We start from the raw sequence: 922746 nt of genomic DNA, 5'->3' as shown, positions 1-922746 counted from the left end.
CGACCACGAGGGCGGCCGCGTGCAGCGCTTCCGCACCGACGGTTTCACGGTGCTGCCCGCGATGCGCCGTCTCGGCGAACTGTGGGACCGCGACGTGCTGCTCGCGAGCAAGGTCGCGACGGCGGTCGGCTACGTCCTCGCGGCCGAGCTGCGCGCGTGCGGGATCGACATGAGCTTCACGCCGGTGCTCGATCTCGACTACGGCCACTCGAAGGTGATCGGCGATCGCGCGTTCCATCGCGACCCGCGCGTCGTCACGATGCTCGCGAAGAGCGTCAACCACGGGCTCGCGCTCGCCGGCATGGCGAACTGCGGCAAGCATTTCCCGGGGCACGGCTTCGCGGAAGCCGACTCGCACGTCGCGCTGCCGACCGACGACCGGCCGCTCGACACGATCCTCGCGAACGACGTCGCGCCGTACGACTGGCTCGGCCTGTCGCTGTCGGCGGTGATTCCCGCGCACGTGATCTACACGCAGGTCGACGCGCGGCCGGCCGGCTTCTCGCGGGTCTGGCTGCAGGACATCCTGCGCGGCCGGCTCGGCTTCACGGGCGCGATCTTCAGCGACGACCTGTCGATGGAGGCCGCGCGCGAAGGCGGCACGCTCACGCAGGCGGCCGATGCGGCACTCGCGGCCGGCTGCGACATGGTGCTCGTGTGCAACCAGCCGGAAGCGGCCGAAGTCGTGCTGAACGGGCTGAAGGCGCAGCCGTCGCCTGAGTCGGTGCGCCGCATCAAGCGGATGCGCGCGCGCGGCAAGCCGGCAAAGTGGGACAAGCTGATTGCTCAGCCCGAGTACCTGCAAGCGCAGGCGCTGTTGCGCAGCGCGCTGGCGTAAGCGGGGCAGCGTGCGGGCATCGCGCGCGAACTGAAAACGAAAAGGCCGCGCAATCGTGCGCGGCCTTTTCGTTCGGGCGATGTTTTTTCAGCCGACGCTCAATTCACCTTCATCCGCTGCAGCTTGTTGTACAGCGTCTTCGGGCTGATACCGAGCAGCGTCGCCGCGCGATGGCGCGTGCCGCCGACCGCATCGAGGGTCGCGCGGATCAGCAGATCCTCCACATCCGACAGCGGCGTGCCGACCTTGATCTGCACGCTGCTGCCGTTCAGCGCGGCGCCGGCGGAGAAGCTGGCTTCGCCCGCGCGCAGCGTGTCGATGAAATCGCCGGACGCATCGTACGCGAAGCGCACGCGCTCCTGCAATTCACGCACGTTGCCCGGCCAATCGTAGGACAGGCATTCGCGCACGAAGCCCGGCGCGGCGCGCTTGTCGGTCGTGCCGCGGCCGGTTGCGAGCGCATCGCGGTTCAGTTCGTCGATCAGCGCGTCGGCGATCGCGAGCGCGTCGCCGTCGCGCTCGCGCAGCGGCGGCATCGTGATCGACGACGCATCGAGGCGCAGCCACAAGTCTTCGCGCAGCGTGCCGTTCGCCACCGCTTCGCGCGCCGGGCGGCGCGTGGTGGCGATCAGCCGGAAGTCGCTCGCCACCGGGCTCGTGCCGCCGATGCGCATGAAGTTCTGCGAATCGATGGCCTGCAGCAGCGCTTCCTGCAACACGATCGGCAGCGCGGTGATCTCGTCGAGGAACAGCGTGCCGCCGCTCGCCTGCTCGAACAGGCCGGACTCGCGCCGCTCGGCGCCGTCGAACGCGCCGCGCTCGTGGCCGAACAGCACGCTGTCGAGCGACGCGCCCTCGCGGCCGGCCTGCGCAAGCGTGCGGCAGTCGAACGCGACGAACGGCCCCTTGCGGCGGCGGCTCAGCTCGTGCAGCGTGCGTGCGGCCAGCTTCTTGCCGGTGCCGGCTTCGCCCGAGAACAGCACCGCCGTTTCGGTGCGCGCGTTGTGCTCGATCATGTCGTAGACGTGCTGCATCGCGTCGCTGTGGCCGACCAGCGCGCCGAAGCGGCCGAGATGCCGCAGCGACGCGCGCAGCGACTGGACTTCGTCGATCAGTTCGTACGGCCGAGGAATGCGCGCGAGCAGGCTGCGCAGGCGCGGGATGTTGATCGGCTTGAGCAGGTAGTCCCAGATCCCGTGGCGCAGGCCTTCGATCGCGCTTTCGACCGTCGCGTTGCCGGTCAGCACGATGACAGGCAGCGAACCGTTCGGCTGCTGCTGCGGCAGGTGCTGAAGCAGGTCGAACCCGCTGCCGTCCGGCAGGTTCAGGTCGACGAGGACCACGTCCGGAATCGAGCGGCCGAGCGCGGTGCGCGCTTCGGCGAGCGACGTGGCCGTGTCGACCGAGAAGCCGTCCGCGGCGAGCAGCGCGGTGAGGCCGGACAGGCTGTTGGGATCGTCTTCGACAATCAGGGCGTGTGGCATGGTGGACGCGTGTCGTGTCAAATGAGGCGGGCCATCGGCCGAGAACCCGCAGCCGCATTTTTGAGATTAAAAACTGATTTTATGCCCCGGCGAACGCGTGACGCAGATTATTTCTCCGTCGCTATAAAACAGTTACCGATGATACAAATTGAATATCTTTATCGGTGGCTTTTGTGCTTCATCTCGCTGCGCAGTGGGGGGTGCTGTTGCGGCCGGCAAAACAAAAAGCGCCCCGAAGGGCGCTTTGTTCGGCGCGGAAACCGCTTCGCGGTTACGCGCGGCTGCGGTACTCGTGCGTACGCGTATCGATTTCGATCTTGTCGCCGGTGTTGCAGAACAGCGGAACCTGCAGTTCGAAACCGGTTGCAAGCTTCGCGTTCTTCAGCACCTTGCCCGACGACGTGTCGCCCTTGACGGCCGGCTCGGTGTAGGTGATCTCGCGAACCAGGACCGTCGGCAGTTCGACCGAAATCGCCTTCTCGTTGTAGAACACGACTTCGCATGCCATGCCGTCTTCGAGATAGTTGAGCGCGTCGCCCATCATTTCGGCTTCGACTTCGAACTGGTTGTAGTCGGCGTCCATGAACACGTACATCGGGTCGGCGAAGTACGAGTACGTCACTTCCTTGCGGTCGAGCACGACGACGTCGAACTTGTCGTCGGCCTTGTAGACCGACTCCTGACCCGCGTTGGTCAGCAGGTTCTTCATCTTCATCTTGACGACGGCGGCGTTACGGCCGGACTTGTTGTATTCCGTCTTCGAGATGACCCAAGCGTCGCTGCCGATTTGCACGACGTTGCCTACGCGGAGTTCCTGTGCGGTTTTCATGAAAAACTGTCCTGATCAAATCAAATTAAAGGTGCCTGAGCGTTGCGCAACGGCGGACGGCGCAAGCAGATGCGTTCCGGTGGGCACCCAAAGCAAGCGCTTGCGTGGTCAGCCGTCGGATAACCGCTTATTTTAACTGAGATTTTGCATATTCCGCCAGCTTTCCGGCAAGGTCGCCGACCGCGGCCAGCGCATCGGCCCAGCGGATCGCATTCGCCTGCAGCGCCGCGCGGTGCTGCCAGAAATCGGCCCAGTCCGGTGCGCCGGCGCCGTTCCACGCATGCCAGAACCGCGCGAGCGCCCGGCCGGGCGCGTCGTCGAGGCCTTCGGACAGGTGCGCGAGCGCCGCGTCGAGCTTCGGCAGGTGCGCGTCGTCGGCCTGCGGGTAGATGTGCCAGACGAACGGCCGGCGCGCCCACTGCGCGCGCACGAACGAATCCTCGCCGCGCACGAAGTTCAGGTCGCTGACCCATAGCAGCGGGTCGTAGTCGGCCTGCGGGACGAACGCGAGCCCGCAGGCGGTGACGCTGCCGCAGCTCGCCCGCGCGCCGGCGCCGAACGACTCGACCCCGAAAAAGCGTGCGACGCGCGGCGACACGCGCCCTTCGGGCACGAGTGCGACGACGGGCGACGCGCCGTCGCGCCACTGTTGGAGCAGCGCATCGACGGCGGGGTTGTCGTACGCGAACAGGCTGACGACCGTCGTGCCGGGCGCGGGCGGCGCGTCGCCGGTCGCGCGCTGCCACCAGGCCGCGCGCGCCTGCGCGTCGGCGTCGAAGGCGGCGCGGCGCGCGTCGAGGTCGCGCTCCTTCAGCACGCCGCCGGTGCCGGCCGACAGGCCGGGGAAGAAGAACGTCTTGACGAGCGGGTAGCGCGGGTGCGGCGACGGCCGCAGGTGGAAATCGGCCACCCAGTCCTCGGCGCTCAGGTATTCGAGATTGATCCACACGGGCCGGCGCGCGCGGCGCGCCATCGCGGCGAGATACGCGCCGGGCAGCTCGCACGCGAATGCCTCGATCACGATGTCGGCGATCTCGATCGCATCGCCGACCTGCGCATGCCAGTGTTCGATCACGACCCCGTCGGCGGCCTGCCGCACCGCGTCGGGATCCACGCCGGGCAGCAGGCGCGCGAACGTGCGCAGGTCGTCGACGAACAGGCGCACCTGCCAGCCGTGTTCGTGCACGAGCTGGCGCGCGAGGCGCCAGCACACGCCAATGTCGCCGAAGTTGTCGACGACCGTGCAGAAGAGGTCGCAGGCGAGCGGTTCGTCCGGCGCGCGCGGCGTCGGGTCGTGGGGGCGGGAAGCGGTACGTGGCATCGAAGCGGGCGGTTGGAATGCTCTAAACTGGCGATTCTAATGGACCCGTTCGTGCGCCTCGCGGCGCACGGATCACGCATGACATCCCCAGACGCCCCCGAAGCCCCGTTCGAACCGAAGAAGATCCTCGCGCAGCTGCCGCACCTGCCCGGCGTCTACCGCTATTACGACGCGACGGGCGCCGTGCTCTACGTCGGCAAGGCGCGCGACCTGAAGAAGCGCGTGTCGAGCTATTTCACGAAGACGCAGCTGTCGCCGCGCATCGCGATGATGGTCACGCGCATCGCGCGCGTCGAGACGACCGTCACGCGCTCGGAGGCCGAGGCGCTGCTGCTCGAGAACAACCTGATCAAGGCGCTCGCGCCGCGCTACAACATCCTGTTTCGCGACGACAAGTCGTATCCGTACCTGAAGCTCACCGCGCATCGCTTTCCGCGGATGGCGTATTACCGCGGCGCGGTCGACAAGCGGAACCAGTATTTCGGGCCGTTCCCGAGCGCCTGGGCCGTGCGCGAGAGCATCCAGATCCTGCAGCGGGTGTTCCAGCTGCGCACCTGCGAGGATTCGGTGTTCAACAACCGCACGCGGCCGTGCCTGCTGCACCAGATCGGGCGCTGCACCGCGCCGTGCGTCGGCGCGATCGCCGAGGAGGACTATGCGCGCGACGTGTCGAACGCCGCGCGCTTCCTGCTCGGCCGGCAGTCCGAGGTGCTGAAGGAGCTCGAACAGAAGATGCACGGCTTCGCGGCCGAGCTGAAATTCGAGCAGGCGGCGGCCGTGCGCAACCAGATGAGCTCGCTCGCGACCGTGCTGCATCAGCAGGCGATCGAGGTCGGCAGCGACAGCGACGTCGACATCCTCGCGGTGGTCGCGCAGGGCGGGCGGGTCTGCGTGAATCTCGCGATGGTGCGCGGCGGCCGGCATCTCGGCGACAAGGCGTACTTCCCGACGCACGTCGAGAGCGCGCTGACGCTCGCGGAAGGCGGGCTCGACGACGAAGCCGGGCCGGCCGGCGACGCGCTGCCCGACCAGCCCGCGGACGAGGCGGACGGCGCGCGCGGCGCATCGGCCTCGATCGAGGCCGAGGTGCTCGACGCGTTCATCGCGCAGCACTATCTCGGCAATCGCGTGCCGCCGGTGCTCGTCGTGAGTCATGCGCCCGCGAGCCGCGACCTGCTCGAGCTGTTGTCCGAGCAGGCCGGCCACAAGGTGTCGCTGGTGCGGCAGCCGCAGGGCCAGCGGCGCGCGTGGCTGTCGATGGCGGAACAGAATGCGCAGCTTGCACTCGCGCGGCTGCTGTCCGAGCAGGGTTCGCAGCAATCGCGCACACGCGCGCTCGCCGACACGCTCAGCTTCGACAGCGACGATCTCGCGCAGCTGCGGATCGAATGCTTCGACATCAGCCATACGATGGGCGAGGCGACGCAGGCGTCGTGCGTCGTCTATCACCATCACAAGATGCAGTCGGGCGAATACCGCCGCTACAACATCACGGGCATCACGCCGGGCGACGACTACGCGGCGATGCGGCAGGTGCTGACGCGCCGCTACGAGAAGATGGTCGAGCAGGCGGCGCAGGCCGCGGCGGCCGACGACGCGGCGGGCATCGACGGCGAATCGACGCGCCAGGCCGAGGCCGCCGGCCTGCTGCCGAACATCGTGCTGATCGACGGCGGCAAGGGGCAGGTCGAGATCGCGCGACAGGTGTTCACCGAGCTCGGGCTCGATACGTCGATGCTGGTCGGCGTCGCGAAGGGCGAGGGGCGCAAGGTCGGGCTCGAGACGCTCGTGTTCGCCGACGGCCGTGCGCCGCTCGAGCTCGGCAAGGAAAGCGCCGCACTGATGCTGGTCGCGCAGATTCGCGACGAAGCGCACCGCTTCGCGATCACCGGGATGCGAGCGAAGCGCGCGAAGGCGCGCCAGACGTCGCGGCTCGAGGAGCTCGAAGGCGTCGGCGCGAAACGCCGGCAGCGGTTGCTCGCGCGCTTCGGCGGGTTGCGTGGCGTCGTCGCGGCGAGCGTCGAGGAACTCGCGAGCGTCGAGGGCATCTCGCACGCGCTTGCCGAGCAGATCTACAGGCAACTGCACTGACGCGCGCCGCGCGGCCGCCCGCTTGGCTTGTGGCAGGGCGGTCGACGCGGCACAATTGCGAATCCTTTACTGTCCCGGATGCCATGCCGTTCAATTTCCCGATTTTCCTGACGTGGGTGCGGATCGTGCTGATTCCGCTCGTCGTCGGCGTGTTCTATCTGCCGGACACGATGATGGGCGGCGCGCACCGCAACCTAGCGGCGGCGCTGATCTTCATCCTCGCCGCGCTCACCGACTGGTTCGACGGTTACCTGGCCCGCAAATGGAATCAGACGTCGTCGTTCGGCGCGTTCCTCGACCCGGTCGCGGACAAGCTGATGGTGACGGCTGCGCTGCTGATCCTCGTGCAGATTTCGCGGGTCGACGCGGCGATCGCGCTCGTGATCGTCGGCCGCGAGATCGCGATCTCGGCGCTGCGCGAATGGATGGCACAGATCGGCGCGTCGAAGAGCGTCGCGGTGAACCAGCTCGGCAAGTTCAAGACGGCCTGCCAGATGGTGGCGATTCCGATGCTGCTGTACTACGGGCCGCTGCCGCTCGGCATCGCGACGATCGACACGCGCGTGTGGGGCGAGTGGCTGATGTATCTCGCGGCGGTGCTGACCATCTGGTCGATGCTCTACTACATGAAGCTCGCATGGCCGCAGATTCGCGAGCGCAGCCGCGTGTGACGCGGCCTGCGATGCCGGCGCGGAAAAGTTTTTGGAAAGAGGGCACGAAAAGCACTTGACACTCGATTGTGCCTTCGACATAATCTCGCTTCTCCGCTGCACGACAAAGCGAGTGCAGCGAGGCAGAAGCAGCAGTATGCGGGAGTAGCTCAGTTGGTAGAGCGCAACCTTGCCAAGGTTGAGGTCGCGAGTTCGAGACTCGTCTCCCGCTCCAGGTTTCTGGCGGCGCGTCGTACGGCAGGCGCTGCACATGCAGGACAACGCGGGAGTAGCTCAGTTGGTAGAGCGCAACCTTGCCAAGGTTGAGGTCGCGAGTTCGAGACTCGTCTCCCGCTCCAGGTTTCTAGCGGCGCGTTGTACGGCAAGGCGTTGCACATGCAGGACAATGCGGGAGTAGCTCAGTTGGTAGAGCGCAACCTTGCCAAGGTTGAGGTCGCGAGTTCGAGACTCGTCTCCCGCTCCAAGCACTGGGGAAGCAAAGCTTCCCTTTTTGTTTGATGGACCGATGGTCGTCAATCAAATCTGTCGTTTGCCGTCACGGTGAATGGACAGTCCGCTTACGGCGCGATAGCAAAGCGGTTATGCAGCGGCCTGCAAAGCCGTTTAGGCCGGTTCGACTCCGGCTCGCGCCTCCAGAAAAAGCCCCGCGTTTGCGGGGCTTTTCTTTTTCCGCTGACCGGTTCGGCATCTTCAAAAAAGCCCCGATCGATCGGGGCTTCTGCTTTTCGATGCCGCCGGCGCCGCGATCGCAGCACCGGTTCGCCGTGCGCTCAGCCTCGCGCCTTCTCCCACGCGTGCTCGACGAACACGCGGCACAGCGCTTCCATCCCTTTCCGGTCCTCGTCGTCGAAGCGTGCGGCGACCGGGCTGTCGACGTCCCATACACCGATCAGCGTGCCGTCGTTCGCGACGAGCGGCACGACGATCTCGGATTCCGACGCCGCGTCGCATGCGATGTGGCCGGGGAATGCGTGCACGTCGCGCACCACTTGCGTCTCGCGCGTCTGCGCGGCCGTGCCGCACACGCCCTTGCCGAGCGCGATCCGCACGCATGCGGGCTTGCCCTGGAACGGGCCGACCACGAGTTCGGCGCCGTCGAAGAAATAGAAGCCGGCCCAGTTGAGCCGGTCGAGCGAGTGATAGACGAGCGCGGAGAAGTTCGCCGCATTGGCGATCAGGCCGCGTTCCGATTCGACGAGCGCGCGGGCCTGCTCGACGAGCGTCGCGTATTGATCGGTCTTGGAGGCGTGTGCGTCGTTGGACAGCGTGAACATGGGATCCCGGAAAACGAAGGTTTCGACAAGCGTGCTACAGGTGCGTGCACTCTAACGCAAGCGGCGCGTGCGTGTTTCGCGATCGAGGCGTGCGCCACGACGCGGGGGAATCCCTTGCGGGCAATGTGTTTTCCCGACGTGCGTTCAGGTGGAGATTATTTCAAGAAACTTTATCTCATAAATGCGGGTAACGCTGTGTAAATATTTCACATTAATGCGTATTGAGACTAGTAATATTTTTTGGCACATGTGGTGCCGAATCTTCTTCCAGGAGTCTCAATCAATGAAAGTTCGTCTTGCTCTTGTCATCGGTGTTGCGCTCGCCGCCGCGAATGCCGCAAACGCCACCGCACCGCAAGCTGTCCAGCCGACGTCCGAATGCGAACGCGCGGTGGTTGCCAAGATCAATCGTCATGTACCGGAGGCGGAGCGTCGGGAAAATGTGGAGCAAACACTCGTGTATCTGCACAAGACGCTGAAGATTTCGCAAGAGCAGCAACCCCAGTGGGACGTATTCGCGAAGACACTGCGAGAAACCAATAGCCGGATGGCAGCGCTGCGCCGACAGGAAGGGCGCACGGCCGCCAGCACGATGCCGCCGGCGCTGGAGTATTGGTCCCGCGGCGTCGAAGAGAAGCAGGGGCGCCTCGATACTGCGGTTCAATTGCGCGACGCCTTTCTGTCGCTCTATGCGAGCGCCTCGCCCGACCAGAAGGCGGCGATGGACCGTTGGTTCGGCAACCAGCCGCCGCAATAAACGCTGGCGTCCGGGTCGTGGCGACGCGCGCGTTTCCGGGTGCAGCCGGCGCGCGACGCCGCGAGGGAGGTTCCCATTTCGGCGCGGAGCTCCGGCCGGGTGGCGGTTCTCCCAAAATCCGGCGCGTTCCCCGACGGCGCGGCGACGTTGCGGCCGAATCTGGCCACCCCGTCGCGGAAATCACGTGGCTGCCGCGGTTCATCGTTGTCCAGATGGAACGCAGTGTACGATTTTGATCGTCTACCGAAGCGGTCGTCCGGTCACTATATTCATCCGGAACAAGGCGAGACAGGTGTTTCGCCGCCATGATTCGGAGCACGAAAATGAAGAAGGTTCAGGGTGTGTACAGTGCGCCGCGCGGCCATTGGGTCGGCGACGGGTTTCCGGTGCGTTCGATGTTCAGCTACCAGTCGCACGGCGCGCATCTGAGCCCGTTCCTGCTGCTCGATTACGCAGGGCCGGCGACGTTCGAGCCGGGTTCGGCCGCGGCGCCGCGCGGCGTCGGCCAGCATCCGCATCGCGGGTTCGAAACGGTGACGATCGTCTATGACGGCGAGGTCGCGCACCGCGACTCGACGGGCGCGGGCGGCGTGATCGGCCCCGGCGACGTCCAGTGGATGACGGCCGCGAGCGGGATCCTGCACGAGGAGTTTCACTCGGAGGCGTTCACGAAGCGCGGCGGGCCGCTCGAAATGGTGCAGCTGTGGGTGAACCTGCCCGCCGCGGACAAGATGGGCGCGCCCGGCTACCAGGAACTGCTGAACGCCGACATCCCGGTGGTCGAGCTGTCGGACGGCGCGGGCCGGGCGCGGATCATCGCGGGCGAACTCGACGGGCGGCGTGGCCCGGCCCGCACGCACACGCCGATCGACGTGTGGGACGTGCGGCTCGCGGCAGGCGGCCGGGCGCGCTTTCCGGTCGCGGAAGGGCGCACGCTCGCGGTGGTCGTGCTGAGCGGCACGGTGCTCGTGAACGGCGAGACGGTCGCGCGCGAAGCGCAGTTCGTGCAGTTGAGCCGCGACGGTCGCGACGTCGAGCTCGAGGCGAACGGCGACGCGAAGCTGCTGATCCTGAGCGGCGAACCGATCGACGAGCCGGTCGTCGGCTACGGGCCGTTCGTGATGAACTCGCAAGAGGAGATCCGCACCGCCATCGACGACTTCAACGGCGGTCGCTTCGGCAGGATGCCGGCATGATGGACGGGCCCCGCGCGATGCGGGGCCCGTTGTCGTGCGGGCAGGGCGGTCGCGCGGCGCATGCGCTTCGAGGCATAATCGACGATTGCCCCGCGCCGGCCGGCGCGACCGAATCAGGACCGCACATGAACGCTCCCGTCTCCGCTGCAAACCCGCCCGCCACCAATGCGCTCGAGTGGCGCTGGAAAGCCTTCGACGCGCTGTCGGCGCGCGAGGTCTATGCGATTCTCGAGGCGCGCAGCGCGGTGTTCGTCGTCGAGCAGAACTGCGTGTACCGCGACATCGACGACGCGGACCAGGCCGCCTGGCATCTGGCCGCATACGACGACGCGGGCCGGCTGGCCGGCTACCTGCGCGTACTGCTGCCCGATGCGCAGGATCCCGACATCCGGATCGGCCGCGTGCTGACGACCGCCGCGTTCCGCGGCGCGGGCCTCGGCAACGCGCTGCTTTCTCGCGCGCTCGAGCAGATCCGCGCGCAATGGCCCGACACGCCGGTCAGCCTGCATGCGCAGGCCCATCTGCAGAACTTCTACGGTGCCTTCGGCTTCACGCCGAGTTCCGACGTGCACGACGAGGACGGCATCCCGCACGTGTGGATGCGCAGCGCGCGCGCCTGACGCGGCGGCGCGCGCCGCGTCAATGCGCGGCGCGTGCGACCGTCGTGCGGCCGGCCGCGCGCGCCGCCTTGCGCTCGTCGAGCAGGCGCCCGCGCGCGGACAGCCGCAGCCAGTGACGCAGTGCGATCAGCGCGCCGATCACGCTCATCATCGAGCCCGGAATCCACAGCAGCAGGCCGCCGATCTGCTGGTCGCGCAGCGGGCTCAGCCACGTGAACGCGCGGCCGCAGATCGAGTAGATCGGATACAGCTCCTGCGGCGTGAAGAAAATCATCGCGCCGAGCACGATCTGCGGCGGAATCGCCGCGACGACGATCAGGATCCGGCGGCCCGGCGACAGCCGTGCGGGCGGCGCGGGACGCGGATCGACGACGAGCCACCAGAACAGCAGGCCGTCGATCACCATGCTCCAGTTCATCACGCGATACAGGCGCCAGTCGAGCATCGCGATGAAGTGGATCGGCGACAGCAGCCAGAAATAGATCAGCCCGACGAACAGCACGACCGCGACGACCGGGTGGAACACCACGTCGAGTGTCGCGCGCACCGGCCCCCATGCGAGCGCGGGCCGCACGAAGCGCTGCCGCCAGCGGAACGGAATGCCGGCGCGGATCGCCGCGCCCGGATAGGCGAGCGCGATGAAGAACGGCCCGAGGTGATGCAGCACGAGGTGCTGCGCGCGATGCAGGAAGAACTCGTGCTCGAAGAAATAGTCGAGCCGCGTATGCAGCGCGACGTACAGCGCGGTCAGCCCGAGCCAGAACGAGAACTGCCGCAGCGGCGTGACCTTCGCCTTCTTCGCGCCGCGCGCGAACAGCACGGCCGCAGCCAGCACCGCGACGACCACGGTCGGCGACGGTTCCCACGGATCGAGCCAGTACAGGAGATCCATCGCGCGGCGTTACTTCGCCTGGGCCGGGGACTTGACGGCGAACGGCGTGTCGAGCGATTCGCCGTCGGAGAACTTCAGGCGCAGGCGCACGGTGTCGCCCGGCTTGATCGTGTGCTTCGGCTCCTCGAGCATGAAGTGGTAGCCGCCCGGTGCGATGTCGACCTTGCCGCGCGCGGGGATCGTCAGCTTGTCGACCATCTCCATCTTCTGCGTCGAGCCGTTCGACACGGTCTGGTGCAGCATCGTCATCCCGTAGTCGGGGCTGTCGACGTCGACGAGATCGACCGGCTTGTCGCTCGTGTTGACGAGCGTCACGTAGCCGCCCGCGGGCAGCTTGTTCGGCAGCCAGCGCACCCAGCCGTTCTGCGCGGTGATCGCACCGGCGGCATACGCGTGGGCGCCGATGGACAGTGCGGCGATAAAGGCGAGCGTCTTGAGTTTTTTCGTCATGGTCGGGGCTCAGGTGGAGGAGGCGGGAGCGAGGATCCGGCGCACATCGGCGGCGATGGCGTCGGGTTTGTCGCGGTCGGTCGCGAGCAGTCGCGCGCGGCCGTCCGCGTCGAAGATGTAGACCGCCGAGCTGTGCGTCACCTCGTAGCCGCCGGACGGATCGCGTTTTTCCATCTGGTACGCGACGCGGTAGCGCTTCGCGAGCGATTCGATCTGGCGGTCGGTGCCGGTCAGGCCGCGCGCGTGTTCGGCGTCGAACGCGGCGACGTACGACTGCATCGCCTGCGGCGTGTCGCGCGCGGGGTCGACCGACACGAACAGGATGCGCACGTCGCGTGCCTGCGGGCCGAGCTGCGCGAGAACTTCCATCAGGCGCGCCAGCGTTTCCGGGCAGACGTCCGGGCAGTGCGTGTAGCCGAAATAGACGAGCGCGACGTGGCCGCGGAACGCGGATGCATCGACGGGCCGGCCGTCGCCGCCCGTCAGCGTGAACGACAGGTCGGGCAGGTGGCCGGTGACGTCGGTCAGGCGCCAGGGCGGCTCGGCGCGCGTGCAGGCGGCGAGCGCGATCGCAGCGGCGAGCGCCGCGCCGGTGCGGACCAAGCGGCTGAGGCGGGAGTGGCGCCGGTACGGCGCTGAACGGGCAGGCGACATCCAGGGGCTCGATCGGACGGAACGGTCGTACGGCCGCGCGGCGCCCAGCGTCGCGCGGCCGGCGGTTGCGACTGTAGCGCAATTCGCGCGCCGGCGTCCTTCCGAAACGCGCGCGATGCACCGGAGCGGGGCAATATGTCGCAGATGCGGGAGCGGAGGCGCGCGACCCGCGCCGGGCGCCCGTTTCGCCCATCTCGGCGCGAAGGCGCGGTAAGATGCGCACAATTCCTTTCGCGCAGCGGCGGCCTTACGGGCCGCCGTTCAGACTATCGAATCGTGCAACCTGTCCCGGCTTCCCTGTCACTGACCGATACCGCGTTCTTCTTCGACTTCGACGGCACGCTCGTCGAGTTGGCGCCGACGCCTGACAGCATTCACGTGCCGCCGTCGCTGCTCGCGCTGCTCGACGCGTTGCGCCGCCGCTCGCACGGCGCGGTCGCGATCGTGTCCGGGCGCGGCATCGACAACCTCGACCAGTTCCTGAAGATGCCCGACCTGCCCGTCGCCGGCCTGCACGGCGCGGAGCGTCGCGACGCGAACGGCGACACGCAGCGCATCGGCTTCAACGACGCGCGCCTGCTGCGCATCGAGCGCGAGCTCGCGGCCGTCGTCGACCGCTACCCCGGCATGCTGCTCGAAATCAAGGGCGCCGCGGTCGCGCTGCACTACCGCAATGCGCCCGAGCGCGAGAAGATCGCGCGCGAGGCCACCGAGCGGCTCGTGGCCGACCATGCGGACGCCTACGTACTGCAGCCGGGCAAGATGGTGTTCGAGATCAAGCCGAAGGGCGTCGACAAGGGGCGCGCGCTCGCCGCGTTTCTCGACGAGCCGCCGTTCGCCGGCCGCACGCCGGTGTTCGCCGGCGACGACCTGACCGACGAGAAGGGCTTCGCGGTGGTCAACGCGCGCGGCGGCCTGTCGATCAAGGTGGGCGCGGGCGAGACCTCGGCGCGCGCCCGGCTCGACTCGGTCGACGCGCTGCACGCGCAGATCGCGCGCTGGCTCGACGTGGAGCTGCCGCACGCATGAGCCGCCTGATCATTGTTTCGAACCGCGTCGCGCCGATTTCCGAAGGCGAGCCGGCGGCGGGCGGCCTTGCAATCGGCGTGTACGACGCGCTGAAGGAAACCGGCGGCATGTGGTTCGGCTGGAGCGGCGAAGTCGTCGCGCACGGCGCGCCGCAGATGCGCGTCGAGGAGCACGGGCCGGTCACGTTCGCGACCATCGGCCTGTCGCGGCGCGACTACGACCAGTATTACCGCGGCTTCTCGAACGCGACGCTGTGGCCCGCGTTCCACTACCGCGCGGACCTGATCCAGTACGATCGCCACGAGTTCGAAGGCTACAGCCGCGTGAACGTGTGGCTCGCGCAGCAACTCGTGCCGCTCCTGCAGGACGACGACGTGATCTGGGTGCACGACTATCACCTGATCCCGTTTGCTCGCGCGCTGCGCGCGGCCGGCGTGAAGAACCGCATCGGCTTCTTCCTGCACATCCCGTTTCCGGCCGCGCAGGTGCTCGTCAACGTGCCGCCGCATCGCGAACTCGTCGAGTCGCTGTGCGCGTTCGACCTGCTCGGCTTCCAGACCGAACCCGACCTGCGCGCGTTCTGCGACTACGTCGAATCCGAAGCCGACGGCGCGGTCGAGCGCGACGGCCGCATGGCGACGGTGCGCGCGTTCGGCCGGACGCTGCGCGCGGCCGCGTATCCGATCGGCGTGCATCCGGACGAGATCGCATCGCTCGCGCAGGCCGGCGAGCACGGCAAGGCGGTGCGCACGCTCGCGACCTCGCTGCGCGGCCGCAAGCTGATCATGAGCGTCGACCGGCTCGATTACTCGAAGGGGCTCGTCGAGCGCTTCCGCGCGTTCGAGAAGCTGCTCGAGCACGAGCCGTCGCATCGCAATCGCGTGTCGTTCCTGCAGATCGCGCCGTCGACTCGCGCGGAGCTGCGCGCATACCAGGACATCCGCCTGCAGCTCGAAGGGGAGTCGGGGCGCATCAACGGGCGCTTCGCGGAGCTCGACTGGGCGCCGATCCTCTATATCCACCGCCAGTACGACCGCCAGCTGCTCGCCGCATTGTACCGGCTCGCGCGGGTCGGCTACGTGACGCCGCTGCGCGACGGGATGAACCTCGTCGCGAAGGAATATGTGTCCGCGCAGAATCCGGAAGACCCGGGCGTGCTGGTGCTGTCGCGTTTCGCGGGCGCCGCGCGCGAGCTGACGGGCGCGCTGATCGTCAACCCGATCGACATCGCGGGGATGGCCGAGGCGCTGTCGCAGGCGCTGGCGATGCCGCTCGCCGAGCGCCGCGCACGCTATACGGACATGATCGCGCAACTGCGCGAGAACAACGTGTCGGTGTGGCGCGACAACTTCCTGCGCGACTTGCAGCGCGCCTGAGCCCCGGCCCGGCGGTCGCGGGATGAAAAAAGCCGCAGTGCGTCATGCACTGCGGCTTTGTTTTTGCGCGTGTTTTCGTGAGATTGCGCCGCGCGTCAGGCGACGCGTTCGCCCGTCGGCGCGCCGCCTTCGGGCGTCGCGTGATGGCGGCCGTGCTGCTTCGCGAGCAGGTCGCGGTACAGGCCCGGGCGGTTGCGCAGCACGTCGGGGCTGCCGTCGTCGATCACCTTGCCGTTGCTCATCACGATGATCCGGTCGAAGTTGCGCAGCGTCGACAGGCGGTGCGCGATCGCGATTACCGTGCGGCCGACCATCAGGCGGTCGAGCGCGCTCTGGATCGCCTCCTCGGACGCGCTGTCGAGTGCCGACGTCGCTTCGTCGAGCAGCAGGATCGGCGCGTTCTTCAGGATCGCGCGCGCGATCGCGATGCGCTGGCGCTGGCCGCCCGACAGCTTGACGCCGCGGTCGCCGACGATCGTGTCATAGCCTTCCGGCATCGCCTCGATGAACTCCGCGCAACGTGCGTCGCGCGCGGCGGCGAGCACTTCGTCGCGGCTCGCTTCGGGGCGGCCGTACGCGATGTTGTCGTAGATGGTCCGGTGCAGCAGCGAGATGTCCTGCGGCACGAGCGCGATCGCGTGACGCAGGCTGTCCTGCGTGATCGACTTCACGTTCTGGCCGTCGACCGTCACGACGCCGTCCTGCGTGTCGTAGAAGCGCTGCAGCAGCGCGAGCACGGTCGACTTGCCGGCGCCGGACTTGCCGATCAGGCCGACGCGCTGGCCCGGCTCGATATGGAGGTCGAAATGATCGAGGATCGGGCGGCGATGCGGATACGCGAACGTCACGCGCTCGAAATCGACCCGGCCGCCTTGCGCGGACAGCGCCACGGCGTCGGAGTGGTCCGGCATCCCGTGCGGTTCGAGCAGCGTCTTCACGGCTTCGGCCAGGCGTGCGACGTGCTGCGTGACGTCGACGAGCGCCACCGCGAGATCGCGCGTGCCGTGCAGGATCGTGAAGCCGAGCGAGCTGACGAGCACGATGTCGCCCGACGTCGCGCGGCCCTGGTCCCACAGCCACAGCGCCCAGCCGAGCAGGCCGGCGGACAGCATCGCGGTAATCACCGCGTGCAGCAGGCGCAGCTTCTCGAGGTAGAGCAGGCTCTGCTGGCGCGCGTCCATCTCGGCCTTGACGGTCGCGCCGAAGCGCTTCTGCTCGCGCAGCGTCATCCCGAACGCGCGCACGAGGCCCATGTTGCCGATCACGTCGACGAGCTCGCCGTCGACCGCCGCGGCCTTCGCCGCGAACGCGTGATGACGCGCGGAGCCGCGCCCGGCGAGCTTGAACAGCACGACCGAGAGCACTGCCGAGCAGCCGAGCAGGCCCGCGGCCATCAGCGGGTTGACGACGATGATCATCAGGATCGCGCCCATCACCGCGATGCACGGCGGCAGCACGTTCCACGCCATCGTGTTCTCCGACGTGTAGACGGCGTTCGACGTCGCAGTGATGCGGCTCGCGAGCGTGCCGGGCTGTTTTTCCGCGTAATACGTCGGCGAGTGACCGATCAGGTACTGGAACAGGTCGCGCCGCAGGTCGCCGGTGACCGCCACGAACGTATGCGCGGCGAACCAGCCGCCGACGCGCCACAGCAGGTTGTCGGCGGCGATCAGGCCGACGAGCAGCGCGAACGCGCTCCACAGCGGGCCCGGATGGTGGCGGCCGGCCGCGAGCACGTCGATCAGGTGCTTGATCGCGTACTGCGAGCCGAGCGCGCAGCCGACGGCGGCCAGCACGCTGACGAGCACCACGAGGTGGGCGACCGGATGCAGGCGGATGTAGCGGAACAGGAACGCGAGTGGCCGGTGCGCGTAGCTCGACAGCTTCGCGTTGTAGGCGTTGCGCTGGGCAGGGGTGAGAGCTTCCAAAATGTGCGTGCGGTGAATCGGTGGTTGAGCGTCGCGGCCTGATCGCGTGCGGACTTTGCCCGGACGTAATCCGGCATTGTAAACAAGGCCCGGCATCGCGCTGCGCGAATATGGGGGGCGCGCGACCGATTTTGAGATAAAATCCGGCATCCCGCGCCGCAGCGCGGCGGCCGCTTGTGCGGCCCGAAGATTGCGGAGCGTGGTCTGGAATGCCAAAAGGGCCTTCCACTCTAGAACGGACGAAAACGTCCGCGGGTTGCAAAGTGTTGCCGCTTTGTAACAAAGTAAAGAGTTTGAAATGTTGTGCGCCGTATCGGGATTAACCCTAGATAATCGGCTCCGGGTTCGCGCAATTGGATTTTTACGAACCCCTGTCAACGGGTCTTCGTTTCAAACGTTCTATGCCTGTCGCGTCGCCGACGCTCCTTGAGCAGCGCGGGTCCGACGCCGCCAGCAGGCCGATTCGTCCGACTGAAGGACGAGATGCGACCCGCCGGGATCGCCGGCAGGCTGCTGACCCAACGCTTGTTTTTTGCCGATTTTTTAGGAGTTACGCATGCGAATCGCCCAAATCGCTCCGTTGCACGAAGCGGTTCCCCCGAAGCTGTACGGTGGTACCGAGCGGGTGGTGTCCTATCTGACCGAAGCACTCGTCGAGATGGGGCACGACGTCACGCTGTTCGCGAGCGGCGATTCGCAGACCTCCGCGAAGCTCGAAGCCTGCTGGCCGCAGGCGCTGCGCCTCGACCCGACGATCCGCGACGTGATGGCCCCGCACATGCTGCTCCTCGAGCAGGTGCGCCGCCGCGCGGAAGAGTTCGACGTCCTGCACTGCCACATCGACTACTACCCGTTTTCGCTGTTCTCGCGCCAGCCGGTGCCGCATCTGACGACGATGCACGGCCGCCTCGACCTGCCGGAACTGCAGCCGATCTTCAACGCATTCAGCGACGTGCCGGTCGTGTCGATCTCCGACAACCAGCGCATCCCGCTGCCGCAGGCGAACTGGCTGTCGACCGTCTACCACGGCCTGCCTGAAAACCTGCTGACGCCGATCCCGAACGTGAAGCCGAGCTACCTCGCGTTCCTCGGCCGCATCTCGCCGGAGAAGCGCGTCGACACGGCGATCCGCATCGCCGAGCAGGCCGGCCTGCCGATCAAGATCGCCGCGAAGCTCGACAAGGCCGATCGCGCGTACTACGAAGAGAAGATCAAGCCGCTGTTCGCGCTGCCGCACGTCGAGTACATCGGTGAAATCAGCGAATCCGAGAAGACGGAATTCCTGGGCAACGCACACGCGCTGCTGTTCCCGATCGACTGGCCGGAGCCGTTCGGCCTGGTGATGATCGAAGCAATGGCCTGCGGCACGCCGGTGATCGCGTTCAAGCGCGGCTCGGTGCCGGAAGTGATCGAGAACGGCGTGTCGGGCTTCGTCGTCGAAGACGAGCTGTCGGCCGTCGCGGCGCTCAAGCGCCTGGACACGCTGCCGCGCGAGAAGGTTCGCGCCGCGTTCGAAGCGCGCTTCTCGTCGAAGGTGATGGCGCAGAACTACGTGAAGGGCTACGAAGAGTTGCTGCGCCAGAAGCGCCGCACCGTGCTGCGCGAAGTCAACGCAGGCTGACGCCGACGCCGGCCGCGTCTCGCCGGCCGGCTTCACCGACGCCCCGCCCGGGTTTCCCGGCGGGGCGTTGTCACATCCGCGGCGCCAATCTGTTGTATTCTCGCCGCGCTCGGCGGCCGCGACGGCCCCGAACAGGGGGCAGCACCGCTGCCGTTCGTCTGTCCAGCCGGTAATGTCCCTATAATGGCCGTGCCGAAAAATCCGGCCGTGCCGATCATCGAGAGGAGAGCAGTCTTGGCGAGAACGAAAACCACGCGCGCAGCCCCCGCACCGGGCGCCGGCGTGATCTTCGCGTTGCGCGCGATCGGTCTCGTGCTGCTCGCCCGGTGGCTGTTCTCGATGTCGCAGATGGGTTATCGCGAGTCGCTGTCGGCGATGGCGTCGTCGCCGTGGGCGTTCGTGTACCTGGTGCTGATGTTCCTGCTGCTCGCGTTGCCGGGCGCGGTGGCGCGCGCCGAGCGCCCGTTCCATCCGCTGCCGCAATGGCTGCGCCAGGCGCTGCGGTTCTTCGCGCTGATCGGTTTCCTGTTCGCCGCCTGGTCGATCGGCGCCTATGTGTGGGCGGCCGGCTGGCGCCACGCGCTGCACGCGGTGACCGCGACCAACGGCTGGCTCGTCGCCGCGCCGGCGCTGTATGCGGCCGTCATCTGGATCTGCCGGCCGCGGCCGCTGTGGCGCACCAACGTCGCCGCGCGGCGCTTCGCGGTCGGCCGCTATGCCATCTCCGTCGATACGCTCACCCGGACCACGATCGTCTGGATGGAAAGCCGCAAGGTCGGCCAGTACGACGCGCGCGAGCTGTCGGTGCGCTGGCCTGGCCGCACCCCGGTGGCAGCCCAGCCGGACGCGGGGCAGGCGAGCGTCGTTGCGCCGCCGCGCCGTGCGGGCGGGTTCAAGCGGCCGAAAGTCGAGCTGCTGTGGGATTCGCCGGCGGCCGTCGGCCATAACCGGCAGATCGTGATGCGCGCGCCGCTCGCCACCGAAGGCGACCGCGTCGCGGTGCTCGCGCTCGACGCGGCGCTCAGGCAAATCGTCTGACGACTCACCCGGCACCGCGCGCCGCGCGCGGTCCGCGGCTCAGCGCACCAGGCAGGGGCGCTTGTTGTCGAACGTCCACCCCGGAATCAGGTACTGCATCGCCGCCGCGTCGTCGCGCGCGCCGAGACCGTGCTGCTTGTACAGTTCGTGCGCGGCCGCGACGGCATTCATGTCGAGCTCGACGCCGAGCCCCGGCCGCTTCGGCACATCCACCAGCCCGTTCTCGATCTTCAGCGGCTCGCGCGTGAGGCATTCGCCATCCTGCCAGATCCAGTGCGTGTCGATCGCCGTGACCTTGCCCGGCGCGGCGGCCGCGACGTGCGTGAACATCGCGAGCGACACGTCGAAGTGGTTGTTCGAATGCGAGCCCCACGTGAGATCCCAGTCGCGACACATCTGAGCGACGCGCACCGAGCCCTGCATCGTCCAGAAATGCGGATCGGCGAGCGGGATGTCGACCGCGTGCAGCTGCACCGCATGGCCCATCTGTCGCCAGTCGGTCGCGATCATGTTGGTCGCCGTCGGCAGGCCGGTCGCGCGACGGAACTCCGCCATCACCTCGCGGCCCGAGTAGCCGTTCTCCGCGCCGCACGGGTCTTCCGCGTACGCGAGCACATGATGCTGGTCGCGGCACAGCCGCACGGCTTCGTCGAGCGACCACGCGCCGTTCGGGTCGAGCGTCACGCGCGCGCCCGGGAAGCGCTCGGCCAGCGCGGTCACCGCGTCGATCTCGCGCACGCCCTCGAACACGCCGCCCTTCAGCTTGAAGTCGTTGAAACCGTAGCGCGCATGCGCGGCCTCGGCGAGCCGCACGACCCCCTCCGGCGTCAGTGCGGGCTCGTTGCGCACGCGCGTCCATTCGTCGGTCGCGCCGCTGCTGTCGCGGTAGGGCAGCGCGGTTTTCGCGCGATCGCCCACGTAGAACAGGTAGCCGAGCATCTCGACGCGCTCGCGCTGCTGGCCTTCGCCGAGCAGGGCGGCGACGGGCACGCCGAGGTGCTGGCCGAGCAGGTCGAGCAGCGCGGCCTCGAGCGCGGTCACCGCGTGGATCGTCGTGCGCAGGTCGAAGGTCTGCAGGCCGCGGCCGCCCGCATCACGGTCCGCGAAGCGGCGGCGCACGTCGTTGAGCACCGCGTGGTAGTTGCCGACCGGCTGGCCGACCACCAGCGCGCGCGCATCGTCGAGCGTGCGGCGGATGCTCTCGCCGCCCGGCACCTCGCCGACGCCCGTGCGCCCCGCGCTGTCCGTCAGGATCACGAGGTTGCGGGTGAAGAACGGGCCATGCGCGCCGCTCAGGTTGAGCAGCATGCTGTCATGGCCGGCGACCGGGATCGCTTGCAGGTCGACGATGCGCGGCGTGTCGTGAGGAGGCGTGGAAGTGGCGGCTTTCATGGGCGGCGAGGGCAAAAGGGTGGGCGGTGCCGTGCGCGGCAAAAGCTTTGCCGTGCCCGGCAGGAGGTGCGATCATTCGACAACCGACGTGCGCGGGGCGTCTGCGGCCGCCGCATCGAGGCAATTCATTCAGGATAGCGGTGCGAAACGCCCGACTGGTCTGCATGAGACAGAGTAAGCGCCGAAGCGCCAACCCTGATCGACAGGAGACAAATACGGCGATCATCAGTCGTCGGATGACTTGTGACGCAGTATAATGAACCACAGGCATTCGCTCAAACCCCGCGTAAACCCTCGGCTCACCAAACGATCATTCAATAAGGAACCGGCCACATGTCCGTGCCCACGCTCCCCGCAGCGCCGCGTCGCCGCGCACGCAGCCTCGCGCAAGATGTCGTCGACGCGCTGACCGCGCAGATCGAAAACGGCACGCTGCGCCCCGGCGACAAGCTGCCGACCGAAACCGAAGTGATGGCGACGCAGGGCGTGAGCCGCACGGTCGTGCGCGAGGCGATCTCGCGGATGCAGGCGAGCGGCCTCGTCGAGACCCGCCACGGCATCGGCAGCTTCGTGCTGGAGCCGTCGCGCCGCCACGCGCTCGGCATCGATCCCGCGACGATCACGACGCTGCGCGACGTGCTCGCGGTGCTCGAACTGCGCATCAGCCTCGAAAGCGAATGCGCGAGCCTCGCCGCGCAGCGCGCGAACGACGCCGATCTCGCGGCGCTGCGGCGCGCGCTCGACGCGATCGCGTCGGGCTCGGGCGGCGGCCGCGACACCGCGCAGCTCGACTACCAGTTCCATCTGCAGATCGCGCAATCGACCGGCAACCGGTATTTCGTCGACATCATGACGCAGCTCGGCGCGTCGATCATCCCGCGCACGCGGGTGAATTCCGCGCGCTTCGCCGGCGACGACCTGGAGCGCTACGTGGCCCGGCTGAACCACGAGCACGAGGACATCTACGAAGCGATCGCGCGCCACGATCCGGAGGCGGCGCGCGCCGCGATGCGCACGCACCTGACCAACAGCCGCGAGCGGCTGCGCCGCGCGCACGAGGCGGCCGAAGCGGAGCGCGACGCGCACGCCGAGTAAGGGCAGGCGGGGCGGCCGGCCCGGCAGGGCGGGGCCGCCCTCGATCGAAGGGCGTGCTAGCCGATCATAATGTCAGTCATCGTATGATTTGCTCGGCCTGTTCGGCGCAATGAACCGGCCCGGCGGCGCCGCGCCCATTTATCGCGGGCCGCCGCCGGGCTTGCGCCGCGCGATCAGCCGCCCTTCGTCACGATCGTCTTCCAGTTGCCGCCCTTCACCTGGTAGAGCGTCGACATGCCGCTCCTGAGCGAGCCGTCGTTCGCGAACGAGATGCGGCCGGTGATCCCTTCGAAGTCGATCTTCTTCAGCGCCGGGCGATAGACCGCCGGATCGGTCGAGCCGGCCGCCTGCATCGCCTTGATCGCGGCCCAGGTCGCGTCGTAGCCGAACTGCGCGTACGACAGCACGTCGACGCCGAAGCGCTTCCTGAAGCGCTGCTCGAAATCCTTCCCCTGCGGCAGCTCGTCGAGCGGCCGCCCGTATTCCCATGCCATCGCGCCTTCGGCGGCAGGGCCGGCGATCTTGATGAACTCGTTGTCCTTCACGCCGCCGCCGCCGACGAACTGCGCATTCAGCCCGAGCTGGCGCATCTGCTTGACGAAGTTCGCGGCGAGCGCGTCGAGGCCGCCGAAGAAGATCAGGTCGGGGTTCTTGCCCTTCAGGCTGGTGATCTGCGCGCGGAAATCGACCGCCTGGTTGCTGGTGAATTCGCGCGCGACGATCGCGCCGCCGGCTGCTTTCACCGCCTTCTCGAATTCGTCGGCCTCGCCCTGGCCGAACGCGGTGCGGTCGTCGACGATCGCGATGCGCTTCGCCTTGGTCACGTCGACCGCGTACTTGCCCGCGTTGCCGGCGTTCTGGCCGTCGGTCGCGATCACCATGAACATGTTCGCGAGCCCGCGCGACGTGAGCGTGGGGTTGGTCGCGGCCGGATCGATGACCGGAATGCCGGCCTTGTCGTAGACGACCGACGCGGGAATCGTCGTGCCCGAATTGAAGTGGCCGACGACCACCGACACGTTCTTGTCGACGAGGCTCTGCGCGGCCTGCACGCCGACGCGCGGGTCGGCCTGGTCGTCCTGCACGACGAGCTCGAAGCGCGTCGGCTTGCCGGCGATCTGCACCTTCTGCGCGGCGGCGTCGTCGAGCGCGAGCTGGACGCCGTTCTGCAGATCCTTGCCGTAGCCGGCGTTGACGCCGGTGAGCGGCGCGGCGAAGCCGACCTTGACGGCATCGTCGGCCGCGGCGGCCTGATGCGCGATGGCGGCGAGGGCGGAGGCGAGCGAGACGAACAGCAGCGAATGGCGGAATCTCATCCGATTTGCTCCGAGAAATGCCGTCCTTCTGGGCGGCGAGTGAAAGGAGCGCGGCCGTGTGGCCGCGCCTCCAAAGCTTGAGGCACACGCGAGCCTATGACATGGTGTAGCGCATGGATATCAAGCGCGCCTACCGATTTCGCTTCTACCCGACGCCGGAACAAGCAGCGATGCTTGCCCGGACGTTCGGGTGCGCGCGCTTTGTGTACAACCATATGCTTCGGATGCGCACCGATGCTTGGGATCAGCGTCAAGCGCGTATCGGCTATCACGAAACCTCCGCCGCGCTTACTGCGCTGAAGAAAACGCCCGAGCATGGCTGGCTGAACGAAGTCAGCTCCGTGCCGCTCCAGCAGGCGTTGCGCCATCTGCAGGCGGCGTTCGCGAACTTCTTCGTCAAGCGCGCGAAGTACCCGAACTTCCGGCGCAAGGACGGCGCGCAATCGGTCGAGTACACCGCGAGCGCCTTCAGATGGGACGGCACTTCGCTGAAGCTGGCGAAGATGGAGGCGCCGCTCGCGATCCGCTGGTCGCGCAGGATTCCAAAGGACGCGAAGGTGACCACCGTCACGGTGTCAAAAGACACGGCTGGCCGATACCACGTATCCATGCTTTGCGACGACGTGGTTTCCGCGAAATCCGCATCGACCGGCAGGGTCGGTATCGACCTCGGGTTGACAGATTTTGTCGTTCTTTCGACCGGCGAGAAGATCGCTGCGCCGAATGCGTTTCGCAAGAACGAAGCCAGACTCGCCAAGCTGCAACGGCGGCTGGCAAGGAAGCAAAAGGATTCGGCCAATCGCAGAAAGGCGAGGCTCAAAGTCGCCCGCATGCATGTTCGCACAGCAGATTCCCGCAGGGATTTCCTGCACAAGCTTTCGACGCGCTTGATCAACGAAAACCAAGTGATCGCGATCGAAAGCCTTGCCGTCCGCCACATGCAGAAGAATCGAAGGCTCGCGAAAGCGATCGGCGACGCAGGCTGGTCGGAATTCGTTCGGCAGCTGACATACAAGGCCAAGTGGTACGGTCGCATGTTGATCGGCATCGATCGCTGGCATCCCTCCAGCAAGCGATGCTCAGACTGCGGGCATACCGTAGCCAAGCTGCCGTTGAAGATACGCACATGGGCCTGTCCGGGATGCGGCATAGCCCACGACCGCGACATCAACGCCGCGCGTAATGTTCTGGCCGCCGGACTGGCGGTGTCAGCCCATGGAGAAAGCGTAAGTCCCATGTCTCTTTGAGGCGATGTCGGGTTGCATTCGGTGAAGTGGGAATCTCCTTCGTTTCGGGAGGAGGGCAGTCAAATGCGTTCCTTCGAAGGCGAGACACGGATACGCGCGCCGGGGCGCGCGCGGGCGACGCGGATGCGGGGGCCGGCCGGCGGCAGGCCCGAGCGTCTGATGACGATTTATAGGGGGCCAAATTGGACGAGTCTTGTCGATTCGGCGCACGAAACATGCGGATTTCCGCACAACGTCGGCGCGGCAAGGGAGAGCGGCGATGAGGGAATTCCCGGGCCTGCGAAGGCGCGGGAGCGGGACAGGCGGCACAGGCGGGACCGGGCGGGGCAGTGCGCGCCGCGCCCGGCGGGGTGGCGTGCCGGCCCCGACGGACGGGGCCGGCACCTGTCGGCGGCGTTACTCGGCCTCAGCCTCGGACGCGACGTCGGCTTCGGACGAAGTCGCATGCTCGGTCCGGATCAGCGGGTCGCTCGTGCTCGGGCGGCCCGTCTCGACGTGGCCGGCAAAGCGGCGCAGGAAGCCGAGCGGCTTGCCGTCGCTGACCGTCAGGTCGTACCAGCCGTTGCTGCCGCGCAGGTCCCAGTAGTCGTCGACGCGCGCGCCCGGCGCAAGGTCGAACACGCGCGGCTGGCCGTGGCCGTATGCGCTCGTCACCTTGAGCCGCACCGCGCGATGGCCGCGGTTCATCAGGCGCAGCGTGATGTTGCCGTTGGCGACGTCATAGCCGTAGATCACTTCCGGGTTGACGCTCGCGGGCCCGACCGCCTTCGCGGCGGGGCTGCGGAAGTGGCAGTAGAAGCCGTTCGGGCCGTACACGTCGAGGTCGTACAGGCCGAGCGACGGCGCGGGGTTCCAGACGTCGGAGATCCGCTTGCCGGCCTCGACCGTATAGGTCCACGGGCCGTCGACGCGGTTGCGCGCCTGGACCTGGAACGCGGCGCCCGCGCGGCCGGTGTTCGCGAAGGTCAGCCGGAACTGGCCGCTGGCGTTGTCGATCCGCCCGTACGCGAACAGCTCGTACGGCAGCGCGCGCGCCGGACGCAGCCCGTGCTCCTGCTTCGGCAGCTTCTGCACGATCGGCGGGATCGGGATGTAGTCGGGGTGGCGGTTGCGGTCGGGCGGCGCGTAGCCGCTCGTGTCGGGCAACTGCGGCCAGCTCGCGTCGGCCGTCGCGAAGTCGAACGCGGAGGTCAGGTCGCCGCACACCGCGCGGCGCCACGGCGACACGTTGCCGGCCGTCACCGCGTACTGCGAGCCGAAGCGCGCCTCGATGAATTGCAGCAGCGACGTGTGATCGAACGTCTGCGAGCAGACCCAGCCGCCCTTGGTCCACGGCGACACGACGAGCATCGGCACGCGCGGCCCGAGGCCGTACGGGCCGGCCATGTGCGACGCATCGCCGGGGAATGCCTCGTTGGTGGTCGCGACCGTCGACAGCCCGTTGTCGCGCGACTGCGGCGCGAACGGCGGCGGCACGTGGTCGAAGAAGCCGTCGTTCTCGTCGTAGGTGATGAAGAGCGCGGTCTTGCTCCATACGTCCGGGTTCGACACGAGCGTCTTCAGCACCTGCTCGATGTACCACGCGCCGTAGTTCGCCGGCCAGTTCGGGTGCTCGGAATACGCCTCCGGCGCGCAGATCCACGACACCTGCGGCAGCGTGCCGTTCTTCACGTCCTGCTGCAGCACGTCGAACAGCGTGCCGCCCGCGCTGATGTTGGTGCCGGTGCGCGCCTTCTCGTACAGCGGCGAGCCGGGCAGCGCGGTGCGGTACTGGTTGAAGTAGAGCAGCGCGTTGTCGCCGTAGTTGCCGATGTACGGATTCTGCGTCCAGCCCCACGAGCCGTTCGCGTCGAGGCCCGTGCCGATGTCCTGGTAGATCTTCCACGACACGCCTGCCTGCTCGAGCACCTCCGGATAGGTGGTCCAGCCGTAGCCCTTCTCCTCGTTGCCGAGCACCGGGCCGCCGCCGGTGCCGTCGTTGCCGACGTAGCCCGTCCACATGTAGTAGCGGTTCGGGTCGGTCGAGCTCGGGATCGCGCAGTGGTACGCGTCGCAGATCGTGAACGCGTCGGCGAGCTGGTAGTGGAACGGGATGTCGTCGCGCTTCAGGTACGCCATCGTCGTGGTGCCCTTGTTCGGCACCCACTGGTCGTAGCGGCCCTTGTTCCAGGCCGCGTGCATGTCCTGCCAGCCGTGCGGCAAGTCCTGCAGGAACTGCTGGCCGAGATGGTTCGCGCGCGGATGGAACGGCAGCAGCTCCGCGAGGCCGACCGGCTGATGGAACACCGACTTGCCGTTCGCGAGGCGCAGCGCGCGCGGATCGCCGAAGCCGCGCACGCCGCGCAGCGTGCCGAAGTAATGGTCGAACGAGCGGTTCTCCTGCATCAGGATCACGACGTGCTCGATGTCGCGGATCGTGCCGGTGCGGCGATTCGCGGGAATCGCCAGCGCATCGCGGATCACGGGCGGGAAGAGGTTCAGCGTGGCTGCGCCGGCGGTGCCGGCGGCAAGACGCAGGAAGTCACGACGGTTCGATCGGGTCATGGTCGGTATCGTGCGGAAAAGGTAGGTGCCGGATGGCGGGGAGTGATGCAAGCGTGCCGGCGCGGCGCGCGTGGGCGAGCCGCACCGGATCGTGCCGCCGCGAGCATAGCGGCGAAACGGTGTCATTCATGTGAAGCGGTGGAAACGTTTGCGCGGGCAGGTCGGGCAAGGCCGCCATGAGCGCATCGGGCGTCGTCACGCGGCGCGCGCCGTCAGACGTCCGTGACCCACGCGCCGAACCATTCGCTCGGGCTCGCGATCTCGTCCTGCGCGGCAATGAGTTCCAGCTCGTAGCGGCGCGCGTCGTAGGTCGCCTTGACGACCGCGTGCACCGCCGCGAGCGTGTGTTCGAACGCGGCGCGCACCGAGTCGCCGCGCAGCCGCCGCGCGACGAACACCGCGCTCGTCAGGTCGCCGACCCCGACCGGATGGCGCGGGAACGCGTACAGCGGGCGCTGGCCGATCCATGCTTCGGTCTCGGTGACGGCCAGCATGTTGAAACGGTCGGCGGGGCTGTTGCGGTCGTGCAGGTGCTTGACGAGGACGATCTGCGGGCCGCGGCGGATCAGCGCGCGGCACGCCTCGACCGCTTCGGAGACGGTCTCGATGCGCCGCCCGGCGAGCTTCTGCAATTCGGTGTGGTTCGGCGACATGCCGTCGGCGAGCGCGGGCATCTCGTGGACGATGAACTCCTCGACGCCCGGCTCGGGGCGGATGCCGCCCGTCTGGCCCATCGCGGGATCGCAGAAGTACCACGCGTTCGCGTTCATCGCCTTGACCGAGCGCACGATCTCGACCGTCGCGCGCGCCTGCGCGGGGGAGCCGAGGAACCCGGAGAGCACCGCGTCGCAGCGCTTGAGCCCGCCGATCGCGGCGATGCCGTCGACGAGCTGTTCCATCTTCGCGGCGTCGATCGCGCTGCCTGCCCAGTGGCCGTACTGCATGTGATTCGACAACTGCACGGTGTTGAGCGGCCAGACGTTGACGCCGAGGCGCTGCATCGGAAACACGGCCGCGCTGTTGCCGGCATGGCCGTAGATCACGTGAGACTGAATGCTGAGGACGTTTTTCATGGGGATTCGCCTGCACGCGGATCAGGGTCACGTCACACGATACCCGAGTTTCTCGCATGCGAGAAAGCCGCCCGGCAACGGAGTGTTGCGCGCCGTCGTCATCGCGACCCGCGTAGAATCGCGTGGCGCGGCGCCGACAGGCTGCCGGCGTGCGTTTCCACTCATCCTCTCCGCCATGCCTTCGATTTGCAAGATGTTGTCCGTATTCCGCGTCGCGCTGTTCGGCGCGTGCCTTGCCGCCGCGGGCGCGGCGCCCGTCGCCATGGCGGCGAGCCCGGCGCCCGGCGGCAACGACGGGCCTGCCTATGGCCCGCGGCTGGAAGGCTTCACGTACCCGGAGCCCGTGCATCGCTACACGTTCGTGTCGCAGCGCGAGACCGTCGAGATGATGTACATGGACGTGCAGCCCGCGCATCCGAACGGTCGCACGGTCGTGCTGCTGCACGGGAAGAATTTCTGCGCGGCGACCTGGGAAGAGACGATCGCGGTGCTCGGCCGCGCCGGGTATCGCGTGATCGCGCCGGACCAGATCGGCTTCTGCAAGTCGTCGAAGCCCGAGCGCTACCAGTACAGCTTCCAGCAGCTCGCGCGCAACACGCATGCGCTGCTCGAATCGCTCGGCGTGAAGAACGCGACGCTCGTCGGCCACTCGACGGGCGGCATGCTCGCGATGCGCTATGCGCTGATGTATCCGAAGGCGACCGAGCAGCTCGTGCTCGTCAACCCGATCGGCCTCGAGGACTGGAAGGCGCTCGGCGTGCCGCCGCTGTCGGTCGACTACTGGTACGCGCGCGAGCTGAAGACGACGGCCGAAGGCATCCGCCGCTACGAGCAGGCGGCCTACTACGCGGGCAAGTGGGCGCCGTCGTACGAGCGCTGGGTGCAGATGCTCGCGGGGATGTACCGCGGGCCCGGCCGCGAGACGGTCGCGTGGCAATCCGCGCTGCTGTACGACATGATCTTCACGCAGCCGGTGGTCTACGAGATGGGCGCGATCCGCGTGCCGACTTTGCTGTTGATCGGCGACAAGGACACCACGGCGATCGGCAAGGACGTTTCGCCGCCCGAGGTCCACGCGAAGCTCGGCCGGTATCCGGAGCTCGCGAAGCGCACGCAGGCGGCGATCCCCGGCGCGCAGCTCGTCGAATTCCCGGCGCTCGGCCACGCGCCGCAGATCCAGGATCCGGACACGTTCCACAAGGCGCTGCTCGACGGGCTCGCGCAGGCGCGTCCGCAGTAACGGCGCGCGCGACGCGCCGGCCCGCGGCCGGCGTCGCGCAGCCGCGCGCCGGACGGGCCCTGCGTGGCGCGAACGCCGCTCAGCGCGCGTCGCTCGCCAGCTCGTCGCGAATTTGCGCGGTGATCTCGAACGAACGCAGCCGCGCCGCGTGATCGTAGATCTGCGCGGTGACGATCAGCTCGTCCGCGCCGGTGCGCGCGATCCGCTCGCGCAACTGCGCACGCACGGTGTCGCGCGAGCCGACCGCGGCGAACGACAGCGAATGCGCGACGCCCGCGAGCTCGAGCTCGTTGGCGTCGAGCACGTCGACGGGCGGCGGCAGCTTGCCCGGCGTGCCGCGCCGCAGGCTCAGGAACTGCTGCTGCAGCGACGTGAAGAGGCGTCGCGCCTCGTCGTCGGTTTCCGCGGCGAACACATTCACCCCGACCATCGCATACGGTTTCGGCCACGCGGCCGACGGCCGGTATTGCGCGCGATAGACGTCGAGCGCGCGCAACAGGTAGTCCGGCGCGAAATGCGACGCGAACGCGAACGGCAGGCCGAGCATCGCGGCGAGCTGCGCGCTGAACAGGCTCGAGCCGAGCAGCCAGACCGGCACGTCGAGCCCGGCACCGGGCACCGCGCGCACGCGCTGGCCGGCCGCCGGCTCGGCGAAGTAGCGCAGCAGCTCGGCGACGTCGTCGGGGAACGAATCGGCGCTGCCGATCAGGTCGCGGCGCAGCGCGCGCGATGTGGTCTGGTCGGTGCCCGGCGCGCGGCCGAGGCCGAGATCGATCCGGCCCGGGTACAGCGACGCGAGCGTGCCGAACTGCTCGGCGATCACGAGCGGCGCGTGGTTCGGCAGCATGATGCCGCCCGAGCCGACCCGGATCGTCTTCGTGCCGCCCGCGACGTGGCCGATCACGACGGCGGTCGCGGCGCTCGCGATGCCCGGCATGTTGTGGTGTTCGGCGAGCCAGTAGCGCTGGTAGCCCCAGCGCTCGGCGTGCTGCGCGAGATCGAGGGTGTTGCGGAACGCCTGCGCGGCGTCGGCGCCGGCGGGAATGGGGGCAAGATCGAGTACGGAGAACGGAATCATCGGATGGGCCTTCGAACGGCGCCGCGCGGTGATGCGCGGACGCAACAGATTCGGACGATTTTGCCAAAGGGTTCCGGAACGCGCTGGCGGCGCGCGGATACCCCTGCGACCGGCAGGGGCGCCCCGCATCGAGGCGAACGATTGTTCCAAAAATCGTGCCAATACGATGAGGATGACGGATTCTTGCGGCGATTGGTTGCGATTGCGCATGCAGACACAAAAAAGCACGAAATGCCGAAAAATCAAGACTGCAATACGCCTGCAAAGTGCTTACGCTAAGCTGAACGGGCTTCGAATCAAATCGGATCTCCGCAATGCGGGTTTGCCGGATTTGCATCAGTCCGTTTCATCAGGCGCCAAGCGATTGGTATCGCGCACTGCTAAAATCCGGCGGCTGTCCATGTCGCGCTCGCGGTTTCCGTTCGATCTTCCTGCGTCCCGCCCGGGCGTCGCGCAGGGAGTGTCTCGCAAGAGGGGGCATGGCCGGATTCGGGTTTGGCGTTCATCCCCCAATTCAGACGCTGCCGGAACAAGGAGTCGGGTCGTGCCCGTGTTCGTCGCCATCGCATCATCCAAACCACGCTCAGTCGATTGCCGCCGCGGCCTGGCCGCCGCAGGGCGGTGCGCATGACGTCCACCGTATCGATCCTCGAGTGGCTGCTGGTCGCGTTCACGCTGGCCGCGGCCGGCTATGCGCTCGCCGCGGCGTTCGCGCCGCGCCCGCGCACGCCGCGCACGGCCGCGCGCGGCGGTTTCGCGCCCGTCAGCGTGCTGAAGCCGCTGTGCGGCGCGGAGCCGCACCTGTACGAGAACCTCGCGACCTTCTGCGAGCAGCGCCATCCGCGCTACGAAGTGCTGTTCGGCGTCGCGTCGGCGGCCGATCCGGCGGTGGCGGTGGTCGAGCGGCTGCGCGCGGACTATCCGGAATGCGACATCGCGCTCGTGATCGATGCGCGCGTATACGGCAAGAACCTGAAGGTCAGCAACCTGATCAATCTCGCCGAGCGCGCGAAATACGGGCGGATCGTGATCGCGGACAGCGACATCGCGGTGAAGCCCGACTATCTCGAGCGCGTGACGGCGCCGCTCGCCGATGCGTCGGTCGGGGTCGTCACGTGCCTGTATCATGCGCGCAGCGTCGGCGGGTTCTGGACGCGGATCGGCGCGCAGTTCGTCGACGCGTGGTTCGCGCCGTCGGTGCGGATCACGCATCTCGGCCGCTCGAGCCGCTTCGGCTTCGGCGCGACGCTCGCGCTCACGCGCGACACGCTCGACCGGATCGGCGGCTTCAAGGCGCTGAAGGACGAGCTGGCCGACGATTTCTGGCTCGCCGAGCTGCCGCGCCGCATCGGCCGGCGCACGGTGCTGTCGGAGGTCGAGGTCGCGACCGACGTGATCGAAGCGTCGTTCGGGCCGTTGTGGCATCGCGAAACCCGCTGGCTGCGGACGATCCGTTCGCTGAACCCGGGCGGCTTCGCGTTCCTGTTCATCACGTTCACCGCGCCGTGGCTTGCGATCGGCGCGGCGCTCGCGCTGCGCCTGGACGGCACGTTCGCCGGCACGCTGGCGGGCGGGGCGGCCGTCGTGGGCGCGTTCGGGCGGCTCGTGCTGCATGCGCGCGGCGAAGACGGCTGGCGCGCGTTCTGGCGCGATTTGCCGCTCGTCGCGGTGCGCGACACGCTGCTCGCGCTCGAGTGGCTCGTCGCGGCGTTCGGCACGCAGGTCGTGTGGCGCGGCGCCAGGATGACGGTCGTCGGCGGCGAGCGCGCGACGGCCGTGGAAGGCGGCGACGGCCGCTAGCGGCGAACGCAGGCCAATACCCATTTCGATAGCGGGCGCCTTCATGGCGGCCCGCGGTTTTTTTACTAGATTCTTGATACGAACTCGAACTATGCAGGCTACTGGAGCATTCATGAAAACGCTGTTCTTGCAGGCCCCTTCGTACGACGGCTTCGACGGCGGAGCCGGCTCCCGCTACCAGGCGAAGCGCGAAATCCGCTCGTTCTGGTATCCGACGTGGCTCGCGCAGCCGGCCGCGCTCGTGCCGGGCAGCCGCGTCGTCGACGCGCCGGCCGACGGGCTGTCGGTCGACGAGACGCTGAAGATCGCGAACGACTACGACCTCGTGATCATCCACACGAGCACGCCGTCGTTCCCGACCGACGCGATGTTCGCGCAGGATCTCAAGAAGATGAAGCCGTCGATGCTGGTCGGCATGGTGGGCGCGAAGGTGATGGTCGATCCGCACAACTCGCTCACGGCGAGCGAGGCCATCGACTTCGTGTGCCGCGAGGAATTCGACTACACCTGCAAGGAAATCGCCGAAGGCAAGCCGTTCCCCGAGATCAAGGGCTTGAGCTGGCGCGCGAAGGACGGCTCGATCGAGCACAACGAAGCGCGTCCGATCCTCGAGAACATGGACGAACTGCCGTTCGTCGCGCCGGTCTACAAGCGCGACCTGAAGATCGACAACTACTTCATCGGCTACCTGAACTACCCGTACGTGTCGATCTACACGGGCCGCGGCTGCAAGTCGCGCTGCACGTTCTGCCTGTGGCCGCAGACGGTCAGCGGCCACCGCTATCGCACGCGCTCGGTCGAGAACGTGCTTGCGGAAGCGAAGTGGATCCGCGACAACATGCCGGAAGTGAAGGAACTGATGTTCGACGACGACACCTTCACCGACGACCTGCCGCGCGCCGAAGCCATCGCCATCGGTCTGGGCAAGCTCGGCATGACGTGGTCGTGCAACGCGAAGGCGAACGTGCCGTACAAGACGCTGAAGGTCATGAAGGAAAACGGCCTGCGCCTGCTGCTGGTCGGCTTCGAATCCGGCGACGACCAGATCCTCGTGAACATCAAGAAGGGCGTGCGCACCGATTTCGCGCGCCGCTTCAGCGCGGACTGCAAGAAGCTCGGCATCAAGATCCACGGCACCTTCATTCTCGGCCTGCCGGGCGAGACGCAGGAAACCATCAAGAAGACGATCGAGTACGCGAAGGAAATCAATCCGCACACGATCCAGGTTTCGCTCGCCGCGCCGTATCCGGGCACGACGCTCTACAAGCAGGCCGTCGAAAACGGCTGGATGGAAGAGAACAAGACCATCAACCTGGTGAGCAAGGAAGGCGTGCAGCTCGCGGCGATCGGCTACGCGCATCTGTCGCGCGACGAGATCTATCACCACCTCGAGCAGTTCTACCGCGAGTTCTACTTCCGCCCGTCGAAGATCTGGGAGATCGTGCGCGAGATGCTGACGAGCTGGGACATGATGAAGCGCCGTCTGCGCGAGGGCGTCGAATTCTTCCGCTTCCTGCGCGCGCACGAGGCCTGATTCGTGAGCACACAGCGGGCGGCGCGGGCGCTCATCTTCACCGCGGACGACTTCGGGCTGCATCCGCGGGTGAACGCGGCGGTCGAGCGCGCGCATCGCGACGGCGTGCTGAACGCCGCGAGCCTGATGGTCGGCGCGCCGGCCGCGCAGGATGCGGTCGAGCGCGCGCGGCGGCTGCCGTCGCTCGCGGTCGGCCTGCATCTCGTGCTCGCGGACGGGCCGGCCACGCTGCCCGCGCGTGAGATCCCCGCGCTCGTCGGCGCCGACGGGCGCTTCGGCGACGCGATGGCGAAGGACGGCTGCCGCTTCTTCTTCCTGCCGCACGTGCGTGCGCAGCTGCGCCGCGAGATCCGCGCGCAGTTCGACGCGTTCGCGGCGAGCGGCCTGCCGCTCGACCACGTGAACGCGCACAAGCATTTCCATCTGCATCCGACGATCCTGTCGATGATCATCGAGATCGGCCGCGACTACGGGCTGCGCGCGGTCCGGCTGCCGTACGAGACGACCGCGCCCGCGTGGCTGAAGCCGTGGATCGGGCTCGTGCGCGCGCGGCTCGACCGCGCGGGGCTCGCGCACAACGACTACGTGGTCGGCATCGAGCACACGGGCGGGATGGACGAGGCGGTGCTGCTCGACGCGCTCGCGGCGCTGCCGCCGGGCGTCGGCGAGATCTACTGCCATCCGGCCGAGGCGGGCGCGGGCCCGATCACGCCGACGATGGCCGGCTACCGTCCGGTCGACGAACTGGATGCGCTGCTGTCGCCGCGCGTCGCCGCCGCGCTGAAGGCGTCGGGCGCCGCGACGGGCGGCTTCGCCGCGGTGTTCGGCCAGGCCGCGTCGCCGCGCACCGCGCGCGCGGCGCGTCAACCGGGAGCGCAGCCATCATGAAATGGATCAAATGGCTCGGCTGGCCGATCGGCATCGGGATCCTGCTCGCGCTGGTGCTGCACGAAGGCGTCGGCGACGTGTCGCGGATGATCGAGCAGGCCGGCTTCGCGCTGCTGTGGCTCGTGCCGTTCCATGCGCTGCCGCTGCTGCTCGACGCGTATGCGTGGCAGCTGCTGCTCGGCAAGCGCAGCTCGCTGCCGTTCCTGTGGTGGGTTGCGACCGTACGTGAAGCCGTGAACCGGCTGCTGCCGGTGGTCGGGATCGGCGGCGAGATCGTCGGCATCCGGCTTGCGCGCTGGCAGGTGCCGGACGCGAGCCGCGTGACCGCGTCGGTGATCGTCGAGGTGCTCGTCACGATCGTCGTGCAGTATGCGTTCGCCGCGCTCGGCCTCGTGCTGCTGCTCGCGACCACCCACAACATGGGCGGCGGCACGATCGGCCTCGCGCTGCTGCTGTCGCTGCCGCTGCCGGTGCTCGGCGTCGTGCTGATGCGGCGCGGCGGGATCTTCCATGCGATCGAGCGCTTCGCGGGCCGCCTGCTCGGCGATTCGCACCGGCTGCTGCAGGGCGTCGACGGCCGGCGGCTCGATACGGACATCGACGCGCTGATGTCGCGCACGGGCCTGCTGTTCAGCGCGTTCTTCTGGCAATTGCTCGGCTACGCGGTGGGCGCGCTTGAGATCTACTGGGCGCTCGCGCTGCTCGGCCATCCGGTGTCGATCGGCGGCGCGCTTGCGATCGAGGCGATGACCCAGGCCGCGCGCCATGCCGCGTTCATGGTGCCGGGCGGCCTCGGCGTGCAGGAAGCGACCGTCGTGCTGCTTGCGCAGATGTTCGGCGTCGACCGCGACACGGCGCTGTCGCTCGCGCTCGTGAAGCGTGCGCGCGAAGTCGTGTTCGGCTGCATCGCGCTCGGCTCGTGGCAGCTCGCCGAGCTGGTCCGCACGCGACGCCGGATCACCGCGCCCGCGTCGCGCGCGCCGCAGCCGGCGAAGGCCGCGCGCGAAACCGAAACGATGCACTGAACGAGACGGGCCGCGCGCCCGTCTCGTCTTTCCGCCTTGTCCCCCGCCTTGTCTCATCTCGCGCTTTCGGCGGCGCGCGGGTATGCTTGCCGCGTGTTTGTCTCGACGCCGTTTCCTCCGATGATTTTCCGTTTCCGGCTGTTTCCCGTCGCGATGCTGGCCGCCGCCGTGGCGCTGAGCGCGTGCGACGACAAGCAAGGCGAGCTCAACGTGCAACGTATCCGCGATTTCTTCAATGCGATCAAGCCGGCGCCGCTGCTGCTGAAGGGGCTGAAGCCGGGCGAGTCGACCGAGGCGGACATCCGCGGCACGATGGGCAAGCCCGAGACCGAGCGCGTGTTCACCGACGGCTCGAAGCGCCTCGAATATCCGCGCGGGCCGATGGGCAACCAGACGTGGTTCGTCGACCTCGACGCGAACGGGCGCTATGCGGGCGCGACGCAGGTGCTCACCGCGGCCAACTTCGCGAAGGTGCAGCCCGGCATGCATGCGGACGAGGTGCGGCGCCTGCTCGGCAAGCCATGCGACGTCGCGCAGTATCCGCTGAAGCCCGAGACGGTCTGGAGCTGGCGCTGGCTCGAGGACGGCGTCAACCAGGACGCCTTCTTCAACGTGCATTTCGGGCCGGACGGGCTCGTCTACACGACCTCGCGCTCCGACATCCTGACGGGCCACTGATCGCTTCGCTATATCGAAAAAGCGACCGGAAAATTGCAAAAAGTCCGCTTCCCGACCGTTCGCCCGAAGGTCGGCAAGCGGCTTTTTTCTTTTCGAAACAGACGTGTAGCGCACAGTTTGCAATGGTGCGGGGAATTGTTGCGATGCAGCAACCATGCGGACCGTGATTTGAGACAAACATTTTCGCTTGCGACTATCCGCGTCAGCCCGGCGTGGGGAGGATTCCGCGCCGGCATCCATTCCAACTCTGGAGACGCGCGTGTTCCTTTACGGCTTTGGTCCTGTCCTGTGGGCGGGCACCGTGCAGACGATCGAGCTGTCGGTGCTGTCGCTTGCCACTGCGGTGGCGCTGGGGCTGATCGGCGCAGTGGCGAAGCTGTCGCATAACCGGTTCCTGCGTTCGATCGCGACCGGCTACACGACGCTGATCCGCTCGGTGCCCGATCTGGTCCTGATGCTGCTGCTGTTCTACAGCATCCAGATCTGGCTGAACCAGTTCACCGACCTCGTCGGCTGGGAGCAGATCGACATCGACCCGTTCGTCGCCGGCGTGCTGACGCTCGGCTTCATCTACGGCGCGTACTTCACCGAGACGTTCCGCGGCGCGTTCCTGTCGGTGCCGCGCGGCCAGCTCGAGGCGGGCGCCGCCTACGGGATGAGCGGGCTGCGGGTGTTCGTGCGGATCATGTTTCCGCAGATGATGCGCTTCGCGCTGCCGGGCATCGGCAACAACTGGCAGGTGCTCGTGAAGGCCACCGCGCTGGTGTCGATCATCGGCCTCGCCGACGTCGTGAAGGCGGCGCAGGACGCGGGCAAGAGCACGTTCAACATGTTCTTCTTCATTCTCGTCGCGGCGCTGATCTATCTCGCGATCACGACCGTTTCCAACCTCGTGCTGATGCAGCTCGAGAAGCGTTATTCCATGGGCGTGCGGCACGCAGAACTATGATCGAGATTCTCCAGGAATTCGGCCAGGCGTTCCTTTACTGGGACGGCCAGCGCCTGTCGGGCCTCGCGGTCACGCTGTGGCTGCTCGTCGCGTCGATTTCGCTCGGCTTCGTGTGCGCGGTGCCGCTCGCGGTCGCACGCGTGTCGAAGAAGAAATGGGTGTCGATGCCGGTGCGCTTCTACACCTACGTGTTCCGCGGCACGCCGCTGTACGTGCAGCTGCTGCTGCTCTACACGGGCATGTACAGCCTCGAATTCGTGCGTTCGCATTCGCTGCTCGACGCGTTTTTCAGGAGCGGCTTCAACTGCGCGATTCTCGCGTTCGCGCTGAACACCTGCGCGTACACGACCGAGATCTTCGCCGGCGCGATCCGTGCGATTCCGCACGGCGAGGTCGAGGCCGCGCGGGCATACGGGATGACGCCGTTCACGATGTACCGCCGCGTGATCCTGCCGTCGGCGCTGCGTCGCGCGCTGCCGCTGTACAGCAACGAGGTGATCCTGATGCTGCACGCGACGACGGTCGCGTTCACCGCGACCGTGCCGGACATCCTGAAGGTCGCGCGCGACGCGAATTCGGCGACGTACATGGCCTTCCAGTCATTCGGGATCGCCGCGCTGATCTATCTTGCGGTATCGTTCGCACTCGTCGCGGCGTTTCGCCGGGCAGAGCGCCACTGGCTCGCGTACCTCGCGGCCGGCCGTCATTGAATTCACTTCGAGGAGAGCCAGATGGCCGAGATCAATCAAACGAGCCCTGCCTGCAAGCTTGCGGCGCTCGACATTCACAAGCGCTACGGTGACAACGAGGTGCTCAAGGGCGTCTCGCTGAACGCGAAGGCCGGCGACGTCATCAGCATCATCGGCGCGAGCGGCTCGGGCAAGAGCACGTTCCTGCGCTGCATCAATTTTCTCGAGCGGCCGAATGCCGGGCAGATCGTCGTCGACGGCGAGGCCGTGCGCACCAGGGCCGACAAGGCCGGCGCGCTCGAGGTGGCCGACCACAAGCAGCTGCAGCGGATCCGCACGAAGCTCGCGATGGTGTTCCAGCACTTCAACTTGTGGGCGCACATGAACGTGCTCGAGAACGTGATGGAGGCGCCGCTTCACGTGCTCGGCATTTCGAAGAAGGAAGCCGAGGATCGCGCGCGCGAGTACCTGGAGAAGGTCGGCTTGCCGCCGCGGGTCGAGAAGCAGTATCCGTCGCACCTGTCGGGCGGCCAGCAGCAGCGCGTCGCGATTGCGCGGGCGCTGGCGATGCACCCGGACGTGATGCTGTTCGACGAACCGACTTCCGCGCTCGATCCGGAACTCGTCGGCGAAGTGCTGAAGGTGATGCAGAAGCTGGCCGAGGAAGGGCGCACGATGATCGTCGTCACGCACGAGATGGGTTTCGCGCGCAACGTGTCGAATCATGTGATGTTCCTGCACCAGGGGCGGACCGAGGAGCAGGGCGATCCGGCGGAGGTGCTGGTGCGTCCGCAGAGCGAGCGCCTGAAGCAGTTCCTGTCGGGCAGCCTGAAGTAACGCGACAGGGCAGGCTGCATACGTGGTACCGGTGTCCCGTCCCGCAGGCGCCACCCGCACGACGCAGGTGGTGATCGTCGCATTGCCGCCCGTGTCGATGTCGGGCGTGGGTCCGATCGTCGATGCGTTGAATCTCGCGAACGAGATCGACGGGCGGCTGCTGTATCGGTGGCAGGTGTGTTCGTGGGACGGGCGGCCCGTGCCGCTCGCCGGCGGCGCGCAATGGCATGCGGATGCGGCGTTCAACGATACGATCGCGTGTGACTGGCTGATCGTCGTCAGCGAGCGGTTCCAGCAGTTCGCGGACTACCGGTTGTTTCTTGCGAGCCTTGCGCGGGTGGGGCAGCGCACGCCGCTCGTGACGGGCATTCACCATGGCGTGTGGTGGCTCGCGATGGCGGGGCAGTTGTCCGGCTATCGCGTGAGCGTGAACTGGGAGACGTATCAGCAGTTTGCGGAGCAGTTCGAGCGGTCGATCGTCACGCAGCAGATCTTCGAGATCGATCGGGATCGGGCCACCTGTGCCGGTGGGCAGGCGACGGTCGATTTCATGCTCGCCATGATCGGCCGCGAGCACGGGCCGGAGCTTGCCGAACGGATTGCCGATGCGCTTGGCGCGGGCACGTTGCGCAGTGGCGAGGAGCGGCAGCGGATTCCTTTCGTGACGGCTCCCGGGGAGCGGCATCCTCGGTTGAACGATGCATTGCTGTTGATGGAAGCGAATGTCGAGGATCCGCTGACGACCGATGAAATCGCCGGGTTGGTCGGCGTGTCGCGGCGGCAGCTCGAAAGGCTGTTTCGGCAGTATCTCGGGGCGATGCCCTCCAAGTATTACCTCAATTTGCGGTTGCTGAAGGCGCGCACGCAGTTGCAGCGGACCAGCAAGTCGGTCGTGCAGGTTAGTCTCGCCTGTGGGTTTTCTTCTGCTGCGCACTTTTCTAACGCGTACCGCGAACGGTTTGGCGTGACGCCGCGGGAAGATCGGCGAGCCTGGCTCGAGAAGCAGACTGGCGGCGGCGGTGAGCCCCGCGCCGGGGCGCTTGTCGAGCGCGGGGATAAAGGGTAAGCGGGGCGGTTTGTCGTGAATTGCCCGTAATGCTCTCGGTCTGTTTGCGTCGCCCCTCCCCGGGGCGGGGGTCACTTTTCTTTGTCTTGCCAAAGAAAAGTAACCAAAAGAAAGGCGCCTGAAATGCCCAGGCCTACAGTGCGATCGACAACCGAGTGGACCGCACAAAAGTGTCCGCGCCACGGCTCACATCAGAGTGGTTCGAGCAATGGTTCTGACTCGTCGCACCTCCCGACAAAGCGGTATACCGCCCGCTCGCTCCGTCCTCGCTGCGCTCGGCCGACAGGTCCACACTTGCTGAACAGGGTGATTGGTGGTGGTGATTCCGTGAGGCGCGCGTAGCGCGATTCATGAAGTACCTTGCAGCCGAGCGTAGCGAGGATGGAACTGATGAGCGGTATACCGCTCTGTCGGGTGGTGCGGCGTGTCAGAACCATTGCTCGAACCACTCCGGTGTCGTGACTGGCTCGGACACTTTTGTGCGGTCCACTTTGACGACCATGGCAGGGGAAGTCTTGCGTTATCTGGCGCCTTTCTTTTGGTTACTTTTCTTTGGCAAGACAAAGAAAAGTGACCCCCGCCCCGGGGAGGGGCGACGCCAAAATACCGCTAACAAACCGGGACAGGCGAAACCCCAAGCACACCGTAGGTAACAATCCCGAACCCCGCCCCGGGGAGGGGCGACCAAAGCGCCGCCAACAAACCGGGACAGGCGAAACCCCAAACACACCGTAGGTAACAACCCCAAAACCGCCGAACGGCACAAATGGCATCCCGATAGAACCCGTCGCAATTCCGCAAGACGCTTGCGCCACCCTTACCTAAACTTGAACCTATCGCTTCAAGCCCTCTTACGAAATCGAAAGGAACCGCCATGACGAACCTGACCGTGACCCGCCAGACATTCGACGAAGTGATGGTGCCGGTATTTTCCCCCGCCCCGTTCGTGCCGGATCGCGCAGAGGGCTCGCGCGTATGGGACACGGCAGGCCGCGAATACGTGGATTTCGCATGCGGCATCGCCGTGACGTCGCTGGGCCACGGCCACCCGGAACTGCTGAAGGTGCTGGACGAGCAAAGCCGCAAGCTCTGGCACATCGGCAACGGCTACACGAACGAGCCGGTGCTGCGCCTCGCGAAACGCCTCGAAGCACTGACCTTCGCCGACCGCGCCTTCTTCGCGAACTCGGGCGCTGAAGCGAACGAAGCCGCCCTGAAGCTCGCCCGCCGCGTCGCCTTCGAACGCCACGGCGCAGACAAATACGAAATCGTATCGTTCGTGCAGTCGTTCCACGGCCGCACGTTCTTCACGGTCAGCGTCGGCGGCCAGCCGAAATACTCGGAAGGCTTCGGCCCGGTGCCCGAAGGCATCAAGCACCTGCCGTTCAACGACATCGAAGCGGCCAAGGCCGCGATCGGCCCGAAAACCTGCGCGGTGATCGTCGAGCCGGTGCAGGGCGAAGGCGGCGTGATCCCCGCCGATCCGGCCTTCCTGAAAGCCCTGCGCGAAGCATGCGACGCCAACAACGCACTGCTGATCTTCGACGAAGTGCAGACGGGCGTCGGCCGCACGGGCCACTTCTACGCATACATGGACACGGGCGTCACGCCGGACATCCTGACCACCGCGAAGGCGCTCGGCAACGGCTTCCCGATCGGCGCGATGCTGACGACCAACGAACTCGCCGCCCACTTCAAGGTCGGCGTGCACGGCACGACCTACGGCGGCAACCCGCTCGCGTCGGCGATCGCCGACAAGGTCGTCGAACTGATCGGCGACCCGGCGCTGCTCGAAGGCGTGCGCGAACGCAGCGTGCGCCTGAAGGGCGCGCTCGAACGCATCAACGCACGCTTCGGCATCTTCAAGGAAGTGCGCGGCAAGGGCCTGCTCGTCGGCGCGGAACTCACCGCCGCCTTCGACGGCCGTGCAAAGGACTTCGTCAACGCCGCCGCCGAGCAGGGCGTGATCATGCTGATCGCGGGCCCGAACGTGCTGCGCTTCGTGCCGTCGCTGGTGATCCCGTTCGACGTGCTCGACGAAGGCCTCGCACGCTTCGAGAAGGCGGTCGAACAGGTGCTCGCCGCACAGGAAGCCACCGCGCGCTGAACGGCGCGTCCATCGCAGACAGGAACGACGATGCTATTTGTTCGCCCCGGCAAACTCACGGATCTCGATGCGCTCGCGCAGATGGCGCGCACGGCGCAGCCGGTCCTGCACTCGCTGCCGCACGATCGCGCGGCACTCGAGGCGCGCGTCGCGCTCTCGGAGGATTCGTTTCGCACGGACGTCGACTTCCCCGGCGAGGAGTTCTATCTCTTCGTGCTGGAAGACAGCACCACCGGCAAGCTGCTCGGCACCGCCAGCATCGTGGCGGCGGCCGGCTACTCCGAACCGTTCTACGCATTTCGCAACGACGCGCTGATCCATGCGTCGCGCGAACTGCACGTGAACCGCAAGATCCACGCGCTGACGATGTCGCACGAGCTCACCGGCAAGAGCCGGCTCGCGGGCTTCTACGTCGATCCGTCGCTGCGCGGCGACGCGGCCGCGCACCTGATCTCGCGTGCGCGGATGATGTACATCGCCGCGAACCGCCGCCGCTTCACGCCCGAAGTGTTCACGCTGCTGCTCGGCGTGAGCGACGAGAACGGCGCGTCGCCGTTCTGGGAAGCGGTGGGCCGCAAGTTCTTCGGCCGCGATTTCGCCGACGTCGACATCGCGTCGGGCGGCCGCAGCCGCACCTTCATCGCCGAGGTGATGCCCGCGTATCCGCTGTACGTGCCGCTGCTGCCGGAAGCCGCGCAGCGCGTGCTCGGCGAACCGAACGCCACCACGCTGCTCGCGTACGACATCCACCTCGAGGAAGGCTTCGAGACGGACCGCTTCGTCGACATCTTCGACGCGGGCCCGGTGCTGACCCAGCAGGTCGACCGCACCGCGTGCGTGAAGCACGCGGCCGAGCGCACGGTGCGCGAGGCCGCGCACCAGCAGGGCGACGTCGCCTACCTCGTGTCGAGCGGCAGCGGCGAATCGTTCCGCTGCGTGCTCGCCGATCTGCCGGGCGATGCGGGGAATGACGCGCCGCTCGCAAGCGACGTGCGCGCGGCGCTGAACGTGAAGGATGGCGATGTCGTGCGCTGCGTGCCGCTGCACCAGCGCGATGACGAAGATTTGAAGGGAGACGCAGCATGATCGTCGTTCGGGTCGTACAAACGGGCGACGTGGACGCGCTCGTGTCGCTCGCCAAGGAAACCGGGCCGGGCCTGACCACGTTCAAGCCCGACCGCGACGCGCTCGCCGCGCGCATCGAACGCACCCGCCGCACGCTCGCGGGCCAGGCCGCGGCAGGCGAAGCCGGCTACTTCTTCGTGATGGAAGATTCGGCGACGGGCGACATCGCGGGGGTGTGCGGGATCGAATCGCAGGTCGGCCTCGAGCAGCCGTTCTACAACTACCGCGTGAGCACGGTCGTGCATGCGAGCCAGGAGCTCGGCGTGTGGACGCGCATGCACGCGCTGAACATCTCGCACGACCTGACCGGCTACGCGGAAGTGTGCTCGCTGTTCCTGAGCCCGCGCTATCGCACGGGCGGCGTCGGCGGCCTGCTGTCGCGCTCGCGCTTCATGTTCATCGCGCAGTTCCGCGAACGCTTCCCGGAACGCATCTGCGCGGAGCTGCGCGGCCACTTCGACGATGACGGCACGTCGCCGTTCTGGCGCGCGGTCGGTTCGCACTTCTACCAGATCGACTTCAACGCCGCGGACTACCTGAGCTCGCACGGCCGCAAGTCGTTCCTCGCGGAACTGATGCCGCGCTACCCCGTGTACGTCGACCTGCTGCCGCAGGACGCGCAGGACGCGGTCGGGCTCACGCACCGCGACACGCTGCCGGCCCGCAAGATGCTCGAGGCCGAAGGGCTGCGCTACCAGAACCACGTCGACATCTTCGACGCGGGCCCGGTGCTCGAATGCCACGTCAACGACCTGCGCACGGTGCGCGAGAGCGTCGTCGTGCCGGTGTCGATCGGCTCGCCCGACGCGCGGGATGACACCCCGAAGTCGCTCGTGTCGAACACGTCGCTCGGCGATTTCCGCGTCGGCGTCGCGCCGGGCGTCGTCGCGAACGGCGAATTCGTGATGTCGGCGGCCGACGCCGCCGCGCTCGACGTGAAGGCCGGCGATCCGGTCCGCGTGCTGCCGCTCAAAGTCAAACAGGGATAAACGAATCATGACGGAACTCTTCATCGACGGCGCCTGGGTTGCAGGCTCGGGCCCCGCCTTCGCGTCGCGCAACCCCGGTACCGACGAAATCGCGTGGCAGGGCGCGAGCGCATCGGCCGCCGACGTCGACCGCGCGGTCACGAGCGCGCGCCGCGCATTCGCCGAGTGGTCGGCGCTCGCTTTCGAAGCGCGCTGCGAGATCGCGAAGCGCTTCGCGGCGCTGCTCAACGAGCGCAAGGAAGCGCTCGCCGCGGCGATCGGCCGCGAGACCGGCAAGCCGCTGTGGGAAGCGCGTACCGAAGTCGCGTCGATGGCCGCCAAGGTCGGCATCTCGATCCAGGCGTACCAGGAACGCACCGGCGAGAAGCGCCAGGACATGGCCGACGGCGTCGCGGTGCTGCGCCATCGCCCGCACGGCGTCGTCGCGGTGTTCGGCCCGTACAACTTCCCGGGCCATCTGCCGAACGGCCATATCGTGCCGGCGCTGATCGCGGGCAACACGGTCGTGTTCAAGCCGTCGGAACTCGCGCCGGGCGTCGCGCGCGCGACCGTCGAGGTGTGGAAGGACGCAGGCCTGCCGGCCGGCGTGCTGAACCTCGTACAGGGCGAGAAGGACACCGGCATCGCGCTCGCGAACCATCGCCAGATCGACGGCCTGTTCTTCACCGGCAGCTCGGACACGGGCACGCTGCTGCACAAGCAGTTCGGCGGCCGTCCGGAGATCGTGCTCGCGCTCGAGATGGGCGGCAACAACCCGCTCGTGATCGGCGAGGTCGAGGACATCGACGCGGCGGTGCATCACACGATCCAGTCGGCATTCCTGTCGGCCGGCCAGCGCTGCACCTGCGCGCGGCGCATCTTCGTGCCGCAGGGCGCGGCCGGCGACCGCTTCCTCGCGCGCTTCGCCGACGTCACCGCGAAGATCACGGCGGACGTGTTCGACGCCGATCCGCAGCCGTTCATGGGCGCGGTGATCTCGGCACGCGCGGCCGCGAAGCTCGTCGATGCGCAGGCGCGCCTCGTCGCGCAGGGCGCGAAGCCGATCATCGCGATGGCGCAGCGCGACCCGCGCCTCGGCTTCGTGAACGCGTCGATTCTCGACGTCACGGACGTCGCCGCTCTGCCCGACGAAGAGCATTTCGGCCCGCTCGCGCAGATCATCCGCTACGCGACGTTCGACGAAGCGATCGAGCGCGCGAACGACACCGCATTCGGCCTGTCGGCGGGACTGCTCGCCGACGACGCGCGCGCGTGGGAGCACTTCCGCCGCACGATTCGCGCGGGGATCGTCAACTGGAACCGGCCGACCAACGGCGCGTCGTCCGCCGCGCCGTTCGGCGGCGCGGGCCGCTCCGGCAACCACCGCCCGAGCGCGTACTACGCGGCCGACTATTGCGCGTTCCCGATGGCATCGGTGGAAAGCGCCCAACTGACCCTGCCCGCGAGCCTGTTGCCGGGCCTGCATTTCTGATCGAGGGAACGACGATGAACGCACAAGAAGCCAATTTCGACGGACTCGTCGGCCCGACCCACAACTACGCCGGGCTGTCGTTCGGCAACGTGGCGTCGCTGAACAACGAGAAATCGGCCGCGAACCCGAAGGCCGCCGCGAAGCAGGGCCTGCGCAAGATGAAGCAGCTGGCCGACCTCGGCTTCGCGCAGGGCGTGCTGCCGCCGCAGGAGCGCCCGTCGCTGCGCCTGCTGCGCGAGCTGGGCTTCTCGGGCAAGGACGCGGACGTGATCGCGAAGGCCGCGAAGCAGGCGCCCGAGCTGCTCGCCGCCGCGAGCTCGGCATCGGCGATGTGGACGGCCAACGCGGCCACCGTCAGCCCGTCGGCCGACACGAGCGACGGCCGCGTGCACTTCACGCCCGCGAACCTGTGCAGCAAGCTGCACCGCGCGATCGAGCACGAGGCGACGCGCCGCACGCTGTCGACGCTGTTCGCCGATCCGAGCCGCTTCGTGGTGCACGAGGCGCTGACCGGCACGCCGGCGCTCGGCGACGAAGGCGCGGCGAACCATACGCGCTTTTGCGCCGAGTACGGCAAGCCGGGCGTCGAGTTCTTCGTGTACGGCCGCTCGGAATACCGCCGCGGGCCGGAGCCGAAGCGCTTCCCGGCGCGCCAGACCTTCGAGGCGAGCCGCGCGGTCGCGCATCGCCACGGGCTGAACGAGGAGGCGACGGTCTACGCGCAGCAGGATCCGGACGTGATCGACGCGGGCGTGTTCCACAACGACGTGATCTCGGTCGGCAACCGCGACACGCTGTTCACGCACGAGCGCGCATTCGTCAACAAGCAGGCGATCTACGACACGCTGACCGCGGCGCTCGACGTGCGCGGCGCGCGCCTGAACGTGATCGAGGTGCCGGACGCGGCGGTGAGCGTCTCCGACGCGGTCACGTCGTATCTGTTCAACAGCCAGCTGCTGTCGCGCGCCGATGGCTCGCAGGTGCTGGTCGTGCCGCAGGAATGCCGCGAGAACGCGAACGTCGCCGCCTACCTCGACAGCCTCGCGGCCGGCAACGGCCCGATCCGCGACGTGCTGGTGTTCGACCTGCGCGAAAGCATGAAGAACGGCGGCGGCCCGGCCTGCCTGCGCCTGCGTGTCGTGCTGAACGACGCGGAGCGCGCGGCCGTCACGTCGAACGTGTGGATCAACGACACGCTGTTCGCATCGCTCGACGCGTGGATCGAGAAGCACTACCGCGACCGCCTCGCGCCGGAAGACCTCGCCGACCCGGTGCTGCTCGACGAGTCGCGCACCGCGCTCGACGAGCTGACGCAGATCCTGCGCGTCGGGTCGCTGTATGACTTCCAGCGCTGAGGCCCGCATGCGCGACGCGGCGTGGCTCGACGACTTCCTCGCGTTCACGCTGGCCGGTGAAGCGCCGGCGGCGCGCGACGGCGTGTGCGCCGGCGGCGCGGTGCGCTGGCAGTGGCAGGGCGAAGGGCTGCTCGTGCTCGAACCGCGCGACGCCGATGCGGCGTCGCGCCGCAGCGTGCTCGTGTCGGCCGGCGTGCACGGCGACGAAACCGCGCCGATCGAGCTGCTGTCGCTGCTGGTGCGCGACGTCGCCGCCGGCACGCTGCCGCTGGCGTGCCGGCTGTTCGTCGTGCTCGGCAACTCGCCGGCGATGCGCGCGGGCGAGCGCTATCTCGACGACGACCTGAACCGGCTGTTCAGCGGCCGTCACGCGCAGGTGCCGGACAGCCGCGAGGCGCCGCGCGCCGCGCAGCTCGAAGCGGCCGCCGCGGCGTTTTTCGCCGATGCGCCGGATGCGCCGGGCGCGCGCTGGCACATCGACATGCATACGGCCATTCGCGCATCGGTGTTCGAGCAGTTCGCGCTGCTGCCGCATACGGGCACGCCGCCGGCGCGCACGATGCTCGAGTGGCTCGGCGATGCGCGCATCGCGGCGGTGCTGCTGCACACCGCGAAGGGCGCCACGTTCTCGCACTTCACGGCCGAACACTGCGGCGCGCTCGCGTGCACGCTGGAGCTCGGCAAGGTGCGGCCGTTCGGCCAGAACGACCTGACGCGCTTCGCGCCCGCGGACCAGGCGGTGCGCCGGCTCGTGTCGGGGGCGCAGCGCGACGCCGATGCGCCGCTGCCGCGCGTGTTCACGGTGATCGACCAGATCACGAAGCAGAGCGACGCGCTGGAGCTGTTCGTCGCGGCCGACGTCGCGAACTTCACGCCGTTCCCGCGCGGCACGGTGCTCGCGCAGGACGGCGCGTACCGCTACACGGTGCGGCACGACGAGGAGCGGATCGTGTTTCCGAACCCGTCGGTGAAGCCCGGCCTGCGCGCCGGCCTGCTCGTCGTCGATACCACGCGCGAGACGCTCGACGCACTCGCCTGACGCGCCGCCCTCGGGCGCCTTGCGTATTTGCGACATCGTCTTGCAAGTTCGGCATCGCGCCCGTGCGGCGCCGTGCGCGCAGTGCAGCAACCGCCGCGGCGGGCTGCATTGCCGGACGGCGTGCGCGGATTGGTACAATCGCGGCCTTGCGGCTGTTGCGCCGCATCACGGCGGCGCGCCGCGATTGTCCGGCCGTTCCGGCCCTGCAATGATGCAGCGCCCGTTGTTTGAGAACTATCGTTCGTATCGAGGAGATTCCCCTGATGAAGTTGGATTGGCGAAAGATGGCCGCGCACGCGGCGGTGACGGCGGTGGCCGTGGCGGCTGGCAGCGCGTTCGCGGCGGATCTGAAGGAGATCCGTTTCGGCGTCGAGGCATCGTATGCGCCGTTCGAGTACAAGACGCCCGACGGCAAGCTGACCGGCTTCGACATCGACATCGGCAACGCGGTGTGCGCGAAGCTGAAGACGAAGTGCGTGTGGGTGGAGAACGACTTCGACGGCCTGATCCCCGCGCTGCAGGCGCGCAAGTTCGATGCGATCAACTCGGACATGACGATCACCGACCAGCGCAAGCATGCAATCGCGTTCACCGATCCGATCTACACGATCCCGAACCAGCTGATCGCGAAGCAGGGCAGCGGCCTGCTGCCGACCCCGCAATCGCTGAAGGGCAAGCGCGTCGGCGTGCTGCAGGGCACGATCCAGGAAGCGTACGCGAAGAAGAAGTGGGCGCCGGCCGGCGTCGAAGTCGTGCCGTACCAGACGCAGGATCTCGCCTATGCGGACCTGAAGTCGGGCCGTCTCGATGCCGCGTTCCAGGATTCGGAAGCGGGTTCGAAGGGCTTCCTGTCGAAGCCGCAGGGCGCGGGCTTCGCGTTCGCGGGCGGCACGGTGAGCGACGCCGAGATCCTCGGCTCGGGCGTCGGTTTCGGCCTGCGCAAGAACGACGCGGCGCTGAAGACCGCGCTCGATCAGGCGCTCAAGGAACTGAAGGCGGACGGCACGATCGACAACCTCGCGAAGAAGTACTTCAGCGTGCCCGTGACGCTCAAGTAAGCGCGCACGAATCCGTCGCACGAAGCAAACCGGCCGCTGATGCGGCCGGTTTGCGTTTGGGAACGGGATTCGACGGGAAGCGCGCGGGGCCGCTCAGGCCTTGAAGAAGCGCCCCAGCTCCCGCGCCATCTCGTTGAGCACGGCCATCTCCTGCTGCGTGATCTTGCGTGCGGGCTGCGCGCCGGCCCAGTCGCCGTACAGCAGCGCGACCGTCGACCCGCCGACGCGCACCGGCAGCAGCACGAACGCGTGCGCGTCGTCGAACGCGTCGAGATACCACGCGGGCAGGCGTTTCACCATCTTCGGCTCGCGCGCCTGCTCGATGAAGATGCCGACGGAGTTGGTGATCGCAAGGTGGAACACGTCCGGCTCGAAACGCTCGTCGAAGCGCAGCTGGCCGAGCGCCGCGTCGACGTCCGCGCCGAAGCCGAGGCGCGCGGCGAACGTGCCGTCGTCGTGTCGCACGAACATCACGGTGCGGGTGAACGCGAGGCCCGCGAGCAGGCTTTCCGACGCGAGCGCGAGCACCGGCGTGAGCACGTGCTCGGAGGGCAGCGCACGCAGGTCCGACAGACCGGCTTCGAGGCAGGCCTCGGGCTCGCCCTGCGCGCGCGCGATCGCGTCCGCGTTGGCGCGCAGCTCGACGATCTCGCGCATCACGGTGTCGCTCGCCTCTTCGCGTGCGAGCAGCTCGGCCATCGCGACGAGCGCGTCGGGCTCCGTGTCGAGCGCCGTGCCGTAATGCTGCGCGAGCGACGCGATACGCGCGTCGCGCTGCGGGCTCGCGGGCATCGCCAGCGCGTTCGCGACGTCGGTCGAGCAGCGGCTCACCGCACGCAGCCAGTCGACTTCGCTGGCCGGGCTGTCGTCGTCGGTCGTGTCGCGCGACGCATCGTCGCCGTCGCCCGCGAGGCTGGCGAGCTGGTCGTCGTCGGCCATGCCCGCGCGGATCACGTCGGGCAGCCGCCAGCGGGTCGCGGCCTCGAGGCCGATCTCGTCGAAGCCGACGCCGAGCACGTCGACGCAGGCCGTCGCCTCGTCGCCGTGCAGCTCGGCGGCGCGCCGGCGGATCCGGTCCCATTCGCTGTCGAGATAGCAGACGACCAGCAGCTTGCCGACCTGGCGCATCAGCGTGCAGACGACCGCTTCCTCGCCGGCGCGCAAGTCCGCGTGCTCGGTCAGCTTGCGCGCGACGCAGCCCGACAGCAGCGCGCGGTTCAGCTCGAGCTTCGCGTCGATCCGGCGCGGCGTGCTCTGGTGAAAGTGATCGACGAGCTTCAGGCCGACGACGAGGTGGCCGACCGCGTCCATGCCCAGCACCATCAGCGCGCGGGTGACGGTCGTGATGTTGCCGCCGAACGCCATGTACATCGCGGAGTTGGCGAGCCGCAGCACTTTCTGCGTCAGCGCGAAGTCGGACAGCACGACGCGCACCAGCGCGGTGAAGTCCAGGTCGTCGTTCTTCATCGCGGCCATGGTGGCGCGCAGCGATTCCGACAGCAGCGGGAAGTCGCCCCGTTCGTTCATCCGGGCCCACAGCTTGTCGAGCAGCGCCGTCCGGGGCAGGTGTTCGGTGATTGACATACGGATCTGTTCGGTTCGCGGCGGCGGCGCGTCAGGCCGCCGCGTGCAGGCGGAGCTGCTGCGCCTCGAAGCGCTGCGCCAGTTCCTCGGACGGCAGCGCCTGGCAGACGAGCCAGCCCTGGATATGGTTGCAGCCCATTTCGGTCAGCAGCTCGCGCTGCGCCTCGGTCTCGACGCCCTCGGCAACGAGTTCGAGGTCCAGCGTCTGCGCGAGACCGACCACCGCCGACACGATCGCGCGGTCGTTGCGCGAGGTCAGCAGGTTCTCGACGAAGCTGCGGTCGATCTTCAGTTTCGCGAGCGGGAAGCGCTGCAGGTAGGCGAGGCTCGAATAGCCGGTGCCGAAATCGTCGATCGCGAAGCGGATGCCGAGATCGGTCAGCTCCTCGAGCAGCGCCTTCGCATGCGCGGGATCGTGCATCAGCAGGCTTTCGGTGATCTCGAGCACGATGCGGCGCGGGTCGATGCCGGTCAGCGTGATCGCATCGCGCACGCTCTGCGTGAAGCGCGGGTCGCGGAACTGCTGCGGCGACACGTTGACCGCGACGTACTGCAGCGCGAGCCCCTGGCGGTCCCATGCGACGAGCTGCATGCACGCGGCCTTCAGCACCCAGTTGCCGAGGTAGTTGATGAGGCCGATCGATTCCGCGAGCGGGATGAAGGTGGCCGGCGGCACGAGCCCGTGCGCCGGATGCCGCCAGCGGATCAGCGCCTCGACGCCGACCACCGCGCCCGACTGGCTGCGCGTGATCGGCTGGAAGTGCAGCGAGAATTCGCCGTTGCGCACGCCGTCGTACAGGTCGGCTTCGAGCTTCAGGCGCTCGGCGTCGGCCGGATCGTCGATCGGCGTGTGGAACGCGAGCGCATTGCCGCCCGATGCCTTCGCCTGCTCGAGCGCGTGATCCGCGCGGCGCAGCAGCGGGCTGTGGTGCTGCGCGCGATGCGGCGCCGCGCGCTCGTCCGGATACAGCGCGATGCCGATGCTCGCGGACAGGTGCACCGGTTGCCCGTGGTAAACGTACGGCTGGCGCACCGCGGCCTGCAGCCGGCGGCCGAGCGCGCCGGCGATGTCGCTCGCGAGCCCGCGGTCGGGCGCGGTGAACACCACCGCGAACTTGTCGCTCGCGACCCGCGCGAGCTGTTCCTGCGGCGCCATCAGCGCCTGCAGCCGCTGCGCGGTCTCGCGCAGCAGCGTGTCGCCCGCGTCGTAGCCGAGCGCGCGGTTGATCCGCTGGTAGTCGTCGAGGTCGAGCAGCACCAGCGCCGCGCAGGTGCCCGTCTCGTCGGCGGTCTGCTGCGCGCGCATCAGCGCCGGCACCAGCGCCGACAGGTTGTCGAGCCCGGTCATCGGGTCGTGGTGCATCTCGTAGGTGAGGCGCGCCTCGAGCGCGCGCCACGACGACACGTCGAACGCGGCGATCGCGAAGCCGTCGACGCCGTGGTGGCGGCTCTTCACCGCGCGCACCTCGACGTCGAGCGGGTAGGTCAGCGACTTGACGATGCACATCGTGGCCTTTTCGACCTGGCCGGAGCGCGACGCGCGCGCGAGCAGGTCTTCGAGCGCCGCGGTATCCTGTTCGGCGATCAGGTCGCGCAGCGTCAGCGTGTGCAGATAGTCGCGGTGATAGCCGATGAAGCGCAGGCTTGCATCGGACACGTAGAGAAAGCGGAGCTCGCGATCGACGTGGGCGAGGAAATCCACCGGGCCGACCGTCTGCTCCAGCCAGCTGCGCACGGTGTCGTCGCGACGCGGCGCGCCGGCGCGCGCGGGCATCAGCGCGCCGCCCGACCAGGCGAAGCGGCGCAGCGTATGCAGGGCGCTGCGCCAGGAGCCCTTGCGTGGCGTCTGTTTCCTGTTGGCTTCCATGTTTCTCGCTGACGTGAAGGGCTGGAACCGGTTGTCCGGAAGCAATAACGGCAAACTGCGCGAAATCTTTAATGCGCAGCCAGCATGGGAGCGGTTCCGCGCGACCGGAGTGCCACCAGTGTTCGGCAGGCGAACGCCGGTGTGACCCGTATCGAGGCTGACTTTATAAGAAATGAGGAAGTTGATGAAGCGAAAACTGATGATGTGCGCCGCCGCGGCGCTGGTGGCAGGCCACGCGCTGACCGCGCAGGCGGAACTGAAGGCCGGCGACGCCGCGCCGGATTTCACGACACAGGCGTCGCTGGCCGGCAAGACTTACACGTACGCGCTCGCCGACGCGCTGAAGAAGGGGCCGGTCGTGCTGTATTTCTACCCGGCCGCGTTCACGAAGGGCTGCACGATCGAGGCGCACGCGTTCGCGGATGCGGTCGATCACTACAAGACGTACGGCGCGACGGTGATCGGCGTGTCCGCCGACGATATCGGCACGCTGACGAAGTTCTCGGTCAGCGAATGCCGCAGCAAGTTCCCGGTCGCCGCCGACCCCGACGCGAAGATCATCCGCGCATACGATGCGAAGCTGCCCGCGCTCGACCGCGCGAACCGCGTGTCCTATGTGATTTCGCCGGACGGGAAGATCCTGTACGCGTACACGAGCATGTCGCCGGACAAGCACGTCGAGAATACGCTCGGGGCCGTCAAGGCATGGGCGCAGGCGCACCCGAAACCGTGACGTGACCGGCGCGGCCGCCCCGCGGGGCGGCGCGCGGGCGTCAGGCGCGCAGCGCCTGCTCGATCGGCACGCCGCCGCCGACGAAGCCGATGGTCTTGCGCGAGATGCCGAGCTTGATCGCTTCGATCGCGGCCCATGCGACGTCCTGGCGCGACACCGGCGGCGCATGGTCGAGCCGTTCCTCGGTCAGCGCGATCTTGCCGACGCCGGGGCCGTCCGCGAGCGGGCCGGGGCGCAGGATCACGTAGTCGACGCCCGATGCGATCACGTGCTCGTCGCCTTCGAGCTTCATCTGCGAATAGTGGCGCAGCGCGCCGGGGCTGCGTTCCGGCCAGTAGGCCGACAGCGAGCTGATCACGACCAGCTTCTGCACGTTGCAGGCGAGTGCGTAATCGGCCGCGCGGGCAACCGCGTCGCGGTCGACCTGTTCTTCCTCGGCGGCGCCCTCCGATTCAGCCGAGCCGGCCGCGTAGATCGCGTGCGTGATGCCCTGGAACGCGTGCGAGAAGTCGCCCTTCAGGTCGGCCTCGATCACCTTCGCGCCCGGCAGCGTGTAGCCGGGCCGGCGCACGAGCGCCGTGAGCTCGAATTCCGGCTGCTTCAGCAGCAGATCCGCGCAGGCCTGGCCGGTGCGGCCGGTTGCGCCAATCAGCAGTACCTTCGTCGTCATGAAACTGCTCCTTGATCGATGCGTCGTCGGTCCAGATGGGGACGGACGACCGATACTCAAGTGTATGTCGAATTGGCGCGGCGGCGGGCGGGTAATTGGGGGCGTACCGGCGAGGGCGTACCGATGAAGGAAACGCAACGGTACTCACGCGCAATGGGGGAATGGCCCGCCGACCGGCTATCATGTGCGCGACGCATTTTCCGCCGCCGCGTTGCGACGCGCCGGCCAACCGGTTGGAGTACACATGGCATTACCCCTGGATAACGTCAGCATGGCGGTGTTCTGCGATTTCGAGAACGTCGCGCTCGGCGTGCGCGACGCGAAGTACGAGAAGTTCGACATCAAGCCGGTGCTCGAGCGGCTGCTGCTGAAGGGCAGCATCGTCGTCAAGAAGGCCTATTGCGACTGGGATCGCTACAAGGGCTTCAAGGCGTCGATGCACGAGGCGAGCTTCGAGCTGATCGAGATTCCGCACGTGCGCCAGTCGGGCAAGAATTCGGCCGACATCCGGCTCGTGGTCGACGCGCTCGACCTGTGCTACACGAAGTCGCACGTCGACACCTTCGTGATCATCAGCGGCGACTCGGATTTCTCGCCGCTCGTGTCGAAGCTGCGCGAGAACGCGAAGAAGGTGATCGGGGTCGGCGTGAAGAAGTCGACGTCGGACCTGCTGGTCGCGAACTGCGACGAATTCATCTTCTACGACGACCTCGTGCGCGAGCAGCAGCGCACGCTTGCGAAGCGCGAGCAGCAGCAGCGGGCGGCCGGCAACGGCGGCGCCAAGCGGCCGTCCGACGAGCCGTCGCGCAAGCCCGAGCTGGAGGCGCGCAAGGCCGAGGCGATCGCGCTGGCGGTCGAGACCTTCGATGCGCTCGCGTCCGAGCGCGACGACGTCGGCAAGATCTGGGCGTCGGTGCTCAAGAGCGCGATCAAGCGCCGCAAGCCGGATTTCAACGAGTCGTATTACGGCTTCCGCGCGTTCGGCAACCTGCTCGACGAGGCGCAGGCGCGCGGCCTGCTCGAGGTCGGCCGCGACGACAAGTCGGGCGCGTTCGTGTCGCGGGCGCGCCAGGCGGCCGTGGCGGAGCCGGCGCACGTCGACGTGCCGTCGTTGGCCGATGAGTCGCGGGCGGCCGAGCCTGCGCAGGCCGGGCGCGGGCGTCGCCACGGGCGGCACGGCGCGCCGCGCGCGCACGACGCGGCGCCGGCGATGGTCGAGGCGGTGACGGCCACGGCGGTGGAGGCCGACGCGGAAATCGCCGATCACGCCGGGGCGGCAGAGGCGGGCGATGCGAGCGGTGCGCACGAAGTGCACGGTGAGCACGGTGCGCACGACGAGAAGAAGGACGGCCGCAAGCGCGCGCGCAAGACCACGGCAAAGAAAGCCGCGACGAAGAAGGGCGACGCGAAGAAGACTGACGCGAAGGCAGCCGGCGCACGGCACGCCGACGAGCAACACGGCGACGCGAAGCAAGGCGAGCGCAAGCACGGCGAGGGGAAGCATGCGGAGCGGGCCCGCACGGAGGCGCCGCAGGTCGAGATGAACTTTGTCGACAGCGCGCATGGCGACGCACCGTCAGCAGGCACGAAGGCGGCTGCCGTCGCCGCCGTGGAGCCGCAACCCGAAGCGGCCGCCGACGCCAAGCCGAAGAAGCCGGCCCGCAAGGCCGCGCCCCGTGCGCGACGGCCGCGCAAGACCGCGACGGCGGCGGAATGAACGCCGGATGACGCGTGCCCGATCGGCGCGTCAGCGCGCCGCCGGGCCGGCCGGTGTGCGCTGACGCGTCACGCCTGGCCGTCCAGCACGTACGGCCGCGTCATCACTTCCAGGAAATGGCCGTCCGGGTCGTCGAAATAGAGCCCCCGGCCGCCGTTGTGCCGGTAGATTTCGCCGGCGCGCTGTTTCGACGGATCGGCCCAGTACGTCAGCCCGCGCGCTTGAATGCGCGCAAACACGCGATCGAATGCCGCCTCGTCGATCAGGAACGCATAGTGCTGCGCCGCGATCGCGCCGCTGCGCTCGTAGAAATCGAGCGATACGCCGTTCTCGAGCTGCACGACCAGCATCGGTCCGAACGGGACCGGCGGCGGCAACTCCAGCAGGTCCGTGAGAAACCGGGTGGACGCGAGCTTGTCGCGGCACCAGACGATCGTATGGTTCAGCTGCACGTTCATGTTGGGTCCCCGGAGGAAGGGCGCGGCAGCGCGCATGCACACACGATAGACGATGCCCGCCCGCGTTCAAGGCGGATCGGCGGCGGGAGGGGCGGCCGGCGGGCGCGCTCGCGCGTCCCGCCGGCGATCACGGCCGGGTGCCGTCAACTGCCCGCGACCGTCGCGCCGCCCGACGCGCCACCGCCGCGCCGCTTCTCGACCCACACCCGCAGCCGGTCCATGTACAGGTAGACGACCGGCGTCGTATAGAGCGTCAGCACCTGCGACACGATCAGGCCGCCGGCGATCGCGATGCCGAGCGGCGCGCGCAGCTCGGCGCCGTCGCCGCTGCCGAACGCGAGCGGCAGCGCGCCGAGCAGCGCCGCCATCGTCGTCATCATGATCGGCCGGAAGCGCAGCCGGCACGCCTCGCGGATCGCGTCGAACGACGACATCCCGCCGTTGCGCGTCGCGTCGATCGCGAAGTCGACCATCATGATCGCGTTCTTCTTCACGATGCCGATCAGCAGGATCACGCCGATCAGCGCGATGATGCTGAACTCGGTCTTGAACAGCAGCAGCCCGAGCAGCGCGCCGACGCCGGCCGACGGCAGCGTCGACAGGATCGTGATGGGGTGGATGTAGCTCTCGTACAGGATGCCGAGCACGATATAGACGGCCATCAGCGCGGCGAGGATCAGGATCGGCTGGTCGTCGAGCGATTTCTGGAACGCCTGCGCGGTGCCCTGGAAGCTGCCGTGGATGGTCGGCGGCATGCCGATCTCGGCCATCGTCTGGTAGATCGCCTGGGTCGCGGTCGACAGCGACATGCCGGGCGGCAGGTTGAACGAGATCGTCGTCGCGACGAACAGCCCCTGGTGGTTGACCGACAGCGGCGTGGTGCTCGGCCCGAACGACGCGATCGACGACAGCGGCACCATCGTCGACTTCGACGTCGACACCGCCGCGCCCGACGACGCGCTCGACTTGCCGCTCGCCGCGATCGAGTTGAGCGCCTGGTTGCGCGCGGAATCGGACGCGATCGCGGCAGCGCTCTGCACGCCCGTGCCGGCGCTCGACGTGCCGGCCTTCGTCGCGACGTAGGTGCCCGCTGCCGCGTTGGTCGTCTGCGCGCCGCTCGCGCTGCCGCCCGACGTGCTGATCCACACCTGGTTCAGCATCTCCGGGCTCTGCCAGTACTTCGGCGCGACTTCCATCACCACGTGATACTGGTTCAGCGGGTTGTAGATCGTCGAGACCTGGCGCTGGCCGAACGCGTCGTACAGCGTGTTGTCGATCTGCGCGGGCTTGATGCCGAGCCGCGCGGCGGTCGCGCGGTCGATCGTCACCATCGCCTCGAGGCCGCCCTGCTGCTGGTCGGAGTTCACGTCGGTCAGCTCGGGGCGCTTCTGCAGCGCCTCGGTCAGGAGCGGCCCCCACTTGTACAGCTCGGCGCTCGAATCGCCGAGCAGCGTGAACTGGTATTGCGCGCTGCTCTGGCGGCCGCCGACGCGGATGTCCTGCGCCGCCTGCAGGAAGGTGCGCGCGCCCGCGACGTCGGCGAGCCTCGGGCGCAGCTGCTGGATCACCTGGTCGGCCGACAGCCTGCGTTCGGTGCGATCCTTCAGCGTGACGAACATGAAGCCCGAGTTGGTCTGCGTGCCGCCCGTGAAGCCCGCGACGCTCTTCACGTTCGGGTTCGCCTGCACGATGCGCATCATCTCCGAGAACTTCAGCTTCATCGACTGGAACGACGTGCTCTGGTCGGCCTGGATGCCGCCGATCATCAGGCCCGTATCCTGCTGCGGGAAAAAGCCCTTCGGCACGACGACGTACAGGTAGACGTTCAGGCCGACCGTCGCGAACAGGATCAGCAGGATCATCAGCGGATGGCGCAGCGACCACGACAGCGAGCGCTCGTAGCCGTGCGCCATGCGCGCGAAGCCGTGCTCGAGCCAGCGCGCGACGCGGCCCTCGGCGCGCTTGTCGTGCGGCTCGGGCAACAGGCGCGCGCACATCATCGGCGTGACGGTGAGCGACACCGCGAGCGACACCGCGATCGCGAGCGACAGCGTGAGCGCGAATTCGCGGAACAGGCGCCCGACGATGCCGCCCATCAGCAGGATCGGCAGGAACACCGCGACCAGCGAGATGCTCATCGACAGCACCGTGAAGCCGACCTCGCGCGCGCCGTCGAACGCGGCCTGCAGCCGCGGCGTGCCGTTCTCGATGTGGCGCGAGATGTTCTCGAGCACGACGATCGCATCGTCGACGACGAAGCCGGTCGCGACGATCAGCGCCATCAGCGACAGGTTGTCGATCGAGAAGCCGAGCAGGTACATCGCGCCGAACGTGCCGACGATCGAGATCGGCACCGCGACGCTCGGGATCAGCGTCGCGCGCCAGTTGCGCAGGAACAGGAACACGACCATCACGACGAGGCCGACCGCGATCAGCAGCGTGTGCTCGGTGTCGCGCAGCGACGCGCGGATCGTCGTGGAGCGGTCGAGCACCGGCGTCACCTCGATGTCGGCCGGCAGCGCGGCGGTGAGCTTCGGCAGCGCGGCGCGCACGCGGTCGATCGTCTCGATGATGTTCGCGCCGGGCGAGCGGTAGAGGATCACCAGCACCGCGCGCTTGCCGTTCGCGAGGCCGAGGTTGCGCAGGTCCTCCACCGAATCGACGACGTCCGACAGGTCGGACAGCCGCACGGCGGCGCCGTTGCGGTACGCGACGACGAGGTCGCGGTATTGCGACGCGTGCGACGCCTGGTCGTTCGTATAGAGCTGGAAGCGCTGCGGGCCGAACTCGATCGCGCCTTTCGGGCTGTTCGCGTTGGCGGACGCGAGCGCGGCGCGCACGTCTTCCAGCCCGATCCCGTAATGGAACAGCGCGTGCGGTTCGAGCTCGACGCGCACCGCGGGGTTCGCGGAGCCGCTCACCGACACCTGGCCGATCCCCTCGACCTGCGACAGCGACTGCTGCAGCACGGTCGACGCGGCGTCGTACAGCTTCGCGGGCGACGAGGTTTCCGACGTCAGCGACACGATCATGATCGGCGAGTCGGCCGGGTTCACCTTGCGGTACGTCGGGTTGCTCTTGAGCGCGGCGGGCAGGTCGGCGCGCGCGGCGTTGATCGCCGCCTGCACGTCGCGCGCGGCGCCGTCGATGTCGCGGTTCAGGCCGAACTGCAGGATGATCCGCGCGTTGCCGACGGTGCTGGTCGACGTCATTTCCGACACGTCGGCGATCGAGCCGAGGTGGCGTTCGAGCGGGCTCGTCACGCTGGTCGCGACCGTCTCCGGGCTCGCGCCGGGCAGCGACGCCTGCACCGAGATCGTCGGGAAATCGACCTGCGGCAGCGGCGACACGGGCAGCTTGATGAACGCGAACAGGCCCGCGAGCGCGACGCCGAGCGCGAGCAGCGTGGTCGCGACGGGGCGGGTGATGAAGGGGCGCGACAGGTTCATCGCTTACGCATCCGTGCGCGTGCCGGCGGCCGGGCCGCGGCGTTCGAACCAGCCGCGCACGCGGCGCGCGAGCGAATCGAAGCCGAGGTAGATCACGGGCGTCGTGAACAGCGTCAGCACCTGCGACACGATCAGGCCGCCGGCGATCGCGATGCCGAGCGGCTGCCGCAGCTCGGAACCCGCGCCGGCGCCGACGATCAGCGGCACCGCGCCGAGCAGCGCGGCGAGCGTCGTCATCAGGATCGGCCGGAAGCGCAGCAGGCACGCCTGGTAGATCGCCTCGCGCGGCGGCTTGCCTTCCGCGCGTTCGGCCTCGAGCGCGAAGTCGATCATCATGATCGCGTTCTTCTTCACGATGCCGATCAGCAGCACGATGCCGATGATGCCGATGATGTCGAGGTCGTGCCCGGTGATCATCAGCGCGAGCAGCGCGCCGACGCCCGCCGACGGCAGCGTCGACAGGATCGTGATCGGGTGGATGTAGCTCTCGTACAGCACGCCGAGCACGATGTACATCGTGATGACCGCCGCGAGGATCAGGAACAGCTGGTTCGACAGCGACGCCTGGAACGCGAGCGCCGCGCCCTGGAAGCGGGTCTGGAACGACGCGGGCAGGCCGATGTCCTGCTCGGCCGCGGCGATCGCCTTGACCGCCTCGCCGAGCGACGCGCCGGGCGCGAGGTTGAACGAGATCGTCGTCGACGGAAACTGCGACACGTGCGCGACGAGCAGCGGCGACGGCCGCTCGTGGAACGTCGCGATCGACGCGAGCGGCACCTGGCCGCCGCCGGCGGACGGCAGGTAGATGTTGTTCAGCGAGTCGGTGTAGTGCTGCATCTGCGGCTCGGACTCGAGGATCACGCGGTACTGGTTCGACTGCGTGAAGATCGTCGACACGATGCGCTGGCCGTATGCGTCGTACAGCGCGTTGTCGACGGTCGCGGGCGTGATGCCGAAGCGTGCGGCGCTCGCGCGGTCGATCTCGACGTACACCGACTGGCCGCCGTTCTGCAGGTCGGTCGCGACGTCGGCGAGCGACGGCTCCTGCTTCAGGCGCGACACGAGCTTCGGCACCCAGGTCGCGAACTCGTCGTTGTTCGGGCTCGTCAGCATGAACTGGTATTGCGTCGGGCTGACCGTCGAGTCGATCGTCAGGTCCTGCACCGACTGCAGGTAGAGCGAGATGCCGGGCACGTGCGACACGCGCTGCTGCAGGCCGCGGATGATCTCGGCCGCGGTTTCCTTGCGCTGGTCGCGCGCCTTCAGGTTGATCAGCATCCGGCCGCTGTTCAGCGTGATGTTGGTGCCGTCGACGCCGATGAACGACGTCAGGCTCTCGACGTTCGGATCCTTCAGGATCTCGGCGGCGAGCTGCTGCTGGCGCTCGGCCATCGCGCCGTACGAGATCGACTGCGGCGCCTGCGTGATCGCCTGGATCACGCCGGTGTCCTGCGACGGGAAGAAGCCCTTCGGGATCAGCACGTATAGCAGGCCCGTCAGCACGAGCGTCAGCACCGCGACGACGAGCGTCGAGCGCTCGCGGTTCAGCACCCATTCGAGCGCGACCGCGTAGCGCGCGATCACCCGGTCGATCGCCTGGTGCACGCGCGCCTCGAAGCGGTGGCTCTCGGGCGGCGGTGAGTGGCGCAGCAGCTTCGCGCACATCATCGGCACGAGCGTGAGCGACACGATCGCCGAGATCACGATCGTCACCGCGAGCGTGATCGCGAATTCATGGAACAGCCGCCCGACCACGTCGCCCATGAACAGCAGCGGGATCAGCACCGCGATCAGCGACACCGTCAGCGAGATGATCGTGAAGCCGATCTGCTTCGAGCCCTTCAGCGCGGCCTCGAGCGCCGAGTCGCCTTCCTCGACGTAGCGTGCGATGTTCTCGATCATCACGATCGCGTCGTCGACCACGAAGCCGGTCGCGATCGTCAGCGCCATCAGCGACAGGTTGTTCAGCGAGAAGCCGGACAGGTACATCACCGCGAGCGTGCCGATCAGCGACAGCGGCACGGACAGGCTCGGGATGATCGTCGCGTAGACGTTCGCGAGGAACAGGTACATCACCAGCACGACCAGCGCGACCGCGACGCCGAGCTCGAACTGCACGTCGCGCACGGCCGCGCGGATCATCGTCGTGCGGTCGGTCACGATGCGCACGTCGAGCGCGCCGGGCAGCGATTCCTGCAGCTTCGGCAGCTGCGCCTTGATCGCGTCGACCGTCTGGATCACGTTCGCGCCCGGCTGGCGCTGCACGTTCAGGATGATCGCGGGCTCCGAATCGACCCACGCGCCGAGCTTGGTGTTCTCCGAGCCGGCGACGATCTTCGCGACGTCGGTCAGCATCACCGGCCGGCCGCCCTTGTATGCGACGACGGCGTCCTGGTACTGGTCGGCGCTCGTCAGCTGGTCGTTCGCGTTGATCGTGTACGCGCGCGTCGGGCCGTCGAAGTTGCCCTTCGGCGTGTTGACGTTCAGGTTCGAGATCGTCGTGCGCAGGTCGTCGAGGTTCAGCCCGTACTGTGCGAGCGCGGTCGGGTTCGCCTGGATCCGCACGGCCGGCCGGTTGCCGCCCGACAGGCTGACGAGGCCCACGCCCGCGACCTGCGAGATCTTCATCGCGAGCCGCGTATCGGCGAGATCCTGCACCTGCGTGAGCGGCAGCGTCTTCGACGTGACGGCGAGCGTCAGCACCGGCGCGTCGGCCGGGTTGACCTTCGCGTAGATCGGCGGCGCGGGCAGGTCGGACGGCAGCAGGTTGCCGGCCGCGTTGATCGCGGCCTGCACTTCCTGCTCGGCGATGTCGAGCGGCAGGTCGAGGCTGAACTGCAGCGTGATCACCGACGCGCCGGCCGAGCTCTGCGACGACATCTGGTTCAGCGACGGCATCTGCCCGAACTGCCGCTCGAGCGGCGCGGTGACCGACGACGTCATCACCTCGGGGCTCGCGCCCGGATAGAAGGTCTGGACCTGGATGGTCGGGTAGTCGACCTGCGGCAGCGCCGCGAGCGGCAGGAAGCGCAGCGCGACGAGGCCGGCCAGCAGGATGGCCGCCATCAGCAGCGCGGTGCCGACCGGCCGGAGAATGAAGATGCGGGACGGATTCATCGAGCGGCCTGCGCGTTATTGAGCCTGCGATGCGCCGCCGTGATGCCGGCCGCGGTGCTCGCCCTTCGCGCCGGAGGCTCCCGAGGCGCCGCTCGCGCCGTTCGCGCCCGATGCGCTTTTCGGCTTGTCGGCCGGGATCGTGATCTTCGCGCCTTCGCGCAGGCGGTCCGAACCGTCGGTGACGACCCGCTCGCCCACCGCGAGGCCGTCGGTGATGCTGGTACGTTCGCCGTCGACCGGGCCGACCTTCACCTTGCGCACCGTCACCGTGCTGTCCGGTTTCACGACGTACACGAACTGGCCGATCGAGCCGGTCAGCACCGCCGCGGTCGGCACGATCGTCGCGTCGCGCACGACGTCGACGAGCAGCCGCGTGTTGACGAACTGATTCGGGAACAGCAGCCCGCCCTGGTTCGCGAAGGTCGCGCGCAGCTTGACCGTGCCGGTGGCCGTGTCGATCTGGTTGTCGAGCGTCTCGAGCGCGCCCGTCTCGAGCGGCACCGTGTTGTTGCGGTTGTACGCGGTGACCGACAGCTTCTTGCCGGCGTTCACCTGCTTGAGGATCTGCGGCAGGTTGTCCTCGGAGGTCGTGAACAGCACGCTGATCGGCTGGATCTGCGTGATCACGACGAGGCCGTTCGTGTCGCCCGGCGTGACGTAGTTGCCGGGGTCGACCTGGCGCAGGCCGACGCGGCCCGACACCGGCGCCGTGATGCGCGCGTACACGAGGTTCAGCTTCGCCGAGTCGATCGCGGCCTGGTCGGTCTTCACCGTGCCTTCGTATTGCTTGACGAGCGACGCCTGCGTGTCGACCTGCTGCGACGCGATCGAATCCTGCGCGAGCAGCGTCTGGTAGCGCTTCAGGTCGAGGCGGGCGGTCGCGAGGAGCGCCTGGTCGCGCGCATGCGTGCCTTCGGCGTTCGCGAGCGCGTTCTGGTACGGGCGCGGGTCGATCTGCGCGAGCACGTCGCCTTTGCGGACGAGCTGGCCTTCCTGGAACGCGACCGACTGCAGGTAGCCGGACAGCTGCGTCTTGACGGTCACGTTCGCGAGCGGCGTCACGGTGCCGAGCGCGGACAGCACGACCGGCATTTCGCCGCGCGTCGCGGTCGCCACCTGGACCGGCTGCGGGATGCTCGCCATCGCGGCCGGGCCGCCGCGGCCGTGCCGGCCGCCGCCCGCGCCGGCATCCGCGCCGGGCTTGCCGGCGGGCGCGCCGCTCCACGGATGCCACCACAGCAGGCCGCCGGCCACGGCGAGCGCGATCGCGCCGAGCATCAGCTTGCGGCGCGGGCGGCGTGCGGCGGGGGAGGCGGGCGCGGGTTCGTGTGCGGGGGGCGTGGGCTTTTGTTGGTTGTCCATCGGTTCGGTCTGGAAGACGGCGCGGCGTGCCGCGAAGTGGGCGGCGAAGCGGGCTGCGCGTGGGCATGCGGCGTCAGGCGGGCCGGCCCGGCCGCGGCCTGCGCGGGAAAAGAGCTGTGCGCACCGCGAGGGCGGCGCGACGATGGGCATGATGCTACGTGCCGTCCCCGTTACAGTCCAGCGGTCTATCTTTCAACGGGTTACGGTCGTTACAGAACGCGCCGGACCGCGCGCGGGTGCACGCGGGTGCAATTACGCGCGGCTGCGCCGGGCCGGTGCGCCGCCGATCTCGCGCGTGATCTTCGCGATGCATTCGTGCAGCGCGGGCACCGCGTGCTCCGCGAGCCATTCGGGCGGGCACTGATGCGCCGCGCCGCCGCAATTCACCGAATAGCATTGCCCGGACGGCCCGACGAAACCCGCGGCGACCGCGTTCAGGCCCTCGCGCCATTCGCCGATCGCGATCGTGTGGCCGTCGCGCGCCGCTTCGTCGAGCGCCGGGTTGAGCCGCGCGAACACATGCGGCCAGTCGTCGCCGGCGGCGGCCCGCAATGCGTCGATCAGCGCGCGGCGTTCGTCGGAGTCGAGCGCGGCGAGATACGCGCGGCCGACCGCGGTGCGCGCGATGTCCATCCGCGAGCCGATCTCGAGCCGCGTGACGAGCACCGCCGAGCGTGGCCGGATCACGTCGATCGCGACCATGTCGAGGCGGTCTCGCACCGCGAGGTGCACGGACAGCGACGTGCGTTCGGCCAGCTCGATCATGAACGGCCGCGAACGCGCGCGGATGTCGAAATTGCGCAGGAAGCCATGGCTCAGCTCGAGCACCGACGCGGTCAGCACGAAGCGCTCGCTGTCCGGCAGCTGGAACAGGAAGCCGGCGCTGACGAGCGTCGCGGTGATGCGCGACACGGTCGGCTTCGGAATACCGGTCAGTTCGGTCAGCTCGCGGTTGCTGACCGGCGCGTCGGCGGCGGCGATGCGCCGCAGCACGGCCAGGCCGCGCGCAAGCGCGGTAATCTCGTCGGGGGACGAATCGCGTTCGCGGGGAGCAGGCGGGTTCACGGGTGTCGACACGGGGCGTTCTCTCTATTTCCGAAACTTGATTTCAATTTTGTTTGATTTGTAGGATGATTGTCAAAGAATGCATGTTATCCGGATGAACCGTTCATCGTATGGGATTTTACGGGTTCACCCTTGGTTTATTAGGAAAACGCTGAAGCTTGCAACACTGTAAACCGTATCGGCAGCTGCAAATACCGCTTGACTTGTCGGTCGGAAACGGAAAGAATGTCTCACGTTTTCGAAACATCGTTTCGGAGTTTAACCGGCAACGTTGTTTCGCGCAGTCTCTCAGGTTCTAGCACGGCCCTCGGAATGGCTAGAACTTTTTTAGCGCCACGGTCTCCGTGGCGCTTTTTTTTGTCCGTTCGCCGCGCAGCGCCGCGCCATCTGCGCGCCCGGCTCGCATTATCCCCCCGTCCCCGAATCGTCCCGCGCGAATGCGCGCTGCCGGCGCGCGCGCAAAAAAAAGCGCGATGCCGCAGGGGCATCGCGCGAAAGACGGCGTAGAGCCGACGAATGAAACGTGATGAAGAAGCGGGGGCTGCGCCGGGCGTCAGGCCTTCGCGAGCTTGATGCTCGTCGGCTCGGCCGTCAGGTAGCCGACGCTCGCGCCGAAGCGGTCCTTGTAGTTCGCGCGCACGAGCGGGTCGAGCGTCGGCTTGACCTTGTCGTGCAGCGGCGACTCCCAGTCGCCTGCGTGCTGGAAGTTGCTCATGATGTAGGTCCAGCCGTTGATCTCGTCGACCGCGTGCAGGCCCGTCGATTCGGCGCCGGCCGGGCAGGACAGCACGCGCGCGAGCGCCTTCGTGTCGACGTTGTACGCCCACAGGAAGTTGGTCACGTGCATGCCCGAGTCCTCGCCGATGAACAGCGTGCGCAGCTTTTCCGAGAACTTCAGGTTGTCGGGGTTCGCGATCTTGTCCGGGTTCGCGAGGTTGCCGAGCGCGTCCGCGGCGGCGAGATCCTCGCCGACCAGCGCGGCCGGCGCGGCCATGTCGACCGGCACCCACTCGCTGTCGATCGCGGTGCCCGTCGTGTCGCGCTGGCCGCCCTTCAGGTTCAGCGCGTAGACGGCGCCCGCGGCGATCTTCTTGTCGACCGCGACGTCGCGCGACGCCGCGTTGCCCTTGACCATCGACGTCTCGATCCGCGACATCGCCGTGTAGACGATCTTGTCCTTCGCGTTCACCGTCGTGCCTTCGAGCTTCGTGAAGCCCATGCTGCCGCCGAGCAGCGCCGCGTAGCGGTGCGTCTCGAGGAACGCGGCGGCTTTTTCCATGCCGGGCTTCACGCGGATCCAGTTGAACTTGCCGCCGAAGTGGACCTTGGTGAAGCTCGCGTCGGCCGGATCGGTCGTCGCGACGTCCATGATGTCCGATGCCTTCAGCGTGTTCGCGAGCGCCTCGATCTCGGCGCTCGTCGCGTGGCCGATCCTGATCCACGTGAGCGTCGCGGCGCCCGCGCCGGCCGACGACGTCTGCGTCCACTTCGCGACGTACAGCGTGCCGGCCGACAGGTCGGCCGCCTTGTCGGCGACGAACATGAACAGGCCGCCGTTGGTCGCGTCGTCGCCCATCATCACGGTGCGCTGGTCGGGCAGCACCTGGATCAGCTCGTGCGAGATGCGGCCGAGGCAGTAGTGCTTCTTCACCGTGCCGGTGCCGTCCGGGTTCACGGTGATTTCGGGCAGGTGGCCGTAGTGGTACGGGTTCGCCTTCGTCTCGTCGCCGAAGGTGTTCTTGCTGAATGCCTTGAACTGCGCGTCGGTCGCGGCCTTCGTCGCGTCCGGTTCGTATTCCTCGCTCGACAGGTGCGTGCCCCACGGCGACAGGCTCGCGCCGCAGGTGATCCACAGGCCGTGCGCCTTCGACGTGTCGACGTTGTGGTACTTGACGAGCTTCAGCGCGCCGGTGGCCGGATCCTGGTCGAGCGTGAGCACCGCGATCGGCGACGGCAGCTGGCCGTACTGCGACACGCTCGCCTGGTCGCGCGTCGTGTATTCGAACTGCACGACCGCGAACACCGTGTTGCCCTTCACGCCGGCCACGCTGGCGTTCTTCAGCGTCAGCAGCGAGCTGCCGTCCGGGCAGTCCGAATAGAACTGGCGCTCCTTGCCCGCGACCGAGCGGTCGATGATCGGCTGGTTGTTGATGTCGTAGTAGCCGCCCGCGAGGATCGTGCCGCCCTTGCCGTCCGGCACCAGGTCGCCCGTCACGAAGAACGGCTTGTACGCGAGCGTGTAGTTGGTCGACGTGCCGTCGGCGAAGGATACCGACAGCGTCGAGCCGACCGTCGTCGTGGCCATGGCCGCCGCGTTGGCGAGCGTGGGCGCCGCCATCGGCGAGAACGTCGCCGCGGCGAACGCGGCGGCGGCCGGCGTCGACGCGGGATTGTCGTCGCCGCCGCAGCCCGTCAGCATGGCGGGCAGCGCGAGCCCGGAGAGCGGCAGCATGGGTGCGCCGGCGAGGATCTTCAGGGCGTGACGACGGGAAGCATTGGGCAACGCGGGCATGTGGTGTCCAGTTTCGGTTGTTGGAAGAATGTCGCCTTCACGTTGCTTGCGATCGCAAGCCGTACGAAGGCGAATTGAAAACTGGACAGCAGTTTAGGGACGCTCGATGAAAGTTTTTTGAATTGAAGTTGTAGGGGTGTCGAGCGCCTGCTCGAATTTCAATCGCGCTCGGGCGTTGCCGAGATGCGATGGATCGACAGGTCGGCGCCGTCGAATTCCGCCTCGCGGTCGAGGCGCAGGCCGACCGTCGCCTTCAGCGCGCCGTACACGAGCGTGCCGCCGGCCAGCGCGATCGCGATGCCGCCGAGCGTGCCGACGAGCTGCGACATGAACGACACGCCGCCGAGGCCGCCGAGCGCGGGCAGCCCGAACACACCGGCCGCGATGCCGCCGAGCGCGCCGCACATCCCGTGCAGCGGCCACACGCCGAGCACGTCGTCGATGCGCCACTTGTTCTGCACGCAGGTGAACATCGCGACGAACAGCGCGCCGGCCGCCGCGCCGGTCGCGAGCGCGCCGATCGGGTGCATCACGTCGGAGCCCGCGCACACCGCGACGAGCCCCGCGAGCGGGCCGTTGTACGTGAAGCCCGGGTCGTTGCGGCCCGCGAACCACGCGGCGAGCGTGCCGCCGACCATCGCCATCAGCGAGTTCAGCGCGACGAGGCCGCTCACCTTGTCGAGCGTCTGCGCGCTCATCACGTTGAAGCCGAACCAGCCGACCGCGAGCACCCACGCGCCGAGCGCGAGGAACGGGATGTTCGACGGCGGGTGCGCGGCGATCCGGCCGTCGTTGCCGTAGCGGCCGTGGCGCGCGCCGAGCAGCAGCATCGCGGGCAGCGCGATCCAGCCGCCGAATGCATGCACGACGACCGAGCCCGCGAAATCGTGGAACGGCGCGCCGAACGCGTGCGCGAGCCAGGCCTGCACGCCGTAGCGCTCGTTCCACGCGATCCCTTCGAAGAACGGGTAGAGGAAGCCAACGATGATCAGCGTCGCGACGAGCTGCGGATTGAACTTCGCGCGCTCGGCGATGCCGCCGGAGATGATCGCCGGAATCGCCGCGGCGAACGTCAGCAGGAAGAAGAAGCGCACCAGCGCATAGCCGTTGTGCTGCGACAGCGTGCCGATGTCGTCGAAGAACTCGACGCCGTACGCGATCGTGTAGCCGATGAAGAAGTACGCGATCGTCGACACCGAGAAATCGACCAGGATCTTCACGAGCGCATTGACCTGGTTCTTCCGGCGCACCGTGCCCAGCTCGAGAAATGCGAAGCCCGCGTGCATCGCGAGCACCATGACGGCGCCGATCAACAGGAACAGCGTATCGACGCCGGATTTCAGACCATCCATTCCAAGGCTTCCTTGCGCAAAAAACGGGCAAGGAACGCAAAAATCGAGCCAAGCTGGTGAATGCCTGCGTGGAATTGGTGCGGCGCGCCGCGCGGCGCGGCATGCCGACGGTGCGCGGGTGCACCGTGGCGTCACGGCGGCGACCGGGAGAGGGTACGGGCCGCACGCACATGGTGCGGCGTGGGTCGGACTGGTGCGCGCGGGATGCCGGATGGTGCGGCGCATGCATCGCCGTGCACCGCCGTGGCGCGTCAGGCGTGCGTAAACAACGCGCGGGGGCGGCGCAGCCGCAGCGCGCACACCGCCCAGTACGTGGCGACCGACGCCAGCCCGAGCGCGGCGAACGCGATCGCCGCGCATCCCGCCGGCGACGCGTTGTCGCCATCGCTGATCAGGATGCCGCGCACGACGACCAGCGCGGCCGTCCAGAAGCCGAGGATCGCCTGCGACATCAGGCGGGCGGATTCGATGCGGCGCTGGCGGCCGATATCGGCCGGATGGCGCGTGTGCGGCGCGCGCAGGCACAGGAACAGGCTGACGGCCAGCAGGGCCGCCAGGGCGATAAGCCAGTTGATGAGGAAATTCATGGACGTCGGGATGCGGGCGAGGCGGGTTGAAGCTGCATCACTGTAGAGGGATCGCGCGCGCGATTGAATCAGACGAGTCCGAAATTGAAAGCTATCTTTAACCTGCGGTTGGCGAACGCGGCGGGCATCGGCGGTATCATCGTCGTCGGTTCAACTAGGAAGGCCGTGCGACGCGCGGCCAGGACATGCTGATGAAGATGAAGACATGGCGATTGGGAGGCGGGCCCGCGCTGGCGGCCGCCGCCGCGTGCGCGGCGCTGCTGCTCGCGGGATGCGACAAGCAGGACGCGCCGCCCCCGCAATCCGACACCGCCGCGAGCGCGGCCGCCGACGTCGCGAAGCACGCGACGCAGGCGATCGACCAGATGGCCAGCACGGTCAACCAGCAGCTCGGCGTCGCGAAGGCGGGCATCGCGTCCGCGGCGTCGGCCGTGCCGCCGCTCTCCGCGAGCGGCCTTGCGTCCGCCGCGCAGGCGCAGTTCGACGCGGCGGCGTCCGCGGTCGTCGCCCATGCCGCGTCCGAGGCTGGCGCACGGATCGCCGAGGCGGGCCGCAAGCTCCAGCAATGGAGCCAGCAGGGCGCATCCGCGGCTGCGCCGGCAAGCGGCCATTGATTGATCGGCCACTTGCGCGATCCGTTAAATGTACTTATCATGGTTACATATGTTGCCGGCCGCAGTCGGGGCCGGCGACGCCGAGTGAGTCAGGAATGAATACCAGCAGCCGCTTCGCGTTTGCCGTGCACGTGCTTGCCTTGCTGTCGATGCAGGAAGGCGAGCCGCTGTCGTCCGACATGATCGCCGGCAGCGTGAACACGAACCCGGCGCTGATCCGCCGGCTGCTGTCGATGCTGGCGGCCGCCGGGCTGACGACGTCGCAGCTCGGCGCCGGCGGCGGCGCGCTGCTGGCGCGCGAGCCGGGCGGCATCACGCTGCTCGACGTCTACCGGGCAGTCGACGACGCGCAGCTGTTCGCGCTGCACCGCGAGGCGCCGAATCCCGCGTGTCTCGTCGGGCGGCACATCCAGGGTGCGTTGACCGACTACATCGGCGATGCGCAGCGCGCGATGGAAGCGTCGCTGGCGACCCGCACGCTGGCCGATGTGACGGCCGACGTGCTGAATTCCGAGCAGCTTCGGCTGCATCCGGCCGGCGCGGGCTGACGGGCGGGCAGCAGGGCAGTGAGCCGGGCGGCGCGACAGCGGCGGCCGGCGCAACGGGGTCGATCAATGGATCGTCCCATTTTTTTCGCACTTATATGTAATTGGATAAGTTACATATTTTTTGGAGAATCGACATGACGCAACGTACCTTGAACATCGCACTCTTCGGCGCCACCGGCACGATCGGCTCGCGCATCGCCGCCGAGGCCGCGCGACGCGGCCACCGCGTGACGGCGCTGTCGCGCACGCCGGGCGCGAGCGCCAACGGCATCACCGCGAAGGCCGCCGACCTGCTCGATCCGGCCAGCATCGCGGCCGCGCTGCCGGGCCACGACGTCGTCGCGAGCGCGTACGGCCCGAAGCAGGACGATACGGCGAAGGTGGTCGCGGCCGCGCGCGCGCTCGTCGACGGCGTGCGCCAGGCGGGCCTGAAGCGGCTCGTCGTGGTGGGCGGCGCGGGTTCGCTCGAAGTCGCGCCGGGCAAGCAGCTCGTCGACGTCGACGGCTTTCCGGACGCGTACAAGCCGGTCGCGCTCGCGCATCGCGATGCGCTCGCGTTCCTGCGCACCGTCAACGATCTCGACTGGACGTTCTTCGCGCCGGCCGCGCTGATCGCGCCGGGCGAGCGCACGGGCGTGTTCCGCACCGGCGTCGGGGCGCTGATCGTCGATGCGAACGGCGACAGCAAGATCTCGACGGAAGACTACGCGGTGGCGTTCGTCGATGCGCTCGAGCAGGGCAGCTTCGTGCGCGAGATCGCGACCGTCGCGTACTGAGCCGCACGGCAGGCCGCATGACGCGGCTGCCGGCCCGTTTCGGCGGGGCCGCCGCCGCTTGCGGCTACACTAGGCGATCCGTGTTACCCCAGACAGGATCGCAATTTGCTTTCGTTCTCCTTGCAATTTCTGGGCTGGGCCTTGATGGCCTGCTGTCTTGTGTTGCTGTTCCGCCGCGTCGCGACGGGCCGGCCGCTCCGGCCCCGTATCTCGTCCGGCATGGCCGTATTCGGCGTTGCGCTTGCGTGCGCACAGCCGGCATCGGCTGCGGCCGTGCCCAGACTCGCCGCTTTCCAGACGCTGATGACCCCGGCGGTGGCCGATGCGCCCGCGTCGGCGGCGTCGGGCGCGGCTGCGTCGGGTGCCGCGGCGGCATCGGCGCCGTCGCCGGCGAGCGCCGCCGAGATCGCGCAGTCGTTCAATGCGGTAATCCGCATGCTCGACAACGACCGGCAGCGCAGCGCGCTCGTGTCGCAGCTCAAAGCACTGCGCGACGTCGCGCAGACCGCGCAGGCAGCGTCCGGCGCATCGGCCGCGTCGGCCGCGAACGCGGGCCTGTGGGGCGCGATCGCGTCCGGCATGGCGTCCGTCGAATCGAGCATGAAGCAGGGCGACTCGCCCGTGCGCTACTGGGCGGGCCGTTTCAACGCGGCCGGCAACGAGCTGTACACGATCATGAGCGGGCACGGGCCCGACTCGTTCGGCCGCGTGCTGCTCGACTTCGCGCTGCTGCTCGTCGGCTGGGGCGCGTGCGCGGTCGTGCTGATCGCGATCCAGCAGCGGCTTGCCGCGCGCCTCGGCGTGGCGATGAGGCTCAATCCGAACCCGGGCGCGCACGAGATGTTGATGTTCGCGCTGCGCCGCGTCGGCCCGTGGATCATCGCGTTCGTGCTCGTGCTGACGATCGCGCGCAACCTGCCGGAATCGCTCGGCCGCACCGTCGCGCTGGTGATCGCGTACGCGATCGTCGCCGGTTCGGTGTTCGCGGCGCTGTGCCTGATCATGTTCGCGCTGTTCAGCGCCGGCCACCGCCGCGCGGCGGGGCGCGTGCTGATCGAGCGCTCGTGGCGCCTGCTGCGCGTGATCGGCGCGTTCGGCGCGCTCGGCGATGCGCTGCTCAACTACGATGTCGGGCACCTGCTCGGCACCAATCTCGCGGGCCTGATCGCGACGGTCGCGAACATGGCGGCGGCCACGTTGTGCGCGTATTTCGCGCTCGCCTACCGGCGCCCGGTCGCGCACCTGATCCGCAACCGCAGCTACGCGCAGCGCACGGGCCATCGCGCGACCACCGAGATGGCCGAATTCGCCGCATGGCTGTGGCCGGTGCCGGTGCTGCTGCTCGCGTTCGCCGCGGTGTTCGGCACGCTCGCGGGCAGCCGCACGTCGTCGAACCTGCTGCAGACGTCGATCGTCACCGCGCTGCTGCTGGTGCTCGCGTTCTTCCTGTCGGCGGTCGTGCTGCGCATCACGCGGCCGAACCCGGCGCACCGCCGCGTGCGGCGCAACCAGTCCGCGTACGTCGCGCGCCTCGTGCGCTTCGCCGGTTCGCTCGCGACGCTGTTCGTCTGGCTCGGCTACATCGAGCTGACGTCGCGGCTGTGGGGCATCTCGATCGCGCGCATCGTCGAGCACAGCGTGGCCGCGCGCGGCATCGCGCAGGCGATGTCCGCGATCGTCGTCACGTGGTTCGTGTCGTGGCTCGTGTGGATCATCGTCGACACCGCGATTCTCGAGGCGCTCAACTCGGCCGCCGCGCGGCGCGGCCGCAATCCGAGCGTGCGTGCGCGCACGATGCTGCCTCTCGTGCGCAACGTGGTGTTCGTGTCGATCATCACGATCGCCGCGATCGTCACCGCGGCGAACCTCGGCATCAACGTCACGCCGCTGCTCGCCGGCGCCGGCGTGATCGGCCTCGCGGTCGGCTTCGGCGCGCAGTCGCTCGTGTCCGACCTGATCACGGGGCTGTTCATCATCGTCGAGGACACGATCTCGGTCGGCGACTGGATCGACGTCGACGGCGGCCACGCGGGCACCGTCGAGCACCTGTCGATCCGCACCGTGCGGCTGCGCGACGGGCAGGGCGCGCTGCACGCGATCCCGTTCTCGCAGATCAAGATCGTCAAGAACCTGTCGCGCGACTTCGGCTGCGCGGTGTTCGAGGTGCGTGCGCCGCTGTCCGCCGACGTCGACGCGATCACGCGCCTGATCCACGACGCGGGGTCGGACCTGTGGAGCGACTTCACGGTGCGGCGCCAGATGCTCGGCGGCGTCGAGGTGTGGGGGCTCGACCGGTTCGAGCCGAACTGGCTGATCGTCAAGGGGCAGATCCGCACGCAGCCGCTGCAACAGGCGACGGTGATGCGCGCGTTCAATGCGCGCGTGAAGGCAAGGATGGAAGCGGCGGGCATCGAGATTCCGGTGCCGCAGATGCAGGTGGTGTCGCCGCCCAGGCACGGCGCCGCGCAAGGGCCGGTGACCGCGGCCGGCGAGAGCGGGGCGGCCAACGAGGCGACGGTGGCGCCGGTCGCGACGGCTGATGGGGCGCAAGCGGCGCCGGTCTCGGCCTCGGCCGTGCGTGACGGCGGCGCGACCTGAGCCGACGCCGGCCGGCCTGACGCGCATGTCGGTATTTATACCGGTCGACGCGGACAAGCAGTTTTCATATTGTTCCCCGGGATGCTATGTGCATAGAATAAATTTCTATCGACAAAGGGCTGGGGAAATGGATGCCATCGATCGCAAGCTGCTGGAGCTGTTGCAAGCGGATGCCACGCTGCCGATTGCGGAGCTCGCGCAACGCGTGAACCTGTCGCAGACGCCGTGCTGGAAGCGCGTGCAGCGGCTCAAGGAAACGGGCGCGATTCGCGCGCAGGTCGCGCTGTGCGATCCGCGCAAGCTGGGCGTCGGCACGACGGTGTTCGTCGCCGTGCGCACCAACCAGCACACCGAGGAGTGGGCGCTGCGCTTCACGGAGGCCGTGCGCGACATGCCCGAAGTCGTCGAGGTCTACCGGATGAGCGGCGAGACCGATTACCTGCTGCGCGTCGTGGTCGCGGGCATCGACGACTACGATCGCGTCTACAAGCAGCTGATCCGCGCGGTGCCGCTGTTCGACGTCAGCTCGTCGTTCGCGATGGAGCAGATCAAGTATTCGACCGCGCTGCCCGTGCGCGACGTCGCCGAGCCGGCGTAGGCGCCGGTTCGACGCGCGCCGCCGTCGCGGTCAGCGGCCGCGCGCGAGTGCGCGGGCGCGTTCGTCGGCGAGCGCGTCGCGGCGCACGAAGTCGGCGACGAATGCGCTGGCCGGCGCGTGGTGCAGCGCGTACGGCGTATCCCATTGCGCGAGCCGCCCGTGCTGCATCACGCCGATGCGGTCGGCGATCGCGAACGCTTCCGCCTGGTTGTGCGTGACGAGGATCGCCGTGTGGCCGGTGCGCTTCAGGATGTCGCGCAGCTCGAACGCGAGCCGCTCGCGCGTATCGACGTCGAGGTTCGAGAACGGCTCGTCGAGCAGCAGCAGTTCCGGCGACGGCGCGAGCGCGCGGGCGAGCGCGACGCGCTGCTGCTGGCCGCCGGACAGCTCGTGCGGATACGCGCCGGCGGCGTCCGCGAGGCCGACCAGCGCGAGCATCTCGGCGACGCGCGCGCGCCGTTCGGCCGCCGGCCGCCGCCGCAGGCCGAATGCGACGTTGTCTGCGGCGCTCAGGTGCGGGAACAGCGCGTAATCCTGGAACATCATGCCGATGCGCCGCCGCTCGGGCGGCACGTCGACCGACGGCGACGCGACGCTCGCGCCGTCCAGCACGATGCGGCCCGCGCGCACCGGCTCGAAGCCGGCGATCGCGCGCAGCACGGTCGTCTTGCCGCAGCCGGACGCGCCGAGCAGGCAGCCGATGTCGCCGCGGGGCAGCGCGAGGCTGAGCCCGTCGACCACCGTGCGGCGGCCCTGAGGGGTGTCGTAGGCGAGGGTGAGGGCGTCGAGTTCGAGCAGGTTCACGGTGTCAGGTTCCGATCTTGTGGCGGGTGCGGGCGAGCAGGATCACGGGCACGAGCCCGGCGAGCACGATCGCGAGCGCGGCGACCGCGCCTTCCTCGTAGGTGCCGCGCGCGGCCTCCGCGTACAGCCAGGTCGCGAGCGTGTCGAAGTTCAGCGGGCGCAGCAGCAGCGTCGCCGGCAATTCCTTCATCGCGTCGACGAACACCAGCAGCGCGCTCGTCGTCAGCGCGGGCCGCAGCAGCGGCAGGTGCACGCGCCGCAGCGTGCCGCCGGCGGTTTCGCCGAGCGAGCGGGCCGCCTGCTCGAGCGACGGCGGGATGCGCGCGAGGCCGGCCTCGATGCTGCCGGCCGAGATCGCGAGGAAGCGCACCGTGTACGCGACCACGAGCGCGGCCGCGGAGCCCATCAGGATCAGCCCGTCGCGGCCGAGCGCCGCGCCGATCACGCGGTCGGCGGCCGCGAGCGGGATCAGCAGGCCGATCGCGAGCACGGTGCCCGGCACCGCGTAGCCGAGGCTCGCGATCCGCGCGCAAACGCGCGCGGGGCCCGCGCCGGCGCTGTCGCGCTGCGCGCGCGCGGCCCAGGCGATGACCAGCCCGCATGCGAGCGTCGCCGCGGTGGCGGCGCCCGCGACCGTCAGCGTGTTGACGAGCCCCGTCAGCAACTGCGCGGACACGCCGCCGACGAGATGCAGCCGCTTGCCGGTTTCGACCGCGAGATACGCGGCCGGCGCGCCGAAGCCGAGCAGCACCGGCAGCCAGCCGAGCGCCGCAGCGCTCCACGCGGCCGGCCCGCGCAGCCGGCGCGGCGCGATCGGGCGCATGCGCCGGCCGTGCGCATAGCGCTGGCGGCGGCGCCCGTAGCGCTCGAGCACGATCATGCCGACGACGATCGCGAGCATCGCCAGCGCGATCTGCGCGGCGCCGGCGAGGTCGGAGCGGGTGATCCAGGTGGTGTAGACCGACACGGTCAGCGTCTGCACGCCGAGAAATTCCGATGCGCCGATGTCGTTCAGCGTCTCGAGCAGCGCGAGGCTGACGCCGACCGCGATCGCCGGCCGCGCGAGCGGCACGACGACCCGCCAGAACGTTGCGATGCGCCCCGCGCCGAGCGTGCGCGCGGCTTCGAGCAGGCTCGCGGACTGCGTGACGAACATCGCGCGGGTGCTCAGGTAAACATACGGGTACAGCACGAAGCCGAGCACGAAGATCGCGCCGGGCAGCGAGCGCAGGTCGGGCAGGCGGAACTGCCGCGGGCTGTCGAAGCCGAGCAGCCAGCGGATCGCGCCCTGCACGGGGCCGATCGGATGCAGCAGGTCGAGATACGCGAACGCGACGATGTAGGTCGGCACCGCGAGCGGCAGCAGCAGCGCCCAGGTCAGCGCGCGGCGCCCCGGGAAGTCGTACGCGGTGACGAGCCACGCGCTGCCGGTGCCGACGATCGTGACGATCGCGCCGACGCCTGCGAGCAGCAGCAGCGTGTTCGCGAGCGCCTGCGGCAGCACGAATTCGGCGAGATGCCGCCAGTGCGCGAGGTCGGCACCGAAGGCAGCGCCGACGAGCACGGCAAGCGGCGCCGCGACCACCGCGGCGATCGCGAGCGCCGCGGCGAGCCACACGCCGCCCTTCAGGCGCGGCGCCCGCCGCGGGCGGCGGGCGGGCGCGAACGATGCATCAGTTGTCAAAGCCGACCTTGTCGACGAGCTGGCTCGCCTGCTTGCGGTATTTCGCGATCTCCACGAGCGGCAGCGGGTCGACCTTCAGCGGGCCGAAGCTCGCGACGACCGGGTCCAGCTTCACGTTCGCGCGCACCGGATACTCGTAGTTCGCCTGCGCGTACAGCGTCTGCGCGTCCGGCGACACGAGGTATTCGAGCAGCTTGACCGCGTTGGCCTTGTGCGGCGCGTGCTTCGCGACCGCCGCGCCGCTGATGTTCACGTGCGTGCCGCCGCTTTTCGCGTTCGCGAAGGTCGGCCGCACGACCTTGATCGCGTCGCCCCACTTGCGCGCGTCGGTGCCCGGTTCCGCGTTCTTCATATGGCCGACGTAGTACGCGTTCGCGAGCCCGACGTCGCAGATCCCGCCGAGGATGTCGCGCGCGACGTCGCGGTCGCCGCCCGTCGCCTTGCGCGCGAGGTTCGCCTTCACGCCGCGCAGCCATTTCTCGGTCGCGGCTTCGCCGTCGTGCGCGATCATCGACGCGACCAGCGCGGTGTTGTACGGATGCTGGCCGGAGCGGATGCACACCTTGCCCTTCCACTTCGGATCGGCGAGGTCTTCGTAGCGGAACGCGTCGACCTTCAGGTCTTTCTCGACGTACAGCACGCGGTCGCGCAGCGACAGCGCGTACCAGTCGCCCTGCGCGCCGCGCAGGTTGGCGGGAATCGCGTCGTCGAGCGCCTTCGAGCGGACCGGCTGGGTGACGCCGCCGTCGACCAGGTCGAGCAGGTTGCCGATGTCGACCGTCATCAGCACGTCGGCCGGCGACTGGCCGCCTTCCGCCTTCACGCGCTCGAGCAGGCCGTCCTTCACGAACACGGTGTTGACCTTGATGCCGTTCTGCTTCGTGAACGCGTCGATCAGCGGCTGGATCAGCTTCGGCTCGCGGGTGGTGTACAGGCTGACTTCCTCGGCCGCGTGGGCGAGCGGCGCGAAGGCGGCCGCGGCGACGGCGAGGGCGCCGACGAGCGGCAGCAGGCGGGTGCGCGGATGCGACATGGGAGCTCCGGTGAGGCAGGTGGACGAAGAAGGTGTGCCGGGCCGCGCCTGCCGCTCGAATGACCCGGAACTTTACAGAATGAAAGACTCCGGATTCTAGATCGGAATGGGAATGATTATCAAATGAAAGCTTGCGTCAGGCCCGGGAAAGGCCGCGCGGCGGGGGCGGGGAAATGTGGCGGGGCGCGGCGGCAACCTGCGCGCAAGCGCGTAGAATGCCCGCTTCGATGAATTTGACGGAGCGGGCCCGAGCATGAACGATCAGCGCAAGAAGAATCCTGTACGCAACGTGAGCATCCTGATCGTCGTGGCCGTCGCGCTCGTGATCGGCACGATCCTCTACAACGCGGTCTCGCAGAAGCGCGCGTACGACGAGGCGCATCCGGCGGTGGCTTCGAGCGCGTCGGCGGCGCACTGATGGGGCGCGGCGGCGGGCGAGCTGCCCGTCGCACGGCCGGGAAAGGGATCGGGAACCGGCAGGAAGGGCGAGGCCGGCAAACACGCGGGCGCCGGAGCCGGCGCGCCGCGTGCATGCGTCAACGTGACGCAGGCGCGAATTTCGGGCGGATCCGGAGGAAGAACACCGCCGCGAGCAGCACCATCCAGGCGGCGCCGACGTACAGCGCGATGCGGGTGTCCTCGAACCAGCCGAGCATCGCGATCACGAAGCCCATGAACGCGATCGTCAGCGCCGGCGCGACCGGCCACAGCGGCACCCTGAACTTCAGCGCGGCGACTTCCGCGGCCGACAGGCGGCGCCGCATCGCGACCTGCGACAGCAGGATCATCAGCCACACCCACACCGTCGCGAACGTCGCGATCGCCGCGACCATCAGGAACACGTCCTTCGGCATCAGGTAGTTGAGCAGCACGCCGAACAGCAGCGCGCCGGCCATCACGAGCACGGTGACCCACGGCACCCCGTGCCGCGACGTCGCGGTCAGCACGCGCGGCGCCTGGCCCTGCTGCGCCATCCCGAACATCATGCGGCCCGCGCCGAAGATGTCGCTGTTGATCGCCGAGATCGCCGCGCTGATCACGACGACGTTCAGGATCGTCGCGGCCGATTTCACGCCGAGCGCCGAGAAGATCTGCACGAACGGGCTGCCGTTGCTGCCCACGCCCGTCCACGGGCTGATCGACATCAGCACGACCATCGTCAGCACGTAGAACAGCAGGATGCGCGCCGGCACCGCGTTGATCGCGCGCGGGATCACGCGCTCCGGGTCCTTCGCCTCGCCGGCGCTCATCCCGATCACCTCGATGCCGCCATACGCGAAGATCACGACCGACAGCGACGCGACCAGCCCGCCGATGCCGTTCGGCAGGAAGCCGCCGTGGTTCCACAGGTTCGCGAACGACGGCGCATCGGCCGCGTGGCCGAGATGCATGCCGGTCAGCAGCAGCGCGACGCCGCCGCCGATCATCGCGACGATCGCGCCGACCTTGATGATCGACAGCCAGAACTCGAGCTCGCCGAACACCTTCACGTGACACAGGTTGAGCCCGCAGATGATCGTCACGACCGCGAGCACCCAGATCCACTGCGGCACGCCCGGAAACCAGAAGCCCATGTAGATGCCGAACGCGGTGATGTCCGCGATCGCGACGATCACCATCTCGAGCGTGTAGGTCCAGCCGGTGACGAAGCCTGCGAACGGGCCGAGGTTCTCGGTCGCGTAATGGCCGAACGAGCCGGCGACCGGCTCGCGCACGGCCATTTCGCCGAGCGCGCGCATCACCATGTAGACGGCCGCGCCGCCGAGGATGTACGCCAGGATCACCGCCGGGCCCGCGAGCTGGATCGCGGACGCCGAGCCGTAGAACAGGCCGGTGCCGATCGCCGAGCCCAGTGCGAGAAAGCGGATGTGCCGCGCGCTCAGGTGGCGCTGCAAGTTCTTCATCGAGTCTCCGAGATGTTTTGTGCGACGTACCGGGCGAGCGGGGCGGCCCGGTACGGAAAGTTGTATATACAACTTAAATGTGAACGAATGATAACAAGCCGGGCCCGGTGGCTGGAATCGGGTATTCCCTGACTGGCGCGCCGGACGGAATGGCGCGAGGCGTGCGCGCGGGTCGCGCGAGGCGGGCAGGTCATGCGTGGGGCTTCGATTGATCCGGAGACGCCGCGGGCCGGCCCGCGGCTGGAAACGTCAGGCAGGCAGGCGAATGACGCTGGCATCCTTGCGGATCAGCAGCGACGACGCGAGCATCTGCTTGCACTGGTGCGCGAGCACCTTCAGGTCGTGCGTGAGTTCGGCGCCGACCGCGTCGGAGCGTTCGGCGGCGACGACCATCGCGTCGAGGTCGCGCGTGATCTGCTTGCTCGCTTCGAGCTGGTGCGCGGGCGGCGGCTCGCCGGCTTCGGCCCGCTCGAGGTTCTCGAGCACGGCGGCGAGACCGCGCTGCAGCGCGCCGCCGTGGACGGCAGCGGCCTCGGTGGGGCCGCCGTCGGGCGCGCACGCGTTGCGGATCAGCGGCGCGGCCGCCGTGATCTGCGCACCGAGCACGTGGGTCTGCACGAGCAGGTCGTTCAGCTCGGGCACGAAGCGCTGGTGCGCCTTCGGCTCGATCATCATCCGCTGGAACGCCTGGCCGAGGTTCGCGAACGCGATGTGCACGTTCTTGCGCGCGAGACGGTACTGGTAATCGTCGTCGAGGCTGCCGGACGGCGCCTCGACCGCCGCGGCGATCACCGGCACGACGGCCGCGCCGTCGGCTTCCGGCACGACCGGCGCGCGCGTGCCGCGCCCGGCGCGCCACGCGGCCTGGAAGTACTTGCGGGTGGCCGTCAGCATGTCGGCGACCTGCTTGCCCATCAGCCGGTATTCCCAGTACGGGAACAGCCGGCTCGCGGCGATCGCGATCATGCAGCCGACCACGGTGTCGATCGCGCGCTCGCCGATGATTGCCATGTTGCCGGGCGCGAGCAGGTGGAACATCAGCAGCACGTACGCGGACGTGAACACGACGCTCGCCGCGTAGTTGAACAGCAGCAGGCTGTAGCTCATCACCATCGAGCCGAACATGATCGCGATCAGCAGGTGCGTATCCTTGACCGTATAGATCAGCGCGACGCTCGCCGCGCAGCCGATCAGCGTGCCGACGATACGTGCCGCGTTGCGCTGCTTGGTCAGCGAATAGCCGGGCTTCAGGATGATGATGGTGGTCATCACGATCCAGTACGCGTTGGTGAGCGGCAGCAGCCGCCCGACCCAGAAGCCGACCGCGACCGCGATCGTCACGCGCAGCGCATGGCGGAAGCTCGGCGAGCGCATGTTCAGGTTCGAGAAGACCAGCATCGGCGACACGCTGCGGCGCTGCAGGAAGCGCGTGAGCGCCTTGTCGATCTTCAGTTCGGTCTGCTGCGGATCGGCGCTGCCCGACAGGTTGCGGCGCATCCGCTCGATGAGGCGCGTCGCGCTCCAGATGCGCCGGAACGTCGAGAGCACGGCCGCATACGCTTCCGCGTTGGTGGCCGGGAAGTTCTTCTTGCGCATCAGCTCGATCTCGTACTCGATCGCGCGCAGCTCGGCCTTCACGCTGATGCGCGAATGCGGCGTGCGGTTCTCGAGCACCGCGAGGCCGATCTCCTCGAGATCGGCGGCGGCCTTGCGGATCAGGTCGCGGTAGAAGATGATCAGGTCCGACCCGCCGAACGTGTTGCGCACGAGCGGGTAGTCGGTGTGCGCGCCGACGAACAGCTCGTGCAGGTCGACGCTGTTGATGAACAGGTTGTACATCGCCACGCGGCCCGGATCGAGCTTGCCGCGCCGCAGCTTCGGCAGGTTGCGCAGCACGATGTCGCGCGCGGTTTCCTGCGTCTCGACCGCGGTGATCTGTTTGGCGACCAGGTTGCGGTAGCACTCGTCGAGATCGGCGTCGAGGTCGTAGAACGCCGCGCGCGCGAGCAGGTAGTCGGCGCACGCGAACAGGCTCTCGGCGAGCGCCTGCTGCTCGATCCGGCGCGCCTGCCACTGCGACACGACGGTGGCCCAGTACGTGTACCAGAGGCCGCCCGCGAGAATCCAGCCCGCGTTCACGAACGCCTGCAGCGGCGTGAGCTTCTCCTCGAGCGTCATCACCATCATGAACAGCGTCGCGAAGCTGATTTGCGGCCAGCGGTTGCCGTAGACGACGATCAGCGACAGCACGAACGTGAGCGGCACGATCGTCAGCCACAGCGCGAAGATGTTCGGCGTCGCGAGCCCGGTGGCGAGCGCGGCGAGAAAGCCGATCACGCTGCACGCGAGCATTTCGTTGTGCTTGTACTTGAGCGGGCCCGGCATGTCGACCACGCACGCGCCGAGCGCGCCCGTCGCGATCGTGAAGCCGAGCTCGCGGTTGTTGAACACGATCAGGCACAGCACGGCCGGCAGCGACACGCCGACCGCGATCCGCAGGCCGCCGAAAAAATACTGGCTGTAAAGAAACTTTCTGATTTCGACGGAATAGCGCATCGATAAGCGGTATGGCTGACGGCGACGCCAGGGGGGGGGCGTCCGGACTGGCGACGAGTCTATCGTATTTCGCGCTGCTCAAGACCCTGGCCGTTCGACGGATGCCCGCGGCGGCGGCCCTTTGCTATGCTTGGTGCTTTCGATCGCCCGGCCCGTCCGGCGCGACGCTCCGACGCCTGCTTCATGCTCCATCTCTTCTATTCGAACCGCCACGAAACACTCGCCGACGCGCTGCTCGACGATCTCGCCGCATTCCCGGCCCGCAACGGGCCGTGGGCGCAGCAGCAGATCATCGTGCCGAGCGCGGCGCTGCGCCGCCGGCTCGAGCTCGACATCGCCGAGCGCCACGGCGTGTGCGCGAACGTCGAGTTCACCTATCTCGCGCAGTGGCTGTGGGCGCAGATCGGCCGCGTGCTGACGGTGCCGGCGCGTTCGCCGTTCGCGCCCGACCGCCTCGTCTGGCGCTGCTACCGGCTGCTCGCCGAAGCGGCGGGCGACGCGCCGTGGCGCGCGTCGCCGCGGCTCGCCGCGTATCTCGCCGCGTCCGACGATGCGATGCGCTACGAGCTCGCGCACCGGATCGCGACGGTCCTCGATCATTACCTGACCTATCGCCCGGAGTGGCTCGCCGCATGGCAGGCCGGCGAATCGGTGCTCGCGGGCGACGGCGCGCCGCGCGCGGCCGACGACGCCGCGCGCGACGACGAGCGCTGGCAGGCGGCGCTGTGGCGCGCGCTGCTCGCGGAGCTGAGCGACAGCGGCACGCCGCCCGCGCACCGCTTCCTCGGCGAGGCGCGCCATCTCGACCTCGACACGGTCGCGCGCGCGGACTGGCCGGAGTCGGTCAGCGTGTTCGCGCTGCCGACCATGCCGCCGCTGCACGTCGCGCTGCTGCGCGAGCTGTCGCGCTGGATCGACGTGCGCATCTACGCGCTCAACCCGTGCCGCGAATTCTGGTTCGACATCGTCACCGCCGCGCGCGCCGAGGCGCTCGACGCGGCGGGGCAGCGCGACTATCAGGAAGTCGGGCACCCGCTGCTCGCCGAATGGGGCCGCCAGACGCAGGCGCAACTGCACATGCTGCACGAGCTGACCGAAAGCGCGGCGTCGAGCGACGCGACGCGCTATGCGGAGAATCCCGCGCCCACCTGGCTCGCGCGCATCCAGAACGCGATCCTCGACCTGCAGCCCGAAGCGGCGCTCGGCGAGCCGCCGGCGGAACACGGCATCGAGGTGCATGTCTGCCACAGTCTCGCGCGCCAGCTCGAGGTGCTGCACGACCGCCTGCTCGCGTGGTTCGACGCCGACGCGAGCCTGCGGCCGTCCGACGTGCTCGTCGCGGTGGCCGACCTCGCCGCGGCGGGGCCGCTGATCGACGCGGTGTTCGGCACGGCCGGCACCGGCAGTGCGCGCATTCCTTACCGGGTCTCCGGCCTGCCGCCGTCGCAGGCGAATCCGGTCGCGCGCGTGCTGCTCGACTGGCTCGCGCTGCCCGAACGGCAGGTTGGCGCGCCCGAGCTGATCGAGTGGCTACGCGTCGACGCGGTGGCCGCGCGCTACGGCATCGACGCGGCCGCGCTCGAGACGGTGCAGACCTGGCTCGCGGCCGCCGGCGCGCGGCGCGGGCTCGCGCCGCAGCCGAGCGACGACGCGCGGGTGCCGTCGCCGCGCCACACGTTCTCGGATGCGCTGGCCCGCCTGTTTCTCGGCTATGCGATGCCGGACGGCGCCGCGCCGGTCGGCGCGTGGCTGCCGGTCGAGGCGGCCACGGGCAGCGAAGCCGAACTGCTCGGCCGGCTCGCGCGCTTCACCGACGATCTCGACGGGTTTGCGCGGCGGGTGTCGGAGCCGCACACGCCACGCGCGTGGAGCGAACTGTTCGCCGATACGCTCGCACGCTTTTTCGATTCCGGCGCCGCGTATGCGGACGCGCTGTCGGGCGTGCGCGACGCGCTCGACGCGATGCTGGCCGCGATGACGGAGGGCGCGCCCGAGCAGGTGCTGCCGGCTGCCGTCGTGCGCGCGGGGCTGACCGCCGCGCTCGACGATCCGGCCCGCGGCGGCGTGCCGTGGGGCGGCGTGACGTTCTCGTCGCTCACGAGCCTGCGCGGGCTGCCGTACCGGGTCGTGTGCCTGCTCGGCATGGACGACGGCGTGCTGCCGAGCCTCGCGCGCGCGGACGAATTCGACCTGATGGCGGTGCTGCCGAAACTCGGCGACCGGCAGCGGCGCGACGACGAGCGCAACCTGTTCCTCGACCTCGTGCTCGCCGCGCGCGACCGGCTGATGATCGCGTATACGGGGCGCAGCATCCGCGACAACGCGCCGCTGCCGCCCGCCGCGCTCGTCGACGAATTGCTCGACCATCTCGCGCTGGTTGCCGCCGGCCCTGACGCCGCGCCGGATGCGGTCGACGCCGCGCGCCGCGGGTTCATCGTCGAGCATCCGCTGCAGCCGTTCGCGGCCGCGTATTTCCAGCCGGCGGGGCCGCTCTTTTCGTACGACGCGGAACGGGCGTCGCTCGCGACGCTGCTGAGCGCCGATGCGTCCCGCGACGGCGCGCGCGGCGCGGCGTTCTTCGCGCAGCCGTTGCCGGCCGAGCCCGTCGAGCCCGTCGCGTTCACCGACTTCGAGCGGTTCTGGCGCCACCCGGCGCGCGCGCTGCTGCGCGAGCGCCTCGGCATCGTGCTGGCGGACGCGCAGGCCGAGCTGCTCGACACCGAGCCGTTCGCGCTCGACTTCGCGGGCAGCGACGCGCTGGCCGGGCGCGTGCTGCCGCTGCTGATCGAATCGGGCGATGCGCGCGTGCAGGATCACGCGCTGCGCATCGCGGACGCGAGCCCGGAACTGCCGGGCGGCGCGACCGGCGCCGTGTGGCGCGACCAGGCGCTCGGTTCGCTGGCGCAACTGGCCGCGAACGTGCGGGGCGCGCTTGCCGACGGCGCCGAGCGCCGGCCGTTTTCGATCGAGGTCGCGCCGGCGTGGCCCGCAGCGGAGCACGCGTGGTTCGGGCCTGACGACGCCGCGCTGTCGCGCGACGCGGTGGCCGAGCCGCTCGTGCTGCACGGCACGCTGAACCGGCTGACGGGCGCGGGGCAGGTGATCTATCGCTATGCGCGGCCGAGCGCGCGCGATTACCTGTCCGCGTGGCTCGCGCATCTCGCCTACTGCGCGGCGGTGCCGGACGGGCCGCGCCGCACGCTGTGGTTCGGCAGCGGCGGCGCGTTCGAGCTGACGCCGGTCGCGGCGCCGCTCGCGCGTCTTGCGCCGCTCGCCGCGCTGTTCCGCGCGGGCCGGCGCATGCCGCTGCGATTCTTCCCGCGCAGCGCGTGGGCGTGGGTCAACGAAAGCGAAGCGAAGGCGGCGAGCGTCTGGATCAATGACCGGGTCGTGAGCGAAGCCGACGACCCCGCGCTCGCGATTGCGTGGCGCGGCGCGAACCCGTCGCTGGACGAGCCGTTCGGCGCGCTCGCGCGGCTCGTGTTCGAGCCGCTCGTCGAACATCTGAAGGAGCTCGCATGAGCGGCGCATCGCATCCGCAGGCGTCGCTCGAGCTCGACGTGTTCGCGTGCCCGCTCGACGGCGTCAACCAGATCGAGGCGTCGGCGGGCACCGGCAAGACCTGGAACATCTGCGCGCTTTACGTGCGGCTGCTGCTCGAAAAGGATCTCGGCGCGGACCAGATTCTCGTCGTGACCTTCACGAAGGCCGCGACCGCGGAACTGCACGAACGCATCCGCGGCCGGCTCGCGCAGCTCGCCCATGCGCTCGACACCGGCGACGACGGCGGCGATCCGTTCATCACGCGCCTCGTCGACACGACGCTCGGCGACGGCGGCGTGCTCGATCCGCAGACGGCCGCGAAGCGGATCCGGCGCGCGCTGCGCGCGTTCGACCAGGCGGCGATCCACACGATCCACGCGTTCTGCCAGCGCGCGCTGCAGGAGGCGCCGTTCGCCGCCGCGATGCCGTTCGCGTTCGAGATGCAGGCCGACGACGCGGCATTGCGCTTCGAACTGGCGGCGGATTTCTGGCGCACCCGCGTCGAGCCGACCGCGGCGCGCTGGCCGGGCTTCGCCGCGTGGCTCGTCGAATCGGGTGCGGGCCCGGCCGCGCTCGACGCGCAGCTCGCGCGCCGGCTGAAGAAGCCGCTCGCCGCGTTGCGCTGGGATGGCGTGGACGAGCCCGACGAAGCGGTGGAGGCGGCCGCGGCCGAATGCTTCGCGGAGGCGGCGCGGATCTGGGCGGCCGAGCGCGACGCGATCGACGCATTGCTGCGCGCCGCGCAGCCGGCGCTCAACCAGCGCTCGCACAAACCGGAGGCGGTCGCCGATGCGCTCGACGCGTGGGCCGCGCATTTCGCGCATGCCGACGCGACGGCCGGGTTGCCCAAGGCCGCGCTGCGGCTCACGCGCGCAGCGCTCGTCAAGGCGACCAAGAAGGGCGGCGCGACGCCCGACCATCCGTTCTTCGACGTCGCGGATGCGCTCGACGCCGCGGTGGCCGCCGCCGAGGCCGCGCAGCGCGCGCGCTGGCTCGCGCTCGTCGCCGTGTGGCTCGACGAAGCGCCGCGCGCGCTGGCCGAGCGCAAGCGCACGCGGCGCGTCGTGTCGTTCGACGATCTGCTCGCGAACCTGTACGACGCGCTGCACACGCATCCATGGCTCGCGCAGACGCTGCGCGCACGCTATCCGGCCGCGCTGATCGACGAATTCCAGGATACCGACCCGCTGCAGTTCGCGATCTTCGACCGGATCTTCGCGCCGGGCGGGCCGCTGTTCCTCGTCGGCGATCCGAAGCAGGCGATCTACAGCTTCCGCGCGGCGGATCTGCATACGTACCTGGCGGCGCGCGCGCGGGCGAGCGCGTGCTACACGCTCGCGGTCAACCAGCGCTCGACGCCGGCGGTGGTCGATGCGTGCAACCGCTTCTTCATGTCGAACCCGCGCGCGTTCGTGCTCGACGGCCTCGACTACTACCCGGTGCGGGCCGGCACCCGCACGCGCGCGCCGCTCGCCGACGAGACGGATACCGGCCCGGCGGGCGACTTCCGGATCTGGACGCTGCCGGGCGGCGACGACGTGTGGCTCAAGCGCGATGCGCAGGCGCACGCCGCGCAGGCCTGCGCGGCGGAGATCGCGCGGCTGATGCAGGGCGCGCGCGACGGTCGCGTGCGGCTCGGCGACACGCCGCTGTCGCCGGGCGACATCGCGGTGCTCGTGCAGACGCACAAGCAGGGCAGCCTCGTGAAGCGCGTGCTGGCGACCTGGGGCATCGGCAGCGTCGAGCTCGCGCAGGCGTCGGTGTTCTCGACCGGCGATGCCGAGCAGCTCGAACGCGTGCTGGCGGCGATCGACGCGCCGGGCGACCTGCGGCGCCTGCGCGCGGCGCTCGCGTCGGACTGGTTCGGTCTCGACGCCGGCGCGCTGTGGCGCATGGAGCAGGGTGACGGCGATGCGCGCGGCGCGGCGGTGCAGGACGCCGACGGCGCCGACGCGATGAGCTGGGTCGAGCGCTTCTCGCGCTATCGCCTGCTATGGCGCGAACGCGGCTTCGCGGTGATGTGGCGCACGTTCACGCGCGAGCTGCGGATCGCCGAGCGGCTGATGGCGGGCGCCGACGGCGAGCGCCGCGTGACGGACGTGAACCATCTCGCCGAGCTCACGCAGGCGCGCGCGTCCGCGCAGCCGGGCATCGCGCCCACGCTGCGCTGGCTCGCCGCGCAGCGGCTCGACGGCGGCGGCGAGGAGGCGCAGCTGCGCCTCGAATCCGATCGCAACCTCGTGCAGATCGTGACCGTGCACAAATCGAAGGGCCTCGAATACGCGATCGTGTTCTGCCCGTTCCTGAACGACGGCGCGCTGCGCGAGCCGTTCGCGTCCGCGCTGCCCGACGCGCGCGAGTATCACGACGAGGCGGGCGACGCGGTGCTGCACTACGGCTGCGACGACGAGGCCGCCGAGCATGCGGCGCGGCAGGCGCTGCGCGAGCAGGCGGCGGAACGCGCGCGGCTCGTCTACGTGGCGCTGACGCGCGCGGTCTATCGCTGCTACCTCGTCGCGGGGCCGTACCTGTCGTCGCGCTCGACGCGCGAATCGCGGCGCAGCGTGCTGAACTGGCTCGTGGCCGGCGGCGGCCAGTCGTTCGACGCGTGGCTCGACGAGCCGCCCGACGAGGCCGCGCTCGACCACGCATGGCGCGCGCTCGCGGGCGGCCCGGTGAGCGTCGCGCCGTTGCCGGCGCCCGCGCGCCGCGAGCGGCTGGCCACCGGGCACGACGCATCGCAGGCGCTGGCGGCGCGCCACGCGTCGCGCCTGCTGCGGGATGCGTGGCGGATCGCGAGCTTCAGTTCGCTGACCGCATCGGCGGCGCGCGAGGAGGCGGGCGTCGCGGCCGTGCCGGACGACGAGCTGCGGCCCGACCATGACGCGCTGGCCGAACTCGCGCCGGACGGCGACCAGGACGACACGCCGCCGGCGCTCGCGCCGCCCGACGACGACATCCTCGTGTTTCCGCGCGGCGCGGCGGCCGGCGAATGCCTGCACCGCCTGTTCGAACTGAGCGATTTCACCGACCCGGCGTCGTGGCACGGGGCCGCGCTCGGCGCGCTGCACGACCGGCCGGTCGAGGCGGAGCCCGAGCTGGGCCAGCGGCTTCCGGCGATGATGGCGCGGCTCGTCGACGACGTCGTGCGCACGGAGCTGGTGCCGGGCATGCGGCTCGCCGATCTCGATCCCGCGAAGCGGCTGAACGAAATGGGCTTCCTGTTTCCGGCGCCGTCGCTGGAGCTTGCCGCGCTGCGCCGGCTGCTGATCGCGCACGGCTATCCGGACGTCGCACTGGAGGCGGGCGTGCTCGCCGGTTTCATCAAGGGTTTCATCGACATGATCGTCGAACATGACGGCCGGTTCTGGATCGTCGACTGGAAGTCGAACCATCTCGGCAATACGCCGGACGCCTACGGCCCGCGCGCACTCGACGCGGCGATGGCCGATCACGCGTATCACCTGCAGGCGCTGCTCTACACGGTTGCGCTGCATCGTTACCTGCGCGGCCGGCTGCGCGACTACGACTACGACACGCACATCGCGGGCTACCTGTACCTGTTCGTGCGCGGCGTGCGGCCAGGCTGGTGCAGCGGCGGCGAGCCGGCCGGCGTGCATGCGCGGCGGCCGGCCCGCGAGCTCGTCGACGCGCTCGACCTGCTGATGGACGGAGGCCGCGCATGAGCGCGCCCGACGATCTGCTCGAATTCACCGGCGGCCTCGTCGCGCGGCTGCCCGAGCCCGCGGATTTTGGCATCGCGCTCGCGGAAGGTTTCGCACGCCGGATCGGCGAACTCGCACGCCGCGCCGGCGCGCCGGCCGCGGCGTCGCGCTGGGCGGCGCGGGCCGCGTTCGCGGCGAGCCGGGCGACCGCCGGCGGCCATGTGTGCGTGGCGCTCGGCGCGCTCGCGCAGCGTTACGACGAACCGCTCGCCGACGTGCGCGCGGCGCTCGCGGCGAGCGGCATCGCCGCGTTCGGCGCGCTCGCGCGTGGCGACGAGCGGCCGCTGATCGTCGACCGTCACGACCGTCTCTACCTCTCGCGCTATTTCGACTACGAGCGGCGGCTCGCCGAAGCGCTGGTCGCGCAAGCGGGCGAAGGCGCCGCCGCCGACGCGCTGGCGCCCGACGTGCTGCGCGAGCGCCTCGCACGCTACTTCGGCCCGGCGGCCGGTGACGTCGACTGGCAGCGCGTCGCGGCGATCGTCGCGTTGACGGGCCGCGTGACGATCGTCAGCGGCGGCCCCGGCACCGGCAAGACGACCACGGTCGTCGGCGTGCTCGCTTGCCTGCTCGACGCGCATCCGGATCTGCGCGTCGCGCTGGCCGCGCCGACCGGCAAGGCGGCGCAGCGGATGCAGGAAGCGCTGCACGCACGCGCCGGTGAGCTGCCGCCCGAGCTCGCCGCGCGGCTGCCGAACACGTCGTACACGCTGCACCGCCTGCTCGGCGGCGGTGGGGCGGCAGGCTTCCGCCATCATCGCGACAACCCGTTGCCGTACGACCTGATCGTCGTCGACGAGGCATCGATGATCGACGTCGCGCTGGCCGCGCATCTGCTCGACGCGCTCGCGCCGGGCGCGCGGCTCGTGCTGCTCGGCGACAAGGACCAGCTCGCGGCGGTCGAGGCGGGCGCGGTGTTCGCCGAATTGAGCGCGCGGCCGTCGTTCAGCGCGGCGGCCCGCGCGCGCATCGCCGAGGCGCTCGGCATCGACGAAGCGGCCTTCGTCGCGGCGCTGCCGGTGCCGGACGACGTCGCGCCGGCAGCGGCTGCCGTACCTGCCGCGGTCGAGCCCGTGCGCCAGCCCGTCGCCCCGGCGAAGATCGACACCCGGCAGGCGTCGCTGTTCGACGACGAACCGCCGGTGGAAGCGGCCGTCACGATCGATGAGCCGGCCGGCGACGCGGACGAAGCGCCCGCGTGGATCGAGGCCGACGAGCTGCAGTGGCTCGACGCGGTGGCGCTGCCGCCACTCGATGCCGTGCCGCTTGTCGCCGCGACAGCCGAGACGGTTGCCGTAGCCGAGAACCGCCCGTCGCCCGCGCCGCTCGCGGACTGCGTCGTATGGCTCGAGCGCAATTACCGCTTCGGGCTCGACTCGCCGATCGGCCGCCTGTCGCTGGCGATTCGCCGCGGCGCGGTGCAGGACGCGCTCGACGCGCTGCCGGCGAGCGACGCGGCCGCCGCGTCGTTCCACGAAGATGCCGGCGACATGCTTGCCACGTCGACCATCGAGCGCCTCGCGCAGCGTTTCTCGGCCTACCTGGATGCATTGCGCGGCGCGCTCGCGGCCCCCGCGCCGGACCCGTTGCCGCTGTTCGATGCGCTCAACCGGTTCCGGATCCTGTGCGCGACGCGCGGCGGGTCGCGCGGCGCCGAGCACGTCAATGCGCTCGTCGCGGCGCACGTGCGTCGTGCCGCGCACGTGCCGCTCGCGGTCGGCGCGCACTGGTTCACCGGGCGGCCCGTGATGGTGACGCGCAACGATTACGCGCTCGGGCTGTTCAACGGCGACATCGGCATCGCGCTGCCCGACGCGCAGGGGGCGCTGCGCGTGTGGTTCAGGCGCGCGGACGGCACGGCGCGCGCGGTGTCGCCGGCGGCGCTGCCGCCGCACGAGACGGCGTTCGCGCTGACCGTCCACAAGTCGCAGGGCTCGGAGTTCGACGAGGCCGCGCTCGTGCTGCCGGCGACGTTCGGCCGTGTGCTGACGCGCGAGCTGGTCTACACCGCGGTGACGCGGGCGCGCACGCGCGTGCAGGTGATCGGGGGCCGCCGCGTGCTCGCGCAGGCGATCGCGACGCGCACGCAGCGCGATTCGGGCCTGTCGGCGCGCATCGACGAAGCGCTCGCGCGGCGCCGTGCGGAGGTGTCGCGATGACGATCCGCTACACGCTCGATCCGGCCGAGATCGAATGGACCGCGGTGCGCGCGCAGGGGGCAGGCGGGCAGAACGTCAACAAGGTGTCGAGCGCGATTCACCTGCGCTTCGACATCCGCGCGTCGTCGCTGCCGCCGCTGCTCAAGGAGCGCCTGCTCGCGCTGTCGGACCAGCGCATCACGCGCGACGGCGTGGTCGTGATCAAGTCGCAGGAGCATCGCACGCAGGAGCGCAACCGCGAAGCCGCGCTCGCGCGGCTCGACGCGCTGATCCGCGGCGTGGCGGTCACGCCGCGCGCGCGCATCGCGACGCGCCCGACGCGGGCCTCGAAGGAGCGGCGGCTCGAGCACAAGGCTCGCCGCAGCGACGTGAAATCCGGGCGCGGGAAGATCGTGGATTGAGTCTTGTGGATTGAGGCGGGCGGCGCGACGCCGTCGCCAGCCGCGCTCAGCGCATCACCGTGCCCGCGCTGTCGAGCACGAAGTCGACGCAGAACACGACGAGCCGGTCGTGCGCACGCGTCGCGACGGCGGCCGTATAGCAATCGCGGCCTTCGGTCAGCGAGAAGTGCGGGCCCATCAGCGCGACGCGGCCCGGTGCGGCGATCGCACGCTGGAAGTACGGGCGGCGCGACCAGTTGCTGTGCGTCTCCGGAAAGAGCGGCGACAGGCGCGTGGTCGCCGGATTGCGGTCGTCCGGCTGGGCGCCGATCGACGGCAGGAACTGTTCGCCGATCTCGTTCGTGACGAACACGCGGCGCGCCGACGGCACCACGAACACGCGCTGCGCGGCTTCGGGCAGGCTGTCGGTCGAGGCGAAGGTGGCCGCGCCGGCGAGCACGAGGCGCTCGATCGCGTCGAAGCCCGGCTGCTCGGCGCTCGTCTGCGCGCGGCGGCGTGCGATGAAGCGCTTCCACGCGGCATCGAGCATCGCGGGCGCCGCGGCGCTCGCGCGCGCGATCGACGGGTCCGGCTGGCCGAACTGGAAGCCCTGCACGAAATCGATGTCCGCCTCCATCAGCGCCTGCAGCGCGTCGTCGCTCTCGACACCTTCGGCCAGCACCATCGCGCCGGCCTGATGCAGCATCGACACGAGGTGGTGCATGATGCGGCGGTCGTCGGCGGCCCACGTCGCGCGCTCGACGAGCGAGCGGTCGAGCTTGACGATGTCGGGCTTCGCGCGCCATACGCGGTCGAAATTCGAAAAGCCGGTGCCGAAATCGTCGATCGCGATCAGGAAGTTGCGGTGCTGGATCATGTCGATCGTGCGGGCGAGCGCGGCTTCGTCGCGCGACGGCTGCTCGACGACTTCGAGCACGATGCGGTTCGGCGGCAACGCGAAATGCTTGCACAGCGATTCGACGAACTCGCGCTGCACGAGCCCGGAGTCGAGCACGCGCGGCGTCACGTTCAGGAACAGCCAGCCGTCGCCGATGCCTTGCGAGACGAAATTGGCGGTATGCAGGCAGCGGGCGAGGCGGTCGAGCAGCAGGGCATCGGCGACGCCGCGCGTCTTGTCGAACAGCGCGCCGGGCGAGACCGTCGCGCCGGATGCGTCGACGATGCGCAGCAGCGCTTCGTAGCCGACGACGCGCTTGTGCGTGATCGACAGCACCGGCTGGAACACGCTGCGCAGCGTCACGCCGCGGTAGTCGGTCACCCAGCCGCTGGGCGTCGGCGTCAGGCGTTCGAGCAGGGATTCGAGCGAGAGACCGCGGATCTGCGTCATGTCAGCGGCGCGCAGGGACGGACGGCCGCCCGGCGGCGCGGTGCGTCGCCGAAGCGGCCGCACGCGCAGGCAGGCGCGGTAGAACGAGGTCCATCTTGACCGCCTCCTGCGGATAATTGTTCGGAGTGTAGCGAGAACCGGCCGGTTCGCGTATCAGGGTAACTCCACACGCAAGCCGCAGACAAGCCGGCCAGGCCGGGAAACACGCACGAACGTCGACGCAGATCAAGGTTGTGCGACGTGGCGACGTGCGCCGCGCACGCGCCGCCCGTCAGGCCGCTTCGCCGCCGCCGCGCGGCCGGATGCCCGGGATCCGCCGGATCACGCCGGTCGCGAGCGCGGTGCCGACGAGCACGATCGCGCAGCCTTCCAGCATCACGGCCGATACGCGTTCGCCCAGGAACAGCGCGCCCCACAGCAGGCCGAACACCGGGATCACGAAGGTCACGGTGATCGCGCGGGCCGGCCCGACGTGCGCGATCAGGTGGAAGTAGATGAAATACGCGATGCCCGTGCACGCGATGCCGAGGCTGAGCACCGAGCCCCACGCGTGCGCGCTGACCGGCGCGGCTGGCCACGTCGCGATCGCGAACGGCAGCAGCAGCACCGTCGAGCCGATCATGCTGCCGGTCGCGCTGACGATGGGGTCGACGCCGCCGAGCTTGCGCTTCGTGTAGTTGGCCGCGATGCCGTACAGCAGCGTCGCGCCGAGCGCCGCGGCGGCGGCGAGCATCGTCGCGCCGGCGCCCGCGCCGCCGTGCGCGTTCGCCACCTGGTCCCAGACGAGCGTCAGCACACCGGCGAAGCCGATCATGAGGCCGAGCACGCGCGGCAGCGACAGCTTGTCCTTCAGCCACAGGTAAGCGACGAGCGCGACCCACAGCGGCGCGGTTGCATTGATCACCGACGTCACGCCGGCCGACAGCGTCAGCTCGGCGAACGCGAACAGGCAGAACGGCACACTCGAGTTGAGTGCGCCGACGACGAACAGCGGCCACGCGCGCTGGCGCAGTTGCGTGCCAAGCTCGGCGGGTTTCATGCGGGTCAGCGCGAGGCCGACCAGGAACAGCGCGCCGATGCCGACGCGCAGCGCCATCAGCGGGGCGACGCCGAGCTCGGCGACGCCGATCCGGATGAACAGGAACGATGCGCCCCACAGGGCAGCGAGGATGGTCAGCAGGACAGCGTTTTTGGGTGACATCGCGTGGGGCTGGGGGCGGCGGAGGGGATGCGATGAATCTTACACCGCGCGGCCCGGCCCACGTTTCACGATCGAATGAAATGGCAAGAAGCGGCAGTAAGCCCCCGGCCGGTGGCTGTCAGCGATGGCGCCAGCCGCCGCCGTGGCGGCCGCCGAAGCCGAAATTGAGCGACACCGCCGGGCCCCACCAGCCGCCGTAGGCCGGTGCGTAGGCCGGCGCCGGGTAGTAGTAGGCGGGCGCGGGTTCGACGTAGGCCGGCGCGGTCGGCACCGGCGCGGCCGCGTAATAGCCTGACGGATAGTAGCCGTACGGGTAATAGCAGCCGGCGAGGGACGCGCACGCGAGTGCTGCTGCGACGAAAGTCCTGGTCATGATGGTTCCCCCGGCAAGGCTGGCTTGGTGCCGATGCTTCAGCTTAGGCCGTGCGCGTGTGACACGGTGTGCAAAACGGTAACGGATCATTTCGTGATCCGCTCCGGGGGGGCCACATGGCAAGCCCTGGCTTGCACGCAAAAACGGCGCTTCCGCACCGCGAAAACGCCGTTCTTCAGATCACGCGGCGCCCTGCGAGCGGGCGGCCGGTTTACTTGCCGATCTGGTTGCCGATGAGGCCGCCGGCAGCCGCGCCGCCGAGGGTCGACAGGGCATTGCCGCCGATCGCCGCACCCGCGACGCCGCCGACGCCCGCGCCGATGGCCGTGTCGCGCTGGCGTCTCGTCATCGAGTCGCAGGCCGTCAGGCTGCTGGCCATCGTCGCGACGAGCAGCGCACATACCCCAATACGCCGAATCGAATTCATGATCGCTGTCCTTGATGTTGTGAACGGAGGCCGCACGGCCGATCGGTGGCCGTACATGAACCCAATCTACGCGCCGGCCCTGGCCGCTGCTGTAAGGACTTGTTAGGGCATTCGCGCTTTCGTAATCAATTGTTTCCCGACCCGCGGCAGGCACGCGGGATGAAAAAAGCCCGCTCGAAAGCGGGCTTTGTGCATTGCGGCGCGATCCGGCGCCGGCTGCTGCGCTTACTGCCGGTGATAGATCTCGGCGCCGGTCTTGACGAACTCGACGGCCTTGACCTCCATGCCTTTCTTCAGCGCTTCCGTTTCGGACACGCCTTGCTGCGCCGCAAACTCGCGCACGTCCTGCGTGATCTTCATCGAGCAGAAGTGCGGGCCGCACATCGAGCAGAAGTGCGCGACCTTCGCCGAATCCTTCGGCAGCGTTTCGTCATGGAATTCGCGTGCCTTGTCCGGATCGAGGCCCAGGTTGAACTGGTCTTCCCAGCGGAACTCGAAGCGCGCCTTCGACAGCGCGTTGTCGCGCACCTGCGCGCCCGGGTGGCCCTTGGCGAGGTCGGCCGCGTGCGCGGCGAGCTTGTACGTGATGATGCCTTCCTTCACGTCGTCCTTGTTCGGCAGGCCGAGGTGCTCCTTCGGCGTCACGTAGCACAGCATCGCGGTGCCGAACCAGCCGATCATCGCGGCGCCGATGCCGGACGTGATGTGGTCGTAGCCCGGCGCGATGTCGGTGGTGAGCGGCCCGAGCGTGTAGAACGGCGCTTCCTTGCACCAGTCGAGCTGCAGGTCCATGTTTTCCTTGATCAGCTGCATCGGCACGTGGCCGGGGCCTTCGATCATCACCTGCACGTCGTGCTTCCACGCGATCTGCGTGAGCTCGCCGAGCGTCTTCAGCTCGCCGAGCTGCGCCTCGTCGTTCGCGTCGTAAATCGAGCCGGGGCGCAGGCCGTCGCCGAGCGAGAAGCTCACGTCGTACGCCTTCATGATTTCGCAGATTTCCTCGAAATGCTCGTACAGGAAGCTTTCCTTGTGATGCGCGAGGCACCACTTCGCCATGATCGAGCCGCCGCGCGACACGATGCCCGTCATCCGGTTCGCGGTGAGCGGCACGTACTGCAGGCGCACGCCCGCATGGATCGTGAAGTAGTCGACGCCTTGCTCGGCCTGTTCGATCAGCGTGTCGCGGAAGATTTCCCAGGTCAGGTCCTCGGCCTTGCCGTTGACCTTTTCCAGCGCCTGGTAGATCGGCACCGTGCCGATCGGCACCGGGCTGTTGCGGATGATCCACTCGCGCGTTTCGTGGATGTGCTTGCCGGTCGACAGGTCCATCACCGTGTCGCCGCCCCAGCGGATCGCCCACGTCATCTTGTCGACTTCCTCGCCGATCGACGACGTGACGGCCGAGTTGCCGATGTTCGCGTTGATCTTCACGAGGAAGTTGCGGCCGATGATCATCGGCTCCGATTCCGGGTGGTTGATGTTCGCGGGGATGATCGCGCGGCCGCACGCCACTTCCGAGCGCACGAATTCCGGCGTGATCTCGGTCAGCGCATTGGGGCCGAACGCGGCGGCGCCGAACGCCTGGCCCGGGTGCTGGCGGCCCATCATCGCGGCGAGCTTCGCGCCGTTCGGGCCGCTCGCCTTCAGGCTTTCCAGGTACTCGGCGCGGCGCTGGTTCTCGCGGATCGCGATGTACTCCATTTCCGGCGTGACGATGCCTTGCCGGGCGTAGTGCATCTGCGTGACGTTCTTGCCGGCTTGCGCGCGGCGCGGGTTGCGGTGCAGGCCCGGGAAGCGCAGGTCGGCCGTGGCCGGGTCGGCGGCGCGTTCGAGGCCGTACTGGCTGGTGAGGCCCGGCAGCGTCTCGGTGTCGCCGCGCGCTTCGATCCAGCGCTGGCGCAGCGCGGGCAGGCCTGCGCGAATGTCGATCTTCGCGTCTGGATCTGTATAGGGGCCCGACGTATCGTAAACGTAGATCGGCGGATTCTTTTCGCCACCGAAGCCGGTCGGCGTGTCGGCCTGCGTGATTTCGCGCATCGGCACGCGGATGTCGGGCTGCGAACCGGTGACGTAGACCTTGCGCGAATTCGGCAGCGGGGCGACGGCTGCGGCGTCGACGTGGGCGTCGGCGGAAAGAAACTTCGGATTGGCGTTCATGCGATCTCCTGTGGGCGACCCGAACCGGCGCTTGAGCGCTCGATCGGGCCCCGTGCAAAGCTGTTGTGGGGCGCGAGCTAAGCAGGAGACGAGATTCGTGAGGCGGCGGGATTCGTCAGAAGGAATGGCGGCGAAGCCCGTACGCTTCCCTGCGCTGGCATTACCCAGATCAGGTTCAAAGGGTATTTCTCACCCGCAAGTGCCGGTTTGTTGACCGAGCGCATTGCAGGACCCCCGCGTTAGCAAGCGCACACGATACACCGGCTTCGCGGCGGTTTCAACCGGGGACAGTTCCGTGCCGGGCGCGCGGCCGCAGCATCGCGCGGCATGCGTGGGTGGCACGGCGCGCGCCGCACGTGGAGCGGCGGCCGCGTGGACGCCGCGGCGCAATGCAGCATCGGGCTGCTGAGCATGCCGCGAAAAAATTTTTCGCGATGGCCTGTCATATCGCGTGGCGTCGTCCGTCTATTCGGCTCCTCAAACCCATGTACTGGAGTGAAGTCATGAAAAAAGCACTGATGGCAGCCTGTGTCGCCGGCCTCGCATTCGCGGTGACGGGCGCCTACGCGCAGAGCGACGCGATGTCGAAGGATCAGGCGCCGATGTCGAAGGACGCGATGGGCCACGACGCGATGGCGAAAGGCGACGCGATGAAGAAGGATGGCATGAAGAAGCATGCGATGAAGAAGGACGCGATGAAGAAGGGCGCCATGTCGAACGACGAGATGGGCAAGCCGATGCAGGGCGACAAGATGAGCCCGTCCAACTGACGGGAGGTCCGCACGCGTGGCCGGCCACCGCGCTGCACGCGGCCGGCGCGTGCGCGGACGCATCGTCGGCGCGGTTCGTCGTGCGTTGTGCACGCTCGCCGTGCCGCAGGTGGCCGAACAGGCCTGCGCGGACGCACACGTCGTGCAGGCCGTTGGCGCGGCCGCGCCGCGCACCGAAGGAGTTTTCACCATGCAAACCGTTCCCGCCACGGGCCGTGCGGCTGCGTCGCCGCCCGCCCGGCCCATCCACCCGCTGTGGGTGCGCGTGAGCCACTGGCTCAATGCGCTCGCGGCGCTCGTGATGGTGCTGTCCGGCTGGCGCATCTACGATGCGTCGCCGATCTATCCGCCGTTCGCGTTCCCGCACGGCATCACGCTGGGCGGCTGGCTCGGCGGCGCATTGCAATGGCATTTCGCGGCGATGTGGCTGCTCGCCGGCAACGGGCTGTTCTACCTGACGATGGCGCTCGCGACCGGGCGCATCGCGCGCAAGTTCTTTCCGGTCTCGCCGGCGGCCGTGCTGCGCGACCTGGTCGCGGCGCTGCGCGGCAAGCTCGCGCACGACGACCTGAGCGTCTACAACGCGGTGCAGCGCGTCGCGTACCTGACGGCGATCCTGGATCTCGTCGTGCTGGTGCTGTCCGGCCTCGTGATCTGGAAATCGGTGCAGTTCCCGCTGCTGCGCACGCTGCTCGGCGGCTACGACAACGCGCGCGTCGTGCATTTCTGGGCGATGTCGGTGCTGGTCGCGTTCTTCGTCGTGCATATCGCGATGGCGCTGCTGGTGCCGCGCTCGCTGCTCGCGATGCTGCGCGGGCGCTAGGGAGATCATCATGTCCGAACCCGAAGACAAGCGCGCCCCGACGCGCTGGACGCTCGACCGCCAGGCGCTCGCGCTCGACGTGCGCCGCGAGCTCGCGATGCCGTCGCGGCGGCTGTTCAACCGGCGCATCCTGACGCTCGGCGGCCTCGCGATGCTGTCCGGCTGCTCGCTGCAGGACGATGCATCCGTGAACACGTTCCTCGAGAAGGTGTCGCGCATGAACGACCGCGTGCAGGCCTGGCTGTTCAGCCCGGACCGGCTCGCGCCGACCTACACCGAAGCCGACCTGACGCGGCCGTTCCCGTTCAACGCGTACTACGGGATCGACGAGGTGCCGCATGTCGATGCGTCGACGTACAAGCTCGCGCTGTCCGGGCGCGTGACCGGCAAGCGCGTGTGGACGCTCGACGAGCTGTACGCGCTGCCGCATGCGGAGCAGATCACGCGGCACATCTGCGTCGAAGGGTGGAGCGCGATCGGGCGCTGGGGCGGCACGCCGTTCGGCGCGTTCCTGCGGCGCGCGGGCGCGGACATCCACGCGAAATACGTCGGTTTCAAATGCGCGGACGATTACTACGAAAGCATCGACATGCCGACCGCGCTGCATCCGCAGACGCTGCTGACCTTCGAGTACGACGGGCAGCGGCTGCCGGCGGAATTCGGATTCCCGATGAAGCTGCGGATGCCGACCAAGCTCGGCTACAAGAACCCGAAGCACATCATGGAGATCTTCGTGACCGATACGTACCCGGGCGGGTATTGGGTCGACCAGGGGTACAACTGGTTCGGCGGATCGTAGGCGCAGCCGCGGCCTTGCCGCCGTGTTGCGCGGCGGGGCCATGCGAAGGCCGGTCTCGCCGGCGAGCCTGGACACGGCGATCGCGCGCTTCTGCGGTGCGGCCATTGGTTGCGCGCAGCGCTGCCGGCAGGCGGCGGAATTCGCGTCCGGGCCGATTTCGCGCCTGCTTTCAAGAAGCGCGGTGTCGAGCGGCCGCGCGATCGCGCGCATCCGGCCGAACACACGCGGCCATGTGATGCCGAACAGCTTCGCGGCCTGAGGCTGGCCCATCCGGAAAGAAGCCGTCCCGCCGAACCGTCTGCCGATCGCATTCAGTCAGGCGCGCAAGCGGCTTTCGACGCTGTGCCGTGGGCGTCGCGTCGGGAAGCTGACGAAATTCGTACATGTCTCATTGTTCGCGCATCGTGGGGAATCTAGCATTGGCTCTGCGATTGCGACACGTTCGCACTAGCTGCCAGTGCCGCGCTCATTGCCGTGGCATGCGTCGGTCAATCCGCATCGGCGTGCAGCGGAGCCCATCTCATTTTTCTGCATGGCGAATTGAAGGCCAGGCCTGCATGCCCGGCCGGCTGGTTCGTGCGCGGGTTCCCTCTCGAACTGTTACGTGGAGAATCATCGAACATGAGTCTTGTCATATTTCGCCGTCGTTGGTCGTTCACTTTGCTCTGCGTGGTCACGGGTATGACGTTGTCGGCCTGCGGAGGGGACGACTCCGGCGCACCCGCTGTCGTCGCGCAGGAAAGGGAGGCGCAGCAGGGGCACGAGGTCATTGCGGATACCGTCGCGGTGTCCGACGAGCCAGGGGCGCCTTCGGATCCGGCGTTTTCGCAGCAGCCCGAGCCGCCGGAGGTGGACGGACCGCCACTGGCGCCGGCGCCGGATCTGCCCGAAGCGCCCGCACCGATCGTGCCGCCTGCACCGATCGAACCACCTGCACCGATCGAACCACCTGCACCGATCGTGCCGCCCGCACCGATCGAACCTGCACCGATCGAACCTGCACCGATCGAACCGCCGCCTGATCCACCCGCACCACTCGACACGAGCCTCGAGATCAGGAACCTGGCAACCGGTAAAAATCTCTGCCTGGCGGTTTCAACGAGCAACGGCACATATGTCGGATTCCAGTCGTGCTCGGGCGCGGACGCGCAGCGCTGGCGCATGGAGCGGGCCGCGAGCGGCTATTTCAAGGTGAAGAACGTGTTCACCGAATCGCAGGGCAGGGACGTCTGTCTGCGCGCGGCCCCGTGGAAACCGGGCACGGTCAATATGTGGCCGTGCGACGGCACCGATTTCCCGACGACGCGGCTGTGGCGCGCGGACGTTGACGCGAATGGCTCGTTCACGATGCAGAACAAGCACTGGTCGGATGTCGGCGGAGGCGCTTCGCTGCAATCGACGGACCGCACGCTCGCAATGCTGCCGGCCGTCGACCAGCCTGCCGCGCGCTGGACCTACGACGGCGAATTGCCGTCGCCGATGCGAATCGTGACGGGCAATCGCCGGGTGCTGCTGATGTCGGCGCATTTCACCGGCCAGACGGCGAATCCTGCCGAGCCGGTCCGCAAGGCTGTCTTCGGCGACGGTGCGGATTTCGCTTCGCTCGCGCACTATGTCGGATTGGCGTCGCGGGGCAAACTGACGCTCGGTGGCACGATGCTCGCGAACGTCGATCTCGGCGCGTTCCCGGCCGGATGCAATTCGGGCGCCATCCTCGGTCAGGCGAGGGCTGCCGCGCAAGCGCGCGGCGTCGATCCCGGCGCGTACGACTATCTGTTCGTCGACTTCCCGCGTTCCAGCGAATGCAAATTCGCCGGACTGGCGGCGCGGCCGGGGCAATGGATTCTGTCGAACGGTTCCGGCCACGCGTACTGGATGTGGGCGCACGAATTCGGTCACGGGCTCGGCGCGGGGCATCCCGATTCGCTGCGGAATTGCCCGGTCGAGGGCGGCACGGTCATGCTCGGCGCAGGCTGCGCGACGGGCGGCATCGACGATCCGGCCGACCCGGTGGGCGGCGGCGGCCGGCGCATGTATCCCGTCGATTACCAGCTGTTCGCCGGGTGGCTCGACGAGACGGACGTGCCGCTGCTCCTGAAGCCGGGCACGTACCGCCTTGCTCCGCTCTGGAGTGCGCTGCCGGGCAAGCAGGGCTATCGCCTGCCGCGCGGCGATGGCTCCTACCTGGTGCTCGAGTTCCGTCGGCCGCGGGGGGCGAAGGGCACGTACGAAGACTGGCCCGACACGTCGCCGTTCGCCAACGGCGTAGCCGTGCGGATCGTCCGCTATCCGGGCGGCAGCATTCAGAACACGCTCGTCGACGCGACGCCGGACAGCAAGGACGGCATGAAGGACGCGCCGTTGATGCCCGGCAAGTCGCTCGTCGACACGGTGTCCGGGCGGCGCATCACCGTGCTGTCGGCCGATGACAGCGGCGCTGTGATGCAGGTCGAGGCGGTCCGCTGACTGCGCGCCGTACCAGCCCCGGGAGGCGGGACGAGCGCAGGCGCCCGGCCGGGTGTCGCGCCGAAACGTCAGTCGGCAACCTTTCAGGCAGGACGCCCGCTTCCTTTCGAATCCTTGATGCCATAATGCCAGGCGTGCGCAGCCGCAGCGGTTGCGCACCTTTTTTTGTCCCTCTGCCGCCGGCCCCGCCGGTTTACTTCGTCGCCGTTCGCACTGTCATGTCGTTCCGCACGTTTGCCTCCGCCGCCCTGGCCCCGTCCGGGCCGTTTGCCGGTTGTTCCGGCGTCTTTCAGCGAGGCACGCGGCGCGCCGCGCGGGCAGGCTGACGATGGGCCCGCTCGACCGACTCCTCGATTTCTTCACGCGTCATCCGCTGCGCCTGCCGCAAAGCCGCGGCGGGCGCGTCGCGCTGGCGCTCGTGTTCATCTACTTCGTGTGGGGCTCGACCTATCTCGGGCTGCACGTCGCGCTGCAGTCGTTCCCGCCGCTGCTGCTGTCCGGGCTGCGCAACCTGCTCGGCGGGATCGGGCTGTTCGTCTTCGCGCTGCGCCGCAAGCCGCAGTGGCCGACGCTCGTCGAGATCCGCAATTCGGCGATCGTCGGCACGATGCTGGTCGCGCTGTCGTCCGGGACGATCGCGCTCGGGATGCGCACCGTCAGCAGCGGCTCGGCCGCGGTGATGGTCGCCACCGTGCCGCTGTTCGCGACCGTGATCGCGGCGGTGGCCGGCCGGCCGGTGACGAAGGGCGAGTGGGCGGCGGTCGCGCTCGGGATGGTCGGCATCGTCGTGCTGAACTCGGGCGGCGCGGCCGCCGCGAACTCGGCGCTCGGCACGATCTCCGTGCTGGCCGGTGCGCTGTTCTGGGCGGGCGGCGCGCATCTCGCGACGCGCCTCAAGCTGCCGTCGGACCTGTTCCTGTCGACGTCGCTGCAGATCGGCCTGGGCGGCCTGATGTCGACGTTCGCCGCGTTCATGCTCGGCGAGCGCGTCGAGCAATTCGCGGTGCTGCCGGTGCTCGCGTTCGTGTACCTGATGGTGTTCTGCACGATGGCTGCGTATGTCGCGTACGGCTACCTGATTCGCCACACGAGCCCGATCATTTCCAGCAGCTGCATGTACGTGAACCCGATCGTCGCGGTCGCGCTCGGCGCGCTGTTCCTCGGCGAGCCGGTGACGATGGCGACCGTGATCGCGACGCTCGCGATCCTCGGCAGCGTCGGGCTGTCGTTCGTGTTCGATCCGGCCCGCAAGCGCGCGTCGCAAGCGGCTGCCGCGAGCGCACCGGCGCCTGCACCGGCATCCGCGTCCGCATCCGCATCCGCACCCGCATCCGCATCCGCATCCGCATCCGCATCGACGCCGGGGCCAGGGCCGGGGTCGGTGCCCGCGTCAGCCCCCGCATCCCCGGCCTCCGACGATCTGTAGCGCCGGCGCGCGGCGCGTTAGCCGCCGTGCCGGCCGCCGCGGTGGTGGAACCCGCCCGCGAGCGCGGCGAACAGCAGCCCCGCCGCGCACATGCCGGTCCAGCCGAACGCGCGCCACGCGAGCACGCCGGCCGACGAGCCGAGCGCGCCGCCGATGAAATAGCACACCATGTACACCGTGTTGACGCGGCTGCGCGCGTCGGGCTTCAGCGCGTAGATGCGCGACTGGTTCGAGATCTGCGCGGCCTGTACGCCGACGTCGAGCACGACCACGCCGATCACGAGCCCCGCGATGCTCGCGCCCGACAGCGCGAAGATCACGAACGACGCCGCGACCAGCGCGATCGCGAGCGTGATGATCGCGCGCGGCCCGCGCGCGTCGGCGAAGCGCCCCGCATACGGCGCGGCGAGCGCGCCGGCCGCGCCGACGATGCCGAACAGGCCGGCCGCCTGCGGCCCGAGATGAAACGGGGCGCCCGCGAGCAGCAGCGTCAGCACCGGCCAGAACGCGCTGAACGCCGCGAAGATCGCCGCACCCGTCAGCGATGCGTCGCGCAGCCCGCGCAATTCCACCGCGAGATGCCACATCGAGCCGAGCAGCTTGCCGTACGGCAGCGTCGACGTCGGCGAGCTGCGCGGCAGGCGCAGCACGATCACCGCGGCGAGTGCGACGAGCGCCGCGACCGACGCGCCGAACACCGCGCGCCAGCCGAAGTATTCGGCGACGAAGCCGGCCGCCGTGCGCGCGAGCAGGATGCCGATCAGCAGGCCGCTCATCACGGTGCCGACCGCCTGCCCGCGCGCGGCGGGCGGCGCGATCTCGGCGGCGAACGGCACCGCCTGCTGCGCGATGGTCGCGAGCACGCCGATCGCCAGGCTCGCGGCGGCGAGCACCGCGATCGACGGCGCGGTGGCCGCCGCGATCAGCGCGGCCGACAGGCCGGCGATCTGCAGCAGGATCAGCGTGCGGCGGTCGAAGCGGTCGCCGAGCGGCGCGAGCAGGAACATCCCGGCCGCGTAGCCGAGCTGCGTCGCGGTCGGCACGGCGCCGATCCACGACGCGTGGCCCGGAAACGACGCGCGGAAGCTGTCGAGGAGCGGCTGGTTGTAGTAGATGTTCGCGACGGACACGCCCGCGATCGTCGCGAGCAGCAACAGCAGGCTGCGCGAGTAGTGGGGCGACGCGGTGCCGTGGGTCGGACGATCGGGGGCGATGGAGGACATGGCGATACGGAGCGCTCGGGTGTGACGTGACCCGCGCGGCGCGGCGGCTGGCGGCGGCGCGCGCCGGGCATCGGGCGGGGGAGCCGATGATACCGGAGCCGTGCGAAACGTGCCGGCGATGGCCGGGCCTGGCGGGAGGCGGGCGCCGGCCCGGCGGAGCCGTCGACGCACACGCCGCGGCAACGGCTGCCGCGACGCCGGAAAGGCCGCCACGGCGGCGCTCAGTCGACGAGTTCGCCCGTCGGTTCGTAGAACGGATACGGGCCGTCGCCCTCGTCGACATACACGTGATGCGTGACCATGCCCGTTTCGGGCGCGTAGCGATGCACGGCGAACGCGGGCGGCTCGAGCCGGAACGCCGACGGCGCGCCGTCGCGCAGGTCGAACGCGACCTGGTGCGCGGGCGCCGGCACCGCCGACGCGATCGTGCCACCGAAGCGCGCGAACATCGTCCGATGCACGTGGCCACACAGCACGCGCTCGACGTTCGGATGGCCGCGCAGCAGCGCGTCGAGCTTCGCGGCGGCGGCGGGCGTGAGCCGCAGCGCATCCATGTGGCCGATCCCCGACGCGAACGGCGGGTGATGCAGCGCGACGATCACGGGCCGTGCGCGCGCGGCGTCGAGCTGGGCCGCGAGCCATGCGAGGCGCGCGTCGCACAGGTCGCCGACGCTCGTGCCGGGCACCTGCGAATCGAGCGCGAGCACGCGCACCGCGCCGACGTCGAACGCATACTGCACGAACTCGCCGTCCCGCCATTCGTCCCGCTCGGCGAACGCGCGGCGCAGCGCCGCGCGATCGTCGTGATTGCCGACCATCAGGAAGTACGGAATCTCGAGCGGCGCGAGCAGCGCGCGCAGATGGCGGTATTCGTCGTCATGGCCGAAATCGGTCAGGTCGCCGGTGACGAGCACCGCGTCGGGGCGCGGCTCGAGCGCGTTCAGGCGCGCGATGCAGCGCGCGAGCGCGGCGGCGGTGTCGACGCGCCGGTACGCCAGCATGCCCGGCCGTTTGATATGCAGATCGCTGATGTGTGCAAGCAGCATCGTCATTCCTCGGATCGTCTGGTTATCGTGGGGGAGAGGGTGTCACGCGGCGAGCGCGATCAGCCCCTCGGGCGCGACCGTGATGCCGACCGCCGTGCCGCGCGCAAGCTCGACGCGGCCCGGCACGTCGATCACGAGCGCATCGGGCGCCGCATGCTCGATCGTGAGCCGGGTGCGCTCGCCGAGGAACGCGCATGCGCCGATCGCGCCGCGCAACGGCGCATGCGCCGGATCGGCGAGCTGCGCATCCTCGGGCCGGAAGAACCATTCGTCGGCGGCGTGCGGCGTGGCGATCGCGCCGCCCGTCGTCACGAGCGCACCGTTCTTCCATTCTCCCGCAAGGCGGTTCAGCGTGCCGATGAACTGCGCGACCGCGCGGTTCGCGGGCCGGTAGTAGATGTCGCGCGGCGTGCCGATCTGCTCGATGCGGCCCGCGCTCATCACGACGATGCGGTCGCCGAGCTCCATCGCCTCGGCCTGGTCGTGCGTCACGTAGACGGTCGTCACGCCCAGCTCGCGCAGCAGCGCGTTCATCTCGCGGCGCAGCGCGTCGCGCAGCTTCGCGTCGAGCGCGGTGAGCGGCTCGTCGAGCAGCAGCACGCGCGGCCGCACCGCGAGCGCGCGCGCCAGCGCGACCCGCTGGCGCTGGCCGCCGGACAATTGGTCGATCGGCTTGTCCGCGTGCGCGTCGAGCCGCATCATCGCGAGCAGGTCGTCCACGCGCTCGCGCAGCACGCGCGGCTCGGTCTTGCGGATCTTCAGCCCGTAGCCGACGTTGCCGCGCACCGTCAGGTTCGGAAACAGCGCGTAGTTCTGGAACACCATGCCGACCTGGCGGCGCTCGATCGGCAGCGCGGTGACGTCGTCGCCGCCGAACGCGATCGTGCCGCCGGCGTCCGGCGTGTCGAGGCCCGCGATCAGGCGCAGCGTCGTGGTCTTGCCGCAGCCCGACGGGCCGAGCAGCACGAGCGTCTCGCCCGCGCCGATCGACAGGTCGAGCGGCTCGAGCACGCGGGTGCCGCGGAACGTCTTCGCGCAGCGGGTCAGGGTGATCGGAATGGAATCGAGTTTCATGTGAGCTTTGGTCAACGCTTGCCGCGCTGCTTCGGCGCGCGCGTGCCGGACGGGTCGACGCCGAGCCACTGCATCGCGACGAGCAGCGGCAGCGTCATCAGCAGGAACAGGATCGTGTACGCGCTGCCGACTTCGAGACGCAGCGACGCGTAGGTGTCGGCGAGGCCGACCGGCAGCGTCTTCGTGTCGGGCGTGTGCAGCATCCACGTGAGGTTGAATTCGCCGATCGACAGCGTGAGCACCGCGAGCGCGCCCGCGACGATGCCGGGGCGCAGGTTCGGCAGCACGATCGTCACGAAGCGCGTGACGAACGATGCGCCGAGGCTTGCCGCGCCTTCCTCGAGCGTGCGCAGGTCGGCGCCCGCCGCGACGGCCGCGACCGCGCGCACCATGAACGGCAGCGTGAACACGGCGTGGCCCGCGACGATGAACCACGGGCTCATCCGGAACGCGGTGAAGCCGCCGTAGACGGCCAGCAGCGCGAGCGCGGAGGCCAGGCCCGGCAGCGCGATCGGCAGCACGAGCGCTTCCTCGATGATGCGCGCGGCGCGGCTCTCGCTGCGCGCGAGCGCGTAGCCGGCCGGCACGCCGGCGACGAGCACGATCGCGAGCGTCGCGAACGCGACGTACAGCGACAGCGCGACCGAGCCGTGATACTGCTGCCACACCTGTTCGAGCCAGCGCAGCGTGAGGCCGCTCGACAGGCCGCGGAAATAGTTGACCGTCAGCCCCGCGAGCACCGACATCACGACCGGCACGATCAGGAACGCGCACAGCAGCAGCGTGACGCCCCATTGCAGCGCGGCGAGCGCGCGGGCGCCGGTGACGCGCGGCGCGCGCCGGGCAGCGGCGCTCGTGTGAGCGGGCGCGGGGGAGGGCGTGGAAGAATCGGAAAGCGAATGCATCGGATGACCCTCAGGCGGCGGCTGCCGCGGTGTGGCCGGTGAAGCGGCGCGCGAGCGCGAGCACGGCCCACGTGACGACGCCGAGCACGATCGACAGGCCGGCGGCCGTCGCGATGTTCGCGTTCAGCGTGAACTCGGTGTAGATCGTCATCGGCAGCACGTTCAGGTCGGTCGCGAGCGTGAACGCGGTGCCGAACGCGCCCATCGCGGTCGCGAAGCAGATCGCGCCGGCCGCGATCAGGCCCGGCGCGAGCGCGGGCAGCACGATGTCGCGCAGGATGCGCCACGGCGACGCGCCGAGCGAGCGCGCCGCTTCCTCGAGCGACGGGTCGAGCTTCGACGCTGCCGCGATCACGGTGACGATCACGCGCGGAATCGAGAAGTACAGGTAGCCGACGAACAGGCCCGCCACCGAATACGCGAACACCCACTTGTCGCCGGTGAGCTTCGCGGACAGCATCCCGACCAGCCCCTGCCGCCCGGCGAGCATGATCACCATGAAGCCGACGACGACGCCCGGAAACGCGAGCGGGAACGTGAGCAGCGCGAGCAGCACGCGCTTGCCCGCGAACGCGCGGCGCGCGAGCAGCAGGCCCGAGATCGTCGACAGCACGAGCGTCGCGAGCGTGACGGCCGCCGACAGCGCGACCGTCTCGCCGAGGCTCTTCATGTAGCGTGCGTTGCCGAGCAGCGCCGCATACTGCGCGACGAACGCGCCGTCGGCCGACACGCGCGCGAGCGCGACCATCGGCAGCAGCCAGAATGCGGCGAACACCGCGAGCGCGGGCGCGACGAGCGCGATGCGCCAGCGCAGCGGGAAAGTCAGGTCGGGCATCGTTGCGTCCTGCCGTTACTGCATGATCTGCAGATACTGTTGGCCGAACGCCTGCTGGCCGGCGGCCATCTTGCCGAAGTCGACGGGCTTCGCGCGCGCGTAGTCGCTCGCCGGCAGGAACTTCGACGCGACGTCGGCGCTCAGCGCCTGCGCGCGCACCGGGCGCAGGTACGCGCTCGCCCACAGCTTCTGGCCTTCGTCGGACAGCACGAAGTCGAGCACCTTCCGGCCGTTCGCGTCGTGCGGCGCGCCCTTCACGAGGCTCATCACGTACGGCACCGCGATCGTGCCTTCCTTCGGAATCACGAACTCGACGTTTGCGTTGTCCTTGTACTTCGCGCGGTACGCGTCGAAGTCGTAGTCGAGCAGGATCGGAATCTCGCCCGACAGCACGCGCGCATACGCGGTCTGCTTCGGCACGATCGGCGCGTTGGCCTTCAGCTTGCGTAACCAGTCGAGCGCGGGTGTGAAGTTGTCGAGGGTGCCGCCGAGCGCCTGGTTGACGGCGACCGCGCCCGCGTAGCCGACGAACGCGCTCGACGGATCGAGGTAGCCGACCATGCCCTTGTATTCAGGCTTCAGCAGGTCGGCCCACGAGCGCGGCACCGGCTTGCCGTCGAGCGCGTCCTTGTTCACGAAGAAGCCGAGCGTGCCCGAGTGGATCGCGAACCAGTAGCCCTGCGGGTCCTTCAGGTTCGCCGGGATGTCGTTCCAGTGCGCGGGCTTGTATGGCGCGATCACGCCCTTGTCCTTCGCCTGGAACGCCGACGACACGCCGAGATAGACGACGTCCGCGACCGGGCTCTTCTGCTCGGCGATCAGCTGCGCGATCGCCTGGCCCGAATTCTTGTTGTCGAACGGCACGCGCACGCCGGTCTTCTGCTTGATCGCGGCGATCTGCGCGGCCCAGTCGGCCCATTCGGGCGGGCAGTTGTAGCAGATCGCGGTGTCTTCCGCGTGGGCGGACGGTGCGCCGGCGAGCAGGGCGGCGCAGGTGAGCGGCGCGGCGAGCGCGCGCAGCAGGGACGACAGTCGAAGTGTCACGTTATGGTCTCCGGGTGGGCGTGTGAGGGAGGGGCGGCGCGCTCAGGCTTCGCGAAGCTGGCGGGCGGCCGGCGCGACCGTCGCGCCGTCGCGCACCGTGTGCGGCAGGATCCGCGAGGCGCGCTCGACGGGTTTGCCGCCGATGGATTCGACGAGGCGCTGCCACGCGTGCCGGCCGATGTCGCGATTCGGCGACGCGATGCTGGCGAGCGGCGGCGCGAGCAGCTCGCCGATCGCGATGCCGTCGAAGCCGAGCACCGAGATGTCGTCGGGAATCGAGAAGCCCGCGCGCCGCAAGCCGCGCATCACGACCATCGCCAGCAGGTCGTTGCTGCAGAACAGCGCGGTCGGGCGCGTCGTGCGTGCGGTCAGGTGCGCGAGCACCGCGTCGGGCAGCTCGGGCGCGTTGAAGTCGACCTCGACCGGCGGCAGCGGCGCGATGCCGCTTTCCTCGAGCGCCTGCGTGTAGCCGAGATGGCGCTGCCGCGCGCGATCGGATGCCGCGAGCGAGCCGGCGAGCATCAGCACGCGGCGATGGCCGCTTGCGGTCAGCATGCGCACGCCGTCGTACGCGGCGCGGCGGTTGTCGACCGACACCGACGGGCGGCGCTGCGTGTCGTTGTGCATCAGCACGTAATGCGGGCCGTCGTGGTCGAGCATGTCGAGCAGCGGATGCGTGTCCGCATCGGCGACCGTCAGGATCAGCCCTTCGACGCGCTGCTCGCGCAGCGTCTCGATCGCGTGGCGCTCGCGCGCCGCGTCGTACTCGGTCGTCATCAGGATCAGCTTGAAGCCGGCCGCGGTCGCGAGCTCGTCGATCCCTTGCAGGCAGTCGGCGAACACGGGGTTCGCGAGGGTCGGCAGCACGACGCCGACGAGCCGCGTGCGCTCGCCGCGCAACTGGCGGCCAAGCGGGCTCGGGCGGAATTTCAGCGTGTCGATCGCGGTGCGGATCGCCGCGAGCGTCGACGGGCTGACGGTATGCGGCGCGTTGATCGCACGCGACACGGTGGCGATCGAGAAGCCGGCAAGCGCGGCGACATCCTTGATGGTCGGGGGCATGAGGGGCGCGATGTAAACGTTTTCGGCGAAGGCATTATCGAAAACGTTTATGACCTTCCGATGACGCGTGAAGGGGGCGCATCGGAGCGGTGCGCGCGCGTGAATCGTGTGAAGGACGAGGCGGCGGTGCGGGGGCTATTGTATCGGCGGCGGTGCGAGCATGGTCGAATCCGGCCGGGTTCGACAGGGCCAAATGCGTAACGACGGAGCGAGCAGTGGTAGAATCCCGTCCGCCCTTGCCGGGGTGATGAAATTGGTAAACATAGCGGACTTAAAAGTTTGAGTGCCCAGCCGGAAACGGCCGGTGCAGAACCCTTCAAATTCGGCGAAACCCCTGATGCGATGCATCGAGGCAACGCCGAGCCAAGCCTCGCGGCGCACGCGCACGCGAGGAAGGTGTAGAGACTAGACGGGGGGCGCCTAAGGCGCACGGGCGACAGCGTCGTCCCGCACGCGATGGCGAAGGCATAGTCCAGCGCACGAACGGCATCGCTCCAGACGACGCCGGCTTCGAAAGAAGCAGTGTGACGAAAATCCGCCGCCTTAACTGGCTTGCCGGTTCGAGTCCGGTCCCCGGCACCACCTCATTCCGTAGTATCCCATATCCATCCTGTAGCAAACCCAATCTGGATAAGGATTTCCGTGCTATCTTTCATCCATGAAAGGTAGCCGCGCCGTAGCAGAATTGAGCCTTTTTTGCACCCGCGTGCACCAGAAATGCACCACGATTTGCACCAGGGAGCGGGATGGCGACATACACGAAGCGCGGCAGCATGTGGCGCGCGCAGGTGCGCCGCAAAGGGGTGACCCTGTCGGACACATTCAAGAACAAGGCCGATGCGGTCGCATGGGCGACGGCGAGAGAGCACGAGATCAACATCGGCAAGCTCACGCCCGGCACGAAGCACACGCTCGCGGACGCGCTGCGCGAGTACGAGAAGCGCGTCAGCCCGACGAAGCGCACCGCGCGATGGGAGGCGATCCGCTTCGGCGCGTTCGTCCGCGAGTTCCCTGACCTGGTCGCGATGCCGCTCGCTGCGGTGACGGCCGAACACATGGGCCGATGGCGCGACGCGCGCCTGGCCGGCGACGTGGAAACTGGTCGCGCGCCGGTCGGCACTGCAACCGTGCTGCGCGAGATCAACCTGCTGTCGCATGTGTTCACGACCGCACGCGATGAATGGAAGTGGATCACCGAGAGCCCGCTCACGGGCATGCGGCGTCCGACGGAGCCGCAGCCGCGGAAGCGCCGTATCACCGATGCCGAGGTCGGTGCGCTGCTCGAGCAGCTCGGCTATCGCGACGACGAGACGCCCGCGACGAAGTCCGCCCGGATTGGCGCGATGCTCGTGTTTGCAATCGAGACGGCGATGCGGGCCGGCGAGATCGAGGCGATGACGTGGGACGCGGTCGACCTGCAGAAGCGCTACGTGCACCTGCCGCGCACGAAAACCGGCGTCGCGCGCGATGTGCCGCTATCGCCGCGCGCGCTCGCGCTGCTGAAGCAGTTCGACCCACTGAAGAATGAGTTCGAGGGGAACGTGTTCGGGGTCGACGCGCCGCTGCGCGACGCGCTGTTCCGGAAGGCCAAGAAGGCCGCGATGCTGGACGACCTGCATTTCCACGACGCGCGCCGCGAGGCGCTGACGCGGCTATCGAAGATATTCAACGTGATGGAGCTGGCGAAGATCAGCGGGCATCGTGACCTGCGTATCCTGCAGGCGGTCTACTACGCGCCGCATGCCGCTGACCTCGCCGACAAGCTGCATCAGGCTTCGACGTGAGACTCGGCCCACGCGATCACGTCCTTCGCGCGCCAGAGCGGCCGGGCGCGCTCGGTCGCACCCTTGCCTGACGGGATGCGGATCGGGCGCGGGAAACCGTCCTGCGGCGTGATCCACTGCCGCGTGTGCTGCTCGCTGCGGTGCAGGTATGCCGCCACTTCGGCCAGATCCCACAGCGCATGCGGCGTCAGGCGAGCGGCTATTTCCTGTGCGAGTTGAGATAGTTCGGTCATCGTGCCCTCGTAGTCATGGCGAGCTCGACCCGGCGGCTGATCTCGCGATCGTAGCCGGTGAGCGTGGATTTCAGATTCGGGGCGTGCTGCGGACCCGCGATCGTCGTGCCGGCGGCCTGCACATTGAGATCGGCGTCGCTCGGCAGCGCGTAGCCGGTGCAGATCCTCGACCCGTGCTTACGCATGCCTCGTTTCAGCCGGCCGCTCACGACGAGCGATTCGAGGATCGGCTTCATCTGCGCGGCGCGCTGTTCGAACTTCGACGCGATCGACGACACCGCGTAGACCTTGCCGGGGGACATGCGCGCGACGATCTCGTCGGCGGATGGGCGGGGCGCGGTCATGATGCCTCCCGTTCTCGGCGCGCGGCGACAGCGCGCATTTCCTGCAGGTCGCGCTCGGCGTGCTCGCGCCAGCCGTTGCCGTGCTTCAGGACAAGCCTGGTGAGCCAGTGCAGCACGGCAGCCTGTTCATCCTCGGAGCGCTCCCGGATCGTCGCGCCGGCGGCGCGCATGCTGTGCGCGAAGGGTGCGCAGGTGAAATTCGGCATGCCGAGCACTTCCTGCAGCGCGGCGTGCATGCGATCGGGGTAGATCAGCGGCTCGACGTCGAGCTGCTGCGCTGCGGCAGGCTCAGCAGCGATGCTTGTCCGTTCGCCGTGGTCTGCTGTCTCGAGCGCGTCGGTCGTTACCAGTTTCGAACGTGTCTCATTGCCCTCGGCCGCGTACGAATCGACAATGGTTTCGGCGGGTCGGATTGCCTCGAGATCCGTCGTTGCTGTTGCCTCGCTCGCCTGTTCGGGAGCGGGGCTTTTTTGTGCTTCGATCACGGCGGTGATGGTTCGCATGGCTGTCTCTTGATCCAACGGGGATAAAAAAATGGGCGCTGTGCGAGCCGCCCGAAAGGCGCCGCTCCGAGGTGGATCACCGGCGGCGCGTCGGTGTTTGGTTGTCAGGCGGCGTCGACGTCGGCCGGCTCGTCGCGGTAGTCGAAGCGCTTCGCGGCGCAGAGCGAGAACAGGGCGTCGACGTCGAAGTGCGGGCCGTACACGGCCGCGCCGCGGTAGCGGAAATGCTCGCGCGCGCGGTGTTCCATCGACGTGAGGCAGCACTTAAACGCGGTCTGCACGAACTCGCTTTTCGTCATGTGCAGGGACAACTGCCATTTCCGCGTGCTCTGCGCTTCGGGCTTGCCCGTTACGACGTCCGGCTCGACGTAGTTCGCCTGCAGGTAGGGCGAGCCGCCGCGCACCGGTTGCACGACGAGGAACGTGTAGTCGAGGAATCGGATATCGCGCAGCAGCTCGCGCATTTCTTCAATCTTCATGGGGGGATCCTGAAAAAGCGGGCGCTCGTACTGGCCGCCCCAAGCCGCCGCGCGACGGGGGGACACGCGGCGGGGACGCTTACTGTTTCTTCGCGTTCTTCGCACCGCGCGCCAGGTCGGAACCGGCGAACGGATCGTCGCCGGCCTTCTCGGCGGCCGTCTTGCCCTTGCCGCCGGCTGGCTTCTGCGCCTTGTCGACCAGGTCGGGAGACTTCGGCGCCGGCGGCGTGAGCGTGATTTCGATTTCGGTCTGCGCCATGTGGTCGATGTAGCCGCGATCGTGCACGGTCGGCTTCACATATGCGTTGCACGCGATCAGCGCAGATCCGCCGTCCTGCGGGTCGACGCTGAAATCGGTCAGCTTCACCTGCCCGAGCTTGATTTCCGATTTCTCCGACGCGCCGCGGTGAAAGACGATCGTGTATCCCTCGTACTCGTTCTTCAGCTTGAGCGGCGTGTGCACGTTGACGCACTTCCGGCTCGTCAGCTCGACGTCGGCGCGCGGGAGCGACATTTCCTGCTGCGGTGTGGCCGTGGCCTTCGGCCCGCCGCGCTCGCGCTCGTAGAACGCGGGCCGCAGGTGCTTGTCGAGCTCGTCGAGCACGGTGTTATCGGTCAACCATTCGATACGGACGCTGCAGCCGTAGTCACGCTTGTCGCCCTTGAATTCCTCAACGGGCGTTACCTTCTTGATCTTGATGAGCTTGCGGTCGATGGAAAGCATGGGAGCTCCTGTTACTGGTTGGCTGCGGTCGGTGTGACGCGGCCGGCGTAATGCCGGATCCGGCGCTCGACGCATTCGGGCACGGCGCAGACCTGGCCGCCGTCGTGCGCGGCGAATACCGGGCGGAACAGCTCGCGGTCGATCGCGCTGATCGTCGGGTCGTGGCGGATCGCGGCGACCAGGCGGAACAGTTCGGTGCTGACGCTCGGCATCACGCGGCCCTCGCTGCGATGCTCGATTCCTGAAACACGCGCACGCCGTCGAGCGGACAGTTCAGCTTCAGTGCGAGCGCGAGCTTGTTGATCGCCGGCATGTTCGCGTCGAGCAGGTCGACATATTCGGGATGCGCGGCGACGTAGCGGATCAACGCGAGCTTGTCGCTCACTTCGGCCTTCCAGACCTTGCGCGTCGACACGCCAGCCGTCACGCGCGGCGCGGCCGCGATCGGCGCCGTGACGAGCGTCGCCGTCGTCTGCAGCGTGGCGACTTCGGCCGCACCTTGCTCGGCGCGGCTTTGCGCTTCGGCTTCGAGGCGCGCGGCCTGCTCGACGTCGCCGCTCTGCGCGGCCTGCACCGCCTGCTGCTGCAGCTGCACGGCCTCGGCACGTGCGGCGGCGTCGCGCGCGGCCGCTTCCTGTTCGAGCCGCGCGCGCTCTTGCCGCGCAGCTTCCTCGAGGCGTGCCTGTTCCGCGACGCGCTTTCGTTCCTGCTCGCGGTCGTACGTGGTGATCGCGGTCTTCAGCATCGACTCGGCCTGTTCGAGGTAGGTCGTCGGCGCGCGGAACAACTCCATCACGGCGTTCTTTGCCGCGTCGATCGGCCGCGTGATGCCTTTGCGGGTCGTGTCGACGTCGCGCTGCAGCCCCTTGATCTTGATGAGCTCGCGCGCGGCGAGGTCGCGCATGTCGGCGCTGTCGATCGTGTATGCCTTCGCCATTTCGAGCGCGTTCGTCGCCGACTTGAATAGCGTCTGTTCAGGCTGCGGCACCTGCAAATTCACCAGTGGTTCCATGTTTTTCCTTGAAGTTTCGAAGGGTCAGCAGTGCGAGGAAAACGGGCCAGTCGCCGCGATCGGTGAACGGCACCAGACGGTAGGTGCCGTCGGCGCGGAGGCCGAGCCCGTAGCGGTCGTCGACGGGCGTGCCGTTCTTCGCGAGCAGTTCCTGATAGGCGGCGAGCTGCACGCCGATCACGGGCCCGAGCGTCAGCATCTTTTTGATATCGACGACGGCGCGGCGGCCGCGGATCAGGCCGGTGCGGTCGAGCGTGCCGGCATAGCGCAGGGCGGGGTGATACAGCCGCAGTTCGATCGCGTCGGGCACGAAGCCAGTGTCGGCGCGGAATTTCATCCACGCGGACAGGTACGGCATCAGCTCGGACGCCAGGTCGTCGGTGTCGAGGTCGTCGACGTCGTACAGCTCGGTCATGCGGTGCACGGCCTGCCCGAGCTGGCGCGCGCGTTCGAGCGTCGCGCGCGGCACGCTGGAATAGTCGACGAGCGGCGCGAGCGTCTGCGTCACGCTCGGCACTCGCTGCGCGCCGACGCGGTAGACGTGATCGACGGGATCGAACGTCAGCATCACGCCCCCATCGGATCTTCGATCCACGCGACGATGGCGTGATAGTTCGCCTTCGTCACGCCGTCGTACCCGTGGCCGAACTTGCGGCGCATGTCGGCCTCGCCGAGCGCGGCCTGCTCCATCTTCGTGCGCAGGATGCGCATCACGCTGTCGCTGACCGGATCGCCGGCTGGCTCGCCGCGCTGGCCGGCGGCCTGCTCGAAGTCGTCGTCGGAACCGGGCTCGCGCGCGGCGGCCGGCGACGATTCGACAGCGGCGCGCGCGGCGCCAGTGCGGCGACGCGAAGTCCGCGGGGCGTCGTCGGCCCTATGCCCGTCATTCGCCGGGGTGCCGCTTTCGGCCGCGCTAGCGTTTCCGGCCGCGTTCGCCTCGACCGTGCCTGCTGCCTGCTCAGCCGGCGCGCCGTCGCTGCGCGCGCCCCCGTCAGCGTTCTGGCGCTCGCTGCGCGCGCGCGGCTGCGGCACGGGCGGCGCGTCGCCTTCGCCGGCTGCGGTCGCGAACGCCTGTTCGACGGTTGTCTCGCCTTCCTTCAGTGCGGTCGTGATGCCGAACAGCAGCGTGAGGTGTTCGAGTGTGACGTCCTCTTCGCCGCCCACGCGCAGGAAACGGAACACCGTGTCGGGCGTCGCGCCGTACTTCTGCAGGACCGCCAGCGCGCGGGCGCGCCGGTTCGCGAGCGTCTGGTGATCGCCTATCGCGGTGCGGCGGGCCGCCTCGTACATATCGGCCCAAAATGCCTTCGGCACGCCCTTCAGGATCGAATTTCGCAGCGCGATCGAACACGCGGCGTTTGCGGTGACGCCGATCATGTCGGGTTTGAACCGGCGCCCGTGTTTGTCGATGATCCGGCGCTGCACCTCGTATGTGATCGCGACGTTGCGCTCGAGGTCGTGGAACACGCCCTGAGACGTCACGAAGTCGCCCTGATCGCTGACGACGCGCGCGCCTGCGCGGCTGTTGCCCCATGCGCTCGCGATCACCTCGGCGAAGCGCGCGCTCGGCCCCTCGATCGTCTTGCCGTCGCGAGGCAGCGCGTAGATGCATTCCTGAGCGATGTTCTCGTTCAGCGTGACCATCTGCAGCGCCTCGTCGCGGAAGCGCTTGATCGACCGCGGATACTTGTGAGCGGTCGCGATTTGCTGATCGATTTCGCTCTTGTTCAGCAGCGCGACGGTGCTGCTGTCGACGTCCATTTCGACGATTTCAGACATGGGTTCCTCGTTCTATGGCGGTCAATCGGTTACTCGGCGCGCGCGGCGGCCGGCATCTTCTCGATGCAGACGTAGGGGAAGCGCTCGGGGAACGGCTTGATGTGCCGGTAGAAGTGCGAACCGATCGACTCGGCCTTGCGGAACGCGTCGAAGTTCGCCGGCGTGCACTTGTCGTAGTGGTAGAGCGACGTCGGCTCGCCGGCCTTGTTCTTGAACCGGATCGCGAGCGTGCCCGTCTGCGGGTCGTAGCCGATGCTGTGAATCTGCGACGACTCGACGGACGTCATGTCGATGTTCAGGGCGGTGGGTGCGTTCATGGCGATTTGCTCCTGTGGGATGGTCACGTGTCGTAGCCGACGGGGAAACGGTCGGCGTTGAGGTAGGCGAGGCCGAGGACCGCGATTGCGAGCAGCGCGAGCATCACGATCCACGCAGCGAACTTGCTGCGGCGCTCGAGCCGGTCGAGCGCTTCGAAGATGGAATTGACGAGCCAGATCACAGCAGGCTCCGCAGGTAGGGACCGGCGAGGTCGATGCCGTTCCAGAACATGCCGATGACGATCCCGAAGGTAGCGGCCCAGGCTGAGCCTTCGATGACGTAGCGGGTGTGCGACGGGCGCGCGGCGGCGCGCAGCAGCGCGTTGTCGTGGGCGGCGCGCATGTCAGCCCCCCTTCCGAGTGTTCGCGCCGGTGTGATCGGCGCAGCTGCTCACGCCTGAATCACCCGGGCCGAGTTCGCAACCGCACTGCGAGCAGTACGTCATCGGGAAACGGGGCGCGCGGGGCGCCGCCGTGGCGCGGCGGATCTGCTGTTCGCGTTCCGCGCGGCGCGTGCCGCGCGTAAGCAGGAAATGGACGGCGCCGAGGAACACGGCGAGGCCGCACCAGGCTGCGAGGATGTTCAGGGCCATCATGCCGGCATCCCCTCGCGCTGCTCGCGCGCCACTTGCTCGGCGGAACGCTGGTGCGCGGCCGCTGCGATCGCCTCGACGAACAGGTCCTCGAGCTTCCAGCGGAAGTACGCGCGGTCGGCGTCGACGGCCTGCATAAGGCCGGCCTTTATGCTGGGCGGTAGCGCGTCGAGCTGCTCGAGCACGTCGTCGAACGTGACGTTGCGCGCGCATTCGTCATTCAGGGCGTCGAAGGCGAGCGACGCCATGTCGAGCTGTGCCTGCAGCCGGTCGGTGTAGCGGTCGTATTGCCAGCCGACAGCGTGGTTCGGGAACATCATGTGCCTCGCGGTTCTGGTGAACTTGAGGCGATGATAGATTTTCTATCGATCTATCGCAAGAAAAGCTGCCGCTTGATGATAGAAATTCTATCTATTGGTTGTTTGACGGCGATAGTGTTTGCCTGATGTCAAAAAAAAATCCCGCCGAGGCGGGATTGTGGTGAGAGAGGAATGGGGGCTATTTTGCGAAGCCAGCAATGACCCAACTTGCGCCGCGCGCGAGTCCGTAGGAAATTACGGCAAACGTTACGAACCCGATGACCATGAATGAATCATTCGTGGCGGCAGCGCCGATCAGGAGGACGACGGCCAGTCCGATGCCTACGAAATTTAATGCAATGCATAGGCGGCGAACACCCTCATTACGCAGTGGGCCGACGTCCCAAGTGGATTTCAACCACTTGGCTTTTGAGGGCGAGGATTCGAACTTATCAAGTTGCGTAATCGCGATTCCGTATGTATTTTTCACGCGAACTGATTTTGAGAAATAGAGCGTCCAAACGATTGCGCTGAGCGCTGAACCGATGATTTTTCCGGCTGCTTCGCCGGCTGATTGGGCGTCCATTGAAACATGCAATGTTAGTGGCACTACGACAAAGCTCTGAACCGCAAGCATTATCGGCCCGGAAAGCCAGAGTGCCATCTTGGCGAAGCCCACGGACGGTGGCGCGTGCCGCTTCCAAAGCAAGAACCCGGCATAGGCGCCAACACCAGAGGCAGCAGCCCACGTGAGCCAATAGGCTGTTTTGAACGTGCCCCAGTTCGGGTTGGACAGTACGCCTGGATAATCATGTTCAGTCGTAATTATGTCCTTCCAGATTGCAGAACCCGCAGCAAGAGGACCGAGCACCATAAAGCAAAATATTATCCATCCGAGCCAACCCCCTACGCCCTTTAGATTTTCGTTTTTCATAATTTCCCCGATTCGAAAATTAAAGATGTGTGGTTATTGCAATTTATCGCTTTCGATAGCGTCGATGCTCGACCATCACCCCGATGATTTTTACAGGCTCCCGCTCGTTGCTTATGGTCGGGTAGTCTGGGTTCAGCGGCACCAGTTCGAAAAGATCCAGACCATCGACAGTGACCCCACGGGCGCGGTATTTCTTGAAAGTTGCTTCCTCGCGGCCATTCTTTGCGACCACGAAGTCGCCGGGCCGCGGTGCTATCGCTGGCTCGACAATTACTCGGTCGCCTGGCTGGAACTCCGGAATCATAGAGTGCCCTTCGATCTCGAGAGCAAAGGCGTGATCCGATAGATCGAGATCGGTCAAAAGATATTCGTAACCCCACCCGGGCGGAAAGGGGGTGACGATCTCCGTCATTTGACCTGCCTGAACGCTGCTGATCAAAGGGATTCTGCGCGTACCGATCTCTGCAGGCGTGACGTTCTGAACTGGTGCGGACGGCATACCGGGTATCGGCAGCACGTATTTGGTCGCTCGAGCGATCTCAAGAATCTGTCCGAAGCTGGGCTCGTGCCGATTGTTTTCCCAAGCAGAGACATTGCCTCTCGACTTTCCGAGGGCATCCCCAAGCTGTTCCTGGCTCAAGCCGGCGTCTTCGCGGCTGGCCTTAATCCATTCACCGATGTTCATGCCCTCGATGGTAAGAAAATCTACCATCACATGAGCTATATTTTCTTGCGTTAGATGGATAGAATTTCTATCATTCCTGTTACGACGAACTCTATCGGACGAGATCATGGAGCATCCATTGGATCGAGCAGCCAAGGCTGCGGGTTTGACAATGCAAGGGCTGGCTGAACAGCTCGGCGTGACGCGCGCGGCCGTACAGCAATGGAAGCAAGAGGGGCGTCGGACGCCCGCCGAGCACTGCCCACCAATCGAGCGGCTGTGTAACGGTGCCGTTCGATGCGAGGAATTGAACGATCGGGTCGACTGGGCGTACGTTCGGTCAACGCCGGCCGACCTGCCAGCAGTTCTCCCGATTTCGCAGGTGGCCGCGTGATCTGCGTCCAGCGCTGCGCCTGTGCCTTCATCCCGGTGTACGGCGCTGCTGCTCGAGCGCCCGCAGGATGGGTTGCAGGATGGCAATCAAGTTTTCGTCCGCCTGCAATCGCCGGTCAGGATCAGGAATCGCCCCCAAGAGCTCCGCCATTCGCTTGGCGACCGCAAATTCGACTTTCTGCGGGGCGGGATGTGTGGCGCCGAGCGCTTCGAGCGTAATTCGGCACGCTTCGATTCGCCACATGTACTCCGCGATTTCCTCCTCGAGCTCCTGCTGTCTGTCGCCGAGCGCGACGACCAGCCGGCGCAGTTCCGCAATCTGTTTGTCCGTGTCCTTCAACGGAACCTCCTTTCGTGAAACGGGTTGTTTTCGATGGCCTGGCAGCCGGAATCGATTCTTTCATGGTTGGAGGTTCCTTCTTCTCAATAAAGCGCGGCCGCGCCGCGCACGTCTCATGCAGCAGGTACAGCAATGTCCACACGCGCTGAATATCGCCCCGAGGTGAAAACTCGTCTGCGACCCCGCACGCACGACGCCATGCACAAGTTCAAACGGCTGCACGGCATCGAAAGCGATTCCGCTGCACTGTCGCGCATTGCTGATCTGTTTCTGCTCGGCGCGATTGGCAATTTGCCCGAGGACCTGCTCGGCGTCAGTGCCGACGCGGCCCAATCTGGGACGGCGGTGCGCGCATGACGACGAAGAAAGCAAAGTTGCCGGCGGCGCTGACGATCGCCGAAGCGGCAGACCTGACGGCGCGTGCCGCGCGCGCTGGCGCATCGGTGCCCGAGTTCGTCGGCTATCACGTGCGGCGCAGCGCCTACGGCGCGCTTCACCCGGCAGTGCTCGCGTTCGAGGGTAGGGACGACGCGTCCCAAAGTGGCCCGAAAAAATGTGCCGACGACGCAACAGACGGCGAGGGAGAGTGACGCATGTCCCCCGTCCGTATTGGTCGCGCGACGCTGTATTGCGGCGACGCGCTGCAATTTCTTCCTGACCTGGCCGGCGTGCACGCGCTGATCACCGATCCCCCCTACAGCTCAGGCGGGCAGTTCCGCTCCGATCGCGCGCTGGGCGTTCATGCGAAGTACGTGCAGAGCGATTCCGGAAATCTCGCTCTTCCCGAATTCAGTGGCGACAACCGCGATCAGCGCGGCTTCCATTTCTGGTCTGCACTCTGGTCCGGCGCCGCGCTGCGCGCGTGCGTGCCCGGCGCGGTCGCGTGCGTGTTCACCGACTGGCGGCAGCTGCCGGTGACGACCGACTACCTGCAGGCCGGTGGATGGGTGTGGCGCGGCGTCGTGCCGTGGGTCAAGACGAGCGCACGGCCGCAGCCGGGGCGCTTCCGCGCGCAGTGCGAATACGTCGTATGGGGCAGCGCGGGAACGATGCCGCTCGACCGCGGTGTCGACGTGCTGCCCGGGTTCTACGAATACGCGTCGCCGGCGCGCCGCGAACACGTGACACAGAAGCCGCTGGGCCTGATGGCCGACCTGCTGCGCATTGTGCCGCCAGGCTCGACAGTGCTGGATCCGTTCATGGGCTCGGGCACGACAGGCGTTGCCGCGGTGCAGTGCGGGCACGACTTCGTCGGCATCGAGCTCAGTCCGCACATTTTCGATTCGGCGTGCCGGCGCATCGAAGAAGCGCAGCGCGGCTTGAAGGACTTCGCCGCGCCGGTGCTGGTCGAGCAGCGCATGCTATGGGAGGCGGGAACATGAAACGAGATGCCCTCGCAATTCCGCTCGAGCTGGGCGACGAACTTATCGTCGCCAACTTCGCCGGCGGCGCTCGACTTCGAGGGATGCGGTCCGAGACGGCCTTAGTTTTGCTTGGCAGCCTCGGCGTCCGCGATCCGTACCTTGATGCGTTCGGGGAGCGTGTACAGATACATGAGCACCATCCGCGTGAACTCCATCATTTCGCCTGCGGTTTCCGAGGTGAACTCTTCGGCGTCGTGAAGCGCGTCATTGCCTTCGAGTCGAATGCGGTGTGCCCACTCCTTCAGGTCCTTCGTGATTCGGCCTTCGGCAAACAGTTTGTCGATGCGCTTCTCCAGCTTCCACGCCTCGATATCCGGGCTGTGCTCTTTGAGCGCGATTTCGAGGCAGCGGCGAAACATGGCTGCGGCGGCTGTCGCTTTCCCGCGTGCGAGGCAGTCGCTCCCTTCGTCGAAAGCGCGAGCGGCGCGCTCCGGAACGTGCTCTGGAGATTCAACCTTCTCTGCCGTCGGAAAGACCATGACCTCTTTGATTGCATTGTGCGAGACGAGATTGCCGTGCACAAGTTGGGTGAGGTTTGCAATTGGTGTATTCGCCCGGTTGGTGTACGCCCTGATCGCGACGCCGTGCCCGCACGCGGGGCACGTGCCCAATGCGTTCCATTGGTGTGGGTCGGTTTGGTGCACGTTTGCATAGGGGATGTTGAATGCCGCTTTTGTCGCGCCGCAGTGAGGGCAATCGTGAACGAGGGTAGCCATGTGTAAGGTCTCCTTTCTCGCTAGCTATGGATGTATTGGCAACAGCGTTGTGCCGTCAAACGATCTTAGCGCATCGGCGCAGGCCCATCGAATTCAGCAGGTAGTTGTATGACCGACCTCCCGAATCCTCTCACCCCTGCGGACTGCAATCTGCGAAACCTGCCGTGGATGCCGCTCGACGTCGGGCGCGTGATCGACAGCGACCTTTTCGGAATGTCGACCGGTGACGAGTTCAAGGTTGCGTTCCGGCTGTGGGCGAAATCGTGGCACCAGGTGCCAGCCGCCAGCCTGCCGAACGATGATCGCATGCTCGCGCACCTCGCCGGCCTGGCCGAAGCGCCGGCGAAATGGAAGAAGGTGCGTGCGATGGCGCTGCGCGGCTGGATCCTATGCTCAGACGGCCGGCTCTACCATCCCGTGATCGCGCAGAAGGCGCTCGAAGCGATGGGGCACCGCGAGGATAAGCAAGAACAGCAGGGCGGCGCGCAGACGCGGCAGCAGCGCCTGCGCGAGCGCCGGGCCGCGATGTTCGAGCAGCTGCGCGCGCGCGGCATCGTGCCGGACTTCAACGCGTCGACGGCCGAGCTCAAGCGTCTGATCGAGTCGATCGGCGAATCTGACGGGGACGATCAGGCGTCACATGGGGCGTCACCGGGGACGGGCGAAGCGTCACCAGATACGCCGCATGTCACGTCACAAGAGACGTCCCCGCAACGGCTGTATACAACACAGGACAGTACCGTATACACCAACCGTCCTAACGACGACGTACGGGACTTGAAGCACACAGCGGCTGTGGACAACCCGTCGCCGTCGTCGTCGCTTTCCGCCGATGAGATCGTCGAACAGCTGACGCAGTGGGAGCGCGGTCGCGGCAAGATCCCGCGTTTCGCCGTGACGGATCAACCCATCGCCGCGTGGCGCGTGACGGTCGAGCAGCTGCGCGCTGCGTACGACCTTGCGCTCGCCGAGCGCCATCGCCAGCGCGACCAGACCGCCGTGAATTCCGGGTTCCTCGACGCCTTCGTCGCGAAGGCGCTCGCACCGCCGCGCGTCGCCGTCAAGGCGTTGCGCAGCATGACGGATCCTGAGCTCGAAGCCGAAGCGCGCCGGCTCAGCGTCAGCACGCACGGCCTGCAGCGCGACCAGTGCATCGCGAAGCTCGACAGCGCGCGCCGCGCCGCTGGCCCAACAGCATGACTTTCCAACTTCGAGGTAACGAAAAATGATCGTGATCGGTATCGATCCCGGCCTGACGGGCGCTGTCGCGTTCGTCGATCACAACGGCCTGCGCGCCGTGCGCGACCTTCCGACGATGCCGATCGAAGGCGTCGGGCCCGCGGCGACCGTGCAGCGCGAGATAGACCCGGTAGCGCTGCGCGACCTGCTGCGCGCGTGCGTGCCGGCTGACGAGGATGTGATCGCTGTCGTCGAGCATGCGCCGGCGATGGGCATCAGCCGCGACGGCGGCCCGCAACGCGGCATGCAGGCGCAGGTGTCGCTCGCCGCGACGAAGGCGACGATCGGGACCGTGCTGCGCCTGGTCGGAATTCCCGTGCGCCGCGTCGCGCCGCAGACCTGGAAACGCTTCTACGGGCTCGGCGCCGAGAAGAAGCGCGGCCTCGAGCTCGCGCGCCAGTTCTACCCGTGCGACGACATTCGCCTCGTCAAGCATCACAACCGGGCCGAGTCTGCGCTGATTGCGCGCTACGGCCTGAAGCTTTTCGCGTAGTCCAACCCGCAACCCACAGGAGAAGCCAACATGCGGACCATCACCGATCACGTCGTCAACCCGGCGAACGACAAACTGACGATCAGCGCCGTCGACGCGCCCGGCTCGGGCGGCGCGAATCACCTGTACATGATTGAAGGCTTCGACACCGAGTCGAATCCGTCGGATCCGTTCGTCGAGCGTCACGGCCAGCCGGCGCGGCACACAACGATCCTGTTCCAGAACGGTCCCATCGCGGAAGCAGGCGTGAACGGCATCACGCAGGAGGTCCTGCTCGCGATTGTCGCCGACCGCCTGCGATCGTTTCAGATGGGGCCGTTCGCGTGCCGGGAGAACGCACTCGCGTTGACGAAGATCGAAGAAGCGCAACACTGGCTGCAGCAGCGCACGCTCGCGCGCATGCGTCGCGGCGTTGAAGGTACGCACACCGCCTGACCGGCCCCCATCGTGAATGAATCGAGCCCCCGCACCAGACGTCCGTGTCGACTGGTTCCGCGTTCTGGATGACCTGAACCGCGGGGGCTTCTCCATTTCCCGCCTGGCCGAAATCACCTCCATCCCCCGCACGTCCCTCAACGACTACCGCTACGGCGCCGAGCCGGCGCACGCAGTCGGCATGTGCATCCTGCGGCACTGGTCGATCCAGACAGGCCGCGACGTCGCCGACGCGCCGCTCGTTCGCCGCTTCCCGCCGCACTCTGTCCGCAAATAGACGGAATCCCGTCACCCCACCTGATCGAAACTCGCCGGTGTAGGCGAATCAGGGATGGATATTTTTAGAAATGGCAGCAGCGGGCAGGCCGAAGGGCTATCCAAAGACGGGCGGGCGGCAGAAGGGCACACCGAACAAGGTGACGGCCGACGTCAAGGCGCTCGCTCGCGAATACGGGCCGCAGATGATTCACGTTCTCGCGAAGATCGCAACGAGCCAGGCGAAGTCGGTGCCGGCGGCCGCGAAGGTTGCGGCGGCTCGCGAGCTGCTCGACCGCGGCTACGGCAAGCCGACGCAACACATCGGCGGCCCCGACGGCGGCCCGATCCCGCTCAGCGTGACGGGCTCGCTCGCCATGACGCCGACGGCCGCCTACCTGAAGCTGTTGCGCGGGGGTGACGATGCTTGACGCACTGCCGATCACCGCTGCCGACATGTACCCCGGGTTCGACTGGCTCAACCCGGATTACGACGCCGTGCTGGCGCAGCGCACTGCGTTCGTCGAGCGCATGCGCGAGCATCCCGAAACGATCGAGCCGCTGAAGGCGTTCTTCGCCGACAACCCGGTTGCGTTCGTGAACATGTTCGGGATGACGTTCGACCCGCGCAACGTCGAAATCAAGCTGCCGGCGATCGTGCCGTTCGTGATGTTCCCGAAGCAGGAAGCGTTCGTTGATTGGGTCGTCGAGCGCTGGCGCGCGCGCGACGATGGCCTCGCGGAGAAGTCGCGCGACATGGGCGCGTCGTGGCTCTGCGTCGCCGTCGCGGTGTGGATGTGGCTGTTCCACGCTGGGACGGTCGTCGGGTTCGGCAGCCGGAAAGAGGAATACGTCGACAAGGCCGGCGACCCGAAGTCGTTGCTGTGGAAGGTGCGCCAGTTCATCGCCATGCTGCCCGCCGAGTTGCAGCCCGAAGGCTACGACGAGCGCGAGCACGCGCCGCAGATGCGGATACTGAACCCGGCGAACGGCGCGACCATCATCGGCGAGAGCGGCGACAACATCGGGCGCGGCAACCGCACCTCGATCTACTTCAAGGACGAATCCGCGTTCTACGAGCGACCGGAAGCGATCGACGCCGCGCTTTCCATGACGTCGAACTGCAAGATCGATATCTCGACGCCGAACGGCAACGGCAATCCGTTCTACCGGAAGCGCCACGGCGGCAAGATTCCCGTGTTCACGCTGCACTGGACAGACGATCCGCGCAAGGACCGCGCCTGGTACGACAAGCAGTGCGCGAAAGAGGATTCGGTCACGGTCGCGCAGGAAATCGACATCGACTACAACGCGTCCGTGGCGAACTCGTGGATATCGGGCGACCTGGTGGCGGCCGCGCAGCGCGTCGGCCCGGCCGACGTTGTGGCCGTCGGCGAATGGATCGTCGGCGTCGATGCGGCGCACTTCGGCAACGATGAGAGCGTGATTCACCGGCGCCGCGGCCGCTTGAACCTGCCGCAGATCACGAAACGGAAGCTCGACGGCGTGCAGCTCGCCGGCGTCGTCGAGGAAGAATGCGACGCGCTCGAGCGGTCGGGCGTGGCCGTGTTCGCGATCGTGATCGAGCTCGACGGGCCGGGCGTGTCCTGTTACGACCAGCTGCGCCTCGGGCCGTACAGCGAGCGCGTGGTCGGCGTGCATACGGGCGCGCGGCAGTCGACCGGCCGCAACTTCAACCTGCGCGCGAAGGCGTGGCGCGGCGCACGCGACTACCTGGCCGACGCACCCGTGAGCATGCCCGCTGATCCCGAGCTGAAATCGCAGCTCGCGTCGGTGAAATACCAGTTCCGTGACGGCGCGCTGCTGATCCAGTCGAAGAAAGAATACAAGGCAGAGTTCGGGAAGTCGCCCGACCGCGCCGACGCCTTCATCTTGACGTTCCTCGCGCCCACCGAAGAAGCCCGCAAGCCGCAGGCCGCGCCCGTCGTGCGCGTGTCCGTGAGCTCCAACCTCGCATGGATGGCCTGATGGCGATGAACGAAACCCTCGTCCGTGACGCCGACATGTCGGACGCAGATCCGATCGTGCAGCGCGCGCATCAGCGCTGGAAGCGGTGGGATGAGCGCGAGAGCGAGAACCGCGCGCGTGGCACCGCCGACCTGAAGTTTGCGAACGGCGACGCCGACAACGGCTACCAGTGGGACGACACCCTGCGCAACGCCCGCCGCGAGGACGGCAAACCGACGCTCACGATCAACAAGGTGCGGCAACACAACCTGCAGATCACGAACGACGCGCGGCAGAACAAACCGGGCATCAAGGTAAGCCCGGTGAGCAGCGACGCGACGTTCGAAGCCGCGCAGGTGTACGCCGGCGTGATCCGGCACATCGAGTACCAGAGCAACGCGCAGGCCGCGTACGACACCGCGACCGACTACCAGGTCGAGGCGGGAATCGGCTACTGGCGCGTCGTGACGGATTACGCCGACGACGAATCGTTCGATCAGGAGATTTTCATCCGGCGCGTGAAGGACCCGAACACGGTGTTCCTCGACCCGGACATTCAGGAGCTCGACGGGTCGGACGCGAAGTGGGGCGGCGTGTTCGAGGACATTTCGCACGACGAGTTTCGCGCGAAGCATCCCGGGCACGAGCATGTGATCGAACAGGCGCCGATCGGCGAGGGCGGTGACGACTGGATCAACCGCGATACCGTGCGCGTGCTCGAGTATTTCGAAGTCACGTACGACAACGACGAGCTCGTCGCGCTCGACCTGGCTGGCGACGGCAATCTGGTGACGCGTCGCATGTCGGAGCTGCCTGCGGACGTGCGCGACCTGGTGCGCGACGACAAGACGATCCGCCGGCGGCCGATCCACACGCCGCGGATCACCTGGTACAAGATCGCCGGCCACACGCGCCTGCAGGAAACGCCGTGGCTCGGCATCTACATTCCGATCGTGCGCCTGCCCGGCGAAGAACGCGTGATCGACGGCAAGGTCGAGCGCAAGGGCCACACGCGGCCGCTGAAGGACGCGCAGCGCATGTACAACTACTGGACCAGCTCGGCGACCGAACACATCGCGCTGCAGAGCAAGGTGCCGTGGGTCGGGCCGGCGCGTGCCTTCAAGGGCTACGAGGACTATTGGAAGGTCGCGAACCGCGCCAACCTGGCCTATCTGCCGTTCAACGACGTCAGCGACGACGGCATGACCCCGGTTGCGCCGCCGCAGCGCCCGCAGCCCCCGCAGGCTGCGCAGGCGTACATCGCCGGCATGCAGACGGCCGCCGAAGAAATGAAGATGGTTTCGGGCCAATACGACGCGACGATGGGCGCGAAGGGCAACGAGACGAGCGGCTACGCGATCAACCAGCGCCAGCGGCAGGGCGACCGCGCGACGTACCACTACATCGACCAGCTGGCGAACGCGATCCGTTACACGGGGAAGATTCTCATCGACCTGATCCCGAAGGTGTACGACCGCGCGCGCGTGATCCGCATCCTCGGCGAGGACGGGAAAGAGGAAAGCGTGCAGCTCGACCCGAGCGCCGCGACCCCGTTCGAGATGCTCGGCGACCCTGCGCAGCAGCAACCCGTCGGCACGATGGCGACCGCGCAGGCCGTAACGCGCATCTTCAACCCGACGATCGGCAAGTACGACGTCGTGGTTGACGTCGGCCCGCAATACCAGACGCGCCGGCAGGAGGCGTTCAACGCGCTGACGCAGATCGCGGCGCAGCGCCCCGAGCTGATGCAGGTCGTTGGCGACTTGATCATGCGCGCGGCTGACTTCCCGATGGCCGACGAGCTCGCCGAGCGCCTGTATCGCATGGTGCCGGCGTGGATCAAGGGCGAAGGCCCGACGCCGAACGAACAGCAGCAGCAACAGCAGATTGCGCAGCTGCAGGCGCTGATCCAGTCCTTGACGCAGCAGCTCGACAAGGTGCAGTCCGATCGCGCGTTCGACGCTTCGAAGCTGTCGATCGACGCGCACCGCGCCGACACCGAGCGCCTGAAGGTCGTACCGCCGATCGATCCGGCGCAGCTGCTCGCGCTCGCGACCGACGCCGCGCAGCAGGCGATTGCGCAGCAGATCCAACCGTACACACCGCCGCCGCAGATGGCGCCCCCGACCGTCGACCGCGTGCTGCCGCTGACGCAGCAGATGCAGCAGCCGGCGCTCGCGCAGGGTATGCCGCAGGGCGGCGCACCGACGCAGTAACGGACCGGGACGTATCCCGGGCTATCCCACATGAGGTCAATCATGGAAATCGCAGGAAACGCAGCAACGGACCAACCGACCGGAAGCGACTCGCAGTCGCTCGAACAGGTGCAGCAGCCCGACAGCACGACCGTCGATTCGGGCACGACGGACCCGCAGCAGGCCGGCGCGCAGCAAGGCGCGCAGGGCGAGCAGCAGCCAGGCGGTCGCCAACCCGAACCGTGGGTTACGCGCCGCTTCGCCGAGCTGACCCGTCAACGGCACGACGCGGAACGGAGAGCGCAGGAGCTCGAGGCGCAGCTCGGCGGCGGCGCAGCACCGGCCGGCGGTGAGCAGCCAGGCGCGCCGGCATCGCCGACGCAGGCGCAGTTCGACCAGGCCGTCGCGGCCGGCATCGAGCGGCGCGCGTTCGACGACGCCTGCAATCGCGTGTTTCAGCAGGGCATCGCCGAATCGCCGGACTTCCAGCAGACGGTGGGCACGCTGCAGATGATGGGCGTGATGCGCGATGACGTGCTGCAGGTCGTGACGCAGCTCGACAACGCACCGAAGCTGCTGCGGCACCTGGCCGCGACGCCGGCGGACGCCGAGCGCCTGCTTTCTCTTTCCCCGCTACAGATGGCGGCGGAACTCGGTCGCATGTCCGATCGCATCGGAAAGCCGCCGACTCAGACCGTATCCAAGGCACCGCCGCCGATCAGCACTATCGCGGCGTCGGCGGCCGCGGTCGAGCCCGAGGAATTCGGGTCGACCGATGAATACGTCGAGTTCCGTCGTCGACAGATGGCGAAACGATGACGAACCTTTGATGTAGGAGGCCGAAGTGGCTAACAAACTTTTGACGCCGGTGAAGATCCTCGACGAATCGCTGATGATTCTCGAAAACTCGCTGGCTTTCACGTCGCGCGCGAACCGGGAGTATTCCGACGAGTTCGCGCAGAAGGGCGCCAAGGTGGGCGCGACCGTGAACGCGCGGAAGCCGAACCGCTTCACGGTGTCGGAGGGCGAAAAGCTCGACGTGCAGGCCGTGAACGAGGAAATGATCCCGGTCACGCTCAACAAGCGGAAGCATGTCGCGTTCACGTTTTCGACGCAGGAGCTGACGCTGACGATCGATCGGTTCTCGGAGCGCTACCTGCAGCCGGCGATGGCGACGCTCGCCAACGATATCGACCTGACCGGGCTGCAGCTCGCCGCAGCGACGTCGCCGAACGTGATCGGGTCGCCGGGCGCGGTGCCGAACGATATCGGCATCTTGCTCGACGCCGGCGTGCGGCTCGACGAGGAAGCGGCGCCGCGCGGCCGCGATCGCAACGTCGTGTGGTCGCCGCGCGCGAACGCGAGCATGGTCAAGGGCGCGTCCGGCCTCTACAACAACGCGCAGAAGATCAGCGACAACTACGATTCCGGCATCTTCGTGAGCTCGCTTGGCTGGAACATCGGCATGGACCAGAACTGCGCCGTGACGCGGGCCGGCACGCGCGGCGACGGCACCGTTGCTTCGGCCGGCGTCACGGGCGCTCGAATCCCGTTGAGCCGGCTCGGTGCCAATGTGACGATCCGGCGCGGTGATGTGTTCTCGATCGCTGGCGTCTATGCCGTGAACCCGCAGAACCGCATGCCGACGGGATCGCTTCGCCAGTTCGTCGTGCTCGAGGACGTGGTTGCGGACGCGGGTGGTAACGCGACGGTGCCGGTGTATCCGTCGCTGATTCCGCCGGTCGCGCCGGACAAGCCCGCGCAGTACCAGACGGTCGACGCGGCGCCGGCGCTGAATGCGATCGTGACGTGGGCAGTCGACGCGGAAACGCAGACGACGAACAGCATCGCGTATCACAAAAACGCGTTCACGCTCGCGACGGCCGACCTCGACATGCCCGATGGCGTGCACTTCAAGGCGCGCCGGAACTACCGCGGAATCTCGCTGCGCATCATCCGTCAGTACGACATCAACGCGGACATCATCCCCTGCCGTATCGACGTTCTGTACGGCTGGAAGGACGTCTATCCCGAACTGTCGACGCGAATCATCTACTGACCCGCGTGCGCCGTCTGGCCGCGCGCCGGGCGGTGCTCTGCACTGGAGCACACCATGACTTTCTATCCGAAATGGTTGTATCACGACGAGCACGGCGCCGCACTCGTTCGCGATGAGGCGCAGGAGGACGCGCTCGGCGATGGGTGGACCGGAACGCCGCCGGCGGGCCTGCGCGCCGAGCAGGTGCGCGATCGCCGCCGCTCGGTGCCCGCGCCGATGCCGAAAGACGACGAGGCGGCGACCGGCGTCGCGGATCCGCTGCTCGGTAACGCGCTGAAGGGCGACCCCGATCCGGGCGCCGGCGCGTCCGGTAGCGACGTCGGCGGCGGCGATCCGCCAGCGACTGGCGACGAAAAGGCTATGCTGCTCGCCGAGGCGGCAGGGAAGGGCGTCACCGTCGACAAGCGCTGGAGCGCCGCGCGCATCCGCGCGGCGATCGACGCGGCGAATGGCGAGGCGTAACAGTGCAGATCACCGCGAAGGATCTCATCATGCAGGCGCTGAAGGAAATCGGCGTCGTCGCGCAGGGCCAGCCAGCGACCGATGAGGATATCGCCGATTGCCTGTTTCGCCTGAACGGCATGCTCGGGCAGTGGGAGAAGAAGCGCGCGCTTGTCTACCGGCTGCGCTCGATCGACTGGCAGGCCGACGGCAGCACGTCGTACAAGCTCGGACCAGGCGCGGAGATTGACACACCGCGCCCGAGCAAGATCGCGTCGGGCTACGTGCGCCTGTTGGGCGGATCGATGCCGGTCGACTACCAGCTGACCGTGATCGTCGCGCGTGAGGACTACGACCGAATCGCGGTGAAGGAACTGCGCTCGATGCCGAGCTTCGTCTACCTCGACACGACCAACCCGGCCGCAACGCTCTACCTGTGGCCGGTGCCGACGAGCCAGTATCGCGTGCACGTCACCGCGTACGAGGTGCTGCCGCGGTTCGACGATGCGGCCGAGCCGATCGACCTGCCGGACGTCTATCAGGAGGCGCTTTTCTACAACGCCGTCGTGCGCTTCTCGCCGATGTATCGCCTACCAGTGACGGCCGAGGCGGCCGCGCTCGCGCGCGCAGCGCTCGACACGATCACGGGCGACCTGCTGCAGATCCCGCTGCTGCAGATGCCGGACGGCCTCGCGCGGCGCGGCCGCTACAGCATCTATTCGGATCGCGTGCAATGAAAAAAACCGTGCCCCTCGTCATCGGCGCGTACCAGGCGCAATCGATCATCGCCAGCGCGCAGCGCTGCGTGAACCTGTACGTCGAGAAGAACCCGCCGGATTCCCCGTTCCCGACGACGCACTACCCGACGCCTGGGCTGCGCAAGCTCGCGGACGGCCCGGGCAGTGGCGCGCAGGGTGCGTATGTCGCGTCGACGGACGACCTGTATTTCGCGGCTGGCGGCCAGCTCTACCGCCTGAAGGACGACTTCAGCTACGAACGGCTCGGCAATCTCGCGTCGGCCGCGCGGCGGATCGAGATGACGGACAACGGGCAGCACCTGGTCGTTGTCGACGGTTCGCCGAACGGCTACACGGTCAACCTCAAAACGTACGAGTTCGGGACGATGACTGGTGCCGGCTGGTACGGCAGCGATCGCGCGGACGTCATGTCCGGCTACCTGATCTTCAACCGGCCTGATACGAACCAGTTCTACGTGTCGTCGCCGTTCGGCTTGCAGCTCGAGCCGCTCGACTTCGCCGGAAAGGTCAGTTCGATGGATCGGCTCGTCGCGTGCGCGGTCGCGAACCCGAACCTGTGGTTGTTCGGCGAACGGACGTCGGAAATCTGGCGCCTGTCCGGCGCGCAAGATTTTGCGTTCGCGAAGTTCCCGGGGGCGAACGTGCAGCACGGCTGCGCCGCGCCGCACTCGATCGCCGTGATCGACTCGACGGTGTATTGGCTCGCGCAGAACGATCAGGGCGGCGGAATCGTCATGCGGACGGAAAACGTGCAGGCGTCGCGCGCATCGACGCATGCGATCGAGCAGGAGATCCAGACGTATCCGCGTGTCGACGACGCGTTCGCTGTCGCCGAGCAGTTCAACGGGCACACGTTCTACGTGCTGCACTTCCCGAGTGCGGACAAGACATGGGCGTATGACTTGGCGACAAAGGAATGGCACGAACGCGGATGGCTCGATCGGCGCGGCGCGCTGCGCCGGCACCGCGCCGGCGCTGTCGCGTATTGGAGGGGGCGGCACATCGCGTTCGATCGCGACAGCGGCGATATCTACGAAGCTCGGCCGGACGTGTACGACGACGCGGGCTCGCCGATCCTGCGCGTGCGCGGTTTCCCGCACATGGTCGAAGGCGGGAATCGCGTCGTGTATCGGCAGTTCATCGCGGACATGGCCGTCGGCCGCACGCCGGCGCAGCTCGTCGACGAACCGCGCGTGCGGCTGCGATGGTCCGACACACGCGGCGAGACGTGGGGCAATTCGATCATGTACGGGCTCGGCCGCATCGGTGAATTCCGTCGGTCGATCCAGTTCAACCGGCTCGGCATCGCGCGCGATCGCGTGTTCGAGCTGTCGTGGTCGGCCCCCGTGCGGACGGCGCTGAACGGCGCGTTTGTTGACTCGGAGGCGGCGGCGTCGTGAGTGGCTTTCTCCCGTTTCCGGCCGACGTCGATTTCCTCGATGCATCGGGCAAGGTGTCGCAGCCGTGGGTGTACTGGCTGCTCGGTCTGTCTGATCGCACCGGCGGCGAGGAAGGAGGCGGCGACTTCGGCGATATCTACCGGCGCATTCAGGCGCTGGCCGACCAGATCGACAGCGTCGGCGGCCGTGTCACGTCGCTTTCGATGGTGGTCGCGGCGCTGATCTATCGGGTCGCGACGCTCGAGGCGCAGCTCGCGGCAACCGTGCCAGCTCCAGCGCGACGCGTCGACGTCGACGAGCCGCCGGTACCAATTCAGCAAACGTCGGCGGCGCGCGTCGCCGACCTCGAAACAATGGTGAACGCATGATTCGCTGGAAACAACTCGCGCAGGGCGTGCTCGCTGCAGCAGCGGCCCCGATCTACGCGCCGACGCCGGGCACATACGCCGCCGTGCATGCGGCGACCGCATCGAACCCGACTGACGAACCGGTGACGGTCGAGATATGGATCGCGCGCGCGAACGCGAAGGACAGCGGCCGCCGTGTCGCCGCAGCTGTCGTGCCGCCTGGCGAAACGCGGCCAGTCGCTGACCTAGTCAATCACAAGCTCGAACCGGGCATGACGTTGAGCGCCGCCGGCGCCGGCGTCGAGCTCACGGTGTCGGGTGCCGAAAACGTACCGGAGTAACCATGCAACATTTCCTGAAGATCGCCGAAGGTGTCGACGTGATGCCGCTGCTGCTCGCGATCCAGCGTCGCCCCGACCTCTGGAAAGAGGACACCTATCTGCGTGACTACCCACAGGGCCCGTTCGGCGAAATCGAAACGATCATGCTGCGGTTTCCCGTGAAAGGGGTCTACGAGACGCAGGAGGAGGTGCGCAATCACCTGCTCACGCACGACCCGCACGAAAGCATCGACTACCCGCCCTACAGGGTCCTGCACGAAGCACGCCCGCTCGTCATGTCGTTGATGGCGCGCGTTGCCGGCGAGCGGCTCGGCCGCGTCATGGTGAACAAGATCGCGCCGGGCGGCCACATCTTCCCGCACGCCGACACGAAGGAGCATGCCGAGTACTACTCGCGTTTCCACATCGTCATCAAGAGCCGCCCCGGCAACGTGTTCCGTTGCGAGAGCGAGCAGGTGCACATGCAGCCGGGCGAGGTTTGGTGGTTCAACAACGCGCTCGAGCACGAAGTCACGAACAACAGCGACGACGATCGGATCCACGTTGTCGTCGATATCCGGACGTCACGATGATCACTTTTCAGGTTGAGCCGTTCTCCCAGGTGTATGGCGAGCTGCTTCCGCTGCTGCGCGAGCACTACGGCGAGATCTCGACGCACAAGGATCACGGCGTTGCGCTCGAACCGATGGTCGAGCTGTACCGCGCGCGCGAGGCCGACGGAACGCTGCTGATGGTGATCGGGCGCGAGGCTGGCGAAATCGTCGCCTACTTCGTGGGATTCGTCGCGCCGGCGCTGCATTACCGGTCATGCCTGACGTGTTCCCCGGACATTTTCTATGTGCGGCCGGATCAGCGCGGCGCGCGCGCGGGCGTGCAGCTGTTTCGCTTCGTCGAAGCGGAGCTGCGTCGGCGCGGCGTGCAGCGGTGGGCTGTCGGCTGCAAGGTCGCGCACGACGCATCGGCGCTGTTCCGGCTGCTCGACTTCGAACCGGTCGAAACGACTCACGAGAAATGGCTCGATGGCACGGGGACCGTTGTTGTCGAACGGCGCCGAATCAAGAACATGCCGCCCGAGTTGGACGGCTACGAATCCGGGAGCTGATGATGGTTGCGGCAGCGGTAGGTGTGGGAGCAGCGGTCGCGGGCGTGGCAGGTTCTGCCATGTCGGCGAGTGCATCGAAGGACGCAGCGGGCCAGCAGGCGGCAGCGGCCGATCGCGCTGCCGAAATGCAGTGGAAGCAGTACGAGCAGACGCGCGAGGACCTGTCGCCGTTTACCAACCTTGGCACGGCGTCGATCAATCCGCTGCTGACGGCGATGGGGTACGCGCCGCAATACGACAAGGACGGCAAGCTGACCGGAATGACGGCGGACCCTAGCAATCCGCTGCAGCAACGCTTCTCGTTCGACGCGAAGGATCTCGAAAGCACGCCGGGCTACCAGTTCACGCTGAAGCAGGGATTGCGGGGCGTCGACAACAGCAACGCAGCGCGCGGGCTTGGTTTGTCCGGCGCGCAGCTCAAGGGCATTTCCGACTACACGACGGGGCTCGCGCAGAACACGTATCAGCAGCAGTTCGGAAACGCGCTGACGGGCTACCAGACGAACTACAACAGCGCAGCGAACAACGTGAACCGGTTGCTCGGCCTGATGCAGACCGGGCAGAACTCTGCCGCGATGACCGGGAACATGGGAGCGAGCGCGGCGGCCGGTGCGGGCAACTTGCTCACGCAGGGCGCGAACGCCAGCGCCGCGGGGACGATAGGTGCCGCGAACGCATGGAGCAATGGCATCAACGGACTTAGCAATTCCGCGATGATGTATTCGATGATGAAGCAGTTCCCCGGCATGTACGGCGGGTAGGAGAACAGCAATGGCGATCGACGCAAGCATCCCGCTTGGCGGGATGGGCCAGCAGCGGCCGATGAACCCGCTGCAATCCATGTCGGAAATGATGGCGCTGCGCGGGAACATGCTGCAGCAGGGCGCACTGCAGGCGCAGATGGGCGCGAACGTCGCGCAGTCGGAGGCGATCCGCAATGCGACCGATCCGACGTCGGGGAAAACCGATTGGGGGCGCGCACAGTCGCTGCTCGCGCAGGATCCGCGTGGCGCGTACAACGCCCCGCAGTTCGCGAAGAACGTGCAGGAGATGCAGCACGGGCAGGTGAAGTTCGACGCGGACAAACTCGACCTCGCGCTCAAACAGCAATCGTCGCTGCGGCAGCAGCTTGGCGGCCTGATGGGTGATCCACGTTTCGGAAAGGCCGACATGTCGACCTCGATCGCTGACCTGGTGCTGAAGGGGATCGAGACCGGGACGATTCCGCAGGAGCTCGCAATGCGCGAACTGCAGAATCTGCCGTCCGATCCGGGGCAGCAGGCGCAGTTCGTCCGCAATCACTGGCTCGCGAGCTTGAAGGGCGAAGTGCAGCTGCAGGCGCTTAAGCCGGACGTGCAGACGATCGACACGGGCGGCGCGATCAACATCGTGCCGATCGACCCGATGACGGGCGCACCGAAGGGCGCGACGTCGTTCCAGAAGTCGCTGACGCCTGGCGAGGCCGCGCAGCGCGTGCAGACGTTTCAGGACGGCCAGCCGGGCACGGTGTCGATGGGTTCGCTTGCCGGTGGCGGCCAAGGCGGCGCGGGCGGCCTTGGCGACGGCAGCTACGCGGGTGGCGGCGGCGGCAGTGCGCCTGGTGGGTTCCTGCCAACCGGGCCGGCGCTCGGGCAGGAGGCGGCCGCTTCGACGCTCGGGACCGAGATGGGGAAGGCCGTCGCGAACCTGAGCGCGCAGGCCGAGGCCGCGCCGCAGCGCGTGTACATGCTGCAGGAGCTGCAGCGCACGGCGAAGGATTTCACGCCGGGCGCGACGGCCGATTGGGCGCTGCAGGCGAAGAACCTCGCGATGTCGATCGCGCCCGACGTCGCGGCGAAGATCGGCATCGATCCGACGAAAATCGCGAGTCAGCAGGAATTCAACAAGTACGCGACGCAGCTCGCGATCGCGCAGGCGGGCACGCTCGGCGCGGGCACCGATTCGAAGCTCGCCACGGCGCTGTCGGGCAACCCGAACCAGAAAATGAACGGTCTATCGGTCGATCACCTGACGCGCGCAATGATCGGCATGGAGCGCGCGACGCAGGCCAAGAACGCAGCGTGGCAGCAGGCCGGGCTCGGGCCGGACAAGTTCGGCCAGTGGTCCGCGCAGTGGAACCGCGCTGTCGATCCGCGCGTGTTCGTCGTCGACCAGATGGACCGCGCGGCTGCGCAGAAGATGATCGGGAGCCTGTCGCCGAAGGATCGCGACGCGTTCGCTGCGAGCTACCGCGCGGCGGTCGGCGCCGGCATCCTGCCGCATCCCGGGGGGCAGTGATGCCGGCCGACTACAGCAGGATCATCGACAGCGCGGGCCGGAAATGGAACGTCGACCCGCGCCTGATCAGGTCGATCGTCCACGTCGAGAGCCGCGGCAACCCGCGCGCGGTGTCGGAGGTGGGCGCGCAGGGGCTCACGCAGCTCATGCCGGCCACGCAGAAGGCGCTCGGCGTGAAGGACCCATTCGACCCAGCACAATCGATCAACGGTGCCGCGCAGCTGCTGCGTGAGAACTTGAACCGCTATGGCAACGTCCAGGACGCCGTGCTCGCGTATCACGGCGGCACTGATCGGGCGAACTGGGGGCCGAAGACGCGCGGGTATCTGGAGAAGGTGACGGCGGCGTATGGCGGCGGCGCGCCGGCTGCCGCTGATGCGCCGCTGCCGGGCATTCCGGGCGCCGCATCCGCGCCGGCGGCCGGCGCTGCGACGGACGACCCTTTCGCTGCGCTGATGGGCGGGGGCATGCAGCCGGCAGCGGCCGGCGCTGATCCGTTCGATGCGCTGATGGCGCCAGCGAATGGCACGGGCAGCGCGAGCGCGGCGCCGACGGCCGCTGCTGCGCCTGCCGCCGCGTCGCGGTCGCGGGGCGGCGAGCTCGGCCGCCAGCTCGGCCTGACCGCGCGTGCGGCTGGGCACGGCATCGCAGACGCGGTGAACCTGGTCGGCGAGCCGATCAACGCGACGATCAACGCGATCACGGGCGCGAAGCTGCAGGCACCGGGCGCGGTGCTCCGGCGCGCAGTCGACGCGGTGACGCCGAGCCCGAGAAACGGCGCGGAAAACCTTGCTGGTGACCTGGCGGCGGCCGCCGCGAATCCCGCAAATATGCTCGCGGGCGGTCCGATTCTCGCAGGCGCGAAGGGCGTCGGCGGGGCGATGGCGCGCGGCGCGATCGCGGGCGGCGCCGCTGCCGGCATGGAACCGCTGCGCGGCGATGACACTGCTGGCGACTGGCTCGCGCGCATCGGAACGGGCGCAGCGGCGGGCGGCGCGCTCGGGGGCGTTGGATCGGCGGCGCTGCGTGCTGCCGCGCCGGTCTGGAACAGGCTAACGGGCGGCGGTGCGCGTCCGTCCGCGACGGCCGCCGGCAACATGGCCGACGAACAGATCGAGCGCGCGGCGCGCGCGGCCGGGATCGACTTGCACACGGTCCAACCCGACGCGCTCGTGCCGCTGCGCCGCGACGTCGCGAATGCGCTGCAGCGCGGGCAGCAGCTCGACGCGGCCGCGCGCTTGCGGCAGATGGACTTCAACGCGGCGGGAGTGGATCCGACGCTCGGCCAGCTCACACGTGAGCCGATGCAGTTCGCGCGCGAGAAGAACCTGCGCGGCGTGCAGGGCGTCGGCGAGCCGCTGGCCGAACGCTTCGTGTCGCAGAACAACGCGTTGCAGCGCAGCCTGCAGGGCATCGGCGGCCCGGCGCAGGACGCGCACCCGGCCGGGAACATGCTGATGGGCCGGCTGCGCGCGGCGGACGACCCAGCGCGCGCGCGCGTGAACGAGCTGTATTCGTCGGCCCGCGATTCGGCCGGGCGCCCGGCCGCGATGGATCACGTCGCATTCAGTGAGAACGCGAACAACGTGCTCGACCAGCGCCAGCTGCAAAACTACGTGCCCGAGCCGCTGCGCCGCAGCCTGAACGACTTCGCGTCCGGACGCCTGCCGTTCAACGTCGACACCGCGGTCCAGTTCGACCAGTTGTTGAGCCGGGCGCAGCGCACGGCGCAGCGCGCCGGCGATGGCAACGCCGAGACGGCGATCGGCGTCATTCGCAACGCACTGAACGACGCGCCGATCGGCAGCGACGCCGGCCGCGAGGCGAAAGCCGCGTTCGACGCCGCCCGCACGGCCGCGCGCGAACGGTTCGCAACGATCGACCGCACGCCGGCGTTGCGCGCCGCGCTCGACCCTGACACGGAGGCAGACAAGTTCGTGTCGCAGTACATCGTGAACGGCCGCACGCGCGACCTGCGCGCGCTGCGCGACGTGCTCGCGAACGATCCAGAGGCAGTCGGCGCAGTGCGTACGCAGATCGTCGAGCACCTGTCGCACAAAGCGTTCGGCGCGAACGCAGCTGGCGACGCGCCGTTCGCGCAGGCGCGGTTCAACGAAGCGCTGCGTACGATGGGCCGCGACAAACTGGCGACATTCTTCACGCCCGCCGAGGTGGCACAGCTCCACTCGATCGGGCGCGTCGGCGCGTACATCAACGGCCAGCCGGCCGGCTCGGCAGTGAACAACTCGAACACCGCGTCGGCCGCGATGAACCTGCTCACGGCGTTGCGCGTCGGCGGCGGCCGCCTGCCGTTCGTCAGCAGCGCGCGCGCGGCGGTCAATACGTTCCGCGACAACCGTGCTGTCGAGAACGCGCTGCGTGCCGAAATCATGCCGACGGCACCGGCCGCCGCGGGCGCCGTGCCGAATCGCCTGCTGATGCTCACAACGCCGGCGGCAACCGGGCTCACGCGCCCGAACACTTTGAGGTAACACGATGGCCTACCTACTTCCGAACGGCCGCCAGCAGTTCATCGACTTCAACGGGTATCCGCTGGTCGGCGGTGCGGCGTATTTCTTCGAACCGGGAACCGAGGTCTACAAGACGACGTGGCAGGATCCCGAGCTCACCGAGCCGAACGAGAACCCGGTGAAGCTCGACGCGCGCGGGCAGGCGACGATTTGGGGCAAGGGTACGTATCGGCAGGTCCTGTACGACCGCAAGGGGACGCTCATTTGGGACCGCCTGGTCGAGGACCCGACCGAAGGAATCGATGACTTCTTCGACCGGATCGGCGGCGAGGACGGTGCATCGCTGATCGGCTTCATTCAGGCGGGCGTGGGCGCCGTGAGGCGCGACGTGCAGGCAAAGCTGCGCGAACACGTCAGCGTCGACGATTACTTTCGGATCGGCGAGGCCGACTATACCGGCGCATTCGAACGCGGCTGCAGCTACCTGCGCTCGATTGGCGGGGGCGTGCTGGAATGCCCGCAGCCGGTGTATGTCGCCCGACGCATCTCGATTCCGCGCGGCGTGCTGATCGAGGGGCGCGGCGTGCATGGAACGGTGCTGCGCTGCGCGGCAGGTGCCAACGCTGATTTCATCGTGTCGGAGAACTTCGACGCGTTGACGGGCTCGGGCCTCGACGTCGCGGCCGATGGCCGCGTGCCGAGTTGGTTCGGCCTGGCCGCGCTTCGCGTCGATGGCAACCGTGGGCACAACACGTCGGGGCGCGGTGTCGCGCTATATGGTGCGAACGTCATCGTCGACGACGTGCTGATCGAGAACGCCGCCGGCGACGGCTTCTATAGCGAGTACGCGACGAACGTCACCGGAACCGGTGACTGGCGGACGCAGGAGGAAGGCTACGTCCGAAACCTCGTGTCGCGCCAGAACGGCGGCGTCGGCTGGCGCAATCGCGGCCCGCACAACCTGCTGATCGATAACCCGATTTGCTGCTTCAACGACGATTGGGGCTACGTGTCGGAGATCGCGACCGGGAAGTACAACGGCGCGCCGACGTACGCGAGCGTGATTCACTGCTACTCGAACGACATGAAATGGACGCAGGACAGCGGCCGAGCGCGCCGCAACATGTACATCGGCACGAACATGTCCTGCAGCCTGCTCGTCGTCGACGGGAGCCAGTGCGAGATCCGCGGCAGCAACACGCTGATCGGCATCGTGAAGCAGTACTTCGGCGGGCAGGGCGGCGACTCGCTCGTCTTGACAGGCAACGATATCAAGATCGGGACCCACTACGGGATCATGCGAAACGATGGCGTTTCGCAGGGTAGCGCCGCACTGCGCATCACGGGCAACTACAACCAGATCGGTACATCGCAGGTGATCGGCACGCTGAACCGCTTCGACGGCGTGGTGATCACCGGCGTCGGCAATACGATCAACGACCTCATCGCGCGCGATTGCCGCGTGGGACTGACGATCACCGGATCGCAGAACCGCGTGCGTGGGCTGCTGCTGCGCAATCTGACCGGCTTCAGCTACAAGCGGCCGGCCGACGTCTATCAGGGCTTCAATCGCGTCGAGCTGCGCATCTACCAGACGCGGGCCGGGACGGCTTACGTCGCTGGTGATGTGCCGATCGCCGATCGTGACGTGTTCGACGTGCAGGCGAACGGCCTGCCGTCGGGGCCGAAGGGGACGCACTTCGTCGCGGAAATCGGTGCGTTGCCGATCGATACCGACGTTGCGCAGCAGGTGTCGGTCGCGCATGGCCTGCTCTGGCCGTGCCGTCGGCGCGATGTGCGGCTGACGATGACTGGGCTCACCGTCATGGCTGCGCAGCTCGCGTACTGGCGCGTGCGCCAGGTCGACGACACGAACGTGCAATTTGAGTACCGGTGTATCAGCGCATCGAACCCGGGTGGGCAGGCAAGTTTCGCGCTCGAGGCGCGTGTGAATTAGGGAGGTGGGCGTCATGCCATTCCAGAAGATAACGAAGCCGTCGCACTACGTCGTGCAGCTCGACGCCGCGGGCGCGGTCGACGCGGTGTCGCTGCGCACGATCGAGCATGTCGTTGACAGCGACAGGGGCACGGCGATCAGCGACGTAACGGCGGTCGTGCCGATCGTCGATTTTTCGAACGGCGGCGATACGTCGTCCGCGCGCGCGGGGCTTATGGCGTTGCGTGCGCTGGTCGATGCCGCAATCGCGCGATGCGACACGTAACGAACAGGAGGAACCATGCGAATCAACGACCCGTACCCGCACATGCGCGATGTGCCGACCGGCACTGCGGGGCAGTTCTACAAGATCACGCCTAGCAACGACAGGCCGCTGCCGATCCGACCGCGCGCGATTCGCGTCGGCGCCGCCGGCGACGTGACGGCCGCCGGCGAGGATGGCGTCGACGTGGTGTTCGCGGGCTGCTATGCCGGCGAAGTGCTCGACATTCGACCAGTGTTCGTGCGCGCGGCGGGCACGACGGCCGGCGGCCTGGTGGCGCTCGTATGATCGCGCTCGGTCTGTCGATCGGCCGCCGGCGGGGACCAGGCGTGAGCAGCGGCTCGACGCCGGATCCGCATTACACAGCGCGATTCTGGCGGTTGTTCTTCCCGTACCCGAATCCGGGCACGCCTGCCGACTACCTGGCCGTCGGTCGGGTCTGGATGTATCGCGCCGGCGTGCTGCTGACCTACGACGACGCCACCGCGTATTCGGAGAGCTCCGCGTACAGCGGGCGCGGTGCGGAGAACGCCTTTCGGAACACAGTGAACGTACCGACCAATCCGGCGGATTCGTGGACGTGCCGCGTTGCGGGTATGTCGAATCAGTGGATCGAGGTCGAGTTCAGCACCGCGCGCGCTGTCGATTCGCTGCTGATCAGGCCCGTCACCTTCAACAACCGCACACCCGAAACCATCATTGCGCAGGCGTCCGATGACGGCGCCGCATGGGTGCAGGTCGGCCAGCTCGTCACGAAGTGGGGCGCAGATCCTCAGGCGATCGCCGTCGACGCACCGAAATAACAACCAGGCCAACAGGGAGGGCCGCATGCAACTCACACCACATTTCACGCTCGAGGAATTCACGCGTAGCGATACCGCGCGCGCACGACAGATCGACAACTCGCCGACGCCGGCGGCCGCCGCGAACTTGCGACGGCTCGCGCAGACGCTGGAACAGGCGCGCGTGCTGCTCGGCGACATGCCGATGCAGATCACGTCGGGCTACCGTAGCCCGGCGTTGAACCGCGCGGTCGGAGGCGTGCCGACGAGTGCGCATGCTCAGGGACTGGCGGCCGACTTCGTATGCTCTGGTTATGGGCCGCCGCTCGACGTGTGTCACGTGCTGGCGGCGTCGGACCTGCCTTTCGATCAGGTCATCAACGAGTTCGGCCGGTGGGTGCACATCGGCCTCGCTGCCGACGGCGCAACGTCGCGGCGCCAGGTGCTCACCGCGCGCAAGGTTGGTGGCCGCACGACGTACGTCGCGGGGTTGCAAGCATGAGCGACCTCTGGAAGGAAGTGGGCGGCTTGGCGGCGATCGGCGGCGCGATCGCGTTCGGCAAGCTGATGGCCGAGCCGGAGCGGCCGAAGCTCCGCATCATCATCGGCAGGACAATCGTCGGATCCGGTCTGAGCGTTGCCGCTGGCGCGGCGCTGACGTTGTTCCCTGACCTGACGCCGCTGGCGGTGACAGGCATCGGGGCGTGCTTCGGGATTCTCGGGCAGCAGTTCCTCGAGGTGCTCGCAATGCGGGCGGTGAATCGACGGCAGCCGACACCCGAGCTGATGGAGTAGCCGGACGCAGACGAAAAAAATCCCGCCGGCAAGGCGGGATCAGTATGTTCGGGTCAGCACGCGCAAGGCGACAACCGCTATGCCTCACGTGGTGACTGGAACAACTACTTCTTATCGCTCCATTCGTCCTCGACAGCTTGGCCTGCTGCCTCGTCTCGTAAACCGTGAGAATTTAGCCATTCATTGGCTGCGAACATGTCGTATTCGGTGACATGCACCTGCAGCCCACCTATTTTTTCTCCAAGATTCACGGCTTTGGATCGCGCGCGTTCGTTGTGAGTTTCCTCAAAATGCCAGGCTGCACGCATGAGTCGGTGACCCATTTTCATTCGTGCGTCATGCGAAACTTCATTTGCCATTGCACTTTCCTCCCACCTTCAAACGGCGCGAACCTCGAGACGCTTCCCGAGCTGAGAGAACGCTGCTTCGACCTGTTCGATCTTAGAAGCGTGGCCGAACTTTAATAGGCGGTCGACCTGCACGGCGTTGACGTGTAGTCGACGCGCCAGATCTGCCTTTCTGACCTTCTGCTCGATCATTTCATTTGCAAGTAAAACCTTTGCCGCTACAAGTACGGGCAAGGTAACAAGGTGCTGCCCACGTTTTGCCTTTGACGGCATCGGAATAGGGCGCTTTTCCGCAAAGTAGATTTCAAAGGAAGCTTCGAGAGAGTCGAGCGCCTGCACCAACGCGTCGTCGACGTTCTCACCCACGGCTGCCATTTCCGGAATGTCCGGGCTTGTGACGAGCAATGTACCGTTGTCGTCGTGTTCTAGAGCTACTGGATAGTTCAGCATTTACCAACCCCTTTCTTTGGGCTTAATCCATCATCTCCAATGTGGCTTTCCACCTTAAAACACCACATTGCAGAACTGCAGGGAGTCACGAGTTGCGCGAAAGGGAGCCCTCGCGGGCTCCTTCCTTCACTTCACGCCGAGGTCCTTCTTGATCTTCTGGACAAGCTTCGTACCGATTTCTTTACTGCCGTGCTCGGGGAAGATTGTCCTTTGACCGTTTAGCCGGACCGTCGAGTGGCTGGAACCTGATCGGTGCGTCTCGAACGTCGCCCCCAGTTTCTTCAGCCAGCGTTTGAACTCGTTGTAACTCATGTGTCTCCCTTGTCGTTTCGATGCCGAATTATACAACACATATGTTTTGTTTTTCAACGGGAAAAACAACAAAAGTGTTGTTATTTCTTCGGTGGCTGCTCGCGCTGAAGTCGAACAACTTCCAGGATCAGGCGATGGATTTCGTCGAATGTGCAGCTGCGGGGATCGAGCCACCACAGGCGAAGCTCCTGCAGGTCGGGCGACCGAAAGGCGGGTAGCGGTCGCTCGGACGTGCTTCGGTTCGTCTGCGCTTCTCGCGGTGAGAACAGGCCGACTGGCGGTTTCGGTTGCACGTTCCTGTCCCGTCGCGTTTCGTCCAATCGACGCGCGCCCGGCTTGGTGTATCCGTGCCAGCGCTCGGCCTCGTAGTCGGTCATCCAGAAATGCGTGCGCGTGGGCGGGCCGCTGTAGGGCATGTCGATGTATTCCCACTGGTACTCCCAAAGCGGTTCCATGATGCGAAAAGATACTGTATGGCTATACAGTGTACGTCGAGGTAATATGCGTCGGTCAAGTCCGAAAAATGGGGGCGGGCGATGTGCACGAACTACCGTGCACCGGACGAGGATCCGGGGCTATCTGAACTGAAGATTCCAGTGTTGCGCGACCTGTGGGGTCGGCAGCCGTGGAAGCCCGATATCTATCAGGACTACCTCGCGCCGATCGTCGCGGGCGTCGACGGCCAGCTCGAGGCGATGCTCGCTGGCTTCGGCTTCTGGCCTCGGGTCCTGCAGAAGGCGAACATCGAGAAAGCGAAGGCAGCAGGGAAGAAGCCGCCGGTCATGCGCAGCACGATGAACGCGCGCGACGACAACCTCGGGCAATCGCCGCTGTACGGCCCGGCGTGGCGCGCCGGCCGCCGTTGCCTGATTCCGGCGCAGTGGATTTACGAACCCTGCTATGAGACGGGGAAGAACGTCTGGCACCGGATCGGCCTGGCCGGCTGGCGCCCGATGTGCGTCGCCGGCATCTGGCGGACGTTGAAGAACCCGGACGGAAGCGACCAGCACACTATGTCGATGATCACGGTCAACGCGGAAGGGCACCCGGTTATGTCGCGCATGCACAAGCCGGGCGACGAGAAACGATCGGTCGTGATACTACGGCCGGACGATTGGGAGGAATGGCTCACGACGTCGAACGTCGAGGCGGCGCGCGCGATGCTGCAGCTCTACTCGGCCGATGAGATGGCGGCCGAGCCGGTGCCGAAGGGCGGCACGTAGCGCGCTGGTTCGAATCCGAAATCGGGATAGACGATCAGCAGCGCGCTCCTGCTACAAAATTGCACCGGACACGTATAACGCATTGATATTGCGTTGATGTCGGTTCTGGTCCCCGGCACCACATACCCGTCCAAGACTATCCTTGGAAATCCAGAAACCCGTGATAGCACTAGGCTTCATGGGTTTTTTTATTCCGACTTGTTCAGTCTAACCCGTGTAAATGCGGGGGGCATTTTCGGGGGACTCTTGATTAATGGTTGATGCCCCTGACAAAAAGTGCCCCTCCGGGCTGCAAGGTGCATCATGCCGCTGACTGACGTCACTATCCGAAAGGCCTCTCCCCGACGTGACTGGATAGACGAGTAATGCGTCATGCTGAGCCGTGACTCGATTCGTCATGACCTGCTGGCGTCGAAGATCGTCCGCTTCAGCATTCAGCACATCCAGCCGTGGGGCAAGCGTCACACGACGGGATCTGAGCATCGTACAGTTCCCGATGCAGTTACGCGCCTGCGCGACCGCGAGCTGTGCCGTCACCGTCGCGCGTTCTGCCATGACCGCCGTGAGACTACGAGCGGACTCCGGTACCGAGGTCATCTGTACCGTTGCCGCTCGCAGCTCACCGGCATGCTGCTGGGCCAAAGTGAGGAACACTGCATGGCCGAAACATGCCGCCAGCAGGCAAGCGCACCCTAACACACTACCTACGCCCCGAACGACCATCGGCATCTCACGGATCAGCGCCGGCAACAGTTGCGCGCTCGAGACGAGCACCATGCCGATGGCGATCCAGATGAGCCGTTCCGGTAACGTGCCGCCGCGCTGCCAGCGGGCGAGCACCGACAGACAGAGCGCGGTGGTGGTTGCGCCGACCGCCAGGACGCACGCCAAGCGACGCGCGCTCATGCTGCCTTGCCGCCCAACAGCACGGCCTTGCGTTCGAGTTTCTGGCGCAGCGGCGCAGCGGCGCAGAGCCGTCGGAGGCGTTACTGTCTCCGGATTCCGATTGGCCGTTCGTGTCGGGATAAAACTCTTCCGCGACAGCAGCCGTTTCATCCGGGCTGTCCTCGAACGCACCGTTGGCGAACCCTGCACGCGCAGCGACATCGAGCGCGGCCTGACCGAAGCCGGCGGCACGGCGACGCGTATCCAGTTCATTCGCCTCGATGAGTGCCTGTTCGAGCGTACTGCCGGAGCGAATACCCAGGTCGACGTAATAGATGGCCGACCTTTAGCCGAGCAGCTTCAACTTGGATCCTCTGCGTGAACTGTGCTTCGAGCGCTTGCCGCGTTTCGATCTCGGCGCGCACGCCTCCTATTCGTCGAATTCATCGACGTCGATGGAATGCGGGTCGGCAGCGCTGTGAGTCGACAGGGGAGCGACAGGTGCGTGTCGGCGTGCCGGCCGGTCCATGGTGGCGAGCCAACAGAAACCCACCGCGAACATGGTAACGAGCGCGAGGCCCAGCCCGATCAGCATAACGGTAGGGGGATCAGAGATCGCGGAAACTCCTGAGCGAAGTGCACCGATGCGGAAATGCATCGACGGAGCGGCCGTAGCTGGCCGGGCTCAGGAAGGTGATATGTGATCAAAAAAACTGGGATGCAGTGTCGAACTCGGCTTTACCCTTGCAGAGACCGTTGTAGATACACGACACGTTGCCGTATGCGTTTATCGTGAATGAAACGCCATTTCAACGCATAACAAAAACTGCTGAAAATGTTAATTTTGTCAAGGTTCTGTGTTTTGCGAGATCGTCTAAGCGATCGACGTTGCTGGAAAGAAGCAGTCGGTGACTACCCGGAAATTTATTTGAGAAATGGGCGCTCGGTAACGGCGAGTCTTGATTTTTCAGAAAAACAAAGGGAGGGGCCGTGTGTTTCGATGCTCTGAGGTGTCGAAAGAAGCGGGGAGGAATAGTGTCTCTAGTGCCTGTGAATGCATGGGTGGTTAACTTATTTAAATGTTTATAATTGTCAAGTGGAATGGTTGATTGCAGCTGCTGTAATAGAAGCCATCGGCCCAAGAGAGGGTGCTACAGCATCGGATCTGCGCGGTCAATAGATCAGGTGCCTTTGCAATACCTGACAATGCGCGGGCGAATACTTCGATAAATTGCGGCGCGAGAGACCAACCATCACGCCGCTAACAAGTGAAGAAACGAGAAACTTCGGCAGCGTTGATTTCGGCGTTGGCGAGCGTTTCTGCGCTGGCCCAAGGCGTTCCGCCATCCGAAACTACGTCCGGCCCACAAATCCAGCGTTTGCAGCAGCAGCAACTTGAGGCCACCAAGGAGCTGAATCCACGCCCCAATGTGTTGACGCCGACTGGAGAGAAGACTTCGGTCCCCAGCGTCACGAACCTGCCGCTCGATAATCCGTGTTTTCCGATCAAGGAAATCGCGCTGGAAGACAACACGTTCGGCTGGCTCGCGCGTTTCCTTCAACCGGTCGTCGGCCAGTGCATCGGCAAGACTGCACTCAAGCAGATTCAGGATGCAGCCAATAATGTGCTGATCGAGCGCGGTTACGTGACGTCTCGCGTTCTCGTGCCGACACAATCGTTGCAGTCGGGCACGTTGACGCTGCGCGTTGTGCCGGGGCGCATCAGCGAGATCCGAGCCGACAAGCCCACGATTGGCTGGTTGCGCGCGGCGCTGCCCACTTCGGGCGGCGTGCTGTTGAACCAGCGCGACATCGATCACGGCCTGGAGAATCTGCGTCGTCTTCAATCCCAGTCCGATGCCACGTTCGACATCGCGCCGGGCCTGAATCCGGGCGACTCCGAAGTCGTCTTTCATCCCGGAACCGGCAAGCGCTGGCGTGCCGTTGTCGGCACAGACAACGCGGGCCTCGACTCGACGGGCAAGTACGAACTGTCGAGCTCGTTCACGTTCGACTCGCCGTTTCACCTCTACGACCAGCTGCAAATTGCCGGCACGACGAATGCGAATTTTGACGCATCCGACAAGGGTAACCAGTCGGTGTCTGCGAACTACAGCGTGCCGATTGGCTATGCGATGCTGACGGTGAACGCGAGCCGCTCCCGCTATAAGCAGACGGTGGCCGGTTTCGATGCGCCGATCGAATACAGCGGTGTGCAGTCACAGCTTCAGGCTGGCCTGTCGGACGTGATCTATCGGAATGCGCACGCGCGTACGGAGCTTCACGGTAACCTGTTCCACAAAATCAGTCGCAACTCGCTGGATGGTGTCGATCTTCCCGTGCAGCATCGCGACATCATCGGCTACGAGCTCGGCATCGCGCATCGCCAGTACATCGGCGATGTTGTTCTCGACGGCTCGTTCGCCTGGCGCGCATCGCTGCCGGGGCTGTCCAGTAATTCGGGCACGGTGGTCGGCACTCCCGACTTCGACGGCAAGACACAGGTGGAGTTGGCAAGCCTCAGCGCCCAGGTCCCTTTCAAGATCGGCAGTCAGACGTTCTCGTACCAGTTCGGCTGGAACATGCAGAACGCACGTACGCCACTGACTCCTTCCGACTATTTCACGATCGGCACGCGCTACGCCGTACGCGGCTTCGATCAGCAACTGACGCTGGCTGCCGAGAGCGGCTGGGTCGTTTCCAACGAACTCGACTGGTATGTGCCGACGCCTGTTGGCACGCAGGCGCTTTATGCCGGCGTCGATGCCGGGCGCGTGCGAGGGCCGGCCGCGCAGTACCTGCTCGGTGAAACGCTGGTCGGTGCCGTTGTCGGTTTGCGCGGCAATCTCGCACCGAAGAACGTGCTCGGTGCCGCACTGAACTACGACGTGTCGCTCGGGTTTCCTTTGTCGAAGCCTCAGGGCTTCAAGACGAGTTCGCCGACGTTGCTGTTCCAGGTCAGCACATTGTTCTAGGCAGTAGGGGGAGGTCGAGCAGAACGACATGTTGCGACTCGGTGTTTTTGTCGATCGAGAAAAAGAAGAAGGAAAGACTATGCGGAACGTGTACGAGAAGCGTCGTGTTTTTCAAGCAGTAACGGCAACGTTTGCGGTGGTGGCTGCGCTTGGCCTGAGCGCGTGTGGTGGCGGTGACGATGGTGGCAGTGGTAGCAACACCGCATCGAACGGTACGTCTACTGGCGGTTCGTCGTCAGGCAGTGCGTCGTCCTCGTCGGCAATTCACGTGGAGGGACAGTCGCAGGCACTGTCGAGCAGCTTAACGGCGGTGAGTGTGTTTACGCCGCCCGTGTCGTGGAATGCGAACGGCTCGTTTCCGAGCGGATCGCTTACGTTGTCGGCGAGCGGTGTCGACGCTGCGCAACTTAAGTCTCAAGTACCCGGTGCGTACACGACGCTGCCGCGAATCAACGACACGCTTAGCCTGTCGACTGGCACCGTGACCGACATCGCCGGCAATGGCGACTTCGCGATTGGCCGCTGGGCGGCCGGTAGCGATTCCGCAGGGCACTCGTATACCGTCAACCAAGGTCGGAGCTGGGCGGTTGGAGCTCCGGTGACGGTCAACGTGACCGCTCAAACGCAGTTCAACTGTTCGCTGGTCGCAGCAACGCGTCCCACCTCGATGGATGGCAATACGGCGCCGGGATTGCTTACGGCAGCGACTGCGGTCGTGACCGGTAAGACGGATACGTCGGGCAACGTCAATGCGAATGCGGCATTGACGCTGCAGTACTCGATCGGTAGCGACACCAATCAGATGTTCAGCGGTAGTACGCAGATCGGCTCGATGTCGACGTCGACCACGACGCGATCGTCGCTGTTCACCAAGTTCATGGGACCGAATGCATCAGCACCGTATCTCGTGATTTCGTACGGCGTCAATGCGCCGACGACGGGCGGGGTGAACGGCCTCGCGATGCTGAGCTGCAAGTAACGTGAAAGTGAGGTCGGCTGCACCGGGAAAGCGGATGCAGCCGGCCTGAAACATCTTCAAGAAGAAAAATCATCATGAATTCCGGAATCTTTCGCTTGGTATTCAGTGCCGTGCGCGGCATGCGGGTGGCAGTTGACGAAAACGCGTCGGCGCATGGGGGCGGTGAGCGCTCCCGTGTACGGCGCGCGGTTCGTCCTGCGGCCGAGGATTCCGGAATCTCGATCTGGTTTGCGGCACGGGCAACCGCGTTTGCCGCACTCTGCACGTTCGGCATGCAGCCGCTCGTCGCTGAAGCGCAGGCTACGCTGCCGATCACGCCCGATCGAAGCGGTCCGACCCATCCGGTCGTGGGTGTGTCGGCGTCGGGCGTGCCGCTCGTCAATATCACCGCACCGAAAAACGGCGTCTCGCTGAACAACTTCACGCAGTACAACGTCGGTACCAAGGGCGCGGTGCTCGTCAACAGCGGGCAAAACTCGCAATCCCAGCTTGCCGGCTGGGTGCAAGGTAACCCGTTCCTGGGTAACAGCTCGGCGCGCGTGATCGTCAACCAGGTCACGTCGGGTAATCCCAGTCAACTGCTCGGGCCGACCGAGATCGCCGGCAATCGCGCGAATCTCGTGATCGCGAACCCTGCAGGCATCACCTGTGCGGGTTGCGGTTTTCTGAATGTGCCGCGTGTCACGCTGACGACCGGCGTGCCGACGTTCAATCCGGACGGTACGCTGGCGGGTTTCAACGTGACGCAGGGACAGATCGGCATCGCCGGTGCGGGGCTCGATGCGCATGGCAGTGCGATCGATCTGATTTCGCGTGCGATGACGATCAACGGTCAGGTGTGGGCGGATTCGATCAACGCAGTGGCGGGCGCGAACCGGGTCGACTATGCGAGCAGCACTGCGCAGGCACAGACCGGTACCGGCGCAGCGCCGGGCGTCGCGATCGACGTGCAGGCACTGGGTAGCATGTTTGCCAATAGTGTCCGGATGATCGGGACCGAGGCAGGTGTGGGGGTGCGAGATGCCGGTTCCGTCACCTCACTGACCGGAGATATTCAAGTCTCGAACAACGGCGATGTAACGATTGCGCCGACCGCACGTCTTCAGTCGGCCGCGAACACCCGGATCGATGGCGCCAACGTTTCTCAGCAAGGCACGATTGTCAGTACGCAGACCACCGATCTGAACGCGTCGCAGGCATTGTCGAATGCCGGAACGATTTCGTCGGGTGGCAACACGAACCTCACCGCGGCAACCTCGCTCAACAACAGCGGCCAGGCATACGCGGGGGCAGATTCCGCAGGTAATCTCGTCGGCGGTGGCTCCGTCACGGCACGCGCTGCAAACGTGACGAGCAGCGGCACGCTGGCAGCAGGTGATAACGTCAATCTGTTCGCAAACGACGTCACGCTCGACCACGGGACCGTGAATGCGGCCAGCGCAGTCAACATCACGACGACGGGCACGCTGTCGAACGTCGCTGGTACGATGAGCGGTCAGAATCTGACGCTGAGCGCGGGGCAACTGGTCAACGACTCAGGCGTCATCAGTTCGCAGAACCTGGCGAACGTGACCGCGCAATCGGTATCGAACCGGTCCGGCACGTTGACGGCCGATGCGCTGTCGCTGAACTCGGCCGGCGCGCTTGACGATACCCAAGGGCGCATCACTGCGCGTACGGCGCAGATCGCGGCAACCGACCTGACGAACGTGGCCGGTGAGATCGGCACGTCGACGGGCGCGTTGGCACTGACGGCGACTGGGAGCGTCGTGAACGATAACGGGAAGATTGCAGGCGGCAATGGCCTTGCGCTGACCGCGAATACGGTTTCCAACGCACAGGGACAGATCGGCTCCGTGGCGGGCGATACCTCGATCGATGTCACGCAATCGCTGAACAACGCAAACGGCAAAGTTGCGTCCGGTAATGACCTGTCGATTCACACGGCCCATCTCGACAACTCGGCCGGATCGATTAGCGCACACGCGGCACAGATCACCGCGGTCGATGTCGTGAATACGGGCGGCAAGATCGGCACCACTGATGCGCTGACCGTAACGGCGACGGGCGCCGTCTCGAATCAGTCGGGCTCCATGGTCGGCGGTAATGGTCTGTCGGTCACAGCAAACAGCATTGGCAACGCAGCGGGTACGATCGGATCGGCCGCCGGCGATACGACACTGCGTGCAACGCAGTCGCTGACGAATACCGGCGGAACGGCGAGTTCGGCCAATGCGCTCACCGTCGTAAGCGACACGGTCGACAACTCGCGCGGCAGTATGACTGCCGTGCACGGGGCGCAAATCCAGACGGGGGATCTCGTCAATGCGGGCGGCCAGATCGGATCAACGTCGGAGGCGTTGTCGCTGACGGCCACGCGTTCGCTGTCGAACGATAGCGGCAAGATGGTGGGGGCGACGGGTTTGACCGCAACAGCCGGCACGCTGAGCAACCGTGCGGGCCAGATCGGCACGTCTACCGGCGACATGGCGCTGACCGTCTCTCAGGCACTCGACAATACCCAGGGCAAGATTACCGCAGCTGGCGCGCTGAATACGCAGGCCGGTACGTTCGACAATTCGCAAGGCACGGTGTCGGCGGATGCGGCGAAGCTCACTGTAGCAGGCGCATTGACGAATGCAGGCGGTACGATCGCGGCGACACATGACACGACCGTGACGGCGCAGACCGTGTCGAACCACGGTGGCACCATCGGTTCGGTGTCCGGCGCGGTGGCGGTAACGACATCCGGCACGACGGACAACGCTGGCGGCAAGCTGCTGGCGTCGGGCGACACGACCCTGACCAATGCTGGATTGCTGAACTCGGGCGGCACGATCACGGGGGCGAACGTCACGCTCGCGTCCGGACCGGGAGCGATCGACAACACGCTCGGTAAAGTGGCGGCAAGCCAATCACTGACGAGCCGGTCGGGAGCATTCGATAACCGGTCGGGCTTTGTACAGGCAACGGGAGCGGTTGACATCGATACGCACGGCCAGACGTTCGACAACGGCGTACTGGCAGGGCAGTCCACGGGGGGGCAGGTTCTCGGCAATGGTGTCACGCTGACAACCGGCGCACTGAGCAACGTGGGTGGTGCAATCTGGTCGAGCGGTGCTGCGACCGTCAATGCCGCATCCGTGACCAACGATACGGGGTCGCTCGTGGCGGACGGTGCATTGACAGTGCGAAGCACGGGCACCGTGTCGAACGTGGCCGGCCAGATCGGCGGCAACCGGGACGTGACGGTGTCCGGTACGACGGTCGACAACACGCGCGGGGCCATGCACGCGAGCGGTGCGCTGTCGGTGACGGGCGATACGATTCGCAATGCACGGACCACCAATTCGACGCTGCCAACGACGGCAGGTGTGCCGGGGCTGACGGCCGGAATGGAGGGCGCAAGCGTTACGCTGAACGCCAACCAGGCGATCGACAATACGTCCGGCTCAATTCGCGCGGACAAGGATGCGAAGCTTACAGCACCGACGATCGACAACACGTCGGGCAGCATTCAGTCGAAAGGCACGGCAACATTGGCCGCGTCGAATACGCTGATCAACAGCCAGGGCGACATCAATGGCGGTCAGCAACTGACGGTCTCGACTGGGACGCTCAACAACGACGGCAAGCTCCAATCGGCGGGCGACGTCGGCGTAACGACGCAAGGCAATCTCGCCAACAGTGGGCAGATCGTCGCCGGTCATGATCTGACGACCACGGTCGGCGGCGCGCTCGACAACAGCGGCACACTGTCGGCAGGCAATGTTGCTAACGTCAACGCCAATTCCATCCAGAACCGTGCGACCGGCGAGATTTTTGGTGGCAATGCCACTAACGTCCACGCGAACCAGTCGATTACGAACGAAGGTCTGATCGATGGCGGTAGCACGACGGTGACGGCCGGGGACACCATCACGAATGCTGGTGGCCGGATCTACGGCGATACGGTCGCGGTGGGCGCGAACACAGTCGTTAACGACCAGAACGCCCAAGGCGTGGGTGGCGTGATTGCGTCGCGCGGCGACCTCGACATTGGCGCGCAGACGCTCAAGAACCAGAACAATGCACTGATCTACGCGAGCAACGACATTCGCGTCGGCGGCGCGCTGGACGCGAATCGTCAGGCAACCGGTGCGGCGCAGACCATGACGAACAACGGTGCGCAGATCGATGCCGGTCGCGACACCACGATTAGCGCAAACCGGTTCGAGAACCTGAACTCGAACTTCCAGACCTCGACGGTCACGACCGACAGCGGCAATCAGCTGTGGTATCAGGTCCCGGGCTCGACAGAGAAGATTGACCCGTCGACCGTATACCTGTACCAGAAGAACAGCCAGGAAATTCATCCGGGCACGGACTACCAGTGGGCACTGGACGACGACCAGAAGTTTATTCTGCTGCCATCGACCAAATATCCGTTCGCCGAGTACGCGAAGTACACGATGAATGGTGTGGCGGGCAAGATCGATAACACTGCATATTCCGCGACGAACTTCGCGAATGGGGACACGGCTTCGCAGACCGGAGCTTATCGGACCGTGCCTGCCGACATTTGGACGACGTTCGGTGTGACGCCACCGCCTGATGCCAATTCGGCTTGGACTGCGTCGGGGCCGTTTTGGATGTCTCCGGGCGTAGCGCTGGTGACCGGTAGAAGCAACGTCGGTAGTGACTGGTTTTCGATCAAGGCTCCGACGGAAGCTGACGTAACGGGTGCAAAACCGGATCCCTTCGGTCCCCCGAGCCCGTCGTGCGTGACCTCGACCAACGCGGCATGCGCACCGTTCCAGCAGTGGTACAAGGCAACCGTTGCCGCTTATCAGAATCTGAACCAGGCGCTGGTCGGCTATAACGCGGACGTGGCGAGCCGGCTCGTGCAGACCTATACCGTCTACACGGTTGACGTGAAATCGACCAAGGACGTGGTAACGGCTTCGCAACCCGGCACGATCACCGCTGGCCGCCATATCACGATCAACACGCCGTCCGGTGTCAACGACAAGAGTCAGATCGTGGCCGGTGACGGCAACAATCCGACGAACGTGCAGAACATCGGTGCGACCGGTACTGAAACGTTCACCGGCTCGGGCAAGGCGATCTATACCTGGGTCCAGTCGGGCGGCGCCTTCAGTGGTGACGAACGCGCGACCTCGACCACCAACTACTCGCCGGCCATTCCGTCGCAAACGATCGATCTGCCGGTGGTGCTGACCGATCCGAGCAAACCGTCCAATCCGATCAAGAGTGTGGCCGCGGCAACGTCCGCTGCGCAGGGCGCGAGCGGTGCAGGCGTGACGCCGGTGGCAGGTAAGGATGTTGGCGGGCATGTGTTGATCGGCTCGGGCGTGTCGGGTGTCGGTGTGGGGGACGTATCGGCCGTGAAGGCGAACGTGGGCGATGTCGTGGTGCGCACGGTGACGCCGAACACGCGTTTGCCCAACAACGCGCTGTATCAGGTCACGAGCGACCCGGGCAGCCACTTCCTGATCGAGACGGACCCGCGCTTTACCGATTACCGGAAGTGGTTGTCGAGCGACACGATGCTGGATGCGCTCAAGGTCGACCCGAATACGGTCCTCAAGCGTATCGGCGACGGCTTCTACGAGCAGCAACTGATTCAGCAGCAGATCATCCAGACGACCGGCCAGCGTTTCATTGGCGACTACACGGACAACCAGAGCGAATATCAGGCGCTGATGGCGAATGGCGTGAAGGCATCGCAGCAGTTTGGGTTGAACGTCGGTACTGCACTGACTGATGCGCAAATGGCCGCGCTGACGAGCGACATCGTTTGGCTCGTGAATCAGACGGTGACGTTGCCGGACGGCAGCCGGCAAACGGTGCTGGTGCCCCAGGTCTATCTGCACGCGAACGCGGCGGACGTGACGGGAGAAGGCACGATCATCTCCGGCAAGAACGTCACGGTCGATGCCAACGGCGCGTACAAGAACTCGGGCACGATCGCGAGCCGCAACGTCACGATCATCCATGCGGATTCAATCGACAACAGCGGTACGGTGTCGGGTGGAACCGTGCTCGCGAGCGCGAACCAGGATCTCAATAATCTTGGCGGGTTGATTCAAGGCAATACGGTGGCGCTGTCGGCCGGCCGTGACCTTAACCTGACGACTACCACCAGTTCGGCGAAGGCGGCGAACGGCAGCGCGACCGGCATCGATCGCGTATCGACGGTCAATGCCGGCACGCTTCAGGCTGTTGCTGGTCGGAACCTGAATGCCAACGCGGCTGTGATCGCGACGACCGGCAATGCGGTGCTGGCCGCGAACAACGACGTCAATCTGAATGCGGTTCGCCAAAGCAGCCAGGACGCGGTCAAGTGGGACGCGCGCAACCACGCGGAACACTCAGCGTCGAGCGACACGGGCACTCAGATCGCGACGGGTGGCAACCTGGCGATTGTGGCAGGCCATGACGTGAATGCGACGGCTGCGTACGCCAACGCGCAGGGCGCAATTGGCGTCAGCGCAGGGCACGATGTCAACCTGAACGCCGGCGAGCAGAGCGCGAGCGCGAACGACGAGCACTATCACAAAGAAAACGGCTTCCTGTCGTCGAAATCGACACACACGATCGATTCGAGCAGCTACACCAATGCGGTCGGCACGACGTTGTCGGGCAGCACGGTTGCGGTGCAGGCCGGCAACGACCTGACGGCGAAGGCCGCAACGATCGCGGCGACCAACGACGTGAGCCTGTCTGCCGGCCACGACCTGACGGTGACGACGGCTGACACGGCCTCGAGCGAGTATCACTACAAGGACGTGAAGAAGTCCGGCCTCGGTAGCGCCGGCGCCGGGATCTCGTATGGCACGAACCAGACGATCGATACCAGCCGCGACTCGGTTAAGGGCTCACAGGGCAGCTTGATCGGCAGCACGGACGGTAGCGTGTCGATGGTGGCGGGCAACAAGCTCCATGTGACAGGTTCCGACATCGTTGCCGGCTAGGATGTGACAGGCATCGCGAAGGAAGTGACGATCGATGCGTCGCAGACGGATCGTCATCACGAAGAAACCCATGAGGTGAAGAGTTCTGGTTTCACGCTCGCGGTGAAGTCGCCGGTGATCGATGCGATCCAGAACGTGAATCAGCAGGCACAGGGCGCGGGCGGCAGTCAGGACGGCCGGGCGGCAGCGCTGCATGCGATCGCCGCAGCGGGCGGCATGGCCGATCTGGTCGGTGCTACGGGTAGCATGACGAATGCGCTGAACGATCCGAAGGGTAAGGTTGAGGCGAAGGTCGAATTGAGTTTCGGCTCGTCGTCCAGCAAGTCGACGTTCACCGAGAACAGCACGCAGAACAACGGCAGCAGTGTGAAGGCCGGCGGTACTGCCGAGTTCGTCGCAACGGGTGACAAGAACGCCGGACAGGGCAACGTGACGATCCAGGGATCCGACGTGACCGCGAAGGATGTGCTGTTGCAGGCGACGAACAAGGTCAATCTGGTCAACAGCACGGATACCGACAGCACACGCAGCACGAACGAGTCGAAGAGCGCGAGCGTGGGCGTGTCGTACGGCACGGGCGGGTTCGGCGTATCGGCGTCAATGTCGCGCGCACACGGCGATGCAAACTCGGATGCAGCGACGCAGAACAACACGCACGTCAACGCGAGTAACACGGCAACGATCATCAGCGGCGGCGACACCAATATCATCGGCGCGAACGTCAACGCGAACAAGGTGATTGCGGATGTTGGCGGCAACCTGAATCTCGCGTCGGTGCAGGATACGAGCCATAGCGAGGCTCACCAGAGCAGTTCGGGCGGCGGGTTCAGCGTCAGCCAGGGCGGCGGCAGCGCGAGTTTTAGCGCGCAGAGCGGCCATGCGAGCGGCAACTACGCGGGCGTGAACGAGCAGTCGGGTATTCAGGCCGGGGACGGGGGCTTTGACTTGACGGTCAAAGGCAATACGGACCTGAAGGGTGCGTATATCGCAAGTACGGCGACGCCTGACAAGAACCAGCTGACGACCGGGACGCTGTCCTTCTCGGATATTCAGAACAGCTCGAGCTACAACGCGAGCAGCGTCGGGATTAGTGCGGGTGGCGGCGTGGGTGATGGCGGCAACAACTACGCCACGCACGGCCAGGCGAGCGGCAAGAATACAGGCGGTGGTCAACCGCTGTACGTGAGCGAGAGCGATAGCAGCAATGCAACCACGAAAAGCGCAATCAGTGCCGGCAACATCGCGATCACGGACAAGGCGAACCAGCAGCAGGATGTGGCGACGCTGAATCGTGATACGTCGGGCCTGAATGGCACGGTCAGCAAGACGCCGGATCTGCAACAGGTGTTGAGCAACCAGTCGGACGTGATCAATGCGGCGCAAGCGGCGTCGGAGGCGATCTCGAAGCAGATTGGTAGCTACGCCGATAGGAAGCGAGACGAGGCACAGACGAGCGCGAATAACGCGAGCGATCCGACGCTCAAGGCACAGTATCAGCAGGACGCCGACAGTTGGGCCGAGGGCGGCGACAATCGTGTTGCACTGCATATCGCCGGCGGTGCGTTGACGGGCGGGTTGACCGGCGGTGGCCTAGGTGCTATTGGCGGAGCTGCAGGTGCGGGCGCGTCAGCCAAGCTCGCCCCGCAGCTTAATGAGATCGCGCAGTCAATCAAGGATGCAGGGCCGACCGGCAATGCAAACGTCGATGAGCTGCTCGGCAATGTGACCTCGAACCTGCTGGCCGGTGGGGCGGGGGCGCTTGTTGGCGGCGGAACTGGCGCTTTGACCGGTGCTAGTGTGGATCGCTTCAATCGGCAGCTGCACCAGAACGAACGGGAATGGGCGAAGTCGAAGGCAAAGGACTTTGCGAAGTTCTACGAAGACAAGACCGGTAAGGCGATAAGCGTGAGCCAAGCCGAAGATATGCTATTGGGCAACGGCTATCGCTTGGTGGACGCCGCGGCAAGCAAGGGGCCGGGCGGGGATGCGGTAGCAGTGGCATATATCAGCCAGTACGGCGGTGGGCTGTTCCGGAGAGATCAGTACTACAACAATCCACTCATGTATGGCAACAAAGACGGATCGCTTACGCCCGAACAACGAGCGTTGCCTGGGGCGATCGGGAATCCGGCGGTTGGTGTGGCTGTTGCTGCGGGAGCGGCCGCTGCGATTGGCGCGGAGCCAATCGCCGGTGCACTGACGGCTTGGTTGCGGGCTTGCGCAGTTAACCCGGTACTCTGTGCCAATCAAGCGGGTATTGCCGCCGGCGAGTTGGCCGCTGGCAGTGCAATGCCAGCGGGTACAGGTGCGGCTCCTGCGGGCAGCCTTGCAGCGGAAACTAATTCGGTTGCACGAAATGGTGAGCGACTGGTTCTCGATCAACGGTACATCTCCAACATTGGGGATGTTGCGTGTGGCCCGACATCATGCGCGATGATTCTGAACGATCGTGGACAATGGGTGAATGTCACGCAACTCGCGAAGGACAGTGGTCTCATGCTGGGTGAGGGTACCAACGTAGTTGGTCTTACCAAAGCGTTGCAGAAGAATGGGTTAAGTTCGGCTCACTGGACCTTGAATGCATCAGTTGACGATTTGGCGGCAGCGACGTCCAATGGAAATGCGGCAATCGCGCGAGTGACCATCGGGAACGGAGAGGGCCATTTTGTTGTGGTCGACGGTGTTACAACCCGTCTCGGGCAGTCAGTCGTTGCTGTTCGCGATCCGGGAACTGGAATGCAGTACTTCGTGCCAATGGGTGAATTCTCTAAGAAATTTTCCGGCCAGGTGGTTTTTACTCGTTAATTTAAATGGATTGGATAATGAATGTGTCAGAGATAAGGTCGAAAGATCGCGGTTTTTTGAGTGGTAATGAGGTTACGATAGAGGGATTTTTCGTAATGGTGCATGGCATAGGCTATTTCGTCGCGGGTAGAGACGAGCGAGATAGCCGAGCTGACGGGATTTTCGTGGACCATCCGAATCTCGAGCGTTGCTTGCTTTCGAGTGTCCCCGCAAACGGTGGGAGTAAATACAGCTATTGCCATCGAGCGAAAGTAACCGGTGTGCTCGACCTTAATTCCCGAGTCGATTTTTGGGGCAGCATTGGGAGAATCCACGACTTCATTGTCTATATATTCGATGAGCCGATGCCGGTTGCATTGTAAGGGTATTGGTGATATCGGGTGCAGTCTTAATCGGTGCTTGCGTTGACGTGGGAAACTGTTTGTCGAAAACTGTAAGCAGAGGGCGGTATTGTAAATTTGCTTATGCTAACGGTTCGGTAGTCAAAGTAATCGACCCCAGCGCTTACAAGGTGACTGGGGTGGTCTGAAAGTAACACAACGTTCTATGATCAGGCGGGAAAAAAATTAATTTCGACCCGATAAGTAGGAGGTGGAGTCATTAATGAAAGAAGGGATCGACTGGGAAGCGCCTATTGAGCCAGGGCGGACAATGCTTGGATTACCCCTTGGGTTGTCGCGTGACGCTATTCGGAAGCTTATCGGGTGCGATGGCGTGACTCTTCAGAGGACAGTGAAATTTCATAATTCGCCGAGATTATTGATCGACTGCCGTAAGCCGGGCGTTATATTTTTTCGTGCGGCTGATATGGAAGATGTTGTGTACGATTGGCAGAACGTACTTGCCCGGCTTGTTTTTAAGAAAGATGCACTCGAAAGCATTATGGTCGAGTCGGATGTCGGCGGGGCGGGATATGAATATAAGGGAAGAATTTTGAACAGAGTCGGTCTTGGTGCGAAAGTGGCGGACTTGCTTGAATTCGGGCCACTTGAATATGACGATGCTGACGAGGTCTTCTACTCGGATGGATTGGGGAGGTTGGAGGTTGCGGGCGACGATTCTTGTGATTTGTCGGTTAATCCAAATCAGGTTGTGGCATACATCAAAATATCTTGATCAAAATTGTATATTTGGTTCTAGGTTGATGGCTGGTAGATGATGACTCAACTTGTTCAAGGTTCGCGTGCCTGTAATCCAAGCATGGTTCAGTTCGATTGGTTGTGCTTGTGAGGTCTTATCATGCTGTTGCGTTTTGAAGACTTCGATGCTCCAATGAAGTGTGTCTTTCGGCTCGAAGATAGGTTGCGAGAAGACCCTACGCAGGTTCAGCTCGCACAAGCATTGACGCTAAATCCTGCGAAGCCTCGAATGGGGCTTCGTGGTACGTATGGTCTATTTGGATCAACGGAATGGTGGGCCAGTATTCAAGAAGGCAGAATGCCACTTCTTTATCAAATTGGTGTTATCTGCCGGGCGTTTGTTGCTGGACAAGACAAGTATGTGCCAAACAATACGATCGATATTCAGTTGGATGATGGGTCGCTATGTACGTCGGGGATCTACGTCAACAATAAGATTGATGCGAAACTGTTCCAACCTGGGCGTCCAGTTTGTATCGTCTATGCCCTTGACGAATTAAAGCAGCAGCCGGCCTCGGATGGTGGCCTCAATCAATCGAAGATTGCTTTGGAAATGGCAGTGTCGGTCGAGTAGATGAAAGATGCCGCACTCGCAAGTTCGGCGGTGTCAAACGGTGCTGCGCCGACGCATAAACTCTGAACCATGGGCAGCGGATTGATGAAGTGAGAGTAAGTGGGCGGCCTGCCCGCGTCATACGACGGGCTTGTGCAATCTAGGCATCAATATCGTACGGGCGTTCTATAGGTAGCAAAGCGTGCGCTGACTCGAAATCGCCGCGGAGGACAAGAGCGTGCACGCTATGTGCCAGCGGAGTTACGTCCGTGACGCTGTATCCACTCATGCACATTCAGGTTGACGGCTTGCTTGCTGAGGCCGATCTGGATCGCACGGTGTGTGAGCGGTTGTAGCGATAAATCACGCTCCGGGTCCCATTGAAGGGCGCGCGAAGCCGGGGTCGCGCCGCAGTCGGTCACGTTATAGGGAGTCGATATGGCATTGCAGATGATCGTGGTCGGCGACGCGACCTCGCATGGCGGGCGAGTGATTACCGGCTCGGATACCCACAGCATCGACGGTAAAAAGATTGCACGCCTGCATGACCTGGTGGACTGCCCGGAAAAATATCCGGACGGTCGGCCGCACGGCGTCAACAAGATCATCGAGGCGCATCCGACGGTAACGATCGATGGCCGGCGCGTTGCGTTGCACGGCCATCGTACCGAGTGCGGGTGCACGTTGATTGGCAGTATGACTGCTCGCGTGGGTGACTGAACGGCGGGCAGAGCCGCGTCGGTTGTGTCGAGGCGCGGCAACAAATGGCGAAATCATGGTGCGCGCGCCCGATCCGGGAAACATGAATTCGATGTGAGACCCGGTCTATGCGATCACGTCCTTCGCGCGGGAAGCCGCGTTGCTCGCGCCGCTCATTTCACCGCCAGCGCCTCAAGCGGCGGCAGCCGGCTGGTCGACTTCAGCTCGCGCATCGACACGGTGCTGAGCAGTTCCTTGACGCCCGGCAGCGCCCGCAGCCGGTTCAGCACGAAGCTCGAGAACGAATCGAAATCCCGCGCGAGTATCTGCAGCAGATAGTCGTGCTGGCCGGTGGTGTTGTGGCAGGCGACCACTTCCGGCATCGCGATCACCCCCGCTTCGAATGCGCGGCAGGTTTTCTCCGTATGGTTGTCGAGCGAGATGTTGACGAACGCGACCACGCCGAAGCCCAGCACGCGCCGGTCGACGATGGCCTGGTAGCCGGTGATGAAGCCGGCCGCTTCGAGCCGCTTGAGCCGCTTCCAGCACGGCGACGCCGACAGCGACACGCGCTCGGCCAGCTCCGCGTTGCTGAGGCGGCCTTCGTGCTGAAGGATGTTCATGATCTTCAGATCTGTTTCGTCCAGCGTCATACGAATGGTCTCCGCTTTTCCGGAAAACGCTCAGCATAGAAGATTCTTCTAACGCGTGGGGCGAAGCAGAATGAAATGGAAAGCCTATTTCCTCGCTGCTTCTCTACACTGGTTGGCTCGACAGCCGACCCGGCAACCCGCCGGCCCGGCCCCCGGTCGCCGTTTCCCGGCAAAGGAGCCACCGCATGACGTATTCCAGCTATCACAAGAAGGACATCAACGGCCATCCCCTGCATGCGGAAACGCAGATGATGTCGTACGGATTCGACCCGTTCCTGTCCGAGGGCGCGGTCAAGCCGCCCGTGTTCCTCACGTCGACGTTCGCGTTTCGCTCGGCGGAGGACGGCGCCGATTTCTTCGACGTCGTGTCGGGGCGCAAGGCGCTGCCGCAGGGCGAGGCGGCCGGGCTCGTCTACAGCCGCTTCAATCACCCGAATCTCGAGATCGTCGAGGATCGGCTCGCGCTGCTCGACGGCTCGGATGCCGCGGTCGTCACGTCGAGCGGGATGTCGGCGATCAGTGCGGTGTTTCTCGCGTTCCTGCGGCCGGGCGATCAACTCGTGCAGTCGGTGCCGCTCTACGGCGGCACGGAGACGCTGATCGCGAAGATCTTCAAGGAATGGGGCGTGACGGCCCATGCGATCCAGAACGGGCTGTCGCCGGCGTCGATCGGCGCGGCGCTCGAGGCCGCCGCGCAGCAGGGGCCGGTGCGGATCTGCTACATCGAGACGCCCGCCAATCCCACCAATTCGCTGATCGATCTCGACGGGATGCGCCGCGAGCTCGACGCATTCGAGGCGCGGCACGGCTATCGCCCGATTTCGGTGTGCGACAACACGATGCTCGGGCCGATCTTCCAGAAGCCGGCCGCGCATGGCGTCGACCTGTCGGTCTATTCGCTGACGAAATACGTCGGCGGCCACAGCGATCTCGTCGCGGGCGGCGTGACGGGCCGCAAGGACCTGATCGCGAAGATCCGGCTGATGCGCGGCGCGTTCGGCTCCCAGCTCGATCCGCATTCGTCGTGGATGCTGACCCGCTCGATGGAAACGGTCGTACTGCGAATGAAGCAGGCCGAGCGGACCGCCCGCAAGGTCGCGAACTGGCTCGCGACGAATCCGCACCAGAAGGTCGACGTCTACCATCCGGACCTGATCCAGGACGACGCCTATCAGGCGGTTTACGCACGCCAGTGCCAGGGCGCGGGCTCGACGTTCGCGTTCGTGCTGGAAGGCGGCCGCGCCGAGTCGTTCCGCTTCATCAACGCGCTGCACCTGTTCAGGTCGGCGGTCAGCCTGGGCGGCACCGAGTCGCTGATCTGCCATCCCGCGTCGACCACCCACTCGGGCGTGCCGGAAGCCGCGCGCAAGGCCGCGGGCGTCTCCGAAGGGCTGATCCGGATTTCGATCGGGCTCGAGCATGAGGACGACCTGATCGCGGATCTCGACAATGCGTTCCGGCAGGCGGGGCTTTCCGCGCGGGCGTAACCGCCGGCCACTGCCGGCCGGATGACGGGATCGCGAACGCGGCGGCTTCACGCCGCCGGCGTCGCGCTCTCCTCGTCCTGAAGCTTGCGCCACATGATCTTGCCGGTGCCCGATTTCGGCAGCGCATCGACGAATTCCACGATGCGCGGCGCCTTGTACGACGCCATGTGCTCGCGCGCCCACGCGATGAGGTCGTCCTCGGTCACGGCGTGCGCGTGCCGCGCATTGCGCACGACGAACGCCTTCACCGTCTCGCCGCGATGGGCGTCGCGCGCGGCGATCACGCAGACTTCCTGTACCGCGGGATGGTCGTACATCATTGCCTCGACCTCAGCCGGCCACACCTTGTAGCCCGACGCATTGATCATCCGCTTCAGGCGATCCACCATGAAGAAGTAGCCGTCTTCGTCCTTTCTCGCGAGATCGCCCGTGCGCAGGAAGCGCTTGCCGTCGATCTCGACGAATGCGTCGCGCGTCGCCTCCGGATTGCGCCAGTAGCCTTGCATCAGCTGGTGGCCGTGCATCACGATCTCGCCGGTCTCGCCTTGCGGCAGTTCGGCGAGCGTGTCCGGGTTGATGATCCTCGCGTCCACGCCGAACACGGGAATGCCGAGGCAGGTCGACTTCGGCCGTTGCGGCGGGTTGATGTGCGTCGCGGCGATCGTCTCCGACATGCCATATCCTTCGGTGTACTCGATGCCTGTCTTGTCCCGCAGTTTCTTCGCGACTGCATCAGGCATCGCCGCACCGCCGCCGGCCATGACGCGCAGGCTCGACAGGTCGTGATCGTCGAGCTTCGGGTTCGACAGGAAGTCGACGGCCATCGTCGAAATCGAGTGCCATTCCGTCACGCGGTGATGCGCGATGGCGCTCGCGGCCGCGTCGCGATCCCAGCGCGGCAGCACCACGACGGTCGCGCCGCTGAAGAGCGGCCCGTTCAGGCCGCTCTGCATGCCCGTCACATGGAACAGCGGCAGGACCGACAGCAGGATCGAGTCCTGGTTGCTGCCAAGCCAGGTGACCAGGCTGACCGCCGTGCACATCGCGCTGCGGTGCGTGTGCATGCAGCCCTTCGGCCTGCCGGTCGTGCCGGACGTGTAGGGCATCACGCACAGATCGTCGGGGCCGGCGGTCAATGGGCCGGGCTCGCAGCGCGCATCGAGCATGTCGCTCCAGTGCGTGACGCGAGCGCGGTCGACGTCGCCGATGTGACGCGGCGCGCTGATGAACGCCGGCGGCGCGATGCGCGATGGCTGCTTCAGGTAATCGCTGTACGTCGCGACGATCACATGCGCGAGCTGCGCATCCGCGTCGCCGACGAGCGGTGCGATGCGTTCATACAGATCCTGCGCGACGAAGGCGGTGCGTGCGCCGCTGTCTTCGACGTAATGACGCAGCTCGTCCGTCATGTTCATCGGATTGACCGGCACGACCACCGCGTTGGCGCGCAGGATGCCGTAGTAGGCGAGCATCCATTGCGGGCTGTTCTGCATCTGCAGCAGCACGCGGTCGCCGGCCTGCACGCCGCAGCATTGCTGCAGGTAGCCGGCAATCCGCTCGGTCTCGTCCTTGAATTCGGCGAACGTGACCGGCGTGTCGTAGAAGAGGATGAAAGGCTTGTCCGGGTAGCGGGCCGCCGATACCTCGGCGTTGTAGTACAGATGGGTCGCGGGCAGCGTCAGATGACGGGGAAGGTGCGCCGGCCAGCAAGGTGAGGTTTCCAGGGGCATGTCTCGACTCCAGATGCGACATGGGTGATGAGAAAGGCAACGAGCCGCGACGTCGTGATCGCGTCAGGCTCGAAGTCGGGTTGTCGTGCCGGCCGAGGTTCACCGCAACGCATGCGCCTGCGCCACGCGCGCTGTCGAGCGGCGCAGCAGCTGCCACCCGAACAGCAGCATCCAGAGCGGCAGGACCAGAACGACGACTGTCTCGCACGCAATCGAGAGCCTGTTGAGGTTCGGGAAAAAACCGAGCACGAAGAACAGGCCGAAGAACCCGCCCACGATCCTAAGCAGAATCGTTCCGCCCCAGCCTGCCTTCTTGAGCAGCCGGGCGGCAATCGGGGTCCAGAAGAACACGACGGGCCCTTCGACCCACCAAAGCCCGTTTTGCGTCGCATTGGCAATGGCGGACCAGATGGCCGCCGCCGCGACCTTGGCGGCATCGTCGCCGCCGGCATACACGTGCGCGAGCGGATGGAGGGCCGCCATCTGGATCACCGCACCGGTTATTCCGGACATCACGTAGAGGCCGACGGCGAGCGCCACCATGCCGACGAGCGCACCCAGTTCCTCGCGGAAGGCATGCACGAAGTAGCCGCCGATGGCGACGAACGGCAGATAGAAGCCGAGCACGTCGGCGAGCATCCACCAGCGGAACAGGTCGCGTGTTTCCGTGGGCAGCTTCAGCATCGACGCGCCTTGCAGCATCACCCCGATGTCGCCGCCGGTGACTGCCAGCGACAAGCCGACGGTAGCGTAAGCCACGAGGCCGCCGATGATGGCGTTCCAGGCCGTGAAACGAATGACGTTGTGCGAATTCATCGTTCTCCCTGCGCGAGTCAGGTGGTTGCTCGATCGGTTCTGTTGTGATCGGCCGCCGCATGTGCCGCGGCTGCTTCGGCCTGCGCGCGAACGCCGGTGGTCACCCGGCTGACGCCGCGTATCAGGTCGACCGCCTTCTCGCCGATCATGATGGTCGGGGCGTTGGTGTTGCCGCCGATCAGCGTCGGCATCACCGACGCGTCGACGATCCGCAAGCCCTCCAGGCCGCGCACGCGCAGTTGCGGGTCGACCACGGCCATCTCGTCGTGCCCCATGCGGCAGGTGCCGACCGGGTGATAGACGGTATCGGTGCGTTGCCGCAGCACCGCGCGGATATCGTCGTCGCTCTTCACGTTGGGCGTGAAGAGGTCGCGCGTGATCCACCTGGCGAGCGCGGGGGTCTGCATGAGCCTGCGCGTGATCTTGAAACCGGCCACCATGTCGTCGACGTCGCGCGGATCGTCGAAGAAGGCCGGGTCGATCAGCGGCGCGGCGGCCGGATCGTTGCTGCGCAGCGTGACCGAGCCGCGGCTGCGCGGACGCAGCAGACATACGTGGCACGACAGCCCGTGGCCCGCATGCAGGCGGCGCGCGTGATCGTCGACCAGCGCCACCACGAAATGCAGCTGGATGTCGGGCGCGTCGAGGCCCGGTTGCGTCTTCAGGAAGCCGCCGCCCTCGGCGAAGTTCGTCGTCAGCATGCCGCGCCGCTCGCTGCGGAAGCGCAGGATCTCGCGCAGCATGCGCATGCTGCCGCGCAGCGACACGCCCATCGTGTCGACGCTGCGCGTGCGGTAGCCGAAGATGAAATCCGGATGGTCCTGCAGGTTGCGGCCCACGCCGGGCAGATGCTGCACGGTCTGGATGCCGAAGCGTGCCAGTTCGTGCATCGGCCCGACGCCGGACAACATCAGCAATTGCGGCGTCTGGAACGCGCCCGCGGCCAGCACGACTTCGCGCCGCGCACGGAGGGTGCGCACGGTGCCGTTCTGGAGCACTTCCACGCCGACCGCACGCCTGCCTTCGAACAGGATGCGCCGGACCTGGGCGTGCGTTTCCACCGTGAGATTGCTGCGCCGGCCGATGTACGGGAGCAGATACGCGCGCGCCGCGCTCCATCGTTCGCCTTGTTTCTGCGTGACCTGGTAGATGCCGATGCCTTCTTGTTGCGCGCCGTTGAAATCGTCCGTGAGCGGCAGGCCGGCCTGGCGGGCGGCTTCCAGATATCGTTCGTGGAACGGGTTGCCGGTGCGCAGGTCGCTGACCCAGAGCGGGCCGTCCCGGCCGTGCCACGCGTCGTCGAAGCGCTCGTTGTGCTCGCTCAGGCGGAAGTAGGGCAACACGTCGTCGTAGGACCAGCCGTGATTGCCGAGCGCGGCCCAGTGGTCGTAATCGCTGCGGTGGCCGCGGATATAGACCATCGCGTTGATGGCCGACGAGCCGCCCAGCGCCTTGCCGCGCGGCTGATAGCCGGTGCGCCCGCCGAGCCCTGCCTGGGGCACGGTATCGAACGCCCAGTTGTTGATGCGAGTGGGCATCATGGCGACCGCGCCTGCCGGGACGTTGACGACCAGGCCGTTGCCATGGCCGCCCGCCTCGAGCACGCAGACCGTGAGATTCGGGTCTTCGGACAGGCGGCCCGCGACCACGCTCCCGCCCGAGCCGCCGCCGACGACGATGTAATCGAATGATTGATTCATGGTGTTTCTCTGGACAGGCAATTGCGAGGATCAGGCTATGCGCGACAGCACGCGCAGCAGCAAGTTGAAGGTGCGGCCGTACGGCGGATGAAACAGCCCGGCGCCGTTCCAGCGCGCCTGATGGAAAACCGGCTTGAGCTTGCTGAAGGTGTCGAAGCCCCATTTGCCGTGGTAGGCGCCCATGCCGCTCGGGCCGACGCCGCCGAACGGCTGGTTTTCCTGCGTCAGGTGCCACAGGCAGTCATTGATCGTGACGCCGCCCGTCACGGTTTCGCGCAGCGCGCGATCGCAGCGCGATGCATCGTTGCCGAACCAGTACAGCGCGAGCGGGCGAGCCTGGCGCTGGACGTACGCGAGCGCGTCGTCGGGGTTCGCGTATTCGACGATCGGCAGGACGGGGCCGAAGATCTCTTCGCGCATCAGCCGCGAATCGGCCGGTGCGCCGATCACGAGCGTGGGCGCGAACTTGCGTGACGCCGCATCGACCGCTTCGCCCGCCGGGTTCACTTCGATCACGCGCGCGCCCGCGGCGCGCGCTTCGCTCACCATCTCGGCCAGGCGTGCGCGATGGCGCTCGCTGATGATCGCGGTGTAGTCGGGATTGCCGACGAGCTTGGGATACAGCTGCGCGATGGCCTGCGCCAGATGCGATGCGGTGTGCTCGGCGGTTCCCGCCGGCACGAGCAGATAGTCCGGTGCGACGCAGGTCTGACCCGCGTTCAGCAGCTTGCCGAAGGCGATGCGCTTCGCCGCGACGGCAACGTTGCAGGACGTGTCGAGAATGGCCGGCGATTTGCCGCCCAGTTCGAGCGTGACCGGCGTCAGGTTGGCCGCGGCCGCTTGTGCCACCGCGCGGCCGACCTGCGTCGAACCGGTGAAGAAAAGATGATCGAAGGGCAGGCTCGCAAAGGCCTTGCCGAGTTCGACATCGCCGATGGCGACATCGAGTTCGTCGGGCGAAAACGTCTCGCGTGCCATCGACGCGAGCAGGTCGGACAGCGCGGGCGTGAGTTCGGACGGCTTGATCAATACGCGATTGCCGGCGGCCAGCGCCGCGAGCGCGGGGCCGAGCGATAGCTGCAGCGGATAGTTCCACGGCGCGATGATTCCCGCCACGCCCAGCGGCTGCGGCATCAGCCGGTTATGGCCGGGACGGAAGTGCAGCGCGGTCGAAACACGTTGCGTCCGCATCCATTGTTTCAGGTGGCGCTGCGCATGCCGGATGCCCGCGCGCACGATGAATACTTCGGCGAGCCGGGTCTCATGAGCGGAGCGGCCCTGAAAATCCGCGTCGATGGCGCGCACGATGTCCGTTTCGTGCGCATCGAGCCACGCGGCGAGCCGATCGAGGCGGGACAGCCGGGTTGACAGCGCGGGGTACGGTTCCTGCGCGAAAGCGCGACGCTGGCGTTCGAAGCTGGCCACGAGTGCGGATGGGTAGCCTTGCAGCATGATGTCTCCTGTGTATTGTCGATTGGGAGATTCGATTCGCGATGAACGTCTGCAAGACGTTTTCGATTCCGAAGCTGCCCGCAGGCCGAACGCAGATCAGGCGAAGCGCCTGTCGACGCTCGCCGGCTCCGCCGCCGTGCGCGTCACACTGCGTTTCGCATGTCCGTCGATCAGGTCGGTCAGCAGCGGCGCGACGCCGTTGGGGATGTCGTGGCCCATGCCGCGGATGGTGACCATCTCCGCGCCGTCGATGGCGGCAGCGGTCGCGACGCCACCGCTTGGCGCAACCAGCAGATCCCGATCGCCATGCACGACCAGCGTCGGTGTCCTGATCCGCCTGATTTCCGCCGTCCTGTCTCCGGATTTCATGATCGCGCCGATCTGGCGCGACATGCCTTCGTGATCGCGCGCCTGCTGGCCGCGTTCCCACGCATCGGCCGCGTACGCGCGCCGCACGTCGTCGCTCACGGGGTACGTTTGCGAACCGATGTGGGCCATGACCCGGCTGTACCGCTCGATGGCCTCCTCGCGATCGCGGGGCGGCGGCTTGATCAGCTTCAACATCGCGGAGGCAGCCGGCTGGCCGACATTGCGGGCGCCGGTCGTGGAGATGATCGACGTCAGCGACAGCGTTCGCTGCGGATGGGTCGCCGCGATGATCTGGCCGATCATGCCGCCCATCGACATGCCCACGATGTGCGCGCGCGCCACATGCAGATGATCGAGCAGGCCGATGGTGTCGGCGGCCATGTCGTGCAGGTCGTACGCGGATCGAATGGGCCGTCGCAGGAATTGCCGGAGCAGGCCCGGCGGCTGCTGCGCGATGCGCGACGAACGGCCGACGTCGCGGTTGTCGAAGGCGATGACGCGATAGCCGCATCGCACCAGGCCGTCGATCAGGCCGGCTGGCCAGGAAGTCAATTGCAGGCTCAGGCCCGCGATCAGCAGCAACGGTTCCGCGGTATCGGGGCCGTACGTGCGGTAGCACAGGCGCACGCCGGTCGGCACGTCGCAGAATGCATCGCGAGCTTCATCCATTGCGTGGATCGACATGGTCAGGCTCCGACGGCGCGAGGTGACTGGGGACGGTCGACGCTCGCCGTTTGCTGCGCATGCCGGAAGTGCAGGCAGGGATGTTCGATCGGACCGTTCCGCAGGTTTTCGACATCCACGTAGTAATCCTGCGACATGATCCACGGGTTGCCCGGGCCTTGGCACGGCATGCTTTCGATGGCGCGCTTCACGTAGCCGGCGCCGAAATCGAGCAACGGGCGCTTCGGCATGTCGGCGTCGGGAAGCTCGGGCGCGCAGATCGCGTAACCCGTGCGATCCATATGGTCGAGCAGCCGGCAGAAATGCGATGACAGCAATCCCAGCTTGAGCGTCCACGACGAATTCGTGTAGCCGACCGAGAACGCGAAGTTCGGCACGCCGCTGAGCATCATGCCCTTGAAGGCCACCGTGCTGTGCAGGTCGATCGGCTGGCCGTCGACGCTCAGGTTGATGCCGCCGAACAGCCTGATGTTGAGCCCGGTGGCCGTCACGATGATGTCGGCCGGCAGTTCCTGCCCGGATTCGAGCAGGATGCCCGTTTCCGTGAACGTCTTGATGCGGTCCGTGACGACCGATGCGCGGCCGTCGCGGATGGATTTGAAGAGATCGCCGTCGGGCACCGCGCACAGCCGCTGATCCCACGGGGAGTACGGCGGATTGAAGTGCACGTCGACCGGATAGTCCTTCGGAAGCTGGCGCTTGTTGAGGTAGCGGATCAGACGCCGCGCCGTGTTCGGCCGCGTGCGGCAGAGATGCCAGATGCCGCGCGAAATGGCGATGTTCTTGCGGCGCACGATCGCATAGGCCCACTTGTGCGGCATCACCTTGCGCAGCGAATTGGCAATGATGTCCTCCGCCGGCAGGCTCATCACATACGTCGGCGTGCGCTGGAGCATCGTCACATGCCCGGCCTTCTCGGCCATGGCCGGCAACAGCGTCACGGCGGTGGCGCCGCTGCCGATCACCACGACGCGCTTGCCGCTGTAGTCGAGATCTTCCGGCCAATGCTGGGGATGGATCGTCTGCCCCTGGAAGCGTTCGATCCCTTCCAGTTTCGGCGTGTAGCCCTGGTCGTGGTGATAGTAGCCGGCGGCGCTGAAGAACCACTTGGCCAGCATCGTCCTGCGTTCGCCGGTATCCACGCGCTCGACCTCGACCGTCCAGCGGGCTTGCGAACTGGACCAGGCGGCGTGAATCACCTTGTGGTTCAGGCGGATGTGGCGGTCGATGTCGTATTCGGCGGCGGTCTGCCGCAGGTAGGACAGGATCGCATCCGCGCCCGCGATCGACTTCTTGTGCGGCCACGGCTTGAACTCGTAGCCGTACGTGTGCATGTCCGAATCGGAACGGATGCCGGGATAGCGGAACAGGTCCCAGGTGCCTCCGGTTGCCGCGCGCGATTCGAGGATCACGTATGACGTATCCGGACGCTCCGTCTCGAGGTAACGGGCGACGCCGATGCCGGACAGGCCGGCACCTGCGATCAGGACATCCACATGCTCGGGGGGCGGAAGGTGGTGTACGGTCACGGCGTGTCTCCTGGTTGCGTCGAATTGCGCAAGTTGGATGTATTTTTATTGACGGAATTCGTCCAAACAAGGTATCAATCGCACCATGTTTCGAGCGGTTTGGTGCAACGTGCACCAGCGCTCCGTTTGGGCAAGGTGTCGCTATGTCTCAGAATTCCATCCCGTCCGGGTGGCGCACGTGGCCGCTGCCGTCGCCGCGCATCCAGGAACTGATGCGCCGGGGCGCGGAAATCGTGCTGAACGTGCATCCGGTGTGGCTGCAGGAGCTCGATCAGGTGAACGTGGCCGCCGGGCAGGTGATGAGCGACCCGGTGATTGCGGCGGCGGTGCGCCGAATCAACCGCAATGGGCTGATTCACTGGGCGACCGCCAACATCGAGAACCCCGGCGCGCCGGTGTCGCGCTATCTGTCGCCGGACATGCAGAGCAGCGCGCGCGAACTGGTGCGGCGCGATCTGACCGACCTGGTGTTCGCGTCGGCGCGTTCATCGCAGAGCATCCTGTGGCAGCACTGGATGGAGCTGGCCTTCACGTTGACCGCGGATCCCGATGAACTGCACGCGCTTCTGGCGGTGTCGTCGCGCTCCATCGCGGCGGCGATCGACGCCAACATGGAAGTCATGGCCGAATTCCTGCGCGTCGAGCGCGAGGCATACGTGCGCGGCACGCACGCCGACCGCCGCGAACTGGTCACGTTCATCGTGGAGGGGACGGCGATCGACGCCCAGGAGGCGAGCAGGCGCCTGGGCTATTCACTGGATCAACCTCACCATGCCGCGATCATCTGGATCGAGGAGGCGGAGGCCGAATCGGGCCTTCTGGAGCAGGCCGCCGAGGCGCTCGCGCGATGCGCGGACACGCGCAGCATGCTCGTCGTCGTCGCCAACACGGCGACGCAGTGGGTGTGGACGCATGGCGGCGAGCCGATCAACATGGAATCCTTGCGGCGCATGATCAAGGCGCTGCCCGGCGTGCACATGACCGTTGCGACGGCCGGGCGCGGCATCGAGGGATTCCGCCGCGGGCATCTGGACGCGCTCGCCACGCAGCGGCTGTTGGGGCGGCTGCACACGGGCGCCGGCGTGGTGCATGCGGACAGCATGAGTTTGATCGCGCTGATGACGCAGCACATCGAGTCGGTTCAGCAGTTCGTCGCGCATACGCTGGGCGAGCTGGCGACGGCGGACAAGTCGTTGCGGCAGGCGCTCAGGGTGTTTCTGGCGGAAGGATGCAACGCGACCGAAGCGGCGGAGAAGGCGCACGTTCATCGCAATACGCTGCTGCGCCGGCTGGAGCGCGCCGAATCGCTGCTGCCTCGCCCGCTTGCGCAGCAGCGATTGCATGTTGCGGCGGCGTTGGAGGTGCTTTATTGGACGGCGGGGGATTACGAGTGAATGCGCGAAGGCTGGCCGGCTTTCCTTGCATTTGAGATTCGGGTGAAAGAAAACGCTCAATCGCGGATTAACTCTAAGAAATATCTCAGGTCGCTGTGCGCTTATCTGACCTCGCAATTCTGTCAGTGATTGTTGAGATAAAGCGCAAGGTAATATTCGCCGCACTGCCGTAAATTCTATTGTCGACATTTTCGGCTGCCGGAATATGTCGCACCTTCCAATAAATCCGGATTGTCGTTCCGCGATTCGCTACGAGCGCTATGCAATCGAATTGCCCTGCCTGCCGCACCTCGGCAACGATTGACACGCCTTGACTCTGCCTTTCGACGGCTCAATTCGATGTTGTGCGATGTTCGGGGGCCGTGAGAGCGGATCGAACGAAAATGGCGTCTCGACGACCGGGCAGTTGTCGGTTCAGACGGTTGTCGTGGGGCATGATACGGCACAGCCGTTGGTCGCCGTGGGTTACGCGACGCAAGTGATCGGCGGCGTCGTGGTCTTGTCGTGCCATTGACACTCACTCCGGCAAATCCCGCCGGTTCGTATCCTGCTCGACGCCCCCCGTGTTCAGGTATTCGATCTTCTCCATCCGCTGTCTTGCCAGCTCGGGGTGACGGTTCGTCACGCAGATCACGAGCGCTTCGGCCAGCGCGAGTGCGGGAACGTTGGTCTGCAGCATCGCGAAAGGTCGCCCCTGGATGCGAAGCACGATTTCGGCAACCTCGCCGATCGGCGAGATCCATTCGTCGGTGATCAGCAGAATCCGCGTGCCGAGCCGGTGCGCGGATTGCGCGAACCGGACGCTGTCCTTCTGGTAGCGGCGAAAATCGAAAATGACGAGGACATCGCCGGGCCCCATGTCGGTGAGCGCAACCGACGCCAGGTTGACGTTCGGTTCGACATACTGAACATGCGGGCGCGCGTAGGCGAGGGTGAAGGAAAACAACGAAGCGAGCGGCGCGGTGTACCGCCCGCCGCCGCAGAACACGCGCACGCCCGGATCGGCCAGCAGCGTGACGGCTTCGTCGAAGGCTGCTGCATCGAGCCCTTCGATCGTGGTCGCGAGCGACTGCGAGAGCCGCTGAAAAATCGCCGCATGATTGTCCCGCATGCCGGATTCGGAGTGGAAGGCATCCATCCGGGCAAGCGGCGAATTCATCGCGGTGTCGATTTCGTCGTACAGCGCCTGCTGGAACGACGGGTAGTTCGGAAAGCCCATCCTGACGACGAAGCGAAAGACGGTCGGGTCGCTGACCTCGGCCTGCTTCGCGAAGTTGGCAATGGGCCCCAGGCCGAGGCTGGGGTAGCGATCCAGCAACGCGTGCGCGACCTTCTGTTCCGACGGCGTGAAGCTATCCATCTGCGATAGCAGCAACGCCCTGATGCTTGTCCCCATCGGGCACTCCAACACTCATATTTGAATGACGCCGGGCAGACGTTCGTCCGCGGGCGATCCCACGCATGTTAGCCGATCGCCGTGCTCATCCATGTAATAAAACAAACAAAGCGAACCCGAACCCCACGCCGCGTCCCCGTCGATATCTAGTGATAACCCTAGGTTTTTCGCGCAAAAATCCGCTGCTATGATCGCGGCCTCGCTGGGATGTATCAAACATTACCAAATAACGCCCGGCATGGCCCAGCTTTCGTTTGGAGGATTTCGTCATGAGGCGGCTCGTTGTACTCACCCTGTTGTCGGCACTGCACTTGAGCGCGTTCGCCGCTTCGGAACCCGCAGTTGAAGCGAAGAACGGCATGGTCGTGTCGTCGCAGCATCTCGCATCGGCAATCGGCGTCGAGATGCTGAAGCAGGGCGGCAACGCGGTGGACGCCGCCGTTGCGGTCGGCTACGCGCAAGCCGTGACGAATCCGTGCTGCGGCAACATCGGCGGCGGCGGCTTCATGACGCTCCACCTCGCGGACGGCCGCGACCGCTTCATCAACTTCCGCGAAACCGCGCCGGCCGCGGCCTCCGCGAACATGTATCTCGACGCCGCGGGGAACGTGCGCCCCGACGAAAGCCTGTACGGCTATCGCGCCGTCGGCGTGCCGGGCACGGTCGCCGGCCTCGATCTCGCGCTGCGCAAATACGGGAAGCTCACGCGCCAGCAGGTGATGGCGCCCGCGATCCGGCTCGCCCGCGACGGCTTCATCCTGACGCGCGGCGATACGGACATCCTCGACACGACGATCCAGCGCTTCAGGAAGGACCCGGAAGCGGCGCGCATCTTCCTGCGCCCCGACGGCACGCCGCTGCAGCCGGGCGATCGCCTGGTGCAGAAGGACCTCGCCCGCACGCTCGAGCGCATCGCGCAGCAGGGGCCCGACGCGTTCTATCACGGCGAGATTCCGAAGATCGTCGAGGCGGCGGCCAAGCGCTCCGGCGGCGTGATCGCGGCGAGCGATTTCGCGTCGTATCGCGCGGAAGACGTGGCGCCGCTGAAGTGCACGTATCGCGGCTACGAGTTCGTGTCGGCGCCGCCCCCGAGCTCCGGCGGCGTGACGATGTGCGAGACGCTGAACGTCCTGGAAGGGTATGACCTGCGCAAGCTCGGCTACCACTCGGCGGCATCGATTCACGCCATGACCGAAGCGATGCGGCATGCATACGAAGATCGCAACACGCTGCTTGGCGATCCGAACTATATCGACAATCCGGTCGCGAAGCTGACGAGCAAGGACTACGCAGCCGAACTCCGCAAGAGCATCCACGCCGATACGGCGACGCCGTCGGTCGACGTGCAGGCCGGTGTCGGCGCGCACGAGAAGCCGGAGACGACGCACTATTCGATCATCGACCGGGACGGCAACGCGGTTTCGACTACCTACACGGTCAACGGCCGCTTCGGCGCGGTGGTGATCGCGCCGGGCACGGGCTTCTTCCTGAACGACGAGATGGACGACTTCACCGTGAAGGTCGGCGCGCAGAACCTGTTCGGCCTCGTGCAGGGCACCCGCAATTCGATCGCGCCGGGCAAGCGCCCGCTGTCGTCGATGGCGCCGACCATCGTGAAGAAGGACGGCAAGGTGTTCATGGTGGTCGGCTCGCCGGGCGGCTCGCGCATCATCACGATCACGCTGCAGACGGTGCTGAACGTGATCGACTACGGGATGACGCCGCAGGATGCGGTCGACGCGCCGCGCATCCACCACCAATGGCTGCCCGACGAGGTCTATTACGAGACCTACGGCCTGTCGCCCGACACGCTCGCGATCCTGCGCAACATGGGCTACAAGATGGTCGAGCAGACGCCGTGGGGCGCCGCCGAGCTGATCCTGGTCGGCTTGCCGGGGACCGAAGCCGCGAGCCGGCAGAGTTCCGGGAACGATTCGTCGGTGTCCGGCAACGTGCGGGTGGGCTTCATCTACGGCTTCAACGACCCGCGCCGCCCGGCCGGTTCGGCGATCGGTTATTGATCGATCGTTGACCTGAGCACCCGGCGCAGAACCACCCGTTCGGCGCCGGCCACGCGCATTCCGTCGCACCGCGCGGGATGCGCCGATTTCACTTCTTCCGGACCGGCGCGTGCGCCGAATTTTCGCTATGAACAAACGCATGTCCGCGGCAGGCTGGATCCTGCTCGCGATGGCGGCCGGCATCCTGATCGGCTACATGATCAATACGCAGTTTCCGGACAAGCGCTCCGCCACGGAGATCGCCGGCTACATCTCGCTCGTCTCGGACGTGTTCCTGCGGCTGATCAAGATGGTGATCGGCCCGCTGGTGTTCTCGACGCTCGTCGTCGGCATCGCGCACATGGGCGACGCGTCGTCGGTGGGGCGCGTGTTCGTGAAGGCGTTCGGCTGGTTCGTCACCGCGTCGCTGATCTCGCTGCTGCTCGGGCTGCTGATGGCCAACCTGCTGCGGCCGGGCGAGAACCTCGGGCTGCCGCTGCCGGACATCGGCGCGACGGCGAGTCTCGCGACGTCCAAGTTCACGCTGAAGGATTTCGTGGGGCACATGGTGCCGAAGTCGTTCGCCGAGGCGATGACGAACAACGAGGTCCTGCAGATCGTCGTGTTCTCGATGTTCTTCGGCGTCGCGCTCGCATCGCTCGGCGAACGCGCGAAGATCCTCGTCGCCGCGATCGAGCAGCTGTCGCACGTGATGCTCAAGATCACCGGCTATGTGATGAAGCTCGCACCGCTCGCGGTGCTGGCGGCGATGGCATCGACCGTGGCGATCAACGGCCTGTCGATCCTGCTGAAATTCGCGGTGTTCATGGGCGATTTCTACGTGAGCCTGTTCCTGCTGTGGGCCACGCTCGTCGCGGCCGGGCTGTTGTTCCTCGGCCGCCGGGTGTTCAAGCTGCTCGCGCTGATCAAGGAAGCGTTCATGCTGTCGTTCGCGACGGCGAGCTCCGAAGCCGCGTATCCGAAGATCCTCGATGCGCTCGACCGCTTCGGCGTGCGCCGCAAGATCTCGAGTTTCGTGATGCCGATGGGCTATTCGTTCAACCTCGACGGCTCGATGATGTACTGCACGTTTGCGTCGCTGTTCATCGCGCAGGCCTACGGCATTCATCTGTCGCTGGGCACGCAGGTCACGATGCTGCTGGTCCTGATGCTGACGTCGAAGGGGATGGCCGGCGTGCCGCGTGCATCGCTCGTCGTCATCGCGGCGACGCTGCACCAGTTCAACATTCCGGAAGCGGGGCTGCTGCTGATTCTCGGCGTCGACACGTTCCTCGACATGGGCCGCTCGGCGACGAACGCGGTGGGCAACTCGATCGCCAGCGCGGTGGTCGCGAAGTGGGAGGGCGAGCTGATGCCGGAGGCCGAGGCCGAAGCGCATGCCGCGCGTCTCGACGCGGAGCTGGCGCTGCGGATCAAGGAGAAGGCTTGAGCCATCGCCCGGGCGTCCGCTATCGGACTTGACCCGCCAATACCTGCCGCCGGCACCATGCCGGCGGAATGATCAGACCCGCGAGAAGCCTTGTTCTCGCGGGTTTTTTGTTTTCATCGGGCCCGCTCCGCCGCGCGGAATCGGGCCGACGAGATGAACGTCGATCTGCTAACGTAGCGGATGTCTGCGGCATCGTGCGCAGGTTCGCAGCCCGTTGATCCGTCACCATGAAACGGCTGTCGACTCCCCGAGCCCGCACGCGCAGCGGCGCGTGAGCCGGCGCACGATGCAACCTGGATTGCGGGCCGTCGTGCCGGCCGCGCTGCATCTACCCTGTGTTGCGCAGATGGGGCGATGGCTCGTCTAACCGCGTCAGGCCCACCTGCGCGTCAACGAAGCAGCCGCCCGATCGGGCGGTGTGTACACCGGGCATTCCGCAAACGTCTACCGGGCGAATCCTTTCAAGCCGAACGCGTCTTGCGCGCATTCGGCGGCAGGTTCGGTGCCGGGAGCAATCGGGCCGACGCGCGAGGCGTCGGCTACATCTCTTGGAGTGGTGATGAAGCTGGACGGATTGAGCCGCCAGATCGCGCTGACGATGGCGGCGATGGCGTTGGGCATGACGATACTGGTCGTGACGTCCGCCTACACGTTCTACAACGTGCTGATCAAATACTGGCCGGGCGAGACCAATCTGACGGGCTGGACGCCGACCGGCCCGGAGTGGGTCTGGCTGATCGCGACCACGCTGGCCGGCCTCGCGCTCGCGATCGTCGTGGCGGTCAACCTGTCGCGGCGCATCCTGGCGCCGTTGAATTCGGTGGCGGACAGCATCCGCCGCGTCGCGCACGGCGATCTCGGCGCGCGCGCGGTGGCCGGCGACCGCTCGTTGCGCGAAGCCGCGCTGCTCGCCGACGATTTCAACGCGCTCGCCGACCAGTTGCAGCGCGTGACCAAAGAGCAGGCGTTCTGGAATGCCGCGATCGCGCACGAGCTGCGCACGCCGGTCACGGTGCTGCGCGGCAGGCTGCAAGGGCTGGCCGAAGGCGTGTTTACGCCCGATGAAACGCAATTCCGCAGCCTGCTGACGCAGGTGGAAGGCCTTGCGCGGCTGATCGAGGATCTGCGCGTGATCAGCCTCGCGGAAAGCGGCCATCTGGATCTCGAGGTGCAGGACACGAATCTCGCCGCCGACGTCAAGGCGGTGGTCGAGGTGTTCGGCGATGCGCTCAGGGCTGCAGGCCAGCATCCGGTGCTGGATCTCGACGACCGGCCGATGCGCTGCGATCCGATGCGGATCCGGCAGGCGCTGCTCGCGCTGCTGGAAAACGCCCGCCGGTATGCGGTGCCGGGGGCGATCCGCATCCAGACCCGGCTGGAGCACGGAACCTGTCATCTGCGAGTCGAGGACGACGGCCCGGGCATTCCGGCGGATTTCGCGCCGCACGTGTTCGAGGCGTTCCGGCGCGCGACCGATACGCGCCGCGGGCAAAACCGGGGGAGCGGGCTGGGGCTTGCGGTGGTGGCGGCGATCGCGCACGCGCATGGCGGGCAGGCGCTGTGCAACCGCGCCGGCAGCGGCACGCGTTTCGAGTTGCGTTGGCCCGACGATCTGGCGGCGGTATGAAAATCGCAACCGCGGCGTAACCGCCGGCGATTTCAGCCGCGGCGGCGGGCACGCCCTCGCAGGCACTTGAACCACAGCCGGGCGGCGCCGACGCCGCCCGCGACCGGAATGCGCGGCAGTGCGAACGGATCGTCGTGCCGGCTTGCACAGCCGCGCTGCGTGGTGGTCGCATTCCGGTATCCGGCCGCCTCGACCTGGTCGCGCACCCGTGCGCTCAGGTCGCCATACGGATAGCAGAACGATTCGATGCGCCGCCCGCTCAATGCCTCGAGCCGGCGGCGCGATTCGACCACCTGCCGCCATGATTCGTCTGCGGCCACGCGCGACAGCGGCACATGATCGAGCGTGTGCGAGCCGATCTCGTGGCCGTGATCGCGCCATTCGAGCATGTTCTCGATCGACATCAGCGGGGAACGCACGGTGTCGTCGCCGGCGTCCCACGCGTTCGTGCCGTCGAACCGGTCGGCGACGAAATAGCAGGTCGCGGTGAAGCCGGCTTCGTCGAGCACCGGCATCGCGTGCGTCAGCACGTTGAGAAAGCCGTCGTCGAACGAGATCCCGAACACCTTGCCGTGCCGCTCCCCGCGAATATAAGGCTGCAGTTCGGCCACGCTCAGGCCGCGGTAGCCGAGCCGCCTGAACCACTGCATCTGGCGGCGGAATGCGCTGGGGTCGACGCTCAGCCCGCGCAACCGGTCGGTGGGCGGCGGCAGCGGGCGAATCTGGTGGTACATCAGGATCGGGTAGCGCGTCGCGGGCGTCATCGCCATTGCATCGCTCCGGTCGCCGGCACCCGATGGCTGCGATGCCGGCCGATCGCGCTTTCATAAACGGACATCGTCGCGTCGACGAACTTCTCGAAGCAGAACTCGTGGCGGCCTTTCAGCCAGGCATTGCGGCTCATCGACTCGACGACTCCGGGCTCGGCCGCGATCGCGCTCAGGATCGGCGCGACGGCTTCCGGCGCGCGCGGCGGCACGATCCATCCGTCGACGCCATGCTCGATGTTCTCGGGCAGGCCGCCCACGCGGCTGACGATCGTCGGGCAGCCCATCGACATCGCTTCGCGGCACGCGTACGACAGGCTCTCCTGGTACGACAGCACGAACGACACGTCGGTGATCGAGAACAGGTCGTGCGCGCAGTCGAGCATGCCGGTGAAGACGGTGCGCGACGCCATGCCGTGCTGCGTGACGAGCGCGCGCTGTTCGTCCGACGGCGCCTCGCCCGCCAGCAGCACGCGGAACCGCTCGCGCTGTGCGTCCGGCAGGCGGCCCAGCGCGGCAATCAGGTCCGTCCAGCCCTTCGCCGGTGTGGTGCCGGCCGTGCTGCCCAGCACGATCGCATCCGCGCCGGCCGGCCCGAAGCACGCGGCCTTGCGGCGGCGAACCTCGTCGCGGCGCAGCCGGCTCGCCGCCGGAACGCGCACGCCGTGCTTGATCACGGTGATGTTTTCATAAGGCGATTCCCGCTCCAGCATCACCCGGACGTAGTCGCTCACCGCGATGGTGCGCGTCGTCGCGAAGCGTGCGCGGAACAGGTTGCCGAAGCTGTCGGCGCGGTAGGTATTGTGTTTCGTGAACACGACCGCGGGCCGGTTGCGGCAGCCGGGCAGCGCCAGCATCACCTGCCGGTGATCCGCCGAGCCGTTCACGTGGACGACGTCGATGCGGGCGGTGTCGATCAGCCGGCGCAGCCGGCGCACTTCGTGGAACAGCGTGGTCCAGCGCGGCTTGAACTGCATGTCGACGACCGAAATCGCGGGGTGCTCCGCGACCAGGCGCGACAGGCGGCTGCCTTGCGGCGACGCGACGGTCACCCGGTGACGCCCGCTCATCGCGGTGGCGAGATCGTGCACGTAGGTGTCGTGGCCGCCGCCGAAGTCGCCATGAAAGTTTGTATAGAGAATGTTCATCTCGATGCATCGCTCTTCTTCGAACGCGCGTCATCAGGGTTCCTGAATGTACGGACGCGTGTTCCGGGATCCACGGCAGCGCGCCGCACATGGGCGGACCATCGGCGTTGCCGGAATGAATGCCGGAATCTTACAGATGCGTTACATCCGGGGTTGTCGATGCCTGTGCCGTTTTGTGTAGATTCGTCCGGTCAGGCGATCCGGATGCGGCCGGGGCGGAGAGATGAACCGGCGGGTCGTGACGGCGGCGCGAGCGCCGAAGGCGCCGCGACGCATGCCGTATGGGGAAGAAGCGCTGCTTTGCGGCGAAGGCGGGGTCGTCAGGCCCGATCATCGGCGCCGTTGCCATCCGCGGGGATGGGGGCGCGTTCGACGGCAGGGCGTGTCCCGGGCCGCCGGTCGGAGCGGGGCGCTGGCGCAAGATCGGCGGGCCAGCGCAATTCGAAACAGGTGCCGCTGCCGGCGCGGTTGCACAGTGCCTGCCCGCCGTGCGCGTGCGCGATCGCCGCCACCACCGCAAGCCCCAGCCCGCTGCCTCGGTTTTGCCCGCGACGCGTATCGGTCGCGCGCCGGAACGCCTCGAACACGTGCGGCGCGAAATCCGCCGGAATGCCCGGGCCGTCGTCCTCGACCCGCAGATGACAGGTTCCGTGCTCCAGCCGGGTCTGGATGCGGATCGCTCCCGGCACCGCATGCCGGCGGGCGTTTTCCAGCAGCGCGAGCAGCGCCTGCCGGATCCGCATCGGATCGCAGCGCATCGGCCGGTCGTCGAGATCCAGCACCAGATGCTGGCCTGCGGCCCTGAGCGCATCGCCGAACACCTCGACCACCGCCTTGACGTCGGCGGCGAGATTCGTGTCCTGCACCTCGAGATCCAGATGGCCGCTTTCGGCGAGGCTGATCACGCGCAGATCCTCGATCAGCCGCGCAAGGCCTTCCACCTGCGTCAGCAGGCTGCGGAATTGCGTTTCATCGGGGGTAAACACGCCTTCGGCCAGCCCCTGCAGCCTGCCGCGCAGCACCGTGACCGGCGTGCGCAGCTCGTGCGCGATCGCGGCATTCCAGAACGCCTGCTCTTTGGTCACGCGCTGCAACTGGTCGGCGAGCGCGTTGAAATCGTCGGCGAGCAGCGCGGCTTCGCGCAACGAGCGGTCGCCGGCCACCGCACGCGCGCCGAGATCGCCGTGCGCGACGCGGCGGATGCTGTCCGCCACCGAGTTCAGCGGCGCCAGAATGCGCCGCGACAGATTGACCGCGACGGCAATCGCGAGCGCGAGGCCGGCCAGCGTGGTCGCGCTCAGCCAGACCCATTCCGGCGTGGTCGGCACCCACTCCCAGCGCGTGCCGTAGTTGTAATAGGCTGGCCAGTACGTGAAGACCAGGTAATAGAACACATAGGCCGTCACCACCACCAGCACCGTCACGCCGAACGCCATCGCCGCCATCCACAAGGCGATCTGGCGGCTCAGGCCTTCCAGCTTCAATCGACGCTCCACAGCTTGTAGCCGACGCCGCGCACACTGGCCGGCACACCGTCGATGCCGAGTTCCTCCAGTTTCTTGCGCAGCTTGCTGATGTGGCTGTCCACCGTGCGCTCCAGCGCATCGCCTTCCGGCAGGCAGGCCGCCATCAGCTCGGCGCGGCTGGCTACCCGCTTGGGCGCGCGCGCCAGCTGCGCGAGCAGCTTGAATTCGGTCAGCGTGAGCGTGAGCGTGTGGCGCTGCTGGCCGATCTGCACGGTGGCTTCGTGGTGGTCGAGGTCGATCTCGAACGGCGCCGCGCGCAGCACGCGCCGGTCCGCCGCGCCCGAATTGGCCATCGAGCGGCGCAGCACCGCCTGCACGCGCGCGACGACTTCCGCGGGATTGAACGGCTTGACCACGTAGTCGTCCGCACCGATGCGCAGCCCGGTCAGTTTGTCGACGTCCTGGTCCAGCGCGGTCAGCATGATCACGGGCGTATCGCCGCGATGGCGAATCTCGGCCAGCACCTGCCAGCCGTCGACGTGGGGCATCTGCACGTCCAGCAGCACGAGGTCGGGCTTGAGCGACAGATGCAGGTCGAGCGCGCGGCGGCCGTCGGCCGCATGCACGCTGCGCAGGCCGCTGCGCGCGAAATAGGCGGCCAGGATCTCGGCGATCTCGGGTTCGTCCTCGGCAATGAGGATCAGGGCTTGGGCGCCCTGGGCGGCACCGGAGGGGCGGGTGGTTTCAGGCATGTCGACTGCTTCGAATTCCGTTGGTATCTCCATCGAATCTCCATGCTACCTCAGACGAGACGCCATTGGTCGCGCGCAGACTCGCCAGTCTTCGCCGGCAGTCTGGTTGCCTGCGTCTCATGGAGTCCATATGAAGAACGATCGACGTTGCCGCTACGGCGGTGCATACGCCCTCGTGTTTGCTGCGCTACTGGCCGGGTGCGGACAATCCGAACAACAGGCCGCACTGCCGGCGCCGCAGGTGAGCGCCATGACCCTGGCGCCTGCGCCCCTCAAGCTGACCGAAGACTTGCCCGGCCGCATCGCGGCGGTCAGGATCGCGGAAATCCGCCCGCAGGTCAGCGGCATCGTGCAGCGTCGGCTGTTCGAGCAGGGCACCGAGGTGCGTGCCGGCCAGTCGCTGTTCCAGATCAACCCGGCGCCGTTCAAGGCCGACATGGATACGGCCGCGGCGGCGCTGCAGCGGGCCGAGGCCGCGCTCGCGCGCGCCAAGGTGCAGACGGCGCGCTTGCGCCCGCTCGTCGAGGCGGACGCGATCAGCCGCCAGGTGTATGACGATGCGGTGTCGCAGCGCGACCAGGCAGCCGCCGACGTCGCGCAGGCGCGCGCCACGCTCGCCCGCCGGCAGCTCGACCTGAAGTTCGCGACGGTCGAGGCGCCGATCACGGGCCGCATCGACCAGGCGCTGGTGACCGAAGGCGCGCTCGTCAGCAGCGCCGACAGCCAGCCGATGGCGCGCATCCAGCAGATCGACCAGGTTTACGTGGACGTGCGCCAGCCGGCCGCATCGCTGCAGCACCTGCGCGACGCGCTGGCGTCGCAGGACGGGTATACCGGCACCGGCCTGCCGGTCGAGGTGCTGCGCGACGACGGCACGCCTTACGACGTCAAGGGCCGCATGCTGTTCTCCGGCGTGAACGTCGATTCCGGCACCGGCGACGTGCTGGTGCGCGTGCTGGTGGACAACTCGAAGCGCCAGCTGCTGCCGGGCATGTACGTGCGCGCGCGCATTCCGCGCGCGAACTACGCGAACGCGCTGACGGTGCCGCAACAGGCGGTGCTGCGCGCGGACGGCAAGCCGCAGGTCTGGGTGCTCGACGCGAAGAACCAGGCGCACCTGAAGCCGGTCGAGCTGGGCGAGCAGGCGGGCCGCAGCTACCGCATCAAGTCGGGGCTGCAGGCGGGCCAGAAGGTCGTGGTGGAAGGCATGGAGCGGCTGGCCGACGGCGTCCCGGTCACCGCGAAGGCCTGGAAGTCGCCTGACGCCGCGGCCGCCACGGCCGCGCGCTGAGTCACGGGGAGCGTCCTGCCATGTCTCAATTCTTCATCCGCCGGCCGGTCTTCGCATGGGTCGTCGCGCTCTTCATCATCCTGACGGGCTTGATCGCGATCCCGGAGCTGCCGATCGCGCGCTACCCGACGGTCGCACCGCCGACCGTCACCATCACCGCGACCTACCCGGGCGCCACGCCGCAAACCATGAGCGACGGGGTGCTGAGCCTGATCGAACGGGAGCTGTCGGGCGTCAAGAACCTGCTGTACTACGAGTCGTCGGCCGATACGTCCGGTGTCTCGAAGATCACCGTCACGTTCAAGCCCGGCACGGATCCGGCGCTCGCGCAGGTCGACGTGCAGAACAAGCTGAAGGCCGTCGAGCCGCGCCTGCCCGCGGTCGTGCGGCAGAACGGCGTGATCGTCGAGTCGGCCTCGTCCGGCTTCCTGCTGTTCGTCGCCCTCAAGTCCGATAGCGGCCGTTTCGACGAAGGCGAGCTCGCCGACTACATGGCGCGCAACATCGTCGAGGAGCTGCGCCGCGTCGAGGGCGTGGGCCGCGTGCAGATGTTCGGGTCCGAACGGGCGATGCGCATCTGGGTCGATCCGTCCAAGCTGATCACCTACAACCTGTCGATGAGCGACCTGACGGCCGCCGTCAGCCAGCAGAACGTGCAGATCGCGCCGGGCAGCGTCGGCGCGTTGCCGGCCATGACGGGGCAGCGGGTGACCGTGCCGCTCACCGTGCAGGGTCAACTGACGACGCCGGAAGCGTTTGCCGCGATCGTGCTGCGCGCCAACGCGAACGGCTCCAAGGTGGTGCTGGGCGACGTCGCGCGGGTCGAACTCGGCTCGCAGTCCTACAACTTCGTCAACACCGAGAGCGGCAAGCCCGCCGTCATCGCCGGCGTGCAGCTTTCGCCGGGCGGCAACGCGGTCAAGACCGCGGCGGCCGTGCGGGCGCGGCTGGACGAGATGCGCAAATCGATGCCGTCGGGCATGAGCGATTCGATCCCGTTCGACACCGCGCCGTTCGTGAAGATCTCGATCGAGAAGGTGCTCCATACGCTGCTGGAAGCGATGGTGCTGGTGTTCCTCGTGATGTACCTGTTCCTGCAGAACGTGCGCTACACGCTGATCCCGGCGATCGTCGCGCCGGTCGCGATGCTCGGCACCTTCACGGTGATGCTGGCCACCGGCTTCTCGATCAACGTGCTGACCATGTTCGGCATGGTGCTCGCGATCGGCATCATCGTCGACGATGCGATCGTCGTGGTGGAGAACGTCGAGCGCCTGATGGCGGAGGAAGGCCTGTCGCCGAAGGACGCGACGGTCAAGGCGATGAAGGAGATCACCGGCGCGATCATCGGCGTCACGCTGGTGCTGACCGCCGTGTTCCTGCCGATGGCGATGTCCAGCGGTTCGGTGGGCGTGATCTACCAGCAGTTCACGATGTCGATGGCGGTGTCCATCCTGTTCTCGGCGCTGCTCGCGCTCACGCTGACGCCGGCGCTGTGCGCGACGATGCTCAAGCCGATCGCGCACGGGCACCACGAGAAGCGCGGCTTCTTCGGCTGGTTCAACCGCCGCTTCGACCGCATGACGCAGTGGTACGCGACGCGCGTCGGCCGGCTGATCGGCCGTGCGGGGCGCGTGATGCTGATTTTCGTCGCGATCTGCGGCGTGCTGGTGGTCGGCTTCCGGGAGCTGCCGTCGTCGTTCCTGCCCGAGGAGGACCAGGGCTACTTCATGACCGGCTTCCTGCTGCCGTCCGATTCGACGGCCGAGCGCACGCGGGACGTGGTCAAGACGCTCGAGCGGCATATCGCTTCGCGCCCGGGGATCGAATCCAGCATTTCGATCGTCGGCTACGGCTTCTCCGGCTCCGGCCCGAATGCCGCATTGAACTACGCGGTGCTGAAGGACTGGAACAAGCGCAACGGCGCGACGGCCATGGGCGAAGCCATGATGGCCCAGCAGGCGATGGCGGGCGTGACCGAAGGCACGGTGATGAGCCTGATGCCGCCGGCGATCGACGAACTGGGCACCAGCTCGGGCTTCTCGATGCGCCTGCAGGACCGCGCGAACCAGGGTAGCGCGGCGCTCAAGGCGGCCGAGGCCAAGCTGCTCGAACTCGCGGCGCAAAGCAAGGTCGTGGTCGGCGTCTATCCGGACAGCCTGCCGGCCGGCGCGAGCATCCGCCTGGATATCGACCGGCAGAAGGCCGAGGCGCTGGGCGTGTCGTTCACGAGCATCAGCGACACGCTGTCGGGTGCGATGGGCTCGACCTACGTCAACGATTTCCCGAACGCGGGGCGCATGCAGCAGGTGATCATCCAGGCCGATGCGCCGGCGCGCATGCAGATCGACAGCGTGATGAAGCTCTACGTGCGCAACGCGAGCGGCGGCATGGTGCCGCTGTCCGAGGTGGTCCAGCCCGTGTGGGCCGATACGCCGCTGCAGATGGTGCGCTACCAGGGCTACCCGTCCGCGCGCATCTCGGGCATGGCCGCACCCGGCTACTCGAGCGGCGCGGCGATGGACGAGATGGAACGTCTGGCCAGGCAGCTGCCGCCGGGCTTCTCGGTGGCGTGGACGGGCCAGTCGCTGCAGGAACGCCAGTCCGCTTCGGAGGCGCCGATGCTGATGGCGCTGTCGATGATCGTGGTGTTCCTGGTGCTGGCGGCGCTCTACGAGAGCTGGTCGATCCCGCTGTCGGTGATGCTGGTCGTGCCGCTGGGCCTGATCGGCGCGATCGGCGCGGTGATGCTGCGCGGCTTGCCGAACGACGTGTACTTCAAGGTCGGGATGATCACCGTGATCGGCCTGTCCGCGAAGAACGCGATCCTGATCGTCGAATTCGCGAAGCAGTTGCGCGAGGAAGGCAAGGGGCTCGTCGAAGCGGCGGTGGAAGCGTCGCGGCTGCGGCTGCGCCCGATCCTGATGACGTCGCTGGCGTTCGGCCTGGGCGTGGTGCCGCTGATGATCGCGACGGGCGCGAGCGCCGAAACGCAGCACGCGATCGGCACGGGCGTGTTCGGCGGCATGGTGACCGCCACGGTGCTGGCGATTTTCTTCGTGCCGGTGTTTTTCGTGTTCGTGATGGGCTTCCAGGAGCGCGTCGGGGCATGGTTCGGATCCCGTAAGAAAACCGTCGCCGTGAGTCCGGAACAGGAAGGTTAATGTGATGCGAATGCTTGTTCTTCCCCTTGCCGTAGCGGCGGCCGTCGCGCTGTCGGCCTGCTCGATGGCGCCCCGGCTGGTCAAGCCGGAGCCGCCGGTGCCGACGGCCTACACGACCGAAGGCGCCGCGGCCGAAACCGGCGCGCATGCGGCCGACCTCGGCTGGCGCACGATGTTCGGCGACCGGCGCCTGCAGCGGCTGATCGAGCTCGCGCTCGACAACAACCGCGACCTGCGCCTGGCCGTGCTGAACGTGGAGGCGGCGCAGGCCCAGTACGGGATCCAGCGCGCGGACCGGCTGCCGTCCATCAATGCCGGCGCCAGCTTCACGCGCCAGCGCACCCCCGCGGATTCGCAATCGAACCCGCCGATTCTCGAGTCCACGCAGAATCAGTACGGCGTGAACGTCGGCATCAGCGCGTTCGAAATCGATCTGTTCGGCCGGGTGAAGTCGTTGTCGGATGCCGCCTTTGCGCGCTATCTGGCAACCGACGAGGGGCGCCGCGCCGCGCAGGTCTCGCTCGTCGGCGCGGTGGCGGATGCCTATTTCGCCGAGCGCCTCGCGCAGGAGCAGCGCGCGCTGTCCGAACGCACGCTGGCCGACTGGCAGCAGTCGCTCGACCTGGCGCTGCGCCTGAAGGAGGCGCATCAGGCCAGCGGCGTCGACGTCGCGCAGGCCGAGGGCCAGGTCGCGAGCGCGGCCGCGGACCTGGAGGCGCGCACGCGGGCCGTCAAGCAGGCGCGAAACGCGTTGCGGCTGCTGGTCGGCGCCGAGCTGCCCAGGGATCTGCCCGAACCGGTGCCGCTGGAGCGCCAGCCGGTGATGACCCAGCTGCCGGCGGGCTTGCCGTCCGAGCTGCTGATCCGCCGGCCGGACATCCGGCAGGCCGAGCAGAACCTGGTGGCCGCCAACGCGGATATCGGCGCCGCGCGCGCCGCGTTCTTCCCGCGGCTGTCGCTGACGACGACGCTGGGCTTCATCAGCCCGGGCTTCGGCAGCCTGTTCGACGGCGGCCAGCGCACCTGGGCGTTCTCGCCGCAAGTGACGGTGCCGATCTTCCAGGGCGGCAGGCTGCGTTCGGAACTGCGCCTGGCGGAGGTGCGCAAGTCGAGCGCTGTCGTCGAATACGAGCGGGCGATCCAGATCGCGTTCCGCGAGGTCGCGGACGGCCTCGCCGGCCGCGAAACCTACGGCCGGCAGATCGACGCGCAGACCCGCGTGGTGGCCAGCGCCGAGCGCCGCACCGACCTGTCGAACCTGCGCTATCGCGCGGGCGTCGAAGGGCGCCTCGAGCTGCTCGATTCGCAGCGGCAGCTGTACGCGGCGCGACAGGCGCTGCTGGACCTGCGAAGCAGCGAGCTGAGCAACGCTGTCGCGCTCTACAAGGCGCTCGGTGGCGGCCTGACGGATACCGACGTGCCGCCGGTGGCGAAGGCGCAGTAACGCCGGGCCGGCGCGTCGTCCGGCATGCGCGTCCGGCACGCAAGGGCCGGACGGCATCGGGATGCCCGCCGGTGGGCTGACGAATCCGCCGCTCGAATCGGCACGCTGAAGACAGGGGAATACCCTGTCTTTTTTTTCATTTCTTTTGTTATGTATCATGACCTATGTTTTGCAACATGTACTAGTAAAGGGAAGGGCCTGAAAGACCTTCGGCGCTGAAGGGGTTTTACTTCGGAAGCCGAAAGGTCATCGAACGGCCGGTGCATTCCCTTCGATTCGATCCGGATCCGATTCCGGGCAACCGTCCGGCGTGCGCTGCCCCGATGGGCCGCTGACGCATGACTTTCCTGGCATGAGAAAAAAGACACCATGGCAAAGAAGTCTCCACCCAACCGTTCGGCCGATTTGCAGCGAAGGCAATGGCTCAAGTACGCCGGTACGTCGGTTGCCGCCGCCGGCATCGCGATGGGCGCGGCCCGGGCGAACGCCGGCGCCGCGCAAGCGGCCGGCAACCCGGGCGACGTGCTCGATGTCGTCATCGTCGGCGGGGGGCTGGCCGGCCTGACCGCCGCGCGGGACCTGCGTTACGCCGGCTGCGAATCGTTCCTGCTGCTGGAAGCGCGGGACCGGGTGGGCGGGCGGACGCTCAACTACGACATCGGCGGAGGCTACGTCAGCGAAGTCGGCGGGCAGTGGATCGGGCCCGGTCAGACGGCCGTGGCGGATCTCGCGCGCGAGCTGGACGTCGGCACTTTCCCGAGCTACTACACGGGCAAGACGGTCGTGCTCGGCGGCGACGGCCGCATGGAGATCGACCTGAACGGCACGTTCGGCACCGACGAAGCCGTCGGCGCCAAGCTCAGCAAGCTGTCGCGCGACGTGCCTTCGGGCGCGCCGTGGAAATCGCCGAAGCTGGCCGAGCTCGACAAGCTGTCGGTGGGCGAGTGGCTGGCCACGCAGGACATCCCGCTCGAGGATCGGCCGAGCTGGAACGGGTCGATCGCACTCTCCGGCGGCGTGATGCCGGCCAAGATGGGCCTCCTGCATTTCCTGTCGATGATCAACTCGGCCGACTGCGACTACGCGCAGCTCGACTCCATCCGCCACAGCGCGCAGGAAACCCGCTTCGTCGGCGGCTCGCAGATCCTCAGCGACAAGATGGCCCGGCAGCTCGGCGACAAGGTGCGCCTGTCGTCGCCGGTGCGGCGGATCTCCGATTGGGATCGCGACGTCGTCACGCTGCATACGGACCAGGGCGTGGTGCGCGCGCGGAAAGTCATCATGGCGATCCATCCGGCCCTGTGCAACCAGGTGCAATTCACTCCGCTGCTGCCGGAAAAGCGTGCCGCGCTGCAGCGCGCATGGCCCGCTCATTCGCCGGCGCGCAAGACGGCGATGGTCTACAAGCGCCCGTTCTGGCGCGACAAGGGCTTGAACGGCCATGTCTTCCAGTTCAACGGGCCGATCATCTGGGCCTACGACAACTCGCCGCCGGGCGGCGAGATCGGCGTCGTCAACGCGTTCGTGAAGAACGCGCTGCTGCCGTCGGACGTGCAGGCAGCGAAGCGCATGCTGGCGGAACTCTATGCGCAGGCATGGGGCAAGGACGCGTTGTCCCCGGTGGATTACCACGATCACGACTGGGGGCAGGCGGACCCGTGGACGATCACCTGCGTGTCGGCGATTCCGCCGGGTTTCTGGAGCGCGCACGGTGAAGCGCTGCGGCCGCCGTGCGGCAACCTGATCTGGTCGGGTACCGAAACCGCGAACATCTGGGCCGGTTACATGGACGGCGCCGTGCGCTCGGGCCACCAGGGCGCGCTGCAGGCGCTCAATGCGCTGCGTCGGGCATGAGGGGAGCAGACATGAAAAAACGCATCCTGCTCGCCGTTGCCGCCATCGTCGCGGTCCTCCTCGTGATCTACGGGCCCGGTCTCCTCGATCTCTATCGCCTGCAGCGCTTCGTCACGACGTCCGCGCAGGCCGACGAGGCCGACGGCGGCCAGTGGCCGCGCCTGGTCGACGCGTGCCTCGCCTGCCACGGCGTCAACGGCAATTCGCTGCATCAGGGCTATCCGAGCCTCGCGGCACAGCCGGCCTCATACGTCGCCGAGCAACTGCACAAGTTCGCCGCCGGACAGCGGACCAGCCCGTTCATGGCCCCGCTCGCGATGTCGCTGAGCGATGCCGAGATCAAGCGCGTGGCCGATTACTACGCGAAGCAGACCGCCGCCGAGAATCGCTTCTTCGAGCCGGATGCCCGGTTGAAGGCGCGCGGCGAGCAGCTGGCGAAGGACAACGCATGCGCGGCATGTCACGGCGCGCAACTGATGGGGCAGGGGCCGTTTCCGCGCCTCGCCGGCCAAGGCGCCGACTACGTGCTGAAACAGCTCGACGCGTTTGCCGCGGGCACGCGCGTCGAATCCACCGGCACGATGCAGCGCGTCACCGCGGCCATGTCGCCGGAAGACCGCAAGGCGGTTGCCCACTATCTGGCGAGCGTCAAGCCGGCGAAGCAATGATCAATCCAGTGCAATCGGGAGAGGGAGTTTAGTCATGGACCATAGAACTTTCGTGCTTTGCCTGGCCAGCGGGCTGCTGGCGACGACGACGTGCGTCTACGGTGTGAAGTTTCTGAAGAAGCGCAACTATCTGCTCGGCCTCGAGTGGCTGATCGTGACGGTTTCCTCGACCAATGCGCTGATCTATTTCGCGACCGGCTTCGAGATCTCGGGCCTCGTCTCGCATGTGCTGGATGCCTTCTCGCGCGGGTTCGGCATGCCGATCGTCGCGGTCGCGGGGCTGATGGCCGTGACGCACGGCTACAAGCCGACCGCGCGCCAGGATGTCGCACTGTTCGCGATGTCCTTCGTGGGCACCGCCGTGCTGGTGGGCGCCGGTTTCGTCGCCAAGGTGTTGCCGTACTTCTACGTCGTCATGTGGGCGCTCCTGTCGATCTACCTCGCTTACTTCGTGCGGCGCTTGCTGCGCGCGGGGCAGCTGTTCCATGCGATGACCACGACCGTCGCGCTGGTCGCATCGCAGGCGATCGCCTGCATCTACGACTTCTATCCGATACCGGGCGACGCGCACAACGTCGTGTTCAACTTCTTCGTGCTCGCGCTGGTCACGTGGTCGTACGTCACGGTCGTGCTCTATTACGCGTATGGCGCGCTGGAGCGCGCCAATCGGACGGCGAGCGCCGGGGAAATTCGCTCGGCCCGGGATCCGCATCGTCGCCTTGCGTGAGCACGCATATCGTCGGGACAGCGGGAACGTATCGGCCCGCCGAAAAATGATGAGTGAACCTCGTATCGAATTGCCTGCATCGTGGCCCGGTGCGCCGCAGGCTGCGGCCGAGATCGAACCCGCGAAATCCGCGCGCCTGACGGGCGCGCAGAAGCGGGATCGGACGCGCGAACGCCTGCTGTGCGCCGCGCACGAAATCTTCTCGACGAAGGGATACGCCACGGCGAGCATCGAGGAGATCGCTGCGGCAGCCGGCTACACGCGCGGCGCGTTCTATTCGAACTTCCGCGACAAGACGGAGCTGTTGCTCGAACTGCTCAGGCGCGACAGCGACGAGCTCGACGCGGAACTGCAAAGGATGCTCGACGCGGGCGGCACGCGCGAAGAGATGCAGCGGATGGCGCTCGCGCATTATCGGCAAAGCGTTCGCCGGCACGGCTCGTTCCTGATGTGGACGGAAGCCAAGCTGCACGCGGTCCGCGATCCGGTGTTCCGGGAGCACTTCAACGCATTGCTGCGCGAACGGCAGAACCGCGTGAAGGGCTACGTCACGGGTCTTGCGCAACGCGCGGGCGCGCCGCTGCACTTGCCGGCGGACGTGCTGGCGATCGGCCTGATGGGGCTGTGCGACGGCGTGCAGTTCGGTTGTGCCGTCGATCCGCAGCGCATCACCGACGAGCTGGCCGACGCGGTGCTGACCAGCTACTTCGAGCATGCGGTGTTCGATCGCATGCCTGAGTGACGGTGCGCCGCGTTCGGCGGCATGACGTCGAATGGCCGGTTGCATCCCCGTTCGGATTGTCGTCGTATCTTCCCGGCGCGGTCGGTTGCGCGGCGGGGCATTTCAATGCCGCAACGCGCGCGCGCGCGTTACGGCGTATTCGTCACCAACGCAAACGGGACGCATCATGAAAACCAGGATCACCGAGCTCTTCGGTATCGACTATCCGATCATTCAAGGCGGCATGCACTACGTCGGGTTCGCCGAGCTCGCGGCGGCCGTCTCGAACGCAGGCGGCCTCGGCATCATCACGGGCCTCACGCAGCGAACGCCGGACGATCTGGCCGCCGAAATCCGGCGCTGCCGCGAGATGACCGACAAGCCGTTCGGCGTGAACCTGACCTTCCTGCCGACCGTCAGTCATCCGGATTATCCCGGCTATATCCGGGCGATCATCGAAGGCGGCGTCAGGATCGTGGAAACCGCCGGCAACAATCCGCAGCCTTACCTCGCGCCGCTCAAGGAAGCGGGCGTCAAGGTGATCCACAAGTGCACGTCGGTTCGCCACGCGCTGAAAGCCGAATCCATCGGATGCGACGCCGTCTCCGTGGACGGGTTCGAATGCGCGGGCCACCCGGGCGAGGACGACGTTCCCAACTTCATCCTGCTGCCGCGCGCCGCCGACGAACTCAAGATTCCGTTCGTGGCCTCCGGCGGCATGGCCGACGGCCGCTCGCTGGCGGCGGCGCTGTCGCTGGGCGCGGACGGCATCAACATGGGCACGCGCTTCGTCGCCACGCAGGAGGCGCCCGTGCACGAGAACGTGAAGCAGGCGCTGGTCGCCGCGACGGAACGCGATACGCGCCTCGTGATGCGTCCGCTGCGCAATACCGAGCGCGTGCTGCGCAATGCCGCCGTCGACCGCATTCTCGAGAAGGAAGGCGCACTCGGCGCCGGCATCAAGTTCGAGGACATCGCCGACGAAGTGGCCGGGGTGTATCCGCGCGTCATGAAGGAGGGCGCTGTCGACGTCGGCGCATGGTCATGCGGCCTGGTCGCCGGCTTGATCCATGACGTTCCGACGGTCAAGGCACTGATCGAGCGCATCGTCGGCGAGGCGACCGAGATCATCGGCGGCCGCCTGGCGCGGATCGTCGGCTAGCGACGCGACACGCCGGTCGAGGCGGCATGCGCCGTCTCGATTCCTCCCGACATCGGCACGCACCGCGTGCCGGTTCACTCACGTTTTCCTGATCCGGTGACGGGCGCGGGTGCGCTGCCGTCTGCGTCGCATCGCCTGTCGCCGCCCCGAATCACATGCTGTGCAGGACAGGGAATACCCTCTCTTTTTCTTTTTTTGATTTTTGTCATTATGACCTAACATTGGCAATGCGTTCTAAAACGGATAAGCCAGAAACACCCGTGACAAGGCACTCATTTGACTCATCAGGAGAAAACCGATGGATGAATCCAAACGCAAGGCTTTCGCAGAGGATGGCGCTGTTCTGATCGAAGGCTTGCTCGACGACGAACAACTGGCGCTGTGCCGGCAGGCATTCGACTGGGGTATCGAAAACCCCGGGCCGATGGCGTCCACGCTGCTCGACGGCAGCGAATTCAAGTCGCACGTCGACAACGCCAATCCGTATGCGAAGGAACGGCTCGACGAACTGGTCGGCCAACTGCCGATCGGCAAGCTGTTCGCCGATCTGTGGGGCTCCACGAACGTCTGGTACTTCGCCGAGGAGCTCTTCCTGAAGAAGGGCGGCAAGGGCGCGCGTTCGCTGTGGCACCAGGACACGTCGTACCTGCCGTGGCAGGGGATGCACTTCGGCAATGCGTGGATCAGCTTCGAGGCCGTCCCCAAGCGCAATGCGCTGGAGATCATCCGCGGGTCGCATCGCGGCACGCGCCACGACGGCACGACGTTCCAGAACCCCGACGATCCCACCGAGCCGCTGCACGGCGGCGGCGTGTGGCCGCGGATGCCGGACATCGAGGCCGAGCGCCGCGCCGATCCGAATGCGTACGACGTCATCTCGTGGGCAACGAAACCGGGCGACGTGCTGCTGCTGCATCCCGGCGTGCTGCACGGCGGCGGCGTGGTCGATGCCGATTTCCCGGATCGAAGCACGCTCGTGCTGCGCTTCTTCGGTGACGACGCCGTGTTCAGTCCGCTGCCCGACAACAGCGCCTCGGGCTACCCGACGATGGGCTTTCTGTTCGCCGAGGAACTCGCGTCGCTCAAGGCAGGCGATCCGTTCCGCGCACCCTGTTTCCGTCAACTCGTCTGAACAAAGGAGTCAATCCGTGGCAGCGAACAACCAACGGCAGTCGATCATCCCTCCGGGGTTCAAGGCCTGGTACGACGCCTTCCATTTCGCGCCGGCGACGCGCGTGGGCGACACGATCTGGGTGTCGGGCCAGGTCGGCATCGGCGCGGACATGAAGCCGGCCGACGGCGTGCAGGGCCAGGCCCGGATCGCCTTCGAGTCGCTGAAGGCGATCCTCGCGGAAGCGGGGGCAAGCCTCGCCGACGTCGTCGAACTGACGACCTTTCATACGAATCTTCAGGGCGAAACCGAGGGCTTCGCGGCCGTCAAGGACGAGTACTTTCCGGACCGCTACCCGTCGTGGACCGCGGTCGGCGTGACGCAGCTCGCGCTGCCGGGGCTGTGCGTCGAGATTCGGGCGGTGGCGGTGGCCGGATCGGGCGCGGCCTGAGCCGGCGATGGCCGGAGCGGTCGAAGCCCGGCGCAATCCAGCGGAGTGCCTATGGCGTGAGATGCGGCGTGAGATGCACCCTCTACCAGAATCGAATGGTGCGATCGATAAAAGTCGTACTCCTCAGTTGTTGATATGAACGATATCGAGCGCTGCGGCCGACGGCTTCACGATCGATCGGAACGCGGCGCGGTGCCGCCGGAAAGTGGCTTGGCCGGTTGGCCGAACAATCGGCTCGAAACGAACGCCGACCGTCCGTCGATGACGTGACCGGCGAATGATTGCGGAATCGGAAGGAGACTCATGATGAAGAAGCACACACTCGGAGCCGTGACGGCCATTGCGGCAACCCTATTGCTCGTAGCCGGTGAAGCGGCGGGGGCGGAGGACCTCACCCCGGTCGGGGCAGAACGCGGCGCCAGCAAGGACGGTGGCGTACCGGCCTTTGCCGGCAAGCAATCGCCTGAGGCTGGCTGGGAATGGGGAAAAGTGCGCGCCGATTACTGGAAGCACAAAAACGAGAAACCCCTTTATTCAATCGACGCGGCGAACGTTGACAAGTATGCCGACAAGCTTTCGCCGGGTCAGGTCGCGCTGATCAAGCAGAAGAAGGGCTATCGGATGGACGTATATCCGTCCCACCGTGAATGCCAGCTACCGGACGTTGCTGAGCAGAACTCGAAGGCGAATCTGGCAGCGGCGAAGCTGAATTCGACTGGCGAGGCCCTCGCGTCCGCCGTGTTGCCGGGCGTGGCGTTTCCGCAGCCGAAAAGCGGCGTGGAAGCAATCCTGAATTACGAAATGCGGTACCGCGGCGAAGGGATCGAGTGGGCACAGACCGTGACCTCAGTTTCCCCGCGCCCTGGCGGTAGCGAGTGGATCGACGCGACCGGCCCGCAGACGTACTTTTTCCCGTCGGCCAAGCTCGGCAAGAGTTCGCCGCAGGACGTCAACCAGCTCAGCGCCGCCGTCTACTTTCAGATGAATTCGCCTGCAGCACTGGCCGGGCAGGCATTTGTTCAGCGCCAGTACTATGACAAGGATTCGGAAACGTACTACTACTTCCCGGGCCAACGGCGCGTGCGGCGCATGCCGGCCTACACGCACGATGCGCCGCTGATCGGCTTTGAGAATCAGTACCTGATCGACGAAGCGAACATGATCAATGGCTCGCTCGACCGGTTCAACTGGAAGCTCGTCGGCAAAAAGGACATGATCGTGCCGTACAACGCGTTCGGCATGTACAAGTACAAGAGCAACCTGCACGACGTCGCCACGCCTGACGGTATCAATGCCGCCAACCGGCGCTACGAGACGCATCGCGTCTGGGTCGTCGAGGCGACGGTCAAGCCAAGTGCGCGCCACGTCGCATCGAAGAAGACTTTCTACCTGGACGAGGACAGCTGGCTCGCGCTCGTCGGCGAGGACTACGACGCGCAGGGCAAGCTGTGGAAAGTGCGCGAAAGCTACCCGATTCCTGTATGGGAACTTGGCGGCACCTGCGACAACCAGCCGCTCGCGCAGTACGACCTGATCAACGGCCGTTACGTATTCGACGCATCTTCGATAGGTCAGGGCAAGGACATTCGCTATTACGAGAAGGCCAGCGATCCGCGCTTCAAGACCGATTTCTACTCGGCTGAATCGCTGCGCTCAGTCAGCGAGCGCTGAAGAAAGGGTTGTTCAATAAATAAATAGAACAGCCGATGTGCGCTGACGCGCCGTCGGCCTCCAGGTTTGGGTGAGGTGGACGATGAAAGCGAAGCATATCATTAGGCGTACTACCATTTCGATTGCCGTGATGGGTGCGGCGACGTCGAGTGCATACGGTTACGATTTCACGATGGGGGAAGGCGCTGTCCAGGGTTCGTGGGTAACCAATCTCACCGCAGGCGCGGGCATCCGCACCAAGAGCCCGAGCTGCTCACTGACCGGCGATCCAAGCGCCCACGGCTGCGGGTCGGCAGCCAACACCAACCAGTGGGGATTCGCCGATAACGGCGACCTGAACTACCGCAAGGGTCAGCCGTTTAGCACGTATATCAGCGCAACCAGCGAACTGCTGCTGAAGATGCCGAGCGAAGGGCTGAAGTTCATGGTGCGCGGCACCGGAATGTATGACTTCATGGCGAAGAATACCGATCGCACACCGCTATCGAGCACCGCAGCAGCGCAGGTGGTCTACAACGCGCAACTGCTCGACCTGTGGGCGCAGAAGGATTTCACGATCGGCGGGCGCAACGGGCACGTACGGCTCGGTAACCAGGTGATCAACTGGGGCGAGAGCATGTTCGCGCAGAGCGGTATCAATGCGACCAACTCGCTCGACACTCAGAAGCTGCTGATTCCTGGTTCGCAGCTCAAGCAGGCGCTGCTCCCGGCGCCGATGCTGAGCATCGCCGCCGATCTGTCTCACGGGTTCAGCACCGAGGCGTACTACCAGTTCCAGTGGAACGGAAACCGCTATCCGCCGGTCGGCTCGTTCTGGTCAATCACCAACAGCTTCGGCCGCGGCGCGGAACCGTTCACGATCAACACCAACAACCTCAACGTGGCCGGCCCGAGCGCGGGGACGATCGCGGGATCGTCGGGACTCGACAAGGGCAACTCCGGCGTGCTCGACGGCATCAAGAACGGGCTCGTGAACGGCACCTACGCCGGGCCGCCGTTCAACGACATCGGCATTCCGGTCACGACGCAGCTGCCCGCGAAATACCGGCCGCAGTTCGGCGTGAAGTTCAACTTCTCGCCGCGCTCGTTCGATGCGAACTTCGCGTTCTACTACCTCAACTACATCGACAAGTCCCCGGTGCTGTCGACGCTGGCGAACGGCACCGCGCAGTGGTCGTACCTCGGCAACCGCCAGCTGTTCGGCGCCAGCGCGAACTTCGGCATCGGCCCGTGGGCGATCGGCACGGAACTGTCGTACCGGCCGCGCGACGCGGTCGCGCTGTCGAGCTGCTTCGGCGCGGGCGGCCCGCTCGACCTGAATACGAACGGCGTGCCGGGGACGAACTGCCAGCAATGGGTCGACAAGAAGAAATTCCAGCTCGACGTGAACGGCCTGCTGGCGCTGACGCGCAGCGGGTATCCATTCCTCAAGCTGCTCGGCGCGGATTCCGCGAACCTGACCTGGGAACTGACGTGGATCTATTACCCGGGCCTCGGCTCGAGCGTGACGCGCAACATCAACGGCCAGCAGGTCACGCAGGTGCCGGCGACCGGCTATTTCCCGTGGCTGAACAACAACTCGGGGCTCGGCTACCCGATCACGGCGGGGCAGGGCACGTCGAGCTCGATGGGCGCGACGATCGACTTCAACTGGACGTATGACGGCACGCTGATCCACGGCTGGCAGGTGACGCCCGGCGTGACCTTCACCACCGGGCTCTACGGCTACACGCCGACGTTCACCGCGAACTACATGCAGGGCATGAAATCGGTGAACGTCTACGTGCTGTTCAACCAGAACCCGCCGAAGTGGCAGGCGGGCATCAATTTCGCGGCGTTCTTCGGCGGGCACCAGACGGTCGGGCAGCCCTATGCGGATCGTAATTTCGTCGGCGTGTTCGTCACTCGGAACTTCTGACTTGAAGGGGTCATGTCGTGCTTAATCGCTTAGTCAGCAGTCTGGAAAAATTCTTCTTCGGCCACCGCGCGATCGTGCTCGCGGCGATCGGGCTGTTCACCGCCGCGATGGCCGTGTTCGCGGTGCAGTTGCGCATGGATGCGGGCTTCGAGAAGCAGATGCCGATCGGCCACGAGTACATCCGCACGTTCCAGCAATACCGGAACGACCTGCTCGGCGCGAACCGGATCACCGTCGTCGTGAAGGCCCGCAAGGGGCCGATCTGGACCCAGGACGGGTTGACGCGCCTGTACAAGGTGACCCAGGCGGTGACGTACCTGCCGAACGTCGACCGGATCGGCGTGCGCTCGCTGTGGACGCCGAACGCGTTCGTCAACGAGATCACCGACGAAGGGTTTCGCGCGGAGCCGATCATCTCGGGCACGATCACGCCGGACCAACTGACGCCGGAGATCGTCGCGCAGATCCGCCGTGCGACGACGCTCGGCGGCTACGTCGGCACGCTCGTGTCGCACGGCGAGGACAGCGCGATGATCACGGCCGAGCTGAACGAGCGCGATCGCGCCGGCAAGGTGCTCGACTACGTCGCGTTCAACCGGTTGCTCGAGCAGCAGATCCGCCAGCCGTTCGAGGACGCGGGTTACGAGATCCAGATCATCGGCTTCGCGAAGCAGATCGGCGACATCGCCGACGGCGCGACCGGCGTGCTCGGCTTCTGCGGGATCGCTTTATTGCTCACCGCGCTCGCGGTCTACTGGTACTGCCATTCGCTGCGCTTCACGGTGCTGCTGATCGTCTGTTCGCTGACGTCTTTGGTCTGGCAGTTCGGCACGCTGAAGTTGCTCGGCTTCGGCCTCGATCCGCTCGCGGTGCTGGTGCCGTTCCTCGTGTTCGCGATCGGCGTATCGCACGGCGTGCAGCAGGTGAACTTCATCGTGCGCGAGATCTCGCACGGGCACAGCTCGTATGAAGCGGCGCGGCGCAGCTTCAGCGGCCTGCTGATCCCCGGCGTGCTCGCGCTGATCACCGCGTTCGTGTCGTTCATCACGCTGCTGCTGATTCCGATTCCGATGGTGCGCGAGCTCGCGATCACCGCGTCGCTGGGCGTCGCCTACAAGATCGTCACGAACCTGATCCTGCTGCCGGTCGCCGCATCCTGTTTCAACTTTTCGAAGGCCTATGCGGACAAGTCGCTGACGCGCGCGCAGCAGCGCGCGAAACCGCTGCGCGTGCTGGCGCGGGTGGCCGAGCCGAAGTACGCGGCGCTGACCGTGGCGCTGACGGTGGCGATCTTCGCGCTGGCCGCGTGGCAAAGCCGCGACCGCGTGATCGGCACGCTGCAGCCGGGGGCGCCGGAGCTGCGCGCGGACGCGCGCTTCAACCGCGACGCGACGTCGATCGCAGGCAATTACGACATGGGCCTCGACTGGCTTACGGTCGCGATCGAGTCGAGCGGCAAGGCGTGCGACAACCCGGCGGTCGGGCTGTATGAAGACGACTTCGTGGCGGCCATGCGCACCGAGCCGGGCGTCGTGTCGGTGCAGTCGTATTCGGGGATGCTGCGCACCTACAACCAGGGCTACAACGAGGATTACCCGAAGATGAACGTCGTGCCGATCGCGCCCGAGAACTACGGGGCCGTGTCGGTCGATGCCGGCCGCATCAAGGGCTTCATGAAAAGCGACTGCAGCATGACGGCCGTGCACCTGTTCCTGACCGATCACAAGGCGACGACGATCAACCGGATCCTCGACGACGTGAAGCAGTACCGTGCGTCGCATCCGTTCCCCGGCATCACGGTCCGCCTTGCCGCCGGCAACGCCGGCGTGCTCGCGGCGACCAACGACGAGGTGGAGAAGAGCGAGCTGCCGATGATGCTGTACGTGTACGCCGCGATCCTGATCCTCGTGTTCCTCGCGTATCGCGACTGGCGCGCGATGCTTGCGTGCTGCCTGCCGCTGTCGGTCGCGACCTTCATCGGCTACTGGTTCATGAAGGAGCTGCAGATCGGGCTGACCGTCGCGACGCTGCCGGTGATGGTGCTGGCGGTGGGCATCGGCGTCGATTACGCGTTCTACATCTACAACCGGCTGCAGGTGCACCTCGCGGGCGGGCAGACGATCGTGAAGGCGGTGCAGCACGCGATGCTCGAAGTGGGCGTGGCGACGATCTTCACGGCGATCACGCTGGCAATCGGCGTCGCGACGTGGAGCTTCTCGGCGCTGAAATTCCAGGCCGACATGGGCAAGCTGCTGGCGTTCATGTTCCTCGTCAACCTGCTGATGGCGATGACGGCATTGCCCGCGCTGGCCTCGGTGCTCGAGCGCTGGTTCCCGCGCCGCAAGCCGGCGCGCGCGCCGGGCTTGTTCAGCCATTGACGTCGCCGCCCACAGCTACTGAGGATTCCTCCATGAACAAGCCGCTTGTTACCTGTACCGCGCTTTGCGCCGCCGCGGCGGCATTCGCGCTCCTCCGTGGATCGGTCGGGGACCGGGCCGCGCCGGCCGGCATGACGCCGGCGCACGCCCCGCGTGCCGCCACGCACATCGTCGCCGTCGACGAACACGGTGTCGTGCTCGCGTCGGACGACGACGGCAAAACCTGGCGGCGGGCGCCGCGCGAGCAGGTGCCCGCGACGCTGCCGGCGGTTGCATTCGGCGATGCGAGGTCGGGCTTGGGCGGCTTGTTCACCCACTGACGCCCGCGAACACCACTACAGAGACCCAGCCATGATCAAGATTCTTGTTGCCTGTACCGCGCTTTGCGCTGCCGCGGCGGCGTTCGCGCAATCCCACGGAACGGTCGCGGACTGGACCGCGCGGCCCGCGCACGCGTGGGCCGCACCGGCCCGCATGATGCTGACGGACGCGACGCGCGCGGGCGCGCGCATCGTCGCCGTGGGCGAGCACGGCGTGATTCTGCTGTCGGACGACGACGGCAAGACCTGGCGGCAGTCGCGGCACGTGCCCGTGTCGGCGACGTTGTCGGCCGTCACCTTCGCCGACGCGCAGCACGGCTGGGCGGTCGGCCAGTGGGGCGTGATTCTCGCGACCGCCGACGGCGGCGAAACGTGGGAGAAGCAGCGCATCGACACGTCGGTCGACCAGCCGCTGTTCTCCGTGATCTTCACCAGCGCGCATGACGGGATCGCGGTCGGCCTGTGGTCGCTGGTACTGCAGACCCGCGACGGCGGCAAGACCTGGACGCGGACGACGCTGCCGAAGCCGCCGGGCGGCGGCAAGGCCGACCGCAACCTGTACCACATCTTCGCCGATCGACAGGGCGCGCTCTACGTGGTGTCGGAACTGGGGACCGTGCTCAAGTCGACCGACGGCGGCACGAACTGGAATTACCTGCAGACGGGCGGCAAAGGCTCGCTGTGGACGGGCGTGACGCTGCCCGACGGCCGGATCGTGGTGGGCGGGCTGCTCGGCAGCCTGTTCCAGAGCAGCGACGGCGGGGCGAGTTGGGCGCCGTTGAACCCGGAGACGAAGAGCTCGATCACCGATCTCGTCGCGACGGGGAACGGGCTGCTTGCGGTCGGGCTCGACGGGCTGGTGTTGAAGCAGCGCGCGAACGGCGCGTCGATCGAGGTCGTCCAGCGCGCGGATCGCGCGACGCTGACTGCCGCACTGGTCGATGCGGGCGGCAAGCCGCTGCTGTTTTCGCAGGATGGCGTGCTCGCATCGCCGTGAGCGGGGCGGCCGTTTCTGCATCGATGAATCAGTGATCCTGATAAAAAAGAGAGCAAGGAAAGACACGATGAAAATCGTTGGAACAAGGAAGCCGGATCGGAAGCGCACACCCGAGACGCAGGGCCGGCGTCAGGTCCTTCGTCTCGCGGCCATGGGCGCCGTGTCGCTGGCCGCGGGCGAGGTGTCGCTGGCGGCCGGCGACACGGCGGCGCTCGCGAGCCGCGGCGTGCTGGACGTCGTGATCATCGGCGCGGGACTGGCGGGGCTGACGGCCGCGCGCGACCTGAATCGCGCGGGGTGCGATTCGTTCGTCGTGCTGGAGGCGCGCAACCGGGTCGGCGGGCGAACCTTCAATCACGAACTGGGCCACGGCGTCGTGTCCGAGGCCGGCGGCCAGTGGATCGGCCCGGGCCAGACGGCGATCGCCGACCTGGCCCGCGAACTTGGGGTCGATACGTTTCCGACCTACTACGCGGGCAAGTCCGTGATCCTGGCAGGCGACGCGCGGGTCGCGCAGGATCTGCACGGCGGCACGGGCGGCGACGGCGCGATCGCCGCGAAGCTCGACGAACTGGCGCGCGGCGTGCCGTCCGGCGCGCCGTGGAATGCGCAGCGCGCGGCGGAGCTCGACAAGCTCACATACGGCGAATGGCTGGCGAAGCAAGGCGTGAAATACGAGGACGGGTACTTCATCGCGCTGGCCGCGAAGCTGTCGCTCGGCGGAGCACCGGCGCAGCTTGGCCTGCTGCACTACCTGTCGATGATCAACAGCGCCGACTGCAATTACGCCAAGCTCGAGTCGATAAAGGGCGGCGCACAGGAAACGCGTTTCGTTGGCGGCTCGCAGGTGCTCAGCACCAAAATGGCGCGCCAACTCGGCGGCAAGGTCAGGCTGTCGTGCCCCGTGCGCAGGATTTCCGGCTGGGATCGCGACGTCGTCGAGGTGCAGACCGACCAGGGTGTCGTGCGAGCGCGCCGCGTGATCGTCGCGCTGAATCCGGCCCTGTGCAACCAGATCGCGTTCGATCCGCCGCTGCCGGACGGGCGTTCGCAGTTGCAGAAACGCTGGCCCGCGAACGCGCCGATGCGCAAGACGGTGCACGTCTACGAGCGGCCGTTCTGGCGCGACGACGGCTACTGCGGACAGATCTTCCAGGTCGGCGGCCCGGTCTTCCTCGCCTACGACAACTCGCCGCCGGACGGTTCGGTCGGCGTGCTGAGCGCGTTCGTCGCGCCGGGGGCGCTGCCGAGCGAGCGCAACGCGGCGGAGCGGACGCTGTCGGCGATCTATGCAAAGGCGTTCGGCGACAAGGCGCTGCGCCCGACGCAATTCCACGACTTCGACTGGGGCCGTGTCGATCCGTGGACGCTGCAGTGCATCCATCCGATCCCGCCGGGCTTTTGGACGAAATGGGGCAAGTTCCTGCAGCCCGAGGTGGGCCGCCTGATCTGGTCGGGCACGGAGACCGCCGACATCTGGGCCGGCTCGATGGACGGCGCGGTGCGCTCCGGGCATCGCGCGGCGCTGCAGGCGCTCGGCAAGCTGGCACAACGCGGCGTGGGGGTGTAAATGAAGCGCGCAATGATCATTGGCGCTGTCGTTGCCATCGTGGGATTGGCCGGCGCGGGCGTGCTCTACGGGCGCGACATCCTGGACGGCATGCGTTTCGAAAAGGCGATGAGCCAGATCGGCGCAGCGGAGCAGGCCAACGGCGGCCCGTGGCCGCGGCCGCAGGAGACCTGCTTCTTTTGTCACGGCGCACGCGGCCAGTCGCTCAATGCATGGTATCCGGCGCTGTCCGGCCAGCCCGAGCCGTATCTGGCGGCCCAACTGCGAGCGTTCGCGTCGGAGCAGCGGCACAACCCGTATATGGGACCGCTTGCGAGGGATCTCGACGACGGGCAGGCCAGGACGCTGGCCGCCTATTTCGCGCGGCAGACTCCGACCCGCAACGAGGACGTTCCGGCCGATGCGGCGCTCGCGCAGCGCGGCAAGGCGCTGGTCGAGGCGAGGAGCTGCCAGGCGTGTCACGGCGCGACGCTGATGGGCAGGGATCAGGCGCCGCGCCTTGCGGGCCAGGGGGAGATTTACCTCGCGACCCAGCTCGCCACGTTCAAGACGGGCGAACGCAAGGACCCGGCCGGCGCGATGAATGGCGTGGCCGCGACGCTGTCGGGCGACGACATCCGGGCCGTGGCGCACTACCTGGCCAGCGTGTCGCCCGGGCAGGGTGACGTCGCGGCCCGCTAGGGGCAATTCCGAGGCCCCCGGCGCGCGTTCGCCAAGATACGGACGCCGGGGAGGACATGGCCGCGCGCGACGTGCGGCCGGGGCAATGGCGACCGGAGCGCCGACGGCCGCGGGCGCGGCCGCGTTCCGGGTTCGCCCGAAGGAGGGCATCAGAATGAGTGCAGTGCCGGAAACGTACCGCCCGCTCGGCGGATGGGTGGAAGCGCCGGACGATCCGCAGCCGCCGCTCGACGGCGAGGTCAACGCGGACGCGATCGTTGTCGGCGCCGGCTTCGCGGGCCTGTCCACCGCGCTGGAGCTTGCCGCGCGCGGCGCGCGCGTGGTCGTCCTCGAACGCGAGTTCGCGGGCTTCGGCGCGAGCGGGCGCAACGCGGGTTACCTTGCCGGCGGGCAGGGGCTCGAATACGAGCTGTTCGTCAAGCGCGTGGGACGCGAGCGGGCGAAGCAGATCGTCCGCTTCTACGACGAAGGGGTCACCTACGTCGAACGCAAGCTCGGCGAATACGGGATCGAGTGCGACTACCTGGCGACGGGCATTATCCGCGCCGGCGTGCATGCGTCGCAGGAGAAGCGGCTGCGCGCGAGCATGGCGACCGGCCTCGAACTCGGTTCGCCGGCGACGTTCCTCGATGATGCCGCGATGCGCGCGCGCGGCATCCCGCGGGCGTTCCTGTTCGGCTTCCACATGCCGCACGGCGGCACGCTCAACCCCGGCAAGTACGTGATGGGGCTGCGGCGCGCGGCGCTGCGCGCGGGCGTGAAGATTTACGAAAATTCCGCGCTGCTGTCGTATACCGAAGGCGCGGTCGTCAAGGCTCACACCGCGCGGGGCAGCGCGAGCGCGCCGTTCGTCGTGTTCGCCACCAACGCGTATACGCCGCAGCTCGGCCTGCTCGGCGACAAGGTGATGCCGATGCGGGTATCGGCGATCGAGACCGAGCCGCTGTCCGCGGCGCAGCTGGCGGCGCTCGGCTGGCCGGGGCGCGAAGGCATCGTAACCTCGCACCTGACGATGGAAAGCCATCGCCTGACGGTGCGCAACACGCTCGTGCTGACGACGAAGCGGATCCACTACGTCTACGGTTCGCAGACGCCGAACGTGCCCGACCACGACGCGTATCGCGCGCTCGAGGATACGCTCGGCGCCCGTTTTCCCGAACTGGGCAGCGTGGCGGTGCGCGCGTGCTGGAGCGGCTATATCAGCCTGGCCGGCGATGCGTTGCCGGTGGTGGGCGAAACCGGCGCACACGGGAACATCCTCTACACCGCCGGGTGTTCGGGGCATGGCGTCGCGACCCAGTCGCTGGTCGGGGAACTGCTGGCCGAGCGGATCCAGGGCGCCGAGCATCCGCTGCTCGCGGCATTGCGCCACAAGACGCCTGCGACGCTGCCCGAGCCGTTGCGATGGTGCGCGATCAACGGGGTGCTGGGCGTGGCGAACATGCTCGACGGCCGGGTGAACCGCAAGGTGCGCGACGCGGCTGCGCGCAGCCGATGACGCGATTGCGAGCGTGCTGCGGGCCGGCGCCCGGCGCGTCGACACGCAGGCCAATCACGCGCCAGGGCACGCCGACCGGGTGTAAGGGGTTTGTTGGAAAATGCGTGAGGCATCGGGTATAGTCATCGGCGCTTCGGCGAAGCGCCGGTGCGATGACTACCATGAGGCCGTAGCGCCTACACGATGACGGAAAGCGATGACAGTGCCAATTGAGCAGCGCAACAGCAGGAAACGGCGCACGTCGAGCGCAGCGCCCGCGGCAGAGGGCACCGACGGCTTGCGAGCCCAGGGCCTGCGCACGCGCAACAAGATCGTCCGCGTCGCGCGAAAACTCCTGCTCGAAGGCGGCGCCCTCGATTTCTCGCAGCGCGCGGTCGCCGCTGCGGCGGGGATCAGCGTCAGCAATCTCCAGTACTACTTCCCGACGCGGCTGGCCGTGTTGCGGGCGGTGATCGAGCCGGCCATCGGGATGTATCTGAACGACCTGACGCGCGCGCTGGAAAGCGACGCGTCGCCGCGCGAGATGCTCGACGCGCTCATGGAACGGGCGCTGCGCGACGCGAAGGATGCCCAGTACAGGGCGCTGTGGGCGCACTTCTTCTCGTTCGCGGCGATCGACGAAGAGTGCCGCCGGCTGGTCGACGATTGGTATGCGACGCTCACGCGCGAACTCGCGCAACTCGTGCGTACCGTCAATCCGGAACACAGTGAGGCCGACAGCGAGCACGTCGCCACGCTGCTGATCTCGATGGCCGACGGGTTGGCCTTTCAGGCCGGCGTCGGGCGGCATGCGCCGGCGCTCGACGCGAAATTCATGGAGACCGCCCGTTACATCGTGTATGGGAAGTCGTCGAACGGCGCCGGCAGCTAACCGCCGACGGCAGAAACACCGGGGCAGCATCCGCAAGAGACAGGGGAATCCCCTGTCTTTTTTTTCGTCCATGGGCAGGTCGATCGGAATTCACAAAATGAATACCATCCGATTCATCAAATAAATTTCAAAAATGGCTGCGCGCTCGCTATGCTGGATCAATCTGATTCCGCGAGCATGCGATGGCTGAACTCTATCTGGTACGGCACGGGCAGGCGTCGTTCGGCACCGACGACTACGACCGCCTTTCCGAGCGCGGCGAGCAGCAGGGCGTCTGGCTCGGCGAATACTTCGCGCGGCAGGGCATCGCGTTCGACCGCGTGACGTGCGGCACGCAGCACCGGCATGCGCAGACGGTCGACGCGATCCTGCGCGGCATGGGCCGCGACGACGTGCGCTACGACCGGCACCCGGGGCTGAACGAATACGACTTCCACGGGCTCTTTGCCGCGGCCGCCGACGAATTTCCGGAGATTGCGCGGCTCGCGGCCGGCACGATGAAGGAACACTTCCGCGCGCTGCGGCAGGTGCTGCAGCTGTGGTCGGAGGACCGGCTGAGCGGCGCGGTGCCCGAGACCTGGGCGCAGTTCCAGCAGCGCGTCGCCGACGCGCGCGCCGCGCTCCGGCAGGGCGACGCGCAGCGCGTGCTGGTGGTGAGCTCGGGCGGCCCGATCGCGGTCACCACGCAACAGGTGCTGGCGGCGCCGGCATCGAGCGCGATCGCGCTGAACCTGCAGATCCGCAACAGCAGCATTTCGCAGTATTTCTTCAACGCCGACGCGTTCCATCTGGCGTCGTTCAACGGCATCCCGCATCTCGAGGATCCGGAACGGCGCGCATACCGAACCTACGGCTGACCCACGACCGATCGCGACGATGACGAACACCCCCCAGCAACTCGATATCGCCAGGCTGACCCAGTATCTGGAACAGCACATCCCCGGTTTCGAAGGGCCGGTCGACGCGGAGAAATTCGCCGGCGGCCAGTCGAACCCGACCTTCCTGCTGAACGCGAAGAGCGGCCGCTACGTGCTGCGCCGGCAGCCGCCGGGCGAACTGCTGAAGTCCGCGCACGCGGTCGACCGCGAGTTCCGCGTGCTGACCGCGCTGTCGGGCAGCGCGGTGCCGGTCGCGCGCCCGTACCACCTGTGCGAGGACCGCGACGTGATCGGCAGCATGTTCTACGTGATGAGCTTCGAGGACGGGCGGATCTTCTGGAATCCGGCATTGACGGAGCTGCCGAAGCCGGACCGCGCGGTGTGCCACGACGCGGTGCTGCAGACGATGGCGGCGCTGCACGACGTCGACGTCGACGCGGTGGGCCTCGGCGATTTCGGCCGGCCCGGCAACTATTTCGAGCGGCAGATCGGCGTGTGGACGAAGCAATACCGCGCGGCCGAAACCGAGCGGCTCGACGCGATGGAAACGCTGATCGACTGGCTGCCGAAAGCGTGCCCGCCCGATACGGGCCGGCCGTCGCTCGTGCACGGCGACTTCCGGCTCGACAACCTGATGTTCGAGCGCGACAGCTTCCGCGTGAAGGCCGTGCTCGACTGGGAACTGTCGACGCTCGGCAACCCGCTCGCCGATCTTGCGTACTACTGCATGTGCCTGCGCCTGCCGTCCGACGGCCACGTGCCGGGGCTCGCCGGCCAGGATCGCGCGGCGCTCGGCGTGCCGGACGAAGCGCAGATCGTCGCGCGCTATTGCGAGCTGCGCGGGATCGAACCGATCCGCGACTGGCACTTCTATCTCGCGTTCAGCTTCTTCCGGCTCGCCGCGATCGCGCAGGGCGTGAAGGCGCGCGCGCTGCAGGGCAATGCATCGAACACGGCGGCGCTGCGCGTCGGCAACATGGCGGGCCCGCTCGCCGAGGAAGCCGTGCGCGTGATCGACGCGCACCGCTGAACACGCGCGGCAGCACATGCCGACAACATTCAATGGAGGAGCGAAGCATGGCAACGAATCTGTTTGACCTGACGGGCAAGATCGCGCTGGTGACCGGCGCGAGCCGCGGCATCGGCGAGGAAATCGCGAAGCTGCTCGCGGAGCAGGGCGCGCACGTGATCGTGTCGAGCCGCAAGATCGGCGACTGCCAGGCGGTGGCCGACGAGATCGTCGCGGCGGGCGGCAAGGCCGAGGCGCTCGCATGCCACGTCGGGCGCATGGAGGACATCGCGGCCGCGTTCGAGCACATCCGCGGCAAGCACGGGCGCCTCGACATCCTCGTCAACAACGCGGCCGCGAATCCGTATTTCGGCCATATCCTCGATACCGATCTGCAGGCGTACGACAAGACGGTCGAAGTGAACATCCGCGGCTATTTCTTCATGTCGGTCGAGGCCGGCAGGCTGATGCGGGAGCACGGCGGCGGCGCGATCGTCAACACGGCGTCGGTGAACGCGCTGCAGCCGGGCGACCGGCAGGGCATCTACTCGATCACGAAGGCCGCGGTCGTCAACATGACGCGCGCGTTCGCGAAGGAATGCGGGCCGCTCGGCATTCGCGTGAACGCGCTGCTGCCGGGCCTCACGAAGACCAAGTTCGCGGGCGCGCTGTTCGAGGACGAGCAAATCTACGCGAGCTGGAAGGCGAAGATCCCGCTGCGCCGTCACGCGGAGCCGCGCGAAATGGCCGGCACGGTGCTGTATCTCGTGTCGGACGCGTCGAGCTACACGAACGGCGAATGCATCGTCGTCGACGGCGGCCTGACGATCTGATCCCGCACGCCGGCGGCCGGCAGCCCGGTCAACCGCTGTTGCATCCCATTCAAGGAAGATCCACATGAACTTCGAATACTCGCCCAAAGTCAAGGAAATGCAGGCCCGCCTGCTGGCCTTCTTCGATCGCCACATCTACCCGAACGAGCACCGCCTCGAGGCGGAGGTGGAGGCGAATCGCCGCGCGGGCAATGCGTGGGTGCCGACCACAGTGATCGAGGAACTGAAGCCGCTGGCGCGCGAAGCGGGCCTGTGGAACCTGTTCCTGCCGCGTTCGTCGCGCGCGCCGGAAGGCCTGTCGAACCTCGAATACGCGCCACTTTGCGAGATCATGGGCCGCGTGTCCTGGGCCGCAGAAGTGTTCAATTGCTCCGCGCCGGACACCGGCAACATGGAGACGCTCGAACGCTATGCGTCCGAGGCGCTGAAGGATCGCTGGCTCGAGCCGCTGCTGCGCGGCGAGATCCGCTCTGCATTCCTGATGACCGAGCCGGCCGTGGCGTCGTCGGATGCGACCAATATCGAATGCCGCATCGAGCGCCAGGGCGACGAGTACGTGATCAACGGCCGCAAGTGGTGGTCGTCGGGCGCTGGCGACCCGCGCTGCGCGGTGTACATCGTGATGGGCAAGACCGACCCGGACGCGGGCCGCCACGAGCAGCAATCGATGATCGTGGTGCCGGCCGACACGCCGGGCATCACCGTGCTGCGCCACCTGCCGGTGTTCGGTTACGACGATGCGCCGCACGGCCACATGGAAATCGACCTGAAGGACGTGCGCGTGCCCGTGTCGAACATCCTGCTCGGCGAGGGCCGCGGCTTCGAGATCGCGCAGGGCCGTCTCGGGCCGGGCCGCATCCACCACTGCATGCGCAGCATCGGCATCGCCGAGCGCGCGCTGGAACTGATGTGCCGGCGCCTGAGCTCGCGCGTCGCATTCGGCAAGCCGCTCGCGCAGCACAGCGTGTGGCACGAGCGCATCGCCGAAGCGCGCTGCATGATCGAGCAGGCCCGCCTGCTGACGCTGAAAGCCGCGTACATGATGGACACCGTCGGCAACAAGGTCGCGAAGGCCGAGATCGCGATGATCAAGGTGGTCGCGCCTAACATCGCGTGCCAGATCATCGACTGGGCGATCCAGGCGCACGGCGGCGCCGGCGTGTCGAGCGACTTCCCGCTGGCGCAGGCGTATGCGCACCAGCGCACGCTGCGCTTTGCCGACGGCCCGGACGAAGTGCACCGCGCGGCGATCGCCAAGCTCGAGCTCGCGAAGCACCTGCACCGGCTGGCCGACGCGGCCGAGATGCCGGTCACGCGCGGCGCGTAACGCCGGGGCATGCCTGCACGCGCCGCCCCCGTCCGCCGTGGACATGCGGGCGGCGCGCGCCTTAAGATGCCGGCAAGGAGACCGGCGATGCGCTTAACGAAGATTGATCTGAATCTGTTCGTCGTATTCGAGGCGATCTACAACAAGCGCAACCTGACGCGCGCGGCAGAGCTGCTGAGCATCACGCAGCCGGCCGTCAGCAACGCGCTCGCGCGGCTGCGCAAGACGCTGAACGATCCGCTGTTCGTGAGCACGCCAGCGGGAATGGTGCCGACGCCGATGGCGGAGAACATCGTCGGCCGGGTGCGCGAGGCGCTGCAACTGCTCGATGCCAGCGCGCACGAAGGGGACGTGTTCGATCCCGCGTCGTCCGAGCGCGTGTTCCGGCTGAGCATGAGCGACCTGACCGAGGCGCTGCTGATGCCGGCGCTCGGCGAACTGCTGCAGCAGCATGCGCCCCGCATGCAGGTGCGCAGCTACTACATGGACCGCCGCGAGCTGCCGACCGCGCTCGCGAACGGCTCCGTCGACATCGCGATCGATTCGGCGCTGATCGGCGATCCGAACCTGCACCAGGCGCTGCTCGTGCGCGACCGCTATGCGTGCATGATCCGCCGCGATCATCCTTTCAAGGGCGACGTGCTGACGCTGGACGACTATCTCGCGATGGGGCATATCCACGTATCGAGCCGCCGCAAGGGCAGCGGCCACGTCGATGCGGAGCTCGCGCGTCTCGGCCAGCGCCGCAACATCCAGATGCGGGTGCAGCACTACATGGTCGCGCCGCTGATCGCGATGCGCGGCGATCTCGCGCTGACCGCGCCGCTCAGGCTGCTGCGCAGCTACCCGGCGCGCGTGCTCGAACTGCCGTTCGAATTGCCGGATCTCGAATACTGCTGCTACTGGCACCGCAGCGCGGATCGCGACCACGCGAACCAGTGGCTGCGCGAGCAGTTGATGCAGTTGATGCGCGACCTGATCGCCTGAATCGCCTGAATCGTCGGAACCGGTGCGCGGCCGTCACTACCGCATCTTCAACGTCACGTCGGCGTTCGGCGTCGCGCCGACTTTCTCGAGGGCAGCGACCGCCGCACCGTTGCCTTGCAGGATCGCGTTCTGCAGCGCGGTGCGGCCGAGCGCATCGACGTGATCGGGATTCGCGCCGTGCGCGACGAGCGCCGGCAGCATGTCGAGCCGGCCGAACAGCGCCGCGAACGCCAAGGCCGTCTGGCCCGCATTGTTGGTCTGGTCGATCGGGCAGTGCGCATCGATCAGCCGCTTCGCGATTGCGCTTTCTCCCTTGAACAACGCACCCATCAACGCGGTGTTGCCGTGCCGGTCGCCGAGGCACGGGTTCGCGCCGGCGCGCAGCAGGTAGTCGAGCGCTTGAGGCTGGTCACGGTATGCAGTGAGGATGATCGCGGTATAGCCTTCGGGCGTTTTCGCGTCGACCGGATAATGCGCGTCGACGAGCGCCTGCAGGATGTCGATGCGGCCCAGGCGCGCGGCGTCGAACCACGCGTCGTCGTAGCGGCGCGGGTCGGCTTGCGCGACGTCGTGCGGGATGGCCGCGGGCGGCGCGGTGTGCGCGCATGCAGCGAGGAATGCCACGCTCGCGAGCACGAGCAGGCGGAAGAGGGCGGTTCGGAATCGATGGTTCATCAGCGCTGTGCGCCGCGCGTTGCCGCGCGGCGCATCCATGCGGGGTGGTGTGCGAAAGCCGCGTCGCAGCCTTCGCACGGGCGTGGCGATCAGTTCTCGACGAGCTTGTCGGCGAGCGATTTCACGCGGGCGGGGTCGGCGTGCGTCGCGCGCGCGAGGCGCGTGCCGTAGTCCGCGTCGGCCTTGTAGAAGTACGACAGCATCGCGTACTTGTTCGCGTCGTTCTTCACCTGGTTCAGGTCGCCCGACAGCGCGGTCAGCAGGTCCTGCCGCTCCTGCGCGGACAGCGCGCGGTAATACTCGCCCGCCTGCCGGAAGTTCAGCGTCTTGCGGATCGCGGCCTGCTGCGTCGTGCCGGCAAGCGGCGTCTGCGCCGACTTGTAGCGCGGGTTCTGCGCGAGTTCGTTCAGCGTCGACGGCTCGTAGTTCACTTCGCCCTTGCGCTCGCCGAAATTCATCGCCCCATCCTGGTTGTTGTTCGTGACGGGCACGCGCGGGCGGTTGACCGGCAACTGGTTGAAGTTCGCACCGAGGCGATACATCTGCGTGTCGGCGTACGAGAACACCCGGCCTTGCAGCATGCGGTCTTCCGACGGCTCGATGCCGGGCACCATCCGCGACGGTGCGAATGCCGATTCCTCGGTCGACTCGAAGAAGTTGTCCGGCACGCGGTTCAGCGTCATCGTGCCGACCTTGCGCTCAGGCACGCCTGTCCACACCTTCGTGTCGTCGAGCGGATTGAAGTCGAACGCGTCGAGCTCGGACGGCTTCAGCACCTGGATGTAGAGATCCCATTTCGGCGCGTCGCCGGCCTTGAGCGCGCCGTACAAATCGTTCGTCATCCGGTTCCAGTCCGCTCCGATCGAGCCCGGAATGTCCTTCGGACGGAGCCCCTGCATGCCTTGCTGGCTCTTCCAGTGGAACTTCACGTACGTGAACTTGCCGTCGGCGTTGACGAACTTGAACGCGTGCACGCCGAAGCCGTCCATGTGGCGGTACGAATCGGGCATGCCTTCGGTCGTGTACAGCCGGGTCAGCATGCTGGTCGCTTCGGGCGCGTGCGCGAAGAAGTCGAACGCGAGGTTCGGGTCCTGCACGCCGGTCACCGCGCTCGGCTTGTTCGCGTGGACGAAATCCGGGAACTTGATCGCGTCGCGGATGAAGAAGATCGGCAGGTTGATGCCGACCAGATCCCAGTTGCCCTGCTCGGTATAGAACTTCACCGCGAAGCCGCGCGGGTCGCGCGCCTGCTCGGGCGAGCCGCGCGAGCCCATCACGGTGGAGAAGCGCACGAACACGGGCGTCTTCGTGCCGGGCGTGAAGAGCCTGGCGGTCGTCAGGTCGCTGAGGTCGGCGCTCGGCACGAATTCGCCGAATGCGCCGGTGCCGCGCGCGTGCACGACGCGCTCGGGGATGCGCTCGCGATCGAAGCGCTGGAGTTTTTCGATGAGATGCGAGTCCTGCAGCAGCACCGGGCCGTTCGGCCCGGCCGTCTGCGAATTCTGGTTGTCGCCGACGGGCGAACCGTTGTCGCGGGTGAGTTCGGCAGCGTAGGGCGTTGCGCTCAGCGCGACGCAGGCCGCGGCGATCACGGTATGCAGAAGTCGATTCGCGGAGTGTGACATGTCGTTGATGTTCCTTGACTGAGGTGGGTTGCGAAGCAACGCCGCCAATGTAAAGGGACCATCAGACGATTCGCCAATTGAATCTCGTTAAGGGCGCGATAGGCAATGCACCATCTTTGCGCATCCTGTAACGAACACAGCGGATTCGCATCGAAGTCGCAATTAATCAGAACGGCGTCGCATCCGCCATGCAGCCGCGCAAGCGCGCGGCCGATAGCTACGTCACCGGCGTGCCGCGGCGCGGCCGGTTGCGAGTTTGTTCCGATCCTTCTGCAAGGGGCGCGCACGAGTACGCGGCGTGCGGGCCCGATGGGCGACCATGATCAGAAACGTCACGATACGCGGCGGGCTCGCCGCCACCATCGCCGGTTGCACGCTGCTGCTGATGCTGGTCATCGCGGCGGCCGTGTTTGCGCTCGTGAAGAGCAACGGCGCGCTCGATGCGATGTACAGCGACGACACGGCCGCCGTCGTGCATCTGAAGACGAGCTCCGAACGCCTGCTGATGTTCCGGGCGGGCATGGGCGACGTCGAACAGCTGATCAGCGCGGGCAAGCCGGCCGTGGCGGAGGTCAAGCGGCTGCATGCGCTGCTCGACGCGAGCAATCGCGAGCTCGACGCATATCGTTCGCTACACGAGGCCGACGCGGCGGAGAAGGCGCTGCGCGACGCGCTGCTCGGCCAGCGCGACCGGCTGCTGTCGCAGGCGTTCGCGAAAGGCCTCAAGCAGCTCGACGACGAGAACTTCGTCGACTTCCTGAGCACGCAGCGCGAGATGCCGGCCGCGTGGTTCGACGACTACCAGCGCGCGCTGACCGCGCTCGAGGATTTCCAGGTGCAGCGTCAGCGCGCGCGCTTCGAGCAGGCCGCCGGGCGTTTTCACATGACGCTGTGGGCATTCGGCATCGCCGGGCTGGTGGCGCTGATCGCGGGCGTGTTCGCGCAGCGGGCGCTGACGCGCGCGATCGTCACGCCGATCGACGCGGCCGTCGATTCGTTCGCGCGGATCGCGGCCGGTGACCTGACCGGAACGGTCGAGTCGGGGCGCGGCAACGAGATGGATCGCCTGCTGAACGCGCTGAACGGGATGCGCGACGGGCTCGTCGCGGTCGTGCGCCAGGTGCGGCACGGCACCGACGCGATCATGCACGATGCGCGCGCGATCGCGGGCGGCAACCGCGACCTGTCGATGCGCGCCGGCCAGCAGGCCGCGTCGCTGCAACAGGCGGCCGCGAGCATGGAGCAGCTCACGGCGACGGTGCGCCAGAACGCGGACAACGCGCAGGACGCGAGCGCGCTCGCGACGCGCGCGTCCGACATCGCGTCGCGCGGCGGCGAGGTGGTGCGCGAGGTGGTGCGCACGATGGACGCGATCTCGGACAGCTCGACGCGCATCGTCGGCATCGTCGGCGTGATCGAGAGCATCGCATTCCAGACCAACATCCTCGCGTTGAATGCCGCGGTGGAAGCGGCCCGCGCGGGCGAGCAGGGGCGCGGCTTCGCGGTGGTCGCGAGCGAGGTGCGGCATCTCGCGCAGCGCTCGGCCGCCGCGGCGAAGGAAATCCAGGAGCTGATCGCCGCATCGAGCCGCAACGTGCGCGACGGCAGCGCGCTGGTCGCGCGCGCGGGCACGACGATGGACGAGATCCTGAAGGCGGTGGGCAGCGTGAACGCGATCATGGCCGACATCAGCCTCGCGTCGCGCGAGCAGACGGCCGGCATCGAGCTCGTGAACGCGTCCGTCACGCAGATGGAGGCAGCCACCCAACACAATGCCGAGCTCGTTGAAACGGCTTCCACGGCGGCTGCGTCGCTCGAAATGCAGAGCGAGAGCCTGTACGCGGCCGTGTCGCTGTTCCGCGTCGACGCGACCGCGCCCGCCGGCTGAGCGCATCGCGCGCCCGGCGCGGCATCACCGCGGCCCGAAGTACGCGCTCGGCGGCACGCCGAGCGCCTTGCGGAACATCGCGGCGAACGCGCTGGGGCGGTGGTGTTCGGCGTGGTGTTCCTCGTGCCGAACTATTTCGCGGCGCTGCACGGCTACAGCGCGCGCGACATCGGCCTCGCGATGATTCCGTACGGGCTCGTGCAGTTCGCGATGTCGTTCCTGACGCCGCCGCTGATGCGCCGCATCGGCCCGCGCGCCGCGATCGTCGCCGGGTTCGCGCTGGTCGCGGCCGGCTGCCTGATGAACATCCACCTGAGCGTGGACGCCGCATCGAACGTGATCGTGCCGTCGCTCGTCGTGCGCGGGATCGGCCAGTCGCTCGTCGTGATCGCGCTGTCGGTGATGGCGGTCGACGGCATCGAGAAGGCGCAGCTCGGCTCCGCATCGGGCGTGTTCAACATGGTCCGCAACGTCGGCGGCGCGATCGGCATCGCGCTCGCGAGCCAGCTCGTCGTCGAGCGCGACAGGCTGCACGCGATGCGGATCGGTGAAGCGGTCACGCAGTATTCGGCCGCGTTCCAGGAACGCATGGTGCTGCTGGCGCGGCTGCTGTCGGGCCGCCATCTCGACCGGCCGGATGCGCTGCCGCGCGGCGCGTTCGGCGGCGTGCACGAGCTCGCGCTCGCGGTGGTGAACCAGCGCGTGATGCGCGAGGCGCTGCTGATGGCGTACAGCGACACGTTCCTGATCGCCGGCATCGCGATGCTCGCGTGCACGGCGAGCGCGTTCCTGCTGCGCGGCAAGCGGGCGGCCGCGCAGCCGGTCGCTCGGCCGGTCGCTCGGCCGGTCGCTCGGCCGGTCGCGCAGCCGGTCGCTTAGCCGGTCGCTCAGCCGGCCACTCAGCCGGCGCGCGAGCGCTAGCTCGCGCAGGGTCAGTGCGCGGAATCGGGCGACACCACTTCCCATGTGCCGAACAGCGTCAGGCCGGCCGCCACGGCGAGCACCGCGGACGCGCGGTTGTCGAGCTGGCAGCGGTACTGCGGCTCGTAGTCGTGCGCATAAGCGTGGCGGCCGATCGCGCGCACCACGCCGCGCGCATGGCCCTTGCCGCGGAAAGCCGGCAGCGTGAGCACGCCGAGATCCATCAGGCGCGTGTCGTCCCACGCATACATGCTGGCGGCGGTGACGAGGCGGCCCTGCTCGAACGCGCCGAAGGCGGCCGCGTGATCGAGCGCGACGTAGGCGGCGTCGCGGTCCTGCCCCGACGCGGCGGATTCGAAGGCCGCGAACGCCGCCGCGTCGACCTCGGTCAGCCGGCGCACGGACGGATCGTCGCCGTCGCGCAGCAACGCATCCTTGCCGGCTGCCGAGAAGTAGAACAGATGGTCCGCGCCGTGCAGCGTGACGTCCGCCTCCCGCAGCCGACGGCGAAAGCCGGGCTCCGACAGGCGCGGCTCCTGGCGCAGGCCGAGGCGCTCGGCGAGGGCCGGCGTCAGGACCGCCTCGCAGCGCCGGTCGGCGTGCTGCAGCACCATGACGCGGGCGTCCTCGTCGAGGTCCGGATTGACGGTGACGGTGAAGCGGCTGTCGCGGTGGAGGATGTCGCCGCGTGAAAACGGCGCGTGCCAGTAATCGGCGATGGTTCGCGAGAAACGGGTCATGCGGATGGGCTCTGCGCTGTCCGTGGAGCCGTCATCATAGGATTTTCGGTGAAAGCCTGTCGACAGGTTCGGGCGCGTCGAACTGCTCGACCAGCGCGCGCCGGAACACGTCCAGCACCTCGTCGTCGTCCGCGTTCTTCGACGTCGCAAGCTGGAACTCGACCGCATGCCCGAGCCGGTTCGCGAGCAGCCGGCGCATCTTGCCGGCCGCCACCCACGGTGCTGCGACATGCTCCGGCAGAAAGCCGAGATGCGCGCCCGACAGGATGAAGATCACGTCGGCGTCGACGTTCTCGGAGAACGCGGTCGGCTGCCGGCCGCGCGGCCGCGCGCCCGACGCGCCGGTCTTGTACAGGCGCGCGACGGCGTTCGACTGAGCGACGTCGTCGACGGTGACGGCCTGCTTCGCGAACAGCGGATGCGCGGCGCCGCAGTAGAGCGCCTGCTGCTCGACGAACAGCGGCGTGTAGTTCAACCCGGCCTGGCGCCCCGAGAAGTAGCCGATCGCGAGCTGGAGCCCGCCGTTGAGCAGCCTGCGTTCGAGCTCGTCGGGCGGCACCGCGAGGATCTCGATCAGCACGTCGGGCGCGCGCGTGCGGAAGCGGCCGACGGCCCGCGCGATCGACTCGGCAACCGCCGGGGCCAGCAGCTCGGACATGCCCACGCGCAGCTCGCCGAGCAGCGTGCCGGACACGTCCTGCGTGTCGCGCGTAAACGCGTCGAGCGCGTGCAGCAGCCGGCGCGTGGACTGCAGCACGCGCTCGCCCTTGGGCGTCAGCCGGAACCCGCGCTTGCCGCGTTCGCACAGCCGGAACCCCAGGCGCGTCTCGAGCTTGGCCATCTGCGTGCTGATCGTGGACTGCGCCATCCCGAGCCGGCCCTGCGCCGCGCTGAACCCGCCGCTCTCGACGATCGTCACGAACAGGCGGAGCAATTGCAGATCCATGTCCCTCAATGTGGTGAGCATGGCGATACATCGCGTCTGGTTGAAGTCAGCTTATGTTAGTTCATGTTTATCGTTGCATGGCGGCGTTGCAGAATCCGGGCAGGCGTCGCGCTCGCGACCGTCCGTCCCCTCGTAAAGGAATCCGCTCGATGAGCCAGAACGACCTTGCCTTCACCCGTTCGAGCCTGTACGGCACCCAGGCCGAGCCGACGTTCGCCGGCGCGACCAGCTTCATGCGCCGGCGCTTCAGCCGCGATCTCGCGGGCGTCGACCTGGCCGTCACCGGCGTGCCGTTCGACGCGGCCGTCACGCACCGGCCCGGCACGCGCTTCGGGCCGCGCGGGCTGCGCATCGCGTCGACGGGCATCGCGTGGGAGCGGCCGTGGCCGTGGGAGTTCGATCCGTTCGACGTGCTCGCGACGGTCGATTACGGCGATTGCGCGTTCGACGCGGGGCAGCCCGACTCGGTGCCGGCGGCGATCGAGCGGCACGCGGACGAGATTCTGAAGCACGGCTGCGCGATGCTGACGCTCGGCGGCGACCACTTCATCACCTATCCGCTGCTGAAGGCGCATGCGAAGCGCCACGGGCCGCTGTCGCTCGTGCATTTCGACGCGCACACCGATACCTGGCCCGATCACGACGCGAAGCGGATCGATCACGGCACGATGTTCTTCCACGCGGCCAACGAGGGCTCGGTGGTGCCCGGGCGGTCCGTCCAGGTCGGCATCCGCACGACCAACGACGCGCCGATGGGGTTCGACATCGTCGACGCGCGGCAGGTGCATCGCGCGACGCCCGACGCGATCGCCGCGCGCATCCGTGAACGGGTCGGCGATCATCCCGTGTACCTGACGTTCGACATCGACTGTCTCGACCCGGCCTTCGCGCCGGGCACGGGCACGCCGGTGGCGGGCGGGCTGTCGAGCTACCAGGCGCTCGAGATCCTGCGCGGCCTCAGGGGCATCAACCTGGTCGGCATGGACGTGGTCGAGGTGTCGCCGCCGTACGACCACGCGGAAATCACGTCGCTCGCGGGCGCGACGATCGCGATGGAGCTGGTGTGCCTCTACGCGTGGCGGCATCGGTGCATGCGGTAACGGCGGCGCGCGCGGCCGCCCGACCATCAGGAACGAGGACATGAACGACAGAACCTATCGCAAGGCCGTGCCGGAGGATGCGTCGCGGTGCATCGAGATTCGCGGCCGCACGCGCGAGAACGCGTTTTCCGCAGCCGAGCTGCGGGCGCTGGGCATCACCGCCGACACCTGGCGCGACGGGATCGCGAACGGCGCGTTTCCCGGCTACGTGTGCTGCGTGGACGGCACGGTGATCGGCTATTGCTTCGGCGATCGCGACAGCGGCGAGATCGTCGTGCTCGCGCTGCTGCCGGCGTACGAGGGCGAGGGCATCGGCAAGGCATTGCTGCGGCGCGTCGTCGACGATTTCAGGGCGCGCGGGTTCGCGCAGCTCTTTCTCGGCTGCGCGGACGATCCGGCCGTGCGCTCCCACGGTTTCTACCGGCATCTCGGCTGGACGCCGACCGGCGAACGCGACGCCGCCGGCGACGAAATCCTCGCGCTTCGGCTCGGCTGAGCCCCCGGCTTCCCGTCGCGCGAAACATCGCGGCCTCCGCCGCGCGCGCCATGCCCTACGATGGAGAGATCCTTCCCTGCGAAAGGCCTCCGCCGTGTGCACCAACTACCGCGCGCCGGACGAAGATCCGGGCATCAGCGAGCTGAAGCTCGGGATCGGCGACCTGTTTCGCCGCGATCCGTGGGCGCCGGACGTGTATCCGGACTACGCGGCGCCGATCGCCCGCGCGGACGGCGACGGCCTGGCGGTCGTGAAGGCCGTGTTCGGCTTCTGGCCGAAGTTCATGCAGCCTGAGCGCGTCGACGACGCCGGCCGGAAAAAGAAAAAGCTCGACACGATGAACGCGCGCGCCGAGACGGTCGGCAGCTCGCGCCTGTACGCCAAGGCGTGGCGCGACGGCCAGCGCTGCCTGATTCCGGCGCGCTGGATCTGCGAGCCGTGCTACGAGACGGGGCGCAACGTGTGGCACCGGATCGGCCTGGCCGGGTGGGGCGCGTACTGCGTGGCCGGCATCTGGCGGCGCTATGAAGGCGACGACGGCCGGCAACTGATCGGCATGGCGATGCTCACGGTCAACGCGGACGCGCACCCCGTGTTCGCGCGGATGCACCGGCCCGGCGACGAGAAGCGGGGCGTCGTGATCGTGCGCCGCGGCGACTACGACGAATGGCTGCACACGCCCCGCGTCGAGGCCGCGCGCGCGATGCTCCAGCTGCTGCCGGCCGACGAGATGGCGGCCGAACCGAACCCGACATGACCGAAGCGGGCCCGCTGCGCCGCGCGCGGTATCGGACAAGTTAGAAACTGCACCGAAGCCGGGTAATTACCGATTTCGCCATAGTTGTATATACAAGATTATCCGCTGGCACTGTCGGCGCGAGCCGTGCCGACTGCGCGCCGGACTGCTGATCGTGCATGTCCGGCGCATGCCGGCGATCCACGGCGCTCCCCCCTCACGAGTCACACCATGCGGCTCGGTACGCTTCCCAGCATCGGTGGATGCGTCGCGCATCCTGAGTCATTTGGAGAACCATCCGTGTCAACGAATTCCAGTGGAAATGCCGGCAGCGGGCTGATCGAAGTCCGCTCGATCGATTTCATTCCCGAGGCCGAGCGTCATGGCGGCCTGTTCAGCCAGTTCACGCTGTGGCTGTCGGCCAACCTGCAGATCACGGCCATCGTGACGGGCGCGCTCGCGGTCGTGCTCGGCGGCGACGTGTTCTGGTCGCTGGTCGCGCTGCTGCTCGGCCAGCTGGTCGGCGGCGCGGTGATGGCGCTGCACGGCGCGCAGGGCCCGCAGCTCGGCCTGCCGCAGATGATCTCGAGCCGCGTGCAGTTCGGCGTGTACGGCGCGATGATCCCGATCGTGCTCGTGTGCCTGATGTACATCGGCTTCTCCGCGAGCGGCTCGGTGCTGGCGGGGCAGGCGGTCGCGCAGCTGCTGCACGTCGACGACGCCACGGGCATCCTGCTGTTCGCCGCCGTGATCGTCGTGCTGACCGTGTTCGGCTATCGCGCGATCCACGCGGTGGGGCGCGTGGCGAGCGTGATCGGCATCGCCGCGTTCGTCTACATGTTCGCGCAGCTGTTCGCGAACCACGACATCGGCGCGCTGCTCGCGAACCGGCACTTCTCGCTCGCGAGCTTCCTGCTGTCGATGTCGCTGTCGGCGTCGTGGCAGATCGCGTTCGGGCCGTACGTCGCCGACTATTCGCGCTACCTGCCGCGCTCGACGTCGTCGGTCGGCACCTTCCTCGCGGTGGGCGCAGGCTCGGTGATCGGCGCGCAGGCCGCGATGGTGTTCGGCGTGTTCGCGGCCGCGCTGGCGGGCAGCCGGTTCGCGCATCACGAGGTCGCGTATATCGTCGGGCTCGGCTCGACGGGCGCCGTCGCCGCGCTGCTGTACTTCAGCATCGCGTTCGGCAAGGTGACGGTCACGGCGCTCAACGCATACGGCAGCTTCATGTCGATGGCGACCATCATCAGCGGCTTCCGCGGCAAGGGCGCCGTGTCGTCGCGCAGCCGCCTCGCGTACATCTTCGGGATGATCTTCATCTCGACGATGGTCGCGCTCGCCGGCCGGCATTCGTTCCTGAAGGAATTCACCGCGTTCATCCTGTTCCTGCTCGCGTTCTTCACGCCGTGGAGCGCGATCAACCTCGTCGACTACTACTGCTTCACGAAGTCGCGCTACGACGTGCCCGCGCTGTCCGATCCCGACGGCCGCTACGGGCGCTGGAACGTGATGGCGATCTCGATCTACGTCGTCGGCATCCTCGTGCAGCTGCCGTTCATGTCGACGCACATCTACACGGGGCCGCTGGTCGACGCGCTGGGCGGCACCGACATCTCGTGGATCCTCGGCCTCGTCGTGCCCGCCGTGCTGTACTACGTCGGCGCGCGCGCGTCGCGCCGCGAGATTCCCGAACGGTTGATCCTCCCGTTCGAGCGCGGCGAGATCCGCAACTGACCACCGGCCCGCGCCGCTTGCCGGCGCGCGCCTTCCGCTCCGGCCGCACCGTGCCGCGGTGCGCATCGCATCGGCCGGAACCTTCCCGATGACTGACCGCAGGACGGCACGCCGAACGCGTGCCGCGTCCTTGCACGTTTCTCGAAATAAATCAGTATGACTAACGTGAACAAGCGGCGCGGCGCCTTGCGCCGCGCGACATCCGCACGCACCGGCCTGCACGCGGTGTGCATGGCCGCATCGCTCGCCGGCGCCACGGCGGCGCGGGCCCAGGACGGCGTCACGCTGTACGGCGTGATCGACGAATTCGCGCAGTACGTGAATACCGGCAACGGCTACACGGCCGCGATCGGCTCGAGCGGCCAGTGGGGGAGCCGGTTCGGCGTGAAGGGGAGCGAGGACATCGGCGGCGGGCAGAAGATCGAGTTCGCGCTCGAAAACGGCTTCAAACCGAACGACGGCGCGTCCGCGAACGCCGGCAGCATGTTCAGCCGGCAGGCATGGGTCGGCATCGCGGGGGCATGGGGCAAGGTGCGCGCAGGCCGGCAGAATTCGCCGCTGTTTCTCGACCAGGGCGGGCAGGACGCGTTCGGCGGCGTCACGCAGGCGTCCGGCATGGATAACCTGACGCCGTTCGCGATCCGGACCAGCAACACGCTGTCGTACATGAGCCCCGAGTTCGCCGGGTTCCGGGCGGGCGTCTACGTCGGCTTCGGCGATGCGGGCGGCGCGCGCTCGGCGGGCTCGAGCCAGCAGTTCGACGTGACCTACACGCACGGGCCGTTCGCCGCGTTCGTCGCGGGCCAATGGCTGAAGAACGCGGCCGCGACGACCACCGATCGCACCCTGATGGCCGGCGCGTCGTACGAGCTCGGCAAGGCGACGGTGTACGGCGGCTTCTCCGCGGTGAAATGGGACGATCTCGGCATCGATACGCGCGTCTACGGGCTGTCGGTCAAGTACGCGTTGAGCCCGTCGAACTTCCTCGCGCTCGGCTACGCGTACGCGCACGACCAGACTTCGCAGGGCGACCACGCGGACCAGGTCGGCCTGATGTACGAATATGACTTGTCGAAGCGCACCAGCTTCTACGGCGCGCTCTCGTACCTGCGCAACCGCAACCAGGCCGGCTACACGCTGATCGGCGCGGCGAACCCGGGCCTGCCGCTCGCGTATCCGGGCGCGAATGCACGCGGCGTGCAGCTCGGCGTCGTGCATCGCTTCTGACGGCGCCAAGGCGTCGGGCGCTGCGCCCGGCGCGCCCGAACGGGCTATTTGCCGAGCCGCTCCGCAAGCGAATAGCGCTGCATGCAGCGCTCCATCGCATCGAGAAACGCGTGCTCGGCCGCATTCATCTTGCGCTCGCGGTGCCACAGCAGGAACACGTCGACATCGACGAGCCCGTCGTCCGGCGGCAGGCGCCACAGCCGCTGCTGCGCGATGTCGTCGCGCACGATGTGCTCGGGCAGGCAGCCGATCCCGTAGCCGGCGAAGATCAGCCGCCGCACTTCGTCGAGGCTCGGCGACGACGCGACGATCCGTCCGGTGAAGCCTTTCTGGTCGCGAAACACGGTCAGCGGCGACAGGCTGTCGCCGATCTGGTCGCTCGTGAACGACACGAAGTTCTCCGCGAGCAGGTCGTCCATCCGCAGCTGGGTCTGCCCGAACAGCCGGTGATGGCGGCCGCAGTAGATCGCATAGCGCTGGCGCAGGAAGCAGCGCATCTCGAGCTTGTCGTGCGGCGTGCGGCACAGGCCGAGGCCGGCCGTCGCGGTCTTCTGCAGCAGCGACGACAGGATGTCGGACGAGCGCATCACCTCGATCTGCAGGTCGATGCGCGGATACGCACTATGAAAATCGGCGAGGAATTCGTCGTAGACCGGCGACTCGATGCGGCTCACCGTCAGCAGGCGGATCGAGCCGGTGAGGTCGGCGCTGCGGTCGTCGAGCTCGGTTTCGAGGCGCGAGATGCCGCCGTAGATGTCGCTCGCGATCCGGTAGACGGCCTCGCCCGCCGGGGTCGGCGCGAAGTGCGGGCCGCGGCGCTCGATCAGCCGGCGTTCGAGTGCTTCCTCGAGCCGGCGCAGCGCCTGGCTGACCGCCGGCTGCGTCACGTGCAGGCGCGCGGCCGCGCGGCTCACGCTGCGCTCCTGCATGATCACGAGGTAGGTGCGCAGCAGGTTCCAGTCGAGACGGTCGTTCAGGAACGGGGCGAGGTCGGCGCGCATCGGGTCTCCGGGCAGGGCTGCGATCGAAACATTAGCTGAATTTATACGGCGAATAATAACTTGAAATTTGACTAATGATTTGCGGTCGCCGATAAAGGAGGGGCGCCGCATCGTGCGGCGCAAGGCCGCGCGAGACGGCCGATCGTCACGACATTGCACGCAGGCGCCGGGCCGTCCGCGCCGCACCGTGCCTCAGGAGCCAGCATGACCCAGTCCCTTCCTACCGCCCGCCAGCCGGGCCGCGCCGCGACGGCCGCGTTCATCGGCACGATGATCGAGTGGTACGACTTCTACATCTACGCGACCGCCGCCGCGCTCGTGTTCGGCGAGCTGTACTTCCCGTCGAACGACCGTTTCGTCAGCACGATGGCGTCGTTCGCGACCTTCGCGGTCGGCTTCTTCGCGCGGCCGCTCGGCGGCGTGATCTTCGGCCACCTCGGCGACCGCATCGGCCGCAAGAAGGCGCTGATGACGACGCTGATGATGATGGGCGCGGCGACCGTCTGCGTCGGGCTGCTGCCCGACTACGCGCGGGTCGGCATGCTCGCGCCGGTGCTGCTCGTGCTGCTGCGCATCGTGCAGGGGATCGCGGTGGGCGGCGAGTGGGGCGGCGCGGTGCTGATGGCGGGCGAGCATGCGCCGCAGGGCCGCCGCACGTTCTTCGCGTCGTTCGCGCAGCTCGGCAGCCCGGCCGGGCTGATCCTGTCGCTGGTCGCATTCCGCGCGGTCACGTCGATGGACAAGGCCGACTTTCTCGCATGGGGCTGGCGCCTGCCGTTCCTCGCGAGTTCGGTGCTGCTGGTGGTCGGCATCCTGATCCGGCTCGGCGTGAACGAGTCGCCGGAATTCGCGCGCGTGAAGGAGGCGAACCGCACCGTGAAGCTGCCGGTGGCCGAGGTGCTGCGCTCCGCGTGGCCGCTCGTGCTGCTGTGCATCGGCGCGAACACGATCGGGATCGCGGGCGTGTATTTCACCAACACGTTCATGATCGCTTACACGACGCAGTACGTCGGCGTGTCGCGCACGCTGATCCTCGACAGCCTGTTCGCGGTCGCGATCATCCAGTTCGTCGCGCAGCCGATCGCCGCGTGGGTCGCGGAACGGATCGGCGGCGCGCGCTTCCTGAAGCGTGCGGCGCTGTTCGCGATGCTGTCGCCGTACCCGATGTTCGTGCTCGTGCAGGGCGGCACCGGCGTGTCGCTCGTGATCGGCATCGCGCTCGCGGTGGTGTGCATGGCGGGCTTCTATTCGGTGATCGCGGGCTTCGTCAGCGACGTGTTTCCCGCGCACGTCCGGTATTCGGCGATCTCGCTCGCGTACCAGGTGTGCGGCGCGATCGCGGGCGGCCTGACGCCGCTCGCGGGCACCTGGCTCGCGCATCGCTTCGCGGGCCAGTGGTGGCCGCTCGCGGTGTTCTACACCGGTCTCGCGGGCATCTCGCTGCTCTCCATCGTCGCGCTCGACGCACGGCGCGAAGCGCGCGGCGCGGCCGCCGAAGCGCTCGGCTCGCGTTGACGTCAATCGAACGAACTTATCCGGAGTCCAGATGAAACAGTTATTGGAAGTCGATGGCGCGCGCCTGTGGCAAAGCCTCGCCGACATGGCCCGCATCGGCGCGACGCCGCGCGGCGGCGTGCGCCGTCTCGCGCTCACCGACGACGACCGCCGCGGCCGCGACCGGTTCGCGCAATGGTGCCGCGACGCGGGCCTGACGGTGAGCGTCGACGAGATCGGCAACCTGTTCGCGCGGCGCGACGGCACGGACGCGCACGCGGCGCCCGTGCTGATCGGCAGCCATCTCGACACGCAGCCGGAGGGCGGCCGCTTCGACGGCGTGTACGGCGTGCTCGCCGCGCTCGAACTCGTGCGCACGCTGAACGACGCGGGCATCGTGACGGCGAAGCCGATCGAGATCGTGTCGTGGACCAACGAGGAAGGCGCGCGCTTTGCGCCGGCGATGCTCGGCTCGGCCGTGTTCACCGGCGCGCTGCCGCTCGCGGATGCGCTCGCGAAGCAGGATGCCGACGGCGTGACGCTCGGCGACGCGCTGGCCGCATGCGGCTATCGCGGCGCGCGCCGCACGGGCGGCGCGGTCGACGCCTATTTCGAGGCGCACATCGAACAGGGGCCCGTGCTGGAGGCGAACGGCACGACGATCGGCGTCGTCACCGGCGGGCAGGCGATCCGCTGGCTCGACGTGACGGTCGCGGGCGTGGCCGCGCATGCGGGCACGACGCCGATGCCGTACCGCAAGGATGCGTTGTTCGCGAGCGCGCAGATCGCGCTCGAGCTGGAACGCATCGCCGCGGGCTACGCGCCGCGCGGGCTCGCGACGATCGGGCAGGTCGGCATCCGCAACGCGTCGCGCAACACGATCGCGGGCGACGTGACCTTTACGGTCGACCTGCGCCATCACGACGACGGCGAGGTCGACGCGATGGCGCGCGACCTGCGCGACGCGTGCGCGCGCGTGGCCGCCGCGCGCGGCGTGCGGGTCGCGGTCGACGCCTGCTGGCGCAGCCCGGCGACGCCGTTCGATGCCGATTGCGTCGACCATGTCGCGCAGGCGGCCGCCGCGTTCGGCTACACGCACGAACGGATCGTCAGCGGCGCGGGCCACGACGCGATCGTGCTCGCGTGCCATTGCCCGACGGCGATGGTGTTCATTCCGTGCGTCGATGGCCTGTCGCACAACGAAGCCGAGGACGCGCTGCCCGACGACGTGACGCGCGGCGCCAACGTGCTGCTCCACGCGGTGCTCGCGCGCGCGGGCGTCGCGGCGACGGCCGATGCGGCGCCGACCGCGCACGATGCATGACGCAAAGAACGACCGAGGACGACAGATGAAAACCTACTTCCACCCCGAACAACTGCTGCATCATCCGCGCACCTACCTGTCGCGCGGCCGGATGCGCGCGCCGCAGGAAGTGCCCGAGCGCGCGGCGCGGCTCGTCGCGGCGGTGCGCGCGCTGGATTTCGACGTGCGCGAGCCGGCCGACTTCGGCACCGCACCGCTGGCGGCCGTGCACGACATGAACTACCTGCGCTTTCTCGAGGACGCGCACCGCGACTGGAAGCAGATGCCCGACGACTGGGGCGACGAGGTGATGTCGAACATCTACGTGCGCGAGCCGAACCCGCTGCGCGGCGTGCTCGCGAAGGCCGCGCGCTATCTCGCCGACGGCAGCTGCCCGGTCGGCGCGCAGACGTGGCGGGCCGCGTACTGGTCGGCGCAGAGCGCGCTGGCGGCGGCCGCCGCCGTCAACGACGGCGAGCGCGACGCCTACGCGCTGTGCCGCCCGCCCGGCCATCACGCGCGGCGCGACGCGGCGGGCGGCTTCTGCTACCTGAACAACGCGGCGATCGCCGCGCAGGCGCTGCGCGGCCGCCATCGCCGGGTGGCGATCCTCGACACCGACATGCATCACGGCCAGGGCGTGCAGGAGATCTTCTACGGCCGCGACGACGTGCTGTACGTGTCGATCCACGGCGATCCGACCAACTTCTATCCGGTCGTCGCGGGCTACGAGGAGGAAACCGGCACGGGCGCGGGCGACGGCTTCAACCTGAACCTGCCGATGCCGCACGGCGCGCCGGAATCGGCGTTCTTCGCGCGGCTCGACGACGCGCTGCGCGCGCTCGCGCGGTATCAGCCCGATGCGCTTGTGCTCGCGCTCGGCTTCGACATCTACCAGCACGATCCGCAATCGCAGGTCGCGGTGACGACCGACGGGTTCCGGCGGCTCGGCGACGCGCTCGGCGCGCTCGGGCTGCCGACGGTGATCGTGCAGGAGGGCGGCTATCACCTCGAGAGTCTCGACGCGAATGCGCGCGCCTTCTTCGGCGGCTTCGGCGGCGCGCGCGGAGCGGGGCGGTAAACGAACGACGGGCCGCCCCGTGAGGCGGCCCGCGATCGGCACGAGCGGGTTGGCGTCCGGCCGGGTCGACGCCGGGCGCCGCATTACACGATCACACGTTCACCGCAGCCGGCGCGCGGCGGCGCTGCACGAGCTGGAACACGACCAGCGCGAGCCCGGCCGCCGCGATCAGCGCGCCGGCTACCGGCACCGCCGCGTAGCTGAAGCCGGCCGAGATCGCCGCGCCGCCGGCCGCCGCGCCGAGCGCATTGCCGAGGTTGAACGCGCCGACGTTGACCGACGACGCGAGCCCCGGCGCATCGGACGCGGCGCGCATCACGCGCATCTGCAGCGGCGGCACCACCGCGAACGTCGCGACACCCCATACGAGCAGCGCGACGGCCGCGCCCGCATGCGTCGCGGCGAGCGCCGGGAACGCGAGCATCACGGCGATCAGCAACAGCAGGAAGCCGATCAGGCTGCCGTCGAGCGAGCGGTCGGCGAGACGGCCGCCCGCGACGTTGCCGATCGAGAAGCCGATGCCGATCAGCACCAGCATCGCGGTCACGAAGCCCGGCGTCGCGCCGGTCAGGTGCGCGAGGGTCGGCGCGACGTACGTATAGAGCGTGAACATCGCGCCGGCGCCGAGCACGGTCGTCGCGAGCGCGCCGAGCACGACCGGGCGCGTCAGCACCGCGAGCTCGGCCCGCAGGTTCGGCATGCGGCCCGCGTCGCCCTTCGGCAGCGCGGCGAACAGGCCCGCGATCGCGATCAGGCCGAGGCCCGCGGTCGCCGCGAACGACATCCGCCAGCCGATCGCCTGACCGAGCCAGGTCGCCGCCGGCACGCCGCCGACGTTGGCGATCGTGAGGCCCATGAACATCGTCGCGACCGCGCTCGCCTGGCGTTCGCGCGGCACGAGGCTCGCCGCGACCACCGAGCCGAGCCCGAAGAACGCGCCATGGTTGAGGCTCGTGACGAGCCGCGCGAGCAGCAGCGTCGTGTAGTTCGGCGCGATTGCCGACAGTAGGTTGCCCAGCGTGAAGATCGCCATCAGCGCGATCAGCGCCGCGCGGCGCGGCCAGCGCGCGAGCAGCAGCGTCATCAGCGGCGCGCCGGCCATCACGCCGATCGCGTACGCGCTGATCAGCATGCCGGCGGTGGGGATCGACACGCGGAGGCCGTCGGCGATCACGGGCAGCAGGCCCATCGGCGAGAACTCGGTGGTGCCGATGCCGAACGCGCCGGCGGCGAGCGCGAGCAGCGGCAGCGCGGCGCCGCCGTTCGGGCGTGAGGTGGGGGAGGTCGGAGGGTTCAAGAGTCGGGTCCTGGTGCGGCTGACGGTTGATGGCAGGACGGAGTGTGCCGGGCTTGTTGTTGCCGAAAAAGCGGCCCAGGGGCGAAATAATCTTGATTCGAAATCAACAATCGATGCCGCGCGCGACGGACGCCCGGCCCGGCGCCGCGCATAAAAAAGCCTCGATCACGGGTGGACCGTGAGCGAGGCGCGAAGGCATCCTCTCATAGGCACGAGGAATGGATGCGACCGCAGTATATTTGGAGTTGTAACAATTTTAAATAGTGTTAAACGTTTGTATTTCGAGGAAAATTTCAAATTCCTGACGATTTCGCGAGGAGTCGTCATAAAAACGCAAAATTTCGCGCGGGCGCAGCAGGGGTTTTCGTGAGCGGATTCACCGGCACGCGTTTCAATCTTGAAACATTCGGCGCCACAGGGCGAGCCGGGAACAGGCGGTCTTTCTGTCAGGAAAATGTCGGAACCGGCGATCGCGCGTGCCGTTCCGCCTGCATGCATGAATGCCGCCGCACATGTCCGATGGCGCGCCGTGCCGCCCCCGGTGCTTGTCGGGCCGCCTGTTTCATCCGGGAAACGGATCGCGTGCGCCGCCGGCGCCGCGCGCTGCGCGCCTCCCCGCCGTGGCGTGCGGGGCGCGGCCGCCGTGCCGATGGCATGGAACCTGCATGCCATTAAGCGAAATGAAAAAATGTAGCGCAACGCAAACACAGTGCGAGGAGGCATACGGGGATACCGGTCGACGAACCGGTAGATGCACACGAGGCGCCGTCGGGACGGCAGTCCGCCCGGAAGAAGGCGGATGCCGGTCGGCGGCAGGCGAGCAGGCATCGCGGATTTCCAGCATTCGGGGCAGATTCGGCGGCGGCGCGATCGCGGGCAATGCGCCGCCCGGCCGATGGGAGAACGGCAATGAGGGAGTTCGTGGTCGCAGCGCTGTGGATTGGCCCCCTGTCGGTGCTGCTTTACCTGTCGGATGTCGACGTCCGGCATGTCGTCTCGGAGATTCCGGACCTGCTGCGCAGTCTGGTGGCGATGTTCTTCAGCTGACGCCCGCCGCGCGCAGCGCCGCGAGGAATTGCCGCACGACCGGCGACGGCGCGTGGCCGTCGTACACGAACTCGACGTCGAAGCGGCCGGCGAGCGCGTCGAGCGCGACCAGCCGCACCGTGCGCGGGCACGACGCCGACGCGCTTTCCGGCACGAATGCGCAGCCCATGCCGGCCGCGACGAGCCCGATCAGCGTCGGGATGTCGCTGCCGACCTGCGCGATGCGCGGCGTGAAGCCGGCTTGCCGGCACTGGTCGATCACGAAGCGATGATGCGCGGCGGAGCGCTGCGGGTCGAACCAGACGAACGGCATGTCCGCAAGGTCGGCCAGCGCGCGCGGCGCGTCGATGGGGCTGCCCGGCTCGGCCGGCATCGCGAGCACGAACCGGTCGCTCAGCAGCCGCACCCCCGCGAGCTGCGGCGCCTCGTCCCGGCGCCACGCCATGATGCCGCCGTCGAGTTCGCCGCGCGCGATCGCGCCCGCCTGGTCGGCCGACAGCATCGGCGCGATCGACAGCTTCACCTGCGGGCAGGCGTCGCGGAACGCCTTCAGCACGTTCGACACCACCGGCAGCGGCAGATAGTTCGGCAGCACGCCGAGCCGCAGCTCGCCGAGCTCGCCGGCCGCGCTGCGCAGCGCGCGCTCGCGGCTGTCGCGCAGGTCGGCGAGCAGGCGCGTCGCATCGCGCAGGAAGCTCGCGCCGGCGGCCGTGAGCGCGACGCCGGTCGCGCGGCGGATCAGCAGCGGGGTGCCGATCGCCTCCTCGAGTTCGCGGATCTGGCGGGACAGCGCGGGCTGCACGATCCCGACCGCGCGGGCGCCCGCCATCACGCTGCCGGCTTCGGCGACCGCCACGAAGTAGCGGAGATGGCGCAATTCGACTTGTCGCATGCGATTTCCCGTCCGGTGGCTGGATATGCCTGATGAGCATAGCAAACTGCATTCGATGGTATTGGGAGGCATGGCTGGCGTGACGTACGATGGGCGGCGTCGTCTCCTCTGTGCGCGCGCCGCGCGGCCTTCTTCCGCTTCATCGAGTCTCGTTCCATGCCGCTCCATATCCCGACCCCGTATCTCCGTTCGCAGGCCGCGTCCCGCCGCCTCGGCAAGGATGTCCTGCTGAAGCTCGAAGCCTTGCAGCCGTCCGGTTCGTTCAAGCTGCGCGGCGTCGGCGCCGTCTGCGAGGCGCAGCGCGCGGCCGGCGCGCGCCGCTTCGTGTCGTCGTCGGGCGGCAACGCGGGCATCGCGGTCGCGTATGCGGGCCGCGAGCTCGGCGTGCCGGTGCGCGTCGTGGTGCCGGAAAGCGCGTCCGCGCGGGCCCGCGAGCTGATCCGTCTCGAAGGCGCGGATCTGGTCGTGCACGGCGCGTCCTGGGCAGAGGCCCATGCGTTCGCGCAGGCCGGGATCGGCCCGCACGACGCGTTCGTGCATCCGTTCGACGATCCGGTGCTGTGGCAGGGCCACGCGACGATGATCGACGAGATGGCGGCGGCCGGCCCGAAGCCCGATGCGGTGGTGGTTGCGGTGGGCGGCGGCGGGCTGCTGTGCGGGGTGCTCGAAGGGCTCGCGCGCAACGGCTGGCGCGACGTGCCGGTGGTCGCGGTGGAAACCGACGGCGCGGATTCCTATGCGCGCTCGGTCGCGCAGGGGCGGCCCGTCGAATTGGCGGAGATCACCAGTATCGCGACGTCGCTCGGCGCGAAGCGGCCGTGCGACGCGGCGGTCGAATGGGCGAAGCGGCACCGGATCGACACGGTCGTCGTGTCCGATGCGGCGGCGGTGGCCGCATCGCTGCGGTTCGTCGATGAGCAGCGGATCGTCGTGGAACCGGCGTGCGGGGCCGCACTGGCCGCGCTCGATGCGCCGGTGCTGGCGCCCGCGCTGGCCGCCGCGTCACGCATCGCGGTGATCGTCTGCGGCGGGGTGACGGCGACCGTCGACACGCTGCACGCGCTGGCCGGCCGGACGCGGTGACGCGGGCCGCCGGCCGAGCGGCGCTCAGCCGGCGCGGCGCGTGCCCGACGGTGCGGGGGCGGCAGCCTCGATGGTCGTGATGGCGGCGGGTGCCGGCGCCTTGTCGGCCGGCGTGGTCGACACCGGCGCGGCGGTCGGCGTGCGAGCGGGTGCCGAAGCGGGCGTCGGGGCGGCGGCGGGCGGCGTCGATGCGGTATGCGGTGCGGCGGCCGGTGCGGTCGCCGATGCCGAGGCCGGTGCGGAGGTCGGCGCAGTCGCCGATGTCGAGGCCGGTGCGGAGGCCGGCGCAGTTGCCGATGTCGAGGCCGGTGCGGATGCCGGCGCAGTCGCCGATGTCGAGGCCGGTGCGGAGGCCGGCGCAGTTGCCGATGTCGAGGCCGGTGCGGATGCCGGCGCAGTCGCCGATGTCGAGGCCGGTGCGGAGGTCGGTGCAGTCGCCGATGTCGAGGCCGGTACGGAGGTCGGCGCAGTCGCCGATGTCGAGGCCGGCGCGGATGCGGGCGTAGCAGCCGATGCGGACGCGGCAGCGGATGCAGTAACCGGAGCCGACGCGGAGACGGCCGGCGTAGACGCCGCAACAGGCGCGGACGCCGTCACGGCCACGGAAGCCGCCGGCGCAACCGCGGCCCGCGCGGCGGGCGCCGTCACCGCGGGCGCGGCCGAACCCGGCGGCACCGCCGTGCCCGAAGCCGGTGCCACGGCGGACGCCGGCACCGGCGGCGCGGCCGGCGTCGGCACGACCGGCGTCGTCATCTTGATCGGCTCGCCCTGCGGCGTCGGCGCGGGCTCCGGCAGCGGCGCGACGGGCTCCTTCTCGGCAGCCTTGACGGTCGCGCGGTCGCGGCGGGCCGGGTCGACCTTCAGGAAATGGTCGACGAGGTTGAAATAGCGCTCGTAGAACACCCCGGCCGGAATCGTCTCGCTCGCGGTCTTCACGAGCGCGTCGTCGCTCGAGCCGATCGGCAGCGACAGCGAGCCGAACACGCTGAGGCCGACGCTTGCCGACGTGTTCGACTTCTTCAGCGTGTAGCGGTCCTGTACCGCGTTCACGTACGCGATGCTCGACGTGCCGTCCGCGTTCGCGTCCGCGCACACGACGTGGAATTCGATCACCACGTGCATGTCGTTGCTCGGCTGGAAATTCTTGCTGCCGTCGACCGAATCGGCGCGGGGCGACACCGCGACGTAGCCCTGGCTCAGCAGCGCGCGGCGCGCCGCTTCGCAGGTCGCGTCGGATTTCGCGTGGAACGCGCGGGAGTACGGGCTGGTGGTCGCGTCGAACTGCTCCTGCTGGTAGATCGGCTTCGGCGGCGACGAGCACGCCGCCAGCACGGCCGCGGCCGCGAGCGCGCACGAAACGGGGAACAGGCGAATTCGGTTGTGCATGGCTCTTTCAAAAGGCGCGGCCCGGTGCCGCGCCGGGCTGCGCGCGCATCGCGCGAAGGTCGGATGGACGCCGCCGCGCACGGGCGCGGCCGGCGGAAGGCGCGAGGCAAACTCGCAGGGCCGGGGCGCTATTATAGTTTCGTTTGCCGGCGCGCTCGTGTTACGTGCGTGACGCATCGCGCGCCACCGCCAGCAATTGCGCGGTCAGCGGATGATGTTCGCCGCGCCGCGAACGGATCGCGTGGATCTCCTCGGTCACGTCGCCGGCGCGCCCGAGCCGCCGCAACCCCCTCAGCATCGACGCATCGTTCGCCCCCAGTTCGCTCAACGGAAACACGCCGAGGCCGCGCGCCGCGAACACCGCCATTAGCGCGCTGTCCTCGAATTCGCCGACGATGCGCGGCGTGACGCGCGCCGTCTCCAGCCAGCGGTCGAGGCGCTCGCGCAGCGCGGAATGGGCAGTCGGCAGCAGCAGCGGCAGCTCGGCGAGGCACTGCGGATAGCGCTGGCGCGCGGCCTGCGTGACGAGCGCGGCGGGCCCGTACCAGTCGACCGGCGACGCGACGAGCCGCTCGCTCGTCACGCGCAGGTTCGCGTTGGGCGGCGCGGCCTGGCCCGCGAGCACCAGGTCGAGATGATGCAGCGCGAGTTCCGCGAGCAGCGCGTCGTGCTCGCCCTCGTGGCACAGCAGGCGCAGCGCGGGCGTGTCGAGCACCGGCGCGAGGATCGCGTGCGCGGCCAGCTTCGAGATGCCGTCCGACAGGCCGACCGCGAGCCGCACCGTCGGCCGGCTCGCGGCGGCGCGCACCTCGTCGGGAATTCGCCGGCCGAGCTCGAAGATCGCCTCGGCGCGCGCGAACGCGGCCTGGCCGGCGTCGGTCAGCGCGACGCCGCGCCCCGCCGGCCCGAGCAGCTGGTGGCCGAGCGCCTTCTCCAGCTCGCGCACCTGCGCGCTGATCGTCTGCACCGCCATGTCGAGCCGCTCGGCCGCGCGCGCGAAGCCGCCTTCCTTCACGACGACCCAGAAGTAATACAGATGTCGAAAATTCAGCATCGGAGCCTGACTTCGAAAAAATCGAACCAAAGATAAGATTGTCGCTGATTTTTTCGAAGCCAGCGGGCGGCGATAATCGGGCTTTCCACTTTCGTTTCCCGAACCCCATGGACTACCTGCTGACGCTTGCCGCCGATCCCGCCGTCTGGGCGGCGCTCCTGACGCTCGTCGTGATGGAAGTCGTGCTCGGCATCGACAACCTGATCTTCATCTCGATCCTCAGCAACAAGCTGCCGGAAGCGCAGCGCGCCCGCACGCAGCGGCTCGGCATCGGCCTCGCGCTCGTGATGCGGCTCGCGCTGCTCGGCACCGTCGCGTGGATCGCGCGCCTGACCGAGCCGGTGTTCACGCTGTTCGAGCACGCGTTCTCGTGGCGCGACATGATCCTGCTCGCGGGCGGCCTGTTCCTGGTCTGGAAGGCGACCACCGAAATGCATCACCACGTGTCGCACGACGGCGGCGACGCCGGCGCGTCGGGCGGCGCGGGCGGCCTGACGATGTGGGCGGCGGTCGGCCAGATCCTGATGCTCGACATCGTGTTCTCGATCGACAGCATCGTCACCGCGATCGGCATGACCGAGCACATCCCGATCATGTTCGTCGCCGTGATCGTCGCCGTGACCGTGATGATGTTCGCCGCGCAGCCGCTCGCGCGCTTCATCGACCGCAACCCGACGATCGTGATGCTCGCGCTCGCGTTCCTCGTCGTGATCGGCATGACGCTGATCGCGGAAGGCTTCGGTTCGCACGTGCCGAAGGGCTATATCTACGCGGCGATGGCGTTCTCGGCGTTCGTCGAGGGCATGAACATGCTGGCGCGGCGCGCGAAGGCGAAGCGTGCGGCGCAGGCGCCCGGCCACTGAGCGTGCGGCCTCGCATCGCGATTTCCCCCTCGACCCCAAGGAGCTTCACGATGAAATGCCCAGTCTGCAAGACACCCGACCTGTTGCTTGCCGAGCGCCAGTCGATCGAGATCGACTACTGCCCCGAATGCCGCGGGGTGTGGCTCGATCGCGGCGAACTGGACAAGCTGATCGCGCGCGGCGCCGACGACGCATCCGCCCGCCGCCCCGACGCGCCTGCGTACCGTGATGCACCGGTACAGCGCCGCCACGACGACGCGTGGGGCCGCGAGCGCGCGCCGCGCGACGACGATCGCCGCCACGAGCCGTATCGCCGCAAGAAATCGGTGTTCGACATCTTCGATTTCGATTGAGCGCGCCGGCCCCGAAGCCGTGAAATCATGAAAACGCCCCGTCAGGCCGCGCGCCTGGCGGGGCGCGTCGCATTGGCGCGCCGCCGCGCGCGCCGCCGGTTCGATGCGACAATCGCCGCGATATCAACGGAGACCCAACCGGTATGGACACGGACATCAGACGCATCGCCATCGTCGGCGCCGGCGTGATTGGCGCGAGCTGGGCGGCTTTCTATCTGTCGAAGGGCTTCGACGTGGTCGCGACCGACCCGGCGCCGGACGCCGAAACGCGGCTGCGCGACGCGCTCGGCGCCTTCCTCGGCGGCGAGGCCGACGCGCTGACGCAGCGGCTCGCGTTCGACGCCGATCTCGCCCGCGCGCTCGATGGCGTCGATTTCGTGCAGGAGAACGGCCCCGAGCGGCTCGACCTGAAGCGCGCGCTGTATCGCCGGATGGACGACGTGCTGCCCGCGCGCGTGCCGATCGCGTCGAGCTCGTCGGGCCTCAAGATGTCCGATATCCAGACGGCCTGCGCGCATCACCCGGAGCGCTGCCTGATCGCGCACCCGTTCAACCCGCCGCACCTGATCCCGCTCGTCGAGCTGGTCGGCGGCGCGGCCACCGGCCAGGATGTGATCGCCCGCGTGAAGGCCTTCTACGACGCGCTCGGCAAGGAGACGATCGTCCTCAACAAGGAGATGGCCGGCCACGTCGCGAACCGGCTCGCGGCGGCGCTGTTCCGCGAGGTGTACCACCTCGTCGGCGAGGGCGTCGTCAGCGTCGCCGACGCGGACAAGGCGGTCGCGTGGGGCCCCGGGCTGCGCTGGGCGCTGATGGGGCAGTGCCTGACCTATCACCTCGGCGGCGGCGCGGGCGGGATCGCGCACTTCCTCGAACATCTGTCCGGCCCGATGACGAGCTGGTGGGACGACCTCGGCACGCCGTCGTTCGACGCAGACGTCGACCGCAAGCTGATCGACGAACTCCGCGCGATCCAGGGCGAGCGCTCGATGCAGGAACTCGCCGCCGAGCGCGACCGGCTGCTCGTCGAGTTGATCGACGCGCGGCGGCGCAGCTTCCTGCCCTGAGCGGCGGCAGCGCGCGCGGCGCCTATTGCTGCGACGCCGGCTGCTGCGCCTGCATCGCCCACGCGGGCCGCACCGCGTCGAGCAGCTCGCGGTTGCGCGCGCGGGTGGCGTCGCTCGGCGGGTAGTCGGCGTCGCTGGTCGGCAGGTCGCCTTCCAGGTAGGCCTGCTTCAGTTCGGCGAGGACTTCCGCGCGGGTCTTGCCCGGCGCGGGCGGCGTCGCATCGGTCTGCGCGAAGGCGGGGGACAGCAGCACGGCCGCGGCGGCCGCGACGGCGAATCGCATGACGTTCATGGTGGGCTCCGAAAGCGTGAACAGGGGAACGGCGGCGCGGCGTCGTGCCGTGCCAGCCGATGGGTCCCATTGTCGCGATCGGGTGCTGCGCGGACGCTGACGCGATCCGGGCAGGATTGTCAGACGCAGCCGACGGGGCCGGAGCGGGCGGCCCGAATGCGGGCTACAGCTCGGCCGCCGCGGTGATCAGCGTCGCCTCGAGCGCGAGCGTCGAACGCGACGCGGCGGCGGGGCGGTCGATCACGTATTCGAGCTCGCCGAGCTCCGGCAGCCCCGCGTCGAGCCGCGCGAGCCCGGCCGGAATCACATAGCCCGCGAACGCGCTGATGCCGAGCCCTGCGCTCGCGGCCGCGCGCAGCACGGCGACGCTGCTGCTCACCACCGCGATCCGGTACGGCCGCCCGGCGGCCTCGAGCGCTTCGAGCACGCGGCGGCGCGACACGCTCGGCTCCGGATGCAGCGCGAGCGGCAGCACGGACTCATGGCCGGTGATGCGGGAATCGGGGCCGGTGCACCAGTACAGCGGCTCGCTGCGGATCACGCGGCCGCGCCGGCTGCCGGCGATCCGCTTCGCGAACACGAGGTCGTGCCGGCCTTCGTCGAGCGCGTCGAACAGGTCGCCGGACAGCCCGGTCGCGATCGCGAGCTCGACGTCGGGGTTGCGCTGCACGAAGCTCGCGAGCGCGGCGGTCAGGTGCGCCGACGCGAAATCCTCCGACATCGCGAGCCGCACCTTGCCCGACAGCGGCGGCCCGCATACCGACGTGACGGCCTCGTCCATCAGCTCGAGGATGCGCACCGCGTAGCGGAACAGCGCGTCGCCGTGCGGCGACAGGCGCACGTTGCGGGTGTCTCGCTCGAACAGCGGCCGGTCGAGCAGCTCCTCGAGGCGGCGGATGTGCTGGCTGACGGTGGACTGCGACAGGTTCACGCGCTCCGACGCGGCGGTGAAGCTGCCAGACTGGGCGACGGCGACGAAGCTGCGCAGCAGCTCGGGCGGTAACGGACGCATTGCTAAACCCACTGAATCGGTTTCGACAACTTCATAAATGGCCGGATATTGCGGCGCTAGTATCGGATCACGCCCCGGTGCGGCGCGCGACTCGAAGCGCGCCGCATCGCGCCGGCGGCTGCTTCGGGCAGTCTACGGCATCCGGGCGCGCGCCCGAAACCGCATCATCCCATCGACCGCCCGAGAACGCGCCCGCACGACGAGCCGCCGGGGCCGCGGCACACCGCCGCGGGAGACACTGGAGACGACTCATGATCATCTACGGAACCGCGCTGCTCGCGTTCTGCCATCTGGCCGGGCTGTTTCTCGGCGACCTGCTGGGCGCCGCGATCGGCGTGAAGACCAATGTCGGCGGCGTCGGCATCGCGATGCTGCTGCTGATCTGCCTGCGCCTTTACCTGCACCGCCGCGGCTGGCTGCCGAAGGAGACCGAGGCGGGCGTCGGCTTCTGGGGCGCGATGTACATCCCGGTCGTGGTCGCGATGGCCGCGAACCAGAACGTCGTCGCCGCGCTGAAGGGCGGGCCGGTCGCGCTGCTCGCCGCCGTCGGCGCGGCCGTGCTGTGCGCCGGCTGCATCGCGGTGCTCGCGCGCACCGGCCGCGACGACACGGCGTTCGCCGTCGTTCCCCAGTTCGAACAACAGTGACGGGAGGCGGCCATGCTGCAGATGCTCGAAAAAACCGTCGCCCATAACGGGCTCGTCGCGTCGTTCGCGCTGGTCGGCCTGATCATGTGGCTGTCGTCGATCGCGTCGCGCAAGCTGACGTTCGGCCGCGTGCACGGCTCGGCGATCGCGATCCTGATCGGCCTCGCGCTCGCCTACGTCGGCGGCGCGTTCACCGGTGGCCAGAAGGGGATCGCCGACGTGCCGCTGTTCGCCGGCGTCGGCCTGATGGGCGGCGCGATGCTGCGCGATTTCGCGATCGTCGCGACCGCGTTCGAAGTGCAGCCGACCGAGGCGCGCAAGGCCGGGCTGGTCGGCGTGCTGTCGCTGCTGCTCGGCACCGTGCTGCCGTTCATCGTCGGCGCGAGCGTCGCGCGCGCGTTCGGCTATACCGACGCGGTCAGCATGACGACGATCGGCGCGGGCGCGGTCACGTACATCGTCGGGCCCGTCACGGGCGCCGCGATCGGCGCGAGCTCGGACGTGATCGCGCTCAGCATCGCGACGGGGCTCGTGAAGGCGATCATCGTAATGGTCGGCACGCCGCTCGCGGCCAATTTCATGGGGCTGAAGACGCCGCGCTCCGCGATGATCTTCGGCGGCCTCGCGGGCACCGTCAGCGGCGTGAGCGCGGGCCTTGCCGCGACCGATCGCCGGCTCGTGCCGTACGGCGCGCTGGTCGCCACGTTCCACACGGGCGTCGGCTGCCTGCTCGGGCCGTCGCTGCTGTTCTTCGCGACGCGCGCGCTGGTCGGCGCATAGGGCCTGTTCCCGCTGATAACGGCCAGCCCCTGCAATTGGCGGGAACAGGCCTTATGCCGCATCCATCGCGCGGGCCGCTGAGTCGCATTGGACATCGTCATCAATCGCCGGCGGCGGCCGGCTTAGAATGCCGCTGAACCGAATCACGAGCATGCTTGGCAGGAGATAACGCTATGACGGGATGGAATCACGCGCGACGCGCGCGCGATGCACGCCTCGCAGCCGGCGCGCCGTTCGCGCAAGGCAAGCGGGTCGACGCGCGCGACGCCGTGGCATTGCTGGAAGCCGTGCTGCGGCCCGGCGACCGGGTCTGCCTCGAGGGCGACAACCAGAAGCAGGCGGACCTGCTCGCGGTGGCGCTCGCCGACGTCGACCACACGAAGGTGCACGACCTGCACATGGTGCAATCGGGCGTCGTGCTGCCCGAGCACCTCGACGTGTTCGAGCGCGGCATCGCGAAGCGCCTCGACTTCGCGTATTCGGGCCCGCAGTCGCAGCGCATCGCGAAGCTGCTGTTCGGCGGCAAGATCGCGCTCGGCGCGGTGCATACCTATCTCGAGCTGTTCGCGCGCTACTTCATCGACCTCACGCCGCAGGTCGCGCTGATCGCCGCCGTCAGCGCCGACGCCGACGGCAACCTGTACACGGGCCCGAACACCGAGGACACGCCGACCGTCGTCGAGGCCACCGCGTTCAAGGACGGCATCGTGATCGCGCAGGTCGACCGCATCGTCGACAAGGTGCCGCGCGTCGACATCCCGGGCGACCGCGTGCATTTCGTCGTCGAGGCGGGGCGGCCGTTCTACGTCGAGCCGCTGTTCACGCGCGACCCGGCCGCGATCACCGAAACGCAGATCCTGACGGCGATGCTCGCGATCAAGGGCCTCTACCAGCCGTACGGGATCAAGCGCCTCAATCACGGGATCGGCTTCAACACCGCGGCGATCGAGCTGCTGCTGCCGACCTACGGCGAGAAGCTCGGCCTGAAGGGCCAGGTCTGCACGCACTGGGCGCTCAATCCGCACCCGACGCTGATTCCCGCGATCGAATCGGGCTGGGTCGAGCAGATCCACTGCTTCGGCTCGGAGGTCGGGATGGACGACTACATCCGCGCGCGCTCCGACGTGTGGTTCACGGGCCCCGACGGCTCGCTGCGCTCGAACCGCGCGTTCTGCCAGACGGCCGGCCTCTACGCGTGCGACATGTTCATCGGCTCGACGCTGCAGATCGACCTGTCCGGCCATTCGTCGACGGTGACGGCCGAGCGGATCGCCGGCTTCGGCGGCGCGCCGAACATGGGCAGCGACGCGCGCGGCCGGCGCCATCCGAGCGAGCCGTGGCTGAAGGCCGGCAAGGAGGCCGACCCCGACACGCCGGCGGCGCTGCGGCGCGGCCGCAAGCTGGTCGTGCAGATCGGCGAGACGTTCGGCGACAAGAACGTGCCGATGTTCGTCGAGAAGCTCGACGCGCTGAAGCTCGCCGACAAGCTGCAGCTCGATCTCGCGCCGATCATGGTGTACGGCGACGACGTCACGCACATCGTCACCGAGGAAGGCATCGCGAACCTGCTGCTGTGCCGCGACAAGGACGAGCGCGAGCACGCGATCCGCGGCGTCGCGGGCTATACGGAAGTCGGCCGCGGCCGCGACCGGAAGATGGTCGAGCGGCTGCGCGCGCGCAGCGTGATCCGGCGCCCGGAGGATCTCGGCATCGATCCGCTCGACGCCGACCGCCGCTGGCTCGCCGCGCGCTCGATCAAGGATCTCGTGCACTGGTCGGGCGGGCTGTACGCGCCGCCGGCGCGGTTCCGCAACTGGTAAGGAACACGGCAATGGAACAGTTGAACTATCGCTTCACCGCGCGTGCGCGCGCGAAGGGCGAGCTGGCCACGGCGCTCGTCGGCGTGGTCGCGTCCGGCAATCTCGAGGTGCTGGTCGAACGGGTGCTGCCGGGCAATGCGTGCGAGATCGACATCCGCACCGCGGCGGTCGGCTTCGGCGAGGTCTGGCAGGCGGTGGTGGCCGATTTCGTCGAGCGGCGCGCGCCGGGCGGCCTGAAGCTGTCGATCAACGACGGCGGCGCGCGGCCCGACATGGTGTCGCTGCGGCTCGCGCAGGCGGTGCGCGCGATCGAGGGGGAGGCATGATGAACGACCCCCGCGCTCACATTCGTTCGCTGCCCGCCGAGGGAGCGGCCCGGCGCGAGGCGGCGACGGAAGCGACCCACGACGCCCCCGCGTTCGTCGCGAACGCGTCGAGCTGGTACGAGGCGTCCGCGCGGCAGCGCATCGACGGCCTGCTCGACGCGGGCAGCTTCGCCGAATTCCTCGGCCCGGCCGAGCGCGTGACGAGCCCGCACCTGCCGCTGTTCGACCTGCCGCAGCAGTTCGACGACGGGATGGTCGTCGGGCGCGGCCGGCTCGGCGGCAAGCCGGTGCTGGTCGCCGCGCAGGAGGGCCGCTTCATGGGCGGCGCGTTCGGCGAGGTGCACGGCGCGAAGCTCACGGGCCTGCTGCGCGCCGCGCGCGAGCTCGGCACAGTGCCGGTGCTGATCCTGTTCGACACGGGCGGCGTGCGGCTGCAGGAAGCGAACGCGGGCGAGCTGGCGGTTGCCGAGATCATGCGCGCGCTCGTCGACGCGCGCGCGGCCGGCGTGCCGGTGATCGGCCTGATCGGCGGGCGCGCGGGCTGCTACGGCGGCGGCGGGCTGCTCGCCGCGTGCTGCTCGGCGCTCGCGGTGTCGGAGCAGGGCCGCATCAGCGTGTCGGGGCCCGAGGTGATCGAGACCAATCGCGGCGTCGAGGAATTCGACGCGAAGGACCGCGCGCTGATCTGGCGCACGATGGGCGGCAAGCACCGGCGGTTGATCGGCGGCGCGGACCGCTACGTCGCGGATACGCCGGACGCATTCCGTGCGGCGGCGCTCGATCTGATCGCCCGCGCGCCGGCGTTCGACGCGGCGATGCTGCGCGCTGAGCAGGCGCGGCTCGAAGCGCGCATCGACCGGTTCGGCGCGTGCGCGGACGCGCTCGACGTGTGGCGCGCGCTCGGCGCGGCCGAGCCCGCCGCGATTCCCGGCATGCCCGACGACGCATTCGCCGCGCTGGCCGACCAACTCCAGGAGCCGCCGCATGACGCTCGATGACGTTTTAGCCTCGCTGTTTCCCCAAGGTCACGCGATCGTCCGCGACGGTGGCCTGCTGTCCGGCCAGGCCGAACTGGCCGGCACGCGCATCGACGTGATCGGCGTCGCCGACCGGCTGCCCTTCGGCATCGACGAGGCGCTGCGGCTCGCGTCGCACGTGCTCGCCACGCTCGAACGCGGCGGCGCGACGCCGATCCTCGTGCTGGTCGACAGCGACAGCCAGCGGATGAGCAAGCGCGACGAACTGCTCGGCCTGAACGAGGGCCTGTCGCATCTCGCGAAGTGCCTGATGCAGGCCGACCTCGCCGGCCACCGGACGATCGGCCTGCTGTACGGGCACACGGCGGCCGGCGCATTCATCGCGACCGCGCTCGCGACGCGTGCGCTGCTGGCGGTGCCGGGCGCCGAGCCGGAAGTGATGGACCTGCCGTCGATGGCGCGCGTGACGAAGCTGCCGCTCGACGTGCTGAAGGAGAAGGCGCGCTCGACGCCGGTGTTCGCGCCGGGGCTCGACAACCTCGTGAAGATGGGCGCCGTCGACGCGGTGCTCGATCCGGCCCGCGGGCTCGACGCGCAGGTGGCCGAATGGCTCGACAAGCCGGCCGACCGCGTCGACCGGCGCGCGGCGCGCGGCCGTCCGGTCGCGGCCGACGTCGCGCAGCGCGTGTATGAACTCGCGCGTGCCGCGCACTGACGCGCCGCTGCGGCGCCACGCGCTCGTCACGCTGACGGCGGCGGGGTGGGCGGCGCTGCTCGCGCGCGACGCCGCGCTCGCCGGCGATGCGCGGGTGCGCGCGTGGGCGGCGCGCGGCTGGCCGCTCGTGGTGCGCCGCGCGCTGCCGGACGAAGCCGGCGTGCCGCTCGGCATGCCGCTGCCGCCGTCGGCGGGCAAGCGGCGCGTGGCGATTTGCGTCGACGCCGATGCGCTCGCGGCGGTGGCCTTGCCGCCCGCGTTCGCCGATGTGCTCGACGCCGCGCCTGCTGCGTGGCGCCCGACGCTGCGCGCGCTGGATGCGCTCGGCGCGCGCTGCGGCGTGCAGGGCCGCGTGTTCGGCAGCCTCGCATGGCAGGCGCTGACGGGCGAACGCTATCTGACCGGCACGTCCGACCTCGACGTGCTATTTCCGCTGCCGGATGCCGCGCAGGCCGCGACGCTGCTCGACGGCCTGGCGGCGCTCGACGCGGCCGCGCCGATGCGCATCGACGGCGAGCTGTTGCGCGACGACGGCGCGGGCGTCAACTGGCGCGAGCTGCACGCCGGGCTGACCGAGGTCGCGATCAAGACGGCAGGCGGCGTCGCGCTCGGCGCGGCGGCCGAATTCATCGCCGGAGTCGCGCAATGAGCGCGCTGGCGATCCTGCACGCGCCGCCGGCCGCGCCATCGCGCGCCGAGCACATCGCGGCGCTCGCCGAGCGCAGCCTGCTGCTCGAGATCGGCACCTATCCGAAGCCCGGGCTCGTCAGCCAGGTCGATACGGGCAGCCACGCGGACATGGATGCGTCGACGTTCACACGCAGCGCGGCGGCGCTGGCGCCGTATTTCGCGGAGCTGGCCGATGCGGGCGCGCGCGACGCGGAGATGGCCGCGCTGCGCAAGATCGGCCTGCGCGCCGAGCACGCGATGCTCGCCGCGACGGGCGGCGTGAACACCCATCGCGGCGCGATCTTCGGGCTCGGGCTGCTGTGCGCGGCCGCGGGCCGGCGCGGCATGCCGGGCGCGGCGCCGGGCCTGTCGCTCGGCGCGGTCGTCGCGCGCCGCTGGGGCGCCGACATCCTCGGCGGGCCACGGCTGCCCGACAGCCACGGCGAGCGTGCGAGCCGCCGCTACGGCGTCGGCGGCGCGCGCGGCGAGGCGGCCGGCGGTTTCGTCACGGTGTACGGCGTCGGGCTGCCGGCGCTGCGCCGCGCGGCGCGCGACGTGCCGGGCGATCCGGAGGCCGCGCGCGTCGAGGCGTGCTTCGCGCTGATCGCCGCGCTCGACGATACGAACCTGCTGCACCGGGGCGGGCAGGCCGGCCTCGACTTCGCGCGGGCGAGCGCCCGCGCGTTCGTCGCGCGCGGCGGCGTGCGCGTGCCCGGCTGGCGCAACCGCGCGGCGGCCGTGCATCGCGCGTTCGTCGCGCGGCGGCTGAGCCCGGGCGGCGCGGCCGACCTGCTCGCGATGAGCGTGTTCGTCGACGCGCTGGAACCCGCCGGGGCCGGGCGATGACGCTCGCGATCCTGTGTTCCGGGCAGGGCGGCCAGCGCGCCGACATGTTCGACCTGACCGGCGCCGCGCCGCAGGCCGATGCGCTGTTCGCGCACGCGGGGCGGCTGCTCGGCGAGGATCCGCGCAGCTGGGTGCGCCGGGCCGCGCCGGACGCGCTGCGCGAGAACCGCGCGGCGCAGATCCTGTGCACGCTGCAGGCGCTCGCCGCCACCGCGCTGCTCGACGCGGCCTGGCCGCGCCGGCGCTGCGTCGCGGGCTACAGCGTCGGCGAGATCGCGTCGTGGAGCGTCGCGGGCCTGATCGATCCGGGCGATGCGCTCGACCTGGCCGACGCGCGCGCCCGCGCGATGGACGCGGCGAGCGGCGGCGACGAGCGGATGGCGTTCGTGCGCGGCCTGTCGCGCGATCATCTTGCGCGGCTGTGCGCGGCGCATGGCGCGGCGATCGCGATCGCGAACCCCGGCGACGCGTACGTGATCGCCGGCCGGCGCGACGACGTCGAGGCCGCCGCCGAGGAGGCAGCGCGCGACGGCGCGCTGCGCGTCGCGCCGGTCTGCGTGCGGATCGCATCGCATACGCCGCGGCTCGCGGCGGCGGTGCCGGCGTTTCGCGCGTCGCTGGCCGCGGTGCGCGTGCGGCGGCCGCTGCCGGGCGTGCGGCTGTTCGCGGGGATCGACGGCGGGTCGGTGCTCGACGCGGCCGACGGGCTCGACAGGCTCGCGCGCCAGATCGCCGAGCCGGTCGAATGGGCGGCGTGCCTCGCCGGCTGTGTGGAGGCCGGCGCGACGGCCTTTCTCGAACTCGGCCCCGGCCGCGCGCTCGCCGAGATGGCGGCCGGCGCGTACCCGGCGCTGCCCGCGCGCAGCCTTGCCGACTTCCGCTCGATCGATGGCGTGACGGGCTGGCTCGCGCGCGTCGCGGCGAGCTGACCGGGCCCGTTTCGGCAGGCCGCCGGCGTGCCGTGTTGCGCCGGCGCAGCAGCCTTGAAACGTACGCTTGCCACGCGAATTGGCGTCGCTACAATGGCGCCCGCCATGAGACCTGCCGCCTTCCTGTTCGCCGCGCTGTGCTGCGCGGCAAGCGCCCACGCCACCCCGATTCCGTCCGACGCCGCGTCGGTCGGCACGTACTTTTCGTATGACAACGCAGCGGCCGACACGACCGTCGACCTGATCCGGCAGGCGGGCCGCCGCGTGCTGCTGGCCGGGTACACGCACGTGCCGCCGGCGGTGGCCGCCGCGCTGCGCGACGCGCGCTCGCGCGGCGTCGAGGTGCGGGTCGTGCTGGCGCGCCCGGCGCGCGCCGGCAAGTACAGCGGCGCGGGCTACCTGAAGGAAGCGGGCGTCGACGTCGCGATCGACACGCGGCAGGGCGCCGGCGCGCCGCGCTTCGTGATCGTCGATGACGACGTCGCGCTGACGACGCTCGCCGACGGCGCACCGGCGCACGCCGAGACGGTGAACGTGTTCCAGCGCGCGCCGGAACTCGCGCAATCCTATGCGCAGTCGTTCTGGCGGCTGTATCGGCAGGCAAGCGGGCTCTGACGCCTCCCCGAATCACGCGCGCCGGCCGTGCGCGCGCCCCGTTTACCGCGCTTGAATTGGCGCAACGCATGCACCATGCTCATTGACGTAACGCCGGCGTGATCGCGGCGCCTGCGCGACCGGGCGCCGGCGAACGGAAGGGGCGGATCGTGATGGATCGTTTCGTCGATCGCGCGGACGCGGGCCGCCAGCTCGCCGATGCGCTGCAGGCGTACGCGGGGCGCACCGACGTCGTGGTGCTGGCGCTGCCGCGCGGCGGCGTGCCGGTGGGCTATCCGGTCGCCCGCGCGCTCGGCGCGCCGCTCGACGTGCTGGTGGTGCGCAAGCTCGGCGTGCCGTACGACCCCGAACTCGCGATGGGCGCGATCGCGACCGGCGGCGCGATCTACCTGCAGCGCTCGGTGATCCAGTCGATGGGCGTGTCGGACGCGCAGCTCGCCGACGTGATCGCGCGCGAAACCGTCGAGTTGCAGCGCCGCGAGGCGCTGTATCGCGGCGCGTGGCCGGCGGCGCCGGTCGAAGGGCGCATCGCGATCGTCGTCGATGACGGCATCGCGACCGGCGCATCGATGCGCGTCGCGCTGCTCGCGCTGCGCGAGCGCCGCCCGGCCCGCGTGGTGGCGGCGGCGCCGGTCGCGCCGGCCGGCGTGCAGCGCAAGTTCGACGACCTGGCCGACGCATTCGTCGCGGTGTCGCATCCGCTGTCGTTCTTCGGGATCAGCCAGTTCTACGCGCATTTCGAGCAGACGAGCGACGACGAGGTGCGCGCGCTGCTCGACGCGGCGCGCGGCGCGCCGGCGTGACGCGGGGTCAGTGTCGCGTCGCGTGCCGGGCCTCGGCCTGCGCGAACACGGCCTGCAGCGCCGGATGCACGTCGTCGCGCCAGTGCGCGCCGATGAACAGCCCGTAGTGATCGCAATCGCCGACGTCGAGCCGGTGCCGGTCGGCGCGCGCGAGGCCGCCGCACAGCGCATGCGCGGCGTGGGTCTGCCCGGCGCCGGTGACGGTGTCGCGCGCGCCTTCGATGGTCAGCAGCGTGGTGCCGCGCAGCCCGGCCGGGTCGACCGGCACGCCGTGCACGCGCCAGTTGCCGTTCGCGAGGCACGCGCGCTGGAACACGATGTCGACGGTGTCGAGAAAGTACTCGGCCGGCATGTCGACGAGGGCGGTGTATTCGTGCAGCGCGCGCCGCGCGTCGGCCATCCCGCGCGTGTCCAGCCGGCAGGCCGCCTGCGTGTAGCGGTCGAGCAGCGACAGGAAGCGGTGCGGGTAGACGATCGAGATCTCGGCCTGCTGCAGATAGGTCGGGAACACCGCGCGGCCGTGCCCGGCGAAGCCGGCCGGCACGACGTCGATCAGGTGCCGGCGGCACCAGTCGAGCGAGTGCGACGCGGCCGCGATGCCGAGCGTGCTCGGATTGACCCGCGCGTCGAGCGGGCCGCCGATCAGCGTGACGCTGGCCGGCGGTGCGATCGCACGCCGTGCGCGCAGCGCGAGCGCGCCGAGCGCCGGAAACGTCGCCTGGCAGACGGCGACCACATGCAGCGGCCGGCCGTCGCGCGCGAGCGCATCCACGAAGCCGTCGAGCATCGTCACATATTCGTCGAGACCGAAGCGCCCCGCGGCGGGCGGCACGTCGCGCGCGTTGGTCCAGTCGGTGATGTAGACGTCGCCGTCCGCGAGCAGCGTCTCGACGGTTTCCCGCATCATCACGGCCGCGTGGCCGGCGAGCGGCGCGCACAGCAGCACCGCGCGGGTTGCGCGGCTGTCATGGGAAAACCGGCGCAGCGCGCAGAACGGCGTCTGCGCGACGACCTGCTCGGCGACGTCGTGCCGGCCGGCGTCGCCGGTGACCGGCCCGATCGGCCCGATCGGCCCGATCGCGAACGGCGGCGGGGCGGCAGCGGGCCCGAGCAGGGGTTCGAACAGGTCGGCGTACCACGCCGACGCGGCATGCGGCAGCGTCGCGGCCGGCCATGCGTCGAACGCGGACCGGGTCGCCGCGTGCCACGCGCGCAGCCATTGGCGCTGCTGTTCGACGAGGGCATACCACATGGCGGACCTTCCGGTGGCGATGGGCGAACCTGCATTATGGTCACTGTTGCCGCGCGGCGGGGGCCGCGTTTGTACCCGGTTGCCGGCGACGGCCGTGCGCCGCTAGGCGCGTGCCGCGGGCGCTGCTACAGTCGTCGATCCCGTCCCCTCGAGCGGAGTGACTTGCGATGAAACTGATCGGCATGCTGGATTCCCCGTTCGTGCGCCGCGCCGCGATCTCGGCGAAGCTGCTCGACCTGCCGTTCGAACACCAGTCGGTGTCGGTGTTCCGGCATTTCGACGCGTTCAAGGCGATCAGCCCGGTCGTCAAGGCGCCGACGCTCGTCACCGACAGCGGCGCGACGCTGCTCGATTCATCCCTGATCGTCGACTATCTCGACCACCTGGTCGAACCCGAGCGCCGCCTGCTGCCCGAGGCGCCCGACGCGCGGCTGCGCGCGCTGGTGCCGATCGGCCTTGCGCTGGCGGCAGCGGAGAAGTCGGTGCAGGTGATCTACGAGTTCAGCCAGCGCCCGGCCGACAAGCAGCACCAGCCGTGGCTCGAGCGCTTGCTGGGCCAGCTCGAGGCCGCGTACGGCGAACTGGAGACGTGCGTCGCGGGCGCGGACGGCTGGCTCGGCGGCGCGCGCGTGATGCAGGCCGACGTGACGGTCGCGGTGGCATGGCGTTTCACGCAGTTCGTCGCGGCCGACGTCCCGGCGCTCACCCGCATCGATCCGGCCCGCTATCCGGCGCTCGCCGCGCATTCGGCGCGCGCGGAGGCGCTGCCGGCGTTCGTCGAGACGCCGCTCGTGTAAGCGGATCCGGCGCGCAACGGGTGCTTGCCGGCGAGTGCCGCGCCGATTGTTTTCCGTAGCCGACAAGTGACTTCGCTTCCACGCGATTTATCCGCGCGTCGGCCATCCCTAGAATTCACTCCATCGCATACCGCCTTGCCTGATGGAGCCGATGATGAAAGCCCTGATCGAATCGAGCCTGTACCACCCGTCGGTCGTGCTGCCGCTGGCGGCGCTGACGCAGCTGATGGTCGAGCGCGATTTCAATCTCGGCCAGGTCGGCCTGATCGTCGCCGCGCGCGGCGCGCAGGCGGCGGTGTCGCGCTCGCGCGCGCTGATCTTCTGCCGTCATTGCGGCGAGCACGCATGAGCACGACGCAGCGGCAAGGATGAAAAAACGCCCGGCCGGCGCGAGCCGGTCGGGCGTGCGGGCCGGGCAACCGGCCGTGCGATCGGGCCCCGGCAATGCCGGGGCCTTTCGTTTGCGGGGCGCTTACGCGCGCGCGGTGGCGGCGACCGCGTACAGGTCGGCGCCGGTTTCGTCCTCCTCGCGCAGCTTGCGCGCGAGCTGGTGCGCCTCGCGGCGCGTCGCGACGGCCGGCGGCGAGCCCTTCAGCGGCTGGCGGGCCGTCTCGGCGAGCGCGACGACCGACACGATGCCGATCACGGCCGCGCCCATCATGTAGTACGCGGGCATCATCAGGTTGCCGGTCGTGTCGACGAGCCACGCGGTGACGAGCGGCGTCGTGCCGCCGAACAGCGACACCGACACGTTGAAGCCGATCGCGAGCGCGCCGTAGCGGATCTCGGTCGGGAACAGCGCCGGCAGCGCGGACGGCATCACGCCGGTGAAGCACGACAGCAGCACGCCGAGCACGAGCAGGCCGCCGAACACGGACGCGGTGGTGCCCGCGTGGATCAGCATCATCGACGGGATCGACAGCACCAGCAGGCCGACGCAGCCGGCGAGCATCACCGGCTTGCGGCCGACCTTGTCGGACAGGCGGCCGGCGGCGAGCGTCAGCGGCATCATCAGCACCATCACGAGCAGCACCAGCACGAGGCTGTGCGATTCGTCGAAGTGCAGCGTCGACGACATGAAGCTCGGCAGGTACGACAGCACCATGTAGTCGGTGACGTTGAAGATCAGCACGAGGCCGACGCACAGCAGCAGCGCGCGCCAGTTGCGCATCAGCGTGTCGCGGAAGCGCGCCTTCGGCACGGCCTTGTCCTGCGCTTCGCGTGCTTCGGCCTGACGCTTGAACGCGGGCGTTTCCTCCAGCTTCATCCGGATGTAGAGGCCGATCAGGCCGAGCGGGCCCGCGATCAGGAACGGCACGCGCCAGCCCCACGAGAGCAGCGCCTCCTGCGACAGCGATGCGGTCAGCAGCGCGACCACGCCGGCGCCCATCACATAGCCGATCAGCGTGCCGAACTCGAGGAAGCTGCCCATGAAGCCGCGGCGCTTGTCGGTCGAGAATTCGGCGATGAAGGTGGCCGCGCCGCCGTATTCGCCGCCGGTCGAGAAGCCCTGCACGAGGCGCGCGACGAGCAGCAGCACGGGCGCCATGATGCCGATCGATGCGTAGCTCGGGATCAGGCCGATCGCGAAGGTGCCGACGGCCATCATGATCATCGTCATCGCGAGCACGCGCTGGCGGCCGATGCGGTCGCCGAGCGGGCCGAACACCATGCCGCCGAGCGGGCGTACGAGGAACGCGGCCGCGAACGTGCCGAAGGTGGCGAGCAGCTGCGCGGACGGGCTGCTGGACGGGAAGAACACCTTGCCGAGCGTGACGGCGATGTAGCTGTAGACGCCGAAGTCGAACCATTCCATCGCATTGCCGATGGCCATCGCGCTGACGGCGCGCTTGAGCAGGCCCTGGTCGACGACGGTAATGTCGTCCGCGGCGAGCGGGGCCTCGCCGGACGACGAAGCGGAAGAAGAGACAGCGGTCGGGCTGACGTGTGTTGCGGTCAAGGTCATGCACTCCTTTGACTGCGCCGGAACGGGCGGGCCGTCCGACACGGTTTGCCGGCGAGCGCGATATCGCACGCGGCGCGTCGGGGCAGGCCATTAAGCGCTTACTGCGAAAAAGGGACTGCTTCGACGCGGGCCCGATGGGCCGTCGCGACAGGCGCTCATGAAGAAAGGGCCGCGTGATGCGTGTGCGGCAGACGCCCCGGAAGGGCGACGAAACGAGAAAAACGGGCCGCTCGGGCACGCTTTCCTGTGGATGCGATTCTGGTCGAAGCCACGCGCCGCAAGCGGCGGACGGACTTCTCTCAAAATCGAAATGACAGAGATTGAATGTTGAAACAGGCGACATGATAGCACGATGCGCGATGATCGTGCAAATTGCCGCGAAACACCCGTCCGGCGGGGTGCCCTCGGGTATGATCGGCGGCGCGCGGCGGGGCCGCGCGGGCCCCGCCAGGCGGGCCGAAACGACGAGGATTGGAGATGCCTGAACTGATGAAAGTCGCGGCGCTTTTTGCCGCCACCGCGCTGGCCGAAATCGTCGGCTGCTACCTGCCGTGGCTCGTGCTGAAGGCGGGCCGGCCGGTCTGGCTGCTGGCGCCCGCCGCGCTGTCGCTCGCGCTGTTCGCGTGGCTGCTGACGCTGCATCCGAGTGCGGCGGGGCGCACCTATGCGGCGTACGGCGGCATGTATATCGCGGTCGCGCTGGCGTGGCTGCGTGCGGTCGATGGGGTCGCGCTGACCCGCTGGGACACGGCCGGCGCGGCGCTCGCGCTGGCCGGGATGGCGGTCATCGCGCTGCAGCCGCGCGGGTGAGCGCGCGGCCGCGGCGCGGCGGAGGGTGGATTACGACGCTTCGCCGGCTGCTGCCGTCTGGCGCCACACGCAGGTGCCCTTGACCGACTTGTCGAGCGCATCGAGCTGCGCCTGGTGCTCGGCGAGCTCGTCGTCGCTCGCGGCCAGCACCTGCAGGTCGAGCGACGCGAGCGCGACCCGCTGGCCGTTCGCCGCGCCGCCGTGGGCCGCATCGTCGTCGAGCATGTCGATCACGAGGCTGTCCTGGCCGCGCGTCATCGCGAGATACACCTCGGCGAGCAGCTCCGAGTCGAGCAGTGCGCCGTGCAGCGTGCGGTGCGCGTTGCTGATGCCGAAGCGGTCGCACAGTGCGTCGAGCGAGTTGCGCTTGCCGGGGAACATCTGCTTGGCCTGCACGAGCGTGTCGATCACGCCCCCGCAATGCTCGGTGAACGGCGGCAGGCCGAGACGCGCGAATTCGGCGTCGAGGAAGCCGAGGTCGAACGGCGCGTTGTGGATGATCAGCTCGGCGTCCTTCACGAAGTCGCGGATCTGGTCGGCGACCTCCGCGAACTTCGGCTTGTCGCTGAGGAATTCGGTCGTGAGGCCGTGCACCGCCAGCGCGCCCGGATCGCTGTCGCGCTCGGGGTTCACGTAGAAGTGCAGGTTGTTGCCGGTGAGCCGCCGGTTCAGCAGCTCGACGCAGCCGATTTCGATGAGGCGGTCGCCCGTGCGGGCGTTCAGGCCGGTGGTTTCGGTATCGAGAATGATCTGGCGCATGTCGGGAAAAAACAGGGGAAACGGGGCGGCGCTCAGGCCGCGAGGGATTCGACGCCGCGGTTCGCGAGCGCATCCGCGCGCTCGTTCTCCGGGTGGCCGGCGTGGCCCTTGACCCAGCGCCATTCGACCTGGTGCTGCGCGACGAGCGCGTCGAGCCGCTTCCAGAGGTCGGCGTTCTTCACGGGCGTCTTGGATGCGGTGACCCAGCCTTTCTTCTTCCAGCCGTGGATCCACTCGCTGATGCCTTTCTGCACGTATTGCGAATCGGTGTGCACGATCACGTTGCACTCGCGCTTCAGCGCCTCGAGCGCGGCGATCACGGCCATCAGCTCCATGCGGTTGTTGGTCGTGTTCGGCTCGCCGCCGAACATTTCCTTCTCGCGGTCGCCGTAGCGCAGCAGCGCGCCCCAGCCGCCGGGGCCCGGGTTGCCCTTGCAGGCGCCGTCGGTATAGATGTCGATGGTATCGGTCGTCATGAATGTTCGTGATGGGTGGTCGGGGAGGCCGCCGGCGTGAGGCCCGGCGCGAGCACGGGCTTCTTCATCCGGATCGGGCCGACGAGGCGCATGCCGCGCACGCGCTTGACGGCCGTCACCATGTAGACGGCGCCGAAGATCGGCCACCAGCGGTCGCCCGCGGCTTCCATGAAGCCGTAGCGGGCGAGCCATTGATCGGAGGCGAGCGGCGGCCGGTAGCAGCCGAAGCGGCCGCGTTCGAGGTCGAAGCCGAGCAGCTTGATCCAGTCCTTCAGCCGGATGAACGCGATCTGGTCGCGTGCGGCCGGCACGAACGGCCGGTTCGCCATCTTGCCGAACGACTGCCGCATGCCCCACAGGCTGAGCGAGTTGAAGCCGGTGATCACGAGCTGGCCCTCCGGCATCAGCACGCGCTCGGCCTCGCGCAGCAGGCGGTGCGGGTCGGACGTGAATTCGAGCGTGTGCGGCATCACGATCAGGTCGACGCTCTGCGATTCGAACGGCAGGTCGAGCAGGTCGCACCAGGTGGTGCTGCGGCCGGCCGGCGCATGCTCGGGCGCGTGCGCTTCGCGTGCCCACGGATATTGATAGGGCGCGCTCGCGCCGCTCGCCGGGTCGAGCACGAGGCCGCGGTACGGCATGCGGTTCTCGCGCAGCGCGTCGAGTTGCGGCAGGCCGAGCTGCAGCGCATGGAAGCCGAACACGTCGGACACGACGCGGTCGAGCTGCGCCTGTTCCCAGCCCAGCACGTAGCGGCCGGGCGGCGAGTCGGTCCAGGCGGGCCAGTCTATAATTTGTCGGTCAGACATAGCGATGATTGCGCGCCCATGAACGAGCTGAAATACGTGCCGGTACCGGCATTCGAGGACAACTACATCTGGCTCGTGTCGGACGGCAGCGAAGCCATCGCCGTCGATCCGGGCGAAGCCGCCCCGGTGCGCCGCGCGCTCTCCGAAAGAGGCTGGCGGTTGACCGCTATTTTACTCACCCATCACCATGCCGACCATGTCGGCGGTGTCGCGGATCTCATCGCCAGCCAACCGGACGAGGCGCCGCTTGCCGTCTACGGCCCGGCCGGCGAGGCGATCGACGTGGTCACGCACCCGCTCGCGGGCGGCGACCGCGTGACGCTTGCGGCGCCCGCGCTCACGTTCGACGTGCTCGACGTGCCCGGCCATACGCGCGGCCACATTGCCTTTTTTCAATCGGCTGGAAACGGTGCCGCCGCACCGCACGTGTTCTGCGGCGACACGCTGTTCTCATGCGGCTGCGGCCGCCTGTTCGAAGGCACGCCCGCGCAGATGCTCGCGTCGCTCGACGCGCTCGCGGCGCTGCCCGGCGACACGCACGTGCATTGCGCACACGAATACACGCTGTCCAACATCCGCTTCGCGCTGGCGTGCGAACCCGGCAACGCGGCGCTCGCCGCGTGGCGCGACGAGGCCACCGCGCGCCGCGCTCGCGGGGTGCCGACGCTGCCGACGACGATCGCGCACGAGCGGGCGGTGAATCCGTTCATGCGCGCCGACAGCGCGGCGATTCACGCGACGCTCGAAGCCGAGCTGCATGAAACGGTGCCGGATCGGCTCACGGCATTCAAATTGCTACGGGAGTGGAAGAACCGCTTCCGATAAAAGTTTTCCGGAGGACTCCAAAGCTCATCCGGAATCTGTAAAAATTGCCCCAAATATCAGATTTCGCTGAGTTTTCGGTGTTTTTATTGACGTGAAGCGTGCACTTCCGTAGTATCGCCTGCAATTTCCAGCTGTCGGACGCCGAGATTTTCATGCGACTTCTATTGAGCGCGATGCTGGTCCTGCTGCTCGCCGCGTGTGCGAGCCAGGGGCCTGTCGCCAATTCCGCCGCCGATTCCCAGGCGGCATCCACCTACCTCCGCAAATCAGCCACCGCCAAAGAAACCGTCGACGTCGACAAGCAATCGGTCGGCGATCTGACCAGCGCCGACTCCGATCTGTGGGCGCGCATCCGCCGCGGTTTCCAGATGCCCGACCTGCAGACCGACCTCGTCGACATGCAGACCACCTGGTATACGCAGCGCCCGGATTACGTGCAGCGCATGACCGAGCGTTCGCAGAAGTACCTGTATCACATCGTCGAGGAGCTCGAGTCGCGCCACATGCCGACCGAGCTTGCGCTGCTGCCGTTCATCGAGTCCGCGTTCAACCCGCAGGCACTGTCGGTCGCGAAGGCGGCCGGCATGTGGCAGTTCATGCCGGGCACCGGCCGCACGTACAACCTGAAGCGCAACATGTGGCAGGACGAGCGGCGCGACGTGCTCGCATCGACGAGCGCGGCGCTCGACTACCTGTCGCGCCTGCATGACATGTTCGGCGACTGGTATCTCGCGCTGGCCGCGTACAACTGGGGCGAGGGCAACGTGCAGCGCGCGATCGCCCGCAACCAGGCGGCCGGCCTGCCGACCGACTACCTGAGCCTGCGGATGCCGAACGAGACCCGCAACTACGTGCCGAAGCTGCAGGCGGTGAAGAACATCATCGCGAATCCGAAGCAGTACGGCCTGTCGCTGCCGGACATCCCGAACCACCCGTATTTCGTGACGGTCACGACGTCGCGCGACATCGACGTGTCGGTCGCCGCGAAGCTCGCGAACCTGCCGCTCGACGAATTCAAGTCGCTCAACCCGTCGTTCGCGAAGCCGGTGATCCTCGGCGCGACCGAGCCGCAGATCCTGCTGCCGTTCGACAACGCGGCGGCGTTCGAGAAGGGCCTGAAGTCGTACAGCGGCGCGCTGTCGTCGTGGACCACCTACACGGTCAGCGAGCGCGCGCGCCCGGCGGCGATCGCCGAGAAGATCGGCGTCGACGCGGACACGCTGATGTCGGTGAACAAGATCCCGGCCGGCATGCGCCTGAAGCCGGGCTCGACGATCGTCGTGCCGCGCGCCGACGACGATGACGAGGACATCAGCGCGGACGTCGCGGAAAACGGCGCGCTGGCGATGGAGCCGGACGTGCCCGACACGCGCAAGATGCTGATCCGCGTGCGCCGCAAGCAGTCGATGGCGGCGCTCGCGGGCCGCTACGGCGTGTCGGTCGGCCAGCTGAAGGCGTGGAACCGCACCCATCGCGATCTCGTGATGCCGGGCCAGGCGCTGGTGCTGCACGTGCCGGTCGGGCGCTCGGTGCCGGCGGAGCCGGGGCCGGAGCGGATCGCGACGTCGGCCGGCGGCGCGCACATCGAGCGCGCGAGCCTGTCCACCGGCGGCAAGTCCGCGCGCGGCGCGAAGCGGGGCGCCGCGAAGCCGGCGGCGAAGGCGAAGGCCGCGCCGGCAAAGGCTGCCACGACGCACAAGGGCAAGAAGAAGTAAGCAGGCCGGGCCGCCGTCGAGCGGCTACCCGCGACGCCCGGATGCTTTATCATCCGACGAAACGCCGTCACCGAGGTGACGGCGTTTTCGTTTGTGCGCGGCGCGTGGGCCGCGCGATGCCGCAAGGAGAGGTCATGTCGCTGGCGCAGGTGAGGGTGCTCGGTCTGTTCGCGCTCGGGTATTTCGTGTCGTATGTGTTTCGCGGCGTCAATCTCGGCTTCGCGCCGTTCGTCACGCACGAACTCGGGCTGTCGGCCGCCGATCTCGGCCTGCTCACCAGTCTCTATTTCCTCGGCTTCGCGGGCGCGCAGATCCCGGCCGGCGTGCTGCTCGACCATTACGGCCCGCGCCGCGTGACGGCCGGGACGCTGCTGTTCGCCGCGGCGGGCGCCGCGCTGTTCGGCACCGCGCACGGGCTCGGCACGATGATGGCCGGCCGGCTGCTGATCGGCGTCGGCGTGTCGGTGTGTCTCGGCGCCGCGTTCAAGGCGCTCGCGCAGCACTTTCCGGTCGGCCGGCTGCCGCTCGTCAATGGCCTCGTGATGGCAGTCGGCGGGCTCGGCGGCGTCGCGGTCGGTTCGCCGCTCGCGTGGCTGCTCGACTGGACGAGCTGGCGCGCGATATGCGGCGGGCTGGCGGTGATGACGGTCGTCGTCGCGGCCGCGATCGGCTTCGGCGCGCCCGACGCGCCGCAGGCGCGGCACCAGGGCGGCCTCGTCAGCCAGTTCAAGGGCACATGGCATATCCTCGCCAGCGGCGCGTTCTGGAAGATCGCATCGTTCTCGGTCGTCACGCAGGGCGTGTTCTATGCGATGCAGTCGCTGTGGGTCGGGCCGTACCTGCGCGACGTCGGCGGGTTCGACGCGTCGCACGCCGCGCGCCTAGTGTCGGTGCTCGGCTTCGCGATGATGGGCGGCTGCGTCGGGTTCGGCGCCGCCGCGCGGGCGCTGGAGCGGCGCGGCGTGTCGGTGTACGCGTTCTGTGGCGTCGGGATGGCGCTGTTCGTCGCGACCCAGGCCGCGATCGTCGCGCGCGTGCCGCTGCCGGCGGGCGTGCTGTGGGCGGCATACGGGATGTTCGGCGGGGTCGGCATCCTGACCTACGCGGTAATGGCCGGGCATTTTCCGGCGCACCTGATCGGCCGCGCGAACACGACGCTCACGCTCGTGATCTTCGTGCTGATCTTCGCGTTCCAGATCGGCGTCGGCGCGGTGCTGTCGCATTGGCCGGCGGTTGACGGCCGCTATCCGGCCGACGCGCACCTGGCTGCCTGGGGCATGCTGCTGGCGCTGCAGCTCGCAAGCGCGGTGTGGTACGCGTGGCCGTCGCGGGTGCCCGCTACTGGTCAAGCGAGCCGATAGCGGGGTACGCTGGAGCGTGGGGCGGCCGCGGAAACGGGGCTGCAACATCGGCGGCGCATGCCGCCGGGCCGGCTCCTGTTGGCTGGAAGGGGCTGATTCGCCGTGCCTCGTCGATTGAATGAGCCGTCTTATCAATTGAAAATGAGGCCATTTTCAGGCTATAATTTGAAAGTTTGTGCTGATCAACCTCGCACCCTAGCGCCTACCTCATTCATCCCGTTCATCCGCCGCACGCCGCCAGCCGGGCGACGCCGCGAAGCCTCGTGCGCCACGCGCCGGGTTCGCGTCTCGACAGCGCAGGCCGCGTCCCGCGAGCGACCGCGCGCGCCTACGCAGCGCGGCGCTCGCGCGGCAGGGTAAACAGGTCGGCAGCAGGGTGTTCCCCAAGGAGCCTCCCGTGTTGCCGTCTTTTTCTCCCGCTTTGCTCGCACTCGCCGACGGCACGGTCTTTCGTGGTTATTCGATCGGGGCCGAAGGCCATACGATCGGCGAAGTCGTGTTCAATACCGCGATCACCGGCTATCAGGAAATCCTGACTGATCCGAGCTACGCGCGACAGATCGTCACGCTCACCTATCCGCATATCGGCAACGTCGGCGTGAACGCCGAAGACGTCGAAGCCACGAAAGTCCATGCCGCCGGCCTGATCATCCGCGATCTGCCGACGCTCGCGTCGAACTTCCGCATGGATCGCACGCTCGGCGATTACCTGCGCGACGAAGGCGTCGTTGCAATCGCCGGCATCGATACCCGCAAGCTCACCCGCATCCTGCGCGACAAGGGCGCGCAGAACGGCTGCATTCTCGCCGGCTCGGACGACGAGGCGAAGGCGATCGAGCTCGCGCGCTCGTTCCCGGGCCTCGCCGGCATGGATCTCGCGAAGGTCGTGTCGACCACCAAGCCGTTCGAGTGGAAGCAGACGGAATGGCGCCTCGGCAGCGGCTACGGGATGCAGGAAGCGCCGAAGTACCGCGTCGTCGCCTACGATTTCGGCGTCAAGTACAACATCCTGCGCATGCTCGCCGAGCGCGGCTGCCAGGTGACGGTGCTGCCGGCGCAGGCGAGTGCGGCCGAAGCGCTCGCGCTGAATCCGGACGGCGTCTTCCTGTCGAACGGCCCCGGCGATCCGGAGCCGTGCGACTACGCGATCGCGGCCGCGAAGGAATTCATCGAGCGCGGCGTGCCGACCTTCGGCATCTGCCTCGGCCACCAGATCATGGGCCTCGCGGTCGGCGCGAAGACGCTCAAGATGAAGACGGGCCACCACGGCGCGAACCACCCGGTCAAGGATCTCGGCGACGGCCGCGTGGTGATCACGTCGCAGAACCACGGCTTCGCGGTCGACGCCGATTCGCTGCCGGCCAACGCGCGCGTGACGCACGTGTCGCTGTTCGACGGCACGCTGCAGGGCTTCGAGCTGACCGACAAGCCGGCCTTCTGCTTCCAGGGTCACCCGGAAGCATCGCCGGGCCCGCACGACATCGGCTATCTGTTCGATCGCTTCACCGCGCTGATGGACGCGGCGAAGCAGCGCAGCGCGTAAGCTCACCCAGGCGCAGGAGGCTCGCATCATGTTCGGTCACGCACTCGGCATCACGGATCTCTGGACCTACGTGTTCGGAGTGATCTTCATCATCCTGCTGCCGGGGCCGAACTCGATGTACGTGCTGTCGCTCGCGGCGCAGCGCGGCGTGAAGGCCGGCTATCGCGCGGCCTGCGGCGTGTTCGTCGGCGACACCGTGCTGATGGTGCTGTCCGCGGCCGGCGTCGCGTCGCTGCTGAAGGCGAACCCGCTGCTGTTCTCGGTCGTCAAGTACGGCGGCGCCGCGTATCTGCTCTACATCGGCGCCGGCATGCTGCGCGGCGCGTGGCGCAAGCTGCGCGCGCCGGCCGGCGCGGCTGTCGAAGCGCCGCCCGCGGTCGACGGCGAGCGCCCGTTCCGCAAGGCGCTGCTCGTGAGCCTCCTGAATCCGAAAGCGATCCTGTTCTTCATCTCGTTCTTCATCCAGTTCGTCGACCCGGCGTTCCCGCATCCCGCGCTGCCGTTCTTCGTGCTCGGGGCGATCGCGCAGTGCGCGAGCTTCCTGTACCTGAGCACGCTGATCTTCGCGGGTGCGCGGCTCGCCGAGCATTTCCGCCGCCGCCGCAGGCTCGCGGCGGGTGCGGCGAGCAGCGTGGGCGGGCTGTTCATCGGCTTCTCGGTGAAGCTCGCGCTCGCCACCATGGGCTGAGCGCAGCCGGCCGCCCCACGACAACGATTACTTATTGAATTTTCAAGCCATGCCAAAACGCACAGACATCAACAGCATCCTCATCATCGGCGCCGGCCCGATCATCATCGGCCAGGCGTGCGAGTTCGACTATTCGGGCGCGCAGGCATGCAAGGCGCTGCGTGAGGAGGGCTACAAGGTCGTCCTCGTCAACAGCAACCCGGCGACGATCATGACCGACCCGAACACGGCCGACGTCACCTACATCGAGCCGATCACGTGGGAAGTCGTCGCGCGCATCATCGAGAAGGAGCGCCCGGACGCGATCCTGCCGACGATGGGCGGCCAGACCGCGCTGAACTGCGCGCTCGACCTGCACCACCACGGCGTGCTCGAGAAGTTCGGCGTCGAGCTGATCGGCGCGTCGCCGGAAGCGATCGACAAGGCGGAAGACCGCCAGAAGTTCAAGGAAGCGATGACCAAGATCGGTCTCGGCTCCGCGAAGTCGGGCATCGCGCACTCGATGGAAGAGGCGACCAAGGTGCACGCCGAGATCATGGCGGAGACGGGCGGCAGCGGCTACCCGGTCGTGATCCGTCCGTCGTTCACGCTCGGCGGCTCGGGCGGCGGCATCGCGTACAACCGCGAGGAATTCGAGGAAATCTGCAAGCGCGGTCTCGATCTTTCGCCCACGCGCGAGCTGCTGATCGAAGAGTCGCTGCTCGGCTGGAAGGAATACGAGATGGAAGTCGTGCGCGACCGCGCCGACAACTGCATCATCGTCTGCTCGATCGAGAACCTCGACCCGATGGGCGTGCACACGGGCGACTCGATCACGGTCGCGCCGGCGCAGACGCTCACCGACAAGGAATACCAGATCCTGCGCAACGCATCGCTCGCGGTGCTGCGCGAGATCGGCGTCGACACGGGCGGCTCGAACGTGCAGTTCTCGATCAACCCGAAGGACGGCCGCATGGTCGTCATCGAGATGAACCCGCGCGTGTCGCGTTCGTCGGCGCTCGCGTCGAAGGCGACCGGCTTCCCGATCGCGAAGGTCGCGGCGAAGCTGGCGGTCGGCTATACGCTCGACGAGCTGAAGAACGAGATCACCGGCGGCCAGACCCCGGCGTCGTTCGAGCCGACGATCGACTACGTCGTCACGAAGATCCCGCGCTTCGCGTTCGAGAAGTTCCGCGAAGCCGATTCGCGCCTGACCACGCAGATGAAGTCGGTCGGCGAGGTGATGGCGATCGGCCGCACGTTCCAGGAATCGTTCCAGAAGGCGCTGCGCGGCCTCGAAGTCGGCGTCGACGGTCTCGACGAGAAGTCGACCGACCGCGACGAGATCGCGATCGAGATCCACGAGCCGGGCCCGGACCGCATCTGGTACGTCGGCGACGCGTTCCGCATCGGCATGACGGCCGAGGAGATCTTCGCGGAAACCGCGATCGACCCGTGGTTCCTCGCGCAGATCGAGCAGATCATCAACAAGGAAAAGGCGCTCGCGGGCCGCACGCTCGCGTCGCTCACGTTCGACGAGCTGCGCTACCTGAAGCAGAGCGGCTTTTCCGACCGCCGCCTCGCGAAGCTGCTCGGCGCGACGCCGGCCGACGTGCGCGCGCGTCGTCTCGAGCTGAACGTGCGCCCGGTCTACAAGCGCGTCGACACCTGCGCGGCCGAGTTCGCGACCAAGACGGCCTACATGTACTCGACCTACGAGGAAGAGTGCGAGGCGCAGCCGACCACCAACAAGAAGATCATGGTGCTGGGCGGCGGCCCGAACCGGATCGGCCAGGGCATCGAGTTCGACTACTGCTGCGTGCACGCGGCGCTCGCGATGCGCGAGGACGGCTACGAAACGATCATGGTCAACTGCAACCCGGAAACGGTGTCGACCGACTATGACACGTCCGACCGCCTGTACTTCGAGCCGCTGACGCTCGAAGACGTGCTCGAGATCGTCGACAAGGAAAAGCCGGTCGGCGTGATCGTCCAGTACGGCGGCCAGACGCCGCTGAAGCTCGCGCTCGACCTCGAGGCGCACGGCGTGCCGATCGTCGGCACGTCGCCGGACATGATCGACGCCGCGGAAGACCGCGAGCGCTTCCAGAAGCTGCTGCAGGATCTCGGCCTGCGCCAGCCGCCGAACCGCACCGCGCGCGCGGAAGACGAAGCGCTCGCGCTGGCGGCCGAAATCGGCTACCCGCTCGTCGTGCGTCCGTCGTACGTGCTGGGCGGCCGCGCGATGGAAATCGTCCACGAGCCGCGCGACCTCGAGCGCTACATGCGCGAGGCCGTGAAGGTGTCGAACGATTCGCCGGTGCTGCTCGACCGCTTCCTGAACGACGCGATCGAGTGCGACGTCGACTGCATCTGCGACGGCGACGCCGTGTTCATCGGCGGCGTGATGGAGCACATCGAGCAGGCGGGCGTCCACTCGGGCGACTCGGCATGCTCGCTGCCGCCGTACTCGCTGTCGAAGGAAACCGTGGCCGAGCTGAAGCGCCAGACGGGCGCGATGGCGAAGGCGCTGAACGTGGTCGGCCTGATGAACGTGCAGTTCGCGATCCAGCAGGTGCCGCAGGCGGACGGCTCGAAGCAGGACATCATCTACGTGCTGGAAGTGAACCCGCGCGCATCGCGCACGGTGCCGTACGTGTCGAAGGCGACCAGCCTGCCGCTCGCGAAGATCGCGGCGCGCGCGATGGTCGGCCAGAAGCTCGCGCAGCAGGGCGTGACGAAGGAAGTCGAGCCGCCGTACTTCAGCGTGAAGGAAGCGGTGTTCCCGTTCGTGAAGTTCCCGACCGTCGACCCGGTGCTCGGGCCGGAAATGCGTTCGACCGGCGAAGTGATGGGTGTCGGCCAGACGTTCGGCGAGGCGCTGTTCAAGTCGCAGCTTGCGGCAGGTTCCCGCCTGCCGGAGTCGGGCACGGTGCTGCTGACCGTGATGGACGCGGACAAGCCGAAGGCCGTCGAAGTCGCGCGCATGCTGCACGACCTCGGCTACCCGATCGTCGCGACCAAGGGCACGGCTGCCGCGATCGAAGCGGCCGGCGTGCCGGTGAAGGTCGTCAACAAGGTGAAGGACGGCCGTCCGCACATCGTCGACATGATCAAGAACGGCGAAATCGCGCTCGTCTTCACGACGGTCGACGAGACCCGCCAGGCGATCGCCGATTCGCGTTCGATCCGCATGAGCGCGCAGGCGCACAAGGTCACGTACTACACGACGATGTCGGGCGCGCGCGCGGCCGTCGAAGGCTTGCGCTATCTGAAGAACCTGGAAGTCTATGATTTACAAGGTCTTCACGCTCGCCTAAACTAAGCAGTCAGTTACCTGTCGAAGCATCACGTGCCGCGATTAAGCGGCGTTCCCGGCCAGCCGGGAATGCGCTTAATCGCGGTGATTTTTTTTATAGCCGTTTTTAGCGATTGAGCCGTTTATGAGCACCATTCCGTTGACAAAGCGTGGCGCAGATCAACTGCGCGATGAATTGCAGCGCCTCAAGTCCGTCGAGCGGCCGGCCGTGATCAATGCGATCGCGGAGGCGCGCGCGCAGGGCGACCTGTCCGAAAACGCCGAATACGACGCAGCCAAGGAAAAGCAGGGCTTCATCGAGGGCCGCATTGCGGAGATCGAATCGAAGCTGTCGGCCGCGCAGATCATCGATCCGACCGTGCTGGATGCCGATGGCCGCGTGGTGTTCGCCGCCACCGTCGAACTCGAGGATCTCGAGTCCGGCGACACCGTCAAGTATCAGATCGTCGGCGACGATGAAGCCGACCTCGATCACGGCCTGATCTCGATCAGCTCGCCGATCGCCCGCGCGCTGATCGGCAAGTCCGAAGGCGACGTCGCGGCCGTGCAGGCGCCGAGCGGCGTGCGCGAATACGAAATCATCTCGGTCAGCTACATCTGAAGCGGGGCGACACGATGCCGCATCGCGTGTTCCGCCTGCTGTCGGCCGTCTGGGTTGGCAGCCTGCTGACGATCGGGTATGCGGTCGCGCCGGTGCTGTTCAATTCGCTGGAGCGGATGACGGCCGGTTCGGTCGCCGCCCAGTTGTTCCGCATCGAGGCGATCCTCGGCGCGGTGTGCGGCGTGCTGCTGCTCGTGCTGTCGAACCAGCAGGTGCGGCGCGGCTGCGACGAATATCGCCGCGTGCGCTGGATTCTCGCGGCGATGGTCGGGTGCGTGCTGGTCGGGTATTTCGCGCTGCAGCCGTTCATGAACGCGCTGCGCGTGGCCGCGATGGAAGCGGGCACCGACATTGCGCATTCGGCCTATGCGGGCCGCTTCGGGATGCTGCACGGCGTGTCGAGCCTGTTCTACCTGGTCGAGAGCGTGCTCGGGCTGATGCTGATCTGGAAAATGCCGGCGCGCGACGCCTGAGCATCGCGCGAGCCGGCAGGCGGGCGCTGCGCGCCCGGCAGGATTACTTGTCCTGGAACGGCCGCTTGGTGCTCGCCTGGCGCTTTTTCGCGCGCTTGACGGTGCCGCCCGCGGTCACGCGCTCGTTGCCGCGCACCGTGACCTTCGTCGGCTTCGGCCGGCGCACCGGGCTCGCGTTCGGCGACACCTTGACGACCTTCACGGTGCGCGGCGCACGGCCCTTCTTGTCGGCGGCGGCTTCGCCCGCGCTCGGCAGCGCGCTGCCGCGGCGGCCGCGAACGGGCGCCGGCGCGGCTTCCTCGGGCTTCCAGATCACGAGCAGCTTGCCGATATGCTGGATCGGCGCGGCGTTCAGGCGGTCGCAGATCTCGTCGTAGATCGCAACGCGCGCGTCGCGCTCGTCGCCGAACACGCGGATCTTGATCAGCTGGTGCGCGGCGAGGTGCACCTTGATTTCATTCAGGACGGCGTCGGTGAGCCCTTCGGCGCCGATCAGCACGACCGGCTTGAGCGCATGGGCCTGGGAGCGCAGCGCGGAGCGCTCGGCGGGGGTAAGCGAAAGGGCGGGCATGGAATGTCGAATTCAAAATAAGGGCGCGCAACACCGGCATAAGCCGCGTCAGCCACGCGCCGAAACCACGTAAAATCGCGGCTTGGGCCTGGGTGGGCCTCAGCCGCGCGAAGAAGACGCGTATTATCCGCCAAAAGCGCGGCTTCACGAAGCAAATGGCAGCAATCTCTCTCTCGAATGGCAAAGAATCGCTTTAACCAGCACTGGCTGCACGACCACATCAACGATCCGTACGTCAAAATGGCGCAGCGGGAAGGCTATCGCGCGCGCGCCGCGTACAAGCTGAAGGAAATCGACGAGCAGGACAAGCTGATCCGTCCGGGCCAGGTGATCGTCGACCTCGGCGCGGCGCCGGGCAGCTGGAGCCAGTACGCGCGCAACAAGCTCGCGCAGGGCAAGAAGCGCGACGCGACGCGCGAAGGCGGGATCGACGGCACGATCGTCGCGCTCGACATGCTGCCGATGGAGCCGATCGCCGACGTGAATTTCATCCAGGGCGACTTTCGCGAGGACGAGGTGCTGCATCAGCTGGAGGCCCTGCTCGAAGGCCGGCCGGTGGACCTTGTAATTTCCGACATGGCCCCCAACCTGTCGGGGGTCGCCTCTGCGGACGCGGCGCGCATCGAGCACGTGTGCGATCTCGCGCTCGATTTCGCGCAGAATCACCTGAAGCCGGATGGCGCGCTGCTGGTGAAATGCTTCCACGGCAGCGGCTACAGCCAGATTGTCGAGAAATTCAAACAGCAGTTTAAGATTGTCGCGCCGCGCAAGCCCAAGGCGTCCCGCGACAAATCGTCCGAAACGTTCATCTTGGGGCGGCACCTGAAGCATCCGCGCTGACGCGGAGCCGGGGCCGCAAACGGGCTCCGGCCCTTGCCAGGCAAGCCGTTGGCTATTGCAGCGGTTGTCAATGCTTATGGCGGGGGTGGTCGGACTGGATTAGAATGACCGAGGGGCGCCGCAAGGAAAATGTAGGCGCTCGTCTACGAGTGAAGGAGTGGTGCTTTGAACAACAATATGTTTTCGAAGGCAGCAGTGTGGCTGGTGATCGCACTGGTGCTGTTTACGGTGTTCAAGCAGTTCGACAAGCCCCGCGTCCAGGAAGGCGTGTCCTATTCGCAGTTCATGGACGACGCCAAGAACGGCAAGGTCAAGACTGTCGTCGTGCAGGGGCGCAACCTCACCGTCACTCCGGCTGATGGCCAGAAATACCAGATCGTGTCGCCCGGCGACATCTGGATGGTCGGCGATCTGATGAAGTATGGCGTGCAGGTCAGCGGCAAGGCCGACGACGAGCCGAACGCGCTGATGTCCGCGCTGTACTACCTCGGGCCGACGATCCTGATCATCGGCTTCTGGTTCTACATGATGCGGCAGATGCAGGGCGGCGGCAAAGGCGGCGCGTTCTCGTTCGGCAAATCGCGTGCGCGGCTGATCGACGAGAACAACAACGCGGTCAACTTCTCCGACGTCGCGGGCTGCGACGAAGCGAAGGAAGAAGTGTCCGAGCTGGTCGACTTCCTGCGCGATCCGCAGAAATTCCAGAAGCTGGGCGGTCGCATTCCGCGCGGCGTGCTGCTCGTCGGCCCCCCGGGTACCGGCAAGACGCTGCTGGCTCGCGCGATCGCGGGCGAAGCGAAGGTGCCGTTCTTCAGCATCTCGGGTTCCGACTTCGTCGAAATGTTCGTCGGCGTCGGCGCGGCCCGTGTGCGTGACATGTTCGAGCAGGCGAAGAAGCATGCGCCGTGCATCGTGTTCATCGACGAAATCGACGCGGTCGGCCGCCATCGTGGCGCCGGCATGGGCGGCGGCAACGATGAGCGCGAGCAGACGCTGAACCAGATGCTCGTCGAGATGGACGGCTTCGAAGCGAATTCGGGCGTGATCGTGATCGCCGCGACCAACCGCTCGGACGTGCTCGACAAGGCGCTGCTGCGTCCGGGCCGTTTCGACCGCCAGGTCTACGTCGGCCTGCCGGACATCCGCGGCCGCGAGCAGATCATGCGCGTGCACCTGCGCAAGGTGCCGATCGCGAACGACGTCGACGCGGCAGTCATCGCGCGCGGCACGCCGGGCTTCTCGGGCGCGGATCTCGCGAACCTCGTGAACGAGGCGGCGCTGTTCGCCGCGCGTCGCGGCAAGCGGATCGTCGAGATGCAGGATTTCGAGGACGCGAAGGACAAGATCTTCATGGGTCCGGAGCGCAAGTCGGCCGTGATCCGCGAGGAAGCGAAGCGCGCGACCGCGTACCACGAGTCGGGCCACGCGGTGATCGCGAAGCTGCTGCCGAAGGCCGACCCGGTGCACAAGGTCACGATCATCCCGCGCGGCCGTGCGCTGGGCGTGACGTGGCAGCTGCCGGAGCACGACAACGAGACGTACTCGAAGGATTACCTGATGGATCGCCTGGCGATCCTGTTCGGTGGCCGTGTCGCCGAAGAGCTGTTCATGAACCTGGTCAGCACCGGCGCGTCGGACGACTTCAACAAGGCGACGCAGACGGCGCGTGCCATGGTGGCTCGCTTCGGCATGACCGATGCGCTTGGCCCGATGGTGTACGTCGATGACGAGAGCGACAACGGCCCGTTCGGCCGCGGCTTCACGCGTACGATCTCGGAAGCGACGCAGCAGAAGGTCGACGGGGAAATCCGCCGCGTGCTCGACGAGCAGTACAGCCTCGCTCGCCGCTTGCTGGAAGAGAACCGCGACAAGGTCGAAGCGATGACCGCCGCGCTGATGGAGTGGGAGACGATCGACGCCGACCAGATCAACGACATCATGGAAGGCCGTCCGCCGCGCTCGCCGAAGAGCTCGCCGGCTGTCGGCGGCGATGCGTCGTCGGGTGGCAGCGGCACCGAAGTCAAGCCGGGCAACGCACCGGCGCCTGCTTCGCCGGCATAAGTTCCGCTGTTGTACCGTTCACGGGCTGGTGTGGCTTCACACCGGCCCGTTTTGCATTCATTCACCCCAGTCGCTCGTGTCCGATCCCGCTTCCTCCGCATTCATTCCCGCGCCGCTCCAGTGCGGCCGCTTCACGCTGACGTTCGAACGCCCGCTCGTGATGGGCATCCTCAACGCGACACCCGATTCGTTTTCCGACGGCGGCCGCTTCCTCGCCCGCGAAGATGCGCTGCGCCAGGCCGAGCAGATGCTCGCCGACGGCGCCGACATCCTCGACATCGGCGGCGAATCGACCCGCCCGGGTGCGCCGCCGGTGCCGCTCGACGAGGAGCTCGCGCGCGTGATCCCGCTGATCGACGCGCTGCGCCCGCTGAACGTGCCGCTGTCGGTCGATACCTACAAGCCGGCCGTGATGCGCGCGGCGCTGGCCGCCGGCGCGGACCTGATCAACGATATCTGGGGCTTCCGGCAGGACGGCGCGATCGACGCCGTGCGCGACGGCAACTGCGGGCTGTGCGCGATGCACATGCTCGGCGAGCCGCAGACGATGCAGGTGCACGAGCCGGACTACGGCGACGTCGTCACCGAGGTGCGCGATTTTCTCGCGGAACGCGCGCAAGCCCTGATGGACGCCGGCATCGCAGCGGAGCGAATCTGCGTGGATCCGGGCTTCGGATTCGGCAAGGCGGTGGTCGACCACAACTACGCGTTGCTCGCCGCGCTGCCCGACACCACGCCCGCGCGGCCCGACGGCCGGCCGTACCCGATACTCGCGGGGATGTCGCGCAAGTCGATGCTCGGCGCGGTGATCGGCGGCAAGCCGCCGATGGAGCGCGTCGCGGCAAGCGTCGCGGCCGCGCTGTGCGCGGTGGAGCGGGGCGCCGCAATCGTGCGGGTGCACGACGTCGCGCCGACGGTCGACGCGCTGAAGGTCTGGATTACCGTGCGCGGGGCCGCACGGCATCGATAAGTCAGAACAGGAGGAAGATTCTTTATGGGACGTCGATATTTCGGCACGGACGGCATTCGCGGCACCGTCGGCGAGGCGCCGATCACGCCCGATTTCGTGTTGCGGCTCGGCTATGCGGCGGGCAAGGTGCTGGCCGGCTCGGCCGACGTCGCGCCGGGCGCGCGCCCGACGGTGCTGATCGGCAAGGACACCCGCGTGTCGGGCTACATGCTCGAGGCGGCGCTGGAGGCCGGCTTTTCCGCGGCCGGCGTCGATGTGATGCTGGCCGGCCCGATGCCGACGCCGGGCGTCGCGTACCTGACGCGGGCGCTGCGCCTGTCGGCGGGCGTCGTGATCAGCGCGTCGCACAATCCGTATCACGACAACGGCATCAAGTTCTTCTCGGCGGACGGCAACAAGCTGCCCGACGAAACCGAGGCCGCGATCGAGGCGTGGCTCGGCAAGCCGCTCGAATGCGCGCCGTCGGACGGCCTCGGCAAGGCGCGCCGCCTCGACGACGCGGCCGGCCGCTACATCGAGTTCTGCAAGAGCACGTTCCCGGCGGCGTTCGACCTGCGCGGCATGAAGCTCGTCGTCGACTGCGCGCACGGCGCTGCCTATCAGATTGCACCGCACGTGTTCCACGAGCTCGGCGCGGACGTGATCCCGATCGGCGTCGCGCCGAACGGCTTCAACATCAACGACGGTGTCGGCGCGACCGCGCCCGACGCGCTGGTGCGCGCGGTGCGCGCGAATCATGCCGATCTCGGCATCGCGCTCGACGGCGACGCGGACCGCCTGCAGGTGGTCGACGCGAACGGGCGGCTGTTCAACGGCGACGAGCTGCTGTACGTGCTGGTCAAGGACCGCATCGCAACTAACGGTCAAGTCGAAGGGGCGGTGGGAACGCTGATGACGAATCTCGCCGTCGAAGTCGCTTTGCAGCGCGAGGGGGTGAAGTTCGTCCGCGCGGCGGTCGGCGACCGCTACGTGCTCGAGCAGCTGCGCGAGCATGGCTGGCAGCTTGGCGCGGAGGGGTCGGGGCACATCCTGTCGCTCGATCGGCATACGACCGGCGACGGCATCGTGTCGGCGCTGCTGGTGCTGGCGGCGCTCAAGCGCAGCGGCCGCACGCTCGCGCAGATGCTCGAAGGCGTTACGCTGTTCCCGCAGAAGCTGATCAACGTCAGGATGAAGCCGGGCGCGGACTGGAAGGGCCATGCATCGATCCGCTCCGCGATCGACGCCGCCGAGCAGGCGCTGGCCGGCAGCGGCCGCGTGCTGATCCGCGCGTCGGGCACCGAGCCGGTGCTGCGCGTGATGGTCGAGGCGCAGCAGGCGGCAGATGCGAGCCGCCATGCGGAGGCTATCGCCGACGCGGTGCGCGCCGCAACCGCCTGACACCGACCGGCGGCGGCACGCGTTGGCGTGCCCGCCGCCGGCGCGCTGTCGGTCGTCGGCATCGGATCCTCGTCCGGTGCCCGTGACTGTCTCAACGATGCCTGCGGCTGCCATCCGCACGGCAACCCCTTCCGACCCTGGAATCGCGCCGTCCTGCCGCGTCAAACAGGTTCTGATCAGCCGCCGCCTTGCCGGCGCAACGGCCTTTCCCTGCATCGGCCGCTTCTCCCCGCCGGGCTTCATCGCCCGCGCGCCCGCCGCGGGCCGCGTCCCGGCACGCGAATTTCACGGTGCCTGATCGCCTTTCAAGTAGTCATGTTACTGTCACGCCAGTTTCATCGATTGTCACATTACCGTCATGAGCAGCCCCTAACCTTCGCGGTGCCGTAGTCATCCGCTCACACACTGGAGGTCTCATGAAATTGATGCAAACCGCGATTGCTGGCCTGGCTGGCGCGCTTTTCGCCGTTGCCGCGCATGCCGCCGACATCACGGGCGCAGGCAGCACCTTCGCCATGCCGATCTATACGAAATGGGCTGCCGATTACCAGCAGGCCGGCGGCGCGAAGATCAACTACCAAGGCATCGGTTCGTCGGGCGGCCTGAAGCAGATCATCGCGAAGACGGTCGATTTTGCCGGTTCGGACGCCCCGCTGAAGGACGAGGATCTCGCCAAGGACGGCCTGTTCCAGTTCCCGACGGTGGTCGGCGGCGTGGTGCCGGTCATCAACGTGCCGGGCGTGAAGGCCGGTGAACTGGTGCTGTCGGGCGCGGTGCTCGGCGACATCTACCTCGGCAAGATCAAGAAGTGGAACGACCCGGCGATCGCCGCGCTGAACCCGAAGGTCAAGCTGCCGGATACGGACGTCGCAGTGGTGCGCCGCGCCGACGGCTCGGGCACGAGCTTCATCTGGACGAACTACCTGTCGAAGGTCAACGACGAATGGAAGTCGAAGGTCGGCGAAGGCACGACGGTCAACTGGCCGACGGGCACGGGCGGCAAGGGCAACGACGGCGTCGCGGCATTCGTGCAGCGTCTGCCGGGCGCGATCGGCTACGTCGAATGGGCGTACGCGAAGAAGAACAACATGGTCTACACCGCGCTGAAGAACTCGACGGGCACGGTGGTCGAGCCGAAGACGGAAACCTTCAAGGCGGCGGCTGCCGGCGCGAACTGGTCGAAGTCGTTCTACCAGATCCTGACGAACCAGCCGGGCAAGGAAGCATGGCCGGTCGTCGGCGCGACGTTCGTGCTGCTGCACGCGAAGCAGGACAAGCCGGAGCAGGGCGCGGAGACGCTGAAGTTCTTCAGCTGGGCGTTCAAGAACGGCGAGAAGGCGGCTGACAGCCTCGACTACATCTCGCTGCCGCCGGCAGTCGAAGCGGAAATCCGCAAGCAGTGGAAGACCAAGGTGACGGACGCAGCCGGCAAGCCGGTCGCGGCGGAGTAAGCGTCACAGCGGTTCGCTGCCCGGTCGCGCCGGCCGGGCAGCGTGTGCGGTAAGGCCGGGCGTCATGGCGCCCGGCATTCAAAAGCAGGCACCCATGTCTGATATTTCGTACGCATCTTCCCGGTCTGCCGGCCCCGCGCAGCAGCGCGCCCCGGGCCGCCTCGGGGATATCCTGTTCGGCAGCCTCGCCCGGCTCGCCGCCATCGTCACCCTGCTGCTCCTCGGCGGCATCATCGTCTCGCTGATCGTCGCGTCGATGCCGACCATCCAGAAGTTCGGCCTCGGCTTCCTGTGGCATGCCGAGTGGGATCCGACGGTCGACAACTTCGGCGCGCTCGTACCCATCTACGGCACCATCGTGACGTCGCTGATCGCACTGCTGATCGCCGTGCCCGTCAGCTTCGGCATCGCCCTGTTCCTCACCGAGCTGGCGCCCGTGTGGCTGCGCCGTCCGCTCGGCATCGCGATCGAACTGCTCGCCGCGATCCCGTCGATCGTCTACGGGATGTGGGGGCTGCTCGTGTTCGCGCCGATCTTCGCCAACTATTTCCAGAAGCCGATCGGCCGCCTGTTCGAGAACGTGCCCGTGCTCGGCCCGCTGACCGCCGGCCCGCCGATCGGCATCGGCATCCTCGCCGCCGGCGTGATCCTCGCGATCATGATCATCCCGTACATCGCATCGGTGATGCGCGACGTGTTCGAGGTCACCCCCGTGCTGCTGAAGGAATCGGCATACGGGATCGGCTGCACGACCTGGGAAGTGATGTGGAAGATCGTGCTGCCCTATACGAAGACCGGCGTGATCGGCGGCGTGATGCTCGGCCTCGGCCGCGCGCTCGGCGAAACGATGGCCGTGACGTTCGTGATCGGCAACACGAACCTGCTCGATAACGTATCGCTGTTCTCGCCGGGCAACAGCATCACGTCGGCGCTCGCGAACGAGTTCGCCGAGGCGTCGCCCGGCCTGCATACGTCGGCGCTGATGGAACTGGGCCTGATCCTGTTCGTGATCACCTTCATCGTGCTGGCGATCTCCAAACTGCTGCTGCTGCGTCTCGAGAAAGGAGAGGGCAAGAAATGAGCGAGCCCGTACTGAACTTCCCGGGCCCGGACGGCGCCGTGCTCGACGCAATGCGCAGCCGCCTGCAGCGCAAGCGCAAGATCACCAACGCGATCGCGCTCACCGCGTCGCTCGGCGCGATGCTGTTCGGCCTGATGTGGCTCGTGTGGATCCTCTACACGACGCTGCACCTCGGCATCGGCGGCCTGTCGCTGCAGCTGTTCACCGATTCGACGCCGCCGCCGAACACGGCGGGCGGCGGCCTGGCGAACGCGATCGTCGGCAGCCTGCTGCTGGTCGGTTTCGGCACGCTGGTCGGCACGCCGATCGGCATCCTCGCGGGCGTGTACCTCGCCGAGTACGGGCAGAAGAACGTGCTCGCGAGCACGATCCGCTTCATCAACGACATCCTGCTGTCGGCGCCGTCGATCGTCGTGGGCCTGTTCGTCTACGCGCTCGTGGTCGCGAAGTCGGGCCGCTTCTCCGGCTGGGCCGGCGTGATCGCGCTCGCGCTGCTGCAGATTCCGATCGTGATCCGCACGACCGAGAACATGCTGAAGCTCGTGCCGAACGCACTGCGCGAGGCGGCCTTCGCGCTCGGCACGCCGAAGTGGCGGATGATCCTGAAGATCACGCTGCGCGCATCGGTGGGCGGCATCATCACCGGCGTGCTGCTCGCGGTCGCGCGGATCGCCGGCGAAACGGCGCCGCTGCTGTTCACCGCGCTGTCGAACCAGTTCTTCTCGCTCGACATGAGCCAGCCGATGGCGAACCTGCCGGTCACGATCTTCAAGTTCGCGATGAGCCCGTTCGCGGAATGGCAGTCGCTCGCATGGGCGGGCGTGTTCCTGATTACGCTCGGGGTGCTCGGACTCAACATCCTGGCGCGCTCGATCTTCTCGAAAAAGTAACGGCGGAGCAATCCGATGAATATGGCAGAGAGCCACCTGAATCCCATCGAACGCGTCGCGGCGCCCGCAGGGTCGCACGGCACGGCGGACGGCCGCCCGCTTGCGCCGCTGAATGCGAAGATCGAGGTCAACAACCTCAACTTCTTCTACAGCAAGTTCCACGCGCTGAAGAACATCAACCTGAGCATTCCCGAAGGGAAGGTGACGGCGTTCATCGGCCCGTCGGGCTGCGGCAAGTCGACGCTGCTGCGCACGTTCAACAAGATGTACGCGCTCTATCCGGAGCAGCGCGCCGAAGGCGAGATCATGATGGACGGCGAGAACCTGCTGACCACCAAGCGCGACATCTCGCTGCTGCGCGCGCGGATCGGCATGGTGTTCCAGAAGCCGACTCCGTTCCCGATGTCGATCTATGACAACATCGCGTTCGGCGTGAAGATGTTCGAGAAGCTCACGCGCTCGGAAATGGACGACCGCGTGGAGTGGGCGCTGACCAAGGCCGCGCTGTGGAACGAAGTGAAGGACAAGCTGAACCAGAGCGGCTACGGCCTCTCGGGCGGCCAGCAGCAGCGTCTGTGCATCGCGCGCGGCATCGCGATCCGTCCGGAAGTGCTGCTGCTCGACGAGCCGTGCTCGGCGCTCGACCCGATCTCGACGGGCCGCATCGAGGAGCTGATCGCGGAGCTGAAGAGCGACTACACGGTCGTGATCGTCACGCACAACATGCAGCAGGCGGCGCGCTGCTCGGACTACACGGCCTACATGTACCTGGGCGAGCTGATCGAATTCGGCGAAACCGAAAAGATCTTCATCAAGCCGGTACGCAAGGAAACGGAAGACTACATCACCGGCCGCTTCGGTTGATGACGGAGAACAACAGCCATGTCGGATAAACATTTGTCGAGCCAGTTCGACGCCGATCTCAACGCGGTGTCGTCGAAAGTGCTGGAGATGGGCGGGCTCGTCGAGGCGCAGATCATCGGCGCGATGCACGCGCTCAACGAATTCGACCGCGACGCGGCCGAGAAGGTGATCGCGAACGAAGACATCCTGAACACGATGGAAGTCGACATCGACCAGGAGTGCGGCAACATCATCGCGCGCCGCCAGCCGGCCGCGCGCGACCTGCGTCTTCTGATGTCGATCTCGAAAACGATCACGAACCTCGAGCGCGCGGGCGACGAGGCGGAGAAGATCGCGAAGCGCGTGCGCCGCCTGATCGACGAGCCGATCGCGCGCACGGTCAACATCGCCGAGATCAAGGTGTCGGGCGAGATGGCCGTGACGATCCTGCGCCGCGCGCTCGACGCGTTCGCGCGTCTCGACACGGTCGCCGCCGCGCAGATCGTCAAGGACGACAAGGAGATCGACCAGGAATTCCGCGCGTTCGTGCGCAAGCTCGTGTCGTACATGCAGGAAGACCCGCGCACGATCTCGGTCGGCCTCGAATACCTGTTCATCGCGAAGGCGATCGAACGGATCGGCGATCACGCGAAGAACCTCGCCGAATTCATCATCTATATCGTGAAGGGCACCGACGTGCGGCACCAGCCGCGCGACACGCTCGATCGCGAAGCCAACAGTTGAGCGCCTGCGCTCGAGACGAACCAAGAGGTGCCGATGCCCAGCAACATTCTCGTCATCGAAGACGAACCCGCGATATCCGAATTGATTTCGGTGAATCTCCAGCATGCCGGACACTGCCCGATCCGCGCGTACAACGCGGAGCAGGCGGCGAACCTGATCAGCGACGTGCTGCCCGATCTCGTGCTGCTCGACTGGATGCTGCCGGGCAAGTCCGGCATCGCGTTCGCGCGCGACCTGCGCAATAACGAGCGCACGAAGCATATCCCGATCATCATGCTGACCGCGCGCGGCGACGAGCAGGACAAGGTGCTCGGCCTCGAGATCGGCGCGGACGACTACGTGACGAAGCCGTTCTCGCCGAAGGAACTGATGGCGCGCATCAAGGCGGTGCTGCGCCGCCGCGCGCCGCAGCTGACCGAGGACGTCGTGTCGATCAACGGGCTGCGTCTCGATCCGGCCACGCACCGGGTGGCCGCGCACGCGGAAGGCAGCGAGATCAAGCTCGATCTCGGGCCGACCGAGTTCCGCCTGCTGCACTTCTTCATGACGCATCCGGAGCGCGTGCACAGCCGCACGCAGCTGCTCGACCAGGTGTGGGGCGACCACGTGTTCGTCGAGGAGCGCACCGTCGACGTGCATATCAAACGATTGCGCGCGGCATTGAAACCGGCCGGCTGCGACGCGATGATCGAAACGGTCCGCGGCAGCGGCTACCGGCTCGCGAAGCACGCGTGACGCACGAGCGGTGCGCGCTGCGCCGCGCCAGGCCTTTCAACTTTTCGGACGCTGAATCATGAACATCATCTGGGCGCGCTTTCTGGTGTCGCTCGTGTTGCTCGTGCTGATCAGCGTACTGGTCGGCTTCTTTGCCGGCCCGACCGCGGGGCTCGTGTTCGCGGTCGTGATGCTGGTCGCCCAGGGCTTTTTCGCCACGTTCCATACGCAGCAGCTGTGGCGGCTGCTCGACGCGCCCGTGTATGGCGAAGTGCCGAGCGCGCCGGGCATCTGGGGCGAAATCTATTACCGGCTGCACAAGCTCGCGAAGCAGTGGCATGCGCAGGTGCGCCAGGTCGAGCAGCAGCATGCGCGCTTCATCCAGGCGATCCAGGCGTCGCCGAACGGCGTCGCGATGCTCGACGACCGCGACCAGATCGAATGGTGCAACGCGATCGCCGAGGTGCATTTCGGCCTCGATGCGAAGCGCGACCTGCGCCAGCACATCACGAATCTCGTCAGGCATCCGGATTTCGTCCGATACCTGAATTCGCAGCACTACGAGGAGACGCTCGTGATGCACGGGATGGGCGGCGCGCGGCAGAACGTGCTCGCGGTGCAGGTGTTCCCGTACGGCGAGAATCGCAAGCTGCTGCTGACGCAGGACATCACCGAGCTCGAGCGCACCGACGCGATGCGGCGCGACTTCGTCGCGAACGTGTCGCACGAGCTGAAGACGCCGCTCACCGTGCTGTCGGGTTTCCTCGAAACGATGCGCGAGCTGCCGCTCAACGAGGAGGACCGCGCGCGCTACCTCGACCTGATGGATCAGCAAGCGTCGCGGATGCATCACATCGTCACCGACCTGCTGGTGCTCGCGAAGCTCGAGGGCGAAAGCAAGCCGGCCGTGGATCGCCCGGTCGACATGCGTGCGGTGTTCGACCATCTGAGGGAAGACGCGCAGACGCTGTCGAACGGGCACCACGCGATCTCGTTCGCGCTCGACGAGACGCTCGCGGTGGCCGGCGCGCAGACGGAGATCTTCAGCGCGTTCGCGAACCTCGTCACCAACGCGATCCGTTACACGCCGGAAGGCGGCAGGATCGCCGTGTCGTGGCGGCGCGAAGCGTCGCAGGCGGTGTTCTCGGTGACGGACAGCGGGTTCGGCATTCCGGCCGCGGACCTGCCGCGCCTGACCGAGCGCTTCTACCGCGTCGACCGCAGCCGTTCGCGCGACACGGGCGGCACCGGGCTCGGGCTCGCGATCGTCAAGCACGTGCTGCAGCGGCACGACGCGCACCTGTACATCCAGAGCGAGGAAGGGCGCGGCAGCACGTTCACCGCACGCTTCCCGGCGCTGCGCACGGTCACCGTGAAGCCGGCGGCGTACGAGGCCTGATCGCGGTTCGGCAGCAGCCGATAAGCAAAAAGCGCAGCCCTTGCACGGGCTGCGCTTTTTTTATGGGCGCGCGGTGCGAAGCCGCGCGGCACGCACGACGCGCGTCAGGTGCAGAACTTCGCGAGCAGCCCGAGCTGCGCGTTGCGCATCGTCTTGCCCGCGCGGCGGCGCCGGTAGTGGCCGTCGCTGTGCATCAGCCACGCCGACTGGTTGTCGCCGAGGAACACCGACAGGCCCTCCTGGATCACGCGGCGCTTGAGCTTGCGTTCGCGGATCGGGAACGCGACCTCGACGCGGCGGAACAGGTTGCGATCCATCCAGTCCGCGCTCGACAGGTAGACGTCTTCGGCGCCGTTCGCGTGGAAGTAGTAGATCCGGTGATGCTCGAGGAAGCGGCCGACGATCGAGCGCACGGTGATGTTGTCCGACAGCCCCGGCACGCCCGGCTTCAGCGCGCAGACGCCGCGCACGATCAGGTCGACCTTCACGCCGGCCTGCGAGGCCTCGTACAGCGCGGCGATCACCGACGGCTCGAGCAGCGCATTCATCTTCGCGACGATGCGCGCGCGCTTGCCTGCGCGCGCGTGTTCGGTCTCCGCGCGGATCGCGTCGATGATGCGCGGATGCAGCGTGAACGGCGATTGCCACAGCTCGTTCAGCGTCAGCTCGCCGCCGATGCCGGTGAGCTGCTGGAACACGTGGTGGACGTCCTCGCAGATCTTCTGGTCGGCCGTCATCAGCCCGAAATCGCTGTAGAGGCGCGCGGTGCGCGGATGGTAGTTGCCGGTGCCGAGGTGCACGTAGCGGCGCAGCGATGCCTTGCCGCCCCGCACGACGCGCCGCACGATCAGCATCATCTTCGCGTGGCACTTGTGGCCGACGACGCCGTACACGACATGCGCGCCGACGGATTCGAGCTGCGACGCCCAGTTGATGTTGGTTTCCTCGTCGAAGCGCGCGAGCAGCTCGACGACGACGGTCACTTCCTTGCCGTTGCGCGCGGCTTCCATCAGCGCGTCCATCAGCGGCGAGTCGGTGCCGGTGCGGTAGATCGTCTGCTTGATCGCGACGACGCTTGGGTCCCGCGCGGCCTGCTGCAGCAGTTCGAGCACCGGCTGAAAGCTTTCGTACGGGTGATGCAGCAGGACATCGCCGGCGTCGATCGCGTCGAACATCGTCGGCGCATTCGCGATCGCCGGCGGAATCGACGCGGTGAACGGCGCGAACTTCAGGTCGGGCCGGTCGACGAGATCGGGAATCTGCATCAGCCGCACGAGGTTCACCGAACCGGTGACGCGGTAGCAATCCTTCTCGCTGAGGCCGCCTTCCTCGAGCAGGCGCCGCACGATGTGCGGCGGCGTGTCGGCGGACACCTCGAGGCGCACCGCGTTGCCGAGATGGCGCGCGGGCAGTTCGCCCTGCAGCGCGACGCGCAGGTTGGTGATTTCGTCTTCGTCGACGAACAGTTCGCTGTTGCGCGTGATGCGGAACTGGTTGCAGCTCTTCACGACGAGCTGCGGGAACAGCTCGCCGACGAAGCGCTGCATGAACGAGCTCAGCAGCGCGAAGCCGTGTTCGAAGCCCGACAGCGCGTGCGGCATGCGCACCACGCGCGGCAGCGCGCGCGGCGCCTGCACGATGCCCATCACGGCCTGGCGGCCGAACGCGTCGCGCCCTTCGAGCTCGACGACGAAGTTCAGGCTCTTGTTCAGCACGCGCGGAAACGGGTGCGCGGGATCGAGGCCGATCGGCGTCAGCACCGGCAGCAGTTCGTCGAGGAAATAGCGCCGCGCCCACTCGGTCTGCTCGTCGTTCCACGTGTCGCTGCTGTGGAAGTAGATGCCTTCCTGCTCGAGCGCCGGCAGCACCGTGTCGTGCAGCATCGTGTATTGCCGGTGCACGAGCCGCTGCGCGCGCTCGACGACGAGATCGTACGCGTGTTGCAGCGACATGCCGTCGGGCGTGATCGCGCCGGGATTGTCGCGGATCTGCTCCTGCAGGCCGGCCATGCGGACTTCGAAGAATTCGTCGAGGTTGCTGCTCGTGATGCAGATGAAGCGCAGGCGTTCGAGGAGCGGGACATTGGGATCGGCTGCCTGGGCGAGCACGCGCTCGTTGAAGTCGAGGATGCCGAGTTCACGGTTCAGAAGCGGATAGCGGACGGACATCGGCAAAGTAGGGGGCAGGTCGGGCGATGACTCGAAAGGACGCTCGGAAACTCTCACGATGAGATGACGTGCTGATGACGGTTGGCGTGATGCGTGAGCAAATTCTACGCCGTAATCCTTTCGTCTCATAAAAGTTTCGCCTATATACAATGCTGCGGTGTGCATGCCCGGCGAACGTGACACCGGCAAGCGTTCCACGCTTAAAATGTCGCCTTTGAATGACTGCCTCGCGGCGTGCGGATGCTGCGGGTGCGCGCGCACGGAGCCCCCTCTGATGGTTACAACCCCCCACTTGCTGGCTGCCGTGGATCTCGGCTCGAACAGCTTCCGGCTGATCGTCGGGCGCATCGAGGAAACGCCGGCGGGCAGCCAGATCTATCCGGTCGACGCATTGCGCGAGCCGGTGCGACTGGCGGCCGGCCTGTCGCGTGACAAGATGCTCGACCGCGCGTCGCAGGAGCGCGGCTGGGAGGCGCTCAAGCGGTTCGGCGAACGGTTGCGCGATTTCCACCCCGATCACGTGCGCGCGGTGGCGACCAATACGTTGCGCGTCGCGAAGAACGCCGGCGAATTCCTCGTCGAGGCCGAAGCGGCGCTGGGTTTCCCGATCGAAGTGATCGCGGGGCGCGAAGAGGCGCGCCTGATCTATGCCGGCGCCGCGCATTCGGTGCCCGCGAGCGCGGGCAAGCGGCTCGTCGTCGACATCGGCGGCGGCTCGACCGAGTTCATCATCGGCTCCCACTACACGCCGCTCGTGATGGAGAGCCTGTACATCGGCTGCGTGAGCCATAGCCGCGCGTTTTTCCCGGCCGGCAACGTCGACGAATACACGATGCGGCAGGCCGAGCTCGCGGCCAAGCGCGAGATCCAGATCATCTCGAGCGAGTACAAGAAGGCGGGCTGGGACCAGGCGATCGGCTCGTCGGGCACGGCCCGCGCGCTCGCGGAGCTCGTCGAGGCGAACGGCTTCAACGATCCGGGCGTGACGCACGGCATCTCGCGCGGCGGGCTCGAGCGCCTGAAGCGCGCGCTGATCAAGTCGGAGAACGTCAACCGGCTGAAGCTCGTCGCGCTGAAGCCCGACCGCGTGCCGGTGCTCGCCGGCGGGCTCGCGATCATGCTCGCGGTGTTCGAGGAGCTCGGCATCGACTATGTCGACACGACCGACGGCGCGCTGCGTCTCGGCGTGCTGTACGACCTGCTCGGACGCTCGCAGCATGAGGACATGCGCGCGGTCACCGTCGAAGGCTTCACGCGCCGCTATGGCGTCGATCGTGCGCAGGCGGAGCGGATCGCCGCGCTCGCGGTGCGCTTCTACGACCAGTTGGGGGAGCCGGACGACGAGCGTCGCGAGGAAAGCCGGATGTTCGTCGGCTGGGCGGCGGCGCTGCACGAGATCGGCCTGTCGATCTCGCACAGCTCGTACCACAAGCATTCCGCATACATCGCGAGCAACGCGGACATGCCGGGTTTCTCGCGCACCGACCAGGCGCGCCTCGCGGCGCTCGTGCTCGGTCATGCGGGCAAGCTCGGCAAGCTGTCGCAGGCGCGCGAGGTCGAATGGCCGCTGCTGTTCTGCCTGCGCCTCGCCGCGCTGCTGTGCCGGCGCCGGACCGACGCGGGGCTGCCGGACCTGTCGGTGTCGCAGATGAAGAAGGGCGGGTACGAGGTGCGCCTGCCGAGCGCCTGGGTCGAGCAGAATCCGCTGACCGACTACAGCCTCAGCCAGGAGGCGGCCGAGTGGGAGAAGGTCGGCATCCCGTACCGCGTGGTGTATACGGGCGCGTGAACGGGCGGGGGCCGCTGGCGGCCGCCGGGCTGCGCGCTCAGTCCGACGCGCAGACGATGGCGGTGAGGAACGGGAACGCGGCTTTCACGGTCGCATCGCTGCCGGCCTTGCGCACGGCCGCCTCGACCGAGCTTTTGGTGCCCCGCACCACGACCCCGTACGCCCATTGACCGATCGGCGTGCCGCTGCCCTGGCGGAAGATCGGGTCGTCCGCCTGGTAGCCGAGCACGACGTAGACGCCGTAGCCGTATGCGGTCAGTTCGTGTTCGGTGTGAAACGCGTTTACCGAATTCGACTCGACGTGCATCGGCTCCGGCCGGATGTCGCCGGCGGCCAGCAGCGGCGCGACGAACTTGTGGCCATTGGAATGGCAGTCGAGCGCGTCGTCGAGCGGCTTGGCGAAAGCGATGCCGGGCGCTGTCAGCGCCAGCAGCGCGCCGATGAGGGCAGTCTGGAGAACGTTTTTCATGCGTGGGTGTCGGTTGTTGCCGGCTATTATCGCGTGTTCGCGCGCAGGCCGTCGTGCAGGGCCGAACGCGTGTGGGCAAGAAAAGGGTGCGGTTCGCTTCCTTTCGTGCGCGCAAGGCAGCATGCCCGATCAATACAAAAATCATTCATTTGCCATACAAATAGCATTCATGCGGAATATGACGCAGCGTGGATGATCTTTTTCATTCTTCATATTATTAATCGGAACGCTTCGGCCAATTTCATCGCTGTGAATCCCCCGCACCTGCATTAGGACTTTTTTTGCGGTGCACCCTCAAGTTTTCACGGGCGATGCCGTTATCGTCATCGGATAAGGTTCGTGCGTCGACGCGCTGCGGCGCTTGCCCGCTTGTATTACGTGAGCGCGGGGAATTGGTGCTTTTGCAAAGTTGATTTCGACTTGTTGGTCGATTTTTGCTCCTCGATTCGCGCATGAACGGAATGCGCGCCGGCCGCGGTCTGTTTCCTGTTCGTGCGTAATCGGGGTGTTCCGGCCGTATCGTCGAGCCGATGGTGAATCATTCACATTCGATCGGCTTTGCTAAACATGGTTAAACGGCAGAAGTGGGCAACGCGGCGTTCGTTGATTTCATCGAGGTATCTGTTAGAATCCGCCGCGCACTGTGGTGTTCGGGAACTCTGTAATCCTGACGAGTCTGCGGCGATTTGCCAAATGAATCGACGGGAGCGGCGCGCATTCTGCGGGGCGGCGCGAATATCGAAATAACGACGCTTTCAAAAAAATACCTCAACGAGAACAACAATGGCCGATTTGCATTGGACCATGCCAATCGCCAGATGGACGTCGATTTCGACCACGGGGATGCCGAGCGTCGAATTTATCGATCCGATGGTGCGTCGCAGGCTGAGCCGGTTGTCCCGGCTCGCGTTGCAGGCAGCCCACGACTGTGTCGGGGAGCATGGCGCGCTGCGCGTGGTGTTCGCTTCTCGTCACGGCGAGCTGGCCCGCACGACCGGCATCCTCGAAGACATCAGTGCCGCGGAACCGATTTCCCCCACCGCATTCAGCCTTTCCGTCCTTAACGCCGCAAGCGGCGTGTTCGGCATCGCGCGTGGCGACCGGTCCCCCGCCACGGCGGTCGCCGCCGGGCCCGAGACCCTCGGCTATGCGCTGCTCGAGACGTTTGCGCAATGCGCGTCCGCGCCGTCGGCGCCGGTGCTGCTCGTCTACGCGCACGAACCCGCCGATCCGGTGTACGGCGCACCCGACGACGATGCGCAAAGCGAAGCGCTGGCGATCCTGTTCGATGCCGGTTCGGCCGTCGGCCACCTGACGTGCGAAATGCGCGCGTCCGTCGCGGGGGATGCGGCGGGCATCGCGCCGGATCGCACGCAAAGCGCGGCGATCCGGCGTTGCCTGTCCGAGCGCGCGAATGCGGCGTGGCAGGGCGCCGATGCATCCTGGCGCTGGAGCTGGCATGACCGCGCGGCTTGACTACGGCTGGCGTCTCGTCGCAACCGGGATCAGCCTCGCGTTCTTCGCGGCGTGCGGCTGCGCGTTTTCGCTGGCGCTGATCGTCGGCGGCGCGCTGTGGCCGCACAAGCGCTCGCGTCAGCGCGCGGTGACGTTCGTCATTCATCATTTCTTTCGCATGCTCGTCGCCGTGTTGCAGCGGATCGGCGTGATGACGCTCGACGTGTCGGGTGCGTCGCGGCTGCGCGACGGCGGCCCGTCGATCGTCGTCGCGAATCACCCGACCTGGCTCGACGTGATGGTGCTGCTGTCGCTGACGCCGAAGGCCTGCTGCGTCGTCAAGCGGGGGCACTGGGGCAATCCGTGCTTCTGGGGCATCGTGCGCGCGGCCGAATACGTGAGCAATGCCGACGCGATCGAGCTGGTCGAGGCCGGCGCGCGGCAACTGGCGGCGGGCTACACGATGATCATTTTCCCGGAAGGCACGCGCAGCCCGGGCGCGAATCGGCTGCATGCGTTCTCGCGCGGCTTCGCGCACATGGCGCTGCAATCGGATCGCCCGATCCAGCCGGTGCTGATCGATTGCGATCCGCCGGTGTTCACGAAGGCGCTGCGCTGGTATCACGTGCCGCCGCGCGCGTTTCGCATGCGCATCGACGTGCTCGAGCCGATCGAACCGGGCCGGCTGTGCGGCGAGCCGACGTCGTCGTCGCTCGCGGCACGCGGGATCGCGCACGCCATCGAGACGCACATCACCCAACACCTGTTTCAACATGGATACTTTAAAGCTGCAAATTAAGCGTCTGCTGATCGACATGCTCGACCTTCACGACATGACCGTCGACGACATCGACGACGATGCGCCGCTGTTCTCGACCGACGGCATCGGGCTGGATTCGGTCGATGCGCTGGAAGTCGGGATCATGCTGCGCAAGCAGTTCAACCTGACGATCGCCGCGAACGACGAATCCACGCGCGCGCATTTCCGCTCGGTCAACACGCTGGCGGCATTGATCGCCGGTCAGCAGGCGAACCAGGAATCGAACAAAGCCGTCATGGCAAAAGGGGAGTGACTCGTGACCGACGCAGAAATCCTTGAGCGTATCCGCGCCATCTTCAACGAGAACTTCGCGATCGAGCCGGCGCGCGTGACGCCCGACACGCATCTTTTCGAGGAACTCGATCTCGACAGCATCGATGCGGTCGATCTCGCCATCAAGCTCCAGGAACTGACGGGGCAGCGCATCAAGCCGGAAGAATTCAAATCGGTGCGCACCGTCGGCGACGTGATCGCCGCCGTTCACACGCTGCTCGCGCGCGGCCGATGACCCCGCTGGCGCGCGATCGCGCGACCGATTCCGCGCTGCTGCGCCGGGCGGCCTTCGCGGCGCGGGTGGCGCTCATGCTCGCCTATCCGCTCGTGATCCTGCTCGCCTGGCGCGGCCTGGCGCCGCGTCAGGCCGGCTGCATCCTGGTGGCGCTGCTGTGGCTGCAGCGCTGGGTCGGCAAGGGCCCGCTCGCGGCGGCGCTCCGGCGGCTTTCGCGGCTGGACTGGTGCGTGGCGGCCGCGTTGACCGGCATCTCGCTGGCGATGGCCGTGACCGACAGCGAAGCGCTGCTGCGCCTGTATCCGGCGTGCGTCAGCGCGGGCCTTCTGGCCGCGTTCGGTGCGACGCTGGTTCGCGGTCCGTCGATGATCGAACGGTTCGCGCGCGTCAGCCATCCCGATCCGGGGCCCGCGATCGTGCAGTACACGCGGCGCGTCACGCAGGTCTGGTGCGCGTACTTCATCCTGAACGGCGCGTTCTCCGTCTATACCGCGCTCTGCTGGAGCCGCGAGGCGTGGTCGCTGTACAACGGCGCGATCGCGTATGCGCTGATCGGCGCGTTGCTGGCGGGCGAGTGGATCTGGCGGCAACTGTTCGTGATGCCGCGCCGACACGGAGCGACGACCGCATGATCGCGCTGCACGAGCTGCTGTCCGCGGCCGCGGATACCCGCGCCGTCGTCTGTCGCGACGGCGATGCCAGTCTCACGCTCGCGGCGTTTCGATGCCGCGTCGATGCGGTGGCGCGGGCGATCGAATGCAGCGGCGCGCGCCGCGTGGCGATCTGCACCGACGATCCCTATGAATTCGCGTGTGCGTTCTTCGCCGTCGCGGCGAGCGGCTGCGAAACGGTCATTCCCGCCAGCGCCGCGCCCGGTTATCTGGGCGAGCTCGCGGCGGCATACGACCTGCTGCTGGACGACCGCACGCTGGCGGCGTGCGCGGACGGCGACCGGACGCGCGAGCCGTCCGCCGCAGCCCGTGCGATCGCCGCCGACGCCCCCGTCACGCTCTACACGTCGGGCAGCAGCGGCAGCGCGAAGCCGGTGCGCAAGACGCTGGCGCAATTCGATGCGGAAGTCCGCACGTTGCAGCGCGAGTGGGGCGCGCGGGTCGGCGGCGCGGTGACGCTGTCGAGTGTCCCGCATCACCATATCTACGGGCTGCTGTTCAGGATTCTGTGGCCGCTCGCGACGGGGCGCGCATTCGATCGCGCGCTGTCGTTCGAACCGTTGCAGCTGCAGGATCGGCTGGCCGCCTATGGCGGCGGCATCGTGGTGTCGACGCCGTCGCAACTGATGCGCTGGCCGCTGCTGCCGGGGTTCGCGGCGCTGTCGCCGGCGCCGCGCGTGTTCTTCTCGTCGGGCGGGCCGCTGCCGATGGATGCCGCGATGCCCTACGCGGACGCATTCGGCGAGGCGCCGCTCGAGATCTTCGGCAGCACGGAAACCGGCGGCATCGCATGGCGTCGACAGGACCTGACGTCGGCATGGCGACCGATGGCCGGCATCGAGGTGCGTTGCGACGACGGCGCGCTGAGCGTGCGCTCCGCGCATCTCGGCCACGACGCGTGGCACCGGACCGACGACGCGGCCCGCTTCGACGACACCGGCTGCTTCGAACTGACGGGCCGCCGGGATCGCATCGTCAAGCTCGACGGCAAGCGCGTCTCGCTGCCGGAAGTCGAGGCGCGCATCGTCGCGCATCCGTTCATCGCGCAAGCGACGGCGACGATCATCGACGGCACGTCGCGCGCGCGGATCGGCGTGGTGGCCGTGCCGAGCGACGCGGGCCGCGCCGCACTCGAGGCCGACGGACGCATCGCGGTGGCAGCGGCGCTGCGCCGGGATCTCGGCGCCTATCTGGATCCGGCAGCGCTGCCACGTCAATGGCGCTTTCGCGTGGCGATGCCGTTCGATGCGCGCGGGAAGCTGCCGGCGACGGCGATCGCCGGCGCATTTGCGCCGACGCCGGAAGGTTTCGAATTGCTGGCCGAATGGCGCGACGCGGACGAATGGCATGCCGAGTTGCGCGTGCCGCCCGATCTCGTGCATTTCGACGGCCATTTTCCGGGCTTGCCGATTCTGCCCGGCGTCGTGCAGGTCGACTGGGCGACGCGGCTTGCGATGCGCAACATCCCCGCGCTGCGCGCGGTCCGGTCGATCGACCAGCTGAAGTTCAAGGCGCCGGTGCCGCCGGGCGCGGTGCTCGCGCTGCGTCTCGCGCACGATGCCGCGCGGCGGCGCGTGCGGTTCGCGTTCCGGCGCGGCGAGCGCGAATGCACGTCCGGCACGTTCGTCTACGGGGAGGCGGCGTGACGGTCGACGCGTGCATCGTCATCCCGATCTACAACCATCGCGACGCGATCGGCGGCACGCTCGCGCGTCTGTCGGTGCATGGGTTGCCGGTGATCGTGGTGGACGACGGCAGCGACGCGCCGACGCAGCAGACGCTCGCCGCGCTGGCGCAACGCCACGCCGCGTGGATGAAGCTGGTCCGCCTGCCCGTCAACGGCGGCAAGGGCGCTGCCGTGATGGCCGGGCTGCGCGCGGCGCGCGCCGACGGCTATACGCACGCGATCCAGATCGACGCGGACGGCCAGCACGACGCCGCCGACGTGCCGGCGTTCGTCGCGGCCGCGCAGGCTGCGCCGGACGCGGTGATTCTCGGCCGGCCGCTGTTCGACGAAAGCGTGCCGAAGGCGCGCTTGTATGGCCGTTACCTGACGCATGTATGGGTGTGGATCGAAACGCTGTCGCTCGACATCGCCGACGCGATGTGCGGATTCCGTCTGTATCCGCTCGACGCCGTTTGCCGGCTGATCGATTCGGTGTCGATGCCCACGCGCATGGATTTCGACAGCGAGATCCTGGTTCGCCTGCACTGGCGCGGCCTGGCGTTCCGCACGATCCCGACGCGCGTGGTGTATCCGGCCGATGGCCTGTCGCATTTCGACGTGCTGTGGGACAACGTGCGCATCAGCGCGAGCCATACGCGGCTCGTCGCGGGGATGCTGGCGCGCGCGCCGCTGCTGCTCGCGCGCAGGCTCGTGCGGGTATGCCGCGGCGGGGCGGCGAAGACGCCCGCGCGATCGTGGTGGCGCATGCCCGAGCGCGGCAGTCGCGCCGGCATGGCGCTGCTCGCGCTCAGCTGCCGCTGGTTCGGCACGCGGATCACGTCCGCGTGGCTGTACCCGATCGTCGGCTACTTCGTGCTGACCCATCGCGCCGCGCGCGTCGCATCGCACGGCTATTTCGCGCGGCTCGGGCACGCATGCCCGGCGCGCGCGCTGCCGAAGCCCGGCTGGGGCACCGCCTACCGCCACATGCTGACGTTCGCGCAAGCGGGATTCGACAAGTTCGTCGCGTGGTCGGGGCGCGCCGATCGCCTGCGGGTGCGTTTCGACGACGCCACGGCGTTCGACGCGCTGGCAGCGAGCGGGCGCGGCGCGCTCGTGATCGGCGCGCATCTGGGCAACCTGGAAATGACGCGCGCGCTGGCGCTGCGCGACGCGCATACGAAAGTCACCGCGATCGTCTACACCGAACACGCGAAGCGCTTCAACAGCGTGCTGTCGCAGGCGAATGCGGAATTCGCGAAGCAGCTCGTCGAGGTCGCGGATTTCGGCCCCGAGACCGCCATCATGATGCAGTCGCGCATCGACGCCGGCGAACTGCTCGTGATCGTCGGCGACCGCGTGCCCGCGCACGACGCCGGCAAGACCGTCGATGCACGCTTTCTCGACGCGAACGCCGCGTTCGCGCAGGGGCCCTACGTGCTCGCCCACGCGCTCGGCTGCCCCGTCTACCTGTTCTTCTGCCTGAAGGAGGGCGGCGAATACCGCCTGTACTTCGAATCGTTCGCCGAACGCATCGACCTGCCGCGCCGCGGCCGCGCCGCGCACGTCGCCGAATGGGCGCAGCGCTATGCGGCGCGGCTCGAACACTATTGCCGCAAGGCTCCGTATCAATGGTTCAATTTCTTCGATTTCTGGGCACGCCCCGATGGAGGTCCGCATGACCGCGCATGACACGAGGGAGGCGGACGCCGTGGCCGCGCGCGCGGCGCCCATGCCGGCCGTCGTGATCGGCGGCCGGCACCTGTCGATCGAGGACGTGATCGCGATCGCGTGCCGCGGCGCAGGCGTCGCGCTGAGCGATGCGCCGGCCTGGCGCGCGCGCATCGAGCGCGGCGCGGCCTGGCTGCGCGACTATCTCGCGAGCGGCGGGACCGTCTACGGCGTGACGACCGGTTATGGCGACGCGTGCGTGGTCGACGTGCCGGCCGCGCTCGTCGAAGCGCTGCCGCTGCAACTGACGCGCTACCACGGGTGCGGCATGGGCGCATGGTTCGACGCTCAGCAGACGCTCGCGATCGTGGCGGCGCGGCTCAATTCGCTGGCCTACGGTTACTCGGGCGTGCGGCTCACGCTGCTCGAGCGGCTGGCCGACCTCGTCAACCACCGCATCCTGCCGCGCATTCCGTCCGAAGGGTCGGTCGGCGCGAGCGGCGACCTGACGCCGCTGTCGTACGTGGCGGCCGCGCTCGCGGGCGAGCGCACGGTGCTGTTCGAGGGCGACGAGCGCGCGGCGGACGCGGTGTGGCGCACGCTCGGCCTGGAGCCGCTGACGCTGGCGCCGAAGGAAGGGCTCGCGCTGATGAACGGCACGGCGGTCATGACGGGGCTGGCGTGCCTCGCGTTCGCGCGCGCCCACAACCTGACGCGCATCGCCGCGCGCCTGACCGCGCTGACCACGGTCGCGCTCGACGGCCGCGCGACGCATTTCGACGCACTGTTGTTCGAAGCCAAACCGCACGCGGGGCAGGCCGAGGCGGCGGCGTGGATTCGCGCGGACCTCGCGGGCCGCGACGAGCTGCCGGGGCGGCGCCTGCAGGATCGCTACTCGGTGCGCTGCGCGCCGCACGTGATCGGCGTCGTGTGCGATGCGCTGACGTGGGTGCGCCGCGATGTCGAGAACGAGCTGAACAGCGCCAACGACAATCCGCTGATCGATCCGGACGGCGGGCGCGTGCTGCATGGCGGCAACTTCTACGGCGGCCATATCGCGTTCGCGATGGATGCGCTGAAGACGGCGGTCGCGAACCTCGCCGACCTGATGGACCGCCAGCTCGCGCTGCTCGTCGACGACAAGTTCAGCAACGGGCTGCCGCGCAACCTGACGGGCGCGACGCCGGAGCGCGCGCCGATCAATCACGGCTTCAAGGCGGTGCAGATTTCCACGTCCGCGTGGACCGCCGAAGCGCTCAAGCACACGATGCCGGCGAGCGTCTTCTCGCGCTCGACCGAGGCGCACAACCAGGACAAGGTCAGCATGGGGACGATCGCCGCGCGCGATTGCCTGCGCGTGCTCGAACTGACCGAGCAGGTCGCGGCCGCGCACGTGCTCGCGACGGTCCAGGCCGTGCGCCTGCGCATGCGCGCCGCGCCGGATACGCAACTGTCGGCGTCGCTGCGCGCATTCGTCGACGACGTGAACCGGCTGTCGCCGCTCGTCGTCGAGGATCGTCCGCTCGAGGCCGAGCTGCGCGCGCTGACCGCGCGGATCGCGGCGTGCGAGCCGATCGGCGCGGAGGCCGCATGAGCGCGACCCGGACGATGCCGACGGCGACGGCCTGCGTCGAAGTGCCGTTTCACGATGTCGACGCGATGAACGTCTGCTGGCACGGCCATTACCTGAAGTATTTCGAAAGCGGCCGCGCGGCGCTGCTGCGCGCGATCGATTACGACTATCCGGCGATGCAGGCGTCCGGCTATCTGTGGCCGGTGGTCGAGGCGCACCTGAAGTACGTGCGGCCCGCGACCTACGGCCAGCAGCTTCGCGTGCGCGCGACGCTGCTCGAATTCGAGAATCGCCTGAAGATCGGCTACGAAGTGTTCGACGGCGATTCGGGCGAGCGCCTGACGAAGGGCTATACGGTCCAGCTCGCGGTCGATGCGACGACGCACGAAACGCAGTTCGTGTCGCCGCCGGCGTTGACGGAGCGGGTGGAGGCGCAATGGGCGTGACCTGGCAGCGTCGCTGGGCGGCCGCCGTGTTCGGCATGATCGTGACGACCGGCGCTTGCGCACAAACGGCCTCCGACACGGCCACGCCGCCGACGGCCGCGCATCGGGCGAACCCGGCGCTCGTCTCCGAGGTCGCCGCGCGGCTGGCGCGCGGCGGCACGATTCGCGCCGACTTCACGCAGACCCAGACGCTGGCGGCGATGACGCGGCCGCTCGTCAGCACCGGCTCGCTGCTGTTCGACCGGGCGTCGGGCGTGGTCTGGCGCATCGACACGCCGTACAAGGCGACCTACGTGATCACCGACGGCGGCGTGCGCGAAGTCGGCGCGGACGGGCAGCTCGTTCGCGCGCGCGGAGACGCGCGCGGCGTCGCGCAGGTGTCGCGGATGATGCGCGGCATGCTGGCGGGCGACCTGTCGGGCCTGTACGCGCAGTTCGACGTCGACGCGAGCGGCACGCCCGAACGCTGGCGCCTGACGCTGCGGCCGAACCAGCCGCAGCTTGCGCAGGCGATCCGCACGCTGCAGATGACGGGCGGCGCGTACCTGAAGACCCTCGGCATGACGTTCGCGAACGGCAATGTCACGACGCTCGAATTCGCCGGGACGGCGCGCGTCGACGCGCCGGCGCCGGCCGAGCGCGCGTGGCTGGAGGCCCGCTGATGGAGACGGCGCGCGACGCGCTCGCCGTATCGGCGAGGCGCCCGAGGGTCTGGCTGCTGCGCGCGGCATGGCTGCTGGTCGCGTTGGCCGCCGCCTGCTATTGCGCGTGGCGATTCGCCGGGCCATCGCCGCTGCAGACCAATCTGCTCGCGCTGCTGCCCGCGACCGAAGCGAACCCGGTTGCCGAGAAGGCGGTGGATGCGCTGAGCGACGCGCTGGGCGGCCGCACCGTGTATCTCGTCACGGACGCCGACGCGCTGCGCGCGAAGTCGGCCGCGAAGGCGTTCGGCCGACGGCTCGAGCGCAGCGGCGCATTCCGCTCGGTGACGGTCGAGGTGCCGCCGTTCGACCTGTCGCAGATCGCGGCGACCTATCAGCCGGCCCGTTTCGGCCTGTTGACGGACGCGGATCGCGCTTCGCTCGCGCGCGCCGATGCGCCGTTGTCCGACCTGCTCGCGAAGCGGCTGTACAGCCCGCCGATCGACGGTTTGCCGACCGCCGTCGCCGACGATCCGTTCGGCTGGCTGCAGCACTGGCTGGCCGGCCTGCCGCTGGCGGCATCGGATCTGGCGCTCGAGGACGGCATGCTGGTGTCCCATCGTGAAGGTGCGACGAGCGTGCTCGTGCTGGCGTCGCTCGACGGCTCGGCCTACGAGACGAAGGTGCAGCAGGCGGTGCGGCACGCCACGTCCGACGCCGAGGCCGCGCTTGCGGACGGCTTTCGCGGCGTGCGGGTCGATCGCGCCGGCGCGGTGTTCCATGCCGACGCGGCGCGCACGAGCGCGGAACGCGAGGTGCACGTGATCGGCGCGGTGTCGCTGGGCGGGATTGCGCTGCTGCTGCTGGGCGTGCTGCGTTCGCCCCGGCTGCTCGTGCTGGCGTTCGTGTCGACCGCGTTCGGCATCGTCTGCGCGCTCGCCGCGACGATGCTGCTGTTCGGCAAGCTGCACCTGCTGACGCTGGTGTTCGGCGTGAGCCTGATCGGCGAGGCCGTCGACTATTCGATCCAGTATTTCGTCGTGTACCTGTCGAGCGGCGCGACGTGGGATGCGCGGCGCGGCGCGGCCGCGGTGCGTCCCGCGCTGGCCGTCGCGCTGGCGACGAGCCTGCTCGGGTACGCGATCCTGATGTGGGTGCCGTTTCCGGCGCTCAAGCAGATCGCGACCTTCGCGATGGTCGGCATCCTCGCGGCGTTCGCGGCGGTGCTGGGCTTTCTGCCGCTGATGCTGACCGATGCGCCGAAGCGCACCCCGGCGCGGCTGTTCGCCCGTGTCGCGCGCATGCTCGCGGCGTGGCAGGCGGCGATGGGGGGCCGGCGCGCGCTGCTGGCCGCCGGGCTGCTCGTGCTCGTCGCGGTGCCGGGCTGGCTCAGGCTGACGAGCGACGACGACGTGCATCTGCTGATCCAGCGCGACCCCGATCTCGCCCGCCAGGAGCGCGCGATTCGCGATGCGGTCGGGCTGGCGAACACGTCGCAGTTCTTCGTCGTGCAGGGCCCGACGCCGGAACACGTGCTGCAGCGTTCCGAGGCGCTGGCGTCGGCGCTGGACGCGCTCGACGGCGCGCAGCAAGCGGGCGGCCTGCAGTCGATCTCGGCGTTCGTGCCGTCCGCCGAACGGCAAACGCGCAATCGCGCGGTATTGGCGGCGCACGTGTTTGCCGATCGCGACGCATTGCGGGCGACGCTCGCGCACGCCGGCTTCCGCGACGACGTGGCCAACGCGTGGATCGATGCGTTCGCGCGCGACGCGCGCGCGACGCTGTCGGTCGATGCATGGCTCGCGGCCCGCTGGTCGACCCCGTTCCGCCACCTGTGGATGGGCCGGATCGACGGGCGCGAGCCGGTGTATGCGGCGCTGGCGATTCCCGGCCGGGTCGACGCGTCGAACCTCGCGTCGCTCGAGGCGCTCGCGCGGCGCGTTCCCGGCGTCACCTTCGTCGACAAGGCCGCGAGCGTATCGAGGCTGTTCGGCGCCTATCGCGTCGACAGCGCGCTGTGGCTGGCCGGTGCGCTCGTCGTGGTCGCCGCGCTGCTGTGCTGGCGCTATGGCGTGCGCGGCGGCATCGCGACGACGCTGCCGGTCGTATTCGCGATCAGTCTCGCGCTCGCGGTGTTCGGCTACCTGCGCGTGCCGCTGACGCTGTTCAACTGGCTCGCGCTGATGCTGGTGCTCGGCGTCGGCGCGAACTACGCGGTGTTCCTGCGCGAAGGCTGCCAGCGCGACGCCGCGAATCTCGGCGCGGTGTGGAGCGGCGTGCTGCTGTCCGCCGCGACGACGCTGCTGTCGTTCGGAATGCTCGGCGTGAGCGCCATGCCCGCGCTGCGCAGCTTCGGCACGACGCTCGCGATGGGGATCGTGTTCGCGGTGCTGTTCGCGCCGCTCGCCGCGCCAGCCCGCAAGGAAATCCACTGATGAAGCAGGAATCGGTTTATCTGCATGCGCTCGGCATGGTCAATGCGCTCGGCGGCAACGTCGACGAGATCGCCGGTGCGTTGCGCGACGGCGTGTCGCCGGGCATGGGGCATGCATCCGCCGACGGCGGCGACGCCTTTGCCGGGCGCGTATTGACGCCGCTCGACATCGCGCCGCCCGACGCGCTCGCGCATTTCGACTGCCGCAACAACCGCCTGTTGCTGGCGGCGCTCGCGCAGGTCGCGTCCGCCGTCGAGGCGGCGGTGGCGCGCTACGGGCCGGCCCGCGTCGGCGTCGTGATCGGCACGAGCACGTCGGGCATCCGGGCGGCCGAGGAAGCGTTCGCGCATCGCGCCGCCACCGGCGCGATGCCGGCCGCATTCGACTACCGGCAGATGGAAATCGGCACGGCGGCGCCGTTCGTGAAGGCGGCCCTCGGCCTGGCCGGGCCGGCCTATACGCTGTCGACGGCCTGCACGTCGAGCGCGAAGGCGTTTGCCGCCGCGCGCCGCCTGCTGCGGCTGCGCCTCTGCGACGCGGTTGTCGTCGGCGGCGCGGATTCGCTATGCGAGCTGACGATGCAGGGTTTCGCGTCGCTCGAATCGGTCAGCCCGGCGCGCACCAATCCGATGAGCCGCAACCGCTGCGGGATCAACGTCGGCGAAGGCGCGGCGGTGTTCGTGATGTGCCGCGACGAGGGCGAGATCCGGCTGGCGGGCGTGGGCGAATCGAGCGACGCCCACCACATTTCGGCACCCGACCCGGAAGGCGGCGGCGCGGAGATGGCATTGCGCGAGGCGATCGCCGACGCCGGCGTGACGCCGTCCGCGATCGGCTACGTGAACCTGCACGCGACCGCCACGCGCCACAACGACGCGATGGAAGCGCGCGTGATGGCGCGCGTGTTTCCGGACGGCGTGCCCGCGAGCGGCACCAAGCCGTTGACGGGGCACGCGCTGGGGGCGGCCGGCGCGACCGAGCTGGCGTTCGCATGGCTGGCGCTTGCGCGCGACATCGCGCTGCCGGTGCACGTGTGGGACGGCGAGGCCGATCCGGCCCTTCCGTTACTGGATCTCGTACGGACGTCGCGCCGCCTGGGCGGCGACGGACGGGGGCAATACGCGATGAGCAATTCGTTCGCATTTGGCGGCAGCAATGCCAGCCTGGTTCTGGGGCGCTGACATGCAGGCCGGTTCATTGACTCCAACGGCAGCGCCGACGCCCGCCGATATTCCCGTGTGCGATGTGCTCGACGTATTGCCGCATCGCGGCACGATGCTGATGCTCGATGCGATCGAGCGCTGCACGGAGACGGCGATCGACGTGCGTGCCACGGCGCGCCCCGACGCGTGGTATGCGGCCGGCGACGGCGCGATGCCGGCATGGATCGGCATCGAGCTGATGGCGCAGGCCATTGCCGCGCACGTCGGCCTGCTGGCGAGGCGTGCGGGCGGCCGCGCGCGTCCCGGCGTGCTGCTCGGCACGAGCGGCTACAAGATGCATCGCCCGGCGTTCGACGCCGGCGCCACGCTGCGGATCGCCGCGCAGGAATTGCTGCGCAGCGAAGCGGGGCACGGCGCGTACGAATGCACGATCCACATCGGCGACACCTGCTGCGCCGAAGCCGTCGTCAAGGTGTATCAGCCGGACGACTTCCAGACATTCATCGAAGGGAGCTTCAACTCATGACTCGGCGAGTACTCGTGACGGGCGCGAGCCGCGGCATCGGCCGCGCCGTCGCGCTGCGTCTTGCGGCCGACGGTTTTGCCGTGACGGTCCATTGCCGCAGCGGCCGCGTGGAAGCGCAGGCGGCGGCCGATGCGATCGCGCAGCAGGGCGGCACGGCGAGCGTGCTGCAGTTCGACGTGCGCGACCGGGCCGCATGCCGCCAGCTGCTCGAAGCCGACGTCGAAGCGCACGGCGCCTATTACGGCATCGTCTGCAGCGCGGGCGTGACGCGCGACGGCGCGTTTCCGGCCCTGTCCGACGAGGACTGGGACATCGTGATCGAGACCGGCCTCGACGGCTTCTACAACGTCGTCCACCCGCTGACGATGCCGATGGTCCGGCTGCGCAACGGCGGCCGCATCGTGACGATCGCGTCGGTGTCCGGCGTGATGGGCAACCGCGGGCAGGTCAACTACAGCGCGGCGAAGGCCGGCCTGATCGGCGCGACCAAGGCGCTCGCCGTCGAACTCGCATCGCGCCGCATCACGGTCAATTGCGTGGCGCCCGGCCTCGTCGATACGGGGATGCTCGACGACGTGCCGCTCGACCATGCATTGAAGACGGTGCCGATGGGGCGGGTCGGCCGGCCCGAGGAAATCGCGTCGGTGGTCGGCTTCCTGATGTCGGATGCCGCGTCCTACGTCACCCGGCAAGTGATCGGGGTCAACGGCGGGATGGTGTGATGAAGCGGGTCGTCGTAACGGGAATGGGCGGCGTGACCGCCTTCGGCGAGACGTGGCCGGAAATCGACGCGCGCCTGAAGGCCGGCGGCAACGCCGTGCGGCGGATACCGGAATGGGATCGCTACGAGTCGCTGCACACGCGGCTCGCGTGCCCGCTGCCGGGCTTCACGCCGCCCGCGCATTATCCGCGCAAGAAGACGCGCTCGATGGGGCCGGTCTCGATGTACGCGGTGCGGGCAAGCGAGCTCGCGCTCGCCGACGCCGGGCTCGCCGGCGACGAATCGATCAAGGACGGCCGCATGGGGGTCGCGTACGGGTCGTCGTCGGGGTCGGTCGAGCCGATCCGCGCGTTCGGCGCGATGATCGAAACCGGGTCGATGCGCGACGTGACGTCGAACAGCTATGTGCAGATGATGCCGCACACCACGGCGGTCAACGTCAGCCTGTTCTGGGATCTCAAGGGCCGCGTCGTGCCGTCCTCGTCCGCGTGCGCGTCGGGCAGCCAGGCGATCGGCTATGCATACGAGGCGATCGCATCGGGCAAGCAGGCGCTGATGCTCGCGGGCGGCGCCGAGGAGCTGTCCGCTCCGGCGGTCGCCGTGTTCGACACGCTGTACGCGACGAGCACGCGCAACGATGCCGCCGCGTCGACGCCGCGGCCGTTCGACGTCGACCGCGACGGGCTCGTGATCGGCGAGGGCGCGGCGACGCTGGTGCTCGAGGAGTACGAGCACGCGCGTGCGCGGGGCGCGACGATACACGCGGAAGTGGTCGGCTTCGGCTGCAATTCGGACGGCGCGCACATCACGCAGCCGACCGCCGAGACGATGGCGGTCGCGATGCGGATGGCGCTGCGCGATGCCGCGCTCGACCCGTCGGCGATCGCCTATGTCAACGCACACGGCACGTCGACCGAGCGCGGCGACGTCGCCGAAAGCCATGCGACGCATTCGGTGTTCGGCGAGCGCATGCCGATCAGCTCGCTGAAGAGCTACGTCGGGCACACGCTCGGCGCATGCGGTGCGCTCGAGGCATGGTGGACGATCGAGATGATGAAGCGCAACTGGTATGCGCCGACGCTCAACCTGGCGAACGTCGATCCGGCGTGCGCCGCACTCGACTACATCATGGGCGCCGGCCGCGCGATCGACGCGGAGTTCGTGATGAGCAACAACTTCGCGTTCGGCGGGATCAACACGTCGTTGATCTTCCGGCGCGCTGGCGCATGACGCGCGCTCGGGGCGCCTCGTCGCGCGTGGTCGTCACGGGGCTCGGCATCGTGTCGTGCCTCGGCAACGCGCTCGCCGACGTGTCGGCCGCGCTGCGCGACGGCCGCTCGGCCGTGCGCCGCGTCGAGGCGTGGCAGGCGCGCGGTTTCCGCAGCCAGGTCGCCGGCGTCGCGACAGTTGATGCAGAGCCGCCGTTCGCGCGCAGGCACGAGCGCTTCATGGGCGATACGGCGCGCTTTGCCGCGCACGCGGCCGCGAGGGCGATCGGCGACGCGGGCCTCGAGCCGGCGGCACTGCGCTCGCCGCGGGCCGGCGCGATCATCGGCTCCGGCATCGGCTCGATCGGCGCCTACGACGACGCGATGGCGATCGCCAGCACGCGCGGCGTCGACCGGACGCCGCCCTATGTGGTGCCCAAGGCGATGAGCAGTACCGCATCGGCCTGCGTCGCGCAGGCGTTCGGTATCGAGGGCGCGGCCTATTCGCCGTCGTCGGCCTGCACGAGTTCGACGCTCGCGATCGGGCAGGCGATGCAGCTGATTCGCGCGGGCGCCCAGGATGTCGTGCTGGCGGGCGGCAGCGAGGCGCTGCACGACAACATGACGTTGATGTTCGATGCGATGGGCGCGCTGTCGGGGGGATTCAACGATTGTCCCGAGCGTGCGTCGCGACCGTACGGCGTCGGCCGTGACGGCTTCGTGATCGCGTCGGGCGCAGGCATCCTCGTGCTCGAGTCGCTCGATCACGCGATGGCGCGGGGCGCGCGCATCTACGCGGAGCTGACCGGTTTCGGCCAATGCACCGACAGCGCCGGCATGGCGACGCCGCACGCGCCGGGCATCGCGCGCGCGATGCGTGCGGCGCTGGCGGAGGCGCGGGCTGTGCCGGACTACGTGAATACGCACGCGCCGTCGACGCCGCTCGGCGATGTCGAGGAACTGAAGGCGCTGTCGGCCGTGTTCGGCGGCGACGTCCCGGCGTTTTCGTCGACGAAGGCGATGACCGGCCATCCGCTCGGCGCGAGCGGCGTGCACGAACTGATCTACACGATTCTGATGATGCGCGACGGCTTCATCGCCGGCACGGCGGTGGACGGCGCGCTCGATCCGGCGCTGGGCGGCCTGCCGGTCGTGCGGACATCGCGCGATGCAAGGATCGCGCGCGCGCTGTCCGTTTCGTTCGGCTTCGGCGGCAGTTGCTCGAGTGTGTTGCTGGACGCCTGGAAGGGCGATTGAAATTCGTTACCGAGAGATGAGGACAAGAACGATGAAACGTAAGGGCTATCTGGCGGGTGCGTTGATCGCTGCCGCCGTGCTGACGGGTTGCGGCACCACCGTGCGTTCGCTGCCGCTCCCGCCGGCCGCCACGGCGGCCGACGCGAACGGCGTGAAGCTGTATTTCGGCGCGCAGGCGCATCCGGCGGTGAAGTCCGATCTCGGTCCGCGTTCGGAGTCGGCGCGGATCGCGCGAGGCACGCAGGCGGAACAGCAGGCCTGCGAGCAGGCGCTCGGCGACGCGTTGAGCAAGCTGCGCGAATACGCGAAGCGACGCGGCGCGAATGCGGTCGTCAACGTCACGACGCGGTTTCACGACAATCGCTCCGATTCGCAGACCAGCTACACGTGCGGCGTGAGCGGCAGCGCAGGCGCGATCTCGGTGTCGGGCACCGTCGTTCAGCTCGACGCGCACTGACGGCGCGTCGGCCGACCGCGGGCACGCATCGCGCGACGCCCGCCCGCATGCACCGCTATGGCGCACCGCGGGCGCGCGTCGTTCATGCGCGCTTGCGGGCGGCGACGTTGACGAGCGTTTCGCGGCGCTTGCCCGGCTGCGGGCGGTAGAGGCCGATCCGTTCGAGCAGGCCGAAGTCCTTGGCGCGGCTCCACCACAAATACGGTAACGAGACGTTTCGGTGCTCGAACGAAAAGCCGGCTTCGCGCAACATGGCGAGGTAGCCGTCGGCGCTCTTCTGCACGTGCATCGGGTGCCGGAACAGCAGGCGGATGACCCAGGACTTGATGTAGGCGTCCGTCGATTCGGCGAACAGCAGCAGCCCGTCGGGTTTGAGCACGCGCCGGAATTCGGCGAGGGCCTGTTCCTGTTCGACGAGATGATGAAAGGTCTGATGGCAGAACACGATGTCGACGCTCGCGTCGGCAAGCGGCAAGTGCGCGCAATCGGCGTCGTGCAATTCGACCGCGGCGCCGCAGCGGCCGGCCGCCTCCGACGCGCAGGCGAGCGATTCGCGATGGCAGTCGATGCCGATGATCTTGCCGGGGGCGAAGGCCTCGTGCAGCAGCCGGAACGATTTCCCCTGGCCGCAGCCGGCGTCGAGAATGACCGGCGCGGGCGGCAGCGGGGCCGTGACGAGACGCTTCAGATCGTCGATGGCGACGCGCAGCACGTGATGCTCCCAGGTGTGCGTGCGCAGGAACCAGACGCCGAATGCGGTTTCCGGAACAAACGTTGCGGCGTGCGTGCGGGAAGACGACATAGGCCCTTCGTTGGTCTGCGTGATTTCTCGGGCGCCCATTTTAAATGGCATCGCGCACGCGTGCGCGGAAGTTCAACCTACCCAATCAATCGAAACGGGCAACACGAGCATGAATGAATTGAATCCTGAGCAGGTCAGCGTGGACGTCGCGATCATCGGCGCAGGCCCGGCCGGCGCAGTCGCTGCCGGATTGCTGCGCAAGGCGGGCCGCTCGGTGCTCGTCCTCGAGCGCCAGCATTTTCCGCGCTTTTCCATCGGCGAAAGCCTGCTGCCGCAGAGCATGTGCTACCTGGAAGAGGCGGGCATGTTGCAGGCGGTCGTCGAAGCGGGGTTCCAGTTCAAGAACGGCGCCTATTTCGTGCATCGCGAGCGGATGTCGTCGTTCGATTTCCGCGACAAATTCTCGGCGGGCTGGGGAACCACGTACCAGGTGGAGCGTGCGGTGTTCGACGACGTGTTGATCCGGTGCGCGATACAGCAGGGCGCCGACGTGCGTTTCGGCCACTCGGTGCAGGCGTTCACGCCGGGTGCGCGGCCGCGGCTGGAGGTCGTCGACGAAAGCGGTCATGCGTATCGGGTCGACGCGGCCTTCGTGCTGGACGCGAGCGGATTCGGCCGCGTGCTGCCGCGCCTGCTCGACCTCGAGGCGCCGACCCGCATGCCGACGCGGGCGGCAATCTTCACGCACGTCGAGGATCGCTTGCCGGCCGGTTCGACCGACCGGAACAAGATCTGCATCGCGGTGCATCCGTCGCGCCGCGACGTGTGGTACTGGATGATCCCGCTCACGAACGGACGCTCGTCGGTCGGCTGCGTCGCGGAAGCGGCGTTTCTCGACGTGCCGGAAGCGCAACGCGAGGCGCGGCTGCGCGAACTGCTGCAGACGGAGCCGACGCTCGCACGCCTCGTCGGCGACAAGCCGTTCGTGATGCCGGTACGTCACATCGGCGGCTATGCGGCGAATGTCGAGCGCCTGCATGGCGAGGGTTATGCATTGCTCGGCAATGCCGGCGAATTTCTCGACCCGATTTTCTCGTCGGGCGTCACGATCGCGCTTCGCTCGTCGCAGCTGGCGGTTCAGGCGCTCGAGCGTCAATGGCGCGGCGAAGCGGTGGACTGGCAGCGCGATTACGACGTCGCGCTGCGCAAGGGCATCGATACGTTCCGCGCATTCGTCGAGCGATGGTATTCGGGGGAACTGCAGGACGTCGTATTCCACGAAGAGAAATCGCCGGAAGTGAAGCGCATGGTCTGTGCGATCCTGGCCGGCTACGCGTGGGACGAGTCGAATCCGTTCGTGCGGGATCCGGGGCGGCGGCTCGATGTGCTGGCCGCGCTTTGCCGTTCTAGTGATTCGGATTCGGTCGACGGATTGGGGTGATGGCGGGCGATCTGGAGGCGTATCGGCAAGCGCTTCGGGATTTGCCCCAGCGGTCAGGCTGGCCGCTCGATGTGCGATGGCCGGCGCCGCCGGTTGCTGCATAGGCTCACGCGAGCGTCGGCGTCGCCTCGGCGGCTGCCGGAGCAATCTCGATCGTGATCGGACGCTTGGGGCGGTGCTCATCGTTGAAGCGGCGCGATGAGATCCGCTCGATCTTGCGGTGGTACTTTGCTTTCAATCGCTGTCCGAACGTGCGCGAATCCGAGCGGTCGGTAATCATCGTCGGCATGCCCGGGTCGGCGACGTATTCAGGCGATGTGATATAGAGCCGTTGCCCGTGTTCCCAGCTTCTGTCGAACGCAATATCGATCGCGTGAACGATGTTCGCCGTGTAGGCCAGCATCCGTGCCGCAGCCTGCCGCGTGATCATATAGCACTGCGTGCCGGTCGGATGCGAGTCCATCCACATGATGCGCATGCCGCTCGGCAGCGTCGCATATTCGACCTGCGGGCGTTTCGTGATCCCCATCAGGCGCACCATGTCCCAGTGGTGGCGCGTGTCATGAAGTTCAAGCGTCGCGGGCTTGAAGCCGTCGAGCAGCGTAATGTCGTCTTCCATGACGCACATCGTGTCGTTGTTCGATTGCACGAGCTGGAGCCAGGCCGCGCGGTGGCTGAGATAGCAGCCGACTTCGCCGCGCGACAGCGGCCAGCCGTAGCGGCGCTGGCGTCCGGCTGCATCGTAGCCGGGAATGGTGTCGACCGAACCTTTCAGTTCAAACGCATCGAAGAATCGTGCATCAATATCGTGAGCAGCGAACTGCTCTGCCATTTTTGCGCGCCGGTCTTGCGCGCGGGCAAGCGAGATGCAGACGTAGGAAATTCCCCGTTTCATGGGTGTTGCCCTGGAATATTTTGATTCACGCCACGTGTTTAGTGCGGCGTCGCCTCGGGGCCAGTATGGCCTTGGGGATCGTCACTGCGTTTGCAGGACGGTGGTCGGTGTGTTGGCCAGGAACGGGCAGAGAACCGCGTCCCGGGTGCGGCTTTCATGTTGGCGAGCGCTGCAGTGCGGCGATGGTTCTCTTCGCTGATCGCGTCCAGCCGCTGTTGTCGGTCGAATGCTCCGCTTGATCCCGCGCCGCCTGAACGAACCGCAAGCAATACCGCACTTGATGCCGCTGCTTGTCCGTCGGTTCACCCTCGTCGAGCGCCTGACCTCGGGCGTTGAACCCGAACAATCCCCGGATGAATTTCATGGCAATCTGGCCGACTTACGCTCGGCTTTCTATGGATTCGTCCGAAGTATAGACGAACACCTATCATCGATCGAGGGTGCTGAGGGAGGGGGCGGAGAGTGCGGGGGCGTGTCGCGTGACTCAGTGGCGCGAGATGCTAAGCGCCTCGAGAGCTCGACCGCGTCGTATGCACACGCCAGTCAAACAGCGCCTTCGGGCGTGCCGATCGGGCCGCCCAAGCGGACACCGTTTTGGGAAGCTTGCTTTTTCAGGCCCCGTTCCCGCATGGTCGGAAACGATTTTCAAGGCGACGGCGCCGATGATTGCTGTCACCTACCAATGAGCGATGTAGGTCGTCAAGCGTCATGATCCGGTTTCGGCACATGCATGAAAAAAGCCCGCGCGGCGGCGGGCTTCGTTCGAACCCGGCGTCATTTTATTAGACACCGGTTAGACTTTCTATTAGACAGGTTCCGCAGCAGTGCCGCGAAACCCTTATATCTCGTGGTCGGAGCGATAGGATTCGAACCTACGACCCTCTGATCCCAAATCAGATGCGCTACCAGGCTGCGCTACGCTCCGACGAGCCAAAGATTCTAACGTTGAATTACGCACCGGGTCAATCGTACGATGCAAAATTGCGCGCGGCGGCCCGTACGAACACGCACGAATCGAACACGGACAACGGAGACGACCATGATGAACCTGATCCTGTGGCGCCATGCGGAAGCGGAAGACTACGCGGCGAACGACCTCGCGCGGCAGCTGACCGCGCGCGGGCGCAAGGATGCGCAGGCAATGGCGAAGTGGCTGCGCAGCCGGCTCGAAAGCAACAGCACGATCCTTGCGAGCCCGGCGGCGCGCACCGTGCAGACCGTCGAGGCGCTGACCGACCAATACCGCACCGTCGACGCACTCGCGCCCGGCGCGGACGTCGACGACGTGCTGGCCGCCGCCGGCTGGCCGGACGGCATCGCGCCGACGGTCGTGATCGTCGGCCACCAGCCGACGCTCGGCAGCGTCGCGGCGCGGCTGGTCGCGGACGGGGACGATAGCTGGAGCATCAAGAAGGGCGCCATCATATGGCTCGCGAGCCGCACGCGGGACGGCAACCGGCAGGCTGTGCTGCGCGCCGTCATGACGCCGGACCTGGTCTGATGGATTTGGAAGGGGTTGGATCAAACGTATTTGCGGGCTTTCTGCTAAAGTCAATTCGGCGACATGTCACTGAACGGACACAGGCTTGCCACGTAACGGTCACGGCCGGTTACTACATTGGCGGGCATGTCGTCTTATTCCTTACGACCAGGAAAGCCTAATGCGAGAACTGCCGACGCCTACGCTCCCCTTTGCCTCGCTGCCCCTCGATTCCTCGCGGCGCCTGTTGCCGCGCGCATCTGAAACCGTCACGTCGGAATACCGCCTGCGCGCCGCGTGGGCGCGCACGGAAGACGAATTGCGCGAGGCCCAGCGCCTGCGCTACAGCGTGTTCGCCGAAGAGATGGGCGCGCAGGTCAGCGGTCCCGCCGGTCTCGACGTGGATTCGTTCGACGCCTATTGCGACCACCTGCTGGTCCGCGATCTCGACACCCTGAAAGTCGTCGGCACGTATCGCGTGCTGCCGCCGCACCAGGCGGCCCGCGTCGGCCGGCTGTACGCGGAAAGCGAATTCGACCTGTCGCGCCTCACGCATCTGCGCGGCAAGATGGTCGAGGTCGGCCGCTCGTGCGTGCACAGCGACTACCGCAGCGGCGCGGTGATCATGGCGCTCTGGGGCGGCCTCGGCGCCTACATGATGCAGAACGGCTACGAGACGATGCTCGGCTGCGCGAGCGTGTCGATGGCCGACGGCGGCCACTATGCGGCGAACCTGTACCAGTCGCTGCCGGCCAAGTCGCTGACCGATCCCGAATATCGCGCGTTCCCGCACACGGCGCTGCCGGTCGACGAACTGCAGACCGGCACCGCGGTCGCGCCGCCGCCGCTGATCAAGGGCTATCTGCGCCTCGGCGCGAAGATCTGCGGCGCACCCGCGTGGGATCCGGATTTCAACTGCGCGGACTTCCTGACGCTGTTCCGCCTGTCGGATATCAACGCCCGCTACGCCCGCCATTTCCTCGGCTGAGCGGCATCGGATGCGCGCGCCCGCAACGGGCGCGCGCGTCTACGCGGCCTGCGGCGTTCGTGCTTTGGGCCTTGGCGAGGCGACTCCAGCCCCCATTATTTCGCGAAATACAATGCTGACAGCGTGCCAGATCGGCACGCTGAACGACGACCCCGGTTCAACGCGGGTCGGAACGGGAAGGGCGGTGCGAACGGCTCAGTGCTTGCGCCGCCAGTCGAGCAGATGATGCTCCGCCATCCAGTGATGGATCATCCCCTCGCCGCCGTGCGAGCGCTTGTATTCGCGCGACTCGAAGTACGACAGGGCGATCAGCACCATCACGCCGATGAACAGGCCGATCAGGCCGGCAATTTCCTCAGACGACATGGCAGCCTCCTTTCAACGGCACTGCGCCATCAGTACATAGTAGGACATGCGCGGCGCCACTTCGAAACCGGAATTCCGTTAGACTCGGCGCGACCTCAGCGCGCCGTGGGCGCGCGTTTTTTACCGGAGCAAGATTTGATGACCCGCTTCGTGCTGGCCGTACTGGCCGCATCGATCGTCGCCGGCTGCGCCGGCGATCCCCGCCATGCACGCCGCGGCCAGCCGCCGCAGGACCCGGCCGACTATCACGGCGTGCCGACCGACATGACGCCGCCGTCGATGCTGGCCGCGCCGCCTGCCGCCGCGCAGTAAACGCGGGCGCCTACGCGGCGGAGGCCGGCGCGGGCCGCACGTCGCCGCCGATCCGCGCCGACAGCCCCGGCAGGTAGCGCGCAAGCATCGCGCCGCGCGCGGCCATGAACAACAGCAGCGCGAGCCAGAGCCCGTGATTGCCGAGCGGGCCGACGAGCGTCAGCGCGGCGGCGGCAAACACCGCGAACGAGGCGACCATGCCGCGCAGCAATGCGCGGGTTTGCGTCGCGCCGATGAACACGCCGTCGAGCAGGAAACCCCACACGGACACGACAGGCGAGATCGCCGCCCACGGCAGATAGCGTTCCGCGACCGCGCGGATTTCCGCCTGGTCGGTCAGGCGCGCGACGATCCAGCCGCCTGCCGCCCAATAGACGAGCGCGAACCCCAGCGCGCCGAGCGCGGACCAGAAGAGCGTCACGCGCACCGCCTGCCGAAACGCGGCGCGGTCGCGCGCACCGGCCGCCGCGCCGACCAGCGCTTCGGCCGCATGCGCGAAGCCGTCGAGGCCATACGCCATGAAGGTCTGGAAATTGAGCAGCAGCGCGTTCGCCGCGAGCGTCGCGTCGCCCTGTTTCGCGCCGAGGTGCGCGAACCAGCCGAAGGCGGTCAAGAGACACAGCGTGCGGACGAAGATGTCGCGATTCAGCGCGACGAGGCGCATGAGCGCCGCGCGGTCGACGAGGGTGCGCATCGCGAGCGACGGCAGGCCGCGCGGCCGCAGCCGCCACAGCATCCATGCGCCGAGCGCGAAGCCGCAGGCGTCCGAGGTGGCGGTCGCCGCACCGATGCCGGCGATGCCCCAGCCGAAACCGTACACGTAGAGCAGCACCGCGCCGATGTTCACCGCGTTGATGAACACCTGCGCGACGAGCGCGAGCCGCACGCGCTGCATGCCGAGCAGATAGCCGAGCACGACGTAGTTCGCGAGCGCGAACGGGGCGGCCCAGATCCGCGCGTGGCTATAGTCGAGCGCGGTGGCGCGCACTGCGTCGCTGCCGCCCAGCGCACCGAGCCCGAACGACAGCAGCGGCACCTGCAGCGCCAGCACCGCGGCGCCGAGCACGCATGCGGCGATCAGCGCGCGCAGCAGGTTCGACCGGATGCCGTCGTCGTCGCGCGCGCCGTGCGCCTGCGCGACGAGGCCCGTCGTACCCATCCGCAGGAAGCCGAACCCCCAGAACAGGAAATTGAACAGCAGCCCGCCGAGCGCGACGCCGCCGAGATTCTGCACGCCGTCGAGATGGCCGGCGACGGCCGTGTCGACCGCACCGAGAATCGGCTGCGTCAGGTTCGCGAGGACGATCGGGAAGGCAAGCGCGAGCACGCGCCGATGCGAGACGGCGGGCAGTTGCGCGGCCGCGGGCGGTAATGCGGAAGCGGGCATGGCGAACGCGTCAGCCGCGTTCCTGCACGCAGACCCACGGCGAAACGACGACGGCCCACAGTTCCGGGTTGCGCGCCGCGTAATCCTGCGCGGTGTCGGCCGGCATGCGGGCGACGTGGCCGGCGGCGAGCCAGCGGGTGACCTGCTCGCTGTCGTCGCTCGCGATCGCTTCGGCTACGCTGACGAGATCGAGGTCGCGTGCGACGGAGAGCAGCTTGCCCTGCGCGAAGAAACGTTCGAGATCGCACCAGTCGATCTTGGCGGTCTCGCCGAGGAGCTTGACGTAAAGCGGGCTATGCGACGCGCCCGCGGCGCCGGGGTGTTCGGAGGACATCGTATTCATGTAGAGACGGCAAGTGAGCGCCACTATAAACCATCCGGACACGCGCGCCGCGCTTCACGCTTCGCGCAGCGCGCGCCGCACGATCTTGCCGGTCGCCGTCATCGGCAGGCCGTCGACGAACGCGATCGTGCGCGGATACTCGTGCGCGGCGAGGCGCGTTTTCACGTGCGCCTGCAGCGCCTGCACGAGCGCGTCGTCGCCGGCGTAGCCGGGGTTCAGCACGACGAACGCCTTGACGATCTCGGTGCGCGTCGCGTCAGGCACGCCGACGACGGCCGCCATCCGCACGGCAGGGTGGGTAAGCAGGCAATCCTCGATCGGGCCCGGCCCGATCCGATAGCCCGCGCTCGTGATCACGTCGTCGTCGCGGCCGACGAAGCGGATGAAGCCGTCGGCGTCGAGCGTGCCGGTATCGCCCGTCAGCAGGTAGTCGCCGACGAACTTGTCGCGGGTTGCGTCAGGGTTGCGCCAGTATTCGAGAAACATCACCGGATCGGGGCGGCGCACCGCGATGCGGCCTTCGACGCCCGGCGGCAGCGGCGCGCCGTGCGCGTCGACGATCGCGACCTGGTGTCCGGGCACGGCCTTGCCGATCGCGCCCGGCCGCGGCGCGAACAGCGCCGCGCACGACGACAGCACCATGTTGCATTCGGTCTGGCCGTAGAACTCGTTGATCGTCACGCCGAGTGCGTCGCGCCCCCAGGCCGTCAGCTCGCTGCCGAGCGACTCGCCGCCGCTCGCGACCGATTTCAGCGACAGCGCGTAGCGCTCGCGCGGCCGCGGCACGGTGCGCATCAGCTTCAGCGCGGTTGGCGGCAGGAACGCGTGGGTGACGCCGTGACGGGCCATCAGCGAGAACGCCGCCTCGCCGTCGAATTTCTCGAAACGGCGGGCGAGCACCGGCACGCCGTGGTGCCACGACGGCAGCAGCACGTCGAGCAGGCCGCCGATCCACGCCCAGTCGGCGGGCGTCCAGAACAGCCTCGCGTCGCGCGGAAAGCATTGCTGCGACATCTCGACGCCGGGCAGGTGGCCGAGCAGCACACGGTGCGCGTGCAGCGCGCCCTTCGGTTTGCCGGTCGTGCCGGACGTATAGATGATCAGCGCCGGATCGTCGGCTGCCGTGTCGGCCGGCATGAAATCGGCGGACTCGGTGGCGAGCGCCGTGTCGTAGTGCTGCACGCCGGCGGCGTCGGGCGCGTCGGCGCCGATGCAGTAGATCGCCCGCAACGCAGGCAACTGCGCGCGCAGCGGCGCGATCTTCGCGTAGCCGGCCGCATCGGTGACGAGCGCCGCCGCGCCGCTGTTCGCGAGCCGATATTCGAGCGCGTCGGCGCCGAACAGCGTGAACAGCGGCACGGCGATCGCGCCGAGCTTGTACGCGGCAAGATGCGCGACGGCCGTTTCCGGGCCCTGCGCGAGGAAGATGCCGATCCGGTCGCCGCGCCGCACGCCGGCGCGCATGAAGCTGTTCGCGAGACGATTAGAAGCAGTCTTCAGATCGTCGAACGTCAGCCGCGCGACGTCGCCTTGCGCCGTTTCGTGGATCAATGCGAGCCGTCCGCTGCCATCCGCCCATTTGTCGCAGGCGTCGACGGCGATGTTGTAGCGGGCCGGAACGGCCCACGTGAAGCGGGAGAGCAGTGTGTCGTAGCGGTCGGCGGCGGGCAGCATCGGGTGTCTCCGTGGTGGCGGATCGTGGATGCCGGGCGCCGGCAGGCACCGGTTTCCATGCGTCCGGACCATCAATGTAAGCGATCTCCGGGAGGATGCCGACGCATCGCGGGTGGGCGGTTCAGTGCACGATTCAGAAATGGCGCATAAGATCATCGCAAATCGTTGAAATGACCATGGATATGCTTCTGATAGCTGCGGGGTTCAGCCTGATCGGAATCGGCGCACTGGTGGCGTTCGCGAGCCGCGTCGATCCGTTGTCCGGCCGCTGGATCGGCCGTGCGCGCAAGCGCTGATTCGCTTCCCTCCGACATACACACCCGACTGCACGCGGCGCGCGCTGCGCCGCATGCAGTCGTTCGGCCGTCAGCGGGCCGGCAGGTAGCGCGCCGGATCGATCGAGCGTCCGCCGTAGCGCAGCTCGAAATGCAGCGCGACGCGATCGCTGTCGGTGTTGCCCATCTCGGCGATCGTCTGGCCCTGCGTGACCGACTGGCCTTCCTTCACGAGCAGCGCGCGATTGTGCGCGTAGGCCGTCAGGTAATCGGCGTTGTGCTTGAGGATGATCAGGTTGCCGTAGCCGCGCAGCCCGTTCCCCGCATACACGACGACGCCCGGCGCGGCCGCGATCACCGGCGTGCCTGCCGCGTTCGCGATGTCGATGCCCTTGGATTTCCCGCCATCGAACGTGCGGACCACATTGCCGGCGGACGGCCAGATCAGCGCGATGTTCGAGGCCGGCTTCACGGCCGATTCGGCGGGCGCGGAGGGCGCCGGGCGGCTGCGTCCCGCGCTGCCGGTGCCGACGCCGGACGGCGCCGTGGTGGTGGCGGCTGTCGTCGTGCCGGCCGGCGGCGCGACGCGCAGCACCTGGCCCACTTCGATCGCATCGGGGTTCGAGAGCTGGTTCCAGCGCGCGATGTTCTGCACCGACTGGCGGTTGGCGCGCGCGATCTTGTAGAGCGTGTCGCCGCTTTCGACGCGGTAGAAGCCGGGGCCGACCGGCGCGGAGCCGCACGCGGCGAGCAGGGCGGCGATCGATGCCGCGACGAATCGTTTCGTTGTCGTTCCGAACATTGAACCTCGCAAAACCCTGCCGCGCGCGGACGCGGCAGGTGACACAAAACATCGGATTTTAACGGGTTCGACCCGCGCGCCGCAGTTTGGGGCCGCCGCGCGTGCGTTCGGCCGGCCCGACGTCAGGCGATGTCAGGCCGCGAGCGGGCCGACGTGGATCCGCAGCGCGGCCGTCTCGGTCGCGCCCGGCGCGAGCATGCGCAGCCCGAGCCCGTTGTGGATGGCGTCGGGCAGGCCGAGCCACGGCTCCACGCAGTAGAAGTCGGAGTCCGGTTTTTCCGTCCAGGTCGTGACCGCGTACCACGGGATCGAGCCCGGCACGTCGAGCGTGATGTCGATCGTGCGGCGGCGGCCCGGCATCACGATCCGCACGGGGCGGGACGGCGCGCCGTCCAGGCAGTGGAAGCGGTCGTGGATGCGTGCTTCGTCGAGCGTATAGCGGGCTTCGCCGGGCTCCGGCGCGCTGATCGTGCCGTCGGCGAGCTGGGCGCGGCGGTGCGTCGGCGGCAGCTCGAGCGTCGTCTGCGCGCGCTCGTCGTGCGGCAGCGCGAAGTAGAAGTGATGGCCTGCGTAATAGGGCAGCGGCGTGGCGCCGCGGTTGGTCGTCGTCAGCGCGACGTCGAGCGTGTGCGCATCGGCCAGGCGATAGGTGGCCTCGAACCGGAAGTCGAACGGGTAGCCCGCGCGCAGCGCGTCGTTCGCTTCGAGCGTCATCGCGAGCGCCGTGCCGTCGGCGGACGGCTGCGCGGCAAACGGCAGGTCGCGCGCGAAGCCGTGCATCGGCAGGTCGCGAATCGTGCCCGCCGCGTCGCGCCAGCGGCCGATTTCGCCGTCGACGCGGTGCCGGCCGAGAAACGGGAACAGCAGCGGATTGCCGCCGCGCACGCGCGCGAGCTGGCTCCAGTCGGCGGCGTCCGGCCAGAAAATGACGGGCTCGCCGTCGACGTGCCATGACAACAGGCGTCCGCCGAATTGCGGCGCGATCCGGACATGCGACGGGCCGGCGTGAAGTTCGTGAATCTCGTGTTGCTGGAAGAGCGGCATGGCGAATCCGGCGTAGACGGTTGGAGGAGAACAGGCTGCCGCGGTGCGGCGCGCTCCATTATCGGGGCGCCGGCACGTCCGGGAAAACCCTTCTCGGGGAAATTGCGAGTGTTGAAGCGTGTTAAGCGTCTTGATAATGCACTTAACCGGTCGTGTTACCGGGTCATGACACTTCAAGGAGCGGCCATGGATCTGGCGATGGCGATGGGTATCGCACTGTTTGGGATGTTCACCGGCAGCACGGTGCTGTTTTTCTACCAGCTCGGCCGCTGACCGGCGGCAAAATCTGCCGAATCTGCAAAGCCCGCCATTCAAATGGCGGGCTTTTTGCTTTCTTCATGCTTACAAAATGCAAGTGTTTGTGTGCATTCCCGCAATTTCCTGCCAAATGCCTTGGCGCAGTCATGGGTGCTCGGCATAATCCGGGGCGCGCTTCCGGGCCGCGCGCCGCGTCGTCCGGAATTTCTTTCCGCTGTATCTCCGTAAGAGGACCGACGCGTGAGTCTCTGGTTTCTGGCATTCCTGAGCGTCCTGCAGGGCGTGACCGAACTCTTTCCCGTCAGCAGTCTCGGCCATACGTTGCTCGTGCCGGCGCTGTTCGGCATGCATATCGACAAGCACGCGCCGCAGTTGCTGCCGTTCCTCGTCGCGCTGCACCTCGGCACCGCGCTGGCGCTGCTGTGGTATTTCCGCGCGCGCTGGATCGCGCTGATCGGCGGTTTCTTCGCGCAGCTCGGCGGCCGCAGGAACGACGAAGGGCACCTGATGTGGGCGCTCATCATCGGCACGATTCCGACAGGCATCGTCGGCCTGCTGCTCGAGAAGCGCATCGAGCGCGTGTTCCACGACCTGCGGATCGTCGCGGTCGCGCTGATCGTCAACGGCGTGCTGCTGTGGCTCGGCGATCGCATCCAGCGCAGCCGCGCGCATCAGCCGCCCGAGAAGATGACCTTCAAGCAGGCATTCCTGGTCGGGCTCGCGCAGGTGGGCGCGCTGATTCCGGGTTTTTCGCGCAGCGGCCTGACGATGATCGCCGGCAACGCGGCGGGGCTGACCGCCGAGAAAGCGGCGGAGTTCTCGTTCCTGCTCGGCACGCCGATCATCTTCGCGGCGGGCGTGCTCGAACTGCCGAAGCTGTTTCACGCGCGGGATCAACTGGCGGATGCGCTGCTCGGCGGCGTGCTGACCGCGATCGCCGCGTACCTGAGCGTGCGTTTCCTGATGCGCTATTTCGAAGGGCGCGGGCGGCTCGCGTCGTTTGGCGTGTACTGCGTGATCGCGGGGCTGTTCTGTCTCGGCTGGTTCATGTTCCATCCGCAGCCGGTGTGAACCTGTTTGCCGATGTTTGATGGCGTTCGGGTATAATTTCGGGCTCGGTTCGTACCGGGCCCGTTTTGTTTCTGCTGCATCTGCAGCTTTTGCATCAGCGCGGCCCCAAGTCGGAATCGTGTCTTCTTCCCCGGACCGCCCTTAGCTCAGTTGGATAGAGCAACGGCCTTCTAAGCCGTAGGTCACACGTTCGAATCGTGTAGGGCGGGCCAGTCAAATCAATGAGTTAGGTGTTGTTTTGAGGTGGGTATTCAGCCTCTAGCATTTCTATGTAGGTGCAATGTAGGCATCTCTGGTCTACCTCGATCCATGCCGATCGCAGCCGTTTACTCACTTCCCCGACGTCCAGTTTGTAGCCGGAGTCGATGCGACTCTCTCAGTATCGTCCCGCAGATCTAAGAAGATCAGGCATCCGCGATCGTCGAGAAGCACTACCGTCGACGGTCATTCGATCGCCTCTGAATGTGGCACGACAAGATCGAAGCGTGGATGCTGGAGCAGGCGCGTATTGAATTCCAAACGGTCAGATCCGCGTGATCGACAAGCGCCAAGGTCCTACGGACTTGGCGCTTTTTTACTTTATGGCCGTCGGTCGAATTGTCGAGAGGCAATGTTGCCCCGGTCACGGGATTGGCCGCATGTGCGTCACGATAAAATCGAGTCGTGGATGCTGGCGGCTGCGATCGGAATCTGGCGAACCTCGTCGTTGGAAACGTGAAACGGTGCCCGTCGCATCGGATGATCAACCATGTCGATATATCGTCAAGTTTCTGATTGTTAACAACCATGCCGGACGCGGCGGGCGCGAGATTCGCACGCGCCGACGATGTATCGCGATCGCAGACCGCGACGAATCCGACGTCGACGACCTGCGGATCGAGAATCATCGCATTCGCGCCACCGGCGAGCCGCAGGTAGGGGGATCAGAGATCACGGAAACTCCTGAGCGAAGTGCGCCGACGCGGAAATGCATCGACGGAGCGGCAATAGCTGGCCAGGCTCAGGAAGGTGATATGTGGTTGAAAGAAAGTTGATTATCGTTTGTGCGCCAATTCGCCCTCGCAATTCTGTCAGGGATTTTTGAGGTGATGGGTGAGGTAATATTCGCGCGGATTGTCATTACAATGGCGCCCATAGTTGCGGACGACGCAATATGTAACTTGCCACGGTCGGGGTAGCGGGGCGAGCGCCCGTGTTGGAGCTTCGGCGCGAACGAACTGTTTCAACCGGGCAACGATTGACGTTCTTTGACGCTGACTTTCTACGTTTCAGTTAGATTCCAGCGATGTTCGATGCCGTGAGAGCGGATCGAAACAAAAAATCGCGAGTAGACCAAAATCATGAACAAGAACCAATATCGGCTGGTGTACAGCCGCGTGCGCGGTATGCTGGTTGCAGTCGAAGAGACGGCCGGCAGGACGGGGAAAACAAATACGGGCGAGACTCGCCGCGTCGCCAAGCGGGGCGGCGAGCATCCGGCAGCGAAGTTCGCGTTACGGGTTACTGCATTCGGCGCGCTGGTCGCGGCCGGCATGAATCCGATTTGGGCGAATGCGCAGATCGTCGGCGGAGGGGCTCACGCGCCCGCGGTGGTGCAGACGCCCAACGGCCTGCCGCAAGTCAACATCAACACGCCGAGCGCTGCCGGCGTGTCGCTGAACACCTATAACCAGTTCGACGTTCAGAAGAACGGCGCGATCCTGAACAACGCGTCGACGATCGTCAACACGCAGCAGGCCGGCTATATCAACGGCAACCCGAACCTGAGTGCGGGGCAGGCGGCGCGCATCATCGTCAACCAGGTCAACAGCACCGCGGCTAGTCAGATCAAGGGATATGTGGAGATTGCGGGCAGCCGCGCGGAGATCGTGCTGGCCAACCCTGCCGGTATCGTCGTGGACGGTGGCGGGTTCATCAATACCTCGCGCGCGGTCTTGACAACCGGCGTGCCGCAGTTTGGCGCGGACGGGTCGTTGACGGGCTTCAATGTCAATCGCGGCCTTGTAACCGTGCAAGGTGCGGGCCTCGATACCTCGAATGTTGATCAGACCGACATCATCGCCCGTGCTGTACAGGCTAATGCCGCGATCTATGCGAAGAATCTCAATGTAATCGCTGGTACGAACCAGGTTAATCACGACACGCTTGCCGCGACGCAGATCGCCGGTGACGGTCCTGCTCCTGCTGTCGCGATTGACGTGGCTCAGTTAGGCGGCATGTATGCCAATAGGGTGTTTTTGGTTGGCAACTCCGCAGGCGTTGGTGTCGCGAACGCAGGGACGATCGCGGCGCAGGCAGGCGATTTGACGTTGCAATCGGACGGCCGGCTCGTGCTCGCGGGCAAGACCACGGCAAGCGGCAACCTCGCGATGTCGGCCTCGGGCGGCATCCAGAATAGCGGCACCACGTATGCGCAGCAATCGTTGTCGGCGAACACTGCGGCCGATCTGACGAACAGCGGGACGCTCGCGGCGCAGCAGAATGCGACGGTCAACGCCGGCAGTGTCAACTCGACTGGCACGCTCGGCGCGGGTGTGAACAACGACGGTTCCGTCGCGCACAGCGGTGACCTGAACCTGAGTGCGTCGGGCCAACTGACCGCGACCGGCCAGAATGTGGCGGGCGGTAACGCATCGCTGACCGGCGGCAGTGTGAATCTCGCCGGCAGCCAGACCGCCGCGAACGGCAATCTGTCGCTGAACGCGACGGCCGGCGACGTGAATCTGTCGAACGCGACGACGAGCGCGCAAGGCGCCATTCAGGCGAACGCATCGGGCACCGTGATCAACGATCACGGCAGCCTGTCGAGCGGCAACAGCACGACGCTGACCGGCGGCAACCTGTCGAACCAGGGCGGCAAGGTGTCGTCGCAGGGGCAGCTGTCGGTCAACGTCGCAGGCCAGATCACCAACCAGTCCGGCGAACTGGTATCCGAAAGCACGGCGGACGTGCGTGGCGGCGCCATCGCGAACAACCGGGGCACCGTTCAAAGCGCCGCTGGCATGACGGTGGCCGGTGTGTCGCTGGACAACACGGCGGGTCGGATTACGTCGCTCAACAGCGACGGCCTCTCCGTGACGACCAGCGGCCAGTTGACCAACGCAGCGGGCACGACTGCAAACGGCGCGCAGGGCGGCGTGATCGGTGGCAACGGCGACGTCACCGTGCGCGGCGGCAACGTGGCCAACCGCGGGACGATGACGTCCAATACGAATCTGCATGTCTCGGGACAATCGATCGACAATAGCAGTGGCGCTTTGCAGGCTACGCAAAATGTGGCGGTCGATGCGGGTGCGCGCCTGATCAATAGCGGCGGCTCGATTATCGCTCAGACGGCGGCACTGAGCGGCACAGCCCTCGACAATAGCGCGGGCGCTGTGAAGGCCGACAAGGTATCGTTGAACGCGACCGACCTCGTGAATCACGGCGGCACGATCACGCAGATCGGCACCGGCGCGATGGGCGTGAACGTGTCCGGCACGCTCGACAACTCCGGCGGCGGCACGCTGCAAACCAACAGTAGCGACCTGACGCTCGCTCCCGCGTCGCTGGTCAATGACGGCGGCAAGATCACGCATGCGGGCACCGGCACGCTTACGCTCGGCAACGGCACGGGATCAGTGTCGAACGTCGGCGGTACGATCGCGAGCAACGGGCGCGTGGAGGCGCAATCGGCCACGCTGAACAACACGTCCGGCTCGATCGGCGGCCAAGCTGGCCTGTCGGCCACGGTCGGTAGCGTGCTGAACAATACGAACGGCAAGCTGCTGTCCAATACGGACCTTGGCATCGCTAGCGGCACGCTCGCGAACGACGGCGGCAAGATCGGCGCGACTACGAACGCGATGATCCACACGGGTTCGATGACGAACCTGGGTGGATCGGTCAGCGCGTCCAATGTGTCGGTGACGGCTGATTCGACGCTTAACAATAGCGGCGGCAAACTCGAAGCCAACCAGCTCGCGTTGACCACACCGAATCTGACGAACCATGGCGGCACGATCACGCAATATGGCTCGTCGGCCATGGCTGTCAACGTCAGCGGCTCGCTCGATAACTCGGCAGCCGGTGTGATTCAGACGAACAGCACCGACCTTACGCTGACTCCGGCTTCGCTCGTGAACGATGGCGGCACGATTACGCATGCGGGTACCGGCACGCTGACGATTGGCAATGGTACTGGTTCGATGTCGAACGTCGGCGGCTCGATCGCGAGCAACGGGCGAGTCGTCGCGCAAAGCGGTTCGCTGAACAACACGTCGGGGGCGATCAATGGCCAAGCCGGGGTGACAGCGACGATCGCCGGCGCATTGAACAACACGCATGGCAAGCTGTTGTCCAGTACGGACCTTGCCGTTTCCAGCGGCACACTGACGAACGACGGTGGCCAAATTGGCGCAAGCGCGAACGCGATGATCCACACGGGCTCGATGTCGAACCTGAGCGGTTCGATCGTTGCGCCTAACCTGTCGGTGACGGCCGACTCGACGTTTGACAACAATGACGGTTCGCTCGAAGCGAATCAGCTCGCGTTGAGCGCGTCGAATCTCACGAACCGCGGTGGCACGATTACGCAACTCGGCTCGTCGGCCATGGCTGTCGATGTCAGCGGCACGCTCGACAATTCGAATGGCGGCACGCTACAAACCAACAGTACGGACCTGACGCTCTCTCCTGCATCACTCGTGAACGATGGCGGCACGATTACGCATGCCGGCAGCGGCACGCTGACGCTTGGAAACGCAGCGGGATCGGTATCGAACGTCGGTGGGTCGATTGCAAGCAACGGTAGCGTCGTGGAGCATTCGGCCGCGCTGAACAATACGTCGGGATTGATCAACGGCAAATCCGGGTTGACGGCGACGGTCGGCGGCGTGTTGAACAATACGAACGGCAAATTGCAGTCCCGTGCCAACCTCGGCATTTTCAGCAGCACGCTGGAGAATGACGGCGGTCAGATTGGCGCGAGCACGAATGCGTCGATCCACACGGGCTCGATGACGAACCAGAGCGGAACGGTCAGTGCGTCCAACCTGTCCGTGACGGCCGATTCGACGATCGACAACAGCAGGGGCAAGCTCGAAGCCAACCAACTTGCGTTGACCACGCCGAACTTGACGAACCACGGCGGGACGATCACGCAATATGGCTCGTCGGCCATGGCTGTCAACGTCAGCGGCTCGCTCGACAACTCCGCAGCGGGCGTGATTCAAACGAACAGTACTGACCTGACGCTGGCCGCTAGCCAATTGAACAATGCAGGCGGCACGATCACGCATGCCGGTACCGGGACGCTGACAATCGCGCCGGGTAACGGCGCGAGTGCGCTGAACAATGCAGGCGGAACCATTGTCACCAAAGGCCAGGCGGTCGTCGACGCGAGCAGTTGGAACAACTCGAACGGCATCCTTGCGGCACAGGGCGGCGTGACGGCGACGGTTGCGGGCGACGTGAACAACGCACGAGGGCTGGTGCGTGCGGGCGCGTCTCTGTCGTTGACGAACGGCGGCGCGCTGGTGAACCAGGCCGGGCACGTTCAGGCCGGTCAGGCGACGGCGGGCGACACGAGCACGCTCGCGGTTCATTCCGGATCGGTCAACAACGCCGACGGGGCCATTACCGACCTCGGTACGGGCGCGATGACCGTGCAGGGCGGCAGCCAGATCACGAACAGCCGCGCGGGCAACGTGTCGGGCATGGGCGCGATCACCGGTAACGGCGACGTTACGATCAGCGCGACATCGATTTCGAACACGCAAGGCGGGGAGTTGAGCGGCACGAGCCTCCATGTTCAAGGGGCGACCTTGGACAACAGCGGCGGGCAAATCGGCAGCGTCGCGAATTCGAGCGGCGACGTAGATGTGACGGCGAGCGCCGCAATCACGAACACGAACGGGCAAATCAGCTCCACGCGCGACCTGACGATCACGGCTCCGACACTGCAAGGCGGTGGCGCGTATAGCGCAGCGCACGATGTACGCGTGAACCTGCAAGGCGATTACACGACAACGCCGGATACGCAGTTCAACGTCGGTAACGATCTTACCTTTGCGCTGCCCGGCACGTTCACCAACAACGCGGGTTTCCAAACCATCAATGGCCTGAACATCAACGCGGCCAATATCGTCAATTCGGGCGCGTTGTCGGCCGGTGGACTGCTGCATACGCAATCGAGCAATCTTTCCAATACCGGGTCGCTGGTGGGAGGGAGCGTTTCGCTCAACGCAACCGGCACGGTGTCGAACGTCGGGTCGACGGCGTTGATTGGCGCATCGGATAGCAACGGCAAGCTTGAAATTCTCGCGCACGACATCGAAAACCGTGACGACGCGACGGCGACCGATTCGATGCCAACGACGGCGATTTTCGGGATGGGTAAGGTCGTGCTCGCGGGCGGCAAGGACGCGAGCGGCAATTATACGAACGCGTCGCTGATCAATAACGTATCCGCTCTGATTCAGTCCGGCGGTGATATGGAGCTGCACGCCGACAAGGTGACGAGCACGCGTCGTGTGATGAGCACCTCGGGAAGCACGAGTAACGTTGATCCGGCGGCCCTCGCGCAATACGGCATTAGCCTGTCAGGTTGCGCATCGTACTTCGCGGTGAATTGCGCGGGAGGGGGACAGATGATCGCCGGTCTCGGGCCCTCCAACCTCACACCGGCCATAACAGCCGCCTTGATCGCCCAGCCGGGCGGTATGTACATTGATCCGCCGCACGGCGGCCAGTGGAACAGCGGGTACTTCTACACGACCTATACTGGAACGGCTGTGGGGAACACGGTCACGGCATTGAGCCCGACTGCGCAAATCGTGTCGGGCGGCAGTCTTAACGCAACATCGACCGGTACCCTGCAAAACTACTGGAGCAGCATCACGGCCGTTGGCAACCTCAACTTGCCGCAAAACTATGACGGCAACGGTTGGGCGGCAACGGGCCAGCAGGCGCCGACCGTGACGGTGACGTACTCGGGCCAGTACCACTACAACAACTACGACAGCAGCGAATATAACTGGCAATTGCCGTTTGGCAACGCCCCGTTCGTGACGGGCCGGCCGGGCGGCTATACCCAAGTCGCGCCAGCAGACGTCAAGACCTACCGTCTGCCGGCCTACGATTCGACCTTGGGTTCGAATGGCACGATTTCCGGCACGGGCGTGAGCATCAACAATACCGCAGGCAACGCATCGCTTCCGTCGCTCGGCCTGCTGCCCGGTCAATCGGTCACGGGTTTGACGCCGGTCTCGCTCAATGGCGCAGCGGCGGGTTCGGGGGCGACGGTGACGCCTGCCACGCTCAATGGCAATGCAACGGCTTCGGCAACGACTGGTGGCGCCGTTCGAGGAACGATCGCGGGCGCGGGCGCCCAGTCGGCGGCGCCGGTGCGTGGCGGCACCTCAACACCGGTCGATCGGATCATTGCAAGCGCGACTGCGTTGAACGTGCTGAACAACCTGACGATTCCACAGGGTGGCTTGTACCGGCCGAATCCGTCGCCGAATGCGAGCTACGTGATCGAGACGAATCCGGCGTTCACGAACCAGAAGAACTTCATTTCGAGCGACTACTTTTTCGGTCAGATCGGGGTTGACCTCACCCACATTCCGAAGCGCTTGGGTGACGGCTTCTATGAACAGCAGCTTGTACGCAATCAGGTGACGGCGCTGACTGGCCGCGCGGTATTGGGTCCGTACACGGATCTTCAGACGATGTATCAGCAGCTTATGGCGGCGGGTGCATCGTTGGAGAAGTCGCTTAATCTGCCGCTGGGCGCGAGCTTGTCTCCCGAGCAGGTATCAAAGCTGACCGGTAACGTGATCATGATGGAAACGCGCGTGGTCGACGGTCAGTCGGTGCTCGTGCCGGTCGTGTATCTGGCACAGGCGAACCAGCAGAACGTCAATGGTCCGCTGATCACCGCCACCGACATCGATCTGAAGGACGCGCAGAACTTCGCGAACAGCGGCACGCTAAAGGCGGACAATTCGTTGTCGATTCAAGGCAAGCAGATCGACAACGCGTTCGGTGCGCTGCAAAGCGGCGGTCTTATGTCGCTGAAGACGGATGGCAACGTCGATCTCACATCGGCGAAGGTCAAGGCGGGTAGCTTGAACCTGAACGCAGGCGGTGATCTCATTCTCAATAGCGCGGTGAATACCGACACCCAGGTAAGCCGCGACGGTGCGACGAGCGTCAAGACGACGCTTGGGCCGATTGCTCAACTCGACGTCAAGGGCGACGCGGCGATCATCGCCGGCGGCAACCTTGAACAGCATGCGGGTGCGCTGACAGTTGGCGGGAATCTCGGCCTGCTTGTTGGCGGGAACTACGACCTCGGTACGCAGCAAGTCGGCGAACACAAGATCGTGCAGCGCGCGAATGGCGTATCGAATACCGACATCAACGGTGTGGTTGGGAGCGCTGTGAATATTGGTGGCGTGTCGATGATCGGGGTGAATGGCGATCTGACCGCAGCCGGCGCGCAAATCAACCTGGGCAACGGGGGCACGATCGCCGCCAAGGGGAATGTCACGCTTGGCGCGGCGAGCACGACCTCGACGGTCGGCAGCAACAGTTCGGGCAGCGATCACCACGGCAGCTATTCGGAAACATTGCACACGTCCGATCAGACAGTGGTTGGCACGACGGTGCATAGCGGCAATACCGTGAACGTTGCTTCGAGCAAGGACATCAACGTCATCGGAAGCACGATCTCGCTTGATCAGGGCAATGTGGGCCTGATGGCAGTCGGCAACGTGAACGTCGGCGCGGTGACCGAAACCCATGTGTCGAACATGGACGAATCGCACGACCACGGTGGCGTCGCAAGTCATGCGAGCGCGACAAACCGGGTTGATCAGACCACCACGTATGCCAATGGCAGCACGATCTCGGCCGACGGCGTAACGGTCGTAAGCGGGAAAGACATCAACGTCACCGGTAGCTCCATTGTCGGGACGCACGATGTGGCACTGTCGGCCAAGGACAATGTCAACATCACTGCAGCAACCAACACGTATCAGGACAACGAGTATCACCAAGAGAAGCATTCGGGCCTGTCCGGCTCGGGTGGTCTGGGTATCACGATCGGATCGAGCGAAAAGAGCGATCGATATAACGCAACTTCGACGACGCAAAGCCAATCACGCAGCTCCGTCGGCAGCGTCGAAGGCAACGTGAAGGTGTCGGCTGGCAAGGACGTTCATATCGGCGGCAGCGATGTGGTCGCCGGCAAGGCGGTGGGCGACGTCAAGGGCGCGACGGGTAACATCAGCATTGCTGGCGAGAACGTCACGATCGACTCGGGACAGGACCGTGCGCAATCGCACGATCAGCAAGAAGCGCGTTCGAGCGGGTTGACGGTGGCGGTCACTGGTACGCCGTTTGATACGGTGCGCAACCTGAAAGCGGATGCGTCCTCGGGCAACGGTTTCCAGCGAGGCCAATCGGTGCTGACCGAAATCGGCGCAAGTGCGGCCGATGTGCCGTCGATTTCGGTGACGTACGGTCGGAGCCGTAGCAGCAGTACGACCGACATGTCGAGTTTGACGAATGCGGGAAGCACGGTGCGTGGCGGCGGCAACGTGACCGTGAAAGCGACCGGCGGTGCGCAGAAAGATGCGAATGGGAACACCGTGGACGGCGATATTGCCGTGATTGGCTCCGCGATCAGCGCTGGCGGTACGGCGACGCTGGATGCCAACCGCGACGTGACGTTGCAGGCGTCGACCGATCAGCTTCGGCAGAGTACGTCGTCGAGCAGTTCCAGCACGAGCCTCGCGCTACTGTCGACGCCGAGCCTTGGAGACGTCGCTCGCTGGATCGGCGGCACGGCCAACAGTGGCGGGAACAGTCCGTCACCGTACAACGCGAGCCGGAGCAATTCGGACGGCAGCCAGACGATGACCCAGCAAACGGCGTCGTCGGTCACTGGCAATAGCGTTGTCATCAAGAGCAAGACGGGCGACATTAACGTCGTCGGGTCGGGCATCAGCGGAACGCAGGGCGTCGATCTCGTCGCTACGCAGGGCGCGATCAATGTACTGGCGGGGCTCGAAACCAACGTGACGCACCAGGAATCGAGTAGCCACCAGGTTGGCAGCCTCGGTAGCAACGGCACGGCGACCGGTTTTTCGGTCGGTGTGGCGAATAGCCATAGCGTGCAGGACACGTCGTCGCAAACGCAGAGCACGATGCGCAGCCAGATTGTGAGCGGCAACGGCAACGTGACGCTCGATGCGAAGCAGGACATTACGGTGGCAGGTTCCGACCTGAGTGCGGGTAAGGATTTGACGCTGATCGGCAAGAACCTGAATCTCGATCCGGGAACGGACGCAACGCAGAGCCGGATGAGTCAGGATTCGAGCCAGTTCGGCGTGAGTGTTGCGCTTGGCGGCGCTGTTGGCAATGCAATTGCGCAGGCGAATCAGGCGTTTGGCCAACCGGCGCGCGGCGGCGACTCGCGGTTGGCGGCGCTCGACAAGGCACAGGCCGGACTTGCCGCATACAACGCATATCAAGTTGGTAGTGCATTGAGTAACGGGCAGCCAACGAATCAGGCACTGGTCAAGGCGACGGTCAGCATTGGCGGCGGTACCAGCCACAGCGAAGCGCAATCGAGCTCGGTCGCCAACGACGGGAGCACGCTGCATGCTGGCGGTAAGGCAACGCTGATTGCAACGGGGAGCGGAGCCAAGGATGCGAATGGCTTTGCGACCGACGGTGACATCAATGCCAGCGGGACGCAGATTAGCGCGCAGAACGTTGAGCTGAGCGCGGCGCGCGATATCAACCTGACAAGCGCGAAGGATACTAGCCAGCAGTCGAGCAGCAACAGTAGCAGCAGCGGGAGTATCGGTGTCGGAGCCGCTCTCGGCGGACAGCAGAATGGTTTCACGCTTGAGCTTGGCGCGAGCACGGCACACGGCCATGCGAACGGTAACAGTGTGACGAATCGGGATACGCAGATTAACGCGAGCGATACGCTGTCGATTACGAGCGGACGCGATACGAACTTGCGTGGAGCCGAGGTGTCGGGCAATGCGGTCAACGCGAGTGTCGGGCGCGACCTGAACGTCCAGAGCCAGCAAGACACCAGCACCTACGACAGCAAGCAATCGAGCGCCGGATTCCAGGCAAGTATTTGCGTGCCGCCGTTCTGCTATGGCCAGACGGTCAGCGGCAGCGCGAGCGCGAGCGAGCAGAACATCAACGCGAACTATCAATCGGTGAACCAGCAAAGCGGCATCTATGCGGGTACCGGCGGGTATAACGTGAACGTTGGGAACCATACGCAGCTCGACGGTGGCGTGATCGCCAGCACGGCGACGCCGGATAAGAACAGCTTGTCGACGCAGACGCTTGGCTATTCGAATCTGGAGAACCACGCGTCTTACTCGGGCGATACGATGGGCGTCAGCGCGAGCGGTGGATTCGGGAACAGCACGCCGGGCGGCGTGAATCTCAATACGCCTGTCAAGCAGGGCGCTAACAACACAACGGGAGCGCTGAATTCGCAGGGCCTGGGGCCAAGCGGATTCTCGGCAGCTGGCACGAGCAGCGACGCGTCGGGGACGACCTATGCGGCTGTCAGTCCTGGGAAGATCACGGTACGCGGTGACACGGGTACCGGACACGACAGCACTGCTGGGCTGAGCCGCGACACGGCGAATGCGAACGGTGCGGTACAGAACACGTTCAATGCGCAGAACGTGCAGAACGACATGGCGGTCCAGCAATCGGTCGGCCAAGTTGGGATGCAGGTGGTGGGGGATGTCGCGAACGCGCTGCAGAACAAGGCAATTGCAGACGAAACCAAGGCCCGACTGGCATACGCCAATGCTAGTGCCGCCGGAGATACAGCCGGGATGGCACAGGCGCAGGCCGATTTCACGGCGGCGCAACAGCAGGAAGCTTTGTGGGGTAACGATGGCGCAGCCCGGATCGCATCACACGCCGGTATAGCCGCAATCGGTGCGGCGATGGGCGGTGGAAATGTGGCCGGGGCGGTCGCTGGCACGGTAGCCGGTGACATGGCAGGCAACGCCGTTGGGAACGCGCTCGGCGATACACTGGGCGGCACGTTGTTGGCGAATGCGGCATCGGGGCTGGCTGGTGCGGCGGCGGGCGGTTTGCTGGGCGGCTCGGCTGGTGCGATGAGCGGCGCAAATGGTGCGTTGAGCGCGGATCTGTTCAATCGCCAACTGCACCCGCAAGAACGCACCATGATTTCCACTGTGGCGAAGGGGATCGCGACGGCGAACGGCAAGACACCGGCTGATCAAGCGACGCTGGCGGACTACTGGACCAACATGCTGACGTTGGCGGCAGGCGCGAAGGTAGACGCGCAGGCACAGACACAGCTCACGCAATATGAAATCCAGTTAGTGCAGGCTGCTCAAGCGTCTGGCAACTCGCAGGCGCTCGACACATTTAGGCAGAATCTGCAGATCGCTCAAAAGGCGATCAACCAGATGTCCGGTTATACGATTTCGGGGAGCACAGGCCCGATCGTGGCAGACGGCAGTACAGTGAAGACGTTCCAGTCGACCAGCGCTCAATTCAACGACTCGACGCTCTTCGGTACGCCGGGGGGAACGACCCATGCGCTGGCGCCGGGACAAACGCCTCAAACGGCTGGGATCGGATCACAGTATTACGTCGATCCGAACGGTCCAACGAATCAGCAGGTGGCAGGATTTGCGCATGACCTCATCCATCAAGCGGCAACACCGAGTGGTGCGGTGACCCCGGTATATCCTCTCGAGAACATAGCACTCGGGTGGGCTGGCGGAAAGATCGTCTCGGGTGTGCTTGACGCCGTGTTGGGCAAGGAGGCGACTGCAGGCCTTCAGGCCCTTCCAGGTGTACGCCAGACGGCGGGGAACGGTGAAGGGTTATTTACCGGTGTCCAACTCGGGACATACACGCCCAAATCGTCTGCGCTCGGGCAGGCTTATGATTTTTCTTGTGCCGCCGCCAGTTGCAGAATGGCAGCAAATCTGAGCGATATACCAGAATCGTACATTCGACAAGCGATCCAAACAGATACAACCGGCACATCTCTCTCGAACATACCAGGGGGGTTGCAGCAACTCGGCTTCACAGGCACAGCGACGTATACGAAGGATGCGACGGTGGCGTCGATTGCCTCGGCCACCGAAGGAGGCGCTTCGGCTATAGTGAACGTGACTACTGAGTCTGGCGGCATTCATGCAATCGTCGTCGATTCTGTCAAGAATGGCGTGGCTTACATTCGCGATCCGTGGCCGCTTGGTGTTGGCTCCGCATATTCTGTTCCAGTGAATGCTCTTCAGGGTGCATTAACTGGGAGAGCCGTGATTATCCATCCATGAGATTAATGTATTTGGTGGGGCTATGAATAAAATCTGTGATCTTTACTTGCCCGTGGAGTCGAGGTCGGTCGACATCAGATTTCTTAAACTTTTCGATGCTGGATTCTCGTATGATGCCGAGCATGCGTATAGCGGTTTCATGAACGTAAACGTCTCTAGAGTAAAGCTGGTTTCGGTTGTGTCTGAGCTGCGAAAAAAAGGGATTTTGTCTTTTAGTGTTCCCGTGGAATACAGGGATGGCGAGGTTGTTGATGTTCGCGGAGCTATGGAGATTGCAGAGGGGTACGCTAAATCGATCGGTTGCTTAATCGGCGGAGCATCGCCTCGATCAGGATATGCTCCATTATTTTGGGTATTCGATATTGCCAGCGAATTAGGTGGTGCAGATAAGGTGGGCGGTGTTGTGATGGTGGATAGGCTGGATTGTCATGTTTGGACGATGGCTGAGTACGAGGAGTATATGTACGACTATAACAACGTGTTCTGACGCCATCGGAAGTTTTCACCCCGATAGGGGAAAAGATGCTGAGGTGAAATTCGGTATATGTGCTTTGGTGATGAGCCACAGAATAGAAAACCGCGATAATTACTGTAAAAATAATTTAAATGAAAATGAGAAAGCGGCTGGCGGTCTTGCCGATCGCAGCGTCGGTATCGCTCGGGGTGCAGGCGCAGCAGGTCCCCACGCCTGCTGACCAAGCGGCGGCGGCGAGGGCGAACGCGGAGCAGGATCGACAAGCGCAGCAACAACGCGACGCGCAGCAACGTGACGCGGCCGTGCGCGCGTCTTCGATGCGCTCGGACGTGCCGAAGATCGAAGCCTTTCCGGCGCTTCCCACGGAAACGCCGTGCTTTCGTCTCGATCGCTTCACGCTCGACGTGCCCGCGTCGTTGCCCGACGCAGTGAAAGCACAAGGTGCGTCGGCGTTGCCGATGGATCGCTTCGCGTTTGCGCGCGACTGGCTGAACCACTACGCCGGGCAATGCGTCGGCAAGCAAGGCATTGACGTGCTGGTCAAGGGGCTGTCTCAGGCAATTCTGGCGCGCGGCTACGTCACCACGCGCGTGCTCGTCCCCGAACAAGACCTGTCGACCGGTACGCTGAAACTGTCGCTGATTCCCGGCACGATCCGGCGCATCCGTTTCTCAGATGAAAAGCTGCGCGGCACATGGAAAACTGCATTCCCGACCGGCGATGGTGAAGTATTGAATCTGCGCGACCTGGAGCAAGGTCTGGAGCAGATGAAACGCGTCTCGAGCCAGGACGTCACGATGCAGATCGTTCCGGGCGAACTGCCCGGTGAAAGCGACGTGGTTCTGGACGTGAAGCGCGGCAAGCCGTGGACGGTCGTCGCATCGATCGACAACTCGGGCACGCGTGCTACCGGCAAGCTGCAAGGCAACCTGTCGGTCGGCATCGATAACCCGCTCGGCCTGAACGACACCTTCAACGTCGGCGTGAGCCAAGACCTTGAATTCGGCGACAAGCGGCTCGGCTCGCACGGCTGGAACGGCTTCTATTCGATTCCGTGGGGTTACTGGACGGCCACGCTATCGACGTACACGAACACCTACTACCAGCAGATCGCGGGCGTGAATCAGACGTTCGTCGCGAGCGGCAACTCGAAGACGGTCGACTTCAAGCTGGCCCGGGTGCTGGCGCGCAGCAAGAGCGACGTGCTCGGCGCGTACTTCCGGCTATCCCGCCGTTTTGGTAAGAGCTTTATTGAGGATACCGAGATTTCGCAGCAGCGCCGCAATAACACGATGATCGAGCTCGGCCTGACCGATCGTCACTACTTCGGCGGCGCACAGTTCGACGGCTCACTTGCATATCGTCAAGGTGTCGGTGGATTGGGCGCTCAGGACGATATGTTGGCGGCGGGAGGCGGGCCGACCTATCGCTTCAAGATGGCGGTGCTCGACGCGAACCTGTCGGTGCCCTTCGCGATCGGCAAGCAGCCATTCCGCTATGTCGGCACATTCCACGGTCAGTACACCGGAAACACGCTTTACTACATTGACGACTTGACGATTGGCAGTCGCTATACGGTGCGCGGGTTCGATGGCGAGACGATGCTCGCCGCAGCACGCGGATTCTACTGGCGCAACGAATTGCAGGCGCCGATCGGGCAGACGGGGCAGGCAGTTTATGCCGGACTCGACTATGGTCGCGTATGGGGCCCGCAGCCTGTCGCCCTCGTCGGGACGCAACTGGCCGGCGCCGTGGTCGGCATAAAGGGCAGCGTGGGCACGCGATTCGGAGCCTATGCGTACGATCTCTTCGCGGGTACACCTGTCTACAAGCCGTCCGGTTTTCCAACCGCGCGCGTGACGCTCGGTTTTCAGGTGACTGCTCAGTTCTGAAGACAATGAGCCAAGGCGCATCAACGCTGGTGTTCTGACGGCTTCGAGTTTCGTTGCGACAACGGCGAACCGCTGCGCCTAACGTTTGCGTTGGACTGCTGCGACCGCGAAGCGATGAGCTGGGCGGCGACGCTGAGAGTGTGGAGCGGTACGGGCCGCTGTTCGATATGGTATGGAACGCTGCCGGGCGCACGGCGCGGCCTCCGCTGGAGCGGTGAGCGCGCTCGACGCGACGTTCGTCGGTTCGCTTAGAGGTCAACGAAGCGTCAATCCGCTGCTCCCGATTCGGCGGCCGACACGGCGCGAAGAGCTTCATCGTTGAGTGCGTTCACGATGCTCAGCCATTGGGTCTTGCGATGACCAAAGTCAGGCATGAACACGAAGTCAGTGACATGACTGACCTCGCATAAGATTTTGAGTTCGTCCAGCAGGGATCTAAGGCCGGATAGAATCGCGATGCGATGCTTGTTGTGCTCTATCTGTTCCGCTAACGAAATGCGCTGATGCAGATCGGTTATATCGACAGTAGGGATCGCAGCTTCATTATTCCGCCAACGGCTTTCGGCTGACGCAAGTCCGTTATGTGCCAAACGTACGACATCGAATGCGTGAGATCTAACGCGCTCCGCACGCTGAGTCGCGAGCTGCTTGCGATCACTCGCAATTCGAGCTTCGGTCACACGACGTTCCCGTAGCGGAACCCAATATGCAATCCCGACAGCGGTCAACGATCCAAAAACTTGGGCGAACAAGACCGCGAGAAATTTCTGATTCACACGCCGACATAGAGGAATGCAGGGGCGTCGGTGCGTTCAAGCCGGTCGACCCTCCCGTCGTCGCGCTTCGAGTGCCGATTGCGCCATCGGCAGTGCTTTTGCGGGCTGCTGCACGGCGAGAACGCGCGCGTCGATCTTGTATCGTCGCGCGCGACTCGTCATCCCCTTACAGTCCGAGTTGCTCCAGCTCACGCGGATGCTTCCGTCGATATTCCGGGTAGTACTTCAAGCTCCCGGCCAGGCTCAGGTGGTGGTAATCGCTATACCGATAGATCGGCAGCCCATCGAATTCAAGGCGACACTTCCCGTCAGTGCAAGGCGCGTCGTAGGTGTGGATGATCCTCAGGTCTGGGAAGCGTGCCTGAAGGCGCGCCTGCATCGCAGCGATCGGGGCATGCTGGTCAACGGCGATCTTGCTGTCGAATTCGCAAATGCGTCGCGGGTACGGAAACAGCAGTCCGTTGTAGAACGCGCAATTCACCATGCTCTCCGGAATCATCGGGACGTCGTCGAGCATCACGACACGCTTTCCCGCCGCCTGCAACTTCTCGATGGTATGGCCAAGTTTCCGTTCGAGCTGCCCGGGCATGAACCCGTGCAGCGTCGGCTTGACGTCCGGCCCGACGCCGCCGTTCAGGTAGTTCTGCCACGCGGCGGACATGATCACCGTCCGGACGTCTTGCCGCGCCAGTGCATACGTCATCACCGCCTTGTCGTGCTCGACACATTGGCGATGCGTGTCTTCGAAGGCCGCATCAGTGGCATGGGCCGACATTGCCTCGATCGGCGGGCATAGCGTGAATGCGACGTCGTGGATCGCCATGCCACGGTCCTTGCCAAGTACATCGAAAAAATGAATCAGATGATAGGCGTGCGAGTCTCCCCACAGAATCGCCTTGTTCGTCGCAGATGTCGCGCCGACCGTACATGTCGCTTCGTCCGAGATGCCCACCTGGGACCAGCACATCCTCGCACGAGGCATGTCGAAGAGCGCCGTGCCCGACCAGTGCACGTTGCTGCGGATCGCCGCCGGATAGGCGAACAGGAAGCCGTCCGTCAGCTTGCCGACACCGGCGAGCACACCTGCACCGAGCAGCGGAACCGCGACGAATCCGAGCAGTGAACGGCGCGCTGTCCAGTGTGCATGTTGCACCCGCCGTTCGAGCTGGTGCGTTGCCGCTGCCAGTGCAATTGCACCGAAGATCGCGACCACATAGGCGGCGGGATCGGTCAGGCTCAAGCGTCGCAGCGCGAAAAAGATCGGCCAGTGCCAGAGATAGATCGGATAGGAAATCCGGCCGAGGGCCACGCATACCGGATTGGCGAGGATCGGGCCGGTGAATCTTGCACGCCGGCCTGCGAAGATGATCAGCAGCGCGGCTGTACATGGCAGGAGCGCGCCGATCCCCGGGAATTGCGCTTCGCGGCTGGCACCCAAAACGCCTGCCGCAATGATCGCGAGGCCGGCGACCAGCAGCGTGTCGAATAACGCATGTGGCTTCGCCTGCCGCTTGCCTTCGACAATGGCCAGCAGCACACCGGCAAGGAATTCGAAAGCGCGATACTGGGCAAAATAATAGGCGCCGGGCGAGTCCATGTGACGGATCGAGATGGCCAGCGCCAGTGACCCCAGAGTGACAGCTGTTAGAACGCCGATCAGTGTCGCCCGGCTGCGCCGGCGCAATAGGACGAGCACGACGGGCAGCACGAGATAGAACTGCTCCTCGACCGACAGCGACCACGTGTGCAACAGCGGATGATCGGCGGCCCGCCCGTCGAAGTACCCGGTCTGCTTCGACAGGTAGATGTTTGACGTCATGGTGGCCACCGCGAGGATGTTCTTCGCGAGCTTGAAGGTGTCTTCTGGAAAGACGAACAGGATGCTGAAGCAGAACGTGGCAATCAACATCAGATACAGCGCGGGGGCGAGACGGCTGGCGCGGCGCGCATAGAACGCCTTGAACGAAAATTGACCGCGCGACAGGTCGCCCAGGATCGAATTGGTGACGACAAACCCCGAGATCACGAAAAAGACGTCGACGCCGATGAAACCGCCGGAGAATCCCGTGAAGCCGGCATGCGCGAGCACGACGATCATGACCGCAATCGTGCGAAGCCCGTCGATGTCCGGTCGATACTGCTGGTGTACGTGTGCGGCCCTGATTGTTCTCGTGTCTTGAAGCATTACTTGTTCTTGTCAAATCGCGCAGGCCCGAAGAATACGAACCGTCGGGTGCTATTTCGATGGTGAGCGGTTCAGCTGTACAGCTTGTTGGTCGGCCGGGGCTTCGTTTCCGTGGGCTTCGGCAAGGCGTAGGGGGATTGTGTCGGCAGACGGCTCGTCAGATCCCTCCACGTTGCCCGGGCGCATATCCACGATGAATCAAAAAAGCAGGCCATCAATGTTCAGATGAGTGATGACGCAATTCGTAGCGGCTTGATTCAGCAGGATCGCTTGCCGAAGCCGACGACACGATTTGAACCTGCATCGCCGGCACGTCGGTTCAGATGACCCGACAGGCATGCAGCCTCTCAGGACGAACCCTGAGCAAAGGAACGAAGCATCGCGCCCAACTCCACTCACCCCTCCAGCCCGAACCCCTGCTGATCATCCGCCGGCGGCAAGTCGAGCACGAGCTTGACGGCGCTCGTGTTCGTCTTGAGCGAAAACACCCGGCCGATCACGAGAAACGTCTGCTGGAGGTTTTCGAGTTCGACGAAGTCACCCGGTTGCGGCAGAAGCGCGCCCTGGTCGTAGGAAAAGTTGGTGCTGGTTTGATCGCCGACTGCTTCTGCCGCGTGGTCGGTGAATTCGATCGTGATGTGCGTGGTCATGCGAATCCTGTTGTCGAGGAGAGGAAAGAAACCGGATGGCGGGGATTTTCTCACGGCCGGCCGGAATACCTCACGCCGACCGATCAGTCGCGCCGGCCTGACGATCGTCGCCATCCCCCTGCCGGCACAGCCAGTCGAACACGTCGGCAACCGTCTGCGACCGAGGCGCCTGCGCCACCCGCGATATCCACCACGACGTTCCGGGCAGCCGCGGATATCCGGACAGGATCGTCAGCAAGCCCCGTTCGATGCTGTCGTCCGCCAGCCGCCGCGGCAGGCATGCGATGCCGCGCCCGCGCAGCGCCGCATCGAGCGCGAGGCGCTGATCGTCGTAGATCGTCTTGTCCTGGAACGCGGCGAGCTGGCCGCGAAGCACGGCCGCCGTATCCTCGCGGACGATGTCTTCCTCGAGGCACACGAGCCCCGCATGCAGGTGATGCTGCTCGATCGGCAGCGCGTCGAGCCGCGCCGCGAGCGCAGGCGTGCACACGGTGACCCGCTCGTCCTGCAGGAACGGTATTTCGAGCAGCCCCGTCTGCATGAGCGGGCGCTGCCCGATCGTGATGTCGACGTCGATCTCGTCGACGTAGCGCGCGGTCTCGTCGGTCGACAGCAGCGGGCACAGCTCGGGGATGTCCTGCCGCATCCGCTCGAGGCGAGGCTGCAGCCAGCCGTGCAGCAACGGCGCGGGGCAGACCAGCACGACGAGGCCGGGCGTCAGGTAGGTGCCGATGCGCCCGAGCCCGCTGCGCAGCGTCTCCAGCGAGCGCTGCACGCTGCGCTGCAGCACCTCGCCGCCCACCGTCAGCTCGACGCCTCGGCCGACGCGGCGAAACAGCGGCTGCCCGAGCTGTTCCTCGAGTTGCTGGATCTGGTGGCTGATGGCCGACTGCGACAGGTGCAGCTCGTCGGCCGCGCGCGAGAAATTGCCGAGCCGGGCGGCCGCCTCGAAGCCGATCAGCAGCTTCAGCGATGGTATGCGTGGCATGGAGGTATGAAAAAAGTCGATCGATCGGTGCAGGAAAGATCAATTTTCATCAGATTTCAACGGCAGCACAATCGGTCATCGATCAACGAGGAGAACATCCGATGAGCCGTTTCGACGCCCGCCAGGCCGGCTACCGCATGCCGGCGGAATGGGAACCGATGGCCGCGACCTGGCTGGGCTGGCCGGTGCTGCAGGATCGCGAGGCATTGTGGGGCGAGCATTACCCGCAGGTCTGCCGGGAATTCGCACTGGTCGCGCAGACCATCGCGCGTTATCAGCGCTGCATCGTGGTGGCGCACGCGGCCTGCGCCGATGCGGCGCGGGAACGCGTCGGCCGCGGCGTCGAGGTGCTGCCCGTTGCCGCCGAAGACAACTGGGTGCGCGATTGCGGGCCGATCTTCCTGCAGGGCGAGCGCGGCGAGCTCGCGGCCGCCGTGTTCCGCTTCAACAGCTGGGGCGAGAAGTACCACCCGTACGACGGTTGCCAGCAGCTCGGGCAGGACATCGCACGCGCCGCGGGCGCGCGCATCTTCAACTCGCACATGGTGCTGGAAGGCGGCGCGTTCTACGTGGACGGGCAGGGCACGCTCGTGACCACCGAAAGCTGCCTGCTGCATCCGAACCGCAACCCGCAGATGAATCGGGCGGAGATCGAGGCCGAACTGCGGCGCATGCTCGGCGTGGCGAAGATCGTCTGGCTGCCGGGCAATCCGGACGAAGTGGAGACGAACGGCCACGTCGACGGCATCGCGTCGTTCATCGCGCCGGGCAAGATGCTGTGCCAGGCGGCGAGCCCCGAGCAGGGCGACTATTTCCGCGTGATGCAGGAGAACCGCCGCGCGCTGGAACGCGCGACGGACGCGGCCGGCCGCCGTTTCGAGCTGCTCGACCTGCCGTCGCCGATCGTCGCCGACCGCTACGGCTCGGAGCGCTATTGCGACTGCTACGCGAACGACATCCTGGTGAACGGCGCGGTGATCTCGACGGCATTCGGCATCGAGCAGGACGCCGCGGCCCGCGCGGTGTTCGAGCGCGCGTTCCCGGATCGCCGCGTCGAGCTGCTGCCGATCACAGCGCTGTCGATGGGCGGCGGCAGCATTCATTGCTCGACGCAGCAGCAGCCCGCCGTGATGCCCGCGCGCGCCTGAGCGGCGACGCGTCCAACAGGAGGAACGAAACCATGTCGTCGAGGACGATCACCGTCGCCGCCGTGCAGATGGCGTCGGGCAGCTGGACGATCGAAGACAACGTGGCGACGGCCGAGCGGCTCGTGCGCGACGCGGCGCGCCAGGGCGCGAACGGGGTCGTGTGCCCGGAGTGGCGCGGATTTCCAACGCGAAGCGATACGCGAACGCAAACCGGGATGCGTCGGCGTACCTCGATGCAAAGCTGCGCGGCAATCCGGCCATCTATCCGGGCGAGGCGGCGTGCAAGACACTGTTTACGCCGATGGCCGAGCCGCCCGCGCTCACGCGCCTGCAAGGCCGCTGGTGGACGAAGTTCAAGGCCGCGTTGCGTTGATGCGGGCACGCGGTGCCCGCCGGAAAATCTCAGATGGATGGCACCGGCAGGCCGGCGAACGCGTCGGGCTCTTCCCGCGCCGGCAACGTCATCACGAACCGCGCGCCGCCGAGCGGCGAATCCTCGAGCCGCACGTCGCCGCCGTGCACGAGCGCGACGCGGCGCACGATCGCCAGCCCGAGGCCGAACCCGCCCGTCTGCCGGTCGCGGCTCGAATCGAGCCGCTGGAACGGCTCGAATACGCGTGCGCGATCGGCGGCCGGAATGCCGGGCCCGTCGTCGTCGACGGTCAGCACGAGCGTGCCGTCGGCGCCGGCCGTCGCGGCGAGCGACACCGTGCTCGCCGCATAGCGCGTGCCGTTGCGGATCAGGTTCAGCAGCGCACGCGCGACGAGCTTCGGATCGCACACGTGGCTCGCGGGTGCGCCGCGCGTCGACACGCCGAGCGCGAGCCCGCGGTCGGCGACGTCGTTCGTCACGTTGCCGGCCACGCTGTCGATCAGCTCGTCGACGGCGACCCGCATCGGCACGAGCTCGCTGCGCCCCTGTTCGAGGCGGCCGATCGTCAGCAGTTCGGTGACGAGATCGTCGAGTTCGCGCACGTCGCTGCGCAGCGCGTCGCGGCCCTCGCGCATGCGGTCGGTGTCGTCGGGCGTTTCCAGCAGCGCGAGGCCGAATTCGAGCCGCGCGAGTGGCGTCTTCAGCTCGTGCGAGATGCCGTGCATCATCTCGCGCTGCTGCTGGATCGACGCCTCGATGCACTGCGCCATGTCGTTGAACTGCTGCGACAGCTCGTAGACGCTCGATTTGTTCGACAGTTGCGCGCGCGTCGACAGCCGGCCCGCGCCGAACGCACGCGCGGCGGCCTGCAGCTTGCGCAGGTCGCGCCAGTGGAAATGCACCCAGGTCACGACCGCGAACAGCGTCGCGAGCGCGAGCAGCAGGTACGCGTAGATGCGGATGTCGAGATCGGGCGGTTCGGGCGGTCGCGCGTGCAGCACGGAGCCGTCTGCGAGCGGCATGTAGTAATCCTTGCCGTTGTAGCTGATCGCGATCAGGCCGCGCTCGAGATCGCGCAGCGGCACTCCGGTGAGCTGCGCGCGGGCTTCGGCCATCGAGACGAAGTTGAACCCTTCATTGCCGTGCAGCGCCAGTTCGCGCAGCGCGAGCTGCCGCTTCGCGCCCGGGTGGCGTTCGAGATAGTCGTTGAGCACGAATGCATAGGTGGTCAGCGAATTGCGCGAGGCTTCCGCGCCGCGCTCGTAGAAGATCCGGTCGAACGACAGCTGGATGAACAGGATCGACGCCACCACGCACGCGATCACGATGAGATACAGCCTGATCAGCGAACGCAGCATTTACTCGTCCCACGCGGAAGGGCTGAACAGGTAGCCGCGGCCCCAGATCGTCTTGATCTTGTGCGGCTCCGACGACGCGTCCTCGAAGCGGCGGCGCAGCTTCGAGATGCCGGAATCGACCGAGCGGTCGAGCCCGTCGAACTCGATGCCGCGCAGCTGCTTCAGGATGTCGTCGCGGCTCAGCACGACGCCGGCCGCGCGCGCGAGGATCACCAGCAGGTTGAATTCGGCGGTCTTGAGGTCGACCGGCTCGCCGCGCCACGTCACCGTGCGGTTCGGCGGCGAAATCGTCAATTCGCCGAACACGAGCGCCTCCGGCGCGGCGGCCGTCTCGCCCTGCGGCGCGGGCTGCGCGCGGCGCAGCAGCGCGCGGGCGCGCGCGACGAGCACGCGCGGCTCGATCGGCTTCGTCACGTAGTCGTCGGCGCCGGTCTCGAGGCCCGCGACCTGGTCGTACACGTCGGCGCGCGCAGTCAGGATCAGCACCGGCACGTTCGAGAATGCGCGAATGCGCCGGCAGACTTCCATGCCGTCGAGATTCGGCAGCATCAGGTCGAGCAGCACGAGCGCAGGCTGGTGCTCGCGCACCGCGGCAACGGCGAGATCGCCGCGCCGCACGACGGTCACCGTGAATTCGTAGCCGTCGAGGTATTCGCGGACCAGCTGCGCCAGCCGGTCGTCGTCCTCGATCAGCAGGACGCGGTATTTGAGCGGATCGTCGTTCATGGTTTCCTCGGAATGCGCGCCGCCGCGCGACCAGGCGGCGGCGCGGCGGCGGGCAGGGGATTTTATCCGGCGTTCCGGCAACCCGCGCGCGATCGCCACAATCGCCAACAATCAAACACAATTGAGCACAGATTCCCCTCAGATTCCGGACAGTTTCGGCGCGCGGCGGCCCCTAGACTTCGGACTCCCTGACTTTCATCTGACTATTGTGCGCCCAACCCTTCGCCGCTACCGCTACTGCGTGCCGCTCGCCGGCCTCGCCTTCGCCGCTGCCGCCCACGCGGAAAACGAATACTCGATCGGCCTCGGCGCCGGCATCGCGCCGCGCTACGCGGGCAGCAGCCAGTACCGGGGCGTCGTCGGGCCGTCGTTCTCGGCGACCTTCGACAATGGCTTCTTCATCAGCGAGTCGGACGGCGCCGGCTACCGGCTCGACCTGCCGCACGGCACGTTCGTGTCGGCGGCGGTGGACTACGACCCGGGCCGCGCGGACGAGAACCGCTTCGACCTGCCGGGTTCGAGCCATCTGAAGGGCATGGGCCGGGTGCCCGGCTCGGTGCTCGTCGGCGTGCGTGCCGGCATGACGATCTATGGCGGCGCGGTGTTGAGCGTCACGATCGACACGCCCGTCACGCATACGTCGCGCGGGGTGTCCGGGCACGTTGATCTCGCGGTGCCGGTGTACAAGTCGGCGAAGGACCAGATCGTGCTGACGGGCACCGTGCACGGCGGCGCCGGCCGCTACATGCAGACGTTCTACGGCGTGACGGACGTGCAGTCCGCGCGCAGCGGGTTCCGTCAGTACTCGACCGGCGGCGGGATCGACAGCGCGTCGATGTCGGTCGCCTGGACCCGGGCGATCTCGCAGCACTGGTCGATCCTCGCGACGGCGGGCGTGTCGCGGCTGCTCGGCCGCTACGGCGACAGCCCGATCGTGCAGTCACGCACCAACTACTTCGGGGGCGCGGGCGTGAGCTACAAGTTCTGAACGGGCGGGGCGGGCGGCGGCGCCGGCTTGGGCGCATTCCGGGGTTGCGGTAGGATGCGGATCGCCACGCCGGCGCGCGCGAAAGCGCGCGACGAACCGGCAGCTTCGCCGCATGCCGCGGCCAGCCCCATCACGGAGACGCCTTTGAAGAACACGATTTCCTTCGTCATCGCACTCGTTGCGGGCGCATCGATCTACGGTTGCGCGAACCCGGACCGGAAAACGGAGGGCGGCGCGATGCCGAATCCCGCGCACACCGGCACGACCCCTACCTGCAAGGCCGACGCGGCGCCGGACGACGCGCTGGTCGGCCAGACCGAAGCGGACGCGATCGCACAGCTGGGCGGCTGCCCGTGGCGCGTCGGCGAACGCGACGGCCAGTCGTTGCCCGGCACGATGGATTACCGCGAAGACCGCCGCAACCTGGGCATTCGCAACGGCAAGGTGATCTGGGTGCGCCGCGGCTGACGCGGCGCGTTACTTCGAGATGTACCAGAGCGCGTCCGTGCTGACGCGCGCGGGCGCGGCGGCCGGTGCCGGCGCGGGCGCCGGTGCAGGCACCGATGCGGTGGCGGGCGCCGGTGCAGCCGCAGCCATGGGCAGCGACGTCGATCCCGCCGACGGCTTGGTCACATACCAGAGCGCATCGGCCGACGCGGTGCTCTTTGCGGCGCCCGCCGGCTTGTTCGCCGTCGGTGGCGCGCTCGCGGCGGCCGCCATCGCCGGCCGCTGCGCCGGCGCGCCGGCCGGTAACGGCGAACCCGCCGCAGCGCGCTGCGCGCGCGCTTCATAGGCCCCGAGCTGGAAGATCAGCGCTTGCGCGGGGCGCGCGATCACCGCATACGGAAACTGCGGTTCCCACGGCACCAGCACGCGCCCGCCCGGCGTGTCCGCGAAGATCGCCGGCACGCGCTTCATGTCGCTGAACTGCACGTAGACCTTGGCGCCGTCGTCGAACACCTGGATCGGCTTCGCCGCATCCGCGCCGCTCACCGTCCAGCCGAAGTTGTACGCGCCGGCGGGGCCGGCCGGCGCCGACGCGGCCTGCGCGGCGGCGCGCGGGCGGGTGACTTGCGGCGCGGTGACGCTGAGGCTGGCGAACGGGTTGTAGGCCTGCGGCGGTGTATAGGACGGCGGAAGGATAGGCATGGGGGAATCCGGCGAATCCGGGATGGTTTGAATCGCGTCGTACACCTTGCGCGCATACGCGAGGCGCTTGTCGGGCGATGCGGCGTTGTACGCGCCGATCGCGTTCCAGGTCGGCCCGAGCTGACGGATGTTCTGCGACAGGATCCACGCGCCGACATAGGCGTTGGTGCACGGGTCGTACAGGCTCTGCTCGGAGATGCCTTCGCGCGAGAGCGTCGGCAGCCACGAGCTGTTGATCTGCATGAGACCGATGTCGGTGGTGCCGTTCGCGTTCGTATTGACCGCGTTGGTCTTCATCCCGGATTCGACCTGCGCGATACCGCGCAGCAGGCTGACGTTGACGTGATGGAACGCGGCGGCATCGTCGAGGCAGTCGGCTCGGGCGATGCCGTGCATCATGAACGAAATCGAAATAATCGGCGCTATTTTCAGCATTTCAGTGCTGAGCGAGCGGGTTTTCTGACGCGGCATGGCAGGTTGGCGCGAAATCGGGCGGCCTATGCAAGAAAAAAGCAACGGCGAAGTGTGCCATAGCGCGCGATCGAATGGCTCATTCCGGTGCGGCGATGATGCTTCAGCGGCCGGGGGCAGGTCGCAGGGGTTTTATCCGGCGCGAGATGCCGGGCCATGCGCGAATGCGAATGCGGCGGTAATGCCGCGCGCGTTTTGTTCGCGAGAATCGATGCGACAGACGCAGTCGCGCATCGCATATCGGGAAAATCGACGAACGGTTGGCGTCGATCGCGAACCGTTCGGGTTGCGAAAGCGCGGCATCGGCCGCGCATGCATCGCGGGTGGCGGGCGCCGCCGCGCGAATCATGGCCGGCCGCCGCGAACGGGCGGCCGGCCGTGCGCGATCAGAAGCGGTGACGCAGGCCGAGGTTGACCATCGTCTGCGAGCGGGTGCCCACGTAGCCGTACGAACCGATCGACGCTTGCGCGGCCATCGCGCCGCCCTTGCCGTCGCCGGTCTCGCCGCTTGCGTGCTGGTAGGCCGCGGTCACGTATACGTCGGTGCGCTTCGACAGGTTGTAGTCGCCGCCGAGCGACACCTGGTGATAGGTCGCCGACGTGTCGCCGCCCGACTTCGTGTAGCTGTAGCCGACGCCGACGAGCAGGGCATTGGTCGCCTGGTAGTTCAGGAAGCCCTGGCCGGTGTTGTAGTGCTCGTTCGACGCGAACAGCGAGCTGGCGTCGCGGCGGTACTGCGCGTTGCTGTAGCTCGCGCCGAACGTGAACTTGCCGAGCACGTACTGGCCCGCGACGCGCGCGATGCCGATCGAGTGGGCCGTCGAATAGCCGCTGTTGACGGGGCCGTCGAAGGTGCCGTCCGACGTGCTGGTCCAGGTCGAGCGCGGGCCGTTCGCGGCCGGGCTGTTCGCCGCGTAGAAGTAGCCGCCCGCGAGGCTCAGCGGGCCGTTGTTGTACGCGAGCGCCGCCGAGTACGACTGCCCGGAGCCGGTGCTGCCGGCGATGCCGCCGAACGAGTACATCGCGGAGAACTGCAGGCCGGCATACACGGGCGACGTATACTTCACCGCGTTGTCGACGCGGAAGCTGTTGTCGTAGTTGTCGACGTCGCCGGCCGTCGCGAACGCGCTGCCGAGATAGTTGTCGGCGGTGATCACCTGCACGAGATCGATCAGCGGATCGTACTGGCGGCCGAGCGTGACCGTGCCGTAGCGGTCGCTCGACAGGCCGACGAACGCCTGCCGGCCGAACAGGCGGTTGCCCTGGCCCTGGCGGCCGTTGCTCGGGTCGAAGCCGCTCTCCAGCTGGAACAGCGCCGTCAGGCCGCCGCCGAGATCCTCGCTGCCCTTGATCCCCCAGCGGCTGCCGGACAGGTTGCCCGCGCTGCTGTTGCCGAGCGCCCACAGGTTGTCCTTGCCCTGCGCATGGTTCACGTAGGTCAGCGATGTGTCGATCACGCCATACAGCGTGACGCTCGATTGGGCGTGCGCGACAGGCGCGGCCGCGAGCGACGCGAGCGAAACCAGCGAGAGTGCGGTGCGTTTCATTTGATCTCCTTTTGCAATGGCTTTCGATGGTGAATCGGCAATGGCAGGAGACTACCGAGTCGGAATTGAAGGAGAAAAATGAAATGCTCTGTTGTGACGAAAAGAAGACATGCGCATGCCACGCAAGCGTGCATTTCCGGATTCGAATTATTGATGAACGTGCATCAATCGGCGAATAAGCGGATGGGTTTTTAAAGCGGCTTTACCGATCCCGTCACAATTTGCGCGTGGCAGCCGGCATATCGATCCGTGATTCGAATTATCGCGGTTCGGGTAAATGATTATTTAATCAACTGAATCAATCGGGCGGAATTGACTGTGCTAGCGTAGCCCCACTCGTATGCTTCATCGATTGAGGTAGCGAGTTTCCACGCTTTTTAAAGCGGCTTCGGCCGCTTCTTTTTCTCCGAACGCTTCGTTTGTCCGTCTGCCGCTCGCCGGCATCGACATCGCGCCGCCGCGCATCATCGCCCCTTGTCCGATGACGTACCCGTAGAACGCTCACATCGTTCGCGCGTGCGCGACAAGCGCCGACGCGACCCTCCCGGCGGCGTTCCGTGTTTGTATATAATAATCATTCTCATTTACGAATGCGCTCGCGCGCCCGCGCCCGGAACCCGGCCATGTCCGCTGACAAGCTCCCTCTGTACCGCGAAATCGACGCCCTGTACGTCGGCCATCACGCGTGGCTGCGTGGTTGGCTGAACAGGAAGCTGGGTTGCGCGCACCGCGCGGCCGATCTCGCGCACGACACGTTCATGCGGCTGCTGGCGCGCGACGAGCCGATCGGCGCCGCCGAGCCGCGCGCGTTCCTGACGACGGTCGCGCAGCGCGTGCTGTACAACCACTGGCGCCGCGAGCAGCTCGAGCGCGCTTACCTCGACGCGCTCGCGCTGCGCCCCGACGCGCATGCGCCGTCGCCGGAGGAGCGCGCGGTCGTGCTCGAGACGCTGCTCGAGATCGACCGGCTGCTCGACGGCCTGCCGCTCGCCGCGAAGCGCGCATTCCTGCTGTCGCAACTCGACGGGCTCGCGCAGGCCGAGATCGCGGCCGAACTCGGCGTGTCGCTCGCGACGGTCAAGCGCTACCTGGTGAAGGCCGGCACGCAGTGCTATTTCGCGATGGCGGCCTGACCGATGGCCGCATCGGGTACGCCGGCGATTGCGCCGCAGGTCGCGCAGCGCGCGGTCGAGTGGTGGGTCGATCTCCAGGCCGGCAACACGGATGCCGCGTTCGCGGCCGAGCTCGCGCGCTGGCGCGCGGCGGACCCGAGCCACGACGCCGCGTGGCGCCACATCGAAGCCGTGCACGGCAGGCTGAGCCGGCTCGCCGACGGCCTCGACACGCGGGCCGCGCGCGCGGCGCTGCTGCCGCCGCGCTCGGGCCGCCGCCGCGCGGCCGTGAAGGCGCTCGCGGTGCTGCTGTTCGCGGGCGGCGCGGCGTGGATGGCCGAACCGTCACGGCGCTGGGCTGTCCGGCAGGCCGACCTGCGCACGACGGTCGGCGAACGGCGCACGGTGACGCTCGCCGATCGCACGGTCGTCGTGCTCGACACCGACACGGCGCTCGACGTGCGCTTCGACGATCGCGAACGGCGCCTGCGCTTGCTGCACGGCACGATCATGGTGACGAGCGGCCACGACGATCGCGGGCTCGCGCGTGCGCTCGTGATCGCGACCGACGACGGCGAGCTTCGTCCGCTCGGCACGCGCTTCTCGGTGCGGCAGCGCGATGGCGCGAGCCGCATCGAGGTGTTCGCCGGCGCGGTGCGGGTGCAGCCCGGCCGCGCGCCAGGCGGCGCGCGCGTGATCGCCGCGGGCGAGGGCGCCGATTTCACGCGCGATGCGGTTGGCGCGAGCGCGCCGCTCGATGCGTACGCGTCCGCATGGACCGACGGGATGATCGTCGCGTCGCGCATGCGGCTCGCGGACCTGGTTGCCGAGCTCGGCCGCTATCGCCGCGGCAGCCTGCGTTGCGACGCGGCCGTGGCCGACCTGCGGGTGTCGGGCACGTTTCCGCTGGACGATCCCGATCGCGTGCTCGACACGCTGAAGACGACATTGCCGATCGACGTCGCGCACGTGACCCGCTACTGGGCGACGGTCGTGCCGGCCGGTTCGTGAGCGTCCCTGAAAAAATCCTGCATCTGTGTGAGCTGTTTTCGCGTTTCGCGTGACATGGGTCATGAGAGCAGCACCGAACCATCGCCTACCGACACCCCGAACATGGCTTCCACCCGTCTGATGCGCCGCCGCCGACCGGCTTCCCGGCGCGCGTTGCCGCCGCGCCCGCGCGCGGCCATCTCCGCCGCACCTGCCGCCTCGCGCGGCCTTGCCCACCGGCTGGCCGGCGCCGTCCTGCTGTCGGCGCTGCTGCCGCTGCCCGCGCTGGCCGCCCCCGACACCGACACCGACGCCGACGCGACATCCGCGGCCGCGCAGCGCGCGTCGCGCCGCGCGTTCGATATCCCGGCCGGCCCGCTCGAAGCGGCGCTCAATCGCTTCGGGCGCGACGCGGGCATCCTGCTTGCGTTTCCCGCCGATCTGGCCGCCGGCCGGACGAGCGGCGGCCTGCACGGCCGGTTCGACGTCGAAGGCGGGCTCGACCGCCTGCTCGCGGGCACCGGGCTCGTCGCGCTGCGCCAGCCGGGCGGCGGCTATACGCTGATGCGCACCGGCAGCGCGCCGGCCGCGCAGCCGGCGGCCGCTGCCGGCGCCGGCGCGGAACTGCCGACGATCGCGGTGCGCAGCAGCGCGATCCGCGCGGAAAGCTACCGGCCGCCGCAGGAGGCCGGCGTGCTGCGCTCGGACATCCCGCTGCTCGACACCGCGCAGGCTGTCGCGATCGTGCCCGCGCAGGTGCTGCGCGACCAGCGTCCGCGCAATCTCGACGATGCGCTCGGCAACGTGAGCGGCATCACGCAGGGCAACACGCTCGCCGGCACGCAGGACACGATCATGAAGCGCGGCTTCGGCGACAACCGCGACGGCTCGGTGATGCACAACGGGATGCCGATCGTGCAGGGCCGCTCGTTCAACGCGGCGGTCGACAGCGTCGAGGTGCTGAAGGGCCCGACGGCGCTGCTGTACGGGCTGATGGATCCGGGCGGCGTCGTCAACGTCGTCGCGAAGCAGCCGCAGCTCACGCGCTACAACGCGGTGTCGGTCGGCGCGTCGACATTCGGCCACGGCAAGAACGGCGGCAGCGCGACCTTCGACTCGACCGGCCCGATCGGCGACACGCCGCTCGCCTACCGGCTGATCGTCGACCAGTCGAACGAGCAGTACTGGCGCAACTTCGGCGAATACCGGCAGACCTTCGTCGCGCCGTCGCTGGCATGGTACGGGCGCGACACGCAGGTGGTGCTGTCCTACGAATACCGGAAATTCCATTCGCCGTTCGATCGCGGCACCGCGCTCGACCCGCGCACTGGCGCGCCGCTCGACATTCCCGCGCGGCGCCGCCTCGACGAGCCGTTCAACAGCATGGACGGCGAATCGCATCTCGCGCAGCTGTCGGTCGACCACCAGATCAACGCCGACTGGAAGGCGCACTTCGGCTACAGCTACAACCGCGAAACCTATGACGCGAACCAGATCCGCATCACCGGCGTGAACCCCGCGCAGGGCACGCTGACGCGCAGCAACGACGCGACGCACGGCTCGCTCAGCACCGACAGCTACGGGATCGCGTACGTGAACGGCAAGCTGCGGCTCGCGGGGATGCGCCACGACCTGCAGTTCGGCGTCGACAGCGAGTACCGCCGCATCTACCGCAAGGACATGCTGCGGCAGGCCGTGAAGACGCCGTTCAGCTACGTGGATCCGGTGTACGGGCTGCTGCCGCCGTCGAGCACCGTGTCCGCGAGCGACAGCGACCAGACCGACACGCTGCACGACGCGTCCGTGTTCTTCCAGGACAGCATCCACGTGACCGACAAGTGGATCGTGTCGGGCGGCCTGCGCTTCATCACGTACAACCAGGTTGCGGGGCGCGGCCGGCCGTTCAAGGCGAACACCGACCTGAGCGGCTCGAAATGGCTGCCGCGCGCGGGCGTCGTCTACAAGTGGAACGACGCGTTCTCGCTGTACGGCAGCTACTCGCAGTCGCTGAAACCGTCGTCGTCGATCGCGCCGATGGCATCCGGCTTCGTGATCGACGGCGCGACGCCGCCCGAGGAGGCGACCGCATGGGAAGTGGGCGGCAAGCTCGACCTGCCGGGCGGTCTCACAGGCTCGCTCGCGTTGTTCAACATCGACAAGAAGAACGTGCTCGTGTCGCAGTTCAACGACACGACCAAGCTCACCGACTGGCGCACGTCCGGCAAGGCGCGCTCGCGCGGCGTCGAGCTCGACGTGTCGGGCAAGATCGGCGAACGCTGGAACGTGATCGCGAGCTACGCGTACATCGACGCGAAGACGATCGAGGATCCGCTGTATGCGGGCAACCGGCTCTGGAACGTCGCGCGCCATACGGGGTCGATCGCGGCCGTCTACGACGTCGGCACGCTGGCGGGCGGCGACGACCTGCGGATCGGCGCGGCCGCGCGCTACGTCGGCGCACGGCCCGGCGATTCGGCGAACAGTTTCACGCTGCCGTCGTACGTGCTTGCCGATGCGTTCGCGACCTACGACACGCGCATCGGCAAGCAGAAGCTGTCGCTGCAGCTCAACGTGAAGAACCTTTTCAATCGCACGTACTACCCGTCGAGCGCGAACCGCTATTTCGTCGCGCTCGGCGATGCGCGGCAGGTGTCGCTGCTGACGACGCTGCAGTTCTGACGCACCCGTCGTCGCATCATTTGCCGCGCGAAGCGTCGCGCGGCCTCGGAGATCATGGAATGAACGGAAACATGAAGCACCTGACGCACCGCGCGGCGGCGTTGACGCGGCGCGGCGCATTGCGCGCGCTCGCCGGTTCGGCGATTGCGATCGCGGCGGGCGTTGCCGGCGTGTCGCCCGCATCGGCCGCCGAACAGAACGTGCAGCGCGCGCAGCCCGCGCCGGCCGCGCGCGTCGCGATACTCGTGCAGACCGGCGGCCCGAACCTGAAGGTCGACGAACGGATCGGCGCGCACCTGAGCACGCGCGGCTACGCGGTGCGCTTCGTCGACCAGGCCGCGGCGCCCGATGCGGCGCGCGATGCGGACCTCGTGATCATCTCGTCGACCGTGTCGGCGAAGAACGTCGCGGCGGGCTGGCGCACGCTCGACAAGCCGCTTGTCACTTGGGAGAACGACCTGCTCGACGATCTCGCGATGACCGGCAAGCGCCACGACGTCGACTTCGGCGAGACGGGCAAGGAGCGCTACGTGTGGCTCGTCAACGCGCCGCACCCGATCGCGGCGGGGTTGCCGGCGGGCGCGACGAACGTGTACGGCAAGCAGGCGCCGATGAGCTGGGGCAAGCCGGGGCTCGGCGCTAGCATCATCGCGACCGTGTACGGGCAGCCGGACAAGGCCGCGATCTTCGCGTACGAGAAGGGCGCGACGATGGACTACGAAGCGCTCGCGCCGGCGCGACGCGTGATGTTCTTCCTCGACAACGACACGTTCGTGAACCTGTCGCCGGCCGGGCTCGCGTTGTTCGAGGCGGCAGTCGATTGGGCGGCGGGGCGGCGCTGACGGCCGTGCAGGCGAGTGCGCGGCGTGTCGGCCGGCCGCCGCGCGAACGGCGGGATTCGATGCGGAGGGCGGCGCCGATACACGCGAAGCGAGCAGGTGGATTCGATCCGTCGCTGCCCGTCGATGCGAGAATGCGGGCGTTTGCAGAATCGTGTCGAGAGAACTGAATGGACAGTCATATCGCTCCGGTGGAGCTGAAGAAGGCCTACCGTCTCCTCAATCACGGCCCGACCGTGCTCGTGTCGGCGCGTCACGGCGGCACCGACAACGTGATGGCCGCCGCGTGGGCCTGCGCGCTCGACTTCATGCCGCCGAAGCTGACGGTCGTGCTCGACAAGTCCGCGAAGACCCGCGAACTCGTCGAGCGCAGCGGCACGTTCGTGATCCAGATCCCGACCGCCGCGCAGCTGGCGCTCACGCATGCGGTCGGCAGCCACAGCCTCGCCGACCGGCCGGACAAGCTGCGCGAAGCCGGCGTCGCGCTGTTCGACGTCGAAGGGCACGACCTGCCGTTCGTCGCCGGCTGCTCGGGCTGGCTCGCGTGCAAGCTGATTCCGGAGCCGCACAACCAGCAGACCTACGACCTGTTCATCGGCGAGGTCGTCGGCGCGTGGTCCGACACGCGCGTGTTCAGCGACGGCCACTGGCATTTCGAGCAGGCCGACCCGGCATTGCGCAGCCTGCACTACATCGCGGGCGGCAACTTCTATGCGATCGGCGAGGCGCTGTCGATCGACGCCGGCACGACCGACGCGCAATGACGCAGCGGGCCGGCGGACGCCGGTTCGTCCCCGTGGTCGGCCGCCGGGATTCCGGCACGCACTTCGATGATGGCGAGGCGGCTCGCCGCCCGTATGTCGCCGCGGATAGCGACTAATATGGAAAGATTCCGATCGTCGCGGCGCATGATCCGGCGTCACGTGCCGCGATGCAGGTGTCGCGGGCGTCCGCGTTCGCCGGAAGGAGAGGCGCGAAATGCGAAGAATCTACGTGCTGTTGCCCAATGCGAAAAGTGCGTCGCGGATCATCGACGAATTATTGCTCCGCCACGTCGAATGGCGGCATGTTCATGTGCTGGCCGCGCCGGGCGTGGAAACCGAAAACCTGCCGCAAGCGACACTCGCGCAGCGCAGCGACCTGCTGCCGGCGCTCGGGCGCGGCACGCTGGTCGGCTGGCTGGTGGGGATGGCGGTCGGGCTCGCCGCGCTGCTGTACCAGCCGGAGGGGCTGAAGCTCGGCGCGGGCGCCGTCGTGCTGATCACGCTGCTCAGCGCCGGGTTCGGCGCGTGGACTTCGACGATGATCGGCGTCAACGTGCCGAATACACGGCTCAAGCGCTTCGAGGGCGCGGTCGAGGGTGGCGAGCTGCTGTTGATGGTGGACGTCAAGACCGATCGCGTCGACGAAATCGAGGCGCTGATCAAGCAGCATCACCCGGATGCGGGCGTCAAGGGGCACGATCCGACGATTCCGGCGTTTCCTTGAGCAGCAGGCGAGGGCGGCGCGACGGTGACGGGCGCGCCGCTCCGCGCTGCACACGGCTTTGTCGTTCGGTTCCCGCGATGCAGCGCGGGAACCACGCTGCCGGCTGGTCTGCCGCTTTCTCCTGATAAGCTGTCGCGATTCCGAAATCGACGAGCCGGCGGCTCCCGGCCGGCTTGCGCTGCGCGACGACATGACAAAAACGACCACGCCTGTCCCGTTGAAACACCCTGACCGTTCCGTCGGCCGCCTGCTGACGATTACCGCCTGCGCGCTGTTCGCCGCGCTGCCGGCGCGCTCCGCGCCTGCCGACCGCCTGCTGCATGCGTTCATCCGCGATCACTACGGCGCGTGGCGCGCCGATCGCAAGGGCTGGCAGCAGGACCCGGACGATGCCATCTACCAGCCGTGCGGAACGCTGCGCGTCGCCACGCCGGACGGCCCGCGCTACCTGCTCGCGATGTGCGGCGAGACCGCCGCGAGCGTGCAGGACGGCATGCCGGGCATGGATTCGGACGCCACGCCGGGCACGATCGACCTGTACGTGCTGCGCCCGTCGCCGGACGGCAAGGGGCTCGAACCGGTGCTGACGAAGACGGACATCGCGTCCGGCAAGCGCGGCGCGCCGGGCACCGTGAGCATTCAGCGGCTCGGGCCGCGCCTGTTCGGTTTCGTCATCGGCGACAGCGACACGCGGCAAGGCTACACGCAAAGCCTCCGCGCGATCTGGCTGCCGCACGGCAATGCGCTGGTGCTGGCGGCGCCGCGCATCAACGAGGCGCTCGACAATGCCGAGTCGTCCGAATGCGCGAATGCGCAGGCGCGCTGCGAGGCACGCCGCTTCGAGATCGCGCCCGACACGACGGCCACCGGCGCCGTGTATCCGCTGACGGTGACCGAAACCGGCACGCGCGGCAGCCGCGCGATCCATGCGCGCTACACGGTGAAGTTCGACGACGCGCGCGGGCGCTACGTGGTGCCGAAGGCGCTGCGGGAAGGGTATTGAGGCGCCGCGCGCCGGCATGAACGCGGCGCGCGGGCGGCAACGGCGGCGCCTGCCGCCGCCGCGTCACACGTACAGATAGCGGACGAGGTGGAAGAACACCGGCGCGGCGAAGCAGATCGAATCGACGCGGTCGAGCATCCCGCCGTGGCCGGCGATCATCGAGCCCCAGTCCTTGGTGCCGAGCGAGCGCTTGACGGCCGACAGCACGAGCCCGCCGACGAAGCCGGCGACCACGATCGCGAGCGAGATGCCGAACGCGGCGCCGAAGCTGAACGGCGTCACGCGATACAGCGACGCGCCGCACAGCGTCGCGAGCAGGCCGCCGCCGACGAAGCCCTCGATCGTCTTCGACGGCGACAGGCGCGGCGCGATCTTGCGGCGTCCGAACAGCTTGCCGACCACGTACTGCAGCACGTCGCTGATCTGCACGACGACGAGGAAGAAGAACAGCAGCAGCGCGTTCTGCCCGGTGTAACGCGGAATGTCGAGGATCAGCACGGCGGGCGCATGGCTCAGCCCATAGACGCACACCATCAGCGCCCAGTTGATCTTCGCGTTGCGGCTCAGGAATTCGCGCGTGTCCTGCGTGAGCGCCGACACGAGCGACATCGCGAAGAACAGGTGCACCGGCACGAAGATCGAATACATGCCGTACCAGTTGATCCCGAGCAGCAGGTACTGCACCGGGATCGCGACGAAGAACGCGATGAACAGCGTCGTGTGATCGCTCGCGGTGGTCGGCGTGAGCGTGATGAATTCGCGCAGCGTGAGATACGACAGCACCGCGAACACGAGGTAGGTGACGTTGTTGCCGAGGCCGATCGCGATCACCATCACCGCGATCATGGCCCACCATGCACGGATGCGCTGGTTCAGGTTGACGATCGTCGCGCTCGTGCCGCCGCTGCGCGCGCCGAGGATCGCGCCGATCACGGTCGCGACGCTCAGCAGCGCGGTGACGCCCGCGACCAGTTCCCAGAAAAGTGTTCGCATGTGGATGTGGTTGTCCGGATGAAGAGGGGGCGCGCCGCGCTCAGCCTGCCGGCCGGTGCGGCGCGAGCGCGACGATCGCGTCGCGCATGCGGGCGAGGAACGACGCCTTGTCTTCCTGGTCGCCGCGCGCCTCGTTCGCGCCGAAGTGCACCTTGCAGATCAGCGGCACCGGCCAGATCGCGCCTTTCGGCATGATCCGCTGCAGGTTCTCCAGGTAGACGGGCGCGAGCGCGACGTTCGGGAATTCGCTCGCGAGATGGAACAGCCCGCTCTTGAACGGTTGCGGCAGCGCCTCGGCGCTGCGCGTGCCTTCGGGGAAGATGATGATCGAATGGCCCTGCGCGAGCGCGTCGCGCACGGGGTCGAGCGGGTCGCCGCCAGTCTCGCGGTGGCGGTCGATCAGCACGACGTTCAGCAGCTTCTGCGCGATGTGGCGCTTCATGTCGCTGCTGTCCCAGTAGTCGCGCGCGGCCACCGGCCGCACCACCGCGCGCACGTCGCGCGGCAGCGCCGCGAGGATCGCGAGCGTGTCGATGTGGCTCGTATGGTTCGAGAAGTAGATCTTCTGCGTCGGGCTCGGCGGCGCCTGGTGCCAGACCGGATAGGCGCCGGCGACGAGCCGCACGATCGTCAGCAGGAAGTCGCGCTGCCATGCATGCAGGATGTTCATCGGCGGCGCGCCTCCTGTCGTTGCGGTTCGCACGCCCGCCGCGCGGCGCACGCGTGACGGACGGCATCCCGGAATGCCGATGCGGCGCGATGCGCATCGGACGGCCCATGTTTAAATTTTTTCAAATGAGTGAGTGCCTGTCGCTGGTCCGCGATAATCGGCGGGTTGCACGATTGCCGGCGGGAGTGATCGCTATTGCACGAGTGCGCGAATACGATTTGCAACCATGTTGCATTGCATTCGGGCCAGCGGATTATCGCGAGTTTCCCGGAAAAACGCCAGATCGCCGCGCCGGCCGCGCGCTTGACGCCCGGGGGCCGCTCGGCGACGATTATGCCCGTCCAGTAGTCGACCGTTTCCGCACCGGGGGCCGCCCGCGGAGACGAACCCCAAGCGGTGCCAATTAAAACGATGAGCCTGTACGCACTCAAACCCAAATTCCAGAACCGCCTGCGACCGCTCGCGAATTCCCTCGTCGAACGCGGCGTCACCGCGAACCAGGTCACGCTGTTCGCGGCCGGCGGCTCGATCGTCGTCGGCGCGCTGGCCGGGCTCGGCGCGTTCGCGCCGGCGCTGTTCCTGCTGATTCCCGTATGGCTGTTCGTGCGCATGGCGCTCAACGCGATCGACGGCATGCTCGCGCGCGAGCACGGCCAGAAGAGCACGCTCGGCGCGTACCTGAACGAGCTCGGCGACGTCGTGTCGGACGTCGCGCTGGTGCTGCCGTTCCTCGCGGTGTCTGCGTTCTCGCAGGCGGACGTGTGGCTGTTCGCGCTGCTGGCGGTGATCGTCGAATGCGCAGGCCTGATCGGCCCGCTCGTCGGCGCGAGCCGCCGCTACGACGGCCCGTTCGGCAAGAGCGACCGCGCGTTCGCGCTCGGCGCGTTCGCGCTGTGGATCGGCGTCGGCCTGCCGGCCGGCGGCCTCGCCGCGTGGCTGTGGCGGCTGCTGATCGTGCTGTCGGCCGTGACCGTCGTGCGGCGCGTGCGGGCCGGCATCGCCGAAGCGGGCGGTTGAGCGGGCGACGCCGGAGGGCGGCGTCGCGTTGTTGCTTCGAATAACGAAACGAGAAAGATCGCATGAGCACACGCATCGCCCGCGAGGCGGAATTCACCACGCACGACGGCGAACCGCTGTTCTACCGTCACTGGCCCGCGACGGGCGAGCGCTGCCGCGGCGCGATCGTGCTGCTGCATCGCGGCCACGAGCATTCGGCGCGCGTCGCGCACCTCGTCGACGAGCTCGACCTGCCCGAGTTCGCGTTCTTCGCGTGGGACGCGCGCGGCCACGGCCGCTCGCCCGGCGCGCGCGGCTACAGCCCGAGCGCGGCCGCGTCGGTGCGCGACCTGCAGACCTTCGTCGAGCACATCCGCGACACGCATGGCATCGCGATCGAGGACATGGCCGTCGTCGGCCAGAGCGTCGGCGCGGTGCTCGCGGCAACCTGGGCGCACGACTACGCGCCGCCGATCCGCTGCCTGGCGGTCGCGTCGCCGGCGTTCCACATCAAGCTCTACGTGCCGTTCGCGCGGCCCGGCCTGCGGCTGATGCACAAGCTGCGCGGGCTGTTCTACGTGAACAGCTACGTGAAGCCGAAATTCCTCACGCACGACCCCGAGCGCATCGCGAGCTACGCGGCCGATCCGCTGATCACGCGGCCGATCGCGGTCAACATGCTGCTCGACCTGCACGACACCGCGCAGCGGATCGTCGCGGACGCGGCGGCGATCACGGTGCCGACGCAACTGCTGATTTCCGGCGCGGACTGGGTGGTCCATCGCGGCCCGCAGGACCGCTTCTACGAGCGGCTCGGCTCGGCGCGCAAGGAGCGCATCGTGCTGCCGGGCTTCTATCACGACACGCTCGGCGAGCGCGACCGCGCGCAGGCGCTCGCGCCGCTGCGCGCGTTCGTGCTGCGCGAATTCGACACGCCGAGCCCACGCGTGTCGCTCGCCGACGCCGACCGGCGCGGCGCGTTCCATGACGAATACGCGGCGCTCGCGCGGCCGCCCGCGAATCCGCTCGCGCGCGCGTACTGGGCGATCACGCGCGCGGGGCTGAAGGCGGGCGGCGCGCTGTCGGACGGCATCGCGCTCGGCCTGAAGCTCGGCTTCGATTCGGGCTCGACGCTCGACTACGTGTATCGCAACGATGCGCAAGGCCGGCTCGGCATCGGCCGGCTGATCGACCGCACCTACCTCGATTCGCCGGGCTGGGCCGGCATCCGCCAGCGCAAGATTCATCTGCAGGAACTGATCGGCGCGGCGATCGCGCGGCTGCGCGGCGCCAGCGAGCCGGTGCGGATCGTCGACATCGCGGCCGGGCACGGCCGCTATGTGCTCGACGCGATCGCGTCGGCGGCCGAGCGCGACGGCGCCGCGCCCGACGACATCACGCTGCGCGACTACAGCCCGCCGAACGTCGAGGCGGGGCGCGCGCTGATCGCGCAGCGCGGCCTCGAAGCGATCGCGCGCTTCGAGCGCGGCGACGCGTTCGACGACGCGTCGCTGGCGGCGCTCGCGCCGCAGCCGACGCTCGCGATCGTGTCGGGCCTGTACGAGCTGTTCGGCGAGAACGCGCTGATCGAGCGCTCGCTGCGCGGGCTCGCACAGGCGGTGCCGCCGGGCGGCTATCTCGTCTATACGGGGCAGCCGTGGCATCCGCAGCTCGAATTCATCGCGCGCGCGCTGAACAACCATCGCGGCGACGCGACCTGGGTGATGCGCCGCCGTTCGCAGGCCGAGATGGACGAACTCGTCGCGCGCGCGGGGTTCCGCAAGCTCGACCAGCGGATCGACGCGATGGGGATCTTCACGGTGAGCCTCGCGCAGCGGGTCGACGCGTGATGGGCGAGCTCGGCGGCCGCGCGCGCGGCCTGGCCGCCCAGGCCCCGGCCGCGGCCGGCGCGCGCGACGCGTCGCTCGCGCTGCGCGTCGGCTGGCTCGCGGCGATGGGCGCGGTGTTCTTCTCGACCTACGGCTTCGCGAACTGGCTCGCCGCGCGCCGCGACGCGGTGCCGACCTTCGCGTTCGGCTGGGAGCATTCGATTCCGTTCGTGCCGTGGACGATCGTGCCGTACTGGTCGATCGACCTGCTGTATGCGCTGTCGTTCCTGTTCTGGGCCCGCCGCGACGATCTGCTCGATCACGTGAAGCGCCTGCTGACCGTGCAGCTGATCTCGGTCGCGTGCTTCGTCGCGTGGCCGCTGCGCTTCGGCTTCGAGCGGCCCGACGCGGGCGGCGTGGCAGGCGCGTTGTTCACGCTGCTGATGGGTTTCGACAAGCCGTTCAACCAGGCGCCGTCGCTGCATATCGGGCTGCTCGTCGTATTGTGGGCCGTCTACGCGAAGCACCTGCGCGGCACGCTGGCGCGCGCGGTGCTGCATGCCTGGTTCGCGGCGATCGGCGTGTCGGTGCTGACGACCTATCAGCATCACGTGATCGACGTGCCGACCGGCGCGGCGGTCGGCTGTCTCGCGTTGTTCCTGTTCCCGTTGCGCGACGCGGCGGGCCGGCTGCCGGGCGCCGATGCGGCGCCGTCCGCGGCCGGCCGCGCGCTCGCGCGCCGCTATGCGCTCGGCGCCGGCATCGCGGCGCTCGTCGCGCTCGCGTGCATTCCGCATGCGGCCGGCTGGGCGCTGGCGGCGGGGTGGGGCGCGCTGGCGCTGGCGTGCGTCGCATGGATCTACCGGCGCGGCGCGCCGTCCGCATTCCAGAAGCGCGCCGACGGCCGGTTTGCGCCGTTCATGCGGCTGCTGTTCGCGCCGACGATCGCCGGCGCGTTCGTCAACTCGCGCGCGTGGACGTTCCGCAACCCGGCGCCCGCGCGCATCGACGAACGCGTGTCGATCGGCCGCGCGCCGAGCGCCCGCGAACTCCGGAAGCACGGGTTCACCGGGCTCGTCGACCTGACCGCCGAGATGCCGCGCTGGGCCGCGGCCGATGCATCGCTCGCGTATGTGAGCGTGCCGCAGCTCGACCTCGTTGCGCCGACTGCGCTGCAGTTGCAGCAGGCCGTCGCGGCGCTCGAGCGCCTGCACGGCGAGGGCCGCGACGTGCTGGTCTGCTGCGCGCTCGGCTACGGCCGCAGCGTGCTGTGCGCGGCCGCGTGGCTGGCGCTGCGGCGCGGGCTGACCGATGCGCGCGACGCGCTCGCGGCGGTGCGGGCGGCCCGGCCGCGCGCGGTGTGGTCGGACGAAGGCGTCGCGGTGCTGCAGCACTGGATCGACCGCCGCGCGGCGGGGGACGCGTGATGCGCGACCCGTCCGCGCCGTACCGGATTGCCGCGGCCCGTGGCGCGCTCGATGCGGGCGCGTGGGCGATCGTGGCCGCGCTCGCGGCGGCGGGCGCGGGGTGGTGGGTCGCAGCGGGCTGGATGGCCGCGCCACTCGCGCGGGTGCTGCTCGCGGCCGTCAGCACCGCGTCGGGTGTCGCGGCGCTGTGGTATGCGGTGCGGATCGCGATCGACCGCCGGCTGTTCGCGGCGCTCGCGCATGCGGCAACGGCAACGGCGCCGGACGGCGCCGGCGATGCGCTCGCGGCGCTCGACCGCGCGCTGGCCGACCTCGGCTGGATCGATGCCGCGAAGGCGGGCCGGGCGCTCGATGCGCGCGTGCGCGGCGCGATCGGCCTGTGCCGGGCCGGGGTGCTGATCGCGGTGATCCAGTGGGCGATCGTCGGGGCCGCGATCGCGATGTCGGGGTTCTGAAGAGCGGCCGGCGGCAACGGGTGTCGTACCCTCGACGCCGTCACACCGTCACACCGTCACACCGTCACACCGTCACGCAGTTACGCAGTCACGTCCTCGCGCGCGCTGCGCCGCGACCGCTTGACCTCGTACATCGCCTGGTCCGCGTGTTCGATCAGCGCGTTCATCTCGGTGCCGTCGTCGGGCAGCATCGCGATCCCGACGCTCACGCCGAGCGCGAGCGGCCGCCCCTCGAACTCGAACGGCGCGCCGACCGTCTGCGCGAGCCGTTCGCTTTGCGTCTGCGCGTCGGTGCGGGTGCGGATGTTCGGCAGGATCACGCCGAACTCGTCGCCGCCGAGCCGCGCGACCGTGTCCGAGCGCCGCACGGCGCCCATCATCCGCGTCGCGGCCTCGCGCAGCGCGGCGTCGCCCGCGCGATGGCCGTGCACGTCGTTGATCGGCTTCAGGCCGTCCATGTCGATGTTCAGAATGCCGAGCCGGGCATGGCCGCGCAGCGCCGCGTGCATCGACTGGCGCAGGCGGTCGTAGAACAGCGCGCGGTTGGGCAGGCCGGTGAGCGCGTCGTGCGTCGCGCGCAGGTACAGCTCGTTCGCCTCGTTGCGCGCCGCGTGGAACATCGCGGCCGCGATCAGCTCGGCCATCAGCCGCAGCGTGCCGGCGTCGGCCGGCGTGAACCCGTCGACGGCGGGCGACATCACCTTCAGCACGCCGACCGTCGTATCGAGGTGGGTGAGCGGCATCACGAGCATCGAGCGCAGCCCGACCCGGCGGCAGGCGTCGCGATCGACGCGCGGGTCGGTTTCCGAATCGGTGCAGCGCAGCAGCTCGCCCTGCGTCACGCACCGGCCCGACAGGCTGCCCGAGCGCCGCAGCCGCAGCCCGAGCATCCCGGCGGCGGTGCCCGACGCGGCGCGGTACACCATGTCGTCGCCTTCGGCGAGCTCGACCGCCGCGCCGGCCGCGCCGGTCAGGCACGGCACCTGTTCGGCCACGTAGGCCATCACGCTGCCGAGATCGAGCCCGAGCTTCGCGATCTCGGTTTGCGCGGCGATGATGCGCAGCAGGGTTTCCGGGGCGGGCGTGGCAATGGCGACGGATTGATTCAATTCAGGTTTTCCACAAAGAAAGCGCGGCCAAGCGCGGCAGAATGCGGTAGCATACGCGCCGCTCACGCGGACGCGCGCGGCCGGCGGCCTGCAACGGGATCGCCGCCGACATCCGTTTGTCGGATCGGCGCGCCGGGATGGCGCCGACAGGATGCATGCGCCCGGCATTGTGCCGGTCGACCAATCCGGTGACAACGGCGCAATTCGTACCCCCAGCGCGCTGCGCCGGCATTTCTGACCGGATTCATGGCCTTTCCGCCTTGTACGTTCGAATTGGGGTACGTTTTAATCTATTTTTGAGATAGTGTGACGAAACGGGAGTGCGCGCGCCGGTGCCAGGCGCGCGGCGCGGCGGCGCGAGGGCGCCGCTTTCAACCGTTCGTGCTGTTTCTCAAGGCAATCAGACCTGTATACGAGAGGGGAAGCATTGGGGATGTGCATTCGCCTGCCCGGCGGCGCGGCATGCGTCGCCTTCGACACCGTCGACCATCAGATGAAACGGAGCGGCCGATGAAGCCGGCCGCGTCGTTTCTCGTCTCGATCGCGGCCGCGGCCGGCACGTTCTATGCCGCCTGCCTGCCGGCTGCCACGCAGACGCCGCCCGGCCCGGCGCCGGCCGTGGTTCCGACCCCGGCTTCGGCGCTCGCCGCCGCGCCCGCGGATGCCGCGAGCGCGCCGCCGTCCGCCAGCCGGGGCGCGACCAGCGTGCGCCTGCCGTTCGCGACGCTCGGTGCGTTCGACCCGCTGCGCCTGCGCGGCGCGGACGACGCGCGCACCATCCACGCCGGCGTGCGGCTCGACCGCGTGGTGACCGGCGCGCGGCTGCGCCTGACCTACGCGTATTCGCCGTCGCTGGTGTTCCCGATGTCGCACCTGAAGGTGTCGGTGAACGGCGAGGTGGTCGCGACCGTGCCGTTCGACGCGCCGCGCGCGGGCAAGATGGTCACGCAGGACATCCCGATCGATCCCCGCTATTTCTCCGATTTCAACCAGATCGGCCTGCGCCTGATCGCGCACTACACGCTCGACCACTGCGAAGACCCGATGAATTCGGCGCTGTGGGCGGACGTGAGCCCGACCAGCGAGCTGATCCTCGACGAGTCGCCGGTGCGGCTGCCGAATGATCTCGCGCTGCTGCCCGCGCCGTTCTTCGATCGCCGCGACAACGGGCTGCTGCGCCTGCCGTTCGTGCTGCCCGCGTCGCCCGACACGGCGACGCTCAGGAGCGCCGGCGTGCTCGCGTCGTGGTTCGGCGCGCTCGCGGATTATCGCCACGCGCGCTTCCCGGTGTCATCCGCGCTGCCAGCCAGCGACAACGCGGTGCTGATCGGCCCCGTCACGGCGCTGCCGCCGGGCCTCGCGCTGCCGTCCGTCACCGGCCCGACGCTGGCGGTCGCCGACAACCCGGCCGCGCCCGAGCGCAAGGTGCTGGTCGTCACCGGCCGCTCGGCGGCCGAAGTCGACGACGCGGTCGCGGCGCTGGTGCTCGGCCGCGCGGCGCTGTCGGGGCCGTCGGCGACGGTCGCGCGCGTCGACCTCGGCGCGCCGCGCAAGCCGTACGACGCGCCGCGCTGGCTGCCGGTCGACCGGCCGATCGCGTTCCGCGAACTGGTCGGCGACCCGCGCGAGCTCGAGGTGCGCGGCACCTCGCCGGACGCGATCCGGCTGAACCTGCGGGTGCCGGCCGACCTGCATTCGTGGAACGGCTCGGGCGTGCCGATCACGCTGCGCTACCGCTACACGGCGCCGACCGTGCAGGACAATTCGACGCTCGCGGTCGAGATCAACGATCAGCTCGTGAAGTCGTACCGGCTCGGGCCGTCCCACGCCGAGGACGCGCGCGGGCGCATGCAGCTGCCGCTGCTGTCGGTGCCGGAAGGGCGCGTGACGAGCGACGTCGACATCCCGGCGTTCCGCGTCGGCAGCGGCAACCAGCTGCAGTTCCGCTTCACGCTCGATTCGCAGAAGACGGGCCTGTGCTCGAGCACCGCGACCGAGCCGCAGCGCGCGGCGATCGATCCCGATTCGACGATCGACTTCTCGCACTTCGTCCACTACGCGCAGCTGCCGAACCTCGCGTACTTCGCGAACAGCGGCTTCCCGTTCACGCGCTTCGCGGACTTGTCGCAGACCGCGGTCGTGGTCGCCGGGCGGCCGTCGCCGCAGGAGCTCGAGGCTTACCTCACGATGCTCGGCCACATGGGCCAGTGGACCGGCTTCCCGGCGCTGCGCGTGCAGGTCGTGCGGCCGGGCGAGGTTGCCGCGCTGGCGGGCAACAAGGATCTGCTCGTGATCGACGGCGCGCCGTCGCTGACGCTGCTCGGGCACTGGCGCGACGCGCTGCCGCTGTCGTTCGGCGAGCAGGGCGGCGCGGGCGGCACGCGGGTCGCGTTCACGGTGAAGGAGCGCTGGCGCAACGGCGTCGGCATGGCCGAAGGCAGCGCGCGCATCGAACAGACCGGCTCGCTCGCGGCGCTGCTCGGCTTCGAGCTGCCGGGCAGCCGCGGCCGCAGCGTCGTCGCGCTGAGCGCGACCGACCCGGCGCGCCTCGGCAGCGTGCTCGACGTGTTCGAGAACGCGGGGCTCGTGTCGCAGCTGCAAGGCGACCTCGCGCTGGTGCGGCCGGGGTCGGTCGACAGCATGCGCGTGGGCGACCCGTACGTGGTCGGCTTCGTGCCGTGGTACGCGCGGCTCTGGACGGTGGCGGCGCGGCATCCTGTCGTGCTCGGCGCGGTGGGCGTCGTCGCCGGGCTGCTGCTCGCGCTCGGCGCGTTCAGCGTGCTGCAAAGGATTGCCGCGCGGCGACGGGGGATGTGACGGATGGTGCAGGCAACGGCAGGGCGGCGGGTGAGCCGGCCGGCGCGCTGCGCCGGCATGGCGCTCGCGTTGACATTCGCGCTGGCTGCGTCGGCCGCGGGCGCGGCGGCGGGGGCGCCCGCCACGGGCCAGGACGCCGCCGGCGCGGCCTGCGGCGCGGCGTGGCCGCGCTGGGATGCGTTCAAGCGCGATTTCGTGTCGGCCGACGGCCGGGTGATCGACGTCGGCTCGGCCGACTCGCGCACCGTCTCCGAAGGGCAGGCGTACGGGCTGTTCTTCGCGCTCGTTGCGAACGACCGGCGCGCGTTCGACACGATCCTCGGCTGGACCGAGAACAATCTCGCGCAGGGCGACCTCACCGCGCGCCTGCCCGCGTGGCTGTGGGGCCGCGCGGCGGACGGCGCGTGGCGCGTGCTCGATGCGAACGCCGCGTCGGACGCCGACCTGTGGATCGCGTACACGCTCGTCGAAGCGGGCCGCCTGTGGCATGAGCGCAGCTACACCGCGCGCGGCGCGCTGCTCGCGAAGCGCGTGCTCGACGACGAGACGGCCAGCGTGCCGGGCCTCGGCCTCACGCTGCTGCCGGGGCCGGTCGGCTTCCGGCTCGCGAACGACCAGTGGCGCGTGAACCCGAGCTATTCGCCGCCGCAGGTGATCCGCGGCCTCGGCGCGCGGCTGCCGGACGACCGCCGCTGGGCGTCGCTCGCGGCGAGCACCGCGCGCGTGCTGCTCGACACCGCGCCGAAGGGCTTCTCGCCCGACTGGGCGCTGTACCGCGCGGGCGCGGGCTTTGGGCCCGACGCGGCCACCCACGCCGAAAGCGCGTACAACGCGATTCGCGTGTACCTGTGGGCCGGCATGCTCGACCCGGCCGATCCGCTCGCGGCACCGCTGCTCGCGCGCTTCGCGCCGTTTGCCGAGCACATCGCCGCGCACGGCGCGCCGCCGGAGAAGGTCGACACGACGACGGGCGCGGCCGGCCCGAACGACGGCAACGGCGGCTTCTCGGCGGCGGCCGTGCCGTTCCTCGACGCGCGCGGCCAGCGCGCGCTCGCGGACGCCCAGGCGGCGCGCGTCGATACCCTCGCGCGCCAGTCGCCGCCCGGCTACTACTCGAGCGTGCTGACGCTGTTCGGCCTCGGCTGGCGCGATGCGCGCTACCGGTTCGGCGCGGACGGCACGCTGGACGTGCGCTGGAGGAGCCGCCCATGCGCCGCCCGCTGAAACGCGCCGCGCCGCGCGTGGCCGGACTCGCGTGGCTCGCGTCGTCGGTCTGCGCGGCGGCGCCGGCCGCGCCCGCGCCGGCTGCCGGCAACGTCAGCGACGCGCAGCGGCTGCTGGCGACCGCGCGCATGTGGGGCGTCAAGCACCGCGACGATCTCGCGCGCGACGCGATCAGCAAGGGGCTGCTGATCGCGCCCGACAATCCCGCGCTGCTGGCCGAGCAGGTGCGCGTGCTGCTGCGCGTCGGCGACGCCACCGGCGCGCAGGCGGCGCTCGCGCGCCTGCAGGCGCGCGCGCCCGGCGCGGCCGACACGCGCCGCGCCGCCGACGAATACCGCGTCGCGACGAGCGGCCGCCAGGAGATGGCGCGGATCCGCCTGCTCGCGCGCACCGGCCGCTCGGCGGACGCCGCGCGGCGCATCGTCGCGCTGTTCCCGAACGGCGCGCCGTCGGGCGCGCTCGGCGCCGAGTATTACCAGATCGTCGCGAACGGGCCGGGCGGCTCCGACGCGGCGATCGCGGCGCTGCGCCGCGCGGTCGCGGCCGATCCGGACGACGCCGACGCGGCGCTCGGGCTCGCGAAGCTGCTGAACCAGCGCAGCGCGACGCGCGCGGAAGCGAACCGGCTGGCGTGGGCGCTCGCACGGCGCCCCGATACCGACCGCACCGAGGCGATGGCCGTGTGGCGGCGCGTGCTGCAGTCGGCCGACACCGACCCGGCCTACCTCGACTCGATGCGCGCGTACCTCGCGCTGGTGCCGGACGATACCGAATTCCGCGACAAGGTCGCGTCGATGGAGCAGCAGCGCGACGCGCAGCGCCGCCTCGAACGCGACCCGAACTACATCGCGCAGCAGCGCGGGCTGCAGGCGCTGGCGCGCGGCGATCTGGCCGCGGCCGACCCGCTGCTCGCGCAGGCCGCGCGCACGCGCGCAGGCGATGCGGATGCGCTCGGCGGGCTCGGCCTGCTGCGCCTGCGCGAGGGGCGTCACGACGACGCGCGCGCGCTGTTCGCGCGGGCCGCGTCGCTCGCGCCGGACCAGCGCGGCAAATGGGACAGCCTCGCGCGCACCGCGCAGTTCTGGGGCCTGCTCGCGCAGGGCCGGGCGGCCGCCGCCGCCGGGCGCCCGCAGGACGCGGAGCGCACGGCGCGCGCCGCGCTCGCGATGCAGCCGGACAACCCGGACGCGAAGCTGCAACTGGCCGACGCGCTGCTCGCGCAGCGCGACTGGGCGCGCGCGGAGCCGCTGTTGCGCGGGCTGCTGGCGGCCCGCGCGCCGAGCCTGTCCGCCGTGCGCAGCACCGCGACGCTGTACGAGAGCACCGGCCGCGCGGACCAGATCGGCCCGCTGCTCGATGCCGTGCAAGGCCGCGTCACGGGCCGCGACGACCGGCGCGCGCTCGACGGCCTGCGCGCCGACCTGCTCGCGCAGCAGGCGCGCGCGCTGGCTGACAAGGGCGAACGCGGGCCGGCCGCGCAGCGCTACGAGGCCGCGGTGCGCGCGGCGCCCGACGCGCCATGGACCCGTTTCGCGCTCGCGCGCCTGTATCGCGACATGGGCCTGCCGCAGCTCGGCCGCACGGTGATGGACGACGGGCTCGCGCAGGCCGGCACGCCGGAGATGCGCTACGCGACGGCGTTGTACCGCAATTCGCTCGACGATTTCGCGGGCGCGCAGGACGCGCTCGCGCCGGTGGCCGACGCGCAGCACTCGGACGGCATGCGCGCGCTGGCGCGCAAGCTCGAGGCGCAGCGCGCGCTCGCCGATGCGCGCGGCGCGCTCGGGCGGGGCGAACGCGGCGCGTTCGACACGGCGCTCGCGCGTGCGCAGGCCGCTGCGCCGGACGATCCCGACATGCTGGCCGCGATCGGCGCGCAGTGGATCGACGCGGGCGAGCCCGAACGCGGCCTCGTGCCGCTGCGCGACTGGATGGCCGCGCATCCGCAGGAGGCCGACGCGAGCGTGCGGCTGCGCTACGGCGACCTGCTCGGCAGCGCGGGGCGCGACGACGCGCTCGCCGCGTGGCTCGACACGATCCGCCGCGACCCGTCGCTGACGGCCGCGCAGGCCGCACGGCTCGAGGACCAGTCGCTGCGGCTGATCCTGCGCCGCACCGACGACGCGATCGCGCGGCAGGACTATGCGCAGGCGCGCCGCCTGCTCGCGAGCACGAGCCCGGCCGGCCACGCGGACAAGCGCCTTGCGCTCGAAGTGGCCGATCTGGAACGCGCGCAGGGCCGTTACGACGCGGCGCGCGATGCGCTTGCGCCGATCGTCGCGCGCACGCCCGACGACGCGGATGCGCAGCTCGCGCTCGCGCGGATCGACGAGGACAGCGGTGATCGCGCGGCGGCGCTGGTGCGGGTGCAGCGCGTGCTCGCGCACGCGCCGGCCGACGACGTCGATACGCAGCTGTCGGCCGTGCGCCGCCTCACCGCGCTGCGCCGCGCGGACGACGCGGCCGAGATCACCGGCCGCCTGCAGGCGGCCTGGCCGGAACGCCCCGACGTGACGGTTGCGGCGGGGCGCGTGGCCGAGGCGCAGGGGCGCTATGACGACGCGGCATCGCTGTACAAGACGTCGCTGGCACAGGAGCGCGCGAGCGGCGTGAGCCCGCGCCGCGACGGCCGTACGCCCGCGCAGGCCGCGTTCGCGAGCCTCGAGCAGCGCCGCGACCCGGAGGTCGAGATCGGCTGGCTGCCCGCGTACAAGTCAGGCGACAACGGCGTGTCCGCATACCGCGCGCAGCAGGTGCCGATCTACATGCAGGTGCCGGTGCGCTACGACGGGCACGCGTTCCTGCAGGTCGACACGGTGCGCCTCGACGCCGGCACGCTCGACACGAGCAACCCGAATTCCTACGCGCTCAACACGTTCGCGACCTATCCGGGGCTGAACGCGCCGAGCGCGAACCCGCCCGGTTCGCTGCGCCAGTCGGCAACGGGCGTCGCGCTCGGCACGGGTTATCGCACGGACGCGTGGCGCTTCGACGTCGGCACGTCGCCGCTCGGTTTCCCGGTGCACTACGTGGTCGGCGGCGTGCGCTACCGGTTCGACGCGGGCCCCGCGAGCTTCTCGGTGAGCGCGTCACGGCGGCCGGAAACGAGCAGCGAGCTGTCGTACGCGGGCATGCGCGACCCGTGGACCGGCGCGGTGTGGGGCGGCGTGCGCCGCGACGGCGTGAACCTGCGCGCGTCGGTCGACCTCGGCCGCACCAACGTGTTCGCGGAATTCGGCGCGGGCGTGCTGAGCGGGCGCAACGTCGAGCGCAACACGGCGGTGACGCTGCGCACCGGCTTCACGGTGCCCGTGTACGAGCGCGCGACGATGCGGGTGAGCACCGGCCTCGTCGGCAATGCGTGGCATTACGCGCAGAACCTGCGCTACTACACGTACGGGCAGGGCGGTTACTACAGCCCGCAGCGCTACCTGTCGCTCGGCGTGCCGATCGAGTGGGCGGGGCGGCGCGATGCGCTGTCGTGGGACCTGACCGTGACGACCGGCGTATCGAACAGCTACGAGCGTGATTCGCCGTATTTCCCGGTCGGCCTGCCGGCCGGCGCGAACGCGCGGTCCGCGGACGAGCTCGCGCGGCTTGTGTACGGCGGCAGCTCGACGCGCGGCGTGTCGTTTTCGTATGGCGTCAACGGGATCGTCGAGTACCGGATGAACCCGCACCTGAGCATCGGCGCGCAGCTGCGCATCGACCGCTCGCACGATTACGCGCCGAGCTCGGGGCTGCTGTACCTGCGCTATGCGTTCGACGCGCGCGAGCCGCGCACCGGCCTCGTCACGCCGACGCCGGTGCGGTTGTACTCGGATTACTAGCGTGACTAGCGTGATGCGTGAAAAGGAAGCCCTAGCGTGAACACCGAATTCGAAGCCACCCGTCCCGCGTTCGGCGCTGCCGGCGTGTTCGGCCGCCTGCGCGCGCTGCTGCGCATGGGCCCGGCCGACGGCCGTGTGGCGGCCCTGAGCCGGCTCGCGATCGACGGGCTGCCGGACGAGTGGACGCAGCTCGAACCGGGCGGCCTGTATGCGATCTACGCGGCCGCGCGCACGAGCGCGAGCGACGCGCTCATATGGGAAAGCGCGCGCCAGGCGCGCACCCGCGACGTGACCGTCGTGCTCGCGCGCGACGCCGCGAGCATCGCCGCGCAGATGGGCGAGCGCGGCTTCGCGGGCGGCGCGCTCGCGCCCGGCTGGCCGCGCAACCTGAACGTGCTGGCGATGCCGCCGGCCGCCGCATCCGATGCGGCGCACGCGGATGCCGCGCGCGCCGAGCCGGGCCCGTTCGCGCGGCTGATGGGCGGGTTCCGCGCGATGCAGCGTTTCGGCTTCCGCGCCCGCTCGCTGTACTTCGTCGAAGGCGCGGAGCGCTGGTTCAGCTGGCACGACCCGGCCGCGCTCGCGGAAGAAGGGCGCGCGTTCGCGGACTGGTGCCGGATGCACCGGATCGCAGTCGTGCTGCTGATGGACCCCGAGGACGGGACCGAGGACGCCGCCGACCCGCACACCGACGATCCGCCGCTCGTGCGCGACGCGCGCCGCACCCGGCGCAGCGGTTTCCACAGCGTCTGCGCGGGCGTGTCGCAGCTGCAGCGCACGCACGGCGAGCTGCTGTGGGTCGTCGATTTCTGGCGCGCGGGCGACACGCTCGCCGCGGGCGAGGTGCGGCCGCTGCGCTTCGCGCCGAGCGGCCGCCTGTCGGCGATCTTCGATGCCGACACGGTCGTGCAGCCGCGCCAGATGAAGCTCGCGAGCGACGAGGACCGGGTGGTCGTCAGCCGCGCGGTGGTCGACGGCGAGCGCTTCGTGCCGCCCCACTGGGAGATCGTCGACGACAACGCCGCGGTGGTGGCGGCCTGCGCGAAGGCGCAGGCGGCGACCGCCGTGCTCGCGTTCCGCACCCATGCGCAGCTCGAGGCGCTGTGCGCGGCCGTGCATACGCTGCGGCGGCAGTGCGGCGGCGCGCTGAAGATCGCGATCGTCGAGCGCGGCGAGGTGCTGCGCCACCAGTTCGAGATGCTGGTGCTGAGCGTCGGCGCGAACAGCGTCGTCGGGCGCGACCTGCCGTTTTCGCGGCTGCAGGCCGCGGTGCATTCGCTGCACGGCCAGCTGCAGGCGCGGCCGGTCGCGGCCGACTACCGCGTTGCGCTGGCCGCCGCGCTCGGCGACACGGTGCTCGGCTACCTGCCGGTCGGCGCGTTCTGCCTGCGGATCCGCGCGGTGCTCGATCGCGGCGCGGTGCTCGCGCTGCCGCACACGCTCGTGAAGATGACGCTGCTGCCCGGCGTCGCGCACGTGGACGCGCTGCGCCACTGCCTGCCGCGCCGCGCGGGCGACGTGGTGACGGCCGACGCCGAGCACCTGTACGTATTCCTGTTCGCGTGCGAGCCGGCCGATGCGGACGAGGCGCTCAAGCGGATCTTCGACGTGCCGGTCGAGACGCTGTCCGACCGCATCGTGAGCCTCGGCAACGGCAGCATCGCCGCGGAACTGAACAAGCTGAAGGCGGAGAACCGCCGTGCGCCGATCGCCGACTACAGCGACCTGTTCGCGGCCGTGCATCCGGCGAGCGGCGCGCAGGCGGAGACGGCCGATGCGGGCGCGGAGGCGGCCCATGCCGCCGCCACGCCGCCGCAAGCCGGGTCGCAAGCCGAGCCGCAAGACATCGCGCCGCCGCCCGACGCACCCGCCGAAGCCCCGGCCCCGGCCGGCCCGATTCCCGCCGCCGCGCGTGCGCGCGGCGCCACGCGCAGCGCGATGCCGCTGCGCAAGCCGGAGGCCCCATGATTGCCGACATCGTCATCGGTTTTGTCGTCGGCATCGCGATCGCGGTGCCGGTCTGGCTCGTCGCCCAGCACCTCGGCCTCGGCCGCGGCTTCCGTGCGCCGCGCCGGATCGACCGTCACGACGCGGTGCCGTGCGCGATCGTGCCGGTCGCGCTGCGCGGGCGCCTGTTGCCCGACGCCGCCGATGCCGCCGACGCCGGCCGCGAGGAGGCGCGATGAAGACGATCGCCGTCACGTCGACGAGCGGCGGTGCCGGGCGCACGACGCTGGCTGCCGCGCTCGCCGTGCTGCTCGCGCGCCGCGGCCGGCCGGCGGTGGCCGTCGAATTCGATCCGCAGAACCTGCTGGGCGCGCACCTCGGCCTCGACGCGTTGTCCGAGGCCGGGCTCGCGCAGACCCTGCTCGGCGCACCCGAGCCGTGGCACGCGCACACGTGGCGCAACGCCGACGGCGTGCTGTTCGTCCCGTACGGGCGCGTCGACGCGGCGCAGGCTGCCGCGTGCGACGCGCGGCTCGCCGCCGAGCCGTCGTGGCTCGCCCGCGCGCTCGGCGAGATCGCGCTGCCGGCCGAAGGCGTCGCGCTGATCGATGCATCGCGCTATCCGTCGCTGCACGCCGAGCACGCGATCCGCAGCGCGGACCTGACGCTCGTCGTCGTGCCGCCGGAGCCGGCGGCGTGCGCGACCGTCGCCGCGCGCCTCGACGCGCTGCGAGCGGGCCGCGGCGCGCTGCAGATCGTCGTCAACCGGCTGAATCCGGCCCGCGACATGCAGCGCGACGCGCTCGCGATGCTGCGCGAGGTTGCGGGCCCGGGCGTGATCCTCGACCAGCGGATCCACGTCGATGCCGCGGTGCCCGAGTCGCTCGCGCGCGGCAGCTGGATTTTCGACGACGCGCCGTATTCGCAGGTGTCGCATGACCTGCACGGCGTCGCGAACTGGGTCGACGCGTGGCTCGACGCTGCCAACGCCGGCCGCTCGGGAGACCGGCGATGACGCCCGCCGGGTTCGCCGCCGCCGTGCGCGCATTCGGCCGCCGCGCGGCCGACTGGCTCGCGCGCGGCATCGGGCTGCCCGCGGAGCGCACGCTGCTCGACTGGCTCGTGCGGCTGTTCTTCCACGCGCCGCCGCCCGGGCAGCCCGACCCGGTGCGCAAGCGCGCGCGCGCGGTGTTCCTGCGGCTCGCCGCCGAGTGGGGCGTGCTGCAGCCGCTGAGCCCGCGCGAATGGCTGTGGCGGGCGTTCGTGCGCGCGCCGCGCGCGGGCGCCGGCGAACGGCCGGCGCGTGACCCGCTCGCGTGGTTCGACAAGACGGTGGTGCCCGCCTACGTGTTCGTGCGCGCGATCGGGCGGCGCGTCAACGCGGCGCTCGCGCGCCTGCCGTGGGACCGCTGGGGCGGCTGGATCGACGCGCGCGCGCAGCGGGTCGGCCATCGCCGCTGGCTTGCGCCGCTGCTGCTCGCCGGCGGCGCGCTGCTGTGGGCAACGGCCGGCATGTCGCCGCTGATGCCCGGCGCGCAGTTCGCGTTCTTCCTGATCGTCGCGGTGCTCGCGCTCGGCATCCGCCGCCTGCCGGGCCACATGCCGACGCTCGCGCTCGCGTCGCTGGCGCTGCTCGCGATGGTGCGCTACGTGTGGTGGCGCGCGACGCAGACACTCGATTTCCGCAGCCCGCTGGAGGCGTTCGCGGGCTACCTGCTGTTCGCGGCCGAAGCGTACACGTGGCTGATCCTGCTGCTCGGCTTCGTGCAGACCGCGTGGCCGCTCGACCGCCCGGTCGTGCCGCTGCCGGACGACACCGACATGTGGCCGACGGTCGACGTCTACATCCCGACCTACAACGAGCCGCTGTCGGTCGTGAAGCCGACCGTGTTCGCCGCGCAGAGCATGGACTGGCCGAGCGCGAAGCTGCGCGTGTACCTGCTCGACGACGGCAAGCGCGCCGAGTTCGAGGCATTCGCGCGCGAGGCCGGCATCGACTACCTGACGCGCGACGACAACCGCCATGCGAAGGCCGGCAACATCAACCGCGCGCTGCCGAAGACGCACGGCGAGTACATCGCGATCTTCGACTGCGACCACGTGCCGACCCGCTCGTTCCTGCAGACGACGATGGGCGAGTTCCTGCGCGACCCGAAGTGCGCGCTGGTGCAGACGCCGCACCATTTCTTCTCGCCCGATCCGTTCGAGCGCAACCTCGGCACGTTCCGCGAGGTGCCGAACGAGGGCAACCTGTTCTACGGGCTCGTGCAGGCGGGCAACGACCTGTGGAACGCGACGTTCTTCTGCGGCTCGTGCGCGATCCTGAAGCGCAGCGCGCTCGAGGAAGTCGGCGGCGTCGCGGTCGAGACCGTGACCGAGGATGCGCACACCGCGCTCAAGCTGCACCGCCGCGGCTATACGTCCGCGTACCTGCCGACCGTGCAGGCGGCGGGCCTGGCGACCGAAAGCCTCGCCGGCCACGTGAAGCAGCGCACGCGCTGGGCGCGCGGGATGGCGCAGATCTTCCGCATCGACAACCCGTTCCTCGGGCGCGGGCTCGGCCTCGTGCAGCGGATCTGCTACGGCAACGCGATGCTGCACTTCTTCTACGGCGTGCCGCGGCTGATCTTCCTGACGATGCCGCTCGCGTACCTGTTCTTCCACCTGTACTTCATCAACGCGTCGGCGGTCGCGCTCGCGAGCTACGTGGTGCCGTACCTCGTGCTCGCGAACATCGCGAACTCGCGGATGCAGGGGCGCTACCGCCATTCGTTCTGGGCGGAAGTCTACGAATCGGTGCTCGCGTGGTACATCGCGCTGCCGACCACCGTCGCGTTCCTGAGCCCGAAGCACGGCAAGTTCAACGTGACCGACAAGGGCGGCAAGATCGAGGAGGGCTACGTCGACTGGTCGACGTCGAAGCCGTATCTCGTGCTGTTCGCGGTGAACGTGATCGCGATCCTCGCCGGCATCACGCGGCTGGTGGTGGACCAGGGCGACGAGGCGTCGACGATCATGATCACGATGGGCTGGACCTTCTACAACCTCGCGATGCTCGGCGCGGCGCTGGCCGTCGCGCGCGAGGCGAAGCAGGTGCGCGTCACGCACCGGATCGCGATGCGCGTGCCGGCGACGCTGCTGCTCGCCGACGGCACGACGGCCGCCTGCTTCACCAGCGACTACTCGGCCGGCGGCCTCGGGCTCGAGGCGGTGCCGGGCCTGGCGCTCGCGGTGGGCGACACGCTGACCGTCTGCGTGACGCGCGGCGACCGGCCGTTTCCGTTCCCGGTGCGCGTGTGCCGCGTGACGCCCGCGCACATCGGCGTGAGCTTCGACGCGCTGACGCTCGAACAGGAGCGCCAGCTCGTGCAGTGCACGTTCGGCCGCGCGGATGCGTGGCTCGACTGGCATGAAGGCGAGCGCACCGATACGCCGCTGCGCGGCCTGAAGGAAGTGCTGCGGGTGGGCGTCGAGGGTTACGTGCGCCTGCTGAAGGGCGCGTCGCGCAGCGTGCAGGCGATGCTCGCGCTCGATCGCGCGCGCGACTGACTGGAGTTGTTTCGATGACGTTCTGGAATCTGTATTTCATCCTGAAGTTCGCGCTGTTCGCGACGGGCAAGCTGCAGCCGATCTGGCTCGCGAACCTCGCGCTCGCCGTCGCGCTCGCCGCGAGCGCGCGCGTGCGGCGGCGCGGCTGGCGCATCGTGCGCCATCTCGCGGGGCTCGCGCTCGCCGTGCCGCTGCTCGCGCGCGAAGCGCACGCGCCGCCGCTCGCGCGGCTCGCCGACGCGGTGCGCGAGATGAGCACGTTCCGCTTCGACTACTGGATGGAGATCCTGCCGCGCGTGCTGCCGCCGATGCTGCTGCTGACGGTGGCCGGCGTGCTGATCGTCTACTTCGTCGTCAACCGCTGGCTGCGCGTGGCGACCTTCGTGCTGGCCGCGCTCGTCGTGCTGCCGGTGTGGCAGGCGGGCAGCGGGGCGGTCGCGCGCATCGCGGCGAACGCGCAGGCGCAATCGCCGGCGGGCGGCGACGGCGCGGCGCGTGCCGGCCAGCCGGAGGACCACAACGCCGCGCTCGCCGCGTTCCGCGCGCAGGAGTCGCAGCGGCAGGTCGCGTTCGGCCGGCTCGGCAGCGACCCGGCGACGCAGTTCGACGTGATCGTGCTGCATGTGTGCTCGCTCGCGTGGGACGACCTCGACGCAGCGAAGGTGCGCAACCATCCGATGCTGAGCCATTTCGACTACCTGTTCACGAACTTCAGCTCGGCCGCGAGCTACAGCGGCCCGGCCGCGATCCGCGTGCTGCGCGCGAGCTGCGGGCAGGAGGCGCACGCCGACCTGTACCAGACCGCGCCGCAGCAGTGCTACCTGTTCTCGCAGCTCGCGCGCGCGGGCTACACCGCGCAGTCGCTGCTGAACCATGACGGCCACTTCGACAACTTCCTGCAGGTGATCCACGACAACCTCGGCGTGCCCAACGCGCCGCTGGTGTCGAACGACGCCGCGCCGGTCGCGATGCACGCGTTCGACGGCTCGGCGATCAAGGACGACTACGCGACGCTCGCGAACTGGTACACGCAGCGCGCGTCGGTGCCGGGCCCGGTCGCGCTGTACTACAACACGATCAGCATGCACGACGGCAACCGCGTGGTCGGCAGCGCGCTGACGAGCATCGACTCGTATCCGCAGCGCGCGACCCGGCTGATGAACGACGTCGACCGGCTGGCCGACCTGATCGCGTCGTCGGGCCGGCGCGCGGTGATCGTGTTCGTGCCGGAGCACGGCGCGGCGCTGCGCGGCGACAAGAACCAGGTGGCCGGGCTGCGCGAGATCCCGACGCCGCGCGTCGTGAACGTGCCGGTGGGCGTGCGGCTCGTCGGCTTCTCCGGCAACCACGGCACGACGACCGTGATCGACCAGCCGTCGAGCTTCCTCGCGCTCGCGCAGCTGCTGTCGAACCTCGTATCGAACAGCCCGTTCAAGCCGGGCGTGACGCTCGCGCAATATGCGGCCGATCTGCCGCGCACGCGGATGGTCGGCGAGAACGAGGGCACGGTGATGATTCAGACGGCCGCGGGCTACGCGGTCAAGACTCCGGATGGCGTATGGATCGACGAAAAGTAACCGCACCCGACGGCGGCGATCGCCTGTCGCAACCCAACGACGTGATCGGGCTCGCGCACCATCTGCCGGCGCTCGATCCGGATCGCTACGTCGACGAACAGGCGCGCCGCGCGTATGTCGACGCGCTCGAGCGGTGGCCGGTGCTTGCGAAGCTGATGGGGTTGAAGGCGTAGCGGCGCGCGCAGTGCGCCGTGCAAACAGCAAAGGGCGGCCGAGGCCGCCCTTGTTGCGTGCGCAACGGATCCGGCACGACCGGCGGCGCGCGCCGGCCGTGCGGCCCGTTACAGGTTCGGCGACAGCTGCAGCGCGTTCGTCAGGTCACCCATCGGCTGCGCGCCGTTCGTCTTCAGCGCGTCGTCGCGCTGCTGCAGGCCCGCGAGGCGCGGCAGCGAATAGCGGCGGGTGATGAAGCGCAGGATCGAGCCCGTGTCGTACTGCGTGTGATCGACGAAGCCCTTCTTCGCGAACGGCGACACGATCAGCGCCGGAATGCGCGTGCCCGGGCCCCAGCGGTCGCCGCTCGGCGGCGCGGCGTGATCCCAGAAGCCGCCGTTTTCGTCGTAGGTGACGACCACGACCATGTTCTTCCACTGCGGGCTCGCCTGCAGGTGCGCGATCACGTCGGCGATGTGCTGGTCGCCCGACGTCACGTCCGTGTAGCCCGGGTGCTCGTTCAGGTTGCCCTGCGGCTTGTAGAACGCGACCTGCGGCAGCGTGCCGGCGTCGATCGCCTTGATGAACTCGGCGCCGTTCGCGCCGCCGTCGAGCAAGTGCTGCGCGCGGCTCGCGCTGCCCGGCGCCTGGTTCGCGAAGTAGTTGAACGGCTGGTGGTGCGGCTGGAAGTTCGGCGTCGACAGGTCCGCGCCGTAGATCACGTTCGACGTGTTGTTCTGGCTCGCCTGCAGCGCCTGGCCCCACGCGCCGCCGTACCACGCCCACGACACGTTCGCGTTGGTCAGCAGGTCGCCGATGTTGGTCGCCGTCTGCGGCGGCAGCGTCGACGCGTTGGCCGGATCGGCGAGCAGCGGGTCGCCGCCCGTGGCCGCCTTGTTGCCGCTCGGCTGGTACGGCGGCTGCATCGTGTTGACCGCGTAGAAGTCCGGCGTGAGCGCGCCGTCGTTGACGAACTTCGGCGGGCCGCTCAACGCGGACGCCGGCGAGTTCGCCGCGACCTTCAGCGACTTGCCGTCCGCGTTCAGCACCGCGATCTTGCCCGCCGCCGGGCTCGTGTTCGCGTTCGCGTAGAGCGGCGCGCACGCGCAGATCAGGTACTGGTGGTTCAGGAACGAGCCGCCGAACGCGCCCATGAAGAAGTTGTCGGCGAGCACGTACTGCTGCGCGATCTTCCACAGCGGCAGCTTGGTCGGATCGGCCGCGTAGCGGCCCATCGTCAGGCCGCCCGCGTCGGTCCACGCGGCGTACATGTCGTTCTTGCCGCCGTTGATCTGCATCTGGTCCTGGTAGAAGCGGTGCACGATGTCGCGCGTCGCGATGCTCATCGACTGGTTGAACCCGTTCGGGTCGTCGATCGCGAACGGCGCGTTCGGCAGGTTCGCCGTCATCGCTTCCGTCACGGCCGGCGTGATGCCGGTCGCGGTGAGGCCGCCCCAGATCTTCGGCAGCGTCGCCATCGTCGAGCCGTCGCGATCCTTCTGCACCGAGTTCGCGGCCGTCACGTTCTGGATGCCGTTCGCGCCCGGGAAGCTGCCGTACAGGTTGTCGAAGCTGCGGTTTTCCGCGTAGATCACGACCACGTTCTTGACGGACGACAGGCCCTGCTGCGTGACGTCGTCGCCGCCGCAGGCGGTCAGGCTGAGTGCTGCCGCGAGGGCAATCGGCGTGTAGCGAATCCAGGCGTGCTTCTTCATGCGTCGTTCTCTCTCTTTGTCGTCGCGTGTGGGAACAGGGTGGCGATGGAACCGGCGCGGGCGGTTCGAACCGCGGCCGTCTTGCGCCGAAAGCTGCGCGCATTATCTGGAACCGATTTGACAGGCGGGTGTAGGGGCGCTTTCAATTCACTGTCGATGGATCGTCACGCAACGGTCACGCAACTGACATAAGCTCCGGCCGGTTTCCCACCGCTACAAGAAGAACGACGATGCACAGCAACCCGAAGCCCTTCGCGTCCGCGCGATCGTTGATCCATGCCGCGGCGGCGCTGGCTTTGGCCGCCGGGCTCGCGGCGCTCGCCGGCTGCGATGCGCGGCCCGGCGCGAGCGCGCAGGCCGTGCCGGCCGCGCAGGCGGCGCCCGCGGTGGCGGCGGCCAGCCAGCCGCAGACGCGCGCGCAGGTGTTCGAGGGCGTGAAGCAGATGACGGCGCTCGGCAAGCAGTTGTTCTTCGATCCGTCGCTGTCGGGCTCCGGCAAGCTCGCGTGCGCGTCGTGCCACAGCGCCGAGCACGCGTTCGGGCCGCCGAATGCGCTGGACGTGCAGCTCGGCGGCGACGACATGCGTCGCCCCGGGTTCCGCGCGGTGCCGTCGCTGAAATACCTGCGCGGCATTCCGCCGTTCAGCGAGCACTTTCACGATTCGCCGGACGAAGGCGACGAGAGCGTCGACGCGGGGCCGACGGGCGGCCTCACGTGGGACGGCCGCGTCGACACGCGCGACGCGCAGGCGCGCATTCCGCTGACGTCGCCGTTCGAGATGAGCAGCTCGCCGGCCAAGGTCGCGCGCGCGGTGCGCGCGGCGCCGTATGCGGACGCGTTCCGCCACGCGTTCGGCGACGCCGTGCTGGCCGACGACAAGGCGACCTTCGACGCGGTGCTGCGCGCGCTCGACGCGTTCCAGCAGCAGCCGGCGCTGTTCGATCCGTACACGAGCAAGTACGACGCGTACCTGGCCGGCAAGGCGCAGTTGACGCCCGCCGAGCTGCGCGGGCTGAAGCTGTTCAACGACGAGCAGAAGGGCAACTGCGCGAGCTGCCACCTGAGCCAGCGCACGCTCGAAGGCGGCCCGCCGCAGTTCAGCGATTTCGGGCTGATCGCGATCGGCGTGCCGCGCAACCGCGCGCTGCCGGTGAACCGCGACCCGCGTTTCCACGATCTCGGCGCGTGCGGGCCGGAGCGCACCGACCTGAAGGGCCGCGACGAATTCTGCGGGCTGTTCCGCACGCCGTCGCTGCGCAACGTCGCGACGCGCAAGACCTTCTTCCACAACGGCGTGTACCACACGCTCGAGGACGTGATGCGCTTCTACGTCGAGCGCGACATCCATCCGGAGAAGTTCTATCCGGTCGTGCACGGCAAGGTGCAGAAGTTCGACGACCTGCCGCAGCGCTACTGGACCAACATCAACCGCGAGCCGCCGTTCGACCGCAAGCCGGGCGACCGGCCGGCGCTGAACGCGGCGGAGATCAAGGACGTGATCGCGTTCCTGGGCACGCTGACCGACGGCTATCAGGCGACGCCGACGCAGGCGGGCCGCTGAGCGGCGCGCAGGGTGGAGGGCGCGGGGCGGAGGGCGCATGCTATCCTCGCTGGCTGACGCGCGGGGCGACGAGGGTCGCGCCGCGCGGTTTTATCGATCAGCCAAGGAGAACAACATGTCGATGCGTGCATCCCTTTCCCTCGTCGCGCGACTGCTGGCCGGCGCCGCGTGTGCCGCCGCGATGCTGCCCGCCCATGCGCAGAACAACCTGAACTTCCTGACCGACACGCCGCTCAGCTACTTCAGCAAAGCCGACCGCGCGTCGCTGTCGAAGGCCGTTGCGCAGGTGCGCGACGAAGGCAAGGACGGCGAGGCCACGACGTGGCAGAGCAGCGGCAGGGGCACGCAGATCGACGCGAAGCTCACGCCGTCCACGTCCGAGACCGACGGCAAGACCTGCCGTGAAATCGCCGCCGAAATTTCCGCGAAGGGCCAGACGATGACGCTCAAGCCCGTCTACTGCAAGACCGCCGCGGGCAAGTGGCAGCTGCAGAAGCGCTGAGCACGCGTGCGATGAAGCAGGGCGGCGCGCCGCGCACGGTGTCGTGCGGCGTCGTGATCCTCGACCGGGCCGGGCGCGTGTTTCTCGCGCATGCGACCGACACGACGCACTGGGACATCCCGAAAGGGCAGGGCGAGCCGGGCGAATCGCCGCTGCAGGCCGCGCTGCGCGAACTGCTCGAGGAAACGGGCATCGCGTTCGCGCCCGGGCGGCTCGTCGATCTCGGCCGCTTCGTGTATCGCCACGACAAGGATCTGCACCTGTTCGCGGTGCGCGTCGCGGACGACGAAGTGGATCCCGCCCGGTGCGTGTGCACGTCGCTGTTCCCGAGCCGGCGCGACGGGACGATGATTCCCGAGATGGATGCGTATCGATGGACCGAACCCGGCGACATCGACACGTTCGCGAGCCGCAGCCTCGCGCGGCTGTTCCGCACGATATTGCCGCTCGCGGATTTGCATCGGCGGCTGCCGCGCGCGTGAGCGCGGTGGCAGGAAAAGAAAAAACCCGGCTTTCGAGCCGGGTTTTTTTGTCATCGCACGCCAGGCGCCGTCAGGCCGGCTTGCCCCAGCTATCGCGCAGCCCGACGATCCGGTTGAACACGGGCTTGCCCGGCTTCGAATCGACGCGGTCGGCCACGAAGTAGCCGTGACGCTCGAACTGCAGGCGGGTTTCCGGCGCGACGTCGCCGGCGCCCGGCTCCACGTACGCGTGCGTGATCTTCTTCGAATCGGGGTTCAGCGCGTCGAGGAAGTTCGCGCCGCCCGCGTCCGGATGCGGCTCCTTGAACAGGCGATCGTAGATCCGCACTTCGGCCGGCTGCGCGTGCTTCGCGCTGACCCAGTGGATGTTGCCCTTCACCTTGTAGTTGTTCGCGCCTTCGGTGCCCGACTTGCTGTCCGGGAAGTAGTTGCAGTGCACGGCCGTCACGTTGCCGTCCGCATCCTTGTCGAAGCCCGTGCATTCGATCACGTAGCCGTAGCGCAGGCGCACCTTGTTGCCCGGGAACAGGCGGAAATAGCCCTTCGGCGGATTCTCGACGAAGTCCTCGCGCTCGATCCACAGCTCGCGCGAGATCGGGAACGTGCGCACGCCGCGGTCGGGGTGGTGCGGGTGCACGGGCGCCGTGCACGCTTCCTCGAGGTCTTCCGGATAGTTGTCGATCACGAGCTTCAGCGGGTCGAGCACCGCGACCGAGCGCGGCGCCTTGTCGTCGAGGTCGTCGCGCAGCGCGCCTTCGAACACGCTCATGTCGATCCACGAATCGACCTTGGTCACGCCGATCCGCTCGCAGAACAGCTGGATACTCTCCGGCGTGAAGCCGCGGCGGCGCACGCCGACGATGGTCGGCATCCGCGGGTCGTCCCAGCCGTCGACGTGGCCTTCGGTGACGAGCTGCAGCAGCTTGCGCTTGCTGGTGATCGCGTAGGTGAGGTTCAGCCGCGAGAATTCGATCTGTTGCGGCAGCGGCCGGGTGAACTCGCCGGCGTCGGCCAGCTCGTTGAGCACCCAGTCGTACAGCGGGCGGTGATCCTCGAACTCGAGCGTGCACAGCGAATGCGTGATGCCTTCGAGCGCATCCGAGATGCAGTGCGTGTAGTCGTACATCGGATACACGCACCACGCGTCGCCGGTGCGGTAGTGGTGCGCGAAGCGGATCCGGTAGATCACCGGGTCGCGCATGTTCATGTTCGGCGAAGCCATGTCGATCTTCGCGCGCAGCACGTGCTCGCCTTCCTTGAACTCGCCGGCCTTCATCCGGCGGAACAGGTCGAGGTTTTCCTCGGGCGAACGGTCTCGGAACGGCGACGGCTTGCCGCCTTCGGTCAGCGAGCCGCGGTTCGCGCGCATTTCCTCCGCGCTCTGGCTGTCGACGTACGCCTTGCCGCGCTTGATCAGCAGTTCGGCGAATTCATAGAGCTTGTCGTAGTAGTCGCTGGCGAAGTACTGGTGGTCGACCGCGTCCTTGCGCCAGTCGAAGCCGAGCCAGCGCACCGAATCGACGATCGAATCGACGTACTCGATGCTTTCCTTTTCCGGGTTGGTGTCGTCGAAGCGCAGGTGGCACACGCCGCCGTAGTCGCGGGCGACGCTGAAGTTCAGGCAGATGCTCTTCGCGTGGCCGATGTGCAGATAGCCGTTCGGCTCGGGCGGGAAGCGCGTCTCGACGCGGCCGCCCCATTTGCCGGTGCGGTTGTCGTCGTCGATGATGTTGCGGATGAAGTTGGAAGCCGCGGGGGCGTCGGTGCGTTCGGTGCTCATGCGGAATGGTCAGGTTTGGTCGGCGCGCGCCGCGCCGGTTTAATCCTGCAATTCTACCTGAGCGGGGTCCGGCCCGGGCGGCTCGCGCGGCGGCGGCGCGCCGGAATCGCACCGGATGCAATATCTCGAGGGTGTGTCTGCTGTAACACGACGTAAATCGGATTGCTGCCGGCATTCGATGCTTTCTATGATGGGTCACTCATTTGAAAGCCGTCGTGCACGTTCCGCGCGACGGGAGGACGCCAACAATCATGAAGAAGCAGACCATCTTTCTCGTTCGCACCGCGGTAATCGTCGCGGCGCTGTCGCAACTCGGCGCGTGCGCGATGACGCACACGCAGCGCAATGCCGGCATCGGCGCGGCCGCCGGCGGCGCGCTCGGCTACCTGATCACGGGCGGCCCGGTCGGCACGGTCGCGGGCGCCGCGGCAGGCGGCCTGGTCGGCGCCGGCGTGCGCTGACCCCGGCGGCGGGCAGCCGCCGCATCGCACATCCTTCCGACGATTCCACCATCGACAGGCATCAGGGAGGGAACGGATGTGCGACACTCCGTCGACTGACCACACTCACATCCAAGCGTCGACGGAAACCTGCATGACCCAACCTTCCATCTTCGTGCTGCCGGGCTACGGCAACTCCGGCCCGCTGCACTGGCAAAGCCGCTGGGAACGCGGCGACCCGCGTTTCGTGCGCATCGCGATGCCCGACTGGGATCGCGCGTTCCGCAACGGCTGGTGTCTCGCGCTCAACCGCGCGGTCGACGCGGCGCGCGGCCCGGTGACGTTCGCCGCGCACAGCCTCGGCACGCTGACCGTCGCGTGGTGGGCGACGCGCTATGCGCGTCCGGCCGCGCTCGCGAAGGTCAGCGGCGCGTTGCTCGTTGCATTGCCCGATCCGGCCGGGCCCGCGTTTCCGGCCGATGCGCACGGCTTCGGCCCGGTGCCGCGCGAGCGGCTGCCGTTTCCGACCCGCGTCGTCGCGAGCCGCGACGATCCGTACGGCACGCCGGCATTCGCGCGCGCCTGCGCGGATGCGTGGGGCAGCGATTTCCACGATATCGGCCCGCGCGGCCACATCAACGCGGACAGCGGGCTCGGCGACTGGCCCGCCGCGCGCGCGTGGCTCGACGCGATGGCGGGCGGCCACGCCGGGCGGTAACCACCCGGCGCGTCGTCAGATCGCCTGCTTCGCCTTCAGCGCCGCGATCCGCGCGTCGTCGTAGCCGAGCAGCTCGCGCAGCACGTCGTCGGTTTGCTCGCCGAGCAGCGGCGGCGCGCTGCGCGCCTCGGGCGGCGTGCGGCTCATCCGGATCGGATTGCGCACGAGCTTCACGTTCGCGCCGCACGGGTGAGGCAGCTCGACCTGCATCCCGCGCGCGACCACCTGCTCGTTCTCGAACACCTCGTCGAGGTCGTTGATCGGCCCGCACGGCACGCCGGCCGCCTCGAGCGCGTCGATCCACGCCTGCTTGCCGCGCGTCTTCACCATCTCCGCGATGATCGGCACCAGCGTCTCGCGGTGGCGCACGCGCGCGGGGTTGGTCGCGAAGCGCTCGTCGTCGGCAAGCTCGGCGCGGCCGCCGGCCTCGACGAACTTGCGGAACTGGCCGTCGTTGCCGACCGCGACGATGATCCAGCCGTCGCTCGTCTGGAACGTCTGGTACGGCACGATGTTCGGATGCGCGTTGCCCCAGCGCACCGGCGGCTTGCCGCTCGCGAGGAAGTTGGTGTTCATGTTCGCGAGCAGCGCGACCTGCACGTCGAGCAGCGCCATGTCGATGTACTGGCCTTCGCCCGTGCGGTCGCGGTGCGCGAGCGCGGCGAGCACCGCGATCGTCGAATAGAGCCCGGTCGCGAGGTCGGAGATCGCGACGCCGGCCTTCTGCGGGCCGCCGCCGGGCTCGCCGTCGCGCTCGCCGGTGATGCTCATGAAGCCGCCGATGCCCTGGATGATGAAGTCGTAGCCCGCGCGGTGCGCGTACGGGCCGGTCTGGCCGAAGCCCGTGACCGAGCAGTAGACGATATCCGGCTTGACCGCGCGCAGCGCGTCGTAGTCGAGCCCGTACTTCTTCAACTGCCCGGCCTTGTAGTTCTCGAGCACCACGTCGCTCTGCGCGGCGAGCTCGCGCACGATCTGCTGGCCCTCGGGGGTCGCGATGTCGACGGTGACCGAGCGCTTGTTGCGGTTCGCGGCGAGATAGTAAGCGGCCTCGGCGGTATCCGCGCCATTCGCGTCCTTCAGGTAGGGCGGCCCCCAGTGGCGCGTGTCGTCGCCGGCGCCGGGGCGCTCGACCTTGATCACGTCGGCGCCGAAATCGGCAAGCGTCTGCGCGCACCACGGGCCCGCGAGCACGCGGGTCAAGTCCAGCACGCGGATATGGCTCAGGGCACCCATCGTCGATTCGTCTCCTTTTTGGCTTGGCCTTGCCGCGCAAGGCGCGTGGCATGCCGAGCATCTTACGGCGAATCGGCCGCGCCGGTGGCCCCGCGCGGTCGTCCGCGCGAGCGGGCCGCCTGCGCGAGGCGGCCGTCTGGGGCGGCGGTCTGTATCGTATAATCAGCCGTTTACGATCTTTGCCGCCGCGCGTCCGCGAGGACGCGCCGGCGTTTGAAGCCGTCTCAGCCAGACATTCCCCGCACGCCATGAAAGCTGCCGAAATCCGCGAGAAATTCCTCAAATTCTTCGAATCGAAGGGCCACACGATCGTCCGCTCGTCGAGCCTCGTGCCCGGTAACGACCCCACGCTGATGTTCACGAATTCGGGCATGGTCCAGTTCAAGGACGTCTTTCTCGGCACGGACCCGCGCCCGTATTCGCGCGCCACGACGGCGCAGCGCAGCGTGCGCGCGGGCGGCAAGCACAACGACCTCGAGAACGTCGGCTACACGGCGCGCCACCATACGTTCTTCGAGATGCTCGGCAACTTCTCGTTCGGCGACTACTTCAAGCACGACGCGATCAAGTTCGCGTGGGAGCTGCTGACCACGGTCTACCAGCTGCCGAAGGAAAAGCTGTGGGTCACCGTCTACCAGGAAGACGACGAGGCGTACGACATCTGGGCGAAGGAAGTCGGCGTGCCGACCGAGCGGATCATCCGCATCGGCGACAACAAGGGCGCGCGCTACGCGTCCGACAACTTCTGGACGATGGGCGACACGGGCCCGTGCGGCCCGTGCACGGAAATCTTCTACGATCACGGCCCGGACGTGTGGGGTGGCCCGCCGGGGTCGCCCGAAGAAGACGGCGACCGCTACATCGAGATCTGGAACCTCGTGTTCATGCAGTTCAACCGCGACGCGCAGGGCAACATGACGCGCCTGCCGAAGCAGTCGGTCGATACCGGCATGGGCCTCGAGCGTCTCGCCGCGGTGCTGCAGCACGTGCACAGCAACTACGAGATCGACCTGTTCCAGAACCTGATCAAGGCCGCCGCGCGCGTGACCGGGATCAGCGACCTCTCCAACAACTCGCTGAAGGTGATCGCCGATCACATCCGCGCGTGCTCGTTCCTGATCGTCGACGGCGTGATCCCCGGCAACGAAGGCCGCGGCTACGTGCTGCGCCGCATCGTGCGCCGCGCGATCCGCCACGGCTACAAGCTCGGCCGCAAGGGTTCGTTCTTCCACAAGCTGGTGGCCGACCTCGTCGCCGAGATGGGCGTCGCGTATCCGGAGCTGAAGGAAGCGGAACAGCGCGTGACCGACGTGCTGCGCCAGGAAGAAGAGCGCTTCTTCGAGACGATCGAGCACGGGATGTCGATCCTCGAGGCCGCGCTGGCCGACGTCGAGGCGAAGGGCGGCAAGGTGCTCGACGGCGAACTCGCGTTCAAGCTGCACGATACCTACGGCTTCCCGCTGGATCTCACGGCCGACGTGTGCCGCGAGCGCGGCATGACGGTCGACGAGCCGGCGTTCGACGACGCGATGGCGCGCCAGCGCGAGCAGGCACGCGCGGCCGGCAAGTTCAAGGCCGCGCAGGGCCTCGAATACACGGGCGCGAAGACGACCTTCCACGGCTACGAGGAAATCGCGTTCGACGACGCGAAGGTCGTCGCGCTGTACGTCGACGGTTCGTCGGTCAATGAAGTGAAGGCCGGCCAGGATGCGGTCGTCGTGCTCGACCACACGCCGTTCTATGCGGAATCGGGCGGCCAGGTCGGCGACCAGGGCGTGCTCGCGAATGCGTCGACGCGCTTCGCGGTGGCCGACACGCTGAAGGTGCAGGCCGACGTGATCGGCCATCACGGCACGCTCGAACAGGGCACGCTGAAGGTGGGCGACGTGCTGCGCGCCGAGATCGACGCGCACCGCCGCGCGCGCACCCAGCGCAACCACTCGGCCACCCACCTGATGCACAAGGCGCTGCGCGAAGTGCTCGGCGCGCACGTGCAGCAGAAGGGTTCGCTCGTCGATGCGGAAAAAACCCGCTTCGACTTCGCGCACAACGCGCCGCTGACCGACGACGAGATCCGCCGCGTCGAGCAGATCGTCAACGATGAAATCCTCGCGAACGCGCCGGGCATCGTGCGCGTGATGCCGTACGACGAAGCGGTGAAGGGCGGCGCGATGGCGCTGTTCGGCGAGAAGTACGGCGACGAAGTGCGCGTGCTCGATCTCGGTTTCTCGCGCGAACTGTGCGGCGGCACGCACGTGCATCGCACCGGCGACATCGGCCTGTTCAAGATCGTCGTGGAAGGCGGCGTCGCGGCCGGCATCCGCCGCGTCGAGGCGATCACCGGCGACAACGCGGTGCGCTTCGTGCAGGAACTCGATGCGCGCGTGAACGAAGCGGCGGCCGCGCTGAAGGCGCAGCCGTCGGAGCTGACGCAGCGCATCGCGCAGGTGCAGGATCAGGTGAAGTCGCTCGAGAAGGAACTGGCGGCGCTGAAATCGAAGCTCGCGTCGAGCCAGGGCGACGAGCTCGCGCAGCAGGCGGTCGAGATCGCCGGCGTGCACGTGCTGGCCGCGACGCTCGACGGCGCGGACGCGAAGACGCTGCGCGAAACGGTCGACAAGCTGAAGGACAAGCTGAAGAGCGCGGCGATCGTGCTGGCGGCGGTCGAAGGCGGCAAGGTCAGCCTGATCGCGGGCGTCACGGCGGACGCGAGCAAGAAGGTCAAGGCCGGCGAACTCGTGAACTTCGTCGCGCAGCAGGTGGGCGGCAAGGGCGGCGGCCGTCCGGACATGGCGCAGGCGGGCGGCACCGAGCCGGCGAACCTGCCGGCGGCGCTCGCGGGCGTCAAGGGCTGGGTGGAAGAGCGGCTGTGAGCGTCATGAGCGGCGCGGCGCCCGAGCGGGCGGCGCGCTGCCTTTGACGGGATCGCACGAGACGGCCCGATCGGCATTCGCCGGTCGGGCCGTCTTGCGTTTACGGCGAGCGGGCAGGGCGACGGGCGGTTCCCGGTCGCCTCAGGCCGGCAGCGCCACCCGCGCGCCGGTCGCGCCGGCCGGCCGCGCCGCCTCCTCGAGCGCGTCGCGCAGCGCGGCGAGCGCCGCCGACGCATAGCCTCGCCGCCACGCGAGCAGCGTGTCGATGCCCGCGAGTTCGGGAATCGCATGCGCGGCGACGTTGCCGGTCTCGGGCTGCAGATCGAGCACCGAACGCGGCGCGACCGCGACGCCCGCACCGGCCGCGACGCACGCGACGATCGCATGGTACGAGCCGAGCTCGAGCACGCGGGCCGGCTTCGTCCCGTGCGCCGCATACCATTGCTCGGCGTATTTGCGGTACGAGCAGCCGCGCTCGAACGCGACCAGCGTCGGCAGGATCACGTCGCGCGGCGTGCGTACGGGCGGATGGCCGCGCGGGGTCAGCAGCAGCAGGTCTTCGCGGAACACGGGCACCGTGTCGAGCGTGTCGGGCAGCGCGTCCGGCGTGGGCGGGCGTGCGAACAGCGCCGCGTCGACCTCGAATTCGCGCACCTTCTCGATCAGCCAGCCCGTCGTGCCCGTCACGAGTTCGAGCGACACGTCGGGCCACGCATGGTGATAGCGGGCGAGCACGGCGGGCAGCCGGCTCGCGGCCGTGCTCTCCATCGTGCCGAGCCGCAGCCGGCCGCGCGGCCGGTCCTCGCGCACCGCGTGGCGCGCCTCGTCGGCGAGCGCGAGCAGGCGCTCCGCATACGGCAGCAGCGTCTCGCCGGCCGGCGTCAGCACGAGCCGCCGGCCGTCGCGCACGAACAGCGCCGCGCCCAATTCTTCCTCGAGCTGCTTGATCCGCGTCGTGACGTTCGACTGCACGCGATTGAGTTTCGCCGCCGCGCGCGTCACGCCGTTCTCGCGGACGACGGCCCGGAAAATCGCCAGTGCCGCCAGATCCATGATTCTCTCCAGGTGATGAATGGATTCTTGATTATTCATTTTTCGAGAACGCTTGGTCAAGCTAGGATCGAAGCATTCCAGTCTCCGTCTCGACCGTCGCGCAGCCGCCATGTCACGTTCCGACCCGCATTCCGAAACCCTGTTCGCCGCCGCGCACGTGCGCCCGGCACGCGACGCCGGCCGTCGCGCCCGCACCGCCGCGCTCGCCTGCATGATCGGGCTTGCGGTCGCGCTCGGCGTCGGCCGCTTCGCGTTCACGCCGCTGTTGCCGCTGATGCTCGCCGACGGCTCGATCGGCCTGAAGGCCGGCAGCTGGCTCGCGTCGGCGAACTACGCGGGTTACTTCGTCGGCGCGGTCAGTTGCGCGGCGTTGCGCGTCGCGCCCGCGCGGATGGTCCGCTTCGGGCTCGCGGCGACCGTGCTGCTCACCGCCGCGATGGGCGTCGGCCATCTGCTGCCGGTGTGGCTTGCGGTGCGCTTCGTCGCCGGCGTCGTCAGCGCGTGGACGTTCGTATTCGTGTCGCAATGGGGGTTGCGTCGGCTTGCCGAGCTCCATGCGCCGCAATGGAGCGGGGTGATCTATACGGGGCCCGGCGTCGGCATCGTGCTGACGGGGCTGATCGGCAGCGCGCTGGCCGGCCATCCGGCGGCGCCGGGCTGGCTGGGCTTCGCGGCGTTGTCGGCCGTGCTGTCGGCCGTGATCTGGCGCACGTTTGCCGTGACGTCGACGGCGGGCGGGCCGTCGTCCGGCGCCGCGCCGTATGCCGCGGCCGTCGCCCGGCCGGCAGCCGCCACGCACGGCCATCGCGCGGACGCGGCGTGGCTCGTCGTGCTGTACGGGGCGCCGGGCTTCGGCTACATCATCACGGCGACGTTCCTGCCGGTGATCGCGCGCGCCGCGCTGCCGGCCGGCTCGCCGTGGCCCGACCTGTTCTGGCCGATGTTCGGCGCCGCGCTGATCGTCGGCGCGCTCGCGGCCGCGCGGCTGCCGTCGCACTGGGACAATCGCCTGCTGCTGGCCGCCGGCTGCGCGCTGCAGGCGGCCGGGATCGCGCTCGGGATCGTGTGGCCGAGCGCGCCGGGGCTTGCGCTCGGCAGCGCGCTGCTCGGCCTGCCGTTCACCGCGATCACGCTGTTCGCGATGCGCGAGGCGCGGCGGCTGCACGGCGAGCGCGCGGCGGGGCTGATGGGTTACGCGACCGCGTCGTACGGGATCGGGCAGATCGCCGGGCCGCTCGTCGCGGCGCCGTTGGTCGCGCATGCGGGGTCCTTCGTGCCGGCGCTGTGGGTCGCGGCGGCGTCGCTCGCGGTCGGCGCCGCAGGGTTCGTGATGCAGGCGCGCTGGCCGGGGCGGGCGGTGCGCGCCAGCTGACGGGATGCGCTGCGCCATGACGTCGTGCGCAGGGCCGGACCCGCTGCGCGGCGGGCAAACTCGCTAGAATGAGGCCTTTCCCGCGCCGAGCGGGCGCGCGGGCCACCTGCGGGCGGCCGTCCCGCCCGCCTTATTCTTCTCGATGACCACCGCCGACTACCGCTTCTGCCCGCGCTGCGCGCGCCCGCTGACCGAGCGCGCCGACCCCGAACACGAAGGCGGCCGCGTTCGCCTGGCCTGCCCCGACGACGGCTGCGGCTACGTGCACTGGAACAACCCGCTGCCCGTCGTCGCCGCGATCGTCGAACTCGACGGCAAGATCCTGCTCGCGCGCAATGCGGCCTGGCCCGAAGGGATGTTCGCGCTGATCACCGGCTTCCTCGAGAACGGCGAGACGCCCGAGGACGGCATCGCGCGCGAGGTGTTCGAGGAAACGGCGCTGAAGGCCGAGCAGGTCACGCTGGTCGGCGTGTACGAATTCATTCGCAAGAACGAGCTGATCATCGCGTACCACGTACGCGCGTCGGGCACGGTCGCGCTGTCGCCGGAACTGCTCGAATACAAGCTCGTCGATCCGCCGCTGCTGCGCCCGTGGCGCGCCGGCACGGGCGTCGCGCTCGCCGACTGGATGCGCGCGCGCGGCCTCGATTTCCAGTTCGTCGACCGGCCGGGGCAGTGACGGGCCGGCCCGCCCGCCGTCGCGCCGCGCCGCACGGCCGCCGCGTTTCCTCTTCATCGTCCTGAGCACCGCCGCCATGTCCGACAAGCCGCAGCCGCGTTCCCGCGACGCCTACCGTCACTTCCTGCCGATCACGACCCGCTGGATGGACAACGACGTCTACGGGCACGTGAACAACGTCGTCTACTACAGCTACTTCGACACGGTCGTGAACGAATACCTGATCCGCGCCGGCGTGCTCGACATCGAGCATGCGCGGACGATCGGGCTCGTCGTCGAGACACAGTGCAACTACTTTGCGCCGCTCGTGTTTCCGCAGTCGGTCGATGCGGGGCTGCGCGTCGCGAGGCTCGGCACGTCGAGCGTGCGCTACGAGATCGGGCTGTTCGCGCAAGGCGACGCGGCGCCCGCCGCGCAGGGCCATTTCGTGCACGTGTACGTCGACCGCGACACGCGCCGGCCCGTGCCGCTGCCCGATGCGCTGCGTGCGGCGCTCGACCCGCTCGCCGCCTGACGGCACGCGCGGTGCAGGCGTTCGCGATCCAGGCCTTCAACGGCCTCAGCTACGGTTTGCTGCTGTTCATGCTGTCGGCGGGCCTCACGCTGATCTTCAGCGTGCAGGGCGTGCTCAACTTCGCGCATGCGAGCTTCTACATGCTCGGCGCGTATGTCGGCTACAGCATCGCCGCGCGCGCGGGCTTCTGGCCGGCGCTCGTGCTCGCGCCGCTCGCGGTCGGCCTGATAGGCGCGGGCTGCGAACGCTGGCTGCTGCGCCGCGTGCAGGCGCGCGGCCACACGAGCGAGCTGCTGCTGACTTTCGGGCTCGCGTACCTGATCGGCGAGGGCGCGAAGCTCGCCTGGGGCCTTGCGCCGCTGCCCGCGCCGGTGCCGCCGCTGTTCGACGGCGCGCCGGTGACGGTGTTCGGCGTCGCGCTGCCGCGCTACCGGCTGTTCATGATGGCGATGTCGACGGCGATGCTGGCCGCGCTCGCGGTGCTCTTGCGTGCGTCGCGCATCGGGCTCGTCGTGCGCGCGGCGCTGACGCATCGCACCGCGGTCGAAGCGCTCGGCTACGACGTGCCGCGCCTGATGACGGGCCTGTTCGGCGCAGGCACCGCGCTCGCGGCGCTGGCCGGCGTGATCGGCGCGCCGCTCGCGGTGATCGAGCCCGCGCTCGCCGAGACGGTCGGCTCGATCGTGTTCGCGGTCGTGGTGATCGGCGGGCTGGGCTCGCTCGGCGGCGCGTTCGTCGCGTCGCTCGCGGTCGGGTTCGCGCAGACCTTCGCGGCCGCGAGCGACACGTCGCTGCGCGCGCTCGCGCAGTGGGCGGGCGTGCTGCTGCCCGACAGCATGGCCACGGTGACGATCGCGCAACTCGCGCCGCTCGTGCCGTACCTGCTGCTCGTCGCGGTGCTGGTCGCGCGCCCGCGCGGGCTGTTCGGCGAGCGCGCCGATGCGTAGCCGCGCGCATCCGGACGGGCTGCGCTGGGCGCTGTTCGCCGGCTGTCTCGTGCTGCCCGCGTGGCTGTGGCCGCACGGCGCGATGCTCGGCTATCTCGCGCAGACCGCCGCGCTCGTCGTGCTCGCGCTGTCGTACAACCTGCAGCTCGGCACGACCGGCCTGCTGTCGTTCGGCCATGCGGCGTTCGCGGGCCTCGGCGCGTTCGCGGCCGCGCACTGGTTCAATCGCTTCGGCGGGCCGCTGCCGCTGCTGCCGCTCGTCGGCGGCATGGCGGGAGCCGCGTTCGGCCTGCTGTTCGGCCTGCTCGCGACGCGCCGCGCGGGCACCGCGTTCGCGATGATCACGCTCGGCCTCGGCGAATGCGTCGCGGCCGCCGCGTGGAGCGTGCCAGGATGGTTCGGCGGCGTTGGCGGCGTGCCGATCGACCGCGCGGCCGGCACGCCGTGGTTCGGCTGGCAGTTCGGCGCGCCGGCGCATGCGTATGCGGTAATTGCCGCCTGGTGCGTGGGCAGCGCGTTCGCGATGCGCGCGCTGACGCGCACGCCGTTCGCGCGTCTCGCGAACGCGGTGCGCGACAACCCGGCGCGGGTCGCCGCGCTCGGCACCGATCCGCGCCGCGTGCGGCTCGCGATGGTCGCGTGCGCGTCGTTCTTCGCGGGCGTGGCCGGCACGCTCACGCTGATCGACGTCGAGCTCGCGACGCCCGACAGCGTCGCGATGGCCCGCTCGGCGACCGTGCTGATCGCGGCGGTGATCGGCGGCACCGGCTCGTTCTTCGGGCCGGCGGCGGGCGCGGCCGTGCTGACGGCGCTGAGCGTCGCGGTCGCGGGCGTGTCGCGCGCGTGGGCGCTGTATCTGGGCCTGCTGTTCGTCGTCGTCGTGGTGGCCGCGCCGCGCGGGCTCGCGGGCCTCGCGGCCGACATCGCGCATGCGCTGCGGCCCGGCGCGCCGGCGGCCGTGCGGCGGCGCACGCTGTTCGGCTGCGCCGCGAGCCTGTGCTGGTGCGTCGCCGTCGTCTGCGCGGCGGAACTCGGTTATGCGTGGCGCTTCGCGCAGGACGACGGCGCATCGGCCACGTTCTTCGGCATCGTGCGCGTCGACGGCGGTGCGCCGCTCGGCTGGGCGGCGGCGCTGGCGCTGGCGGGCCTCGGCGCGCTGCTGTGGCGCGGCCGGCGCGCGCTCGCGCGCGACGCGCATGGAGACCCGCGATGAACGGCAACGCAGTCGCCTTGCACGGCATCACGCAGCGCTTCGGCGCGCAGACGGTGCTCGACGGCGTCGAGCTGTGCGTCGCGGCCGGCGAGCGCCATGCGCTGATCGGGCCGAACGGCGCGGGCAAGTCGACGCTGTTCAACGTGATCGCGGGCGCCGTGCGGCCGGCGCGCGGGCGCGTCGTGCTGCATGGCGTCGACCTGCGCGGGCGCGGGCCCGTTGCCGCGAGCCGGCTCGGCGTCGGCCGCAGCTTCCAGCAGACGAGCGCGTTCGCGCGCCTTACCGTCTTCGACAACCTGCGCTGCGCGGCGCTGCATGCGCCAGCGGAGCGGCGGCGCTGGTGGAACCGGCTGCGCGAATCCGCGTCGGTCGACCGCGCGGCCGCGCAGGTGCTGCGCGAGGTCGGCCTCGACGCGTACCGCGACACGCCGGCCGCCGCGCTCGGCTACGCGGAGCAGCGCGCGCTCGATCTCGGCATCGCGCTCGCGAGCGGCGCGCGCACGCTGCTGCTCGACGAGCCGACCGCCGGCATGAGCCGCGCGCAGGCCGCGCGGATGGTCGAGCTGATCCGCACGACCACGCAGGGCCGCACGGTGCTGATGATCGAGCACGACATGGATGCGGTGTTCGGCTTCGCGGAGCGGATCACGGTGCTCGTGCGCGGCGCGGTGATCGCGACCGGCGCGCCGGAGGCGATCCGCGCCGATCCGGCGGTGCGCGCGGCCTATCTCGGCGAGGGCTGCGCATGAGCGCGCTGCTCGAGATCCGCGGCCTGCGCGCGTGGTACGGGATGCAGCCCGTGCTCGACGGGGTCGAGCTCGCGCTCGCGCCGGGCGAAACGCTCGCGCTGATCGGCCGCAACGGCGCGGGGCGCTCGACGCTCGCGAAGGCGGTGATGGGGCTCGTGCGCACGGCTGGCTCGGTGCGGATCGCGGGCGTCGAATGCGCGGGCGCGCGCACCTTCGAGATCGCGCGGCGCGGCGTCGCGTACGTGGCCGAGAGCCGCGACGTGTTTGCGCTGCTGAGCGTGCGCGACAACCTGCGTCTCGGCCTGCGCGATGCGGGCGGCGCGCGGGCCGGCGCGGCGCTCGACGGACTGTTCGCGCGCTTCCCGATGCTTGCCGCGCGTGCGGACGTGAAGGCGGGGCGGCTGTCGGGCGGCGAGCAGCAGGTGCTCGCGCTGGTGCGCGCGCTGGCGGGCAAGCCGCGCATGCTGATCGTCGACGAGCCCGCGGAAGGGCTCGCGCCGCTCGCGGTCGACGAGGTCGGCGCGTGTCTCGCGGCGCTGCAGGCGGACGGCGTCGCGATCGTGCTGATCGAGCAGCGGCTGCAGCTCGCGCCGCGGCTGACCGGGCGGGTCGCGGTGATGGGGCGGGGCAGGATCGTGTACGACGGCGCGCTCGACGGGATCGGCGGGGAGGTCGCCGATACGTGGCTGAGCGCGGGGTGACGGCGGCGGGCGTATTCTTCACCGCCTCGTGCCGCTGGTGCCACTATCGCGTGTTTCCGGCCGTCGCCGCGTCGGGGTCGGGCACCGGATGCGCTTCTTCCTCGATTGTTCGGCCGGTCCCGCAACTCAATTCGTCGCAAGCTGCTTTATCGCCGCCGACGAAGCGCCTAGATTTGCACCATCGCCGGTTGCCTGCTTCGCATCGACAGCCGGTCCGACCATGGGTAAGACATCAGACTGAGGATAGAAATCATGAGCAAGCTTTCGGGCAAGGTAGCGATCGTGACGGGCGGCTCCAAGGGCATCGGCGCCGCGATTGCCAAGGCGCTCGCCGCCGAAGGGGCGTCGGTCGTCGTCAACTATGCGAGCAGCAAGGCCGGCGCCGATGCGGTCGTGAGCGCGATCACGGCGGCCGACGGCAAGGCGATCGCCGTCGGCGGCGACGTGACGAAGGCGGCCGACGCGCAGCGCATCATCGACACGGCGATCGAGACCTATGGCCGTCTCGACATCCTCGTCAACAATTCCGGCGTGTACGAATTCGCGCCGATCGAAGCGATCACCGAGGAACATTTCCGCAAGCAGTTCGACACGAACGTGCTGGGCCTGCTGTTGACGACACAGGCGGCCGTGAAGCACCTCGGCGAAGGCGCGAGCATCATCAACATCAGCTCGGTGGTGACCAGCATCACGCCGCCGGCCAGCGCGGTGTACAGCGGCACGAAGGGCGCCGTGGACGCCATCACCGGCGTGCTCTCGCTCGAACTCGGCCCGCGCAAGATTCGCGTGAACGCGATCAATCCGGGCATGGTGGTGACCGAAGGCACGCACAGCGCGGGGATCATCGGCTCCGACCTCGAAACGCAGGTGCGCGCCCAGACGCCGCTGGGCCGCCTCGGGCAACCGGACGACATCGCCTCGATCGCGGTGTTTCTCGCGTCGGACGATGCGCGCTGGCTGACCGGCGAGCGTATCGTGGCGAGCGGCGGCCTGCACTGAGCGAAAGGCGGGCCGGCCCGCCGTCGAGCCGGCGCGCAGCACGCCAGGTGAAGGCGCCGACCGGCGACGGCTACGCGATCCGCAGCATGCCGGCCGCGCCGACGTACCAGCGCAGGCTCTCGACGGCGAGCGCGTGGTTGCGGACCGAATCGAGCCCCGCGATCGTCATCGCGCCGACGAGCCCGGCATGCGCGACGCACAGCGGCACGCCGCCGCCGTCGAGCGCATAGTCGTCGCCGGACAGCCCCTCGGTTTGCAGCGAGCGGCCCGAACGCGCGAAGCTCGCGCCGACTTCGAGCGAGCTCTTGCCGAACCGCAACACCGTGTTCTGCCGGCGGCGGATCGCTTCGCAATCCTCCGCGCCGCTGCCGTCGAGCGCGCAATAAAACAGCGGCCCGCGTGCGGACACCACGCTCACCGCGATCGGCAGCCCGCGGCGCGATGCAAGGTTGACGGCGATGTCGCCGAGCCGGCGCGCGGCGTCGGCGTTGAAGCTCGGCAGCATCGTGCTTGACGCCTGCTGCTCGAATGTCTCGTCCTCGATGCGGAAGAATGGCCTCATCGTCGCCTCCTGTCGCGGCATGTCGCGTCTGCCCGCCCGCCGGCCGCCGTGCGCGCCATGCGCCGCCGGCCGCGCGGGCTCAGCCGCCCGCCGGCGGCTCGAGCATCCACTCGTGCGCCGGGTCGTTCTTGAACGCCCATGCGCGGCTCGGCCCGGCCATCACGTTCAGGTAGTACAGGTTGTAGCCGTGCGGCGCGACCACCGGGTGATAGCCGCGCGGCACCATTACGACGTCGTGGTTCTCGACCACGCACGCCTCGTCGAGGCTGCGGTCGTCGGTGTACACGCGCTGGAACGCGAAACCCTGCGGCGGGTCGATCCGGTGATAGTAGGTTTCCTCGAGCACGGTTTCCTCCGGCGCCGCGTCGCGGTCGTGCTTGTGCGGCGGATAGCTGCTCGAATGGCTGGCCGGCGTGATCACCTCGACCACGAGCAGCCGGTCGGCCGCAGGGTTGTCGCCCATCAGGATGTCGCACACGTAGCGCGTGTTGGTGCCCTTGCCGCGCACCATCCGCCGCATGCGCTCGCCGTCGAGCCGCTGCACCGCCTTGTCGCCGCTCACGTACGGCGCGGTGCACAGCGCGATTTCGGCGTCGCGCGTCGCGGTGACGGTTACGGTGTGGCCGCCCGGCACGTACAGCGCGTCCGGCGACACGTCCTCGAACACGCTGTCGCGCTTGCCGAGGCCGTCGTAGGTCGCGCCGCCGGTTTCCGCGCGCACCGTGCCGGTCAGCACGACCACGCACAGCTCGCGCGTGCCGGTGTCGACGGTCTCGCGCTCGCCGGCCTTCAGGCGCAGCACGCGAAAGCCGACGTGTTTCCAGCCGGCCGATTCAGGCGTGACGTTGCAGATTTCCCGGTCGGGCGATGCCTTGACCAGCAGGGGAGAGATCGTCATGGAAGCGGCTCCGCAAATCGGTGACAGGGGGCTCAGGCGCTCAGCCGGTCGACGATCGCGCGCAGCGTGTCGTAGCCCTTCTTCGCGTACTGGTAGCTTGGCGCGACGGCGGGATCCTGCTCGGCCTCGACCACCAGCCAGCCTTCGTAGCCGGCGTCGCGCAGCGTGCGCAGCGTCGCTTCGTAGTCGAGCGCGCCGTCGCCCGGCACGGTGAAGGTGCCGTTGATCACGCCGTTCAGGAAGCTCCAGCCGTCGTTGCGCGCCTGCGTGACCACCTGTGCGCGCACGTCCTTGCAATGCACGTGGACGACGCGCGCCACGTGCTTCTTCAGCAGCGCGACCGGGTCCGCCGCGCCGCCGAAGTACGCATGCCCGGTGTCGAACAGCAGGAACACCTTCGCCGGATCGGTGAGCGCCATCAGGCGGTCGACGTCGTCGGGCGATTCGACGTACGCGCCCATGTGGTGGTGGTACGCGAGCTTGATGCCGTAGGTCGCGACGAGGTGCGCGCCGAACGCGTTCAGCCGCTCGGCGTAGCGCCGCCATGCGGCGTCGTCGACGAAGCGCGGCCGCTTCGCGACCGGCGTGTCGATGTTGCCCTGGATCGTGCCCGCGCACTCGCCGTAGACCACCACTTTCACGTCGTTGTACTGCAGCTTGGCGAGGTGCGCGTGGCAGCGCTCGATCTCGGCGGCCACCGCGTCGGCGTCGCTCATGCCGGGCGGCACTTCGGCGAGAAAGCCCGAGTACCAGCCGGACACGCACACGAGGCCGTATTCGGCCAGCTTCGCCTTCAGCGCGGGGCCCGTCTTCGGAAACTTGTTGCCGAGCTCGAAGCCGGCATAGCCGATCTCCGCGCCTTCCTTCAGCGCCGTTTCGAGCGGCGTCTCGCCGCCGAGCGACGGCAGGTCGTCGTTCATCCACGACAGGGGATTGATGCCGATGCGTACGTTCCAGCTCATGGGGGGCTTCCTTGGGTGTTCGGGTGAGGGCGCGCGAGGCGCGCGGAGGCTGCGCGTCAGCGCCGCTGTCGGGTCTTCGCGTCGAGATACGCGCGGTGCGCGCGCTCGACGTCGGGGCGGGCCGATACCTGCGGCACCGCGACCTCCCACCATGCGCCGCCGTCGTCGGTCGTGCGGTGATGGGTCGTGTCGATCACGAGCACCTGGCTGATCGTGGCCGCGCGCGCGCGGCGCATCTCGCGGCGCAGTTCGGCGACGTCGCGCACGTGCACGGCGTCGGCGCCGAGCGCGCGCGCATGCATCGCGAAATCGATCGTCGAGCGCGCGCCGCCTTCCGGCACGCAGTCGTCGAGCATGTTGTTGAAGCTCGCGCCGCCGCACTTGAGCTGCAGCCGCTCGATGCAGCCGTAGCCGCGGTTGTCGAGGATCACGACGATGATCTTGCGGCCGAGCATCACAGACGTTGCGAGCTCGGCGTTGAGCATCATGTACGAGCCGTCGCCGACGATCACGATCACTTCGCGCTCCGGCCGCGCGAGCTTCGCGCCGAGGCCGCCCGCGACCTCGTAGCCCATGCACGAATACGCGTAGTCCATGTGGTAGTTGCCCGGCACGCCGCTGCGCCACAGCTTGTGCAGCTCGGCCGGCAGCGTGCCGGCCGCGCACACGACGAGATCGTCGCGCGCGCTGTCGCGGCCCGCGTCGGCGGCCGATTCGCGCACCGCGCCGATGACCTCGGCGTCGTACGGCAGCGTGTCCTGCGGCACGTTTGCGGTCAGCTCGGTCACGCGCGCGACCCACGCGGCGGCCTGGTCGCGGCAGCCGGCCGTCCACGCCGGGTCGGCCTGCCAGCCGGCCAGCGCGGCGGACACCTGGCCGAGCCCGGTGCGGGCGTCCGCGACGAGCTGCCGGCCGCGCTTCTTGCCCGCATCGAACGGCTGCACGTTCAGGCTCAGCAGCTGCGCATGGCCGAACAGCGCGTGCGAGCCGGTCGTGAAGTCCTGCAGCCGCGTGCCGACCGCCAGCACCACGTCGCATTGCGCGGCCGCGCGGTTCGCGGCGGGCGAGCCCGTCACGCCGATCGCGCCGAGGTTCAGCGGGTGGTCCCACGCGAGGCTGCCCTTGCCGGCCTGCGATTCGGCGACCGGCACGCCATGCGCGTCGGCAAACGCGCGCAGCGCATCCCACGCCTGGCTGTAGAGCACGCCGCCGCCGGCGACGATCAGCGGCTTCTTCGCGGATTTCAGCAGGTCGATCGCGTCGGCCAGCTCGACGGCGTCGGCCGGCTGGCGGCGCATCCGGATCAGCGGCGGCGCGAAGAAATCTTCCGGCCAGTCGTATGCGAAGGTCTGCACGTCCTGCGGCAGCGCGAGGCACACGGGCCCGCATTGCGCCGGGTCGGTCAGCACCTGGATCGCGCGCGGCAGCGCCACCAGCAGCTGCTCGGGCGACGTGATCCGGTCGAAGTAGCGGGTCACCGGGCGGAAGCAGTCGTTCGCGCTGACGTCGCCCTGCTCGAAGCTCTCGACCTGCTGCAGCACGGGGTCGGGCTGGCGCGACACGAACACGTCGCCCGGCAGCAGCAGCAGCGGCAGCCGCGCGACGTGCGCGAGCGCCGCCGAGGTCAGCATGTTGGTCGCGCCGGGGCCGATGCTCGAGGTCACGGCCATCATCCGCTGGCGGAAGTGCGTTTTCGCGAACGCGACCGCCGCGTTCGCCATCCCTTGCTCGTTGTGCGCGCGGTAGGTCGGCAGCCGGTCCCGCTCGGCGTGCAGCGCCTCGCCGAGCCCGGCCACGTTGCCGTGCCCGAAGATCGCGAACACCCCGCCGCAATACGGCAGGATCTCGGTGCGGCCGTCGGGCTGGATCACTTCGGCCCGCAGCGCGGCCAGATAGCGCACCAGCGCCTGGCTGACGGTCAGTCTCACGGTTGTCGTCATCGTCTGTCGTTCGTTCTCGTTAATCGTGCCGGCGTGCCGGCGCGGGGGCTCAGGCCGCGGGCTGAGCGAGCGCGCGGCGCGCCAGCCATGCGTCGACCAGCTGCGCGAAATTGCCGGCCACCTCGTCGATGAACGCCTGGTCATCGAGCTCGCCGGCGAGCCATTTCAGCGATGCGTCCGCCCACAGCGTGCGGCCCACCATGAAGCCCTTCACGATCGGGTTGGTCGCGAAGCGGAAGCTGTCGACCAGGTATTGCAGCGGCTGGTTCAGCCCGAGGATCACCGCGCCGCGGCAATGCCGGTCGCGCTCGGCGACCAGCGCCGCGAGCCGTGTCCAGCCGTCGGCGCTCATCGGCGCGAGCTTCCACCATTCGGGCCGCACGCCGAGGTTGTAGAAGCGCGCGACCGTGCGCAGCACCGCGTCGTCCTCGGTGCCGGGCGGCGTGACCGCGCGCGGCGGAATGATTTCCAGCAGCAGCTCGTTGCCGCTCGCGCGGGTCGCTTCCCACAGTTCGAGCACGCGCTGCTCCTGCGCGACGCGCAGGTCGACCGGATCGTCCGGGTGATAGTGGACGAGGCACTTGACCACCTGTTCGGTCGGCCAGTGGGTGAGCGTGGAGCCGACCGAGCGCGTGTCGTCGAAGCGCAGCGGCCGCGAGCCCGGCAGCTCGACGGGCCGCCCGACCCACCATCCGCGCCCGGTCGCGGACGCGAGCGCGTCGCTGCCGTACGCGCCGCCGTCGATCAGCACGCCGACATGGCCCTCGATGCCGCGATCGCGCTCGACCTGCTCGGCGGCGCGCACCAGCAGCCGCTTGAGCGTCTTGATCCGCGCCTCGTCGGCGCCGGCCTGCACCGACAGCTCGTAGAACTGGCTGCGATGGTCGAACGCCATCACGCACAGGTCGTTCCAGTCGCGGCGCGCGACCGTCACGCGATGCAGGTGCGCGAGCTCGCGATCCGCGTCGACGACGGGGTTGCGGCTGCCGTCGAACCAGTGATCCAGCTCGGCGGGCGTCGGCATCGCGGCCGAGCACGCGTGGCGCGACACGACGATCGCGCCGCACGCGTTCGCGATGCGGGTCGACTCGGCCCAGCCCCGGCCGCGCAGCAGCCCCGACAGCAGCCCGGACAGGAACGCGTCGCCGGCGCCGAGCACGTTCAGCACCTCGACGCGCTCGCCTGCATAGGTCGGCGCATCGTCGATGCGCTCGGGGATGCCGCCCTCGATCACGCAGCAGCCGAGCGCGCCGCGCTTGACCACCAGCACCGCGCCGCTGGCCCGGCGCACCGCGCGCAGCGACGCGATCAGGTCGTGCGGCACGCCGCCGGCGATCAGGAATTCCTCCTCGGTGCCGACCAGCAGGTCGAACTCGCCGAGCACCTGCTGCAGCTGCCGCGACACCTGCTCGTCGGCGACGTAGCGGTTCTCGCCGGCGCCGCGCCCGGTCAGGCCCCACAGCACCGGGCGGTAGTCGATGTCGAGGATGCGCACGACGCCGTGGCGGCGCGCGTAGCCGAGCGCGGTGAGCGACGCCTCGCGCGTGCCGGGCGTCGACAGGTGGGTGCCGGTGATCGCCAGCGCGCGGCAGCCGGCGATGAAATCCTCGCGGATCTCGTCGGCGCGCACGGCCATGTCCGCGCAGTTCTCGCGCACGAACAGCAGCGGGAAGGTGTCGCGATCCTTCAGCCCGAGCAGCACCAGCGCGGTCAGGCGCTCGGGGTCGGTCTGCAGCTGGCTCGTGTCGCAGCCTTCGCGCTCGAGCGTCTCGCGCAGGAAGCGGCCCATCTGCTCGTCGCCGACGCGCGAGATCATCGCGGTCTTCAGCCCCAGGCGCGCGACGCCGAACGCCACGTTGCCCGACGAGCCGCCCAGGTACATCTGGAAGCTGCGCGCGTCCTCGAGACGGCTGCCGTACTGCTGCGCATAAAGGTCCACGGCCACCCGGCCGAGGCAGGCCAGGTCGACGGGGCGATCACTCGGAAAGTTCAACGGGCTCATATCAGTCGTCATGCTCGCGGCCGGCGTGGCGCCTTGCCGGCGGATTGAGGGCGGGGCGGGCGGATTGCCGCGCCGGACGCTTGCGCGCCGTGCGACGGCCATCCGCCTGCCGGGAATTCGAGGCTACGGACGAAGTCTAGTGTTTTTGGAAATCCAGTTCCCTAGGTGAAATCACGTAGAAATAAATTTCCAAAAAGTAGTCGGAGTGCTCTACAGTTTCGTCCTGAAGCTTCGGTCCGTATCGGAACCGGCCTCGCGGTGCATCGCGCACCGTTTTCCATCCCAGAGATGAGGAGACAGATTGATCATGAAAACCAAGCTGATGGCTGCCGCCGCCGCCGCGATCCTCGCCATGCCGCTCGCGCATGCCGAGAAGATCGGCGTGACCATGGCGTCGTTCGACGACACGTTCCTGACCATCCTGCGCAACGGCATCGTCGACGCGGCGAAGAAGGACGGCGTGGGCACCCAGGTCGAGGATGCCGGCAACGACGTCGGCAAGCAGCTCAGCCAGGTGCAGAACATGATCGCGCAGAAGGTCGACGCGATCATCGTGAACCCGGTGGACACCGACGCGACGCCGAAGATCACGAAGATGGTCACCGAAGCGAAGATCCCGCTCGTCTACGTGAACCGCAAGCCGGTCGATTTCGACAAGCTGCCGGCCGGCGTCGCGGTGGTCGCGTCCGACGAGAAGCTGTCGGGCACGCTGCAGGCGCGCCAGGTGTGCAAGCTGCTTGGCGGCAAGGGCGACATCCTGGTGCTGATGGGCGAGCTGTCCAACGAGTCGGCGCGCGCGCGCACGAAGGACATCGAGGAGGTGCTCGCGACCAAGGAGTGCGCGGGCATGAAGATCGTCGACAAGCGCGAGGGCAAGTGGAGCCGCACGCAGGGCCAGGACATCACGATGAACTGGCTGAGCTCCGGCGTGAAGTTCGACGCGATCGTGTCCAACAACGACGAAATGGCGATCGGCGCGATCAACGCGCTGAAGGCGGCGCGCAAGTGGACGCCGAAGACCGTCGTCGCGGGCATCGATGCGACGCCCGACGGCCTCGCGTCGATGAAGAGCGGCGAGCTGAAGGTGTCGGTGTTCCAGAACGCGGCGGGGCAGGGCCAGCAGTCGGTCGCGGCGGCGCTCAAGCTCGCGAAGAAGCAGGGCGTGGACCGCTACGTGAACGTGCCGTTCGAGCTCGTCACGCCCGACAACATGAGCAAGTACGTCAAGCACTGAGCGGCAGTCCGCCGAAGCCGCGCGGGCCGGCCGACCGGCCCGCGGGCGCACCCTGAGGAACGTCCATGTTCACAGCCAAGCGGGATCGGCCGTCGTCCAGCCCGGACGCGCCGCTCCCATCGTTCGCCACGTCTGCCCCGTCCGATCCCGACTGCCTGCTGGAAGTCCGCGGCGTGGGCAAATCGTTTCCCGGCGTCGTCGCGCTCGACGGCGTGCAGTTTCGCGTGCGTCGCGGCACCGTTCATGCGCTGATGGGCGAGAACGGCGCGGGCAAGTCGACGCTGATGAAAATCATCGCCGGCGTCTATACGCCGGACAAGGGCGAGATCCGCCTGAAGGGCGAGCCGGTCGTGCTGAACGGCCCGCTCGACGCGCTCGATCGCGGCATCGCGATGATCCACCAGGAACTCAACCTGATGCCGTACATGACGGTCGCGGAGAACATCTGGATCCGCCGCGAACCGAAGAACCGCTTCGGCCTGATCGACCACGCGGCGCTGCGCCGGCAGACGGCCGCGCTGTTCGAGCGCCTGTCGATCGACGTCGACCCGGACGCCGAGGTGCGCACGCTGACGGTCGCGAGCCGCCAGATGGTCGAGATCGCGAAGGCCGTGTCGTTCGACTCCGACGTGCTGATCATGGACGAGCCGACCTCCGCGCTGACCGACAAGGAAGTCGTCCACCTGTTCCGCATCATTCGGCAACTGCGCGAGCAGGGCAAGGGCATCGTCTACATCACGCACAAGATGAACGAGCTGTTCGAGATCGCCGACGAGTTCTCGGTGTTCCGCGACGGCAAGTACATCGGCACGCATGCGTCGACCGAGGTCACGCGCGACGACATCATCCGCATGATGGTCGGGCGCGAGATCACGCAGATGTTCCCGAAGGAGGAGGTGCCGATCGGCGACGTCGTGCTGTCGGTGAAGGATCTCGCCGTCGACGGCGTGTTCCGCGACGTGAGCTTCGAGCTGCGCGCGGGCGAGATTCTCGGCGTCGCGGGCCTCGTCGGCTCGGGGCGCTCGAACGTCGCGGAGGCATTGTTCGGCGTCGTGCCGGCGACTTCCGGCGAGATCCGCATCGACGGCAAGCCGGTGCGGATCGCTTCGCCCGCGCAGGCGCTGCGGCACGGCATGGCGTTCCTGACCGAGGACCGCAAGGATACCGGCTGCTTCCTGAATCTCGACCTGCTCGCGAACATGGAAGCGGCGGTGCTGCACAACCGCTACGTGAAGTTCAACTTCGTGCAGCGCGCGCAGCTCAGGCGCGACTGCGAGGACATGAGCCGCATGCTGCGGGTGAAGGCGCCCGGGCTGCACGAGGAAATCCAGAACCTGTCGGGCGGCAACCAGCAGAAGGTGCTGATCGGCCGCTGGCTGCTGACCCGCCCGCGCATCCTGATCCTCGACGAGCCGACGCGCGGCATCGACGTCGGCGCGAAGGCCGAGATCCACCGCCTCGTGAGCGCGCTCGCCGGCAAGGGCGTCGCAGTGCTGATGATCTCGTCGGAGATGCCGGAGGTGCTCGGCATGAGCGACCGCGTGATGGTCATGCATGAAGGCCGCATGACCGGCATCGTCGAGCGCAAGGACGCCGACCAGGTGCGCATCATGGATCTCGCCTCGCGCTGAGCCGGAACACAGTATGGAGACAACGGAAATGGGCAATCTCAATTCGATCGCGGACGCGCAGTCCATGACGGCCAAGACGCGGCGCGCCAAGTGGCCGCCCGAACTCAGCATCTTCCTCGTGCTGGTGGGCATCAGCCTGTTCTTCGAGGTGGTCGGCTGGATCGTCGTCGGCCAGAGCTTCATCTTCAACGTGGAGCGGCTCGAGATCATCGTGCTGCAGATGGCGGTGATCGGCATCATCGCGGTGGGCGTGAACCTCGTGATCATCACGAGCGGCATCGACCTGTCGTCGGGATCGGTGGTGGCCGCCGCGGCGGTGGTGTCCGCCAGCCTCGCGCAGGTGTCCGACTTCCCGCGCGCGGTGTTTCCGCACCTGACCGACCTGCCGGTGATCTGGCCGGTGCTCGCCGGCGTGTGCGTGGGCCTGCTGGTCGGCCTGCTCAACGGCTCGCTGATCGCGTTCACCGGGATCCCGCCGTTCATCGCGACGCTCGGCACGATGGTGGCCGCACGCGGCTTCGCGAAATGGTTCACCAACGGCATGCCGGTGTCGATGCTGACCGACCCGTTCGCGGCGATCGGCGCGGGCGCCAACCCGGTGATCATCTTTGTCGTGATCGCGGCGATCTTCCACGTGGTGCTGCGCTACACGCGGTTCGGCAAGTACACGTACGCAATCGGCGCGAACCGCCAGGCGGCGATCGTGTCGGGCATCAACGTGCACCGCCACCTGATCTGCGTGTATGCGATCGCGGGCCTGCTGAGCGGCATCGCGGGCACCGTGACGGCGGCGCGCGCGATCTCCGGCCAGTCCGGCATGGGCGTGATGTACGAGCTCGACGCGATCGCGGCGGTCGTGATCGGCGGCACGTCGCTGTCGGGCGGCCTCGGGCGCGTCACGGGCACCGTGATCGGCGTGCTGATCCTCGGCGTGATGACCTCGGGTTTCACCTTCATCCGCATCGACGCGTACTACCAGGAGATGGTCAAGGGTGCGATCATCGTCGCGGCCGTGATCGCCGACCAGTATCGCAACAAGAAGGGGCGCCGCTGACGCGGACTCACCGTCGGTCGAGTCACCTGCGTCGCCTGAGTTACGTGAGTTACATGAGTCACTTCAAGGAACGGCAATGAAGATCGCTCTGGATCCCTACATGATCCGCCATCTGCCGCTCGACCGGCTGCCGCATGCGGTGGCCGAGCTCGGCTACGACCAGATCGAGCTGTCGCCGCGCGGCGATTTCCTCGACTGGTGGGTGATGCCGCGCGCGACCCGCGAGCGCATGGCGGCGTTCCGGCAGGCGATGCGCGCGAGCGGCGTGGGCCTCGCGTCGCTGCAGCCGATGTACCGCTGGGCCAGCCCGTTCGACGACGAGCGGCAATGGGCGGTGCGCTGCTGGAAGAAGGCGATCGAGGTCGCCGTCGAAATGGACTGCCGGCTGATGGTGTCCGAGTTCGGGCGCGGCGCGTCGCCGGAGCGCTCGGTCGGCGAGCGGCCGGGCGCGAACCCGAAGGAGATGTGCGAAGCCGCGTGGTTCCGCTCGATGGACGAGCTGCTGCCGATCCTCGAGCGCGAAGGCATCACGCTGTCGGTCGAGCCGCATCCGGAGGACTGGATCGAGCAGCTGCAGCCGGCCGTCGACATCGTCACGAACATCGGTTCGCCCGCGCTGAAGCTGTCGTACATCGCGCCGCATACGTTCCATTACGGCGACGACATGGCCGCGATGATCCGCGCGGCCGCGCCGGTGCTCGCGCACGTGCGCGTGGCCGATACGTTCGACCACAAGAAGAGCAGCCAGCTTCGCTACATCGTCAATCCGCCGGGCTCGACGCAGATCCGCGTGCACCAGCACCTCGACATCGGGCAGGGCGAGATCGACTGGGACGTGTTCTTCCGCACGCTCGGCGAGGCCGGCTTCGACGGCGTGATGTCGTCGTGCGTGTTCGCGTGGGAGGAGCGCGCGGAGGCGTCGTCGCGCTTCATGCGCGAACGGATGCAGCACTACGTGGACCGGTATTTCCGCGCCGCCGCGCATTGAGCGCGCCGGTGCATGCATAAGCGACCCGCACGGTGCCGGGTCGGACAACATGGAGAACGACATGACTTTGCAGATTGGCGTGATCGGCTGCGGCGCGATCGGTCAGGATCACATCCGCCGGCTCACCCGGACGCTGTCCGGCGCGAAGGTGGTCGCGGTGACCGACATCGAGCCCCGCCACGCGCACGACGCCGTCGCGGCCTACGGGCTGTCGGCCGAGGTGTATGCCAACGGGCACGACGTGATCGACGCGGCGGACGTGCAGGCGGTGCTGGTCACGTCGTGGGGGCCGACGCACGAGGAATTCGTGCTGAAGGCGATCGCGCGCGGCAAGCCGGTGTTCTGCGAGAAGCCGCTCGCGACCACCGCCGAGGGCTGCCTGCGGATCGTCGAGGCGGAGCAGGCGCACGGCCGCCGGCTCGTGCAGGTCGGCTTCATGCGCCCGTACGACGAAGGCTATCGCGCGCTGAAGCAGGTGATCGCGAGCGGCCGGATCGGCGCGCCGCTGATGCTGCATTGCGCGCACCGCAACCAGTCGGTGGGCGAGCGCTACACGACCGACATGGCGATCACCGATACGCTGATCCACGAGCTCGACGTGCTGCGCTGGCTGCTCGATGACGACTACGCGAGCGCCCAGGTCGTGTATCCGAGGAAGAGCCGCCACGCGTCGTCGCATCTCGCCGATCCGCAGATCGTGCTGCTCGAAACCGCGCGCGGCGTGCGCATCGACGTCGAGATCTTCGTCAACTGCCAGTACGGCTACGACATCCAGTGCGAGGTGGTGGGCGAGGACGGCATCGCGAAGCTGCCCGATCCGCCCGCAGTGTCGACGAAGCACGCGGCGAGCCATGCGACGGCCATCATGACCGACTGGAAGGAGCGCTTCATCGCGTCGTACGACGTCGAGCTGCAGGCGTTCATCGACGGCGTGCAGCAGGGCGCGCTGACCGGGCCGTCGGCGTGGGACGGCTATGCGGCGGCCGTGGCCGCGGACGCCTGCGTGCGCGCGCAGCAAAGCGGCGCGGTGGAGCCGATCGCGATGGCGGCGCGGCCGGCGTTCTACGCGGCGTGATTTCCGCGTGATCCCCGCGTAATTCCGCCGCGGTTTCGACCCGTCCGGCCGCAGGCCGGCTACCTTCTCGACGAACCGACATGACGATGAAAATTGGCTGCGCGCCCTGCTGCTGGGGCGTCGACGACGTGAAGAACCCGCATCTGCCGGCGTGGCGGCACGTACTTGCCGAAGCATCGGAAGCCGGCTATTCGGGCATCGAGCTCGGCCCGTACGGCTATATCCCGCTGGAGCCGGACGTCGTGCGCGCCGAGCTGGAGCGGCGGCATTTGAGCATCACCGCCGGCACGATCTTCGACGATCTCGTGTCGCCGGAGAACCTGCCGAACCTGCTGCGGCAGACGCGCGAAATCTGCGCGCTGATCCGGCAACTGCCGCCGCTGCCGACCCAGCCGGGGCAGCGCTACGCGGCGCCGTACCTGGTGGTGATGGACTGGGGGCATCCGGAGCGCGACCACGCGGCCGGCCATCCCGATCGCGCGCCGCGGCTCTCCGGCGAACGCTGGGCGGGCATGGTCGAGCATATCCGGCAGATCGCGGACATCGCGCGCGACGCGTTCGGCGTGCGCGCGGTGATCCATCCGCACGCGGGCGGCTACATCGAATTCGCGGACGAGATCGACCGGATCGTTGCCGACATCCCGGCCGGCACGGCGGGCCTGTGCCTCGACACGGGCCATCTGCACTACTCGGGCATGGACCCGGAAACGTGGTTGCGCCGGCATGCTGAACGCCTCGACTACGTCCATTTCAAGGACATCGATACGGCCGTCTACGACCAGGTGATGGAGGAGCACATCGCGTTCTTCGCCGCCTGCGCGCGCGGCGTGATGTGCCCGATCGGCAAGGGCGTGCTCGACTACCCGGCGATCAAGCGCGCGCTGGACGAGATCGGCTATGCCGGCTACATCACGATCGAGCAGGAGCGCGACCCGCGCAACGCGGGCACGAGCCTGCGCGACGTGGCCGCGAGCCGCGCCTTCCTTGCGTCGGCGGGCTTTGCCTGAACCCGACCCGGAACACGCAACGCAATCAAGGAACCTAATCATCATGATCGACGGACAGATTCTGCTGGGCCATTCGATTCCGTGGGGCATGGTCGGCGGCGGCCTCGGCAGCCAGATCGGCTACAGCCACCGCTCGGCCGCGCTGCGCGACGGCAGCTTCCAGCTCGTCGCCGGCGCGTTCGACATCGATCCGCAGCGGGGCCGCCAGTTCGGCGTGAAGCTGGGCGTGGCCGCCGAGCGCTGCTATCCCGACTACCGGACGATGTTCGAGGTCGAGGCGAGCCGTCCGGACGGCATTCGCGCGGTGTCGATCGCCACGCCGAACAATACGCACTTCGAAATCTGCCGCGCGGCGCTGAACGCCGGGCTGCATGTGATCTGCGAGAAGCCGCTGTGCTTCACGACCGCCGAGGCCGAGGAACTCGCGCGGCTGTCGGTCGAGAAGCGCAAGATCGTCGGCGTCGCGTACGGCTACTCGGGGCACCAGATGATCGAGCAGGCGCGCGAGATGATCGCGCGCGGCGATCTCGGCGAGATTCGCATCGTGCAGATGCAGTTCGCGCACGGTTTTCACAGCGAGGGCGTCGAGGCCGCGAGCCCGGCCGCCCGCTGGCGCGTGGATCCGGCATTCGCGGGGCCGAGCTACGTGCTCGGCGATATCGGCACGCATCCGCTGTACATCTCCGAAGTGATGGCGCCGGAACTGAAGATCCGGCGGCTGATGTGCTCGCGGCAGAGCTTCGTGAAGAGCCGCGCGCCGCTCGAGGACAACGCGTTCACGATCATGGAATACGACACCGGCGCGATCGGCTACGTGTGGTCGAGCGCGGTGAACGCCGGCTCGATGCACAGCCAGAAGGTGCGCGTGATCGGCTCGAAGGCGAGCGTCGAATGGTGGGACGAGCATCCGAACCAGCTGCGCTACGAAATCCAGGGGCGACCTGCGCAAATCCTCGATCGCGGGATGGGCTACCTGCATCCGCAGGCGCTGCACGACGACCGCATCGGCGCCGGGCATCCGGAAGGTTTGTTCGAGGCCTGGTCGAACCTGTACAGCCGGTTCGCGCTCGCGATGGACGCGACCGACCGGCGCGACGCGGCGGCGCTGAAGTGCATCCGCTATCCGGACGTGCACGCCGGCGTCGAAGGCGTGCGCTGGGTCGAAAACTGCGTGCGCTCCGCCGACGAAGGCGGTGTCTGGGTCGACTATCGCTGACCCGCGCGGTTCGCGTGCCGGAGCGACGCGCCGGCACGCCGGCGCTTGTTCACGCGTATGGCGCCCGCGCCCGCATCGGTAGACGCCCTAATATTGTCGGCGCCGGCCGGGCGTTGGAAAATAATTTCCAGACCTGTCGTGCAGCGCAACGCAGGTGATGATCGAGCGCGTGGGCGCGACGCCGCGGCGACGTGGTCTTCGCAACGGTTACAATCCGCGCACCACGCATGTGTCCAGCCGAGCCCCGGGCCGGATCCTCCGCCGCAGCTGGCGGGCGCCGGGACTGTCAACTTCGCGCCATCCGATGAGTTCATCCGAGAAACCTCCCGCCACCGTCGAGCAGTTCCTGCAGCGTCTGACGCAGGAGTACGACGGGCTGAGCAATCGCCTGAAGGTGATCGCGCGCCATGTCGAGACGCAGCGGGACCAGCTTGGCCTCGAAGGCATCCAGTCGCTCGCCGAGCAATGCGGGGTGCAGCCGTCCGCGGTGGTGCGCTTCGCGAAGCATTTCGGCTTCTCCGGGTTTTCCGAAATGCAGCGGCTGTTCCGCGACGGGCTCGCGCAGCAGATCGCGCCGGGGCGCGCCTACAACCTGCGGCTGCGCGACGTGATCGAGTCGGGTTCGTCGAGCCTGCAGCCCGGGCAGATCGTCGACGAGTTCATCAAGGGCAGCATCGCCGGCATGCAGCAGCTGCACCAGACGCTGGATCCGACGGCGTTCGCGCAAGCCGTCGACATGCTGGCGCAAACCCAGGCGATCTGGATCGCCGGCTCCCGGCGCGCGTTTCCGATCGCCGTGTACCTCGATTACGCGCTGCAGCACACCGACAAGCGCATCGGGCTGTTCAGCGCGCTCGGCAGCATGCAGCTCGGGCAGATCCGCTCGGTGCGGGCCGGCGACGTGCTGATCGCGATTTCGTTCATGCCGTATGCGGAAGAGACGGTGCAGGTTGCGCAGGAGGCCGTGCAGCGCGGCGCGCGCCTGATCGCGATCACCGACAGCCGCATGAGCCCGCTCGCGCGCGACGCGGAGGCGACGCTGGTGGTGCAGGACAGCGCAACCTTCGGCTTTCGCGCGCTGACCGCGACGATGGGCCTCGCGCAAAGCCTGTTCGTCGCGCTGGCGTACCGGCTCGAGCTGTCGTATCTGCCGACCACGCCCGGCGGCTCGCGCGATACGAAAGCGACGACCTGAGCGGCCGCGCGGCCGATTCCCAAGACCGGCGCCCGGCGCCGGCGCGCGATACCGCTGCGCACCGGGCCGGGCAGTGCGTCACTTCGCGGTCGGCATCGCGAACTCGGCGCCCTTGCCGATGCTCGACGCCCAGCGCTGCATGATCGACTTCTGCCGCGTGTAGAAGCGCACGCCTTCCTCGCCGTACGCATGCATGTCGCCGAACAGGCTCTTCTTCCAGCCGCCGAAGCCGTGCCAGGCCATCGGCACGGGAATCGGCACGTTGATCCCGACCATGCCGACCTGGATGCGGCGCGCGAATTCGCGCGCGATGCCGCCGTCGCTGGTGAAGCACGACACGCCGTTGCCGTACTCGTGCGCGTTGATCAGCGACACGGCCTCGCCGAAATCCTTCACGCGCACGCAGCCGAGCACCGGCCCGAAGATTTCTTCCTGGTAGATCCGCATGTCGGGCGTGACGTGGTCGAACAGCGTGCCGCCGGTGAAGAAGCCGGCCTCGCGGCCCGGCACGCGCAGGCCGCGGCCGTCGACCACCAGCTGCGCGCCTTCCGCGACGCCGAGTTCCACGTAGCCTTCGATCCGCTGCAATGCTTCGTGCGTGACGATCGGGCCCATCTCGGCCTCGGGCATCATGCCGTCGCCGATCACGAGCTTGCGCGCGCGCTCGGCCAGCGCCGGCACGATGCGCTCGGCCACGTCGCCGACCAGCACCGCGATGCTGATCGCCATGCAGCGTTCGCCCGCCGAGCCGTACGCCGCGCCGATCAGCGCGTCGACCGCCTGGTCGAGGTTCGCGTCGGGCATCACGACCAGGTGGTTCTTCGCGCCGCCGAGCGCCTGCACGCGCTTGCCGAACTGCACGCCGCGCTGCTGCACGTAGGCGGCGATCGGCGTCGAGCCGACGAAGCTGACCGCCTGCACGTCCGGGTGCTCGAGCAGCGCGTCGACGGCGCGCTTGTCGCCCTGCACGACGTTGAACACGCCGGCCGGCAGGCCGGCCTGCGCGAGCAGGTCGGCGATGAACAGCGACGCCGACGGGTCGCGCTCGCTCGGCTTGAGCACGAACGTGTTGCCCGCCGCGATCGCGACCGGGAACATCCAGCACGGCACCATGCACGGGAAATTGAACGGCGTGATGCCGGCGACCACGCCGAGCGGCTCGCGCATCGTCCAGTTGTCGATGCCGGTGCTGACCTGGTCGGTGAAGTCGCCCTTCAGCAGTTGCGGGATCCCGCATGCGAACTCGACGATGTCGATGCCGCGCGCGACTTCGCCCTGCGCATCGGAAAACACCTTGCCGTGCTCGGCCGTGATGATTGCCGCGAGCGTATCGCGGTGCTCGTTCATCAACTGCAGGAAGCGGTGCATCACGCGCGCGCGCCGGATCGGCGGCGTGGCCGCCCACGCGGGGAACGCCGCGTGGGCGGCCGCGACGGCCTGCTGCACCTCGTCCTCGTCGGCGAGCGCGACGCGGCGGGCCGCGCTGCCGAGCGCGGGGTTGAATACGTCCTGGAAGCGGCCGCTGCGGCCGGCCAGCGGTGCGCCGCCGACATAGTGGCCGACGTCGTCGGCCGAAGTGAACGCGGGTACCGGATTCATCCGTCTCCTCCTGGTCTGGTCTGGTCTGGTGGGGTGGGGGAAGCTGCAGTCTAGGCAATCGCACGGGGGCGGAGAAGGCCGTTCAGATTGATTCACTGTTCAGAATTCTGAATAATCGCTGCATGAATCAGCAAAATGTCCAGGCGCTCTGGCCGCACATCCACTCGCTGACGGTGCTCGCCGCGAGCGGCAGCTTCACGGCCGCCGCGCAGCGGCTGGGGATCAGCAAGGCCGCGATGAGCCAGCGCATCGCCGATCTCGAAAAGGCCGCGGGCGTGCCGCTCGTGCGCCGCACGACGCGCAGCGTGCGTCTCACCGAGGCCGGCCAGACCCTCGTCGACAGCACGCGCGAGGCCTACGAAACGATCGGGCTGAACTTCGCGCGCGTGAAGGAGATGGCGGGCGAGCCGCGCGGCCTGGTGCGCGTGACGGCGCCGGTCGCGCTGGGGCGGCAGCAGATCGTGCCGCGCATCCCGGATTTCATCCGGCAGTATCCGGCGGTGCGGATCGAGCTGGATCTGTCGGACCGGCTGTACTCGCTCACGCAGGAGGGCTTCGATCTCGCGATCCGCCATGCGACCACCGCGCCGCAGACGCACGTGGCCTGGAAGCTGTGCGACACGCGCTCGCTGCTCGTCGCGAGCCGCGCGTACCTCGACGCGCGCGGCACGCCCGCGCATCCGGCCGAGCTGGCCGAGCACGACTGCCTGTGCTACCTGCGCGGCAGCGAGCCGGCGGCCTGGAGCTTCGAGCCGCACGACCGGCGCCGCGGCCGGGTGAGCGTGCCGGTGCGCGGCAGCTTCGCGGCCAACAACAGCGAAGCGATGCGCGAAGCCGCGCTCGGCGGGCTCGGCATCGCGCTGCTGCCGGATTTCTCCGCGCAGCGGGACATCGATGCCGGCCATCTCGTCACGCTGCTCGACGGCTGGCGCCCGTCGGGCGCGTTCGGCGACCACATCTTCGCGATCCGGCCGTACAGCCCGGTCGTGCCGAATACGGTGCGCGTGCTGGTGAAGTACCTGCGCACGCAGCTTGCCGGCGGGTTTTCGCGCGGATGAGCCGCGGCCCCGGCGGGCGGCATGCGCGGCAGGCACGGCGGCGCTGCGGTAAAATCCTCGCTTCCCCAGCGCCGCATGCGGCGCGTCATTCGAAGGTCGAAAGCCGATGCAGATTCACAAGGAAGTGGACGCGCGCGGGCTCAATTGCCCGCTGCCGATCCTGCGGGCGAAAAAAGCGCTCGCAGACATGGAAAGCGGGCAGATCCTCAAGGTGCTCGCGACCGATCCCGGCTCGCAGCGCGATTTCGCCGCGTTCGCGAAACAGACGGGCAACGAGATCGTCGAATCGTCGACCCAGGACAAGACCTTCGTGTTCCTGATGCGCCGCCGTTGACGGGCGCTGCACGCCACCCGCCGCCCGGCAAGGGCGGGGCCCCGCTCTGACAATTCTTAAACCTCGCTTCGCCGACGGCTGCGTATACTGACCCGGCCGGTCGTCCGCGCTCAATGGACGCGCCGGCCACGGTACGTCGATTCGAGGTAGGCACGGGGGCCATGCCTGACGCTACCGTCGTACACGGGGAAAGGACATGCCCTTCAGACCGGGGACCAATCGAAGTCCGTCGGAAGCGGAACACATCGCGACTGCGCACACACCGGGGGCGAGCCGCGTCGAGCTCGACCCGCAGCGGGACCGTCACGCGCGCGCCGCGCTCGAAGCGTATGCGGATTCGGTCGCGGCGGAGATGCCGTGGCTCGCCGAATGGCTGCGCGAAGCCGTGCCGGACGGGGCGCCGGGCATCACGCATTGCGCGGCGACCGTCGAGCGCGTGTTCGACCTGGCCCATGCGTGGGCGGCGAGCCAGCCCGATTATGCGGGCGCCGCGTGGGAGCGGGTGCGCGGGCAACTGCTGCGGATGCTGCGGCAGCCGGAGCTGCGGCAGCCGGCGATGGCCAACGCGCAGCGGATGGATGCCGCGCAGATCGATTAACCGTGCGGCACGTGTTTCGGGAAGGATTATTCGAAGAAAGGTCGACCGTCCGCGCAAATCCTTGGCGATTTTCATACTACTATGGTGGAATCGCCGGTTCGTCCGCGCCCCGTTTTTGAGATATATGCGGGGTCCATTCGTTCGTGCGCGCGGCGCGCCAATGGATGCATGGCTCGCCGGCCGGCGAGATGCAATGCCGGCGCGCCTGCCGCAGGCGGCGCCGCGGGGAGTGCGAGGAGCTGAACTGGACGAATGGATTTCGTTTTGCGGGGTGCTATGAGAATTGCTGTACTGGATGACGATCCGGCCCAAACCGACTTCGTCAGTCAAACGCTGACGGCCGCGGGCCATACCTGCTACGCCTTCAAGGAAGGCAAGGCGCTGAAGAAGCGCCTGCAGCGCGAAACCTTCGATCTGCTGGTGCTCGACTGGAACGTGCCCGACATGTCCGGCGAGGAGGTGCTGAAGTGGGTGCGTGCCAATCAGACCGAGCACAGCCTGCCGATCATCTTCATGACGAGCCGCGACGACGAGGCCGGGATCACGCAGATCCTCAACGCCGGCGCGGACGACTACGTCGTCAAGCCGGTGTCCGGCCCGATCCTGCGCGCGCGCATCGGCTCGCTGCTGCGCCGCGCGTATCCGGTCAACCCCGAGGCGGCGGTGCGCGAATTCGACCAGTTCCGCTTCGACGTGAACCTGAAGCAGGCGTACGTCGGCGACAAGCCGGTGAGCCTCACGCAGAAGGAATTCGAGCTCGCGCTGCTGCTGTTCCAGCACCTCGACCGGCCGCTGTCGCGCGCGCACATTCTCGACCTCGTGTGGAAACAGGCGACCGACATCCCGTCGCGCACGATGGATACGCACATCTCGATGCTGCGCACGAAGCTCGGCCTGCGCCCGGAGAACGGCTACCGGCTCGCGCCGATCTATGGCTATGGCTACCGGCTCGAACGGGTCGGCCAAGGGGAACCGGAGTGAGCATGGAGATCGGCCGACGCACGTTCCGTACGCTACGCACGGCGGGTTGCGGCGCGTGCCTGCTGGCCGCCGTCGTCGCGGCCCAGCCGGCGCACGCGAAACCGCCGGCCCGCGCGGCCGGCAAGACGGTCGTCTATACGACCCGCGCCGGCGACACGCTGTACGACGTCGCCGAACGCTACCTGCAGGGCCCGGACGACTGGCAAGTGCTTGCACAGATGAACGGCGTGCCCGCGCCGAAGCGCCTGCAGCCCGGCATCGCGCTGAAGCTGCCGGTCGCGCGGCTGCGCAAGGAGCGGCTGTCCGCCCGCGTGGTCGCGGTGCAGGGGCCGGCCGAGCGCGGGTCCGGCGACGCTTACGCGCCGCTCGCGGTCGACGCGACGCTGACCGAAGGCGACCGCGTGCGCACCGGTGCGAACGGCTTCGTGACGCTCGAGCTCGCCGACGGCACGCACATGAGCCTGCCGCCCGACAGCCAGCTCGACCTGAAGACGCTGCGCCGCACCGTGCTGACCGGCACCCTCGACCGCGAGTTCGAGCTGACGCGCGGCACGGTCGACAGTGAAGTCACGCACCTGAAGAAGCGCGACGATCGCTTCCAGATCCGCTCGCCGTCGGTCGTGGCGGGCGTGCGCGGCACGCGCTTCCGGGTCAATTACGATGCCGCCGGCAAGGCGACGACGCGCGTCGAGGTGCTCGACGGCGCCGTGGGCGTCGCGCGCGGCCAGCGTCCGGCGGACGCGACGCTCGTGCCCGCGAACTATGGCAGCGTCGCGACCTCGTCGGGCGCGGTCGGCGCGCCGGTCCAGCTGCTGCCCGCGCCCGCGCTCGCGGCGCCGGCCAAGGTGCAGGACGAGGCCGACGTCGCGTTCGACGTCGTGCCGCTCGCGCTGGCGCGCGGCTATCACGTGCAGCTGGCGCATGACGCCGGGCTGCTCGACCTGTTCAGCGAGACCCGCACCGACGCGCCGCGCGCGGTGTTCCGCGGCGTGCCGAACGGCAAGTACTTCGTGCGGATCGCCGCGCTCGACGAGAACGGCCTGGAAGGGCGGCCGCGCACCTATGCGTTCGAGCGGCGCCTGATGGGCCTCGACGCGACGGCAGCGCCCGGCCCCGACGGCTACGAGTTCCGCTGGTCGCCGAACGGCGCGGGGGCGAACGCGCGCTACCGCTTCGTGCTGTCGCGCTCGAAGGACCTGAGCGCGCCGGTGGTCGACCAGGTTGGCCTGACGGCGCGGCAGATCGTCGTCGCGAACCTGCCGCCGGGCGAGTATTTCTGGGCGGTGACCGTCGAGGAATTCGACGGCGGCCGCTTCTACGAGAAGACGAGTCCGGTCGGCGCATTTACGTTGTCGCGCTGACCCGCGACGCATGAAACCCGAATCCGTGTCCCCGCGGCGGCGCCTCGGCCGCCGCTTCCTCGTCGAATGGATCGCGATCGGCTGTCTCGGCATCGCGGTGATCGTCGCGTGCGTGCTCGGCCGCGCGTCGACGAGCGTCGATGGTTTGGTCTACGACCGGCTGCTGATGCTGCGCAGCCTGCCGCTGTCGCCCGATATCGTCGTCGTCGACATCGACAACCAGAGCGTGGCGACGCTCGGCCGCTGGCCGTGGCCGCGCAGCGTGCACGCGCGGCTGCTCGACGCGCTGTCGCGCGCGCAGCCGGCTGCCGTGGTCTACGACGTGCTGTTCACCGAGCCGTCGCCGGATGACCGGCAATTCGCGGCCGGGCTCGGCCGGGTGCCGACCTTCATGCCGATCCTGCTGAGCCCCGAGGGGCCGGACGGCACGCGCACCGTCGATCCGCCGGTGCCCGAGCTCGCGGCGCGCGCCGCGGGCCTCGGCCACATCAATCTCGAAGTCGATCCCGACGGCATCGTGCGCAGCGTCGCGCTGTACGAAAGCGACGGCCGCACGCGCTGGCCGCAGCTGATGGTGCCGGTGTTCGACGCGATTCGCGCCGGCAAGCTGCATCCGGCCGGCGGCGCGCCGGGCGCCGGCGCGCACGACCTGTCGCGCGATGCGCGCGGCGAGGGCCGCTATCTGATCCCGTTCAACCGCAACACGCCCGCGTACCCGACGCTGTCGTTCGACGACGTGCTCGCCGGCCGTGTGCCGCCCGGCGCGCTGCGCGGCAAGATCGTCGTCGTCGGCGTGACCGCGTCCGGGCTGTACGACCGCTTCGCGACGCCCGTGTCGGGCGACTTCGGCCCGCTCGCGGGCGTCTACATCCACGCCGGCGTGCTCGACATGCTGACCACCGGCCGGGCCATCTCGCCGGTGTCGCGCGCCGGGCTGCTCGCCGCGTCGCTGCTGCCGCTCGCGGTGCTGCTGGCCGGCTTCCTGATGCTGTCGCCGCGGCGCGCGCTGCTGCTGACGCTGGGCCTCGCCGCGCTGTCGGTGTGCGCGAGCGCGGCGCTGCTGTACGAAGCGCGGCTGTGGCTGTCGCCCGCGCCGGCGATCTTCGGGCTGATCGCCGTGTATCCGATCTGGAACTGGCGGCGGCTCGAGATGACGATGGCGCACCTGCGCCGCGAGCTGGAGCGGCTCGCCGACGAGCCGCACCTGCTGCCGGAAGCGCCGCACACGCGCAGCGTCGGCGGCGACGTGCTCGAACGGCAGATGGCGCTGATGGCGCAGGCCGCGCAGCGCGTGCAGGACATGAAGCGGTTCGTGTGGGACAGCCTCGACAGCATGCCCGAGCCGATCTTCGTCACCGACCTGGCCGGCACCGTGCTGATCGCGAATCACGCGGCGAAGCGCTACGCGGCGCGGCTCGCGCTGCCGCTGCCGGAAGGCGCGCCGCTGCGCGCCGCGCTCGGCGAGCTGACCTTCGTGAAGACGGTCGACGGCAATGCCGAACACGACGCCGCGATGCGCCAGCACTGGCCGGACGCGCTCGACCCGACGCTCGCGGCCGAGCACGATGCGATGGAGCGGGGCATCGAGGTGCGCGATCGCGACGGCCTCGACCATCTGCTACGCTACGCGCCGTGCACGAACGCGCAGGGCCGTGTGACCGGCTGGATCGCCGGCCTCGTCGACGTGACCGAGCTGCACGCGGCCGAGCGCCATCGCGAGGAGGCGCTGCACCTGCTGTCGCACGACATGCGCTCGCCGCAGTCGTCGATCCTCGCGCTCGTCGAGATCGAGCGGCAGCGCGTCGATTCCGACGACGTGCGCGGGCTGCTCGCGCGGATCGAGCGTTATGCGCATCGCGCGCTGTCGCTCGCCGACGAGTTCGTGCAGCTCGCGCGCGCGGAATCGCAGGCGTACCAGCTCGAGGCGACGAGTTTCGTCGACGTGCTGATCGATGCGAGCGACGAGGTATGGCCGCAGGCGCAGGCCAAGCGCATCCGCATCGACACCGACGTCGGCAGCGAGATGGGCTGGGTGCGCGCGGATCGCTCGTTGATCACGCGCGCGTTCGTGAACCTGCTGAACAACGCGGTGAAGTACAGTCCGACCGACACCGTGATCACGTGTACGCTGTCGATCGAGCCCGCGGCGAAGCGGATGACCTGTACGATTCGCGATCAGGGCTACGGGATATCGCCGGAAGACCAGCGGCATCTGTTCGAACGATTCAAGCGGTTTCATGCCGGCGAGCGGCCCGAGATCTCGGGCTCCGGGCTCGGCATGGCATTCGTGAAGACGGTCGTCACGCGCCACGGCGGCAGCGTGTCGGTCGACAGCGAAGTGGGTGTCGGCACCGCGGTGACGGTTGCGCTGCCCACGATCGACGAGCCGTCCGCCTGACAGGGCCGGGCACGACGGCAAGCATTGGGGGAAGTCATGAAACATGAATGGGCGGCCGTCGCGCTGGCGGCGGGGCTGTTGGCGGGGTGCGCCGGCGTGACGAGCGGCGTGAGCGCGGTCGGGCGGCCGGACGCGTTCGCGTCGGGCGGGCATGGCTACGGGTTCGTGCGCAGCGCCGCGCAGGCGGACGACGCCGAATACAAGCAGATCGAATCACTCGTGCACGACGAGCTTGCGCGCGGCGGGTTCGACGCGCAGGCGCCCGAGCGCGCGCGCTACCGGCTGTCGATCGCGTATGCGACGCAGCCCGCCGCGGTCGCGGCGTCGGCCGAGCAGTGCGGCGGCGCGAGCAGCGCGTGCGTCATGGTCGACGGGCCGGCGCCGCTCGGGCTGCCGTTTGCCGGCACGGTCTATCGTCACGTGCTGACGCTGCGGTTCGTCGACGCGAAATCGGGCGCCGACGTGTATCGCGTGTCGGCGGCGCTGCGCGATCGCGAGCCCGGAACCGGGCATGCGGCGCCCGCGCTCGTGAAGAGCGCGCTGGCGAAACTGCCGTTCGAGGCCGGCGAAGGCTGGCTCGTGAAGACGAAAAAAGACGACGCGGGCGGGATGCCGGGCGTCGTCTCGGTGAAACCGGCCGCGCGCTGAGCGCGCCGGCCATCCGGCGGGCCCGCGGTGCAGCGGGCCCTGGCCGCGTTATGCGGCCGGCGGCGTGATGCCGCGCGTGCGCAGGTATTCTTCGAACTCGGTGCCGACTTCCGGGTGGCGCAGCGCGAACTCGACGGTCGCCTTCAGGTAGCCGAGCTTGCTGCCGCAGTCGTAGCGCGTGCCCTGGTACTTGTAGGCGAGCACTTGTTCGTCGGCGAGCAGTGCCTCGATCGCGTCGGTCAGCTGCAGCTCGCCGCCCGCGCCCGGCTTCAGCGCGCGCAGGTGCTCGAAGATCCGCGGCTTCAGGATGTAGCGGCCCACCACGCCGAGGTTCGACGGCGCGACTTCCGGCGCCGGCTTCTCGACGATCGCCGACATCTTGATGATCGACTCTTCCCATTCCTTGCCGTCGACGATGCCGTACGACTTCGTCTCCGACGGCGGGATCTCTTCGACGCCGATCACCGAGCTGTGATAGTGGTCGAACACGTCGACCATCTGCTTCATCACGGGCGGGGTGCCGTCGAGCAGGTCGTCGGCGAGGATCACCGCGAACGGGTTGTCCGCGACGAGCTTCTCCGCGCACAGCACCGCGTGGCCGAGGCCGAGCGCTTCCGGCTGGCGCACGTAGAAGCAGTCGACGTGGCTCGGCTTGATGCTGCGCACCAGCTCCAGCAGCTTTTCCTTGCCGCGCGCCTCGAGTTCCGCCTCGATTTCGTAGGACTTGTCGAAGTGGTCCTCGATCGCACGCTTGCTGCGCCCGGTGACGAAGATCATTTCCGTGATGCCGGCGGCGATCGCTTCCTCGACCGCGTACTGGATCAGCGGCTTGTCGACGACCGGCAGCATCTCTTTCGGGCTGGCCTTGGTCGCGGGCAGGAAGCGCGTTCCGAGGCCTGCGACCGGGAATACTGCCTTGGTGACTTTCAACATGATCGAACCTTTGTTCCTGTAATCGACACTGCGGTTGATGTTCGCGCCCGCATTATAGTGAGCGCAAACACCCTTACGGTTTGTTACGCGGGCAACCGCTCGAGTTGCGCGCCGAGCTTCTCGAGCGTGCTCTGGAACTCGGCGAGACGCTTCTGCTCCTGCTCGACCACGGCGGGCGGCGCTTTCGCGACGAACGCCTCGTTGCCGAGCTTCGCCTGGCATTTCGCGATCTCGCCCGTCAGGCGCGCGACTTCCTTCGACAGGCGCTCGCGCTCCGCCTTGACGTCGATCTCCACCTTCAGCACCAGCTTGTTCCGGCCGACGATCGCGATCGGCGCGCCGTGCGCTTCCTGGTCGAGCGCGGCTTCGTCCGCGAGGATCTGCACGTCGGACAGGCGGGCGAGGGCCTGCACGTACGGCGCGAACGCGCGCAGGCGCTCGGCGTCGCCGGCCGCGAGCAGCGGCACCTTGGTCGCCGGCGACAGGTTCATCTCGCCGCGCAGGTTGCGGCACGCGTCGATGATCGCCTTCAGGTCGGCCGCCCATTGCTCGGACGCCTCGTCGATCTTCTTCAGGTCGGCGACCGGATACGGCTGCGTCATCAGCGACGCTTCGCCTTCGGCCTTGCCCTGCGGATAGCGGCCCGCGAGCGGCGCCACCTTCTGCCACAGCGCTTCCGTGATGAACGGGATGATCGGGTGCGCGAGGCGCAGCACCGTCTCGAGCACGCGCAGCAGCGTGCGGCGCGTCGCGCGCTGCTGCTCCGGCGTGCCGTTCTGGATCTGCACCTTCGCGAGCTCGAGATACCAGTCGCAGTACTCGTCCCAGACGAACTTGTAGATGCTGTTCGCGATGTTGTCGAAGCGGTAGTCGGCGAAGCCCTTCGCGATGTCGGCCTCGGTGCGCTGCAGCAGCGACACGATCCAGCGGTCGGCCGCCGAGAAATCGAGGTAGCCGCCGGGGCCGCAGTCGCCCGCGCCGCACAGTTCCGGCTTGTCGAGCCCGCAGTCGTGGCCTTCGCAGTTCATCAGCACGAAGCGCGTCGCGTTCCACAGCTTGTTGCAGAAGTTGCGGTAGCCTTCGCAGCGCGCGAGGTCGAAGTTCACGTTGCGGCCGAGCGTCGCCATCGACGCCATCGTGAAGCGCAGCGCATCGGTGCCGAACGCGGCGATGCCGTCCGGGAATTCCTTGCGCGTCTTCTTCTCGATCGTCGCGGCCTGCTTCGGGTTCATCAGGCCCGTCGTGCGCTTCGCGACCAGCGCTTCGAGGTCGATGCCGTCGACGATGTCGATCGGGTCGAGCGTGTTGCCCTTGCTCTTCGACATCTTCTGGCCTTCCGCGTCGCGCACGAGGCCGTGCACGTAGACGGTGTGGAACGGCACCTGGCCCGTGAAGTGGGTCGTCATCATCACCATCCGGGCGACCCAGAAGAAGATGATGTCGAAGCCGGTGACGAGTACCGACGACGGCAGGAAGTGCTTCAGCTCCGGCGTCTCGTTCGGCCAGCCGAGCGACGAGAACGGCACGAGCGCCGACGAGAACCACGTGTCGAGCACGTCCTCGTCACGCTTGAGCGCGCCCGCGTAGCCCTTCGCGGCCGCCTGCGCGCGCGCCTCTTCCTCGTTGCGCGCGACGAACACCTCGCCGTTCTCGCCGTACCACGCGGGAATCTGGTGGCCCCACCACAGCTGGCGCGAGATGCACCAGTCCTGGATGTTCTCGAGCCACTGGTAGTAAGTGGTCGTCCAGTTTTCCGGCACGAACTTGATCTGGCCGCTGCGCACCACGTCGAGCGACACGTCGGTGATCGACTTGCCCGGGTTGAACGTGCCTTCCGGCGCCGGCTTCGACATCGCGACGAACCACTGGTCGGTCAGCATCGGCTCGATCACGACGCCCGTGCGGTCGCCGCGCGGCACCATCAGCTTGTGCGGCTTCACGGAATCGAGGAAGCCCTGCGCGTCGAGGTCGGCGACGATCGCCTTGCGCGCGTCGAAGCGGTCGAGGCCGCGATACTGCTCGGGGCCGTTGTCGTTGATCTTCGCGTCGAGCGTCAGGATCTCGATCGGCGCGAGGTTGTGGCGCAGGCCGACCTGGTAGTCGTTGAAGTCGTGCGCCGGCGTGACCTTCACGACGCCGGTGCCGAATTCGCGGTCGACGTAGTCGTCGGCGATCACCGGGATCTCGCGGCCCGTCAGCGGCAGCGTGACGAGCTTGCCGATCAGGTGCGCGTAGCGCTCGTCTTCCGGATGAACCATCAGCGCGACGTCGCCGAGCATCGTCTCGGGGCGGGTGGTCGCGACGGTCAGCGTGCCCGAGCCGTCGACGAGCGGGTAGCGGATGTGCCACAGGTGGCCGTTTTCCTCTTCGCTCGCGACCTCGAGGTCGGACACGGCGGTGAGCAGCACCGGATCCCAGTTGACGAGGCGCTTGCCGCGGTAGATCAGGCCCTGTTCATAGAGCGTGACGAACACGTCGCGCACGGCGGCCGACATCTTGTCGTCCATCGTGAAGTATTCGCGCGACCAGTCGGGCGACGCGCCGAGGCGGCGCACCTGGCCCGTGATCGTCGACCCCGATTTTTCCTTCCATTCCCACACGCGCTCGACGAACTTCTCGCGGCCGAGGTCGTGGCGCGACACGCCCTGCGCGTCGAGCTGGCGCTCGACGACGATCTGGGTTGCGATCCCCGCGTGGTCGGTGCCCGGCACCCACAGCGTGTTCTCGCCGAGCATCCGGTGGTAGCGGGTGAGGCCGTCCATGATCGTCTGGTTGAACGCGTGGCCCATGTGCAGCGTGCCCGTGACGTTCGGCGGCGGCAGCTGGATCGAGAAATCAGGCCGGCCCGGGTCGAACGCCGGGGCGGCGTAGCCGCGTTTTTCCCACTCCGGCCCCCATTGGGACTCGATGGTGTGGGGCTCGAAACTCTTCGCCAGCGTGCTGTCGCTCATGGTCGGAAATTTGCTGAAAAATGCGTGAATTGGATACGTAAACCATCGATTATAAATGGATGCGCATCGGCCGGTCACCGCCCGCCGCGCCGACGGGTCGCGCCGCGCTGATCCCGGCAAGTCGCGCGGCGGATTTATAATGGCGGACTTACGTTCCACCGCACGCCCGCTGCCACTCCATGCCCGATCTGCTCGCGAATCTGAACCCTGAACAATACGCCGCCGTCACGTTGCCGAACGAACCGGCGCTGATCCTCGCGGGGGCGGGCAGCGGCAAGACGCGCGTGCTGATCACGCGGATCGCGTGGCTGATCCAGCAGGGCTACGCGTCGCCCGCGACCGTGCTCGCCGTCACCTTCACGAACAAGGCCGCGCGCGAGATGATGGCGCGCCTGTCGGCGATGATGCCGATCGACACGCGCGGGATGTGGATCGGCACGTTCCACGGCCTGTGCAACCGGATGCTGCGCGCGCACTACCGCGACGCGGGCCTGCCGCAGACCTTCCAGATCCTCGACACGTCCGACCAGCTGTCCGCGATCAAGCGGCTGATGAAGGGCGCGAACATCGACGACGAGAAGTATCCGCCGAAGAACGTCCAGTACTTCATCAACAATGCGAAGGAGCAGGGGCTGCGGCCCGACAAGGTCGACGCGACCGACAGCTTCAACCGCAAGTTCGTCGAGATCTACCAGGCCTACGACCAGCAGTGCCAGCGCGAGGGCGTCGTCGACTTCCCCGAGCTGCTGCTGCGCTGCTACGAGCTGCTCGCGCACAACCCGCCGCTGCGCGCGCATTACCAGGCGCGCTTCAAGCACATCCTCGTCGACGAGTTCCAGGATACGAACAAGCTGCAGTACGCGTGGCTGAAGCTGCTCGCGGGCGGCCAGAACGCGATCTTCGCGGTGGGCGACGACGACCAGTCGATCTACGCGTTCCGCGGCGCGAACGTCGGCAACATGCGCGACTTCGAGGACGAGTTCCGGGTGCGCAACCTGATCAAGCTCGAACAGAACTACCGGTCGCACGGCAACATCCTCGACGCGGCGAACCACCTGATCTCGAACAACGCGCACCGCCTCGGCAAGAACCTGCGCACGGATGCCGGCCACGGCGAGCCCGTGCGCGTGTACGAGGCGGCCACCGATTCGCAGGAAGCGGGCTGGATCGTCGAGGAGATCCGCTCGCTGATCAACAGCGGGATGGCGCGCAGCGAGGTCGCGATCCTGTATCGCAGCAACGCGCAGTCGCGTGCGATCGAGCACACGCTGATGACGGCCGGCATCGCGTACCGCGTGTACGGCGGCCTGCGCTTCTTCGAGCGGCAAGAAATCAAGCACGCGCTCGCGTACCTGCGCCTGATCGACAACCCGAACGACGACACCGCGTTCGCGCGCGTCGTGAACTTCCCGGCGCGCGGCATCGGCGCGCGCTCGATCGAGCAGCTCGCAGATGCCGCGCGCCTGTACGGCTGCGCGATGGCCGCGGCGATTCCGTACGTGACCGGCAAGGCCGGCTCGAGCCTCGGCGCGTTCGCGAACCTGATCGCGAAGATGCGCGCCGACACGCAGCAGATGAGCCTGCCGGAAACGGTCGAGTACGTGGTGCGCGCGAGCGGCCTGGCCGATTTCTACCAGGGCGAGCGCGAAGGCCAGGACCGGCTCGAGAACTTGCAGGAACTCGTCAACGCGGCCACCGCGTTCGTCGGCGAGGAGGGCTACGGGCTCGACACGCCGGCCCGCTCGATTCCGCTGCGCGCGGGTGCGATCGCCGCGCCCGAGCTTCGCGCGCAGCCGGACGGCGCGGCCGTCGACGTGCTCGACGCGGCGCCGCTCGGCGACCCGGCGCAAAACCCCGACACGATGACGCCGCTCGCGGGCTTCCTGTCGCATGCGTCGCTGGAGGCCGGCGACAACCAGGCGCAGGCCGGCCAGGACGCCGTGCAGCTGATGACGGTGCACGCGGCGAAGGGGCTCGAATTCGCGGCGGTGTTCATCACCGGCCTCGAGGAAGGGCTGTTCCCGCACGAGAACAGCGTGCTCGAATCCGACGGCCTCGAGGAGGAGCGGCGCCTGATGTACGTCGCGATCACGCGCGCGAAGGAGCGGCTCTACCTGTCGTTCGCGCAAAGCCGCATGCTGCACGGCCAGACGCGCTACAACGTGCGTTCGCGCTTCTTCGACGAACTGCCGCAGCACGTGCTGAAGTGGCTGACGCCGAAGGTCGAGGCGGGTTCGCGCTGGGGCGGCGGCCGCAGCGACAACGCGGCCTGGGGGCGCGACTGGTTCGCGCGGCCGGGCGGCGGCAGTCGCGAGCAGATCGTCGATGCGGCCGTATCCGCGCCGCTGCCCGCGTTCGCGAACCAGCAGCGCGCGGCGGACACCGGCTTCCGGGTCGGCCAGCAGGTGTTCCACACCAAATTCGGCGAAGGCACCGTCACCGCGCTCGAAGGCAACGGCGCGGATGCGAAGGCCCAGGTGAAATTCAAGCGGCACGGCGAGAAATGGCTCGCGCTGGCGGTCGCGAAACTGCAGGCGGTCGAATGAGCATGAGCATCACGTCTTCTTCGCCGGGCAAGCCGCTCGGCATTCTCGCCGCGCTGCCCGAGGAACTCGGCGACCTGATCGCCGCGATGCGCGCCGAAGGTGCGGTCGAGACGGTCACGCTCGGCCGCCGCGACTATCACGTCGGCGTCGTGCACGGCGCGGCGTGCGTCGTCACGCTCGCGCGGGTCGGCAAGGTCGCGGCCGCGGCGACGGTCAGTGCGCTGATCCACGTATTCGGCGTCGCCGGCATCGTGTTCACGGGCGTGGCGGGCGGCGTGTCGCGTGCGGTGCGGGTGGGCGACGTCGTCGTCGCGGATACGCTGCTGCAGCACGATCTCGATGCGTCGCCGCTGTTCCCGCGCTACGAGGTGCCGCTGCTCGGCATCACGCATTTCGAACCCGACGCCGAGCTGTCCGCGCGGCTGAAGGCCGCGTGCGCGCAGTTCATCGCGGAAGAGGGCGGCGCGCTCGCCGAGCGCTTCCGGCTCGCCGGCGCGCAGCTGCGCAACGGGCTCGTGATCAGCGGCGACCGCTTCGTGTCGAGCGAGCGCGAGGTCGTCGCGTTGCGCGACGCGCTGCCCGATGCGCTCGCGGTCGAGATGGAAGGCGCCGCGATCGCGCAGGTGTGCGTCGAGCACGGCGTGCCGTTCGCGCTCGTGCGCACGATCTCCGACACCGCCGACGATCACGCGACCCAGTCCTTCTCGCATTTCCTCGCGGAAATCGCCAGCGCCTACTCGACCGGCATCCTCAAGCGTTTCCTGACGCTGCATGCGGCGACGGCGGCCTGAGGGCCGCCGCCGTCCGATTCCCCGGGCCGCCGGCGCGCCTCGCCGCGTGCCGGCCCCGTCGCATTGCCGGCGCTACGCGCGCCGGCTGCCTTTGAGGTCCGGCAGGAACACCGTCAGCACGCCGATCAGCGGCAGGAACGAGCACACCTTGTAGACGAGCGTGATGCTCGTTGCGTCGGCAAGCTGGCCGAGCGCCGCCGCGCCGACCCCGCCGAGGCCGAACGAGAGCCCGAAGAACAGCCCCGCCACCATCCCGACCTTGCCGGGCATCAGCTCCGTCGCATAGACGATGATCGCGGCGAACGCCGACGCGAGCACGACGCCGATGATCACGGACAGCACGGTGGTCCAGAACAGGTTCGCGTACGGCAGCAGCAGCGTGAACGGCGCAACGCCGAGGATCGACACCCAGATCACGTACTTGCGGCCGATGCGGTCGCCGATCGGCCCGCCGATCAGCGTGCCGGCGGCCACGGCCGCGAGGAACACGAACAGGTGGAGCTGCGCGGCCTGCACCGACAGGTGGAACTTGTCGATCAGGTAGAACGTGAAATAGCTGTTGATGCTCGCCAGATAGAAATACTTCGAGAACACGAGCAGCACCAGCACGCCGACCGCGGCCATCACGCGGCCGCGCGACAGCGTCGCGTGCGCCGCATGCGCGGCCTTCTTCTTCATCGACGGATGCTGCCGGTACCAGCGGCCGATCCACGCGAGCACCACCATCGCGACGAGCGCGGCCGCCGAGAACCACGCGATGCTGTGCTGGCCGTGCGGAATGACCACCAGCGCGGCGAGCAGCGGGCCGAGCGCGGAGCCGGCATTGCCGCCGACCTGGAACACCGACTGCGCGAGCCCGTGCTGGCCGCCCGACGCCATCCGCGCGACGCGCGACGATTCCGGATGGAACACCGACGAGCCGCAGCCGACCAGCGCCGCGGCGGCCAGCAGCATCGTGAAATTCGGCGCGACGGCCATCATCAGCAGCCCCGACAGCGTGAAGCCCATGCCGACCGGCAGCGAATACGGCTGCGGGCGCTTGTCGGTATAGAGGCCGATGAGCGGCTGCAGCAGCGACGCGGTGATCTGGTAGGTCAGCGTGATCAGGCCGATCTGCGCGAACGACAGCGCGAACTGGCTCTTGAGCATCGGGTAGATCGCGAGGATCAACGACTGGATCATGTCGTTGAGCAGGTGCGAGAAGCTGATCGCGCCGAGGATCGGATAGACGGTGCGGGCGGCGGCCGGCGCCGCGGACGGCTGGGAGGCCGGCGCGGCCTGGCCGGCGGCGCGCGTGTCGAGGCTGGTTTCCATGAAGGCTGGGCGAGTTGAGGTAGAGGGCGCGCTCTGTGCGGGACGGCGCGTTGAAATCGTTGCAGCGTCAAACGAGTGTAATGTGGCGTGTCATGAATGTCCGGACAAGTTTTGTCGCGAACAGGACATCAAGGGACGAATCGTCGCGCGTGCGGCTTTTTGGCCGGGTATAACGCTGGCGGCGCGCGCCATATCCGGCGCCGCCGGGGCCGGATACACGTTCGTCCGGACTCAAGGAATGCCGACGGCGGCCGTAGAACCGATACAGATTCCAGAACGAGCGCGCCGACCCGGGCACCGGCCACAAGCCGCCCCGGGCCGGACGCGCAGGCGCGGCAGCCATCGCGGTGACGCCGGAACCGACCTTTCCGGCCGCGTGATCAATACGGGGACTCATCTGATGAAAGCAGCTACTCTGCGTCCGCAGCCGGACGCTCCTGTCGCGATGCCGGACGACGGCGCGAAGCGGGCCGGACGCACTGCACGGGCAGCCCGGCCCGCGCGGCGGCCGTGGAGCGTGAAGGCCACGCTGCGCGCCGCGTTCGCGGTGCTGCTGGTCGGCACGCTGGCGATGGGGGTGTTCTCGCTCGCGCAGATCAGCCGCCTGAACGGCTCGATCGCATCCGTCTACGAGCAGGGGCACGTCGCGAGCCGCGCGGCGCAGGACGTGCGGGCCGAGGTGCTGCGCGCGAGCCGCGCGCAGAAGATGCTGCTGACCGCGTCCACCGCGAAGGAGCGCGACGAGCTCGGCGCCGAGATCGATGCCGGGCTCGCGTCGATCGGCAAGGCGCTCGGCGCGCTGCAGCAGGATGCCGACCCGCAGGACGCGGACGATGCCGCGCGGCTGCGCGCGTTCGCGTCGGCGGTCGGCACATGGAGCGGCCATCTGCGCGATTTCGTCACGCTGGTGCGCGCGCAGCCGCTCGACCTGTCGCAGATGAACTGGCAGGTCGGCACGCAGGACGTGTCGCTGCTGGTGGAGACGGGCAAGCTCGAAAAGCTCGTCGCCGATCTCGTGAAGACGCGCGGCGCGAAATCGAAGGCGACGCTCGATGCGTCCGCCACGATCTTCTCGTCGTCGTTCGCGATGATCGCGGCATCGACCGTCGCGCTGATCGTGCTCGCGTTCGTGATCGCCGAGCGGGTGGTGCGCCGTCTCGTCGCGCAGCTCGGCGGCGAGCCCGCGTACGCGAAGGCGATCGCCGCCGATATCGCGAGCGGCGACCTGACTCGCCCGATCACGCTTGGCGCACACGACCGCGACAGCATGGTGCGCGCGCTGTCCGACATGCAGGCGGGGCTGGCGTCGACGGTCCGCGAGATCGCGGTCAGCGCCGAGGCGATCGCGTCCGCGTCCGGCGAGATCTCGATGGGCAACCTCGACCTGTCGCAGCGCACCGAGCAGCAGGCGGTCGCGCTCGAGAAGACCGCGGCCAGCATGGAGCAGCTGACGTCGACGGTGCGCCAGAACGCGGAGAACGCGCGGCAGGCGAGCACGCTCGCCGGGAATGCGTCGGCGGTCGCGGAGGCGGGCGGCGAGGTGGTCGGCCGGGTCGTCGCGACGATGAACGAGATCGACGAGAGCGCGAAGAGCATCCGCGACATCATCGGCGTGATCGAGGGAATCGCTTTCCAGACCAACATCCTCGCGCTCAACGCGGCAGTCGAGGCGGCGCGGGCCGGCGAGCAGGGGCGCGGCTTCTCGGTGGTGGCGGGCGAGGTGCGCTCGCTCGCGCAGCGCGCGGCCACCGCCGCGAAGGAAATCCGCTCGCTGATCGGCGCGTCGGTCGATCGCGTCGCGAACGGCGCGGCGCTCGCGCACGATGCGGGCCGCACGATGGACGACATTGTGCGCGCGGTGAAGCGCGTGACCGACATCATGGGCGAGATCTCGGCCGCGTCGAGCGAGCAGAGCGCGGGCATCGACGAGATCGGCCGCGCGGTCACGCAGATGGATGCGGGCACCCAGCAGAACGCGGCGCTGGTCGAGCAGGCCGCGGCCGCGGCGCGCGCGCTCGACGATCAGGCGCAGTCGCTGAAGGCGCTGGTCGGCCGCTTCCGCTATGCGGCCTGACGCGCGGTTCGACGCCTGAACGTGACAGCGGGGCGGCGGCGCGCCCCGCGCGGATTACGACTTCTTCCGCTTGTTGTCCGGATCGATGATCACCGTGCAGGTCGTGCCGGCCGACAGCAGCACGCCGGCCGGCACCTCGTCGATCTTGATCCGCACCGGCACGCGCTGCGCGAGGCGCACCCAGTTGAAGGTCGGGTTCACGTCGGCGACGAGGTCGCGGCTTTGCGGGTTGTCGCGGTCGAAGATGCCGCGCGAGATGCTCTCGACGTGGCCCTTCAGCACGCCGCCGCTCATCAGCCGCATTTCGGCCGGCGCGCCGACGCTCACGCGCGGCAGCTTGGTTTCCTCGAAATAGCCGTAGACCCAGAACGAATGGCTGTCGACGATCGCGAGCTTCGCCTGGCCGGCGGTCGCGTAGTTGCCCTTGAAGGTCTGCAGGTTCGTGATGTAGCCGTCGACCGGCGCGACCACGCGCGTGCGCTCGAGGTTGAGCTTCGCGGCGTCGAGCGCGGCGAGCGCCTGCTGGTACTGCGCGTCGGCGCTCGACGCGCTGTGCGCCGCGTTCTCGCGGTTTTCCTTCGACACGACGAGGGCGTCGAGATCCGCGCGGCGGGCCGCGTCGTCGCGGCGCATCTGCAGTTCCGCGCGGCGGGCGGCGACGGCCGCCTGCGCCTGCTCGACCGCGATCTGGTAGTGCGACGGGTCGATCTGCATGATCAGGTCGCCTTTCTTCACGAGCTGGTTGTCGTGCACCGGCAGGTCGACGATGGCGCCCGACACGTCAGGCGCGACGTTGACGATTTCGGCGCGCACGCGCCCGTCGCGCGTCCACGGATCGTCCATGTAGTGCACCCACAACGAGCGCCCGATCAGAATCGCGACGATGAGGATGACGGCCGTCGCGACGAAGCCGAAGAGTTTTCGCAGGATCATGATTGTGTTGGTTCAACGGTAAACGGCGAGACTCAGTCCGCCGCAGATGCACACGAGAAGGCAGGCCCGGAACAGCGACGGGTGCCAGACGAGTCGGTAGAGCCCGGTGTAGGCGAGCAGCCGGTCGACCGCCCAGGTCGCCAGCGCGCCGATGACGAACATCAGCACCACCGTGGGCATGTAGGCATCGAGAATGGCGAGTTCACGCGGCATCATGACGAGGTTCCTTGTTGAGTGGGCGCGGCGCGGCGGTTCAGCGACGCGAGCGGCGATTCCGGGTCGAGCAGCGCGGTGCGCACGAAATGCAGGTGGCTCAGGATGCGCTGCAGCCGGTGGCGTTCGTCGCGCGGCGGCGCGAACGCGTCGAGCGCCTGCCGGGTCGCGTCGATCGCGGCGACGGTGGCCGCGAGCGTCGCGTCGAAGCGGGCCGCGGCCGGCTTCGCGAACAGCGCGGACAGCGCGTGGCGCATCGTCTCGATCTCGCGGCGCCACGGCATCGACGGCGCGTAGCGCGGGTCGGGCGGCAGCGCCGCGAGCTCGTCGCGCAGGTCGATCGCCGCGTTGCCGGCTTCGAGCACCGCGAACATCCAGCGCAGCGCGTCGCGCTGCACGTCCGGCTGGTCGGTCGAGATCGTGTGCGCCTGGTACATCAGGTCGCGCGCGCCGCTCTCGAAGCGCGTGCGCAGGCCGGCGAGGCGAGCATGACAGGCCGCGACCGCCTGGTGGCGCAGGTCCGCGAACAGGCGCTTCTTCAGCCACGGCGCGCTCGGCGGGAACAGCACCGCGAACGCGATCGACGACACGAGCATCGACAGCACGAGCGCGAGCGCATCGTTCATGAAGCTCGACGGGTCGTAATGCGTGATGCTGTCCGGGCCGGCAAGGAAACAGAAGAAGATCAGGTAGCCCATGCCGTAGCCCGCGAGCTTCGGTTTCAGCGTCATGTAGATGCCGATCGCGAGCAGCGGCGCGAGCGCCGCGCACAGCAGGACGAAGCCGTCGATCCGCGGGTAGATCCCGAACATCAGCAGAAAACCCGTGCAGACCGCGAGGGCCGTGCCGATAGCCATTTGCGCGGACATCGCGGTCGGGCGCGGCGTCGACGACGCGAGCGCGCAGGTTGCCGCTGCCGTCAGCACCAGCGTGACGCCGTTCGGCCAGGCGCTTTCGATCCAGAACCAGCCGAGCGCCAGGATCACCGTCGCGGTGCGGATGCCCGCGATCACGGCGGCCGTCAGATTGGTGCGCGGCTCGTAGCGCTCGATCCAGCGTTCGCGCTCGTGCATCGCGGTCGCGAGCGACGCATAGGTCGCCGCATACGCGTGCAGGTCGGTGATGAAGCGGTACAGCAGCTCGGCGGCCGTGTCGAAGTCGAGCAACGGGCAGTCGGGCTGCGTTTCGAGTTCCGCGCGTGTCGCGCGGATGCGGCGCGGCAGCGCGTCGCGCCACGCGAGCAGCTGTTCGGCGGTGCGCGCGGCGTCGGCCGACGTGCGCACGGGTTCGCCGTTGCGCGTGAGCAGCGGCGCGATCTCGCGGAAATACGGTTCGATCGCCGCGATCGCGGCTTGCGCGCCGGCCGCGTGCAGCCGGTTCATCAGCTGGTGCAGCGCGTGAAAGCGGCTCGACGCGCTCATGAACTCGCTGTTCAGCCGCGCGAGGCGGCCGCTGCGCATGCGCGTGTCGGGATCCTCGAACACGGCCATGCTGCGCGCGGCCTCGAAACCGACCACGTCGGCGACGAAGCGGGTATGGATGGCTTCGATGTGCGCGCGGTCGAGCTGACCCGACAGCGCCGACGCGACGTAGTCGACGAAACTTCCGAAGCGCTTGCGTACCGTCGTGCGCATCTGCTCGCCCGTGTACTGCGGAAACACGAGCGCGCTGACGACGCCCGCTGACACGATCCCGACGATCACCTCGGAGACGCGCGTCAGCGCGCTCATGAATGCGCCGTCCGGGTGTTGCGAGGCGGGGAGGCCGATCAGCGCGGTCGTATAACCGGCGAGCAGGAAACCGTAGCTGCGGAAGTTGCGGTTGCGCGCGGCGCCGGCCGTGCATAGCGCGATCCACAGCGCGATGGACAGCAGGAACAGCTGCGGCTGCTGCGGAAACAGCGAGACGAACGTGAGCGTCGCGACGAGTCCGAAGATCGTGCCGGCGACCCGGTAGAAACTCTTCGCGAACACCGCGCCGCTTTGCGGCTGCATCACGATGAACACGGTCGTCATCGCGGTCTTCGGCGCCGGCAGGTCGAGTCGCATCGACACGCCGAGGGCGATGAACGCCGCGAGCAGCGCCTTGACGAGATAGAGCCACGCGACGCCGTCGGTGCGGGCCCAGTCGCCGAGCGTGGCGAGCCACGCCGGCAGCGGGCGGCCGGCGGGCGTGGACGCGGAGGAGGTGGCTGACATGGCGAGTGCTCCGCGTGTCAGTGTGCCGCCGGCGCGCTGGCGGCGGCAGCGGCGGCGGTCGCGGCCCGCACGGCGGCCTTCGGATCGGCCTTCCGCATGCCCGACGCTTCGGCGCCCGGCACGTCCTCGCCCGTCTCGACGCCGCCGCCGAGCGCGGCCATCAGCTGCGCATGCGCGGCGAGGCGTTCCGCGTCGATCCGGGCGGCCGTCTCCTGCGCGCGCAACAGCTGCTGCTGCGCGACCAGCACGTTCACGTAGTCGGTCAGCCCGCGCCGGAAGCCTTCGCGCGACAGCTGGTAGCTGCGGTCGTTCGCGGCCACCGAACGCGCGGCGTCCTTCTTCTGCGTGTCGAGCGAGCGGATCCGCACGACCTGGTCGGCGATGTCCTTGAGCGCGCCGACGATCGTCTGGTTGTAGTGCTCGACGGCCTGGTCGTAGCCGGCCGACGCCGCGCCGAGCTGCGCGCGCAGCCGGCCGCCTTCGAAGATCGGCAGCGACAGCGCCGGGCCGGCGGTCCAGCCGCCGTTCATCGCGCGCAGGAAGTCGGCGAACGGCGCGGTCACGCCGAAGCCGCCGACGGTCGCGAGCAGGTCGATGTTCGGATAGAACGCGGCCTTCGCGACGTCGATGCCGCGCGCCTGCGCGTCGACCGTCCAGCGCGCCGCGACGACGTCCGGCCGGCGGCCGAGCAGGTCGGCCGGCAGCGCGGACGGCAGGCCGGCCGGCGCGTCGAGCGCGAGCTTCGGCCGCGTGATCGCGTCGCCCGCGCCGGGCCCCTTGCCGGCGAGCGCGGCGAGCTGGTGACGGGCGAGCTGGATCGCTTCCTCATACGAATCGATCTGGCGCTCGTAGTCGGGCAGCGTCGATTCCGCCTGGCTGACCTCGAGCTGCGTGCCGAGGCCGGCCTGCAGCCGCTTGCGCGCGAGCTCGGCGAGCGCGTGCTGGCGCTCGAACGTCTCGTGCGCGAGGTCGAGCAGCGCGTAGTTCATCGACATGCCTATATACGCGCGCACCACGTTGACCTCGAGCTCGAGCCGCGCCGCGCGGGCGTCGGCCGCGGTCGCGTGCGCCATGTCGAGCGCGCGCTCGGTCGCGTTCTTGTCCTTGCCCCACAGGTCGAGGTGATACGACAGGCCGAGCGTGCCGGTGTTGTTCCAGGTGTCCGCATTCGCGAGCGGCCCCGGGCCGTAGAACACGTTGTCCGGCCAGTGCTGGCGCATCAGCGACAGGTTGCCGTTGATCTGCGGCAGTTCGGCCGAGCGGGCGACGCGGGCCATTGCCTGCGCCTCGCGCACGCGCGCCTGCGCGGCCGCGAGCGACGGGTTGCCGGCCTGCGCGGCCGCGATCCACGCATCGAGTTGCGGATCGCGATATGCGCGCCACCAGTCGGCGGCGGGCCAGCCGGCGTCACGATCGGCCGCGCGGATCGCCGCGCCCGCGTCGAGCGAAGCCGGATCGGTCTGAATGGATTGGGGTTTGTTGTCGCCCATGCTCGCGCATCCGGCCATTATTAATGAGACTGCAAGAACCGCGAGTGCGAGCGTCCCTTTTATTGCCGGAGACTGCACGATTTTCTCCCTTTCGGATATAGATGAGCCGGAGAGGATTATATTTTTCAGCAATTCCTGAATAAATGGACAACGGTGCAAGTCATTTTTACAAAAGCTGAGATAATATTTGTGCGCCGCTGTGCAACAATCCTCCCGGATTTACACGGGTAATGGCATGGATACGTTACAGAACATGCGGGTATTCATGCGCGTGGTCGACGCGGGCAGTTTCACCGCGGCCGCGCAGCAGATGAATTCGACGACCGCCTACACGTCGCGGGCCGTGTCGGACCTGGAGGCGCACCTGCGCACCCGGCTCCTGAACCGGACCACGCGCCGCATCGCGCTGACCGAGGCGGGCGAGCGCTATCTGCAGCGCTGCGAACAGATCCTCGCGTATGTCGACCAGGCGGAAGCGGAGGCGAGCGACGCGCACGCGCGCCCGTCCGGCAAGCTGAAGGTGCACTGCTTCACGAGCCTCGGCCAGCACTACACGGTGCCGGCCGTGTCGCGCTATCGCGAGCGCTTTCCGGACGTGCTCGTCGACCTGACGCTCGCGCAGCGGATGCCCGACCTGCTCGACGAGGGCTACGACGTCGCGATCGTCGTCGGCCGCGACCTGCCCGATTCGGGGCTCGTGTCGCAGCGGCTCGGCGAGAGCTACAGCGTCGTCTGCGCGTCGCCGCGCTACCTCGAGCGGCACGGCGTGCCGCGGCAGCCGCAGGATCTCGCGCGGCACGTGTGCCTCGGCATGGTCGCGCCGGGCTTTCACTACGACGAATGGACGCTGAGCGGGCCGAGCGGCGACGTCACCGTGCCGCTGTCGGGCCCGCCGTTTCGCGTGAACGTCGCCGAGGCGCTCGCGGTGGCGGTGCGGGAGGGGATGGGAATCGGCGTGCTGCCGCTGTATTCGGCGATCGCCGGCCTGCGCAACGGCCACTTCGTGCGCGTGATGCCCGAGTACCGCTCGCACGTGATGAACATCTATGCGCTGTATCCGTCCCGCCAGTATCTCGACGCGAAAATCCGGACCTGGGTCGATTTCCTGCGCGACGAACTGCCGGCGACGCTCGACGCCGACGAAGCCGCGCTGGAGCAGTTCACCCGCGCGACATGACGTCGCGGGCTCACGAAATCTAACGAGATTTGTCGTTCCCGCAACATTTCTTTACCCTCGACCGGCCGACAGTTTGATACTGTCTGATCCAGAGTGATCTGCAATACGGAGCAGCAATGGATACGCACCTGATGATTGGCCTTGGAATCCTGTTCGGCGTGATCGGCGCCGTCGCGTCGCGCGACTTGCTGCGCGCGATGAAGGCGCGGATGCAGCCGGCGCCGGTCAGGGTGCGCTCGGCGTCGGAAGCCGCCCGCCGCCTCGGGCGCTGACGCGCCGGTTTACCTCGTCCCTGGCGCTCGGGGCAGCCGCCCCTCAGAGCGTCACGACCTTGTCCCACGCGAACGCCGTGTTCTCGCGCTCGCCGGTGCGCCGGCGAATGTAGCCGCGCGGGTTGCAGACGACGCGCGTGCCGCCCTCCGTCACGTAATCGAATGACGTATGCGTGTGGCCGTGCGCCCAAAGGGCGACCGGCGCGCGCACCAGCCCCGCCAGATCGTTGACGAACCCGGCCGATACCGGGTCCTGCGCAAAGCGCTCGGCGAGCGAGCGCCGGTGCGGCGCGTGATGGGTCACGACGATCGTCTTGCCGTCGAACGGCACCGCGAGCTGCGTTTCGAGCCACGCGCGCGCGCGGCGGTGCAGCGCCAGCGAATCGGCCGGCGTGAAATCACGCTCGGCGCCGCGTTGCGACTCGGCCGCACCCGCATGAACCGCCGCGTCGTGCGGCCACGTCACCTGGATCAGTCCCTTGAAATCGAGCATCACCTTCGATGCCGCGTCGGTCGCATGCGCGATGCTGGCGTCGTCGGCCCCGAACAGCGCGAAGTCGGTCCACAGCGTGGTGCCGAGCACGCGGAAGCGCCCGGCCGGATCGACATAGGCGTCGTTGTTCAGGTAATGCACGTTGTCGAGCGCACGCGCCGCGTCGCGCATCGCCGCCTCGAGCGCGCCGAATTCCCCGTCGTAGTACTCGTGATTGCCCGGCACGTAGATCACCGGCACGCCGCCTGGGCGTACCCCCGGGTCGAAGGTCTCGGCGGCCCAGCGCAGCCCTTCCGCGTGATTGTGGATGTCGCCGGCGAGCACGACGAGATCGGCTTCGGCGTGCGGAATCACGTCGGGGAGGTTGCCCTCGAGATGCAGGTCGGACAGCACGCGGACTTTCACGGGCATCGCTCCGGTGGGGTTGTCTTCAGCGTAGCACTTTGCCGGGGTTCATCAGGCCGCGCGGGTCGAGCGCGGCCTTCAGCGTGCGCATCAGCCCGATCTCGACCGGCGACTTGTAGCGCTGCGCGTCGTCGATCTTCAGCTGGCCGATCCCGTGTTCCGCGCTGATCGTGCCGTGGTGGCGCTGCACGTTGTCGTAGACGATGCGGTTCACCGGCGCCTGGTATTCGGCGAGAAACGCCTTGGCGTCGCCGCCGTCGGGCGTCTGCACGTTGTAGTGGAGGTTGCCGTCGCCGAGATGGCCGAACGTCACCATCCGCGCGCCCGGCGCTGCCTGTTGGATCGCCGCGTCGGTCTCGTCGATGAAGCGCGCGATCGACGAGATCGGCACCGCGATGTCGTGCTTGATGTTCAGCCCTTCGTCGGCCTGCGCGAGCGGAATGTGTTCGCGCAGGTCCCAGAACGCGCGCGACTGCGCGAGATTCTCCGCGACCACCGCATCGACCACGATGCCCGCCTCGAAGGCTTCTTCCATCAGCGTCTCGAACAGCGCGCGCGCATGCGCTTCGCTCTCGTTGTCCGACAGTTCGAGCAGCACCGTTTGCGGGTGCGTGCGATCGAACGGATAGCGCAGCTGCGGATAGTGCTTGCCGACGAGCTGCATGCAGAAATCCGACATCAGCTCGAAGCCGGTCAGGAGCGGCCCGGCCGCGCGCTGCGCGAGCGCGAGGAAGTCGAGCGCCGCGTGCGGCGAGTCGAGCGCGGCGAGCGCCGTGACCTGCGCGGCCGGCCGCGGATGCAGCTTCATCACGGCGGCGGTGATGATGCCGAGCGTGCCTTCGGCGCCGATGAACAGGTCGCGCAGGTCGTAGCCGGTGTTGTCCTTGCGCAGCCCGCGCAGGCCGTCCCAGATCTCGCCCTGCGGCGTCACGACCTCGAGCCCGAGGCACAGCTCGCGCGCGTTGCCGTAGCGCAGCACCGCGGTGCCGCCGGCATTCGTCGCGAGGTTGCCGCCGATGGTGCAGCTGCCTTCGGCCGCGAGGCTCAGCGCGAACAGCCGGCCGGCGTCGCGAGCGCGCGCCTGCACGTCGGCGAGGATCACGCCGGCTTCGACGGTGATCGTGTTGTTGTGCGGATCGAGCGCGCGCACGCGGTTCAGGCGCGCGAGGCTCAGCACGGCCTGGCCGCCGCTCGCGTCGGGCGTCGCGCCGCCGGCGAGGCCGGTGTTGCCGCCCTGCGGCACGAGCGCGATGCCGTGCGTGTTCGCGAGCTTCACGAGCGCGGCGACTTCGGCCGTGCTCGCGGGCCGCAGCACCGCGCACGCGGCGCCCTTGTAGCGGCGGCGCCAGTCGGTCAGGAACGGCTCGGTATCGTGCGGGGCGGTCAGCACGTGGTCCGCGCCGATGGCGTCGCGGCACGCGGAAACGAAAGCTTCGGAAGAATTCATGACGGTCGGTCGCGTAAGGGTCAGGGCGCGGCGCGCTGTTTCTTCGCCGCGCGCTTGAACGGCGCGACATAGGCGAGTGCGGCCGCGAAGAAGGCGAGGGCGAGCGCGGTTTCGCACCAGCCGAGCGTCGCGGACAGCCCGCGGTCGGACATGCCGCGCACGATGCCTTCGGCGAAATAGAGCAGGATCAGCATGCTTGCCCACTGCATCGTGTAGATGTTACGCCGCCACACGCCGGGCAGCGCGAGCGCGAGCGGCACCGCCTTCAGCATCAGCGCGGAGCCGCCGGGGCGCAGCGGCGCGAGCCACAGCTCCCAGGCGAGCGACAGCGCGATCAGCGCGGCGAGACACGCGGCGGCGGCCAGCGCATGGCGCGGCCGGGCGGCGACGGCGGGCGCGGGCCGGTTCATGCGGGGGCCTGGGCCGCGACGAGGGCGGCGGCCGTGCGGGCGAGCCGCGCGCCGAGCGCGGCGGCGAGCGCCTTTTCGTCGGCGGACAGCCCCGCGGGCGCGGTGCGCTCATGCCGCGACACGTGCGATGCGCCGTACGGCGTGCCGCCCGTTTCCGTCGTGCTGAGCGCGGATTCGGTGTACGGGATGCCGACGATCATCATCCCGTGATGGAGCAGCGGCAGCATCATCGACAGCAGCGTCGATTCCTGGCCGCCGTGCAGGCTGCCGGTCGACGTGAACACGCAGGCGGGCTTGCCGCTCAGCGCGCCCGACATCCATTGCGGCGTCGTGCCGTCGAGGAAATACTTGAGCGATGCGGCCATATTGCCGAAGCGGGTCGGCGAGCCGAGCGCGAGGCCCGCGCATTCCTCGAGATCGCGCAATTCGGCGTACGGCGGGCCGTCGTCGGGAATCTCGGGCGCGCTCGCCTCGCAGACGGTGGAGACGGGTGGCACGGTGCGGATGCGCGCTTGCATGCCGGGCACGCTGTCGATGCCGTTCGCGATCGCGAGCGCGAGATCACGCGTGGCGCCGTGACGGCTGTAATAGAGCACGAGGATGTCGTTCATAGGCTTGGGGGCATGCCCGTGGCAGCGCATGGACGCTCCAGATGCGAACCGCCCCTGATGTGAGCGGCTATTATAGGGGCTGAAGCCGTCGCGCTGCGCGGCGCGCCGCATGAGCAAGGAGGAAGCCGTTTGCCGAAGTTGAGCGTCGATCTCGACACCATCAAGCGCCTCGCGCGCTTTGCCGCGAAGCGCAGCGCCGAGGACCGTATCCCGCAAGTGGCGGCCAGCCTCACGTTCACGACGATGCTGGCGCTCGTGCCGCTCGTGACGGTCGCGTTCGCGCTGTTCACCGCATTCCCGATGTTCGCGTCGTTCCAGCTCTCGCTGCAGGGGTTCCTCGCCGATCACCTGATGCCGACGCAGGTCAACATCCAGATCTTCAAGTACCTGAACCAGTTCGCGTCGAAGGCGAAGGGGCTGACGACGGCGGGCCTGATCGTGCTGGTCGTCACGTCCGTGATGACGATGATGACGATCGAATCCGCGTTCAACCTGATCTGGCGGGTGCGCAAGCCCCGCCCGTTCGCGCAGCGCGTGCTCGCGTACTGGGCGCTGATCACGCTCGGGCCGCTGCTGTTCGGCGTGAGCCTGTCGATCTCGTCGTACCTGTTCACGGAGTCGCTCGCGATCACGGGCGCGCAGTCGGCGCCGTCGTTCGCCGAGTGGCTGCTGACGCTCGCGTCGCTGCCGCTGACGGTGCTCGCATTCACGCTCCTTTACGTTTATCTGCCGAACTGCACGGTGGCGTGGCGCGACGCGGTGGTCGGCGGCCTGTTCGCGGCGATCGCGTTCGAGCTCGCGAAGCGCGGCTTCGGCTACTACGTGCGGCGGATCCCCACCTACACCGCGGTGTACGGCGCGTTCGCCGCGCTGCCGGTGTTCCTGCTGTGGGTGTATCTGAGCTGGTTCATCGCGCTGCTTGGCGGGATGGTGACGTCGGCGTTGCCGGCGATTCGCGTCGGCCAGTTCCACCGCGTCCACTATCCGGGCAGCGACCTGTTCGACGGGCTGGAGCTGCTCGCGCGCCTCGCGGAGGCCCGCGAGGCCGGCAAGGCCGGCTATTCGGCGATCCGGCTCGCGGCGATGCTGCGCTGCGACATGGAAACCGCGCAGCGGCTGCTGGTGCTGATGGAGGAGCGCGAGTGGGTCGCCCGGCTGGATGGCGGCGACGGCGCGCAGCGCTACGTGCTGCTGGCGAACCCCGAGCAGCTGACGCTCGCACAGCTGTTCGACGTGCTGGTGATCGACCTGACCGAGCTGACCTACCAGCTGCAGCGGCGCCGCACCCACGTCGACGGCGACGCGTTGCTGGCGGTGCTGTCGAGCGAGCGCTTCGACGTGTCGCTGGCGTCGCTGATCGGCACGCACCTGCATGCGGATGCGCCACCGGTCGCGGTGGCCGCGCCGGCGCCCGGCGCGGCGGACCCGCACGCGCGGCCGCACCGCACGGCCTGAGCCCGGGCCGTGCGCGCGCCGCGCGGCATGGCCGCGCAGGCCGGCGTCACAGCGGGATCTTGCCGGTGCAGATATCCCTGAACATCACCCAGTCGCCCATCAGGCTGTAGATCGGGTGACGGAAGGTGGCGGGGCGGTTCTTCTCGAAGAAGAAGTGCCCGACCCACGCGAACGCGTAGCCGCAGACGACGGCGGCCGGCAGCCACGGCCAGTCGCCGGTCGCGACCGCCATCGCGACGCAGCCGATCACGCCGAGCGAGCCGATGAAATGCAGCCGCCGCGACGTCAGGTTCTGGTGTTCGTTCAGGTAATACGGGTAGAAGTCAGTGAAGCTGGCGAAATGCTCGGTATGCGAATGCGCCATGGCCGTCTCCTCGGGCCGCCGTCCATGAAGCCATTGTGCGGCGAGCGGCAGGCGTCCGCAAGCGGGGCGGCTGGAGCGGGTTCTCCAGCGGCGGCAGGCCGGGCGGCGCCGGCCGCCAAGCCCTGCGCTTTCCTTTTGACAGGCTTTCCGATAGGATCGAAAGCCAGTTTTTGCATATATGCATGAGGGGACTACGATGCGCGTCAGCGATATTCTCAAAGTCAAGGGCAACACGCTGTTCACGGTGACGCCCGATAAGCCGCTGCGCGAAGCGGTCGATACGATGGCCGAACACGATATCGGTTCGCTCGTCGTGATGGAGTACGGCGATCTCGTCGGGATTCTCACGTTCCGCGAGATCATCATGCGCCTGCGCGAGAACGGCGGCGCGATCGGCGACGTGCAGGTGCGCAAGGTGATGGACGAGCCGCTCACGTGCACGCCGGAAACCGATGTCAACGAAGTGCGCCGGATGATGCTCGAGCGCCACGCGCGCTACATGCCGGTGCTCGACCAGAAGGTGCTGATGGGCGTCATCTCGTTCTACGACGTCGCGAAGACGGTCGTCGAGGCGCAGAGCTTCGAGAACCGGATGCTGAAGGCCTATATCCGCGACTGGCCGGAACCCGAAACCGAAGCGCACAAGCCGGTCGCCGGCTGAGCGCCGTGCCCGGGCCGTCACGTGGGGCGCGGGCACATTCGACCAGCGCGGCGGCGCGGGCCCGGCCTGCGCGCCGGTGCTGCCTTTCCTCCGATAACCAGGGCCCGCGCAGCTTCGCCGAGACGACGCGCGCGCATTCCGCATGAGCGATCACACGTCGGTCTCGTCCGAGCGTCGCAATGAGCGACGCGCACACGCTTCCCAATTCGACCTGCTGCGCGAACGCCGTTTCGCGCCGTTCTTCACGACCCAGTTCCTGGGCGCGCTGAACGACAACGTCTTCAAGATCGGCTTCACGTCGCTCGTCACCTATCACACCGCGCGGTTTTCCGGCGTCGACGCGAAGACCGCCGCGTTCCTGATCTCCGCGATCTTCATCCTGCCGTTCGTGCTGTTCTCGGCGACGTCCGGCCAGATCGCCGACAAGTACGACAAGGCGCGGCTCACGCGCTTCGTGAAGTCGTTCGAGATCGTGCTGATGCTGGTCGGGGCCGCGGGCTTCGTCACGCACACCGCGGCGCTGCTGTACCTGTGCACGTTCATGATGGGGATGCACTCGACGCTGTTCGGGCCGGTCAAGTACTCGTACCTGCCGCAGCACCTCGGCGAGCACGAACTGGTCGGCGGCAACGGCCTCGTCGAGATGGGCACCTTCATCGCGATCCTGATCGGCACGCTGATCGGCGGCGCGGCCGCGGGCATTTCCGGCCGCGGCGAGCTCGTGCTCGCGGTGAGCTGCGTCGTGATCGCGTGCGCGGGGCGTCTCGCCGCGCAGCGCGTGCCGACGACGCCCGCGCCGCAGCCCGACCTCGTGATCAACTGGAATCCGGTCAGCGAAACCTGGCGCAACCTCGGGCTCGCGCGCCAGAACCGCACCGTGTTCCTGAGCCTGCTCGGCATCTCGTGGCTGTGGTTCGTCGGCGCGACGTTCCTCACGTCGTTCTTCAATTTCGCGAAGGACGTGCTGTCCGCGAGTCCGGACGTCGTCACGATCCTGCTCGCGACGTTCTCGGTCGGCATCGGCATCGGCTCGCTGCTGTGCGAGCGGCTGTCGCAGCGGCGCGTCGAGATCGGCCTCGTGCCGCTCGGCTCGATCGGCATCAGCGTGTTCGCGATCGAGCTGTATTTCGCGAGCCATGCGCTGCCGGCGCCCGGCCACCTGCTGTCGGTCGGCGAATTCCTGGCCGGCGCGCGCCACTGGCGCATCCTTGCCGACCTGTTCCTGCTCGCGATGTTCGGCGGCTTCTACAGCGTGCCGCTCTATGCGCTGATCCAGAGCCGCAGCGCGCCGACGCACCGCGCGCGGATCATCGCCGCGAACAACATCCTGAACGCGCTGTTCATGATCGTGTCGGCGGTGATGGCGATGGCGCTGACCAAGGCCGGCGTCGGCATTCCTGGCATCTTCCTCGTCACCGCGCTGCTCAACGTCGCGGTTGCCGCGTACATCTACCTGCTCGTGCCCGAATTCCTGCTGCGGTTCGTCGCGTGGGTGCTGGTGCACACGTTCTACCGGATCCGGCTCGTGCATGCGGAGCGGATCCCGGAAGAGGGGCCCGCCGTGCTCGTCTGCAATCACGTCAGCTACGTCGATGCGCTGGTGCTGGCGGCCGCGAGCCCGCGCCCGATCCGCTTCGTGATGGATCACCGGATTTTCCGCACGCGCTTCGCGAGCTGGGTGTTCCGGCATGCGAAGGCGATCCCGATCGCGTCGCGGCACGAGGATCCCGAACTGCTCGCGCGCGCGTACGACGCGTGCGAAGCGGCGCTCAAGGACGGCGAGCTGGTGTGCATCTTCCCCGAGGGCAAGCTGACGAAGACGGGCGACATCAATACGTTTCACCACGGCGTGACCGAGATCCTGCAGCGCACGTCGGCGCCGGTGATTCCGATGGCGCTGCGCGGCCTGTGGGGCAGCGTGTTCTCGCGGCACTCGGACGCCCGCTGGCCGCGGCCCGTCAAGCGGGGCGTGATGAGCCGGCTGACGCTCGCGGTCGGCGACGCGATGCCGGCCTCGGTCGCGACGCCCGAGACGCTGCAGGCCGCGGTGGCCGAACTGCGCGGCGCGCGCAAATAGCGACGGATCGGGCAGGGCCGCATCGCGCGCGGCCCGCGCGGCCGGCACGGCTGGCATAATATCGGTTTCCCGATTTTTCTTTGGGCGGTCCTACCATGTCCGGCAATACCCTTGGCACGCTTTTCACCGTCACGACCTTCGGCGAGTCGCACGGCCCTGCGATCGGCTGCGTGATCGACGGCTGCCCGCCTGGCCTGGGGCTGACCGAGGCCGACATCCAGGGTGAGCTCGACCGCCGCAAGCCCGGTACGTCGCGTCACGTCACGCAGCGCCAGGAGGCCGACGAGGTCGAGATCCTGTCGGGCGTGTTCGAGGGTGTTACGACCGGCGCGCCGGTCGCGCTGCTGATCCGCAATACCGACCAGCGCAGCAAGGACTACGGCAACATCGCCGAGACGTTCCGGCCCGGCCACGCCGACTACACGTACTGGCAGAAATACGGCATCCGCGACTACCGCGGCGGCGGCCGTTCGTCCGCGCGCCTGACCGCGCCGATCGTCGGCGCGGGCGCGGTCGCGAAGAAATGGCTGCGCGAGCGCTACGGCGTCGAGGTGCGCGGCTGCATGACCGGGCTCGGCGAGATCGACGTGCCGTTCGTCGACTGGTCGTACGTGCGCGAGAACCCGTTCTTCGCGCCGAACGCCGACATCGTGCCGCAGCTCGAGGCCTACATGGACGCGCTGCGCAAGGATGGCGATTCGATCGGCGCGCGGATCGACGTCGTGGCGTCCGGTGTGCCGGTGGGCTGGGGCGAGCCGGTGTTCGACCGCCTCGACGCGGACATCGCGAAGGCGATGATGAGCATCAACGCCGTGAAGGGCGTCGAGATCGGCGCGGGCTTCGCGAGCATTGCGCAGCGCGGTTCCGAGCATGGCGACGAGTTGACGCCGGATGGCTTCGTCGGCAACCACGCGGGCGGCGTGCTCGGCGGCATCTCGACCGGGCAGGACATCACGGTGTCGATCGCGATCAAGCCGACGTCGAGCATCCGCACGCCGCGCCGTTCGATCACGAAGGCCGGCGAACCCGCGACGGTGGAGACCTTCGGCCGTCATGACCCGTGCGTCGGCATCCGCGCGACGCCGATCGCCGAATCGATGCTCGCGCTGGTGCTGATCGATCACGCATTGCGCCACCGCGCACAATGCGGCGACGTCCAAACGCAAACCCCGAAGATCGCCGCGAGCGCGACCTGACGCGGGAAGCGGAGAGTCCGAACGAAGCGGGGCGCTGCAGCGAGCAGCGCCCCGTTTTTCATTGGGCGGGCGCTCGTCACGACACGCGTCGCGGGTGTGCCGGTTCGTATGGTGGCGCGACAATCCCCGCCGGTCCGCTCCCCGAGGTCAGGCGCGCGGCGTGTCGGCCGATGCCGGCGGCGCCACCGATTCCCGTGACCGCAGCTCGGGCAACACCGCGCAACCGGGCCCGGTCGCACCGCTGTCGAGCGCGTCGAGCAGTGCGTGCGCGGCCTTGCGGCCGATCGCGTCGGTATCGACCCACATCGTCGTCAGCGACGGCCGGATCTCGCGGGCGAGCGCGATATCGTCGAACCCGGTGATCGACAATTGCGACGGTACGTCGATGCCGAGTGCCTGCGCCTCGAGCAGCGCGCCGAGCGCGAGCGCGTCGTTGCCGCAGATGACCGCGGAGGGCCGGGTCGTCGCGCCGTCGGCGATCGCGCGCAGGCTCGCGCGGCCGAACGCGATCGTGGCTTGCCCCTCGTGCTGATGCGCGGGGCGGACCGCGAGCCCGTGCGCGGCGAGCGTGTCGTGAATGCCGCGCAGGCGCGCCTGCACACGGTCGTTATCGGCCGACGGCTGCATGATGATCGCGAAATCGCGATGCCCGAGGGCGAGCAGATGGTCGGTGAGCCGCGCGAACGCCGCGCGGTTGTCGAACCCGACACAGCAGTGCGGGCTGTCGTCGCGATATGCGTAGGTGACGACGTACGGCACGCGGTGCAGCGCGAGCAGCTCGAACAATTCCGGCGGATAGGCCTCGCCGACCAGCGATACGGCTTCCACGCCGCGCGCGAGCATCGCGCGCACCTGCGTCAGCGCCTGGGCGGGATCGTAGTTCGAGCAGCCGAGGAACAGCGTGATGCCGTGCTCGGCCATCACCGCCTGCATGCCGGCGACCTGCGACGCGAACACCTGGTCGTCGAGCGTCGGGATGATCGCACCGGTGATGTGCGTGCGGGTCGACGCGAGCGCGCGGCCGGCGGCGTTCGGAATCCAGTTCAGCGCGCGCGCCGCGTCGCGCACGCGCTGCTGCACGTCGGCCGACACCTTGCCGGGATCGTTGTAGACGCGCGAGACGGTCGCGGTCGACACGCCGGCGAGCTTCGCGACGTCGCCGAGCACCGAGCGGCCGGTGCCGCGGCGGGCGCGCGACGCGCCGCCGCGGGGCGGGGCGGCGCTCATCGGGCGGCTCCCGTCGCAGGGGGCGGGGCAGGGCGGATACGGCAGGCTGTCGAAAGCGTCATCGTTTACCCTCGAATTACGTGACTCGCGCTTGCATCGCCGACTTGGCCTGTGAGAATGTAAGCGCTATCAGCATGATAGCCCGCATTATGTCAGACGTGCAGTCAGTTTGTTTCGGTCATTTTTCGTCGCTGCCGGATACACCGGCCGTTTTGTCCAATCTTAATGTAAGCGGTTACATTTGCAGATGAGCGACATGAAACCTCCGCGCGTGACCGTCGTGGGCAGCGCGAACATCGACCTCGTGGTGCGCGCGCCGCGCCTGCCGTTGCCGGGCGAAACGCTGCTCGGCAGCGCATTCCAGACCGTTCACGGCGGCAAGGGGGCGAACCAGGCGGTCGCCGCCGCGCGCCTCGGTGCGTCGGTCGCGATGATCGGCTGCGTCGGCGACGACGCGTTCGGCGCGCGTCTGCACGACGCGCTCGCGGCCGAGCGGATCGACGTGACGCACCTGCACCGCGTTGCCGGCGTCGCGACGGGTGTCGCCGCGATCACGGTCGGCGAGGGCGGCGCGAACAGCATCGTCGTCGTGCCGGGCGCGAATGCCTGCGTCGACACCGCGCGCGTCGACGCGGCGGGCGACGTGATCGCGCAGGCCGCGCTGCTGGTCTGCCAGCTCGAAGTGCCGCTGGCGACGGTAATGCATGCGATCGCGTATGCGGCCGCCCGGCGCACGCCGGTGCTGCTCAATCCCGCGCCGGCGCAGCCATTGCCCGACGCGCTGCTCGCGCAGGTCGACTACCTCGTCGTCAACGAAAGCGAGGCGGAGTCGCTGACCGGGATCGCCGTCGGCGACGACGTGTCTGCGGCCCGCGCAGCCGATGGGTTGCGCGCGAAGGGCGTGCGCAACGTGCTAGTGACCCTCGGCGCACGCGGCGTCTGCTGGCGCGGCGACGCGGGCAGCGGGCACCGGCGCGCGCAAGCGGTGATCGCGGTCGACACGACCGCCGCCGGCGACACATTCGTCGGCGGGTTCGCGGCGGCCCGTGCCGGCGGCGCATCGATGGACGACGCGATCGACTTCGGCCAGCGCGCGGCCGCGATCAGCGTGACGCGTCACGGCGCGCAGACGTCGATCCCGACGCGCGACGAGGTTACCGGCGCGCGCGTGGCCGCCTAGACACGCGACCAGAACGGCCGAAACCGGCCGACACATACGATATGGAGACAACCGTCATGAACGAAGCTCAATCCCTTCCGAGCGTGCCGCCGCGCATCCGGCGCGGGCAGCGCATCGCGCTTGCGCTGCTGATGGTGAGCGGGATCGTCAACTATCTCGATCGCGGCACGCTGGCCGTCGCGAATGCGGCGATCCGGGGCGAGCTCGGGCTGTCGCTCGGGCAGATGGGGCTGCTGCTGTCGGCGTTCTCGTGGAGCTACGCGCTGTGCCAGCTGCCGATCGGCGGCCTCGTCGATCGCATCGGGCCGCGCCGGCTGCTCGGCATCGGGCTGATCGTCTGGTCGCTCGCGCAGGCAGCAGGCGGCATCGTGTCGACGTTCGGCTGGTTCATCGTCGCGCGCATCGTGCTCGGCATCGGCGAGGCGCCGCAGTTCCCGTCCGCCGCGCGGGTCGTGAGCAACTGGTTTCCGCTGCGCGCGCGCGGCACGCCGACCGGGATCTTCAACGCGGCGTCGCCGCTCGGCACCGCACTTGCGCCGTTGCTGCTGTCGATCCTCGTCGTGTCCTTCAACTGGCGCTGGGCGTTCATTGCGACGGGCGCGCTGGGGCTCGTCGTCGCCGTGGCGTGGTTTGCGTTGTACCGCGATCCGGCGCGTGCGCAATTGTCGGCGGCCGAGCGCGGCTATCTGGACGCCGGCGCGGAGAGCGCGATCGCCACGCCGAAGCTGACCTTCGGCGACTGGCGCAGCCTGTTCTCGCACGGGACGACCTGGGGGATGCTGATCGGTTTCTTCGGCTCCGTGTACCTGAACTGGGTCTATCTGACCTGGCTGCCCGGATACTTGACGATGGAGCGGCACATGAGCCTGATCCGCACCGGGTTTGCGGCGTCGGTGCCGTTCCTGTGCGGATTCGTGGGCTCGCTGGTCGCCGGCTGGTTCTCGGATCTGATCACGCGCCGCAGCCGCTCGCCGGTCGCGAGCCGGCGCAACGCGGTGGTGGTCGCGATGCTCGGGATGGTCGCGTTCACGATTCCGGCCGCGCTGGCCGAGAGCAATACGGTCGCGCTTGCGTGCATCTCGGTCGTGATTTTTCTCGCGAACGCGGCGTCGGCCTGCTCATGGGCGCTCGCGACGGCCGCCGCGCCGCCGAGCCGGGTCGCGTCGCTGGGCGCGATCCAGAACTTCGGCGGATTCATCGGCGGTGCGCTGGCCCCGATCCTGACCGGCTTCATCGCGCAGCGGTGGTCGTTCGTGCCGGCGCTGCTGACCGCGGCGGCGATCGCGTTCGCCGGTGCGATGGCTTATCTGCTGCTGGTGCGCAAGCCGATTCCCGAGCAATCCGAGGGTGCCGTGTCCGGGCCGCCGTTGCCCGCGTGAGCGCCTATCACTTCTGAAGGAGAAACCGATGCAAGCACAGCAGCCATCCGCGGTGGCGATCGAGGGGATCGTGCCCGTGATGCTGACGCCGTTCGACGACGCCGGCGCAATCGACTATGCGGGGCTCGAGCAGCTGATCGAGTGGTATCTCGCCCATGGCACCGACGCGCTGTTCGCGGTCTGCCAATCGAGCGAGATGCAGTTCCTGAGTCTTGCCGAACGCGCGGCGCTCGCGCGCTTCGTCGTCGAGCAGGTTGGCGGGCGCGTGCCCGTGGTCGCGTCGGGACATGTCAGCGACAGTCTCGACGCGCAGGTCGCGGAACTGCGTGCGGCGGCCGAGTCGGGCGCACAAGGTGTCGTGCTCGTGACCAACCGGCTCGATCCGGAGCGCAAGGGCAGTGCGGCGCTGCTCGGCAACCTGCGCGCGCTGCTCGCACAGCTGCCGCCGGACGTGCCGCTCGGGCTCTACGAGTGCCCGGTGCCCTATCGCCGGCTGCTGTCCGACGACGAGTTGCGCGCATGCATCGACACCGGCCGCTTCGTGATGCTCAAGGACGTGAGCTGCGATCTGGAGACGGTGAAGCGGCGTGTCGCGCTCGCGGCGGGATCGCCGCTGAAGATCCTGAATGCGAACGCCGCGATCGCATGGGATGCGATGAAGGCCGGCTCGGCCGGATTCAACGGCGTGTTCACCAACTTCCATCCCGATCTCTACCGGTGGCTGCGCATGCACGGCGAGTCGGATCCGGTGCTGGCCGACGAGCTGTCGACGTTCCTGGTCGTCGCGGCGGTGTCGGAGGCGCTCGGCTATCCGGCGCTGGCGAAGCTCTATCACCAGCGGATCGGCACGTTCCGGTCGATTCGTTGCCGTGCGATCGACTACGATATCCGTGAACGGTTCTGGGCGCTCGACGCGGTGCTCGACAAGATCGTGGCCGGCACCGAGCATTTCCGTCGGCGGATCGCGGCGCGATAGCGCGGGCGGCGTCTTGCCGCGCGTGCGCAATGCGGTCGCCGCGGGATGGAATCGCGAGCGACGCGCATGAAATGAAACGGCGCGCTGCGTCGGGCAGCGCCCCGTCCAGTTTCGACGATCAAGAAAAACGCCGCTCGATGAGCGGCGTTTTCGATGGCGTTACATGTTCGGGTAATTCGGCCCGCCGCCGCCTTCCGGCGTGACCCACACGATGTTCTGCGTCGGGTCCTTGATGTCGCAGGTCTTGCAGTGCACGCAGTTCTGCGCGTTGATCACGAGGCGATCGCTGCCGTCGTCGTTCTTCACGAACTCGTACACCGCCGCCGGGCAGAACCGCCCCTCCGGCCCCGCGTACGTACGCAGGTTCACGTTCACCGGCACGTTCGCATCCTTCAGCGTCAGGTGCGCCGGCTGGTTCTCCTCGTGGTTCGTGTTCGAGATGAACACCGACGACAGCCGGTCGAACGTCAGCTTGCCGTCCGGCTTCGGATACTCGATCGGCTCGCACTGCGACGCCGGCTTCAGCATCTCGTGGTCCGCGTGCTTGTGATGCAGCGTCCACGGCACGTTGCCGCCCATCACCTTCTGCTCGAGGCCGACCATCAGCGTGCCGAGGTACAGCCCCTTCGCCATCCACTGCTTGAAGTTGCGTGCGCGGTACAGCTCGTTGTACAGCCACGACTGCTTGAACGCATCCGGATACGCGTTGAGCTCGTCGCCCTGGCGGCCCGCCTGCACCGCGTCGAAGGCCGCGTCGGCCGCCAGCATGCCGGTCTTGATCGCCGCGTGGCTGCCCTTGATGCGCGACGCATTCAGGAAGCCTGCGTCGTCGCCGATCAGCGCGCCGCCCGGGAACACCGTCTTCGGCAGCGACAGCAGCCCGCCCGCGGTGATCGCGCGCGCGCCGTACGACACGCGCTTGCCGCCTTCGAGGAATGCGCGGATCGACGGGTGCGTCTTGTAGCGCTGGAATTCCTCGAACGGCGACAGATACGGGTTCGTGTAGCCGAGGCCCACCACGAAGCCGACCACCACCTGGTTGTTGTCCATGTGATACAGGAACGAGCCGCCGTAGGTGTCCGACTTCAGCGGCCAGCCGGCCGTGTGGATCACGAGGCCCGGCTTGTGCTTGGCCGGATCGATTTCCCACAGCTCCTTGATGCCGATCCCGTACGCCTGCGGATCGGCGTTCGCGTCGAGCTTGAACTTCGAGATCAGCTGGCGGCCGAGGTGGCCGCGGCAGCCTTCGGCGAACAGCGTGTACTTCGCGTGCAGCTCCATGCCGAGCTGGAAGTTCTCGGTCGGCTCGCCGTCCTTGCCCACACCCATGTTGCCGGTCGCGACACCCTTCACCGAGCCGTCGTCGTTGTACAGGATCTCGGCGGCCGGGAAGCCCGGGAAGATCTCGACGCCGAGCGCCTCGGCCTGCGCGCCGAGCCAGCGCGTGACGTTGCCGAGCGAAATCACGTAGTTGCCGTGGTTCTTGAAGTTGTCCGGCAGCGCCCAGTTCGGCGTGGTGACCGCGCCTTTCTCGGACAGGAACAGGAAGCGGTCTTCCGTCACCTCGACATCGAGCGGCGCGCCGCGTTCCTTCCAGTCGGGGAACAGCTCGGTGATCGCGCGCGGGTCCATCACCGCGCCCGACAGGATGTGCGCGCCGATTTCCGAGCCCTTTTCGAGCACGCACACGCCGATCTCGGTGCCTTTCTCGGCAGCCAGCTGCTTGAGCCGGATCGCGGCCGACAGCCCGGCCGGGCCGCCGCCGACGATCACGACGTCGTATTCCATCGATTCGCGCGGGCCGTATTGCTCGATGAGGCTTGCGGGGGTCATTGGCGTTCCTCTAACCGTTAGAATGCTTTTATTCGGGAGCGTATTGTCTGCGAAACGAAACGCTTGCCGCAACTGAATGCGGCTAGATTAGCACGATCGTTCTATTTTCATGCTAGGGTAATGCCGCATGAGGCGTGCCGCCGGCGGCAGTGAAACGACTTCGAAAGGGGATGCGCAATGGGTCGGTCGATCAATCTGGAAGGCAAGGTCGCGCTGGTGACGGGCGCTTCGAGCGGGCTCGGCCAGCGCTTTGCGCAGGTGCTGTCGCAGGCGGGCGCGAAGGTCGTGCTGGCGAGCCGGCGCGTCGAGCGGCTCAAGGAATTGCGCGCGGAGATCGAGGCGACGGGCGGCGCGGCGCACGTGGTGTCGCTCGACGTCACGGACGTGCAGAGCATCAAGGCGGCTGTCGCGCATGCCGAAACGGAAGCCGGCACCATCGACATCCTCGTGAACAACTCGGGCGTCTCGACGATGCAGAAGCTCGTCGACGTGACGCCGTCCGATTTCGAGTTCGTGTTCGATACCAACACGCGCGGCGCGTTTTTCGTCGCACAGGAAGTCGCGAAGCGGATGATGATGCGCGCCAACGGCAACGGCAAGCCGCCGTACCGGATCATCAACATCGCGTCGGTGGCCGGCCTGCGCGTGTTCCCGCAAACCGGGCTGTACGCGATGAGCAAGGCCGCGGTCGTGCACATGACGCGCGCGATGGCGCTCGAATGGGGCCGCCACGGCATCAACGTGAATGCGATCTGTCCGGGCTATATCGATACGGAAATCAATCATTACCTGTGGGAAACCGAGCAAGGGCAGAAGCTGCAGTCGATGCTGCCGCGCCGGCGCGTCGGCAAGCCGCAGGATCTCGACGGGCTGTTGTTGCTGCTCGCGGCCGACGAGTCGCAGTTCATCAACGGCTCGATTATCTCCGCGGACGACGGCTTCGGCCTCGCCTGACCGGATGACCCTGGGCAACAAAGAAGGCTGCAATGAGTGACTACACCCCCGTTTTTGAGATGTCGATGCCGATCCGCTGGGGCGACATGGACGCGTTCGGACATGTGAACAACACGGTCTATTTCCGTTACATGGAGCAGGCGCGGATTTCCTGGTTCGAGACGCTCGGCATCGCGGGCGGCAATGGCGAGGGGCAGGGGCCGGTCATCGTGACCGCGTCGATGGAATTTCTCAAGCAGCTGCACTATCCGGGCGACGTGATCGCGAAGATGACGGCCGCGAAGCCGGGGCGCAGCAGCTTCGACACGGGCTTCGAGCTGACCCGCGCGGACGATCCCGATCACGTCTATGCGCGCGGCCATGCGCGCTGCGTGTGGGTCGACTACGCGCTCGGCAAGTCGACGCCGCTGCCGCAAGTGCTGCGCGACACGATCGAACGCGCGCTCACCGAGAAGATCGGCTGACGGTGCGTCGCCGGCTGCCGGAATACCGGTGCCGCCGCCATTTTCGCTTGTTTGCATCGGCCGCTCCCAGCGGCCGATGTGCTTTCAGCACCGCTCAATGGCCGAGCAGGCGCTGCAGCAGTTCGGCCGTGTTTCCCGTCCCGTACTTGCGCATCAGTCGTGCGCGATAGATGTCGACCGTGCGCGAGCTGATGTCGAGCACGCGGCCGATCTGCTTGCTGGTCTTGCCGGTCGCGAGCTGCGCGGCGATCTCGCGCTCGCGCGGCGTCAGTTCGACGGCGACCCGGCGCGTCGCGCTCAGGTCCTCGAAGGTCCACACGCCGGCTGCGAGCGGCGCGGCGCGGTCGAGCGCGCGGCCCGTGACGTGGCACCAGAACAGCTCGCCGTCTGCGCGCTTCATGATCCGGTCGTCCGCGTAGGTGCCGTTCGCGGCCATCCCGCGCGAAATGCGCTCGCCGATCCGCTGGAATTCGTCCGGCGACGGGTACAGCACCTCGTACGACTGGCCGATCAGGTCGGCGCGCGCGCAGCGGAAGATCGCCGCGACCGCGTCGTTGCAATCCTCGATCACGCGGTCGCGCGACATGACGAGGCCGATCGGCGCGAGATGGAAGGCAGTCTGGTAGTCGAGAGCAGGCATGGGCACGGACGGACGCTGGCAAATGCTTATGTATTTTTGCGTATTGTGCCGCAACCGCGCTGCATCGTACCCTTTCAGGCATCTCGCGGCGCTTGCCGCGGCATAAAAAGAAGCGCGTCACGGCAGGTTGCGGCCGGCATGCATAGAATGGTGCGGCGGACTTGCGGGCCACACCGGCGCGCGAACCCAGTTTCGCTGGTTTCCATAGAGGAAGGGACACACTGATGAACAAAGTCTATCCAAGCGCGGCGGCCGCGCTGGAAGGGATCGTCCAGGACGGGCAGACCTTCGCGGTGGGCGGCTTCGGCCTGTGCGGCATTCCCGAGGCGCTGATCGCCGCGTTGCGCGATTCGGGCGTCAAGGGCATCACCTGCATCAGCAACAACGCGGGCGTCGACGGCTTCGGCCTCGGTCTGCTGCTGGAAACGCGCCAGATCAAGAAGATGATCTCGTCGTACGTCGGCGAGAACAAGGAATTCGAGCGCCAGTACCTGGCCGGCGAACTCGAGCTCGAGTTCACGCCGCAGGGCACGCTCGCGGAGAAGCTGCGCGCGGGCGGCGCGGGCATCCCGGCATTCTTCACCAACACCGGCTACGGCACCGTGATCGCGGAAGGCAAGGAAACGCGCCAGTTCGGCGATCGCCACTACGTGCTCGAGCCGTCGCTGACGGCCGACGTCGCACTCGTGAAGGCATGGAAGGCCGACAAGTCGGGCAACCTGATCTTTCGCCGCACCGCGCGCAACTTCAACCCGATGTGCGCGATGGCCGGCAAGATCACGGTCGCCGAGGTCGAGGAGATCGTCGAGAACGGCGAGCTCGATCCGGACCAGATCCACACGCCGGGGATTTTCGTGCAGCGGCTCGTGCTGAATACGACGCCCGAGAAACGCATCGAACAACGCGTCGTGCGCGCGAAAGGAGACTGACATGGCTTGGAATCGTGACCAGATGGCCGCGCGCGCGGCGAAGGAACTGCAGGACGGCTTCTACGTGAACCTCGGCATCGGCCTGCCGACGCTCGTCGCGAACCACGTGCCGGAAGGCGTCGAGGTGTGGCTGCAGTCCGAGAACGGCCTGCTCGGCATCGGCCCGTCGCCGACCGAGGACGAGGTCGACGCCGACCTGATCAACGCCGGCAAGCAGACCGTCACGACGCTGCCGGGTTCGTCGATCTTCTCGTCCGCCGATTCGTTCGCGATGATCCGCGGCGGCCACATCAACCTCGCGATCCTCGGTGCGATGCAGGTCAGCAAGAACGGCGACCTCGCGAACTGGATGATCCCCGGCAAGATGATCAAGGGCATGGGCGGCGCGATGGATCTCGTCGCCGGCGTGAAGCGCGTCGTCGTGCTGATGGAGCACGTCGCGAAGGGCGACCAGCACAAGATCCTCGACGAATGCAACCTGCCGCTGACGGGCGTCGGCGTGGTCGACCTGATCATCACCGATCTCGGCGTGATCGAAGTGACGCCTGCCGGCCTGAAGGTGCTTGAACTCGCCGACGGCGTGAGCGTCGACGAAATTCAGGCAAAGACGGGCGCACCGCTCGACGTGAGCGCGGTCGCCTGAGCGTCTCGCGCGATTTGGCGCAGCCTGCGGCGCCCCGCATTCCGGATGGAATGCGGGGCGTTCGTCATTCTGGCGCGGGTCACGCGATCGCGCCGCCGCCGTCGACCAGCACGGTCGAGCCGGTGGCGTAGGGCGTCGACGCCAGGTAGACGATCGCGTTCGCGATGTCTTCCGGCTGCCCGACGCGTCGCGCGGGCAGGCGCTGCGCGGCGCCGGCGAACAGCGCGTCGCGCGCGTCGGGCGCAAGCCGGTTCCATTGCGGCGTGGCGACCAGCCCCGGCGACACGGTGTTCACGCGCACCGGCGCCAGTTCGAGCGCGAGGCCGCGCGCGAGCGCCTCGAGCGCCGCGTTGATCGCGCCCTGCAGCACGGACGACGCGCTCGGCCTCACGCTGAGGAAGCCCGAGACGAACGTCAGCGATCCGCCCGGCGCGATGTCGATCGCACGCGCGATCCGGTACGCGCCCCAGAACTTGCTGTCCATCGCGGCCCGCGCAGCGTCGAGCGGGAGCGCCCTGACGGGGCCGGACGCCGTCTGCGCGGCGGAGATCACGACATGGTCGAACCGGCCGGCGCGCGCGCAGAACGCATCGACGGCCGCCGTGTCGGTGATGTCGAGCGTCTCGCAGCGCACCGGGTGGCCGGATTCCGCCGCGACGGCGGCCGCCTTGCGCGGGTCGCGCGACGCGATCGTCACGTTCGCGCCATGCTGCGCGAATGCCTGCGCGGCTGCGGCGCCGATACCGGAACTGCCGCCGACGACGAGCACTTTCGTGCCATTGAGTGAGTCATTCATGATGATCGGTTGGAGACGGTGAAAGGGAGGTCAGATCGTTTCGGTTTCGCGCAGCGTCGACGGATTGCCGAGCGCGTAGCGGGCGATGTCGTCCTTGCGCATGAACGCGACGCCCGGATGCGAGCGCGCATACTGCAGGAACGTGTCCCATGCGCGCACCATCTGCGGCGTGCCGCTGATCCGGTCGTGCGCGCTGATCGACATCAGCCGGCGCCGCTGCCCGGCTTCCGCGTACAGCTGGTCGAAGTCGAGCTTGATCTGCTCGACGAACATCGACGGCGAATAGTTGCGGCCCTCGATCAGCAGGATGTCGTTGTTGCGCAGCGTGTACGGCACGACCACGAAGTCGCGCCCGTTGACGGCCTCGATGAACGGCTCGTCGCGGCTGACGTCGTCGATGTGATAGACGTAGCCGAGTTCCTGCAGCAGCGACAGCGTGTTGGGGCCGCGCCGCAGCCAGTTGCAGTTGTAGCCGAGCGGCCGCTGGCCGGTCGCGGCTTCCACCATGTCGCGCGCGTCGAGCAGGAAGCGCCGCTCGTCGTCGCGGCTCATCGCGAACTGCGAGCGCCAGCTCGGCCCGTGCGCCGATGCCTCGTGGCCGCGCGCGACGATCTCGCGCGCCAGCTCGGGGCGATGGCGCACGGCTTCGCCGATCATGTGCGACGTGACCTTCACGCCGTGGCGGTCCCACAGGTCGAGCAGGCGCGGGATGCCTTCGCGGTATCCGTACGCGAACCAGGTGCCGGACGCGAGATCGGCGGGCACGGACGGCGGAAACGCGACCGCCGGAAACGGGCTGTCCGCGCCTTTGGGCGGCTGGCCGCCGGCCTCGAACTGCATCGAAATCGAAATCACGAGGCGAATGCCGTCGGGCCAGAACACGCCCGCGCCGGATGCGGCGGAGGCGGCCGCGCCGGCGGTCGCGGCGTCGGCCGGTGTCGTGGCGGCGCCGAGCGCGAGGCCGGCGGCCAGGCCCATGCCGGCGCCGGTCTGCGCGAGGAACGTGCGGCGCGCCTGGCGGGCGGGGAGAGCGGGTTTCGTCATCGCGGTGTGCTCCTCAGCCGACGAGACCAAGCTGGCGCATCAGCGTCAGGTTGTCCTCGATGTGCCAGTTCTCGGCGATACGGCCGTCCGAGATCCGGTAGATGTCGGTCGCGATGAAATCGACGGCTTGCCCCTGGCCGGCCGTGCCTTTGAACGTTCCGGTGAAATGCCCGCGAAAGTGCAGGTGAACGACGACGCGATCGCCGGCGACGATCATCTGCTCGATGTCGCAATGCAGGTCCGGAACCGCCGCGCGCATCGTCCGGGACGCCGCGAGCGGGCCCGGCAGCCCCTGTTCGCGGCCGGCGGGCAGCGTGCGGTCGGTGAAGTCGGGCGCGAGCGCGTCGCGGGCGAGCGCCGCATCGCCGGTGTCCCAGAACGTGCCGTAGCGGCGCGCGGCCAGGATTTGCGCGCGAGCCTGCGGGGCGGGCAGGCCGGCGGCGACCGTCAGCGCACGCGGCGCGATGAGGTCGGCCGCTTGCGCGGCCATGGGCGACAAGGCTGCCGCGACGAGCGCGGCGGCGGTCAGCGTGCGGGCGGCCAGGCGGCCGACCGGGCAAAAAAGGGCGGGCATCGGAATCTCCAGTTCGTGACGACGCGTTGGATCAACGCATGACACGCATGGTAAGTTTCCGGTTTCAACGTAAATACGGGCCAAGCGCGAATGCATTCTTCGAAATTTGGAAAGAAATGCGGAAGGAGGAGCCGGCGATGCTGATCGACGACCTGCCTTCACTGGATACCTTCGCGCGCATCGTGTCGGCGGGCAGCCTGTCGGCGGCGGCGCGGGAGCTGGACCTGTCGCTGTCGGTTGTCAGCAAGCGGCTCGCGCAACTCGAATCGCAGCTCGGCGTGCGCCTGCTGCACCGCACGACACGGCAGCAGACGCTGACCGACGAAGGCGCGCTGTTCCACGCGCAGGTGCTGCGCATCCTCGCCGAAATCGATCAGGCCGAAGCGCTGATGCAGGACCGCCGCGGCACCGTGAGCGGCGTGCTGCGCGTGACCGCGCCGGGCGAGCTCGGCCGCCTGCGGATTGCGCCGCTCGTCGCCGAGTTCCAGCGGCGGCATCCGCAGGTGACGGTGCAACTGTTGCTCACCGATACGATCGTCGATCTGCTCGCGCACGAGATCGATGTCGCCGTGCGGATCGGCAGCCTGGCCGACTCGTCGATGATCGCGCGCGAGCTTGCGCCGAACCGGCGCGTGCTGTGTGCGTCCCCTGCGTATGTCGCCGGGCATGGCGCGCCCGCGCATCCGGGCGAACTGCGCGGGCATCGCTGCATCGTGCTGGGCGAGCAGGCACGGGCCGAGTGGCGGTTCGACGGCGCCGACGGCGCGATCGGGATCGAAGTGAGCGCGGCGCTGCTGACGAACGATGGCGGCGCCGCGCGCATGCTTGCGCTGGAAGGCGCCGGCATCGCGCTGAAGTCGATCTGGGACGTCGGCCCCGACCTCGATGCCGGGCGGCTCGTGCGCATCCTGCCGGGGTATGCGGCGCCGGCGGCGCCGCTGCACGCAGTGTATCCGGGCGGCCGGCACCTTGCGCTGCGCGTCCGCTCGTTCATCGACTTCGTGCGGGAGCGGCTGCAGGCCGCGTGGTGCTGGGGGGACTGACGCGCGTCGCGTGCGCGCCGCAATTCGATGCGCACGCAACGAACGAATCGCGGGATGCCTGCCGTCGCGCCCGCCGCCGTGCCGTTTGCGTCAGACGGCGACCCGCAACGATTCGACGCTGCGCTCGATGGTGGCCGGCGCGCCGTCGTCAGGCGCGCCGAGCTGCAGCGCATGAAACAGGAAGTGCTGCAGGGTCGCTGCCGCCGACGTGCGATCGCTCGCGTCCGCGTGGCTGAACAGGCCGAAATCCGCGGCGGGCGGCTCGGGGAGCCCGGCGGCTTGCGGATCGAGCACGCGCATCGTGTCGCGGCGCACGTTCCAGTCGAGCAGCACCGCGATGCCGAGGCCTGCCTCGACCGCCGACTGGATCGCGGACAGGCTCGTGCTCGTGCAGACGACGCGCCATGCGAGGCCCGCTTCACGCAGCGTCGCGAACAGTCTTTCCTGCCACGGGCACGTGCCGCCGAACGCCACGATCGGCAGCGGCTCGCCGTGCGGGAGCGTGCGCTGCGTGCGCGCGGCGGCCCAGCGAAGCGGATGCCGCCACGTGGCGAGCGGCTCGGCGCGGATCAGCGCGGGGTCGCCGATCGCGAAGTCGAGCGCGTCGGTCGCGAGTCGCCGCGATAGCGCGGGGCTCGCATCGACGACGATCTCGAGCGCAACGTTCGGAAACGACGCCGCGAACTGCCGCAACGCATGCGGCAGATGGCCCACGGCGATATCTTCGAGAATGCCGAGCCGAACCGTGCCCGAGATGTCGCCCGCGTTGAGCGCGGCGCGCGCGACGAGCCCGAGGTCGAGCAGCTTGTGCGCGTAGGGCAGCAGCACGCTGCCCGCCGCCGTCAGCTTCACGCCGCGCGGCGAGCGTTCGAGCAGGCGCTGGCCGACTTCTTCCTCGAGCCGGCGCAGCGCCATGCTGACGGCGGCCTGCGTGCGATGCAGCGCCGTTGCCGCGTCGCTTACGCTGCCGGTTTCGACCACCGTGACGAACGTGCGCAGCAGCGTGCTGTCGAGATCGCGGATCATCAATTTTCCTGATGCAGGCATAAGAATAAGCAGCTTATACCAGGTGTGCGACCGCGGTTAGCATCGCTGTGTCACGGATCTGGAGCGGCTGAATGAGCGAAGAGTCGAGTAGTGCAAGACCGGGTGGCGCCGAGCGCGCGTCCGCGTCGTTCGCGGGTGCGGTCGCGCCGCTGCTCGCCGTTGCGTCGATGTGCAGCGTGCAGCTCGGCGCCGCGCTGTCGCGGCCGGCGACGATCGAGTACGGCACGGTCAGCACGACGTGGCTGCGGCTCTGCTTCGCCGCGCTCGCGCTCGCGATCGTCGTGCGGCCTCCGCTCCGGACGTATTCCCGGCAGCGCTGGATTGCCGCGGTCGCACTCGGCAGCGCGATGGCCGCGATGACGCTGTGCTTTTTCGCGGCGGTGCGTCGCGTGCCGCTCGGGCTCGCGGTTGCGATCAACTTCGTCGGGCCGCTGGCGGTCGCCACGTTCGGCGTGCGCAAGCCGGCGATGCTGGCGTGGCCGGTGCTTGCGCTCGCGGGCGTGCTGCTGCTGGCGCGACAGGACGGCATGTGGGTCGCGTCGCCGGCCGCGCTGATCTTTCCGATCGGCTCGGCGCTCGGCTGGGCCGCGTACATCCTGCTGATGAAGCGCGTCGGCACGCTGTTCGACGGATTGCAGGGGCTCTCCACGTCGCTGATCGTGGCCGCGCTCGTGACGACGCCGTTCGGACTCGCGCAAAGCGGCGGCCATCTGCCGGCCGGGCAGCTGGTCGATGCCGCGTATCTGGCGGTGCTGGTCCCGCTGTTCCCGTACGTGCTCGAGCTGATCGCGCTGCGGCGGATGAGCGCGTCGGCATTCGGCATCCTGATGAGCGCCGAGCCCGCGATCGCGGCGGCGATCGGTTTCGTGGTGCTGGCGCAGCCGATGGGCGCGCTGCAGATCGCCGGCACGCTGTGCGTGGTCGGCGCGAGCATCGGCGCGGTCGTGCAGAAGTAGCCGGGGCCCGCCCGGCCATGGCAAGCACGCTGGCACGGGACGGCGCGCGCGATCGGCGTAGATCTCGCGCGGCAGGCGGCCGGGCGCCGCGACGCGCGGTGATCCGGAACGGGCTTACAATCGGCTGCATCCCCGCCCTCGCGGGCGGGGCCCACGCATGTCACGCGCCGCGCCGCACCGTTCGACAGGATGCCTCCGATGCCGACTCCCTCCGTGAACTCCCCGGCTTTTCGCCAGCGGCGCGTGCAGTGCGCGCATGCCGGCGGCCTTCACCACGTCGCCTATACCGAATGGGGCGATCCCGCCAATCCGCGCGTGCTGGTCTGCGTGCATGGCCTGACCCGCTCGGGGCGCGATTTCGACCGGCTGGCCGCCGCGCTGTCCGATACGTATCGCGTCGTTTGCCCCGACATCGTCGGACGCGGCCAGTCCGACTGGCTCGCGGATCCGCGGCTCTATGCGATTCCGCAATACGTGGCCGACATGGTCACGCTGATCGCGCGGCTCGACGTCGAGTCGGTCGACTGGTTCGGCACGTCGATGGGCGGCCTGATCGGCCTGGCGCTCGCGGGGCTGGCCGGTTCGCCGCTGCGACGGATGATCGTCAACGACGTCGGCCCGCGCATCGAGCCCGATTCGCTGACGCGCATCGGCGAGTACCTCGGCGTGCAGCCGCGCTTCGCGACCGAGCAGGAGGGCATCGACTATCTGACGTCGCTGTCGCTGCCGTTCGGCGCATTGACCGGCGACGAGTGGCGCGAGATCAACGGGCCGCTGCTGCGCGAGCTGCCCGGGGGCGGCTGGACGATGCGCTACGATCCGCGCATCGCCGAGCCGTTCAAGGCGACGACGCCCGAGCTCGCCGCGCTCGGCGAGGCCGCGCTGTGGCATGCGATCGAGACGACGGATGCGTCGCTGCTCGTCGTGCGCGGCGAGGTGTCCGACCTGCTGTCGCGCGAGACGGTGGCCGAGATGATGCGGCGCGGCCGGCACGTGACGCAGGCCGAGATTCCAGGTGTCGGCCACGCGCCGGCGTTCATCGGCGCGGACCAGATTGCGCTCGCGCGCCGGTTTTTCGTCGAAACCGGCGCATAAACGCGTCATAATATGCGGTTCGGCGGCACGCGGGCCGCGTTGCCGCCCGGTTCTTCACTCATTCACGACCGGAACATTCCATGGCAGTCATTCGTCACCACGTCGGGGCGCGTCTCTCCGAAACCGCGATCCACAACGGTACCGTGTATCTGGCCGGCCAGATCGCGGAAGACACCACACAGGACATCAAGGGCCAGACGCGCGAAGTGCTGGGCCATATTGACCGCCTGCTCGCCGAAGCGAACAGCGACAAGGCGCATCTGCTGTCGGTACAGATCTACATTTCGGACCTGGCGAACTTCGAGGGCATGAACGCGGAGTGGGATGCATGGGTCGCGCAGGGCAACACGCCGCCGCGCGCCACCGTCGAGGCGAAGCTCGCGGATCCGGCGCTGCTCGTCGAGATCGTCGTCGTCGCCGCACAGCGGAGCTGAGCGGCGCCGAACGATGACCGCATTCCGTCAGGCCGAGCGATGACCGAGCCCGTTTCCGTTTCCCCCGCCGCGGCGCCGTCGTTCGACGACGTGCTCGCGTTCGTGCGCGAGCACGCGGGCGACGCGCGTCTGTCGTCCGGCGAGCTGCTCGCCGATCACGCGGCCGGCACGGCGGCGATCATGCGCAAGCTGAACGTCGATCCGCCTGCCGTGCAGGCGGCGGCGCTGTTCGCGCTGACGCCGCACCTGAACGATCCCGAGCGCGAACTGGCCGGGCGCTTCGGCGACGAGGTCGCGCGCCTCGTGTCCGACGTGCGCAAGCTGCTGCGGCTCGGCACGGTGAGCCTGCGCGCCGCGCAGAACGCGGTGCCCGAGACCGGGCGCGATGCGGCGGCCGAGCGCCGCGCGCAGATCGAGGCGCTGCGCAAGATGCTGCTCGCGTTTGCGCAGGATATCCGCGTGGTGCTGATCCGGCTCGCGTCGCGGCTGCAGTCGCTGCGCTATTACGCGGCGGCGAAGGTCGATCCGCCGCCGGACGTCGCGCGCGAAACGCTCGAAATCTATGCGCCGCTGGCGAACCGTCTCGGCATCTGGCAACTGAAGTGGGAGCTCGAGGATCTGGCGTTCCGCTTCGAGGATCCGGTCACGTACAAGCGGATCGCGAAGCTGCTCGACGAGAAGCGCATCGAGCGCGAGGCGTACGTCGCGGAGGCGATCGAGCGCCTGCAGCGCGAGCTGGCCGCCGCGCACATCCAGGCGGAAGTGAGCGGCCGGCCGAAGCACATCTACAGCATCTGGCGCAAGATGCGCGGCAAGGAACTCGATTTCTCCGAGCTCTACGACGTGCGCGCGTTCCGCGTGATCGTGCCGGACATCAAGGATTGCTATACGGTGCTCGGCATCGTGCATCACCTGTGGCAGCCGGTGCCGAAGGAGTTCGACGACTACATCTCGCGTCCGAAGCCGAACGGCTACAAGTCGCTGCACACGGTCGTGATCGGCGACGACGGGCGCGCGTTCGAAGTGCAGATCCGCACGCAGGAGATGCACGGCTTCGCGGAATACGGCGTCGCGGCGCACTGGCGCTACAAGGAGGCCGGCGCGCGCGGCTATGGCGGCCAGTTCTCCGCGAGCGACAAGTACGACGAGAAGATCGCCTGGCTGCGCCAGCTGCTCGCGTGGAAGGACGACGTCGAGGACAGCGGCACGTCGGGCGGCAAGGCATGGGCGCAGCTGCGCGAAACCACGCTCGACGACGACCACATCTACGTGCTGACGCCGCAGGCGCGCGTGATCGCGCTGCCGCAGGGCGCGACGCCGCTGGATTTCGCGTATCACCTGCACAGCGAGCTCGGCCACCGTTGCCGCGGTGCGCGCGTCGACGGCGCGATGGTGCCGCTCAATACGGCGCTCGCGAACGGCCAGACGGTCGAAATCGTCGCGGTGAAGGAGGGCGGGCCGTCGCGCGACTGGCTGAATCCGCAGCTCAACTACCTGAAGAGTTCGCGCGCGCGGCAGAAGGTGCGGGCGTGGTTCAACGCGATCGAGCAGGAAGAGAACATCGCGCACGGCCGTGCGCTCGTCGAAAAGACGTTGCAGCGCGAAGGCAAGACGTCGGTCAATCTCGATAATCTCGCCGCGAAGCTCGGCTTCAAGTCGCCGGAGGATCTGTTCTCGGTCGTCGGCAAGGAAGAGTTCAGCCTGCGCAACGTCGAGCAGGCGCTGTCCGACGCGCCGCCGCCGGAGCCGGCGCCCGAGGCGCCGGCCGATTTCGAGAAGCGCAGCAGCGGCGCGAGCGTCGCGCACGGCGCGTCGACCGGTGTGCTGGTGGTCGGCGTCGATGCGTTGCTGACGCAGCTCGCGCGCTGCTGCCGGCCCGCGCCGCCCGATGGGATAAGCGGGTTCGTCACGCGCGGCAAGGGCATGTCGATCCATCGCAGCGATTGCCCGACGTTTCGCCGGATGGCGGAACGCGCACCCGAGCGCGTATTGCAGACCACCTGGTCGGCCGACGTGCTGGGCGGCCGCGGCGCATCGGTGTATCCGGTCGACCTCATGATCGAGGCGTCCGATCGGCAGGGGCTGCTGCGCGACATTTCGGAAGTGTTCGCGCGCGAGAAGATGAACGTCGTCGGCGTGAAGACGCAAAGCCGCCGCAATGCGGCATTCATGCAGTTCACGGTCGAGGTGTCGAATTCGGCGCAGGTGCAGCGCGCGTGCGCGTTGCTGGGCGAAGTGCAGGGCGTGGTTCGGGCCGGGCGGAAGGCGTGACGCCGAGGGCGGGGTCGAAATAATTTTGCTGCAAACGCATTAAAGCGCTTGCCAAGGTTGTAACGGCTTCCTATAATCTCACTTCTTTAGGCTCGTAGCTCAGCTGGTTAGAGCACCACCTTGACATGGTGGGGGTCGTTGGTTCGAGTCCAATCGAGCCTACCAACGAATTGAGAATGCCCGTCTTTCGGGTATTCGATGCAGTAAATAACTCAACGCAAACAAGGCGAATACGGTTATGACACCGCGAACGTTGACCGAAACCTTTTCGGAGCGACGCTAGTCGAGGAACGTTTTCGCCCTTTCAGTCTGAGTGAAGTATCGAATGCGGCCCCTCGAAAGCGGGGCCGCATTTTTTTTGTCGCGAAATTTTCGCGCGATGACATTCATCGCGTACTTGGTCTGCCGCCCACTGTCGGCATCACGGAGATTGCTATGGTTTCGATACGCCTGCCCGACGGCTCAGTTCGACAATACGAGCATCCGGTGACAGTCGCCGAAGTGGCGGCCTCGATCGGTCCCGGGCTCGCGAAGGCTGCGCTTGGCGGCAAGCTCGACGGCGAGCTCGTGGATACGTCCGCCGTGATCGACCGCGACGCATCGCTCGCGATCATCACCGACAAGGACGCCGACGGCCTCGACATCATCCGTCATTCGACGGCGCACTTGCTTGCGTACGCGGTCAAGGAACTGTATCCGGACGCGCAGGTGACGATCGGGCCGGTGATCGACAACGGCTTCTACTACGACTTCTCGTATCACCGTCCGTTTACGCCGGAAGATCTGGAGAAGATCGAAAAGCGCATGCAGGAGATCGCGAAGAAGGACGAGCCGGTGACGCGCCGCGTCGTGTCGCGCGACGAGGCCGCCGGGTACTTCCGTAGCATCGGCGAGAAGTACAAGGCCGAGATCATCGAGTCGATCCCGCAATGCGACGAGATCAAGCTGTACTCGCACGGCGGCTTCACGGACCTGTGCCGCGGCCCGCACGTGCCGTCGACGGGCAAGCTGAAGGTCTTCAAGCTGATGAAGGTCGCGGGTGCGTACTGGCGCGGCGACTCGAAGAACGAGCAACTGCAGCGCATCTACGGCACGGCCTGGACGAAGAAGGAAGACCAGGACCAGTACCTGCACATGCTAGAGGAAGCGGAAAAGCGCGACCACCGCAAGCTCGGCAAGCAGCTCGACCTGTTCCACATGCAGGAAGAGTCGCCGGGCATGGTGTTCTGGCATCCGAAGGGCTGGGCGTTGTGGCAGCAGGTCGAGCAGTACATGCGTCGCCGCGTGAACGAGGCCGGCTATAACGAAATCAAGACGCCGATGATCATGGACCGCTCGCTGTGGGAAGCGTCCGGCCACTGGCAGAACTACCGTGAGAACATGTTCACGACGGAGTCGGAGAAGCGCGATTACGCGATCAAGCCGATGAACTGTCCGGGGCACGTCCAGGTGTTCAAGCACGGCCTGCGCTCGTACCGCGACCTGCCACTGCGCTACGCGGAATTCGGCTCGTGCCATCGCAACGAGGCGTCGGGCGCGCTGCACGGCCTGATGCGCGTGCGCGGCTTCGTGCAGGATGATGCGCACATCTTCTGTACGGAAGAGCAGATCATTGCCGAGTCGATCGCATTCAACAAGCTTGCGATGAGCGTCTACCAGGATTTCGGCTTCGATCACATCGACATCAAGCTGTCGCTGCGTCCCGAGCAGCGCATGGGTTCCGACGAAACCTGGGACCGTGCGGAGCAGGGGCTGCGCGAAGCGCTGACGGCATGCGGCCTCACGTGGGAGGAGCTGCCGGGCGAGGGCGCGTTCTACGGCCCGAAGATCGAGTACCACATCAAGGACGCGCTCGGCCGCTCGTGGCAGTGCGGCACGCTGCAGCTCGACATGATGCTGCCGGAGCGCCTCGGCGCCGAGTACGTCGCGGAAGACAACAGCCGCCGCCGGCCGGTCATGCTGCACCGTGCGATCGTCGGTTCGATGGAGCGTTTCCTCGGCATTCTGATCGAGCACCATGCTGGTGCAATGCCGGTCTGGCTCGCGCCGATGCAGGCTGTTGTGCTCAATATCGCCGAAAGTCAGGTCGAATATGCGCAATCTCTGGCCCAAACGTTGCAAAAACAAGGGGTTAGAGTGACGGCGGATTTGCGCAACGAGAAGATTAGCTATAAAATACGCGAGCACACGCTGGAAAAGGTGCCTTATCTGCTCGTCGTGGGCGACAAGGAGCGTGATGCACAAACGGTAGCCGTGCGTGCCCGTGGCGGCGTCGATCTTGGCGTGATGCCGGTCGAAGCCTTCGTTGAGCGTCTGCAGGAAGACCTGCGCTCGTTCAAGTAACCGCCCTGGCAGCGCGGCTCGTTTTTTTAATTTTTAGAGGAAACGTAACATCGCTACTGATAAGTCGTCGCATCGCATCAACGGTGAAATCACTGCGCCGGAAGTGCGTCTGGTCGGGGTCGATGGTGAGCCCATCGGCATCGTGAAACTCGTCGAGGCTTTCCGCAAGTCGGAAGAACTGGATGTTGACCTGGTGGAAATTGCGCCTCAGGCGGTTCCCCCGGTTTGCCGTCTGATGGATTACGGCAAGTTCAAGTACCAGGAATCGAAGAAGCAGCACGAGGCGAAGCTGAAGCAGAAGGTCATCCAGGTCAAGGAAGTCAAGTTCCGGCCGGGTACCGATGACGGGGATTACAACGTCAAGCTCCGTAACCTCGTTCGCTTCCTCGAAGAGGGCGACAAGACGAAGATCACGTTGCGTTTCCGTGGCCGCGAAATGGCTCACCAGGAAATCGGCATGCGGATGCTCGAGCGTCTGCGCACCGATCTCGAGGAGGTGGGCCAGGTCGAGCAGATGCCGAAGATGGAAGGGCGCCAGATGATCATGGTGCTTTCGCCGAAGAAAAAGAAGTAACGGGCTCGCGCGCTTCTCGCGCGGGTTGCGAAGTGGTTCGGCGCATTGCCCGGTCAGGGCGGTGCGCCAACAATGACGGCGCGTTGCGCAAGCGGCGCGCCGTACACAAGTGGACTGGGTTTCGAAGGGCGGGTCAAGGGCGCAAGCCAACCGCACACCCATCGCCATCTAATAAACTGGAGTTGTTCGTCATGCCTAAGATGAAGACCAAGAAGAGCGCTGCAAAGCGCTTCGTGGTGCGTCCGGGCGGCACCGTCAAGCGCGGTCAAGCCTTCAAGCGTCACATCCTGACCAAGAAAACCACGAAGAACAAGCGTCACCTGCGCGGCGCAACGGCAGTTCATGATTCCGATCTGAACTCCGTCCGCGCGATGCTGCCGTTCGCGTAACCCCTCAACAGATACTCACAGGAGAGAAACATGCCTCGAGTCAAACGTGGGGTAACCGCACGGGCCCGTCACAAGAAGATCATCAACCTGGCCAAGGGTTATCGCGGCCGCCGCAATAACGTCTACCGCATCGCCAAGCAGGCGGTGATGCGCGCTGGCCAGTACGCGTACCGCGATCGCCGCAACAAGAAGCGTGTGTTCCGCGCACTGTGGATCACGCGTATCAACGCGGCAGTTCGCCAGCACGACATGACCTACAGCGTGTTCATCAACGGCCTGAAGAAGGCGTCGATCGAACTCGACCGTAAGGTGCTGGCCGACATGGCGGTGTTCGACAAGGCTGCTTTTGCTGCGATCGTCAAGCAGGTGAAAGCCGCCGTTGCAGCCTAATTGCGAAATTAGCACTGCGTGGTTAGTTGCAGCGATGTTCCGGTAGTTTCGGCCGCTGCAGCGAAAACGGGGCTCTTCCGAGCCCCTTTTTTGTTTGGCCGGGCGATTTCGCTCGCCGAGAACGAATGACGTTGGAAATGATGGGATCTATGGATCTGGACCAGATTGTCGCCGACGCGCAGCAGTCCTTCGAACAGGCTGCCGACATCACCACGCTCGAAAACGAGAAAGCCCGCTTCCTCGGCAAGTCGGGTGCGCTGACCGAGTTGCTGAAGGGCCTCGGCAAGCTCGATCCCGAAGCGCGCAAGACCGAAGGCGCGCGCATCAATGTCGCGAAACAGCAGGTCGAAGCCGCGCTGACCGCGCGCCGTCAGGCGCTGGCGGACGCGCTGCTGAACCAGCGTCTTGCCGCCGAGGCGATCGACGTCACGCTGCCGGGCCGCGGCGCCGGCGCGGGCAGCCTGCACCCGGTGATGAACACCTGGGAGCGCGTCGAACAGATTTTCCGAACGATCGGCTTCGACGTGGCCGACGGTCCCGAGATCGAGACCGACTGGTTCAACTTCACGTCGCTGAACAGCCCGGAGAACCATCCGGCGCGTTCGATGCAGGACACGTTTTACGTCGACGGCAAGGATGCCGACGGCCGGCCGCTGCTGCTGCGCACGCACACGAGCCCGATGCAGGTGCGCTACGCGCGCATGAACCGCCCGCCGATCAAGGTGATCGCGCCGGGCCGCACGTATCGCGTCGACAGCGATGCGACCCACTCTCCGATGTTCAATCAGGTCGAGGGGCTGTGGATCGACGAAAACATCAGTTTCGCCGACCTCAAGGGCGTCTATACCGACTTCCTCAAGAAATTCTTCGAGCGCGACGACATCCTCGTGCGCTTCCGTCCGTCGTATTTCCCGTTCACGGAACCGTCGGCCGAGATCGACATGATGTTCGAGCACGGCAAGAACGCCGGCAAGTGGCTCGAGATCTCCGGCTCGGGGCAGGTGCATCCGACCGTGATCCGCAACATGGGCCTCGATCCCGAGCGCTACATCGGCTTCGCGTTCGGCAGCGGCCTCGAGCGCCTGACGATGCTGCGCTATGGCGTGCAGGACCTGCGTCTGTTCTTCGAGAACGACCTGCGCTTCCTGCGCCAGTTCGCGTAACGCGGGCGTCGCGCCGACTTGTGCCCGTGCGCGCTTTGCAGCGAGCCGGGCGTCGATCCAACCTGTTTCGAACGTAGACATCCATGCAATTCCCTGAATCCTGGTTGAGAACCTTTGTCGATCCGCAGCTGACGACCGACGAGCTGTCGCATGCACTGACGATGGCGGGGCTCGAAGTCGAGTCGCTGAGCAAGGCCGCGCCGCCGACGTCGAAGATCGTCGTCGGGCGCGTGCTCGAAGTCGCCAAGCATCCGGATGCGGACAAGCTCAATGTCTGCCAGGTCGACGCCGGCACGGGCGCGACGCTGAACATCGTGTGCGGCGCGCCGAACGTCGCGCCGGGCATCAAGGTGCCGGTCGCGCTGGTCGGCGCCGAGCTGCCGCCGGCGGAAGAAGGCGGCAAACCGTTCGCGATCAAGCTGTCGAAGCTGCGCGGCGTCGAGAGCCAGGGGATGCTGTGCTCGGCGCGCGAGCTGAAGCTGTCGGAAGACCACAGCGGCCTGCTGATCCTGCCGGAGGACACGCCGGTCGGGCAGGACATCCGCGACACGCTGAACCTCGACGACACGATCTTCGAAATCAAGCTGACGCCGAACAAGGCCGACTGCCTGTCGGTGTTCGGCATCGCGCGCGAGACGGCTGCGATCACCGGCGCGCCGCTCACGCAGCCCGACATCCGCCCGGTGCGCGCGGAGCTCGACGAAACGCTGCCGGTGCGCATCGCCGCGCCGGACCTGTGCGGCCGCTTCTCGGGCCGCGTGATCCGCGGCGTGAACGCGCGCGCGAAGACTCCGCAGTGGATGGTCGAGCGCCTCGAGCGCGCGGGCCAGCGCAGCGTGTCGGCGCTCGTCGACATCTCGAACTACGTGATGTTCGAGCTCGGCCGTCCGTCGCACGTGTTCGACCTGGACAAGATCCACGGCGGCATCGAAGTGCGCTGGGGCAAGCGCGGCGAGTCGCTGAAGCTGCTGAACGGCAACACGGTCGAACTCGACGAGACGGTCGGCGTGATCGCCGACGATCACCAGGTCGAGAGCCTCGCGGGCATCATGGGCGGCGACAGCACGGCCGTCACGCTCGACACCACCAACATCTATCTGGAAGCGGCGTTCTGGTGGCCGGACAGCATCCGCGGCCGCGCACGCAAGTACAACTTCTCGACCGACGCGGCGCACCGCTTCGAGCGCGGCGTCGATTACGCGACGACCGTCGAGCACGTCGAGCGCATCACGCAGCTGATCCTCGAGATCTGCGGCGGCAAGGCGGGCCCGGTCGACGACCAGGCGGTCAACCTGCCGCAGCGCGCGCCGGTCACGATGCGCGTGTCGCGCGCGAACCGCATCATCGGCGTGAAGATCGACGCCGACGAGATCGCAAGCATCTTCACGCGCCTCGGCCTGCCGTTCGAGCGCGATGAAGACGTGTTCTCGGTCACGCCGCCGTCGCACCGCTTCGACATCGAGATCGAGGAAGACCTGATCGAGGAAGTGGCGCGCATCTACGGCTTCGAGAAGATTCCGGCGCGCCCGCCGGTCGCGACGAGCGAGATGCGCGCGACCAACGAGACGCAGCGCTCGATTCACGCGATTCGTCACGCGCTGGCGGCGCGCGACTACGCGGAAACGGTGAACTTCAGCTTCGTCGATGCGGAGTGGGAAAGCGATTTCGCCGGTAACGACAACCCGATTCGGCTGCTGAACCCGATCGCGAGCCAGCTGTCGGTGATGCGCACGACGCTGTTCGGCAGCCTGATCGCCGTGCTGCGCCACAACCTGAACCGTCGCGCCGACCGCGTGCGCGTGTTCGAGGCGGGCCGCGTGTTCCTGGCCGACGCGTCGGTCCAGGCCGGCGAACTGGCAGTCGCCGGCTACGCGCAGCCGAAGCGCGTCGGTGCGCTGGCCTACGGCCCGGCGCTCGACGAGCAATGGGGCGTGGCGACCCGCGCGGTCGATTTCTTCGACGTGAAGGGCGATCTCGAGGCGCTGCTCGCGCCGACGTCCGCGCGTTTTGTGAAGGCCGAACATCCGGCCCTCCATCCGGGCCGCAGCGCGCGCATCGAGGTGGACGGCCGCGCGGTCGGCTGGATCGGCGAGCTGCACCCGCGCCTGATGCAGAAGTACGAGCTGCCGCATGCGCCGGTGATGTTCGAGATCGATACCGATGCGCTCGTCGCGCGCGGGCTGCCGGCGCCGTCCGAGGTGTCGAAATTCCCGCCGGTGCGCCGTGACATCGCAGTCGTGGTCGATCAGGCGGTCGAGGTGCAGGCGCTGTTCGACGAAATGAAGAAGGCGCTGGCGGACGACGCCTGCCGATTCGTTCAGAAGGTTGTACTCTTCGACGAATTTCGTGCAAAATCAAATACTTCCGGTGGCCTTGCCGCGCACGAGAAGAGCCTTGCCTTCCGCGTGACGCTGCAGGACACGGCCGGCACGCTACAGGACGAGGTCGTCGACCAGGCGATCCAGACGCTTGTCGAGCGGATGGCTCGTGCAGGCGCGCGCTTGCGCGGCTAAGGAGCGGGTCCTGCCCGGGCGCGATGTCCCCCGGGCGGCCGGTTCCCATCGTGAGATTTGATTTAACGCGCTGTATGGCAGATATGAACGACATGACCTCGAGTGAATTCGAAGCCCTCCTGACGGCGCAACGCAGCGCCCTGAACCGCGACGCTTCCGCGCCGGCGTCCGCGGAGACGCCGACGCTGACGAAGGCGGAGCTGGCGGAGCTGCTGTTCGACAGCGTCGGGCTGAACAAGCGTGAAGCGAAGGACATGGTCGAGGCGTTCTTCGAAGTGATCCGCGACGCGCTCGAGAACGGCGAAAGCGTCAAGCTGTCGGGCTTCGGCAACTTCCAGCTGCGCGACAAGCCGCAGCGTCCCGGCCGCAATCCGAAGACGGGCGAGGCGATTCCGATCGCCGCGCGTCGAGTGGTAACCTTCCACGCCAGCCAGAAGCTGAAGGCGCTGGTCGAGAACGGCGCGGAGTCCAGCCCCGCGCGCTGACGCCCCCGCGCGGCCGCCGCGCACCTTTACCGACGGTTAACTGACGATGACCACGACGGTTGAGAAAGTCGTCTTGCCTCCGATTCCCGCGAAGCGCTACTTCACGATCGGCGAAGTCAGCGAACTATGCGGCGTCAAGCCGCACGTGCTGCGCTACTGGGAACAGGAATTCACGCAGTTGCGGCCGGTGAAGCGGCGCGGCAACCGCCGGTACTACCAGCATCACGAGGTGCTGCTGATCCGGCGGATCCGCGAATTGCTGTACGAGCAGGGATTCACGATCAACGGCGCGCGCAACCGGCTCGATTCGCCGGGCGGCGAGCGGGGCGCGGCTCCGGATGTCGAGCCCGAGGCAGCGGGACCGGACGTGCGTGCGGCGGCGGCGAGCCGGCCCGCGGCGACCGTCGACGTCGCCGCGCTGCGGCAGGCGCTGCTCGACGTGATCGAAGGATTGAAGCGCGGCTGAGCCTCGGTTGCGCATGTCACGCAAAAGCCCGGGTGCAGTTCAGCCCGGGCTTTTTCATGCGCGTCGGACGGGCATGCGTGTCAGCGCGCGGCAAGCGGGTTCCGGCGTCCCATGTCGACGACCAGCGTGCCGTCCGGCAGCATCCGCACCGAGCCTTGCGCGACCTGGTTCCGGTAGCCGTACAGGTCGAAACGCATCGGGCCCGGGTCGGCCGAATTCTGGATCAGCGCGCGCACGTTCAGCTCGAGCACGTTGAACATCTTCATGTCGCCGCCTTCCATCCACATGTAGCTGTGCGCCGGAATCTGCGGACGCGCCGGCGCGGGCGCATCCGTTACCCGCCGGAACGTGAGGCGCAGCCCGTCACGCTCGACGGTGGCCTGCGCGAGCTTGCCGTTCAGCAGCGGCGACGGGAACACCGTGTACTGGTCGAGCACGAGCGTGTCGCCGCGCAGTTCCGCGCCGCGGCGCTGCAATGGCGTCAGCGACGCGAGCTCGATGCCGAGCGATCGCAGCAGCTTCGCCTGCGGAATGCCCAGCACCGATACCTGCGTCGGCGCGAACGCAAGGTGGCGGTCGTCGAGCACCGCGAGCGAGCCCCGCATGTCGGTCGGCAGCCAGACGCCCGGCACGTGGTTCCACAGCTTGATGCCGCCTTGCACGCGCAGGTTCTGGCCGTCCGCGCTCAGTTGCAGGTCGTTCAGCGAGCGCGGCGAGTAGTCGAGCAGGTAGTTGTTGAAGAGCGCCGACATGGCCTTCCACGATTCGACGACCGTCCCGCCGAGGATGCGGATGTCGTACTGGTTCGGGTCGTCGAGATCGACGGGCTCGCCGGGCCGTTTCGCGACGAGCTGTACGTCGAGATCCTCGACATGGAAGCCGATGTCGCCGGACAGGTTGAAGTCGACGTTGCGCAGATGGATCGTCGGATGCCGGTTCGACACGTGCCGCTCGTTGAACGGCGTGTTCGCGGTGCGGCGCAGCGCGACCTTCTGCAGCCCAGGTTGCGCGGCGTCGCCGGACGCGAGCGCATTCGCTTCCCAGTGCTGGCGCAGGTCGCGCAGTGCGCCCTGTTGCGCGGCGAGGAAGCTGTCGTTCAGGCGCGCGGCAGGATTGCCGAGCGGCGCGCCGTTCGAGGCGCCGGCATATGACGGTATCCGGATCGCCATCGCGCCGTTTTCGTCGAAATTGAAGTAGCCCGCCGTCACCTGCTCGCGGTAGTGGTACAGGTCGAACACGAAGTTCTGGCCGGCCTTCGCGCCGTCGACCGGGCCGATCAGGATGTCGGCATTCATCGGCATCGAGCGCATGAACTTCACGTCGCCGCCGCGAATAACCATCGCCTGCTGCGGTGCGCTTGCCGGCATCGCGAAGCCGGCGCGCGAGCCGTCGTCGAGCGTCAGGTCGAGCCCCGCGGGCGTCACGCGCAGCGCCGTGATCTTGATCCGCAGGCGCGGCGGCGGCATCAGCTTGTCGACCGCCATCACGAGATCGTCGCCGGACAGCCGCGCGATCGGCGTGTCGACCTTGAGCAGGTCCGCCATCTTCACGTTGGCGGCGCGCATTACCGGCTGGGCGTCGAGGCCCGACACGCGCACGCCGCTCGGATGGAACACGAGCTGGCTGCCGTCGCGGATCGCGAGCGTGCCGGTGAGCGAGAACGGCACCCAGCCGTCGCGCTGCATTTCGCCTTGCAGGTGGATCACGCCGTCGCCGGCCGACACGACGAGCTTGCGCAGCGGCGCATTGCGATAGCCGAAGATGTAGGTGTTGAAGAGCGCCGTCAGTTTGGCGCTGTCGAGCGTGACGCTGCCCTGGTGCACGGCGATCTCGAAGCTCGTCGGGTCGTCGAACACGATCGGCGCGCCGGCCTGCGTCGGCACAAGCGTCGCCGACAGCTGGTGGATGAAGAAGCCGAGATTGCCGACGATGCGGAAATCGACGTCGCGCAGGAAGGTCATCGCGCTGTTCTGACCGGAGTCGCGCAGCGTGAACGGACGGGGCTGCGCAAGCCGGATCGAGGCAAGCGACGGCACCGTGCGCGCGATCTGCTGCTCGCGAGCGAGCCGATCGGCTTTGGCGCGCTCGATCGTCGTCGATGCGGCGGGTGCGGTGCCGTCGCGCTGCGCGGCGTGCTCCGCGCAACCTGCGCCGAGCAGCGCGATCGCGAGCGCGCCGCAGCCAAGTGCGCGCGAGGTCCGGCGCGATGCGGCGTGAGCCGCGCGTCGCGCACCGGAAATCAATCGGGGTAGTGCCAAAGGCGAGCGATGGCCGCGCCGGACCGCATTCCGCATCGTCTGTCTCCGTGTCTTGTCGTGATCGTTCGCTGCGCGCGCCGGGGCGCGGGGCGTCGATGCAGTGCAGTGTGGCATAGCGCGCTAGAGCGGCGTCACCAAACAAAGGGAGCGGGGAGCGATCGGGCAGGCGGGTGCTGCGACAAAGGATGCGGGGCGGCGCGCGGGCAGGATCAAACGGTCGTTTGCCTGATGGTTGAGCGCGTTCGGGGCGGAAAAGAAAAAACCCGCGTCAGCCTGAACTGACGCGGGTTCTTGTCTGGTCGGGGCGAGAGGATTTGAACCTCCGACCACCTGCACCCCATGCAGGTACGCTACCAGGCTGCGCTACGCCCCGAAAGCACAAAAGTATAACAGACAGTTTGCCAGATTTGAACGGGTCGCATGCATTTTCTGCATGTGCGCTCCGCGAGTCGCGACGCGATGCGGGCAGGGCGGTGCGGCCACGCCCCGATCTGCAAATCCCACGGTCCGCTTTTTGCACAGCGCGCCGCTGCGCCGGTAAAATACACGGTTGATCCACGGAAAGCGCCGTGATTTAGCGGAAGAGGATTCCCAGAACATGACTGATCTTCGTCTTACCATGCGGTTCGCTGCAGTGCTCGCCACCGGCGCGCTCGTTGCCGGTTGCGGTACGTCGTCGCCCACCAAAGTGGATTACAAGAGCGACTCGAAATCGAAGGAGGTGTCGCTCGCAGTGCCGCCCAACATGCTCGAGGAGTCGGCCGATCAGCGCTCGCTGCCGCCGCAGGGCGGCGCCACTTCCCTGTCCGCGCTCCAGCAGGTCCAGCAGGCGGCGCCGCCGACCGACGCCGTCGTGCCGGCCGTGTCGGGCATGCATATCCAGCGTGACGGCACCGAAAGCTGGCTCGTGATCGACGGCAGGAAGCCGGCCGACATCTGGCCGCAGGTCCGCCGCTTCTGGCAGGAGCAGGGCTTCCTGCTGGTCGTCGACCAGCGCGACAAGGGCGTGATGGAAACCGACTGGAACGAAACCCATCCGCAGATCAACGACGGCCTGATCCGCAGCGTGATCTCGAAGGCGATGGGCAATTCGTACGTCACCGCCGAGCGCAACAAGTACCGCACGCGTCTCGACACGGCGCCGAACGGCGGCACCTATGTGTTCATCAGCCAGAAGGGCATGCGCGAGGCGCTGACCGGGCCGAACAACGATTCGAGCAAGTGGGAATCGAAGCCGAACGATCCGGCGCTCGAGACCGAATACCTGAAGCGCCTGATGGCCGTTCTCGCGCAGAACGAGCTGCGCGCGAAGAACGGCGAGCCGCCGATCGCCAACATCAGCGATACGCCGCCGCCGGCGAAGGACAAGAAGGGTGGCGCCGACGCATCGAAGGCGGCCGCGGCTGCCATTGCGGCGCAAAACGTCGCGCGTTCGTCGTCGCAGGGCACCGATGCATCCGACGCGGGCGCGGTGCCGTCCGAGGTCACGCTCGGCGAACCGTACGACCGCTCGTGGCTGCGCGTCGGTCTCGCGCTCGATCGCGCGAACTTCACGGTAGATGATCGCGACCGCGCGAAGGGGCTGTATTTCGTGCGTTACGTCGATCCGAAGGACCTGAGCGCCGCCGAGCAAGGCTTCTGGAGCCAGTTGTTCCACGGCAAGAAGGAAAAGCAGGCGAAGCAGTATCGGGTCAACGTGAAGGCGCTCACGCAGGACCAGACGCGCATCGCAATCGTCGACGATGCGGGCGCGATCGACGCGTCGCCGGCAGCACGCCAGATCATGGGTCTGCTCGTGACCCAGCTGCGCTGATCCTCACCACGTCCTCGCGCGTTCAAAGGCCCGCCTTCTGGCGGGCCTTTGCATTTGCGCGCTCGGAATCCGCCTTCCGCCGCGCCCGTCGCATAGGGGCGCTTCCCCTCGACGTGACGTTACGTAACATCCGCGTGTTACGGGCGACGCAACGTGCGTTGCGCTGGCGGGTTCGAGAAATTTCTCTTTTAAATCAATGCAATGTCAACTTGAATGGCGCTGGCATGGAATCTGCTTTTTATACGGAAATCGTCAAGACAGGGAGGGTGGCGTCAGGTACCGGACATGCGTCGCGAGCGCGTGATACACGGAACCGGCGCTTCCAAATGCCGGCGCAACCAGCGCTGGCGCAACCGATGATGATCCGCGCCGATGCGCGGATCTCGATGGCCCCGTCGCCTATCCTCGTAGGGCGACGGTTTCGCCCGCGCTTCTCACGAAGCGCGGGCAATTTTTTTGGAGCGTCGGTTGCCGCGCATGGCGTGCCGATACGGCGTCGCGCGATTCGCGTATGCTCGGTTTCTTTTGTGAGGCCAAGGAGGCTGGCATGGCGGAAATCGCAGTCGTGGCGCTGATCGTTGCGAAACCCGGTGCGGAGGAGCGGTTGCGAGTCGCGCTCGAAGGCATAGTCGAACCGACCCGCAATGAGCAGGGTGCGCTGCAATACGACCTGCATCGCGATCTGAATGAGCCTGCGCGGTTCGTGTTCGTCGAGCGTTGGGAAAGTGAGGCGGCGCTGGCCGCCCATGCGCGTTCCACGCATATTCTCGCTTATCGCGACGCAGCCGCGGACTGGATCGAGCGCTCGGAGATCCGCGTGCTGTCGAAGATCGCCTGATGGGCGGCAGCGGCCGGGCGGCGCGCCGCCCGGCTGGCGCGTGTCAGTGCGATGCGCTGGGGACGTCGAGGATCAGGATGATGGTCCAGTCGGCGTCGCCGTCGTGATGGTATTGGCGCTCCGCGACGATGAACGGCTGCTGCTTGCCTTGCGGGCCGAGAAAAAGCACGTCGCCTTCCATCGGCAGGCACTCGATCGGCGGCAGTGCGAGGAATGCGTCGGCCGAGCCGCGCGGCATCAGTTGCTTGATCGTGCGAGTGGCGGCTTCGGTCCACTCGATGTCGAGTTGAATGTTGCTCATGCTGTCCTCCGCACCGGGGTGCGTACGGGGTGGAAAAGTTCGGTGCGCGACTGTAGCACAGCGCGCGGACGCCTCAACCAAAAAAGCCGAACCCGGTTGCCCGGATTCGGCTTTTTTGCTTATGCGGTGCCGTGGAACTTACTGGCTGGCAGCGTCGGCCGGAGCGGCCTTCTTGGCGGCCTTCTTTGCAGCCTTGTGATGAGCCTTCTTCGCCTTTTGATGCTCTTCGTGCATCGCCGGCTCGGCTGCCTGCGCGGCTTGCTGCTGCTGCAGGGCCTGTGCGCGCTGCTCGATCTCGGCGATCTTGGCCGGATCGGTGATGGTCTTGATTTCCGTGCTCTCTTGCGCATACGCTGCGCCAGCCAGCGCCGACATCGCAACCAGGATAGCCAGGGACGTCTTCTTCATTGCTTTACCTCCGCTAAGTGGTGATGACCCGAGTGTTGCCGTTCAGTCTGGCGACCGCAATCGAGTGCGTGTCGAGTGTAACAAAAGTGACGGATCAATGCATTGGAACGCGGCTCCGCGCGGGCGCGCGTTGACGTCGCGCAACACGTGCGGCGTATCGTCATGCGCGTGCCATTGTGCGTCGAATGAGTGGCGGCAGGTATCTAGGTGTCCTCAGAACCACCCGAGCCAGCGGTACACGTAGAACTGTGCGATGCCGGCCAGCTCGTGCAGCGCATGCTCCGCGTTGGCCAGATTCTGCCAGCGCGGCAGCCAGCCCTTGCGCGCTTCGCGGCGGTTTGCAAAGACCGGCTGCAGATCGATGCCGAAATGACGGAAATCGAGCAGCGCGCGCCGCATCTGGTATGACGATGTGACGAGAATCCGCGCATCGTCATGCCGTGAGCGTAGTATAGGTGCCGTGAACTTCGCGTTTTCGTAGGTCGTGCGGCTGTTCGCCTCGAGCACCAGGTCGCGGGAATCGACGCCCGCGGCGACGAGGTAGGGTGCGTAGGTCGCGGCCTCGGTAGCGCCGTGATGTTGCGGATCGCCGCCGGATACGATCACGGTGCAGCGTTCGGCGCGCTGCCGGCAGCCGCGGTAGAGTTCGGCGGTCTTGCGGATGCGGGCGAGGGCGTCGGTTCGCGGCTCGACGCGTCCGTCGGTGCGCCGGGTTCCCGAGCCGAGCATGACCAGCGTGGTCTGGCCGTGCATGTCAGGATGTTCGACGGGTGTCACGCCGGCCTGCGACCATGCGATCAGCGGCGCCGCGAGCCAGCCCGTCGCGAGCAGCCAGAAAAGCATGACGGCCGTGAGTGCGATCGTGCGCCGGTGCTTGCGGCACAGCATGAAAGCGGTGAAGAGAAGTACAAATGAATCGAACAGAATCAATTTGATTGGGGTATGGTGTCTTTTTATGGATGGCTGACGATCCGGCCCCGACTCGACGCCAAGCGTCCGGCCTCCTGAACCGGTGGCGGCGCCGGCGGGCGGAGATCCCGCCCGGTGCGCTGCCTGGCATTGTCGCTGCACTTTAAGAAAGAATCGAGATGGCCACGTATTCCAACGAAGCGGTGCTCGACGCGCTGAGGCGGGTGCAGTATCGCCAGGTCCCGTGGGCGCGTCGCCCGGGTGTATTCGAGTATCTTCGGTCGCTCGGGTTGATGGACACGGTCAGGCAGAAGACTGTTGCGCCCGCGCCGGGTTTTCACGCTCCGGTCGACATCGCCGTGCTGACGGACAGCGGCCGCGCCGAATTCGCGCGTCTCGAGCGCGACGAGAGATTGCCTGTCTGGGTCGATCGCCGCATGGACGACTACGCATTGAGCGAAGCCAGCGCTGTCGCGATCCTCGAAAGTCGCCTGTAGCGCGTCCGGTCTGCCGGCGTCGGGACAAAAAAAGCCCGTATCGCGAGGATACGGGCGTACCGGATACTTTTTGCTGTTGCCACGCTGTGCTCATGGCAAAGATGTTGACTCGTTCCATTCCGCCCAGTTCCCGGTCCAGCACATTTTCTTCGTGTCGCGGGTGCCGGTTTACTGACGGCGGGGTGCGTCCTGTTGCGGCAAGCCGACACGTGCGCGCGCATTGCTGGCGATGTCGCCGCGCAGGTCGCCGCGCGGGACCGTCTGCCGGCCGGATTGATCGGCGCCGGGCGGTGCGTGCTGATTGCCCTTGTGTTCCTGTTGCCGGTGGGGTTGCCGGGTGCGGTCGTCGGCGTGCGCTGGCGATGCAAGCACCAGTGAAACGACAATGCCGCATGCAGCGAGCAGTGACATTGGTTTCATGGTGGGCTCCCCCCAAGCCGTCGATGCGGCTCGTTGATATGACGCTAAGGTAAGCGCGGGAGTGCAGGCTTGCTGTAAATATTGGTAAATAGATGTATCGCTGCGCGACAGCGATGCGCGGCGGGCTCCCTCGTGGCGCGGGATGCTCGCCGGAAAGAGAGCGGGCGGCCGAAGCCGCCCGGTGCACTATCCATCCTTTAAGCCATCTTGACCGGCGCGCGCCACGATTCCGGATTGGTCCAGAAGGCGCCGCGCAGCCGGTCGCGGCTCGGCGGTGCGGGCGGCTTGGCCGCGCTTGCGCCGATGCGCCCGCGCAGCGAGATTTGCCGGCCGCTCGTGCCAAGTCGTTTCACGATCTCGGCGAGCGTGCCGTCGGCTTGCCATTCGTCGAAGCGGCGACGGCAGGTCGGCGGCGACGGATAGCGGCCCGGCAGCTTCGACCAGCCTTCACCGGTCGACAGGACCCACAGCACGGCATTCACCACCGAACGGGCTTCCACGCGGGGACGGCCGCGGCGCTCGCTCCGTGCGGGTTCCGAACAAAACAGACCCTCGACCAGCGCCCACTCGTTATCTCTCAAATCGTCGAACAGCATCATGTCCTCACCTCAGCGAAGCAAACTCCGGTGCGCTGCCCTGCGCCGCGCACTCTTCAAGCACTCGGCCATCGAGTGCCGGGTGGGGGCGTCCGGTCGGTCGACGATGGCTTTTCATGCATTCCACCGGTCGAAACCGCGCCCTGTGCGTCAGGTAAAAGCACGAAGCGTGCCACGTAGGAGGTGAACCCTGCGAGAGCCGCTTGGCAGCGAGCTGACGGCTACGTCAGCTAGGGGCGTATAAGACGCCAAAATAACCCGCCAGCAAATCGGGACAATCACCAATCTTGTGCAATTCGCCCGCGCCGCGTGCGTTTGCTTGGTTATTGCACCGCAGCGAAACATGTGCGGCAGGTGCGGGATTGGGGCACTAGAATCGCGCATCGATACCAGAGATTGATGAGGTCAGAACATGAACGTCACGCTGCGCCAGCTTCGCGTGTTCATCGAGGTCGCGCGGCTCAAGAGCTTCAGCCGCGCCGGCGACGAGATCGGGCTCACCCAGTCCGCGGTAAGCCGCTGCGTGCGCGAGCTGGAGGCGGAGCTCGGCCTGAAGCTGATCGACCGCACCACGCGAGACGTGCAGTTGACCGACGTCGGTGGCAACCTGATCGCGAGCGTGTCGCGCCTGCTCGACGATCTCGACGACACGCTGCGCGAGATCCGCGAAATCGGCGAGCAGCGCCGCGGCCGCGTGATCGTCGCGGCGAGCCCGACGATCGCCTGCCGGCTGATGCCCCGTGTCGTGGCGGCCTGCGAGCGGCAGTTCCCGTTCGTCGCGCTCGGCTTGCGCGACGACGTGCAGAGCGACGTGCTGCGCAAGGTGAAGTCCAGCGAGGTCGATTTCGGCGTCGTGATCGGGCCGCTCAGCGTCGCCGACCTCGTCAGCGAGCCGTTGATGACCGATTCGTTCTGTCTGGTCGCGCGCGCCGATCATCCGCTCGCATCGCATGCGGAGGTGCCGTGGACGGCATTGAACGGCGAGCGTCTCGTGCTGCTCGATCATGCCTCGGGCAGCCGGCCCCTGATCGACGCGGCGCTGGCCGCGCATCGGGTGGGCGTGACGGTCGTGCAGGAGCTGGGGCATTCGGCGACGGTGTTCGGGCTCGTCGAGGCGGGCGTCGGCGTGAGCGTGCAGCCCTGGCTGTCGCTGCCGCTGCCGGCCGGCTCGACGCTCGTCGCGCGGCCGCTCACGCCGCGCGCCGAGCGTACCGTCGAGCTGGTGCGGCGTCGCGACCGCTCGCTGTCGCCGGCCGCCCAGGCGATCTGGGAACTCGTGCACCAGATGCCGGCACGGGCCGAGGATCTCGACTGATGGCGCTCGCGCGCCAGCGGCGCTTCGCGGTGGCCGGCGCGACGTCGTGGTGAAACGGGGTCGGACCGTTGTGGCGACGCGCGCAGTCCGTTCGGCTCATCTTTACGCACTCGGCAATTTTGCGTAAGATGGCGTTCAGTCACGCGGTTCCCTCGTTGAATCGTGCTGTTCCGTCCGGTTTGGGCCTGGCTTGAAGTTTGATTCGCCGCCCCCGGTTCGTGCTCCCATCAATATGACCGATCAGAATCGGGCGAGCGCGTCTTCCGTTCCTTTCGTCTGTTTGTTGATCCGGTTCGTTTGACCACAGGGTCTGGCCTAGCTGCATGAATACCCAAGAGGCGAAGATCGTCCTCGAGACTGCTTTGATCTGCGCGCAGGAACCGCTGAAGCTCGGCGATTTGCGCAAGCTCTTTGCCGACAGCGTGTCGGCTGACACGGTCCGCACGTTGCTCGAAGATCTGAAACAGGAATGGTCCGGTCGCGGCGTCGAACTGGTCGCGCTGGCGAGCGGATGGCGCTTTCAGAGCAAGCCGGCGATGCGCGATTTTCTCGATCGCCTGCATCCGGAGAAGCCGCCGAAGTATTCGCGCGCGGTGCTCGAGACGCTGGCGATCATCGCTTACCGGCAGCCGGTCACGCGCGGCGACATCGAGGAAATCCGCGGTGTCACGGTGAACACGCAGGTGGTCAAGCAGCTCGAGGATCGTGGCTGGATCGAGGTGATCGGGCATCGCGATGTGCCGGGGCGTCCGGCGCTGTACGCGACGACCAAGCAGTTCCTCGACGATCTCGGGCTGAAGGCGCTCGACGATCTGCCCGCGCTCGAGGAGCCGGCGGCCAACATCGAGGCCGCGCTGCTCGCGCAGCAGGCGATGGATTTCGAGGACAGCGTTCCGGCCTTGGAAGATGCGGGCAGCGATGCGGTGGCGGATGCGTCCGCTGCGCCTGTCGGCGACGTACCCGACGACGCCTCGACGCAGGAATCGCCCAGCCGCGATACGCTCGAGGCTGACGAAGTGCAGACAGAACAGGCCGGAGCCGAAGCAGCGCCGGCGAGCGTGCGGCCCGTGCCGCTGCACGCGCAGTTGAGCGAGGAAGATCGCAAGCCGGCCGCCGAAGCGGCAGCCGGCGACGGAGCGGAAGCGGTCGAAGGCATGCCCGGCGTGGCCGGTCGTGTCGATGCACCCCGTTCCCGTCCTGCGGACGACGAGATGCTGGACGACACGTCCGACAGTCTCGCGGATGCCGTACGCAGCGCCAGCGCGCCCATCGGCGCGGACGAGCTGCCGGACGACGAAGCAGAACCCGAACAGCGTCGCGCCTGATCGCGGCCGATTTCATGCCGCGCCCGCGCCGGGCGCGAGACCTGACATTTTGAGGTTGTTTTGACTGATATCCACGATATTGAATCGTCCGCGCCTGCCGTGCAGGCGGCGCGTGCCGACGATGCGCCCGAGCAGGGCGCCGCGGGCGGCGACGAGCGTCCCCGCCGCGGTCTGCGGCGCGGCCCGCGCAGCCTGATTGCGCGCCGCCGTGCGGCGGCCAAGTCGAAGGGCGCCGAGGGCGCGCCGCAGGGCGACGAAGGGGCCGATGCGCCCGCCGAGGCAGCGGAAGCGCAGCAGCCGGCGCGTGCGCCGCGCAAGGAAGGCGCGGCGAAGGGCGGGCGCAAGCCGGCGGCCAAGCGCGAAGGCGGCGCGGCGCGCCAGGGCGGCCAGAGCAAGCGCGGTGGTGGCGCAGGTGCGGCGAGCGCCGCGGGCGACGCTGTACAGGACGACCTGTTCGCGTACGTGACGTCGCCGGCTTTCGACGCGGACAACGCTGCGGCGGGCAGTGGCGTACGTGCACCGATGCTGCGGCGTGGCCGCAACCAGCCGGCGAACAAGCGCGTGCTGTCGCCGGACGACGACGCGCCGAAGCTCCACAAGGTGCTGGCGGAGGCCGGCATGGGCTCGCGCCGTGAGATGGAAGAGCTGATCATCGCCGGCCGCGTGTCGGTGAACGGCGAACCGGCGCACATCGGCCAGCGCATCATGCCGACCGACCAGGTGCGGATCAACGGCAAGCCGGTCAAGCGCAAGCTGCCGAACAAGCCGCCGCGCGTGCTGCTGTACCACAAGCCGACGGGTGAAATCGTCAGCCATGCGGATCCGGAAGGCCGTCCGTCGGTGTTCGATCGCCTGCCGCCGATGAAGACGGCCAAATGGCTCGCGGTCGGCCGGCTCGATTTCAATACCGAAGGCCTGCTGATGCTGACGACGTCGGGCGACCTTGCGAACCGCTTCATGCACCCGCGCTACAGCGTCGAGCGCGAGTATGCGGTGCGGGTGGTCGGCGAACTCACCGAAGGCAATCGGCAAAAGCTGCTGCACGGCGTCGAGCTGGACGACGGCCCCGCAAACTTCCTGCGCATCCGCGATGGCGGCGGCGAAGGCACGAATCACTGGTATCACGTTGCGCTGGCCGAAGGCCGCAATCGTGAAGTGCGCCGGATGTTCGAGGCGGCCGGCCTGATGGTGAGCCGCCTGATTCGTACGCGTCACGGCCCGATCCCGCTGCCGCGCGGCCTGAAGCGCGGCCGCTGGGAAGAGCTCGACGAGGCGCAGGTGCGCAAGCTGATGGCGACCGTCGGCCTGAAGGCGCCGACGGAAGAGAAGGGCGGCAAGCGCGCCGGCGGCCAGGCCGAACGCCGCCAGCCGGATCCGATGCAGACGTCGATGGGCTTCATCGGCCGCGAGCCGGTGCTGACGACGCACGGTAACCTCGACCAGCCGCGGCGTGGCCCGCGGCGCGGCGCCACCGGCGGCTTCGCCGGCCCGAGCGGTTACGGCGGCGGCATGCCGGGGATGTCGGGCGGCGGCTATGGCGGCCAGCGCACCGGTGGCCGTGACGTCGACGGCAACCGCGCGTCGTACGGCGCTGGCGGCAACAAGCGCGGCGGCGCTGGTGCCGGTGCCGGCAAGGGCGGCGGCGGCCGCAACCCGAACGGCAATCGCGCGGAAGGCGCCGGCAACGGCGGCGCGCGCGGCGGTCAGCGTCCGCAGCGCAATCGTTCACGCGGCCGCTGAGTCGCGTATCGCGGTGCAATATGCTCCGCCTCGCCGGCAAAATCGGTGTGAAGTACCGGTTTTACCGGCGAGCGCTTGGCGTTTGCACCAAAAATCGCTATAATCGCGAAGTCGCTGGGCGTACGGATTTGATGTGCGGCTCAGGTGCGACCACCGGTAAGAAGATGGGCGTTCCGCCCATTTTTTTTTGCTGAAACGGTTAGGCATCTCGGGTAGCGCTTCCTGCGCCGGCTAAGGCGCGCGCCCGCGGGTGAATTCGCGAGCGGCGGGCGCGAACACCTGAGAGGGCACTGTGCAACTGACGGAACTGATAGAAACCACGGTCACCGGACTCGGCTACGAGCTGGTGGATCTCGAGCGCACCGGGCGCGGCATGCTTTGCATCTATATCGACCAGCCTGCCGGCATTTCGCTCGACGATTGCGAAAAGGTCACGCGTCAGCTCCAGCACGTCTTGACGGTCGAAAACATCGATTACGAACGGCTCGAAGTCTCGTCCCCGGGGCTCGACCGCCCGTTGAAGAAGCTGGCCGACTTCGAGCGCTTCGCCGGCAGCGAAGTCTCCGTGACCCTGAAAAAGCCGCTGGATGGGCGCAAGACCTACCGGGGCATTCTGCATGCGCCGAATGGCGAAACGATCGGTTTGGAATTTGAGAGGAAGAAGGGCGAGGCGGCCATGCTGGATTTCACGCTGGCAGACATCGACAAAGCCCGCCTGATTCCGCAAGTTGACTTTAGGAGCCGCAAATAATGAGTCGCGAAGTGTTGATGCTGGTGGATGCGCTGGCGCGCGAGAAAAACGTCGACAAGGATGTCGTGCTGGGCGCCCTCGAGGCGGCGCTCGCTTCGGCGTCCAAGAAGCTGTTCGACGAAGGCGCCGAAATCCGCGTCCATATCGATCGCGAAAGCGGCGAGCACGAAACCTTCCGTCGCTGGCTCGTCGTGCCTGACGAAGCCGGCCTGCAGGAGCCGGATCGCGAGATCCTGCTGTTCGAGGCACGTGAGCAGAAGTCTGACGTCGAAGTCGGCGACTACATCGAGGAGTCGGTGCCGTCGATCGAGTTCGGCCGCATCGGCGCGCAGGCTGCGAAGCAGGTGATCCTGCAGAAAGTGCGCGACGCCGAGCGCGAGCAGATCCTGAACGACTACCTCGAGCGCGGCGAAAAGATCATGACGGGCACGGTGAAGCGCCTGGACAAGGGCAACTTCATCGTCGAATCGGGCCGTGTCGAGGCGCTGCTGCGCCGCGACCAGCTGATCCCGAAGGAAAACCTGCGCGTGGGCGACCGCGTGCGCGCGTACATCGCGAAGGTCGACCGCACTGCGCGCGGCCCGCAGATCGAGCTGTCGCGCACCGCGCCGGAATTCCTGATGAAGCTGTTCGAAATGGAAGTGCCGGAGATCGAGCAGGGCCTGCTCGAGATCAAGGCGGCGGCGCGCGACCCGGGCGTGCGCGCGAAGATCGGCGTCATCGCGTATGACAAGCGGATCGATCCGATCGGCACCTGCGTCGGCATTCGCGGCTCGCGCGTGCAGGCCGTGCGCAACGAGCTCGGTGGCGAAAATATCGACATCGTGCTATGGTCGGAGGATCCCGCCCAGTTCGTGATCGGCGCGCTCGCGCCGGCAGCCGTCCAGTCGATCGTCGTCGATGAAGAAAGACATTCGATGGACGTCGTCGTCGACGAAAACGAACTCGCTGTCGCGATCGGCCGCAGCGGTCAGAACGTTCGCCTTGCCAGCGAACTGACCGGCTGGCAGATCAACATCATGACGCCGGACGAGTCCGCCCAGAAGCAGGGTGAAGAACGCGACAGGCTGCGTGCGTTGTTCATGGCGCGTCTCGACGTCGACGAAGAAGTTGCCGACATCCTGATCGACGAAGGCTTCACGAGCCTCGAAGAGATCGCTTACGTGCCGCTCAACGAAATGCTCGAGATCGAGGCATTCGACGAGGATACCGTGCACGAGCTGCGCAACCGCGCGCGTGACGCGCTGCTGACGATGGCGATCGCGAACGAAGAAAAGGTCGAAAACGCAGCGCTGGATCTGAAGAGCCTCGACGGCATCACGCCGGAGTTGCTCTCGAAGCTGGCCGAACACGGTGTGGCCACGCGCGACGATCTCGCGGAGCTGGCAGTGGATGAACTGGTCGACTTGACCGGGATGGAAGAGGATGCCGCTAAGGCGTTGATCATGAAAGCACGTGAACATTGGTTCCAGTGAGAAATGACCATGGCGCACTGATTTGATGGCGGCCGGAAGGCCTGACCCGATGCTAACCGCAAGGAATCGGTCCTTGCACTAAGAGGAATGAATGGCGAGTAACAACGTAGCCCAATTTGCCGCGGAACTGAAAATGCCTGCTGGTGTGCTGCTCGAACAGCTGCAGGCAGCGGGCGTCCAGAAAGCGAGTGAAGACGATGCGCTGTCCGAGGCGGACAAGGCGCGTCTGCTCGATCATTTGCGCAAGTCGCACGGCGCGACCGATGGCGACAAGCGCAAGATCACGCTGACCCGCAAGCATACGTCGGAGATCAAGCAGTCCGACGCGACGGGCAAGGCTCGCACCATTCAGGTCGAGGTCCGCAAGAAGCGTACGTTCGTCAAGCGCGACGACGTGAGCGATGTCGCGGATCAGGGTCAGGCGCAGGCCGCCGAAGCGGATGACGATGCGGAACTGAAGCGTCGCGAGGAAGAAGCGCGCCGCGAGGCCGAGCTGCTCGAGAAGCAGGCGCAGGAACTGCGCGAGCGCCAGGAGCGCCTCGAACGCGAGGAAGCCGAGCGCCGCGCCCGCGAGGAAGCGGCCGAAGCGGAGCGTCGCCGCGCCGAGGAAGAGGCCGCCACGAAGCGTGCCGCGGCGGAAGCCGCGGCGGCGAAGCAGGCGGCTGCCCAGCAGGAGCAGGTGGCTGCACGGCAGGCTGCCGCAGCGGAGCAGGAAGCGCGCACGCAGTCGTCGCAGGACGAAGAGCGTGCCGCAGCCGAACGCGCCGCCCAGCGCGAAGCCGCGAAGAAGGCCGAGGATGCTGCTCGCGAAGCGGCTGACAAGGCACGCGCCGAGCAGGAAGAGATCAGCAAGCGCCGCGCGGCCGCCGAGGCCGAAGCGCGTGCGATCCGCGAAATGATGAACACGCCGCGCAAGGCGGTGGTCAAGGCCGTCGAACCGCCGAAGCCGGCGGAACCGGCGAAGCCGGCCGAAGCCAAGGGCACGCTGCACAAGCCGGCCAAGCCGGCGGGTGAAGGCGCACAAGCGCGTCCGGCGGCGAAGAAGCCGGCCGGCGCAGCGCCTGCGACCACCCAGGCGCCGGCAGGCGCGGGCGACCGCAACAAGAAGCCGGGCGCTGGCAAGGGCGGCTGGCAGGACGACGCCGCGAAGCGTCGCGGCATCAAGACCCGCGGCGATTCGAGCGGCGGTGTCGACCGCGGCTGGCGCGGCGGCCCGAAGGGGCGCGGCCGTCACCAGGACAGCGCATCGTCGTTCCAGGCGCCGACCGAACCGATCGTCCGTGAAGTGCACGTTCCGGAAACCATCTCGGTGGCCGACCTCGCGCACAAGATGTCCGTCAAGGCATCCGAAGTCATCAAGGTGATGATGAAGATGGGCCAGATGGTCACGATCAACCAGGTGCTGGACCAGGAAACGGCGATGATCATCGTCGAGGAACTGGGCCATCGCGCGGTTGCCGCGAAGCTGGACGATCCGGAAGCGCTGCTCGTCGAAGGCGAGACCGGCACGGATGCGGAACAGCTGCCGCGTCCGCCGGTCGTCACGGTGATGGGTCACGTCGACCACGGCAAGACCTCGCTGCTCGACTACATCCGTCGCGCGAAGGTGGCGGCGGGCGAAGCGGGCGGCATTACGCAGCACATCGGCGCGTATCACGTCGACACGCCGCGTGGTGTCGTCACGTTCCTCGACACCCCCGGTCACGAGGCGTTCACGGCCATGCGTGCGCGCGGCGCGAAGGCGACCGACATCGTCATTCTGGTGGTCGCGGCCGACGACGGCGTGATGCCGCAGACGAAGGAAGCGATCTCGCACGCGAAGGCGGGCGGCGTGCCGATCGTCGTCGCGATCAACAAGATCGACAAGCCGGAAGCGAACCCCGACCGCGTCAAGCAGGAACTGGTCGCGGAAGGCGTCGTGCCGGAAGAGTACGGCGGCGATTCGCCGTTCGTGCCGGTGTCGGCGAAGACGGGCGCGGGCATCGACGATCTGCTCGAGAACGTGCTGCTGCAGGCCGAAGTGCTGGAACTGAAGGCACCGGTCGAGGCGCCGGCCAAGGGTATCGTGATCGAAGCGAAGCTCGACAAGGGCAAGGGCCCGGTCGCGACGATGCTGGTGCAGTCCGGTACGCTGAACCGCGGCGATATCGTGCTCGCAGGCACGGCGTACGGCCGCGTCCGTGCGATGCTCGACGAGAACGGCAAGCCGACGAAGGAAGCCGGCCCGTCGATTCCGGTCGAGATCCAGGGTCTGTCGGAAGTCCCGGGCGCCGGCGAGGAAGTGATCGTGCTGCCGGACGAGCGCAAGGCGCGCGAAATCGCGCTGTTCCGCCAGGGCAAGTTCCGCGACGTGAAGCTGGCGAAGCAGCAGGCCGCGAAGCTGGAAAGCATGCTCGAACAGATGGGCGAAGGCGAAGTGCAGAACCTGCCGCTCATCATCAAGGCGGACGTGCAGGGCTCGCAGGAAGCGCTGGTGCAGTCGCTGCTCAAGCTGTCGACCGACGAAGTGCGCGTGCAGATCGTGCACAGCGCGGTGGGCGGCATCAGCGAAAGCGACGTCAACCTGGCGACGGCCTCGAAGGCGGTCATCATCGGCTTCAACACCCGTGCCGACGCACAGGCGCGCAAGCTCGCCGAGTCGAACGGCATCGACATCCGTTACTACAACATCATCTATGACGCCGTGGATGAGGTGAAGGCGGCCATGTCGGGCATGCTGGCACCGGAGAAGCGCGAAGTCGTGACCGGCATGGTCGAGGTGCGCCAGGTGTTCAAGGTGCCGAAGATCGGCGCGGTCGCGGGCTGTATGGTCACGGACGGCGTGGTCAAGCGTACGTCGTCGGTGCGCGTGCTGCGCAACAACGTCGTGATCTTCACCGGCGAACTCGAATCGCTGAAGCGCTTCAAGGACGACGTCAAGGAAGTCCGACAAGGCTTCGAGTGCGGTATGTCGGTGAAGAACTTCAACGACATCGTCGAAGGCGACCAGTTCGAAGTCTTCGAAGTGACCGAAGTCGCGCGTACGCTGTAATCATCGCGCATCGGCTCATGGGCGGGGCAGGCTTGGGCCTGTCCCGCCCATTTTCATGGCGGCACGCAATGCGGGTCGCCAACTTTGCCCCGAATAACGGAGCACGGATCGATCATGTCCAGGAAACGTACTTCCCCCAATCGCAACGTGCAGATCGCCGACCAGATTCAGCGCGACCTGTCCGAACTCATCATGCGCGAGGTCAAGGATCCGCGCATCGGCATCGTGACCATCCAGAGCGTGGAACTCACGCCGGACTACGCGCACGCCAAGGTGTACTTCACGACGCTGACCGGCAAGCCAGCGGACACGCAGGAGGCGCTGAACCATGCGTCCGGCCATCTGCATAACCTGCTGTTCAAGCGCCTGCACATCCATACGGTGCCCACGCTGCATTTCCATTACGACCAGACGATCGAGAAGGCGGTGGCCATGTCGCGCCTGATCGAAGAGGCCAACGCAACGCGCGCGAAGGACGACGACGAAGCCGGCGCGGCGCCTGCAAAGGACGATTGAGTTCGCCCGGCCTATGACGAATGCAGCATCCCAACGTCCGCGCGTGCCCCGGCGCGCGCTGGACGGCGTCCTCCTGCTCGACAAGCCGGTCGGCCTGTCGAGCAACGATGCCCTGATTCGCGCCAAGCGCCTGTATCTTGCGAAGAAGGCCGGCCACACCGGCACGCTCGATCCGCTGGCGTCCGGCTTGTTGCCATTGTGTTTTGGCGACGCGACGAAGTTCTCGCAAGACCTGCTCGAAGCCGACAAGACCTACGAGGCGACGATGCGCCTCGGTGTGCGTACCGCCACCGGGGACGCGGAGGGCGAGGTGCTCGACACGCGCCCGGTCGAGTGCGATCGCGCGGCCGTGGATGCGGCGCTCGTGCGCTTTACCGGCGAGATCGTGCAGGTGCCGCCGATGTATTCGGCGCTCAAGCGCGACGGCAAGCCGCTCTATGAATATGCGCGCGCGGGCCAGACGGTCGAACGCGAAGGGCGTGCGGTCACGATCCACGTTCTCGAACTGCTGGCATGCGATCTGCCCGACGTGACGTTTCGCGTGACTTGCAGCAAGGGCACCTACGTGCGCACGCTGGCGGAAGACATCGGCGAGGCGCTCGGCTGCGGCGCGCACCTGACGATGCTGCGCCGTACCGGCGTCGGCGCGTTGACGCTCGATCACGCGGTGACGCTCGACACGCTGTCCGACGCCGATGCCGCGGCGCGCGACGCATGGCTGCAGCCGGTCGACGCGCTGCTGTCGACGTTCCCGCTGGTGCGTCTCGACGACGAATGCGCGAAGCGCTTCCTGCATGGCCAGCGCTTGCGCTTGTCTGAGCTCGGGACGATCGACGCGAACGAGGGGGAGCGGGTGCGCGTGTACGACGCGACGCGGCTGCTCGGCGTGGCCCGCGCGGCGAATGGCGTGCTGGCGCCCGAACGGCTCGTCGTAACTGCGGCGGCATGAGTTGAATCGAGGAAGCGGCGCATCCGCGTCGCAGGCAGCATGAAAAAAGGCCCGGTCGTTGTCGACCGGGCCTTTTGTTTTGTCGCGAGGTGTTCGGCGCTCAGTGCGCGGCCGATGCCGCCGCGCCTGCATCGCCGCCGCCCGCGCGTTCGGGCTTCGTGATCCAGATCAGCGCGATCAGCAGCACGAAGATCGCCGCCGAAATGTAGAACAGGTCGTTCACGCCGAGCTGCGCGGCCTGCTGCGTGGCCATGTTGTTGATGAGGCCATGCGCCTGCTGCTGGGTCAGGCCGAGGCTGCCCATCTGCGAGACGGCCTGGTTGAACGTCGGGTTGTACGCGTTCGCCTGCTCGACCAGTTGCGCGTGATGGAAGTTGTTCCGGTGATCCCACGCGGTCTGGAAGATCGACGTGCCGATGCCGCCGCACATGATCCGCACGAAGTTCGACAGGCCTGATGCCGCCGGAATGCGGTGGGCGGGCAGGCCGGACAGCGTGATCGACACGAGCGGGATGAAGAAGCCCGCCATCGCGATGCCCTGCACGAGCGTCGGCAGCGTCAGCGACCATTCGTCGACGCCGGTCGTGTAGCGGGAGCGCATCCAGAAGCACAGCGCAAAGATCAGGAACGACGCAGTCGAGATATAGCGGGGATCGGTGCGCGGCAGATACTTCCCGGTGAGCGGCGACAACAGGATCGCGAACAGTCCGACAGGCGCCATGACCAGGCCGGCGTCGGTCGCGGTGTAGCCGATCTGCGTCTGCAGCCACAGCGGCAGCAGCACGAGGTTGCCGAAGTAGAGGCCGTACCCGATCGACAGCGCCACCGTGCCGCCGGTGAAGTTCCGCATGCGGAACAGCGACAGGTCGACGACCGGATGCTCGGCGGTGAGTTCCCAGACGACGAAGAACGCGAACGCGATGGCGGCGGTCAGCGCGAGTACGATGATGGTCGTCGACGCGAACCAATCGAGATCCTTGCCCTTGTCGAGCATGATCTGCAGCGAGCCGACCCAGACGACGAGCAGCGCGAGGCCCACGCCGTCGATCGGCGCGCGGCGCACGGTCGATTCGCGCTTGCGGTAGATCATCCACGTCGCCGCCGCGGCGGCGATGCCGACCGGGATGTTGACGTAGAAGATCCACGGCCACGAGTAGTTGTCCGAAATCCATCCGCCGAGAATCGGGCCGGCGACGGGCGCGATCAGCGTCGTCATCGCCCAGAGCGCAAGCGCCATCGGCGCCTTCGCGCGCGGGTAGCTCGACAGCAGCAGCGCTTGCGACAGCGGGATCATCGGACCCGCGACGGCGCCCTGCAGCACGCGCGACGCGAGCAGGAACGGCAGCGACGGCGAGAGCCCGCACATCCACGACGAGATGACGAACAGGATGATCGACGCGAGGAACAGTCGAACCTGCCCGAAGCGATCGGTGAGCCAGCCGGTGAGCGGCACGGAGATCGCGTTCGCGACCGCGAACGACGTGATGACCCACGTGCCCTGATCGGACGACACGCCGAGATCGCCCGAGATCGTCGGGATTGCGACGTTCGCGATCGACGTGTCGAGCACGTTCATGAACACGGCGAGCGACACCGCGATCGTGCCGATCAGGAGCTGCCCGCCCTGCAAGGGCGGGTGGGAGACAGGAGTCTGTGCCATGTCGGTTGTTTTCCGGGAACGGCGCGCTTACATCATCTTCGCGATGCCGCTCGGCTTCGCCGCGGCCGGCGCCGGCGTACCGGTGCCCGCGTTCTCCGCGATGATGCGCGCGATCTCGGCGTTGGCTTCGTCGCCGTACTTCGCGAACACGTCGGTCTGGTAGACCGTGTTCCGCACGTTGCCGAGCTGGTTGCCGCTTTCGTCCTTGATGTCGACGTCGACCTGCATCGACAGGCCGATCCGCAGCGGATGCTTGTCGAGGTCCTTCGGATCGAGCTCGATCCGCACCGGCAGGCGCTGCACGACCTTGATCCAGTTGCCGGTCGCGTTCTGCGCCGGCAGCAGCGAGAACGCCGAGCCGGTGCCGGCCGAGAAGCCGACGACCTTGCCGTGATAGACGAACGACGAGCCGTAGATGTCGGCCGTCAGCTCGACCGGCTGGCCGATGCGCATGTGTTTGAGCTGGACTTCCTTGAAGTTCGCGTCGACCCACACGGAATTCAGCGGCACGACCGACATCAGCGGCGTGCCGGGCGACACGCGCTGGCCGACCTGCACCGAACGCTTCGCGACGTAGCCGGTGACGGGCGCGGGCAGCGTGTTGCGCGCGTTCGCGAGATACGCGTCGCGGACCTTCGCGGCGGACGCGAGCACGTTCGGGTGCGTCGCGATCGTGGTGTTCGCGGTCAGCGCGCGGTTCGACGCGAGCTGCTGCTGCGCGGTGTCGAGCGATGCCTGCGCGGCCTTCACCGAGTCACGCGCGTGCGAGATCTCTTCCTGCGACACGGCGCCCGTCTGCGCGACCGAGACGCGGCGGCGCAGGTCGTCCTCGGCGCGCGACAGATCCGACTGGCGCAGCGCGACCTGCGCGCGATACTGGTCGTCGTTGACGAACAGGCCGCGCACCTGGCGCACCGTCTGCGCGAGGTTCGCTTCAGCCTGCTGCAGCGCGACCTGCGAATCGGCCGGGTCGAGCACCACGAGCGGATCGCCGGCCTTGACCGTCTGCGTGTCGTCGGCCTTCACCGCGACGACCGTACCGACGACCTGCGGCGTAATCTGCACGACGTTGCCGTTGACGTACGCATCGTCGGTCGACTCGTGGAAGCGCGCGACGAGGAAGTAGTACAGCCCGTACGCGATGGCCGCGATCACGATGACCGCGACGAGCAGCGTCATCATCCGTTTGCGCTTGACGTTGCTTTGCGGCTGGGCGCTGGCGGCGTTTTGTTGAGGGTCGCTCATGGCGATTTTCTCCGTCCGTTGATTCGAGTGTCTGCGTTGTGATTGGGCCGGTTCAGTTCGCGGCCTGTTGTGTGGTCTTCGCCTGCGCGGCGCGGTCGGCATCGGGCGCGGCGAGGCGGGTGCCGGTGGCGTCGAAGCCGCCGCCGAGCGCGTTGATCAGCGCGAACTGCATGTCGCGGCGCCGCATCTTCAGGTTGGTCACGGTCTGCTCCGACGCGAGCCGGTTGCTGTCCGCGTTCAGCACCTGCAGTTGCGGCGACAGGCCGGCCTTGTAGCGGATCACGGCCAGGTCGTAGGCGCGCGTCGATGCGTCGAGCGCGCGCTGCGCGTCGTCCATCTGCCTGTCGACAGCGCGGATCGACGCGACCTGCGTCGCGACGTCGTTCATTGCACCGATCAGCGTCTGGTTGTAGTTCGCGACGGACAGGTCGAAGTCCGCATAGCGGCCCTTGAGTTGCGCGCGCAGCGCGCCGCCGTCGAAGATCGGCAGGTGGATCGCGGGGCTGAACTGCGCCTGGCGGCTCGCGAAGTTCAGGAATTTGCCCCAGCCGAACGCATCGAAGCCGAAGCCCGCCGCGAGGTTCACGTCGGGGTAGAACTCGGCCTTCGCTTCCTTCACGTCGTGCATCGCGGCTTCGACCTGCCAGCGCGCGGCGACGATGTCCGGACGGCGCGACACGAGGTCGGCCGGCAGGTTGTCGGGCAGCGCGACGGCGCCGCCCGGGTTCAGCACCGGCGGTGCGATCTGCAGCCCGCGGTCAGGCCCCTTGCCGAGCAGCGCGGCGAGCTGGTAGCGCACCGTCGTGATCTGGCCTTCGAGGTCGGACAGCGACGCCTGGGTGGTCGCGATGTTGCCGCGCGCGGTCTGGCGTTCGACGTTGGTGTCGAGGCCGGCCGACACGCGGCCGTCGGTGATCTTGCCGACCGTCTGGCGGTTGGCGATCTCGCGCTGCGCGATGTCGCGCAGCGCATAGAGCTGCGCGAGCGAGTTGTAGGTGCGCGCGATCGACGACGCAAGCGTGACGCGCGCTTGCTGCATGTCGGCCTCGGCCGCCTTTTCCTGCGACACGGCCGTGTGCAGGCGCTCGCGGTTCTTGCCCCACAGGTCGAGGTCCCACGACGCGCTCGCGAGCGCGTTGTTCTCGCTGTACCACTGGCCGCCCAGCGGCGGCGGGAAGAGTGCGTTGCTCGAGTAGAGCTGGCGGTTCCACGTGTACTTGGCGTCGACCCGCGGCATCAGCGTCGAGCGCGACGATTCGATATACGACGACGCCTTCGCGATCCGCGCCTGCGCCTGGGCGATCGACGGATTGCCGGCGAGCGCCTCGTCGATCAGCTTCGGCAATTGCGGATCGCCGAACTGGGCAGCCCAGTCGAGCGACGGCCACTTGCCGCCTTCGGCGGGCAGGCTCTGCGCGGTTTCGAATTGCGACGCGGGAGCGATCTGCTTGTCGCTCTTGATGCCGAAGTAGTTTGCGCAGCCGGCCAGCGCCAGCGCGGCGACGGCGGCGGCGACGGCGGTACGGCACGATCCGGCACGCACGGGCAACGGGGAGGATTTCATCGCGCTGATCCCTGACTCGGAATGAATGATGGACACTGCAAGGATTTCCTTACATTAATCTGTCAAAGATGGTTGTTATGGCAATTATTACGGCGCACTGCAGCCGGTTGTCTCGCACGCATTGCCGAGAATGCGGCGCAGCATGCTTTTCAGGAAGCCGACTTCTTCCGGCGTGAAGCCGTCCAGCAACTGGTCGAGCACGCTGCGGAAGATGGGCGGCAGCCGTTCGGCGAGCGCGCGCCCTTCGTCGGTCAGTTCGAGCCGCACGACGCGCCGGTCCTCGACGCTGCGCACGCGGGACAGCAGGCCACGCTTCTCGACGCGGTCGAGCAGGCGTGTGACCGCGCTTGCGTCGATCCCGTACTCGCGGGCGAGCTCGGCGGCCGTCGAGCATTTGCCGACCGCGATCATGAACAGCATGCTGGCCTGCGTGCCGGTGATGCCGAGTTCGCCTTGCGTGCGCTGCGACACGAGGTTGGTCATCAGCGATTTCACGCGCGACATCAGGTAGCCGACGCTATCGTTCACCTGATAGGTCGACAGTGACACGGGCTGCGATTGGGGAGAGGTGGAATCCGACATAAAACCATGAAACTGCAATAGTTGACTAGGCAGCAGTGTAGGCGCAAATGCTTGTCACGGCAAATGTTGGCGCATGTTAATCGAACGATCGAACGCCTGCTCGCCCGCTGCTCAATGTCCTACAGCCCAGAGGGTTTTTCTCCGAAGGGCGGGCGGCGGCGCGGGGCGGGCGCCCGGCGCATTCGTCGGCAAGCGCTCGCGGGTCCGTTTTGTTGCGGCGCAGCGTGCAGACCGCCGGTGTCATTCTCACGTGCTATAATTTCAGGCTTTCCAAGCTGCATCACGCACGCACGTGTCGAACGGGCGTGCGTATTTGCGCATCCAAACGATTTTCAGGTTCATATGACCCGCGCCCTTCGCAACATCGCCATCATCGCTCACGTCGACCACGGCAAGACGACGCTCGTCGACCAACTGCTTCGCCAGTCCGGCACCTTCCGCGACAACCAGCAAGTCGCCGAGCGGGTGATGGACTCGAACGACATCGAAAAGGAGCGCGGGATCACGATTCTCGCGAAGAACTGCGCGGTCGAATACGAAGGCACGCACATCAACATCGTCGACACCCCGGGGCACGCGGACTTCGGCGGTGAAGTCGAGCGCGTGCTGTCGATGGTCGACTCGGTGCTGCTGCTCGTCGACGCGGTCGAGGGCCCGATGCCGCAGACCCGCTTCGTCACGAAGAAGGCGCTCGCGCTCGGCCTGAAGCCGATCGTCGTGGTCAACAAGATCGACCGTCCGGGTGCGCGCATCGACTGGGTGATCAACCAGACCTTCGACCTGTTCGACAAGCTCGGCGCGACCGAAGAGCAGCTCGACTTCCCGATCGTCTACGCGTCGGGCCTGAACGGCTACGCGTCGCTCGACCCGGCTGCGCGCGAAGGCGACATGCGCCCGCTGTTCGAGGCGATCCTCCAGCACGTGCCGGTGCGTCCGGCCGATCCGGAAGCGCCGCTGCAGCTGCAGATCACGTCGCTCGACTATTCGACGTATGTCGGCCGGATCGGCGTCGGCCGCATCACGCGCGGCCGCATCAAGCCGGGCCAGCCGGTCGTGATGCGCTTCGGCCCGGAAGGCGACGTGCTGAACCGCAAGATCAACCAGGTGCTGTCGTTCAAGGGGCTCGAGCGCGTGCAGGTCGAGTCGGCCGAAGCGGGCGACATCGTGCTGATCAACGGTATCGAAGACGTCGGCATCGGCGCGACGATCTGCGCGGTCGATACGCCGGAAGCGCTGCCGATGATCACCGTCGACGAGCCGACGCTGACGATGAACTTCCTCGTCAACTCGTCGCCGCTCGCGGGCCGTGAAGGCAAGTTCGTGACGAGCCGCCAGATCCGCGACCGCCTGATGAAGGAACTGAACCACAACGTCGCGCTGCGCGTGCGCGATACGGGCGACGAAACGGTGTTCGAAGTGTCGGGCCGCGGCGAACTGCACCTGACGATTCTCGTCGAGAACATGCGCCGCGAAGGCTACGAGCTGGCCGTGTCGCGTCCGCGCGTCGTGATGCAGGAAATCGACGGCGCGAAGCACGAGCCGTACGAACTGCTGACGGTCGACCTCGAGGACGAGCACCAGGGCGGCGTGATGGAAGAACTCGGCCGCCGTAAGGGCGAGATGCTCGACATGGCGTCGGACGGCCGCGGCCGTACGCGCCTGGAGTACAAGATCTCGGCGCGCGGCCTGATCGGCTTCCAGAGCGAATTCCTGACGCTCACGCGCGGCACGGGCCTGATGAGCCACATCTTCGACTCGTACGCACCGGTCAAGGACGGCTCGGTCGGCGAGCGCCGCAACGGCGTGCTGATCTCGCAGGACGACGGCGCGGCCGTGGCGTATGCGCTGTGGAAGCTGCAGGATCGCGGCCGCATGTTCGTGAAGCCGGGCGATGCGCTCTATGAGGGCATGATCATCGGCATCCACAGCCGCGACAACGACCTCGTCGTGAATCCGATCAAGGGCAAGCAGCTGACCAACGTGCGTGCGTCGGGTACCGACGAAGCCGTGCGTCTCGTACCGCCGGTCCAGATGTCGCTGGAGTACGCGGTCGAGTTCATCGATGACGACGAACTCGTCGAGGTCACGCCGCAGTCGATCCGCCTGCGCAAGCGCTTCCTGAAGGAGCACGAGCGTCGCCGCGCGAGCCGCGAAGGCGCGGTCGACTGATGCGCGCCGGAGCGATCCGGGCATCATGAAAAAAGCCGCCTTCGGGCGTAATGCCGTTCAGTTAAGCAACTGAACGGCATTTTTGTTTTGGGGAGGGAGCGGTTGTAAACGCCGCGCTGAGGTGTTAACTTTTGGCGCGATGCTCTCTAGCCACCTGACCTACCTGCTCTCTGCCCAACAGCGCGCCCCGGACCTGAGCCGGCTGGCGGAGCATTTGCCGCACGAGTGGATCGAGCATGCGGTCGAGGCGACGGGCGCCGCAAGCATTCGGCGTCGGCGCCTGCCGGCCGAACAAGTGGTCTGGCTGGTGATCGCCTTGGCGATGTACCGGCACTGGTCGATCAATGAGGTACTCGATAGTCTCGATCTGGCTCTGCCCAACGAGGCCGCCCCCTTCGTCAGCAAGAGTGCCGTGGTGCAGGCGCGCCAGCGTGTTGGCGAAGCACCGCTGGCGTGGCTGTTCGAACGGACAGCATGGGCGTGGACCACACAGGACGCGGCACGCCATACATTCAAGGGATTGAGTCTGTGGGCGATGGACGGCACCACGCTGCGCACGGCTGACAGCCCAGCCAATCGTGAGCACTTTGGCGCACAACGTTATGCCAGCGGCAAGGTGGCCAGCTACCCGCAGGTGCGAGCGGTCACGCTGACCGCCATCCCGACGCATCTGGTGGCCGATATCAACTTCGGCGTCTACGACACCAACGAAATGGTGTACGCCCAGGACCTGCTGCCACAGATACCGGACAATTCACTGACGGTATTCGACAAGGGCTTTCTGGCCGCTCGGATCCTGTGCGGCCTGTCGATGAATGGGCGCAACCGCCACTTCCTGATTCCAGCTAAATCCCATACGCGATGGGACGTGATCGACGGCACACCGGACGATGCGATGGTACGCATGCGCGTCTCCCCGCAGGCGCGCAAACAATCCCCCGAACTGCCGGAGTTTTGGCAGGCCCGCGCGATTCGCACAATCGATACACGCGGCCGCGAGCGCGTGCTGCTGACCTCGTTGGACGATCGTCAACGCTTCAAGCCGGCCGATATCGTCGCCTGCTATGAGCGCCGTTGGCAGATCGAAACCAGCTACCGGGAATTGAAACAGTCACTACTCGGGGCGGAGTTGACCTTGCGCAGCCGGACCGTCGAAGGGGTCTACCAGGAGATCTGGGGCGCGTTGATCGCCTATAACCTGATCCGCCGCGAGATTGCCAGCGCCGCGTGGCAAGCGAAGCTCGATCCGACCGATATCAGCTTCGTACGAGCCTTCCACGTCATCCAGCACGAAATGATGTGGGCCGCCGTGACACCTGCGTTCGGCAAGATACCTGCGTGGCTCAACCGTCTGCACGCTCGGCTTGCATTCGAGACCGTGGAAAAACAACGGGGGCGTGAATGCCCCCGTGTGGTCAAAGCCCGGCCCCAGCGCTACTACGTTCGGCACATAAAAGAGCCTTAACTGAACGGCATTACGCCTTCGGGCGGCTTTTTCGCATCCGCGCGACGTGCAATCGGCGTGCCTGCAAAACACTCTTTCACGGGGGCTGGGCAATCGGGCCAAACCCCCGCCGCGCCTCGCTTTTGCATGGTTGTGCATGAACTCCTGTATTGGTTCTGTGATATGCTGCGCGCACGCAAGTTTTAGGTCCTTCCAAGCAAGACTTGATTCGCAATCCGCTAAACGGTCAGGCCGTGTCGCGGAAGGTTGAGCAACCCGCTATTTCTCGAGAAGCTCGAAGAAAGGTGAGCGTAAAAATGTCAGATGTAATGAAGCAGTTTCAGCTGAACTCCTATCTGTTCGGCGGCAATGCTTCGTACGTAGAAGAACTGTACGATGCATATCTCGATAATCCGGCGTCAGTGCCCGAGAACTGGCGAGAGTATTTCGACGCGTTGCAGAATGTGCCTGCAACGGACGGTTCGAACGCCAGCGACGTGGCGCACCACCCGATCGTCGAGTCGTTCGCCCAGCGTGCGAAGGCCAATGCCTTCATCCCGCGCGAAAGCGGCGGCAACCTGGCGACTGCACGCAAGCAGGTCCACGTCCAGTCCCTCATCAGCGCTTATCGCTTCCTTGGCTCGCAATGGGCCAATCTCGATCCCCTGAAGCGTCGCGAACGTCCCGCCATTCCCGAACTCGAACCCGCGTTCTACGACTTCTCCGAGGCCGACCTCGACCAGACGTTCAGCGCGAGCAACCTGTACTTCGGTTTCGACCAGGCTTCGCTGCGCGACATCGTCAAGGGCCTGCGCGACACGTACTGCGGCACGATCGGCGCCGAGTACATGTACATCAGCGATCCGGAGCAGAAGCGCTGGTGGCAGGAGCGCCTGGAGTCGACCCGTGCGACGCCGAGCTTCTCGGCAGACGAGAAGAAGCACATCCTGAACCGCCTGACGGCCGCTGAAGGCCTCGAGCGCTACCTGCACACCAAGTACGTCGGCCAGAAGCGCTTCTCGCTCGAAGGCGGCGAAAGCTTCATCGCGGCGATGGACGAAGTCGTCCAGCACTCGGGCAAGAAGGGCGTGCAGGAAATCGTCATCGGCATGGCCCACCGCGGCCGCCTGAACGTGCTCGTCAACACGCTCGGCAAGATGCCGGCCGACCTGTTCGCCGAATTCGAAGGCAAGCACGTCGACGACCTGCCGGCCGGCGACGTGAAGTACCACAAGGGCTTCTCGTCGGACGTGTCGACCGAAGGCGGCCCGGTCCACCTGTCGCTCGCGTTCAACCCGTCGCACCTCGAAATCGTGAACCCGGTGGTCGAAGGTTCCGCGAAGGCGCGGATGGACCGTCGCGGCGACGAAGACGGCCTGCAGGTGCTGCCGGTGCAGATCCACGGCGACGCGGCCTTCGCGGGCCAGGGCGTCGTGATGGAAACGCTGAACCTCGCGCAGACGCGCGGTTACGGCACGCACGGCACGCTGCACATCGTCATCAACAACCAGATCGGCTTCACGACGTCCGACCCGCGCGATGCGCGCTCGACGCTGTACTGTACCGACGTCGTCAAGATGATCGAGGCGCCGGTGCTGCACGTGAACGGCGACGATCCGGAAGCCGTGATCCTCGCGACGCAGATCGCGATTGACTACCGGATGCAGTTCCACAAGGATGTCGTGATCGACATCGTCTGCTTCCGCAAGCTGGGCCACAACGAGCAGGACACGCCGGCGGTCACGCAGCCGCTGATGTACAAGAAGATCGCACAGCACCCGGGCACCCGTGCGCTGTACGCCGAGAAGCTCGTGCAGCAGGGCGTGATCAGCGCGGACGACGCCGACGGCTACGTGAAGGCGTACCGCAAGGCGATGGACGACGGCCATCACACGATCGACCCGGTGCTCTCGAACTACAAGAGCAAGTACGCGGTCGACTGGATGCCGTTCCTGAACCGCAAGTGGACGGACGCAGCCGACACGGCCGTGCCGCTCGCCGAACTGAAGCGCCTCGGCGAACGCATCACGACCGTTCCGCAAGATTTCAAGGTTCACCCGCTCGTCGAGCGCGTGATCAACGACCGCCGCAACATGGCGCGCGGCGACCAGCCGCTCGACTGGGGCATGGCCGAGCACCTCGCGTTCGCGTCGCTCGTCGCATCGGGCTACTCGGTGCGCCTGACGGGCCAGGACTCGGGCCGCGGCACGTTCACGCACCGCCACGCGGTGCTGCACGACCAGAACCGCGAGCGCTGGAACGACGGCACGTACGTGCCGCTGCAGAACATCGCCGAAGGCCAGGCGAAGTTCACGGTGATCGACTCGGTGCTGTCGGAAGAAGCGGTGCTGGGCTTCGAATACGGCTACTCGACCGCCGAGCCGAACACGCTCGTGCTGTGGGAAGCGCAGTTCGGCGACTTCGTCAACGGCGCGCAGGTCGTGATCGACCAGTTCATCTCGTCGGGCGAAGTGAAGTGGGGCCGCGTGTCGGGTCTCACGATGCTGCTGCCGCACGGCTATGAAGGCCAGGGCCCGGAACACTCGTCGACCCGTATCGAGCGTTTCCTGCAACTGTGCGCGGATCACAACATGCAGGTCGTCCAGCCGACGACGCCGGCGCAGATCTTCCACCTGCTGCGCCGCCAGATGATCCGCCTGTTCCGCAAGCCGCTGATCATCGCGACGCCGAAGTCGCTGCTGCGTCACAAGGAAGCCGTGTCGGACCTGTCGGAACTGGCGAAGGGTTCGTTCCAGCCGGTGCTGGGCGAGATCGACGGCGGCATCGATGCGAAGAAGGTCAAGCGCGTGCTGGCCTGCTCGGGCCGCGTGTACTTCGACCTCGTCGCACATCGCCGCGAAGCGAAGGCGAACGACGTTGCGATCATCCGTATCGAACAGCTGTATCCGTTCGCGCACAAGCAGTTCGAAGCTGAGCTGAAGAAGTACGAGAACGCGACGGAAGTGGTCTGGGTGCAGGACGAGCCGCAAAACCAGGGCCCGTGGTTCTACGTCGAACACCACCTGAAGGAAGGCATGAAGGAAGGGCAAAAGCTGGCATACAGCGGCCGTCCGGCTTCGGCCTCGCCGGCAGTCGGCTATTACGCGAAGCACTACGAGCAGCAGAAGGCCCTCGTCGAAGGTGCATTCGGCCGCCTGAAGAGCGCGTCGATCGCGAAATAAGCGAAGGAAGCGAAACGGGAAAGCGCATCGCGCTTTCCCGAATCTTTTGGCCCGCTGGACGCGTTGCGCGCCGCACCGGCCGGAAGAGTCGCCAGCTCGTCATTACCCAGATTAAGCATCCAGGAAAATCACATGGCTATCGTAGAAGTCAAAGTCCCCCAGCTGTCGGAGTCGGTGTCGGAAGCCACCATGCTGCAGTGGAAGAAGAAGCCCGGCGAAGCGGTCGCGCAGGACGAAATCCTGATCGAACTCGAAACCGACAAGGTCGTGCTCGAAGTGCCGGCACCTGCTGCGGGCGTGCTCGCGCAAGTGCTGCAGAACGACGGTGACACGGTGGTCGCGGATCAGCTGATCGCGACGATCGACACCGAAGCGAAGGCAGGTGCAGTCGCAGCCGCGGCTGGCGAAGCCGAAGTCCAGCCGGCCGCCGCACCCGCTGCCGCCGCACCGGCCGCGCAACCGGCTGCCGCCGCTGCGTCGAGCACCGCTGCCGCATCGCCGGCCGCGTCGAAGCTGCTGGCCGAGAAGGGCCTCGCCGCAGGCGACGTCGCAGGCTCGGGCCGCGACGGCCGTATCACGAAGGGCGACGTGCTGTCCGCAGGCAGCGCACCGAAGGCTGCCCCGGCCGCCGCACCGGCGAAGGCCGCTGCGAAGCCGGCGCTGCCGGAAGTGAAGGTGCCGGCGTCGGCGACGACCTGGCTGAACGACCGTCCGGAGCAGCGCGTGCCGATGTCGCGCCTGCGCGCACGTATCGCCGAGCGTCTGCTCGAGTCGCAGCAGACCAACGCGATCCTGACGACGTTCAACGAAGTGAACATGGCGCCGGTCATGGAGCTGCGCAACAAGTACAAGGACAAGTTCGAGAAGGAACACGGCGTGAAGCTCGGCTTCATGTCGTTCTTCGTGAAGGCGGCAGTCCATGCGCTGAAGAAGTTCCCGCTCGTGAACGCGTCGATCGACGGCAACGACATCGTCTATCACGGCTACTTCGACATCGGTATCGCTGTCGGCTCGCCGCGCGGCCTCGTGGTGCCGATCCTGCGCAACGCCGACCAGCTGAGCCTCGCCGACATCGAGAAGAAGATCGCCGAGTTCGGCCAGAAGGCGAAGGACGGCAAGCTGTCGATCGACGAAATGACCGGCGGTACGTTCTCGATCTCGAACGGCGGCGTGTTCGGCTCGATGCTGTCGACCCCGATCATCAACCCGCCGCAATCGGCAATCCTCGGCGTGCACGCGACGAAGGAGCGCGCAGTCGTCGAGAACGGCCAGATCGTGATCCGTCCGATCAACTACCTGGCGCTGTCGTACGACCACCGGATCATCGACGGCCGCGAAGCGGTGCTGTCGCTCGTCGCAATGAAGGATGCGCTCGAGGATCCGGCCCGTCTGCTGCTCGACCTGTAAGCCACGCCACCTGCATTGACCCGCTCCCGCGGGCGCGCGGCCTCGCGCGCCCGTGCGGATGCACAAGAAGAAAGGATTGCCATGTCCAAGGAATTTGACGTCGTCGTGATCGGCGCCGGCCCGGGCGGCTACATCGCCGCGATCCGCGCCGCTCAACTGGGCAAGACCGTTGCCTGTATCGAAAAGTGGAAGAACCCGGCCGGCGCGCTGAAGCTCGGCGGCACCTGCCTGAACGTCGGCTGCATCCCGTCGAAGGCGCTGCTCGCGTCGTCGGAAGAGTTCGAGAACGCGTCGCATCACCTCGCCGACCACGGCATCAGCGTCGACGGCGTGAAGATCGACCTCGCGAAGATGCTCGGCCGCAAGGACGGGATCGTCGAGAAGATGACGTCCGGTATCGAGTTCCTGTTCAAGAAGAACAAGATCACCTGGCTGAAGGGCCACGGCAAGTTCACCGGCAAGACCGACGCCGGCGTGCAGATCGAAGTGAGCGGCGAGGGTGAAACCGAAGTCGTCACCGCGAAGAACGTGATCATCGCGACGGGCTCGAAGGCACGTCACCTGCCGGGCATCCCGGTCGACAACAAGATCGTGTCGGACAACGAAGGCGCGCTGACGTTCGACTCGGTGCCGAAGAAGCTCGCCGTGATCGGCGCGGGCGTGATCGGCCTCGAGCTCGGCTCGGTGTGGCGCCGCCTCGGCGCCGAAGTGACGGTGCTCGAAGCGCTGCCGGCGTTCCTCGGCGCAGCCGACGACGCGCTCGCGAAGGAAGCGGCCAAGCTGTTCAAGAAGCAGGGCCTCGACATTCATCTCGGCGTGAAGATCGGCGACGTGAAGACGACCGCGAACGGCGTGTCGATCGCCTACACCGACAAGGACGGCAACGCGCAGACGCTCGACGCCGACCGCCTGATCGTGTCGGTCGGCCGCGTGCCGAACACCGACAACCTCGGCCTCGAGGCGATCGGCCTGAAGGCGAACGAGCGCGGCTTCATCGACGTCGACGACCACTGCCGCACGGCGGTGCCGAACGTGTACGCGATCGGCGACGTGGTGCGCGGCCCGATGCTCGCGCACAAGGCGGAAGACGAAGGCGTGCTGGTCGCGGAAGTGATCGACGGCCAGAAGCCGCACATCGACTACAACTGCATTCCGTGGGTGATCTACACGTACCCGGAAATCGCGTGGGTCGGCAAGACGGAGCAGCAGCTGAAGGCGGAAGGCCGCGAGATCAAGTCGGGCAAGTTCCCGTTCTCGATCAACGGCCGCGCGCTCGGCATGAACGCGCCGGACGGCTTCGTGAAGATGATCGCGGATGCGAAGACCGACGAACTGCTCGGCGTGCACGTGATCGCGGCGAACGCGTCGGACCTGATCGCGGAAGCCGTGGTGGCGATGGAGTTCAAGGCGGCGTCGGAAGACATCGCCCGCATCTGCCATCCGCACCCGTCGATGTCCGAAGTGATGCGCGAAGCGGCGCTGGCTGTCGACAAGCGCTCGCTGAACAGCTAAGCGTGACATGGCGCCGGCCGGCGACTGGCCGGCGCCACCGTTACACGACGAAGGCGGGCGGGGTTTCCCGCTCGCCTTCGTTTTTTTGGTTTGCCCGATGAACGTCACCGAATACTACGCGCGGGAGCTGACCACGCGCGGTTACCAGTCCGACACCGCGCAGCGCGCGGCGATCGACCGCCTGCAGCGCTGCTACGACGAGTGGGTTGCGTACAAGGCGCGCCGCTCGAATGCGTTCAAGAAACTCATCATCCATCCGGACCTGCCGCGCGGCGTCTACATGTGGGGCGGCGTCGGGCGCGGCAAGAGCTTCCTGATGGACAGCTTCTTCGCGGTCGTGCCGGTGCAGCGCAAGACGCGCCTGCATTTCCACGAGTTCATGCGCGAGGTGCACCGCGAGCTCGAGGAACTGAAGGGGCAGGCCGATCCGCTCGACGAGCTCGCACGCCGCATCGCGAAGCGCTACCGGCTGATCTGCTTCGACGAATTCCACGTGTCGGACATTGCCGACGCGATGATCCTGTATCGCCTGCTCGACCGGTTGTTCACGAATGGCGTGCAGTTCGTGATGACGTCCAACTACGATCCGGACGACCTGTATCCGGACGGCCTGCATCGCGACCGGATGCTGCCGGCGATCGCGCTGCTCAAGGACAAGCTCGACGTGCTCAACGTCGACGCGGGCGTCGACTATCGCCAGCGCACGCTCGCGCAGGTGCAGATGTATCACACGCCGCTCGGCGCGGACGCCGACCGCGCATTGCGCCACGCATTCGCGAAGCTCGCCGCGGTGCCCGACGAGAGCCCGATCCTGCACATCGAGAAGCGCGAGCTGAAGGCGCTGCGCAAGGCCGATGGCGTCGTGTGGTTCGATTTCGCGACGCTGTGCGGCGGGCCGCGCTCGCAGAACGATTACCTCGAGCTCGCAAGCCGCTTCCACGCGATCGTGCTGTCGGAGGTGCCGCAGATGTCGCCGCGGATGGCGTCGGAGGCGCGTCGCTTCACGTGGCTGATCGACGTGCTGTACGACCACAAGGTCAAGCTGCTGATGTCCGCGGCGGTGCCGGCCGAATCGCTGTACGTCGAAGGCCCGATGGCCAACGAGTTTGCGCGCACGGTCTCGCGGATCGTCGAGATGCAGTCGAAGGAGTATCTGGAGACGCCGCGGCGCATCGTCGATACTTCGCTGACCTGAGCGCGTACAACGGGCGTGATGGGCGAATTTGTCGCATTCAATGGTCAATTCCGGTTAATTCGACTGCATCGCGTCTCATTTTCGGACTAGTCTTATATTCAACTCAGGGTTGACCCGATATCGTTGTGTCATGGTTACCAAGGCTGGAGATGCCCATGACACCGTATCGCGATCTCACCGACAACGAGTGGCAGCGCGTCGCGTCGCTTCTACCGGAAATGCAGCCGCGCACCGAGCTGCGCGGCCGGCCGCTCGCCAACACGCGCGCCGTGATGAACGGCGTACTCTGGGTCATTTACAGCGGCGCGACCTGGTCCGCAATGCCGCGCCGCTACCCGTCGTATCAGACATGCCATCGCCGTTTCAAGGTCTGGCACGAAACCGGCGCGCTGATGCAGGTGATGCGCACGTTGTATGGCGAAGCGGGCATGAATCTGTGCAACACGCTGTCCACGCGGATGCGCAAGCATGCGCAATCGAAAGCGGCGGAAGCGCGCAGCATCGCCGTGCCCGCGCATCTGGCAGCGCAGGGCGCATATGGTGCGGAGGTCCTCAAGCGCGCGGCATGATCGCCGGCGTTGCGTGAATATCGGCCCTGAAAAGACATCGGCCTGCGACACCGTCGCAGGCCGATTTGTTTTATGCGGCGCGCGGCGGCGCGCACATCGTTATGGCTGGCGAACCCACGTCTGCGAGCGGCCGAGCAGCGATACGCCGATGTAGCCGCGCACGACCAGCTTCTGGCCGCCGTCCTGCAGCGTCATCTTGCACTTGTAGACCTTGCCGTTTTCCGGGTCGAGGATGTTGCCGCCATCCCACGTGTCGCCGTCCTTCTTCATCGCCTTGATGATCGTCATGCCCTTGATCAGCTGATCCTTGCGTTCGTCCGTACATGCGGTGCAGCGACGATCGGGCGTATCGCTTTCGCCGAGGCCCTTCAGGACCTTGCCCGACAGCGAGCCGTCCGAATCCGCGGCGATCTGTACGAGCGCCTTCGGCTTGCCCGTGCTGTCGTCGATCGTCTGCCACATGCCGACCGGGCTGTCGGCTTGTGCGAATGCATGGGCAGTGCAGGCGAGCAGCGCGCCGGCGAGGGCCATCGTACGCAACGGGCGGGTCAGTTGAATCATCGTCTTCCTCCTTGTTTCGCATGTCGTTTCGAGCGGCTCGCACGACCGTCTGCATGGGGCGGTGGCATGTTGCGAGCTCTCGGCAGAATACGTGAAACCGGGCGCTGCGTTTGATAGAGGGGGCTCTAATCCAAACAGCCCGCGCGGCACGCTGCCGCGCGGGCAACCGGTCAGTTGAGCTGGTACGAGAACGCAGCGTTGATGCGCGGGCTGCGCGACGCGCTTTCGACCGGCGCATCGCCGACCGGTTTCGCCACCGACAGGTCGAGGTTGTAGTAGCGGCTGTCGCTCAGCCGCACGCCGATGCCCACCGACGACAGCCGGTTCGGCTGCGGCGTGCCGGCATGCAGGTAGACGCGCGCCATGTCGTACGCGACGTATGGCGTGATCGTCTTCAGGTAGGTCCAGCCCGGCGAGAAGGCGCGATTGACCTCGAGCGACATGCCCCATCCCGAATCGCCGGACGTTTCGCCCGGCTGGTAGCCGAGCGCGTAGCGCTGCGCGCCGAACGAGATCTGCTCGGACGTCGGCAGCGAATCCGGGCTGTACTGGCCCGTCAGCGATACCGACGTGCCGATCCGGAACGGCCACTCGTTGGTCTGCGTGTACGTTGCGCCGGTGCGCACGAAGGTCAGCGAGATCGGGCTCGGCAGCGACGTCGTCGTATTGCCGACGGTGATGTCCTGCGATTTCGACGCGCCGAGAATATCGAAGCCCTTCGCGACGTTGACGCTCAGTTTGCGGACCTGTTTCGGGCCCACGCTCGTGTAGTCGAGCTGCATCTGCAGCACGCGAACCTGCGACCGGTTTTCCAGGGTCGCGCCGGTGATCTGGTTCTGGTAGCGATCCTCGTTGTGCGACGCGTAGCCGGACACCGTGCCGAGCAGGCTGCGCTGATTGTTCAGCAGCAACGGATAGGATGCCGAAAGACCGAGCTTCTCGTTCTTCACGGTGCGCTCGACATACGACGGCAGGCCCGGGTTGTCGGTCGGCTTGCCGCGATACGTGCTGGCGTCGAGGCGCGTGACGAGGCCGCTGCTGCCGACCGGCACCGCGCCGCTGAACGCGACGTAGGTCACCTTGTCGCGCCCCGGCGGCACCAGCGCCGAGATGCTCAATTGCTCGCCGAACGACGTGAGGCCGTTCTCGGTCGCGGTGATCAGGCCTTGCACGCCGGGATGGTTGAAGTCGATGCCGGAACTGATGTTGAACGCCTTGCGCTCGACGTTCAGTTCGAGCGTCGTCGCGCCGTCGGTGGTTTGCGGCGGCGGCACGTTGGCCTTCACCGACACGCCGGGCAGCAGGCCGAACGTATTCACGTAGCGCTCGAACGTCGCGCGGCGCAGCGGACGATCGGCGGTGATATGTGCGGCGATCGCGCGGATCTTCGATTCCATCGCGCCGGGCTTGCCGGTGACCTTCACGTCCGACACATAGCCTTCGACGACGGTCACGCGCACGACGCCGTTGTCGAACGTCTGCGCGGGAATGAACGCGAACGACAACGCGTAGCCGCGCTCCTGGTACAGCTTCGTTACGCCGTTGGCGGTCTCGATCAGTTCGCCGATCGTGATGTCCTTGCCGACGAGCGGGGTGAAGCGGCGCGAGATCTCCTCGAACGGCACCGACTTGACGCCTTCGACCTGGAACGTGGTCGGCGTCAGGTGACGCGACAGCAGTTCCTGCAGTTGAGGGGCTTGCGGTGCCACCTGCACGGTCACGTTCGGACCTTTCTTCGGCGCGTTGATCTGGGGGAGGGCGTCGAGCGGGTTGCCGGCGACGCGCGTTTGCGCCTGCGTCGCGCCTGCCGCCGCCGCGACGGCGAGCAGCATCATCCATTTATCGAATCTGGATTTCATTGTTCTTCCTCGTAGGCCTTGCTTTCGTCTTCTCGTGCGCGCGCGGCGCCAGTGGCGCCGCGCGTCGTGTGCCGCATCGCCGGTTCTGATCGAAGCCGCGCGTTCGCCCCGGCTGGGAACGCGCGGCCTGCTGCGTTACTTGCCGACGCTGCCCAGCGTGCCCAGCAACCCCGTAACCGGCGCCAGAAGGCCGGTCGAGCTGCCGGACGTCGAACCCGCTGCACCACCGACCAGCGACGTGATCGGCGCGAGCGGGCTCGACGTGCCCCCCGTACTCGCCGCGCCGCCTACCGTGCCGGTGACAGTATTCAGCAAACCGGTAACGGGTGCGACAGGGTTTGTACTGCCTGCGCCGCCCGTTGCGCCGCCGAGTGCGCCGGTGAGCGTCGACACGAGGCCGGTGACCGGTGCGAGCGGATTGCCACCGCTCGCACCACCCAGCGCGCCCGTGACCGGCGCGAGCGGATTGGCCGCGCCGCCCGACGTTGCGCTGCCGCCGAGTGCGCCGAGCGGTGTCGAGCCGAGCCCCGACAGCAGGCCGCCGAGCGGGTTGGTCGAGCCGGAGCCCGACGACCCGCTTTGCACCGTGGCCGACGAGCCGCCGACGAGGCTTGTGATCAGGCCGGGGATCGGCGCGGCGCCGTTCGGGCCATTCGGATTGACGAGGCCGCCGGCGTTGGTCACGGTGTTGCCGACCGCGGTGACGAGCTGGCCGACGTCGCCGACGAGCGGCTGCTGCGACGAGCCCGCGACCTTCTGGCCGGCCGAGCTGACGGCGCCGCCGATCTGGCCGAGCAGGCCGGACACCGGCTGGCCGAGGCCCGTCGTCGTGCCGACTTGCTGCGTGACCTGGCCGGCCGTGATGACGAGCGGCGTGATGGCCGAGCTGAGCGGTTGCGTGATCTGCTGCACCGGGCCCGACGACAGCGTCGAGCCGATCGTGTTGCCGGCTGCGCCGAGACCGTTGGCGACCGTGTCGAGCACGGTGCCGACCGGCGTCGTGACCGGCGCGAGCGGCGACAGCGGACCGCTGCCGAGCGCCTTGACCGTCGAGCTCAGGCCCGACACGGTGTTGCTGGTTGCGCCCACAACGTTGCCGAGGCCGGCGACCGTCGTGCCGACCGGGTCTTTCGTGGAGCCGATCTGCCCGAGCCCGTTGCTCACCGCATCCGCGGCTGCGCCGAGGATCGTGCCCGTGCTCGAGACCGTGCTGCCGAGGCCCTGCGTCACGCCGTTGCCGACGCCCGGCAGGCTCACGCCGCCGATCGTATTGCCGAGATCGGTGCCGGTCTGGCCGAGCGTGCTGACCACGCCCTTGGTACCCGTCGACGTGCCGCTGCTCGTGCCGCTCGTCGTCGGCGTCCCGCTGGTGGAGCCGCCGTTGTTGCTGCTGGACGGCGGCGCGCCCACGCTGTTGCCGCCGCAGGCGGCGAGCAGGCAGGCCGCCGCGAACACGGTGAGGGGAACGCGCCACTCGCGCAGTGCGACCGACGTCAGGGAACGGTGCTGGGACATGTTGGACTCCTCGCTGTCTTTTTGATGGATGGAAGAACCGGATTTATTTGCCGTGGACGCCGCCGAGCAGGCCGCCGATCAGCGACGTGACCGGAGCGAGCGGGTTGGACGATGCGCCCGAGTTCGTGACGGCGCCCGTGCCGCCGGACAGCGCCGGTGCGGCCGAGGTCGCGCTGCCGGCGGTGTTGGCGACCGTGTTCAGCGCACCCGTGACCGGAGCGAGCGGATTGCCGCCGCCTGCGCCGCCCGTCGCACCGCCGAGCGCGCCGGTGACCGTCGACACGAGGCCCGTGACCGGAGCGAGCGGACCGCCGCCGCCTGCGCCGCCCGTCGCGCCGCCGAGCGCGCCGGTGACCGTCGACACGAGGCCCGTGACCGGGGCGAGCGGGCTGCCGCCGCCTGCGCCGCCCGTCGCACCGCCGAGCGCGCCGGTGACCGTCGACACGAGGCCCGTGACCGGGGCGAGCGGGCTGCCGCCGCCTGCACCGCCCGTCGCGCCGCCGAGCGCGCCGGTGACCGTCGACACGAGGCCCGTGACCGGAGCGAGCGGGCCGCTGCCGCCTGCGCCGCCCGTCGCGCCACCGAGTGCGCCCGTGACGGTGGAGACGAGGCCGGTGACCGGGGCAAGCGGGCCGCTGGCGCCGCCCGTCGCACCGCCGAGCGCGCCCGTGACGGTCGACACGATGCCGGTAAGCGGCGCGAGCGGATTGGTTGTGCCGCTGCCGCCGGTCAGCAGTCCGCCGATCGCCGTCGTGGTATTGCCCGCCGCCGACGTCGTGTTGCCGAGGCCGGTCGTGACCGGGTTGCCGCCCTTCGATGCGATCAGTGCCCCGGCCTGGTTCAGGCCATTGCCGAGCGTGCCGAGCAGCATGTTGACCGGCGCGCCGAGGCCGGTGGCCGAACCGACCGTCTGGGTCGTATTGCCGACCATCGTCGTGATCGGCGTAATGGCGGAACTGACGGTCTGCGTGATCTGCTGGACCGGGCCCGTCGACAGCGCATTGGTGAGCGTGTTGCCGCCGTTCGCGACGGCGTTGCCGACCGTCGACACGAGGCCGCCGGCGGCGCCGGTGACGGGCGCGAGCGGCGACAGCGGGCCGCTGCCGAGGCTCGTGACGAGGTTGCCGGTCTGCGTGACGGCGCCGCCGAGCTGATTGACCACGCCGCCGGTGCTGGCGAGCGTGACGCCCACCGGGTTACTCGTCGCGCCAAGCTGGCCGAGACCATTGCCGAGGCCGTTGCCGAGCGCGGTGACCGCGCCGCCGACGCTCTGTACGACGCCGCCGGCCGCCTGCGTCGTCTGCGGGTTGACGCCCGGCAGCGTCTGGCTGCCGATGACCGAGCCGAGACCCGATACCGTCGAGCCGATGCCGGTCACGACGTTGCTGCCGCTGGCGAGCACCTTGCCCACCGCGTTCGCCGACACGCCCGACGTACCGCTCGTGCCGCTGGTCGTCCCGCTCGTGTTGCCGCTCGTCGAACCGCTGGTGCTGCCGCTGGTGCTACCACTCGTTGAACCGCTCGTGCTGCCGGACGTACCGCTCGTCGAGCCCGACGTGCCGCCGCCGGACGTGGAAATCGAATCGCCGCCGCTCGTGCCCGAGTTCGAGCCGCCGATGCCCTTGCTGATCGAACCGGAGCCGCCGCACGCGGAAAGGGAAAGCATGGCTGCCACGGTGGCCGCGATCAGAGTCGTCCGGAGCGTGCCATGAGGGATTACCTGAATGTCCATTTCGTCCTCGCATTAAGCATGTGTTGTGTTGAGTGGTGCGCGGACTACTCTGCAACTGTCGTGCCATTTCAATGGCGGACGGTTCGACGATTGGTTTTAAACGAGGCAATTCCTTATAGGAAAAGGGCTTACGCGAATTGAAAGACTGTTGAGATTGGTTGAGCGCCGGTAGATGAGAACGATTTCGCGTAGTGCGTAACGTAACGTCACATCATTGGCGTTACGCGTGCGGCGTAACGTGCGGGGGCGGAGGGGGTGATTCGCTGTTTTACAGGTGGATTAGATGTGCACATCTAACCTATCGTAAATCCTATGTGTAAGACGTACCGAAACGCCGTACAAATACGGTGTGCTACGTGTCGTTTTTTTCGATCCGGGCGGTAAAAAGAGGTTGGAAATTAAAAGGGATCGGAGATAAGATTCGAGGCGGGTGTAAGTTTTGTACGGTTCGGTACAGACGTTCGAGGAGGAGGCTATATCGCGAATGTTAACTTGCATCAAATCGTGATACGCGTCATGCGTAAACCACTATAAAGAATGAGCATCCGATCGTCGTCTCGGCAGGTGGGCGAACGATGCGGAGCGAGGCCGAATATGCGGGGATGCACACGTATAAGCGGCCTGAGAAAGAAACATACAGGCACGAGGAAATAAAATGAAGGCACTGATGATTCGCTTCCTTCGGGAAGAAGACGGGGTAACCGCGATCGAGTACGGTCTGATCGCGGGTCTGATTGCGGTCGCCATCGTGACGAATGTCACCAGTATCGGCACCCAGCTGAAGACGCTATTCGGGAGCATCGTCACCCAGTTGACAGCGGCTAACTGACCGCAGTTCTACGCGGCATTCCGCCGTTGCGGCGGGCGGGTCGTCAATGCGACCCGCCCGCTCCTGCGCGCGCGGCCGGTTTCAACATGGCGCTCCTCATTAGCACCGGAATTTTTTTCGCGTGGGCGATGCTTGTCGCGCTCGGCGATATCCGCTTTCGACGCGTGCCGAATGCGCTCGTCCTGGCGGGTTTGATCGCGGGCGTTGCGAGCGCATTCGCGCATGCGAATCCATTCGGTATTTTCCCGCGGCAGGCATTGTTCGGCATGCTGATCGGGATGGCCAGCCTGTTTCCCTTTTTTGCATTGCGCGTAATGGGCGCCGCGGACGTCAAGGTATTCGCGGTGCTCGGCGCGTGGTGCGGCATGCACGCGCTGTTCTGGTTCTGGGTGGTCGCGAGCGTTGCGGCCGGCGCGCACGCGCTGGCGCTGATGGCGCTGTCGAACACGTCGTTCGGCGCGCTGTGGCGGCGCGGCGCCCCCGCGATGGCGCTCGGCGGGCGGCGCGCGACGCCGTATGCCGCGTGTCTCGTGGCGCCGGCGGCGGTGTGGCTCGCGCATCTCGTCGTATCGGGGGGCGTGCAATGAGAACCCATCGGCAGCCGCGAACCCGGCGGCGCCAGCGGGGCGCGACGGCGGTCGAGTTCGCGCTCGTGTTCCCGCTGTTCTTCCTGATCTTCTACGCGATCGTGTCGTTCGGGCTGATCTTCGCCGTCCAGCAGAACCTGACGCTGGCCGCGACCGAAGGCGCGCGGGCGGCGCTGAACTACATCCCCGAGTCGAGCGGATTGGGCACGCAGGCGCTGCAGGACCGGGCCAAGGCCGCCCAGTCGACCGCGCAGAACCTGACCCGCTGGCTGCCGAACGTCCAGGTGCCGCTGCCGCCGTCGGCGTCATGCAGCTACGACGCTTCGATGTACTGCGTAACGGTCACGGTGACCTACCCGTATTCGCAATACCCGCTGGTTCCGTCGCTGCCGCTGCTGAGCCTCGTGATGCCGAATGCGCTGACGAGCACGGCGACCGTGCAGATCAACCCGGCCACCATCCTGTGACGCAGCGAGCACGGTATGCCCCCGACGCCTGAAACCCGACCCGCAAGACGACACCACCTCATCACTCACGGCACCCGACACTGAACATGGCCAACAACTTGACGAAGATCATCGCGGGGCTGCTGATCGCGATCGCCGTGCTGCTGGGCATCTATGCATGGATGCTCGGGCGCGGCCCGGCGCATCCGCCCGCACCGGTCGCCATGCCGGCCGCCGCGGCGAAGACGGTGCCGATCGTCGTGGCCGCGCGCCTGCTGCCGGCCGGGCAGCCGATCAGCGTCGACGCGCTGAAGGTCGCGCAGGTGCCGATCCTGCCGGCCGGCGCGTTCAGCGATCCGGCGCCGCTCGTCGGCCGGGTGCCGGCCAACGACATCCTCGAGGCGTCGCCGGTGCTCGCGACGGGGCTCACGTCGGGTCTTGCGGACCAGGTGGCGCCAGGCGAGCGGGCGGTCGCGGTCAAGGTGGACGAGACGAACGCGGTCGGCAACCGGCTGCGGCCCGGCAACTTCGTCGACGTGTTCCTGAACCTGAAGCGCGATGGCGGTGGCGGGATCGGCCAGGCCGGTTCGGAGATTCCGCGTACGCAGGCGCGCCTGCTGCTGTCGAAGGTGCGCGTGCTGGCCTTCGGCGATGCGACGCCCGAACGGGACGGCGCGCCGGGCGCGTCGAGCATGGCGCGGACCGCGGTGCTCGCGGTGCCGACCGCGCAGATCGACGCGCTGACGCTGGCCGAAGCGAGCGGCCGCCTGACGCTCGCGCTGCGCAATCCGCACGATGACGAAGCCGCCGCGCAGACGGTCGCGACCCGCACGATGGGCGATCTCGGGCCGTCGGCCGTGGCGGCCGCGGGGGTCGGGCTCGACGAACTGTCGGCGTCGCGTGCGCGCGCCGCGCCGCGCGAACCGGCCGCGCCGCGTGCGCCGGTGACGGCGCGTGCGGGCGGCAGCATCGAAGTGATACGCGGCGGGCGCGCCGAGACGGTCGCCTATTGAACGAATGAACACCACCACCACGCACGGTCTTCGCAAGCAGCGACGCAAGGGAGACGACCGATCGACGGTCACCGACACGATGAAGAACACACTGATTGCATTCGCGATGTCCCTCTGGGCCCTGACCACCACGACGCTCGCCGTCGCGGCCGGCGCGGGCGCGTCGATCGATCTCGCGGTCGGTGCGCAGCGGCAGATCGCCGCCGGGCGCGCGCTGCAGCGGGTCGCGGTCGGCGATCCGGCGGTGGCCGACGTGCTGGTCATGAAGGGCAGCCGGGCCGGCTCCGTGCTGCTGGTCGCGAAGGCGCCCGGCTCGACCAGCGTGATGCTGTGGGAGCGCGGCCGCGACGAGCCGATGGTGTGGAACGTCAACGTCGTCGATGCGGCGGCGCAGGCCGTGCTCGACGGTTCGACGCCGGGCGTGAAGGCCTATGGCGGCACGTCGGTGCTGTCGGGGGCGGCGTCGTCGCTCGACGCGCATGAACGCGCGGCCGCCGTCGGCAAGCGCATGAGCGGCAAGGATGGCGCGGTGATCGACACGTCGACGGTCGGCGGCAGGAACACGGTGCAGGTCGACGTGCGGGTCGTCGAGTTCAGCCGCTCGGTGCTGAAGGAAGCGGGGCTGAACTTCTTCAAGCAGAGCAACGGCTTCGCGTTCGGCTCGTTCACGTCGGGCGGGCTGCAGTCGGTCAGCGGCGGCGGAACGGGCGCGTTCCAGGCGACGGCCGGCATTCCGCTCGCGTCGGCCTTCAACCTCGTCGTGAATTCGGCCGGCCGCGGCATCTTCGCGAACCTGTCGATCCTCGAGGCGAACAATCTCGCGCGCGTGCTCGCGCAGCCGACGCTCGTCGCGTTGTCCGGGCAGAGCGCGAGCTTTCTCGCGGGCGGCGAGATTCCGGTGCCGGTGCCGCAGGCGCTCGGCTCGACGGCGATCCAGTGGAAGCAGTACGGCGTCGGCCTGACGCTCACGCCGACGGTGCTGAGCCCGCGCCGCATCGCGCTGAAGGTCGCGCCGGAATCGAGCCAGCTCGACTTCCTGCACGGCGTCACCATCAACAGCGTGTCGGTGCCCGCGATCACGACGCGCCGCGCCGACACGACGGTCGAGCTCGGCGACGGCGAGAGCTTCGTGATCGGCGGCCTGATCGATCGCGAGACGATGTCGAACATCAACAAGGTGCCGTTCCTCGGCGATCTGCCGATCATCGGCGCGTTCTTCAAGTCGCTGAACTATCAGCAGAACGACAAGGAACTGCTGATCATCGTGACGCCGCACCTCGTCGCGCCGATCGCGAAGGGCGCGTCGCTGCCGGCGACGCCGGGCGAGTTGTCCGAGCAGCGCGACGGCCCGGTGTGGCGGTCGTATCTCCGCGGCATCGCATCGCCCGACGCGGCGCCGGGGTTTTCGAAATGAACGCGGGGCGTGTCGTCGCGCGGTTTGTAACCGGAGGAGTTCAACGTGAACGCGAGAACCCTTTCCTTGGCTGAGCCCGCCGTGACCGACTACTTCGTGTGCGCGTCGCAGCAGGACAGGCACGTCGACTGGCTGGGCGAGACGCTGGTGTCGGCCGGCGCGGTGGAAGCCGCGTCGCTCGAACCGGGCGCGCTCGCGCAGCGCATCGCGGGGCTCAATCCCGCGATCGTCTTCATCGATTTTTCCGGCGCGTCCGTGGCGGCGAGTGCGGCGGCCGCCGCGGTGCGCGTCGCGCATCCGGGGCTGCCGGTGGTCGCGCTCGGCACGCTGGCCGAGCCGGAAAGCGCGCTCGCCGCGCTGCGGGCCGGCGTGCACGATTTCATCGACGTGTCCGGCGCGCCGGACGATGCGCTGCGCATCACGCGCGCGCTGCTCGAACACGCGAGCGGCGAGCCGGCGAACCGTCACGGCAAGCTGGTCGCGCTGCTCGGCGCGCGCGCCGGGATGGGCGTGAGCACGCTCGCGGCGAACCTGTCGGTGTGGCTGCACCGGCGCGGCGCGTCGGGTGCGTCCGGCACGGCGGCGGACGGCGCTGCCGCGCCTGGCGGCGCCACGGGCGCGACGGCCGCGCCGCGTAACCGGCAGACCGCGCTCGTCGACCTCGGGCTGCCCGCGGGCGACAGCGCGCTGTTCCTCAATACGCGCTGCGAGTTCCACTTCGTCGAGGCCGTGCGCAACCTGCGCCGCATCGACCGCACGTTCGTCAACACCGCGCTGACCCGCCATGCGAGCGGCGTCGCGCTGACGACGCTGCCGCCGAACCTCGCCGATCTGCGCGACGTGTCGTACGCGTCGTGCGTCGGGCTGCTGAACCGGCTGCGCGCGTTCTTCGACCAGCAGATCGTCGATCTCGGCGGGTTCTCGAACCACGAGTTCGTCGCGCAGATCGCGGCGGCGGCCGACGAGGCGTGGCTGGTCTGCGACCAGGGCGTCGCGTCGATCGTGTCGGCGGTCGACCTGCTCGATGCGCTGCGCGATGCGGGCATCGACACCGGCAAGCTGCGGCTCGTCGTCAACCAGTACGACCCGGCGCTCGGCCTGACGCCGGGCCAGATCGCCGATCGTCTCGGCATCGCGCTGCTGGCGACGCTGCCCGCGCGCCGCGTGCCGATCGGCCATGCGGCGAACCAGGGGCGGCTGATCGTCGAGACGGCGGAGCGCGACCCGTACGTGCGGGCGCTCGAGCCGCTCGCCGAGCGGCTCGCGGGCGCCGCCGCCGCACCGCGCGCCGCGTCGGGCCTTTCCGCGCTCAAGCGCTTCATTCACCCTTCGTCCAAGCGATCGTAAGCGATGGCACACGACATTCAATTCGCCGACGGCGCCGCGCCGTTCTCCCAGACGCAGCATTTCCACGACATCAAGAATGCCGCGCACGAGCACCTGCTGACGCGCATCGAGGAACTGGGCGCGGAATTCGGCCGCTGGTCGCGGCAGGCGATCAACCAGTTCGTCGACCTGGAGATCGACAGCTTCGTGCGCCTGCGCCGCATTCCGCTCAACGAGAACGAGGTGCGCACGATCGCGGAGGCGCTGACCAAGGAGCTCGCCGGCTTCGGGCCGATCGAGGACCTGCTCGCCGACCCGCACGTCGAGGACATCCTGATCAACGGCTACAACGACATCTACGTGTCGCGCCACGGCATCCTCGCGAAGCTGCCGGTGCGCTTCACGGACAACGCGCATCTGCTGCGGATCGTGCGGCGGATTCTCGCGCCGATCGGCCGCCGTCTCGACGAGTCGAACCCGATGGTCGACGCGCGGCTGCCGGACGGCGGGCGCGTGAACGTCGTGATCGAGCCGCTGTCGATCGACGGGCCGGTCGTGTCGATCCGCAAGTTCCGCAAGGACCCGCTGCGGCCGGCCGACCTGCTCGGCAACGGCACCTACAACGAGGAGGTCGGCGCGCTGCTCGAGGCGGCGGTGGAGGCGCGCTGCAACATCCTCGTGTCGGGCGGCACCAGCTCCGGCAAGACCTCGCTGCTGAACGCGCTCGCGTTCCACATTCCCGAGCCCGAGCGCGTCGTGACGATCGAGGACACGGCCGAGCTGTCGCTGAACCACCCGCACGTCGTGCGCCTCGAAAGCCGCCCGGGCGGCTTCGACGGCACCGGCGTCGTGACGATCCGCGACCTGCTGCGCAACACGCTGCGGATGCGGCCGGACCGCATCATCGTCGGCGAAGTGCGCGGCGGCGAGGTGCTCGAGATGCTGCAGGCGATGAACACCGGCCACGACGGCTCGATGGGCACCGTGCACGCGAGCTCGCCGCGCGAATGCCTGTACCGGCTCGAGATGCTGGCCGGCTTCGCGGGCTTCCAGGGCACCGAATCGAGCCTGCGCCGCCAGATCGCCAATGCGATCGACTTCATCGTGCAGATCGGCCGGCTGTCGAACGGGCGGCGGCGGATCCTGTCGATCACCGAGGTCACGGGGCTGTCGGACAACATCATCGCGACGCAGGAGCTGTATCGCTACGAGGCGCGCGTGACGCCCGACGGCGAGGAAATCGATCACTGGGAATCGCTCGGCATCCATCCGCATTCGCCGAAGCTCGCGCGCTTCCGCCAGACGCTGTCGGGCGGCGGGTTCGGCGCGGGCGGGTTCGGCGGCGACGGCTTCGGCCGCGGCGGCGGAGGCTTCAATGTATAGCCTCGCGGCCGGCGCGCTCGCGCTCGTCTGCATCGCCGCGGCGCTGCTGCTGTGGCGGCACGGCGAGCTCAAGCGCGACCGCGCGGACGCGCAGCGCTTCATCGACAGCCGGATCGAGCCGGCCGCGCGCGCGGCTTCGGCGGCGCACGGCGCGGCTGCACCGGCCGCCCGCGCGGCACAGGCTGCTGCGGCCAAGGCCGGCACGCCGCCGGCATCCGCTGCGCCCACGTCGCGCCGCGCGGTCTGGCGGGCCCGCGCGACCGAATACCTCGAACACCTCGCGAGCCGAGCGGGGATCGACGACGCGCGCGGCAAGGCGCTGCTCGCGCTGGCGGCGCTGGCGGCCGTCGCGCTCGTCGCGGGCCAGTCGGGCGGCGTGCTCGGCGGCGTGGCGGCGCTGGTGGGCGGCGTCGCGCTGCTGACGTTCTGGCTCGTGTCGCGCATTCACCGCCGCCGCCTGCAGATCGTCCGGCAGCTGCCGTCGTTCCTCGACGGGATCGTGCGTCTCGTGACGCTCGGCAACAGCGTGCCGGCCGCGTTCCAGGCCGCGCTGCAGACGACCGAGGCGCCGCTGCGCGGCTGCCTCGACCACGTGTCGCGGATGCTGCGCACGGGCGTCGAGATCGATCGCGCGATGATGCACATCGCGAAGGTCTATCACACGAAGGAGTTCGAACTGGTCGGCTCGGTGCTGCGGCTGTCGGTGCGCTATGGCGGCCGTGCCGACGTGATGCTCGAACGCATGGCGGTGTTCATGCGCGACCTCGAGCAGGCGGAGCGCGAGCTGATGGCGATGTCGTCGGAGACGCGGCTGTCGGCGTGGGTGCTCGTGATGCTGCCGATCGCGGTCGGCGGCTTCGTGATCTCGACCAATCCGTCCTATCTCAGCTCGATGTGGAACGACGAGAGCGGGCGGACGTACCTCTATCTGGCGTTCGTCATGCAGATCGTCGGCGGCGCGTGGCTGTACCGGATGGCCCGGCTCAGGTGACGCGATGACGCCCAACCAACTCGGATCGATTGCGCTCGCGCTCGGCGCCCTCGGCGTGCTGCTGCTGGCGTGGCTGGCGCTGCGGCGCGCGGGCACCGAAACGCGCAGCCGCCGCGCGCTCGCCGACGCGCTCGAGCGCCGTGCGGCCACGCTCGCGGCAGCGGGCGCGCGCGCGGTGCCGGACGGCGCCGCGCCGCGGCCTGCGAAGGGCGATACGCCGGCCGCCGCCGGGCGGCGCGCGCGCGTGGCGCACCTGCTCGAACGGCTGTCGGCGGCCGGCACCCGCTGGCTCGATACGGGGGTCGGCCGGCACGTCGTCGCCGAAGAGGACCGCCGGATGCTCGAGCAGTGCGGCTACGTGGATGCGCGCTCGCGCGGGTTGTTCCTGAGCGCGCGGATCGTCGGTGCGCTGGTGGTGCCGGTGCTGTTCGTCGCCTTCGTCGGCCCGCACCTGCAGGGCGGCCGCTGGGTGCTCGGCTTCGTGCTCGCGTTCGTCACGGGCTTCATGCTGCCGAAAGCCTACGTCCGGCGCCGCGCGGGCAAGCGCTGCCAGGCCGTCGTCGACGAGCTGCCGCTGCTGGTCGACATGCTGCGCCTGCTGCAGGGCGTCGGCCTGTCGCTCGACCAGAGCATCCAGGTGGTGACCAACGACTTCCGCGGGATGATGCCGGTGCTGTCGTCGGAGATGGGCATCGCGCAGCGGCAGTTCGCGGCGGGGCGCACGCGCGAGCAATCGCTGCAGCGGCTGGCGTCGGGTTACGACAACGAGGACCTGCGCGCGATCGTGCGCCTGATGATCCAGGTCGACAAGCATGGCGGCGCGGTGCAGGAGCCGCTCAAGCAGTTCGGCGACCGGCTGCGCGAAGCGCGCCGCGCGATGCTGCGCGAGCGCATCGGCCGCCTGACGGTGAAGATGACGGGCGTCATGATCCTCACGCTGCTGCCGGCGCTGCTGATCGTGACGGCCGGCCCGGGGATGATTTCGGTGTTGCGCGCGCTGTCGATGGCGCACCAATGACACGGCGCACGGAAGGAACCAAGATGAAGCGGATCGGTGGAATCGCGAAACGGGCGGGCGTGGCGGCGATGATCGTGCTGCTCGGCGCGTGCTCGACCTTCAAGGAAAGCGGCTACGGCGTCGGCGCGCAGGCCGAGCGCGCCGCGCTGATGGATGCGGCGGGCCAGAAGCAGGCCGCGCCCGATACGCCCGGCATGTATCTCGGCCTGATCGAGCGGATGCAGTCGCAAGGCCTGTATTACGCGTCGCTCGCGCACATCGACGCGTACGAGAAGCAGTACGGCGGTTCGCCGGAGTCGATCCTGCTGCGCGCGGACGCATTGCGCATGACCGACCAGCCGGCTGCGAGCGCGGCCGTCTACACGCAGTTGCTGAACACGCCGCTTGCCGCGCGCGGCTATCGCGGGCTGGGGCTGATCGCCGGTGCCGCGGGCGACTTCGAGCGCGCCGCGCAGGCGCTGTCGCAGGCGTCGGTGCTCGCGCCGACCGACGCGTCGATGTTGTCCGACCTCGCGTACGCGAAGCTGCGCTGCGGCGACGTGCCGGGCGCGCGCGTGCCGTTGATGAAGGCCATCGAGCTCAACCAGAACAACCCGAAGATCGTCAGCAACCTGGCGCTGTACCTGCTCGTGTCGGGCCGCGCGCACGACGCGCAGAAGCTGATGAGCCAGCAGAAGCTGTCGACGGAGATCCGCAACGACATCCGCAGCGACGCGACGCGGATCGCCGCGGCCGCGCGTACGTGGCGGCGGCCGGCGCCCGCGTCGGCTGCGGCGGCGGCGGCCGGCTCGGGCAGCGTCGTCGACGTGTCAGGCAGCAACGCCGCGCAGCGCGCGTCGCCGGTGGCGAGCATCCAGGGATTCGATCAAACCGCGCCGATGCTGCAGCGGTTCGCACAATGACAGGACGTTCCGGGGGAAACGACATGACCGATCACCACAAGAACCTCGCCCGGCGTGCGGTCGTGCGCCGCGTCGCCGCGCTGGTCGCGCTGCTCGGCGCGACGGCGGCCGCGCATGGCCAGCGGCTGACCGGAACCGCGGCCGACATCGGCCGCTCGACCGAAACGTGGCTCGCGCTGCAACGCGACAACCGGGCCGCCGGCGCGGACCTGCCGATGCTCGGCGACGCTGCTTCGCTCGCGTACCAGCGCTATCTCGACTCGTTCAAGAACAAGATTCCGGACACGCTGGGCTCGCCGCTGGGTTCCAGCGGCGGCGGCGGCGCGGCGGCCGGCGGGCAGGGCGCGATGCAGTCGAATTGACATGACGATGAGCGCGGTTCGTTTCCTCGGATGCCGCCCGGCCGGGCGCGACCGCCCGCGGATGGGCGGCCAGCGCGGCGCCGTGTCGGTGCTCGCGACCGTGTGGATCCTCGTCGCGCTGGTGACGCTCGGCACGATCGACATCGGCAACCTGTTCTATCAGCGGCGCGACATGCAGCGGATCGCGGATATGGCGGCGCTGGCCGCCGTGCAGTCGCTCGATCCGTCGGACACGTCCTGCGCGGCGGCAGGCGCGGCCGCGCTGAACAATGCGCGGGCGAACGATTCGAACGCGGTCGGCACGGGCGCGCCGTCGCGCGGGCAGGACCAGGTCGCGGCGACCTGCGGCCGCTGGGATCCGCAGGTCTATGCGAGCCTGCCGGCCTATTACGCGGCGGCCGCGAGCGGGATGACGCAGCTCAACGCGACGCAGGTGACGGTCACGCGCACGATGCGCTATTCGTTCCTCGGCGTGCTCTCGGCGCTCGGCGCGGGGCCCGGCACCGTGTCGGCCACGTCGACCGCGCGCGCGAGCGCGATCGACACGTTTTCGGTCAGCGCGACGCTCGCGAGCGTCAATCCGGTCTGGCTCAACGGCATCCTGTCCGCGCTGCTCGGCACGAGCGTCAACCTGACGCTCGCCGACTACCAGTCGCTCGCGAGCGCGAACATCAAGCTCGCGGGAATCTCGACGGCGTTGGGCGCGGGGTCGGTCAACGGGCTCGTGAACCTGGCGGTGTCGATGCCGACGCTGGTCGGGAATCTCAGTGCGTATGTCGGCGCGGTGACGCCGGGCGGCACCAACAGCACCGGCTACGTGGCGCAGCTCACGGCCGCGTCGTCGGCGCTCGGCAAGCTCGCGGGCGCGAATGTCGGCAATACGACCGTCGTGATCGCGAATGCGTCCAACGCGCTGCTCAATATCAGCCTCGGCAATCCGCAGTCGGGCGCCGATGCGACGGTCAACCTGCTCGACCTGCTGACGACGGCCGCGCAGGTCGCCGCGTACAACAAGGGGCAGGCGGTGTCGCTGAACACCGGCGTCACGCTGCCGCTCGGGGCGACCGGCTTCAACGTCGTGAAGCTGCAGTTGCAGGTGCTGAGCCCGCCGTCGATCGCGATCGGCGAGGCGGGGCAGTTGCCGGACGGGACATGGCGCACGCAGGCGTCGTCCGCGCAGATCGGGTTGTATCTGAATGTGCAGACGCCGACGATTACGCTCGGCACGGGCGCACTGCTGGGGCCGCTGGGCTTGAGCGGCTTGCTGGATATTTCCGCGTCGCTGAGCGGCATCAATCTGCCGATCTACCTGCTGGTGGGCGGGCCGGCTGTCGCCAGCCTCGCCGCGACGAAGTGCGGTTCGGCCTCGACGCCGAGCACGACGACGATCCTTGCCACGCCGGGGATCGCGAAGCTGTGCATCAGCGCACCGCCGTCCGGGACGCTGAACCTGTCCAACGTGAGCAGTTGTCCGGCTACGGGCACGCTGCAATTGCTGAATCTCACGGCTTCGGCCACGCTGCTGGGCATCGGCACGACGCAGTCCGTGCCGGTGTCCGCGTCGATCTCGAACCCGGTGCTGCAGATCGTCGGCAGTACGTACGCGAGTGCGCCTTACGGGGGCTACCCGACGACCTCGCCTTACCATTTCTGCAACGCGGCGAGCGGCCTGTCGAGCCCGGTGTCGTGCGGCAGCGGCTGGGTGGCGCCGTCCACCGCGGCGAACCAGAACAGCTACTGGACGACGTACGTGAACAACCTCGGCGCGTCGCTCGGCACGGCACTCGGCAACATCAACCTGAACTCCGTCACGATACTCGGCATCACCGTGCCGCTCGGCCCGCTGCTCAGCACGATCGGCAACCTCGTGCTGCAACCCGTGCTGTCGTCGCTCGATGCCTTGCTCGTACCGATCCTGAGCCTGCTCGGCGTCCAGGTGGGCCAGGCGACCGTGCATCAGATGTCGCTGACCTGCAATGCCGCGCAACTCGTCAACTGAAGAATCATCCGAAGAATGAGAACCACGCCCGCAATCGAAGAGCTCGACCTGTACGTCTGGGAAGGCAAGGCGGACATCGTCGACCGGGTCGCCCGCTGCATGGCGAGCTTCGACGTCGAAGTGATCCGCGCCGACAACGCGGAACTGTCGCCCGAGCGCGCCGCGATGCGCCCGTCGCTGGCGATCATCAGCGTGACGATGATCGAAAGCGGCACCGCGTTCCTGCGCGACTGGCAAGCCAACATCGGCATGCCGGTCGTGTGGGTCGGCGCGGCGCGCGACCACGACGCGTCGCAGTATCCGCCCGAGTATTCGCACATCCTGCCGCTCGATTTCACCTGCGCCGAACTGCGCGGGATGGTCGGCAAGCTCGTCACGCAGCTGCGCGCGCACGCGGCGGAGACGCTGCAGCCGTCCGAACTCGTCGCGCATTCGGAATCGATGCAGGCGCTGCTGCGCGAAGTCGATACGTTCGCGGACTGCAATACCAACGTGCTGCTGCACGGCGAAACCGGCGTCGGCAAGGAGCGCATCGCGCAACTGCTGCACGACAAGCACTCGCGCTACCGGCTCGGCGAATTCGTGCCCGTTAACTGCGGCGCGATTCCGGACGGCCTGTTCGAATCGCTGTTCTTCGGGCATGCGAAAGGCTCGTTCACCGGCGCGGTTGTTGCGCATAAAGGCTACTTCGAGCAGGCGGCGGGCGGCACGCTGTTCCTCGACGAGGTGGGCGACCTGCCGCTGTACCAGCAGGTGAAGCTGCTGCGCGTGCTCGAGGACGGCGCGGTGCTGCGCGTCGGCGCGACCTCGCCGATCAAGGTCGATTTCCGCCTGGTCGCGGCGAGCAACAAGAAGCTGCCGCAGCTCGTGAAGGAAGGGCTGTTCCGCGCGGACCTGTACTACCGGCTCGCGGTGATCGAGCTGAGCATCCCGTCGCTCGAGGAGCGGGGCGCGGTCGACAAGATCGCGCTGTTCAAGTCGTTCGTCGCGCAGGTGGTCGGCGACGAGCGGCTCGCGCAGCTTCCGGACCTGCCGTACTGGCTCGCGGAAGCCGTCGCCGACAGCTATTTCCCCGGCAACGTGCGGGAACTGCGCAACCTCGCCGAGCGCGTCGGCGTGACGGTGCGGCAGACGGGCGGCTGGGACGCCGCGCGGCTGCAGCGGCTGGTCGCGCATGCGCGCAGCGCCGCGCAGCCGGTGCCGGCGGAGAGCGTGGCCGAGGTGTTCGTCGACCGCAGCAAGTGGGACATGAGCGAGCGCAGCCGCGTGATCGCCGCACTCGACGCGAACGGCTGGCGGCGCCAGGATACCGCGCAGCAACTCGGCATCAGCCGCAAGGTGCTGTGGGAAAAAATGCGCAAGTATCAGATCTTCGACGAGGAGCCCGAGACCCGCGAAAGCGAGTAATTAATGCGATAATGCGCCGCAGAATTACAACGACTTGGAGCGGGAATTTCATTTCATGAGCCAGATTACGGGGTTGGGTTTGGGACGGGCGTGCGCGGTGCTCGCCTTGATTGGCGGCATGCAGGGCGCGTACGCGCAAGGATTGGCCGACTCGGCGCCGGCCGCACAGCCGGTGCAGGCCGCATCGGCGCCGGTGGTCGCGATTCCGTCGGTCGACGCGCAGGGGCAGACGCAGATGCAGGCCGGTGACACGACCGGCCCCAGCACGGTCGACGAGCTGCAGCGCCTGATCCAGGCGCACACGCTGACGGAAATGCGCACCGCCTACAACGGCAGCTACGGCGCGAGCCTGCTGTTCAACGTGAAGGACGGCGCCTATTTCGTCGCGCTGTTCCAGCAGAAGGCGTTCTGGCGCGTGATCAAGACGTACAGCGACGTGCGGGCCGAAGCGATCTATCGCGATTTCTCGCGCCAGGCCGAGCATCTGGCCGTCAACGAGCTGCGTGCGGCGAAGCTGGAATCGCAGAAGGCGCAGACGGACCGCCAGATCGCCGTGACGCAGGAGCGGGCGCGGCGCCTGCAGGCGGACCTGTCGATCGCCCGCGAGCAGCAGGCGGCTGTCGCGGATCGCCAGAAGACAGTGCGCGGCGAAACCGTGGCGCTGCAGTCGCAGCAGGCGGAGCTCAAGTCGCAGCTGCGCGCGTTGCAGCAGCAGGTGCGTGCATTGCAGCGCGAGGCCGATGCCGGCCTGCCGGCTGCGCACTGAGCTGAGCGAAGCGGCCGGCGCATGCGGCGACATGCCGCGCCGGCGCGATGAAGAAAAAAGGGCAAACCCGCGGGTTTGCCCTTTTGCTTTTGACTGGCTGGCGCCTTACTGGCCGTCCGGCACGATGCGCCGACGGCGGGTGACGATCACCGGCCCATTGCCGTTGCCGCTGCCGGGCGATGCCGGGGCGTCGCCCGAATCGCGCGGTGCGCCGTAGCTCTCGCGCGGCGTGTAGCCTTCGCGCGGCTCGCGGGGTTCACGCGGCTCGCGCGGCGCGCCGTAGCCTTCGCGGGGCTCGCGCGAACCGTAGTCGCCGCGTGACTCGCGGGAGCCGCCATGCGAGCCGTACGGGCTGTGGCCGCCGCCTTCACGGCCGCCGGGGCGCCCGCCGCCGCCCGTGCGCGGGCCGCGCGAACCGCCGCCGCCCGGTCGCGAACCGCCGGTGTCGAGCTGGATGGTGGAAATCGCACGCTTGTAGATGCCTTGCAGACCCACGGGGGTGCGCAGCATCACCAGGTACTGGTCGAACGACTCGATGCAACCCGTCAGACGAATGCCGTTGACGAGATAGATCTCGACGCGCTTGCGTTCCTTGCGCGCGGAATTGATGAAGTCGTTTTGCGGATGGGATTCTGCGGGATTGGCCATTGAGATGCGGCAGGAGCCTGCGTCAGAAAGTATGTTGTGCGTGTGTGTGGCGTGGAATCCACAAAGTGTTTGGCGGGATTCTACCCTGTTCGATCCGGATGCGCGCGGTCGTGATTGTGTCGAACCGTAACCCACTATAGACGCTTCCACGCGATTTCGCGATTCGGTCAAACGGCTAGCGGTGCATTGTTACGTCGCGTTACGACTCTCGCAGGACCGTTGCACCTGGCGGCGCGCCGCTCGGCTAGAGTCGTCGCGCATGCCGGTCGAGCCGGCTTATCAGAGGTCCAGAACATGAACAAGAGGCGAATGGCAGTGTGGGGCGGCGCCGTTGCGTTGCTGGCGTCCGCGGCGTCCGGCAGTGCGATGGCGGGCCATGTCGACGTCGCGGTCGGGATCGGCCTGCCGGTCGCGCCGGTCTATGTCGAGCCGGCGCCGGTCTATGTGGCGCCGCAGCCGGCGGTGGTCGCGTACCCGGGCTACGGTTACGGCTACTACGACGAAGACGACGATCGCTACCGCAAGTGGCGCAAGCATTATTACAAGCACTGGCGCAAGCATCACGGCGACGATGACGATTGAGCGCCGCGCGCGTCAAAACGCGTAGTCCGGGTTCTTCGGGTCGAACGCGGCGTCGTCGAACGACGCCGGCGCGATCTTCTCGATCACGATCCGCTCGAACACCCGGCCGTCGTTGTCATACGATTCGACGGTCCGGAAATAGGGCTCGCGCAGGTCGAGCCCCAGAATCTCCTTCTTCGCATAGAACTGCGGCCGGCCGGTCGGCGTTTCGTAGGTCAGCGCGACGACGCGCACGCCGCCGACCGTCTTCGCTTCCACACGGGTCGGGCGCTGCACGCCCGCTTCCAGGTATTTCCTTCCCTCGGTCAGGTACAGGTTCGCGATGAACTCGGTGCCGAGATCCTTCACCTGGTGATTCGACTGCGCGCGCGCGAGCGTGCCGTCGAGCGCCGTCCACATCGGCAGCTTGCCGAGCAGGCCGCCGAGGTGCCCAACCATCTCGTCCTTGCGCCGCGTCGTGTCGTAGATGATCTCCTGGCCGGCATGCGCGCCGTCCGGCAGCCATTTCGCATAGACCCTGAGCGGCTCGCGCGTGGTTCGGACCAGCATCCGGTCGGGCGTGTCCGACCATTTCCCGTTGATGCGTTCCTGGCGGACCATCGTGAATTGATACGACGGATAGCCGTTCGGCCCCTGGCGGATGTATTCGGGCACGGCGAGCGGGTCGAGCGCCGCGAACAGCGCGGCGAGCGTCGCGTCGTCGAGCTTCGCGAGCGTGCCCTGGCGCGCGGCGGCTCGCAGCCAGCGCGCCTGCTGCGCGGCCGGCTGATGGGTCACGTTCGCGAGATCGGCGGGCAGGGTGGCCGCGTCGTGCGCGGCCGGCGCCGCGCTTGCGGCCTCCTGCGCGCGCACGCCGGGCAGGGCGAGCGCCAGCGCGGCGGCGAGCGCGGCGACGGCTGCGTGTCGGCGCAGCGGCCGCGCGTGCCGCCCGGTGGATCGAGTCATCGGTGGTGTCTCCGCAAGCGGCCGGTGTTCAACTGCGCGAAGCCGCATTGCGCTTCGCGATTTCCTCGTCGCGCAGCGCGCGGCGCAGGATCTTGCCGACATTGGTCTGCGGCAGCGCGTCGCGGAACTCGACGAACTTCGGCATTTTGTAGCCGGTGAGGTTCTTGCGGCAATGCGCGAGCACGTCGTCGACGGTCAGCGCCGGGTCGCGCCGCACGACGAACACCTTGATCCGTTCGCCCTGCACGTCGTCGGGAATGCCGATCGCCGCCGCCTCGCTGATGCCCGGATGCATCACCAGCACTTCCTCGATCTCGTTCGGATACACGTTGAAGCCCGACACGAGGATCATGTCCTTCTTGCGGTCGATCAGGCGCACGAAACCGCGCTCGTCCATCACGCCGATGTCGCCGGTGCCGAGCCAGCCGTCGGCATCGATCACCGTGGCGGTTTCGTCGGGGCGCTGCCAGTAGCCGCGCATCACCTGCGGCCCGCGCACGCACAGCTCGCCGGGCTCGCCGATGCCGGCCCAGGTGCCGTCCTCGCGCCGGAAGCGCACGACGGTCGACGGCGCGGGCAGGCCGATCGAGCCGCTGAACGCGGCCATGTCCGCCAGGTCGACCGGGTTCATCGTGACGATCGGCGAGCACTCGGTGAGCCCGTAGCCCTCGACGATCGGCCGGCCCGTCACCTGCTGGAAGCGTTCGGCGACCGCGCGCTGCATCGCCATGCCGCCCGCCATCGCGAGCTTGAGCTTCGAGAAATCGCGCTTGCGGAATTCCTCGTCGTCGAGGAACGCGTTGTACAGCGTGTTGATGCCGGTGATGCCCGTGAAGGTTTCGTGACGGATGATCTTCATCACCATCTTCGTGTCGCGCGGGTTGGCGATCAGGATGTTGCGCCCGCCGAGCCCCATGAAGATGAATGCGTTCACCGTCAGCGAATAGATGTGATACAGCGGCAGCGGCGTGAGCACCGTCTCGATGTCGCCCGAAACCTGATCGGCGATCCACGCCTTCGCCTGCAGCAGGTTCGCGATCAGGTTGCCGTGCGTGAGCATCGCGCCTTTCGCGACGCCCGTCGTGCCGCCCGTGTACTGCAGGAACGCGAGATCGTCGCGCGTGAGCGGCACGGGCTGCGGCGTGCCGCGCGCGCCGAGCGCGAGCGCCGAGCGCAGCTGCACGGCCTGCGGCAGGTGATAGGGCGGCACGAGCTTCTTCACGTGCTTCAGCACGAAATTGATGAGCCGGCCCTTCGCGTTGAAGCCGTCCGCGAGCAGGTCGCCGAGCGCGGTGACGAGCACGTTCTTCACCTGCGTTTCCGGCAGCGCGTCCTGCAGCGTGCGCGCGAAGTTCTCGAACACGACGATCGTCTGCGCGCCGCTGTCCTTCAGCTGATGCGCGAGCTCGCGCGCCGTGTACAGCGGATTGACGTTGACGACGATCGCGCCGGCCTTCAGCGTGCCGAACAGCGCGACCGGATACTGGAACGTGTTGGGCAGCATGATCGCGACGCGGTCGCCCGGCTTCACGCCGATGCTCTGCAGATACGACGCGAACGCGGCCACCTTCTGCGCGAGCGCGCGATAGGTCAGCGACGCGCCGGCGCTCACGTACGCGACACGCTCGGCGAACTGCGCCGTGCATTCGTCGAAGAACTGCACGAGCGACGCATACTGCGTGACGTCGATCTCGCGGGGCACGCCGGGCGGATACGACGCGAACCAGACGCCGTCGGTGTTCGGCGGCGTCTGCGCGGCGGCTGGCGCTGCGGAAGCGGACATGGTGGTCTCCAGGATCATGAGGATGAGGCCGCGCGCACAGGCGCGGCCGCGTGCGGTCAGGTGGCGGGGTGCAGCGTCGCGTCGTCGGCGGGCGAGTCCGCCGGCAAGGTGGGCAGCGCGGGCGGCGCGGCCGGCGCGTCGTTGGCGCCGGCGTCGTCGAGCACCGCCGCGAAGATCGCGAGTTGCGCGCTGTCGGGCATCGGCGCCTTCAGCGCGGCGACGATCAGCGACGACAGGCGCGCGATCATCTGCACGTCGTCCATCGTGCGGCCCTGCGAGAACTCGTCGATCAGGCTTTCCGTCTCGGCGCCCGCGAGCGCGCCGGACAGCGCGCCGATCGCGAAGTGCAGCCGCCAGCCGAGCTCCGTGCGCGGCAGGTACGGCAGCGCGCGCTGGAACGAATCGAAGAAGCGGACGGCGACGCTCGCGTAGTGCGCGGTCAGGAAGTTGCGCACGAACGGCGACGGGTCGGTGTACGCGCGGCCGATCAGCCGCAGAAATGCGCGGCCGCCGCGCTCGGGGTCGCGCGACGCCTTCAGCGCGGGAATGAACATCGCGCCGAGCACGTGCTCGCACGTGACGTGCGCGCCGAGCTGCGCGTCGAAGCGATCGAGGATGCGCAGCCGCTCCTGGTTGAGCTGGTCGAGGCGGCGCGACAGCATCGCGTGGATCAGCGCCTCCTTGCTGCCGAAGTGATAGTTGACCGCTGCGAGGTTGACCGCCGCGCGCGACGTGATCTGCCGCATCGACATCGCCTCGAAGCCGTGCTCGACGAACAGATCCTCGGCTGCATCGAGGATGCGCGCCTTGGTGCCGCCGGCTTGCCGGCTGCCGGACGGCCGTCCCGCGGACGGCCGCCCCACCTGACCCACTGCCATGTTCCGCCTCCCATGCCGATCGCGCGGCGGCGATCCGGCGATTCGAATTTGTAATTTCAAACAATCGTTTTTATTAAGATAAAAAGACGCGCCGGGCGCGGGCAAGCGCTGAATCTGGACAGAAACCTCTAGATCGATGTGCAGGTGCGGCAAGACGATCGCGCGGCCGCCGCGTGGCGGGCCGCGCGGCATGGTGCGGCGCGTCAAGCGATGGTTTCAGCCGACGCTGCTACGCGTATTGACCGATTGCGTCATGTCGACGCCGCGCCGTTCGGGACTGAACACGATCAGCACGGCGATCACGATCGCGACGGTGCCGCACACGAGCGCGAGCGCGAGGCTGTAGTCGTTGCCGTGCGACACCGCGAGCGACGCCTGCATCGTCGCGTTGCCGGACGCCAGCAGGTTGCCGAGCTGGTAAACGAAGCCGGGGAACGTTGCACGGATGTCGTCGGGCGAGATCTCGTTCAGGTGCACGGGAATGATGCCCCACGCGCCCTGCACGGAAATCTGCATCAGGAACGCGCCCGCGGCGAGCGCGAGCGGGCCGCTCGAGTACGCCCACAGCGGCAGCACCGGCAGCGCGATCAGCGCGGCGATGAAGATCGTGCGGCGCCGGCCGATTCTTTCGGAGAGCGCGCCGCAGGTGAGCCCGCCGACGATCGCGCCGATGTTCAGCACGATCGTGATCCACGACACGGTATGCGGATCGAAGTGATGCTGCTCGCGCAGGAAGGTCGGGTACAGGTCCTGCGTGCCGTGCGAGAAGAAGTTGAACGCGGTCATCAGCACGACCGCATAGATCGCGAGCTTCCAGTTCTGCCGCAGCGTGGACGCGAGGCTCGGGCGCGGCCGCTGTTCCATCTGCTTCCACGCCGGCGATTCGGGCACGTGCGCGCGCACGTACAGCACGAGCAGCGCGGGCAGCACGCCGATCATGAACATCCCGCGCCAGCCGATGTACTGGTAGAGCACGCCGAACACCACGGACGCGAGCAGGTAGCCGCTCGGGTAGCCGGCCTGCAGCAGCCCCGACACGATGCCGCGCGCATGGGTCGGCACGGTCTCCATCGTCAGCGCGGAGCCGACGCCCCATTCGCCGCCCATCGCGACGCCGAACAGCGCGCGCAGCACGAGCAGCGCGGTCAGGCTCGGCGCGAAGCCCGATGCGAGCTCGATCAGCGAATAGCACGCGATGTTGACCATCAGCGTCGGGCGGCGGCCGAAGCGGTCGGCGAGGCGGCCGAAGATCAGCGCGCCGAGCGGGCGCATCGCGAGCGTCAGCGTCAGCGCGAACGCGACGGCCGGGATGCTCGAATCGAACTCGGCCGCGATGTCCTTCAGCACGAAGACCATCAGGAAGAAATCGAATGCATCGAGCGTCCAGCCGAGATAGGCGGCGATCGTGACGTTGCGTTGCTCGCGGGTCCAGCTCATGGCGGACGTCTCCTCGTTGGCTTGCGCCGTGACGGTTCGCAGCGGCCGCCCGGCCGGCGCGCCGCGCGGGGGCATCATCGAGTGTAGGATGCCGTGCCGCATGCGGCGGCCCGCGCCGCCGCCGAATCGGGAATAATCCCTACGAAATGGTTTGTTTCGCGCCCTGCAATACTAGATCGCGACGCGCCGTGCGCGTGCCGTGTCGTGGTCCTGAAGGGCGGTTGTCATGTATTCGTCAATCGACGGCGCGCATGCGCCGACCCAGGAGCCCCGATGACCGATCGTCCCGCCGTTGCGCTGCCCGTGCTCGAGACCACCCGCCTGTGGCTGCGGCCGCGCGTGCTCGCCGATCTCGAGGCGTGCCTCGCGATGGATCGCGACCCGGAGGTCACGCGGCACATCGCCGGGCCGTGGCACGACCCGGTCGAGCACCGCCGCTTCGTCGAGCACCGGATCACGCGCGACTATCCGCCCGGGCTCGGCTACTGGTCGATCTTCGAGAAGGCGGCGCCCGACGCGTTCATCGGCTGGATGCTGCTGATTCCCGACTATGCGAACGGCGCGCGCGACATCGAGATCGGCTGGCGGCTGGTGCGCGCGGCGTGGGGGCGGGGCATCGCGAGCGAGGCCGCGGTGGCCATGGTGCGCCATGCGTTCGATACCGTGCGGCTGCCGCGCGTGATCGCCGACATCGCGGCGGCGAACGCCGGCTCGCTGAACGTCGCGCGCAAGCTCGGCATGCGCCGCATCGGCGTCGTGCAGGACGGCATTCCGTACGTGCGCCACCGGCTCGAGCGCGACGACCTGCGCGCGTAGCGCGCGTCATGCGGCGCGCGGCAGGTTTTGTCATGGATCGTCAAACCGGGGCACGCGAGGGATGCGCGGTATTAACGCCGCATGCGATCAGGAGTATCGTTGCCGGAATTTGCTTGCAGAGGGAACGATCATGACAATCGGCCGCGATGTTCATCTCATCCCCGTCAAGCTCGACGCGCTGCGCCCGACCCAGATGACGGTCGGCTACCGGGAAGTGAAAGCCAAGCGCAAGCACTGGAAAGCGCTCGGCAAGCGCGAGCGCAAGGCGGCGATCGATTCGCACTGGTTCCCGGCGGTCGTCGGGCCCGACGGCCGGCATTTCATCACCGATCACCATCATCTCGGCCTCGCGCTGATCGAGGAAGGCGAGACGACCGTCAAGGCGATGCTGCTGAAGGATCTGTCGTGGCTCGACGAGACGATCTTCTGGCGGATGATGGAGCACAACCAGTGGGTGCACCCGTTCGGCGCGGACGGTGCGCGTCGCGACTATGCGCAATTGCCGAACGCGCTCACCGGCCTCGAGGACGATCCGTACCGCAGCCTCGCGGGCGAGCTGCGCACGGCGGGCGGCTATGCGAAGGATGCGACGCCGTTCAGCGAATTCCTGTGGGCCGACTACCTGCGCCAGCACGTGACGCTCGACCAGATCCGCAAGAACTTCGACAAGGCGCTCGCCGCCGCGCTGACCCACGCGCACGAGCAGAACGCGCGCTATCTGCCCGGCTGGTCGGGCGTCATCGTCGCGAAAGGCTGACCCGCGCGCGCCACGCCCCCGCATGACGACCACGCCGAACCATACCGACGCCGGCCCGCAGCATGCGGACCATTTCGCCACGCTCGATGCGGCGCCGCCGCCGCGCGCGCAGCGGCTCGGCCGCGATGCGCTGGCCGGCGTGTCGATCGCGGGCCTGCTGATCCCGGAAGCGGTTGCATACGCGGGGCTCGCGAACCTGCCGCCGCAGGCCGGCCTGATCGCGCTGCTGTCGGGGCTCGTCGTCTACGCGCTGACGGGCAGCAGCCGGTTCGCGATCGTCTCGTCGACGTCGTCGTCGGCCGCGGTGCTCGCGGCGACGGTGTTCGCCGAGTCGAGCATGGGGCTCGCCGCGCAGCTCGCGCTCGCGGCGGCGCTCGTCGCGATGACGGGCGTGCTGTTCATCCTCGCGGGCGCGTTCCGGCTCGGCGGCATGTCGGACTTCGTCGCGCGGCCGGTGCTGCGCGGCTTCACGTTCGGGCTCGCGCTGACCATCGTGATCAAGCAGCTGCCGAAGATCTTCGCGATCCAGGTGCAGCACAGCGATGCGCCGCGCGTGGCGCTCGACCTTGTCGAAGGCCTCGCGCGGGCGAACTTCGCGAGCGTCGCGCTCGGCGGCGGGGCGCTCGCGCTGCTGTTCGTGCTCGGGCGCCGCTCGCGCGTGCCGGCGACGCTGGTCGTGATCGTGCTGTCGATCGTCGCCGGCTACTTCGTCGACTGGCAGCGCTACGGGATCGCGATCGTCGGGCACATCGATTTCCAGCACATCGCATTCGGCCTGCCGTCGCTCGACCGCAACGCGTGGATGCAGACCACCGAGCTCGCGTTCGCGCTGATGCTGATCCTCTATGCGGAATCCTACGGATCGATCCGAAATTTCGCGCTGAAGCATGGCGACGCGGTGTTGCCGAACCGCGACCTCGTCGCGCTCGGCTGCGCGAATCTCGTGTCGGGGCTGCTGCACGGGATGCCCGTCGGCGCCGGCTATTCGGCGACGTCCGCGAACGAGGCGGCCGGCGCGCAATCGCGCTTCGCCGGGCTGTGGGCGGCTGGCGTGATCGCGCTGATCGTGTGGCTGCTGCTGCCGCAACTGGCGCGCACGCCCGAGCCGGTGCTCGCGGCGATCGTGATCTTCGCGGTCAGCCATTCGCTGCATCCGGCGGTGTTCCGGCCGTACTGGCTCTGGCATCGCGACCGGCTCGTCGTGATCGCCGCGCTGCTCGCGGTGCTGGTGCTCGGCGTGCTGCACGGGCTGCTCGCCGCGATCGGCGTGAGCCTGCTGCTGACGCTGCGCAAGCTGTCGGAGCCGAACGTGAGCGTGCTCGGCCGGCTGCGCGACAGCCACGATTTCGTCGACGTGTCGATTCACGCGGACGCGATGCCGGTGCCCGGCGTGCTGATCGCGCGGCCGGAGGCGCAGCTGTTCTTCGCGAACGCGGACCGGATGCTGAACCGCGTGCGTGCGCTCGTGAAGGCGGCGCCGGATACGCACACGGTGCTGCTGAGCCTCGAGGAGACGCCCGACGTCGACGGCACGACGATCGAATCGCTGCGCACGTTCGCCGCGGAATGCGCGGCGCGCGGCCAGCGCTTCGCGATGGTGCGGCTCAAGCTGCACGCGCTGCATGCGCTGCGTCGCGCGGCGGACGACACGCTGCGCACCGATGCGATGTCGGAGCTGAGCGTCGACGAGAGCCTGCAGCAGCTGCAGGCATCGGGCAGGGTGGCGACGGAGGGCGCCTGACGGGCGTCAGCGCGCGTCGAGCACCTCGAAGCGGTACGCGATCTCGAGCGGTCGCGCCGGATCGAGCGTCACCGCGGTCGCGACGCCGCGCGTGTTGATGGGGTTCGGCGCGAGCGACGCGCGGCAGCCGAGCTCGAACGCGCTCGCAACCGGCTCGACGCCGACGCACAGGTTGCGGCCGTTCCAGGGCGCATACGCGCGGCCGCGATTGCTGATCCACAGCAGCAGCGACGGCAGCGCAGCCGCATCCCAGGTGAGCCGGTAGGCGGCGCCGGCCGCGTCGTCGTGCAGCGTCACGCTTCCGTCGATCCCGCACAGCTGCACGATTTCCTCGGTGGCGTCGGCGAACGGCAGCCGGTCGAACGCGCGCCAGCCGCCGTCGGCCAGCGGCACGCGGTCGAGCGTCTCGAACGTCGCGCCGGGCCGGCCGCGCGACACGCCGCGCTCGGGGCCGCCCGGGTGGACCATGCCGAAGCGGAACGCGCCCGGCTCGATCCGGAGGGCGCCGGCGAGCGCCGGCAGCGCGAGGTTCGGATGCAGGCCGGCCGGGCGGCGCGCGGCGCTGCGCGCGTCGATCCGCAGCACGATGTCGAGCGCCGCGCGCTGCGGATCGGCGCGGATCGTGCGCGTGACACGCGCGATCGGCGAGCCGGCCGGATAGTCGAGCGCGATCTCGATGTCGTGCGATGTGCGCCGCACGCAGGCCCATTCGCCGATGCATCCGTAGCCATGCTGAAGATCGTCGCTCGCGTCGTGCGCGGCGAGCGGCGTGGCAACCGCGTCGCGCCAGCCGTCGGCGAGGCCGTCCGGCGCGTAGGGCACGCCGAACGGCACGCACGCGAATTCGCTGCGCATCGTGCCGAGCAGGCCGTCGGGCAGCGCGCCCGGTTCGTCGAGCCACGGCGGTTCGTAAAACGGGCGGACGACGCGCGTGCCGCTGTCGAAGGTGACGCCGCCGAGCATGCCGCCGCGTGCATGCACGTCGAATGCACCGTGCGCCCATTCGAGATGCCAGACTGATTCCATGAGGTCGATGCGTGAGTTCAGGAGTCGTTGAGCGGCGTGCCGCCGGTCAGTTTTCTTCTTCGCGCCAGCAGGTGCCGTGCCGCGCGAGCAACGCGCTGGCGGGCGCGGGGCCCCAGCTGCCGGCCGCATACGGCTTCGGCGCTGGCGAGCGCGGCGCGCTGCCGCCGAGGATCGGCGCGACCCAGCGCCACGCGGCTTCCTGCTCGTCGCGGCGCACGAACAGCGCGAGGCGTCCCGCGATCACGTCGAGCAGCAGGCGCTGGTAGGCCTCCATCCGGTTCTGCTGGAAGAAGCGGTCGAACGCGAGATCGAGGTGCACGCCCTGAAGCGTCATGCCGAGCCCCGGCTGCTTCGCGAGCGTGCCGAGCCGGATCGACTCGTCGGGCTGCAGGCGGATCGTCAGCCGGTTCGAGCCGGAGCGCAGCGACGCAGCGCCGAGCGCGGCATGCGGCACCGGGCGGAAGTTGACGACGATCTCCGCGACGCGATCGGCGAGCCGCTTGCCGGTGCGCAGGAAGAACGGCACGCCGGCCCAGCGCCAGTTGTCGACTTCCGCCTTCAACGCGATGAAGGTCTCGGTCGTGCTGCCGGGCGTCACGCCCGGTTCGTCGTGGTAGGCCGGCACCGCGACGCCGCGCACCGCGCCCGCGCGATACTGGCCGCGCACGACGCTGCGCGCGATCTCGTCGTCGGCGAGCGGCTTCAGCGCGCGCAGCACGCGCAGCTTCTCGTCGCGCACCGCGTCGGCATCCATCGACTGCGGCGGCTCCATCGCGATGATCGCGAGCAGTTGCAGCAGGTGGTTCTGCACCATGTCGCGCAGCGCGCCGGTCTGGTCGTAGAACGGGCCGCGCCCGCCGACGCCGAGCTCCTCCGCGACGGTGATCTGGATGTTCTCGATCCATTCGCGGCGCCACAGCGGCTCGAACATCACGTTGCCGAAGCGCAGCGCGAACAGGTTCTGCACCGCTTCCTTGCCGAGGTAATGATCGATCCGGTAGATCTGCTCTTCGGAGAAGATCTCGCCGACCGCGTCGTTGATCGCGGCCGACGACGCGAGATCGTAGCCGAGCGGCTTCTCGAGCACGACGCGCGACGACGCCGGCGCGAGGCCGGCCGCCGCGAGCGAGCGGCAGATCGGCACGAACAGCGACGGCCCGGTCGCGAGATAGAAGATGCGCCGGCACGGTATCGATTCGAGTGCGTCGGCGAGGCGCGCGAACGCGTCCGGCCGGCTCGCGTCGAGCGCGACGTACGCGAGCCGTTCGACGAAGCCGCGCCATGACGCGGCGTCGAACGTTGCGCGCTCGACGTGCGGACGCACGGACGCGTCGACCCAGCGCAGGTATTGCGCATGATCGAACGGGTTCTGCGCGACCGCGACGATGCGTCCGGCGGGCGCGAGCAGGCCGTCGCGATGCGCGGCGTACAGCGCCGGCAGGATCTTGCGCATCGCGAGATCCCCCGTGCCGCCGAACAGCACGAACACGAAAGCCGACGGGTCGCGCGCGGCGCTTGCGTGGGCCGTATTCATCGCGGCACGCCCACGGCCGCGGCCGACGTGTCGAGCAAGGCGGCCACCTCGGCCGCCGTCGGCGCATAGGCGCCCGCGTGCGCGCACGCGACCGACGCGCAGGCGGCCGCGTAGCGCAGGTGCTCGGCGGCCGGCGCGTCGGGGCGCGTGAGGAGGCTCGCCATCCAGCCGCCGACGCTCGCGTCGCCGCAGCCGACGGTATCGGCGACCTCGGTCGGGAAGGCCGGCTGGAACAGCGTGTCGCCGCCATGGAACAGCTGCATGCCGGACGCGCCGCGCGTGACGAGCACGGCCGCGTCGGGCGCCCACGCGCGCAGCTGCGCGAGCGCGGCGGCCTCGTCGAGTTCGGGGAACAGGCCGCTCAGGTCCTCGTCGGACACCTTGATGTAATGGGCGAGGCCGGCCAGCCGGCGCAGCGTCGCGCGATACGACGGATCGGCCATCGGCGCGCGGAAGTTCGGGTCGAACGAGATCCGCTTGCCGGCCGCGCGCGCGGCCTGCGCGATGTCGATCAGCCGCGACGCGAGCGGCTCGCGCACGACGCCGAGCGAGCCGACGTGCACGATCTCGGCGGCGTCGAGCGCGCCGGCGGGCAGCGCGGCCGGGTCGAACGCGAGATCGGCGCTGTTTTCGCCGATGAAGAAGTAGTTCGGCGGCTGCTTCGACACGACCATCGCGAGGAACGGCGCGCGGTCGACCTGGCGCATGAAGCGCATGTCGAGCCCGGCCTCGGCGCTCTTGCGCATCAGCTCGTCGCCGAAGATGTCGCGGCTGACCGTGCCGGCGAAGCCGGTCGGCACGCCGAGCCGCGCGCCGACGCGCGCCACGTTCCAGCACGAGCCGCCGGCGATGCTGTGCCAGTGCTGCGCATCGTCGCGGATGAAGTCGGTCAGCGCTTCGCCGAATACGACCAGGCGGGGGAGGTTCGTCGTCATGTCGATGCTCACGCCGCGGTGCCGCGCCGTGCCTTGTAGCGGTTGATCAGCTGGTTGGTGGAGCCGTCGTGCGAGCGGGCCGGGCCCGGCGCGTCGAGTTCGTTCTCGATCGCGACCGCGAGCCGCTTGCCGAGCTCGACGCCCCACTGGTCGAACGAGTTGATCTGCCAGACCGCGCCCTGCACGAACACCTTGTGCTCGTACAGCGCGATCAGCGCGCCGAGCGACGCGGGGTCGAGCCGGTCCAGGCAGATCGTGGTGGTCGGGCGATTGCCCTCGAAGTGGCGATGCGGCTCGTCGGGCGAGCGCGCGCCGTTCATCAGCGCCTCGGACTGCGCGAAGCAGTTCGCGACGAGGATGTCGTGATGCGCGTCGAACGCGTGCTGCGGCTGCATGCAGACGATCATGTCCGCGGGAATCACCGCGGTGCCCTGGTGCAGCAGCTGGAAGAACGCGTGCTGGCCGTTGGTGCCGGGTTCGCCCCAGATCACCGGGCCGGTTGCGTAGTCCACCCGCTCGCCCGCGAGCGTCACCGACTTGCCGTTGCTCTCCATGTCGAGCTGCTGCAGGTAAGCGGGCAGCCGGTGCAGGTAGCGGTCGTACGGCGCGATCAGGTGGCTCGTCGCGCCGAGGAAGTTCTGATGCCAGATGCCGATCAGCGCGAGCAGCGCGGGCAGGTTGCGTTCGAGCGGCGCATCGGCGAAATGGCGGTCCATCGCATGCGCGCCGTCGAGCAGCGCGTCGAACGCATCCATGCCGTTCTGCAGCGCGATCGGCAGGCCGATCGCCGACCAGAGCGAATAGCGGCCGCCGACCCAGTCCCATAATTCGAACATGTTGGCCGGGTCGATGCCGAATGCGGCAACCGCGTCCGCGTTGGTCGACACCGCGACGAAATGCCGTGCGATCGCGGCCTCGGGCGCGCCGCTCGCGAGCAGCCACGCGCGCGCCGTATGCGCGTTGACGAGCGTCTCGCGGGTCGTGAAGGTCTTCGACGACACGATGAACAGCGTCGTCTCGGGATCGGCGCGCTTCAACACTTCGGCGATGTCCGCGCCGTCGACGTTCGACACGAAGTGCATCGTCAGCCGTTCGTGCGCGGTCGGCTTCAGCGCCTCGCACACCATCTTCGGGCCGAGATCCGAGCCGCCGATGCCGATGTTGACCACGTCGGTGATCGCGCGGCCCGAGTGGCCTTGCCACGCGCCGTCGCGCACCGCGCCGGCAAAGGCGCGCAGCTTCGCGAGGACGGCCGCGACCTGCGCGGCGACGTCCGTGCCTTCGACGAAGCGCGGCGTGCCCGAACGGTCGCGCAGCGCGACGTGCAGCACCGCGCGGCGCTCGGTGGCGTTGATCCGCTCGCCGGCGAACATCGCGTCGCGCCGCGCCTCGACGCCGCTCGCGCGGGCGAGCGCGACGAGCCGCGCGATCGTCTCGTCGACGACGGGATGCTTCGAGAAGTCGACGAACAGGCCGGCCGCCTCGAGCGAGAAGCGCGCGGCGCGCTCGGGATCGCGCGCGAACAGCTCGGGCAGCGGGGTGCCGGCCAGCGCGTCGCGATGGTCGGCGAGGGCACGCCACGCGGGCGTCCGGGTCAGCAGGGTCATGATCGGCAAGGGTGCGGGTTCAGGTTCGGGTTCGGAAGGATCAGTGCGGGGCGCTCCAGCCCTTGTAGCTCTTCACGTTGTCGCGCGTGATGAGCGCCGGCTCGATCAGGATCATCGGGTTGGCGGGCTTCTGGCCGTTCATGATCCCGTAGCCGACGTTGACGGCCTGCTGCGCCATCGCCCACGGATCCTGGCTCGACGACGCCTGCACGAGCGTGTTGGTCTTGAGCGCGGTCTCGATGTCGGGCGCGCCGTCGACCGACGTGATCACGATGCCGGTGCGGTTGAGCTGCTTCGCGGCGAGGTCGCTGCCGACGGCCTGCGGATCGTTGATCGTGAACACGCCGTCGAGCTTCGGGAAGCGCGTCAGGTAGCCCTGCATCACGTTCATCCCGCCTTCGCGCGAGCCCTTGCCGTCCTGGTCGGCAGACAGCAGCTTGATGCCCGGATTCTTCGCGAGCACGGCCTTGCAGCCGTTCACGCGGTCGACCACCGCCGACACCTGCGGGCCGTTTTCGATGATCACGTTGCCTTTGCCGTTGAGTTTCTTCGCGAGGAAGTCGCACGCGAGCTCGCCGGCCTTCACGTTGTTGGTCTGCACGGTCGCGTTCGCGCCGGCCGCCGCGACGTCGACCGCGACCACCGTGATGCCGGCCGCCTGCGCCTTCTTCACCGCGGGCTCGATCGCCTTCGGGTCGGCGGCGTTGAGCAGGATCATGTCGACGTGCGCGGAGATGAAGTTGTCGATCTGCGTGAACTGCTTGTTCAGGTCGTAGTCGGCCGACACGGCCGTGACCTTCGCGTTCGGGTTGAGCTGCTTCGCGCGCGCCTCGGCGCCTTTCGCGATCGTGACGAAGTACGGGTTGCCGAGCGAGCCGACCGTGATGCCGATCGACTTCAACGGCTTGTCGGCCGCGTGCGCGGCGGCCGTTGCGAACGCGAGCGCGCAGGCGATGCCGGTCAGGACAGCTTGGGGCTTGAACATGTCGTTGTCTCCGTGAGGTCCGTTGGACGGCGGGCGCAGGAGGACCTGCCTGCGCCCCGATAAATGAAAGGGGGTGTCAGGTGCGGGCCGAATCGCGCTGGCGGTAGCGGTCGAGCGCGACGGCGCCGATGATCACGAGGCCCTTGATGATGTATTGCCAGATGTCGGACACGCCGAGCAGCACGAGGCCGTTGGTGAGCACCGCGATGATCAGCGCGCCGATCAGCGTGCCGACGATCGAGCCGACGCCGCCGACGAAGCTGGTGCCGCCGAGGATCACCGCGGCGATCGCGTCGAGCTCGTACGACTGGCCGAGCTGCAGGCCGTTGGCCGCATAGAGCCGCGCGGCCGACATCACCGCGCCGAGGCCGGCGAGCAGGCCCGACGCCGCGTAGACGAACAGCTGGATCATGCGCACGTTGATGCCGGACAGGCGCGCGGCCTCCGGGTTGCCGCCGACCGAGTAGATCCGCATGCCGAGCACGGTGCGGCGCAGGATGAACCACGACGCGACGATCACCGCGCCGGCGATCACGACGAGCCACGGCACGCCGAGCAGGGTGCCGTTGCCGATGAACGCGAACGGCAGCTGCGGGTTGAAGATCGTCGTGTCGTTGCCCATCAGGCGCGCGACGCCGCGCACGGCCGTCAGCGCGCCGAGCGTGACGATGAACGGCGGCAGGCGCAGCAGCGCGATCAGGCCGCCGTTGATCATGCCGAACACGAGGCCGACCACGAGCGCGGCCGGCACGCCGAGCCAGCCCCAGCCGGGGATGTTCGACGCGAGCAGCGCGGCGACGGCCGCGGCGGCGAGCACCGAGCCGACCGACAGGTCGATGCCGCCCGTCAGGATCACGAACGTCATGCCGGCCGCGAGCACGATGTTGATCGATGCCTGCTGCGTGACGATCGACAGGTTCTGCAGCGTGAAGAAGCCGTCGGTGAGCAGGCCGAAGCCGATGCAGAGCAGCACCAGCACGGGCAGCATGCCGGCGGTGCGCATCAGCGACTGCATGCGCGCGCGGTGGTCGGCGACACGCGCCTGCGGCGCGCGGTCGTGCACCGGATGGGCCGGCGCGGAAGCGAGGTTCCGCTGCTTGGTCGGGTTGATCATTTCGGTAGCCTGAATGTAATGGGGAAAATGATCGGCAACGCTCAGTGCGCGTCTGCCGGTTCCGTTTGCGAGCCGGTGGCGAGCGCGATGATCGCCTCCTGCGTGATCGGCGCGCCGCTGTAGCCGCCGAGCTCGCCAGCGATCTCGCCTTCGCGCATCACCAGCACGCGGTCGGCGACGCCGATGATTTCCGGCAGCTCGCTCGAGATCACGATCACGCCGACGCCCGCGCGGGCCAGTTCATTGATGATCCGGTAGATCTCGGATTTCGCGCCGATGTCGACGCCGCGGGTCGGCTCGTCGAGGATCAGCACGCGCGGCTTCGTCTCCAGCAGGCGCGACAGCAGCACCTTCTGCTGGTTGCCGCCGGACAGCGCGCCGACGTTGACGTTCGCGTGCGGCACGCGGATCGACAGCGATGCGATCGCGTCGCGCGCGCGTTCGGCGCCGCGCGCCAGATCGAGCGCGCCGAGCCGCGCGTCGCGGTTGCACACCGAGATGTTGATGTTGTCGCGCACGCTCATGTCGAGGAACAGGCCCTGGCGCTTGCGGTCCTCGGTCAGGTAGACGAGGCCCGCGTCGATCGCGTCGCGCGGCGAATGCGCGCCGAAGGTCTTGCCGTCGACCGACACGTCGCCGCGCGTGCGCGGCTCCGCGCCGAAGATCAGCCGCGCAAGCTCGGTGCGGCCCGCGCCGACGAGCCCCGCGATGCCGAGCACCTCGCCCGCGTGCAGCTCGAGGCTGCAGCCGCGCACGCGGCCGCCGTCGGCGACGTCGCGCACCGACAGCAGCAGGTGGCCACGGTCGTACGGCGCGTGTTCCTTCTTGTAGAAGCCGGAGATGTCGCGGCCGACCATCATCGCGACCAGCCGCTCGGCCGACAGCGCCGCGCGCTCGAGCGTGCCGACGTAGGTGCCGTCGCGCAGCACCGACACGCGATCCGACAGCTCGTAGATCTCGGCCATCCGGTGGCTGATGTAGATGATCGCGAGGCCTTCCTCGCGCAGCTGGCGGATCAGCCGGAACAGGTGTTCCGTTTCGCGCGACGACAGCGGCGTGGTCGGCTCGTCCATCACGAGGATGCGGGCGCGGGTGTGCACGGCGCGGGCGATCTCGACGAGCTGCTGCTCGGCGATCGACAGCGTGCCGACCAGCGTGTCGGGCCCGAACGGCGCGCCGAGGCGCTGGAGCACGTCCTCGCAGCCGCGCGCCATCGCCGCGCGGTCGATCGTGCCCCAGCGGCGGTTGCCGCGCCGCAGTTCGCGGCCGACGTAGATGTTTTCCGCGACCGTCAGGTTCGGCGCGAGGCACAGTTCCTGGTAGATCACCGCGACGCCGGCATCGCGCGCGGCAAGCGGGCCGTCGATGTCGATGCGCTGGCCGTCGATCAGGATCTCGCCGCCCGCGTCGGCCTGGTACGCGCCCGACAGGATCTTCATCAGCGTCGACTTGCCCGCGCCGTTCTCGCCCATCAGCGAATGGATCTCGCCCGGATAGACGGTCAGGCTCACGTCGTCGAGCGCGCGCACGGCCGGGAACGTCTTGCTGATCCCGCGCATCTCGAGCAGCGGGCGGGGCGACTCAGATCGCGACATGGTTGACCTCCTGCGATTCCGCGCTTGCGCCTTTGAGGATGCCGGCTCGCGGGGAGAAGTTGAAGAACATCGGCAGCGTCGCGGCGCCGATCGCACCGGCGTCCGCGCCGAACGTGCCGCGCACCAGCGCCGGCGTGCCGCGCGCTTCGGGCGCGGTCGCGACGAGGGCCGAGCGCAGGCGGGTGGCGACTGCGTCGATCAGGCCCGCGTCGGTGTCGGCGTCGAGCACGACGACGGGCGCGTCGACCACGCACAGCACCGCGCGCAGCGCGGGGGCGAGCGCGTCGACGCAATCGTCGATCCATTCGTCGACGGCGGGCAGGCCGCGCGCGATGCACGCTTCGAGGTCGGCGCGGTTGTCGACCTGCTCGCCGCTGTGGCGCAGGTGGCGCACCAGCGCGTGCAGCGATGCGCGTGCGAGCAGGATGTCCCACGGGCCGCGCGGCGGCGGCGCGGACGGCAGGCGGCTCGGCGGCACCGGCATCACGCCGATGTCGCCTGCGTTGCCGGTGACGCCGCGCAGGCAGTCGCCGTCGATCGCGATGCCGCCGCCGATCGCCGGGCCGATGAACAGGTAGACGAAGTCGTCCTGCTGGCGGCCGACGCCGTAGAACAGCTCGGCGATCGCGGCCGCGTTGCCGTCGTTTTCGCCGAACACGGGCAGGGACACCGCGCGGCCGAGCTCGCTCGCGAAATCGACGTCTTCCCACGGGCGGAACGTGTCGGGCGCGAGGCCGAGTTCGCGCATCCAGCTGCCGAGGTTGTACGGCTGCGCGACGCCGATGCCGGTCAGGCGCTCGCGTTCATGCGCGGGGAGCAGGGCCTGCATTGCGTCGATGTCGCGGCGGACGATCTCGAGCACGTCGGCAGGCGGGGGCAGCAGCGTGTCGTGCGTGACGCGGCCGAGCACGTCGCCGTCGAAGTTGACGAGCGCCGTTTCGATGCGCATCCGGTCGAGGTGGACGCCGATCCCGAACGCGCCGCGCGGATCGAGACGGATCAGCGACGCGGGCTGGCCGCGCTGGCCTTCGACGCGACGGCCGGTGAACTCGATCAGCTTCGCGTCGGCGAGCGACGCGATGATGCTGCCGACGGCCGTGCCGGTCAGGTTCGCGAGGCGCGCGAGGTCGGCCTTCGACGCGCTGCCCGCGCGCCGCAGGGCCTTCAGCAACAGGCGCTCGTTGTAACGGCGCACGTTGGCCGAGTTGCTTCCCTGGCCGATGTGCGGGCTTCGCATGGTGTCTCCTTCCATGGCGCGCCGGTTGGTGGCGCATTAAATAAATCACGTTGATTTATTTAACCGCGTGGCGATCGGCATGTCAGCCTAGGGAAATCCCGGGCATTGGGGGGGGGGAGTTTGAAATGAGGAAGGCCGGCGTCGCGGCCGCCTTCTCTGAAATTCGGGCGCAGGAATGGAAAAAGGCCGGCACGAAGCCGACCTTTTCAAAACAGATGGTGCGCAGGAGGGGACTCGGTCGCACGGGCGCGATCGCGGCTGCGCTCGCAAGCGCAGCCTTTCGAGTCCTCACGCAAAGCGCGGAGGCGCTTTGCTTCCTGGGCTGAAAATGAAAAAGGCCGGCACGAAGCCGACCTTTTCAAAACAGATGGCGCCCAGCAGGGGACTCGGTCACACGAGGCGACCCCGGCTGCGCCTGCAAGCGCGGCCTTTCGAGTCCTCACGCAAAGCGCGCAGGCGCTTTGCTTCCCGGGCGCAGAAATGAGAAAGGCCGGCATATAGCCGGCCTTTCAAAAAACAGATGGTGCCCAGGAGAGGACTCGAACCTCCACGGTGTTGCCACCGCTAGGACCTGAACCTAGTGCGTCTACCAATTCCGCCACCTGGGCACGTTTCGCTTGTTGCTGCATCGCGAAAGACCGCAATTATAGAGCAGCCGCGAAGGCTGTCAACAGCTTTTTCGTTCCGGATTAAAAAAATATCGCGTGCACGCCGAACAACCCGACCTGCACTCAACCTGTCGACGCAAGTTCCTCCACCGAGGCCGCCCGTTCGGCGAGCGTCACGTAGTCGCCCGACGCCGTGCGCTCGACCCGCGCATCCACGCGATAGGCGCGCCGCAGGTTGGCGGGCGTCAGCACGTCGGCAGCGCCGCCGTCGGCCAGCACGCCGTCGCGGCCGAGCAGCACGAGGCGGTCGCAGAAGCGCGTGGCGAGATTCAGGTCGTGCAGCGCGACGAGCGCAATCGCGCCGCGCCGCGCGACCGCGTCGCGCATCGCCTCCAGCGCGAGCAACTGCCAGCGCAGGTCGAGCGCGCTCGTCGGCTCGTCCAGCAGCAGCAGCGGCGTTTCGCGCACCAGCACCTGTGCGAGCCCGACCATCTGGCGCTGCCCGCCCGACAGCCGGTCGAGCGACGTGGTGGCGAGCGGATGCAGGTTCAACTGGCCGAACACCCGTTCGAGGCGAGCGTCCTGCGCGTCGGCGGACAGGCCGCCGCAGGTCGCGCGCAGCGCGCCGCGCACGGCTTCGTAGACGAGCAGCGAGGTTGGCTGCGGCAGCGTCTGCGGCAGATATCCGACCCGCCGCATATGCTCGCGGCGCGCGCCGCGCAGCAGGTCGTGCCCGTCGAGCGTGAGCGCGCCGCGCGCGGCGACGAGCCGGGCGAGCGCGCGCAGCAGCGTCGACTTGCCGACGCCGTTCGGGCCGAGCAGCGCCACCGCGCTGCCGGGCGGGATCGCCTGCAGCGACAACTTCGCGAGGATCGTGCGCGCGCCATAAGCGACGTCGAGGCCATCGATGCGGAGTGCCCGTGGCGGTTTATCCATCGTGCCTCCTGCGGCGGCTGATCAGCGTCATGAAGAGCGGCACGCCGACGAGCGCGGTGATGATGCCGATCGGCAGCACGACGCCCGTGACGAGCGTCTTGCTGAGCACCGACGCAGCGGACAGCATGATCGCGCCGGCGAGCGCCGCGCCGGGCAGGTAGTGGCGATGGTCGTCGCCGACGAGCAGCCGCGCGACGTGCGGCCCGACGAGGCCGACGAAGCCGATCGTGCCGACGAACGACAGCGCGGTGGCCGACAGCAGGCTGATGCGGATCAGCGTGACGAGCCGCAGCCGCTCGACCGCGATGCCCATGCTGCGCGCCTGTTCCTCGCCGGCGCGCAGCGCCGTCATCGACGCGACGCCCGGCGCGGACCACACCGCGCTGAACCCGAGCACGCATGCGAGGATCGCGATCTTGCTCCAGGTCGCCCGCGCGAGGCTGCCCATGCTCCAGAACACGATCTGCTGCAGCGCGTTCGCGTCGGCGACGAATTGCAGCAGCCACAACAGCGCCTCGAAGCTGAACATCAGGCCGATGCCGAACAGCACGACGGTTTCGGTCGTCGCGCCGTGCCGCCACGCGAGCCAGACGATCAGCAGCGTCGCGCCGATCGCGCAGCCGAACGCGCCGAGCGACAGCGCGAGGTTCTCGTTCCACAGCACGAGATGCCAGCCGGAGATCACGACGAGCGACGCGCCGACGCTCGCGGCCGCGGCGATGCCGAGCGTGAACGGGCTCGCGAGCGGGTTGTTCAGCACCGTCTGCATCTCCGCGCCGGCGAGCCCGAGCGACGCGCCGACGAGGATGGCCATCAGCGCATACGGCAGGCGCACGTTCCACAGGATCACGCGCTGTTCGAGCGGCAGTGCGTCCGGGCGCAGCAGCCCGGTGACGATATCCGCGACCGGGAACGACGATGGGCCGGTCGCGATGTCGACGACCAGCAGCGCGACGAGCACGCCGGCCAGCATCGCGAGCGCGCCGACGCGCCGCGCGGCGATCGCGCGGTAGCGGACCTTCAGCGACGCGGGCGGAACCGGAGCCGTCGTGCTCATGCGGCACCTCCGCGAGGATCCGGCGCGCACGCGATGCGCGCGGCGAGCGCCGCGCTCGGCACCACGACGCCGCCGTGGTCCTCGCCGTCGATCAGCCGGAACGTCGCGTCGAGGCCCGCACGGCCGCCCACGCGCTGCACGAAGTCACGGGCCGAGCTGACCTGCTTGCGCGCCTGTTGCCGGCGCATGCGTTCGGCGTCCGGATGCGGCGCGCCTTCCTCGAGGCTGCCGGCGGTCACGACGAGGCGCAGCGCCGGGTCGAGCGGCGCCGCCGTTGCGGCGAAGCGGTCGGCATACGGCAGCAGCGCGCGTTCGCCCCACCAGATCGACGGGCTTGCCGCGACGTAGCGGCGGAACAGGTGCGGGCGCGTCAGCAGCGCATACAGCGTCAGCAGCCCGCCGTACGAGTGGCCGAACAGCGTCTGCCTGCCCGCATCGATCGGCCACTGGCGCGCGAGCCACGGCTGCACGTCGTGCTCGACGAAATCGAGAAAGCGGTCCGCCGCGAGGCCTTGTCCGTTCGGCAGCGGCGCGAGCGTGTAGTCGTCGGCGCGCGCCTGCATGTCGTACGGCGCATCGGTCGGGTAGCCGATGCCGAGCACGACCGGCGCGGGCGCGTGCCCGGCGTCGGGCCGTGCCGCGCGGTTGCGCGCGAGCGGCGCGGCGAGCGGGAACAGCGCGTTGCCGTCGAGCACGACCAGCACCGGATGCGGCGCGGTGGCCGAGCGTTCGGCCGGCAGCGCGACGAACAGGCGGCGGGCCCGGCCCGCGACGGTCACGTCGAACTGGTGGCTGCCGGGAATCCGCACGGGCGGCGCGTCGGCGGGCGAGGGCCACGCGGCGGTGTCGGGCGTATCGGACGCGGCGCCGGCCGGCGCGACGCGGGTTGCAAGCGCGCCCGCGAGTCCGGCGAAGAGCAGGCCGCGACGCATGGTGGAGTGAGGCTCCGGCATGTCACGACCCTTCCTGGATCCAGTATTCGCCGTTCAGCGCGACCGGCTGGAAGCGGCGCACCATCGTGTCGAACGTGCGGCGCGGGTCGAGATCCGCGAACAGGTCCGGATGCAGCCATTTGGCCAGCGCCTGCACCGCGACGACGTTGAACGGCGAGTTGTAGAAGTGATGCCAGATCGCGTACGCGCGGCGCTCGCGCACCGCGCGCAGCGGGGCGATCGTCGGGCGCTGCAGCGCGCGGTCGAGCGACTGCACGGCGGCGTTGCGCGTCACGCCGGCGCCGAGCGCGATGCGCCGCGGCGCGCTCTGCAGCGTGAGGGCCGAGCCGATCGCGGTGCCGATGTAGACGTCGGGCTGGCGGCTCAGCAGGTATTCGGGGTTCAGCGTGCCGTGCTCGCCCGGCACGCGGCCTTTCGCGATGTTCTCGCCGCCGGCGGCGTCGAGCAGGCGGCCGAGCATGCCCGTCATCGTTTCGCAGCAGTCGTCGGACAGGCCGACGCGGCTTTCGAGAAAGACGGTCGGCGCGGCCGGCCGCGCGGCTTTCAGGCGGGTGCGCACGAGGTCGAACTGCTGCTGCCACAGCGCATTGAAGTCGGCCGCGCGCTGCGGCGCGCCGAACACCTGGCCGAGCAGCGCGACGCTGCGCGTCGTATTGGCGAGCGGGTCGTGGCGGAAATCGACGAACACGATCGCGACGCCCGCCGCCTCCAGCCGCGCGAGCGTCTCGCGATCGCGCTCGCCGGGCCCGTGGCCGCCGCCGAGCCCGAAGATCGCGACCTGCGGCCGCAGCGCGAGCGCACGCTCGTCGCTGAAGCTGCCGGCCTGCGAGCGGCCGATGCGCGGCACGTCCTTCAACCGCGGAAAGCGTTCGAGCCACTGCGCGTAGCTCGCGGGATCGAGCTGCTCGAAGTCGCCCATCATGCCGACGAGCCGGCGCGTCGGGTCGTCGCCGTCGACGATCGCGAGCGCCGGCAGCAGGCGTCCTTCGCCGAGCAGCACGCGCTCCACGCGCGCGGGAATCCTGACCTGCCGGCCGGCGAGGTCGGTGACGGTCCTGGTGTCCGCATGCGCGGCATGCATCACGAGCCATCCGCACAGCCATGCGCCGAGCGTGGCCCACATTCCGCTTGTCTTTCTCACATGACTCCCGATACGATATAAATGAGAACAATTCTCATTTAATTGTAACCGAGAGGCCGGGCCGGAACGGACGCTGTCCGTTTGTCCGAGCGACGAAATAGTTTGCGCGAGCACCGGGACAGGGCCGCGCGCGGGGGATATCCGAGATGACAGCGTGGGCGCCAGGCGCTTTCCATTCCGATTGCCATCGACACGACGCGCACGTCGCGCGGGTCCGCGAAGTGCGGCCGGGGCTGCGCGTGCATGCGGACGACGCGACCGACGAGTTCGACGCGGTGATGTCCGGCCAGTGCACGCCGGGCCTGCACCTCGTGCTGCTGCTGGAGGGCGCGCTCGACGTGTCCTACGGCGACCGGCGCGTGCTGCTGACCACCGACGGGCGCCGCGCGTGCCGCGACGGCGCCGCCCATCCCGGCGCGGGCCGGCCGAACGTGCGGATGCAGTCGTTCCTGCTCAACGCGCTGCAGCCCGACACGTTCCGCCGCCGCCTGAGCAAGGGCGGCTATGCGCGGCGGCTCAGCCTCGCGATGTCCGGCGAATGGCTCGCGCACCTGCAGGCCGCGAGCCGCGCGGCGTTGCCCGAGCGGCTCGATTCGATGCTGTCCGCGCATCTCGCGATCCATTTCTGGCAGCCGACGCCGCGCGCGGCCGCGCTCGCCGAGCAGATCGTGCGGCCGCCGGCGTACCAGCCGATGCTGCAGGCGATCTACCTCGAAAGCCGCGTGCTCGAACTGCTCGCCGAGGCGTTCGCGCCGCTCGAGGCGGAGGAGGCCGGCGCGTCGGACACGGCGCTCGGCTCGCGCGACTATCGCCGGATGGCCGAGCTGCGCGCGTTCCTCGCGAGCGACGCCGCGCAGGACCTGTCGCTCGACGACATCGCGCGCCACGTCGGCATGAGCGCGAACGCGATGCAGCGCCAGTTCCGCGCCGCGTACGGCACGACGGTGTTCGACTTTATTCGCGAGCATCACCTGCAGCGCGCGCGGCTCGCGCTCGAGCGCGACGCGGTGAGCGTCAAGCAGGCCGCCGCGCTCGCCGGCTACACGAGCGCCGCGAATTTCGCGACCGCGTACAAGCGCCGGTTCGGCGTGACGCCGACGCTCGCGCGGCGCTGCGCGAGCCGCTGACGGATCGCAGCGGCGCTCAAACGAGTTCGAGGCTTACGCAAAGATTTCGGCGTATTACAGGTTCCATAATGCAAATGAGAATCAATCACATTGTGGAGCAGCGAAAGCGTCATCATGTCGAGTCACGTTGCGAAGTTTGCGTTGAAGCCGGCCGTCGTCGCCGGCCTGTATCTGATGGGGGCGTCCTGCGCGTGGGCGCAGACGCCTGACAAGCCGGGCGATGCCGCTACGTCGGCCGCGTCCGGCGAGCCGGCGGCCATGAAGGAAATCGTCGTGACGGCGAGCCGCCGCGAGCAGGCGATCAAGGAAGCGCCCGCCAGCATCTCGGTGATCACCCGCGACGAGATCGCGGCGAAGCCGTACACGTCGGTCGCCGAGATCGTCGGCAAGGTCGAGGGCGTGAGCGTCGTCGGCGGATCGCCGAACGACCAGGACATCTCGATTCGCGGGATGCCGGGCGAATACACGCTGCTCCTCGTCGACGGCCGCCGGCAGAACACCCGCGAAACGATGAACCGCGGCACCGCGGGCGTGCAGTCGAACCTGATGCCGCCGCTGTCTGCGATCGAGCGGATCGAGGTCGTGCGCGGGCCGATGTCGTCGCTGTACGGCGCCGATGCGATGGGCGGCGTGGTCAACGTGATCACGCGCAAGGTGCCGAAGCGCTGGGGCGGCACGATCACCGCGAGCAGCGTGTGGCAGCTCGAGTCGAACCAGGGCGACACACAGAGCGTCGATTTCTGGCTCGGCGGGCCGCTGAAGTCCGACGTGCTCGGGCTGCAGGCGTCCGGGCGCCTGCTGCATCGGGGCGAGGACACCATCTACTACCCGGCGAGCGGGGCGAGCGGCGCGAACGGGCAGCGCATCGGCAGCTTCGACGTGAAGCTCGCCGCGAAGCCGACCCGCGACCAGGACATCAGCGTGAACGTCGGGCGCGAACAGCTCACCTATCTCAGCACGCCGGGCAAGAGCGAGGCGCCGCTCACGCCGCGCACCGCGACTTCCGCGATCACCGAGACGCGTCACGTGCGCGACTACTGGGGCATCACGCACGACGGCCGCTGGGGCTTCGCCAACACGACGCTGTCGCTGTACGGCGAGCGCGGCGTGCAGGACCAGTGGACGCCGGCGGGGCGCTCGCCGGTCAAGCCCGTGCTGACCGACACGATCCTCGAAGGCAAGGCCGAGGTGCCGTGGTGGGGCGAGCGCAACATCCTGACGATCGGCGGCCAGCACATCTGGTCGCGGCTGTCGGGCGTCGGCAGCCAGGATGCCGTGCCGAAGGGGCACGCGATCAATTCGGATCGCATCTCGCGCAACGCGTGGGCGCTGTTCGGCGAGAACGAGTACTTCTTCAACGATCGCTTCACGCTGACCACCGGCCTGCGGCTCGACCACGACGACCGCTACGGCAGCCACGTCAGCCCGCGCGTCTACGGCGTGTACCGGCTCACCCAGGCGTGGACGGTGCGCGGCGGCGTGTCGACCGGCTTCCGGCCGCCGTCGCTGCGCCAGAGCACGGGCGGCTATTGCATGACGTCGGGCGGCGCGGCGGGGGCGGTGCCCGGCACGCTGTGCGGCAACCCGGACCTGAAGCCCGAAACGAGCGTGACCGAGGAACTCGGCGTGCGCTACGACATGGGCGATACGTACGCGGGCCTGACGCTGTTCAACAACCTGTTCAGGAACAAGGTGACGAGCTACGACACGGGCGTCGCCGATCCGCGCTCGCCGGGCCGCAACATCTACAAGTACGACAACATCGACCGGGTCAAGCTGTACGGGCTCGAGCTCGGTGCGGGCACGCGGGTGTCGCGCACGGTGAGGGTGTCGGGCGCGTACACGCTGACGCAGTCGCGCCGCGAAGGCAACGGCGAGAAGGCATTCAACGGCAGCTCGCTCGACGGCCAGCCGCTCGACAAGACGCCGAAGCACAAATTCAACGTGCAGGTCGACTGGGCGCCGACGCCGAAGCTCGACCTGTATGCGACGGCCAACTACATCGGCAACGAATACTGGGCGGCGTTCCGCAACGGCGCGCAGGGCGTGCGCGAGCGGCCGTCGACGACGACCTTCGACCTCGGCGGCCGTTACCGGATCGACAAGCGCTTCTCCGTCAATTTCGCGGTGCTGAACCTGACCAACCGGATGGTGCCGGTGGACGACCGCACCCGCGCGAACGGCGTGAGCGGCAACTGGCTGGTCGATCAGGGCCGCCGCGTCGCGGTGAGCGTCACCGCCGAGATGTGACGGCCTGGCCGGCGCCGCGCGCCGGCTCATTCAATCTGGAAAGTGGAGGTCAAGCTCATGAACATGGTGTCCCGTCCTTCGACACTATTAGCACCCCGAAACGTCTGGGAACTCTATCGCCCCGACACGCCGCTGTTCCTCGCGACGCCGGACCATGCGCTGCTCGCGGCCGATGCGGCGCAGGCCGTCCCGCACGGCGATGCGCCGCTCGCGGCACGCGTCGCACAGGCGCTGCGCGATGCCCGCGCGAGCGGCTACGCGGATGCGGCGGTGGTCGGCGCGGTGCCGTTCGACGTCGATGCGCCGGCCGCGTTGCGCGTTGCACGCACGCTGCTGCGCGCCGGGCCGCTCGGCTCACCGCACGCGCCCGATCCGGCGTCGACGCGCTACGCGACGCGCGCGGTGCCGTCGGCGGACCGCTATGCGGACGCGGTCGCGCAGGCTGTCGCGCGCATCCGCGCCGGCGAACTCGACAAGGTGGTGCTGGCGCGCACGCTCGAGATCACCGTCGACCGGCCGGTCGACGTCGCGCCGCTCGTCGCGCGCCTCGCGGCCCGCAATCCGCACGGCTACACGTTCTCCGTCGATCTCGGCGCCGGGCGCACGCTGCTCGGCGCGAGCCCGGAACTGCTCGTGAACCGCTTCGGCGGCATCGTCCGCGCGAATCCGCTCGCGGGCTCGGCGCCGCGCAGCCCCGACCCGGTCGAGGATCGCCGCCGCGCGGACGCGCTGCTCGCGTCCGTGAAGGATCTCGACGAGCATCGGGTCGTCGTCGAGGCGGTGCGCGACAGCCTCGCGCCGCTGTGCCGGCGCCTGGACGTGCCGGCGCGCCCGTCGCTGATCCACACCGAGACGATGTGGCATCTGTCGACCGAAGTGCGCGGCGAAACCGATGCGGACGCGCTGACGCTCGCGCTCGCGCTGCATCCGACGCCCGCCGTCTGCGGCGCGCCGCGCGCAGCCGCCCGCGCGTGCATTCGCGACGCGGAGCCGTTCGACCGCGGCTTCTACGCGGGGATGCTCGGCTGGGTCGATACGCGCGGCGACGGCGAATGGGTCGTGACGATCCGCTGCGCGGAAGCGCGCGACCGCACGCTGCGGCTTTATGCGGGCGCGGGCGTGGTCGGCGAATCGACGCCCGACGGCGAACGCGCGGAAACTGCCGCGAAGTTCCGCACGATGCTCGACGCGCTCGGCGTGAGCCGCGACGTCGCGGCGGACGCGCTGACGGAGCGCGCGTGATGCGCGCGCACGGCACACCCTGGCCGGACGCGTTCGCCGACGCGTACCGCCGCAACGGGTATTGGCGCGGGCAGTCGTTCGCGCACTGGCTCGACGAGCGCGTCGAACGGCATGGCGAGCGCATCGCGCTCGTGCAGGACGACATCCGCTGGTCGTATCGCACGCTCGCCGACGAAGCGGCGCGCGTCGCCCGCGCATTGACCGCGCGCGGCATCGCGCCGGGCGACCGCGTGGTGGTGCAGTTGCCGAACTGCGTCGCGTTCTTCGCGGTCACGTTCGCGCTGTTCCGGCTCGGCGCGCTGCCCGTGTTTGCGCTGCCCGCGCATCGCCGGCGCGAGATCGGCTACTTCTGCCGGCACGCGCAGGCGGTCGCGTACGTCGCGGCCGAGCGGCACGACGGGTTCGATTACCGGGCGCTCGCGCGCGACGTGAAGGCCGACGCGCCGACGCTGCGCCACGTGCTGTTCACCGCGCCCGGCAATGCGAACCTTGCGCTGGCCGACGCAGCGGCCAACGTCGCATTGCCGCCCGAACCGGCCGCGAGCGAAGTCGCATTCCTGCAGTTGTCGGGCGGCAGCACCGGCACGCCGAAGCTGATCCCGCGCACGCACGACGACTACCTGTACAGCGTGCGCGAAAGCGCGCGCATCTGCGGGCTGAGCGAGCGCAGCGTCTATCTCGCCGCACTGCCGGCCGCGCACAACTACGCGCTCAGCTCGCCGGGCTCGCTCGGCGTGCTGCACGCGGGCGGCACGGTCGTGCTGTGTGACGGCGCGAGCCCGGACGCCGCGTTCCCGCTGATCGAGCGCGAGCGCGTGACGGTCGTCGCGCTCGTGCCGCCGCTGGTGCCGGTCTGGCTCGCGGCGGCGGCCCGGCGCCGGCAGGCGCTCGCGAGCCTGGAACTCGTGCAGGTCGGCGGCGCGCGCTTCGATCCGGCGCTCGCGGAACGCGCGGCGGACGGGTTCGGCGCGCAGCTCCAGCAGGTGTTCGGGATGGCCGAAGGGCTCGTCAACTACACGCGGCTCGACGATCCGCGCGAGGTCGTGACCGGCACGCAGGGGCGGCCGATCTCGCCGGACGACGAAATCCTCATCGTCGACGACGACGATCGTCCCGTCGCGCCGGGCGAGGTCGGCCATCTGCTGACGCGCGGCCCGTACACGATCCGCGGCTATTACGACGCCGACGCGCACAACGCGCGCGCGTTCACCGTGGACGGCTTCTATCGCACCGGCGATCGCGTGCGGCGCACGGCCGCCGGCCATCTGGTCGTCGAGGGGCGGGCGAAGGACCAGATCAATCGCGGCGGCGAGAAGATTCCGGCCGAGGAGATCGAGCACCTGCTGCTCGCGCACCCGGGCGTGGTCGACGCGGCGCTCGTGCCGATGCCCGATCCGTATCTCGGCGAGCGCAGCTGCGCTTACGTGATAGGCCGCGCGCCGCCGCCGGGCGCGGCGGAGCTGATGCGGTTCGTGCGCGAGCAGGGCGTCGCCGCATACAAGGTGCCGGACCGGATCGAATTCGTCGATGCATTCCCGAAGACGCCGGTCGGCAAGATCGACAAGCGCGCGTTGCGCCAGCGCATTGCGGATCAGCTGACCGAAACCGATTGACGACAGCGCGGGCGGCACGCATCGCCCGCGCATGAACATTTTCAACAGCACTCCATCATGGCCATTCCGAAGATTCCTTCCTACCCGATGCCGGCCGCGCTGCCGGCGAACCGTGTGACGTGGCAGTTCGAGCCGCACCGTGCGGCGCTGCTCGTGCACGACATGCAGGACTACTTCCTCGACTTCTACGATCGCGGCGCGGCGCCCGTGCCGGTGCTGCTGGCGAATGTCCGGCGCCTGATCGACTTCGCGCGCGCGGCCGGGATGCCGATCTTCTACACCGCGCAATCGGCCGCGCAGACGCCCGCGCAGCGCGCATTGCTGACCGACATGTGGGGGCCGGGGCTGACCGCGCAGCCGTCGCGCGAAGCGATCTGCGGCGCGCTCGCGCCGGCGCCGGGCGACACCGTGCTCGACAAGTGGCGCTACAGCGCGTTCCAGCGCTCGGACCTCGAGGTCCAGTTGCGCGCGCTGGGGCGCGACCAGCTCGTGATCTGCGGGATCTACGCGCACATCGGCTGCCTGATGACCGCGTGCGACGCGTTCATGCGCGACGTCCGGCCGTTCTTCGTCGCCGACGCGCTCGCGGATTTCTCCGAACGCGAGCACCGGATGGCGCTCGACTACGTGGCGGGCCGTTGCGGCAAGGTCGAGACGACGGATGCGCTCGTCGGCAGGGCGGAGGGTGACGCCGAGCAGCCGATGCTCGCGGAGATCGCCGCGCAGGTCGCGCGCAGCCTGCGGGTGCCGGTTGCCAGCCTGCGCGCGGGCGACAACCTGCTCGACGCCGGGCTCGATTCGGTGCGCATGATGACGCTCGTGGAAACGTGGCGGGCCGCCGGCTACGACGTCACGTTCGTCCAGCTTGCCGAGCAGCCGACGCTCGACGCGTGGGCCCGGCTGCTGCAGCGTTCGGCGCAGGTGCCGGCATGACGGCGCGCACGATGCCGGATGCGCGGCCGGCGCCGTTCGTCAGCACCGCCGAGCTCACGCTGCCGCAGGCCGACCGCGTGCTGTTCAAGCTCTGCAAGCACTACGCGATCAAGGTGCCGGTCGTATTCGACGAGCACCGCGCGACGGTCGATTTTCCGTACGGCGTGTGCCGGATGCTGCGCACCGACGACCTGCTGAGCCTGCGCTGCGAAGCCGATGCCGCGGACAAGCTCGCGCAGATCCAGTACGTGATGGACGAGCACCTCGCGCTGATGTCGCGCAACCGGCAGCTCGTCGTCGAGTGGCAGCGCGCGTGACGCGCATCGCCCGTTTCCCGATCAACGCATTCCCTTGGCACATCCATTCATGCAACTCGAAGACCGACCGATGCGCGCGACGTCCGCGCAATACGGAATCTGGGTCGCGCAGCAGGTCGACCCGGACGACCCGGGCTACCTGACTGCCGAGACGATCGCGCTCGACGGCGCGCTCGACGTCGCCGCGCTGGCCGACAGCGTCGAGGCCGTGCTCGACCATGCCGATACGCTGCACATGCGCTTCGCCTGGCAGGACGATGCGCTTTGGCAGCATCGCCGGACGCCGCGCACGCAATTGCCGCTCGTCGATTTCTCCACGCAGGCCGATCCCGAACAGGCGGCGCGCAACTGGATGGCCGAGTCGCTGTCGACCTGCTGCGACGTCACGGCCGATCCGCTGTACCGCACCGCGCTGCTGCGGCTGTCGCCGACGCGGCACTGGTGGTATCTGCAGGTGCATCACATCGCGCTCGACGGCTTCGGCTACAGCCTGCTCCAGCAGGCGGTGGCGGCCCGCTACAGCGCGCGCGTCGCGGGCGCGGCGCCGCCCGCGCTGCCGGACTGGCGCGTCGATCGCGTCGTCGGCGCGGAGGCGCATTACCGCGCAACCGGCGGCTTCGACGCCGATCGCGCGTTCTGGCGCGCGCATCTGCACGACGTGCCGGCGCCGCTCGTGCTGGCGCCGAAGCAGGAGATCGGCGCGAACGCACTGCGCGAGACGCTGACGCTCGGCGCCGATCGCGTGCAGGCGCTGCGCGCGGCCGCGGAGCGGCTCGACGTCGACTGGAACGCGTGGCTGCTGTGCGCGATCGGCATCTGGCTCGCGAAGGAGGGCGGCCAGCGCGACCTGACGCTCGGCCTGCCGGTGATGAACCGTCTCGGCACGCCGGCGCTCGGCGTGCCGTGCATGGCGATGAACATCGTGCCGCTGCGCGTGCACGTCGATCCGGATTGCTCGCCGCGTGCGCTCGCGGCCGACACCGCCGGCCGGCTGCGCGCGATCCGGCCGCACCTGTACTACCGGTACGGCTGGATTCGCGGCGACCTCGGGTTGCTGGAGCGCAACGCGTTCCTGTTCAACCAGGCGGTCAACGTGATGCCGTTCGAGCGCCAGGTCGCGTTCCGCGGGCTCGCGAGCGACACGCGCGCGATCAGCGGCGGCCCGGTGAAGGACCTGAACGTGACGGTCGCGGTGCGCGCCGGCTCGTGGCAGGTGACGCTGGAAGCCAATCCGAACGCATACGACGCGGCGACGCTGGCCGCTCATGCGCGTTCGCTCGCGGGCTGGCTCGACGCATTCGCCGCACATGCGCCGCAGGCGCCCGTCGCGCCGCTGCTCGGCGATCTGCCGCCGCCGTCGGTCCTGCGCGGCGCGCCGCTGGCCGGGCCGCATCACGATGTGCTCGCGCGTATCGCACACATCGCGCGGCACGCGCCGACGCACACGGCGATCGAGGCAGGCGAGCGGCGCGTCGACTACCGGTCGCTGCTCGACGACGTCGACGCGCTTGCGGCTGCGCTCGTGCGGCGCGGCGCGACACGCGGCAGCCGCGTGGCGATCGCCGCGCCGCGCGCGCCGGACGTGATCGCGGCGATGCTCGCGGTGCTGCGCGTCGGCGCGGTGCTCGTGCCGCTCGACCCGGACGGCCCGCCGCAGCGAACCGCGGCGATGCTCGCCGACGCGGCGCCCGTGCTCGTGATCACGCGGGGCGCGCATCGCGCGTGCGCGGGCGATTTGCCGACACTGGATCTCGACGCACATCGTGCGCCGGCGGCAGGCATGCCGCACGAGGCGCCGCCCGCCGACCAGCCCGCATACCTGCTCTACACATCGGGCTCGACCGGCACGCCGAACGGCGTGCTGGTCGGCCGCGGCGCGCTCGCGCATTTCGTTGCGAGCACGCGCGACCTTTATCGCGTCGGGCCGAACGACCGCGTGCTGCAGTTCGCGCCGCTGCATTTCGACGCGAGCCTCGAGGAGATCTTCGTCACGCTGTGCCACGGCGCGACGCTCGTGCTGCGCGACGACGCGATGCTCGACTCGGTCGACACGTTCACGGCCGAGGTCGAGCGGCGCGGCATCACCGTGCTCGATCTGCCGACCGCGTACTGGCACGTGCTCGCGCATGCGCTCGACGGCCGCCATGCGCGGCAGTTGCGCGACGTACGCCTGACCATCATCGGCGGCGAGGCGGCGCTGCCCGAGCCGATCCGGCGCTGGCGCGCCCGCTTGCCGCACCAGACGCTGCTGAACACCTACGGACCGACCGAAGCGACGATCATCGCGACGGCCGCGTGCGTCGGCGGGCCCGACGCGGCCTGGCAGGACGGCGAGCCGGTGCCGATCGGCACGCCGCGCGCGGGCGTCGACGCACGGATCGTCGATGCGCGCCTGTATCCGGTCGCGGCAGGGCGCACCGGCGAACTGGTGCTGGGCGGCGACGCGCTCGCGCTCGGCTATCCGGGTAATCCGGCGCTCACGTCCGAACGCTTCGTGACGCTGCCCGGCACCGGCCTGCGCGCCTATCGCACCGGCGATCTCGCCACGCTGCGCGACGGCCGGCTTTGTTTCGACGGCCGGATCGACCATCAGGTGAAGATCAGCGGCGTGCGCATCGATCCACGCGAGATCGAGGACGGGCTGTTGCGATTCCCGGCCGTGCGCGAGGCGGCTGTCGTCGCATTGCGCAGCGAGGCGGGCGCGGCGACGCTCGCGGCGTTCGTCGTCGGGGTCGACGACGTCGCCGCGCTGCGCGCGTGGCTTGCCGACGCGTTGCCGCCCGCCGCGATTCCCGATGCATGGCATGTGCTCGATCGCCTGCCGCGCAACGCGAACGGCAAGACCGACCGCAATGCGCTGGTGCGGCTCGCCGCAAAGCGGCGCGCCGGGCCGGACGACGCATCGCAGGCTGGCGCGCTCGAGCAGCAGGTGATGCGCATCTGGCGTGACGTGCTGGGCGAGGTCGCGCTCACGCCGGCGTCCAACTTCTTCGACGTCGGCGGGAAGTCGCTGCAGGCGATCCAGGCGAGCGCGCGGCTTGCGACCGAGCTGGGGCGCGACGTGCCCGTGTCGATGCTGTTCCGGCATGCGACCGTCGACGCGCTGGCCGCCGCTTTGCGAACGCCGCTCGCGTATGGGCCGCGCACCGGGCACGACGCGTTCGCGCCGCATCTCGCGATCCAGGCCGGGCGCGACGGCGGGCCGCGGCTGATCTGCATCCATCCGGCCGACGGCCTTGCGTGGAGCTATCTGCGGCTTGCCGCCCATCTGCCGGACGTCGCGGTGGACGGCCTCCAGCTGTCGATCGACGACACCCGCCACGCGGCCGATTTCGACGCGCTCGTCGATACCTACGTGCGACGCGTGCGCGCGCTGCAGCCGGACGGCCCGTATCACCTGCTCGGCTGGTCGCTCGGCGGCGCGCTCGCGCACGCGGTGGCCGCCGCGCTCGCGCGCGACGGGCAGGCGGTCGGCCTGCTCGCGCTGATGGACAGCTATCCGGCATCCGCATGGTCGGCGCAAGCGCAGCCGGCGCTGGCCGATGCGCTGCGCATCCTGCTCACGGTGAATGGCGATTTCGACACCGGCGAGCTGTCGGACGAGGCGTTGCGGCAGCGGCTGCTGCGCGCGAACAGCCCGTTCGCGGCGCTCAGCGCGGCGGGGCTCGACGCGTTCGCCGACGCGACGCTGCGGCAGATGCGCCTGTTCCGCGCGGCGCACACGCCGCGCTACGACGGCGCGCTGCTGCTGTTCGACGCCGCGCGCAAGCGGCCCGGCCTGCCGCAGCCCGACAGCTGGCGCGCGCATCTGGCGCCGGACGCGCTGACGTGCCGCGCGCTCGATTGCTCGCACGACGGGATGTCCGATCCCGAACCGATGGCGGCGATCGGCGCGGCCATCGGAGAACAGCTTGCCGCCGCGGTTTCCGGCGGCTCCATTTCAAGGAATTCGAATCGATGAATGCACCGGCAGGGATGACATTTCCGGGCAAGGTCGCCGTCGTGAGCGGCGCGGCCCAGGGCATTGGCGCGGCCGTCGCGCGCGCGCTCGCTGCGCGCGGGATCGAGGTCGCCGCGTTCGACGTCGACGCCGACGCGCTTTCGCGCAACGCGGCCGACAGCGCGGCGTTCGACGCGCGGATCCATCCGTTCACGGTCGACGTCGCGGACGCGGCCGCCGTGAACGACGCGGTCGCGCGCGTCGAGGCGACGGTCGGTCCGATCGGGATGCTCGCGAACGTTGCGGGCGTGCTGCGGCTTGCCGCCGCAACGTCGCTGAGCGACGCGGACTGGGCGCACTGTTTCGCGGTGAATACGCACGGGGTGTTCCATCTGTCGCGTGCGGTCGCGCAGCGGATGGTCGCGCGCCGTGCCGGCAGCGTCGTGACGGTCGGCTCGAACGCGGCGCTCGTGCCGCGCATGCAGATGGCCGCGTATGCGGCGTCGAAGGCGGCCGCGCACCAGTTCACCCGCTGTCTCGGGCTCGAACTCGCCCCGCACGGGATTCGCTGCAACATCGTCGCGCCCGGCTCGACGGATACACCAATGCAGCGTCAGCTGTGGACCGGGCCCGAGGGCCCGGCGGCGGTGATCGGCGGGTCGCTCGACACGTACCGCACCGGCATTCCGCTCGGCCGCATCGCCGCGCCGGACGACGTCGCCGAAACGGTGCTGTTCCTGCTGTCCGACGCGTCGCGACACGTCACGCTGCACAGCCTGTGCGTCGACGGCGGCGCGACGCTCGGCGCCTGACGGGCCGGCATTTTCCATTTCGGAGCATCAACGATGAAACAGATTTCCGCCTGCGTCGGGCAGGGGGCGGCCGGAGCGTTCGCCGAGCCGCCCCGCGACGAGCGATGGCGCGTCGGCATGCGGCTGCCGGCGCCGGATGCGCTGCGCCGCGACGTGCCGGCTTCCGTCGCCGCGCGCGCGACCGTGGAGGCCGGCCGGCGCGCGCTGCGCGCGATCCTCGAGCGTCGTGACGCGCGCCGCATCGTGGTCGTCGGCCCGTGTTCGATCCACGATCCGCAGGCTGCGCTCGACTACGCGCGCCGGCTCGCGCGGCTGGCGCATGCGGTGCGCGACGCATTCTGCGTGGTGATGCGCGTCTATTTCGAGAAGCCGCGGACGACGGTCGGCTGGAAAGGGCTGATCAACGATCCGGGGCTCGACGGCAGTCATCGCGTGGTGGACGGGCTGCACGCCGCGCGCCGGCTGCTGGCCGACATCAATGCGCTCGGGCTGCCGGCCGCGATCGAGGCGCTCGACGTCGTCACCCCGCACTACCTGTGCGACCTCGTGAGCTGGGCGGCGATCGGCGCACGGACGACCGAATCGCAGGTGCACCGCGAGCTGGCATCGGGGCTCGCGATGCCGGTCGGCTTCAAGAACGGCACCGACGGCCAGGTCGATATCGCCGCGCACGCGATGCTGGCCAGCATGCGGCCGCACACCTTCATCGGCATCGACGGCGCCGGCGGCCCCGCGCTGCTGCACAGCGACGGCAACCCGCATGCGCACCTGGTGCTGCGCGGCGGCCGGCACGGGCCGAACTACGACGCGGAGTCGGTCGCGGCCGCCGTCGACACGCTGCGCGCGCAGCGCCTGCCGCCGAACCTGCTGGTCGACTGCTCGCACGCGAACTGCGGCAAGCAGGCGGAGCGTCAGCTTGCGGTGCTGGACGACGTCGTCGGGCAGATGTGCGCAGGCAGCGACGCGATTCGCGGCGTGATGCTCGAGAGCTTTCTCGAGGCGGGCGCGCAGCCGCTCGGCGGCCCGCTGCGCTACGGCTGCTCGATCACGGATCCGTGCCTGGGCTGGGACGCGACCGAGGACGCGCTGCTGCGGGCGCGCAGTCGATGGCTCGCGCGCGACAGTGGCCGCGTCGGCTGACGCGCGCCTTCTTCAATCAATCACGGGATGGACATGTCGACGACTTCCGCCGAACCCCTGCAAACGCCGGCCGCTGCCGGCACACGTCATCTGCCGCTGCTGCTCGCGAATCTCGCGATGGTGGCCGGCACCTATGCATTCGTCGCGATCGCCGGCCCGCTGGCGCGCCGGATGCATCTCGAACCCCTGCATATCGGCGCCGTCATCGCGAGCGTCGGGCTCGTGTGGATCGCCGCCGCGCCGCGTTGGGGCCGCGCGGCCGACATGCGCGGCCGGCTGCCGGCGATGCGCGCGTCGATCGTCGGCTTCGTCGCCAGCTTTCTGCTGCTGGCCGCCTATGTCGGCTGGGCGCTGCTCGGCGACGTGAGCGCCATGCCGCCGGTGTGGGCGAGTTTCGCCGCGCTGCTCGCGACGCGCGCGGCGATGGGCGGCTGCTATGCGGGCTTGCCGGTCGCGGCAACCGCGTGGATCGCGGACCGGACGGCCGCCGACGGGCGCGCGGCGGCGCTGGCGCGCTTCGGCGCGGCGGGCGCGGTCGGGATGGTGATCGCGCCGCCGCTCGCGGGCTGGCTCGCGGGTTACGACATGACGCTCGCGCTCGCGGTGTTCGCGCTGCTGCCGCTCGCGGGCCTGCCGGGGTTGCGCCGCTTGCGTGACGACGGACCGCGCGTCGCGCGGCAGGCGCCGCCGCGGTTGAAGCCGACCGACCCGCGCCTGCGCCTGCCGTGGTGCAGCGCTTTTGCGCTGTACAGCGTCGTGATGATCGCGAACAGCGCGCTCGGCTTTTACGTGATCGACCGGTTGCAGGTTGGCGTGAGCGACGCGTCGGCGGTGGTCGGCTATACGCTCGGCAGCGCCGGCATCGGGCTGATCGCGATGCAATCGCTCGTCGGGCGGTTGCGCCGGGTCGCGCCGCAGCAGTGGCTGCGCTGGGGCGCGCTCGTCGGCGGTGTCGGCTTCGTGTCGACGCTGGCGGTCGGGCCCGCGCAGCCGTTGTGGATGTGCGCGAGCTACCTGGTGGCGGCGTGCGGAATGGGCGCGGCATTCCCGGCGGTCGCGGCGCTGGCGAGCATGCGGGTCGAGGCGCACGAGCAGGGGGCGTGCGCGGGTGCGATGTCGGTCGCGCAGGGGCTCAGCATGGTGATCGCGCCGCTTGCCGGCAGCGCGCTTTACGAACTGCATCCGGCCGCGCCGTTCGCGGCGATCGGGGTTGTGCTGGCCGGCGTGTTCGTCGGGACGTGGCGGCGGGGTGTGCCGCAGGCGTGATGGCATCCGTAGCAGGGAGTCCGCTTTTGCGGGCTTTTTGCCATCGGGCGCAGAAATGAAAAAAGGCCGGCTAGAAGCCGACCTTTCTTGAAACAGAGGATGCCCGGGAGAGGACTCGGTCACATGGGCGCGACCCCGGCATCGCAGCCTTTCGAACTCTCACGCAAAGCGCGCAGGCGCTTTGCTTCCCGGGCGCAGAAATGAGAAAGGCCGGCATATAGCCGGCCTTTCAAAAAACAGATGGTGCCCAGGAGAGGACTCGAACCTCCACGGTGTTGCCACCGCTAGGACCTGAACCTAGTGCGTCTACCAATTCCGCCACCTGGGCACGTTTCGCTTGTTGCTGCATCGCGAAAGAATGCGATTATAGCGTGTTCGAAGGGGCTGTCAACACAATTTCATCAAAAGGATGAAAAAAGCACGGCCCCTTGCCGAACGACTGCTCATCCTCCGACGGGATCCCCCATTTCGCGGCGATATTCCAGCGCAGCGTCTGTTCCGAATTGACGCGAGTCAACCGCCGTCCGCCGTTCGCTGAAGTGTTTTGCGCGCCGCGCCAGGTGATGGCGCATGGGACGAGTACGAAAAAATGCGATTTGTTATGGGACAAGGGGGAAATGAATCCGTCACCCCAAAAAAATCAAGATTATTCGGGCAACATGGCGGCTGCCAACCCGCGGCCGAACGCGGCGCGGTTGTATTTTTAAGGGCCCGAGCGCGCCTGAATAGCCGCGTGGCGGGATCACGTGTGCGACGAGGCCAGCGGCCGACCGCCGCGACCATTCAGGGCGCGCGCGGACGCAGTGACCTCGGGCGAATAAAACAATAACGAGGAATGCCATCCCATGCCTGACTGGCTCAATCGAGTCTGGAAAATAGCGATATCCGTGCGGCCCGCCGTATGGCCGCTTACGGCCGGCGTTGCGTTGCTGGCGGCGCTCAGTTGTACGCCGGCCGCCGAGACGCTGCTGTCGCCGCTCGACCGCCTGTACTGGAATCTGGTTGCGACCTGCGTCGATTACGGCGAGCGCGACGATGTCGTCGTCATCTCGATCGACAAGAAGACGATCGCCGAACTGGGCGGCGGCGCGAGCTATGCACGGACGTCCCATGCGCAGGTGCTCGATCGGCTCGGCGGCGCATCGAGCGTCGTGCTCGACATGACGATGTTCGGCCCGGCGCGCGGCGACGATGCACTCGTGGCCGCGATCGCGCGGCAAGGGCGCGTCGTGCTGCCCGCCCACGTTTCGCCGGAGGGCACGCGTGCCGACACTGTGCTGCTGCCCGCGCCGCAGTTGCGCGGCGTGGCGGCGGCCGTCGGCCAGCGCAGCGTCGTGCTCGGCAGCGACTATCTGGTGCAGGGCATCGTGCCGTACGTCCGGACGGACAATTCGGACGGCGAGCTGCCGCATGTCGCGCTGCAGGCGATCCACGTTGCGGGCGCGTCGCTGCCGGCCGGCGACGTGCGCCTGCACGTGCAGGATCACGTGTCCTGGCTGGGGCGTATCGAAGCGCGCTCGCTCGCGCTGTTCCTGCCGACACGCTTCAACCTCGATCGCTATTCGTACGTCGACGTGCTGAAGGGGCGCATCCCCGAGTCGGCGTGGCATGGCCGCATCGTCTTCATCGGCGACGCGATGTCCGATCTTTCCGGTGTGTACGACCTGTCGATGTCGGAGGGCGGACGGCTGCGGCGCGTCGAGGTCGACGCGCTGGTGACGCAGGCGCTGCTCGACGGCCACATCCTGTCGCGCGAGCCGGCGGCGATCCAGGTTGCCGTCAGCATCGTGGTCGCGACGGTGATGCTGCTGATCTGCATGCTGGTGCCGGGCTGGCGCATGTACGCATTCGCGATCGGGTGGCTGGCCACATTCGTCGCCGCCGAACTGGTGCTGCTCCTGCATTGGTCGTACTGGACGCCGCTCGGGCCGTTGCTCGCCGTGTGTGTATTGATTTTCGCGGTGAGCGGCTGGCGGCGCGCCGGCAGCCTGCGGGCGTTCCTGCTGAACGAATACGAGATGCTGCGCGGGCTTGCCGGCAAGCACGCGTTCGTCGGCTTGCCGCACGCGCCAGGCACCGATGCCGCGATGCCGACGAAAGATGAAGTCGAGATCGCGATGCAGCGCATTCGCGCGTGGCAGACGGCCTATGTCGACATGATCGAGACGCTGCCTTATCCGATCTTCGTCGAACAGCACGGCGAGCTGCTGATGTGCAATGCACGCGGCCGCGCGATGCTCGAGACGCTCGACGCCGACGGCGACGAGGCGGTACGGCGCGTGCTGGCGATCGCGCGCGACGAAGTGCTGACCGCGAAGGCGACCGGCAAGATTCACTCGGTCGAGCTGGCGCTGAACGGGCGCACGCAGATGATGATGGTGACGCCGTTCGGCGACGGCGACCGGCACAGTTCGACGGCGAGCATGATCTGCGTCGTCGACATCCACAACGTCAAGGCCGCGGTCGAAAGCGACCGGCTGACGCTGCGGCACATGGCGCACGACCTGCGCAACCCGCTCTCGACGGTGCTGTCGCTGCTCGAGGAGCGCAACCAGGCCGACGCCACGATCGACGAGGATTTCCTGGCCGACCTGCACAAGCTCGTCGACTACAGCCTGCGCGTCGCGCAGGATTTCACCCAGTTGTCGCGCGCCGAGCACCTCGATACGCGTGCGTACGTGCCGGTATCGGCGAACGATCTGGCCGCGGAAGCGGTCGATCAGGTCTGGCACAGCGCGAACGGGAAGCGGATCCGCGTCGAGGGCCCGCATTACGACGGCGACGACGTGTTCGTGCTCGGCAATCGCGACATGCTGTTGCGCGCGCTGGCCAACCTGCTCGACAACGCGATCAAGTACTCGGCCGAGGAGACGGCCGTCGACGTGTGGATCGACGCCGACGACCGGCAGGTGTCGGTGGCGGTGCAGGACCAGGGGATCGGCATCCCGGCCGACGCGATGCCGCGGTTGTTCGAGCCGTTCTTTCAGGTCGATGGCATGTATCGCGACGCGAGTCGCGGGGTCGGTCTCGGGCTGCCGTTCGTGAAGGCGGTGATCGAGCGCCACGGCGGATCGGTCGACGTGACGTCGACGCCGGGGCAGGGCAGCCGCTTCACCGTGCGTTTGCCGAAAACCATTGCGGAAACGCTTGACGACGCGTGACCGGCGAAGGGCCGGAGCGCCGGCGTGGGCGTGGGCGTGGGATGCATTGACGTCCGGCCGGGATCGAAACATCGCCGGCGGCGGAAACGAAAACGCCCTCGCGCGAGGCGAGGGCGATACCGGCATCGGCCGTTGTGCGTCGGGAGACGCGGGTTTCACATCGGCCGGGGCGCCGCGACGGCGCCGCCGGCCGGATCTGGCAGGTTGTTCGGCTTACTCCTTGTGTTCCTCCCATGCCTGGTCCCATGCGGTGCCCTTGCCCGGTTCGTAAGCCCAGGCCGCCATCGAGCACCAGTTGGTGTACGGGAACGGCTTGCAGCGGTACAGCTTGCCGTTGTTGGATACGATGTCGCCGGCGTTGTACTTCGTGCCTTCCTTGTACTGCGGGTGATCGCCGCCGCTGCCGCCTTCGCCGCCGCCGTTGCCGCCACCGCCGCCACCACCGCCTTCGTCATCGCCGTAAAGCGTCCACGCGTCGTTCCACGCGAAGCCCTTGCCCGGTTCGTACGCGGTCGGCGCGCCGGAGCACCAGCCGCTGTACGGGAACGGCTTGCACTGGTACAGCTTGCCGAGGTTCGACACGATGTCGCCGGCGTTGTACTGCGTGCCGGCCTTGTACGCCGGATGCTTGCCGCCTTCGCCGCCACCGTTGCCGCCGCCTTCGCCGCCGCCCGCATCCTTCGCCTTCACGACGACGGTGTGCTTCGCCGTGCTCGACAGCTTGCCGTCGCTGACCGCGACCGAGAACGTGAACGACTGGTCCTTCGCGAGTTCAGGCGCGATGAAGCTCAGCGTTGCGCCGGCCGGCTTCGCGTCGATGCCGCTCGGGACGTTCCACTTGAAGCTCAGCTTGTCGCCGTCCGGGTCGGTCGATTTCTCGGCCGACAGCGTCACGGCCTGGCCGGCTTCCGCCGTTGCCGGGCCACCGAGCTGCGCGACCGGCGGACGGTTTTCCTTGGGCGGCGGCTCGATCGTCGCATCTGCCTGCGCAGTCACGACGACCTGCGCCGTATCCTTCAGGCCGGCCGGATCGGCGACCGTCACGCGGAACGTGTATTTCGTGTCCTGCTTGACCGATGGAATGTCGACGCTCGCCTTCGCGCTCGCTGCATTGGCAAGCTTCAGCGGATCGCCGCCGACCTGTTCCCACTTGAAGCTCAGCTTGTCGCCGTCGGGATCGCGCGACTTCGACGCGTCGAGCGTGACCGTCTGCGGCCCGGTGACCGTCATGTCGGCGCCGGCATTCGCGACCGGCGGATGGTTTTCAGCACCGCCGCCGCCTTCGTCGCCGTGGCCGAGGCCCTTGTGCATCGCATTCAGGATGTCGCCGTTGTCCGCGTCGATTTCCCACGAGAACAGGCCGCCCAGTTGATTCGCGCGCACATAGTCGCCCTTTGCGAGGACGGAGCGTTCGTCGTCGAAGGTGAGGAGTTCGCCGGTGCTCTTGTTGAATACGTACGGTGCTTCGGCCGTCTGATCGTAGTGGTACTCGTAGCCGTTGATGCCGGCGTTGTTCGGCCCGATCATCTCCGCCTTGAGCTTCTTGTAATCGAGGATGCCCGGTTCCCACTGGCCCTTGTGCGGCCCCGTCGCCGTGCCGGTGAACGGATTGCCGTCGGCGTAGCCGTGCACGCCGTTCCAGCCGCGCGCATATGCCGCCGCGCCGACCACCAGCTTCTTCGGATCGACGCCCTGCGCGAGCAGCGCCCTGATCGAGTTGTCCGTCGTGTACGCGGTGTCCGGCTTCCAGTTCGGCGCGTGCAGCGCGGTTTGATGGCCCAGCTCCGTCAGACTGAACGCACCGTAGTAGTCGTACGTCATGTCGAAGATGTAGTCCATGTACTTCGTGGCTTCCTTGTAGTTCACCACGTCGATCTTGTCCTTGCCCGCGCCGATCGCCGACGTCAGTTCATAGGTCCTGCCGGTTTCCTGCGACAGCTTGTCGAGCATCTGCCGCAGTTCCTTCATCAGCGTCACGTACAGCTGACCGTCCTTCGCCGGATCGCCGAGCGACGGGTTTACGCCCTTGCCGCCCGGGAATTCCCAGTCGATGTCGACGCCGTCGAAGAATTTCCACGTGCGCAGCAGCTGTTCGGTCGAATCGACGAACACCTTGCGCTTCGCCTGATCGTGCATCTGGAAGAACGGGTCGGACAGCGTCCAGCCGCCGATCGACGGCAGGATCTTCAGGTTCGGGTTGCGCTTCTTCGCGGCCATCATCTGGCCGAGCACGCCCTTGAGCTTCGAGTTCGCGGTCTGGCCCGGCAACGCCTTGGCCATCTCGCCATAGGTGTCGTGGATCGCGACGCTGTAGTCGGGCAGGCCCTTGCAGCTTTGCAGCAGCGTGTTGAACGAGCCCGGCAGGTCCTTCGCGAGCGATGCATTCACGTCCGCGCCGCCGCAGATCGGGATGAAGCCGTACAGCATGTGCGTGAGGTTCTCGACCGGCACGTTGTCGACGTTGAACTTGCGGTCGTAGATCGACCAGGTCGCGAAGTACGTGCCGACGACCGAGCCGGACGTGTTCGCATACGGCTTGTGGGTCTTGCTCGCGTTGTCGGGCAGGTCGTCCGCGAGCTCGGGAATCGTGTCGAACACGATCACGTCGAGCGGCGCGCTGTCGGTCGACGCGCCGTTGGCGTCGATCACGCGCACCTGCATCTTCTTCACGCCGGGCGTCTTCACGTTCGCGACCACCTGGCCGCTTTGCGTGCCGCCGGGCGTCATCCTGACCTCGGAAGCGGGATCGACGACGCCGTTGACCAACGCGACCGCCTTCACGGCGGTGCCGTTGCTCCAGATGTCGAACGGCAGCGGCACGTCGACCCTCTTGTTCAGCTTGACGATGTCCTTGTACGGCGCGACGCCGGCCTTCTGCATGTCGATTTCGACGAAGCCGTGCGGCTTCGACGTGATTTCGTATTGCTTCAGGCTGGGTTTGCCGGGCGCGGCGAAAGCAGCGTTCGCGAAGCTCAGTGCGCTGGCCGCCGCGAGCGCCGCATAGGCAACGTGCGCACGACGCAGCGAGCGGCGTCGAATCACGATGCCGGGAGTACGTTTATTCGATCTCAATTTGATAGCCATCCATCCTTGGGTTGAAAAAAAGTACCGGGGAAGTGGGCACATTCTTTTTCCTGGACGCAACGGCGGCAACGAATCTCAACGCAATCTAAAAGCGGGCGATGTGAAGACGGTGCGCGAGAAGGCAAGCGCCGGGCGGTGGCGTCGCGCATCTTTGAGAGATCGTTCAGAAAGATACGTCGATGCGCGGCGCCTGACGATACTGCACCCGGCGTTTCGTCAACCGAAGCATGCGTGACGCACATTCCGGCGGTCGCTCGCGATTCGTCGAACGAAGCATTCACCATTCAAATTTCAACTTTCAACCAAACGGAATCAGATGAGAACCCGAACTGCGAAAAAGACCCTCCTTACCCTGTCGCCGCTCGTGGCCTGTGCGTCGATGTTCTTCGCGCAAGCCGCATTTGCGCATGGCTACCTGTCGGAGCCGCCGTCGCGCAACCTGCTGTGCAGCTCGAAGTCGGGCAAGATCGAAAACTTCAACTGCGGTTCGGTCACCTATGAACCGCAAAGCATCGAAGGCAAGCAGGGCTTCCCGGCAGCGGGCGCGCCGGACGGCGAGATCGCGAGCGGCGGCGTGACGCAGTTCAGCGAGCTCAACGAGCAGGCCGTCGATCGCTGGAAGATCAACGACATCAAGCCGGGCGCGCAGAAGTTCAAGTGGACGTTCACCGCGCCGCACGTGACGAAGGATTTCAAGTACTACCTGACGAAGCAGGGCTGGAATCCGAACGCGAAGCTCACGCGCGACCAGTTCGACCTGACGCCGTTCTGCACGATCGACGGCGGGATGAAGAAGGCCGACGAGATCGGCCCGCACAACTGCACGATTCCGTCGGACAAGAAGGGCCATCACGTAATGCTGACGACGTGGCACGTCGGCGACACGGCCGGCATGTTCTACAACGTGGCCGACCTCAACATCACCGATGACGGCGGCGCGACCGATCCGGGCAAGCCGAGCTGGTCGAACGTCGGCAGCATCGCACCGACGATGGACCTGAAGGCCGGCGACAAGGTCATGAACCGCGTGTTCAAGTTGGGCGGCGAAGTGCCGTCGATGAAGACCACGGTGACGATCGGCTCCGCACAGCAGGGCGAACGCAACATGTGGCCGATGCTGCTCGCGAAGGAAATCAATCGTACGCAGGCGGCGAACCTGATCGCCGGCGTCGAGCGCGACGGCCGCATCGAGCCGTCGCTCGGCAAGAACGACGTGTTCTCGAAGAGCAGCAGCGGCATCGTGCGCACCGAGACGACGATCGAACACAAGCCGGAAGGCGGCATCGACGAGGGCTTCAGCATCTCGAACAACGGCGAGTTCAAGATCCAGAACGGCAAGGCCACCGCGAAATTCTTCCTGAAGTTCAACCACGCAAAGGACACGAACGTCACCGTCAAGGTGTACGACGCGTCGAACTCGATGGTCGGCTCGAAGTCGTCGACGATGCGCATGCAGGGCGACGTGAACGTCGACATCGCGAACGCGAAGGCCGGTAACCACACGGCCGTGGCAACGTCGCAGATCGACGGCGGCAAGCTGATGCAGGAAACCGCCACGTTCAAGCTGACCGGTGAAGCGGGCGGCGGCGAAGGCGCGCAGTGCCAGGCGCAATGGAAGCAGGGCACGGCCTACACGGGCGGCGCGAAGGTGCAGCACGACGGCCGCACGTACGAGGCGCGCTGGTGGACCCAGAACGAGGTTCCGGGCAATCCGGCCTCGACGGGCGCCGACCACACCGGCAAGGTGTGGAAGGACCTGGGCGCCTGCAGCAAGTAACGACCTGACGAGGAGATGAAGCAAGCCGCACGCTGCAACGCGTGCGGCTTTTTTATTTGCGGCGAGCGCGCGCCGTGCGGATCGAAACCTGCGTTGATATTTCATTGATGAAGCTGGTGGCGTTTTCCGTCCCCCGGGAAAATGACTTCATCGATCGGCGCTTTTCATCAATCGAATACGCATTCCCGAAAGCGCCTCATTCACCTGCCGTCTGCAACACGACGGCCCCCGGCCGCGACGCCTGCGCCGGGATCTCTCAAGAGGGCAAACGACATGAAACCGATTTATCGGAAATGGACGAAGCGACGCGGCCAGCAGGGCTTCACGCTGCTGGAGCTGCTGGTCGTGCTGCTGATCATCGCGCTGCTGGCCGGCTACGTCGGTCCGAAGCTGTTCGCGCAGGTCGACAAGGCGAAGGTCAAGTCGACGCAAGCGCAGATGAAGACGCTGGGCGACGCGGTTACGCAATACCGGCTCGACACGGGCCGCTATCCGACGGCCGACGAAGGGCTCGACGCACTGGTCGCGCAGCCGCAAGGCGCCGACGGCTGGAACGGCCCGTATCTCGCCAAGGCCGTGCCGAAGGACGGCTGGGGCCGTGCATACCAATGGAACGTGCCGGGCCGCGATGGCGAGGCTGAGATCGTGTCGCTCGGGCGGGACGGTCGTGTCGGCGGGAGTGGCATCGATGCGGACCTTGTCTACGGCATGTAAGGGTCTGCGTCGCTCGATCGCGGCGGTGGCGCTGTTCGCCACCTGCGCATCCGGCGCCGCAGCCAAGGATTGCTTCACGAAGGCGGGGGAACGGCACGGCATCGATCCGCTGCTGCTCGCCGCGGTCGCGAAGGTGGAATCCGCGCTGAATCCGCGCGCGATGAACTGGAACCGGAACGGCACCTACGACATCGGGCTGATGCAGATCAACAGCTCGCACCTGCCGCGTCTGATCAAGGCGGGCGTGACGCACAAGCGGCTGATCGACGAGCCGTGCACGTCGATCGACACCGGCGCATCGATTCTCGCCGGATTCATCGATCGGCACGGCTATACCTGGAACGCGGTAGGCGCGTACAACGCCGGGTCCGCGCCGAAGCGCGAGCCCGCCCGCAAGGCTTATGCGACCAAGGTGTGGCGCGAGTACCGCGCGCTGACGAGCGATCGCGACGCGAGCCTCGCGATGCTCGACGAATGGCGGAGGTAGCGATGGACGCATTTCGGGTGCGCGTGCTCGCCGGCGGCAAGGTCACGCAGCAGACGGTGGACGCAACGAGCGAGGCGGAGGCCCGCGCGCGGGTCGCGGAGCAGGGCGGCGTCGTGCTCGAGGTGCGGCGCGATACCCGTATCGGGCGCCGCCGGCGGGCGCCGAAGTTCGCGCTGGCGCTGTTCCTGCAGGAACTGTCGACGCTGCTCGACGCGGGCCTGGTGTTGATGGAGGCGCTCGAAGCCTTGCGCGACAAGGCGGATTCGGGCAAGGACGCGAAACACGTGATCGACCGGATTCTCGCGGTGATGGTCGAGGGGCAGCCGCTGTCGAAGGCGCTCGCGCAGCAGCCGGCCATCTTCCCGCCGCTGCTCGTCGCGACGATCGAATCGTCGGAGGGCAGCGGCCAGTTGCCGGTCGTCCTGAAGCGTTACCAGCAGTACGAAGTACGAATCGAACAGGTTCGCAAGCGCGTCACCGGTGCGCTGATCTATCCGGCCGTCGTGATCGGCGTCGGCATCGCGATCCTGCTGTTCATGGCGTTTTTCGTGATTCCACGCTTCGCGGTGGTGTTCGAGTCGCTCGCCACGCTGCCGGCGACGGCCCAAGCGATGCTCTGGTGGGCGACCCTGCTGCGGGAGAACGGGATGGCGGTCGGGCTCGCGGTCGCGGCGTCGTGCGCCGGCGTGGTGCCGGCGATCCGCTCGGCAGCCGTCAAGCGTGCCGCGCAGCGCCTGATGTGGCGTGCGCCGAAAGTGCGCGACATCTGCGCGCTGTTCGCGCTCACGCGGTTCTACCGGACCGTCGGCCTGCTGATCGCGGGCGGCACGCCGGCGATCGTCGCGCTGGAGCTGTCCGGCAAGGTGCTGCCCGAGCACTTCCGCGCACGCCTCGCGGCGGCGTTGGCCGAGATGCGCGCCGGTCGCCCGGTCGCGGCCGTGCTCGCCGCGCATGCGCTGACGACGTCGGTCGCCGAGCGGCTGTTGCGCGTGGGCGAACAGAGCGGCGATCTCGGCGGGATGTGCGAGCACATCGCGCAGTTTCACGACGGCGCGCTCGATCGCGCGATCGAGATGCTCAGCAAGGTGTTCGAACCGGTGCTGATGCTCGCGGTGGGCGCGACGGTCGGCGCGGTGGTCCTGCTGCTCTACATGCCGATCTTCGAATTGGCCGGCAGCGTCGGATAGCGAACCGGGCCGGCAAGGCGTTCGCGATCCCGCTGTCCAACCGAACAGGAGAAATCTCATGAATACGGAACACATCGTCCAACGCTGGCAGTCGGAATGGGATGCATCGGGCGTCGGCTTTGCGCAGTACGTCGACGGCCTGCTCGGCGCGGATGCGGCGCGGCTCGCGGAAGTGGCCGCCTGTCTCGGCGTCGGCGCAATCGACGCGGACGCGCTGCGTGCGGCGCCGACGCGCTTCGACCTGCTGCCGCTGCACGACGCGCTGACCTGGCGCGTGCTGCCGGTCGAACTTGGCGGCGTGCCGTGCGTGGTCCTCGCCGACCCGTTCGCCCGCCACGTACGCGACGAACTGCTCGCGCGCTTCGGCGCACGGCCGGTCGAACTGGCCATGAGCGTGCCGGGCGAAGTCGAGCGGCTGCTCGGCGACATCGAGTCGAGCGAACGGCTGATGGACGACGTGACGATCGATACGCAGGGCGATTCGCTTGCGCAGGCGATCGAGTCGATCTCGCTGGCGAGCATCGCGAAGGACGAAAGCCCGATCATCCGGCTCGTCAACACGACGCTCTACGACGCATTGCAGAGCCGCGCCAGCGATATCCATCTCGAAGCGGTGCCGGACGGCCTGGCGATCCGCTACCGGATCGACGGCGTGCTGCAGTCGATCCGTCACATCCCGGGGCTCGAGGCGGCCGCGCAGACGCTGTCGCGTCTCAAAGTGCTGGCCGCGCTCGACATCGCGGAAAAGCGCGTGCCGCAGGACGGCCGTTTCAAGGTCGTGATGCAGGGCCGCGAGATCGATTTCCGCGTGTCGATCATTCCCGGCACCTACGGCGAGAACGCGGTGATGCGCGTGCTCGACAAGTCGCAGCGCGGCGACAGCGTGAGCCTCGACGTGCTCGGCTTCGATGCGCAGACGGCGCGGCGCGTGCGTGCGCTCGCGCATCGGCCGTACGGGCTGATGCTCGTGACGGGGCCGACCGGCAGCGGCAAGTCGACGACGCTGTACGCGGTGCTGTCGGAAGTCAACACGGGCGACGACAAGATCATCACGATCGAGGACCCGGTCGAATACGAGCTGAAGGGCGTGCTGCAGATTCCGGTCAACGAGCGCAAGGGGCTCACGTTCGCGCGCGGGCTGCGCTCGATCCTGCGACACGACCCGGACACGGTGATGGTCGGCGAGATCCGCGACGAGGAGACCGCGTCGATCGCCGTGCAGTCGGCGCTCACCGGCCACCGTGTGTTGTCGACCGTGCACGCGAACGACGGGTTCAGCGTGATCGACCGCTTCATCTACATGGGTGTCGAGCCGTCGACGTTTCTCGAAGCGCTGAACGGCGTGGTGTCGCAGCGGCTGGTGCGGCGGATCTGCGCGCGTTGCGGCGGCGCGGCAACGGACGGCGCCGACCTGCGCGACGCGGCGCTCGACGACCTGAAGCGCGCGGTCACGGCCGGCGCGGGCTGCGAGACGTGCCGCGGCACCGGCTATCACGGCCGGATCGGGCTCGCGGAAGTGCTGACGCTCGACGCGGCGATGAAGGCCGCATTGCTCGAGCGCTCGGTCGAGAAGCGGGCGCAGGCGCTCGCGGACAACGCCGACTATCAATCGATGCGCGACGCCGGGCTCGCGGCGATTCGCGCGCGACTGACGACGTTCCAGGAGGTGCAACGTGCGATCGCCGTGGAATAACGTCGTCGCGGTGCTCGACGCCGACACGCTGAGCGTGTGGACGGACCACGGCTGGCGCCCGCGCCGCGCAGGCCCGCCGCACGCCGTCGTCGCCCACGAGGGCCTGCCTGCCGACGCGCTGGCGCAGGTGCTCGGCGGCCTGCAAAGGGCGCGTATCCCGATGCAGAACCGCGTGCATGTCGTCGCCGGGCATCCGTGGACGCATGGCGTCGTGCTGCCGTGGCAGGACGGGCTGGTGTCGAACGCCGCGTGGGACGGCTATGCGCGCGCGCTGTTCGCCGCCCGCGCGCAGCGCGGTGCGCTGCGAATCCGCATCGAAGCCGGGCGGCACGGGCGCGCGCGCCTGGCGGTGGCGGCCTGCGATGCGTTGCTCGCGTCGCTCGCACAGGCGTGCCGCGCGACCGGCTGGCGGCTCGCCAGCGTGCGCGATGCGCTGTCGGCCTCGCTCGAACGACACGCCGGCCGCCTGGGCGGTGGCGACTACCGCTATGCGCTGCTGGAGCCGCGCGTCGTCACGTGCGTGTTTCGCCGCGCCGGCGAGTGGGCCGACGTGGTCACGCTGCCGCGCATGGGCGGCCGGCGGCTCGACGACTGGTTCGCCGCCGCGGCGCTGATGGCCGGGCAGCCGCTTGCCGGCGCGGCCTTCGCGAGCGCGCTCGATGGCGCGTTGCCGGCCGCGGACGGCATCACGCTGCTCGACGCCGGCGTGGATGGCGCGTTGGCGCGCGAGCCGGGGGCACCGGCATGAAACACCTGAACGAACTGGATTTCGCCGCGCCGCGCACGCGCGTCACGCCTTGGGCGACCGTCGCACTGTGCTGCGCATTGCTGACCGGCGGGTTCGCCGCGAGCGAGTGGTCGCGTGTCGAGCAGTTGCGCGACGAGGTCGACGCAATCGAAAGCCGCATCGACCAGCGCAAGCGCGCGATCGAGCGCGAGCAGCGCCGGCAGAAGAGCATGACGCCGGAGCAGCGCCGCATCGAACGCGTGCTCGCCGAGCAAAGGACGCGTGCGCAAGGTTCGGGGCTGTCGGTGGTCGACTGGATCGAGCACGCATGGACACCGCAGATCGCGCTGAAGTCGTTGACGGTCGACAAGGCCGGCCGCGAGGCGCGCATCGAAGGCGGCGCGGCGGAACTGTCGCACATCTACATCTTCGTCGATCGCCTGAACGACCGTCACCCGGACCGCAAGATCGGCCTGCTGCAGCACCGCGCGAAAGCGGAGGACGGCAAGAACATCTTTCATTTCAGCCTGAGTATCGAACACCCATGACGAACCTGAAAGCAATCGACACGGCGGCGCTCGCCGCGCGGCTGCGCTGGGTCGCTTACGCGGCGGCCCGCAAGCTCGGCGTGCCGGGGCTGCTGGCGGGCGGACTGGTCGTGGCGCTGGTCGGCGCGCACGCGTTTTACCTGCAGCCGGACGGCGAGCATCTCGAGGTCGAGCGCGACGCGCGCACGACGGCGCTGGCTGCGCTGCCCAAGCCGGGCCAGAAGGCCGGCGATGGCGGCATGACGCTTGCGCAGGTGCAGCAGCTGCGCAGCAGCGAGCAGGCGTATTCGATTTTCCAGATCCTGTCGCAGCGCGGCATGGAGCGCAAGCACGCAACGTATCGCCGCGAAGTCGAGGTGAAGGGCAAACTGCGCCGGCTCACGATCAGCATCGCGATGAGCGGCAGCTACGTCGGGCTGCGCGAAGCGATGCGCGAGATCGCGGACCAGCCGATGGTGCGCGTCGAGGGCGTGTCGATCGAACGCGACCGGATCGACAGCGCCAACGTGAACGCCGACCTGCGGGTCAGCCTGCTGGGGCCGGACACATGATGCGCGCGCCCCTGATCCCGTTCGCGGCCGCGCTCGCGCTGGCCGCCGCCTGCCTCGCGGGCGGCAGCGTCGCGCAGGAGGGCGCCGGCCACGCGCCGATCGTCGACGTCTTTCCGGCGCAGAGCTGGGCGTCGCTCGGCGCGGAGCCGGCGCCCGACGCGCCGCCGCCCGTCGCGGCGCCCGAACCCGAACCCCCGTCGCTCGACGAGCCGATCGACGCGCCGCCGGTCGCGGCGCCGCCGTTCGACATCGCCGGCGAATGGCGCGAGAACGACCAGCGCATCGTCGTGCTGGAAGGCGCGGGCAGGACATTCCTGCTGTGCGAATCGCGCTGCGGCGTGCGCGATGCCGTGCTGCCGGGCGGCGAGATCGCCGAAGGCTACCGGCTGAAGAAACTGGGCGAACAGGGCACGGTGATCGTGGCCCGGGGCAGCACCGAAGTCGAGCTGTTGCCGCCCGTCCCGATTCGATGAACCCCGAATTCAACATGTGCCGAACACCATCATGAAACGTAAAGTCAGTCTTTTGCTCCTGATCTCGGCGCTTGCGCTGACAGGATGCGCAGGTTCCCCGTTCAATGCCGCGCCCGATGCCGCCGCGACGCCCGCCGAACGACTCGGCACGCTGCAGCAGCAGAAGGCAGCCGCGCCGGACGACATTGCGCTCACGACCGCCGTCGAGTTCAGCCGCCAGGATTACGTGCGCGCGGAGCTGAAGGAGGCCGACCGCCAGGTCGCACAGGGCAACCATGCGGCTGCGATCGATCACCTCGGCAACGTGCTGGCCGAGGACCCGGGCAACCTGAAAGCCAGCCAGGCGCTCGAACAGGTCAAGCGCCACCGGCAGATGGCGGTCGATCTCGCGCGTGCGCAGCGCATCGGCGGCGAGAAGCCGCAGGAAGCGCTCGAGATCGCGCGGCGCATCCTCGCCGAGCAGCCGAACCACGCTGAGGCGAAACGCTTGCGCGACACGCTGCTGCGTCAGTCGCAGGCCAGCCGCGCGGCGCGCCCGCAACTGTCCGACGCGCTGCGCAAGCCGGTGTCGCTCAACTTCAAGCAGCAGCCGCTTGCCAACATCTTCGACGTGATCTCGCGCGTGTCCGGCGTGAACTTCGTGTTCGACCGCGACGTGGATACGACCCAGGCCGCGACGTTGTTCGCCGAGCGCACGACCGCCGAGGACGCGATCAACCTGCTGCTGCGCACCAACCAGCTCGAGAAGAAGGTGCTCGACCAGCACACGCTGCTCGTCTACCCGTCGCAGCCCGACAAGGCGCGCAACTATACGGAGTTCGCGATCCGCACGTTCTTCCTGTCGCACGCGGACGCGAAATCGGTGATGGCCGCGCTGCGGCAGATGATCAAGCCGAAGGACGTCTACGTGGACGAGCGCGTGAACGCGGTCGTCATGCGCGACACGCCGGAGACGATCCAGGTCGCGGAGCGCGTCGTGATGGGTCTCGACATTCCGCAATCCGAAGTGACGCTCGACGTGCAGGTGCTCGAGGTCAACATGAACGACAGCCTCGATCTCGGCGTCCAGTATCCGGGCAGGGTCCAGTTCGGCGCGCTCGGCGCCGCGGAAGGCGGCGCGCTCACGCTCGGCGACCTGCTGCGCCTGAATCGCGACCGCATCGGCGTATCGAGCGAATCGGGCGGGCTCGCGCTCGCGATTGACATGCTGCAGAAGCAGGGCAAGACCAGGACGCTCGCCAATCCGAAGATCCGCGTGCGCAACATGGAGAAGGCCAACATCAAGATCGGCGAGCGCGTGCCGATCGTCACGACCACCAACGCGAACGGCGTCGTCACCGAATCGGTCAGCTACCAGGACGTGGGCCTGATGCTGAAGGTCGAGCCGCGCATCAGCCTGAACGAGGAGGTGAGCGTCAAGGTGAACATGGAGGTCAGCAGCATCCTGTCGAAGGAAACCACGAAGACCGGGCTGGTCGCCTATTCGCTCGGCACGCGCAATGCCGAGACGCTGATGACCGCGAAGAACGGCGAAACGCAGATTCTTGCGGGCCTCGTCAAGCGCAATGAAACCGACAGCATCGCCGGGCTGCCGGGCGCATCGGGCCTGCCGGTGATCGGCCGGCTGTTCGGTTCGAACGGCCGCAGCAACGAGCGCTCGGAGATCGTGCTGCTGATCACGCCGCATATCGAACGCAATCTCGACCTGCCGACGTCGGCGGTGACGACTTTCCTGTCGGGCACCGAGTCGCGCGTGACCACCGAAGCGCTGACGCTCGAATCCGCGCAGGCCGTGCCGGCGCGGCAGCCGTCGTCGGGCGGCCCGGATCTGGACGCGCCGATCGAGCCGTCGACGCCCGCGGGCAACCGCGCGGCTGCGGCGCCTGAAAAGGTCGAACGGGCCGAAGCGGCCGAAAAGGCCGAAGCGGAACCGAAAGCGCCCGCGGAGGCAGCGCAGGACGAGGCGGCGAGCCCGGTAGTCGAGCCCGTCGCGCGCGGCGCAGGAATGATGCGTACGCGTGCGGATGCCGGGCGACGGCCGGCTGCGGCGATCGAGGCCGCTCAGGCCGTACCGGCCGGCGCCAGCGCGACGCCGCCGCGCGTCACGGTAACGCGCGGAGAGATGACGCGCGCAGAGGTAACGCGCGCAGAGGTAACGCGGGCGGTCGCCTCCGCGGAGAAGGCTGCCGGCCTGCGTGCGGCGATCGCCGCCGCACGAGGCGAGCTGGATCGCGCGGGCCAGGCAGGCGCGGCGCCGCAGATTGCGCAACCAACCGCGGTCGTGCGGGTCGCGGCACCGGCGACGGCGGCCGGGGCGGCGCCGGCGCGCACGCCGGCCGCCGAGCCGCAGGCGCGCGGCGAAAGCCGCGTCACCGCCGCGGTACGTGCGCTGATCGGCACGCTGCAGGCGTTCGTCGATCGTTTCGCGGGCGAGCGCGAAGCGGCGCCGCTGTATGCCGACGCGCCGGTGCTGCGGTCGCGCGTGCGGGGCCTCGCATGAGCATCCGCCGACGCGCCCGCGCGCGCGGGTTCACGTTGATCGAGCTGATGGTGGCGATGTCGCTGCTCGCATTGCTCGCGACCGTCGCGCTGCCGTTGACCGATCTCGTCAAGCGCCGCGCGGACGAAGCCGAGCTGCGCCGCGCGCTGGTGGTGATCCGCTCGGCGCTCGACGCGTACAAGGAGGCGGCAGGCGACGGGCGCATCGAGCGCAGCGTCGACGCGAGCGGCTATCCGCCCGACCTGCGCGCGCTCGTCGACGGCGTCGAGGACAAGAAGTCGCCGGACGGCGCACGGCTGTATTTCCTGCGCAAGATTCCCGCCGATCCGATGTGCGAATGCGACGGCAAGACGCCCGAAGACACCTGGGAAACGCGCAGCTACGCGAGCGATCCCGATTCGTTCTCGTCCGGCGAGGACGTGTTCGACATCCGCTCGACCAATCGCAAGGAGGGCTTCAATGGCGTCCCGTACAACCAGTGGTAGACGCACGCGCCGCGCTGCCGGCTTCACGCTGATCGAGTTGCTCGTCGTGATGGCGATCATCGCGGCGCTCACCGCGTTCGTCGCGCCCGGCTACCTCAAGCAGAGCGATCGCGCGAAGGAAACGGTGCTGCGTCACAACCTGAACACGCTGCGCCAGTCGATCGACGATTACCGGGCGGATCACGGCCGCGACCCGGACACGCTCGATGCGCTGGTCGAAAAGCGCTATCTGCGCGAGATGCCGCTCGACCCGCTCACGGGCAAGCGCGGCTCGTGGCAGCCGCAGGCCGGCGAGACGGGCGGCATTGCGGACGTGAAGAGCGGCGCGAAAGGGCGCGCGCTCGACGGGAGCGCCTATGCGACGTGGTAACCGTTCGCGTGGCTCCCCGCGCGGCCAGCGCGGCATCGCGTATCTCGGCGTGCTGATGCTCGTCGCGGCGCTGGGGCTCGGCATGACGCAGGCGGCGCGCATCTGGACGACGGTGCAGCAGCGCGAGCGCGAGGCGCAACTGCTGTTCGTCGGCGACCAGTATCGCGCGGCGATCGCAAGCTACTACAATGCGGCGGGAGGCAGCCGCTATCCGGCGTCGCTCGAGGCGCTGCTGGAGGATCGCCGCGGCTTGCCGACGCTGCGTCACTTGCGGCGCCTGTACGCCGATCCACTGACCGGATCGATGCAGTGGGGGCTCGTGAAGGCGCCGGACGGCGGCATCATGGGCGTGTTCAGCGAGTCGCCGGGGCGGCCGCTGAAGCGTCAGGGCTTCCCTGCGCGGTACGACGCATTCGGCGACAGCGACGCGTACGGCGAATGGGCGTTTGTTTACCTGCCGCCCGCTCCGGTCGACGGAGCGGCGAACGCGCCTGGGGGCGGAGCGGCACATTGAGATCGGGATGAACATGATTGTCGCAATACTCGAAGACATCGTGACCCAGGCGGGCGTCGTGGCCGGCTGGCTCAACAAGGCGGGCTACGACACGGAAGTGCGGCACGACGGCGATAGCTTTGTCGAGCTGGTGAGCACGCAGCGCGCCGACGTGCTGCTGCTCGACTGGGACGTGCCCGGCAAGTCGGGGATCGACGTGATGCGCTGGGCGCGCGAATCGTTTGCCGATGCGTTGCCGATCATCATGATGACGCAGCACGACGGCGAGAACGACATCGTGTTCGGTCTCAACAGCGGCGCCGACGATTATCTGATCAAGCCGCTGCGGGAGCGCGAGCTGATCGCGCGCGTGAATGCGCAGGCGCGCAAGTATTACCCGGAGATGCAGCGCGCGAAGATCGTCGAGGTCGGCAAGTTCGCGCTCGACGTGAGCGCGCATGCCGCGACCGTGGACGGTGCGCCGGTCGAACTGTCGCAGCGTGAGTTCGATCTCGCGCTGATGCTGTTCGAGAGCGTCGGGCGGATCGTGTCGAAGGACATGATGATCAAGCGCATCTGGGGCGTGGTCGATCGGAAGTACGATGCGACGCTCGCCACCTATATGAGCAAGCTGCGTTCGAGCCTCGGGCTGCGGCCGAAGAACGGGCTCGTGATCACGACGGTCTACAACTACGGGTATCGGCTGGAGCGGACCTGAGCGGTCGGCCGCCAGCCGGAATCAGGTATTTGGAAATCCTTGATATTGCTTATCGGCACGGGAACCGACATCGATAATTTCATCCACTTATCCGCGGCAACACTGTACCGGTAATCGATAAAGGATGAATCATGCATGTGGTTTCTCGAATGAACTCTCAGGGGGCGTCATCAGGCGACGGCCGATACGATCGATTTTCCCGCGCACTGCACTGGATCTTCGCGGCCGTGATCCTGTACACGATGGCGGCAGGATTTTCACTGCACTTCATCACCCAGCCGGATGTCTGGCGTTTCGTGTCGACGCTCAACATGTCGCTCGCGAGCTGCCTGATCGTGCTGTTTCCGCTGCGCTACGTGTGGTCGTTCTTCCGCCGGACGCCGCCTGACGTCCAGTCGATTCCTCCGGCGCAGCGATCGATTGCGCATCTGGTGCACTCGTTGATCTACGCGCTGGTCGCGTTCGTGCTGTTCAGCGGCTTCGTGATGGTGCCGGACGGCTACTGGCTGTTCGGGGTGCTTTACGTGAAGACGCCGTTCAGCGCGGGGCCCGTGACCGAGCACTGGTTCGATCTCCACCGGATCGGCTGCTATGCGCTGGCATTCCTGGTGGCGGCACACGCGGCTGCGGCGCTCAAGCATCATTTCGCGTCGAGGAACGGCGTGCTGAAGCGGATGCTTTGAGCATCCCGGGCGCAGAAATGGAAAAAGGCCGGCACGAAGCCGACCTTTTCAAAACAGATGGTGCCGGGAGGGGACTCGGTCACACGGGCGCGACCCCGGCTGCGCTTGCAAGGCAGCCTTTCGGGTCCTCACGCAAAGCGCGCAGGTGCTTTGCTTCCCGGGCGCAGAAATGAAAAAGGCCGGCATATAGCCGGCCTTTCAAAAAACAGATGGTGCCCAGGAGAGGACTCGAACCTCCACGGTGTTGCCACCGCTAGGACCTGAACCTAGTGCGTCTACCAATTCCGCCACCTGGGCACGTTTCGCTTGTTGCTGCATCGCGAAAGACCGCAATTATAGCGCCCCATTTATCCGTGTCAACACTTTTTTTCATTGCGCCGAGCCGGGCCGGCCGGCGGGCGAACGCAGCGCGTGTGCGTCGTTCCTGACACGGCCGGGTGTTAGAATGGCCGCCAACAATATAGACATGTCTATATCGGCATGGTCGTATTGATGCCGCGCATCATCAGCCAACGCAACGAGAACAACCATCGACAAGCCCTTGAGCAAATATCCGTACCCCATTCCGAGCCGTGAAGAGATTCTCGGCGTGCTGCGTACGAGCGACGCGCCCCTCGCCGCGAACGACATCGCCGAGGCGCTGTCGATCAAGCGTCAGGAGCGCGAAGGGTTCTTCCGGCGCGTCGCCGCGATGGAGCGCGACGGCCAGATCCGGCTCGACAAGCGCGGCCACTATCAGTTGACCCATCCTTCGAACTTCGTCGCCGGGCGCGTGCAGGGCCATCGCGACGGCTACGGCTTCGTGATTCGCGACGACGGGCAGGACGACCTGTTCTTGCCGAACGGTGAAATGCAGAAGGTGATGCACGGCGACCGCGTGCTCGCGCGGATCGTCGGCTACGATCGCCGCGGCCGGCCGGAAGGCCATGTGGTCGAAGTCACCGAGCGCGCGAACAAGCGCGTGATCGGCCGCCTGCTCAACGAGAACGGCGCCTTGATCGTCGCGCCCGAAGACAAGCGCATCGGCCACGACATCCTGATCACGCAGAACGTGAAGAAGGCGAAGGTGGGCCAGGTGGTCGTCGTCGAGCTGACCGATTTCCCGAGCCGTCATTCGCAGCCGCTCGGCCGCGTGGTCGAAGTGCTCGGCGACATCGACGATCCGGGCATGGAGATCGAGATCGCAGTGCGCAAGTACGGCGTGCCGCACGAATTCAGCCAGCCCGCCCTCGACGATGCAGCCGCGCTGCCGGACAAGGTGCGGCCTGCCGACCTGCGGTTCCGCGTCGACCTGCGCGACGTGCCGCTCGTCACGATCGACGGTGAGGACGCGCGCGACTTCGACGATGCGGTCTATTGCGAACCGACCAAGGTCGGCCGTGGCGACGGCTTCCGCCTGATCGTCGCGATCGCGGACGTCTCGCACTACGTGCAGCCGGGCAGCGGGCTCGACGGCGATGCGCTCGAGCGCAGCACGTCGGTCTATTTCCCGCGCCGTGTGATCCCGATGTTGCCGGAGAAGCTGTCGAACGGCCTGTGTTCGCTGAATCCGCAGGTCGACCGCTGCGTGCTCGCGTGCGACATGGTGATCACCGCGCGCGGCGAGATCAAGGCATACCAGTTCTATCCGGCCGTGATCCATTCGGCCGCGCGCCTCACGTACACGGAAGTCGCGGCGGTGCTCGCGAACACGAAGGGGCCGGAGGCCGCGCGCCGCGCCGAGCTGCTGCCGCACCTGCAGAACCTGTACGGCGTCTACAAGGCGCTGTTCGCCGCGCGGCAGAAGCGCGGCGCGATCGATTTCGATACGACCGAGACGTACATCGTCTGCAACTCGCAGGGCAAGATCGAGCAGATCGTGCCGCGCCAGCGCAACGATGCGCACAAGCTGATCGAGGAATGCATGCTGGCCGCGAACGTGTGCGCGGCCGACTTCCTGAAGCGCAACAAGCATCCGGGCCTGTACCGCGTGCACGCGGGGCCGACGCCGGAGAAGCTCGAGAACCTGCGTGCATTCCTGCGCGGCATGGGCCTGTCGCTCGGTGGCGGCGACAAGCCGCATGCGAGCGACTACGCGGCGCTGATGGCGCAGATCCGCGACCGGCCCGACGCGCAGATGCTGCAGCCGATGCTGCTGCGCTCGATGCAGCAGGCGGTCTACAGCCCGGACAACATCGGCCACTTCGGTCTCGCGTATGAAGCCTACGCGCACTTCACGAGCCCGATCCGCCGCTATCCGGACCTGCTCACGCACCGCGCGATCTACGCGATCCTGTCCGGCAAGAAGTACCTGCCGAAGGCGCCGGACGGTTTCGAGCTGAACACCGCGCTGTCGCCGCGCGCCCGCGCGATGCAGCAGGCGGACGACGAAGCGCGCAACCGCTCGCGCAACAACACCGCGATCTGGGAAGAGCTCGGCCTGCACTGCTCGGCGAACGAGCGGCGCGCCGACGAGGCGTCGCGCGACGTCGAAGCATGGCTCAAGTGCTACTTCATGCGCGACAAGCTCGGCGAGGAATACGGCGGGATGGTGAACGGCGTCACGTCGTTCGGCATCTTCGTGCAGCTCGACACGCTGTTCATCGAAGGGCTCGTGCACGTCACGGAGCTCGGCTCGGACTACTTCCAGTACGACGAGATCAAGAATGAACTGCGCGGCGAGCGCACCGGCATCCGCTATCGCCTGTCGGACCGCGTGCGCGTGCAGGTGAGCCGCGTCGATCTCGACGCGCGCAAGATCGATTTCCGGCTGGTGCGCGACACGCCCGTGAAGGCGCCGCGCCCGGCGCCGGCGGTCGTCAACGCCGATCGCGGCGGCCCGCGCGTGCGCGCGCTGCCGCCGGCAGAGGAACCGGCGCCACATCGCAAGAAGGCCGCGAGCGCGCCGACCGCGGCCGTGAAGGAAGCACGCGCGCCGCACGGCGCCGCGAAGAAGAAGGGCGTGCCGGCGAAGACGGCGGCAAAGAAGGCACGCGCCCGCAAGAAGTACTGAACGACGGGGCGGCGCATGCGCCGCGCCCGCAGCATCGAGAGACGCCGTGTGCCCGGTCATTCGCCGGGCACGCGGCGCTTTCCGTTTCCATGGTTTGCGGCCGCGCGCGTTGCGCGGCCGCGCGTTTGATCGAAGGTTGTTCCAGTCATGTCACGTCTGAAGGTTCTCTACGGTTTTCATGCGGTGACCGCACGCTTGCGGCACGACGCGTCGACGGTTGCGGAGGTGCTGTACGACCAGACGCGCCGCGACCGCCGCATGCAGGATTTCCTGCACGCCGCGAAGGAAGCGGGCGTGCGGCTGATCGCGGCCGACGAAACGCGCCTCTGGGGTCTCGCGCATACCGAGCGCCATCAGGGCGTGGTCGCGCGGGTCGAGGACGTTCCGCTCGCGCAGAACCTGTCCGAGCTGCTCGACGGGATCCAGGGCCCGGCGCTGCTGCTCGTGCTCGACGGCGTCACCGATCCGCACAACCTCGGCGCGTGCCTGCGCGTGGCCGATGCGGCCGGCGCGCACGCGGTGATCGCGCCGCGCGACCGCGCGGTCGGCCTGAACGCGACCGCGGCGAAGGTCGCGAGCGGCGCGGCGGATACGGTGCCGTATATCACGGTGACGAACCTCGCGCGCGCGCTGCGCGAGCTGAAGGAAGCGGGCGTGTGGATCATCGGCACGTCGGATGAAGCGTCGGCGACGCTCTACGACACGAAGCTCGACGGCCCGGTCGCGCTGGTGATGGGCGCGGAAGGCGAGGGCATGCGCCGGCTCACGCGCGACACCTGCGACGAAGTGATGAGCATTCCGATGGCCGGCAGCGTCGAGAGCCTGAACGTGTCGGTCGCGAGCGGTGTGTGCCTGTATGAAGCGGTGCGGCAGCGGCGTGTGAAGGCGTAACGGCGTAACGGCTGGAACGCGAACCGCTGCAGACTCGCGCCATCCGAGCGGTCGGCCCGTTGGACATTCCAGTGTTCAACGGGCGCCCCGCGTCAAGGCTTCGTAATCGCCCCCGACGACGCGCCTTCTACCTTTCGAGCATTAAGCCGCCAGCACATAGCGACGATCGACGACAGGCGTCTTGCCGATCGTGCTCGCCTCGGTTCCCGCAAATTGCCAGCCGTATCGTTCATAGAACGCAATGGCGCTGGCGTTGTCTTCGAGCGCGAACAGGTGCAATGTGTTCTCGCCGATTTCCCGCGCCCATGCGCGCGCAGCCTCGATCAGCAGTCGTCCCGCGCCACGGCCCTGATGGTCGGCGAGGACATGCAGGCAGTCGAGCAATGCGCCGTACTGCGGATCCTGCACGTTCTCCGCCGAAGCGAAGCCGATCGCCACACCATCCACTTCGGCGATCCTGACCATGCCCCATTCCGCCTCCGGGCGCGCGAAGTAGGCGATCCATCTCGACAGATGCGCGCCGGGCGCGTCATGTTCGAGATAGTCCGCCGGCAGGATGTGGCTGTAGGCGCGCTGCCAGCTCAGGGTATGCAGCGTGGCGATGGTCCGGGCATCGTCCGGCGTGGCGTGACGGAGTGTGACGTGGACGGCTGGCATCGCGTGATTCCGATCGTTGGCAATCGGGGAGTGTAGCAAGCCGCAACAGACGCGTGGCGCCGGTTGCGCGCGACGCGCCTACGCAGGCTGCCCCTCCTGATCCCGCAATTCCCGCCGCAGAATCTTCCCGATATTCGACTTCGGCAGGCTGTCGCGGAATTCGATGTATTTCGGCTTCTTGTAGCCGGTGAATTCCTGCTTGCAATAAGCCATCAGTTCGTCGACGGCGAGCGCCGGATCGCGGCGCACGACGAACAGCTTCACCGCCTCGCCGGAATTCGGATCCGGCACGCCGACGCACGCGCATTCGACCACGCCCGGATGCGCGGCGACCACGCTCTCTATCTCGTTCGGATACACGTTGAAGCCCGACACGAGGATCATGTCCTTCTTGCGGTCGACGATGCGCACGTAGCCGCGCTCGTCCATCACGCCGATGTCGCCCGACTTGAAGAAGCCGTCGGGCGTCATGACCTTCTCGGTTTCGTCGGGGCGGTTCCAGTAGCCGGCCATCACCTGCGGGCCGCGGATCGCGATCTCGCCGGACTGGCCTTGCGGCACCGGCACGTCGTTCTCGCCGAGCAGCGCGATTTCGGTCGACGGCACCGGCAGGCCGATCGTGCCGTTGAAGGCCGCGAGCGTCGCGGGGTTCAGCGTGACGGTGGGCGACGTCTCCGACAGGCCGTAGCCTTCGAGGATCGGGCAGCCGGTGGCCTTCATCCACCGCTGGCTGACGACTTCCTGCACGGCCATGCCGCCGCCGAGCGTGATCCGCAGCCCCGTGAAATCGAGCGCGGCGAAGCCGGAATGGTTGAGCAGCGCGTTGAACAGCGTATTCACGCCCGGAAAGAAGTTCACGCGATACCGCGACAGTTCCTTGACGAACCCGTCGATGTCGCGCGGATTGGGGATCAGCAGGTTCATCGCGCCCCAGCGTGCACCCATCAGCATGCACGCGTTCAGCGCGAGGATGTGATAGAGCGGCAGCGCGCAGACGGTCACGAGCGCGTCGATCTGCGGCGTCTTGCGCAACGCCGGCTGGCTCCATGCGTCGTTCTGCAGAATGTTCGCGATCACGTTGCGGTGCGTGAGCATCGCGCCTTTCGACACGCCGGTCGTGCCGCCCGTGTATTGCAGGAACGCGACGTCGTCGTGATGCAGCGCGGCGGGCGCGAACGTCTGCCGCGCGCCGGCGCGCAGCGCGGCGCGGAACGGCGTCGCATCCGGCAGCTGGTAGGGCGGCACCAGCTTCTTCACGCGACGTGTGACGAAATTGACGACGGCGCCCTTGACCGGGCCGAGCAGGTCGCCGAGCGACGCGACGACGACGTGCTTGACCTGCGTTCGCGCGATCACCTGTTGCAGCGTCGTCGCGAAGTTCTCGAGCACGACGATCGCTTCCGCGCCCGAGTCGTGAAGCTGATGCTCGAGTTCGCGCGGCGTATAGAGCGGATTGACGTTGACGATGGTGTAGCCCGCGCGCAGCGCCGCGGCAACCGTCACCGGATATTGCAGCACGTTCGGCATCATCACCGCGATGCGCGCGCCTTTCGGCAGCCCCTGGCGCTGGAACCATGCGCCGAGGTCGCGCGAATGGCGGTCGAGCGCCGCGTAGGTCATCGTGCGACCCATGCATGCATAGGCGTCGCGCGCCGCGAAGGTCGCGAACGACTCGTCGAGCAGGTGCGCGAGCGACTGGTAGCGATCGGGATCGACGGTTGCAGGAACGCCCTCGGGATAGGACTTCAGCCAGATTTTTTCCATCATGGTTCTCTCAGTGTCGCGCCGCTCGCGCGTATCGGTCGGTCTTTTCGTCGGCGTCCGGCCCGGCGATCGGGCCGTTCGAGCAACGCCGGAATCGCGTCGCCGCGCCGCGGCGGACGCCGATTGTCGCGGGATCGCCCGCACAAGACAAGTCGCCGGTGCGACGGACTGGCTAGAATGGCGGGCGGCGCGGACCACCGGGGTCCGGCGCCCGCGTTCCTCCGAAGCCGAACCATGAGACTTTTCCATCGCGGCGCGCTGTGCGCCGGCCTCTGCCTGCTGGCCGCCTGCACGTCCCCGACGCTCGTCGGGCGCGGCACCTACTATGCCGACACGAGCCGGCACGCGCAGGGCGCCGATTCGCGCATCCGCTTTCTCGTGATGCACTACACGGAAAGTGACGAAGTGCAATCGCTGCGTACGCTGACGGGCGACGCGGTCAGCGCGCACTACGTCGTGCCGGAGCGGCCGCGCATCGAACGCGGGATGCCGGTCGTCCATCAGCTCGTGCCGGAAGCGCAGCGCGCGTGGCATGCGGGCGTCAGCGCGTGGCAGGGCACGACGGAGCTGAATGCGGCGTCGATCGGCATCGAGAACGTCAACGGCGGCCCGGCCGACACGCCGCAGGGCCGCACGTGGCAGCCGTACCCGCCGGAGCAGGTCGACGCGCTGATCCGCCTGTCGAAGGACATCGTCGCGCACTACGGGATCGCGCCGACCCGCGTGGTCGGCCACAGCGACATCGCGCCGCAACGCAAGATCGACCCGGGGCCGCGGTTTCCATGGCGCGCGCTCGCGCAGGCCGGCGTCGGCGCGTGGCCGGACGACGCGACGGTCGCCGCGCGACTCGCCGGCCGCGACCCGCATGCGGCCGTCGACGTGCGCGCGCTGCAGCTCAAGCTCGCGCGCTATGGCTACGACGTGCCGACCGACGGCGAGCTCGACGCGCGCACGCGCCGCGTGTTCGCGGCATTCCAGATGCATTTCCGGCCGTCCGACTGCGCGGGCAACCCGGACGCGCAAACCGACGCGATCGCGCAGGCGCTGCTCGACAAGTATTTCCCCGGGCAGCCGCCGGCGCCCGACGGCGCGCCTTGACCGCGGTAAACGCGCAGGCGGTCACCCGACTCCGGTAAACTGGCGGTTTTCCGCAATCCAGCAGCATTTTCCTTCCATGACTCAAGACGAACTCAAACGCCTCGTCGGCCAGGCCGCGGCCGACTACGTGATCCAGAACGTGCCGGAAGGCGCGCTGATCGGCGTCGGCACCGGCTCGACCGCCAACTGCTTCATCGACGCGCTCGCCGCCGTCAAGTCGCGCTATCGCGGCGCGGTGTCGAGCTCGGTCGCGACGACCGAGCGCCTGAAGGCGCACGGCATCCAGGTGTTCGACCTGAACGACGTCGAATCGCTGCAGGTGTACGTCGACGGCGCGGACGAGATCGACGCGAGCGGCGCGATGATCAAGGGCGGCGGCGGCGCGCTGACGCGCGAGAAGATCGTCGCGTCGGTGGCCGATACGTTCGTCTGCATCGCCGACGCCAGCAAGCGCGTGCCGGTGCTCGGCGCATTCCCGCTGCCGATCGAAGTGGTGCCGATGGCGCGCACCGCGATCGGCCGGCGCGTGACGGCGGCCGGCGGCGTGCCGGTGCTGCGCGTGACGAAGGACGGCGCGCCGTACATCACCGACAACGGCAACGAGATCATCGACGTGAAGGGCCTGCAGATCGCCGACCCGCGCGGCTTCGAGGCACAGGTGAATGCGTGGCCGGGCGTGGTGACGGTCGGCCTGTTCGCTGCGCGCGGCGCGAACCTGTGCCTGCTCGGTACGGAGAGCGGCGTCGAGACTATCGTTTATCCCGACCAGTCGTAAGAATTGAAAAGCAGTGCGTAATGCACTGCATCGTCAAATCTTGTCAAGAATCGCTGCCCGGTAAGCGCAGAGCGCTTCCCGGGCTTTTTTTGACGCCTTATAAATCCCCCCTTCATGAAGAGGGATAACCCTGTCAGGTGTTTACCAGATAGCGCAACGGCCTCGAAACTCATCAACTTATAGATCATAAGAACAAAGTCGTACCAGGGCCGGCGGAACTGCGGAGCAGGTGTTCGCAAATAGACGCACGGGGAGGTGTCATGGAGCAGGGCAAAGACCGGTCACTGGTCGCCAAAGTGATGGATGGGCTTGTCGCAGGCATTGTCGAGGACAAGTACGGCGGCATCCTGCCGCCGCAGGATGTGTTGTCGAAGGAGTTCGACGTGAGCCGCACGGTGATGCGTGAGGCGCTGTCGATGTTGCTTGCGCGCGACATGCTGGACGTTCGTCCGAAGGTGGGCACGCGCGTTCGACCGATGCGCGACTGGCGCATGATCGACGAGGACGTTGTGAGCTGGCGGTTCCGGGCGAAGCCCGATCCGCAGTTCATGCGCGACGTGATCGAATTTCGAATGCTGATCGAGCCACGCGCGACCGCGCAGGCGGCCGTGCGTGCGAGCGCGGCGGACGTCGCCGGCATCCGCGAGGCGTTCGAGGCGTTCAAGGGAATGCAGCCGGGCGAGCCCGGCTACGACGCGGCCGACGAGCTGTTGCATACGCGGATCGTCCACGCGAGCGGCAACCAGTTCTTCCAGCAGATGGCGGCGATCGTGCGCGGCGCGGTGCGGCTCGTGAATCCGCGCGTCGTGCAGAAGGAGGGCGCGCACGACGTGGCGGTCAAGGCGCATGCGCGCGTGGTCGAGGCGATCGAGCGGCGCGATCCGCGCGAGGCCGAGGCGGCGTCGCTCGCGCTGATCGACTACAGCGCCGACGAAATCTCCCGGGATTTCTCCGTCGAGGTGCCCGTGCGCGCCTGATCCGGCGCGCGGTTCGCTCATCCATTCATCCGATTACCGGCCAGCCGTTTATCATGACGGCCGGCCGGCGGGAGTGTCGGCCCTTTTCATACGACCGATACGACCGATACGGATGATCCGGATGAACGACCTCGACACGCGCCCGGTGCGCTTCGGCATCGTCGGCGCGGGCAGCATCGCGCGCCGTTTCGCGCAGAGCCTCGCGCATGTCCCGGGCGCCGCGCTCGCGCGCGTGTGGGCGCGCCGCGCGGATGCGGCGGCCGCCTTCTGCGCGGCCCATGGCGGCATGCCCGCCGCCAGTCTCGATGCGCTCTTCGCGAGCGACATCGACGCCATCTACATCGCGACGCTTCACGACAGCCACGCACACTATGCGCAGGCCGCGCTTGCCGCCGGCAAGGCGGTGCTGTGCGAAAAGCCCGCGACGCTCAATGCGGCGCAACTCGACGCCGTGCTGCGTGCCGCACGCGATGCCGGCCGGCTGTTCATGGAAGCGATGAAGCCGCCGTTCTTCCCGCTGTACCGCAAGCTGCGCGCGCACCTGCGCGACGACCCGATCGGCGAGATCCGGCTCGTGCGGGCCGGCTGCGCGTCGTCGGGCGTGCCCGGCGATCACCCGGTGTATCGCCTCGAGCAGGCGGGCGGCGCGCTGCTCGACATCGGCATCTACGAGACGTTTCTCGCAGTCGACTGGCTGGGTGCGCCGCTCGACGTGCAGACGCTGGGGCGCGTCGGCGAGACGGGCGTCGACCTGTTTGCGAGCCTGAACAGCCGTCATGCGAACGGCGGCATCGCGCAGCTCTTTTGCGGGCTCGACGTGATGGGGCGCGGCGACGCGCTGCTGGCCGCGGCCGGCGGGCACGTGACGATACACGAGAAGTGGTGGAACCCGGCGCGCGCGACGATCTGTTATGCGGACGGGCGCGTGGTCGAACTCGACGAGCCGTTCGACGGCGGCGGCCTCAACTACGAGACCGCGCATTTCTGCGACCTGCTGCGCGCGGGGAAGACCGAGAGCCCCGTGATGACGCACGACCATTCGCGGCGGATGATCGCGATGACGGACGCGGCGCGCGCCGCGCTCGGCGTGCGGTATCCGGGCGAGTGATGTTTGCACGATCTGCGCGGCGCACGCTCGAGGCTTGCGCTGCGCGATCGCTCAGCAGTCCAATGAATCGATGCCCGGGTGCTCGGCCGGATTGTCCGGCTCAGTGCTTGGCCGGCAGCGACAGCCGCTTTTCATACCAGCGCTGCACCCACTCGAGGATCTGGCACAGCACCCAGTACACGGCTGCGGCGGCCAGATACAGCGGCAGCGGCTGGTAGGTCGCCGCGATCACTTCCTGCGCGCTGCGCAGCAGTTCGGTGACGGTGATCACCGACACGAGCGACGTATCCTTGATCAGGCTGATCAGGCTGTTCGACAGGCTCGGCACCGCGATGCGCAGCGCCTGCGGGCCGATCACGTAGCGCAGCGTCTGCCCCCACGACAGCCCGAGGCTGTACGACGCGAGCCACTGGCCGCGGTGGATGCCGTTGATCGCGCCGCGCATGCTTTCGGACATGTAAGCCGCGACGTTCGCGGACAGCGCGATCACGCCCGCGGGTGTCGGATCGAGCGAGATGCCGAGGCTCGGCAGGCCGTAATAGATGACGAAGATCTGCACGAGCAGCGGTGTGCCGCGCATCACGCTAACGTAGGCGCGCGCGAGCGCCGCGAGGGTGTTCACGACGACGCGCTCGACGCCCGAGGTCATCCCGTCGCTCTGCCGGATCCCCATCATCGCCAGCACGACGGCGCCGATCAGGCCGAACACCATCGACAGGACGGCGAACTTGACGGTCAGTACCGCCCCCTGGGCGAGTACCGGCAGCGATTGGACGAGCAGGGAAGTGGTCGACATGAAGTGCTGATTGGGTGCGTGCGCGAAAGCGCAATCATAAACCGGACGAACAAAACAAAGGGCGGCATCGTTCCGGATGCCGCCCTGTCGGCCCGCCGTGCGGCTGGCGATGCTGGCGTGCTTACTTCAGCGGCTTCGTCACGTCGATGCCGAACCACTTGTCCGAGATCTTCGTGAAGGTGCCGTCGGCGGCGAGCTGCGCCATCGCGTCGTCGATCGCCTTCTGGAACTTCGGGTTGCCCTTCTTGAACGGAATGCCCGACGGGTTGGCCGAGCCGACGTTCGCGCCCGGGCGCAGCGGCAGCTGCGAATTCTTCGTCAGGTACGCGAGCATCAGGCGGTCGTTCAGCGCCGCGTCGAGACGGCCGGCCGCGAGATCGCGCAGGTACTCGGGCGCGCCCGGGTACGTCTTCACGTCGATGCCCGCCACCGACTTCGCCATGTCCATGTAGTTCGTGCCGAGCGCGACGCCGAGCTTCTTGCCCTTCAGCTCCTCGAGCGACTTGAACTGGCGCGTGTCGTCCTTGCGCTGGATCAGCTGCGCGGACGAGTACGTGTACGCCGGCGAGAAGTCGAGCGTCTCCTTGCGCTTGTCGGTGATGCCGACCTGGTTGACGATCACGTCGAACTTGCCTGCCTGCAGGCCGGCGATGATGCCGCTCCATTCGGTCGTGACGAATTCCGGCTTCACGCCGAGCTTGGCCGCGACGGCCTTCGCGATGTCGACGTCGAAGCCGACCAGTTCGCCGCTCGGGCTCTTCGAGTTGAACGGCGGGAACGTGCCCTCGAGGCCGATCCGCAGCGTGCCGCGTTGCTTCACGTCGTCGAGCAGGTCGGCCGCGTGCGCGGTCGCGGCGGTGAACGACGCGCCGATCAGGCCGGCGACCAGCAGTTTCTTCAGCAGCGCAATTTTCATCTTGTGGTTCCTTACCGGGTCCGGGTCAATAATTCGGCATCGATGATAGCGAAAACGCTATCAATGCAGAAATACAGTTTGCTTATGCCTATATTACGTCGCTCGTGCGCCGGCCACGGCCTTCACGCACTCGGCGACGAGCGTCGGGCCGCGATAGATGAAGCCGGTGTACAGCTGCACCAGCGCCGCGCCGGCCGCGAGCTTCGCCTGCGCGTCCGCGCCGGAGAAGATGCCGCCGACGCCGATGATCGGCACCGCGCTGCCGAGTTCGGCGTGCAGCTTGCGGATCACCTCGTTCGACGCCTCGAACACCGGCCGCCCGGACAGGCCGCCGGCTTCGTCCGCGTGCGGCAGCCCTTGCACCGCGGCGCGCGACAGCGTCGTGTTGGTGGCGATCACCGCTTCGATCTTGTGGCGCAGCAGCGTGTCGGCGATCTCCTTGACCTGCTCGTCGTCGAGGTCCGGCGCGATCTTCAGCGCGAGCGGCACGAGCTTGCCGTGCAGGTCGGCGAGGCGCTGCTGCTTGTCCTTGAGTGCCGCGAGCAGCGCGTCGAGTTCGCCCGCGCCCTGCAGCTGGCGCAGGTTCTTCGTGTTCGGCGACGAGATGTTGATCGTCACGTAGCTCGCGAACGGATAGACGCGCTCGAGGCAGTACAGGTAGTCGTCGGCGGCGCGCTCGATCGGCGTGTCGGCGTTCTTGCCGATGTTCAGGCCGAGGATGCCGCGGTAGCGGGCCGCCTGGACGTTCTTCACGAACTGGTCGACGCCGCTGTTGTTGAAGCCCATCCGGTTGATCAGCGCGTCGGCCTGCGGCAGCCGGAACATGCGCGGGCGCGGGTTGCCGGGCTGCGGGCGCGGCGTGACCGTGCCGACCTCGATGAAGCCGAAGCCGAGCGCCGCGAGGCCGTCGATCGCCGCGCCGTCCTTGTCGAGGCCGGCCGCGAGGCCGACCGGGTTGCGGAACGTGAGCCCCATCACGGTGCGCGGCGCGTCGGGCACGCGGGCCGACAGCGCGCAGGCGAGGCCGGTGCGGCCGGCCGCGCCGAGCGCGCGCAGCGTGAGGTGGTGAGCGTCTTCCGCATCCATCTTGAACAGGGATGCGCGGGCGAGCGGATAGAGGGAACTGAACACGGGAATGGGCGACAGCCAGAAATATGACAACCCGCTATTTTACCGGGAGTTGCGCGGCCGGGGCTGCGTTTGGCGGGCGAGCGTCGCGCCGGCGGGCGCGAATGTGTGCACCGTGCCGCCGGGCGCGCGTCAGGCCGAGCCGGAATGCCCGCCGGGCAGCGGCGCGCGCGCGAGCGCAGCGTCGACCGGCGGCAGGTCGATCCGTGCCGGATCGAGCACCTTCCAGCGTCCGTCGACGAGCCCTTCCAGCGGATGGAAGTTCGCCTTGTACGCCATCTTCGGGCTCTCGCGGATCCAGTAGCCGAGATACACGTAGGGCAGTCCGAGGCTTTTCGCCTGCTCGATCTGCCAGAGAATGTTGTAGGTGCCGTAGCTCGCGTGCAGGTCGTCCGGCTCGAAGAACGTATACACGGACGACAGGCCGTCGCCGAGGATGTCGATCATGCTGACCATCCGCAGCTGGCCGGGCTGGCCGCCCGGCGCATCGAGATCGCGGAATTCGACGAGGCGCGAATTGATCCGGCTCTGCAGCAGGAACTGCTCGTACTGGTCGCGGCTGTCGCGGTCCATCCCGCCGCCCGCGTGGCGCGCGGACTGGTAGCGCATGTAGAGCGCGTAATGCTCTTCGTCGTAGTGCAGCGGCGACACCGTCGCGACGAGCGCGCGGTGCCGTTTCCACATCCGCCGCTGCGTGCGGTTCGGCGTGAACGCCGCGACCGGCACGCGCACCGGCACGCACGCGCGGCAACCGTCGCAGTAAGGGCGGTACGTGAACACGCCCGAGCGGCGGAAGCCGGCCTTGACGAGCTCGGTGTAGATGTCGGAATTGATCAGGTGGCTCGGCGTCGCGACTTGCGAGCGCGCGACGCGGCCGTCCAGGTAACTGCACGGGTAGGGCGCCGTTGCATAGAATTGCAGCGCCGAAAGCGGTGAAAGCGGCAGCTCAGTCGGGTGAGTCATGGGCAGCTCTCGATGCAGGAATGGGGTGCCGCGCCGGCGCCTGCTCGCGGCCGCCGAGCGACGCCAGTTGCGACGCGTTGTGCTGGCAGTCCATCATCGACTGCTTGCAAAAACCGTTATAAATCAAAAGATTGTGTTTCGACTCCCGGCGAATCACCGCCGGGCGGCAACGAAGCGGATGCAAGAAAATTAACATGAAAACGGGGCTAAATGCATCATGTCCCGATTCAACAATAGGCCCATCGAGCGGGTGCGACCAGCCGGGAATAAAGGGGACGCCTCCGCCCTCGTCGTTCCAAAGGGGCTCGATCAAGCGGCTGTCGTGCTATGCTGTACATTCATACAGTATTTCGCTGCAGCCATGCCGATGTGGGAATGCATTTGGGCGTTCGTCGACGAAGACGGCGCGCACGTTCAGACCGCCGACCGTACCACCGAACCCGGGTTCGCGGGGCGGCGCGCGCGTCACCGCGCGGCGGCGATTCTCGCAAGCGGCGGGCAGGCGTGAAAACTGCCGGCACCACGGTTTCGCTGATCGGCGGTGTCGCCGTCCTGCTGATGCTGCTGCACACGTTCGGCTTCATCGATTTCAAGGTGTGCGTGGCGTGGCCGGGCGAATGCCGCGTGGAAGTCATCCACAAGAGCAAGCCCGCGGCCAATGCGGGAAGTTGACGGATGGGCGGGCGAGCAAGAGAGCCGGCTTTGGCGGCGGGGTGCGCGTGTCGCCCTAGCGCTCGATCCCGGTAGGGGCCACCGGTTCGCCGCGGCCCACGAGCCCGGCGAGCGCACGCTTGTCGAATTGCCACGGAATCGGCGGTTCGGCCACCGCGCGGCGCACGTGGGCGATGAAGGTCTTGCGGGCGATCTCGCGGCCGCCGAGCGACGCCAGGTGCGACGTGTTCTGCTGGCAATCGATCATCTGCAGGCCGCAGTCGCGCAGGTGGGCGACGAGCGTGGCCAGCGCGATCTTCGACGCATCCGTTTCGTCAGCGAACATCGATTCGCCGAAGAACATCCGCCCGAACGCGACGCCGTAAAGCCCGCCGACGCGACGCCCGTCGCGCCATGTCTCGATGCTGTGCGCGTTGCCGGTGCGGTAGAGCGACGTATACGCGTCGATGATCTCCGCGGTGATCCACGTGCCGCGCTGGCCGCGCCGCGGCGCCTGCGCGCACGCGCGCATCACGCCGGCAAAATCGTGGTCGACGCGCACTTCCCACTCGGGTTCGCGCAGCACGCGCCGCAGTGTCTTCTTCAGCGAAGGCGACACCTTGAACTCGGCCGGCACGAGGATCATTCGCGGGTCGGGGCTCCACCACAGCACCGGCTGGCCGTCCGAATACCACGGGAAGATGCCGTGCTGGTAGGCGTCGATGAGGCGCGAAGGCAGCAGGTCGGCGCTCGCGGCGAGCAGCCCCGGCGCGCCGGTGGCCGGGCCGAGCGCCCGCGTGACGGGCGGAAACGGATCGTCTGGGCCGAGCCAGGGGACCATGGGTCGCGGGCTCAGCCGGCGCGCAGCGAGCGGAAGATATCGCCGGTGTGGACGCCGTAGTCGCCGGCGGCACGGTCGGCAAAGAAGAATCGCAGGGTCTGGCTGACGGTCGGGAACGCGATGTCGTCCCACGGAATGTCGGCCTCGTCGAACAGCTTCACCTCGAGGCTTTCCTCGCCGGCCTCGAATGCGGGATCGACGAGCCGCGCCAGGTAGAACAGGTGCACCTGGTGCACGTGCGGCACGTTCAGCAGCGTGAACAGGCTCTGCACCTCGACGCGCGCGCCGGCTTCCTCGAGCGTCTCGCGCGCGGCGGCTTCGGCGGTCGTCTCGCCCATTTCCATGAAGCCTGCCGGCAGGGTCCAGAAGCCGTAGCGCGGCTCGATCGCGCGGCGGCACAGCAGCACCTGCTCGCCCCACACGGGGACGGTGCCGACGACGTTGCGCGGATTCTGGTAATGGATCGTGCCGCATTGATCGCAGACGAAGCGTTCGCGGTTGTCGCCCGGAGGAATGCGCGCGATGACTTCGTGACCGCAGACGGAGCAGAATTTCATGTCGAGTGGAAGGGACGAGGTGTTGCGAGTGTATCACCCGTGCGGGGCATTCTCGAACGGCGGCGCGGCGCTGCGTCGTCCTCTGTGGAATCGGGTGCACCACACGGACAAGGGCATCTCATGACGACGACACCTGGCGCGTTTTCGGAGCGCCTCTTCTCGTACGGCACGTTGCAGCTGGAGCAGGTCCAGTTGACGACATTCGGCCGCAAGCTCGGCGGCCAGTCCGACGAAATGCCCGGCTATGCGCTGTCGATGCTGAAAATCGAGGATCCGGCGGTCGTGGCAACGAGCGGCAACACGCATCACCCGGTCGTGACCTGCACGGGCAACCCGGCCGACAAGGTCAGCGGGATGGTCTTCCCGATCACCGCCGCAGAGCTGAAACACGCGGACGACTACGAGGTGTCGTCCTATCGACGCGACCGCGTCGTGCTCGCTTCGGGCGTGCCTGCCTGGGCGTATGTCGACGCCGGTTCGGCGCACGCCGGCTAGAAAAGCAAAAAGCCTTGATTTCATCGTGAAATCAAGGCTCTCTGTGATGCTTGGTTGCGGGGGTAGGATTTGAACCTACGACCTTCGGGTTATGAGCCCGACGAGCTGCCAGACTGCTCCACCCCGCGTCCGTTGAAGAAATAGATTATAGAGGCAATCTCGACCGGCGTGCAAGCACTTTCTGACAAGCAGCGTGTGGGGCCGGTACCGAGGGCGCGTGCGATAGAATCGAGCGGTTTGTCTCGCCACTCCGGCAGCGGGGCTGCGTGCGATCGCAGCGGTCCCGGCAGCCTTCACTTCTTGCTTCGACGGATTCATGGATATCGCTCTCGATCTGCAGTCGATCGGCGCGCAGGAACAGGCGCTCGTGTTTCCCCGCTTCGATGCCGCCCGCGCGTGGGCGCTCGGCAACCGGCTGCATGCGCTCGCCGCGTCGCGCGGCCATGCGGTCGCGATCGACATCGGCACGTTCGGCCAGCCGCTGTTCTATGCCGCGCTGGACGGCGCGACGCCTGACAACGCCGACTGGGTGCGCCGCAAGCGCAACGTCGTCGCGCATTTCCGCTGCAGCTCGTATGCGATCGGCCTGCGCATGAAGCAGGCCGGCTCGACGCTCGCGGACAAGCACGGCCTGCCGGTGGCCGAGTATGCGTCGTACGGCGGCGCGTTTCCGCTGACGGTCGCGGGGGCCGGCGTGATCGGCACGGTAACTGCGTCGGGGCTGCCGCAGCGCGCCGACCACGAACTCGTCGTCGAGGCGCTGTGCGCGGAGCTGGGCCACGACTACGCGGCGCTCGCGCTGGCGAGGAGCTGAGCGATGCAGCTGCCCGGTTATGCATGGCTCGCGATCGCGATCGTCGCCGAGGTGATCGGCACGTCCGCGCTGCGCGCGGCCGACGGCTTCACGCGCCTTTGGCCGTCGCTGCTCGTCGTGGCGGGCTACGCCACCGCCTTCTACTGCCTGTCGCTGACGCTCAGGACGATGCCGGTCGGCATCATCTATGCGGTGTGGTCGGGCGCCGGCATCGTGCTGATCACGCTCGTCGCGATGCTGCTGTATCGTCAGGTGCCGGACGTGCCGGCGGTGATCGGCCTGTCGTTGATCGTCGCGGGCGTCGTGGTGCTGAACCTGTTCTCGAAGATGCAGGCGCACTGACCGTACGCCTGTCGCCAGCCGGATTCCTTCCATGACCGATTCCATTCCCGTCGCTTCCGACCAGCCCGACGTGCGCGCCTACGTGGCGAACCGCGTCGGCTTTCTCGAACTGAACCGGCCGAAGGCGCTCAACGCGCTGTCGGTCGGGATGATCCGCATCATGCACGCGGCGCTCGACGCTTGGCGCGACGATCCGGAGGTCGTCGCGGTCGTCGTGACCAGCCCGCATCCGCGCGCGTTCTGCGCGGGCGGCGACGTGCGCTTCTTCCACGATGCATGGCAGCGCGGCGACCGCGATGCGGTCGATACGTTCTTCATCGAGGAATACACGCTGAACCACGCGATCTTCAGCTTCCCGAAGCCGTACATCGCGCTGATGCACGGCGTCGTGATGGGCGGCGGGATGGGCATCTCGCAGGCAGCGCGCCACACGGGCGGGCTGCGGGTCGTCACGGATTCGACGAAGATGGCGATGCCGGAGACGCGCATCGGCCTGTTTCCCGATGTCGGGATGAGCTGGTTCCTCGCGCGCACGCCCGGTGCGATCGGCCGCTATCTCGCCGTGACCGGCGCGACGCTCGACGCGGCGGGCGCGCTGCATGCGCAGCTCGCCGACGTCTACGTGCCCGACGCGGCACTGCCGGCGCTGCTCGACGCGCTGCGTCACGAACGCTTCGACAGCGGCGCGCAGGCGGTCGAATGCGTGGCCGCGGCGGCGGCCGCGCACAAGGTCGTGCCGACGCCCGACACGTCGTCGCTGGCCGACGCGCGCGCCGGCATCGACCGTCATTTCGCGCAGCCCGACCTCGTCGCGATCCTCGCGTCGCTCGATGCCGACCAGGATTGCGCGGCCGTGGACGGGTGGATCGAAAAGGCGACGCATGCGATGCGCAGCCAGCTGTCGCCGCTGTCGATGGCGGTGTCGCTCGAAGTGGTCGATCGCGCGCGCGGCGCGACGATGGCCGATTGCCTGCGGCGCGACCTCGACCTGACGCGCTCGACGTTCGCGCGCGGCGACGTGATCGAAGGCGTGCGCGCGCTGATCGTCGACAAGGACCATCAGCCGGCCTGGCGTTTCAAGTCGATTGCGGAAGTCGGCCGCGCGGACGTGCTAGCGATGTTCGACAGCCCGTGGACGCCGGACACGCATCCGCTGCGGAACCTGAAGGACTGACGCGTGCGGCGCCGTCCGCGAGAAATCGCCGCTTCAAATAACTCGGCCGCCCATGCAGGCGGCCGAATCGTTTTCAGGCGGAGAACGGCGAGGGCGCGTCAGTCTTCGCCCGCATCATCCGACATGAACGCGCGCATGAACACGAGCGCGCCCCAGCCCCACAGCGCATTCGCCGCGAAGCCGACGGCCAGCACCGGCAGCATGTTGCCGGACGGCCAGATGCCGCGCAGCGGGTCGATCGCGAACACGCGCGCGGCCGTCAGCACGATTCCGCCGAACACCAGCGCGCCGATCCACGGCGCCTCGCGCTCCGGCGACACCCGCAGCAGCCACGCCATCGGGATCGCCCAGCATGCGCTGATCAGCGCGTTCGCGACAAACTCAGGAATGCCGAGCGGCGCGAACGGCGCGGTCGAGAAGCCGGCCGCGGCGATCAGGTCCGCGGTGTGCAGCAACGCGAGCGTCGCTTCGCGGAAGAACAGGGCGGCCAGGAAGCCGGACAGGAACGGCAGGATGACTTTCTGCATCGATGAGTGCACCGCAAGCGCGCGCGGCCGGGGCCGTCTGCGCGGAATTGTTCGAAATGGTGCGTCATTATAGGGGGACGCGGGCCGATATTCGCTGCAGCGTCGTGCTAATCAGGAAAGCGGAAAACCTAAGCTCAAAAAAATCGTTCCAAAGCCTACCCCCGATCCCTAGACTGATTTCCCAGAAACAGCCGTGCCCGCGCGTTCTTGCCCGCCGCGCGGCTGACCGCAACATACCCCGATTCGAACGCACGTCATGCATGCGCCGCCCGTTGGCGGCGCGAGCAGGGCGCTGCTTTATCTCAATTCTGGCAAGGACAGTCACGCAGGAGCAGCAGATGAATGTGTTCTGGTTTATCCCCACGCACGGCGACAGCCGCTATCTCGGTACCGCCGAAGGCGCACGCGCCGCGGACTACGATTACTTCAAGCAGGTCGCCGTCGCGGCCGACACGCTCGGCTACGAGGGCGTGCTGCTGCCGACCGGCCGTTCCTGCGAGGATGCGTGGGTGGTCGCGTCGAGCCTGATTCCGGCCACGCAGCGCCTGAAATTCCTGGTCGCGGTGCGGCCCGGCATCGCGTCGCCGGGCCTGGCGGCGCGCATGGCCGCGACGTTCGACCGGCTGTCCGGCGGGCGCCTGCTGATTAACGTCGTGACGGGCGGCGACGCGGCCGAACTCGAAGGCGACGGCCTGTTCGCCGATCACGACACGCGCTACGAGATCACCGACGATTTCCTGAACATCTGGCGCGGGCTGCTCACCGCGTCGCACGACAACGGCGGCTTCGACTACATCGGCAAGCACCTGCAGTCGAAGGGCGGCAAGGCGCTGTATCCGCCGGTGCAGCGCCCGCACCCGCCGCTGTGGTTCGGCGGCTCGTCGCCGGCCGCGCACGCGATTGCCGCCGATCATATCGACACCTACCTGACGTGGGGCGAACCGCCCGAGGCCGTTGCGAAGAAGATCGCCGACGTGCGCGCACGGGCGGCGGAACGCGGCCGCCAGATCAAGTTCGGCATCCGCCTGCACGTGATCGTGCGCGAGACCGAGGAAGAAGCGTGGCGCGATGCGGATCGCCTGATCAGCCGGCTCGACGACGCGACGATCGCCCGCGCGCAGCAGGCGTTCGCGAACATGGATTCGGAAGGCCAGCGCCGGATGGCCGCGCTGCACGGCGGCAAGCGCGGCGGCCGCGAGTCGCTCGAGGTGTATCCGAACCTGTGGGCCGGCGTCGGCCTCGTGCGCGGCGGCGCGGGCACCGCGCTCGTCGGCAATCCCGAGCAGGTCGCGGCGCGCATGCGCGAATACGCGGAACTCGGCGTCGAGACGTTCATCCTGTCGGGCTATCCGCATCTCGAGGAATCGTATCGCTTCGCCGAGCTCGTGTTCCCGCTGATCAAGGGGCGCGGCGCGGCGAAGGCGACCGGGCCGCTGTCCGGCCCGTTCGGCGAGATCGTCGGCAACAGCTACCTGCCGAAGGCAAGCCAGAGCTGAGCGAAGGGAGGCCTGCGATGACAACGAAATCGACGACGGGCGGCGGCCTGGCCGCCCGTGCATGGCGCACCGCGGCGCCGTGGCTCGTGCCGCTCGCGTTGCTGGCCGTCTGGGAGGCCGGCGCGCGCATCGGCTGGCTGTCGACCCGCGTGCTGCCCGAGCCGGTCGCCGTGGTGCGCGCCGCGTGGTCGCTCGTCGTGTCCGGCGAGCTGTGGGCGAACGTGAAGGTCAGCACCTGGCGCGCGCTGTTCGGCTTCGCGCTCGGCGGCGGCGTCGGTCTCGCGCTGGGGCTCGCGACCGGCCTGTCGAAAGCCGCCGAGGTCGCGCTCGACTCGACGATCCAGATGATCCGCAACATCCCCGCGCTCGCGATGATCCCGCTCGTGATCCTGTGGTTCGGCATCGACGAGAAGGCCAAGCTGTTCCTCGTCGCGCTCGGCGTGTTCTTCCCCGTCTACATCAACACGTATCACGGGATCCGCTCGGTCGACGCGAACCTGATCGAAATGGCGAAAAGCTACGGCGTGCGCGGCTTCGCGCTCTATCGCGACGTGATCCTGCCCGGCGCGCTGCCGTCGATCCTCGTCGGCGTGCGGTTTGCGCTCGGCCTGATGTGGGTGATGCTGATCGTCGCGGAGACCATCTCCGCGCAGTCGGGCATCGGCTACATGACGATGAATGCGCGCGAATTCCTGCAGACCGACGTGGTGGTGGTCGGCATCCTGCTGTACGCAGTGCTCGGCAAGCTGGCCGACGTGCTCGCGAAATGGCTCGAACGCGTGACGCTGCGCTGGCATCCCGCCTATCAAACAGGAGCACAGGCATGAATGCGACGATTTCGGCGGCCGGTTACGGGCCGCTCGCCGCCGCGGACCTCGAGGCCGAATTCACGCAGGCGCGCGTCGCGGACGGCGATGCCCGCGACGCGGCGATCCTCGAGCGCGACGGCGGCGCATCGGTGGTGCCGCTCGCGCGGCGCCGCGCAGCCGGCATCGCGCCGGCGGACGACGCGGTCACGCTGAGCGGCATCAGCAAGCGCTTCGGCGCGCGCATCGTGCTCGACGACATCGACCTGGGCATCGCACGCGGCAGCTTCGTCGCGATCGTCGGCCGAAGCGGCTGCGGCAAGTCGACGCTGCTGCGGCTCGTCGCGGGCCTCGAGCAGGCGAGCAGCGGCACGCTGACGGCGCGCGGCGAAGGCGGCGGCGCGCTCGACACCCGGATCATGTACCAGGACGCGCGCCTGCTGCCGTGGAAGACCGTGCTGCAGAACGTGATGCTCGGGCTCGGGCTCGGGCGCGGTGCGCGCGACGATGCGCGCGCGGTGCTCGACGAAGTTGGCCTGCTCGAACGCGCCGACGACTGGCCCGCACAACTGTCGGGCGGCCAGCGGCAGCGCGTCGCGCTGGCGCGCGCGCTGGTGCATCGGCCTCAACTGCTGCTGCTCGACGAGCCGCTCGGCGCGCTCGACGCGCTGACCCGCATCGAGATGCATGCACTGATCGAGCGGCTGTGGCGCGAGCACCGGTTCACGGCGCTGCTCGTCACGCACGACGTGCACGAAGCCGTCGCGCTCGGCGACCGGATCCTGCTGATCGAGCAGGGGCGCGTCGCGCTCGACCAGCCGGTGCCGCTCGACCGGCCGCGCGCCCGTGCGTCGGCGGCATTCGCCGCGCTCGAGGACCGCGTGCTGCAGCGCGTGCTCGCGGGCGGCCCGGGCACGGCGGCGCAGCCCGCGCAGGGCGCGGGCGACGCGCGGCCGGACGGGCGGATTCGCTGGGCCGTTTAATCCGGGCGGCACCTGCCGCCCATCCTGAGTCTTTTTCTTCGGAGCGATCAACCCGATGAGCATCACCGCAATCAACGTACGCAACCAGTTCAAGGGCAAGGTGAAGGAGATCATCCGCGGGCCCGTGGTGTCCGAGGTCGACGTGGAGACGCCGTTCGGCATCGTCACGTCGGTGATCACGACCCGCTCGGTCGACGAACTCGAGCTGAAGGTCGGCGCGGAAGTCGTCGCGCTCGTGAAGTCGACCGAGGTGTCGATCGCGCGGCTCTGAGCGAGCCGGCGCCGGCCGCGCGCCGTCGGCCCGGGCTTTGCCGTCCGGGGCGGCCGCCGCGGCGCCTTGTCGCTGCGTAGCCGCATCGGTATTCGCCGTCCGGGCGAAGTGCTAGGATGGAGCGACACCGACGCGGAGGCAGCGTATGACCCCCATCCTTTCTCCCGAAGCCATCGAGGCGCTGAAGTGGATCGACCAGTTCGGCGACAGCCGGCCGGTGCCGGCGACCTTCAGCGACATCGTGTACGTGCTGCTGAACGAAGGGCTGATCTACCAGACGGCCGGCGACCGGGTCGATCTCACCGCCGACGGCAAGGCCATCCTGTCTAACGAATATGACTGAACGCCCGGCGCGGGCCTGGCGGCTCGCGCGGGGCGTCGCTTATCGACGGAGCGCGCGATGGAACTGAGAGGCAGCGATCTCGGCGACTACAGCGAGCCGTACCGCGGCTTCGAGATCGAAGTGAAGACCGAGCAGGTCTGGGACGGCGAACACGTGCACTACCGCGTGCTGCAAGGCGATGCGGTGCGGATCGACTGGCGGCTCGTGAAGGTCGACGGGCTGCTGCTGACCGAGCGACGGGTGATCGAGCGCGGGTTCGACGCGGCGCGGCGCGCGGTCGATTCGGAACTGGCCGGCGACGCGGGCGCATAGCGCCGGGCGGGCAGGGCGCCCGTTGCGGTAGAATGCGCGGTTGTCTCCGCGCCGTCCGTTGCCCGAATTCCATGTCCGTTTCGCCTTCGCTTCCTCCCCGCCGCGTGTCCGTGGCGCCGATGCTGGACTGGACCGACCGTCATTGCCGGTCGTTCCACCGTACGCTCACGCGCAATACGTGGCTCTACACGGAAATGATCACGACCGGCGCGCTGCTGTTCGGCGACGCGCAGCGGCATCTCGCGTTCACGCCGAACGAATCGCCGGTCGCGCTGCAGCTCGGCGGCAGCGAGCCGGACGATCTGGCGCGCGCGGCGAAGCTCGGCGAGCAGTGGGGCTACGACGAAATCAACCTGAACTGCGGCTGCCCGTCGGAACGGGTGCAGCGTGGCGCGTTCGGCGCGTGCCTGATGAACGAGCCGCAGCTCGTCGCGGATTGCGTGAAGGCGATGCGCGACGCCGTGTCGGTGCCGGTGACGGTCAAGCACCGGATCGGCGTGGATGCGGTCGAGGAATACGAATTCGTGCGGGACTTCGTCGGCACGGTTGCCGAAGCGGGCTGCGAGGTGTTCGTCGTGCACGCGCGCAATGCGATCCTGAAAGGCTTGTCGCCGAAGGAGAACCGCGAGATCCCGCCGCTCAAGTACGACTATGCGTATCGGTTGAAGCGCGATTTCCCGGCGCTGGAGATCGTGATCAACGGCGGCATCAAGACGCTCGACGAAGTCGCGCAGCATCTCGAGCATGTCGACGGCGTGATGCTCGGCCGTGAGGCGTATCACAATCCTTACGTGCTGGCGGACGTCGATCGGCGGTTCTACGGCGCGAGCGAAGCGGCGCCGACGCGCGAGGAAGCGGAGGCGCAGCTGATCGCGTATTGCGCGGCGGAACTGAAGCGCGGTACGTACCTCGGTGCGGTCGTGCGTCATGCGCTCGGGCTGTATCGCGGCGAGGCGGGGGCGCGTGGCTGGCGTCGTGTGCTGTCCGACAACAAGAAGCTCGCGCGCGGCGATCTGGCCGTGTTCGACGAGGCGCGCACGCATCTTTTCGCCGCCGACGAAAATTTTGAAAAAAAGGCTTGGCAAGATTAAAAACGCTTTATATAATCTTGCTTCTTCGCTGTTGAACAGAACGCGACGCAGCGAAGAAAGCAGTATCAGTGGTGGCTGTAGCTCAGTTGGTAGAGTCCAGGATTGTGATTCCTGTCGTCGTGGGTTCGAGTCCCATCAGCCACCCCACAGAATGCTTCAACAAAACAGGCGCCTCGGCGCCTGTTTTGCTTTGCGGGGCAACCGAGGACATTAGCGCCGATTCGAGCCGCGTCATTTCCAGAGCGTTCTGCTCACCTTCCATTCATTCCGCGTAAGTCGTCCCGAACATCTCGGGGCTCTGTCCGCGTTGTGTCGCGCAAAAGACCGCGGTCTTTCCTGGCCACAAAATCCTGCCGCGGTTCAGCACCGCATCGATCAAGCCGCAGCGCTATGATTGACGAACGCGCAGTCCGAACGCATTGCCGAGTGATCCCAGGGAGGGCACGATGTCCATCTTTGCAGTGAATGGCGTGAGAATCGATTTGCTGACCAGGCGCGTGACGCACGTGCGTTGGGCGAAGCTCAATCCCCAAGACGACAGCTGGGTCGAAGCGCCGCGCGAGGCACGTGTCATGGACGTTGTCGATGCAATCATGGGCGGCGACGACGTCTATACGATCTTCTCGGTCGGAGGCCAGAGCGTTGTCGGACCGGCGTTGAAGACGGTTGTATACCGCGACGCCTCGCAGGGGATCGAGCTCGACGTCGACGCAACCAAAGTGTCTCGTACGCTGGATGAGCTTCCGCAGATCTGATCGTGATTCGTTGAACTTCAACCTGGGAGGTCTCCGGGGTAGCGCCATTTGCTGAAGAACAGGAAGGTTCAACAGCGAATGCGACGGCGCTCGGGGCTAAACGGCCGACGGCAGCGGCGCATATTTCGGCTTCGCGGCATGCTTGGCGCGGATCCGTTCGACCTTCGTCCAGATGTCCGCGAGCTCGGTTTCTCCGGCCGCGTGCATGTTCGAGCGCTTCTTCGAGGAAGCGATGATTCCGCTCCGTGCGATCGTTCGCGGTCGCCGCTCCGAAGCATTCGAGCATCCACGGTTGCACGCGCGCCTGAAACGTCGAAGATGCCGCGGCATGCGCAAGCCCGACCGCTTCCGGGCCGGCCTTGTCGGCCGTTACTGCAGGCGGCTCGGCAGGAGATGCGGTGAGGAGGGTGCGCGCGGATTGGACGGCGCGTTCGAGCGCCTCGATATCGGCATCATCACGCGCGCGGGCACGAACGGCTGAAATCACGTTCCCGGCCTCGAACAGAACAGTGCCGATATAGTCCATCAGCGCATCGATGCGGCTCGTTTCGTTGTACGTGGCCGTCATCATGGTTCCGGCAAAACATATCGCTTTCGGTGGGCAGCTTCTAAATCGTTGCTGAAGCAACCTTCTCGCATGGTATAGAAAGTCCTGGCGTGCAGGCGTTTCACGGCAAGCGGTCGAGCGTTCGCAGCGCATACGCATCGGTGGCAACACACCCATCAAAGGAAGAGACACCTGTGAAGATCATGATCGTCGGTGCCAGCAAGGGGCTGGGCCGTGCGTTTGTCGAAGGTCTGTGCAGCCCCGGCGACACCGTCATCGGCGTATCGCGCAAGCGGCCGAACGCGCTGACGTTGCCTGACGCCGTCGATCTCCAGTGGATCGAGGCGGACATGGCGTCTCCTGCCGATGCCGTGGCGCAGATCGCGCGAGCCGCGCCCGCCGAACTGGACGTGCTGATCTGCAACCTCGGAGTCTGGGAGGAAACGGCCTTCACCGACGCCTATGCTTTCCTGGACGATTCGGACGACACCATTGCGAATCTGGTGAACGTCAACATCACGGCCACCTTGCTGCTGCTCAAGCGTCTGGTGCCGCGGCTGCTGCGTGCCGACAAGCCGCAGCTGTTCCTGACCGGGTCGACATCGGCACTTCGGCAAAGCGGGCGCCCGGAAGTGGCGTTCGGCGCATCGAAGTTCGCGCTCAACGGGATTGCCGATGCGCTGCGCGAAGGGTTCCGGGGCAGCCGCCTGGCCGTCACGTGCCTGCAACTCGGCTACCTGAATACCGACGATGCCTTGTCGGTCCCGCTGGAAGACGCCGCGGCGCGCGGCGATGGCCAGAGCGTGCCGGTCCATGACGTGGTGGCGGTGGTGCGCACGCTGCTGCACCTGTCCAACGCGTCGTTCGTCCGGGAACTCGTCATGCCGGCGATTGCGGACGACCGCTTTTGAGCCGGTCGCGGAACCCGGCAAGGTCGGAACAGGCCCGGCCCTTGGGGCGAGAGGCCGTCGCGCGACGGCCAGCGCGCCGAACGTTCGAAAAACTTCCCGGACGTGTGGCCAAGCCGCGTCGCGTGACCTATGCTGGAGCGATTCACCGTTCACGGGTACGGCGTTGCGATCGACCATGCGCCGTCCCCGGGTTGTTCGCCATTCAATGCGGAGGCTGACATGTCGGAGCGCGCGGTTGTCGACGAGAACGGCTATCTGTGTTTCTGCGAGGCGTATGAAGAACCTCAGGGCGTGTGGCGTGCGCTGGTCCGGTTCGAGCGCAAGAGCGACCATGCGCCGATGAAGACGCACATCCCCGGCATGACGCACAAGATCGACGAGACATTTGCGACGCACCATGAAGCGATGGGCGCCGCGAAAGCCTATGCCCGATACAAGGCGTCGCAAGATGAAACAGGTCTCCGGACAGGGCAGGCGGACCTTTCCAACGGCTGAATCCGGCGCGAAAGCCGCTTGCCGGCTACCGCGGCGCTCGTCCGCTTCCTTTCCTCCCGACCGATGATTTCCGACGCACTATACGAAGACCCGAACCTCGCCAGCTTCTACGATGCCGACAATGAATGGAGCGCCAGCTTCGACTACTGTCTGACGCTGGCCGAGGGCTGCGCGTCCGTGCTGGACCTTGGCTGCGGCACGGGCGTGCTGAGCGCGGCCATTGCGCAGGCCGGCTGTGGCGCCGTATGGGGCGTCGATCCCGCAGTGGCGATGCTCGAGATCGCACGCGCACGCCCCGGCGGCGACCGGGTGAACTGGGTCGCCGCGGACGGCCGCAACGTGCGCGTTGGCCGTCGCTTCGACCTCGTGGTGATGACCGGCCACGCGTTCCAGGTGTTCCTGACGCAGGCTGACAGGCTCGCGGTACTCCAGACGGTCGCCGCGCACCTTGCGCCGCACGGGCGATTCATCTTCGACAGCCGGAACCCCGCCGTCGAGGAATGGCGGGAATGGGTTCCTGCCGAATCCGGGCGCGAGGTCGACCATCCCGAGCTGGGGCCGGCGCAAGCGTGGAACGACGTCGCGCGGGATCCGGAAACGGGCATCGTCACCTATGAAACATGCTATCGGGTGGCTGCCGATGGCCGGCTGTTGCGTTCGCGTTCCCGCATCGCGTTTCCGTCACGGGAGGAAATCGACGAACTGCTGCAGCTTGCCGGGCTGACCGTGGACGCATGGCTGGGCGACTGGACCGGCGGCCCGTGCAACCCGGATTCCCCCGAGATGATCCCCATCGGCCGATTGACAGCGGGTGACGGCGCCGTCGAACACGCCGGGTGCGAATCAGGCGGGAAGCAAGGCTGACTGGCGCGGCATGCAGTCTGTGGCGCCGCGAACGGCCCCGATCTGTGCCCTTGTCCGCGCGGACGCCCGGTCTAGACTGCGCGCTGTCCGGATGTCCCCTCGTGCCTGAGTGTGCTGTCCGGGCCCCGCCTGTTTCTCCGCGGGTCGTTGACGTCCCCATGGATCGCACGATCCCTGGGGATTTTTTTCATGGAAGGGCGGGGCGGCGATGTCCGATCCTTCGCCGCATGAACTGTGACGGGCCGATGACGGCCGAAATGTACACCCGGCCGGCACCGCGGCGTCGCTAAACTTCAAGGCGTCTGACCTTACCCGAATGCTTCAAGACCCTCGGTCGGACACCGTGTCTCTCAACGGTTTTTCACATCCCCATGGTTTCAAGGCCCATGGGGATTTTTTTCGTCCGGCCGCGATGCGCGCATGGACGCAAACCGGATTCCGTCTACACGCCCTCGACCAGCACCGCGCGAAAGCGCGCGCCCTTGAAGCGATGCTGGGCGACCGCCTGGTATTCGGGCCCGTGATACCACGCATGCGCGGCAGCCTTCGACGGAAACTCCATGATCACGACGCCTTCCGGGCCTTCGCCCTCGAGCGTCTCCTGGGGGCCGTACGAGGCGAGCACCTTCACCGGATGGCCGGCGAGGGTCGCGCGGACCTTGCTTCGATAGACGTCGAGTTCCTGCTGATCCTGCGTGCTTTCGCGGGTGAAAACGATATAGGTCGCCAAGATTGCACTCCTGATGCGGTTCGGAATGACCCGACGCCTCGGAGCCGTCGGGTCGCCAACTGTCGCGCGTCACGCCACCGGCATGGCGCGGCAGTGCCGTCAGCTTACAGATGTTCGCGCAGGAACGTCGCGGCCTTCGCCAGCGAGCGGGCGCCTCGCGGATCGGACGGTCGAAGTTCACGCCGGTAATCGACTCGAGCGCCTGGATCGTGCCGCCGCCGCCACGCCGCCTGCTCGCTGCACCGTCCGGCGAAAATATTTTTGCCGTGCATGTCGATTCCGCATCGGCTCGTCCGTCGTGTGATCGGAGGCGTGCGCATCGCGCGCCGCGTTCCGTTTTTCGACCCGATCATTCACTCGAAGGAGACACGCTCATGTCCACGTCCGTCAACCCGATCCCGGAAGGGATGCGCACGCTGACGCCCCATCTGATCTGCGCCGGCGCCGCCGAGGCGATCGACTTCTACAAGCGCGCGTTCGGCGCGGTCGAGCGGATACGCCTGCCGGCGCCGAACGGCCGGCTCGCACACGCCTGCCTGAGCATCGGCGATTCGACGCTGATGCTCGTCGACGAAATGCCCGAGCACGGCGCGCTCGGGCCAAAGGCGCTGAAAGGAACGGCGGTCTGCCTGCACCTGTATGTGCCCGATGTCGACGCGGCGATCGCGCAGGCGGTCGCGGCAGGCGCGCAGCTCACGATGCCGGCCACCGACATGTTCTGGGGCGATCGCTACGGCCAGGTCGAGGACCCGTTCGGCCATCGCTGGTCGCTCGCGACGCATCAGCGCGACCTGACGCCGGAGCAGATCGTCGAGGCGATGGCCAGCGCGCCGCCATGCGGCGCGTGACCGGCGCGCAAGCGGCGCGTTGCGCTCAGATGCGCGCCGCCTTGCCGCGCTGCTTGTGCTCGTACATGTGACGGTCCGCCGACGCGAGCAGATCCGACACCGAGTGATGGCGCGCCGGATCGTACGCGACATGGCCGGCGCTGAACCGGATCGCGTAGCCGCGCGCGTCCGCGGCGTTGCGTGCCGCGAGCGCGCGGGTGACGCGATCGACGGGTTCGTCGGCGTCACCCGCGTCGGTCGCGCTCAGCAGCGCGACGAACTCGTCGCCGCCGAGCCGCGCGATCACGTCGCTGTCGCGCAGCGCGCCCGTCAGCGTTTCCGCGAACGCCTTGAGCGCGCGGTCGCCTTCGGCATGGCCGAAGCGGTCGTTGATCGCCTTGAACTCATTCAGATCGAAGAACAGCAGCACCGCGCGCCGGCCGAGCCGCGCGCAGAGGCTCAGCACGTGCCGGGCGAGCATCTCGAAGCCGCGCCGGTTCGTCAGTTGCGTGAGCTCGTCGGTGGTCGCGAGATGCAGCGCGGCGATTTCGCGTTCGGTCATGTGCGCGAGATCGTCGAGCAGCGCCAGCTCGTCGTGGTCGAGCGAACGCGGCTTTGTGTCGATCAGGCACAGCGTGCCGACCCGCGCGCCGTTCGGCGCGGACAGCGGCTGGCCCGCATAGAAGCGGATGCCCGGCGCGCCGGTGACGAGCGGATTGTCGTGGAAGCGCTCGTCGAGCAGGGCGTCGGGAATCACCAGTGCGTCGTTCGTGAGCAGCGCATGCGCGCAGAACGACACGTCGCGCGATGTTTCGGGGGCGTCGAGCCCCGTGCGGCTCTTGAACCATTGGCGATTTTCGTCGACGAGGCTGACGAGTGCGATCGGGACGTCGAACAGTCGTCGCGCGAGGCGGGTGAGTCGGTCGAAGCGCTCTTCCGGCGGCGTGTCGAGGAGGGCGAGCGCGTGCAGCGTGGTGAGCCGGGCCGCTTCGTCGGGCGGTTTGGGGGCAATGTGCATGGGCGATGTCCCGGCGGCGAAGGCCGGGCGTCGGTTGCGTGTCGGCAGCGCGTGCGCGAAGTGCCGCGGCGCGGGTTTGGCCGCCGCACGCTTGCCGGTTTCACGGGGGAGAGTATCGCGCATTCCGCGCGATGCCGCCAAGTCGGTATGCGTGGCGATGCCACGCGGCGGGGGCACGTCGGCGGACTGCTAAAGTCGCCCGTCGCGGTGCCGTAAATAGTGCGAAACAACCTGTCCAAGACAAGGCATCATGGGTCGATTTCTGTACGTTGGGTATCTCGCTTTCGCGCTCTACATCATCTATCCGATGGTCCAGAACTATCTGGCCGCCGACGAAGCCTGCCTGCGCGCCGCGTCGCTCACCGCCGCCGCCGCGGATCTTTCGGCCAGCCAGGCGCAGGCGCACCGGAGCAACTGCACGCAGCAGGCGAGGATCGGCGCCGTTGCCGGCCGCACGAGCGAGCTTCATTGACCGTTCGCCAGGGGCGCCCGACCTGTGCCGCGCGCCGGCGGCGTCAGTACGCGGAGCGGTACGGCGTGCCCTGATCGAAGCGGCTTTGCCAGTGCGCGAGATAGCGTGTCGCCAGTTGCGGGTTGTTCCACACCACCAGCACGTTCTCGGAGTTGCGCGTCGCCGCCGACGCGCTGTAGTTGAACGATCCGGTCTCGACATGTTCGGCGTCGATCACGAGGTACTTGTCGTGGTGGATCGCGTAGGTGTCGATCGTGCGGGTCGGGATACCCGCGTTGATCATCAGGTTCAGCGCCTGCTGGCTGCTTTTCGCGCGGTTGCCCTTGTCGTCGACGACGATCGCGATATTGACGCCGCGCCGCTTCGCGGCGAGCAGCGCGCGCGTGACCGCGGGCGACGTGAACGAATAGGCCGCGACGCGGATCGAGCTGCGGGCGGCGCCGATCGCCTTCAGCACGAGCGCCTCGGCGCCGGCGTCAGGCGAGAACGCCGATTCGACGACCTGGGTGGCCGGCGCTTCGTGCGTCGGGGCCGGCAGCAGACGCGACACGAAATCGATCGCCTGTTGCAGCAGCGATTCGGTTTGCGTCTTGCCGAATGCCGTGAATGGCGTGACGAGCAGGGAGGAGGCGAGGCAAACGGCGGCGAGGCGATTTCGCGACAACATCGTGGACAACGGACGATTTCGAGACAACGGGCCGTGAGTGTAACGCAGACGCGCCGATGCGGTCACGTCTGTATCGGCTCGGATGGCATGAGCGATGCCGCACGTGCGGCGCTTGCATCGTCGCGCCGCATTTCATTATTGCGATAACAAGGCGCGGTTTTTCCAGGCGTTGCCGAAGTCGAAACGCGCCGTTCGCGGCGCACTTGGCATTGCCGCTGTCGCCGCGCGGCACCTCATTCGTCCGCCGCCTCCGTCGCGGGCGGCGCAACCCATCCCGGCCCGGCCTCGGGCTGCACGTCGCGCGGGTCGAGCGGCTCGCCGCACGCGGAGCACACCGCGACCGCATGCATCAGGTGGCCGCAGTTACGGTGGCGCAACTGCAGCGGCGGCCCGCTGCCGTCGTCCTTCCAGCGGTCGCCCCAGGCCATCAGCGCGAGCAGCGTGGGATAGAGGTCGCGGCCTTTCTCGGTCAGCAGGTATTCGAAGCGCGGCGGACGTTCCTGGTACGCGCGCTTGACGAACACGCCGTCGTCGACGAGGCGCGCGAGACGCTCGGCCAGCACGTGGCGGGTCAGCCCGAGCTGCGCCTGGAACGCGTCGAAGCGGCGGCAGCCGACAAAGGCGTTGCGGAGGATCAGCATGGTCCAGCGATCGCCGAGCACGGCGAGCGTGCGCGCGACCGAACAGTTCAGCGAGCCGATGTCATCCCATTTCATGGTCGAGTCCCGTGGGCGGTTCAGCGAAATAGCGGGTTCGATTATAGAACCGACCCTCGGTCGGGTTGGGCGGTCGCGGCGTTGACAGCCGGTTTGCCGATGTGAATAATCGGTTCCAATTTGGAACTTACCAGCGCGGCGACGCGCGATCAATCAGGAGACAACCCGATGAATCCGCTCTCGATGTCCGGTCTCGAACTGTTGCGTGCCGCCGCGGCGGGCGACGCGCCGCTCGCGTCGATTTCCGAGACCATGCCGATGCGGCCGCTCGACGTCGAGCTCGGCTACGTGAAGTTCTCGGCGCGCGCGGACGGCCGGCACCTGAATCCGCTCGGCGGCGTGCACGGCGGGTTCGCGGCGACGGTGCTCGATTCGGTGACCGGCTGCGCGGTGCATTCGATGCTCGACGCGGGCGTCGGCTACGGGACGGTCGACCTGCACGTGAAGATGCTGCGGCCGGTGCCGCGCGACGTCGAGCTGATCGCGGAAGGCCGCGTGATCCATCTGTCGCGCTCGCTCGGCGTCGCCGAAGGCACGCTGAAGACGCCGGACGACAAGATCGTCGCGCACGCGTCGGCGACCTGTTTCATCCAGCGGCCGCAGTAACGCTCGCGAGCCTGGATCGAAGGCCGCTTGTAAGCTCGGGCGGCACCTGTCTGAAGTGAACGTTTCATTGTGATAGCTTTCCTGCTTTCCTCCACCGACGCGACAGGGACAGCATGGAATACCGCACACTTGGCGATTCAGGCATCGAAGTCAGCCTGATCGGTCTTGGCACGATGACTTGGGGCGAGCAGAACTCGGAGCGCGACGCGCACGAGCAGCTCGACTACGCGATTGCGCAGGGCGTCACGCTGATCGACACCGCGGAGATGTATCCGGTGCCGCCGAAGCCCGAGACGCAGGGGCGCACCGAGCAGTACGTCGGCACCTGGCTCGCGCAGCACCGCGCGCAGCGCGACCGGATCGTGCTCGCGACGAAGATCGCCGGCCCGGCCCGTCAGCCGCACAACCCGCGTCACATTCGCGGCGAGGGCAACCAGTTCGACCGCAAGAACCTGACCGAGGCGCTCGACGGCAGCCTGAAGCGCCTGCGGACGGATTACGTCGACCTCTACCAGCTCCACTGGCCGGACCGCAGCACGACGACGTTCGGGCGCCCCGCGTACCCGTGGATCGACGATGCATACACGGTGCCGATCGAGGAAACGCTCGCGGTGCTCGCGGAGTTCGTGAAGGCCGGCAAGGTGCGCGCGATCGGCGTGTCGAACGAGACGCCGTGGGGCGTCGCGCAGTTTCTGCGCGCGGCCGAGCGGCTCGGCCTGCTGCGCATCGCCAGCATCCAGAACCCGTACAGCCTGCTGAACCGGACCTTCGAGAACGGCCTGTCGGAGTTCACGCACCGCGACGGCATCGGCCTGCTCGCGTATTCGCCGCTCGCGTTCGGCTGGCTGTCCGGCAAGTACGAGCACGGCGCGCGTCCGGCCGGCGCGCGCATCACGCTGTTCGAACGCTTCCAGCGCTACAGCAAGCCGCAGGCGCTCGAGGCGACGTCGTGCTACGTCGCGCTCGCGAAACGGCACGGGCTGTCGCCCGCGCAACTCGCGCTCGCCTTCGTCAACAGCCGGCCGTTCGTGACCAGCAACCTCATCGGCGCGACGTCGCTCGAGCAGTTGAAGGAAAACATCGGCAGCGTCGACGTGACGCTGTCCGACGAGATCCTCGCCGAGATCGACGCGCTGCACGAGCGCCAGCCGAACCCCGCGCCGTAAGTGCACCGCACGGCCCGCGCGGCGGGCCGTGCGGGCGCAGCGTCATCGCATGCGCAGCCGCGTGCGCGCGACGAACAGCGCCGCGAGGCTCAGCAATGCGCACCCCATCAGGTAGAGCGCCGGCGACAGCCGGTTGCCGGTCGCGCTGATCAGCCAGGTGATGACGAACGGCGCGAAGCCGCCGAACAGCGTGACGCCCGTGTTGTAGCTCACCGCGAGGCCGGTTGCGCGCGTTTGCGACGGGAACAGCTCCGACATCAGCGCCGGCAGCGCGCCGCAGTACAGCGCCTTCAGCATGCCGATCCAGACCAGCGCGGCGAGCATCGCCGCGAACGACGCGTGACGCGTGAGCCCCGCGAAGGTCGGCCAGACCGACACGAGCATCAGCAGCGCCGCCGCCGTCATCACGCGGATCCGCCCGACGCGATCGGACCAGTGGCCGACGAGCGGCGTGACGAGCGTCAGCACGAAGCCGGTGGCCAGCGTCGCCGCGAAGCCGGTCGACGCGGGCAGGCCGAGCTGCTTGATCGCATAGGTCGGCATGTACAGCACCATGTAGTTCACCGCGGTCGAGATCACGAGCACGCCGATAGACAGCAGCAGGCGCGTTTTCTGGCCGGCGAACAGCTCGCGCACCGGCGCGTCCGAGCGCGCCTGCGCGTGGAATTCGACGCCTTCGTCGACGTAGCGGCGGATGTACAGCCCGACCGGCCCGATCGCGAGCCCGAACAGGAACGGCACGCGCCAGCCCCAGCTTTCGAGCTGCGCGGGCGTCAGCGTGCTCGTCAGCAGCGCGCCGAAACCCGACGCGAGCAGCGTCGCGAGGCCCTGGCTCGCAAACTGCCAGCTCGACATGAAGCCGCGGCGGTTCGGCGCATGTTCGACGAGGAACGCGGTCGAGCTCGCGAATTCACCGCCCGCGGAGAAGCCCTGCATCAGCCGCGACAGCATGATCCCGAGCGGCGCGAGGATGCCGATCGACGCGTAGGTCGGCATCGCCGCGATCAACAGCGTGCCGCCCATCATCATCGCGATCGACAGCAGCAGCGACGCCTTGCGGCCCGCGCGGTCCGCGTACGCGCCGAGCACGAAGCCGCCGATCGGCCGGATCAGGTACGACAGCCCGAACGTGCCGAGCGTGAGCAGCAGCGACGTCGCCTCGCTCGTCGCGGGAAAGAACAGCTTCGCGATCGTCACCGCGAAGAAGCCGTAGACGATCAGGTCGAACCATTCGAGCGCGTTGCCGATCGACGCGGCAAGGATGATGCGGCGCATCTTCGCGGCGCTGGGGTGGGCGGCTTCGTGCGTGGTCAGCGTGGTGGTGTTCATGGTGCGAGCGTGTCCCGTGGTGGGTTGGACGACTGGCGATGCGTGACGATTCGACGGGGGCCGCGTCAGCCCTGCGCGCCGGCCGTGTCGAGCGCGCGGCGGCGAACGGGCGGCGCGGCCTCGCCGAGATCCCAGAAGAGGCCGGCCATCATCTGGAGGCCTTCGCGCACGACGCCGGCAAGCAGGTGTTCGTCGGGCGCGTGCTGCGCACAGGCCGGATACGAATGCGGCACCCACAGCGTCGGCAGCCCGAGCGTGTCGGAGAACACTTCGTTCGGCAGCGTGCCGCCGAGGTTCGGCAGGATCGCGGGCTGCTTGCCGGTCGTGCGCGCGAGCGACGCGACCGCCCAGCGCACCCATGGATCGTCGGGCGGCAGGCGCGTGGCCGGCGCGCCGCGCTCGACGTCGATCTCGACGTCCGCAAAGCCGTGCGCATCGAGATGCGCGCGCAGGTGCGCATGCAGCGCCTGCCAGTCGGTGCCGACGACGAAACGCAGCTGGCAGTGCGCAAACGCGACGGGCGGAATCGCATTGACCGGATGCTCGGGGTTGCCGGCCTTGAGCGTGAGGACTTCGAGCGTGTTCCAGCCGAACACGCGCTCGGCGGCGCTGAGGCCGGGCTCGCCCCAGCCCGCGTCGAGCGCCGGGTCGCCGGGGTTGCCGCCGACCACGAGATCGGCGAGCGCGTCGCGCACGGCGGCCGGAATCGCCGGCGGGCGCAGGCCCGCGACGCGAATCGCGCCGCGTGCGTCGACGAGACTGGCGAGCGCATGCGCGAGCACGATCGCCGGGTTGCGCAGCAGTCCGCCCCAGTTGCCCGAATGGTGCGCGCCGTCGCGTGCGCGCAGGCTCAGCCGGAAATTGACCGCGCCGCGCGAGCCGAGGAACACGGTCGGCCGCTCGGCGGCGATGCGCGGCCCGTCGGACGCGATCAGCACGTCGGCCGCGAGCGCATCGCGTTCGCGGCGGCACAGCGCGTCGAGGCCCGGCGAGCCGGTTTCCTCGCCCATCTCGATCAGCAGCTTCGCGTTGAAGCCGAGCCGGCCGCCGCGCGCCGCGAGCACGCTCGCCAGCGCGGCGAGATTGATCGAATGCTGGCCCTTGTTGTCGGCGCTGCCGCGGCCGTACCAGCGCTCGCCGTCGGCGGTCAGCGTCCACGGCGACAGCGGCGCACGCCATTGCGCGTCGTAGCCGCGCACGACGTCGCCATGGCCGTAGATCAGCACGGTCGGCAGCGCGTCGTCCTCGTGCCGCGACGCGAGCAGGAACGGCGCGCCGCCGTCGGCCGGGTTGTCGGCGATGCGGGTGGCGAAGCCGAGGCGGGCGGCCTCGGGCGCGATCTCGTCGGTCAGGTACGCGCGCAGCGCGGCGGCGCTGCCGCTTTCCTGGCTCTCGGTGCGCAGCGCGACGCGGCGGCTCAGGGTCGCGAAGAATGCGCCGGATTCGAACTGGTTCAGCGCGTGCTGGATGGCGGCGGTGCGGCTCAAGACGTGTCTCCTCTGGTCCCAGGCAAGGTGGTGTGGCGGCGGGCCCGCGCGCAGGCAGCCCGAAGTGCGATCGATTCTAGGAAGCCGTTTTTTTTGTCACAATGATCGAATTTCGAATCTTTCCTTGCCGAAAAGGCAAAGCAGAGCGGCCGGCGGCGGCCTTGGGGGACTGAACGATGGCGGCTTTCCTGCATGGCCTCGCGCTGCGGTATTTCGTCGAAGTGGCGCGCACCGGCTCGCTCAGCGATGCGTCCGCGCGGCTGCACGTCGCCGTGTCCGCGGTCAGCCGCCAGATCGCGAAGCTCGAGAGCGAGCTCGGCGCGCCGCTGTTCGAGCGGCGCCCGCGCGGGATGGCGCTGTCCGAGGCCGGCGAGCGGCTGCTGAGCTTCGCGCAGCGCAGCCTGCTCGAGGCGGAGCACGTGATGAAAGAGATCGGCGGCCTCGACGCGCTGCACGGCAGCCTGCTGAAGATCGCGTGCGCCGAAGGCTTCGCGCGCGATTTCCTGCCGGGCGCGCTCGCGAGCTTCAAGGCGCGGCACCCGGGCGTCGACTTCTCGGTATGGGTCGTGTCGCCGGCCGACGCGACACGGCGCGTGCGCGACGGCGACGCGGACCTCGCGCTGACCTTCAGCCTCGCGCCGGAGAAGGGCGTGCGGGTCGAGCACACGGAGCGGGCGCCGATCTACGCGTTGGTGCGGCGCGATCACCCGCTGGCGGCGCACGACGCGGTGTCGCTCGCCGATGTCGCGCGCTATCCGCACGTGCTGCCCGAGCCGGGCACCACCGTGCGCCAGCTGATCGACATTGCGTGCGCGCTCGACGGGCTGCTGCTCGAGCCCGAGCTGACGAGCAACAACACGGCGGTGATGTACCGCTACGCGCAGCATACGGGCGCGGTGATGTTCGTGGGCCGGCTATCGGTGCGCGACCGCTGCGACGCGGACGGCTTCGTCGTCGTGCGGCTGACGAACCCGCAGCTCGGTGAACGCAGCATCCAGGTGCAGACGATGGCGGGGCGCGACCTGCCGGCGTCGGTGCGCGCGTTCCGCGACCATCTGGTCGATGCGATCAGCGCGCCGTGGGCCGCGCCGCACCCGGCGCAACGCCCGCGCGGCCGCCGCGTGAGATAATCCGCCGATCCACCTGTTTGCGCTCCTGCGGCTCGCCGAGCCGGGTCGCCTCCTTGACGCCAAATTGAAGAACCTGATTGTCACCCTCGATCGCGCCGGCGAGTTCGACGAGATCATCGACGTGCGCACGCCGCTCGAGTTCGCCGAGGATCACATCCCCGGTGCGCTCAACGCGCCCGTGCTCAGCAACGAAGAGCGCGTGCTCGTCGGGACGATGTATCGCCAGGTGTCGCCTTACGAGGCGACGCGCGTCGGCGCGGCGATGGTCGCGCGCAACATCGCGCGCCACCTCGACACGACGTTCGCCGACCGGCCGCGCAACTGGCGCCCGCTGATCTACTGCTGGCGCGGCGGCAAGCGCTCGGGCTCGATGACGACCTGGTTCAACCTGATCGGCTGGCAGGCGCGCCAGCTCGAAGGCGGCTACAAGACGTACCGCCGCTCGGTCTGCGCGACGCTCGACACGCTGCCGACCCGGTTCCGCTACATCGCGCTGGTCGGCCACACCGGTTGCGGCAAGACGCGCCTGCTGCAGGCGCTGCACGGCGCGGGCGCGCAGACGCTCGATCTCGAGGCGCTCGCGTGCCATCGCGGCTCGCTGCTCGGCGCGCTGCCGGGCGTGCCGCAGCCGTCGCAGAAGGCGTTCGACTCGGGGCTCGTCGAGACGCTCATGCGTTTCGATCCGGCCCGGCCGGTGTTCGTCGAATCCGAGAGCCGCAAGATCGGGCTCGTGCAGCTGCCGCTCGCGCTGCTGGAGGCGTTCCACGCGGGGCCGTGGGTGCAGGTCGACGCGGCGCGCGACGAGCGCATCGCGTTCCTGCTCGACGATTACGGCCATCTGTTCGACGCGCCGCTCGCGTTCAAGGCGCAGCTCGAACGGCTGATCGGCCTGCACAGCCGCGACGAAGTCGCCCGCTGGGGCGCGTTGATCGATGCGGGCGCGCGCGCCGAATTGTTTGGCGAACTGATCGACCGGCATTACGATCCCGCGTATGCGCGCACGTTCCGCGCGAATTTCGGCAAACCGGGCCGCGTGCTCACGTTCCATTTCCGGCCGAATGCGGCCGACGCGCGCGAGCAGGCGAGCGCGCTGCTGGCCGAACTCGCGCAGGCCGGCCTGCCGGCCACGGCCGTCGCCGCCATGCAATCTTCATCCAATATTCAGACCAGACAATGACTACCACACGCACTCAACCCAGCCCCGCGCTCGGCTGGATGACCTTCCTGTTGATCGCAGTCGCGGGGCTGTTTTACGTGAAATGGTTTCCGTACTACAACAAGGCGTTCGTCGCCGCCGAGCATCATTCGATCGGCCAGTCGATCCTGATGGGCGCGTCGTCGGCGCCGCCCGAGCCGTCGCTGAAGGCTGCGCTCGACTACGCGTGGGCGTACGGCAAGGCGATCTGGCAGGCGATGGTGCTCGGCCTGCTGCTCGGTTCGGCGGTCCAGGCGCTGCTGCCCGCGCACTGGGTCGCGCGCGTGCTCGGCAAGACGGGTTTCGGCAGCGTCGCCGCGGGCGGCCTGCTGTCGCTGCCGGGGATGATGTGCACCTGCTGCGCGGCGCCCGTCGTCGCCGGCCTGCGCGAGCGGCAGGCCTCGCCGGGCGGCGCGGTGGCGTTCTGGCTCGGCAACACGGTGCTGAATCCGGCCGCGCTGGTGTTCATGGGCTTCGTGCTCGGCTGGCACTGGAGCGCGCTGCGGCTCGTGCTCGGCATCGCGATGGTGTTCGGGATCGGCTACCTGCTGAACCGCCTCGCGCGCCCCGGCGAGGGCGGCGTCGACGACGCCCGGCTGGCGGCGCTGGCCGCCGAGCAGGCGGCGGCCGGCAACGCGTTCGTGCGCTGGATGAAGATCCTCGCGCGGATGACCGTGCGGCTCGTGCCCGAATACCTCGTGCTCGTGCTGCTGCTCGGCGCCGCGCGCGCATGGCTGTTTCCCCACATCGGCCCGGACATCGGCAACCATCTCGGCTGGATCGTCGCGTTCGCGATCGCCGGCACGCTGTTCGTGATTCCGACGGCGGGCGAGGTGCCGATCATCCAGGCGATGCTGTCGCTCGGCATGGGCGTTGGCCCGGCCGCCGCGCTGCTGATGACGCTGCCGCCGATCAGCGTGCCGTCGCTCGCGATGCTCGCGCGCTCGTTCCGGCCGCACATGCTGGCGCTGGTCTCGGTGCTCGTCGTCGCGTTCGGCATCGTCAGCGGGCTGCTGGCGATCGCGCTGGGGTTCTAGCGGACGGCGGGCCGGCCGGCGCGACGGGGCCGGTGCGCGACCGGCGCTCGGGCGAGCCGGCGCGGGCAATCTTCATATTCATCCGGCGCCGCCGCTTCGTGCGGGCGGCGCCATCTACAAGAAGCAATCAGGAAATCGCATGACCCAACCCAAGATCCATCCTCGACTCGAAAAGGCGCTGACGCGCGGCGATCTTGCGATTCGCCAGGCCAATTCGGCGCGCGCGACCGCGGTGCTGTCCGCGCTCGGCATGATGATCATCGAGGCATCCGCAACGATCGGCGTCGACGCCACCATCGACATCCCGCAGGGCGATCGCATCTACGACCCGGTCAACGGCCTGTGGCCGCAGAAGATGCTCGTGTCGTTCGACGGCCCGATCGACGAGGCGGATCCGGAGGAACTGCGCTCGGTATACCTGGTGGCCGACGATCCGGGTACCCAGTTCCGGGTCGAATGGCATCGCGCGGACGGCAAGCTCGGCCGTCACGAGGGCGGCCCGCTCGCGACGGTCGCGTTCCTGACCGACGTCGAGATTCCGTGGAGCGACGAGGACGAGTAACGGCCGGCCTGCGCGGAGCCGTGCGAGCGGCTTCGTGCACGCCGCCGGCCGGCGAGGCGCGCACGCAGCGGGCGTGCGCCCCGCGCACCGGCTTCAGCGCATCATGCGCCGCCGGAACAGCCAGGCGGACAGCAGGAAGCTGCCGACTGCATAGGCCGCCAGCACCGCGACGTGCATGCCGACGTGCGACGCCGGCCGGCCCAGCATCGCGGGCCGGATCAGTTCGACCGCGTGCGCGAGCGGCAACGCATGCGCGGCGTGCTGCGCGATCTCCGGCAGCTGCGTGAGCGGAAAGAACACGCCGGACAGCAGCAGCATCGGCGTCAGCACGAGCGTCTGATAAAACATGAAGAAATCGTAGGACGGCGCGAGCGCGGTGACGACCATCGCGGCGCTCGCGAACGCGAGGCCCGCCAGCGCGATCACCGGCAGCGCGGCGAGCATCGACGGGAAGTGCGCATAGCCGAGCAGGCCCGCGACGATCATGATCGCGGCGCCCGACAGCATCGCCTTGCTGGCCGCCCATACGATCTCGCCGAGCACGATGTCGCCGAGCGCGAGCGGCGTGTGCATGATCGCTTCCCAGGTGCGCTGCACGTGCATGCGCGAGAAGCCCGAATACATCGATTCGAAGCTCGCCGACATCATCACGCTCGACCCGACCGTGCCGGCCGCGAGGAACGCGATGTACGACACGCCGTCGACGTGGCCGAGCATCAGGCCCAGGCCGAAGCCGAGCCCGAACAGGTAGATCATCGGATCGGCAAGATTGCCGAACATCGACGCGGCCGCGAGCTTGCGCCACACCAGATAGTTGCGCCGCCACACGGCGATCCAGTTGGTCGCATTCGACGGCATCGCGATCGCGAAGCGCGATGCGCGCGGCGGCGCGGGCGTGGCGGAAGCGGAGTAGTTGCGTACGTCCATGGGCGGTCAGTCCTGCATGTCGCGGCCGGTCAGCCGCAGGAACACATCCTCCAGATTGGCGGGGCGATGCAGATACCGCAATCCGGCGCGGCCCTTGAGCCGCGCATTGAGCGGGTCGGGATCGCTCACGTAGCAGAACAGCGTTTCGCCGCTGATCTCGGTGCGTTGCGCGAACGCGGCAAGCTCGTCGCGCAGCGCGGCCGGGTCGGGGCCGTAGATCTCGATCACGTCGCAACCGATTTCCGACGCGATCAGCGCGTGCGGCGCGCCTTCGGCGATCTTGCGGCCTTCCTCGATCACGCACAGGCGGTCGCACAGGCGCTCGGCTTCCTCCATGAAGTGCGTGGTGATCAGGATCGTCTTGCCGCGTGCGAGCAGCGAGCGCAGCCGCTCCCACATCAGGTGCCGCGCCTGCGGGTCGAGGCCGGTGGTCGGTTCGTCGAGCACCAGCACGTCGGGATCGTTGACGAGCGCGCGTGCGAGCGTCAGCCGCCGCTTCATGCCGCCCGACAGCTCGCTGACCTTCGCGTCCGCCTTGTTCTCGAGCTTCGCGAACGCGAGCAGCGACGGCACGAGCGCGCGTGCGTCGTGCGCCGACACGCCGAAATAGCGGCTGAACACCAGCAAATTCTCGCGAACCGTGAAATCCGGATCGAGATTGTCGAATTGCGGCACGACGCCGACCCGCTGGCGCGCATGACGCGCGCGCGACGGAACCGGTTCGCCGCATAGCGAGATCGCGCCGGCGTCGGGGTAGGCGATGCCGAGCAGCATCTTCAGCGTCGTGGTCTTGCCCGCGCCGTTCGGCCCGAGCAGGCCGTAGCATTCGCCGGCGTGGACGCGGAACGACAGGCCGTTGACGACGAGCTTGTCGCCATAGCGCTTTTCGACGTTCTGAAAATCGATCGGTGCGACGGACATGGGCGAGTTGTCGTTGGAAGTCGGCGCACGGCATGCGCGCGGCATGACCGTGCGCGCGGTATCCGGTGCGCGAACGGATGCGCCGGACGGATGTCACACGGGCATGCGTCGAGCGTACGATATCGGCGCACCGCCTGCACGTGACGTCACGCATGCGGGTGACACGAACGGGCCATTCTAGTGCATTGCCGGCGCAGCTTCAGCGCATGCATGCGTGATGCGGTGCATGCGTGCGCTGATCATGCACCGCATCATCGCGTATGGCCCCTACAGGGCGAATCAGCGTTTTCCATCCCTTGCGTCCTGGATTGCGGCGCACCATGATGATTGCGTAGGGTTCGTTGTCGCGAATGGGAGGTTTCATGGCTAGCTACAACAAGATTCTGCTGTGTTACGACGGCTCGCTCGAGGGACGCAAGGCATTGCGTTGCGGCGCCAATCTCGCGCTGGACCTGAAGGCCGAGACGCACCTGCTGTCCGTCGTCGACATGCGTTCCAGCATTGCACAAAGCGCGGGATTGCTGACCGACGTCGCGTGCGGCCGCTTCGAGGAAACCGCGCGCGAGATCCTGCAGGAGGGCGTGGACTGGCTGCGCGAACGCGGCCTGCAGGCGGAGGGCCATTTCGCGTTCGGCTACCCGATCGACGAAATCGCGAATCTTGCGGCGCAGCTGAAGGTCGACCTGATCGTGGTCGGGCATCGGTGCCGCAGCGGGCTGTCCAGATGGTGGATGGGGTCAGGCAACACGCAGCTGCTCGACCGCGTGACCTGCAGCATCCTCGTGGCGTGCTCGTCGGCCGAGGAGCAGAAGGCCGAAATCGCCCGCGAACGCGAAGCGGCAGCGGCGAAGTAGCTGTAAAACGGATCGAAAGCGCGTCGGACGGGCGCCGGCTCAGGCCGTGCGCCGGCCGTGCGCGGCGCCGGTGCAATGCCGGCGCGATGGCGATTCAGCCGTTCAGATCGATCGCGGACAACTTCCAGGCAAACAACCCGACGCGACGCAGAATCGCGGCGTAGCGCGTGCCATCGGCGCCGCGCTGGTAGGTCACGACGAACTCGTCGATGTTGCGATATCCGGCGCTGGTTTGCCGCTGGCCGGGCGTGCCGGCTTGAGCGGTGGCGGATGGCAAGGCGGGCGGTGGGCTGCCGCCAGCGACGGCGCTTGCTGGATTCACCGGCGCATTGCCGGGCGTGTTGCCTGACGGTTGCGCCGGCCACTCGGGCGGCCGCTCGCCCGGATTGCCGCGCGGCGGCAAGCCGCTCATCACGGCCGCGACGCCTTCCGGGGTTGCATAGGCATCGACCAGCGGCCCAATCAATGCAGAACCGATCAATGCGCCGATCGCCGCGAACGGATTGTCCTGCCGCCTGGCGTCGATCCGGCGCATCAGCTCGCCGGTGAGCTGTTGCTTCAGGCTGATGCGCAGCGCCGGGAAATCGACGTACGCGCTGATCGCCTGCGCATCGCGCGCATCGATCGCCGATTTCAGGCGGCCGAGTGCGACATAGGGCGATGCGTACGCGTAGCCGACCGTCGCAACGACGGCAACCGCCAGCGCGGCGATCAACATCGGCTTGAGCCGCCTGGTGCGGCCCGGCGCGTGGTTCACGGTGTCTCCGGTGCGGGAAGGGTCCGCAATCAGAGACTGCCTTGCGCGGCCGAATGTTCCTCGGCGATGCAGCGATCGATCATCCGGCACACCGCGTCGATCGTCCCGACCATGATCAGGCGCGAGCGGCCGTGATAGACCCGCACCGGCGCGCGGCGCGCGGGCTCCGCATGATTCAGGCCGGCGTTCAGCGACACCCGCGCGAATGCGGGCAGCGCCGACGGCAGCAGCGACGCCTGCCGTTCGACTGCTTCTTCTTGGCCGGTGGGCGCCGCGGTGGTCAGCGGTGCGCAGGGCGTGCGGCCGCGCAGATGACGCAGACGGCCGAATTGACGGAAAGGCAGCAGACGGGCGAGGCGTTCCATGATGTTCTCCTGAGCGAGACGGATTGTCAGAATTCGCCCGAGCGGATCAGCCCGACGGCGATGCCTTCCAGCGCGAATTCCGCGCTGCCGGCCTTGACGAAGATGTTTTCGTAATCCGGGTTCTCCGCGATCAGCTCGAGGCCGCCGGGGCGGCGCTTCAGGCGCTTGACCGTGACGTCGTCGCCGAGACGCGCAACGATGATCTGGCCGTCCTTCGCTTCCGTGCGCTTCTGCACCGCGAGCAGGTCGCCGTCGAGGATGCCGGCATCGCGCATCGACAGGCCGCGGACCTTCAGCAGGTAGTCGGGCTTGCTGGAGAACAGCGCCGGATCGCACGCGAAATGCTGCGAGATGTGCTCCTGCGCAAGGATCGGGCTGCCTGCCGCGACGCGGCCGACGAGCGGCAGCGACAGCTGCATCAGCGCCGCGTGCGGCAGCGTGAACTGGTGCGGGACGTCGTCGACGCCAAGCAGGCGGATGCCGCGCGAGGCGCCGGCCGCCAGCTCGATCACGCCCTTGCGCGCCAGCGCACGCAGGTGCTCCTCGGCCGCATTCGGCGAGCTGAAGCCCAGTTCGGCCGCGATCTCGGCACGGGTGGGCGGGAAGCCGGAGCGCTCGATCGCGCGGCGGATCAAGTCGAATACTTGCTGCTGGCGGGCGGTGAGTTTGGTCATGGCTCAACTGTATGGATAGACAGTGAGCTGTATTTTTATACAGTACTTCGCGAATTTCAAGCGTTACTTGAAGTTCGTCGCGATCGCGCCGGTTCCGTCGCGATCTGGCGACGCCATGGCGCCGGTCCATCCGCTGCAACCGTCTGTTCCGACTGCGTTAGCACTTTTCGATATTAAAAAATAAGGAACGATTATTTTTAATCATGTAACCCGTTCGATAGACTGGCCCGCATATCGAAACACCGACAACATGACCGACAACACGGGAGAAGCACGGATGGTGAAGCGCAATACGGGACTGGCGAGCGGGGCGCGCCGCTTGATCGCAACCTTCGCGCTCGGCGCGGCCGCGGCACTGGGCGTCATCGCGCACGCACACGCGGATACGACCTTCCTGAACGTGTCGTACGACCCGACGCGCGAGCTGTATCAGGACTTCAACCAGGCGTTCGGCAAGGAGTGGAAGGCGAAGACGGGCGAGGCCGTCAACTTCAAGCAGTCGCACGGCGGCTCGGGCGCGCAGGCGCGCTCGGTGCTCGACGGGCTGCAGGCGGACGTCGTGACGCTCGCGCTCGCCTACGACATCGACGCGATCGCGAACAAGGGGCTCGTCAACAAGGATTGGCAGAAGCGCCTGCCGGACAACGCGTCGCCGTACACGTCGACGATCGTGTTCCTGGTGCGCAAGGGCAACCCGAAGGGCATCAAGGACTGGGACGACCTGACCAAGCCGGGCGTGTCGATCGTCACGCCGAACCCGAAGACCTCGGGCGGCGCGCGCTGGAACTACCTCGCCGCATGGGCGTACGCGGTGCACAAGCCGGGCGGCAACGAGCAGAGCGCGAAGGACTTCGTCACGAAGCTCTACAAGAACGCGGGCGTGCTCGATTCCGGCGCGCGAGGCGCGACGACGAGCTTCGTGCAGCGCGGCATCGGCGACGTGCTGATCGCGTGGGAGAACGAGGCGTTCCTGTCGATCAAGGAGTTCGGCACCGACAAGTTCGAGATCGTCGTGCCGTCGGTGAGCATTCTCGCCGAGCCGCCGGTCGCGATCGTCGACAAGGTGGTCGACAAGAAGGGCACGCGCAAGCTGGCCGAGGCGTACCTGAACTACCTGTACAGCCCGCAGGGCCAGGAGATCGCGGCGCGCAACTACTACCGGCCGCGCTCGAAGAGCGTGCCGGCGGAGCTGACGAAGCAGTTCCCGAAGCTGAAGCTGTACACGGTCGACGACACGTTCGGCGGCTGGACAAATGCGCAGAAGACGCATTTCGCCGACGGCGGCGTGTTCGATTCGATCTACAAGCCGCAGTAACGACATAACGACAGCGGCGCGCCACGGCAGGCGCCGCACCCTCGGCGGGCCGCCGGCGCGATGCACCGCGCCGGCGTTCGCGTCGGGCCCATGTGATTCGACCCAGCAAGAGCATCCGATGACGACGTACACCTTTCGCAAGCCGAGCGCGCTGCCCGGTTTCGGCGTGACGCTCGGCATCACGGTGGCCTATTTGAGCCTCGTGGTGCTGATCCCGCTTGCCGCCACGTTCCTGAAGACCGCGACGCTCTCGTGGGACCAGTTCATCGCGGCCGTCGCGTCGCCGCGCGTGCTCGCGTCGTACCGGCTGACGTTCACGGCCGCGCTCGGCGGCGCGCTGATCAACGCCGTGTTCGGCTTCCTCGTCGCGTGGGTGCTCGTGCGCTACACGTTCCCGTTCAAGCGCGTGGTCGACGCGATCGTCGACCTGCCGTTCGCGCTGCCGACGTCGGTCGCCGGCATCTCGCTCGCGGCCGTCTACGCGACCAACGGCTGGATCGGCCAGTACCTCGCGCCGTTCGGCATCAAGATCGCGTTCACGCCGGTCGGCGTGCTGGTCGCGCTGACCTTCATCGGCCTGCCGTTCGTCGTGCGCACCGTGCAGCCCGTGCTCGAGGATTTCGAGCGCGAGCAGGAAGAGGCGGCCGCGTGCCTCGGCGCGTCGCGCTGGCTGACGTTCCGCCGCGTCGTGCTGCCGGCCGTGCTGCCCGCGCTGCTGACGGGCTTTGCGCTCGCGTTCGCGCGCGCGCTCGGCGAATACGGCTCGGTGATCTTCATCGCGGGCAACGTGCCGATGAAGTCCGAGATCACGTCGCTGCTGATCATCACGAAGCTCGAGCAGTACGACTACGCGGGCGCGACCGCGCTCGCGGTCGTGATGCTGGTGGTGTCGTTCGCGATGCTGCTGCTGATCAACACGCTGCAGTGGTATCTGCAGCGCCGCACGAGCAAGGGCGCGAGCGGCCCCGCGCCGGCGGCCGCCGTCACCGCCGCCGCAGGAGGCCAGCAATGAGCCAGGAGGCCAGCGCCGTGCTGAAAACCCCGTCTTCCTCCGACGCGCGTGCGCGCGCCGCGCAGCGGCCCGACCCCGTCAGCGAGCCGCGCGCGGTGCGCTGGCTGCTCACCGGCATCTCGCTCGCGTTCCTCGGCTTCTTCCTCGTCGTGCCGCTCGCCGCGGTGTTCTTCGAGGCGCTGAGAAAGGGCGTCGGTTTCTACGTCGAGTCGCTCGCCGATCCGGACGCGTGGTCGGCGATCAAGCTGACGCTGACCGTCGCGGTGATCGCCGTGCCGCTCAATCTCGTGTTCGGCGTGTGCGCGTCGTGGGCGATCGCGAAGTTCGAGTTTCGCGGCAAGGCGCTGCTGACGACGCTGATCGACCTGCCGTTCTCGGTGTCGCCGGTGATCTCGGGCCTCATCTACGTGCTGCTGTTCGGCGCGCAGGGCTGGTTCGGGCCGTGGCTGCAGGCGCACGACGTGCAGATCATCTTCGCGGTGCCGGGCATCGTGCTCGCGACGATCTTCGTCACGTTCCCGTTCGTCGCGCGCGAGCTGATCCCGCTGATGCAGGCGCAGGGCAGCGACGAGGAGGAGGCCGCGCGCGTGCTCGGCGCATCGGGCTGGCAGATCTTCCGCCGCGTGACGCTGCCGAACGTGAAGTGGGGGCTGCTGTACGGCGTGATCCTGTGCAATGCGCGCGCGATGGGCGAGTTCGGCGCGGTGTCGGTCGTGTCGGGCCACATCCGCGGCGTGACCGACACGATGCCGCTGCACGTCGAGATCCTGTACAACGAGTACAACTTCGCGGCCGCGTTCGCGGTGGCGTCGGTGCTCGCGCTGCTCGCGCTCGTCACGCTCGCGCTGAAACTCCTCGCGGAACGCCATCTCGCCGACGCGCTCGCCGGCAGCGACGCCGCTGCCGTGCCGGCCCACGCGGGCCCCGCCACCGTCAATCCGTCGAATTCGTAAAGAGGCAAGCACCATGGGCATCACCGTACGTCATCTTCAGAAGCGCTTCGGCGATTTCACGGCGCTCGACAACGTCTCGCTCGACTTTCCGCCGGGCGAGCTGGTCGCGCTGCTCGGGCCGTCGGGCTGCGGCAAGACCACGCTCCTGCGCGTGATCGCGGGCCTCGAGCACGCGGACGCGGGGCAGGTCGTGCTGCAGGGCCAGGACGTCGCGTCGGTCGGCGCGCGCGACCGCCAGGTCGGCTTCGTGTTCCAGCACTACGCGCTGTTCCGCCACATGACCGTGTTCGAGAACGTCGCGTTCGGGCTGCGCGTGAAGCCGCGCCGCGAGCGGCCGTCGGAGGCCGTGATCCGCGACAAGGTGCACGAGCTGCTGAAGCTCGTGCAGCTCGACTGGCTCGCGCAGCGCTATCCTTCCGAGCTGTCGGGCGGCCAGCGGCAGCGCATCGCGCTCGCCCGCGCGCTCGCGGTCGAGCCGAAGGTGCTGCTGCTCGACGAGCCGTTCGGCGCGCTCGACGCGAAGGTCCGCAAGGAACTGCGCAGCTGGCTGCGGCGCCTGCACGACGACCTGCACATCTCGACGATCTTCGTCACGCACGACCAGGAAGAAGCGCTCGAGGTCGCGGATCGCATCGTCGTGCTGAACCGCGGCCGCGTCGAGCAGGTCGGCAGCCCGCAGGACGTCTACGACCATCCGCAGAGCGCGTTCGTCTACGAGTTCCTCGGCGCGGCGAACCGGCTGCCGGGCACGGTCGCCGATCGCGGCTTCGTCGCCGAGGGCGCGGCCGCGCCGATCGAGGTCGATGCCGATTTCGCCGGGCCGGCGCATGCGTACGTGCGTCCGCACGACCTGCAGCTCTGGCCGACGGGCGAAGGGCGCCGGGACGGCATCGCGGTGGACGTGCGCCGCGTCGTGCCGCTTGGCGGCTCGGTGCGCGTCGAGCTCGAGGCGCGCGCCGGCGGCGCGCTCGAGGCGGAGCTCGACCGCGATGCATGGCGTGCGCTCGCGCTGCAGGTCGGCGACGGCGCGACGGCCGTGCCGCGCGCGGTGCGCGTGTTTCCGGCGCGCTGAGGCCGCGCGCGGGGCAGGGGCGGAAATCGGCTTCGAAACGGTTTCGATGCAACGATCCAACACCAAACAAAAGAGAGCCTAAGAGGCATACCCATGAACTTTCAGCAACTGCGCTTCGTGCGCGAGGCCGTGCGCCAGAACATGAACCTGACGGAAGTCGCGAACGTGCTGTACACGTCGCAGTCGGGCGTGTCGAAGCAGATCAAGGACCTGGAGGACGAACTCGGCGTCGACATCTTCATCCGGCGCGGCAAGCGGCTCACCGGGCTCACCGAGCCCGGCAAGGCGGTGCACCAGCTGATCGAGCGGATGCTGCTCGACGCGGAGAACCTGCGCCGCGTCGCGCGCCAGTTCGCCGACCAGGACAGCGGCCACCTGGTCGTCGCGACCACCCACACGCAGGCGCGCTATGCGCTGCCGAAGGTGATCCGCCAGTTCACCGAAGTATTCCCGAAGGTGCATCTCGCGCTGCGCCAGGGCAGCCCGCAGCAGATCGCGCAGATGATCCTGAACGGCGAGGCCGACCTCGGCATCTCGACCGAGGCGCTCGACCGCTACCCGGACATCGTCACGTTCCCGTGCTACTCGTGGCACCACACGGTGGTCGTGCCGAAGGGCCATCCGCTCGTCGGCCGCGAGAACCTGTCGCTCGACGACATCGCCGAGTATCCGATCATCACCTACGACCAGGATTTCACCGGCCGCTCGCACATCGACCAGGCGTTCGCGCAGGCGGGCGCGGTGCCGGACGTCGTGCTGACCGCGATCGACGCGGACGTGATCAAGACCTATGTGGAACTCGGCATGGGCATCGGCGTGGTCGCGGCGATGGCGTACGACCCGCAGCGCGACACGGGGCTCGTCGCGCTCGACACGCAGCATCTGTTCGAGGCGAGCACGACGCGGGTCGGCCTGCGCAAGGGCGCGTTCCTGCGCGCATATGCGTACCGGCTGATCGAGATGTTCGCGCCGCACCTGAACGAGGCCGAAATCGCCGGGCAGTTGCGCGAAGCCGTCTGACGGTTCGCTTGCGGGGCGCCGCGCGGCGTCCCGAAGCGGCGCGCCGTCTTGGCGGCCGCCCTCCGCATCCTCCCGCGCGCCTGCTCCGAATAAACCCTTAATTATTGTTCAGACGGGTTGCGCACCGGCGAGAAACGGTCCAGCATACCCTCACTCCGCCGGCGGCCTGCCGGCGGTCGCGTATCAACGCACAGCCCGCGCCCGGCAGCCGGCCGTCTGCCTCGCATCCCTTCAGCGGTACCGAATGCATCGATGGCCACGGTTCGGGACGTGTGACGCAAACGTTTGCTCACATTAAAACAACAACCGGCCCCACGGGGCCATTCGCCAGGAGATGGGTATGAATGTTCACTTTCGTCGTCGCTTCCTGACCGCCGCGATCGCGGCCATCGCGTTCGCCGCCGTTCCGGGCGCGCACGCGCAGCCGTCCGGCAAGCCGAAGGTCGCGCTCGTGATGAAGTCGCTCGCCAACGAGTTTTTCCTGACGATGGAAACCGGCGCGAAGGAGTACCAGAAGCACAACGCGGCCCAGTTCGACCTCGTCACCAACGGCATCAAGGACGAGACCGACACCGCGAACCAGATCCGCATCGTCGAGCAGATGATCGTGTCGAAGGTCGATGCGATCGTGCTCGCGCCGGCCGATTCGAAGGCGCTCGTGCCGGTCGTGAAGAAGGCGGTGGACGCGGGCATCACCGTCGTCAACATCGACAACCGGCTCGATCCGGACGTGCTGAAGTCGAAGCACCTGAACGTGCCGTTCGTCGGCCCCGACAACCGCAAGGGCGCGCTGAAGGTCGGCGACTTCCTCGCGAAGAAGCTGAAGGCGGGCGACCAGGTCGGCATCGTCGAGGGCGTGTCGACGACGACCAACGCGCAGCAGCGCACGGCCGGCTTCCAGGACGCGATGAAGGCAGGCGGCATGAAGGTCGTGTCGGTGCAGTCGGGCGAATGGGAAATCGACAAGGGCAACGCGGTGGCCGCCGCGATGCTCAACGAGTACCCGAACCTGAAGGCGCTGCTGTGCGGCAACGACAACATGGCGATCGGCGCGGTGTCGGCCGTGCGCGCGGCCGGCAAGCAGGGCAAGGTCTACGTGGTCGGCTACGACAACATCAACGCGATCAAGCCGATGCTGAAGGACGGACGCGTGCTCGCGAGCGCCGACCAATACGCCGCGAAGCAGGCGGTATTCGGCATCGACACGGCGCTCAAGGCGATCGCCGAGCATCGCCGGCAGGCCGACATGTCGGGCGTGGTCGAGACGCCGGTGGACCTCGTCACGAAGTAACGCCGCCGCGGATACGGCGCGCCGCCCTCAAGAATCCGGCGCGGCGGCCGTTATCCGGGGTGAGCGCGATCACGGCCACTGTGTGCCACTTGTGAGCGTCAACCCCGCGTGCTGCTCGCCGCGCGCGGCCGCAACCAGGATCGCGATGGAACCGACCTTCCAACCCTCCCGTTCAGCCGCCCCCGTGCTGACCGTCTCCGGCATCGGCAAGACCTATGCCGAGCCGGTGCTCGCGGATGTGTCGCTGACGCTCGCGCCGGGCGAGGCGCTGGCGCTGACGGGCGAGAACGGTGCGGGCAAGAGCACGCTGTCGAAGATCGTCGGCGGGCTCGTCGCGCCGACCGCCGGCACGATGCAGCTCGGCGCTCGCGCGTATGTGCCGGCGAGCCGCACGCAGGCCGAGGCGCTCGGCGTGCGGATGGTGATGCAGGAGCTGAACCTGCTGCCGACGCTGTCGGTCGCCGAGAACCTGTTCCTGAACCGCCTGCCGCGCCGCTTCGGCATCATCGATCGCCAGCGCCTGCGCAACGATGCGCGCGCCGCGATGGCGCAGGTGGGCCTCGACGCGGTCGACCCCGATACGCCCGTCGGTGCGCTCGGCATCGGCCACCAGCAGATGGTCGAGATCGCGCGCAACCTGATCGGCGACTGCCGCGTGCTGATCCTCGACGAGCCGACCGCGATGCTGACCGCGCGCGAAGTCGCGCTGCTGTTCGAGCAGATCGACCGGCTCAAGGCGCGCGGCGTCGCGATCGTCTATATCTCGCACCGGCTCGAGGAACTCGCGCGGGTGGCCGAGCGCGTCGCGGTGTTGCGCGACGGGCGGCTCGTGCATCTCGGCGAGATGGCCGCGACGGCCACCGAGCGCCTCGTCACGCTGATGGTCGGGCGCGAGATCGGCGAGCACATCGACCTCGGCGAACGCCATATCGGCGCGCCGCGGCTCGTCGTGTCGGGGATGACGCGCGAGCCGGCCGTGCGCGACGTGTCGCTCGAGGTGCGCGCCGGCGAGATCTTCGGCATCTCCGGGCTGATCGGCGCGGGGCGCACCGAGCTCCTGCGGCTGATCTACGGCGCGGATGCGCCGGACGCCGGGATGATCGCGGTGGGCGAGCCGCCGCAGCCGGCGCGGATCCGCTCGCCGGTGGACGCGGTGCGGCACGGCATCGCGCTGATCACCGAGGACCGCAAGGGCGAGGGCCTGCTGCTGTCGCAATCGGTCACGGCGAACGTGTCGCTCGGCCAGCTCGACCGGCTCGCCCGGGCGGGCGTCGTCGACGGCGCCCGCGAGGCGGCGCTCGCCGCGCGCCAGATCGACGCGCTGCACATCCGCACGCACGGCGCGTCGCAGCCGGTCGGCGAACTGTCGGGCGGCAACCAGCAGAAGGTCGTGATCGGCCGCTGGCTCGCGCGCGACATGGGCGTGCTGCTGTTCGACGAGCCGACGCGCGGGATCGATGTCGGCGCGAAGTTCGAGATCTACACTTTGATGGGCGCGCTCGCGCGCGAAGGCCGCGCGCTCGTCGTCGTGTCGAGCGACCTGCGCGAGCTGATGCTGATCTGCGACCGGATCGGCGTGATGTCGGCCGGCCGCATGACCGCCGTGTTCGAGCGCGGCAACTGGACCCAGGATGCGCTGCTGGCCGCGGCGTTCGCCGGCTTCGGCCGCGACGGGGCCGCGCGCGATCCGGCTGCCGGGCGCGCGCAGGGCGCCGCACCCGGCGATGAGAAGACGACAGGACGATCGAGATGACCCAGCCTCCCGCCACTCCGACCGATACGCCCGCCCAGCCGGCGGCCGAACGCCGCGCGCGCACGTTGTCCGGCACGCGGCTCGGCGTGTCGAACTACCTCGGGCTCGCCGGCGCGCTGGTCGCGATGATCGCGCTGTTCTCGGCGCTGAGTTCCCATTTCCTGACCTACGACACGTTCAGCACGATCGCGAACCAGATTCCCGATCTCGTCGTGATGTCGGTCGGGATGACTTTCGTGCTGATCATCGCGGGCATCGACCTGTCGGTCGGCTCGGTGCTCGCGCTCGCCGCGTCGATGGTGAGCGTCGCCGCGCTCAAGTGGCAGTGGGGGCCGCTGCCGGCCGCGCTGATCGGCATCGCGGCCGCGACCGCGACGGGCACGCTGACGGGCGCGGTCACGGTCGGCTGGCGGATTCCGTCGTTCATCGTGTCGCTCGGCGTGCTGGAAGGCGCGCGCGGGCTCGCGTACCAGCTGACGAATTCGCGCACCGCGTATATCGGCGACGCGTTCGACTTCCTGTCGAACCCGATCGCGGTCGGCATTTCGCCGGCATTCCTGATCGCCGTGCTGGTGATGATCGTCGCGCAGTTCGTGCTGACGCGCACCGTGTTCGGCCGCTACCTCGTCGGCATCGGCACGAACGAGGAAGCCGTCCGGCTTGCCGGGGTTAACCCGAGGCCGTATAAAATCCTCGTGTTCGCGCTGATGGGCGCGCTGGCCGGGCTGGCGTCGCTGTTCCAGATCTCGCGCCTCGAGGCGGCGGATCCGAACGCCGGCAGCGGGCTCGAGCTGCAGGTGATCGCGGCGGTCGTGATCGGCGGCACGAGCCTGATGGGCGGGCGCGGCTCGGTGATCAGCACGTTCTTCGGCGTATTGATCATCTCCGTGCTGGCCGCGGGGCTCGCGCAGATCGGCGCGAACGAGCCGACCAAGCGGATCATTACCGGCGCGGTGATCGTCGTGGCGGTCGTGCTCGATACGTATCGCAGCCGGCGCGCACGCGCACGGTAAGAACAACAGAACAGACCAGAGAGAAACGGGAAATGGCGACGATCAAGGATGTTGCAGCCATGGCGGGCGTGTCGTTTACGACGGTATCGCACGTCGTGAACAATTCGCGGCCGGTGTCCGCGGACGTACGCGCCAAGGTCGAAGGGGCGATTCGCGAGCTGAACTACGTGCCGTCGGCCGTGGCGCGCTCGCTGAAGGCGCGCGCGACGGCCACCATCGGGCTCGTCGTGCCGAACAGCACGAATCCGTACTTCGCCGAGCTCGCGCGCGGCATCGAGGATCAGTGCGCGGCGAACGGCTATTGCGTGTTCTTCTGCAACTCGGACGACGATCCAGTCAAGCAGCGCAACTATCTGCGCGTGCTGCAGGAAAAGCGCATCGACGGGCTGATCGTCGCGTCGGCGGGCGACGACGCGGTGCTCGCGCAGACGCTCGCCGACGCGCATGCGCCGCTCGTCGTCGTCGACCGCAACATCGAGGGGCTGGCGGCCGATCTCGTGCAGATCGACCACGAGCGCGGCGCCTACCTGGCGACCCGCCACCTGCTCGAACTGGGCCACGCGAAGATCGGCTGCATCACCGGTCCGACGGACACGGCCGTCAGCGCGATGCGCGTGCACGGCTTCATCCGCGCGATGGCGGAACGCACGATCGACATCGTGCCGGGCGCAATCGCGGAAAGCGATTTCTCGTGCCTCGGCGGCTATCACGCGGCGTCGCGGCTGTTCGAGACGGTGCGCCCGAGCGCGATCTTCGCCGGCAACGACCTGATGGGCGTCGGCGCGCTGCGCGCGGCGGCCGAGCGCGGCATCCGCGTGCCGGACGACTGCTCGATCATCGGCTTCGACGACATCGAATTCTCGCGCTATACCTATCCGGCGCTGTCGACGGTCGGCCAGTCGGTGCGTGCGCTCGGCGAGATGGCCGCGCAAACGCTGATCGAGCGGATCGGCGGCGGGTCGAGTGCTGCGCCGAGCGCCGCGCCGAGCCGCCGGCGCGTCGTGTCGCCGCGCCTCGTGCTGCGCGAATCGACCGCCATCTACCGCGAGCCGGCGCCGGCCGGCAGCCGCGCATGACGGCGCGCGCCACGGGCGGGGCGCCGCGCGCCGGCCGCGTGACCGTCGTCGGCAGCCTCAACATGGATCTCGTCGTGCGTGCGCCGCGCCTGCCGCTGCCGGGCGAGACGCTCGCCGGCCACGCGTTCGCGCAGGCCGCGGGCGGCAAGGGCGGCAACCAGGCGGTCGCCGCCGCGCGGCTCGGCGCGCAGGTCGCGATGATCGGCTGCGTCGGCGCGGATGCGCACGGCGCCGCGCTGCGCGCGGGCCTCGAAGCCGAAGGGATCGACTGCGCGGGCCTTGCGACCAGCGCGGCCGCGTCGACGGGCGTCGCGCTGATCGTCGTCGACGACGCGAGCCAGAACGCGATCGTGATCGTCGCGGGCGGCAACGGCGAGGTGACGCCGGGCACGATTGCCCGCCACGACGCAGCCATCGCCGCGGCCGACGTGCTGATCTGCCAGCTCGAGACGCCGCCGGACGCAGTGTTCGCGGCGCTCGCCGCCGGGCGGCGGCTCGGCCGCACGGTCGTGCTCAATCCGGCGCCGGCTGTCGCGCCGCTGCCGGCGGGCTGGCTGCCGCTCGTCGATTACCTGATTCCGAACGAGGTCGAGGCGGCCGCGCTGACGGGCCTGCCGATCCGCGACCCGGCCGACGCCGAGGCCGCCGCGCGCGCGCTGCAGGCGGGCGGCGCGCGCAACGTGCTGGTCACGCTCGGCGCACGCGGCGTGCTGGCGCTGACGGCGGACAACGCGGCGCGCCACTATCCGGCGCCCGCGGTGCAGGCAGTCGATACGACGGCCGCCGGCGACACCTTCATCGGCGGCTTCGCCGCGCAGCTCGCGGCCGGCGCCGACGTCGATGCCGCGATCCGCTTCGCGCAACGCGCGGCGGCGCTTTCCGTGACGCGCGCCGGCGCGCAGCCGTCGATCCCGACGCTCGCCGAGCTCGCGGACTGACCATTCGTCTCAAAAAATGCCGCGGTAACGCGCGAATTATTGCGCCGCATGCAATCAGCAGATGAATTGTGCGTAATTTTGCGTAAAACACCATCAAGTCGAGCCGATTGTTGTCGTAAATCCTGTGTGTGAAGCGAACGCTTCTGGGGCGACGGGCCCGGCCCGTCAACGACGACGCAAGACAGGAAAAGCGATGGTGTTGAGAGACCTGACGATTCGTGCCCGCATCGGGCTGGCGATGGCGATTCTGGCGGGGCTGCTGTGCACGCTCGGCGTGCTGGGGCTGATCGGCATGGGCCGCGCGAACGACGCGACCCAGGACATATTCACGAACCAGATGCCGAGCGCGGTCAACGTCGCGGTTGCGGAACTGTACGCCGCGCGCGAGCGTCTCGCGCTCGACCGCGCCGCGCTGCTGGTCGGCACGCCCGATTCGGCCGAGGCGGTCGCGCGCAGCCGCAAGATGCGCGAGCAGTCGGACGTGTGGTGGCAGAAGTACATGAACCTGCCTCGCGACGCCGACGAGGACAAGCTCGCACAGGACGTGGTCGCGAAGCGCCAGGTGCTGCAGCGGGGATTCGACACGTTCGCGGCGGTGGTCGCGTCGAACGATCACGAGCGGATCGGCGAAGGCGCGAAGCAGCTGCAGGTGCTGTTCAACGATCTCGCGGTATCGGACGAGACGTTGCGCAACTTTCAGTTCACCACCGGGCAGGCCGGCTTCGCTCACGCGCAGTCGGTCTACTCGATCTCCCGCATCGTGACGATCATCGCGCTCGTGGTCGGGCTGGGCCTCGCACTGATGGCCTATATCGCGCTGAGCCGCGCGATCACCCGGCCGCTCGCCGACGCACTCGCGCATTTCGATGCGATCGCGTCGGGTGACCTGCGCCGCCGGATCGTCGCGCACAGCCGCAACGAAATGGGGCAACTGCTGGAAGGGCTTGCGCAGATGCAGCGCGGGCTCGTCGAGACCGTCGGCACGGTGCGCAGCAGCAGCGAATCGATCGCGACCGCGGCGAAGCAGATCGCGGCCGGCAACATCGACCTGTCGTCGCGTACCGAGGAACAGGCGTCGGCGCTGCAGGAAACCGCGTCGAGCATGGAACAGCTCACCGGCACCGTGAAACAGAACGCGGACAATGCACGCCAGGCGAGCGCGCTCGCCGCGAACGCGTCGGAGATTGCAAACAAGGGCAATTCGGTCGTCGGGCAGGTGGTCGGCACGATGGGCGAGATCAACCAGAGTTCGGCAAAGATCGCGGACATCATCGCGATCATCGAAGGGATCGCGTTCCAGACCAACATTCTCGCGCTGAATGCGGCGGTCGAGGCCGCGCGCGCCGGCGAGGAAGGCCGCGGCTTCGCGGTGGTTGCGGGCGAGGTGCGCAGCCTCGCGCAGCGCTCGTCGGCGGCCGCGAAGGAGATCAAGATGCTGATCGACGCGTCGGTCGAACGCATCCGGTCCGGCTCGACGCTCGTCGACGAGGCAGGCAGCACGATGACGGAAGTGATCGCCGCCGTGCAGCGCGTGACCGACATCATGGGCGAGATCGCCGCCGCATCCGAGGAACAGAGCGGCGGCATCGACCAGGTCGCGCGCGCGGTCACGCAGATGGACGAGGTCACGCAGCAGAACGCGGCGCTCGTCGAGGAAGCTGCCGCGGCTGCGCAGTCGCTGGACGAGCAGGCTGCGCGCCTGCGTGTGACGATGTCGGTGTTCCAGATCGAGGAGGGCGCGGCGCAGCGTCGTGCGGCCGAACCGGTTGCCGTGCGTGCGGCGGTGCGCGCACAGCCCGCGCCGGCGGCCGCCGTGCGCGACAGCCACGACGCACCCGCGCCGCGCGCGAGCGCCGCGCCGCCGGCCCGCAAGCCGGCCGCCGCGCCGCAGCCGGCTGCGCCGGCACCGGCGCTGGCCGCCTCCGGCAACGACGACTGGGAAACGTTCTGATTCGCCGCGACGGCGACGATCCGCGCGCCGCGCATCCCTCCCCATTTGCACGACCATGAACGCCCGCATCCAGCGGGCGTTTTTGCATCCGCGGCCGGCTCGCGACGCGGTGCCGACGATGCCGCGCGGACGCATTCACACATCCGTCATACGGGTATCTCCGTAAGGGTCATGCGAGAAAAAATTTTGTAACGGCGGGTTCCGGCTGTCGTCCGAAACGCAGGCTCGCGCGTATAGGGATGAAGGGGAGGTGGCGAGAGATTCGCGAAGGCCGGCGCGTCCAACACACAAGACGTTCCGGTGCTCGACGAGACAGGGCGGATGCTGTTTCGGCGAGTCGGGGCATTGATTGTAAAGCGACGAAAAAAGTTGTCCAAGTCGTGTGGTGCCCGACGCGAAGCTCAGACAATGAGTTCGTGAAAAAAAATAAGAAAGGGTTTAGGATGAATTCGAACGCGCTTGCTTCTGCGCAGTCACACGAAGGCAGGCACGTCTTCAGACTAAGGCGAGGGAGGTAGCATGGATATTTATAGCAGCTTCGCGAACCGCTTCGAAAAAACGCGAGAGGAGGAACTCTCGCTGGAGGAGTATCTCGCGCTCTGCAAGAACGATCCATCCGCGTATGCTACGGCCGGCGAACGCATGCTGGCTGCGATCGGGGAACCAGAACAAATCGATACCCGCAACGAACCGCGCCTGTCGCGGATCTTTGCGAACAAGGTCATCAAGGTCTATCCCGCGTTCCGTGAGTTCTACGGAATGGAGGACGTGATCGAGCAGGTGGTCGCGTATTTCCGCCACGCCGCGCAAGGGCTCGAAGAGAAGAAGCAGATCCTCTATCTGCTCGGCCCGGTGGGCGGCGGCAAGTCGTCGATCGCCGAGCGCCTCAAGCAACTGATGGAACGCGTGCCGTTCTATTCGCTGAAGGGTTCGCCCGTCAACGAATCGCCGCTCGGGCTGTTCGACTACGACGAGGACGGGCCGATACTCGAAGAACAGTACGGCATCCCGCGCCGCTACCTGAAGACGATCCTCAGCCCGTGGGCCGTCAAGCGCCTGCACGAATTCAACGGCGACATCCGGCAGTTCCGCGTCGTGCGCCGCTATCCGTCGATCCTGCGGCAGGTCGGCATCGCGAAGACCGAGCCGGGCGACGAGAACAACCAGGACATCTCGTCGCTGGTCGGCAAGGTCGACATCCGCAAGCTCGAGCAGTACGCGCAGGACGATGCCGACGCCTACAGCTATTCCGGCGGCCTGTGCCTCGCGAACCAGGGCCTGCTCGAGTTCGTCGAAATGTTCAAGGCGCCGATCAAGGTGCTGCACCCGCTGCTGACGGCCACGCAGGAAGGCAACTTCAAGGGCACCGAGGGCTTCGGCGCGATTCCGTTCGACGGGATCATCCTCGCGCACTCGAACGAGTCGGAGTGGAAGGCGTTCAAGAACAACCGCAACAACGAAGCACTGCTCGACCGGATCTTCGTCGTGAAGGTGCCGTACTGCCTGCGCGTGTCGGAAGAGATCAAGATCTACGAGAAGCTGATCCGCAACTCGTCGCTGGCCGAAGCCGTGTGCGCGCCGGGCACGCTGAAGATGATGTCGCAATTCTCGGTGCTGTCGCGGCTGCACGAGCCGGAAAACTCGAGCCTGTTCTCGAAGATGCAGGTGTACGACGGCGAGAACCTGAAGGATACCGACCCGAAGGCGAAGTCGTACCAGGAATATCGCGACTACGCGGGCGTCGACGAGGGCATGACGGGCGTGTCGACGCGCTTCGCGTTCAAGATCCTGTCGCGCGTGTTCAACTTCGATTCGACCGAAGTGGCGGCGAACCCGGTGCACCTGATGTACGTGCTCGAACAGCAGATCGAGCGCGAGCAGTTCCCGCCGGAAACCGAGCAGAAGTACCTGTCGTTCGTGAAGGACGTGCTCGCGTCGCGCTACGCGGAATTCATCGGCAAGGAGATCCAGACGGCCTACCTCGAGTCGTATTCGGAATACGGCCAGAACATCTTCGATCGCTACGTCACGTACGCGGACTTCTGGATCCAGGACCAGGAATTCCGCGATCACGATACGGGCGAGAGCTTCGACCGCGCCGCGCTGAACGCGGAGCTGGAGAAGATCGAGAAGCCGGCGGGGATCAGCAATCCGAAGGATTTCCGCAACGAGATCGTGAACTTCGTGTTGCGGGCGCGGGCCGCGAATGCCGGCAAGAATCCGGTGTGGACGAGCTACGAGAAGCTGCGCGTCGTGATCGAGAAGAAGATGTTCTCGAACACCGAGGAACTGCTGCCGGTCATTTCGTTCAACGCGAAGGGCTCGGCGGAAGAGCAGCGCAAGCATGAGGACTTTGTGAACCGGATGGTCGCGAAGGGCTATACGCCGAAGCAGGTGCGGCTGCTTTGCGACTGGTACCTGCGCGTGCGCAAGTCGTCATGACCTGCGTTGCGCAGCGCCCGTGCGGCCTGGCCGCACGGGCAACTTCAGAGACGCCGCCCGCATGACGGGAGACGGCATGCGGCGAGCGTCCCGGCATATCGACTTACGAGCGGGAGACCGGGCGTGCTTCATCAAATCATCGACCGCAGGCTAGCCGGCAAGAACAAGAGCATTGCCAACCGCGAACGCTTTCTGCGTCGCGTCAAGAACTACATTCGTCGCGCCGTGTCCGATGCGGTGCGCGACCGTAGCATCAAGGACATCCAGAGCACCCAGAGCATCACGATCCCGCGCAAGGACATCGCCGAGCCGACGTTCCGGCACGGGCCGGGCGGGCGCCGCGAGCACGTGCATCCGGGCAACGAGGATTACGTGCGCGGCGACAAGATCCCGCGGCCGCAAGGCGGCTCGGGCGGCGGCGGCAGCCAGGCCAGCAACGAGGGCGAAGGGCAGGACGACTTCGTGTTCGAGCTGTCCCGCGACGAGTTCATGCAGTACTTCTTCGACGATCTCGAACTGCCGCGCCTCGTGAAGACGCACCTGCTGACGGTGCCGAGCTGGAAGAACGTGCGCGCGGGCTGGTCGGCGGAAGGCACGCCGAACAACATCGACGTCGTGCGTTCGCTGAGGAGTGCGCTCGGCCGCCGCATCGCGCTCGGCTCGCCGCTCGTCAACGAGCTGCACGAGCTCGAGGCGCAGCTCGAAGCGCTCAAGCGCGACCCCGAGGATCGCCGCACGGAGATCGCCGCGCTCGAGGACCAGATCCATCACCTGAAAGGGCGCATCTGGCGCATCCCGTTCATCGACCCGTTCGACCTGCGCTACATCAACCGCGTGAAGCAGCCGCAGCCGTCGAGCCAGGCGGTGATGTTCTGCCTGATGGACGTGTCCGGCTCGATGGACGAGCAGCGCAAGGATCTCGCGAAGCGCTTCTTCATCCTGCTGTACCTGTTCCTGAAGCGCAACTACGAGCGCATCGAGGTGGTGTTCATCCGCCACCACACGCGCGCGGAGGAGGTCGACGAGGACACTTTCTTCCACTCGACCGAAAGCGGCGGCACGGTGGTGTCGAGCGCGCTCGAGCTGATGCGCAAGGTGCAGAGCGAGCGCTACTCGCCGACCGAGTGGAACATCTACGGCGCGCAGGCGTCGGACGGCGACAACTGGACGGACGATTCGCCGAAGTGTCGGAAAATCCTGGAAGAGGATATCCTCACGAAGACGCGTTACTTCGCGTACATCCAGGTGGCGCCGGAAGAGCAGAATCTCTGGCTGGAATACGCGCAGTTGATGCAGTCGCAACCGCATCTCGCGATGAAAAAAGTGGAATCGGCTGCCGACATTTACCCGGTGTTTCGTGAATTGTTCGAAAAGCAGGTGGAAATGTCATGACATCCCGCCATCTGCACAGCGAATCGCGCGGCTACCAGCCGCGCCGATCCGGCGACGACACCGCAGGCCATGACGCAACGCAGCAACGCGATCGGGCCGAACCGTCGACGCCGCCCGCCGACTTGCCCGGTGCCGGGCAGAAGGAAGCGCGTATGAACGTTGCCGATCGCAGGCCGCTGCCGTGCCCGTCCGACTGGACCTTCGAGCTGCTCGAGGAATACGACACGCATATCGCGCAGGTTGCCGAGCAGTATGAGCTCGACATCTACCCGATCCAGCTCGAGCTGATCAGCGCCGAGCAGATGATGGACGCGTACGCGTCGGTCGGGATGCCGGTCAACTACCGGCACTGGTCGTTCGGCAAGCATTTCCTGTCGACCGAGAAGAGCTATCGCCGCGGCCAGATGGGGCTCGCCTACGAGATCGTCATCAATTCGAACCCGTGCATCGCGTATCTGATGGAAGAGAACACGATGACGATGCAGGCGCTCGTCATCGCGCACGCGGCGTACGGGCACAACTCGTTCTTCAAGGGCAACTACCTGTTCCGGTTGTGGACCGATGCGCACGCGATCATCGACTACCTCGTCTACGCGAAGAACTACGTCGCCGAATGCGAGGAGCGCTTCGGCCTCGACCGCGTCGAGGAGCTGCTCGACTCGTGCCACGCGCTGATGAACTACGGCGTCGACCGCTACAAGCGGCCGCAGAAGCCGTCGCTGTCGAAGGAAGCGGCGCTGCGCCGCGAGCGCGAGGCGTACATGCAGTCGCAGATCAACGAGCTGTGGCGCACGCTGCCGAACCGCAAGCCGGAGCTCGCGGAGGAGCAGGAAGAACGCTATCCGCCGGAGCCGCAGGAAAACCTGCTGTATTTCGCGGAGAAGAACGCGCCGCTGCTCGAGCCATGGGAGCGGGAAGTGATCCGCATCGTGCGCAAGATCGGCCAGTACTTCTATCCGCAGCGGCAGACGCAGGTGATGAACGAAGGCTGGGCGACGTTCTGGCATTACACGCTGCTCAACACGCTGTACAACCAGGGCAAGCTGGAAGACGGCTTCATGATGGAGTTCCTCCATTCGCACAGCAACGTGATCTACCAGCCGCCCGTCACGAAACCGTACTACAGCGGGATCAACCCGTATGCGCTCGGCTTCTCGATGATGAGCGACATCCGGCGGATCTGCGAAGCGCCGACGGACGAGGACTACAAGTGGTTCCCCGAGCTCGCGGGCAGCCCGTGGCTGCCGGCCATGCATTACGCGATGCGCAACTTCAAGGACGAGAGCTTCATCGCGCAATACCTGTCGCCGCACCTGATCCGCGAGATGCGGCTGTTCTCGGTGCTCGACGACGACATGCGCGATTCGCTCGAGGTGTCGGCGATCCACGACGACTCCGGCTACCAGTACGTGCGGCAGGCGCTGTCGCGGCAGTACGACATCCATCATCGCGAACCGAACATCCAGGTGTGGGCGGTCAACACGCGCGGCGATCGCAGCCTCACGCTGCGCCACTTCATGACCGACAACCGGCACCTGTCGAACGACAGCGACGAGGTGCTCAAGCACATGGCGCGGCTGTGGCAGTTCGACGTGTACCTGGAAAGCGTCGACGAGGCGGGCACCGTGCGCAAGCGCTACGAGTGCCGCTATACGCCGCCCGAAGTGCGCGTGTGAGCGGCATGCGCCGGTGCGCCTGATGTCGGTCGACGCCAGCCCGCGGGCTGGCGTTTTCATATGACGACGGGATGTCCGGAGAAAAATCTTCTCCATCCGGGCGAATCCGGACAGCTCTTTTCATCGCGTTTCGCTAAAATCCGGTGGCGCCATGCGCCAGAACCGGTGCCACGCGCTTCCGCACGCGGCGGTGTCGCAGCCGTCACGCCCAAAAGCACTACAAAGGAACAGACCAACCCATGGACGTCCAGACCGACCAAGCCGTGCCGTCCGCGCACGACACCCGGCGGCGCGTGTTCGCCATCGTCGGCGCCTCGTCGGGCAACCTCGTCGAGTGGTTCGACTTCTACATCTACTCGTTCTGCGCGCTGTACTTCGCGCCCGCGTTCTTCCCGAGCGGCAACACGACGACGCAGCTGCTGAACACCGCCGGCGTGTTCGCGGCCGGCTTCCTGATGCGCCCGATCGGCGGCTGGCTGTTCGGCCGCATCGCCGATCGTCACGGCCGCCGCGCCGCGATGATGATCTCGGTGCTGATGATGTGCGGCGGCTCGCTCGTGATCGCGGTGCTGCCGACCTATGCGCAGATCGGCGCATTCGCGCCGCTGCTGCTGCTGATCGCGCGGCTGTTCCAGGGGCTGTCGGTGGGCGGCGAGTACGGCACGAGCGCGACCTACATGAGCGAAGTCGCGCTGAAGGGGCGGCGCGGCTTCTTCGCGTCGTTCCAGTACGTGACGCTGATCGGCGGCCAGCTGTGCGCGCTGCTCGTGCTCGTGATCCTGCAGCAGACGCTGTCGACCGCGGAGCTGAAGGCGTGGGGCTGGCGCATTCCGTTCGTGGTCGGCGCGGCGGCCGCGCTGGTCTCGCTGTACCTGCGCAAGTCGCTCGACGAGACGTCGACCAGCGCGTCGCGCGACAAGAAGGATGCCGGCACGATTCGCGGCGTGTGGCAGCACAAGGGCGCGTTCTTCACGGTGGTCGGCTTCACGGCCGGCGGCTCGCTGATCTTCTACACGTTCACGACGTACATGCAGAAGTACCTCGTGAACACGGCCGGCATGCATGCGAAGACCGCCAGCAACGTGATGACCGTCGCGCTGCTCGTCTACATGCTGCTGCAGCCGGTGTTCGGCGCGCTGTCCGACAAGATCGGCCGCCGCATGTCGATGATCCTGTTCGGCGTGTGCTCGGTGATCGGCACGGTGCCGCTGATGCATGCGCTGAAGGACGTGCAGAGCCCGGTCGCGGCGTTCGCGCTGATCACGGTCGCGCTCGCGATCGTCAGCTTCTACACGTCGATCAGCGGCCTGATCAAGGCCGAGATGTTCCCGCCCGAAGTGCGCGCGATGGGTGTCGGCCTGTCGTATGCGGTCGCGAACGCGATCTTCGGCGGCTCGGCCGAGTACGTCGCGCTGTGGTTCAAGTCGATCGGCAGCGAGGAGACGTTCTACTGGTATGTGACCGCGCTGTGCGCGATCTCGCTGCTCGTGTCGTACCGGATGCGCGATCCGAGCAAGGAAGGGTACCTGCGTCACGAGCCGTGATCGGTTGCATACCAACCCCCGGCTTCATGATTAACGTCCCGCCTGCTGGCGGGACGTTTTTTTTGAGCCTCGCCATGGACGAGCAAGCGCGCGGGACATCGCCCGGCCGGGCCGCCGCCTCGAAACCGGGCGGAAAATCAGGGGCGGAATGCTGGCATCAAGATATGAGAAAACTTGATCGATTCAACCAGGAAAAATCAATATCGATCAAGTCTGATCTGCCTCACAATCGCCGCCTGTCACATCCAGGAACAGAGAGCACGACGATGACGACACGACGTCAGATACTGAAGCGGGGCCTGTTCGCCTCGGGTTCCGCGCTGCTGGCCGGCACGCTGGGCGGCGCATGGAGCGGCGCGGCCCGCGCGCAAGGTGCGACGTGGCACATGCCCGACGAGGGCGCGCCGCATACGGCCACCTGGATGGCGTTCGGCCCGAGCGAGGACATCTGGGGCGCGCGGCTGCTGCCCGTGGTGCGCGAGAACCTGGCCGCCATCGCGAAGGCGATCGCCGCGCACGAGCCGGTCAAGATGCTGGTGCGGGAACAGGACTATGCGATTGCATCGCGCCTGTGCGGCGCATCGGTCGAGCTGGTCCAGCATCCGGTCGACGATCTGTGGATGCGCGACACGGGGCCCGTGTTCGTGAAGCAGGCGTCGGGGCAGCTCGGCGGCGTGAACTTCAATTTCAACGGCTGGGGCAACAAGCAGGAACACGATCAGGACGCGGAAGTCGCGCCGTTCGTGGCCGGGCGCGCCGGGGCGCGGCTGCTCGACACGCGGCTGGTGCTGGAAGGCGGCGGCATCGAGGTGGACGGCGAGGGCACGGCGATCATCACGCGCAGCTGCGTGCTCAATCCGAACCGGAATCCGGGCGTCAGCCAGGCGCAGTGCGAAGCCGAGCTGAGCCGCCTGCTCGGGCTGAAGAAGATCATCTGGCTGCCCGGCATCGCGGGCAAGGACATTACCGACGGGCATACCGACTTCTATGCGCGCTTCACGAGCCCGGGCGTCGTGGTGGCCGGGCTCGATACGGATCCGTCGTCCTACGATCACGCGGTTACGCGGCGGCATCTCGAGATCCTGCGGCAAGCGACCGACGCGAAGGGGCGGGCGCTGAAGGTCGTGGTGCTGCCGGGGCCGAAAACCGTGCGGCGCAAATACGAGAACGCGGAGTTCGCGGCCGGCTACATCAATTTCTACGTCTGCAATCGCGCGGTGATCGCGCCGGCATTCGGCGACAGCCGCGCGGACAAGAATACGCGCGATACGCTCGTCGACCTGTTCCCGGGCCGCGACGTGATCCAGCTCGACATCGACGGCATTGCCGCGGGCGGCGGCGGCATTCACTGCGCGACCCGGGAAGTGCCGGCATGAGCACGCGTCGCGGCCGCGCACGATCGCCCGGTCCGTGGACGGCAGATGGCCGTCATATCGATATCGAAATCGCTTCGTTGCCCGTCGCACGCGATTTCCTTAATCTGAACCGGTAGTTCGTGTGACACCTCCTTGACTGGGATTCGCGCCCGCTGCTTGCAGCGGGCGCCTTTTTTTGTGCGCCGCGTCCCTTGGCGGCCGAGTCCGAGTGGTACCCGATCTCGAGCGACGACCGGATGATCGCGCCGGAGAACCCGCAGCGGATGGCGGCGCGCATGCAGCCGCGCAAGACGATCACGCTCGCGGCAAGCCATGCGTCGCTCGCGTCGAAGCCCGTCGAGGTCGCCGCGCTGATCGACGAGGCCGCGACCGCGCCGGCCGCGTGACGAACGGGCGCGCCGCGCCGAATGGCCGTCGCATGCCTTCATCACGAAATCCGCAGAGCAAAGCACCATTTCTTGGTTCGGCCGCGGCGAGCACGCTGATACGTTAGCGGCTTCACGGCACCACCCGTCGTGAAGTTCCTCGAACCGGGCCGCCGCGTGATCCGCGACGGTCCTCATAACAATCAGGTCGTGCTCATGAAATTCCACACGCTCGCCAGCTGGCTCGTCGGCGCCGCGCTCGTCGCCGCCGGCACCGCCGCACACGCAGACCGTCTCGACGACATCAAGAAGGCCGGCGTGCTGCGCGTCGCCACCTTCGACAGCAACCCGCCGTTCGGTTACGTCGACGGGAAGACCAACCACATCGTCGGCCTCGACGTCGACTACGCGAAGGCGCTCGCCGACAAGCTCGGCGTGAAGCTGCAGTTGCAGCCGACCAATCCGGCGAACCGCATTCCGTTCCTGACCTCCGGCAAGGTCGATCTCGTGCTCGCGAACTTCACGATCACCGACGAGCGTGCGAAGCAGGTCGATTTCAGCATTCCGTACTTCTCGTCGGGCCAGCAGTTCCTTGCGAAGAAGGGCGTGCTGAAGTCGGCCGAGCAGTTGAGCGGCCTGCGCGTCGGCGCGGACAAGGGCACGACGAACGAGATCACGCTGCGCGAGAAATTCCCGAAGGCGACGATCGTCGCGTACGACGACACGCCGTTCGCGTTCGCCGCGCTGCGCGCCGGCAACGTGCAGGCGATCACGCAGGACGGCCCGAAGCTGATCGGCCTGCTCGCGAACGTGCCGGACAAGCAGAACTACGAGATTCCCGCGTTCACCATCTCGAACGACTACATGGGCGTGGGCGTGCCGAAGGGCGAGACGCGCCTGCTCGGCTTCGTCAACGACACGCTGAAGGGGCTCGAGTCGAGCGGCCGCGCGACGCAGATCTACGACGCGTGGTTCGGCCCGACGACGAAGACGCCGCTCACGCGCATCTTCCGCATCGGCGACAAGACCTGACCTGACCCGAACGCGACCCGCGCGCCGCGATGTGCGGCCGGCCCCGGCCGGCGCGCGCGTCGCGGCGCATTCCTGTTGACTTTCGATGATCGCGGGCGCCGAGCGTCCGCGCCACATGCATGCTCGGGCTGGCTCCCAAATATTTGTCATGGCTCTGGCAGGGCTTCCTGCTGACGCTCGGCCTGGCGGCCGCGTCGGCCATCGCCGCGACCGCGGGCGGGCTCGTGCTCGCGATCCTGCGCCATGCGCGTCACCGCGCGTGGCGCGCCGCCGCCGCGGCCTACGTCGTCACGTTCCGCAACACGCCGCTGCTGGTTCAACTGCTGTTCTGGTATTTCGGCGTCGCGTCGCTGCTGCCCGACACGTGGGTCGCGTGGCTGAACGCGCGCCATGCGTGGCACGCGGGCCCGGTCACGCTCGCGTGGCCGTCGTTCGAATTCGTCGCGGGCTGGGTCGGGCTGAGCGCGTATACGGCCGCGTTCGTCGCCGAGGAGTGCGAGGCGGGCCTGCGCGGCGTGCCGGGCGCGCAGCGCGACGCCGCCGTGGCGCTCGGCCTCACGCCGCTGCAGGCGCTGCGCTACGTGATCCTGCCGCAGGCGGTGCGCATCGCGCTGCCGCCGCTGTTCGGGCAATACATGAACCTCGTGAAGAACTCGTCGCTGGCGATGGCGATCGGCGTTGCGGAGCTGTCGTATGCGTCGCGGCAGGTCGAGACGGAAACCTTCAAGACGTTCGCCGCGTTCGGCGTCGCGACCGTGCTGTACATCGCCGCGGCCGCCGCGATCGAGGCCGTCGCGTATGCGGCCGCGCGATGGCGCGACCGGCTCGGTGTGGCCGGCTAGGCGCGGGGCATTGACGATGGATCTCTCGCTGCTCGCCAACAATCTTCCTTACCTGCTCGTCGGCGCGTTTCCGGACGGGCCGCTCGGCGGCGCCGCGCTGTCGCTCGTGCTGGCCATGGCGTCCGCGTTCGCGTCGGCGGTGCTGGGCGTCGCGCTCGGCGTCGCGATGGCGCTCGTGCGCGGCTGGGCGCGCGTGCCGCTGCTCGCGTTCATCGGCTTCTTCCGCGCGATTCCGGTGCTGATGCTGATCTTCTGGACGTATTTCCTGATGCCGATGCTGCTGCACACGGACGTGCCGGGGCTCGCGACGGTGGTATGCGCGCTGGCGCTGATCGGCGGCGCGTATCTCGCGCACGCGGTGCATGCGGGCATCGTCGCGGCCGGCGCCGGGCAATGGCAGGCCGGGCTGTCGCTGGGCCTCACGCGCTGGCAGACGGTGCGCTACGTGCTGCTGCCGCAGGCGATCCGGATCATGACGCCGTCGTTCGTCAACCAGTGGGTCGCGCTCGTGAAGGACACGTCGCTCGCGTACATCGTCGGCGTGCCGGAGCTGTCGTTCGTCGCGACGCAGGTGAACAACCGGCTGATGGTGTACCCGGCGCCGATCTTCCTGTTCGTCGCCGCGATCTATCTCGTGCTGTGCACGTCGCTCGACGGCGCGGCGCGCTGGCTGCTGACGCGCAGGCCGCGCGCGGCCCGTGCCGCCCGCATCGGCGGCGAGCGCGCGCAGCCGGCGCGACGTTGACGGGCAGGGCGGACTCGGCGCGCGTCAGGACGCGGTGTAGTGCGTGTTGAACACCGCGCGCAGCGTCGACTTGTCGCGCGCGAAATCGCCCCACAGCGGGCCGTCGGTTTGCGCGAACGCGAACGGCGCGGTGCTGATCGACGCGAGGCGGAAGCGCCATTGCGCGGCTTCCTGGCGGAATGCGGTGAGTTGCATGTCGGATAGCGCCGTCTGCGCGCTCGCGAGCGTGACGAGCGGGTCGACCGGCTGATCGGCAGCGCGCACCTCGAAATGCAGGTGCGGGCCCGTGGCCGCGCCGGTCATCCCGACCGAGCCGAGCCGTTGGCCCTGCTTGACGGGCTCGCCGACCTTCAGCCCGTGCGCGAACGCGGACAGGTGCGCGTAGTAGGTCGAATAGCCGTCGGCGTGGTCGACGATCACGTATTTGCCGTAGCCGCCCGGATCGGTGCCGACGAACGACACGGTGCCGTCGGCCGCAGCGTCGACGCGGGTGCCGGACGGCGCGGCGAGATCGACGCCGGTATGGAACGCCATCTCCTGCGACAACGGATGGACGCGCTCGCCGAAGAACGAGCTGATGCGCGTCCACTTGACGGGCATCGTGAACGCGGCCGCTTCGAGCGGCGTGCCGTCGAGCATGTAATACGCGCCCTTGTCGGCGCCCGGCGGCTTGAACCACAGCGCGCCGAACGTGCGGCCGGCCACGCGCAGCTCGAGCGCGGTGAGGCGCGGCGCGCTGCCGGTCGTGTCGAACGCGACGCGGTAGTAATCCCCGCGGTGCGCGCTTTCGCGCATCGGCACCTTGCCGCTGACGAGATCGCCGAGCTGGATCCGCACTTCGGGCGGCAGGTCGAGACGGTTCAGCGTATCGGACAGCGTCAGCTCGATGTCGCCCGCGCGCAGCCCGTGCTCGGGCTGGGGCGGCGCGAGCGTAAACAGGTTCGCATAGCCGAGCATGTCGTTGCGGTGCGCGCTGAGCGGCGCGAACAGGCCCGGCTGCGCATTGCGCTCGCCGATCGACCGCGCAAGCTCGCTCGCGACGAAATGCTCGGCGCTGGGAAACGGGGTATCCGACAGCACGCGCTGCGGCGTCGCGGCCGCGCCGGTATCGACGGCGCCCGGCAGTTGCGACACGGCCGGCAGCGTGACGACCGCGAGACCGAGCGTGGCGAGGGCGCCGAGCACGGCGGCCGGCAGGAGCGCGCGCACGCGCCGCCGTGTGCGCGGGGCGGAAACATCAGGGTAGGCGGTGGGTTTGACCAAGGCTATCCACATCCAGGAAAACGGTTCGACGAAAGGGTGTGGGCAAGGTCCACGGGCCGCGCGCGCATCGGGTGTCGACGGGACGGAAGGTGGGCGTGCAACAAAACAGGCCCCGCAAGGGGCCCGTGTCGTTTCCGTTCGACCCAACGGCGCGGGACGCAACCCGCTTCGAACGGCGCCGCGATTGCCGGGTCAGGACCCGGATATCACGAAGACGCTATTTCAAGTGACAGCGCCAGTCTACCGATGTTCCGCAAAAAGTAGAAAATTTAAAACAGGGTCGGGATTACTGTTCCGCAGAGCGGTAATTCGAGATAAATCAGGTGTTTTTTGCGCTTCCGAACCTTATTCCGGCAATTTTTGCGCGCGGCGGCGCAGCGCCGTCGAGGTCCGGACCGCGTCGAAACCCGCATCGAGGATCGCTTCCGCGTCGCTCCACAGATTGCGGCGCAGGCGGTTGGTCCAGACGATCGACTCGAACACGCCTTCGAGCAGCGACACGAGATAGACGGCCGCGAGATGCACGTCGAGATCGGCCGCGACCTCGCCGCCCGCGACCGCGCGGCGCAGCAGCGCCTTGGCGATGCGCAGCATCTGCAGCTCGAGCGCGATGCGACGGCGCTGCAGCGCGAGGTTTTCCTCGCTATGCTCGCATTTCGTATACAGAATGACGAGCACCCGCTGCATCGACCCCGGCTCGCCGCATTGCTCCAGGTAGTGCGACGCGGCGCGCCGCAGCGTATCGAGCGCGGACTGGCCGTCGCTGGCCTCGAAGCCTTCGGACGTGCGCGCGAACGCGCGGTCGCACATCGCGAGACAGACCTCCATCTTGTTCTTGTAGTGGCCGTACACGGCGCCCCGCGACATGCCGGCGGCTTCCGCGAGGTCGGCCATCGCGGTTTGCGCGACGCCGCGCTCGAGCAGCACGAGCTCGGCGGCATCGAGGATCCGGTGCTTGATCGCGAGTGATTCTTCCCGGGTCTTGCGGGCCATGTTGCGTCGTTCCTTACAGTTTGCTGTCGTTTTATTGAGACACTTCGCCGGTAGATTTAAAACGGCATGTATTTAATCAGTCATGACTGATTATAATCAGCCACCCTGAGCCGCCGCATTTTAATGGCGGCACATGATCCGAGGTCCAAATGAAGAATAATCGCTCCCTGTCGCGCCACGGGCTGGCGCCGTTCGCGCTGCTGGCCATGCTGGCCGTCGCCGGATGCGGAAAGGGCGAACACGAGGCCGCGCCCGAGGCCGCGCAGCGCGCGACGGTGCTGACCGTGCGGCCGACCGCGATGCCGCTCGGCGTCGAACTGCCGGGCCGGCTCGAGGCATACCGGCAGGCGGAGGTGCGCGCGCGGGTCGCGGGCATCGTCACCGCGCGCACCTACGAGGAGGGGCAGGAGGTCAAGCAGGGCGCGGTGCTGTTCCGCATCGATCCCGCGCCGCTGAAGGCCGCGCGCGACGCGGCGCAGGGCGCGCTCGCGAAGGCGCAGGCCGCGGCGCTCGCGGCGAGCGACAAGCGCCGCCGCTACGACGATCTGGTGCGCGACCGCGCCGTCAGCGAGCGCGACCACACCGAGGCCGTCGCGGCCGACGCGCAGGCGAAGGCCGAACTCGCGTCGGCGAAGGCCGAGCTGGCGCGCGCGCAACTGCAGCTCGACTATGCGACGGTGACCGCGCCGATCGCGGGCCGCGCGCGGCGCGCGCTCGTCACCGAAGGCGCGCTCGTCGGCCAGGACCAGGCAACGCCGCTGACGACCGTCGAGCAGCTCGATCCGATCTACGTGAACTTCTCGCAGCCGGCCGCGGACGTCGACGCGCTGCGCCGCGCGGTGAAAAGCGGCCGCGCGACCGGCATCGCGCAGCAGGACGTCGCGGTGACGCTGCTGCGCGCCGACGGCAGCGCGTATCCGCTGAAAGGCAAGCTGCTGTTCAGCGATCTCGCGGTCGACCCGACCACCGACACCGTCGCGATGCGCGCGCTGTTCCCGAACCCCGAGCGCGAGCTGCTGCCCGGCGCATACGTGCGGATCGCGCTCGACAACGCGGTCGACCGCCAGGCGATCCTGGTGCCGCGCGACGCGCTGCTGCGCGGCGCCGACCGCGCGTCGGTGAAGGTCGTCGGCGCGAACGGCAAGGTGCGCGACGTCGAGGTCGTCGCCGACCAGATGGCCGGCCGCGACTGGCGCATCACGCGCGGCCTCGCGGGCGGCGAGCGCGTGATCGTCGACAACGCCGCCCAGTTCGCGCCCGGCACCGCGGTCACGCCCGTCGAGCGGCCCGCGCCGCCCGCGGCCGCGCCCGCTTCGGCGGCGGCCGCCCGTCAAACCTGATCGGTTCGAATCAACATGGCACGTTTCTTCATCGATCGCCCCGTGTTCGCGTGGGTGATTGCACTTTTCATCATGCTGGGCGGCGTGTTCGCGATCCGCGCGCTGCCCGTCGCGCAGTACCCGGACATCGCGCCGCCGGTCGTCAGCATCTACGCGACGTATCCGGGCGCGTCCGCGCAGGTCGTCGAGGAATCCGTCACCGCGCTCATCGAGCGCGAGATGAACGGCGCGCCGGGGCTGCTGTATACGTCCGCGACGAGCAGTGTCGGCTCGGCGTCGCTGTACCTGACCTTCCGGCAGGGCGTGAACGCCGATCTCGCGGCCGTCGAGGTGCAGAACCGCCTGAAGACGGTCGAGGCGCGGCTGCCGGAGCCCGTGCGGCGCGACGGCATCCAGGTCGAGAAGGCCGCCGACAACATCCAGCTCGTCGTGTCGCTGACGTCCGACGACGGCCGGATGAGCGCCGTGCAGCTCGGCGAATATGCGTCGGCGAACGTCGTGCAGGCGCTGCGACGCGTCGAGGGCGTCGGCAAGGTGCAGTTCTGGGGCGCGGAATACGCGATGCGGATCTGGCCGGACCCGGTGAAGCTGGCCGGCCACGGGCTCACCGCATCGGATGTCGCGTCGGCCGTGCGCGCGCACAACGCGCGCGTGACGGTGGGCGACATCGGCCGCAGCGCGGTGCCGGACAGCGCGCCGATCGCGGCGACCGTCTACGCCGACGCGCCGCTGAAGACGCCCGCCGATTTCGGCGCGATCGCGCTGCGCGCGCGGCCGGACGGCTCCGCGCTGTTCCTGCGCGACGTCGCGCGCATCGAGTTCGGCGGCAACGACTACAACTATCCGTCGTACGTGAACGGCAAGGTCGCGACCGGGATGGGCATCAAGCTCGCGCCGGGCTCGAACGCGGTGGCCACCGAGAAGCGCGTGCGCGCGACGATGGACGAGCTGTCCGCGTATTTCCCGCCGGGCGTGAAGTACCAGATCCCGTACGAGACGTCGTCGTTCGTGCGCGTGTCGATGAACAAGGTCGTCACGACGCTGATCGAGGCCGGCGTGCTGGTGTTCCTCGTGATGTTCCTGTTCATGCAGAACCTGCGCGCCACGCTGATCCCGACGCTCGTCGTGCCGGTCGCGCTCGCGGGCACGTTCGGCGTGATGTTCGCGGCCGGTTTCTCGATCAACGTGCTGACGATGTTCGGGATGGTGCTCGCGATCGGCATCCTCGTCGACGATGCGATCGTCGTCGTCGAGAACGTCGAGCGGCTGATGGTCGAGGAGCAGCTCGCGCCGTACGACGCGACCGTCAAGGCGATGCAGCAGATCAGCGGCGCGATCGTCGGCATCACGGTGGTGCTGACGTCGGTGTTCGTGCCGATGGCGTTCTTCGGCGGCGCCGTGGGCAACATCTATCGCCAGTTCGCGCTGGCGCTTGCGGTGTCGATCGGCTTCTCGGCGTTCCTCGCGCTGTCGCTGACGCCCGCGCTGTGCGCGACGCTGCTCAAGCCGGTCGCGGACGGCCATCACGAGAAGGGCGGCTTCTTCGGCTGGTTCAACCGCTTCGTCGCGCGCGCGACCGAGCGCTATGCGCGGCGCGTCGGCGGCGTGCTGAAGAAGCCGGTGCGCTGGCTGGTGGTGTACGGCGCGCTGACCGCGGTCGCCGCGCTGCTGCTCACGCGCCTGCCGACCGCGTTCCTGCCGGACGAGGACCAGGGCAACTTCACGGTGATGGTGATCCGCCCGCAGGGCACGCCGCTCGCGGAGACGATGCAGAGCGTGCGCCAGGTCGACGAATACGTGCGCGCCGAGGAGCCGTCCGCCTACACGTTCGCGCTCGGCGGCTACAACACGTACGGCGAGGGGGCGAACGGCGGGATGATCTTCGTGACGCTGAAGAACTGGAAGGACCGCAAGTCGGCGCACGACCAGGTGCAGGCGATCGTCGCGCGCATCAACGAGCGCTTCGCGGCGACGCCGAACACGATGGTGTTCACGATGAACGCGCCGCCGCTGCCGGACCTCGGTTCGACCAACGGCTTCGACTTCCGGCTGCAGAACCGCGGCGGGCTCGACTACGCGGCGTTCGTCGCCGCGCGCGAGAAGCTGCTCGAAGCGGGCGGCAAGGATCCGGCGCTCACCGACCTGATGTTCGCCGGCACGCAGGACGCGCCGCAGCTGAAGCTCGACATCGATCGCGCGAAGGCCTCCGCGCTCGGCGTGTCGATGGACGAGATCAACACGACGCTCGCGGTGATGTTCGGTTCCGACTACATCGGCGACTTCATGCACGGCACCCAGGTGCGGCGCGTGATCGTGCAGGCGGACGGCGCGAGCCGGCTCGACCAGGACGACGTGAAGAAGCTGCGCGTGCGCAACGCGCGCGGCGAGATGGTGCCGCTCGCGGCGTTCGCGACGCTGCACTGGACCCTCGGGCCGCCGCAGCTCACGCGCTACAACGGCTTCCCGTCGTTCACGATCAACGGTTCGGCGGCGCACGGCCACAGCAGCGGCGACGCGATGGCCGCGATCGAGCGGATCGCGTCGCAGTTGCCGGCCGGCACCAGCTTCGCGTGGTCGGGGCAGTCGTTCGAGGAGCGCTTGTCCGGCGCGCAGGCGCCGATGCTGTTCGCGCTGTCGGTGCTCGTCGTGTTCCTCGCGCTGGCCGCGCTGTACGAGAGCTGGTCGATTCCGTTCGCGGTGATGCTGGTGGTGCCGCTCGGCGTGATCGGCGCGGTCCTCGGCGTGACGTTGCGCGGGATGCCGAACGACATTTATTTCAAGGTGGGACTGATCGCGACGATCGGGCTGTCGGCGAAGAACGCGATCCTGATCGTCGAGGTCGCGAAGGATTTCGTCGCGCAGGGGATGCCGCTCGCCGACGCCGCGCTCGAAGCCGCGCGGCTGCGGCTGCGGCCGATCGTGATGACGTCGCTCGCGTTCGGCGTCGGCGTGCTGCCGCTCGCGTTCGCGTCGGGCGCCGCGTCCGGCGCGCAGATGGCGATCGGCACCGGCGTGCTCGGCGGCGTGATCACGGCGACCGTGCTCGCGGTGTTCCTCGTCCCGCTGTTTTTCGTGATCGTCGGCCGGCTGTTCAACGTCGGCCCGCGCCGGCGCGCAACGCTGCCGGCGACGATGGAGGGTACGTCATCATGATGTTTCGCCTGAAGGCGTGCGCAGGCCTGCGCGCCCAGGTCGCGCTGGCCGCCGCGCTCGCGCTCGCGGGCTGCTCGCTCGCGCCGCGCCACGAGCGCCCGGCGGCGCCGGTGCCGTCGACTTTTGCGCCGGTAGACGGCGCGGCGTCGGCCGCGCAACCGTCCAGCCTCGCGCTGCTCGACGACTGGCGCGCGTATTTCACCGATCCGGCGCTGCAGGCGTGGATCGACGCGGCGCTCGCGAACAACCGCGACCTGCGGATCGCGGCCGGCCGGCTCGAGGAAGCGCGCGCGCTGTACGGCGTGCAGCGCGCGGACCGGCTGCCGTCGGTCGACGCGAACCTCGGCTACGAACGCACGCGCCAGTACGACCCGGTGGTGCGCGAGAGCGCGGTGAGCGGGCTGTATCGCGCGGACGTCGGCATCAGCGCGTACGAGCTCGATCTGTTCGGCCGCGTGAAAAGCCTGTCGGACGCGGCGCTCGCCGAGTATTTCGCGACTGCCGAAGCGCAGCGCACGGTGCGCATCGGCGTGATCGCCGAAGTCGCCAATGCCTACGTCGCGGAGCGCGCGCTGCACGAGCAGCTCGGGCTCGCGCAGCGCACGCTCGATGCGCGCGAGCGGATCGCGGCGCTGACGCAGCGCCGCTATGCGGCCGGCACGAGCGACGCGATCGAGCTGCGCTCCGCCGAGATGCTGGTGGCGTCCGCGCGTGCGTCGCAGGCCGCGCTGCAGCGCGAGCATGCGCAGGCGGTGCGCGCGCTGCAGCTGCTCGCGGGCGACTTCGCGCTGGCCGCGCCCGGCGACGGGCTGACGCTCGACACGCTCGCGATCGCACCGGTCGCGCCCGGCGCGCCGAGCGAACTGCTCGAACGCCGGCCGGACATCCGGCAGGCCGAGGCGCGGCTGCGCGCCGCGAACGCGCAGATCGGCGCGGCGCGCGCGGCGTTCTTCCCGCGCATCGCGCTGACGACCGACATCGGCTCGGTCAGCGACGCGTTCTCGGGGCTGTTCGCGGGCGGCACCGGCGTGTGGACGTTCGCGCCGCGCGTCACGCTGCCGATCTTCGCGGGCGGGCGCAACCGCGCGAATCTCGACGTCGCGAACGCACGCAAGCACATCGCGGTGGCCGAATACGAGAAGAGCGTGCAGGTGGCGTTCCGCGAAGTGGCGGACGCGTTCGCCGCGCGCGGCTGGATCGACACGCAGCTCGCCGCGCAGCAGGCCGTGTACGAAGCGGATGGCGCACGCCTGAAGCTCGCCGAGCGCCGTTACGGCGGCGGTGTCGCGACGTATCTCGAACTGCTCGACGCGCAGCGCAGCACGTTCGAATCGGGGCAGGAGCTGATCCGCCTGAAGCAGCTCAGGCTCGGCAATGCGATCGCGCTGTACCGCGCGCTCGGCGGCGGCTGGTCGCCGGCGGGCGGGGAGGCGGCCGGCGCGTGACGCCGTGCGCGCGTCACGGCCGGTAATGTAACGGCCGTCATCGCACCGGCGCGGCGGCGCGTTGGATTCCTTGTCGACACGACCGGGCAGGGCACGCATGACGATCGATCCACGACGGCTGGGCGCCGCGCTCGCGGCAGGCTTCGCGCTGGCCGGGGGCCATGCCGCGCACGCTCAGGATGCGGGCGCCGCGGCGCCGCCGCCGGGCATCGCGGCGAGCCAGCCGGTAACCGGCGCGACGATCGCGCCCGGGGCGGCGGCAGCGACGGCGCACATCGCGGGCGTCGACCTGCCGGTGTTCACGTACCGCCCCGCGCAATGCGCGCCGTCGACGCTGCTCGTCGTGTTCCACGGCGTGCAACGCAACGGCGCCGCCTATCGCGACCACGCGATCCCGCTCGCCGAGCGCCTGTGCGCGATCGTCGTCGCGCCGCAGTTCGACGCGGCGCGGTTTCCGCGAGACGTCTATCAATATGGCGGCGCAAGCGCCGCGCACGGGCTGTCGCGCGACCCGCGGCAGCCGCGCGGGCTCGTTGCGCCGCTCGTCGGCTGGGCGCGGCAGGCGTCGGGCATCGCCGCGCCGAGCGTCGTGCTGCTCGGCCATTCGGCCGGCGCGCAATTCCTCGACCGCGTCGCCGCGTATGGCGCGCCCGACGTCGCACGCATCGTGATCGCCAATCCGTCGACGTGGGTGATGCCGAGCGTGACCGATGCCGCGCCATTCGGCTTCGGCGGCGTCGGCACGGCGCGCGACGCGGACGACGCGCTGCGCGCGTATCTCGCGCAGCCCATCACCGTGCTGCTCGGCACGGCCGACACCGGCAACCGGCATCTCGTGCGCGGCCGCATGGCGGACGCACAGGGGCCCACCCGTCATGCGCGCGGCCTCCATGCGTTCCAGGCGGCCCGCGCCGCAGCGGAAAGCCGCGGCTGGGCGTTCGGCTGGCGGCTCGTCGAGGTGCCCGGCGTTGGCCATGACGCCACCCGGATGTTTGCTTCGCCCGAGGCGCTCGAGGCGGTGCAGGGCACCCGCTGATTCCCGTCTTCTTCCGTTGCCGAGGGCCGCGCAAATGCGACGGCTCGTCGCAGGCGCACGTCCGTCATGGCGTCCCTTCCATTTGACGGGTTGACCTTTCAATTCAATTATGCTGTCTCGATTTTAATGGCGGCAAAATGTCGCAAGTAAAACGTTAAAATCGGCTCGCAAACGATTGCGTGGAATGTCGCGCGCAATCAAATCAAAAAGTTAATTTCCTTAATATTGAAAATGGCGGCGAATGATTGTTGCCGATCGGCAACGATGGCGGATCGAGTCAGGATTATGTCCTTGTGATGGGGGTGTTGGCAGGAGCCTTGTGCGACAAGGGTGTATGGAGTTTTTAGGGTCGGAATGCTGAAATTTCTTTTATATTCAGGCGATTTCGAAAATCGACGTCTGGCGAAAAAAGCTAGTGATCCTATTAAAAACCAAGGCGAAATAGTGCTGAAGAAGTAGGCAAATCTGACATTGTCACGGACGATTTGACAATGATTTACAGAAAACTTTCAGATTTATCTCAATAATGCCGACCTCGTGCCGGACAGGGAGCTCGCCATGGGCTGCCGATTCAAGTCCGACACGTCGTCCACTTCTTCTGTCATTCAATCGGAAACGACCATGAAAAAATCCCTCCTGTCCGCTGTCGCACTGGCTGCCCTGTCCACCTCGGCGTTCGCGGCCGGCACCGGCACGATCAACTTCACGGGCGAGATCGTCGCGGGCGCATGCGGCATCGACGCAGGCTCGGTCGACCAGACCGTGCGTCTGGGCAACGTGCCGACGAACGTGTTCAAGCAGGCCGGCGACAAGTCCACGCCGACCAACTTCGACATCAAGCTGACCGACTGCGACACGAGCATCGCGAAGAACGCGTTCTTCACGTTCACGGGCACGTCGAACGCCACGCAGCCGAAGCTGCTCGCGACCGTCGGCTCGGCCACCAACGTCGGCATCCGCCTGCAGGCCGCGTCGGGTGAGTTCCTCGACAACGGCGCCGAGCAGAAGGCGCCGGTCGTGCTGCAGAACGGCACGAACATCGCGCGCTTCGCGGCGATGTACGAAGCGACCGCGGCCGGCGTGACCCCGGGTACCGCCGACGGCGTCGCGAACTTCACGGTTCGCTACCAGTAAGCCTCTCCCCGCGGGGAAGGGTCGCGCACCTTTCCCCGTTCCGCTTTGCCCCTCCCGTTTTTCTCCAGGACTCCCGGTAGCCCCGTCGTGCGAATCAGTCATTCCATCCTTTGCGTCTCCGTGCTGGCCGTCAGCAGCCAGAGCCAGGCGACGGAATTCAATTCGTCGTTTCTCAGCATCGACGGTGCGAGCAACGTCGACCTGTCGCAGTTCGCGCAGGCCGATTTCACGCTGCCGGGCGAGTACCTGCTCGACGTGCAGGTCAACGACGTGTTCTACGGCCTGCAGACGATCGAGTTCATCGCCGGCGACGCGTCGGGCGCGGGCAAGCCCTGCCTGCCGCCGGAGCTGGTCGCGCAATTCGGCCTGAAACCGTCGCTCGCGAAGGATCTGCCGCGCTTCCAGGGCGGCCGCTGCGTCGATCTCGCCGCGATCGAAGGCGTGAGCGTGCGCTACCAGAAGGGCGAAGGGCGCCTGAAGATCTCGATTCCGCAGGCGGCGCTCGAATTCACCGACGCGTACTACCTGCCGCCCGAGCGCTGGACCGAGGGCATTCCGGGCGCGATGCTCGATTACCGCGTGATCGCGAACACCAACCGCAACTTCGGCTCGGCCGGCAGCCAGACCAATTCCGTGCAGGCGTACGGGACGGTCGGCGCCAACTGGGGCGCGTGGCGTTTTCGCGGCGACTACCAGGCGCAGTCCAACGCGGGCAACACCGTCTATGCGGACCGGACGTTCCGCTTCAGCCGGCTCTATGCGTTTCGCGCGCTGCCGTCGATTGAATCGACTGTGTCGTTCGGCGACGACTACCTGAGCTCGGACATCTTCGACACGTTCGCGCTGACCGGCGCGACGATCCGCAGCGACGACCGCATGCTGCCGCCGTCGCTGCGCGGCTACGCGCCGCTGATCTCGGGCGTCGCGCGCACCAACGCGACCGTCACGGTGTCGCAGCAGGGCCGCGTGCTGTACGTGACGCGCGTGTCGCCGGGCGCGTTCGCGCTGCAGAACATCAACACGAGCGTGCAGGGCACGCTCGACGTCGCGGTCGAGGAAGAGGACGGCACGGTGCAGCGCTTCCAGGTGACGACCGCGTCGGTGCCGTTCCTCGCGCGCCAGGGGCAGCTGCGCTACAAGGCCGCGGTCGGCAAGCCGCGCCTGTTCGGCGGTGCGGGCATCACGCCGTTCTTCGGCTTTGGCGAGGCCGCATACGGCCTGCCGCTCGACGTCACCGTGTACGGCGGCTTCATCGCCGCGTCCGGCTACACGTCGATCGCGCTCGGCGTGGGCCGCGATTTCGGCGCGTTCGGCGCGCTGTCCGCCGACGTCACGCATGCGCGTGCGCGGCTGTGGTGGAACGGCGCGACGCGCAACGGCAACTCGTACCGGATCAACTATTCGAAGCACTTCGATGCGCTCGACGCGGACGTGCGCTTCTTCGGCTACCGCTTTTCCGAGCGCGACTACACGAACTTCTCGCAGTTCTCGGGCGACCCGACCGCATACGGCCTCGCGAACAGCAAGCAGCGCTATTCGGCGACGCTGTCGAAGCGCTTCGGCGAGACGTCGACCTATTTCTCGTACGACCAGACGACCTACTGGGCGCGTCAATCGGACCAGCGCGTCGGCCTGACGCTGACGCGCGCGTTCTCGCTCGGTGCGCTGCGCCGCGTGAACGTCAGCGTGTCGGCGTTCCGCACGATGGGCGCGGGCAGCGGCGGCAACCAGTTCTCGGTCACTGCGACGCTGCCGATCGGCGACCGCCAGACCGTCACGTCGAGCCTGACGACGGGCGGCGGCAACACGAGCGTGAACGCCGGTTACATCTACGACGATCCGGCCGGCCGCACCTACCAGATCGCCGCCGGCACGACCGGCGGGCGCGGCTCGGCGAACGCGAGCTTCCGCCAGCGCACGTCGTCGTACCAGCTCACCGCGCAGGCGTCGACGGTCGCGAATTCGTACGCGGCCGCGTCGCTCGAGCTCGGCGGCTCGCTGGTCGCGACGCAGTACGGCGTGACCGCGCACGCGAACGGCAACGCGGGCGACACGCGCCTGCTGGTGTCGACCGACGGCGTGCCGGACGTGCCGCTGTCCGGTTCGCTCGCGCGCACCAACGCGCGCGGCTATACGGTGCTCGACAGCATCTCGCCGTACAACGTGTACGACGCGACCGTCAACGTCGAGAAGCTGCCGCTCGAAGTGCAGGTGTCGAACCCGATCCAGCGCATGGTGCTGACCGACGGCGCGATCGGCTTCGTCAAGTTTTCCGCCGCGCACGGCCGCAACCTGTTCGTGACGCTGTCGGACGCGAGCGGCAAGGCGCTGCCGTTCGGCGCATCGGTGCAGGACGGCGCGAACGGCAAGGAACTCGGCATCGTCGGCGAGGACGGCGCCGCCTACCTGACCCAGGTCCAGCCGAAATCGTCGCTGGTCGTGCGCGCGGGCGAACGCGCGCTGTGCACGCTCGACGTGCTGCCGGACCAGCTCCAGCTCGAAGGCACGCCGATTCCCGTGACGTGCCAGCCGCCCGGCGAGTCGCATGCCGCGACCGGCCGGATCGAACGATGATTCAACGGAAACCCGCAATGAAACCTTTTTCCCTTCTTTCCCTGCGGCGCGCGTCGTGCGCGCTCGCGACGGCCGGCGCGCTGCTGGCGGGCGCCGCGTATGCGTCGATCGTGCCGGACCGCACGCGCGTGATCTTCAACGAAGGCGAGCAGGCCGCGATCGTGACGATCACGAACAAGAGCGCGAGCTATCCGTACCTCGTGCAATCGTGGATCGAGGATGCGCAGGGCAAGCGCATCACGTCGCCGCTGATGGTCGTGCCGCCGCTGCAGCGCGTCGAGGCGAACGAGCGCAACGTGCTGCGCATCGCGAAGCTGCCGGGCACCGCGCTGCCGGCCGATCGCGAGACGGTGTTCTACCTGAACATCCGCGAGGTGCCGCCGAAGACCGACACGCCGAACGCGCTGCAGATCGCGCTGCACACGCAGATGAAGCTGTTCTACCGGCCGAAGGGCGTGCAGCCGTCGCGCGACGAGGATCCGACGCTGCCGATGACGCTGCGCGTCGACGCCGCCGCGCACAAGCTCGTGTTCGACAACCCGACGCCGTTCCACGTGACGGTGGTCGATCTCAAGGCGGGCGCGCAGAAGGCGCCGGTGCCGCTCGACCCGGTGATGGTGAGCCCGATGAGCACGGCGGACGTGCCGTTCAAGGGCGCGGCGAGCGCGACGCTGTTCGTCACGCACGTCGACGATTACGGCGGCCAGGTGACGGTCGAGTATGCGTGCGATGCGGGTGTGTGCAAGAGCGTGAAGCGATGAGCGGGCGCGTGCGACGACGCGTGTCGCCGCTCGCGGCGTGGCTGCGCTGGGGCGTGCTCGCGATGCTGATCGTGGCGGCGCAGCCGGCGTGGGCGCTGCGCTGCCTGACCGGCAGCGGCGCGGATTCGCTCACCGAGCCGATCGGCGGCGTGGCGTCGTATCCGACGGATGCGCCGGACGGGTACGTGATCTGGGTGTCGCCGCCGCGCACGACGACGGGGTACTGCTACAAGGACTACGGCGGGGCCGCGTTGAAATATGCCGAGCGGGTCTACTTCTACGCGAACCCGGATTCGCAGGTTCCCGCCGCATGGGGGCTCGAGATCGGCATTCGCTACGGCGGCCGGGACTATTTCGGCCTGGGCAGCGGGCCGAGCGCACGCGTGGAAACCGACACCGTCGTGCGCGCGTGTTCGCAATGGGACTTCGACCGGGGGCGCTGCCAGAACGCGCCGCTCAGCATCACCTATCAGGTGGTGGTGCGCAAGAAGGGCCGGTGGGTACAGCCGCCGAGCGATATCTACGCGGTCTTCCAGTTCGACGGCGAGGGCGGCCTCAACGCGTTCCGATCGAGTTTTCGGTACCGGCTGAGCGGGCTGTCGCGCCTGAAGCCGACGCCGTGCCTCGTCGACGTGCTGGTGACGCCCGAGCCCGGCATCGTCAATTTCGGCCAGGTGCAGATGTCCGGCAACGGCTTCCTGCCGGCCGTGCCGCGCAAGCGGTTCTCGCTGTCGCTGACCAAGCAATGCAGCATCCCGATTCGCGTCGACGGCTATTTCGAGGCGACCAAGGGCACCGTGCAGAACGGCCTGCTGGTACCGGCGCAGGACAGCAACTTCGGCATCGGCCTCGAGGACAGCCAGGGCAAGGCGATCGACTTCAACAAGCAGTTCACGCTCACGCAGTTTCCGGCCAACGTCGCGAACCAGACCGTGATGCTCGACGCGGTGCTGAAGTCGTTCGGACCACCGAAGATCGGGCCGTTCAACGCGTCGGCGACGATCCGGATTTTCCTGTATTGAGCGCACCGAATTCCATTGACGACGTGAGGAGGAGGGGGAGATGCAAATGAAAAGCAGTATTGTCGCGGCCGTGCTGGCCGTGTCGGCAATGAGCGCGGTTCACGCGCAGGCGGTATCGGCAGGCGGCTATTCGTTGACCGTGCTCGGCGACCTGGGCGGGCCGCGCGATGTGCGATACAACGGCCACGCCGTCAGCGCGGACGGCAAGACGATCATCGGCGGCTACTGGAGCGAAGCGCAGCCTGGTGGTTCGATGGCTTTCTCGTGGTCGGCCGCGACGGGCTGGCAGAGGCTGGCCGCGCCGGCGAACGTGTACGACGTGCTGGCACAGACGGTATCGGCCGATGGCCGGGTGATCGGCGGCTCGATCAGCGCACTCCAGGCGAACGGCGGCAACCTCGATCGGTGGGCGGTGCGGTGGCCCGGCGACGGTCGCGCACAGGAAATCGTTCCGCGTTCGGCAGGCTGGGGGAGTTCGGTCGAAGTCGCGAATCGCGACGGCTCCAGAATGTCGGGCAGCTTCGTTGCAACCGGCGGCCGGAACGCACGGTTCCTTTGGGACCAGCGCACCGGCTTCCGCGAATTGCCGCTCGGAGGCGATTATCTCGTCCAGTTGCTGACGATGACGCCGTCCGGCAATGCGGCAACCGGATTCGCCGGCAATGTCGACGGCGTATACGGCATGCGTGCACTGCTCTGGACCGAAAAATCCGGCGAGCGGCTGTTGCCGACGCGCAATGAGGGCGACGCCAGAATGGACATGGCACGGAGCGTGTCCGAAGACGGCCGCACGATCGCCGGCAGGCTCGGCACCCTGGTGGCCACGCCGGACGGACAACGGCTCGATTCGGAAGCCGTGCTGTGGACGAACGGTGGCGACAGCATCCAGCGGCTCGGTTTTCTCGAAGGTGACGACAACAGCTACGCGTCGTCGCTCAGCACGGACGGGCGGGTCGTGATCGGCGAATCGAGCGACAGCCGGAGCGGGGTGTCGCGCGTCTTCGTGTGGACACCACAAAGCGGCATGCGCAGTCTCGTGGCGCTGCTCGAAGCGGCCGGCCTGTCGGTCGGCACGCTGAACCTGGGCGGCGTGATCGGCGTCAGCCTCGACGGGCAGACCATCACGGGGCAGGGCTATCGCGAAGACGACGCCGACGGGACGCCGCAGTTCTGGCAAGTGCACATCGATGCGGAGACGCTGCGCGCGTTGCCGCCCGCGAGTCCGGGCGCGGACGCAGCGCGGGTACGGACATCGCAGCCAAAGATGGCATCACGCACGCTGGCGGCGAAGCAGAACGCAGCGGCGCGACGCGACGTCTGCCGCATGCCCGTCAACCCGGCGCGCCTCGCGCAATGCCGAATGCTGCTGCCGGTTGCACGATAGCGAGAGCGTCGTCGGCCGCTGGGCACGCGGCCGGCGACGCGATGCATCGAGGCCCCGGCACCTCGATGCGTTTGCCGCATCCAGCGGCACACAGCGCGCCCTTATCCCGAAAAAATTCGCCACGCCGCCGCCCCGACCGCTCGAAATTTTGAGCTTCGTTCTCATCCAATTCCGCCGGAATCATTGTTCAGACAAATCCCACTAATTTGGAGGGTTATTTACGAACAAAATTGAGAATGATTCGCGTTTACGCTACATTGCGCTATCTCTGAATTGGACGGAGCGAAGCGATGGCGATGGCGGAAGTGCTCGAACGACCGGCCCCGGCGGCGGCGAACCTGTTCCTCGGCGGTCATCTCGACCAGCCGCGCAGCCCCGCGCCGCGCACGCGCCGCAGTGCCGCGCCGCGTGCGCAGGGCGCGCTGCTCGACGTGCTGATCGCGCACCGCGCGATGCTCGTCAACCTCGCGCGCAGCTTCGTCGGCTGCGTGAGCCGGGCCGAGGACGTCGTGCACGACGTGTTCGTCAAGCTCGTCGAATTCCCGAACCAGGATGCGGTGCGCCAGCCGGTCGCGTACGTGACACGGATGGTGCGCAACGCGTCGATCGACGCGTGCCGCCGCCAGAGCCTGGAGAACGTCTATCACGCGGAAGAGGACGACGGCCTTGACGTGCCGTCGCCCGAGCCCACGCCCGAAGCGGCGCTGATGACGCGCGACACGCTGCGCCGCGTGTGCGCCGCGCTCGACGACCTGCCCGAGCGCAGCCGCGCGGCGTTCGAGATGGTGCGGCTGCGCGAGGAAACGCTGCAGAGCGCGGCGCGCGCGCTGAACGTGTCGCAGACCCTCGTGCATTTCATGATTCGCGACGCGGAGCGCCACTGCGCCGAATGCCTCGACGCCTGCCAGCGCGGCGTCGCGTGCCCGGCGTTTTTCGGCGGCCGCGCGCGGCGCCGGTAAAAAAGCGCGCCGGCCATTCGTCTATTCGACAGGAGCGGGCGTTCCGCTCCGTTTCCCTCAACCGCCTCCAGCGATTTCCGATCATGACGCAAGCGACGACGCCTTCCGCCGACACCGACGACCTCGTCTACACGGTCGTCATCAACGACGAAGAACAGTATTCGATCTGGCCGACGTTCCGGCCCGTGCCGGCCGGCTGGCGCGAAGTGGGCGTGAGCGGCCCGAAGGCCGACTGCCTCGCGCACATCGAGACGGTCTGGACCGACATGCGGCCCGCGAGCCTGCGCCGCGCGATGGACGGCGATGCCGCGCACCGCGCGGCGTGAGCCGCGCCCACCTGACGAGGACGCTGCATGACCCAGCTTACGTTGCCGACGCTCGACGACCTGCGGATCGAGCCGGGGCTGCCCACCGTCGTGTCGCCGAGAAGCGGCGACGGGATGTCGATCGACGAAGTCGCGCCGCTCGCGCGCGAGATCGCGGCCGACACGCTCGAACGCGCGGGCGGCGTGCTGTTCACGGGCTTTCACGTGCCGTCGATCGACGCGTTCCAGCAGTTCGCGGCGTCGTTCGGCGATCCGCTGATCGGCTATGAATACGCGTCGACGCCGCGCAGCCAGGTCGAGGGCGCGGTGTACACGTCGACGGAATACCCGCCGCACCGCGCGATTCCGCTGCACAACGAGCAGTCGTACACGCGCGAATGGCCGATGCGGATCTGGTTCCACTGCGCGCTCGCGGCCCCGACGGGCGGCGCGACGCCGATCGCCGACAGCCGCGCCGTGTATCGCGCGCTCGACCCGGCGCTCGTCGCGCGCTTCGCGCAGCGCGAGCTGCTGTACGTGCGCAATTTCGGGCAGGGGCTCGACCTGCCGTGGCAGCAGTCGTTCGGCACCGACGATCCGCGCGAAGTCGAGCGGATGTGCGCGGCGCGCGGCATCGAATGCACGTGGCGCACCGACGACGACGGCGAGCTGCTGTTGCGCACCCGCGAGCGCTGCCAGGCGGTCGCGCGGCATCCGCGCACGGGCGAGCGCGTGTGGTTCAACCAGGCGAACCTGTTCCACCTGTCCGCGCTCGACGACGACATGCAGGAAGCGCTCGTCGACGCGGTCGGGCTCGACAACGTGCCGCGCAACGTCTACTACGGCGACGGCGCGCCGCTCGAGGCCGATGCGCTCGCCGAGATCCGCGCGGTGCTCGACCGGCAGCGCATCGTGTTTCCGTGGCGCACCGGCGACGTGCTGATGCTTGACAACATGCTGACGGCGCACGCGCGCGACCCGTTCGAGGGGCCGCGCAAGGTCGTCGTCGCGATGGCGCAGAGCCATACGGTCCCGCGCGACCGAACGGAGGATTGATGACGCGTAGTACCGCCGCGCTTGCCGCGCGGGGGCTGACGGTGGGTTATCGCGACCATGTCGTGATCGACGGTCTGGACCTGTCGATCACGGCCGGCCGCGTAACCGCGCTGTGCGGCCCGAACGGCTGCGGAAAAAGCACGCTGCTGCGCACGCTCGCGGGCCTGCAGCCGGCGCTGGCCGGCCACGTCGAAGTCAACGGCAAGCCGCTCGCGTCGTTCAAGCGCCGCGCGCTTGCACGCGAGCTGACGATGCTCGCGCAGTTCAACCAGATTCCGTCCGGCCTGACCGTGCGCGAGCTCGTCGCATACGGGCGCTATGCGTACGGCGGCTTCCTGCGCGGCTTGTCGCGCGACGATCACGTCGCGATCGACGAAGCGCTCGAGACGAGCGGGCTCGCCGGCGACGCGGGCCGCGACGTCGGCGCGCTGTCCGGCGGCGAGCGGCAGCGCGCGTGGATCGCGATGGCGCTCGCGCAGCAGGCGCCGATCGTGCTGCTCGACGAGCCGACCACCTATCTCGACATCCATCACCAGCTCGACATCCTCGACGCGCTGCGCGCGCTGAACCGCGCGCGCGGGCTCACCATCGTGTGGGTGCTGCACGACCTGAACCAGGCCGCCGCTTACAGCGACGAGATCGTGCTGATGCGCGCGGGCCGCGTGGTTGCGCAGGGCGCACCCGACGCGATGCTCGATCCGGCGCGCCTGCGCGCGGCGTTCGGCGTCGAGATGCTGAAGCTCGCGCATCCGCAGACGGGCGCGCCGATGTGCGTGCCGGCGTACGGGCCGTCCGCCGTCGCTGCGGCGCAGTCTGCCGAGGCCTTCGACCGGAAGCTCGCCGTATGACGACGTTCGCGATGCGCAAGCGCCAGGCGGCTTCCGTCGGCGGCAAGGCCGCGCAGCCGAGCCGTGCCGGCGCGCTGGCGCTCGGCATGCTGCTGCTGATCGTATGTGTCGCCGCGCTGCGCGCCGCGCCCGAGCTGCGCGCGTGGTGGGGCGCCGCGCCCGGCAGCGACGCCGACGCGCTCGCGCGGGTGTTCCTGTTCGACCTGAACCTGCCGCGCATCGCGGCCGCGCTCGTCGCGGGCGGCTGCCTCGGCATCGCCGGCGCGCTGTTCCAGTCGGCGACGCGCAATCCGCTCGCGTCGCCCGACCTGCTCGGCGTGACGGGCGGCGCGCAGCTCGGCCTGCTCGCGGCGATGATCGTGCCGGCGCTCGCGGGCGTGCCGTCGGTGCCGCTCCTGTTCGCCTGCGGCCTGGCCGCCGCCGCGTGCGCGATGCTCGCGGCGGGCGGCTGGCGCGCAACGCCACTGCGGCTCGTGCTCGCGGGCAGCGTCTGCATGCTGCTGTTCGCCGCGCTGTCGACGCTGCTGCTCGCGCTGTTCGAGCAGAACATCGCGGGCGCCGCGCTGTGGGCGAACGGCAGCCTCTATCAACCGGGCGCGACCGGCCTGAAGCTCGCGGCCAGCTGGCTCGTGCTGCCGCTCGCCGCGCTGCCGTTCGTGATCCGGCCGCTCGATCCGCTCGCGCTCGGCGATGACGCGGCGGCCGCGGCCGGCGTGCGCGTCGATGCGGCGCGGCTCACCGCGACGGTCGTCGCGGTGGCGTTCACGGCCGTCGCGGTCAGCATCGCGGGGCCGCTGTCGTATGTCGGCCTGGTCGCGCCGAACCTGCTGCGCCAGATCCGCGGCGCGCGCGCCGCGCGGCTCGCCGCGCTGGTGCCGCTGTCCGCGCTGGCGGGCGGCGCGCTGGTGCTCGTGACCGACAGCGCGGTGCTCGCGTCGGGCCTCGACGCGACGCTGTCGACCGGCGTCGCGATTGCGCTCGTCGGCACGCCGCTGATGCTCGCGCTGATCCGTCGCGGCGCCGCGTGGTCCGGCGTGCTGCATGCGGGCCCCGAACGCGCGGCGTCCGGCCGCGCGACGCGCTTCGTCGGCTGGCTCGACGGCCTGCGCTGGCCGCGTCGCACCGCGCTGTTCGCGCTGGCGGGCGCGCTCGTGCTGGTCGTCGGCACGTCGGCCGGCCCCGAATGGTTGACGCCCGCGCGCTGGCACGCGGCGCTGTCGGGCGGCGACCCGGTCGCGCGGATGCTGATCGACCTGCGCCTGCCGCGCCTGATGTGCGCGATGCTGGCCGGCGCGCTGCTCGCCGCGAGCGGTGTCGCGATGCAGAGCGTCGTGCGCAATCCGCTGGCGGGCCCGGAAGTGCTCGGCGTCACGCAGGGCGCGGCGCTCGTCACGCTGTTCGCGCTGACCCGCTGGCCGCTCGCCGGCGAGGGCGTGCTCGCGGGCGCGGCCTTGCTCGGCGGCGGCGTGTCGCTCGCGCTCACGCTCGCGCTGAACCATCGGCACCGCTACGCGCCGCTCGCGGTCGCGCTGACCGGGATCGTGATCGGCACGCTGTGGACGACGCTGTCGGAATGGCTGATCACGCAGGAAAGCGTGCAGCCCGCGCGCTTCGTCGTGTGGCTCGTCGGCGGCACCTACGGGCGCAGCTGGAGCGAGGTCGCGATGCTGCTGCCGTGGTGCGTGCTCGCGGTGCCGGTGTTCGCGTGGCTCGCGCAGCCGCTCGACATGCTCGCGCTCGGCGACGACCAGGCGGCCGCGCTCGGCCTGCCGATCGGCGCATTGCGGCCGCTCGCGCTGGTGATCGCGACGCTTGCCGCGTGCGCGGCGGTGGCCGCGGTCGGGCCGGTCGGCTTCATCGGGCTGATGGCGCCGCACGTCGCGACGATGCTCGGCGCGCGGCGCCATCGCACGCGCCTGTGGCTCGCGGCCGCGTGCGGCGCGCTGATCCTCGGGTTCGCGGACATTGCCGCCCGCACGGCCGTCGCGCCGCGCGAAGTGCCGGCCGGCGTGCTGACCGCGCTGATCGGCGCGCCTTACCTGCTCGGCCTGCTGATCGTCGAGGCGCGCCGCGCGCGGCGCGCGGGGCGATGACGCCGCCGGCCCCCGACGTGCGCCACGCGCGCGCGACGTGCTTCGCGTCGTTCGCGCCGGCCGAGTTCGCGCCGTATCTCGACACGGTGTGGCTCGGCATGCCCGATGACGCCTCCGCATGCGGCACGACGCGCGTACCGGTGACGGCGCTCCCCGACTACCGCGATGCGCTGCTCGACGCGATGGTCCGCCACTACGGCGGCGATCCTTCCACGCATGCGCGCGCGCTGCTGTCGCAATGGAGCAAGTACTACTTCGGCCGCGCGGCGCCCGCGGGCGTCGTCGCCGCGCTGCTGCTCGGCCGGCCGCTCGACATGGCGCCCGAACGCACGTTCGTCGTGCTCGACGACGGGATGCCCGCGGGGCTGGTCTTCGCGCACGACGCGCACGACGCGCTCGGCGAGCCATGCGACGATCCGGCGCTGCGCTATGCGGGGCTCGTCGCGCATCTCGACGCGGTGATCGACCTGCTGGCCGAGATGGGGCGCGTCACGCCGCGCGTGCTGTGGAGCAACGCCGGCAATCTGCTCGACTACCTGCTCGACGTCTGCCGCGCGCAGCCGTGCGCGGCCGATCCGGCGCGCGACGCCGCGTGGCTGTTCCGCTCGGCGTGCATCGACGGCGAACCCAATCCGCTGCGCATGCCCGTGCGCGATGCCGTGCCGCGCTCGCCGCTATTGCCGACGCCGTTTCGCGCGCGCCGCGTGTGCTGCCTGCGCTACGAAATCCCTGGAGAAACGCAACTGTGTGGAAGCTGCCCCTTGCTACTGACGATGGACGACGCGGCGCTGGCCGGGCAGGACGCGATTCGTTGATGGCGCCCGGCCGGCGGCGCGCGCTGGCGCAGCTTGCCGCGCTTGGCGCGGGCTGGCCGCTGGCCGCGCAGGCCGCCTCGGGCGATGCCGCGCGCGGGCGAAGCGGCGGCATGCCCGCCGGCGCGTCGCTGGCCGGCAATCCGGTCGTCTCGCAGGCGAGCGCAGCGATGCCGGCGCGGCCGCTGCGCGTCGTCGCGCTCGAATTCATGTTCGCGGAAACGCTCGCGGCGCTCGACATCACGCCGGTCGGGATGGTCGACACGGCGTTCTATCCGGGCTGGCTCGGCTACGACAACGCGCGCTTCGCGCACGTGACCGACGTCGGCTCGCGGCAGGAGCCGGGGCTCGAGGCGATCGCGGCGGTCAAGCCCGACCTGATCATCGGAGTCGGCTTCCGGCATGCGCCGATTTTCGATGCGCTCGACCGGATCGCGCCGACGATCCTGTTCCAGTTCAGCCCGAACGTGAACGAAGGCGGCGTGCCCGTGACCCAGCTCGACTGGACCCGGCAGATCTTCCGCACGATCGGCGCGGTGACGGGGCGCAGCGCACGTGCGCACGCGGTCGAAGCGCAGCTCGACGCCGGCCTCGCGCGCAACGCGCAGCGGCTCGCGGCGGCGGGACGGCAACACGAACGCGTCGCGCTGCTGCAGGATCTCGGGCTGCCCGATCGGTACTGGGCGTATACGGGCAACAGCACGGCGGCCGGACTCGCGCGCGCGCTCGGCGTCGATCTGTGGCCGAAGAAGCCGACCCGCGAGGGCACGCTCTACGTGACGTCAGCGGACCTGCTCCCGCAACGCGACCTGGCCGTGCTGTTCGTGACCACGGGCGGCGTGGACATGCCGCTCGACTCGAAGCTCGATTCGCCGGTCTGGCGATACGTGCCCGCACGCAGGGCGCACCGGGTCGCGCTGGTCGAACGCAATATCTGGGGGTTTGGCGGCCCGATGTCGGCGCTGAAGCTGGCCGACGTGATGACCGATACGCTGCTGGCGTTGCCGCCGGCGCGCTGACGTGAGGCCGCGCGCTACGGCGACGCATTCGCACCTCGCACTGTCGCCACGCGTGAGGACGCTCGGGAGACGGACCGCCGGTTACGCCCGATACGGCCGCTCGTCCAGGATTTCCACCAGACGCAGAAGATAGCCGTCGGGGTCCTGCACCAGCATCTCGATCTGGCCGTGCTCCAGATCGTCCTGGCGATACCACGACGTCCGCGGCTCCGCGAACAGCGCGATGCCTGCGTCGCGCAAGCGGTGGTGAATGGGCTCGATCGAGTCGACCTCGATCTGCAGATTGATGCCTTGCCCGCGCGGAAACTGCATCGGGCCGGTCAGCCAGCTCTCCGGATGCTGCTGCTCGAGCATCAACTGGGCATGCCCGAGGTCGAGATAGGCAAAGCGATCCTCGGGACGCTCGAAGCGAACCCGGAAGCCAAGCAGGTCACGATAGAACGTCATGCTCCGGGCGAGGTCCGTGCAGATCAGTTCCGGAACGAGAGCGGCCCATTCCATGGCGGGTCTCCTTGATTGACGGGGTGAGCCGCGTCGCGCGCAGTGGAAGCGGAAGATTCAGCGCAGGCCGTCGCGGCCTCGACGAAGGGTCGCCAATCATACCCGGCAAGGCCCCGGCCTTCGCCTGCATTTTTGCGCGTCGTGCCGATCCATTGGCCCGGTCACGTCGAGCCGGGCTCACCGGCGCAGCGGCAAGCCGCCGCGCCGGCGCCCGCACGTCACGCATTCACCGCTTCGACCCGCTGCCGCGCCGGCGACGTATCGCTGACGATCTGTCCGTTGTCGAGCTTCAGCAGCCGGTCGGCCAGGTTGAAGTAGCGATCGTCGTGCGTGATCACGACCACCGCCTTGCCGCGCGCGCGTAGCTCGGGCAGCAGCTGTTCGTAGAACACCGCCTTGAACGTCGGATCCTGGTCGGCCGCCCATTCGTCGAACAGGTAGAAAGGCCGGTCCTCCAGATACGCGACGACGAGCGCGAGCCGCTTGCGCTGCCCGGTCGACAGCGCGCGGGTCGAGAACGCGCCGTCGACCACCTTCACCTTGTGATCGAGCGCGAGCTTCGCGACCAGCGCGTTCGCGCGCGCATCGGCCTGCGCGCGCGCCGGATCGTCGGGGTCGACGATGCCGAGCAGCGCGTCGAACAGGTGGAAATCGTTGAACACCGCGCTGAAGCGCTGCCGGTACGCGGCGCGCTCGCGCCAGCCGATCGGCCGGCCGTCGACCTCGATCGCGCCGGCCTCGGGCTCGTAAAGCCCCGTCAGCACCTTCGCGAGCGTGGTCTTGCCGCTGCCGTTGCCGCCGACGATGAACACCAGTTCGCCTGGCTTCAGCGTCAGGTCGATCGGGCCGATGCTGAACATGCGCTCGTCGCGCTCGTGGAAATACGAATGCGTGACGCCGCGCAGCGTAACCGCGCCGGCGGGCGCGACGGCGGACACTGCGTCCGGCGCGTCGCTCGCCGGCGGCGCCGTGCGCAGCGCGCCGAACTCGGCCATCACGTCCTCGATGCGCGCGAGCGACACGCGCGCCGCGTTGACGGTCGGCAGGTTGTTCAGCAGCCCGTCGAGCGGCACCAGCATGAACAGGAACACGACCACGTAGCCGGCCGTCGCGCCCGGGTCCGCGTGCACGCCGAGCGCCGGCCAGAACGCGGCCGCGCCGAGGAACGCATAGAACAGGAAGATGATCCAGCCCACGCCGACCGCATACGCGCTGAACGCGCGGCGGCGGTGGTCGCGCACCTCGCCGATCGCCGCGCCCAACTGGCCGTCGACGAACTGGCGCGCGCGCGCGTCGTGCAGCTTCAGCTCCTTCGCGCCGGAAAACAGCGCGCCGAGATAGCCGAACAGCTTGTCCTGCGCGCGGCCCGCCGCTTCGAGCGACGCGATCGCGCGGCGGTCGCCGGTGTGATAGCCGAGCGAGCCCGCGACGATCGCCGCGAGCGCCAGCAGGCACACGGGCCACGACAGCCACGCGAGATAGCCGAGGCAGCCGAACACGATCGAGCCGTGCATCACGAGGTTCGGCAGCGCGAAGAACAGCATCGACACGTTGGTCGCGTCGTCGGTCAGCACCGACTGCACGGGCGCCGCGCCGATGCGCTCGACGTCGCGCAGCTCGGCCGCGCCGACCCGGCGCGCGAGATGCGCGCGCAGCCGCGCCATCGTGTCCTGCGACAGCCGCGCGAACAGCACGCCCGACACGATCCGCGTAACCAGCGCGATCACCGCGCACAGCGCGAAGCGCCATGCGAGCGCCGTATCGGTGGCGCCCGGCTGCGCGAGCGCGCGGTTCAGCGTCGCGACCAGCAGCACGCTCGCGACGCCGTTCAGCACGCACGCGACGAGCGCGAGCGCGAGCGCGGCGCGGCTTTCGCGCAGCAGCGCGAGGATCAGGCGCGCCGCCGGGCGCGCGGGCGGCGCGGCGTCGGCGGGCGGACGGGAAGGCGGGGGAGAAGGCTCGTGGGCGGCTGTCATCGGCAACGTCAATAGAGGGAGAACGAATGGCGGCGCGGCGCGCCTCCTGCCGAATAGACGAATGGGCTCCGGAAATATTTAGCAAGACGGCCCTCGGAGACGAAGCGTTGAACATTCGCGGTAAAAAATCGGCCGCGCCGTTCGTCACACCAGTGAAGCCGCCCAGCGCGGCCCCGTGACTTGGCCGAAGCGGCCGGACCCGAAGGACTTCACGCACATGACGAGTTTCCCGACTGCGTTGCACCACCGAATCCGCGAACTGGCGCGCCGCGCGCCCGACGCGCCCGCGCTCGACGTTTCCTTTCCGGCCGCGGCCAGCCTGACACGCGGCGCGCTCGATGCGCGCGCGTCGCGGCTTGCGCGGCGGCTGCGCGCGGCCGGCGTCGGCGCCGAGGTGCGGGTGGGCGTGTGCGTCGAGCGCTCGTGCGAGCTGTTCGTCGCGCTGCTGGCCGTGCTGAAGGCGGGCGGCGTGTTCGTGCCGCTCGATCCGCGCCATCCGGCCGCGCGCCTCGACTGGATCGTGCGCGACGCGCACCTGCGGCACGGCATCGTCGACGCGGCCGGCCGCGCGGCGCTGGGCACGCCGTTCGCGCATGCGTTCGACGTGGCCGACGACGGCGACGCGCATGCGGCCGACGCATCGACCGAAGAAGACGAGGACGCGCCGGTGCATCCGCGCGCGGCCGCCTACATGATCTATACGTCGGGCTCGACCGGCACGCCGAAGGCGGTGGTGGTCGAGCACGGGCCGCTCGCCGCGCACTGCGACGCGCTCGCGGCCGCGCTGCCGATCGGGGCCGGCGACCGCCTGCTGCATTTCGCGTCGGTCAATTTCGACGCCGCGCACGAATGCTGGCTCGCGCCGCTCGCGGTGGGCGCGAGCGTCGCGGTCGCGCCGGCGCAGCCGTTCGCGCCGGACGCCGCGCATGCGCTGATGGTGCGCGAGCGGGTCAGCGTCGCCGCGTTCCCGCCCGCGTACCTGCGCGAGTTCGCGGCCGTCGCCGCGCGCGACGGCGTGCCGCCCGCGCTGCGCGTGCTCGCGTTCGGCGGCGAGGCGCTGCCGCAGCAGGCGTTCGAGTTCGTGCGGAGCACCTTCCCGGCGGTGCGGCTCATCAACGGCTACGGGCCGACCGAAGCAGTGATCTCGCCGATGCTGTGGCCGGTGGAGCCGGGCGAGTCGCCCGCGCTCGCGGCGGACGACGCGTATGCATCGCTGCCGATCGGCCGGACCATCGGCCCGCGCGTCGCGCGCGTCGACGGGATCGACGGCGGCGCGGCCGGCGAGCTGCTGCTCGGCGGCGTGTGCCTTGCGCGCGGCTATCACGGCCGGCCGGCGCTGACGGCCGAGCGCTTCGTGCCCGATCCGGACGGCGCGCCCGGCGCGCGCGTCTATCGCACCGGCGACCTCGCGCGGCTGCGCGACGACGGCGCGTTCGACTACCTCGGCCGCCTCGACGACCAGGTGCAGGTGCGCGGCGTGCGGGTCGAGCCGGCGGAAATCGCCGCGTGCCTGCGCGCGCACCCGGCCGTCGCCGACGCGGCGGTGGTCGCCGAAACGAACGGCGGGCCGACGCGGCTCGTTGCGTGTCTCGTGCTGGCCACGGAGGCCGACGACGCGGTGCTGAAGGCGCATGTCGCCGCCCACCTGCCGGCCGCGTGGCAGCCGCACCAGTACGTGCGCTGCGATGCGCTGCCGTATACGCTGAACGGCAAGCTCGACCGCGCGGCGCTGCGCGAACGGATCGCCGCGGCGCGCACGTCGCGCGCCACGGGCGACGCGGCGCGCACGCCCACCGAGCAACGCGTCGCCGGCATCTGGCAGGCGCTGCTCGGCCTCGACGTCGCGCCGTCGCGCGACGACCGCTTCTTCGTGCTGGGCGCCGATTCGCTCGCGACGATGCAGCTCCAGGCGGCGATTCGCACCGAGTGGCGCGTCAACCTGCGGCTCGACACGCTGTTCGCCGATCCGGCGCTCGCCGAACTGGCCGACGTGATCGATCGCGCGGAGCGCGAAACCGGCGTGCCGGTCGCCACGATCGCGGCGCGTGGGGCGCACGCGGACGGCGCGGGTTTCGTCGAACGGGCCGCGTCGCTCGCGCAGCAGCGCTTCTGGGTGCTCGCGCAGACGCGCGACGCAAGCGCCGCATACCACATCGCCGCACACTGGACGATCGACGGCATCCTCGATCGCGACGCGCTGCAGCGCGCGCTCGATCACGTGATCGGCCGGCACGAAGCCTGGCGCACGACGCTCGTCGAAAACGACGACGGCGTCGTGATGCAGCGGATTCACGCGCGCCTGCCGGTGCCGATCGCACCGGTCGACCTGCGCGACCTGCCGCCGGCCGCGCGCGATGCGCAGGCGGCCGTGCTGGCCGAGCGCGATGCGAGCGCGCCGTTCGATCTGGCCGAAGGCCCGCTCGTGCGCGCGACGCTGGTCGCGCTCGCCGACGACCGCCATCGTCTGATGCTCACCGCGCATCACGCGGTCACCGACGGCTGGAGCTCGCGCTGCGCGTTCGAGGAACTCGCGGCCGCCTATTGCGCGTATGCGAACGGCGACGCGCCGGTGCTGCCCGCACTGCCGATCCAGTACGCGGACTACGCGGACTGGCAGCGCGAGATGCTCGCCGGCGGCGAGGGCGAGCGGCAACTCGACTACTGGCGCGCCGCGCTGCGCGACGCGCCGGGCACGCTCGCGCTGCCGGTCGACCGGCAGCCGCCGGCCGCCCGCACGCTGCACGGCGCGCGCGTGTCGCTGCGCCTGCCCGACGCGGCGGCCGCCGACGTGCGGCGGCTCGCGCGCAACGCGCACGCGACGGTCTTCACGGTGCTGGCCGCCGCGCTCGACGCATGGCTGTCGCGGCTGACGGGCGCGACCGACGTCGTCGTCGCGGTGCCGGTCGCGCATCGCCAGCAGCCGGAAACCCGCGCGCTGCTCGGGCTGTTCCTGAACACCGTCGCACTGCGCGTGCAAGTCGAGCCCACCGCGCCGTTCGCGGCGCTGGTCGACGCGGCGCGCACGGCGGCGCTCGACGCGGTCGCGCATCAGGACGTGCCGTTCGAGCGCGTCGTCGATGCGGTAAAGCCGCCGGTGCGGCGCGGCGACGAATGGCTGCGCGTCAAGTTCGCGCAGCAGTTCGACGCGCGGCTCGACAGCGCGCTGCCGGGCGCGACCGCGGCCGCGACGCCGGGGCCGGACCTCGCCGCGCGTTTCGATTTCGCACTGGACTTCACCGACGATGCGGGCGGCATCGAACTCGTCGCCGCGTATGCGACCGACTGCATCGACGCGCCCACCGCGCGCGCATGGCTCGACAGCTATGCGACGCTGGTCGCGGCGGCCGCGCGCGATCCGCAGCGCGCGGTCGCGGCGCTGCCGTGCGATGGTGCGCATGGCACACACGAAGCACGTCAGCCGCGCGACGGCCGCATCTTCACGCCCGAGCACGCGGATATCGTCGCGGCGTTCGCGCGGCAGGCCGCCGCGTATCCGCATCGCGTCGCGCTGGCCGATGCGGCCGCGTCGCTGACGTTCGCCGAACTCGACGACGCGTCCAACCGCATCGCCCGCGCGCTGCAGCTGCGCGGCACGGCGGCCGAGGAAGCGGTCGTCGTGTGCATCGAGCGCTCCGCGCGCTTCGTCGTCGGCCTGCTCGGCGCGCTGAAGGCCGGCGCGCTGGCCGTGCTGCTCGACCCGGCACAGCCGGCCGAGCGGCTGGCCGCGGCGGCCGCCGATTGCCGCGCGCGCTGGGCGCTCGTCGCCGATGGCGCGGCCTGGCCGGCCGACACGCATGCGCAGCCGCTCGACGTCGACGCGCTGGCGGCCGACGCGACGCTCGCGCACGCGGCCGGCACGCGCATCGCACCGCACGCCGAGCAGGGCGCGTACCTGATCTATACGTCGGGCTCGACCGGCACGCCGAAGGGCGTGGTCGTGTCGCACCGCGCGCTCGCGGACTACGTGCAGGGGATGCTCGACGAACTCGCGTTCGCGCCCGACGCGTCGTTCGCGATGGTGTCGACCGTCGCGGCCGACCTTGGCCACACGACGCTGTTCGGCGCGCTGTGCGCGGGCCGCACGCTGCATCTGCTGCCGGCGTCGTGCGCGTTCGATCCCGATGCGTTCGCCGACGAGATGCGCCGCCGCGACGTCGGCGTGCTGAAGATCGTGCCGAGCCACCTGCAGGCGCTGCTCGAAGCACGCGTTCCGGCCGACGTGCTGCCGAGCCATGCGCTCGTGACGGGCGGCGAGACGCTCACGTGGGCGCTGGTCGCGCGGCTCGCCGCGCTGAAGCCCGCGTGCCGCGTGATCAATCACTACGGGCCGACCGAGGCGACCGTCGGCGCGCTGGCATGCGACACCGCGTCGATGGCCGCCGACGCGCGCGACGCGGCGGCCGGCGTGCCGCTCGGCCGCCCGCTGCCGAATGCGCGCGCCTGCGTGCTCGACGCGTTCGGCGCATGCGTGCCGGCCGGCGCGGCCGGCGAGCTGTATCTCGGCGGGCCGGGCGTCGCGCGCGGCTATCTGAACCGGCCGGGGCAGACGGCCGAACGCTTCCTGCCCGATCCGTTCACGCCCGGCGCGCGCCTGTACCGCACCGGCGACCGCGTGCGGCTGCGCGCGGACGGCCGCATCGCCTTCCTCGGCCGCATCGACGACCAGGTGAAGATCCGCGGCTATCGCGTCGAGCCGGGCGAGGTGAGCGCGGCCGTGCGCGCGGCCGACGGCATCGCGCAGGCGGAGACGCTTGCGCTCGAGCATGACGGCCGCATGCGGCTCGTCACGTTCGTCGTCGCACGCGACGGCGCGCCGTTCGACGAAGCGGCGCTGCGCACGCGTTTGGCGGCCACGCTGCCGGACTACATGGTGCCGGCGCAGATCGTCGCGCTGCCGCGCCTGCCGGTGACCGCGAACGGCAAGATCGATCGCGCGGCGCTGCGCGCGCTGGCTGCGGCACCCGTTGCGACCACCGGCGGCGACGCGCCGCAGGGCGCGGTGGAAACCACGCTCGCGGAAGTGTGGCAGGCCGTGCTGAAAGCGCCGCGCGTCGGCCGCGACGACAACTTCTTCGAACTCGGCGGCGATTCGATCCTCGTGCTGCAGGTGATTGCCCGTGCGCGCAAGCGCGGCGTGCGCTTCACGCCGAAGCAGCTGTTCGACGGCCCGACGGTGGCCGAACTGGCGCGCGTCGCGAAGACGGAAGCGGTGGCCGCGCCGGGCTCGGTGCAGCCAGCGACGTCCGCGCCCGCATCCTCCGCGTCGGCCGCCGCCATCGAGCGCGTGCTGACGCCCGCGCAGCAGCGCTTCTTCGCGCTCGGCGTGCCGCAACCGGGCCACTGGAACCAGGCGGTCGCGTTCGACGTGCGCGGCGCGTTCGACGCCGACGCATTCGCGCGCGCGTTCGATGCGCTGCTGACGCATCACGACGCGTTCCGCCAGCGTTTCTTGCGCGGCGCGACCGGCGAATGGCGGGCCGACGATGCGCCGCGCGCGTTCGACGCGTTGCCGTTCGTCGAAGTCGCCGCGCGCGACGACGCCGATGCGCTCGCGCGCTTCGATGCGCTGCAGCGCCGGCTCGACCTCGGCCGCGGCCCGCTCGCCTGCGCGTGCGCGGCGCGGCTGCCGGACGGCGCGACGCGGCTGTTCGTCGCGATCCATCACCTGATCGTCGACGGCGTGTCGTGGCGGATCCTGCTCGACGACCTCGACACCGCATACCGCGCGGCCTGCGAGCGCCGCCCGGTGCGGCTTGCGCCGCAGGGGCCGCGCGCGGACGCGTGGGCCGCGCGGCTGGCACAGGCGGCGACCGATCCGGCATCGCCGTTCGCCAACGAAGCCGCATATTGGGCCGGCATGGCGCACGGCGACGAGCTTGCGCCCGACCATCCGGACGCGGCGGCCACCAACGCCGACGCGGCCGTCGTCGTGCAGACGATCGACGCCGCGCTGACTCGCGCGGCGCTGACCGACGCACACGCCGCCTACCGCACGCAGACGATCGAGCTGCTCGCCGCCGCGCTCGCGATCGCGCTGACCGGCGCGCGCGACGGTGTGCAAACCCCCGCATCGTGCCGCGTCGAACTCGAAGGGCATGGCCGCGAGGCGCTGTTCGACGATGCGGACCCGAGCCGCACGATCGGCTGGCTGACGAGCCACTATCCGGTGTCGCTGCCGATCGCGGCGAGCGCGTGCGACACGCTGTGCGCGATCAAGGACACGCTGCGCGCGGTGCCGCACAAGGGCCTCGGCTTCGGCGTGCTCGCGCACTACGGCGCTGCGGCGACGCGCGCGGCGCTGGCCGCGGTGCCGCGCCCGCGCGTCACGTTCAACTATCTCGGCCAGTTCGATGCGCCGCGCGACGCGACGCTCGTGCCGCGCTTCGGCGGCGCCGGCGTCGAGCGCGACCCGCAGGGCCCGCTCGGCAACCTGCTCGCGATCCACGCGTACCTGGACGACGGCCACGACGGCGCGCGCACGCTGAAGCTGCACTGGGTGTACGGCGCGCCGCAGTTCGAGCGCGCGACGATCGACGCGCTCGCCGCGCGGTTCGCGGCGGCGCTGCGCGAACTCGTCGATGCATGCGCGACACGCGTCGCGCGGCGCGGCGGCGGCGCGACGCCGGGCGATTTCCCGCTCGCGCGGCGCGCAGGCCTCACGCAGGCGGCGATCGAGCGCGCGCCGCTCGACTGGCGCACGATCGACGATGTCTATCCGCTGTCGCCGATGCAGCAGGGGATCCTGTTCCATGCGCTGTTCGCGCCCGGCCACGCGAGCTACGTGAACCAGCTCGTCGCGACCGCGACGCGGCTCGACGCGGATCGGCTCGCGGCCGCGTTCGACGCATCGATCGCGCGGCACGACATCCTGCGCACCAGCGTGATGCCGGACGAAGCCGCGCCGCTGCAGCGCGTGCATCGCCAGGCGGCGCAGCCGGTCGAGCAGCTCGACTGGCGCACGCGCGGCGCGGCGTTCGACGCGGATTTCGACGCCTGGCTCGCGGCCGACCGCGCGCGCGGCTTCGACTGGAACCAGCCGCCGCTGATGCGGCTCACGCTGATCCGCGAGACGGACGACGCATGGCGCGTCGTGTGGACCCGCCATCACGTGCTGCTCGACGGCTGGAGCACCGCGCGCCTGCTCGCCGACGTGCTGCGCGACTATCGCGACCCGGATGCCGTGTCGCCATTCGCGAGCCGCCCGGCGCTGCGCTATCGCGACTTCATCGCGTGGCTCGGCGAGCGCGACCGCGATGCGGACGAACGCTTCTGGACCGCACGCCTCGCGCGGCTCGACGCGCCGACGCTGATCGCCGAGCGCACGGCCGACCGTGCGGAGGCCGACGTCGTCACGTGGCGCGCGTCGATCGGCACGGACGCGATGGCACGCGTCACCCACGCGGCGCGCGCGCTGAAGCTGACCGTCAACACGCTGGTGCAGGGCGCGTGGGCGCTCGCGCTGCAGCGGATGACCCACCAGCCGGCGGTGGCGTTCGGCGCGACCGTCGCGGGCCGCCCGGACGCGCTGCCGGACGTCGACGCAGTGCTGGGCCTGTTCATCAACACGGTGCCGGTGATCACCGCGCCCGCGCCGCAGCAGCGCGCGGCCGACTGGCTGCAGGCGCTGCAGCGCGACAACGCGGCGGCGGCCGAGCATGCGCACACGCCGCTCGCCGACATCCAGCGCTGGGCGCGCGGCGCGGGCGGGGCGCTGTTCGACACGCTGGTGGTGTTCGAGAACTACCCGGTCGAAGCGACCGACGGCGGCGACGATCCGCGCGCGCTCGCGCTGCACGACGTCCGCAGCATCGAGTCGACCGATTTCGCGCTGACGCTCGTGATCGAGAGCGGCGCGGACCTGACGATCGACTATGGCTACGACACCGCGCGGATCGACGCCGCGCAGGTCGAGACCTGGCATCGCGCGTTCGCGTGCGCGCTCGACGCGCTGGCCCGCACGCCCGATGCGCGGCTCGGCGCGCTGTCGATCAGCGACGCGCTCGCGCAGCGTCAGGCGACTGCCCGCACGTGGCCGGCCGACCGGCAACGGCCGCTGCACGTGCAGTTCGAAGCGGCGGCGCGCGCGACGCCCGACGCGATCGCGCTCGAATATGCGGACGCGCATGGCGGCATGCACCGGATGACGTACCGTGAACTCGATGCGTGCACGTCGCGCGTGGCGGCCGCATTGCGGCGGCATGGCGTGCAGCCCGACACGCCGGTTGCGCTGTGCGTCGAGCGCTCGTTCGACATGGTGGCCGCGCTCGTCGGCGTGCTGAAGGCCGGCGCCGCGTACCTGCCGGTCGATCCCGACTATCCGGCCGAGCGCATTGCATACCTGCTGCGCGACGCGCGGCCCGCGGTCGTGCTGACGCAGGCGCACCTGCGCGCGCAGGTCGAAGCCGCGCTCGGCGATGCGGCCGGCACGCAGTTGCTGACGGTGTCCGACCTGCTCGCGCAGGACGCCGCACCGGACACCACCGTCGCGCCCACCGCGATCGTCGACACGCAGCTCGCGTACCTGATCTACACGTCCGGCTCGACCGGCAAGCCGAAGGGCGCCGGCAACACGCACGGCGCGCTCGCGAACCGGATCGCATGGATGCAGGATGCGTACCGGCTCACGCGCGACGACGTCGTGCTGCACAAGACGCCGTTCGGCTTCGACGTGTCGGTGTGGGAATTCGTGTGGCCGCTGTCCGTGGGCGCGACGCTCGCGATCGCCGCGCCCGGCGACCATCGCGATCCGGCGCGCCTGGCCGCCGCGATCCACGCGCATCACGTAACGGTGCTGCACTTCGTTCCGTCGATGCTCGCCGCGTTCGCCGCGCATCTCGACGATTTCGGCGCCGCGGCGCAATGCGACAGCGTGCGCCTGATCGTCGCGAGCGGCGAGGCCCTGGCGCCCGAACTCGTCGCGAAGGTCGCGCGCCTGCTGCCGCGCGCGACGCTGGTCAATCTGTACGGGCCGACCGAGGCGGCGATCGACGTGTCGCACTGGACCTGCGGCCCGGCCGACGCGCACGCGCACGCGGTGCCGATCGGCCATCCGATCGCGAACCTGCAACTGCACGTGCTCGACGCCGCATGGCAGCCGGTGCCGGCGGGCGCGACCGGCGAGCTGTACCTGGCCGGCGCGGGCCTCGCGCGCGGCTATCTCGGCCGCCCGGGCCTGAGCGCCGAACGCTTCGTGCCCGATCCGTTCGTGCCGGGCGCGCGCATGTACCGCACCGGCGACCTTGCACGGCGCCGCGCGGATGGCGCGCTCGACTACCTCGGCCGCGTCGATACGCAGGTGAAGCTGCGCGGCCAGCGCATCGAGCCGGGCGAGATCGAGGCGCTGCTGCGCGCGGCGCCGGGCGTGCACGACGCGGTCGTGATCGTGCGCGACGAGCAGCTGGTCGGCTATGTCGCGCACGGCGACTCGCAGACGCTCGACACGGCGGCGCTGCTCGACGCGCTGCGCGCGCAGTTGCCGGCCTACATGGTGCCGTCGCAGCTGATCGAACTCGACGCGCTGCCGGTCACGCCGAACGGCAAGTGCGATCGCCATGCGCTGCCCGCGCCGGTGCGCGAAGCCGCGACGGAAGTGATGCTCGCGACCGACACCGAGCGTGCGCTCGCGGCGATCTGGCAGCGCGTGCTGCACGTCGACGCGATCGGCCGCGACGGCGATTTCTTCCTGCTCGGCGGCCATTCGCTGCTCGCGACGCAGGCCCACGCGCAGGCGAACCTGCACTGGGGCCTCGCGCTGCCGCTGCGCACGCTGTTCGACACTCGCACGCTCGCGCGCTGCGCGGAGGCGATCGACGCGGCCTGCGCGGCGCGCGGCGCGACCGACGCGGCGAGCGCGATCGATGCGCTGCTCGGCGAACTGGAAATTCAATAAGGACGACGGATGACGACGGTTCAACCCGACTGGCTGGCGCTCGCGACGCGTTTCGCGCAACTGCCCGACGCGCAGCGCGCGGTGTTCATCGACAAGCTCGGCGCGGCCGGCATCGATTTCCGCGTGCTGCCGATTCCGCCGCGCACGCCGCGCAGCGAGCGCGTGCCGGCGTCGTTCGCGCAGACGCGGATGTGGCTGCATCAACGGCTGATCGACGCAAGCGACGCGTACCACATCACCGAGCGGCTCGCGCTGACGGGCCCGCTCGACGCGCATGCGCTGCGGCTCGCGTGCGACGCGCTGATCGCGCGCCACGAGGCGCTGCGCACGACTTTCGACGAAGCGGCCGACGGCGTCGCGCAGACGATCCACGCGCCGCTGCGCTGCCCGTGGCGCGAGACGGACCTGTCGTCGCTCGCCGCGCCGCAGCGGGCCGCGCGCGCCGACGAGGTCGCGGCGGCGGACGAGGCGCAGCCGTTCGACCTGGGCGTCGCGCCGCTCGTGCGCGCGCACTTGATCCGGCTCGACGCGACGCATCACGTGCTCGCGCTGACCGTGCACCACATCGTGTCGGACGGCTGGTCGTCCGGCGTGATGCTCGACGAACTCGCCGCGTTCTACCGCGCGTACGCGACCGACACGCCGGTGCGGCTCGCGCCGCTGCCGATCCAGTACGCCGATTACGCGCTGTGGCAGCGCCGCTGGCTCGACGCCGGCGAGCGCGAGCGGCAGCTCGCGTTCTGGCGCACGCGGCTCGATCCGCAGCGCGGCGTGCTGACGCTGCCCGGCGCGGCCGCGCGGCCGGCCCGCCGCAGCGCGCGCGGGGCACGCCATCTGTTCGCGCTCGACGCGCCGCTCGCCGCGCGATTGCGCGCGTTCGCGGCCGCATCGGGCGCGACGCCGTTCGCGGTGCTGCTCGCGGCGCTCGACGCGCTGCTCGCGCGCGCGACCGGCGATGCGCGGATCTGCGTCGGCGTGCCCGCCGCGAACCGCGAGCGCGCGGAAACGGCCGGGCTGATCGGCTTCTTCGTCAACACGCTCGCGATCGACGTCGACGTCGCGCCGCAAGACGGCTTCGCGGCGCTCGTCGCCCGCACGCAGCGCGCGCTGGTCGATGCGCAGATGCACCAGGACGTGCCGTTCGAACAGGTGGTCGACGCGCTCGGCGTGCCGCGCAGCGCGAGCCACCATCCGCTGTTCCAGGTGATGGCCGCCTACGGCGAGCGCCGCGCGCTGCCGCCGCTCGGAGCACTTGAAAACTCGGCGGCGGTGGCGGTGCTGCCGTCCGGCACGCCGTCCGCGAAATTCGACCTGACGCTCAGCGTCGAGGCGACGCCGTCCGGCACGTTCGACGCCGCGTTCATCTACGCGCTGGACCTGTTCGACGCCGATGCGATCGCGCGGCTCGCGCAGCGCTTCGTCACGCTGCTCGCCGATGCGCTCGCGCGGCCCGAGCTGCCGGTCGGCGATCTCGACTGGCTGCCGGCAGCGGAGCGCGCGCAGCTGTTCGCGTGGAACGCCGCGCCGGACGCGATCGCCAGCGAACCGTTCATCCCCGTGCACGCGCGGATCGCCGCGCATGCGCACGCGCGGCCCGACGCGCGCGGCGTGGCCGACATCGATCGCGCGCTGACGCGCGGCGAAGTCGATGCACGCGCGGCGCGGCTCGCGCGCCAGCTCGTCGCGGCCGGCGTGCGCCCGGAAATGCGCGTCGGCGTCGCGCTGCAGCGCTCGGTCGACCTGCTCGTCGCGCTGATCGCGGTGCTGAAATCCGGCGCCGCATTCGTGCCGCTCGATCCCGCGCATCCGCGCGAGCGCCTCGAACAGATCGTCGGCGACGCGCGCATCGCGCACGTGCTGACCGACGCACGCAGCGCGGCCGCGCTTCCTGAGCTGCCGTCGCTGCGCGTCTGGCGCGCCGACGCGATCGACGTGCTCGACGAGCTCGCGCACGTCGCGCTGCCCGACGTGCTGCCGGGCCATGCCGCGTACGCGATCTACACGTCGGGCTCGACCGGCAAGCCGAAGGGCGTGATCGTCGACCATGCGTCGTTCGCGCTGCACTGCGCGGCGATCGCCGCACGCTATGGCGCGGGCGAGGACGACGTGTTCCTGCTGTTCCAGTCGGTCAACTTCGACGGCGCGCACGAGGGCTGGTTTTCGCAATACATGTCGGGCGCCGCGGTGTCGGTGACGGCCGACGTGCTGTGGCCGCCCGCGCAGACCTGCGCGATGATGGTGCGCGACGGCGTGACGATGACCTACGTGCCGCCCGGCTGCGCCGCGCAGCTCGCCGAATGGGCGCTCGCGCACGGCGCGCCGCCCGCGCTGCGCTCGCTGACGGTGGGCGGCGAGGCGACCTCGCGCGAGGCGTTCGCGATGCTGCGCCGCGCGCTGCCGAACGTGCGGGTGGTCAACGGCTACGGCCCGACCGAGACGGTGATCACGCCGACGCTGTGGATGTTCCGCCCGGGCGACGATCTCGCGATGCTCGGCGACGCTGCCTACCTGCCGATCGGCACGCTGGTCGGCGCGCGCACCGCGCACGTGCTCGACGCGCGGCTGCATCCGCTGCCCGTCGGCGTGATCGGCGAGCTGTACCTGGGCGGCGAGGGGATCGGCGTCGCGCGCGGCTATCTCGACCGGCCCGCGCTCACCGCCGAGCGCTTCGTGCCCGATCCTTACGGCGCGCCCGGCGCGCGCCTGTATCGCACCGGCGACCTCGTGCGGCGCCGCGCGGACGGCGTGTTCGATTTCATCGGCCGCGTCGATCATCAGGTGAAGCTGCGCGGGCTGCGGATCGAGCTCGGCGAGATCGAGGCCCAGCTCGCCGCGCACGACGCGGTGCGCGAAGCGTGCGCGGTCGTGCACGGGCAGGGCGGGCACGCGCAGCTCGTCGCGTACGTCGAGCTGACCGCCGACGCGCGCGCGGCCGCGCAGCCGGTGGATGCGGCCGCGCTCGATGCGCACCTGCGCCGCACGCTGCCCGATTACATGGTGCCCGCGCAGATCGTCGTGCTCGACGCGCTGCCGCGCAACGCGAACAGCAAGGTCGACCGCGCGCGGCTGCCCGCGCCGCAGCGCGTCGAACGCGCGTACGAGGCGCCGCACGACGGCGACGAGGCCGCGCTCGCGGCGATCTGGCGCGATGTGCTGAACGTCGAGCGGGTGGGCCGCGGCGATCATTTCTTCGAACTCGGCGGCCATTCGCTCGCCGCGGTGCGGGTGGCGACGCGCGTCGCCGAGCGGCTCGGGCGTGACGTGCCGGTGCGCGCGCTGTTCGAGGCGCCGGTGCTCGCGCAGTATGCGCGGCAGGTGGCCGATGCGCCGCGCGCCGCGCACGACGGCGCGCACGCGGCCGGCGCGGTCGCGCTGCGGCCCGACGCGCATGGCGTGTGGCCGCTGTCGCCCGCGCAACGGGCCCTGTGGTTCCTGTGGCGCGCGCAGCCGGACAGCGCCGCGTACAACATTCCGGTCGCGCTGCGCGTGCGCGGCCCGCTCGACGTCGATGCGTTGCGCGCCGCGTTCGCGGAGACGGCCGCGGCCCATCCGGCGCTGCGCACGCGGCTCGTCGTGCGCGACGGCGCGCTACCCGGCCAGCGGATCGACGCAGCCCAGCCGGTCGCGTTGCCGGTGATCGACCTCGCCGCGTTGGCCGACCCGCTCGCGCGCGCCACGGCATTGACCGACGAGGACGCGCTGGCGCCGTTCGACCTCGGCGCCGACGCGCCGCTGTGGCGCGTCCGTGTGCTGCGGCTCGGCGCGGACGATCACGTGCTGTCGATCGCGATCCATCACATCGTGTCGGATGGCGAATCGATCGAGCTGTGGCTGGATGCGATCCGCCAGCGCTACGTCGCGCGGGTGCAGGGCAGCAACGCGACGGCGGCAGCCGCCGTCGCCGATTCGCCGCTCGTGCTGCCGGCGGCGGGCGCGCCCGCGCGGGTCGCGTACTGGCGCGACGTGCTCGCGAACCTGCCGCGGCGCATCGTGCCCGAGCGCGCCGACGCGCCCGCCATCCCGCAATGGCGCGCGACGCGCACCGCGTTCGAGTTCGACGCGACGCTGATCCGCGCGGCGCGCGATGCCGCGGCCGCTGCGCACGCGTCGCTGCCGATGCTGCTGCACGCGGCGCTCAACGCCGCGCTGTTCCGCGCGACGGGCGCGGCCGACCAGCCGGTCGGCGTGCTCGCGTCGACGCGCGAGCTGACCGGCGACGCCGCACGCGACGCGCTCGGCCTGTTCATCAACGCGGTGGTCGTGCGCACCCGGCTCGACGCGGCCGACCGCCGCGCGGACGTGCTGGCGCGCGTGCGCGACGCGGCGCTGGCCGCCTATGCGCATGCGGACGTGCCGTTCGCGGACGTGGTCGCCGCGCTCGGCGCACCGCGCGCGGCGGCCGCGAATCCGCTGTTCCAGGTGATGTTCAATTACCTGCGCTCGACCGGCGCGGCCGCGCGCGACTGGGCGGGCCTGTCGCTCGCGGGGTTCGACGACGTGCGGCACCGCGTGGTGTTCACGCTCGAACTCGACGTCGTCGAGCATCCGGACGGCCGCGTGAGCGCGGCGTTCTCGTATGCGAACGAGCTGCTCGACGGCCGCTTCGTCGACGCGCTCGTCGATACGTATCGCGACGAGGTCGAGCGCTTTGCGGTGGCGGGCGGCATGGCGCTCGGCGGGCCGGACGCACGGCTCGCGGACGAACCGACGCTCGCCGAAGCAGACACGCCGGCGCATGCGCCCGCATCGCGAACGGCCGCCGCGCTCGCGGCGCTGTGGTCCGACACCTTCGCGTCGGCCGCACCGGCGGCGGAAGCGGACCTGTTCGACGCGGGCGCGACGTCGTTCGACGTCGTGCGCTTCGTCGATGCCGCGAGCCGCGCCGGCCATGCATTGGCGATCGCCGACGTGTTCGCCGCGCCGACGCTCGCCGCGCTCGGCGCGCGGCTCGACGCCCGCGCGCAGACGGGAACGGAGGTGCGCCATGCTGGCTGAAGTGCGCCCGGACGGGCTGACCGCGATCGACACGTTCCGCCTCGCGCTGGCGGGCGACCTGTTCGCCACGCGCGACGGCGCGGAGATTCGCGTCGCGCACGGCGACGGCATCGGCGCGCAATTGTTGCGTGCGCAACTGACCGACGACGGCGCGCTGCGGCTCGTTGCCTACAACCATCGCGCGGCGCCGGCCGACCAGCGGCGCGCGCTGCTGGCCGCGCTGGCCGCCGCGTTCGCCGACGGCGACGGCCGCGCGTCGGTGCGGCTCGATACGGCCGCGTGGCCGGCGGCCGCGCTCGACGCGCTGCGTGCAAGCGGCGTGCTGGCCGACGGCGGCCTGTGCCTGCGCGACGGCTGGGCTCAGCAGGCCGACCTGTGGCTCGTCGATGTCCGCCCGCCGTGCGCGACGCTCTACACGCTCACCCGCGGCCTGCGCCATCCGCGCCGGCCGCCTGCGCCGCGCGGCGACGTCTATGCGCGCGACCTGCCGGCGCTCGGCGTGCGCTTCATGCTGCGCGGCTGGCAGCCCACCGAAGACGCGGCGCGGCTCGCGCGCTGGTTCGACGAGCCGCGCGTGCGGGCCGGCTGGCCCGGCGCGCCGGTGGGCGCGATGCCCGGCGCGGACCCGCACGTGACGCCGCTGATCGGCTGCTTCGACGGCGAACCGTTCGCGTATTTCGAGGCGTACTGGCTGAAGGAGGACGCGCTGTCGCCGCACGTCGCGCCGCGCGACCACGACCGCGGGCTGCGGATGCTGGTCGGCGCGCCGCGCTGGCGCGGGCCGCAGCGCGTCGCCGGCTGGCTGCCGTCGGTCGTCCATTACCTGTTCCTCGACGATCCGCGCACCGAGGCGGTCGGCTGCGCCGTGCCGGCCGGCCACGCGCGGCTCGCCGACCACCTCGCGCGCCACGGTTTCGCGCGGCAGCGCCGCCTGCCGCAGGCCGATGCGCAGCCGCTGTGGATGCACACGCTGCGCGAGGCATTTTTCGCCGGCCGTCACGTATGACGCGCCGGTTTCACCGACAAGGGAGCTGAGAGACATGCAGAGAGAAAACGTATTCGACCTGATCGGCGTCGGCTTCGGGCCGTCGAACCTGGCGCTCGCCGTGCGGCTCGCCGAGCGCAGCGGCACGCGCGGGCTCGCGCAGTGCTTCATCGAGCGGCAGCCGGCGTTCGGCTGGCATCGCGGGATGCTGCTCGACGACTGCCGGATGCAGATTTCGTTTCTGAAGGACCTGGTCACGATGCGCGACCCGACCAGCCGCTACACGTTCATCAACTATCTGTTCCAGCGCGGCCGGCTGAACGAGTTCATCAACCTGAAGAACTTCTATCCGACCCGCGTCGAGTTCCACGACTACCTGAGCTGGGTCGCGGACGCGTTCGACGAGGACGTGCACTACGGCGAAACCGTCACCGGCATCGAGCCGGTGCGCGGCAGCGGCGAGCAGATCGACGCGCTGCGCGTGCTGTCGCGCGACGCGGCCGGCCATGAGCGCCAGCGCGTCACGCGCGCGCTGTCGGTGGGCGTGGGCGGCACGCCGGCGATTCCCGACGCGTTCGCCGCGCTCGGCCGGGACCGCGTGATCCATTCGTCGACGTATCTCGCGGACGTCGGCCGGCTGGCCGGCGACACAGGCGGCGAGCGCCGCCGCATCGCGGTGATCGGCGCGGGGCAGAGCGCCGCCGAGGTGTTCATCGATCTCGCGCGGCGCTTTCCGCACGTCGACGCGAGCCTCGTGATGCGCGCGGGCGCGCTGAAGCCCGCCGACGACAGCCCGTTCGTCAACGAGATCTTCAGCCCGGCGTTCACCGACGTCGTCTACGCGCAGCCGCAGGACGCGCGCCGCGCGCTGCTCGAACGCTATCGCGACACCAACTACGCGGTGGTCGACCGGCCGCTGATCGAGCAGATCTACGAAATGCTGTACCTGCAGCGCATCGACGGCGCGCCGCGTCACGCGCTGCTCGCGAACCGCGCGATCGAGGCCGCCGTGCGCACCGCGACCGGCCAGATCGAGCTGACGCTGCGCGACCGGATGAGCGGCGCCACGCACACCGAGCGCTTCGACGGCCTCGTGCTCGCGACCGGCTACCGGCGCGACACCCATTCGGCGCTGCTCGAAGGGCTCGCGCCGCATCTCGGCGACGCGCTCGCGCGCGGCGACGTGACGCGCGACTACCAGCTCGCGACGCCCGCGCACTTCGCGCCGCGCATCTACCTGCAGGGCGCGTGCGAAGACAGCCACGGCCTGTCCGACACGCTGCTGTCGGTGCTCGCGCGCCGGGCGGACGAAATCTGCGCGTCGCTCGAAAGCGCACTCGCGCAGCCGGGCGGCGACGCCCGCACACAACAGACCAGACATGACATCGGGGTGAGCGCCGGCCGGCTGGCCGTCGCTCTTTGACAAAGGGGCGGCCGGGAGGCCGCCAAACAAGTGGAGCAACAGAAGATGGAGTGGGCAACAGGCACGCGTCGGCGTGCGATCGCAGCCGCGGCAAGCGTGGCGTTCTACGTGGCGGCGGGCCAGGCCATGGCCCAGGCGGCGCCCGGCGCGACGGCCAAGGCGGACGCCGCGGCGGCGGGTAGCGCGCCGTCCGGCACGCTGCCGGCGATCAGCGTCAACGCGGCGTCGGAAGGAGACGGCACGGTCGGGCTGGTCGCGCGGCGCAGCACGACCGGCACGAAAACGGACACCCCGATCAACGAGATTCCGCAGACGATCAACGTCGTCACCGCGCAGCAGATCGAAATGACGGGCGCGACCGACGTGAACCAGGCACTGCGCTACATCCCGGGCTTCTCGTCGTACGGCTCGGACAACCGCTCCGACTGGTACGCGGCGCTGCGCGGCTTCACGCCGACCGCGTACGTGAACGGGCTGCAGGTGCCGAACACGATCAACCTCGCGAGCTGGCGCGTCGATCCATACATGATCGACAGCATCACCGTGCTGCGCGGGCCGACGTCGGTGCTGTACGGCGCGGGCGACCCCGGCGCGATCGTCGACGTGCAGACCAAGCTCGCGAACGGCGAGCGCGTGCGCGAGGCGGGCGTCGAGCTCGGCAACTACGCGCGCAAGCAGTTCATGATCGACGTCGGCGACAAGCTCGACGCGGACGGCAAGTATGCGTACCGCTTCGTCGGCGTCGCGCGCGACGGCAACGCGGTGACGGGCCCGAACAACGACCAGCGCGTCGCGCTCGCGCCGTCGTTCCGCTGGCGGCCGAACGCGGACACGTCGCTCACCGTGGCGGCCACCTACCTGCAGGACTGGGGCGACATCTCGTCGAACTTCCTGCCCGCGAGCGGCACGGTGCTGCCGAACCCGAACGGCCAGCTCGATCGTGACGTGTATTCGGGCGACCCGAACTTCAACCACTACCGCAAGAAGCAGTGGTCGCTCGGCTACCAGTTCGAGCACAACCTGAACTCGATGTGGACGTTCCGCCAGAACGTGCGCTACATGCGCCTGTCGCTGGACAACGGCTCGGTGTGGGGCGCGGGCTTCGTCGACGGCAGCACGACCGACATCTCGCGCTGGGCCGGGCTGTTCCAGATGAACTACAGCCGCTTCGACATCGACAACAACGTGCAGGCGCGCTTCGGCACGGGCCCGCTCGAGCACACGCTGCTGCTCGGCTTCCAGTACAACCGGCAGACCTCGACCGACAGCGAATGGATCGCGGCGGCGCCGACGCTGAACATCTACAACCCGGTCTACACGCCCGTGACGAGCGCGGTGTTCGCGGATCCGAGCGCGACGGGGCGCACCGACACGTATACGACGATGAACACGTTCGGCGTCTACGCGCAGGACCAGATCCGCTGGAACCGCTGGACGCTGACGCTCGGCGGCCGCGAGGACTGGGTGAACATGCGCCAGGACGACCGCGCGGGCGGCACGCAGTCGAAGGCGGACGTCACCGCGTTCACCGGGCGCGTGGGCCTCACGTATCAGGGCGACTACGGGCTGTCGCCGTACGTCAGCTACGCGACGTCGTTCAATCCGCTGATCGGCGTGAAGATGTTCGGTGGCGGGCTGCCGCTGCCGACGCGCGGCAAGCAGGTCGAACTGGGCCTGCGCTGGCAGCCGCCCGGCAAGAACCTGATGCTGAACGCGGCGATCTACCAGATCAACCAGACCAACGTGCTCACGCCGACGCCGACCAGCCTCGATCCGCAGAACACGACGTCGGTGCAGACGGGCGAGGTGCGCTCGCGCGGCATCGAGCTGAGCGCGACCGGCAAGGTGACGCCGAATCTGTCGATCATCGCGTCGTACGTCTATCAGGACGTGAAGAACGTGAAGGCGAACGACGCGTCGCTGGACAAGTGGCCGGTCGACATCCCGCGGCCGCGCCAGATGGCGTCGCTGTGGGCCGACTGGACGTGGCACACGGGGCCGCTCGCGGGCTTCGGCCTCGGCGGCGGCGTGCGCTACCAGAGCGCGTCGGCCGGCGCGCAGGACAACTCGCTGTCGGTGGCGAGCTACACGCTCTACGACGCGGCGATTCACTACGACACGCGCAACTGGCGCTTCGCGGTGAACGCGACGAACCTGTTCAACCGCCACTACATCAGCGGTTGCCAGTCGTCGTCGGTCTGCCTGTTCGGCAACGAACGCACCGTGGTCGCCACCGCGAAATACAACTGGTGACGCCGCGCGCCGCGGCGTGCGCGTGCCGGCCTTCGCGGGCCGGTGCGCGCGGGCCGCGGCGGCGCCGTCCTTTTCCTCATCACGATCCCATGCCGAAGAAAAATCTCGTCTACATCCTGTCGCTGCGCAACGGCGCGGCCGATCGCGCCGGGCAGCCGGTTGCGTACAAGGGCGGCACGCGCTACATGAAGGCGCCGCTCGAATTCCTCGTCGAGCGGCTCAACCACTCGGCGCTCGGCGAGCGCTACACGCTCGCGGGCGTGATCTTCGACGACGACGACGGCTCGCCCGCCGACCGCGCGAAGGTGGCCGACTACGGCTTCGCGCGCACGCCGGGCCGGCCGTGGCTGCTGCCGGAAGGCCTGACGGTCGACGGGCGGCCGGTCGACGAGCTGTTCTGCGCGATTCCGTCGACGTACCGCCGGCTGCCGCGCGACGCGCGCGAGCGCGCGGCGGGCAAGCAGGCATTCGAGCGCCGGCTGCTCGAACGGCTGCTCGAGCTGAACGCCGACGTGGTCGTGCTCGACGGGCTGCTCGTGATCCTCGACGAACTGGTGCGGCCCGGCGCGCGCTTTCACCGGCGCATCGCGAACATCCACCCGGGCATCACCGCGGACGATTCGCCGTTCCAGCGGCGCGGCGCGTACGCGACGCTCGATGCGCTGCACGGCGGGCGCGGCGAGCGGGTCGACTGGGCGAGCGGCGCGACGTCGGCGATCGAGCCGGTGACGATGACGGGCGCGTCGTTCCACTACGTCGACAACGGCATCGATTCCGGCGAGGTGATCTGCGACGTGCTCGACACGCCGATCGCACCGGACGACACGATTCTCGAGCTGCGCTGGAACAACTTCGAGCGCAGCCTGTTTCCGGCGCTCGAGCGGGGGCTTGAAATCCTCGCGGATCGCCATGACGCGGGAGCGCTGTGATGAACGACACGCTGACGAACCTCGCCGATCCGGCGCAGGCGGCCGAGGACGCGGCCGCGGTGGCGATCGATTTTGCCGGCGCGGCGCCTGCCGGCACGGCGCATGACGTCGATCGCGTGCTCGACGCGTGGCGGCCCGACGATCCGCCGGCCGCGCTGCTCGCCGAATTCGTCGCGCTGTTCAACACCGAGACGCGGCGCGCGCACGCGACGCTCGCGGTGCCGCTGGCGGGCACCGACGCGGCGGCCGTCGCGGCCTATGTCGGGCGCGCGGTGCGCGAAGGCGTGATCGACGACGCGCGGCCCGTGGACGGCCGGCTGCACCTGCGCGTGTCGCGCGCGACGTTCTGGCAGCATCCGCAGCCGTGGCTGAAGGCGCCGGGCTCGGGCGGCATGCCGCTGCGCTATGCGGTCACCAACGAGCGCCGCCATCCGGTGCGCCCGCCGAGCGTGCCCGGCGAGGTGTACGTCCGCTACATGCCGCAGGTCGGCATGACGTTCAGCCTGCGCACGGTCGACGTCGACGCGCATGCCGAGCTGTTCAGCGGCTGGATGAACCTCGACCGCGTCGCGCACTTCTGGGACCAGCGTGGCACGCTAGACGAGCATGCGGCATATCTGGCCGAGCGGCTCGCCGATCCGCACATGCACCCGATGATCGGCTATTTCGACGATACGCCGTTCGGCTATTTCGAGTTCTACTGGGCGAAGGAGGACCGCCTCGCGCCGTTCTACGACGCGCACGACTACGACCGCGGCCTGCACCTGCTGATCGGCGATTCGCGCTTCCAGAGCGCGGGCAAGCTGCATGCGTGGTGGAGCGGGGTGCTGCATTACATGTTCGTCGACGAGCCGCGCACGCAGCGGCTGGTGGGCGAGCCGCGCGTCGATCACGTGCGGCACATCGCGTACATGCACCGGCTCGGGTTCCATACGGTGAAGGAGTTCGATTTCCCGCACAAGCGCGCGGCGCTGACGATGATCGACCGGGAGACCTTCTTCGAGACGTTCAGGCTGCCGTGAACGGCGGCGGCCCGGAAGCCGGACGTTGGCCGTCCGGCTGATCGACACGCGGCGGGCAGGCGTGAAGAATGCGAGGCATGAGCAAGCAACGATGACAGGCATCGCATGGAACAGGCACGACTCGCGGCGACACCCCGGATGAACACATTGACATATGCCGGCATATGCCTAGAATGGGTGCATCGTTTATCTCCGGGGTGGATCATGCGCACCGTTTCCATTTTCAAGAACGCCCGCAACCAGGCGATCCGCATCCCCAAGGACATGGAGTTCGAAGGGGTGACCGAGCTCGAGATTCGCCGCGAGGGCGACACGCTGCTGCTGCGCCCCGTGCGGCCGTCGTGGGCGTCGTTCCTCGGCGAACCGCTCGCGGATGCCGATTTCCTCGGCGAACGCACGGACGTCGTCGAATCCGGCCGCGTCGATCTGTCCGGCCCCGACGACGTGCCGACGGAGTCCGGCCGGTGACGACGCTCTACATGCTCGATACGAACATCTGTTCGTTCATCATGCGGGAGCGGCCGCCGGCCGTCCTGTCGCGGCTGCAGTCATGCGTCGACGCGCAGCACCGGATCGTCGTGTCGGCCGTCACGTATGCGGAAATGCGTTTCGGCTCGATCGGCAGGAAGGCATCGCCGAAGCACGCCGATCTCGTCTCGGCGTTCGTCGCGCGGCTCGACGGGGTGCTGCCGTGGGATACGGCGGCGATCGACGCGGCAAGCGCCGTGCGTGCCGATCTCGCGGCGCGCGGCACGCCGATCGGCGCCAACGATTCGTCGATCGCGGGCCATGCGATCGCCGCCGGCGCCGTGCTGGTGACGAACAATACGCGCGAGTTCGGCCGGGTCGCCGGGTTGGCGCTGGAAGACTGGGCGATCTGAACGGTGTGGGCGTGCGGCCCGGCTGTCGTCGTCCGTCGGAACCGGACGTCCAGCAACCATCGGTTGCCGCCGTGACGATTCTCGACTATCCGGTTGTCGTTCGAGCGACTATCCTTGGCCGCACATTCCCAATGGAGACGACACCGTGACCCACAGCGTGATCCCCGCAGGCCTCGCCGACGAAATGATCGAGATCCGGCACCGCATCCACGCCCATCCCGAACTGGGCTTCGAGGAATTCGCGACGAGCGGCCTCGTCGCCGAACTGCTGCAGGCGTGGGGCTACACGGTGCATCGCGGGCTCGGCGGCACGGGCGTCGTCGCGCAGCTGAAGGCGGGCGACGGCGCGAAGCGCCTGGGCCTGCGCGCCGACATGGATGCGCTGCCGATCCACGAGAGCACCGGCCTGCCGTACCAGAGCACGATTCCCGGCAAGATGCACGCGTGCGGCCACGACGGCCACACCGCGATGCTGCTCGCGGCCGCGAAGCACCTCGCGCGCGAACGGCGCTTCTCGGGCACGCTGAACCTGATTTTCCAGCCGGCCGAGGAAGGGCTCGGCGGCGCGAAGAAGATGCTCGACGACGGCCTGTTCGAGCAGTTCCCGTGCGACGCGATCTTCGCGATGCACAACATGCCGGGCTTTCCGACCGGCCGCTTCGGCTTCCTGCCGGGGCCGTTCATGGCGTCGTCCGATACGGTGAACGTCGACGTGCAGGGGCACGGCGGCCACGGCGCGATGCCGCACAAGGCGGTCGACCCGGTCGTCGTGTGCGCGCAGATCGTCATCGCGCTGCAAACCATCGTGTCGCGCAACGTGCCGCCGCTCGAGATGGCGATCGTCACGGTCGGCGCGATCCATGCGGGCGACGCGCCGAACGTGATTCCCGACCGCGCGCAGATGCGCCTGTCGGTGCGCGCGCTCACGCCGGCGGTGCGCGACCTGCTGCAAACGCGCATCACCGAAGTCATCCACGCGCAGGCGGCCGTGTTCGGCGCGACCGCGACGGTCGACTACGTGCGCCGCTACCCGGTGCTCGTCAACGACGCGCAGATGACCGCGTTCGCGCGGGACGTCGCGCGCGAATGGGTCGGGGAAGCGAACCTGATCGACGGGATGGTGCCGCTCACCGGCAGCGAGGATTTCGCGTTCCTGCTCGAGCAGCGCCCCGGCTGCTACCTGATCATCGGCAACGGCGACGGGGAGGGCGGCTGCATGGTGCACAACCCCGGCTACGACTTCAACGATGCGGCGCTGCCGACGGGGGCGTCGTACTGGGTCAGGCTGGCGGAGGCGTTTCTGGTCTGAAGGGGGCTTGATGCGGGGCGGCCGGCTGCTGCGGGTCGATGATGAAACGGTCGAGTACCGAACTTTGGTATTTGATCGACGCGTTGAACCGGAGGCTGCCTATGTCACGCAACACCGCCGTTTCGCTCGGCGATCACGCGGTCTGTCCTTGAATGTGTCGCTCGACAGTGTGTGTGCGGCGTCACCATCGCTCGATCAAGGTCCGGATGCCGTGCGCATTCTCGGGTCATCGGCGGTACGCCCGCCGTATCGCGCTCAAGCAGGATTTGACGCTCCTTGACATCCCGGCGGCAGCTCGCATGCTACGCTGCGCCGCGTCACCGGTTCCTTCCGAGGCCCGCATGGCCGCCTCGCTTGACGAGGCCCGCGCGCGGCATCGAATCGGCTCAATCGATACGGCACAGACGAAATGCGAAAACTTCTCCTGACCGCGCTGACCGCGTGCGCGGCCGGTTTCCTCGTGGCGGGGTGCGACGACCAGAAGGTCGCCGACGCGGTCAATGCAATCAAACCGGACAACCTGGCATTCGGCAAACTGCAGCCGGGCGTGTCGACGGTCGAGGACGTGCTTCGCGACGCGGGCAAGCCGGAGATGGTCAGGCAGAACGAAGACGGCTCGCAGCGCTTCGAGTACCCGCGCGGCCCGTTCGGCACGAGCACCTACATGCTCGATTTCGGGCCCGACGGCAGGCTCGTTTCGATCACGCAGGCATTGACCGCGGACAACATCGCGAAGGTCGTGCCCGGCATGTCGAAGGACGATGTGCGGCAACTGCTCGGCAAGCCGACGTCGGTCGCGCAATACGCGTTGAGCCACGAAGAGGTATGGAGCTGGCACTGGGCCGAGGGCGGCGTATCGGGCGATGCGATGTTCAATGCGCATTTCTCGCCCGGCGGGATCGTCATCAGGACGTCGCGATCGGAGGCGCCCGGACGGGAAAGGCCGTGATGGCGTCGTGATGCGGCTTGCCGGGCGACGTTGCTCGAAGCGGGCCGCGCGACCCGGCGCAACGCCTGCGCGGGCCTGCCTCGCATGCCGTCCGCTCGATGGCGGACGCGTCCTTCCTTCAAATTCAAGGCACCGCGCCTGCGAACAGCGCCGCCGCCGCCAACGGATTCGACGGCCAGTACATGTGCATGTACGTCGCGACGATCGCCCCCGTGCGGTACACGGCCTCGCCGCTGCCTGCGCCGCCGTCCGGGCGCACGGCGGCCGCCACCGGCGCAAGCGGCGTATCGAGCCGCGAATAATGGAACGTATGGCCGCGCATCGGCCCCGCGTGCGTGTCGAGCTGCTGCATGCCCAGCGCGGCGAAGCGGCGCTGCATCGTCGCGACGCCCGGCAGCAGGCCGAGCATCGGCGTGGTCGCGCCGTCGACGTCCGTCAGCGCATCGCACAGATACACCATCCCCCCGCATTCCGCGACGATCGGCCTGCCGGCCGCCGCATGCGCGCGGATCGTCCGCGCGGTGGTCGTGCTCGCCGCGAGCGTCGACGCGTGCAGCTCCGGATAACCGCCCGGCAGGAACAGCGCGTCGCACCCGTCGGGCACCGGTTCGTCGGCGAGCGGCGAAAAGAACCGCAACTGCGCGCCGAGCGCGTCGAGCAGCGCGAGATTGGCCGGATAGATGAACGAGAACGCGGCGTCGCGCGCGATTGCGATGCGCTTGCCGGCCAGCGCGCGGGGGGGCGGCGCGGCGGGCTCCGGTTCCGCGAACGCGACCGCAGGCGGCAATTCCGCGAGCGCCGTATTCGCCAGCGCATCGGCCGCGCGCTCGAGCCGCGCGTCGAGATCGTCGATGTCGTTCGGCTGATGCAGGCCGAGATGCCGCTCCGGCAGCGCGATGCCCGCGTCAGCCGGCACGTGGCCGAGCCAGCGCAGGTCGCCGGGCAGCGCCTGCTGCAGCAGTTGCGCGTGCCGCGCGGAGCCGACCCGGTTGGCGAGCACGCCGTGAAACGGCAGGCCGGGCCGGAACCGCGCGAGCCCGAACGCGATCGCCGCGAAGGTCTGCGCCATCGATTTCGCGGAGATCACCGCGACGACCGGCACGCCGAACGCGATGGCCAGATCGGCGCTGCTCGGCGTGCCGTCGAACAGCCCCATCACGCCTTCGATCAGGATCAGGTCGGCGTCGCGCGCCGCATCGGCGAGCAGCGCGCGGCAGCCGGCCTCACCGACCATGCCGAGATCGAGCGCATGCACGGGCGCGCCGCTCGCGCGCTCGAGCAGCATCGGATCGAGAAAATCCGGGCCGGTCTTGAACACGCGCACGCGCCGGCCGAGCCGGCGGTGCAGCCGCGCGAGGCCGGCCGTCACCGACGTCTTGCCCTGGCCGGACGCGGGCGCGCTGACGAACAGCGCCGGGCAGGCGGGCATCGTTCAGAACTCCACGCCGCGCTGCGCCTTCACGCCTTGCTCCTTGTACGGATGCTTGACGAGGCGCATCTCGGTGACCAGGTCGGCCGCCTCGATCAGCGCATCGGGCGCATGGCGGCCCGTCACCACGACGTGCAGCGACGCGGGGCGCGCGGCGAGCGTCGCGAGCACTTCGTCGAGCGGCAGGTATTCGTACTTCAGCACGGTGTTCAGCTCGTCGAGGATCACCATCTGGTAATCGCCGCTCTCGATCATCCGGCGCGCCTCGTCCCAGCCCTTGCGGGCGGTCGCGATGTCGGCGTCGCGGTTCTGCGTGTTCCACGTATAGCCGTCGCCCATCGTCACGAAATCGCAGTGCGCGACCGCGCCGAGGAAATCGCGCTCGGACGTGTGCAGCGCGCCCTTGATGAACTGCACGACGCCGAGCCGCATGCCGTGGCCGAGCACGCGCACGGCCATGCCGAACGCGGCGGTGCTCTTGCCCTTGCCGTTGCCCGTGTGGACCATCAGCAGGCCCTTCTCGTTGACGGCGGCGGCCTGCTTCTTCTCGTGGCCGGCGCGGCGCCGTTCGGTCATCCGCAGATGCGCGTCGGGATCGGTTTTCATCGGGATTCGTCCTGTCGATAAAAGGAGGTCAAAGCGGGCCGGCGAACGCGACCGTCACGCCGCCCCGTGCGAATTTCGGGCCGAGCAGCCGGCCGCGCGGCGCGGCGAGCCGCGCACAGGGCTCGGCGACACCGGCCACGCCGAAGCGGGCGAGGGCGGCGGCCGACGGTGCGCTGGCGGCCAGTTCGGGATGCGCGGCGAGCTGTGCGGCGTCGAACGCGACGAGCGGCCAGCCGCGCCGCGCGCACAGCGTGCGCAGCGCGCGTGCGCGGGATTTGTCGACGAGCGTCGCGACGACGGCCGGCCGCGCGTGCGGGTGATGCGCGAGCGCCGCGCGAATCGCGGCGTCGAGCTGCGCGGCGCTCACGCCCGCGCGAAAGCCGAGGCCGAGGGCGACCTGCATCACGTGCGCGCCGGCGGCGGAGCGGCGCCGGCCAGCGCGGCCTGCACCGCGGGATCGGCGGCCAGCGCGGCGACGCGGCCGATCACGACGATCGCCGGCGAGCCGATGCCGGCCGCGCCGACGGTGTCGACCAGCGTCGCGAGCGTCGCCAGCGCGTGACGCTGCCCGGGCCGCGTCGCCGATTCGATCGCCGCGCACGGCGTGTCGTCCGGCAGGCCGCCCGCGCGCAGCGCGGCGGCGATCGCGCCGAGCCGGCGGATGCCCATGTAGATCACGAGTGTCATGCGGGTCGCGGCGAGCGCGTGCCAGTCCGGTTCGTCGTCGCCCGCGCCGTGGCCGGTGACGAAGATCACGCCCTGCGCATCGCCGCGATGCGTGACCGGGATGCCGAGCGCGGCCGGCGCGGCGATGCCGGCGGTGATGCCGCTCACGACCTCGACCGGAAAGCCCGCCGCGCCGAGCGCGATCAGCTCCTCGCCGCCGCGGCCGAACACGAACGGGTCGCCGCCTTTCAGGCGCGCGACGCTGCGGCCTGCGCGCAGGTGCGCGAGCATCGCGGCGATGATCGCTTCCTGCGGCGTCGACGCGTGGCCGCCGCGCTTGCCGACGTGTTCGACGATTGCGTCGGCGCGCGCATGCTGCAGCACGTCCGGGTTCACGAGATCGTCGACGAGCAACACGTCGGCCGCGCCGATCGCGCGCACCGCCTTGAGCGTCAGCAGGTCCGCGTCGCCGGGGCCGGCGCCGACCAGCCAGGCGCGGCTCATCGCGCGCGGCACGGCGCGAGCCGTGACGAAGCGGTGGCGTGCGGCGAACGGAGGGCGCGAAGCCGGCCTGCGAGGATGCGATGCATAGCGGAATGAACGGGGCCCGCTCGACGCGGGCATAAGCGCATGATAGGCGCACGGTCAGCGCACGCAGTCCGTCCCCCGCGGACCGGGCGTTCGCGAGCGTCGTGCTCGCCCCTTGCGTCGGCCGGTATCCGGGCTGGCCGCTTGCCAGGCCGCGGCCTTCCCACCCGGCGCTGGCGGGCAGTGGCATCGTGGGCGGCATGGGCGTGCGCGCTCGGGGCGCGTCACGCGGGCGGCGTACCGTTGCGGGGACAGCACAGGCCGGGCGGTCGCGCCGCCTCCTGTTTCCCGTTTAACTGCGCCCGCCGGAGGGTGGGCGCGAGCACCGAACGCGGCGCATACGATAGCACAGCGTGCCATTGGCCCGGAGGGCCGGCCGATTGAGCCCGCATTCGATCGAGATCGATCCGGCAGCCGATGCATTGCGCGGCCGCAAATTGGTTTGCGATCATCCGCCTGACGTCACGAGCAAGGCCTGGATTGCCGACTGCCGGACGCATGCGGCGGAGGGGACGCATACCAACATCGGCTTGCCCCGCACGGACGGGGCTGCGCAAGGCGATCGCGGAGGGGGCGGCGCGCGCGGCGTGAGCGTTCCGGCCGGCCCGCCGTCTCGCCTTGACGCTCCCGCCCGCGACGCCTACACTCGCACGCGTTTCGGTGCTCGCGCGCGCCTTCCCGGCGCGCGCAGTTAAACGGGAAACAGGACGCTCGGCTGCCCCGCAGCCATGCCAACCTGTGCTGCCCCCGCAACGGTAAGCGAACGCCTTGCGCCACGCGCAAGGCAGCGCCGCTTCGCCGCATGCCTGCTGCGCATGCGGACGACCGCCACTGGATGCGTCGCGCGTCCGGGAAGGCGAAGCGGCGTGTTCGTCAGCCCGGATACCGGCCGAGACGAGGGGTTCAGCGCCGCGGGGATGCGGCGCATCGTCCACGGCCGCCGCCGCAGCGCGTCCGGTATCCGAGCGTGTTCCGCATTCCGGCCCGCCGCGCGCTTCGCGCCGGCCCGGCATCCGGCAGCGCGCGCGGGCCCGAGCGTATGGCGCCGGCCGTGTTGGCATTCACCATGTCGACCGTTCGCCAGGGAGCACCATGCTCGACTCGTTCTTCCGCCTGTTCAACGACAGCCCGTCCGGCCTGCGCGGCAAAATCGTCGCGATCTATGCGCTGCTCATTGCGTTCAACGCCGGCGCGTGGATCTGGGCTTTCGTCGCGTTCCACGACCAGCCCGTGCTGCTCGGCACCGCGCTGCTCGCGTACGTGTTCGGCCTGCGCCACGCGGTCGACGCCGACCACATCGCCGCCATCGACAACGTCACCCGCAAGCTGATGCAGGAAGGCCGCAGCCCGCTCGGCGCGGGCCTGTTCTTCTCGCTCGGCCATTCGACGGTGGTGATCGTGATGTCCGTCGCGGTCGCGCTCACCGCCGCGTCGCTGTCGCGCTTCGAAAGCATGAAGGCGTGGGGCGGCGTGATCAGCACCAGCGTGTCGGCGTTCTTCCTGCTGGTGCTCGCGGCCGCGAACCTGCTGATCCTGATTTCCGTGTACCGGACGTTCCGCGCCGCGCGGCGCGGCGAAGCGATCGTCGAGGCGGACCTCGACATGCTGCTGAACCAGCGCGGCGTGCTCGCGCGGCTGTTCCGGCCGCTGTTCCGCCTCGTGTCGCGCAGCTGGCACCTGTATCCGGTCGGCTTCCTGTTCGGCTTCGGCTTCGACACCGCGACCGAGATCGCGCTGTTCGGCATCTCGGCCACGCAGGTGCAGGGCGGCCTGTCGTTCTGGTCGGTGATGGTCCTGCCCGCGCTGTTTACGGCCGGCATGACGCTCGTCGATACGACCGACGGCATCCTGATGATGGGCGCGTACCGCTGGGCGTACGTGCGGCCGATCCGCAAGATCTACTACAACATGACGATCACGTTCGTATCGGTGCTGGTCGCCGCGCTGATCGGCGGCATCGAGGTACTCGCGCTGCTCGCCGACAAGCTGTCGCTGCAGGGCCCCGTGTGGGACTTCGCCGCGATGGTCGCGTCGCACTTCGGCATGCTCGGCTACGTGGTGATCGGCCTGTTCCTCGCGTGCTGGCTCGTGTCGGCCGCGATCTACCGCATGAAGCGCTACGACGAGATCGACGTGACGATCTCCGCCTGACTCCCTTTTACGACACAGGACATTCCATGACCATGCGCAAGCTGCCCGTCACCATCGTCACGGGCTTTCTCGGCAGCGGCAAGACGACGCTGATGCGCCACATCCTGCAACACGCGCAGGGCCGCCGCATCGCGGTGATCGTCAACGAGTTCGGCGAGCTCGGCATCGACGGCGAAATCCTCAAGGGCTGCGGGATCGGCTGCGACGACGGCGAGGGCGAAGCGTCCGGCCAGCTCTACGAACTCGCGAACGGCTGCCTGTGCTGCACCGTGCAGGAGGAGTTCTACCCGGTGATGGAAGCGCTCGTCGAGCGCCGCGCCGACATCGACCACGTGCTGATCGAGACGTCCGGCCTCGCGCTGCCGAAGCCGCTCGTGCAGGCGTTCAACTGGCCGACGATCCGCAACAGCTTCACGGTCGATGCGGTCGTGACCGTCGTCGACGGGCCGGCCACCGCGAGCGGGCAGTTCGCCGAGAACCCGCAGGCGGTCGACGCGCAGCGCCGCGCCGACCCGAACCTCGACCACGAATCGCCGCTGCACGAGCTGTTCGCCGACCAGCTGTCGTCCGCCGATCTCGTGATCGTCAACAAGGCCGACCTCGTCGACGCTGCGCAGCTCGCGCAGGTCGAGGCGGCGATCCGCGAGGAGATCCCGCCGCAGGTGAAGATCGTGCGCGCCGAGCGCGGCGAGCTCGATCTCGCGATGCTGCTCGGGCTCGAATCGGCGTCCGAGGAAACCATCCACCTGCGCCACGACCACCACGGCTCGGCCGACGACGAGGATCACGACCACCATCACGACGATTTCGATTCGGTGGTCGTCAGCGGCGACGCGGGTTCGCGGGATGCGACGATCGCCGCGCTCAAGCGCGTCGTCGAAACCCACACGATCTATCGCGCGAAGGGCTTCGCCGCGCTGCCGGACGCGCCGATGCGGCTCGTGATCCAGGGCGTCGGCCGCCGTTTCGACAGCTACTTCGACCGCCGCTGGCAGGACGGCGAAGCGCGCGCGAGCCGCTTCGTGCTGATCGGCGAGGATCTCGACGCGGCCGAGCTGCAGCGCGCGTTCGATGCGGCGCTCGCGGCCGAGCTGCAACAGGCGTAACCCGCGATGCATCTGCTGCGCACCACGCCGGGCGGCTTCGTCGACGATACGCAGGGCGTCGTCCGGATCGACCAGCGGCCCGCCGAGATCGTGATCCTGAGCTCGGCGGATACGACGCTGTCGCTCCTCGCGAGCGTCGTGCCGCGCTTGGCCGGTGGCTTTCCGAGCGTGCGGCTCGCGAACGTGACGTTCCTGCGCCAGCCGGCGTCGGTCGATTTCTACGTCGACGACGTGCTGAAGCACGCGAAGGCGGTCGTGATCGACCACCTCGGCGGCGAGGCATATTGGCCGTACGGGATCGAGCAGGCGGTGTCGCTCGCGTCGCGGCAGAAGCAGCGGCTTGCGATGTTCTCGGGCGACCTGCAGGAAGACCCGAACCTGATCGCGAAGAGCACGGTCGACCCCGCGCTGTGCCGGATGTGGTGGCGCTACCTGCGCGAGGGCGGCGCGCACAACGCCGAGGCGCTGTTGCGCAGCATCGCGTTTCACACGCTCGGTTTCGGCGACGAGCCGGAGCCGCCGCGCCCGCTGCCGGCCGCCGCGCTGTATCACCCGGCGCGCGACCCGGCCAGCATCGACGACTGGCTGCCGCGCTGGACACCCGGCGCGAGCGTCGTCGCGATCCTGTTCTACAAGGCGCACTGGCAGGCCGCGAACACCGCGGTGTTCGACGCGCTTGCCGACGCGTTGATCCGCGAAGGGCTGAATCCGCTGCCGGTCGCGGTGACGTCGCTGAAGGACACGGTGAGCCGCGAGATCGTCGCGCGGCTGTGCGAAGCGCATGACGTCGCACTCGTGCTCAACACGACCGCGTTCGCGGCGGGCGCGATCGACGACCCCGAACCCGACATCCTCGCGGGCGATGCGCCGGTGCTGCAGGTGATCCTGTCCGGCGGCAACCGCGACGCATGGCTCGCCGACAATCAGGGGCTGCATGCGCGCGACATCGCGATGCACGTCGCGCTGCCGGAAGTCGACGGCCGTATCGTCACGCGCGCGGTGAGCTTCAAGGGGCTTGCCTACCGCTGCCCGCATACCGAGGTCGACGTGGTGCGCTACCAGCCCGACGCGGAGCGCATCGGCTTCGTCGCGGCGCTCGCGCGCGGCTGGTGCCGGCTGCGTACGCTCGACAACGCGGACAAGCGCGTCGCGCTGATTCTCGCGAACTATCCGCAGAGCGAAGGGCGGATCGGCAACGGCGTCGGGCTCGACACGCCCGCGTCGGCGCTCGGCGTGCTCGCGACGCTGCGCGACGCGGGCTACCGGGTCGCGGACTTGCCGGCCGACGGCGACGCGCTGATCGCGCGGCTCACCGAAGGCGTGACCAACGACCCGGCGATGCACGCGCTGCGGCCCGCGTTCCAGAGCTTCGCGCTCGCCGACTACCTGACGCATTTCGAACGTCTGCCGGCGGCCGTGCGCGACGCGCTGAGCGCGCGCTGGGGGCGGCCCGAAGCCGACCCGACGCTGCGCCACGGGCGCTTCACGATCGCGGGCTGGCGCGCGGGCAACGTGTTCGTCGGCATCCAGCCGTCACGCTCGCGCGGCGAGAACGACTACGCGAGCTATCACGATGCGGATCTCGTGCCGCCGCACGCGTATCTCGCGTTCTATTTCTGGCTGCGCCATGCGTTCCGCGTCGACGCGGTGATCCACCTCGGCAAGCACGGCAACCTCGAATGGCTGCCGGGCAAGAGCGTCGCGCTGTCCGACGCGTGCTGGCCCGACCTGACGCTCGGGCCGCTGCCGCATCTGTATCCGTTCATCGTCAACGATCCGGGCGAGGGCAGCCAGGCAAAGCGGCGCGCGCAGGCGGTGATCGTCGATCACCTGATGCCGCCGCTCACGCGCGCGGAAAACTACGGCCCGCTGCAGGACCTCGAGCGGCAGGTCGACGAATACTACGAAGCCCTGATGGTCGACGCGCGGCGCGCGAAGCTGCTGCGCAAGACGATCCTCGCGACGATCGCCGAGCATCGTCTGCATGACGAACTGAGCGTCGCGCCGCCGCGCGATGCGAGCGACGAGGACGAATTGCTGACGCGCGTCGACGCGTGGCTGTGCGAGCTGAAGGAAGCGCAGATCCGCGACGGGCTGCATGTGTTCGGCGCGTCGCCGGCCGATCGCCAGCGGCGCGACACGCTGCTCGCGCTTGCGCGCTTTCCGATCGGCGATGGCCAGCAGGCGCGCGCCGGATTGATCGGCGCGCTCGCGCGCGACCTCGCGCTCGGCGACGATTTCGATCCGCTCGCCGCCGACTGGGCCGCGCCGTGGCACGGGCCGCGCCCGGCGCTGCTGCAGGCGGTCGATGAATCGACGTGGCGCCATGCGGGCGATACGCGCGAGCGGCTCGAACGGCTGGCGCAGCAGTGGCTCGACCGCCTGTGCGCGAGCGCGCCGGGCGACGCGTGCGAACCGCCGCCGGGCGTCTGGACGCACACGCTGCCCGTGATCGAGCGTGTGCGCGCGACGCTGATGCCCGCGCTCGACGCATGCGGCGGCGAGGAGCTGCGCCAGTTGCTGCGCGGGCTCGACGGCCGCTTCGTGCCGCCCGGCCCGAGCGGTTCGCCGTCGCGCGGCCGCCCCGACGTGCTGCCGACCGGCCGCAACTTCTATTCGGTCGACACGCGCGCGGTGCCGACGCAGGCCGCATGGTCGCTCGGCCTGAAATCCGCGCAGCAGCTGATCGAGCGGCATCTGCAGGATCACGGCGATTACCCGCGCGCGATCGGCCTGTCGGTGTGGGGCACGGCGACGATGCGCACCGGCGGCGACGACATCGCGCAGGCCTTCGCGCTGATCGGCGTGCGGCCGAAATGGGCGCACGGCAGCCACCGCGTGACCGATTTCGAAATCCTGCCGATCGAGATCTTCGACCGGCCGCGCATCGACGTGACGCTGCGCGTGTCGGGCTTTTTCCGCGACGCGTTCCCGAACCTGATGCACCTGTTCGACGCGGCCGTGCAGGCGGTCGCGGCGCTCGACGAGCCCGAGCATCTGAACCCGATCCGCGCGCGCATCGAGCGCGAACGCGCGAAGTGGATCGAGCAGGGTGTGCCCGCCGACGAAGCGCGGCGCCGCGCCGGCTGGCGCGTGTTCGGCGCGCGGCCCGGCAGCTACGGCGCGGGGCTGCAGGATCTGATCGACCAGCGCCGCTGGCAGACCGATGCCGATCTCGCCGACGCGTACCGTCAATGGGGCGGCCATGCGTATGCGCAGAACAGCGCGGGCGATGCCGCGGCCGACGTGTTCGGCGAGCGGCTCGCGACGATCGACGTCGTCGTGCAGAACCAGGACAGCCGCGAGCACGACATCCTCGATTCGAACGACTACTACCAGTTCCAGGGCGGCATGACGGCCGCGGTGCGGCACCTGTCGGGCCGCCAGCCGAGCCTGTATCACGGCGACCACGCGAACCCGGCCGCGCCGAAGATGCGCACGCTGCGCGAGGAAATCGCACGGGTGATCCGCTCGCGCGTCGTCAACCCGAAGTGGCTCGACGGCGTGAAGCGGCACGGCTACAAGGGCGCGGCGGAAATGGCCGCGACCGTCGACTACCTGTACGGCTATGACGCGACCGCGCGCGTGCTGGCCGACCATCAATACGCGCTCGTCGCCGACGCATACCTGTTCGACGACGATACGCGCGCGTTCCTCGAGCGGCACAATCCGCGTGCGCTGCAGGGCATCTGCGAGCGCTTCGTCGAGGCGATGCAGCGCGGGCTGTGGCAACAGCCGGCCGACTATCGCGAGCGGATCGAGGCGGTCTGGCTCGCGAGCGAACACCACCAGGAAGGAGCACGGCGATGACCGATCCGACGCACCGCCGGCGCGCGGTGTTCCCGTTCACCGCGCTCGTCGGGCAGGCCGCGCTGCAACAGGCGCTGCTGCTCGCGGCAGTCGATCCGTCGCTCGGCGGCGTGCTCGTCAGCGGGCCGCGCGGCACCGCGAAATCCACCGCCGCGCGTGCGCTGGCCGAGCTGCTGCCGGAAGGCGAGTTCGTGACGCTGCCGCTGTCGGCGAGCGACGAGCAGGTGACCGGCACGCTCGATCTCGCGCATGCGCTCGCGGAAAACGGCGTGCGCTTCCGGCCGGGGCTGCTCGCGCGCGCGCATCGCGGCGTGCTGTACGTGGACGAAGTGAACCTGCTCGCGGACGGGCTCGTCGATACGCTGCTCGACGTCGCCGCGAGCGGCGTCAACATCGTCGAGCGCGATGGCGTGTCGCACGCGCACGACGCGCGCTTCGTGCTGGTCGGCACGATGAATCCGGAGGAAGGCGAGCTGCGGCCGCAATTGCTCGATCGCTTCGGGCTGATGGTCGAGCTCGCGAATTGCTTCGACGCCGCGCAGCGCCAGCAGATCGTGAAGGCGCGGCTCGCGTTCGATCTCGAGCCGGATGCGTTCCGGGCGCGGCAGGCGGCCGCGCAGAGCGAGCTGGCCGTGCGGGTACGCGCGGCGCGCGGGGCGCTGGCCGCGCTGGGCTTCGACGATGCGGTGCATGCGCGGGTCAGCGCGCTGTGCATCGATGCGGCGGTCGACGGCCTGCGCGCCGATCTCGTGATGCTGCGCGCGGCGCGCGCGCTCGCGGCGCTCGAAGGCGCCGATGCGGTGACGGTCGACCAAGTCGACCGTGTCGCGGAATCGGTGCTGCGGCATCGGCGGGGCGCGCATGCGACGCCGCCGGCTGCGGCGGGGGCCGGCGATGATGCGTCAGGTTCGACGTCGCCGCCGAATCCTCCGCACGGCGGGCGGGAAACGCCGCCGGATGCCGCGCATTCGGGCGATGCGGATTCGCAAGGCTCGCAAGGCGACTGGGGCTACCTGCCGCCCGAACCGGCCGGTTTGCACGCGGTGAAGGGGGTGATTCCGCTGCCGCTGCCACTAAAAAAACGCTGAGCCATCGAGCCGGCGCCGCCGCGACTTCGCTTCGCGGCACTCGATGGCAGCAGGGCGCAACGGGGTACACGCCGGGCGTCGCGCGCACCGGCGCGGGCGTTGCCGCCGTGGCGTGGCCGGCGACGTTCGCGGTCAAGCGCGGCGAGCGCCTGCAGGCCGATCATCTGCGGTTCCGGAAACCGGCGGGCGCGCCGCGCGCGCTGCATTGCTTCGTGCTCGACTGCTCGGCGTCGATGCTGTCGTTCGAGCGGCTGGCGGCGGCGAAGGGGTTGATCGTCGCGTATTTCGACGAGGCCGCGCGGGCGCGGGCGGAAACGGCGTTGATTTGCTTTGGCGGTTCGGGGGCCGAGCGGCGGTTCGGGCCGGCAGTGCCGAGGTGGTGGAATGCGCGCTGGCTCGAACCGGTGGGCGGCGGCGGCGGTACGCCGTTCGCGGATGGGGTCGATGCGGCCGCAAGGCTGCTCGCGCGGGAGGCGCGCCGCGAGCCGGACAAGCAGCGGTGGCTGTGGGTGCTGTCGGATGGGCGCACGCGCGAGATGCCGGCGCGGCCGGAGGCGGCGGATCAGGTCGTGTTCGTCGATTTTGACGATGCGGCGGTGAGGGTCGGGCGGGGGGAGCGGATCGCGGCGGCGTGGGGGGCGGAGTGGGTGGCTGCGCAGGGTCTGCTGCGCGGTTGAGTGGCGAGTGAAGGACCGCGACGATGCGCTCCCGAAGAAATTAAAGCGCGCCGCATTCAGGACGATAACTGCTCTGTGAATATTCTCTTCTTCCCGGCGCGATGACGTCGACCCGACTCATGATCCATTCGATCATGCCCGAACGCAGCGTGAATTGCGGCTTTAACTGGTGGGCATTGATATTCAGCACGATGTGGGCCTACTCCGAAGGGCTGATCGTTCAAGGAGGGCGATTGTTTGCGGCTGATGCCGTCGCCGGTCTGCTTCTCACTCGCGATCATGTGGCCTTCGTGATTCTGGCCTTGTTGCTGCTGACGGTAAAAAGTGTCTATTGTGCGCGCCACGGGAATCGCTGGGTGTACCGGCATTTGCATCATCAGGGTTATCGAACTGTCGGGGATTGAAACTTGCCTTTTCCCATCAACGGTATCCGACTGAAAATTGCATGACCAAAGACCGAAAAGACGGCCGAATCCGGAATGTGGTTCGGCGCTTCCCGTTTGGCAAGTCGCCACAAGGTGCGGCCTGCCCGACCCCGTATACCCTTGCCCGACCGTCCACACAACAACGTGCACACCGTGACGCTTGACCCATGAATCCCGGCTTCTCCATTCGCGACGCGCGCGCCGACGAACTGCCCCGGCTTGGACAATTGTTGGTGAAGGCCTATGCCGCATTGCCCGGCTTCCCGTCCCCCGACGAGCAGCCGGGCTACTACGACATGCTCGCGAACATCGCGCGTTTCACGGAGAAGCCGGACGCGCGCGTTCTGGTGGCCGTGTCCGAACGCGATGAACTCATCGGCGGTGTCGTGTATTTCGGCGACATGGCCGAATATGGGTCGAGCGACGCGGTCAACGGTATCCGAAACGCGTCTGGTATCCGCTTGCTCGGCGTCGATCCGGCCTTTCGCGGTGGCGGGGCGGGCAAGGCACTGACGCTGGCGTGCATCGATCTCGCCCGTCGGCGGGGCCATGCCGCGGTCGTGCTCCACACGACGAAGCCGATGCAGCTTGCCTGGGGCATGTACGAAAAACTAGGCTTCGTGCGCGCCGAGGAACTCGATGTTGCCCTGCAGACGCTGAAGGTATACGGGTTCAGGCTTGCGCTGCGTTGACGCGCACGCGTCGCACCCGCGCGTTTCGTCGCGACGGCCGTCATGCGATTGCCACGAATCATCACCCGCTGGTATCGTTGTGCCGCCCTGATTTCATCGGAGGATTACGTGTCGCCCACCCAGCTTCTCATCCCCACCTTCACCCAGTTCCTGCAAGGCCTGTCGTCGTGGCTCGACAAGGCTGCCGCCCATCGACAGGCGGCGGGCGCCGAGCCCGATCCACTGCTGTCGGAGCGGCTTGCCGCGGACATGTATCCGCTCGCGGCCCAGGTCCGGTTCGCGTGCTTTCAGGCGCTCGAGCCGGTCTGCCGCCTGCGCGGCGAACCGCTTCCGGACACGCTGCTGGCGATACGGCAGGAAGGATGGAACGCCAACGCGCAGCCGGGCACCTGGGCCGACGCAAAGGCGCGCATTGCCGATGCGCTTGCGTTGCTCGACAGCCTGTCGCCGACCGCGCTGGACGAAGGCGGGGCGCTGCCGATCGCGCTCGAACTGCCCAACGGCGTCGTCTTCGACATGACGGGCGAGCAGTACGCGCGCGACTGGGCGCTGCCGCAGTTCTACTTTCACGTGATCACCGCGTACGCGATCCTGCGCAACCAGGGCGTCGAACTCGGCAAGGCGGACTACGTGTCCTACATGCTGGCGTACCTCCGTCCCGGCACGATGCCGCAAGGCTGATCGCATCAGGCATGACGCGAGCACTCTTCATCTGCAGCCGCAACCGGCTGCGCAGCCCGACGGCGGAAGCCGTATTTGCAGCGTGGCCCGGCATCGAAACGGATTCGGCCGGCGTCGCGCCCGACGCCGAGTCCATCGTTTCGCGCGAGCAGATCGCATGGGCCGACGTCATTTTCGTGATGGAGCGCGCGCACAAGGCGAAGCTGTCGAGGCAATTCGGCGCGGACTTGCGGCACAAGAAGATCGTGTGCCTCGACATCCCCGACAAGTACGCGTTCATGCAGCCGGAACTGATCGCGCTGCTCGAGCGAAAGGCCGGAGCTTTCCTGCGATCGTGAGCGGCGCGCCGCGCAATAACGACGTCGGCTCGCCGCAACACTTCATCGAAAAGATCCGCCGCATGCGTTGACGCAATTTATGTCCGGATATAGTCGAATCACGAAAACTTGGCGCCGTGCCGGTCCCCGCACCGTACGCGCCGCACGTGATCAGAACAAGATGGGCTACGGGCGTAACAACATGAGCACCTTCAACAAAACCCACACGGGACCGATCGGCGGGCTGCTCGCCGGCCTCGCGCTGATTGCCGTCGGCATCGGCTTCGGCATCAATTCCGCGCTCCAGCATGGCACGAGCGGCCTGGGCGAATACGTGGCCGTCGGCGCCACGATGCTCGGCATCTTCCTCATCGTCTACGAAGGACGCGAACTGACGCGCAAACGGTTGCGCTGACGCGCGCCTTCAGCCAGCGCTCGACAACAGATCGTCGACGATGATCTCGCCCGCCGTGCGGCCCGCGCTCAGCGCATCGAGGCTGTCGGCGAACGGCTTGCCGTAGTCGTCCGCGAGCCTCACCGGCGAGAAGAAGATCGACGACGTATCGCCCGCGCGCACCTGGACCACGGCGACATAGCCGGGGGCCGGCGCATGCGTGTCCGCTTCCGCGCCCGGCTGATGCTCGCAGCGGACTTCGATCGTGTACCCGCGGTAGTTGTACAGGCTCGTCATGATGGGCTCGCTGTCAGTGGAGGGGTCGGGGGTTGTGCTTCACGGTTGCAACCGGGCTCGACTGCCCGGATGCAACGCGTGATTCGCGCCGGTTACCGCCGACCCTGAGCCGACGGGCAGGAAAACCGCACGATCCGGCATCCGTTCGACCGGCACGGGCGTGATGCTTCACACGGGGCGGCGCGGAATGCTCCAATGCGGTTTCCTCGGATGATTCGTGGCGTGCCGCCTCTTGCGACAGCGATCGCGCCGGGCCGTGCCGGACGGCCAATGGTGTCGTGACACCGCGCCCGCGATCGGCGGGGCGCGGCTGTCATGCCGGTACACGATGCTTGCGCGGCGCGTGACGAGCGAAAACGCGCCGGCCGGTTCATGGGTGAAATCGATACGTTGCCGAAAGCATAGGTCACATTGCGCGGACGTGCGAGCGCCAGGTGCATCGCCATCCGAAATAACGCATGACAGGCCGGTGAACGTCACACGAATGTCGTCGACCGGCATGGCCGGCCGAATCAGGTGTGCTTGTAGACGCCGCGCCGCGTCCGCTTGACATGCCGCGCGTGGTGGCGCTGCTTGACCACCGCGTGCCGGTAATGCCGATGCGGGGTCACATGCGCCCGTCGCGGCGCGGGCCGCGCGCTCGGCGCCGAGCCTTGCGGCAGCGGTGTGCCCTGTGTCGCGCCCGGCAGCGGCGCGGGTTGCGCCGGTTGCGCCGCGCCTTGCGGCTGCATCTGTCCTTCTCCGAAATGGTAGGTCTGGGTTTGCGCGTGAGCGACGGTCAGCGTCGCCGCGAACGTCACGGCGGCCAGCAGCATGCGTTTCATGAAGTCTCCGGATTCGGGTGGGGAGGCGTCGGAACGCCAGCTTAGCGAAGGGCGGCGTGCCCCGGCAACCGGACAGACGCCACCCGGCGCGCGGCCATCGCATCCGGTCTTCTCCTGCTTGACATTGGAATTCTCATACATGAATACAAATTCACGTACAAGAATAGTTCGCCAATGCCGAAACCAGGAACCGGGAGCGACACACATGACGGAACACGGGCAGCAAGGCGCGCCGGCGGGGCTGCGCATCTATACGCGCCAGCCGGGCGAGCTGCGTCCGCTGCACGCGAACTCGATCGGCAAGGCGATCTTCGCGGAGCGGCCGGCCGATGCGCAGCAGGCGCTCGGCGGCCAGCTGTCGTTAGAGCGCTTCACGAATGCGACGATCACGAGCCTGCCCGCACTGGTCGAACACGCCGCGCGAAGCCGCACGCAAGGATGGGCCGACAACGTCGGCGAAAGCGCGCCGGAACTGTCGGCGGTCGCGATCGCGCTGCCGATCGACGGCGACTGGTACGGGCTGCCGGTCGTCGGGCCGACGGAACGCATTCGCCTGCATCACGACGCGCACGTCGACGCAAAGGCGCGCCTGCTCGCCGAACACGATCGGCGCTGACGCGGGCGTCGGGGCGGGGCCGTCCCGCCCGACACCCGCGCAGTGCGCGCCACGGGCCGCGCCGGCCGATGCCGACGCGGCCCGCATCACGTCACGCGGACGGAACGCGCCGCATCACGCTCTTGCCCACACGCCGCCCGCGCTCGGCGTATCGCCCTGGGTCCACCATTTCGCGCAGTACTTCGCGCCCTGGTACATCACGCACGCGCCGGCCTGATAGGCGGTGGCCGCCGACCAATCCGGCGTGCCGCCGTTCACGGCCTTCCACACCGATGCCTGGCCCGGGATGTCGCCCTTGGTCCACCATTGCGCCTGGTAGGTCACGCCCTGGTACGTGACCGTCGCGCCCGCCGTATAGACCTGGCTCGCGGACCACGGTGCGCCCGGCTGCGGCGTGCCGCCGCCGTCCGAGCCGCCGCCGTAGTTCGGATCCTGCGTGACGCCCGTGCCCCACTTGGCGTCGAGCTTCTTGAAGATCGACGCGAATGCGTACGGCTGCTGCGTGACGCCCGAGCAGATCGGCGACGCGTAGCCGGTGTTGCTGTCGCACTGCTTGTCGCGGGTCGACGACCAGTAGCTGATGAAGCCGTAGCCGTTGTTGATGGCCGTGTTCAGCACGCTCTGCGCGTTGTCGAGCGTGAACGTCTCGCCCTGCGTGTCGTTTACGCCGATCATCGGCGTGACGCCCACCATCTGCCACAGCTGCGCGCTGCTCTTCGGCTGGCCGGCGGACTTGTACGCGGTGTCGAGCTGCGAGTAGAGCCCCTGCGCCGCGCTGATCGCGGCCGCGCCCATGTCGATGCCGGCGGGGCCGTAGTCCATCGTCATCACGTTCACCGCGTCGAGGTTGACCTTGTTCGCGATCGCCGCGGTGAGGACGTTCAGGCCGTCCTGGATGAGCCCGGTCGGCATCGTCGGCAGCGTCAGCGTGACGTGCAGCGGCTTACCCTTCGCCGCATAGTCGGCCTGCAGCTGCGCGACCGCCTGGAAGTTGCGCGCGACGGCCGCCGCGTCGAGCTGCGACGCGCCCTCGATGTCGAAGTCGACATGCGTGAGGCTGTACGTGTCGATCACGGTCTGGAGCGCGGTCTTCAGCGCGGGAACGCTCGTGCACGCCCGCATCAGCGGCGTGCCGTTCGCGCCGCCGAACGACACGGCAACCTCGCCGCCTTTCGCGCGATAGTTCGTGATGGCCGTGCCGATCGACGTCAGCAGATCGCCGGTCGCGCCGTTGCCGATCGCCTGCACGCCGCCCCACGACGGCGTGCAGCCGTTGCCCGCGACCACGAACGCGAGCGTGAATTGCTGGATGCCTTGCTGAACACCGATCCTGTCGACGAGTGGCGTCGGGTAGAGCGTCACGTCGACGTAGGGCGCGAATGCGCCCGCTGCCTGGGATACGCTCGCACCGGCGAGCAGGCAGCCCGCGGCGATCGCGCGCGGGATGAGATGCGACAACACGCTGTTTTGCATTGTGTTCTCCATGTGGATGAGCGATACGCTGGCCTGCGCATCACCGCCGCAATCGGCCGGGCATGGGATGGCCCCGGATCGCGGCGCGCTCATCTTGGAGGATTGCAGATCAATCGTGAATCCTTAATTACGTTTTTATTTTGTTTGAATCGCTGTGCGAAACAATTACATGCATTCGATACGGCGCCGGGCATGCGGCCCGGCGCGCGTTCAGCGATACCAGCGCGGGGTGTAGACCCAATCCCGCCCATTGTTGACGGAAAAGCGCCGCGTGGTGGACGAGCCGACGATCACCATCGTGCGCATGTCGACCTGATCGGCGCGCAGCGCGCCGAGCGTCGTGTTGACGAGCGTCGCGCCGGGCCGGCCGATGTCGCGGCCGAGCACGACGACGGTGTCCGCCGCGCGCTGCGCGCGCACGACGTCGAGCGCGCGATCGAGCTGCCACGGCCGCGCGCGCGAGATCGGGTTGTAGAACGCCATCACGAGATCGGCTTCGGCGGCATGCCGCAGGCGCGTTTCGATCACGCCCCACGGCTTCAGGTTGTCCGACAGCGAGATCACGCAGAAGTCGTGGCCGAGCGGCGCGCCGGCCTGCGCGGCCGTCGCGAGCGAGGCCGACACGCCGGGCTCGACGCGCAGCTCGACCGCCGCCCAGCGCGGGTCGCGCGTCTCGTCGAGCGCTTCGAGCACGGCCGCGGCCATCGCGAACACGCCCGGATCGCCGGACGACACCACCGCGACGCGGCGGCCTTCGGCCGCCAGCTCGAACGCATGGCGCGCGCGCTGCATCTCCTCGCGATTGTCGGTGCCGTGCACGCGCTGCTCGGCGCGAAACGGGCCGGCCATGTTCACGTAGGTCGTGTAGCCGAGGATGTCGGTGGCGTCCGCGAGCGCGGCGCGCGCGGCGGGCGTGAGCCATGCCGCGCCGCCGGGCCCGAGGCCGACCACGGTGAGGCGGCCGCGCGCGCGGCCGAGCGTGTTCGGATCGACGGGCTGCGCGGCCACCGCGCAGGCCAGCCCGTCGTGCGGCGCGTGCATCGTGTGCGGCACGCGCAGCGCGCGTTCGAGCACGGCGGCTGCCTGTGCGTCGGCATCGGCGTCGTCGGCATCGACGAAACGCAGCGGCACGCCGAGCGCGTCCGAAGCCGCTTCGAGCGCGGCATCGCCGATCAGCGCGGCCGGTGCGACGAGGGCCGCGAGCGCCTGCGGCGCGAGGCCGTGCAAATCGAGCAGCGCGTGCACGCGTGCGTCGAGCGTGGCGCTCGGCGCGACCGGTTGCACGCCGATCCCGACCACGACGCTGCGCGGATGGATCACGAGTTCGTCTTGCGCGCCGCGCCATGCGAGCGGCGTCACGCGGATCGCATGCGCGGCCGCGTCGTCGCGCGGCAGCGCGACGTCGTCGAGCCATGGTGCCGCGCCGTCGACGCGGGTCGCTGCGCCCGCGAGCAGGTCGGACACGAAGCGCTTGCCTTGCGCGAGATCCGCGAGCGTATAGCCGTCCGGCGGATTGAGCACGCACGCGCCGAAGCGCAGCTCGCCGCTCGTCGTGATCGCGGGCGCGACGCCGAGCCAGTCGGCCAGCTCGCGTGCGATCACGTTCACGCCGGTGAGGCCGCCGAGCAGCGGCACGACGGCCGAGCCATCCTCCGCGACGGCCAGCACCGGCGGCTCGACGCCCTTGTCGGCGAGCGCGGGCGCGATGCAGCGGATCACGATGCCGGCCGCGCACAGCGCGACGATCGGCAAGCCGCGCGCATACAGTTCGCGCAGGTGCGCGCCGAGTTCGTCGAACGGCACGTCGGCGGCGACGCGCGACGCCAGCGCATGCACCTGCGCGCCCGGATAGCGCGCCTGGATGCGCCGCGCGGTGTCGAGCGCGCCCGCGCCGAGGATCACGATCGCGGGCGGGGTGGTCATCCTTGCCATTTTTCCCCCGGCACGACGAGCAGCGAGAAATACGGCGACGCCATCGGGTCGACCGCGTCGAGCGGCACGATGCGCTGGTTCGCCATCGTCGCGCGCTCGACGTACAGCGCGCGTTTCGCGAGGCCCAGTTCGTCGAGCACGCGCCGCACCTTGTCGAAGTTGCGGCCGAGTTTCATGATCACGGCCGCGTCGGCCTGCGCGAGCCGTGTGCGCAGCTCGTCCTCGGGCAGCACGCCGGACAGCACCGACAGGCTCTGGTTGCGATACACGAGCGGCTGCCCGAGCACGGCCGTGCCGCCGAGCATCGAGCATACGCCGGGCACGACTTCGGTGTCGTAGCGCGGCGCGAGGCGGTCGTGCAGGTACATGTACGAGCCGTAGAAGAACGGATCGCCTTCGCAGATCACCGCGACGTCGCGGCCCGCGTCGAGATGCGCGGCCACGACTTCGGCGGCCGTGTCGTAGAAATCGGCGATCACGGTTTCATAGCAGAGCGGCGGCGGCAGCGCCTCGGTCGTCACCGGATAGACGAGCGGCAGTTGCACCTGCGCGTCGAGCAGATGCGCTTCGACGATGCCGTACGCATTGCCTTTCTTGCCCTTCGCGACGAAGTACGCGACCACCGGCGCGGCCTGCAGCAGCCGCACCGCCTTCAGCGTCATCAGTTCGGGGTCGCCCGGGCCCACGCCGAGGCCGAACAGGCGCCCGCGCGCGGCCGTCATTCGGCCTCCGTCGCGAGCGCGTTGACCGCGGCGGCCGCCATCGCGCTGCCGCCGCGCCGGCCGAGCAGCGCGACGTACGGCACGCCGCGGCTGTCGGCGGCGAGCAGCGCCTTCGACTCGGCCGCGCCGATGAAGCCGACCGGGAAGCCGAGGATCAGCGCGGGGCGCGGCGCGCCGGCGTCGATCATGTCGAGCAGGTGGAACAGCGCGGTCGGCGCATTGCCGATCACGACGACGCTGCCCGCGAGCTGCGCTCGCCACAGTTCGAGCGCGGCGGCCGAGCGCGTGTTGCCGAGCTGCCGCGCGAGGTCGGGCACCTCGGGCTCGCCGAGCGTGCAGACCACGCGATTGCCGGCCGGCAGCCGCGCGCGCGTGATGCCTTCGGCCACCATCTTCGCGTCGCAGAGAATCGGCGCGCCGGCGGCCAGCGCCGCGCGGCCCGCTGCGCCCGCACCGGCGGAGAAGCGCAGATCGTCGACCACGTCGACCATGCCGCACGCGTGGATCACGCGCACCGCGAGTTTTTCGAGGTCGGCCGGGATGCGCGACAGGTCGGCCTCGGCGCGGATCGTCGCGAACGACTGGCGGTAGATTTCCTGCCCGTCGCGTATGTAGTCAAGCATCGTAGGGGTCCTGGCTTGGCCGCGCCTCGCCCAGGCGGGCCGCGGCTTCATCGATCGTCAAGTGGCGCGCGAGCGCGGTGCCGAGGCCCGCTGCGCCGTCGCGCCGGTAAAGGTCATAGTGCGCCGGCCCGACCGCGACGAGCGTGTGCGCGGCGGGATGCGGCAGTGCGCAGTGGCGCTCGCAGCCGGTCAGGTGCAGGTCGCGCACCGTGCCGATGCGCGCGGCGAGTGCGAGCGCGTCGCGCTTCGTGTCGGCGCGCGCCTTCGCGCAACCGGCGCTGCCCGCGCAGGCCACCATCCGCGCGAGCGGATCGCCGGGCGACACGACGAGGCCGAGCGCGGCGAGCGCGTCGCGCACCGTGGGGGCCGCGCCCGTCGCGACGCCGTGCACGAACACGCCTTGCCACGGCGTCATCGACAGCGTGCCGTCGCCGTGCGCGTCGGCGAGGGCCGCGAGCCGCTCGAGCCGCGCGCCGTCGAGACGGCCGAGCGCGAACTGCGCGCCGACGCTGCAGCGCCCCGCGTCGCGCACCGGCTGCGCACCGAAGCGCAGCGCGGGATCGGACGGCGCACGCCGCCAGTCTTGCAGCGCGGGATCGGCGGCAAGCGGAAACGGGAGCGTGGCTTGTGCGCGCGCGAGCAGCGTGTGCGCGCCGCAGGTGGCCAGCAGCGCACGCATGCGCGTCGTGTCGGCCGGCGCGAGATCGAGGAACGCGAGCAGCAGCGCGCGGACCAGCGCGACGGTATCCGCCGGTGCGACGTCGACGAGCGCGGGCGCAGCGCCGGCCGCGACCGGCGGGCAGCCGGCGAGCCCGGCCGCGATGCGCACTGCGCCGTCGCCGCGACGCCACGCGGCGAGCCAGATGTCGTGCGGATGATCGAGCGCCGCGATGCGCTCGCCGCCGTCGAGCTGGATCGCAAATTTCGGCGACAGCTCGAAACGGCGCGGCTCGCGCGCGAGCATGTCGAGCAGCGGCGCGGCGAGCGCGGCGCTGTCGACGAGCGCGTCGGGGTCGCGTCCTGCAAGCGGATTCAGCATCAGGTTGCGCACGTCGTCGCTGGCCGCGAGCGCGGCCGCATCGCCGTCGGCGTCGACGAGCGGGCCGAGCCCCGCGTCGAGCAGCGCGCGGGTAAGCGCACCGGCTTCGCCGGCGCGGATGCCGCGCACCTGCAGGTTCGCGCGGTTGGTCGCCTCGATCACGCCGGAGCCGTGCGCCTGCGCGACGGCGGCGATCGCGCGCGCCTGCCGCGCATCGAGCCGGCCGCCCGGCAGCTTGATCCGGCACAGGCCGCCGTCGGCCGCGGCGACGACGCGCACGAGCCCCGGGCAGGCCGACGGGCGCACGGTGGGCGAAGCAGGGGACGGAATGGGGGTGGAGCTCAACGGGGCATCCGAGCAGTGTCGCGCCGCGGCCATCGCATCGGTACACCCCGCCCGATGCCGGCTGGCACGCACGCACTTTCAGGCCGGCAGGTCTCCTGGCTGACAGGTCGACGCCCGCTCCGGGCCTTCCCGGACCAGCCAGTGGCGCCAAGGTGGAGACGGGCTCGCTGCCTACAGTTGCGGGGGCAGCCACAGCGGCGCGGTGCGCGCCCTGTGTTCCCTCTTCGGCCCCGAGGGGCACCGGCGAACGAACGCTGTATTATGCCTTTTTTCGCAACGAAGACCTATGCGCGGCGTCATGGCGGCCGCGTGCAGCAACATGACGGAATCGAACGATGGAGAAGGGCGCATGACGGCGTGGCTGACGGTGGTCGGCATCGGCGACGACGGTTATTCGGGGCTCGGCCGCGCCGCGCGGCGCGCGCTGTTCGATGCGACGCGCGTGATCGGTGCGCCACGGCACCTCGACATGCTGCCCGCGCGGGTCACGGCCGCGCGCGAGGCCTGGCCGCAGCCGTTCGACGTCGCGGGCGTGCTCGCGCGCCGCGATGCGCCCGTGTGCGTGCTCGCGAGCGGCGACCCGATGCTGTTCGGCGTCGGTGCGACGCTCGCGCGCCGGCTTTCTCCCGGCGAGTGGCGCGTGCTGCCCGCGCCGTCGTCGCTGTCGCTGGCGGCCGCGCGCCTCGGCTGGGCGCTGCAGGACGTCGGCGCGGTGTCGCTGGTCGGCCGGCCGCTCGCGACGCTCGCGCGCCACCTGCTGCCGGGCCGGCGCCTGTTCGTGCTGAGCGCGGACGGCCGCACGCCGGCCGCCGTCGCGGCGGAGCTGGCCGCGCGCGGCTTCGGGCCGAGCCGGATCAGCGTGTTCGAGCATCTCGGCGGCCCGCTCGAACGCCGGGTCGACGGCATCGCGGATGCGTGGTCCGTCGACGAAACCGCGGCGCTGAACCTCGTCGCGATCGACTGCCGCGCGGCGCCCGACGCGCCGCGGCGCGCGCTGACGCCGGGCCTGCCCGACGACGCCTATCGCCACGACGGGCAACTGACCAAGCGCGACATGCGCGCGCTGACGCTCGCGCGCCTCGCGCCCGCGCCGGACGAATTGCTGTGGGACGTCGGCGCCGGCTGCGGATCGATCGGCATCGAATGGATGCGCGCGCATCCGTCGTGCCAGGCGATCGCGATCGAATCGCACGCGGAGCGGCAGCGCTTCATCGAACACAATCGCGACGCGCTCGGCGTGCCGGGCCTGCAGCTCGTCGCCGGGCGCGCGCCCGACGCGCTCGCGGGGCTCGCCGCGCCCGACGCGATCTTCATCGGCGGCGGCGCGACCGTGCCCGGCGTGCTCGACGCGTGCTGGTCGGCGCTGAAGCCCGGCGGCCGCCTCGTCGCGAACGCCGTCACGCTGCAGGGTGAAATCGCGCTCGCCGCGTGGCGCGAGCGCCACGGCGGCACGCTCACGCGCGTGTCGCTCGCGCAGGCCGAGCCGCTCGGCCGCTTCGACACCTGGCGGCAGGCGTTGCCCGTCACGCTGTACGACACGCGCAAGCCTGCGCCTGGCGCACCCGACGCGGCGGCATGATGCGCGACGAAACCCCCGAACAGCCGGCGCCGCTGCGCTTCGGCTACACGACCGGCAGCTGCGCGACCGCGACGTCGCTGGCGGCCGCGCGGCTGCTGTTGACCGGCGCGGCGGACGACGCGGTCGAGATCGTGCTGCCCAAGGGCCAGCGCGTGATGATGCGTCTCGAATTCTGCAGGCTCGCCGCCGAGGGCGCCGAAGCCGGCACGATCAAGGATGCCGGCGACGATCCGGACGTCACGCACGGCGCACTGGTGTTCGCGCGCGTCGCGCTCGCGGCGGCGCCCGGCGTGCGCTTCCATGCGGGGCCCGGCGTCGGCACGGTCACGCGCGCGGGGCTCACGCTGCCGGTCGGCGAACCGGCGATCAACCCGGTGCCGCGCCAGATGATCACGTCCCACCTGGAAGCGCTCGCGGCCGGGCACGGCTATGCGGGCGGCTTCGACGTGACGATCGGCGTCGAGGGCGGCGAGGCGCTCGCGCTGAAGACGATGAACCCGCGCCTCGGCATCGTCGGCGGGCTGTCGATCCTCGGCACGACCGGCATCGTGCGGCCGTTCTCGTGCTCGGCCTATATCGCGTCGATCCACCAGGGCATCGACGTCGCGCGCGCGAACGGCATCGAACACATCGCCGCGTGCACCGGCAACGCGAGCGAGGACGCGATGCGCGCGCACTATCATCTGCCCGACATGGCGCTGATCGAGATGGGCGATTTCGCGGGCGCGGTGCTGAAGCATCTGCGGCGCGCGCCGATCGCGCGGCTGTCGATGTGCGGCGGCTTCGGCAAGCTCAGCAAGCTCGCGGCCGGCCATCTCGACCTGCACAGCCGCCATTCGAGCATCGACCTGCCGCTGCTCGCGCAATGGGCGGCCGAAGCCGGCGCGAGCGACGCGCTGCAGGCCGCGATGCGCGCCGCGAACACGAGCCAGGAAGCGCTGAAGCTCGCGCTTGCCGACGGCGTGCCGCTCGGCGACCTCGTCTGCGCGCAAGCGCTCGCCGTCGCGCGCGACATCGTGCCCGCGTCGGTCGCCGTCGAGATGTTCGCGATCGACCGGCAGGGCCGCTTCGTCGGGGTCGCGCGATGAGCGCGCGCATCCTGCTGCTCGGCGGCACCGGCGATGCGCTGAAGATCGCGCGCACACTCGGCCCGCGCGACGTGTACAGTCTCGCCGGGCTCGGCAAGGTGCCGGCCGATCTCGCGTGCGAGGTCCGGGTCGGCGGCTTCGGCGGCGCGGCCGGCCTGGCCGCCTATCTGCGCGACGCCGGCATCGGCCTCGTGATCGACGCGACCCATCCTTATGCGGCGCGCATCAGCGCGAACGCGGCCGCCGCCGCGCGCGACGCGGGCGTGCCGTGCTGGGCGCTGCGCCGCGCGCCGTGGGAGCCGCAGCCGGGCGACGACTGGCGGATGGTCGACAGCTGGGCCGACATCGAAGCCGCGCTCGCGCCGTTCCGGAGGCCGCTGTTCACGCTCGGCCGCGAGCCGCTCGCGCATCTCGATGCGATCCCGCCGCACCAGTTCTGGCTCGTGCGCTGCCTCGATCCACATCCGGGCAACGCGCACGCACAGATCGTCGCCGCGCGCGGGCCGTTTACGCTCGACGGCGAACGCGCGCTGTTCGCGCTCGCGGGCATCGACGTAGTCGTCAGCAAGAACAGCGGCGGCGCCGCGACCGAGGCGAAGCTGGACGTCGCACGCGAACGCCGGCTGCCGGTCGTGATGCTGCGCCGGCCGCCGCTGCCCGACGTCGACCGTGCGTTCGATTCGACCGGCGCGCTGCTCGATGCGCTCGATCCGGGCTTGCGCGCGTGACGGCGCGCAACCCGGCCGCCCATCCATTGACGGAGTATTTTCGATGACGGTGTATTTCATCGGCGCGGGTCCCGGCGACCCGGAGCTGATCACGGTGAAGGGCCAGCGCCTCGTGCGCACGTGCCCGGTGATCCTGTATGCGGGCTCGCTCGTGCCCGCGGCCGTGCTCGACGGCCATCGCGCGGAGCAGGTGGTCAACACGGCCGAGCTCGATCTCGACGCGATCGTCGCGCTGCTCGCGCAGGCGCATGCGAAAGGGCAGGACGTCGCGCGCGTGCATTCCGGCGACCCGTCGCTGTACGGCGCGATCGGCGAGCAGATCCGCCGGCTCAAAGCGCTCGGGATTCCGTATGAAATCGTGCCGGGCGTGACGGCCACCGCCGCGTGCGCGGCGACGCTCGGCTGCGAGCTGACGCTGCCCGGCATCGCGCAGACGGTGATCCTCACGCGCTACGCAGGCAAGACGACGATGCCCGAAGGCGAGGCGCTCGGCGCACTCGCCGCGCATCGCGCGACGCTCGCGATCCATCTCGGCGTGCGGCATCTCGCGCGCATCGTCGACGAGACGCTGCCGCACTACGGGCCCGACTGCCCGGTCGCGGTGATCTACCGCGCGAGCTGGCCGGACGAGACGCGCGTCACCGGCACGCTCGGCGATATCGTCGCGAAGGTGCAGGGCACGCAGATCGAGCGCACTGCGTTGATTCTGATCGGGCGCGTGCTCGATGCCGAAGGGTTCGCCGATTCGACGCTTTACGCGAGCGCCGAGTAGGTCGCGCGCCCACCGTCGAACGTCCGCCTGCGCTCACGCGCGCGCAACACGCCGCGCGACCTGCGGCCCGAAGCCGGCAGCCAGCACGCATAGCACGACGCACAGGCACGCCATCGCGGCCCATGCGGGCGTCAGGTCCGCGAGATGCTGGCGCACGATGCCCGCCGCGAACGGGAACAGCCCCGCGATCAGGTAGCCGACGCCCTGCACGAAGCCCGTCAGCGACGCGGCGTCGGCGGGCGTGGCCGCATGGTCGACCGTGACGATCAGCGACAGCGGGAACAGCGCGCCAATGCCCGCGCCCATCAGCAGCGCGACCGGCAGCGCCAGCGCCTGCGGCGCGGCGAGCATCAGCACGAGCCCGACGAACAGCGCCGCGATCGCCGCGAACAGCGCGGGCCGGCGATCGGGCACGCGATCGATCGTCGCCGACACCGTCAATCCCGCCACCACCTCCGCCAGCGTGACGCCGCCGAGCAGCCCGCCGGCCGCGGCGGGCGACCAGCCGAGCCGCATGTAGTACGGCGGCAGCCACGCGAGCACCAGCGTGTACGCGCCGGTCGCGATCCCGAAGAACAGCGCGAGCCGCCACGTGCGCGGCGAACGCGACGGCCGCGCGCCGAGCGGCGACGCGGCCGCGATGGCCGTGCCGCCGCGGCTCGCCACCGGCCATGCAAGCGCGGCGACGACGGCCGGCAGCGCCCAGCCGGCGAGCGCCGCGAGCCAGCCCCAGCGCGCGGCCGCCAGCGGCGCCGCGACGCTCGCGAGCACTGCGCCGCCCATGATCGACGTCGAATAGATGCCCATCACGCCGCCCACCCGCGTCGAGAAATTCGCCTTCACGAAACCGGGCAGCAGCGCCTGCACCATCGCGATCCCCAACCCCGCGCAGCATGCGCTGGCCAGCAGCAGCCACGCCTGCTGCGCGCCGACGCGCGCCGCGCACGCGATGCCGATCAGCGCGATGCCGAGCGACACGCCGCCCGCGATGCCGGTCGCGCGCTGCAGCCGCCGCGCGCAGAGTGCGCCGAGGCCCATCAGCACGATCGGGATCGTCGTCAGCAGGCTTGCAGTGCTGTCGCCGATGCCGGTCGCGCGCTGGATCATGTCGAGCAGCGGGCCGACCGCGGCGAGCGCCGGGCGCAGGTTCAGCCCGACGAGGACGATGGCGGCGAGCCGCCATCCGGGGGAAGTGAAGCGATGCATCGTATGGCCCTCAGGTCGTGCGCGGCGTCGAAGCCTATGCCGCGCGTTTTCGTGTAAATTGTCTCGACGTCAAGATAAATGCCGATTTATCTCGACGTCAAGATAACTTGTTCGCCGAGGAGGGTTAATGAACCGAGTGGATCGGGCCGAGCACGCGGTCGCGCAATGGCGCGTGGAGCGTCCGGATCTCGACGCGTCGTCGATGCTCGTGATGGGGCGGCTGCAGGAAGCGGCGCTCGTGATCGCGCGCGACCGTCTCAATCCGCTGTTCGAGCGCTACGGGATGCAGCCGGGCGAATTCGACGTGCTGGCGACGCTGCGCCGCAGCGGCGCGCCGTTCGCGCTGACGCCGACGGCGCTGTACGACGCGCTGATGATGTCGTCGGGCGGGATGACCGCGCGCATCGACCGGTTGCAGAAGGCGGGGTGGGTCGAGCGCCGGCCGAATCCGGCCGACGGGCGCGGCACGCTCGTCGCGCTGACGGACGCCGGCCGCGCGCTGATCGACGACGCGGTCGTCGCACACATCGACAACCAGCGCGCGCTGCTGGCGGCGCTGTCGGCGGCGGAGCAGGCGCAGCTCGCGCGGCTGCTGGGCAAGCTGCTGGGGGGATTGGGCGAGGAAGGGGGTTAATCCCGCCGCATCGCGCGGCGGGTTGGCATCCTGCCGGCCGCGATGAACGCGGGGCCGGCCGTGCGCGTCAGGTACGCGCCGGAATGTTGAGGCCGCGTGCAACGGCCGGGCGGGCGACGAACGCGTCGAGCGCGCGTGCGACGTGGCGGAATTCGCTGAAGCCGACCAGGTCGCCCGCTTCGTAGAAGCCGATCAGGTTGCGCACCCACGGGAAGATCGAGATGTCGGCGATCGTGTAGTCATCGCCCATCACCCACTGGCGATCGGCGAGGCGGGCGTCGAGCACCGCGAGCAGGCGCTTCGATTCGTCGACGTAGCGATCGCGCGGACGCTTGTCCTCGTAGTCGCGGCCCGCGAACTTGTGGAAGAAGCCCACCTGCCCGAAGATCGGGCCGATCCCGGCCATCTGGAACATCACCCACTGGATCGTCTCGTAGCGGCGCGCGAGATCCTTCGGGATCAGCTGGCCGGTCTTGTCGGCGAGATAGATCAGGATCGCGCCGGATTCGAACAGCGGCAGCGGCTTGCCGTCCGGGCCGTTCGGGTCGATGATCGCCGGGATCTTGTTGTTCGGGTTCAGCGACAGGAACGCCGGCGACAGCTGGTCGTCGGTGCTGAAGCTCACCAGGTGCGGCTCGTACGGCAGGCCGGTTTCCTCGAGCATGATCGACACCTTGACGCCGTTCGGCGTCGGCAGCGAGTAGAGCTGGAGGCGGTCGGGATGCTGGGCCGGCCACTTTTGCGTGATCGGGAAGGCGGACAGATCGGGCATGACAGGATTCGCTCGTCGGGGTGAATCATCTGCGATCCGCTGCGCCGCCGCGCGTGGCGGGCCGTTCGCGGAAGCGGGAGCGGCGGCGGCACGCGAGGGCGGGCACGGCGGGGCGCGCCAAAGGGGCCACTGTAGCTGATTCGGGAGATTGTTGCTGGTGGTGGGTATAAACGGGGCCGATGTGCCGCGCCGTGGCGTGGCTATCGCGCCGAGTCGTCGGGATGTATGACGTCGCGATAGATCTGCGCAACCCGTTCGCGCGAAATGCCGTGGCGTTGCTCCAATGCCAGCGGGTGGTCGGTGGGTTCGACTGAGACATACGGACGGATGCCGTCATTACGCAGATGCACCATCGTCTTGAGATTGATCGTATCCGGGTAGACGAACAGCTGCGGGTTGAGCCAGCCGAAGAATGAACCCAGGTGCGATCGCTTTGCAACGTGGAATGTCCTGACCCACTCCTGAAAACTCGCTTCGCTGACGGAGAGCCATACGCCCCACGTGAACGGCTCGGCGAAGCCGTGCACGGGTATCTCGATGGTTCCGCGGACGAAGAACAGGGTTTCGTCGATCACGCAGTCGTCGCTGCCGAGCGAGCAGCGGTGCGTTCTTTCTTCGTCCGGGATTGGGTAATAGCTGAAAGGTGCCGGAGCGACAAAGCTCGGAATGCCGTGGCGGGTTCTACCGCGAAACATCTCATCCGACTCTAAGAAGCCCCTTTGTAGGCTTCACACTGAATGTGCGAGACCGCATCCAGATCGCTCGCCAGCATCGGCCGGCCCGTCAGGCCGGCCGCCGTTTCCTGGCGTTTCATCATAGGCCGGGACAGTATTATGCGTCCACGACCAGCACTTTCCCCGTGATAAAGCCGTCCACGGACCGCTCGAATGCCTTACCAACCAGCGTGCTCGGCACAGGCTGGAAGCCCGGCATCATTTCGCCGTAAACATCCCACGCTTCTTCCAGAACTGTCGGATTTACAACGTTAATGCGGATGCCACGGGGAAGCTCGTGCGCAACGCATTGTACGAAGGTGTCAATGGCACCGCTGGTAGTCGCATCAGCGATTGCCAGAGGAATAGGTTTCAGGTTAAGAATGCCGGAGATCAGGGTGAACGAGCCGCCATCGTTAATGTAGTTCAGGCCCACATTCACCAGATTGATTTGGCCGAGCAGTTTACTTTTGATAGTGACATCCCACTGCTCATCCGTCATTTCGCTGAAATTAGCATATTCGCAATACCCCGCGGTATTGACGACGGCGTCGAAATGGCCGACCACTTCAAAAAGCGCCTTGATCGAATCTTTCCTAGTAATATCCACCATATAGTCACAGCCTTCACCAGAACGGCTAGCGGTAATGAGCTTGTGGTTCTTAAGCCCTGTCAGTGCAGCTTGGCCCATTTTTCCTTGGGCGCCAATGAGGATGACCGTTTTCATGTCGTCGCCTTAATCGTCGATTTGCCGAAAACCCAATTCTAGGCGCGCAATGATACAATTCATATCATCATCTTATTGTATGAGATACAACGCATCATGGTGGAAAAGCTGGACATCCGGCACATGCGCGTCTTGCTGCATCTAGTCCGAGAAAGAAACGTATCAAAGGTGGCCCGTAAGCTGGATATTTCCCAGCAAGCGGTGAGCGCATACCTGAAACGTATGCGGGAGATTTTCCCTCAAGAACTATTTCTGCGCCTGAGTGCGGGCTTGCAGCCGACCGAATACGCCTACGAGTTGGCAGCGAAGATTGAGAAAATCATCGATGACGTTGACGCCATATTCGGCGATTTTCCTTTTGACCCGCTTGCAAGCGAACAGGTCTTCACGATTATAGCTAACGAGTATTCACAACTTTCGATCATCCCCAAACTATCGCTGAAGCTCGCCAGGCTTGCGCCAAAGATCAGGCTTGACATTATAGACTTCAATCCGTCGCAACATTTCCAGACACTCGCAAATGGTGAGGCCGACCTGGTAATTGGGTTTTCGGATTACGTTGATGATGGATTAATTCGCACAAAACTTAGACAGGACCATTATTGCTGCGTAGTGGGGACAAATTCATCGCTAACCGACAAAATTAGCTGCCTTGAGGACACTTCGCGATTCCCGCATGTCGATTTTTCGAGCAGCCCCGGAAACCTTGGAAATCGCATAGGCGACTTTCTTGACGCCAGGAATATAAAACGCCGAGTCGTTGCGACAATGCCGTGCTATACGTCATTGCAGGCATTCATGTCCGTCAACGATGCCGTGGCGTTTGTGCCCTCGGCGATTGCATCGACTGGCGATTTTCAGGTAATCGACATGAAGGCTCTGCCGCTGCGGTTTGATGTGGCCGTGGGCTGGCATCGTAGGGCCGCAGGTATCGTATCCCGACAATGGCTGACAGGCGTCATTGCAGATGCTGTCTCAAATTGATGCGGTGCATGCCATTTTTCGTCCAACGACGCGGCCCATGTGGGTCGCTACGAGCGCTTGGTGGTATTCAACTGAAACCGGCTTGCAGCTCAGTGCCCCATTTATCAAGGACGGCGTTTCTGCCGATTCTCCATTTTGAATTGGATCAGGCGCGCGCAAGCAGTCGCGTTTGAGGCACTGGACGTTCAACGAACGGCTTTGAATCTCATCGAGGGCCGTTGTTCCTCTCACTTCAGCCTGGAAGCGCCCTGGGTGAGCGGCAGAGAAGGGGTGGTGAGCGACATCCATGTGTGTCGGTATTGCATCGATGGTCGGCAATCCGGCGTCGAAATACGGCGGTCGACGCGTCACCGCCGGACACCTCCGTCAAAAGTTGTGCCTTAACCCAATCATCGCCGCCGTCGTCCCCACCGCCGGCGCAACCGGCTGCCCATACACGAGCATCTGATCCATCGTGCCTCGGTTGTTCACATGACCGACCTGCGCATAGACCATCGTGCGCTTTGACAGGCTGTAATCAGCCCCGAGCACGATCGACGTCGACTTGTTCGCCGAGCGATTGCGGTCCTTCAGGTAATACACGGCCGACGTCATCTGCAATGCGGGCGTGAAGCGATACCCAACGCCTGCCGACATCATGTCGAAGTTCGCCCGATCCGAATGCGCGGGATTCTTGCCGTTCGCATACGACGCGGACACCGAGAACGCATCACGCGTGTACTTCGCGCCGACGTACATGAACCGGTTGTTGTTCACACCGGTCGGCGTCGACCCCGGCGCCGGATTCGCATCATGGCCGTTGTAGTAAACCGCCGCCAAGTTCAGCCCGTAGTTCGCATACTTGAGCACGACCGACTCGCGCGTGCCCCCCTGAAATTGCCCGGCGACGCCGCCCGGCGCGAACTCGAGCGCAACCGACACGCCGCCGAACATCGGCGACTGATAAACGAGCGCATTGCTGTCATACAGCGCGCCGATCGCGCCGTTGGTGCTCGTGCCGGGCCACCCGGCCGCGGTATTGATCCCGAGCCATGCGGTCAGGATGCTGCCGAAGAACTGCGCATTGCGCACGTCCGTGTCGGCCATCGCATAGATCATCGGCACGATCTGCCGCCCCGCGTTGAACGTCCCGAACGGCCCCGACACGCCCACCGACGCCACCTGGTTGAAAATCGCGACCGCGCCCGGCGTGTCGCTCAGCTGCAGCCGGCCGGTGCCGCTGTCGAACGAGCCCTGCAGCTTGAAGTTGATCGCGTAGCCGCCGCCGATGTCCTCGCGCCCCTTGATTCCCCAGAAGCTCGAATAGATGCCGCCGTCCTTCATCCGGAACACCTTGCCGGTGTTCGGCGCGTTCGGGCTGAACGACGCGGCCGACGTGCTCTGGTACAGCAGGCCGGTGTCGATCACGCCGTACAGCGTCACGGAGGATTGCGCGTGCGCGCCCGCCGAACAGGCGGCAAGCGCGGCGAGCGCGGCCAGTTTCGTCTTCATCGAAAGTCTCCAGGGATCGTGTTATCTCCGGACGGGATCGAGCCCGCCCGGGGCGATGCATGAAACGTGTCAGGCGGCACGCAACCGGCACCCGTCGATGCGGCGCACGGAATCAGCGGAATCAGCGGAATCAGCGGAATCAGCGGAATCAGCGGAATCAGCGGAATCAGCGAAGGACTCGAAGTGCGGCATGGGACGGCTCCGTCGGGCGGACGTCGCGGGCGACATCCTGTTGCGTCATGCGGGAAAGACTACGCAACGACGGACGGGCATTCCCCCCCACGCGCGGGGGGCAGGGTTTCGGAGAAGCGAAATGAGGCGGGGAGGTGCTAGGACGCGCTTTCCAGCAGCCCGAGCACGAGCGCGCGGCGCACCGCGTGCTTGCGCGAGCTCGCATCGAGCTTGCCGAACAGGTTCTTCAGGTGCCACTTCACGGTTTCCTCGCCGACGGCGAGCGCCACCGCGATCTCCTTGTTCGACAGGTTCCGCGCCAGCAGCTCGAGGATCGCGCGCTCCTTCGGCGTCAGCACGACGCTCGGCACCGCGCGCGGCCCGGCCGCCGCGCGGGGCGCCGGCGGCACGATGCGCGGCGTCGGCAACGCATGCTGCGCGTGGCCGGCGAGCGCGGCGTCCTCGTCGCCGACGCGCCGCACCCAGTCGGCGACGGCCGGGTGCGTGTCGGCGAGCGTGCGCGTGAGACGGAACACGTCGGCGAGGTTGATCGCCTCGACCAGCAGCGCGCGGCCGTCGCGGCCCGACTGCTCGAGCGCGAACGCCTTCAGCGCCATGATCTCGATGCGCGCGCGGCCGACGTTCATCTCGCGCGCGAGCACGGCGGCCTCGTCGAGCGCCGCGCCGGCGTCGTCCCAGCGGCGGGCCGCGAGCGCGGCCCCGGCATGCGCGGTGGCCTGCAGCAGCACCACCGGCCGCCGCCACAGCGGCCCGTGCGCGGGAAACGCGGCGGCCGCGATCGCGTCGATCCGCTCGACCAGCGCATGGCAGGTCGCCTCGCGGTAACGCGCCGCATGTATCCGCACCTGCTCGGCGAGGCTCGCGACCGACAGGCGCGGCAGCCGCCGCGCGACGCCCATCGCGTCCAGCGCTTCGAGCAGGTCGATCGCGCGATGCTCGACGCCGCGCAGCAGCGCGATGCGCGCGGCGGTGCAGTAGCCGAGCAGCACCGTATCCGGAATGCCCGAATGCTCGAGCACGTCGAGCCGGTTCGCGAGCAGCGCGGCGGCCTGGTCGACCCGGTCCGACTCGTACGCGATCGCCGCGCACAGCGCCGCGAACATGCAGGTGAGCGGATGGCGGCGGCCGAGGTCCGCTTCGGCGCGGGCCAGCGCCGGGGCGAGCACGTCGTCGGCCAGCTGCGGCTGCCCTTCGGACAGGTAGCTGAAGCCCGCGATCAGCTCGCCCCAGCGCGCGACGTAGCCGAACCCGGCCGCGGTTTCGCCGCGCGGCGCGCCTTGCTGGAAACGCCGCGCCTGCGCGGGCTCGCCGAGGATGATCGCGCGCGCCGACAGCCGGTTGGCGTGCATCTGTGCAAGCCATGACGCGGCGGGCGGCACGAATGCGGCCCACGGCTCGAACAGCTCGACGAAGCGGTCGATCTCGTCCGCGTAATACGCGGCCGCGCTCAGGATCAGCGCGCATTCGTAACGCATCGCGCTCGGCGTGTCGGGCGCGGCGAGGATGCCGTCGATCTGCCGCTGCGCCTCGACGTGACGCTCGCCGAGCGCGAGCGCCCACGCCACGGCGATCCGCAGCGGCGGGCGCTGGTCGAGCTCGGCGTCGGGCAGCCGTTCGAGCCAGTCGAGCACGTCGTTGATGCGGCCGGCCTTCAGCGCATCCTCGAGGCAGCGCCGCGCCAGCGCATAGGCCGTGTCGAGCCGGCCGGCCGCATACGCGTGCCGCGCGGCCTCGCCGGTCATCCCGTGAGCGTCGAGCCAGTCGGCCGCGCGCGCGTGCAGGCCGTCGCGCTCCGCGTCCGGCCACGCCGCGAGGCGGTCGCGCAGCGCGTCGCGCACGAGCGGATGCAGCCGGCACCAGTCGCTGTCATCCGACGCGATGAACAGCGGCGTGTCGCGCGCGAGCCGGGCGAGGCGCGCGGGCGCGTCGCCGCTGCCGAGCAATGCGTCGCACAGCGCCGGGTGCAGCAGGTCGACGATGCTGATGCGCGTGAGGAACGCCGTGTCGTCCGCCGACAGGTTCGCGAGCAGCAGCTCGACGAGCCGGTCGCGGGTGCCGCCCGCGCGCGCGGCGAGCGCATCGACGGCCTGGCGCGGGTCGGCCGCGCGCGCCATCGCCGCCATCGCGAGCTGCAGCCCGAGCGGCCAGCCGTCGACAAGCTCGAACAGGCGCGCGCACGCGTCGGCGTCGACCCGCTGCGCGAAGCGGCCGGTCACCAGCGCGATCGTCTCGTCGAGCGTGAACCTCAACCAGTCGGCGCCGACCAGCGTGCATTGCCCGCCCGCGAGCAGGTCGCCGGCGGCCTGGTCGAGCCCGCGCCGCGCGGCCACCACGACGCGCAGGTTCTGCGGCGCGTTGTGCAGCACGTAGGTCAGCGCGTCGAGGCCGGCGGCGGGCAGCCGCTCGGCTTCGTCGACGATCAGCAGCGCATCGATCGACAGCTGCGCGACCTCGGCGAGCCACGCGGTCACGCCTTCGAGCGCGCGCGCCGCGTCCAGCGCGCCGCTCGCGATCAGGCGGCCGAAGCCGGGGCGCGCGCAGCCGGTGCGCACGGCCTGCACGAGCCCTTGCAGCAGGCGCGGCGCGTCGTCGCGCTCGTCCGCCGACAGCCAGACGACCGCATGGCCGAGCGCCAGGTATTCGCGGCGCCATTGCGCGAGCAGCGACGTCTTGCCGTAGCCGGCCGGCGCCTGCACGAGCGTCACCTGACGATCGCCGAAACCTGCCGCCGACAGGCTCAGCCGTGCGCGCGCGACAAGCTGCGCGGATACGCGCGGCGCGGTCGTCTTCAGTACCAGCTCGGTGGGGGCGGTGTCGTCGCGGGTCGCAGGGTGGGCCATCGGGGGAGCAGGTCGGCAGCCGGGCAGGGCCGGCGTCCGGTGTGGATCGTGGGGGAAGGATCGGCCGAACCCGCCGCGCGCGTCAATCCCCCCCGTCGCGAGTGGGGCCGGCACCGCGCCGTGTCGATAGCATGGGTTCCGACACAAGCACGAGGAGCATGCCATGCCGACAGACTTCACCGCCACGCCGGCCGGCGTGCCGCGCGCCGGGTGAGCCGCGCGATGTATCGCCACCTGCTCGTGACGGTCGAGTGCGCGCCCGGCGGCATCGACGCGGTGGGCCATGCGCTCGAACTGGCCCGCGCGATCGGCGCGCGCATCACGTTCGTGCTGGCCGGCGCCGCGCCGGGCCCGTATTTACCCGGAGCGCAGGCCGCGGAGCAGGGTGCCAAAGTGGAAGCGGCCGCCCGCGCGCAGGGGGTGTCGCATGCGATTGCGCCCGCGCACGACGCGACGCTCGACGAACTGGCCGGCCGCCGCGGCTGCGACCTGATCTGCGTGGCCGCACTGCCGGGCAGCGCCGACGCGGCGGCGGGCGCGCGGCGGCGCGACCTGCTCGCGACGAGCGCCGTGCCGGTGCTCGTGTGTGCGGCCTCGAAGCCGGCGGCGGCGCGCGTGATCGCCCGTTGTCTCGACGCGCATCGCGCGGTCGCCGCGCTGCTGCATGCGCTGATGCGAGCCGGTGCCGCAACGGGCGAACCCGAGCAGCGCGCGGCCGCCGTGCGGCGCGTGCTCGCGGATCTCGCCGGCAAGCAACGGCCCGATCGCGGCGACGTCACGGAGGCGCAGTTGTTCGCGATGCTGCGCGCGCGCACCGAGTGCGTCGCTGCGGAGCTGGACGAACTGGCGCGCCAGCAGCGGCGCGACGCGCAGGCACTCGATGCACTGGCGGGCATGGCGGAGGACGTGCCGCCGCAGGCCGGGGCCGCTGCGTTCGATGCGGCGCTCGCGCGCTATGCACGCGGCGTCTTCGAACAGATGGGACGCAAGGAGGGCGTGATCTTCCCGGCCGCGCGGCGCTACCTGAGCGACGCCGACTGGGCGGCCCTCGATGCGGGCCCGCCCGCCGACATGAACGCGAATACGAACGAAACCGACGATGCGCGACGCGCATCCGACTGATCTACCACGGAGACAGACATGGCACATGCAGTGCGATTTCACGAGACGGGCGGCCCGGAAGTGCTGCGCCGGGAAACCGTCGAGGTGGGCGAGCCGGGGCCGGGCCAGGTGCGCGTGAAGCACGCCGCGGTCGGGCTGAATTTCGCCGACACCTATTTCCGCAGCGGCCTGTATCCGGTGCCGCTGCCGTCCGGCATCGGCGTCGAGGCGGCGGGCGTGGTCGAGGCCGTCGGCGCGGGCGTCACGCAGGTGGCGGTCGGCGATCGCGTGACCTATACGGGCTTCCTCGACACGCTCGGCGCGTACAGCACCGAGCGCCTGGTGCCGGCCGCGCCGCTGATCCGGCTGCCCGACGCGATCGCGTGCGACACGGCGGCCGCGATGACGATGCGCGGCCTCACCGCCGCCTACCTGCTGCGCCGCATCCACGCGTTCAAGGCAGGCGACAGCATCCTGCTGCACGCGGCGGCCGGCGGCGTCGGCCTGATCGTGTCGCAATGGGCGAAGCTGCTCGGCCTGACCGTGATCGGCACGGTATCGAGCGACGCGAAGGCGGGTATCGCGCGGGCGCACGGCTGCGACCACGTGATCGTCCATCGCCGCGAGGACATCGCGCAGCGCGTGCGCGAACTGACCGACGGCAGGGGCGTCGACGTCGTGTTCGACAGCGTCGGCAAGGACACCTTCGACGCGTCGCTGAATGCGCTCAAGCGCCGCGGGCTGATGGTGTGCGTCGGTACCGCGTCGGGCCCGATTCCGCCGTTCAATCCGCAATTGCTCGCGATGAAGGGGTCGCTCTACCTGACGCGCCCGGCGCTCGCCGACTACATCGCCGATCCGGCCGAGAAGGCGGAACTGGCGGGCGAGCTGTTCGGCCATGTCGCCGCCGGCCGGATCCGGATCGAGATCAACCAGCGCTACGCGCTCGAGGACGCGGCGCGCGCGCATCGCGACCTGGAGAGCGGCCGGACCACGGGTTCGTCGGTCTTCGAGATCTGAGGAGGCGGCCATGCGAGTCGAACCGCTCACCTGCGCGATCGGCGCGGAACTGCACGGCGTCAGCCTCGCCGATGCCGTGCACGACGACGGCCTGTTCGCCGAGATCCGCGCGCTGCTGCTGACCCACCGCGTGCTGTTCCTGCGCGACCAGGACATCACGCGCGCCGAGCACGTCGCGTTCGCGCGGCGCTTCGGCGAGCTGGAGGATCACCCGGTCGCCGGCAGCGATCCCGAGCATCCGGGCCTCGTGCGGATCTACAAGTCGCCGGACCAGCCGAACGACCGCTACGAGAACGCGTGGCACAGCGATGCGAGCTGGCGCGTGGCGCCGCCATTCGGCTGCGTGCTGCGCTGCGTCGAGTGCCCGCCGGTCGGCGGCGACACGCTGTGGGCGAACATGGTGCTCGCCTACGAGAACCTGCCCGCGCACGTGAAGCAGCAGATCGACGGGCTGCGCGCGCGCCACAGCATCGAGGCGAGCTTCGGCGCGGCGATGCCGATCGACAAGCGGCTCGCGCTGAAGGCGCAGTACCCCGACGCCGAGCACCCGGTCGTGCGCACGCACCCCGAAACGGGCGAGAAGGTGCTGTACGTGAATGCGTTCACGACGCACTTCACGAACTTCCATACGCCCGAGCGCGTGCGCTTCGGGCAGGACGCAAACCCGGGCGCGGGCCAGCTGCTGCAGTACCTGGTCAGCCAGGCGCAGATCCCCGAATACCAGGTGCGCTGGCGCTGGCGGAAGAACAGCGTCGCGCTCTGGGACAACCGCAGCACCCAGCACTACGCGGTGATGGACTACCCGCCGTGCGTGCGCAGGATGGAACGCGCGGGGATCGTCGGCGACGCGCCGTTCTGAGCCCCCGCATACAACGATTCAAACTGGAGGACGACATGCAATTTCTCGACGATTCGCTGCACCCGGAAAACCAGGACAAGGTGGTGATCACGGTCGCGCCGTACGGCCCCGAATGGATGCCGGCGGATTTCCCCGAAGACATCCCGGTGACGATGGACGAGCACGTGCAGAAGGCCGTGGACTGCTACAACGCGGGCGCCACCGTGCTGCACCTGCACGTGCGCGAAGCGGACGGCAAGGGCAGCAAGCGGCTGTCGAAGTTCAACGAGCTGCTCGGCCGGCTGCGCGACGCGGTGCCCGACATGATCCTGCAGGTGGGCGGCTCGATCTCGTTCGCGCCGGAAGGCGACGGCGCGGAGGCGAAGTGGCTGTCCGACGACACGCGCCACATGCTCGCCGAGCTGAGCCCGAAGCCCGACCAGGTGACGGTCGCGATCAACACGGTGCAGATGAACATCACCGAGCTGATGAACCGCCGCGACATCGCCGGCACGTCGCTGAACGAAGCCGCGTACTGGGAGGCGTATCGCGAGATGACCGTGCCGGCCGGCCCCGGCTGGGTCGAGGAGCACCTGCGCCGGCTGCAGGCGGCCGGCATCCAGCCGCATTTCCAGCTCACCGGCATGCATTCGCTGGAAACGCTCGAGCGGATGATCCGCCGCGGCGTCTATCGCGGCCCGCTGAACGTCACGTGGGTCGGCATCGGCGGCGGCTTCGACGGCCCGAACCCGTACAACTTCATGGAGTTCGTGCGGCGCTGCCCGGACGGCGCGTGCATCACGCTCGAATCGCTGATGAAGAACGTGCTGCCGATCAACACGATCGCGATGGCGATGGGGCTGCATCCGCGCTGCGGGATCGAGGACACGATCATCGACCAGAAGGGCAACCGGATGACGTCGGTGCAGCAGGTCGAGCAGTGCGCGCGGATCGCGCGCGAACTCGGCCGCGAGATCGCGACCGGCCGGGAAGCGAAGGCGATCTACCGGATCGGCGTGCAGTACGACGGCGTCGACGAGACGCTCGCGCAGCTCGGCATGGCGCCGAACCGCCGGCCGGGCCAGGTGAACGTGCCGCTGCGCGCGGCCTGACGCGGCGCACATCCGGGCGGATGGCCGCTGCGGCCGCCGTCCGCCGAACATTCGGTGCGTGGCACCCACCCCGCGCGCGCTGCGCAGGGCGGACTCCGGCGAACGGAGCGGGGCCGCGCAAACCGTGCCGACGCGCTAGCGCATCACTGCGCGCGGCACCGGAGGAGACACGCATGCTGATCCATCATGTCGAGCCGTCGATGCAGGGCGTGGCCGAGGTTCGCAGCCGCGCGCCCGCATACGCATGGCTCGTGTTCGGGCTGACCGTCGGCCTGCTGCTGTCCGACTACATGTCGCGGCAGGTGCTCAACGCGGTGTTTCCGCTGCTCAAGCTCTCGTGGGGGCTCACCGACACGCAGCTCGGCTCGCTGAGCGGGATCGTCGCGCTGCTGGTCGGCGTGCTGACGTTCCCGCTGTCGGTGCTCGCCGACCGCTTCGGCCGCGTGCGCAGCATCGTGCTGATGGCTGCGCTGTGGAGCGTCGCGACGCTCGGCTGCGCGCTGTCGACCCACTACGCGGAAATGCTCGTCGCGCGCGGGTTCGTCGGGCTCGGCGAAGCCGCGTACGGCAGCGTCGGCATCGCGCTGATCCTGAGCATCTTTCCGGTGCATCTGCGCGCGACGCTGACCGGCGCGTTCATGGCCGGCGGTGCGTTCGGCTCGGTGTTCGGGATGGCGCTCGGCGGCGTGGTCGGCGCGCACCTCGGCTGGCGCTGGTCGTTCGGCGTGATGGCCGCGCTCGGGCTCGTGCTGCTGGTCGCGTACCGCTGCGCCGTCACCGAGCGGCGGCTCGCCGCGTGCCGGCCCGAGCCGTGCCGGCGCGGCCCGGACGCGCCGCGCGACGTGCGCGGCAGCCTGCGCGCGCTGATGACGGGGCTGTTTTCATCGCGCTCGGTGATCTGCGCGTACATCGGCAGCGGGCTGCACCTGTTCGTGCCGGGCGCGCTGTTCGCGTGGCTGCCGAGCTACCTGAACCGCGACTACGCGATGGCGCCCGACCGGGCCGCGGTGCTCGCGGCGGGCTTCGTGCTGATCGCCGGCATCGGGATGGTCGGCTGCGGGATCGTCACCGACCGGATCGGCAAGGCCGACGGCGCACGCAAGTGGCTGACCGCGATCACCTATTGCCTGCTGACGTGCGGCAGCCTCGCGCTCGCGTTCCGGCTGCCGCCCGGGCCGCTGCAGCTCGCGCTGATCGGCGTCGGGATGCTGGTCGGCGCGGGCGCGTCCGGCGCATCGGGCGCGATGGTCGCGAACCTGACGCCCGCCGCGATCCACGCGTCGGCATTCGCGACGCTCACGCTCGCGAACAACCTGCTCGGCATGGCGCCCGGGCCGCTGCTGACCGGTTGGGTCGCCGATCACGTGGGGCTCGGTGTCGCGCTGCAATGGATTCCCGTCGTGCCGCTCGCGGCCGCGGCGGTCTTCTCGATCGGGCACGCGAGCTATGTGGCCGATCTCGCACGCGCAGAACGTAGCCGGCGCGCGTCCGTTCATTCCTGATTTCCGTTGGTTCCCCTGGAGGCTGCATGACCCTGGCGAAAACGCCCACCATCCTGATCGTGCCCGGCTTGCGCGATCACGTCGAAGACCACTGGCAGACCCATCTCGAACGGCGCCTGCCGAACGCGCGCTCGGTCGCGCCGCTCGAACGCGACAAGCTCAGCCGCGCCGCGCGGGTCGCGGCGCTCGATGCCGCGCTCGCGGCCATCGACGGCCCGGTGGTCCTCGTCGCGCACAGCGCGGGCGTGATGATCACCGTGCACTGGGCGCGACAGGCGACGCGCGCGATTCAAGGCGCGCTGCTCGCGACGCCGGCCGATCTGGATGAGCCGATGCCGGACGGCTATCCGACGATGGAGGCGCTCGACGCGCACGGCTGGACGCCCGTGCCGACGCAGCGACTGCCGTTTCCGAGCCTCGTCGCCGCGAGCCGCAACGATCCGCTGGCGCGGTTCGAACGCGTGGAAGCGCTGGCGGCCGGGTGGGGCAGCCGGTTCGTCGATCTTGGCGAGGTCGGCCATCTGAACCCGGCTTCCGGTTATGGCGAGTGGCCGGGCGCGGCCGCGTTGATTGCCGAATTGCTGGCGCCGGGCGGGCATTGATGCGCCGACGCCGGCCTGGAGTAGGAACGGTTGCCCGGCCGTAACCTGTCGATCTCGATCACGCGTGCCCGAGACCTGACAATCACCTGACAACGTCTGATGATATGAAATATCATCCCCGATCCGCGTCGCCGCCCGGCGTGCCCCGACCTCGTGGCACCCCTGGCACGCGACGGTAACCACACGAAGATCGACCAGACGTGACGAAAACGAAACGACCGCCGGCACGAGGCGAACGGCGGCAGGCGAGGCCGCACCTGCGCAACGCCGCCTGGAGCGCGCGAGCCCGACGCCGATGCACGACGATGCTGACCTGTGCGATGGCGGCGTCCGGTGCGCTCGCCGTCGAACCTGCCGAACCCGCCGCCGCACGAGACGACCCGCACGCGCTGCCGACGATCAACGTCACCGCACGAAACGTCCCCTTTGATCCGCTCACGCAACCGCTCGAAACCGGCTCGCGGCTCGGTCTCGCGAGCCTCGACACGCCGGCCAGCGTCGAAACCGTCACGGCCGATGCGATCGAGGCGCGCGGCGACCGCACGGTTCTCGACGCCGTCACCCGTGCGACCGGTTTCACCAACGCGGCCGCGCCCGGCAACGGCGGCACCGCGCTCAGCGTGCGCGGCTTCGGCGGCCAGGAATCGGTGATGACGCTGCTCGACGGCGTCCGGCTGCTGCCGGCCGCGGGCACGATCACGTTCCCGTTCGATACGTGGTCGGTCGATCGCATCGAGGTGCTGCGCGGCCCGGCGTCGGTGCTGTATGGCGAAGGGGCGATCGGCGGCGTCGTGAACGTCGTGCCGAAGCGTCCGCAGCGCACGCGCGAGACCACGCTGCAAGCGGGCATCGGCGCCGACGGCGCGAAGCGCGTCGCATTCGATACGACGGGCGCACTCGGCCCGCGCCTGTCGTACCGCTTCTACGTGAGCGACGCGCGCGCAAACGGCCTCGCCGAACGGGCCGATACGCACACGACCGCGTTCGGCGGCGCGCTGAAGTTCGACGTGAGCCCGCGCCTCACGCTGACACTCGACTACGACTACGGCCGCCAGATGCCGGCGACGTACTTCGGCGTGCCGGCCCCGAACGGCGTGCTCGATTCGACGCTGCGCAAGGTCAACTACAACGTCGGCGACGCGACGATCACGTACTACGACCAGTGGACGCGGCTGTCCGCCACCTATCGGCCGGCCGCCGGCGTGACGATCGACAACCAGTTCTACTACCTGACGTCCAATCGCCACTGGCGCAACGCGGAAGCGTATGCGCTGGATGCCGCGACCGGTCGCGTCACGCGCGGCGACTACCTCGAACTCCACCATCACCAGCGGCAGGTGGGCGACCGGCTGAGCGCGCGCGTCGACGGGCAGCTGTTCGGCCGCGCGAACCGCTTCGTCGTCGGCACGGAGTTCAACCAGATCACGTTCGAAGGGATCAACAATTCGCCGTACGGCGGCGAATCGACGGTGAACGCGCACGGCTTCGATCCCGGCGCATTCACGAGCCCGGACCCGACGGTGCCACAGTTCCGCACCCGCACGCGCCAGGCGGCCGTGTTTGCCGAGAACCGTCTCGAAGTGCTGCCGCGCGTCGCGTGGGTGAGCGGGCTGCGCTACGACCACATCGCGTACCACCGCGAGCAGGCGGCAACGGGCGCCGGCTTCGACAAGCATTTCGCGCATCTCGGCTGGCGCACGGGCTTCGTCTATGAAATCGCGCCGACGCTCACCGCCTATGCGCAGTACACGACGGGGGCGGAAGGGCTCGGCTCGCTCGTGACGCTGTCCGCGTCGCAGGCGAACTTCCGGCTGGCGACCGGCGAGCAGTGGGAAGCGGGCGTCAAGCAGACGCTCTTCGACGGCCGCGCGTACTGGACGTTCGCCGTCTACGACATCACGAAGCGCAACCTCCTGAGCACCGATCCGTTCAATCCCGCGCTGCGCCAGCAGGTCGGCCGGCAGTCGTCGCGCGGCGTCGAGCTGACGGGCGGGGCGCGGCTGCCGCGCGGCGTGACGGTCGACGCGAACGTCGCGCTGCTGCGCGCGCGTTACGACGCATTCGACCAGACGGTCGGCGGCGTCGCGCATTCCCGAGCGGGCAACGTGCCGTCCAACGTGCCGCAGCAGACGGCGAACCTGTGGCTCGGCTGGGCGTTCGCCGAGCGCTGGCAGGCGAACGCCGGCGTGCGCTATGTCGGGCCCACGTATGGCGACGACGCGAATCGCGTGTCGATTCCGTCGTATACGGTGTTCGATGCGTCGCTGCGGTGGCAGGCGACGTCGCGCACCGATTTCGCGCTGTACCTGCGCAATCTCGCGAATCGCACCTACGCGGTGACGACGTCGAATGGCGGCGAGCAGTGGCTGCTCGGTCCGTCGCGCGCGGCGGAACTCGTCGCGACGATGCGGTTCTGACACGGCCGCCGTCAGCGCAGGCGCTCGATCGACTGCCTGCGCGGGTGGCCGCGTCGCACGGCCGGCGCATATCGGGGCCATCTTTCGAATCGTTGTTGTCTGACGTCTAAACACAAAAGCATTGCCGCGCCGGTACGACGATGATCAAGCACGCGTTTTGTCAGGGAAACTCCCATCCTGTCCGCCGTGCTTTTTTGTTGACGGACATCGTATAACAAAGTCATGATTTCCCGAAAGAATGGTCCCATCCACCTGACCGCAAGAAGAGAGGAGACATGAACTCATCCAGGATCGCGCGCCGTGTCCGCCGCATCGCGCTGGCGCTTGGCTTCACGCTGTCCGCCGCGGCGGCCGTCGCCGCGCCGGTGTCGATCAACGTCGTCGACGTCGCGGGCAACCTGCAGCTCACGCAGAAGGCGATCGAGGCGTTCCGCGAGAAGAACCCGAACCTCGTGTCGACCGTCACGTTCACGAACGCGCCCGCGCCGCAGCTGCCGGGCAAGATCAAGGCGATGCAGGCCGCCGGCCGCGCCGACATCGACCTCGTGCTGACCGGCACCGACGCGCTCGCGGCCGGCATCGAGCAGAGCCTGTGGCTGAAGATCCTGCCGGACTACGCCGGCGCGCTCCCCGGCGTGCTCGACAAATACGCGCCGGGCCCGCGCAAGATGCAGGACCTCGCGCAGGGCTTCGGCCTCGAAGTCACGTACATGCCGGCCGGGCCGCTCCTCGAATACAACCCCGCGAAGGTCGGCGATCCGCCGAAGACACCCGAGCAGCTGCTCGCGTGGTGCAAGGCGCATCCGAACAAGCTGATCTACGCGCGCCCGGCGAATTCCGGCCCGGGCCGCACGTTCCTGATGGGCCTGCCGTACGTGCTCGGCGACAAGAACCCGCAGGATCCGATCAACGGCTGGGACAAGACCTGGGCGTTCCTGAAGGCCCTGAACGACTGCGTCCCGTACTACCCGGGCGGCACGTCGGCGGTGATGAAGGAACTGGGCGAGGGCACCCGCGACATGACGGTGACGGTCACCGGCTGGGACCTGAACCCGCGCGCGCTCGGCATCGTGCCGGCCGAGTTCCGGGTGCAGGCGTTCGACAACATGACGTGGGTGAACGACGCGCACTACATGGTGATCCCGAAGGGCGTGCCGAAGGAAAAGCTCGACGTGCTGTTCAAGCTGATGAGCTTCCTGCTCGAACCGGCGCAGCAGGCGATGACCTACGACGACGGCTACTTCTATCCGGGCCCGGCCGTGAAGGGCGTGACGCTCGAGATGGCGCCCGCGCACAGCCAGGACGTGATCAGGAAGTTCGGCCGCCCCGAATACGCGAAGCTGCTCGCCGAGCGCCCGCACGTGCAGCCGCTCAACGCGCAGGCGATGGTCGCCGCGTTCCAGAAGTGGGACCGCGAGATCGGCGCGCAGAAGTCGAAGTAACGCACGCTCCGCGATCCCGCTTGCCCGGCATGGGGCCGGCGTACGCGCTGAAGCGCGACTCCGGTCCGACACGACAAGGCGGGCGCTTCGGCGCCCGCGCCATCGGAGGCAGTCAGGAACAGGTGATGAAGCACACTTTCGAACAGCTGCGCCTCGACGCGGTATCCCGCAGCTTCACCAATGCGGAAGGCGCGCAGGTTGCCGCGCTGCGCGGGCTCGATCTCGACATCCGGCGCGGCGAGTTCATCGCGCTGCTCGGCCCGTCCGGCTGCGGCAAGTCGACCGCGCTCAACTGCATCGCGGGCCTGCAGCCGCTGACGAGCGGCGGCATCTGGCTCGACGACGCGCGCATCGACGTGCTGCCGCCCGAGCGCCGCGGCTTCGGGATGGTGTTCCAGAACTACGCGCTGTTCCCGCACATGTCGGTGCTCGACAACGTCGGCTTCGGCCTGAAGATGCGCGGCATGTCGCGGCAGGAAACCGGCCGGCGCGCGAAGGCGGCGCTCGAGCTCGTGCAGCTCGTCGGTCATGAAGGCAAGCTGCCCGGCCAGCTGTCGGGCGGCCAGCAGCAGCGCGTCGCGATCGCGCGTGCGATCGTGATCGAGCCGCCGCTCGTGCTGATGGACGAGCCGCTGTCGAACCTCGACACCAAGCTGCGCATCGAGATGCGCGCGGAGATCCGCCGCATCCACACGCAGCTCGAACGCGCGACGATCTACGTGACGCACGACCAGGACGAGGCCCTGTCGATGGCCGACCGGATCGTCGTGATGAAGGAGGGCGTGGTGCAGCAGGTCGCGTCGCCGAAGGAGGTGTACACGCGGCCGCGCAACCTGCACGTCGCGCGCTTCATGGGCTATCGCAACGTGCTGCCGTTCACGCTCGAAGGGATGGCGGGCGAGCACGTGGCGCTCGCCGCGTCGGGCGTGCGGCTCACCGGCGTGCCGATGGCCGGCTTCGAGCGCAAGGACGTCGCGGTCGCGCTGCGCCCCGACGATTTCGAGCGGGCCGCAGCCGACGACGACAACGCGTTCGACGTCACCGTCGACGCGGTGGAGTACGGCGGCCGCGATTCGCTGCTCCTCGCCACCGCGCCGTTCGGCCGGATCTGGGCGCGCGTGGCCGGCGAGTTCGCCGACGGCGAGCGGCTGCGGCTGCGCGTCGCGCCGTCGCGCACGCTCGTCTACCCAAGGGAAACGCCATGAGCACGCTCGCCGCGCCCGGCGCGCCGCGCGACGCGAAGGGCTGGCTCGTCACGCCCGCGCTCGGGTTCATCGTCGCGCTGTTCATCTATCCGTTCGCATACGGCCTCGCGCTGTCGTTCCAGCCGACCGGCGGCGGCGGCGCGCTCGCGAACTACCTGCAGTTCTTCACCGACGCCGCGATGTGGCCGACCGTGATCGTCACGCTGAAGCTCGCGGTGCCGGCGACGCTGATCAACGTCGGCGTGTCGGTGCCGGTCGCGTTCGCGCTGCGCCGCAGCTCGCCTTACCAGAAGGTCGTGACGACGCTGCTGGTGATCCCCGTCACGCTCGGCACGGTGCTGATCGCCGACGGGATGCTCACGTACTTCGGCCCGAACGGCTGGTTCCCGCAGGCGCTGCAGGGGCTGCACCTGTACACGGACGAGGTGCGCCTCACGCACAACTACTGGGGCGTGCTGCTGTCGCTGATCGTGTCGGGCTTTCCGTTCGCATTCCTGCTGATGCTGTCGTACATCAGCGGCATCGACCCGACGCTCGCGCGCGCGGCGGCGACCCTTGGCGCAAGCCCGTGGCAGCAGTTCCGGCAGATCTACCTGCCGCTGCTGGTGCCGGGGCTGACGATGGCCGCGTGCCTGTCGTTCGTGCAGGCGTTCTCGGTGTTCCCGTCGGCCGTGCTGCTCGGCGCGCCGGCCGGCCCGACGCGCGTGATCTCGATCGCCGCGGCCGAGGCCGCGTTCGAGAGCTACGACTACTCGCTCGCGTCGGCGATCGCGATGGTGATGGGCTTCGTGCAGCTGGTGGTGGTGGTGTCGATGCTCGGCGCGCGCCGTTTCTTCTATACGGGGCCGGCGACGGGAGGCAAGGGCTGATGGCGACCGACGATCATGCCGCGCGGACGTGGCCGGCGCAGCCCGGCGAGCACGACGGACACGACGCGCGGCGCGAGGGCGGCACGCGGCCCGTCAACGCGATGAAACCGCAGAAGGTGCGCGGCACCCTGGGCGCCCGCGCGTGGAAGGCGCTGGTGTGGGGCGTGATGGCGCTGTTCCTGCTGAACGTGATGCTGCTGATCGCAACGGTCGCGGTGAACTCCGTCGCGACGCGCTGGTTCGGCACGCCGCTGCCGCAGGGCTTCACGCTGCACTGGTACGCGAAGGCGTGGGAGGACTTCCAGCTCGCGAGCGTGCTGTGGGTGACGGTCGAGGTGGTGGGCGCAGTGGTGCTGCTGTCGATCGCGTTGGGCGTGCCGGCCGCGTATGCGCTCGCGCGCGTGCAGTTTCCCGGCAAGCGCTTCGCGCTGCTGGTGTTCCTGCTGCCGCTGATGGTGCCGCCCGTCACGTACGGCATCCCGATGGCGACCGTGATGTACAAGGTCGGGCTCGCGGGCACGCTGCCCGGCGTGATCCTCGCGAACCTCGTGCCGGCGCTGCCGTTCGTGATCCTCGTGATGACGCCGTTCATCGAGCAGATCGACCCGAACCTCGAGGCGGCCGCGCGCATCTTCGGCGCGAACACGTGGCGCTATTTCCGCTACGTGCTGCTGCCGCTGCTGGTGCCGGGCATGCTCGCGGCGGGGCTGCTCGTGCTGGTGCGCACGATCGGGATGTTCGAGCTGACGTTCTTCACGGCCGGGCCGAGCACGCAGACGCTCGTCGTCGCGCTGTACTACGCGGTGTTCTCGACCGGCGTGCGTGCGCCGCAGTCGATCGACGCGATGGCGATGATCTACATGGCCATCACGCTCGTATGGGTCGTGATCGCGCTGCAGTTCGTGAGCCCGACGCAGCTCGTGAGCCGCGTGAAGCAGGAGCGGCAGTAGGGGGCGTTGTATTCGACGCCGCTCGTGCATGCGCCCGCCGTCGTGCAATTGGTTACAAATGGATACCGTACACGGGGCGCGAACGTTGCAGACTACGTCGCATGCGGGCCCGCGGCCGGCGCCTTCGTGGCGCGCGCGGCGCGCGCCCGGACGCTCACCACCGAACCACGGATATCCATGAAGTTTCCCACGCTGTTGACGCTCGGCCTTTCGACGACATTGCTCGCCGCCTGCAACCTGTTCCATGACGGCCCCGGCGCGCGCGACGTCGACGCGGCCGTGCGCCGCGCGCTCGAGGCCGAGAATCACGGCGGCCTCAACGCGCTGCTCGGCCAGCCGCTGCCGGTGTCGGCCGACGTCGTGTCGGTCAAGCCGGACGGCGATTGCAGGAAGGTCGGCGAGCGCACCTACACGTGCAACGTCGTGTTCACGTGGCGCGCCGCGGACCCCGGCGACGCGCCGTCGCGCGCGGAGCTGACGTTCGTGCAGGGCGCCGACGGCGCATGGCAGACATCGGGCGTCGACGCGGCGCTCGCGACGGGCGCCGCGAAATCGCTGATCGACCGGATCGGCAAGGCATGGCCGCCGGCCACACCGGCCAGCGCGGCATCGGCCGCGCAGTAACGCGGCGACGGGCTTGCCCCTTCCGTTGAATGTCAAGTTTGAGTGACTACTGATGTCATCACGGGTGTGCACGGGATCGGGCCGCCCGTGCACACCGCCCCGATATCAGGGAAAACCCTTATTCGGGATATAATGTCGACCTCGAAGAAAGGTCGAATCATGCCTGAACGTTTCCAAGCCATTGAAAGAATTGCCTTTTCGCTGATCTGCATGTCGGCGGTCGTGTGTTCCGCCTTCCTCGCCTACGCCCAGCATCCGGAGATCAAGGACGCGCTGCACCAAGGCGAAGCGCTGATGCGCGAAAGCGCGAAGTATTCGGTCGTCTGCGCGCCGACGTCGGCCGATCCTTGCGTCGAAATGTCCGCGTACTGAGCCGGACAACGGATCGATGCCGGCGTGCAGCCGCACGCCTGGCCCGCCCCCGATTCCCCCGCGAAACACCCCTGACCGCCGACCGGCGGTTTTCACGCACCTCACTCCGCCGTCACGACGTTGCGCGGCACGCCGCCCTGAAACGCGGCCACATTTTCCACCAGTTGATCCGCGAGCGCCTGCATGGCCTCGTCGCTCGCCCATGCGACATGCGGCGTGAGGATGAACCCCGGATGCGACAGGATCGCCTGGAACGGATGCGCGGCCGGCAGCGGTTCCTCGGTGACGACGTCGAACCCCGCCCCCGAAATCTGCCCTGACTGCAACGCATCGACGAGCGCCGCTTCGTCGACGAGCCCGCCGCGCGCGGTGTTGATCACGAGCGGCCGGCGCGCCATCCGCGCGAACGCGGCCGCATCGATCAGATGCCGTGTCGCGGACGTGAGTGGGCAGTGCAGCGTGAGGATGTCGCTGTCGCGCAGCAGCGCTTCGAGCGGCGCGTAGCCGGCCGCTGCATCGCCGCGGTCGCCATGCTCGGCAAACAGCACCCGCATGTCGAGCGCGCGCGCGATGCCGGCCACCGCGCGCCCGAGCACGCCGTCGCCGACGATGCCGAGCGTCGCCCCCGCCAGGTCGCGGATCGGAAAATCGAAAAAGCAGAACTGGCCGCTGTCGAGCCAGCGGCCCGCGCGCACCGCGTCGCGATACGCGACCAGGCTGCGGCGCAGCGCGAAGATCAGCGCGAACGTGTGCTCCGGCACCGTGCGCGCCGCGTAGCCGCGGATGTTGCTCACGACGATGCCGCGCGCCGCGCACGCGTGCAGGTCGACGTTGTCGGTGCCGGTCGCGGCGATCGCGACCAGCCGCAGGCGCTGCGCGCCCGCGAGCGCCGCCGCGTCGAGCCGCACCTTGTTGGTGATCACGATATCCGCGTCGCGAATCCGCTCGGCCACCTCGCTCGCCGCGGTGCGCTCGAACGTGCGCAGCGCATGCGGAAACGCAAACGGCTTCAGGACGGTGCGCGGCGACAGCGTCGCGCGATCGAGAAAGACGATCTTCAGCGGAGGGGAAGCGAGGGACATGGCAGCGCCTGTGGGTGTCGGTGACCTGCGTCCGGCGGACGCGGGAAGGGCACGATTGTGCGCGTCGCGCGGCCGCGCGGCTTGCTCGTTGCGCGACCCTGCTTGCCGATCCGGAAAGCCGCCGCGAACCGTCGGCCCGGCGCGGCGCGCCACGCAGCGCGCGAGCCTTTCCATTCCGGAAAGGCAGCTTGAGCATCGATCGATATTCCGGCCGCGCGATCCCGGTCATGATCGCCGTCATCGACAACACGCTTTCGGAGACGACGATGACGAGACCGCTGGATGGCATCCGCGTGCTGGAACTCGGGCAACTGATCGCCGGGCCGTTCGCGGGCCGGATGCTCGCCGAGTTCGGCGCCGACGTGATCAAGGTGGAACCGCCGGGCACCGGCGACCCGCTGCGCAAGTGGCGGATGCTGCACGACGGCACGTCGGTGTGGTGGGCCGCGCAATCGCGCAACAAGACGTCGCTGACGCTCGACCTGCGCACGCCGGAAGGGCAGGACGTGATCCGCCGGCTCGCGGCCGACGCCGACGTGCTGATCGAGAACTTCCGCCCCGGCACGCTCGAAGGCTGGGGGCTCGGCTGGGACGTGCTGTCGGCGATCAACCCCGGGCTGATCATGCTGCGCGTGTCGGGCTTCGGCCAGAGCGGGCCGTACCGCGACCGGCCGGGCTTCGGCGTGATCGCCGAGGCGATGGGCGGCCTGCGGCACCTGACCGGCGAACCGGGCCGCACGCCGGTGCGCGTCGGCATCTCGCTCGGCGATTCGCTGTCGGCGCTGCACGGCGTGATCGGCGTGCTGCTCGCGCTGCGGCATCGCGACCAGCAGGGCGGCAAAGGGCAGGTGGTCGACGTCGCGCTGTACGAGTCGGTCTTCAACATGATGGAGAGCCTGCTGCCCGAGTATTCGGTGTTCGGCGCGGTGCGCGAGGCGGCCGGCAGCAGCCTGCCGGGTATCGCGCCGACCAATGCGTACCGCTGCCGCGACGGCCGCTACGCGCTGATCGCCGGCAACGGCGACAGCATCTTCCGGCGGCTGATGGAGCTGATCGGACGGCCCGATCTGGGCAACGATCCCGCCCTCGCGCACAACGACGGCCGCGTCGCGCAGGTCGCGCGCATCGATGCGGCGATCGGCGAATGGAGCGCGCGCCACGACCTCGACGACGTGCTGGCCGCGCTGAACGACGCACGCATTCCGTCGGGCCGCATCTACGACGTCGCCGACATCGCGGCCGACCCGCACTACCGCGCGCGCGAGATGATCGTCGACGCCACGCTGCCGGACGGCACGCCGGTGAGCGTGCCGGGCATCGTGCCGAAGCTCGGCGCGACGCCGGGGCGCATCGCGCACGCCGCGCCCGCGCTCGGCGCGCACACCGACGCGGTGCTCGATTCGCTCGGCATCGATGCGGCGACGCGCGACGGCTGGCGCGCGCGCGGCGTGATCTGAACTCCACCGGAAGACATGACGATGAAAGGCACACGGCTCTATCTCAACGAAGTCGCGACGCGCGACGGTTTCCAGAACGAGGCGCGCTTCGTCGACACCGACGACAAGATCGCGCTCGTCGACGCGCTGAGCGCATGCGGGTACGCGAAGATCGAGGTGACGTCGTTCACGTCGCCGAAGGCGATTCCGGCGCTGCGCGACGCCGAGGCCGTGATGCACGGGATCGCGCGCGCACCGGGCGTCGTCTATACGGTGCTGGTGCCGAACGTGCGCGGCGCCGAACGCGCGCTGTCGTGCCGCGTCGACGAAGTGAATCTCGTGATGTCGGTCAGCGAGAGCCACAACCGCGCCAACCTGCGGATGACGCGCGAGCAGTCGTTCGCGCAGTTGCGCGACGTGATCGACGCGGTGCGCGGCACCGGCATCGCGATCAACGTATCGCTGTCGACGGCGATGGGCTGCCCGATGGAAGGCGACGTGGCGGCCGAAGCCGTGCTCGCATGGATGCAGCGCTTCGCGGATCTCGGCGTGCACGGCTTCACGCTGTGCGACACGACGGGCATGGCGTATCCGTCGCAGGTGCGCGACCTGTGCGAACGCGCGATGGCCCGCTTCGGCGCGCGCGAACTCACGCTGCACTTCCACAACACGCGCGGCATGGCGCTCGCGAACACGCTCGCGGCGCTCGACGCGGGCATCGTGCGCTTCGACGCGTCGCTCGGCGGCCTCGGCGGCTGCCCGTACGCGCCCGGCGCGACCGGCAACGTGTGCACCGAGGAACTCGTGCACATGCTCGCGCTCGACGGCTACGATACGGGCATCGACCTCGCGGCGGCGCTCGACGCGGCCGCGCGGCTGCCGGCGCTCGTCGGCCACGACGTGCCGAGCCAGATCCTGAAGGCCGGCCGCCGTTCGGATCTTCATCCCGCGCCGGCATTCGCCACCGACTGCATGCCGGCGCAACAGGCGTTCCCGTGAGCCCTGACGGCTTTCGGGCTGTTCCGATCCTCATCACCAGGAGACACCACATGACGTTGATCGACCACCTCGATCATCTCGTGCTGACCTGCGTCGACCCCGACGCGACGAAGCACTTCTATACGGAAGTGCTGCAGATGCGGCTCGAATCGTTCGGCGCGGGGCGCATCGCGTTCCGCTTCGGCAACCAGAAGATCAACCTGCACGTGCGCGGCGCGGAGTTCGAGCCGAAGGCGCATCTGCCGGCGCCCGGCGCGCTCGATCTGTGCTTCATCGCCTCGGTGCCGCTCGACGACGTGATCGCGCACCTGAACCGGATGGCCTGGCCGATCGTCGAAGGGCCGGTCGAGCGCACCGGCGCGACGCAGAAGATCCGCTCGGTGTACGTGCGCGATCCGGACCTGAACCTGATCGAGATCTCCGAGCCGATCTGACCTGACCCGCGCATCAGGCGGGGCGATCCCGCCGCCGTCCGACCGCCGACGGCGCCTGCGCGGCCGGGCTTTCCGCACTTTCGGCGCGCGGCCGATTGACGGACAATCGGCCACGCCGCGCCGCGCCGCGCCGCATTGCGCCGATTGCCCGCCCACCCGCCACACAACGTTCGCCATGGTCAACCCGCTTCATTTCGATCTGCAGTCGCTGCGGGTATTCGCGCTGGTCGCCGAGCACGGCAGCCTGACGAAGGCGGCCGAGCATGGCCAGCTCACGCTGTCCGCGGTCAGCAAGCGCATCGCGGAACTCGAGAGCGTGACCGGCAGCGCGCTGTTCGTGCGGCACGCGCGCGGCGTCGAGCTGACGCCCGCCGGCCGCGCGCTGCTCGACCATGCGGCGAAGGTGATCGACCAGGTGAACCGCATGGCGCACGAGATGAGCGACTACGTCGCCGGCGTGCGCGGCCATATCCGCGTGTGGGCGAACACGTCCGCGATCGTCCAGTTCCTGCCGGTCGATCTCGCCGCGTTCCTCACGTCCAACCCCGGCATCAAAGTGAGCCTCGAGGAGCGCCTGAGCCACGAGATCGTCGACGCGCTCGCGTCGGGCAAGACCGATCTCGGCGTGTTCGCCGACAACGTGCCCGCGCCCGGCATCGAGCGCCGGCTGTACCGGCGCGACGAACTCGTGCTGCTGGTGCCGCGCGGCCACCGCTTCGCGGAACGCGGGACGGTGCGTTTCGCCGATACGCTGGACGACGACTACGTCGGGCTCAGCGACGGCAGTTCGCTGCTGGCCCGGATGACCGATGCCGCGTTCGCGGCCGAGCGCTCGCTGAAGCTGCGCATCCAGGTGTCGAATTTCGATGGGGTCAGCCGGATGATCGAGGCGGGGCTCGGCATCGGCATCCTGCCGCGCGACGCGGTGACCACCGAGCGCGCCGGCTCGCGGCTGTGCGTGGTGAAGCTCGACGATGCGTGGGCGATGCGCACGCTGTGGGTCGGCGTGAAGGCCGGCAGCGTGCTGACGACGGATATCGCGAAGCTGTTCGATTTCATGTCGGCGCGCTGAGCGCGGGATACCCGCCGCCTCCAGCAGCCGAAAGCGCGTTTCGCATTGCGGAATTCACATCGACTTCCCGCCGCCTTTCTTTTTCGCCGCTTGAAAACTTGTTTTGCATCGCAAAAAGCAAGAGCTATCTCATTGAAAAATAAAAGAAAATAACGTCTTATGTCTTATATAAGACATCACCGAAACGCATTCGCGCGGCGTTACTATTTGGTCATGCAGTTCGCTTCGCCAGACGGGGCGGCACGCTGAACCCTTTGCTCAATCACGCTTTGCTCTCAGGAGATAGACATGGCCCAGTATCAAGACGACATCAAGGCAGTTGCCGGTTTGAAAGAAACCCACGGCAGCGCGTGGAATGCGATCAATCCCGAGTATGCCGCTCGCATGCGTGCCCAGAACAAGTTCAAGACGGGCCTGGACATCGCCAGGTACACCGCCAAGATCATGCGCGCCGACATGGCCGCCTACGATGCCGACCCGTCGAAGTACACGCAGTCGCTCGGCTGCTGGCACGGCTTCATCGGCCAGCAGAAGATGATCTCCATCAAGAAGCACTTCAACAGCACCGAACGCCGCTACCTGTACCTGTCCGGCTGGATGGTGGCCGCGCTGCGCTCCGAGTTCGGCCCGCTGCCGGACCAGTCGATGCACGAAAAGACCTCCGTCAGCGCGCTGATCCGCGAGCTGTACACCTTCCTGCGCCAGGCCGACGCCCGTGAACTGGGCGGCCTGTTCCGCGAGCTGGACGCGGCCGAAGGCCCGGCCAAGGCCGCCATCCAGGCAAAGATCGACAACCACGTCACCCACGTCGTGCCGATCATCGCCGACATCGACGCGGGCTTCGGCAACGCCGAGGCAACCTACCTGCTGGCCAAGCAGTTCATCGAAGCGGGCGCCTGCTGCATCCAGATCGAAAACCAGGTGTCCGACGAGAAGCAGTGCGGCCACCAGGACGGCAAGGTCACCGTGCCGCACGAGGACTTCCTGGCCAAGATCCGCGCGATCCGCTATGCGTTCCTGGAACTGGGCGTGGACGACGGCATCATCGTGGCGCGTACCGACTCGCTGGGCGCCGGCCTGACCAAGCAGATCGCCGTGACCAACGCGCCGGGCGACCTGGGCGACCAGTACAACGCGTTCCTCGATTGCGAGGAACTGTCGGCCGACCAGCTGGGCAACGGCGACGTCATCATCAAGCGCGACGGCAAGCTGCTGCGTCCGAAGCGCCTGCCGAGCAACCTGTTCCAGTTCCGCGCCGGCACGGGTGAAGCGCGCTGCGTGCTGGACTGCATCACGTCGCTGCAGAACGGCGCCGACCTGCTGTGGATCGAAACCGAAAAACCGCATATCGCGCAGATCGGCGGCATGGTCAGCGAAATTCGCAAGGTCATCCCGAACGCGAAGCTGGTGTACAACAACAGCCCGTCGTTCAACTGGACGCTGAATTTCCGTCAGCAGGCGTATGACGCGCTGAAGGCCGCGGGCAAGGACGTGTCGGCATACGACCGCGCGCAGCTGATGAGCGTGGAATACGACGAGACCGAACTGGCGAAGCTCGCCGACGAGAAGATCCGGACCTTCCAGGCCGACGCGTCGCGCGAAGCCGGCATCTTCCACCACCTGATCACGCTGCCGACGTACCACACCGCCGCGCTGTCGACCGACAACCTGGCCAAGGAATACTTCGGCGACCAGGGCATGCTCGGTTACGTGGCGGGCGTGCAGCGCAAGGAAATCCGTCAGGGCATCGCGTGCGTCAAGCACCAGAACATGTCCGGCTCGGACATCGGCGACGACCACAAGGAATACTTCAGCGGCGAAGCGGCCCTGAAGGCGGCGGGCAAGGACAACACGATGAACCAGTTCTCCTGATACCGGCTCTACCCGCAGGCGAAACGCCAACCCTTCATGGGTTGGCGTTTTTTTTGTCCAGTCACACCGGATTGATCTCGTCCTGGCTGCGTCGCGTGGTCAGCGGCCCGAGCACGCGCAGCGTCACCGCGACGATCCCGAGCGCGACCGAGATCACGCCGAACATCGCGCCCGCGCCGTAATGGCCGAGCACCGGCAGCAGGATGAACGGCAGCGCGCCGCTGACGATGCGCGACAGCGCATAGGTGCTGCCGATCGCGGTCGAGCGCACGCGCGCCGGGAAGATCTCCGCCTGATAGACGTGATACGCGTTGCTGAACACGTTCGACGCGCAGGTCGTCAACACGCCGAAGCAGACGATCAACGCGGTGTTGCCCGAATACGCGAAGCACAGGCCGAACGCGGCGATCGACAGGATTGCGCCGATCACCAGCGTGCGGCGCTCGATCCAGTTGAGCAGCGGAATCGACAGCAGCGAGCCGATCGGGTAGCCGAGGAACGACAGCGCGATGAACAGCGTGCTGTCGGTCACGTCGAAGCCGCGGCTCTTGACCACCGCGCCCGCCAGCGTGCCGAAGCCGTAATAGCCGAAGCCCTGGAACAGGTGGAAGATCGCGAGCATCAGGTAGCGCGTGCCGTACGGCGTGCGGCGCAGCAGCGCGATGCGTTCGCGCAGCGCGAGCGGCCGCTGCGGTTGCGCCGGCGCGGCGAACCGTTCGGGCATGCGCACGCCGGCGCTGTCCGCGAAGCGGCGCAGCATCGCGTGGGCCTCGTCGGCGCGCCCCTGCGCGAGCAGCCAGCGCGGGCTCTCGGGCAGCCGGTGCCGGACCAGCAGCGCGTACACGGCGCCGAGGCTGCCGATCGCGAGGATGATGCGCCAGCCGGCCACGCCGCCGATATGCAGCGGATTGAGCCAGACCGCGAGGAAGCCGACCAGCGGCACCGCGACGTAGGACGTCGTGTACGCCCAGGCGGCGAGGCGGCCGCGCCGCGCCTTCGGCAGGATTTCCGACAGGAAGCTGTCCGCGACCGGATAGATCGCGCCCACGCCGATGCCCGTCAGGAAGCGGCAGATCACGAGCATGTCGGCGTTGACCGAGAACGCGCCGACCAGCGAGAACGCGCTGTACCAGCTCAGCGTCAGCAGGAACGCCTTGCGCCGGCCGATGCGGTCGGCGAGGCTGCCGAGGCACAGCGCGCCGAAGAACATGCCGATGAACGCGGACGCGAGCAGCAGCTTGAAATCGGCGCTCTGGCGGTTCAGCCCGTATTCGGTCTGCAGCGCGGTGCCGATCGTGCTGACGAGGAAGATCTCGTACATGTCGAAGAACAGGCCGACGCCGATCACCCAGACGACGAAGCGGTGCAGCGCGCCCACCGGCAAGTCGTCCATGAAATCGCCGAGCGTGACGCCGCGGGCGGCAGGGCGGGCCGCGTCGGCATCGGCGGCGCGGGCGGGCGCGGGCCGGCCCGTGTCGCCGCCCAGGTCGAGGGATTGGCTGTTCATCGTGTCTCCTGATTATCGGATTGCCGCGGCGCGGGGCCGGGTCGTTCGCGGCCGATGCATCACAGGCCGCGCAGGCCGCGTGATCGGTCGTCCGGGAGATAGTGGGCGAATTCCGCGCTCGCGATAATTGCGGATGTCTCAAGCATCCTTTCCCGGCCAGAAAGGCTGGATGGGGTTCCGTCCCCGGGATGCGGGAACGGTTGCGACGGGCGGGGCGGCACGCCGGCGGGAGCGGAGCCGTCGGCCGCCTATGCGCGTGCGGCAGCGAAACCGTACGGCCCGATGGGCCCGCGCTCAGCGCGACGGCGTGAACGCGACGCCATGAAACACCCGCACCGGATTGCCGCGTTCCAGCGCGAAATGCTGCATGCGCCGCTGCTGGCGCGCGTGCCCGGCCTGCTGGTCGGCCTGTTGCTGCAGGCGCGCGTGCAGCAGCTGCAGCGCCAGCCGCTTGTTCGCATGCTGGCTGCGTTCGCTTTCGACCCGCACCGACGTGCCGGTCGCGACATGGGTCGCCCGGATCGCGCTGCTGGTCTTGTTGACGTGCTGCCCGCCGGGGCCGCGCGCGCGCATCGCTTCGAACCTCACGTCGCCGGCCGGCAACGGCGGCGCGTCGGCGCAGCGGGTCACGCCGATGAACCAGTTCTTGCGCGGGTGACGCAAGCGGTAAGGGCTGGCGCAGATCCATTGCAGCGTGCCGGCCCAGCGATCGGCGAGCGCCGCGGCGCCGTCTCCGTCGAGATCCAGCAGCGCGGAGCGCACGGTGCCCGGGCGATCGCCCGGTTGCAGATCGAGCACCGCCAATGCGACGCGGCTCGCATCGGCTTCGACCTGCAGGCGCTGCAGCGCCTTCGCCGCGGCGAGCTGGCACTCAACCGGCCCGTGTGCGGAAGAAATCTGGAGCATCATCAGCAGCACGCTCCCGACGTCTTGTAGGTCAACACGGGCGCGAGCCGCGCCAGCTTGCGCAGCAACCCCGCCGCTTCGAGCGCGTCGACGACGCTGTCGATCGGCTTGTACGCCTGCGGCGCTTCTTCATACAACAGCTCGCGGTTCTCGCAGACGACGTGGCTGCCGAGCCGCGTGCGGGTCAGCTGCCACGGCGCGAAGCGCCGTTCGAGCCGGCCCCGGCAGTCGCCGCGCGACCACTTGCGCCCGGCGCCGTGCGCGAGCGATGCAAGGCTCGCCGCGTCGTCGCGCGGCAACGGCTCGACGAGATAGCTGTAGTCGCCGCGCGAACCGGGGATCACGACCGGCCCCGCGTCGGCGGGCGTCGCGCCCTTGCGATGCAGCCAGCCCGGCACGCCGTCGACGACGGCGCGGCCGACCAGGTTGTGGTTGACGTCGAGGATGCGCCGGCCGCCGCTGCGCCAGCGCGCGAGCATGCGGCGCGCGATCAGCTCGCGGTTGGCCACCGCGTAGCGCAGCGCCTCGTCGTGACGCTGCAGGTAGGCCGCGCAATCGGCATGCGTGTCGTCGAGGCCGTTGTAGCCGTGCGCGTCCATGTGCCGTTCGAGGATCGACTGGCCGAAGCCGCGCGAGCCGCTGTGCACGAGCAGCTGCAAGCGGTTGCGTTCGAGGCCGAGCGCGTGCACGGCGTCCTCGTCGTACACGTGGTCGAGCTTCTGCAGCTCGGCGAAGTGATTGCCGCTGCCGATCGTGCCGAGCGACGCGGCGAACGCATGGCCGGCCAGGCCCGCGTCGGCGATCGACGAGTGCCAGCTGTCGTCGAGGCGCGCGTCGATCGAGCCGAGCTGGACGACGAGCCGCACCGCGCTGGCGCGCCGCGCGTCGAGCGCGGTTTGCCAGAGCGCCATGCCGCAGCCGATGTCGCCGCCGATCAGCGCCGGATACAGGCAGCCGGTGGAGAAGAACGCAGCGCCGACCGGATAGCCGCGCCCCGGGTGGAGATCCGGCATGCCGGCGACACGCCGCATGCCCGGAAGGGTGGCAGCCAGTTTCAGCTGCCGGATCGCTTCACCTTCGATCCAGGTGTCGGCGGACGCGTACAGGGTGACGCCGTCCGCCAGGTCTTGCCGGGAATTGCCCATGGAAAATTCCGTTCGATGAGAAAAAGGAACGGCGGGCCATGGCACGGGCAGCGCGTGCGAATGCACTGCCTGACATCGAATGTCGGGGGGAACGGCAGCGTGAATGGATCAGGACGACCCGCGGCATCGCCGGAACGACGATGCAGTCAGCTGCGATGCGTGAACGATGAAACGAACGGACGCGATGAACCCGGACTACGACCCGCGACGGGAGAAGGGCAGGCTTGCAATCATCTTGGTTTCTCCTTGCGGTGAGTGGGTGGATGGAATGGCCGCGACTCTAGCATGCGGTGAAAGGAAGCCGCAAGAGTCCGCTGTTCGCGTGTCGTCATCGCGCAGCATGAACGCAGGTGAAATGAAACGTCCTGTATCGGCGCGCGGCATCGATACATGGCGATACAACGCGATGTTCCGGGTGGGCTATAACACAGCCACCACCTGGAAACGGAGCGTCACATGTCACAAGCCGCGCTGTACAAGGGGTCCTGCCATTGCGGGGCCGTCAAGTTCGAAGTCCGCACCGCCATCACGCCGGCGGCGCGCTGCAACTGCAGCCTGTGCCGCCGCCGGGGCGCGCTGATGAGCCCGATGTTCGACGGCAAGGAACTGACGATCCTCGAAGGGCAGGACGCGCTAACGGTCTATCAGTTCAACACGCGCGTCGCGAAGCACTACTTCTGCAAGCACTGCGGCATCTATCCGTTTCATCAGACGCGCAGGGATCCCGCGTGCTGGCGCGTCAATCTCGGTTGTCTCGACGGGGTCGACCCGTACGCGCTCGACGCAACCGTGTCGGACGGCGCGAGCCTGTCCGTGGTGGAGGGCGCATGAAGCGCCTGCTTGCCGTCCTGCTGTTCGTCGCAGGCGGATGCGCGACCGAACTCGCGCATCCGGTCCAGTGTTCGCTGATCGCGGAACAGCGGCTGCGGCTCGGCAAGAGAACGAGCCGCCCCGACAACGCGCCCCGCTGATCGCCGCTCCCCGCGCCGTCGCGCACCCGCCGGCCGCGATCCGCATCGCGCGCCGGCAATCCCTATTGCTTCCGATAAGATCGCACGCGATATATAATGCCGACATTCGCGCGCGCGATCTTTGCCAAGGAGGCAACTGATGAAATCGACCGAAACGGATCCCCGCACAGCGCCGAAGCTGTCGGACTTCCTGTGTTTTGCCGTTTACTCGGCGAATCTTGCCTTCGGCAAGGCTTACAAGCCGATCCTCGAAGAGCTGGGCCTCACGTACACGCAATACATCACGATCATTGCGCTGTGGGAAGAGGACAACCAGACGGTCGGCAGCCTTGGCGACAAGCTGTTCCTCGAATCCAATACGCTGACGCCGATCCTGAAGAAGCTCGAGGCGATGGGCTACCTGCAGCGGCAGCGCGATCCGGCCGACGAACGCCAGGTGCTCGTCAGCCTGACGAAGGCCGGCCGGCGCCTGCGCGAGAAGGGCCTCAACATGGATCTGGTCGAGGCGACCGGGCTGAAGCCCGACGAGTTCGCGAAGATGCAGAAGGGGATCGCGACGCTGCGCAACAACCTGATTCGCGCGACCGAGGCGCAGGAACAGGCGTGACGGGAGGCCGGCGCCAGCCGGCATTCCGCACGTTCGCCATCCCTTTCACCAAAGACAAATAGCGCATGCGATTACATCGCATGCGCTATTTTTATCGAAATTCATCAGCGACAGCGCCGTGACATCAGCGGCCGCTCCACGCGTTCAATGCCCGAAGTAGATCGAACGATCGGCGGTGAGGATCACGCGCTTGCCGCCCGACTGCGCGGCCGCCTCGCCTTCGGCGCCATACCCGGCGGCCGACGTGTCGCCTGCCACCGCGTCGCTTGCGTGAATGCGCTTGAGCGCCGCCTGCAGATCTTCCGGATAGTGCGGATCGTTCGCGCGGCCCGGCTGGTAGCCGGCGCGCTGGAGCTGGCGCAGCTCGGCGCGCACCTGGGCGCGGGTCACGGTCTGCGCTTCGTCGCTGGCGAACGCAGATGCGGTGAAGGAAGCCGAAACGGCGACGAGCAGGGTGGCAATCAGCGGGTTCTTCATGGTGTACCTCGACAGGAAACGTTGTGACGGTCAGGGCGCCGACTGCCGGGCCAGGCGGGCCGCGCGCGTCGACTCATTGATTCGGGTGCTCAGACGATATTGATCGTGACGTCGATGTTGCCGCGCGTCGCCTTCGAATACGGGCAGGTCTGGTGCGCGGCATCGACGATGCGCTGCGCGACGTCGCGCTCGAGGCCCGGCAGGCTGACGTTCAGGCGCGCCTGCAGGAAGTACGCGTTGCCGCCCATGCCCAGATCCACTTCGGCGTCGACCGCGAGGTCCGCCGGCAGTGCGACCTTCGACGCGCGCGCCGCGAGCTGCATCGCGCCGATGAAACAGGCCGACCAGCCGGCGGCGAACAACTGCTCGGGGTTGGTGCCGGTGCCGGCGCTGCCGGGCGACGAAAGCTGCAGGTCGAGACGGCCATCGGAACTGCGGACCGCGCCATCGCGGCCGCCCGACGACGTGTGCGTCTTGCCGGTGTACAGGACTTTTTCGATCTTGCTCATGGTGACTCCTTCGTGGGTCGTTTCGGGTATTGGCTTATGCGATTCGATCGCATGCGATGCATTCTCGGGGAGGCGCTTCACCATGTCAAGCGGTTTCGATTAAATCGCATGCGATTTATTATGCGGGAGCCGGAACCCATTCGAATCCGGATCGCCGTCCGCCGCCGGGCAGGGGGCATCCCGGCGGCATTCACGCCGGCCGCAGCTCGGCGATCACCACCAGTGCGACGGACGCATCGGCGGGCAACTGGCGGTGCGAGAACGCCGAGCGCGCATGGCCGGCCTTGTCGCCCAGCACGGCCGCAAACAGGTCCGACGCGCCGTCGATCACCGCCGGCTGGCCATGAAACCCGTCGGCGGAGCTCACATGCCCCTCGACGCGCACGATGTGATGCAGCCGGTCGAATCCGCCGAGGTGCCGGTCGATTTGCGCGAGCACGTTCAGCGCGGCCAGCCGGGCCGCCTGCCTGCCTTCGTCGACGGTCCGCTGTTCGCCGATCCGCCCGGTGAACACCATCCGGCCGCCCGCAAGCGGCACCTGCCCGGAAATGAACAACAGGTTGCCGGCTTCGCTGACCGCCGTATAGCTGCCCAGCGGTTGCGGCGGCTCGGGCAGGCTGAGGCCGAGCGCGGCGAGTTTCTGTTCGACGGTCATGTCGTTCTCCTTTCCATGGAATCGCGAGCGCGATCGCGTGAAGCGGCTGCTGCACGTCCGCGTGCTTTGCAGTCAATGTAGCCACGCGTGCGCGGGCGGTAAATGTCATCGGCGCAAATGACTGCGGACGCGATGTAACGAATGCGGCGGCCGGGCCGCCGCGCTGGTTTCCCGCACGATAATCGTGCACACTCGTTCATCCGATCGGGCGTGGCCGCCTTCGTCGCGGCCGGCATCCCACCGCCCGCAACGCACCGGAAGCCGCAGGAAAACACGCATGCAACGCAAATTCGACGACCTGCTGCTCGGCAGCATCGAGCTGTTCTGCCTCGCGGCGGAACTCGGCAGCTTCACGCAGGCGGCGACGGCCGCGAGCGTCACGCCGGCGGCGGTGAGCCGGTCGGTTGCGCGGCTCGAGGAGCGGCTCGGCGTGCGGCTCTTCGTGCGCACGACGCGGCAGATCCGCCTGACCGACGCGGGGCGGCGCTACTTCGAGCAGTGCCGCCAGGCGCTGTCGCAGCTCGTCGACGCGGAACGCGAGGCGACCGGCCAGCAGGCCACGCCCGCCGGCGTGCTGCGGATCAGCATGCCGACGCCGTACGGGCACTATCGGGTGCTGCCGCTGCTGCCGGCGTTTCGCGAGCGCTATCCGGACGTGCAGGTCGACGTGCACCTGAGCAACCGGAACATCGACTTCGCGGAAGAAGGATTCGATCTCGCGATTCGCGGCCGTGCGCCCGCCGATTCGAGCCTGATCGCACGCAAGCTGGAAGACGCGGAACTCGTCGCGGTCGCGACGCCCGCTTACCTGAAGCGCGCGGGCGTTCCGACATCCGTCGACGACCTGCACGCGCACGAATGCATCCAGTTCGAATTGCCGAGCAGCGGGCGCCATATCCCGTGGCTGTTTCATCACGCGTCCGGCGAGGAACTCGACGTCGCGACGGCGGGCGGCTACGGCACCTCCGGCGACGTGCTCGCCGGCGTGACGCTCGCGCGCCACGGCGCGGGGCTGTTCCAGACCTACCGCTTCATCGTCGAGCAGGATCTTCGCGAAGGCCGGCTCGTCGAGGTGCTGGCCGCGCAGGGCGGCCGTTCGCGGCCGTTTCTCCTGATCTATCCGCACGGACGCTATCTGGCGTCGCGCGTGCGCGTGTTCGTCGACTATCTCGTCGAGCAGCTGGCGCACGCGCCGAAAAAGCGGACGCGCTAGACGTCGCGCCGCGGCACACTCAGTGCCCCGCGCTCTGGCCGCCGTCGACGTGCAGGATCTCGCCGGTCACGAACGGCGCAGCATCGAGGTAGAGGATCGCGTCGACGATATCGCTCATCTCGCCCATGCGGCCGACCGGATGCAGCGACGCGAGCGTTTCATGCGTATCGGCCGCGTGCATCGGCGACTTGATGATGCCCGGCGACACCGCGTTGACGCGTATGCCGGCCTTCGCATACTCGATCGCGAGCGAGCGCGTCGCCGCGTTCAGGCCGCCCTTCGTCAACGACGCGAGCACCGACGGCACGTTGCTGTTCGCGTGGTCGACGAGGCTCGTCGTGATGCTGACCACGTGGCCGCCGCCGGCTTTCAGCATCGCGCCGATCGCGCGCTGCGTGATATGGAAGAAGCCGTCCAGGTTCACGCGGTTGACCGCCGCATAGTCTTCCGGCGTGTACTGCGTGAACGGCTTCGCGATGAAGATGCCGGCGTTGTTGACGAGCGTGTCGACCCGGCCGAAGCGCTCGATCGCGGTATCGACCACGCGTCGCGCGGTGTCCGCGTCGCCGATGTCGCCCGCGACGGTGACGAGGTCCGGATCGTGCGAAGGCGCGATCGAACGGGACGTGGCGACGACGCGATGGCCGCGTGCGCGGAACGCCTTGACGGTTTCCGCGCCGATGCCTTGCGACGCGCCGGTAACGATGATGACTCTGGATGCGCTCATGATGTGCCTCGAAGTGCGATGGGGTTTCGGCGTCAGTGCCGACCGGATCGACGGATCCGATGGATACGGACTGTAGGCGCATCCGCGCCGGCTTCGAACACCCGCCATGGAGCAACAGTCTTGCGTCGCGGTAACAAATGACGGCCGAGCAGGCGTGACTTTCGGCGGGGCGGAAAGGGGGAACTGCGGGATGGGGATGTCGTGACGGGCGAAGCGGGCTCCGGTGCACGCATGGCACCGAAGCCCGCCCATGGCGGCCACTCAGCCGCGCGTCAGCGCACCGTCGCGGCCGATTGCCCGAACAGGATCTTGCGCGACGCCTCGTCGACGGTCGGCGCCACGTTGATTTCCTGCGCGCGCGCATACGCACGGACCGTCCCCGGGCGGGCGCCGGTGCGTTCGAACCAGCGCGCCAGGTGCGGGAAATCCTCGAGACGCTGGCGCTGGCGCGCGTGCGGCACGATCCACGGATAACAGGCCATGTCGGCGATCGAGTAGTCGCCCGCGATGTAGTCGCGGCCGTCCGCCAGATGCTTGTCGAGCACGCCGTACAGCCGCGACGTCTCGTTCACGTAGCGATCGATCGCATACGGCAGCGGCTCCGGCGCGTACTGCGCGAAATGATGGTTCTGCCCGGCCATCGGCCCGAGCCCGGCCATCTGCCAGAACAGCCATTGCAGCGCGAGATGGCGGCCGCGCAGGTCCTGCGGAATGAAGCGCCCGGTCTTGTCGGCGAGATACAGCAGGATCGCGCCCGATTCGAAGATCGACAGCGGTTCGCCGCCGTCGGCCGGGGCCGGGTCGACGAGCGCCGGAATCCGGTTATTCGGCGCAATGCGCAGGAATTCAGGCTCGAACTGCGCGCCGCGGCCGATGTTCACCGGGACGATCCGGTACGGCAGCCCGGTCTCCTCCAGGAACATCGTGATCTTGTGACCGTTGGGCGTCGTCCAGTAGTAGAGGTCGAGCATGTCACGCTCCCGCCGTGGCGCCGGCCTCGAGCCGGGCGTTCTGCGGGAACATCGCGCGGCGGGCGTCGGCGTCCATCTCGGTCTTGAACGCGTGGCGCGCCGCCAGCGCCTCGGCGCGCTGCGCGGCGGGCCGGGCGTTGATTTCGTCGACCAGGCGCTTCACGTTCGGCAACTGCTCCCACGCGCCTTCGCCGAGCACGAACGGGATCGCGCGCGCCCAGCCCCAGACGGCCATGTCGACCAGCGTGTACGTGTCGCCGAGCATGTAGCGCGACGCCGCGAGACGCGCGTCGACGATGTGCCAGTGACGCCACGCCTCGAAGTCGTAGCGGTTGACCGCGTAGGCCTTCGGCTCCGGCGCGAAGTGCTTGAAGTGCGCCGCTTGCCCCGCATACGGGCCGATGCCGGTCGCGACGAACATCAGCCACGACAGCATCTCGCCGCGCGCGGCCGGCGTGTTCGCGGGGAGAAAGCGGCCGCTCTTTTCCGCGAGATACAGCAGGATCGCGTTGCTGTCGAACACCGTCGCGTCGCCGTCGACGATCGCCGGCGTCTTCGCGTTCGGGTTGATCGCCGTGAAGGCGTCCGCGTGCTGTTCGCCCTTGCGCGTATCGACCGGCACCAGTTCGTACGGCAACCCGCTTTCCTCGAGGAACAGGGCGACTTTGGCGGGATTCGGGGAAGGGTGGTAGTAGAACTGGATCATGAGCATGCCTCGGTGATTGAAACAGGGTTGAATCGGCGTTGAGCCGAGGTGCTCCAATCTACCGGAACGAACGGGACGACAAGTTACAATAAGTCCGCAAAAATCCACCAATCGTCCCATGTCCGATCGACTCTCCAATCTCATCAGCCGCTTCGACCTGCAGGCCCGCGTATTTCCCGACGGGGGCATCGGCGATGCGGGCGGCACCGACGGCGCCGGCCACCTGCACCTGTTGCGCGCCGGGCGGATCGTCGTGACCGGCGGCGCGATCGGGCGCCGCGAGTTCGACGGGCCGAGCGTGCTGTTCCTGCCGCGGCCGCATGCGTGCCGGGTCGATACGGGCGCGCGCGAACCGGCCGATCTCGTGTCCGCGAGCATCGCGTTCGGCTCGCGCGACGAGAATCCGCTGCTGCGCAACCTGCCGGATCTGCTGGCCGCGCCGCTGACCTGTGTGCCGTCGCTCGACGCGGTCCAGCAGCTGCTGTTCGCCGAAGCGCTCGAACCGGCGTGCGGCCACGATGCGGTGACCAACCGGCTCGTCGAGGTGCTGATGGTGCAGTTGCTGCGGTATGCGATGCAGCGCCAGCTCGTCGACACCGGCTCGCTCGCGGGCCTGTCGGATCAACGGCTCGGCAAGGTGCTCACGGCCGTCCATTCGGACCCGTCGCACGGCTGGACGCTCGAGGAGATGGCCGGCACGGCGGGCATGTCCCGCTCGCGGTTCGCCGCGCATTTCGCGGATGTCGTCGGCGTGCCGCCGGGCGAATACCTGCTGCAATGGCGGATCGGGCTCGCGAAGGCGCTGCTGCGCCGCGGCCGGCCGGTCAAGCAGATCGCGGCGGAAGTCGGCTACGGCAGCGCCAGCGCGCTGGCGCGCGCCTTCGCGCAGGGCGTCGGGGTGACGCCGACGCAATGGCTCGCGCAGCAGCGCGGGTAGGCGAGCGATTCGCGGTTGTCAATCGTGCGGCGAGCAGGCCGGCGCGTTTTGCCGGTCATCAGTTTTGCATCACAATGCAGCCGTTAAGATAAGAAAACTTATCCTGACTCTGACGTGAAAATGCAAACCAGCCCGTCCGGAATTCGCGTTCAGCCGTATTTCGTGGCCCACATTCGGCGCAGGGCGGTGTGACGAGCGGTGCTGCGCGGCGTCGACGCGAAGATCGCCGAGCGGCTGGCGTAGCCGAGCATGCTCGATCATCGGGATGCCGGCCACGCAGGCTGACGGGCACTGAACGCGGCACGAATGCGAGCAGCCAGATCCTCGGCGATGGCCCTCCATGCCCCGAACGGCGCGCTCACGCCGGTTTCGCACGGGCTCGCAACACGCGCCCAATGCGAGTTGTTGAATGTGAGCTTTTGCTTATATTCTGGATTCGTCGGGCGGAAACGGCATGGGGCCTCCGCCGATCACTGCATGAGCGAGACCGACGATGACTGACATGGCACCGATGACGCAAACGATGAAGCTCAATCACCTGAGCTTCCCCTCGGCCGACACGCTGGCGACGGCCCGATTCTTCGAGCGTCACCTCGGCTTCACGATCGCGGGAAGCTGGAACAAGTCGTACATCCTCAAGCGCCCGGGCTTCGACGTGGTGATCGATCACGCCGGCGACGACCGTCCGTCGTGGCCGACGAATTTCCACGTCGGGTTCGAATTGCCGAGCCTCGATGCCGTTCGCGCACTGTTCGAGCGATTCACGGAAGAGGGCGTCGCGATGGAGACGGACGTGTTCAACAACGGGCGCGGTTCGCGCTTCTTCTGCCGCGCACCGGGTGGCGTGATGTTCGAACTGAATACGCGCGCAGATGCCGCGCCGGAATATCGCGGCACGTTCGACAACTGACCCGACGCGGGCCCGGCGCGCGCGGCGCTCAGCCGCCGGCGCGGGCGTGCAGGTCGATGAATGCGCGGGTGCGCGATGGCGCGGTGATTTCCGTCCAGTGCAGATGCGCGTACTTCGGATCGTCGCGAAGGCCGGCGAACTTGACGCGATTCCTGGCGAACGTGGTGTATGACCACAGCAGCACCGAGTCGCGGGAACAGAACGCCATGCGCAGCGATTCCCGATTGCCGTGAAAGAGCTCGGTGCGCGTGAGCCCGCGGCTCAACGTTCGCCACAGCACCCGGGAGAACACCGTCCATCGCCCGAAGTTGAGCCACACGATGTGCGTGGCCCGCGACCAGAGCACGTCGCGCACGGCGCTGTAGTTTCCGTCGGCGACCCATCGGTCGCCGGCCGTCGCGGCAAGCACGGCACGCTCGAACTGTTCGGGCGGCACGGCGGTCCAGTCGGGGCCCCAGTAGAGCGCGTCCAGCTCGATGTGCGGGCAGTCCGCGGCGGCGGCCAGTGCGCTCGCGAAGGTGGATTTCCCCGATCCGCTGGTTCCGACGACGACGAAGCGCATGGGTTTGACCGTGGTCGAATGACGAAGCCGCGTATTGTGCCTGATGCCGAATTTCTCGCCGATACCTGCCAGAAATGGTAGTTCCCCTTGTGCCATGCAAGCATGCCAGGCCCGCCCGCATCGCCTGCTCGTTTTCGCCGCCTTTTGTACAATCGGGCGCGAGGGCCGGACAGCATGCTGCCGACACAAACATCAACAAGATCGAATGAGAGAAGCGATGGCGATTCAACTCGCATTGCAGGGCCCGCTGCGTGAGCGCGGGCGGGACACCGCCGGGCGTGCATCACGATCGGCGGGAGGCCCGGCATGAGCGACAAGCCCGTTCTTGCCGCCGGCGCACCGTGCGAACGTAGCGCCTCGACCGTTTCCTTGATGGCGCTGTCCTGCCTGATCGTGTTCATGGCGCAAACGGCGACCACGGTCTACCTGCCGTCGTTGCCGATCGTCATGCGCGAGCTGAAGATGACGCAGGGCGCCGCCGAGTTCTCCATCTCCGCCTATGTGATCGGCGCGGCGCTGCCGGTGCCGTTCTGGGGCGCCGCCGCGGAACGCTGGGGCAGGCGCGGCCCGCTGCTGATTTCCCTGCTGCTGTTCGTGGCCAGCAGCCTGCTGCTCGCGGGCTGCACGTTCGCCCCGGCGCTGCTGGCGTTGCGCGCCGTCCAGGGCATCGGGGGCGGCGGCGCGGCGATCATCGCGAGAATCATCGTGCGGGACAACTGGCGCGGCGACGAGCTGGCGCGGCGCCTGTCCGTGCTGTCGATCGCCTTCATCACGGCGCTGGGCGGCGGCCAGTTCATCGGCGGGCTGATCGGCCGATTCAGCCATTGGCAAGCGGGCTTCGTGCTGATGGCCGTCACCGCCACGCTGGCGATCGGCCTGTCGTACACCGTGACGTTGAAGGCAGGGCACCGCACCGCCGTCACGTCCGGCATGGCCGGCACGTACTGGCGCCTGCTGCGGCGCCCGGGCTTCCTGTGGCCGGCCTGCGCGGGCGGCCTGGCATTCGCGACGACCGTGACCTTGCAGGAAGTGAGCCCCTTCGTATTCCAGGAATACTTCAAGCTCGCGGTGACGAGCTTCGGCAGCATCGGCCTGCTGCTCGGCATCGCCTATTTCAGCGGCGCGATGCTGGTCAATCGCCTCGTGCGGCGGCTCGGCGGCGTGCGGCTGATGCATGCCGGCGCGACGCTGCTCGTGCTGGCGACCACGCTGATGCTGGCGTCCTGGCTGGGCGGCCTGCTGGCCCATGCCGCGGGCGTGTGGATCTTCATCGCGCTGTATTGCCTGATGACCTTTGGCCAGGCGGTGCTGTTTCCCAACAGCATGGCGGCCGCGGTCAGCGATGCGCCGGAACATGGCGCGCATGCAATGGCCTTGTGCGGCTTCCTGCAGCAAGGGCTGGCGGGCATCGCCGCCACCGCCGCGCTGCTGCTGCACCATGACGGCACGTGGACCGCCGCCGTCTTCGTGCTCGGTGCGACGAGCTGGCTGCTGGTGAAGATGAAGGTAGGCGGCAAGCCGGCGTGATCGCGGGATCGCTCGCCGACCGGCGCTACGGGGCCGCGGCCGCCTCGTCCGCGCTGACCGGATACGCGCGGCGCAGCAGCGCGCGGGCGCGCGCGACGAGCATGCGCGGCTCGATCGGCTTCGCCACGTAGTCGTCGGCGCCGGCATCGAGCCCGGCAACCTGATCGTAGACGTCGGCGCGCGCGGTCATGATGAGCACCGGCACGTTCGAGAATGTGCGAATCCGCCGGCATACCTCCATGCCGTCGAGATTCGGCAGCATCCAGTCGAGCATCACGAGCGCGGGCCGGTGCTCGCGCACGGCCGCGACGGCGAGGTCGCCGCGCCGCACGACCGTCACCGCGAACTCGTAGCGGCCGAGATATTCGCGGACCAGCCAGGCAAACCTGTCGTCATCCTCGATCAGCAGGACATGGTGCTTGCGCGTGTCTTCATTCATCCGGTTTCTCCGGGAAAGACGCTTATCTCGTCTCGTCGAGGCAAGGCGGTGCTGCATCGCCTTCAGGGCGGAGAACTGTCGTGCTCTCCTCGCATGTATTCGCCGTCGTGCGGCCGTGGGTTCGCGACGTAGACCGGCGAATTCGACGATGCCGCGCCATATCGCGCTCGACCGTCGAGCGCGGCTGCGACGATCGGCCCGATTTCCGCGACTGCCGGTGCGCTCATCATCGTTTCATGCAGGCATTCGACGTCGTGCACCTCGATTCGCCCCTGCACATACGGTTGCCATGCGCGGACATCGCGTGGCTCATACGCCTCCGACCGGCTGAGCGCCGCCCTGAAGAACAGCACATCGCCGTGGAACACGCCGGGCACGAACATGCCGGCGAGGGTCGGTGCGATCTGGAATTGCCGGACGATCGATTCGAAGGTCCGCTCGTCGAGCGTCTCGAACATCGGATTGCTTCGTGAGAGGCGCGTCTTCAGCGTGTCGATCGTCAGCGGGCCGGGGGCGGCAGGTTGCGGCGAATCCTCGAATGCTCGCACCAGCACGTCGATGACCTCCCGCTCCGTCACGGCGGGGAAAGCTTCGCTTTGCATCATCGGATAGCCGTCGAGCATCGCGAGCAGCGCCACTTTTTCGCCGGCGAGCTGCAGCTGGGTAGCGATCGCATGCGCGATATGGCAACCCAGCGACCAGCCGAGCAGGTGATACGGGCCATCGGGCTGGACGCTGCGAATCTGCCGGACGTAGTCCTGCGCCATGTCCTCGATCGACTGCGCGTACTTGCCCGACTCGGTAAGCGCGCGCGCCTGCAGTCCGTAAAGCGGCCGATCCCGCAGGTGATGGGCGAGGCCCGCGAACGGCCAGCTGAAGCCGCCGGCCGGGTGGATGCAGAACAGCGGCGAGCTCGACCCCAGCGGCTGGAGCGGCAGAAGGACCGCCAGCGCATCGGACGGGCCCGTCGTGTGTATCCGGGGCGCCAACTGAGCGACGGTCGGCGCTTCGAAGAGCGCGCGGATCGACACTTCGCGGCCGAACGTTTCGCGGATTCGCGCAAGCAGGCGGGCGGCGATCAGCGAATGCCCGCCGAGCGCAAAGAAGTTGTCGTGTCGACCGATGCGCTCGACGCCGAGGAGGTCGGTCCAGAGCGCGGCGAGAGTGAGTTCGATCTCGCCTTGCGGCGCTTCGTATTGCGTCTGGACGAAGGCATCGTCGTCGGGCTCCGGCAGCGCACGCCGGTCGAGCTTGCCGTTGGTCGTGAGCGGCAACGCATCGAGCACGATGAATGCAGCCGGCACCATGTACTCGGGCAAGCGGGCCGCGAGGTGTTCACGCAACCGCCTGGCGAGTTCGACGCGTGGTGCCTCGTCGTGCAGTACGACGTATGCCAGCAATCGGGCGTTGCCGGCTGAGTCGTGTCGGGCGATCACGATTGCGTCACGCACCGCGTCGTGCGTAGCAAGCTGCGTGGCGATTTCACCGGGCTCGATGCGGAAGCCCCGAATCTTGACCTGATCGTCGTTCCGGCCGACGAACACGAGGTTGCCGTCCGGCAGGTAGCGGGCGAGGTCGCCGGTACGGTACATACGCGCGTCGGGCTGGCCCGCGGCACGGGCGAACGGATCGGGCAGGAAGCGCTCGGCGGTGAGATCCGGCCGATTGAAGTAACCACGCGCGACGCCTGCGCCGCCGATGTAAAGCTCGCCGACCGCACCCAGCGGCACCGGCGCCAGATCGTCGTCGAGCAGATAGATCCGGGTATTGGCGATCGGCTTGCCGATGGGATAGAGCGAATCGCCGGACGACGGCTCGATCTCGCCGGAAACGACGACGATGGTGGTTTCGGTCGGGCCGTAGTTGTTGACGATGCGCAGCGACGGCGGCAGCCCGGCGGGCAGCGCCGTGATGCGATCGCCGCCGATCAGCAGCGATTTCAGCCCCTGCGGCAATCCGGCCTGCATCGCGAGCAGGGCCAGCGGCGTGACGAGGAACGCGCAGTCCATGGGCTGCGCGCGCCACCACTGCAACAAGGCGGCGGGATCGGACGCGAGACCTGCCGGCGGCAGCAACAGGGCCGCGCCCGCACAGAGCGCGGACCAGATTTCCCAGACGCTGGCGTCGAAGGCCAGGCTCGCGGTGGCCGGGACACTGGAGCCGACGTGCAGATCGAAACGGCCGATATACCACGTCACAAAATTGACGAGTTGCCGATGCTCGACCATGACGCCCTTCGGCGTGCCGGTGGAGCCGGACGTATAGATGACATAGGCGAGATGGCGCGACGTCAGTCCGAGCGGGTGCGGCGAGAGGTTGTCCGGGAACAGTTCGTCCCACGCAGGCGAACCGGCAGTCACATCGACGAGAGCGTGCGTCGCCCGATGCGCGTCGCCGAGCGCATCGGCGAGCGCCTTGCGTCCGACCGGGTCGACGAGCACGACCGGCGGCCTGGCCTCGTCAAGGACGGCGGCGAATCGCGTGCTGGAATGCGCGGGATCGACCGGCAGGTAAGCGCCCCCGGCCTTGAGCACGGCAAGCAGCGAGACGACCATCGCAATACTGCGCTCGGCGCATACGGCGACGGGTACATCGGGCCCGACGCCGAGTGTGACGAGATAATGCGCAAGCCGATTGGCGCGCGCATTGAGCGCGCCGTAGGAAAGCCGCTCGTGCTCCGCGACAAGCGCGACAGCCTCGGGCGTCTGCCTCGCCCGAGCCTCGACGAGTTCATGCACGCACTGGTGTTCGGGATAGGCCGCCTCCGTCGCATTCCACGTGTGCAGCAGCAAGCGCCGCTCGTCGGCATCGAGCAGATCGATCTGTCCGATCGGCTTCACGTCATCGCGGGTCATCGCGCGCAGCACGGCGATCAGGTACGCGCAATGACGCGCGATCGACGCCGCGTCGAACAATGCGGTCGCATAGCGCAACGCACCGGCTATCGCACGGCCGTCGTCAGCCAGATCGAGTTCGAGATCGAACTTCGCGCGATCGAACGCGCCGGCAACCGGCGTGATCTTCAAGTCGGGCAATTCGACCGCGCGCGTGTCGACGTCCTGCCACGAAATCATCACCTGGAATATCGACGTGTGATCGAGCCGCCGCGGCGGCTGGACGATTTCCACCACGCGCTCGAACGGCAGATCCTGATGGTCCTGCGCGGCGATCACCGTCGCCTGAACGCGGTCCAGCAATTGCGCGACGGACGGCGTGCCCGACAGGTCGATGCGCAGTGCAAGCGTGTTCACGAACAGCCCCACGATCGATTCGAGCTCGGGGGCCGAACGATTGGCGACGGGTGTGCCGATGACGACGTCGTCCTGGCCCGCAAGACGCCCCAGCACCGCGGCCCAGGCCGCCGTCACGACCGTGAAGACCGTGACGCCGCGCCGGGCGGCGAGCCGTCTCAGGTCCTGCGTGAGTGCACCATCGAGTTCGATCGGCAGCCGCGCCGCTTCGAACTGCTGATGCGCGGGCCGCGGATGATCGGTCGGCAACGTCAGCAGCGTCGGGATACCGGCCAGCGCTTCTTGCCAGTATCTTGCCTCGCGTTCGAAACGTTCGGTGCCGAGCGACTGCCGTTGCCAGGCAGCGTAGTCGGGGTACTGAACACTCAGCGCGACGAGCGGATCCGGAAGTCCTGCCGTGATGGTTTGGTAAAGCGCGCACAGCTCCTTGACGAGCACGGCCAGGGACCATCCGTCGCAGACGATGTGGTGCAGCGTGAGCATGAATGCATGCTCGTTCTCCGACAGTCGGACGAGGCGCGCACGGGCGAGCGGGCCGCGCGCGAGATCGAACGGGCGGGCAGCTTCCTCCTCGCACAAGCGCAACCCGTGCTCCGATGCGCCCGGTTTCGACGACAGGTCGTCTTCGCGCCACGGGATGCCGTCGCCTGGCGGGAGCAGCATTGCGTGGGCTTCCTCGCTTGCGCCACCGGCCGGATCGGGAAACACGGTGCGCAGCGCGTCATGACGCGCCCATAGCGCATCGGCCGCGCGGTGCAACGCTGCGGCATCCAGTCTCCCGTCGAGCCGCAGCACGAGCGGGACATGATAGATCGTGCTGGCGCCTTCGAATCCGCTCAGGAACACCATCCGCTGTTGGGCGAACGACAGCGGCAGCGGTGCGTCGCGATCGACGCGGACGATCGGAGACGCAACGCTTTGGTTTCGAGCACCGACCGCCTGCGCAATCGCGCACACCGTCGGATGCTCGAACAGCGTGGCAAGCGACAGCTCGACCTCGTGCAATACACGCAGGCGATTCAACATCCGCACGGCGAGAAGCGAATGTCCGCCGAGCGCAAAGAAGTTGTCGTGTCGACCGATGCGCTCGACGCCGAGCAGTTCGGTCCAGAGCGCGGCGAGAGTGAGTTCGATCTCGCCTTGCGGCGCTTCGTATCGCGTCTGGACGAATGCGTCGTCGTCGGGCTCCGGCAGCGCACGCCGGTCGAGCTTGCCGTTGGCCGTGAGCGGCAACGCATCGAGCACGATGAACGCGGCCGGCACCATGTACTCGGGCAAGCGGGCCGCGAGGTGTTCACGCAACTGGCGAACGAGTTCGACGCGTGGCGCGTCGTCGTGCAGTACGACGTACGCCAGCAATCTGGCGTTGCCGGCTGAGTCATGTCGGGCGATTACGATCGCGTCGCGCACCGCGTCGTGCGCGGCGAGCTGCGCTTCGATTTCACCGGGCTCGATCCGGAAGCCCCGAATCTTGACCTGATCGTCGTTCCGACCGAGGAACACGAGGTTGCCGTCCGGCAGGTAGCGGGCGAGATCGCCGGTGCGGTACATGCGCGCGTCGGGGCGGCCGGCGGCACGGGCGAACGGATCGGGCAGGAAACGTTCGGCGGTGAGTTCCGGGCGATTGAGATAGCCGCGCGCGACGCCAACACCGCCAATGTAAAGCTCGCCGACCGCACCCAGCGGCACCGGCGTCTGATTGTCGTCAAGCAGATAGATCCGGGTATTGGCGATCGGCTTGCCGATCGGCACGGTTTGCGCATCGAAATCCGCGGGGCACGTAAAAGCGGTCACGTCGATGGCGGCTTCGGTGGGACCGTAAAGATTGTGCAACTGCGCCTCCGGCAAGCGCTCCAGACAGCGCCGCGCGGTCGCAACCGGCAACGCCTCGCCGCTGCAGATGATGCGCGAGAGCGTCGTACAACGCGCCAGGCCCGGTGCCTCGAGAAAACCGCCGAGCATCGACGGCACGAAATGCAGGGTGGTGACCCCATGCTGCGCAATGACGTCGGTCAGATAGTCGGCGTCACGGTGCGCGCCGGGCGCGGCCATCACGAGCGTGGCGCCATTGGCAAGCGTCCAGAAGAATTCCCAGACCGACACGTCGAAGCTGAACGGCGTCTTTTGCAGAACGACGTCCCGGGCGTCGAGGCGATAGGCGGACTGCATCCAGACTAGACGATTGACCAGCGCGCTGTGTTCGTTCTGCGCGCCCTTGGGCATGCCGGTGGAGCCCGAGGTGTAGATGACGTAGGCGAGATGGCGCGAGGTCAATCCGAGGGCGTGCGGTGACAGATTATCCGCAGACAGCCCGTTCCACGGCGGCGACCCGACGCTCACATCGACCAGCGTGTACTGCGACAGAAGCGCGTCGCCGAGCGCATCGGCAAGCGCCTTGCGTCCTGCCGGATCGACGAGCACGACAGCCGGCGCGGCATCGGAGAGGATATGCGCGAGGCGTGCGCCGGGGTAGGCGGGATCGAGCGGGACATAAGCGCCGCCCGCCTTGAGGATGCCGAGCAGCGAAACGACCATCGGCGTGCCGCGTTCGAGGCAGACGGCCACAAGCGTATCGGGCGCGACGTCGAGATCGATCAGGTAACGCGCAAGTCGATTGGCGCGCGCATTGAGTTCGGTGTAGGAGAGACGCTCGTCACCGGAGATCAGCGCCGTGGCCTCAGGCGTTCGCCGCACCTGTTCCTCGAAGAGCCCATGCAGGCACTGCTGCCGATCGTATTGCACGTCCGTCGCATTCAGCGTATCGATCAGCAATGCCTTTTCGTCGCTCGATACGAGGTCGATTGCCGAGGCCGATTCGCCGTCATTCTCGCAAGCGCGCTCGATGAAGTCGAGCAGACGATCGGCATGGCGCGAGACAGCGGCCGGCTCGAACAGGTCGCCGTTGTACCGAAGCTCGACGTCGATCGGCGCGCTTCTCCCGAACTGGGTAAACAGGAACGAGAGGCCGTGTTCCGGCCCGGACAGCCATTGCACGTGCGCGGGCTGGCCGGCCACTTCGACGGGATGCCGCAGGAACAAGGTATTGACGCTGACCGCGATATGACGAGGATCGAGCCCGTAACGCCGGACCATGTCGCCGAACGGGAATCGGCCATGGCGCATCACGTCGCGAAATACCTCGCAGATTCCGCTCAATGCCGCCGAGACCGGCGCGTCGGCCTGCTCGATCGACACCGGAAGCGGAATGACCTTGGCGAATTGCCCGGGAATGTCGAGCGCTTCGCGCGTGCGGTTCAGGAACGACACGCCGATCACCGTGCGCCTTTCATGCGCGATGCGCATCAGATAGAGCGTCGTCAACGCAGTCAGGCATTCCGACGGCGACAGCGACCATTTCTGAGCGGTGCGGGAAAGCCGTTCCTGCAATGCGTGCGGGAACGTCCGGCGCAACGACCGCACGACGCCGCGCGCATCGACGGGATGCGCGTGATCGGCAACGAGCGTCACCAATGCGCGTCCATCCATCTTCGCGCACGCCGATTGCCAGAACGTGGCGTCGCGCGCGCAGGTCGACGAACCGAGATAACGCTCGTCGAGCGACAACGTGTCGAAAAAGATCCGGTCCATGTCGAACGTACGGTCCGGATCGCTTTCGAGCGCGGCATAGTTCTTCGCGATACGCTCGAAATATCGAATGGCAGACCACCCGTCGTTTTGCACATGATGCGACCGCAGCGCGACCAGCACGCTCCCGGGCGATTCGAACACCGCGACGGCACTGGTCTTGTCGTCGGGATGCTCGTTGAGCTTCTCGTGCCAACCGATGACCGCCTGTCGCACTTCCTCGTCCGTCATCGTCGCGCGTTCGACGAAATGCAGAAAGCGCGTCGTCGGCATGGCGGCTTCGCTTTGCAGGCCGGCGTCGGAGAATTCAAGCCAGAACGACTGATTTTGCGCGATGAGCGCGCGCGACGCGATCACGAGCCGGTCGCGATCGATGTCCGGCGCGCAGCGCATGGTCGCAACGGAAAAGAACGACGTCCCGCGCCGCGATGCCTGTTCCTGGAGCCAGACCGCCTGCTGCGCGGGCGAGAGCGCATACCAGGTTCCCGGCGGGCCGGACGGACGGTCAAGCAGCCGCGACACGTCCGGGCCCGACGCGGCGTCCCGCGCGCGCGCGACGCAGGCGCGCCAGAGTTCGGTGACCGGTGCATCCGGCCGCTGCACGCTTTCCGTCACGAACGCCAGGAAGAGTTCGATGATCGCGTCGACGCTTGCCGGATCGAACAAATCCGCGCTGTAGGTGACGTCGGCGCTGGCGTACTCGCCCGTATCCAGGAACACGAACGCGAGATCGGCGCCGCGCCCGACGCGCGTGCGCGGAATCGGGTCGATCGTCATGCCGGCGATCGTCTCGCGCATCTTTCCCGGGCCTTGCTGGAATTGGCAAAACACCTGAAAGACCGGATCGTACGATGGCGCGCGCGGCGGATTGACGGCCGCAACCACGTCGGCGAAGGGCAGCTCGCTCACTTCGAGCGCGGACAACAGTTCCTGCGACGCCGCGCGTAAATGGCTGGCGACGGAAGCGGACCGGTCCAGCCGGTGGCGCAGCGGCAGCGTGTTCACGAAGAGACCGACCATCGCTTCGGTCGTCGCATGTGTTCTGCCTTCGGTCACCGTGCCGATCACGACGTCGCGGCTGCGGGCGAGTTGCGCGCATACGATGGCGAGCGCCGTCTCGAGCACGACGAAGGGCGTGACGTTGTATGCCGCCGCGGTTTGACGAATCTGCTGCATGAGATCGGGCGCGAGCATGCGCTCGATATGTCCGGCGTGATCCGACAACCTGGACGGCCGCGGCCGGTCGGATGGCAAGTCGAGACAGACGGGCGCACCGGCGAGGCGTTCCCGCCAGGCCTCCCGCAGTTGCGCGAGATGTCCGGCATCGACGTGTTGCCGCGACCACGCCGCGTAGTCCCGATATTGCAGCGTCAGCGGCGCCAGCGCGGGCGATTCGTCGGCGGCCAGCGCGGCAAACGCGTGCTTGAAGTCGCGCCAGACGATGTTCCAGGACGTGGCGTCCATCGCGATATGGTGAATCGAGATCACCAGAATCGCGCGCTGCGGCGACTCGACGAACAGCGTCGCGCCAAAGACCGGGCCCCGGAAGCAATCGGGGAGCCTCGCGGCTTCCGATTGCGCGAGCGACATCGAGTCGTCTTCGGCGGCATCGCGGCGCGCCAGCCGGAAGGCGTCGAAGCGGCCGACGACAGGCGCGAACGATCCTGTCGCATCGTCGTTCACATAGTGCGTGCGCAGGATTTCGTGGCGTTCGACGATCGTGCGCAGCGCGCGCTCCAGCACATCCTCGCGCACGTGGCCCGACAAGATGAAGAGGCGCGACGAGTTGAGCATCGCACTGTGTGCGGCGTCCGCTTCGATCGCGAGTACCCGCTCTTCGGCGAAGGACAGCGGCATCGGCGCGTTGCGGTCGATGCGGACCATGTCATGACCGCTGCCGTGCGACGGCGCGTCGGCCAGCGCGAGGGCCAGCGCCGCGACGGTCGGTGCTTCGAAGATCTTGTGCAACGGCAAGGCTTTTCCGGTTTCGCTGACGATGCGCGAGACCATGCGAATGGCGACGATGGAATGTCCGCCGAGCGCAAAGAAGTTGTCGTGCCGACCGATGCGCTCGACGCCGAGCAGTTCGGTCCAGAGCGTGGCGAGGGTGAGTTCGATCTCGCCTTGCGGCGCTTCGTATTGCGTCTGGACGTAGGCGTCGTCGTCGGGCTCCGGCAGTGACCGCCGGTCGAGCTTGCCGTTGGCCGTGAGCGGCAACGCATCGAGCACGATGAATGCAGCCGGCACCATGTACTCGGGCAAGCGGGCCGCGAGGTGTTCGCGCAATCTCCTGACGAGTTCGGCGCGTGGCGCGTCGTCGTGCAGTACGACGTACGCCAGCAATCTGGCGTTGCCGGCTGAGTCATGTCGGGCGATCACGATCGCGTCGCGCACCGCGTCGTGCGTGGCGAGCTGCGCTTCGATTTCACCGGGCTCGATCCGGAAGCCCCGAATCTTGACCTGATCGTCGTTCCGACCGAGGAACACGAGGTTGCCGTCCGGCAGGTAGCGGGCGAGATCGCCGGTGCGGTACATGCGCGCATCGGGGCGGCCGGCGGCACGGGCGAACGGATCGGGCAGGAAACGCTCGGTGGTGAGTTCCGGGCGATTGAGATAGCCGCGTGCGACGCCAACACCGCCAATGTAAAGCTCGCCGACCGCACCCAGCGGCACCGGCGCCTGATTGTCGTCAAGCAGATAGATCCGGGTATTGGCGATCGGCTTGCCGATCGGCACGGTTTGCGCATCGAAATCGGCAGGGCACGTAAAAGCGGTCACGTCGATGGCGGCTTCGGTGGGACCGTAAAGATTGTGCAACTGCGCCTGCGGCAAGCGCTCCAGACAGCGCCGCGCGGTCGCAACCGGCAACGCCTCGCCGCTGCAGATGATGCGCGAGAGCGCCGTGCAGCGCGACAAGCCCGGCGCCTCAAGGAAACCGCCAAGCATCGACGGCACGAAATGCAGGGTAGTGACCCCGTGCTGCGCGATGACGTCGGTCAGATAGTCGGCGTCACGGTGTGCGCCGGGCGCGGCCATCACGAGCGTGGCGCCATTGGCAAGCGTCCAGAAGAATTCCCAGACCGACACGTCGAAGCTGAACGGCGTCTTTTGCAGAACGACGTCCCGGGTGTCGAGGCGATAGGCCGACTGCATCCAGACCAGACGATTGACCAGCGCGCTGTGTTCGTTCTGCGCGCCCTTGGGCATACCGGTGGAGCCGGACGTATAGATGACATAGGCGAGATGCCGCGAGGTCAATCCAAGCGCGTGCGGCGACAGATTGTCCGCAGACAGCCCGTTCCACGGCGGCGACCCGACGCTCACATCGACCAGCGTGTACTGCGACAGAAGCGCGTCGCCGAGCGCATCGGCAAGCGCCTTGCGTCCTGCCGGATCGACGAGCACGACAGCCGGCGCGGCATCGGAAAGGATATGCGCGAGGCGCGCGCCGGGATAGGCGGGATCGAGCGGAACATAAGCGCCGCCCGCCTTGAGGATGCCGAGCAGCGAAACGACCATCGAGGTGCCGCGTTCGAGGCAAACGGCCACGAGGGTATCGGGCACGACGTCGAGATCGACCAAGTAACGCGCCAGTCGATTGGCGCGCGCATTGAGTTCCGCGTAAGAAAGACGCTCGTCACCGGCGATCAGCGCCGTAGCCTCGGGCGTTCGCCGTACCTGTTCCTCGAAGAGCCCATGCAGGCACTGCTGCCGACCGTATTCCACATCCGTCGCATTCAGCGTATCGATCAGCAGCGCGCGCTCATCGTCCGGCACCACCTGGAGACGCTCGAGCGGACTCGAGCCCGCATCGAGCGCATTCGCCAGTTGCTCCAGCGCACACTGCATGTACGCGCATATCCGTTCAGGCAGCTCCGGCGTAACGACCTGCGCGGCGAGTTCGAGTGCATCGCCATAATCCTCGACGGACAGCGTCACCGGATAATTCGTCTGTTCGTGTGCCCCCAGCAATTCGACACCGGACGGCCACGGCGCATGGCCATCGATGCGCATGTTGTGTCGGTAATTCAGCAGCGCACCGAAGAGCGACGCGTTCGCGCCGATGCCGCTGCATCGTTGCGCGAGCGCGAGTGATGCGTGTTCATGTGCGAGCAGGCCCGCGAGCCGTGTCTGGGTATCGCGCACCGCCGTGCGCACGTCGGTCGCGTCGATGTCGATGCGCAGCGGCAGCGTATTGATGTACAGGCCCATGGTGCGGTCGGCGCCCGCGCCGGCCGCCATGCGCCCGAACAGCACCGTGCCGAACACCACCTGTCGCTGACCGCTCGTGCGCGCCAGGACGAGCGCCCAGGCGAGATGACACAACGTCGCGAGGCTCACGCCGATGCTTTTCGACAGCGTGCGCAGGCGCGCATCGAGCGCGGCCGGCACGGCGCGACGCGCGTCGTACACCGGCGCCATGTCGCCGTGCCCGGGCGTCAGGCCGAACGGAAGCGTCGGGGTATCGACGTCTTCCAGCATCTTGCTGAAGAACGCTTCGTGCGCACTCGCGGGCAGGCCGAGGCGCGCTTGCGCGACAAGGTTGCGATAGGGCTGCGGCGTGGGAAGGCGATGCGCCTGCCCGTCGACCGTCGCCTGGACTTCGTCGTTCAGGATCGCGAGGGTGGAATGGTCCCCGGCGAGGTGATGGAGCAACATGAGCGCGTGCCAGCGTCCGCCGGTCGCTTCGGCGATCACGAAGCGCAGCAGCGGCGCCTGCGTCAGATCCATCTTGTAGCGCCCCGGATGAAAGCGCGCCTGCAATTGCAGCGCGACGGGCGCGATGGCGTCGTCGAGGGCGAGTTCGGTCACGTCCATGCGCGCGCGCCGCAGGACGACCTGCACCGGCGAGCCAAGGCCTTCCCACATCACGGCCGTGCGCAGGATGTCGTGCCGCTCGACGAGGTGCTGTATCGCATGAAGATAACGATCGAGCGCCGCGCGATCGGCAAAGGCCATCTGCGCGCTCAACAAGTAGGGATCGCCGCGCGTGCTGAGTACATGGTGAAACAGGATCCCGTCCTGCAGCGGCGAGAGGGCGTAGATGTCCTGGATGTTCGCGACGCCGCCCGGTATGTGCGCGACGATACGATCGATGTCGGCTTGCGACAGGTCGACGAGCGGCAGGAGATCCGGTGTGATGGCTTGCGTGTCGGGCGTGATCCGGTTTTCCGGAACGACCACTTCGCGCAATTGGCCGAGGGTGAGGGCGAGTGCGGCCAGGACCGGCTGCTCGAACAGATCCCGTATCGCAAGCGTCAGGCCGATCTGGCGCAGGCGTTCGATAAGCTGAACCGCAATGAGCGAATGCCCGCCGAGCGCAAAGAAATTGTCGTGCCGACCGACGCGCTCGACGCCGAGCAATTCGGTCCAGAGTGCCGCGAGGGTACGCTCGATCTCGCCTTGCGGCGCTTCGTACCGCGTCTGGACGAATGCGTCGTCGTCCGGCTCCGGCAGTGCGCGCCGGTCGAGCTTGCCGTTGGCCGTGAGCGGCAACGCATCGAGCACGATGAATGCGGCCGGCACCATGTACTCGGGCAGGCGGGCCGCGAGGTGTTCACGCAACTGCCTGGCGAGTTCGACGCGTGGTGCCTCGTCGTGCAGTACGACGTATGCCAGCAATCGGGCGTTGCCGGCCGCGTCGTGCCGGGCGATCACGATCGCGTCACGCACCGCGTCGTGCGCGGCGAGCTGCACCGCGATTTCGCCGGGCTCGATGCGGAAGCCCCGGATCTTGACCTGATCGTCGTTCCGGCCGACGAACACGAGGTTGCCGTCCGGCAGGTAGCGGGCGAGGTCGCCGGTACGGTACATGCGCGCGTCGGGCTGGCCCGCGGCACGAGCGAACGGATCGGGCAGGAAGCGCTCGGCGGTGAGATCCGGCCGATTGAAGTAACCACGCGCGACGCCTGCGCCGCCAATGTAAAGCTCGCCGACCGCACCCAGCGGCACCGGCGCCTGATTGTCGTCAAGCAGATAGATCCGGGTATTGGCGATCGGCTTGCCGATGGGATAGAGCGAATCGCCGGAGGACGGCTCGATCTCGCCGGAAACGACGACGATGGTGGTTTCGGTCGGGCCGTAGTTGTTGACGATGCGCAGCGACGGCGGCAGCCCGGCGGGCAGGGCCGTGATGCGATCGCCACCGATCAGCAGCGATTTCAGCCCCTGCGGCAATCCGGCCTGCATCGCGAGCAGGGCCAGCGGCGTGACGAGGAACGCGCAGTCCATGGGCTGCGCGCGCCACCACTGCAACAAGGCGGCGGGATCGGACGCGAGACCTGCCGGCGGCAGCAACAGGGCCGCGCCCGCACAGAGCGCGGACCAGATTTCCCAGACGCTGGCGTCGAAGGCCAGGCTCGCCGTGGCCGGGACACTGGAGCCGACGTGCAGATCGAAACGGCCGATATACCAGGTCACAAAATTGACGAGTTGCCGATGCTCGACCATGACGCCCTTCGGCGTGCCAGTGGAGCCGGACGTATAGATGACATAGGCGAGATGGCGCGACGTCAGTCCGAGCGGGTGCGGCGAGAGGTTGTCCGGGGGCAATGCGTCCCACGGAGGGGAACCGGCAGTCACATCGACGAGAGCGTGCGTCGCCGGATGCGCATCGCCGAGCGCATCGGCAAGCGCCTTGCGTCCGACCGGGTCGACGAGCACGACCGGCGGTTTCGCATCGTCGAGAACATGAGCGAGTCGCGCACTGGAATATGCGGGATCGACCGGCAGGTAAGCGCCCCCGGCCTTGAGTACGGCAAGCAGCGAGACGACCATCGAGATACTGCGCTCGGCACATACTGCGACGAGTACATCGGGCCCGACGCCGAGCGTGACGAGATAATGCGCGAGCCGATTGGCGCGCGCATTGAGTTCGCCGTAGGAAAGCTGCTCGTGTTCCGCGACAAGCGCGACAGCCTCGGGCGTCTGCCTCGCCCGAGCCTCGACGAGTTCATGCACGCACTGGTGTTCAGGATAAGCCGCCTCCGTCGCATTCCACGTGTGCAGCAGCAAGCGCCGCTCGTCGACATCGAGCAGATCGATCTGTCCAATCGGCTGCTCGGGGTCGGCAAGCGCCGCCTCGATGAAATGGAGCAGCCGCTTCCGATGGGCCTGCACATCCGCACCGTCATAAAGCTCGGCATTCCCGTCCACGTGCAGCGTGCAACCGGGGTCGCGCGGATTTCCCGTCACCGTCACGGCAAAATCGTTGACCAGACCATTGGCGAGCGCATGCAGGGTCGCAAGACTGTCCCCGAATTCCCAGCGATTGTCGTAGGCAACGATATTGATGCGCGGCCCGAAAACCGGGCCGGCGAATGCACCGCGCATCTGCTTGATCTCTTTCACACGGAACTGCTGGTGCTTCATGTGCGCGAAGACTTCCGCACCGACCTGCCGCGTCAATTCCGCGAGCGTCGTGCGTGGCGTGATGGGCAGCTGCATCGGCAGGATGTTGGCGAACATGCCGGGCAGCGTGCGCGTCTCCTTCGTGCGGGCCGATACCGGAAAATCGAACACGGTGATCCGGCCGTTGCTCATCCGGTAAAGATAGGCCGCCACGATCGCCGTGAGGACGAGCGGCCACTTCGCGATCCGCGCCTCGATCGTGTCGAGCTGTTCGACAAACGCCTGGGAAAGCGGCGCCGATGCCCGCCTGAACGCGCCGCTTGCGCGCGCGGCCGTGCCGGCGAGCGTTTCCGTGGCGGGCAGGGCGGCGACGTAGTCCTGCCAATACCGGCGGTCGGTCACGTAGCGCGACGAGGCCCGGTATGCACGATCGCCGTTCGTCATCGGCTCGATCGGCCCGAAGTCCGAGTCCGGCACCGGCTGCTGCCGCAGCAGTGACGTGTAGATCCGGGCGACCCGGCGTGTCGCGAGCGGGATGCTCGCACCATCCATCACGATATGGTGATAGCGCTGATACCAGATATAACGGTCGTCGCTCAGCTTGAACAGCGTTTGACTGAAAAGCTTGCTGGAGAGCAGGTCGTAAGGGCGATCCGACTCGGCCTGCATGGCGTTCCAGCAAGCCGCAAAGGGATCAGCGTCGCCCGATGCATCGATGAACGCCAGCTCGAATGCATCCAGGTCGCGCCCGAATTGCATCGGCCCCGTCGATGTTTCAACAAAGCGAAAATGTAGACTCCGGGCCTCCTCGATGAAGCGGCGTAGCGCCATCTCGAAGGCATCGCGGTCGATCGCCCCCCGGATATCTACATAGCCGCGGCTGTCGAACAACGGGCTGTCGGGTTCGAGTTGCTGCGAAAACCACATTTCCATCTGCGCCGCAGTAAGCTCCAGGATTTCTTGTGGGTTTTTTGTATTCACAATTATCCTCATCACAATTTATTGTGAGCAACCTGATCGAAGACAGCGCGAAATTTAAAAAATCGAGAACATCCTTGACGATATTGCATCGAGCAGCGAGCGGACACGGCCAGGCCCGCCGCGTGGCGGCATGAGGTATTTATCTGCTGAAAGAATTGAAACCTACTGTAGCACGGCACTGGTGCAAAATTCGCCAATCCGAAGCGACTATTTTCAGATTTAACGCAATCAATAACAAATTTATTTTTTGATGCAATTTCTGATTATTGAATATTTAGAAAACAACAATTCGATATTTCATTCCACATGTCACACTGAACGCGAGGCGCAGCACATCGGTATCGCGGTCCGTGACGGCGCCGTGACCTTGCCCGGCAAGATGGGTGAGACGGGCGCCCGGTGGGCGAAGCGGCGAAGCGGCGAAGCAATCAGCGTCTCGTCGCTCGCTGCGTCTTGCGCCGCAGGCGCCTGCGACGCGTGCGCGACACATGTCCGGTTCGCGCGTATTCGTTTTGCATCCGGACATGACGCGCGACGGCATCGGTCAACGTTGGAAAGAAGTTTGCCTGCCCGAACTTGTCGAACAGCCCATACGCGCGCAGGCGGTCCTTGACCGGCCCCTTCATTTCCGCGAAACACAGCACGACCCCGCGCTCCCTGAGCTCGTCGCCCAGCGCGACGAGCCGATCTGCCGCACTGACATCGATATCGGTGACAGGCTCGGCCGCGACGACAACGCGCGTGACAGGGGGCTGCGCACGCGCGAGCGCGGCGTCCAGATGCTCGCAGAAGATCTCGACGTTCGCATAGAAGAGCGGCGCATCCCAGCGAAACAGCACGAGGCCCGGCGTCTGCACGGCGTCCGGATGCCGGCCGACGTCGTGATAGCCGCGCACGCCCGTCAGCCGGCCGAGCACGGCGTCATACGGGTGCCAGGCCCGCCATACGAACGACAGCAGCGACAACGCGCTCGCGAGCAGGATGCCCGGCACGACACCCGCGGCGATCACGCCTGCGAAGCACAGCACCGAGATCAGGCATTCGCCGCGACGCATCCGGTACAGCCGCACGACGCTGCGGATATCCGCGATGCTCCACGCCGCGAGCACCACGACCGCGGCCAGCGCGGCGCGCGGCACCTGCGTCAGCAGCGTCGGCGCGGCAACGAGCAGCAGCACGATGCTGGCCGCCGCCACCAGGTTCGTGACCTGGCTCTGCGCGCCCGCTTCCATCGCAACGGGCGTGCGGGACGCGCTGCTGCTGACGGCGCAGCCCTGCATCAGGCCGGCCAGCAGATTGGCGGCGCCCAGCGCGACCAGCTCCTGATTGCGCTCCGGCGCGTCGCCCGCACGCGCGGCGAGTGCGCGCGACAGCATGCTGATGTCGGCGAACGACACGACCGCGATCGCGATCGCACCCGAAGCGAGCGCCGCCACGTCTGCAATCGAGACGGCCGGAAAATGCGGCGCCGGTGCGCCGGCGGGCAATGTGCCGACCGTCGCGATGCCGTGCAGCGGCAGCAGATGCGTGGCCAGCGTGGCCGCCACCACGGCAATCAGCATTCCCGGCCAGTGCGGCGCGATGCGCTTCAGAAGCGGAACGGTCACGAGTACGCCCGCGCTGACGATGCATGCGCTCACCGAATACTGGTGATCGAGCAGCGCGCGCACCAGGCGGTGGCCGATGGCGGACATGTCGCCGGTCGCCGCCGGCACGCCAAGCAGCTCCGGCAGCCGGCCGACGACGAGCGTGACGGCGATGCCGTTCAGGTATCCATACTGGATCGGGCGCGACAGCAGATCGGTGACGAAGCCGAGCCCGAGCATGCCGATCAGGATGCAGATGGCGCCGGCCGACAGGGCCAGCGCGGCTGCGAGCGCCACCGCGCGTTGCGGGTCGTGATCGGCGAGCGGCGCGACGGCGCCGGCGATCAGCGCGGCCAGCGCCGAATCCGGCCCGAGCACGAGAATCCGGCTCGGGCCCAGCAACGCATAGGCGACCAACGCGGCGATCGATGCATAGAGCCCCGTCACGGCGGGCAGGCCGGCGGCCTGCGCATAACTCATGCCCACCGGCACGAGCACCGCCGTCAGGGCGACGCCCGCGTAGAGATCGCGCGCAAGCCATGCGCGCCGGTAGTGCGCCAGCAGCGCGATCCCGGGAAGATACCGTGTGAGGCGTTCGGAAGACGGCCAGTTCATCGCGTCCTCGCCATGGGAATGGCCCGTTGCGCACAAGGCCGGCCGAGGGCCTCAGCGCGACGATGGGTTGCGATGCGTCGCCGGCAAATGCGGGCACCGTCGCCGGCTATATCGGCACGCTGCGAAGACGCGGGGCGTCATGCCGCCTCGAGGGTCGAAAGCCGAAGCGCCTGCGCGAAGCGGGCGAACGCCGCAACCGATCCGGTCACGCTTTCGTAGCGTTCGCTGCCGATCTGCGCGTCGAGCATGACCAGCATGCCGGCTTCGCGCGCGAGCGCAAGCAGCGCCTGCGTGTCGAGCGCCGCGCGGAGTTCCGCAGCCGGCGCGACAGCAGCCGGTGCCCCTGTCTGGTATATGGCTCGATACCCCGAATCGGAACGATATGTCGCGTGTGACATGGCGCGCCTCCTGATCGCCTTGCGTGCTGTCGGCATGCCGCTTAGCCCTTTGGCATGTCTCCAGTATCGTGGCCGTCCCAGGGGGATTCAATCAGGCAGCCCCGAACTTTACGTAGGAATCGCGCGAAGGCGATCAGCGGATTCCTACACACGGCTTACTGCCTACGAAGCAATGCACGTACCCGCAGGCGGTCGGGCGCGGAAGATCCGTCGCGGTTTCGCAACGGGTAAACAGGTGGAGATCGCGGCAATCGATCGCCCTTGGTTCGTCGGCACGCGCTCGGGGGCTTTCGATGAAGGGCCACATCCGGCCTGCAACGCTGATGGGGCCGGCGAAACAGGGCAGGGCGACTGGCTGCCGCGCGGCAGCTTGAGTTCAAGCCGCGCTCGCGCATGCGGCACGTCGCGATGTTTGCGCGCCGGCCGGGCCAGCCGGGGCGGCAAGCACGCCGGCAGCGAAATGGCGCATGAAGCGCTTGTTCTTTTCCGCCCCGGGGCAGCGATCAGGACACCACCTCGTCGAGCGGCCGGCGGGGCGAGTGCGGTGTATGCGGGCCGCGGCCGATGCGCAGCAGCAATTGCGGCACACCGCCGAGATCGAGCATGTGGGCGAGACGTTTGCGCAGCTCCGCCACTTCGATCGGCTGGTTCAGGAAAGACGCCGTGTGGCCGGCGCGCGCGGCGACGAGCAGCATCCGCTCCAGCGCCTGCCCGGCGGCCAGCCATGCATCGCGGTCGTCGCGCGCGGTGGCGATGCAGGCGAGCAGCGGCGACGCGCCGACGAGCTGGTGATGCAGCGCGGCGAGCCCGTTGCCGAAATCGAACGTGCGCACCGCGGTGGTGACGACGGGCGATGCGAAATCGAGCAAGGCCGGCACGCCGGCCGCGAACGCGGGCATGCCGTCGACGCGCCGGCGAGGATCGATCCAGCTCGCCAGCTCGCGCCGGAAACGCGCATCCTCGAACTGCGCACGGTCCGCCTCGGCGATCAGCTCGGCGATCCTGGCCCGTCGGGCGATCGAATCCGCGCAGGCCACGTTGGCGCCTTCCGCCGCGCCGGCCGCGATCAATTCATGCTGGAGCGCGTCGGGAACGGGCGTGGACTCGAACGGCGCGCGCGTCGTGACGCGGATCGGGATCGCGTCGAAGAGGGCGCCGAGATTCGCGTCGGAATAGCCGTCGTCGCAGATGCGAACGAGTGCGAGCACGTCCGGATCGACGTCGGACGGGAAGGTGCTGATCGTGTGCGCGAGCCCCGCATGGTTCAGCGCGACGCGCAAGTTGAGCAGCGCCGCGCCGCAACTGATGATCAGCTCGCGGTCGAACGGGTCGATGACGGGCAACGCGCGAACCCGGTCCGCGCATACCGCGATCGTGTTGCCGTCGATCATGAATCGCCATGGCTGGGAATTGTGGCTCGATGGCGCCATCACCGCGTAGCGCAGCAGCGCTCGCAATCGATCGTCGAGCTGAGCGCCTGCGGAAAGTGATGTAACGGAAGTCATGTGACGATCTCCAGGTGGCCGGCACGCGGCGCAGCACGGCGCGGATCAGTGCGACATCAGCACCGGCACCGTCATCGTTTCGAGGATGGTTCGCGTTGCGCCGCCGAGCACGCGCTCGCGCATCCTTGCGTGGCTGTAGGCCCCCATCACGAGCAGGTCCGAATGCAGGTCGCTGGTCCGGTTGAGCAGCGTCTCGCCCGTGTTGATGTCGCCTTCGCGCGGCGTCGTCGCGAAGGAGGCGCGAATGCCGTGGCGTTCGAGGTAGGCCGCAACATCGACGCCCGCGGGCGTCTTGTCCGGATCGGAACGGTGGCGTTCCACCGTTTCGACGGTGACGAAGCGGGCGCGCTTGAGCAACGGCAGCGCATCGGCCACCGCGCGGGCCGCCTCGCGGCCGCCGTCCCATGCAATCAGCACGTTTTCGGCGAAGGTCCGCACGAGGCCCGCGTACGGCACGATGATCGCCGGCCGGCCGCAGCCTGTCACCACGTCCTCGACGAAATGCGGGGCAATGTACGTGGTGCGGTCGTGCGGGTCCGTCTGGCCGAGCACGAGGAGATCCGCGTGCCGCGCGTGCAGCGTTGCCGTCTCCGTGGCGGGACCGGCGGGCGCGCGCCACTCGACGCTGCGCCCGGCCCGTTGTGCGGCATCGAGGAACGCGATTTCCGCCTGCTTCCGGCGCGACTCGCACAAGCGTTCGTAAACCGCGAGCTCGAGCGGCTCGTCGCGCCGGCGCAGCGGCTCGAACAGATCCTGGCAGACCACATACAGGCCGATCAGGTGCGCATTGCAGCGCTGCGCGAGGTCGAGCGCCAGCGCGACGCGCGTCGCGCAGCGCGGGCTGTCGTCGAGATGGACGAGCAAGGTCTTGTAGCTCATGACGATTCCTTTTCGGACGAAGCCGCAGTTTCCGCGGCAGGCGCGGGCGCACCGTGCGCCGTGATCATCAGGACAGGGCACGCGGCGCCGCGCAGCACGCGTTCGGCCACGCTGCCCAGCACGAGGCGCCGGAAGCCGCGCCGGCCGTGCGTGCCCATGACGATCAGATCGGTGCCGATTTGCCGCGCAGCGCTCAGGATGCGATGTGCAATGTCTTCGCCCGCGTCGACGTCGACGATCTGCGTCGCACCCGACACGCCGCGGGCAGCCATGCGCTTCGCGGCGTCATCCGTCACGCGCTGTCCTTCTTCGCGGAATGCGCCGATCAGGATCGACGGATCGTAGCCGAGCGCGTCGTAGGCGGGCGCCATGAAATCGACGACATAAACGGGCGTCAGCCGCGCACCCGATTCGGACGCAAGCGTCAGTGCGGCTTCGAGTGCGCGGGACGACGTTTCGCTGCCGTCGAGCGCAACGAGGATATTCGAGTACATGGCAGTCCTCTTGAACTGGAAGACAGGGTTTCATCTTCGGCGTGCAGGTGGAGAGTGCGCTGATCTGGATCAAGCGCGGGCCTCGCGTCGCACGCGTGCGCCTGCACGGGCTCAGTGCGACATCAGCACCGGCAGCGTCATCGACGCGAGCACCGTGCGCGTCGCACCGCCCATCAGCAGCTCGCGCCAGCGCGTATGCCCATAGGCCCCCATCACGAGCAGGTCGGCGCCCGTATCGTATGCGCGCGACAGCAACGTGTCGCCAACCGACGTATCGGCCGTGCCGGCGAGGTCCAGCACGTTGACGTCCGGCGCATGGCGCGCGAGCATCAGCGCGGCGTCCGCGCCCGGAATGCGCATGTCCGCCGCCGCGTCGCCCGCGCCGGTGACGCTGACGACCGTCGTGCGTTTCGCGTGTTCGAGGAAGGGTATCGCGTCATGCGCGGCCCGCACGGCTTCCCGGCTGCCGTCCCATGCCACCAGCACGCGTTCTCCGATCGACTTGAACGCGCCCGCATAAGGCAGGAACAGCACGGGGCGGCCCGCGGACAGCACCAGGTTCTCCGGGAACTGATCGTCGACGAACGTCTCGGGGTCGTTCGGATCGCTTTGACCCGCGATCACCAGGTCCGCATGACGCGCGTGATGCAGCATGGCGGCATTGGCCCGCACGTCGGCGCGGATCCAGTTGCCCGACACCTTGGCGCGCAAGGTTTCCGCGTGAAACAGGCGTTCCAGCGCGGCGAGACGTTCGTCGCGGCGTTCCCGAAGTTCGCGGAAATAGTCCGCGGAGCCTGCCATCACGTAGAACGAAGCGGGCTCCGGCGTATAGATCGCGGCCACGCCCGTCAGATGCGCACCGAATCGCCGTGCGAGCCGCAATGCGAACTCGAGGCGCGCATGGGCGCGGTCGCTCGTGTCAAAGTGCACGGCAATGCTCTTGTAGCTCATCGCGATCGCTCCATCAACGGTGGATCCGTCAGTTCGATTCAGTCTAAGAAGCAGGCTCCCCGCACGCTTGATTCAGATCAACGGCGCTCATGCCCGGCGGCCGGCGGCCATCCGCCGCACACCACCGGTCGCGCCTGCTTGACCGAGGTCAAGCGGGCCGTCATGCGGGCGCCTACATTGGTGAGCGACGGGGATGCCCCTTTCCACGGAGCAAACGCAATGAGAGCACTCGTATTCCACGGCCCCGGCCGCAAGTCGCTTGAACAGCGGCCGATGCCGGAACTGCAGGCGCCGACCGACGCGATCGTCCGGGTGACCCGCACGACGATCTGCGGCACCGACCTGCACATCCTCAAGGGCGACGTGCCGACGTGCGAGCCCGGCCGCGTGCTTGGGCATGAGGGCGTCGGGATCGTCGAGCAGGTCGGGGCGGCCGTGGACACGCTGAAGGCCGGCGATCACGTGCTGATTTCATGCATTTCATCGTGCGGCCGATGCGAATACTGCCGCCGCGGGCTGTATTCGCACTGCACGACGGGCGGCTGGATCCTCGGCAACCGGATCGACGGCACGCAGGCCGAATTCGTGCGGATCCCGCATGCGCAGACGAGCCTGTACCGGCTGCCGCCCGGCGCCGACGAGGACGCGCTCGTGATGCTGTCCGACATCCTGCCGACCGGGTTCGAATGCGGCGTGCTGAACGGCAAGGTCCAGCCGGGCTCCACGGTGGCGATCGTCGGCGCGGGCCCCATCGGGCTCGCCGCGCTGCTGACCGCGCAGTTCTACTCGCCTGCGAAGATCATCATGATCGATCCGGACCGCAACCGGCTCGACGTCGCGCGGCGCTTCGGCGCGACCGAGTGCATCGACGGCCGTGGCGGCGATCCGGCTGCGGAAGTGATGAAGCTGACCGACGGCATCGGCGTCGATTGCGCGATCGAGGCGGTCGGCATTCCGGCGACGTTCGAGATGTGCACGTCGATCGTCGCGCCGGGCGGCGTCGTGGCCAACGCCGGCGTGCACGGCGTGAAGGTGGATCTGCACCTCGAGAAGCTTTGGGATCGCAACATCTCGATCACGACGCGGCTCGTGGATACGGTCAGCACGCCGATGCTGCTGAAGACGGTGCGCGCAGGGCGGCTCGATCCGAAGCAACTGATCACGCACCGCTTCTCGCTCGACGACGTCGAGCGGGCCTACGACACGTTCAGTCGCGCCGCGGAAACGCATGCGCTGAAGGTCATCATCGAAGTGGCGTGAGGGCCCGACCGCGGGCCGCGGCGCACGCGCCCGGCGTGTGCGCCGCGGCATCAACCGTCCTTCGACGACCGCTTCGACAACCTTGAGTCGATCCAGCTCTCGCATGCTCATGGTGATCGTGTTGGTGTTGTTGGCCACGGGCGGCTCCTGGTTGACCATCAGGAGCCGCTCAGGATGAACCAACCCGCGGCCAACTACGACATTTCAACTTTGCCCAGATACGACATTACAACTTTGCCCAGATACGACATTACAACTTTGCTCTTACACCAAAGTTGCCGATAATTGAGATTATGTCAATTAAATAACCAAGGAAGCGTTACCCCCATCCACTCCGAAAATCGACACATGATCACCAGTTGTATTTTGCGCTGGCCACCACCGTGCGCTCGTTGCCGAATACGCAAACCGAATACGATTGGCAACCGCTGACGTAGCGCCGGTCGAACAGATTCGTCACGTTCAGCGCAAAACGCCAGTCGCGCGTGCCGTAGTGCAGCGCCGCATCGTACAGCGTATAGCTCGCGACCGTCAGCGAATTGTCCGGCGCACCGGCCGACGCGCTCTGGTAGCGCACGCCGCCGCCGAGGCCGAAGCCCGCGAGCGGCCCGGTGTGCCACGTCCAGTCGGCCCACAGCGACGCCATCTGGCGCGGCCGCGGGATGTCGACCGGCCAGTGGTTCAGCGATACATCGTTCGCCTTCACGTTCTTCACGTCCTGGTAGGCGTACGACGCGATGACCGACAACGCGCGTGTCACCTGCCCGACCGCGTTCAGCTCGATGCCGCGCGAACGCACCTCGCCCGTCTGCACCGACGTCCTGCCGGTCGGATCGAGGCGTAGCGGCGCCGGCGTCACGACGTCGGTCTGGTTGATCTGGTAGATCGCCGCGCTCAGCATCAGGTTCTTGCCGGGCGGCTGCCAACGCAGGCCCGCCTCGATCTGCCTGCCGCGCGTCGGCCGCGGCAGCCCGCCGCCAACCATCCTGACGCCGATGACCGGATCAAACGATGTCGAATAGCCGATGTACGGCGCCAGTCCGAAGTCGCCCTGGTACGTGATGCCGGCGCGGCCCGAGAACGCACTGACGTCCTGTTTCGGCTGCGCGCCGGCAGGACGGTCATCCAGGCGCAGGTTCGCCCAGTCCTCGCGGCCGCCGAGCGTCAGCGTCCAGCGGTTCCATTTCACGCGCTCCTGCGCGTACATGCCGACCGTATCGATGGCGGTGTACGGGTCACTGTGGCCGAACGACGTCCGGCCGGAGAAAATTTCCGTCGTGACGGGCGTGTAGACCGGATGATAAAGGTCCAGATAAGGTGCCTGGGCGAGCCACTCGCTATCGGTCGACGTCTGCCGGTTGTACTGGAAGCCGAGCAGCAGCGTGTGCTCGAGCGGCCCCGTGCCGAAGCGCGCTTCGGCGTGGTTGTCGACGTCGAAGCGGCTGTAGTTCAGCTGGAACAGCCCCGCGACGCGCGTCATGGCTCGCGTGCTGCCCGGAGCAAGGCCCGCGCCGAAGACCGTCGCATCATCGAGCGACAGGTGCATCCAGCGCAGATTCTGCCGCAACGTCCAGACCGAATTCAGCTTGTGTTCAAACTGATAGCCGAGCGACCACTGCTTCTTGCGGTAGTGGTCGAAGCTCGGGTCGCCCATGTAGATGCCCGGCGACAACGGCCCGTTCGGGTTCGGCAGAACCGTGCCCCGCGCCGGAAGGAAGTTGTATGAGATGTCGCCCCAGTCCTGCAGGTAGGTCGCCGACACGGTGAGCGACGTATCCGCGTTCGGCCGCCAGCGGAACGACGGCGCAAGCGCCACGCGCTGGTCGGCCTTCGGGCCGGTCAGCGCATTGCCGTCGCGCGCGACCCCGACCAGGCGATACGCGTACTTGCCGTCGGCGTCGAGCGCATCGCCGAGGTCGAACATCGCCTGCTTGCGCGCATGGTTGCCGATCTGCACGCCGGCCTCCCTCACGCGCTCGCCGTCGGCATGCTTCGTCTGCACGTCGACGATCGCGCCCGGATCGCCTGCGCCATACAGTACCGACGCCGGCCCGCGCAGCACGGCGACGCTATCGACCATGTAAGGATCGACGCGCCAGCCCGCCAGGGCCGTCGTATTCGGCGCCTGCAGTCCGTCGATGAACAGCATGGGCGTAAAGCCGCGCAGCGCTGCATACCAGTCGGTGCGGTTGTTGGAGACGAACGACGAAAAGCCGGGCGTGTAGCGCAGCGCCTGATTGAGGTCGGTCGCGCCGGTCATCTCGATCTGCTGCGCGGTGACGACGTTGACCGTCTGCGGAATCTCGGCGATCGGCGTATCGGCCTTCATGCCGGTCATCGCGTGTCGAGCAACCAGGCCGGCCGGTTCCGCGTGCGCCGATCCTTGCACCGTGATGTCCGGCAGCGTGGCGCCGCGCGGGTTGTCGGCCGGTGCCGCTATGCCGCCAGCTCGTGTTTCGCCGGTCGGCGCCGTCGCTTGCGCGCAGGCATGACCGGCCGCAGCCTCGCAAAGTATCGCCATCGCAGCGACCATGGCCGCATGCAGCCCCGCACCCGCTTCCCGCCCCATCCGCTGTTGCTCCGCCATCCCGGCTGCCCCGTCAGCCGAGCCGTTTGTGTGTCAAGGCGCGACAGCCATCCGGCCGCCACCCGCTCCGCGTCCCGTCGATTCCGCACATTGCCGCGATGGTTCTTGCGCCACCGCATTATCGATGCGACCTTCGATGATATCGGCCGAGCGTGACACATTCTTGAGGGCAGCTTGTCGGGCGGCGCCCGCCGCCCATGCTGGCCGGCAGGAACGGGATGCGAAGGATGTCGGAACATTCATGCAGGATCAGTGAGCAGGCGACAGGCGCATCACGACTCGCGTGCCCGCTTGCCGGGCGACGCGATCCTGAACTCTTCCGGATTGCGTCCTTGCATCCATCGCGGCCGCTTGCCGCGGCCCGCCCACGTCGCGCCGCTCACCGGATCGACGTAGCGCGGTTCCACCTGCTTGCGGCGGGACATGCCGGTCGGTGCGAGGTTCGACAACCTCACCTCCACCACCCGCAAATCGATCTCGTACTCGCGAATCAGCTTGACGATTTGTTCCAAAACGTCCTCGCGGCGCGCCTCGCGCTGCGCCTCGATCTGGGCGTCCAGTTCGGCCCGCCGAGCGAGCAGTTCCGGCAACGGATCGCGTGACATCTGTTCTCCTTTCGCTCGACGCCCCAAAGGAATGGATCGGCATGGCAATCGACGCATGAACGAGCGTCGCGCTCTCAGCCGAATTGAAGACGTGATCGTGCCGACGGCAGCGCTTCGCCGCGTCGGCACGATACTTCCGTCGTAGGTGCACCGGCGAACGCCGGTCAGCGCGAGGCCGCGCAGGAATGCCCCCCGGCATTCCTGCCCTCGACACTTCCCGGGCCGACGAGCGTCGAACGTCATCGAGTCGGTTTCAACGCGGTTAACCGACGGATTCATCAAACGGACAAACCGGCGAGGATGGCACGCCCTCGCCGGTCCGTCATGCGGCCGACCTTACCACTGGTATCCGCCGCTCACGACCGCGCCGTACGTGCCGCGCGTGTTGGACGATACGGCGGCCTTGTAGACCCAGCGGTTGCTGCCGGTGACATGCGATACCCCGATCGCCTGGCCGGATTGCCCGCGATACACACTGCCGGCCACCGCCACCATGCTCATCCCGGGCTGGGTCGGCTGCGGCAAGCCCGCGACCGCCATCGCGGCGGCCACCCCGCCGTCCGAATCCCGGCGAATCGAATCGATCCGGTTGTTCACGCCCTGGATCTGCCGGTCGGTGTAGCCGTTCGCCTGGCCCACGCCCTGCGCGATCGAGTCGTTCAACTGCTGGACGTTGACGCCGTCGGTCGGCGCCGTGCCGGCCGCCATGTTCGTGAGCTGGCGTGCCTGCGCCGGGCTGCCGATGGACACCACGTTGCTGCGCCCCTCGTCCGTCGAGTTCGCGCCGAGCGCGACGGAGTTCGTTCCGCTTGCCGTCGACCCCGCGCCCACCGCGACGCTGCGGGCGCCGGTCGCCGTGCCGGAGGGCGTCTGCAGCGAACTCGCCAGCGACGCCACCTGCTGATTCACAGTCGACAGGCCGGTCGACAGCGAGCCGATCTTCTGGTTGGCCGACGACAGGCCGGTCGCCAGCGTGTCCACCTGCTTGGCGACGGCATACAACTGGCTGCCATTGACGGCGTCCGTGCTGGCGGCGGAGATCTGGCCGGCGGCGACGTTCGTGATCTGCCGCTCGCTGCCGGCCGCCCCGACGCTGACCACGCCGACCGGATTCGTGCCGGCGAACGACGAGTACGTCGTATTGCCGACCGTCGCGCTCGACACGGGATTCACGGCCGACGTGGACGAACCCGCGCCCAGGGCGACCGAGTTGGCGTCCGCGGCCGACGCATTGAGGCCGATCGCCACGGAGTTTTGTCCCGTCGCATTGACGTGCCCGCCCAGTGCGACCGAACCGAGGCCCGATGCCGTGGCGTTCTGCCCGTACGCGGCCGAACCGTCGCCCTGCGCAAACGCGGTATTGCCCATCGCGGTCGCTTCGCCGTCGAGTGCCTTGGCGCCGACCCCGATCGCGACCGGCGACGCGTTCGACGCCGTCGCGGTCGCCCCGCTGCCGATCGCGATCGCGACCGAACCCGTGGATCCGCCGTTGGCGACCGCATTGAAGCCTTGCGCAATCGCACCGGTGCCCGATGCCGAGCTGTTTCGGCCGATGGCGATCGTGGCGTCCCCGGTGGCCGCCGAATCCGTGCCGACCGCCACCGAATTGGTCCCCGACGCGATGGCCTGGAAGCCCATTGCGGTAGCGGCCGCGCCGGTCGCCTGACTGCCGCTGCCCAGCGCGGTCGCGAAATTCTGATTCGCCGTCGATTGCGCGCCCACCGCGGTCGCCCACGCGCCATTGGCCTTCGACGCACCGCCATACGCCACCGCACTGGCACCGATGGCCGAGGAATTGCTGCCGACCGAAGTCGCATTCCTGCCGTTTGCCGTGACCGTGTCGCCCACCGCCACCGCAGCGCCGCCGTTGGCGCTGACGTTGATGCCGAATGCCTCGTTCTGGCTCGTCCCGTCGGCACCGGCAATTGCCGGGTTCACGCCGCCCGTGTTGGCCGTCGGCGCCGATGCGGCGCCGCCGATCGTCGCGCTCGTCGAGCCGCTTTCGCCGCCGAATGCAAAGTTGTCCGCATGCGCCTGTGCGATCGGCAACAGCATCAGCGCCGCCAGCACGGCCAGCGACGGCTTCGACCGGCACGGCGATCGTCCGGCTTCATCTTCGCGCTGCACGCCAGCGTGAGTGCCCGCCGCCGCAACGGCGGTGTCGATCCGACGATTCCGGACGTGCCGATTATGCTTTTCGTTCATGACTTCCTTCCTCTTCTCGAATGTTCAATCACTGACTGACCGCGCTCTCAAAGGCGGCACGGAATCCGTTCGACGTTCGCCTGCTACGAGGCAGGCGCGCAGGGCGACCTGCCGGTGCGATGTCGAAACACATTGTCGTCAGCGTTAATCGCATACGCGTTTTCTGGACCGGCCAATTCTTTTTCCGGAGCGGAAATTTTTTTAGTGATCCAAAAGTAAATGCGTATTCAGCGTTGCAGCGATATCTCGACGCGCCGGTTGCTTGCCCGCCCTTCGGCTGTCGTGTTGGGCGCAACGGGGTCGGCCTTGCCGCGTCCGGTCGCTGTGAAGGAGTCGGCCTGAAGCCCATGCTCGCGCAGGTGGCCGGCGACAGCGTCCGCGCGTCGCTGCGAAAGCTGGAGATTCGACGCATCCGAACCGATCGCATCCGTGTAGCCCATGACGGTTACGCGGGAGAAATGCTTGCCGCCCTGCTGGCCCAACAGCGAATCGAGCGTCGCTCGGGCCACCGGCGTCAGGGTTGCCGAACCCGACGCGAACAGCGCATCGCCCGACAGGTTCACGTGTTCGGCCGGCGCAGGCTCCGCCGCCGCGGGTGCGGGCGTCGATGCGGGAGGCGCGCCGCATTGGAACACGAGCGTGCCGGGATCGGCGCCACCGCGGAACGGCCGGGTCGAGTCGACGGTTCTCACCGGTTCGTTGCCGCACATGCGCGCGGCAACCTTCATGCAGGTCGCCTGGCTGGAGAAGATGCCGTGACAGTCGACCTGAAACGTCCGCACGCCGTCCCTCGGCTGCAGTTCATAGGCGCTGAACGTCGGGCCCGACGCGCTGGAGCAGGCAGCAAGGCCCAGCGCGGGCAGGATGAGTGCGAGATGGAGATTTTTCACTGTAGCGCTCCGGAATATCTGTGTGCAAAAGCGAAATCACGCGGTAATGCGGATGGATTCGCGCCTGTTTCTCGACGCGCAGCCGGGCATGCGCGCGGCATGCCCGGTTGCGCCGTTACTTCCACTGATACAGCATGCCGGCGCCCACGACGCGCTGGCTTCCGCTGAAGCCGCCGTTCAGCGTCGCCTTCAGGTTCTCGGAGATGCGGGCCTGCATGCCGACCGCCATCGCCTTCTGCCCGGCGAACGTCGCCGTGCCGACGCCCATCGCGAAGTTGGAGTCCCGATCCATGTGCGGGATCGACGCCATCGCGGCGGTCGCGGCGATGCCTTCGCGCGCCATCGAGTCCGTTTGCTGGATCTGCTGCTGCATCTGGCTGACCTGGTTGCCCAGGTTGTTCACCGACGTCGACAACGCGCTCGACACGGCATTCAGCTGGTTGACGTTGACCGCGTCGGTGCCTTCCGTACCCGCCGCGACATTCACGACTTGCCTCGTCGACGTGGCGGAGCCGACCGACAGCACGCCCGAGCGCCCGCCGTCGCTGCTGCCGGTGCCGAGCGCCACCGAGCCGGTGCCGCTCGACGTCGCGCCGACGCCGATCGCGGTCGAGCCATTGCCCGTCGCCTGCGAACTGTTGCCGACCGCCGTGCTGCTCGCGCCGGATGCCACCGCCCCCAGTCCGCCCGCGGACGCGTTCGAGCCGGTCGGCGCCGGCGCGCCGTTCCCGCCGGTCGGGCTGGACGTAAACGATCCGCCGGTGTTGCTGGTCCGCTGATCGATCAGCGTGGACAAGCGATTGGCGACCGCGTCGAGCTGCGACACGTTGACGGCATCGGATCCGATACGGCCCGCGGCCAACCCGGTGATCTGCCGGTTGCCGACGTTCACTTCGCCCGCGGACGATTGCGGCGAGCTCAACCCGTACGCGACATAGTTGTTCAGCGCGCCGATCGTCGTCAGCGAGCCCGCGCCGAGCGCCACGCTGTTCGCGAACGTGGCGCTCGCCCCGGAGCCGAGCGCGACCGCATCGACTGCGCCGCTCTTCGCGCCCGAGCCGAACGCAACACCGCCGGCATTCAGCGCGCTCGCATTCGCACCCTGCGCGATCGACTGCGCGCCGGCTGCCGTCGCCCCGCTGCCGAACGCGAGCGCGTCAGCCTGTGCCGAGCTCGCGCGCTGGCCGATCGCCACCCCGCCGGGCGCGGTCGCATCGACGATCGCGCCGTTGCCGATGCCCACGCCGTTATCGCCGTTCACGACCGTCGTCGGGCCGACCGCCACCGATTCGGCGCCGACCGCGAGCGAATCGGCGCGCGTCGAGTTCGCATGGAAGTACATCTGCCCGGTGACGGCGAACGACGACAGCGCGCCCGCCAGTTGCCGGACCGTGACCGCGTCCTGCGACTGCGTGCCGTCGGCGACGTTGGTCAATTGGCGGTAGGTGTTCGTCGTCGCATCGCCGAGCGAAACGGCGCCGAGCAGGCTGCGGTCCGACGTATTGAACGGAATCGAATGACTCCCGTTCGCAATCGAGCCGACACCCGACAGGACGGCCCGGTCCGACACCGAGCCCGCGCCGAGCGCGATGCCGCCCGCGACCGACACGGTCGACCGGGCGCCGAGCGCCAGGCTGTTCGCGGCCGCCGCCTGCGCGCCATTTCCGGCAGCCAGGCTGCTCGCGCCAATCGCGATAGCCTGCGGGCCGATCGCGACGCTGTCGGCGCCGAGCGCCTGGCTGTCGGCGGCGGTCGAATTCGCGCGGAAGTACTTGATGCCCCCGCCGTTCTGGATGGTGTCGACGGCGTTTGCGACATTGGTCACGTTCTGGTTCGTCGCATACAGTTGCGAGCCGTTGACCGCGTCGGTGCTCGTCGGGCTCAATGCGCCGGCCGCGACGTTGGTGATCGTGTTCGGGCCGCTGCCGCCATGCGCGGCACTGAACGCGCCAGTGCCGCCGTTCGCCGCCGGATCCCACAACAGCGCGTCGTTCTGCACCTGGTTCAGTTGCGAGCTGACCGCCTGCAACTGGCTGACGTTCACCGCATCGGTCGGCGCCGCTCCTGCCGCCACGTTGGTGATGCGCCGCTCGGCGCCCGCCGAGCCCACCGACACTTCACCCACGGGCGCAGCGCCGGCCAGCGCGCCGGTGCCGGGGTTGTATGCCGCGAGACCGAGGTTCGCCGTGGTCGTCGCATTTGCGCCGAGCGCCACCGAGTTCGCGGTGGTCGCCTGCGCGTTGCCGCCGATCGCGACGCTGTCGGCCCCCGTTGCCTGGCTGTCCGCCGCCGTCGAATTGGCGTGGAAGTATTTGATGCCGCCGCCGTTGGTCATGTTCGCGATGGCCGTGGTATTCGCGGTGACCTGCTGGTTCGTTGCAAAGAGCTGGGAGCCGTTGACGGCATCGGTGCTGCCGCCGTTCAACTGGCCGGCGGCGACGTTCTGGATCTGCCGCGATGCGCCGGCAGCGCCCACGCTCACCGCGCTCGCCGGATTCGCGCCCGCGAAGCTGTAGAGCGTGCCGCCGATCGACGTACCGGATGTCGGCACCACCGCCGCGGTCGTCGAATTCGCGCCCAACGCGACGTCGCCCGCATGGCCGGCGACGGCGTTCGGGCCGATCGCAACGCTGTCCGCGCCGAGCGCCTGGCTGTCGGGCGCCGTCGAATTCGCGTGGAAATACTTGACCCCCGCGGTCGTCCCGCCGCCGCCGATCGCGTTCAATACGTTCTGCACGGAGTTGTACGAATTGCCCGCGTAGTTCAGGCTCGTCGTCACCGCGCCGGTCGAGCTGTCGTAGGTGCTGCCGCCGCCGAGACTCGACGCGACGCTGTTGCCCAGCGTATTGATGCCGGCGGCCACCGAGAACAGTTGCGAGCCGTTGATCGCGTCGGTGCTCGTCGACGAGATCACGCCCGCCGCGACGTTCTGCAGTTGTCGCTCCCGGCCGGCGGCGCCGATCGACACGACGCCGTTGGCCGCGCTCGCCGGGCCGGCCGCGGTGCCGCCGTACAGCGCCGTCGTGCCCGTGTTCGGGGCCGCTGCCGCACTGCCGGCGCCGAGCGCGACACTGTTCGCGAGCGTGGCGCTGGCGCCGGAACCCAGCGCCAGCGCATTGATCGCGCTGCTTCGCGCGCCTGAGCCGAGCGCCACGCCGCCCGCGTTCAGCGCAACCGCATTCGCGCCCTGTGCGACCGACTGCGCGCCGGCTGCCGTCGCGCCGCTGCCGAGCGCGATCGCATCGGCCTGCGCCGAACTCGCGCTCTGGCCGATCGCCACCCCGCCGGGCGCGGTCGAATCGACGATGGCGCCGTTGCCGATGCCCACGCCGTTGTCGCCGTTCACGACGGTCGTCGGGCCGACCGCCACCGACTCCGCGCCGACCGCGAGCGAATCCGTTTGCGTCGAATTCGCGTGGAAGTACTTCTGGCCCGTCACCGCAAACGACGCCAGCGCGCCGGCGAGCTGCCGCACGGTCACCGCGTCCTGCGCTTGCGTGCCGTCGGCCACGTTGGTCAGTTGCCGATAGGTATTGCCGCTCGCATCGCCGAGCGAAACGGCGCCGAGCAAGGTCCGGTCCGACGTATTGAACGGAATCGCCCGGCTGCCGATCGTCACCGAGCCCGCGCCGGACAGCACGGCGCGATCCGATACCGAGCCCGAACCAAGCGCGACGCCCCCCGCCACCGACACGTTCGACTGCGTGCCGAGCGCCAGCCCGTTCGCCGCTTGTGCGCGCGCGCCGTTGCCCGCGGCCAGGCTGCCCGCTCCGCCCGCGACGGCCTGCGGGCCGATCGCGACGCTGTCGGCGCCGAGTGCCTGGCTGTCCGCGGCGGTGGAATTCGCGTGGAAGTACTTGATGCCTTGCGCATTGATGTTGTCGACGACCGAGCCAACGTTGTGGTTGATCGTGGTGGAGCCGTCCGCGTTGTACGTCGTGTAGGTCGGCGCGGAGATCGTGCCCGTCGACGTGTCGTAGGTCGCGCCGCCGCCGAGCGCCGTGGCGGTGCTGTTGCCCAGGTTGGTGACGGTGCCGGCGACCGTGACGATGCTCGTCGACAGCGAGCCGATGCCGGTCGAGGTCGACGTCGACAGCGACGCGAGTGAACTGTTGGTCGAACTCAAGCCGGTGGACAGCGAACCGATGCCGGTGGAAGTCGACGTGGAAAGCGATGCGATCGCGCTGGTTGCCGACGAGAGACCCGTCGAGGCGGACGTCGACAGCGAGGCGACCGAGCTGTTGATCGTGCTCAGGCCGGTCGAAAGCGAACCGATGCCGGTGGAAGTCGACGTGGAAAGCGATGCGATCGCGCTGGTTGCCGACGAGAGACCCGTCGAGGCGGACGTCGACAGCGAGGCGACCGAGCTGTTGATCGTGCTCAGGCCGGTCGAAAGCGAACCGATGCCGGTGGAAGTCGACGTGGAAAGCGATGCGATCGCGCTGGTTGCCGACGAGAGACCCGTCGAAGCGGACGTCGACAGCGAGGCGACCGAGCTGTTGATCGTGCTCAGGCCGGTCGAAAGCGAGCCGATGCCGGTGGAAGTCGACGTCGACAGCGAGGCGACCGCCAGATTTGTCGCATTCAATTGCGAGCCGTTGATCGCATCGGTGCTCGACCCGCTGATTCGCCCCGCCGCCACATTGGTGATCTGACGCTCGCTGCCCGCAGCGCCAACGCTCACGACGCTGGTTGGGTTCGTCCCCTGAAAGCTGTACGTCGTGCCGCCGATCGTCGCGCTCGCCGTGGGATTCGGCGCGGCCGTCACCGAGCCGGAACCCAGCGCGACGTCGCCCGCATTGCTGGCGACCGCGGAAGCGCCGAACGCGACCGCGCCGGCGGCGGCCGCCGTCGACGTATTGCCGAGCGCGAGCGAGCCCGTGCCCTGCGCGATGTTCGAATTACCGATCGCGACTGCGCCGTCGCCGTTCGCCGTGTTGTTCGAGCCGGCCGTGACCGCGCCGGTGCCGATCGCGGTGCTCGGGTCGCCGATCGCCACCGCGCCGTTGCCGCTGACCGTCTGGCCCTGGCCGAGCGCGACGGCGCCGGTACCCGCCAGCACCTTCGAGTTGTTGCCGCCGGCGATCGAGCCCGCGCCCGCAGCGGCAGCGACCGAGTTGGTGTCGCCGATCGCGACGGTGGATCCCGCAGCCGCAACGCTGTTGATGCCGATTGCGGTCGAATTGATGGCCGACGCCGTCGCACCGGCGCCCAATGCCGTCGCCGATATGCCGCTTCCGAGCGCAAGATTGCCGAGCGCGACCGCGAACTGCTGCGTCGCGGTCGCCTGCACGCCCATCGCGACCGAACTGACGCCCGACGCATTGGCGCTCAGGCCGAGCGCCATCGACTGGTTGGCAGCGGCCGTCGTGTTCGAACCCAGCGCGATCGAACTCGTGCCGAGCGACTGCGTGCCCGATCCGGGCACGCCGGCCGTGCCGCCCCAGCCGATCGCGATCGACGTACCGCCCTTCGCACCGCTGTTGACGCCCATCGCAATGCCGGAACTGCCGCTCGCCAGCGCGCCGCTACCCACCGCAACGGCGGCCGCGCCCGAACTCGTCGACTGGTTGCCGATGGCGACCGTGCCCGTATCGGTGGCGTGCGACGCAAAACCGAACGCGACGCTTTGAACCCCCACCGCGCTCGCCCCGAGACCGAGCGCGGCCGCATACTGGCCCGACGCCAGCGCATTGTTGCCGAGCCCGACGGCCGAAACGCCGGTCGCGGCTGCGCCACTGCCGATCGCCACCGCGCCGCTTTGAGTCGCGCTCGACAGATTGCCGACGGCAACCGAATAGTTACCCGAACCGATCGCCTGCACGCCGAGCGCCGAGCTGTTGACGCCGGTCGCCTGCGAGTTGATGCCGACGGTCGTCGCACCGTCGGCCGTCGCGCGCGCGCCCGGGCCAATCGCCGTGGCTGAAACGCCCGTCGCCGTCGACAGGTTGCCGAATGCGGTGGAATTCACCTGCGTCGCGGCCGAACCGTTACCGACCGCTATCGAACTGGCGCCGCCGGTTGCCGCCCCGCCACCCGCCGAGTACTGCGCATGCGCAGCAACATGGAACACGCCGAGATACGCCGACGCCATCAGCACGGCCAGCCGCCGTAGCGGCGGAGTGGCAGGCATTCCCGTGCGTGTCGCCGGGCCCCCGATCGCGGTACGTTCCGCCGCGCTGCTCGACGACACAACGCGCTTGCCGCACGCACGGTCAAGCTCCGACGCCGCAACCCAAGCCCCCAATGCTTCGTTCCAGACGGTTTTGAATGACTTGTTCATCTTTTCTCCACTTTTTATCTACGTGCCTGATGACGCAATCGCCAACGCATCGGCGAGCGAAGACGTCCCGCTTGTCTCGTCCATCGCTCACCGCGGTCTTTTCCAAAAAACATTCGGATCACTAAATACAGAATTGAAAATCCTCTTTCCTTGCTCATGAAAAGTAGAGACGCACGAGCGCAAGCCACCGTCCCGATGCGGCGGGAATTTTCTGACTGGAAAGAAGGATCGTCGTCGACAGGGCGGGCGCGCCCGCCTGCCTGAACCGTCAGGCAGCCGACGAGGTGTCGATCAGGGGGGCGCGTGGCCCCGTGCGGCGCCCGCGCTCGAATGGAATGCCGCGGCCGAATATGCGTCGACAGCGGACCTCCGCGCCGACGAACCGATCCCCCGTGCCACCGTGCCCACAATGCTCATCACTCTGTGCCCTGTTGATTTCGGGGGAAACCTGCGCGCGGCAATGCACCTTTTTCTATTCCGCGCCCCACCCGAATACTTATTTATTTAAATATTTTGCAAACCGATAAAGCGTTTTATTTATTTCATTTTCCCACTCGCCGGTGCAAGCGAGCCGGCCGTCCGGGCCATCCCGCCTGCTCCTGCGCCGACGGCGAGGACGTACCGAGCAGTGTGTCGCGATCCGGCCAGCCGTGTATTTTTTCGAGCGGACGAATTGTTTTAGCGAGCGGAAAACCTGCTCGTCGCGCACGCATTGCCGGACATTTTCGATACACGCATAACCGGAAAATAATGCCGAAAATCATCAGGAAAATATTTCCGGATTGCTTTCGAAATAATGCCCGGCTCCGCCTCCCACTATTCGGGACGACGGCGATATGCAAGTTCCGCGCGGCAATCGACGCCAGAGCCGGGTGTGGTGCAACACCATGACGCCCGGATCGCGCAATATTCCCCGCCATTGTTTCTGCCCGTTTATAATTTTGAGATAGCGCGTCCGCGGGTCGCGATGTCGTCCGTCCTGTTTACCTCCCACTCGTTCGTCGTCATGTCATCTCGCTTGCCTGGTTCGACGTCGCTGCAGGCCGCGCCGGATATCTCCGGCGCCCACATTCTGGTCGTGGATGACCGGCCGAACGAGCTTCAGCTGCTGATCGAGATATTGCGGACCGCGCGCTGCCGGATCAGCGTCGCATTCGACGGCCTGCAGGCGTACCACCGGGCCCAGGCGATCGCGCCGGACCTGATCCTGATGGATGTGCGCATGCCCCGCATGGACGGCTTCGCCGCATGCAGGTTGCTGACCGCAACCCCGGCCACGCAGGCCATCCCGATCATCATCCTGACCGCCGAGGGCGATCTCGATCGTCGCATCGAAGGGCTCGAGACCGGTGCCATGGACTACATCGTCAAGCCATTCGAACCGGCGGAAGTGATCGCGCGCATCCGGAATCATTTGAAGAAGGTGCTGCGCAAACGCGTCGACGAACACCTGCCCGCGCTTCCCGACAATCCGGATGCTTCGCTCGTCCGGGCGGCCAGCGAGATCCTGCTGCGTGACCTGCGCAATCCGCCGACGCTCGAGGCGCTCGCCAAGCGAGTCGGTACGCACGAGAAGCGCCTGTCCCGCGTGTTCCGGGACACGCTCGGGCAGACGGTGTTCGAATATCTGCGCGATACGCGATTGCGCACCGCCCAGCGCTTTCTTGCCGATACGTCGATGGGCATCGGGGATATCGCCGAAGAGATCGGTTTTTCCACCGCGGGCAATTTCGCCACCGCGTTCCGCGAACGCTTCGACATGACGCCGTCCGATTGGCGACGGCAGCGCGGCCAGATCCACGCCGACGACTCTGGCGACGAACCGCAGCCCGATGCGTAGGCGCCACGTCGCATGGGCGTCGGGGTACCGAGCGCTGCTGTTCGGCTTGCTGCTCGCGTGTCTCTCCTATTCGGCCGCGCGGGCGGCGACGACCGAACCTGCCGCGCTGCTGGAACACGTCTCGGTATTCGAAGACGCCGCGGCCGCGCTGACCGTCGACGAGGTACTCGCGCGTTTCACGCATGCGCCAGGCAGCTTCCTGCCCGCGACCAAGGAGCGGCTCGCCCCGGGATTTTCACGGTCGGCGTGGTGGCTTCATCTCACTGTGGTGAATCGCGCCGGCGCGGCGCGCGCGCTCACGCTGGCGCTCCGTGATGCGCGTGTCGATCGCGTCGATTTCTACACACTCCGGAACGGCCGATGGACACCGGAAGCCGTGTTCCCTCCAGCCGGCGTCGACGCATTTGCGGCACGAGCCCGGTACCCGGTGCTCGACATCACGCTCGCGCCGGGCGAAGCGCTTCCCGTCCTGGTGCGTGTCACCTCCCGCAAGGCGATGCGCCTCGAACCCACGATCATGACCCGGCAGGCGTGGCAAGCAAACGAGCTGCGCGCTGCCATGTGGGACTGCGGGCTGCTCGGCGGGCTGCTGGCGCTCGCGTGGTCTGCGTTGCTGATCGGGTTCTTTTCCCGCAGCGGCGCGTTCTATCTGCTGGCGGCGCTGACCCTCTGCACGGCGTTGTTCGAGGCGGGCGTCCGCGGCTATACGCGAACGTATCTGTGGCCCGATTCGCCCGAATGGTCGGCCCGCAGCGAAACCCTGTTCGCGTATCTCGCCATCGCATGCTTCATCGTGTTCGTCCTGAAGATCGCACGCGGCGAACAGGTCCGGTTGCCGGTGCGCATCGCCTACCTGGTCGTATTCGCCCTCGAATGCGTCGGCATGGTGGGCACCGCGTTCGGCGATCTCCATTTCTTCGTGCAATTCTGCGCGCGCCTGAACGCCGGGTTCGGCATCTTGAATGTCTGCATCGTGCTGCTGCTTGCCAGGCGCCGAACCCCGACCGGCCGCCTGATGCTGGTCACGGTCAGCTTCGGGTTGTTCAATTTCCTGGTACGGACGATCGGCGGACTCGATGCGGCCCTGCCGGCGCTCTCATGGTTGAAGTCCGATATCTATCCCAACCCCGTCATCGCGATCATCGGCCTCGCCACGCATCTCGTGGTCCTGGCCGCGTGGATCAACCATGTGGGCCGGCAACGCACCGAAGCGCGGCAGCGGCTGGAACACTGGCAGCTGACGGAGCAGGAGCGCCTGCGGGAGGAAGTCGCCAAACGGACGCTCGCGCTCAACGACGCCCTTCATCAGGCGAACACCAACATGCAGCAAAAGATCGAGACGCTCGGCTACGTGAGCCACGATCTGCGCGCGCCGCTGTCCACGATCAACGGATACGCGAAACTCCTGCTGCAAGGCGCCACGCAGATGCAGACCCGGCTGATCCAGTCCATCGATCGGAGCATCCGTTACCAGCTGACCCTGATCGACGAATTGCTGGAGTTCACGAAGGCCGAACTGCAGCCGCTCAGCGTCGCGCCCGATGCCACGGACCTGCCCGGCCTGCTGGACGATATCGGCAGCTATGCCGTTGCACTGTGCGCGCAGCAGGACAACCGGTTCGTCTATCGGCCGCTCGCGTCGCTGCCGCGGACGCTGGTGATCGACGGAATTCGTCTCCAGCAGGTGTTGCTCAACCTGCTGTCCAACGCGTCGAAATTCACGCGCAACGGCGTCGTCACGCTCGCCGTCGACGCGCGCCGGGAATCCGACGGGTACCGCATCGGCATCGAGGTTGCCGACACCGGCATCGGCATCGACGTGAACGGCAAGTCCGACATCTTCCGCGCGTACCAGCAAGTGCATGCCGTCGACGGCGGAACCGGGCTTGGCTTGTTCATCGCCCAGCGCATCGTCAAGGCCATGGGGGGCGAACTGGCCGTATCCAGCAAACCGGGTGTCGGCACGTCGTTTTCATTCCAGATCGTCGCGCGTGCGGTCGGGCACACGCTCGTGGCGCCGTCGGATCTCGCCCGCCTGTCTTCGCCGCAGGTCGATGCAACGCACGCCCCTGTGCCGAACCTTTACCGCGCGCCATCCGTGAAGGCCCTCGATGAACTGGCCCGATTCGCAAGGAACGGCCGCCTGACCGACGTGGAAGCATGGATCGAAAGACATGCGCCCGACTCCGGTCACGCGGGCTTGCTCCGCGAAGTGCAGGCGCGCATCGATGCGCTGGATTTCGAGGGAATCGAGGTGCTCGTCGAGTCGCTGAAAACGCGGGAGGAATCCGCGTTTCATTCCGAGGCCGCGGCGCATGCTGACGAGGGCGAGCGGTTCGGATGATTCGGTCAAACGCCCGATCCGAGCAAAACCAGCAGGAACAATATTGCTCAAACGGACGGGTAATCAAAGCATCCCCGTTCCCGGCATCCGTCTCACATCAGAACCAATCGCGCTCCGCGTCCGGAACACAAAACCATGCGTGCCTGTACGCGTTCCTTCTCGACTGGCAGATCACGGTTATGTCTCTCCATTCCTTATCTCGCCTCCATCGTATCTCCATCAAATTTCACGAGAACGCTCACCGACGCCAAGCACACTCCTCGTTGTCTCATCAGGCCTTGGACACACGGGTGCGCGTGAGGCGCAAGACCGTGGCTTGAAGGATGTATGTCGTGAGTCCGGCTGTTCGCGGGGGGCGAACGCGCCGGCCTTCGACCGTCAGCGTATCCGGTCGAAATCGACGTTGTGCCCCAAGTTATCGACTCACCGCATGGACACCTTTCCAACCTTGATTGCCTGCGAGCACGGCGACAGCGTCGCCCGACCTGCCCGGGCAACGCGTCGCTGTTGAAGCGTTTGTTCTCAATCCGATTACCGGCCACCCGGCCAGTCATCAGTCTCATCCGCCTCGGCCGGAAACCGATGCTGCCCAAACCGCAGAATCAGCACGCCCACCGCAAGCAGCACGATACCGAGCGTCGTCATCAGCATGTGTTCCGGGCTGTCCGTCACGCCGCGCAGGATCAGGTCCCGCGCGAGCGACGTCATCGCGATATAGAGCGGAAAACGCACCGGCAGCCGCCCGAGGCGCAGGTAGCGGACGGTCATCGCGAGCACCTCGAGGTACAGGAACATCAGCAGCAGGTCCGTCAGCGAAACCCCGCCCGCCATGACGACCTTCCACGCTTCCTGCCCCATCGCAAACGACGTCGCCAGACCGATCAGGACGAGCCCGGCGAGTTCGGCCGCATGGAGAAAGCGGTCGAAGCGCCGGCGAATGCGGTCTGCCGCGGTCGGCAGCGGACGGGAAGTGTTCAGCGTGTTCAAGATGATAGGCAGCCAAAAATTGGATCGAATGTCGATCGGAAACACATCCTCGGTCGATTCGTTATCCATATCAATACGCGGCGAATCGATCCGCGCTTCGCCGATCGCCAGCGGATGGCATGGATGAAGCGCCGTGCCGGCGCCATTGCGCATGTCGCCGATCAAGCCGCCCTAATCTACTGCACGCGGCGCGGTGGCATCAAGAGCACAGCTGCCCCCGCTCCGCATGCCGCCCCGGCAATGAATCAAGCATTCGAATAACAGATCGGCGATCCGGGTTCCAAATACGCACCGAAGCTGATAGATTGCTTGCGCATCAATGTTCTGCGGCATGCGCCGCGCCGAGCGAGGGCCGCCGGCGTTCGGCGAACGCGCGACAAAATGGCGCGCCTCCCCGCCGCATGATTACGCCTGTCACAAAAGAGAACACAGACGCATGACACACTTCGCCGTTTTGCAACCGCGCTGCATCGATTCGCCGATCCGCGTATCGTATCGGCATCACTGAGGCACGCTCCGATGCAGATACATCCCCCCTCCTCCCAGAACGTCCATAGCCCGCCGACCCGCAACGCGATCTTCCTCGTTGCGACCGTCAACCCGGGCGCCGACCACGCGGACACGGTCCGCGCGTGGTGCGGCGATATCGCCGCCCTCGTCCGCTCGGTCGGCAAGCGCGTGCCGTCCGGCAACCTGTCTTGCGTATGCGGCTTCGGCGCCGACGCATGGGATGCGCTGTTCGGCGCGCCACGGCCCGCGGAGTTGCACCCGTTTCGCGAGTTCGGCGCGGGGCAGCGCGTCGCGGTGGCGACACCCGGCGACATCCTGCTGCACATCCGGGCCGACGCGATGGATCTGTGCTTCGAGCTGGCGACGCAACTGGTCGGGCGCCTCGGCGACGCGGTGAAGATCGTCGACGAAGTACATGGCTTCCGCTATTTCGACCAGCGCGCAATAATCGGCTTCGTCGACGGCACCGAGAATCCGACCGGTGGCGAAGCCGTCGACTTCACGGTGATCGGCAACGAAGATGCCGAATTCGCGGGCGGCAGCTATGTGATCGTGCAGAAATACCTGCACGACATGGCCGGATGGAACGCGCTGCCGGTCGAGACGCAGGAGCGCATCATCGGCCGCACCAAGCTGTCCGACATCGAGCTCGACGCCGCGGTCAAGCCGTCGTCGTCGCACAGCTCGCTGACGACGCTGGTCGAAAACGGCGAGGAAGTGAAGATCCTGCGCGACAACATGCCGTTCGGCCGCCCCGGCGCGGGCGAGTTCGGCACCTACTTCATCGGCTACGCGCGCTCGCCCGCGCCGATCGAACAGATGCTCGAGAACATGTTCGTCGGCCGGCCGCCCGGCAACTACGACCGGCTGCTCGATTACAGCCGCGCGGTGACGGGCTCGCTGTTCTTCGTGCCGTCGGCCGACCTGCTCGACGCGCTCGCGACGCGCGCCGCACCGGCCGCCGGCGCCGACGAGCCGCCCCCATCCCCATCGACCGAGCCGCCATCCAACGGCTCGCTGAACATCGGATCGCTGAAAGGAGCCCACCCGTATGAATAACCTGCACCGCGAACTCGCCCCGATCTCGTCGGCCGCCTGGTCGCAAATCGAGGAGGAAGTGGCCCGCACCTTCAAGCGCTCGGTGGCGGGCCGGCGCGTGGTCGACGTCGAAGGCCCCGGCGGCACCGAACTGTCGGCCGTCGGCACCGGCCACCTGCTCGACCTCGACGCGCCGCGCGACCAGGTCGGCGCCAAGCTGCGCGAGGTGAAGGCGCTCGTCGAGCTGACCGTGCCGTTCGAACTCGCGCGCGACGCGATCGACAGCGTCGCACGCGGGGCGCGCGACGCCGACTGGCAGCCCGCGAAGGACGCGGCGCAGCGCCTCGCCTACGTCGAGGACAGCGCGATCTTCGACGGCTACACGGCCGCGGGCATCGCCGGCATCCGCCAGGCATCGTCGAACCGCGCACTCACGCTGCCGGCCGATGTGCGCGATTATCCGGCCGCGATCGGCGAGGCGCTCGAAGCGCTACGGCTCGCGGGCGTCGACGGCCCCTATTCCGTGCTGCTCGGCGCGGATGCGTACACGGCGCTCGGCGAAGCGCGCGAGCACGGCTATCCGGTCATCGATCACATCAAGCGGATCGTCAGCGGCGAGATCATCTGGGCGCCCGCGATCACCGGCGGCTGCGTGCTGTCGACGCGCGGCGGCGATTTTGCGCTGCATCTCGGCGAAGACGTGTCGATCGGCTATCGCAGCCACAACGACGACGTCGTGCGCCTGTACCTGCGCGAAACGTTCACCTTCCTGATGCTGACGAGCGAAGCATCGGTCGCGGTGGCGCCGCAACCGCCGGCGGCGTAACGCTTTCCCGGCGACGCGGACGCACGATCGTCCGTGTCGCCGCGGCCCTCCCTCCGCCCTTCCCCGACAGCCCTCCTTCGCGCGCATACCGCATCGCGCCCGATACCGCGCGCGGCATTCGCACGACGAAACGCGACGCACGCGCATTCGTCTGTACTCCATTCCGGCACGCACACCGCGCACAGGCGCGCGCACAAGGGTGCAATTCACCCGCCACGACAGGCCGAACTGTGCCTTGGATGACACCCGTCGATCCGCTATTTTTTGCACGTAGTCGCGGTGACGCTGCGGGCGTCATGAAGCACGCGCGTTCCCGCCGTCGGCGCGCACCACGCGCACCGCATCCGCCATAGCCCAATCGACCCCTTCCACCGACAGGAGCCGCCCCGCCATGCCCGCCCTTTGCGATATCTGTCACGCCCGGCCCGCCGTCGCGCGCGCCACCGTGATGCAGAACGGTGAACGCAAGTCGATCTCGATCTGCGACTATCACTTCCGCCAGCTGATGCGGCATCAGAGCATGTCGAACCCGTTCGATTCGCTGCTCGGCGGCGGCGGCCTGTCGCCGATGTTCGGCGACGTCGACGAGCCGTTGTCCGCCGAGATCCCGCGCGAGTCGGTCGACCCGACCGACGCGTTCAGCGAACAGACCCTCGAGCTGCTGCAGCGCGCGGCGGAGAAGGCCCACGAGCTGCGCCGCAACGAACTCGATACCGAACACCTGCTGTACGTGCTCGCGGATACCGATGTCGGCACGGCACTGCTGAAGGAACTGAAGCTGTCGCCGCAGGACATCAAGGGCTACATCGACGAGCACGCGCAGACCGGCGGCGCCGATCCCGACGCGTCGATCGACCGGATGTCGATCTCGCCGCGCATGAAGAAAGCGATCCAGTTCGCGTTCCAGGCGTCGCGCGATCTCGGCCACTCCTATATCGGGCCCGAGCATCTGCTGATCGGCCTCGCGGCCGTGCCGGACAGCATCGCCGGCGCGCTGATGAAGAAATACGGCGTGACGCCCGAGGCGCTGCGCCAGAAGGTCGTGAAGGTGGTCGGCAAGGGCGCCGAGGATGGCCGCGTCGACACGCCGACCGGCACGCCGAACCTCGACAAGTTCGGCCGCGACCTCACCGCCCTCGCCCGCCAGGGCAAGCTCGACCCCGTGCTCGGCCGCGCGCAGGAAATCGAGAGCACGATCGAGGTGCTCGCGCGGCGCAAGAAGAACAACCCGGTGCTGATCGGCGAGCCGGGCGTCGGCAAGACCGCGATCGTCGAAGGCCTCGCGCAGCGGATCGTCAACGGCGACGTGCCGGAAGTGCTGCGCGACAAGCGGCTGGTCGAAGTCAACATCAACTCGATGGTCGCGGGCGCGAAATATCGCGGCGAATTCGAGGAGCGCGCGAAGCAGCTGATCGATGAAGTCACCGCGAAGCAGGACGAGCTGATCCTGTTCATCGACGAGCTGCATACGATCGTCGGCGCGGGCCAGGGCGGCGGCGAAGGCGGCCTCGACATCGCGAACGTGCTGAAGCCGGCGCTCGCGCGCGGCGAGCTGAGCTTGATCGGCGCGACCACGCTCAACGAATACCAGAAGTACATCGAGAAGGATGCGGCGCTCGAGCGGCGCTTCCAGCCGGTGCTCGTGCCCGAGCCGAGCGTCGAGCAGACCATCGTGATCCTGCGCGGCCTGCGCGACAAGCTCGAGGCGCACCACCAGGTCACGTTCGCGGACGACGCGTTCGTCGCGGCCGCCGAATTCGCCGACCGCTACATCACGTCGCGCTTCCTGCCCGACAAGGCGATCGACCTGATCGACCAGGCCGCGGCCCGCGTGCGGATCGGCTCGACGTCGCGGCCGGCGGACATCCAGGAACTGGAAGCCGAGGTCGCGCAGCTCAAGCGCGAGCAGGACTACGCGTCGTCGCGCAAGCGCTTCGACGAGGCGAAAGGCTTCGAGGAGCGCATCGCCGACAAGCAGCGGCAGCTCGACGCGCGCATGGAAGCGTGGCAGCGCAAGACGGGCTCGGAGACGCTCGAGGTGACGGTCGCGTCGGTCGCGGAGGTGGTGTCGCGCATGACCGGCATCCCGGTCGCCGAGCTCACGCAGGAAGAGCGCCAGAAGCTGCTGCAGATGGAAGAACGGCTGCGCGAGCGCGTCGTCGGCCAGCACGACGCGGTGGTTGCGGTGAGCGACGCGGTGCGGCTGTCGCGCGCGGGCCTCGGCCAGACGCACCGGCCGATCGCGACGTTCCTGTTCCTCGGCCCGACCGGCGTCGGCAAGACCGAGCTCGCGAAGGCGCTGGCCGAAACCGTGTTCGGCGACGAGCAGGCGATCATCCGCATCGACATGTCCGAATACATGGAGCGTCACGCGGTGGCGCGGCTGATCGGTGCGCCGCCGGGCTACGTCGGCTACGACGAAGGCGGCCAGCTCACCGAACGCGTGCGGCGTCGCCCGTACAGCGTGATCCTGCTCGACGAGATCGAGAAGGCGCATCCGGACGTCTACAACGTGCTGCTGCAGGTGTTCGACGACGGCCGCCTGACCGACGGCAAGGGCCGCGTGGTCGACTTCAGCAACACGATCCTGATCGCGACCAGCAACCTCGGCGCCGCGATCATCATGGACAACCTCACGCAGCCGGACGCCGCGCGCAAGACCGACAAGGCGATCAAGGACGAGCTGATGCAGGTGCTCAAGGGGCACTTCCGCCCCGAGTTCCTGAACCGGATCGACGAGATCATCGTGTTCGACGCGCTGACGAAGGACAACATCCGCGCGATCGTGCAGATCCAGCTCGATCGCGTGGTGCGCACCGCGGCCGCGCAGGACATCGCGCTCGTGATCGGCGAGTCGCTCGTCGCGCACCTGTCCGACGTCGGCTACCAGCCGGAATTCGGCGCGCGCGAACTGAAGCGGCAGATTCGCCAGATCATCGAGACGCGGCTCGCGAAGGAGATCCTCGGCGACACGCTGAAATCGGGCGACCGCGTCGAGATCGACTACGACAAGGACAGCGGCGACGTGACGTTCAACAAGCTGCCGCCAGCCGACCAGAAGGAAACCCGCTAGCGCAGCCACCGCACCCCGATCGAGCGGCGCGCGCCCCCCGCACGCGCCGCTGGCGCCGCCCCGCCCTCGCGCGGCGGCGCCGAACCCGGCCGCCACGCGGCCTAACCCGAGCCGCGATCCGGCGTCGCCGGAACGGCTCACGGAGCATTCACATGACAAATCGACGCGAAGTGCCAGGTATCAGGAAGTACGACGGGCCCGCCGGCGGTTGGGGCGCGCTTCGCGCCACGGCCGATGCCGTACGGACGCAGATGGACGCCATCGAGGCGCCGATCATCCTGATGCGGACCAACCAGCCCGACGGCTTCGACTGCCCCGGCTGCGCATGGCCCGACAAGGAGCACAAGTCCACGTTCCAGTTCTGCGAGAACGGCGCGAAGGCCGTCACGTGGGAAGCGACGAGCAAGCGCGTGACGCCCGAGTTCTTCGCGGCGAACACCGTGTCGTCACTGTTGCGCATGTCGGATTACGAACTGGAGAACATGGGCCGGCTCACGCATCCGCTCGTCTACGATCGCGCGAGCGACACGTTCCGCGCGGTCGAATGGGACGACGCGTTCGCGCGCATCGGCGAGGTGCTGCGCGGCCTGCCGCCCGAACAGGTCGAGTTCTACACGTCCGGGCGCGCGTCGAACGAAGCCGCGTACCTGTACCAGCTGTTCGCGCGCGAGCTCGGCACCAACAACTTCCCCGACTGCTCGAACATGTGCCACGAGCCGACCAGCGTCGGCCTGCCGCAATCGATCGGGATCGGCAAGGGCACGGTGTCGCTCGAGGATTTCGATCATTGCGACCTGATCATCTCGATCGGCCACAATCCCGGCACGAACCACCCCCGGATGATGGGCACGCTGCACGAATGCGCGCGGCGCAACGTGCCGATCATCGTGTTCAATCCGCTGCGCGAGCGCGCGCTCGAACGTTTCGCGGATCCGCAGGACATGATCGAGATGGCGTCGTTCGGCTCGACGCGGATCGCATCGACGTACTTCCAGGTCGACGCGGGCGGCGACGCGGCCGCGCTGAAAGGCATCATGAAGGCGCTGTTCGCGCTCGAGGCCGAACAGGGCAACGTGCTGGACCGTGCGTTCATCGCCGAGCACACCAGCGGGTTCGACGCGTTCGCGGCCGACCTCGAGGCGACGACGTGGGACGACATCGAACGCGCGAGCGGCCTGAGCCAGGCGCAGCTCGAACAGGTCGCGCTCGCGTACGCGAAATCGAACGCGACGATCGTCACCTACGGGATGGGCGTCACGCAGCACAACAAGGGCACCGCCACCGTGCGCCTGATCGCCGACCTGTTGCTGCTGCGCGGCAACTTCGGCAAGCCCGGCGCCGGCATCTGTCCGCTGCGCGGCCACTCGAACGTGCAGGGCAACCGCACGGTCGGCATCACCGAGAAGCCGTCCGCCGACTTCCTGAAGAAGATCGAGGACGTGCTCGGCTTCACCCCGCCGGCGCATCACGGCCACGACGCGGTGCAGACGATGCAGTCGATGGTCGCCGGCACCTCGAAGGCGCTGATCTGCCTCGGCGGCAACTTCGCGGTGGCGCTGCCCGATCCCGAGCAGTCGTTCCCGGCGATGGGCAAGCTCGACCTGAGCGTGCACATCGGCACCAAGCTCAATCGCTCGCACCTGCTGGTCGCGAAGGAAACCTACGTGTTCCCGTGCCTCGGCCGCACCGAGCTCGACGTCCAGGCGGGCGGCACGCAGTCGGTGACGGTCGAGGATTCGATGTCGATGGTGCACGCGTCGGCCGGCAAGCTGAAGCCGGCGTCCGAGCACCTGCGCTCCGAGCCCGCGATCGTCGCGGGCATGGCGCATGCGACGCTGCCGAACAGCAAGGTGCAGTGGCTCGACCTGATCGCCGACTACGACCGGATCCGCGACCTGATCGACAAGACGATTCCCGGCTTCGAGGCGTTCAACGCGCGCATCCGCACGCCGGGCGGGTTCCGCCTGCCGCTGCCGCCGACCGAGCGCGTATGGCCGACGGAGACCGGCAAGGCGATGTTCTCGGTCTACAAGGGCGTGAAGGAAGACGCGGACGTGCTCGGCGCCGAGCACGTGCTGCGCCTGATCACGCTGCGCAGCCACGACCAGTACAACACGACGATCTACGGGCTCGACGACCGCTATCGCGGCGTGTTCGGGCGTCGCGACGTGCTGTTCATGAACCCGGCGGATCTCGCGAAGTACGGGCTCGAGCATGGCGATCTGGTCGACATCGAGACGGTCGCGCCGTCGGGCCGGCCGCTGCGTCTCGAGAAGATCACCGCGATCGAGTACGACATCGCGCCGGGGTCGGTGGGTGCGTATTATCCGGAAGCGAACGTGCTGGTGCCGCTTGACTATATCGACAAGGAAAGCGGTACGCCGTCGTATAAGTCGGTGCCTGTGCGGGTGGTGAGGTCGGCTACCGTGTGACGATGGAAGGCACGGATTCGTAGCCGTGCCGTCCACGTGAAAATGGCGCGTCGATGACGCGCCATTTTTTCGCCTTTTTTCGTACCGCGCTGCGGCGCGGCAATTCACGTCAACTGATACGTCTCCGTCGGCGCAACCTCCTTCGGCAACTCAGCCCCACAAAGCTCCAGCACCGACCGCTCGATCGTCCGGGCCATCGCATCGAGCGCCAGCGCATTGGGCGCCGTGCTGAACGGCTCGGCCACTTCATTGGCGATCGCTTCGAGCGCGATCAGCGTGTAGGAGATGAACACGCAGATGAGCGGCGTGAAGAACTCCGTCGAATCGACGAGCCCGAACGGCAGCAGCACGCAGTACGCATAGACGGTGCGATGCAGCAGCACGCTGTACGCGAACGGGATCGGCGTCGACGCGATCCGCTCGCAGCCGCCCACGGCATCGCCGAGATGGTTGAGCTGCGCGTCGAACATCCAGGTCGTGACGTCCGGCCCGGCGCCCGTGCGGCCCTGCATCCGCAACAGGTTGCCCCGTATCTCGTCGAGCAGCGCAACCGGCTTGTAGACCTTGCCGCTCAGCGCGTCGGTGCGCTCGCGCCCGAGGATGCGCGTCAGGTCCTCGCCCGGATCGGTGCGGCGCAGCTGATGCTTCAATGCGTAGACGAATGCGATCAGCAAGTCGGTCGTCTGGTTGCGCTCCGCCGCGTCGACGTGCTCGGGCAGGTAGCGGCGCATCTGCGACGTCAGCGCGCGCGACGCGATCAGCACGTTGCCCCACAGGTGGCGCGCCTCCTTGAAGCGCTCGAAGCTCGCGTTGTTGCGAAACGCGAGGAAGATCGCGAGCGCGAGGCCGAACAGCGTGAACGGCGCCGTGTTGAGCGGAATCTTCTCGCCGAAGATGCGGCCGTTCGTGAAGACCGCCAGCGTGCTGACGATCGCCATGAAGACGAGCTGCGGAATGATCGATTGCAATACCGAGCCGTTCCATACGAACAGCATCTGCAACCAGTTTTGTCTCGGTCTGACGATCATGATGATTCTCTGCGGGCCGCGGCACGGCCGCGTGGCCCCTGCGTAACGAAAACGGCCCCGCGAGGCGGGGCCGGAGTGCGGGCGTCGCGAAGCCCGTTGGCATTGCCTGCGCCCGCAGGCGTCAGTGGTGGTAGCCGTCCCCCTCGCGCACCTTGCCGCGGAACACCCGGTACTGCATCGCGTTGTAGACGAGGATGATCGGCAGCACGATCACCGTGCCGACCAACGCGAACAGCTGGCTCGAATGGCTCGACGATGCGTCCCAGATCGTCAGCGACGGCGGCACGATGTTCGGCCAGATGCTGATGATGAGGCCCGTGTAGCCGAGGAAGCAGATCGCGAGCGTGAGCAGGAACGGCGTCGCCTCATGCTTGTGGCGCACGGTGTGGAGGATGCCCCACACGCAGGCGAGCACCAGCACCGGCACCGGCGCGAACCAGATCAGGTCGCCGCTGCCGAACCAGCGGTGCGCGACCGCCGGCAGGCCGACCACGGTCCACAGGCTGACGATCACGATCGCGCCGAGCAGCACGCCGGTCAGCGGCTTCATCAGCAGGCGCATCTTGCGCTGCAGCTCGCCGTCGACCTTCAGGATCAGCCAGCCGCAGCCGAGCGCCGCATAGGTGACGAGCACGCCGAGCCCGCAGAACAGGCTGAACGGCGACAGCCAGTCGAATGCACCGCCGACGAAGCGGCCGTCGGCGATCTTGATGCCCTGCAGCAGCGAGCCGAGCACGATGCCCTGGCAGAACGCCGCGAGCGCGGAGCCGCCGATGAACGCGAGATCCCACAGGTGCTGCGTGCGATTCGCCTTCGCGCGCAACTCGAACGCCGCGCCGCGGAAGATCAGCCCGACCACCATCAGGATCAGCGGCAGGTAGTTCGCCGGCAGCAGCGTCGAATACACGACCGGGAACGCGCCGTACAGCCCCGCTCCGCCGAGCACGAGGAACGTCTCGTTGCCGTCCCACACCGGCGCGACGGTGTCGAGCATCACCTGCCGCTCGACTTTCGCGTCGAAGAACGGAAACAGCAGGCCGATGCCGAGGTCGAAGCCGTCCAGCGCGACGTAGATGAACACCCCGAGCCCGATGATCGCGGCCCAGACGACAGGAAGATCGATATGCATGGCGGGCTCCTTATTCCGCTTCGGTGACGTCCAGCGGCGTGGACAGCGCGCTCTTGCGCAGCCCCGGATGCCGGTGCAGTTCGATGTACCCGGCGTTCGCCGCCGGCCCGCGGTTCATCAGTTTCAACATGTAGTACACACCTGTCCCGAATACGAGGAAATACACCACCACGAAGATCAGCAGCGATACGCCCACCTGCTGCGCATCGAGCGGCGCGACCGAATCGATCGTGCGCAGCACGCCGTACACCGTCCACGGCTGCCGGCCCACCTCGGTCGTAATCCAGCCGGCGAGCAGCGCGACGATCCCCGACGGCCCCATGCACAGCACGAACCACTGGAACCAGCGCGTTTCATAGAGCCGCCCGCCCTTTCTCAGCAGCAGGCCGAGCAGCGCGGTGAGCAGCATCAGCATGCCGAGGCCCGCCATGATCCGGAACGTCCAGAAGATGATCGTCGAGTTCGGGCGGTCCTGCGGCGGGAACTCCTTCAGCCCGCGGATCTCGCCGTCCCAGCTGTGCGTGAGGATCAGGCTGCCGAGGTGCGGCACCTGCACCGCGTAGCGCGTGACTTCCGCCTTCATGTCCGGAATGCCGAACAGGTTCAGCGCGGTGCCGCCCTTCTCGGTTTCCCACAGCCCTTCGATGGCCGCGATCTTCGCCGGCTGGTACTGGCGCGTGTTGAGGCCGTGCGCGTCGCCGATGACGATCTGCACCGGCGCCAGCAACAGCAGGATCCACAGCGCCATCGAGAAGCTGCGCTTGACCGGCTCGTCGCGGCGGCCCTTCAGCAGATGCCATGCGCCGCACGCGGCGACGATGAAGCCCGCGACGATGAACGCCGCGATCGTCATGTGCAGCAGGCGGTACGGGAACGACGGGTTGAACACGATCTTGAACCAGTCGACCGGCACGACGATGCCGTCCTGGATCGCATAGCCCTGCGGCGTCTGCATGAAGCTGTTCGACGACAGGATCCAGAACGTCGAGATCAGCGTGCCGATCGCGACCATCAGCGTCGCGAAGAAATGCGCACGCGGGCTCACGCGGTTCCAGCCGAACAGCATCACGCCGAGGAAGCCGGCCTCGAGGAAGAACGCCGTCAATACTTCATACGTCAGCAGCGGCCCGGTGATGTTGCCGGCGATGCGGGAAAACCCGCTCCAGTTCGTGCCGAACTCGTAGGCCATCACGACGCCGGACACGACGCCCATGCCGAAGCCGACCGCGAAGATCTTCGACCAGAACTGGAACATCGATTTGTACGCGGCGTCCCCCGTTGCCAGCCAGCGCCATTCGAGCACCGCGAGAAAACTCGCCATGCCGATGCTGATTGCGGGGAACACGATATGAAAGGACACCGTGAACGCGAACTGGAGTCGCGCCAGGTGGAAGGCATCGAAGATTTCCATGACCGTAGTGTGCTCGTGGTTGTAAAGACGTCCGCCCGAAGCAGGCAACCCTGCGACGGCCCGGCCGCCGCACCTGCGTGCCGACCCAGCGATCACATGTGTATCGCATCGCACCGACAACGAAGCGAAACGACGATATCGCGTTTCGAATGGCGCCCGCAATCAATCGTGCGCGCCGGCGAACTGTGCTCGTTGCCTCCCTTTCGATGTGTACATGTAAAACACACACACGTCGCATCGCGCCCGCCAGCTGTACTGCTTTTCCGGCCGCGAGGCTGTGCACGCGCGGCACGGCCGAACCCTCGTAAGCTTGGCCTCAGTCCGGATGCCCGGCGCTCGAACGCCTGCGCGACGACCGCCACGGCATCCACCATCATCCGCCGGCCCGGCGTGCGTCCGACAGGACCATTGCCGCGGCCGACGCCGTCGAGAGGATTCCTTCATGCAGCCCTGCGCCCTCCCCGTCGAACCGACCGGCAGCGTGGCGCGCGACGTGACGCGCCATCGCCGCGGCGAGCTCGTGCGCGTCGCCGACCGCGTGGTCGAGGAGCGCCCGGTCGCGCTCGTGTTCAACGACATCTCGCACGCGGTGATGATGGCGACGCCGATCGACCTCGACGTGTTCGGCCTCGGCTTCGCGCTCAGCGAAGGCATCGTCGAGCGCGCGTCGGACGTGTTCGACATCGAAAGCGAATGCACGGCGGCGAGTGCCGTGGTGCGCCTCACCGTGTCGCAGCGCGCGTTCATGGCGCTGAAGGAGCGCCGGCGCGCGCTGGCCGGCCGCACCGGCTGCGGCGTATGCGGGATCGAGAGCATCGCGCAGCTCGACCTGCATCCGCCGCGCATCCGCCATGCGGGCGCGGCGGCCGGCATCGGCACCGATGCGCTCGAGCGCGCCGCGCGCGCACTGCCCGCCCACCAGGTGCTGATGCGCGACACCGGCGGCATCCATGCGGCCGCGTGGTGCAGCCGCGACGGCGAAGTCGTCGACGTGTTCGAGGACGTGGGCCGCCACAACGCGCTCGACAAGCTGATCGGCCGGCTCGCGCAGCGCCGCGCGGACACGCGCGACGGCTTCGTGTTCCTGTCGAGCCGCGCGAGCTACGAGCTGGTCCGCAAGGCCGCGCGCCTCGACATCCCGATGGTCGCGACGATCTCCGCGCCGACCTCGCTCGCGATCGACGTCGCGCACGAGGCCGGCATCCGGCTGCTCGGCTTCTGCCGCGGCGACGGCTTCGTCGAATACGCCGCGCCGGCCGATGCCCCCGTTTCGCTTGAAGCGCCTGAACTGTGACCTGTGACTTGTGACGCCGACATGACCCGACCGATCGATTTCGATACCGCCCAGCAGCACTTCGCACATACGTTCGCGCGGCCGCTCGCCCGCACGTCCGTGCCGCTCGCGGAAGCGGCGGGCCGCGTGCTGGCCGCGCCGCTCGCCGCCGCGTTCGACCAGCCGAGCGCCGACCAGAGCGCGATGGATGGTTACGCAGTGCGTTACGCGGATCTCGCGCATGGCGAGCCGCTGCCCGTCGCGCAGCGCTGTTATGCGGGCGACGCGCCGCAGCCGCTCGCAGCGCGCACCGCCGCACGCATCTTCACCGGCAGCCTGATTCCGCCCGGCGCGGACACCGTGCTCATGCAGGAAAGCGCGCACGAGCAGGACGGCCACGTGAGCTTCGACGACAGCGCGCGGGCCGGCACGCACATCCGCCGCCGCGGCGAGGAATGGCGCGCGGGCCAGGTGCTGATCCCCGCGGGGGTGCGCCTGCAGGCCGCGCACGTCGGGATGATCGCGTCGCAGGGGATGGCGTCCGTCGACGTGTATCCGGTGCCGCGCGTCGGCATCCTGACGACCGGCGACGAACTCGTCGCGTGCGGCGACGCGCGGCTGCCGCAGCAGATCTACAACAGCAACGCGCCGATGCTGGCCGCGCTGGTCGCGGGCACCGGCGCGATCGTCAGCCGCAGCGTGCACGCGCGCGACACGCCGGCCGCAATCGACGCCGCGCTGCGCGACATGCGCGCGCAGTGCGACCTGCTCGTCTGCGTCGGCGGCGCCTCGGTCGGCGACAGGGATCTGGTGCGCCCCGCGCTGAGCGCGCTCGGCGCGTCGTTCGTGCTGTCCGGCGTGCGCATGAAGCCCGGCAAGCCGGTCGCGCTCGCGCAGCTCGACGGCATGCCGGTGGTGCTGCTGCCTGGCAACCCGGGCGCGGCGCTGACCACCTTCGCGCTGTTCGTGACACCGCTGATCCGCTGCCTGCAGGGCCGTGAAGACCGCCTGCCGGCGCCCCCGTGGCTGCCGCTCGACGCCGACGTCGAAGCGGACGGCGCGCGCGAGCGCTTCATCCGGGTGCGCTGCGACATCGCGCCGAACGGCTCGCCCGTGCTCGACGCGCTGCGCCAGCAAGGCGCCGGCACGCTGCAGTCGCTCACGCAGGCCGGCGGCGTCGCGCGGCTGCCCGCCGGCCGCGCGGTCGCGTGCGGCGACGCGGTGCCGTACTACGACTTCGCGCAATGGCTCGCGTGACGCCAGCCCGCCCGTTCATGTCGCAGCGCGGCGCGGCGCACGCCCGCTGTGCTCTGCGCGCCGAACTGTATTCCTGCAATTCGGCCGGGATTGTGTCTCGGCCGCGCGATTGCGGCGGACTATCCTCCGGCATGGAGCCTGTCACGGCTGCGGCGCCGCTGTTGCGGCGCGGCATGCGCAGCGTCGGCGGCCCCGCTTCTCCCACCCTGCGCAGGCCAACGGACAGATCGTGAACGTCATCGACTCCGTCATGCCGACCCACCCCGCGGCGAGCCGCGGCGCGTCGGCCAGCGAATCCCCCGGCACCGTCGACACGCTCGAGCGCCCGCTGCGCGACCTGCGGCTGTCGGTCATCGATCAATGCAATTTCCGCTGCACGTACTGCATGCCGCGTGAAAGCTTCGACGCCGGCTACGCGTTCATGCCGTCGTCCGAGCGCCTGTCGTTCGACCAGTTGACCCGCATCGCGCGCGCGTTCGTCGCGCTCGGCGTCGAGAAGATCCGCCTGACGGGCGGCGAACCGCTGCTGCGGCGCGGCCTCGAAACACTGGTCGAATCGCTCGCGTCGCTGACGACCGTCGACGGCAAGCCGGTCGAGATCGCGCTGACGACCAACGGCTCGCTGCTCGCCGCGAAGGCGCGCGCGCTGCGCGACGCGGGCCTCGGGCGCGTGACGGTGAGCCTCGATGCGATCGACGACGCCGTGTTCCGCCGGATGAGCGACGTCGACCTGCCGGTCGCGCGCATCCTCGACGGCATCGAAGCGGCACAGGCCGTCGGGCTCGCGCCCGTCAAGGTCAATGCGGTGATCGAGCGCGGCGTCAACGACAGCCAGCTGCTGCCGCTCGTGCGCGCGTTCCGCCACTCGGGCGTCGCGGTGCGCTTCATCGAATACATGGACGTCGGCGGCGCGCAGTACTGGGCGACCGACAAGGTCGTGACCGCGGCGCAGATGCGCGCGATCATCGAATCGGAATTTCCGCTGCTGCCGTGCGGCGACGACGCGAATGCGCACGCCGGCACCGCCATCCACTATCGCCACGCCGACGGCGGCGGCGATGTCGGTTTCATCGCAAGCGTCTCGCATCCGTTCTGCGGCACCTGCACGCGCGCGCGCGTGTCCGCCGACGGCCAGCTGTACACCTGCCTGTTCGCGACGCACGGCACCGATCTGCGGCCATGGCTCGACGCCGCGGCGCCGCTCGCGCCGCTGACCGATACGATCCGCGACCGCTGGCTGCGCCGCGACGATCGCTACTCCGAGCTGCGCTCGGCGCACCGTGCGCGGCGGACCGGCAAGACGTATCCGACGGTCCGCATGTCGCTCGTCGGCGGCTGATGCCCGGCAGCGCGATGCGAGACGACCCGCCCCCTGGAGAACAGTCATGACGTCACTCATCGACCCGCACGCCGAGCCGGACGACCCGGCCCATTCCGACGGCCACCCCGGCGACGACGCCGCGGCCCCGCCCGCCCATTCGCCGCCCGCGATCTCCGCGGGCTTCGAGGTGCGCGTGCAGTACGAGCCGATCGACGTCGATGCGGAAATCACGCCGATCGTGCGCAACCCGCGCGTCGGGGCGGTCGTGAATTTCCTCGGCGTGGTGCGCCAGAGCGGCGACTTCGACGACGTCGTCGCGCTCGAGATCGAGCACTACCCGGGCATGACCGAGCGCGCGCTATGGAGCATCGTCGAGGAGGCGTCCGCGCGCTGGACGCTCGAGTCGGTCAGGATCGTGCACCGGATCGGCCGCATCGCGCTCGGCCACCCGGTCGTGCTGGTGGTCGTGGCCGCGCCGCATCGCGGGGCCGCGTTCGACGCATGCGAGTTCCTGATGGATTTCCTGAAGACCCATGCGCCGTTCTGGAAGAAGGAGATCCGGCAAGACGGCGCGGCCGAATGGGTCGAAGCCAAGGCGCTCGACGACCAGGCAATGAAACGGTGGGGCTGAGCGCCCGCCGACTTCCCCCTTCCCGGCAAGACCCGACCATGAGACTGACGATCAAATACTTTGCGAGCATTCGCGAACAACTGCGCATCGACGAGGAAATCGTCGAGATCGATGCGCCCGAACTTACCGTCGACGCGCTGCGCAGCACGCTCGCGTCGCGCGACGAACGCGCCGCGCATGCGCTGCGCGACGATCGCCCGGTGCGCATCGCGGTCAACCACGAGATGGTGAACGGCGGTTTCGTCGTGCGTGAAGACAGCGAGATTGCGTTTTTCCCGCCCGTGACGGGCGGATGACATAACGCGTGCGGCGCGGTTGCTAAGCGCGCCGCACGCCGGCCCGTCAGCGCGCGCAGAGCGCCGCGAGCTTGCCGACGGTGATCACCGCCTGTTCGATCTGGCTCGACCACGGGCTGCTGTAGTTCAGCCGGATGAAGTTCCGATAGCTGTCCGAAATCGAGAACATGTAGCCGGGGCCGATCGTGATCCCCTGCTCGAGCGCGAGCTGATACAGCCGCATCGCATCGACCTTTGCGGGCAGCTCGACCCACAGCACGTAGCCGCCTGCCGGGCTCGAGATGCGCGTGCCCTCCGGAAAGAACCGCGACACCATCGCGCGCATCAGGTTCGCCTGCTGCGCATAGGCCTTGCGGATCCGCCGCAGGTGATGCTCGTAGCCGTCGCGCTCGAGGAATTCCGCGATCGCGAGCTGCGGCAGCAGCGGGGTCGCCAGCGTGTTCAGGAACTTCAGCTTCTCGACCTGATCGCGATAGCGGCCCGGCAGCGCCCAGCCGATCCGGTACGCGGCCGTCAGGCTCTTCGAGAACGACGAACAGTGCAGCACGAGCCCCTTGCGGTCGTACGACTTCAGCGTGCTCGGGTGCGACTCGCCGAAATACAGCTCGTTGTACACGCCGTTCTCGATGATCGGCATGTCGGCCTTCGCCGCGAACTCGACCAGCTCGCGCTTGCGCTCGTCCGGCATCTGGAAGCCGAGCGGATTCTGGAAGTTCGGCATCACCATGCAGGCGGCCACCGGCTGCGACTTCATGATCGCCGCGAGCGCCGCGATGTCGATCCCGTATTCCGGATGCGTCGACACCTCGATCGCCTTCATCCCCATCCGCTCGATCGCGTGCAGCATCGCGTAGAAGGTCGGCGACTCGACCGCGATCACGTCGCCCGGCTTCGCGACGGCCTGCAGGCACAGGTTGATCGCCTCCGTCGCGCCGACCGTCACGATGATCTCGTTCGGATCGACCGACATGCCGTTCTCCAGGTAACGGCGCGCGATCTGCCGCACGAGGCGCGGGCTGCCGGGCGGCAGCCCGTCGGTCACGCCCCACAGCGTCTTGTCGCGGCCGGCCGCGTACGCGTAGCGGTTCAGCTTCTCGAACGGGAACAGGCTCGGGTCCGGATACGGCGAGCCGAGCGGCACCGCGTCGTCCGCGCCGATCGAGCGCAGCGTCGACAGCACGAGCCGGCTCACGTCGACCGACGACGAAATCGCGATCGGCTTCGACGGCCGCAGGTCGCGCACCTGCCCGTTGCCGTCGTCGCGGCGCAGGTTCACGAAGTAGCCGGATTGCGGGCGGCTCTCCAGCAGGCCGCGGCTTTCGAGCAGCAGGTACGCGTGCAGGACTGTCGTGATGCTGAGCCGGTGCTGCTGGCTCGCCTGCCGCACCGACGGAATCCGGTCGCCGTGCCGGTACACGCCCTGGCGGATCAGGCGCTCGATGTCGTCCGCAAGTTTTTCATACAGTTTCATCGCGCGCCTCCCGCCGGTGCGCCGCATGTGCGGGTGCTCCGCGCAGCGGTCGGGTCGTGGTTCGTCGCGATAATTCCCTCCGGTTTTGCCTTTTCCATCGCCGTGGCTCTCATGTAGATGCATCCGCATACCCGGGATCCGGGATTTGCGGCGCTGTGCTTTTGGTAATGGAAGAGTACGAGGAGAACAGTCACCCGCAGGCACACACATTCATCGTGCCCGCAAGAGTACAGTTTCAGCAATCCGTAACAGACCGTGGCAACTGTATTTCTTACGAATTCTGTAAGGAAAGGGAGGACGGATGCTGCGGCCCGACATCGGGCGAGCAAGGTCACTGCGAGGGCAGATGATCGGATTGACTGGATTGGGCAAGCAGGTGGCGGCGCGCGCACGCACCCCTCAGGCGCACGGCCTGAATCGGTGCATCACGCGCCGCGGCTACCGCACTTCATGCCGGCCGGCGCCCATCCGCGCGCCGGCCGGCATCGCTCAGGACGCCATGCCCTGCATCTTGTGCGAGAAATGCGCGCGTTCGGCGGTTTCCATCAGCGACAGGAACTCGTCCTGCGTCATGTGGATCAGCGCCTCGTGATCGCCTGCCTCGAAATAGACTTCCGGCTGCGTCGCCAGATGCTCTTCGAGGAAGGTCTGCATCCCGTAGGCCATGCAGACCGGCGGCAGCGCGCCCGCATCGCAGTCCTTGAACAGTTCGCGCAGCTCGACTTCCTTCGCGAGCACGAGATGACGGCCGGTCTTTGCCCAGAGATCCGACAGGCGCACCGCGTGCGTCGTCGGCAGCACGGCCGCGACGTAGCCGCCGTCGTCTTCGAGCAGCACGGTTTTCGCGAGCCGATCGCCGGGGATATGCGCGGCCGCGGCGGTCTCCATGCTCGTATGGCTATAGGGGTGGTACACGACTTCATACCGCGAGGACTTCTGGCGCAGGCAATCCTGCAGGGTCGCAGACATCGACATGGCACACCTCGTCTGAACATATCGGGCGAACGGCGTTCGCACCGGGTTCGTTCAGCATAGGTCGCATTTGCGCGGATGGAAAATCCCGTTGCACCCTCGTTGCACCGTTCGCCGCGCACGCCTGTCACGCGGGCGCGAGCCCCTTCTCGCGCAGCCATTCGGGGTTGAACAGCCGGGCGCGATAGATGTCGCCGCGGTCGCACAGCAGCGTCACGATCGTATGCCCCGGGCCCATCTGCCGCGCGAGCCACACCGCCGCCGCGACGTTGATGCCGCTCGAGCCGCCCACGTACAGCCCTTCCTCGCGCAGCAGCCGGTACACCATCGCCACGCACTGCGGATCGTCGATGCGCACCGCGTCGTCGATCGCCGTGCCTTCGAGATTCGCGGTGACGCGCGTCGAGCCGATGCCTTCGGTGATCGAGCTGCCCTCGGCCTTGATCTCGCCGGTCTTCACGTGGCTGTAGAGGCCGCTGCCCTGCGGATCGGCGAGCACGATCCGGATCGCCGGGTTCTGCTCCTTCAGGTAGCGGCTCACGCCGGCCAGCGTGCCGCCCGTGCCGGTCGCGCACACGAACGCATCGACCGTGCCCGCGGTGTCGCGCCAGATCTCCGGCCCGGTCGTCTCGTAGTGCGCCTGCCGGTTGACCGGGTTGTCGAACTGGTTGGCCCAGATCGCGTTGTCGAGTTCGCCTGCGAGCCGCCCGGCAATCTTCTGATAATTGTTCGGGTCGCGGTACGGCGCCGCCGGCACCGCGCGCACCTCGGCGCCGAGCGTGCGCAGGATCGCCATCTTGTCCGGCGATTGCGTGTCCGGGATCACGATCACGCAGCGATAGCCGCGCGCCGCGCAGATGTGCGCGAGGCCGATGCCGGTGTTGCCGGCCGTGCCCTCGACGACGGTGCCGCCCGGCTTCAGCGTGCCGCGCCGCTCGGCGTCGCGGATGATGTACAGCGCCGCGCGGTCCTTCACCGAGCCTCCCGGGTTCATGAATTCCGCCTTGGCCAGGATCTCGCAGCCCGTCTGCGCGCTGAGCGCCGCCAGCCGGATCAGCGGCGTACGCCCCACGCAGTCGACGAAACCTTGTCGCACGTCCATGTCCGCCTCCGTCGCGCGCCGCATCGCGCGCGCCACACACAACGAAGGATAGGACGGCGCCGCGGCTTTCGACGCCGGCCGCCGCGTACTAAGCTTGGAGAGCCCATTCGCGACGCCTGCGCCGCATCGCCACAAGAGGTCCGACATGCTGCAACTGCACACCGTGGCCGTCGACAAGCCCGAGACGGTGAACTTCATTCTCGGCCAGACGCATTTCATCAAGTCCGTCGAGGACCTCCACGAGGCGCTCGTCGGCACCGTGCCCGGCATCCGCTTCGGGCTCGCGTTCTGCGAGGCGTCGGGCAAGCGGCTCGTGCGACGCTCCGGCACCGATCCGGAACTGGTCGAGCTCGCGTGCCGCAATGCCGCCAAGATCGGCGCCGGCCACGCGTTCATCGTGTTCCTCGGCGACGGCTTCTATCCGGTCAACGTGCTGAACGCGATCAAGGCGGTGCCCGAGGTGTGCCGGATCTACTGCGCGACCGCGAACCCGACCGAGGTGATCGTCGCCGAAACCGGGCAAGGGCGCGGCATCGTCGGCGTGGTCGACGGTTTTCCGCCGCTCGGCGTCGAGAACGACGACGACGTGCAGTGGCGCAAGGAGCTGCTGAGGACGATCGGCTACAAGGCGTAAATGCGGGCCGCCGCCGTTGCCTGTCGACCCGGCTGTGCAAGCGGCGCGATGTGTCGTCAGGATTCGGCGGCGGCAAAACGCTTGACCGTTAGTTGCGATAGAACAAGGAAACGAGGCTCGCGATCCGCACGCACCACGCCCGCACGCCTGCCCTATACTGCCCGCAACAGGCTGACGGCCGCGCCGGCGTCGCGGTCGCGGCCCCTTCGATTCTTCCGGGAGCGATGCATGCACTACCAGCTGATCTACGAACTCGTCGACGACTACCTGACGCGACGCGAACCGTTCCGCGCCGAGCACCTGGCGCTCGCGCACGCGGCCACCGAACGCGGCGAGCTGATGCTCGCGGGCGCGTTCGCGGATCCGGCCGACCAGGCCGTGCTCGTGTTCGAGGGCGACTCGCCCGAGGTGGCCGAATCGTTCGCGCGCGCCGATCCGTACGTGCAGAACGGCCTCGTCAAGTCGTGGCGGGTGCGGCCGTGGCGCGTGGTGGTCGGCAAGCACGCGCCGCGCTAGCGCCGGCGCGCGCCGCCTCGGGCTACAGCCACCCTGCCCGCTTGAAGCGCCACCACAGCAGCAGGTCGACCACGGCCATCGTGGCGATACAGCCGTAGTAGCCGTATTTCCAGTGCAGCTCGGGAATGTTGTTGAAGTTCATCCCGTAGATGCCGGCGATCATCGTCGGGATCGCGAACAGCGCGGCGAACGACCCGAGCCGCTTGGTCACCTCGTTCTCGGCGAGCGAGATCATCCCGAGATTGACCTGGATCGCGGTCACGACCATCTCGCGCCGCCCCTCGATCGTCTTCACGATCCGCTGCAGATGGTCGTACACGTCGCGGAAGTAGTGCTCCATCCCGCTGCAGACCTGCGGGATGCGCCCGCCGGTCAGCTTCGCGAGCGGCTCGAGCAGCGGCGCCGTGTGCTGGTACAGCAACACGAGCCGGCGCTTCAGCGAATAGAGATCCTCGATGATCGCGCGCGACGACGCCGGCGTGGCCTTCGTGAAGATGCGGTCCTCGAGTGCCTCGAGCTCGGCGCCGAGCCCTTCGAGGATCGGGAAATAGCGGTCGACGACCTGGTCCATCAGCGCATAGAACACGAACGCGGAGCCTTCGCGCAACAGGTGCGGCTCGCGTTCGCAGCGCGCGCGTACCGCGCGGAAATCCTGCTCGGTATGGTTGCGCACCGACAGCACGTAGTTCGGGCCGACGAACACGTTCAGCTCGCCGATCTGGAATTCCTCGACCGCGTCGAGTTCGACCGTGTGCAGGACCGCGAACAGCGCATCGCCGTATTCCTCGATCTTCGGCCGCTGATGCCCCTTGCAGGCATCTTCCAGCGCCAGCTCGTGCAGCCCGAATTCCTCGCCCATCAGCTCGAGCTCCGCGGGCGTCGGGTCCTTCAGCGCGACCCACACGAAGCATTCGGGCTTCGACACATAGTCACTGATGGCGTCGACGTCGATGTCGGCCAGCTTGCGGCCGTCCTGGTATGCAGCGCAGTTGATCAGCATGGTGTTCGTCGTGTTGCAGATAGCACACCAGTTTACCGCTTTGTTGCACGGGCGGCCCCGTCTCGGCGCGGCTTGCGCCCCGCGCGGTAATTGGTCATGATCGGGCTGCGTGCGCCGCAGCATGCGCGGCCAGCCGCGCGGCGGACGCACCCACACGCACGCCCGCGGCCCGGCCGCGCGGCATCACCGTCTAGGAGGCAGACCCATGTGGTATTTCTCGTGGATTCTCGGCATCGGCGTCGCGCTCGGTTTCGGCATCATCAACGCGATGTGGCTCGAGGCGGAGGTGTTCCCGAATAACGCGAAACGCGCGGACGCGGCCCCGGCCGGATCGGGGAGCACGCATTCGTGACGCATCTGGTGTTTTTCTGCGGTCACGCCGGCACCGGCAAGACCACGCTCGCAAAGCGGCTCATCGGGCCGCTGATGCGCGCGACCGGCGAGGCCTTCTGCCTGCTCGACAAGGACACGCTGTACGGCCGCTACAGCTCGGCGGCGATGGGCGCCCTCACGCACGACCCGAACGACCGCGACAGCCCGCTCTACCTGAAGCACCTGCGCGATCCCGAATACCACGGGCTGCTCGACACCGCGCGCGAGAACCTCGCGCTCGGCATCAGCGCGATCGTGGTCGGCCCGCTGTCGCGCGAGGTGCGCGACCGGCGCATCTTCGATCGCGCGTGGCTCGGCATCGGCCCCGAGGTCACGCTGACGGTCATCTGGGTCCATGTGCCCGAAGACGTCGCGCACCAGCGCATCGTCACGCGCGGCAACCCGAACGACGCGTACAAGCTCTCGCACTGGGACGAATACCGGCAGCGCCGCTTCGCGCCGACCGGCGCCGAATGCGAAGGCCTCGTGCTGTTCGACAACACCGCGCCGGGCGAGGCGGAGATCGACGCGCTGCTCGCGCGGATCGTGCCGCCACCGCCCGCCCCGCCCACCCCGATCGTCCCGCCGCTGCCCGCCTGAGCATCGCGCCGCCCGAATGCGACAACGCCGGGCGGCGTCGTGCGCCCCCGGCGTTGCTTCGGGCCTCGTGCGTGGCCGTGACGGCGATCAGGCCACCGCGTGCACGCGCTCCATCGTGCCGCCGTCGTACAGCTTGCCGAAGCGGTTCGCGAGGAACGCCTTCAGCGACACCTTTTCCTGCGGGATGAAGCCGTTCTGCGGCAGCTTCTTCTCGCGGAACAGGTCCAGCACCGCGCACATCGCGCCCGCGGTCGTGATCTGGATCGCGCTCATCGGCATCCCGCACACTTCCTTCGCGAAGATCTTGCGCGTGAACACGTCCTGCACGAGCTGGCCGTCCTTCACGCCCGTCACCGTGACGAACACCAGCACGACGTCCTGCTTGGTCGACGGCACCGCGCGGCGCATGATCGACTTCAGCGTGTCGCGGTCGGTCGACAGGCGCAGGTCTTCCAGCAGGAACTGCACGAGATCGCGGTGGCCCGGGTAGCGCACCGACTTGTAGTCGAGCGTCTCGACCTTGCCCGACAGCGTCTCGCACAGCGTGCCGAGGCCGCCCGACGTGTTGAACGCTTCGTATTCGGTGCCGTCGAGCGAGAAGTGCTCGAGGCCTTCGAGCGGCTGCACCCACTGCTTGCGGCCGTCGCGGATCGCTTCGCACGGCTGGCAGTATTCGTTGATCAGACCGTCGACGCTCCACGTCAGGTTGTACTTCAGCGCGTTGGTCGGATACTCGGGCAGCGCGCCCACGCGCATCTTCACGTCGCGCACTTCGGTGAAGCCGTTCACGAGCTCGTGCGCGGCGATGCCGATGAAGCCCGGCGCGAGGCCGCACTGCGGCATGAACGCGCGGTCGGAGCCGTCGGCCAGTTCGCGGATCGCGTGCGTCGCACGCACGTCTTCGGTCAGGTCGAAGTAATGGACGCCCGCGGCCTTCGCGGCGGCGGCGACGTTCACGGCGAGGTAGTACGGCAGCGCGTTGACGAGCGCATCGAAACCCTTGACCGCTTCGCGGATCGCATTCGCATCGGCCGAATCGACACGTTGCGTCGCAATGCCTTCGCGCGACAGCTTCGCAAGCGCGTCCGCGTCGCGATCGAAGGCGACGACTTCGTAGTCGCCCGTTTCACGCAGCATGTGAGCAATGGTGTGGCCGATCAGACCTGCGCCGACGATGGCGATTTTCATGCGCTTATCTCCTGATGATGGGTTGGTGTTGTGTACGGCGTCGAGCCATGAACACAGTTTAGGGACGCGCAAAATCAGTTCCAAGACCAAGAATGATGCGAAACGACGGGGATTGTCGACGTTATGACGATGTTTTTCGTCATAATGACGAAATCACGTGGAAATGGCCCGTGCGCCGGCCTGGGTTGGGCATTGGCGCATCGGGTTTCGAAGAGCGGTGAGGAAGGAAAGAAGGATGCGCCGGATGCGGCGCGTGACGGCTGAAGCGAAGGATACGGCGGCGGCGTCAGTCAGCCGGCGAACGCACCTCGGACGCGAGTCAGGGGCCGGGAGACGCCCCGCTCATTCCAAGGACATGCGAAATACGCGCGCGGCGCGTTACCCGCCCACCGTCCCGCGATCGATCTTGCGCGCGAGGATGATCGACGTCGTCGTGCGCTCGACGCCTTCGAGCGCGCCGATCTGGTCGAGCAGGTCGTTGAGCCGTTCCGGCGAATCGGCGCGCAGCCACGCAACGTAGTCGTATTCGCCGCTCACCGCGCACAGCAGCTGCACTTCGGGCATCCGGTCGAGCTTCTTCAGCACGTCCTTGCCGTACTTCGGCGCGAGGATGATGCCCACGTATGCATAGATGCTCGCGTCGAGCACGTCCTGGCCGAGCCGCACGCTGTAGCCGGCGATCACGTTGGTGCGCTCGAGACGCGCAATGCGCGCGATCACCGTCGTGCGCGCGACGTCGAGCTGGCGCGCGAGATCCGCGACGCTGGCGCGCGCATTGGCTTGCAGCAGCGCGACGAGCTGCCGGTCGAGATCGTCGAGCTGGTCGAGACGGGGTGGACGCATGAGGCTTGGAATGGCGCGCGGGACGCAGCCGGAATTGAACGTGACGCGATGATAGCGCCGAACGCGCACCGGCCCAATCGGTGCATGCATCGCGGCGGCGGGCGGTGTCGACCGGTGTGCACAAATGTATCCGCATCGATGTCGTTTCGTATCGGATGTAAGCAAGTGTCGCATCGGCGCCCGCGCGACGCGCCGCATGCTACTAATACGTTGCGACGCGAGTCGCGCGTGCGCCGCAGAAGCGCCGCGCCCGCTCGCACGACATCACCCCGGAGAGCCACCATGAAGAAAATTTCGCTCACCCTCGCTGCCCTGACCGTTGCGGCCGGCGCGTTCGCGCAGACGCAACCCCAGGCGCAGCCGCAGGCGCCCGCGCAGCCGGCCGCTGCCGCGGCGTCGGCGCCGAGCGCCGCGCAGCACGCGGCCCGCCACGAAGCGCGCATCGAACAACGCATCACGTACCTGCACAACCAGCTGAAGATCACGCCGGCGCAGGAACCGCAATGGAAGACCTTTGCCGACACGATGCGCGACAACGCCAACACGATGGGCCGCCTGTATCGCCAGCGAATGGAAACCCGCAGCGCAACCGCGGTCGACGACATGAAGCAGTATGCGGAACTCGCACAGTCGAATGCCGACGGCGCGAAAAAGCTGGCCGACGCGTTCGCGCCGCTCTATGCGAGCTTCCCGGCCGACCAGAAGGCGCTCGCCGACACGACGTTCCGCAGCTGGCTGCATCACGGCGGCGAACGCCGCGCCAAGGGCAACGCCGCGCCGGGCGCGGCCGCGAGCGCACCCGCGAAGCCCTGACGCATCACGCGCCGCCGGCCCGCCCTACGCCGGCCGGCGGCGCGCCTCCCGCCGGCGGACGGCGCCGATTTCCCAGCGCGCCGTTTTCGGGATAAGCTCCACGCTTTTCCCGCATTTCTTCGCCATGCTAGAACTCAAGCAACTCGATCTCAGCACCGATCCGCAAGCCCGGCGCGTCGTCAAGGACGAGACCGTCGCGGTCGCCTTCGCGGCCGGGGACGGCGAACTGATGAGCCTCGAAGGCCCGAACCGCTACGTGGCCGGCGACGCGCTGATCACCGGCTCGACCGGCGACCGCTGGGTCGTGTCGCGCGCGCGTTTCGACGCGAAATACCTGCCCGCCGATCCGGCACTCACGCACGGCGAGCCGGGCGCATACCGGAACCGGCCGGCGGTGGTGCTCGCCCGGCGGATGGACGAACCGTTCACGATCGCACGCTCCGCGAACGGCGACACGCTGCGCGGCGTCGCGGGCGACTGGGTGATGCAGTACGCGCCCGGCGACTACGGCGTCGTGCAGGCGCAGCGCTTCGCGCAGGTCTACCGCGACGCCGGCTGACGGCGCGTCGCTCCAGCGGCTGCGCCAACGCAAAGCCGCTTACGCGAATTCCTCGTCCAGCATCAGCACCTCGTCGCGCGGCACCGCTTCGCCCGCCGCGTGACGCTCCTCCAGCGACCCCAGCGTCGCTTCCACATACGCATGCAGCACCGCGTGGCTGCGCGCGCGCTGCATCGGCTTCAGCGCGAGATAGCGCGCGAACGCGGCCGGCGCGATGCGCACGTCGAGCGTCATCCGTTTCGGCGTCGAGCCGAAGCGCATCGCGACCCACTGCACGGACAGGAAACGGCCGCGCTCGTCGCTGCTTTCGACGAAGCGGGTCTGCTCCGGGAACAGGTCGCAGATCACGCGTGCGAGCGCATCGAATTCGGCGCTCGGGCATTCGATCAGATAGTCTTCCATCTCCGTCCTCCCGTCAGGCCGCCGCGCGCGCGGGCAGGCAGGTCTTCACCAGCACGCCGATCAGCGCCGCGCCCAGCACGAAATAGATCGCCTCGACCCACGCGCCCGACAGCATGCGGACCTGGTAGAGCATCCCCGGCACGTCGGCGAGCGCATGCAGCGCGATCGCGAGCGGCAGCACGCCGCGCGAGCCGGCACGCACGCCGCGCCACATCAGCACCGACAGCGCGACCTGCAGCGCGAACGCCGCGCCGCGCTCGATCAGCAGCAGCGCGATGGACTGCACCGACAGCGCCGACAGCAGCACATGCAGGCGCAGCACGGCATCGCCCGGCAGCCCCGCGAGCTGCGCGTCGAGCTGGCCGTGGTTCGCGAGCCACGCGAGGTACGACCACTGGCCCCACACGAGCACGCCGGCAAACCAGGCCTGCGCGCCGCCGTGGCCGATGCCGTTGCCGATCCCGCGGCCGTCGCCGGCCGATGCGCCGTAGCGGCGCTTCAGCAAGCGCATCCCGAGATAGCGCCCGATCTCCTCGAACACACCGGCCGACAGCGCGCCGTACGCGACGAACGCGAGCGGCTGCGTCAACCAGCCGCCGGGCGTCACCTGGCCCAGCACCACGCCGTGAAACGCGCGCTGGAGCACCATCGCGAACAGTGCGAAAACGGCGATGCCGACGATCGAATCGCGGCGGTCGAGGGAAAGCGGCTTGCGCAGGTAGCGGTAAAGGGCGAGCGGCAGCAGCGCGATGATCAGCGTGGCGGCGATCAGCACCGCCAGCGTGATGGGAGCAACGATCATGTAAGTCCTTGTTCGGGGCAGCGCACCTGACGCGCCGCGTGCCCCGAATGATACTCAGCTTGCGGTCGACGCGCGCGCGATCAGCTCGCCCGGCAGCAGCGCGACGCGCACGTCGCCCGCCGCGCCGTCGATCCGCTCGTGGACGAATTCGACGGCCTTGTAGCCGATTTCGTAGGTCGGCTGGCGGATCGCGGTGATGCCGATCAGCTCGGCCCACTCCGGATCGTCGATCGACACGAGCGCGGCGTGCGCCTGCCACGCCGCGCCGAAACGCGCGCGCAGGTGCCGCGCGATCGCGAGCGCGACCGGCGCGTTCGCCGCGAACAGCGCCGCGCGCGTGCCGCGCTGCGCGGCCGCGTCGATGCGCGCATCGAGCTCGGCAAGCGCGGCGGCCACCGCATCGGCCGCATTCAGGTCGAGCACGACGGCAGGCGGCGCCTGCCGCCCGTGCGCCGCCAGCGTCGCGCGGAACGCCGCCTCGCGCTGGCGCCGCGAGCTGACGCGCTCGAACGGCTGCACGACGAAATGGATCGCGTCGAAGCCGCGTTCGATCAGGTGCCGCACGACCGTCTCGACCGCGTTGCCGTTGTCGAGGCCGATCAGGTCGGCGTCGAAGCCCTCGACCGTCCGGTCGACCAGCACCGCCGGAATCCCGCCGCCGCGCAGCGGGCGCAGCACGTCCTCCTCGGCGCCGAGCGCGTTGACGATCAGCCCTTCGACGCGGTACGTGGTGAGCAGCTGCAGGAAGCGGCGCTCCATCTCGACCTCGTTGGCCGCGTGGCAGATGAGCGGCATGTAGCCGAGCGCGTGGCACGCCGCCTCGACGCCCTGCAGCACCTCGACGGTATAGGGATTGGTCAGGTCGGCCGCGAGCATGCCGAGCAGCCGGTTGCGGCCGCGCTTGAGGCCGCGCGCCATCTGGTTCGGCCGGTAGTTCAGCCGCGCGATGGCCGCTTCGATCCGCTGGCGCAGATCCGCGGACAACACGTTCGTCTCGCCGTTGAGATAGCGCGATACGCTGGTCTTGCCGGTACCGGCCTCGCGGGCGACGTCGCTGATCGTCGCGGGACGCGGGCTGGTGGGTTGCGAATCGGTCACTGTCGTGCCTCGCGACGTGCAATCCGCGCCGCGATGCGCACGGGCGGACGTTTGTTGTTGGATACGAAAGCCAACTGGCGGACTCTCCTGTCGATCGGGGCAGGCGCTTCGGCGCCGGCCCCCGCACGGACTCGGGCCGCGCGACGCGGGTGGCTACGGCCCCGCTTTCGACGCGACGAGCGGGCGATCATAACGCAGCCGATGGCCCCGCACCAAGATCATCGACTCTAACCCATGGGCGGGCGCCGTGCGGTTTCCGCGCAGACGCCGGGCCGCACCTCGGCCGCCGGTGCAATCAGCCCGCGCTCAGCCCGCGCGCGGGCGCAAGCGCGTCCGGATTGACCAGGTTCGCGCGCAGCGTGCCGGCCAGCGCGCCGACCAGGTTCTCCGCCGCGCAGCGGGCCATCGCGTGGCGCGTTTCGTGCGTCGCCGAGCCGATGTGCGGCAGCGCGACCACGTTGCTCATCCGCAGCAGCGGCGAATCGGCCGCGAGCGGTTCCTGCTCGAACACGTCGAGGCCCGCGCCGCGGATCGTGCCCGCGCGCAGCGCGTCGATCAGCGCCGCCTCGTCCACCACCGGGCCGCGCGACGCATTGATCAGGATCGCGCCGCGCTTCATTTTGGCGAGTTCGGCCGCGCCGATCAGGTGGCGCGTTTCCGGCGCCAGCGGCACCTGCAGGCAGACGAAATCGGCTTCGGCGAGCAGCTGGTCGAGCGCGACGCGCTGCGCGCCGAACTGCGCCTCGGCGTCCGGCTGCGCGGAGCGGTTCGTGTACAGCACCCGCATCCGGAACCCGAGCGCCGCGCGCCGCGCGACCGCCGCGCCGATCCGCCCGAGCCCGACGATGCCGATCGTCTTGCCCTGCACGTCGGTGCCGTACAGGTCCGGGCCGATGCTGCGCTGCCAGCGGCCGGCCTTCACCCACTCCGCCAGTTCGACGACGCGCCGCGCCGACGCGAGGATCAGCGAAAACACCGTGTCGGCCGTCGATTCGGTCAGCACGTCCGGCGTGTGCGCGAGCACGATGCCGCGCCGGGTCAGGTCCGCCACGTCGAAGTTGTCGTAGCCGACCGAGATCGTCGACCAGGCCTTCAGCCGCGGCGCGCCGTCGAGCATCGCCGGCGTGATCTTCAGGCTCGCGCCGATCGCGCCGTCGGCCTGGGCGAGCGCGTCGGCCAGCGCCGCGGCGCCGTCGGCCTGCACCACCTCCGCATGCTCGCGCAGGTAGGCGAGCACGTCATCGGGCAGCGGCTTGTAGGCGACGATACGGGGCTTCATCGATTCATTTTCCTTGCAGCGGCGCGGCGAGCGGGTGCGCATCGCGCGCCTGGGGTTTGACGGACAGCGTGAGGATCACCGCGGCGACCAGCGCGGCGCTCATGAACGCGTACGACGCGACGGGCGAGCCGGTCGCGCCGTTCAGGTAGCCGACGAAATACGAGCCGACGAACGAGCCGAGCGCGCCCATGCTGTTGATCAGCGCCATCGCGCCGCCGGCGACGTTCTTCGGCAGCAGTTCCGGGACGATCGCGAAGAACGGCCCGTACGGCGCGTACATCGCGGCGCCTGCGACCACCAGCAGCGCATACGAGATCCAGAAGTGGCTCGAGCCGAGCGCATACGACGCCGCGAACGCGGCCGCGCCGATCAGCAGGAACGGCCACACGAAGCCGCGGCGCGAGCCGACCTTGTCGGACGCCCACGACGCGGCGAGCATCGCGATCGTCGCGGCCAGGTACGGCAGCGCGGACAGCCAGCCGGTCGCGACCATGCCGAGCGCCGAGCCGTTCTTCACGATCGACGGCAGCCACAGCACGAAGCCGTACACGCCGATGCTCCAGCAGAAGTACTGCGCGCACAGCTTGATCACGGCCGGCGAGCGGAACGCCTCGCCGTAGTTGCGCATCGGCTTGATCGCTGCCTGCTCGGCCGCGAGCGCCGCGTCGAGGTCGCGCTTTTCCTGCGCGGTGAGCCAGGTGGCCTGCGCGGGCTTGTCCTGCACCAGGAACCACCAGCACACGGCCCACAGGATCGCCGGCACGCCCTCGGCGACGAACATGTGGCGCCAGCCGAATTCATGCACCAGGTAGCCCGACACGACCGACATCCACAGCACCGTGACCGGGTTGCCGAGGATCAGGAACGTGTTCGCGCGCGAGCGCTCGTTCTTCGTGAACCAGTTGCTGATGTAGATCAACATCGCCGGCATCACGGCCGCCTCGACGACGCCGAGCACGAAGCGGATCGCCATCAGCGACGGGATGTTGCTGACCACGCCCGTGAGCGCCGCGCATGCGCCCCACAGGATGAGGCTGACGAACACCAGCTTCTTGACGCTGCGCCGTTCCGCGTAGATCGCGCCGGGGATCTGGAAGAAGAAATAGCCGAGGAAGAACAGCGCGCCGATCAGCGACGACAGGCCCTTGCTGATGCCGAGATCCTGGTTGATGCCCGCCGCCGCCGCGAACCCGTAGTTCGCGCGGTCGAGATAGGCGAGGCTGTAGGTGATGAAGACGATCGGCATGATCGTCCACCAGCGACGTGCGGCGAGATTGGCAGTCATGGGTGTGTCTCCTGTGTCGACCGGAGTTAGCGCTTTAGCGCTTACTCCGGTCCCACGCAAAACAGTGCGTAATGATCGAAATGAGTTCGCGATTGTGCCGTGGACGGCATCTCATTGCGCCGCGAAGGTTTCCTCTAGACGATCGGGCCGATTGCTGACGGTTTCGATACGATCGAGCTCCGCACGCGTCGGCAGGCCTTCCGAGTCGCCGATCACCTGGATCGCCAGCGCGCCGATCCGGTTGCCGCGCGCGACCGCCTGCTCCATCGGCCTGCCTTCGAGCAGCGCGCTCACGACGCCGACCGCGAAGCCGTCGCCGGCGCCGACCGTGTCGACGACGCGCGCGACACGCTCGCCGTCGACCGTGCCTTCACGGCCGTCGGCGCACCGGTAATACGCGCCCTGCGCGCCGAGCTTGATCACGACGCCGCGCGCGCCCTGGTCCAGATAAAAGCGCGCGATGTCGGCCGGCGCGTCGCGCCCGGTCAGCTGCCGGCCTTCGGCCAGGCCCGGCAGCACCCAGTCGGCGAGCGCGGCGAGCGCGTTCAGCGTGCTCGCCATCGCGTCGGCGGACGGCCACAGCGTCGGGCGCAGGTTCGGATCGAACGAAATCGTCTTGCCGGCCGCGCGCATTTCGCGGGCCAGATGGAACGCGAGCTCGCACGACGACGCGGAAATCGCCGGCGCAACGCCCGTCAGGTGCAGGTGGCGCGCGCCGAGCACGTAGTCGGCCACGTAATCGGCGCACGACAGGTGGCTTGCCGCCGAGCCCTTGCGGAAATACTCGACGGTCGGATCGCTGCCGTCGTCGTTGCGCGACTTCAGCTGGAAGCCGGTCGGATAACGTTCGTCTACCGTCACGCACGACGCGTCGATGCCTTCGCGCGCCAGTGTGTCGAGCACGTAGCCGCCGAACGAATCGCGGCCGACGCGGCTCAGGTAGCCGACCCGAAAGCCGAGCCGGGACAGGCCGATCGCGACGTTCAGGTCGGCGCCCGCGATCCGCTTCGTGAATTGCGACGCATGCGCGAGGTGGCCGGGCTCGGCGGCGACGAACATCGCCATCGCTTCGCCGTAGGTGACGACATCGAGGGGTTGCTGCATGGGTGGTTTCCTCCGGATCCTTCTTGCGTACGGCCGTTCGTGCGTTATGCGGCCTCGAGCCACGCCACGCGCCGACGCGCATCGCCGGCCAGATCGGCGGCATCGAACGGAAACTCGATGCCGCGCGGCACGTCCCGCGGCAGCGCCGCCAGCACCGCGGCGACGAGCGGGTCGTGCGGCGCCGGCGCGGCCGCGAAACGGCGCGCGCCCTCGCCTTCGACGGCCTTGCAATGAATGTATTCGACATGCGGCGCAAGTGCCTGCGCGCACGCGAGCGGCGCTTCGCCCGGCCATTGCCAGTTGCCGATGTCGAACGTCATGCCGAGCGCGCGCGGCGCGCCGGCCGCGGCAAGCGCCGCGAACAGGTCGCGGAACTGCGCGAACGCGCCGCCCACCGCCAGTTGGCCGTTCTCGACCACCACGCGGGCGCGGGCGTCGCGGGACAGCGCGACGATGTCGGCCGCATGCGCGTCGCCGGCAAAGCCGCCGAGCTGGAATTTCACGAAGCGCGCGCCGAGCGCGTCGGCTTCGGCGAGCGCGTCGCGCAGCGCGTCGGCGTCGAGTGCGCCCGTTTCGGTGTAAAGCGTCGCGGGCGTCGAGTAAACCGACCAGATGCCGTGCGCCGCCAGGTGCGCGCCCAGCGCGGCCAGCGCGTCGCGTGCCGCGTCCGCGTCGGACGCGAACAGCTCGCGCCGCACCTCGAAGCCGGCCGCGCCCGCCTGCGCGGCGGTCGCGACGAATGCCCGGTGGCCCTCCTGTCGCACCCGGTCCATCCCGAATGCGCTCGCCACGATCACGATGTCTGCCATGTTTGCCCTTCTATTGCCGGATTTGGAACCGGTTCCATCAATATGAGACGGATGGTGCGCCTCGGGGTGGGCCGGCGCCATAGTGGAAATCCCTAGGAATCGGCCGGCCAGGGTTCGCCGCGAGGCAACCGGGCTGCATCAGAACGCGTGGCGGCCGATCTCGTCGAGCCACGCGCCGCGCAGGCACCGCACTGCCCGGTCGATGTCATCGTCGGTCGTCTCGACGCCGACCGACAGCCGCACCGCGCCGGCGACACGCGCGGCATCGCCCCCCATCGCCGCGACGGCGCTCTCGCCCGCCATGTCGCCGACGACGCGCGCGGGCCCGGCCGACGCGGCGAGCCGGTCGTCGAGCGCGGCCAGCAACGCGCGCGCGTTGCAGCCGGGAAAGGACACGTTCAGGGTGTTCGGCAGGCGCGCGTCCGGCGAGCCGTTCAGCAGCAGGCCCGGCACGCACTCGAACAGCGCGCGCGCCAGGCGGTCGCGCGCCGCGCGCATCGCCTGCGCGCGCCGCGACAATTGCGTATCCGCGAGCCGCGCCGCCGCGCCGAGGCCGACGATCAGCGGCACGCTTTCCGTGCCGGGGCGCAGCCCGAACTCCTTCGGCACGCCGTGCAGCAGCGGCACGAGCGGCAGCGCCGGATCGCGCACCAGCGCGCCAACGCCGGGCGGGCCGTAGAACTTGTGCCCCGACAGCGTCAGCATGTCGACGCCGAGCGCGTGCACGTCGACCGGCACCTTGCCGATGCTTTGCGACGCGTCGGTATGCACCCGCGCGCCGCATGCGCGGCTGCGCGCGGCGAACACGCCCAGCGGCTGCACGACGCCCGTTTCGTTGTTCGCGTGCGCGAGCGACACGAGCCGCGTCTGCGGCGTCAGGCATGCATCGAACGCGTCGATGCGCAGCGTGCCGTACCCGTCCACCGGCACGGTCGCGACGTCCCACCCGTGCGTGCGCAACGCGGCCGCCGCGTACTGGATCGACGGATGCTCGACCGCGCTCACGATCATCCGCCGCGCGGGCCCCGCGCGCGCGGCGTCCGACCACGCGAAGCCGGCGAGCGCCAGGTTGTTCGCTTCGGTCGCGCCGCTCGTGAACACGATCCACTCGGGCGTGACGCCGACCAGCGCCGCGACGGCCGCCCGCGCACCGTCGAGCGCGTCGCGCGCGAGCCGCCCCTGCCGGTGCGATGCCGACGGATTGCCGTACACGTCGCGCCAGTAAGGCGCCATCGCGTCGATCACTTCCGGCGCGACCGGCGTGCGCGCATTGAAGTCGAGGTAGACGAACCGCTCGCCGGCGCCCGGCCTTGCCGCGTCGGCTCTGCTCATAGCGAGAAGAAGTCGACCTTCAGCCGCGGCACGTAATTCGACATGTCCGTGTAGTACTGGATCACCTGGTCGTGGAACTGGTCGAACGCGTGCTTGACGTCGTGCATATGGTTGATCGCCACGTGCGCGGCGTCGGCCGGCACGTGTTGCGTGCGCGCGAGCGCCTGCTCCAGCAGGCCCGCATGGCCGGCGCCGACGTCGATCCGCATGTGGCGCATCAGCCCGTCGAACACGTCCGCGTCGAGCCCGGCCGTGCGCGCGATCTCGCGCCACGCGCCGCGCGCGCCGGCCTCCTCGTCCGGGCTCGCCTCGATCAGCTTCAGGCAGCACAGGTAGCCGAGCGACGACGCGCGGCCGACCTCGCACAGCATGTTGACGAGCGACAGCGTGCCGATCACGGGATGCGCGTCGCGGATCTGCTCGCGCGGGATGCCGAGCTTCTCGACCGACGCGGCGATCAGCCCGTGATGCGCATACTCGTCGGCCAGGTAGCCGCACAGCAGCTCGGCCGTCTCCTGCTCGCGGCAGTGCGCGATCGCGGCGCCGACGTGGCGCGGCGCGAGCCGCACGAAGTGATACGTCTCGAGCAGCAAGCCGGCGATCAGGTCGCGGCTGGCCTCGCCGCGCTCGAGCATGCCGAACAGCCGGTGATAGCCGATCTGCGCGCGCCACATCCGGGTGCTGCGGTTCACCCGTTCGAGGAAATCCGCCACGGCAATCGTCGCGGCCGGCCGTTCGCGGCGCAGCAGGCCGAGTTCGCCCAGTTGCCCGACGATCGTCCGCACGCTGCCGTACGACACGTCCGAGCGCTGCGCGATGTCCTCGAGCGTGTGCCGTCCGTCCAGGTAGCGCTTCATGCGCAGGAACGCGTCGCGCGTGCCCTGCACCTGCTCGAGCTCGAAGCGCTCGTCGCCCACGATCATCGCCAGCCGCTCGCCGGCCAGCGCCACGAGCGTGCAATGCCGCAGCCGCGGCCGCTCGCCGGTTTCCGTCGTCTCGCCCATGTCCCCGTCTCCTGGTTCTTTCGAGCGTCCACCGATTCGTTTTCCGAAACGATCGCCGCGCGCGGTGATCCACGGAAAACAATCGCACATGCCATTAAATCGATCTTGAATCGCGCAAACGTTGTACTAGATTATCCCCAGGATTCCTGTAATTCAAGAAATCCGCAAATGCTTAAAATAACGTTCTCTTTTCCAAGAAAATAAATCGGGGCTCCATTCCATCGAATCACTCCACCGCATTTGAAGATCGGAGATGCCGCCGCTCCGGTGCCGCATGGCCGCGGCATGGCTGCGTGCCGCGCTAATGGCGGCCGGGCGCTTGCGCCCTTTTCCATCGTCGGAGGTTGCTATGAGTGAACCGCTTACTGTCATCGTGCCGCGAGGCACCAAGGTCGCCGTCAAGGAAGTCGACGCGCTGCACACCGTCGACCCGCGCGCCGGCGCCGATCGCCACGCGCTGATCGTCGGCGGCGCCGATCTGAAAGTGGCGATCGCGAAGCAGGCGGACGGCCTGCCGCTTTCCGCCCGCGCCGCGTTCATGACCATGTGCGGGTGAATATCCGCCCATGAATCATCCGCACAACGGATAAAAGGAAACAAGACCGACATTTTTATTTCGTTCCAGATTTCTCCGCAAATCCCCCAGCCCGATTATTCGAATCAGGCCGGACGCCCTTTCATTTTCAAAACGGTGATCGACATGGCAAATACGCAGCAGGCAACGGTTCATGAAGTGAAAAACGCCGAAACGGGCAAGAACGTGTTCGACGGCCACAAGGTGGATCTCTACATCAATACGGGCACGCTCGGCGGCAAGCACTACCTTGTCACCGTAAACAAGCCCGACGGCACGCCGACGCTGATCGCGATCCACCTGTAATCGCCGCGGCACCGGTTCAGCCTGTTGCGGGGCGAGCCGCGCGCCCGCCCCGCGCGCCCTCTTCGGGAGTGTCATCATGGAACGGATCGAATCGCCGGCGCCACGCCCGCGGCTGGTGGCGCCCGTCGCGCTGCGGCACGTCGACGCGCTGCCCGGCAGCCCGCACGCCGCCGTCGCGCTCGCGCGCACGCTCGACCAGTTCGACGGCCGCCACGATCTCGACGAGATCGCGCGCGACGAGCCCGACCTGCCGCGCGCGCTGCTCGACGAACTGGTCGGCTCGCTCGACGAGGCCGGCCTGATCGACGACGACGCGCCGGTCGCGAGCCGCCCCGGCTCGGAAGTGATCCTCGAGATCGAGGATCTCGTCGAGCAGTACGCCGAGCAGACGCTGTACCGCAATCCGTTCTGGCGCGCGTGCCTCGACACGCGGGCGCCGGGCGACCTGCCCGAACGGCTCGCGATCGGCATGGTGATCGAGAACTGGCACTTCCTGTTCCGCGAAAGCTATTTCGATGCGCCCGTGCTGTCCTACGTGCCGAGCACGCCGGTGCGGCTCACGCTCAACCGGTTCTTTTCCGAGGAGTACGGGCACGACGAGATCCTGCTGCGCGCGCTGAATTTCGCGGGGCTCACCCGCGCCGACATGCTCGATGCGATCCCCCTGCCCGAGACGATGGGGCTGTGCAACGCGCTCGCGTACTGGTCGCACAGCGATCCGCTGTTCTTCTTCACCACGCTCGGCCTGCTCGAAGGCCAGGGCCTGCAGCACGACAGCTTCATCCAGGCGTGCGAGCGCGCGCAACTCCCCGACGGGCTCGTCGGCCCGCTCAAGACGCACGCGAACATCAACCTCAACGCCGCGCACGGCAGCCTGACGCGCGCGATCTTCCAGGACATCCCGGTGCTCGACGCCGCCATCGTCGCGCGCGTGAAGGCCCAGCTGCGGCTGTTCGTCGAGCTCTACGACGATTTCTACACGGCCGTGTGGCGCTACTACACCTCCGATGCGCCGCTGCTGCGGCGCGTGTCCGACCTGTGAGGCGACCATCATGGACAGCACGCTAGCGGCTCCCGCGATGCCGAAATTCCGCGGCATCGTCACTTCGCAGGTCACGGATACCGGCGCCGTGCTGAGCGCCGGCGGCCGGCAGTGCGCGTTCCAGTTCGCGCCGGACGAGGCGAACGACGTCGCGCGGCTGATCGGCGACCTGCACGTGGGCGGCCTGACGCCGCAGGAACTGGCGGCGCGCTCGCGCCGCATCGCCGACAAGATTCCGCCGCTGCTCGCCGATTTCAACGCGCTGCGCCTGCTGATCGAATCGGACCCGCGCCGTGCCGCCGCCGCGACGAGCGGCGCGCAGCTCTACCGCGACATCCGCCGGATCGCGGATCGCACGGCCGCGCGCAGCGCGCGCTCGGCGTTCCTGCGCGCGCTGGTCGAGCAGCAGGCGACGCGCCGGCAGTTGATCGGCTATGCGCTCGAGTATTACTGGATCGTGCGCGCGGCGCCGGGGCTGATCGGCCCCGCGCTCGGCTGGGCCGCCAGCGCCGAGGAGCGCGCGCTGCTGCAGGATTTCCTGAAATCGGAGCTCGGGCACGACCGGTTTCTCGCGGCGTCGCTGAAGGCGGTGGGGCTCGCGGAGGCCGTCATCGAGCAGCACCAGCCGCTGCCCGCCACGTTTTCGCTCGCGGCCGCGCTCGGCGTGCATGCGCGCCAGCATCCGCTGTCGTTCAAGGCGAGCCTGTTCCTGTTCGAACGCGCGCAGCCCGCGTTCATCGACGCGTTCGACGCGCGCTGCGTCGCGCTCGGCCTGCCCGAAGCGTTCTACCGGCCGCTGCGCGCGCACGCCGACCTGAACGACACGTACCGCCACGAGGACATCTCGCGGCAGCTGATGGCGCTCGACGCCGCGATCGATCCCGAGGCGTGCACGGTCACGAAACGCAACGTCTCGCTGATGGTCGAGACGCTGGTGCGCCAGGAGCACGCCATCCTCGCCTACTACGCCGACGACAGCGCGCCGCTGCCGCGCATCTTCCATTGAGGGTCGCCACATGGAACTCTGGACGTTTCAGCGTTATCGGTCGCCGCGCCTGTTCGTCGACGCGATCCACCACGAACCGGGCTCGGCGCTCGTCAGCCTGCGCGCGGGCGCGCACGAATACCGGCTGGCGTTCGACGCCACCGACGCCGCCGATCAGATCGCCGCGCAGCTCGACGACCTGACCGACGCCGCATCGCCGCTGTGGTCGACGCTGCGCGACAGCGAGCCCGACTCCGGCTGGCATGCGCTCGGCACGTTTCTCGATACGCATTCGCTGATCGGCGAGGCCGGCGACGCGGCCACCGATGCGCTCGCGGCGCAGGCGGCGCGCATCGACGCGTGCATCGCGCAGACGGTCGCCGCGAGCCTCGCGGGGCTCGACTCCGCGCGGCGCGACGCGATCGCGCGCGACGCCGCGTCGCTGCGGCTGCACCTCGAACGGCCCGCATCCGGGCCCACGCTGTTCGACGCGGACGACGACCCGTTCGACGCGCAGGCCGAACCCAACTTCCATCTCGCGCTGCTGCGCATCGAGTTCGAATACTTCCGCCGCGCGGCGCCGCTCACGCTGGCGGCCGTCGACCTGATGCTCGACGCGTTCTCCGGCGCGCCCCGCGCGAGCGCGGCGCACGATGCGCGGTTCGACACGGCCGGGCTGTACGACGAGCACGACCTGATGTCGCACCTGTGGCTCGTCGCGTCGAGCCTCGTCGCCGCGAGCGGCGACGACGCGCAGCGGCTGCCGTGCGCGGACCTGCCGCCCGTGTCGCTGTCGAACGGGCTCGAGTTCATGCGCCAGACCGAGCTGATCACGCGCGAGACGCTGAACCGCTGGGGCGAGAATCCGTACGTGAGCGCGGTCGACGCGCTGAACGGCGGCTACGCGCCGCTCGTCGCGGGCCCGTTCATCGAGCAGTACCACGTGACGCGGCGCTTCGTCGAGATCATCGCGCCCCTGCTGAGCATGCGGCTCAGCATCCCGCTGCGCGCGATGATGTTCCGCTACTACGGCGAGGAATACGGCCACGAGGCGCTCGAAAGCACGACCTGCGAGGCGCTCGGCGTCGCGCCCGGCCAGCTCGCGCGGATCGTGCCGCTGCCGCTGCACTTCGCGTTCGTCGACGCGCTCACGCTGCTCGCCGATGCCGACCCGGTGTCGTCGTTCGCCGCGATCATGGTCGTCGAGGGGATCTTCGGCGAGCCGCCGAAGATGTCGCTGCGCCTGATGGCCGCGGTCAAGGACAACGACGCGTTCCACAGCGTGTCCGGCGATCACGAGGAGCTGAACGAATCGCTGAACCACAACAGCATCTCGCGCGACATGTTCGAGCGGATCGCCGCGATCGGCCCGGCACGGCAGGCGCTCGCGATGCGCCGCATCCTGTTCCTGCTCGAGCTGAACCATCGCGCATGGAGCGGCATCGCCGGGTTCTACGGCGCGCAATCCACGCTCGTGCTGCACGGCCCGTACGGCCGGCTGCTCGACCCGCGCGGCTGACGGCGCCCGGCCGCTTCACGTGCACGAGGAGGACCCCATGAACGCACACTACGACTACATCGTCATCGGCTCCGGTTCGGCGGGCAGCATCGTCGCCGGGCGGCTCGCCGCTCATCCGTCGATCAAGGTGCTGCTGCTCGAGGCCGGGCCGCTCGCGTCGCACTACCCGGCGATCCGCGACCCGAACCAGATCAACTGCCTGTACGGCATCGAAGCGATTCACTGGGGCTACAAAAGCGTGCCGCAGACGCGCATGAACGATCGCGTGATGGACGTCTGGCGCGCGAAGGTGACGGGCGGCTGCACCGCGCACAACGACATGGTCTACGTGCGCGGCGCCCCCGCCGACTTCGACCAGTGGGCGAGCCAGTACGGCTGCGTCGGCTGGCGCTACCAGGATGTCGCGCCGCACTTCGAGCAGGTCGAAAGCATGCTGCAGCCGACCACCACCACGCGCAACGCATTCGGCCAGGCGTTCGTGAGCGCGTGCGAGCAGCTCGGCCACCGCTTCAACCCGAACTACAACGACGGGCGCCCGATGGCCGGCGTGTCGCCGCTGCGCTCGACGATCGACGCGCGCTTCGAGCGCGTCACGAGCTACCAGCGCTACGTCGAGCCGCTGCTCGCGCGGCAGACGAACCTGACGCTGGCCGACGAATCGCTCGTCGAGCGGATCGAATTCAGCAGCACGCGGCGCGCGGCCGCCGTGTACTACATCCGCGGCGGCGAGCGCGTGCGCGCGGCGGCCAGCCGGGAAATCGTGCTGTGCGCCGGCGCCATCAACTCGCCGCAGATCCTGATGCGCTCCGGCATCGGCGACGCCGCGCAGCTGCGGCGGCTCGGCATCCCCGTGCAGGCGGACCTGCCGGGCGTCGGCGCGAACCTGATGGATGCGCTGATCTTCCAGGGCATCTGGACGTCGAAGCAGCCGATCCTCGACCAGCCCGTCAACGAGGGTTACGCGATCGTCTGGGCAAACGCGAACGCCGACGGCCAGCCCGCCAATGCGGCCGAGATGATGCGCGGGCGCTATACGTGCGGACAGTCGGAGCACGAGCTGCGCAGCTTCTATTCGGTGACGGGCGACATGATGCGGCTGCAGAGCCGGGGCCGCGTCGCGCTGCGCTCGGCCGATCCGGCCGTCGCGCCGCTGATCGACATGAACTTCCTGTCGGCGCCGGGCGACTTCGAGCAGTGCGTGCAGGGCTTCGAGCTGATGCGCTCGCTCGGCAACGCGCCGGGGCTGTCGGCGTGGCGCGGCGAAGAACAGGCGCCCGGCCCGTCGGTACGCACGCCCGGCGAGATCCGCAACTGGATCCTGAAAAACGCCGGCTCGCTGAGCCACCCGGTCGGCACCTGCCGGATGGGCGTCGGCCACGACGCGGTGGTCGATCCGCAGCTGCGCGTGCGCGGGGTCGAGGGGCTGCGGGTGGTCGACGCGTCGATCATGCCGCGCATCACGTCCGGGCACACGCAGGGGCCGGCGCTGATGATCGGCGAGAAAGGCGCCGCGCTGGTGCTCGAGCACGCTTGACGGCGGGCGTGACGGCGGGCGCCCCGCCCGTCACCCGAGCGTCTGCACGAGGCTCATCGCCAGAAACTGCGCGGCGAGCCGCGACGGCGCGGCGCCGTGCGGCACCAGGATCGAGAAGTGCCGCGTGAGCGGCGCGGGCGCGAGCGAGCGCATCGCGAGCGCCGCATCGTCGTGCCGCAGCGACATCGCCGACACGAAGCCGACGCCCATGCCCGCGCGCACCGCTTCCTTCACCGCCTCGACGCCCGCGATCTCGAGCGCGACGCGCATCGGCGCGCCCGCGCTCGCGAACGCGCGCTCGACGAGCTGGCGCACGCCCGAGCCGGCCTCGCGCAGCACCAGCGGATGCGCGGCGAGCGCATCGAGCGTTACGCCGCCCCCATCGCCGCCTTGGCCGCCACCGCCCGCCCGCGCCGCCAGCGGGTGCCCGGCCGGCATGATCGCGACGATCTCGTCCTCGTGCCAGCGATGCGCGGCCGTGCCGGGCGGCAGCGCCTCGCCCGGCGGCCCCTCGATCAGCGCGATGTCGAGCGACGGCAGCGCGGCGACCACCTCGGCGGTGTTGCCGCTCATCGTCTGGATCGCGACGCGCGGCGCCGTCGGCTGGAACGCGGCGATCAGGTACGGCAGCAGGTAGCTCGCCGGCGTCGTGCTCGCGCCGATCCGCAGCGTGCCGGCCTCCAGCCCGCGCACCGCATCGCGGAACGCGCGCGCCTGCGCATACGTGTCGCGCAGCGAAGTCGCGTAATGCGACAGCTGCTCGCCGATCGGCGTCAGGCGGATCCCGCGGCCGTCGCGCTGGTACAGCGGCTCGCCGAACTCGTCCTGCAGCAGGCGCAGCTGGCCGGATACCGCCGGCTGCGACAGGTGCAGCGCCAGCGCGGCGCGGCTGATGTTCAGGTGCTCGGCGACGGCCGCGAAAGTTATCAGTTGATCCGGGGTCATGGCGATGAATTATCGGCTTTCCGGATAGTTTATGTCACAAATCACAATTTTTCATATCGATATAACGAAACTAGCATTAGGGCATTGAAATGACGATCCGATCCGGGTTCCATATGTCCACTGCTCCCGCCCCTCATCTGAATCACGCCGCGCCGTCGATGCGCGGCCAGTTGAACGGCATCCTGTTCGTCGCGCTGTTCGCCGCGGCCGTGACGAGCCTGTCCGAATTGCCCGCGATCGCCGGGCTCGGCCTGTCCCCGCTGATCGTCGGCATCGTCGCAGGCGCGTTGTACGGCAATGCGCTGCGCGACGGCATGCCCGCGAGCTGGGCGGCCGGCGTGAATTTCTCCGCGCGCAAGCTGCTGCGCATCGCGGTCGCGTTCTTCGGGCTGCGCGTGAGCCTGCAGGAAATCGCACAGGTCGGCCTGCCGGGCCTGACGGTGTCCGTGCTGATCGTCGTCAGCACGCTTGCGATCGGCACCTGGGCCGGCATGAAGCTGATGAAGCTCGACCGCGATTCGGCGCTGCTGACCGCCGCCGGCAGCGCGATCTGCGGCGCGGCCGCCGTGCTCGCGTTCGAATCGACGCTGCAGTCGAAGCCGCACCAGAGCGCGATGGCGGTGGGCAGCGTCGTGCTGTTCGGCACGCTGTCGATGTTCCTGTACCCGCTCGCCTACCACGCCGGCTGGCTGAACCTCGACGCGGCCGGCCTCGGCCTGTTCTTCGGCGGCACGATCCACGAGGTGGCGCAGGTGGTCGGCGCGGCGAGCGACGTGAGCCCGCAGGTCGCGCATATCGCGACGATCGTCAAGATGACCCGCGTGATGCTGCTGGTGCCGGTGCTGCTCGCGCTCGGCTGGTGGCTCGCCCGCTCGGCGAAGGCCACGGCGACGGCCGGCGGCGCGCACGGCAAGCGCAGGATCGCGGTGCCGTGGTTCGCGCTCGGCTTCCTCGGCTTCGTGATCGTCAACTCGCTGAACGTGCTGCCGGGCGAGCTCACGCACACGCTCAACGTGCTCGACACGTTCGCGCTGACGATGGCGATGACGGCGCTCGGCATCGAGACCCGCGTGTCGCAGATCCGCGAAGCCGGCCCCCGCGCGCTGACCACCGGCCTGATCCTGTACGTGTGGCTGATCGCCGGCGGCTACGGCATCACCTGGGCCGTGCAGCGCTGGCTTGGCTGAGCCGCGCGCCCGTGCCGCCTCGCGCGCCGCGCCCGCCGGGAAGGTCCCGCGGGCGCGGCGCAGTGCTATGCTTCGCGTCGTTTTCCACGGTCCTCGCTCAGTCGTGCTTTCTTTCCTGCTGAAGCTGCGCACCCGCGCCCAGACGCTGTTCCGCCTGTCGGACGCTCACACGATGCTGATCTGGTCGGTGATCGTCGGGATCGGCGGCGCGTTCGCCACGATCGCGTTCCGCGAAGGCATCGAACTGATGCAGCGCGCGATCTCGGGCCACAGCGGCAGCTTCGTCGAGATGGCGAAGCGGCTGCCGTGGTACGTGCGCTTCTGGCTGCCCGCCGCGGGCGGCTTCCTGGCCGGCTGCGTGCTGCTGTTCGCGAACCGCGGCGAATCGAAGACGAGCAAGACCGACTACATGGAGGCGGTCGCGCTCGGCAACGGCGTCGTGCCGGTGCGGCAGAGCCTGTGGCGCAGCGTGTCGTCGCTGCTGACGATCGGCACCGGCGGCTCGATCGGCCGCGAAGGCCCGATGGTGCAGCTCGCCGCGCTCGCCGCGTCGCTGGTCGGCCGCTTCGCGCACTTCGACCCGCCGCGCCTGCGCCTGCTCGTCGCGTGCGGCGCGGCGGCCGGCATCACGTCCGCGTACAACGCGCCGATCGCCGGCGCGTTCTTCGTGTCCGAAATCGTGCTCGGCGCGATCGCGATGGAAAGCTTCGGGCCGATGGTGGTCGCGTCGGTCGTCGCGAACATCGTGATGCGCGAGTTCGCCGGCTACCGGCCGCCGTACGAGATGCCCGTGTTCCCGGCCGTCACGGGCCCCGAGGTGCTGCTGTTCGTCGTGCTCGGCCTGCTGTGCGGCGTGCTCGCGCCGCAGTTCCTGCACCTGCTCGACGCGTCGAAGCACCAGTTCAGGCGGCTGCCCGTGCCGCTGCCGGTGCGGCTCGCGCTCGGCGGCCTGGTCGTCGGCGTGATCTCGATCTGGGTGCCGGCCGTGTGGGGCAACGGCTACAGCGTCGTGAACCAGATCCTGCATTCGCCGTGGACCTGGCAGGCGCTCGTCGCGGTGCTGGTGTTCAAGGTGCTCGCGACCGCCGCGACGGCAGGCTCCGGCGCGATCGGCGGGGTCTTCACGCCGACGCTGTTCGTCGGCGCGGTGTTCGGCTCGCTGTTCGGGCTCGGGATGCAGGCGCTGTGGCCGGGGCACACGTCCGCGTACTTCGCGTACGCGATGGTCGGGATGGGCGCGTTCATGGCGGGCGCGACGCAGGCGCCGCTGATGGCGATCCTGATGATCTTCGAGATGACGCTGAGCTACCAGGTCGTGCTGCCGCTGATGGTGTCGTGCGTGGTCGCCTACTTCGTCGCGCGCGCGACCGGCACGACGTCGATGTACGAGATCACGCTGCACCACCACCAGGACGCGCTGGAGCGCCTGCGGCTGCGCACCACGCAGATGCGCGAGCTGATCCAGCCCGCGCAGACGGTCGTGCCGCTCACCGCGAGCGTCGCCGACATGACCCGCGTGTTCCTCGAATATCCGGTGAAATACCTGTACGTGACCGACGAGGCCGGGCGCTTCCGCGGCGCGGTCGCGCTGAAGGACATCACGTCCGACCTGCTCGACCGGCGCGACACGACCGACAAGACGGCCGCGCACTACGTGCACACGCCGTTCCCGCTGCTGACCCCCGACATGCCGCTCGGCACCGCGCTCGAGCACTTCATGTGCTTCCAGGGCGAGCGGCTGCCGGTGATCGAGAGCGTCGCGGAGCCGACGCTCGCGGGCGTCGTCTACAAGACGTCGCTGCTCGATGCGTACCGCAGGATGACCGGCGAGCGCTGATTCAGTCCGGCGCGCGGCCCAGCACCGCCCACGAGAAGAACCCCGCGAGCACCGCCTCGGCCGCCTCGGCCGACACCTGCTGCGGATCGGCCGTGTAGTACGACTGCACGCCGTCGCACAGGCTCATCAGCCCGAGCGCGAGCGTCTCGGCCGGCAGCCGCAGCGGCGTGCCCGAATGCTCCGCGAACGCGCGGATGATGTCGGCCATCTGCGTGCGCGATTCCTGCAGGAACTGGTTGAACCGCACGCGGAACTTCGCGTCGCGCGCCGCCTGCAGCTTCGCCTCGACCCACAGCAGGTGGCACCGGTCGTCGATATGCATCCGCCGGTAATAGGCCAGCGCGGTCGCCTCCATGTGCTCGCGCGTGCCGCCGCCCTGGAAGATCTGCCGCAACTCCGCCTGCATCGACGCGTGGTCCCGCGCGAGCAGCTCGAACAACAGCTCCGCCTTGCTGCGGAAATTCGAATAGAACGCGCCGCGCGTATAGCCGGCCGCGGCCGTGATGTCCTCGACGCTCGCGGCGACGAAGCCTTTCTTCAGAAAAATGTCCTGCGCAGCACTCAGCAGACGCTCGCGCGTCTGGTCCTTGCTCTGCTCCCGGGTCAAGCGCTGTGGTTTCATGGCGCGCAGTCTAGCACTTTTCACCTTTCAAATTCATCTTTGCATTCAGATACAAGCGTGTATTAGAATGCGCCACTGTTTCAGAAAGATCGTGTCCGTCCGCGCGCCGCCGCGCGCTGTTCGAGGCAAGCGCCCGCCGCTTGCCGGTTTCGTTCCGCTGTTATCGCCTCTGGGGGTTTCGTGAATCGCTTCGGTTCCCGCGCCGCGCTGCTGCTCGGCGCCGCGCTCGTCCTCGCCGCCTGTCATCAGAAAGAATCCGCGCCACCCGCGCCGCGCCCCGTGGTCGCGCAGCCGGCCCGCGCCGACGGCGCCGCGGTGTCCCGCACGCTGCCCGGCGAGATCCAGCCGCGCTACGCGACGCCGCTGTCGTTCCGCATCGCCGGCAAGATCGTCGAGCGCAAGGTGCGGCTCGGCGATACCGTGAAGAACGGCCAGGTCGTCGCGCTGCTCGACCCGTCCGACGTCGAGAAGAATGCCGCGAGCGCACAGGCGCAGCTCGACGCCGCATCGCACCGCCTCGCGTTCGCGAAGCAGCAGCTCGACCGCGACCGCGCGCAGGCCCGCGAGAACCTGATCGCCGCCGCGCAGCTCGAACAGACCGAGGATGGCTACGCATCCGCGCTCGCGCAGCGCGACCAGGCGCAGCAGCAGCTCGCGCTCGCGAAGAACCAGCTCCGCTACGCGACGCTCGTCGCCGATCACGACGGCACCATCACCGCCGAACAGGCCGACACGGGCCAGAACGTGTCCGCCGGCCAGCCCGTCTACCAGCTCGCGTGGGCGGGCGACGTCGACGTCGTCAGCGACGTGCCCGAGGCCGCGCTCGCGTCGCTCGCGCCGGGCCACGCGGCAAGCGTCACGCTGCCGTCGCTGCCGGGCCGGCAATTCGCCGCGAAGGTGCGCGAGATCGCGCCGGCCGCCGATCCGCAAAGCCGCACCTACCGCGTGAAGCTGTCGCTCGTGCGGCCCGATCCGTCGATCCGGCTCGGCATGACCGCCGACGTCGCGTTCGACGGCGCGCCGGCCGCGGACGCCGCTGCCGCCGCCGCAATCATCACGCTGCCCGCGACCGCGCTGTTCCACGACGGCCAGCACCCGGCCGTGTGGGTGGTGCGCGCGAAGGACGACACGCTCGAGCTGCGCCGCGTCGACGTCGCGCGCTTCAACGAGCGCACCGTCACCGTGTCGCACGGGCTGCAGCCGGGCGAGCGCGTCGTGCTGCAGGGCGTGCACACGGTCAGCGCGGGCGAGAAGGTCCGCGCGATCGCGCCGCTGCATCCGGAGGACTTCGCGTCATGAGTTCGTTTCGCGAAGAAGGCCGCTTCAACCTGTCCGCATGGGCGCTGCGCCACCAGGCGCTCGTCGTCTACCTGATCGCGCTCGCGACGCTCGCGGGCATCCTCGCTTACACCCGCCTCGCGCAATCCGAGGATCCGCCGTTCACGTTCCGCGTGATGGTGATCCGCACGCTGTGGCCCGGCGCGACCGCGCGCCAGGTGCAGGAGCAGGTCACCGACCGGATCGGCCGCAAGCTGCAGGAAACCCCCGCGATCGACTACCTGCGCAGCTACTCGCGCCCCGGCGAATCGCTGATTTTCTTCACGATGAAGGATTCGGCGCCCGTCCGGGACGTGCCCGAGACGTGGTACCAGATCCGCAAGAAGGTCGGCGACATCGGCTACACGCTGCCGCCCGGCGTGCAGGGCCCGTTCTTCAACGACGAGTTCGGCGACGTCTACACCAACATCTACACGCTCGAAGGCGACGGCTTCTCGCCCGCGCAGCTGCACGACTATGCGGACCAGCTGCGCACCGTGCTGCTGCGCGTGCCGGGCGTCGGCAAGGTCGACTATTTCGGCGATCCGACGCAGCGGATCTTCATCGAGGTCAACAACGCGCAGCTCACGCGGCTCGGCATTTCGCCGCAGCAGCTCGGCCAGGCGCTGAACGAGCAGAACAGCGTGGCATCCGCCGGCGTGCTGACGACCCTCGACGACCGCGTGTTCGTGCGGCCGAGCGGCCAGTTCGACAAGGTCGACGCGATCGCCGACACGCTGCTGCGCATCAACGGCCGCACGTTCCGGCTCGGCGATCTGGCGACGGTCCGGCGCGGCTACGACGATCCGGCCGTGACCCAGATGCGTACGGTCGGCATCGGCGCGGCCGGCGCAGGCGCGGACGGCCGGAACGCCGCCGGCAAGGCTCCGCCCAGCAAGGCCGTGCTCGGCATCGGCATCACGATGCAGCCCGGCGGCGACGTGATCCGGCTCGGCAAGGCGCTCGACGCGCAGTCGGCGGCGCTGCAGGCGCAGCTGCCCGCCGGCCTGAAGCTGACCGAGGTGTCGAGCATGCCGGACGCGGTGGCGCACTCGGTCGACGACTTCCTCGAGGCGGTCGCCGAAGCGGTGGCGATCGTGCTGGTCGTCAGCCTCGTGTCGCTCGGCCTGCGCACCGGGATGGTCGTCGTGATCTCGATCCCGGTCGTGCTCGCCGTCACCGCCCTCTTCATGTACCTGTTCGGCATCGGCCTGCACAAGGTGTCGCTCGGCACGCTGGTGCTCGCGCTCGGCCTGCTCGTCGACGACGCGATCATCGCGGTCGAGATGATGGCCGTGAAGCTCGAACAGGGCTTCAGCCGCGCGCGCGCCGCCGCATTCGCATACACCAGCACCGCATTCCCGATGCTGACCGGCACGCTCGTCACGGTGTCCGGCTTCCTGCCGATCGCGCTCGCGAAATCGAGCACCGGCGAGTACACGCGCTCGATCTTCGAGGTGTCGGCGATCGCGCTGATCGCGTCGTGGTTCGCGGCCGTCGTGCTGATCCCGCTGCTCGGCTTCCACATGCTGCCGGAGCGCAAGCGGGCCGCGCATGAGGCGCACCTGCCCGACGACCACGAGCACGACATCTACGACACGCGCTTCTACACGCGGCTGCGCGGCTGGATCCACTGGTGCATCGAGCGGCGCTTCGTCGTGCTGGCGATCACCGGCGCGCTGTTCGTCGTGTCGCTGATGGGCTTCTCGCTCGTGCCGCAGCAGTTCTTCCCGAGCTCCGACCGCCCCGAGCTGCTGGTCGACCTGCGCCTGCCCGAAGGCGCGTCGTTCGCGGCGACGCTGCGCGAGACCGAGCGCCTCGAGCAGGCGATCGCGAACCGCCCCGAGATCGACCACGCGGTCAATTTCGTCGGCAGCGGCGCGCCGCGCTTCTACCTGCCGCTCGACCAGCAGCTGCAGCTGCCGAACTTCGCGCAGTTCGTGATCACCGCGAAATCGGTCGAGGATCGCGAGAAGCTCGCGCGCTGGCTCGAAACCGCGCTGCGCGACCGCTTCCCGGCCGTGCGCTGGCGGCTGTCGCGGCTCGAGAACGGGCCGCCGGTCGGCTATCCGGTGCAGTTCCGCGTCAGCGGCGACGACATCGCGACCGTGCGCGGCATCGCCGAGAAGGTCGCGGCGACGGTGCGCGGCGACGCGCGCACGGTGAACGTGCAGTTCGACTGGGACGAGCCGGCCGAGCGCTCGGTGCGCTTCGAGCTCGACCAGAAGAAGGCGCGCGCGCTGAACGTCACGTCGCAGGACGTGTCGAGCTTCCTCGCGATGACGCTGACGGGCACGACGGTCACGCAATACCGCGAGCGCGACAAGCTGATCGCGGTCGACCTGCGCGCGCCGCAGGCCGACCGCGTCGATCCGGCGAAGCTCGCGGGCCTCGCGCTGCCGACGCCGAACGGCCCGGTGCCGCTCGGCTCGCTCGGCCGCTTCACGCCGGCGCTCGAATACGGCGTGATCTGGGATCGCGACCGTCAGCCCACCATCACCGTGCAGTCGGACGTGCACGCCGGCGCGCAGGGCATCGACGTCACGCACACGATCGACGGCAAGCTGAATGCGCTGCGCGCGCAGTTGCCGGTCGGCTACCAGATCAACATCGGCGGCTCGGTCGAGGAAAGCGCGAAGGCGCAGAAGTCGATCAACGCGCAGATGCCGCTGATGGCGATCGCGGTGTTCACGCTGCTGATGATCCAGCTGCAGAGCTTCTCGCGCGTGCTGATGGTCGTGCTGACCGCGCCGCTCGGGCTGATCGGCGTGGTGTCGACGCTGCTGCTGTTCGGCCAGCCGTTCGGCTTCGTCGCGATGCTCGGCGTGATCGCGATGTTCGGGATCATCATGCGCAACTCGGTGATCCTCGTCGACCAGATCGAGCAGGACATCGCGGCCGGCCACGGCCGCTTCGACGCGATCGTCGGCGCGACCGTGCGGCGCTTCCGGCCGATCGCGCTGACGGCCGCCGCCGCGGTGCTCGCGCTGATCCCGCTGCTGCGCTCGAACTTCTTCGGGCCGATGGCCACCGCGCTGATGGGCGGCATCACCAGCGCGACCGTGCTGACCCTGTTCTACCTGCCGGCGCTGTACGCCGCGTGGTTCCGCGTGAAGAACGACGAGCGCGATCCGCCGGGCGGCCCGTCTGTCGGCCCGTCCGGCGGCAGCACGCCGCCCGCCACGCCGTCGGGAGCCTGATCATGGAGTTGTCGATGAACCTGATGACGAAAACCGCGCGCGCGCTCGCGGCCGCGGGCGTCGCATCGCTGGCCGGCTGCGCGTGGTTCGCGCCGAGCGGCGAGCCGCCCGCGATGCCGTCGCCCGCGCACTACGGCGCGGCGCCGCAGGCCGCGCAGACCGTCGCCGCGCAAGGCGTCGCGCAGCAGTTCGAAATCGGCGCGCAGCCGGTGCCCGACTGGTGGCGGCAATTCCGCTCCGACGCGCTGAACGCGGTGGTCAACGAAGGGCTGCGCAACAGCCCGACGCTCGGCGCGGCCGAGCACAGCCTCGCCGCGGCGCGCGAGCAGCTGCGCGCGCAGATCGGCAGCTCGATGCTGCCGTCGATCGACGCGGGCGGCCAGGCGACGCGCCAGCGCGCGCTCGGCGTGCCGATCCCCGCGCTCGGCGAGCCGACGCTGCTGTACAACACGTTCGTCGGGCAGATTCAGGCGAACTACACGATCGACCTGTTCGGCGCCGCGCGCTTCGCGAACCGCGCACTCGCCAAACGCGTCGACATCAGCGCGTTCCAGCTCGAATCCGCGCGCCGCGCACTCGCCGCGAACATCGTCACCGCGTCGATCACGGCGTCGGTGCTCAACGCGCAGATCGACACGACCGAGCGGCTCGTCGCGCTCGCCGACGCGCAGGCGCACGACGCCGAGCGCCGCCATGCGCTCGGCGCCGCGTCGCGCAGCGATGCGCTGAACGCGCGGCAAAGCGCGGAGACCTTCGCGGCGAGCCTGCCCGCGCTGCGCCAGCAGCGCGATTCGGCACGCCATGCGCTCGCGGTGCTGATCGGCCGCACGCCCGACCAGCCGCCCGCCGATCTCACGCTCGACGATCTCCATCTGCCCGAGCAGGTGCCCGTCGTGGTGCCGTCCGACCTGCTGCAGAGCCGGCCCGACATCCGCGCCGCCGACGCGGCGCTGCAGGCCGCCGCGGCCGAAGTGGGCGTGGCGACCGCGCAGCTGTTCCCGCAGTTGTCGCTGTCGGCGTCGATGGGCAAAGGCGGCTTCAGCTGGCCGGCGATGCTGTCCGGCGCGGGCGCGATCTGGAGCGTCGGCGCGTCGCTCAGCCAGCCGATCTTCCACGGCGGCGCGCTGCTCGCGCAGCGCCGCGCGGCGAAGGCGAGCTACGAGGCCGCCGTCGACCAGTACAAGCAGGCGGTGCTCGGCGCGTTCCAGAACGTCGCCGATTCGCTCGCGGCGCTCGAGCACGACGCGCAGGCGCTCGACGCGTCGGGCCGCGCGGCACTCGCCGCGCGCGGCGCATACGACGACACCGCCGCGCGCGTGCGGCTCGGCGCGCTGCCGCCGTCCGCGTCGCGGGCGAGCGAGCTGCAGTACCGCAATGCGCGGCTCGACGAGATCCGCGCGACCGGCGCGCGGCTCGCGGATACCGCGCGGCTGTACCAGGCGATGGGCACGCCGTCCGGCAGCGAGGCCCGACCGGGCGCGCAGGCGCGCGCCGCCGGCGCGGATTCTGCCGTCACGCCCGCCGCACAGTAATCGGCGGGCACCCCACGGGTGCGCGCGGGCCGATCGTCCGCGCGCACCCGCTTTCCTCTTCCCGCTTGACCCTCACGTAGCGTAACGTTCGAGACTCCCGTGTGCGCACCGAACGGAGGAACAAATGCGACTGAAAGTGGGGGAACTGGCGAAACGCAGCGGGCTCACCGTCCGCACGCTTCATCACTATCACGCGATCGGTCTCCTCACGCCGTCGGCGCGCGCCGACAACGGCTACCGGCTGTACGACCGCGACGACATCGCCCGGCTCCACCAGATCCAGGCCCTGCGTCGCTTCGGACTGTCGCTCGCCGAAATCGGCGATTACCTGAACCAGCCCGGCGCCCCGCTCGTCGACCTCGTCGCGAAGCAGATCACGCTGCTCGAGCGCCAGATCGCGCAGGCCGCGCGGCTGCGCGAGCGGCTCGTCGGCCTGCACGCGCAGCTCGCCGCGGGCACGGAGCCGGAACTGGCCGATTGGCTCACCACACTGGAGTTGATGACCGTGTACGACAACTATTTCTCAGAGGAAGAACTCGCGCGCCTGCCGATGTACCGCAAGAGCCAGACGGGCGACGCGGAATGGATCGCCCTCGTCGGCGACGTGCGTGCGCTGTACGACGCGGGCGTGCCGCCGGAGGACGAACGGGCGCGCACGCTCGCCGCGCGCTGGATGGCCCTGCTCGTGCGCGACACGAACAACGACCCGCGCCTGCTCGCGAAACTGAATCGGATGCACGAACGCGAGCCGTCGATGCAGGCGCAGATCGGCATCTCGACCGCGCTGCGCGACTACGTGCTGCAAGCGGTTGCGGAGACGAAGATGCGCATTTTCGAGCGCTACCTCGAGCCCGACGAAATCCGCTTCATGCGCGCGCATTACGGCGAACGCGCAATGGAATGGCCGCAGCTGATGGCCGACGTGCGCGATGCGCTCGAAGCGGGCGTGCGGCCCGATTCGCCCGAGGCCCGCGCACTCGCGGTGCGCTGGCTCGACCTGTTCCGCAGCTACGCGGGCGACGACCCGGCGACGCACGCGAAATTCCGCCGCGCGATGCAGACCGAGCCGGCGCTGACGAAGGACGCGTGGGTCGACGACTCGCTGCTCGGCTTCATGCGCGCAGCGATGGCGCAGTTGGCGCCGCAACGCTGAACGGGGGGTGACCGGGTGGCGGGCCGCCCGTCACGCCCGGTTACGGATAGCGCCGCTCGCTGAGGCGGCGCCAGCGCTTCATCATGTAGCCGAGAAACAGCGGGTTCGCCTTCAGGTCCGCGCTCGGCACGGGCGGGCTGCCGCCGTCCGTCACCTTCTTGCCCATCACGATCACTTCCTCGCCGCGCAGCACGTACTTCCTGCCCTGGTCGATCAGGAAATACTTGACCCCGTTCGGGCTGATGTCACCGGTACAGGCGATCTTGTACGCGAACAGGAACTGCTTGCGGTCGTTGCCGAGCAGGTCGCGCATTTCGACCGACGCCGGCACGACGTCGAGGATCTTGTCCACGCCGCATGCGGTCACGTCGTCGCGCACGGTCCATTCCGGCTGCCCGTTCAGCGTGCCGACGACCCGAAGCTTCACGCCGTCGTCCTGCCCGGTGCGCGTGAACGTGACCGCATGGGCGCCGGCCGCGTCGGTCCACGTGTAGTCGGCGGCATGGGCCGCGCAGCTGAACAGCAGGGCCGCGAGCGCGGGTCCGGTGCGTCGATATTGGATTGTCATCGTTATTGTGGCCTTCGGAATGAGCGCGCCATTATCCTGAAATGCATGTGCCGTCGCCATCCGGTCGCGTCGGTCACCCGCGCCGGTCACCACTTGCAGCCGGCGTCGCGCACCATGTCGAGCGCGAGCGCGGGGATCGCCAGCAGGCCCATCCCCGCGTATGCGCTCCGGCAATCTGCGCGACGGGCTTCCGACACGCCACGCGCCAATGTCGCATCCACCGTGTCGCGCCGCTGCGCGATTCCGCCCGACGATGCGCCGAGCGCGCCGATCGCGGCGGCAGCAGGACTGCGCCCGACCGACCGTGGTGTGCCGATCGCATCGAGGTCATGCCGCCAATCGACGCCGGCGGCAGGCTCGTTCGGCCTGACGGCTTCGACGCGATTCGCGGCCGCATCCGCCTTCGTGACGGCCTCCGAGTTCGGCGATCGGTTCTGCGTGCCTGTCGACGGCGCCGGCCTGCGCACGGCGGAGACGTTTGGCTCATGACGACGCGGCAAGCGCGCGGCGCTGCGTGCGTCTGCCGCCGGCCGCTGCGCAATCCATTCGACGATCAGCGCCCGCCTCGCCGTCTCCGCTGCGTGCGGTTGCACCGCTCGGCCCGTCGTCGGCATCGACTTGAGCGCAAGCCAGCCCGCCACATGAACGGCCACCGCGAGGACGCACGCCACCGCGCCGACGCCCAGCCGTGGCCGGCGGCCGCCCGCGCCGGGCCACGCGCGCGCCGTCATTCCGCATCGACGCTATCGCTGCCGTCGTCGTCGAACGCGAGCAGGTCGCCGGGCTGGCAATCGAGATAGCGGCAGATCGCCTCGAGCGTCGCGAAGCGGATGCCCTTGACCTTCCCTTGCTTGAGCAGCGACAGGTTCTGTTCGGTGATGCCGACGGCCGCCGCCAGATCCTTCGAGCGGACCTTGCGGGTCGCGAGCATCACGTCGAGCTTGATGACGATCGGCATTGCGCGCGCCTCACACGAATTGCCGATGCTCGGCGTCGAGCTCGCTCGCCTGCCGCAGGATGTGCGCGATCACGAGGATGCAGCCCGCGGTGAACAGCGCGACGACGTAAGGCAGGCCGACGCTGATCGACACGACATGGCGCCCGGCCGGTTCGCGCATCGTCGCCCACATGCTCAGCAGCGGTTCGCACAGCACGCTCAGCACGACCCACAGGCCGATCGCGCGCCCCATCCTGCCGAGATGGCCGGCCGCCTGCGCGGAGAAATAGTCGCGGCGCGCGTAGGTGCGGAACAGCAGGCGCAGATGATGCAGGCCGATCGCGAGCGCGGCGAGCGGCACGCTCGACAGCACGATGCCGCCCGCCTTCTGCCACCACGGCATCGCGGCGACGTCCACGCCGAGCCCGGCGATCAGCGAATCGGTCAGGCCGAACCCGAAGCCGGCGCCGGCGTCGATCGACGTCAGCGACGGAAAGGCCCAGCACGCGGCATTGAGCAGCAGCATGCCAACGATGAACCCCAGGGTGACGGCAGCCATCCGCTGGCTGAGGCGGGCAACGCGATCGGAATGCATGTGATGTCCTCGACGGGTGGAGATCCAGCCATCGATTCTACCGACAAAATTATCGTAAAACGATAATTAATGATCGCCGAATGTTGATTTTTGTCGCGCCTCGTCGGCACGCTCACGCGTCCCGCGTCGCGACCCCGAGCGTGCGCAGCCGCCGGTACAGCGTGCGCTCGCTGAGCCCGACGTGCTCGGCCAGCGCCCGGCGCGTGCCGCGAAACGTGCGCGCGATCCGCACGAGTTCGTCGTCGGACAGCGTGCGCACCGCGTCCGGCTGCCGCGCGGCGTCGCCCGCCTGCGCGACCTCGTCGGGCAGGTGCTCGACGCGGATCGCGCCGTCGTCCGCGAACAGGCACGCGCGCTCCAGCACGTTGCGCAGCTCGCGGATGTTGCCGGGCCATGCGTAGGCTTCGAGGCACGCGCGCGCCGCGTCGGTCAGCGTGAACGACGTGTCGCGCGCCCCGGCGCGCGCGTTCGCGATGCGCCGCAGGATCGACGCGGCCAGCAGCGCGATATCGCCGTGCCGCTCGCGCAGCGCGGGCAGCGGTATCGGAAACGCGCTGATCCGGTAGTAGAGATCCTGGCGGAACCGGCCGTCGTCGACCATCGCGCGCAGCGGCTTGTGCGTCGCGGCGACCAGCCGGAAATCCGCGCGCAGCGCCTCGACGCCGCCGACCCGCCGGAACGTGCCCGACTCGATCAGCCGCAGCAGCTTCACCTGCATCGGCAGCGGCACGTCGCCGATCTCGTCGAGGAACAGCGTGCCGCCCTGCGCGGTTTCGACGAGGCCCGGCTTGCGCGCCGCCGCCCCCGTGAACGCCCCCTTCTCGTAGCCGAACAGCTCGCTTTCGAACAGCGTCTCGGCGATCCCCGAGCAATCGACGACGACGAACGGCCCCTGCGCCCGCGCGCTCGCCTCGTGCAGCGCCCGCGCGAACAGTTCCTTGCCGGTGCCCGATTCGCCGAGCAGCAGCACCGGCAGCATCGACGGCGCGACCCGCTGCAGCGAGCCGAGCGCCGTGTTGAACGCATCCGAGCCGCCGACGAGCCCGTCCGCGCTCGGCTGCGCGGACGCGCTGCGGACCGTCGTCAGCCGCTCGACGTACGCGATCACGCCACCCGCCGCATCGAAGATCGGGCGCAGCTCGACGTCGACGTGCTCGGGGCCGCGCGGCGTGTGATGGATGTGCAGCACGCGATTGACGCCGCGCGACTCGAGCGCCTGCTTCATCGGGCAATGCTCGCCGGCCTGGTCGCACGGCACGTCGTAGTGATGCGACACGCGGTAGCAATGCCGGCCCACGTGCTCGACGCCCGCGACGCCGAACTGGCGCCGGTACGCGCCGTTGGCCGCGAGGATCCGGTACTCCGGATCGACGACGATCATCGGCTGCGGATCCTGCTCGAGATAGGAGACGAGCGCGTCCACGTCGGGCGCGGCGCCGCGCGTCGGCGCGGGAACGATCGGGATGATGTCGTGCGGGTGCATGGGCGAATTCGGGATGGCTGCCACGGAGACTGCCAATTCTGCCATCACGCTGCCGAAACTGGCAGTGCCACTGCGCCGCACGTCCCGGCGCGGCCCCGCCCGGCGAGTATCCGCGGGCGAAAACACGAGACGAATCAAGCCACTGGCGCGTGCGTCGGCGCGACGGAGCCGGCTGGCACGGATTTTGTACACATGAAGGCCGATTGCCGAACCTGATCGAGGACATCCCCGTGAGCAACGCCCCCGCCATGTCGGTCGAAGGCTTCTTCGACCCGGCGACCAGCACCATCAGTTACCTGCTGCTCGAACCCGCGAGCCGCGCGTGCGCGCTGATCGACAGCGTGCTCGACTACGACCCGAAGTCGGGCCGCACGCGCACCGCCAGCGCCGACCGGCTGATCGCGCGCGTGGCCGAACTCGGCGCGACGGTGCACTGGCTGCTGGAAACGCACGTGCACGCCGACCACCTGTCCGCGGCGCCGTACCTGAAAGCGCGCGTCGGCGGCGAGATCGCGATCGGCGCGCAGGTGCGCCGCGTGCAGCACGTGTTCGGCCAGCTGTTCAACGCGGGCCCCGGCTTCGCGGCCGACGGCAGCCAGTTCGACCGGCTGCTCGACGACGGCGACGTGCTGCCGCTCGGCGCGCTGTCGATCCGCGCGCTGCACACGCCCGGCCACACGCCGGCCTGCCTGACCTATTGCGTCGACGACGGCGCGCAGCGCGCCGCATTCGTCGGCGACACGCTGTTCATGCCCGACTACGGCACCGCGCGCTGCGATTTCCCGGGCGGCGACGCGCGTGCGCTGTACCGGTCGATCGCGCGCGTGCTGAGCCTGCCGCCCGACACGCGCCTCTACATGTGCCACGACTACCAGCCCGGCGGCCGCGACCTGCAGTACGTGAGCACCGTCGCCGACCAGCGGCGCGCGAACGTGCACGTGCGCGACGGCGTGACCGAGGACGACTTCGCCGCGATGCGCACCGCGCGCGACGCGACGCTCGACATGCCGGTGCTGATGCTGCCGTCGGTGCAGGTCAACATGCGCGCCGGCCATCTGCCGGCGGCCGAAGACAACGGCGTGCGCTACCTGAAGATCCCGCTCGACGCGATCTGAGCCGCCCCCGCCACCCCGCCCCGACCGGAGAATTCCAGAACATGACCATCCGCACGCTGACCGACACGCTGTCGGTCTCGCCCCAGATCACGGCCGCCGACCTGCCCGCGCTGCGCGACGCGGGCTTTCGCGCGATCGTCTGCAACCGCCCGGACGGCGAAGGCCCGGACCAGCCGACCGTCGCCGAGCTGCGCGCGGCCGCCGCGCCGCTCGGCCTCGACGTGCACGACCTGCCGGTCGATTCCGGCAAGGTCACCGACGAGCAGGCCGCGCGGTTCGGCGCGCTCATCGCGTCGCTGAATGCGCGCCACACGCCGGTGCTCGCGTACTGCCGCACCGGCACGCGCTCGGCGACGCTGTGGGCGCTGTCGCAGGCCGGCCTGCAGCCGCCGGGCGACATCGTCGCGACGGCCGCCGCCGCCGGCTACGACCTGTCCGCGCTCGTGCCGCGCCTCGCCCCGCGCGGCGAACGCGCGGCGCCGCCGGTGGATGCGCAGCACGACATCGTGATCGTCGGCGCGGGCGCGGCCGGCCTCGCGGTCGCGTCGAGCCTGCTCGCGCGCGACCGCTCGCTCGACATCGCGGTGATCGACCCGGCCGACGTGCATTACTACCAGCCGGGCTGGACGATGGTCGGCGCGGGCGTGTTCCGGCCGGAAACCACCGCGCGCCGGATGTCCTCCGTGCTGCCGCGCGGCGTGCGCTGGATCCAGGCCGCGGTCGCCGGCTTCGAGCCGGACGCGCATGCGGTGGTGCTCGACGGCTGCCGCCGGATCGGCTACCGGCAACTGATCGTCTGCCCGGGGCTCAAGCTCGACTGGCACGCGATCGACGGGCTCGCCGACACGCTCGGCCGCAACGGCGTCACGTCGAACTACCGCTACGATCTCGCGCCGTACACGTGGCAGCTCGTGCGCGATTTCAGCGGCGGCCGCGCGCTGTTCACGCAGCCGCCGATGCCGATCAAGTGCGCAGGCGCGCCGCAGAAGGCCATGTATCTCGCCTGCGACCACTGGCGGCGCTCGGGCCGCCTCGACGCCGCGAACGTCGAGTTCCTGAACGCGGGCGCCGCGCTGTTCGGCGTGGCCGACTACGTGCCCGCGCTGATGGAATACGTGAAGCGCTACGACATCGCGCTGCAGTTCGGCCACAACCTCGTCGCGATCGACGGCCCCGCGCGCCGCGCGACGTTCCGGCGCGCGCTGCCGGATGGCGGTGCGGAAACCGTCGTGCGCGACTTCGACATGATCCACGTGGTGCCGCCGCAGCGCGCGCCCGACTTCGTGCGCGCGAGCCCGCTCGCCGACGCGGCCGGCTGGATCGACGTCGACCCCGCGACGCTGCGGCACAAGCGCTTCGCGAACGTGTTCGCGCTTGGCGACGCCACCAACACGACCAACGCGAAAACCGCCGCCGCCGCGCGCAAGCAGGCGCCGGTCGTCGCGCACAACGTGCTCGCGGCGCTCGGCAAGGTTCAAGGAGAGGCCGCCTACGACGGCTACGGCTCGTGCCCGCTGACCGTCGAACGCGGCCGGATCGTGCTCGCCGAATTCCTGTACGGCGGCAAGGTCGCGCCGACCTTCCCCGCCTGGCTGATCGACGGCCGGCGGCCGTCGCGGCTTGCATGGCTGCTGAAGGAGCGGCTGCTGCCGCCGCTGTACTGGAAGGCGATGCTGAAGGGCCGCGAATGGCTCGCCAAGCCGCCGATCGCCCGTTGACCCCGCCCGACCGGAGCACACCATGCTGATTTCTCTCGTGCTCGGCGGCATCGTCGGCGCGGTGCTCGGGCTGACCGGCGCAGGCGGCGGAATTCTCGCGGTGCCGGCGCTCGTCGTCGGGATGGGCTGGCCGATGCAGCAGGCCACGCCCGTCGCGCTCGTCGCGGTGGCCGGCAGCGCCGCGCTCGGCGCGCTCGAAGGCTTTCGCCGCGGGCTCGTGCGCTACCGCGCGGCGCTGCTGATGGCCGCGGCCGGCGTGCCGCTCACCACGCTCGGCGTGCGGCTCGCCCACATGCTGCCGCAGCGCGTGCTGCTCGCGCTGTTCGCGACGACGATGCTGGTCGTCGCCGGCCGCCTGCTGCGGCAGGCGCTGCGCACGCCGCACGGGGCCGCGCAGGCGTCGCCGCTGTGCGTCGGCCGTGTGAATCCCGATACCGGCCGGCTCGTCTGGTCGTGGCCCGCCGGGCTCGCGCTCGCGTCGACCGGCGCGGTGACAGGCCTGATGACGGGCCTGCTCGGCGTCGGCGGCGGCTTCGTGATCGTGCCGATGCTGCGCAAGTTCACCGACGTGTCGATGCACGGGATCGTCGCGACGTCGCTGATGGTGATCGCGCTGGTCGGCACGGGCGGCGTGTTCGCGACGCTCATGGCGGGCACGCATGCGCCGCTCGACGTGACGCTGTGGTTTACCGCGACCACCGCGCTGGGGATGGCGGCCGGGCGTGGCGTGTCGCGGCGGCTGTCTGCGCGGCATGTGCAGATCGGGTTCGCGGGCGCGCTCGTGTGTGTCGCGATCGGGTTGATGGTGAAGGCGGTGTTCGGGGTGTGAGCGGCATGACGCCCGGCGACCCGCTATCGGCGCCGGGCACATCGTCGATCAATCCCTTCGCGCCACTGCGCCGACGTAGTCATACACCGCCGCAGCCGGCAATCCAGGCAGCCTGTCCGCCAGCCCCGTCCCCGCTTCCCTGGTACATAGGCGGCAAAAATACGCCGCCGTGCTGCCGCCGGACCCATACCAAAAGAAATTGCGCGGCGGCACGTCACTGTCAAAAACAAAAACAAAACGGGCGGCCCCGTCGGAGAGGCCGCCCGTTCTCACGGTCGTATTCAGCGCAGCCGCGCGTCAGGCCAGCGCCGCCATCCTGCGCCGCTCCTGCCGCAGCATCACGACGTTCGCGATCACGACGCCGGCCGTCACCGCGAAGATGAGCAGCGTCGCGAGCGCGTTCATCTCCGGATTCAGGCCGAGCCGCACGCGCGAGAACACCACGAGCGGCAGCGTCGTCGAGCCGGGGCCCGACAGGAACGCCGACAGCACCAGGTCGTCGATCGACAGCGTGAACGACAACAGCCAGCCGGCGATCAGCGCCTGCGAGATCAGCGGCAGCGTGACCGCGAAGAACACCTTGAGCGGCGTCGCGCCGAGGTCGAGCGCGGCCTCCTCGAGCGACGGGTCCAGATCGCGGACGCGCGACTGCACGATGATCGCGACGTACGAGATGCACAGCATCACGTGGCCGAGCCAGATCGTGAAGATGCCGCGCTCGGCCGGCCAGCCGATCCACTTGCCGAGCTCGATGAACAGCAGCAGCAGCGAGATGCCCTGGATCACCTCGGGAATCACGAGCGGCGCGTTGATCATCCCGCTGAACAGCGCGAAACCGCGAAAACGCCCCATCCGCGCGAGCACGAAACCGGCCCACGTGCCGATCGCGACCGACGCGGTGGCGGTCATCAGGCCGATCTTCAGCGACAGCCATGCGGCGGTCAGCAGCTCGTCGTCGTCGACGAGCGCCGAGTACCAGCGGAACGAGAAGCCCGACCACACCGTCACGAGCTTCGACTCGTTGAACGAGTAGACGATCAGGCTCAGGATCGGGATGTACAGGAACGCGAAGCCGGCGGCGAGCGCCGCGAACTGCAGGTAACGATTCGGCTTCATGAACGGCGGCCCTCCTGCTCCTTCGCCTGGAAGTGCTGGAACATCGCCATCGGCACGAGCAGCAGCAGCACCATCGCGCAGGTCACGGCGGACGCCATCGGCCAGTCGGCGTTGTTGAAGAATTCATTCCACATCACGCGGCCGATCATCAGCGTGTTCGCGCCGCCGAGCAGTTCCGGAATCACGTACTCGCCCACCGCCGGGATGAACACCAGCAGGCAGCCCGCGATGATGCCGTTCTTCGACAGCGGCAGCGTGATCTGCACGAACGCCTTCCACGGCTTCGCGCCGAGGTCGTACGCGGCCTCGAGCAGGCGCAGGTCCATCTTCACGAGGTGCGCGTACAGCGGCATCACGAGGAACGGCAGGTACGAATAGACCATCCCGATGTAGACCGCGTAGTTCGTACGGTACAGCTCGATCGGCGTATGGATCAGGCCGATCCACATCAGGAAGTCGTTCAGCAGCCCGTTGTTCTTCAGGATGCCGATCCACGCGTACACGCGGATCAGGAACGACGTCCAGAACGGCAGCATCACGCCCATCATCAGGATGTTGCGGGTCGCCGGGTTCGAGCGCGCGATGTAGTACGCCATCGGATAGCCGATCAGCAGGCACAGCACCGTCGTGACGGCCGCGACCAGCACCGAGTTCACGTAGGTCGCGAAGTACAGGCTGTCGGTCAGCAGGAACGCGTAGTGCGACAGGTTCAGCGCGACGTGCACGACGCCGTCCGCATAGGTCGCGAGTTCCGAATACGGCGGGATGCCGAGCTGCAGCTCGGCGAAGCTGATCTTGACGACCAGCACGAACGGCACGAGGAAGAACAGCACGAGCCACGTGAACGGCCCGGCGACGACCGCGGTGCGGCCGGTCAGGTTGAAGCGCCGCACCGGCCAGTTGAGCAGGGACTTGAACGCGGTCATGACGTCAGCACCACCCCCGCCGACGCGCTCCAGCGCACGTAGATCTCGTCGCCGAGCGCGGGCGTCTCCAGCTCGGAGATCGCGAGGCTCGACACGTTCGCGATCACCGTCTTGCCCGCGTCGAGCTTCACGTGGTACAGCGAATAGCCGCCCATGTACGCGACGTTGGTGATCCGGCCGTGCGCCCAGTTGAACGCGCCCTCGGGCGGCTTGCGCGTGAGCGCGATGCGCTCGGGGCGCACCGACACCGTGACCGGCATGCCGAGCGGCCCGGTGATGCCGTGGTTCACGTACAGCCGGCTCGACAGGTCCGGCGACTCGATGAACACGTGATCGGGCTCGTCCTCGACGGTGACGCCGTCGAACAGGTTGGTCGAGCCGATGAACTCGGCCGAGAAGCGGGTGTTCGGATACTCGTAGACCTCGTTCGGCGAGCCGATCTGCACGATCTGCCCTTCGCTCATCACCGCGAGCCGGTTCGCCATCGTCATCGCCTCTTCCTGGTCGTGCGTGACCATGATGCAGGTGACGCCGACCTTGTTCAGGATGTTGACGAGCTCGATCTGCGTGCGCTGGCGGATCTGCTTGTCGAGCGCGGACATCGGCTCGTCGAGCAGCAGCAGCTTCGGGCGCTTGACGAGCGAGCGCGCGAGCGCGACGCGCTGCTGCTGGCCGCCCGACAGCTGGTGCGGCTTGCGCTTCGCGTACTTGCCCATCTGCACGAGCTCGAGCGCCGCATGCACGCGCTCCTTCAGCTCGGCCTTCGGCACGCCTTCCTGCTTGAGGCCGAACGCGACGTTCGATTCGACCGACATGTGCGGGAACAGCGCATACGACTGGAACATCATGTTCACGGGCCGCTTGTACGGCGGCATCTGCGCGAGATCCTCGCCGTCGATCAGGATCTTGCCCGACGTGACCGTCTCGAGGCCCGCGAGCATCCGCAGCAGCGTCGACTTGCCGCAGCCCGAGCTGCCGAGCAGCGCGAACAGTTCGCCCTTGCGCACCGTCAGGTTGACGCTGCGCACCGCTTCGGTCTCGCCGAATTTCTTGACGACGTCGATGATCTGGACAAAATTCTCGGCGCGCGTGTCGGCGCCGGACGAAGGAATGAAGGACGGCGCGCCCGCAACCGGCGCACTCGACTGGCTATTCATGATGTGCTGCTTCTCTCCTGCGTTTTGACGAACAAAGCCCCCGGGGGTACCAGGGGCTTCATGACTGCATGCGATGCTCCGGCTCGCGTCAGCGTCCCGACTTCAGCTCGGTCCACAGACGCGTCTGCAGGCGCTGGATCTCCGGCGGCAGCGGCTTGAGCAGGAACAGCGTCTTCACGACGTCGGCCGGCGGGTAGACGGCCGGGTCGTTCGCGACGTCAGGCCGCACGTACTTGCGCGCCTCGGCGTTCGCGCTCGGGTAGTAGACCGCGTTCGTGATCGCCGCGTGAACCTTCGGATCCTCGATGTAGTTGATCCACTGCAGCGCGGCGTCCTTGTTCTTCGCGTCCTTCGGGATCGCCATCACGTCGAACCAGACCGGTGCGCCGCCCTTCGGGATGTAGTACTCGACCTTGTACGGCTTCTTCGCTTCCATCGCGCGATGCTTCGCGATCACGACGTCGCCCGACCAGCCGAACGCGAAGCACAGGTCGCCGCCGACCAGGTCGTTGATGTAGCCCGACGAGTTGAACTGCGTGATGTACGGACGGATCTTCTTCAGCACGTCCATCGCGGCCTTGTAGTCGGCCGGGTTCGTGCTCATCGGGTCCTTGCCGATGTAGTGCAGCGTCGCCGCGAACATCTGGTCCGGCGCGTCGAGCACCGACACGCCGCATGCCTTCAGCTTCGAGATGTTCTCCGGCTTGAACAGGATGTCCCAGTTGTCGAGCGGCACCTTGCCGAGGATCTGCTGGGCCTTGTTCACGTTGTACGCGAGGCCGGTCGTGCCGTACGCCCAGGGCACCGAGAACTTGTTGCCCGGATCGGCGCCGGCGACGAGCGCCATCAGTTGCGGATCGAGATACTTGAGGTTCGGCAGCTTCGACTTGTCGAGCGGCGCGAAGATGCCGGCGGCGATCTGCTTGCCTGCGTAGTTGCTGGTCGGCACGACGATGTCGTAGCCCGAGCTGCCCGTCAGGAGCTTCGCCTGCAGCGTGTCGTCGCTGTCGTAGTTGTCGTAGCGGACCTTGACGCCGCTCTGCTTCTCGAAGTTCGGGATCGTGTCCTTCGCAATGTAGTCCGACCAGTTGTAGACATTGAGCTGCGTATCCTTCGCCGCCGCCGCCGATGCGCCCACGCACAGTGCGAGCGCTGCGAACCGGCCCACTACCTTTGCTTTCATCCCGTTCTCCCTCCGGCCGGACCCGCGCCCGGCTGCCTCGTCATGGCGGCGCATTCTGGCGCTCCGCCCCTCGAAAACCCCGAAAACTACCATCATTCGCGCTCCGTCACAAAAAAATCATGCCGGTGTCGCGCAAACGGAACAGATTCCCGCCGCCGGCCGATCCGGCCGCCCGTGCGGCGGAGCGTTCCGGGGGAAATTCTATCGGGTAATCGGCGGCTGTCCACCTGGAAAAACAGGCGGTGGCGAAACCGCCGCCGAGCGCCGGACGAACGGCTTGTCCGGCAGCGCGGCGCATGCTGCCGTTTCACAGGTGAAATCGCGACGCGCGTCGCGCGCCCGGCCCAGCCGCCAGGGCCGGCCCGCTGTTGGCCGCGGCCATCATCGACCGCTTGGCCGTACTGTCACGACGACGTACCGGGACAGCATGCCGGCCGCACCCGCCAGGCCACCCGGCTCCGATGCACTAAAATGACGACCCGACGATTCCACTGCGCCCCCTCCGATGGCCTCCAATCTCCACGACCTGCCCGACAGCCCCTGCATCGGCGTGTGTTCGACCCTCTTCGACGACGTCTGCAAGGGCTGCGGCCGCACAGCCGCCGAAGTCTCGAACTGGGTGTTCCTGAGCGACGACGAAAAACACGCGGTGTGGGAACGCATCACGCGCGAAGGCACGGCGATGCGCTTCCAGTACGACAAGCTGTAATAATTCCTCTCGCGCCGGCGCATGCCGACGCGATGCACACGGCCGGGCTCCCGCCTGTGCGCGTGCGAGCCGCTCGTCGGCCGACCGAACGCTGCGTATCGCGCGCAGCCGCGGCGTCGGCCGCGCGCCCCGCCTGGTTCCCTGCCTGCGTCGCCCCCCGCGCCCCAACGCGACAAACACGGCGACATTCGTTTCCCGTCATCCTTCCCGCCGCCGGCAAGCGCCATGGCCGGCATGACGCCGTGCGCCGGCAATCCCGACCGGCGATTGCCGACTGACGTGTCAAGGCCGCGTCATGCCCGATCTTCGAAATCATCCGCCGAGATCGAATCCATACCGCTTCATCTTTATTGAAGCTGAAAAGTATTTCATTTGACATTCGTAACGATCAAAACACCAGTTACTCCGAGACAAACCCGATTATTTTCACGAATAGAAATTTCAGATTCCATAAAAACAATCGTGAAAATTTGTACATGTCCGATTTCAATTTCAGAATCCAATTGATAAATTCCACCTCGCTCACCGGAAATATCGGCGGGTGAATTTCTCTCCATTAGTCAAAAATCCGGATCCCCCGAATCAAATTCGGAATTCCGGCTTATTACCTGGAACCCCTTCAAATGAAATTCATTAAGATGACGAACAAGATGTCCGGCCTCGTGACTGCGGGCCTGCTCGCGATGTGCAGCGCATCCGCGTTCGCCGAGTCGTTCGAAGTCAAGGTCACCGGCAAGATCAAGCCCGGCGCCTGCACGCCGACGCTCGCCGGCGGCGGCACGTTCGATTACGGACTCATCGGCACGGCTGAACTCAGCCCCACCGAGCCCACGCTGCTCACGATCCATTCGGATTCGATCACGATCACCTGCGACGCCGCCGCCCGCGTCGCACTGACGGCGCAGGACAATCGTGCCGGCACTGGCGCATTCTCCGGAAATATCAATTTCTTCGGCATGCCCAACTCAAACATCACGCAATTCGGTCTCGGCAAGGCCGGCGGCAAGAATATCGGCGCCTTTGCATTCCGGTTCAGAAAAAACTCGTTCCAGGCAGATGGCGTGGCTGTCGATTCGATTCATTCGAAAACCAGCGGCGCCACCTGGATCACGTCCGACGGAATCGCCGAAAGGACCGGAGGCTACGAGTCCTGGGCAGCGAAAGGCAAGTTGGTGCCGGTCGCGGCGAAGGTCTTCACCGGCACGCTCGACGTGCAGGCCGCCATCGACAAGACGTCGAATCTCGACGTGAGCCAGGAAATCAATCTCGACGGCCTCGCGACCGTCTCGCTCGTGTACCTGTAATTCCGGTACGCCTCTTTCCGTCGATAGTCTTTATCGCCTGACAGGCGTCGACTGTGCCGCCGCTTCGGCGAAGCGGCGGCACAACGCACGCTTGCGCCAACAGGTAGCCGATTCCATGAAATTCCCTGCGATCCATTCCCTGCGGTTGTCGTTGTTCGTCCCTCTCCTCGGTGGCCTGATCGGCGCGAACGCCGTACATGCAATGGGCGTCGTGCCCGATACGTCCGTGGTGATCGTCGACGAGGCCGATGGCGAAGGAACGATCTCGGTCAGAAACACCGACGACCAGCCGACGCTCCTTCATACGACGATCGAGCCCATTCCCGAAGACCCGGCCGAGCTCGTCATCGCGACGCCCCCGGTCGCGCGGGTCGAAGGCGGCGCTGCGCAACTCGTCCGGTTCGTACTCGCCGGAAACGAACCGCTCGCAACGCAGCGCCTCGCCCGCGTGACGTTCTCCGGCATTCCACCGAAGCGCCAGGGCCGGAACGAGATCCGGACGATCCTTCGCCAGAACCTGCCCGTCCTGGTCCAGCCGCGCGACCTCGAGCGCAACGATGCGCCGTGGGCGCTGCTGAAGTGGTCGATCGACGGCGGCGAACTGGTCGTGCGCAACGACAGCCGCTACGTGGTGCGCCTCGAACAGAAAGTGCAGTTGCTGCCGACGCAGCAGATCGTGTCGCTGCCGGCGCCTTACGTGCTGGCCGGACAGGCGCGCCGGATCGCGTTGCCCAGCGGCGCTGCCGCCATGCCCGAGCGCGTCCGCCTGTTTCCCGCCACGGTCTATGGCTACTCGGTCGATCACTACGACGCGCCGCTCGACCTCGGTACGGCCGGTGCGGTCACGCGCCGGTAAGCGCCGTGCGGCCGTTTCCGGACCTGCAACGGCGGGTGCCGCCCGTAACCGGGACGTACTGCTCGCGTTCGGGCTGTCCATCGCCGCAGGCAGCACACCATGCGCCGCCACCTCCGGCGCCGGCGGCGCCCCGCCCGACGCGCTCGAATTCGACACGGGCGCGCTGCGTGAGCAAGGCATCGACGCCACGGCCGCCCGCTACTTCGAGCACGCGCCACGCTTCGCACCCGGCACCGCGCCCGTCAGGCTGACGGTCAACGGCAGGCGCGCCGGTCGCGCCGATGCGCGGTTCGACGACAACGGAAACCTGTGTGCCACGCCCGCCCTGCTGCATGCGGCCGGCCTCGTCGTCCCCGATGCGTTCCGCGCTGCGGTCGCGCCGGCCGCGCGTCCCGACGCGGCCCCATGCCACGACTACCGGCGCGTCTATCCGCAGACGATCGTCACGCTGCGCCCGGCCGACGGCGCCATCGACCTCGTCGTGCCGGCCGACGCGCTCGCTGCGACCCGGCGCACGCCCGGCGCGTTCGAGCGCGGCGGCTTCGCGGGGCTCGTCAACTACGACCTGCTCGCGACGACGACGCGCAACCCCGCCGGCACATCGCAATACTGGCAGGCCACGACCGAAGCCGGGTTCAACGCGTCGGACTGGATCGTCCGCAGCAGCCAGATCGTCACGGCCGTGGACGGGCACGTCGACGTCAACCATCAGGCGGCCTACGCGCAGCGCACGTTCGCGTCGCTCGGCACGACGTTGCAGGCGGGACAGATCGTCCCGCGCTCGACGCTGTTCGCGACCGGCCGGATGTTCGGCCTGCAGGCGTTTCCCGACGAAGCGCTTGCCGTCGCGCCCGGGACGGCCGCACGGGTGACCGGGATCGCGCGTACGCAGGCGCGCGTCGAGGTGCGCCAGCTCGGCGTGCTGATTCACACGTCGCAGTTGCCGCCCGGCCCTTTTGCGCTGGGCGATCTGCCGCTCGTCAGCGGCACGGCGGATATTGACGTGACGATCGTCGAGGCAACGGGCGACGCGCAGCATTTCGTCGTGCCGGGATCGTCCCTGTCCGGCGCCGGGCTCGCCGCCGCGCAAGGGCTGGCGATCGCGGTCGGCCGCCTGCAGAACGACGGATACGCGCAGGCCCCGTGGCTCGCGACCGCCACCCACGGCTGGCAGATCCGGCAACGCGCCCGGCTGAACGCCGGCATCCTGGTGTCGTCGCCGTTGCAGTCGGGCGCTGCGAGCGTCGAATTCGTCCCGCTTGCCGGCGTCGATGCGGCCGTCGGCATCGACATCAGCCGTACCGCCGGTCGACGCGGCACCCAGGCCCGTGTCACCGTGGCGAGCAACCGCGACACGGCGCTGAGCGCCAGCGCGTCGTATGCACGGCGCACGTCCGGATACCGGGAGTTGACCGATGCCGTCCTCTCGACGGACGCATTCACGCCGCCCTCGCACACGCAATTCGCCGCCGCGCTCGGCTGGCACGATCGCGCGCTCGGCATGCTGTCGCTCGACTACACGTGTGTCGGGGTATTCGACGGCCCCGACATGCAACGCATCGCCGGCATGTGGACCCGTCCGTTCGGGCGCGGATCGATTTCGCTGAACGTAAGCCGTACGCTCGGCACCCGCGGCGCGGGCGGCACCCAGGTCTACGTCAGCGTGGCCGTGCCGGTCGGCCAGCGCAGCGTCGGCGCATACGCGAACGTCACGGGCGACTCGCTGCGCTCCGGCGCCCGCTATTCCGACACGTTCGGCCGCACCGGCAGCTACAGCGTCGCGGCCGACTACGACACCGCGAACCGTTCGCCGTCGCTACGCGCGACTGTCAGCGCCACGCCAGGCCATACGCGTGCGACCGTGAACGCCAGCCTCTACGGCGCCGGCCGTTCGACAATCGGTGTCAATCTGCGTGGCGCGGTCGCCCTGCTCGATGGCGTCGGCATGCTGTCGCCGTACGAGATTCGCGACACGTTTGCGCTCGCCAGCGTCGGCGATCGCGCCGGCATCGAACTCGCGACGCCGTCCGGCCCGGTCTGGACCGATCGGCGCGGCCGAGCCGTCATCGCATCGCTGCCCGCATACGCGCAGACGTTCATTCGGGTCAACACGAAAAGCCTGCCGCGCAACCTCGACCTGAAGAATGGGCTGCAGACCGTCGAAGCCGGACGCGGCTCGGTCAGCCGCGTCGAATTTGCCGTCGAGCAAACGCGACGCGTGCTGCTGACCGTGACGCAAGCGAACGGCGCGTTACTGCCGACGCTGTCGACCGTCATCGACGACGGCGACCGGTTCGTGACCGTCAGCGGAGGCGAAGGCAAGCTGCTGCTCACGGGCGCCCAACTGACCAAGCCGCTGCGAATCGCATTACCGAACGGGGAGCGCTGCCGCCTGACGTTCGCGCTGCCGGACGCGCCGCCCGTCGCGACGCGCTACTACGAACGGGCCGACGCGCGCTGCGCGTCATCGCTCGATCCCGCCACGGGCAGCACATAAAAAAAGCGGCACGCATACCGCCGTGCCGCCAACCCCAACTCTGTTCTTTTACGCGTTCAGAATTTCATCCCGACGCCCACGCCGACGATCAGCGGATCGATGTGCAGCGTGCCGATCGACTTGTCGCCGAGCGTCGCATCGGTACTCATCCAGATCTTCTTCACGTCGACGTTGACGAACACCTTCTTCGTCACCTGCACGTCGACGCCGAACTGCAGCGCGGGCCCGAAGCTGCTCTTCTCGATCGACACGCCCTGCCCGCCGACGTTGAGCCCGTTGTTGTAGAAGTACGTGTAGTTCAGGCCCGCGCCCACGTACGGACGCACCTTGCCGGCATGGTTGAAGTGGTACTGCAGCAGCAGCGTCGGCGGCAGCACGTTCACGCCGCCGAGGTCGCCGAGGCTCGACGTCGCCTGGTGCCGCGACGTGCCGAGGATCAGCTCGACGCCGAGATAGTCGCGAATCATGTACGTGAAATCGAGCTCGGGCACGATCGCGTTCTTCACGCCGACGTTGATCGCGCCCAGCGTGTCGCTGCCGCGCTCGTTCGGCTGGATGCTGATCGCGCGCAGCCGGGCCAGAAAGTCGCCCTGGTAAATGCCATCGCCCTGCGAAGCGGCGTGCGACAGTGTCGGCATCGCGGCGAGGCTCGCGGCACATGCCGCGGCAGTCATACAGTTTCGAATCGTCTTGTGCATCATCTTACGAACCCCCTAGGAACGGCCTCCATTCTGTCGGCAGGGTCTTTCCCTCATCTTGATATTCGTCAAGCCAGCGTAAACGTGGGGCGGTTTGTCGCAGCGTCGGTCGCACGGCCCGTGAGCAGCAGGTCGAGCAAATCCCGCACGCTGCGGATCGCGCGGCCGAACGGCAGCGCCTCGCGGCCGCGGAAGAACAGGCCGTTCGCGACGTCGCCGCGTAACGCCGCGGCAAGGCGCGTATCGATGCAGAAGTGGCCGAACTTCTCGATGCCGTCGCGCAAGCCGCATACGCTCAGGCATTCGAGCGCGGTCGGACAGCGCTGCTTCAGCGCGCCGAGCTTGTTGCGGATGCGCGTCTCGTTGCGCAGGTAACGATCGAGCCACGGCGTCTTCACCGCGCGCGCCGGCAGGCCCGTCACGCTGACGAACTCGACGATGTCGTCGGGGCCCGCATCGGCGAGCACGCGCTTGAAGTTCGGATGCGCGTCGCCCTCCTCGGTGACCGCGAACGGCGTGCCGACCTGCACGGCGTTCGCGCCGGCGGCGAGCGCGTCGCGCACCGCCGCGTGACTGTTGATGCCGCCCGCGACGATCAGCGGTATTCGCTCGCGCGCGAGGCCGAGCGACGCGATCACCTGCGCACTCTCGTCGAGCACGCGCGCGAAGTCGAAGCGTGGGTCGTGCATGTCGTCGAGCTGCGTGACGCCGAGATGGCCGCCCGCATGCGCGGGATGCTCGATCACGATCGCGTCCGGCAGCCGCCCCTTCTTCATCCACTTCTTCAGCACGAGCGCGATGCCGCGGCTGTCCGACAGGATCGGGATCAGCGCGATGTCATGGCCGTGCGTCAGGTCCGGCAGGTCGAGCGGCAGGCCCGCGCCCATCACGATCGCGTCCGCGCCGTGCTCGCATGCGACACGCACGTAGTCCGCGTGCGCGCTGACCGCCTTCATCACGTTGACGGCGATCATTCCGCGCCCGTCGCTGTAGGTCTTCGCAAGACGAATCTCGCGCGCGAGCGCGTCGAGATTCGCGGCCTCGAGCGTGGCGCGCACCGGCTGCGCACGGCAGCGTTCGAGCAGGTCCGCATGGTGATGGCGCAGGTCGATGCTCGCGATCGTGCCGAGCGCGCCTTCGCGCGCGACGCTGCCGGCCAGCCGGTGTGCGGAGACCCCGACGCCCATGCCGCCCTGCACGACCGGCAGCAATGAACGGCCGCGAATCACGAGCGGCGGGAAGGAAGTGCGGGCAGACATCGGGGACCTCGTCGAACCATCGGAAGCTGCGATGATCGACGATTGGCCGGCGCGCGCCTTGCGCGGCATCAATAAAAACGGCACGCGCAAGGCGTGCCGTTTCGTGTAGCGCGCGTTGCCGCCGCTCAGGCCGTCTTCTGCGGCTTGAGCTGCATTGACTTGTATTCGAGGTATTCCTCGAGCCCGTACACACCGTTCTCGCGGCCGTGGCCCGACTGCTTGAAGCCGCCGAACGGCGCGGCCATGTTCCACGTGCCGCCGTTGATGTCGACCTGCCCGGTGCGAATGCGCCGCGCGACGCGCATCGCGTGCTCGTCGCTGCCGGCCCACACCGCGCCGCCGAGGCCGTACGGCGAGTCGTTCGCGATGCGCACCGCTTCGTCCTCGTCGCGATAGGTGATGATCGACAGCACCGGCCCGAAGATCTCCTCCTGCGCGATCGTCGATTTCGGATCGACGCGCCCGAACACGGTCGGCTTCACGAAGAAGCCCTTGTCGATGCCGTCCGGCAGGCCGACGCCGCCCGTCACGAGCTCCGCGCCTTCGTCGATGCCGCGCTGGATGTACGACTGCACGCGCTGCTGCTGCGCCGCCGACGCGAGCGCGCCGAGACGCGTCGCATCCTGCCGCGGGTCGCCCGCGACGTACGCTTCGGCCGCGGTCTTCGCGAGCGCGCGCGCTTCGTCGTAGCGGGCTTCCGGCACGAGCATCCGGGTGTGCGCGGAACAGGTCTGGCCGGCGTTCAGGTAGCACGCGTTGACCGTGCCCTTCACCGCCGCCGTGAAATCGGCATCGTCGAGGATCACCGACGCCGACTTGCCGCCCAGCTCGAGCGCGACGCGCTTGACGCTCGCGGCGGCCAGCTCGGCCACGCGCTTGCCGGCGCGGGTCGAGCCGGTGAACGACACCATGTCGATGTCGGGATCGGTCGCGAGCACTTCGCCGACCACCGGCCCGTAGCCGCACACGAGGTTGAACACGCCGGCCGGCAGCCCCGCTTCATGAATCGCCTCGGCGAGCATGAACGCGTTGAGCGGCGCGATCTCCGACGGCTTGAGGACTACCGTGCAACCGGCCGCAAGCGCCGGCGCGACTTTCAGCGTGACCTGGTTGAGCGGGTAGTTCCACGGCGTGATCGCCGCGACGACGCCGACCGGTTCGCGCACGACGAGCGAGTTGTCGACCCGCGCCTCGAATTCGAACGACGCGGCGAGCTTCGCGTACGCGTTCCAGTTGTAGATCGGGCCGCCCACCTGAATCGCGCGCGACAGCTTGATCGGCATGCCGACCTCGCCCGTGATCGATTGAGCGAGTTCCTCGCCGCGTGCCTGCAGGCGCTCGGCAATCTTGCGCAGGTAGGCGGCGCGCGTCGCGGGCGGGGTGGCCGCCCAGCCGTCGAACGCGGCGCGCGCGGCGCGCACGGCCGCTTGCGCATCGGCCGGCTGGCCCTCCGGAATCCGGCCGATCACGGCCTCGGTGCCCGAGTCGATCACGTCGATCGTGCCGTCGCCCGTCGGCTCGCGCCAAGCGCCGTCGATATAGAACTTGTCGTAGGTTTTCATCGTCGTGTTCCGTCTCCATGGAAGCGAACATTCTAGCGAGTGCGTGCCCGCCCGGCATGGCGCCGGGCCGCACGCGAAGTGACGCGCCGCGCAAGCTTCGCCGGCGCGGCGATTGACAGCCATTCGAAAGCAAACCAGCCTCGGGCGCCGCATTGATCATACAAAAGGGAACGTCTTGAGCGCCACGACGCGCACGACACGCCGAAAGCCCCCAGTGCGGCCTGCCGCTCCTTTCACCCCAGCATCGGCCCGGGTGCGCGACCGGGCCTGCATCGTGCTATGTTTTTATTATCGGCACCGGGCCCTTGCGCCCGGCCGCCATCCGGAATCGATGCATTTCGCGAGCGCTGCCATGACCGACGCCTGCCCCACCCTCGGCTCCCACGACCGCCTGGAGCTGCTCTGCTGGCTCACCTGCGGCAATCTCGGCGCGTACTACCTGAACGAGACCTGGCCGGACGCCGCGTTCCAGGTGCAGGCCGCGCATCGCTGGCTCGATCGCCACCACCGCGCGGCCGACTGGCTGTCGATCGCGAAGCTGTCCGCGCTCGCGCAAGACATCGCGAAGCGCCATGCCGGCTTCGTCGACGCGGCCTGGGCGCGCGACGCGGTCGAGGAGATCGTCGACACCGACGACCTGAACTATCAGGCGCGGCTCGTGCAATGGGTGTACGAAGACTGCTGCAAGGCGCTCGCGGACCAGCGGCTCGCCGATTGACTGACGCCACGGGCCGCCGCGCGTCAGGTGCCGCACGCGTGGATCAGGAACTGCTGCAGCGCCAGCGCCGGCCCGGCTAGCGTGCCCTTCTTCCGCCAGATCATGCCCGCGTCCATTTGCGGGATCGCGTCGTGCACCGGCCGCGCCTCGATGCGCTTGCCTTCGAGCGACCACGGGCGAAACACCATGTCCGACAGGATCGTCACGCCGAAGCCGTGCGCGACGAGCCCGCGCAGCGCCTCCATCGACGACGTGCGAAACGCGATGTTCGGCGCGACGCCCACCTCGCGCCAGTACCGTAGCGTCGACTGCTCGCCCTCGTCGACGGTGATCAGGATGTACGGATAGCCGGCGATATCCGCGAGCGACGGCGCGCGCAGCTGCGCGAGCGGATGCGACGGCGCGACCCACAACTGCCGCCGCGACCGGATCAGCACCTGGCTGTCGAACCGGGCCGGCCGCGCCACGTTCGACAGCAGCACGACCCCCATGTCGATCTCGCCGTCGAGCACCGCTGCCTCGATGTCCGCCCGTTCCATGTCGCGCAGGTCGAACTCGATGTACGGATAGGTCGTCCGAAAGCGCGCGAGCAGCTCCGGCAGGAAATAGCCCAGCACCGTGTACGACGCCGCGATCCGCACCGTGCCGCGCAGGTCGTGCGAGCGGAACGGCGGCTTGTGCACGGCATCGCGCGCGGCATCCAGCACGCGCCGCGCGTGGTTGTAGAAATCCTGGCCGTCCGGCGTCAGCGCGACGCCTTGCGGCAATCGCTCGAACAACCGCATGCCGAGCCCGTTTTCCAGCGCAAGCACCGCGTTCGTGATCGCCGACTGCGATACGTGCTCGTTGGCGGCCGCCATCGAGAATTGCCCGGTTTGAGCAGCGGCCACGAAGTACCGCAACTGCCGGAGCGTGAGATCGAATGCCATCTGTTTTTCGCATACCAGAGTTTGCTATTTGTGATTTTACGATAGCAAATCGGCTTCCTATACTCGCCGAAAAAGACAGTACACCGGAGACAGATCGCCATGAACGCCCCCGCCCCGAGCGTCGCTGCCGAGCCGCACGACGCCGCCGTCACCCTCGACGACAAGTACACGCTGGAAAAAGGCCGTGTCTACATCAGCGGCACGCAGGCCCTCGTGCGGCTGCCGATGCTGCAGAAGGCGCGCGACCGCAACGCCGGGCTCAACACCGCCGGGTTCATTTCCGGCTACCGCGGCTCCCCGCTGGGCGCGCTCGACCAGTCGCTATGGAAGGCGAAGCAGCACCTGGAATCGAACGACATCGTGTTCCAGCCCGGCGTCAACGAGGATCTGGCCGCGACGGCCGTCTGGGGCACGCAGCAGATCAACCTGTGGCCGGGCGCCACGCGCGACGGCGTGTTCGGCATGTGGTACGGCAAGGGGCCGGGCGTCGACCGCACCGGCGACGTGTTCAAGCACGCGAACTCCGCGGGCAGCGACGCGCGCGGCGGCGTGCTCGTCCTCGCCGGCGACGACCACGCGGCCAAATCGTCGTCGGTCGCGCACCAGTCCGAGCATGCGTTCATCGCGGCCGGCATGCCCGTGCTGTATCCGGCGAACGTGCAGGAATACCTCGACTACGGGCTGCACGGCTGGGCGATGAGCCGCTACTCGGGCCTGTGGGTCGCGATGAAGTGCGTGACCGACGTGATCGAATCGACCGCGTCGGTCGACCTCGATCCGGACCGGGTGCAGATCGTCACGCCCGCCGACCATGCGCTGCCGCCGGGCGGCCTCAACATCCGCTGGCCCGACTCGCCGCTCGCGCAGGAAGCGCGGCTGCTCGACGAGAAATGGTATGCGGCGCTCGCCTACGTGCGCGCCAACAAGCTGAACCGCGTCGTCGTCGATTCGCCGACGCCGCGCTTCGGCATCATGACGGCGGGCAAGGCCTACCTCGACGTGCGCCAGGCGCTCAGCGACCTGGGCCTCGACGACGAGGTCTGCGCGCAAATCGGCGTGCGCGTGCTCAAAGTGGGCTGCGTATGGCCGCTGGACGCGCAGGATGCGCGCGCGTTCGCGACCGGCCTCGAGGAGATCCTGGTCGTCGAGGAAAAGCGGCAGATTCTCGAATATGCGCTGAAGGAAGAGCTGTACAACTGGCGCGAGGACGTGCGCCCGAAGATCTACGGCAAGTTCGACGAGCGCGAGAACGAAGGCGGCGAAGGCGGCGAATGGTCGGTGCCGCGCGGCAACTGGCTGCTGCCCGCGCATTACGAGCTGTCGCCCGCGCTGATCGCGAAAGCGATCGCGCGGCGCCTGATGCGCGCCGACCTGCCCGCGGACGTGCGGGCGCGCATGCTCGCGCGGGTCGCCGTGATCGAGGCGAAGGAACGGGAAGCGGCGAAGCCGCGCGTGTCGGTCGAGCGCAAGCCGTGGTTCTGCTCGGGCTGCCCGCACAACACGTCCACCCGCGTGCCGGAAGGCTCGCGCGCGCTGGCGGGCATCGGCTGCCACTACATGTCGATGTGGATGGACCGCAATACCGAAACTTTCAGCCAGATGGGCGGCGAAGGCGTCGCATGGATCGGCCAGATGCGCTTCTCCGGCGACCGGCACATCTTCGTCAACCTCGGTGACGGCACCTACTTTCACTCCGGGCTGCTCGCGATCCGCGCGGCGATCGCCGCGAACGCGACCATCACGTACAAGATCCTCTATAACGACGCCGTCGCGATGACGGGCGGCCAGCCCGTCGACGGCGTGCTGACCGTCCCGCAGATCGCCCACCAGGTCCACGCGGAAGGCGCGAAGCAGATCGTCATCGTGACCGACGAGCCGCAGAAATACGCGGCGGGCGTCGTGCTGCCGGCAGGCGTCGAGGTTCATCATCGCGACGAGCTGGATGCGATCCAGCGCAAGCTGCGCGACACGCCGGGCACCACCATCCTGATCTACGACCAGACCTGCGCGACCGAGAAGCGCCGCCGCCGCAAGCGCGGCACCTATCCCGACCCGGCGCGGCGCGCGTTCATCAACGACGCGGTGTGCGAAGGCTGCGGCGATTGCTCGGTGCAGTCGAACTGCCTGTCCGTGGAGCCGCTGCCGACGCCGCTCGGCACCAAGCGCAAGATCAACCAGTCGTCCTGCAACAAGGACTTCTCGTGCGTGAACGGCTTCTGCCCGAGTTTCGTGATCGCCGAAGGCGCGCAGCTTCGCAAGCCGCAAGCTGCGCGCGCCGCCGGCTCGAGCGGGCCGGATGTCGACGGGCTGCCAATGCCGGCGCTGCCCGCTATCGCGAAGCCGTATGGCGTGCTCGTCACGGGCGTCGGCGGCACGGGCGTCGTGACGATCGGCGGCCTGATCGGGATGGCCGCGCACCTCGAGCGCAAGGGCGTGACCGTGCTCGACATGGCGGGCCTCGCGCAGAAAGGCGGCGCCGTGCTGAGCCACGTGCAGATCGCCGCCGCGCCCGACGCGCTGCATGCGACCCGCATCGCGACCGGCGAAGCGCGGCTCGTGATCGGCTGCGACGCGATCGTGTCGGCGTCCGCCGACGTGCTGTCGCGCACGCAGCACGGCGTGACGGTGGCCGCGATCAACAGCGGCGAGACGCCCACCGCGGAGTTCGTCAAGAATCCGAAATGGACGTTCCCGGGCGTGCAGACAGAAGCCGCGCTGCTCGACAGCATCGGCGACGGCTGCGCATTCATCGACGCCAATGCGCTGGCGCTCGCGCTGCTCGGCGACACGATCTACAGCAACCCGCTGCTGCTCGGCTTCGCGTGGCAGAATGGCTGGCTGCCGCTCGGGCTGCCGGCGCTGCTGCGCGCGATCGAGCTCAATGGCGTATCCGTCGACAAGAACCGGCTCGCGTTCCATTGGGGCCGCCACGTCGCGCATCACGGCGCCGCGTCGGTTCAGGCATTCGCCCGGCCCGCTGCCGCACCGCAGGCAGCAGCCGCGCCGGTTGCCGAATCGCTCGACACGCTGATCGCCACGCGGGAGGCGCTGCTGACCGCCTATCAGAACGCGGGCTACGCGCAGGCCTATCGACGCACCGTTGACCGGATCCGCGCGAAGGAGGCGCAGCTCGCCGGAGATCCGGCGCTGCCGCTGACGCGCGCGGTCGCCGCGAACCTCGCGAAGCTGATGGCGTACAAGGACGAATACGAAGTCGCCCGCCTGTATGCGGATCCGGCCTATCTCGACAAGCTGCGGCAGCAGTTCGAAGGCGAACCGGGGCGCGACTACACGCTGAGCTTCCATCTCGCGCCGCCGATGTTCGCGAAGCGCGACGAACACGGCCATCTGCGCAAGGCACGCTTCGGCCCGTGGGTGCTGCCGGCGTTCCGGATGCTCGCCCGCCTGAAGGGGCTGCGCGGCACGTCGCTGGACCTGTTCGGCAAGACGGCGGAACGGCGCGGCGAGCGGCAGATGATCGCCGATTATGTCGCGCTGGTTGACGAGTTCTGCGCGACGCTCGATACAGAGCGCCTGCCTGCGGCCGTTCAATTGGCAAGCCTGCCTGACGAGATTCGCGGGTTCGGCCACGTGAAGGAAAGGAATGCCGCGGTGGTCGCGAGCAAGCGGGCGCGCCTGCTCGACGCGTATCGGAAGCCGGTGGAACAAGCGGTCACGGCGTGATTCTGCGGCCGCCCTCGCGGCCCAATACGACAAAAAGCCCATCCGGGGACACCCCGGATGGGCTTTTTTCGATACGCGGGCCCGGAACGGCGGCCCGCAGACCTTACACCTGCCCCTGGCTCGCGAGGAAGTCCTCGTAATTCCCGCCGAAGTCGGTCAGCGTGCCATGCGTGGTCACTTCGATGATCCGGTTGGCCAGCCCGCTGACGAATTCACGGTCGTGCGAAACAAAGATCAGCGTGCCTTCGAACTTCTCGAGCGCGATCTGCAGCGACTCGATCGACTCCATGTCCATGTGGTTGGTCGGCTCGTCCATCAGCAGCACGTTGTGGCGGCCAAGCATCAGCTTGCCCCAGATCATGCGGCCCTTCTCGCCGCCCGACAGCACCTTCACCGACTTCTTGATGTCGTCAGCCGAGAACAGCAGGCGGCCGAGCGTGCCACGCACCATCGTCTCGTCGTCGCCGTCCTTGCGGTACTGGTCGATCCAGTCCATCAGCGCGATGTCGTTCGGGAACTCCTCGTAGGTGTCCTGCGGCATGTAGCCGACGTTCGCGTTCTCCGACCACTTCACCGTGCCGTGATCGAGCGTCAGGTTGCCCAGCAGCGCACGCAGCAGCGTCGTCTTGCCCGCGCCGTTCTCGCCGATGATCGCGATGCGCTCGCCCGGCTGCACCGACAGGTTGAAGTTCTGGAAGATCGTGCGCTCGTACTTCTTCGTGATCGTGTCGGCGACCACGGCGATGTTGTGCAGCTTCTTCTCGAACTCGAAGCGGATGAACGGGTTCTGCCGCGACGACGGCTTGAATTCCTCGATCTTGATCTTGTCGATCTGCTTTGCGCGGCTGGTCGCCTGGCGGGCCTTCGACTTGTTCGCCGAGAAGCGGCGCACGAAGTCCTGCAGCTCGGCCACGCGCTCCTTCGCGCGCGCGTTCGCGGCGGCCTGGCGCTCGCGCGCCTGCGCGGACGCGAGCATGTAGTCGTCGTAGTTGCCCGGCCAGACCTTCAGCGTGCCGTAGTCCATGTCGGCCATGTGCGTGCACACGGAGTTCAGGAAGTGACGATCGTGCGAGATGATGATCATCGTCGAGTTGTAGCCGTTCAGCGTTTCTTCGAGCCAACGGATCGAGTTGATGTCGAGGTTGTTGGTCGGCTCGTCGAGCAGCAGCACGTCCGGCTTCGAGAACAGCGCCTGCGCGAGCAGCACGCGCAGCTTCCAGCCCGGCGCGACGTCGCTCATGGGGCCGGTGTGGAATTTCTCGTCGATGCCGATGCCGAGCAGCAGCGCGCCCGCGCGCGCCTCGGCGTCGTAGCCGCCGTACTCGGCGAACTTCGCCTCGAGCTCGGCGGCGTGCATGTAGTCGTCATCGGTCGCTTCGGGGTTCGCGTAGATCGCGTCGCGCTCGGTCATCGCGGCCCACATCTCGGTGTGGCCCATCATGACGACGTCGAGCACGCGCACGTCTTCGTACGCGAACTGGTCCTGGCGCAGCTTGCCGAGGCGGATGTTCGGCTCGAGCGCGACGTTGCCGCCGCTCGGCTCGAGGTCACCGCCCAGGATCTTCATGAACGTCGACTTGCCGCAGCCGTTCGCGCCAATCAGACCATAGCGGTTGCCCTCGCCGAATTTGACCGAGATGTTCTCGAACAGGGGCTTCGGCCCGAATTGCATCGTGATGTTGGCAGTAGAAAGCACGGCAGATCCCGTTAGGAGATAGATCGACGGAAAACCGGCTATTTTAACAGGTGTCGGTGAATCGCTGGGGCACGCGGCATTCGGCCGCCCTGTAAACGGGGGCACATCGCGCCGTCACGCGCGCGCCTCGCGCCTCACTTGCCGGCGTTCGCCGATACCTTGGCCGAGCCCTTCGCCGGCGCCTTCAGCTGCGCGAACAGCGCCGCGCACGGCACGTCCTTGTTGTTGCTCGGCGCGATCAGCGGGATCAGCGCGGCCAGCGGATTGATCAGGCCGAGGCCGACCATCGCGCCGGCGCGCAGCGCGAGCGCGCCCGCATCGACGCCGACGTCCGGATTCTTGAAGGTACCCTTCACGTACAGCGGCGAGCGCAGCGAGAACACCCGGAAGCCCTTGGTGTGCGGGTGGACCTTCAGGTTCATCGATTCGTCGCGCAGGCTGATCGGCCCGTCGACGTTGATCAGCGCGTCGTCGGTGTCGAGCGCGAACACCTTCGTGTCGAGCACGCCGTTGGTCGCCTGGAAGTCGACCGCCGCGCAGTTGATCTTCACGTCGCGGTTGCCGAACATCTTCTCGTAGACGACGTTCGCGACATTCAGGCCCGCCGCTTCCATCAGCAGGCGGCTGATCCGCCCGTCCGTCACGAGCGCCTTCACTTCGCCGTTCGCGGTCGCGGCGAGCGCGGCCGGCGAGTTGCCGGTCGCCGACAGCGACGCGTCGCCGTTGATCTCGCCGAGCGCGGACTGCATCACCTGCTGCGTCGCGAACAACTGCCTGAGCTTCAGGTGCCGCGCGGCGACCGTGAAGCGGCCCTTGAGCGGCGCGGCGCTGCCGTCGAGGCGCGCGGTGGTCGCGAGCGAGCCGCCCGCGACGCCGAACTTCAGCGGCTCGAGCGACAGCACGCCGTCCTGCAGCACGATGTGCGTGTACAGGTCGGTGATCGGCAGGTCCGCGCTCTTGACCAGCTTGCGGCCGGTGAACTTGACGTCCGCGTCGAGCGCGCGCCAGCGGTCGGTGCGGAAGGTCTCGACCGGCAGCACGCGGCCCGGCGGCTGGCGCGTCGTGTCGCCGCGCTGCGCCTTGCTCGCGGCGGTATCCGCGCCGATCACCGGCGCGAGATCGGCGAAGCGCAGCAGGTTCGACACCAGTTCGCCCGACAGCAGCGGACGCGGCGCGCGCTGCGCATACGCGAGCGTGCCGCTCAGGTCGCTGCCGCCAACCCGGCCGTTGAAATTCTCGTAGCGGAACGTGCTCGCGTGCGGCTTGAAGTTGCCGATCAGCCGCCCTTCGGTCGCATACGGCGGCGTGTCGGGCAGCGTGATGCCGGTCAGCGCGTACAGGTGCGACATCGTCGTGCCCTGCAGCCACAGCCGCAGGTCGAGCGCGGCGAGCGCGCGCGGGTCGGTCAGCGTGCCGACGATCGCGAGCCGCGTATCGCCCGCCTTCACGTCGGCCTGCAGCGGGAACGGCCGCGCGGCGTCCGCGAGCGCAAGCACGCCGCCGAGCTTGCCGGTGCCGGTGATCGGCACGTTCTTGTAGCGGCCGTCGACCTTCACGCCGAATGCGTACGCGGGGCCGGCCGGCTTCGCGGCGGATGTTGCCGCGGCGGCCACGGCGGCGCTCGCGCCGGACGGCGACGCCGTCGCGGCGGAAGCGGCCTGCGATGCAGACGAAGCGGACGCGCCCGACGCCGCCTCCGCATTCGCCTTCGCGCTGAGCTGCGCGGCGCCGTGCTTGCCGACGCGCTGCGCCGACGCCGCCCGCGACGTTTCCTCCTGCTGCTTCATCACGTCGCCGAGCGGAATCGGCTGGCCGAGCGTATCGATCGCGATCGTCAGGTCGGCCTTCGTGATGGCGTCGCGATACGTGACCGTGCCCTTCGCGAAGCCGAAGCTGTCGAGCCGCACCTTCCACGGCGACGGCTGGTTCGACTGCCTGAACTGGAACGTCCACGTATTGCGGCCGTCGGCGAGCCGTTCGAGATCCACCGCGGGATTGACGACGTCGATCGACGGAATGACGATTTCATGCGCGAGCAGCGGCAGGATCGCGAGATCGAAGTGCGCGGCGTCGAGCGTGACGAACTTCGGCGCCTTCGCCCAGTCGGGGTTGCCGATTTCGATTTGCGTGGCGGAGAGGCTCGGCCACGGCACCCATGCGCGCCAGCCGGTTTCGCCGTCGGGGCGGCGCCAGCCGACCTTGAGGTCGCCGTTGATCGCGAACGGGCGGCCGAGCGCCGCGCTCACCTGTTCGTTGACCCACGGTTTCACATGGTTCCAGTCGAACGTGAAGAGAAAGATACCGGCCGCCGCGATCACGACCGCGACGAAGCCGACGATCCATGCAGCCGATTTGCCGATGGCTCGAGTAAGCGTCATGGCGGTTCCGTTGTTGTTCTCGATGCATGTCGCGCCATGCCGGGCCGCTTGCGTGTTGCGTGGACGAACGGCGCACGACACCCGCGCGAGCTTTTCGCTGGGTATTATGACGCACGCTTGCGCGCCGCTTCGGCGCCATTAACGCTTTTTTTCATTTGTGACATGACAGCTACCACCGGCCTCATCGACGCGCGGGGTGTGACCCGGCGGGACGCCAGAAGCGGCAAGGTTCTGCTCGCCCCCACCGATTTCAGCCTGCCCGCGGGTGCGCGCGTTGCGATCACCGGGCCTTCGGGGTCGGGAAAAAGCGTGCTGCTGCGCGCGCTCGCGCTGCTCGACCCGCTCGACGGCGGCCGCGTGCTGTGGCGCGGCAAGCCGATCCGCCGCAGCGCGATTCCGCGCTACCGGCGCAGCGTCGCGTATCTGCGCCAGCGTCCCGCGCAGACGGACGGCACGGTCGAATCGCAACTGCGCTATCCGTACTCGCTCGCGGTCTACCGCGACTTGCGGTTCGATCGCGCGCGCGCCGAGCAACTGGCCGCGCGCGCGGGCCGTGGCGCCGACTTCCTCGACAAGCGCGCGAGCGAGCTGTCGGGCGGCGAAGCGCAGATCGCGGCGCTGCTGCGCGTGTTGCAGCTCGATCCCGACGTGCTGCTGCTCGACGAACCGACCTCCGCGCTCGACCCCGATTCGACGCGCGCGATCGAAGCGCTCGTCGGCGCATGGTTCGACGCGGCGCCCGATGCGCGCGCATCGATGTGGATCTCGCACGATCCGGCGCAGGCGGCGCGGATCGGCACCTCGCGGATGACGATGCAGGCCGGCGTGCTGAGCACCGCGCCCGCCGTGGAGATCACACGATGAACGGTGTGCTGCAGGATCTCAGCCTCGTCGACGTCGGCATCGCGGCGGCGCTCGTCGCGGTCAACGGCGCGATCTCGGCCGCGCTGTCGCTCGGGCTCGGCCGCACGCTCGCGCTCGCGGCGGTGCGCACCGTCGTGCAGTTGCTCGCGATCGGCTACGTGCTCGGCTGGGTGTTCGGCCACGCGCACTGGTACGTCGTGCTGCCGCTCACCGCGCTGATGACGCTGATCGCCGGCTTCGCGGGCGCCGGACGCGGCAAGCGCACCTATCGCGGGCAGCGCGCCGACAGCATCGTGTCGATCTGGTTCAGCAGCTGGTTCGTCGCGGCGATCGGCCTGTTCGTCGTGATCCGCATCCATCCGTGGTATGCGCCGCAGTATGCGATCCCGATCCTCGGCATGATCCTCGGCAACACGCTGACCGGCGTGTCGCTCGGCGTCGAGCGGATGACCGAGGAACTCACCGCGCGGCGCGACCGCGTCGAGACCGCGCTCGCGCTCGGCGCGACGCGCTGGGAAGCGGCGCAGGACGCGGCGCGCCAGGCCGTGCGCGCCGGCATGCTGCCGACGCTCAACCAGATGACCGTGGTCGGCGTCGTCAGCCTGCCGGGCATGATGACCGGCCAGGTGCTGGCCGGCCAGTCGCCGCTGCAGGCGGTGCGCTACCAGATCGTGATCATGTTCCTGATCGCCGCGGCGTCGGCGCTCGGCACGGTCGGCGCCGTGCTGCTCACCTATCGCAGGCTGTTCTCCGCCGATCACCGCTTCCTGGCCGCGCGGCTCGAAGAGCGCGCGCATTGACGCCCGGCGCGGCCGCCCGGCGCGCCGCGGTCAACGCGCGGCGCGGCGCTTGCCGATCGCCTGCCGCAGCGCAGCCGTCACGTTCGCGTCGGGCGCAAGCCCGTCGACCGACGCGACGAGCCGCACCGCGCGTGCCGTCGTCACATACGCCTGCGCGCCGACATAGCCGCCGCTGCCGGCCGAGCGCGTCGTCACGACGAGCGCCTGCGGCACCCGCGCGCCGAGATCGGCCGTGAACGCGTCGGCAACGGTGCCGTCGCGCGCATGCAGCACGCCCGTCACGTAGTCGTCCGTATCGAAGCCGGGTGCCGCGTGCGCGGTCGAATACACGCGCACCGCATAACTGCCGGTCGAGCACGGTTCGAGCGCGCCGCTCGACACGACGGCCGTCTGCTGCCGCGAGGGCAGGTCGACCTTCTTCACGAAGCTGCAATCGTCGGCCGCCTGCGCGTGCGCGGCAACGAGCGCTGCGGCGGACAACAACGCGCGCATGCGGTTTTTCATCAGGATTCCGTTGGGGACTTGGGAAAGGTGCCGGAAAGGATAGCGTGACGTCGGCATGACGTCACGCAAGCGGCTGCACGCCGCCGGATGTGGACGAGCAGCGGCTGCGACGCCGCCGCCGGCGCACGCCGACGGCCGGCATCATGAGGGCGAGGCAAGCGCCGCTAGCGCTTGATCGACACCGACACCTTCGTGCCGTCGCTCATCGTGACGGTTTTCGAGCCGCCGTTGGACGAGATCGTCAGCCACTTCACCTGGCTCACCGACACGACGTTCGGGCATTGCAGCGGCTTGCCGCCTGCCGTCACGCTGCGCGTGCCTTTCGGCGCGGCCGCCTGGAAGCTCATCTGCACGTTCGCCATCCCCTTCGCGTCGATCGACGGCGCGAGCCGGACCTGCGTCTGCCGGACCATCGCGCCGTTCGCGTCGCGCGGCAGGTTGTCGGCGTTCGGACAGCCGTCCGGCATCGCCACCGCACCGTCGGGCGGCACCGACTTCCAGTTGAAGTCGTCCGTCTCGCCGGAGCGGATCTTGCGCGTCTCCTGTGCACTGCCGAAGGTTTTCGAATCGACCTTGACGGTGTATTCGAGCTGCCCCGTGCCGCCGCCCTTCAGGCTGCCCTTGACCGGCGGCGCCGCGTGCACGCTCGCGCTGACGCACGCTGCCGCGACGAACACGGCCGACCACGATGCGGCGACCGACAAGCTGCGTTGGCTCATGCTGACCTCCTTGTCATGCGGCGGCGCTCGCGCGCCCCGCGCAGTTTTTTCGATGCATGACGCGTTGCCAGTCTACCGCCAAGCGGGCCGCCATGCGCCGCGATCGCATCGGGTGTTACCCCGCTTGCGCTCGACGCGCGGCGCATGCCGTGCGCGTTCAGAAGCCGCCCAGCACCAGCTTGCCGATCGCCCGCCCCGCTTCGAGCAGCCGGTGCGCGTGCCGCACGTTGGCCGCGTTGATCGCGCCGAGGTGCTCGCCGAGCGTCGTGCGCAGCACGCCGCCGTCGACGAGCCGCGCGACTTCGGTCAGCAGCTTGTGCTGCTCGATCATGTCCGGCGTCTCGAACATCGCGCGCGTGAACATGAACTCCCAGTGAAACGCGGCGCTCTTCGCCTTCAGCAGCTCGACGGGCACGGGCTTCTCGTTCTCGACGATCGTGCAGATGCCGCCCTGCGGCCGGATCACTTCCGCCGCCGCCGGGAAATGGCGGTCGGTGTCGTTGAAGATCAGCACGTAGTCGACCTGCGCATGGCCCGCGTCGCGCAGCTGCGCCGGCAGATCGCCGAAGTGGTCGACCACCTGGTCGGCGCCGAGCGTGCGCACCCACTGCGCCGATGCCGGCCGCGATGCGGTCGCGATCACGTGCAGCTTGCCGAGCGTCTTCGCGAGCTGGATCGCGATCGAGCCGACGCCGCCCGCGCCGCCAACGATCAGCACCGACTTGCCGGCATCCGCGCCCTGCGGCGACACGCGCAGCCGGTCGAACAGCGCTTCCCACGCGGTCAGCGCGGTGAGCGGCAGCGCGGCGGCGGCCGCGAAATCAAGCGTGCGCGGCTTCAGCGCGACGATGCGCTCGTCGACCGCGTGATACTCGCTGTTCGCGCCCGGCCGCGTGATGCTGCCCGCGTAGAACACCTCGTCGCCGGGCCGGAACAGCGTGACGTCGGCGCCCACCGCGACGACCGTGCCGGCCGCGTCCCAGCCGAGCACGCGCGGCGCGTCCTCGACCTGCGGCTTCGGCGCGCGCACCTTGGTATCGACCGGGTTCACGGAAATCGCCTCGACCTTGACCAGCAGGTCGCGCGGGCCCGGCACGGGCTGCGGCAGTTCGACGTCGAGCAATGCGTGCGGATCGTCGATCGGCAGGTAACGGGTCAATCCAATGGCTTTCATCGTTCGGCTCCTTGCAGGGTTCGGGCGGGCCGCGGCGGCAGCCCTGGGACACCGCATCGTAGGCCGCCCGATCTTTCGAGAAAACCGCTATATTTCCTGAAACATTTTCCTGATTTTCCGAAGAATGCCTTCCGTCCCCTTCGCTCCGGTTCCCGGCCCCGACAAACCGCTCGACCTGCTCGACGTCGGCCTGTTCGTGCGCGCCGCGCTGCTGGCCAACGTGACGGCCGCCGGCCGCGAATTCGGCGTGTCCGCGGCGGTCGCGAGCGCCCGCATCGCGCAGCTCGAGCGCCAGCTCGGCGCGCGCCTGCTGCACCGCACCACGCGCCGCATCAGCCTCACGCAGGACGGCGAGATCTTCATGGCGCGCGCCGAGGCGCTGCTGACGGCCGCCGACGCCGCGCGCGCGTCGGTCGGCCATGGCCGCACCGAGCCGTACGGACGGCTCAAGGTGTCGATGTCGTCGTCGTTCGGCCGGCAGCACGTCGCGCCGGTGATTCCGGCCTTCCTGCGCCGCTATCCGTCGGTGTCGCTCGACCTGCGGCTGTCGGACGAAATCGTCGATCTGGTCGACGAGGGCTTCGACGTCGCGATCCGCCTCGGCGCGCTGAAGGATTCGACGCTGGTCGCGCGCAAGCTCGCCGCGAACCGCCGCGTCGTGTGCTGCTCGCCCGCCTATCTCGCCGAACATGGCGCGCCGCGCCATCCCGCAGACCTCTCTCAGCACGAATGCGTGATCCTCGGCGACCAGCGCGACTGGTCGTTCGTGACGCCGCAGGGGCCGCTGACCGTGCGCGTCGGCGGCCGCCTCGTCGCGAGCAACGGCGAGGCGATCCGCGAGGCGCTCGCGGACGGCTTCGGGATCGCGATCAAGTCGACCTGGGATGTCGCGCCCCATCTGGCGAGCGGCGCGCTCGTCAGCGTGCTCGACGATTACCCGCTCGCCGACGAAGTCGCGATCTGGGCCGTCTATCCGAGCCGCGCGCACGTGCCGCTGAAGACGCTCGCGTTCATCGCGTTCCTCGCCGAGCATTTCGGCGACCCGCCGTATTGGGACCAGCGCGGGGAGCGGCGCGGCGCGGCATAGCACGCGGGCCGGCCGTCGCCCGGCGGATGCCGATCCGGTCTCCGCCGGATACCAACCGGCTACAATGTCGCGTTCGCGCCGCTGCCGGCCGCCCACGCATTCCGTTTGCATTCCAACCAATCCGCCATGACCCAGAATCTCGTCATCCAGAGCCTCGCGCCGCTGTCGGACGCGCATTACAAACCGCTGCTCGGACTCGCGCGCGGCGCCCGCGTCGTGCCGATCGATGCGCACGCGCTGCGCATCGAGGATGCCAACCCGGCGCAGCGGCCCGACATCGACGCGTACTGCGGCACGCATGCGCTCGACTTCGCGTTCGTCGACGCGGGCCGCACGCTCGGCGATTTCGGGCTCGTCGTGATGGACATGGATTCGACGCTGATCACGATCGAGTGCATCGACGAGATCGCCGATTTCTGCGGGCTGAAGGCCGAAGTCGCGGCGATCACCGAGGCGTCGATGCGCGGCGAGATTCGCGATTTCAACGAAAGTCTGACGCGCCGCGTCGCGCTGCTCGCCGGCCTCGACGCGCAGGCGCTCGAACGCGTGTACGAGGAACGGCTGCGGCTGTCGCCGGGCGCGGAATCGATGCTCGCCGGCGCGAAGGCGGCCGGCCTCAAGACGCTGCTCGTGTCGGGCGGCTTCACGTTCTTCACCGAGCGCCTGAAGGCGCGCCTCGGCCTCGATTTCGCGCACGCGAACACGCTCGAGATCGTCGACGGCAAGCTGACCGGGAAAGTGCTCGGCGAGATCGTCAACGCCGACGTGAAGGCGCGCCTGCTGCGCGATACGTGCGCGGCGCTCGGCATCGCGCCGAGCCGCGCGATCGCGATGGGCGACGGCTCGAACGACCTGAAGATGATGGCGGAGGCCGGCCTGTCGGTGGCGTTCCACGCGAAGCCGGTGGTGCGCGAAGCCGCGACGGTCGCGTTCGATCACGTCGGCCTCGACGGCCTGCTGCGCCTGTTCTGAAACGACAACGCCTGCGCGCCCCAAGGTCGCGCAGGCGTTTCGCACGCGTATTGCTTGCCCGGGCGCCGCTCAGCCGAGCGTTGCGTGCAGCGCGCGCTCGATGTCCGCGCGCAGGTCGGCTTCATCCTCGAGGCCGACGTAGAACCGCACCAGCGTGCCGCGATGCGGCCATTCCGGGCGCATCGACGCAACGTCGTACGGCATTGCGAGACTGCACGCGCCGCCCCAGCTCCAGCCGATTGCAAACAATTCCAGCGCCTCGACGAAGCGGTCGACCTGCTCCGCGCTGTAGCGTTCGTCGAAGATCACCGAGAACAGGCCGCCCGCCCCCGTGAAATCGCGCACGAACGACGCGTGGCCCGGGCAATCGGGCAGTTGCGGATGCAGCACGGCCGCGATTTCCGGCCGCGCCTTCAGCCAGTGCGCGAGCGCGAGCGCGCTCCTGCTGTGCACGTCGAAACGCGCCTGCATGCTCGGCAGGCTGCGCAGCACCAGCGAGCAGTCGTCGACCGACACGCCGATCCCGCAGCGCATCCGCGCGAGCTTCAGGTGCGCATGCAGCGCCGGATCGGCCGTGATCGTCGCGCCCATCAGCAGGTCGCTGCCGCCAGACTGATACTTGGTGAGCGCCTGCACCGAGATGTCGACGCCGTGCTCGAACGGCTTGAACGCGAGCCCGGCCGAATAGGTGTTGTCGATCGCGGTCACGACGCCGCGCTGCTTTGCGACCGCCGTGATCGCCTGCACGTCGGGCACTTCCATCGTCACCGAGCCGGGCGCCTCGATCCAGATCAGGCGCGTGTTCGGCTGGATCAGGTCGGCGATGCCGGCGCCGACGAGCGGATCGTAGAAGCGCGCGGTGATGCCGAAATCCTTCGCGAGCCAGTTGCCGAAATCGGCGTTCGGGCCGTAGACGTTGTGCGGGATCAGCACGTCGTCGCCCGCCTTCACGAAGCCGAAGTAGACGTTCATGATCGACGCGAGGCCCGACGGCTGCAGCAGCGCGTGCGCGCCGCCCTCGATCTCGGCAAGCCGCTGCGCAAGCGCGAGCGACGTCGGCGTCGCATGCAGCCCGTAGCGCCACTGACCGTCCTGACGCCAGTCGATACTGCGCATCGTCGCGAGATCGGGAAACACGACCGTCGAGGCGCGCGAAACCGGCGGCACGAACGAGCGGAAGCCTTCCGGAATGACGTCGTCGGGTTGAACGATGCGGGTTTGCAGGCCGCGCTTGTGAGTGGATGCAGTCATGACAAAAGGCAGGAAAAACAGCTGAACGGTTGCAGGATGAAGCGCCTAGCTTAGCCAAAACCGGCACGCTTGGCACGGTACAATGCGCGCCGCGCGCACCGAGCCAGCGCGGCCGCTCAGTCGCCGGCGCGCAGGTTGACGACGCCGCCCACCGTCTCGATTTCCTGAACGCGGCCGTCGCGCACCTGCAGCGCCGTGCGCGCGCCACGAGCGGGCCGCAGCACGATCGGCTGCGGATCCGATTCGTCCGAGTTCATCCGGTCGGCCTTGAGGCCGCCCGACGCGTCGAAGCGGCCGATCCACACGCCCGTGATGTTGGTGCCGTCGTTCGATTCCTCGACCTCGAGCGTGTCGCCGTCGCGGTCGCCGGCCAGCAGGATCACCTCGCCGGTGTCCGCGAACTGGTACTCGCCGTGCACACCCGCTTCGTCCTCCTTCGGACCGAGATGCACGACGATCGGCCGGCCGCCGAGCGTGCCTTCATAGCGCGGCAGGCGGGCGAATTCGGGGTTCGGCCTGAGCGGCCGCGCGGGCGCGCTGTCGTCCTGCTGCGCGTCCGGCGCGACGACCTGCGCCGCATACGCGCCTTGCGTCGCCGCCCCCGCCGCCAGCGCCCATGCGACGACCAACGCCCGTTGCCATCCAGAATATCGACCCACCAACGTGTACTCCCTGTTTCAGATTCGCTCGAAAATCGCGGCGATGCCCTGCCCGCCGCCGATGCACATCGTCACGAGCGCGTAACGGCCGCCGATGCGCTGCAGCTCGTACAGCGCCTTGACCGTGATCAGCGCGCCCGTCGCGCCGATCGGGTGGCCGAGCGAAATGCCCGACCCGTTCGGATTCACCTTCGCCGGGTCGAGACCCAGCTCCTTCGTCGCCGCGCAGGCCTGCGCGGCGAATGCCTCGTTCGCCTCGATCACGTCGAGATCGGCCACCGTCAGCCCCGCGCGCTCGAGCGCCTTGCGCGTGGCCGGCACCGGGCCGATCCCCATGTAGGCCGGATCGACGCCCGCGTGCGCATACGCGACGAGGCGCGCGAGCGGCTTCGCGCCGCGCTGCTCGGCCGTGCGGCGCTCCATCAGCAGCACCGCCGCCGCCGCGTCGTTGATGCCCGACGCGTTGCCGGCCGTCACCGTGCCGTTTTCCTTGACGAACACCGGGCGCAGCTTCGTGAAATCGTCGGCGCTCGCGTCGTCGCGCACGTGCTCGTCGCGAGCGAACAGCACCGGCGTGCCCTTCTTCGAGCCGATCAGCTCGACCGGCAGGATCTGATCCTTGAAGTAGCCGGCCTGCGCCGCATGCGACGCGCGGCGATGCGATTCGAGCGCCAGCGCGTCCTGCGCGTCGCGCGAGATGCCGTACTTCGCCGCCACGTTCTCGGCCGTCACGCCCATGTGGATCGTCTGGAACGGATCGTTCAGCGCGCCGACCATCATGTCGACCGCCCGCATGTCGCCCATCCGCTGGCCGAACCGCGCGGCCGGCATCGAGTACGGCGCGCGGCTCATGTTTTCCGCGCCGCCGGCGATCGCGATGTCCGCGTCGCCGAGCAGCACGCCCTGCGCGGCCGACACGATCGCCTGCAGGCCCGACCCGCACAGCCGGTTGACGGTGAGCGCGGGCGCATGCTGCGCGACGCCGCCGTCGATCGCCGCGACGCGCGCAAGGTACATGTCCTTCGGCTCGGTGTGCACGACGTTGCCGAACACCACGTGGCCGACCTCGTCGCCCGATACCTGCGCGCGCTGCAACACTTCCCGCACGACCTTCGCGCCGAGCTCGGTCGGCGGAAAGTCCTTCAGGCTGCCGCCGAAATCGCCGATCGCGGTCCGCACCCCGCTCACCACCACCACTTCGCGCTGCATGTTGCCTCCTCATCCTCGTTCGGAATGGACACATGGTGTGGCCTGGCCGACGTGCGGCATCCGCGGGTCAGCCCTGCATGAATCGCTCCACGGCATCGCGGTGCGGGATCGGCGCGACCGCGCCGTAGCCCGTCGTCGACAGCGCCGCCGCCGCGTTCGCGTAGCGCGCCGCCGCGAACGGATCGTCGCCGGCGACGATCCGCGCGACGAACGCGCCGCCGAAGCAGTCGCCCGCGCCCGTCGCATCGATCGCCTCGACCACGAAACCCGGCACCACGCGCCGCTCGTGCGGCGTCGCGACGTACGCGCCTTCCTTGCCGAGCTTCAGCGCGACGACCTGCGGACCGAGCTCGAGCATCGCGTCGACGATCGCATCGCGATCATCCGCGCCCGTGAGCGCGGTGACGTCGTCCCAGCTCGGCAGGCAGATGTCCGTCTGGCGCAGCGCTTCGCGCATCACCGCGCGGGCGCGCGGCAGCGGCCACAGCTTCAGGCGCAGGTTCGTGTCGAAGCTGATCTTCGCGCCCTGCTTGCGCGCGTGGTCGATCGCCGCGAACGCGGCATCGCACGCGGCCGTGCCGATCGCAAGGCTGATGCCCGACAGATGCACCGCCTTCGCGGCAGCCAGCGCATCGAGCGGCAGGTCACCCGGCGCGTAGCGGCTCGCCGCCGACCCCGCGCGCAGGTAGTCGAACTGGTGGCCGTTCGGGCCGTGCGTGACGAAGTAGACGCCGGTCGGCGCCGAGCCGTCGATGCGCACATACGTGGTGTCGACGCCTTCGGTGCGCCACAGGCCGTTCAGCAGCCGGCCGAAATGATCGTCGCCGACCGCCGACACGAAGCCGGCCGACGCGCCCTGGCGCGCGGCCGCGATGCAGAAGTTCGACGTGTCGCCGCCGAAGCCCTGCAGGAATTCGGGGCGCCCCGGCAGGGACTGGTTGAATTCGATCATCGCCTCGCCGAGCGCGAGGATGTCGGGAAACGGCGCGGCCATCGCTTACACCTCGCCCCACAGGTCGTGACCGTCCGCGCCCGTGATCTTCACGGAGACGAAATCGCCGACCTTGTAGCGCTTCGACGCCTTCTGCGCGGGCTCGACGTAGACGACGCCGTCGATTTCGGGTGCATCGGCGGCCGTGCGGCCGATGCCGCCTTCGTCGCTCACTTCGTCGATCAGCACCTTGAGCGTCTTGCCGACCTTGCGCTCGATGCGCTTCGCCGACACTTCCTCGGCGACTTCCATGAAGCGCGCGCGGCGCGCCTCGCGGACTTCGTCGGGCAGCGCGCCGTCGAGCTCGTTCGCGGTTGCGCCTTCGACCGGCGAATACGCGAAGCAGCCGACGCGGTCGAGTTCCGCTTCGCGGATGAAGTCGAGCAGCGTCTCGAACTGTTCTTCCGTCTCGCCGGGGAAGCCGGCGATGAACGTGCTGCGGATCGTCAGGTCCGGGCAGATCTCGCGCCACTTCTGCACGCGCTCGAGCACCTTCTCGGCATTCGCCGGGCGCTTCATGCGCTTCAGCACTTCGGGGTGCGCGTGCTGGAACGGCACGTCGAGATACGGCAGCACGTGGCCCTTGAACGGGCCTTCGGCCATCAGCGGGATGACTTCGTCGACGCTCGGATACGGATACACGTAGTGCAGGCGCACCCATGCGCCGTACTGCGCCGCGAGCTCGCCGAGCGCGGCGACCAGGTCGGTCATGCGCGTCTTGATCGGCTTGCCGTTCCAAAAGCCCGTGCGGTACTTGACGTCGACGCCGTACGCGCTCGTGTCCTGCGAGATCACGAGCAGTTCCTTCACGCCCGACTTGAACAGGTTTTCCGCCTCGAGCATCACCTCGGCGACCGGGCGCGACACGAGGTCGCCGCGCATCGACGGGATGATGCAGAACGTGCAGCGGTGGTTACAGCCTTCGGAAATCTTCAGGTATGCGTAGTGGCGCGGCGTGAGCTTGATGCCGGCCGCGGGCACGAGATCGACGAACGGATCGTGCGGCTTCGGCAGGTGCGAATGGACGGCCTGCATCACCTCGCCGACCGCGTGCGGGCCGGTGACGGCGAGCACCTTCGGATGCACTTCCTCGATCAGGCCGGAGCCGCTTGCGCTTTTCTTCGCGCCGAGGCAGCCGGTGACGATCACCTTGCCGTTCTCGGTCAGCGCCTCGCCGATCGCGTCGAGGCTCTCCTGCACGGCTTCGTCGATGAAGCCGCAGGTGTTGACGACGACGAGGTCGGCGCCGTCGTAGGTGCCGGAGATTTCATAGCCTTCGGCGCGCAGCTGGGTGATGATTTGTTCGGAGTCGACGAGGGCTTTCGGGCAACCAAGCGAAACGAACCCTACTTTGGGGGATTGGGACATCTGGAATGTTGGGGCGTGGCGGCAAAAACGAGAGTTTACAGCCATTTAGGGTTCGGCGAGGCAAAACTAGCGGGCGGCGGCGAGGGGGCAGTGGCGAGGGGGTGGCGGCTCGGATATACCGCCGGATGGGTGGTCGAGTACGAAATGGCGATTGATGCAGCCCTTTCACTACGGGGAGGATTGTCGGCCTGCCGCCCGCGACATGTCGGGCAAAGCGCTCCCGGCATGTCTCTGCGCGCCATAGAAGACTCCGAGGCGCCTGCGGGCTCCGTTTTGATCGCCCAGCACTTGAACCGCCTTTGTCGCGCCGAACCGCTGCCGGCTCAAGCCCCGCTTGCCCTGATCGCAATCGACGGCTCACGGCCGTTCATGATCCAAGCGCACTGGAAACCCTTGATCATCACCGTATGAAGAATTCCCGAACCTGATGGTATCGTGGCTCGAAGCACGCGCCGGACGACGGCCATTCGTCGCCGCGTGCGACCGGCGATACATCACGCGCGCCTCCCAAACCCGAAATCCATCGAACGTTCGACCCAACCCCTCTCACCCGCCCTGCAACCATCGCCATGAAAAAACTTGTCAACCGCCCGTCCGACGTCGTGCGCGAAATGCTCGAAGGCATCGCGCGGCAGTCGCCGCATCTCGCGATCCTCGGCGACGAGCACGTGCTCGTCCGCAAGGCGCTGCCCGAACCGTCGCAGCGTGCGGTCGCAGTCCTCTCCGGCGGCGGCAGCGGCCACGAGCCCGCGCACGGCGGCTACGTCGGCGACGGGATGCTGAGCGCGGCCGTCTGCGGCGAAGTGTTCACATCGCCGTCCACCGACGCCGTGCTGGCCGCGATCCGCGCGACCGCCGGCCCGAACGGCGCGCTGCTCGTCGTCAAGAACTACACGGGCGACCGGCTCAACTTCGGCCTCGCCGCCGAGCTCGCACGCGCGGAAGGCATTCCGGTCGAGACGGTCATCGTCGCCGACGACGTATCGCTGCGCGATCGCGTCGAGCGCGGGCAGCGACGCGGGATCGCAGGCACCGTCCTGATCCACAAGCTCGCCGGCGCGGCCGCCGCGCTCGGGCTGCCGCTCGCCCGCGTCGCCGCGATCGCGCGCGAGGCTGCGGCCGATCTCGGCACGATGGGCGTCGCGCTCGACGGCTGCACGATTCCGGGCGCCGAGAAGTCGGGCTTCAACCTCGCCGACGACGAGATCGAGCTCGGCCTCGGCATCCATGGCGAAAAAGGTGTCGAACGCAAGACGCCGCAGCCGGCCGACGCGCTGGTCGACACGCTGCTGTCGAGCATCGTCGCCGATCTCGTCCTCGACGCCGGCGAACGGGTCGCCCTGTTCGTCAACGGTCTCGGCGCCACGCCCGACATGGAGCTGGCGATCGTGCTGCGCGCCGCGTACGACAACCTGAGCCGGCGCGGCATCGCCGTCGAACGCGCGTGGGCCGGCACGTTCCTGTCGGCGCTCGACATGCCCGGCTGCTCGATTTCCGTACTGCGACTGAACGACGAGCGCGAAAAGCTGCTCGATGCGCCGACGCAGGCGCGCGCGTGGCCGGGCGGCGGCGCCGTCAACCCGCAGATCCGGGTGGCCGCCGCGGAAACACGCGATGCGCCGCCGGCACCGCTCGACGCCAGCGGCCGCGCATGGGCCGCGCGCCTGCAGCCGGCGCTGCACGCAGTCGCGCGCGCGCTGATCGACCACGAAGCCACGTTGACGGAACTCGATGCGGCGGCCGGCGACGGCGATCTCGGCGCGAGCATGCATCGGGCCGCGCAGGCGATCCTCGCGTTGCCCGAAGCCGCGTACGGCACGCCGGCGGGCGCGCTCGCGGCGCTGGGCGCCGCGTTGCGGCGCGCGATCGCGGGCAGTTCGGGGCCGTTCTATGCGACCGCGCTGCTGCGTGCGTCGCGCCGGCTTGCCGACATCGCCGAGCCGTCGACACGCGAGTGGGCCGCGGCATTCCGCGGCGCGGTGGAATCGATCGGCGAGCTGGGCGGTGCGCGCGCCGGCGACCGGACGATGCTCGATGCGCTCATGCCGGCCGTCGACGCGTTCGACCGTGCGCTCGATGACGATCGGGACGGCGCTGCCGCATGGGCGGCGGCCGTCGAAGCAGCCGAACGCGGCGCGCAGGAAACGACACGCATGACGCCGCGCGCGGGACGCGCGAGCTATCTGGGGGAACGCGCCATCGGCACACCCGACGGGGGCGCAGTCGCGGTCGCGTACTGGTTGCGAGCGTTGCAGCCGCACGTGCGGTGAGCCGCGACGCAGGCGGGCTCATCGCCCGCTTTGACGTATGGTGCGCGCGGAGACGAGACTCGTCTTGTGCGCCTGGTCCCAGCTTGCCGCCGAGCCGCACAAGGCCGAGCCGAAGCGTCACGTAAACGCACTGTGGCTCGTGAACAAGGCCAGGTCGGACAGCTCCGCGCGCACCGGCGCATTTTCCAGCGCTACGCCTAGACGCCGGCATCGCACAGCCGTGGCCGGATGCCCCTTGCCTGCGCTACACGCAGTAGCGCCCAAGTTCCTCCCGTCGACCTCCCCCTTGGGGCGCGCCCGTCTTTGCACGTGCGCGCACAGCGCGCTCCTCTTCCCCCTACCATCGACTGCCAACCCAACACTCCCGCGCGCTACTAGAAATCCCCGATAGCAAATAAAAACCAGAAAATAAATTCAAAAAAATACAAATATCACGCCACAACGCGAATTCATCAATTTGAATCGCCAATAAATTTATTTTATTGGCACCACCCAACTCGACCTCCTAGCCTTTATTGTGCTCTGCAATACACAATTGACCAGAATAGTTTAAAACACTCGATAATCCACAAAAATCATTTCCAAATCCGCCACCCCTATTCAACATCCAATTAATCGACCATATATTCCAGATCGATCAGACGTCGGCACCCTATTCAGCCAGGCAGCACTGAACCGTGCATCATCCGCATCACAACCCAAGCAATCCACTCATTCATCAAGGAAAGACCATGAGAAAACTCGCGACCATCGTCGTTTCGGTCATGATGCTTGCTGCATCCTCGTACGCCTCTGCGGAATCGCTTTGCAAGGCAGGCAAGATCGACAAGATCGAAACCGATACGAGCGGCAACCTGCTCGTCACCATCAGCGACGGCATTTACTCATTCAGCGCCAAGGAAGTTTTTCCGATCATCTATTCCGCATATTCCGAAAATAGAAACCTCTTTATTTACGGAAACAACTGCGCGAACGGATCGGCGGCAAGCCGCTTCGCGATTCGATAAGCCGGCCGGAAATCCGGCCATCGGCATCTTTTACAATCAGCGCTTTATCTGATATTCGGCCGACCGGAATTTGCCGGTCGGCCCTGTCTGTTTTAAATTGCACTGATGCACCGCAGCATTACAATGCCCGTGCGCATGCGAACGATGCCGCCGCGCGGACGATTCTTCCGCGACACGGCTCATTGCCGTCCCGCACGATGCCGGCGCAGCGCCTTGCGCGTCCGCACCGGAATGCCGCTTATTTCTTCTCCGGCTCCGACGAGCCCGGCTGCTTGAACGGGAACGAGCTGAACATCGATTTCGCCTGATTCTGCATCTGCTCCTGCATCTGCACGAACATGTTCTTCGATTGCTCGATATAGCTCGTCATCATCCCCTGCATCATCGGCGCCTGCATGTTCATGAACTGCGACCAGATCTCCGGATTCATCGCATTGTTCTCGTACAGGTTCTTCGACTGGTCGGCGAGCTTGTTCTGGATGTCGATGAACGCCTGGATGTTCTTCTCCAGGTAGGTGCCCATCATGCCCTGCATCGCATGCCCGTAGAAGCGGATGATCTGCGACAGCATCGACGACGAGAACATCGGCACGCCGCCGCTTTCCTCTTCGAGAATGATCTGCAGAAGGATGCTGCGCGTCAGGTCTTCGCTCGATTTCGCATCGACGACCTTGAAGTCCTCCTGGTCCAGCACGAGCTGCTTCACATCGGTCAGCGTGATGTATGTGCTTGTCTCGGTATCGTAGAGCCGGCGGTTCGGATACTTCTTGATGAGCCGTTCGGCCGTTTTCTTTGTAGTAGTCATGTAACGCCTTTAAGTGCCAGCGTAGCGCAGTGACAAATCCCCGCCGCCCGAAAGTCGGGTTGCGGGGCCCCTTGGGAAACGCCGAACCGCGCGGCCGCCCGGCCCGCGCGGTTCGCGGTCTCAGCCCATGTGCAGGCCGCCGTTCAGCGAGAAGTCTGCGCCCGTCGCGAAACCCGAATCGTTCGACGCGAGCCACGCGACGATCGAGCCGATCTCCTCGGGCGCGCCGAGACGGCGCACCGGAATCGTCGCGACGATCTTCTCGAGCACGTCAGGGCGGATCGCCTTGACCATGTCGGTGCCGATGTAGCCCGGCGACACGGTGTTGACCGTCACGCCCTTCGTCGCGACTTCCTGTGCGAGCGCCA

789 protein-coding genes, 13 tRNA genes, 15 pseudogenes and 4 riboswitches (2 of these 821 only partly in view) are annotated in these 922746 nt (G+C 68.2%); of the genes and pseudogenes, 515 read left to right on the top strand and 302 right to left on the bottom strand.

The window, feature by feature from the left end; genetic code table 11:
- Window positions 1-838, top strand: the 3' portion of a protein-coding gene (gene nagZ, locus ABFO07_RS13880; RefSeq protein WP_060148071.1) for a beta-N-acetylhexosaminidase. The gene continues 191 nt to the left of window position 1, outside the view; 838 of the gene's 1029 nt are visible here — the last part of the coding sequence; the start codon falls outside the window, past its left edge; the stop codon is at window positions 836-838.
- A gap of 98 nt (window positions 839-936) precedes the next feature.
- Here the strand turns inward: nagZ and ABFO07_RS13875 are convergent, their stop codons facing one another.
- The 3 genes from ABFO07_RS13875 to earP all read right to left on the bottom strand — a co-directional run bounded on the left by ABFO07_RS13875 (window position 937) and on the right by earP (window position 4472).
- Complete coding sequence (locus ABFO07_RS13875) at window positions 937-2322, bottom strand: sigma-54-dependent transcriptional regulator (RefSeq protein ID WP_059882847.1); 1386 nt, start codon at window positions 2320-2322, stop codon at window positions 937-939.
- 271 nt (window positions 2323-2593) lie between these two features.
- Window positions 2594-3151: an elongation factor P gene (gene efp / locus ABFO07_RS13870; RefSeq protein WP_059564760.1), complete on the bottom strand. Its 558-nt coding sequence runs from the start codon at window positions 3149-3151 to the stop codon at window positions 2594-2596.
- Between the two features lie 127 nt (window positions 3152-3278).
- Window positions 3279-4472: an elongation factor P maturation arginine rhamnosyltransferase EarP gene (earP, locus tag ABFO07_RS13865; RefSeq protein ID WP_347467648.1), complete on the bottom strand. Its 1194-nt coding sequence runs from the start codon at window positions 4470-4472 to the stop codon at window positions 3279-3281.
- A gap of 78 nt (window positions 4473-4550) precedes the next feature.
- Here earP and uvrC point away from each other — a divergent pair, with 78 nt between their 5' ends.
- From uvrC to ABFO07_RS13835, 6 genes are all read left to right on the top strand, one after another.
- Complete coding sequence (uvrC, locus tag ABFO07_RS13860; protein ID WP_347467645.1) at window positions 4551-6563, top strand: excinuclease ABC subunit UvrC; 2013 nt, start codon at window positions 4551-4553, stop codon at window positions 6561-6563.
- 83 nt (window positions 6564-6646) lie between these two features.
- Window positions 6647-7234 carry a CDP-diacylglycerol--glycerol-3-phosphate 3-phosphatidyltransferase gene (gene pgsA, locus ABFO07_RS13855; protein ID WP_017333191.1) on the top strand — a complete coding sequence of 196 codons (588 nt, stop codon included), beginning with the start codon at window positions 6647-6649 and terminating at the stop codon, window positions 7232-7234.
- Between the two features lie 138 nt (window positions 7235-7372).
- Window positions 7373-7448, top strand: a tRNA-Gly gene (locus ABFO07_RS13850).
- 48 nt (window positions 7449-7496) lie between these two features.
- Window positions 7497-7572: transfer RNA gene (locus tag ABFO07_RS13845), tRNA-Gly, on the top strand.
- A 49-nt stretch (window positions 7573-7621) separates the two neighbouring features.
- Window positions 7622-7697: transfer RNA gene (locus ABFO07_RS13840), tRNA-Gly, on the top strand.
- Between the two features lie 98 nt (window positions 7698-7795).
- Window positions 7796-7869, top strand: a tRNA-Cys gene (locus ABFO07_RS13835).
- Window positions 7870-8004: 135 nt separating this feature from the next.
- Here ABFO07_RS13835 and ABFO07_RS13830 read toward each other — a convergent pair.
- Window positions 8005-8508, bottom strand: coding sequence for a GAF domain-containing protein (locus ABFO07_RS13830; RefSeq protein WP_060148075.1), 504 nt, complete (start codon window positions 8506-8508; stop codon window positions 8005-8007).
- Between the two features lie 283 nt (window positions 8509-8791).
- Between ABFO07_RS13830 and ABFO07_RS13825 the strand changes: the two genes are divergently transcribed.
- The 3 genes from ABFO07_RS13825 to ABFO07_RS13815 all read left to right on the top strand — a co-directional run bounded on the left by ABFO07_RS13825 (window position 8792) and on the right by ABFO07_RS13815 (window position 11081).
- Entirely contained in the window at window positions 8792-9265 is a 474-nt protein-coding gene (locus ABFO07_RS13825) for a Spy/CpxP family protein refolding chaperone (protein ID WP_124483152.1), read from the top strand.
- 323 nt (window positions 9266-9588) lie between these two features.
- Window positions 9589-10461, top strand: coding sequence for a pirin family protein (locus tag ABFO07_RS13820; RefSeq protein WP_059907474.1), 873 nt, complete (start codon window positions 9589-9591; stop codon window positions 10459-10461).
- Between the two features lie 125 nt (window positions 10462-10586).
- Window positions 10587-11081 (top strand): GNAT family N-acetyltransferase, encoded by a 495-nt coding sequence (locus ABFO07_RS13815; protein WP_059882837.1) that lies wholly within the window; start codon window positions 10587-10589, stop codon window positions 11079-11081.
- 19 nt (window positions 11082-11100) lie between these two features.
- Here the strand turns inward: ABFO07_RS13815 and ABFO07_RS13810 are convergent, their stop codons facing one another.
- From ABFO07_RS13810 to ABFO07_RS13800, 3 genes are read right to left on the bottom strand one after another with little or no spacing between them, the layout of a single operon-like run.
- Window positions 11101-11973 carry a cytochrome c oxidase assembly protein gene (locus tag ABFO07_RS13810; RefSeq protein ID WP_059802898.1) on the bottom strand — a complete coding sequence of 291 codons (873 nt, stop codon included), beginning with the start codon at window positions 11971-11973 and terminating at the stop codon, window positions 11101-11103.
- A 9-nt stretch (window positions 11974-11982) separates the two neighbouring features.
- Window positions 11983-12423, bottom strand: a complete 441-nt coding sequence (locus tag ABFO07_RS13805) for a copper chaperone PCu(A)C (RefSeq protein WP_059921207.1) — start codon at window positions 12421-12423, stop codon at window positions 11983-11985.
- Window positions 12424-12432: 9 nt separating this feature from the next.
- Entirely contained in the window at window positions 12433-13077 is a 645-nt protein-coding gene (locus ABFO07_RS13800) for an SCO family protein (RefSeq protein WP_059802894.1), read from the bottom strand.
- A gap of 276 nt (window positions 13078-13353) precedes the next feature.
- Here ABFO07_RS13800 and otsB point away from each other — a divergent pair, with 276 nt between their 5' ends.
- Window positions 13354-14106 carry a trehalose-phosphatase gene (otsB, locus tag ABFO07_RS13795; protein WP_059882834.1) on the top strand — a complete coding sequence of 251 codons (753 nt, stop codon included), beginning with the start codon at window positions 13354-13356 and terminating at the stop codon, window positions 14104-14106.
- Window positions 14103-15482 (top strand): alpha,alpha-trehalose-phosphate synthase (UDP-forming), encoded by a 1380-nt coding sequence (gene otsA, locus ABFO07_RS13790; protein WP_347467639.1) that lies wholly within the window; start codon window positions 14103-14105, stop codon window positions 15480-15482. Before otsB ends, otsA begins: the two co-directional genes overlap by 4 nt.
- Before the next feature lie 95 nt (window positions 15483-15577).
- On the opposite strand, the gene ABFO07_RS13785 is transcribed toward otsA, so the two are convergent.
- Complete coding sequence (locus tag ABFO07_RS13785; RefSeq protein WP_059564771.1) at window positions 15578-17410, bottom strand: ABC transporter ATP-binding protein; 1833 nt, start codon at window positions 17408-17410, stop codon at window positions 15578-15580.
- Between the two features lie 556 nt (window positions 17411-17966).
- On the opposite strand from ABFO07_RS13785, the gene ABFO07_RS13780 reads away from it, so the two are divergent.
- Window positions 17967-19031 carry a glycosyltransferase family 4 protein gene (locus ABFO07_RS13780; RefSeq protein WP_044844742.1) on the top strand — a complete coding sequence of 355 codons (1065 nt, stop codon included), beginning with the start codon at window positions 17967-17969 and terminating at the stop codon, window positions 19029-19031.
- Window positions 19032-19265: 234 nt separating this feature from the next.
- The gene (locus tag ABFO07_RS13775) at window positions 19266-20069 is read left to right on the top strand and encodes a hypothetical protein (RefSeq protein ID WP_347467637.1); all 804 of its coding nucleotides are present in this window, start codon (window positions 19266-19268) and stop codon (window positions 20067-20069) included.
- 39 nt (window positions 20070-20108) lie between these two features.
- Here ABFO07_RS13775 and gudD read toward each other — a convergent pair whose 3' ends face one another.
- A complete protein-coding gene (gene gudD, locus ABFO07_RS13770; RefSeq protein WP_347467635.1) occupies window positions 20109-21461 on the bottom strand; it encodes a glucarate dehydratase in 1353 nt (450 codons plus the stop codon).
- Between the two features lie 333 nt (window positions 21462-21794).
- Between gudD and ABFO07_RS13765 the strand changes: the two genes are divergently transcribed.
- On the top strand, window positions 21795-22556 hold the full coding sequence (locus ABFO07_RS13765) for a FadR/GntR family transcriptional regulator (protein ID WP_059882828.1): 762 nt from the start codon (window positions 21795-21797) through the stop codon (window positions 22554-22556).
- A 173-nt stretch (window positions 22557-22729) separates the two neighbouring features.
- Here ABFO07_RS13765 and ABFO07_RS13760 read toward each other — a convergent pair whose 3' ends face one another.
- Window positions 22730-23872 (bottom strand): branched-chain amino acid ABC transporter substrate-binding protein, encoded by a 1143-nt coding sequence (locus tag ABFO07_RS13760; protein WP_059564775.1) that lies wholly within the window; start codon window positions 23870-23872, stop codon window positions 22730-22732.
- A gap of 113 nt (window positions 23873-23985) precedes the next feature.
- On the opposite strand from ABFO07_RS13760, the gene ABFO07_RS13755 reads away from it, so the two are divergent.
- A complete protein-coding gene (locus tag ABFO07_RS13755) occupies window positions 23986-25119 on the top strand; it encodes an RNA-guided endonuclease InsQ/TnpB family protein (RefSeq protein ID WP_059959908.1) in 1134 nt (377 codons plus the stop codon).
- Window positions 25120-25515: 396 nt separating this feature from the next.
- Here ABFO07_RS13755 and ABFO07_RS13750 read toward each other — a convergent pair whose 3' ends face one another.
- The 3 genes from ABFO07_RS13750 to pdxY are packed head-to-tail and all read right to left on the bottom strand — an operon-like array spanning window position 25516 to window position 28736.
- Window positions 25516-27663 (bottom strand): phosphocholine-specific phospholipase C, encoded by a 2148-nt coding sequence (locus ABFO07_RS13750; RefSeq protein WP_347467632.1) that lies wholly within the window; start codon window positions 27661-27663, stop codon window positions 25516-25518.
- The gene (locus ABFO07_RS13745) at window positions 27641-27862 is read right to left on the bottom strand and encodes a hypothetical protein (protein WP_347467630.1); all 222 of its coding nucleotides are present in this window, start codon (window positions 27860-27862) and stop codon (window positions 27641-27643) included. Before ABFO07_RS13745 ends, ABFO07_RS13750 begins: the two co-directional genes overlap by 23 nt.
- A 13-nt stretch (window positions 27863-27875) precedes the next feature.
- Window positions 27876-28736: a pyridoxal kinase PdxY gene (gene pdxY / locus ABFO07_RS13740; protein WP_059564778.1), complete on the bottom strand. Its 861-nt coding sequence runs from the start codon at window positions 28734-28736 to the stop codon at window positions 27876-27878.
- A 175-nt stretch (window positions 28737-28911) separates the two neighbouring features.
- On the opposite strand from pdxY, the gene ABFO07_RS13735 reads away from it, so the two are divergent.
- A complete protein-coding gene (locus tag ABFO07_RS13735; RefSeq protein WP_059564779.1) occupies window positions 28912-29976 on the top strand; it encodes an alpha/beta fold hydrolase in 1065 nt (354 codons plus the stop codon).
- Between the two features lie 79 nt (window positions 29977-30055).
- Here the strand turns inward: ABFO07_RS13735 and ABFO07_RS13730 are convergent, their stop codons facing one another.
- Window positions 30056-31054, bottom strand: a complete 999-nt coding sequence (locus tag ABFO07_RS13730; protein ID WP_059564841.1) for an LLM class flavin-dependent oxidoreductase — start codon at window positions 31052-31054, stop codon at window positions 30056-30058.
- Between the two features lie 627 nt (window positions 31055-31681).
- Here ABFO07_RS13730 and hpnI point away from each other — a divergent pair.
- The 10 genes and pseudogenes from hpnI to ABFO07_RS13680 form a co-directional block, all read left to right on the top strand.
- Window positions 31682-32854, top strand: coding sequence for a bacteriohopanetetrol glucosamine biosynthesis glycosyltransferase HpnI (gene hpnI, locus ABFO07_RS13725; protein WP_059891794.1), 1173 nt, complete (start codon window positions 31682-31684; stop codon window positions 32852-32854).
- Between the two features lie 91 nt (window positions 32855-32945).
- On the top strand, window positions 32946-34388 hold the full coding sequence (gene hpnJ / locus ABFO07_RS13720; protein WP_311732934.1) for a hopanoid biosynthesis associated radical SAM protein HpnJ: 1443 nt from the start codon (window positions 32946-32948) through the stop codon (window positions 34386-34388).
- Between the two features lie 3 nt (window positions 34389-34391).
- The gene (hpnK, locus tag ABFO07_RS13715; protein WP_347467627.1) at window positions 34392-35276 is read left to right on the top strand and encodes a hopanoid biosynthesis-associated protein HpnK; all 885 of its coding nucleotides are present in this window, start codon (window positions 34392-34394) and stop codon (window positions 35274-35276) included.
- Window positions 35270-36301, top strand: coding sequence for an HpnL family protein (locus ABFO07_RS13710; RefSeq protein WP_059802978.1), 1032 nt, complete (start codon window positions 35270-35272; stop codon window positions 36299-36301). Before hpnK ends, ABFO07_RS13710 begins: the two co-directional genes overlap by 7 nt.
- 120 nt (window positions 36302-36421) lie before the next feature.
- Complete coding sequence (locus ABFO07_RS13705; protein WP_059564783.1) at window positions 36422-36979, top strand: hypothetical protein; 558 nt, start codon at window positions 36422-36424, stop codon at window positions 36977-36979.
- A 259-nt stretch (window positions 36980-37238) separates the two neighbouring features.
- Window positions 37239-37928 carry an ABC transporter permease gene (locus tag ABFO07_RS13700; RefSeq protein WP_059802878.1) on the top strand — a complete coding sequence of 230 codons (690 nt, stop codon included), beginning with the start codon at window positions 37239-37241 and terminating at the stop codon, window positions 37926-37928.
- Window positions 37925-38638 carry an ABC transporter permease gene (locus ABFO07_RS13695; protein ID WP_059564785.1) on the top strand — a complete coding sequence of 238 codons (714 nt, stop codon included), beginning with the start codon at window positions 37925-37927 and terminating at the stop codon, window positions 38636-38638. Before ABFO07_RS13700 ends, ABFO07_RS13695 begins: the two co-directional genes overlap by 4 nt.
- A gap of 21 nt (window positions 38639-38659) precedes the next feature.
- Window positions 38660-39454 carry an ABC transporter ATP-binding protein gene (locus ABFO07_RS13690; protein WP_059802875.1) on the top strand — a complete coding sequence of 265 codons (795 nt, stop codon included), beginning with the start codon at window positions 38660-38662 and terminating at the stop codon, window positions 39452-39454.
- Window positions 39455-39476: 22 nt separating this feature from the next.
- Complete coding sequence (locus ABFO07_RS13685; protein WP_060017607.1) at window positions 39477-40520, top strand: GlxA family transcriptional regulator; 1044 nt, start codon at window positions 39477-39479, stop codon at window positions 40518-40520.
- Between the two features lie 29 nt (window positions 40521-40549).
- Window positions 40550-40639: pseudogene (locus tag ABFO07_RS13680) on the top strand (ion transporter); the annotation flags it as partial.
- A 397-nt stretch (window positions 40640-41036) separates the two neighbouring features.
- Here the strand turns inward: ABFO07_RS13680 and ABFO07_RS34725 are convergent.
- Window positions 41037-41136 (bottom strand): annotated as a pseudogene (locus ABFO07_RS34725) (ion transporter); the annotation flags it as partial.
- Between the two features lie 258 nt (window positions 41137-41394).
- Between ABFO07_RS34725 and ABFO07_RS13675 the strand changes: the two are divergent.
- From ABFO07_RS13675 to ABFO07_RS13645, 7 genes are all read left to right on the top strand, one after another.
- On the top strand, window positions 41395-42627 hold the full coding sequence (locus ABFO07_RS13675; protein WP_059564788.1) for an aspartate aminotransferase family protein: 1233 nt from the start codon (window positions 41395-41397) through the stop codon (window positions 42625-42627).
- 30 nt (window positions 42628-42657) lie between these two features.
- Window positions 42658-43713 (top strand): arginine/ornithine succinyltransferase subunit alpha, encoded by a 1056-nt coding sequence (aruF, locus tag ABFO07_RS13670; RefSeq protein ID WP_059564789.1) that lies wholly within the window; start codon window positions 42658-42660, stop codon window positions 43711-43713.
- A complete protein-coding gene (gene astA, locus ABFO07_RS13665; protein WP_059907433.1) occupies window positions 43710-44741 on the top strand; it encodes an arginine N-succinyltransferase in 1032 nt (343 codons plus the stop codon). Before aruF ends, astA begins: the two co-directional genes overlap by 4 nt.
- A 7-nt stretch (window positions 44742-44748) precedes the next feature.
- Window positions 44749-46212 carry a succinylglutamate-semialdehyde dehydrogenase gene (astD, locus tag ABFO07_RS13660; protein WP_347467623.1) on the top strand — a complete coding sequence of 488 codons (1464 nt, stop codon included), beginning with the start codon at window positions 44749-44751 and terminating at the stop codon, window positions 46210-46212.
- A 14-nt stretch (window positions 46213-46226) separates the two neighbouring features.
- Window positions 46227-47567 carry an N-succinylarginine dihydrolase gene (astB, locus tag ABFO07_RS13655; RefSeq protein ID WP_059564792.1) on the top strand — a complete coding sequence of 447 codons (1341 nt, stop codon included), beginning with the start codon at window positions 46227-46229 and terminating at the stop codon, window positions 47565-47567.
- Between the two features lie 7 nt (window positions 47568-47574).
- Window positions 47575-48606, top strand: coding sequence for a succinylglutamate desuccinylase (gene astE / locus ABFO07_RS13650; RefSeq protein ID WP_196482034.1), 1032 nt, complete (start codon window positions 47575-47577; stop codon window positions 48604-48606).
- 263 nt (window positions 48607-48869) lie between these two features.
- A complete protein-coding gene (locus ABFO07_RS13645; RefSeq protein WP_059564794.1) occupies window positions 48870-49664 on the top strand; it encodes an ABC transporter substrate-binding protein in 795 nt (264 codons plus the stop codon).
- Window positions 49665-49757: 93 nt separating this feature from the next.
- On the opposite strand, the gene ABFO07_RS13640 is transcribed toward ABFO07_RS13645, so the two are convergent.
- Together ABFO07_RS13640 and cdpA are read right to left on the bottom strand one after the other, a co-directional pair.
- Window positions 49758-51248, bottom strand: coding sequence for an HDOD domain-containing protein (locus ABFO07_RS13640; RefSeq protein ID WP_059802863.1), 1491 nt, complete (start codon window positions 51246-51248; stop codon window positions 49758-49760).
- Between the two features lie 31 nt (window positions 51249-51279).
- Window positions 51280-53022, bottom strand: a complete 1743-nt coding sequence (cdpA, locus tag ABFO07_RS13635; protein ID WP_196486886.1) for a cyclic di-GMP phosphodiesterase CdpA — start codon at window positions 53020-53022, stop codon at window positions 51280-51282.
- Window positions 53023-53299: 277 nt separating this feature from the next.
- Here cdpA and ABFO07_RS13630 point away from each other — a divergent pair, with 277 nt between their 5' ends.
- Window positions 53300-53848, top strand: a complete 549-nt coding sequence (locus ABFO07_RS13630) for a peroxiredoxin (protein ID WP_059564797.1) — start codon at window positions 53300-53302, stop codon at window positions 53846-53848.
- A 40-nt stretch (window positions 53849-53888) separates the two neighbouring features.
- Here ABFO07_RS13630 and ABFO07_RS13625 read toward each other — a convergent pair whose 3' ends face one another.
- Window positions 53889-54518, bottom strand: a complete 630-nt coding sequence (locus ABFO07_RS13625) for an SDR family oxidoreductase (RefSeq protein ID WP_059564798.1) — start codon at window positions 54516-54518, stop codon at window positions 53889-53891.
- Window positions 54519-54762: 244 nt separating this feature from the next.
- Here ABFO07_RS13625 and ABFO07_RS13620 point away from each other — a divergent pair, with 244 nt between their 5' ends.
- Window positions 54763-56235 (top strand): NYN domain-containing protein, encoded by a 1473-nt coding sequence (locus ABFO07_RS13620; protein WP_347467619.1) that lies wholly within the window; start codon window positions 54763-54765, stop codon window positions 56233-56235.
- Window positions 56236-56303: 68 nt separating this feature from the next.
- Here ABFO07_RS13620 and ABFO07_RS13615 read toward each other — a convergent pair whose 3' ends face one another.
- From ABFO07_RS13615 to ABFO07_RS13580, 8 genes are all read right to left on the bottom strand, one after another.
- The gene (locus ABFO07_RS13615) at window positions 56304-56693 is read right to left on the bottom strand and encodes a VOC family protein (RefSeq protein ID WP_059802857.1); all 390 of its coding nucleotides are present in this window, start codon (window positions 56691-56693) and stop codon (window positions 56304-56306) included.
- 143 nt (window positions 56694-56836) lie between these two features.
- Window positions 56837-60142 carry an efflux RND transporter permease subunit gene (locus ABFO07_RS13610; protein ID WP_347467617.1) on the bottom strand — a complete coding sequence of 1102 codons (3306 nt, stop codon included), beginning with the start codon at window positions 60140-60142 and terminating at the stop codon, window positions 56837-56839.
- Window positions 60143-60145: 3 nt separating this feature from the next.
- Window positions 60146-63259 carry an MdtB/MuxB family multidrug efflux RND transporter permease subunit gene (locus tag ABFO07_RS13605; RefSeq protein ID WP_059802852.1) on the bottom strand — a complete coding sequence of 1038 codons (3114 nt, stop codon included), beginning with the start codon at window positions 63257-63259 and terminating at the stop codon, window positions 60146-60148.
- 15 nt (window positions 63260-63274) lie between these two features.
- On the bottom strand, window positions 63275-64621 hold the full coding sequence (locus ABFO07_RS13600) for an MdtA/MuxA family multidrug efflux RND transporter periplasmic adaptor subunit (RefSeq protein ID WP_347467615.1): 1347 nt from the start codon (window positions 64619-64621) through the stop codon (window positions 63275-63277).
- 252 nt (window positions 64622-64873) lie between these two features.
- Entirely contained in the window at window positions 64874-65698 is an 825-nt protein-coding gene (locus ABFO07_RS13595) for an IclR family transcriptional regulator (RefSeq protein ID WP_059959924.1), read from the bottom strand.
- Between the two features lie 541 nt (window positions 65699-66239).
- On the bottom strand, window positions 66240-68198 hold the full coding sequence (locus ABFO07_RS13590; protein ID WP_347467614.1) for a PhoX family protein: 1959 nt from the start codon (window positions 68196-68198) through the stop codon (window positions 66240-66242).
- A 158-nt stretch (window positions 68199-68356) separates the two neighbouring features.
- Window positions 68357-69550 carry an ammonium transporter gene (locus ABFO07_RS13585; protein WP_059959928.1) on the bottom strand — a complete coding sequence of 398 codons (1194 nt, stop codon included), beginning with the start codon at window positions 69548-69550 and terminating at the stop codon, window positions 68357-68359.
- Window positions 69551-69801: 251 nt separating this feature from the next.
- On the bottom strand, window positions 69802-70137 hold the full coding sequence (locus ABFO07_RS13580) for a hypothetical protein (RefSeq protein ID WP_347467612.1): 336 nt from the start codon (window positions 70135-70137) through the stop codon (window positions 69802-69804).
- Window positions 70138-70328: 191 nt separating this feature from the next.
- Here ABFO07_RS13580 and ABFO07_RS13575 point away from each other — a divergent pair, with 191 nt between their 5' ends.
- The 5 genes from ABFO07_RS13575 (at window position 70329) to ABFO07_RS13550 (ending at window position 75271) form a co-directional block, all read left to right on the top strand.
- The gene (locus tag ABFO07_RS13575) at window positions 70329-70751 is read left to right on the top strand and encodes a hypothetical protein (RefSeq protein ID WP_059564843.1); all 423 of its coding nucleotides are present in this window, start codon (window positions 70329-70331) and stop codon (window positions 70749-70751) included.
- Between the two features lie 95 nt (window positions 70752-70846).
- Complete coding sequence (locus ABFO07_RS13570; RefSeq protein ID WP_059564808.1) at window positions 70847-71299, top strand: Rrf2 family transcriptional regulator; 453 nt, start codon at window positions 70847-70849, stop codon at window positions 71297-71299.
- A gap of 134 nt (window positions 71300-71433) precedes the next feature.
- Window positions 71434-72075 (top strand): NAD(P)-dependent oxidoreductase, encoded by a 642-nt coding sequence (locus tag ABFO07_RS13565; RefSeq protein WP_059802843.1) that lies wholly within the window; start codon window positions 71434-71436, stop codon window positions 72073-72075.
- Between the two features lie 129 nt (window positions 72076-72204).
- Window positions 72205-74673 carry a mechanosensitive ion channel family protein gene (locus ABFO07_RS13555; protein WP_430733059.1) on the top strand — a complete coding sequence of 823 codons (2469 nt, stop codon included), beginning with the start codon at window positions 72205-72207 and terminating at the stop codon, window positions 74671-74673.
- Between the two features lie 127 nt (window positions 74674-74800).
- Window positions 74801-75271 carry an Lrp/AsnC family transcriptional regulator gene (locus ABFO07_RS13550; RefSeq protein ID WP_059564811.1) on the top strand — a complete coding sequence of 157 codons (471 nt, stop codon included), beginning with the start codon at window positions 74801-74803 and terminating at the stop codon, window positions 75269-75271.
- 30 nt (window positions 75272-75301) lie between these two features.
- On the opposite strand, the gene ABFO07_RS13545 is transcribed toward ABFO07_RS13550, so the two are convergent.
- The 3 genes from ABFO07_RS13545 to ABFO07_RS13535 are packed head-to-tail and all read right to left on the bottom strand — an operon-like array spanning window position 75302 to window position 78792.
- Window positions 75302-76075 carry an ABC transporter ATP-binding protein gene (locus ABFO07_RS13545; RefSeq protein WP_059564812.1) on the bottom strand — a complete coding sequence of 258 codons (774 nt, stop codon included), beginning with the start codon at window positions 76073-76075 and terminating at the stop codon, window positions 75302-75304.
- Window positions 76076-76079: 4 nt separating this feature from the next.
- Window positions 76080-77759, bottom strand: a complete 1680-nt coding sequence (locus ABFO07_RS13540) for an ABC transporter permease (protein ID WP_059882791.1) — start codon at window positions 77757-77759, stop codon at window positions 76080-76082.
- On the bottom strand, window positions 77749-78792 hold the full coding sequence (locus tag ABFO07_RS13535) for a Fe(3+) ABC transporter substrate-binding protein (protein ID WP_059564814.1): 1044 nt from the start codon (window positions 78790-78792) through the stop codon (window positions 77749-77751). Before ABFO07_RS13535 ends, ABFO07_RS13540 begins: the two co-directional genes overlap by 11 nt.
- 253 nt (window positions 78793-79045) lie before the next feature.
- Between ABFO07_RS13535 and ABFO07_RS13530 the strand changes: the two genes are divergently transcribed.
- Window positions 79046-79210 carry a hypothetical protein gene (locus ABFO07_RS13530; RefSeq protein ID WP_017332866.1) on the top strand — a complete coding sequence of 55 codons (165 nt, stop codon included), beginning with the start codon at window positions 79046-79048 and terminating at the stop codon, window positions 79208-79210.
- Window positions 79211-79328: 118 nt separating this feature from the next.
- Here the strand turns inward: ABFO07_RS13530 and ABFO07_RS13525 are convergent, their stop codons facing one another.
- Window positions 79329-80696: an amino acid permease gene (locus ABFO07_RS13525; RefSeq protein ID WP_059564815.1), complete on the bottom strand. Its 1368-nt coding sequence runs from the start codon at window positions 80694-80696 to the stop codon at window positions 79329-79331.
- 249 nt (window positions 80697-80945) lie between these two features.
- Entirely contained in the window at window positions 80946-83252 is a 2307-nt protein-coding gene (locus ABFO07_RS13520; RefSeq protein ID WP_059882788.1) for an FUSC family protein, read from the bottom strand.
- A gap of 183 nt (window positions 83253-83435) precedes the next feature.
- On the opposite strand from ABFO07_RS13520, the gene recC reads away from it, so the two are divergent.
- From recC to arfB, 4 genes are read left to right on the top strand one after another with little or no spacing between them, the layout of a single operon-like run.
- Window positions 83436-86774 carry an exodeoxyribonuclease V subunit gamma gene (gene recC, locus ABFO07_RS13515; protein WP_059802976.1) on the top strand — a complete coding sequence of 1113 codons (3339 nt, stop codon included), beginning with the start codon at window positions 83436-83438 and terminating at the stop codon, window positions 86772-86774.
- Entirely contained in the window at window positions 86771-90481 is a 3711-nt protein-coding gene (gene recB / locus ABFO07_RS13510) for an exodeoxyribonuclease V subunit beta (RefSeq protein WP_347467608.1), read from the top strand. Before recC ends, recB begins: the two co-directional genes overlap by 4 nt.
- A complete protein-coding gene (locus ABFO07_RS13505; protein ID WP_347467607.1) occupies window positions 90478-92679 on the top strand; it encodes an AAA family ATPase in 2202 nt (733 codons plus the stop codon). The genes recB and ABFO07_RS13505 overlap by 4 nt, the downstream gene beginning before the upstream one ends.
- Entirely contained in the window at window positions 92676-93080 is a 405-nt protein-coding gene (gene arfB, locus ABFO07_RS13500; RefSeq protein WP_059564819.1) for an alternative ribosome rescue aminoacyl-tRNA hydrolase ArfB, read from the top strand. The genes ABFO07_RS13505 and arfB overlap by 4 nt, the downstream gene beginning before the upstream one ends.
- Before the next feature lie 46 nt (window positions 93081-93126).
- Here arfB and ABFO07_RS13495 read toward each other — a convergent pair whose 3' ends face one another.
- From ABFO07_RS13495 to thiC, 5 genes are all read right to left on the bottom strand, one after another.
- Complete coding sequence (locus ABFO07_RS13495; RefSeq protein ID WP_059564820.1) at window positions 93127-94407, bottom strand: EAL domain-containing protein; 1281 nt, start codon at window positions 94405-94407, stop codon at window positions 93127-93129.
- A 271-nt stretch (window positions 94408-94678) separates the two neighbouring features.
- Complete coding sequence (locus ABFO07_RS13490) at window positions 94679-95608, bottom strand: DMT family transporter (protein WP_124490315.1); 930 nt, start codon at window positions 95606-95608, stop codon at window positions 94679-94681.
- 118 nt (window positions 95609-95726) lie between these two features.
- Entirely contained in the window at window positions 95727-95981 is a 255-nt protein-coding gene (locus tag ABFO07_RS13485) for a hypothetical protein (protein WP_059802826.1), read from the bottom strand.
- 211 nt (window positions 95982-96192) lie between these two features.
- A complete protein-coding gene (locus ABFO07_RS13480; protein WP_059882779.1) occupies window positions 96193-96408 on the bottom strand; it encodes a glycine zipper 2TM domain-containing protein in 216 nt (71 codons plus the stop codon).
- A 225-nt stretch (window positions 96409-96633) separates the two neighbouring features.
- Window positions 96634-98565 (bottom strand): phosphomethylpyrimidine synthase ThiC, encoded by a 1932-nt coding sequence (thiC, locus tag ABFO07_RS13475; protein WP_059564824.1) that lies wholly within the window; start codon window positions 98563-98565, stop codon window positions 96634-96636.
- 128 nt (window positions 98566-98693) lie between these two features.
- Window positions 98694-98811, bottom strand: a riboswitch (TPP riboswitch).
- A 257-nt stretch (window positions 98812-99068) separates the two neighbouring features.
- On the opposite strand from thiC, the gene ABFO07_RS13470 reads away from it, so the two are divergent.
- The 6 genes from ABFO07_RS13470 to ABFO07_RS13445 all read left to right on the top strand — a co-directional run bounded on the left by ABFO07_RS13470 (window position 99069) and on the right by ABFO07_RS13445 (window position 104849).
- Complete coding sequence (locus ABFO07_RS13470) at window positions 99069-99335, top strand: pentapeptide MXKDX repeat protein (protein WP_059564825.1); 267 nt, start codon at window positions 99069-99071, stop codon at window positions 99333-99335.
- A 190-nt stretch (window positions 99336-99525) separates the two neighbouring features.
- Entirely contained in the window at window positions 99526-100158 is a 633-nt protein-coding gene (locus tag ABFO07_RS13465) for a cytochrome b/b6 domain-containing protein (RefSeq protein ID WP_347467602.1), read from the top strand.
- 10 nt (window positions 100159-100168) lie between these two features.
- Window positions 100169-100957, top strand: a complete 789-nt coding sequence (locus ABFO07_RS13460) for a molybdopterin-dependent oxidoreductase (RefSeq protein WP_347467601.1) — start codon at window positions 100169-100171, stop codon at window positions 100955-100957.
- Window positions 100958-100997: 40 nt separating this feature from the next.
- On the top strand, window positions 100998-101216 hold the full coding sequence (locus ABFO07_RS13455; protein ID WP_322243897.1) for a hypothetical protein: 219 nt from the start codon (window positions 100998-101000) through the stop codon (window positions 101214-101216).
- 422 nt (window positions 101217-101638) lie between these two features.
- Window positions 101639-103423, top strand: coding sequence for an RICIN domain-containing protein (locus ABFO07_RS13450; RefSeq protein WP_347467600.1), 1785 nt, complete (start codon window positions 101639-101641; stop codon window positions 103421-103423).
- 328 nt (window positions 103424-103751) lie between these two features.
- A complete protein-coding gene (locus ABFO07_RS13445) occupies window positions 103752-104849 on the top strand; it encodes an EamA family transporter (protein ID WP_347467599.1) in 1098 nt (365 codons plus the stop codon).
- Between the two features lie 17 nt (window positions 104850-104866).
- Here the strand turns inward: ABFO07_RS13445 and ABFO07_RS13440 are convergent, their stop codons facing one another.
- The 7 genes from ABFO07_RS13440 to ABFO07_RS13410 form a co-directional block, all read right to left on the bottom strand.
- Window positions 104867-106072 carry an MFS transporter gene (locus ABFO07_RS13440; protein ID WP_347467597.1) on the bottom strand — a complete coding sequence of 402 codons (1206 nt, stop codon included), beginning with the start codon at window positions 106070-106072 and terminating at the stop codon, window positions 104867-104869.
- A gap of 221 nt (window positions 106073-106293) precedes the next feature.
- Window positions 106294-107118 (bottom strand): phosphodiesterase, encoded by an 825-nt coding sequence (locus ABFO07_RS13435; RefSeq protein WP_060350742.1) that lies wholly within the window; start codon window positions 107116-107118, stop codon window positions 106294-106296.
- Window positions 107119-107160: 42 nt separating this feature from the next.
- The gene (locus tag ABFO07_RS13430) at window positions 107161-108192 is read right to left on the bottom strand and encodes an ABC transporter ATP-binding protein (RefSeq protein ID WP_059891776.1); all 1032 of its coding nucleotides are present in this window, start codon (window positions 108190-108192) and stop codon (window positions 107161-107163) included.
- Window positions 108193-108203: 11 nt separating this feature from the next.
- A complete protein-coding gene (locus tag ABFO07_RS13425) occupies window positions 108204-109097 on the bottom strand; it encodes an ABC transporter permease (RefSeq protein WP_347467595.1) in 894 nt (297 codons plus the stop codon).
- Between the two features lie 10 nt (window positions 109098-109107).
- The gene (locus ABFO07_RS13420) at window positions 109108-109932 is read right to left on the bottom strand and encodes an ABC transporter permease (protein ID WP_059564831.1); all 825 of its coding nucleotides are present in this window, start codon (window positions 109930-109932) and stop codon (window positions 109108-109110) included.
- Window positions 109933-109947: 15 nt separating this feature from the next.
- Entirely contained in the window at window positions 109948-110976 is a 1029-nt protein-coding gene (locus ABFO07_RS13415; RefSeq protein ID WP_347467592.1) for an ABC transporter substrate-binding protein, read from the bottom strand.
- 42 nt (window positions 110977-111018) lie between these two features.
- Window positions 111019-112038 carry a LacI family DNA-binding transcriptional regulator gene (locus ABFO07_RS13410; RefSeq protein WP_347467590.1) on the bottom strand — a complete coding sequence of 340 codons (1020 nt, stop codon included), beginning with the start codon at window positions 112036-112038 and terminating at the stop codon, window positions 111019-111021.
- A 746-nt stretch (window positions 112039-112784) separates the two neighbouring features.
- Between ABFO07_RS13410 and ABFO07_RS13405 the strand changes: the two genes are divergently transcribed.
- The gene (locus ABFO07_RS13405; RefSeq protein ID WP_347467588.1) at window positions 112785-113822 is read left to right on the top strand and encodes a tyrosine-type recombinase/integrase; all 1038 of its coding nucleotides are present in this window, start codon (window positions 112785-112787) and stop codon (window positions 113820-113822) included.
- On the opposite strand, the gene ABFO07_RS13400 is transcribed toward ABFO07_RS13405, so the two are convergent.
- The 16 genes from ABFO07_RS13400 to ABFO07_RS13325 form a co-directional block, all read right to left on the bottom strand.
- Window positions 113807-114055 (bottom strand): helix-turn-helix transcriptional regulator, encoded by a 249-nt coding sequence (locus ABFO07_RS13400; protein ID WP_347467586.1) that lies wholly within the window; start codon window positions 114053-114055, stop codon window positions 113807-113809. The two genes, ABFO07_RS13405 and ABFO07_RS13400, sit on opposite strands and share 16 nt — an antisense overlap.
- Entirely contained in the window at window positions 114052-114399 is a 348-nt protein-coding gene (locus tag ABFO07_RS13395; RefSeq protein ID WP_347467584.1) for a DNA-binding protein, read from the bottom strand. Before ABFO07_RS13395 ends, ABFO07_RS13400 begins: the two co-directional genes overlap by 4 nt.
- Window positions 114396-114902: a hypothetical protein gene (locus ABFO07_RS13390; protein WP_347467582.1), complete on the bottom strand. Its 507-nt coding sequence runs from the start codon at window positions 114900-114902 to the stop codon at window positions 114396-114398. The genes ABFO07_RS13395 and ABFO07_RS13390 overlap by 4 nt, the downstream gene beginning before the upstream one ends.
- Before the next feature lie 104 nt (window positions 114903-115006).
- Window positions 115007-115381 (bottom strand): hypothetical protein, encoded by a 375-nt coding sequence (locus ABFO07_RS13385; RefSeq protein WP_347467580.1) that lies wholly within the window; start codon window positions 115379-115381, stop codon window positions 115007-115009.
- Window positions 115382-115460: 79 nt separating this feature from the next.
- Entirely contained in the window at window positions 115461-116105 is a 645-nt protein-coding gene (locus ABFO07_RS13380; RefSeq protein WP_347467578.1) for a hypothetical protein, read from the bottom strand.
- A gap of 11 nt (window positions 116106-116116) precedes the next feature.
- A complete protein-coding gene (locus tag ABFO07_RS13375) occupies window positions 116117-116317 on the bottom strand; it encodes a hypothetical protein (protein WP_347467577.1) in 201 nt (66 codons plus the stop codon).
- Complete coding sequence (locus ABFO07_RS13370; protein ID WP_347467575.1) at window positions 116317-117117, bottom strand: hypothetical protein; 801 nt, start codon at window positions 117115-117117, stop codon at window positions 116317-116319. The genes ABFO07_RS13375 and ABFO07_RS13370 overlap by 1 nt, the downstream gene beginning before the upstream one ends.
- Window positions 117080-117685, bottom strand: a complete 606-nt coding sequence (locus ABFO07_RS13365) for a hypothetical protein (RefSeq protein ID WP_347467573.1) — start codon at window positions 117683-117685, stop codon at window positions 117080-117082. Before ABFO07_RS13365 ends, ABFO07_RS13370 begins: the two co-directional genes overlap by 38 nt.
- Window positions 117685-118896 (bottom strand): hypothetical protein, encoded by a 1212-nt coding sequence (locus ABFO07_RS13360; RefSeq protein ID WP_347467571.1) that lies wholly within the window; start codon window positions 118894-118896, stop codon window positions 117685-117687. The genes ABFO07_RS13365 and ABFO07_RS13360 overlap by 1 nt, the downstream gene beginning before the upstream one ends.
- A 29-nt stretch (window positions 118897-118925) precedes the next feature.
- On the bottom strand, window positions 118926-119213 hold the full coding sequence (locus tag ABFO07_RS13355) for a KTSC domain-containing protein (protein WP_347467569.1): 288 nt from the start codon (window positions 119211-119213) through the stop codon (window positions 118926-118928).
- 23 nt (window positions 119214-119236) lie between these two features.
- Window positions 119237-119395 carry a hypothetical protein gene (locus ABFO07_RS13350; protein ID WP_347467567.1) on the bottom strand — a complete coding sequence of 53 codons (159 nt, stop codon included), beginning with the start codon at window positions 119393-119395 and terminating at the stop codon, window positions 119237-119239.
- On the bottom strand, window positions 119392-119556 hold the full coding sequence (locus ABFO07_RS13345; RefSeq protein ID WP_347467565.1) for a hypothetical protein: 165 nt from the start codon (window positions 119554-119556) through the stop codon (window positions 119392-119394). The genes ABFO07_RS13350 and ABFO07_RS13345 overlap by 4 nt, the downstream gene beginning before the upstream one ends.
- A gap of 1 nt (window position 119557) precedes the next feature.
- Window positions 119558-119809, bottom strand: a complete 252-nt coding sequence (locus ABFO07_RS13340; RefSeq protein ID WP_347467563.1) for a hypothetical protein — start codon at window positions 119807-119809, stop codon at window positions 119558-119560.
- On the bottom strand, window positions 119806-120126 hold the full coding sequence (locus ABFO07_RS13335) for a hypothetical protein (protein WP_347467561.1): 321 nt from the start codon (window positions 120124-120126) through the stop codon (window positions 119806-119808). The genes ABFO07_RS13340 and ABFO07_RS13335 overlap by 4 nt, the downstream gene beginning before the upstream one ends.
- Window positions 120127-120304: 178 nt before the next feature.
- Entirely contained in the window at window positions 120305-121039 is a 735-nt protein-coding gene (locus ABFO07_RS13330) for a DUF2569 family protein (RefSeq protein ID WP_347467559.1), read from the bottom strand.
- Between the two features lie 43 nt (window positions 121040-121082).
- The gene (locus tag ABFO07_RS13325) at window positions 121083-121832 is read right to left on the bottom strand and encodes a LexA family protein (protein ID WP_347467557.1); all 750 of its coding nucleotides are present in this window, start codon (window positions 121830-121832) and stop codon (window positions 121083-121085) included.
- Between ABFO07_RS13325 and ABFO07_RS13320 the strand changes: the two genes are divergently transcribed.
- Complete coding sequence (locus ABFO07_RS13320; protein ID WP_347467555.1) at window positions 121831-122097, top strand: transcriptional regulator; 267 nt, start codon at window positions 121831-121833, stop codon at window positions 122095-122097. The genes ABFO07_RS13325 and ABFO07_RS13320 overlap by 2 nt on opposite strands.
- A gap of 27 nt (window positions 122098-122124) precedes the next feature.
- On the opposite strand, the gene ABFO07_RS13315 is transcribed toward ABFO07_RS13320, so the two are convergent.
- Window positions 122125-122436 (bottom strand): hypothetical protein, encoded by a 312-nt coding sequence (locus ABFO07_RS13315; protein ID WP_347467553.1) that lies wholly within the window; start codon window positions 122434-122436, stop codon window positions 122125-122127.
- A gap of 132 nt (window positions 122437-122568) precedes the next feature.
- Here ABFO07_RS13315 and ABFO07_RS13310 point away from each other — a divergent pair, with 132 nt between their 5' ends.
- The 3 genes from ABFO07_RS13310 to ABFO07_RS13300 are packed head-to-tail and all read left to right on the top strand — an operon-like array spanning window position 122569 to window position 123818.
- Window positions 122569-122793, top strand: coding sequence for a hypothetical protein (locus tag ABFO07_RS13310; protein ID WP_347467552.1), 225 nt, complete (start codon window positions 122569-122571; stop codon window positions 122791-122793).
- Window positions 122790-123026, top strand: coding sequence for a hypothetical protein (locus ABFO07_RS13305; RefSeq protein ID WP_347467550.1), 237 nt, complete (start codon window positions 122790-122792; stop codon window positions 123024-123026). Before ABFO07_RS13310 ends, ABFO07_RS13305 begins: the two co-directional genes overlap by 4 nt.
- Window positions 123027-123029: 3 nt before the next feature.
- A complete protein-coding gene (locus ABFO07_RS13300) occupies window positions 123030-123818 on the top strand; it encodes a DNA-methyltransferase (RefSeq protein WP_347467548.1) in 789 nt (262 codons plus the stop codon).
- A gap of 101 nt (window positions 123819-123919) precedes the next feature.
- Here ABFO07_RS13300 and ABFO07_RS13295 read toward each other — a convergent pair whose 3' ends face one another.
- Complete coding sequence (locus tag ABFO07_RS13295) at window positions 123920-124576, bottom strand: DUF4145 domain-containing protein (RefSeq protein ID WP_347467546.1); 657 nt, start codon at window positions 124574-124576, stop codon at window positions 123920-123922.
- Between the two features lie 108 nt (window positions 124577-124684).
- Between ABFO07_RS13295 and ABFO07_RS13290 the strand changes: the two genes are divergently transcribed.
- From ABFO07_RS13290 to ABFO07_RS13170, 25 genes are all read left to right on the top strand, one after another.
- Window positions 124685-125776 (top strand): DUF1376 domain-containing protein, encoded by a 1092-nt coding sequence (locus ABFO07_RS13290; RefSeq protein WP_347467545.1) that lies wholly within the window; start codon window positions 124685-124687, stop codon window positions 125774-125776.
- Window positions 125777-125801: 25 nt separating this feature from the next.
- Window positions 125802-126308: a hypothetical protein gene (locus ABFO07_RS13285; protein WP_347467543.1), complete on the top strand. Its 507-nt coding sequence runs from the start codon at window positions 125802-125804 to the stop codon at window positions 126306-126308.
- A gap of 30 nt (window positions 126309-126338) precedes the next feature.
- Window positions 126339-126743 (top strand): hypothetical protein, encoded by a 405-nt coding sequence (locus tag ABFO07_RS13280; protein WP_347467541.1) that lies wholly within the window; start codon window positions 126339-126341, stop codon window positions 126741-126743.
- Window positions 126744-126759: 16 nt separating this feature from the next.
- Window positions 126760-127020: a hypothetical protein gene (locus ABFO07_RS13275; RefSeq protein ID WP_347467539.1), complete on the top strand. Its 261-nt coding sequence runs from the start codon at window positions 126760-126762 to the stop codon at window positions 127018-127020.
- A gap of 70 nt (window positions 127021-127090) precedes the next feature.
- Window positions 127091-127429 (top strand): hypothetical protein, encoded by a 339-nt coding sequence (locus ABFO07_RS13270; RefSeq protein ID WP_347467537.1) that lies wholly within the window; start codon window positions 127091-127093, stop codon window positions 127427-127429.
- A complete protein-coding gene (locus tag ABFO07_RS13265; protein WP_347467535.1) occupies window positions 127422-128987 on the top strand; it encodes a TerL protein in 1566 nt (521 codons plus the stop codon). The genes ABFO07_RS13270 and ABFO07_RS13265 overlap by 8 nt, the downstream gene beginning before the upstream one ends.
- Window positions 128987-131182 carry a portal protein gene (locus ABFO07_RS13260; RefSeq protein ID WP_347467533.1) on the top strand — a complete coding sequence of 732 codons (2196 nt, stop codon included), beginning with the start codon at window positions 128987-128989 and terminating at the stop codon, window positions 131180-131182. The genes ABFO07_RS13265 and ABFO07_RS13260 overlap by 1 nt, the downstream gene beginning before the upstream one ends.
- 42 nt (window positions 131183-131224) lie before the next feature.
- On the top strand, window positions 131225-131980 hold the full coding sequence (locus ABFO07_RS13255; protein ID WP_347467531.1) for a hypothetical protein: 756 nt from the start codon (window positions 131225-131227) through the stop codon (window positions 131978-131980).
- 25 nt (window positions 131981-132005) lie between these two features.
- Window positions 132006-133220 (top strand): P22 phage major capsid protein family protein, encoded by a 1215-nt coding sequence (locus ABFO07_RS13250; protein WP_347467529.1) that lies wholly within the window; start codon window positions 132006-132008, stop codon window positions 133218-133220.
- 54 nt (window positions 133221-133274) lie between these two features.
- On the top strand, window positions 133275-133682 hold the full coding sequence (locus ABFO07_RS13245) for a hypothetical protein (RefSeq protein ID WP_347467527.1): 408 nt from the start codon (window positions 133275-133277) through the stop codon (window positions 133680-133682).
- Between the two features lie 2 nt (window positions 133683-133684).
- The gene (locus tag ABFO07_RS13240; RefSeq protein ID WP_347467525.1) at window positions 133685-134398 is read left to right on the top strand and encodes a hypothetical protein; all 714 of its coding nucleotides are present in this window, start codon (window positions 133685-133687) and stop codon (window positions 134396-134398) included.
- Window positions 134395-135819: a hypothetical protein gene (locus tag ABFO07_RS13235; protein ID WP_347467523.1), complete on the top strand. Its 1425-nt coding sequence runs from the start codon at window positions 134395-134397 to the stop codon at window positions 135817-135819. Before ABFO07_RS13240 ends, ABFO07_RS13235 begins: the two co-directional genes overlap by 4 nt.
- Complete coding sequence (locus ABFO07_RS13230; protein WP_347467521.1) at window positions 135816-136187, top strand: hypothetical protein; 372 nt, start codon at window positions 135816-135818, stop codon at window positions 136185-136187. Before ABFO07_RS13235 ends, ABFO07_RS13230 begins: the two co-directional genes overlap by 4 nt.
- Entirely contained in the window at window positions 136184-136507 is a 324-nt protein-coding gene (locus ABFO07_RS13225) for a hypothetical protein (RefSeq protein ID WP_347467519.1), read from the top strand. The genes ABFO07_RS13230 and ABFO07_RS13225 overlap by 4 nt, the downstream gene beginning before the upstream one ends.
- A 2-nt stretch (window positions 136508-136509) precedes the next feature.
- Window positions 136510-137079 (top strand): aspartyl/asparaginyl beta-hydroxylase domain-containing protein, encoded by a 570-nt coding sequence (locus ABFO07_RS13220; RefSeq protein ID WP_347467517.1) that lies wholly within the window; start codon window positions 136510-136512, stop codon window positions 137077-137079.
- The gene (locus tag ABFO07_RS13215; RefSeq protein ID WP_347467516.1) at window positions 136989-137609 is read left to right on the top strand and encodes a GNAT family N-acetyltransferase; all 621 of its coding nucleotides are present in this window, start codon (window positions 136989-136991) and stop codon (window positions 137607-137609) included. Before ABFO07_RS13220 ends, ABFO07_RS13215 begins: the two co-directional genes overlap by 91 nt.
- Before the next feature lie 59 nt (window positions 137610-137668).
- Window positions 137669-138370, top strand: a complete 702-nt coding sequence (locus ABFO07_RS13210; RefSeq protein ID WP_347467514.1) for a hypothetical protein — start codon at window positions 137669-137671, stop codon at window positions 138368-138370.
- A 10-nt stretch (window positions 138371-138380) separates the two neighbouring features.
- Window positions 138381-139886, top strand: coding sequence for a hypothetical protein (locus tag ABFO07_RS13205; protein ID WP_347467512.1), 1506 nt, complete (start codon window positions 138381-138383; stop codon window positions 139884-139886).
- Window positions 139886-142378, top strand: coding sequence for a lytic transglycosylase domain-containing protein (locus tag ABFO07_RS13200; protein ID WP_347467510.1), 2493 nt, complete (start codon window positions 139886-139888; stop codon window positions 142376-142378). Before ABFO07_RS13205 ends, ABFO07_RS13200 begins: the two co-directional genes overlap by 1 nt.
- A gap of 4 nt (window positions 142379-142382) precedes the next feature.
- The gene (locus ABFO07_RS13195; protein ID WP_347467508.1) at window positions 142383-144314 is read left to right on the top strand and encodes a hypothetical protein; all 1932 of its coding nucleotides are present in this window, start codon (window positions 142383-142385) and stop codon (window positions 144312-144314) included.
- Between the two features lie 13 nt (window positions 144315-144327).
- Complete coding sequence (locus tag ABFO07_RS13190; RefSeq protein WP_347467506.1) at window positions 144328-144579, top strand: hypothetical protein; 252 nt, start codon at window positions 144328-144330, stop codon at window positions 144577-144579.
- 15 nt (window positions 144580-144594) lie between these two features.
- On the top strand, window positions 144595-144864 hold the full coding sequence (locus tag ABFO07_RS13185) for a spike base protein, RCAP_Rcc01079 family (RefSeq protein ID WP_347467505.1): 270 nt from the start codon (window positions 144595-144597) through the stop codon (window positions 144862-144864).
- Window positions 144861-145379 carry a hypothetical protein gene (locus ABFO07_RS13180; protein WP_347467502.1) on the top strand — a complete coding sequence of 173 codons (519 nt, stop codon included), beginning with the start codon at window positions 144861-144863 and terminating at the stop codon, window positions 145377-145379. Before ABFO07_RS13185 ends, ABFO07_RS13180 begins: the two co-directional genes overlap by 4 nt.
- Window positions 145380-145404: 25 nt before the next feature.
- A complete protein-coding gene (locus tag ABFO07_RS13175; RefSeq protein ID WP_347467500.1) occupies window positions 145405-145860 on the top strand; it encodes a D-Ala-D-Ala carboxypeptidase family metallohydrolase in 456 nt (151 codons plus the stop codon).
- On the top strand, window positions 145857-146153 hold the full coding sequence (locus tag ABFO07_RS13170; RefSeq protein WP_347467498.1) for a holin: 297 nt from the start codon (window positions 145857-145859) through the stop codon (window positions 146151-146153). The genes ABFO07_RS13175 and ABFO07_RS13170 overlap by 4 nt, the downstream gene beginning before the upstream one ends.
- 104 nt (window positions 146154-146257) lie before the next feature.
- Here the strand turns inward: ABFO07_RS13170 and ABFO07_RS13165 are convergent, their stop codons facing one another.
- The 4 genes from ABFO07_RS13165 to ABFO07_RS13150 form a co-directional block, all read right to left on the bottom strand.
- Window positions 146258-146512: a hypothetical protein gene (locus tag ABFO07_RS13165; RefSeq protein ID WP_347467496.1), complete on the bottom strand. Its 255-nt coding sequence runs from the start codon at window positions 146510-146512 to the stop codon at window positions 146258-146260.
- Window positions 146513-146530: 18 nt separating this feature from the next.
- The gene (locus tag ABFO07_RS13160) at window positions 146531-146950 is read right to left on the bottom strand and encodes a type II toxin-antitoxin system HicB family antitoxin (RefSeq protein ID WP_347467494.1); all 420 of its coding nucleotides are present in this window, start codon (window positions 146948-146950) and stop codon (window positions 146531-146533) included.
- 126 nt (window positions 146951-147076) lie between these two features.
- Entirely contained in the window at window positions 147077-147262 is a 186-nt protein-coding gene (locus ABFO07_RS13155; protein ID WP_265206964.1) for a type II toxin-antitoxin system HicA family toxin, read from the bottom strand.
- Window positions 147263-147342: 80 nt separating this feature from the next.
- Window positions 147343-147717, bottom strand: a complete 375-nt coding sequence (locus ABFO07_RS13150; RefSeq protein ID WP_347467492.1) for a hypothetical protein — start codon at window positions 147715-147717, stop codon at window positions 147343-147345.
- A gap of 81 nt (window positions 147718-147798) precedes the next feature.
- On the opposite strand from ABFO07_RS13150, the gene ABFO07_RS13145 reads away from it, so the two are divergent.
- Window positions 147799-148485, top strand: coding sequence for an SOS response-associated peptidase (locus ABFO07_RS13145; RefSeq protein ID WP_347467490.1), 687 nt, complete (start codon window positions 147799-147801; stop codon window positions 148483-148485).
- 342 nt (window positions 148486-148827) lie between these two features.
- On the opposite strand, the pseudogene ABFO07_RS13140 reads toward ABFO07_RS13145, so the two are convergent.
- Both ABFO07_RS13140 and ABFO07_RS13135 read right to left on the bottom strand, forming a co-directional pair.
- Window positions 148828-149391 (bottom strand): annotated as a pseudogene (locus tag ABFO07_RS13140) (hypothetical protein); the annotation flags it as partial.
- Window positions 149388-149716: pseudogene (locus ABFO07_RS13135) on the bottom strand (phage capsid protein); the annotation flags it as partial. The pseudogenes ABFO07_RS13140 and ABFO07_RS13135, both read right to left, overlap by 4 nt.
- A gap of 922 nt (window positions 149717-150638) precedes the next feature.
- On the opposite strand from ABFO07_RS13135, the gene ABFO07_RS13130 reads away from it, so the two are divergent.
- The 5 genes and pseudogenes from ABFO07_RS13130 to ABFO07_RS34715 all read left to right on the top strand — a co-directional run bounded on the left by ABFO07_RS13130 (window position 150639) and on the right by ABFO07_RS34715 (window position 163106).
- Window positions 150639-152345, top strand: coding sequence for a ShlB/FhaC/HecB family hemolysin secretion/activation protein (locus tag ABFO07_RS13130; RefSeq protein ID WP_347467488.1), 1707 nt, complete (start codon window positions 150639-150641; stop codon window positions 152343-152345).
- Between the two features lie 28 nt (window positions 152346-152373).
- Window positions 152374-153324 (top strand): hypothetical protein, encoded by a 951-nt coding sequence (locus ABFO07_RS13125; RefSeq protein WP_347467486.1) that lies wholly within the window; start codon window positions 152374-152376, stop codon window positions 153322-153324.
- 74 nt (window positions 153325-153398) lie between these two features.
- A pseudogene (locus tag ABFO07_RS34720) lies at window positions 153399-153512 on the top strand (ESPR-type extended signal peptide-containing protein); the annotation flags it as partial.
- A 27-nt stretch (window positions 153513-153539) separates the two neighbouring features.
- Window positions 153540-161411 (top strand): annotated as a pseudogene (locus tag ABFO07_RS13120) (hemagglutinin repeat-containing protein); the annotation flags it as partial.
- A gap of 813 nt (window positions 161412-162224) precedes the next feature.
- The gene (locus ABFO07_RS34715; protein WP_430733058.1) at window positions 162225-163106 is read left to right on the top strand and encodes a cysteine peptidase family C39 domain-containing protein; all 882 of its coding nucleotides are present in this window, start codon (window positions 162225-162227) and stop codon (window positions 163104-163106) included.
- A gap of 26 nt (window positions 163107-163132) precedes the next feature.
- Here ABFO07_RS34715 and ABFO07_RS13110 read toward each other — a convergent pair whose 3' ends face one another.
- Window positions 163133-163420, bottom strand: coding sequence for a hypothetical protein (locus ABFO07_RS13110; protein WP_347467480.1), 288 nt, complete (start codon window positions 163418-163420; stop codon window positions 163133-163135).
- Between the two features lie 289 nt (window positions 163421-163709).
- On the opposite strand from ABFO07_RS13110, the gene ABFO07_RS13105 reads away from it, so the two are divergent.
- Both ABFO07_RS13105 and ABFO07_RS13100 read left to right on the top strand, forming a co-directional pair.
- Window positions 163710-164222, top strand: a complete 513-nt coding sequence (locus ABFO07_RS13105; protein WP_155635902.1) for a hypothetical protein — start codon at window positions 163710-163712, stop codon at window positions 164220-164222.
- A gap of 123 nt (window positions 164223-164345) precedes the next feature.
- Window positions 164346-164819, top strand: coding sequence for a hypothetical protein (locus ABFO07_RS13100; protein ID WP_081072906.1), 474 nt, complete (start codon window positions 164346-164348; stop codon window positions 164817-164819).
- A gap of 224 nt (window positions 164820-165043) precedes the next feature.
- Here ABFO07_RS13100 and ABFO07_RS13095 read toward each other — a convergent pair whose 3' ends face one another.
- A complete protein-coding gene (locus ABFO07_RS13095; protein WP_347467477.1) occupies window positions 165044-165316 on the bottom strand; it encodes a DUF4291 family protein in 273 nt (90 codons plus the stop codon).
- Here ABFO07_RS13095 and ABFO07_RS13090 point away from each other — a divergent pair.
- Window positions 165237-165518, top strand: coding sequence for a PAAR domain-containing protein (locus ABFO07_RS13090; protein WP_060148187.1), 282 nt, complete (start codon window positions 165237-165239; stop codon window positions 165516-165518). The two genes, ABFO07_RS13095 and ABFO07_RS13090, sit on opposite strands and share 80 nt — an antisense overlap.
- Window positions 165519-165670: 152 nt before the next feature.
- Here ABFO07_RS13090 and ABFO07_RS13085 read toward each other — a convergent pair whose 3' ends face one another.
- Window positions 165671-166150: an Lrp/AsnC family transcriptional regulator gene (locus ABFO07_RS13085; RefSeq protein WP_059882569.1), complete on the bottom strand. Its 480-nt coding sequence runs from the start codon at window positions 166148-166150 to the stop codon at window positions 165671-165673.
- 185 nt (window positions 166151-166335) lie between these two features.
- Between ABFO07_RS13085 and ABFO07_RS13080 the strand changes: the two genes are divergently transcribed.
- Window positions 166336-167637: a cystathionine gamma-synthase family protein gene (locus ABFO07_RS13080; protein WP_059563256.1), complete on the top strand. Its 1302-nt coding sequence runs from the start codon at window positions 166336-166338 to the stop codon at window positions 167635-167637.
- A 47-nt stretch (window positions 167638-167684) separates the two neighbouring features.
- On the opposite strand, the gene ABFO07_RS13075 is transcribed toward ABFO07_RS13080, so the two are convergent.
- From ABFO07_RS13075 to ABFO07_RS13050, 6 genes are all read right to left on the bottom strand, one after another.
- On the bottom strand, window positions 167685-169367 hold the full coding sequence (locus tag ABFO07_RS13075; protein WP_347467473.1) for a long-chain fatty acid--CoA ligase: 1683 nt from the start codon (window positions 169365-169367) through the stop codon (window positions 167685-167687).
- Window positions 169368-169466: 99 nt separating this feature from the next.
- Window positions 169467-170183, bottom strand: coding sequence for a hypothetical protein (locus tag ABFO07_RS13070; RefSeq protein ID WP_347467472.1), 717 nt, complete (start codon window positions 170181-170183; stop codon window positions 169467-169469).
- 17 nt (window positions 170184-170200) lie between these two features.
- A complete protein-coding gene (locus tag ABFO07_RS13065) occupies window positions 170201-171883 on the bottom strand; it encodes a GMC family oxidoreductase (protein WP_347467470.1) in 1683 nt (560 codons plus the stop codon).
- Window positions 171884-171913: 30 nt separating this feature from the next.
- Window positions 171914-173335, bottom strand: a complete 1422-nt coding sequence (locus tag ABFO07_RS13060) for a coniferyl aldehyde dehydrogenase (RefSeq protein WP_347467468.1) — start codon at window positions 173333-173335, stop codon at window positions 171914-171916.
- Window positions 173336-173431: 96 nt separating this feature from the next.
- Window positions 173432-174343, bottom strand: coding sequence for an alpha/beta fold hydrolase (locus ABFO07_RS13055; RefSeq protein ID WP_311767704.1), 912 nt, complete (start codon window positions 174341-174343; stop codon window positions 173432-173434).
- Between the two features lie 47 nt (window positions 174344-174390).
- Window positions 174391-175917 (bottom strand): flavin-containing monooxygenase, encoded by a 1527-nt coding sequence (locus ABFO07_RS13050; RefSeq protein ID WP_124491931.1) that lies wholly within the window; start codon window positions 175915-175917, stop codon window positions 174391-174393.
- Between the two features lie 233 nt (window positions 175918-176150).
- Here ABFO07_RS13050 and ABFO07_RS13045 point away from each other — a divergent pair, with 233 nt between their 5' ends.
- Window positions 176151-177311, top strand: a complete 1161-nt coding sequence (locus tag ABFO07_RS13045; protein ID WP_230943203.1) for a PucR family transcriptional regulator — start codon at window positions 176151-176153, stop codon at window positions 177309-177311.
- Window positions 177312-177828: 517 nt separating this feature from the next.
- On the opposite strand, the gene ABFO07_RS13040 is transcribed toward ABFO07_RS13045, so the two are convergent.
- Window positions 177829-178707, bottom strand: coding sequence for a MurR/RpiR family transcriptional regulator (locus tag ABFO07_RS13040; RefSeq protein WP_347467466.1), 879 nt, complete (start codon window positions 178705-178707; stop codon window positions 177829-177831).
- A gap of 269 nt (window positions 178708-178976) precedes the next feature.
- Here ABFO07_RS13040 and ggt point away from each other — a divergent pair, with 269 nt between their 5' ends.
- The 3 genes from ggt (at window position 178977) to ABFO07_RS13025 (ending at window position 183784) form a co-directional block, all read left to right on the top strand.
- Complete coding sequence (gene ggt, locus ABFO07_RS13035) at window positions 178977-180728, top strand: gamma-glutamyltransferase (protein WP_059961359.1); 1752 nt, start codon at window positions 178977-178979, stop codon at window positions 180726-180728.
- 127 nt (window positions 180729-180855) lie between these two features.
- Complete coding sequence (locus ABFO07_RS13030; protein ID WP_059563244.1) at window positions 180856-182157, top strand: dicarboxylate/amino acid:cation symporter; 1302 nt, start codon at window positions 180856-180858, stop codon at window positions 182155-182157.
- Between the two features lie 559 nt (window positions 182158-182716).
- Complete coding sequence (locus ABFO07_RS13025) at window positions 182717-183784, top strand: ATP-binding protein (RefSeq protein WP_347467463.1); 1068 nt, start codon at window positions 182717-182719, stop codon at window positions 183782-183784.
- A 32-nt stretch (window positions 183785-183816) separates the two neighbouring features.
- On the opposite strand, the gene ABFO07_RS13020 is transcribed toward ABFO07_RS13025, so the two are convergent.
- The 4 genes from ABFO07_RS13020 to ABFO07_RS13005 form a co-directional block, all read right to left on the bottom strand.
- On the bottom strand, window positions 183817-184554 hold the full coding sequence (locus ABFO07_RS13020; RefSeq protein ID WP_347467461.1) for a polysaccharide deacetylase family protein: 738 nt from the start codon (window positions 184552-184554) through the stop codon (window positions 183817-183819).
- Window positions 184545-185699: a glycosyltransferase gene (locus ABFO07_RS13015; protein WP_059563763.1), complete on the bottom strand. Its 1155-nt coding sequence runs from the start codon at window positions 185697-185699 to the stop codon at window positions 184545-184547. Before ABFO07_RS13015 ends, ABFO07_RS13020 begins: the two co-directional genes overlap by 10 nt.
- A 320-nt stretch (window positions 185700-186019) precedes the next feature.
- A complete protein-coding gene (locus ABFO07_RS13010; protein WP_347467458.1) occupies window positions 186020-187183 on the bottom strand; it encodes an ATP-binding protein in 1164 nt (387 codons plus the stop codon).
- On the bottom strand, window positions 187180-187917 hold the full coding sequence (locus ABFO07_RS13005; protein WP_059566859.1) for a response regulator: 738 nt from the start codon (window positions 187915-187917) through the stop codon (window positions 187180-187182). Before ABFO07_RS13005 ends, ABFO07_RS13010 begins: the two co-directional genes overlap by 4 nt.
- 130 nt (window positions 187918-188047) lie before the next feature.
- Here ABFO07_RS13005 and ABFO07_RS13000 point away from each other — a divergent pair, with 130 nt between their 5' ends.
- The 24 genes from ABFO07_RS13000 to ABFO07_RS12885 all read left to right on the top strand — a co-directional run bounded on the left by ABFO07_RS13000 (window position 188048) and on the right by ABFO07_RS12885 (window position 217448).
- On the top strand, window positions 188048-189208 hold the full coding sequence (locus tag ABFO07_RS13000; RefSeq protein WP_124517589.1) for an efflux RND transporter periplasmic adaptor subunit: 1161 nt from the start codon (window positions 188048-188050) through the stop codon (window positions 189206-189208).
- Between the two features lie 20 nt (window positions 189209-189228).
- Window positions 189229-192372 (top strand): multidrug efflux RND transporter permease subunit, encoded by a 3144-nt coding sequence (locus ABFO07_RS12995; RefSeq protein ID WP_059810955.1) that lies wholly within the window; start codon window positions 189229-189231, stop codon window positions 192370-192372.
- A gap of 4 nt (window positions 192373-192376) precedes the next feature.
- The gene (locus ABFO07_RS12990) at window positions 192377-193816 is read left to right on the top strand and encodes an efflux transporter outer membrane subunit (RefSeq protein ID WP_124517591.1); all 1440 of its coding nucleotides are present in this window, start codon (window positions 192377-192379) and stop codon (window positions 193814-193816) included.
- 369 nt (window positions 193817-194185) lie between these two features.
- The gene (locus tag ABFO07_RS12985) at window positions 194186-195670 is read left to right on the top strand and encodes a flavin monoamine oxidase family protein (RefSeq protein ID WP_059961144.1); all 1485 of its coding nucleotides are present in this window, start codon (window positions 194186-194188) and stop codon (window positions 195668-195670) included.
- Window positions 195671-195681: 11 nt separating this feature from the next.
- On the top strand, window positions 195682-196338 hold the full coding sequence (locus tag ABFO07_RS12980; protein WP_059566864.1) for a c-type cytochrome: 657 nt from the start codon (window positions 195682-195684) through the stop codon (window positions 196336-196338).
- Between the two features lie 34 nt (window positions 196339-196372).
- Window positions 196373-197065 carry a hypothetical protein gene (locus ABFO07_RS12975; protein WP_059810958.1) on the top strand — a complete coding sequence of 231 codons (693 nt, stop codon included), beginning with the start codon at window positions 196373-196375 and terminating at the stop codon, window positions 197063-197065.
- A gap of 49 nt (window positions 197066-197114) precedes the next feature.
- Complete coding sequence (locus tag ABFO07_RS12970) at window positions 197115-197807, top strand: TetR/AcrR family transcriptional regulator (RefSeq protein ID WP_081067582.1); 693 nt, start codon at window positions 197115-197117, stop codon at window positions 197805-197807.
- 166 nt (window positions 197808-197973) lie between these two features.
- A complete protein-coding gene (locus ABFO07_RS12965) occupies window positions 197974-198948 on the top strand; it encodes an NAD(P)H-dependent flavin oxidoreductase (protein WP_059810959.1) in 975 nt (324 codons plus the stop codon).
- Window positions 198949-199246: 298 nt separating this feature from the next.
- Window positions 199247-200080, top strand: a complete 834-nt coding sequence (locus ABFO07_RS12960; RefSeq protein WP_059891535.1) for a phytanoyl-CoA dioxygenase family protein — start codon at window positions 199247-199249, stop codon at window positions 200078-200080.
- A gap of 16 nt (window positions 200081-200096) precedes the next feature.
- A complete protein-coding gene (locus ABFO07_RS12955) occupies window positions 200097-200510 on the top strand; it encodes a RidA family protein (protein WP_059566868.1) in 414 nt (137 codons plus the stop codon).
- 303 nt (window positions 200511-200813) lie between these two features.
- The gene (locus tag ABFO07_RS12950) at window positions 200814-202181 is read left to right on the top strand and encodes a DUF1329 domain-containing protein (RefSeq protein ID WP_059810961.1); all 1368 of its coding nucleotides are present in this window, start codon (window positions 200814-200816) and stop codon (window positions 202179-202181) included.
- 82 nt (window positions 202182-202263) lie between these two features.
- On the top strand, window positions 202264-204099 hold the full coding sequence (locus tag ABFO07_RS12945) for a DUF1302 domain-containing protein (RefSeq protein WP_347467453.1): 1836 nt from the start codon (window positions 202264-202266) through the stop codon (window positions 204097-204099).
- A gap of 17 nt (window positions 204100-204116) precedes the next feature.
- Window positions 204117-206477, top strand: coding sequence for an efflux RND transporter permease subunit (locus tag ABFO07_RS12940; RefSeq protein WP_322226490.1), 2361 nt, complete (start codon window positions 204117-204119; stop codon window positions 206475-206477).
- A gap of 32 nt (window positions 206478-206509) precedes the next feature.
- Window positions 206510-206797 carry a hypothetical protein gene (locus ABFO07_RS12935; protein WP_060028217.1) on the top strand — a complete coding sequence of 96 codons (288 nt, stop codon included), beginning with the start codon at window positions 206510-206512 and terminating at the stop codon, window positions 206795-206797.
- Window positions 206798-206828: 31 nt separating this feature from the next.
- Window positions 206829-207794 carry a WD40/YVTN/BNR-like repeat-containing protein gene (locus ABFO07_RS12930; protein ID WP_347467451.1) on the top strand — a complete coding sequence of 322 codons (966 nt, stop codon included), beginning with the start codon at window positions 206829-206831 and terminating at the stop codon, window positions 207792-207794.
- Window positions 207795-207945: 151 nt separating this feature from the next.
- Window positions 207946-209364: a flavin monoamine oxidase family protein gene (locus tag ABFO07_RS12925; RefSeq protein WP_124490104.1), complete on the top strand. Its 1419-nt coding sequence runs from the start codon at window positions 207946-207948 to the stop codon at window positions 209362-209364.
- Complete coding sequence (locus ABFO07_RS12920) at window positions 209365-210045, top strand: c-type cytochrome (protein ID WP_347467449.1); 681 nt, start codon at window positions 209365-209367, stop codon at window positions 210043-210045.
- A 154-nt stretch (window positions 210046-210199) separates the two neighbouring features.
- Window positions 210200-211543 carry an NAD(P)/FAD-dependent oxidoreductase gene (locus tag ABFO07_RS12915; protein WP_347467447.1) on the top strand — a complete coding sequence of 448 codons (1344 nt, stop codon included), beginning with the start codon at window positions 210200-210202 and terminating at the stop codon, window positions 211541-211543.
- A 196-nt stretch (window positions 211544-211739) separates the two neighbouring features.
- Window positions 211740-212414, top strand: a complete 675-nt coding sequence (locus ABFO07_RS12910; RefSeq protein WP_059566877.1) for a TetR/AcrR family transcriptional regulator — start codon at window positions 211740-211742, stop codon at window positions 212412-212414.
- Window positions 212415-212596: 182 nt separating this feature from the next.
- Window positions 212597-213271, top strand: coding sequence for a histidine phosphatase family protein (locus ABFO07_RS12905; protein ID WP_059995429.1), 675 nt, complete (start codon window positions 212597-212599; stop codon window positions 213269-213271).
- Window positions 213272-213290: 19 nt separating this feature from the next.
- A complete protein-coding gene (locus ABFO07_RS12900; protein ID WP_059989233.1) occupies window positions 213291-214322 on the top strand; it encodes a phosphotransferase family protein in 1032 nt (343 codons plus the stop codon).
- Between the two features lie 47 nt (window positions 214323-214369).
- Window positions 214370-215134 (top strand): SDR family oxidoreductase, encoded by a 765-nt coding sequence (locus tag ABFO07_RS12895; protein WP_059566880.1) that lies wholly within the window; start codon window positions 214370-214372, stop codon window positions 215132-215134.
- Between the two features lie 64 nt (window positions 215135-215198).
- Window positions 215199-216461, top strand: coding sequence for an acyl-CoA dehydrogenase family protein (locus tag ABFO07_RS12890; protein ID WP_347467445.1), 1263 nt, complete (start codon window positions 215199-215201; stop codon window positions 216459-216461).
- A gap of 87 nt (window positions 216462-216548) precedes the next feature.
- Complete coding sequence (locus tag ABFO07_RS12885) at window positions 216549-217448, top strand: LysR family transcriptional regulator (RefSeq protein WP_059995433.1); 900 nt, start codon at window positions 216549-216551, stop codon at window positions 217446-217448.
- Between the two features lie 36 nt (window positions 217449-217484).
- Here ABFO07_RS12885 and ABFO07_RS12880 read toward each other — a convergent pair whose 3' ends face one another.
- Both ABFO07_RS12880 and ABFO07_RS12875 read right to left on the bottom strand, forming a co-directional pair.
- Complete coding sequence (locus ABFO07_RS12880) at window positions 217485-218123, bottom strand: ankyrin repeat domain-containing protein (protein WP_347467443.1); 639 nt, start codon at window positions 218121-218123, stop codon at window positions 217485-217487.
- Window positions 218124-218212: 89 nt separating this feature from the next.
- Window positions 218213-219748 (bottom strand): catalase, encoded by a 1536-nt coding sequence (locus ABFO07_RS12875; protein WP_347467442.1) that lies wholly within the window; start codon window positions 219746-219748, stop codon window positions 218213-218215.
- Between the two features lie 319 nt (window positions 219749-220067).
- On the opposite strand from ABFO07_RS12875, the gene ABFO07_RS12870 reads away from it, so the two are divergent.
- Both ABFO07_RS12870 and ABFO07_RS12865 read left to right on the top strand, forming a co-directional pair.
- Window positions 220068-221636 carry a methyl-accepting chemotaxis protein gene (locus ABFO07_RS12870; protein WP_185633533.1) on the top strand — a complete coding sequence of 523 codons (1569 nt, stop codon included), beginning with the start codon at window positions 220068-220070 and terminating at the stop codon, window positions 221634-221636.
- A 93-nt stretch (window positions 221637-221729) separates the two neighbouring features.
- Window positions 221730-222449: pseudogene (locus ABFO07_RS12865) on the top strand (MFS transporter); the annotation flags it as partial.
- A gap of 119 nt (window positions 222450-222568) precedes the next feature.
- Here the strand turns inward: ABFO07_RS12865 and ABFO07_RS12860 are convergent.
- Together ABFO07_RS12860 and ABFO07_RS12855 are read right to left on the bottom strand one after the other, a co-directional pair.
- Window positions 222569-223297 carry a GNAT family N-acetyltransferase gene (locus tag ABFO07_RS12860; RefSeq protein WP_347467439.1) on the bottom strand — a complete coding sequence of 243 codons (729 nt, stop codon included), beginning with the start codon at window positions 223295-223297 and terminating at the stop codon, window positions 222569-222571.
- A 34-nt stretch (window positions 223298-223331) separates the two neighbouring features.
- Window positions 223332-224264, bottom strand: coding sequence for a LysR family transcriptional regulator (locus ABFO07_RS12855; RefSeq protein WP_059906944.1), 933 nt, complete (start codon window positions 224262-224264; stop codon window positions 223332-223334).
- Between the two features lie 128 nt (window positions 224265-224392).
- On the opposite strand from ABFO07_RS12855, the gene speB reads away from it, so the two are divergent.
- The 5 genes from speB (at window position 224393) to ABFO07_RS12830 (ending at window position 229536) form a co-directional block, all read left to right on the top strand.
- The gene (gene speB, locus ABFO07_RS12850) at window positions 224393-225343 is read left to right on the top strand and encodes an agmatinase (protein ID WP_347467437.1); all 951 of its coding nucleotides are present in this window, start codon (window positions 224393-224395) and stop codon (window positions 225341-225343) included.
- 40 nt (window positions 225344-225383) lie between these two features.
- Complete coding sequence (locus ABFO07_RS12845; protein ID WP_059566888.1) at window positions 225384-225839, top strand: GNAT family N-acetyltransferase; 456 nt, start codon at window positions 225384-225386, stop codon at window positions 225837-225839.
- A gap of 94 nt (window positions 225840-225933) precedes the next feature.
- A complete protein-coding gene (locus ABFO07_RS12840; protein ID WP_060016883.1) occupies window positions 225934-226596 on the top strand; it encodes an SOS response-associated peptidase family protein in 663 nt (220 codons plus the stop codon).
- Window positions 226597-226875: 279 nt separating this feature from the next.
- Complete coding sequence (locus ABFO07_RS12835; RefSeq protein ID WP_059566890.1) at window positions 226876-228309, top strand: purine-cytosine permease family protein; 1434 nt, start codon at window positions 226876-226878, stop codon at window positions 228307-228309.
- Window positions 228310-228465: 156 nt separating this feature from the next.
- Window positions 228466-229536 (top strand): porin, encoded by a 1071-nt coding sequence (locus ABFO07_RS12830; protein ID WP_347467433.1) that lies wholly within the window; start codon window positions 228466-228468, stop codon window positions 229534-229536.
- A 44-nt stretch (window positions 229537-229580) separates the two neighbouring features.
- Here the strand turns inward: ABFO07_RS12830 and ABFO07_RS12825 are convergent, their stop codons facing one another.
- Entirely contained in the window at window positions 229581-230537 is a 957-nt protein-coding gene (locus ABFO07_RS12825; protein ID WP_059566892.1) for a LysR family transcriptional regulator, read from the bottom strand.
- 204 nt (window positions 230538-230741) lie between these two features.
- On the opposite strand from ABFO07_RS12825, the gene ABFO07_RS12820 reads away from it, so the two are divergent.
- The 3 genes from ABFO07_RS12820 to ABFO07_RS12810 are packed head-to-tail and all read left to right on the top strand — an operon-like array spanning window position 230742 to window position 234415.
- On the top strand, window positions 230742-232052 hold the full coding sequence (locus tag ABFO07_RS12820; RefSeq protein WP_347467431.1) for an MFS transporter: 1311 nt from the start codon (window positions 230742-230744) through the stop codon (window positions 232050-232052).
- 31 nt (window positions 232053-232083) lie between these two features.
- Window positions 232084-233355 carry a Zn-dependent hydrolase gene (locus ABFO07_RS12815; protein ID WP_347467429.1) on the top strand — a complete coding sequence of 424 codons (1272 nt, stop codon included), beginning with the start codon at window positions 232084-232086 and terminating at the stop codon, window positions 233353-233355.
- A 25-nt stretch (window positions 233356-233380) separates the two neighbouring features.
- A complete protein-coding gene (locus tag ABFO07_RS12810) occupies window positions 233381-234415 on the top strand; it encodes a histone deacetylase family protein (protein ID WP_060270543.1) in 1035 nt (344 codons plus the stop codon).
- 91 nt (window positions 234416-234506) lie between these two features.
- Here the strand turns inward: ABFO07_RS12810 and ABFO07_RS12805 are convergent, their stop codons facing one another.
- The gene (locus tag ABFO07_RS12805) at window positions 234507-235712 is read right to left on the bottom strand and encodes an MFS transporter (protein ID WP_124490052.1); all 1206 of its coding nucleotides are present in this window, start codon (window positions 235710-235712) and stop codon (window positions 234507-234509) included.
- Window positions 235713-236621: 909 nt separating this feature from the next.
- On the opposite strand from ABFO07_RS12805, the gene ABFO07_RS12800 reads away from it, so the two are divergent.
- Window positions 236622-236759 carry a hypothetical protein gene (locus ABFO07_RS12800; protein ID WP_170304044.1) on the top strand — a complete coding sequence of 46 codons (138 nt, stop codon included), beginning with the start codon at window positions 236622-236624 and terminating at the stop codon, window positions 236757-236759.
- On the opposite strand, the gene ABFO07_RS12795 is transcribed toward ABFO07_RS12800, so the two are convergent.
- On the bottom strand, window positions 236752-237651 hold the full coding sequence (locus tag ABFO07_RS12795) for a LysR family transcriptional regulator (RefSeq protein ID WP_347467426.1): 900 nt from the start codon (window positions 237649-237651) through the stop codon (window positions 236752-236754). The two genes, ABFO07_RS12800 and ABFO07_RS12795, sit on opposite strands and share 8 nt — an antisense overlap.
- 156 nt (window positions 237652-237807) lie before the next feature.
- Between ABFO07_RS12795 and ABFO07_RS12790 the strand changes: the two genes are divergently transcribed.
- Complete coding sequence (locus tag ABFO07_RS12790; RefSeq protein ID WP_347467424.1) at window positions 237808-238734, top strand: pyridoxal-phosphate dependent enzyme; 927 nt, start codon at window positions 237808-237810, stop codon at window positions 238732-238734.
- A gap of 24 nt (window positions 238735-238758) precedes the next feature.
- Here ABFO07_RS12790 and ABFO07_RS12785 read toward each other — a convergent pair whose 3' ends face one another.
- On the bottom strand, window positions 238759-240120 hold the full coding sequence (locus ABFO07_RS12785; protein ID WP_347467422.1) for a DUF2242 domain-containing protein: 1362 nt from the start codon (window positions 240118-240120) through the stop codon (window positions 238759-238761).
- Between the two features lie 160 nt (window positions 240121-240280).
- Window positions 240281-241174 carry a LysR family transcriptional regulator gene (locus ABFO07_RS12780; protein WP_322226496.1) on the bottom strand — a complete coding sequence of 298 codons (894 nt, stop codon included), beginning with the start codon at window positions 241172-241174 and terminating at the stop codon, window positions 240281-240283.
- Between the two features lie 107 nt (window positions 241175-241281).
- Between ABFO07_RS12780 and ABFO07_RS12775 the strand changes: the two genes are divergently transcribed.
- The 3 genes from ABFO07_RS12775 (at window position 241282) to ABFO07_RS12765 (ending at window position 243457) form a co-directional block, all read left to right on the top strand.
- Window positions 241282-242037, top strand: a complete 756-nt coding sequence (locus tag ABFO07_RS12775) for a TerC family protein (RefSeq protein ID WP_347467420.1) — start codon at window positions 241282-241284, stop codon at window positions 242035-242037.
- Between the two features lie 50 nt (window positions 242038-242087).
- A complete protein-coding gene (locus tag ABFO07_RS12770) occupies window positions 242088-242390 on the top strand; it encodes a zf-TFIIB domain-containing protein (RefSeq protein ID WP_059566901.1) in 303 nt (100 codons plus the stop codon).
- Window positions 242391-242533: 143 nt separating this feature from the next.
- Window positions 242534-243457, top strand: coding sequence for a 3-hydroxyacyl-CoA dehydrogenase NAD-binding domain-containing protein (locus tag ABFO07_RS12765; RefSeq protein ID WP_059566902.1), 924 nt, complete (start codon window positions 242534-242536; stop codon window positions 243455-243457).
- A 22-nt stretch (window positions 243458-243479) separates the two neighbouring features.
- Here ABFO07_RS12765 and ABFO07_RS12760 read toward each other — a convergent pair whose 3' ends face one another.
- Together ABFO07_RS12760 and ABFO07_RS12755 are read right to left on the bottom strand one after the other, a co-directional pair.
- Complete coding sequence (locus tag ABFO07_RS12760; RefSeq protein ID WP_059885466.1) at window positions 243480-243749, bottom strand: DUF4148 domain-containing protein; 270 nt, start codon at window positions 243747-243749, stop codon at window positions 243480-243482.
- A 163-nt stretch (window positions 243750-243912) separates the two neighbouring features.
- A complete protein-coding gene (locus ABFO07_RS12755; protein WP_059810990.1) occupies window positions 243913-244761 on the bottom strand; it encodes a LysR substrate-binding domain-containing protein in 849 nt (282 codons plus the stop codon).
- 251 nt (window positions 244762-245012) lie between these two features.
- Between ABFO07_RS12755 and madL the strand changes: the two genes are divergently transcribed.
- The 11 genes from madL to ABFO07_RS12700 all read left to right on the top strand — a co-directional run bounded on the left by madL (window position 245013) and on the right by ABFO07_RS12700 (window position 253888).
- Window positions 245013-245408 carry a malonate transporter subunit MadL gene (gene madL / locus ABFO07_RS12750; protein ID WP_017332744.1) on the top strand — a complete coding sequence of 132 codons (396 nt, stop codon included), beginning with the start codon at window positions 245013-245015 and terminating at the stop codon, window positions 245406-245408.
- A gap of 12 nt (window positions 245409-245420) precedes the next feature.
- Window positions 245421-246188, top strand: coding sequence for a malonate transporter subunit MadM (gene madM / locus ABFO07_RS12745; protein ID WP_059810991.1), 768 nt, complete (start codon window positions 245421-245423; stop codon window positions 246186-246188).
- Window positions 246189-246361: 173 nt separating this feature from the next.
- Window positions 246362-248008, top strand: a complete 1647-nt coding sequence (gene mdcA, locus ABFO07_RS12740) for a malonate decarboxylase subunit alpha (protein ID WP_060016869.1) — start codon at window positions 246362-246364, stop codon at window positions 248006-248008.
- A gap of 11 nt (window positions 248009-248019) precedes the next feature.
- On the top strand, window positions 248020-248334 hold the full coding sequence (mdcC, locus tag ABFO07_RS12735) for a malonate decarboxylase acyl carrier protein (protein ID WP_059566907.1): 315 nt from the start codon (window positions 248020-248022) through the stop codon (window positions 248332-248334).
- Window positions 248331-249332 (top strand): biotin-independent malonate decarboxylase subunit beta, encoded by a 1002-nt coding sequence (locus ABFO07_RS12730; RefSeq protein ID WP_230942652.1) that lies wholly within the window; start codon window positions 248331-248333, stop codon window positions 249330-249332. The genes mdcC and ABFO07_RS12730 overlap by 4 nt, the downstream gene beginning before the upstream one ends.
- Window positions 249319-250026, top strand: coding sequence for a biotin-independent malonate decarboxylase subunit gamma (gene mdcE, locus ABFO07_RS12725; protein ID WP_059810993.1), 708 nt, complete (start codon window positions 249319-249321; stop codon window positions 250024-250026). The genes ABFO07_RS12730 and mdcE overlap by 14 nt, the downstream gene beginning before the upstream one ends.
- Window positions 250001-250675 (top strand): malonate decarboxylase holo-[acyl-carrier-protein] synthase, encoded by a 675-nt coding sequence (mdcG, locus tag ABFO07_RS12720; protein ID WP_185633531.1) that lies wholly within the window; start codon window positions 250001-250003, stop codon window positions 250673-250675. Before mdcE ends, mdcG begins: the two co-directional genes overlap by 26 nt.
- Window positions 250672-251541 (top strand): triphosphoribosyl-dephospho-CoA synthase MdcB, encoded by an 870-nt coding sequence (gene mdcB, locus ABFO07_RS12715; RefSeq protein WP_124490060.1) that lies wholly within the window; start codon window positions 250672-250674, stop codon window positions 251539-251541. Before mdcG ends, mdcB begins: the two co-directional genes overlap by 4 nt.
- Window positions 251538-252470, top strand: a complete 933-nt coding sequence (gene mdcH, locus ABFO07_RS12710) for a malonate decarboxylase subunit epsilon (protein WP_124490061.1) — start codon at window positions 251538-251540, stop codon at window positions 252468-252470. The genes mdcB and mdcH overlap by 4 nt, the downstream gene beginning before the upstream one ends.
- Before the next feature lie 93 nt (window positions 252471-252563).
- Complete coding sequence (locus ABFO07_RS12705; RefSeq protein ID WP_060291166.1) at window positions 252564-253085, top strand: phospholipase D-like domain-containing protein; 522 nt, start codon at window positions 252564-252566, stop codon at window positions 253083-253085.
- A gap of 152 nt (window positions 253086-253237) precedes the next feature.
- Window positions 253238-253888 carry a phosphoribosyltransferase gene (locus ABFO07_RS12700; protein WP_175038331.1) on the top strand — a complete coding sequence of 217 codons (651 nt, stop codon included), beginning with the start codon at window positions 253238-253240 and terminating at the stop codon, window positions 253886-253888.
- Between the two features lie 7 nt (window positions 253889-253895).
- Here the strand turns inward: ABFO07_RS12700 and phaZ are convergent, their stop codons facing one another.
- Window positions 253896-255140, bottom strand: coding sequence for a polyhydroxyalkanoate depolymerase (gene phaZ, locus ABFO07_RS12695; RefSeq protein WP_347467413.1), 1245 nt, complete (start codon window positions 255138-255140; stop codon window positions 253896-253898).
- A 167-nt stretch (window positions 255141-255307) separates the two neighbouring features.
- Here phaZ and ABFO07_RS12690 point away from each other — a divergent pair, with 167 nt between their 5' ends.
- On the top strand, window positions 255308-255937 hold the full coding sequence (locus tag ABFO07_RS12690; protein ID WP_059961214.1) for a glutathione S-transferase family protein: 630 nt from the start codon (window positions 255308-255310) through the stop codon (window positions 255935-255937).
- Window positions 255938-256088: 151 nt separating this feature from the next.
- Complete coding sequence (locus ABFO07_RS12685) at window positions 256089-256286, top strand: hypothetical protein (protein ID WP_034178042.1); 198 nt, start codon at window positions 256089-256091, stop codon at window positions 256284-256286.
- Between the two features lie 123 nt (window positions 256287-256409).
- Here ABFO07_RS12685 and proP read toward each other — a convergent pair whose 3' ends face one another.
- Window positions 256410-257903: a glycine betaine/L-proline transporter ProP gene (gene proP / locus ABFO07_RS12680; protein WP_059810999.1), complete on the bottom strand. Its 1494-nt coding sequence runs from the start codon at window positions 257901-257903 to the stop codon at window positions 256410-256412.
- A gap of 477 nt (window positions 257904-258380) precedes the next feature.
- Here proP and ABFO07_RS12675 point away from each other — a divergent pair, with 477 nt between their 5' ends.
- Window positions 258381-258713: a YnfA family protein gene (locus ABFO07_RS12675; protein ID WP_059885485.1), complete on the top strand. Its 333-nt coding sequence runs from the start codon at window positions 258381-258383 to the stop codon at window positions 258711-258713.
- A 30-nt stretch (window positions 258714-258743) separates the two neighbouring features.
- On the opposite strand, the gene dnaQ is transcribed toward ABFO07_RS12675, so the two are convergent.
- Genes dnaQ through ABFO07_RS12660 form a run of 3 tightly spaced genes read right to left on the bottom strand, consistent with a single transcriptional unit; the run spans window position 258744 to window position 260757 of the window.
- Window positions 258744-259472 carry a DNA polymerase III subunit epsilon gene (gene dnaQ / locus ABFO07_RS12670; RefSeq protein WP_059566916.1) on the bottom strand — a complete coding sequence of 243 codons (729 nt, stop codon included), beginning with the start codon at window positions 259470-259472 and terminating at the stop codon, window positions 258744-258746.
- Window positions 259473-259504: 32 nt separating this feature from the next.
- Window positions 259505-259948: a ribonuclease HI gene (rnhA, locus tag ABFO07_RS12665; protein ID WP_059885489.1), complete on the bottom strand. Its 444-nt coding sequence runs from the start codon at window positions 259946-259948 to the stop codon at window positions 259505-259507.
- Window positions 259945-260757 (bottom strand): class I SAM-dependent methyltransferase, encoded by an 813-nt coding sequence (locus tag ABFO07_RS12660; protein WP_059566918.1) that lies wholly within the window; start codon window positions 260755-260757, stop codon window positions 259945-259947. Before ABFO07_RS12660 ends, rnhA begins: the two co-directional genes overlap by 4 nt.
- Before the next feature lie 18 nt (window positions 260758-260775).
- Between ABFO07_RS12660 and gloB the strand changes: the two genes are divergently transcribed.
- The 8 genes from gloB (at window position 260776) to ABFO07_RS12620 (ending at window position 271261) form a co-directional block, all read left to right on the top strand.
- Window positions 260776-261582, top strand: coding sequence for a hydroxyacylglutathione hydrolase (gene gloB / locus ABFO07_RS12655; RefSeq protein WP_059811001.1), 807 nt, complete (start codon window positions 260776-260778; stop codon window positions 261580-261582).
- 152 nt (window positions 261583-261734) lie between these two features.
- On the top strand, window positions 261735-263297 hold the full coding sequence (locus tag ABFO07_RS12650; RefSeq protein ID WP_059811059.1) for a transglycosylase SLT domain-containing protein: 1563 nt from the start codon (window positions 261735-261737) through the stop codon (window positions 263295-263297).
- A gap of 134 nt (window positions 263298-263431) precedes the next feature.
- Entirely contained in the window at window positions 263432-264658 is a 1227-nt protein-coding gene (locus tag ABFO07_RS12645; protein WP_347467408.1) for an MFS transporter, read from the top strand.
- A gap of 397 nt (window positions 264659-265055) precedes the next feature.
- Window positions 265056-266201 carry a glutamine-hydrolyzing carbamoyl-phosphate synthase small subunit gene (carA, locus tag ABFO07_RS12640; RefSeq protein ID WP_059891506.1) on the top strand — a complete coding sequence of 382 codons (1146 nt, stop codon included), beginning with the start codon at window positions 265056-265058 and terminating at the stop codon, window positions 266199-266201.
- A 28-nt stretch (window positions 266202-266229) separates the two neighbouring features.
- The gene (gene leuE, locus ABFO07_RS12635) at window positions 266230-266889 is read left to right on the top strand and encodes a leucine efflux protein LeuE (RefSeq protein ID WP_059566921.1); all 660 of its coding nucleotides are present in this window, start codon (window positions 266230-266232) and stop codon (window positions 266887-266889) included.
- Window positions 266890-266938: 49 nt separating this feature from the next.
- Window positions 266939-270193, top strand: coding sequence for a carbamoyl-phosphate synthase large subunit (gene carB, locus ABFO07_RS12630; RefSeq protein WP_059961216.1), 3255 nt, complete (start codon window positions 266939-266941; stop codon window positions 270191-270193).
- A 118-nt stretch (window positions 270194-270311) separates the two neighbouring features.
- Window positions 270312-270788: a transcription elongation factor GreA gene (gene greA, locus ABFO07_RS12625; protein WP_059566923.1), complete on the top strand. Its 477-nt coding sequence runs from the start codon at window positions 270312-270314 to the stop codon at window positions 270786-270788.
- Window positions 270789-270802: 14 nt separating this feature from the next.
- On the top strand, window positions 270803-271261 hold the full coding sequence (locus ABFO07_RS12620) for a DUF4149 domain-containing protein (RefSeq protein ID WP_059566924.1): 459 nt from the start codon (window positions 270803-270805) through the stop codon (window positions 271259-271261).
- Between the two features lie 43 nt (window positions 271262-271304).
- Here the strand turns inward: ABFO07_RS12620 and ABFO07_RS12615 are convergent, their stop codons facing one another.
- Window positions 271305-271832: a YhbY family RNA-binding protein gene (locus ABFO07_RS12615; protein ID WP_059566925.1), complete on the bottom strand. Its 528-nt coding sequence runs from the start codon at window positions 271830-271832 to the stop codon at window positions 271305-271307.
- A gap of 177 nt (window positions 271833-272009) precedes the next feature.
- Here ABFO07_RS12615 and ABFO07_RS12610 point away from each other — a divergent pair, with 177 nt between their 5' ends.
- The 11 genes from ABFO07_RS12610 (at window position 272010) to phoR (ending at window position 284205) form a co-directional block, all read left to right on the top strand.
- The gene (locus ABFO07_RS12610) at window positions 272010-272672 is read left to right on the top strand and encodes an RlmE family RNA methyltransferase (RefSeq protein WP_059885492.1); all 663 of its coding nucleotides are present in this window, start codon (window positions 272010-272012) and stop codon (window positions 272670-272672) included.
- Between the two features lie 165 nt (window positions 272673-272837).
- Window positions 272838-274733 (top strand): ATP-dependent zinc metalloprotease FtsH, encoded by a 1896-nt coding sequence (gene ftsH / locus ABFO07_RS12605; RefSeq protein ID WP_059906964.1) that lies wholly within the window; start codon window positions 272838-272840, stop codon window positions 274731-274733.
- Between the two features lie 28 nt (window positions 274734-274761).
- On the top strand, window positions 274762-275703 hold the full coding sequence (gene folP / locus ABFO07_RS12600) for a dihydropteroate synthase (RefSeq protein WP_059566928.1): 942 nt from the start codon (window positions 274762-274764) through the stop codon (window positions 275701-275703).
- 24 nt (window positions 275704-275727) lie between these two features.
- Complete coding sequence (gene glmM, locus ABFO07_RS12595; RefSeq protein ID WP_059566929.1) at window positions 275728-277083, top strand: phosphoglucosamine mutase; 1356 nt, start codon at window positions 275728-275730, stop codon at window positions 277081-277083.
- Window positions 277084-277499: 416 nt separating this feature from the next.
- Complete coding sequence (gene pstS / locus ABFO07_RS12590) at window positions 277500-278534, top strand: phosphate ABC transporter substrate-binding protein PstS (protein WP_059891502.1); 1035 nt, start codon at window positions 277500-277502, stop codon at window positions 278532-278534.
- Window positions 278535-278628: 94 nt separating this feature from the next.
- On the top strand, window positions 278629-279615 hold the full coding sequence (pstC, locus tag ABFO07_RS12585) for a phosphate ABC transporter permease PstC (protein ID WP_059566931.1): 987 nt from the start codon (window positions 278629-278631) through the stop codon (window positions 279613-279615).
- Window positions 279612-280505 (top strand): phosphate ABC transporter permease PstA, encoded by an 894-nt coding sequence (gene pstA / locus ABFO07_RS12580; RefSeq protein ID WP_059811003.1) that lies wholly within the window; start codon window positions 279612-279614, stop codon window positions 280503-280505. The genes pstC and pstA overlap by 4 nt, the downstream gene beginning before the upstream one ends.
- Window positions 280506-280520: 15 nt before the next feature.
- Window positions 280521-281369, top strand: coding sequence for a phosphate ABC transporter ATP-binding protein PstB (gene pstB / locus ABFO07_RS12575; RefSeq protein WP_059566934.1), 849 nt, complete (start codon window positions 280521-280523; stop codon window positions 281367-281369).
- A gap of 18 nt (window positions 281370-281387) precedes the next feature.
- Window positions 281388-282092, top strand: a complete 705-nt coding sequence (gene phoU, locus ABFO07_RS12570; protein ID WP_059566935.1) for a phosphate signaling complex protein PhoU — start codon at window positions 281388-281390, stop codon at window positions 282090-282092.
- A 33-nt stretch (window positions 282093-282125) separates the two neighbouring features.
- Window positions 282126-282827 (top strand): phosphate regulon transcriptional regulator PhoB, encoded by a 702-nt coding sequence (phoB, locus tag ABFO07_RS12565; RefSeq protein ID WP_059566937.1) that lies wholly within the window; start codon window positions 282126-282128, stop codon window positions 282825-282827.
- A 58-nt stretch (window positions 282828-282885) separates the two neighbouring features.
- Complete coding sequence (phoR, locus tag ABFO07_RS12560; protein ID WP_059811004.1) at window positions 282886-284205, top strand: phosphate regulon sensor histidine kinase PhoR; 1320 nt, start codon at window positions 282886-282888, stop codon at window positions 284203-284205.
- Between the two features lie 104 nt (window positions 284206-284309).
- Here phoR and ppk1 read toward each other — a convergent pair whose 3' ends face one another.
- The gene (gene ppk1, locus ABFO07_RS12555; protein WP_059906968.1) at window positions 284310-286373 is read right to left on the bottom strand and encodes a polyphosphate kinase 1; all 2064 of its coding nucleotides are present in this window, start codon (window positions 286371-286373) and stop codon (window positions 284310-284312) included.
- A gap of 274 nt (window positions 286374-286647) precedes the next feature.
- Here ppk1 and ppx point away from each other — a divergent pair, with 274 nt between their 5' ends.
- Entirely contained in the window at window positions 286648-288162 is a 1515-nt protein-coding gene (gene ppx / locus ABFO07_RS12550; RefSeq protein ID WP_059566942.1) for an exopolyphosphatase, read from the top strand.
- A gap of 37 nt (window positions 288163-288199) precedes the next feature.
- Here the strand turns inward: ppx and ABFO07_RS12545 are convergent, their stop codons facing one another.
- On the bottom strand, window positions 288200-288631 hold the full coding sequence (locus tag ABFO07_RS12545; protein WP_347467399.1) for a hypothetical protein: 432 nt from the start codon (window positions 288629-288631) through the stop codon (window positions 288200-288202).
- A gap of 783 nt (window positions 288632-289414) precedes the next feature.
- On the opposite strand from ABFO07_RS12545, the gene ABFO07_RS12540 reads away from it, so the two are divergent.
- From ABFO07_RS12540 to ABFO07_RS12460, 17 genes are read left to right on the top strand one after another with little or no spacing between them, the layout of a single operon-like run.
- Window positions 289415-290107, top strand: a complete 693-nt coding sequence (locus ABFO07_RS12540; protein WP_059885496.1) for a beta-ketoacyl synthase chain length factor — start codon at window positions 289415-289417, stop codon at window positions 290105-290107.
- Window positions 290091-290885, top strand: a complete 795-nt coding sequence (locus tag ABFO07_RS12535) for a lysophospholipid acyltransferase family protein (protein WP_059566948.1) — start codon at window positions 290091-290093, stop codon at window positions 290883-290885. Before ABFO07_RS12540 ends, ABFO07_RS12535 begins: the two co-directional genes overlap by 17 nt.
- Window positions 290860-291159, top strand: a complete 300-nt coding sequence (locus tag ABFO07_RS12530) for a phosphopantetheine-binding protein (protein ID WP_059885673.1) — start codon at window positions 290860-290862, stop codon at window positions 291157-291159. Before ABFO07_RS12535 ends, ABFO07_RS12530 begins: the two co-directional genes overlap by 26 nt.
- 3 nt (window positions 291160-291162) lie before the next feature.
- Window positions 291163-291414, top strand: coding sequence for an acyl carrier protein (locus ABFO07_RS12525; RefSeq protein ID WP_059566950.1), 252 nt, complete (start codon window positions 291163-291165; stop codon window positions 291412-291414).
- A complete protein-coding gene (locus ABFO07_RS12520; RefSeq protein WP_059989253.1) occupies window positions 291411-292046 on the top strand; it encodes a hypothetical protein in 636 nt (211 codons plus the stop codon). The genes ABFO07_RS12525 and ABFO07_RS12520 overlap by 4 nt, the downstream gene beginning before the upstream one ends.
- Complete coding sequence (locus tag ABFO07_RS12515) at window positions 292043-293731, top strand: AMP-binding protein (RefSeq protein ID WP_347467395.1); 1689 nt, start codon at window positions 292043-292045, stop codon at window positions 293729-293731. Before ABFO07_RS12520 ends, ABFO07_RS12515 begins: the two co-directional genes overlap by 4 nt.
- Complete coding sequence (locus ABFO07_RS12510; protein ID WP_347467394.1) at window positions 293692-295443, top strand: glycosyltransferase family 2 protein; 1752 nt, start codon at window positions 293692-293694, stop codon at window positions 295441-295443. The genes ABFO07_RS12515 and ABFO07_RS12510 overlap by 40 nt, the downstream gene beginning before the upstream one ends.
- Complete coding sequence (locus tag ABFO07_RS12505) at window positions 295430-297016, top strand: HAL/PAL/TAL family ammonia-lyase (protein ID WP_347467392.1); 1587 nt, start codon at window positions 295430-295432, stop codon at window positions 297014-297016. Before ABFO07_RS12510 ends, ABFO07_RS12505 begins: the two co-directional genes overlap by 14 nt.
- Entirely contained in the window at window positions 297013-297441 is a 429-nt protein-coding gene (locus ABFO07_RS12500) for an acyl-CoA thioesterase (protein WP_059885508.1), read from the top strand. The genes ABFO07_RS12505 and ABFO07_RS12500 overlap by 4 nt, the downstream gene beginning before the upstream one ends.
- A gap of 35 nt (window positions 297442-297476) precedes the next feature.
- The gene (locus tag ABFO07_RS12495; RefSeq protein WP_230948185.1) at window positions 297477-298103 is read left to right on the top strand and encodes an outer membrane lipoprotein carrier protein LolA; all 627 of its coding nucleotides are present in this window, start codon (window positions 297477-297479) and stop codon (window positions 298101-298103) included.
- Window positions 298103-300517: an MMPL family transporter gene (locus ABFO07_RS12490; protein ID WP_347468661.1), complete on the top strand. Its 2415-nt coding sequence runs from the start codon at window positions 298103-298105 to the stop codon at window positions 300515-300517. The genes ABFO07_RS12495 and ABFO07_RS12490 overlap by 1 nt, the downstream gene beginning before the upstream one ends.
- The gene (locus ABFO07_RS12485; protein WP_347467390.1) at window positions 300517-301698 is read left to right on the top strand and encodes a beta-ketoacyl-[acyl-carrier-protein] synthase family protein; all 1182 of its coding nucleotides are present in this window, start codon (window positions 300517-300519) and stop codon (window positions 301696-301698) included. The genes ABFO07_RS12490 and ABFO07_RS12485 overlap by 1 nt, the downstream gene beginning before the upstream one ends.
- 1 nt (window position 301699) lies before the next feature.
- The gene (locus ABFO07_RS12480) at window positions 301700-302206 is read left to right on the top strand and encodes a hotdog family protein (protein ID WP_059811012.1); all 507 of its coding nucleotides are present in this window, start codon (window positions 301700-301702) and stop codon (window positions 302204-302206) included.
- Window positions 302203-302928 carry a 3-ketoacyl-ACP reductase FabG2 gene (locus ABFO07_RS12475; protein WP_124517651.1) on the top strand — a complete coding sequence of 242 codons (726 nt, stop codon included), beginning with the start codon at window positions 302203-302205 and terminating at the stop codon, window positions 302926-302928. Before ABFO07_RS12480 ends, ABFO07_RS12475 begins: the two co-directional genes overlap by 4 nt.
- Window positions 302928-304157, top strand: coding sequence for a beta-ketoacyl-ACP synthase (locus ABFO07_RS12470; protein ID WP_059811013.1), 1230 nt, complete (start codon window positions 302928-302930; stop codon window positions 304155-304157). The genes ABFO07_RS12475 and ABFO07_RS12470 overlap by 1 nt, the downstream gene beginning before the upstream one ends.
- On the top strand, window positions 304154-305392 hold the full coding sequence (locus tag ABFO07_RS12465; RefSeq protein ID WP_347467387.1) for a beta-ketoacyl synthase N-terminal-like domain-containing protein: 1239 nt from the start codon (window positions 304154-304156) through the stop codon (window positions 305390-305392). Before ABFO07_RS12470 ends, ABFO07_RS12465 begins: the two co-directional genes overlap by 4 nt.
- 31 nt (window positions 305393-305423) lie before the next feature.
- Window positions 305424-305849 (top strand): signal peptidase, encoded by a 426-nt coding sequence (locus ABFO07_RS12460; protein WP_059885522.1) that lies wholly within the window; start codon window positions 305424-305426, stop codon window positions 305847-305849.
- Window positions 305850-305931: 82 nt separating this feature from the next.
- Here ABFO07_RS12460 and ABFO07_RS12455 read toward each other — a convergent pair whose 3' ends face one another.
- Window positions 305932-306651 carry a class I SAM-dependent methyltransferase gene (locus tag ABFO07_RS12455; protein ID WP_059906980.1) on the bottom strand — a complete coding sequence of 240 codons (720 nt, stop codon included), beginning with the start codon at window positions 306649-306651 and terminating at the stop codon, window positions 305932-305934.
- Between the two features lie 109 nt (window positions 306652-306760).
- On the opposite strand from ABFO07_RS12455, the gene ABFO07_RS12450 reads away from it, so the two are divergent.
- Complete coding sequence (locus tag ABFO07_RS12450) at window positions 306761-308032, top strand: NAD(P)/FAD-dependent oxidoreductase (RefSeq protein WP_347467385.1); 1272 nt, start codon at window positions 306761-306763, stop codon at window positions 308030-308032.
- Window positions 308032-308136: a phage tail assembly chaperone gene (locus ABFO07_RS34710; protein WP_081081504.1), complete on the top strand. Its 105-nt coding sequence runs from the start codon at window positions 308032-308034 to the stop codon at window positions 308134-308136. Before ABFO07_RS12450 ends, ABFO07_RS34710 begins: the two co-directional genes overlap by 1 nt.
- 2 nt (window positions 308137-308138) lie before the next feature.
- On the opposite strand, the gene ABFO07_RS12445 is transcribed toward ABFO07_RS34710, so the two are convergent.
- From ABFO07_RS12445 to ABFO07_RS12435, 3 genes are all read right to left on the bottom strand, one after another.
- Window positions 308139-308927: a glycosyltransferase family 25 protein gene (locus ABFO07_RS12445; RefSeq protein ID WP_059922790.1), complete on the bottom strand. Its 789-nt coding sequence runs from the start codon at window positions 308925-308927 to the stop codon at window positions 308139-308141.
- A 154-nt stretch (window positions 308928-309081) separates the two neighbouring features.
- Window positions 309082-309291, bottom strand: coding sequence for a hypothetical protein (locus tag ABFO07_RS12440; protein WP_059982493.1), 210 nt, complete (start codon window positions 309289-309291; stop codon window positions 309082-309084).
- Window positions 309292-309775: 484 nt separating this feature from the next.
- Window positions 309776-309852 (bottom strand) — tRNA-Pro (locus tag ABFO07_RS12435).
- A 114-nt stretch (window positions 309853-309966) separates the two neighbouring features.
- Here ABFO07_RS12435 and sixA point away from each other — a divergent pair.
- Together sixA and ABFO07_RS12425 are read left to right on the top strand one after the other, a co-directional pair.
- Window positions 309967-310428, top strand: a complete 462-nt coding sequence (sixA, locus tag ABFO07_RS12430; RefSeq protein WP_059567181.1) for a phosphohistidine phosphatase SixA — start codon at window positions 309967-309969, stop codon at window positions 310426-310428.
- Window positions 310429-310588: 160 nt separating this feature from the next.
- A complete protein-coding gene (locus ABFO07_RS12425) occupies window positions 310589-311395 on the top strand; it encodes a GNAT family N-acetyltransferase (protein ID WP_059811018.1) in 807 nt (268 codons plus the stop codon).
- Between the two features lie 195 nt (window positions 311396-311590).
- On the opposite strand, the gene ABFO07_RS12420 is transcribed toward ABFO07_RS12425, so the two are convergent.
- Window positions 311591-311761 carry a hypothetical protein gene (locus ABFO07_RS12420; RefSeq protein ID WP_167361367.1) on the bottom strand — a complete coding sequence of 57 codons (171 nt, stop codon included), beginning with the start codon at window positions 311759-311761 and terminating at the stop codon, window positions 311591-311593.
- Window positions 311762-311899: 138 nt separating this feature from the next.
- Between ABFO07_RS12420 and ABFO07_RS12415 the strand changes: the two genes are divergently transcribed.
- Entirely contained in the window at window positions 311900-312073 is a 174-nt protein-coding gene (locus ABFO07_RS12415; RefSeq protein ID WP_170304045.1) for a hypothetical protein, read from the top strand.
- A 10-nt stretch (window positions 312074-312083) separates the two neighbouring features.
- Here ABFO07_RS12415 and ABFO07_RS12410 read toward each other — a convergent pair whose 3' ends face one another.
- The 5 genes from ABFO07_RS12410 to ABFO07_RS12390 all read right to left on the bottom strand — a co-directional run bounded on the left by ABFO07_RS12410 (window position 312084) and on the right by ABFO07_RS12390 (window position 317598).
- The gene (locus ABFO07_RS12410) at window positions 312084-313460 is read right to left on the bottom strand and encodes an MATE family efflux transporter (protein WP_347467380.1); all 1377 of its coding nucleotides are present in this window, start codon (window positions 313458-313460) and stop codon (window positions 312084-312086) included.
- A gap of 10 nt (window positions 313461-313470) precedes the next feature.
- Window positions 313471-313794 (bottom strand): DUF2288 domain-containing protein, encoded by a 324-nt coding sequence (locus ABFO07_RS12405; protein WP_026044825.1) that lies wholly within the window; start codon window positions 313792-313794, stop codon window positions 313471-313473.
- A 63-nt stretch (window positions 313795-313857) separates the two neighbouring features.
- Window positions 313858-315477: an acyl-CoA synthetase gene (locus ABFO07_RS12400; RefSeq protein ID WP_347467378.1), complete on the bottom strand. Its 1620-nt coding sequence runs from the start codon at window positions 315475-315477 to the stop codon at window positions 313858-313860.
- A gap of 366 nt (window positions 315478-315843) precedes the next feature.
- On the bottom strand, window positions 315844-316554 hold the full coding sequence (locus ABFO07_RS12395) for a peptidoglycan DD-metalloendopeptidase family protein (protein ID WP_059566984.1): 711 nt from the start codon (window positions 316552-316554) through the stop codon (window positions 315844-315846).
- Window positions 316555-316686: 132 nt separating this feature from the next.
- Window positions 316687-317598 carry an aldose epimerase gene (locus tag ABFO07_RS12390; RefSeq protein WP_060270563.1) on the bottom strand — a complete coding sequence of 304 codons (912 nt, stop codon included), beginning with the start codon at window positions 317596-317598 and terminating at the stop codon, window positions 316687-316689.
- A gap of 165 nt (window positions 317599-317763) precedes the next feature.
- On the opposite strand from ABFO07_RS12390, the gene ABFO07_RS12385 reads away from it, so the two are divergent.
- The 9 genes and pseudogenes from ABFO07_RS12385 to ABFO07_RS34700 all read left to right on the top strand — a co-directional run.
- A complete protein-coding gene (locus ABFO07_RS12385) occupies window positions 317764-317871 on the top strand; it encodes a UDP pyrophosphate phosphatase (RefSeq protein ID WP_192817504.1) in 108 nt (35 codons plus the stop codon).
- Window positions 317872-318096: 225 nt separating this feature from the next.
- Window positions 318097-318927 carry an undecaprenyl-diphosphate phosphatase gene (locus ABFO07_RS12380; RefSeq protein WP_059566988.1) on the top strand — a complete coding sequence of 277 codons (831 nt, stop codon included), beginning with the start codon at window positions 318097-318099 and terminating at the stop codon, window positions 318925-318927.
- 135 nt (window positions 318928-319062) lie between these two features.
- Window positions 319063-319139: transfer RNA gene (locus tag ABFO07_RS12375), tRNA-Arg, on the top strand.
- A gap of 510 nt (window positions 319140-319649) precedes the next feature.
- Window positions 319650-319961: a hypothetical protein gene (locus tag ABFO07_RS12370; protein ID WP_155634448.1), complete on the top strand. Its 312-nt coding sequence runs from the start codon at window positions 319650-319652 to the stop codon at window positions 319959-319961.
- A gap of 306 nt (window positions 319962-320267) precedes the next feature.
- Window positions 320268-320330, top strand: a pseudogene (locus ABFO07_RS34705) (ESPR-type extended signal peptide-containing protein); the annotation flags it as partial.
- A gap of 144 nt (window positions 320331-320474) precedes the next feature.
- A pseudogene (locus tag ABFO07_RS12365) lies at window positions 320475-330722 on the top strand (hemagglutinin repeat-containing protein); the annotation flags it as partial.
- 1702 nt (window positions 330723-332424) lie between these two features.
- On the top strand, window positions 332425-332772 hold the full coding sequence (locus ABFO07_RS12360) for a hypothetical protein (RefSeq protein WP_155634447.1): 348 nt from the start codon (window positions 332425-332427) through the stop codon (window positions 332770-332772).
- Window positions 332773-332891: 119 nt separating this feature from the next.
- Window positions 332892-334652 carry a ShlB/FhaC/HecB family hemolysin secretion/activation protein gene (locus ABFO07_RS12355; protein WP_347467372.1) on the top strand — a complete coding sequence of 587 codons (1761 nt, stop codon included), beginning with the start codon at window positions 332892-332894 and terminating at the stop codon, window positions 334650-334652.
- A 12-nt stretch (window positions 334653-334664) separates the two neighbouring features.
- Window positions 334665-334802, top strand: a pseudogene (locus ABFO07_RS34700) (IS3 family transposase); the annotation flags it as partial.
- Between the two features lie 116 nt (window positions 334803-334918).
- On the opposite strand, the gene ABFO07_RS12350 reads toward ABFO07_RS34700, so the two are convergent.
- The 4 genes from ABFO07_RS12350 to ABFO07_RS12335 all read right to left on the bottom strand — a co-directional run bounded on the left by ABFO07_RS12350 (window position 334919) and on the right by ABFO07_RS12335 (window position 339251).
- Window positions 334919-335428: a hypothetical protein gene (locus ABFO07_RS12350; protein WP_155634446.1), complete on the bottom strand. Its 510-nt coding sequence runs from the start codon at window positions 335426-335428 to the stop codon at window positions 334919-334921.
- Window positions 335429-335594: 166 nt separating this feature from the next.
- Complete coding sequence (locus ABFO07_RS12345) at window positions 335595-337613, bottom strand: acyltransferase family protein (RefSeq protein WP_347467370.1); 2019 nt, start codon at window positions 337611-337613, stop codon at window positions 335595-335597.
- 395 nt (window positions 337614-338008) lie between these two features.
- Window positions 338009-338263 (bottom strand): hypothetical protein, encoded by a 255-nt coding sequence (locus tag ABFO07_RS12340; RefSeq protein ID WP_059805396.1) that lies wholly within the window; start codon window positions 338261-338263, stop codon window positions 338009-338011.
- A gap of 70 nt (window positions 338264-338333) precedes the next feature.
- The gene (locus ABFO07_RS12335; protein WP_059805400.1) at window positions 338334-339251 is read right to left on the bottom strand and encodes a LysR family transcriptional regulator; all 918 of its coding nucleotides are present in this window, start codon (window positions 339249-339251) and stop codon (window positions 338334-338336) included.
- A gap of 101 nt (window positions 339252-339352) precedes the next feature.
- Here ABFO07_RS12335 and ABFO07_RS12330 point away from each other — a divergent pair, with 101 nt between their 5' ends.
- Window positions 339353-340399: an agmatine deiminase family protein gene (locus tag ABFO07_RS12330; protein ID WP_347467367.1), complete on the top strand. Its 1047-nt coding sequence runs from the start codon at window positions 339353-339355 to the stop codon at window positions 340397-340399.
- 169 nt (window positions 340400-340568) lie between these two features.
- Window positions 340569-340772: a hypothetical protein gene (locus ABFO07_RS12325; protein WP_347467364.1), complete on the top strand. Its 204-nt coding sequence runs from the start codon at window positions 340569-340571 to the stop codon at window positions 340770-340772.
- Window positions 340773-340801: 29 nt separating this feature from the next.
- Here ABFO07_RS12325 and ABFO07_RS12320 read toward each other — a convergent pair whose 3' ends face one another.
- Both ABFO07_RS12320 and ABFO07_RS12315 read right to left on the bottom strand, forming a co-directional pair.
- A complete protein-coding gene (locus ABFO07_RS12320; protein ID WP_059885551.1) occupies window positions 340802-342130 on the bottom strand; it encodes an ATP-binding protein in 1329 nt (442 codons plus the stop codon).
- Window positions 342131-342856: a response regulator gene (locus ABFO07_RS12315; protein ID WP_059805416.1), complete on the bottom strand. Its 726-nt coding sequence runs from the start codon at window positions 342854-342856 to the stop codon at window positions 342131-342133. It lies immediately after the preceding gene.
- A gap of 241 nt (window positions 342857-343097) precedes the next feature.
- Here ABFO07_RS12315 and ABFO07_RS12310 point away from each other — a divergent pair, with 241 nt between their 5' ends.
- A complete protein-coding gene (locus ABFO07_RS12310) occupies window positions 343098-343844 on the top strand; it encodes a MipA/OmpV family protein (protein WP_059805419.1) in 747 nt (248 codons plus the stop codon).
- A 144-nt stretch (window positions 343845-343988) separates the two neighbouring features.
- Window positions 343989-344312 (top strand): hypothetical protein, encoded by a 324-nt coding sequence (locus ABFO07_RS12305; protein WP_059567185.1) that lies wholly within the window; start codon window positions 343989-343991, stop codon window positions 344310-344312.
- A 9-nt stretch (window positions 344313-344321) separates the two neighbouring features.
- On the opposite strand, the gene ABFO07_RS12300 is transcribed toward ABFO07_RS12305, so the two are convergent.
- The 3 genes from ABFO07_RS12300 to ABFO07_RS12290 form a co-directional block, all read right to left on the bottom strand.
- On the bottom strand, window positions 344322-345464 hold the full coding sequence (locus tag ABFO07_RS12300) for a transglycosylase SLT domain-containing protein (protein WP_347467361.1): 1143 nt from the start codon (window positions 345462-345464) through the stop codon (window positions 344322-344324).
- Window positions 345465-345567: 103 nt separating this feature from the next.
- Window positions 345568-345813, bottom strand: a complete 246-nt coding sequence (locus ABFO07_RS12295) for a hypothetical protein (RefSeq protein ID WP_347467359.1) — start codon at window positions 345811-345813, stop codon at window positions 345568-345570.
- Window positions 345814-345850: 37 nt separating this feature from the next.
- The gene (locus ABFO07_RS12290; RefSeq protein WP_059922806.1) at window positions 345851-347011 is read right to left on the bottom strand and encodes a porin; all 1161 of its coding nucleotides are present in this window, start codon (window positions 347009-347011) and stop codon (window positions 345851-345853) included.
- 623 nt (window positions 347012-347634) lie between these two features.
- Here ABFO07_RS12290 and ABFO07_RS12285 point away from each other — a divergent pair.
- The 7 genes from ABFO07_RS12285 (at window position 347635) to ABFO07_RS12255 (ending at window position 355122) form a co-directional block, all read left to right on the top strand.
- Window positions 347635-348144, top strand: coding sequence for a sigma-70 family RNA polymerase sigma factor (locus ABFO07_RS12285; protein WP_026044829.1), 510 nt, complete (start codon window positions 347635-347637; stop codon window positions 348142-348144).
- A gap of 3 nt (window positions 348145-348147) precedes the next feature.
- Entirely contained in the window at window positions 348148-349134 is a 987-nt protein-coding gene (locus ABFO07_RS12280; RefSeq protein WP_347467355.1) for a FecR domain-containing protein, read from the top strand.
- Window positions 349135-349188: 54 nt separating this feature from the next.
- Complete coding sequence (locus ABFO07_RS12275; RefSeq protein ID WP_060016828.1) at window positions 349189-351792, top strand: TonB-dependent siderophore receptor; 2604 nt, start codon at window positions 349189-349191, stop codon at window positions 351790-351792.
- 59 nt (window positions 351793-351851) lie between these two features.
- Window positions 351852-352634 (top strand): hypothetical protein, encoded by a 783-nt coding sequence (locus tag ABFO07_RS12270; RefSeq protein ID WP_347467354.1) that lies wholly within the window; start codon window positions 351852-351854, stop codon window positions 352632-352634.
- Between the two features lie 167 nt (window positions 352635-352801).
- The gene (locus ABFO07_RS12265; protein WP_059885566.1) at window positions 352802-353395 is read left to right on the top strand and encodes a flavin reductase family protein; all 594 of its coding nucleotides are present in this window, start codon (window positions 352802-352804) and stop codon (window positions 353393-353395) included.
- Window positions 353396-353609: 214 nt separating this feature from the next.
- Complete coding sequence (locus ABFO07_RS12260) at window positions 353610-354119, top strand: hypothetical protein (RefSeq protein WP_060016824.1); 510 nt, start codon at window positions 353610-353612, stop codon at window positions 354117-354119.
- Window positions 354120-354309: 190 nt separating this feature from the next.
- Window positions 354310-355122 carry a hypothetical protein gene (locus ABFO07_RS12255; protein ID WP_059885568.1) on the top strand — a complete coding sequence of 271 codons (813 nt, stop codon included), beginning with the start codon at window positions 354310-354312 and terminating at the stop codon, window positions 355120-355122.
- Window positions 355123-355185: 63 nt separating this feature from the next.
- On the opposite strand, the gene ABFO07_RS12250 is transcribed toward ABFO07_RS12255, so the two are convergent.
- Complete coding sequence (locus ABFO07_RS12250; RefSeq protein WP_059567020.1) at window positions 355186-356115, bottom strand: phosphatidate cytidylyltransferase; 930 nt, start codon at window positions 356113-356115, stop codon at window positions 355186-355188.
- Window positions 356116-356155: 40 nt separating this feature from the next.
- Window positions 356156-356785 (bottom strand): lysophospholipid acyltransferase family protein, encoded by a 630-nt coding sequence (locus ABFO07_RS12245; protein ID WP_059567190.1) that lies wholly within the window; start codon window positions 356783-356785, stop codon window positions 356156-356158.
- A 411-nt stretch (window positions 356786-357196) separates the two neighbouring features.
- Between ABFO07_RS12245 and ABFO07_RS12240 the strand changes: the two genes are divergently transcribed.
- From ABFO07_RS12240 to ABFO07_RS12225, 4 genes are all read left to right on the top strand, one after another.
- Window positions 357197-357802: a CDP-alcohol phosphatidyltransferase family protein gene (locus tag ABFO07_RS12240; RefSeq protein ID WP_059567022.1), complete on the top strand. Its 606-nt coding sequence runs from the start codon at window positions 357197-357199 to the stop codon at window positions 357800-357802.
- Between the two features lie 62 nt (window positions 357803-357864).
- On the top strand, window positions 357865-359631 hold the full coding sequence (locus tag ABFO07_RS12235; RefSeq protein ID WP_059805452.1) for a bifunctional alpha/beta hydrolase/class I SAM-dependent methyltransferase: 1767 nt from the start codon (window positions 357865-357867) through the stop codon (window positions 359629-359631).
- Entirely contained in the window at window positions 359631-361037 is a 1407-nt protein-coding gene (locus tag ABFO07_RS12230) for a phosphatase PAP2/dual specificity phosphatase family protein (protein ID WP_347467349.1), read from the top strand. Before ABFO07_RS12235 ends, ABFO07_RS12230 begins: the two co-directional genes overlap by 1 nt.
- Window positions 361037-361492: a hypothetical protein gene (locus ABFO07_RS12225; RefSeq protein WP_059989279.1), complete on the top strand. Its 456-nt coding sequence runs from the start codon at window positions 361037-361039 to the stop codon at window positions 361490-361492. The genes ABFO07_RS12230 and ABFO07_RS12225 overlap by 1 nt, the downstream gene beginning before the upstream one ends.
- 80 nt (window positions 361493-361572) lie before the next feature.
- Here the strand turns inward: ABFO07_RS12225 and ABFO07_RS12220 are convergent, their stop codons facing one another.
- Complete coding sequence (locus tag ABFO07_RS12220) at window positions 361573-362601, bottom strand: sensor domain-containing diguanylate cyclase (protein ID WP_347467346.1); 1029 nt, start codon at window positions 362599-362601, stop codon at window positions 361573-361575.
- Window positions 362602-363111: 510 nt separating this feature from the next.
- Here ABFO07_RS12220 and bcsB point away from each other — a divergent pair.
- From bcsB to ABFO07_RS12175, 9 genes are read left to right on the top strand one after another with little or no spacing between them, the layout of a single operon-like run.
- The gene (gene bcsB / locus ABFO07_RS12215; protein ID WP_347467344.1) at window positions 363112-365418 is read left to right on the top strand and encodes a cellulose biosynthesis cyclic di-GMP-binding regulatory protein BcsB; all 2307 of its coding nucleotides are present in this window, start codon (window positions 363112-363114) and stop codon (window positions 365416-365418) included.
- Between the two features lie 3 nt (window positions 365419-365421).
- Window positions 365422-366642 (top strand): cellulose synthase complex periplasmic endoglucanase BcsZ, encoded by a 1221-nt coding sequence (bcsZ, locus tag ABFO07_RS12210; RefSeq protein WP_347467342.1) that lies wholly within the window; start codon window positions 365422-365424, stop codon window positions 366640-366642.
- A complete protein-coding gene (locus ABFO07_RS12205; protein ID WP_347467340.1) occupies window positions 366627-370472 on the top strand; it encodes a cellulose synthase subunit BcsC-related outer membrane protein in 3846 nt (1281 codons plus the stop codon). Before bcsZ ends, ABFO07_RS12205 begins: the two co-directional genes overlap by 16 nt.
- Before the next feature lie 36 nt (window positions 370473-370508).
- On the top strand, window positions 370509-372440 hold the full coding sequence (gene bcsE / locus ABFO07_RS12200; RefSeq protein WP_347467338.1) for a cellulose biosynthesis protein BcsE: 1932 nt from the start codon (window positions 370509-370511) through the stop codon (window positions 372438-372440).
- On the top strand, window positions 372437-372658 hold the full coding sequence (locus ABFO07_RS12195; RefSeq protein WP_059805483.1) for a hypothetical protein: 222 nt from the start codon (window positions 372437-372439) through the stop codon (window positions 372656-372658). Before bcsE ends, ABFO07_RS12195 begins: the two co-directional genes overlap by 4 nt.
- Window positions 372655-373434: a cellulose biosynthesis protein BcsQ gene (bcsQ, locus tag ABFO07_RS12190; RefSeq protein WP_322226528.1), complete on the top strand. Its 780-nt coding sequence runs from the start codon at window positions 372655-372657 to the stop codon at window positions 373432-373434. The genes ABFO07_RS12195 and bcsQ overlap by 4 nt, the downstream gene beginning before the upstream one ends.
- Window positions 373431-375968: a UDP-forming cellulose synthase catalytic subunit gene (gene bcsA, locus ABFO07_RS12185; protein ID WP_347467335.1), complete on the top strand. Its 2538-nt coding sequence runs from the start codon at window positions 373431-373433 to the stop codon at window positions 375966-375968. Before bcsQ ends, bcsA begins: the two co-directional genes overlap by 4 nt.
- 14 nt (window positions 375969-375982) lie before the next feature.
- Window positions 375983-377545, top strand: a complete 1563-nt coding sequence (gene bcsG / locus ABFO07_RS12180) for a cellulose biosynthesis protein BcsG (protein WP_322226530.1) — start codon at window positions 375983-375985, stop codon at window positions 377543-377545.
- Window positions 377527-377718 (top strand): hypothetical protein, encoded by a 192-nt coding sequence (locus tag ABFO07_RS12175; RefSeq protein WP_059805498.1) that lies wholly within the window; start codon window positions 377527-377529, stop codon window positions 377716-377718. Before bcsG ends, ABFO07_RS12175 begins: the two co-directional genes overlap by 19 nt.
- A gap of 108 nt (window positions 377719-377826) precedes the next feature.
- Here the strand turns inward: ABFO07_RS12175 and ABFO07_RS12170 are convergent, their stop codons facing one another.
- A complete protein-coding gene (locus ABFO07_RS12170) occupies window positions 377827-379413 on the bottom strand; it encodes an acid phosphatase (RefSeq protein ID WP_347467333.1) in 1587 nt (528 codons plus the stop codon).
- 230 nt (window positions 379414-379643) lie between these two features.
- Between ABFO07_RS12170 and ABFO07_RS12165 the strand changes: the two genes are divergently transcribed.
- From ABFO07_RS12165 to ABFO07_RS12155, 3 genes are all read left to right on the top strand, one after another.
- Window positions 379644-380975, top strand: coding sequence for a cytochrome-c peroxidase (locus tag ABFO07_RS12165; protein ID WP_347467331.1), 1332 nt, complete (start codon window positions 379644-379646; stop codon window positions 380973-380975).
- 115 nt (window positions 380976-381090) lie between these two features.
- On the top strand, window positions 381091-381477 hold the full coding sequence (locus tag ABFO07_RS12160; RefSeq protein WP_059567053.1) for a hypothetical protein: 387 nt from the start codon (window positions 381091-381093) through the stop codon (window positions 381475-381477).
- 11 nt (window positions 381478-381488) lie between these two features.
- On the top strand, window positions 381489-381959 hold the full coding sequence (locus ABFO07_RS12155) for an NUDIX hydrolase (protein ID WP_347468660.1): 471 nt from the start codon (window positions 381489-381491) through the stop codon (window positions 381957-381959).
- A gap of 70 nt (window positions 381960-382029) precedes the next feature.
- On the opposite strand, the gene ABFO07_RS12150 is transcribed toward ABFO07_RS12155, so the two are convergent.
- Window positions 382030-383739 carry a glutamine--tRNA ligase/YqeY domain fusion protein gene (locus ABFO07_RS12150; RefSeq protein ID WP_347467328.1) on the bottom strand — a complete coding sequence of 570 codons (1710 nt, stop codon included), beginning with the start codon at window positions 383737-383739 and terminating at the stop codon, window positions 382030-382032.
- Window positions 383740-383990: 251 nt separating this feature from the next.
- Here ABFO07_RS12150 and ABFO07_RS12145 point away from each other — a divergent pair, with 251 nt between their 5' ends.
- Window positions 383991-384200, top strand: coding sequence for an ornithine acetyltransferase (locus tag ABFO07_RS12145; RefSeq protein WP_059567061.1), 210 nt, complete (start codon window positions 383991-383993; stop codon window positions 384198-384200).
- A 133-nt stretch (window positions 384201-384333) separates the two neighbouring features.
- The gene (locus ABFO07_RS12140) at window positions 384334-384897 is read left to right on the top strand and encodes an RBBP9/YdeN family alpha/beta hydrolase (protein ID WP_347467326.1); all 564 of its coding nucleotides are present in this window, start codon (window positions 384334-384336) and stop codon (window positions 384895-384897) included.
- Between the two features lie 15 nt (window positions 384898-384912).
- Here ABFO07_RS12140 and ABFO07_RS12135 read toward each other — a convergent pair whose 3' ends face one another.
- Window positions 384913-386133 (bottom strand): CaiB/BaiF CoA transferase family protein, encoded by a 1221-nt coding sequence (locus ABFO07_RS12135; protein ID WP_059567066.1) that lies wholly within the window; start codon window positions 386131-386133, stop codon window positions 384913-384915.
- Window positions 386134-386381: 248 nt separating this feature from the next.
- Between ABFO07_RS12135 and alaS the strand changes: the two genes are divergently transcribed.
- Window positions 386382-389006: an alanine--tRNA ligase gene (gene alaS / locus ABFO07_RS12130; protein ID WP_347467324.1), complete on the top strand. Its 2625-nt coding sequence runs from the start codon at window positions 386382-386384 to the stop codon at window positions 389004-389006.
- 141 nt (window positions 389007-389147) lie between these two features.
- On the opposite strand, the gene ABFO07_RS12125 is transcribed toward alaS, so the two are convergent.
- Window positions 389148-390059 carry a LysR family transcriptional regulator gene (locus tag ABFO07_RS12125; protein ID WP_060028256.1) on the bottom strand — a complete coding sequence of 304 codons (912 nt, stop codon included), beginning with the start codon at window positions 390057-390059 and terminating at the stop codon, window positions 389148-389150.
- A gap of 109 nt (window positions 390060-390168) precedes the next feature.
- On the opposite strand from ABFO07_RS12125, the gene ABFO07_RS12120 reads away from it, so the two are divergent.
- The 8 genes from ABFO07_RS12120 (at window position 390169) to ABFO07_RS12085 (ending at window position 397233) form a co-directional block, all read left to right on the top strand.
- Entirely contained in the window at window positions 390169-391431 is a 1263-nt protein-coding gene (locus ABFO07_RS12120) for a YbfB/YjiJ family MFS transporter (RefSeq protein ID WP_347467322.1), read from the top strand.
- Between the two features lie 142 nt (window positions 391432-391573).
- Window positions 391574-392110: an NUDIX domain-containing protein gene (locus tag ABFO07_RS12115; RefSeq protein ID WP_059567075.1), complete on the top strand. Its 537-nt coding sequence runs from the start codon at window positions 391574-391576 to the stop codon at window positions 392108-392110.
- A 76-nt stretch (window positions 392111-392186) separates the two neighbouring features.
- Complete coding sequence (locus tag ABFO07_RS12110; protein ID WP_059567077.1) at window positions 392187-392624, top strand: acyl-CoA thioesterase; 438 nt, start codon at window positions 392187-392189, stop codon at window positions 392622-392624.
- 11 nt (window positions 392625-392635) lie between these two features.
- Window positions 392636-393571, top strand: a complete 936-nt coding sequence (locus ABFO07_RS12105; RefSeq protein ID WP_347467320.1) for a branched-chain amino acid ABC transporter permease — start codon at window positions 392636-392638, stop codon at window positions 393569-393571.
- On the top strand, window positions 393564-394784 hold the full coding sequence (locus ABFO07_RS12100; protein WP_060161354.1) for a branched-chain amino acid ABC transporter permease: 1221 nt from the start codon (window positions 393564-393566) through the stop codon (window positions 394782-394784). The genes ABFO07_RS12105 and ABFO07_RS12100 overlap by 8 nt, the downstream gene beginning before the upstream one ends.
- On the top strand, window positions 394781-395533 hold the full coding sequence (locus tag ABFO07_RS12095) for an ABC transporter ATP-binding protein (RefSeq protein ID WP_347467317.1): 753 nt from the start codon (window positions 394781-394783) through the stop codon (window positions 395531-395533). The genes ABFO07_RS12100 and ABFO07_RS12095 overlap by 4 nt, the downstream gene beginning before the upstream one ends.
- Window positions 395530-396234, top strand: coding sequence for an ABC transporter ATP-binding protein (locus ABFO07_RS12090; RefSeq protein WP_347467316.1), 705 nt, complete (start codon window positions 395530-395532; stop codon window positions 396232-396234). Before ABFO07_RS12095 ends, ABFO07_RS12090 begins: the two co-directional genes overlap by 4 nt.
- A gap of 252 nt (window positions 396235-396486) precedes the next feature.
- Window positions 396487-397233 (top strand): glucose 1-dehydrogenase, encoded by a 747-nt coding sequence (locus ABFO07_RS12085; protein WP_059567085.1) that lies wholly within the window; start codon window positions 396487-396489, stop codon window positions 397231-397233.
- Between the two features lie 70 nt (window positions 397234-397303).
- Here the strand turns inward: ABFO07_RS12085 and ABFO07_RS12080 are convergent, their stop codons facing one another.
- The 5 genes from ABFO07_RS12080 to ABFO07_RS12060 form a co-directional block, all read right to left on the bottom strand.
- Entirely contained in the window at window positions 397304-397795 is a 492-nt protein-coding gene (locus ABFO07_RS12080; RefSeq protein ID WP_059567090.1) for a heme-degrading domain-containing protein, read from the bottom strand.
- Between the two features lie 79 nt (window positions 397796-397874).
- On the bottom strand, window positions 397875-398693 hold the full coding sequence (iolB, locus tag ABFO07_RS12075; RefSeq protein WP_059961293.1) for a 5-deoxy-glucuronate isomerase: 819 nt from the start codon (window positions 398691-398693) through the stop codon (window positions 397875-397877).
- A gap of 32 nt (window positions 398694-398725) precedes the next feature.
- Entirely contained in the window at window positions 398726-399655 is a 930-nt protein-coding gene (gene iolE / locus ABFO07_RS12070) for a myo-inosose-2 dehydratase (RefSeq protein WP_059567094.1), read from the bottom strand.
- A 56-nt stretch (window positions 399656-399711) separates the two neighbouring features.
- Entirely contained in the window at window positions 399712-401595 is a 1884-nt protein-coding gene (gene iolD / locus ABFO07_RS12065) for a 3D-(3,5/4)-trihydroxycyclohexane-1,2-dione acylhydrolase (decyclizing) (RefSeq protein WP_060016786.1), read from the bottom strand.
- A gap of 49 nt (window positions 401596-401644) precedes the next feature.
- Complete coding sequence (locus ABFO07_RS12060) at window positions 401645-403597, bottom strand: bifunctional 5-dehydro-2-deoxygluconokinase/5-dehydro-2-deoxyphosphogluconate aldolase (RefSeq protein ID WP_060016785.1); 1953 nt, start codon at window positions 403595-403597, stop codon at window positions 401645-401647.
- A gap of 307 nt (window positions 403598-403904) precedes the next feature.
- Between ABFO07_RS12060 and ABFO07_RS12055 the strand changes: the two genes are divergently transcribed.
- The 8 genes from ABFO07_RS12055 to ABFO07_RS12020 all read left to right on the top strand — a co-directional run bounded on the left by ABFO07_RS12055 (window position 403905) and on the right by ABFO07_RS12020 (window position 412997).
- Complete coding sequence (locus tag ABFO07_RS12055) at window positions 403905-404831, top strand: sugar ABC transporter substrate-binding protein (protein ID WP_347467314.1); 927 nt, start codon at window positions 403905-403907, stop codon at window positions 404829-404831.
- A gap of 65 nt (window positions 404832-404896) precedes the next feature.
- On the top strand, window positions 404897-406462 hold the full coding sequence (locus ABFO07_RS12050) for a sugar ABC transporter ATP-binding protein (protein WP_060016781.1): 1566 nt from the start codon (window positions 404897-404899) through the stop codon (window positions 406460-406462).
- A gap of 28 nt (window positions 406463-406490) precedes the next feature.
- A complete protein-coding gene (locus ABFO07_RS12045; RefSeq protein ID WP_059567104.1) occupies window positions 406491-407516 on the top strand; it encodes an ABC transporter permease in 1026 nt (341 codons plus the stop codon).
- A gap of 76 nt (window positions 407517-407592) precedes the next feature.
- Window positions 407593-408504 (top strand): sugar phosphate isomerase/epimerase family protein, encoded by a 912-nt coding sequence (locus tag ABFO07_RS12040; protein ID WP_059907022.1) that lies wholly within the window; start codon window positions 407593-407595, stop codon window positions 408502-408504.
- 61 nt (window positions 408505-408565) lie between these two features.
- Window positions 408566-409579 carry a Gfo/Idh/MocA family protein gene (locus tag ABFO07_RS12035; protein WP_059805628.1) on the top strand — a complete coding sequence of 338 codons (1014 nt, stop codon included), beginning with the start codon at window positions 408566-408568 and terminating at the stop codon, window positions 409577-409579.
- Window positions 409580-409659: 80 nt separating this feature from the next.
- Window positions 409660-410586, top strand: coding sequence for a TIM barrel protein (locus ABFO07_RS12030; RefSeq protein ID WP_347467310.1), 927 nt, complete (start codon window positions 409660-409662; stop codon window positions 410584-410586).
- A 43-nt stretch (window positions 410587-410629) separates the two neighbouring features.
- A complete protein-coding gene (locus ABFO07_RS12025; protein WP_347467309.1) occupies window positions 410630-411802 on the top strand; it encodes a Gfo/Idh/MocA family protein in 1173 nt (390 codons plus the stop codon).
- A 304-nt stretch (window positions 411803-412106) separates the two neighbouring features.
- Window positions 412107-412997, top strand: coding sequence for a MurR/RpiR family transcriptional regulator (locus ABFO07_RS12020; RefSeq protein ID WP_059805555.1), 891 nt, complete (start codon window positions 412107-412109; stop codon window positions 412995-412997).
- 78 nt (window positions 412998-413075) lie between these two features.
- Here the strand turns inward: ABFO07_RS12020 and ABFO07_RS12015 are convergent, their stop codons facing one another.
- Window positions 413076-414596, bottom strand: a complete 1521-nt coding sequence (locus ABFO07_RS12015) for a CoA-acylating methylmalonate-semialdehyde dehydrogenase (protein WP_347467307.1) — start codon at window positions 414594-414596, stop codon at window positions 413076-413078.
- Between the two features lie 122 nt (window positions 414597-414718).
- On the opposite strand from ABFO07_RS12015, the gene ABFO07_RS12010 reads away from it, so the two are divergent.
- From ABFO07_RS12010 to ABFO07_RS11980, 7 genes are all read left to right on the top strand, one after another.
- Window positions 414719-415654: a LysR family transcriptional regulator gene (locus tag ABFO07_RS12010; protein WP_059907025.1), complete on the top strand. Its 936-nt coding sequence runs from the start codon at window positions 414719-414721 to the stop codon at window positions 415652-415654.
- Between the two features lie 106 nt (window positions 415655-415760).
- The gene (locus ABFO07_RS12005) at window positions 415761-415988 is read left to right on the top strand and encodes a sulfurtransferase TusA family protein (protein ID WP_038713912.1); all 228 of its coding nucleotides are present in this window, start codon (window positions 415761-415763) and stop codon (window positions 415986-415988) included.
- Between the two features lie 196 nt (window positions 415989-416184).
- Window positions 416185-416586: a hypothetical protein gene (locus ABFO07_RS12000; protein ID WP_347467306.1), complete on the top strand. Its 402-nt coding sequence runs from the start codon at window positions 416185-416187 to the stop codon at window positions 416584-416586.
- Window positions 416587-416862: 276 nt separating this feature from the next.
- Entirely contained in the window at window positions 416863-417567 is a 705-nt protein-coding gene (locus ABFO07_RS11995; protein ID WP_059567120.1) for a response regulator transcription factor, read from the top strand.
- Window positions 417568-417569: 2 nt separating this feature from the next.
- Entirely contained in the window at window positions 417570-418928 is a 1359-nt protein-coding gene (locus ABFO07_RS11990) for a FecR domain-containing protein (protein WP_059805568.1), read from the top strand.
- A gap of 10 nt (window positions 418929-418938) precedes the next feature.
- Entirely contained in the window at window positions 418939-421326 is a 2388-nt protein-coding gene (locus ABFO07_RS11985; protein WP_060365657.1) for a CHASE2 domain-containing protein, read from the top strand.
- Window positions 421327-421362: 36 nt separating this feature from the next.
- The gene (locus tag ABFO07_RS11980; RefSeq protein ID WP_059805573.1) at window positions 421363-421974 is read left to right on the top strand and encodes a DUF4136 domain-containing protein; all 612 of its coding nucleotides are present in this window, start codon (window positions 421363-421365) and stop codon (window positions 421972-421974) included.
- A 48-nt stretch (window positions 421975-422022) separates the two neighbouring features.
- On the opposite strand, the gene galU is transcribed toward ABFO07_RS11980, so the two are convergent.
- Together galU and ABFO07_RS11970 are read right to left on the bottom strand one after the other, a co-directional pair.
- A complete protein-coding gene (galU, locus tag ABFO07_RS11975) occupies window positions 422023-422907 on the bottom strand; it encodes a UTP--glucose-1-phosphate uridylyltransferase GalU (RefSeq protein ID WP_059922838.1) in 885 nt (294 codons plus the stop codon).
- Between the two features lie 83 nt (window positions 422908-422990).
- Window positions 422991-425858, bottom strand: a complete 2868-nt coding sequence (locus ABFO07_RS11970) for a valine--tRNA ligase (RefSeq protein WP_059907028.1) — start codon at window positions 425856-425858, stop codon at window positions 422991-422993.
- Window positions 425859-426037: 179 nt separating this feature from the next.
- Between ABFO07_RS11970 and ABFO07_RS11965 the strand changes: the two genes are divergently transcribed.
- Complete coding sequence (locus ABFO07_RS11965) at window positions 426038-428404, top strand: UvrD-helicase domain-containing protein (protein ID WP_059567132.1); 2367 nt, start codon at window positions 426038-426040, stop codon at window positions 428402-428404.
- Between the two features lie 2 nt (window positions 428405-428406).
- Window positions 428407-429195, top strand: a complete 789-nt coding sequence (locus ABFO07_RS11960; protein ID WP_059885629.1) for a 5'-methylthioadenosine/adenosylhomocysteine nucleosidase — start codon at window positions 428407-428409, stop codon at window positions 429193-429195.
- 72 nt (window positions 429196-429267) lie between these two features.
- Here the strand turns inward: ABFO07_RS11960 and ABFO07_RS11955 are convergent, their stop codons facing one another.
- A complete protein-coding gene (locus ABFO07_RS11955) occupies window positions 429268-430509 on the bottom strand; it encodes an MFS transporter (protein ID WP_060016772.1) in 1242 nt (413 codons plus the stop codon).
- A gap of 400 nt (window positions 430510-430909) precedes the next feature.
- Between ABFO07_RS11955 and ABFO07_RS11950 the strand changes: the two genes are divergently transcribed.
- The gene (locus tag ABFO07_RS11950; protein WP_059805576.1) at window positions 430910-432583 is read left to right on the top strand and encodes a methyl-accepting chemotaxis protein; all 1674 of its coding nucleotides are present in this window, start codon (window positions 430910-430912) and stop codon (window positions 432581-432583) included.
- A gap of 54 nt (window positions 432584-432637) precedes the next feature.
- Here the strand turns inward: ABFO07_RS11950 and ABFO07_RS11945 are convergent, their stop codons facing one another.
- From ABFO07_RS11945 to ABFO07_RS11930, 4 genes are read right to left on the bottom strand one after another with little or no spacing between them, the layout of a single operon-like run.
- Window positions 432638-433516 (bottom strand): efflux RND transporter periplasmic adaptor subunit, encoded by an 879-nt coding sequence (locus ABFO07_RS11945; RefSeq protein WP_059907030.1) that lies wholly within the window; start codon window positions 433514-433516, stop codon window positions 432638-432640.
- 12 nt (window positions 433517-433528) lie between these two features.
- Window positions 433529-433732, bottom strand: coding sequence for a DUF1656 domain-containing protein (locus ABFO07_RS11940; protein ID WP_010092591.1), 204 nt, complete (start codon window positions 433730-433732; stop codon window positions 433529-433531).
- Window positions 433729-435927 carry an FUSC family protein gene (locus tag ABFO07_RS11935; RefSeq protein ID WP_059567141.1) on the bottom strand — a complete coding sequence of 733 codons (2199 nt, stop codon included), beginning with the start codon at window positions 435925-435927 and terminating at the stop codon, window positions 433729-433731. Before ABFO07_RS11935 ends, ABFO07_RS11940 begins: the two co-directional genes overlap by 4 nt.
- Before the next feature lie 17 nt (window positions 435928-435944).
- Window positions 435945-437495: an efflux transporter outer membrane subunit gene (locus ABFO07_RS11930; protein ID WP_347467300.1), complete on the bottom strand. Its 1551-nt coding sequence runs from the start codon at window positions 437493-437495 to the stop codon at window positions 435945-435947.
- A 157-nt stretch (window positions 437496-437652) separates the two neighbouring features.
- On the opposite strand from ABFO07_RS11930, the gene ABFO07_RS11925 reads away from it, so the two are divergent.
- Together ABFO07_RS11925 and ABFO07_RS11920 are read left to right on the top strand one after the other, a co-directional pair.
- A complete protein-coding gene (locus ABFO07_RS11925; RefSeq protein ID WP_059567145.1) occupies window positions 437653-438594 on the top strand; it encodes a LysR family transcriptional regulator in 942 nt (313 codons plus the stop codon).
- A gap of 116 nt (window positions 438595-438710) precedes the next feature.
- A complete protein-coding gene (locus ABFO07_RS11920) occupies window positions 438711-438866 on the top strand; it encodes a hypothetical protein (protein WP_017332544.1) in 156 nt (51 codons plus the stop codon).
- Between the two features lie 43 nt (window positions 438867-438909).
- On the opposite strand, the gene ABFO07_RS11915 is transcribed toward ABFO07_RS11920, so the two are convergent.
- Genes ABFO07_RS11915 through wrbA form a run of 4 tightly spaced genes read right to left on the bottom strand, consistent with a single transcriptional unit; the run spans window position 438910 to window position 442232 of the window.
- Window positions 438910-439764 (bottom strand): metallophosphoesterase, encoded by an 855-nt coding sequence (locus ABFO07_RS11915; RefSeq protein ID WP_059961341.1) that lies wholly within the window; start codon window positions 439762-439764, stop codon window positions 438910-438912.
- Between the two features lie 25 nt (window positions 439765-439789).
- Window positions 439790-441211, bottom strand: a complete 1422-nt coding sequence (locus ABFO07_RS11910) for an FAD-binding oxidoreductase (RefSeq protein ID WP_347467297.1) — start codon at window positions 441209-441211, stop codon at window positions 439790-439792.
- 20 nt (window positions 441212-441231) lie between these two features.
- Window positions 441232-441621, bottom strand: a complete 390-nt coding sequence (locus ABFO07_RS11905) for a DUF2069 domain-containing protein (protein ID WP_059805594.1) — start codon at window positions 441619-441621, stop codon at window positions 441232-441234.
- Window positions 441618-442232: an NAD(P)H:quinone oxidoreductase gene (gene wrbA, locus ABFO07_RS11900; protein ID WP_059961307.1), complete on the bottom strand. Its 615-nt coding sequence runs from the start codon at window positions 442230-442232 to the stop codon at window positions 441618-441620. Before wrbA ends, ABFO07_RS11905 begins: the two co-directional genes overlap by 4 nt.
- 129 nt (window positions 442233-442361) lie before the next feature.
- On the opposite strand from wrbA, the gene ABFO07_RS11895 reads away from it, so the two are divergent.
- Complete coding sequence (locus ABFO07_RS11895; RefSeq protein WP_059885644.1) at window positions 442362-443687, top strand: YihY family inner membrane protein; 1326 nt, start codon at window positions 442362-442364, stop codon at window positions 443685-443687.
- 46 nt (window positions 443688-443733) lie between these two features.
- On the opposite strand, the gene ABFO07_RS11890 is transcribed toward ABFO07_RS11895, so the two are convergent.
- The gene (locus tag ABFO07_RS11890; protein WP_059567150.1) at window positions 443734-444051 is read right to left on the bottom strand and encodes an Mpo1-like protein; all 318 of its coding nucleotides are present in this window, start codon (window positions 444049-444051) and stop codon (window positions 443734-443736) included.
- A gap of 196 nt (window positions 444052-444247) precedes the next feature.
- On the opposite strand from ABFO07_RS11890, the gene ABFO07_RS11885 reads away from it, so the two are divergent.
- From ABFO07_RS11885 to aroC, 3 genes are all read left to right on the top strand, one after another.
- Window positions 444248-444712, top strand: coding sequence for a CBS domain-containing protein (locus ABFO07_RS11885; protein ID WP_059567151.1), 465 nt, complete (start codon window positions 444248-444250; stop codon window positions 444710-444712).
- A gap of 142 nt (window positions 444713-444854) precedes the next feature.
- Window positions 444855-446789: an MFS transporter gene (locus tag ABFO07_RS11880; protein ID WP_059989306.1), complete on the top strand. Its 1935-nt coding sequence runs from the start codon at window positions 444855-444857 to the stop codon at window positions 446787-446789.
- Between the two features lie 95 nt (window positions 446790-446884).
- Window positions 446885-447985: a chorismate synthase gene (aroC, locus tag ABFO07_RS11875; RefSeq protein WP_347467293.1), complete on the top strand. Its 1101-nt coding sequence runs from the start codon at window positions 446885-446887 to the stop codon at window positions 447983-447985.
- Window positions 447986-448132: 147 nt separating this feature from the next.
- Here aroC and ABFO07_RS11870 read toward each other — a convergent pair whose 3' ends face one another.
- Entirely contained in the window at window positions 448133-449212 is a 1080-nt protein-coding gene (locus tag ABFO07_RS11870) for a LacI family DNA-binding transcriptional regulator (protein WP_347467291.1), read from the bottom strand.
- 247 nt (window positions 449213-449459) lie between these two features.
- On the opposite strand from ABFO07_RS11870, the gene rbsK (ABFO07_RS11865) reads away from it, so the two are divergent.
- From rbsK (ABFO07_RS11865) to ABFO07_RS11855, 3 genes are read left to right on the top strand one after another with little or no spacing between them, the layout of a single operon-like run.
- A complete protein-coding gene (gene rbsK, locus ABFO07_RS11865; protein ID WP_059907035.1) occupies window positions 449460-450392 on the top strand; it encodes a ribokinase in 933 nt (310 codons plus the stop codon).
- Between the two features lie 41 nt (window positions 450393-450433).
- On the top strand, window positions 450434-451771 hold the full coding sequence (locus ABFO07_RS11860) for an MFS transporter (RefSeq protein ID WP_375782242.1): 1338 nt from the start codon (window positions 450434-450436) through the stop codon (window positions 451769-451771).
- 28 nt (window positions 451772-451799) lie between these two features.
- Complete coding sequence (locus tag ABFO07_RS11855; protein ID WP_059885653.1) at window positions 451800-452747, top strand: dihydrodipicolinate synthase family protein; 948 nt, start codon at window positions 451800-451802, stop codon at window positions 452745-452747.
- Window positions 452748-452906: 159 nt separating this feature from the next.
- Here ABFO07_RS11855 and ABFO07_RS11850 read toward each other — a convergent pair whose 3' ends face one another.
- Window positions 452907-454580 (bottom strand): electron transfer flavoprotein-ubiquinone oxidoreductase, encoded by a 1674-nt coding sequence (locus ABFO07_RS11850; RefSeq protein ID WP_060028265.1) that lies wholly within the window; start codon window positions 454578-454580, stop codon window positions 452907-452909.
- A gap of 177 nt (window positions 454581-454757) precedes the next feature.
- On the opposite strand from ABFO07_RS11850, the gene ABFO07_RS11845 reads away from it, so the two are divergent.
- Complete coding sequence (locus ABFO07_RS11845; protein WP_059560046.1) at window positions 454758-455534, top strand: SDR family oxidoreductase; 777 nt, start codon at window positions 454758-454760, stop codon at window positions 455532-455534.
- A gap of 32 nt (window positions 455535-455566) precedes the next feature.
- Entirely contained in the window at window positions 455567-455998 is a 432-nt protein-coding gene (locus tag ABFO07_RS11840; protein ID WP_059560051.1) for an acyl-CoA thioesterase, read from the top strand.
- 94 nt (window positions 455999-456092) lie between these two features.
- Here the strand turns inward: ABFO07_RS11840 and ABFO07_RS11835 are convergent, their stop codons facing one another.
- Window positions 456093-456638: a PAS and helix-turn-helix domain-containing protein gene (locus ABFO07_RS11835; RefSeq protein ID WP_059560054.1), complete on the bottom strand. Its 546-nt coding sequence runs from the start codon at window positions 456636-456638 to the stop codon at window positions 456093-456095.
- A 224-nt stretch (window positions 456639-456862) separates the two neighbouring features.
- Here ABFO07_RS11835 and ABFO07_RS11830 point away from each other — a divergent pair, with 224 nt between their 5' ends.
- Window positions 456863-457567: a CoA transferase subunit A gene (locus tag ABFO07_RS11830; RefSeq protein ID WP_060364280.1), complete on the top strand. Its 705-nt coding sequence runs from the start codon at window positions 456863-456865 to the stop codon at window positions 457565-457567.
- A gap of 1 nt (window position 457568) precedes the next feature.
- A complete protein-coding gene (locus ABFO07_RS11825; RefSeq protein WP_026044781.1) occupies window positions 457569-458210 on the top strand; it encodes a CoA transferase subunit B in 642 nt (213 codons plus the stop codon).
- Window positions 458211-458289: 79 nt separating this feature from the next.
- Here ABFO07_RS11825 and ABFO07_RS11820 read toward each other — a convergent pair whose 3' ends face one another.
- The 3 genes from ABFO07_RS11820 to ABFO07_RS11810 are packed head-to-tail and all read right to left on the bottom strand — an operon-like array spanning window position 458290 to window position 460624.
- Entirely contained in the window at window positions 458290-459006 is a 717-nt protein-coding gene (locus ABFO07_RS11820; protein ID WP_059962584.1) for an SDR family oxidoreductase, read from the bottom strand.
- A gap of 30 nt (window positions 459007-459036) precedes the next feature.
- Complete coding sequence (locus ABFO07_RS11815; RefSeq protein WP_060016935.1) at window positions 459037-460050, bottom strand: polysaccharide deacetylase family protein; 1014 nt, start codon at window positions 460048-460050, stop codon at window positions 459037-459039.
- Window positions 460051-460063: 13 nt separating this feature from the next.
- Window positions 460064-460624, bottom strand: coding sequence for an ester cyclase (locus ABFO07_RS11810; RefSeq protein ID WP_059886193.1), 561 nt, complete (start codon window positions 460622-460624; stop codon window positions 460064-460066).
- A 137-nt stretch (window positions 460625-460761) separates the two neighbouring features.
- On the opposite strand from ABFO07_RS11810, the gene ABFO07_RS11805 reads away from it, so the two are divergent.
- A complete protein-coding gene (locus tag ABFO07_RS11805) occupies window positions 460762-461667 on the top strand; it encodes a LysR family transcriptional regulator (RefSeq protein ID WP_060016932.1) in 906 nt (301 codons plus the stop codon).
- A 90-nt stretch (window positions 461668-461757) separates the two neighbouring features.
- Here ABFO07_RS11805 and ABFO07_RS11800 read toward each other — a convergent pair whose 3' ends face one another.
- The gene (locus ABFO07_RS11800; RefSeq protein WP_059807205.1) at window positions 461758-462693 is read right to left on the bottom strand and encodes a LysR substrate-binding domain-containing protein; all 936 of its coding nucleotides are present in this window, start codon (window positions 462691-462693) and stop codon (window positions 461758-461760) included.
- A gap of 92 nt (window positions 462694-462785) precedes the next feature.
- Here ABFO07_RS11800 and ABFO07_RS11795 point away from each other — a divergent pair, with 92 nt between their 5' ends.
- The 13 genes from ABFO07_RS11795 (at window position 462786) to ABFO07_RS11735 (ending at window position 475793) form a co-directional block, all read left to right on the top strand.
- The gene (locus ABFO07_RS11795) at window positions 462786-463670 is read left to right on the top strand and encodes an EamA family transporter (RefSeq protein ID WP_060159448.1); all 885 of its coding nucleotides are present in this window, start codon (window positions 462786-462788) and stop codon (window positions 463668-463670) included.
- Window positions 463671-463868: 198 nt separating this feature from the next.
- Window positions 463869-464765 carry an alpha/beta fold hydrolase gene (locus ABFO07_RS11790; protein ID WP_059560073.1) on the top strand — a complete coding sequence of 299 codons (897 nt, stop codon included), beginning with the start codon at window positions 463869-463871 and terminating at the stop codon, window positions 464763-464765.
- 80 nt (window positions 464766-464845) lie between these two features.
- Window positions 464846-465199 (top strand): RidA family protein, encoded by a 354-nt coding sequence (locus ABFO07_RS11785; protein ID WP_014897238.1) that lies wholly within the window; start codon window positions 464846-464848, stop codon window positions 465197-465199.
- A 39-nt stretch (window positions 465200-465238) separates the two neighbouring features.
- A complete protein-coding gene (locus ABFO07_RS11780; RefSeq protein WP_059560077.1) occupies window positions 465239-467470 on the top strand; it encodes a RelA/SpoT family protein in 2232 nt (743 codons plus the stop codon).
- Window positions 467471-467558: 88 nt separating this feature from the next.
- Window positions 467559-467635: transfer RNA gene (locus ABFO07_RS11775), tRNA-Val, on the top strand.
- Between the two features lie 270 nt (window positions 467636-467905).
- On the top strand, window positions 467906-469813 hold the full coding sequence (thrS, locus tag ABFO07_RS11770; protein WP_124519249.1) for a threonine--tRNA ligase: 1908 nt from the start codon (window positions 467906-467908) through the stop codon (window positions 469811-469813).
- Window positions 469814-469862: 49 nt separating this feature from the next.
- Window positions 469863-470387, top strand: a complete 525-nt coding sequence (gene infC / locus ABFO07_RS11765) for a translation initiation factor IF-3 (protein WP_081059888.1) — start codon at window positions 469863-469865, stop codon at window positions 470385-470387.
- A 191-nt stretch (window positions 470388-470578) separates the two neighbouring features.
- Window positions 470579-470776, top strand: coding sequence for a 50S ribosomal protein L35 (gene rpmI / locus ABFO07_RS11760; RefSeq protein WP_004191477.1), 198 nt, complete (start codon window positions 470579-470581; stop codon window positions 470774-470776).
- A 30-nt stretch (window positions 470777-470806) separates the two neighbouring features.
- Window positions 470807-471166: a 50S ribosomal protein L20 gene (gene rplT / locus ABFO07_RS11755; RefSeq protein ID WP_004192938.1), complete on the top strand. Its 360-nt coding sequence runs from the start codon at window positions 470807-470809 to the stop codon at window positions 471164-471166.
- Window positions 471167-471315: 149 nt separating this feature from the next.
- Complete coding sequence (gene pheS, locus ABFO07_RS11750; protein ID WP_017332577.1) at window positions 471316-472329, top strand: phenylalanine--tRNA ligase subunit alpha; 1014 nt, start codon at window positions 471316-471318, stop codon at window positions 472327-472329.
- Between the two features lie 83 nt (window positions 472330-472412).
- Window positions 472413-474842: a phenylalanine--tRNA ligase subunit beta gene (pheT, locus tag ABFO07_RS11745; protein WP_059988394.1), complete on the top strand. Its 2430-nt coding sequence runs from the start codon at window positions 472413-472415 to the stop codon at window positions 474840-474842.
- Between the two features lie 83 nt (window positions 474843-474925).
- A complete protein-coding gene (locus ABFO07_RS11740; RefSeq protein ID WP_059560091.1) occupies window positions 474926-475327 on the top strand; it encodes an integration host factor subunit alpha in 402 nt (133 codons plus the stop codon).
- 46 nt (window positions 475328-475373) lie between these two features.
- Window positions 475374-475793: a MerR family transcriptional regulator gene (locus tag ABFO07_RS11735; RefSeq protein ID WP_059560094.1), complete on the top strand. Its 420-nt coding sequence runs from the start codon at window positions 475374-475376 to the stop codon at window positions 475791-475793.
- Between the two features lie 80 nt (window positions 475794-475873).
- Here ABFO07_RS11735 and ABFO07_RS11730 read toward each other — a convergent pair whose 3' ends face one another.
- A complete protein-coding gene (locus ABFO07_RS11730) occupies window positions 475874-478087 on the bottom strand; it encodes a hypothetical protein (RefSeq protein ID WP_347467274.1) in 2214 nt (737 codons plus the stop codon).
- A gap of 260 nt (window positions 478088-478347) precedes the next feature.
- Window positions 478348-478424: transfer RNA gene (locus tag ABFO07_RS11725), tRNA-Pro, on the bottom strand.
- Between the two features lie 225 nt (window positions 478425-478649).
- Between ABFO07_RS11725 and bamC the strand changes: the two genes are divergently transcribed.
- Entirely contained in the window at window positions 478650-479864 is a 1215-nt protein-coding gene (bamC, locus tag ABFO07_RS11720) for an outer membrane protein assembly factor BamC (protein ID WP_347467272.1), read from the top strand.
- A 547-nt stretch (window positions 479865-480411) separates the two neighbouring features.
- The gene (locus tag ABFO07_RS11715; protein WP_347467270.1) at window positions 480412-480702 is read left to right on the top strand and encodes a putative quinol monooxygenase; all 291 of its coding nucleotides are present in this window, start codon (window positions 480412-480414) and stop codon (window positions 480700-480702) included.
- A 43-nt stretch (window positions 480703-480745) separates the two neighbouring features.
- Here ABFO07_RS11715 and ABFO07_RS11710 read toward each other — a convergent pair whose 3' ends face one another.
- From ABFO07_RS11710 to ABFO07_RS11700, 3 genes are all read right to left on the bottom strand, one after another.
- Window positions 480746-481003 carry a hypothetical protein gene (locus ABFO07_RS11710; protein WP_059560119.1) on the bottom strand — a complete coding sequence of 86 codons (258 nt, stop codon included), beginning with the start codon at window positions 481001-481003 and terminating at the stop codon, window positions 480746-480748.
- 138 nt (window positions 481004-481141) lie between these two features.
- On the bottom strand, window positions 481142-481411 hold the full coding sequence (locus ABFO07_RS11705) for a hypothetical protein (RefSeq protein ID WP_059560122.1): 270 nt from the start codon (window positions 481409-481411) through the stop codon (window positions 481142-481144).
- Between the two features lie 213 nt (window positions 481412-481624).
- Window positions 481625-482341 (bottom strand): YdcF family protein, encoded by a 717-nt coding sequence (locus ABFO07_RS11700; RefSeq protein ID WP_059560124.1) that lies wholly within the window; start codon window positions 482339-482341, stop codon window positions 481625-481627.
- A 158-nt stretch (window positions 482342-482499) separates the two neighbouring features.
- Here ABFO07_RS11700 and ABFO07_RS11695 point away from each other — a divergent pair, with 158 nt between their 5' ends.
- Complete coding sequence (locus ABFO07_RS11695; RefSeq protein WP_059560127.1) at window positions 482500-482817, top strand: hypothetical protein; 318 nt, start codon at window positions 482500-482502, stop codon at window positions 482815-482817.
- 168 nt (window positions 482818-482985) lie between these two features.
- On the opposite strand, the gene ABFO07_RS11690 is transcribed toward ABFO07_RS11695, so the two are convergent.
- Both ABFO07_RS11690 and ABFO07_RS11685 read right to left on the bottom strand, forming a co-directional pair.
- Complete coding sequence (locus ABFO07_RS11690; protein WP_081059893.1) at window positions 482986-483237, bottom strand: hypothetical protein; 252 nt, start codon at window positions 483235-483237, stop codon at window positions 482986-482988.
- Between the two features lie 200 nt (window positions 483238-483437).
- A pseudogene (locus ABFO07_RS11685) lies at window positions 483438-483833 on the bottom strand (transposase); the annotation flags it as partial.
- A 412-nt stretch (window positions 483834-484245) separates the two neighbouring features.
- Here ABFO07_RS11685 and ABFO07_RS11680 point away from each other — a divergent pair.
- From ABFO07_RS11680 to truB, 8 genes are all read left to right on the top strand, one after another.
- Window positions 484246-485148: a LysR family transcriptional regulator gene (locus ABFO07_RS11680; RefSeq protein WP_059560134.1), complete on the top strand. Its 903-nt coding sequence runs from the start codon at window positions 484246-484248 to the stop codon at window positions 485146-485148.
- Between the two features lie 323 nt (window positions 485149-485471).
- Complete coding sequence (gene scpB, locus ABFO07_RS11675; protein ID WP_059890840.1) at window positions 485472-486473, top strand: SMC-Scp complex subunit ScpB; 1002 nt, start codon at window positions 485472-485474, stop codon at window positions 486471-486473.
- A 60-nt stretch (window positions 486474-486533) separates the two neighbouring features.
- Entirely contained in the window at window positions 486534-488213 is a 1680-nt protein-coding gene (gene rluB, locus ABFO07_RS11670; RefSeq protein WP_059906147.1) for a 23S rRNA pseudouridine(2605) synthase RluB, read from the top strand.
- Window positions 488214-488505: 292 nt separating this feature from the next.
- Complete coding sequence (rimP, locus tag ABFO07_RS11665; protein ID WP_006764492.1) at window positions 488506-488964, top strand: ribosome maturation factor RimP; 459 nt, start codon at window positions 488506-488508, stop codon at window positions 488962-488964.
- Entirely contained in the window at window positions 488964-490439 is a 1476-nt protein-coding gene (gene nusA / locus ABFO07_RS11660; protein ID WP_059886165.1) for a transcription termination factor NusA, read from the top strand. Before rimP ends, nusA begins: the two co-directional genes overlap by 1 nt.
- 91 nt (window positions 490440-490530) lie before the next feature.
- Entirely contained in the window at window positions 490531-493470 is a 2940-nt protein-coding gene (gene infB / locus ABFO07_RS11655) for a translation initiation factor IF-2 (protein ID WP_059560148.1), read from the top strand.
- 114 nt (window positions 493471-493584) lie between these two features.
- Window positions 493585-493986, top strand: coding sequence for a 30S ribosome-binding factor RbfA (gene rbfA / locus ABFO07_RS11650; RefSeq protein ID WP_059560151.1), 402 nt, complete (start codon window positions 493585-493587; stop codon window positions 493984-493986).
- 13 nt (window positions 493987-493999) lie between these two features.
- On the top strand, window positions 494000-494935 hold the full coding sequence (gene truB, locus ABFO07_RS11645) for a tRNA pseudouridine(55) synthase TruB (RefSeq protein ID WP_347467265.1): 936 nt from the start codon (window positions 494000-494002) through the stop codon (window positions 494933-494935).
- A 100-nt stretch (window positions 494936-495035) separates the two neighbouring features.
- Here truB and ABFO07_RS11640 read toward each other — a convergent pair whose 3' ends face one another.
- The 4 genes from ABFO07_RS11640 to ABFO07_RS11625 all read right to left on the bottom strand — a co-directional run bounded on the left by ABFO07_RS11640 (window position 495036) and on the right by ABFO07_RS11625 (window position 499986).
- Window positions 495036-496595: a DHA2 family efflux MFS transporter permease subunit gene (locus ABFO07_RS11640; RefSeq protein WP_347467263.1), complete on the bottom strand. Its 1560-nt coding sequence runs from the start codon at window positions 496593-496595 to the stop codon at window positions 495036-495038.
- Between the two features lie 27 nt (window positions 496596-496622).
- Window positions 496623-497840: an efflux RND transporter periplasmic adaptor subunit gene (locus tag ABFO07_RS11635; RefSeq protein WP_059886161.1), complete on the bottom strand. Its 1218-nt coding sequence runs from the start codon at window positions 497838-497840 to the stop codon at window positions 496623-496625.
- A 52-nt stretch (window positions 497841-497892) separates the two neighbouring features.
- Window positions 497893-499404: an efflux transporter outer membrane subunit gene (locus tag ABFO07_RS11630; RefSeq protein WP_059906154.1), complete on the bottom strand. Its 1512-nt coding sequence runs from the start codon at window positions 499402-499404 to the stop codon at window positions 497893-497895.
- Window positions 499405-499491: 87 nt separating this feature from the next.
- A complete protein-coding gene (locus tag ABFO07_RS11625; RefSeq protein ID WP_059560164.1) occupies window positions 499492-499986 on the bottom strand; it encodes a MarR family winged helix-turn-helix transcriptional regulator in 495 nt (164 codons plus the stop codon).
- A gap of 342 nt (window positions 499987-500328) precedes the next feature.
- Between ABFO07_RS11625 and typA the strand changes: the two genes are divergently transcribed.
- The 7 genes from typA (at window position 500329) to ABFO07_RS11590 (ending at window position 511464) form a co-directional block, all read left to right on the top strand.
- The gene (gene typA, locus ABFO07_RS11620; protein WP_059886157.1) at window positions 500329-502155 is read left to right on the top strand and encodes a translational GTPase TypA; all 1827 of its coding nucleotides are present in this window, start codon (window positions 500329-500331) and stop codon (window positions 502153-502155) included.
- A 139-nt stretch (window positions 502156-502294) separates the two neighbouring features.
- Complete coding sequence (locus ABFO07_RS11615; RefSeq protein WP_124492175.1) at window positions 502295-503620, top strand: IS4 family transposase; 1326 nt, start codon at window positions 502295-502297, stop codon at window positions 503618-503620.
- A 296-nt stretch (window positions 503621-503916) separates the two neighbouring features.
- Window positions 503917-506781 (top strand): 2-oxoglutarate dehydrogenase E1 component, encoded by a 2865-nt coding sequence (locus tag ABFO07_RS11610; RefSeq protein WP_059560172.1) that lies wholly within the window; start codon window positions 503917-503919, stop codon window positions 506779-506781.
- A 132-nt stretch (window positions 506782-506913) separates the two neighbouring features.
- Window positions 506914-508188 (top strand): 2-oxoglutarate dehydrogenase complex dihydrolipoyllysine-residue succinyltransferase, encoded by a 1275-nt coding sequence (odhB, locus tag ABFO07_RS11605; RefSeq protein ID WP_059560175.1) that lies wholly within the window; start codon window positions 506914-506916, stop codon window positions 508186-508188.
- Between the two features lie 81 nt (window positions 508189-508269).
- Complete coding sequence (gene lpdA, locus ABFO07_RS11600; protein WP_059560178.1) at window positions 508270-509700, top strand: dihydrolipoyl dehydrogenase; 1431 nt, start codon at window positions 508270-508272, stop codon at window positions 509698-509700.
- A gap of 97 nt (window positions 509701-509797) precedes the next feature.
- The gene (gene zapE, locus ABFO07_RS11595; protein WP_059560181.1) at window positions 509798-510895 is read left to right on the top strand and encodes a cell division protein ZapE; all 1098 of its coding nucleotides are present in this window, start codon (window positions 509798-509800) and stop codon (window positions 510893-510895) included.
- 155 nt (window positions 510896-511050) lie between these two features.
- Window positions 511051-511464 (top strand): transposase, encoded by a 414-nt coding sequence (locus tag ABFO07_RS11590; protein ID WP_059886156.1) that lies wholly within the window; start codon window positions 511051-511053, stop codon window positions 511462-511464.
- Between the two features lie 99 nt (window positions 511465-511563).
- Here ABFO07_RS11590 and ABFO07_RS11585 read toward each other — a convergent pair whose 3' ends face one another.
- The 4 genes from ABFO07_RS11585 to ABFO07_RS11570 all read right to left on the bottom strand — a co-directional run bounded on the left by ABFO07_RS11585 (window position 511564) and on the right by ABFO07_RS11570 (window position 517131).
- Window positions 511564-512025, bottom strand: coding sequence for a DUF2147 domain-containing protein (locus tag ABFO07_RS11585; RefSeq protein WP_059807165.1), 462 nt, complete (start codon window positions 512023-512025; stop codon window positions 511564-511566).
- A 170-nt stretch (window positions 512026-512195) separates the two neighbouring features.
- The gene (locus ABFO07_RS11580) at window positions 512196-513884 is read right to left on the bottom strand and encodes a ShlB/FhaC/HecB family hemolysin secretion/activation protein (protein WP_060159525.1); all 1689 of its coding nucleotides are present in this window, start codon (window positions 513882-513884) and stop codon (window positions 512196-512198) included.
- A gap of 135 nt (window positions 513885-514019) precedes the next feature.
- Window positions 514020-515399 (bottom strand): collagen-like triple helix repeat-containing protein, encoded by a 1380-nt coding sequence (locus tag ABFO07_RS11575; RefSeq protein ID WP_059807157.1) that lies wholly within the window; start codon window positions 515397-515399, stop codon window positions 514020-514022.
- Window positions 515400-515442: 43 nt separating this feature from the next.
- Entirely contained in the window at window positions 515443-517131 is a 1689-nt protein-coding gene (locus tag ABFO07_RS11570) for a collagen-like triple helix repeat-containing protein (protein ID WP_124489907.1), read from the bottom strand.
- 634 nt (window positions 517132-517765) lie between these two features.
- Here ABFO07_RS11570 and ABFO07_RS11565 point away from each other — a divergent pair.
- The 14 genes from ABFO07_RS11565 to ABFO07_RS11500 all read left to right on the top strand — a co-directional run bounded on the left by ABFO07_RS11565 (window position 517766) and on the right by ABFO07_RS11500 (window position 531574).
- Complete coding sequence (locus ABFO07_RS11565) at window positions 517766-517960, top strand: Flp family type IVb pilin (RefSeq protein ID WP_175038410.1); 195 nt, start codon at window positions 517766-517768, stop codon at window positions 517958-517960.
- A gap of 86 nt (window positions 517961-518046) precedes the next feature.
- Complete coding sequence (locus tag ABFO07_RS11560) at window positions 518047-518547, top strand: A24 family peptidase (RefSeq protein WP_059807152.1); 501 nt, start codon at window positions 518047-518049, stop codon at window positions 518545-518547.
- Window positions 518544-519014 carry a TadE family protein gene (locus tag ABFO07_RS11555; RefSeq protein ID WP_059560205.1) on the top strand — a complete coding sequence of 157 codons (471 nt, stop codon included), beginning with the start codon at window positions 518544-518546 and terminating at the stop codon, window positions 519012-519014. The genes ABFO07_RS11560 and ABFO07_RS11555 overlap by 4 nt, the downstream gene beginning before the upstream one ends.
- 86 nt (window positions 519015-519100) lie before the next feature.
- Window positions 519101-520006, top strand: coding sequence for a Flp pilus assembly protein CpaB (gene cpaB, locus ABFO07_RS11550; protein ID WP_059906161.1), 906 nt, complete (start codon window positions 519101-519103; stop codon window positions 520004-520006).
- A gap of 79 nt (window positions 520007-520085) precedes the next feature.
- Window positions 520086-521420 carry a type II and III secretion system protein family protein gene (locus ABFO07_RS11545; RefSeq protein WP_124489908.1) on the top strand — a complete coding sequence of 445 codons (1335 nt, stop codon included), beginning with the start codon at window positions 520086-520088 and terminating at the stop codon, window positions 521418-521420.
- Window positions 521421-521465: 45 nt separating this feature from the next.
- On the top strand, window positions 521466-522767 hold the full coding sequence (locus ABFO07_RS11540) for a fimbrial protein (RefSeq protein ID WP_059560212.1): 1302 nt from the start codon (window positions 521466-521468) through the stop codon (window positions 522765-522767).
- A 3-nt stretch (window positions 522768-522770) separates the two neighbouring features.
- Window positions 522771-524129, top strand: coding sequence for a CpaF family protein (locus ABFO07_RS11535; RefSeq protein WP_059560215.1), 1359 nt, complete (start codon window positions 522771-522773; stop codon window positions 524127-524129).
- The gene (locus ABFO07_RS11530) at window positions 524122-525120 is read left to right on the top strand and encodes a type II secretion system F family protein (RefSeq protein ID WP_060016738.1); all 999 of its coding nucleotides are present in this window, start codon (window positions 524122-524124) and stop codon (window positions 525118-525120) included. Before ABFO07_RS11535 ends, ABFO07_RS11530 begins: the two co-directional genes overlap by 8 nt.
- 4 nt (window positions 525121-525124) lie before the next feature.
- On the top strand, window positions 525125-526138 hold the full coding sequence (locus ABFO07_RS11525; protein ID WP_059886144.1) for a type II secretion system F family protein: 1014 nt from the start codon (window positions 525125-525127) through the stop codon (window positions 526136-526138).
- Between the two features lie 23 nt (window positions 526139-526161).
- Window positions 526162-527040 carry a hypothetical protein gene (locus tag ABFO07_RS11520; RefSeq protein WP_059906323.1) on the top strand — a complete coding sequence of 293 codons (879 nt, stop codon included), beginning with the start codon at window positions 526162-526164 and terminating at the stop codon, window positions 527038-527040.
- A 23-nt stretch (window positions 527041-527063) separates the two neighbouring features.
- On the top strand, window positions 527064-527402 hold the full coding sequence (locus ABFO07_RS11515; RefSeq protein WP_059807137.1) for a DUF3613 domain-containing protein: 339 nt from the start codon (window positions 527064-527066) through the stop codon (window positions 527400-527402).
- Window positions 527403-527409: 7 nt separating this feature from the next.
- Window positions 527410-529401 (top strand): TadG family pilus assembly protein, encoded by a 1992-nt coding sequence (locus ABFO07_RS11510; protein ID WP_347467254.1) that lies wholly within the window; start codon window positions 527410-527412, stop codon window positions 529399-529401.
- A 15-nt stretch (window positions 529402-529416) separates the two neighbouring features.
- Window positions 529417-530808, top strand: coding sequence for a sigma-54 dependent transcriptional regulator (locus ABFO07_RS11505; protein WP_347467252.1), 1392 nt, complete (start codon window positions 529417-529419; stop codon window positions 530806-530808).
- 55 nt (window positions 530809-530863) lie between these two features.
- On the top strand, window positions 530864-531574 hold the full coding sequence (locus ABFO07_RS11500) for a DUF2968 domain-containing protein (RefSeq protein WP_059886137.1): 711 nt from the start codon (window positions 530864-530866) through the stop codon (window positions 531572-531574).
- A gap of 105 nt (window positions 531575-531679) precedes the next feature.
- Here the strand turns inward: ABFO07_RS11500 and hfq are convergent, their stop codons facing one another.
- Window positions 531680-532222 carry an RNA chaperone Hfq gene (gene hfq / locus ABFO07_RS11495; RefSeq protein ID WP_059560236.1) on the bottom strand — a complete coding sequence of 181 codons (543 nt, stop codon included), beginning with the start codon at window positions 532220-532222 and terminating at the stop codon, window positions 531680-531682.
- A 294-nt stretch (window positions 532223-532516) separates the two neighbouring features.
- Between hfq and ABFO07_RS11490 the strand changes: the two genes are divergently transcribed.
- Window positions 532517-532804, top strand: a complete 288-nt coding sequence (locus ABFO07_RS11490) for a PXPV repeat protein (protein WP_124480441.1) — start codon at window positions 532517-532519, stop codon at window positions 532802-532804.
- A 12-nt stretch (window positions 532805-532816) separates the two neighbouring features.
- Here ABFO07_RS11490 and ABFO07_RS11485 read toward each other — a convergent pair whose 3' ends face one another.
- The 4 genes from ABFO07_RS11485 to ABFO07_RS11470 all read right to left on the bottom strand — a co-directional run bounded on the left by ABFO07_RS11485 (window position 532817) and on the right by ABFO07_RS11470 (window position 537847).
- Window positions 532817-533749, bottom strand: coding sequence for a DUF1571 domain-containing protein (locus ABFO07_RS11485; RefSeq protein WP_060147743.1), 933 nt, complete (start codon window positions 533747-533749; stop codon window positions 532817-532819).
- Between the two features lie 28 nt (window positions 533750-533777).
- Window positions 533778-535532, bottom strand: coding sequence for an AMP-binding protein (locus ABFO07_RS11480; RefSeq protein ID WP_060148003.1), 1755 nt, complete (start codon window positions 535530-535532; stop codon window positions 533778-533780).
- A gap of 56 nt (window positions 535533-535588) precedes the next feature.
- Complete coding sequence (locus ABFO07_RS11475; RefSeq protein WP_059560244.1) at window positions 535589-536410, bottom strand: TetR/AcrR family transcriptional regulator; 822 nt, start codon at window positions 536408-536410, stop codon at window positions 535589-535591.
- Window positions 536411-536626: 216 nt separating this feature from the next.
- A complete protein-coding gene (locus ABFO07_RS11470; RefSeq protein WP_059560830.1) occupies window positions 536627-537847 on the bottom strand; it encodes an MFS transporter in 1221 nt (406 codons plus the stop codon).
- Window positions 537848-538120: 273 nt separating this feature from the next.
- Between ABFO07_RS11470 and ABFO07_RS11465 the strand changes: the two genes are divergently transcribed.
- The 3 genes from ABFO07_RS11465 (at window position 538121) to ABFO07_RS11455 (ending at window position 541161) form a co-directional block, all read left to right on the top strand.
- Window positions 538121-538663 (top strand): GNAT family N-acetyltransferase, encoded by a 543-nt coding sequence (locus ABFO07_RS11465; protein ID WP_059906170.1) that lies wholly within the window; start codon window positions 538121-538123, stop codon window positions 538661-538663.
- A 130-nt stretch (window positions 538664-538793) separates the two neighbouring features.
- Window positions 538794-539420 carry a ParB-like protein gene (locus ABFO07_RS11460; protein WP_060159545.1) on the top strand — a complete coding sequence of 209 codons (627 nt, stop codon included), beginning with the start codon at window positions 538794-538796 and terminating at the stop codon, window positions 539418-539420.
- 22 nt (window positions 539421-539442) lie between these two features.
- Window positions 539443-541161: a SulP family inorganic anion transporter gene (locus tag ABFO07_RS11455; protein ID WP_060350948.1), complete on the top strand. Its 1719-nt coding sequence runs from the start codon at window positions 539443-539445 to the stop codon at window positions 541159-541161.
- Window positions 541162-541167: 6 nt separating this feature from the next.
- Here ABFO07_RS11455 and ABFO07_RS11450 read toward each other — a convergent pair whose 3' ends face one another.
- The 8 genes from ABFO07_RS11450 to ABFO07_RS11415 form a co-directional block, all read right to left on the bottom strand.
- Window positions 541168-542187 (bottom strand): hypothetical protein, encoded by a 1020-nt coding sequence (locus tag ABFO07_RS11450; RefSeq protein WP_347467246.1) that lies wholly within the window; start codon window positions 542185-542187, stop codon window positions 541168-541170.
- Between the two features lie 46 nt (window positions 542188-542233).
- Entirely contained in the window at window positions 542234-543721 is a 1488-nt protein-coding gene (zwf, locus tag ABFO07_RS11445; protein WP_124489912.1) for a glucose-6-phosphate dehydrogenase, read from the bottom strand.
- Window positions 543718-544656 (bottom strand): carbohydrate kinase family protein, encoded by a 939-nt coding sequence (locus tag ABFO07_RS11440; RefSeq protein ID WP_347467244.1) that lies wholly within the window; start codon window positions 544654-544656, stop codon window positions 543718-543720. The genes zwf and ABFO07_RS11440 overlap by 4 nt, the downstream gene beginning before the upstream one ends.
- Window positions 544657-544664: 8 nt before the next feature.
- On the bottom strand, window positions 544665-546263 hold the full coding sequence (gene pgi, locus ABFO07_RS11435) for a glucose-6-phosphate isomerase (RefSeq protein ID WP_347467242.1): 1599 nt from the start codon (window positions 546261-546263) through the stop codon (window positions 544665-544667).
- A 40-nt stretch (window positions 546264-546303) separates the two neighbouring features.
- Window positions 546304-547248 (bottom strand): ABC transporter substrate-binding protein, encoded by a 945-nt coding sequence (locus ABFO07_RS11430; RefSeq protein ID WP_059807115.1) that lies wholly within the window; start codon window positions 547246-547248, stop codon window positions 546304-546306.
- Window positions 547249-547324: 76 nt separating this feature from the next.
- A complete protein-coding gene (locus tag ABFO07_RS11425) occupies window positions 547325-548362 on the bottom strand; it encodes an ABC transporter permease subunit (RefSeq protein WP_059560264.1) in 1038 nt (345 codons plus the stop codon).
- Between the two features lie 41 nt (window positions 548363-548403).
- Window positions 548404-549957 carry a sugar ABC transporter ATP-binding protein gene (locus tag ABFO07_RS11420; RefSeq protein WP_059962648.1) on the bottom strand — a complete coding sequence of 518 codons (1554 nt, stop codon included), beginning with the start codon at window positions 549955-549957 and terminating at the stop codon, window positions 548404-548406.
- Complete coding sequence (locus ABFO07_RS11415) at window positions 549944-551194, bottom strand: ROK family protein (protein WP_059560843.1); 1251 nt, start codon at window positions 551192-551194, stop codon at window positions 549944-549946. The genes ABFO07_RS11420 and ABFO07_RS11415 overlap by 14 nt, the downstream gene beginning before the upstream one ends.
- A 125-nt stretch (window positions 551195-551319) precedes the next feature.
- Here ABFO07_RS11415 and ABFO07_RS11410 point away from each other — a divergent pair, with 125 nt between their 5' ends.
- Window positions 551320-551520, top strand: a complete 201-nt coding sequence (locus tag ABFO07_RS11410; RefSeq protein WP_060147751.1) for a hypothetical protein — start codon at window positions 551320-551322, stop codon at window positions 551518-551520.
- Between the two features lie 195 nt (window positions 551521-551715).
- On the opposite strand, the gene ABFO07_RS11405 is transcribed toward ABFO07_RS11410, so the two are convergent.
- The 5 genes from ABFO07_RS11405 to ABFO07_RS11385 form a co-directional block, all read right to left on the bottom strand.
- Window positions 551716-551802: transfer RNA gene (locus tag ABFO07_RS11405), tRNA-Leu, on the bottom strand.
- Window positions 551803-551925: 123 nt separating this feature from the next.
- Window positions 551926-552738 carry an ABC transporter ATP-binding protein gene (locus ABFO07_RS11400; protein ID WP_060147753.1) on the bottom strand — a complete coding sequence of 271 codons (813 nt, stop codon included), beginning with the start codon at window positions 552736-552738 and terminating at the stop codon, window positions 551926-551928.
- Complete coding sequence (locus ABFO07_RS11395) at window positions 552731-553795, bottom strand: FecCD family ABC transporter permease (protein WP_059906177.1); 1065 nt, start codon at window positions 553793-553795, stop codon at window positions 552731-552733. The genes ABFO07_RS11400 and ABFO07_RS11395 overlap by 8 nt, the downstream gene beginning before the upstream one ends.
- Complete coding sequence (locus ABFO07_RS11390) at window positions 553792-554727, bottom strand: alpha/beta hydrolase (RefSeq protein WP_347467238.1); 936 nt, start codon at window positions 554725-554727, stop codon at window positions 553792-553794. Before ABFO07_RS11390 ends, ABFO07_RS11395 begins: the two co-directional genes overlap by 4 nt.
- A gap of 22 nt (window positions 554728-554749) precedes the next feature.
- Window positions 554750-555871, bottom strand: a complete 1122-nt coding sequence (locus ABFO07_RS11385; protein WP_059923944.1) for an ABC transporter substrate-binding protein — start codon at window positions 555869-555871, stop codon at window positions 554750-554752.
- Between the two features lie 164 nt (window positions 555872-556035).
- Here ABFO07_RS11385 and ABFO07_RS11380 point away from each other — a divergent pair, with 164 nt between their 5' ends.
- From ABFO07_RS11380 to ABFO07_RS11335, 10 genes are all read left to right on the top strand, one after another.
- Window positions 556036-557016, top strand: coding sequence for a helix-turn-helix transcriptional regulator (locus ABFO07_RS11380; RefSeq protein ID WP_060350952.1), 981 nt, complete (start codon window positions 556036-556038; stop codon window positions 557014-557016).
- A gap of 114 nt (window positions 557017-557130) precedes the next feature.
- On the top strand, window positions 557131-559266 hold the full coding sequence (locus ABFO07_RS11375; RefSeq protein WP_060351016.1) for a TonB-dependent receptor domain-containing protein: 2136 nt from the start codon (window positions 557131-557133) through the stop codon (window positions 559264-559266).
- A gap of 57 nt (window positions 559267-559323) precedes the next feature.
- Window positions 559324-560508 carry an isochorismate synthase gene (locus ABFO07_RS11370; RefSeq protein ID WP_347467235.1) on the top strand — a complete coding sequence of 395 codons (1185 nt, stop codon included), beginning with the start codon at window positions 559324-559326 and terminating at the stop codon, window positions 560506-560508.
- A complete protein-coding gene (locus tag ABFO07_RS11365) occupies window positions 560508-562121 on the top strand; it encodes a (2,3-dihydroxybenzoyl)adenylate synthase (protein ID WP_060364291.1) in 1614 nt (537 codons plus the stop codon). The genes ABFO07_RS11370 and ABFO07_RS11365 overlap by 1 nt, the downstream gene beginning before the upstream one ends.
- Before the next feature lie 57 nt (window positions 562122-562178).
- Window positions 562179-563054, top strand: a complete 876-nt coding sequence (locus ABFO07_RS11360; RefSeq protein ID WP_167361370.1) for an isochorismatase family protein — start codon at window positions 562179-562181, stop codon at window positions 563052-563054.
- Window positions 563051-563371: a DUF2218 domain-containing protein gene (locus ABFO07_RS11355; RefSeq protein WP_059886109.1), complete on the top strand. Its 321-nt coding sequence runs from the start codon at window positions 563051-563053 to the stop codon at window positions 563369-563371. The genes ABFO07_RS11360 and ABFO07_RS11355 overlap by 4 nt, the downstream gene beginning before the upstream one ends.
- 49 nt (window positions 563372-563420) lie before the next feature.
- Entirely contained in the window at window positions 563421-567332 is a 3912-nt protein-coding gene (locus tag ABFO07_RS11350) for an amino acid adenylation domain-containing protein (RefSeq protein ID WP_347467232.1), read from the top strand.
- A gap of 14 nt (window positions 567333-567346) precedes the next feature.
- Window positions 567347-568123 carry a 2,3-dihydro-2,3-dihydroxybenzoate dehydrogenase gene (locus ABFO07_RS11345; protein WP_059962670.1) on the top strand — a complete coding sequence of 259 codons (777 nt, stop codon included), beginning with the start codon at window positions 567347-567349 and terminating at the stop codon, window positions 568121-568123.
- A 33-nt stretch (window positions 568124-568156) separates the two neighbouring features.
- Complete coding sequence (locus tag ABFO07_RS11340; protein WP_347467229.1) at window positions 568157-569263, top strand: 3-deoxy-7-phosphoheptulonate synthase; 1107 nt, start codon at window positions 568157-568159, stop codon at window positions 569261-569263.
- A gap of 33 nt (window positions 569264-569296) precedes the next feature.
- On the top strand, window positions 569297-570529 hold the full coding sequence (locus ABFO07_RS11335) for an MFS transporter (protein ID WP_347467227.1): 1233 nt from the start codon (window positions 569297-569299) through the stop codon (window positions 570527-570529).
- 241 nt (window positions 570530-570770) lie between these two features.
- Here the strand turns inward: ABFO07_RS11335 and ABFO07_RS11330 are convergent.
- Both ABFO07_RS11330 and ABFO07_RS11325 read right to left on the bottom strand, forming a co-directional pair.
- A tRNA-Leu gene (locus ABFO07_RS11330) sits at window positions 570771-570857 on the bottom strand.
- Between the two features lie 36 nt (window positions 570858-570893).
- Window positions 570894-571139 (bottom strand): hypothetical protein, encoded by a 246-nt coding sequence (locus ABFO07_RS11325; protein WP_347467225.1) that lies wholly within the window; start codon window positions 571137-571139, stop codon window positions 570894-570896.
- A gap of 235 nt (window positions 571140-571374) precedes the next feature.
- Between ABFO07_RS11325 and ABFO07_RS11320 the strand changes: the two genes are divergently transcribed.
- Window positions 571375-573690 carry an ATP-binding protein gene (locus ABFO07_RS11320; protein ID WP_347467223.1) on the top strand — a complete coding sequence of 772 codons (2316 nt, stop codon included), beginning with the start codon at window positions 571375-571377 and terminating at the stop codon, window positions 573688-573690.
- A gap of 213 nt (window positions 573691-573903) precedes the next feature.
- On the opposite strand, the gene ABFO07_RS11315 is transcribed toward ABFO07_RS11320, so the two are convergent.
- Complete coding sequence (locus ABFO07_RS11315; protein WP_430733026.1) at window positions 573904-576774, bottom strand: glycosyl hydrolase family 18 protein; 2871 nt, start codon at window positions 576772-576774, stop codon at window positions 573904-573906.
- On the opposite strand from ABFO07_RS11315, the gene ABFO07_RS11310 reads away from it, so the two are divergent.
- The 16 genes from ABFO07_RS11310 to ABFO07_RS11235 all read left to right on the top strand — a co-directional run bounded on the left by ABFO07_RS11310 (window position 576734) and on the right by ABFO07_RS11235 (window position 590180).
- The gene (locus ABFO07_RS11310; protein WP_196486828.1) at window positions 576734-577009 is read left to right on the top strand and encodes a hypothetical protein; all 276 of its coding nucleotides are present in this window, start codon (window positions 576734-576736) and stop codon (window positions 577007-577009) included. The two genes, ABFO07_RS11315 and ABFO07_RS11310, sit on opposite strands and share 41 nt — an antisense overlap.
- 81 nt (window positions 577010-577090) lie before the next feature.
- A complete protein-coding gene (gene gbpA / locus ABFO07_RS11305) occupies window positions 577091-578551 on the top strand; it encodes an N-acetylglucosamine-binding protein GbpA (RefSeq protein WP_347467219.1) in 1461 nt (486 codons plus the stop codon).
- 273 nt (window positions 578552-578824) lie between these two features.
- Window positions 578825-579265 carry a type II secretion system major pseudopilin GspG gene (gene gspG, locus ABFO07_RS11300; RefSeq protein ID WP_059906198.1) on the top strand — a complete coding sequence of 147 codons (441 nt, stop codon included), beginning with the start codon at window positions 578825-578827 and terminating at the stop codon, window positions 579263-579265.
- Window positions 579240-579752 carry a lytic transglycosylase domain-containing protein gene (locus ABFO07_RS11295; protein ID WP_059560862.1) on the top strand — a complete coding sequence of 171 codons (513 nt, stop codon included), beginning with the start codon at window positions 579240-579242 and terminating at the stop codon, window positions 579750-579752. The genes gspG and ABFO07_RS11295 overlap by 26 nt, the downstream gene beginning before the upstream one ends.
- A gap of 2 nt (window positions 579753-579754) precedes the next feature.
- Window positions 579755-580939: a type II secretion system F family protein gene (locus ABFO07_RS11290; RefSeq protein WP_060028325.1), complete on the top strand. Its 1185-nt coding sequence runs from the start codon at window positions 579755-579757 to the stop codon at window positions 580937-580939.
- Window positions 580940-580997: 58 nt separating this feature from the next.
- Window positions 580998-582632, top strand: a complete 1635-nt coding sequence (locus ABFO07_RS11285; protein ID WP_060017136.1) for a GspE/PulE family protein — start codon at window positions 580998-581000, stop codon at window positions 582630-582632.
- The gene (locus ABFO07_RS11280) at window positions 582613-583380 is read left to right on the top strand and encodes a hypothetical protein (protein WP_230948497.1); all 768 of its coding nucleotides are present in this window, start codon (window positions 582613-582615) and stop codon (window positions 583378-583380) included. Before ABFO07_RS11285 ends, ABFO07_RS11280 begins: the two co-directional genes overlap by 20 nt.
- Window positions 583377-583907, top strand: a complete 531-nt coding sequence (locus tag ABFO07_RS11275; RefSeq protein ID WP_059807070.1) for a hypothetical protein — start codon at window positions 583377-583379, stop codon at window positions 583905-583907. Before ABFO07_RS11280 ends, ABFO07_RS11275 begins: the two co-directional genes overlap by 4 nt.
- Complete coding sequence (locus tag ABFO07_RS11270) at window positions 583904-584458, top strand: hypothetical protein (protein WP_059906201.1); 555 nt, start codon at window positions 583904-583906, stop codon at window positions 584456-584458. Before ABFO07_RS11275 ends, ABFO07_RS11270 begins: the two co-directional genes overlap by 4 nt.
- Entirely contained in the window at window positions 584455-584931 is a 477-nt protein-coding gene (locus ABFO07_RS11265) for a hypothetical protein (RefSeq protein WP_060017138.1), read from the top strand. Before ABFO07_RS11270 ends, ABFO07_RS11265 begins: the two co-directional genes overlap by 4 nt.
- Window positions 584932-584962: 31 nt before the next feature.
- On the top strand, window positions 584963-587431 hold the full coding sequence (locus ABFO07_RS11260; protein WP_347467214.1) for a secretin N-terminal domain-containing protein: 2469 nt from the start codon (window positions 584963-584965) through the stop codon (window positions 587429-587431).
- The gene (locus tag ABFO07_RS11255) at window positions 587428-587916 is read left to right on the top strand and encodes a type II secretion system protein (RefSeq protein WP_059560325.1); all 489 of its coding nucleotides are present in this window, start codon (window positions 587428-587430) and stop codon (window positions 587914-587916) included. The genes ABFO07_RS11260 and ABFO07_RS11255 overlap by 4 nt, the downstream gene beginning before the upstream one ends.
- Window positions 587891-588286: a type II secretion system protein gene (locus ABFO07_RS11250; protein ID WP_060147777.1), complete on the top strand. Its 396-nt coding sequence runs from the start codon at window positions 587891-587893 to the stop codon at window positions 588284-588286. Before ABFO07_RS11255 ends, ABFO07_RS11250 begins: the two co-directional genes overlap by 26 nt.
- Window positions 588273-588800 (top strand): type II secretion system protein, encoded by a 528-nt coding sequence (locus ABFO07_RS11245; RefSeq protein WP_059886092.1) that lies wholly within the window; start codon window positions 588273-588275, stop codon window positions 588798-588800. Before ABFO07_RS11250 ends, ABFO07_RS11245 begins: the two co-directional genes overlap by 14 nt.
- 13 nt (window positions 588801-588813) lie before the next feature.
- A complete protein-coding gene (locus tag ABFO07_RS11240; protein ID WP_059560871.1) occupies window positions 588814-589497 on the top strand; it encodes a response regulator transcription factor in 684 nt (227 codons plus the stop codon).
- Window positions 589498-589646: 149 nt separating this feature from the next.
- Window positions 589647-590180, top strand: coding sequence for a cytochrome b (locus ABFO07_RS11235; RefSeq protein WP_347467212.1), 534 nt, complete (start codon window positions 589647-589649; stop codon window positions 590178-590180).
- A gap of 210 nt (window positions 590181-590390) precedes the next feature.
- Here the strand turns inward: ABFO07_RS11235 and ABFO07_RS11230 are convergent.
- A tRNA-Leu gene (locus ABFO07_RS11230) sits at window positions 590391-590477 on the bottom strand.
- 244 nt (window positions 590478-590721) lie between these two features.
- Here ABFO07_RS11230 and rnr point away from each other — a divergent pair.
- Together rnr and rlmB are read left to right on the top strand one after the other, a co-directional pair.
- A complete protein-coding gene (rnr, locus tag ABFO07_RS11225) occupies window positions 590722-593172 on the top strand; it encodes a ribonuclease R (RefSeq protein ID WP_059807046.1) in 2451 nt (816 codons plus the stop codon).
- 147 nt (window positions 593173-593319) lie between these two features.
- Entirely contained in the window at window positions 593320-594063 is a 744-nt protein-coding gene (rlmB, locus tag ABFO07_RS11220; RefSeq protein WP_059886088.1) for a 23S rRNA (guanosine(2251)-2'-O)-methyltransferase RlmB, read from the top strand.
- A 141-nt stretch (window positions 594064-594204) separates the two neighbouring features.
- Here the strand turns inward: rlmB and ABFO07_RS11215 are convergent, their stop codons facing one another.
- Both ABFO07_RS11215 and ABFO07_RS11210 read right to left on the bottom strand, forming a co-directional pair.
- A complete protein-coding gene (locus ABFO07_RS11215; protein WP_347467209.1) occupies window positions 594205-594720 on the bottom strand; it encodes a GNAT family N-acetyltransferase in 516 nt (171 codons plus the stop codon).
- Between the two features lie 78 nt (window positions 594721-594798).
- On the bottom strand, window positions 594799-596484 hold the full coding sequence (locus ABFO07_RS11210) for a long-chain-fatty-acid--CoA ligase (protein WP_347468659.1): 1686 nt from the start codon (window positions 596482-596484) through the stop codon (window positions 594799-594801).
- A 234-nt stretch (window positions 596485-596718) separates the two neighbouring features.
- On the opposite strand from ABFO07_RS11210, the gene ABFO07_RS11205 reads away from it, so the two are divergent.
- From ABFO07_RS11205 to ABFO07_RS11190, 4 genes are all read left to right on the top strand, one after another.
- On the top strand, window positions 596719-597582 hold the full coding sequence (locus ABFO07_RS11205; protein WP_347467207.1) for an N-acetylmuramoyl-L-alanine amidase: 864 nt from the start codon (window positions 596719-596721) through the stop codon (window positions 597580-597582).
- 76 nt (window positions 597583-597658) lie between these two features.
- Window positions 597659-598357: a ribose-5-phosphate isomerase RpiA gene (gene rpiA, locus ABFO07_RS11200; protein ID WP_059560358.1), complete on the top strand. Its 699-nt coding sequence runs from the start codon at window positions 597659-597661 to the stop codon at window positions 598355-598357.
- Window positions 598358-598617: 260 nt separating this feature from the next.
- Window positions 598618-599334, top strand: coding sequence for a FadR/GntR family transcriptional regulator (locus ABFO07_RS11195; protein WP_059560361.1), 717 nt, complete (start codon window positions 598618-598620; stop codon window positions 599332-599334).
- Between the two features lie 121 nt (window positions 599335-599455).
- The gene (locus ABFO07_RS11190; protein WP_060272735.1) at window positions 599456-600442 is read left to right on the top strand and encodes a Gfo/Idh/MocA family protein; all 987 of its coding nucleotides are present in this window, start codon (window positions 599456-599458) and stop codon (window positions 600440-600442) included.
- A 100-nt stretch (window positions 600443-600542) separates the two neighbouring features.
- Here the strand turns inward: ABFO07_RS11190 and ABFO07_RS11185 are convergent, their stop codons facing one another.
- From ABFO07_RS11185 to ABFO07_RS11165, 5 genes are all read right to left on the bottom strand, one after another.
- The gene (locus tag ABFO07_RS11185) at window positions 600543-601238 is read right to left on the bottom strand and encodes an amino acid ABC transporter permease (RefSeq protein ID WP_059560364.1); all 696 of its coding nucleotides are present in this window, start codon (window positions 601236-601238) and stop codon (window positions 600543-600545) included.
- 121 nt (window positions 601239-601359) lie between these two features.
- Complete coding sequence (locus tag ABFO07_RS11180; RefSeq protein WP_060159575.1) at window positions 601360-602154, bottom strand: cystine ABC transporter substrate-binding protein; 795 nt, start codon at window positions 602152-602154, stop codon at window positions 601360-601362.
- A gap of 93 nt (window positions 602155-602247) precedes the next feature.
- Complete coding sequence (locus ABFO07_RS11175) at window positions 602248-603285, bottom strand: quinone-dependent dihydroorotate dehydrogenase (RefSeq protein ID WP_347467203.1); 1038 nt, start codon at window positions 603283-603285, stop codon at window positions 602248-602250.
- A gap of 129 nt (window positions 603286-603414) precedes the next feature.
- Window positions 603415-604245 (bottom strand): arginyltransferase, encoded by an 831-nt coding sequence (locus ABFO07_RS11170; protein WP_059807029.1) that lies wholly within the window; start codon window positions 604243-604245, stop codon window positions 603415-603417.
- Window positions 604229-604558 carry a hypothetical protein gene (locus ABFO07_RS11165; RefSeq protein WP_155631301.1) on the bottom strand — a complete coding sequence of 110 codons (330 nt, stop codon included), beginning with the start codon at window positions 604556-604558 and terminating at the stop codon, window positions 604229-604231. Before ABFO07_RS11165 ends, ABFO07_RS11170 begins: the two co-directional genes overlap by 17 nt.
- A 191-nt stretch (window positions 604559-604749) precedes the next feature.
- Here ABFO07_RS11165 and ABFO07_RS11160 point away from each other — a divergent pair, with 191 nt between their 5' ends.
- Window positions 604750-604917, top strand: coding sequence for a hypothetical protein (locus ABFO07_RS11160; protein ID WP_155628767.1), 168 nt, complete (start codon window positions 604750-604752; stop codon window positions 604915-604917).
- A 55-nt stretch (window positions 604918-604972) separates the two neighbouring features.
- Here ABFO07_RS11160 and aat read toward each other — a convergent pair whose 3' ends face one another.
- Window positions 604973-605737, bottom strand: a complete 765-nt coding sequence (gene aat, locus ABFO07_RS11155) for a leucyl/phenylalanyl-tRNA--protein transferase (RefSeq protein WP_059886076.1) — start codon at window positions 605735-605737, stop codon at window positions 604973-604975.
- Between the two features lie 11 nt (window positions 605738-605748).
- On the bottom strand, window positions 605749-606294 hold the full coding sequence (locus ABFO07_RS11150) for an NUDIX hydrolase (protein ID WP_059560380.1): 546 nt from the start codon (window positions 606292-606294) through the stop codon (window positions 605749-605751).
- 120 nt (window positions 606295-606414) lie between these two features.
- Here ABFO07_RS11150 and ABFO07_RS11145 point away from each other — a divergent pair, with 120 nt between their 5' ends.
- Window positions 606415-606789 (top strand): gamma-glutamylcyclotransferase family protein, encoded by a 375-nt coding sequence (locus ABFO07_RS11145; RefSeq protein ID WP_059906212.1) that lies wholly within the window; start codon window positions 606415-606417, stop codon window positions 606787-606789.
- A 51-nt stretch (window positions 606790-606840) separates the two neighbouring features.
- Here the strand turns inward: ABFO07_RS11145 and ABFO07_RS11140 are convergent.
- A tRNA-Met gene (locus ABFO07_RS11140) sits at window positions 606841-606917 on the bottom strand.
- Window positions 606918-607105: 188 nt separating this feature from the next.
- Here ABFO07_RS11140 and ABFO07_RS11135 point away from each other — a divergent pair.
- Genes ABFO07_RS11135 through ABFO07_RS11125 form a run of 3 tightly spaced genes read left to right on the top strand, consistent with a single transcriptional unit; the run spans window position 607106 to window position 609119 of the window.
- Complete coding sequence (locus tag ABFO07_RS11135) at window positions 607106-607603, top strand: heme-degrading domain-containing protein (RefSeq protein ID WP_059560387.1); 498 nt, start codon at window positions 607106-607108, stop codon at window positions 607601-607603.
- 9 nt (window positions 607604-607612) lie between these two features.
- Window positions 607613-607945, top strand: a complete 333-nt coding sequence (locus tag ABFO07_RS11130) for a DMT family transporter (RefSeq protein ID WP_375782241.1) — start codon at window positions 607613-607615, stop codon at window positions 607943-607945.
- Between the two features lie 31 nt (window positions 607946-607976).
- Complete coding sequence (locus ABFO07_RS11125) at window positions 607977-609119, top strand: enoyl-CoA hydratase/isomerase family protein (RefSeq protein ID WP_060147786.1); 1143 nt, start codon at window positions 607977-607979, stop codon at window positions 609117-609119.
- A 98-nt stretch (window positions 609120-609217) separates the two neighbouring features.
- Here ABFO07_RS11125 and ABFO07_RS11120 read toward each other — a convergent pair whose 3' ends face one another.
- The gene (locus ABFO07_RS11120; RefSeq protein WP_059560879.1) at window positions 609218-609646 is read right to left on the bottom strand and encodes a hypothetical protein; all 429 of its coding nucleotides are present in this window, start codon (window positions 609644-609646) and stop codon (window positions 609218-609220) included.
- Window positions 609647-609984: 338 nt separating this feature from the next.
- Here ABFO07_RS11120 and ssuD point away from each other — a divergent pair, with 338 nt between their 5' ends.
- The 13 genes from ssuD to ABFO07_RS11055 all read left to right on the top strand — a co-directional run bounded on the left by ssuD (window position 609985) and on the right by ABFO07_RS11055 (window position 618520).
- Complete coding sequence (gene ssuD / locus ABFO07_RS11115; protein WP_059560397.1) at window positions 609985-611142, top strand: FMNH2-dependent alkanesulfonate monooxygenase; 1158 nt, start codon at window positions 609985-609987, stop codon at window positions 611140-611142.
- Between the two features lie 17 nt (window positions 611143-611159).
- Window positions 611160-611969 (top strand): aliphatic sulfonate ABC transporter permease SsuC, encoded by an 810-nt coding sequence (gene ssuC / locus ABFO07_RS11110; protein WP_059560400.1) that lies wholly within the window; start codon window positions 611160-611162, stop codon window positions 611967-611969.
- On the top strand, window positions 611966-612931 hold the full coding sequence (locus ABFO07_RS11105; RefSeq protein WP_124489930.1) for an ATP-binding cassette domain-containing protein: 966 nt from the start codon (window positions 611966-611968) through the stop codon (window positions 612929-612931). The genes ssuC and ABFO07_RS11105 overlap by 4 nt, the downstream gene beginning before the upstream one ends.
- A gap of 55 nt (window positions 612932-612986) precedes the next feature.
- Window positions 612987-613202 carry a TOBE domain-containing protein gene (locus ABFO07_RS11100; protein WP_006400187.1) on the top strand — a complete coding sequence of 72 codons (216 nt, stop codon included), beginning with the start codon at window positions 612987-612989 and terminating at the stop codon, window positions 613200-613202.
- Between the two features lie 145 nt (window positions 613203-613347).
- Window positions 613348-613545 (top strand): hypothetical protein, encoded by a 198-nt coding sequence (locus tag ABFO07_RS11095; protein ID WP_059560406.1) that lies wholly within the window; start codon window positions 613348-613350, stop codon window positions 613543-613545.
- 57 nt (window positions 613546-613602) lie between these two features.
- Window positions 613603-613857, top strand: a complete 255-nt coding sequence (locus ABFO07_RS11090; protein ID WP_059807011.1) for a hypothetical protein — start codon at window positions 613603-613605, stop codon at window positions 613855-613857.
- Between the two features lie 71 nt (window positions 613858-613928).
- The gene (gene dusA, locus ABFO07_RS11085) at window positions 613929-614948 is read left to right on the top strand and encodes a tRNA dihydrouridine(20/20a) synthase DusA (RefSeq protein WP_081059898.1); all 1020 of its coding nucleotides are present in this window, start codon (window positions 613929-613931) and stop codon (window positions 614946-614948) included.
- Between the two features lie 71 nt (window positions 614949-615019).
- A tRNA-His gene (locus ABFO07_RS11080) sits at window positions 615020-615095 on the top strand.
- Window positions 615096-615394: 299 nt separating this feature from the next.
- Complete coding sequence (locus tag ABFO07_RS11075; RefSeq protein ID WP_059890816.1) at window positions 615395-615703, top strand: hypothetical protein; 309 nt, start codon at window positions 615395-615397, stop codon at window positions 615701-615703.
- A gap of 205 nt (window positions 615704-615908) precedes the next feature.
- The gene (locus ABFO07_RS11070) at window positions 615909-616184 is read left to right on the top strand and encodes a hypothetical protein (RefSeq protein ID WP_347467196.1); all 276 of its coding nucleotides are present in this window, start codon (window positions 615909-615911) and stop codon (window positions 616182-616184) included.
- A gap of 269 nt (window positions 616185-616453) precedes the next feature.
- On the top strand, window positions 616454-617161 hold the full coding sequence (locus ABFO07_RS11065) for an SDR family NAD(P)-dependent oxidoreductase (RefSeq protein ID WP_347468658.1): 708 nt from the start codon (window positions 616454-616456) through the stop codon (window positions 617159-617161).
- 129 nt (window positions 617162-617290) lie between these two features.
- Window positions 617291-617656: a hypothetical protein gene (locus tag ABFO07_RS11060; RefSeq protein ID WP_230941995.1), complete on the top strand. Its 366-nt coding sequence runs from the start codon at window positions 617291-617293 to the stop codon at window positions 617654-617656.
- Between the two features lie 18 nt (window positions 617657-617674).
- Window positions 617675-618520 carry a class I SAM-dependent methyltransferase gene (locus ABFO07_RS11055; protein ID WP_347467194.1) on the top strand — a complete coding sequence of 282 codons (846 nt, stop codon included), beginning with the start codon at window positions 617675-617677 and terminating at the stop codon, window positions 618518-618520.
- 442 nt (window positions 618521-618962) lie between these two features.
- Here the strand turns inward: ABFO07_RS11055 and ABFO07_RS11050 are convergent, their stop codons facing one another.
- On the bottom strand, window positions 618963-619250 hold the full coding sequence (locus tag ABFO07_RS11050) for a DUF1330 domain-containing protein (protein WP_059560430.1): 288 nt from the start codon (window positions 619248-619250) through the stop codon (window positions 618963-618965).
- A gap of 374 nt (window positions 619251-619624) precedes the next feature.
- Here ABFO07_RS11050 and ABFO07_RS11045 point away from each other — a divergent pair, with 374 nt between their 5' ends.
- Window positions 619625-620098, top strand: a complete 474-nt coding sequence (locus ABFO07_RS11045) for a VOC family protein (RefSeq protein WP_059890814.1) — start codon at window positions 619625-619627, stop codon at window positions 620096-620098.
- 25 nt (window positions 620099-620123) lie between these two features.
- On the opposite strand, the gene ABFO07_RS11040 is transcribed toward ABFO07_RS11045, so the two are convergent.
- Window positions 620124-621095 (bottom strand): GGDEF domain-containing protein, encoded by a 972-nt coding sequence (locus ABFO07_RS11040; protein WP_059962749.1) that lies wholly within the window; start codon window positions 621093-621095, stop codon window positions 620124-620126.
- Window positions 621096-621345: 250 nt separating this feature from the next.
- Between ABFO07_RS11040 and ABFO07_RS11035 the strand changes: the two genes are divergently transcribed.
- On the top strand, window positions 621346-621567 hold the full coding sequence (locus ABFO07_RS11035) for a hypothetical protein (RefSeq protein WP_059560440.1): 222 nt from the start codon (window positions 621346-621348) through the stop codon (window positions 621565-621567).
- Between the two features lie 43 nt (window positions 621568-621610).
- Here the strand turns inward: ABFO07_RS11035 and ABFO07_RS11030 are convergent, their stop codons facing one another.
- Both ABFO07_RS11030 and ABFO07_RS11025 read right to left on the bottom strand, forming a co-directional pair.
- Window positions 621611-622234, bottom strand: a complete 624-nt coding sequence (locus ABFO07_RS11030; RefSeq protein ID WP_059560443.1) for a phospholipase D family protein — start codon at window positions 622232-622234, stop codon at window positions 621611-621613.
- A 233-nt stretch (window positions 622235-622467) separates the two neighbouring features.
- Window positions 622468-622950, bottom strand: coding sequence for a winged helix-turn-helix transcriptional regulator (locus ABFO07_RS11025; protein ID WP_059886059.1), 483 nt, complete (start codon window positions 622948-622950; stop codon window positions 622468-622470).
- A gap of 168 nt (window positions 622951-623118) precedes the next feature.
- Between ABFO07_RS11025 and ABFO07_RS11020 the strand changes: the two genes are divergently transcribed.
- Together ABFO07_RS11020 and ABFO07_RS11015 are read left to right on the top strand one after the other, a co-directional pair.
- Window positions 623119-623556 (top strand): PaaI family thioesterase, encoded by a 438-nt coding sequence (locus tag ABFO07_RS11020; RefSeq protein WP_059560450.1) that lies wholly within the window; start codon window positions 623119-623121, stop codon window positions 623554-623556.
- Window positions 623557-623669: 113 nt separating this feature from the next.
- On the top strand, window positions 623670-624722 hold the full coding sequence (locus tag ABFO07_RS11015; protein WP_347467191.1) for an NADP(H)-dependent aldo-keto reductase: 1053 nt from the start codon (window positions 623670-623672) through the stop codon (window positions 624720-624722).
- A gap of 42 nt (window positions 624723-624764) precedes the next feature.
- Here the strand turns inward: ABFO07_RS11015 and ABFO07_RS11010 are convergent, their stop codons facing one another.
- Both ABFO07_RS11010 and ABFO07_RS11005 read right to left on the bottom strand, forming a co-directional pair.
- On the bottom strand, window positions 624765-626051 hold the full coding sequence (locus ABFO07_RS11010; RefSeq protein WP_347467189.1) for an MFS transporter: 1287 nt from the start codon (window positions 626049-626051) through the stop codon (window positions 624765-624767).
- Window positions 626052-626116: 65 nt separating this feature from the next.
- Complete coding sequence (locus ABFO07_RS11005) at window positions 626117-627538, bottom strand: M20 family metallopeptidase (protein ID WP_124489932.1); 1422 nt, start codon at window positions 627536-627538, stop codon at window positions 626117-626119.
- A gap of 176 nt (window positions 627539-627714) precedes the next feature.
- On the opposite strand from ABFO07_RS11005, the gene ABFO07_RS11000 reads away from it, so the two are divergent.
- The 4 genes from ABFO07_RS11000 (at window position 627715) to ABFO07_RS10985 (ending at window position 631462) form a co-directional block, all read left to right on the top strand.
- The gene (locus ABFO07_RS11000) at window positions 627715-628668 is read left to right on the top strand and encodes a LysR family transcriptional regulator (RefSeq protein ID WP_059560461.1); all 954 of its coding nucleotides are present in this window, start codon (window positions 627715-627717) and stop codon (window positions 628666-628668) included.
- A gap of 64 nt (window positions 628669-628732) precedes the next feature.
- Window positions 628733-629845, top strand: coding sequence for a tRNA 2-selenouridine(34) synthase MnmH (gene mnmH, locus ABFO07_RS10995; protein WP_059806980.1), 1113 nt, complete (start codon window positions 628733-628735; stop codon window positions 629843-629845).
- Entirely contained in the window at window positions 629842-630900 is a 1059-nt protein-coding gene (locus ABFO07_RS10990) for a permease (protein ID WP_060272551.1), read from the top strand. Before mnmH ends, ABFO07_RS10990 begins: the two co-directional genes overlap by 4 nt.
- A gap of 139 nt (window positions 630901-631039) precedes the next feature.
- Complete coding sequence (locus tag ABFO07_RS10985) at window positions 631040-631462, top strand: hypothetical protein (RefSeq protein ID WP_059560470.1); 423 nt, start codon at window positions 631040-631042, stop codon at window positions 631460-631462.
- Window positions 631463-631555: 93 nt separating this feature from the next.
- On the opposite strand, the gene ABFO07_RS10980 is transcribed toward ABFO07_RS10985, so the two are convergent.
- Together ABFO07_RS10980 and nodI are read right to left on the bottom strand one after the other, a co-directional pair.
- A complete protein-coding gene (locus ABFO07_RS10980) occupies window positions 631556-632389 on the bottom strand; it encodes an ABC transporter permease (protein ID WP_059560473.1) in 834 nt (277 codons plus the stop codon).
- Between the two features lie 6 nt (window positions 632390-632395).
- Entirely contained in the window at window positions 632396-633310 is a 915-nt protein-coding gene (nodI, locus tag ABFO07_RS10975; protein ID WP_059560476.1) for a nodulation factor ABC transporter ATP-binding protein NodI, read from the bottom strand.
- Between the two features lie 362 nt (window positions 633311-633672).
- On the opposite strand from nodI, the gene ABFO07_RS10970 reads away from it, so the two are divergent.
- Entirely contained in the window at window positions 633673-634164 is a 492-nt protein-coding gene (locus ABFO07_RS10970) for a universal stress protein (RefSeq protein ID WP_059560479.1), read from the top strand.
- Window positions 634165-634258: 94 nt separating this feature from the next.
- On the opposite strand, the gene ABFO07_RS10965 is transcribed toward ABFO07_RS10970, so the two are convergent.
- From ABFO07_RS10965 to lexA, 3 genes are read right to left on the bottom strand one after another with little or no spacing between them, the layout of a single operon-like run.
- Window positions 634259-634921, bottom strand: a complete 663-nt coding sequence (locus ABFO07_RS10965) for a DUF2939 domain-containing protein (RefSeq protein ID WP_230975116.1) — start codon at window positions 634919-634921, stop codon at window positions 634259-634261.
- A gap of 29 nt (window positions 634922-634950) precedes the next feature.
- Window positions 634951-635286 carry a hypothetical protein gene (locus ABFO07_RS10960; RefSeq protein WP_060017235.1) on the bottom strand — a complete coding sequence of 112 codons (336 nt, stop codon included), beginning with the start codon at window positions 635284-635286 and terminating at the stop codon, window positions 634951-634953.
- Between the two features lie 26 nt (window positions 635287-635312).
- Entirely contained in the window at window positions 635313-635960 is a 648-nt protein-coding gene (lexA, locus tag ABFO07_RS10955) for a transcriptional repressor LexA (RefSeq protein WP_026044732.1), read from the bottom strand.
- Between the two features lie 277 nt (window positions 635961-636237).
- On the opposite strand from lexA, the gene ABFO07_RS10945 reads away from it, so the two are divergent.
- The 20 genes and pseudogenes from ABFO07_RS10945 to ABFO07_RS10850 all read left to right on the top strand — a co-directional run bounded on the left by ABFO07_RS10945 (window position 636238) and on the right by ABFO07_RS10850 (window position 660768).
- Window positions 636238-637275 (top strand): sulfate ABC transporter substrate-binding protein, encoded by a 1038-nt coding sequence (locus ABFO07_RS10945; RefSeq protein WP_059807249.1) that lies wholly within the window; start codon window positions 636238-636240, stop codon window positions 637273-637275.
- Between the two features lie 118 nt (window positions 637276-637393).
- Window positions 637394-638287, top strand: coding sequence for a sulfate ABC transporter permease subunit CysT (gene cysT / locus ABFO07_RS10940; RefSeq protein WP_059560488.1), 894 nt, complete (start codon window positions 637394-637396; stop codon window positions 638285-638287).
- Complete coding sequence (cysW, locus tag ABFO07_RS10935) at window positions 638284-639240, top strand: sulfate ABC transporter permease subunit CysW (RefSeq protein WP_060017238.1); 957 nt, start codon at window positions 638284-638286, stop codon at window positions 639238-639240. Before cysT ends, cysW begins: the two co-directional genes overlap by 4 nt.
- 13 nt (window positions 639241-639253) lie before the next feature.
- The gene (locus ABFO07_RS10930; protein WP_059560494.1) at window positions 639254-640312 is read left to right on the top strand and encodes a sulfate/molybdate ABC transporter ATP-binding protein; all 1059 of its coding nucleotides are present in this window, start codon (window positions 639254-639256) and stop codon (window positions 640310-640312) included.
- A 93-nt stretch (window positions 640313-640405) separates the two neighbouring features.
- Window positions 640406-641332, top strand: coding sequence for a CysB family HTH-type transcriptional regulator (locus tag ABFO07_RS10925; protein ID WP_059560497.1), 927 nt, complete (start codon window positions 640406-640408; stop codon window positions 641330-641332).
- 340 nt (window positions 641333-641672) lie between these two features.
- A complete protein-coding gene (locus ABFO07_RS10920; RefSeq protein WP_059806965.1) occupies window positions 641673-642623 on the top strand; it encodes a sugar ABC transporter substrate-binding protein in 951 nt (316 codons plus the stop codon).
- 145 nt (window positions 642624-642768) lie between these two features.
- The gene (locus ABFO07_RS10915) at window positions 642769-644376 is read left to right on the top strand and encodes a sugar ABC transporter ATP-binding protein (protein WP_060017242.1); all 1608 of its coding nucleotides are present in this window, start codon (window positions 642769-642771) and stop codon (window positions 644374-644376) included.
- Window positions 644373-645389 (top strand): ABC transporter permease, encoded by a 1017-nt coding sequence (locus ABFO07_RS10910; protein ID WP_059906238.1) that lies wholly within the window; start codon window positions 644373-644375, stop codon window positions 645387-645389. Before ABFO07_RS10915 ends, ABFO07_RS10910 begins: the two co-directional genes overlap by 4 nt.
- A 32-nt stretch (window positions 645390-645421) precedes the next feature.
- Window positions 645422-646465 carry a LacI family DNA-binding transcriptional regulator gene (locus ABFO07_RS10905; protein WP_059906240.1) on the top strand — a complete coding sequence of 348 codons (1044 nt, stop codon included), beginning with the start codon at window positions 645422-645424 and terminating at the stop codon, window positions 646463-646465.
- Complete coding sequence (gene rbsK / locus ABFO07_RS10900; protein ID WP_059994260.1) at window positions 646462-647403, top strand: ribokinase; 942 nt, start codon at window positions 646462-646464, stop codon at window positions 647401-647403. The genes ABFO07_RS10905 and rbsK (ABFO07_RS10900) overlap by 4 nt, the downstream gene beginning before the upstream one ends.
- 193 nt (window positions 647404-647596) lie before the next feature.
- A complete protein-coding gene (locus tag ABFO07_RS10895) occupies window positions 647597-649354 on the top strand; it encodes a methyl-accepting chemotaxis protein (RefSeq protein ID WP_059886043.1) in 1758 nt (585 codons plus the stop codon).
- A gap of 519 nt (window positions 649355-649873) precedes the next feature.
- Window positions 649874-651796 carry a PrkA family serine protein kinase gene (locus ABFO07_RS10890; RefSeq protein WP_017332327.1) on the top strand — a complete coding sequence of 641 codons (1923 nt, stop codon included), beginning with the start codon at window positions 649874-649876 and terminating at the stop codon, window positions 651794-651796.
- 123 nt (window positions 651797-651919) lie between these two features.
- Window positions 651920-653188, top strand: coding sequence for a YeaH/YhbH family protein (locus tag ABFO07_RS10885; RefSeq protein WP_059923889.1), 1269 nt, complete (start codon window positions 651920-651922; stop codon window positions 653186-653188).
- Window positions 653185-654864 (top strand): SpoVR family protein, encoded by a 1680-nt coding sequence (locus ABFO07_RS10880; RefSeq protein ID WP_059560524.1) that lies wholly within the window; start codon window positions 653185-653187, stop codon window positions 654862-654864. Before ABFO07_RS10885 ends, ABFO07_RS10880 begins: the two co-directional genes overlap by 4 nt.
- Before the next feature lie 239 nt (window positions 654865-655103).
- The gene (locus ABFO07_RS10875; protein ID WP_059806953.1) at window positions 655104-656408 is read left to right on the top strand and encodes an MFS family transporter; all 1305 of its coding nucleotides are present in this window, start codon (window positions 655104-655106) and stop codon (window positions 656406-656408) included.
- A gap of 266 nt (window positions 656409-656674) precedes the next feature.
- The gene (locus tag ABFO07_RS10870) at window positions 656675-657784 is read left to right on the top strand and encodes an agmatine deiminase family protein (RefSeq protein WP_059886039.1); all 1110 of its coding nucleotides are present in this window, start codon (window positions 656675-656677) and stop codon (window positions 657782-657784) included.
- 209 nt (window positions 657785-657993) lie between these two features.
- Window positions 657994-658170, top strand: a pseudogene (locus ABFO07_RS10865) (alpha/beta hydrolase); the annotation flags it as partial.
- 195 nt (window positions 658171-658365) lie between these two features.
- The gene (locus ABFO07_RS10860) at window positions 658366-659181 is read left to right on the top strand and encodes an ABC transporter substrate-binding protein (RefSeq protein WP_059807246.1); all 816 of its coding nucleotides are present in this window, start codon (window positions 658366-658368) and stop codon (window positions 659179-659181) included.
- A gap of 119 nt (window positions 659182-659300) precedes the next feature.
- The gene (locus ABFO07_RS10855; protein WP_059806943.1) at window positions 659301-660023 is read left to right on the top strand and encodes an amino acid ABC transporter permease; all 723 of its coding nucleotides are present in this window, start codon (window positions 659301-659303) and stop codon (window positions 660021-660023) included.
- A 16-nt stretch (window positions 660024-660039) separates the two neighbouring features.
- Complete coding sequence (locus tag ABFO07_RS10850) at window positions 660040-660768, top strand: amino acid ABC transporter permease (RefSeq protein ID WP_059806940.1); 729 nt, start codon at window positions 660040-660042, stop codon at window positions 660766-660768.
- Window positions 660769-660792: 24 nt separating this feature from the next.
- Here ABFO07_RS10850 and ABFO07_RS10845 read toward each other — a convergent pair whose 3' ends face one another.
- A complete protein-coding gene (locus tag ABFO07_RS10845) occupies window positions 660793-662043 on the bottom strand; it encodes a M23 family metallopeptidase (protein WP_230959054.1) in 1251 nt (416 codons plus the stop codon).
- 333 nt (window positions 662044-662376) lie between these two features.
- Window positions 662377-663024, bottom strand: coding sequence for a TetR family transcriptional regulator (locus ABFO07_RS10840; RefSeq protein WP_059886031.1), 648 nt, complete (start codon window positions 663022-663024; stop codon window positions 662377-662379).
- 149 nt (window positions 663025-663173) lie between these two features.
- On the opposite strand from ABFO07_RS10840, the gene ABFO07_RS10835 reads away from it, so the two are divergent.
- From ABFO07_RS10835 to ABFO07_RS10760, 16 genes are all read left to right on the top strand, one after another.
- A complete protein-coding gene (locus tag ABFO07_RS10835; RefSeq protein ID WP_059906254.1) occupies window positions 663174-664364 on the top strand; it encodes a MexX/AxyX family multidrug efflux RND transporter periplasmic adaptor subunit in 1191 nt (396 codons plus the stop codon).
- A 15-nt stretch (window positions 664365-664379) separates the two neighbouring features.
- A complete protein-coding gene (locus ABFO07_RS10830; RefSeq protein WP_347467174.1) occupies window positions 664380-667517 on the top strand; it encodes a multidrug efflux RND transporter permease subunit in 3138 nt (1045 codons plus the stop codon).
- Complete coding sequence (locus tag ABFO07_RS10825; protein ID WP_347468657.1) at window positions 667517-668962, top strand: efflux transporter outer membrane subunit; 1446 nt, start codon at window positions 667517-667519, stop codon at window positions 668960-668962. The genes ABFO07_RS10830 and ABFO07_RS10825 overlap by 1 nt, the downstream gene beginning before the upstream one ends.
- Window positions 668963-669059: 97 nt before the next feature.
- Entirely contained in the window at window positions 669060-669998 is a 939-nt protein-coding gene (locus ABFO07_RS10820; protein WP_059962798.1) for a hypothetical protein, read from the top strand.
- 621 nt (window positions 669999-670619) lie between these two features.
- Window positions 670620-671132, top strand: coding sequence for a fimbrial protein (locus ABFO07_RS10815; RefSeq protein WP_059560561.1), 513 nt, complete (start codon window positions 670620-670622; stop codon window positions 671130-671132).
- A gap of 120 nt (window positions 671133-671252) precedes the next feature.
- Window positions 671253-673706 (top strand): fimbria/pilus outer membrane usher protein, encoded by a 2454-nt coding sequence (locus ABFO07_RS10810; protein WP_347467172.1) that lies wholly within the window; start codon window positions 671253-671255, stop codon window positions 673704-673706.
- 17 nt (window positions 673707-673723) lie between these two features.
- Window positions 673724-674467, top strand: a complete 744-nt coding sequence (locus tag ABFO07_RS10805) for a fimbrial biogenesis chaperone (RefSeq protein ID WP_347467170.1) — start codon at window positions 673724-673726, stop codon at window positions 674465-674467.
- Entirely contained in the window at window positions 674464-675489 is a 1026-nt protein-coding gene (locus tag ABFO07_RS10800; protein ID WP_059886020.1) for a fimbrial protein, read from the top strand. The genes ABFO07_RS10805 and ABFO07_RS10800 overlap by 4 nt, the downstream gene beginning before the upstream one ends.
- 139 nt (window positions 675490-675628) lie before the next feature.
- Window positions 675629-676873 (top strand): calcium-binding protein, encoded by a 1245-nt coding sequence (locus tag ABFO07_RS10795; protein WP_347468656.1) that lies wholly within the window; start codon window positions 675629-675631, stop codon window positions 676871-676873.
- 290 nt (window positions 676874-677163) lie between these two features.
- Window positions 677164-677832, top strand: a complete 669-nt coding sequence (locus ABFO07_RS10790; protein WP_059886017.1) for an RNA polymerase factor sigma-70 — start codon at window positions 677164-677166, stop codon at window positions 677830-677832.
- Between the two features lie 83 nt (window positions 677833-677915).
- Window positions 677916-678158: an MbtH family protein gene (locus ABFO07_RS10785; protein WP_059560578.1), complete on the top strand. Its 243-nt coding sequence runs from the start codon at window positions 677916-677918 to the stop codon at window positions 678156-678158.
- A gap of 27 nt (window positions 678159-678185) precedes the next feature.
- A complete protein-coding gene (locus ABFO07_RS10780; protein ID WP_347467166.1) occupies window positions 678186-679193 on the top strand; it encodes a TauD/TfdA family dioxygenase in 1008 nt (335 codons plus the stop codon).
- On the top strand, window positions 679193-680041 hold the full coding sequence (locus ABFO07_RS10775) for an ABC transporter ATP-binding protein (RefSeq protein ID WP_060272582.1): 849 nt from the start codon (window positions 679193-679195) through the stop codon (window positions 680039-680041). Before ABFO07_RS10780 ends, ABFO07_RS10775 begins: the two co-directional genes overlap by 1 nt.
- Complete coding sequence (gene fhuB / locus ABFO07_RS10770; RefSeq protein WP_060017265.1) at window positions 680038-682134, top strand: Fe(3+)-hydroxamate ABC transporter permease FhuB; 2097 nt, start codon at window positions 680038-680040, stop codon at window positions 682132-682134. The genes ABFO07_RS10775 and fhuB overlap by 4 nt, the downstream gene beginning before the upstream one ends.
- Window positions 682131-682949, top strand: coding sequence for a siderophore-iron reductase FhuF (gene fhuF, locus ABFO07_RS10765; protein WP_347467163.1), 819 nt, complete (start codon window positions 682131-682133; stop codon window positions 682947-682949). The genes fhuB and fhuF overlap by 4 nt, the downstream gene beginning before the upstream one ends.
- Window positions 682950-683059: 110 nt before the next feature.
- The gene (locus tag ABFO07_RS10760) at window positions 683060-683965 is read left to right on the top strand and encodes an ABC transporter substrate-binding protein (protein WP_430733057.1); all 906 of its coding nucleotides are present in this window, start codon (window positions 683060-683062) and stop codon (window positions 683963-683965) included.
- Window positions 683966-684046: 81 nt separating this feature from the next.
- Here the strand turns inward: ABFO07_RS10760 and ABFO07_RS10755 are convergent, their stop codons facing one another.
- Both ABFO07_RS10755 and ABFO07_RS10750 read right to left on the bottom strand, forming a co-directional pair.
- Complete coding sequence (locus ABFO07_RS10755) at window positions 684047-684466, bottom strand: bleomycin resistance protein (protein ID WP_059560603.1); 420 nt, start codon at window positions 684464-684466, stop codon at window positions 684047-684049.
- A gap of 218 nt (window positions 684467-684684) precedes the next feature.
- Window positions 684685-686442, bottom strand: a complete 1758-nt coding sequence (locus ABFO07_RS10750) for a cyclic peptide export ABC transporter (RefSeq protein ID WP_347467159.1) — start codon at window positions 686440-686442, stop codon at window positions 684685-684687.
- 217 nt (window positions 686443-686659) lie between these two features.
- Here ABFO07_RS10750 and ABFO07_RS10745 point away from each other — a divergent pair, with 217 nt between their 5' ends.
- The 11 genes from ABFO07_RS10745 to bamE all read left to right on the top strand — a co-directional run bounded on the left by ABFO07_RS10745 (window position 686660) and on the right by bamE (window position 711077).
- The gene (locus ABFO07_RS10745) at window positions 686660-696331 is read left to right on the top strand and encodes an amino acid adenylation domain-containing protein (protein ID WP_347467157.1); all 9672 of its coding nucleotides are present in this window, start codon (window positions 686660-686662) and stop codon (window positions 696329-696331) included.
- A 9-nt stretch (window positions 696332-696340) separates the two neighbouring features.
- Complete coding sequence (locus ABFO07_RS10740; RefSeq protein ID WP_347467155.1) at window positions 696341-701326, top strand: amino acid adenylation domain-containing protein; 4986 nt, start codon at window positions 696341-696343, stop codon at window positions 701324-701326.
- Window positions 701316-702332, top strand: coding sequence for a GNAT family N-acetyltransferase (locus tag ABFO07_RS10735; protein WP_347467153.1), 1017 nt, complete (start codon window positions 701316-701318; stop codon window positions 702330-702332). The genes ABFO07_RS10740 and ABFO07_RS10735 overlap by 11 nt, the downstream gene beginning before the upstream one ends.
- 34 nt (window positions 702333-702366) lie before the next feature.
- Entirely contained in the window at window positions 702367-703734 is a 1368-nt protein-coding gene (locus tag ABFO07_RS10730) for a lysine N(6)-hydroxylase/L-ornithine N(5)-oxygenase family protein (protein WP_347467151.1), read from the top strand.
- Between the two features lie 45 nt (window positions 703735-703779).
- Window positions 703780-705987: a TonB-dependent siderophore receptor gene (locus ABFO07_RS10725; RefSeq protein ID WP_059886225.1), complete on the top strand. Its 2208-nt coding sequence runs from the start codon at window positions 703780-703782 to the stop codon at window positions 705985-705987.
- Between the two features lie 89 nt (window positions 705988-706076).
- On the top strand, window positions 706077-706916 hold the full coding sequence (locus ABFO07_RS10720; protein WP_059885998.1) for a formyltransferase family protein: 840 nt from the start codon (window positions 706077-706079) through the stop codon (window positions 706914-706916).
- Window positions 706916-707938: a GNAT family N-acetyltransferase gene (locus ABFO07_RS10715; RefSeq protein WP_059906285.1), complete on the top strand. Its 1023-nt coding sequence runs from the start codon at window positions 706916-706918 to the stop codon at window positions 707936-707938. Before ABFO07_RS10720 ends, ABFO07_RS10715 begins: the two co-directional genes overlap by 1 nt.
- A 204-nt stretch (window positions 707939-708142) precedes the next feature.
- Window positions 708143-708406, top strand: a complete 264-nt coding sequence (vapB, locus tag ABFO07_RS10710; protein ID WP_059560630.1) for a type II toxin-antitoxin system VapB family antitoxin — start codon at window positions 708143-708145, stop codon at window positions 708404-708406.
- Window positions 708403-708819, top strand: coding sequence for a PIN domain-containing protein (locus ABFO07_RS10705; protein WP_081063319.1), 417 nt, complete (start codon window positions 708403-708405; stop codon window positions 708817-708819). Before vapB ends, ABFO07_RS10705 begins: the two co-directional genes overlap by 4 nt.
- A 145-nt stretch (window positions 708820-708964) precedes the next feature.
- A complete protein-coding gene (locus tag ABFO07_RS10700; protein WP_059885994.1) occupies window positions 708965-710128 on the top strand; it encodes a M20 aminoacylase family protein in 1164 nt (387 codons plus the stop codon).
- Window positions 710129-710537: 409 nt separating this feature from the next.
- Entirely contained in the window at window positions 710538-711077 is a 540-nt protein-coding gene (bamE, locus tag ABFO07_RS10695) for an outer membrane protein assembly factor BamE domain-containing protein (protein WP_059560639.1), read from the top strand.
- A gap of 124 nt (window positions 711078-711201) precedes the next feature.
- Here bamE and ABFO07_RS10690 read toward each other — a convergent pair whose 3' ends face one another.
- From ABFO07_RS10690 to cobA, 4 genes are read right to left on the bottom strand one after another with little or no spacing between them, the layout of a single operon-like run.
- Entirely contained in the window at window positions 711202-712506 is a 1305-nt protein-coding gene (locus ABFO07_RS10690; RefSeq protein WP_347467145.1) for a cobyrinate a,c-diamide synthase, read from the bottom strand.
- A 3-nt stretch (window positions 712507-712509) separates the two neighbouring features.
- Window positions 712510-713112, bottom strand: coding sequence for a cob(I)yrinic acid a,c-diamide adenosyltransferase (cobO, locus tag ABFO07_RS10685; RefSeq protein WP_124489958.1), 603 nt, complete (start codon window positions 713110-713112; stop codon window positions 712510-712512).
- Between the two features lie 28 nt (window positions 713113-713140).
- Entirely contained in the window at window positions 713141-713515 is a 375-nt protein-coding gene (locus ABFO07_RS10680) for a cobalamin biosynthesis protein (protein ID WP_059906288.1), read from the bottom strand.
- Complete coding sequence (gene cobA / locus ABFO07_RS10675; protein WP_059988421.1) at window positions 713515-714282, bottom strand: uroporphyrinogen-III C-methyltransferase; 768 nt, start codon at window positions 714280-714282, stop codon at window positions 713515-713517. Before cobA ends, ABFO07_RS10680 begins: the two co-directional genes overlap by 1 nt.
- A 189-nt stretch (window positions 714283-714471) precedes the next feature.
- Window positions 714472-714712: riboswitch (cobalamin riboswitch) on the bottom strand.
- 295 nt (window positions 714713-715007) lie between these two features.
- Window positions 715008-715274: riboswitch (cobalamin riboswitch) on the top strand.
- 184 nt (window positions 715275-715458) lie between these two features.
- Between cobA and ABFO07_RS10670 the strand changes: the two genes are divergently transcribed.
- The 10 genes from ABFO07_RS10670 (at window position 715459) to ABFO07_RS10625 (ending at window position 725728) form a co-directional block, all read left to right on the top strand.
- Entirely contained in the window at window positions 715459-716517 is a 1059-nt protein-coding gene (locus ABFO07_RS10670; protein WP_059885990.1) for a HoxN/HupN/NixA family nickel/cobalt transporter, read from the top strand.
- A gap of 26 nt (window positions 716518-716543) precedes the next feature.
- Window positions 716544-717623 carry a cobalamin biosynthesis protein CobW gene (gene cobW / locus ABFO07_RS10665; protein WP_059885988.1) on the top strand — a complete coding sequence of 360 codons (1080 nt, stop codon included), beginning with the start codon at window positions 716544-716546 and terminating at the stop codon, window positions 717621-717623.
- A gap of 6 nt (window positions 717624-717629) precedes the next feature.
- Window positions 717630-721433 (top strand): cobaltochelatase subunit CobN, encoded by a 3804-nt coding sequence (cobN, locus tag ABFO07_RS10660; RefSeq protein ID WP_347467142.1) that lies wholly within the window; start codon window positions 717630-717632, stop codon window positions 721431-721433.
- Window positions 721430-722521 carry an ATP-binding protein gene (locus ABFO07_RS10655; RefSeq protein ID WP_347467140.1) on the top strand — a complete coding sequence of 364 codons (1092 nt, stop codon included), beginning with the start codon at window positions 721430-721432 and terminating at the stop codon, window positions 722519-722521. Before cobN ends, ABFO07_RS10655 begins: the two co-directional genes overlap by 4 nt.
- A gap of 107 nt (window positions 722522-722628) precedes the next feature.
- Window positions 722629-723198 (top strand): vWA domain-containing protein, encoded by a 570-nt coding sequence (locus ABFO07_RS10650; RefSeq protein WP_059962861.1) that lies wholly within the window; start codon window positions 722629-722631, stop codon window positions 723196-723198.
- Between the two features lie 119 nt (window positions 723199-723317).
- On the top strand, window positions 723318-723602 hold the full coding sequence (locus tag ABFO07_RS10645) for a hypothetical protein (RefSeq protein WP_124480333.1): 285 nt from the start codon (window positions 723318-723320) through the stop codon (window positions 723600-723602).
- A gap of 188 nt (window positions 723603-723790) precedes the next feature.
- Entirely contained in the window at window positions 723791-724315 is a 525-nt protein-coding gene (locus ABFO07_RS10640) for a GNAT family N-acetyltransferase (RefSeq protein ID WP_059885977.1), read from the top strand.
- A gap of 108 nt (window positions 724316-724423) precedes the next feature.
- Window positions 724424-724996, top strand: a complete 573-nt coding sequence (locus ABFO07_RS10635) for a DUF1993 domain-containing protein (RefSeq protein WP_059806820.1) — start codon at window positions 724424-724426, stop codon at window positions 724994-724996.
- Between the two features lie 11 nt (window positions 724997-725007).
- The gene (locus ABFO07_RS10630; RefSeq protein WP_060017287.1) at window positions 725008-725334 is read left to right on the top strand and encodes a low molecular weight protein tyrosine phosphatase family protein; all 327 of its coding nucleotides are present in this window, start codon (window positions 725008-725010) and stop codon (window positions 725332-725334) included.
- A gap of 181 nt (window positions 725335-725515) precedes the next feature.
- The gene (locus tag ABFO07_RS10625; RefSeq protein ID WP_230942440.1) at window positions 725516-725728 is read left to right on the top strand and encodes a hypothetical protein; all 213 of its coding nucleotides are present in this window, start codon (window positions 725516-725518) and stop codon (window positions 725726-725728) included.
- 9 nt (window positions 725729-725737) lie between these two features.
- Here ABFO07_RS10625 and ABFO07_RS10620 read toward each other — a convergent pair whose 3' ends face one another.
- Window positions 725738-726004 (bottom strand): hypothetical protein, encoded by a 267-nt coding sequence (locus tag ABFO07_RS10620; protein ID WP_059885976.1) that lies wholly within the window; start codon window positions 726002-726004, stop codon window positions 725738-725740.
- A gap of 512 nt (window positions 726005-726516) precedes the next feature.
- The gene (locus ABFO07_RS10615) at window positions 726517-726969 is read right to left on the bottom strand and encodes a hypothetical protein (protein ID WP_430733025.1); all 453 of its coding nucleotides are present in this window, start codon (window positions 726967-726969) and stop codon (window positions 726517-726519) included.
- Window positions 726970-727078: 109 nt separating this feature from the next.
- Between ABFO07_RS10615 and ABFO07_RS10610 the strand changes: the two are divergent.
- Window positions 727079-727444 (top strand): annotated as a pseudogene (locus ABFO07_RS10610) (IclR family transcriptional regulator domain-containing protein); the annotation flags it as partial.
- A gap of 114 nt (window positions 727445-727558) precedes the next feature.
- Here the strand turns inward: ABFO07_RS10610 and ABFO07_RS10605 are convergent.
- The 5 genes from ABFO07_RS10605 to cobG form a co-directional block, all read right to left on the bottom strand.
- Complete coding sequence (locus tag ABFO07_RS10605) at window positions 727559-728917, bottom strand: chitinase (protein WP_059807230.1); 1359 nt, start codon at window positions 728915-728917, stop codon at window positions 727559-727561.
- 210 nt (window positions 728918-729127) lie between these two features.
- Entirely contained in the window at window positions 729128-730840 is a 1713-nt protein-coding gene (gene cobJ, locus ABFO07_RS10600) for a precorrin-3B C(17)-methyltransferase (RefSeq protein WP_347467135.1), read from the bottom strand.
- Entirely contained in the window at window positions 730837-731571 is a 735-nt protein-coding gene (locus tag ABFO07_RS10595; RefSeq protein ID WP_059560714.1) for a precorrin-2 C(20)-methyltransferase, read from the bottom strand. Before ABFO07_RS10595 ends, cobJ begins: the two co-directional genes overlap by 4 nt.
- Window positions 731568-732194 (bottom strand): precorrin-8X methylmutase, encoded by a 627-nt coding sequence (locus ABFO07_RS10590; protein WP_059560717.1) that lies wholly within the window; start codon window positions 732192-732194, stop codon window positions 731568-731570. Before ABFO07_RS10590 ends, ABFO07_RS10595 begins: the two co-directional genes overlap by 4 nt.
- Window positions 732187-733539 (bottom strand): precorrin-3B synthase, encoded by a 1353-nt coding sequence (cobG, locus tag ABFO07_RS10585; RefSeq protein ID WP_347468653.1) that lies wholly within the window; start codon window positions 733537-733539, stop codon window positions 732187-732189. Before cobG ends, ABFO07_RS10590 begins: the two co-directional genes overlap by 8 nt.
- A gap of 107 nt (window positions 733540-733646) precedes the next feature.
- A riboswitch (cobalamin riboswitch) is annotated at window positions 733647-733838 on the bottom strand.
- 89 nt (window positions 733839-733927) lie between these two features.
- Here cobG and ABFO07_RS10580 point away from each other — a divergent pair.
- Genes ABFO07_RS10580 through cobM form a run of 4 tightly spaced genes read left to right on the top strand, consistent with a single transcriptional unit; the run spans window position 733928 to window position 737745 of the window.
- Window positions 733928-735157, top strand: a complete 1230-nt coding sequence (locus tag ABFO07_RS10580; RefSeq protein ID WP_059560908.1) for a bifunctional cobalt-precorrin-7 (C(5))-methyltransferase/cobalt-precorrin-6B (C(15))-methyltransferase — start codon at window positions 733928-733930, stop codon at window positions 735155-735157.
- Window positions 735157-736245: a cobalt-precorrin-5B (C(1))-methyltransferase gene (locus tag ABFO07_RS10575; protein ID WP_060017296.1), complete on the top strand. Its 1089-nt coding sequence runs from the start codon at window positions 735157-735159 to the stop codon at window positions 736243-736245. Before ABFO07_RS10580 ends, ABFO07_RS10575 begins: the two co-directional genes overlap by 1 nt.
- Window positions 736242-736973, top strand: coding sequence for a cobalt-precorrin-6A reductase (locus ABFO07_RS10570; protein WP_347467132.1), 732 nt, complete (start codon window positions 736242-736244; stop codon window positions 736971-736973). Before ABFO07_RS10575 ends, ABFO07_RS10570 begins: the two co-directional genes overlap by 4 nt.
- A 43-nt stretch (window positions 736974-737016) precedes the next feature.
- Window positions 737017-737745 carry a precorrin-4 C(11)-methyltransferase gene (gene cobM / locus ABFO07_RS10565; RefSeq protein WP_059560723.1) on the top strand — a complete coding sequence of 243 codons (729 nt, stop codon included), beginning with the start codon at window positions 737017-737019 and terminating at the stop codon, window positions 737743-737745.
- 33 nt (window positions 737746-737778) lie between these two features.
- Here the strand turns inward: cobM and ABFO07_RS10560 are convergent, their stop codons facing one another.
- Window positions 737779-738951 carry an MFS transporter gene (locus tag ABFO07_RS10560; protein WP_347467130.1) on the bottom strand — a complete coding sequence of 391 codons (1173 nt, stop codon included), beginning with the start codon at window positions 738949-738951 and terminating at the stop codon, window positions 737779-737781.
- Between the two features lie 136 nt (window positions 738952-739087).
- Here ABFO07_RS10560 and ABFO07_RS10555 point away from each other — a divergent pair, with 136 nt between their 5' ends.
- Window positions 739088-739585, top strand: a complete 498-nt coding sequence (locus ABFO07_RS10555) for a MarR family winged helix-turn-helix transcriptional regulator (RefSeq protein ID WP_059806798.1) — start codon at window positions 739088-739090, stop codon at window positions 739583-739585.
- A gap of 67 nt (window positions 739586-739652) precedes the next feature.
- Here ABFO07_RS10555 and ABFO07_RS10550 read toward each other — a convergent pair whose 3' ends face one another.
- From ABFO07_RS10550 to ABFO07_RS10540, 3 genes are all read right to left on the bottom strand, one after another.
- The gene (locus tag ABFO07_RS10550) at window positions 739653-740357 is read right to left on the bottom strand and encodes a glutathione S-transferase N-terminal domain-containing protein (protein WP_059806795.1); all 705 of its coding nucleotides are present in this window, start codon (window positions 740355-740357) and stop codon (window positions 739653-739655) included.
- Between the two features lie 200 nt (window positions 740358-740557).
- Window positions 740558-741052, bottom strand: a complete 495-nt coding sequence (locus ABFO07_RS10545; RefSeq protein WP_347467127.1) for a DUF2199 domain-containing protein — start codon at window positions 741050-741052, stop codon at window positions 740558-740560.
- 136 nt (window positions 741053-741188) lie between these two features.
- Window positions 741189-741797, bottom strand: coding sequence for a short chain dehydrogenase (locus tag ABFO07_RS10540; protein WP_322228178.1), 609 nt, complete (start codon window positions 741795-741797; stop codon window positions 741189-741191).
- A gap of 96 nt (window positions 741798-741893) precedes the next feature.
- Between ABFO07_RS10540 and ABFO07_RS10535 the strand changes: the two genes are divergently transcribed.
- The gene (locus ABFO07_RS10535; protein ID WP_347467125.1) at window positions 741894-742781 is read left to right on the top strand and encodes a LysR family transcriptional regulator; all 888 of its coding nucleotides are present in this window, start codon (window positions 741894-741896) and stop codon (window positions 742779-742781) included.
- A 366-nt stretch (window positions 742782-743147) separates the two neighbouring features.
- Here the strand turns inward: ABFO07_RS10535 and ABFO07_RS10530 are convergent, their stop codons facing one another.
- Complete coding sequence (locus ABFO07_RS10530; protein ID WP_347467123.1) at window positions 743148-744272, bottom strand: porin; 1125 nt, start codon at window positions 744270-744272, stop codon at window positions 743148-743150.
- A gap of 329 nt (window positions 744273-744601) precedes the next feature.
- Window positions 744602-747304 (bottom strand): helix-turn-helix transcriptional regulator, encoded by a 2703-nt coding sequence (locus ABFO07_RS10525; RefSeq protein ID WP_347467121.1) that lies wholly within the window; start codon window positions 747302-747304, stop codon window positions 744602-744604.
- A 222-nt stretch (window positions 747305-747526) separates the two neighbouring features.
- Here ABFO07_RS10525 and ABFO07_RS10520 point away from each other — a divergent pair, with 222 nt between their 5' ends.
- From ABFO07_RS10520 to ABFO07_RS10460, 13 genes are all read left to right on the top strand, one after another.
- Window positions 747527-748426, top strand: a complete 900-nt coding sequence (locus tag ABFO07_RS10520; protein ID WP_347467119.1) for a hemerythrin domain-containing protein — start codon at window positions 747527-747529, stop codon at window positions 748424-748426.
- Between the two features lie 18 nt (window positions 748427-748444).
- Window positions 748445-749425 carry a quinone oxidoreductase family protein gene (locus ABFO07_RS10515; protein WP_124489973.1) on the top strand — a complete coding sequence of 327 codons (981 nt, stop codon included), beginning with the start codon at window positions 748445-748447 and terminating at the stop codon, window positions 749423-749425.
- A 10-nt stretch (window positions 749426-749435) separates the two neighbouring features.
- On the top strand, window positions 749436-750284 hold the full coding sequence (locus tag ABFO07_RS10510) for a TauD/TfdA dioxygenase family protein (protein ID WP_059560750.1): 849 nt from the start codon (window positions 749436-749438) through the stop codon (window positions 750282-750284).
- Between the two features lie 35 nt (window positions 750285-750319).
- The gene (locus ABFO07_RS10505) at window positions 750320-751375 is read left to right on the top strand and encodes a 3-keto-5-aminohexanoate cleavage protein (protein WP_059988244.1); all 1056 of its coding nucleotides are present in this window, start codon (window positions 750320-750322) and stop codon (window positions 751373-751375) included.
- Between the two features lie 173 nt (window positions 751376-751548).
- Window positions 751549-752877 (top strand): MFS transporter, encoded by a 1329-nt coding sequence (locus tag ABFO07_RS10500; RefSeq protein WP_347467116.1) that lies wholly within the window; start codon window positions 751549-751551, stop codon window positions 752875-752877.
- A gap of 26 nt (window positions 752878-752903) precedes the next feature.
- Window positions 752904-753479: an RBBP9/YdeN family alpha/beta hydrolase gene (locus ABFO07_RS10495; RefSeq protein WP_060147979.1), complete on the top strand. Its 576-nt coding sequence runs from the start codon at window positions 752904-752906 to the stop codon at window positions 753477-753479.
- Window positions 753480-753784: 305 nt separating this feature from the next.
- The gene (locus ABFO07_RS10490) at window positions 753785-755896 is read left to right on the top strand and encodes a TonB-dependent receptor (RefSeq protein ID WP_330996151.1); all 2112 of its coding nucleotides are present in this window, start codon (window positions 753785-753787) and stop codon (window positions 755894-755896) included.
- A gap of 275 nt (window positions 755897-756171) precedes the next feature.
- Complete coding sequence (locus tag ABFO07_RS10485) at window positions 756172-757338, top strand: ABC transporter substrate-binding protein (protein WP_059906304.1); 1167 nt, start codon at window positions 756172-756174, stop codon at window positions 757336-757338.
- 125 nt (window positions 757339-757463) lie between these two features.
- Window positions 757464-758543 carry an ABC transporter ATP-binding protein gene (locus ABFO07_RS10480; RefSeq protein ID WP_059885954.1) on the top strand — a complete coding sequence of 360 codons (1080 nt, stop codon included), beginning with the start codon at window positions 757464-757466 and terminating at the stop codon, window positions 758541-758543.
- Window positions 758540-759412, top strand: coding sequence for an ABC transporter permease (locus tag ABFO07_RS10475; protein ID WP_060147983.1), 873 nt, complete (start codon window positions 758540-758542; stop codon window positions 759410-759412). The genes ABFO07_RS10480 and ABFO07_RS10475 overlap by 4 nt, the downstream gene beginning before the upstream one ends.
- Entirely contained in the window at window positions 759412-760362 is a 951-nt protein-coding gene (locus ABFO07_RS10470; protein ID WP_059806760.1) for an ABC transporter permease, read from the top strand. The genes ABFO07_RS10475 and ABFO07_RS10470 overlap by 1 nt, the downstream gene beginning before the upstream one ends.
- A 177-nt stretch (window positions 760363-760539) precedes the next feature.
- Window positions 760540-760986 carry a hypothetical protein gene (locus ABFO07_RS10465; protein WP_060147985.1) on the top strand — a complete coding sequence of 149 codons (447 nt, stop codon included), beginning with the start codon at window positions 760540-760542 and terminating at the stop codon, window positions 760984-760986.
- Window positions 760987-761145: 159 nt separating this feature from the next.
- On the top strand, window positions 761146-761358 hold the full coding sequence (locus ABFO07_RS10460; protein WP_059906307.1) for a hypothetical protein: 213 nt from the start codon (window positions 761146-761148) through the stop codon (window positions 761356-761358).
- A 101-nt stretch (window positions 761359-761459) separates the two neighbouring features.
- Here the strand turns inward: ABFO07_RS10460 and ABFO07_RS10455 are convergent, their stop codons facing one another.
- Entirely contained in the window at window positions 761460-762440 is a 981-nt protein-coding gene (locus ABFO07_RS10455; protein ID WP_347467111.1) for a D-2-hydroxyacid dehydrogenase, read from the bottom strand.
- A gap of 266 nt (window positions 762441-762706) precedes the next feature.
- Between ABFO07_RS10455 and ABFO07_RS10450 the strand changes: the two genes are divergently transcribed.
- The 5 genes from ABFO07_RS10450 to ABFO07_RS10430 all read left to right on the top strand — a co-directional run bounded on the left by ABFO07_RS10450 (window position 762707) and on the right by ABFO07_RS10430 (window position 768253).
- On the top strand, window positions 762707-763897 hold the full coding sequence (locus tag ABFO07_RS10450; protein WP_060148043.1) for a CaiB/BaiF CoA transferase family protein: 1191 nt from the start codon (window positions 762707-762709) through the stop codon (window positions 763895-763897).
- Window positions 763898-763918: 21 nt separating this feature from the next.
- On the top strand, window positions 763919-764875 hold the full coding sequence (locus ABFO07_RS10445) for a hydroxymethylglutaryl-CoA lyase (protein WP_196482027.1): 957 nt from the start codon (window positions 763919-763921) through the stop codon (window positions 764873-764875).
- A 50-nt stretch (window positions 764876-764925) separates the two neighbouring features.
- Window positions 764926-765309: a VOC family protein gene (locus tag ABFO07_RS10440; RefSeq protein WP_059960387.1), complete on the top strand. Its 384-nt coding sequence runs from the start codon at window positions 764926-764928 to the stop codon at window positions 765307-765309.
- A 175-nt stretch (window positions 765310-765484) separates the two neighbouring features.
- Window positions 765485-766381 carry a LysR family transcriptional regulator gene (locus ABFO07_RS10435; RefSeq protein ID WP_060147990.1) on the top strand — a complete coding sequence of 299 codons (897 nt, stop codon included), beginning with the start codon at window positions 765485-765487 and terminating at the stop codon, window positions 766379-766381.
- A 288-nt stretch (window positions 766382-766669) separates the two neighbouring features.
- Window positions 766670-768253, top strand: a complete 1584-nt coding sequence (locus tag ABFO07_RS10430) for an isocitrate lyase (RefSeq protein ID WP_059560783.1) — start codon at window positions 766670-766672, stop codon at window positions 768251-768253.
- 61 nt (window positions 768254-768314) lie between these two features.
- On the opposite strand, the gene ABFO07_RS10425 is transcribed toward ABFO07_RS10430, so the two are convergent.
- The 3 genes from ABFO07_RS10425 to ABFO07_RS10415 form a co-directional block, all read right to left on the bottom strand.
- Window positions 768315-769760 (bottom strand): MFS transporter, encoded by a 1446-nt coding sequence (locus tag ABFO07_RS10425; protein WP_060147992.1) that lies wholly within the window; start codon window positions 769758-769760, stop codon window positions 768315-768317.
- A 294-nt stretch (window positions 769761-770054) separates the two neighbouring features.
- The gene (gene prfH / locus ABFO07_RS10420; protein WP_347467107.1) at window positions 770055-770669 is read right to left on the bottom strand and encodes a peptide chain release factor H; all 615 of its coding nucleotides are present in this window, start codon (window positions 770667-770669) and stop codon (window positions 770055-770057) included.
- Window positions 770669-771811, bottom strand: coding sequence for an RNA ligase RtcB family protein (locus ABFO07_RS10415; RefSeq protein WP_124489981.1), 1143 nt, complete (start codon window positions 771809-771811; stop codon window positions 770669-770671). The genes prfH and ABFO07_RS10415 overlap by 1 nt, the downstream gene beginning before the upstream one ends.
- 456 nt (window positions 771812-772267) lie before the next feature.
- Between ABFO07_RS10415 and ABFO07_RS10410 the strand changes: the two genes are divergently transcribed.
- The 3 genes from ABFO07_RS10410 (at window position 772268) to ABFO07_RS10400 (ending at window position 773389) form a co-directional block, all read left to right on the top strand.
- Window positions 772268-772642 (top strand): GFA family protein, encoded by a 375-nt coding sequence (locus ABFO07_RS10410; protein WP_059885936.1) that lies wholly within the window; start codon window positions 772268-772270, stop codon window positions 772640-772642.
- Complete coding sequence (locus ABFO07_RS10405; RefSeq protein ID WP_185633539.1) at window positions 772639-772782, top strand: hypothetical protein; 144 nt, start codon at window positions 772639-772641, stop codon at window positions 772780-772782. The genes ABFO07_RS10410 and ABFO07_RS10405 overlap by 4 nt, the downstream gene beginning before the upstream one ends.
- Before the next feature lie 139 nt (window positions 772783-772921).
- Window positions 772922-773389, top strand: coding sequence for a MarR family winged helix-turn-helix transcriptional regulator (locus tag ABFO07_RS10400; protein WP_059806741.1), 468 nt, complete (start codon window positions 772922-772924; stop codon window positions 773387-773389).
- A gap of 144 nt (window positions 773390-773533) precedes the next feature.
- Here the strand turns inward: ABFO07_RS10400 and ABFO07_RS10395 are convergent, their stop codons facing one another.
- The 3 genes from ABFO07_RS10395 to ABFO07_RS10385 all read right to left on the bottom strand — a co-directional run bounded on the left by ABFO07_RS10395 (window position 773534) and on the right by ABFO07_RS10385 (window position 775030).
- Window positions 773534-773866: a DUF4148 domain-containing protein gene (locus ABFO07_RS10395; RefSeq protein ID WP_059885934.1), complete on the bottom strand. Its 333-nt coding sequence runs from the start codon at window positions 773864-773866 to the stop codon at window positions 773534-773536.
- Window positions 773867-773955: 89 nt separating this feature from the next.
- Window positions 773956-774375 carry an organic hydroperoxide resistance protein gene (locus tag ABFO07_RS10390; RefSeq protein ID WP_059560927.1) on the bottom strand — a complete coding sequence of 140 codons (420 nt, stop codon included), beginning with the start codon at window positions 774373-774375 and terminating at the stop codon, window positions 773956-773958.
- Window positions 774376-774565: 190 nt separating this feature from the next.
- The gene (locus tag ABFO07_RS10385) at window positions 774566-775030 is read right to left on the bottom strand and encodes a RidA family protein (protein ID WP_059988223.1); all 465 of its coding nucleotides are present in this window, start codon (window positions 775028-775030) and stop codon (window positions 774566-774568) included.
- Between the two features lie 277 nt (window positions 775031-775307).
- Here ABFO07_RS10385 and ABFO07_RS10380 point away from each other — a divergent pair, with 277 nt between their 5' ends.
- Window positions 775308-776243, top strand: a complete 936-nt coding sequence (locus ABFO07_RS10380; protein WP_059960392.1) for a LysR family transcriptional regulator — start codon at window positions 775308-775310, stop codon at window positions 776241-776243.
- A gap of 19 nt (window positions 776244-776262) precedes the next feature.
- Here ABFO07_RS10380 and ABFO07_RS10375 read toward each other — a convergent pair whose 3' ends face one another.
- From ABFO07_RS10375 to ABFO07_RS10365, 3 genes are all read right to left on the bottom strand, one after another.
- The gene (locus ABFO07_RS10375; protein WP_059988219.1) at window positions 776263-776970 is read right to left on the bottom strand and encodes an SDR family NAD(P)-dependent oxidoreductase; all 708 of its coding nucleotides are present in this window, start codon (window positions 776968-776970) and stop codon (window positions 776263-776265) included.
- 272 nt (window positions 776971-777242) lie between these two features.
- A complete protein-coding gene (locus tag ABFO07_RS10370; protein WP_059960393.1) occupies window positions 777243-777941 on the bottom strand; it encodes a glutathione S-transferase N-terminal domain-containing protein in 699 nt (232 codons plus the stop codon).
- A gap of 1 nt (window position 777942) precedes the next feature.
- On the bottom strand, window positions 777943-778647 hold the full coding sequence (locus ABFO07_RS10365; protein ID WP_347467101.1) for a glutathione S-transferase family protein: 705 nt from the start codon (window positions 778645-778647) through the stop codon (window positions 777943-777945).
- A gap of 118 nt (window positions 778648-778765) precedes the next feature.
- Here ABFO07_RS10365 and ABFO07_RS10360 point away from each other — a divergent pair, with 118 nt between their 5' ends.
- The gene (locus ABFO07_RS10360; RefSeq protein WP_059906317.1) at window positions 778766-779584 is read left to right on the top strand and encodes an AraC family transcriptional regulator; all 819 of its coding nucleotides are present in this window, start codon (window positions 778766-778768) and stop codon (window positions 779582-779584) included.
- Window positions 779585-780086: 502 nt separating this feature from the next.
- Window positions 780087-780494, top strand: coding sequence for a VOC family protein (locus tag ABFO07_RS10355; RefSeq protein WP_375782235.1), 408 nt, complete (start codon window positions 780087-780089; stop codon window positions 780492-780494).
- Window positions 780495-780522: 28 nt separating this feature from the next.
- Here ABFO07_RS10355 and ABFO07_RS10350 read toward each other — a convergent pair whose 3' ends face one another.
- Window positions 780523-781056: a toxin gene (locus ABFO07_RS10350; RefSeq protein ID WP_059988215.1), complete on the bottom strand. Its 534-nt coding sequence runs from the start codon at window positions 781054-781056 to the stop codon at window positions 780523-780525.
- 306 nt (window positions 781057-781362) lie between these two features.
- Here ABFO07_RS10350 and ABFO07_RS10345 point away from each other — a divergent pair, with 306 nt between their 5' ends.
- Window positions 781363-782583: an MFS transporter gene (locus ABFO07_RS10345; protein ID WP_230942442.1), complete on the top strand. Its 1221-nt coding sequence runs from the start codon at window positions 781363-781365 to the stop codon at window positions 782581-782583.
- Between the two features lie 31 nt (window positions 782584-782614).
- Here ABFO07_RS10345 and ABFO07_RS10340 read toward each other — a convergent pair.
- The 8 genes and pseudogenes from ABFO07_RS10340 to ABFO07_RS10305 all read right to left on the bottom strand — a co-directional run.
- Window positions 782615-783022: pseudogene (locus ABFO07_RS10340) on the bottom strand (response regulator); the annotation flags it as partial.
- A 62-nt stretch (window positions 783023-783084) separates the two neighbouring features.
- Window positions 783085-798189, bottom strand: coding sequence for an amino acid adenylation domain-containing protein (locus ABFO07_RS10335; protein WP_347467098.1), 15105 nt, complete (start codon window positions 798187-798189; stop codon window positions 783085-783087).
- A 428-nt stretch (window positions 798190-798617) separates the two neighbouring features.
- Window positions 798618-800390, bottom strand: coding sequence for a SulP family inorganic anion transporter (locus ABFO07_RS10330; RefSeq protein WP_059806723.1), 1773 nt, complete (start codon window positions 800388-800390; stop codon window positions 798618-798620).
- Window positions 800391-800527: 137 nt separating this feature from the next.
- Window positions 800528-800788 (bottom strand): hypothetical protein, encoded by a 261-nt coding sequence (locus ABFO07_RS10325; RefSeq protein WP_347467096.1) that lies wholly within the window; start codon window positions 800786-800788, stop codon window positions 800528-800530.
- 503 nt (window positions 800789-801291) lie between these two features.
- Complete coding sequence (locus ABFO07_RS10320) at window positions 801292-802293, bottom strand: Acg family FMN-binding oxidoreductase (protein ID WP_347467094.1); 1002 nt, start codon at window positions 802291-802293, stop codon at window positions 801292-801294.
- 45 nt (window positions 802294-802338) lie between these two features.
- Window positions 802339-803172 (bottom strand): universal stress protein, encoded by an 834-nt coding sequence (locus ABFO07_RS10315; protein WP_124483199.1) that lies wholly within the window; start codon window positions 803170-803172, stop codon window positions 802339-802341.
- Window positions 803169-803666 carry a universal stress protein gene (locus tag ABFO07_RS10310; protein ID WP_060017497.1) on the bottom strand — a complete coding sequence of 166 codons (498 nt, stop codon included), beginning with the start codon at window positions 803664-803666 and terminating at the stop codon, window positions 803169-803171. The genes ABFO07_RS10315 and ABFO07_RS10310 overlap by 4 nt, the downstream gene beginning before the upstream one ends.
- A 111-nt stretch (window positions 803667-803777) precedes the next feature.
- Entirely contained in the window at window positions 803778-804617 is an 840-nt protein-coding gene (locus tag ABFO07_RS10305; protein WP_124516666.1) for a universal stress protein, read from the bottom strand.
- Window positions 804618-804836: 219 nt separating this feature from the next.
- Here ABFO07_RS10305 and ABFO07_RS10300 point away from each other — a divergent pair, with 219 nt between their 5' ends.
- Entirely contained in the window at window positions 804837-805877 is a 1041-nt protein-coding gene (locus ABFO07_RS10300) for a zinc-dependent alcohol dehydrogenase family protein (RefSeq protein ID WP_059561770.1), read from the top strand.
- Window positions 805878-806229: 352 nt separating this feature from the next.
- Here ABFO07_RS10300 and ABFO07_RS10295 read toward each other — a convergent pair whose 3' ends face one another.
- The 5 genes from ABFO07_RS10295 to ABFO07_RS10275 all read right to left on the bottom strand — a co-directional run bounded on the left by ABFO07_RS10295 (window position 806230) and on the right by ABFO07_RS10275 (window position 818447).
- Complete coding sequence (locus tag ABFO07_RS10295) at window positions 806230-808446, bottom strand: TonB-dependent siderophore receptor (protein ID WP_347468652.1); 2217 nt, start codon at window positions 808444-808446, stop codon at window positions 806230-806232.
- A 290-nt stretch (window positions 808447-808736) separates the two neighbouring features.
- Complete coding sequence (locus ABFO07_RS10290; protein WP_059881859.1) at window positions 808737-809069, bottom strand: H-NS family nucleoid-associated regulatory protein; 333 nt, start codon at window positions 809067-809069, stop codon at window positions 808737-808739.
- Window positions 809070-809405: 336 nt separating this feature from the next.
- A complete protein-coding gene (locus ABFO07_RS10285; protein ID WP_347467091.1) occupies window positions 809406-811274 on the bottom strand; it encodes a YadA family autotransporter adhesin in 1869 nt (622 codons plus the stop codon).
- 227 nt (window positions 811275-811501) lie between these two features.
- Window positions 811502-812164, bottom strand: a complete 663-nt coding sequence (locus ABFO07_RS10280; protein ID WP_060150113.1) for an OmpA family protein — start codon at window positions 812162-812164, stop codon at window positions 811502-811504.
- 115 nt (window positions 812165-812279) lie between these two features.
- The gene (locus ABFO07_RS10275) at window positions 812280-818447 is read right to left on the bottom strand and encodes an ESPR-type extended signal peptide-containing protein (protein WP_347467088.1); all 6168 of its coding nucleotides are present in this window, start codon (window positions 818445-818447) and stop codon (window positions 812280-812282) included.
- Window positions 818448-819453: 1006 nt separating this feature from the next.
- On the opposite strand from ABFO07_RS10275, the gene ABFO07_RS10270 reads away from it, so the two are divergent.
- A complete protein-coding gene (locus tag ABFO07_RS10270; protein ID WP_347468651.1) occupies window positions 819454-820287 on the top strand; it encodes a response regulator transcription factor in 834 nt (277 codons plus the stop codon).
- On the top strand, window positions 820280-822631 hold the full coding sequence (locus tag ABFO07_RS10265) for a sensor histidine kinase (protein WP_347467087.1): 2352 nt from the start codon (window positions 820280-820282) through the stop codon (window positions 822629-822631). The genes ABFO07_RS10270 and ABFO07_RS10265 overlap by 8 nt, the downstream gene beginning before the upstream one ends.
- Before the next feature lie 531 nt (window positions 822632-823162).
- Here ABFO07_RS10265 and ABFO07_RS10260 read toward each other — a convergent pair.
- Window positions 823163-823609, bottom strand: a complete 447-nt coding sequence (locus tag ABFO07_RS10260; protein ID WP_059562037.1) for a phosphate-starvation-inducible protein PsiE — start codon at window positions 823607-823609, stop codon at window positions 823163-823165.
- Between the two features lie 528 nt (window positions 823610-824137).
- Here ABFO07_RS10260 and ABFO07_RS10255 point away from each other — a divergent pair.
- From ABFO07_RS10255 to ABFO07_RS10240, 4 genes and pseudogenes are all read left to right on the top strand, one after another.
- Window positions 824138-825187 (top strand): Dyp-type peroxidase, encoded by a 1050-nt coding sequence (locus ABFO07_RS10255; protein WP_060018069.1) that lies wholly within the window; start codon window positions 824138-824140, stop codon window positions 825185-825187.
- The gene (locus ABFO07_RS10250) at window positions 825180-825992 is read left to right on the top strand and encodes a family 1 encapsulin nanocompartment shell protein (protein WP_059561793.1); all 813 of its coding nucleotides are present in this window, start codon (window positions 825180-825182) and stop codon (window positions 825990-825992) included. The genes ABFO07_RS10255 and ABFO07_RS10250 overlap by 8 nt, the downstream gene beginning before the upstream one ends.
- 391 nt (window positions 825993-826383) lie before the next feature.
- A pseudogene (locus tag ABFO07_RS10245) lies at window positions 826384-829062 on the top strand (AAA family ATPase); the annotation flags it as partial.
- A 155-nt stretch (window positions 829063-829217) separates the two neighbouring features.
- On the top strand, window positions 829218-831497 hold the full coding sequence (locus tag ABFO07_RS10240; RefSeq protein ID WP_347467084.1) for an FdhF/YdeP family oxidoreductase: 2280 nt from the start codon (window positions 829218-829220) through the stop codon (window positions 831495-831497).
- A 104-nt stretch (window positions 831498-831601) separates the two neighbouring features.
- On the opposite strand, the gene ABFO07_RS10235 is transcribed toward ABFO07_RS10240, so the two are convergent.
- From ABFO07_RS10235 to ABFO07_RS10225, 3 genes are all read right to left on the bottom strand, one after another.
- Window positions 831602-832525 carry a bestrophin family protein gene (locus ABFO07_RS10235; RefSeq protein WP_059909152.1) on the bottom strand — a complete coding sequence of 308 codons (924 nt, stop codon included), beginning with the start codon at window positions 832523-832525 and terminating at the stop codon, window positions 831602-831604.
- A gap of 121 nt (window positions 832526-832646) precedes the next feature.
- Window positions 832647-833654 (bottom strand): cytochrome d ubiquinol oxidase subunit II, encoded by a 1008-nt coding sequence (cydB, locus tag ABFO07_RS10230; protein ID WP_059561811.1) that lies wholly within the window; start codon window positions 833652-833654, stop codon window positions 832647-832649.
- 10 nt (window positions 833655-833664) lie between these two features.
- Complete coding sequence (locus ABFO07_RS10225; RefSeq protein ID WP_059561814.1) at window positions 833665-835065, bottom strand: cytochrome ubiquinol oxidase subunit I; 1401 nt, start codon at window positions 835063-835065, stop codon at window positions 833665-833667.
- Between the two features lie 442 nt (window positions 835066-835507).
- Between ABFO07_RS10225 and fdhD the strand changes: the two genes are divergently transcribed.
- The 5 genes from fdhD to moaD all read left to right on the top strand — a co-directional run bounded on the left by fdhD (window position 835508) and on the right by moaD (window position 839843).
- Window positions 835508-836359: a formate dehydrogenase accessory sulfurtransferase FdhD gene (gene fdhD / locus ABFO07_RS10220; RefSeq protein ID WP_059801481.1), complete on the top strand. Its 852-nt coding sequence runs from the start codon at window positions 835508-835510 to the stop codon at window positions 836357-836359.
- Between the two features lie 21 nt (window positions 836360-836380).
- On the top strand, window positions 836381-837595 hold the full coding sequence (locus ABFO07_RS10215) for a molybdopterin molybdotransferase MoeA (protein ID WP_347467081.1): 1215 nt from the start codon (window positions 836381-836383) through the stop codon (window positions 837593-837595).
- A gap of 250 nt (window positions 837596-837845) precedes the next feature.
- Entirely contained in the window at window positions 837846-838934 is a 1089-nt protein-coding gene (moaA, locus tag ABFO07_RS10210; RefSeq protein ID WP_230942383.1) for a GTP 3',8-cyclase MoaA, read from the top strand.
- A 46-nt stretch (window positions 838935-838980) separates the two neighbouring features.
- Window positions 838981-839547: a molybdenum cofactor biosynthesis protein MoaE gene (locus ABFO07_RS10205; protein WP_059561830.1), complete on the top strand. Its 567-nt coding sequence runs from the start codon at window positions 838981-838983 to the stop codon at window positions 839545-839547.
- Between the two features lie 38 nt (window positions 839548-839585).
- Window positions 839586-839843: a molybdopterin converting factor subunit 1 gene (gene moaD / locus ABFO07_RS10200; RefSeq protein WP_059881836.1), complete on the top strand. Its 258-nt coding sequence runs from the start codon at window positions 839586-839588 to the stop codon at window positions 839841-839843.
- Window positions 839844-839889: 46 nt separating this feature from the next.
- Here the strand turns inward: moaD and ABFO07_RS10195 are convergent, their stop codons facing one another.
- The 3 genes from ABFO07_RS10195 to ABFO07_RS10185 form a co-directional block, all read right to left on the bottom strand.
- Window positions 839890-841314: a PLP-dependent aminotransferase family protein gene (locus ABFO07_RS10195; RefSeq protein ID WP_059562041.1), complete on the bottom strand. Its 1425-nt coding sequence runs from the start codon at window positions 841312-841314 to the stop codon at window positions 839890-839892.
- 489 nt (window positions 841315-841803) lie between these two features.
- On the bottom strand, window positions 841804-842289 hold the full coding sequence (locus tag ABFO07_RS10190; RefSeq protein ID WP_026044677.1) for an aminoacyl-tRNA deacylase: 486 nt from the start codon (window positions 842287-842289) through the stop codon (window positions 841804-841806).
- 124 nt (window positions 842290-842413) lie between these two features.
- Complete coding sequence (locus ABFO07_RS10185; RefSeq protein ID WP_059801528.1) at window positions 842414-843388, bottom strand: cysteine synthase A; 975 nt, start codon at window positions 843386-843388, stop codon at window positions 842414-842416.
- Window positions 843389-843533: 145 nt separating this feature from the next.
- Between ABFO07_RS10185 and ABFO07_RS10180 the strand changes: the two genes are divergently transcribed.
- Both ABFO07_RS10180 and ABFO07_RS10175 read left to right on the top strand, forming a co-directional pair.
- Entirely contained in the window at window positions 843534-844022 is a 489-nt protein-coding gene (locus ABFO07_RS10180; protein WP_124489997.1) for an adenosine-specific kinase, read from the top strand.
- A 228-nt stretch (window positions 844023-844250) separates the two neighbouring features.
- On the top strand, window positions 844251-844538 hold the full coding sequence (locus ABFO07_RS10175) for a YciI-like protein (RefSeq protein ID WP_017332116.1): 288 nt from the start codon (window positions 844251-844253) through the stop codon (window positions 844536-844538).
- Window positions 844539-844560: 22 nt separating this feature from the next.
- Here the strand turns inward: ABFO07_RS10175 and corA are convergent, their stop codons facing one another.
- The gene (gene corA / locus ABFO07_RS10170; protein ID WP_059801476.1) at window positions 844561-845538 is read right to left on the bottom strand and encodes a magnesium/cobalt transporter CorA; all 978 of its coding nucleotides are present in this window, start codon (window positions 845536-845538) and stop codon (window positions 844561-844563) included.
- A gap of 205 nt (window positions 845539-845743) precedes the next feature.
- Between corA and cydX the strand changes: the two genes are divergently transcribed.
- Both cydX and ABFO07_RS10160 read left to right on the top strand, forming a co-directional pair.
- Window positions 845744-845890 carry a cytochrome bd-I oxidase subunit CydX gene (gene cydX, locus ABFO07_RS10165; RefSeq protein ID WP_063888782.1) on the top strand — a complete coding sequence of 49 codons (147 nt, stop codon included), beginning with the start codon at window positions 845744-845746 and terminating at the stop codon, window positions 845888-845890.
- The gene (locus ABFO07_RS10160) at window positions 845887-846510 is read left to right on the top strand and encodes an AAA family ATPase (protein WP_059561842.1); all 624 of its coding nucleotides are present in this window, start codon (window positions 845887-845889) and stop codon (window positions 846508-846510) included. Before cydX ends, ABFO07_RS10160 begins: the two co-directional genes overlap by 4 nt.
- A gap of 87 nt (window positions 846511-846597) precedes the next feature.
- Here the strand turns inward: ABFO07_RS10160 and ABFO07_RS10155 are convergent, their stop codons facing one another.
- Both ABFO07_RS10155 and ABFO07_RS10150 read right to left on the bottom strand, forming a co-directional pair.
- Window positions 846598-847698 carry a saccharopine dehydrogenase family protein gene (locus tag ABFO07_RS10155; RefSeq protein WP_017332120.1) on the bottom strand — a complete coding sequence of 367 codons (1101 nt, stop codon included), beginning with the start codon at window positions 847696-847698 and terminating at the stop codon, window positions 846598-846600.
- A 378-nt stretch (window positions 847699-848076) separates the two neighbouring features.
- Window positions 848077-848541, bottom strand: coding sequence for an Lrp/AsnC family transcriptional regulator (locus ABFO07_RS10150; protein ID WP_059561847.1), 465 nt, complete (start codon window positions 848539-848541; stop codon window positions 848077-848079).
- Window positions 848542-848823: 282 nt separating this feature from the next.
- On the opposite strand from ABFO07_RS10150, the gene ABFO07_RS10145 reads away from it, so the two are divergent.
- The gene (locus ABFO07_RS10145) at window positions 848824-849354 is read left to right on the top strand and encodes a Spy/CpxP family protein refolding chaperone (protein ID WP_059561851.1); all 531 of its coding nucleotides are present in this window, start codon (window positions 848824-848826) and stop codon (window positions 849352-849354) included.
- Window positions 849355-849478: 124 nt separating this feature from the next.
- A complete protein-coding gene (locus tag ABFO07_RS10140; protein WP_059561855.1) occupies window positions 849479-849913 on the top strand; it encodes a PGDYG domain-containing protein in 435 nt (144 codons plus the stop codon).
- 39 nt (window positions 849914-849952) lie between these two features.
- On the opposite strand, the gene ABFO07_RS10135 is transcribed toward ABFO07_RS10140, so the two are convergent.
- The 9 genes from ABFO07_RS10135 to ABFO07_RS10095 all read right to left on the bottom strand — a co-directional run bounded on the left by ABFO07_RS10135 (window position 849953) and on the right by ABFO07_RS10095 (window position 859028).
- Entirely contained in the window at window positions 849953-850315 is a 363-nt protein-coding gene (locus ABFO07_RS10135; RefSeq protein ID WP_059561860.1) for a DUF3022 domain-containing protein, read from the bottom strand.
- 13 nt (window positions 850316-850328) lie between these two features.
- Window positions 850329-851117 carry a YhfC family glutamic-type intramembrane protease gene (locus tag ABFO07_RS10130; protein WP_059561863.1) on the bottom strand — a complete coding sequence of 263 codons (789 nt, stop codon included), beginning with the start codon at window positions 851115-851117 and terminating at the stop codon, window positions 850329-850331.
- Between the two features lie 54 nt (window positions 851118-851171).
- Window positions 851172-852215: a LacI family DNA-binding transcriptional regulator gene (locus tag ABFO07_RS10125; RefSeq protein ID WP_059561865.1), complete on the bottom strand. Its 1044-nt coding sequence runs from the start codon at window positions 852213-852215 to the stop codon at window positions 851172-851174.
- A 295-nt stretch (window positions 852216-852510) separates the two neighbouring features.
- Window positions 852511-853494 (bottom strand): NAD(P)-dependent oxidoreductase, encoded by a 984-nt coding sequence (locus tag ABFO07_RS10120; protein WP_347467073.1) that lies wholly within the window; start codon window positions 853492-853494, stop codon window positions 852511-852513.
- A 4-nt stretch (window positions 853495-853498) separates the two neighbouring features.
- Window positions 853499-854779, bottom strand: coding sequence for an MFS transporter (locus ABFO07_RS10115; RefSeq protein ID WP_059801471.1), 1281 nt, complete (start codon window positions 854777-854779; stop codon window positions 853499-853501).
- A 111-nt stretch (window positions 854780-854890) separates the two neighbouring features.
- On the bottom strand, window positions 854891-855883 hold the full coding sequence (locus tag ABFO07_RS10110) for a sugar kinase (RefSeq protein WP_060028080.1): 993 nt from the start codon (window positions 855881-855883) through the stop codon (window positions 854891-854893).
- Window positions 855884-855927: 44 nt separating this feature from the next.
- Complete coding sequence (locus ABFO07_RS10105) at window positions 855928-856692, bottom strand: TIM barrel protein (protein ID WP_059561877.1); 765 nt, start codon at window positions 856690-856692, stop codon at window positions 855928-855930.
- A 138-nt stretch (window positions 856693-856830) separates the two neighbouring features.
- Window positions 856831-858024, bottom strand: a complete 1194-nt coding sequence (locus ABFO07_RS10100; protein WP_060351624.1) for a cysteine desulfurase family protein — start codon at window positions 858022-858024, stop codon at window positions 856831-856833.
- The gene (locus ABFO07_RS10095) at window positions 858021-859028 is read right to left on the bottom strand and encodes an iron-containing redox enzyme family protein (protein WP_060351623.1); all 1008 of its coding nucleotides are present in this window, start codon (window positions 859026-859028) and stop codon (window positions 858021-858023) included. The genes ABFO07_RS10100 and ABFO07_RS10095 overlap by 4 nt, the downstream gene beginning before the upstream one ends.
- Before the next feature lie 349 nt (window positions 859029-859377).
- Here ABFO07_RS10095 and ABFO07_RS10090 point away from each other — a divergent pair, with 349 nt between their 5' ends.
- From ABFO07_RS10090 to ABFO07_RS10065, 6 genes are all read left to right on the top strand, one after another.
- On the top strand, window positions 859378-859584 hold the full coding sequence (locus tag ABFO07_RS10090; protein ID WP_124483233.1) for a hypothetical protein: 207 nt from the start codon (window positions 859378-859380) through the stop codon (window positions 859582-859584).
- A gap of 144 nt (window positions 859585-859728) precedes the next feature.
- Window positions 859729-859908: a hypothetical protein gene (locus ABFO07_RS10085; protein WP_017332138.1), complete on the top strand. Its 180-nt coding sequence runs from the start codon at window positions 859729-859731 to the stop codon at window positions 859906-859908.
- A 76-nt stretch (window positions 859909-859984) separates the two neighbouring features.
- Entirely contained in the window at window positions 859985-860950 is a 966-nt protein-coding gene (locus ABFO07_RS10080; RefSeq protein WP_347467069.1) for an iron-containing redox enzyme family protein, read from the top strand.
- Between the two features lie 10 nt (window positions 860951-860960).
- Complete coding sequence (locus ABFO07_RS10075) at window positions 860961-861956, top strand: hypothetical protein (RefSeq protein WP_230942059.1); 996 nt, start codon at window positions 860961-860963, stop codon at window positions 861954-861956.
- Window positions 861957-861966: 10 nt separating this feature from the next.
- Window positions 861967-863454: a hypothetical protein gene (locus tag ABFO07_RS10070; RefSeq protein ID WP_059561892.1), complete on the top strand. Its 1488-nt coding sequence runs from the start codon at window positions 861967-861969 to the stop codon at window positions 863452-863454.
- A gap of 37 nt (window positions 863455-863491) precedes the next feature.
- Window positions 863492-864988: a GMC family oxidoreductase gene (locus tag ABFO07_RS10065; protein ID WP_347467067.1), complete on the top strand. Its 1497-nt coding sequence runs from the start codon at window positions 863492-863494 to the stop codon at window positions 864986-864988.
- A gap of 30 nt (window positions 864989-865018) precedes the next feature.
- Here the strand turns inward: ABFO07_RS10065 and ABFO07_RS10060 are convergent, their stop codons facing one another.
- Window positions 865019-865933 carry a LysR family transcriptional regulator gene (locus tag ABFO07_RS10060; protein WP_347467065.1) on the bottom strand — a complete coding sequence of 305 codons (915 nt, stop codon included), beginning with the start codon at window positions 865931-865933 and terminating at the stop codon, window positions 865019-865021.
- 113 nt (window positions 865934-866046) lie between these two features.
- Here ABFO07_RS10060 and ABFO07_RS10055 point away from each other — a divergent pair, with 113 nt between their 5' ends.
- Window positions 866047-867120, top strand: a complete 1074-nt coding sequence (locus ABFO07_RS10055) for a YeiH family protein (protein WP_081063315.1) — start codon at window positions 866047-866049, stop codon at window positions 867118-867120.
- A 103-nt stretch (window positions 867121-867223) separates the two neighbouring features.
- Window positions 867224-868957 (top strand): ClcB-like voltage-gated chloride channel protein, encoded by a 1734-nt coding sequence (locus ABFO07_RS10050; RefSeq protein WP_196486793.1) that lies wholly within the window; start codon window positions 867224-867226, stop codon window positions 868955-868957.
- 1 nt (window position 868958) lies between these two features.
- Here the strand turns inward: ABFO07_RS10050 and ABFO07_RS10045 are convergent, their stop codons facing one another.
- The gene (locus ABFO07_RS10045) at window positions 868959-869579 is read right to left on the bottom strand and encodes a TetR/AcrR family transcriptional regulator (RefSeq protein ID WP_059801450.1); all 621 of its coding nucleotides are present in this window, start codon (window positions 869577-869579) and stop codon (window positions 868959-868961) included.
- A 180-nt stretch (window positions 869580-869759) separates the two neighbouring features.
- Between ABFO07_RS10045 and ABFO07_RS10040 the strand changes: the two genes are divergently transcribed.
- The 4 genes from ABFO07_RS10040 (at window position 869760) to ABFO07_RS10025 (ending at window position 876781) form a co-directional block, all read left to right on the top strand.
- On the top strand, window positions 869760-870878 hold the full coding sequence (locus ABFO07_RS10040) for an efflux RND transporter periplasmic adaptor subunit (RefSeq protein WP_347467062.1): 1119 nt from the start codon (window positions 869760-869762) through the stop codon (window positions 870876-870878).
- Window positions 870875-874096, top strand: a complete 3222-nt coding sequence (locus ABFO07_RS10035; RefSeq protein WP_322242514.1) for an efflux RND transporter permease subunit — start codon at window positions 870875-870877, stop codon at window positions 874094-874096. The genes ABFO07_RS10040 and ABFO07_RS10035 overlap by 4 nt, the downstream gene beginning before the upstream one ends.
- A 2-nt stretch (window positions 874097-874098) precedes the next feature.
- Window positions 874099-875628: an efflux transporter outer membrane subunit gene (locus ABFO07_RS10030; RefSeq protein WP_347467060.1), complete on the top strand. Its 1530-nt coding sequence runs from the start codon at window positions 874099-874101 to the stop codon at window positions 875626-875628.
- A gap of 124 nt (window positions 875629-875752) precedes the next feature.
- A complete protein-coding gene (locus ABFO07_RS10025) occupies window positions 875753-876781 on the top strand; it encodes a MerR family transcriptional regulator (protein ID WP_059923810.1) in 1029 nt (342 codons plus the stop codon).
- 40 nt (window positions 876782-876821) lie between these two features.
- Here the strand turns inward: ABFO07_RS10025 and ABFO07_RS10020 are convergent, their stop codons facing one another.
- The 5 genes from ABFO07_RS10020 to ABFO07_RS10000 form a co-directional block, all read right to left on the bottom strand.
- Window positions 876822-877349, bottom strand: a complete 528-nt coding sequence (locus ABFO07_RS10020; protein WP_059960280.1) for a DUF4124 domain-containing protein — start codon at window positions 877347-877349, stop codon at window positions 876822-876824.
- A gap of 86 nt (window positions 877350-877435) precedes the next feature.
- Window positions 877436-878080: a hypothetical protein gene (locus tag ABFO07_RS10015; RefSeq protein ID WP_347467057.1), complete on the bottom strand. Its 645-nt coding sequence runs from the start codon at window positions 878078-878080 to the stop codon at window positions 877436-877438.
- Window positions 878077-878307 (bottom strand): helix-turn-helix domain-containing protein, encoded by a 231-nt coding sequence (locus ABFO07_RS10010; protein WP_059561927.1) that lies wholly within the window; start codon window positions 878305-878307, stop codon window positions 878077-878079. The genes ABFO07_RS10015 and ABFO07_RS10010 overlap by 4 nt, the downstream gene beginning before the upstream one ends.
- Before the next feature lie 10 nt (window positions 878308-878317).
- Window positions 878318-878881, bottom strand: a complete 564-nt coding sequence (locus tag ABFO07_RS10005; protein WP_059988168.1) for a DUF2975 domain-containing protein — start codon at window positions 878879-878881, stop codon at window positions 878318-878320.
- Between the two features lie 112 nt (window positions 878882-878993).
- A complete protein-coding gene (locus ABFO07_RS10000) occupies window positions 878994-880364 on the bottom strand; it encodes a sigma-54 interaction domain-containing protein (protein WP_347467055.1) in 1371 nt (456 codons plus the stop codon).
- A gap of 248 nt (window positions 880365-880612) precedes the next feature.
- On the opposite strand from ABFO07_RS10000, the gene ABFO07_RS09995 reads away from it, so the two are divergent.
- From ABFO07_RS09995 to ABFO07_RS09985, 3 genes are read left to right on the top strand one after another with little or no spacing between them, the layout of a single operon-like run.
- The gene (locus ABFO07_RS09995; protein WP_375782250.1) at window positions 880613-881479 is read left to right on the top strand and encodes an MBL fold metallo-hydrolase; all 867 of its coding nucleotides are present in this window, start codon (window positions 880613-880615) and stop codon (window positions 881477-881479) included.
- A 41-nt stretch (window positions 881480-881520) separates the two neighbouring features.
- Entirely contained in the window at window positions 881521-883197 is a 1677-nt protein-coding gene (locus ABFO07_RS09990; RefSeq protein ID WP_347467053.1) for a bifunctional protein tyrosine phosphatase family protein/NAD(P)/FAD-dependent oxidoreductase, read from the top strand.
- Between the two features lie 22 nt (window positions 883198-883219).
- Complete coding sequence (locus tag ABFO07_RS09985) at window positions 883220-884026, top strand: sulfite exporter TauE/SafE family protein (protein WP_059561939.1); 807 nt, start codon at window positions 883220-883222, stop codon at window positions 884024-884026.
- Between the two features lie 297 nt (window positions 884027-884323).
- On the opposite strand, the gene ABFO07_RS09980 is transcribed toward ABFO07_RS09985, so the two are convergent.
- From ABFO07_RS09980 to ABFO07_RS09965, 4 genes are all read right to left on the bottom strand, one after another.
- A complete protein-coding gene (locus ABFO07_RS09980) occupies window positions 884324-885142 on the bottom strand; it encodes an ABC transporter permease subunit (protein WP_347467050.1) in 819 nt (272 codons plus the stop codon).
- Entirely contained in the window at window positions 885139-886068 is a 930-nt protein-coding gene (locus ABFO07_RS09975; protein WP_059561946.1) for an ABC transporter permease subunit, read from the bottom strand. Before ABFO07_RS09975 ends, ABFO07_RS09980 begins: the two co-directional genes overlap by 4 nt.
- A complete protein-coding gene (locus tag ABFO07_RS09970) occupies window positions 886065-887225 on the bottom strand; it encodes an ABC transporter ATP-binding protein (protein WP_059801434.1) in 1161 nt (386 codons plus the stop codon). Before ABFO07_RS09970 ends, ABFO07_RS09975 begins: the two co-directional genes overlap by 4 nt.
- An 88-nt stretch (window positions 887226-887313) precedes the next feature.
- Complete coding sequence (locus tag ABFO07_RS09965) at window positions 887314-888408, bottom strand: polyamine ABC transporter substrate-binding protein (protein WP_059562062.1); 1095 nt, start codon at window positions 888406-888408, stop codon at window positions 887314-887316.
- 505 nt (window positions 888409-888913) lie between these two features.
- On the opposite strand from ABFO07_RS09965, the gene ABFO07_RS09960 reads away from it, so the two are divergent.
- Window positions 888914-889117, top strand: a complete 204-nt coding sequence (locus ABFO07_RS09960) for a DUF1289 domain-containing protein (protein WP_059561951.1) — start codon at window positions 888914-888916, stop codon at window positions 889115-889117.
- Between the two features lie 368 nt (window positions 889118-889485).
- Here ABFO07_RS09960 and ABFO07_RS09955 read toward each other — a convergent pair whose 3' ends face one another.
- On the bottom strand, window positions 889486-889674 hold the full coding sequence (locus tag ABFO07_RS09955) for a hypothetical protein (protein WP_124483251.1): 189 nt from the start codon (window positions 889672-889674) through the stop codon (window positions 889486-889488).
- 81 nt (window positions 889675-889755) lie between these two features.
- Here ABFO07_RS09955 and ABFO07_RS09950 point away from each other — a divergent pair, with 81 nt between their 5' ends.
- From ABFO07_RS09950 to ABFO07_RS09940, 3 genes are all read left to right on the top strand, one after another.
- Entirely contained in the window at window positions 889756-890421 is a 666-nt protein-coding gene (locus ABFO07_RS09950; protein ID WP_230948356.1) for a DUF1120 domain-containing protein, read from the top strand.
- A gap of 115 nt (window positions 890422-890536) precedes the next feature.
- Window positions 890537-891277, top strand: a complete 741-nt coding sequence (locus tag ABFO07_RS09945; RefSeq protein WP_059923804.1) for a fimbria/pilus chaperone family protein — start codon at window positions 890537-890539, stop codon at window positions 891275-891277.
- A complete protein-coding gene (locus tag ABFO07_RS09940; protein WP_347467047.1) occupies window positions 891258-893774 on the top strand; it encodes a fimbria/pilus outer membrane usher protein in 2517 nt (838 codons plus the stop codon). Before ABFO07_RS09945 ends, ABFO07_RS09940 begins: the two co-directional genes overlap by 20 nt.
- 56 nt (window positions 893775-893830) lie before the next feature.
- Here the strand turns inward: ABFO07_RS09940 and ABFO07_RS09935 are convergent, their stop codons facing one another.
- The 3 genes from ABFO07_RS09935 to ABFO07_RS09925 form a co-directional block, all read right to left on the bottom strand.
- Complete coding sequence (locus tag ABFO07_RS09935) at window positions 893831-894475, bottom strand: OmpW/AlkL family protein (protein ID WP_124483256.1); 645 nt, start codon at window positions 894473-894475, stop codon at window positions 893831-893833.
- Window positions 894476-894540: 65 nt separating this feature from the next.
- Window positions 894541-895731: an NAD(P)H-dependent flavin oxidoreductase gene (locus ABFO07_RS09930; RefSeq protein WP_059881787.1), complete on the bottom strand. Its 1191-nt coding sequence runs from the start codon at window positions 895729-895731 to the stop codon at window positions 894541-894543.
- Between the two features lie 125 nt (window positions 895732-895856).
- Window positions 895857-897293: an aldehyde dehydrogenase family protein gene (locus tag ABFO07_RS09925; RefSeq protein WP_059909194.1), complete on the bottom strand. Its 1437-nt coding sequence runs from the start codon at window positions 897291-897293 to the stop codon at window positions 895857-895859.
- Window positions 897294-897645: 352 nt separating this feature from the next.
- Here ABFO07_RS09925 and ABFO07_RS09920 point away from each other — a divergent pair, with 352 nt between their 5' ends.
- Complete coding sequence (locus tag ABFO07_RS09920) at window positions 897646-898011, top strand: hypothetical protein (RefSeq protein ID WP_059881783.1); 366 nt, start codon at window positions 897646-897648, stop codon at window positions 898009-898011.
- A gap of 23 nt (window positions 898012-898034) precedes the next feature.
- Here ABFO07_RS09920 and ABFO07_RS09915 read toward each other — a convergent pair whose 3' ends face one another.
- Entirely contained in the window at window positions 898035-898940 is a 906-nt protein-coding gene (locus ABFO07_RS09915) for a LysR family transcriptional regulator (protein ID WP_059994394.1), read from the bottom strand.
- A gap of 99 nt (window positions 898941-899039) precedes the next feature.
- On the opposite strand from ABFO07_RS09915, the gene ABFO07_RS09910 reads away from it, so the two are divergent.
- The gene (locus tag ABFO07_RS09910; RefSeq protein WP_060017991.1) at window positions 899040-902624 is read left to right on the top strand and encodes an indolepyruvate ferredoxin oxidoreductase family protein; all 3585 of its coding nucleotides are present in this window, start codon (window positions 899040-899042) and stop codon (window positions 902622-902624) included.
- 103 nt (window positions 902625-902727) lie between these two features.
- Here ABFO07_RS09910 and ABFO07_RS09905 read toward each other — a convergent pair whose 3' ends face one another.
- Both ABFO07_RS09905 and ABFO07_RS09900 read right to left on the bottom strand, forming a co-directional pair.
- Window positions 902728-904320, bottom strand: a complete 1593-nt coding sequence (locus ABFO07_RS09905; RefSeq protein ID WP_060017992.1) for an ABC-F family ATPase — start codon at window positions 904318-904320, stop codon at window positions 902728-902730.
- Window positions 904321-904454: 134 nt separating this feature from the next.
- Window positions 904455-906698 (bottom strand): AsmA family protein, encoded by a 2244-nt coding sequence (locus tag ABFO07_RS09900; protein ID WP_347467043.1) that lies wholly within the window; start codon window positions 906696-906698, stop codon window positions 904455-904457.
- A 162-nt stretch (window positions 906699-906860) separates the two neighbouring features.
- On the opposite strand from ABFO07_RS09900, the gene ABFO07_RS09895 reads away from it, so the two are divergent.
- The gene (locus ABFO07_RS09895) at window positions 906861-907562 is read left to right on the top strand and encodes an ABC transporter ATP-binding protein (protein WP_347467041.1); all 702 of its coding nucleotides are present in this window, start codon (window positions 906861-906863) and stop codon (window positions 907560-907562) included.
- Entirely contained in the window at window positions 907559-908362 is an 804-nt protein-coding gene (locus ABFO07_RS09890) for an ABC transporter permease (RefSeq protein WP_347467039.1), read from the top strand. The genes ABFO07_RS09895 and ABFO07_RS09890 overlap by 4 nt, the downstream gene beginning before the upstream one ends.
- A 30-nt stretch (window positions 908363-908392) precedes the next feature.
- On the opposite strand, the gene ABFO07_RS09885 is transcribed toward ABFO07_RS09890, so the two are convergent.
- The 3 genes from ABFO07_RS09885 to ABFO07_RS09875 all read right to left on the bottom strand — a co-directional run bounded on the left by ABFO07_RS09885 (window position 908393) and on the right by ABFO07_RS09875 (window position 910759).
- Window positions 908393-908866, bottom strand: a complete 474-nt coding sequence (locus ABFO07_RS09885; protein WP_060150089.1) for a PliI family lysozyme inhibitor of I-type lysozyme — start codon at window positions 908864-908866, stop codon at window positions 908393-908395.
- A 164-nt stretch (window positions 908867-909030) separates the two neighbouring features.
- Complete coding sequence (locus ABFO07_RS09880) at window positions 909031-909585, bottom strand: DUF6013 family protein (RefSeq protein ID WP_059561986.1); 555 nt, start codon at window positions 909583-909585, stop codon at window positions 909031-909033.
- Window positions 909586-909742: 157 nt separating this feature from the next.
- A complete protein-coding gene (locus ABFO07_RS09875; RefSeq protein ID WP_347467036.1) occupies window positions 909743-910759 on the bottom strand; it encodes a zinc-binding alcohol dehydrogenase family protein in 1017 nt (338 codons plus the stop codon).
- A 124-nt stretch (window positions 910760-910883) separates the two neighbouring features.
- On the opposite strand from ABFO07_RS09875, the gene ABFO07_RS09870 reads away from it, so the two are divergent.
- On the top strand, window positions 910884-911846 hold the full coding sequence (locus tag ABFO07_RS09870) for a LysR family transcriptional regulator (RefSeq protein WP_060150088.1): 963 nt from the start codon (window positions 910884-910886) through the stop codon (window positions 911844-911846).
- 126 nt (window positions 911847-911972) lie between these two features.
- Window positions 911973-912818 (top strand): phosphoserine phosphatase SerB, encoded by an 846-nt coding sequence (serB, locus tag ABFO07_RS09865; RefSeq protein ID WP_059890641.1) that lies wholly within the window; start codon window positions 911973-911975, stop codon window positions 912816-912818.
- 69 nt (window positions 912819-912887) lie between these two features.
- Here the strand turns inward: serB and ABFO07_RS09860 are convergent, their stop codons facing one another.
- The 5 genes from ABFO07_RS09860 to rimO all read right to left on the bottom strand — a co-directional run bounded on the left by ABFO07_RS09860 (window position 912888) and on the right by rimO (window position 918296).
- Window positions 912888-914069, bottom strand: coding sequence for a cystathionine beta-lyase (locus ABFO07_RS09860; protein WP_059561998.1), 1182 nt, complete (start codon window positions 914067-914069; stop codon window positions 912888-912890).
- Between the two features lie 116 nt (window positions 914070-914185).
- Window positions 914186-914728: a hypothetical protein gene (locus tag ABFO07_RS09855; RefSeq protein WP_059562001.1), complete on the bottom strand. Its 543-nt coding sequence runs from the start codon at window positions 914726-914728 to the stop codon at window positions 914186-914188.
- A gap of 18 nt (window positions 914729-914746) precedes the next feature.
- Window positions 914747-915937 carry a beta-ketothiolase BktB gene (bktB, locus tag ABFO07_RS09850; RefSeq protein WP_347467033.1) on the bottom strand — a complete coding sequence of 397 codons (1191 nt, stop codon included), beginning with the start codon at window positions 915935-915937 and terminating at the stop codon, window positions 914747-914749.
- Between the two features lie 67 nt (window positions 915938-916004).
- A complete protein-coding gene (locus ABFO07_RS09845; protein ID WP_347467031.1) occupies window positions 916005-916931 on the bottom strand; it encodes a sugar kinase in 927 nt (308 codons plus the stop codon).
- 3 nt (window positions 916932-916934) lie between these two features.
- Window positions 916935-918296: a 30S ribosomal protein S12 methylthiotransferase RimO gene (gene rimO, locus ABFO07_RS09840; RefSeq protein ID WP_059881765.1), complete on the bottom strand. Its 1362-nt coding sequence runs from the start codon at window positions 918294-918296 to the stop codon at window positions 916935-916937.
- 129 nt (window positions 918297-918425) lie between these two features.
- On the opposite strand from rimO, the gene ABFO07_RS09835 reads away from it, so the two are divergent.
- From ABFO07_RS09835 to ABFO07_RS09825, 3 genes are all read left to right on the top strand, one after another.
- Window positions 918426-918707: a hypothetical protein gene (locus ABFO07_RS09835; protein WP_347467029.1), complete on the top strand. Its 282-nt coding sequence runs from the start codon at window positions 918426-918428 to the stop codon at window positions 918705-918707.
- A 158-nt stretch (window positions 918708-918865) separates the two neighbouring features.
- Window positions 918866-920566 carry a dihydroxyacetone kinase family protein gene (locus ABFO07_RS09830; protein ID WP_347467027.1) on the top strand — a complete coding sequence of 567 codons (1701 nt, stop codon included), beginning with the start codon at window positions 918866-918868 and terminating at the stop codon, window positions 920564-920566.
- A gap of 731 nt (window positions 920567-921297) precedes the next feature.
- Entirely contained in the window at window positions 921298-921573 is a 276-nt protein-coding gene (locus tag ABFO07_RS09825; RefSeq protein ID WP_059880843.1) for a hypothetical protein, read from the top strand.
- 238 nt (window positions 921574-921811) lie between these two features.
- Here the strand turns inward: ABFO07_RS09825 and phaR are convergent, their stop codons facing one another.
- A complete protein-coding gene (gene phaR / locus ABFO07_RS09820) occupies window positions 921812-922378 on the bottom strand; it encodes a polyhydroxyalkanoate synthesis repressor PhaR (RefSeq protein ID WP_059562023.1) in 567 nt (188 codons plus the stop codon).
- 120 nt (window positions 922379-922498) lie between these two features.
- Window positions 922499-922746, bottom strand: the final stretch of a protein-coding gene (locus tag ABFO07_RS09815; protein WP_059562026.1) for a 3-ketoacyl-ACP reductase. It continues 493 nt past the right edge of the window; 248 of the gene's 741 nt are visible here — the last part of the coding sequence; its start codon lies beyond the right edge, outside the window; its stop codon occupies window positions 922499-922501.

The sequence above is a fragment of the Burkholderia stagnalis genome, assembly GCF_039848545.1.
GTDB lineage: Bacteria > Pseudomonadota > Gammaproteobacteria > Burkholderiales > Burkholderiaceae > Burkholderia > Burkholderia stagnalis.
The sequence above is the reverse complement of the archived record's forward strand: the minus strand, read 5'-3'. Positions and strand labels throughout refer to the sequence as shown.

Coding starts and splice junctions, on each gene's coding strand:
- ABFO07_RS11000 (WP_059560461.1), top strand. CDS start 627,715: ATGGCGGCTTTCCTGCATGGCCTCGCGCTGCGGTATTTCGTCGAAGTG.
- ABFO07_RS12770 (WP_059566901.1), top strand. CDS start 242,088: ATGAAATGCCCAGTCTGCAAGACACCCGACCTGTTGCTTGCCGAGCGC.
- ABFO07_RS13445 (WP_347467599.1), top strand. CDS start 103,752: ATGGGCCCGCTCGACCGACTCCTCGATTTCTTCACGCGTCATCCGCTG.
- ABFO07_RS13565 (WP_059802843.1), top strand. CDS start 71,434: ATGACGCAACGTACCTTGAACATCGCACTCTTCGGCGCCACCGGCACG.
- ABFO07_RS13085 (WP_059882569.1), bottom strand. CDS start 166,150: ATGACGCTGGACGAAACAGATCTGAAGATCATGAACATCCTTCAGCAC.
- dnaQ (WP_059566916.1), bottom strand. CDS start 259,472: ATGCGCCAGATCATTCTCGATACCGAAACCACCGGCCTGAACGCCCGC.
- ABFO07_RS10830 (WP_347467174.1), top strand. CDS start 664,380: ATGGCACGTTTCTTCATCGATCGCCCCGTGTTCGCGTGGGTGATTGCA.
- ABFO07_RS10930 (WP_059560494.1), top strand. CDS start 639,254: ATGGGCATCACCGTACGTCATCTTCAGAAGCGCTTCGGCGATTTCACG.
- ABFO07_RS10390 (WP_059560927.1), bottom strand. CDS start 774,375: ATGAGCAAGATCGAAAAAGTCCTGTACACCGGCAAGACGCACACGTCG.
- ABFO07_RS12045 (WP_059567104.1), top strand. CDS start 406,491: ATGGGCAATCTCAATTCGATCGCGGACGCGCAGTCCATGACGGCCAAG.
- ABFO07_RS10605 (WP_059807230.1), bottom strand. CDS start 728,917: ATGCAAAACAGCGTGTTGTCGCATCTCATCCCGCGCGCGATCGCCGCG.
- ABFO07_RS11890 (WP_059567150.1), bottom strand. CDS start 444,051: ATGGCGCATTCGCATACCGAGCATTTCGCCAGCTTCACTGACTTCTAC.
- ABFO07_RS12545 (WP_347467399.1), bottom strand. CDS start 288,631: ATGAAAAACGTTCTCCAGACTGCCCTCATCGGCGCGCTGCTGGCGCTG.
- ABFO07_RS11365 (WP_060364291.1), top strand. CDS start 560,508: ATGCGCGCGCACGGCACACCCTGGCCGGACGCGTTCGCCGACGCGTAC.
- ABFO07_RS10720 (WP_059885998.1), top strand. CDS start 706,077: ATGCCGAAGAAAAATCTCGTCTACATCCTGTCGCTGCGCAACGGCGCG.
- ABFO07_RS12265 (WP_059885566.1), top strand. CDS start 352,802: ATGGACAGTCATATCGCTCCGGTGGAGCTGAAGAAGGCCTACCGTCTC.
- ABFO07_RS12285 (WP_026044829.1), top strand. CDS start 347,635: ATGTCCGCTGACAAGCTCCCTCTGTACCGCGAAATCGACGCCCTGTAC.
- ABFO07_RS10075 (WP_230942059.1), top strand. CDS start 860,961: ATGGACAGCACGCTAGCGGCTCCCGCGATGCCGAAATTCCGCGGCATC.
- bcsA (WP_347467335.1), top strand. CDS start 373,431: ATGACGCCCGCCGGGTTCGCCGCCGCCGTGCGCGCATTCGGCCGCCGC.
- phaZ (WP_347467413.1), bottom strand. CDS start 255,140: ATGTGGTATGCCCTCGTCGAACAGCAGCGCCAATGGCTGCGCGCGTGG.
- ABFO07_RS12830 (WP_347467433.1), top strand. CDS start 228,466: ATGACTAACGTGAACAAGCGGCGCGGCGCCTTGCGCCGCGCGACATCC.
- ABFO07_RS11695 (WP_059560127.1), top strand. CDS start 482,500: ATGGCCACGTATTCCAACGAAGCGGTGCTCGACGCGCTGAGGCGGGTG.
- ABFO07_RS11955 (WP_060016772.1), bottom strand. CDS start 430,509: ATGGAAACCAGCCTCGACACGCGCGCCGCCGGCCAGGCCGCGCCGGCC.
- ABFO07_RS10805 (WP_347467170.1), top strand. CDS start 673,724: ATGAAACCTTTTTCCCTTCTTTCCCTGCGGCGCGCGTCGTGCGCGCTC.
- ABFO07_RS13575 (WP_059564843.1), top strand. CDS start 70,329: ATGAAGATGAAGACATGGCGATTGGGAGGCGGGCCCGCGCTGGCGGCC.
- ABFO07_RS13505 (WP_347467607.1), top strand. CDS start 90,478: ATGAGCGCGCCCGACGATCTGCTCGAATTCACCGGCGGCCTCGTCGCG.
- carB (WP_059961216.1), top strand. CDS start 266,939: ATGCCAAAACGCACAGACATCAACAGCATCCTCATCATCGGCGCCGGC.
- ABFO07_RS11705 (WP_059560122.1), bottom strand. CDS start 481,411: ATGAAGAAGACGTCCCTGGCTATCCTGGTTGCGATGTCGGCGCTGGCT.
- ABFO07_RS10005 (WP_059988168.1), bottom strand. CDS start 878,881: ATGCATTCCGATCGCGTTGCCCGCCTCAGCCAGCGGATGGCTGCCGTC.
- ABFO07_RS11825 (WP_026044781.1), top strand. CDS start 457,569: ATGGCTTGGAATCGTGACCAGATGGCCGCGCGCGCGGCGAAGGAACTG.
- ABFO07_RS13530 (WP_017332866.1), top strand. CDS start 79,046: ATGAACGATCAGCGCAAGAAGAATCCTGTACGCAACGTGAGCATCCTG.
- ABFO07_RS11105 (WP_124489930.1), top strand. CDS start 611,966: ATGAATGCGACGATTTCGGCGGCCGGTTACGGGCCGCTCGCCGCCGCG.
- ABFO07_RS13375 (WP_347467577.1), bottom strand. CDS start 116,317: ATGCCGAGCGTCAGCACCGAACTGTTCCGCCTGGTCGCCGCGATCCGC.
- ABFO07_RS11510 (WP_347467254.1), top strand. CDS start 527,410: ATGAGCGCGGTTCGTTTCCTCGGATGCCGCCCGGCCGGGCGCGACCGC.
- ABFO07_RS13390 (WP_347467582.1), bottom strand. CDS start 114,902: ATGCGAACCATCACCGCCGTGATCGAAGCACAAAAAAGCCCCGCTCCC.
- ABFO07_RS13100 (WP_081072906.1), top strand. CDS start 164,346: ATGCTGTTGCGTTTTGAAGACTTCGATGCTCCAATGAAGTGTGTCTTT.
- ABFO07_RS10525 (WP_347467121.1), bottom strand. CDS start 747,304: ATGGCCCACCCTGCGACCCGCGACGACACCGCCCCCACCGAGCTGGTA.
- ABFO07_RS12855 (WP_059906944.1), bottom strand. CDS start 224,264: ATGCTCACCACATTGAGGGACATGGATCTGCAATTGCTCCGCCTGTTC.
- ABFO07_RS09935 (WP_124483256.1), bottom strand. CDS start 894,475: ATGATGCACAAGACGATTCGAAACTGTATGACTGCCGCGGCATGTGCC.
- ABFO07_RS13805 (WP_059921207.1), bottom strand. CDS start 12,423: ATGACGAAAAAACTCAAGACGCTCGCCTTTATCGCCGCACTGTCCATC.
- ABFO07_RS10000 (WP_347467055.1), bottom strand. CDS start 880,364: ATGCACCCGCACGACATCATCCCGATCGTTCCCGCGCCGACGCGCGGC.
- phaR (WP_059562023.1), bottom strand. CDS start 922,378: ATGACTACTACAAAGAAAACGGCCGAACGGCTCATCAAGAAGTATCCG.
- mdcE (WP_059810993.1), top strand. CDS start 249,319: ATGACGCTCGATGACGTTTTAGCCTCGCTGTTTCCCCAAGGTCACGCG.
- ABFO07_RS12685 (WP_034178042.1), top strand. CDS start 256,089: ATGATGAAAGCCCTGATCGAATCGAGCCTGTACCACCCGTCGGTCGTG.
- ABFO07_RS12845 (WP_059566888.1), top strand. CDS start 225,384: ATGAACGACAGAACCTATCGCAAGGCCGTGCCGGAGGATGCGTCGCGG.
- ABFO07_RS10110 (WP_060028080.1), bottom strand. CDS start 855,883: ATGCAGCAACCCCTCGATGTCGTCACCTACGGCGAAGCGATGGCGATG.
- ABFO07_RS11135 (WP_059560387.1), top strand. CDS start 607,106: ATGGATATCGCTCTCGATCTGCAGTCGATCGGCGCGCAGGAACAGGCG.
- cpaB (WP_059906161.1), top strand. CDS start 519,101: ATGGCCAACAACTTGACGAAGATCATCGCGGGGCTGCTGATCGCGATC.
- ABFO07_RS10870 (WP_059886039.1), top strand. CDS start 656,675: ATGACGACACGACGTCAGATACTGAAGCGGGGCCTGTTCGCCTCGGGT.
- ABFO07_RS11800 (WP_059807205.1), bottom strand. CDS start 462,693: ATGATCCGCGATCTCGACAGCACGCTGCTGCGCACGTTCGTCACGGTG.
- ABFO07_RS13385 (WP_347467580.1), bottom strand. CDS start 115,381: ATGAAGATTGAAGAAATGCGCGAGCTGCTGCGCGATATCCGATTCCTC.
- astD (WP_347467623.1), top strand. CDS start 44,749: ATGACGGAACTCTTCATCGACGGCGCCTGGGTTGCAGGCTCGGGCCCC.
- ABFO07_RS13605 (WP_059802852.1), bottom strand. CDS start 63,259: ATGAATCCGTCCCGCATCTTCATTCTCCGGCCGGTCGGCACCGCGCTG.
- ABFO07_RS11710 (WP_059560119.1), bottom strand. CDS start 481,003: ATGAGCAACATTCAACTCGACATCGAGTGGACCGAAGCCGCCACTCGC.
- corA (WP_059801476.1), bottom strand. CDS start 845,538: ATGCTGATCAACTGCGCTGCATACCAGGACGGCCGCAAGCTGGCCGAC.
- ABFO07_RS10010 (WP_059561927.1), bottom strand. CDS start 878,307: ATGCCGATCGTCATCAAGCTCGACGTGATGCTCGCGACCCGCAAGGTC.
- ABFO07_RS12880 (WP_347467443.1), bottom strand. CDS start 218,123: ATGAACCATCGATTCCGAACCGCCCTCTTCCGCCTGCTCGTGCTCGCG.
- ABFO07_RS13150 (WP_347467492.1), bottom strand. CDS start 147,717: ATGGAACCGCTTTGGGAGTACCAGTGGGAATACATCGACATGCCCTAC.
- ABFO07_RS11250 (WP_060147777.1), top strand. CDS start 587,891: ATGGCGTCCCGTACAACCAGTGGTAGACGCACGCGCCGCGCTGCCGGC.
- serB (WP_059890641.1), top strand. CDS start 911,973: ATGACCCAGAATCTCGTCATCCAGAGCCTCGCGCCGCTGTCGGACGCG.
- ABFO07_RS12195 (WP_059805483.1), top strand. CDS start 372,437: ATGATTGCCGACATCGTCATCGGTTTTGTCGTCGGCATCGCGATCGCG.
- ABFO07_RS12800 (WP_170304044.1), top strand. CDS start 236,622: ATGAGGGAGTTCGTGGTCGCAGCGCTGTGGATTGGCCCCCTGTCGGTG.
- ABFO07_RS12960 (WP_059891535.1), top strand. CDS start 199,247: ATGGATGAATCCAAACGCAAGGCTTTCGCAGAGGATGGCGCTGTTCTG.
- astA (WP_059907433.1), top strand. CDS start 43,710: ATGATCGTCGTTCGGGTCGTACAAACGGGCGACGTGGACGCGCTCGTG.
- rimO (WP_059881765.1), bottom strand. CDS start 918,296: ATGTCCCAATCCCCCAAAGTAGGGTTCGTTTCGCTTGGTTGCCCGAAA.
- ABFO07_RS12530 (WP_059885673.1), top strand. CDS start 290,860: ATGGATACTTTAAAGCTGCAAATTAAGCGTCTGCTGATCGACATGCTC.
- ABFO07_RS12050 (WP_060016781.1), top strand. CDS start 404,897: ATGTTCACAGCCAAGCGGGATCGGCCGTCGTCCAGCCCGGACGCGCCG.
- proP (WP_059810999.1), bottom strand. CDS start 257,903: ATGACCTTGACCGCAACACACGTCAGCCCGACCGCTGTCTCTTCTTCC.
- ABFO07_RS10920 (WP_059806965.1), top strand. CDS start 641,673: ATGAATGTTCACTTTCGTCGTCGCTTCCTGACCGCCGCGATCGCGGCC.
- hpnI (WP_059891794.1), top strand. CDS start 31,682: ATGACGTCCACCGTATCGATCCTCGAGTGGCTGCTGGTCGCGTTCACG.
- ABFO07_RS10535 (WP_347467125.1), top strand. CDS start 741,894: ATGGTGGAAAAGCTGGACATCCGGCACATGCGCGTCTTGCTGCATCTA.
- ABFO07_RS11455 (WP_060350948.1), top strand. CDS start 539,443: ATGACGACCACGCCGAACCATACCGACGCCGGCCCGCAGCATGCGGAC.
- rpiA (WP_059560358.1), top strand. CDS start 597,659: ATGACTCAAGACGAACTCAAACGCCTCGTCGGCCAGGCCGCGGCCGAC.
- ABFO07_RS11580 (WP_060159525.1), bottom strand. CDS start 513,884: ATGAAATCCAGATTCGATAAATGGATGATGCTGCTCGCCGTCGCGGCG.
- ABFO07_RS13170 (WP_347467498.1), top strand. CDS start 145,857: ATGAGCGACCTCTGGAAGGAAGTGGGCGGCTTGGCGGCGATCGGCGGC.
- ABFO07_RS10270 (WP_347468651.1), top strand. CDS start 819,454: ATGTCATCTCGCTTGCCTGGTTCGACGTCGCTGCAGGCCGCGCCGGAT.
- ABFO07_RS13145 (WP_347467490.1), top strand. CDS start 147,799: ATGTGCACGAACTACCGTGCACCGGACGAGGATCCGGGGCTATCTGAA.
- ABFO07_RS10190 (WP_026044677.1), bottom strand. CDS start 842,289: ATGTCGATGTCTGCGACCCTGCAGGATTGCCTGCGCCAGAAGTCCTCG.
- ABFO07_RS12330 (WP_347467367.1), top strand. CDS start 339,353: ATGAGCCGTTTCGACGCCCGCCAGGCCGGCTACCGCATGCCGGCGGAA.
- ABFO07_RS11855 (WP_059885653.1), top strand. CDS start 451,800: ATGCAAGCACAGCAGCCATCCGCGGTGGCGATCGAGGGGATCGTGCCC.
- ABFO07_RS13200 (WP_347467510.1), top strand. CDS start 139,886: ATGCCGGCCGACTACAGCAGGATCATCGACAGCGCGGGCCGGAAATGG.
- ABFO07_RS10205 (WP_059561830.1), top strand. CDS start 838,981: ATGACGTCACTCATCGACCCGCACGCCGAGCCGGACGACCCGGCCCAT.
- ABFO07_RS10380 (WP_059960392.1), top strand. CDS start 775,308: ATGCAACGCAAATTCGACGACCTGCTGCTCGGCAGCATCGAGCTGTTC.
- ABFO07_RS11815 (WP_060016935.1), bottom strand. CDS start 460,050: ATGACGAAACCCGCTCTCCCCGCCCGCCAGGCGCGCCGCACGTTCCTC.
- ABFO07_RS10715 (WP_059906285.1), top strand. CDS start 706,916: ATGAACGACACGCTGACGAACCTCGCCGATCCGGCGCAGGCGGCCGAG.
- ABFO07_RS12260 (WP_060016824.1), top strand. CDS start 353,610: ATGCGAAGAATCTACGTGCTGTTGCCCAATGCGAAAAGTGCGTCGCGG.
- fhuB (WP_060017265.1), top strand. CDS start 680,038: ATGACGACGTTCGCGATGCGCAAGCGCCAGGCGGCTTCCGTCGGCGGC.
- ABFO07_RS11395 (WP_059906177.1), bottom strand. CDS start 553,795: ATGAGCACGACGGCTCCGGTTCCGCCCGCGTCGCTGAAGGTCCGCTAC.
- greA (WP_059566923.1), top strand. CDS start 270,312: ATGAGCACCATTCCGTTGACAAAGCGTGGCGCAGATCAACTGCGCGAT.
- ABFO07_RS12645 (WP_347467408.1), top strand. CDS start 263,432: ATGTCGCTGGCGCAGGTGAGGGTGCTCGGTCTGTTCGCGCTCGGGTAT.
- ABFO07_RS13335 (WP_347467561.1), bottom strand. CDS start 120,126: ATGATGTTCCCGAACCACGCTGTCGGCTGGCAATACGACCGCTACACC.
- ABFO07_RS09895 (WP_347467041.1), top strand. CDS start 906,861: ATGACAGCTACCACCGGCCTCATCGACGCGCGGGGTGTGACCCGGCGG.
- ABFO07_RS12385 (WP_192817504.1), top strand. CDS start 317,764: ATGACACTTCAAGGAGCGGCCATGGATCTGGCGATGGCGATGGGTATC.
- astB (WP_059564792.1), top strand. CDS start 46,227: ATGAACGCACAAGAAGCCAATTTCGACGGACTCGTCGGCCCGACCCAC.
- ABFO07_RS11515 (WP_059807137.1), top strand. CDS start 527,064: ATGACCGATCACCACAAGAACCTCGCCCGGCGTGCGGTCGTGCGCCGC.
- ABFO07_RS09825 (WP_059880843.1), top strand. CDS start 921,298: ATGAGAAAACTCGCGACCATCGTCGTTTCGGTCATGATGCTTGCTGCA.
- ABFO07_RS12160 (WP_059567053.1), top strand. CDS start 381,091: ATGTCGATGCGTGCATCCCTTTCCCTCGTCGCGCGACTGCTGGCCGGC.
- nusA (WP_059886165.1), top strand. CDS start 488,964: ATGAGTCGCGAAGTGTTGATGCTGGTGGATGCGCTGGCGCGCGAGAAA.
- ABFO07_RS11460 (WP_060159545.1), top strand. CDS start 538,794: ATGACAATCGGCCGCGATGTTCATCTCATCCCCGTCAAGCTCGACGCG.
- aat (WP_059886076.1), bottom strand. CDS start 605,737: ATGGTCCCCTGGCTCGGCCCAGACGATCCGTTTCCGCCCGTCACGCGG.
- ABFO07_RS11520 (WP_059906323.1), top strand. CDS start 526,162: ATGAAGCGGATCGGTGGAATCGCGAAACGGGCGGGCGTGGCGGCGATG.
- ABFO07_RS12780 (WP_322226496.1), bottom strand. CDS start 241,174: ATGCTGAATTTTCGACATCTGTATTACTTCTGGGTCGTCGTGAAGGAA.
- moaD (WP_059881836.1), top strand. CDS start 839,586: ATGAGACTGACGATCAAATACTTTGCGAGCATTCGCGAACAACTGCGC.
- ABFO07_RS10055 (WP_081063315.1), top strand. CDS start 866,047: ATGTCCACTGCTCCCGCCCCTCATCTGAATCACGCCGCGCCGTCGATG.
- ABFO07_RS13260 (WP_347467533.1), top strand. CDS start 128,987: ATGGCGATGAACGAAACCCTCGTCCGTGACGCCGACATGTCGGACGCA.
- ABFO07_RS13030 (WP_059563244.1), top strand. CDS start 180,856: ATGAACAAACGCATGTCCGCGGCAGGCTGGATCCTGCTCGCGATGGCG.
- ABFO07_RS10880 (WP_059560524.1), top strand. CDS start 653,185: ATGACATCCCGCCATCTGCACAGCGAATCGCGCGGCTACCAGCCGCGC.
- ABFO07_RS13490 (WP_124490315.1), bottom strand. CDS start 95,608: ATGTCACCCAAAAACGCTGTCCTGCTGACCATCCTCGCTGCCCTGTGG.
- ABFO07_RS12775 (WP_347467420.1), top strand. CDS start 241,282: ATGGACTACCTGCTGACGCTTGCCGCCGATCCCGCCGTCTGGGCGGCG.
- ABFO07_RS10625 (WP_230942440.1), top strand. CDS start 725,516: ATGAGCACCTTCAACAAAACCCACACGGGACCGATCGGCGGGCTGCTC.
- ABFO07_RS10455 (WP_347467111.1), bottom strand. CDS start 762,440: ATGTCCCTCGCTTCCCCTCCGCTGAAGATCGTCTTTCTCGATCGCGCG.
- ppk1 (WP_059906968.1), bottom strand. CDS start 286,373: ATGTCCGTCCGCTATCCGCTTCTGAACCGTGAACTCGGCATCCTCGAC.
- ABFO07_RS12315 (WP_059805416.1), bottom strand. CDS start 342,856: ATGAACGACGATCCGCTCAAATACCGCGTCCTGCTGATCGAGGACGAC.
- ABFO07_RS11060 (WP_230941995.1), top strand. CDS start 617,291: ATGCTGGAGCGATTCACCGTTCACGGGTACGGCGTTGCGATCGACCAT.
- ABFO07_RS10385 (WP_059988223.1), bottom strand. CDS start 775,030: ATGACCGTCGAACAGAAACTCGCCGCGCTCGGCCTCAGCCTGCCCGAG.
- ABFO07_RS11185 (WP_059560364.1), bottom strand. CDS start 601,238: ATGTCGACCACTTCCCTGCTCGTCCAATCGCTGCCGGTACTCGCCCAG.
- ABFO07_RS11885 (WP_059567151.1), top strand. CDS start 444,248: ATGCGCGTCAGCGATATTCTCAAAGTCAAGGGCAACACGCTGTTCACG.
- speB (WP_347467437.1), top strand. CDS start 224,393: ATGAGCCAGAACGACCTTGCCTTCACCCGTTCGAGCCTGTACGGCACC.
- gspG (WP_059906198.1), top strand. CDS start 578,825: ATGAAACCGATTTATCGGAAATGGACGAAGCGACGCGGCCAGCAGGGC.
- ABFO07_RS11205 (WP_347467207.1), top strand. CDS start 596,719: ATGAGACTTTTCCATCGCGGCGCGCTGTGCGCCGGCCTCTGCCTGCTG.
- ABFO07_RS09990 (WP_347467053.1), top strand. CDS start 881,521: ATGACCATCCGCACGCTGACCGACACGCTGTCGGTCTCGCCCCAGATC.
- ABFO07_RS11015 (WP_347467191.1), top strand. CDS start 623,670: ATGGAATACCGCACACTTGGCGATTCAGGCATCGAAGTCAGCCTGATC.
- ABFO07_RS10185 (WP_059801528.1), bottom strand. CDS start 843,388: ATGGACGTGCGACAAGGTTTCGTCGACTGCGTGGGGCGTACGCCGCTG.
- ABFO07_RS12425 (WP_059811018.1), top strand. CDS start 310,589: ATGCGAGAACTGCCGACGCCTACGCTCCCCTTTGCCTCGCTGCCCCTC.
- rbfA (WP_059560151.1), top strand. CDS start 493,585: ATGTCCAGGAAACGTACTTCCCCCAATCGCAACGTGCAGATCGCCGAC.
- ABFO07_RS11255 (WP_059560325.1), top strand. CDS start 587,428: ATGAGCATCCGCCGACGCGCCCGCGCGCGCGGGTTCACGTTGATCGAG.
- ABFO07_RS10410 (WP_059885936.1), top strand. CDS start 772,268: ATGTCACAAGCCGCGCTGTACAAGGGGTCCTGCCATTGCGGGGCCGTC.
- ABFO07_RS11830 (WP_060364280.1), top strand. CDS start 456,863: ATGAACAAAGTCTATCCAAGCGCGGCGGCCGCGCTGGAAGGGATCGTC.
- ABFO07_RS11145 (WP_059906212.1), top strand. CDS start 606,415: ATGACGACGACACCTGGCGCGTTTTCGGAGCGCCTCTTCTCGTACGGC.
- bcsQ (WP_322226528.1), top strand. CDS start 372,655: ATGAAGACGATCGCCGTCACGTCGACGAGCGGCGGTGCCGGGCGCACG.
- ABFO07_RS09955 (WP_124483251.1), bottom strand. CDS start 889,674: ATGGAGAGAAATTCACCCGCCGATATTTCCGGTGAGCGAGGTGGAATT.
- ABFO07_RS12445 (WP_059922790.1), bottom strand. CDS start 308,927: ATGAAACGGGGAATTTCCTACGTCTGCATCTCGCTTGCCCGCGCGCAA.
- ABFO07_RS13600 (WP_347467615.1), bottom strand. CDS start 64,621: ATGGACAACCAACAAAAGCCCACGCCCCCCGCACACGAACCCGCGCCC.
- ABFO07_RS11905 (WP_059805594.1), bottom strand. CDS start 441,621: ATGAACCGGCCCGCGCCCGCCGTCGCCGCCCGGCCGCGCCATGCGCTG.
- ABFO07_RS10445 (WP_196482027.1), top strand. CDS start 763,919: ATGAAAGGCACACGGCTCTATCTCAACGAAGTCGCGACGCGCGACGGT.
- ABFO07_RS13370 (WP_347467575.1), bottom strand. CDS start 117,117: ATGGAACCACTGGTGAATTTGCAGGTGCCGCAGCCTGAACAGACGCTA.
- ABFO07_RS10595 (WP_059560714.1), bottom strand. CDS start 731,571: ATGACGGCCGCGCGCGGGCGCCTGTTCGGCCTCGGCGTGGGCCCGGGC.
- ABFO07_RS12450 (WP_347467385.1), top strand. CDS start 306,761: ATGAATGAATTGAATCCTGAGCAGGTCAGCGTGGACGTCGCGATCATC.
- rlmB (WP_059886088.1), top strand. CDS start 593,320: ATGTCACGTCTGAAGGTTCTCTACGGTTTTCATGCGGTGACCGCACGC.
- ABFO07_RS10045 (WP_059801450.1), bottom strand. CDS start 869,579: ATGAAACCACAGCGCTTGACCCGGGAGCAGAGCAAGGACCAGACGCGC.
- ABFO07_RS12060 (WP_060016785.1), bottom strand. CDS start 403,597: ATGAGCCCGTTGAACTTTCCGAGTGATCGCCCCGTCGACCTGGCCTGC.
- ABFO07_RS12660 (WP_059566918.1), bottom strand. CDS start 260,757: ATGTCTGACCGACAAATTATAGACTGGCCCGCCTGGACCGACTCGCCG.
- bktB (WP_347467033.1), bottom strand. CDS start 915,937: ATGCAGCGCGAAGTGGTGGTGGTGAGCGGGGTGCGGACCGCGATCGGC.
- ABFO07_RS12025 (WP_347467309.1), top strand. CDS start 410,630: ATGATCGACGGACAGATTCTGCTGGGCCATTCGATTCCGTGGGGCATG.
- ABFO07_RS10060 (WP_347467065.1), bottom strand. CDS start 865,933: ATGACCCCGGATCAACTGATAACTTTCGCGGCCGTCGCCGAGCACCTG.
- ABFO07_RS10985 (WP_059560470.1), top strand. CDS start 631,040: ATGACCCAACCCAAGATCCATCCTCGACTCGAAAAGGCGCTGACGCGC.
- ABFO07_RS10350 (WP_059988215.1), bottom strand. CDS start 781,056: ATGCGCTTCGTCGTCGTCGGAACCAGCGGATCGGGGAAATCCACCTTC.
- ABFO07_RS12355 (WP_347467372.1), top strand. CDS start 332,892: ATGAAAATGAGAAAGCGGCTGGCGGTCTTGCCGATCGCAGCGTCGGTA.
- ABFO07_RS12055 (WP_347467314.1), top strand. CDS start 403,905: ATGAAAACCAAGCTGATGGCTGCCGCCGCCGCCGCGATCCTCGCCATG.
- mdcB (WP_124490060.1), top strand. CDS start 250,672: ATGAGCGCGCTGGCGATCCTGCACGCGCCGCCGGCCGCGCCATCGCGC.
- ABFO07_RS13345 (WP_347467565.1), bottom strand. CDS start 119,556: ATGCGCGCCGCCCACGACAACGCGCTGCTGCGCGCCGCCGCGCGCCCG.
- ABFO07_RS11290 (WP_060028325.1), top strand. CDS start 579,755: ATGGACGCATTTCGGGTGCGCGTGCTCGCCGGCGGCAAGGTCACGCAG.
- efp (WP_059564760.1), bottom strand. CDS start 3,151: ATGAAAACCGCACAGGAACTCCGCGTAGGCAACGTCGTGCAAATCGGC.
- ABFO07_RS10825 (WP_347468657.1), top strand. CDS start 667,517: ATGTTTCGCCTGAAGGCGTGCGCAGGCCTGCGCGCCCAGGTCGCGCTG.
- ABFO07_RS10640 (WP_059885977.1), top strand. CDS start 723,791: ATGAATCCCGGCTTCTCCATTCGCGACGCGCGCGCCGACGAACTGCCC.
- pheT (WP_059988394.1), top strand. CDS start 472,413: ATGCAATTCCCTGAATCCTGGTTGAGAACCTTTGTCGATCCGCAGCTG.
- ABFO07_RS10095 (WP_060351623.1), bottom strand. CDS start 859,028: ATGGGCGAGACGACGGAAACCGGCGAGCGGCCGCGGCTGCGGCATTGC.
- ABFO07_RS13620 (WP_347467619.1), top strand. CDS start 54,763: ATGGCATTACCCCTGGATAACGTCAGCATGGCGGTGTTCTGCGATTTC.
- ABFO07_RS09980 (WP_347467050.1), bottom strand. CDS start 885,142: ATGAAGCCGAATCGTTACCTGCAGTTCGCGGCGCTCGCCGCCGGCTTC.
- ABFO07_RS11075 (WP_059890816.1), top strand. CDS start 615,395: ATGTCCATCTTTGCAGTGAATGGCGTGAGAATCGATTTGCTGACCAGG.
- ABFO07_RS12270 (WP_347467354.1), top strand. CDS start 351,852: ATGAACGGAAACATGAAGCACCTGACGCACCGCGCGGCGGCGTTGACG.
- ABFO07_RS10370 (WP_059960393.1), bottom strand. CDS start 777,941: ATGCTCGACCTCTACTACTGGACGACGCCCAACGGTCACAAGATCACG.
- ABFO07_RS13800 (WP_059802894.1), bottom strand. CDS start 13,077: ATGTCGCCTGCCCGTTCAGCGCCGTACCGGCGCCACTCCCGCCTCAGC.
- ABFO07_RS10240 (WP_347467084.1), top strand. CDS start 829,218: ATGACAAATCGACGCGAAGTGCCAGGTATCAGGAAGTACGACGGGCCC.
- ABFO07_RS13465 (WP_347467602.1), top strand. CDS start 99,526: ATGCAAACCGTTCCCGCCACGGGCCGTGCGGCTGCGTCGCCGCCCGCC.
- ABFO07_RS10395 (WP_059885934.1), bottom strand. CDS start 773,866: ATGAAGAACCCGCTGATTGCCACCCTGCTCGTCGCCGTTTCGGCTTCC.
- ABFO07_RS10875 (WP_059806953.1), top strand. CDS start 655,104: ATGGACGTCCAGACCGACCAAGCCGTGCCGTCCGCGCACGACACCCGG.
- thiC (WP_059564824.1), bottom strand. CDS start 98,565: ATGAACGCCAATCCGAAGTTTCTTTCCGCCGACGCCCACGTCGACGCC.
- ABFO07_RS11835 (WP_059560054.1), bottom strand. CDS start 456,638: ATGCCTGCTCTCGACTACCAGACTGCCTTCCATCTCGCGCCGATCGGC.
- ABFO07_RS11480 (WP_060148003.1), bottom strand. CDS start 535,532: ATGTCCGCTTCCGCAGCGCCAGCCGCCGCGCAGACGCCGCCGAACACC.
- ABFO07_RS13580 (WP_347467612.1), bottom strand. CDS start 70,137: ATGAATTTCCTCATCAACTGGCTTATCGCCCTGGCGGCCCTGCTGGCC.
- ABFO07_RS13255 (WP_347467531.1), top strand. CDS start 131,225: ATGGAAATCGCAGGAAACGCAGCAACGGACCAACCGACCGGAAGCGAC.
- ABFO07_RS11785 (WP_014897238.1), top strand. CDS start 464,846: ATGGCAGTCATTCGTCACCACGTCGGGGCGCGTCTCTCCGAAACCGCG.
- ABFO07_RS11415 (WP_059560843.1), bottom strand. CDS start 551,194: ATGCGAAGCCCGCACATCGGCCAGGGAAGCAACTCGGCCAACGTGCGC.
- ABFO07_RS12520 (WP_059989253.1), top strand. CDS start 291,411: ATGACCCCGCTGGCGCGCGATCGCGCGACCGATTCCGCGCTGCTGCGC.
- ABFO07_RS13765 (WP_059882828.1), top strand. CDS start 21,795: ATGTCCGTGCCCACGCTCCCCGCAGCGCCGCGTCGCCGCGCACGCAGC.
- ABFO07_RS11635 (WP_059886161.1), bottom strand. CDS start 497,840: ATGAGCGACCCTCAACAAAACGCCGCCAGCGCCCAGCCGCAAAGCAAC.
- ABFO07_RS12275 (WP_060016828.1), top strand. CDS start 349,189: ATGGGTCATGAGAGCAGCACCGAACCATCGCCTACCGACACCCCGAAC.
- ABFO07_RS10560 (WP_347467130.1), bottom strand. CDS start 738,951: ATGCATCGCTTCACTTCCCCCGGATGGCGGCTCGCCGCCATCGTCCTC.
- ABFO07_RS12120 (WP_347467322.1), top strand. CDS start 390,169: ATGTCACGTTCCGACCCGCATTCCGAAACCCTGTTCGCCGCCGCGCAC.
- ABFO07_RS11195 (WP_059560361.1), top strand. CDS start 598,618: ATGGAGCAGGGCAAAGACCGGTCACTGGTCGCCAAAGTGATGGATGGG.
- ABFO07_RS10785 (WP_059560578.1), top strand. CDS start 677,916: ATGACGCAAGCGACGACGCCTTCCGCCGACACCGACGACCTCGTCTAC.
- ABFO07_RS11735 (WP_059560094.1), top strand. CDS start 475,374: ATGACCACGACGGTTGAGAAAGTCGTCTTGCCTCCGATTCCCGCGAAG.
- ABFO07_RS09875 (WP_347467036.1), bottom strand. CDS start 910,759: ATGAAAGCCATTGGATTGACCCGTTACCTGCCGATCGACGATCCGCAC.
- ABFO07_RS11170 (WP_059807029.1), bottom strand. CDS start 604,245: ATGACTCACCCGACTGAGCTGCCGCTTTCACCGCTTTCGGCGCTGCAA.
- ABFO07_RS11025 (WP_059886059.1), bottom strand. CDS start 622,950: ATGAAATGGGATGACATCGGCTCGCTGAACTGTTCGGTCGCGCGCACG.
- ABFO07_RS11295 (WP_059560862.1), top strand. CDS start 579,240: ATGCGGACCTTGTCTACGGCATGTAAGGGTCTGCGTCGCTCGATCGCG.
- ABFO07_RS12035 (WP_059805628.1), top strand. CDS start 408,566: ATGACTTTGCAGATTGGCGTGATCGGCTGCGGCGCGATCGGTCAGGAT.
- aruF (WP_059564789.1), top strand. CDS start 42,658: ATGCTATTTGTTCGCCCCGGCAAACTCACGGATCTCGATGCGCTCGCG.
- ABFO07_RS13495 (WP_059564820.1), bottom strand. CDS start 94,407: ATGACGCAGATCCGCGGTCTCTCGCTCGAATCCCTGCTCGAACGCCTG.
- ABFO07_RS12030 (WP_347467310.1), top strand. CDS start 409,660: ATGACGATGAAAATTGGCTGCGCGCCCTGCTGCTGGGGCGTCGACGAC.
- otsA (WP_347467639.1), top strand. CDS start 14,103: ATGAGCCGCCTGATCATTGTTTCGAACCGCGTCGCGCCGATTTCCGAA.
- ABFO07_RS11345 (WP_059962670.1), top strand. CDS start 567,347: ATGACATTTCCGGGCAAGGTCGCCGTCGTGAGCGGCGCGGCCCAGGGC.
- ABFO07_RS11935 (WP_059567141.1), bottom strand. CDS start 435,927: ATGTCAGCCACCTCCTCCGCGTCCACGCCCGCCGGCCGCCCGCTGCCG.
- ABFO07_RS11860 (WP_375782242.1), top strand. CDS start 450,434: ATGGAGACAACCGTCATGAACGAAGCTCAATCCCTTCCGAGCGTGCCG.
- ABFO07_RS12870 (WP_185633533.1), top strand. CDS start 220,068: ATGATCAGAAACGTCACGATACGCGGCGGGCTCGCCGCCACCATCGCC.
- infB (WP_059560148.1), top strand. CDS start 490,531: ATGGCGAGTAACAACGTAGCCCAATTTGCCGCGGAACTGAAAATGCCT.
- ABFO07_RS10450 (WP_060148043.1), top strand. CDS start 762,707: ATGACGAGACCGCTGGATGGCATCCGCGTGCTGGAACTCGGGCAACTG.
- ABFO07_RS13295 (WP_347467546.1), bottom strand. CDS start 124,576: ATGGCTACCCTCGTTCACGATTGCCCTCACTGCGGCGCGACAAAAGCG.
- ABFO07_RS12500 (WP_059885508.1), top strand. CDS start 297,013: ATGAGCGCGACCCGGACGATGCCGACGGCGACGGCCTGCGTCGAAGTG.
- ABFO07_RS12490 (WP_347468661.1), top strand. CDS start 298,103: ATGGAGACGGCGCGCGACGCGCTCGCCGTATCGGCGAGGCGCCCGAGG.
- cydX (WP_063888782.1), top strand. CDS start 845,744: ATGTGGTATTTCTCGTGGATTCTCGGCATCGGCGTCGCGCTCGGTTTC.
- ABFO07_RS11640 (WP_347467263.1), bottom strand. CDS start 496,595: ATGGCACAGACTCCTGTCTCCCACCCGCCCTTGCAGGGCGGGCAGCTC.
- ABFO07_RS11730 (WP_347467274.1), bottom strand. CDS start 478,087: ATGCGGAATGCGGTCCGGCGCGGCCATCGCTCGCCTTTGGCACTACCC.
- ABFO07_RS09830 (WP_347467027.1), top strand. CDS start 918,866: ATGAAAAAACTTGTCAACCGCCCGTCCGACGTCGTGCGCGAAATGCTC.
- ABFO07_RS12150 (WP_347467328.1), bottom strand. CDS start 383,739: ATGAGCACCGAACGCACCGACGCCCCCGCGGCTTCCAACTTCATCCGC.
- ABFO07_RS11465 (WP_059906170.1), top strand. CDS start 538,121: ATGACCGATCGTCCCGCCGTTGCGCTGCCCGTGCTCGAGACCACCCGC.
- ABFO07_RS12785 (WP_347467422.1), bottom strand. CDS start 240,120: ATGCACAACCGAATTCGCCTGTTCCCCGTTTCGTGCGCGCTCGCGGCC.
- ABFO07_RS13365 (WP_347467573.1), bottom strand. CDS start 117,685: ATGCTGACGTTCGATCCCGTCGATCACGTCTACCGCGTCGGCGCGCAG.
- ABFO07_RS11965 (WP_059567132.1), top strand. CDS start 426,038: ATGCCCGATCTGCTCGCGAATCTGAACCCTGAACAATACGCCGCCGTC.
- ABFO07_RS09945 (WP_059923804.1), top strand. CDS start 890,537: ATGAAATTCCCTGCGATCCATTCCCTGCGGTTGTCGTTGTTCGTCCCT.
- prfH (WP_347467107.1), bottom strand. CDS start 770,669: ATGATGCTCCAGATTTCTTCCGCACACGGGCCGGTTGAGTGCCAGCTC.
- ABFO07_RS10485 (WP_059906304.1), top strand. CDS start 756,172: ATGAACTCATCCAGGATCGCGCGCCGTGTCCGCCGCATCGCGCTGGCG.
- ABFO07_RS12980 (WP_059566864.1), top strand. CDS start 195,682: ATGAAAAAACGCATCCTGCTCGCCGTTGCCGCCATCGTCGCGGTCCTC.
- ABFO07_RS11805 (WP_060016932.1), top strand. CDS start 460,762: ATGCTGATCGACGACCTGCCTTCACTGGATACCTTCGCGCGCATCGTG.
- ABFO07_RS13780 (WP_044844742.1), top strand. CDS start 17,967: ATGCGAATCGCCCAAATCGCTCCGTTGCACGAAGCGGTTCCCCCGAAG.
- truB (WP_347467265.1), top strand. CDS start 494,000: ATGACGAATGCAGCATCCCAACGTCCGCGCGTGCCCCGGCGCGCGCTG.
- ABFO07_RS12945 (WP_347467453.1), top strand. CDS start 202,264: ATGAAAGCGAAGCATATCATTAGGCGTACTACCATTTCGATTGCCGTG.
- ABFO07_RS13750 (WP_347467632.1), bottom strand. CDS start 27,663: ATGACCCGATCGAACCGTCGTGACTTCCTGCGTCTTGCCGCCGGCACC.
- ABFO07_RS12240 (WP_059567022.1), top strand. CDS start 357,197: ATGAGCCTGTACGCACTCAAACCCAAATTCCAGAACCGCCTGCGACCG.
- ABFO07_RS10305 (WP_124516666.1), bottom strand. CDS start 804,617: ATGAGCTACAAGAGCATTGCCGTGCACTTTGACACGAGCGACCGCGCC.
- ABFO07_RS12495 (WP_230948185.1), top strand. CDS start 297,477: ATGATCGTGACGACCGGCGCTTGCGCACAAACGGCCTCCGACACGGCC.
- ABFO07_RS10145 (WP_059561851.1), top strand. CDS start 848,824: ATGAAGAAAATTTCGCTCACCCTCGCTGCCCTGACCGTTGCGGCCGGC.
- ABFO07_RS11150 (WP_059560380.1), bottom strand. CDS start 606,294: ATGAAATTCTGCTCCGTCTGCGGTCACGAAGTCATCGCGCGCATTCCT.
- ABFO07_RS10575 (WP_060017296.1), top strand. CDS start 735,157: ATGCGCGACGAAACCCCCGAACAGCCGGCGCCGCTGCGCTTCGGCTAC.
- ABFO07_RS10325 (WP_347467096.1), bottom strand. CDS start 800,788: ATGTCACACGCGACATATCGTTCCGATTCGGGGTATCGAGCCATATAC.
- ABFO07_RS09995 (WP_375782250.1), top strand. CDS start 880,613: ATGTCGGTCGAAGGCTTCTTCGACCCGGCGACCAGCACCATCAGTTAC.
- ABFO07_RS13360 (WP_347467571.1), bottom strand. CDS start 118,896: ATGTCTGAAATCGTCGAAATGGACGTCGACAGCAGCACCGTCGCGCTG.
- ABFO07_RS13735 (WP_059564779.1), top strand. CDS start 28,912: ATGCCTTCGATTTGCAAGATGTTGTCCGTATTCCGCGTCGCGCTGTTC.
- bcsZ (WP_347467342.1), top strand. CDS start 365,422: ATGGTGCAGGCAACGGCAGGGCGGCGGGTGAGCCGGCCGGCGCGCTGC.
- ABFO07_RS09930 (WP_059881787.1), bottom strand. CDS start 895,731: ATGTCTGCCCGCACTTCCTTCCCGCCGCTCGTGATTCGCGGCCGTTCA.
- ABFO07_RS13645 (WP_059564794.1), top strand. CDS start 48,870: ATGAAGTTGGATTGGCGAAAGATGGCCGCGCACGCGGCGGTGACGGCG.
- ABFO07_RS10295 (WP_347468652.1), bottom strand. CDS start 808,446: ATGGGGCGGGAAGCGGGTGCGGGGCTGCATGCGGCCATGGTCGCTGCG.
- ABFO07_RS12095 (WP_347467317.1), top strand. CDS start 394,781: ATGAACGGCAACGCAGTCGCCTTGCACGGCATCACGCAGCGCTTCGGC.
- cobO (WP_124489958.1), bottom strand. CDS start 713,112: ATGAAAACCGATCCCGACGCGCATCTGCGGATGACCGAACGGCGCCGC.
- ABFO07_RS12970 (WP_081067582.1), top strand. CDS start 197,115: ATGAGTGAACCTCGTATCGAATTGCCTGCATCGTGGCCCGGTGCGCCG.
- ABFO07_RS13630 (WP_059564797.1), top strand. CDS start 53,300: ATGAAGCGAAAACTGATGATGTGCGCCGCCGCGGCGCTGGTGGCAGGC.
- ABFO07_RS10945 (WP_059807249.1), top strand. CDS start 636,238: ATGGTGAAGCGCAATACGGGACTGGCGAGCGGGGCGCGCCGCTTGATC.
- ABFO07_RS13095 (WP_347467477.1), bottom strand. CDS start 165,316: ATGCTGTGGGTATCCGAGCCGGTAATCACTCGCCCGCCATGCGAGGTC.
- ABFO07_RS10590 (WP_059560717.1), bottom strand. CDS start 732,194: ATGCTTGACTACATACGCGACGGGCAGGAAATCTACCGCCAGTCGTTC.
- madM (WP_059810991.1), top strand. CDS start 245,421: ATGCTGCAGATGCTCGAAAAAACCGTCGCCCATAACGGGCTCGTCGCG.
- ABFO07_RS10480 (WP_059885954.1), top strand. CDS start 757,464: ATGAAGCACACTTTCGAACAGCTGCGCCTCGACGCGGTATCCCGCAGC.
- ABFO07_RS13020 (WP_347467461.1), bottom strand. CDS start 184,554: ATGGCGATGACGCCCGCGACGCGCTACCCGATCCTGATGTACCACCAG.
- ABFO07_RS12795 (WP_347467426.1), bottom strand. CDS start 237,651: ATGCGACAAGTCGAATTGCGCCATCTCCGCTACTTCGTGGCGGTCGCC.
- ABFO07_RS10105 (WP_059561877.1), bottom strand. CDS start 856,692: ATGGCAGACATCGTGATCGTGGCGAGCGCATTCGGGATGGACCGGGTG.
- phoU (WP_059566935.1), top strand. CDS start 281,388: ATGTCGGATAAACATTTGTCGAGCCAGTTCGACGCCGATCTCAACGCG.
- ABFO07_RS12885 (WP_059995433.1), top strand. CDS start 216,549: ATGCGCTTAACGAAGATTGATCTGAATCTGTTCGTCGTATTCGAGGCG.
- iolB (WP_059961293.1), bottom strand. CDS start 398,693: ATGACGATCTCTCCCCTGCTGGTCAAGGCATCGCCCGACCGGGAAATC.
- ABFO07_RS13410 (WP_347467590.1), bottom strand. CDS start 112,038: ATGCCCCCGACCATCAAGGATGTCGCCGCGCTTGCCGGCTTCTCGATC.
- ABFO07_RS12320 (WP_059885551.1), bottom strand. CDS start 342,130: ATGCTGCGTTCGCTGATCAGGCTGTATCTCATCGTGATCGCGTGCGTG.
- ABFO07_RS10775 (WP_060272582.1), top strand. CDS start 679,193: ATGACGCGTAGTACCGCCGCGCTTGCCGCGCGGGGGCTGACGGTGGGT.
- ABFO07_RS13205 (WP_347467512.1), top strand. CDS start 138,381: ATGGCGATCGACGCAAGCATCCCGCTTGGCGGGATGGGCCAGCAGCGG.
- mdcA (WP_060016869.1), top strand. CDS start 246,362: ATGACGGGATGGAATCACGCGCGACGCGCGCGCGATGCACGCCTCGCA.
- mdcC (WP_059566907.1), top strand. CDS start 248,020: ATGGAACAGTTGAACTATCGCTTCACCGCGCGTGCGCGCGCGAAGGGC.
- ABFO07_RS12415 (WP_170304045.1), top strand. CDS start 311,900: ATGACCCGCTTCGTGCTGGCCGTACTGGCCGCATCGATCGTCGCCGGC.
- cysT (WP_059560488.1), top strand. CDS start 637,394: ATGACGACGTACACCTTTCGCAAGCCGAGCGCGCTGCCCGGTTTCGGC.
- ABFO07_RS12480 (WP_059811012.1), top strand. CDS start 301,700: ATGCAGGCCGGTTCATTGACTCCAACGGCAGCGCCGACGCCCGCCGAT.
- pstS (WP_059891502.1), top strand. CDS start 277,500: ATGAAATTGATGCAAACCGCGATTGCTGGCCTGGCTGGCGCGCTTTTC.
- ABFO07_RS12020 (WP_059805555.1), top strand. CDS start 412,107: ATGAGTTCATCCGAGAAACCTCCCGCCACCGTCGAGCAGTTCCTGCAG.
- ABFO07_RS11570 (WP_124489907.1), bottom strand. CDS start 517,131: ATGGACATTCAGGTAATCCCTCATGGCACGCTCCGGACGACTCTGATC.
- ABFO07_RS11995 (WP_059567120.1), top strand. CDS start 416,863: ATGAGAATTGCTGTACTGGATGACGATCCGGCCCAAACCGACTTCGTC.
- ABFO07_RS13585 (WP_059959928.1), bottom strand. CDS start 69,550: ATGGATGGTCTGAAATCCGGCGTCGATACGCTGTTCCTGTTGATCGGC.
- ABFO07_RS10070 (WP_059561892.1), top strand. CDS start 861,967: ATGGAACTCTGGACGTTTCAGCGTTATCGGTCGCCGCGCCTGTTCGTC.
- ABFO07_RS11560 (WP_059807152.1), top strand. CDS start 518,047: ATGGCGCTCCTCATTAGCACCGGAATTTTTTTCGCGTGGGCGATGCTT.
- ABFO07_RS12905 (WP_059995429.1), top strand. CDS start 212,597: ATGGCTGAACTCTATCTGGTACGGCACGGGCAGGCGTCGTTCGGCACC.
- ABFO07_RS13435 (WP_060350742.1), bottom strand. CDS start 107,118: ATGCTGCTTGCACACATCAGCGATCTGCATATCAAACGGCCGGGCATG.
- ABFO07_RS11240 (WP_059560871.1), top strand. CDS start 588,814: ATGATTGTCGCAATACTCGAAGACATCGTGACCCAGGCGGGCGTCGTG.
- ABFO07_RS13210 (WP_347467514.1), top strand. CDS start 137,669: ATGTCGGCGAGTGCATCGAAGGACGCAGCGGGCCAGCAGGCGGCAGCG.
- ABFO07_RS11210 (WP_347468659.1), bottom strand. CDS start 596,484: ATGGAAAAAATCTGGCTGAAGTCCTATCCCGAGGGCGTTCCTGCAACC.
- ABFO07_RS12400 (WP_347467378.1), bottom strand. CDS start 315,477: ATGCTGCCCGCCGCCGACCGCTACGACACACTGCTCTCCCGCTTCACG.
- ABFO07_RS10235 (WP_059909152.1), bottom strand. CDS start 832,525: ATGATCGTCAGACCGAGACAAAACTGGTTGCAGATGCTGTTCGTATGG.
- ABFO07_RS10860 (WP_059807246.1), top strand. CDS start 658,366: ATGAAATTCCACACGCTCGCCAGCTGGCTCGTCGGCGCCGCGCTCGTC.
- ABFO07_RS12085 (WP_059567085.1), top strand. CDS start 396,487: ATGAGCAAGCTTTCGGGCAAGGTAGCGATCGTGACGGGCGGCTCCAAG.
- ABFO07_RS11320 (WP_347467223.1), top strand. CDS start 571,375: ATGCCTGACTGGCTCAATCGAGTCTGGAAAATAGCGATATCCGTGCGG.
- ABFO07_RS11845 (WP_059560046.1), top strand. CDS start 454,758: ATGGGTCGGTCGATCAATCTGGAAGGCAAGGTCGCGCTGGTGACGGGC.
- ABFO07_RS10320 (WP_347467094.1), bottom strand. CDS start 802,293: ATGACTTCCGTTACATCACTTTCCGCAGGCGCTCAGCTCGACGATCGA.
- ABFO07_RS13175 (WP_347467500.1), top strand. CDS start 145,405: ATGCAACTCACACCACATTTCACGCTCGAGGAATTCACGCGTAGCGAT.
- ABFO07_RS12920 (WP_347467449.1), top strand. CDS start 209,365: ATGAAGCGCGCAATGATCATTGGCGCTGTCGTTGCCATCGTGGGATTG.
- ABFO07_RS11030 (WP_059560443.1), bottom strand. CDS start 622,234: ATGTTGTCGCGAAATCGCCTCGCCGCCGTTTGCCTCGCCTCCTCCCTG.
- ABFO07_RS13640 (WP_059802863.1), bottom strand. CDS start 51,248: ATGTCAATCACCGAACACCTGCCCCGGACGGCGCTGCTCGACAAGCTG.
- pheS (WP_017332577.1), top strand. CDS start 471,316: ATGGATCTGGACCAGATTGTCGCCGACGCGCAGCAGTCCTTCGAACAG.
- ABFO07_RS10020 (WP_059960280.1), bottom strand. CDS start 877,349: ATGACAATCCAATATCGACGCACCGGACCCGCGCTCGCGGCCCTGCTG.
- ABFO07_RS10495 (WP_060147979.1), top strand. CDS start 752,904: ATGACCCTGGCGAAAACGCCCACCATCCTGATCGTGCCCGGCTTGCGC.
- ABFO07_RS10580 (WP_059560908.1), top strand. CDS start 733,928: ATGACGGCGTGGCTGACGGTGGTCGGCATCGGCGACGACGGTTATTCG.
- ABFO07_RS10815 (WP_059560561.1), top strand. CDS start 670,620: ATGAAAAAATCCCTCCTGTCCGCTGTCGCACTGGCTGCCCTGTCCACC.
- ABFO07_RS11350 (WP_347467232.1), top strand. CDS start 563,421: ATGCAACTCGAAGACCGACCGATGCGCGCGACGTCCGCGCAATACGGA.
- ABFO07_RS10300 (WP_059561770.1), top strand. CDS start 804,837: ATGAGAGCACTCGTATTCCACGGCCCCGGCCGCAAGTCGCTTGAACAG.
- ABFO07_RS12950 (WP_059810961.1), top strand. CDS start 200,814: ATGATGAAGAAGCACACACTCGGAGCCGTGACGGCCATTGCGGCAACC.
- ABFO07_RS13570 (WP_059564808.1), top strand. CDS start 70,847: ATGAATACCAGCAGCCGCTTCGCGTTTGCCGTGCACGTGCTTGCCTTG.
- ABFO07_RS10130 (WP_059561863.1), bottom strand. CDS start 851,117: ATGATCGTTGCTCCCATCACGCTGGCGGTGCTGATCGCCGCCACGCTG.
- pstA (WP_059811003.1), top strand. CDS start 279,612: ATGAGCGAGCCCGTACTGAACTTCCCGGGCCCGGACGGCGCCGTGCTC.
- ABFO07_RS13625 (WP_059564798.1), bottom strand. CDS start 54,518: ATGACGACGAAGGTACTGCTGATTGGCGCAACCGGCCGCACCGGCCAG.
- ABFO07_RS11625 (WP_059560164.1), bottom strand. CDS start 499,986: ATGTCGGATTCCACCTCTCCCCAATCGCAGCCCGTGTCACTGTCGACC.
- ppx (WP_059566942.1), top strand. CDS start 286,648: ATGGTTACAACCCCCCACTTGCTGGCTGCCGTGGATCTCGGCTCGAAC.
- ABFO07_RS11880 (WP_059989306.1), top strand. CDS start 444,855: ATGAGCGATCACACGTCGGTCTCGTCCGAGCGTCGCAATGAGCGACGC.
- ABFO07_RS12390 (WP_060270563.1), bottom strand. CDS start 317,598: ATGCCGCTCTTCCAGCAACACGAGATTCACGAACTTCACGCCGGCCCG.
- ABFO07_RS11985 (WP_060365657.1), top strand. CDS start 418,939: ATGAAACCCGAATCCGTGTCCCCGCGGCGGCGCCTCGGCCGCCGCTTC.
- ABFO07_RS11910 (WP_347467297.1), bottom strand. CDS start 441,211: ATGAATTCTTCCGAAGCTTTCGTTTCCGCGTGCCGCGACGCCATCGGC.
- thrS (WP_124519249.1), top strand. CDS start 467,906: ATGGTTTCGATACGCCTGCCCGACGGCTCAGTTCGACAATACGAGCAT.
- ABFO07_RS10155 (WP_017332120.1), bottom strand. CDS start 847,698: ATGAAAATCGCCATCGTCGGCGCAGGTCTGATCGGCCACACCATTGCT.
- ABFO07_RS12235 (WP_059805452.1), top strand. CDS start 357,865: ATGAGCACACGCATCGCCCGCGAGGCGGAATTCACCACGCACGACGGC.
- ABFO07_RS12015 (WP_347467307.1), bottom strand. CDS start 414,596: ATGAATCCGGTACCCGCGTTCACTTCGGCCGACGACGTCGGCCACTAT.
- ABFO07_RS11555 (WP_059560205.1), top strand. CDS start 518,544: ATGAGAACCCATCGGCAGCCGCGAACCCGGCGGCGCCAGCGGGGCGCG.
- ABFO07_RS10345 (WP_230942442.1), top strand. CDS start 781,363: ATGAGCGACAAGCCCGTTCTTGCCGCCGGCGCACCGTGCGAACGTAGC.
- ABFO07_RS12090 (WP_347467316.1), top strand. CDS start 395,530: ATGAGCGCGCTGCTCGAGATCCGCGGCCTGCGCGCGTGGTACGGGATG.
- ABFO07_RS13165 (WP_347467496.1), bottom strand. CDS start 146,512: ATGGCAAATGAAGTTTCGCATGACGCACGAATGAAAATGGGTCACCGA.
- ABFO07_RS13235 (WP_347467523.1), top strand. CDS start 134,395: ATGAAAAAAACCGTGCCCCTCGTCATCGGCGCGTACCAGGCGCAATCG.
- ABFO07_RS11790 (WP_059560073.1), top strand. CDS start 463,869: ATGCCGACTCCCTCCGTGAACTCCCCGGCTTTTCGCCAGCGGCGCGTG.
- ABFO07_RS10225 (WP_059561814.1), bottom strand. CDS start 835,065: ATGGAAATCTTCGATGCCTTCCACCTGGCGCGACTCCAGTTCGCGTTC.
- ABFO07_RS13310 (WP_347467552.1), top strand. CDS start 122,569: ATGTCCACACGCGCTGAATATCGCCCCGAGGTGAAAACTCGTCTGCGA.
- ABFO07_RS13430 (WP_059891776.1), bottom strand. CDS start 108,192: ATGAAACTCGATTCCATTCCGATCACCCTGACCCGCTGCGCGAAGACG.
- ABFO07_RS10355 (WP_375782235.1), top strand. CDS start 780,087: ATGGCACCGATGACGCAAACGATGAAGCTCAATCACCTGAGCTTCCCC.
- ABFO07_RS12205 (WP_347467340.1), top strand. CDS start 366,627: ATGCGCCGCCCGCTGAAACGCGCCGCGCCGCGCGTGGCCGGACTCGCG.
- ABFO07_RS10840 (WP_059886031.1), bottom strand. CDS start 663,024: ATGGCCCGCAAGACCCGGGAAGAATCACTCGCGATCAAGCACCGGATC.
- ABFO07_RS11270 (WP_059906201.1), top strand. CDS start 583,904: ATGACGAACCTGAAAGCAATCGACACGGCGGCGCTCGCCGCGCGGCTG.
- ABFO07_RS12535 (WP_059566948.1), top strand. CDS start 290,091: ATGACCGCGCGGCTTGACTACGGCTGGCGTCTCGTCGCAACCGGGATC.
- rbsK (WP_059907035.1), top strand. CDS start 449,460: ATGAGCGACATGAAACCTCCGCGCGTGACCGTCGTGGGCAGCGCGAAC.
- ABFO07_RS12965 (WP_059810959.1), top strand. CDS start 197,974: ATGAAAACCAGGATCACCGAGCTCTTCGGTATCGACTATCCGATCATT.
- uvrC (WP_347467645.1), top strand. CDS start 4,551: ATGACATCCCCAGACGCCCCCGAAGCCCCGTTCGAACCGAAGAAGATC.
- ABFO07_RS11410 (WP_060147751.1), top strand. CDS start 551,320: ATGAGGAAGGCCGGCGTCGCGGCCGCCTTCTCTGAAATTCGGGCGCAG.
- ABFO07_RS11390 (WP_347467238.1), bottom strand. CDS start 554,727: ATGCGTCGCGGCCTGCTCTTCGCCGGACTCGCGGGCGCGCTTGCAACC.
- ABFO07_RS12405 (WP_026044825.1), bottom strand. CDS start 313,794: ATGTCCTCCGAACACCCCGGCGCCGCGGGCGCGTCGCATAGCCCGCTT.
- ABFO07_RS11920 (WP_017332544.1), top strand. CDS start 438,711: ATGGATACGCACCTGATGATTGGCCTTGGAATCCTGTTCGGCGTGATC.
- ABFO07_RS10115 (WP_059801471.1), bottom strand. CDS start 854,779: ATGACTGCCAATCTCGCCGCACGTCGCTGGTGGACGATCATGCCGATC.
- ABFO07_RS10090 (WP_124483233.1), top strand. CDS start 859,378: ATGAGTGAACCGCTTACTGTCATCGTGCCGCGAGGCACCAAGGTCGCC.
- ABFO07_RS13705 (WP_059564783.1), top strand. CDS start 36,422: ATGATTTTCCGTTTCCGGCTGTTTCCCGTCGCGATGCTGGCCGCCGCC.
- ABFO07_RS11535 (WP_059560215.1), top strand. CDS start 522,771: ATGGCACACGACATTCAATTCGCCGACGGCGCCGCGCCGTTCTCCCAG.
- ABFO07_RS10725 (WP_059886225.1), top strand. CDS start 703,780: ATGGAGTGGGCAACAGGCACGCGTCGGCGTGCGATCGCAGCCGCGGCA.
- ABFO07_RS10120 (WP_347467073.1), bottom strand. CDS start 853,494: ATGAAGCCCCGTATCGTCGCCTACAAGCCGCTGCCCGATGACGTGCTC.
- ABFO07_RS10755 (WP_059560603.1), bottom strand. CDS start 684,466: ATGGAATGGGCCGCTCTCGTTCCGGAACTGATCTGCACGGACCTCGCC.
- ABFO07_RS12515 (WP_347467395.1), top strand. CDS start 292,043: ATGATCGCGCTGCACGAGCTGCTGTCCGCGGCCGCGGATACCCGCGCC.
- ABFO07_RS09965 (WP_059562062.1), bottom strand. CDS start 888,408: ATGAAAGCAAAGGTAGTGGGCCGGTTCGCAGCGCTCGCACTGTGCGTG.
- ABFO07_RS12505 (WP_347467392.1), top strand. CDS start 295,430: ATGACCGCGCATGACACGAGGGAGGCGGACGCCGTGGCCGCGCGCGCG.
- ABFO07_RS09870 (WP_060150088.1), top strand. CDS start 910,884: ATGCCTTCCGTCCCCTTCGCTCCGGTTCCCGGCCCCGACAAACCGCTC.
- ABFO07_RS11630 (WP_059906154.1), bottom strand. CDS start 499,404: ATGAAATCCTCCCCGTTGCCCGTGCGTGCCGGATCGTGCCGTACCGCC.
- ABFO07_RS11100 (WP_006400187.1), top strand. CDS start 612,987: ATGAGCATCACCGCAATCAACGTACGCAACCAGTTCAAGGGCAAGGTG.
- ABFO07_RS12475 (WP_124517651.1), top strand. CDS start 302,203: ATGACTCGGCGAGTACTCGTGACGGGCGCGAGCCGCGGCATCGGCCGC.
- ABFO07_RS13160 (WP_347467494.1), bottom strand. CDS start 146,950: ATGCTGAACTATCCAGTAGCTCTAGAACACGACGACAACGGTACATTG.
- ABFO07_RS10500 (WP_347467116.1), top strand. CDS start 751,549: ATGCTGATCCATCATGTCGAGCCGTCGATGCAGGGCGTGGCCGAGGTT.
- ABFO07_RS11940 (WP_010092591.1), bottom strand. CDS start 433,732: ATGATGCCGCGTGAACTCGCCATTCTCGATGCCTACATGCCCACGGTG.
- ABFO07_RS11265 (WP_060017138.1), top strand. CDS start 584,455: ATGATGCGCGCGCCCCTGATCCCGTTCGCGGCCGCGCTCGCGCTGGCC.
- ABFO07_RS10065 (WP_347467067.1), top strand. CDS start 863,492: ATGAACGCACACTACGACTACATCGTCATCGGCTCCGGTTCGGCGGGC.
- ABFO07_RS12700 (WP_175038331.1), top strand. CDS start 253,238: ATGGATCGTTTCGTCGATCGCGCGGACGCGGGCCGCCAGCTCGCCGAT.
- ABFO07_RS11715 (WP_347467270.1), top strand. CDS start 480,412: ATGGCGGAAATCGCAGTCGTGGCGCTGATCGTTGCGAAACCCGGTGCG.
- ABFO07_RS13755 (WP_059959908.1), top strand. CDS start 23,986: ATGGATATCAAGCGCGCCTACCGATTTCGCTTCTACCCGACGCCGGAA.
- ABFO07_RS13155 (WP_265206964.1), bottom strand. CDS start 147,262: ATGAGTTACAACGAGTTCAAACGCTGGCTGAAGAAACTGGGGGCGACG.
- ABFO07_RS12280 (WP_347467355.1), top strand. CDS start 348,148: ATGGCCGCATCGGGTACGCCGGCGATTGCGCCGCAGGTCGCGCAGCGC.
- aroC (WP_347467293.1), top strand. CDS start 446,885: ATGTCCGGCAATACCCTTGGCACGCTTTTCACCGTCACGACCTTCGGC.
- ABFO07_RS12125 (WP_060028256.1), bottom strand. CDS start 390,059: ATGGATCTGGCGGCACTGGCGATTTTCCGGGCCGTCGTCCGCGAGAAC.
- ABFO07_RS11235 (WP_347467212.1), top strand. CDS start 589,647: ATGAACTCTCAGGGGGCGTCATCAGGCGACGGCCGATACGATCGATTT.
- ABFO07_RS13070 (WP_347467472.1), bottom strand. CDS start 170,183: ATGAATTCGCACAACGTCATTCGTTTCACGGCCTGGAACGCCATCATC.
- ABFO07_RS13340 (WP_347467563.1), bottom strand. CDS start 119,809: ATGATGGCCCTGAACATCCTCGCAGCCTGGTGCGGCCTCGCCGTGTTC.
- ABFO07_RS11485 (WP_060147743.1), bottom strand. CDS start 533,749: ATGACTCGATCCACCGGGCGGCACGCGCGGCCGCTGCGCCGACACGCA.
- ABFO07_RS11385 (WP_059923944.1), bottom strand. CDS start 555,871: ATGTGGGCCACGCTCGGCGCATGGCTGTGCGGATGGCTCGTGATGCAT.
- mdcH (WP_124490061.1), top strand. CDS start 251,538: ATGACGCTCGCGATCCTGTGTTCCGGGCAGGGCGGCCAGCGCGCCGAC.
- ABFO07_RS10835 (WP_059906254.1), top strand. CDS start 663,174: ATGAAGAATAATCGCTCCCTGTCGCGCCACGGGCTGGCGCCGTTCGCG.
- phoB (WP_059566937.1), top strand. CDS start 282,126: ATGCCCAGCAACATTCTCGTCATCGAAGACGAACCCGCGATATCCGAA.
- ABFO07_RS13690 (WP_059802875.1), top strand. CDS start 38,660: ATGGCCGAGATCAATCAAACGAGCCCTGCCTGCAAGCTTGCGGCGCTC.
- ABFO07_RS11380 (WP_060350952.1), top strand. CDS start 556,036: ATGACAGCGTGGGCGCCAGGCGCTTTCCATTCCGATTGCCATCGACAC.
- ABFO07_RS09925 (WP_059909194.1), bottom strand. CDS start 897,293: ATGAAAACCTACGACAAGTTCTATATCGACGGCGCTTGGCGCGAGCCG.
- ABFO07_RS11545 (WP_124489908.1), top strand. CDS start 520,086: ATGAAGAACACACTGATTGCATTCGCGATGTCCCTCTGGGCCCTGACC.
- ABFO07_RS11020 (WP_059560450.1), top strand. CDS start 623,119: ATGAATCCGCTCTCGATGTCCGGTCTCGAACTGTTGCGTGCCGCCGCG.
- ABFO07_RS12300 (WP_347467361.1), bottom strand. CDS start 345,464: ATGCCGCGTCAGAAAACCCGCTCGCTCAGCACTGAAATGCTGAAAATA.
- bcsG (WP_322226530.1), top strand. CDS start 375,983: ATGACGTTCTGGAATCTGTATTTCATCCTGAAGTTCGCGCTGTTCGCG.
- ABFO07_RS10800 (WP_059886020.1), top strand. CDS start 674,464: ATGAGCGGGCGCGTGCGACGACGCGTGTCGCCGCTCGCGGCGTGGCTG.
- ABFO07_RS11475 (WP_059560244.1), bottom strand. CDS start 536,410: ATGGCAGTGGGTCAGGTGGGGCGGCCGTCCGCGGGACGGCCGTCCGGC.
- ABFO07_RS10750 (WP_347467159.1), bottom strand. CDS start 686,442: ATGACAGCCGCCCACGAGCCTTCTCCCCCGCCTTCCCGTCCGCCCGCC.
- zwf (WP_124489912.1), bottom strand. CDS start 543,721: ATGAATACGGCCCACGCAAGCGCCGCGCGCGACCCGTCGGCTTTCGTG.
- ABFO07_RS13450 (WP_347467600.1), top strand. CDS start 101,639: ATGACGTTGTCGGCCTGCGGAGGGGACGACTCCGGCGCACCCGCTGTC.
- ABFO07_RS10630 (WP_060017287.1), top strand. CDS start 725,008: ATGACGCGAGCACTCTTCATCTGCAGCCGCAACCGGCTGCGCAGCCCG.
- ABFO07_RS13675 (WP_059564788.1), top strand. CDS start 41,395: ATGACGAACCTGACCGTGACCCGCCAGACATTCGACGAAGTGATGGTG.
- ABFO07_RS11945 (WP_059907030.1), bottom strand. CDS start 433,516: ATGATCCTGCGAAAACTCTTCGGCTTCGTCGCGACGGCCGTCATCCTC.
- ABFO07_RS12115 (WP_059567075.1), top strand. CDS start 391,574: ATGACCACCGCCGACTACCGCTTCTGCCCGCGCTGCGCGCGCCCGCTG.
- zapE (WP_059560181.1), top strand. CDS start 509,798: ATGAACGTCACCGAATACTACGCGCGGGAGCTGACCACGCGCGGTTAC.
- ABFO07_RS13080 (WP_059563256.1), top strand. CDS start 166,336: ATGACGTATTCCAGCTATCACAAGAAGGACATCAACGGCCATCCCCTG.
- rplT (WP_004192938.1), top strand. CDS start 470,807: ATGCCTCGAGTCAAACGTGGGGTAACCGCACGGGCCCGTCACAAGAAG.
- ABFO07_RS12915 (WP_347467447.1), top strand. CDS start 210,200: ATGAGTGCAGTGCCGGAAACGTACCGCCCGCTCGGCGGATGGGTGGAA.
- rpmI (WP_004191477.1), top strand. CDS start 470,579: ATGCCTAAGATGAAGACCAAGAAGAGCGCTGCAAAGCGCTTCGTGGTG.
- ABFO07_RS12470 (WP_059811013.1), top strand. CDS start 302,928: ATGAAGCGGGTCGTCGTAACGGGAATGGGCGGCGTGACCGCCTTCGGC.
- ABFO07_RS13395 (WP_347467584.1), bottom strand. CDS start 114,399: ATGACCGCGCCCCGCCCATCCGCCGACGAGATCGTCGCGCGCATGTCC.
- ABFO07_RS10760 (WP_430733057.1), top strand. CDS start 683,060: ATGCCCGCCGGCGCGTCGCTGGCCGGCAATCCGGTCGTCTCGCAGGCG.
- ABFO07_RS11125 (WP_060147786.1), top strand. CDS start 607,977: ATGACCGATTCCATTCCCGTCGCTTCCGACCAGCCCGACGTGCGCGCC.
- ABFO07_RS10255 (WP_060018069.1), top strand. CDS start 824,138: ATGCAGATACATCCCCCCTCCTCCCAGAACGTCCATAGCCCGCCGACC.
- ABFO07_RS13025 (WP_347467463.1), top strand. CDS start 182,717: ATGAAGCTGGACGGATTGAGCCGCCAGATCGCGCTGACGATGGCGGCG.
- ABFO07_RS10250 (WP_059561793.1), top strand. CDS start 825,180: ATGAATAACCTGCACCGCGAACTCGCCCCGATCTCGTCGGCCGCCTGG.
- pstC (WP_059566931.1), top strand. CDS start 278,629: ATGTCTGATATTTCGTACGCATCTTCCCGGTCTGCCGGCCCCGCGCAG.
- ABFO07_RS12910 (WP_059566877.1), top strand. CDS start 211,740: ATGACAGTGCCAATTGAGCAGCGCAACAGCAGGAAACGGCGCACGTCG.
- ABFO07_RS11375 (WP_060351016.1), top strand. CDS start 557,131: ATGTCGAGTCACGTTGCGAAGTTTGCGTTGAAGCCGGCCGTCGTCGCC.
- ABFO07_RS10315 (WP_124483199.1), bottom strand. CDS start 803,172: ATGAGCTACAAGACCTTGCTCGTCCATCTCGACGACAGCCCGCGCTGC.
- ABFO07_RS10915 (WP_060017242.1), top strand. CDS start 642,769: ATGGAACCGACCTTCCAACCCTCCCGTTCAGCCGCCCCCGTGCTGACC.
- ABFO07_RS12170 (WP_347467333.1), bottom strand. CDS start 379,413: ATGAAGAAGCACGCCTGGATTCGCTACACGCCGATTGCCCTCGCGGCA.
- ABFO07_RS12175 (WP_059805498.1), top strand. CDS start 377,527: ATGGATCGACGAAAAGTAACCGCACCCGACGGCGGCGATCGCCTGTCG.
- ssuD (WP_059560397.1), top strand. CDS start 609,985: ATGAATGTGTTCTGGTTTATCCCCACGCACGGCGACAGCCGCTATCTC.
- ABFO07_RS12395 (WP_059566984.1), bottom strand. CDS start 316,554: ATGTTCGGAACGACAACGAAACGATTCGTCGCGGCATCGATCGCCGCC.
- ABFO07_RS10285 (WP_347467091.1), bottom strand. CDS start 811,274: ATGAACGAAAAGCATAATCGGCACGTCCGGAATCGTCGGATCGACACC.
- ABFO07_RS12820 (WP_347467431.1), top strand. CDS start 230,742: ATGACCCAGTCCCTTCCTACCGCCCGCCAGCCGGGCCGCGCCGCGACG.
- galU (WP_059922838.1), bottom strand. CDS start 422,907: ATGTTGAAAGTCACCAAGGCAGTATTCCCGGTCGCAGGCCTCGGAACG.
- ABFO07_RS13265 (WP_347467535.1), top strand. CDS start 127,422: ATGCTTGACGCACTGCCGATCACCGCTGCCGACATGTACCCCGGGTTC.
- ABFO07_RS12460 (WP_059885522.1), top strand. CDS start 305,424: ATGAAACGTAAGGGCTATCTGGCGGGTGCGTTGATCGCTGCCGCCGTG.
- recC (WP_059802976.1), top strand. CDS start 83,436: ATGCTCCATCTCTTCTATTCGAACCGCCACGAAACACTCGCCGACGCG.
- ABFO07_RS11610 (WP_059560172.1), top strand. CDS start 503,917: ATGTCAGATGTAATGAAGCAGTTTCAGCTGAACTCCTATCTGTTCGGC.
- ABFO07_RS13190 (WP_347467506.1), top strand. CDS start 144,328: ATGCCATTCCAGAAGATAACGAAGCCGTCGCACTACGTCGTGCAGCTC.
- ABFO07_RS10470 (WP_059806760.1), top strand. CDS start 759,412: ATGGCGACCGACGATCATGCCGCGCGGACGTGGCCGGCGCAGCCCGGC.
- bcsB (WP_347467344.1), top strand. CDS start 363,112: ATGAAGCCGGCCGCGTCGTTTCTCGTCTCGATCGCGGCCGCGGCCGGC.
- arfB (WP_059564819.1), top strand. CDS start 92,676: ATGACGATCCGCTACACGCTCGATCCGGCCGAGATCGAATGGACCGCG.
- ABFO07_RS10850 (WP_059806940.1), top strand. CDS start 660,040: ATGGATCTCTCGCTGCTCGCCAACAATCTTCCTTACCTGCTCGTCGGC.
- ABFO07_RS13815 (WP_059882837.1), top strand. CDS start 10,587: ATGAACGCTCCCGTCTCCGCTGCAAACCCGCCCGCCACCAATGCGCTC.
- ABFO07_RS09920 (WP_059881783.1), top strand. CDS start 897,646: ATGACCGACGCCTGCCCCACCCTCGGCTCCCACGACCGCCTGGAGCTG.
- ABFO07_RS11260 (WP_347467214.1), top strand. CDS start 584,963: ATGAAACGTAAAGTCAGTCTTTTGCTCCTGATCTCGGCGCTTGCGCTG.
- ABFO07_RS12290 (WP_059922806.1), bottom strand. CDS start 347,011: ATGAAACGCACCGCACTCTCGCTGGTTTCGCTCGCGTCGCTCGCGGCC.
- ABFO07_RS11190 (WP_060272735.1), top strand. CDS start 599,456: ATGAACGACCTCGACACGCGCCCGGTGCGCTTCGGCATCGTCGGCGCG.
- ABFO07_RS13015 (WP_059563763.1), bottom strand. CDS start 185,699: ATGAACATTCTCTATACAAACTTTCATGGCGACTTCGGCGGCGGCCAC.
- pgi (WP_347467242.1), bottom strand. CDS start 546,263: ATGACCCTGCTGACCCGGACGCCCGCGTGGCGTGCCCTCGCCGACCAT.
- ABFO07_RS13005 (WP_059566859.1), bottom strand. CDS start 187,917: ATGCCTGAAACCACCCGCCCCTCCGGTGCCGCCCAGGGCGCCCAAGCC.
- ABFO07_RS13380 (WP_347467578.1), bottom strand. CDS start 116,105: ATGCTTTCCATCGACCGCAAGCTCATCAAGATCAAGAAGGTAACGCCC.
- ABFO07_RS12860 (WP_347467439.1), bottom strand. CDS start 223,297: ATGACCCGTTTCTCGCGAACCATCGCCGATTACTGGCACGCGCCGTTT.
- sixA (WP_059567181.1), top strand. CDS start 309,967: ATGATGAACCTGATCCTGTGGCGCCATGCGGAAGCGGAAGACTACGCG.
- ABFO07_RS12755 (WP_059810990.1), bottom strand. CDS start 244,761: ATGCGTCCGTTACCGCCCGAGCTGCTGCGCAGCTTCGTCGCCGTCGCC.
- ABFO07_RS13270 (WP_347467537.1), top strand. CDS start 127,091: ATGGCAGCAGCGGGCAGGCCGAAGGGCTATCCAAAGACGGGCGGGCGG.
- leuE (WP_059566921.1), top strand. CDS start 266,230: ATGTTCGGTCACGCACTCGGCATCACGGATCTCTGGACCTACGTGTTC.
- ABFO07_RS12010 (WP_059907025.1), top strand. CDS start 414,719: ATGAATCAGCAAAATGTCCAGGCGCTCTGGCCGCACATCCACTCGCTG.
- ABFO07_RS12730 (WP_230942652.1), top strand. CDS start 248,331: ATGATGAACGACCCCCGCGCTCACATTCGTTCGCTGCCCGCCGAGGGA.
- ABFO07_RS11095 (WP_059560406.1), top strand. CDS start 613,348: ATGACCCCCATCCTTTCTCCCGAAGCCATCGAGGCGCTGAAGTGGATC.
- moaA (WP_230942383.1), top strand. CDS start 837,846: ATGCCGACCCACCCCGCGGCGAGCCGCGGCGCGTCGGCCAGCGAATCC.
- ABFO07_RS11070 (WP_347467196.1), top strand. CDS start 615,909: ATGTTCGAGCGCTTCTTCGAGGAAGCGATGATTCCGCTCCGTGCGATC.
- cobM (WP_059560723.1), top strand. CDS start 737,017: ATGACGGTGTATTTCATCGGCGCGGGTCCCGGCGACCCGGAGCTGATC.
- ABFO07_RS13090 (WP_060148187.1), top strand. CDS start 165,237: ATGGCATTGCAGATGATCGTGGTCGGCGACGCGACCTCGCATGGCGGG.
- cydB (WP_059561811.1), bottom strand. CDS start 833,654: ATGCATATCGATCTTCCTGTCGTCTGGGCCGCGATCATCGGGCTCGGG.
- hfq (WP_059560236.1), bottom strand. CDS start 532,222: ATGGCCAATCCCGCAGAATCCCATCCGCAAAACGACTTCATCAATTCC.
- ABFO07_RS13000 (WP_124517589.1), top strand. CDS start 188,048: ATGAAGAACGATCGACGTTGCCGCTACGGCGGTGCATACGCCCTCGTG.
- ABFO07_RS13325 (WP_347467557.1), bottom strand. CDS start 121,832: ATGATCTCGTCCGATAGAGTTCGTCGTAACAGGAATGATAGAAATTCT.
- earP (WP_347467648.1), bottom strand. CDS start 4,472: ATGCCACGTACCGCTTCCCGCCCCCACGACCCGACGCCGCGCGCGCCG.
- ABFO07_RS13550 (WP_059564811.1), top strand. CDS start 74,801: ATGGATGCCATCGATCGCAAGCTGCTGGAGCTGTTGCAAGCGGATGCC.
- glmM (WP_059566929.1), top strand. CDS start 275,728: ATGGGACGTCGATATTTCGGCACGGACGGCATTCGCGGCACCGTCGGC.
- ABFO07_RS34715 (WP_430733058.1), top strand. CDS start 162,225: ATGCTATTGGGCAACGGCTATCGCTTGGTGGACGCCGCGGCAAGCAAG.
- ABFO07_RS12895 (WP_059566880.1), top strand. CDS start 214,370: ATGGCAACGAATCTGTTTGACCTGACGGGCAAGATCGCGCTGGTGACC.
- ABFO07_RS13875 (WP_059882847.1), bottom strand. CDS start 2,322: ATGCCACACGCCCTGATTGTCGAAGACGATCCCAACAGCCTGTCCGGC.
- ABFO07_RS10645 (WP_124480333.1), top strand. CDS start 723,318: ATGATCCATTCGATCATGCCCGAACGCAGCGTGAATTGCGGCTTTAAC.
- ABFO07_RS11010 (WP_347467189.1), bottom strand. CDS start 626,051: ATGAACACCACCACGCTGACCACGCACGAAGCCGCCCACCCCAGCGCC.
- ABFO07_RS12340 (WP_059805396.1), bottom strand. CDS start 338,263: ATGACCACGCACATCACGATCGAATTCACCGACCACGCGGCAGAAGCA.
- ABFO07_RS12930 (WP_347467451.1), top strand. CDS start 206,829: ATGATCAAGATTCTTGTTGCCTGTACCGCGCTTTGCGCTGCCGCGGCG.
- ABFO07_RS13245 (WP_347467527.1), top strand. CDS start 133,275: ATGACTTTCTATCCGAAATGGTTGTATCACGACGAGCACGGCGCCGCA.
- ABFO07_RS11990 (WP_059805568.1), top strand. CDS start 417,570: ATGGAGATCGGCCGACGCACGTTCCGTACGCTACGCACGGCGGGTTGC.
- astE (WP_196482034.1), top strand. CDS start 47,575: ATGCGCGACGCGGCGTGGCTCGACGACTTCCTCGCGTTCACGCTGGCC.
- ABFO07_RS11440 (WP_347467244.1), bottom strand. CDS start 544,656: ATGACGACGAACCTCCCCCGCCTGGTCGTATTCGGCGAAGCGCTGACC.
- ABFO07_RS10925 (WP_059560497.1), top strand. CDS start 640,406: ATGAACTTTCAGCAACTGCGCTTCGTGCGCGAGGCCGTGCGCCAGAAC.
- ABFO07_RS11420 (WP_059962648.1), bottom strand. CDS start 549,957: ATGTCGCGATCTGAGTCGCCCCGCCCGCTGCTCGAGATGCGCGGGATC.
- ABFO07_RS10375 (WP_059988219.1), bottom strand. CDS start 776,970: ATGAGCGCATCCAGAGTCATCATCGTTACCGGCGCGTCGCAAGGCATC.
- ABFO07_RS10425 (WP_060147992.1), bottom strand. CDS start 769,760: ATGAACAGCCAATCCCTCGACCTGGGCGGCGACACGGGCCGGCCCGCG.
- ABFO07_RS10435 (WP_060147990.1), top strand. CDS start 765,485: ATGGTCAACCCGCTTCATTTCGATCTGCAGTCGCTGCGGGTATTCGCG.
- ABFO07_RS12165 (WP_347467331.1), top strand. CDS start 379,644: ATGCACAGCAACCCGAAGCCCTTCGCGTCCGCGCGATCGTTGATCCAT.
- ABFO07_RS12485 (WP_347467390.1), top strand. CDS start 300,517: ATGAAGCAGGAATCGGTTTATCTGCATGCGCTCGGCATGGTCAATGCG.
- ABFO07_RS12540 (WP_059885496.1), top strand. CDS start 289,415: ATGGCCGATTTGCATTGGACCATGCCAATCGCCAGATGGACGTCGATT.
- ABFO07_RS12900 (WP_059989233.1), top strand. CDS start 213,291: ATGACGAACACCCCCCAGCAACTCGATATCGCCAGGCTGACCCAGTAT.
- ABFO07_RS12765 (WP_059566902.1), top strand. CDS start 242,534: ATGGACACGGACATCAGACGCATCGCCATCGTCGGCGCCGGCGTGATT.
- ABFO07_RS11960 (WP_059885629.1), top strand. CDS start 428,407: ATGAGCATCACGTCTTCTTCGCCGGGCAAGCCGCTCGGCATTCTCGCC.
- ABFO07_RS10730 (WP_347467151.1), top strand. CDS start 702,367: ATGCAGAGAGAAAACGTATTCGACCTGATCGGCGTCGGCTTCGGGCCG.
- ABFO07_RS11035 (WP_059560440.1), top strand. CDS start 621,346: ATGGGTCGATTTCTGTACGTTGGGTATCTCGCTTTCGCGCTCTACATC.
- ABFO07_RS11500 (WP_059886137.1), top strand. CDS start 530,864: ATGAGCCAGATTACGGGGTTGGGTTTGGGACGGGCGTGCGCGGTGCTC.
- bamC (WP_347467272.1), top strand. CDS start 478,650: ATGACTGATCTTCGTCTTACCATGCGGTTCGCTGCAGTGCTCGCCACC.
- cobN (WP_347467142.1), top strand. CDS start 717,630: ATGCATCTGCTGCGCACCACGCCGGGCGGCTTCGTCGACGATACGCAG.
- ABFO07_RS10405 (WP_185633539.1), top strand. CDS start 772,639: ATGAAGCGCCTGCTTGCCGTCCTGCTGTTCGTCGCAGGCGGATGCGCG.
- gbpA (WP_347467219.1), top strand. CDS start 577,091: ATGAGAACCCGAACTGCGAAAAAGACCCTCCTTACCCTGTCGCCGCTC.
- ABFO07_RS13060 (WP_347467468.1), bottom strand. CDS start 173,335: ATGCTGCAAGGCTACCCATCCGCACTCGTGGCCAGCTTCGAACGCCAG.
- ABFO07_RS12990 (WP_124517591.1), top strand. CDS start 192,377: ATGCGAATGCTTGTTCTTCCCCTTGCCGTAGCGGCGGCCGTCGCGCTG.
- ABFO07_RS13820 (WP_059907474.1), top strand. CDS start 9,589: ATGAAGAAGGTTCAGGGTGTGTACAGTGCGCCGCGCGGCCATTGGGTC.
- ABFO07_RS12790 (WP_347467424.1), top strand. CDS start 237,808: ATGCCGCTCCATATCCCGACCCCGTATCTCCGTTCGCAGGCCGCGTCC.
- ABFO07_RS13355 (WP_347467569.1), bottom strand. CDS start 119,213: ATGAACGCACCCACCGCCCTGAACATCGACATGACGTCCGTCGAGTCG.
- ABFO07_RS12000 (WP_347467306.1), top strand. CDS start 416,185: ATGCCCTTCAGACCGGGGACCAATCGAAGTCCGTCGGAAGCGGAACAC.
- ABFO07_RS09970 (WP_059801434.1), bottom strand. CDS start 887,225: ATGAATAGCCAGTCGAGTGCGCCGGTTGCGGGCGCGCCGTCCTTCATT.
- ABFO07_RS11490 (WP_124480441.1), top strand. CDS start 532,517: ATGAACAAGAGGCGAATGGCAGTGTGGGGCGGCGCCGTTGCGTTGCTG.
- ABFO07_RS12760 (WP_059885466.1), bottom strand. CDS start 243,749: ATGAACGTCATGCGATTCGCCGTCGCGGCCGCCGCGGCCGTGCTGCTG.
- ABFO07_RS11275 (WP_059807070.1), top strand. CDS start 583,377: ATGAAACACCTGAACGAACTGGATTTCGCCGCGCCGCGCACGCGCGTC.
- cobW (WP_059885988.1), top strand. CDS start 716,544: ATGACCATGCGCAAGCTGCCCGTCACCATCGTCACGGGCTTTCTCGGC.
- ABFO07_RS09890 (WP_347467039.1), top strand. CDS start 907,559: ATGAACGGTGTGCTGCAGGATCTCAGCCTCGTCGACGTCGGCATCGCG.
- ABFO07_RS12810 (WP_060270543.1), top strand. CDS start 233,381: ATGAAAACCTACTTCCACCCCGAACAACTGCTGCATCATCCGCGCACC.
- ABFO07_RS13275 (WP_347467539.1), top strand. CDS start 126,760: ATGAATCGAGCCCCCGCACCAGACGTCCGTGTCGACTGGTTCCGCGTT.
- ABFO07_RS11590 (WP_059886156.1), top strand. CDS start 511,051: ATGACACCGTATCGCGATCTCACCGACAACGAGTGGCAGCGCGTCGCG.
- ABFO07_RS12815 (WP_347467429.1), top strand. CDS start 232,084: ATGAAACAGTTATTGGAAGTCGATGGCGCGCGCCTGTGGCAAAGCCTC.
- ABFO07_RS11505 (WP_347467252.1), top strand. CDS start 529,417: ATGAGAACCACGCCCGCAATCGAAGAGCTCGACCTGTACGTCTGGGAA.
- ABFO07_RS13185 (WP_347467505.1), top strand. CDS start 144,595: ATGCGAATCAACGACCCGTACCCGCACATGCGCGATGTGCCGACCGGC.
- ABFO07_RS13825 (WP_124483152.1), top strand. CDS start 8,792: ATGAAAGTTCGTCTTGCTCTTGTCATCGGTGTTGCGCTCGCCGCCGCG.
- ABFO07_RS10895 (WP_059886043.1), top strand. CDS start 647,597: ATGGTGTTGAGAGACCTGACGATTCGTGCCCGCATCGGGCTGGCGATG.
- ABFO07_RS12995 (WP_059810955.1), top strand. CDS start 189,229: ATGTCTCAATTCTTCATCCGCCGGCCGGTCTTCGCATGGGTCGTCGCG.
- ABFO07_RS10520 (WP_347467119.1), top strand. CDS start 747,527: ATGTATCGCCACCTGCTCGTGACGGTCGAGTGCGCGCCCGGCGGCATC.
- ABFO07_RS10310 (WP_060017497.1), bottom strand. CDS start 803,666: ATGTACTCGAATATCCTCGTTGCGCTCGACGGCAGCGAAACGTCGTCC.
- ABFO07_RS12935 (WP_060028217.1), top strand. CDS start 206,510: ATGAACAAGCCGCTTGTTACCTGTACCGCGCTTTGCGCCGCCGCGGCG.
- pdxY (WP_059564778.1), bottom strand. CDS start 28,736: ATGAAAAACGTCCTCAGCATTCAGTCTCACGTGATCTACGGCCATGCC.
- ABFO07_RS11360 (WP_167361370.1), top strand. CDS start 562,179: ATGGCCATTCCGAAGATTCCTTCCTACCCGATGCCGGCCGCGCTGCCG.
- rnhA (WP_059885489.1), bottom strand. CDS start 259,948: ATGACGACCGATACCATCGACATCTATACCGACGGCGCCTGCAAGGGC.
- ABFO07_RS09975 (WP_059561946.1), bottom strand. CDS start 886,068: ATGACCGCGTTCAAGTCCCTGCTCAACTGGCCGGTGCGGCGCTTCAAC.
- madL (WP_017332744.1), top strand. CDS start 245,013: ATGATCATCTACGGAACCGCGCTGCTCGCGTTCTGCCATCTGGCCGGG.
- ABFO07_RS12420 (WP_167361367.1), bottom strand. CDS start 311,761: ATGTCGTCTGAGGAAATTGCCGGCCTGATCGGCCTGTTCATCGGCGTG.
- ABFO07_RS11120 (WP_059560879.1), bottom strand. CDS start 609,646: ATGCAGAAAGTCATCCTGCCGTTCCTGTCCGGCTTCCTGGCCGCCCTG.
- ABFO07_RS12705 (WP_060291166.1), top strand. CDS start 252,564: ATGGCGCCCGCCATGAGACCTGCCGCCTTCCTGTTCGCCGCGCTGTGC.
- ABFO07_RS09915 (WP_059994394.1), bottom strand. CDS start 898,940: ATGGCATTCGATCTCACGCTCCGGCAGTTGCGGTACTTCGTGGCCGCT.
- ABFO07_RS12465 (WP_347467387.1), top strand. CDS start 304,154: ATGACGCGCGCTCGGGGCGCCTCGTCGCGCGTGGTCGTCACGGGGCTC.
- nodI (WP_059560476.1), bottom strand. CDS start 633,310: ATGTCCGTCGCACCGATCGATTTTCAGAACGTCGAAAAGCGCTATGGC.
- rbsK (WP_059994260.1), top strand. CDS start 646,462: ATGACGGCGCGCGCCACGGGCGGGGCGCCGCGCGCCGGCCGCGTGACC.
- bamE (WP_059560639.1), top strand. CDS start 710,538: ATGCGAAAACTTCTCCTGACCGCGCTGACCGCGTGCGCGGCCGGTTTC.
- ABFO07_RS10030 (WP_347467060.1), top strand. CDS start 874,099: ATGGAGTTGTCGATGAACCTGATGACGAAAACCGCGCGCGCGCTCGCG.
- ABFO07_RS10510 (WP_059560750.1), top strand. CDS start 749,436: ATGCGAGTCGAACCGCTCACCTGCGCGATCGGCGCGGAACTGCACGGC.
- ABFO07_RS12245 (WP_059567190.1), bottom strand. CDS start 356,785: ATGAACATCCTGCATGCATGGCAGCGCGACTTCCTGCTGACGATCGTG.
- ABFO07_RS10490 (WP_330996151.1), top strand. CDS start 753,785: ATGCTGACCTGTGCGATGGCGGCGTCCGGTGCGCTCGCCGTCGAACCT.
- ABFO07_RS12875 (WP_347467442.1), bottom strand. CDS start 219,748: ATGTCACACTCCGCGAATCGACTTCTGCATACCGTGATCGCCGCGGCC.
- ABFO07_RS10690 (WP_347467145.1), bottom strand. CDS start 712,506: ATGCCCGCCTGCCCGGCGCTGTTCGTCAGCGCGCCCGCGTCCGGCCAG.
- ABFO07_RS10195 (WP_059562041.1), bottom strand. CDS start 841,314: ATGAAACTGTATGAAAAACTTGCGGACGACATCGAGCGCCTGATCCGC.
- ABFO07_RS11950 (WP_059805576.1), top strand. CDS start 430,910: ATGAAAGCAGCTACTCTGCGTCCGCAGCCGGACGCTCCTGTCGCGATG.
- ABFO07_RS10465 (WP_060147985.1), top strand. CDS start 760,540: ATGAAGTTTCCCACGCTGTTGACGCTCGGCCTTTCGACGACATTGCTC.
- ABFO07_RS09960 (WP_059561951.1), top strand. CDS start 888,914: ATGGCCTCCAATCTCCACGACCTGCCCGACAGCCCCTGCATCGGCGTG.
- ABFO07_RS12620 (WP_059566924.1), top strand. CDS start 270,803: ATGCCGCATCGCGTGTTCCGCCTGCTGTCGGCCGTCTGGGTTGGCAGC.
- ABFO07_RS12825 (WP_059566892.1), bottom strand. CDS start 230,537: ATGCGCGCCGACCTCGCCCCGTTCCTGAACGACCGTCTCGACTGGAAC.
- ABFO07_RS11740 (WP_059560091.1), top strand. CDS start 474,926: ATGAACGACATGACCTCGAGTGAATTCGAAGCCCTCCTGACGGCGCAA.
- ABFO07_RS34710 (WP_081081504.1), top strand. CDS start 308,032: ATGGCGGGCGATCTGGAGGCGTATCGGCAAGCGCTTCGGGATTTGCCC.
- ABFO07_RS10430 (WP_059560783.1), top strand. CDS start 766,670: ATGGCCCAGTATCAAGACGACATCAAGGCAGTTGCCGGTTTGAAAGAA.
- cobJ (WP_347467135.1), bottom strand. CDS start 730,840: ATGACCACCCCGCCCGCGATCGTGATCCTCGGCGCGGGCGCGCTCGAC.
- ABFO07_RS10530 (WP_347467123.1), bottom strand. CDS start 744,272: ATGAAGACGAAACTGGCCGCGCTCGCCGCGCTTGCCGCCTGTTCGGCG.
- ABFO07_RS13180 (WP_347467502.1), top strand. CDS start 144,861: ATGATCGCGCTCGGTCTGTCGATCGGCCGCCGGCGGGGACCAGGCGTG.
- ABFO07_RS10140 (WP_059561855.1), top strand. CDS start 849,479: ATGCTAGAACTCAAGCAACTCGATCTCAGCACCGATCCGCAAGCCCGG.
- ABFO07_RS12345 (WP_347467370.1), bottom strand. CDS start 337,613: ATGCTTCAAGACACGAGAACAATCAGGGCCGCACACGTACACCAGCAG.
- ABFO07_RS12135 (WP_059567066.1), bottom strand. CDS start 386,133: ATGGGTGCCCTGAGCCATATCCGCGTGCTGGACTTGACCCGCGTGCTC.
- ABFO07_RS13305 (WP_347467550.1), top strand. CDS start 122,790: ATGACGACGAAGAAAGCAAAGTTGCCGGCGGCGCTGACGATCGCCGAA.
- ABFO07_RS10085 (WP_017332138.1), top strand. CDS start 859,729: ATGGCAAATACGCAGCAGGCAACGGTTCATGAAGTGAAAAACGCCGAA.
- ABFO07_RS10980 (WP_059560473.1), bottom strand. CDS start 632,389: ATGGACGTACGCAACTACTCCGCTTCCGCCACGCCCGCGCCGCCGCGC.
- ABFO07_RS11820 (WP_059962584.1), bottom strand. CDS start 459,006: ATGAATGACTCACTCAATGGCACGAAAGTGCTCGTCGTCGGCGGCAGT.
- ABFO07_RS12890 (WP_347467445.1), top strand. CDS start 215,199: ATGAACTTCGAATACTCGCCCAAAGTCAAGGAAATGCAGGCCCGCCTG.
- fdhD (WP_059801481.1), top strand. CDS start 835,508: ATGCAGCCCTGCGCCCTCCCCGTCGAACCGACCGGCAGCGTGGCGCGC.
- ABFO07_RS13330 (WP_347467559.1), bottom strand. CDS start 121,039: ATGAAAAACGAAAATCTAAAGGGCGTAGGGGGTTGGCTCGGATGGATA.
- ABFO07_RS12040 (WP_059907022.1), top strand. CDS start 407,593: ATGAAGATCGCTCTGGATCCCTACATGATCCGCCATCTGCCGCTCGAC.
- vapB (WP_059560630.1), top strand. CDS start 708,143: ATGCGCACCGTTTCCATTTTCAAGAACGCCCGCAACCAGGCGATCCGC.
- ABFO07_RS10820 (WP_059962798.1), top strand. CDS start 669,060: ATGACGATCGATCCACGACGGCTGGGCGCCGCGCTCGCGGCAGGCTTC.
- ABFO07_RS12975 (WP_059810958.1), top strand. CDS start 196,373: ATGGACCATAGAACTTTCGTGCTTTGCCTGGCCAGCGGGCTGCTGGCG.
- ABFO07_RS10150 (WP_059561847.1), bottom strand. CDS start 848,541: ATGCGTCCACCCCGTCTCGACCAGCTCGACGATCTCGACCGGCAGCTC.
- ABFO07_RS12110 (WP_059567077.1), top strand. CDS start 392,187: ATGTCCGACAAGCCGCAGCCGCGTTCCCGCGACGCCTACCGTCACTTC.
- ABFO07_RS13285 (WP_347467543.1), top strand. CDS start 125,802: ATGATCGTGATCGGTATCGATCCCGGCCTGACGGGCGCTGTCGCGTTC.
- ABFO07_RS12610 (WP_059885492.1), top strand. CDS start 272,010: ATGGCAAAGAATCGCTTTAACCAGCACTGGCTGCACGACCACATCAAC.
- ABFO07_RS11530 (WP_060016738.1), top strand. CDS start 524,122: ATGTATAGCCTCGCGGCCGGCGCGCTCGCGCTCGTCTGCATCGCCGCG.
- ABFO07_RS12440 (WP_059982493.1), bottom strand. CDS start 309,291: ATGAAATTCATCCGGGGATTGTTCGGGTTCAACGCCCGAGGTCAGGCG.
- ABFO07_RS10180 (WP_124489997.1), top strand. CDS start 843,534: ATGCTGCAACTGCACACCGTGGCCGTCGACAAGCCCGAGACGGTGAAC.
- ABFO07_RS09860 (WP_059561998.1), bottom strand. CDS start 914,069: ATGACTGCATCCACTCACAAGCGCGGCCTGCAAACCCGCATCGTTCAA.
- ABFO07_RS12410 (WP_347467380.1), bottom strand. CDS start 313,460: ATGCCCGCTTCCGCATTACCGCCCGCGGCCGCGCAACTGCCCGCCGTC.
- ABFO07_RS11245 (WP_059886092.1), top strand. CDS start 588,273: ATGCGACGTGGTAACCGTTCGCGTGGCTCCCCGCGCGGCCAGCGCGGC.
- wrbA (WP_059961307.1), bottom strand. CDS start 442,232: ATGAACGACATCCTCGTGCTCTATTACAGCCGTCACGGCGCCACGCGT.
- pstB (WP_059566934.1), top strand. CDS start 280,521: ATGAATATGGCAGAGAGCCACCTGAATCCCATCGAACGCGTCGCGGCG.
- ABFO07_RS12675 (WP_059885485.1), top strand. CDS start 258,381: ATGCCTGAACTGATGAAAGTCGCGGCGCTTTTTGCCGCCACCGCGCTG.
- scpB (WP_059890840.1), top strand. CDS start 485,472: ATGAATACCCAAGAGGCGAAGATCGTCCTCGAGACTGCTTTGATCTGC.
- ABFO07_RS11340 (WP_347467229.1), top strand. CDS start 568,157: ATGAAACAGATTTCCGCCTGCGTCGGGCAGGGGGCGGCCGGAGCGTTC.
- ABFO07_RS11315 (WP_430733026.1), bottom strand. CDS start 576,774: ATGGCTATCAAATTGAGATCGAATAAACGTACTCCCGGCATCGTGATT.
- typA (WP_059886157.1), top strand. CDS start 500,329: ATGACCCGCGCCCTTCGCAACATCGCCATCATCGCTCACGTCGACCAC.
- ABFO07_RS10620 (WP_059885976.1), bottom strand. CDS start 726,004: ATGACGAGCCTGTACAACTACCGCGGGTACACGATCGAAGTCCGCTGC.
- ABFO07_RS11585 (WP_059807165.1), bottom strand. CDS start 512,025: ATGATTCAACTGACCCGCCCGTTGCGTACGATGGCCCTCGCCGGCGCG.
- ABFO07_RS13220 (WP_347467517.1), top strand. CDS start 136,510: ATGCAACATTTCCTGAAGATCGCCGAAGGTGTCGACGTGATGCCGCTG.
- ABFO07_RS11335 (WP_347467227.1), top strand. CDS start 569,297: ATGTCGACGACTTCCGCCGAACCCCTGCAAACGCCGGCCGCTGCCGGC.
- mdcG (WP_185633531.1), top strand. CDS start 250,001: ATGAACTCGCGCGTGCCGCGCACTGACGCGCCGCTGCGGCGCCACGCG.
- ggt (WP_059961359.1), top strand. CDS start 178,977: ATGAGGCGGCTCGTTGTACTCACCCTGTTGTCGGCACTGCACTTGAGC.
- ABFO07_RS12155 (WP_347468660.1), top strand. CDS start 381,489: ATGAAGCAGGGCGGCGCGCCGCGCACGGTGTCGTGCGGCGTCGTGATC.
- ABFO07_RS10615 (WP_430733025.1), bottom strand. CDS start 726,969: ATGTATGAGAATTCCAATGTCAAGCAGGAGAAGACCGGATGCGATGGC.
- ABFO07_RS10360 (WP_059906317.1), top strand. CDS start 778,766: ATGTCCGATCGACTCTCCAATCTCATCAGCCGCTTCGACCTGCAGGCC.
- iolD (WP_060016786.1), bottom strand. CDS start 401,595: ATGACGACAACCGTGAGACTGACCGTCAGCCAGGCGCTGGTGCGCTAT.
- ABFO07_RS09985 (WP_059561939.1), top strand. CDS start 883,220: ATGCTGATTTCTCTCGTGCTCGGCGGCATCGTCGGCGCGGTGCTCGGG.
- ABFO07_RS11840 (WP_059560051.1), top strand. CDS start 455,567: ATGAGTGACTACACCCCCGTTTTTGAGATGTCGATGCCGATCCGCTGG.
- ABFO07_RS10570 (WP_347467132.1), top strand. CDS start 736,242: ATGAGCGCGCGCATCCTGCTGCTCGGCGGCACCGGCGATGCGCTGAAG.
- ABFO07_RS13280 (WP_347467541.1), top strand. CDS start 126,339: ATGCGGACCATCACCGATCACGTCGTCAACCCGGCGAACGACAAACTG.
- ABFO07_RS09900 (WP_347467043.1), bottom strand. CDS start 906,698: ATGACGCTTACTCGAGCCATCGGCAAATCGGCTGCATGGATCGTCGGC.
- ABFO07_RS10990 (WP_060272551.1), top strand. CDS start 629,842: ATGACTACCACACGCACTCAACCCAGCCCCGCGCTCGGCTGGATGACC.
- ABFO07_RS10790 (WP_059886017.1), top strand. CDS start 677,164: ATGGCGATGGCGGAAGTGCTCGAACGACCGGCCCCGGCGGCGGCGAAC.
- ABFO07_RS12255 (WP_059885568.1), top strand. CDS start 354,310: ATGACAAAAACGACCACGCCTGTCCCGTTGAAACACCCTGACCGTTCC.
- ABFO07_RS13440 (WP_347467597.1), bottom strand. CDS start 106,072: ATGTCCTCCATCGCCCCCGATCGTCCGACCCACGGCACCGCGTCGCCC.
- ABFO07_RS11180 (WP_060159575.1), bottom strand. CDS start 602,154: ATGAAAATTGCGCTGCTGAAGAAACTGCTGGTCGCCGGCCTGATCGGC.
- ABFO07_RS13075 (WP_347467473.1), bottom strand. CDS start 169,367: ATGCCCCTGGAAACCTCACCTTGCTGGCCGGCGCACCTTCCCCGTCAT.
- ABFO07_RS12335 (WP_059805400.1), bottom strand. CDS start 339,251: ATGCCACGCATACCATCGCTGAAGCTGCTGATCGGCTTCGAGGCGGCC.
- ABFO07_RS11690 (WP_081059893.1), bottom strand. CDS start 483,237: ATGAAACCAATGTCACTGCTCGCTGCATGCGGCATTGTCGTTTCACTG.
- ABFO07_RS13290 (WP_347467545.1), top strand. CDS start 124,685: ATGACCGACCTCCCGAATCCTCTCACCCCTGCGGACTGCAATCTGCGA.
- ABFO07_RS12005 (WP_038713912.1), top strand. CDS start 415,761: ATGCAGATTCACAAGGAAGTGGACGCGCGCGGGCTCAATTGCCCGCTG.
- ABFO07_RS10545 (WP_347467127.1), bottom strand. CDS start 741,052: ATGTTTCGCGGTAGAACCCGCCACGGCATTCCGAGCTTTGTCGCTCCG.
- ABFO07_RS10215 (WP_347467081.1), top strand. CDS start 836,381: ATGACCCGACCGATCGATTTCGATACCGCCCAGCAGCACTTCGCACAT.
- fhuF (WP_347467163.1), top strand. CDS start 682,131: ATGACGCCGCCGGCCCCCGACGTGCGCCACGCGCGCGCGACGTGCTTC.
- ABFO07_RS12985 (WP_059961144.1), top strand. CDS start 194,186: ATGGCAAAGAAGTCTCCACCCAACCGTTCGGCCGATTTGCAGCGAAGG.
- ABFO07_RS13420 (WP_059564831.1), bottom strand. CDS start 109,932: ATGCCCGACCTGACTTTCCCGCTGCGCTGGCGCATCGCGCTCGTCGCG.
- ABFO07_RS10740 (WP_347467155.1), top strand. CDS start 696,341: ATGACGACGGTTCAACCCGACTGGCTGGCGCTCGCGACGCGTTTCGCG.
- ABFO07_RS10080 (WP_347467069.1), top strand. CDS start 859,985: ATGGAACGGATCGAATCGCCGGCGCCACGCCCGCGGCTGGTGGCGCCC.
- iolE (WP_059567094.1), bottom strand. CDS start 399,655: ATGAGCTGGAACGTACGCATCGGCATCAATCCCCTGTCGTGGATGAAC.
- ABFO07_RS13810 (WP_059802898.1), bottom strand. CDS start 11,973: ATGGATCTCCTGTACTGGCTCGATCCGTGGGAACCGTCGCCGACCGTG.
- ABFO07_RS13400 (WP_347467586.1), bottom strand. CDS start 114,055: ATGACCGAACTATCTCAACTCGCACAGGAAATAGCCGCTCGCCTGACG.
- ABFO07_RS12230 (WP_347467349.1), top strand. CDS start 359,631: ATGGGCGAGCTCGGCGGCCGCGCGCGCGGCCTGGCCGCCCAGGCCCCG.
- ABFO07_RS10905 (WP_059906240.1), top strand. CDS start 645,422: ATGGCGACGATCAAGGATGTTGCAGCCATGGCGGGCGTGTCGTTTACG.
- ABFO07_RS13695 (WP_059564785.1), top strand. CDS start 37,925: ATGATCGAGATTCTCCAGGAATTCGGCCAGGCGTTCCTTTACTGGGAC.
- ABFO07_RS12100 (WP_060161354.1), top strand. CDS start 393,564: ATGCGTAGCCGCGCGCATCCGGACGGGCTGCGCTGGGCGCTGTTCGCC.
- ABFO07_RS13615 (WP_059802857.1), bottom strand. CDS start 56,693: ATGAACGTGCAGCTGAACCATACGATCGTCTGGTGCCGCGACAAGCTC.
- hpnJ (WP_311732934.1), top strand. CDS start 32,946: ATGCAGGCTACTGGAGCATTCATGAAAACGCTGTTCTTGCAGGCCCCT.
- ABFO07_RS13535 (WP_059564814.1), bottom strand. CDS start 78,792: ATGTCGCATCCGCGCACCCGCCTGCTGCCGCTCGTCGGCGCCCTCGCC.
- ABFO07_RS11615 (WP_124492175.1), top strand. CDS start 502,295: ATGCTCTCTAGCCACCTGACCTACCTGCTCTCTGCCCAACAGCGCGCC.
- ABFO07_RS13525 (WP_059564815.1), bottom strand. CDS start 80,696: ATGAAGAACTTGCAGCGCCACCTGAGCGCGCGGCACATCCGCTTTCTC.
- ABFO07_RS13300 (WP_347467548.1), top strand. CDS start 123,030: ATGTCCCCCGTCCGTATTGGTCGCGCGACGCTGTATTGCGGCGACGCG.
- ABFO07_RS10440 (WP_059960387.1), top strand. CDS start 764,926: ATGACGTTGATCGACCACCTCGATCATCTCGTGCTGACCTGCGTCGAC.
- ABFO07_RS12650 (WP_059811059.1), top strand. CDS start 261,735: ATGCGACTTCTATTGAGCGCGATGCTGGTCCTGCTGCTCGCCGCGTGT.
- ABFO07_RS09880 (WP_059561986.1), bottom strand. CDS start 909,585: ATGAGCCAACGCAGCTTGTCGGTCGCCGCATCGTGGTCGGCCGTGTTC.
- ABFO07_RS09885 (WP_060150089.1), bottom strand. CDS start 908,866: ATGAAAAACCGCATGCGCGCGTTGTTGTCCGCCGCAGCGCTCGTTGCC.
- ABFO07_RS12225 (WP_059989279.1), top strand. CDS start 361,037: ATGCGCGACCCGTCCGCGCCGTACCGGATTGCCGCGGCCCGTGGCGCG.
- ABFO07_RS11780 (WP_059560077.1), top strand. CDS start 465,239: ATGACCGAGCCCGTTTCCGTTTCCCCCGCCGCGGCGCCGTCGTTCGAC.
- ABFO07_RS10745 (WP_347467157.1), top strand. CDS start 686,660: ATGACGAGTTTCCCGACTGCGTTGCACCACCGAATCCGCGAACTGGCG.
- ABFO07_RS11430 (WP_059807115.1), bottom strand. CDS start 547,248: ATGTTCAAGCCCCAAGCTGTCCTGACCGGCATCGCCTGCGCGCTCGCG.
- ABFO07_RS11285 (WP_060017136.1), top strand. CDS start 580,998: ATGAATACGGAACACATCGTCCAACGCTGGCAGTCGGAATGGGATGCA.
- ABFO07_RS10415 (WP_124489981.1), bottom strand. CDS start 771,811: ATGGGCAATTCCCGGCAAGACCTGGCGGACGGCGTCACCCTGTACGCG.
- ABFO07_RS10970 (WP_059560479.1), top strand. CDS start 633,673: ATGGCTAGCTACAACAAGATTCTGCTGTGTTACGACGGCTCGCTCGAG.
- ABFO07_RS11795 (WP_060159448.1), top strand. CDS start 462,786: ATGAGCGAAGAGTCGAGTAGTGCAAGACCGGGTGGCGCCGAGCGCGCG.
- ABFO07_RS10845 (WP_230959054.1), bottom strand. CDS start 662,043: ATGTGGATAGCCTTGGTCAAACCCACCGCCTACCCTGATGTTTCCGCC.
- ABFO07_RS11425 (WP_059560264.1), bottom strand. CDS start 548,362: ATGATCAACCCGACCAAGCAGCGGAACCTCGCTTCCGCGCCGGCCCAT.
- ABFO07_RS10365 (WP_347467101.1), bottom strand. CDS start 778,647: ATGATCCAGTTCTACTACCACCCTTCCCCGAATCCCGCCAAAGTCGCC.
- ABFO07_RS11310 (WP_196486828.1), top strand. CDS start 576,734: ATGCCGGGAGTACGTTTATTCGATCTCAATTTGATAGCCATCCATCCT.
- ABFO07_RS10890 (WP_017332327.1), top strand. CDS start 649,874: ATGGATATTTATAGCAGCTTCGCGAACCGCTTCGAAAAAACGCGAGAG.
- ABFO07_RS13425 (WP_347467595.1), bottom strand. CDS start 109,097: ATGCATTCGCTTTCCGATTCTTCCACGCCCTCCCCCGCGCCCGCTCAC.
- ABFO07_RS10505 (WP_059988244.1), top strand. CDS start 750,320: ATGCAATTTCTCGACGATTCGCTGCACCCGGAAAACCAGGACAAGGTG.
- ABFO07_RS11370 (WP_347467235.1), top strand. CDS start 559,324: ATGAACATGGTGTCCCGTCCTTCGACACTATTAGCACCCCGAAACGTC.
- ABFO07_RS10015 (WP_347467057.1), bottom strand. CDS start 878,080: ATGACGGCGCGCGCGTGGCCCGGCGCGGGCGGCCGCCGGCCACGGCTG.
- ABFO07_RS11355 (WP_059886109.1), top strand. CDS start 563,051: ATGACGGCGCGCACGATGCCGGATGCGCGGCCGGCGCCGTTCGTCAGC.
- ABFO07_RS11680 (WP_059560134.1), top strand. CDS start 484,246: ATGAACGTCACGCTGCGCCAGCTTCGCGTGTTCATCGAGGTCGCGCGG.
- ABFO07_RS10680 (WP_059906288.1), bottom strand. CDS start 713,515: ATGCAGGTCGCCCTCGGCCTCGGCTTTCGCGCGGGCGTGAGCGCCGCG.
- ABFO07_RS11045 (WP_059890814.1), top strand. CDS start 619,625: ATGTCCACGTCCGTCAACCCGATCCCGGAAGGGATGCGCACGCTGACG.
- ABFO07_RS10515 (WP_124489973.1), top strand. CDS start 748,445: ATGGCACATGCAGTGCGATTTCACGAGACGGGCGGCCCGGAAGTGCTG.
- ABFO07_RS12080 (WP_059567090.1), bottom strand. CDS start 397,795: ATGAGGCCATTCTTCCGCATCGAGGACGAGACATTCGAGCAGCAGGCG.
- ABFO07_RS10550 (WP_059806795.1), bottom strand. CDS start 740,357: ATGCCCGATCTGTCCGCCTTCCCGATCACGCAAAAGTGGCCGGCCCAG.
- ABFO07_RS13520 (WP_059882788.1), bottom strand. CDS start 83,252: ATGCGCTATTCCGTCGAAATCAGAAAGTTTCTTTACAGCCAGTATTTT.
- ABFO07_RS09910 (WP_060017991.1), top strand. CDS start 899,040: ATGAACGCCCCCGCCCCGAGCGTCGCTGCCGAGCCGCACGACGCCGCC.
- ABFO07_RS11970 (WP_059907028.1), bottom strand. CDS start 425,858: ATGAGCGACAGCACGCTGGCGAAGAGTTTCGAGCCCCACACCATCGAG.
- lexA (WP_026044732.1), bottom strand. CDS start 635,960: ATGACCAAACTCACCGCCCGCCAGCAGCAAGTATTCGACTTGATCCGC.
- ABFO07_RS10960 (WP_060017235.1), bottom strand. CDS start 635,286: ATGGAACGCCTCGCCCGTCTGCTGCCTTTCCGTCAATTCGGCCGTCTG.
- ABFO07_RS11980 (WP_059805573.1), top strand. CDS start 421,363: ATGAAACATGAATGGGCGGCCGTCGCGCTGGCGGCGGGGCTGTTGGCG.
- ABFO07_RS11575 (WP_059807157.1), bottom strand. CDS start 515,399: ATGTCCCAGCACCGTTCCCTGACGTCGGTCGCACTGCGCGAGTGGCGC.
- ABFO07_RS11215 (WP_347467209.1), bottom strand. CDS start 594,720: ATGCCAGCCGTCCACGTCACACTCCGTCACGCCACGCCGGACGATGCC.
- ABFO07_RS10275 (WP_347467088.1), bottom strand. CDS start 818,447: ATGAACAAGTCATTCAAAACCGTCTGGAACGAAGCATTGGGGGCTTGG.
- recB (WP_347467608.1), top strand. CDS start 86,771: ATGAGCGGCGCATCGCATCCGCAGGCGTCGCTCGAGCTCGACGTGTTC.
- ABFO07_RS10400 (WP_059806741.1), top strand. CDS start 772,922: ATGAAATCGACCGAAACGGATCCCCGCACAGCGCCGAAGCTGTCGGAC.
- ABFO07_RS09950 (WP_230948356.1), top strand. CDS start 889,756: ATGACGAACAAGATGTCCGGCCTCGTGACTGCGGGCCTGCTCGCGATG.
- ABFO07_RS13455 (WP_322243897.1), top strand. CDS start 100,998: ATGCGAAGGCCGGTCTCGCCGGCGAGCCTGGACACGGCGATCGCGCGC.
- ABFO07_RS10035 (WP_322242514.1), top strand. CDS start 870,875: ATGAGTTCGTTTCGCGAAGAAGGCCGCTTCAACCTGTCCGCATGGGCG.
- ABFO07_RS13225 (WP_347467519.1), top strand. CDS start 136,184: ATGATTCGCTGGAAACAACTCGCGCAGGGCGTGCTCGCTGCAGCAGCG.
- ABFO07_RS10175 (WP_017332116.1), top strand. CDS start 844,251: ATGCACTACCAGCTGATCTACGAACTCGTCGACGACTACCTGACGCGA.
- ABFO07_RS12140 (WP_347467326.1), top strand. CDS start 384,334: ATGACCCAACCTTCCATCTTCGTGCTGCCGGGCTACGGCAACTCCGGC.
- ABFO07_RS13065 (WP_347467470.1), bottom strand. CDS start 171,883: ATGAATCAATCATTCGATTACATCGTCGTCGGCGGCGGCTCGGGCGGG.
- ABFO07_RS10135 (WP_059561860.1), bottom strand. CDS start 850,315: ATGGAAGACTATCTGATCGAATGCCCGAGCGCCGAATTCGATGCGCTC.
- ABFO07_RS13125 (WP_347467486.1), top strand. CDS start 152,374: ATGTTGCGACTCGGTGTTTTTGTCGATCGAGAAAAAGAAGAAGGAAAG.
- ABFO07_RS09845 (WP_347467031.1), bottom strand. CDS start 916,931: ATGGCCGCGCCGTTTCCCGACATCCTCGCGCTCGGCGAGGCGATGATC.
- ABFO07_RS12925 (WP_124490104.1), top strand. CDS start 207,946: ATGGGCGCCGTGTCGCTGGCCGCGGGCGAGGTGTCGCTGGCGGCCGGC.
- ABFO07_RS10735 (WP_347467153.1), top strand. CDS start 701,316: ATGCTGGCTGAAGTGCGCCCGGACGGGCTGACCGCGATCGACACGTTC.
- ABFO07_RS12455 (WP_059906980.1), bottom strand. CDS start 306,651: ATGTCGTCTTCCCGCACGCACGCCGCAACGTTTGTTCCGGAAACCGCA.
- ABFO07_RS13590 (WP_347467614.1), bottom strand. CDS start 68,198: ATGCCCGCGTTGCCCAATGCTTCCCGTCGTCACGCCCTGAAGATCCTC.
- cysW (WP_060017238.1), top strand. CDS start 638,284: ATGAGCCAGGAGGCCAGCGCCGTGCTGAAAACCCCGTCTTCCTCCGAC.
- ABFO07_RS13105 (WP_155635902.1), top strand. CDS start 163,710: ATGAAAGAAGGGATCGACTGGGAAGCGCCTATTGAGCCAGGGCGGACA.
- ABFO07_RS12145 (WP_059567061.1), top strand. CDS start 383,991: ATGAAGAAGCAGACCATCTTTCTCGTTCGCACCGCGGTAATCGTCGCG.
- ABFO07_RS13830 (WP_060148075.1), bottom strand. CDS start 8,508: ATGTTCACGCTGTCCAACGACGCACACGCCTCCAAGACCGATCAATAC.
- ABFO07_RS10475 (WP_060147983.1), top strand. CDS start 758,540: ATGAGCACGCTCGCCGCGCCCGGCGCGCCGCGCGACGCGAAGGGCTGG.
- ABFO07_RS11090 (WP_059807011.1), top strand. CDS start 613,603: ATGGAACTGAGAGGCAGCGATCTCGGCGACTACAGCGAGCCGTACCGC.
- ABFO07_RS13320 (WP_347467555.1), top strand. CDS start 121,831: ATGGAGCATCCATTGGATCGAGCAGCCAAGGCTGCGGGTTTGACAATG.
- ABFO07_RS12510 (WP_347467394.1), top strand. CDS start 293,692: ATGCACGTCCGGCACGTTCGTCTACGGGGAGGCGGCGTGACGGTCGAC.
- cobA (WP_059988421.1), bottom strand. CDS start 714,282: ATGAGCCGCGCCTGGCTGGTCGGCGCCGGCCCCGGCGACGCGGACCTG.
- ABFO07_RS11450 (WP_347467246.1), bottom strand. CDS start 542,187: ATGGAATCAGTCTGGCATCTCGAATGGGCGCACGGTGCATTCGACGTG.
- ABFO07_RS12615 (WP_059566925.1), bottom strand. CDS start 271,832: ATGCCCGCCCTTTCGCTTACCCCCGCCGAGCGCTCCGCGCTGCGCTCC.
- ABFO07_RS13485 (WP_059802826.1), bottom strand. CDS start 95,981: ATGACCAGGACTTTCGTCGCAGCAGCACTCGCGTGCGCGTCCCTCGCC.
- ABFO07_RS12295 (WP_347467359.1), bottom strand. CDS start 345,813: ATGATTCGCGCGGCGGCGCCCGCCACCCGCGATGCATGCGCGGCCGAT.
- ABFO07_RS10780 (WP_347467166.1), top strand. CDS start 678,186: ATGACCCAGCTTACGTTGCCGACGCTCGACGACCTGCGGATCGAGCCG.
- ABFO07_RS12250 (WP_059567020.1), bottom strand. CDS start 356,115: ATGCGAACACTTTTCTGGGAACTGGTCGCGGGCGTCACCGCGCTGCTG.
- ABFO07_RS13730 (WP_059564841.1), bottom strand. CDS start 31,054: ATGATTCCGTTCTCCGTACTCGATCTTGCCCCCATTCCCGCCGGCGCC.
- cdpA (WP_196486886.1), bottom strand. CDS start 53,022: ATGCCCGCGCGCGCCGGCGCGCCGCGTCGCGACGACACCGTGCGCAGC.
- ABFO07_RS10655 (WP_347467140.1), top strand. CDS start 721,430: ATGACCGATCCGACGCACCGCCGGCGCGCGGTGTTCCCGTTCACCGCG.
- ABFO07_RS10540 (WP_322228178.1), bottom strand. CDS start 741,797: ATGAAAACGGTCATCCTCATTGGCGCCCAAGGAAAAATGGGCCAAGCT.
- ABFO07_RS10290 (WP_059881859.1), bottom strand. CDS start 809,069: ATGTCACGCGATCCGTTGCCGGAACTGCTCGCTCGGCGGGCCGAACTG.
- dusA (WP_081059898.1), top strand. CDS start 613,929: ATGTCCGTTTCGCCTTCGCTTCCTCCCCGCCGCGTGTCCGTGGCGCCG.
- ABFO07_RS10910 (WP_059906238.1), top strand. CDS start 644,373: ATGACCCAGCCTCCCGCCACTCCGACCGATACGCCCGCCCAGCCGGCG.
- ABFO07_RS13040 (WP_347467466.1), bottom strand. CDS start 178,707: ATGGGGACAAGCATCAGGGCGTTGCTGCTATCGCAGATGGATAGCTTC.
- ABFO07_RS13480 (WP_059882779.1), bottom strand. CDS start 96,408: ATGAATTCGATTCGGCGTATTGGGGTATGTGCGCTGCTCGTCGCGACG.
- ABFO07_RS13460 (WP_347467601.1), top strand. CDS start 100,169: ATGTCCGAACCCGAAGACAAGCGCGCCCCGACGCGCTGGACGCTCGAC.
- ABFO07_RS10855 (WP_059806943.1), top strand. CDS start 659,301: ATGCTCGGGCTGGCTCCCAAATATTTGTCATGGCTCTGGCAGGGCTTC.
- ABFO07_RS13405 (WP_347467588.1), top strand. CDS start 112,785: ATGGCGACATACACGAAGCGCGGCAGCATGTGGCGCGCGCAGGTGCGC.
- ABFO07_RS11850 (WP_060028265.1), bottom strand. CDS start 454,580: ATGACCCCCGCAAGCCTCATCGAGCAATACGGCCCGCGCGAATCGATG.
- ABFO07_RS13470 (WP_059564825.1), top strand. CDS start 99,069: ATGAAAAAAGCACTGATGGCAGCCTGTGTCGCCGGCCTCGCATTCGCG.
- ABFO07_RS10265 (WP_347467087.1), top strand. CDS start 820,280: ATGCGTAGGCGCCACGTCGCATGGGCGTCGGGGTACCGAGCGCTGCTG.
- ABFO07_RS10100 (WP_060351624.1), bottom strand. CDS start 858,024: ATGAGCAGAGCCGACGCGGCAAGGCCGGGCGCCGGCGAGCGGTTCGTC.
- ABFO07_RS10670 (WP_059885990.1), top strand. CDS start 715,459: ATGCTCGACTCGTTCTTCCGCCTGTTCAACGACAGCCCGTCCGGCCTG.
- ssuC (WP_059560400.1), top strand. CDS start 611,160: ATGACAACGAAATCGACGACGGGCGGCGGCCTGGCCGCCCGTGCATGG.
- lpdA (WP_059560178.1), top strand. CDS start 508,270: ATGTCCAAGGAATTTGACGTCGTCGTGATCGGCGCCGGCCCGGGCGGC.
- ABFO07_RS11525 (WP_059886144.1), top strand. CDS start 525,125: ATGACGCCCAACCAACTCGGATCGATTGCGCTCGCGCTCGGCGCCCTC.
- ABFO07_RS12690 (WP_059961214.1), top strand. CDS start 255,308: ATGAAACTGATCGGCATGCTGGATTCCCCGTTCGTGCGCCGCGCCGCG.
- ABFO07_RS13760 (WP_059564775.1), bottom strand. CDS start 23,872: ATGAGATTCCGCCATTCGCTGCTGTTCGTCTCGCTCGCCTCCGCCCTC.
- ABFO07_RS11810 (WP_059886193.1), bottom strand. CDS start 460,624: ATGCCCGCCCTTTTTTGCCCGGTCGGCCGCCTGGCCGCCCGCACGCTG.
- ABFO07_RS11040 (WP_059962749.1), bottom strand. CDS start 621,095: ATGCACATTGCCCCCAAACCGCCCGACGAAGCGGCCCGGCTCACCACG.
- ABFO07_RS11870 (WP_347467291.1), bottom strand. CDS start 449,212: ATGAGCGCCGCCCCGCCCCGCGGCGGCGCGTCGCGCGCCCGCCGCGGC.
- alaS (WP_347467324.1), top strand. CDS start 386,382: ATGAAAGCTGCCGAAATCCGCGAGAAATTCCTCAAATTCTTCGAATCG.
- gudD (WP_347467635.1), bottom strand. CDS start 21,461: ATGAAAGCCGCCACTTCCACGCCTCCTCACGACACGCCGCGCATCGTC.
- phoR (WP_059811004.1), top strand. CDS start 282,886: ATGAACATCATCTGGGCGCGCTTTCTGGTGTCGCTCGTGTTGCTCGTG.
- ABFO07_RS11065 (WP_347468658.1), top strand. CDS start 616,454: ATGATCGTCGGTGCCAGCAAGGGGCTGGGCCGTGCGTTTGTCGAAGGT.
- ABFO07_RS10330 (WP_059806723.1), bottom strand. CDS start 800,390: ATGAACTGGCCGTCTTCCGAACGCCTCACACGGTATCTTCCCGGGATC.
- ABFO07_RS10025 (WP_059923810.1), top strand. CDS start 875,753: ATGCGACTGAAAGTGGGGGAACTGGCGAAACGCAGCGGGCTCACCGTC.
- ABFO07_RS13195 (WP_347467508.1), top strand. CDS start 142,383: ATGGCCTACCTACTTCCGAACGGCCGCCAGCAGTTCATCGACTTCAAC.
- ABFO07_RS10460 (WP_059906307.1), top strand. CDS start 761,146: ATGCCTGAACGTTTCCAAGCCATTGAAAGAATTGCCTTTTCGCTGATC.
- ABFO07_RS11925 (WP_059567145.1), top strand. CDS start 437,653: ATGGATACGTTACAGAACATGCGGGTATTCATGCGCGTGGTCGACGCG.
- ABFO07_RS11400 (WP_060147753.1), bottom strand. CDS start 552,738: ATGGATAAACCGCCACGGGCACTCCGCATCGATGGCCTCGACGTCGCT.
- ABFO07_RS13610 (WP_347467617.1), bottom strand. CDS start 60,142: ATGAACCTGTCGCGCCCCTTCATCACCCGCCCCGTCGCGACCACGCTG.
- pgsA (WP_017333191.1), top strand. CDS start 6,647: ATGCCGTTCAATTTCCCGATTTTCCTGACGTGGGTGCGGATCGTGCTG.
- ABFO07_RS12360 (WP_155634447.1), top strand. CDS start 332,425: ATGAACGTAAACGTCTCTAGAGTAAAGCTGGTTTCGGTTGTGTCTGAG.
- gloB (WP_059811001.1), top strand. CDS start 260,776: ATGAACGAGCTGAAATACGTGCCGGTACCGGCATTCGAGGACAACTAC.
- odhB (WP_059560175.1), top strand. CDS start 506,914: ATGGCTATCGTAGAAGTCAAAGTCCCCCAGCTGTCGGAGTCGGTGTCG.
- ABFO07_RS11470 (WP_059560830.1), bottom strand. CDS start 537,847: ATGAGCTGGACCCGCGAGCAACGCAACGTCACGATCGCCGCCTATCTC.